The organism is Klebsiella sp. A52, from assembly GCF_018388785.1.
Taxonomy (GTDB): Bacteria; Pseudomonadota; Gammaproteobacteria; order Enterobacterales; family Enterobacteriaceae; genus Klebsiella; species Klebsiella aerogenes.
This window is the reverse complement of sequence record NZ_CP074437.1, coordinates 1,948,879-2,871,624: the sequence shown is the minus strand read 5'-3', so window position 1 is coordinate 2,871,624 and position 922,746 is coordinate 1,948,879. Positions and strand designations below refer to the sequence as shown.

The 922,746-nt window shown below is 55.2% G+C and carries 859 protein-coding genes, 19 tRNA genes, 3 rRNA genes, 3 other RNA genes, 15 pseudogenes, 1 riboswitch and 1 other annotated feature (2 of these 901 cut by a window edge); of the genes and pseudogenes, 424 read left to right on the top strand and 475 right to left on the bottom strand.

Annotated features, from left to right (window positions below; translation table 11 throughout):
- From nuoC to KGA69_RS13645, 4 genes are all read right to left on the bottom strand, one after another.
- Positions 1–41, bottom strand: the start of a protein-coding gene (gene nuoC / locus KGA69_RS13660; RefSeq protein WP_015365585.1) for an NADH-quinone oxidoreductase subunit C/D. Its footprint begins 1,768 nt before the window's first position; the window shows 41 of its 1,809 coding nt (coding positions 1–41); the start codon lies at positions 39–41; its stop codon lies off the left edge, out of view.
- Positions 42–129: 88 nt separating this feature from the next.
- Positions 130–804 (bottom strand): NADH-quinone oxidoreductase subunit NuoB, encoded by a 675-nt coding sequence (gene nuoB, locus KGA69_RS13655; RefSeq protein WP_002913178.1) that lies wholly within the window; start codon positions 802–804, stop codon positions 130–132.
- A gap of 15 nt (positions 805–819) precedes the next feature.
- Positions 820–1,266 (bottom strand): NADH-quinone oxidoreductase subunit NuoA, encoded by a 447-nt coding sequence (gene nuoA / locus KGA69_RS13650; protein WP_002913181.1) that lies wholly within the window; start codon positions 1,264–1,266, stop codon positions 820–822.
- Between the two features lie 652 nt (positions 1,267–1,918).
- Positions 1,919–2,845 carry a LysR family transcriptional regulator gene (locus KGA69_RS13645; protein ID WP_045391466.1) on the bottom strand — a complete coding sequence of 309 codons (927 nt, stop codon included), beginning with the start codon at positions 2,843–2,845 and terminating at the stop codon, positions 1,919–1,921.
- Between the two features lie 885 nt (positions 2,846–3,730).
- On the opposite strand from KGA69_RS13645, the gene alaA reads away from it, so the two are divergent.
- Positions 3,731–4,948, top strand: a complete 1,218-nt coding sequence (alaA, locus tag KGA69_RS13640; RefSeq protein WP_015365583.1) for an alanine transaminase AlaA — start codon at positions 3,731–3,733, stop codon at positions 4,946–4,948.
- 81 nt (positions 4,949–5,029) lie between these two features.
- Positions 5,030–5,629, top strand: a complete 600-nt coding sequence (yfbR, locus tag KGA69_RS13635) for a 5'-deoxynucleotidase (RefSeq protein WP_032712094.1) — start codon at positions 5,030–5,032, stop codon at positions 5,627–5,629.
- 37 nt (positions 5,630–5,666) lie between these two features.
- On the opposite strand, the gene KGA69_RS13630 is transcribed toward yfbR, so the two are convergent.
- From KGA69_RS13630 to yfbV, 4 genes are all read right to left on the bottom strand, one after another.
- Positions 5,667–7,499, bottom strand: coding sequence for an SLC13 family permease (locus KGA69_RS13630; protein WP_045391469.1), 1,833 nt, complete (start codon positions 7,497–7,499; stop codon positions 5,667–5,669).
- Between the two features lie 76 nt (positions 7,500–7,575).
- Positions 7,576–8,235, bottom strand: a complete 660-nt coding sequence (locus KGA69_RS13625; protein ID WP_047043353.1) for a sugar phosphatase — start codon at positions 8,233–8,235, stop codon at positions 7,576–7,578.
- 11 nt (positions 8,236–8,246) lie between these two features.
- Positions 8,247–8,741 (bottom strand): YfbU family protein, encoded by a 495-nt coding sequence (locus KGA69_RS13620; protein ID WP_045391472.1) that lies wholly within the window; start codon positions 8,739–8,741, stop codon positions 8,247–8,249.
- Between the two features lie 85 nt (positions 8,742–8,826).
- Positions 8,827–9,282 carry a terminus macrodomain insulation protein YfbV gene (gene yfbV / locus KGA69_RS13615; RefSeq protein WP_045391475.1) on the bottom strand — a complete coding sequence of 152 codons (456 nt, stop codon included), beginning with the start codon at positions 9,280–9,282 and terminating at the stop codon, positions 8,827–8,829.
- Between the two features lie 338 nt (positions 9,283–9,620).
- On the opposite strand from yfbV, the gene ackA reads away from it, so the two are divergent.
- Complete coding sequence (gene ackA, locus KGA69_RS13610; protein WP_045391478.1) at positions 9,621–10,823, top strand: acetate kinase; 1,203 nt, start codon at positions 9,621–9,623, stop codon at positions 10,821–10,823.
- Positions 10,824–10,941: 118 nt separating this feature from the next.
- A complete protein-coding gene (gene pta, locus KGA69_RS13605; RefSeq protein ID WP_026612251.1) occupies positions 10,942–13,089 on the top strand; it encodes a phosphate acetyltransferase in 2,148 nt (715 codons plus the stop codon).
- A gap of 67 nt (positions 13,090–13,156) precedes the next feature.
- Here pta and yfcD read toward each other — a convergent pair whose 3' ends face one another.
- From yfcD to yfcF, 3 genes are read right to left on the bottom strand one after another with little or no spacing between them, the layout of a single operon-like run.
- Positions 13,157–13,714, bottom strand: coding sequence for an NUDIX hydrolase YfcD (gene yfcD / locus KGA69_RS13600; protein WP_015365574.1), 558 nt, complete (start codon positions 13,712–13,714; stop codon positions 13,157–13,159).
- 56 nt (positions 13,715–13,770) lie between these two features.
- The gene (gene yfcE, locus KGA69_RS13595) at positions 13,771–14,322 is read right to left on the bottom strand and encodes a phosphodiesterase (protein ID WP_213292392.1); all 552 of its coding nucleotides are present in this window, start codon (positions 14,320–14,322) and stop codon (positions 13,771–13,773) included.
- Positions 14,323–14,379: 57 nt separating this feature from the next.
- Positions 14,380–15,024, bottom strand: a complete 645-nt coding sequence (gene yfcF / locus KGA69_RS13590) for a glutathione transferase (RefSeq protein ID WP_045391484.1) — start codon at positions 15,022–15,024, stop codon at positions 14,380–14,382.
- Positions 15,025–15,185: 161 nt separating this feature from the next.
- Here yfcF and yfcG point away from each other — a divergent pair, with 161 nt between their 5' ends.
- The 6 genes and pseudogenes from yfcG to KGA69_RS13560 all read left to right on the top strand — a co-directional run bounded on the left by yfcG (position 15,186) and on the right by KGA69_RS13560 (position 18,809).
- A complete protein-coding gene (yfcG, locus tag KGA69_RS13585; RefSeq protein ID WP_213292391.1) occupies positions 15,186–15,815 on the top strand; it encodes a GSH-dependent disulfide bond oxidoreductase in 630 nt (209 codons plus the stop codon).
- A gap of 65 nt (positions 15,816–15,880) precedes the next feature.
- Positions 15,881–16,243, top strand: a complete 363-nt coding sequence (gene folX, locus KGA69_RS13580) for a dihydroneopterin triphosphate 2'-epimerase (RefSeq protein ID WP_015365570.1) — start codon at positions 15,881–15,883, stop codon at positions 16,241–16,243.
- Positions 16,244–16,264: 21 nt separating this feature from the next.
- A complete protein-coding gene (locus KGA69_RS13575; RefSeq protein ID WP_045391489.1) occupies positions 16,265–17,158 on the top strand; it encodes a TIGR01777 family oxidoreductase in 894 nt (297 codons plus the stop codon).
- Positions 17,159–17,371: 213 nt separating this feature from the next.
- A complete protein-coding gene (locus KGA69_RS13570; protein WP_213292390.1) occupies positions 17,372–17,620 on the top strand; it encodes a hypothetical protein in 249 nt (82 codons plus the stop codon).
- 3 nt (positions 17,621–17,623) lie between these two features.
- Positions 17,624–18,178, top strand: coding sequence for a DNA-binding protein (locus tag KGA69_RS13565; protein ID WP_213292389.1), 555 nt, complete (start codon positions 17,624–17,626; stop codon positions 18,176–18,178).
- A 75-nt stretch (positions 18,179–18,253) separates the two neighbouring features.
- Positions 18,254–18,809, top strand: a pseudogene (locus KGA69_RS13560) (GNAT family N-acetyltransferase).
- Here KGA69_RS13560 and hisP read toward each other — a convergent pair.
- The 4 genes from hisP to hisJ form a co-directional block, all read right to left on the bottom strand.
- Entirely contained in the window at positions 18,790–19,563 is a 774-nt protein-coding gene (gene hisP / locus KGA69_RS13555; protein ID WP_015365566.1) for a histidine ABC transporter ATP-binding protein HisP, read from the bottom strand. The pseudogene KGA69_RS13560 and the gene hisP overlap by 20 nt on opposite strands.
- Positions 19,564–19,570: 7 nt before the next feature.
- On the bottom strand, positions 19,571–20,287 hold the full coding sequence (locus KGA69_RS13550) for an ABC transporter permease (RefSeq protein WP_015365565.1): 717 nt from the start codon (positions 20,285–20,287) through the stop codon (positions 19,571–19,573).
- On the bottom strand, positions 20,284–20,970 hold the full coding sequence (locus tag KGA69_RS13545; protein WP_045391496.1) for a histidine ABC transporter permease HisQ: 687 nt from the start codon (positions 20,968–20,970) through the stop codon (positions 20,284–20,286). Before KGA69_RS13545 ends, KGA69_RS13550 begins: the two co-directional genes overlap by 4 nt.
- A gap of 66 nt (positions 20,971–21,036) precedes the next feature.
- A complete protein-coding gene (gene hisJ, locus KGA69_RS13540) occupies positions 21,037–21,819 on the bottom strand; it encodes a histidine ABC transporter substrate-binding protein HisJ (RefSeq protein WP_015365563.1) in 783 nt (260 codons plus the stop codon).
- A 93-nt stretch (positions 21,820–21,912) separates the two neighbouring features.
- On the opposite strand from hisJ, the gene KGA69_RS24230 reads away from it, so the two are divergent.
- Positions 21,913–22,041: a hypothetical protein gene (locus KGA69_RS24230; protein WP_263303189.1), complete on the top strand. Its 129-nt coding sequence runs from the start codon at positions 21,913–21,915 to the stop codon at positions 22,039–22,041.
- Positions 22,042–22,086: 45 nt separating this feature from the next.
- Here KGA69_RS24230 and argT read toward each other — a convergent pair whose 3' ends face one another.
- Positions 22,087–22,869 (bottom strand): lysine/arginine/ornithine ABC transporter substrate-binding protein ArgT, encoded by a 783-nt coding sequence (gene argT / locus KGA69_RS13535; RefSeq protein ID WP_015365561.1) that lies wholly within the window; start codon positions 22,867–22,869, stop codon positions 22,087–22,089.
- Between the two features lie 49 nt (positions 22,870–22,918).
- Here argT and KGA69_RS13530 point away from each other — a divergent pair, with 49 nt between their 5' ends.
- Complete coding sequence (locus KGA69_RS13530) at positions 22,919–23,047, top strand: hypothetical protein (RefSeq protein ID WP_161801912.1); 129 nt, start codon at positions 22,919–22,921, stop codon at positions 23,045–23,047.
- 110 nt (positions 23,048–23,157) lie between these two features.
- Here the strand turns inward: KGA69_RS13530 and KGA69_RS13525 are convergent, their stop codons facing one another.
- From KGA69_RS13525 to pdxB, 10 genes are all read right to left on the bottom strand, one after another.
- The gene (locus KGA69_RS13525) at positions 23,158–23,730 is read right to left on the bottom strand and encodes a UbiX family flavin prenyltransferase (RefSeq protein ID WP_015365560.1); all 573 of its coding nucleotides are present in this window, start codon (positions 23,728–23,730) and stop codon (positions 23,158–23,160) included.
- A gap of 126 nt (positions 23,731–23,856) precedes the next feature.
- Positions 23,857–25,374 carry an amidophosphoribosyltransferase gene (purF, locus tag KGA69_RS13520; protein ID WP_015365559.1) on the bottom strand — a complete coding sequence of 506 codons (1,518 nt, stop codon included), beginning with the start codon at positions 25,372–25,374 and terminating at the stop codon, positions 23,857–23,859.
- Between the two features lie 33 nt (positions 25,375–25,407).
- Positions 25,408–25,896, bottom strand: a complete 489-nt coding sequence (gene cvpA / locus KGA69_RS13515) for a colicin V production protein (protein ID WP_015706172.1) — start codon at positions 25,894–25,896, stop codon at positions 25,408–25,410.
- Positions 25,897–26,116: 220 nt separating this feature from the next.
- Positions 26,117–26,815, bottom strand: a complete 699-nt coding sequence (gene dedD, locus KGA69_RS13510) for a cell division protein DedD (RefSeq protein WP_045391498.1) — start codon at positions 26,813–26,815, stop codon at positions 26,117–26,119.
- Positions 26,805–28,073 carry a bifunctional tetrahydrofolate synthase/dihydrofolate synthase gene (gene folC, locus KGA69_RS13505; RefSeq protein WP_213292387.1) on the bottom strand — a complete coding sequence of 423 codons (1,269 nt, stop codon included), beginning with the start codon at positions 28,071–28,073 and terminating at the stop codon, positions 26,805–26,807. The genes dedD and folC overlap by 11 nt, the downstream gene beginning before the upstream one ends.
- Before the next feature lie 63 nt (positions 28,074–28,136).
- Positions 28,137–29,051, bottom strand: a complete 915-nt coding sequence (gene accD / locus KGA69_RS13500; protein ID WP_015365554.1) for an acetyl-CoA carboxylase, carboxyltransferase subunit beta — start codon at positions 29,049–29,051, stop codon at positions 28,137–28,139.
- Between the two features lie 199 nt (positions 29,052–29,250).
- Positions 29,251–29,910: a DedA family protein gene (locus tag KGA69_RS13495; protein WP_015365553.1), complete on the bottom strand. Its 660-nt coding sequence runs from the start codon at positions 29,908–29,910 to the stop codon at positions 29,251–29,253.
- Between the two features lie 51 nt (positions 29,911–29,961).
- A complete protein-coding gene (truA, locus tag KGA69_RS13490; RefSeq protein ID WP_032708800.1) occupies positions 29,962–30,774 on the bottom strand; it encodes a tRNA pseudouridine(38-40) synthase TruA in 813 nt (270 codons plus the stop codon).
- The gene (locus KGA69_RS13485) at positions 30,774–31,787 is read right to left on the bottom strand and encodes an aspartate-semialdehyde dehydrogenase (RefSeq protein ID WP_045364476.1); all 1,014 of its coding nucleotides are present in this window, start codon (positions 31,785–31,787) and stop codon (positions 30,774–30,776) included. Before KGA69_RS13485 ends, truA begins: the two co-directional genes overlap by 1 nt.
- Positions 31,788–31,849: 62 nt before the next feature.
- The gene (pdxB, locus tag KGA69_RS13480) at positions 31,850–32,986 is read right to left on the bottom strand and encodes a 4-phosphoerythronate dehydrogenase PdxB (RefSeq protein WP_045391501.1); all 1,137 of its coding nucleotides are present in this window, start codon (positions 32,984–32,986) and stop codon (positions 31,850–31,852) included.
- 109 nt (positions 32,987–33,095) lie between these two features.
- Here pdxB and flk point away from each other — a divergent pair, with 109 nt between their 5' ends.
- Positions 33,096–34,079 carry a flagella biosynthesis regulator Flk gene (gene flk, locus KGA69_RS13475; RefSeq protein ID WP_063410962.1) on the top strand — a complete coding sequence of 328 codons (984 nt, stop codon included), beginning with the start codon at positions 33,096–33,098 and terminating at the stop codon, positions 34,077–34,079.
- 42 nt (positions 34,080–34,121) lie between these two features.
- Here the strand turns inward: flk and KGA69_RS13470 are convergent, their stop codons facing one another.
- Positions 34,122–35,297 (bottom strand): MFS transporter, encoded by a 1,176-nt coding sequence (locus KGA69_RS13470; protein ID WP_045391503.1) that lies wholly within the window; start codon positions 35,295–35,297, stop codon positions 34,122–34,124.
- Between the two features lie 138 nt (positions 35,298–35,435).
- Positions 35,436–36,656 (bottom strand): beta-ketoacyl-ACP synthase I, encoded by a 1,221-nt coding sequence (gene fabB / locus KGA69_RS13465; protein ID WP_015706178.1) that lies wholly within the window; start codon positions 36,654–36,656, stop codon positions 35,436–35,438.
- Between the two features lie 158 nt (positions 36,657–36,814).
- Between fabB and mnmC the strand changes: the two genes are divergently transcribed.
- A complete protein-coding gene (gene mnmC, locus KGA69_RS13460; protein ID WP_213292386.1) occupies positions 36,815–38,803 on the top strand; it encodes a bifunctional tRNA (5-methylaminomethyl-2-thiouridine)(34)-methyltransferase MnmC2/FAD-dependent 5-carboxymethylaminomethyl-2-thiouridine(34) oxidoreductase MnmC1 in 1,989 nt (662 codons plus the stop codon).
- A 367-nt stretch (positions 38,804–39,170) separates the two neighbouring features.
- On the opposite strand, the gene KGA69_RS13455 is transcribed toward mnmC, so the two are convergent.
- Genes KGA69_RS13455 through prmB form a run of 6 tightly spaced genes read right to left on the bottom strand, consistent with a single transcriptional unit; the run spans position 39,171 to position 43,727 of the window.
- Positions 39,171–39,452, bottom strand: a complete 282-nt coding sequence (locus KGA69_RS13455; protein ID WP_045391507.1) for a YfcL family protein — start codon at positions 39,450–39,452, stop codon at positions 39,171–39,173.
- A gap of 32 nt (positions 39,453–39,484) precedes the next feature.
- Positions 39,485–40,033 carry an elongation factor P hydroxylase gene (locus tag KGA69_RS13450; RefSeq protein ID WP_045391509.1) on the bottom strand — a complete coding sequence of 183 codons (549 nt, stop codon included), beginning with the start codon at positions 40,031–40,033 and terminating at the stop codon, positions 39,485–39,487.
- Entirely contained in the window at positions 40,033–40,842 is an 810-nt protein-coding gene (locus tag KGA69_RS13445; RefSeq protein WP_045391512.1) for a sulfite exporter TauE/SafE family protein, read from the bottom strand. The genes KGA69_RS13450 and KGA69_RS13445 overlap by 1 nt, the downstream gene beginning before the upstream one ends.
- Complete coding sequence (mepA, locus tag KGA69_RS13440) at positions 40,842–41,666, bottom strand: penicillin-insensitive murein endopeptidase (RefSeq protein WP_015706180.1); 825 nt, start codon at positions 41,664–41,666, stop codon at positions 40,842–40,844. The genes KGA69_RS13445 and mepA overlap by 1 nt, the downstream gene beginning before the upstream one ends.
- Before the next feature lie 3 nt (positions 41,667–41,669).
- A complete protein-coding gene (aroC, locus tag KGA69_RS13435; protein WP_049059558.1) occupies positions 41,670–42,755 on the bottom strand; it encodes a chorismate synthase in 1,086 nt (361 codons plus the stop codon).
- A gap of 39 nt (positions 42,756–42,794) precedes the next feature.
- Complete coding sequence (gene prmB, locus KGA69_RS13430; RefSeq protein WP_047043358.1) at positions 42,795–43,727, bottom strand: 50S ribosomal protein L3 N(5)-glutamine methyltransferase; 933 nt, start codon at positions 43,725–43,727, stop codon at positions 42,795–42,797.
- Positions 43,728–43,893: 166 nt separating this feature from the next.
- On the opposite strand from prmB, the gene smrB reads away from it, so the two are divergent.
- Complete coding sequence (gene smrB / locus KGA69_RS13425; RefSeq protein ID WP_047066232.1) at positions 43,894–44,445, top strand: endonuclease SmrB; 552 nt, start codon at positions 43,894–43,896, stop codon at positions 44,443–44,445.
- Between the two features lie 23 nt (positions 44,446–44,468).
- Here smrB and sixA read toward each other — a convergent pair whose 3' ends face one another.
- From sixA to KGA69_RS13405, 4 genes are all read right to left on the bottom strand, one after another.
- Entirely contained in the window at positions 44,469–44,954 is a 486-nt protein-coding gene (sixA, locus tag KGA69_RS13420) for a phosphohistidine phosphatase SixA (protein WP_045391518.1), read from the bottom strand.
- Positions 44,955–45,164: 210 nt separating this feature from the next.
- The gene (gene fadJ, locus KGA69_RS13415; protein ID WP_213292385.1) at positions 45,165–47,309 is read right to left on the bottom strand and encodes a fatty acid oxidation complex subunit alpha FadJ; all 2,145 of its coding nucleotides are present in this window, start codon (positions 47,307–47,309) and stop codon (positions 45,165–45,167) included.
- A complete protein-coding gene (fadI, locus tag KGA69_RS13410; protein ID WP_045391522.1) occupies positions 47,309–48,619 on the bottom strand; it encodes an acetyl-CoA C-acyltransferase FadI in 1,311 nt (436 codons plus the stop codon). The genes fadJ and fadI overlap by 1 nt, the downstream gene beginning before the upstream one ends.
- Positions 48,620–48,778: 159 nt before the next feature.
- On the bottom strand, positions 48,779–49,063 hold the full coding sequence (locus KGA69_RS13405) for a YfcZ/YiiS family protein (protein ID WP_015706185.1): 285 nt from the start codon (positions 49,061–49,063) through the stop codon (positions 48,779–48,781).
- Between the two features lie 371 nt (positions 49,064–49,434).
- Between KGA69_RS13405 and fadL the strand changes: the two genes are divergently transcribed.
- Positions 49,435–50,757: a long-chain fatty acid transporter FadL gene (gene fadL, locus KGA69_RS13400; protein WP_045391524.1), complete on the top strand. Its 1,323-nt coding sequence runs from the start codon at positions 49,435–49,437 to the stop codon at positions 50,755–50,757.
- A 66-nt stretch (positions 50,758–50,823) separates the two neighbouring features.
- Here fadL and mlaA read toward each other — a convergent pair whose 3' ends face one another.
- Entirely contained in the window at positions 50,824–51,585 is a 762-nt protein-coding gene (gene mlaA / locus KGA69_RS13395; protein WP_045376992.1) for a phospholipid-binding lipoprotein MlaA, read from the bottom strand.
- Positions 51,586–51,832: 247 nt separating this feature from the next.
- Here mlaA and KGA69_RS13390 point away from each other — a divergent pair, with 247 nt between their 5' ends.
- Both KGA69_RS13390 and KGA69_RS13385 read left to right on the top strand, forming a co-directional pair.
- Positions 51,833–52,744 carry a formate/nitrite transporter family protein gene (locus KGA69_RS13390; RefSeq protein ID WP_045391527.1) on the top strand — a complete coding sequence of 304 codons (912 nt, stop codon included), beginning with the start codon at positions 51,833–51,835 and terminating at the stop codon, positions 52,742–52,744.
- Between the two features lie 74 nt (positions 52,745–52,818).
- A tRNA-Arg gene (locus KGA69_RS13385) sits at positions 52,819–52,893 on the top strand.
- Between the two features lie 24 nt (positions 52,894–52,917).
- Here the strand turns inward: KGA69_RS13385 and KGA69_RS13380 are convergent.
- The 4 genes from KGA69_RS13380 to KGA69_RS13365 all read right to left on the bottom strand — a co-directional run bounded on the left by KGA69_RS13380 (position 52,918) and on the right by KGA69_RS13365 (position 57,946).
- A complete protein-coding gene (locus tag KGA69_RS13380) occupies positions 52,918–54,039 on the bottom strand; it encodes a hypothetical protein (RefSeq protein WP_045391530.1) in 1,122 nt (373 codons plus the stop codon).
- Positions 54,040–54,113: 74 nt separating this feature from the next.
- Positions 54,114–56,558, bottom strand: coding sequence for a T6SS phospholipase effector Tle1-like catalytic domain-containing protein (locus KGA69_RS13375; RefSeq protein WP_213292384.1), 2,445 nt, complete (start codon positions 56,556–56,558; stop codon positions 54,114–54,116).
- Positions 56,546–57,118 (bottom strand): DUF3304 domain-containing protein, encoded by a 573-nt coding sequence (locus KGA69_RS13370; RefSeq protein WP_045391536.1) that lies wholly within the window; start codon positions 57,116–57,118, stop codon positions 56,546–56,548. The genes KGA69_RS13375 and KGA69_RS13370 overlap by 13 nt, the downstream gene beginning before the upstream one ends.
- 48 nt (positions 57,119–57,166) lie before the next feature.
- Positions 57,167–57,946 (bottom strand): DUF4123 domain-containing protein, encoded by a 780-nt coding sequence (locus tag KGA69_RS13365; protein WP_045391539.1) that lies wholly within the window; start codon positions 57,944–57,946, stop codon positions 57,167–57,169.
- Positions 57,947–58,269: 323 nt separating this feature from the next.
- On the opposite strand from KGA69_RS13365, the gene KGA69_RS13360 reads away from it, so the two are divergent.
- The 6 genes from KGA69_RS13360 to ypdK all read left to right on the top strand — a co-directional run bounded on the left by KGA69_RS13360 (position 58,270) and on the right by ypdK (position 63,571).
- Complete coding sequence (locus tag KGA69_RS13360; RefSeq protein WP_045391542.1) at positions 58,270–58,761, top strand: WbuC family cupin fold metalloprotein; 492 nt, start codon at positions 58,270–58,272, stop codon at positions 58,759–58,761.
- 347 nt (positions 58,762–59,108) lie between these two features.
- A complete protein-coding gene (locus tag KGA69_RS13355; protein WP_045391545.1) occupies positions 59,109–59,972 on the top strand; it encodes a hypothetical protein in 864 nt (287 codons plus the stop codon).
- A gap of 348 nt (positions 59,973–60,320) precedes the next feature.
- Complete coding sequence (locus KGA69_RS13350; protein WP_052667981.1) at positions 60,321–60,998, top strand: MipA/OmpV family protein; 678 nt, start codon at positions 60,321–60,323, stop codon at positions 60,996–60,998.
- 486 nt (positions 60,999–61,484) lie between these two features.
- Positions 61,485–61,940: a nucleoside deaminase gene (locus KGA69_RS13345; protein WP_045391552.1), complete on the top strand. Its 456-nt coding sequence runs from the start codon at positions 61,485–61,487 to the stop codon at positions 61,938–61,940.
- On the top strand, positions 61,940–63,133 hold the full coding sequence (locus KGA69_RS13340; protein ID WP_045391555.1) for a cyanate transporter: 1,194 nt from the start codon (positions 61,940–61,942) through the stop codon (positions 63,131–63,133). The genes KGA69_RS13345 and KGA69_RS13340 overlap by 1 nt, the downstream gene beginning before the upstream one ends.
- A 366-nt stretch (positions 63,134–63,499) precedes the next feature.
- Entirely contained in the window at positions 63,500–63,571 is a 72-nt protein-coding gene (gene ypdK / locus KGA69_RS13335) for a membrane protein YpdK (RefSeq protein ID WP_077777854.1), read from the top strand.
- A gap of 44 nt (positions 63,572–63,615) precedes the next feature.
- Here ypdK and alaC read toward each other — a convergent pair whose 3' ends face one another.
- The gene (gene alaC, locus KGA69_RS13330; RefSeq protein ID WP_045391558.1) at positions 63,616–64,854 is read right to left on the bottom strand and encodes an alanine transaminase; all 1,239 of its coding nucleotides are present in this window, start codon (positions 64,852–64,854) and stop codon (positions 63,616–63,618) included.
- Positions 64,855–65,235: 381 nt separating this feature from the next.
- Here alaC and KGA69_RS13325 point away from each other — a divergent pair, with 381 nt between their 5' ends.
- Together KGA69_RS13325 and KGA69_RS13320 are read left to right on the top strand one after the other, a co-directional pair.
- The gene (locus KGA69_RS13325; protein ID WP_045391561.1) at positions 65,236–66,933 is read left to right on the top strand and encodes a sensor histidine kinase; all 1,698 of its coding nucleotides are present in this window, start codon (positions 65,236–65,238) and stop codon (positions 66,931–66,933) included.
- An 11-nt stretch (positions 66,934–66,944) separates the two neighbouring features.
- Complete coding sequence (locus KGA69_RS13320) at positions 66,945–67,688, top strand: LytR/AlgR family response regulator transcription factor (RefSeq protein WP_045391564.1); 744 nt, start codon at positions 66,945–66,947, stop codon at positions 67,686–67,688.
- A 40-nt stretch (positions 67,689–67,728) separates the two neighbouring features.
- Here KGA69_RS13320 and glk read toward each other — a convergent pair whose 3' ends face one another.
- A complete protein-coding gene (gene glk, locus KGA69_RS13315) occupies positions 67,729–68,694 on the bottom strand; it encodes a glucokinase (protein WP_045391567.1) in 966 nt (321 codons plus the stop codon).
- A gap of 264 nt (positions 68,695–68,958) precedes the next feature.
- Here glk and KGA69_RS13310 point away from each other — a divergent pair, with 264 nt between their 5' ends.
- Entirely contained in the window at positions 68,959–70,194 is a 1,236-nt protein-coding gene (locus tag KGA69_RS13310) for an ion channel protein (RefSeq protein WP_063447749.1), read from the top strand.
- On the opposite strand, the gene KGA69_RS13305 is transcribed toward KGA69_RS13310, so the two are convergent.
- Entirely contained in the window at positions 70,191–71,852 is a 1,662-nt protein-coding gene (locus tag KGA69_RS13305) for an alpha-keto acid decarboxylase family protein (RefSeq protein WP_045391573.1), read from the bottom strand. The two genes, KGA69_RS13310 and KGA69_RS13305, sit on opposite strands and share 4 nt — an antisense overlap.
- A gap of 176 nt (positions 71,853–72,028) precedes the next feature.
- Here KGA69_RS13305 and mgrA point away from each other — a divergent pair, with 176 nt between their 5' ends.
- Both mgrA and KGA69_RS13295 read left to right on the top strand, forming a co-directional pair.
- Positions 72,029–73,021 carry an L-glyceraldehyde 3-phosphate reductase gene (gene mgrA / locus KGA69_RS13300; protein WP_045391576.1) on the top strand — a complete coding sequence of 331 codons (993 nt, stop codon included), beginning with the start codon at positions 72,029–72,031 and terminating at the stop codon, positions 73,019–73,021.
- A 126-nt stretch (positions 73,022–73,147) separates the two neighbouring features.
- Complete coding sequence (locus tag KGA69_RS13295) at positions 73,148–73,504, top strand: DUF2502 domain-containing protein (RefSeq protein WP_013878154.1); 357 nt, start codon at positions 73,148–73,150, stop codon at positions 73,502–73,504.
- Between the two features lie 39 nt (positions 73,505–73,543).
- On the opposite strand, the gene KGA69_RS13290 is transcribed toward KGA69_RS13295, so the two are convergent.
- Positions 73,544–74,779, bottom strand: a complete 1,236-nt coding sequence (locus tag KGA69_RS13290; protein WP_045391579.1) for an Nramp family divalent metal transporter — start codon at positions 74,777–74,779, stop codon at positions 73,544–73,546.
- A gap of 345 nt (positions 74,780–75,124) precedes the next feature.
- Here KGA69_RS13290 and nupC point away from each other — a divergent pair, with 345 nt between their 5' ends.
- Positions 75,125–76,327: a nucleoside permease NupC gene (nupC, locus tag KGA69_RS13285; RefSeq protein ID WP_013878156.1), complete on the top strand. Its 1,203-nt coding sequence runs from the start codon at positions 75,125–75,127 to the stop codon at positions 76,325–76,327.
- Between the two features lie 55 nt (positions 76,328–76,382).
- On the opposite strand, the gene KGA69_RS13280 is transcribed toward nupC, so the two are convergent.
- The 3 genes from KGA69_RS13280 to KGA69_RS13270 form a co-directional block, all read right to left on the bottom strand.
- Entirely contained in the window at positions 76,383–78,566 is a 2,184-nt protein-coding gene (locus tag KGA69_RS13280; RefSeq protein ID WP_049059496.1) for an EAL domain-containing protein, read from the bottom strand.
- Positions 78,567–78,774: 208 nt separating this feature from the next.
- Positions 78,775–78,850, bottom strand: a tRNA-Ala gene (locus KGA69_RS13275).
- A gap of 41 nt (positions 78,851–78,891) precedes the next feature.
- Positions 78,892–78,967 (bottom strand) — tRNA-Ala (locus tag KGA69_RS13270).
- 219 nt (positions 78,968–79,186) lie between these two features.
- On the opposite strand from KGA69_RS13270, the gene KGA69_RS13265 reads away from it, so the two are divergent.
- Positions 79,187–79,540, top strand: a complete 354-nt coding sequence (locus KGA69_RS13265; RefSeq protein ID WP_013878158.1) for a YfeC-like transcriptional regulator — start codon at positions 79,187–79,189, stop codon at positions 79,538–79,540.
- A gap of 7 nt (positions 79,541–79,547) precedes the next feature.
- Positions 79,548–79,943, top strand: a complete 396-nt coding sequence (locus tag KGA69_RS13260; protein WP_045391585.1) for a YfeC-like transcriptional regulator — start codon at positions 79,548–79,550, stop codon at positions 79,941–79,943.
- Between the two features lie 55 nt (positions 79,944–79,998).
- On the opposite strand, the gene gltX is transcribed toward KGA69_RS13260, so the two are convergent.
- On the bottom strand, positions 79,999–81,417 hold the full coding sequence (gene gltX, locus KGA69_RS13255) for a glutamate--tRNA ligase (RefSeq protein WP_020078209.1): 1,419 nt from the start codon (positions 81,415–81,417) through the stop codon (positions 79,999–80,001).
- 258 nt (positions 81,418–81,675) lie between these two features.
- On the opposite strand from gltX, the gene KGA69_RS13250 reads away from it, so the two are divergent.
- From KGA69_RS13250 to KGA69_RS13235, 4 genes are all read left to right on the top strand, one after another.
- Positions 81,676–81,751 (top strand) — tRNA-Val (locus KGA69_RS13250).
- A gap of 46 nt (positions 81,752–81,797) precedes the next feature.
- Positions 81,798–81,873: transfer RNA gene (locus KGA69_RS13245), tRNA-Val, on the top strand.
- A 46-nt stretch (positions 81,874–81,919) separates the two neighbouring features.
- Positions 81,920–81,995, top strand: a tRNA-Val gene (locus KGA69_RS13240).
- A 4-nt stretch (positions 81,996–81,999) separates the two neighbouring features.
- Positions 82,000–82,075: transfer RNA gene (locus tag KGA69_RS13235), tRNA-Lys, on the top strand.
- A gap of 96 nt (positions 82,076–82,171) precedes the next feature.
- On the opposite strand, the gene KGA69_RS13230 is transcribed toward KGA69_RS13235, so the two are convergent.
- Both KGA69_RS13230 and KGA69_RS13225 read right to left on the bottom strand, forming a co-directional pair.
- Positions 82,172–83,977, bottom strand: coding sequence for a cation:proton antiporter (locus KGA69_RS13230; RefSeq protein WP_047078073.1), 1,806 nt, complete (start codon positions 83,975–83,977; stop codon positions 82,172–82,174).
- Positions 83,978–84,225: 248 nt separating this feature from the next.
- A complete protein-coding gene (locus tag KGA69_RS13225; RefSeq protein WP_045392579.1) occupies positions 84,226–85,152 on the bottom strand; it encodes a LysR family transcriptional regulator in 927 nt (308 codons plus the stop codon).
- A gap of 89 nt (positions 85,153–85,241) precedes the next feature.
- Here KGA69_RS13225 and KGA69_RS13220 point away from each other — a divergent pair, with 89 nt between their 5' ends.
- On the top strand, positions 85,242–86,240 hold the full coding sequence (locus tag KGA69_RS13220; protein WP_213292383.1) for a bile acid:sodium symporter family protein: 999 nt from the start codon (positions 85,242–85,244) through the stop codon (positions 86,238–86,240).
- On the opposite strand, the gene KGA69_RS13215 is transcribed toward KGA69_RS13220, so the two are convergent.
- The 3 genes from KGA69_RS13215 to zipA all read right to left on the bottom strand — a co-directional run bounded on the left by KGA69_RS13215 (position 86,237) and on the right by zipA (position 89,626).
- Positions 86,237–86,455, bottom strand: a complete 219-nt coding sequence (locus KGA69_RS13215) for a DUF3820 family protein (protein WP_213292382.1) — start codon at positions 86,453–86,455, stop codon at positions 86,237–86,239. The genes KGA69_RS13220 and KGA69_RS13215 overlap by 4 nt on opposite strands.
- A gap of 1 nt (position 86,456) precedes the next feature.
- Entirely contained in the window at positions 86,457–88,472 is a 2,016-nt protein-coding gene (gene ligA, locus KGA69_RS13210) for an NAD-dependent DNA ligase LigA (protein ID WP_213292381.1), read from the bottom strand.
- Positions 88,473–88,546: 74 nt separating this feature from the next.
- A complete protein-coding gene (gene zipA / locus KGA69_RS13205; protein WP_045392587.1) occupies positions 88,547–89,626 on the bottom strand; it encodes a cell division protein ZipA in 1,080 nt (359 codons plus the stop codon).
- Positions 89,627–89,856: 230 nt separating this feature from the next.
- On the opposite strand from zipA, the gene cysZ reads away from it, so the two are divergent.
- From cysZ to crr, 5 genes are all read left to right on the top strand, one after another.
- Positions 89,857–90,618, top strand: coding sequence for a sulfate transporter CysZ (gene cysZ / locus KGA69_RS13200; protein ID WP_045392589.1), 762 nt, complete (start codon positions 89,857–89,859; stop codon positions 90,616–90,618).
- Positions 90,619–90,795: 177 nt separating this feature from the next.
- Positions 90,796–91,767 (top strand): cysteine synthase A, encoded by a 972-nt coding sequence (gene cysK, locus KGA69_RS13195; RefSeq protein ID WP_045362238.1) that lies wholly within the window; start codon positions 90,796–90,798, stop codon positions 91,765–91,767.
- Positions 91,768–92,146: 379 nt separating this feature from the next.
- The gene (gene ptsH, locus KGA69_RS13190) at positions 92,147–92,404 is read left to right on the top strand and encodes a phosphocarrier protein Hpr (protein ID WP_000487600.1); all 258 of its coding nucleotides are present in this window, start codon (positions 92,147–92,149) and stop codon (positions 92,402–92,404) included.
- 44 nt (positions 92,405–92,448) lie between these two features.
- Positions 92,449–94,176: a phosphoenolpyruvate-protein phosphotransferase PtsI gene (gene ptsI, locus KGA69_RS13185; RefSeq protein WP_015365498.1), complete on the top strand. Its 1,728-nt coding sequence runs from the start codon at positions 92,449–92,451 to the stop codon at positions 94,174–94,176.
- A gap of 42 nt (positions 94,177–94,218) precedes the next feature.
- A complete protein-coding gene (crr, locus tag KGA69_RS13180) occupies positions 94,219–94,728 on the top strand; it encodes a PTS glucose transporter subunit IIA (RefSeq protein ID WP_015365497.1) in 510 nt (169 codons plus the stop codon).
- A 42-nt stretch (positions 94,729–94,770) separates the two neighbouring features.
- On the opposite strand, the gene KGA69_RS13175 is transcribed toward crr, so the two are convergent.
- Positions 94,771–94,998, bottom strand: coding sequence for a hypothetical protein (locus KGA69_RS13175; protein WP_045392593.1), 228 nt, complete (start codon positions 94,996–94,998; stop codon positions 94,771–94,773).
- 2 nt (positions 94,999–95,000) lie between these two features.
- Complete coding sequence (pdxK, locus tag KGA69_RS13170; RefSeq protein WP_213292380.1) at positions 95,001–95,864, bottom strand: pyridoxine/pyridoxal/pyridoxamine kinase; 864 nt, start codon at positions 95,862–95,864, stop codon at positions 95,001–95,003.
- Positions 95,865–95,946: 82 nt separating this feature from the next.
- Between pdxK and ptsJ the strand changes: the two genes are divergently transcribed.
- Positions 95,947–97,242 (top strand): MocR-like B6 salvage transcription factor PtsJ, encoded by a 1,296-nt coding sequence (ptsJ, locus tag KGA69_RS13165; protein ID WP_213292379.1) that lies wholly within the window; start codon positions 95,947–95,949, stop codon positions 97,240–97,242.
- A 14-nt stretch (positions 97,243–97,256) separates the two neighbouring features.
- Positions 97,257–97,973 (top strand): type 1 glutamine amidotransferase, encoded by a 717-nt coding sequence (locus KGA69_RS13160; protein WP_045392604.1) that lies wholly within the window; start codon positions 97,257–97,259, stop codon positions 97,971–97,973.
- Positions 97,974–98,018: 45 nt separating this feature from the next.
- Here the strand turns inward: KGA69_RS13160 and cysM are convergent, their stop codons facing one another.
- From cysM to KGA69_RS13135, 5 genes are all read right to left on the bottom strand, one after another.
- Positions 98,019–98,930 (bottom strand): cysteine synthase CysM, encoded by a 912-nt coding sequence (cysM, locus tag KGA69_RS13155; protein ID WP_045392607.1) that lies wholly within the window; start codon positions 98,928–98,930, stop codon positions 98,019–98,021.
- Positions 98,931–99,028: 98 nt separating this feature from the next.
- Positions 99,029–100,123, bottom strand: coding sequence for a sulfate/thiosulfate ABC transporter ATP-binding protein CysA (cysA, locus tag KGA69_RS13150; protein WP_045392610.1), 1,095 nt, complete (start codon positions 100,121–100,123; stop codon positions 99,029–99,031).
- On the bottom strand, positions 100,113–100,988 hold the full coding sequence (cysW, locus tag KGA69_RS13145; RefSeq protein WP_015365490.1) for a sulfate/thiosulfate ABC transporter permease CysW: 876 nt from the start codon (positions 100,986–100,988) through the stop codon (positions 100,113–100,115). The genes cysA and cysW overlap by 11 nt, the downstream gene beginning before the upstream one ends.
- Complete coding sequence (gene cysT / locus KGA69_RS13140; RefSeq protein WP_015365489.1) at positions 100,988–101,821, bottom strand: sulfate/thiosulfate ABC transporter permease CysT; 834 nt, start codon at positions 101,819–101,821, stop codon at positions 100,988–100,990. The genes cysW and cysT overlap by 1 nt, the downstream gene beginning before the upstream one ends.
- The gene (locus KGA69_RS13135; protein ID WP_213292378.1) at positions 101,821–102,837 is read right to left on the bottom strand and encodes a sulfate ABC transporter substrate-binding protein; all 1,017 of its coding nucleotides are present in this window, start codon (positions 102,835–102,837) and stop codon (positions 101,821–101,823) included. Before KGA69_RS13135 ends, cysT begins: the two co-directional genes overlap by 1 nt.
- Before the next feature lie 200 nt (positions 102,838–103,037).
- On the opposite strand from KGA69_RS13135, the gene KGA69_RS13130 reads away from it, so the two are divergent.
- On the top strand, positions 103,038–103,400 hold the full coding sequence (locus KGA69_RS13130; RefSeq protein ID WP_072047982.1) for an endonuclease domain-containing protein: 363 nt from the start codon (positions 103,038–103,040) through the stop codon (positions 103,398–103,400).
- A gap of 204 nt (positions 103,401–103,604) precedes the next feature.
- Here KGA69_RS13130 and KGA69_RS13125 read toward each other — a convergent pair whose 3' ends face one another.
- The 4 genes from KGA69_RS13125 to KGA69_RS13110 all read right to left on the bottom strand — a co-directional run bounded on the left by KGA69_RS13125 (position 103,605) and on the right by KGA69_RS13110 (position 106,096).
- Positions 103,605–104,504 carry a Dyp-type peroxidase gene (locus tag KGA69_RS13125; protein WP_213292377.1) on the bottom strand — a complete coding sequence of 300 codons (900 nt, stop codon included), beginning with the start codon at positions 104,502–104,504 and terminating at the stop codon, positions 103,605–103,607.
- Positions 104,505–104,598: 94 nt separating this feature from the next.
- Entirely contained in the window at positions 104,599–105,174 is a 576-nt protein-coding gene (locus KGA69_RS13120) for an RpoE-regulated lipoprotein (protein WP_047043503.1), read from the bottom strand.
- 60 nt (positions 105,175–105,234) lie between these two features.
- Positions 105,235–105,684 carry a DUF2919 domain-containing protein gene (locus KGA69_RS13115; RefSeq protein ID WP_047050999.1) on the bottom strand — a complete coding sequence of 150 codons (450 nt, stop codon included), beginning with the start codon at positions 105,682–105,684 and terminating at the stop codon, positions 105,235–105,237.
- On the bottom strand, positions 105,671–106,096 hold the full coding sequence (locus KGA69_RS13110) for a GNAT family acetyltransferase (RefSeq protein ID WP_045392622.1): 426 nt from the start codon (positions 106,094–106,096) through the stop codon (positions 105,671–105,673). Before KGA69_RS13110 ends, KGA69_RS13115 begins: the two co-directional genes overlap by 14 nt.
- A 211-nt stretch (positions 106,097–106,307) precedes the next feature.
- Between KGA69_RS13110 and amiA the strand changes: the two genes are divergently transcribed.
- Both amiA and hemF read left to right on the top strand, forming a co-directional pair.
- Positions 106,308–107,180: an N-acetylmuramoyl-L-alanine amidase AmiA gene (amiA, locus tag KGA69_RS13105; protein WP_045392625.1), complete on the top strand. Its 873-nt coding sequence runs from the start codon at positions 106,308–106,310 to the stop codon at positions 107,178–107,180.
- Positions 107,180–108,079, top strand: a complete 900-nt coding sequence (gene hemF / locus KGA69_RS13100; RefSeq protein WP_047050997.1) for an oxygen-dependent coproporphyrinogen oxidase — start codon at positions 107,180–107,182, stop codon at positions 108,077–108,079. Before amiA ends, hemF begins: the two co-directional genes overlap by 1 nt.
- A gap of 55 nt (positions 108,080–108,134) precedes the next feature.
- Here hemF and maeB read toward each other — a convergent pair whose 3' ends face one another.
- A complete protein-coding gene (maeB, locus tag KGA69_RS13095; protein ID WP_015365481.1) occupies positions 108,135–110,414 on the bottom strand; it encodes an NADP-dependent oxaloacetate-decarboxylating malate dehydrogenase in 2,280 nt (759 codons plus the stop codon).
- 293 nt (positions 110,415–110,707) lie between these two features.
- On the opposite strand from maeB, the gene tal reads away from it, so the two are divergent.
- Positions 110,708–111,676, top strand: coding sequence for a transaldolase (tal, locus tag KGA69_RS13090; RefSeq protein WP_045392631.1), 969 nt, complete (start codon positions 110,708–110,710; stop codon positions 111,674–111,676).
- A gap of 6 nt (positions 111,677–111,682) precedes the next feature.
- Positions 111,683–113,677, top strand: coding sequence for a transketolase (gene tkt, locus KGA69_RS13085; RefSeq protein WP_047050995.1), 1,995 nt, complete (start codon positions 111,683–111,685; stop codon positions 113,675–113,677).
- Here the strand turns inward: tkt (KGA69_RS13085) and KGA69_RS13080 are convergent.
- From KGA69_RS13080 to aegA, 3 genes and pseudogenes are all read right to left on the bottom strand, one after another.
- A complete protein-coding gene (locus tag KGA69_RS13080; RefSeq protein WP_042892993.1) occupies positions 113,667–114,713 on the bottom strand; it encodes a DUF1176 domain-containing protein in 1,047 nt (348 codons plus the stop codon). The genes tkt (KGA69_RS13085) and KGA69_RS13080 overlap by 11 nt on opposite strands.
- Positions 114,714–114,790: 77 nt before the next feature.
- Positions 114,791–115,388: pseudogene (nudK, locus tag KGA69_RS13075) on the bottom strand (GDP-mannose pyrophosphatase NudK).
- A 58-nt stretch (positions 115,389–115,446) separates the two neighbouring features.
- Entirely contained in the window at positions 115,447–117,417 is a 1,971-nt protein-coding gene (gene aegA, locus KGA69_RS13070) for a formate-dependent uric acid utilization protein AegA (protein ID WP_213292376.1), read from the bottom strand.
- A 383-nt stretch (positions 117,418–117,800) separates the two neighbouring features.
- On the opposite strand from aegA, the gene acrD reads away from it, so the two are divergent.
- Complete coding sequence (gene acrD, locus KGA69_RS13065) at positions 117,801–120,914, top strand: multidrug efflux RND transporter permease AcrD (protein ID WP_045392642.1); 3,114 nt, start codon at positions 117,801–117,803, stop codon at positions 120,912–120,914.
- Positions 120,915–120,998: 84 nt separating this feature from the next.
- On the opposite strand, the gene ypfM is transcribed toward acrD, so the two are convergent.
- Positions 120,999–121,058, bottom strand: coding sequence for a protein YpfM (gene ypfM / locus KGA69_RS13060; RefSeq protein WP_087867655.1), 60 nt, complete (start codon positions 121,056–121,058; stop codon positions 120,999–121,001).
- A gap of 355 nt (positions 121,059–121,413) precedes the next feature.
- On the opposite strand from ypfM, the gene KGA69_RS13055 reads away from it, so the two are divergent.
- The 3 genes from KGA69_RS13055 to KGA69_RS13045 are packed head-to-tail and all read left to right on the top strand — an operon-like array spanning position 121,414 to position 123,155.
- Positions 121,414–121,770, top strand: a complete 357-nt coding sequence (locus tag KGA69_RS13055) for an ArsC family reductase (RefSeq protein ID WP_213292375.1) — start codon at positions 121,414–121,416, stop codon at positions 121,768–121,770.
- A 3-nt stretch (positions 121,771–121,773) separates the two neighbouring features.
- Positions 121,774–122,901 carry a succinyl-diaminopimelate desuccinylase gene (gene dapE / locus KGA69_RS13050; protein WP_020078199.1) on the top strand — a complete coding sequence of 376 codons (1,128 nt, stop codon included), beginning with the start codon at positions 121,774–121,776 and terminating at the stop codon, positions 122,899–122,901.
- A 53-nt stretch (positions 122,902–122,954) separates the two neighbouring features.
- Positions 122,955–123,155, top strand: coding sequence for a YpfN family protein (locus tag KGA69_RS13045; protein ID WP_015365470.1), 201 nt, complete (start codon positions 122,955–122,957; stop codon positions 123,153–123,155).
- A gap of 309 nt (positions 123,156–123,464) precedes the next feature.
- Here KGA69_RS13045 and ypfH read toward each other — a convergent pair whose 3' ends face one another.
- The 6 genes from ypfH to dapA all read right to left on the bottom strand — a co-directional run bounded on the left by ypfH (position 123,465) and on the right by dapA (position 130,063).
- Positions 123,465–124,163 (bottom strand): esterase, encoded by a 699-nt coding sequence (gene ypfH, locus KGA69_RS13040; RefSeq protein WP_045379856.1) that lies wholly within the window; start codon positions 124,161–124,163, stop codon positions 123,465–123,467.
- A gap of 107 nt (positions 124,164–124,270) precedes the next feature.
- A complete protein-coding gene (locus KGA69_RS13035) occupies positions 124,271–126,271 on the bottom strand; it encodes a tRNA(Met) cytidine acetyltransferase TmcA (protein ID WP_213292374.1) in 2,001 nt (666 codons plus the stop codon).
- 9 nt (positions 126,272–126,280) lie between these two features.
- Positions 126,281–127,156, bottom strand: coding sequence for a KPN_02809 family neutral zinc metallopeptidase (locus KGA69_RS13030; protein WP_045392648.1), 876 nt, complete (start codon positions 127,154–127,156; stop codon positions 126,281–126,283).
- Positions 127,157–127,277: 121 nt separating this feature from the next.
- Positions 127,278–127,991, bottom strand: coding sequence for a phosphoribosylaminoimidazolesuccinocarboxamide synthase (gene purC, locus KGA69_RS13025; RefSeq protein WP_015703148.1), 714 nt, complete (start codon positions 127,989–127,991; stop codon positions 127,278–127,280).
- Positions 127,992–128,133: 142 nt separating this feature from the next.
- The gene (gene bamC, locus KGA69_RS13020; protein ID WP_045392654.1) at positions 128,134–129,168 is read right to left on the bottom strand and encodes an outer membrane protein assembly factor BamC; all 1,035 of its coding nucleotides are present in this window, start codon (positions 129,166–129,168) and stop codon (positions 128,134–128,136) included.
- Positions 129,169–129,184: 16 nt separating this feature from the next.
- Positions 129,185–130,063: a 4-hydroxy-tetrahydrodipicolinate synthase gene (dapA, locus tag KGA69_RS13015; RefSeq protein WP_015365464.1), complete on the bottom strand. Its 879-nt coding sequence runs from the start codon at positions 130,061–130,063 to the stop codon at positions 129,185–129,187.
- 153 nt (positions 130,064–130,216) lie between these two features.
- Between dapA and KGA69_RS13010 the strand changes: the two genes are divergently transcribed.
- Together KGA69_RS13010 and bcp are read left to right on the top strand one after the other, a co-directional pair.
- Entirely contained in the window at positions 130,217–130,786 is a 570-nt protein-coding gene (locus tag KGA69_RS13010) for a glycine cleavage system transcriptional repressor (protein WP_015365463.1), read from the top strand.
- A 3-nt stretch (positions 130,787–130,789) separates the two neighbouring features.
- A complete protein-coding gene (gene bcp / locus KGA69_RS13005; protein WP_015365462.1) occupies positions 130,790–131,260 on the top strand; it encodes a thioredoxin-dependent thiol peroxidase in 471 nt (156 codons plus the stop codon).
- Between the two features lie 65 nt (positions 131,261–131,325).
- On the opposite strand, the gene KGA69_RS13000 is transcribed toward bcp, so the two are convergent.
- Positions 131,326–132,390 carry an AI-2E family transporter gene (locus tag KGA69_RS13000; RefSeq protein WP_045392657.1) on the bottom strand — a complete coding sequence of 355 codons (1,065 nt, stop codon included), beginning with the start codon at positions 132,388–132,390 and terminating at the stop codon, positions 131,326–131,328.
- Between the two features lie 223 nt (positions 132,391–132,613).
- Here KGA69_RS13000 and bepA point away from each other — a divergent pair, with 223 nt between their 5' ends.
- The 3 genes and pseudogenes from bepA to KGA69_RS12985 all read left to right on the top strand — a co-directional run.
- Complete coding sequence (gene bepA / locus KGA69_RS12995) at positions 132,614–134,077, top strand: beta-barrel assembly-enhancing protease (protein WP_047043473.1); 1,464 nt, start codon at positions 132,614–132,616, stop codon at positions 134,075–134,077.
- Between the two features lie 9 nt (positions 134,078–134,086).
- Positions 134,087–134,446, top strand: coding sequence for an arsenate reductase (glutaredoxin) (gene arsC, locus KGA69_RS12990; protein ID WP_047043470.1), 360 nt, complete (start codon positions 134,087–134,089; stop codon positions 134,444–134,446).
- A 66-nt stretch (positions 134,447–134,512) separates the two neighbouring features.
- A pseudogene (locus tag KGA69_RS12985) lies at positions 134,513–134,734 on the top strand (ISNCY family transposase); the annotation flags it as partial.
- On the opposite strand, the gene KGA69_RS12980 reads toward KGA69_RS12985, so the two are convergent.
- The 4 genes from KGA69_RS12980 to KGA69_RS12965 form a co-directional block, all read right to left on the bottom strand.
- Positions 134,731–135,432 carry a DnaA inactivator Hda gene (locus tag KGA69_RS12980; protein WP_026612247.1) on the bottom strand — a complete coding sequence of 234 codons (702 nt, stop codon included), beginning with the start codon at positions 135,430–135,432 and terminating at the stop codon, positions 134,731–134,733. The pseudogene KGA69_RS12985 and the gene KGA69_RS12980 overlap by 4 nt on opposite strands.
- A 98-nt stretch (positions 135,433–135,530) precedes the next feature.
- Positions 135,531–136,817, bottom strand: a complete 1,287-nt coding sequence (gene uraA, locus KGA69_RS12975) for a uracil permease (protein WP_045379877.1) — start codon at positions 136,815–136,817, stop codon at positions 135,531–135,533.
- Positions 136,818–136,913: 96 nt separating this feature from the next.
- A complete protein-coding gene (gene upp / locus KGA69_RS12970; protein WP_015370402.1) occupies positions 136,914–137,540 on the bottom strand; it encodes a uracil phosphoribosyltransferase in 627 nt (208 codons plus the stop codon).
- A 196-nt stretch (positions 137,541–137,736) separates the two neighbouring features.
- Positions 137,737–139,167 (bottom strand): 6-phospho-beta-glucosidase, encoded by a 1,431-nt coding sequence (locus tag KGA69_RS12965; protein ID WP_045392669.1) that lies wholly within the window; start codon positions 139,165–139,167, stop codon positions 137,737–137,739.
- A 249-nt stretch (positions 139,168–139,416) separates the two neighbouring features.
- Between KGA69_RS12965 and purM the strand changes: the two genes are divergently transcribed.
- Together purM and purN are read left to right on the top strand one after the other, a co-directional pair.
- Positions 139,417–140,454 carry a phosphoribosylformylglycinamidine cyclo-ligase gene (purM, locus tag KGA69_RS12960; protein ID WP_058675602.1) on the top strand — a complete coding sequence of 346 codons (1,038 nt, stop codon included), beginning with the start codon at positions 139,417–139,419 and terminating at the stop codon, positions 140,452–140,454.
- Positions 140,451–141,092, top strand: coding sequence for a phosphoribosylglycinamide formyltransferase (purN, locus tag KGA69_RS12955; RefSeq protein WP_045392675.1), 642 nt, complete (start codon positions 140,451–140,453; stop codon positions 141,090–141,092). The genes purM and purN overlap by 4 nt, the downstream gene beginning before the upstream one ends.
- A gap of 53 nt (positions 141,093–141,145) precedes the next feature.
- On the opposite strand, the gene KGA69_RS12950 is transcribed toward purN, so the two are convergent.
- Positions 141,146–142,486, bottom strand: a complete 1,341-nt coding sequence (locus KGA69_RS12950; RefSeq protein WP_047043456.1) for a glycoside hydrolase family 28 protein — start codon at positions 142,484–142,486, stop codon at positions 141,146–141,148.
- A gap of 420 nt (positions 142,487–142,906) precedes the next feature.
- Here KGA69_RS12950 and KGA69_RS12945 point away from each other — a divergent pair, with 420 nt between their 5' ends.
- Both KGA69_RS12945 and KGA69_RS12940 read left to right on the top strand, forming a co-directional pair.
- A complete protein-coding gene (locus KGA69_RS12945) occupies positions 142,907–144,358 on the top strand; it encodes an MFS transporter (RefSeq protein ID WP_045392682.1) in 1,452 nt (483 codons plus the stop codon).
- Positions 144,333–145,430 carry a beta-galactosidase BglB gene (locus KGA69_RS12940; protein WP_063447468.1) on the top strand — a complete coding sequence of 366 codons (1,098 nt, stop codon included), beginning with the start codon at positions 144,333–144,335 and terminating at the stop codon, positions 145,428–145,430. The genes KGA69_RS12945 and KGA69_RS12940 overlap by 26 nt, the downstream gene beginning before the upstream one ends.
- A 5-nt stretch (positions 145,431–145,435) precedes the next feature.
- On the opposite strand, the gene KGA69_RS12935 is transcribed toward KGA69_RS12940, so the two are convergent.
- Positions 145,436–147,094: a hypothetical protein gene (locus KGA69_RS12935; protein WP_213293138.1), complete on the bottom strand. Its 1,659-nt coding sequence runs from the start codon at positions 147,092–147,094 to the stop codon at positions 145,436–145,438.
- 177 nt (positions 147,095–147,271) lie between these two features.
- Here KGA69_RS12935 and ppk1 point away from each other — a divergent pair, with 177 nt between their 5' ends.
- Together ppk1 and ppx are read left to right on the top strand one after the other, a co-directional pair.
- Positions 147,272–149,332 (top strand): polyphosphate kinase 1, encoded by a 2,061-nt coding sequence (ppk1, locus tag KGA69_RS12930; protein WP_047043447.1) that lies wholly within the window; start codon positions 147,272–147,274, stop codon positions 149,330–149,332.
- Between the two features lie 3 nt (positions 149,333–149,335).
- Positions 149,336–150,862 carry an exopolyphosphatase gene (gene ppx, locus KGA69_RS12925; protein ID WP_045392691.1) on the top strand — a complete coding sequence of 509 codons (1,527 nt, stop codon included), beginning with the start codon at positions 149,336–149,338 and terminating at the stop codon, positions 150,860–150,862.
- Between the two features lie 49 nt (positions 150,863–150,911).
- On the opposite strand, the gene KGA69_RS12920 is transcribed toward ppx, so the two are convergent.
- Positions 150,912–153,143: an EAL domain-containing protein gene (locus KGA69_RS12920; RefSeq protein ID WP_045392694.1), complete on the bottom strand. Its 2,232-nt coding sequence runs from the start codon at positions 153,141–153,143 to the stop codon at positions 150,912–150,914.
- 370 nt (positions 153,144–153,513) lie between these two features.
- Between KGA69_RS12920 and KGA69_RS12915 the strand changes: the two genes are divergently transcribed.
- Positions 153,514–153,705, top strand: coding sequence for a YfgG family protein (locus KGA69_RS12915; protein WP_045392697.1), 192 nt, complete (start codon positions 153,514–153,516; stop codon positions 153,703–153,705).
- Between the two features lie 462 nt (positions 153,706–154,167).
- On the opposite strand, the gene KGA69_RS12910 is transcribed toward KGA69_RS12915, so the two are convergent.
- Together KGA69_RS12910 and KGA69_RS12905 are read right to left on the bottom strand one after the other, a co-directional pair.
- Entirely contained in the window at positions 154,168–154,500 is a 333-nt protein-coding gene (locus tag KGA69_RS12910; RefSeq protein ID WP_213292373.1) for a type II toxin-antitoxin system RelE/ParE family toxin, read from the bottom strand.
- A gap of 30 nt (positions 154,501–154,530) precedes the next feature.
- Complete coding sequence (locus KGA69_RS12905; RefSeq protein WP_000862030.1) at positions 154,531–154,764, bottom strand: type II toxin-antitoxin system Phd/YefM family antitoxin; 234 nt, start codon at positions 154,762–154,764, stop codon at positions 154,531–154,533.
- A gap of 297 nt (positions 154,765–155,061) precedes the next feature.
- Between KGA69_RS12905 and KGA69_RS12900 the strand changes: the two genes are divergently transcribed.
- The 8 genes and pseudogenes from KGA69_RS12900 to KGA69_RS12865 form a co-directional block, all read left to right on the top strand.
- Positions 155,062–155,706, top strand: a complete 645-nt coding sequence (locus KGA69_RS12900; RefSeq protein WP_213292372.1) for a hypothetical protein — start codon at positions 155,062–155,064, stop codon at positions 155,704–155,706.
- Positions 155,707–156,175: 469 nt separating this feature from the next.
- On the top strand, positions 156,176–156,349 hold the full coding sequence (locus KGA69_RS12895; RefSeq protein WP_213292371.1) for a hypothetical protein: 174 nt from the start codon (positions 156,176–156,178) through the stop codon (positions 156,347–156,349).
- Positions 156,350–156,383: 34 nt separating this feature from the next.
- Positions 156,384–157,538 (top strand): radical SAM protein, encoded by a 1,155-nt coding sequence (locus tag KGA69_RS12890; RefSeq protein ID WP_213292370.1) that lies wholly within the window; start codon positions 156,384–156,386, stop codon positions 157,536–157,538.
- Positions 157,528–158,640, top strand: coding sequence for an HEXXH motif-containing putative peptide modification protein (locus KGA69_RS12885; protein WP_213292369.1), 1,113 nt, complete (start codon positions 157,528–157,530; stop codon positions 158,638–158,640). Before KGA69_RS12890 ends, KGA69_RS12885 begins: the two co-directional genes overlap by 11 nt.
- A gap of 507 nt (positions 158,641–159,147) precedes the next feature.
- Positions 159,148–159,363, top strand: a complete 216-nt coding sequence (locus KGA69_RS12880) for an AlpA family transcriptional regulator (protein WP_032649164.1) — start codon at positions 159,148–159,150, stop codon at positions 159,361–159,363.
- A gap of 35 nt (positions 159,364–159,398) precedes the next feature.
- Positions 159,399–161,201 (top strand): annotated as a pseudogene (locus KGA69_RS12875) (DUF927 domain-containing protein); the annotation flags it as partial.
- 79 nt (positions 161,202–161,280) lie between these two features.
- A protein-coding gene (locus KGA69_RS12870; protein WP_213292368.1) for an IS3 family transposase occupies positions 161,281–162,392 on the top strand; the annotation gives its coding sequence in 2 pieces (ribosomal slippage) (positions 161,281–161,542 and positions 161,542–162,392; 1,113 coding nt in all).
- A gap of 17 nt (positions 162,393–162,409) precedes the next feature.
- A pseudogene (locus tag KGA69_RS12865) lies at positions 162,410–162,817 on the top strand (integrase domain-containing protein); the annotation flags it as partial.
- A gap of 44 nt (positions 162,818–162,861) precedes the next feature.
- Here the strand turns inward: KGA69_RS12865 and KGA69_RS12860 are convergent.
- From KGA69_RS12860 to guaB, 6 genes are all read right to left on the bottom strand, one after another.
- A complete protein-coding gene (locus tag KGA69_RS12860) occupies positions 162,862–165,423 on the bottom strand; it encodes a DEAD/DEAH box helicase (RefSeq protein ID WP_213292367.1) in 2,562 nt (853 codons plus the stop codon).
- Positions 165,410–166,996, bottom strand: coding sequence for a Hachiman antiphage defense system protein HamA (locus tag KGA69_RS12855; RefSeq protein WP_213292366.1), 1,587 nt, complete (start codon positions 166,994–166,996; stop codon positions 165,410–165,412). The genes KGA69_RS12860 and KGA69_RS12855 overlap by 14 nt, the downstream gene beginning before the upstream one ends.
- Positions 166,986–168,062: a ComEC/Rec2 family competence protein gene (locus KGA69_RS12850; RefSeq protein WP_213292365.1), complete on the bottom strand. Its 1,077-nt coding sequence runs from the start codon at positions 168,060–168,062 to the stop codon at positions 166,986–166,988. Before KGA69_RS12850 ends, KGA69_RS12855 begins: the two co-directional genes overlap by 11 nt.
- A 261-nt stretch (positions 168,063–168,323) precedes the next feature.
- Positions 168,324–169,598: a tyrosine-type recombinase/integrase gene (locus KGA69_RS12845; RefSeq protein ID WP_213292364.1), complete on the bottom strand. Its 1,275-nt coding sequence runs from the start codon at positions 169,596–169,598 to the stop codon at positions 168,324–168,326.
- Positions 169,599–169,811: 213 nt separating this feature from the next.
- Positions 169,812–171,389, bottom strand: a complete 1,578-nt coding sequence (gene guaA, locus KGA69_RS12840; protein WP_015703162.1) for a glutamine-hydrolyzing GMP synthase — start codon at positions 171,387–171,389, stop codon at positions 169,812–169,814.
- Positions 171,390–171,458: 69 nt separating this feature from the next.
- Positions 171,459–172,925 carry an IMP dehydrogenase gene (gene guaB / locus KGA69_RS12835; RefSeq protein ID WP_015370334.1) on the bottom strand — a complete coding sequence of 489 codons (1,467 nt, stop codon included), beginning with the start codon at positions 172,923–172,925 and terminating at the stop codon, positions 171,459–171,461.
- Positions 172,926–173,083: 158 nt separating this feature from the next.
- Here guaB and xseA point away from each other — a divergent pair, with 158 nt between their 5' ends.
- From xseA to KGA69_RS12820, 3 genes are all read left to right on the top strand, one after another.
- A complete protein-coding gene (gene xseA / locus KGA69_RS12830; protein WP_213292363.1) occupies positions 173,084–174,457 on the top strand; it encodes an exodeoxyribonuclease VII large subunit in 1,374 nt (457 codons plus the stop codon).
- A 79-nt stretch (positions 174,458–174,536) separates the two neighbouring features.
- Entirely contained in the window at positions 174,537–175,565 is a 1,029-nt protein-coding gene (locus KGA69_RS12825; protein ID WP_213292362.1) for a M4 family metallopeptidase, read from the top strand.
- Positions 175,562–175,900 carry a protealysin inhibitor emfourin gene (locus tag KGA69_RS12820; protein WP_045392706.1) on the top strand — a complete coding sequence of 113 codons (339 nt, stop codon included), beginning with the start codon at positions 175,562–175,564 and terminating at the stop codon, positions 175,898–175,900. The genes KGA69_RS12825 and KGA69_RS12820 overlap by 4 nt, the downstream gene beginning before the upstream one ends.
- Here KGA69_RS12820 and KGA69_RS12815 read toward each other — a convergent pair.
- From KGA69_RS12815 to KGA69_RS12765, 11 genes are all read right to left on the bottom strand, one after another.
- Positions 175,897–176,112 (bottom strand): zinc ribbon domain-containing protein, encoded by a 216-nt coding sequence (locus tag KGA69_RS12815; RefSeq protein ID WP_045392709.1) that lies wholly within the window; start codon positions 176,110–176,112, stop codon positions 175,897–175,899. The genes KGA69_RS12820 and KGA69_RS12815 overlap by 4 nt on opposite strands.
- Positions 176,113–176,229: 117 nt before the next feature.
- Positions 176,230–177,708 carry a ribosome biogenesis GTPase Der gene (der, locus tag KGA69_RS12810; protein WP_049060146.1) on the bottom strand — a complete coding sequence of 493 codons (1,479 nt, stop codon included), beginning with the start codon at positions 177,706–177,708 and terminating at the stop codon, positions 176,230–176,232.
- Between the two features lie 113 nt (positions 177,709–177,821).
- Positions 177,822–179,000, bottom strand: a complete 1,179-nt coding sequence (gene bamB / locus KGA69_RS12805) for an outer membrane protein assembly factor BamB (RefSeq protein ID WP_213292361.1) — start codon at positions 178,998–179,000, stop codon at positions 177,822–177,824.
- A gap of 10 nt (positions 179,001–179,010) precedes the next feature.
- On the bottom strand, positions 179,011–179,631 hold the full coding sequence (locus KGA69_RS12800) for a YfgM family protein (RefSeq protein WP_045392715.1): 621 nt from the start codon (positions 179,629–179,631) through the stop codon (positions 179,011–179,013).
- A 34-nt stretch (positions 179,632–179,665) separates the two neighbouring features.
- Complete coding sequence (gene hisS, locus KGA69_RS12795; protein WP_015703166.1) at positions 179,666–180,940, bottom strand: histidine--tRNA ligase; 1,275 nt, start codon at positions 180,938–180,940, stop codon at positions 179,666–179,668.
- A gap of 89 nt (positions 180,941–181,029) precedes the next feature.
- Positions 181,030–182,151 (bottom strand): flavodoxin-dependent (E)-4-hydroxy-3-methylbut-2-enyl-diphosphate synthase, encoded by a 1,122-nt coding sequence (gene ispG / locus KGA69_RS12790; RefSeq protein WP_015370324.1) that lies wholly within the window; start codon positions 182,149–182,151, stop codon positions 181,030–181,032.
- 26 nt (positions 182,152–182,177) lie between these two features.
- Positions 182,178–183,176 carry a cytoskeleton protein RodZ gene (rodZ, locus tag KGA69_RS12785; RefSeq protein WP_045392718.1) on the bottom strand — a complete coding sequence of 333 codons (999 nt, stop codon included), beginning with the start codon at positions 183,174–183,176 and terminating at the stop codon, positions 182,178–182,180.
- Between the two features lie 274 nt (positions 183,177–183,450).
- Positions 183,451–184,617: a dual-specificity RNA methyltransferase RlmN gene (locus KGA69_RS12780; protein WP_015370322.1), complete on the bottom strand. Its 1,167-nt coding sequence runs from the start codon at positions 184,615–184,617 to the stop codon at positions 183,451–183,453.
- 349 nt (positions 184,618–184,966) lie between these two features.
- On the bottom strand, positions 184,967–185,398 hold the full coding sequence (gene ndk / locus KGA69_RS12775; RefSeq protein WP_004866348.1) for a nucleoside-diphosphate kinase: 432 nt from the start codon (positions 185,396–185,398) through the stop codon (positions 184,967–184,969).
- 160 nt (positions 185,399–185,558) lie between these two features.
- Positions 185,559–187,883 carry a peptidoglycan glycosyltransferase PbpC gene (gene pbpC, locus KGA69_RS12770; protein ID WP_063447473.1) on the bottom strand — a complete coding sequence of 775 codons (2,325 nt, stop codon included), beginning with the start codon at positions 187,881–187,883 and terminating at the stop codon, positions 185,559–185,561.
- Complete coding sequence (locus tag KGA69_RS12765; protein ID WP_213292360.1) at positions 187,884–192,827, bottom strand: alpha-2-macroglobulin family protein; 4,944 nt, start codon at positions 192,825–192,827, stop codon at positions 187,884–187,886.
- Between the two features lie 204 nt (positions 192,828–193,031).
- On the opposite strand from KGA69_RS12765, the gene sseA reads away from it, so the two are divergent.
- From sseA to KGA69_RS12750, 3 genes are all read left to right on the top strand, one after another.
- On the top strand, positions 193,032–193,889 hold the full coding sequence (gene sseA, locus KGA69_RS12760) for a 3-mercaptopyruvate sulfurtransferase (RefSeq protein ID WP_045392728.1): 858 nt from the start codon (positions 193,032–193,034) through the stop codon (positions 193,887–193,889).
- 164 nt (positions 193,890–194,053) lie between these two features.
- Entirely contained in the window at positions 194,054–194,704 is a 651-nt protein-coding gene (locus tag KGA69_RS12755; RefSeq protein ID WP_213292359.1) for a DUF5066 family protein, read from the top strand.
- Positions 194,705–194,803: 99 nt separating this feature from the next.
- Positions 194,804–195,646, top strand: coding sequence for a hypothetical protein (locus KGA69_RS12750; RefSeq protein WP_213292358.1), 843 nt, complete (start codon positions 194,804–194,806; stop codon positions 195,644–195,646).
- A gap of 72 nt (positions 195,647–195,718) precedes the next feature.
- Here KGA69_RS12750 and sseB read toward each other — a convergent pair whose 3' ends face one another.
- The 11 genes from sseB to trmJ all read right to left on the bottom strand — a co-directional run bounded on the left by sseB (position 195,719) and on the right by trmJ (position 204,566).
- Positions 195,719–196,495: an enhanced serine sensitivity protein SseB gene (sseB, locus tag KGA69_RS12745; RefSeq protein ID WP_045392737.1), complete on the bottom strand. Its 777-nt coding sequence runs from the start codon at positions 196,493–196,495 to the stop codon at positions 195,719–195,721.
- A gap of 91 nt (positions 196,496–196,586) precedes the next feature.
- Positions 196,587–197,873, bottom strand: coding sequence for an aminopeptidase PepB (pepB, locus tag KGA69_RS12740; RefSeq protein ID WP_045392740.1), 1,287 nt, complete (start codon positions 197,871–197,873; stop codon positions 196,587–196,589).
- A gap of 71 nt (positions 197,874–197,944) precedes the next feature.
- On the bottom strand, positions 197,945–198,145 hold the full coding sequence (iscX, locus tag KGA69_RS12735; RefSeq protein WP_002913954.1) for a Fe-S cluster assembly protein IscX: 201 nt from the start codon (positions 198,143–198,145) through the stop codon (positions 197,945–197,947).
- 1 nt (position 198,146) lies between these two features.
- Entirely contained in the window at positions 198,147–198,482 is a 336-nt protein-coding gene (fdx, locus tag KGA69_RS12730; RefSeq protein ID WP_012540871.1) for an ISC system 2Fe-2S type ferredoxin, read from the bottom strand.
- A 1-nt stretch (position 198,483) separates the two neighbouring features.
- A complete protein-coding gene (hscA, locus tag KGA69_RS12725) occupies positions 198,484–200,334 on the bottom strand; it encodes a Fe-S protein assembly chaperone HscA (protein ID WP_045392742.1) in 1,851 nt (616 codons plus the stop codon).
- Positions 200,335–200,349: 15 nt separating this feature from the next.
- Positions 200,350–200,865: a co-chaperone HscB gene (gene hscB, locus KGA69_RS12720; RefSeq protein ID WP_045392744.1), complete on the bottom strand. Its 516-nt coding sequence runs from the start codon at positions 200,863–200,865 to the stop codon at positions 200,350–200,352.
- Positions 200,866–200,939: 74 nt separating this feature from the next.
- Positions 200,940–201,263, bottom strand: coding sequence for an iron-sulfur cluster assembly protein IscA (iscA, locus tag KGA69_RS12715; protein ID WP_012540868.1), 324 nt, complete (start codon positions 201,261–201,263; stop codon positions 200,940–200,942).
- A gap of 19 nt (positions 201,264–201,282) precedes the next feature.
- Complete coding sequence (iscU, locus tag KGA69_RS12710; protein ID WP_004866383.1) at positions 201,283–201,669, bottom strand: Fe-S cluster assembly scaffold IscU; 387 nt, start codon at positions 201,667–201,669, stop codon at positions 201,283–201,285.
- Between the two features lie 26 nt (positions 201,670–201,695).
- Complete coding sequence (gene iscS, locus KGA69_RS12705) at positions 201,696–202,910, bottom strand: cysteine desulfurase (protein WP_015703173.1); 1,215 nt, start codon at positions 202,908–202,910, stop codon at positions 201,696–201,698.
- Between the two features lie 177 nt (positions 202,911–203,087).
- Positions 203,088–203,579, bottom strand: coding sequence for a Fe-S cluster assembly transcriptional regulator IscR (gene iscR / locus KGA69_RS12700; protein ID WP_015370314.1), 492 nt, complete (start codon positions 203,577–203,579; stop codon positions 203,088–203,090).
- 252 nt (positions 203,580–203,831) lie between these two features.
- Positions 203,832–204,566, bottom strand: a complete 735-nt coding sequence (gene trmJ / locus KGA69_RS12695) for a tRNA (cytosine(32)/uridine(32)-2'-O)-methyltransferase TrmJ (protein WP_015370313.1) — start codon at positions 204,564–204,566, stop codon at positions 203,832–203,834.
- Between the two features lie 120 nt (positions 204,567–204,686).
- Between trmJ and suhB the strand changes: the two genes are divergently transcribed.
- Positions 204,687–205,490, top strand: coding sequence for an inositol-1-monophosphatase (gene suhB / locus KGA69_RS12690; protein ID WP_015370312.1), 804 nt, complete (start codon positions 204,687–204,689; stop codon positions 205,488–205,490).
- 48 nt (positions 205,491–205,538) lie between these two features.
- On the opposite strand, the gene KGA69_RS12685 is transcribed toward suhB, so the two are convergent.
- Together KGA69_RS12685 and KGA69_RS12680 are read right to left on the bottom strand one after the other, a co-directional pair.
- Positions 205,539–206,519, bottom strand: a complete 981-nt coding sequence (locus KGA69_RS12685; RefSeq protein ID WP_045367515.1) for a nickel/cobalt transporter — start codon at positions 206,517–206,519, stop codon at positions 205,539–205,541.
- The gene (locus KGA69_RS12680) at positions 206,510–207,148 is read right to left on the bottom strand and encodes a DUF1007 family protein (RefSeq protein WP_063415624.1); all 639 of its coding nucleotides are present in this window, start codon (positions 207,146–207,148) and stop codon (positions 206,510–206,512) included. The genes KGA69_RS12685 and KGA69_RS12680 overlap by 10 nt, the downstream gene beginning before the upstream one ends.
- Positions 207,149–207,272: 124 nt before the next feature.
- On the opposite strand from KGA69_RS12680, the gene csiE reads away from it, so the two are divergent.
- Positions 207,273–208,550: a stationary phase inducible protein CsiE gene (csiE, locus tag KGA69_RS12675; protein ID WP_045392750.1), complete on the top strand. Its 1,278-nt coding sequence runs from the start codon at positions 207,273–207,275 to the stop codon at positions 208,548–208,550.
- Here csiE and KGA69_RS12670 read toward each other — a convergent pair.
- Complete coding sequence (locus KGA69_RS12670; RefSeq protein WP_047043398.1) at positions 208,547–209,683, bottom strand: 3-phenylpropionate MFS transporter; 1,137 nt, start codon at positions 209,681–209,683, stop codon at positions 208,547–208,549. The two genes, csiE and KGA69_RS12670, sit on opposite strands and share 4 nt — an antisense overlap.
- 299 nt (positions 209,684–209,982) lie before the next feature.
- Here KGA69_RS12670 and KGA69_RS12665 point away from each other — a divergent pair, with 299 nt between their 5' ends.
- Complete coding sequence (locus KGA69_RS12665) at positions 209,983–210,405, top strand: DoxX family protein (protein WP_045392754.1); 423 nt, start codon at positions 209,983–209,985, stop codon at positions 210,403–210,405.
- A gap of 56 nt (positions 210,406–210,461) precedes the next feature.
- Here the strand turns inward: KGA69_RS12665 and glyA are convergent, their stop codons facing one another.
- Positions 210,462–211,715 carry a serine hydroxymethyltransferase gene (gene glyA, locus KGA69_RS12660; RefSeq protein ID WP_015370305.1) on the bottom strand — a complete coding sequence of 418 codons (1,254 nt, stop codon included), beginning with the start codon at positions 211,713–211,715 and terminating at the stop codon, positions 210,462–210,464.
- A gap of 324 nt (positions 211,716–212,039) precedes the next feature.
- On the opposite strand from glyA, the gene hmpA reads away from it, so the two are divergent.
- Positions 212,040–213,230 carry an NO-inducible flavohemoprotein gene (gene hmpA / locus KGA69_RS12655; protein ID WP_213292357.1) on the top strand — a complete coding sequence of 397 codons (1,191 nt, stop codon included), beginning with the start codon at positions 212,040–212,042 and terminating at the stop codon, positions 213,228–213,230.
- 73 nt (positions 213,231–213,303) lie between these two features.
- Here hmpA and glnB read toward each other — a convergent pair whose 3' ends face one another.
- From glnB to purL, 5 genes are all read right to left on the bottom strand, one after another.
- Positions 213,304–213,642: a nitrogen regulatory protein P-II gene (glnB, locus tag KGA69_RS12650; RefSeq protein ID WP_002914032.1), complete on the bottom strand. Its 339-nt coding sequence runs from the start codon at positions 213,640–213,642 to the stop codon at positions 213,304–213,306.
- Positions 213,643–213,707: 65 nt separating this feature from the next.
- Positions 213,708–215,045, bottom strand: coding sequence for a two-component system response regulator GlrR (glrR, locus tag KGA69_RS12645; RefSeq protein WP_042893091.1), 1,338 nt, complete (start codon positions 215,043–215,045; stop codon positions 213,708–213,710).
- Positions 215,032–215,724 (bottom strand): two-component system QseEF-associated lipoprotein QseG, encoded by a 693-nt coding sequence (gene qseG, locus KGA69_RS12640; protein WP_045392809.1) that lies wholly within the window; start codon positions 215,722–215,724, stop codon positions 215,032–215,034. The genes glrR and qseG overlap by 14 nt, the downstream gene beginning before the upstream one ends.
- Before the next feature lie 17 nt (positions 215,725–215,741).
- Positions 215,742–217,178 carry a sensor histidine kinase gene (locus KGA69_RS12635; RefSeq protein ID WP_074165839.1) on the bottom strand — a complete coding sequence of 479 codons (1,437 nt, stop codon included), beginning with the start codon at positions 217,176–217,178 and terminating at the stop codon, positions 215,742–215,744.
- 569 nt (positions 217,179–217,747) lie between these two features.
- The gene (purL, locus tag KGA69_RS12630; RefSeq protein WP_213292356.1) at positions 217,748–221,635 is read right to left on the bottom strand and encodes a phosphoribosylformylglycinamidine synthase; all 3,888 of its coding nucleotides are present in this window, start codon (positions 221,633–221,635) and stop codon (positions 217,748–217,750) included.
- Between the two features lie 173 nt (positions 221,636–221,808).
- Here purL and mltF point away from each other — a divergent pair, with 173 nt between their 5' ends.
- On the top strand, positions 221,809–223,428 hold the full coding sequence (gene mltF, locus KGA69_RS12625) for a membrane-bound lytic murein transglycosylase MltF (protein ID WP_063447724.1): 1,620 nt from the start codon (positions 221,809–221,811) through the stop codon (positions 223,426–223,428).
- Here mltF and tadA read toward each other — a convergent pair.
- Complete coding sequence (gene tadA, locus KGA69_RS12620) at positions 223,425–223,928, bottom strand: tRNA adenosine(34) deaminase TadA (RefSeq protein ID WP_045392764.1); 504 nt, start codon at positions 223,926–223,928, stop codon at positions 223,425–223,427. The genes mltF and tadA overlap by 4 nt on opposite strands.
- 79 nt (positions 223,929–224,007) lie before the next feature.
- Positions 224,008–224,643, bottom strand: coding sequence for a phosphatidylglycerophosphatase C (yfhb, locus tag KGA69_RS12615; RefSeq protein ID WP_045392766.1), 636 nt, complete (start codon positions 224,641–224,643; stop codon positions 224,008–224,010).
- Between the two features lie 214 nt (positions 224,644–224,857).
- On the opposite strand from yfhb, the gene KGA69_RS12610 reads away from it, so the two are divergent.
- The gene (locus KGA69_RS12610) at positions 224,858–225,706 is read left to right on the top strand and encodes a MurR/RpiR family transcriptional regulator (RefSeq protein WP_213292355.1); all 849 of its coding nucleotides are present in this window, start codon (positions 224,858–224,860) and stop codon (positions 225,704–225,706) included.
- A gap of 34 nt (positions 225,707–225,740) precedes the next feature.
- Here KGA69_RS12610 and nadS read toward each other — a convergent pair whose 3' ends face one another.
- Together nadS and KGA69_RS12600 are read right to left on the bottom strand one after the other, a co-directional pair.
- Complete coding sequence (gene nadS / locus KGA69_RS12605) at positions 225,741–226,037, bottom strand: NadS family protein (RefSeq protein WP_045392770.1); 297 nt, start codon at positions 226,035–226,037, stop codon at positions 225,741–225,743.
- A gap of 66 nt (positions 226,038–226,103) precedes the next feature.
- Entirely contained in the window at positions 226,104–226,421 is a 318-nt protein-coding gene (locus KGA69_RS12600) for a type II toxin-antitoxin system RelE/ParE family toxin (RefSeq protein WP_213292354.1), read from the bottom strand.
- A 203-nt stretch (positions 226,422–226,624) separates the two neighbouring features.
- Here KGA69_RS12600 and KGA69_RS12595 point away from each other — a divergent pair, with 203 nt between their 5' ends.
- On the top strand, positions 226,625–226,885 hold the full coding sequence (locus KGA69_RS12595) for a YfhL family 4Fe-4S dicluster ferredoxin (protein ID WP_045386930.1): 261 nt from the start codon (positions 226,625–226,627) through the stop codon (positions 226,883–226,885).
- Positions 226,886–226,893: 8 nt separating this feature from the next.
- Here the strand turns inward: KGA69_RS12595 and acpS are convergent, their stop codons facing one another.
- The 12 genes from acpS to rseD form a co-directional block, all read right to left on the bottom strand.
- Entirely contained in the window at positions 226,894–227,274 is a 381-nt protein-coding gene (gene acpS, locus KGA69_RS12590; protein WP_015370293.1) for a holo-ACP synthase, read from the bottom strand.
- Positions 227,274–228,005: a pyridoxine 5'-phosphate synthase gene (gene pdxJ / locus KGA69_RS12585; RefSeq protein ID WP_032715172.1), complete on the bottom strand. Its 732-nt coding sequence runs from the start codon at positions 228,003–228,005 to the stop codon at positions 227,274–227,276. Before pdxJ ends, acpS begins: the two co-directional genes overlap by 1 nt.
- 11 nt (positions 228,006–228,016) lie before the next feature.
- Positions 228,017–228,754: a DNA repair protein RecO gene (gene recO, locus KGA69_RS12580; protein WP_015370291.1), complete on the bottom strand. Its 738-nt coding sequence runs from the start codon at positions 228,752–228,754 to the stop codon at positions 228,017–228,019.
- A gap of 11 nt (positions 228,755–228,765) precedes the next feature.
- Positions 228,766–229,671, bottom strand: coding sequence for a GTPase Era (era, locus tag KGA69_RS12575; protein ID WP_015370290.1), 906 nt, complete (start codon positions 229,669–229,671; stop codon positions 228,766–228,768).
- Positions 229,668–230,348 (bottom strand): ribonuclease III, encoded by a 681-nt coding sequence (gene rnc, locus KGA69_RS12570; protein WP_020078171.1) that lies wholly within the window; start codon positions 230,346–230,348, stop codon positions 229,668–229,670. Before rnc ends, era begins: the two co-directional genes overlap by 4 nt.
- 253 nt (positions 230,349–230,601) lie before the next feature.
- A complete protein-coding gene (lepB, locus tag KGA69_RS12565; protein WP_045392778.1) occupies positions 230,602–231,576 on the bottom strand; it encodes a signal peptidase I in 975 nt (324 codons plus the stop codon).
- 14 nt (positions 231,577–231,590) lie between these two features.
- Positions 231,591–233,390, bottom strand: coding sequence for a translation elongation factor 4 (gene lepA, locus KGA69_RS12560; protein ID WP_008803765.1), 1,800 nt, complete (start codon positions 233,388–233,390; stop codon positions 231,591–231,593).
- A 184-nt stretch (positions 233,391–233,574) separates the two neighbouring features.
- Positions 233,575–234,054: a SoxR-reducing system protein RseC gene (rseC, locus tag KGA69_RS12555; protein ID WP_045392781.1), complete on the bottom strand. Its 480-nt coding sequence runs from the start codon at positions 234,052–234,054 to the stop codon at positions 233,575–233,577.
- Entirely contained in the window at positions 234,051–235,007 is a 957-nt protein-coding gene (rseB, locus tag KGA69_RS12550) for a sigma-E factor regulatory protein RseB (RefSeq protein ID WP_045392783.1), read from the bottom strand. The genes rseC and rseB overlap by 4 nt, the downstream gene beginning before the upstream one ends.
- On the bottom strand, positions 235,007–235,657 hold the full coding sequence (gene rseA / locus KGA69_RS12545) for an anti-sigma-E factor RseA (protein ID WP_015370285.1): 651 nt from the start codon (positions 235,655–235,657) through the stop codon (positions 235,007–235,009). The genes rseB and rseA overlap by 1 nt, the downstream gene beginning before the upstream one ends.
- A gap of 32 nt (positions 235,658–235,689) precedes the next feature.
- Entirely contained in the window at positions 235,690–236,265 is a 576-nt protein-coding gene (rpoE, locus tag KGA69_RS12540) for an RNA polymerase sigma factor RpoE (RefSeq protein ID WP_002914074.1), read from the bottom strand.
- Positions 236,262–236,324, bottom strand: a complete 63-nt coding sequence (gene rseD / locus KGA69_RS24325; RefSeq protein ID WP_350425049.1) for a rpoE leader peptide RseD — start codon at positions 236,322–236,324, stop codon at positions 236,262–236,264. The genes rpoE and rseD overlap by 4 nt, the downstream gene beginning before the upstream one ends.
- A 363-nt stretch (positions 236,325–236,687) precedes the next feature.
- Here rseD and nadB point away from each other — a divergent pair, with 363 nt between their 5' ends.
- On the top strand, positions 236,688–238,307 hold the full coding sequence (gene nadB, locus KGA69_RS12530) for an L-aspartate oxidase (protein WP_213292353.1): 1,620 nt from the start codon (positions 236,688–236,690) through the stop codon (positions 238,305–238,307).
- On the opposite strand, the gene trmN is transcribed toward nadB, so the two are convergent.
- A complete protein-coding gene (gene trmN / locus KGA69_RS12525) occupies positions 238,292–239,029 on the bottom strand; it encodes a tRNA(1)(Val) (adenine(37)-N(6))-methyltransferase TrmN (RefSeq protein WP_049061051.1) in 738 nt (245 codons plus the stop codon). The two genes, nadB and trmN, sit on opposite strands and share 16 nt — an antisense overlap.
- 131 nt (positions 239,030–239,160) lie before the next feature.
- Between trmN and srmB the strand changes: the two genes are divergently transcribed.
- The gene (gene srmB / locus KGA69_RS12520) at positions 239,161–240,492 is read left to right on the top strand and encodes an ATP-dependent RNA helicase SrmB (protein WP_045392789.1); all 1,332 of its coding nucleotides are present in this window, start codon (positions 239,161–239,163) and stop codon (positions 240,490–240,492) included.
- A gap of 45 nt (positions 240,493–240,537) precedes the next feature.
- Here the strand turns inward: srmB and grcA are convergent, their stop codons facing one another.
- Complete coding sequence (grcA, locus tag KGA69_RS12515; protein WP_002914084.1) at positions 240,538–240,921, bottom strand: autonomous glycyl radical cofactor GrcA; 384 nt, start codon at positions 240,919–240,921, stop codon at positions 240,538–240,540.
- Positions 240,922–241,233: 312 nt separating this feature from the next.
- Between grcA and ung the strand changes: the two genes are divergently transcribed.
- Positions 241,234–241,923, top strand: coding sequence for a uracil-DNA glycosylase (gene ung, locus KGA69_RS12510; RefSeq protein WP_047043370.1), 690 nt, complete (start codon positions 241,234–241,236; stop codon positions 241,921–241,923).
- 55 nt (positions 241,924–241,978) lie between these two features.
- On the opposite strand, the gene KGA69_RS12505 is transcribed toward ung, so the two are convergent.
- Complete coding sequence (locus KGA69_RS12505) at positions 241,979–243,049, bottom strand: tRNA/rRNA methyltransferase (RefSeq protein ID WP_015703188.1); 1,071 nt, start codon at positions 243,047–243,049, stop codon at positions 241,979–241,981.
- A 204-nt stretch (positions 243,050–243,253) separates the two neighbouring features.
- On the opposite strand from KGA69_RS12505, the gene trxC reads away from it, so the two are divergent.
- The 5 genes from trxC to KGA69_RS12480 all read left to right on the top strand — a co-directional run bounded on the left by trxC (position 243,254) and on the right by KGA69_RS12480 (position 248,974).
- Positions 243,254–243,679 (top strand): thioredoxin TrxC, encoded by a 426-nt coding sequence (trxC, locus tag KGA69_RS12500; RefSeq protein ID WP_015370277.1) that lies wholly within the window; start codon positions 243,254–243,256, stop codon positions 243,677–243,679.
- Positions 243,680–243,748: 69 nt separating this feature from the next.
- The gene (gene tapT, locus KGA69_RS12495) at positions 243,749–244,447 is read left to right on the top strand and encodes a tRNA-uridine aminocarboxypropyltransferase (RefSeq protein WP_047043367.1); all 699 of its coding nucleotides are present in this window, start codon (positions 243,749–243,751) and stop codon (positions 244,445–244,447) included.
- Positions 244,448–244,482: 35 nt separating this feature from the next.
- Positions 244,483–247,158 carry a bifunctional acetate--CoA ligase family protein/GNAT family N-acetyltransferase gene (locus tag KGA69_RS12490; protein ID WP_063447722.1) on the top strand — a complete coding sequence of 892 codons (2,676 nt, stop codon included), beginning with the start codon at positions 244,483–244,485 and terminating at the stop codon, positions 247,156–247,158.
- A 96-nt stretch (positions 247,159–247,254) separates the two neighbouring features.
- Positions 247,255–248,610 (top strand): CDP-diacylglycerol--serine O-phosphatidyltransferase, encoded by a 1,356-nt coding sequence (gene pssA / locus KGA69_RS12485; protein ID WP_045392797.1) that lies wholly within the window; start codon positions 247,255–247,257, stop codon positions 248,608–248,610.
- Between the two features lie 40 nt (positions 248,611–248,650).
- Positions 248,651–248,974 carry a YfiM family lipoprotein gene (locus KGA69_RS12480; protein ID WP_045392800.1) on the top strand — a complete coding sequence of 108 codons (324 nt, stop codon included), beginning with the start codon at positions 248,651–248,653 and terminating at the stop codon, positions 248,972–248,974.
- 2 nt (positions 248,975–248,976) lie between these two features.
- On the opposite strand, the gene KGA69_RS12475 is transcribed toward KGA69_RS12480, so the two are convergent.
- Positions 248,977–250,275 (bottom strand): MFS transporter, encoded by a 1,299-nt coding sequence (locus tag KGA69_RS12475; protein WP_045392803.1) that lies wholly within the window; start codon positions 250,273–250,275, stop codon positions 248,977–248,979.
- Positions 250,276–250,440: 165 nt separating this feature from the next.
- Between KGA69_RS12475 and KGA69_RS12470 the strand changes: the two genes are divergently transcribed.
- Positions 250,441–250,647: a hypothetical protein gene (locus KGA69_RS12470; RefSeq protein ID WP_213293157.1), complete on the top strand. Its 207-nt coding sequence runs from the start codon at positions 250,441–250,443 to the stop codon at positions 250,645–250,647.
- Positions 250,648–251,323: 676 nt separating this feature from the next.
- Here KGA69_RS12470 and rrf read toward each other — a convergent pair.
- The 7 genes from rrf to rluD all read right to left on the bottom strand — a co-directional run bounded on the left by rrf (position 251,324) and on the right by rluD (position 261,341).
- Positions 251,324–251,439: ribosomal RNA gene (rrf, locus tag KGA69_RS12465) — 5S ribosomal RNA — on the bottom strand.
- A gap of 96 nt (positions 251,440–251,535) precedes the next feature.
- A 23S ribosomal RNA gene (locus KGA69_RS12460) occupies positions 251,536–254,441 on the bottom strand.
- Positions 254,442–254,760: 319 nt separating this feature from the next.
- A tRNA-Glu gene (locus KGA69_RS12455) sits at positions 254,761–254,836 on the bottom strand.
- Between the two features lie 85 nt (positions 254,837–254,921).
- Positions 254,922–256,461, bottom strand: a 16S ribosomal RNA gene (locus KGA69_RS12450).
- The 16S, 23S and 5S rRNA genes sit together here with 1 tRNA gene alongside, the layout of an rRNA operon.
- A gap of 468 nt (positions 256,462–256,929) precedes the next feature.
- Positions 256,930–259,503 (bottom strand): ATP-dependent chaperone ClpB, encoded by a 2,574-nt coding sequence (gene clpB / locus KGA69_RS12445; RefSeq protein WP_015703191.1) that lies wholly within the window; start codon positions 259,501–259,503, stop codon positions 256,930–256,932.
- Between the two features lie 129 nt (positions 259,504–259,632).
- Entirely contained in the window at positions 259,633–260,364 is a 732-nt protein-coding gene (gene yfiH, locus KGA69_RS12440; RefSeq protein WP_015703192.1) for a purine nucleoside phosphorylase YfiH, read from the bottom strand.
- Positions 260,361–261,341 carry a 23S rRNA pseudouridine(1911/1915/1917) synthase RluD gene (gene rluD, locus KGA69_RS12435; RefSeq protein WP_015370269.1) on the bottom strand — a complete coding sequence of 327 codons (981 nt, stop codon included), beginning with the start codon at positions 261,339–261,341 and terminating at the stop codon, positions 260,361–260,363. The genes yfiH and rluD overlap by 4 nt, the downstream gene beginning before the upstream one ends.
- A 131-nt stretch (positions 261,342–261,472) precedes the next feature.
- Here rluD and bamD point away from each other — a divergent pair, with 131 nt between their 5' ends.
- From bamD to pheA, 4 genes are all read left to right on the top strand, one after another.
- Positions 261,473–262,210 carry an outer membrane protein assembly factor BamD gene (gene bamD, locus KGA69_RS12430; RefSeq protein WP_015370268.1) on the top strand — a complete coding sequence of 246 codons (738 nt, stop codon included), beginning with the start codon at positions 261,473–261,475 and terminating at the stop codon, positions 262,208–262,210.
- Between the two features lie 272 nt (positions 262,211–262,482).
- Positions 262,483–262,818, top strand: coding sequence for a ribosome-associated translation inhibitor RaiA (gene raiA, locus KGA69_RS12425; RefSeq protein WP_002914111.1), 336 nt, complete (start codon positions 262,483–262,485; stop codon positions 262,816–262,818).
- 112 nt (positions 262,819–262,930) lie between these two features.
- Positions 262,931–263,055, top strand: a sequence feature (Phe leader region).
- Positions 262,932–262,979 (top strand): pheA operon leader peptide PheL, encoded by a 48-nt coding sequence (gene pheL, locus KGA69_RS12420; RefSeq protein ID WP_100279143.1) that lies wholly within the window; start codon positions 262,932–262,934, stop codon positions 262,977–262,979. Its footprint overlaps the feature before it by 48 nt.
- Positions 263,056–263,080: 25 nt before the next feature.
- Positions 263,081–264,241: a bifunctional chorismate mutase/prephenate dehydratase gene (gene pheA / locus KGA69_RS12415; protein ID WP_213292352.1), complete on the top strand. Its 1,161-nt coding sequence runs from the start codon at positions 263,081–263,083 to the stop codon at positions 264,239–264,241.
- Here pheA and KGA69_RS12410 read toward each other — a convergent pair.
- From KGA69_RS12410 to aroF, 3 genes are all read right to left on the bottom strand, one after another.
- On the bottom strand, positions 264,238–265,110 hold the full coding sequence (locus KGA69_RS12410) for an SMP-30/gluconolactonase/LRE family protein (RefSeq protein ID WP_063415570.1): 873 nt from the start codon (positions 265,108–265,110) through the stop codon (positions 264,238–264,240). The two genes, pheA and KGA69_RS12410, sit on opposite strands and share 4 nt — an antisense overlap.
- Before the next feature lie 68 nt (positions 265,111–265,178).
- Entirely contained in the window at positions 265,179–266,300 is a 1,122-nt protein-coding gene (gene tyrA / locus KGA69_RS12405; protein ID WP_015703194.1) for a bifunctional chorismate mutase/prephenate dehydrogenase, read from the bottom strand.
- Between the two features lie 9 nt (positions 266,301–266,309).
- Positions 266,310–267,380 (bottom strand): 3-deoxy-7-phosphoheptulonate synthase AroF, encoded by a 1,071-nt coding sequence (gene aroF, locus KGA69_RS12400; RefSeq protein ID WP_047050536.1) that lies wholly within the window; start codon positions 267,378–267,380, stop codon positions 266,310–266,312.
- A gap of 343 nt (positions 267,381–267,723) precedes the next feature.
- On the opposite strand from aroF, the gene KGA69_RS12395 reads away from it, so the two are divergent.
- The 3 genes from KGA69_RS12395 to KGA69_RS12385 are packed head-to-tail and all read left to right on the top strand — an operon-like array spanning position 267,724 to position 269,941.
- Positions 267,724–268,233 carry a regulatory sequestration protein YfiR gene (locus KGA69_RS12395; RefSeq protein ID WP_026612240.1) on the top strand — a complete coding sequence of 170 codons (510 nt, stop codon included), beginning with the start codon at positions 267,724–267,726 and terminating at the stop codon, positions 268,231–268,233.
- Positions 268,226–269,449: a diguanylate cyclase DgcN/YfiN gene (dgcN, locus tag KGA69_RS12390; RefSeq protein WP_049059304.1), complete on the top strand. Its 1,224-nt coding sequence runs from the start codon at positions 268,226–268,228 to the stop codon at positions 269,447–269,449. The genes KGA69_RS12395 and dgcN overlap by 8 nt, the downstream gene beginning before the upstream one ends.
- A gap of 12 nt (positions 269,450–269,461) precedes the next feature.
- Entirely contained in the window at positions 269,462–269,941 is a 480-nt protein-coding gene (locus KGA69_RS12385) for an OmpA family protein (protein ID WP_045395099.1), read from the top strand.
- A gap of 5 nt (positions 269,942–269,946) precedes the next feature.
- Here KGA69_RS12385 and KGA69_RS12380 read toward each other — a convergent pair whose 3' ends face one another.
- Positions 269,947–271,317 (bottom strand): PepSY-associated TM helix domain-containing protein, encoded by a 1,371-nt coding sequence (locus KGA69_RS12380; RefSeq protein WP_213292351.1) that lies wholly within the window; start codon positions 271,315–271,317, stop codon positions 269,947–269,949.
- A 56-nt stretch (positions 271,318–271,373) separates the two neighbouring features.
- The gene (locus KGA69_RS12375) at positions 271,374–271,823 is read right to left on the bottom strand and encodes a DUF2946 domain-containing protein (protein WP_213292350.1); all 450 of its coding nucleotides are present in this window, start codon (positions 271,821–271,823) and stop codon (positions 271,374–271,376) included.
- Between the two features lie 439 nt (positions 271,824–272,262).
- Between KGA69_RS12375 and KGA69_RS24140 the strand changes: the two genes are divergently transcribed.
- Together KGA69_RS24140 and KGA69_RS12365 are read left to right on the top strand one after the other, a co-directional pair.
- On the top strand, positions 272,263–272,514 hold the full coding sequence (locus tag KGA69_RS24140) for a hypothetical protein (protein WP_223683759.1): 252 nt from the start codon (positions 272,263–272,265) through the stop codon (positions 272,512–272,514).
- A 441-nt stretch (positions 272,515–272,955) separates the two neighbouring features.
- Positions 272,956–273,384, top strand: a complete 429-nt coding sequence (locus KGA69_RS12365; RefSeq protein ID WP_223683760.1) for a WapI family immunity protein — start codon at positions 272,956–272,958, stop codon at positions 273,382–273,384.
- 27 nt (positions 273,385–273,411) lie between these two features.
- Here KGA69_RS12365 and KGA69_RS12360 read toward each other — a convergent pair whose 3' ends face one another.
- The 6 genes and pseudogenes from KGA69_RS12360 to KGA69_RS12340 form a co-directional block, all read right to left on the bottom strand.
- Positions 273,412–273,552, bottom strand: coding sequence for a hypothetical protein (locus KGA69_RS12360; protein ID WP_223683761.1), 141 nt, complete (start codon positions 273,550–273,552; stop codon positions 273,412–273,414).
- A 62-nt stretch (positions 273,553–273,614) separates the two neighbouring features.
- Positions 273,615–273,826 (bottom strand): annotated as a pseudogene (locus KGA69_RS24135) (baseplate assembly protein); the annotation flags it as partial.
- Between the two features lie 291 nt (positions 273,827–274,117).
- On the bottom strand, positions 274,118–275,149 hold the full coding sequence (locus tag KGA69_RS12355) for a site-specific integrase (protein ID WP_213292349.1): 1,032 nt from the start codon (positions 275,147–275,149) through the stop codon (positions 274,118–274,120).
- Positions 275,150–275,233: 84 nt separating this feature from the next.
- Entirely contained in the window at positions 275,234–275,734 is a 501-nt protein-coding gene (locus KGA69_RS12350; RefSeq protein WP_213292348.1) for a PH domain-containing protein, read from the bottom strand.
- 21 nt (positions 275,735–275,755) lie between these two features.
- Positions 275,756–276,094: a DUF2511 domain-containing protein gene (locus tag KGA69_RS12345; protein WP_213292347.1), complete on the bottom strand. Its 339-nt coding sequence runs from the start codon at positions 276,092–276,094 to the stop codon at positions 275,756–275,758.
- Positions 276,095–276,102: 8 nt separating this feature from the next.
- Entirely contained in the window at positions 276,103–276,960 is an 858-nt protein-coding gene (locus KGA69_RS12340; RefSeq protein ID WP_213292346.1) for a phage repressor protein CI, read from the bottom strand.
- A 220-nt stretch (positions 276,961–277,180) separates the two neighbouring features.
- On the opposite strand from KGA69_RS12340, the gene KGA69_RS12335 reads away from it, so the two are divergent.
- From KGA69_RS12335 to KGA69_RS24130, 10 genes are all read left to right on the top strand, one after another.
- A complete protein-coding gene (locus tag KGA69_RS12335; protein WP_213293136.1) occupies positions 277,181–277,312 on the top strand; it encodes a hypothetical protein in 132 nt (43 codons plus the stop codon).
- A gap of 31 nt (positions 277,313–277,343) precedes the next feature.
- Positions 277,344–277,853 carry a phage regulatory CII family protein gene (locus tag KGA69_RS12330; protein ID WP_213292345.1) on the top strand — a complete coding sequence of 170 codons (510 nt, stop codon included), beginning with the start codon at positions 277,344–277,346 and terminating at the stop codon, positions 277,851–277,853.
- A 7-nt stretch (positions 277,854–277,860) separates the two neighbouring features.
- Positions 277,861–278,061 carry a phage filamentation protein Fil family protein gene (locus tag KGA69_RS12325; RefSeq protein ID WP_213292344.1) on the top strand — a complete coding sequence of 67 codons (201 nt, stop codon included), beginning with the start codon at positions 277,861–277,863 and terminating at the stop codon, positions 278,059–278,061.
- Entirely contained in the window at positions 278,025–278,363 is a 339-nt protein-coding gene (locus KGA69_RS12320) for a DUF5347 domain-containing protein (RefSeq protein ID WP_213292343.1), read from the top strand. The genes KGA69_RS12325 and KGA69_RS12320 overlap by 37 nt, the downstream gene beginning before the upstream one ends.
- A gap of 67 nt (positions 278,364–278,430) precedes the next feature.
- Positions 278,431–278,658 carry a DUF2732 domain-containing protein gene (locus tag KGA69_RS12315; protein ID WP_213292342.1) on the top strand — a complete coding sequence of 76 codons (228 nt, stop codon included), beginning with the start codon at positions 278,431–278,433 and terminating at the stop codon, positions 278,656–278,658.
- The gene (locus KGA69_RS12310) at positions 278,658–278,879 is read left to right on the top strand and encodes a TraR/DksA family transcriptional regulator (RefSeq protein ID WP_213292341.1); all 222 of its coding nucleotides are present in this window, start codon (positions 278,658–278,660) and stop codon (positions 278,877–278,879) included. Before KGA69_RS12315 ends, KGA69_RS12310 begins: the two co-directional genes overlap by 1 nt.
- Positions 278,880–279,152, top strand: a complete 273-nt coding sequence (locus KGA69_RS12305) for a DUF5405 family protein (protein WP_213292340.1) — start codon at positions 278,880–278,882, stop codon at positions 279,150–279,152.
- Entirely contained in the window at positions 279,149–279,430 is a 282-nt protein-coding gene (locus KGA69_RS12300) for a DUF3850 domain-containing protein (RefSeq protein WP_213292339.1), read from the top strand. The genes KGA69_RS12305 and KGA69_RS12300 overlap by 4 nt, the downstream gene beginning before the upstream one ends.
- Before the next feature lie 143 nt (positions 279,431–279,573).
- Positions 279,574–281,580, top strand: coding sequence for a replication endonuclease (locus KGA69_RS12295; protein ID WP_213293135.1), 2,007 nt, complete (start codon positions 279,574–279,576; stop codon positions 281,578–281,580).
- Positions 281,581–281,762: 182 nt separating this feature from the next.
- A complete protein-coding gene (locus KGA69_RS24130; protein WP_223683762.1) occupies positions 281,763–281,948 on the top strand; it encodes a hypothetical protein in 186 nt (61 codons plus the stop codon).
- A gap of 43 nt (positions 281,949–281,991) precedes the next feature.
- On the opposite strand, the gene KGA69_RS12290 is transcribed toward KGA69_RS24130, so the two are convergent.
- The 4 genes from KGA69_RS12290 to KGA69_RS12275 form a co-directional block, all read right to left on the bottom strand.
- Positions 281,992–282,639 (bottom strand): HEPN domain-containing protein, encoded by a 648-nt coding sequence (locus tag KGA69_RS12290; protein ID WP_213292338.1) that lies wholly within the window; start codon positions 282,637–282,639, stop codon positions 281,992–281,994.
- A gap of 2 nt (positions 282,640–282,641) precedes the next feature.
- Positions 282,642–283,838, bottom strand: a complete 1,197-nt coding sequence (locus KGA69_RS12285) for a DUF262 domain-containing protein (RefSeq protein ID WP_213292337.1) — start codon at positions 283,836–283,838, stop codon at positions 282,642–282,644.
- A 397-nt stretch (positions 283,839–284,235) separates the two neighbouring features.
- Positions 284,236–285,282 (bottom strand): phage portal protein, encoded by a 1,047-nt coding sequence (locus tag KGA69_RS12280; RefSeq protein WP_213292336.1) that lies wholly within the window; start codon positions 285,280–285,282, stop codon positions 284,236–284,238.
- A 2-nt stretch (positions 285,283–285,284) separates the two neighbouring features.
- A complete protein-coding gene (locus tag KGA69_RS12275; protein WP_032723321.1) occupies positions 285,285–287,054 on the bottom strand; it encodes a terminase ATPase subunit family protein in 1,770 nt (589 codons plus the stop codon).
- 165 nt (positions 287,055–287,219) lie between these two features.
- Between KGA69_RS12275 and KGA69_RS12270 the strand changes: the two genes are divergently transcribed.
- From KGA69_RS12270 to KGA69_RS12145, 27 genes and pseudogenes are all read left to right on the top strand, one after another.
- Positions 287,220–288,074, top strand: coding sequence for a GPO family capsid scaffolding protein (locus KGA69_RS12270; protein WP_213292335.1), 855 nt, complete (start codon positions 287,220–287,222; stop codon positions 288,072–288,074).
- A gap of 76 nt (positions 288,075–288,150) precedes the next feature.
- Positions 288,151–289,218, top strand: a complete 1,068-nt coding sequence (locus KGA69_RS12265; protein ID WP_213292334.1) for a phage major capsid protein, P2 family — start codon at positions 288,151–288,153, stop codon at positions 289,216–289,218.
- Between the two features lie 4 nt (positions 289,219–289,222).
- A complete protein-coding gene (locus tag KGA69_RS12260) occupies positions 289,223–289,972 on the top strand; it encodes a phage terminase small subunit (protein WP_213292333.1) in 750 nt (249 codons plus the stop codon).
- Between the two features lie 93 nt (positions 289,973–290,065).
- Positions 290,066–290,575, top strand: a complete 510-nt coding sequence (locus tag KGA69_RS12255) for a head completion/stabilization protein (protein ID WP_131957064.1) — start codon at positions 290,066–290,068, stop codon at positions 290,573–290,575.
- Positions 290,575–290,778, top strand: a complete 204-nt coding sequence (locus KGA69_RS12250; protein WP_015370176.1) for a tail protein X — start codon at positions 290,575–290,577, stop codon at positions 290,776–290,778. Before KGA69_RS12255 ends, KGA69_RS12250 begins: the two co-directional genes overlap by 1 nt.
- Positions 290,779–290,780: 2 nt before the next feature.
- Positions 290,781–291,077 carry a phage holin family protein gene (locus tag KGA69_RS12245; protein WP_032413163.1) on the top strand — a complete coding sequence of 99 codons (297 nt, stop codon included), beginning with the start codon at positions 290,781–290,783 and terminating at the stop codon, positions 291,075–291,077.
- Positions 291,064–291,561 carry a glycoside hydrolase family 24 protein gene (locus KGA69_RS12240; RefSeq protein ID WP_213292332.1) on the top strand — a complete coding sequence of 166 codons (498 nt, stop codon included), beginning with the start codon at positions 291,064–291,066 and terminating at the stop codon, positions 291,559–291,561. Before KGA69_RS12245 ends, KGA69_RS12240 begins: the two co-directional genes overlap by 14 nt.
- Positions 291,558–291,971, top strand: coding sequence for an Rz-like lysis system protein LysB (gene lysB / locus KGA69_RS24125; protein ID WP_223683763.1), 414 nt, complete (start codon positions 291,558–291,560; stop codon positions 291,969–291,971). The genes KGA69_RS12240 and lysB overlap by 4 nt, the downstream gene beginning before the upstream one ends.
- Positions 291,871–292,116: an Rz1-like lysis system protein LysC gene (gene lysC, locus KGA69_RS12235; RefSeq protein ID WP_233430116.1), complete on the top strand. Its 246-nt coding sequence runs from the start codon at positions 291,871–291,873 to the stop codon at positions 292,114–292,116. Before lysB ends, lysC begins: the two co-directional genes overlap by 101 nt.
- Positions 292,079–292,546: a phage tail protein gene (locus KGA69_RS12230; RefSeq protein ID WP_015370172.1), complete on the top strand. Its 468-nt coding sequence runs from the start codon at positions 292,079–292,081 to the stop codon at positions 292,544–292,546. Before lysC ends, KGA69_RS12230 begins: the two co-directional genes overlap by 38 nt.
- Entirely contained in the window at positions 292,539–293,000 is a 462-nt protein-coding gene (locus KGA69_RS12225; RefSeq protein WP_213292331.1) for a phage virion morphogenesis protein, read from the top strand. Before KGA69_RS12230 ends, KGA69_RS12225 begins: the two co-directional genes overlap by 8 nt.
- 51 nt (positions 293,001–293,051) lie before the next feature.
- The gene (locus KGA69_RS12220; RefSeq protein ID WP_213292330.1) at positions 293,052–294,410 is read left to right on the top strand and encodes a DUF4062 domain-containing protein; all 1,359 of its coding nucleotides are present in this window, start codon (positions 293,052–293,054) and stop codon (positions 294,408–294,410) included.
- Between the two features lie 121 nt (positions 294,411–294,531).
- Positions 294,532–295,125, top strand: coding sequence for a phage baseplate assembly protein V (locus KGA69_RS12215; RefSeq protein ID WP_015370169.1), 594 nt, complete (start codon positions 294,532–294,534; stop codon positions 295,123–295,125).
- The gene (locus KGA69_RS12210) at positions 295,122–295,469 is read left to right on the top strand and encodes a GPW/gp25 family protein (RefSeq protein ID WP_213292329.1); all 348 of its coding nucleotides are present in this window, start codon (positions 295,122–295,124) and stop codon (positions 295,467–295,469) included. Before KGA69_RS12215 ends, KGA69_RS12210 begins: the two co-directional genes overlap by 4 nt.
- A gap of 6 nt (positions 295,470–295,475) precedes the next feature.
- Positions 295,476–296,384, top strand: coding sequence for a baseplate assembly protein (locus KGA69_RS12205; RefSeq protein ID WP_059304575.1), 909 nt, complete (start codon positions 295,476–295,478; stop codon positions 296,382–296,384).
- Positions 296,377–296,985 carry a phage tail protein I gene (locus KGA69_RS12200; RefSeq protein WP_032723329.1) on the top strand — a complete coding sequence of 203 codons (609 nt, stop codon included), beginning with the start codon at positions 296,377–296,379 and terminating at the stop codon, positions 296,983–296,985. Before KGA69_RS12205 ends, KGA69_RS12200 begins: the two co-directional genes overlap by 8 nt.
- Positions 296,982–297,527 (top strand): annotated as a pseudogene (locus tag KGA69_RS12195) (phage tail protein); the annotation flags it as partial. The gene KGA69_RS12200 and the pseudogene KGA69_RS12195, both read left to right, overlap by 4 nt.
- 942 nt (positions 297,528–298,469) lie before the next feature.
- Positions 298,470–298,688, top strand: a pseudogene (locus tag KGA69_RS24320) (phage tail protein); the annotation flags it as partial.
- A gap of 182 nt (positions 298,689–298,870) precedes the next feature.
- On the top strand, positions 298,871–299,488 hold the full coding sequence (locus tag KGA69_RS12185; protein WP_213292328.1) for a tail fiber assembly protein: 618 nt from the start codon (positions 298,871–298,873) through the stop codon (positions 299,486–299,488).
- Positions 299,489–299,619: 131 nt separating this feature from the next.
- Positions 299,620–300,798 (top strand): phage tail sheath protein, encoded by a 1,179-nt coding sequence (locus KGA69_RS12180; RefSeq protein ID WP_047064826.1) that lies wholly within the window; start codon positions 299,620–299,622, stop codon positions 300,796–300,798.
- A gap of 15 nt (positions 300,799–300,813) precedes the next feature.
- Complete coding sequence (locus tag KGA69_RS12175; RefSeq protein WP_047064825.1) at positions 300,814–301,332, top strand: phage major tail tube protein; 519 nt, start codon at positions 300,814–300,816, stop codon at positions 301,330–301,332.
- A 62-nt stretch (positions 301,333–301,394) separates the two neighbouring features.
- Positions 301,395–301,730 (top strand): phage tail assembly protein, encoded by a 336-nt coding sequence (locus KGA69_RS12170; protein ID WP_213292326.1) that lies wholly within the window; start codon positions 301,395–301,397, stop codon positions 301,728–301,730.
- A gap of 32 nt (positions 301,731–301,762) precedes the next feature.
- The gene (locus tag KGA69_RS12165) at positions 301,763–301,882 is read left to right on the top strand and encodes a GpE family phage tail protein (RefSeq protein ID WP_015370160.1); all 120 of its coding nucleotides are present in this window, start codon (positions 301,763–301,765) and stop codon (positions 301,880–301,882) included.
- Positions 301,875–304,316, top strand: a complete 2,442-nt coding sequence (locus KGA69_RS12160) for a phage tail tape measure protein (protein ID WP_213292324.1) — start codon at positions 301,875–301,877, stop codon at positions 304,314–304,316. The genes KGA69_RS12165 and KGA69_RS12160 overlap by 8 nt, the downstream gene beginning before the upstream one ends.
- A gap of 14 nt (positions 304,317–304,330) precedes the next feature.
- Positions 304,331–304,816: a phage tail protein gene (locus tag KGA69_RS12155; RefSeq protein WP_045367707.1), complete on the top strand. Its 486-nt coding sequence runs from the start codon at positions 304,331–304,333 to the stop codon at positions 304,814–304,816.
- On the top strand, positions 304,813–305,970 hold the full coding sequence (locus tag KGA69_RS12150; RefSeq protein WP_213292323.1) for a phage late control D family protein: 1,158 nt from the start codon (positions 304,813–304,815) through the stop codon (positions 305,968–305,970). Before KGA69_RS12155 ends, KGA69_RS12150 begins: the two co-directional genes overlap by 4 nt.
- Positions 305,971–306,054: 84 nt before the next feature.
- The gene (locus KGA69_RS12145) at positions 306,055–306,273 is read left to right on the top strand and encodes a DNA-binding transcriptional regulator (RefSeq protein ID WP_071647615.1); all 219 of its coding nucleotides are present in this window, start codon (positions 306,055–306,057) and stop codon (positions 306,271–306,273) included.
- 159 nt (positions 306,274–306,432) lie between these two features.
- Here KGA69_RS12145 and rplS read toward each other — a convergent pair whose 3' ends face one another.
- The 5 genes from rplS to ffh form a co-directional block, all read right to left on the bottom strand.
- On the bottom strand, positions 306,433–306,780 hold the full coding sequence (rplS, locus tag KGA69_RS12140; protein WP_002914145.1) for a 50S ribosomal protein L19: 348 nt from the start codon (positions 306,778–306,780) through the stop codon (positions 306,433–306,435).
- A 39-nt stretch (positions 306,781–306,819) separates the two neighbouring features.
- Entirely contained in the window at positions 306,820–307,587 is a 768-nt protein-coding gene (gene trmD, locus KGA69_RS12135; RefSeq protein WP_045395103.1) for a tRNA (guanosine(37)-N1)-methyltransferase TrmD, read from the bottom strand.
- Positions 307,588–307,618: 31 nt separating this feature from the next.
- Positions 307,619–308,167 (bottom strand): ribosome maturation factor RimM, encoded by a 549-nt coding sequence (rimM, locus tag KGA69_RS12130; RefSeq protein ID WP_015703198.1) that lies wholly within the window; start codon positions 308,165–308,167, stop codon positions 307,619–307,621.
- Positions 308,168–308,185: 18 nt separating this feature from the next.
- On the bottom strand, positions 308,186–308,434 hold the full coding sequence (rpsP, locus tag KGA69_RS12125; protein ID WP_015370257.1) for a 30S ribosomal protein S16: 249 nt from the start codon (positions 308,432–308,434) through the stop codon (positions 308,186–308,188).
- Positions 308,435–308,672: 238 nt separating this feature from the next.
- Positions 308,673–310,037: a signal recognition particle protein gene (gene ffh / locus KGA69_RS12120; RefSeq protein ID WP_020078159.1), complete on the bottom strand. Its 1,365-nt coding sequence runs from the start codon at positions 310,035–310,037 to the stop codon at positions 308,673–308,675.
- 166 nt (positions 310,038–310,203) lie between these two features.
- Between ffh and KGA69_RS12115 the strand changes: the two genes are divergently transcribed.
- Both KGA69_RS12115 and KGA69_RS12110 read left to right on the top strand, forming a co-directional pair.
- Complete coding sequence (locus KGA69_RS12115) at positions 310,204–310,995, top strand: cytochrome C assembly family protein (RefSeq protein WP_015703199.1); 792 nt, start codon at positions 310,204–310,206, stop codon at positions 310,993–310,995.
- Positions 310,996–311,012: 17 nt separating this feature from the next.
- Entirely contained in the window at positions 311,013–312,299 is a 1,287-nt protein-coding gene (locus KGA69_RS12110; RefSeq protein WP_026612238.1) for an HlyC/CorC family transporter, read from the top strand.
- Positions 312,300–312,402: 103 nt separating this feature from the next.
- Here the strand turns inward: KGA69_RS12110 and grpE are convergent, their stop codons facing one another.
- Entirely contained in the window at positions 312,403–312,993 is a 591-nt protein-coding gene (gene grpE, locus KGA69_RS12105) for a nucleotide exchange factor GrpE (protein WP_015370253.1), read from the bottom strand.
- 123 nt (positions 312,994–313,116) lie between these two features.
- On the opposite strand from grpE, the gene nadK reads away from it, so the two are divergent.
- The 3 genes from nadK (at position 313,117) to bamE (ending at position 316,229) form a co-directional block, all read left to right on the top strand.
- On the top strand, positions 313,117–313,995 hold the full coding sequence (gene nadK, locus KGA69_RS12100; protein WP_015370252.1) for an NAD(+) kinase: 879 nt from the start codon (positions 313,117–313,119) through the stop codon (positions 313,993–313,995).
- An 86-nt stretch (positions 313,996–314,081) separates the two neighbouring features.
- Positions 314,082–315,743, top strand: a complete 1,662-nt coding sequence (gene recN, locus KGA69_RS12095) for a DNA repair protein RecN (protein ID WP_032712315.1) — start codon at positions 314,082–314,084, stop codon at positions 315,741–315,743.
- A 147-nt stretch (positions 315,744–315,890) separates the two neighbouring features.
- Positions 315,891–316,229, top strand: a complete 339-nt coding sequence (bamE, locus tag KGA69_RS12090; RefSeq protein WP_047044418.1) for an outer membrane protein assembly factor BamE — start codon at positions 315,891–315,893, stop codon at positions 316,227–316,229.
- A gap of 62 nt (positions 316,230–316,291) precedes the next feature.
- Here bamE and KGA69_RS12085 read toward each other — a convergent pair whose 3' ends face one another.
- On the bottom strand, positions 316,292–316,582 hold the full coding sequence (locus KGA69_RS12085) for an RnfH family protein (RefSeq protein ID WP_015370249.1): 291 nt from the start codon (positions 316,580–316,582) through the stop codon (positions 316,292–316,294).
- On the bottom strand, positions 316,572–317,009 hold the full coding sequence (locus KGA69_RS12080) for a type II toxin-antitoxin system RatA family toxin (protein WP_015370248.1): 438 nt from the start codon (positions 317,007–317,009) through the stop codon (positions 316,572–316,574). The genes KGA69_RS12085 and KGA69_RS12080 overlap by 11 nt, the downstream gene beginning before the upstream one ends.
- A 153-nt stretch (positions 317,010–317,162) precedes the next feature.
- Here KGA69_RS12080 and smpB point away from each other — a divergent pair, with 153 nt between their 5' ends.
- From smpB to KGA69_RS12055, 5 genes are all read left to right on the top strand, one after another.
- A complete protein-coding gene (gene smpB, locus KGA69_RS12075) occupies positions 317,163–317,645 on the top strand; it encodes an SsrA-binding protein SmpB (protein ID WP_020078156.1) in 483 nt (160 codons plus the stop codon).
- 145 nt (positions 317,646–317,790) lie between these two features.
- Positions 317,791–318,153: a transfer-messenger RNA gene (gene ssrA / locus KGA69_RS12070) on the top strand.
- A gap of 183 nt (positions 318,154–318,336) precedes the next feature.
- Entirely contained in the window at positions 318,337–319,542 is a 1,206-nt protein-coding gene (locus KGA69_RS12065; protein ID WP_137348436.1) for an integrase domain-containing protein, read from the top strand.
- Between the two features lie 3 nt (positions 319,543–319,545).
- Positions 319,546–321,630, top strand: a complete 2,085-nt coding sequence (locus KGA69_RS12060) for a DEAD/DEAH box helicase (RefSeq protein ID WP_213292322.1) — start codon at positions 319,546–319,548, stop codon at positions 321,628–321,630.
- Positions 321,627–322,298 carry a DUF2290 domain-containing protein gene (locus KGA69_RS12055; RefSeq protein WP_137348434.1) on the top strand — a complete coding sequence of 224 codons (672 nt, stop codon included), beginning with the start codon at positions 321,627–321,629 and terminating at the stop codon, positions 322,296–322,298. The genes KGA69_RS12060 and KGA69_RS12055 overlap by 4 nt, the downstream gene beginning before the upstream one ends.
- 206 nt (positions 322,299–322,504) lie before the next feature.
- Here the strand turns inward: KGA69_RS12055 and KGA69_RS12050 are convergent, their stop codons facing one another.
- Genes KGA69_RS12050 through KGA69_RS12040 form a run of 3 tightly spaced genes read right to left on the bottom strand, consistent with a single transcriptional unit; the run spans position 322,505 to position 324,073 of the window.
- Positions 322,505–323,071, bottom strand: coding sequence for a phage polarity suppression protein (locus KGA69_RS12050; protein WP_213292321.1), 567 nt, complete (start codon positions 323,069–323,071; stop codon positions 322,505–322,507).
- A gap of 15 nt (positions 323,072–323,086) precedes the next feature.
- Positions 323,087–323,326: an ogr/Delta-like zinc finger family protein gene (locus KGA69_RS12045; RefSeq protein WP_213292320.1), complete on the bottom strand. Its 240-nt coding sequence runs from the start codon at positions 323,324–323,326 to the stop codon at positions 323,087–323,089.
- 3 nt (positions 323,327–323,329) lie between these two features.
- Positions 323,330–324,073: a capsid protein gene (locus KGA69_RS12040; protein ID WP_172901406.1), complete on the bottom strand. Its 744-nt coding sequence runs from the start codon at positions 324,071–324,073 to the stop codon at positions 323,330–323,332.
- Positions 324,074–324,620: 547 nt separating this feature from the next.
- On the opposite strand from KGA69_RS12040, the gene KGA69_RS12035 reads away from it, so the two are divergent.
- The 7 genes and pseudogenes from KGA69_RS12035 to KGA69_RS12010 all read left to right on the top strand — a co-directional run.
- Positions 324,621–324,887, top strand: a complete 267-nt coding sequence (locus KGA69_RS12035; protein WP_000546674.1) for a helix-turn-helix transcriptional regulator — start codon at positions 324,621–324,623, stop codon at positions 324,885–324,887.
- Positions 324,884–325,216 (top strand): annotated as a pseudogene (locus KGA69_RS24225) (ash family protein); the annotation flags it as partial. The gene KGA69_RS12035 and the pseudogene KGA69_RS24225, both read left to right, overlap by 4 nt.
- Before the next feature lie 24 nt (positions 325,217–325,240).
- On the top strand, positions 325,241–325,435 hold the full coding sequence (locus KGA69_RS24220) for a host cell division inhibitor Icd-like protein (protein ID WP_249417932.1): 195 nt from the start codon (positions 325,241–325,243) through the stop codon (positions 325,433–325,435).
- Positions 325,432–325,659, top strand: coding sequence for a hypothetical protein (locus KGA69_RS12025; protein ID WP_024154761.1), 228 nt, complete (start codon positions 325,432–325,434; stop codon positions 325,657–325,659). Before KGA69_RS24220 ends, KGA69_RS12025 begins: the two co-directional genes overlap by 4 nt.
- Positions 325,656–325,976 carry a DUF5375 domain-containing protein gene (locus KGA69_RS12020; protein ID WP_024154762.1) on the top strand — a complete coding sequence of 107 codons (321 nt, stop codon included), beginning with the start codon at positions 325,656–325,658 and terminating at the stop codon, positions 325,974–325,976. The genes KGA69_RS12025 and KGA69_RS12020 overlap by 4 nt, the downstream gene beginning before the upstream one ends.
- Before the next feature lie 14 nt (positions 325,977–325,990).
- Positions 325,991–328,324 carry a primase-helicase zinc-binding domain-containing protein gene (locus KGA69_RS12015; RefSeq protein WP_096884165.1) on the top strand — a complete coding sequence of 778 codons (2,334 nt, stop codon included), beginning with the start codon at positions 325,991–325,993 and terminating at the stop codon, positions 328,322–328,324.
- 724 nt (positions 328,325–329,048) lie between these two features.
- Positions 329,049–329,150, top strand: a pseudogene (locus KGA69_RS12010) (preprotein translocase); the annotation flags it as partial.
- A gap of 158 nt (positions 329,151–329,308) precedes the next feature.
- On the opposite strand, the gene KGA69_RS12005 reads toward KGA69_RS12010, so the two are convergent.
- On the bottom strand, positions 329,309–330,109 hold the full coding sequence (locus tag KGA69_RS12005; RefSeq protein ID WP_045366796.1) for a nucleotidyltransferase domain-containing protein: 801 nt from the start codon (positions 330,107–330,109) through the stop codon (positions 329,309–329,311).
- A 486-nt stretch (positions 330,110–330,595) separates the two neighbouring features.
- On the opposite strand from KGA69_RS12005, the gene KGA69_RS12000 reads away from it, so the two are divergent.
- Positions 330,596–331,354, top strand: coding sequence for a hypothetical protein (locus KGA69_RS12000; protein WP_063447414.1), 759 nt, complete (start codon positions 330,596–330,598; stop codon positions 331,352–331,354).
- A 1-nt stretch (position 331,355) separates the two neighbouring features.
- Positions 331,356–331,742, top strand: coding sequence for a DUF7079 family protein (locus tag KGA69_RS11995; protein WP_047044410.1), 387 nt, complete (start codon positions 331,356–331,358; stop codon positions 331,740–331,742).
- Between the two features lie 179 nt (positions 331,743–331,921).
- Here the strand turns inward: KGA69_RS11995 and torA are convergent, their stop codons facing one another.
- From torA to KGA69_RS11920, 15 genes are all read right to left on the bottom strand, one after another.
- A complete protein-coding gene (gene torA, locus KGA69_RS11990) occupies positions 331,922–334,441 on the bottom strand; it encodes a trimethylamine-N-oxide reductase TorA (RefSeq protein ID WP_074165804.1) in 2,520 nt (839 codons plus the stop codon).
- A gap of 9 nt (positions 334,442–334,450) precedes the next feature.
- Positions 334,451–335,614, bottom strand: coding sequence for a NapC/NirT family cytochrome c (locus KGA69_RS11985; protein WP_006798114.1), 1,164 nt, complete (start codon positions 335,612–335,614; stop codon positions 334,451–334,453).
- 225 nt (positions 335,615–335,839) lie between these two features.
- Positions 335,840–336,706: a c-type cytochrome biogenesis protein CcmI gene (ccmI, locus tag KGA69_RS11980; RefSeq protein WP_032723236.1), complete on the bottom strand. Its 867-nt coding sequence runs from the start codon at positions 336,704–336,706 to the stop codon at positions 335,840–335,842.
- Positions 336,703–337,170: a cytochrome c-type biogenesis protein gene (locus KGA69_RS11975; RefSeq protein ID WP_015703210.1), complete on the bottom strand. Its 468-nt coding sequence runs from the start codon at positions 337,168–337,170 to the stop codon at positions 336,703–336,705. Before KGA69_RS11975 ends, ccmI begins: the two co-directional genes overlap by 4 nt.
- Positions 337,167–337,724 (bottom strand): DsbE family thiol:disulfide interchange protein, encoded by a 558-nt coding sequence (locus KGA69_RS11970; protein ID WP_213293122.1) that lies wholly within the window; start codon positions 337,722–337,724, stop codon positions 337,167–337,169. The genes KGA69_RS11975 and KGA69_RS11970 overlap by 4 nt, the downstream gene beginning before the upstream one ends.
- Positions 337,724–339,676 carry a heme lyase CcmF/NrfE family subunit gene (locus KGA69_RS11965; RefSeq protein WP_213293121.1) on the bottom strand — a complete coding sequence of 651 codons (1,953 nt, stop codon included), beginning with the start codon at positions 339,674–339,676 and terminating at the stop codon, positions 337,724–337,726. The genes KGA69_RS11970 and KGA69_RS11965 overlap by 1 nt, the downstream gene beginning before the upstream one ends.
- Positions 339,673–340,149 carry a cytochrome c maturation protein CcmE gene (ccmE, locus tag KGA69_RS11960; RefSeq protein WP_015703212.1) on the bottom strand — a complete coding sequence of 159 codons (477 nt, stop codon included), beginning with the start codon at positions 340,147–340,149 and terminating at the stop codon, positions 339,673–339,675. The genes KGA69_RS11965 and ccmE overlap by 4 nt, the downstream gene beginning before the upstream one ends.
- Positions 340,146–340,370 (bottom strand): heme exporter protein CcmD, encoded by a 225-nt coding sequence (gene ccmD, locus KGA69_RS11955; protein WP_063415583.1) that lies wholly within the window; start codon positions 340,368–340,370, stop codon positions 340,146–340,148. The genes ccmE and ccmD overlap by 4 nt, the downstream gene beginning before the upstream one ends.
- Positions 340,367–341,113: a heme ABC transporter permease gene (locus tag KGA69_RS11950; protein WP_045378274.1), complete on the bottom strand. Its 747-nt coding sequence runs from the start codon at positions 341,111–341,113 to the stop codon at positions 340,367–340,369. Before KGA69_RS11950 ends, ccmD begins: the two co-directional genes overlap by 4 nt.
- A 33-nt stretch (positions 341,114–341,146) precedes the next feature.
- Complete coding sequence (ccmB, locus tag KGA69_RS11945; RefSeq protein WP_063447415.1) at positions 341,147–341,806, bottom strand: heme exporter protein CcmB; 660 nt, start codon at positions 341,804–341,806, stop codon at positions 341,147–341,149.
- A complete protein-coding gene (gene ccmA / locus KGA69_RS11940; protein WP_045395142.1) occupies positions 341,803–342,426 on the bottom strand; it encodes a cytochrome c biogenesis heme-transporting ATPase CcmA in 624 nt (207 codons plus the stop codon). Before ccmA ends, ccmB begins: the two co-directional genes overlap by 4 nt.
- A gap of 184 nt (positions 342,427–342,610) precedes the next feature.
- Positions 342,611–343,993, bottom strand: coding sequence for an MFS transporter (locus tag KGA69_RS11935; RefSeq protein WP_213293120.1), 1,383 nt, complete (start codon positions 343,991–343,993; stop codon positions 342,611–342,613).
- 27 nt (positions 343,994–344,020) lie between these two features.
- Positions 344,021–345,001, bottom strand: coding sequence for an aminoglycoside phosphotransferase family protein (locus tag KGA69_RS11930; RefSeq protein ID WP_047044398.1), 981 nt, complete (start codon positions 344,999–345,001; stop codon positions 344,021–344,023).
- Positions 344,998–346,140: a hypothetical protein gene (locus KGA69_RS11925; protein ID WP_045395149.1), complete on the bottom strand. Its 1,143-nt coding sequence runs from the start codon at positions 346,138–346,140 to the stop codon at positions 344,998–345,000. The genes KGA69_RS11930 and KGA69_RS11925 overlap by 4 nt, the downstream gene beginning before the upstream one ends.
- Before the next feature lie 49 nt (positions 346,141–346,189).
- Positions 346,190–347,617, bottom strand: a complete 1,428-nt coding sequence (locus KGA69_RS11920; RefSeq protein ID WP_045395151.1) for a bifunctional 2-methylcitrate dehydratase/aconitate hydratase — start codon at positions 347,615–347,617, stop codon at positions 346,190–346,192.
- A 411-nt stretch (positions 347,618–348,028) separates the two neighbouring features.
- Here KGA69_RS11920 and KGA69_RS11915 point away from each other — a divergent pair, with 411 nt between their 5' ends.
- Positions 348,029–348,916 carry a LysR family transcriptional regulator gene (locus tag KGA69_RS11915; protein WP_045395153.1) on the top strand — a complete coding sequence of 296 codons (888 nt, stop codon included), beginning with the start codon at positions 348,029–348,031 and terminating at the stop codon, positions 348,914–348,916.
- Positions 348,917–349,134: 218 nt separating this feature from the next.
- Here the strand turns inward: KGA69_RS11915 and KGA69_RS11910 are convergent, their stop codons facing one another.
- The 5 genes from KGA69_RS11910 to KGA69_RS11890 form a co-directional block, all read right to left on the bottom strand.
- The gene (locus tag KGA69_RS11910; RefSeq protein WP_213293119.1) at positions 349,135–350,349 is read right to left on the bottom strand and encodes an acyltransferase family protein; all 1,215 of its coding nucleotides are present in this window, start codon (positions 350,347–350,349) and stop codon (positions 349,135–349,137) included.
- Between the two features lie 114 nt (positions 350,350–350,463).
- Complete coding sequence (locus KGA69_RS11905) at positions 350,464–351,300, bottom strand: MBL fold metallo-hydrolase (RefSeq protein WP_045395157.1); 837 nt, start codon at positions 351,298–351,300, stop codon at positions 350,464–350,466.
- A 10-nt stretch (positions 351,301–351,310) separates the two neighbouring features.
- Positions 351,311–351,637 (bottom strand): hypothetical protein, encoded by a 327-nt coding sequence (locus KGA69_RS11900; RefSeq protein WP_045395158.1) that lies wholly within the window; start codon positions 351,635–351,637, stop codon positions 351,311–351,313.
- 41 nt (positions 351,638–351,678) lie between these two features.
- The gene (locus tag KGA69_RS11895) at positions 351,679–352,242 is read right to left on the bottom strand and encodes a peptidylprolyl isomerase (protein ID WP_213293118.1); all 564 of its coding nucleotides are present in this window, start codon (positions 352,240–352,242) and stop codon (positions 351,679–351,681) included.
- 94 nt (positions 352,243–352,336) lie between these two features.
- The gene (locus KGA69_RS11890; RefSeq protein WP_213293117.1) at positions 352,337–353,119 is read right to left on the bottom strand and encodes an alpha/beta fold hydrolase; all 783 of its coding nucleotides are present in this window, start codon (positions 353,117–353,119) and stop codon (positions 352,337–352,339) included.
- Positions 353,120–353,444: 325 nt separating this feature from the next.
- Between KGA69_RS11890 and KGA69_RS11885 the strand changes: the two genes are divergently transcribed.
- Together KGA69_RS11885 and KGA69_RS11880 are read left to right on the top strand one after the other, a co-directional pair.
- Positions 353,445–354,239, top strand: a complete 795-nt coding sequence (locus tag KGA69_RS11885) for an SDR family NAD(P)-dependent oxidoreductase (RefSeq protein ID WP_045395163.1) — start codon at positions 353,445–353,447, stop codon at positions 354,237–354,239.
- A 329-nt stretch (positions 354,240–354,568) separates the two neighbouring features.
- Entirely contained in the window at positions 354,569–355,189 is a 621-nt protein-coding gene (locus KGA69_RS11880) for a hypothetical protein (RefSeq protein WP_045395165.1), read from the top strand.
- 43 nt (positions 355,190–355,232) lie between these two features.
- Here the strand turns inward: KGA69_RS11880 and KGA69_RS11875 are convergent, their stop codons facing one another.
- On the bottom strand, positions 355,233–355,994 hold the full coding sequence (locus tag KGA69_RS11875) for a transporter substrate-binding domain-containing protein (RefSeq protein WP_045395166.1): 762 nt from the start codon (positions 355,992–355,994) through the stop codon (positions 355,233–355,235).
- A 321-nt stretch (positions 355,995–356,315) separates the two neighbouring features.
- On the opposite strand from KGA69_RS11875, the gene KGA69_RS11870 reads away from it, so the two are divergent.
- Genes KGA69_RS11870 through KGA69_RS11840 form a run of 7 tightly spaced genes read left to right on the top strand, consistent with a single transcriptional unit; the run spans position 356,316 to position 363,234 of the window.
- The gene (locus KGA69_RS11870; protein WP_213293116.1) at positions 356,316–357,182 is read left to right on the top strand and encodes a MurR/RpiR family transcriptional regulator; all 867 of its coding nucleotides are present in this window, start codon (positions 356,316–356,318) and stop codon (positions 357,180–357,182) included.
- 11 nt (positions 357,183–357,193) lie between these two features.
- Positions 357,194–357,775 carry a D-alanyl-D-alanine dipeptidase gene (gene ddpX / locus KGA69_RS11865; protein ID WP_045395170.1) on the top strand — a complete coding sequence of 194 codons (582 nt, stop codon included), beginning with the start codon at positions 357,194–357,196 and terminating at the stop codon, positions 357,773–357,775.
- On the top strand, positions 357,772–359,334 hold the full coding sequence (locus KGA69_RS11860) for an ABC transporter substrate-binding protein (RefSeq protein ID WP_213293115.1): 1,563 nt from the start codon (positions 357,772–357,774) through the stop codon (positions 359,332–359,334). Before ddpX ends, KGA69_RS11860 begins: the two co-directional genes overlap by 4 nt.
- A gap of 60 nt (positions 359,335–359,394) precedes the next feature.
- Positions 359,395–360,414: an ABC transporter permease gene (locus tag KGA69_RS11855; RefSeq protein ID WP_045395173.1), complete on the top strand. Its 1,020-nt coding sequence runs from the start codon at positions 359,395–359,397 to the stop codon at positions 360,412–360,414.
- Positions 360,415–361,308, top strand: coding sequence for a D,D-dipeptide ABC transporter permease (gene ddpC, locus KGA69_RS11850; protein ID WP_045395175.1), 894 nt, complete (start codon positions 360,415–360,417; stop codon positions 361,306–361,308).
- The gene (locus KGA69_RS11845; protein ID WP_047044369.1) at positions 361,308–362,297 is read left to right on the top strand and encodes an ABC transporter ATP-binding protein; all 990 of its coding nucleotides are present in this window, start codon (positions 361,308–361,310) and stop codon (positions 362,295–362,297) included. The genes ddpC and KGA69_RS11845 overlap by 1 nt, the downstream gene beginning before the upstream one ends.
- Positions 362,290–363,234 (top strand): oligopeptide/dipeptide ABC transporter ATP-binding protein, encoded by a 945-nt coding sequence (locus KGA69_RS11840; protein WP_213293114.1) that lies wholly within the window; start codon positions 362,290–362,292, stop codon positions 363,232–363,234. The genes KGA69_RS11845 and KGA69_RS11840 overlap by 8 nt, the downstream gene beginning before the upstream one ends.
- Before the next feature lie 537 nt (positions 363,235–363,771).
- Here the strand turns inward: KGA69_RS11840 and KGA69_RS11835 are convergent.
- Positions 363,772–365,292, bottom strand: coding sequence for an acetaldehyde dehydrogenase ExaC (locus tag KGA69_RS11835; RefSeq protein WP_213293113.1), 1,521 nt, complete (start codon positions 365,290–365,292; stop codon positions 363,772–363,774).
- Positions 365,293–365,557: 265 nt separating this feature from the next.
- Between KGA69_RS11835 and KGA69_RS11830 the strand changes: the two genes are divergently transcribed.
- A complete protein-coding gene (locus KGA69_RS11830) occupies positions 365,558–367,339 on the top strand; it encodes a sigma-54-dependent Fis family transcriptional regulator (RefSeq protein ID WP_063447419.1) in 1,782 nt (593 codons plus the stop codon).
- On the opposite strand, the gene KGA69_RS11825 is transcribed toward KGA69_RS11830, so the two are convergent.
- Together KGA69_RS11825 and KGA69_RS11820 are read right to left on the bottom strand one after the other, a co-directional pair.
- Positions 367,340–367,936, bottom strand: a complete 597-nt coding sequence (locus KGA69_RS11825; protein WP_045395183.1) for an undecaprenyl-diphosphatase — start codon at positions 367,934–367,936, stop codon at positions 367,340–367,342. It lies immediately after the preceding gene.
- Between the two features lie 59 nt (positions 367,937–367,995).
- Positions 367,996–368,934, bottom strand: coding sequence for a LysR family transcriptional regulator (locus KGA69_RS11820; RefSeq protein ID WP_049059405.1), 939 nt, complete (start codon positions 368,932–368,934; stop codon positions 367,996–367,998).
- A 102-nt stretch (positions 368,935–369,036) separates the two neighbouring features.
- On the opposite strand from KGA69_RS11820, the gene KGA69_RS11815 reads away from it, so the two are divergent.
- From KGA69_RS11815 to KGA69_RS11805, 3 genes are all read left to right on the top strand, one after another.
- Positions 369,037–369,642, top strand: a complete 606-nt coding sequence (locus tag KGA69_RS11815; protein ID WP_213293112.1) for an FMN-dependent NADH-azoreductase — start codon at positions 369,037–369,039, stop codon at positions 369,640–369,642.
- Positions 369,643–369,720: 78 nt separating this feature from the next.
- Positions 369,721–370,020 (top strand): ArsR/SmtB family transcription factor, encoded by a 300-nt coding sequence (locus tag KGA69_RS11810; RefSeq protein ID WP_045395188.1) that lies wholly within the window; start codon positions 369,721–369,723, stop codon positions 370,018–370,020.
- Positions 370,021–370,029: 9 nt separating this feature from the next.
- Complete coding sequence (locus KGA69_RS11805; RefSeq protein WP_063447421.1) at positions 370,030–370,551, top strand: rhodanese family protein; 522 nt, start codon at positions 370,030–370,032, stop codon at positions 370,549–370,551.
- Here the strand turns inward: KGA69_RS11805 and lpxO are convergent.
- Entirely contained in the window at positions 370,548–371,450 is a 903-nt protein-coding gene (lpxO, locus tag KGA69_RS11800) for a lipid A hydroxylase LpxO (RefSeq protein WP_045395192.1), read from the bottom strand. The two genes, KGA69_RS11805 and lpxO, sit on opposite strands and share 4 nt — an antisense overlap.
- A 208-nt stretch (positions 371,451–371,658) precedes the next feature.
- On the opposite strand from lpxO, the gene KGA69_RS11795 reads away from it, so the two are divergent.
- Positions 371,659–371,838 carry a hypothetical protein gene (locus KGA69_RS11795; RefSeq protein WP_045395194.1) on the top strand — a complete coding sequence of 60 codons (180 nt, stop codon included), beginning with the start codon at positions 371,659–371,661 and terminating at the stop codon, positions 371,836–371,838.
- A gap of 40 nt (positions 371,839–371,878) precedes the next feature.
- On the opposite strand, the gene stpA is transcribed toward KGA69_RS11795, so the two are convergent.
- Positions 371,879–372,280 (bottom strand): DNA-binding protein StpA, encoded by a 402-nt coding sequence (stpA, locus tag KGA69_RS11790; RefSeq protein WP_045395232.1) that lies wholly within the window; start codon positions 372,278–372,280, stop codon positions 371,879–371,881.
- A 716-nt stretch (positions 372,281–372,996) separates the two neighbouring features.
- On the opposite strand from stpA, the gene alaE reads away from it, so the two are divergent.
- Positions 372,997–373,446, top strand: coding sequence for an L-alanine exporter AlaE (gene alaE / locus KGA69_RS11785; RefSeq protein ID WP_015370082.1), 450 nt, complete (start codon positions 372,997–372,999; stop codon positions 373,444–373,446).
- A 64-nt stretch (positions 373,447–373,510) separates the two neighbouring features.
- Here the strand turns inward: alaE and KGA69_RS11780 are convergent, their stop codons facing one another.
- A complete protein-coding gene (locus KGA69_RS11780; protein WP_015370081.1) occupies positions 373,511–373,873 on the bottom strand; it encodes a DUF2002 family protein in 363 nt (120 codons plus the stop codon).
- A gap of 149 nt (positions 373,874–374,022) precedes the next feature.
- On the opposite strand from KGA69_RS11780, the gene KGA69_RS11775 reads away from it, so the two are divergent.
- Entirely contained in the window at positions 374,023–374,370 is a 348-nt protein-coding gene (locus KGA69_RS11775) for a DUF883 family protein (RefSeq protein ID WP_015370080.1), read from the top strand.
- A gap of 76 nt (positions 374,371–374,446) precedes the next feature.
- Here KGA69_RS11775 and KGA69_RS11770 read toward each other — a convergent pair whose 3' ends face one another.
- Positions 374,447–375,805, bottom strand: coding sequence for a MocR-like pyridoxine biosynthesis transcription factor PdxR (locus KGA69_RS11770; RefSeq protein WP_213293111.1), 1,359 nt, complete (start codon positions 375,803–375,805; stop codon positions 374,447–374,449).
- A gap of 90 nt (positions 375,806–375,895) precedes the next feature.
- Here KGA69_RS11770 and KGA69_RS11765 point away from each other — a divergent pair, with 90 nt between their 5' ends.
- From KGA69_RS11765 to leuA, 13 genes and pseudogenes are all read left to right on the top strand, one after another.
- Positions 375,896–376,327, top strand: a complete 432-nt coding sequence (locus tag KGA69_RS11765) for a carboxymuconolactone decarboxylase family protein (RefSeq protein ID WP_045395198.1) — start codon at positions 375,896–375,898, stop codon at positions 376,325–376,327.
- Positions 376,328–376,510: 183 nt separating this feature from the next.
- The gene (gene nrdH / locus KGA69_RS11760) at positions 376,511–376,756 is read left to right on the top strand and encodes a glutaredoxin-like protein NrdH (protein WP_045395200.1); all 246 of its coding nucleotides are present in this window, start codon (positions 376,511–376,513) and stop codon (positions 376,754–376,756) included.
- A complete protein-coding gene (gene nrdI / locus KGA69_RS11755; RefSeq protein ID WP_045395202.1) occupies positions 376,753–377,163 on the top strand; it encodes a class Ib ribonucleoside-diphosphate reductase assembly flavoprotein NrdI in 411 nt (136 codons plus the stop codon). The genes nrdH and nrdI overlap by 4 nt, the downstream gene beginning before the upstream one ends.
- Positions 377,136–379,280, top strand: coding sequence for a class 1b ribonucleoside-diphosphate reductase subunit alpha (gene nrdE, locus KGA69_RS11750; RefSeq protein ID WP_049061298.1), 2,145 nt, complete (start codon positions 377,136–377,138; stop codon positions 379,278–379,280). The genes nrdI and nrdE overlap by 28 nt, the downstream gene beginning before the upstream one ends.
- A gap of 10 nt (positions 379,281–379,290) precedes the next feature.
- On the top strand, positions 379,291–380,253 hold the full coding sequence (nrdF, locus tag KGA69_RS11745) for a class 1b ribonucleoside-diphosphate reductase subunit beta (RefSeq protein ID WP_015370074.1): 963 nt from the start codon (positions 379,291–379,293) through the stop codon (positions 380,251–380,253).
- 345 nt (positions 380,254–380,598) lie between these two features.
- Complete coding sequence (gene proV, locus KGA69_RS11740; protein ID WP_045395207.1) at positions 380,599–381,801, top strand: glycine betaine/L-proline ABC transporter ATP-binding protein ProV; 1,203 nt, start codon at positions 380,599–380,601, stop codon at positions 381,799–381,801.
- Complete coding sequence (proW, locus tag KGA69_RS11735) at positions 381,794–382,858, top strand: glycine betaine/L-proline ABC transporter permease ProW (protein ID WP_045395210.1); 1,065 nt, start codon at positions 381,794–381,796, stop codon at positions 382,856–382,858. Before proV ends, proW begins: the two co-directional genes overlap by 8 nt.
- A 14-nt stretch (positions 382,859–382,872) precedes the next feature.
- Positions 382,873–383,868 (top strand): glycine betaine/L-proline ABC transporter substrate-binding protein ProX, encoded by a 996-nt coding sequence (gene proX / locus KGA69_RS11730; protein ID WP_045395213.1) that lies wholly within the window; start codon positions 382,873–382,875, stop codon positions 383,866–383,868.
- Positions 383,869–384,096: 228 nt separating this feature from the next.
- Positions 384,097–384,252 (top strand): annotated as a pseudogene (locus KGA69_RS24315) (hypothetical protein); the annotation flags it as partial.
- 63 nt (positions 384,253–384,315) lie between these two features.
- Positions 384,316–384,846: a transcriptional repressor MprA gene (mprA, locus tag KGA69_RS11725; protein WP_015370069.1), complete on the top strand. Its 531-nt coding sequence runs from the start codon at positions 384,316–384,318 to the stop codon at positions 384,844–384,846.
- A gap of 131 nt (positions 384,847–384,977) precedes the next feature.
- A complete protein-coding gene (gene emrA / locus KGA69_RS11720; RefSeq protein ID WP_015370068.1) occupies positions 384,978–386,150 on the top strand; it encodes a multidrug efflux MFS transporter periplasmic adaptor subunit EmrA in 1,173 nt (390 codons plus the stop codon).
- A 15-nt stretch (positions 386,151–386,165) separates the two neighbouring features.
- Positions 386,166–387,704 carry a multidrug efflux MFS transporter permease subunit EmrB gene (emrB, locus tag KGA69_RS11715; protein ID WP_045395214.1) on the top strand — a complete coding sequence of 513 codons (1,539 nt, stop codon included), beginning with the start codon at positions 386,166–386,168 and terminating at the stop codon, positions 387,702–387,704.
- A 137-nt stretch (positions 387,705–387,841) separates the two neighbouring features.
- Positions 387,842–389,500 (top strand): 2-isopropylmalate synthase, encoded by a 1,659-nt coding sequence (gene leuA, locus KGA69_RS11710; protein ID WP_213293110.1) that lies wholly within the window; start codon positions 387,842–387,844, stop codon positions 389,498–389,500.
- Here the strand turns inward: leuA and KGA69_RS11705 are convergent.
- The 20 genes from KGA69_RS11705 to mltB form a co-directional block, all read right to left on the bottom strand.
- The gene (locus tag KGA69_RS11705) at positions 389,497–390,264 is read right to left on the bottom strand and encodes an AraC family transcriptional regulator (protein WP_045395217.1); all 768 of its coding nucleotides are present in this window, start codon (positions 390,262–390,264) and stop codon (positions 389,497–389,499) included. The two genes, leuA and KGA69_RS11705, sit on opposite strands and share 4 nt — an antisense overlap.
- Before the next feature lie 48 nt (positions 390,265–390,312).
- Complete coding sequence (gene luxS, locus KGA69_RS11700) at positions 390,313–390,828, bottom strand: S-ribosylhomocysteine lyase (RefSeq protein ID WP_015370064.1); 516 nt, start codon at positions 390,826–390,828, stop codon at positions 390,313–390,315.
- Between the two features lie 163 nt (positions 390,829–390,991).
- Complete coding sequence (gshA, locus tag KGA69_RS11695; protein WP_045395218.1) at positions 390,992–392,548, bottom strand: glutamate--cysteine ligase; 1,557 nt, start codon at positions 392,546–392,548, stop codon at positions 390,992–390,994.
- A gap of 66 nt (positions 392,549–392,614) precedes the next feature.
- Positions 392,615–393,043, bottom strand: a complete 429-nt coding sequence (locus KGA69_RS11690) for a YqaA family protein (RefSeq protein WP_045395221.1) — start codon at positions 393,041–393,043, stop codon at positions 392,615–392,617.
- On the bottom strand, positions 393,040–393,606 hold the full coding sequence (gene yqaB, locus KGA69_RS11685) for a fructose-1-phosphate/6-phosphogluconate phosphatase (protein WP_045395223.1): 567 nt from the start codon (positions 393,604–393,606) through the stop codon (positions 393,040–393,042). Before yqaB ends, KGA69_RS11690 begins: the two co-directional genes overlap by 4 nt.
- 125 nt (positions 393,607–393,731) lie before the next feature.
- A complete protein-coding gene (locus KGA69_RS11680; protein ID WP_015370060.1) occupies positions 393,732–394,046 on the bottom strand; it encodes a BON domain-containing protein in 315 nt (104 codons plus the stop codon).
- Positions 394,047–394,340: 294 nt separating this feature from the next.
- Positions 394,341–394,417, bottom strand: a tRNA-Arg gene (locus KGA69_RS11675).
- 189 nt (positions 394,418–394,606) lie between these two features.
- Positions 394,607–394,683: transfer RNA gene (locus KGA69_RS11670), tRNA-Arg, on the bottom strand.
- Positions 394,684–394,872: 189 nt separating this feature from the next.
- Positions 394,873–394,949 (bottom strand) — tRNA-Arg (locus KGA69_RS11665).
- A gap of 282 nt (positions 394,950–395,231) precedes the next feature.
- Positions 395,232–395,308 (bottom strand) — tRNA-Arg (locus KGA69_RS11660).
- Between the two features lie 4 nt (positions 395,309–395,312).
- Positions 395,313–395,405: transfer RNA gene (locus KGA69_RS11655), tRNA-Ser, on the bottom strand.
- Positions 395,406–395,742: 337 nt separating this feature from the next.
- Positions 395,743–395,928, bottom strand: a complete 186-nt coding sequence (gene csrA / locus KGA69_RS11650; RefSeq protein WP_000906486.1) for a carbon storage regulator CsrA — start codon at positions 395,926–395,928, stop codon at positions 395,743–395,745.
- A 363-nt stretch (positions 395,929–396,291) separates the two neighbouring features.
- Positions 396,292–398,919, bottom strand: coding sequence for an alanine--tRNA ligase (gene alaS / locus KGA69_RS11645; RefSeq protein WP_045395419.1), 2,628 nt, complete (start codon positions 398,917–398,919; stop codon positions 396,292–396,294).
- Positions 398,920–399,170: 251 nt separating this feature from the next.
- Positions 399,171–399,671: a recombination regulator RecX gene (recX, locus tag KGA69_RS11640; RefSeq protein WP_015370056.1), complete on the bottom strand. Its 501-nt coding sequence runs from the start codon at positions 399,669–399,671 to the stop codon at positions 399,171–399,173.
- Between the two features lie 70 nt (positions 399,672–399,741).
- Positions 399,742–400,800, bottom strand: coding sequence for a recombinase RecA (gene recA / locus KGA69_RS11635; protein WP_015370055.1), 1,059 nt, complete (start codon positions 400,798–400,800; stop codon positions 399,742–399,744).
- Positions 400,801–400,889: 89 nt separating this feature from the next.
- Positions 400,890–401,387: a nicotinamide-nucleotide amidase gene (gene pncC, locus KGA69_RS11630; RefSeq protein WP_020078118.1), complete on the bottom strand. Its 498-nt coding sequence runs from the start codon at positions 401,385–401,387 to the stop codon at positions 400,890–400,892.
- 138 nt (positions 401,388–401,525) lie between these two features.
- Complete coding sequence (locus KGA69_RS11625) at positions 401,526–402,404, bottom strand: metal ABC transporter substrate-binding protein (RefSeq protein ID WP_049060481.1); 879 nt, start codon at positions 402,402–402,404, stop codon at positions 401,526–401,528.
- A gap of 7 nt (positions 402,405–402,411) precedes the next feature.
- Positions 402,412–403,275: a metal ABC transporter permease gene (locus tag KGA69_RS11620; protein WP_045395415.1), complete on the bottom strand. Its 864-nt coding sequence runs from the start codon at positions 403,273–403,275 to the stop codon at positions 402,412–402,414.
- On the bottom strand, positions 403,272–403,982 hold the full coding sequence (locus KGA69_RS11615; protein WP_162184079.1) for a metal ABC transporter ATP-binding protein: 711 nt from the start codon (positions 403,980–403,982) through the stop codon (positions 403,272–403,274). Before KGA69_RS11615 ends, KGA69_RS11620 begins: the two co-directional genes overlap by 4 nt.
- 337 nt (positions 403,983–404,319) lie before the next feature.
- Complete coding sequence (mltB, locus tag KGA69_RS11610; RefSeq protein WP_045395411.1) at positions 404,320–405,399, bottom strand: lytic murein transglycosylase B; 1,080 nt, start codon at positions 405,397–405,399, stop codon at positions 404,320–404,322.
- A 276-nt stretch (positions 405,400–405,675) separates the two neighbouring features.
- Here mltB and KGA69_RS11605 point away from each other — a divergent pair, with 276 nt between their 5' ends.
- The 7 genes from KGA69_RS11605 (at position 405,676) to gutQ (ending at position 411,153) form a co-directional block, all read left to right on the top strand.
- Entirely contained in the window at positions 405,676–406,239 is a 564-nt protein-coding gene (locus KGA69_RS11605; protein ID WP_047049987.1) for a PTS glucitol/sorbitol transporter subunit IIC, read from the top strand.
- Entirely contained in the window at positions 406,236–407,207 is a 972-nt protein-coding gene (locus tag KGA69_RS11600; protein ID WP_045377322.1) for a PTS glucitol/sorbitol transporter subunit IIB, read from the top strand. Before KGA69_RS11605 ends, KGA69_RS11600 begins: the two co-directional genes overlap by 4 nt.
- Before the next feature lie 13 nt (positions 407,208–407,220).
- Positions 407,221–407,583, top strand: coding sequence for a PTS glucitol/sorbitol transporter subunit IIA (gene srlB, locus KGA69_RS11595; RefSeq protein ID WP_047049983.1), 363 nt, complete (start codon positions 407,221–407,223; stop codon positions 407,581–407,583).
- Positions 407,584–407,595: 12 nt separating this feature from the next.
- On the top strand, positions 407,596–408,375 hold the full coding sequence (gene srlD, locus KGA69_RS11590) for a sorbitol-6-phosphate dehydrogenase (protein ID WP_008806161.1): 780 nt from the start codon (positions 407,596–407,598) through the stop codon (positions 408,373–408,375).
- Positions 408,376–408,994: 619 nt separating this feature from the next.
- Positions 408,995–409,354: a transcriptional regulator GutM gene (gutM, locus tag KGA69_RS11585; protein ID WP_049061183.1), complete on the top strand. Its 360-nt coding sequence runs from the start codon at positions 408,995–408,997 to the stop codon at positions 409,352–409,354.
- Positions 409,355–409,421: 67 nt separating this feature from the next.
- Positions 409,422–410,195, top strand: coding sequence for a glucitol operon DNA-binding transcriptional repressor SrlR (gene srlR, locus KGA69_RS11580; RefSeq protein ID WP_020078110.1), 774 nt, complete (start codon positions 409,422–409,424; stop codon positions 410,193–410,195).
- Positions 410,188–411,153 carry an arabinose-5-phosphate isomerase GutQ gene (gene gutQ, locus KGA69_RS11575; RefSeq protein ID WP_047044133.1) on the top strand — a complete coding sequence of 322 codons (966 nt, stop codon included), beginning with the start codon at positions 410,188–410,190 and terminating at the stop codon, positions 411,151–411,153. Before srlR ends, gutQ begins: the two co-directional genes overlap by 8 nt.
- Here the strand turns inward: gutQ and norR are convergent.
- Complete coding sequence (gene norR / locus KGA69_RS11570; protein WP_213293109.1) at positions 411,116–412,666, bottom strand: nitric oxide reductase transcriptional regulator NorR; 1,551 nt, start codon at positions 412,664–412,666, stop codon at positions 411,116–411,118. The two genes, gutQ and norR, sit on opposite strands and share 38 nt — an antisense overlap.
- A gap of 187 nt (positions 412,667–412,853) precedes the next feature.
- Here norR and norV point away from each other — a divergent pair, with 187 nt between their 5' ends.
- The 3 genes from norV (at position 412,854) to KGA69_RS11555 (ending at position 416,737) form a co-directional block, all read left to right on the top strand.
- Positions 412,854–414,302, top strand: a complete 1,449-nt coding sequence (gene norV / locus KGA69_RS11565; RefSeq protein WP_045395400.1) for an anaerobic nitric oxide reductase flavorubredoxin — start codon at positions 412,854–412,856, stop codon at positions 414,300–414,302.
- A complete protein-coding gene (gene norW / locus KGA69_RS11560; protein ID WP_045395398.1) occupies positions 414,299–415,432 on the top strand; it encodes an NADH:flavorubredoxin reductase NorW in 1,134 nt (377 codons plus the stop codon). Before norV ends, norW begins: the two co-directional genes overlap by 4 nt.
- Before the next feature lie 279 nt (positions 415,433–415,711).
- A complete protein-coding gene (locus KGA69_RS11555; RefSeq protein WP_045398393.1) occupies positions 415,712–416,737 on the top strand; it encodes an IS110 family RNA-guided transposase in 1,026 nt (341 codons plus the stop codon).
- Positions 416,738–417,365: 628 nt separating this feature from the next.
- On the opposite strand, the gene KGA69_RS11550 is transcribed toward KGA69_RS11555, so the two are convergent.
- From KGA69_RS11550 to KGA69_RS11535, 4 genes are all read right to left on the bottom strand, one after another.
- Positions 417,366–418,379, bottom strand: coding sequence for a HoxN/HupN/NixA family nickel/cobalt transporter (locus tag KGA69_RS11550; RefSeq protein WP_047044127.1), 1,014 nt, complete (start codon positions 418,377–418,379; stop codon positions 417,366–417,368).
- A gap of 1 nt (position 418,380) precedes the next feature.
- Positions 418,381–420,609 (bottom strand): carbamoyltransferase HypF, encoded by a 2,229-nt coding sequence (gene hypF, locus KGA69_RS11545; RefSeq protein ID WP_045395396.1) that lies wholly within the window; start codon positions 420,607–420,609, stop codon positions 418,381–418,383.
- A gap of 8 nt (positions 420,610–420,617) precedes the next feature.
- On the bottom strand, positions 420,618–421,145 hold the full coding sequence (gene hydN / locus KGA69_RS11540; protein WP_015370036.1) for an electron transport protein HydN: 528 nt from the start codon (positions 421,143–421,145) through the stop codon (positions 420,618–420,620).
- Between the two features lie 134 nt (positions 421,146–421,279).
- Positions 421,280–422,293, bottom strand: a complete 1,014-nt coding sequence (locus KGA69_RS11535) for a LacI family DNA-binding transcriptional regulator (RefSeq protein WP_045395394.1) — start codon at positions 422,291–422,293, stop codon at positions 421,280–421,282.
- Positions 422,294–422,559: 266 nt separating this feature from the next.
- On the opposite strand from KGA69_RS11535, the gene ascF reads away from it, so the two are divergent.
- Together ascF and KGA69_RS11525 are read left to right on the top strand one after the other, a co-directional pair.
- Positions 422,560–423,996, top strand: coding sequence for a PTS cellobiose/arbutin/salicin transporter subunit IIBC (ascF, locus tag KGA69_RS11530; RefSeq protein WP_047044120.1), 1,437 nt, complete (start codon positions 422,560–422,562; stop codon positions 423,994–423,996).
- A 26-nt stretch (positions 423,997–424,022) separates the two neighbouring features.
- A complete protein-coding gene (locus KGA69_RS11525) occupies positions 424,023–425,447 on the top strand; it encodes a 6-phospho-beta-glucosidase (RefSeq protein ID WP_213293108.1) in 1,425 nt (474 codons plus the stop codon).
- 104 nt (positions 425,448–425,551) lie between these two features.
- On the opposite strand, the gene hycI is transcribed toward KGA69_RS11525, so the two are convergent.
- The 9 genes from hycI to hycA form a co-directional block, all read right to left on the bottom strand.
- The gene (hycI, locus tag KGA69_RS11520) at positions 425,552–426,061 is read right to left on the bottom strand and encodes a hydrogenase maturation peptidase HycI (protein WP_045395388.1); all 510 of its coding nucleotides are present in this window, start codon (positions 426,059–426,061) and stop codon (positions 425,552–425,554) included.
- Positions 426,054–426,464: a formate hydrogenlyase maturation HycH family protein gene (locus KGA69_RS11515; RefSeq protein ID WP_045395386.1), complete on the bottom strand. Its 411-nt coding sequence runs from the start codon at positions 426,462–426,464 to the stop codon at positions 426,054–426,056. The genes hycI and KGA69_RS11515 overlap by 8 nt, the downstream gene beginning before the upstream one ends.
- A complete protein-coding gene (locus KGA69_RS11510) occupies positions 426,461–427,228 on the bottom strand; it encodes an NADH-quinone oxidoreductase subunit B family protein (RefSeq protein WP_045395384.1) in 768 nt (255 codons plus the stop codon). Before KGA69_RS11510 ends, KGA69_RS11515 begins: the two co-directional genes overlap by 4 nt.
- Positions 427,228–427,770, bottom strand: coding sequence for a formate hydrogenlyase complex iron-sulfur subunit (locus KGA69_RS11505; protein ID WP_032715695.1), 543 nt, complete (start codon positions 427,768–427,770; stop codon positions 427,228–427,230). Before KGA69_RS11505 ends, KGA69_RS11510 begins: the two co-directional genes overlap by 1 nt.
- Positions 427,771–427,974: 204 nt before the next feature.
- A complete protein-coding gene (gene hycE, locus KGA69_RS11500; RefSeq protein ID WP_213293107.1) occupies positions 427,975–429,684 on the bottom strand; it encodes a formate hydrogenlyase subunit HycE in 1,710 nt (569 codons plus the stop codon).
- A 16-nt stretch (positions 429,685–429,700) separates the two neighbouring features.
- Positions 429,701–430,624, bottom strand: coding sequence for a respiratory chain complex I subunit 1 family protein (locus tag KGA69_RS11495; RefSeq protein ID WP_213293106.1), 924 nt, complete (start codon positions 430,622–430,624; stop codon positions 429,701–429,703).
- Positions 430,625–430,626: 2 nt separating this feature from the next.
- Positions 430,627–432,453: a formate hydrogenlyase subunit 3 gene (gene hycC / locus KGA69_RS11490; RefSeq protein ID WP_049061216.1), complete on the bottom strand. Its 1,827-nt coding sequence runs from the start codon at positions 432,451–432,453 to the stop codon at positions 430,627–430,629.
- Entirely contained in the window at positions 432,450–433,058 is a 609-nt protein-coding gene (locus KGA69_RS11485; protein WP_047044110.1) for a 4Fe-4S dicluster domain-containing protein, read from the bottom strand. Before KGA69_RS11485 ends, hycC begins: the two co-directional genes overlap by 4 nt.
- A gap of 82 nt (positions 433,059–433,140) precedes the next feature.
- Positions 433,141–433,590: a formate hydrogenlyase regulator HycA gene (gene hycA, locus KGA69_RS11480; RefSeq protein WP_015370024.1), complete on the bottom strand. Its 450-nt coding sequence runs from the start codon at positions 433,588–433,590 to the stop codon at positions 433,141–433,143.
- Positions 433,591–433,802: 212 nt separating this feature from the next.
- Here hycA and hypA point away from each other — a divergent pair, with 212 nt between their 5' ends.
- The 10 genes from hypA to KGA69_RS11430 all read left to right on the top strand — a co-directional run bounded on the left by hypA (position 433,803) and on the right by KGA69_RS11430 (position 443,860).
- On the top strand, positions 433,803–434,147 hold the full coding sequence (gene hypA, locus KGA69_RS11475; protein WP_015370023.1) for a hydrogenase maturation nickel metallochaperone HypA: 345 nt from the start codon (positions 433,803–433,805) through the stop codon (positions 434,145–434,147).
- 6 nt (positions 434,148–434,153) lie between these two features.
- Positions 434,154–435,026 (top strand): hydrogenase nickel incorporation protein HypB, encoded by an 873-nt coding sequence (gene hypB / locus KGA69_RS11470; protein WP_047044108.1) that lies wholly within the window; start codon positions 434,154–434,156, stop codon positions 435,024–435,026.
- Positions 435,017–435,289, top strand: coding sequence for a HypC/HybG/HupF family hydrogenase formation chaperone (locus KGA69_RS11465; protein WP_213293105.1), 273 nt, complete (start codon positions 435,017–435,019; stop codon positions 435,287–435,289). The genes hypB and KGA69_RS11465 overlap by 10 nt, the downstream gene beginning before the upstream one ends.
- Positions 435,289–436,410 carry a hydrogenase formation protein HypD gene (gene hypD / locus KGA69_RS11460; RefSeq protein WP_047044106.1) on the top strand — a complete coding sequence of 374 codons (1,122 nt, stop codon included), beginning with the start codon at positions 435,289–435,291 and terminating at the stop codon, positions 436,408–436,410. The genes KGA69_RS11465 and hypD overlap by 1 nt, the downstream gene beginning before the upstream one ends.
- Entirely contained in the window at positions 436,407–437,417 is a 1,011-nt protein-coding gene (gene hypE / locus KGA69_RS11455; protein WP_063447789.1) for a hydrogenase expression/formation protein HypE, read from the top strand. The genes hypD and hypE overlap by 4 nt, the downstream gene beginning before the upstream one ends.
- A gap of 137 nt (positions 437,418–437,554) precedes the next feature.
- The gene (gene flhA / locus KGA69_RS11450) at positions 437,555–439,627 is read left to right on the top strand and encodes a formate hydrogenlyase transcriptional activator FlhA (RefSeq protein WP_045377386.1); all 2,073 of its coding nucleotides are present in this window, start codon (positions 437,555–437,557) and stop codon (positions 439,625–439,627) included.
- Between the two features lie 804 nt (positions 439,628–440,431).
- The gene (locus tag KGA69_RS11445) at positions 440,432–441,349 is read left to right on the top strand and encodes a metal ABC transporter substrate-binding protein (RefSeq protein ID WP_045395373.1); all 918 of its coding nucleotides are present in this window, start codon (positions 440,432–440,434) and stop codon (positions 441,347–441,349) included.
- Positions 441,346–442,167 (top strand): manganese/iron ABC transporter ATP-binding protein, encoded by an 822-nt coding sequence (locus KGA69_RS11440; protein ID WP_045395371.1) that lies wholly within the window; start codon positions 441,346–441,348, stop codon positions 442,165–442,167. The genes KGA69_RS11445 and KGA69_RS11440 overlap by 4 nt, the downstream gene beginning before the upstream one ends.
- Positions 442,164–443,012, top strand: coding sequence for an iron/manganese ABC transporter permease subunit SitC (sitC, locus tag KGA69_RS11435; protein WP_015370015.1), 849 nt, complete (start codon positions 442,164–442,166; stop codon positions 443,010–443,012). Before KGA69_RS11440 ends, sitC begins: the two co-directional genes overlap by 4 nt.
- Complete coding sequence (locus KGA69_RS11430) at positions 443,006–443,860, top strand: metal ABC transporter permease (RefSeq protein WP_045395370.1); 855 nt, start codon at positions 443,006–443,008, stop codon at positions 443,858–443,860. The genes sitC and KGA69_RS11430 overlap by 7 nt, the downstream gene beginning before the upstream one ends.
- Before the next feature lie 341 nt (positions 443,861–444,201).
- Here KGA69_RS11430 and KGA69_RS11425 read toward each other — a convergent pair whose 3' ends face one another.
- Positions 444,202–444,543 (bottom strand): nitrous oxide-stimulated promoter family protein, encoded by a 342-nt coding sequence (locus KGA69_RS11425; RefSeq protein ID WP_045395368.1) that lies wholly within the window; start codon positions 444,541–444,543, stop codon positions 444,202–444,204.
- Between the two features lie 60 nt (positions 444,544–444,603).
- Entirely contained in the window at positions 444,604–445,491 is an 888-nt protein-coding gene (locus KGA69_RS11420) for a LysR family transcriptional regulator (RefSeq protein WP_213293104.1), read from the bottom strand.
- 182 nt (positions 445,492–445,673) lie between these two features.
- Between KGA69_RS11420 and KGA69_RS11415 the strand changes: the two genes are divergently transcribed.
- On the top strand, positions 445,674–446,615 hold the full coding sequence (locus KGA69_RS11415; protein WP_045395364.1) for an AEC family transporter: 942 nt from the start codon (positions 445,674–445,676) through the stop codon (positions 446,613–446,615).
- Positions 446,616–446,650: 35 nt separating this feature from the next.
- Positions 446,651–448,360, top strand: coding sequence for a thiamine pyrophosphate-requiring protein (locus KGA69_RS11410; protein WP_045395363.1), 1,710 nt, complete (start codon positions 446,651–446,653; stop codon positions 448,358–448,360).
- A 15-nt stretch (positions 448,361–448,375) separates the two neighbouring features.
- Here the strand turns inward: KGA69_RS11410 and KGA69_RS11405 are convergent, their stop codons facing one another.
- On the bottom strand, positions 448,376–448,669 hold the full coding sequence (locus KGA69_RS11405) for an Rdx family protein (protein ID WP_045395362.1): 294 nt from the start codon (positions 448,667–448,669) through the stop codon (positions 448,376–448,378).
- A gap of 323 nt (positions 448,670–448,992) precedes the next feature.
- Between KGA69_RS11405 and KGA69_RS11400 the strand changes: the two genes are divergently transcribed.
- From KGA69_RS11400 to mutS, 11 genes and pseudogenes are all read left to right on the top strand, one after another.
- Positions 448,993–451,344: a TonB-dependent receptor domain-containing protein gene (locus KGA69_RS11400; protein WP_049061466.1), complete on the top strand. Its 2,352-nt coding sequence runs from the start codon at positions 448,993–448,995 to the stop codon at positions 451,342–451,344.
- 73 nt (positions 451,345–451,417) lie between these two features.
- Positions 451,418–452,449: a hemin-degrading factor gene (locus KGA69_RS11395; protein ID WP_045395360.1), complete on the top strand. Its 1,032-nt coding sequence runs from the start codon at positions 451,418–451,420 to the stop codon at positions 452,447–452,449.
- Positions 452,446–453,264, top strand: a complete 819-nt coding sequence (locus KGA69_RS11390) for a heme/hemin ABC transporter substrate-binding protein (protein WP_213293103.1) — start codon at positions 452,446–452,448, stop codon at positions 453,262–453,264. The genes KGA69_RS11395 and KGA69_RS11390 overlap by 4 nt, the downstream gene beginning before the upstream one ends.
- Positions 453,264–454,259, top strand: coding sequence for a FecCD family ABC transporter permease (locus tag KGA69_RS11385; protein WP_213293102.1), 996 nt, complete (start codon positions 453,264–453,266; stop codon positions 454,257–454,259). Before KGA69_RS11390 ends, KGA69_RS11385 begins: the two co-directional genes overlap by 1 nt.
- Positions 454,252–455,031 (top strand): heme ABC transporter ATP-binding protein, encoded by a 780-nt coding sequence (locus tag KGA69_RS11380; protein ID WP_213293101.1) that lies wholly within the window; start codon positions 454,252–454,254, stop codon positions 455,029–455,031. The genes KGA69_RS11385 and KGA69_RS11380 overlap by 8 nt, the downstream gene beginning before the upstream one ends.
- Positions 455,032–455,056: 25 nt before the next feature.
- Positions 455,057–455,449, top strand: coding sequence for a hypothetical protein (locus KGA69_RS11375; RefSeq protein ID WP_045395352.1), 393 nt, complete (start codon positions 455,057–455,059; stop codon positions 455,447–455,449).
- 276 nt (positions 455,450–455,725) lie between these two features.
- Positions 455,726–455,857 (top strand): annotated as a pseudogene (locus KGA69_RS11370) (IS630 family transposase); the annotation flags it as partial.
- A 59-nt stretch (positions 455,858–455,916) separates the two neighbouring features.
- A pseudogene (locus KGA69_RS11365) lies at positions 455,917–456,726 on the top strand (DUF3289 family protein).
- Positions 456,713–457,159: a DUF943 family protein gene (locus KGA69_RS11360; protein WP_045395350.1), complete on the top strand. Its 447-nt coding sequence runs from the start codon at positions 456,713–456,715 to the stop codon at positions 457,157–457,159. Before KGA69_RS11365 ends, KGA69_RS11360 begins: the two are co-directional and overlap by 14 nt.
- Positions 457,160–457,344: 185 nt before the next feature.
- Positions 457,345–457,457, top strand: a pseudogene (gene hmuV, locus KGA69_RS24310) (hemin ABC transporter ATP-binding subunit); the annotation flags it as partial.
- A 180-nt stretch (positions 457,458–457,637) separates the two neighbouring features.
- Positions 457,638–460,199: a DNA mismatch repair protein MutS gene (gene mutS / locus KGA69_RS11355; RefSeq protein ID WP_042895300.1), complete on the top strand. Its 2,562-nt coding sequence runs from the start codon at positions 457,638–457,640 to the stop codon at positions 460,197–460,199.
- An 80-nt stretch (positions 460,200–460,279) separates the two neighbouring features.
- Here mutS and KGA69_RS11350 read toward each other — a convergent pair whose 3' ends face one another.
- From KGA69_RS11350 to KGA69_RS11340, 3 genes are read right to left on the bottom strand one after another with little or no spacing between them, the layout of a single operon-like run.
- A complete protein-coding gene (locus tag KGA69_RS11350) occupies positions 460,280–460,516 on the bottom strand; it encodes a non-oxidative hydroxyarylic acid decarboxylases subunit D (protein ID WP_047039048.1) in 237 nt (78 codons plus the stop codon).
- A gap of 10 nt (positions 460,517–460,526) precedes the next feature.
- A complete protein-coding gene (locus KGA69_RS11345) occupies positions 460,527–461,954 on the bottom strand; it encodes a non-oxidative hydroxyarylic acid decarboxylases subunit C (protein WP_045361374.1) in 1,428 nt (475 codons plus the stop codon).
- Positions 461,955–461,956: 2 nt separating this feature from the next.
- Complete coding sequence (locus KGA69_RS11340; RefSeq protein WP_049059941.1) at positions 461,957–462,547, bottom strand: non-oxidative hydroxyarylic acid decarboxylases subunit B; 591 nt, start codon at positions 462,545–462,547, stop codon at positions 461,957–461,959.
- A gap of 173 nt (positions 462,548–462,720) precedes the next feature.
- On the opposite strand from KGA69_RS11340, the gene KGA69_RS11335 reads away from it, so the two are divergent.
- Complete coding sequence (locus KGA69_RS11335; RefSeq protein WP_047044293.1) at positions 462,721–463,140, top strand: MarR family winged helix-turn-helix transcriptional regulator; 420 nt, start codon at positions 462,721–462,723, stop codon at positions 463,138–463,140.
- On the opposite strand, the gene KGA69_RS11330 is transcribed toward KGA69_RS11335, so the two are convergent.
- The gene (locus tag KGA69_RS11330; protein WP_049059940.1) at positions 463,137–464,024 is read right to left on the bottom strand and encodes a LysR family transcriptional regulator; all 888 of its coding nucleotides are present in this window, start codon (positions 464,022–464,024) and stop codon (positions 463,137–463,139) included. The genes KGA69_RS11335 and KGA69_RS11330 overlap by 4 nt on opposite strands.
- A gap of 123 nt (positions 464,025–464,147) precedes the next feature.
- On the opposite strand from KGA69_RS11330, the gene KGA69_RS11325 reads away from it, so the two are divergent.
- Positions 464,148–464,525, top strand: coding sequence for a DUF4440 domain-containing protein (locus tag KGA69_RS11325; RefSeq protein WP_047044290.1), 378 nt, complete (start codon positions 464,148–464,150; stop codon positions 464,523–464,525).
- A gap of 52 nt (positions 464,526–464,577) precedes the next feature.
- Here the strand turns inward: KGA69_RS11325 and rpoS are convergent, their stop codons facing one another.
- From rpoS to cysG, 13 genes are all read right to left on the bottom strand, one after another.
- The gene (gene rpoS / locus KGA69_RS11320; RefSeq protein WP_015369990.1) at positions 464,578–465,570 is read right to left on the bottom strand and encodes an RNA polymerase sigma factor RpoS; all 993 of its coding nucleotides are present in this window, start codon (positions 465,568–465,570) and stop codon (positions 464,578–464,580) included.
- Positions 465,571–465,727: 157 nt separating this feature from the next.
- Positions 465,728–466,870 carry a murein hydrolase activator NlpD gene (nlpD, locus tag KGA69_RS11315; RefSeq protein WP_047044288.1) on the bottom strand — a complete coding sequence of 381 codons (1,143 nt, stop codon included), beginning with the start codon at positions 466,868–466,870 and terminating at the stop codon, positions 465,728–465,730.
- Between the two features lie 124 nt (positions 466,871–466,994).
- Entirely contained in the window at positions 466,995–467,621 is a 627-nt protein-coding gene (locus KGA69_RS11310; RefSeq protein WP_015369988.1) for a protein-L-isoaspartate(D-aspartate) O-methyltransferase, read from the bottom strand.
- A complete protein-coding gene (gene surE, locus KGA69_RS11305) occupies positions 467,615–468,376 on the bottom strand; it encodes a 5'/3'-nucleotidase SurE (RefSeq protein ID WP_015369987.1) in 762 nt (253 codons plus the stop codon). The genes KGA69_RS11310 and surE overlap by 7 nt, the downstream gene beginning before the upstream one ends.
- On the bottom strand, positions 468,357–469,406 hold the full coding sequence (gene truD / locus KGA69_RS11300) for a tRNA pseudouridine(13) synthase TruD (protein ID WP_047044285.1): 1,050 nt from the start codon (positions 469,404–469,406) through the stop codon (positions 468,357–468,359). The genes surE and truD overlap by 20 nt, the downstream gene beginning before the upstream one ends.
- Positions 469,403–469,882: a 2-C-methyl-D-erythritol 2,4-cyclodiphosphate synthase gene (ispF, locus tag KGA69_RS11295; protein WP_047044283.1), complete on the bottom strand. Its 480-nt coding sequence runs from the start codon at positions 469,880–469,882 to the stop codon at positions 469,403–469,405. Before ispF ends, truD begins: the two co-directional genes overlap by 4 nt.
- A complete protein-coding gene (gene ispD, locus KGA69_RS11290; protein WP_063447536.1) occupies positions 469,882–470,592 on the bottom strand; it encodes a 2-C-methyl-D-erythritol 4-phosphate cytidylyltransferase in 711 nt (236 codons plus the stop codon). The genes ispF and ispD overlap by 1 nt, the downstream gene beginning before the upstream one ends.
- A 19-nt stretch (positions 470,593–470,611) precedes the next feature.
- On the bottom strand, positions 470,612–470,923 hold the full coding sequence (ftsB, locus tag KGA69_RS11285; RefSeq protein WP_015369983.1) for a cell division protein FtsB: 312 nt from the start codon (positions 470,921–470,923) through the stop codon (positions 470,612–470,614).
- Between the two features lie 138 nt (positions 470,924–471,061).
- Positions 471,062–471,388 (bottom strand): DUF3561 family protein, encoded by a 327-nt coding sequence (locus tag KGA69_RS11280; protein WP_047044281.1) that lies wholly within the window; start codon positions 471,386–471,388, stop codon positions 471,062–471,064.
- A gap of 50 nt (positions 471,389–471,438) precedes the next feature.
- Positions 471,439–472,044, bottom strand: coding sequence for an adenylyl-sulfate kinase (gene cysC / locus KGA69_RS11275; RefSeq protein ID WP_047044279.1), 606 nt, complete (start codon positions 472,042–472,044; stop codon positions 471,439–471,441).
- Entirely contained in the window at positions 472,044–473,471 is a 1,428-nt protein-coding gene (gene cysN / locus KGA69_RS11270) for a sulfate adenylyltransferase subunit CysN (protein WP_047044277.1), read from the bottom strand. Before cysN ends, cysC begins: the two co-directional genes overlap by 1 nt.
- A gap of 9 nt (positions 473,472–473,480) precedes the next feature.
- The gene (cysD, locus tag KGA69_RS11265) at positions 473,481–474,389 is read right to left on the bottom strand and encodes a sulfate adenylyltransferase subunit CysD (RefSeq protein ID WP_015369979.1); all 909 of its coding nucleotides are present in this window, start codon (positions 474,387–474,389) and stop codon (positions 473,481–473,483) included.
- Between the two features lie 9 nt (positions 474,390–474,398).
- Positions 474,399–475,805 carry a siroheme synthase CysG gene (gene cysG / locus KGA69_RS11260; protein WP_161801932.1) on the bottom strand — a complete coding sequence of 469 codons (1,407 nt, stop codon included), beginning with the start codon at positions 475,803–475,805 and terminating at the stop codon, positions 474,399–474,401.
- Between the two features lie 246 nt (positions 475,806–476,051).
- On the opposite strand from cysG, the gene KGA69_RS11255 reads away from it, so the two are divergent.
- Positions 476,052–477,098 carry an aminopeptidase gene (locus KGA69_RS11255; protein WP_049060795.1) on the top strand — a complete coding sequence of 349 codons (1,047 nt, stop codon included), beginning with the start codon at positions 476,052–476,054 and terminating at the stop codon, positions 477,096–477,098.
- A gap of 73 nt (positions 477,099–477,171) precedes the next feature.
- On the opposite strand, the gene cysH is transcribed toward KGA69_RS11255, so the two are convergent.
- The 3 genes from cysH to cysJ form a co-directional block, all read right to left on the bottom strand.
- A complete protein-coding gene (gene cysH, locus KGA69_RS11250; protein ID WP_015369976.1) occupies positions 477,172–477,906 on the bottom strand; it encodes a phosphoadenosine phosphosulfate reductase in 735 nt (244 codons plus the stop codon).
- A gap of 101 nt (positions 477,907–478,007) precedes the next feature.
- On the bottom strand, positions 478,008–479,720 hold the full coding sequence (cysI, locus tag KGA69_RS11245; protein ID WP_015369975.1) for an assimilatory sulfite reductase (NADPH) hemoprotein subunit: 1,713 nt from the start codon (positions 479,718–479,720) through the stop codon (positions 478,008–478,010).
- Complete coding sequence (cysJ, locus tag KGA69_RS11240) at positions 479,720–481,519, bottom strand: NADPH-dependent assimilatory sulfite reductase flavoprotein subunit (protein WP_049060494.1); 1,800 nt, start codon at positions 481,517–481,519, stop codon at positions 479,720–479,722. Before cysJ ends, cysI begins: the two co-directional genes overlap by 1 nt.
- 317 nt (positions 481,520–481,836) lie before the next feature.
- On the opposite strand from cysJ, the gene queD reads away from it, so the two are divergent.
- Entirely contained in the window at positions 481,837–482,202 is a 366-nt protein-coding gene (gene queD / locus KGA69_RS11235; protein WP_015369973.1) for a 6-carboxytetrahydropterin synthase QueD, read from the top strand.
- Between the two features lie 66 nt (positions 482,203–482,268).
- On the opposite strand, the gene KGA69_RS11230 is transcribed toward queD, so the two are convergent.
- Complete coding sequence (locus tag KGA69_RS11230) at positions 482,269–483,057, bottom strand: SDR family oxidoreductase (RefSeq protein ID WP_080986078.1); 789 nt, start codon at positions 483,055–483,057, stop codon at positions 482,269–482,271.
- A 191-nt stretch (positions 483,058–483,248) separates the two neighbouring features.
- Complete coding sequence (queE, locus tag KGA69_RS11225) at positions 483,249–483,920, bottom strand: 7-carboxy-7-deazaguanine synthase QueE (RefSeq protein ID WP_047044321.1); 672 nt, start codon at positions 483,918–483,920, stop codon at positions 483,249–483,251.
- 512 nt (positions 483,921–484,432) lie between these two features.
- Between queE and KGA69_RS11220 the strand changes: the two genes are divergently transcribed.
- Positions 484,433–485,542 carry an SDR family oxidoreductase gene (locus tag KGA69_RS11220; protein ID WP_045395337.1) on the top strand — a complete coding sequence of 370 codons (1,110 nt, stop codon included), beginning with the start codon at positions 484,433–484,435 and terminating at the stop codon, positions 485,540–485,542.
- Between the two features lie 67 nt (positions 485,543–485,609).
- On the opposite strand, the gene eno is transcribed toward KGA69_RS11220, so the two are convergent.
- The 5 genes from eno to rlmD form a co-directional block, all read right to left on the bottom strand.
- The gene (eno, locus tag KGA69_RS11215; RefSeq protein WP_015369968.1) at positions 485,610–486,908 is read right to left on the bottom strand and encodes a phosphopyruvate hydratase; all 1,299 of its coding nucleotides are present in this window, start codon (positions 486,906–486,908) and stop codon (positions 485,610–485,612) included.
- Positions 486,909–486,988: 80 nt separating this feature from the next.
- The gene (pyrG, locus tag KGA69_RS11210) at positions 486,989–488,626 is read right to left on the bottom strand and encodes a glutamine hydrolyzing CTP synthase (RefSeq protein ID WP_015703305.1); all 1,638 of its coding nucleotides are present in this window, start codon (positions 488,624–488,626) and stop codon (positions 486,989–486,991) included.
- Between the two features lie 279 nt (positions 488,627–488,905).
- Positions 488,906–489,697, bottom strand: coding sequence for a nucleoside triphosphate pyrophosphohydrolase (gene mazG, locus KGA69_RS11205; RefSeq protein ID WP_015703306.1), 792 nt, complete (start codon positions 489,695–489,697; stop codon positions 488,906–488,908).
- Between the two features lie 507 nt (positions 489,698–490,204).
- Positions 490,205–492,442: a GTP diphosphokinase gene (gene relA, locus KGA69_RS11200; RefSeq protein WP_047078980.1), complete on the bottom strand. Its 2,238-nt coding sequence runs from the start codon at positions 492,440–492,442 to the stop codon at positions 490,205–490,207.
- A 182-nt stretch (positions 492,443–492,624) separates the two neighbouring features.
- Positions 492,625–493,929 carry a 23S rRNA (uracil(1939)-C(5))-methyltransferase RlmD gene (rlmD, locus tag KGA69_RS11195; RefSeq protein WP_213293100.1) on the bottom strand — a complete coding sequence of 435 codons (1,305 nt, stop codon included), beginning with the start codon at positions 493,927–493,929 and terminating at the stop codon, positions 492,625–492,627.
- Between the two features lie 110 nt (positions 493,930–494,039).
- Here rlmD and barA point away from each other — a divergent pair, with 110 nt between their 5' ends.
- Entirely contained in the window at positions 494,040–496,790 is a 2,751-nt protein-coding gene (barA, locus tag KGA69_RS11190) for a two-component sensor histidine kinase BarA (protein ID WP_213293099.1), read from the top strand.
- Positions 496,791–497,232: 442 nt separating this feature from the next.
- Here the strand turns inward: barA and KGA69_RS11185 are convergent, their stop codons facing one another.
- The 8 genes from KGA69_RS11185 to syd form a co-directional block, all read right to left on the bottom strand.
- On the bottom strand, positions 497,233–498,372 hold the full coding sequence (locus tag KGA69_RS11185) for a glycerate kinase (protein WP_045397589.1): 1,140 nt from the start codon (positions 498,370–498,372) through the stop codon (positions 497,233–497,235).
- 66 nt (positions 498,373–498,438) lie between these two features.
- Complete coding sequence (gene gudD / locus KGA69_RS11180) at positions 498,439–499,779, bottom strand: glucarate dehydratase (protein ID WP_045397593.1); 1,341 nt, start codon at positions 499,777–499,779, stop codon at positions 498,439–498,441.
- Positions 499,780–499,796: 17 nt separating this feature from the next.
- The gene (locus KGA69_RS11175; protein ID WP_213293098.1) at positions 499,797–501,137 is read right to left on the bottom strand and encodes an enolase C-terminal domain-like protein; all 1,341 of its coding nucleotides are present in this window, start codon (positions 501,135–501,137) and stop codon (positions 499,797–499,799) included.
- 2 nt (positions 501,138–501,139) lie between these two features.
- Entirely contained in the window at positions 501,140–502,492 is a 1,353-nt protein-coding gene (locus KGA69_RS11170) for an MFS transporter (protein ID WP_045397599.1), read from the bottom strand.
- Positions 502,493–502,965: 473 nt separating this feature from the next.
- Entirely contained in the window at positions 502,966–503,409 is a 444-nt protein-coding gene (locus tag KGA69_RS11165) for a flavodoxin (protein ID WP_015369957.1), read from the bottom strand.
- Positions 503,410–503,414: 5 nt separating this feature from the next.
- The gene (truC, locus tag KGA69_RS11160; protein ID WP_045397602.1) at positions 503,415–504,209 is read right to left on the bottom strand and encodes a tRNA pseudouridine(65) synthase TruC; all 795 of its coding nucleotides are present in this window, start codon (positions 504,207–504,209) and stop codon (positions 503,415–503,417) included.
- Positions 504,209–504,538: a YqcC family protein gene (locus KGA69_RS11155; RefSeq protein ID WP_049059456.1), complete on the bottom strand. Its 330-nt coding sequence runs from the start codon at positions 504,536–504,538 to the stop codon at positions 504,209–504,211. Before KGA69_RS11155 ends, truC begins: the two co-directional genes overlap by 1 nt.
- A gap of 631 nt (positions 504,539–505,169) precedes the next feature.
- A complete protein-coding gene (gene syd, locus KGA69_RS11150; RefSeq protein ID WP_045397607.1) occupies positions 505,170–505,715 on the bottom strand; it encodes a SecY-interacting protein in 546 nt (181 codons plus the stop codon).
- Between the two features lie 68 nt (positions 505,716–505,783).
- Between syd and queF the strand changes: the two genes are divergently transcribed.
- The 5 genes from queF to xni all read left to right on the top strand — a co-directional run bounded on the left by queF (position 505,784) and on the right by xni (position 512,237).
- On the top strand, positions 505,784–506,629 hold the full coding sequence (gene queF, locus KGA69_RS11145) for an NADPH-dependent 7-cyano-7-deazaguanine reductase QueF (protein ID WP_047078974.1): 846 nt from the start codon (positions 505,784–505,786) through the stop codon (positions 506,627–506,629).
- A 112-nt stretch (positions 506,630–506,741) separates the two neighbouring features.
- Complete coding sequence (gene ppnN, locus KGA69_RS11140) at positions 506,742–508,109, top strand: nucleotide 5'-monophosphate nucleosidase PpnN (RefSeq protein WP_045397613.1); 1,368 nt, start codon at positions 506,742–506,744, stop codon at positions 508,107–508,109.
- 493 nt (positions 508,110–508,602) lie between these two features.
- On the top strand, positions 508,603–509,892 hold the full coding sequence (locus tag KGA69_RS11135; RefSeq protein ID WP_045377485.1) for an HAAAP family serine/threonine permease: 1,290 nt from the start codon (positions 508,603–508,605) through the stop codon (positions 509,890–509,892).
- Between the two features lie 66 nt (positions 509,893–509,958).
- The gene (locus KGA69_RS11130) at positions 509,959–511,326 is read left to right on the top strand and encodes an L-serine ammonia-lyase (RefSeq protein WP_045397617.1); all 1,368 of its coding nucleotides are present in this window, start codon (positions 509,959–509,961) and stop codon (positions 511,324–511,326) included.
- 152 nt (positions 511,327–511,478) lie between these two features.
- Positions 511,479–512,237 (top strand): flap endonuclease Xni, encoded by a 759-nt coding sequence (gene xni, locus KGA69_RS11125; RefSeq protein ID WP_045397621.1) that lies wholly within the window; start codon positions 511,479–511,481, stop codon positions 512,235–512,237.
- A gap of 43 nt (positions 512,238–512,280) precedes the next feature.
- Here xni and rlmM read toward each other — a convergent pair whose 3' ends face one another.
- From rlmM to gcvA, 3 genes are read right to left on the bottom strand one after another with little or no spacing between them, the layout of a single operon-like run.
- Positions 512,281–513,381, bottom strand: coding sequence for a 23S rRNA (cytidine(2498)-2'-O)-methyltransferase RlmM (gene rlmM / locus KGA69_RS11120; protein ID WP_015369947.1), 1,101 nt, complete (start codon positions 513,379–513,381; stop codon positions 512,281–512,283).
- Entirely contained in the window at positions 513,374–513,769 is a 396-nt protein-coding gene (locus KGA69_RS11115; RefSeq protein WP_015369946.1) for a DUF423 domain-containing protein, read from the bottom strand. Before KGA69_RS11115 ends, rlmM begins: the two co-directional genes overlap by 8 nt.
- A gap of 43 nt (positions 513,770–513,812) precedes the next feature.
- The gene (gcvA, locus tag KGA69_RS11110) at positions 513,813–514,730 is read right to left on the bottom strand and encodes a glycine cleavage system transcriptional regulator GcvA (RefSeq protein ID WP_015369945.1); all 918 of its coding nucleotides are present in this window, start codon (positions 514,728–514,730) and stop codon (positions 513,813–513,815) included.
- A gap of 432 nt (positions 514,731–515,162) precedes the next feature.
- On the opposite strand from gcvA, the gene csdA reads away from it, so the two are divergent.
- Together csdA and csdE are read left to right on the top strand one after the other, a co-directional pair.
- Complete coding sequence (gene csdA, locus KGA69_RS11105) at positions 515,163–516,368, top strand: cysteine desulfurase CsdA (RefSeq protein WP_045397624.1); 1,206 nt, start codon at positions 515,163–515,165, stop codon at positions 516,366–516,368.
- The gene (csdE, locus tag KGA69_RS11100) at positions 516,368–516,799 is read left to right on the top strand and encodes a cysteine desulfurase sulfur acceptor subunit CsdE (RefSeq protein WP_045397627.1); all 432 of its coding nucleotides are present in this window, start codon (positions 516,368–516,370) and stop codon (positions 516,797–516,799) included. The genes csdA and csdE overlap by 1 nt, the downstream gene beginning before the upstream one ends.
- 77 nt (positions 516,800–516,876) lie before the next feature.
- Here csdE and tcdA read toward each other — a convergent pair whose 3' ends face one another.
- A complete protein-coding gene (gene tcdA, locus KGA69_RS11095; RefSeq protein WP_045397631.1) occupies positions 516,877–517,686 on the bottom strand; it encodes a tRNA cyclic N6-threonylcarbamoyladenosine(37) synthase TcdA in 810 nt (269 codons plus the stop codon).
- A 79-nt stretch (positions 517,687–517,765) separates the two neighbouring features.
- Complete coding sequence (mltA, locus tag KGA69_RS11090) at positions 517,766–518,863, bottom strand: murein transglycosylase A (RefSeq protein WP_045377497.1); 1,098 nt, start codon at positions 518,861–518,863, stop codon at positions 517,766–517,768.
- 212 nt (positions 518,864–519,075) lie between these two features.
- Between mltA and KGA69_RS11085 the strand changes: the two genes are divergently transcribed.
- The 3 genes from KGA69_RS11085 to KGA69_RS11075 all read left to right on the top strand — a co-directional run bounded on the left by KGA69_RS11085 (position 519,076) and on the right by KGA69_RS11075 (position 519,396).
- Positions 519,076–519,152 (top strand) — tRNA-Met (locus tag KGA69_RS11085).
- A gap of 45 nt (positions 519,153–519,197) precedes the next feature.
- Positions 519,198–519,274 (top strand) — tRNA-Met (locus KGA69_RS11080).
- Positions 519,275–519,319: 45 nt separating this feature from the next.
- Positions 519,320–519,396: transfer RNA gene (locus tag KGA69_RS11075), tRNA-Met, on the top strand.
- An 86-nt stretch (positions 519,397–519,482) separates the two neighbouring features.
- Here KGA69_RS11075 and amiC read toward each other — a convergent pair.
- Complete coding sequence (gene amiC / locus KGA69_RS11070; RefSeq protein WP_015703319.1) at positions 519,483–520,736, bottom strand: N-acetylmuramoyl-L-alanine amidase AmiC; 1,254 nt, start codon at positions 520,734–520,736, stop codon at positions 519,483–519,485.
- A gap of 226 nt (positions 520,737–520,962) precedes the next feature.
- Here amiC and argA point away from each other — a divergent pair, with 226 nt between their 5' ends.
- The 3 genes from argA (at position 520,963) to KGA69_RS11055 (ending at position 524,020) form a co-directional block, all read left to right on the top strand.
- On the top strand, positions 520,963–522,294 hold the full coding sequence (argA, locus tag KGA69_RS11065; protein ID WP_015369939.1) for an amino-acid N-acetyltransferase: 1,332 nt from the start codon (positions 520,963–520,965) through the stop codon (positions 522,292–522,294).
- Between the two features lie 828 nt (positions 522,295–523,122).
- Positions 523,123–523,428, top strand: a complete 306-nt coding sequence (locus KGA69_RS11060) for a hypothetical protein (protein ID WP_213293097.1) — start codon at positions 523,123–523,125, stop codon at positions 523,426–523,428.
- 283 nt (positions 523,429–523,711) lie between these two features.
- On the top strand, positions 523,712–524,020 hold the full coding sequence (locus KGA69_RS11055) for a hypothetical protein (RefSeq protein WP_049061285.1): 309 nt from the start codon (positions 523,712–523,714) through the stop codon (positions 524,018–524,020).
- Between the two features lie 131 nt (positions 524,021–524,151).
- Here KGA69_RS11055 and recD read toward each other — a convergent pair whose 3' ends face one another.
- The 10 genes from recD to lgt form a co-directional block, all read right to left on the bottom strand.
- A complete protein-coding gene (gene recD, locus KGA69_RS11050) occupies positions 524,152–525,987 on the bottom strand; it encodes an exodeoxyribonuclease V subunit alpha (RefSeq protein ID WP_213293096.1) in 1,836 nt (611 codons plus the stop codon).
- Positions 525,984–529,529, bottom strand: a complete 3,546-nt coding sequence (gene recB, locus KGA69_RS11045) for an exodeoxyribonuclease V subunit beta (RefSeq protein ID WP_213293095.1) — start codon at positions 529,527–529,529, stop codon at positions 525,984–525,986. Before recB ends, recD begins: the two co-directional genes overlap by 4 nt.
- Complete coding sequence (gene ptrA / locus KGA69_RS11040) at positions 529,526–532,411, bottom strand: pitrilysin (RefSeq protein WP_063447532.1); 2,886 nt, start codon at positions 532,409–532,411, stop codon at positions 529,526–529,528. The genes recB and ptrA overlap by 4 nt, the downstream gene beginning before the upstream one ends.
- A 164-nt stretch (positions 532,412–532,575) precedes the next feature.
- Positions 532,576–535,947, bottom strand: a complete 3,372-nt coding sequence (gene recC / locus KGA69_RS11035; RefSeq protein ID WP_213293094.1) for an exodeoxyribonuclease V subunit gamma — start codon at positions 535,945–535,947, stop codon at positions 532,576–532,578.
- 12 nt (positions 535,948–535,959) lie between these two features.
- Positions 535,960–536,283 (bottom strand): prepilin-type N-terminal cleavage/methylation domain-containing protein, encoded by a 324-nt coding sequence (locus KGA69_RS11030; RefSeq protein ID WP_045398118.1) that lies wholly within the window; start codon positions 536,281–536,283, stop codon positions 535,960–535,962.
- Complete coding sequence (locus tag KGA69_RS11025) at positions 536,268–536,675, bottom strand: DUF2509 family protein (protein WP_045398121.1); 408 nt, start codon at positions 536,673–536,675, stop codon at positions 536,268–536,270. Before KGA69_RS11025 ends, KGA69_RS11030 begins: the two co-directional genes overlap by 16 nt.
- Positions 536,672–537,235 carry a prepilin peptidase-dependent protein gene (locus KGA69_RS11020; protein WP_045398125.1) on the bottom strand — a complete coding sequence of 188 codons (564 nt, stop codon included), beginning with the start codon at positions 537,233–537,235 and terminating at the stop codon, positions 536,672–536,674. The genes KGA69_RS11025 and KGA69_RS11020 overlap by 4 nt, the downstream gene beginning before the upstream one ends.
- Positions 537,226–537,690, bottom strand: a complete 465-nt coding sequence (locus tag KGA69_RS11015) for a prepilin peptidase-dependent protein (RefSeq protein ID WP_063447528.1) — start codon at positions 537,688–537,690, stop codon at positions 537,226–537,228. Before KGA69_RS11015 ends, KGA69_RS11020 begins: the two co-directional genes overlap by 10 nt.
- Positions 537,691–537,874: 184 nt before the next feature.
- Positions 537,875–538,669 carry a thymidylate synthase gene (thyA, locus tag KGA69_RS11010; protein WP_045398131.1) on the bottom strand — a complete coding sequence of 265 codons (795 nt, stop codon included), beginning with the start codon at positions 538,667–538,669 and terminating at the stop codon, positions 537,875–537,877.
- Positions 538,670–538,675: 6 nt separating this feature from the next.
- A complete protein-coding gene (gene lgt, locus KGA69_RS11005; protein ID WP_015369928.1) occupies positions 538,676–539,551 on the bottom strand; it encodes a prolipoprotein diacylglyceryl transferase in 876 nt (291 codons plus the stop codon).
- Positions 539,552–539,784: 233 nt separating this feature from the next.
- Between lgt and KGA69_RS11000 the strand changes: the two genes are divergently transcribed.
- Positions 539,785–540,810 (top strand): IS110 family RNA-guided transposase, encoded by a 1,026-nt coding sequence (locus KGA69_RS11000; RefSeq protein WP_045398393.1) that lies wholly within the window; start codon positions 539,785–539,787, stop codon positions 540,808–540,810.
- 564 nt (positions 540,811–541,374) lie between these two features.
- Here the strand turns inward: KGA69_RS11000 and ptsP are convergent.
- Positions 541,375–543,621 (bottom strand): phosphoenolpyruvate--protein phosphotransferase, encoded by a 2,247-nt coding sequence (gene ptsP, locus KGA69_RS10995; protein ID WP_015369927.1) that lies wholly within the window; start codon positions 543,619–543,621, stop codon positions 541,375–541,377.
- Positions 543,622–543,633: 12 nt separating this feature from the next.
- Entirely contained in the window at positions 543,634–544,164 is a 531-nt protein-coding gene (rppH, locus tag KGA69_RS10990; RefSeq protein ID WP_015703328.1) for an RNA pyrophosphohydrolase, read from the bottom strand.
- 453 nt (positions 544,165–544,617) lie between these two features.
- Here rppH and KGA69_RS24115 point away from each other — a divergent pair, with 453 nt between their 5' ends.
- The 5 genes from KGA69_RS24115 (at position 544,618) to KGA69_RS10970 (ending at position 547,955) form a co-directional block, all read left to right on the top strand.
- Entirely contained in the window at positions 544,618–544,782 is a 165-nt protein-coding gene (locus KGA69_RS24115; protein ID WP_223683768.1) for a hypothetical protein, read from the top strand.
- A gap of 64 nt (positions 544,783–544,846) precedes the next feature.
- Positions 544,847–545,542, top strand: coding sequence for a DNA mismatch repair endonuclease MutH (gene mutH / locus KGA69_RS10985; RefSeq protein WP_047044200.1), 696 nt, complete (start codon positions 544,847–544,849; stop codon positions 545,540–545,542).
- Positions 545,543–545,605: 63 nt separating this feature from the next.
- Positions 545,606–546,319: a TerC family protein gene (locus KGA69_RS10980; protein WP_045396707.1), complete on the top strand. Its 714-nt coding sequence runs from the start codon at positions 545,606–545,608 to the stop codon at positions 546,317–546,319.
- A 123-nt stretch (positions 546,320–546,442) separates the two neighbouring features.
- Positions 546,443–546,661, top strand: coding sequence for a YgdI/YgdR family lipoprotein (locus KGA69_RS10975; RefSeq protein ID WP_004867116.1), 219 nt, complete (start codon positions 546,443–546,445; stop codon positions 546,659–546,661).
- A gap of 253 nt (positions 546,662–546,914) precedes the next feature.
- Positions 546,915–547,955, top strand: coding sequence for an NADP(H)-dependent aldo-keto reductase (locus KGA69_RS10970; protein ID WP_045396704.1), 1,041 nt, complete (start codon positions 546,915–546,917; stop codon positions 547,953–547,955).
- A 382-nt stretch (positions 547,956–548,337) separates the two neighbouring features.
- Here KGA69_RS10970 and lplT read toward each other — a convergent pair whose 3' ends face one another.
- Both lplT and aas read right to left on the bottom strand, forming a co-directional pair.
- Positions 548,338–549,531 (bottom strand): lysophospholipid transporter LplT, encoded by a 1,194-nt coding sequence (lplT, locus tag KGA69_RS10965; RefSeq protein ID WP_045396702.1) that lies wholly within the window; start codon positions 549,529–549,531, stop codon positions 548,338–548,340.
- Positions 549,524–551,683, bottom strand: coding sequence for a bifunctional acyl-ACP--phospholipid O-acyltransferase/long-chain-fatty-acid--ACP ligase (gene aas / locus KGA69_RS10960; RefSeq protein WP_045396698.1), 2,160 nt, complete (start codon positions 551,681–551,683; stop codon positions 549,524–549,526). Before aas ends, lplT begins: the two co-directional genes overlap by 8 nt.
- A gap of 621 nt (positions 551,684–552,304) precedes the next feature.
- On the opposite strand from aas, the gene galR reads away from it, so the two are divergent.
- Positions 552,305–553,321 carry an HTH-type transcriptional regulator GalR gene (gene galR / locus KGA69_RS10955; RefSeq protein ID WP_045396693.1) on the top strand — a complete coding sequence of 339 codons (1,017 nt, stop codon included), beginning with the start codon at positions 552,305–552,307 and terminating at the stop codon, positions 553,319–553,321.
- On the opposite strand, the gene KGA69_RS10950 is transcribed toward galR, so the two are convergent.
- On the bottom strand, positions 553,282–553,761 hold the full coding sequence (locus KGA69_RS10950) for a GNAT family N-acetyltransferase (RefSeq protein WP_213293093.1): 480 nt from the start codon (positions 553,759–553,761) through the stop codon (positions 553,282–553,284). The genes galR and KGA69_RS10950 overlap by 40 nt on opposite strands.
- Before the next feature lie 196 nt (positions 553,762–553,957).
- On the opposite strand from KGA69_RS10950, the gene KGA69_RS10945 reads away from it, so the two are divergent.
- Positions 553,958–554,959, top strand: a complete 1,002-nt coding sequence (locus KGA69_RS10945; RefSeq protein ID WP_161801907.1) for a LacI family DNA-binding transcriptional regulator — start codon at positions 553,958–553,960, stop codon at positions 554,957–554,959.
- Here KGA69_RS10945 and lysA read toward each other — a convergent pair.
- Positions 554,952–556,214 (bottom strand): diaminopimelate decarboxylase, encoded by a 1,263-nt coding sequence (gene lysA, locus KGA69_RS10940; RefSeq protein WP_045396674.1) that lies wholly within the window; start codon positions 556,212–556,214, stop codon positions 554,952–554,954. The two genes, KGA69_RS10945 and lysA, sit on opposite strands and share 8 nt — an antisense overlap.
- Positions 556,215–556,349: 135 nt before the next feature.
- Between lysA and KGA69_RS10935 the strand changes: the two genes are divergently transcribed.
- Positions 556,350–557,276 (top strand): LysR family transcriptional regulator, encoded by a 927-nt coding sequence (locus KGA69_RS10935; RefSeq protein WP_045396671.1) that lies wholly within the window; start codon positions 556,350–556,352, stop codon positions 557,274–557,276.
- On the opposite strand, the gene KGA69_RS10930 is transcribed toward KGA69_RS10935, so the two are convergent.
- The 4 genes from KGA69_RS10930 to KGA69_RS10915 all read right to left on the bottom strand — a co-directional run bounded on the left by KGA69_RS10930 (position 557,263) and on the right by KGA69_RS10915 (position 562,189).
- Positions 557,263–557,955 (bottom strand): aspartate/glutamate racemase, encoded by a 693-nt coding sequence (locus tag KGA69_RS10930; RefSeq protein WP_045396669.1) that lies wholly within the window; start codon positions 557,953–557,955, stop codon positions 557,263–557,265. The genes KGA69_RS10935 and KGA69_RS10930 overlap by 14 nt on opposite strands.
- Positions 557,956–558,034: 79 nt before the next feature.
- Positions 558,035–559,390 carry a carbohydrate porin gene (locus tag KGA69_RS10925; protein ID WP_045396665.1) on the bottom strand — a complete coding sequence of 452 codons (1,356 nt, stop codon included), beginning with the start codon at positions 559,388–559,390 and terminating at the stop codon, positions 558,035–558,037.
- 108 nt (positions 559,391–559,498) lie between these two features.
- Positions 559,499–560,929, bottom strand: coding sequence for a glycoside hydrolase family 32 protein (locus KGA69_RS10920; RefSeq protein ID WP_213293092.1), 1,431 nt, complete (start codon positions 560,927–560,929; stop codon positions 559,499–559,501).
- Between the two features lie 18 nt (positions 560,930–560,947).
- Positions 560,948–562,189 carry an MFS transporter gene (locus tag KGA69_RS10915; protein ID WP_045373827.1) on the bottom strand — a complete coding sequence of 414 codons (1,242 nt, stop codon included), beginning with the start codon at positions 562,187–562,189 and terminating at the stop codon, positions 560,948–560,950.
- A gap of 223 nt (positions 562,190–562,412) precedes the next feature.
- Here KGA69_RS10915 and KGA69_RS10910 point away from each other — a divergent pair, with 223 nt between their 5' ends.
- On the top strand, positions 562,413–563,408 hold the full coding sequence (locus KGA69_RS10910; RefSeq protein WP_047044184.1) for a LacI family DNA-binding transcriptional regulator: 996 nt from the start codon (positions 562,413–562,415) through the stop codon (positions 563,406–563,408).
- On the opposite strand, the gene KGA69_RS10905 is transcribed toward KGA69_RS10910, so the two are convergent.
- From KGA69_RS10905 to KGA69_RS10890, 4 genes are all read right to left on the bottom strand, one after another.
- Complete coding sequence (locus KGA69_RS10905; protein ID WP_213293091.1) at positions 563,409–564,827, bottom strand: arabinose-proton symporter AraE; 1,419 nt, start codon at positions 564,825–564,827, stop codon at positions 563,409–563,411. It lies immediately after the preceding gene.
- Between the two features lie 295 nt (positions 564,828–565,122).
- Positions 565,123–565,884, bottom strand: a complete 762-nt coding sequence (kduD, locus tag KGA69_RS10900) for a 2-dehydro-3-deoxy-D-gluconate 5-dehydrogenase KduD (protein WP_045396657.1) — start codon at positions 565,882–565,884, stop codon at positions 565,123–565,125.
- Between the two features lie 366 nt (positions 565,885–566,250).
- Positions 566,251–567,429, bottom strand: a complete 1,179-nt coding sequence (locus tag KGA69_RS10895; protein WP_045396653.1) for an acetyl-CoA C-acetyltransferase — start codon at positions 567,427–567,429, stop codon at positions 566,251–566,253.
- Between the two features lie 111 nt (positions 567,430–567,540).
- Positions 567,541–568,416: a LysR family transcriptional regulator gene (locus KGA69_RS10890; protein WP_045396649.1), complete on the bottom strand. Its 876-nt coding sequence runs from the start codon at positions 568,414–568,416 to the stop codon at positions 567,541–567,543.
- Positions 568,417–568,518: 102 nt separating this feature from the next.
- Here KGA69_RS10890 and KGA69_RS10885 point away from each other — a divergent pair, with 102 nt between their 5' ends.
- The 5 genes from KGA69_RS10885 (at position 568,519) to KGA69_RS10865 (ending at position 573,027) form a co-directional block, all read left to right on the top strand.
- Complete coding sequence (locus KGA69_RS10885) at positions 568,519–568,980, top strand: multidrug/biocide efflux PACE transporter (protein WP_045396647.1); 462 nt, start codon at positions 568,519–568,521, stop codon at positions 568,978–568,980.
- A gap of 139 nt (positions 568,981–569,119) precedes the next feature.
- A complete protein-coding gene (locus tag KGA69_RS10880; RefSeq protein ID WP_015369902.1) occupies positions 569,120–570,349 on the top strand; it encodes an amino acid permease in 1,230 nt (409 codons plus the stop codon).
- A gap of 115 nt (positions 570,350–570,464) precedes the next feature.
- Entirely contained in the window at positions 570,465–571,331 is an 867-nt protein-coding gene (locus KGA69_RS10875) for an aldo/keto reductase family oxidoreductase (protein WP_047065288.1), read from the top strand.
- 401 nt (positions 571,332–571,732) lie between these two features.
- On the top strand, positions 571,733–572,437 hold the full coding sequence (locus KGA69_RS10870; RefSeq protein ID WP_045396640.1) for a flagellar brake protein: 705 nt from the start codon (positions 571,733–571,735) through the stop codon (positions 572,435–572,437).
- The gene (locus tag KGA69_RS10865) at positions 572,437–573,027 is read left to right on the top strand and encodes a helix-turn-helix transcriptional regulator (RefSeq protein ID WP_072251579.1); all 591 of its coding nucleotides are present in this window, start codon (positions 572,437–572,439) and stop codon (positions 573,025–573,027) included. The genes KGA69_RS10870 and KGA69_RS10865 overlap by 1 nt, the downstream gene beginning before the upstream one ends.
- 21 nt (positions 573,028–573,048) lie before the next feature.
- On the opposite strand, the gene KGA69_RS10860 is transcribed toward KGA69_RS10865, so the two are convergent.
- Positions 573,049–573,750, bottom strand: coding sequence for an ArsR/SmtB family transcription factor (locus KGA69_RS10860; protein ID WP_045396637.1), 702 nt, complete (start codon positions 573,748–573,750; stop codon positions 573,049–573,051).
- 21 nt (positions 573,751–573,771) lie between these two features.
- A complete protein-coding gene (locus KGA69_RS10855; RefSeq protein WP_032709056.1) occupies positions 573,772–574,089 on the bottom strand; it encodes an antibiotic biosynthesis monooxygenase family protein in 318 nt (105 codons plus the stop codon).
- 369 nt (positions 574,090–574,458) lie between these two features.
- Between KGA69_RS10855 and KGA69_RS10850 the strand changes: the two genes are divergently transcribed.
- Positions 574,459–574,671, top strand: coding sequence for a YdgH/BhsA/McbA-like domain containing protein (locus tag KGA69_RS10850; RefSeq protein ID WP_015369896.1), 213 nt, complete (start codon positions 574,459–574,461; stop codon positions 574,669–574,671).
- Between the two features lie 112 nt (positions 574,672–574,783).
- On the opposite strand, the gene KGA69_RS10845 is transcribed toward KGA69_RS10850, so the two are convergent.
- A complete protein-coding gene (locus KGA69_RS10845) occupies positions 574,784–575,650 on the bottom strand; it encodes an EamA family transporter (protein ID WP_049060019.1) in 867 nt (288 codons plus the stop codon).
- Positions 575,651–575,730: 80 nt separating this feature from the next.
- On the opposite strand from KGA69_RS10845, the gene KGA69_RS10840 reads away from it, so the two are divergent.
- The 11 genes from KGA69_RS10840 to KGA69_RS10790 all read left to right on the top strand — a co-directional run bounded on the left by KGA69_RS10840 (position 575,731) and on the right by KGA69_RS10790 (position 585,563).
- Positions 575,731–576,240 (top strand): MarR family winged helix-turn-helix transcriptional regulator, encoded by a 510-nt coding sequence (locus tag KGA69_RS10840; protein ID WP_047044177.1) that lies wholly within the window; start codon positions 575,731–575,733, stop codon positions 576,238–576,240.
- 152 nt (positions 576,241–576,392) lie between these two features.
- Positions 576,393–576,869: a MarR family winged helix-turn-helix transcriptional regulator gene (locus KGA69_RS10835; protein ID WP_045373865.1), complete on the top strand. Its 477-nt coding sequence runs from the start codon at positions 576,393–576,395 to the stop codon at positions 576,867–576,869.
- A gap of 346 nt (positions 576,870–577,215) precedes the next feature.
- On the top strand, positions 577,216–578,361 hold the full coding sequence (locus tag KGA69_RS10830; RefSeq protein WP_063447808.1) for an amidase: 1,146 nt from the start codon (positions 577,216–577,218) through the stop codon (positions 578,359–578,361).
- 39 nt (positions 578,362–578,400) lie between these two features.
- Positions 578,401–579,567, top strand: a complete 1,167-nt coding sequence (locus tag KGA69_RS10825; protein ID WP_045396622.1) for an acyl-CoA dehydrogenase family protein — start codon at positions 578,401–578,403, stop codon at positions 579,565–579,567.
- Positions 579,568–579,585: 18 nt separating this feature from the next.
- Complete coding sequence (locus KGA69_RS10820) at positions 579,586–580,098, top strand: nuclear transport factor 2 family protein (protein WP_113372978.1); 513 nt, start codon at positions 579,586–579,588, stop codon at positions 580,096–580,098.
- Positions 580,099–580,120: 22 nt separating this feature from the next.
- Positions 580,121–581,425, top strand: a complete 1,305-nt coding sequence (locus KGA69_RS10815; protein ID WP_213293090.1) for an aromatic ring-hydroxylating oxygenase subunit alpha — start codon at positions 580,121–580,123, stop codon at positions 581,423–581,425.
- Positions 581,425–581,904: an aromatic-ring-hydroxylating dioxygenase subunit beta gene (locus KGA69_RS10810; RefSeq protein WP_045396614.1), complete on the top strand. Its 480-nt coding sequence runs from the start codon at positions 581,425–581,427 to the stop codon at positions 581,902–581,904. The genes KGA69_RS10815 and KGA69_RS10810 overlap by 1 nt, the downstream gene beginning before the upstream one ends.
- 7 nt (positions 581,905–581,911) lie before the next feature.
- Entirely contained in the window at positions 581,912–582,652 is a 741-nt protein-coding gene (locus KGA69_RS10805) for an SDR family NAD(P)-dependent oxidoreductase (RefSeq protein ID WP_047080380.1), read from the top strand.
- 24 nt (positions 582,653–582,676) lie between these two features.
- The gene (locus tag KGA69_RS10800; RefSeq protein ID WP_213293089.1) at positions 582,677–583,645 is read left to right on the top strand and encodes a PDR/VanB family oxidoreductase; all 969 of its coding nucleotides are present in this window, start codon (positions 582,677–582,679) and stop codon (positions 583,643–583,645) included.
- 11 nt (positions 583,646–583,656) lie between these two features.
- Positions 583,657–584,151: a flavin reductase gene (locus KGA69_RS10795; RefSeq protein ID WP_015703350.1), complete on the top strand. Its 495-nt coding sequence runs from the start codon at positions 583,657–583,659 to the stop codon at positions 584,149–584,151.
- A 131-nt stretch (positions 584,152–584,282) separates the two neighbouring features.
- The gene (locus tag KGA69_RS10790) at positions 584,283–585,563 is read left to right on the top strand and encodes an MFS transporter (protein WP_213293087.1); all 1,281 of its coding nucleotides are present in this window, start codon (positions 584,283–584,285) and stop codon (positions 585,561–585,563) included.
- A 43-nt stretch (positions 585,564–585,606) separates the two neighbouring features.
- Here KGA69_RS10790 and KGA69_RS10785 read toward each other — a convergent pair whose 3' ends face one another.
- The 4 genes from KGA69_RS10785 to KGA69_RS10770 are packed head-to-tail and all read right to left on the bottom strand — an operon-like array spanning position 585,607 to position 590,422.
- Positions 585,607–586,605 (bottom strand): hypothetical protein, encoded by a 999-nt coding sequence (locus KGA69_RS10785; RefSeq protein ID WP_045396594.1) that lies wholly within the window; start codon positions 586,603–586,605, stop codon positions 585,607–585,609.
- 13 nt (positions 586,606–586,618) lie between these two features.
- Positions 586,619–589,102: a fimbrial biogenesis outer membrane usher protein gene (locus tag KGA69_RS10780; RefSeq protein WP_045396592.1), complete on the bottom strand. Its 2,484-nt coding sequence runs from the start codon at positions 589,100–589,102 to the stop codon at positions 586,619–586,621.
- Between the two features lie 18 nt (positions 589,103–589,120).
- Complete coding sequence (locus KGA69_RS10775) at positions 589,121–589,804, bottom strand: fimbria/pilus periplasmic chaperone (protein ID WP_045396589.1); 684 nt, start codon at positions 589,802–589,804, stop codon at positions 589,121–589,123.
- A 51-nt stretch (positions 589,805–589,855) separates the two neighbouring features.
- A complete protein-coding gene (locus KGA69_RS10770) occupies positions 589,856–590,422 on the bottom strand; it encodes a fimbrial protein (RefSeq protein WP_045396586.1) in 567 nt (188 codons plus the stop codon).
- 350 nt (positions 590,423–590,772) lie between these two features.
- On the opposite strand from KGA69_RS10770, the gene KGA69_RS10765 reads away from it, so the two are divergent.
- Positions 590,773–591,018, top strand: a complete 246-nt coding sequence (locus tag KGA69_RS10765) for a hypothetical protein (RefSeq protein WP_063415450.1) — start codon at positions 590,773–590,775, stop codon at positions 591,016–591,018.
- Between the two features lie 36 nt (positions 591,019–591,054).
- On the opposite strand, the gene KGA69_RS10760 is transcribed toward KGA69_RS10765, so the two are convergent.
- Positions 591,055–591,528: an Lrp/AsnC family transcriptional regulator gene (locus KGA69_RS10760; protein WP_032706451.1), complete on the bottom strand. Its 474-nt coding sequence runs from the start codon at positions 591,526–591,528 to the stop codon at positions 591,055–591,057.
- A 138-nt stretch (positions 591,529–591,666) separates the two neighbouring features.
- Here KGA69_RS10760 and KGA69_RS10755 point away from each other — a divergent pair, with 138 nt between their 5' ends.
- The 11 genes from KGA69_RS10755 (at position 591,667) to KGA69_RS10705 (ending at position 603,472) form a co-directional block, all read left to right on the top strand.
- Complete coding sequence (locus KGA69_RS10755) at positions 591,667–592,278, top strand: LysE family translocator (protein WP_045396582.1); 612 nt, start codon at positions 591,667–591,669, stop codon at positions 592,276–592,278.
- 833 nt (positions 592,279–593,111) lie between these two features.
- Complete coding sequence (locus KGA69_RS10750; protein ID WP_045396578.1) at positions 593,112–593,717, top strand: tyrosine-type DNA invertase; 606 nt, start codon at positions 593,112–593,114, stop codon at positions 593,715–593,717.
- A 582-nt stretch (positions 593,718–594,299) separates the two neighbouring features.
- Complete coding sequence (gene fimE / locus KGA69_RS10745) at positions 594,300–594,896, top strand: type 1 fimbria switch DNA invertase FimE (RefSeq protein WP_045373908.1); 597 nt, start codon at positions 594,300–594,302, stop codon at positions 594,894–594,896.
- Between the two features lie 494 nt (positions 594,897–595,390).
- Positions 595,391–595,939, top strand: coding sequence for a type 1 fimbrial major subunit FimA (fimA, locus tag KGA69_RS10740; protein WP_045373910.1), 549 nt, complete (start codon positions 595,391–595,393; stop codon positions 595,937–595,939).
- Between the two features lie 72 nt (positions 595,940–596,011).
- Complete coding sequence (locus KGA69_RS10735) at positions 596,012–596,551, top strand: type 1 fimbrial minor subunit FimI (RefSeq protein ID WP_015369869.1); 540 nt, start codon at positions 596,012–596,014, stop codon at positions 596,549–596,551.
- Between the two features lie 74 nt (positions 596,552–596,625).
- Positions 596,626–597,312: a fimbria/pilus periplasmic chaperone gene (locus KGA69_RS10730; protein WP_045368437.1), complete on the top strand. Its 687-nt coding sequence runs from the start codon at positions 596,626–596,628 to the stop codon at positions 597,310–597,312.
- Positions 597,313–597,468: 156 nt separating this feature from the next.
- Positions 597,469–600,027 (top strand): fimbrial biogenesis usher protein, encoded by a 2,559-nt coding sequence (locus KGA69_RS10725; RefSeq protein WP_416234139.1) that lies wholly within the window; start codon positions 597,469–597,471, stop codon positions 600,025–600,027.
- 13 nt (positions 600,028–600,040) lie between these two features.
- Positions 600,041–600,568, top strand: a complete 528-nt coding sequence (locus KGA69_RS10720; RefSeq protein WP_171829692.1) for a type 1 fimbrial adaptor subunit FimF — start codon at positions 600,041–600,043, stop codon at positions 600,566–600,568.
- 12 nt (positions 600,569–600,580) lie between these two features.
- Positions 600,581–601,084: a type 1 fimbrial minor subunit FimG gene (locus KGA69_RS10715; RefSeq protein ID WP_045396563.1), complete on the top strand. Its 504-nt coding sequence runs from the start codon at positions 600,581–600,583 to the stop codon at positions 601,082–601,084.
- 17 nt (positions 601,085–601,101) lie between these two features.
- The gene (locus KGA69_RS10710; protein WP_047050819.1) at positions 601,102–602,007 is read left to right on the top strand and encodes a fimbrial protein; all 906 of its coding nucleotides are present in this window, start codon (positions 601,102–601,104) and stop codon (positions 602,005–602,007) included.
- A complete protein-coding gene (locus tag KGA69_RS10705; RefSeq protein ID WP_213293083.1) occupies positions 601,994–603,472 on the top strand; it encodes an EAL domain-containing protein in 1,479 nt (492 codons plus the stop codon). The genes KGA69_RS10710 and KGA69_RS10705 overlap by 14 nt, the downstream gene beginning before the upstream one ends.
- A 37-nt stretch (positions 603,473–603,509) precedes the next feature.
- Here the strand turns inward: KGA69_RS10705 and KGA69_RS10700 are convergent, their stop codons facing one another.
- Positions 603,510–603,782, bottom strand: coding sequence for a GNAT family N-acetyltransferase (locus tag KGA69_RS10700; protein ID WP_015369862.1), 273 nt, complete (start codon positions 603,780–603,782; stop codon positions 603,510–603,512).
- Positions 603,783–603,793: 11 nt separating this feature from the next.
- Positions 603,794–604,024: a 4Fe-4S mono-cluster protein YjdI gene (gene yjdI / locus KGA69_RS10695; RefSeq protein ID WP_015369861.1), complete on the bottom strand. Its 231-nt coding sequence runs from the start codon at positions 604,022–604,024 to the stop codon at positions 603,794–603,796.
- A 275-nt stretch (positions 604,025–604,299) separates the two neighbouring features.
- On the opposite strand from yjdI, the gene KGA69_RS10690 reads away from it, so the two are divergent.
- The 4 genes from KGA69_RS10690 to KGA69_RS10675 are packed head-to-tail and all read left to right on the top strand — an operon-like array spanning position 604,300 to position 609,017.
- The gene (locus KGA69_RS10690) at positions 604,300–604,572 is read left to right on the top strand and encodes a YtcA family lipoprotein (protein ID WP_015369860.1); all 273 of its coding nucleotides are present in this window, start codon (positions 604,300–604,302) and stop codon (positions 604,570–604,572) included.
- Positions 604,573–604,578: 6 nt separating this feature from the next.
- Positions 604,579–605,607 carry a multidrug transporter subunit MdtN gene (gene mdtN, locus KGA69_RS10685; protein WP_045396554.1) on the top strand — a complete coding sequence of 343 codons (1,029 nt, stop codon included), beginning with the start codon at positions 604,579–604,581 and terminating at the stop codon, positions 605,605–605,607.
- A 9-nt stretch (positions 605,608–605,616) separates the two neighbouring features.
- Positions 605,617–607,548, top strand: a complete 1,932-nt coding sequence (locus KGA69_RS10680; protein ID WP_045396552.1) for an FUSC family protein — start codon at positions 605,617–605,619, stop codon at positions 607,546–607,548.
- A gap of 5 nt (positions 607,549–607,553) precedes the next feature.
- Positions 607,554–609,017: an MdtP family multidrug efflux transporter outer membrane subunit gene (locus KGA69_RS10675; protein ID WP_411710449.1), complete on the top strand. Its 1,464-nt coding sequence runs from the start codon at positions 607,554–607,556 to the stop codon at positions 609,015–609,017.
- 564 nt (positions 609,018–609,581) lie between these two features.
- Here KGA69_RS10675 and KGA69_RS10670 read toward each other — a convergent pair.
- Positions 609,582–611,132 carry a peptide MFS transporter gene (locus tag KGA69_RS10670; RefSeq protein ID WP_045391925.1) on the bottom strand — a complete coding sequence of 517 codons (1,551 nt, stop codon included), beginning with the start codon at positions 611,130–611,132 and terminating at the stop codon, positions 609,582–609,584.
- Positions 611,133–611,680: 548 nt separating this feature from the next.
- Between KGA69_RS10670 and speFL the strand changes: the two genes are divergently transcribed.
- The 3 genes from speFL to potE all read left to right on the top strand — a co-directional run bounded on the left by speFL (position 611,681) and on the right by potE (position 615,560).
- Positions 611,681–611,785 (top strand): leader peptide SpeFL, encoded by a 105-nt coding sequence (gene speFL / locus KGA69_RS10665; protein WP_006819052.1) that lies wholly within the window; start codon positions 611,681–611,683, stop codon positions 611,783–611,785.
- A 263-nt stretch (positions 611,786–612,048) separates the two neighbouring features.
- Positions 612,049–614,247 carry an ornithine decarboxylase SpeF gene (gene speF, locus KGA69_RS10660; protein WP_015369855.1) on the top strand — a complete coding sequence of 733 codons (2,199 nt, stop codon included), beginning with the start codon at positions 612,049–612,051 and terminating at the stop codon, positions 614,245–614,247.
- The gene (gene potE / locus KGA69_RS10655; RefSeq protein WP_045391927.1) at positions 614,244–615,560 is read left to right on the top strand and encodes a putrescine-ornithine antiporter; all 1,317 of its coding nucleotides are present in this window, start codon (positions 614,244–614,246) and stop codon (positions 615,558–615,560) included. Before speF ends, potE begins: the two co-directional genes overlap by 4 nt.
- 48 nt (positions 615,561–615,608) lie before the next feature.
- Here the strand turns inward: potE and rcnR are convergent, their stop codons facing one another.
- On the bottom strand, positions 615,609–615,881 hold the full coding sequence (gene rcnR, locus KGA69_RS10650) for a Ni(II)/Co(II)-binding transcriptional repressor RcnR (RefSeq protein ID WP_015369853.1): 273 nt from the start codon (positions 615,879–615,881) through the stop codon (positions 615,609–615,611).
- Between the two features lie 118 nt (positions 615,882–615,999).
- On the opposite strand from rcnR, the gene KGA69_RS10645 reads away from it, so the two are divergent.
- Both KGA69_RS10645 and KGA69_RS10640 read left to right on the top strand, forming a co-directional pair.
- Entirely contained in the window at positions 616,000–617,106 is a 1,107-nt protein-coding gene (locus tag KGA69_RS10645) for a nickel/cobalt efflux protein RcnA (protein WP_045391929.1), read from the top strand.
- A 116-nt stretch (positions 617,107–617,222) separates the two neighbouring features.
- Complete coding sequence (locus KGA69_RS10640; RefSeq protein ID WP_045391931.1) at positions 617,223–617,879, top strand: epoxyqueuosine reductase QueH; 657 nt, start codon at positions 617,223–617,225, stop codon at positions 617,877–617,879.
- Positions 617,880–617,949: 70 nt separating this feature from the next.
- Here the strand turns inward: KGA69_RS10640 and KGA69_RS10635 are convergent, their stop codons facing one another.
- The 6 genes from KGA69_RS10635 to KGA69_RS10610 form a co-directional block, all read right to left on the bottom strand.
- Positions 617,950–618,375 (bottom strand): hypothetical protein, encoded by a 426-nt coding sequence (locus KGA69_RS10635; RefSeq protein WP_045391933.1) that lies wholly within the window; start codon positions 618,373–618,375, stop codon positions 617,950–617,952.
- The gene (locus KGA69_RS10630; protein WP_072047968.1) at positions 618,353–618,742 is read right to left on the bottom strand and encodes a polymorphic toxin type 44 domain-containing protein; all 390 of its coding nucleotides are present in this window, start codon (positions 618,740–618,742) and stop codon (positions 618,353–618,355) included. The genes KGA69_RS10635 and KGA69_RS10630 overlap by 23 nt, the downstream gene beginning before the upstream one ends.
- A 603-nt stretch (positions 618,743–619,345) precedes the next feature.
- Entirely contained in the window at positions 619,346–620,611 is a 1,266-nt protein-coding gene (locus KGA69_RS10625) for a histidine-type phosphatase (RefSeq protein WP_213293081.1), read from the bottom strand.
- A gap of 25 nt (positions 620,612–620,636) precedes the next feature.
- Entirely contained in the window at positions 620,637–621,995 is a 1,359-nt protein-coding gene (locus tag KGA69_RS10620) for an MFS transporter (RefSeq protein WP_045391939.1), read from the bottom strand.
- A gap of 110 nt (positions 621,996–622,105) precedes the next feature.
- The gene (locus tag KGA69_RS10615; protein WP_045391941.1) at positions 622,106–622,915 is read right to left on the bottom strand and encodes an inositol monophosphatase family protein; all 810 of its coding nucleotides are present in this window, start codon (positions 622,913–622,915) and stop codon (positions 622,106–622,108) included.
- Between the two features lie 116 nt (positions 622,916–623,031).
- Entirely contained in the window at positions 623,032–623,988 is a 957-nt protein-coding gene (locus tag KGA69_RS10610; protein ID WP_161801926.1) for a LacI family DNA-binding transcriptional regulator, read from the bottom strand.
- A 503-nt stretch (positions 623,989–624,491) separates the two neighbouring features.
- On the opposite strand from KGA69_RS10610, the gene KGA69_RS10605 reads away from it, so the two are divergent.
- From KGA69_RS10605 to KGA69_RS10580, 6 genes are all read left to right on the top strand, one after another.
- Positions 624,492–625,565, top strand: coding sequence for a catalase family peroxidase (locus tag KGA69_RS10605; protein ID WP_047043992.1), 1,074 nt, complete (start codon positions 624,492–624,494; stop codon positions 625,563–625,565).
- Positions 625,562–626,146 carry a cytochrome b gene (locus KGA69_RS10600; protein ID WP_045391946.1) on the top strand — a complete coding sequence of 195 codons (585 nt, stop codon included), beginning with the start codon at positions 625,562–625,564 and terminating at the stop codon, positions 626,144–626,146. The genes KGA69_RS10605 and KGA69_RS10600 overlap by 4 nt, the downstream gene beginning before the upstream one ends.
- Before the next feature lie 331 nt (positions 626,147–626,477).
- Positions 626,478–627,824, top strand: coding sequence for a histidine-histamine antiporter (gene hdcC, locus KGA69_RS10595; protein WP_045373958.1), 1,347 nt, complete (start codon positions 626,478–626,480; stop codon positions 627,822–627,824).
- 34 nt (positions 627,825–627,858) lie between these two features.
- Positions 627,859–628,995, top strand: a complete 1,137-nt coding sequence (locus KGA69_RS10590) for a histidine decarboxylase (protein ID WP_015369839.1) — start codon at positions 627,859–627,861, stop codon at positions 628,993–628,995.
- Positions 628,996–629,111: 116 nt separating this feature from the next.
- Entirely contained in the window at positions 629,112–630,380 is a 1,269-nt protein-coding gene (gene hisS / locus KGA69_RS10585) for a histidine--tRNA ligase (protein ID WP_045373961.1), read from the top strand.
- 112 nt (positions 630,381–630,492) lie between these two features.
- Complete coding sequence (locus tag KGA69_RS10580) at positions 630,493–632,316, top strand: ATP phosphoribosyltransferase regulatory subunit (protein ID WP_045391949.1); 1,824 nt, start codon at positions 630,493–630,495, stop codon at positions 632,314–632,316.
- Between the two features lie 32 nt (positions 632,317–632,348).
- On the opposite strand, the gene KGA69_RS10575 is transcribed toward KGA69_RS10580, so the two are convergent.
- The 8 genes from KGA69_RS10575 to KGA69_RS10540 form a co-directional block, all read right to left on the bottom strand.
- A complete protein-coding gene (locus KGA69_RS10575; RefSeq protein ID WP_213293079.1) occupies positions 632,349–634,016 on the bottom strand; it encodes an O-antigen ligase family protein in 1,668 nt (555 codons plus the stop codon).
- A gap of 1 nt (position 634,017) precedes the next feature.
- Positions 634,018–634,557: a fimbrial protein gene (locus KGA69_RS10570; RefSeq protein ID WP_045391954.1), complete on the bottom strand. Its 540-nt coding sequence runs from the start codon at positions 634,555–634,557 to the stop codon at positions 634,018–634,020.
- Between the two features lie 9 nt (positions 634,558–634,566).
- Positions 634,567–635,631, bottom strand: a complete 1,065-nt coding sequence (locus KGA69_RS10565) for a fimbrial protein (protein WP_045391956.1) — start codon at positions 635,629–635,631, stop codon at positions 634,567–634,569.
- Entirely contained in the window at positions 635,628–636,233 is a 606-nt protein-coding gene (locus tag KGA69_RS10560; RefSeq protein ID WP_045391958.1) for a fimbrial protein, read from the bottom strand. Before KGA69_RS10560 ends, KGA69_RS10565 begins: the two co-directional genes overlap by 4 nt.
- Before the next feature lie 11 nt (positions 636,234–636,244).
- Positions 636,245–637,021 carry a fimbrial biogenesis chaperone gene (locus KGA69_RS10555; protein ID WP_045391961.1) on the bottom strand — a complete coding sequence of 259 codons (777 nt, stop codon included), beginning with the start codon at positions 637,019–637,021 and terminating at the stop codon, positions 636,245–636,247.
- Between the two features lie 26 nt (positions 637,022–637,047).
- Entirely contained in the window at positions 637,048–639,519 is a 2,472-nt protein-coding gene (locus KGA69_RS10550; RefSeq protein ID WP_213293077.1) for a fimbria/pilus outer membrane usher protein, read from the bottom strand.
- A 40-nt stretch (positions 639,520–639,559) separates the two neighbouring features.
- The gene (locus KGA69_RS10545; protein WP_045391965.1) at positions 639,560–640,108 is read right to left on the bottom strand and encodes a fimbrial protein; all 549 of its coding nucleotides are present in this window, start codon (positions 640,106–640,108) and stop codon (positions 639,560–639,562) included.
- Positions 640,109–640,177: 69 nt separating this feature from the next.
- Entirely contained in the window at positions 640,178–640,726 is a 549-nt protein-coding gene (locus KGA69_RS10540) for a fimbrial protein (protein WP_015369827.1), read from the bottom strand.
- Between the two features lie 645 nt (positions 640,727–641,371).
- On the opposite strand from KGA69_RS10540, the gene KGA69_RS10535 reads away from it, so the two are divergent.
- Entirely contained in the window at positions 641,372–642,160 is a 789-nt protein-coding gene (locus tag KGA69_RS10535) for a winged helix-turn-helix domain-containing protein (protein WP_045391968.1), read from the top strand.
- Position 642,161: 1 nt separating this feature from the next.
- Positions 642,162–642,680, top strand: coding sequence for a hypothetical protein (locus KGA69_RS10530; RefSeq protein ID WP_045391971.1), 519 nt, complete (start codon positions 642,162–642,164; stop codon positions 642,678–642,680).
- Positions 642,681–642,893: 213 nt separating this feature from the next.
- Here the strand turns inward: KGA69_RS10530 and KGA69_RS10525 are convergent, their stop codons facing one another.
- From KGA69_RS10525 to KGA69_RS10505, 5 genes are all read right to left on the bottom strand, one after another.
- The gene (locus tag KGA69_RS10525; RefSeq protein ID WP_045391973.1) at positions 642,894–643,250 is read right to left on the bottom strand and encodes a putative T6SS immunity periplasmic lipoprotein; all 357 of its coding nucleotides are present in this window, start codon (positions 643,248–643,250) and stop codon (positions 642,894–642,896) included.
- 2 nt (positions 643,251–643,252) lie between these two features.
- Positions 643,253–643,795, bottom strand: a complete 543-nt coding sequence (locus KGA69_RS10520) for a type IV secretion protein Rhs (RefSeq protein WP_045391976.1) — start codon at positions 643,793–643,795, stop codon at positions 643,253–643,255.
- Positions 643,796–644,311: 516 nt separating this feature from the next.
- Positions 644,312–644,385: transfer RNA gene (locus KGA69_RS10515), tRNA-Gly, on the bottom strand.
- An 80-nt stretch (positions 644,386–644,465) separates the two neighbouring features.
- Complete coding sequence (gene actS, locus KGA69_RS10510; protein ID WP_045391979.1) at positions 644,466–645,185, bottom strand: amidase activator ActS; 720 nt, start codon at positions 645,183–645,185, stop codon at positions 644,466–644,468.
- 81 nt (positions 645,186–645,266) lie between these two features.
- A complete protein-coding gene (locus KGA69_RS10505; protein ID WP_045391982.1) occupies positions 645,267–646,187 on the bottom strand; it encodes a LysR family transcriptional regulator in 921 nt (306 codons plus the stop codon).
- A 211-nt stretch (positions 646,188–646,398) separates the two neighbouring features.
- Here KGA69_RS10505 and KGA69_RS10500 point away from each other — a divergent pair, with 211 nt between their 5' ends.
- From KGA69_RS10500 to idi, 4 genes are read left to right on the top strand one after another with little or no spacing between them, the layout of a single operon-like run.
- Positions 646,399–647,892: a UbiD family decarboxylase gene (locus tag KGA69_RS10500; RefSeq protein WP_045391985.1), complete on the top strand. Its 1,494-nt coding sequence runs from the start codon at positions 646,399–646,401 to the stop codon at positions 647,890–647,892.
- An 11-nt stretch (positions 647,893–647,903) separates the two neighbouring features.
- The gene (locus KGA69_RS10495; protein WP_015369800.1) at positions 647,904–648,482 is read left to right on the top strand and encodes a UbiX family flavin prenyltransferase; all 579 of its coding nucleotides are present in this window, start codon (positions 647,904–647,906) and stop codon (positions 648,480–648,482) included.
- Between the two features lie 12 nt (positions 648,483–648,494).
- On the top strand, positions 648,495–649,211 hold the full coding sequence (locus KGA69_RS10490; protein WP_004144724.1) for a DUF554 domain-containing protein: 717 nt from the start codon (positions 648,495–648,497) through the stop codon (positions 649,209–649,211).
- 53 nt (positions 649,212–649,264) lie between these two features.
- Positions 649,265–649,819 (top strand): isopentenyl-diphosphate Delta-isomerase, encoded by a 555-nt coding sequence (gene idi, locus KGA69_RS10485; protein ID WP_015703418.1) that lies wholly within the window; start codon positions 649,265–649,267, stop codon positions 649,817–649,819.
- Between the two features lie 106 nt (positions 649,820–649,925).
- On the opposite strand, the gene lysS is transcribed toward idi, so the two are convergent.
- From lysS to xerD, 5 genes are all read right to left on the bottom strand, one after another.
- The gene (gene lysS, locus KGA69_RS10480; RefSeq protein ID WP_015369798.1) at positions 649,926–651,443 is read right to left on the bottom strand and encodes a lysine--tRNA ligase; all 1,518 of its coding nucleotides are present in this window, start codon (positions 651,441–651,443) and stop codon (positions 649,926–649,928) included.
- A 9-nt stretch (positions 651,444–651,452) separates the two neighbouring features.
- Positions 651,453–652,551 (bottom strand): peptide chain release factor 2 gene (gene prfB / locus KGA69_RS10475; protein WP_108418699.1). Its coding sequence is split into 2 segments (ribosomal slippage): positions 651,453–652,475 and positions 652,477–652,551, totalling 1,098 coding nucleotides; the frame shifts between segments, so codons are not numbered across the junction.
- An 85-nt stretch (positions 652,552–652,636) separates the two neighbouring features.
- Complete coding sequence (recJ, locus tag KGA69_RS10470; protein WP_045391988.1) at positions 652,637–654,370, bottom strand: single-stranded-DNA-specific exonuclease RecJ; 1,734 nt, start codon at positions 654,368–654,370, stop codon at positions 652,637–652,639.
- Between the two features lie 5 nt (positions 654,371–654,375).
- On the bottom strand, positions 654,376–655,089 hold the full coding sequence (dsbC, locus tag KGA69_RS10465) for a bifunctional protein-disulfide isomerase/oxidoreductase DsbC (protein ID WP_045374003.1): 714 nt from the start codon (positions 655,087–655,089) through the stop codon (positions 654,376–654,378).
- 22 nt (positions 655,090–655,111) lie between these two features.
- Positions 655,112–656,008, bottom strand: coding sequence for a site-specific tyrosine recombinase XerD (gene xerD / locus KGA69_RS10460; protein ID WP_015703420.1), 897 nt, complete (start codon positions 656,006–656,008; stop codon positions 655,112–655,114).
- 100 nt (positions 656,009–656,108) lie between these two features.
- Between xerD and fldB the strand changes: the two genes are divergently transcribed.
- Positions 656,109–656,630: a flavodoxin FldB gene (gene fldB, locus KGA69_RS10455; RefSeq protein ID WP_015369793.1), complete on the top strand. Its 522-nt coding sequence runs from the start codon at positions 656,109–656,111 to the stop codon at positions 656,628–656,630.
- A 7-nt stretch (positions 656,631–656,637) separates the two neighbouring features.
- Here the strand turns inward: fldB and KGA69_RS10450 are convergent, their stop codons facing one another.
- Positions 656,638–657,048, bottom strand: a complete 411-nt coding sequence (locus KGA69_RS10450; RefSeq protein WP_015369792.1) for a protein YgfX — start codon at positions 657,046–657,048, stop codon at positions 656,638–656,640.
- Positions 657,029–657,295, bottom strand: a complete 267-nt coding sequence (sdhE, locus tag KGA69_RS10445; protein ID WP_015369791.1) for an FAD assembly factor SdhE — start codon at positions 657,293–657,295, stop codon at positions 657,029–657,031. The genes KGA69_RS10450 and sdhE overlap by 20 nt, the downstream gene beginning before the upstream one ends.
- Before the next feature lie 223 nt (positions 657,296–657,518).
- On the opposite strand from sdhE, the gene ygfZ reads away from it, so the two are divergent.
- A complete protein-coding gene (gene ygfZ, locus KGA69_RS10440) occupies positions 657,519–658,502 on the top strand; it encodes a tRNA-modifying protein YgfZ (RefSeq protein WP_213293075.1) in 984 nt (327 codons plus the stop codon).
- Here the strand turns inward: ygfZ and KGA69_RS10435 are convergent.
- The 3 genes from KGA69_RS10435 to yqfB form a co-directional block, all read right to left on the bottom strand.
- Positions 658,499–658,846: a hypothetical protein gene (locus tag KGA69_RS10435; protein ID WP_213293073.1), complete on the bottom strand. Its 348-nt coding sequence runs from the start codon at positions 658,844–658,846 to the stop codon at positions 658,499–658,501. The genes ygfZ and KGA69_RS10435 overlap by 4 nt on opposite strands.
- 65 nt (positions 658,847–658,911) lie before the next feature.
- A complete protein-coding gene (gene trhA / locus KGA69_RS10430; protein WP_008806429.1) occupies positions 658,912–659,571 on the bottom strand; it encodes a PAQR family membrane homeostasis protein TrhA in 660 nt (219 codons plus the stop codon).
- A 164-nt stretch (positions 659,572–659,735) separates the two neighbouring features.
- On the bottom strand, positions 659,736–660,047 hold the full coding sequence (yqfB, locus tag KGA69_RS10425) for a N(4)-acetylcytidine aminohydrolase (protein ID WP_045374015.1): 312 nt from the start codon (positions 660,045–660,047) through the stop codon (positions 659,736–659,738).
- Between the two features lie 50 nt (positions 660,048–660,097).
- On the opposite strand from yqfB, the gene KGA69_RS10420 reads away from it, so the two are divergent.
- From KGA69_RS10420 to KGA69_RS10395, 6 genes are all read left to right on the top strand, one after another.
- Positions 660,098–660,826: a MurR/RpiR family transcriptional regulator gene (locus KGA69_RS10420; RefSeq protein ID WP_045391997.1), complete on the top strand. Its 729-nt coding sequence runs from the start codon at positions 660,098–660,100 to the stop codon at positions 660,824–660,826.
- A 119-nt stretch (positions 660,827–660,945) separates the two neighbouring features.
- Positions 660,946–662,379, top strand: a complete 1,434-nt coding sequence (gene bglA / locus KGA69_RS10415; protein ID WP_032712496.1) for a 6-phospho-beta-glucosidase BglA — start codon at positions 660,946–660,948, stop codon at positions 662,377–662,379.
- A gap of 124 nt (positions 662,380–662,503) precedes the next feature.
- Positions 662,504–662,863 (top strand): copper resistance protein, encoded by a 360-nt coding sequence (locus KGA69_RS10410; protein ID WP_015369786.1) that lies wholly within the window; start codon positions 662,504–662,506, stop codon positions 662,861–662,863.
- A 49-nt stretch (positions 662,864–662,912) separates the two neighbouring features.
- Positions 662,913–664,922, top strand: coding sequence for a protein-disulfide reductase DsbD family protein (locus KGA69_RS10405; RefSeq protein WP_213293072.1), 2,010 nt, complete (start codon positions 662,913–662,915; stop codon positions 664,920–664,922).
- Between the two features lies 1 nt (position 664,923).
- Entirely contained in the window at positions 664,924–665,535 is a 612-nt protein-coding gene (locus KGA69_RS10400) for a DsbA family protein (protein ID WP_045392001.1), read from the top strand.
- The gene (locus KGA69_RS10395) at positions 665,525–666,028 is read left to right on the top strand and encodes a protein disulfide oxidoreductase (protein ID WP_045392003.1); all 504 of its coding nucleotides are present in this window, start codon (positions 665,525–665,527) and stop codon (positions 666,026–666,028) included. The genes KGA69_RS10400 and KGA69_RS10395 overlap by 11 nt, the downstream gene beginning before the upstream one ends.
- Before the next feature lie 181 nt (positions 666,029–666,209).
- On the opposite strand, the gene KGA69_RS10390 is transcribed toward KGA69_RS10395, so the two are convergent.
- The 9 genes from KGA69_RS10390 to KGA69_RS10350 form a co-directional block, all read right to left on the bottom strand.
- Positions 666,210–666,512: a hypothetical protein gene (locus tag KGA69_RS10390; RefSeq protein ID WP_213293071.1), complete on the bottom strand. Its 303-nt coding sequence runs from the start codon at positions 666,510–666,512 to the stop codon at positions 666,210–666,212.
- Positions 666,513–666,823: 311 nt separating this feature from the next.
- Entirely contained in the window at positions 666,824–667,567 is a 744-nt protein-coding gene (locus KGA69_RS10385; RefSeq protein WP_213293070.1) for an SDR family oxidoreductase, read from the bottom strand.
- A gap of 60 nt (positions 667,568–667,627) precedes the next feature.
- A complete protein-coding gene (gcvP, locus tag KGA69_RS10380) occupies positions 667,628–670,501 on the bottom strand; it encodes an aminomethyl-transferring glycine dehydrogenase (RefSeq protein ID WP_213293069.1) in 2,874 nt (957 codons plus the stop codon).
- 125 nt (positions 670,502–670,626) lie between these two features.
- Positions 670,627–671,016, bottom strand: a complete 390-nt coding sequence (gcvH, locus tag KGA69_RS10375; RefSeq protein WP_023290979.1) for a glycine cleavage system protein GcvH — start codon at positions 671,014–671,016, stop codon at positions 670,627–670,629.
- A 24-nt stretch (positions 671,017–671,040) separates the two neighbouring features.
- A complete protein-coding gene (gene gcvT / locus KGA69_RS10370; RefSeq protein ID WP_002916480.1) occupies positions 671,041–672,135 on the bottom strand; it encodes a glycine cleavage system aminomethyltransferase GcvT in 1,095 nt (364 codons plus the stop codon).
- A 422-nt stretch (positions 672,136–672,557) separates the two neighbouring features.
- On the bottom strand, positions 672,558–673,760 hold the full coding sequence (ubiI, locus tag KGA69_RS10365; protein WP_063415669.1) for an FAD-dependent 2-octaprenylphenol hydroxylase: 1,203 nt from the start codon (positions 673,758–673,760) through the stop codon (positions 672,558–672,560).
- 10 nt (positions 673,761–673,770) lie between these two features.
- On the bottom strand, positions 673,771–674,949 hold the full coding sequence (gene ubiH / locus KGA69_RS10360) for a 2-octaprenyl-6-methoxyphenyl hydroxylase (RefSeq protein ID WP_045392014.1): 1,179 nt from the start codon (positions 674,947–674,949) through the stop codon (positions 673,771–673,773).
- Positions 674,946–676,262, bottom strand: coding sequence for a Xaa-Pro aminopeptidase (pepP, locus tag KGA69_RS10355; protein ID WP_213293068.1), 1,317 nt, complete (start codon positions 676,260–676,262; stop codon positions 674,946–674,948). Before pepP ends, ubiH begins: the two co-directional genes overlap by 4 nt.
- Before the next feature lie 25 nt (positions 676,263–676,287).
- A complete protein-coding gene (locus KGA69_RS10350) occupies positions 676,288–676,866 on the bottom strand; it encodes a YecA/YgfB family protein (protein WP_015703432.1) in 579 nt (192 codons plus the stop codon).
- Between the two features lie 166 nt (positions 676,867–677,032).
- Here KGA69_RS10350 and zapA point away from each other — a divergent pair, with 166 nt between their 5' ends.
- The 3 genes from zapA to KGA69_RS10335 all read left to right on the top strand — a co-directional run bounded on the left by zapA (position 677,033) and on the right by KGA69_RS10335 (position 678,283).
- Complete coding sequence (gene zapA, locus KGA69_RS10345) at positions 677,033–677,362, top strand: cell division protein ZapA (protein ID WP_004205298.1); 330 nt, start codon at positions 677,033–677,035, stop codon at positions 677,360–677,362.
- A 41-nt stretch (positions 677,363–677,403) separates the two neighbouring features.
- Positions 677,404–677,587: non-coding RNA, 6S RNA (gene ssrS, locus KGA69_RS10340), on the top strand.
- Between the two features lie 99 nt (positions 677,588–677,686).
- A complete protein-coding gene (locus KGA69_RS10335; RefSeq protein WP_045392020.1) occupies positions 677,687–678,283 on the top strand; it encodes a 5-formyltetrahydrofolate cyclo-ligase in 597 nt (198 codons plus the stop codon).
- Positions 678,284–678,369: 86 nt separating this feature from the next.
- Here the strand turns inward: KGA69_RS10335 and serA are convergent, their stop codons facing one another.
- A complete protein-coding gene (gene serA / locus KGA69_RS10330; protein ID WP_015369774.1) occupies positions 678,370–679,602 on the bottom strand; it encodes a phosphoglycerate dehydrogenase in 1,233 nt (410 codons plus the stop codon).
- 268 nt (positions 679,603–679,870) lie between these two features.
- A complete protein-coding gene (rpiA, locus tag KGA69_RS10325; RefSeq protein WP_045392023.1) occupies positions 679,871–680,533 on the bottom strand; it encodes a ribose-5-phosphate isomerase RpiA in 663 nt (220 codons plus the stop codon).
- Positions 680,534–680,700: 167 nt separating this feature from the next.
- On the opposite strand from rpiA, the gene argP reads away from it, so the two are divergent.
- Complete coding sequence (gene argP, locus KGA69_RS10320) at positions 680,701–681,594, top strand: DNA-binding transcriptional regulator ArgP (RefSeq protein WP_008806448.1); 894 nt, start codon at positions 680,701–680,703, stop codon at positions 681,592–681,594.
- Between the two features lie 54 nt (positions 681,595–681,648).
- On the opposite strand, the gene KGA69_RS10315 is transcribed toward argP, so the two are convergent.
- From KGA69_RS10315 to KGA69_RS10280, 8 genes are all read right to left on the bottom strand, one after another.
- Positions 681,649–682,416 carry an oxidative stress defense protein gene (locus tag KGA69_RS10315; protein WP_015369771.1) on the bottom strand — a complete coding sequence of 256 codons (768 nt, stop codon included), beginning with the start codon at positions 682,414–682,416 and terminating at the stop codon, positions 681,649–681,651.
- Between the two features lie 85 nt (positions 682,417–682,501).
- Positions 682,502–683,143 (bottom strand): arginine exporter ArgO, encoded by a 642-nt coding sequence (gene argO, locus KGA69_RS10310; RefSeq protein ID WP_015703435.1) that lies wholly within the window; start codon positions 683,141–683,143, stop codon positions 682,502–682,504.
- 154 nt (positions 683,144–683,297) lie between these two features.
- Complete coding sequence (locus tag KGA69_RS10305; protein WP_015369769.1) at positions 683,298–684,155, bottom strand: small-conductance mechanosensitive channel MscS; 858 nt, start codon at positions 684,153–684,155, stop codon at positions 683,298–683,300.
- Positions 684,156–684,284: 129 nt separating this feature from the next.
- Positions 684,285–685,217 carry an HTH-type transcriptional activator AllS gene (gene allS / locus KGA69_RS10300; protein ID WP_046883085.1) on the bottom strand — a complete coding sequence of 311 codons (933 nt, stop codon included), beginning with the start codon at positions 685,215–685,217 and terminating at the stop codon, positions 684,285–684,287.
- The gene (locus KGA69_RS10295) at positions 685,117–686,007 is read right to left on the bottom strand and encodes an oxamate carbamoyltransferase subunit AllH family protein (protein ID WP_213293067.1); all 891 of its coding nucleotides are present in this window, start codon (positions 686,005–686,007) and stop codon (positions 685,117–685,119) included. The genes allS and KGA69_RS10295 overlap by 101 nt, the downstream gene beginning before the upstream one ends.
- Positions 686,008–686,047: 40 nt before the next feature.
- Positions 686,048–687,310 carry a YlbE family protein gene (locus KGA69_RS10290; protein ID WP_063415661.1) on the bottom strand — a complete coding sequence of 421 codons (1,263 nt, stop codon included), beginning with the start codon at positions 687,308–687,310 and terminating at the stop codon, positions 686,048–686,050.
- A gap of 16 nt (positions 687,311–687,326) precedes the next feature.
- Entirely contained in the window at positions 687,327–688,988 is a 1,662-nt protein-coding gene (locus tag KGA69_RS10285; RefSeq protein ID WP_213293066.1) for an acyl-CoA synthetase FdrA, read from the bottom strand.
- 13 nt (positions 688,989–689,001) lie between these two features.
- Entirely contained in the window at positions 689,002–690,225 is a 1,224-nt protein-coding gene (locus tag KGA69_RS10280; protein ID WP_032706367.1) for an MFS transporter, read from the bottom strand.
- A 327-nt stretch (positions 690,226–690,552) separates the two neighbouring features.
- Here KGA69_RS10280 and KGA69_RS10275 point away from each other — a divergent pair, with 327 nt between their 5' ends.
- Entirely contained in the window at positions 690,553–691,455 is a 903-nt protein-coding gene (locus KGA69_RS10275) for a carbamate kinase (protein WP_047044048.1), read from the top strand.
- An 86-nt stretch (positions 691,456–691,541) separates the two neighbouring features.
- On the opposite strand, the gene fbaA is transcribed toward KGA69_RS10275, so the two are convergent.
- The 4 genes from fbaA to tkt (KGA69_RS10255) all read right to left on the bottom strand — a co-directional run bounded on the left by fbaA (position 691,542) and on the right by tkt (KGA69_RS10255) (position 697,343).
- The gene (gene fbaA / locus KGA69_RS10270; RefSeq protein ID WP_004144748.1) at positions 691,542–692,621 is read right to left on the bottom strand and encodes a class II fructose-bisphosphate aldolase; all 1,080 of its coding nucleotides are present in this window, start codon (positions 692,619–692,621) and stop codon (positions 691,542–691,544) included.
- A 110-nt stretch (positions 692,622–692,731) separates the two neighbouring features.
- The gene (gene pgk, locus KGA69_RS10265) at positions 692,732–693,895 is read right to left on the bottom strand and encodes a phosphoglycerate kinase (RefSeq protein WP_015369762.1); all 1,164 of its coding nucleotides are present in this window, start codon (positions 693,893–693,895) and stop codon (positions 692,732–692,734) included.
- Positions 693,896–693,946: 51 nt separating this feature from the next.
- Positions 693,947–694,966, bottom strand: coding sequence for an erythrose-4-phosphate dehydrogenase (epd, locus tag KGA69_RS10260; protein ID WP_015369761.1), 1,020 nt, complete (start codon positions 694,964–694,966; stop codon positions 693,947–693,949).
- Between the two features lie 385 nt (positions 694,967–695,351).
- Entirely contained in the window at positions 695,352–697,343 is a 1,992-nt protein-coding gene (gene tkt, locus KGA69_RS10255; RefSeq protein WP_045392025.1) for a transketolase, read from the bottom strand.
- A gap of 279 nt (positions 697,344–697,622) precedes the next feature.
- Here tkt (KGA69_RS10255) and KGA69_RS10250 point away from each other — a divergent pair, with 279 nt between their 5' ends.
- Both KGA69_RS10250 and KGA69_RS10245 read left to right on the top strand, forming a co-directional pair.
- Positions 697,623–698,381 carry a metalloprotease LoiP gene (locus KGA69_RS10250; protein WP_015703437.1) on the top strand — a complete coding sequence of 253 codons (759 nt, stop codon included), beginning with the start codon at positions 697,623–697,625 and terminating at the stop codon, positions 698,379–698,381.
- A gap of 377 nt (positions 698,382–698,758) precedes the next feature.
- Positions 698,759–700,027, top strand: coding sequence for an OprD family porin (locus tag KGA69_RS10245; protein WP_213293065.1), 1,269 nt, complete (start codon positions 698,759–698,761; stop codon positions 700,025–700,027).
- Between the two features lie 136 nt (positions 700,028–700,163).
- Here KGA69_RS10245 and KGA69_RS10240 read toward each other — a convergent pair whose 3' ends face one another.
- The 14 genes from KGA69_RS10240 to KGA69_RS10175 form a co-directional block, all read right to left on the bottom strand.
- Complete coding sequence (locus tag KGA69_RS10240; protein ID WP_213293064.1) at positions 700,164–701,804, bottom strand: thiamine pyrophosphate-binding protein; 1,641 nt, start codon at positions 701,802–701,804, stop codon at positions 700,164–700,166.
- A gap of 13 nt (positions 701,805–701,817) precedes the next feature.
- The gene (locus KGA69_RS10235; protein WP_047065726.1) at positions 701,818–703,287 is read right to left on the bottom strand and encodes an aldehyde dehydrogenase; all 1,470 of its coding nucleotides are present in this window, start codon (positions 703,285–703,287) and stop codon (positions 701,818–701,820) included.
- Positions 703,288–703,302: 15 nt separating this feature from the next.
- A complete protein-coding gene (locus KGA69_RS10230) occupies positions 703,303–704,067 on the bottom strand; it encodes an aspartate dehydrogenase (RefSeq protein WP_045392036.1) in 765 nt (254 codons plus the stop codon).
- 9 nt (positions 704,068–704,076) lie between these two features.
- Positions 704,077–704,871, bottom strand: a complete 795-nt coding sequence (locus tag KGA69_RS10225; RefSeq protein ID WP_063447214.1) for an SDR family oxidoreductase — start codon at positions 704,869–704,871, stop codon at positions 704,077–704,079.
- Positions 704,855–705,625: an alpha/beta fold hydrolase gene (locus tag KGA69_RS10220; RefSeq protein ID WP_122542288.1), complete on the bottom strand. Its 771-nt coding sequence runs from the start codon at positions 705,623–705,625 to the stop codon at positions 704,855–704,857. Before KGA69_RS10220 ends, KGA69_RS10225 begins: the two co-directional genes overlap by 17 nt.
- A 9-nt stretch (positions 705,626–705,634) precedes the next feature.
- Positions 705,635–706,165, bottom strand: coding sequence for a cupin domain-containing protein (locus KGA69_RS10215; protein WP_045392044.1), 531 nt, complete (start codon positions 706,163–706,165; stop codon positions 705,635–705,637).
- A gap of 10 nt (positions 706,166–706,175) precedes the next feature.
- Complete coding sequence (locus KGA69_RS10210; RefSeq protein WP_049057839.1) at positions 706,176–707,432, bottom strand: MFS transporter; 1,257 nt, start codon at positions 707,430–707,432, stop codon at positions 706,176–706,178.
- Between the two features lie 26 nt (positions 707,433–707,458).
- On the bottom strand, positions 707,459–708,655 hold the full coding sequence (locus KGA69_RS10205; RefSeq protein ID WP_063447212.1) for an NAD(P)/FAD-dependent oxidoreductase: 1,197 nt from the start codon (positions 708,653–708,655) through the stop codon (positions 707,459–707,461).
- Positions 708,652–709,578: a VOC family protein gene (locus KGA69_RS10200; protein ID WP_045379551.1), complete on the bottom strand. Its 927-nt coding sequence runs from the start codon at positions 709,576–709,578 to the stop codon at positions 708,652–708,654. Before KGA69_RS10200 ends, KGA69_RS10205 begins: the two co-directional genes overlap by 4 nt.
- A gap of 88 nt (positions 709,579–709,666) precedes the next feature.
- On the bottom strand, positions 709,667–710,455 hold the full coding sequence (locus KGA69_RS10195; protein ID WP_045392053.1) for an IclR family transcriptional regulator: 789 nt from the start codon (positions 710,453–710,455) through the stop codon (positions 709,667–709,669).
- A 13-nt stretch (positions 710,456–710,468) separates the two neighbouring features.
- The gene (locus KGA69_RS10190) at positions 710,469–711,218 is read right to left on the bottom strand and encodes an SDR family oxidoreductase (RefSeq protein WP_213293063.1); all 750 of its coding nucleotides are present in this window, start codon (positions 711,216–711,218) and stop codon (positions 710,469–710,471) included.
- A complete protein-coding gene (locus tag KGA69_RS10185) occupies positions 711,218–712,240 on the bottom strand; it encodes an aromatic ring-hydroxylating oxygenase subunit alpha (protein WP_045392056.1) in 1,023 nt (340 codons plus the stop codon). Before KGA69_RS10185 ends, KGA69_RS10190 begins: the two co-directional genes overlap by 1 nt.
- Positions 712,241–712,250: 10 nt before the next feature.
- The gene (locus KGA69_RS10180; protein ID WP_004144765.1) at positions 712,251–712,559 is read right to left on the bottom strand and encodes a recombinase-like helix-turn-helix domain-containing protein; all 309 of its coding nucleotides are present in this window, start codon (positions 712,557–712,559) and stop codon (positions 712,251–712,253) included.
- Positions 712,556–712,879, bottom strand: coding sequence for a Rieske (2Fe-2S) protein (locus tag KGA69_RS10175; protein ID WP_004151769.1), 324 nt, complete (start codon positions 712,877–712,879; stop codon positions 712,556–712,558). The genes KGA69_RS10180 and KGA69_RS10175 overlap by 4 nt, the downstream gene beginning before the upstream one ends.
- A 426-nt stretch (positions 712,880–713,305) precedes the next feature.
- On the opposite strand from KGA69_RS10175, the gene KGA69_RS10170 reads away from it, so the two are divergent.
- Positions 713,306–714,520, top strand: coding sequence for an MFS transporter (locus KGA69_RS10170; RefSeq protein ID WP_213293061.1), 1,215 nt, complete (start codon positions 713,306–713,308; stop codon positions 714,518–714,520).
- 3 nt (positions 714,521–714,523) lie between these two features.
- Here the strand turns inward: KGA69_RS10170 and speB are convergent, their stop codons facing one another.
- The 5 genes from speB to KGA69_RS10140 form a co-directional block, all read right to left on the bottom strand.
- Positions 714,524–715,444 carry an agmatinase gene (speB, locus tag KGA69_RS10165; RefSeq protein ID WP_015369744.1) on the bottom strand — a complete coding sequence of 307 codons (921 nt, stop codon included), beginning with the start codon at positions 715,442–715,444 and terminating at the stop codon, positions 714,524–714,526.
- Between the two features lie 153 nt (positions 715,445–715,597).
- Entirely contained in the window at positions 715,598–716,272 is a 675-nt protein-coding gene (locus tag KGA69_RS10160) for a hypothetical protein (protein WP_045392062.1), read from the bottom strand.
- A gap of 150 nt (positions 716,273–716,422) precedes the next feature.
- On the bottom strand, positions 716,423–718,399 hold the full coding sequence (speA, locus tag KGA69_RS10155; RefSeq protein ID WP_020077953.1) for a biosynthetic arginine decarboxylase: 1,977 nt from the start codon (positions 718,397–718,399) through the stop codon (positions 716,423–716,425).
- 8 nt (positions 718,400–718,407) lie between these two features.
- A complete protein-coding gene (gene yqgB, locus KGA69_RS10150; RefSeq protein ID WP_015369741.1) occupies positions 718,408–718,524 on the bottom strand; it encodes an acid stress response protein YqgB in 117 nt (38 codons plus the stop codon).
- 404 nt (positions 718,525–718,928) lie between these two features.
- Positions 718,929–719,201 (bottom strand): hypothetical protein, encoded by a 273-nt coding sequence (locus KGA69_RS10140; RefSeq protein WP_155956312.1) that lies wholly within the window; start codon positions 719,199–719,201, stop codon positions 718,929–718,931.
- 136 nt (positions 719,202–719,337) lie between these two features.
- On the opposite strand from KGA69_RS10140, the gene metK reads away from it, so the two are divergent.
- The 8 genes from metK (at position 719,338) to ruvX (ending at position 726,588) form a co-directional block, all read left to right on the top strand.
- Positions 719,338–720,492, top strand: coding sequence for a methionine adenosyltransferase (gene metK, locus KGA69_RS10135; RefSeq protein WP_004149807.1), 1,155 nt, complete (start codon positions 719,338–719,340; stop codon positions 720,490–720,492).
- A gap of 391 nt (positions 720,493–720,883) precedes the next feature.
- A complete protein-coding gene (locus KGA69_RS10130) occupies positions 720,884–722,278 on the top strand; it encodes a sugar porter family MFS transporter (RefSeq protein WP_045379571.1) in 1,395 nt (464 codons plus the stop codon).
- 78 nt (positions 722,279–722,356) lie between these two features.
- Entirely contained in the window at positions 722,357–722,857 is a 501-nt protein-coding gene (locus tag KGA69_RS10125; protein ID WP_020077952.1) for a SprT family zinc-dependent metalloprotease, read from the top strand.
- A 94-nt stretch (positions 722,858–722,951) separates the two neighbouring features.
- Entirely contained in the window at positions 722,952–723,659 is a 708-nt protein-coding gene (gene endA / locus KGA69_RS10120; RefSeq protein WP_045392065.1) for a deoxyribonuclease I, read from the top strand.
- Between the two features lie 88 nt (positions 723,660–723,747).
- Entirely contained in the window at positions 723,748–724,479 is a 732-nt protein-coding gene (rsmE, locus tag KGA69_RS10115; RefSeq protein ID WP_015369736.1) for a 16S rRNA (uracil(1498)-N(3))-methyltransferase, read from the top strand.
- Positions 724,480–724,527: 48 nt separating this feature from the next.
- Entirely contained in the window at positions 724,528–725,478 is a 951-nt protein-coding gene (gene gshB / locus KGA69_RS10110) for a glutathione synthase (RefSeq protein WP_045392071.1), read from the top strand.
- Between the two features lie 130 nt (positions 725,479–725,608).
- On the top strand, positions 725,609–726,172 hold the full coding sequence (locus KGA69_RS10105; protein WP_045392076.1) for a YqgE/AlgH family protein: 564 nt from the start codon (positions 725,609–725,611) through the stop codon (positions 726,170–726,172).
- Complete coding sequence (gene ruvX, locus KGA69_RS10100; RefSeq protein ID WP_015369733.1) at positions 726,172–726,588, top strand: Holliday junction resolvase RuvX; 417 nt, start codon at positions 726,172–726,174, stop codon at positions 726,586–726,588. Before KGA69_RS10105 ends, ruvX begins: the two co-directional genes overlap by 1 nt.
- A gap of 362 nt (positions 726,589–726,950) precedes the next feature.
- Here ruvX and KGA69_RS10095 read toward each other — a convergent pair whose 3' ends face one another.
- Together KGA69_RS10095 and KGA69_RS10090 are read right to left on the bottom strand one after the other, a co-directional pair.
- Entirely contained in the window at positions 726,951–727,604 is a 654-nt protein-coding gene (locus tag KGA69_RS10095) for a LuxR C-terminal-related transcriptional regulator (RefSeq protein WP_047078911.1), read from the bottom strand.
- A 341-nt stretch (positions 727,605–727,945) separates the two neighbouring features.
- Entirely contained in the window at positions 727,946–728,935 is a 990-nt protein-coding gene (locus KGA69_RS10090; protein WP_045392078.1) for a type IV pilus twitching motility protein PilT, read from the bottom strand.
- 16 nt (positions 728,936–728,951) lie between these two features.
- On the opposite strand from KGA69_RS10090, the gene KGA69_RS10085 reads away from it, so the two are divergent.
- The 8 genes from KGA69_RS10085 (at position 728,952) to KGA69_RS10050 (ending at position 735,725) form a co-directional block, all read left to right on the top strand.
- Complete coding sequence (locus tag KGA69_RS10085; protein ID WP_047044088.1) at positions 728,952–729,656, top strand: YggS family pyridoxal phosphate-dependent enzyme; 705 nt, start codon at positions 728,952–728,954, stop codon at positions 729,654–729,656.
- A 17-nt stretch (positions 729,657–729,673) separates the two neighbouring features.
- Positions 729,674–730,240, top strand: a complete 567-nt coding sequence (locus KGA69_RS10080; RefSeq protein ID WP_015369729.1) for a YggT family protein — start codon at positions 729,674–729,676, stop codon at positions 730,238–730,240.
- Positions 730,237–730,527: a DUF167 family protein YggU gene (yggU, locus tag KGA69_RS10075; RefSeq protein WP_045392081.1), complete on the top strand. Its 291-nt coding sequence runs from the start codon at positions 730,237–730,239 to the stop codon at positions 730,525–730,527. Before KGA69_RS10080 ends, yggU begins: the two co-directional genes overlap by 4 nt.
- 12 nt (positions 730,528–730,539) lie before the next feature.
- Positions 730,540–731,133: an XTP/dITP diphosphatase gene (locus KGA69_RS10070; protein ID WP_213293060.1), complete on the top strand. Its 594-nt coding sequence runs from the start codon at positions 730,540–730,542 to the stop codon at positions 731,131–731,133.
- The gene (gene hemW, locus KGA69_RS10065) at positions 731,126–732,265 is read left to right on the top strand and encodes a radical SAM family heme chaperone HemW (protein WP_045392083.1); all 1,140 of its coding nucleotides are present in this window, start codon (positions 731,126–731,128) and stop codon (positions 732,263–732,265) included. Before KGA69_RS10070 ends, hemW begins: the two co-directional genes overlap by 8 nt.
- Before the next feature lie 292 nt (positions 732,266–732,557).
- A complete protein-coding gene (locus tag KGA69_RS10060; protein WP_045392084.1) occupies positions 732,558–733,604 on the top strand; it encodes an ABC transporter substrate-binding protein in 1,047 nt (348 codons plus the stop codon).
- Positions 733,605–733,663: 59 nt separating this feature from the next.
- Positions 733,664–734,473: an ATP-binding cassette domain-containing protein gene (locus KGA69_RS10055; protein WP_004181271.1), complete on the top strand. Its 810-nt coding sequence runs from the start codon at positions 733,664–733,666 to the stop codon at positions 734,471–734,473.
- 4 nt (positions 734,474–734,477) lie between these two features.
- Positions 734,478–735,725, top strand: coding sequence for a sugar ABC transporter permease (locus KGA69_RS10050; RefSeq protein WP_047044097.1), 1,248 nt, complete (start codon positions 734,478–734,480; stop codon positions 735,723–735,725).
- 46 nt (positions 735,726–735,771) lie between these two features.
- Here the strand turns inward: KGA69_RS10050 and KGA69_RS10045 are convergent, their stop codons facing one another.
- Genes KGA69_RS10045 through trmB form a run of 3 tightly spaced genes read right to left on the bottom strand, consistent with a single transcriptional unit; the run spans position 735,772 to position 737,587 of the window.
- Positions 735,772–736,488, bottom strand: coding sequence for a YggN family protein (locus tag KGA69_RS10045; protein WP_015369723.1), 717 nt, complete (start codon positions 736,486–736,488; stop codon positions 735,772–735,774).
- Positions 736,489–736,541: 53 nt separating this feature from the next.
- Complete coding sequence (locus KGA69_RS10040; RefSeq protein ID WP_015369722.1) at positions 736,542–736,868, bottom strand: YggL family protein; 327 nt, start codon at positions 736,866–736,868, stop codon at positions 736,542–736,544.
- Positions 736,868–737,587, bottom strand: a complete 720-nt coding sequence (gene trmB / locus KGA69_RS10035) for a tRNA (guanosine(46)-N7)-methyltransferase TrmB (protein WP_045392086.1) — start codon at positions 737,585–737,587, stop codon at positions 736,868–736,870. Before trmB ends, KGA69_RS10040 begins: the two co-directional genes overlap by 1 nt.
- 136 nt (positions 737,588–737,723) lie before the next feature.
- On the opposite strand from trmB, the gene mutY reads away from it, so the two are divergent.
- The 4 genes from mutY (at position 737,724) to KGA69_RS10015 (ending at position 741,660) form a co-directional block, all read left to right on the top strand.
- Positions 737,724–738,782, top strand: a complete 1,059-nt coding sequence (gene mutY, locus KGA69_RS10030) for an A/G-specific adenine glycosylase (protein ID WP_045392088.1) — start codon at positions 737,724–737,726, stop codon at positions 738,780–738,782.
- A gap of 28 nt (positions 738,783–738,810) precedes the next feature.
- Positions 738,811–739,086, top strand: a complete 276-nt coding sequence (locus tag KGA69_RS10025) for an oxidative damage protection protein (protein ID WP_045392090.1) — start codon at positions 738,811–738,813, stop codon at positions 739,084–739,086.
- A gap of 48 nt (positions 739,087–739,134) precedes the next feature.
- Positions 739,135–740,217, top strand: a complete 1,083-nt coding sequence (gene mltC / locus KGA69_RS10020) for a membrane-bound lytic murein transglycosylase MltC (RefSeq protein WP_045392092.1) — start codon at positions 739,135–739,137, stop codon at positions 740,215–740,217.
- A gap of 189 nt (positions 740,218–740,406) precedes the next feature.
- On the top strand, positions 740,407–741,660 hold the full coding sequence (locus KGA69_RS10015) for a nucleoside permease (RefSeq protein WP_045387267.1): 1,254 nt from the start codon (positions 740,407–740,409) through the stop codon (positions 741,658–741,660).
- A 307-nt stretch (positions 741,661–741,967) separates the two neighbouring features.
- On the opposite strand, the gene KGA69_RS10010 is transcribed toward KGA69_RS10015, so the two are convergent.
- Entirely contained in the window at positions 741,968–744,106 is a 2,139-nt protein-coding gene (locus tag KGA69_RS10010; protein WP_213293059.1) for an ornithine decarboxylase, read from the bottom strand.
- A gap of 419 nt (positions 744,107–744,525) precedes the next feature.
- On the opposite strand from KGA69_RS10010, the gene KGA69_RS10005 reads away from it, so the two are divergent.
- A complete protein-coding gene (locus KGA69_RS10005) occupies positions 744,526–745,239 on the top strand; it encodes a DUF554 domain-containing protein (protein WP_015369715.1) in 714 nt (237 codons plus the stop codon).
- 105 nt (positions 745,240–745,344) lie between these two features.
- Positions 745,345–745,420 (top strand) — tRNA-Phe (locus tag KGA69_RS10000).
- Between the two features lie 280 nt (positions 745,421–745,700).
- Here KGA69_RS10000 and KGA69_RS09995 read toward each other — a convergent pair.
- Positions 745,701–746,264 (bottom strand): hypothetical protein, encoded by a 564-nt coding sequence (locus KGA69_RS09995; protein WP_063447594.1) that lies wholly within the window; start codon positions 746,262–746,264, stop codon positions 745,701–745,703.
- 232 nt (positions 746,265–746,496) lie between these two features.
- Here KGA69_RS09995 and KGA69_RS09990 point away from each other — a divergent pair, with 232 nt between their 5' ends.
- Positions 746,497–747,411: a winged helix-turn-helix domain-containing protein gene (locus KGA69_RS09990; RefSeq protein WP_049061651.1), complete on the top strand. Its 915-nt coding sequence runs from the start codon at positions 746,497–746,499 to the stop codon at positions 747,409–747,411.
- On the top strand, positions 747,408–747,878 hold the full coding sequence (locus KGA69_RS09985; RefSeq protein ID WP_080986135.1) for a hypothetical protein: 471 nt from the start codon (positions 747,408–747,410) through the stop codon (positions 747,876–747,878). The genes KGA69_RS09990 and KGA69_RS09985 overlap by 4 nt, the downstream gene beginning before the upstream one ends.
- A gap of 238 nt (positions 747,879–748,116) precedes the next feature.
- Here KGA69_RS09985 and KGA69_RS09980 read toward each other — a convergent pair whose 3' ends face one another.
- From KGA69_RS09980 to KGA69_RS09960, 5 genes are all read right to left on the bottom strand, one after another.
- Complete coding sequence (locus KGA69_RS09980) at positions 748,117–749,397, bottom strand: HlyD family efflux transporter periplasmic adaptor subunit (RefSeq protein WP_213293057.1); 1,281 nt, start codon at positions 749,395–749,397, stop codon at positions 748,117–748,119.
- A gap of 63 nt (positions 749,398–749,460) precedes the next feature.
- The gene (locus KGA69_RS09975) at positions 749,461–751,596 is read right to left on the bottom strand and encodes a type I secretion system permease/ATPase (RefSeq protein ID WP_063447636.1); all 2,136 of its coding nucleotides are present in this window, start codon (positions 751,594–751,596) and stop codon (positions 749,461–749,463) included.
- 13 nt (positions 751,597–751,609) lie between these two features.
- Positions 751,610–753,055, bottom strand: coding sequence for a TolC family protein (locus tag KGA69_RS09970; RefSeq protein ID WP_213293056.1), 1,446 nt, complete (start codon positions 753,053–753,055; stop codon positions 751,610–751,612).
- 234 nt (positions 753,056–753,289) lie between these two features.
- Positions 753,290–757,462: a BapA/Bap/LapF family prefix-like domain-containing protein gene (locus tag KGA69_RS09965; protein WP_213293055.1), complete on the bottom strand. Its 4,173-nt coding sequence runs from the start codon at positions 757,460–757,462 to the stop codon at positions 753,290–753,292.
- A gap of 137 nt (positions 757,463–757,599) precedes the next feature.
- Positions 757,600–758,058, bottom strand: coding sequence for a phage tail assembly chaperone (locus tag KGA69_RS09960; RefSeq protein WP_047078369.1), 459 nt, complete (start codon positions 758,056–758,058; stop codon positions 757,600–757,602).
- Between the two features lie 1,293 nt (positions 758,059–759,351).
- On the opposite strand from KGA69_RS09960, the gene KGA69_RS09955 reads away from it, so the two are divergent.
- On the top strand, positions 759,352–760,284 hold the full coding sequence (locus KGA69_RS09955) for an alpha/beta hydrolase (protein WP_049061503.1): 933 nt from the start codon (positions 759,352–759,354) through the stop codon (positions 760,282–760,284).
- A 56-nt stretch (positions 760,285–760,340) separates the two neighbouring features.
- On the opposite strand, the gene KGA69_RS09950 is transcribed toward KGA69_RS09955, so the two are convergent.
- From KGA69_RS09950 to KGA69_RS09935, 4 genes are read right to left on the bottom strand one after another with little or no spacing between them, the layout of a single operon-like run.
- A complete protein-coding gene (locus KGA69_RS09950; protein WP_049061504.1) occupies positions 760,341–760,901 on the bottom strand; it encodes a DJ-1/PfpI family protein in 561 nt (186 codons plus the stop codon).
- A gap of 22 nt (positions 760,902–760,923) precedes the next feature.
- A complete protein-coding gene (locus KGA69_RS09945; RefSeq protein WP_213293053.1) occupies positions 760,924–762,114 on the bottom strand; it encodes a glycoside hydrolase family 88 protein in 1,191 nt (396 codons plus the stop codon).
- 13 nt (positions 762,115–762,127) lie between these two features.
- Complete coding sequence (locus KGA69_RS09940; RefSeq protein ID WP_049060907.1) at positions 762,128–763,408, bottom strand: oligosaccharide MFS transporter; 1,281 nt, start codon at positions 763,406–763,408, stop codon at positions 762,128–762,130.
- Positions 763,405–765,243 (bottom strand): DUF2264 domain-containing protein, encoded by a 1,839-nt coding sequence (locus KGA69_RS09935; protein ID WP_049060908.1) that lies wholly within the window; start codon positions 765,241–765,243, stop codon positions 763,405–763,407. The genes KGA69_RS09940 and KGA69_RS09935 overlap by 4 nt, the downstream gene beginning before the upstream one ends.
- A 229-nt stretch (positions 765,244–765,472) precedes the next feature.
- Here KGA69_RS09935 and KGA69_RS09930 point away from each other — a divergent pair, with 229 nt between their 5' ends.
- Positions 765,473–766,327 carry an AraC family transcriptional regulator gene (locus tag KGA69_RS09930; RefSeq protein ID WP_047065659.1) on the top strand — a complete coding sequence of 285 codons (855 nt, stop codon included), beginning with the start codon at positions 765,473–765,475 and terminating at the stop codon, positions 766,325–766,327.
- 1 nt (position 766,328) lies between these two features.
- Here KGA69_RS09930 and KGA69_RS09925 read toward each other — a convergent pair whose 3' ends face one another.
- The 4 genes from KGA69_RS09925 to KGA69_RS09910 form a co-directional block, all read right to left on the bottom strand.
- A complete protein-coding gene (locus KGA69_RS09925) occupies positions 766,329–767,738 on the bottom strand; it encodes a purine-cytosine permease family protein (protein WP_049060910.1) in 1,410 nt (469 codons plus the stop codon).
- A gap of 344 nt (positions 767,739–768,082) precedes the next feature.
- A complete protein-coding gene (locus tag KGA69_RS09920) occupies positions 768,083–768,478 on the bottom strand; it encodes a YidB family protein (RefSeq protein WP_015369693.1) in 396 nt (131 codons plus the stop codon).
- 44 nt (positions 768,479–768,522) lie between these two features.
- A complete protein-coding gene (gene lysM / locus KGA69_RS09915; RefSeq protein WP_015369692.1) occupies positions 768,523–768,972 on the bottom strand; it encodes a peptidoglycan-binding protein LysM in 450 nt (149 codons plus the stop codon).
- A 54-nt stretch (positions 768,973–769,026) separates the two neighbouring features.
- Positions 769,027–769,923, bottom strand: a complete 897-nt coding sequence (locus KGA69_RS09910) for a LysR family transcriptional regulator (RefSeq protein ID WP_213293052.1) — start codon at positions 769,921–769,923, stop codon at positions 769,027–769,029.
- A gap of 98 nt (positions 769,924–770,021) precedes the next feature.
- Here KGA69_RS09910 and KGA69_RS09905 point away from each other — a divergent pair, with 98 nt between their 5' ends.
- Both KGA69_RS09905 and KGA69_RS09900 read left to right on the top strand, forming a co-directional pair.
- Complete coding sequence (locus tag KGA69_RS09905; RefSeq protein WP_049061496.1) at positions 770,022–770,624, top strand: short chain dehydrogenase; 603 nt, start codon at positions 770,022–770,024, stop codon at positions 770,622–770,624.
- A 549-nt stretch (positions 770,625–771,173) separates the two neighbouring features.
- Positions 771,174–772,577, top strand: a complete 1,404-nt coding sequence (locus tag KGA69_RS09900) for a purine-cytosine permease family protein (protein WP_213293051.1) — start codon at positions 771,174–771,176, stop codon at positions 772,575–772,577.
- A 41-nt stretch (positions 772,578–772,618) separates the two neighbouring features.
- Here KGA69_RS09900 and argE read toward each other — a convergent pair whose 3' ends face one another.
- The 5 genes from argE to KGA69_RS09875 form a co-directional block, all read right to left on the bottom strand.
- A complete protein-coding gene (argE, locus tag KGA69_RS09895; RefSeq protein ID WP_049059604.1) occupies positions 772,619–773,767 on the bottom strand; it encodes an acetylornithine deacetylase in 1,149 nt (382 codons plus the stop codon).
- Positions 773,760–774,434, bottom strand: coding sequence for a DUF1028 domain-containing protein (locus KGA69_RS09890; protein ID WP_047065646.1), 675 nt, complete (start codon positions 774,432–774,434; stop codon positions 773,760–773,762). Before KGA69_RS09890 ends, argE begins: the two co-directional genes overlap by 8 nt.
- A 9-nt stretch (positions 774,435–774,443) precedes the next feature.
- Positions 774,444–774,866: a RidA family protein gene (locus KGA69_RS09885; protein ID WP_047042999.1), complete on the bottom strand. Its 423-nt coding sequence runs from the start codon at positions 774,864–774,866 to the stop codon at positions 774,444–774,446.
- A gap of 28 nt (positions 774,867–774,894) precedes the next feature.
- Positions 774,895–776,160: a flavin-containing monooxygenase gene (locus tag KGA69_RS09880; RefSeq protein WP_015703482.1), complete on the bottom strand. Its 1,266-nt coding sequence runs from the start codon at positions 776,158–776,160 to the stop codon at positions 774,895–774,897.
- A gap of 310 nt (positions 776,161–776,470) precedes the next feature.
- Positions 776,471–777,400, bottom strand: coding sequence for a LysR substrate-binding domain-containing protein (locus tag KGA69_RS09875; protein WP_015703484.1), 930 nt, complete (start codon positions 777,398–777,400; stop codon positions 776,471–776,473).
- A 629-nt stretch (positions 777,401–778,029) separates the two neighbouring features.
- Here KGA69_RS09875 and KGA69_RS09870 point away from each other — a divergent pair.
- The 3 genes from KGA69_RS09870 (at position 778,030) to KGA69_RS09860 (ending at position 781,338) form a co-directional block, all read left to right on the top strand.
- A complete protein-coding gene (locus tag KGA69_RS09870; RefSeq protein WP_213293049.1) occupies positions 778,030–779,523 on the top strand; it encodes an aldehyde dehydrogenase in 1,494 nt (497 codons plus the stop codon).
- Between the two features lie 48 nt (positions 779,524–779,571).
- The gene (locus tag KGA69_RS09865; protein ID WP_213293048.1) at positions 779,572–780,954 is read left to right on the top strand and encodes an aspartate aminotransferase family protein; all 1,383 of its coding nucleotides are present in this window, start codon (positions 779,572–779,574) and stop codon (positions 780,952–780,954) included.
- Between the two features lie 195 nt (positions 780,955–781,149).
- Positions 781,150–781,338 carry a hypothetical protein gene (locus KGA69_RS09860; RefSeq protein WP_045392131.1) on the top strand — a complete coding sequence of 63 codons (189 nt, stop codon included), beginning with the start codon at positions 781,150–781,152 and terminating at the stop codon, positions 781,336–781,338.
- A gap of 166 nt (positions 781,339–781,504) precedes the next feature.
- Here the strand turns inward: KGA69_RS09860 and KGA69_RS09855 are convergent, their stop codons facing one another.
- The 3 genes from KGA69_RS09855 to KGA69_RS24275 form a co-directional block, all read right to left on the bottom strand.
- Entirely contained in the window at positions 781,505–782,686 is a 1,182-nt protein-coding gene (locus KGA69_RS09855) for an aminotransferase-like domain-containing protein (RefSeq protein ID WP_213293046.1), read from the bottom strand.
- Positions 782,687–782,782: 96 nt separating this feature from the next.
- Entirely contained in the window at positions 782,783–784,648 is a 1,866-nt protein-coding gene (gene gss, locus KGA69_RS09850; protein ID WP_032712528.1) for a bifunctional glutathionylspermidine amidase/synthase, read from the bottom strand.
- A gap of 76 nt (positions 784,649–784,724) precedes the next feature.
- The gene (locus KGA69_RS24275) at positions 784,725–784,847 is read right to left on the bottom strand and encodes a hypothetical protein (protein WP_306463112.1); all 123 of its coding nucleotides are present in this window, start codon (positions 784,845–784,847) and stop codon (positions 784,725–784,727) included.
- Positions 784,848–784,867: 20 nt separating this feature from the next.
- On the opposite strand from KGA69_RS24275, the gene KGA69_RS09845 reads away from it, so the two are divergent.
- Both KGA69_RS09845 and yghU read left to right on the top strand, forming a co-directional pair.
- Positions 784,868–785,428: a DsbA family protein gene (locus tag KGA69_RS09845; RefSeq protein WP_015703498.1), complete on the top strand. Its 561-nt coding sequence runs from the start codon at positions 784,868–784,870 to the stop codon at positions 785,426–785,428.
- 49 nt (positions 785,429–785,477) lie between these two features.
- On the top strand, positions 785,478–786,344 hold the full coding sequence (gene yghU, locus KGA69_RS09840; RefSeq protein WP_047043015.1) for a glutathione-dependent disulfide-bond oxidoreductase: 867 nt from the start codon (positions 785,478–785,480) through the stop codon (positions 786,342–786,344).
- 43 nt (positions 786,345–786,387) lie between these two features.
- Here the strand turns inward: yghU and KGA69_RS09835 are convergent, their stop codons facing one another.
- The 3 genes from KGA69_RS09835 to exbB all read right to left on the bottom strand — a co-directional run bounded on the left by KGA69_RS09835 (position 786,388) and on the right by exbB (position 788,177).
- Positions 786,388–786,882 carry a TIGR00645 family protein gene (locus KGA69_RS09835; RefSeq protein WP_032712529.1) on the bottom strand — a complete coding sequence of 165 codons (495 nt, stop codon included), beginning with the start codon at positions 786,880–786,882 and terminating at the stop codon, positions 786,388–786,390.
- Positions 786,883–787,013: 131 nt separating this feature from the next.
- Positions 787,014–787,439, bottom strand: coding sequence for a TonB system transport protein ExbD (exbD, locus tag KGA69_RS09830; protein WP_015369671.1), 426 nt, complete (start codon positions 787,437–787,439; stop codon positions 787,014–787,016).
- Positions 787,440–787,445: 6 nt separating this feature from the next.
- Positions 787,446–788,177 (bottom strand): tol-pal system-associated acyl-CoA thioesterase, encoded by a 732-nt coding sequence (exbB, locus tag KGA69_RS09825; RefSeq protein ID WP_015369670.1) that lies wholly within the window; start codon positions 788,175–788,177, stop codon positions 787,446–787,448.
- Between the two features lie 251 nt (positions 788,178–788,428).
- Between exbB and metC the strand changes: the two genes are divergently transcribed.
- Positions 788,429–789,616, top strand: coding sequence for a cystathionine beta-lyase (gene metC / locus KGA69_RS09820; protein WP_045392139.1), 1,188 nt, complete (start codon positions 788,429–788,431; stop codon positions 789,614–789,616).
- A gap of 129 nt (positions 789,617–789,745) precedes the next feature.
- A complete protein-coding gene (yghB, locus tag KGA69_RS09815; protein WP_045392141.1) occupies positions 789,746–790,405 on the top strand; it encodes a DedA family general envelope maintenance protein YghB in 660 nt (219 codons plus the stop codon).
- A 74-nt stretch (positions 790,406–790,479) separates the two neighbouring features.
- On the opposite strand, the gene KGA69_RS09810 is transcribed toward yghB, so the two are convergent.
- Positions 790,480–791,379: an AraC family transcriptional regulator gene (locus KGA69_RS09810; RefSeq protein WP_045392143.1), complete on the bottom strand. Its 900-nt coding sequence runs from the start codon at positions 791,377–791,379 to the stop codon at positions 790,480–790,482.
- A 198-nt stretch (positions 791,380–791,577) separates the two neighbouring features.
- Between KGA69_RS09810 and yqhD the strand changes: the two genes are divergently transcribed.
- Positions 791,578–792,741: an alcohol dehydrogenase gene (gene yqhD / locus KGA69_RS09805; protein WP_045392147.1), complete on the top strand. Its 1,164-nt coding sequence runs from the start codon at positions 791,578–791,580 to the stop codon at positions 792,739–792,741.
- 144 nt (positions 792,742–792,885) lie between these two features.
- A complete protein-coding gene (dkgA, locus tag KGA69_RS09800; protein WP_015369664.1) occupies positions 792,886–793,713 on the top strand; it encodes a 2,5-didehydrogluconate reductase DkgA in 828 nt (275 codons plus the stop codon).
- 34 nt (positions 793,714–793,747) lie between these two features.
- Here the strand turns inward: dkgA and KGA69_RS09795 are convergent, their stop codons facing one another.
- From KGA69_RS09795 to KGA69_RS09765, 7 genes and pseudogenes are all read right to left on the bottom strand, one after another.
- A complete protein-coding gene (locus KGA69_RS09795) occupies positions 793,748–794,275 on the bottom strand; it encodes a GNAT family N-acetyltransferase (RefSeq protein WP_213293044.1) in 528 nt (175 codons plus the stop codon).
- Positions 794,275–796,612, bottom strand: a pseudogene (locus KGA69_RS09790) (YgiQ family radical SAM protein). Before KGA69_RS09790 ends, KGA69_RS09795 begins: the two are co-directional and overlap by 1 nt.
- Before the next feature lie 33 nt (positions 796,613–796,645).
- The gene (gene ftsP, locus KGA69_RS09785; protein WP_045392156.1) at positions 796,646–798,058 is read right to left on the bottom strand and encodes a cell division protein FtsP; all 1,413 of its coding nucleotides are present in this window, start codon (positions 798,056–798,058) and stop codon (positions 796,646–796,648) included.
- 83 nt (positions 798,059–798,141) lie between these two features.
- On the bottom strand, positions 798,142–798,879 hold the full coding sequence (gene plsC / locus KGA69_RS09780) for a 1-acylglycerol-3-phosphate O-acyltransferase (RefSeq protein WP_045377717.1): 738 nt from the start codon (positions 798,877–798,879) through the stop codon (positions 798,142–798,144).
- Between the two features lie 186 nt (positions 798,880–799,065).
- Positions 799,066–801,324, bottom strand: coding sequence for a DNA topoisomerase IV subunit A (gene parC, locus KGA69_RS09775; RefSeq protein ID WP_045392162.1), 2,259 nt, complete (start codon positions 801,322–801,324; stop codon positions 799,066–799,068).
- 121 nt (positions 801,325–801,445) lie between these two features.
- Positions 801,446–802,315: an AraC family transcriptional regulator gene (locus KGA69_RS09770; protein WP_045392165.1), complete on the bottom strand. Its 870-nt coding sequence runs from the start codon at positions 802,313–802,315 to the stop codon at positions 801,446–801,448.
- Positions 802,316–802,392: 77 nt separating this feature from the next.
- Positions 802,393–802,788, bottom strand: a complete 396-nt coding sequence (locus tag KGA69_RS09765) for a YgiW/YdeI family stress tolerance OB fold protein (RefSeq protein WP_045392168.1) — start codon at positions 802,786–802,788, stop codon at positions 802,393–802,395.
- Positions 802,789–802,938: 150 nt separating this feature from the next.
- On the opposite strand from KGA69_RS09765, the gene qseB reads away from it, so the two are divergent.
- From qseB to KGA69_RS09745, 4 genes are all read left to right on the top strand, one after another.
- Positions 802,939–803,598: a quorum sensing response regulator transcription factor QseB gene (gene qseB, locus KGA69_RS09760; protein ID WP_048229485.1), complete on the top strand. Its 660-nt coding sequence runs from the start codon at positions 802,939–802,941 to the stop codon at positions 803,596–803,598.
- A complete protein-coding gene (gene qseC / locus KGA69_RS09755) occupies positions 803,595–804,944 on the top strand; it encodes a quorum sensing histidine kinase QseC (RefSeq protein WP_045392171.1) in 1,350 nt (449 codons plus the stop codon). Before qseB ends, qseC begins: the two co-directional genes overlap by 4 nt.
- Before the next feature lie 106 nt (positions 804,945–805,050).
- Positions 805,051–805,632 carry an NAD(P)H-dependent oxidoreductase gene (locus KGA69_RS09750; protein WP_020077910.1) on the top strand — a complete coding sequence of 194 codons (582 nt, stop codon included), beginning with the start codon at positions 805,051–805,053 and terminating at the stop codon, positions 805,630–805,632.
- 81 nt (positions 805,633–805,713) lie between these two features.
- Positions 805,714–806,028, top strand: a complete 315-nt coding sequence (locus KGA69_RS09745) for a putative quinol monooxygenase (protein ID WP_015369654.1) — start codon at positions 805,714–805,716, stop codon at positions 806,026–806,028.
- 64 nt (positions 806,029–806,092) lie between these two features.
- Here the strand turns inward: KGA69_RS09745 and parE are convergent, their stop codons facing one another.
- The 5 genes from parE to nudF are packed head-to-tail and all read right to left on the bottom strand — an operon-like array spanning position 806,093 to position 810,499.
- On the bottom strand, positions 806,093–807,988 hold the full coding sequence (parE, locus tag KGA69_RS09740) for a DNA topoisomerase IV subunit B (RefSeq protein WP_015369653.1): 1,896 nt from the start codon (positions 807,986–807,988) through the stop codon (positions 806,093–806,095).
- Between the two features lie 30 nt (positions 807,989–808,018).
- Positions 808,019–808,594: an esterase YqiA gene (gene yqiA, locus KGA69_RS09735; protein ID WP_045392174.1), complete on the bottom strand. Its 576-nt coding sequence runs from the start codon at positions 808,592–808,594 to the stop codon at positions 808,019–808,021.
- Entirely contained in the window at positions 808,594–809,421 is an 828-nt protein-coding gene (gene cpdA / locus KGA69_RS09730) for a 3',5'-cyclic-AMP phosphodiesterase (protein ID WP_045392177.1), read from the bottom strand. The genes yqiA and cpdA overlap by 1 nt, the downstream gene beginning before the upstream one ends.
- 24 nt (positions 809,422–809,445) lie before the next feature.
- A complete protein-coding gene (locus tag KGA69_RS09725) occupies positions 809,446–809,868 on the bottom strand; it encodes a DUF1249 family protein (RefSeq protein ID WP_045392180.1) in 423 nt (140 codons plus the stop codon).
- Between the two features lies 1 nt (position 809,869).
- Positions 809,870–810,499 carry an ADP-ribose diphosphatase gene (gene nudF / locus KGA69_RS09720; protein WP_015369649.1) on the bottom strand — a complete coding sequence of 210 codons (630 nt, stop codon included), beginning with the start codon at positions 810,497–810,499 and terminating at the stop codon, positions 809,870–809,872.
- Between the two features lie 195 nt (positions 810,500–810,694).
- Here nudF and tolC point away from each other — a divergent pair, with 195 nt between their 5' ends.
- The 3 genes from tolC to KGA69_RS09705 all read left to right on the top strand — a co-directional run bounded on the left by tolC (position 810,695) and on the right by KGA69_RS09705 (position 814,179).
- A complete protein-coding gene (tolC, locus tag KGA69_RS09715; protein ID WP_045392183.1) occupies positions 810,695–812,176 on the top strand; it encodes an outer membrane channel protein TolC in 1,482 nt (493 codons plus the stop codon).
- Positions 812,177–812,341: 165 nt separating this feature from the next.
- Positions 812,342–813,013 (top strand): DUF1190 family protein, encoded by a 672-nt coding sequence (locus KGA69_RS09710; RefSeq protein ID WP_015369647.1) that lies wholly within the window; start codon positions 812,342–812,344, stop codon positions 813,011–813,013.
- Between the two features lie 5 nt (positions 813,014–813,018).
- Complete coding sequence (locus KGA69_RS09705) at positions 813,019–814,179, top strand: glutathionylspermidine synthase family protein (protein ID WP_213293042.1); 1,161 nt, start codon at positions 813,019–813,021, stop codon at positions 814,177–814,179.
- 55 nt (positions 814,180–814,234) lie between these two features.
- On the opposite strand, the gene ygiD is transcribed toward KGA69_RS09705, so the two are convergent.
- Positions 814,235–815,029 carry a 4,5-DOPA-extradiol-dioxygenase gene (gene ygiD, locus KGA69_RS09700; protein WP_045392192.1) on the bottom strand — a complete coding sequence of 265 codons (795 nt, stop codon included), beginning with the start codon at positions 815,027–815,029 and terminating at the stop codon, positions 814,235–814,237.
- A 206-nt stretch (positions 815,030–815,235) separates the two neighbouring features.
- The gene (gene ribB / locus KGA69_RS09695; RefSeq protein WP_015703517.1) at positions 815,236–815,889 is read right to left on the bottom strand and encodes a 3,4-dihydroxy-2-butanone-4-phosphate synthase; all 654 of its coding nucleotides are present in this window, start codon (positions 815,887–815,889) and stop codon (positions 815,236–815,238) included.
- Between the two features lie 105 nt (positions 815,890–815,994).
- A riboswitch (FMN riboswitch) is annotated at positions 815,995–816,146 on the bottom strand.
- Between the two features lie 127 nt (positions 816,147–816,273).
- Between ribB and ubiK the strand changes: the two genes are divergently transcribed.
- A complete protein-coding gene (ubiK, locus tag KGA69_RS09690) occupies positions 816,274–816,543 on the top strand; it encodes a ubiquinone biosynthesis accessory factor UbiK (RefSeq protein WP_045392195.1) in 270 nt (89 codons plus the stop codon).
- Positions 816,544–816,738: 195 nt separating this feature from the next.
- On the opposite strand, the gene glgS is transcribed toward ubiK, so the two are convergent.
- Entirely contained in the window at positions 816,739–816,936 is a 198-nt protein-coding gene (gene glgS, locus KGA69_RS09685) for a cell surface composition regulator GlgS (protein ID WP_045392198.1), read from the bottom strand.
- On the opposite strand from glgS, the gene KGA69_RS09680 reads away from it, so the two are divergent.
- Positions 816,928–817,077, top strand: coding sequence for a hypothetical protein (locus KGA69_RS09680; protein WP_165430588.1), 150 nt, complete (start codon positions 816,928–816,930; stop codon positions 817,075–817,077). The genes glgS and KGA69_RS09680 overlap by 9 nt on opposite strands.
- Positions 817,078–817,154: 77 nt before the next feature.
- Here the strand turns inward: KGA69_RS09680 and hldE are convergent, their stop codons facing one another.
- Genes hldE through KGA69_RS09665 form a run of 3 tightly spaced genes read right to left on the bottom strand, consistent with a single transcriptional unit; the run spans position 817,155 to position 822,801 of the window.
- Complete coding sequence (gene hldE / locus KGA69_RS09675; RefSeq protein WP_045392201.1) at positions 817,155–818,588, bottom strand: bifunctional D-glycero-beta-D-manno-heptose-7-phosphate kinase/D-glycero-beta-D-manno-heptose 1-phosphate adenylyltransferase HldE; 1,434 nt, start codon at positions 818,586–818,588, stop codon at positions 817,155–817,157.
- A gap of 58 nt (positions 818,589–818,646) precedes the next feature.
- Complete coding sequence (gene glnE / locus KGA69_RS09670) at positions 818,647–821,484, bottom strand: bifunctional [glutamate--ammonia ligase]-adenylyl-L-tyrosine phosphorylase/[glutamate--ammonia-ligase] adenylyltransferase (protein WP_163310997.1); 2,838 nt, start codon at positions 821,482–821,484, stop codon at positions 818,647–818,649.
- A gap of 21 nt (positions 821,485–821,505) precedes the next feature.
- The gene (locus KGA69_RS09665) at positions 821,506–822,801 is read right to left on the bottom strand and encodes a CYTH domain-containing protein (protein WP_213293040.1); all 1,296 of its coding nucleotides are present in this window, start codon (positions 822,799–822,801) and stop codon (positions 821,506–821,508) included.
- 212 nt (positions 822,802–823,013) lie between these two features.
- On the opposite strand from KGA69_RS09665, the gene KGA69_RS09660 reads away from it, so the two are divergent.
- Positions 823,014–823,634, top strand: a complete 621-nt coding sequence (locus KGA69_RS09660) for a TIGR04211 family SH3 domain-containing protein (protein WP_015369636.1) — start codon at positions 823,014–823,016, stop codon at positions 823,632–823,634.
- Between the two features lie 61 nt (positions 823,635–823,695).
- Complete coding sequence (locus KGA69_RS09655; RefSeq protein WP_047050801.1) at positions 823,696–824,937, top strand: multifunctional CCA addition/repair protein; 1,242 nt, start codon at positions 823,696–823,698, stop codon at positions 824,935–824,937.
- A gap of 11 nt (positions 824,938–824,948) precedes the next feature.
- Here KGA69_RS09655 and bacA read toward each other — a convergent pair whose 3' ends face one another.
- Both bacA and folB read right to left on the bottom strand, forming a co-directional pair.
- Positions 824,949–825,770 carry an undecaprenyl-diphosphate phosphatase gene (gene bacA / locus KGA69_RS09650; protein WP_045392213.1) on the bottom strand — a complete coding sequence of 274 codons (822 nt, stop codon included), beginning with the start codon at positions 825,768–825,770 and terminating at the stop codon, positions 824,949–824,951.
- A 69-nt stretch (positions 825,771–825,839) separates the two neighbouring features.
- Positions 825,840–826,223 (bottom strand): bifunctional dihydroneopterin aldolase/7,8-dihydroneopterin epimerase, encoded by a 384-nt coding sequence (folB, locus tag KGA69_RS09645; protein WP_045392216.1) that lies wholly within the window; start codon positions 826,221–826,223, stop codon positions 825,840–825,842.
- A gap of 233 nt (positions 826,224–826,456) precedes the next feature.
- On the opposite strand from folB, the gene plsY reads away from it, so the two are divergent.
- The gene (gene plsY / locus KGA69_RS09640; RefSeq protein ID WP_015703522.1) at positions 826,457–827,077 is read left to right on the top strand and encodes a glycerol-3-phosphate 1-O-acyltransferase PlsY; all 621 of its coding nucleotides are present in this window, start codon (positions 826,457–826,459) and stop codon (positions 827,075–827,077) included.
- Between the two features lie 213 nt (positions 827,078–827,290).
- Entirely contained in the window at positions 827,291–828,760 is a 1,470-nt protein-coding gene (locus KGA69_RS09635) for an MFS transporter (protein WP_047065602.1), read from the top strand.
- Between the two features lie 86 nt (positions 828,761–828,846).
- Here the strand turns inward: KGA69_RS09635 and tsaD are convergent, their stop codons facing one another.
- Positions 828,847–829,860, bottom strand: coding sequence for a tRNA (adenosine(37)-N6)-threonylcarbamoyltransferase complex transferase subunit TsaD (gene tsaD / locus KGA69_RS09630; protein ID WP_015369630.1), 1,014 nt, complete (start codon positions 829,858–829,860; stop codon positions 828,847–828,849).
- Positions 829,861–830,098: 238 nt separating this feature from the next.
- Between tsaD and rpsU the strand changes: the two genes are divergently transcribed.
- The 3 genes from rpsU (at position 830,099) to rpoD (ending at position 834,232) form a co-directional block, all read left to right on the top strand.
- On the top strand, positions 830,099–830,314 hold the full coding sequence (gene rpsU / locus KGA69_RS09625; RefSeq protein WP_001144069.1) for a 30S ribosomal protein S21: 216 nt from the start codon (positions 830,099–830,101) through the stop codon (positions 830,312–830,314).
- A 177-nt stretch (positions 830,315–830,491) separates the two neighbouring features.
- Complete coding sequence (dnaG, locus tag KGA69_RS09620) at positions 830,492–832,237, top strand: DNA primase (protein WP_045392225.1); 1,746 nt, start codon at positions 830,492–830,494, stop codon at positions 832,235–832,237.
- Between the two features lie 150 nt (positions 832,238–832,387).
- Positions 832,388–834,232 carry an RNA polymerase sigma factor RpoD gene (rpoD, locus tag KGA69_RS09615; RefSeq protein ID WP_015369628.1) on the top strand — a complete coding sequence of 615 codons (1,845 nt, stop codon included), beginning with the start codon at positions 832,388–832,390 and terminating at the stop codon, positions 834,230–834,232.
- A gap of 70 nt (positions 834,233–834,302) precedes the next feature.
- Here the strand turns inward: rpoD and mug are convergent, their stop codons facing one another.
- Entirely contained in the window at positions 834,303–834,809 is a 507-nt protein-coding gene (gene mug, locus KGA69_RS09610) for a G/U mismatch-specific DNA glycosylase (protein WP_045392228.1), read from the bottom strand.
- 125 nt (positions 834,810–834,934) lie between these two features.
- Between mug and KGA69_RS09605 the strand changes: the two genes are divergently transcribed.
- Positions 834,935–835,010, top strand: a tRNA-Ile gene (locus tag KGA69_RS09605).
- 151 nt (positions 835,011–835,161) lie between these two features.
- Here the strand turns inward: KGA69_RS09605 and KGA69_RS09600 are convergent.
- The 4 genes from KGA69_RS09600 to KGA69_RS09585 all read right to left on the bottom strand — a co-directional run bounded on the left by KGA69_RS09600 (position 835,162) and on the right by KGA69_RS09585 (position 839,509).
- Positions 835,162–835,461: a DUF1889 family protein gene (locus KGA69_RS09600; RefSeq protein ID WP_015369626.1), complete on the bottom strand. Its 300-nt coding sequence runs from the start codon at positions 835,459–835,461 to the stop codon at positions 835,162–835,164.
- A gap of 361 nt (positions 835,462–835,822) precedes the next feature.
- Positions 835,823–837,112 (bottom strand): anaerobic C4-dicarboxylate transporter family protein, encoded by a 1,290-nt coding sequence (locus KGA69_RS09595; RefSeq protein ID WP_213293038.1) that lies wholly within the window; start codon positions 837,110–837,112, stop codon positions 835,823–835,825.
- Between the two features lie 185 nt (positions 837,113–837,297).
- Entirely contained in the window at positions 837,298–838,227 is a 930-nt protein-coding gene (locus tag KGA69_RS09590; RefSeq protein ID WP_032709182.1) for a dihydrodipicolinate synthase family protein, read from the bottom strand.
- Between the two features lie 250 nt (positions 838,228–838,477).
- A complete protein-coding gene (locus KGA69_RS09585) occupies positions 838,478–839,509 on the bottom strand; it encodes a LacI family DNA-binding transcriptional regulator (RefSeq protein ID WP_047050829.1) in 1,032 nt (343 codons plus the stop codon).
- A 437-nt stretch (positions 839,510–839,946) separates the two neighbouring features.
- Here KGA69_RS09585 and KGA69_RS09580 point away from each other — a divergent pair, with 437 nt between their 5' ends.
- Together KGA69_RS09580 and KGA69_RS09575 are read left to right on the top strand one after the other, a co-directional pair.
- Positions 839,947–841,344, top strand: a complete 1,398-nt coding sequence (locus tag KGA69_RS09580) for an MFS transporter (protein WP_213293036.1) — start codon at positions 839,947–839,949, stop codon at positions 841,342–841,344.
- Positions 841,345–841,466: 122 nt separating this feature from the next.
- Positions 841,467–842,807 carry a carbohydrate porin gene (locus KGA69_RS09575; RefSeq protein ID WP_045392236.1) on the top strand — a complete coding sequence of 447 codons (1,341 nt, stop codon included), beginning with the start codon at positions 841,467–841,469 and terminating at the stop codon, positions 842,805–842,807.
- Between the two features lie 131 nt (positions 842,808–842,938).
- On the opposite strand, the gene KGA69_RS09570 is transcribed toward KGA69_RS09575, so the two are convergent.
- Positions 842,939–843,145 carry a hypothetical protein gene (locus tag KGA69_RS09570; RefSeq protein ID WP_131675848.1) on the bottom strand — a complete coding sequence of 69 codons (207 nt, stop codon included), beginning with the start codon at positions 843,143–843,145 and terminating at the stop codon, positions 842,939–842,941.
- Between the two features lie 31 nt (positions 843,146–843,176).
- On the opposite strand from KGA69_RS09570, the gene KGA69_RS09565 reads away from it, so the two are divergent.
- The 3 genes from KGA69_RS09565 to KGA69_RS09555 are packed head-to-tail and all read left to right on the top strand — an operon-like array spanning position 843,177 to position 848,158.
- Positions 843,177–844,259 carry a beta-galactosidase BglB gene (locus KGA69_RS09565; protein WP_045392239.1) on the top strand — a complete coding sequence of 361 codons (1,083 nt, stop codon included), beginning with the start codon at positions 843,177–843,179 and terminating at the stop codon, positions 844,257–844,259.
- A 32-nt stretch (positions 844,260–844,291) separates the two neighbouring features.
- Positions 844,292–846,775 (top strand): PA14 domain-containing protein, encoded by a 2,484-nt coding sequence (locus tag KGA69_RS09560; RefSeq protein WP_213293034.1) that lies wholly within the window; start codon positions 844,292–844,294, stop codon positions 846,773–846,775.
- A 36-nt stretch (positions 846,776–846,811) separates the two neighbouring features.
- Complete coding sequence (locus tag KGA69_RS09555; RefSeq protein ID WP_080941171.1) at positions 846,812–848,158, top strand: MFS transporter; 1,347 nt, start codon at positions 846,812–846,814, stop codon at positions 848,156–848,158.
- 26 nt (positions 848,159–848,184) lie between these two features.
- On the opposite strand, the gene KGA69_RS09550 is transcribed toward KGA69_RS09555, so the two are convergent.
- Positions 848,185–849,225, bottom strand: coding sequence for a LacI family DNA-binding transcriptional regulator (locus KGA69_RS09550; RefSeq protein ID WP_045392243.1), 1,041 nt, complete (start codon positions 849,223–849,225; stop codon positions 848,185–848,187).
- Between the two features lie 680 nt (positions 849,226–849,905).
- On the opposite strand from KGA69_RS09550, the gene KGA69_RS09545 reads away from it, so the two are divergent.
- A complete protein-coding gene (locus tag KGA69_RS09545; RefSeq protein WP_072047975.1) occupies positions 849,906–850,178 on the top strand; it encodes a hypothetical protein in 273 nt (90 codons plus the stop codon).
- A gap of 154 nt (positions 850,179–850,332) precedes the next feature.
- Here the strand turns inward: KGA69_RS09545 and KGA69_RS09540 are convergent, their stop codons facing one another.
- Positions 850,333–850,629 (bottom strand): hypothetical protein, encoded by a 297-nt coding sequence (locus KGA69_RS09540; RefSeq protein WP_045392246.1) that lies wholly within the window; start codon positions 850,627–850,629, stop codon positions 850,333–850,335.
- A gap of 228 nt (positions 850,630–850,857) precedes the next feature.
- Positions 850,858–851,013, bottom strand: coding sequence for a hypothetical protein (locus tag KGA69_RS24110; protein WP_223683739.1), 156 nt, complete (start codon positions 851,011–851,013; stop codon positions 850,858–850,860).
- A gap of 51 nt (positions 851,014–851,064) precedes the next feature.
- Between KGA69_RS24110 and KGA69_RS24105 the strand changes: the two genes are divergently transcribed.
- Positions 851,065–851,301, top strand: a complete 237-nt coding sequence (locus KGA69_RS24105; protein ID WP_223683740.1) for a hypothetical protein — start codon at positions 851,065–851,067, stop codon at positions 851,299–851,301.
- Between the two features lie 293 nt (positions 851,302–851,594).
- Here KGA69_RS24105 and dhaR read toward each other — a convergent pair whose 3' ends face one another.
- Both dhaR and KGA69_RS09525 read right to left on the bottom strand, forming a co-directional pair.
- Positions 851,595–853,520 carry a dihydroxyacetone kinase operon transcriptional regulator DhaR gene (gene dhaR, locus KGA69_RS09530; RefSeq protein WP_045392252.1) on the bottom strand — a complete coding sequence of 642 codons (1,926 nt, stop codon included), beginning with the start codon at positions 853,518–853,520 and terminating at the stop codon, positions 851,595–851,597.
- 116 nt (positions 853,521–853,636) lie between these two features.
- Complete coding sequence (locus KGA69_RS09525) at positions 853,637–854,734, bottom strand: glycerol dehydrogenase (RefSeq protein ID WP_007372182.1); 1,098 nt, start codon at positions 854,732–854,734, stop codon at positions 853,637–853,639.
- Between the two features lie 555 nt (positions 854,735–855,289).
- On the opposite strand from KGA69_RS09525, the gene dhaK reads away from it, so the two are divergent.
- The 4 genes from dhaK (at position 855,290) to KGA69_RS09505 (ending at position 860,156) form a co-directional block, all read left to right on the top strand.
- The gene (dhaK, locus tag KGA69_RS09520; RefSeq protein ID WP_020077889.1) at positions 855,290–856,360 is read left to right on the top strand and encodes a dihydroxyacetone kinase subunit DhaK; all 1,071 of its coding nucleotides are present in this window, start codon (positions 855,290–855,292) and stop codon (positions 856,358–856,360) included.
- A 10-nt stretch (positions 856,361–856,370) separates the two neighbouring features.
- On the top strand, positions 856,371–857,003 hold the full coding sequence (gene dhaL / locus KGA69_RS09515) for a dihydroxyacetone kinase subunit DhaL (protein WP_007372179.1): 633 nt from the start codon (positions 856,371–856,373) through the stop codon (positions 857,001–857,003).
- 10 nt (positions 857,004–857,013) lie between these two features.
- Positions 857,014–858,432: a dihydroxyacetone kinase phosphoryl donor subunit DhaM gene (dhaM, locus tag KGA69_RS09510; RefSeq protein ID WP_045392255.1), complete on the top strand. Its 1,419-nt coding sequence runs from the start codon at positions 857,014–857,016 to the stop codon at positions 858,430–858,432.
- Positions 858,433–858,506: 74 nt separating this feature from the next.
- On the top strand, positions 858,507–860,156 hold the full coding sequence (locus tag KGA69_RS09505; RefSeq protein WP_213293032.1) for a glycerone kinase: 1,650 nt from the start codon (positions 858,507–858,509) through the stop codon (positions 860,154–860,156).
- Between the two features lie 103 nt (positions 860,157–860,259).
- Here KGA69_RS09505 and KGA69_RS09500 read toward each other — a convergent pair whose 3' ends face one another.
- Positions 860,260–861,033, bottom strand: coding sequence for a siderophore-interacting protein (locus KGA69_RS09500; protein ID WP_047050789.1), 774 nt, complete (start codon positions 861,031–861,033; stop codon positions 860,260–860,262).
- Between the two features lie 228 nt (positions 861,034–861,261).
- Here KGA69_RS09500 and KGA69_RS09495 point away from each other — a divergent pair, with 228 nt between their 5' ends.
- Together KGA69_RS09495 and ygjG are read left to right on the top strand one after the other, a co-directional pair.
- On the top strand, positions 861,262–861,780 hold the full coding sequence (locus tag KGA69_RS09495; RefSeq protein WP_015369599.1) for a PadR family transcriptional regulator: 519 nt from the start codon (positions 861,262–861,264) through the stop codon (positions 861,778–861,780).
- Between the two features lie 263 nt (positions 861,781–862,043).
- A complete protein-coding gene (ygjG, locus tag KGA69_RS09490) occupies positions 862,044–863,423 on the top strand; it encodes a putrescine aminotransferase (protein WP_020077886.1) in 1,380 nt (459 codons plus the stop codon).
- 42 nt (positions 863,424–863,465) lie between these two features.
- Here ygjG and KGA69_RS09485 read toward each other — a convergent pair whose 3' ends face one another.
- Positions 863,466–863,798, bottom strand: coding sequence for a tRNA-binding protein (locus KGA69_RS09485; protein ID WP_032712556.1), 333 nt, complete (start codon positions 863,796–863,798; stop codon positions 863,466–863,468).
- A gap of 207 nt (positions 863,799–864,005) precedes the next feature.
- Here KGA69_RS09485 and ebgR point away from each other — a divergent pair, with 207 nt between their 5' ends.
- The 7 genes from ebgR to ygjK all read left to right on the top strand — a co-directional run bounded on the left by ebgR (position 864,006) and on the right by ygjK (position 875,478).
- Complete coding sequence (gene ebgR, locus KGA69_RS09480) at positions 864,006–864,989, top strand: transcriptional regulator EbgR (protein ID WP_009485173.1); 984 nt, start codon at positions 864,006–864,008, stop codon at positions 864,987–864,989.
- A 322-nt stretch (positions 864,990–865,311) separates the two neighbouring features.
- Positions 865,312–868,404 carry a beta-galactosidase subunit alpha gene (ebgA, locus tag KGA69_RS09475; protein ID WP_213293030.1) on the top strand — a complete coding sequence of 1,031 codons (3,093 nt, stop codon included), beginning with the start codon at positions 865,312–865,314 and terminating at the stop codon, positions 868,402–868,404.
- Complete coding sequence (locus KGA69_RS09470; RefSeq protein WP_047077812.1) at positions 868,401–868,850, top strand: beta-galactosidase subunit beta; 450 nt, start codon at positions 868,401–868,403, stop codon at positions 868,848–868,850. The genes ebgA and KGA69_RS09470 overlap by 4 nt, the downstream gene beginning before the upstream one ends.
- Positions 868,851–868,944: 94 nt before the next feature.
- The gene (locus KGA69_RS09465) at positions 868,945–870,378 is read left to right on the top strand and encodes an amino acid permease (RefSeq protein ID WP_009485171.1); all 1,434 of its coding nucleotides are present in this window, start codon (positions 868,945–868,947) and stop codon (positions 870,376–870,378) included.
- Between the two features lie 228 nt (positions 870,379–870,606).
- On the top strand, positions 870,607–872,040 hold the full coding sequence (locus KGA69_RS09460; RefSeq protein WP_045392271.1) for an amino acid permease: 1,434 nt from the start codon (positions 870,607–870,609) through the stop codon (positions 872,038–872,040).
- 13 nt (positions 872,041–872,053) lie between these two features.
- The gene (ygjJ, locus tag KGA69_RS09455) at positions 872,054–873,112 is read left to right on the top strand and encodes a protein YgjJ (protein ID WP_045392273.1); all 1,059 of its coding nucleotides are present in this window, start codon (positions 872,054–872,056) and stop codon (positions 873,110–873,112) included.
- 17 nt (positions 873,113–873,129) lie between these two features.
- Positions 873,130–875,478 (top strand): alpha-glucosidase, encoded by a 2,349-nt coding sequence (ygjK, locus tag KGA69_RS09450; protein WP_213293028.1) that lies wholly within the window; start codon positions 873,130–873,132, stop codon positions 875,476–875,478.
- Positions 875,479–876,026: 548 nt separating this feature from the next.
- Here the strand turns inward: ygjK and lsrG are convergent.
- Genes lsrG through lsrA form a run of 6 tightly spaced genes read right to left on the bottom strand, consistent with a single transcriptional unit; the run spans position 876,027 to position 881,739 of the window.
- Positions 876,027–876,323: a (4S)-4-hydroxy-5-phosphonooxypentane-2,3-dione isomerase gene (gene lsrG / locus KGA69_RS09445; RefSeq protein WP_045392277.1), complete on the bottom strand. Its 297-nt coding sequence runs from the start codon at positions 876,321–876,323 to the stop codon at positions 876,027–876,029.
- On the bottom strand, positions 876,320–877,207 hold the full coding sequence (gene lsrF, locus KGA69_RS09440) for a 3-hydroxy-5-phosphonooxypentane-2,4-dione thiolase (protein WP_032733837.1): 888 nt from the start codon (positions 877,205–877,207) through the stop codon (positions 876,320–876,322). Before lsrF ends, lsrG begins: the two co-directional genes overlap by 4 nt.
- A gap of 11 nt (positions 877,208–877,218) precedes the next feature.
- A complete protein-coding gene (gene lsrB, locus KGA69_RS09435; protein ID WP_025710578.1) occupies positions 877,219–878,220 on the bottom strand; it encodes an autoinducer 2 ABC transporter substrate-binding protein LsrB in 1,002 nt (333 codons plus the stop codon).
- A 1-nt stretch (position 878,221) separates the two neighbouring features.
- Positions 878,222–879,220 (bottom strand): autoinducer 2 ABC transporter permease LsrD, encoded by a 999-nt coding sequence (gene lsrD / locus KGA69_RS09430; protein WP_032415568.1) that lies wholly within the window; start codon positions 879,218–879,220, stop codon positions 878,222–878,224.
- Entirely contained in the window at positions 879,221–880,255 is a 1,035-nt protein-coding gene (gene lsrC, locus KGA69_RS09425) for an autoinducer 2 ABC transporter permease LsrC (protein ID WP_004174225.1), read from the bottom strand.
- A complete protein-coding gene (gene lsrA, locus KGA69_RS09420; RefSeq protein ID WP_045392280.1) occupies positions 880,252–881,739 on the bottom strand; it encodes an autoinducer 2 ABC transporter ATP-binding protein LsrA in 1,488 nt (495 codons plus the stop codon). The genes lsrC and lsrA overlap by 4 nt, the downstream gene beginning before the upstream one ends.
- 218 nt (positions 881,740–881,957) lie before the next feature.
- Between lsrA and lsrR the strand changes: the two genes are divergently transcribed.
- The 3 genes from lsrR (at position 881,958) to KGA69_RS09405 (ending at position 887,268) form a co-directional block, all read left to right on the top strand.
- Positions 881,958–882,929, top strand: a complete 972-nt coding sequence (gene lsrR, locus KGA69_RS09415) for a transcriptional regulator LsrR (protein ID WP_045392282.1) — start codon at positions 881,958–881,960, stop codon at positions 882,927–882,929.
- Between the two features lie 37 nt (positions 882,930–882,966).
- Positions 882,967–884,559 (top strand): autoinducer-2 kinase, encoded by a 1,593-nt coding sequence (gene lsrK, locus KGA69_RS09410; protein ID WP_032733842.1) that lies wholly within the window; start codon positions 882,967–882,969, stop codon positions 884,557–884,559.
- 687 nt (positions 884,560–885,246) lie between these two features.
- Positions 885,247–887,268 (top strand): NADPH-dependent 2,4-dienoyl-CoA reductase, encoded by a 2,022-nt coding sequence (locus KGA69_RS09405; RefSeq protein WP_045394894.1) that lies wholly within the window; start codon positions 885,247–885,249, stop codon positions 887,266–887,268.
- A gap of 132 nt (positions 887,269–887,400) precedes the next feature.
- Here KGA69_RS09405 and rlmG read toward each other — a convergent pair whose 3' ends face one another.
- Positions 887,401–888,531 carry a 23S rRNA (guanine(1835)-N(2))-methyltransferase RlmG gene (gene rlmG, locus KGA69_RS09400; protein WP_047050306.1) on the bottom strand — a complete coding sequence of 377 codons (1,131 nt, stop codon included), beginning with the start codon at positions 888,529–888,531 and terminating at the stop codon, positions 887,401–887,403.
- 70 nt (positions 888,532–888,601) lie between these two features.
- Here rlmG and KGA69_RS09395 point away from each other — a divergent pair, with 70 nt between their 5' ends.
- The 4 genes from KGA69_RS09395 (at position 888,602) to sstT (ending at position 892,917) form a co-directional block, all read left to right on the top strand.
- Positions 888,602–889,102, top strand: coding sequence for a M48 metallopeptidase family protein (locus KGA69_RS09395; protein WP_045394898.1), 501 nt, complete (start codon positions 888,602–888,604; stop codon positions 889,100–889,102).
- Between the two features lie 73 nt (positions 889,103–889,175).
- Positions 889,176–890,165: a Gfo/Idh/MocA family protein gene (locus KGA69_RS09390; RefSeq protein ID WP_045394900.1), complete on the top strand. Its 990-nt coding sequence runs from the start codon at positions 889,176–889,178 to the stop codon at positions 890,163–890,165.
- A gap of 268 nt (positions 890,166–890,433) precedes the next feature.
- Positions 890,434–891,402, top strand: a complete 969-nt coding sequence (locus KGA69_RS09385) for a TerC family protein (protein ID WP_045394902.1) — start codon at positions 890,434–890,436, stop codon at positions 891,400–891,402.
- A gap of 267 nt (positions 891,403–891,669) precedes the next feature.
- The gene (sstT, locus tag KGA69_RS09380) at positions 891,670–892,917 is read left to right on the top strand and encodes a serine/threonine transporter SstT (protein ID WP_015369581.1); all 1,248 of its coding nucleotides are present in this window, start codon (positions 891,670–891,672) and stop codon (positions 892,915–892,917) included.
- Between the two features lie 749 nt (positions 892,918–893,666).
- On the opposite strand, the gene KGA69_RS09375 is transcribed toward sstT, so the two are convergent.
- Complete coding sequence (locus KGA69_RS09375) at positions 893,667–895,154, bottom strand: UxaA family hydrolase (protein WP_045394904.1); 1,488 nt, start codon at positions 895,152–895,154, stop codon at positions 893,667–893,669.
- Positions 895,155–895,172: 18 nt separating this feature from the next.
- Positions 895,173–896,585, bottom strand: coding sequence for a glucuronate isomerase (gene uxaC / locus KGA69_RS09370; protein ID WP_045394905.1), 1,413 nt, complete (start codon positions 896,583–896,585; stop codon positions 895,173–895,175).
- Between the two features lie 467 nt (positions 896,586–897,052).
- Here uxaC and KGA69_RS09365 point away from each other — a divergent pair, with 467 nt between their 5' ends.
- From KGA69_RS09365 to KGA69_RS09330, 8 genes are all read left to right on the top strand, one after another.
- The gene (locus tag KGA69_RS09365) at positions 897,053–898,354 is read left to right on the top strand and encodes an MFS transporter (RefSeq protein WP_045394906.1); all 1,302 of its coding nucleotides are present in this window, start codon (positions 897,053–897,055) and stop codon (positions 898,352–898,354) included.
- 128 nt (positions 898,355–898,482) lie between these two features.
- On the top strand, positions 898,483–899,259 hold the full coding sequence (exuR, locus tag KGA69_RS09360) for a transcriptional regulator ExuR (protein ID WP_015369577.1): 777 nt from the start codon (positions 898,483–898,485) through the stop codon (positions 899,257–899,259).
- Between the two features lie 350 nt (positions 899,260–899,609).
- Positions 899,610–900,272 carry a DedA family general envelope maintenance protein YqjA gene (gene yqjA / locus KGA69_RS09355; RefSeq protein WP_015369576.1) on the top strand — a complete coding sequence of 221 codons (663 nt, stop codon included), beginning with the start codon at positions 899,610–899,612 and terminating at the stop codon, positions 900,270–900,272.
- Between the two features lie 8 nt (positions 900,273–900,280).
- On the top strand, positions 900,281–900,658 hold the full coding sequence (gene mzrA, locus KGA69_RS09350) for an EnvZ/OmpR regulon moderator MzrA (RefSeq protein ID WP_162184075.1): 378 nt from the start codon (positions 900,281–900,283) through the stop codon (positions 900,656–900,658).
- 148 nt (positions 900,659–900,806) lie between these two features.
- Complete coding sequence (locus KGA69_RS09345) at positions 900,807–901,175, top strand: DUF1090 domain-containing protein (RefSeq protein WP_045394908.1); 369 nt, start codon at positions 900,807–900,809, stop codon at positions 901,173–901,175.
- A 25-nt stretch (positions 901,176–901,200) separates the two neighbouring features.
- Entirely contained in the window at positions 901,201–901,506 is a 306-nt protein-coding gene (locus KGA69_RS09340) for an ElaB/YgaM/YqjD family protein (protein ID WP_015369573.1), read from the top strand.
- A gap of 2 nt (positions 901,507–901,508) precedes the next feature.
- Positions 901,509–901,907 carry a phage holin family protein gene (locus KGA69_RS09335; RefSeq protein ID WP_015369572.1) on the top strand — a complete coding sequence of 133 codons (399 nt, stop codon included), beginning with the start codon at positions 901,509–901,511 and terminating at the stop codon, positions 901,905–901,907.
- Positions 901,904–902,200, top strand: a complete 297-nt coding sequence (locus tag KGA69_RS09330; RefSeq protein ID WP_015703570.1) for a YqjK-like family protein — start codon at positions 901,904–901,906, stop codon at positions 902,198–902,200. Before KGA69_RS09335 ends, KGA69_RS09330 begins: the two co-directional genes overlap by 4 nt.
- Here KGA69_RS09330 and KGA69_RS09325 read toward each other — a convergent pair whose 3' ends face one another.
- The gene (locus KGA69_RS09325) at positions 902,201–902,404 is read right to left on the bottom strand and encodes a hypothetical protein (protein WP_045394909.1); all 204 of its coding nucleotides are present in this window, start codon (positions 902,402–902,404) and stop codon (positions 902,201–902,203) included.
- A 324-nt stretch (positions 902,405–902,728) separates the two neighbouring features.
- Between KGA69_RS09325 and KGA69_RS09320 the strand changes: the two genes are divergently transcribed.
- The 3 genes from KGA69_RS09320 to KGA69_RS09310 all read left to right on the top strand — a co-directional run bounded on the left by KGA69_RS09320 (position 902,729) and on the right by KGA69_RS09310 (position 904,676).
- Entirely contained in the window at positions 902,729–903,121 is a 393-nt protein-coding gene (locus tag KGA69_RS09320) for a DoxX family protein (RefSeq protein WP_015703571.1), read from the top strand.
- A gap of 74 nt (positions 903,122–903,195) precedes the next feature.
- Entirely contained in the window at positions 903,196–904,182 is a 987-nt protein-coding gene (locus KGA69_RS09315; protein ID WP_045394910.1) for a glutathione S-transferase family protein, read from the top strand.
- A 125-nt stretch (positions 904,183–904,307) separates the two neighbouring features.
- Positions 904,308–904,676 carry a DUF805 domain-containing protein gene (locus KGA69_RS09310; RefSeq protein ID WP_015369567.1) on the top strand — a complete coding sequence of 123 codons (369 nt, stop codon included), beginning with the start codon at positions 904,308–904,310 and terminating at the stop codon, positions 904,674–904,676.
- A gap of 37 nt (positions 904,677–904,713) precedes the next feature.
- On the opposite strand, the gene KGA69_RS09305 is transcribed toward KGA69_RS09310, so the two are convergent.
- Positions 904,714–905,610 carry a LysR family transcriptional regulator gene (locus KGA69_RS09305; protein WP_045377888.1) on the bottom strand — a complete coding sequence of 299 codons (897 nt, stop codon included), beginning with the start codon at positions 905,608–905,610 and terminating at the stop codon, positions 904,714–904,716.
- A 104-nt stretch (positions 905,611–905,714) separates the two neighbouring features.
- On the opposite strand from KGA69_RS09305, the gene KGA69_RS09300 reads away from it, so the two are divergent.
- The gene (locus KGA69_RS09300) at positions 905,715–906,416 is read left to right on the top strand and encodes a pirin family protein (RefSeq protein ID WP_032715877.1); all 702 of its coding nucleotides are present in this window, start codon (positions 905,715–905,717) and stop codon (positions 906,414–906,416) included.
- A gap of 22 nt (positions 906,417–906,438) precedes the next feature.
- Positions 906,439–906,600, top strand: a complete 162-nt coding sequence (locus KGA69_RS09295; RefSeq protein WP_072251530.1) for a hypothetical protein — start codon at positions 906,439–906,441, stop codon at positions 906,598–906,600.
- Between the two features lie 31 nt (positions 906,601–906,631).
- Here the strand turns inward: KGA69_RS09295 and KGA69_RS09290 are convergent, their stop codons facing one another.
- From KGA69_RS09290 to garL, 5 genes are all read right to left on the bottom strand, one after another.
- Complete coding sequence (locus tag KGA69_RS09290) at positions 906,632–907,042, bottom strand: Spy/CpxP family protein refolding chaperone (protein ID WP_045394911.1); 411 nt, start codon at positions 907,040–907,042, stop codon at positions 906,632–906,634.
- 149 nt (positions 907,043–907,191) lie between these two features.
- Positions 907,192–908,052 carry a mechanosensitive ion channel domain-containing protein gene (locus KGA69_RS09285; protein ID WP_045394912.1) on the bottom strand — a complete coding sequence of 287 codons (861 nt, stop codon included), beginning with the start codon at positions 908,050–908,052 and terminating at the stop codon, positions 907,192–907,194.
- A gap of 388 nt (positions 908,053–908,440) precedes the next feature.
- Positions 908,441–908,821: RNase P RNA component class A (gene rnpB, locus KGA69_RS09280), an RNA gene on the bottom strand.
- Positions 908,822–909,031: 210 nt separating this feature from the next.
- Positions 909,032–909,922: a 2-hydroxy-3-oxopropionate reductase gene (gene garR / locus KGA69_RS09275; protein ID WP_045394913.1), complete on the bottom strand. Its 891-nt coding sequence runs from the start codon at positions 909,920–909,922 to the stop codon at positions 909,032–909,034.
- 24 nt (positions 909,923–909,946) lie between these two features.
- Positions 909,947–910,717 carry a 2-dehydro-3-deoxyglucarate aldolase gene (gene garL, locus KGA69_RS09270; RefSeq protein ID WP_045394914.1) on the bottom strand — a complete coding sequence of 257 codons (771 nt, stop codon included), beginning with the start codon at positions 910,715–910,717 and terminating at the stop codon, positions 909,947–909,949.
- A gap of 485 nt (positions 910,718–911,202) precedes the next feature.
- Between garL and garD the strand changes: the two genes are divergently transcribed.
- On the top strand, positions 911,203–912,774 hold the full coding sequence (gene garD, locus KGA69_RS09265) for a galactarate dehydratase (protein WP_045394915.1): 1,572 nt from the start codon (positions 911,203–911,205) through the stop codon (positions 912,772–912,774).
- A 60-nt stretch (positions 912,775–912,834) separates the two neighbouring features.
- Here the strand turns inward: garD and KGA69_RS09260 are convergent, their stop codons facing one another.
- Positions 912,835–913,644, bottom strand: coding sequence for a DeoR family transcriptional regulator (locus tag KGA69_RS09260; protein ID WP_045394916.1), 810 nt, complete (start codon positions 913,642–913,644; stop codon positions 912,835–912,837).
- Between the two features lie 250 nt (positions 913,645–913,894).
- Between KGA69_RS09260 and kbaZ the strand changes: the two genes are divergently transcribed.
- From kbaZ to KGA69_RS09215, 9 genes are all read left to right on the top strand, one after another.
- Positions 913,895–915,190, top strand: a complete 1,296-nt coding sequence (kbaZ, locus tag KGA69_RS09255) for a tagatose-bisphosphate aldolase subunit KbaZ (RefSeq protein ID WP_045394917.1) — start codon at positions 913,895–913,897, stop codon at positions 915,188–915,190.
- Between the two features lie 19 nt (positions 915,191–915,209).
- Complete coding sequence (agaV, locus tag KGA69_RS09250; RefSeq protein WP_015369555.1) at positions 915,210–915,683, top strand: PTS N-acetylgalactosamine transporter subunit IIB; 474 nt, start codon at positions 915,210–915,212, stop codon at positions 915,681–915,683.
- Positions 915,684–915,693: 10 nt separating this feature from the next.
- On the top strand, positions 915,694–916,473 hold the full coding sequence (agaW, locus tag KGA69_RS09245; protein ID WP_045394918.1) for a PTS N-acetylgalactosamine transporter subunit IIC: 780 nt from the start codon (positions 915,694–915,696) through the stop codon (positions 916,471–916,473).
- Complete coding sequence (gene agaE, locus KGA69_RS09240; protein WP_045394919.1) at positions 916,463–917,341, top strand: PTS N-acetylgalactosamine transporter subunit IID; 879 nt, start codon at positions 916,463–916,465, stop codon at positions 917,339–917,341. The genes agaW and agaE overlap by 11 nt, the downstream gene beginning before the upstream one ends.
- Before the next feature lie 16 nt (positions 917,342–917,357).
- Positions 917,358–917,792, top strand: a complete 435-nt coding sequence (gene agaF, locus KGA69_RS09235) for a PTS galactosamine/N-acetylgalactosamine transporter subunit IIA (protein ID WP_045394920.1) — start codon at positions 917,358–917,360, stop codon at positions 917,790–917,792.
- A complete protein-coding gene (gene nagA, locus KGA69_RS09230; protein WP_045394921.1) occupies positions 917,789–918,922 on the top strand; it encodes an N-acetylglucosamine-6-phosphate deacetylase in 1,134 nt (377 codons plus the stop codon). Before agaF ends, nagA begins: the two co-directional genes overlap by 4 nt.
- A 282-nt stretch (positions 918,923–919,204) precedes the next feature.
- The gene (locus tag KGA69_RS09225) at positions 919,205–920,359 is read left to right on the top strand and encodes an SIS domain-containing protein (protein ID WP_045394922.1); all 1,155 of its coding nucleotides are present in this window, start codon (positions 919,205–919,207) and stop codon (positions 920,357–920,359) included.
- A gap of 12 nt (positions 920,360–920,371) precedes the next feature.
- Positions 920,372–921,244 (top strand): tagatose-bisphosphate aldolase subunit KbaY, encoded by an 873-nt coding sequence (gene kbaY, locus KGA69_RS09220; RefSeq protein WP_213293026.1) that lies wholly within the window; start codon positions 920,372–920,374, stop codon positions 921,242–921,244.
- A gap of 80 nt (positions 921,245–921,324) precedes the next feature.
- Positions 921,325–922,746, top strand: partial view of an alpha-galactosidase gene (locus tag KGA69_RS09215; RefSeq protein WP_213293024.1) — the 5' portion only. Its footprint extends 468 nt past the window's final position; 1,422 of the gene's 1,890 nt are visible here — the first part of the coding sequence; its start codon is at positions 921,325–921,327; the stop codon falls past the right edge of the window.

The following is a 922,746-nucleotide window of genomic DNA, read 5'->3' as shown; positions in this document are numbered from 1 at the left end:
GCGGCGTCATGCGCGGTTAAATCAGTCATATTGTTCACCATTGCAAAAGGTCCGTGGTGACTGCCGGGCGAGGCTTCGCTGCTTTTGTAGATTGATTTGCGAAGTCTGGTTCCCGCCCGCAGGCGCAAGTTAAATCTCGTCCGGAGTCCGCAGATTGGTCACCGCAATTCGTTCGCCGCGTTTACGCTCGCGCTCGGATTGCATGTTGGCGCGATAGACGCCCTGATCGCCAACCACCCAGGAGAGAGGACGGCGCTCTTTACCAATGGATTCCTGCAGCAGCATCAGCGCCTGCATATAAGCTTCCGGACGCGGCGGACAGCCCGGGATGTAAACATCAACCGGAATAAACTTATCCACGCCCTGCACGACGGAGTAGATATCGTACATCCCGCCGGAGTTAGCGCATGCGCCCATAGAGATAACCCACTTCGGCTCCAGCATCTGATCGTACAGGCGCTGAATTACCGGGGCCATTTTGGTGAAGCAGGTGCCGGCGACCACCATCAGGTCGGCCTGACGCGGAGAGGCACGCAGTACTTCCGCGCCAAAACGCGCAACGTCATGCACCGCAGTGAATGACGTCACCATTTCTACATAGCAGCAAGACAGGCCGAAGTTGTACGGCCAAATCGAGTTCTTACGGCCCCAGTTCACCATGTCATGCAGCGCATGTTCGAGTTTCCCCATATACACGCTTTTATTGACTTCTTGCTCCAGGGGGTCGGTTACGATCTCCTGTTTTTGCAGGGGGTAACGGTCGTTCTCACCGTTAGGATCTATGCGGGTGAGCGTATAATCCATCTTATTGCCTCGCTTTTACTGCATATGACGGTTAGTGGGACTGTCTGTTTCCGGGTTAACCAGCGTGCGACGGGAACGCGCAGGCGTCCAGTCCAGTGCGCCGATGCGAACGAGGTAAACCAGACCAGCCAGTAGCACTAAAATGAAAATTGCGGCTTCCACAAAGCCAACCCAGCCGCTTTCGCGAATGGAGGTTGACCATGCGTAGAGATACAGGGCTTCCACGTCGAAGATAACGAAGAACATGGCGACCAGATAAAACTTCGCAGAAAGACGTAAGCGGGCCGAACCAACGGAGTCGATCCCCGATTCAAACGGCGTGTTTTTGCTACGCGCGCGCGCGCGACCGCCGAGGTACCAGCCGCCGACGAGCATCAGGCAGCACAGACCGATAGCGATGATGAGAAATATAGCGAATGCCCAATGATGAGCGATGACTTCAGTGGATGTTGACATACGCATTGCTTAACCAAAAAAGTGTAGCGCCAAAACCCTCTGCTCTTGATGGCAGATGAACGCCACAGCGTTTCACGGGAGGAATAAAAAAATGACCTTGCAAAAAAGCGTCCCTGGTTGATGAGGAAGCCCAAATGCCGTGGCTTTTTACCCCTTTCTTTAACCTTTTGTCAACTTTAACAAAAGTTTTAACTACATTAATTTACATTGGAATCTTTTCATTAACATTAAATGCCCTTTGTTGCGTAATAACCTTGCATATCATTCGGATTTAGTGTTGTTGAATCGTGTCCGTTTTAGACGTAAATCAGTTTCGCCAATCTATTTTGACAGGATTTGGCCGCGATTCCTCCCCCCAAGTAGGGGTATTTTCTTGATCTGTGACACGCTTTTGTTAATTACATCAGAAAAACGGCAACAATCTATCCGGTTTTTTAACATTAGCAGGAAGTATTGAAACTGCAGCTAAAAACAGGGAAACAATGGCCGCTTCCGGGCCAACCTATTGATTCATATATCAATAAATTATTAAACTGCTTAAAATCCTTGTAAAATATAAAAAAAAAGAGCCACTGACCTCATTTTGTCGATCGGCGACTCTTTTTTACACTTACATTTTGTTACCGGATTATTGTGATCGATATATGATAATTTGGCTTTATGAAACCAGGGAGCCGTCTCCCCCTTCCGGGGTATAGAGCGTTTCTGTTTTCCACGGATTATGGTCCTGGCTCAGCGACTGAAAAATTGCCTGCGCCAGCTCGTTTTCCCGCTGTGGATTACAGCTCAACACATAGTGGGTATCCGGCAAACCCGGTAGGCCATCGCTTTTACCCGGCACGCGCAGCTCAGGGCTCATCATTTCAACCGGTCGCGCGGTGACGCCAAGCCCCGCCTTCACCGCGGCTTTTACCCCGGCCAGAGAACTGGCGGCATGCGCCAGATGCCAGGGGACCTGCGCGGCATTCAGCGCGGAGATGATATCTTCGCGAAACGGCCCGGACTCTTCGAGCAGCACCAGCGGAACGGATTCTCCGTGCGCCAGTACATAATCCGCGGCGCAGTACCACAGCGTCGGCGAGGTACGCAGCGTCAGGACGTCAAATTCGCCGGTTTGATGGGTAGTTAACGCCAGGTCGATCTCGCCGCTGCCTAACTTCGCGACGATATCGGCGTAATTCAGGACCTTAATTTCCAGCGTTAGTTTGGGATAGAAGCTGCCGATTCGATTGAGCAGATAAGGCAGGATGGTATCCGCCGTTTCATCGGCAGCGCCGATAGTCAGCGTCCCCTGCAGGCTGCCAAACATTAGCGACATGCAGGCTTCATCATTAAAACGCAGTATTTTACGCGCGTAGCTGAGCAGTTGGATCCCCTGCTCGGTCAGTAATTTATTACGCCCATGGCGAGCGAAAAGCTCTTTGCCAACCAGTTGCTCCAGGCGCTGCATCTGCTGACTGACGGCGGACTGGGTACGACATACCGCGGCAGCGGCCGCCGCAAAGGTGCTCAGATCGGCGACGGCGACGAAGGTCCGCAGCAGATCGAGATCGAGATTCAGTATCGGACGATTTGCATTTATCATATTTCTTCACTTACAGGCGCTGATGCTGGCCTGCCTTGTTGATGCTGTATCCAGGTTTCCGGCTATTCCATGAGCCTCGTGCCGAGCGGACAATTGCCGCGGATGACAACTGGAAGAACGTCATTGCATGTGAAAGCACTCGTTCGCGACAAATGTGCGAAAAATTTGAGTAATATTTTGTTCGTAGCTCTACGCATTTTTAATTACTGAGACTTACGTTATGTGATGAATCTCAAACAAAGTCTGCAATAACAAATCTCGTTACGCCCGGAAGCCCGACACGCATAACAACGCCTGCTGGAACACAAACAAAAAAGCCTGCAATAACAATATATTAATAAAATCACGCCGTTAAACAGAGGTTTATACGTCGATATTAACCGTCATATCCTAACCGAAAACCACAATATTTATAAGCGCTAATCAGTATTATCTAAGGTAATTTTAAACATTTTTGCAGCACTATAATTAAATTAACAAAACCCGAAATAATCTATGCAATCAAATATACCTGATTCATTAATTGGCATGTTTTATTAAAAAAAATTAACATAGTTGCTACAGTTATCAGCACCCTCTTTCTTATTAGCATAGTGTCTTTTAGCGGTTAAAATTCAGGCAACCCACTTTTTCCATCAGCAACAAACCAGATAAATATCCATGCATCTGCGCAATATGCGCAACATAAAACCATTCCAAAACCCATATCAGGCACATTATATAAAGAATAACGCCATTACACAGACAAATTCATTACTCTAAAAAAATACTATTCGCAAAATCTTCTCCTGTTAACCCTTCAAAACAGCGGGGATGCGGAGTACATTGTTCCGTGCTGACTTCCACGGCAGGGAGTGGCGATAACAGCTAAAAGGTCAAAGGTTCATGTCCCCTATCGAAAAATCCAGCAAGTTAGAGAATGTCTGTTACGACATCCGCGGTCCGGTTCTCAAAGAAGCAAAACGCCTTGAAGAAGAAGGCAACAAGGTACTCAAGCTGAATATCGGCAACCCGGCGCCGTTCGGCTTTGATGCGCCTGACGAAATCCTCGTCGACGTTATCCGCAATCTGCCGACCGCCCAGGGCTACAGCGACTCAAAAGGTCTCTATTCCGCCCGTAAAGCAATTATGCAGCACTACCAGGCGCGCGGAATGCGCGATGTTACCGTGGAAGATATCTATATCGGTAACGGCGTTTCCGAGCTGATCGTCCAGGCCATGCAGGCCCTGCTCAACAGCGGCGACGAGATGCTGGTTCCAGCCCCGGACTACCCGCTCTGGACCGCGGCGGTCTCGCTTTCCAGCGGCAAAGCGGTACACTATCTGTGCGACGAATCTTCAGACTGGTTCCCGGATCTCGACGATATCCGCGCCAAAATTACGCCACGCACCCGCGGGATCGTCATCATTAACCCGAATAACCCAACGGGCGCCGTTTATTCCAAAGAGCTGCTGCAGGAGATCGTCGAGATCGCCCGTCAGCACAACCTGATTATTTTCGCCGACGAAATCTACGACAAGATACTGTATGACGACGCCGAACATCACTCTATCGCCGCGCTGGCGCCGGATATGTTAACCGTCACCTTCAACGGGCTGTCGAAGACCTATCGCGTCGCTGGTTTCCGCCAGGGCTGGATGGTGCTGAACGGGCCGAAAAAGCACGCCAAAGGCTATATCGAAGGGCTGGAAATGCTGGCCTCGATGCGCCTGTGCGCCAACGTCCCGGCGCAACACGCTATCCAAACCGCGCTAGGCGGCTATCAGAGCATTAGCGAATTTATCATTCCGGGCGGGCGCTTGTATGAGCAACGTAACCGCGCCTGGGAGTTAATCAACGAGATCCCGGGCGTCTCCTGCGTCAAGCCAAAAGGCGCGCTGTATATGTTCCCGAAAATCGACGCCAAACGCTTTAATATCCACGATGACCAGAAAATGGTGCTCGATTTCCTGCTGCAGGAGAAAGTGCTGCTGGTTCAGGGTACCGCGTTCAACTGGCCGTGGCCGGATCACGTGCGTATCGTCACCCTGCCGCGTGAAGATGACCTGGAAATGGCGATTTCCCGCTTCGGGCGCTTCCTCTCCGGCTATCATCAGCTTTAATCGCGCCGCCGCCGGTATTTGCATCCGGCGGCGATCCCTGCGCACAATGGAACCCGATGTTGTCACTGCTTAAGGGTTCCTATGAGTCAGAGTCATTTCTTTGCCCACCTCTCCCGCCTGAAACTAATTAACCGCTGGCCTTTGATGCGCAATGTGCGCACCGAGAACGTCTCCGAGCACAGTTTGCAGGTGGCGATGGTCGCCCATGCGCTGGCGGCAATTAAGAACCGCAAGTTTGGCGGCCAGGTCAACGCCGAACGCATTGCCCTGCTGGCGATGTATCACGATGCCTCCGAGGTCCTCACCGGCGATCTGCCCACGCCGGTGAAATATTTCAATTCGCAGATTGCCCAGGAATATAAAGCGATTGAAAAAATCGCTCAGCAAAAACTGGTCGATATGGTTCCCGATGAGCTGCGCGATATCTTTGAGCCACTGATTGATGAACACCATTACAGCGAAGAAGAGCAGTCGATTGTGAAGCAGGCCGACGCCCTGTGCGCTTATCTGAAATGTCTTGAAGAGCTTTCTGCCGGCAATAACGAATTTCTGCTGGCGAAAGGTCGGCTGGAAAAAACGCTGGAGTCGCGCCGTAGCCCGGAGATGGATTACTTTATGCAGGTATTTGTCCCGAGCTTCCAGCTGTCGCTCGATGAAATCAGCCAGGATTCACCGCTTTAATATTCAGGCCGGGCAGCCCCTGCCCGGCCTGAATGAATTAAAACGGAAAGAGTACCGGGATCAGCAGTACGCAGACCACCATCACCAGTACGGTGAAGGGCACACCGATTTTGACAAAATCACTGAACGAATATTTACCGGGTCCTAGCACCAGCGTATTAACCGGTGAAGAGACCGGGGTCATAAACGCCGCCGAAGCCGCCATCGCCACCACCATGGCAAAAGGATATGGCGATACTCCCATCGATTTCGCCGCCGCCAGAGCAATTGGCGCCATCAGCACCGCCGTCGCGGTATTCGAGATAAACAGACCAATCGCCGCGCACATCACAAACAAACAACCCAGCATCAAATAGGGGCCTTTACTTCCGGCGACGTCCATTAATCCCTGCACCACTAAATCCACGCCGCCGGTTTTCTGCAACGCCAGGGCGAAGGGCATCATACCCACGATCAAAATGATGCTCGGCCAGTGGATCGCCTTATAGGCGCTCTCGGCGTTAATACAGCGAAACTTGCCCATCAACAGGCAGGCGATGATTGCGGCGATAGGGTTGGGGATTTCATCGGTAAGCATCAGCGCTACCATTAACACCAGGCAGAAAATGGCGTGCGGCGCCTGACTGTGCGCGGGCGAAGCATCGTTGACCTCTACCGGCATATTCAGCACCACAAAATCGCGGCCGCGTTTTGCCAGCATGGCTATCTGCCGCCAGTTGCCAACTACCAGCATAATGTCGCCTAACTGGAGTTGTTCATCAACTACCGCGCCGTCGAGCGCTTTACCATCGCGCTTCAGGCCAACGATATTCAGACCAAAACGGGTACGGAAGGCCATCTCGCGCACCGTTTTGCCGATAAGCTCTGAGTCAGGGATTAACGAAACTTCCGCCATACCGACGTCCAGCGCCTGGTCGGAAAAGTATTCGCCGCGCAGCACCATCGGCTCAAGCATCTGCTCGCCGCAAAACTGCCGCAGATCGACGTCGGATGCCGACATATCGATCAGCAACACGTCGCGGGCGCGAAACTCCGACACCCCGTTAACGTTGACGATCACCCGGCGAAAACGCCGCCAGCGTTCGACGCCGATAACGTTGGCGCAGTAGCGTTCACGCAGCTTTAAATCATCAAGCCGCTGGCCGATCATCGGCGAGCCCGGACGAATCGCCAGCCGGCGCGCCCTACCGGTGAGGTGGTACTCTTTGATTAAATCGCGGAAGGTGCTTTTCTTGCGGCCATCGCGGGCGGCGCTGTCATCTTCGCCCTTCAGCATAAAGCGCATCACCAGCATATAGACGATACCCAACACCAGCACCACCAGGCCAATCGGGGTCACGCTGAAGAAGCTGAAGCCATGCAACCCCTCGCGCAGCAGCTCACTGTTGACCACCAGGTTCGGCGGCGTCGCCACCAGCGTCATCATGCCGCTAATCAGCCCGGCGAAGCTTAGCGGCATCATCAGCCGCGACGGCGAGGTATTCATACGCAGCGAGACGCTGAGCACTACCGGAATAAATATCGCCACTACGCCGGTTGAGCTCATAAACGCCCCCAGTCCGGCAACGGTGAGCATCAGGTAGACCAGCATTTTGGTTTCGCTATTGCCGGCAACCTTGACCAGCCAGGAGCCCATTTTAGTCGCCACGCCGGTGCGCACCAGGCCGTCGCCAATGATAAATAAAGCAGCAATGAGAATAACGTTCGGATCGCTAAAGCCGGAGAAGGCTTCGCTGAGGGTTAAGGTACCGCTAAGCACAAACGCAACTATCACCATCAGCGCGATGGCATCCATGCGCACCTTGCCGGTCGCAAACAAGACAACCGCGATGGCCAGTAGCGATAACACCCAAATCAATTCACCGTTCACAACTTATCCTTGTCTGAAGAGGGAGCCGAAATTGTGGCACAAAAAAGCCCCGGCAACGCGGGGCTAAGTCATGAGATTATGCTTTAAGATTCACCTGAACATTGCCATCCGCCTGCCGCTCAATGCGCAAGCTTTCGAGGGTCGTCAGCACCAGATCGGCCTCATCAAGGCGCGGCGCATCAGCCGGAACGTTGACGGCGATGGTGCGGCATCCGGCAGCCAGCCCGGAAAGCAGACCCGCCGGCGCATCTTCCACCACCGCGCACTGTTGTGCCGGTATTCCCAGCAGCTCGGCGCCGAGCAGATAGGCATCCGGCGCCGGTTTCCCCTTCTTCACCTGCTCGGCGGTAACGAACACTTTCGGCATCGGCAGACCTGCCGCGCGGTGGCGGGCGTGAGCAACCGGAATGGAACCCGAAGTCACGATAGCCCACGGGATCCCCGCTTCATTAAGCGTATTCAGCAAGCTTAACGCGCCCGGCAGTGCGACAATGCCGTCGATATCGGTGGCTTCAATCTGCTCAAGGAAGCGGAACTCGGCCTGAATATCCTCTTCGCTGCGCCCCGGCATAAAATGACGAATCGAAGTGATGGCCTGTTTACCGTGAATGAAACCGAGAATCTCATCGTGCGGAATGCCGAAACGATCGCCCCATTTACACCATGAACGCTCGACCACCGGCAAAGAATCCACCAGCGTCCCGTCGAGATCGAACAGGAAACCTTTACACTGCACGGGCACCTCCATCAGGCATTGATAATTTGGTTAATTTCGTTACTACTCAAGTGATACTGGCGCGGGCAGGAGTGCCAGGCGGCCAGCATACGCTGGTATTTTTCCCACATCGGCGTCTGCGAGTTAAAGCCGTGAGTACCGGCATCGAAGTGGCTATAGCGCCCTTCTACATTGACCATAAAGCGCACGTAGCCGAGATAGCGGGCCTCGGTGGCGACGTCAAAACCAAGGAAGGTCACCCGACGTTCATCGATAGCGGAGGCGTCCTTCAGGTTGGTCCACGAAACGTGCAGCGCGTGGTACATCTCCATGATATCGATAATGGTCCGGCAGGTTTCTTCCGTCAGTTGGCCAAATTCGCGGTCCAGCTCGCGCATTTGCAGCCCATATCCACGCTCGATGATGGTCTGTAGACGGCGGTAACGTTCGGCGTTGTCCGGGTCGAGCATAGTCATCATCTTGTACTGATTGGACAAAATCAGACGCTGCGCATTGGTCATTTCCATTTTTGACTCCTGTAGCACTTACGGCGTGAAATAAAGAAGGCGCATAAATCATGCGCCTTCTTTTATATGCGTTTTCCGTATGGAATTACAAATCATCAAGGAAAGTTTTATCCAGTTGTTTGAAGGCGCGCTTAAGCGTGTCAGCCAACGCCTGGTAATCCGGCTTGCCGTCAACCGGCGCTAACGCCTGCCCGGCCTCTTGTAATTTGCCGCGCACTTCATAAAACCAGTTCAATATTGATGGCGGTAATGGCGTCACGGAACGCTTGCCCAACCACCACAGCCCCTGCATCGGCAGGCTTAAGGCAAACAGCGCGGTGGCGACGGCCGGGCCAAGCTGGCCGCCGAGCGCTATCTGCCAGCATAAGGTGAAGACCGCAACCGGCGGCATGATGCGAATCGCGTAGCGGGTAGCGCGAATAATGCGGTTTTCGACAAACACCGGCGCCAATCGCTTATCGAGGGGCCAGGTCTTCGCATAGTGCTGCCCGCGACGAAACAAGCTAAAAAAGCTAACGGGGCGATTCTCAGGGGTCGACATGGCTATACCTCAACTTTACATATAAAACTTAAAATTTTCGTGCAAAACACCAACTGTGCATGACAACGTTCAAAAGATTTTGGCAATGGATGCGGCAATCAGGTATCCTGTGCCCACCTGAGAGGGCGGTTAGACCCTTTTACCAGGTTAGTCAAATTATCGCATATTCTGCTGCTGGCGGAAAATTATGCAAAATGACATAAAATCATATGTACTTCCCTCATCGTGCCAGAAAACAGAACAAGGCATGATGTTAATCATAAATGTCGATGTCATCCTGCGCTACGCTTTGTGACACACTGATGTTTTTTTAGCCACGTATCATAAAAGGTACTTCCATGTCGAGTAAGTTAGTACTGGTTCTGAACTGCGGTAGCTCTTCCCTGAAATTTGCTATCCTGGATGCCGTTAACGGTGACGAATATCTCTCCGGTTTAGCCGAATGTTTCCATCTTCCTGAAGCCCGTATCAAATGGAAAATGGACGGCGGCAAACACGAAGCTGAGTTAGGCGCAGGCGCCGCTCACAGTGAAGCGCTGAACTTTATCGTTAACACTATTCTGGCACAAAAACCAGAACTGTCAGCACAGCTGACCGCAATTGGCCATCGTATCGTTCACGGCGGTGAAAAATACACCAGTTCCGTTGTCATCGACGATTCCGTTATTCAGGGCATCAAAGACTCCGCTTCCTTCGCACCGCTGCACAACCCGGCGCACCTGATCGGTATCGCTGAAGCGCTGAAATCCTTCCCGCACCTGAAAGACAAGAACGTTGCCGTGTTCGACACCGCGTTCCATCAGACCATGCCGGAAGAGTCCTACCTGTACGCCCTACCGTACAGCCTGTACAAAGAGCACGGCGTACGTCGTTACGGCGCGCACGGCACCAGCCACTACTATGTGACTCAGGAAGCCGCTAAGGTACTGAACAAGCCGGTTGAAGAACTGAACATCATCACCTGCCACCTCGGCAACGGTGGTTCCGTTTCCGCTATCCGTAACGGTAAATGCGTTGATACCTCCATGGGTCTGACCCCGCTGGAAGGTCTGGTGATGGGTACTCGCTCTGGCGATATCGACCCGGCGATCATTTTCCACCTGCACGACGCGCTGGGTATGAGCGTAGATGCTATCAACAAAATGCTGACCAAAGAGTCCGGCCTGCTGGGTCTGACCGAAGTCACCAGCGACTGCCGCTACGTTGAAGACAACTACGCGGATAAAGCTGACGCTAAGCGCGCAATGGACGTTTACTGCCACCGCCTGGCGAAATACATCGGTTCTTACACCGCGCTGATGGACGGTCGTCTGGACGCGGTTATCTTCACCGGTGGTATCGGTGAAAACGCCGCGATGGTTCGTGAGCTGTCCCTGGGTAAACTGGGCGTTCTGGGCTTCGAAGTTGATCACGAACGTAACCTGGCTGCCCGTTTCGGTAAGTCTGGCTTCATCAACAAAGAAGGTACCCGCCCTGCCGTGGTTATCCCGACCAACGAAGAGCTGGTTATCGCTCAAGACGCACACCGTCTGACCGCTTAATTCCACACCGCCAGCGATAACCCTGACGTCTTCGAGTTGCCACTTGAAGTATGACGGTAAGCTGGCGGTGCTGTTTTGTATCCCGCCTAAAACTGGCGGTAACGAAAGAGGATATATCGTGTCCCGTACTATCATGCTGATCCCTACCGGAACCAGCGTAGGCCTGACCAGCGTCAGCCTCGGTGTTATCCGCGCTATGGAACGCAAAGGCGTTCGCCTGAGCGTCTTTAAACCTATCGCCCAGCCGCGTTCCGGTGGCGATACTCCAGACCAGACTACCACCATCGTTCGCGCCAGCTCTTCAACGACGACTGCCGCTGAACCGATGAACATGAGCCACGTTGAGTCGCTGCTGTCCAGCAACCAGAAAGACGTGCTGATGGAAGAAATCATCGCCAACTACCATGCCAACACTCAGGATGCTGAAGTGGTGCTGGTTGAAGGCCTGGTCCCGACCCGTAAACACCAGTTCGCTCAGTCTCTGAACTACGAAATCGCGAAAACGCTTAACGCGGAAATCGTCTTCGTGATGTCTCAGGGCACCGATACCCCGGAACAGCTGAACGAGCGTATTGAACTGACTCGCAACAGCTTCGGCGGCGCGAAGAACACCAGCATCACTGGCGTTATCGTTAACAAACTGAATGCTCCGGTTGATGAACAAGGCCGTACCCGCCCTGACCTGTCCGAAATCTTCGACGACTCGTCTAAAGCGAAAGTCGTGAAGATCGACCCGGCGCAGCTGCAGAACGGCAGCCCGCTGCCGGTGCTGGGCGCGGTGCCATGGAGCTTCGATCTGATCGCCACGCGCGCTATCGACATGGCGCATCACCTGAACGCGACCGTGATCAACGAAGGCGACATCAATACTCGCCGCGTGAAGTCCGTAACCTTCTGCGCGCGCAGCATTCCGCACATGCTGGAGCACTTCCGTCCGGGTTCTCTGCTGGTGACTTCCGCAGACCGTCCTGACGTACTGGTCGCAGCCTGCCTGGCGGCGATGAACGGCGTAGAAATCGGCGCTATCCTGCTGACCGGCGGCTATGAAATGGACGCGCGCATCAGCAAGCTGTGCGAACGCGCTTTCGCCACCGGCCTGCCGGTATTCATGGTTAACACCAACACCTGGCAGACCTCTCTGAGCCTGCAGAGCTTCAACCTGGAAGTACCGGTTGACGATCACGAGCGCATCGAGAAAGTTCAGGAATACGTTGCCAACTACATCAACGCCGACTGGATCGAATCGCTGACCGCGACCTCCGAGCGCAGCCGTCGTCTGTCTCCGCCGGCCTTCCGCTACCAGCTGACCGAGCTGGCGCGTAAAGCGGGCAAACGCGTCGTTCTGCCGGAAGGCGACGAACCGCGTACCGTTAAAGCGGCGGCCATCTGCGCCGAGCGCGGTATTGCTACCTGCGTGCTGCTGGGTAACCCGGATGAGATCAACCGCGTTGCGGCCTCTCAGGGCGTAGAGCTGGGCGCTGGTATTGAAATCGTCGATCCGGAAGTGGTTCGCGAAAGCTACGTGGCGCGTCTGGTCGAACTGCGTAAGAACAAAGGCATGACCGAAGCGGTTGCGCGCGAGCAGCTGGAAGATAACGTCGTTCTCGGCACCCTGATGCTGGAACAAGACGAAGTCGACGGCCTGGTATCCGGCGCGGTTCACACCACCGCCAATACCATCCGTCCGCCGCTGCAGCTTATCAAAACGGCGCCGGGCAGCTCGCTGGTCTCTTCCGTATTCTTCATGCTGCTGCCGGAACAGGTTTACGTTTACGGCGACTGCGCGATCAACCCGGATCCGACCGCAGAACAGCTGGCGGAAATCGCGATTCAGTCCGCTGATTCCGCGATTGCCTTCGGTATCGAACCGCGCGTGGCGATGCTCTCCTACTCCACCGGCACCTCCGGCGCAGGTAGCGATGTAGAAAAAGTACGCGAAGCGACTCGTCTGGCGCAGGAAAAACGTCCTGACCTGATGATCGACGGTCCGCTGCAGTATGATGCCGCAGTGATGGCTGACGTAGCGAAGTCCAAAGCGCCGAACTCTCCGGTAGCTGGACGCGCGACCGTGTTCATCTTCCCGGATCTGAACACCGGTAACACCACTTACAAAGCCGTACAGCGTTCCGCTGACCTGATCTCCATCGGGCCGATGCTGCAGGGTATGCGTAAGCCGGTAAACGACCTGTCCCGCGGCGCGCTGGTAGACGATATCGTCTACACCATCGCACTGACGGCGATTCAGTCTTCTCAGCAGCAGAAATAATCTCCCGCTGAGACAAAAAAGGCAGCCAAATGGCTGCCTTTTTTATGACGCTAACACGTAAAGGAAATTACGCTTCGTCTTCTTCCGGCTCGTCGCGATCGTGGCCGGTATTGCCCGCGTTACGGGTCATCCACAGCGCCAGCGCTTTCAGTGAATCGGCGGTGAACTCATCGCAGCGCGCGGTGATCTCTTCCGGCGTCAGCCAGCATACTTCGCTGACCTCTTCTTCCTGCAGGGCGAACGGGCCATGAGAAACACAGCTAAACAGGCTTCCCCAGACGCGGCAGTGTTTATCTTCGTAGTAGAATTGGCCGTGATCGGCAAAAGGCACGCCCGCAATCCCCAGCTCTTCTTCCGCTTCGCGGCGCGCGGAGTCCAGCAGCTGTTCATCCGCCTGCACCACGCCGCCGGCGGTCGCATCCAGCATGCCCGGCATGAAATCTTTGCTCTCGGTACGGCGCTGCACCAGAATCTTGCCCATCCCATCATGAACCACAATATAGGTCGCGCGGTGACGCAGACACTGCGCGCGCATCTGCTCGCGGCTGGACTGTGCTATCACCTCATTGTTTTCATTAACAATATCGACCCATTCTGTGCTTGCCAAATGCTTCTGTTCCGCCATCAGGAAACCTTACTTTTAAGCGCTCTCGCGGCGCGTCTTTACGATTGAGGGGTAAATTACGGGTAAATTGCGGCCTCTGCAATAACCTGATTATCTTTGAGTGCGAAAACCTGCAGCCGATCATCTTCCAGCATGCCGTAGCTGGCGGCAAAGCCGCCTTTCGGGATGCTCGCAGAACCAGGATTGAAGAGGAAAATATCGCCGTGTTTCTCGGCAACCGGAATATGAGTATGACCATAAGCCAGTACATCGCCAGCGGCGAGCGGCGGCAAATTATCCGGACTATAGAGATGACCGTGGGTCAGAAACAGGCGGTAGCGTTCGCTGAGCACCTGCTGCCAGGGGGCGGTAATGGGGAAATGCAGCAGCATTTGATCGACTTCGCTATCGCAGTTACCGCGGACGGCGATAATCCGCTGCGCGACGCTGTTCAGCCGCTCGGCGACCTGCGCCGGCGCATACCCTTCCGGCAGCGCGTTGCGCGGCCCGTGATTAAGCACATCGCCGAGGATAACCAGCCACTGCGCCCCGCTCTGCGCGAAACGTTCCAGAACGCGTTCGGTCGCAGGCAGCGAGCCGTGAATATCGGATGCGAACATCAGTTTCATATCAACCCCTTACCAGACAATACGGTCTGTCTATGATAACGGAACTGCCTGCGCTTATCAGCCGCTACGTTTAGCCGACAGTGCGGCATAACGCTGAACAGACGCCCGCTGCCACTGGAAGCTCGCGTAGTCCGCCAGCGCTTCCGGCACCTCGTCGCCGTTCAGCACCAGACGGTTTAGCATCAGTGCAAGATCGGCATCCGCGATACACCATTCGCCAAACAGATTCTGCCCGCCATGCGCCAAAAGCGCGCCGGCGGTAGCAAAGAGTTTAGCCGCGCTGGTTTGCCCCGCGGCGCTCAGCGCCGGCTTCTTCACACCGCCAAACACCACATCGGTGGAGCGTTCTTCGCGTATGGGCATCAGATCGCTGCGCAGCCAGGCCTGCACCTGCCGCGCCCGCGCGCGTTTTTGCAGGTCGTGCGGATACAAGCGCTCCCACTCCGGCGGCGCAAAGCGTTCATCAAGGTATTCGGTAATGGCCGAGGATTCGCTCAGCGAAAAATTATCCACTTCCAGCAGCGGCACGCGCCGTGTCGCGGAGTAGCCCTTCCAGCCTGGCTGCAGATGCTCGCCGCTGTCGAGATTGACGGTCTTAAGAGTGAACGGCAGGCTTTTTTCCTGCAGCGCCACGTACACGGACATCACATAGGGGGAGAAAAAATCGGCATCGGACCACAGGGTAATAACAGGCTGATTCATAACATCCTCAATGAAGCCAGGGGGAGATAAATCAACATAGCTGGTCTGCTATAAGATGTCACTGGCAGCCGCATGAGGATTTCGCAATATAATCTTTGCCCCGCGATTGCGCAGGTCGCCTATACTCGAAACGTTTGCGACCTTCGATGGCGGGAGACCTCATGATCGATCTTTACTACGCACCCACCCCCAACGGCCACAAAATCACTCTTTTTCTCGAAGAGGCGCAGCTGGCCTATCGCCTGATACGCGTCGATATCGGCAAAGGTGAACAGTTTCGCCCGCAGTTTCTGGCTATCTCGCCAAATAATAAGATCCCGGCGATCGTTGACCACGTTCCGGTCGACGGCGGCGCGCCGTTAAGCCTGTTTGAGTCCGGAGAGATCCTGCTCTATCTGGCGGAAAAATCGGGAAAATTACTGAGCGGAGAGCTGCGCGAACGGCATACCACCCTGCAATGGCTGTTCTGGCAGGTCGGCGGTCTGGGGCCGATGCTTGGGCAAAACCACCACTTTAACCATCACGCGCCTCAGGCTGTCCCCTACGCCATTGAACGCTATCAGGTCGAAAGCCAGCGTCTGTATGGCGTAATGAACCGGCGTCTTGAAGCCAGTCCATGGTTGGGCGGCGAGCACTACAGTATCGCCGATATCGCCTGCTGGCCATGGATTAATGCCCACCAGCGCCAACGCGTCGATCTTAGCCAGTTCCCGGCGGTGCATAACTGGTTTGAACGCATCCGCCAGCGCCCGGCAACGCAACAAGCGCTACTCAAAACGCAACAGTATTAATCCCCTGCTCGCAGGGCGTGCTTTGATGTATGATTGCGGAAATTACTACACGGAGGAAGCCTGCAATGTCTCAGCCAGACGCCATTATTCGTATTAAGAACCTGCGCCTGCGTACTTTTATTGGAATCAAAGAGGAAGAGATCGCCAACCGTCAGGATGTGTTGGTGAATGTGGTGATTCACTATCCGGCCGATAAGGCTCGCGACAGCGAAGACATCAATGATGCCCTGAACTATCGCACCATTACTAAACGCATCATCAGCCATATCGAGAATAACCGCTTCTCGCTGCTGGAAAAATTAACCCAGGATGTGCTCAATATCGCATGCGAACATCACTGGGTCACTTATGCTGAAGTAGAGATCGATAAACTTCACGCGCTGCGCTATGCCGACTCAGTATCGATGACTATGAGCTGGCGGCGCTAAAACGTTTGTAAGGGAGGCGGTATGAAAATCCTGCTCACTGGCGGTACCGGGCTCATTGGTCGGCATCTTATTACCAGGCTGCTGGAACTTGGGCACCAACTCACGGTTTCCACCCGCAACCCTGAACGCGCGAAAGCCCGTCTCGATCCCCGCGTCACGCTGTGGCGCGGTTTCGAAGGGCAAAACAACCTCGATGGCTTTGACGCCGTCATTAACCTTGCCGGTGAACCGATCGCCGATAAGCGCTGGACGGCAGAGCAAAAAGAGCGCCTGTGCCACAGCCGCTGGGACATCACCCGCCAGCTGGTCGCGTTATTTAAAGCCAGCGAAACACCACCTTCCGTGCTGATTAGCGGTTCCGCTACCGGCTATTACGGCGATCTCGGTGAAGTCGTGGTGACCGAGGAAGAGCCGCCGCACAACGAATTTACCCATAAACTTTGCGCCCGCTGGGAGCAAATCGCCTGTGAGGCGCAAAGCGATCGCACGCGCGTGTGCCTGTTGCGCACCGGCGTCGTCTTAGCGCCGCGGGGCGGGATCCTGGCCAAAATGACGCCCGCGTTTAAGCTCGGCCTGGGCGGACCTATCGGCGACGGTCGCCAGTATCTGGCGTGGATCCATATCGATGATATGGTGAACGGTATTCTGTGGCTGCTGGATAACGATCTGCGTGGCCCGTTCAATATGGTCTCGCCCTATCCCGTGCGTAACGAACAGTTTGCCCACGCGCTCGGCCACGCGCTTAATCGCCCGGCGATTTTCCGCGTTCCCGCCGCCGCCATTCGCCTGCTGATGGGGGAATCCTCGGTACTGGTACTCGGCGGCCAGCGCGCGCTGCCAAAACGCCTGGAAGCCGCCGGCTTCAGCTTCCGCTGGTACGATCTGGAAGAGGCGCTGAAGGATGTGTTGGGCTAGGTAGATAAACGGGGAGCAATGGCTCCCCATTCTCTTCTCTGGGGCGGAAGCCGCCTCGCAAATCGTTAATTCCCTGTTCTCCTTGCTACGTTTCTTGTGAAGCGCATTCCAACCGCAAAAATATTCTCCTGCCATAACGTCCTGACGAGGAATATATCCTCAAAACACGTTGACACCCGTCAACACTCTTTTTATTCTGAGCAGGATTTAACGATGAAGGAACATCCGGACAAACATATCAGGATGGCGATTGCCACGGCGCGGGGGTGGATATTGCTGCCTGCAGGTAAAAGCGCTCATTACTTTGGGCGTCTCGTCTGCGGCGTGGCTGAACACCGTGAACATATGATGAGCATTTGGTCGACGCCCGCCGTCCCTGAAAACCACGCCCGGCAAATAATCAGAATGGTCGAACGGTGTCCCATCCCGGCTACCGCGCGCATCACGCATAAGGAACGCTAAACGATGCCGATATTTAATTTTACGCTGACGCTATCCGGCGTCACCAGTCAAACGCCCGGACTGGAAGATGCGCTCTTTGCCGCAGGCTGTAGCGACGCTCTGGTCTGCTTTTACGGTACCGCGGTCTACCTCGAGTTCGATCGCGAGGGCCAATCGCTGGAACAGGCGGCGCTGTCCGCCATCCGCGATGTAGAAACCGCCGCGCTGCCAGATATCCGCGTGGAGTCCATCGATTCGACACTGGTCGGGCTGAGCGATATCGCCGAACTTATCGGCGTCTCCCGCCAGGCGATCGCGCTATTAAAAGAGGGCGCTCGCGGCAGCGGGCGGTTTCCCGGCCCCGTACAGCGTGTGAAAGGCAATTCCCCTCTCTGGCGCTGGAAATCCGTCGTTGAATGGTTAGTCGCGGAAAAGCGCATCGCCGCCGATTCGCCGATGGTGGCTAACGCCCAACTGCTGGATAGCCTCAACCTGGCGCTACAGCTCCGCCGTTCACCTGAAAATCACCGCGTGCAGCGCTACCTGCAAAGTCTGAGCGCCACGTCACCCACGGGCTGATTCGCGAGGACGAGCATGTTACCCGGCGCAGCATAGTGGTAAAGTAGGCTTTCGTTTTAGCTGATTAATCGCTTTATGACTACGATAACAACGCCCCGCCTGTTGCTTTCCCGCTTCACTCCGGCCGATTGGCCCTTTTTTCTGCGTCTGCGTCAGGATCCTGACGTCATGCGTTACATGGGTGAGGTGTTAAGCGAAACGGCGCTACGCAGCGTGTTTGAATGCCGCTGCGAAGATGCCGGCGTCTTTGTGTTGCGCGATTCGGCCGGCACGCCGCTGGGAGATATTGGTCTGCGCATCAGTTCGAAAAATCCGCACGAGGCCGACGTCGGCTACGCGCTACTGCCGCAAGCGCAGGGTCAGGGCTACGCCAGCGAAGCGCTGCGCGCGATTTGTGATTACGGCTTTACCACCCTTGGCATCCACGCCATTAATGCCTGGGTGCTGGGAGATAACCTGGGGTCGTCGCGGCTGCTGGAAAAGCAGGGTTTTGTACGCATTCAGGTGCTGGAACAGGCCTACCACCTCAACGGCGTGGATTACGATGATTGGATCTACCGACTGGAGCGTTAAGTCATTCCCGGCGAGCAAACCCGCCGGGATAGAGGCGATTACTTCAGTGAACCTTTAAGGAACTGCTGCAGGCGCTGGCTTTTCGGGTTGCCGAACAGCTCGTCGGGATGCCCCTCTTCTTCGATTCTTCCCTGATGGAGGAAAATCACGTGTGAAGAGACGTGGCGGGCAAAGCCCATTTCGTGGGTGACAACCACCATGGTTTTCCCCTCTTCCGCCAGTTTTTGCATAATACGCAATACTTCGCCCACCAGCTCCGGATCAAGTGCCGAGGTCGGCTCATCAAACAACAGTACGTCCGGCTCCATCGCCAGCGCCCGCGCGATGGACACGCGCTGCTGCTGACCGCCGGAAAGATGTACCGGATATTTGATCTGCTGGCGTTCATCGATGCCGACTTTCGCCAGATACTTCACCGCCCGCTCGCGCGCTTCTTGTTTATTTAGGCCGAGCACCTGAATCGGCGCCTCCATGACGTTTTCCAGTACCGTCATGTGGCTCCACAGGTTGAAGTGCTGGAACACCATCGTCAGTCGCGTGCGCAGCAGACGCAGCTGGTTTTTATCCGCTACCTTCAACTGGCCGTCTTTATCGCGCACCAGGCCAATATTCTGCCCGTTGACGATAATCGTTCCTTCGCTTGGCTTCTCAAGAAAGTTAATGCAGCGCAGGAAGGTACTTTTACCGGAACCCGATGAGCCGATAATACTAATCACGTCTCCGGCCTTCGCTTTCAGCGAGACGCCTTTCAGCACCTCGTGCTCGCCGTAACGTTTATGCAGATCGATAACGCTTAATTTATTGTCGGTCATGGCTTTCTCAGTGCGTCGAAGAAGGTTTGATATGCTGCAGCCAGCGCTTTTCCGCCTTGCGGAACAAGCTAATCAGCACATACGAAATAATTAAGTACAGTACCGCGGCGATGCCGAAAGCGGTAAACGGCTGATAGGTCGCCGAGTTAATATCGCGCGCGATTTTCAGCAAATCCGGCACCGTGGCGGTAAACGCCAGCGCCGTCGAGTGCAGCATCAGAATGACTTCGTTACTGTACGCGGGCAGCGCAATACGTAGCGCAGAGGGCAAAATAATGCAGCGGTACAGCTTAACTGACGAAAAGCCGTAAGCCCGCGCGGCCTCAATCTCGCCCGGCGCCACCGAACGAATCGCCCCGGCAAAAATCTCGGTGGTGTAGGCGCAGGTATTTAAGGTCAATGCCAACACCGTACAGTTCAGGCCGCTGCGGAAAAACGCATTCAACAGATCGCTGCCTTTGACGATTTCCAGCGTATACATCCCGGAGTAAAACACCAGCAGCTGCACGTACAGCGGCGTGCCGCGGAAAATATAGGTAAACAGCCAGATCGGAAACTGAATGTATTTATTGCTCGATACGCGCCCGATGGCGAGAAACACCGCGAGGATGCCGCCCATCACCACTGAAGCAATCAACAGCCACAGGGTGATCGCCACGCCTGTAAAACGGTAACCGTCGGTCCACAGCAGGGATTTCCAGTACTCCTGAATAATTTCAATCACAGGTCAGCCCTCTTCACACCCACGGAGTAGCGGCGTTCAAGCAGCAGCAGCACACCATTGGAAATCGTGGTAAACACCAGATAGATAGCCCCACAGACGATAGCGAAATAGAACGGCTGCCAGGTACTTTTGCCCGCCAGCTGCGTTGCCTTAACCACGTCTTCCAGACCGAGCAGCGACACCAGCGCGGTGGCTTTGAGAATCACCTGCCAGTTGTTGCCGATGCCGGGCAGCGCATAGCGCATCATCGCCGGAAACAGGATGCGGCGGAACGTCTGCCAGCCGCTGAAGCCAAATGCCGTCGCCGCTTCAATATGGCCTTTCGGCACCGCCAGAAACGCGCCGCGGAAGGTTTCAGTGAAGTACGCGCCATAGATAAAGCCGAGGGTGATAATACCGGCAATCATCGGATCAATATCAAATTGCGCCATGCCGAATGCATCGGTGATGCTGTTAAGGGCGATTTGTAGCCCATAGAAAATCAGCAGCATCAGCACCAGATCCGGCACCCCGCGGATCAGCGTGGTATAGCCTTCAAACACCAGCGCCATAGGCCGGTTGGCGGATAGTTTCGCCCCCGCGCCCACCAGCCCGATAAGGACCGCCAGCACCACCGAGCTAAGCGCCAGCTCAAGGGTGACCAGCGCGCCCTGAAAAATAACCTGTGAGAACCCGTACAGCATGCTGTCTGCCCTGTCTGTCATCGATCGCCGCACGTGAAAACGCGTGCGGCGAGGTACTAACGATGATTAGTCGCCGTACACGTTAAAGTCGAAATATTTCTTCGCCAGCTTGTCGTAAGTGCCGTCTTTACGCATCTCGGCGAAAGCTTTATTTAGCGCCTCACGCAGCTCGGTGTCGTCTTTCCGCAGACCCATGCCGGTACCGACGCCAAACAACTTCTCATCCTTAATGGACGGGCCGCCAAACTGATAATCTTTGCCAATCGGCTGTTTGAGGAAACCTTCGCTGGCGGCGACCTCATCCTGGAACGCGGCGTCAATACGGCCCGCGGTCAGGTCGGAATAGATATTGTCCTGGCCCTGATAGGAGACAATTTCAATGCCTTTCGGCGCCCAGTGCTCGTTGCCGTAGGTTTCCTGAGTGGTGCCCTGCAGAACGCCAATGCGCTTGCCTTTCAGCTTGCTCAGGTCTGGCGTAATATCGCTGCCCTTTTTCACCACCAGACGGGAGTCAGCGGCATAAAGTTTGTCGGTGAAAGCAATTTCCTGCTGGCGCTTTTCGGTGATCGACAACGAGGACATAATCGCATCGATTTTCTTCGCTTTTAACGAGGGGATCAGCGCATCCAGCGGGTTTTCAACGAAGGTACATTGGGTATTGATACGCTTACACAGCTCTTTCGCCAGATCGATGTCAAAACCAATCAATTGACCCTGCGCATTCTTCGATTCGAACGGCGCATAAGTAGGATCGGTACCAATACGGATTTTCTGTGGAATGGCTGCGAATACCGTGGAAACGCTGGAAAGGGCCAGCGCCAAAGAAAGAGACAACGCCAGTTTTTTCATAATTATCCTCAACAGACTGTCATTCTAACGGGTTTATTAGAAGCACTTACGTCAGTTATCGTGCCATTATTCGCCCTGCCAAGGCAAAGCAAAATGCGCATGAAAGCAGATTTTTTTGCATCAGAAACGCTTAACTATGCACTTTCTGAACAAAGAAAAACCGCTGTCGCCCCATTCTGGGGCAAGCCATTAACCGCTTGCACCTATCAAGGGCAACAATAACCGCGTCGCAATAGAGCGGCCTGGCATAACCAGACCGCTACAGTCTTAATCGCCGTAGACGTTAAAGTTGAAGTATTTCTTCGCCATTTTGTCGTAGGTGCCGTCTTTCCGCATCTCACCCAGCGCTTTGTCGAAAGCGGCTTTCAGCTCGCCATCTTCTTTGCGCAGGCCGATGCCGGTACCATCGCCGAAGTATTTTTTGTCTTTAACGGAAGGGCCGGCAAAGGCGTAATCTTTACCGGCAGGTTGTTTGAGGAAACCTTCGCTGGCCGCGACTTCATCCTGCAGCGCCGCATCGAGGCGCCCGGCGGCGAGGTCGGAATAGATCAGATCCTGGTTGGCATAGGCGACAACATCCACGCCCTGGCTGCGCCAGCGTTCGTTGGCATAGGCCTCCTGAGTAGAGCCCTGCAGTACGCCAACATGCTTGCCTTTCAGCGACTCCAGCGTCGGCTGAATCGGCGAGCCTTTTGCCGCGATCAGACGAGAGTCTGCCGCGTACAGTTTGTCAGAGAACGCAATCTCCTGCTGGCGTTTTTCGGTAATCGACAGCGACGAGATAATCGCGTCGATTTTCTTCGCTTTCAGCGAGGGGATCAGCGCGTCAAAATCGCTGCCCACCCAGGTGCACTTCACCTTGATACGCGAGCACAGTTCATTGCCCAGATCGATGTCAAAGCCAATAAAGTTGCCCTTCGAATCCTTCGACGAGAAAGGCGCATAGGTGGTATCGGTGCCGATGCGGATACTTTGCGGCAGCGCCGCAGATACGCTGGCGGCGCTACTGATTCCCATGATTAACGAGAGAGCCAGGATCGTCTTCTTCATAGAAAGCCCTTAAGTGTCGTGATGTTGTTATGTTGTGCGCTGTCTGGTTATGTGTGTTGCCGACGGTTCTTGCAGGTTTTATGCCATTTTCCCGGTGCGTGCCGGTAACAGCGTTAAATTTGTTAATATAAAGTTGCAAGATTGTCTTAGAAGGGAAGATACCAGCATTAACGGATAAACCGCAGCGGCAAAACGCAAAAAAACAAATTAAATGTCGAGGATTTGATCAGGACAACAAAAATGCACCAGCGGAAGGCAAAGGTAAATAAAATGCACCAAACAGGTGCATCAGGCCCCGCCCTGCCAGCGGGTAAACAGGTCCTGCGGCAGGTCAATATCAAACTGATCGATCACCCGGTTAACCGTCTGATTAATCACATCATCCAGCGACTGGGGACGATGATAGAATGCCGGCACCGGCGGCATAATCACCGCGCCCATTTCCGCCGCCTGCACCATTAAACGCAGATGCCCAAGGTGGAACGGCGTCTCGCGTACGCAAAGCACCAGCGGGCGGCGCTCTTTTAACACCACGTCTGCTGCGCGGGTCAGCAGACCGTCGGTATAGCTATTGACGATGCCGGAGAGCGTTTTCATCGAGCACGGTAGAATAACCATCCCGCTGGTTTTAAACGAGCCGGAGGAGATGCTGGCGGCGATATCGCGCGCGTCGTGTACCACATCGGCCAGCGCCTGCACTTCCCGCAGCGAGTAGTCGGTTTCCAGCGACAGCGTCTGACGCGCCGCCTGGCTCATTATCAGATGGGTCTCGACCTCCGCGACGTCACGCAGCACCTGTAGCAGGCGTACGCCGTAAATCGCGCCGCTGGCGCCGGAAATGCCGATAATGAGTCGTTTCACGATGTTATACCCCTTGCGCATAGTGCCGCAGACTTTGCCGGATTATAGTCTCCGACGCAACCTGGCGGGTAAAAATAAAAAGGCCCGCGGTCCTCGAAAGACGGCGGGCCAGCAACAAGGGACGAATTAGCCTTCGTTATGCATCTCTAAGTTTTCAACTTCGGTTTGCAGTTGGACCGCTTTCGCATCGTCGTTGCGCAGGGAATCAAGATAATCGAGATACTGTTGGTCTACGTCTTTGGTGACGTACACGCCGTTAAAGACCGAACACTCGAACTGCTGAATATCCGGGTTCTCGGCGCGTACCGCTTCGATCAGATCGTTCAGATCCTGGAAAATCAGGCCGTCAGCGCCGATGATCTGACGGATCTCGTCAACTTCGCGACCGTGGGCGATAAGCTCGTTGGCGGTCGGCATATCGATACCGTAAACGTTAGGGAAGCGAATTTCCGGCGCCGCGGAGGCCAGATACACTTTCTTCGCACCGGCTTCGCGCGCCATTTCGATAATCTGTTCAGAGGTGGTGCCGCGAACGATAGAGTCGTCCACCAGCAGCACGTTCTTATCACGGAATTCGGCGCGGTTGGCGTTCAGCTTACGGCGCACGGACTTACGGCGCAGTTGCTGGCCCGGCATGATAAAGGTACGGCCAACATAGCGGTTTTTGACGAAACCCTGACGATAGGGTTTATCGAGGATACGGGCAATCTCCAGGGCGATATCGCAGGAGGTTTCCGGGATCGGAATAACGACATCGATATCCAGATCTTCCCACTCGCGGGCAATTTTCTCGCCAAGCTTCGTGCCCATGTTCACACGGGCGCTATAGACGGAAATCTTGTCGATAAAGGAGTCCGGACGTGCGAAATAGACGTATTCGAACAGGCATGGGTTGCTGACCGGGTTTTCCGCACATTGACGGGTAAACAGCTGGCCTTTCTCGGTGATGTAGACCGCTTCGCCCGGCGCGACGTCGCGCAGAAATTCAAAGCCCAATGTATCCAGCGCCACGCTTTCGGAGGCGACCATATACTCGGTGCGGCCATCGCCGATATCGCGCTTGCCGAGCACCAGCGGACGAATACCGTTCGGGTCGCGGAAGGCGACCATGCCGTGGCCGATAATCATCGCCACGCAGGCGTATGCGCCGCGGATCTGGCGGTTCGTCGCGGCAATCGCGGCGAAAATGTTATCGGCTTCCAGCGGGTAATGACGGAAATTATCCAGCTCGCTGGCGAAGATATTGAGCAGAATTTCGGAATCGGAGGTGGTGTTGATGTGGCGGCGTTTTTCTTCAAACAGCTTTTGACGCAGCTCGTGGGCATTGGTCAGGTTGCCATTATGGGCCAACGTAATGCCGTACGGCGAGTTAACGTAAAAAGGCTGCGCTTCAGAAGCGCTGGAACTGCCTGCCGTTGGGTAACGGACGTGGCCAATCCCCATATTTCCCTGCATACGCTGCATGTGGCGCGCTTCGAACACATCGCTCACCAGTCCGTTGGCTTTACGCAAACGGAAGCAGTTATTTGCATCAATGGTGATGATGCCCGCGGCATCCTGCCCACGATGCTGAAGCACCGTTAACGCGTCATAAATCGACTGGTTTACCGGCATAACACCGGCGATACCGACAATACCGCACATACGTCTTTTCCTCGTTAAGCTACATCCCAACGCTTATGCTTTGGGCAAGAAACTTGACGAGCTCTGCAGATAGTCAAAGAACCATCTGATAACGAAACTGAACTGCGGGATAAGCTCAGACTTTTGCCAGTCTTCACTTTTTGCCATACCGGTGAAGCTGTCGAGAAAGAACAGAATAGCGGAGACAATCAGCACGCCGCGCAGGGCGCCAAAACAGATCCCCAACACCCTGTCTGTTCCTGACAGACCGGTTTTCTCTACCAGAGCGCCTATCACATAGTTAACGATAGCGCCGACGATAAGCGTTGCGATAAACAATATCGCGATAGCAATCCCATTTCGGACCAGTTCGTCTTCAAAGCCCGTGAACCAGACAGCCAGGTAAGTGTAGTAATGACTGGCGACAAAGAAGGCACATCCCCATGTCACCAGCGATAACGCTTCACGAACAAAGCCGCGGATAAGGCTAACCAAACAGGAAAAACCAATTACCGCAATAATGGCGTAATCAATCCAGACCATATACATCCCACGATTTTACGCCCTGTCGTCCAGTTCGGGGCGCATTCTAACAGAAAAAGAAAACGTTTGCGTAGGGATTTCCGTGCCCTACAGAAATAAAAATGGCGCTGAAAAAACATTCAACGCCATACAGCCTGACGCCTCTTCAGGGCGTATCCGGCAAGGGTTTCAGCAGGTTAACCCGCTTGCTGGCTCACCCAATCGGAGCGGATATGGTTTTTTAATTCGGGCTATATCCCATGACCACGCCGCTCAGGCCAGAAATTTGCTGCAGCTCGCCGAGTTGCCCCTTCAGCTTGTCTTTCGACGCATCCGGCCCCACCAGAATACGGGTAATTTTACCCTGAACCGGCGTGGATGGCGATGTCCAGGCTTTAAAGCCCGAGGAACGCAGTTTACCCACGATTTCGTTAACCTTATCGGCATTCTTCAACGCCCCTAACTGCACCACATAGGCTTTTCCGGTCGGCGCCGGAATAGCGGCCTGCTGCTGTTGCGGCTGTGGTTGCGGCTGCGGTTTCGCCGGAGGCGGCGTCTGCGCGACCTGCTGCGGCTGCGGTTTCTCAACCGGCTTCGGCTGTGGTTTCGGCTGCGGCTTGGCGGCCACCACCGGCTCCTGAACTTCATCGAAGCTATTGTTATTCACCGGGATGCGCGACGGATCCAGCGATGGCGCTGCGGCGTCTCCCGCTCTCACCTCTTCCGCGGCGCCTTCCGGCGGCTGCGAAGGCAGCGCCTGGGTAGCCGCCGGCAGCATATCCGGCTCATCGCGATCGCCCGGCTTCGGCACCAACGGGATCGCCGCAAATTCATCCTGATAATGTTTTTTCTGACCGTCGAGCAGACCCGGGAGAATAATTACCCCCAGCGCTACCAGTACAATCGTCCCGACTAAACGGTTCTGAAACTTACTCGCCACCGATTCTCCCCGCGTCTATCTCTTCCATTACATGCGCTACCGTGTGGAAGGAACCACACACCAGCACCGTATCTTCGGCTTTGGCATCCGCCATGGCGGCATGCCACGCCTGGGCTACGCTGTCATAACTTTGCCCTGCGCGCAGATGCGCAATCAGCTGATCCGCCGTGGCGCCGCGCGGCCCTTCCAGCGGCGCGCAGTACCACGCGTCTACTTCAGGCGCCAGATTCGCCAGGGTTCCGGCGATATCTTTATCATGCAGCATACCAATAACCGCCAGTACGCGCCCCGTTTTCGCTAAGGTTTTGAGACGCCCGGCGAGATAAGCCGCCGCATGCGGGTTATGCGCGACATCGAGGATCACCCGCGGCGCCTCGCTGATAATCTGAAAACGCCCCGGCAGCATGGCGTGATGGATGCCGTCGCGCAGCGCCTGTTCAGCGACGTTAAGCCCGCTGGCGCGTAGCGCCGCCAGCGCCGTCGCGGCGTTCGGCAATGGAACCTGCGGCAGCGGCAGCCCTGCCAACTCGCCCTGACTATCGCTAAAGTTCCATGACTGGTCTGTCACGCTATAACGCCAGTCATGGTCGCGGCGCAGCAGCGTCGCGCCCTTTTCATTCGCCACGTCGGCAATCGTCTGCGGCATATCGGGTTCGCCCACCACCGCCGGTTTGCCGGCGCGGAAAATACCGGCTTTTTCACGGCCAATGCTTTCACGATCCGGCCCCAGCCAGTCGGTATGATCCAGCGCGATGCTGGTGACCACCGCCACGTCGGCATCGACGATATTCGTGGCGTCCAGGCGCCCGCCGAGGCCCACTTCGAGGATAACCACATCGAGCTGCGCCTGCTTAAACAGCCATAGCGCGGACAGCGTGCCAAATTCAAAATAACTCAGCGAGATATCGCCGCGCGCCGCTTCGATTTCGGCAAATGAGGCGGTATGCGCCGCTTCCGGCAGCTCAGCGCCCTGAATACGCACGCGCTCGGTATAGCGCACCAGATGCGGCGAACTATACACGCCAACTTTATAACCCGCCGCCATCAGCACGGATTCCAGCGTCCGGCAGGTGGTGCCTTTGCCGTTGGTACCCGCCACGGTAAAGACAAACGGCGCCGGTTTTAGTATCGCCATCCGTCCGGCGACTTCGCTCACCCGCGAAAGCCCCAGATCGATGGCTTTACTGTGCAGATGCTCCAGATAAGAAAGCCACGTAGCCAGGGGCGACGTGGCCTGAGGAATAGGATCTTTTTCCATGATGTCCGCGAGAGTTAACGGTAAAAAAAAGGGCAGCGCCTGTCGGCCCTGCCCTCTGCATTATCAGGCCTCTGGTTCCTGATCCGGTACCGGTGGCACCACCTCGCCTTCGTGAGGCGCATCGGCCTGCGGCGAAGGAAGATTCATCAGTTTCGCCAGGATGCTGGCTAATTTCAGACGCATTTCAGGACGACGGATAATCATGTCGATCGCCCCTTTCTCAATCAGGAACTCACTGCGCTGGAATCCCGGCGGCAGCTTCTCACGCACGGTCTGCTCGATAACGCGAGGACCGGCGAAGCCGATCAGCGCTTTCGGCTCGGCGATATTAAGATCGCCCAGCATCGCGAAGCTCGCGGAGACGCCGCCCATGGTCGGGTCGGTCAGCACGGAGATGTACGGTAAACCGCGTTCCTGCATTTTCGCCAGCGCCGCGGAGGTCTTCGCCATCTGCATCAGCGACATCAGCGCTTCCTGCATACGGGCGCCGCCGGAAGCGGAGAAGCAGATTAGCGGGCAGTTGTCTTCCAGCGCCTGCTCAACCGCACGGACGAAACGCGCACCAACAACGGAACCCATCGAACCGCCCATAAAGGCGAATTCAAATGCCGCCGCCACGACAGGCATGCCGTGCAGGGTGCCTTTCATCACCACCAGCGCGTCTTTCTCGCCGGTCTCTTTCTGTGCAGAGGCCAGACGGTCTTTATACTTTTTCGAATCGCGGAACTTCAGCACATCCTTTGGCTCGAGCTCGCTACCCAGCTCCACGAGAGAACCTTCGTCCAGCAGGCTATGCAGGCGATTGCGCGCCGACATACGCATGTGGTGATCGCACTTAGGGCAAACCTCCAGGTTGCGCTCCAGCTCTGCGCGGTACAGTACCTGACCGCAGCTGTCGCACTTGGTCCATACACCTTCAGGAATACTTGCCTTACGGGTGGGGGTTATATTGCTTTTAATTCGTTCAATCCAGCTCATTGATAACCTTTCTACCTGAACCTGGTCGATGCCAGTTTTGTCGCAAGGGGCGCATAATGCCACTTTTGCCCCTCACAGACCATGAATGTTGCACATTAAATCATAACATCCCGTAACATGGGATAAAAAAGTGGTCGAACCGCTCACACTTTGCGCGCCGGACGTCATTGCAACGCCCGGCGAAAATGCCGCTAAGGGCTTATTTAGCCTGCTTTGCCGCCGCCCGGCGATGGCGAATCACTTCGATAACACCCGGCAGTACCGACAGGACGATAATCGCCACGATCAGCAGCTTCAGATTTTCCTGCACGATCGGCAAATCACCGAACAGGTACCCGGCGTAGGTGAACAGCAGTACCCACAGCAGCGCGCCTACCACGTTATACGCCGCAAAATGACGATAGGACATGTGGCCCATTCCCGCCACAAACGGCGCAAAGGTTCTGACGATCGGCACAAAACGCGCGAGGATGATGGTTTTGCCGCCGTGGCGTTCATAGAAGGTATGGGTTTTGTCGAGATAGCTGCGACGGAAAATCTTCGAGTTCGGATTGCTGAATAGCTTTTCGCCGAACAATCTACCGATGGTGTAGTTCAGGGCATCGCCAACAACGGCGGCAATGACCATCAGCGCGACCATCAGGTGTACGTTGAGATCGTTAGTTGGCAGCGCGGAGAGCGCGCCGGCGACGAACAGCAGAGAATCTCCGGGCAGGAACGGCGTCACCACCAGGCCGGTTTCGCAGAACAGAATCAAGAACAGTATGGCGTAAACCCAGACGCCATACTGCGCGACCAGCTCCGCAAGGTGCACATCAATATGCAGGATGAAATCAATCAAAAAATGAATCAGGTCCATATTTGTCTTAGCCTTTAGTGACAACCGCCCCCTGTTACGGGGGCGCTGATATTAGTCCGCCAAAAATAGCGGGCCCATCGGCATTACCGGCAGATCGAAATGGGCCGGATAATCCACCGACACCAGATACAATCCTTCCGCTTTCGCCGTCGCGGCAGCCAGAGTCCGGTCCTTCGCCGCCAGCAGTTCTGCAATCCAGCTCTCTGGCTGGTTTCCGGCGCCTACTTCCATCAGGCTGCCGACGATGTTCCTTACCATATGATGAACAAAAGCGTTCGCCTTGATATCCACCACCACATAAGCCCCGTGACGGGTCACGTTGATATGCATCACGTTACGCCACGGCGTGCGCGACTGACATTGCACCGCGCGAAACGAGGTGAAGTCATTCTCGCCAATTAAACACTGCGCGGCGCGATGCATCCGCCCGGCATCCAGAGGGTGGTAATAATGCGTCACCCCCTGGCTTAACACCGCCGGACGCAGGCGGTGATTATAGATGACGTAACGGTAACGACGGGCCGTCGCGCTGAAGCGGGCGTGAAAATCGTCCGCAACATGCTTCACCCAACGCACGGCGATGTCACCAGGTAAATTCGCATTTACGCCCAGCGTCCAGGCGGCGTCTTTACGCTGAGCGCGGGTTTCAAAGTGCACCACCTGGCCGGTACCGTGAACGCCGGCGTCGGTACGCCCGGCGCAGAATACGTGTACCGGTTCGGCCGCCACCTGCGACAGCGCCTTTTCCAGCTTTTCCTGCACGCTGCGCACTTCGTTTTGCCGCTGCCAGCCGTAGTATTTGCTGCCGTCGTACTCGATGCCCAGCGCGATTTTATACACCGGCTGCTGCTGTGCTTCAGACATCAGTACAAATACTCCTGAACCAGCTTCTCGGCGATTTTCACCGCCATCAGCGCGCCGCCAAAGCGCACGTTATCGGCAACCGACCAGAACTGAATCTGCTCGGGCATGCCGTAATCGTTATGCACGCAGCCGATGGACAGACGCGCGTTACCGGAAGCATCGCCGACCTGCGTCGGGAATTCGCCCTCTTCAGAAAGCTCGATATCCTCGCCGCGGGTAAAGGCGTCGCGCGCCTCCTCCGCCGCCAGCGGACGCAGCGCTTCAAAATTCACCATCTGCGCATGACCATAGAAGACCGGTGATTGCACGACGCTCGCGGAAATCATCAGGCCGTCATCCTGGAGAATTTTGCGCGCTTCATCGACGATACGTCGTTCTTCGCGCACGCTACCTTCGCGATCCGGCAGAATCGGCAGCATATTGAATGCCAGCTGGCGACCAAAGAAATCGTCTTCATCAATCGGAATACCGTTCAGCAGCTTCGCGCTCTGCCCCGCCAGCGCATCGACCGCTTTTTTCCCCTGCGCCGAGGCAGACAGCAGATTAGTAACGGTAATACGCGACAGGCCGCCATCATCGATCAGCGGTTTCAGCGCCGTCAGCAGCTGGCTGGTCAGGCTGTTTGGTACCGCAATCACGTTACGGTTGCGGTAGTCGCCGAGCACGAACGGGTTAACGTCCGGCACCACCAGCGGCACGTCCGGCTCCAGCGCGAACAGGCCGCTAAGATCGATAACCAGACAACCGGCGTTGGTGGCTTCTTCGACATACGCCGCGCTGGCTTCGACGCCTGCGGCGAAGAAAGCCAACTGGGCCTGGGTCCAGTCAAATTCGGCGGCGTCCTGCACGATGACCGATTTGCCACCATAACGCAGATGTTCGCCCGCGCTTTCATTGCGCGCCAGCGCATAAATTTCGCCTACCGGAAACTGGCGTTCAGCAAGGGTTTCAAGCAGGGCTTCGCCTACGGCGCCGGTTGCGCCCAGTACGGCAATATTCCAGCCTTCAGACATGGTGGTGTACTCCAGAAAATAGCGACCCTGCCGGATTATCCGACAGGGGCATTAAGAAGATATTAACGAACAGGATGATGTACGGCATTAAAACCGAGCTGACGCAGCAGCGTCGCTGCTTTTTCATCGCTGCACTGTACGTACAGGGACGACCATTCGCGGCGTTCCTGATAATTTTTACGCAGCTTGTCGAATTCGCCGGCAATGCCTGCCACTTTACGCAGCGGCGCATCATCGCGGCGCACATCATACACCAAATGGACCAGCCTTTTCAGCGTCGCCTGATCGAGCGGGCCGTGCAGAGTGATGCGGCCAAATTCCGGCGCCGGCAGTAGCGTGTCCAGCGCCACCTGCTGCGGATGGCCAATGAACGCGCTATAGGCTTCAAACACCTGAGTGGTGCCGCGCGCTTTGCCTTCAAGGGTATAACCGGCGATATGCGAGGTACCGATATCGACACGCGCCAACAACTCGGTATTCAGATCCGGTTCGGGTTCCCAGACGTCGAGCACCACACTCAGTTGCTGCCCGGCCTGCAAGCGCTTGAGCAGCGCCGCGTTATCCACCACCGGGCCACGGCAGGCGTTAATCAGAATAGCTCCCGGCTGCAGGCGGCTAATCAGCGCTTCATCGGCCAGATGCAGCGTTTTATACTGTCCGTCTTTAAACAACGGCGTGTGGAACGTCAGGATATCCGCCTGCTGCACTAACTCGTCCAGGCTGCGGAAGTCGCCTTCATCGCCGCGATCGGCGCGCGGCGGATCGCAGAGTAACGTTTTAATTCCCAGCGCTTCCAGACGTTTTTGCAAACGCCCGCCAACGTTGCCGACGCCGACGATACCGACGGTGCGGTCAGCCAGCGCGAATCCATCGCGCTCGGCGAGCATCAGCAGCGCCGAGAAAACATACTCCACCACCGCGATCGCATTACAGCCCGGCGCGGCGGAAAAGCCAATCCCCGCCTGTTGCAGCCACGCTTGATCGACATGATCGGTGCCTGCGGTGGCGGTGCCGACAAACTTAATCGTCTTACCGGAGAGCAGCGCTTCGTTCACCTTAGTAACGGAACGCACCATCAGCGCGTCGGCGTCGGTTAACGCTTCCTGCGGAATGGGACGACCGGGAACGGCCTGCACGTCTCCCAAACGGCTAAAAAGCTCACGCGCATAGGGCATATTTTCATCAACGAGGATTTTCACGGTTCAGTACCTGTCTGAGAACGAGAGTAAACCGGGGAAGTGTGCCATAATCTGGCCGCCAGGAACATCATCACCCGGCTTAAGTACAGCACTACGGTAAGGATTCATCATGACACCACCCGTTTCAGGTATGTCCGATCGCCCTCCGGGGACTGGCCCATCCGGCGCATCCGCCGTGGGCCCAAATGCGCTCACCATGCAGCAACGCACCGTTCTGGAGCGGCTGATAACGCGTCTGGTGACGCTGACATCGCAGCAAAACGCCGAAGTGTGGGCCTGCGTGAAGCACGATCTGGGTCTGAAAGGCGACACGCCGCTGCTGGCGAGCCATTTCAGCGCGGCTGAGAGCAACCTGAATCAGCGCTTAAGTATCGCTCAGCAAAACCACCACCATCGGCAAATTCTCGCCCAGCTCAGCGAACTGCTGACTCAGGGAAATAACCGTCAGGCGGTGAGCGATTATATCCGCCAGAATTACGGTCAAACCGTGCTGCATGCGCTAACCCAAGCGCAGCTGGAGAACGTGCTGCATCTGCTGCAAAACGGCCAGTTGGCGATCCCGCAGCCACAGCAGCGTACGCCGACGCTGCGCCCTTTGCTGCCGGCGGAACATAACACCCTGAATCAGTTAGTGACCAAACTGGCCGCCGCAACCGGCGAATCGAGCAAGCTTATCTGGCAATCAATGCTTGAGCTGTGCGGCGTGAAATCCGGCGAACTGATCCCCGCCACCCACTTCACCCCGCTCTCGTACTGGCTGCAGGCGCGACAAACTCTGAGCGCGCAAACCGCGCCGACGATGAATTCGCTGCAGGCAGCGCTTAAGCAACCGCTGGAGGCGCAGGAGTGGCAGAAAATCGCCGATTTCGCGCAAAGCAGCTGGCAGGTAACGCCAACGACGACCTTAACCAGCCCGCAGGTGCTAACGCTATTAAATAAAGTCTTTGCGCTACGCGTGGCCCGCGCCCAGGCGACAATGGCAATTACCCCGGTCGAGCCGCTGCCCGCCCCCCATCCGGTGTATAGTAAAAAAGCGTGGACGGTGGCGATTGCGCTGCTGGTGGTGATTATTCTGCTGTGGCTGGTGCTGTAAGCCTAAAAGAATAACGGCGGCCTGATAGCCGCCGTTATTCCTTTATTTACGTAGCGTCAACAGAGTGACCACAATCCCTAATACCGCGCAAATCGCCCCGGCAAGAAAAACGGATGCATAGCCCAACGAGGTGGCAAGCAGGCCAGTCAGCGGGCCGGTGACGCCATAAGAGATATCCTGAAACGCGGCATAGCCGCCAAGCGCGGTGCCGCGAACCTGAGCCGGAACCCGTTTGACTACCTCAACGCCCAGCGCCGGGAAGATAAGCGAGCAACCGCAGCCGGTCAAAGCGGCGCCCGCCAGCGCCACCCAGGCGCCCGGCGCTTGCCACAGCAGCGTCAGGCCAATAGCTTCAATCAGTAGTGACACCATCGCCACCTTAATGCCGCCGAAGCGATCCGGCATCCAGCCGAACAGAATACGCATCAGGACAAAAGCGCCGCCAAACGCGGTCAACGTGAAGCCGGCCATCGCCCAGCCGTGGCTGGCGAAATAGAGCGAAACAAAGGTGCCGATTACCGCAAAGCCGACGCCCTGCAGGCCGAGACCAATCCCCGGCCGCCAGATCATGCCGATGACGCTCCATAGCGAAGGACGCTCGCCGCCGTGAGCGGGAACTTTACGGACCGTGCCGTTAATCGCCCACGCCAGCAACGGCAGCGCCATCGTGACGCAGGCCAGCGTCGCCACGCCGAAACGGCTGTAAATCAGCAGCCCCAGCGGCGCGCCCACCGCCAGCGCCCCATACATCGCCATGCCATTCCACGACATCACTTTACCGGAACGACGCGGGCCAACCAGCCCTAATCCCCAGCTTAAGTTACCGGTCAGCAGTTGGCTTTCACCAAAGCCGAGAATCAAACGGCCCAGCACCAGCAGGCCAAATTTGGCCATCACCGGCACCGGCAACAGCGCCGCCGCCAGCCAGGCGCCGCCGGCCAGAGCACAGGCCAGCATTCCTTGCAGTACCGAGCGTTTCGCGCCGTACTGATCGGCCAGTCTCCCGGCATAGCCGCGGGTTAAGACCGTGGCGAGAAACTGGATGCCGACGGCCACGCCGACGAGAGTGTTGCCAAAGCCGAGATCGTGATGCACAAATAGTGGGATAACCGGTAGCGGCAACCCCACGGTCATATAGGTCAGAAAAACCGCAAAGGTAATGCGAAATAGCGAGAGATTCTCTGAAGCGTTGTTTATCGTTTTTGTCGCTGCGGACATGCGTTACCCCAGTTTTGCAGAGCAAGGCGAGAAGATGGAATGAGAATAATGGCGAGCAATTTGCCTTCTCTCGCCGGGCGCTGTCAAGACGTCAAAAAAAGGGGAGCCTGAGGCTCCCCTGGTTCTGTTTCGTACCAATTAGGCGTTGTATTTACGCATAACCAGAGTAGCGTTGGTGCCGCCGAAGCCGAAGCTGTTGGACATCACGGTGGTCAGTTGAGCATCGGTCGGTTTGGTGACGATGTTAAGGCCGGCAGCCTGCTCGTCCATCTCTTCGATGTTGATGCTTGGCGCGATAAAACCGTGTTCCAGCATCAGCAGAGAGTAGATGGCTTCCTGTACGCCTGCGGCGCCCAGAGAGTGGCCGGTCATCGCTTTGGTGGCGGAGATAGCCGGGCTATTGTCGCCGAAGACTTCGCGGATCGCGCCCAGCTCTTTCACGTCGCCTACCGGAGTAGAAGTGCCGTGGGAGTTCAGGTAGTCAATCGGGGTATCAACGCCGTGCATCGCCATCTGCATGCAGCGCACTGCGCCTTCGCCAGATGGAGCAACCATGTCCGCGCCATCGGAAGTCGCGCCGTAACCGACGATTTCCGCATAGATATGCGCGCCGCGCGCCAGCGCGTGTTCCAGCTCTTCAACCACGACCATGCCGCCGCCGCCCGCGATAACGAAACCGTCGCGGTTCGCATCATAGGTACGGGACGCTTTGTCCGGAGAATCGTTGTATTTGGTGGACAGCGCGCCCATGGCGTCGAATTCGCAAGCCATTTCCCAGCACAGCTCTTCGCCGCCGCCGGCAAAGACGATGTCCTGTTTGCCCAGCTGAATCTGTTCTACCGCGTTACCAATGCAGTGTGCGGAAGTGGCGCAAGCGGAGCTGATAGAGTAGTTGACGCCGTGGATTTTAAACGGCGTGGCGAGGCAGGCGGATACGCCGGAAGCCATCGCTTTGGTGACAACATATGGGCCCACGGCTTTCAGACCACGCGGACTACGCATGGCATCGGCGCCGAAGACCTGGAATTTCGGGGATCCGCCGCCGGAACCTGCAATCAGGCCGACACGCGGGTTGTTCTGGTATGCTTCCGGCGCCAGACCGGCGTCGGCTACCGCCTGCTCCATGGACAGATAAGCATAAATGGATGCATCGCTCATAAAGCGAACTACTTTGCGGTCAATGAGGCCCGTGGTATCCAGTTTGACGTTGCCCCATACGTGGCTACGCATTCCTGAATCCTTCAGCTCCTGAGAGAAAGTGATCCCTGAACGTCCTTCACGCAGAGATGCCAGGACTTCCTGCTGGTTATTACCGATGCTGGAAACGATGCCCAAGCCAGTAATCACTGCACGTTTCATTCAATACCTCTGTAAGTCGCACTATTTTAAGTTTCGAGTCGCACAATAGCGTACACTTGTACGCCGAACAAGTCCGATCAGCCATTTTGTGTATAAATTTGCGCCTTCTGGCACACATCGTTAAGATCGCGCTACGCCTTGTGATTCGAGTAACTTACGTGAAACAAAACGCCATACAACCCGCCAACCTGGAATTCAACGCTGAGGGTACACCTGTTTCCCGAGATTTTGACGACGTTTATTTTTCTAATGACAACGGTCTGGAAGAGACGCGCTACGTTTTTCTCAACGGCAACCGGCTTGATAGCCGTTTCCCAACCCACCCGCGCTCGCTGTTTATCGTCGCGGAGAGCGGCTTCGGCACCGGGCTCAATTTCCTGACGCTGTGGCAGGCGTTTGCTGTTTTTCGTCGCGATAATCCGCAGGCTACGCTGCAAAGATTACATTTCATCAGTTTTGAAAAATTTCCGCTGAAGGCCGACGACCTGCGTCTGGCGCACCAGCACTGGCCGGAACTGGCGCCGTGGGCTGAACAGCTACAGGCGCAGTGGCCGCTGCCAATCGCGGGCTGCCACCGCCTGCTGCTCGACGATGGCCGCGTCACGCTGGATTTATGGTTTGGCGATATCAACGCGCTTACCGACCAGCTTGATGATTCCTTTAACCGCCAGGTCGACGCCTGGTTCCTCGACGGCTTCTCGCCGGCGAAAAATCCGGATATGTGGACGCCGGGGCTGTTTTCCGCCATGGCGCGCCTGGCCCGCCCCGGCGGCACGCTGGCGACCTTTACCTCAGCCGGTTTCGTTCGCCGCGGGCTGCAGGAGGCCGGTTTTAGCATGCAAAAACGCAAAGGCTTTGGCCGCAAGCGCGAAATGCTAATCGGCGAATTGACCGCCGACGCGCCGACGCTGGCGCGGACGCCATGGTTTGCCCGCAGCGGCAGTCAATCGCGCGAAGCGGCGGTGATCGGCGGCGGTATCGCCAGCGCCCTGCTCTCGCTGGCGCTGCTGCGTCGCGGCTGGCAGGTGACGTTGTACTGCGCTGACGATGCGCCCGCCCGCGGCGCATCCGGCAATCGCCAGGGCGCGCTGTATCCGCTATTAAGCCAGCACGACCCTTCGCTGGCGCGCTTTTTCCCGGCGGCGTTTACTTTCGCGCGCCGCGTTTACGACGCGTTGCCAGTGGAATTCGATCATCAATGGTGCGGCGTAACCCAACTCGCCTGGGATGAAAAAAGCACGCAGAAAATCGCCCAAATGCTGGCGTCAGATATACCTGCGGAGCTCGCCCGCGCGGTGACGGCGGATCGGGTCGCTGAACTTACCGGCGTTGATACCGGCTGCGGCGGCATTACCTATCCTGCCGGCGGCTGGCTGTGCCCGCAGCAGTTGACGGCAGAATTGCTGTCGCTGGCGGCGACGCAGGGACTACGCAGCCACTTCTGTTATCCCGTTGAAACGCTCTGCGCGGAGGGCGACGGCTGGTTGCTCAATCAGCAGCATCATCATCAGGCGGTGGTACTGGCGAACGGACATCGCCTGACTGATTTTGCCCAGACCGCGCAGTTGCCGGCTTATCCGGTCGGCGGCCAGGTTAGCCATATCCCCACCACGCCGGGGCTTTCCGCCCTGCGCCAGGTGTTATGCTATGACGGCTATCTGACGCCGCAGAATCCCGCGAATCAGCAACACTGTATCGGCGCCAGCTATAATCGCGGCAAGACGGATACCGATTTCAGCGCCGAAGATCAGAGGCAAAATCGCCAGCGCCTGATTGATTGTTTCCCGCAGGCGGCATGGGCAAAAGAGGTGGATGTTAGCGGCAACGACGCCCGTTGCGGCGTACGCTGCGCCACCCGCGACCACCTGCCGATGGTGGGCAATGTTCCGGATTATGAGAAAACGTTGACGCAGTACGCCACGCTTCACGAACAGCAGGAAAATGTCGACAGCGCGCCGGTTTATCACAATCTGTTTATGCTCGCGGCATTGGGATCTCGTGGGCTGTGCACCGCGCCATTGAGCGCCGAACTGCTGGCCGCGCAGATGAGTGAAGAACCGCTGCCGCTGGATAGCGACACGCTGGCGGCGCTGAATCCGAATCGGCTGTGGGTGAGAAAACTGCTGAAGGGAAAAGCGGTAAAATAACGGCGACTTGCGCCTTATCCGGCCTACGGTCCGTGCAGTCTGCCGTTAATTTATTCACTACGCAGGCTAAAACTGCCGGCGCTGGTGGCCTAAAAACCCCCGGTGGCGCTGCGCTTACCGGGGCTACAGCGCTGTGCGATTTGGTAGCCCGGAAGGCCCTGTGCGCTCTCTGCGCCACGGAAAACATATTGCAGAAGAATTAACCGGGAGCGCAAGATACTCTGGAGCGAAACGAGATAAATGCTTTCTCAAGATAAAAGTTGCAAACCGATAACAGTATCTACAGCCTGGTAGCCCCGGTAAGCGCAGCGCGACCGGGGAGAGTCTCCGGATGTCGGCTAACGCCTCATCCGGATGACATCAGTTATCAGGCCTGATTTTTCGCCTGCTGGTACAGGTTATTCCACATCCCCTGCACCAGAATCTGGTCCGGCGGCGACAGTTCGCCCGCGCTAATGGCCTTTTCCAGGCTGCTGGCGACTTTATCATTAATCGCCTGCGCCGAGTGCTCCCCTTCCCCTTCCAGCTCGGCCACCGCCAGCGTCAGGTGGCCGCGCAGATAACCGCCAGCAAACAGTTCGTCATCACTGGCGTGGTCTACCATATCGTCAATTAACGCCAGAATGCGTGATTCAAACTCCGCGATCATCGTCTTTCCTCTTTCATTTGTAATTCGTGGCTTTAGTGCAGGTCTTCCGGCCACGGAAATTGTTCTGCCGTCAGCGGCGGCGTTTGGTAATACTGTTGCAGCGCGCGAATAAAGCGCGCCGGGCGCTCAGGGATCCCCTGCTCCAGATAAGTCATCACCTGGGCATGCACGCGCCGCTGAAACGCAATACGGTCGGGTTCAAAGTCGCCTTCCAGGTTGTCGCAGCTGACGTTAAATGGAAATCCCGCCGCCGTACAGAACAACCAGTCAAAAGCCTGTGGCTTAACCTCGACGTCTTCGAACTTGCTTTGCGTCATTGCATCGCGGCCGTCCGGGCAGTACCAGTAACCAAAATCCACCAGCTCGCGCCGCGCCTTGCCGGCGATACACCAGTGGGAAATTTCGTGCAGAGCGCTGGCGTAAAAGCCGTGGGCAAACACGATCCGGTTATAGGGCACTTCGCTATCTGCAGGAAGATAGATCGGTTCGTCGTCGCCTTTAATCAGACGGGTATTAAAATCATCGGCAAAGCAGCCGTCAAAGATCTCGACCAACTGCTGATAATGGTGTTGCTGTTGCATTAGTGAATTCCCAACCACTGCAAAATCTCAGCCCCGTGGCTGTCGTAAAGAAGTTTAGCGCTCATCACCGCGGAGACGATGACGATCATCGGCCGAATCAGCGACTGTCCTTTACTCAGCACCAGCCGCGAACCGGCGCGAGCGCCGATAAACTGCCCGGCCATCATCACAAAACCGGTAGCCCAAATCACTTTGCCGCCGATAATAAACAGCAGCAGGCCGCCAATATTGGAGGTGGCGTTTAGCAGTTTGGCGTGAGCGGTGGATTTCGCCAGATTAAACCCGGCGAGCGTCACAAAGGCCAGCGCATAAAAAGAACCGGCGCCGGGGCCAAAAAAACCATCGTAGAAACCAACGCTGCCGCCAGCGACCAGCGCGAACGGCAAGCCATACAGGCGACGCTGACGATCGGATTCCCCGAGCTTCGGCATCAGCAAAAAGTACAGCCCGATGCCAATCACCAGCAGCGGCAGGATTTGCTTTAAAATATCGGACTGCACGTGCTGCACCAGCAGCGCGCCCGCCGTCGAGCCGATAAAAGTCATCAGAATATTGAGTTTCTGATCGGCGAGATTCACTACCTTGCGACGGATAAAATAGAGCGTCGCGGAAATGGAACCGCCGCAGGCCTGTAGCTTGTTGGTCGCCAACGCCTGAGCGGGCGGCATACCCGCCGCCATCAGCGCCGGGACGGTCAACAACCCGCCGCCGCCGGCTAAGGAATCAATAAATCCGGCCAGAATCGCGACAAAAAAGAGCGCCACCAGAACCATTGGCGACACCATAAACAGCTCGGCAAAACTATCCATTAGAGAAGATGCTCATCCAGTAGCGCCTGGCAGGAAGGCGGCAGCGGAGGCGGCGTCTTCTTCACAGGTGGGGTTGACCCAGGTTTAGGCGGTTCAAACCAGCTTTGCAGCTCGGCTCCGCAGCCATCGCCAGCCGGCGGCGGTGCTTGATCTTCGCACTCAAGGCTGCCCGCCGGGCAGCGCAGGCGCACGTGCATATGGGCGCGATGCTGGAACCACGGGCGGACTTTGCGTAGCCATTGGCGATCGTTACCGGCATCGAGGCACAATTGCTGTTTGATAGCCGGGTTGACGAAAATACGTGTTACATCGTTATCTTCCGCCGCCATTTTAATCAGATTGCTGATTTGCGGGCTCCACAGCGACGGCACCACCCGCTTACCATCGCGGGCGACTAAGTCCAGCGCCTGCGGTTTCAGCAGCTGTGCGGAGGTCCAACGGGTCTGCGGCAGTTGCAGGAAAATATCAACATCCAGACCCGACTGATGGCTGGCGTGGCCGCCGTTAAAGCGCCCGCCGGCAGGCATGCCCATATCGCCAATCAGCACCGTCCCCATACCTTTATTGTGCGCCTGCAGGCTCAGTCGCTGAATAAACTGCACGAGATCCGGGTGGCCGAAGTAGCGCCGCTGATCGGTACGCATCACCTGGTAATCAGGGGAGTTCAACGGTAACGGCTGGGCGCCGACGATGCAGCCATTGGCAAACGCGCCAATAGATTGAGCGCTGCCGCTAATCGGCTGGGATATTTTCTGCCACGGCGTCGCCGCCAGGCTGGCGGTGCTGGCCAACAGCGCCAGCAGTGCGATAACGGTATTTTTCATCGGTTACCAGCGTGGTATTGTTGTCGTCACGTCGCCATTCTGCGCGCGCTGACGCATAAAGTGATCCATTAACACGATAGCCAGCATGGCCTCGGCGATTGGAACCGCGCGAATGCCGACGCACGGATCGTGACGCCCTTTGGTGATCATTTCGACTTCTTCGCCGAAGCGGTTAATCGTATGACCGGGAACGGTAATACTGGAGGTTGGCTTCAGCGCGATGTTAGCAACAATTTGCTGACCGCTGCTGATACCGCCAAGAATGCCGCCGGCGTGGTTACTCTGGAAGCCAGCTTTGGTGATTTCGTCGCGGTTTTCACTGCCGCGCAGTTTGACCACCTCAAAACCATCGCCGATTTCTACCCCTTTCACCGCGTTGATGCTCATCAGCGCGTGGGCGATATCGGCATCCAGACGGTCGAAGACCGGCTCGCCGAGGCCCGGAGGAACGCCGTCCGCCACGACGGTCACTTTCGCGCCGATCGAGTCGCCCTCTTTTTTCAGGCCGCGCATCAGTTCATCCAGCGCCTCGATTTTATCCGGATCCGGGCAGAAGAATGGGTTCTGCTCAACCTGATCCCAGTCTTTGATAGCCAGCGGAATATCGCCCATCTGCGTCAGGCAGCCGCGGATAACAATACCGAATTTGGCCGCGAGGAATTTTTTGGCAATCGCCCCGGCCGCCACGCGCATCGCGGTTTCACGCGCGGACGAACGCCCGCCGCCGCGATAGTCGCGCAGGCCATATTTCTGCTCGTAGGTGTAATCCGCATGGCCCGGACGGAACACATCTTTAATCGCGCCGTAGTCCTGAGAACGCTGATCGGTGTTCTCAATCAGCAGGCCAATGCTGGTGCCGGTGGTCACGCCTTCGAAGACGCCAGAGAGGATTTTCACCTGGTCCGGTTCGCGGCGCTGGGTGGTGTAACGCGATGTCCCAGGGCGACGGCGATCCAGGTCGTGCTGCAGGTCGGCTTCGGTCAGCGGAATGCCTGGCGGCACCCCATCGACGATGCAGCCCAGCGCCAGGCCGTGCGATTCGCCGAAGGTGGTGACGCGAAAGAGTTGTCCAATTGTATTTCCTGCCATCACGGCTCCGTTCTTTTCGTTATGTTTGCGTGTTGTTTTTTAGTCTTTATAAATGCCGAAATGCGCGCGCGCGTCAATGAGCTGCTGTTTAGTCAGCATAAAGACGCCATCACCGCCGTTATCAAACTCAAGCCAGGTGAACGGCACGTCCGGGTACTGCTCCATCAGATGTACCATGCTGTTACCGACTTCACAAATCAGAATACCGTCGTCGTTGAGGTAATCCGGCGCGCAGCCGAGAATGCGGCGCGTCAGCTTCAGACCATCGCTGCCGGAAGCCAGACCCAGCACCGGCTCATGCTCATACTCGTCCGGCAGGTCAGCCATATCTTCTTCATCAACGTACGGCGGATTGGTCACGATTAGATCGTACTGCAGCTTCGGCAGATCGCGGAACAGATCGGAGCGGATCGGGGTAACCTGGTTAATCAGGCCATGCTCTTCAACGTTATGTTCGGCAACGGCCAGCGCGTCCGGGGAGATATCGACAGCGTCGACTTCGGCTTCCGGGAAGGCATAGGCGCAGGCGATAGCAATGCAGGCGCTACCGGTACACATATCGAGAATATGTTGCGGTTTATGGTTTATCAGCCCGGCGAACTGGTTATTGATCAGTTCGCCAATCGGCGAACGCGGTACCAGCACGCGCTCATCGACATAGAATTCATGGCCGCAGAACCACGCTTTGTTGGTCAGGTAAGCGACGGGAATACGTTCGTTGACGCGGCGAATCACGCGCTCGACGATACGATGTTTTTCGCTGGAGGTCAGGCGCGCGGCGCGCATATCTTCCGGTATATCTAACGGCAGGTACAGCGAGGGTAGTACCAGCTGTACAGCCTCATCCCACGGGTTATCGGTACCATGACCGTACCAGATGTTGGCGGCGCTAAAACGACTTACCGCCCAACGCAGCATGTCCTGAATGGTCTGCAGCTCATTGACCGCTTCATCAACAAAAATTTTATCCACGCAATCCTCCAGGGCACGCTCTGCTATAAATTCGGCGGCTAGTTTGCCACGACGGCGGCGATAAATCAGCATTCTTGCGCAGCCGACATAGGGAAAAATAGGTTTTCCTTGCCTGAAGCGCGGGCGAGTCGGGTAAACTACCGAAAAGAAATAGTGAGATTGGGCAATGAAAAAGAAAACATCGCTAAGCGCGGAGGATCAGGCGCTGTTCCGCCAGCTAATGACCGGCACCCGGCAAATTAAACAGGACACCATCGTACACCGCCCGCAGCGCAAGAAACTCAGCGAGGTACCGCCCAAGCGATTGCTGCAGGAACAGGTGGATAACAGCCACTATTTTTCCGACGAATTTCAGCCGTTGCTCAATACGGAAGGCGCGATGAAGTACGTGCGCGCGGATGTCAGCCATTTTGAGTTGAAAAAACTGCGCCGCGGCGACTATTCGCCGGAGCTGTTTCTCGATCTGCACGGTTTAACCCAACAGCAGGCGAAACAAGAACTCGGCGCGCTGATTGCCGCCTGCCGCCGCGAACACGTCTTCTGCGCCTGCGTGATGCACGGGCACGGCAAACATATCCTCAAGCAGCAAACGCCGCTGTGGCTGGCGCAACATCCGCATATTATGGCGTTCCATCAGGCACCAAAAGAGTACGGCGGCGATGCCGCGCTATTGGTACTGATTGAAGTTGAAGAGTGGTTGCCGCCGGAGCTTCCGTAAACGGAAGCTCCGGGGGGAAAGCCTTAGATTGCTTTCGCCATTCTCAAATTGCAGGGGCTCATCTGCCAGGTGAATTCGCCCTTGCCGTCGGCGTCGAGGGTGACGCAGGCAATGGCTGAGGTCGTAAACATCGGGGGCGTTTCCCCCGGGCACAGCTCTGAGACGAGGTACCCCACCAGCGGCAGGTGTGAAACGACCAGCGCCGTTTTCACGCCTTCATTTGCCAGCGCCTGAAGATAAGCGCTGACCATCCCTACATCGCCGCATGGCGTGAGTTCCGGCATCACGTCGACATCTTTCGGCAGGTTCATGCACTCCCCTACTATGTCCAGAGTTTGCTCTGCACGCAGGTAAGGGCTGACAAGCACCCGCTCAATATCCACTTTTTGACCTTTCAGCCAGGTTGCCATCTGACGAGATTCGTCACAACCGCAAACGGTTAAGGGACGAACGGAGTCACTGGCTGCATCGAGGGCAGCGTCGCCGTGACGCATGATAAAAACTTGCATATTGCACCGCTTTTGTTAACCAGAATCACCGCAACTCGCTCTGCGTAAACAATACGCAGGCGACCCGGTGGCCGGGCATTGTGCCTGATCCATCCAACGAATGAAACGCTGTTTTTTACCTCAATGGCGTAAGTATAGTCAATATTTGTTTACAAAACCGCCAATCAACAGCGCCAGCCAACGTTGGATTTACCTTCTTTTGACCACAACTTAGGTCGTCCGTTCACCAGTGGGCCAAAAGGTCGCCCCCTGCTCGGCCATGCGTAATAAGGTGTCGCACGGAGAAAAACGAGGGCCGTACTGTGCGGCCAGACGCTGCAAGATTGCGGCGACTTCACCCGCGCCGAGGCTATCCATATAGCGGAACGAGCCGCCGAGAAACGGCGGAAAACCTATACCAAAGACGGCGCCAATGTCGCCATCGCGCGCGCTGCGCACGATCTGTTCATCAACACAGCGCGCCGCTTCGTTGAGCATCATCATCACGCAGCGTTCAGCAACCTGCTGAGCAGACAAACGCGCCTGCGGACTGGCTACTGCCAATAATGGGTAAATAGCAGGGTCAGCCCGTTTTTTGCTTTTACGCCTTTTTGTCTCATAAAGATAGAAACCGCGATTATTTTTTCTCCCTTTGCGATCGTCCTTCAAAATCGCGTCAATGATGTTTGCAGGCGGGCTAAAACGTTCACCAAAAGCGGTCTCCAGTACCGGGATAATCTTAGTGCCGGTATCAATGCCGACTTCATCCAGCAACTGAATAGGTCCGACCGGGAAACCAAATTTAACCAATGCATTATCAATATGTTCGACCGGCTCGCCTTCCAGCAGCAGGCGCATGGCTTCATTGATATAGGGCGCCAGAATACGGTTAACATAAAAACCGGCGCGATCCGCGACCACGATTGGCGTTTTCCCCTGCAGCTTCGCGAGCTTGACCACCGTGGCGATAGTTTGCTCATCGGTCGTTGCGTGCGGGATAACCTCAACAAGCGGCATTTTTTCGACCGGGCTGAAAAAATGCAGACCGATGACCTTCTCCGGCCGGGCGGCCTGAGCGGCGATCTCGCCGATCGGTAACGATGAGGTGTTAGAGGCAAAGATCGTTTGCGGCCCGCAGCATTGTTCGATCTCGGCAACCATCCGCTGCTTGAGCGCCAGATCCTCAAACACCGCTTCGATCACCACATCGCGATGGGCAAAGCCATGATAATCTGTGGCCCCGGAAATCAGCGCCAGCTGACGATCGCGTTCACTGGCGCGCAGATAGCGGCGACGCACCTGCTTATCCAGCAGATCCCAGCTGTACTTCAGCGCATGATTGATGCCTTTCGCCTGAATGTCTTTTATGCGTACCGGCAGACCGCCTTTACAAGCGGTGACGTAAGCAATACCGCCTCCCATTAAACCACCGCCTAGCACGCCAATGCTTTTAAGCGCAGCAGGGTCAGCCTCGGCGCCACGATCTTTTTTCAGATCGGTACTGGCAAAGAAAATAGAGCGTAACGCTTGCGATTGCGGCGTCATCGCCAGTTCGCCAAACGCCCGCGCCTCTTCTGCATAACCGCTGCTGCAGCCGTGCGCCAGTCCGTTTTCTATCACCTGTAAAATACGCTCTGCCGCCGGGTAATTACCCTGCGTTTTTTGCCGGGTCTTTTTTGCCGCCATGCGGAACAGCAGCTGACGGCCCAGAGGCCCGGCAAGCACCCGTTCGCGCGCCGGTACTGTTCGGCTCGCCGGCCGGCCCTGTAGCGCCAACTCAACCGCGGTCTGTAGCAATATCGATTGCGGGACAACATCGTCCACCAGACCGGCTTTCAGCGCCTGACGCGGACGCAATTGTTTACCGGTGAGGATCATTTCGAGCGCCGTACTGACGCCAATCAGCCGCGGCAGGCGTTGAGTGCCGCCCGATCCCGGTAGCAACCCCAGCTGTACTTCCGGCAATCCCAACCGCGTTTTATCATCATCGCTACAGACTCGCCCATGACAGGCCAGCGCCAGCTCCAGGCCGCCGCCAAGGCAGGCGCCGTGAATGGCGGCAATCACCGGGATAGAAAGCGCGTTGATCTCGGCCATGATCTGCTGACCCTGACGCGCCAGCGCTTCGGCCTCTGCGGCGCTGGTACAACGAGCAATCATGTTGATATCGGCGCCGGCGATAAAGTTATCGGGTTTAGCGGAGATAAATACAGCGCCGCGCAGCGCTTTATTCTCGCGGAGCTGACGGATAATCGCCCGTACCTCGCCGCCGAACTCGGCTTTCAGTGTGTTCATCTTTTCGCCGGGCGCGTCGATGGTGATAACGGCGATATTATCCGGGCGAACTTCAAGCGTAAAAGCTGTTGCCGCTTCCATTATTCGGCCTCCAGAACCATAGCTGAACCTAAACCCCCTGCCGCGCAGGCGGTAACCAGACCAAATCCGCCGCCGCGGCGCCGGAGTTCATGCAAGGTCTGCGTAATCATGCGCGCGCCGGTCGCCGCAAAGGGGTGTCCGTAAGCGATAGAGCCGCCCAGCACATTGAACTTGCTGGCATCGACTTCCCCGGTCGCCTGCGCGCGGCCCAGAACTTCCCGGGCGAAACGATTGCTGGCTAAACATTGTAAATTCGCCAACGTCTGCGCCGCGAAAGCCTCATGCATATCAATCAGCGTGAGGTCTGCAAGGGTAATTCCGGCCCTGTCGAGCGCCAGGGGAGTCGCCCACGCAGGGCCCAGCAGCATATCCTGCCAGACATCAATAGCGGTGAAAGCGTAGCTACGCAGATAGCCCAGCGGCGTTAACCCCAACTCTTTGGCCCGGGATTCGGTCATCATGATCACCGCGGCGGCGCCGTCGGTAAGCGGCGTACTGTTTGCTGCCGTCACGCTGCCGTGTTTACGATCGAACGCCGGACGTAACTTCTGGTAATCCGCGAGGGTTGAATTTTTACGAATATTGTTGTCCTGTTCCAGCGGCTCGCGATAAGGCGGCACATAGGCCGTCATCACTTCACTGGCCAATTTGCCCTCTTCCCAGGCGCGGGCGGCAAGCTGATGCGAGCGCAGCGCCAGCGCGTCCTGATCTTCACGGCTGATGCCCCAGGTTTTCGCCATCTGCTCAGCGGTGTCGCCCATCCGCAGGCCGGTTGAGTATTCCGCGACAGCTGGCGGCACCGGTAAAAGATCGCGCAGGCGCAGGCGGGAAAAGAGTTTTAGCCGTTGACCAAGGGTACGCGCTTTATTGGCATCCACCAGGGTGCGGGCCAGTTTTTTACTCACGCCGATGGGGAGAACGGAAGAGGAATCCGCGCCGCCGGCAATGCCCGCGCGGATCGTGCCGGCCATCAGGCTTTCGGCAATATTGGCTACCGCCTGAAAACTGGTGGCGCAGGCGCGACTAACACTATAGGCGTCGGTATGCACATTCATGCCGGTACCGAGCACGATTTCACGAGCAATATTAGGCGCTTCCGGCATCTGCACAACCTGGCCAAAGACCAGCTGTTCAATCACTTCCGGGGGAACTTCACTGCGCGCCAGCATTTCGCCGACGACCATTTTACCCAGATCAACGGCCGGAACGCCGTGATACGCCGTCGCCTGACGGGCAAATGGGGTACGTAAACCGCTGACAATGGCAATGCGATCGCCCTGACGGGTGATAAGCGGTAATGCCTGACTCATAACACTCCCCTGTTAACCGATAAAACCAAGTGGTCTGACCTGATAACTAGTCTTAACTAATTTTTTACATTAAGCCAATCGGGGAAGAGAAAAAGTGGGAGCCAAAACACATTGAATAGAAAAGATAACGCCTCAGGAAAGAGGCGTTAAGAGAGAGGATTAACGTAACCCCAGCTGGAAGATCAGCGATTCCGCTTCGCAGCTAAAAACAAAATCGATATTCAGCTGCACGCCGCCGTCAACATCGGTGAACGTCGAGTTAATTTTGCACGGTTCAGACTCAACATTGCGGGCTTTTTCGCTCAGCGCGGCGAGCGTCGCTTCCGCTTCAGCGCGGTTGGCAAACACGCGGCTGTAGGAGGCGGTGCAGTCGGTGTTGTCCACAATGGTGCCAACATCCATACAGCAGCAAACTGGGGTTTCATCAGCGCTACATTTACTCATCGTAGATTTCCTCTGTATATGCACCTTTGGTGCCAGACAAATAATGCGCCTATTTTACGCCCGCCCCCGGCCGCCCTCCAGTTGTTAATAGCAAGAAAACGGTTAAGTGACAGAAATCACACTTAAAAATGATCCAAAACAAAAATGCACCACTTTGGGCATGACGCACCGGGGCAATTTTGCCAGCTGGATCGCGTTTCTGTTATCACAATTGAAAAATCTCATAAACAAACTTGCAACAACTCATCTGGTCAGACCTATACTCAGGCCACTGGTCTGATTTCTCTGTCGTAAAGCAGACCCTACACTTCGCGCTTCTGTTACGGCATGTAACATAGTTTAAATAAAAATAACTCAATGAGGTTATGGGCATGAGCCAGAAAACCCGCTTTACCCAATCTGCCCTTGCAGTGGCTGTAGCACTTGTTTCAACCCAAGCCTGGTCCGCAGGATTCCAGTTAAATGAATTCTCCTCTTCAGGTCTTGGTCGTGCCTATTCCGGTGAAGGGGCAATCGCTGACGATGCGGGCAACGCCAGCCGTAACCCCGCGTTAATCATGATGTTTGACCGCCCGACGATGTCGGCAGGCGCCGTCTTCGTCGACCCGGACGTTAATGTTTCTGGTACCTCGCCTACCGGTAAAAGTCTGAATGCAGACAATATTGCCCCAACGGCATGGGTACCAAACTTCCACTTTGTTTCGCCAATAAACGAGCAGTTTGGTTGGGGCGCATCTATTACCTCTAACTATGGTCTCGCGACTGAGTTTGCTGATGACTATGCTGCCGGCAGTATGGGTGGCAAAACCGATCTCACCACCGTTAACCTCAATTTAAGCGGCGCCTATCGCCTGAACAGCAACTGGAGCTTTGGTTTAGGGTTTGATGCGGTGTATGCGAAAGCGAAAATCGAACGCTACGCAGGTGATTTAGGACAAATCGTTGCCGGTTCCGGCAAGCTGCCTCCAGCGCTAGCGGGCCGGGTCTCCCAGATCCCTGCAGACACTCAGATTGCGCATTTGAACGGCAACGAATGGGGCTTCGGCTGGAACGCCGGTATCCTGTATGAGCTGGACAAAAACAACCGCTACGGTTTCACCTACCGCTCTGAAGTTAAAATCGACTTTGATGGCAACTATAAGAGCGATCTGCCGTCCGCGTATAACCAGATCCTCGGCAACTTCGGTCTACCGGCCGGTACCGATGGCCGTACCACTAACGGCGCGCTGACTCTCAATCTGCCAGAAATGTGGGAGCTGTCGGGTTATAACCGCGTCGCGCCGCAGTGGGCAGTGCACTATAGCCTGACCTACACCAGCTGGAGCCAGTTCCAGGAGCTGAAGGCCACCGGCAGCAATGGTCAGACGCTGTTCTATAAAGATGAAGGCTTTAAAGATGCTTATCGCATCGCGCTGGGTACCACCTATTACTATGACGATAACTGGACCTTCCGTACCGGTATCGCCTTCGATGATAGCCCGATTCCGGCCGGCACCCGCTCCATCTCTATCCCGGATCAGGATCGCCTGTGGCTGAGCGCCGGTACCACCTACGCGTTCAATAAAGATGCTTCAGTGGATGTCGGCGTCTCTTACATGCACGGTCAGCACGTAGAAATTAAAGAAGGTCCTTACACCTTCCGTTCTGAAGGTACCGCCTGGCTGTACGGCGCGAACTTCAACTACCGCTTCTGATAAGCAAACGATATAAAAAAAGGGTGAACATCATGTTCACCCTTTTTCTTTTATGAATCGCGTGGATTACTGCGAATCGATATCTTTCAGCTCATCCTGAATCGCCTGCGCGTTCGGGTTGTCTGCCGGCGTCAGCTTACCGCCGTTAGCGATAAAATCGTGCCGCTGGAAGTAGGCTTCACGCATCAGGATGTACGGATCGGAAGACTGGCGCAGCAGGCCGTCGGAATCCAGCAGCTGAGCGCGAGTTTCAATCCCTTCTACCGCCCATTTACCGATAGACATCGGCCAGGTCAGCCAGGAGAGTACCGGATACAGGCCATCGGCCATGTCGCCGCCCTCATCACGCAGGGTGAAACTGCCGTAGAACGGTAACTGTACGTACGGGCCGTAGCCCACGCCGTAGTGGCCCAGCGTGCTACCGAAACGATGCGGTTCAACGCGCTGCAGCTGCGGGTTCGCCATACCGGCCACGTCGATCAAGCCGCCCATCCCAAGAATGGTGTTAAGGAAGAAGCGAGTGAAATGCACCATGCCTTTATAGGGATCGCCCTGCAGGAAGGAGTTGACCATTACCGCCGGTTCTTCAAGGTTGCTGGTGAAGTTGCTTAAACCATTACGCGCCGGTTGCGGCACATAATCACGCCAGGCGACGGCAACGGGGCGCAGTACATAAGGATCAACCACATTAAAGTTGAAGTTGAACATGGTACGGTTAAACCCTTCAAGCGGATCTGAACGCCCCTGCGACCGATCGTCAGTGCTGGAACTGGCGCATCCCACCAGCAATGTGGCGCCAAGCGCAAGCGCCGACAGGCGATAATTCATAGGTTTCTCCCTGTTAATTCTGGCTATCGCTGGAGGCATCCGGGACGGCGCCCCCATTAGCATTTTATCGTTGGGTAGCTGCTTTCAGCATAGCCTTCTTTGGCATCAATGTAGCTTCCCGATTCTATACATATTTTGCAATATTCGTATTGCTATTCTTGCCATTGCGCTGAATTTAGGAGCATATCCTGTGCCGCCGCGCTGATTTCTCTCTACGCTTAGTAACAAATACAAAGGGAGAGCAGCCATGACCCGACAAAATAGCGCCACCGGCACACATGATAGCGATGAACGCGAAGTTGAAAGCGAAGAGAAGCAACATGGCGAGAAAATAGAAGTGGATGAGGAGCGTCTGCCTTCGCAGGCAATGGCCACCCATGAGGTGATTCGCCAGGAGGGAGAAAAGGAGCTCGAGCGCGATGCCATGGCGCTACTGTGGTCAGCGATTGCCGCCGGCTTATCAATTAGCGCTTCGCTGGTGGCCAAGGGAATTTTTCATGTTCACCTCAGCGCCCTGCCCGGCGGTTATCTGCTGGAGAATTTGGGTTACACCTTCGGCTTTATTATCGTCATTCTCGCCCGTCAGCAGCTGTTTACGGAAAATACCGTTACCGCCGTGCTGCCGATTATGCATAAACCCAGCGCCGGTAATATTGCGCTATTGCTACGCCTGTGGGGCGTGGTGTTATTAGGTAATTTATTGGGTGGCGCTATCGCCGCCTGGGCGTTTAATATCATGCCGATTTTCGATGACGCCACTCGTGAGGCGTTTCACAGCATCAGCCAGAAAGTCATGGAGAATACGCCTGGCGAGATGTTCGCCAATGCGATTATTTCCGGCTGGCTGGTGGCGACAATGGTCTGGATGTTCCCGGCCGCTGGTTCGGCGAAAGTCATCGTCATCATCCTGATGACCTGGCTGATTGCACTGGCGGACACCACGCATATCGTCGTCGGCAGTGTGGAAATTTTCTATCTGATTTTCAGCGGCGCCCTGCCCTGGCAAGAGTTCATCTGGCCCTTCGCGCTGCCGACGCTCGCCGGCAACATCTGCGGCGGCACCTTTATCTTCGCCCTGCTAAGCCACGCCCAGATTCGCAACGACATGACCCAGGAACAGAAAGCCAAAGCGAAGGCCGAAGCAGATAAAAAGGGCTAAACGGCTGCAAATTAAGCAATTAATCGCAATGCGCTTAACGGGCGGCGGAAAAAACGCTATAATCCCGCCGCCTTGTCCCCTTAGTTAAATGGATATAACGAGCCCCTCCTAAGGGCTAGTTGCAGGTTCGATTCCTGCAGGGGACACCATGTTTACCTCATATTACGGCTATTTCAATTCTCTTCCCCACCCGGTTTAACGATCCCAAGTGCCAGCGTATGTTGCGGATCGCGGGCTATCCAACTACAAGGTCGGCGAAAATACTCAGCACTTATCGCGGCAAGCGCGATGACTATTAACATTTCCATCTCGCCACAGTTGCCCCAATAAACATCCTGCCGATGGCGGGTAATATTCCAGCCGCAGCCAGATAGCGTAGGCTGCGCAAACAGTATGCAGGCGTCAGGCGCCTCTTCGAGCCCGATTTGCCGCTCCGCTCGAGAGCAAGTCTCTGATAATGTTTCTTTATCTGTAACATCGTACACTTCACCGCGAGTGAGGCAGACGGAGCCGCCCTTACCAACCAGCCATAATGCCGCCGACTCGCCGGCTGGCAGTACCGAGTAAAAGGAAGCCATTAGCGAGTGGCACCCGGCCACCAGAATCGCTTCATTGCTCGCTAAGGTGTCGCTTATCGCAGCAAATTCCGCAAGGCTCTGTTCGCCTCGCCACAACCGTGGCTCAGCAGGCAACCCGACTGTAGGAAATGTCGCCTGCATCTGAGCGCAAAATGCCTGCCAGGCGCGGCGCGAACCCTGCCAGTAACAGCACCGTAAATCAGGTAACCCGGCGTGGAGGCGTTGTTCCTTCCATTGCAGCACCAGCATTTTCGCGAGCTGTACCTCGCGTTCATGCGCAGGCTCAACCAAGGTACGGGCAACTCGTAATGCCTTGCCGCTCGCCTCGTTTTTTACCTCTGCGGGACGCTGTTCATGTTTGAGCAGGCGCCACCAATGCGTATTCGTTGATCCAGACGGCCCGAGCAACACTACGTCACTTAACGTAAAATGCAGCTGATGCTCTGCCCACCACTCCTGCTGATACTGACTGACCAGCCGGTAATAGTATTGAGCGTAATGAACCGACAGCCGGTAATAGAGGAGACGAAGCATCCACAGTATCACCATCACTATCGCACTGCCGCATGACACTATGCCGACAACGTTTCCGACAGGCTGAAGTATTAGCTCCCCGATTCCCGAGAACACCACCACTATCAAGCTTATCGACAGCCAGAGCACACCATATGGCGGGCTGGCAACCTGGTAAGGCGGATATTCAGGTAATGGCCTCATCTTCCATATCCGCACAATAGGTGCAGAGTAAGGTTCTGGCGTCTTTCCTGTAACATTGTTCGCTCCTGCTCCAACTATACCAGCAGCGCTGAGGCTATTGATTCCGTCCAACGCTTTTCTATTTGTGATTTCTTCAGCGCCAGCCGCTGCTCACTAATCATCTGGGTTTGACCGGCAACGACCAGGCCAGGCTCCATGGTGGGCAACTGTAACTGCGCGGCGTTTTTCAGCATCGATAATGGCTTACCAGAAAGCAGATCGATTGCCTGAGTTTCCAGATAAATAGCCCCCGCAGCGCCAATTACCCCAATAAGCTCACCCATTACCCGCTTCTGTTTAATGATAACGGCGACACCGCCTGCGACCGTCGCTGCCCCAACTACCGCACCAGCAATCATCAGTGGAGTTAGCGGTTTACTACTTCGGCTGCCAAAGTAGATCATCCGCTGCAGAAAATAACTCCCCCACGGCTCGCGGGCTCCTAGAGCGCTGTGCATAAACCATGCGCGGGAATCATGTATTTGCTCGTCGAACAACGCCCGTACCAGTCCTGCTGGCAGATGGGCATTACTGCTCTCACCCTGCGGCGGAAAAAGTATTTTTTCTCGCTCGGCGCCTGTGGTTTTTATTTTTAGCCACTCACCGTATTCATCATCACCATTTAGCAGGAAAATCGCATTACTCATTGCGTCGACGGCCTTAAACAACCAATTGCCGTTATCCGTACGCGATAGTCGATGATAATCCTCCCGAAACTCATCTGCCGCCTGACGCAATTGCGTCTGCCCAAGCGCGGCATCAAAATCTTTTGGCCCCTGCGGCAGCATCAGAAACGCGGACTCCTGATCTTGCTCAACAATACGTTTACGCCGTGCTTTTTCTACCGCCTGTTGGGCCTCCTCTCTCTCAGCTTCAGATTTTTTTCTGACCTGCGGATCGCTATCTTTATCCAGTCCATTTGCCGCAGAATCGATGTAAAAGCGCTGGGTCTTGTAGCTACCGCCGGCATAGCGATTAATGCGCCATGCGGTGATCCAAGCGATCTGTTCTTCCAGGGCTCGTTCCAGGCAGAGGGGAGCACGTTGTGGGTCATATTTGGCGGCCAGTTCTTTACTAATATCTTTGGCGTAACTTTCAACACTTAAAGTTAAAGTCCTCCAACTGTTAAAACGCAGAACCACTTCTGGAGAAATATCAAAGTCACGAACTAATTGGACGGGCATAACGCGCCAAAGATCCTTTTGCAAATCAACAGGTAAACTTTGCAGCTTCACCTTTAATGGCGCACCTATATTATAGGCTGCAGCGTATATATCATTCAGCGCAATTTGGGATATTAATTCTAAATCAGAATCACCTTTTCCCTGATCCCCCGGCGGATATCCTCCCCCTATATCCGAGTGCACCCCCGGATAAATAACCTCCACGCTATTCGCCGGGTATTTGCCGTCCGGGCGGCGAATGGAATCCAGCGGGAAACACAGCCGCTGTTCATGTGCCGAAACCAGATGTACACAGCGTTTGATAAATCCGCCGTAGAACTCTTCATCCGGCAGCTCCTGGCTTCCGTCCGCCCACCCCATATGTCCTTCCGCTACGGGGGCAATATGCGCGACCCCCACTGAAGCAACGGTATCTAACAGGCCCAGAAACTCCACGCTTAATGGGATCTTCAGCTCTCCCACCGCCAGACACTGTTCGGGCTTTGTTTCTCCCTCCCCTGGCTTTGGCAGCAGTTCGCTCAGCCAGTTAACAAAGGTCCTGGCCGCTGCCGCTCCACGAGAAAAACCATACACATACAGCTTAATGCCTAATAGCTTCTGTTTGCCGGGCATAGCGGGCAGCAGCGCTTTGCGCAGATCTGCGGACATTGCATTCAACAGATTATGGATGGTTTCATAGCGGTTAGCGCTGCCGGTCAGGCCAAAGGAAACCATCGATGTTGCCATCTTTTTGACCGCCTTCCAGCTGTCGCCATCCGAGAGCGCATCCTTATCCATGGTCCGTTTGAGAGCATCGACCAGCCGTAGCAGCCCCCAGTTTATCCGGTCTTCGCCGTGTGTTGCCGCGGCGAGTCCCATTATGCTGAAATCCAGATCCATCACCTCCGGGAAAGGAGTACCGACGCCGGGAATATAATATTTGTAGTATTTATTGCCGTCACTGTTGCTGGCATCCAGCAGCTCAGGCCCTTTATCCGCCAACCCACCAGCATAACCCTGGCCAATAGTGGCGCGGAACAGGCGGGCAATATTAGTTGGATGCTTCGGATTGGCGACAAAAAGATCGTGATTAAGGTTATTACCGGTGCCATCAAAAAACAGGCTGATATGCAGTGTTTTGCAACAGGGGGGCTCCACGCGCCGCCCGACGGCCAGCGATAATTGCTGTCGGTAGGCCGTTTCAAGGCTCTCCTGGCGGAGGCTATTCTGCCCTACCAGCGCGGCTTGCGTCGGTAAACGTCCTTGCGCCGGAAACGCAGGCGGGTACCATGCCCGCTCGCTAATTATCGCGGACATAATTTCGGCTCCATCATCTTTATAGGTTCCTTAATGGGGTATCCCGGACTGCCGTAGTTGGCACAACTGGTGGTCACTTTGGCCCGATCGCAAGGCAAAAAATGCACGGTGATCCCGCAGGTTTCCTGTCCCGTATAGTCCGGTACCGAAACTAAAAATGAATGATGTCCACCTAATGCATTGATTTTTTTATACCACTCTTGTATTTCATTTGAATAACTTTGCCACGCCTGATAATATTCTTTTTCACTCATTCTAGAGGTATCAGGCCGTTCAGGCTCTGGGATATCAGGAACATCGCTGGCAAAAGCCACCCCCGTTTCCCAGTTCACCTTTACCGTCATCCCTGGTCTCCATTTCGCAGGTACCTGGTAACAGCATCCACCACCGCCCCCCTGATACGGCCCGATAATGTCTATTCCCGACTGGCCATCGACGCTGAAAGCGTTAATCGCCCAACGGGTATGATTGATGGCTTTAATGGTTCCCGCCAGCGCCCCTTGGCTGGCGACAGTCAGCAGCAATGCCACCAGTATCACGCGCGGAAATGTTAGGTTCATGGAATATTCCTTTATCAATAACGAGGCATGTGAGTCATGATTTGGTTTTCATTCTGCAAGAGAGTGCCGTTCCACCAGGGTATTCATCACCCATTCCTCGCGATCGTTGTCCAGCAAAATTCCATTTTTTGTCGCATCCAACATCGCCCGAAAGCAGGCTGAAAAGCGTTCCTCTTGGGAGCTGAACAAGCTGTCCGGCAGACTTCGATGGCGAAGAAATAACCTAACGTCGCAAAGACACATCATCACTTCGAATTGCTCATCACTGAAAGCGATTTTCTGGCATTTTTCACCAAGCCCAAGCGGAGCGCCGTGACCGATCAATAGTGCCGGCCTGGCATCAAGATCCAGCCAGCTCCAGAAGAGTGCGGGACGACGTAGCTGCGCTTGCTGCTCGGGTTGCAGAATATCGGAAAATAGCCACGGAAATAGACGAGCGTCAAAGTAGCGAAAAAGGCCTGATCGCCCCTCATGCGTTGCATCAACGCAGTCAGTTAGCCATTCGGCTAGCGTGGAGAAAGCCCACTGCGACCCTATTGCCAGTAATGGCGTTCTGGTTTGCGTTTTATACGCCAGTTCGATAAACCACTGCCGCTGTAGCGGGGCATTAAGTGCGATACGAATCAGGAGCGGCGCCATTTCGGGCAGAGATTCCTCCGGCAGACCAAGGTAAAGGGACTGCCATTGAAGAGGGGGAGAAAACTCCTCAAGTGCCGGGATAATGGAATAATCGAGACCGCTCTGGTCAATAATAAAATCAAGATACGCCGTTTCTATTTCGGCACAAAGCGGCTCAAGCTTGCTTACCCAGTCACTTATAGATTGCATACTCAATTATGTTTCCCTCTGTAAGAAACGCTCAGGTATGTTGCTATTTCCCCCCTATTTTTATGCTACACACCTTCGCCAACAATAAAAGAATAATGATTGAGATGAGATAAAATTAAGCAACGCCACTAAAAAAATAAAAAATCACTTAAATATATTCATCAATATGAAATAGATAAATCACCCTATGCTAATGGCGTTAAATGTGCATAATCAGGTAACCGGGAGAGCAATCTGCGCTTCGTAGCGCAGATTGCTCAACTCCACCTTAGTCATGCAAACCGGCGTAAGCCCTGAGTCATCTTTTTTTGCAGGCGGTATACATGAAACAAATCACTATCAGTGATATGCAACAACAGAGCGCGGCCGCCGCGGTCTCGCCCCGCCTACGGGCGCATCGTAACTTCCATCCGGAACTCAGCGATCCGGTACAGCGTCTGGCCATTGCCATGGAGCCGGGAACTTACATTCGTCCTCACCGTCATCCTCATACTTTTGAGCTGCTGCTGCCGTTAAGCGGCCGTTTTGTAGTACTGAACTTCGATGAACAAGGCACCGTGACCCACCGCGTGGTATTAGGAGAAGAATGCACGGCGCTGGAAATGGCGGCCGGTACCTGGCATGCGGTACTGTCGCTCGATCGCGGCGGTATCATTTTTGAAGTCAAGCACGGAGGCTATCAGCCGGTAGCCGAGCAGGATTCCGCGCCATGGGCACCAGCCGAAGGCGCGCCGGGTACCGAGGAATTAATGGCGTGGTATGCCACGGCGCAGGTGGGGGATGGCGGTTTTACTCTCCAGAAGAGCGCCCGCTAATTTATGCCTGCGATGGTTACTATAAAAAGGCGCTGCGGCGTCTTTTTTATTTATCGATACAATCATTAACATCTAACGCATTCAGTTTTAGAGTAATTTATTATAGTTCAAACCCGGCTTACCGTTAATTAAGCATTGTTCTATTCCTTATTTATAAAACAGGGATTATAATTATCTACAGAGGGTATTTTAACCATCCTCCGCCGTATAAATATTATGAACTATAAACTCACATTCCTCTGATGAATAGTTTTTCATGAAAAGGATTGTGTAGTCGAATAAAAACGCTCGCGTTCTGTTAATCAGAACACGCAAACCATTTAAAACATTTATATTAAATTAACGCCATGAATAAGATAGAAAGAAACATTTGGAAGTTGAACAATCTCCCACCGCTGGAGTATTGCTCTATCGCTCGTGCGCAAAAACTCTTGCAGTGCGAACTGGAAGATTTACTTCACTGGCACGATATCGGCGCTATCAGCCTGTGCCTGAAACTGAAAAAAAATCGCGGCACTCTCAATAGCGCCTTAACCAGGAATCAAGGGGTTGGCGATTCGTCATACGGCTACGGTGGTTTTGATGACATTACCAAAGCCAATAAACCCTGGTCTCAGCACTCTAAAATAAACAATATCATCACCCTGAATGAAAATGTGTCGGTCATTGATGCCAATCACGACAGCGCCATCGCCAAAATTAAACTCAACGTTTCAGTTTCTGGTTTATGGCACACTCATTCAAGAAATCTAATGGATGTGCTGGAGAATCCGGACAACATTCAACAAGAAGATTCACTGAGCATTATCTCTCCGGCTAAAAACGTCATCTACTGCAATTTCATTCCTGATAATGATGATAAGCCGACGATTGAGCTAAGCAAGCTGTACATTACCTGTAAAGAAATTGAGAAAATTTACGAGCACACCATCAGTAGTCGTCCGCTGGAACATTCTGAAGCCGCGATGAATTCATATAATGAAAAAACCATTAATGAGCCATCCACGCCGCCGCAGAATAAGCTGCTGCTCGAATTCATTAATTATATCATTCAATCTAATCCCGCCTTTAACCGCGACCTACTTAATGCGACAGAAAGCAGTAAACAGCTCGCTTTTAAATCCATCATGGAAAAACTAAAAAAAGAAGGCATCGTCACCAACGAAAATCATTCGATGGCTTCACTCTCTGAACTGATTCTCAATTCATGATATTCATTTTTGTGCGGATTATTCACACGGATAATCCGCTACTGTTACAGTGATAGTGCTGATACCGGCGCACTTTGCTTTCCCGAGTAAAAGCAAAACAGAAAAAGTACGATAAAAGACAAAAAATATCCCCCTACCGCGTTCGCTATCGTCTATATATCTTCTATTGTTTATCACGGTCGATTCACATCGACTTCATCATCTCACGCCAACTATAAGCTCATGCTCAAACTATCCCAATGCCCCATAGCCATTCTCGGTACGCTTGCTTTGTATTGCGGTTCCGCTAGCGCTGAGGTCGACCTCGGCTCAATCGACATTTTTTCCGCCGATAACCCGAATAGCCCGGTGCCTAAAGGATGGGTTCTCGGCGGCGCCGCCATTAGCGGTACCGCACGCTACCAAAAGCAGGACAACGAAACCCACTTTATTCCCGGAGGATTGTATTTTGGCGACCAGTTAATGTATCTCGGCGATCGCGCCCGCTACTACTTTCACCTTGATGACAATATCGCGCTTTACGGCTATGGGCGCTGGCGTTTCGGTAATTTAGATCCCAGCGACGATGCGGCATTCAAGGGAATGGACGAACGTAAAGGGGAACTGGAAGGCGGTATTGGCGCTACCTGGATCACGCCATACGCGCTGATAAGCGCGCGCATCAGTTCCGATATCAGCGGTCGCAGCAACGGCCAGGAGCTGCTGTTATGGGCCGATTTTCCGATTGTTAAAGACAATCTGCTGGTGATGCCCGGTATGGGGCTGATGGTGCGTAGCCATAACATGGCGAACTACTATTTTGGCGGCGTCTCAGCAGGCGAGGCGACGCCCGAGCGCCCGCAGTGGGATACCGGTACGACGGTATCGCCAATGGTCGCCATCATTACCAGCTACCGCTTTAGCCCGCATTGGGTCGCTATGGTAGCGGCAAACTACGAACGCTATGATGACGATATTGCCGATAGCCCCATTGTCCAGCACAGCGGAGAACTGTATGGCATCCTTGGCGTTGGATATACCTGGTAGATAAACCGCATGTCTGGCAAAAATCATCCTCGCGTGAGAGAACTCAGTAGTATTTCGGCAACCCATAAGCAAATCTTATTGACTCAATCATAAATAAGTCTTTTAGCTTATGGCATAAGCTCGCTACCCTGAAGCAGGGTTCAATCTCCAGCCTGCCGCCGACTGAGTTCTTTTACCCGGCCTCTACGCCGGCATGTGCTCTGTAGGCCCGCGCAAGCATAGCGCCGCCTGGCAATAACCGCGGGTAAAAAGCCGCTTTCGAGCCGGATGGCGGCTGTGCCTTATCCGGCCTACGGTCCGTGCCATGGCGAGCTGAAAATTTCTACCGCTGTCCCCATGGTTACTGAAACTGCCGGTGTTGGTGGCTTCAAAATCACTGAGACGTTCCCGGCAGGAGGGGAGCGCAATGTGCTCTGAATTAACACCACATGTTTTTCCCGGACCAAAACAGTTGCAAACCGATAACAGTATCTACAGGAGCCGCTCATGCCTACTCATGATAACTATCTTCAGCGCGCCATTACGCTTGCTGCCAAAAATGTTGAAAACGGCGGCCGCCCATTCGGCGCCGTCATCGTGCGCCAGGGTGAAGTCATTGCCGAAGCGGTGAATACCTTGCACCAGAGCGGCGATCCTACCGCGCACGCTGAACTCAACGCCATACGCGACGTTTCTCTACGTCTGGGCAATCAGATATTGCGCGAATGCGTGGTTTACGCCAGCGGACAACCCTGCCCGATGTGTCTGAGCGCGATGTATTTAACCGGCGTGCGCGAAGTCTATTTTGCCAACAGCAATCAGGATGGCGAGCGCTTCAATCTCTCTACCGCCGCTATCTACCAACAATTGCAGCAGCCATTGGATGACCAATCACTCCCCATTCACCACTGCCCACAACCCGAAGGGCTGGCCCTGTATCAGCGCTGGGCGGGTAAAGCGTAATGAGCCAGACGCAACGCAATACGCTGACGTTATTTGTGCTGGTACTGATCGGCATTAATATGCGCCCGCTACTGACCTCGATAGGTCCATTGCTGCCGCAACTGCAACAGGCAACCGGTATGAGCTTTACCCTGGTTTCACTGTTGACCGCGCTTCCGGTCATCGCGATGGGGGGGCTGGCGCTCGCTGGCGGATGGATTAACCGCCACGTTAGCGAAAACCGCAGTATTGCGTTAAGTCTGCTGGCGATTGGCATTGGCGCGCTCCTGCGCGAGCTGGCGCCGCAAAGCGGCCTGCTGCTTAGTAGCGCGCTGCTCGGCGGGATTGGCATCGGCGTGATTCAGGCGATTATTCCCAGCGTCATCAAGCGTCTTTTTCATCGCCGCACGCCGCAGGTCATGGGATTGTGGTCAGCGGCGTTGATGGGCGGAGGCGGCCTTGGCGCCGCGCTCACCCCCTGGCTTGCGCAGCAAAGCGCGCTCTGGCACCACGCGCTGGCATGGTGGACGCTACCGGCCCTGGCTGCGCTCATTGGCTGGTTGCCGATCAGCAAAATGCTGCCCGCCGCGCCGGTTGCCGCATCGGCGCAAGCCGCGCCGTCGGTCTTTCGTCACCATCGGGCCTGGACGCTTGGCCTTTATTTCGGGCTGATCAATGGCGGCTACGCCAGCCTGATTGCCTGGTTACCGCCCTATTATATGCAGCTTGGCCACAGCGCTCAGTTTAGCGGCACGCTTCTGGCATTGATGACCGTCGGCCAAACCGCCGGCGCGCTGTTACTACCGATGCTCGCTCGCCACGAAGATCGCCGTAAGCTGCTGATGTTGGCGCTGGCGCTGCAGTTGCTCGGGTTCTGCGGTTTCATCTGGTGGCCACAACAGTGGCCGCTGCTGTGGGCGGTGAGCTGCGGCATAGGACTGGGCGGCGCCTTCCCGCTGTGCCTGGTACTGGCGCTGGACCATTCACCGCAGCCTGCCGTCGCCGGTCGGCTGGTGGCGTTTATGCAGGGCATCGGTTTTATTATCGCCGGTTTATCGCCGTGGCTTTCAGGGCTGCTGCGCAGCCTGAGCGGAAACTACCAGCTAGACTGGGAATTCCACGCCATCTGCGTTTTCCTCTTAATGGCGCTTACCTTGCGCTTTGTTCCCGCACGTTATCCACATCAATGGCGCGCGCCGACGACCGGCCACTAACCTCATCGCGATAGGGTGCAGAAAGTGATTTCTGCACCTTCCCGCCAATAGAAAAAATCCCAAAATCAAATAACTACAGAATGTCAGGGTATTGCTTAAAATCATCGTCGCCGTAATTGAATTTATTACCGAATGAAATTAATGTGTCGCCTATTCACGACAGTCGTAAGTAACTAAAAATTAATAAAAAAATGGATCTTGTTTCCACCATTTTTTAAGCGTACATTAGCGCCATCTGGAGCAGTTAACGCACAGAATTTCGGTTTGCCGCAGCTGCCAGAATAGTCTGGTTTTATCTGCGACAATCCTGCAATGGTTAAAGTTAAATTCATTTAGGCGTTTCGCCAAAATGCGGAGTGACATGTCGTGAAATACTTTTTGATGGGAATTTCTTTTATGGTCATCGTTTGGGCCGGTACCTTCGCCCTGATGATTTAACCTGCTATGCAGTAAAGAGATGGGAGCCAGACGGCTCCCATTTTTTATTCGTGGTGTTCAGCTACCGTTTTACCAGCTGCCGGTAGCAGCCCATCTGCGCGGAACATGGATTTGATACCGCGGATGGCCTGACGAATACGATCGCGGTTTTCGATTAATGCGAAACGCACATGAGTATCGCCATAGTCGCCAAAGCCGATTCCCGGCGAGACGCACACTTTGGCCTCCTGCAGCAACTTTTTAGCGAACTCCAGCGAGCCCATCGCCGCATATGGCTCCGGAATTTTCGCCCACACGTACATTGACGCTTTCGGGCATTCAACCATCCAGCCGGCTTCATGCAGCCCTTTCACCAGCACATCACGGCGACGTTTATATTGTTCCGCAATATCACGCACGCACTGCTGATCGCCTTCCAGCGCGGCAATCGCCGCTACCTGCAACGGCGTGAAGGTACCGTAGTCATGGTAGCTTTTGATGCGGGCCAGCGCATTAACCAGCGTTTTGTTCCCTACCATAAAACCAATACGCCAGCCGGCCATGTTGTAGCTTTTTGACAGGGTGAAGAATTCGACAGCCACATCGCGCGCACCGGGCACCTGCATAATCGACGGCGCTTTCCAGCCATCATAGACGATGTCGGCGTAGGCCAGATCGTGCACCACCAGCACGTCATAACGTTTCGCCAGCGCGACGACTTTTTCGAAGAAATCGAGTTCAACGCACTGGGCGGTAGGGTTAGACGGGAAGCCCAGAATCATCATTTTTGGCTTCGGATAACTTTCACGGATCGCGCGTTCCAGTTCATTGAAGAAATCAACGCCTTCCACCAGCGGGACGGAACGGACCTGCGCCCCGGCGATAACCGCGCCGTAAATATGAATCGGATAACTGGGGTTTGGCACCAGCACCGTATCGCCATGATCGAGCGTCGCCAGCATCAGATGCGCCAGCCCCTCTTTCGAACCAATCGTCACGATGGCTTCTGATTCCGGGTCGATATCGACCTCATAACGCTCCTGGTACCAGCGCGAAATCGCGCGGCGCAGACGCGGAATACCGCGAGAGGTAGAGTAACCGTGGGTATCCGGGCGCTGGGCAACGGTACAGAGTTTTTCGACGATATGCGGCGGCGTGGCGCCATCCGGGTTACCCATACTGAAATCGATAATATCTTCGCCGCGCCGACGCGCAGCCATTTTCAGTTCGGCAGTAATGTTAAAAACATACGGAGGGAGACGATCGATACGCGTAAAACGGCGTTCAGGACTGAATTCAGCCATAGATTCCTCAGATTAACGTTAGCGCCCGGACCGTCCGAGCGACGCGGCCACCGATGTGGCTCGCTTAGAAAATAACCTGAAAAAAAACACGCTGTCGAGAGGGTTGATAAAAAATAATCGTTGGCGCCAAAAATAAGGCATTACTTATTAGTATGCGGCAGAACGCCTCCCTAAAACGTGCATATATTAAATAAACAATTAACATATTGATATCATTTATAATACTGTAATATATCATCACTCCCCATCAACGCCCTGATAGCTGGAGATATCCACTTATCCCCTTTTATTTTTGTGCTTGTTCCTCATTGATTTCTGCGGCTAGCCTTCTGGCGCGAGGTTTTCTATCATATTGCTTTCCTGCGAATCCTGGGCGCACCCATGCACGATATTTTTAATATGCTGCTGGCGGTTTTTGACCGCGCGGCATTAATGCTCATTTGCCTCTTTTTTCTTATCCGCTTACGCCTGTTTCGCGAACTGCTGCATAAATCGGCGCATACGCCTCGCGAGCTGCTGGCGGTCACCGCCATCTTCTCCATGTTCGCGCTGTTCAGCACCTGGTCCGGCGTTCCGGTAGAAGGTTCGCTGGTCAACGTACGTATTATCGCGGTGATGTCCGGCGGGATCCTGTTTGGCCCGTGGGTCGGCGCGATTGTCGGCGTAATTGCCGGGGTACACCGCTATCTCATTGATATTGACGGTGTGACCGCCATCCCCTGCTTTATCACCAGTATTGTCGCCGGGCTGCTTTCCGGGCTTATCAACCGCAAAATCCCGAAAGCCCAGCGCTGGAAGGTGGGGATTCTGGCCGGGATGCTGTGTGAAACGCTAACCATGATCCTCGTGGTGCTGTGGGCGCCGACGCTGGCGCTGGGGATCGATATTGTCTCCAAAATCGGCATCCCGATGATCCTTGGCAGCATCTGCATCGGTTTTATTGTACTGCTGGTCCAGAGCGTGGAAGGCGAGAAAGAGGCCAGCGCGGCGCGCCAGGCAAAACTGGCGTTGGATATCGCCAACAAAACGCTGCCGCTGTTCCGTCACGTTAACAGCGAATCGCTGCGTCAGGTTTGCGATATTATTCGCAGGGACATCAATGCCGATGCGGTCGCGATTACCACCACTGACCGGGTGCTGGCCTACGTTGGCTATGGGGAAAATAACTATAACGATCGCAACAACGATATCAGCCCAACGACTCGTAAAGCTATTGAAAGCGACACCATCATCATTAAAAACAACGATGAAGCCTACAGAACGCCGGAGATCCACTCCATGCTGGTGATTCCGCTACGCGAGAAAGGTGTGGTGACCGGCACGCTGAAAATTTACTACTGCCACGCGCATCGTATTACCTCCTCGCTGCAGGAGATGGCGATCGGCCTGTCGCAAATAATCTCCACCCAGCTTGAGGTCTCCCGGGCCGAACAGCTGCGTGAAATGGCCAATAAAGCGGAACTACGCGCCCTGCAGAGTAAAATAAATCCTCATTTTCTGTTTAATGCGCTTAACGCCATCTCCTCTTCCATCCGTATGAATCCGGATACCGCCCGGCAGTTGATTTTCAATTTGTCGCGTTATTTGCGCTATAACATTGAGTTAAAAGATGACGAGCAGATCGACATCAAGCGCGAGCTATACCAAATTAAGGATTATATTGCGATCGAGCAGGCGCGATTCGGCGACAAGCTGACGGTGATTTATGATATTGATGAGGAGGTCAGCTGCGTCATCCCCAGCCTGCTCATTCAGCCTCTGGTAGAAAATGCCATCGTCCACGGTATTCAACCCTGTCGGGGCAAGGGCGTGGTGACTATCGCCATCAACGAATGCGGAAACCGGGTGCGCATCAGCGTACGGGATACCGGGAACGGTATTGACCCGGCGGTGGTGGCCCGCGTCGAAGCCGACGAGATGCCGGGTAATAAAATTGGCCTGCTGAATGTTCATCATCGGGTGAAACTGCTCTACGGCGAAGGGCTGCATATCCGCCGCTTGACGCCGGGGACGGAGATTGCGTTCTACGTCCCCAACCAGCACGCCCCGGCGACTGAACCGGTATCGCTGTTGCCATGAGCGGAGAAAAAATGAAAGTCATTATTGTTGAGGATGAGTTCCCGGCGCAGCAGGAACTCACCTGGTTGATTAACACCCACAGCCAGATGGAGATCGTCGGCACCTTCGACGACGGTCTCGACGTGCTGAAATTCCTGCAGCACAATAAAGTCGATGCCATCTTTCTCGACATCAATATCCCCTCGCTGGATGGCGTGCTGCTGGCGCAAAATATTAGCCAGTTCGCGCATAAGCCGTTCATCGTCTTTATCACCGCGTGGAAAGAACATGCGGTGGAAGCCTTTGAACTGGAAGCGTTTGACTACATCCTCAAGCCTTATCAGGAATCACGGATTATTAATATGTTGCAGAAGCTGTCCAGCGCCTGGCAGCAACAGCAGCAACTGGCGGTAAGCGGCACGCCCGCGCACAACCCAACCCGCGAAAACGACACCATTAATCTAATTAAAGACGAGCGGATCATCGTCACCAGCATTCACGATATTTATTACGCGGAAGCGCATGAGAAAATGACCTTCGTCTATACGCGCCGTGAATCATTCGTCATGCCGATGAACATCACCGAATTCTGCAGCAAGCTGCCGGCTGCGCACTTCTTTCGCTGTCACCGCTCGTACTGCGTCAATCTGAATAAAATCCGCGAAATTGAGCCATGGTTCAACAACACCTACGTCCTACGATTGCGCGACCTTGAGTTTCAGGTGCCGGTCAGCCGCAGTAAGGTGAAAGAGTTTCGCCAGTTGATGAATCTGTAATGAGATGGGCGGCGCCAAACGCCGCCCGACTGAGAGTGGCTTAGAGTATATACCCAAGCGTCTGGCGCAGATGCGCGCCGGAGCCGAGCAGGCCAGGGTTATCATGAACGATGAGATAGACCGGAATATCCTGCACGTAGGCTTTAAAGCGCCCTTTATCTTCAAACCCGCCGCGGAAACCCGACGCCTTAAAGAACTCAAGGAAACGCGGGACAATGCCGCCCGCGATATACACGCCGCCGAATGTGCCAAGGGTTAGCGCCAGGTTACCGCCAAAGCGCCCCATAATGACGCAGAACAGCGACAGCGCGCGGCGACAATCAATGCAGGTATCCGCCAGCGCACGTTCAGTGACGTCCTTCGGCTGTAGGTTTTCCGGCAAACGGCCATCGGATTTAACGATAGCCCGATACAGATTAACTAATCCAGGGCCGGACAAAACGCGTTCGGCGGACACGTGGCCCAACTCGTTGCGTAACTCCTCGAGAATAATGCCCTCTTCTTCGCTATTCGGCGCGAAATCGACGTGGCCACCCTCGCCCGGCAGGCTCACCCAGCGTTTATCAACATGTACCAGGTGCGCTACGCCAAGACCTGTACCAGCGCCGTAGACGGCGATCGGTTTACCTTCCGCCGGTTGCGCGCCGCCGAACTGGATCAGATGCTCAGTTTTGAGCATTGGGATCGCCATCGACACCGCGGTGAAATCATTAATGATTTCCAGATGCGCAAATCCGAGGTTCTTTTTCATCTCGGCAATAGAAAAAGCCCAGGTATGGTTGGTCATCGCCACCCAGTCGCCGGTGATGGGGCAAGCAATGGCGATGCAGCCATCCTCGACCTTCACGGCTTGTTCGTCGAGATAGACGCGTACAACGGCCTCAAGGCTTGGGTAATCGAGCCCGGAATAAGTTTTAGCGCGGGAAATCTCCCCGCTTGCGATATCACATAACGCCAGACGGGCGTTAGTTCCGCCGACGTCTCCTACTAAAGCAAATTTTGTCATTCCGTTACGGCTCCGCTAAAGTCAAAATAATTCTTTTCGCACACTGTAAATTCATGGCGACATAACAACAACGACCAACGTACAGCCGCCGGTAGTTTAGCGACATTGGTCACATTTAGACTGTAATCTATGTAACATGCCAGTTTATGTCATACACGCAACGTCAGGTTTGGCCTTAAGTTTATCGTTTCAGCACCATTTGCGCCGAAGCTCTTTACAGAGACAGGCAAAGTAGCGCTTCAGGACATTTAAAAGGAACCCTTCATGCTGCACCCGCGCGCCAGAACGATGCTGTTGTTATCGATACCCGCCATTCTTATTGGTATCGCATCCAGCCTGGTATTGATTGTGGCGATGAAGATAGCCGCAGTCCTACAGAGCATCTTGTGGAGCGACCTGCCGGCACATGTCGGCATTGCCGCCGATAGTCCGCTATGGATAATTGCCATCCTCACTCTCACCGGGATCGCCGTGGGGCTGGTGGTCCGTTACAGTCCTGGACATGGTGGGCCAGATCCGGCAACCGAATCCTTAATCGGCGCGCCCATCGCCACCAGCGCGCTACCGGGGTTACTGGCGGCGTTGATTCTCGGCCTCGCGGGCGGCGTGAGTCTCGGGCCGGAACATCCGATCATGGTGGTCAATATCGCGCTTGCCGTCGCCCTTGGCTCACGTCTGTTCCCACGAGTAAGCTCGCTGGACTGGACAATCCTCGCCGCATCGGGAACCATCGGCGCGCTGTTCGGTACGCCGGTTGCCGCGGCGCTTATTTTTTCGCAAACGCTCAATAGCAGCAGCGACGTTCCGTTATGGGACCGGCTATTCGCCCCACTGCTGGCAGCGGCGGCAGGCGCATTGACGACCGGTATCTTTTTCCATCCCAATTTCACCCTGCCGATCCCGCACTATCCACACCTGCGTATCGTCGATATTATCAGCGGCGCGATCGTCACGCTTATCGCCATCGCCGTCGGCATGGTCGCCGTATGGTGTCTACCGCGTCTGCACGCGCTGATCCACCGCCTGAAAAATCCGGTGTTAATGCTAGGTATCGGGGGGTTTTTACTGGGGATCCTGGGCGTTATTGGCGGGCATATTACGCTGTTTAAAGGGCTGGACGAAATGCAGCAACTGGCCTCCAGCCAGACCCTTGGCGCCGGCGATTTTCTACTCATTGCCGTGGTGAAACTGGCGGCGCTGGTGCTGGCGGCCGCCTGTGGCTTCCGCGGCGGGCGTATTTTCCCGGCGGTGTTTGTCGGCGTCTCGTTGGGGCTAATGCTGCATGCCCACGTTGAAGCGGTACCGGCCGCCATTACCATCTCCTGCGCGATCCTCGGCCTGGTGCTGGTCGTCACCCGCGACGGCTGGCTGAGCCTGTTTATGGCGGCAGTGGTGGTGCCGGATACCACCTTGCTGCCGCTGCTATGTATCGTGATGCTCCCGGCCTGGCTACTGCTGGCCGGGAAGCCGCTGATGATTGCCAAACGCCGCGGCGATTAGCTGCGGTTGTTGCGATCTTCCAGCGCCTGGGTAACCGCGCGTAAGAAATCAGGAATATCCATTTTCGGTAGCATCACTTCAACCATCGTTAGCTTATCGGAGTTAACGCTATCGGCCATCGCCTCAGCCAGCTCACCGGTTTGCGATACCCGCCAACAGCGGGAAGGCGTATCCGGCGCAAAAGCATCGGGGAAGCGGCTCCAGTCCCACAACGCAATATCGTTGTAGCGCTGTTCTGGTCCGTGAATGGCGCGCTCGACGGTGTAGCCCTCGTTATTCAACAGCAAAATTAACAGTTTTTGCTTATCGCGCAGCATTGAGCTCATCTCCTGGATAGTGAGCTGCGCGGCGCCATCGCCAATGATTAATACCACCCTTCTGTCCGCGGCGGCGGTCTGCGCGCCGTAAGCGGCAGGTAGCGTGAAACCGATTGAGCCCCATAGCGGTTGCACCAGCAGCGTGGCCTGCGAGGGTAGTTTTAATGAGGCGATACCGAATGCCGAGGTCCCCTGATCGGCAAGAATAATATCGCCCGGCCGCAGCTGTTTCTCGACCGTACTCCAGAAGTTTTTCTGCGTCAGATTACCCTGCGGCGCGCCGGAAGCGTCGGGCGCGATGATATCTGGCGCGCGCCATTCCGCGGACAGCTTGCCAGAAACATCAATGAGGGCCGCCAGCGCCTGATCCATCGGGATTCGGCTGAACCAATGATCGCCAACCCGCGCGGCAAACGGCTGGATTTCGATGGTTTTCTCCGTTGGCAAATGATGGGTAAAGCCGGCGGTAATCGTATCGGTAAAGCGCGTACCCACGCAGATGATGGCATCAGCGCTTTCCATCGCTTCGCGGGTTTGCGGCGCGCTGGCGATCCCGCTATAGGTCCCGGCGAACCCCGTTCCCTGTTCGTCAAATAGCCCTTTACCCATTAGCATGGTGGCGTGGGTAATCGGCGCGGACTTAACCCACTGCTGTAGTGTGTTTTGCAGACCGTAACGCTGAGCGAGAAAATCCGCCAGCAGCGACACGCGGCGACTGCTGCGCAACAGTTTGGCCGCGTGCTCGCGAAAGCCGGCAAGCTGGTTTTCATCGGCCGCGGGGCCCTTAATGACCAGCGCGCGGGCCGGCGGCACCGCACGGGCCTTCGCCACGTCGGCAGGCAGCATCAGATACCCTGGGCGGTGGTGGGTCAGCATGTCGCTTAATACCCGGTCAATTTCGTGACAGGCGTTGCCCGCCGTTAACGTCGCCTGAGAACAGGTAATATGTTCGCTCATCCGCGAGAAATGGGTGAAATCACCATCGCCGAGGGTATGGTGCAGCAGTTCGCCGCGCTGCTGCGCGCCGGTAGATGGCGCGCCCACAATGTGCAGCACCGGGATATGTTCCGCATAGCTACCGGCCACTCCGTTTAACGCGCTTAACTCACCTACGCCATAGGTGGTTAGCAGCGCGCCGGCGCCTTTTATACGCGCATAGCCGTCTGCGGCGTAGGCCGCGTTCAGTTCGTTAGCACAGCCGACCCATCCCAAATTTTGATGGGCTATCACGTGATCGAGAAACTGTAAGTTGTAATCACCAGGTACGCCGAACAGGCGATCGATACCACAATCTACGAGACGATCCAGCAGATAATCGCCAATGGTGTAAGTCGGTTGCATATCCATAATCCTTGTTGTTGTGCAGGTAATCTGAGTATTAGATATGCGTTTTACCTGTCCAGATTGTGAGCAATAATGAGGGTGGAAAGCAAAATTTACGCGTTATCCCCATATACTCCGCATGCAACATTGATTAGTGTAAACGTATACACACCCTGTTTTGATGCGGAGGAAGTATGGTTTACCAGGCAAGCGACACGCGTTATCAGACCATGGAATACCGCCGATGCGGGCGCAGCGGCCTGAAGCTACCGGCGATATCTCTCGGTCTGTGGCATAACTTTGGCGATGAGACACAGGTCGAGGTCAGCCGCCAGTTGCTGCGTCACGCCTTCGACCTCGGGATTACCCACTTCGACCTGGCGAACAATTACGGCCCACCGCCGGGATCGGCGGAGAGCAACTTCGGGCGGATCCTGAAAGAAGATTTTCTGCCCTACCGCGACGAACTCATCATCTCCAGTAAAGCGGGCTATACCATGTGGGATGGTCCTTATGGCGACTGGGGATCGCGTAAGTATCTGGTCGCCAGTCTCGACCAGAGCCTGAAGCGGATGGGTCTTGAGTACGTCGATATCTTTTATCACCACCGCCCGGACCCGGAAACGCCGCTGGAAGAGACCATGCGCGCGTTGGATCATCTGGTTCGCCAGGGAAAAGCGCTCTACGTTGGTTTATCGAACTACCCGCTCGAGCTGGCACGTCAGGCTATCGCTATCCTCAACGATCTCGGCACGCCTTGCCTGATTCACCAACCCAAATATTCGATGTTTGAACGCTGGGTGGAAGAAGGATTATTAGCGATGCTGCAGGCCGAAGGCGTGGGAAGTATAGCGTTTTCACCGCTGGCTGGCGGCCAGTTGACCAACCGCTATCTAAACGGTATTCCGCCAGACTCGCGCGCAGCCAGCAATAGCCGTTTTTTACAGCCGGAACAGCTCACCGCCGAGCGGCTGGAAAAAGTCCGCCAGCTTGACGCCATTGCCGGGCGCCGCGGACAGAAGCTATCACAGATGGCCCTGGCCTGGGTGCTGCGTGAAGATAAAGTGACGTCAGTGCTGATCGGCGCCAGTAAAACGGCGCAACTGGACGATGCCGTGGGTATGTTAAGCAATCGTCGGTTCAGCGCTGAAGAGTGCGCCGCCATTGATGCGATCCTTGCGGTGTAAACTCATTTTTACTTTGGCAAAAAGTGCTATTTCTTGCGATTTAAGAGTTCCCTGATGCTACGCCTCTTTACCGGCTCGTAATATCTGGTTAACAGGTCATTAAGACCCGATCGTGAGGAGAAGAGTATGTTCAGGTCACTGATTCTGGCTGCGGTACTGCTGGCGTGCGCGCCGGTTATCGCCAATGCTGGTGAAATCACCCTGCTGCCATCGGTAAAATTACAAATTGGCGATCGTGACGGTTACGGTAACTACTGGGACGGTGGCGGCTGGCGCGACCGTGATTACTGGCGTCGTCATTATGAATGGCGCGATCACCGCTGGCATCGCCATGATAACGGCTGGCATCGCGGTTGGGATAAACGCGGCTGGGATCGCGGTCGTGCTTACGAGCGCGGCTATCGCGAAGGCTGGAACGATCGCCGTGGCGGCTGGGGCCGAGGCCCTGGCGGCGGGCGCGGACATGGTCACGGGCACCACTAATTGATAAAGGGAGCGAAAGCTCCCTTTTTTGTTGCCGTATTAATCTAATGCGGAACCAATAATCAGCCAGCCGTTCAGCGCCACCACAATCGCCACAATCAGCCAACCGATGCGTTTTACCCAGCGACTGTTTACCAGATCGCCCATTAACCGCGCATCGCTGGTAAAAATCAGCAGCGGCACCAGCGCCAGCGCAATCCCGAAGCTCAGCAATACCTGGCTCATCACCAGGATACGCGTTGGATCCAGCCCCATCATAATCACGATAAACGACGGCAGCATGGTGATAGTCCGGCGAAACCACAGCGGAATATGGAAGCGGATAAACCCCTGCATCACGACCTGCCCGGCAAGCGTTCCGACTACCGTCGACGAGAGACCGGCGGCAACCAGACTGAGACCAAAAATCGTCGCGGCGGCATGGCTAAGCAGCGGTTCGAGAGTTAAATAAGCCTGGTCGAGATCGGCCACGCCGGTGTGGCCGTTGAAGTGAAACGCAGCGGCGGCGGTCGCCATCATCGCCAGGTTAACGAAGCCGGCAATGGTCATTGCAATCGCCACGTCCCAACGCGTGGCGTTATAGCGTTCTTTGCGCGAGCCGTCGTGCAGGTTTTGCGTCAGCGATGAGTGCAGATAGATAACGTGCGGCATAATCGTCGCCCCGAGAACCCCGGCGGCAAGGAATACCGCTTCGCCATTCGGCAGGCTCGGAATAATCATGCCTTTGGCCAGCGGCGCTAACGCCGGCTGCGAGAAGATAAGCTCGACCACATACGCCACCGCCACAAACAGCAGCAGCCCGCCGATGACTTTTTCCAGCGGTTTCTGCCCGCGACGCTGCAACATCAGGATCAGGAAGGTGGCGACGCCGGTCAGCACCGCCCCCTGTAATAAGGAAACGCCGAGCAGCAGCTTAAAGCCGATGGCCGCGCCGATGAATTCAGCCAGATCGGTCGCCATGGCGATAATTTCCGCCTGTATCCAGTAAAACCACACCACCGGGCGCGGGTAATGGTCGCGGATCTGTTCCGCGAGGTTTTTACCGGTGGCGATACCGAGCTTGGCCGATAACACCTGAATCAGCATCGCCATCAGGTTCGCCCATACCACTACCCATAACAATTGATAGCCAAAGCTGGCGCCAGCCTGGATATTCGTGGCGAAGTTACCCGGATCGATGTAGCCGATGGCAGCAATGAATGCGGGCCCCATCAGTGCGAGCCTCATCTTGCGCGCTGCGCGACCGCTGCTATTCTCAACGCGACTGTTAGTCATTTTCTGCCCCTGGAAATATAGCCTTTGCTATGTTTAATGCTATCAAAATGCGAATGATTATCAAGTTCATTTAGAAAGGTGATAATGATTGCTTTGATAGGAGGGAACGATAGCAGGCCAAATAACGAAACGGGCGTGAAGCTGTCGACAACGCGCCTTTCATCAGATTAGTACATTAATGCAACTTTTAATACCTTTGCATAACATAACAAAAATGTACGATTGATCACTATTTTTGTTATTGGTCACATATCCTTGCAATAGTGTGGATTCGATCTCGTTTTATTTAGGCTTGTTGCATAGAATGTGCACGGAAATTTAACCTGCCTCATATTTGGAGCAAATATGGACCGCGTCTTGCATTTTGTCCTCGCGATCGTTGTGGTGGCTATACTGGCCTTGCTGGTCAGTCACAACCGTAAGCAGATCCGCATTCGTTATGTTATTCAATTACTTGTTATTGAAGTTTTGCTGGCCTGGTTCTTCCTGAACTCCGATGTCGGTCTGGGTTTCGTGAAAGGCTTTTCTGAGATGTTCGAGAAACTTCTCGGTTTCGCCAACGAAGGCACCAACTTCGTATTCGGTAACATGAACGATAAAGGTCTGGCCTTCTTCTTCCTGAAGGTTTTGTGCCCAATCGTCTTTATTTCCGCGCTGATTGGTATTTTACAGCATATTCGCATTCTGCCGATTGTCATCCGCGCGATCGGTACCGTGCTGTCGAAAGTTAACGGCATGGGTAAACTGGAATCTTTCAACGCCGTTAGCTCGCTGATCCTCGGCCAGTCGGAAAACTTCATCGCCTATAAAGATATTCTCGGCAAAATGTCGCGCAACCGTATGTACACCATGGCGGCAACCGCGATGTCTACCGTTTCGATGTCCATCGTCGGCGCCTATATGACTATGCTGCAGCCGAAGTATGTGGTTGCCGCGCTGGTGCTCAACATGTTCAGCACCTTTATTGTTCTGTCGCTGATTAACCCGTATCGCGTTGAGCAGAGCGAAGAAAACCTGCAGATGTCCAATCTGCACGAAGGTCAGAGCTTCTTCGAAATGCTGGGCGAATACATTCTGGCAGGCTTTAAAGTAGCGATTATCGTTGCGGCGATGCTGATCGGCTTTATCGCGCTGATTTCCGCGCTCAACGCCCTGTTCGCCACCGTCACCGGCTGGTTTGGCTACAGCATCTCCTTCCAGGGGATCCTCGGCTACATCTTCTACCCGGTTGCGTGGGTGATGGGTGTGCCGGCGAGCGAAGCGCTGCAGGTAGGCAGTATCATGGCGACCAAACTGGTGTCTAACGAATTCGTGGCGATGATGGATCTGCAGAAAGTGGCAGCGACGCTCTCCCCGCGTGCGGAAGGTATCATCTCCATCTTCCTGGTCTCCTTCGCCAACTTCTCTTCTATCGGCATCATCGCCGGGGCGATTAAAGGCCTGAATGAAGAGCAAGGTAACGTGGTTTCTCGCTTTGGTCTGAAACTGGTTTACGGTTCCACGCTGGTCAGCGTGTTGTCAGCCTCTATCGCTGCGCTGGTACTGTAATCACAAACAGACGTTAATAAAATAACAAGCCGGGCTGCAGTATCGCCCGGCTTTTTTACGCCTTCAATTCGCTTAACGGCTGCGGTTTGCCAATCAGGTAGCCCTGCAAATAATCGACGCCCAGCGCCAACAGCATCGCCTTTTGCGCCTGAGTCTCTACGTACTCTGCGACGACCGTTAACTGTTTCGCCCGCGCGATTTCGATAATGGATTTCACGATAATCGCATCAAGCTGGTCGCTCTCGATTTCGTGCACGAAGCAGCCGTCAATTTTTACGATATCCGCCTGCAGGCTCTTCAGACGCTCATAGTTGGCGTAGCCGGTACCGAAGTCATCAATGGCGATAGCGCAACCGAACTCACTCAGCAGCTGAATATTATGCATGCTGGTATCCGCATTCGAGAACGCCTGCTCTTCAGTTATCTCAATCGTGATATAAGCAGGCGAAACGCGATAACGCTTAAACAGCGCGATAATCTGCGCGGCGCTATCCTTTTGCATCAGCGTATACGGCAGCAAATTGACGGAGAAGCGTCGGCCGGGATGTTGATCAAGCTGGCTGAACAACGTTTCCAGCACCAGCATATCGAAGCGCTGACTGAGGTTAAACTGTGCAATAAGTGGAATAAACCGATCCGGCGTGATAATCGTCTCGCCGCAGCGCATACGGGTGAGGATTTCGTAATAGCCCTCCCCCTCCGCATTCTGAATCGGCTGCGCGTACAGCAGAAGATTACGCTCGTTCAGCGCTTGTTTTATTTTCGTCAGCATCCGCACCTGTTCGGTTGTTTGGTCGGAAACCTCCTCCTGCGCGGTATCTAACGCCAGCACCCGCTGCACGGCGCCAGCCTGCTCCGATAACCAACTAAGCTGGCCGAGCATAGGGTGTAATTCGGTCTCAATGCCGCTGTAACTCCCCCACGCCGCGCCAAACTCTAAATCCAGAACCTGGTTATGCCAGTTAAATTTAGCGTGGTTAAGCATCGCGACGATGTGATTTAGCCGCGCAGCCGGTTCCGGCCCCTCAATCACCAGCAATAACTCGCTACCCGGGAGCTGATAAATTTTATCGCGGTGGTCCAGTAGCGGCTGCAGACGGCGGGCTATTTGCCGCTTGCACTCTACGCGCATCATCATGCCGTAATGGCGGCTAAGGAAGTCCAGGTTTTCGATGCGCAGACTGCTAATAACAACCCGCGGCGACTGGCGCAAATGTCCTTCCAGCGCCCGCAAATTGGGTAACCCGGTTAACGGATCTTCTTCAGCTCGATCGCGCCAGCGTTGTTTAATTCTGTCACTACGCGAATAAATATCTGTCATGTAAAACAAACAAATCGTGAATGAAATTAACACCGACAGGACAAATGACAAGGAGTACCCCGACTGAACACCCTGCAGAAAATTTTTGTTATAGGCGACTAAAAAGAATGCCGAAATAGCCCACGTAATGCGAATTAACTCATGCCCCAGACGCCCAATACCAACGAAGTAGAGAATAAAAATAATTGGCACCAGATATCCGGCAATTAAATCGGAATCAAAAGGCGCACAAAGCACCAGCATGATTGTGATTAATGCCATAAACCAGTACAAGGTAAAGGTTCTTTTTTCTTTCACCAGCCACGGTTGACAATGACGCAGCCAAAACACCCGCCGATAACGTGGGCTAACTATCATTCTCATCGGATAATAGAAAGCGGTCGTAAAGATTAAGGCGGCGCATATCAACGCCTGGATATCAATAACGGAATAGATGATTGACGCGGTACTGAAGTAGCTGGAGACGGCAAGCGGGAAGGCGAAGAAGCGCCCCGCCAGATACATCGTCAGCTTGAGCAGGATGGGAGCAAAGAAGCCGCCCCAGAAGATGCGGCGACCAATATGGCGCTTGGCCGGCCTTCCGCTACGCCATTTTTTTCCCGACAACGAACGCATGATTGCGAAGGTGAAAAAGACGGAAAATAATTGACAGAATAACAGGATAGCGGCCTGCGTATAGGTTAGTTCTATTATAAATGTATTAGTAATTGCAAACGCAACAATCAAGGGAGCAACAGCATAACGACCAAAAATACAAATGGTTGCGTACATGACGCTTAATGGCAGCCATGCCAGATAAATTTGTTTTCCGTCGATAAGGGTTTGCGGAGAAATTAATCGAGAAAGCGGAATAAAAATCAAACAAACAATTAACGCCAGCAGAGTTTTTTTAACTTTGATGTTAAATATGTCAGTCATTATTGTTAATCAACACCTCTGCGGCTAAAAATTATAGGCAATCAGAAAATAGTATGTTGGTTAATAATGGCAGGCAAGAAAATAAACCGAGAAAAATTCCTAAATTACGTTGGTTTTTATTTGCTCGATACACGCTGACGTAAGCTGAAAATCATTTACATTGAGGACGCTAAAGCAAAAACCCCCGCCGTAGCGAGGGTTCGAATTTTGGTGGAGCTAAGCGGGATCGAACCGCTGACCTCTTGCATGCCATGCAAGCGCTCTCCCAGCTGAGCTATAGCCCCACAGGACCTCTTTACGAACCAAATCCGCTGGGTGCAGAATTTGGTGGAGCTAAGCGGGATCGAACCGCTGACCTCTTGCATGCCATGCAAGCGCTCTCCCAGCTGAGCTATAGCCCCGTAACGTAAAGCGTGTCGTGTTGACGGGCGGCATAATATGAATTCCTTCGCCAGGTGTCAACGGCAAAATTACCCCTCCTGATTCAATCGCTGAAAAAGCAGGCAAATAGCTGACAATGCGAGCCTTATCGCAGGCAGGCGTTAAACATGTCACTATTTCCTGTAAAAGGATGCTATAACATGAAGCACTAATTCCCACATATTTACTCAGGAAATAGTATGCTCAAGGAACGAATGACTCCGGAAGAAATTGCGCATCTAACTGGCTTCAGCCGACAGACGATAAATAAATGGGTTCGTAAAGAGGGGTGGCAAACTTCTCCGCGGCCTGGCGTACAGGGAGGCAAAGCGCGTCTCGTACACGTTAACGAGCAGGTACGGGAGTTTATCCGCAATGCCCAACGCGTAGCGGAAACGCCCTCTCCCTATTCGGTCGCCGAGACCGATCTCGAACCCTTATTGCTTACGCTCTGCAAAGAGATGACTCATCGCGAACAGAAGCAGCTAATGTCGCTGCTGCTGCGCGAAGGCATTACCGGGTTGTTAAACCGTCTTGGAATACGCGGCCAGTAAAATAAGAATGATGAAACTAAAAGAAAAAATGACGCCTGCAGAGCTTGCCGAAGTTCTGGGTCTGGCCAGACAAACGGTCAACCGTTGGGCGCGAGAACAAAAGTGGCGAACCGAAGCGATTCCCGGCGTCAAAGGCGGGCGTGCGCGTTTGATTGTCATCGATAGGACAGTGATTGATTTTCTGACCAATATTCCGGCATTTCGCCATCTGAATGAAGAGTACCAGCTCGCCGAACAGCCCGGCGGCTACTTTATCAATGAAGCGGATGCGGTATGGCGGCAAATCGCCGATACGCTGCAGCTGATGACCGCCGCGGAACAAACTCACCTGCGCGATCTTCTTGCCCGCGATGGCATTAGTGGCTTCCTGGCGCGGTTAGGTATTAGCCCCGTCAAAAAATAGCGGCGAAAAAAAACGGCAGGATTAACCTGCCGCTTGCTTTAGCTTACGCTCGGCCTCAGGACTGCTGGCTTTCGCGTTCGGCGATAAACGCCAGCGCTTTGTTGATACGTTCAACGCTACGGGATTTACCGATAGCATGAACGGTGACGTCCAGCGCCGGAGATTGACCCGCGCCGGTCACGGCCACGCGCAGCGGCATGCCTACTTTCCCCATGCCCACTTCCAGCTCATCGGCGGTCGCCTGAATCGCATGGTGGACATTTTCCGCCGTCCAGTCGCTAATGGCCGCCAGCTTATCGCGAACCACTTCCAGCGGCTGACGCGCCACCGGACGCAGGTGTTTCTTCGCCGCATCGGCGTCGAACTCGGCGAACTCTTCATAGAAGTAGCGGCAGCTCTGGGCAATCTCTTTCAGCGTTTTGCAACGCTCGCCCAGCAGCTTAACCAGCTCGGACAACTGAGGGCCGTTACGGGTATCGATATTTTCCTGCTCAATGTGCCACTGCAGATGCGTCGCCACATATTCCGCCGGCAGCGTGTTGATGTAGTGATGGTTTAACCACAGCAGTTTATCGGTGTTGAACGCACTGGCGGACTTGCTCACCGCGCCCAGCGAGAAGAACTCGATCATCTCTTCGCGAGTGAAGATCTCCTGATCGCCATGGGACCAACCCAGGCGCACCAGATAGTTCAGCAGCGCTTCCGGCAGGTAGCCGTCGTCGCGGTACTGCATCACGCTCACCGCGCCGTGGCGCTTGGAGAGTTTTTTACCGTCATCGCCGTTGATCATCGATACGTGCGCATACACCGGTACCGGCGCATTCAGCGCTTTAAGAATGTTGATCTGACGCGGGGTATTGTTGATGTGGTCTTCGCCGCGGATCACGTGGGTGATCGCCATATCCCAGTCATCCACCACGACGCAGAAGTTGTAGGTCGGAGAGCCGTCGGTACGGCGAATGATCAGATCGTCCAGCTCCTGATTGCTGAATTCGATCGGCCCGCGGATTTGATCGTCAAAGATAACCGAACCTTCCTGCGGATTAGCAAAACGCACGACGCAAGGCTCATCGGCGGCGTGATGCTGATGATCATGGCGGCAGCGACCGTCGTAGCGCGGTTTTTCACCGTTCGCCATCTGTTCTTCGCGCAGCGCGTCCAGACGTTCTTTCGAGCAGTAGCATTTATAAGCTGTGCCTGCTTCCAGCATTTCATCAATAACCGCGTTATAGCGATCGAAACGTTTAGTCTGGAAATACGGGCCTTCGTCCCATTCCAGATTCAGCCAGTTCATCCCATCCATGATGGCTTCAATTGCTTCCGGGGTGGAGCGTTCGAGATCGGTGTCTTCAATACGCAGCACAAACTCACCGCCGTGGTTACGTGCAAAAAGCCAGGAATAGAGAGCAGTACGCGCACCGCCAACGTGCAGATAGCCTGTTGGGCTTGGCGCGAAGCGAGTTTTGATTTTCATGAAATGGCCTTACGTTTAATAAAGATGCCGATAGCCGGCAGTGTTCTTGGAATTGATAGGGGAATATTCTAACACCACAGGCTGATTCCTCAATGTAGATCCCGCTTCAACATCACGCTTTACCATTTTTGTTTATAAATCATACGCCGAAGCTGATTTTGCGATCGCTTTGTTTAATTTTACGACGAACAAACAAATTATTTAGAAAAGGCGTTGACTCAATTTCAACTCTCCCTATAATGCGACTCCACACAGCGGGGGTGATTAGCTCAGCTGGGAGAGCACCTCCCTTACAAGGAGGGGGTCGGCGGTTCGATCCCGTCATCACCCACCAACTACTTTACGTAGTCTCCGCCGTGTAGAACAGAAAATTGAGAAGTGGGTGATTAGCTCAGCTGGGAGAGCACCTCCCTTACAAGGAGGGGGTCGGCGGTTCGATCCCGTCATCACCCACCACTTTCTCGCCAGCTGGATTTTCTGTCAAAATGTGAAGTACCGAAGTGGGTGATTAGCTCAGCTGGGAGAGCACCTCCCTTACAAGGAGGGGGTCGGCGGTTCGATCCCGTCATCACCCACCACTTCGGGTCGTTAGCTCAGTTGGTAGAGCAGTTGACTTTTAATCAATTGGTCGCAGGTTCGAATCCTGCACGACCCACCAATGTAAAAAGGCGCCCTAAAGGCGCCTTTTTGCTATGCGCAGAACGCCAGATAGCGGAACGGCCTGCAACGACAGCCAACAATGAAGAACAGGCTATCAATACGCTTCTGACGGAGTTTTTTCACTTTCCACTCCAGGTTCGATAATCGCCACGACGGTACAGGGTGGCGGCGGCATGATTCCATTATTAATCGCTATCAGATTGCCATCCTCTCTTTGCGCAAACAGCGGTGTTGCACCGGGGTTGGTGCTGAGATACTCCGGCCAGCCAAAATTGTTATTCAGGCGAGTGACTTTCATGACTGCGCCTTTCGCTATCAAGCTACTAAGCCGTGCCCAGGTCATTTCAGTATCGAAAAGCTGTTCGTGACGCGTTTCTTTCTCACTACGTCCTTTGGTCACAGGCCCCGTACGGATTGAGAAGACGCGATTATTACCAAATATATGCTGAAAATGCAGGGCGGTCAGCGCATTCTGGTGACGATTAGGCGACAAGGCGATCACCTGACGAATCTCACTCAGATTCAGGTAGTTTTCCGCATGTTCAGACCAGACATTGCCATAATATGTTGGTAACCCTTCCATTCTTGCCAGCCGGTAGTATTCCCAGCTGTTATCGCTCAGCTGAACCGGAATATCGAGTTTTCTGAGCGCCTGGGCCAGGGTTCTGGCGACCGTATTCGCCCCGACAATCAGCACTCCTCGAGGCCTACGTTGCTGCACGCCAAGCCAGCGCGCCAATTGACTGCTGGTAAGGCTTTGCAAAACTACCGTACCTATAATGATTGCGAAAACGACGGTTACCAGCTGATCCGCGTTCTCATAGCCTTTTTTTTGCAGCGTCAAAGCAAACAGGGAACTGACGGCGGCAGCAACGATTCCGCGCGGGGCGATCCAACATAACATCAGCCTGTCACGCCAATGCAAGCTGGAACGCCATGTCGAGACAAGAATGCATAGTGGACGGGCCACAAACTGGACGATCAGCATCAATATCAGCAGCGGCCAGCCCATCGCCCAGAGTGCATGGATATCAAGACGGGCCGCCAGGATGATAAATAGCGCTGAAAGTAAGATGGCGGATAGCTCTTCTTTAAATTCAACGATATCCGAGGTCTCAACCTCTCGCATATTAGCCAGCCAGATCCCCAGAACCGTTACCGCAAGCAGACCAGATTCATCAGCCAGCGTATTGGACACGCCAAACGTCAATAGAACGAAGGATAAAACAGCGAAGTTTTGCAGATAACCCGGGATCCAACCACGCCTGAGCGCATTCCCTAAGAACACGCCAAATACCGCCCCGCTCACCAGCCCTATAACGACCGTTTTTGTAAGCATGATCAGCAAATGAAGCCATGTGCCCGTTTGCTCCTGCAAAGTAATAAACTCAAATACTAATAGTGTAAAAATCGCTCCCACCGGATCAATGACGATCCCTTCCCAGCGCAGTACCTGATTAATAGAGGCTGTTGGGCGAACCACTCGCATGAGTGGAGAAATCACTGTCGGCCCTGTAACCACCGTGACCGCCCCGATCAGCGCTGAAATCTGCGGCGTGAGGCCTAAAATCCCCCAGCAGGTTAGTGAGATAACGGCGAAGGTAATCAACATTCCAATTGTGACCAAATTGCGCACAATACCACCCAAGCCGCGAATCTCGTCAAAGCGTAGCGTTAGGGCCCCTTCAAACAGAATGATGGCCACCGACAGCGATACCAGTGGGAAAAGTAGAGGACCAAATAATATATCCGGTTGCAATAAATGCACCCCGGGGCCAAGTAGTACGCCGATGAGCAGCAGCGGCAGGATAGAAGGTATACGTAATCGCCACGCCAACCACTGAGCAAGCAGCGAAGCAATGGAAATAATAACGAGCATAAAAGGGACTGATAATTCCATTTTTACCATTCTCAAATAGCGTCTGGAAAATTCAACAGCTCGGCAGCCCGACAATGACACGCTCCGCTCTATTCTCTGTATAGTGTAAACAAGTTGATCGAACGTAGTGTATTTAAACAATGATTCAAATTGGGGCTGTTGATTTCTGAACAGACTAAATTAGGGTTTTCACCAGGCATGAGAAAAGGAAATATCTACGATTGTGCAGTATAAAAAGTAGCGTTCCCCACCAGCGTTAAGAATGACGCTTAGCGCTGATACAGCGGGTCCTCGACCCTGGCTGATGTAAGGTTTGCGCCCTCTTCGCGTACGATCTCCCATAGCGCCTGCGCCGCGGTCGACAGCGAGCGATTTTTTCGCTGCGCCAGCATCAATTGGCGCTCCACAACCGGGGTTAATCTTTTTACCTGCAAACGGCTGCCCTGCGGCAAGGGTAAAGCCAGCGCCGGCAGCACGCTAATACCAATCCCCGATTCCACCATCGGGAACAGCGTCGCCGGATGACCAATCTCCTGTACGATATCGGCTTTGATGGCGAAACGCGCCAGCGCGGCATCAATCAGCGGCCGACTGCCGGAAGCATAGTCCTGCAATACCAGCCTCTCCCCCTGCAGCTCCTGCCAGTTGACCGATGACTGCCGGGAAAAGCGGTGATCCTCACGGCATAACAACAGAAAAGGTTCCGCCAACACGGACTCGCACTGCAGATCTGCCGCCGTCCCCGGATCGATAACGATACCAAAATCAACCTCGCCCTGACGGATACTTTCCAGCACCCACTGCTGCGGCCTGTCATGCAGTACGAAATCAATATCCGGATAGCGGCGATTGCTATGTGCGATGCATTGCGGGATTAGATGCGCCGAGATAGTCTGGCTGGCGGCGACGCGCACGGTCCCCGTCAACTGCTGCCCTACCCGCCCCGCTTCACGTAGGGTCACATGGAGTTCATCAAGCAAACGCTCAAGCCTGCCCGCCAGCTGATGGCCTGCCTCGGTGAGCACCACTTCACGCGTTGTTCTGTCGAGCAAACGTACGCCGGTCTGGTGCTCCAGCTCCTTAACACTATGGCTTACTGCCGACTGGCTGAGACCAATAATCTCCCCGGCACGGCTAAAACTGCGCGCCCTGGCAACGGTGATAAAGACCCTTAACTGACGTAGCGAGTAATTCATCTTTTTTATTCATGAATAGATGCAATAAATCAATTTTATTTCTCAAAACAAAGAAAGCACAATAGCGGCATCGAATTTCAGGAGCGTTTATGAAACTTTTCCGCATTCTTGATCCATTTACACTGACATTGATTACCGTGGTTCTGCTGGCCTCGTTCTTTCCGGCGCGCGGCGAATTCGTCCCTTTCGTCGAGCACCTCACCACCGCCGCTATCGCGCTATTATTCTTTATGCATGGCGCCAAGCTGTCGCGTGAAGCGATTATCGCCGGCGGCAGCCACTGGCGTTTACACCTGTGGGTGATGTGCAGCACCTTTATTGTTTTTCCGGTTCTGGGGGTTCTGTTTGCGTGGTGGGCGCCGATTAAGGTCGACCCGATGCTTTATAGCGGTTTTATTTACCTTTGTATCTTACCGGCGACCGTACAGTCAGCAATTGCCTTTACTTCGCTCGCCGGCGGTAACGTCGCCGCGGCGGTCTGTTCCGCTTCAGCGTCAAGTCTGCTCGGTATTTTTGTCTCGCCATTGCTGGTAGGACTGCTGATGCATTTGCATGGCGCTGGCGGCGATCTGGAACAGGTCGGTAAGATTATGCTGCAGCTGCTGCTGCCGTTTGTACTCGGCCACCTGTCGCGCCCGTGGATCGGTAGTTGGGTGGCGAAACATAAAAAATGGATTGGCAAAACCGACCAGACCTCAATCCTGCTGGTGGTCTACTCCGCCTTTAGCGAAGCCGTCGTCAATGGAATCTGGCATAAAGTGGGCGTGGGATCGCTGCTGTTTATCGTCGTTGTCAGCCTGGTGCTGTTGGCTATTGTCATCGCGATCAATATCTTTGTCGCCCGCCGCTGCGGCTTTAGCAAGCCGGATGAAATTACCATCGTCTTCTGCGGCTCGAAAAAGAGCCTGGCGAACGGGATACCGATGGCGAATATCCTGTTCCCGGCGTCGATTCTGGGAATAATGGTGCTGCCGCTAATGATCTTCCATCAGATCCAACTGATGGTCTGCGCCGTACTGGCTCGTCGCTATAAAGCGCAGACAGACGCCCAACAGGCGCAGGAGAAACCCCGCGCCACGGCAGGTTAACGCGGTTGTTTCAGGGGCCGAACCAGTTGCGTCAGCCCCTCGGTCTTGATCAATAAGGTCAACGCCATCAGCTCGCCGAGATGCCCGGCAGGGAATTGATCCTTACGGGCAAACCACAGCAAATACTCTTCCGGGACGTCGATCAAGCGGCGCCCCTTATATTTGCCAAACGGCATCTCGGTATTAGCAATCTCGATGAGCTGCGCTTTATCCACGTTACTCTCCCAGCAGGCGCATCATTTCGGCTTCATCGATAACCTTTATGCCTAACTCCTGCGCCTTCGCAAGCTTAGAGCCCGCCGCTTCGCCGGCAATCACCAAATCGGTTTTCTTCGACACGCTGCCGGCGACTTTCGCCCCCAGCGCGACCAGCCGCGCTTTGGCATCATCGCGCGACAGCTGGCTCAGGCTACCGGTTAATACCACTGTTTTACCGGCAAACGGACTGTCAATTTCTTCCGCCTTCACCACCACCGGCGCCGGCCAGCGGACACCTTCCGCGCGCAGTTGCGCGATAACCTCGCGGTTGCTCTCTTCGGCGAAGAAGTTAAAAGTATGCGTGGCGACGACAATCCCGACGTCAGGCACCTTCTGTAGTTCCTCAATTGAAGCCTGTTCCAGCGCTTCAATCGTGCCAAAATGCGCCGCCAGTCCCGCGGCAGTCGCTTCGCCAACCTCACGGATACCTAACGCGTACAGGAAGCGGGCGAAGGTCGTCTCTTTTGCTTTTTCCAGCGCGTTGACCACGTTTTGCGCCGACTTCGGCCCCATGCGATCCAGCCCGGTTAGCTTACCGGCGCTGAGGCGGAACAGATCGGCTGGCGTATGCACGTACTCTTTCTCAACCAGCTGATCGATGATTTTATCGCCCATACCGTCGACATCCAGCGCCCGTCGGGAGACAAAGTGCTTCAGCGCTTCTTTACGCTGCGCCCCGCAGATAAGCCCGCCGGTACAGCGCGCCACCGCTTCCCCTTCTACGCGTTCAACATCGGAATGACAGACCGGGCAATGGGTTGGGAAGATGATTTCACGCGTATGCTCCGGGCGTTCGGAAAGCACTACGTTGACGACCTGCGGGATCACGTCACCGGCACGGCGAATTACCACTTTATCGCCAATGCGCAAGCCTAAACGTTCGATTTCGTCGGCGTTATGCAGCGTGGCGTTACTGACCAGCACCCCGGCCACGTGCACCGGTTCCAGGCGCGCAACCGGCGTAATCGCTCCGGTACGGCCAACCTGGAATTCCACATCGTTGACGAAAGTCATCTGCTCCTGGGCCGGGAATTTAAAGGCCACCGCCCAGCGCGGAGCGCGGGCAACGAAACCGAGCTGCTCCTGCAACGCCAGCGAATCAACTTTTATCACCACGCCGTCAATATCAAAACCAAGATGCGGACGGTCTTCCTCAACCTGGCGATAGTAAGTAAGCACTTCCTCTGGAGAATGACACAGCTTCACGCGGTCGCTCACCGGCAATCCCCACTGCTTAAACTGCTGCAAACGCGCAGAGTGGCTGGCCGGCAGTTCGCCGCCTTCCAGCACGCCAACGCCGTAGCAGAAGAAAGTAAGCGGTCGCTTCGCGGTAATACGCGGATCCAACTGGCGCAACGAGCCCGCGGCGGCATTGCGCGGGTTAGCAAACACTTTGCCGCCGGTGCGGCGCGCTTCTTCATTAATTTTTTCAAATCCGGCCTGCGGCAGGAACACTTCCCCGCGTACTTCCAGACGCGCCGGAATATTGTCGCCGCGTAGCTTCAGCGGAATAGCGCGAATGGTTCGCACGTTGGAGGTGATATCCTCGCCGGTAGTGCCATCGCCACGGGTCGCCGCCTGCATCAGCACGCCGTTTTCATACAGGATACTGACCGCGAGGCCATCGAGCTTGAGCTCACAGCACCAGGTCAGGTCCGCGGTATCGCTTAAACGATCCTGCACGCGTTTGTTAAAGGCGAGGAAACTCTCTTCATCAAAGACGTTATCCAGCGACAGCATTGGCACTTCATGGCGAATCTGGCTGAAAGAGGCCAATGGCGCCGCGCCCACGCGCTGGGTCGGCGAGTCGGGGGTTATCAGTTCAGGATGTTGCGCTTCGAGTTCGCGCAGTTCACGCATCAGCCGGTCATATTCCGCATCGGGAATCTCCGGAGTGTCCATAACATGATACAGATATTCATGATGGCGAAGGGTAGTTCGCAGTTCAGTCAGTTTTTGTTCGATTGGTTCCATATCGCACCATCAATGATAAAAAACCCCCGACGGGCGGGGGTTCAGATTAAGCAGACGACACGCTAGCGCGTAGATCAGGCGTTAGCCTCTTTTACTTCGCGAATACGATCCTGGTACTCGCGCAGTTTCTGCGGCGTCATCATCCGACGCTGGTCGTCAAGCACCACGCCGCCAACTTCATCGGCGATGTACTGCGCCGATTGCAGCATCAGTTTAAAGTTTTGCAGCTCGTCGCCAAACGACGGCACCTGCATAAAGATAGTCACGCCTGGCGTGGTCATATCCACCATCGCATCCGGATTGAAGGTGCCAGGTTTAACCATGTTCGCCAGGCTAAACAATACCTGTCCGCTACCGTCCGGGCTTAAATGACGATGGAAAATATTCATATCGCCAAACTTAAAGCCGGCCTGCTGGATGCTGTTGATCAGCAGTTCACCGTTAAGCTGCGAACCGTGATGCGCGGCGACGTTCATCACGATGACCGTCTCTTTGCGCTCTTTCGGCTGCGGCGCGGCGGCGGGCTGCTGAGGTTCAGCGGCTGGCGCTTCAGGCGCCTGTTGCGGCTGCGGCGCGGCAGGCTGTTGAACCGGCGCAGGTTGTTGAGCAACAGGTTGTTGGACTGGCGCCGGCTGTTGCGCTACAGGCTGCTGCGGCGCAGGCTGCACCGGCTGCTGGTATTGCGGCGGTACCGGCTGAGGCTGGGTCGGCTGCGGCTGATGGACCGGCTGCGCAGGGGCAACGTGCTGCGGCGGCTGAACGTGCGGCTGCGGAGCAACAGGCTGCTGCGGACGCGGCGCGTGCGGCGGCGCCTGATGCACCGGCTCGTCCTGACGCACAGGCTGCTGCACCTGACGCTCGTACGGAGGCTGATACTGGTGTTGCGGCGCCTGACGAGGTGCTTCTTGCTCCCCATATGCGCCGTTCGGGGCGTGATTAACCCGGTGAACGCGAACTTCACCTACGCCTTCAACATCGTCATCAAAGTCATCGCCTTCCGATGTTTCATCGTCGCGAGACTTCATACGTTTCAGTGGGCGATCGCGGAACATCGAGGAACGCTCTTTACGGCTGGTCCAGAAACCATGTACCAGTAAAGCGATTATGGCGATCGCGCCAACAATGATTAATATCAGACGCAAATCCTGCATCATTATATTCTCTGTTGTTCTAACACCTTGCCACCACGGCAAACATTTACTCACTAAGAGTATTTGCCGATTACATCAAGTGCAAGTGCGTCTGCCCCTTTCACCCCATAAAGATGAACTAAATCGTGCTTTTTGCTGTTTTTTCGAACATTTCCTAACTGGTTATTGTCTGGCAACCCGATAAAATAAGCGGGCATTCACACTGAATGTTAAAAAAGGAGCATCGCCTGACTATGGTTTCATCATCCGCAACTACCCCACGTAGCGGCGTCTACTATTTTTCACAAGGCTGGAAACTCATCAGGCTGCCAGGGATCCGACGTTTCGTGTTCCTGCCTTTATTAGTTAACGTCATTCTGATGGGCGGCGCGTTCTGGTGGCTGTTTACCCGCCTCGATAGCTGGATCCCTTCATTAATGAGCCATGTGCCTGAATGGCTTCAGTGGTTAAACTACCTGCTATGGCCGGTGGCGGTTATCTCTATTTTGTTGGTATTTGGTTACTTCTTTTCGACCATCGCCAACTGGATTGCCGCGCCGTTTAGCGGTCTGCTGGCGGAACAGCTCGAAGCGCGACTGACCGGCGCCACGCCGCCGGATGTTGGCGTATTCGGCATCATGAAAGATCTCCCGCGCATTATGAAACGCGAATGGCAAAAGTTTGCCTGGTACCTGCCGCGCGCCATCGTTCTGTTGCTGCTGTACTTTATCCCCGGCATTGGCCAAACCGTCGCGCCGGTACTGTGGTTCCTTTTTAGCGCCTGGATGCTGGCCATTCAGTACTGCGACTATCCGTTCGATAACCATAAAGTGCCGTTTAAAACCATGCGCGAGGCGCTGCGCTCGCGGAAGGTCATTAACATGCAGTTTGGCGCGCTGACCAGCCTGTTCACCATGATCCCGGTTCTCAACCTGGTCATTCTGCCAGTCGCTATCTGCGGCGCGACGGCGATGTGGGTGGATTGCTACCGCGATAAGCACGCCATGTGGAAATAGCGATCTGAGCTGTCTCTTTCAGGGCGGTACACGCCGCCCCTTATTTCCGTCTTATTCCTTCTTGCTCATCATTATTTCCCTTCAGCATATAGATATGCTAAATCCTTACTTCCGGATATTGTTTAAGCGGGTATGCTGAAGCCGTACCCCCAAATTTCATACAGTTAAGGACGGGCCATGAGTAAGATTTTTGAAGACAACTCCCTGACTATCGGTCATACGCCGCTGGTACGACTGAACCGCATCGGTAATGGCCGAATCCTGGCCAAGGTAGAATCTCGTAACCCGAGCTTTAGCGTTAAATGCCGTATCGGCGCCAATATGATTTGGGATGCTGAAAAGCGCGGCGTACTGAAACCGGGTGTGGAACTGGTTGAACCAACCAGCGGCAACACCGGTATCGCCCTCGCCTACGTCGCCGCCGCTCGCGGCTACAAACTCACGCTGACCATGCCGGAAACCATGAGCGTGGAACGCCGCAAGCTGCTGAAAGCGCTGGGCGCTAACCTGGTGCTGACCGAAGGCGCGAAAGGCATGAAAGGCGCCATCCAGAAGGCGGAAGAGATTGTTGCCAGCGACCCGGAAAAATATCTGCTGCTGCAGCAGTTCAGTAACCCGGCGAACCCGGAAATTCACGAAAAGACCACCGGCCCGGAAATCTGGGAAGACACCGACGGCCAGGTTGACGTCTTTATCTCCGGCGTAGGTACCGGCGGTACCCTGACCGGTGTCTCTCGTTATATTAAAGGCACGAAAGGCAAAAAAGATCTGATCACCGTCGCCGTTGAGCCAACCGACTCGCCGGTTATCACCCAGGCGCTGGCTGGCGAAGAGCTGAAACCTGGCCCGCACAAAATTCAGGGCATCGGCGCCGGCTTTATCCCGGGCAACCTCGACCTGAAACTGGTCGATAAAGTGGTCGCCATCACCAACGAAGAAGCCATCTCCACTGCTCGTCGCCTGATGGAAGAAGAAGGTATTCTGGCCGGTATCTCTTCCGGCGCGGCTGTCGCCGCGGCGTTAAAGCTGCAGGAAGATGAAGCCTTTACCAATAAGAATATTGTGGTTATCCTACCGTCTTCTGGTGAGCGTTATTTAAGCACGGCGCTGTTCGCAGATCTCTTCACCGAGAAAGAATTGCAACAGTAGTGCCAGTTTGTAAAAACCGTGTAAAAAAGCACCTTTTCGGGTGCTTTTTTGTGGCATACGTCAAAGTTTTACCCCTCCTGGCATTGATTCACCTCGTAGGGTCTGGTATTTAACCAGCACATTTATTTTGAAGCGCGAAATTATTCAGATTTGGATTTCCGCAGGCTGAATCGATTTTATGATTTGGTTCAAGTCTTCCTTTCGCGGCATAATGTTTAATGAAGTGCTAGACGTCAACGGACTTAAGGTCCTCTCAGCGGTTCCGCTGCTGACGCCTTAGCCACACACGTAACGCCGGCGCTAACAATACAGGCTAAAGTTTGGTCGTTAGGCTAGACTTTAGGTCCACAACACTAAACCTATAAGTTGGGGAAATATAATGTTCCAGCAAGAAGTTACCATTACCGCTCCGAACGGTCTGCACACCCGCCCTGCTGCTCAGTTTGTTAAAGAAGCGAAAGGCTTCACTTCTGAGATCACTGTAACCTCCAACGGCAAAAGCGCCAGCGCAAAAAGCCTGTTCAAACTGCAAACTCTGGGCCTGACTCAGGGTACCGTTGTGACCATCTCCGCTGAAGGCGAAGATGAGCAAAAAGCAGTTGAGCATCTGGTTAAACTGATGGCTGAACTCGAGTAAGTTCACGGGTTCTTTTTAATATCAGTCACAAGTAAGGTAGGGTTATGATTTCAGGCATTTTAGCATCCCCGGGTATCGCTTTCGGCAAGGCTCTCCTGCTGAAAGAAGACGAAATTGTCATCGACCGGAAGAAAATTTCTGCCGATAAGGTTGATCAGGAAGTTGAACGTTTCCTGAACGGCCGCACCAAGGCCTCCGCCCAGCTGGAGGTCATCAAAACCAAAGCTGGTGAAACTTTCGGTGAAGAAAAAGAAGCCATCTTCGAAGGGCATATTATGCTGCTGGAAGATGAGGAGCTTGAGCAGGAAATCATAGCCCTGATTAAAGATAAGCACATGACTGCCGATGCGGCAGCCAATGAAGTTATCGAAGGTCAGGCAACTGCACTGGAAGAGCTGGATGACGAATACCTGAAAGAGCGTGCCGCTGACGTACGCGACATCGGTAAACGTCTGCTGCGCAACATTCTGGGCCTGGCAATCATCGATCTGAGCGCTATCGCGGATGAAGTTATCCTCGTTGCCGCCGATCTCACCCCGTCGGAAACCGCACAGCTGAACCTGAACAAGGTGCTGGGTTTCATCACCGACGCGGGCGGCCGTACTTCCCACACCTCTATCATGGCGCGCTCCCTTGAGCTGCCGGCAATCGTCGGTACCGGAAGCGTCACCTCCCAGGTGAAAAACGGCGACTATCTGATTCTCGATGCGGTTAACAACCAGGTTCTGGTTAACCCAAGCAACGAAAAAATCGAAGAGCTGCGTGCGCTGCAGGCGCAGGTTGCTGAAGAAAAAGCTGAACTGGCGAAACTGAAAGATCTGCCGGCCATCACTCTCGACGGTCATCAGGTTGAAGTTTGCGCCAACATCGGTACCGTTCGCGACGTCGATGGCGCTGAGCGCAACGGCGCGGAAGGCGTTGGCCTGTACCGTACTGAATTCCTGTTCATGGACCGCGATTCTCTGCCGACTGAAGAAGAACAGTTTGCAGCTTATAAAGCGGTGGCTGAAGCGTGCGGCTCACAGGCCGTTATCGTTCGCACCATGGACATCGGCGGCGATAAAGAGCTGCCGTACATGAACTTCCCGAAAGAAGAGAACCCGTTCCTCGGCTGGCGCGCCGTGCGTATCGCGATGGATCGTAAAGAGATCCTCCGCGACCAGGTTCGCGCTATCCTGCGTGCCTCCGCTTTCGGTAAGCTGCGCATCATGTTCCCGATGATCATCTCTGTTGAAGAAGTGCGCGCACTGAAGAAAGAGATTGAGATCTACAAACAGGAACTGCGTGACGAAGGTAAAGCTTTTGACGAATCGATTGAAATCGGCGTGATGGTGGAAACCCCTGCAGCCGCGACCATTGCTCGTCATTTAGCCAAAGAAGTTGATTTCTTTAGTATCGGAACCAATGATTTAACGCAATATACTCTGGCAGTTGACCGTGGTAATGATATGATCTCGCATCTTTACCAGCCGATGTCACCGTCTGTGCTGACTCTGATCAAGCAAGTTATTGATGCTTCTCATGCAGAAGGCAAATGGACGGGTATGTGTGGTGAGCTTGCAGGCGATGAACGTGCTACACTTCTGTTGCTGGGTATGGGGCTGGACGAATTCTCTATGAGCGCCATTTCCATCCCGCGCATCAAGAAGATTATTCGTAACACGAACTTCGAAGATGCAAAAGTATTAGCAGAGCAGGCTCTTGCTCAACCGACGACGGACGAGTTAATGACGCTGGTTAACAAGTTCATTGAAGAAAAAACAATCTGCTAATCCACGAGATGCGCGGCCCAAATTACTGCTTAGGAGAAGATCATGGGTTTGTTCGATAAACTGAAATCTCTGGTTTCTGATGACAAAAAAGACACCGGAACTATTGAGATTGTTGCTCCGCTCTCTGGCGAGATCGTCAACATCGAAGACGTGCCGGATGTGGTTTTTGCGGAGAAAATTGTGGGTGATGGCATTGCCATCAAACCTACTGGCAACAAAATGGTTGCGCCGGTAGAGGGTACCATCGGTAAAATTTTTGAAACCAACCATGCTTTCTCTATTGAATCCGATAGCGGCATTGAGCTGTTTGTTCACTTCGGTATCGATACCGTTGAACTGAAAGGCGAAGGCTTCAAGCGCATCGCTGAAGAAGGTCAGCGCGTGAAAGTCGGCGACCCGGTTATCGAATTCGATCTGCCGCTGCTGGAAGAAAAAGCCAAGTCTACCCTGACTCCGGTTGTTATCTCCAACATGGACGAGATCAAAGAGCTGATCAAACTGTCCGGTAGCGTCACCGTTGGTGAAACTCCGGTTATCCGCATCAAGAAGTAATTCTTGCTTGCCGAGAAAATGGCGCCTTCAGGCGCCATTTTTTTATGCCGGCCGGTAGCACTTTTCACTCGCCAGGATTTTCATCCCCTGCGGGCTACTTTCCAGAATCCGCCGTTCGCTATCCGCGACCCATAGCTCGCACTGGCAGCCGCTCTCGTTTTCAAACATCGTTCTCGCCCTACAGGCATCTTCCAGCGCGTTCATCCCCGTCGTCTCAAAATGGCCAACGGTTCTCCCCTCCCTGCGTACCACTAACCGATAGCTATGCATCGTTATTGCGCTCCCGACGGCGGTAAAATGAGTTCATCGCAGCCCTGACTCTCGGTCCAGGTCATTACCGCCAGCACGCGCTGAGCGGCGGCGCGCGTAGCGTCGCCCAACGGCATGTCGCGCACCAGGTTGCTGATGAGCTCGGCGCAGAACAGGTCGCCGGTACCTTTGAGGTCGGTTTCGACGCGAGGATGGACGACCACTTCGACCGCGTCGTCGGTGACCACCAGCACGTTAATAGTCGAAGCATCCAGCCCAGGCGCGCTGGTAATCACCACCCACTTTAGGGTATCGGAAAGCAGACTACGCGCGGCGATCACCGCTTCCTGCTGGTTGTGGCACGGCATGCCGCTGAGGGTTTCGAGCTCAAAAAGATTTGGCGTGATACCCCGCGCCAGAGGCAACAGGTGGCGGCGATAAGCCTCAGGGATCTCCGCTTTTACGTAGATGCCGCTATCTACATCGCCAATCACCGGGTCAACCAGAATACAGAGGTCGGGATGGTGCACACGGATCCGCTGCAGCCACTGCGCCAGCAGCGCAATTTGCCCGGCGCTGCCCATATACCCGGTGGTCACCGCCCGCAGCTCGCGAAGCGCATCACGCTCCTCCAGCGCCCGCAGATAGCCGCTAAACCACTCTTCCGGGATCACCCCACCGTAGAAAGTATCGTAATGTGGGGTATTGCTGAATAACACCGTCGGCACCGCCATCACCCGCAATTCATGCTGCTTGATTGCCGGTACCGCGATACTGTTACCGACGCTGCCATAGACTACCTGCGATTGCACCGCCACGATATCAACCTCCAGCGCCCGGCTTTGGTCGTTAAAGAGCACGGACTGTATTTCGTCTTGCTGACTCATCCTTTCTCCCCCCGCTGGACAGCGGGTCATACTCTGATTATCATTCGTCCTATGCTAAAATTCATTTTGTCATAGGTCAATAATGTTCACCGGAAAAACCGCAAACGAGATTTTCGATAACATCCGTCATCTGGTGCAGAGCGGCGCGTTGCAACCCGGAGAGGCGCTGCCGCCGGTGCGCGAGCTGGCAGGCGAACTGGCAGTCAACCGCAATACGGTGGCGGCGGCCTACAAGCGGCTGGTGACCTCAGGGCTCGCCGTCAGCCAGGGGCGCAACGGCACGGCCATTAAGGCGCTTAATACGCTTAATGCGGTCGAGGGCGGCGATCCGACGACATCGCTGATTGATATTTCCGGCGGCAATCCGGATCCGCGACGTCTGCCGGATATTGGCCGTTTTCTTCCCAAGCTGTCGCGGACCCCGCACTTATATGGCGATGCCGCCGTTGAGCCGCGTCTGGCTGACTGGGCGCGGGAGTGGGTCAGTCGCGATATTGGCCACGAATTTGACGTCAACTTGACCAGCGGCGCAATTGACGCCCTTGAACGCCTGCTCTGCGCACTGCTGCTCCCCGGCGACAGCGTCGCGGTAGAAGACCCCTGCTTTCTGAGCAGCATCAATATGCTGCGTTACGCCGGTTTCCAGCCCAACCCGGTCGCCGTCGACGGTGAAGGCATGAACCCAGAGCGGCTTGAAGAAACGCTGCGCAACGGCGCCCGCGCGGTAATACTGACTCCACGCGCCCACAACCCGACCGGCTGCAGTTTGACGCCGGAGCGCGCGGAAGCGATTCGCACCGTGCTCGCCCGCTATCCGCAGACGCTGGCGATCGTTGACGATCACTTCGCCCTGCTCTCAGCGACACGCTGGCACAATCCGCTAGCTGAAGGCATTCAGCGTTGGGCGCTGGTGCGCTCAATGTCCAAAACCCTGGGCCCGGATTTGCGCCTGGCGATAGTCGCCAGCGATCCGACCACCTCAGCGGCGCTGCGCCTGCGCCTGAACGCCGGTAGCCAGTGGGTCAGCCATTTGCTGCAAGAGCTGGCGTTCGCCTGCCTGAATGATAGCGCTTTTGCCGCTTCTCTGACTGCGAGCCAGCGCCACTATCAGCAGCAAAATCAGCGGCTCGCCGCCGCGTTGGCCCGCCACGGCGTTGGCGATTTTCCGCCTGGCGATGGTCTTAATTTCTGGCTGCCGCTTTCAGCCGTCAGCCAGCCGCTGGCGCTGCGTCTGGCGCGTGCCGGTTGGCTGGTGCGTGAAGGTGAGGCCTTTGGCGTGAAAACACCGTCGCACGGCCTGCGCCTGTCGCTGGGCGCTTTAACCGAGGCGCAAATTGAACAACTTGCACACGATTTATCGCTGGTCTTACCTTGTTAAACACGGGAGTTGTAATGCGGATCCACTTTATCGTCCATGAAGTTTTTGAAGCGCCTGGCGCCTATCTGCGCTGGGTTAACGCCCGCGGCTATCAGGCCAGCTGGTCGCGGGTTTATGTCGGGGATCCGCTGCCGGCGAATGCCGAAGGTTTTGATATGCTGGTGGTACTTGGCGGCCCGCAGTCGCCACGCACCACGCTTGCCGAGTGCCCATGGTTTGATGCCCATGCTGAGAAAAACCTGATTGCCCAGGCGATTGCCGCCGGGCGTATCGTGGTCGGGATTTGCCTCGGGTCGCAGCTGATCGGCGAAGCGCTGGGGGCGCCGGTGATGCAAAGCCCGGAAAAAGAGATTGGCCACTATCCTATCATCCTGACCACCGCCGGACTGCAGGATGACAACATCGCCCATTTCGGACCATCGGTGGTAGTCGGCCACTGGCACAACGATATGCCGGGCCTGACGCCTGCGGCGGAAGTCCTGGCCTCCAGCGAAGGGTGCCCGCGGCAAATCGTCAAATATAGCGATCGGGTCTACGGTTTTCAGTGCCATATGGAGTTTGACGTGGAGGTCATCGAGTTATTAATTACGCACTCGCAACCTGAACTTACCGCCGCAAAAGGCAGGCGCTTTATTCGCAGCGAAGATGAAATGAGGCAATGGGATTATCGCGAGATGAATCAAAAGCTATGGGCGTTTCTGGATAAGCTGGTCGCGAAACACGCACTTTAGGTTAACCGCCCCCCATGCCAGGCATGGGGGGCCGTGATAGCGCGTTTAGATACCCGCCCCCTGGCTGAAGTGTTCTTCGCCGAACACGCCGGTTGAGAGATAGCGATCGCCGCGATCGCAGATGATCGCCACTACCACCGCGCCCGGATTGGCGCGAGCAATACGCAGCGCCCCGGCAACCGCGCCGCCGGAACTGACGCCACAGAAGATCCCTTCCTGTACGGCCAGCTGGCGCATCGTGTTTTCCGCATCCTGCTGGTGGATATCCAGCACCTCATCCACCAACGCGGCATTAAAAATACCCGGCATATATTCCTGCGGCCAGCGGCGGATCCCCGGAATGCTGCTGCCCTCTTCCGGCTGCAGCCCAATGATGCTTACCGGCTTCGCCTGTTCGCGCAGAAAACGCGATACGCCGGTAATGGTACCGGTGGTGCCCATGCTGGAAACAAAGTGGGTGATACGCCCGTCCGTCTGGCGCCAGATCTCCGGGCCGGTAGTGGTGTAATGGGCGTAAGGGTTATCCGGGTTGTTAAACTGATCCAATAGTTTACCCTCGCCACGCTCGGCCATCGCGGCGGCCAGATCGCGAGCGCCTTCCATCCCCTGCTCTTTGGTGACCAGGATGAGTTCAGCGCCGTAGGCGCGCATCGCGGCACGGCGCTCCTGGCTCATGTTGTCCGGCATCAGCAGTTTCATCTGATAGCCTTTTAACGCCGCTATCATCGCCAGCGCGATACCGGTATTACCGCTGGTCGCCTCGATAAGCACGTCGCCTGGTTTAATTTCGCCGCGCTTTTCCGCTTCGACAATCATCGACAGCGCAGCGCGATCTTTTACCGAGCCCGCCGGGTTATTGCCCTCAAGCTTAAGCCAGATTTCGCTGCCGTTGTCCGGCCCCAGACGTTGTAATTTCACCAGCGGCGTGTTGCCGATTGTTTGTTCTAATGTGTTCACTTCAGCTGTCCAATAAAAAGCCCGGCCGCGTCATGCGCTCCGGGCTGTCGGCCGGGTCAGCGCAGCGCCGCCCGGCAAAAGCACGTGGATTTAAGCTATCAGGCCGTCTCTGCCAGAGCAAGTTCGCCGCGCGGTTCGATGCGTTCGGTTCCATTATACAGGCGCGCATTCTGCAAGCCGACAAACAGGCGTTCGCCACGGGACGGGGCCTCATCGCCCGCCAGCACCACGCTCAGCGGTTCGTCATACCACCCCAGAGGCTGGACAACTAATTGGGTGTAGTGCCCCTTCGGACTGGCTTCCAGCACCTGCACCGGCAATGGCGAATCCAGGCTGGTACGGCGGCTGATATCTACTTCCCACGGTCGCAGGAACAGATCGACCGGCCCCTGGTATGCCGGGGTATAGCCTAAAGGCCAGCGGTGGGCGCCGACATGGAACTGGCCGCCGCGAATGGTGCCCTGCAGGCGGTTAACTTCGCCCATAAACTCGAGCACAAAACGGGTCGAAGGTTCCCGCCAGACGCGTTCAGGCGCATCGGCCTGTTCGATATTGCCCTGGCTCATTACCACCACCCGATCGGCGACTTCCATCGCCTCTTCCTGATCGTGGGTAACAAACACGCTGGTGAATTTTAATTCTTCGTGCAGCTGGCGCAGCCAGCGGCGCAATTCTTTACGCACCTGCGCATCCAGCGCGCCAAAGGGCTCATCCAGCAGCAGAATTTGCGGCTCGACCGCCAGCGCGCGCGCTAACGCTACGCGCTGCTTCTGGCCGCCGGAAAGCTGCGCCGGATAACGGTCGGCAAGATGGACCAGTTGCACCATCTCCAGCAGTTTGGTCACTTTGGCTTTAATCGCCGCCGCATTGGGACGCTCACGACGCGGCAGTACGGTCAGGCCAAAGGCGATGTTATCGAACACCGTCATATGACGGAACAGCGCATAGTGCTGGAAAACAAAGCCCACTTTACGATCGCGGGCGTGCATCCGGCTCACGTCGGTGCCGTGAAAACGGATATGGCCGCTGGATTGATGCTCCAGCCCGGCGATAATCCGCAATAAAGTGGTTTTACCGGAGCCGGACGGCCCCAGCAGCGCAACCATTTGCCCGGAAGGGATATCCAGCGAGATATCATTCAGCACCTGGGTGCGACCAAACGATTTCTTAATATTGGCAATCTCAATGCTCATGATTTCCCTCCTGTTGCGCGCGTTTTTCCTGATTGGCCAGACGCCATTGCAACATACTCTTTAAAAACAGGGTCAAAATAGCCATTAACGTCAGCAGGGCCGCGGCGGTAAACGAACCGACGGTGTTGTAGTCCTGCTGCAGTAATTCAATTTGCAGCGGCAGCGATAGCGTTTCGCCGCGGATCGAGCCGGAAACGACCGACACCGCGCCGAATTCGCCAATCGCGCGGGCGTTGGTCAACACCACGCCGTACAGCAGCGCCCAGCGAATATTGGGTAGCGTCACCCGGCGGAACATCTGCCAACCGGAAGCGCCGAGCAGGATCGCCGCTTCATCTTCATTGCTCCCCTGACTCATCATGACCGGCACCAGCTCGCGGACCACAAACGGACAGGTGACGAAGATAGTCGCCAGCACCATGCCCGGCCAGGCGAACATGATCTGCAGGTTGTGCTCATCAAGCCAGCCGCCGAGTGGGCCGTTGGAGCCGTAAAACAGTAAATAAACCAGACCTGCCACCACCGGCGAGACGGCAAACGGGATATCCAGCATCGTCAGCAGCAGCTGGCGGCCAGGGAAGGTAAAGCGCGTCACCAGCCAGGCCAGCAGCGTACCGAACACCAGATTCACCGGCACGGTAATCAACGCAATCATCACCGTCAGCCAGATGGCGTGCAGCATGTCCGGGTTGGCCAGATTTTCCAGCACCGGCATTAACCCTTTACTGAAAGCCTGGACAAAAATATAAATCATCGGCACCACGAGGATGAAGGCGGATACCAGCATCCCGACGCCGATCAGAAACCATTTGCCCCAGTTGATCCGGGGCGCGTCATAGCGCTTCAATTGAGTAACTTCCGCCATTAGTGACCTACCACGCGTCGACCAAAGCGACTCTGCAGAGTGTTGATGGAGAACAGCAGCAGCAGCGACGCCGCGAGGATCACCGAGGCAATCGCGCTCGCCGCCGGGTAATCAAACTCCTGCAAACGAATGAAAATCATCAGCGAAGTCACTTCCGTTTTCCACGCGATGTTGCCGGCGATAAAAATCACCGCGCCGAACTCGCCAAGGCTGCGGGTAAACGACAGCGCAATCCCCGCCAGCAGAGCCGGCGACAGCTCCGGCAGCACCACTTTGCGGAAACTCTGTAAGCGCGTCGCGCCGAGGGTTTCCGCCGCCTCTTCATATTCCGGCCCTAACTCTTCCAGCACTGGCTGCACGGTACGCACCACAAACGGGATGCTGGTAAAGGCCATCGCCACCGCGATGCCAAGCCAGGTATAAGTCACTTTGATATCAAACTTCGCCAGCCATTCGCCGTACAAGCCATTAACCGAGAACAGCGAGGCCAGCGTCAGGCCGGCCACCGCCGTCGGCAGCGCGAACGGCAGGTCCATCAGGGCATCCAGCAGGGTACGGCCCGGGAAACGATAGCGGGTAAGGATCCACGCCATCAGCAGGCCAAACACACCGTTAAAAATTGACGCCACAAAAGCAGACAGCAGCGTGACTTTATAGGCAGCGACCACCTGCGGGTTGGTAATCACCTCCCAGTACTGCGCCCAGCTCATCTGCGCCAGCTGCATTACCAGCGCGCTGAGCGGCAACAGTAAAATCAGGCACACAAACAGCAGGCTGGTGCCAAGGCTCAGGGTAAAGCCCGGCAGCACGCGCTTGGACGACACAGCCAACATTACTGACGCCCCGCTGCCAGCAGTTTGTCCAGCTCGCCGCCGCTGACGAAGTGGGTTTTCATCACTTCAGGCCAGCTGCCAAACTGGTCTTCCACGCGGAACAGTTCGGTCTGCGGGAATTTATCTTTCAGCGACGCCATGACTTTCGGGTCATTCACGCGATAGTAGTAATCGGTGATGATGGTCTGCGCCTGCGGACTATAGAGATAGTTCAGGTAGGCTTTCGCCGCTTTTTCAGTACCGTTGGCCTTAACGTTTTTGTCTACCCACGCTACCGGGAACTCGGCAAGGATATTGACCTTCGGCACCACTACTTCGAAACCCTGCGCTTCATACTGTTTACGGATGTTGTTAACTTCCGATTCAAAAGTAATCAGCACATCGCCCAGCCCGCGCTCGACGAAGGTGGTGGTCGCGCCGCGACCGCCGGTATCGAAGACCTCGACGTTCTTCAGGAACTGGGTCATAAACTGTTCGGTTTTGGCTTTATCGCCGCCATCGGCTTTATCCGCCGCCCCCCAGGCCGCAAGATAGGTATAGCGCGCGTTGCCTGAAGTTTTAGGATTCGGGAAAATCAGCTTCACGTCGGAACGCACCAGATCGTTCCAGTCGTGAATATTTTTGGGGTTGCCCTTACGCACCAGGAAAGCCATGGTCGAATAGAACGGCGAGCTGTTATTCGGCAGACGGCTCTGCCAGTCTGCCGGGAGCAGGTTGCCTTTATCATGCAGAATCTGGACGTCCGTCACCTGGTTATAGGTCACGACGTCAGCCTTCAGGCCTTGCAGAATCGCCAACGCCTGCTTGGAGGAGCCCGCATGGGACTGCTTGATGGTCAGCTTATCGCCGCCGTTTTCTTTTGCCCACTGCTGCTCAAAAGGCGGATTAAGGGCGGCGAACAGCTCGCGGGAAACATCATAGGAACTGTTCAGCAGTTCAGTCGCCTGCGCCTGCGCCACCAGCAGCATGGAAGCCGCCAGCGCCAGATATCCTTTTTTCAGTGATTTAACGGCCATTGCGCACCCTTATCAAAAATGATCATTTACTGATGATCATCATATTTATAACGAGTACGAAAGGAGTAACGGTTTTATATACCGTTTGGCGATTTAGAAGTAGAAAAGAGAATAAGCAACTGGCAAAGCTTTGCTGAAAGCGGCTCGCAGATTCGACGTGTCATTGTGACAAACGGCAGCCAGGGGTGCACTGTGTTTATATGAAAAACACACAGATATTTGCACGTCAGCTCAGACGTAGCTTAACGCCAACAGAACGTCGACTATGGTACTTACTGCGCAACCGCCGTTTTGCTTGCTATAAGTTTCGCCGCCAACATCCCGTTGGTCCCTACATTCTCGATTTTGCCTGCTGCGCAACACGGCTGGCGATTGAACTGGACGGCGGTCAGCACGATGAGAGGCGCGTCTACGATGTTCGCCGCACCCGCTGGCTACAGAGCCAGGGATGGCGGGTTTTACGCTTCTGGAATAATGAGTTTGAAGAGTATGAAGATGCGGTGATGGAGAGAATACTTGAAGCGCTTGACTCGCCGATGCCCTCACCCCGCCCCTCTCCCTGAGGGAGAGGGAGAAAGAGAGTCCGCACGCGGAATCCATAGCCGCACCGTACCGTCCTTTCTCCCTCAGGAGAGGGAGAAAGGGAGTTCGCACGCGGAATCCATAACCGCACCGTACGTCCCCTCTCCCTGAGGGAGAGGGAGAAAGAGAGTCCACCGTGCCGTCTCCTCTCCCCCTTGGGGAGAGGGTTAGGGTGAGGGGAAAAATTACAGCGCCTGAATACGCTCCAGCGACGGCGCGAAGTAATAACCGCCGGTCACCGGTTTAGTGAAGCGCAGCATGGCATCACGCTTACCGTCGGTATCGCCGAACATGCTCAGCAGCTGCTGTTCAATGTTGTACAGGCGCGCGCAGTAGGCGCAGAAGTACAGGCCGTTAGTGCCGCTGGCGGTACCGTACGGCAGGCTCTGGCGGACGATTTTCAGCCCTTTGCCATTTTCTTTTAAGTCCACGCGGCTCAGGTGCGAAGTGACCGGGCGCTCGTCGCCGTCGATCTCTTCATTGGCTTCTTTGGTACGGCCAATCATCATCTCCTGATCCGGCACGCTCATGCGGTTCAGTTGCTTAAGATTGTGCTCCCAGCGTTGCACAAATACGTAGCTGCCGCCCGCGTCAACGCCGTCTTTAATCACCGCGACTTCACGGCGAGTTTCTTCGCCTGCCGGGTTTTCGGTGCCGTCAACGAAGCCGCTCAGATCGCGTTCTTCCACCCAGCGGAAACCGTGAATTTCTTCTTTCACTTCGATGGCGTCGCCGAACGCGGCCATTGCCGCCTGTGCGACGGAAAAGTTCACTTCATGGCGGGCGGATAAAATATGAATTAACACGTCATACTGCGTGGATGGCGCCAGCCCTTTGCCGTAAACCGGAAAATCTTTTAACTCTTCCGCGCCTTCACCACCGCTCAGCTGACGCCAGACGGTATTGCCGAAAGCCACCACCGCGCCGAGTTTGGCATCGGGGAATTTAGCCTGGAAGGTGGCTACTTTATCGACAAAAATTTTGCTCGCTTCGCGCAGGGCGTTAACATCCCCTTTGACATTGGCTTCAATCCAAATCGCCGCGCGGCAATGTTCCGGCAAAATGCCGCTCTGAACCTGAGACATCGCTCCTCCTGAAATGATGCAACCACAACGCTATGACGTTGCTAACGCGCCATTGTAACCGTTTTTATCCGCCCACGTGTCTCTTCAGATCAAATTAGCGACGCCAGATAATTTTGCTGACTTTCCAGTTTTTCAGGGTATCGTCGGACGGCATCAGCTCGTCCGGGCCGCTCCAGTGACCGGTAAAGGCGTAGCTGATGTGCTGGCTACCTGCGGCTTTACATTCCACCACCGCGCCGTTATCGGGAGCGCCTTTCTCGCAGTTGCCGAACGCTTTGCTGTACAGCTCGCTAAACGGGGTACCGATTTTCACGCCGCTGGCGGCAGGAATCGCGCTATCGCGTACGTCAATGCGGCTCACCGTACCGCCATCGCCGTTGATGGTCAGCGCCAGCTTGTCATCCTTCAGCGCTTCAAAATAGTGAACGATTTTGCCATCCGTGGTTTTCATTCCGCTGCGCAGACGGTAGCTGCCGCCGAGGGCATCGCTAATCGCCTGCTCATTCAGCGGCGTCGATGCTGTCAGTTTACCCACGCCCTGCTCGGTGACCTCGTTGGAGGAACCAAACCAGTTCCACGGATAGGCAGCCGACCAGTTCACCGCGCTCATCGTTGAGCAGCCGGTTAGCGCCAGCGGAAGCGCGCAGAGCATTAGACGTAGCGATTTCATATCTCAATCCTTCTGATTAATTCAACGCATGTTGGAGTACGCGATCGGCAAAAAGTGCCATTAAAGCGCTTCGAGGCGAAAACAGGCGTGCAACCTGCGGCTGGTTATCAGCCACCATAGCGCATAAATATCGGCCGCCAGCAGGGCGATGGTCAGCGCGGAAGGCGCCTCGCCGGTGAACCACAGCCACGGCTGCCAGGCCAGCAACAGCGCCTGCGAGGCAATCAGCAGCCAGCGCATCAGCGGCCAGAGACGCGGGAAACGCTGACGCTGACCGCTAAGCAGAAATGCCGCGACCGCCGGTACGCCGGGCAGTAACCCCAGCCAGAAGTTATCGTGATCGGGATAGAACAGGCTCAGCAGCGCATCGCCCTGCTGGCGGGAGGCGCCGGCCATGACGAACAGTACCCAGGTGCGCGCCTGCAGCAACAGCACGCCCCAAAACAACAGCGGCAGCCGCAAACGGCCCTGGGCATCGTAATCGGCAGGAATAAATTCAGTATTCTTCATCTTCAATCAGGCGTTTACCCAGGGTGAGTACATCCGAGTGCTCGTAACCGAGACGCTCATACATCCCCTGCACCACTTCGTTATCGTCACGCACCATAATTGAAATTTTCGGGCAGCCGCGGGCGATCAGCTTCTTTTCCAGCCGATTGAGCAGCGCATTAGCGATACCGCGGCCGCGATATTCCGGATGTACGCCAAGATAGTAAGCGGAACCGCGGTGACCGTCGTAACCGCCCATTACCGTCCCTACCACTTCACCGTTCACTTCAGCGACCAGAAACAAGCTCACGTCGTGGTTGAGCTTACGCTCGATATCCATTTCCGGATCGTTCCATGGGCGCAGAAGATCGCAGCGCTCCCAAAGGGTGATCACTTCTTCGAAATCCTGCTGGCGAAAAACGCGAATCTCCATGGTATTCCCCACCATTTACGGTTAAAAACAGTGATTATGGCGCGAATATGACTGATAGCCAATATCAGGCGAAATCATCGGCAAAAAATGGCATAATATATCTTTGTCATGTATTGAAATGAAAAGTAAAACAATTCTTATTTTGAGTGGTCGTAACGGGAAACGCGATACGATATAACATTGGACATCACTTGTTTACAATTCAGGCCGAATGAGCACTTTTAAACCATTAAAAATACTTGCTTCGCGCCGTCAGGTGCTGAAAGCAGGACTGGCTGCGATGACGCTAACCGGCGTCGCTTCCCAGGCCAATGCCAAAGAACAGCCGCTAAAAACTTCCAATGGACACAGCAAACCCGTCGCAAAGAAAGCAGGCAGCAAGCGCCTGGTGATGCTTGACCCCGGTCATGGCGGCATCGATACGGGGGCAATTGGCCACAACGGTTCGAAAGAAAAACACGTCGTGCTGGCCATTGCCAAAAATGTGCGCAGTATTTTACGCAGCAACGGCATCGATGCCCGCCTGACGCGTAGCGGCGATACCTTTATTCCGCTATACGATCGCGTTGAAATCGCCCACCAGCACGGCGCCGATCTGTTTATGTCGATTCACGCCGACGGCTTTACCAACCCGAGTGCGGCCGGCGCCTCCGTCTTTGCGCTCTCCAACCGCGGCGCCAGTAGCGCCATGGCGAAATATCTCTCCGAGCGCGAAAACCGCGCCGATGAGGTCGCCGGTAAAAAAGCGACGGATAAGGACCATCTGCTACAGCAGGTATTGTTCGATCTGGTGCAAACCGACACCATTAAGAACAGCCTGACGCTCGGCTCGCATATTCTGAAAAAGATTAAGCCGGTGCATAAGCTGCACAGCCGCAATACAGAACAGGCGGCCTTTGTGGTGCTGAAGTCACCTTCCATTCCCTCGGTGCTGGTCGAAACATCGTTCATTACCAACCCAAATGAAGAAAAGCTACTCGGCACAACCGCTTTCCGCCAGAAGATCGCCAACGCTATTGCTTCCGGTATTATTAGTTATTTCCACTGGTTCGATAACCAGAAAGCGCATTCGAAGAGACGTTAATGAAACCCGATGTACAGCAGGTAAAAGCCTTCCTTCTTCAGCTGCAGGATGCCATTTGCGGCAAACTCTCCGCCGTTGACGGCAAGGATTTTGTCGAAGATAGCTGGCAGCGCGAAGGCGGCGGCGGCGGACGCAGCCGGGTTTTACGCGACGGCGGCGTCTTTGAGCAGGCCGGGGTTAACTTCTCTCACGTCCACGGCGATGCGATGCCTGCATCGGCAACCGCCCACCGCCCGGAGCTCGCCGGGCGCAGCTTTGAAGCGATGGGCGTTTCGCTGGTGGTGCATCCGCGAAACCCCTATGTGCCAACCAGCCACGCCAACGTTCGCTTTTTCATTGCCGAGAAGCCCGGCGCCGACCCGGTGTGGTGGTTCGGCGGCGGGTTTGATTTAACGCCTTATTACGGATTTGAAGAAGACGCCATCCACTGGCATCGTACCGCCCGCGATTTGTGCCTGCCGTTCGGCGACGAGGTCTATCCGCGCTATAAAAAGTGGTGCGATGACTACTTTTACCTCAAGCACCGTAACGAACAGCGCGGCATTGGCGGCCTGTTCTTCGATGATTTAAATACCCCGGACTTTGACCACTGCTTCGCCTTTATGCAGGCGGTGGGCAACGGCTTTACTGACGCCTATCTGCCAATCGTTGAGCGCCGAAAAACCACGCCTTATGGCGAACGCGAGCGCGATTTCCAGCTTTATCGCCGCGGGCGCTATGTGGAATTCAATCTGGTGTGGGATCGCGGCACGCTGTTCGGCCTGCAGACCGGCGGGCGTACGGAGTCTATTCTGATGTCGATGCCGCCGCTGGTGCGCTGGGAATACAACTTCCACCCGCAGGAAGGCAGCCCGGAAGCCGCGCTGAGCGAGTTCATCAAAGTGAAAGAGTGGATCTGAATTTAGCCACCTGAGACAAAAAAGCCCCGGAATACCGGGGCTTAATTTTTTGCGTTTACAGCGGCTGGGTCTGCGCTTCCACGACCGCCAGCGCCACCATGTTGACGATACGGCGCACGGAGGCGATAGGCGTCAGAATATGCACCGGCTTAGCGATACCCATTAGTACCGGCCCGACGGTGACCCCTTCCGAACTGGAGACGCGCAGCAGGTTGTAGCTGATACGCGCGGCTTCCATATTCGGCATCACCAGAATATTGGCCGCCCCTTTCAGCGGGCTATCCGGCATACGGTCATTACGGATGCTTTCGACCAGCGCGGCATCGCCGTGCATTTCACCGTCAATCATCAGATCCGGCGCGCTCGCCTTCACCAGCTCCAGCGTTTTACGCATTTTGCTGGCCGACGGGCAATCGGCGGAACCGAAGTTGGAGTGCGACAGCAGCGCCACGCGCGGTTCGATACCAAAACGACGCACGCTTTCCGCCGCCATCAGGGTGATCTCCGCCAGCTCTTCCGGCGATGGATCGTGATTGACGTAGGTGTCGGCGATAAAGGTGTTACCGCTTGGCAGCAGCAGCGCGTTCATCGCCCCGGCGGTGCTGACGCCGTCGCGGAAGCCAAACAGCGGCTGTACCACGCGATAGTGCTCATGATAATCGCCGATGGTTCCGCAGATCATCGCATCCGCCTCACCGCGATGAACCATGATCGCGCCAATGACCGAGGTGTTGCTAATTACTGCCCGTTGCGCCTGCTCCTGGGTAATGCCGCGACGCTTCATCAGCTGATAGTACTCGCTCCAGTACTCTTTAAAGCGCGGATCGGATTCATTATTGACGATTTCAAAGTCCACGCCCGGTTTGATCTGCAGACCCAGTTTCTGGATGCGCATTTCAATCACGCTCGGACGACCGATGAGGATTGGCTTCGCCAGCCCCAGCGATACCAGCTCCTGCGTGGCGTGCAGCACGCGGGTCTCCTCACCTTCCGCCAGCACCACGCGCTTCGGCTCTTTGCGCGCCTGGGAGAAGATCGGCTTCATAAACAGGTTGGTTTTATAAACGAACTCGCTCAGCTTCTCGATGTAGGCATCGAAGTCGGCAATCGGCCGCGTCGCCACGCCGGATTCCATCGCCGCTTTGGCAACCGCTGGCGCGATCTTGACGATCAGGCGCGGATCGAACGGTTTCGGAATAATGTACTCCGGGCCAAAGCTGAGATCCTGGTCGCCATAGGCGGAAGCCACGACTTCGCTCTGTTCGGCATGCGCCAGCTCGGCGATAGCGTGAACCGCCGCCAGCTTCATCTCTTCGTTAATCGCCGTCGCGCCAACATCCAGCGCGCCGCGGAAAATGAACGGGAAGCACAGCACGTTGTTGACCTGGTTTGGATAGTCGGAACGGCCGGTACAAATAATCACATCGTCGCGCACTTCCTTCGCCAGCGGCGGCAGGATTTCCGGCTCCGGGTTCGCCAGCGCGAGGATCAGCGGCGAGCGCGCCATTTTCTTGACCATCTCCGGAGTCAGAACTTTCGGCCCGGAGCAGCCGAGGAAAATGTCCGCGCCATCGATGACATCGTCGAGGGTACGTTTCCCGTCGTCTTCCACCGCGTAGGCCGCTTTGGTTTCCGCCATGTTGGCTTCGCGATCTTTATAGATTACGCCTTTCGAGTCGCAGACCACGATATTGTGTTTCTGCATTCCCAGCGCCACCAGCAGGTTCATACAGGCGATTGCCGCCGCTCCCGCGCCGGAGACCACCATCCGCACATCGGAGAGATTCTTCTCAACCACCCGCAGACCGTTGAGAATTGCCGCGGTGCTGATAATCGCCGTGCCGTGCTGATCGTCGTGGAACACCGGAATATTCATGCGTTCACGCAGTTTCTGCTCAATATAGAAACATTCCGGCGCTTTAATATCTTCGAGGTTGATGCCGCCAAACGTCGGCTCCAGGGCGGCGACGACATTAATGAATTTGTCAGGATCCAACTCATCGACTTCAATATCAAACACATCGATGCCGGCGAATTTCTTAAACAGAACGCCCTTTCCTTCCATTACCGGTTTTCCGGCCAGCGCGCCGATATTGCCTAAACCGAGGACGGCGGTACCGTTGGAGACCACCGCTACGAGGTTGCCGCGAGCGGTGTATTTGTAAGCGGCCAAAGGATCCTTCTCAATTTCCAGGCACGGCGCGGCAACTCCCGGCGAATATGCCAGCGCCAGATCGCGTTGGGTCGCCAGGGGTTTGGTCGGCGACACCTGAATTTTCCCGGGCACCGGGAACTCGTGGAAATCGAGGGCGCTTTGTTTCAACTGCTCATCCATTTTATGGTTCCTTTCACGTATCGAATCGTAGGGGGTGAAGCGTGATGGCGAGCCGTCGGCCCGCCTTAAGGCGATGCTTAGTATCGCGCCTGACGGCGGTTTAAACTTTGAAGGCCGCCATACTCTTGCCATCACAAAGGTCTGGTTGTTATCAATTTATAATATTTATGTAACCTAGTTTCACGGTCAATGATAGCCCCGTCTGCTATGCTTTTTAGTTATGTACCTCATCACCATCTCTACCGCATAACGACAAGAACTCATGCAACTTATTGTTCCAGGAGTACTTTTTAATGAATCAGCTAGACAGTATCAAACAATTCACCACTGTGGTCGCCGACAGCGGCGACATTGAATCTATCCGCCACTATCAGCCGGAAGATGCCACCACCAACCCTTCGCTGCTATTAAAGGCTGCCGGATTGGATAACTACGCCGGGCTTATCGATGATGCCCTCGCCTGGGCCGCGAAACAGGGCGGCAACCGCGAGGCGCAGGTCGCTAATGCCTGCGATAAGCTGGCGGTCAATTTCGGCGCGGAAATACTCAAAAGCATTCCAGGGCGCGTCTCTACCGAAGTCGATGCCCGCCTCTCCTTCAATCGTGAAAAAAGTATTGAGAAAGCGCGCCACCTGGTCGCTCTCTATCAGGAAATGGGGATCGATAAGTCGCGGATCCTGATCAAACTGGCCTCCACCTGGGAGGGGATCCGCGCCGCGGAGGTGCTGGAAAAAGAAGGGATCCACTGCAACCTGACGCTGTTGTTCTCATTCGCCCAGGCTCGCGCCTGCGCCGAAGCCGGCGTGTTTCTGATTTCGCCCTTCGTCGGGCGTATTTACGACTGGTATCAGGCGCGTCAGCCGTTAGAGCCTTACGTGGTTGATGAAGACCCGGGGGTGAAATCGGTGCGCAATATCTACGACTATTTCAAACTCCATAAGTACAACACCATCGTGATGGGCGCCAGCTTCCGCCGTACCGAACAAATCCTCGCGCTGGTCGGCTGCGACCGCCTCACCATCTCCCCGGCCTTGTTACAAGAGCTGCAGGCCAGCGACGCGCCGGTAATACGTAAACTCATCCCCGCTCATCAGATACTTCCGCGCCCGGTTCCGCTAAGCGAAGCGGAATTCCGCTGGGAGCATAACCAGGATCCGATGGCGGTAGAAAAGCTGGCGGAAGGTATTCGCCAGTTCGCCGTCGATCAGCGCAAACTGGAAGATCTGCTAGCAGCCAAACTGTCATCCTTTGTCACGGAGTAAACGACTATGTCCCGAAGAGAGCTTGCTAACGCCATTCGCGCCCTGAGCATGGACGCCGTCCAGAAAGCCAACTCCGGCCACCCCGGCGCTCCGATGGGGATGGCGGATATTGCCGAAGTGCTGTGGAACGATTTTCTCAAGCACAACCCGACAAATCCGCACTGGTACGATCGCGATCGTTTCATTTTGTCTAACGGCCATGCTTCGATGCTGCTGTATAGCCTGCTGCATTTGACCGGCTACGATCTGCCGATGAATGAGCTGAAAAACTTCCGCCAGCTGCATTCGAAAACGCCGGGCCACCCGGAACATGGCTATACCCCCGGCGTGGAAACCACCACCGGGCCGCTCGGCCAGGGGCTGGCTAACGCCGTCGGGATGGCTATCGCCGAACGTACGCTGGCGGCGCAGTTTAACCGTCCCGGCCACGACATCGTCGATCACTACACCTGGGTGTTTATGGGCGATGGCTGTCTGATGGAGGGGATTTCACACGAGGCCAGTTCGCTGGCGGGCACCCTGGGATTAGGCAAGCTGATTGGGTTCTACGATCACAACGGTATCTCTATTGACGGCCACGTTGAAGGCTGGTTCACCGACGATACCGCCGAGCGCTTTCGCGCCTACCACTGGCACGTGATTGGCGATATCGACGGTCACGATCCGCAGGCGGTGAAGCAGGCAATCCAGCAAGCGCAGGCGGTAACAGACAAACCTTCGCTGATTATTTGCCGCACCATAATCGGTTTTGGTTCACCGAATAAAGCCGGTTCCGAAGAGTCGCACGGCGCGGCCTTGGGGGAAAAGGAGGTCGCGCTGGCCCGCGAACAGCTGGGCTGGAAATATCCGCCGTTTGAAATCCCGAAAGAAATTTATCAGGGCTGGGATGCGCGGCCGCGCGGCGAGAAAGCAGAACATGCGTGGAATGAAAAATTCGCTGCTTACCAGCAGCAGTATCCAGAACTGGCGGCTGAACTGAAACGCCGCATGGAAGGTGAGCTCCCGGCTGACTGGCAAAAAACGGCCCGCGATTATGTGGCGAAGCTACAGTCGGAACCGGCGAAAATAGCCAGCCGTAAGGCTTCGCAAAATGCGCTTAACGCCTACGGCCCGGATTTGCCTGAGCTGCTCGGCGGTTCCGCCGACCTGGCGCCCAGTAACCTGACGATCTGGTCCGGCTCGAAGTCGATCAAAGAGGATCAGGCGGGTAATTATATCCACTACGGCGTACGCGAATTCGGTATGACCGCGGTGGCTAACGGCATCGCCCTGCACGGCGGTTTTATTCCCTATACCTCGACCTTCCTGATGTTCGTCGAATACGCGCGTAACGCCGCACGCATGGCGGCGCTGATGAAGGCGCATCAGATTATGGTCTATACCCATGATTCAATCGGCCTTGGCGAAGATGGTCCAACGCACCAGGCGGTAGAGCAGCTGGCAAGCCTGCGCCTGACGCCCAATTTTAGTACCTGGCGGCCGTGCGATCAGGTGGAAACCGCCGTCGCCTGGCAGGCGGCCATCGAGCGCAATGACGGCCCTACCGCGTTAATCCTTTCGCGACAGAATCTGGCGCAAATGGCCCGTACGCCGGAACAGGTGCAGGAAATTGCGCGCGGCGGTTACGTTCTGAAGGATGCGGGCGGCAAGCCGGATCTCATCCTTATCGCCACCGGTTCGGAAGTCGAGATTACCGTTCAGGCGGCGGAGACGCTGCTGGCCAGCGGCGTAAACGTGCGGGTGGTGTCGCTGCCCTCCACCGACGTTTTCGATGCTCAGGATGAGGCCTGGCGCGAGTCGGTGCTGCCTTCCGATGTTAGCGCCCGCGTCGCTATCGAAGCCGGTATCGCCGACTACTGGTATAAATATGTCGGCCTGAAAGGCGCAATTGTTGGTATGACCCGCTACGGGGAATCGGCGCCCGCCGACAAGCTGTTCCCGTTCTTCGGCTTTACCGCTGAACATATTGTCGAAGTCAGCCGCAAAGTGCTTAACGGGTGATCCATAATGTGGGCCAGGCGTCTGGCCCCTGCCAGTTATCGCACTGCGGTTGCTGAGCGTAGCGGGTCAAATTAAACCGCTGGCCGTCATAGCGCCAGCGGGTTTGGATCCCGCAATCGCCCGGCGCGCGGCCTTTATCGAATGTCACCAGTTCATGACGCTGCTCATCGAAGCTGGCGTTAATCAGTTCTATATCTCGCGGCGCATTGCCGGGCGGCTGGAATGGCAGCGCCAGCCGCACCTGACGGGCAAGATGAGGCGTTTTGCGCGACACCAGCCACGCCAGCCAGACGGTGTTATACGCGCCCGCTTCACAACTGGTCATCAGCAGAACTTTCTCATCGGTTAGCGCGGTGACGCGGATTTCCCGGCGGAAAGGATCGAGCGAACAGGGGCTGGCGTTCATCCGCTCATTGCCGTAGTCGATCAGCTCATTAAGTTCGTCGCGGCTGAGCGGCGACTGCGCTACTTCCGCTTTACCCACGGTTCGCAACGCCGGTGCCGGCGGTACGCTGAGCGGCGGTTCTTCACCTTTGCCGACCCACGCGGTTTCGCTGCCGACCCGCTTTTGCCGATTATCAATAAATAGCAGCGCGGCCTTCAGGCCCTTCAATGAAATGCTTTGCAGACCGTTTTGCAGGGTAATCTCTTTCCCCTCCTGGGCCTGCTGCAGGAAAGCGTCGATACTGACGCTATCGCCGGTTTTAATCAGCTTATCGGCAATCTGCCAGTGTTTGCCGTCAAAATGCAGCGGTTTACCATCTAGCTGCAGCCGCGGGCCGATGGCCGCCAGCGCGGCGACCGGATTACCAACGCCGCCAAGTTCAATGCGCAAAGCGGCATCGGTGGCCGCTCCCGCGCTCCGGCTTAGGGTCATCACCAATCCATGATGCAGCCCGACATTACGCGTGACGCAATAATTTTGATTGTTGCAGGTGACAAGCCAATCTCCAAACAACTGCTGGGCTGGCGCCGCCCACGCCAACGACGTCGGCAGAAAACCGAAAAAAAGCAGTATTAAAACCCGATAAAGCATGAGCGGCACAATCCCGAAGTATGACTGACAGAGTGATTTCTAATTCATCATTATCATCAGCACTGGCGGGGTTTTGCTCAATCAGATTTATCAGAGATCCCGCGACATGAGGCCGGAATTTTGTAGGTATTGCAGCAGGATCACCGCTTTGCCATCCTGGATTTCACCGCTGGCGACCATTTCCAGCGCCCGGACGAACGGCAGTTCCAGCACCTCAATATCTTCATCATCTACGCCGCCGCCCCGGTTAGCGCGCTGCGCCTCGCTGTATTCGGCGATAAAAAAGTGAATCAGTTCGGTCACGCCGCCGGGCGACATATAGAGTTCGAAGACCTTGCGCGCCTCGCCGACCTGATAACCGGTCTCCTCGATCGCCTCCTTGCGGATACATACCTCTGGCGCGTCGTTATCCAGCAGTCCGGCGCAGGTTTCAATCAGCATGCCATCCGGGTTGCCGTTAACCCAGGTGGCGACGCGGAACTGGCGCACCAGTACCACGCTTTGCTTGCCAGGGTTGTAAAGCAAAACCGTGGCGCCGTTGCCGCGATCGTACACTTCGCGTTTGTGACGCACGACGCTGCCGTCGCGGCGCGTCAACTCATAGGTCATGTTGCGCAGCACGAAGTAGTTTTCGGAGAGGATTTTATCTTTAATGACGTGGATATTAAGTGACATGCAAACTCCGCAGCGTGAAATAACCCGGCCATACTACGCCGCGGAGCCTGCTTTGTCGTTAGTGCGTCAGTGCGGAAGCGACGCCCAGGTAGTCCATGATCCCCTGCGCGGCATGCCGCCCTTCCGCCATCGCCGTCACCACCAAATCCGCGCCGCGCACCGCGTCGCCGCCGGCGAAGATCTTCTGATTACTGGTCTGGTAACGATAGCGGCTCTCCACGTTCGCCTTGATCCGCCCGCGGCTATCCAGCTGTACCCCCGCGGCTTCCAGCCACGGCATTGAATGCGGGTGGAAACCAAACGCCATAATGACCGCGTCGGCAGGCATCACAAATTCGCTGCCGGGGATCGGCGACGGGCTGCGGCGGCCCTGAGCGTCCGCTTCGCCAAGCTGGGTGCGCAGAAAACGCACGCCGCTGACCCGGCCATCCTCACCGAGCTCAAGGGTGATCGGCTGAACATTGAATTCAAAACTCGCCCCCTCTTCACGGGCATTTTTGACCTCTTTTTTCGACCCCGGCATATTGGCTTCATCACGACGATAGGCGCAGGTGACCTGTTGAGCGCCGTGGCGCAGCGCGGTACGCACGCAGTCCATCGCCGTATCGCCGCCCCCCAGCACGACCACCTTCAGCCCGGCGGTATCGATATAAGGTTCATCGGCCAGCGCCTCCAGCCCCATCACCTGTTTGGTGTTGGCAATAAGGAACGGTAGCGCCTCATACACGCCCGGCGCCTCCTCGTTAGGCAGATCGGCTTTCATTGAGCGATAGGTACCAGCGCCGACGAAAACCGCGTCATAGTCTGCAAGCAGTTGTGCGAGTTTGATGTCTTTACCCACCTCGCAGTTCAGCTCAAAGCGGATGCCCATCTGGCTGAAAATCTCGCGCCGACGGGCCAGCAATGATTTATCCAGCTTGAAAGGCGGGATGCCGAACGTCAGCAGGCCGCCGATTTCCGGGTGGCGATCGAACACCACCGGCGCCACGCCGCTACGCGCCAGAAGGTCGGCGCAGGCCAGGCCTGCAGGCCCGGCGCCGATAATCGCCACTCTCTTACCGCTGGCTTTTACCGCCGAAAGGTCCGGGCGCCAGCCGCCGGCCAGCGCCTGGTCGGAGATATAGCGTTCGATATTGCCGATCGTCACCGAGCCGCTCTCATCGCGCAGCGTGCAGGCCCCCTCGCACAGACGATCCTGCGGGCAGACGCGACCGGTGATTTCTGGCAGGCAGTTGGTTTGATGGGAAAGCTCAACGGCGCTGGCGATGTCGCCGGCCTTTACCCGCTCGATCCACTGCGGAATATGGTTATGCAGCGGACAGGTCCACTCACAGATGCTGCGATCGCCGCATTTCAGACAACGTTGCGTTTCCCGCTGCGCCTGCGCCGCGCTGAACGGCAAATAGATTTCGCCAAAGTGCTGTTTACGCGCATCAGCCGCCAGTTTATCCGCCTCGCCTCGGAGGGAAGTGGCCGCCATCTGGCTAGCCTTATCGTCGGCGGTTGACGCTAAAGCGGTCAAAGTCCGATGTTGCCAGGACGCCGCATCCGCACGCGCCGCCCGCAGCCGCCGCGCTTTCGCCATCTCGCTTAACGCGGAATCGTTCGCCATCTGTAACGCCTGCGCCGGACAATTCTGCACGCAGGCTGGCCCGGCTTCGCGACCATGGCATAAGTCGCATTTGTGCGCCGTCGCTCTGCCGTTTGGCGTGACGACGATTTGCATCACGCCAAAGGGACAGGCCACCACGCAGGATTTACAGCCGATACATTTTTCTTCCTGCACCAATACGCTGTCTTCCTGCCGGCTAATGGCGCCGTTAGGACAGCTACGCGCGCAGGGCGCGCCTTCACAGTGACGACAGGTTACCGCGTTACGCTGTTTCTGGTTTTTAATCACGGTAATGCGCGGCAAAAAGCGCTGTGGGGTCAAGACATGTTGTTCGCCATTATGCGCCATCACGCAGGCCACTTCGCAGCCCCTGCATCCGATGCATTTGCGACTATCGCTCATAATAAAGTGGTTCATACATCCTTCCGGCTTATCGCTAATAACCCCTCATTTAGTATGACTGTTTATTACCTGACATCATGACCGTGGGACAATGGTCGTTTGCCCAGAAATCGGCTTTTCTCACCAGAATCCGGTTTAGATCAAAAATATTGACCTGAATGGAATTTTGTTTCATTTAGCTGAGTAATAATAAGCGGCTTTGACGGAATGACAGAAAAGACGTGATAAGCGCATATAAATTCAGAGAGGAGCGGCAGACGTTTCTTTACGCTCTCATAAAAGACACATGATAAATTACACTATCTCCTTAATTTCTCCACGATTGCCTGCGGGGTTATCTATAAAGTATCACAGGCTGCGAAATAACAAAAAATGTACACAATGAGGTCCTGATTCCGATGGCGAATTTCTTTATCGATCGCCCCATCTTTGCCTGGGTTTTGGCTATTTTATTAGTCCTGACCGGCACGCTGGCAATTTTGTCGCTCCCCGTAGAACAATATCCGGATTTGGCGCCGCCTAACGTCCGAGTGACGGCCAATTATCCAGGCGCTTCGGCTCAAACGCTGGAGAATACCGTCACCCAGGTTATCGAACAGAATATGACCGGCCTTGATAACCTCATGTACATGTCATCGCAGAGTAGCGCCACCGGTCAGGCAACGGTTACCCTGAGCTTTACCGCCGGTACCGACCCGGATGAAGCCGTACAGCAGGTACAAAACCAGCTGCAATCGGCGATGCGTAAACTGCCGCAGGCGGTACAGAATCAGGGGGTCACGGTGCGCAAAACCGGCGACACCAACATTCTCACTCTCGCGTTTGTCTCTACCGACGGCAGCATGGATAAGCAGGATATTGCCGACTACGTCGCCAGTAACGTGCAGGATCCTCTAAGCCGCGTCAACGGCGTCGGCGATATCGACGCCTATGGTTCGCAGTACTCAATGCGTATCTGGCTCGATCCGGCGAAACTCAACAGCTATCAGATGACGGCGAAAGATGTAACTGACGCCATCGAATCGCAGAACGCGCAAATTGCCGTCGGCCAGTTGGGCGGTACGCCATCTGTTGATAACCAGGCGCTGAACGCCACCATCAACTCACAATCGCTGCTACAAACACCGCAGCAGTTCCGCGATATTACCCTGCGCGTTAATCAGGATGGTTCGGAAGTCACGCTGGGCGACGTCGCCAGCGTCGAAATGGGCGCAGAAAAATATGATTATCTGAGCCGCTATAATCGTCAGGCCGCTTCGGGGCTGGGGATTAAGCTCGCCTCGGGCGCCAACGAAATGGCCACCGCCGAGCGCGTTATTGCCCGTCTTAATGAACTGTCGCAATATTTCCCGCACGGACTGCAGTATAAAGTCGCCTACGAGACCACCTCTTTTGTAAAAGCCTCGATTACCGATGTGGTGAAAACGCTGCTGGAGGCGATTCTGCTGGTGTTCCTGGTCATGTATTTGTTCTTGCAGAACTTCCGCGCGACCCTGATCCCGACCATCGCCGTGCCGGTGGTATTGATGGGCACCTTCGCCGTGCTCTACGCCTGCGGCTACAGTATTAACACCCTGACGATGTTCGCGACGGTGCTGGCTATCGGCCTGCTGGTCGATGACGCCATCGTCGTCGTCGAAAACGTCGAGCGCATTATGAGCGAAGAAGGTCTTTCGCCGCGCGAAGCGACGCGAAAATCGATGAAGCAGATCCAGGGGGCGCTGGTCGGTATCGCCATGGTCCTTTCGGCGGTATTCGTCCCTATGGCCTTCTTCGGCGGCACCACCGGCGCCATTTACCGCCAGTTCTCCATCACCATCGTTTCAGCAATGGTGCTGTCGGTGCTGGTGGCGATGATCCTCACCCCGGCGCTCTGCGCCACGCTGTTAAAACCGATTCACAAAGGCGAGGAGCATGGTCAAAAAGGGTTCTTCGGCTGGTTTAACCGCACCTTCAACCGCAGCGCCAGCCGCTATGAAACTTTCGTGGGCAAAATTCTCCATCGCTCGCTGCGCTGGATTTTGATTTACGTCCTGCTGCTCGGCGGCATGGTGCTGCTGTTCCTGCATCTGCCGACTTCGTTCCTGCCGCTGGAAGACCGCGGTATGTTCACCACCTCGATACAGCTCCCGAGCGGCTCCACCCAACAGCAGACGCTGAAAGTGGTGCAAAAAGCGGAAGATTATTTCCTCAATAACGAGAAGAGTAACGTCGAGTCGGTGTTTGCTACCGTCGGCTCCGGCCCCGGCGGCAACGGCCAGAACGTCGCACGTATGTTTGTCCGCCTGAAAGACTGGGACCAGCGCGACCCAAAAACCGGCTCCTCGTTCGCTATCATTGAGCGTGCGACCAAAGCCTTCAATAGAATTAAAGAAGCGCGCGTGTTTGCCAGCAGCCCACCGGCCATCAGCGGCCTTGGCAGCTCCGCGGGCTTCGATATGGAGCTGGAAGATCACGCCGGCAACGGCCACGAGGCGCTGATGTCGGCGCGCGACAAACTGCTGGAGCTGGCGGCGAACAACGACCAGCTCACCCGCGTACGCCACAACGGCCTGGACGACAGTCCGCAGCTACAGGTTGATATCGACCAGCGTAAAGCCCAGGCGCTGGGGGTCTCCATTGATGATATTAACGATACGCTGCAGACCGCCTGGGGTTCGAGCTACGTGAACGACTTTATGGATCGCGGACGCGTGAAGAAGGTCTACGTCCAGGCGGCGGCGAAATATCGCATGCTGCCGGACGATATCAATTTGTGGTATGTGCGTAACAGTAGCGGCACCATGGTCCCGTTCTCCGCCTTCGCCACCTCGCGTTGGGAAACGGGTTCGCCGCGCCTCGAACGTTACAATGGCTACTCAGCGGTCGAGATCGTCGGTGAAGCCGCGCCTGGCGTCAGCACCGGTACCGCCATGACCATTATGGAAGAGTTAGCCAAACAGCTCCCGAACGGTTTCGGCCTGGAATGGACGGCGATGTCCTATCAGGAGCGTTTGTCTGGCGCTCAGGCGCCTGCCCTGTACGCCATTTCTCTGCTGGTGGTGTTCCTGTGTCTGGCGGCGCTATATGAAAGCTGGTCGGTACCGTTCTCGGTGATGCTGGTGGTACCACTGGGGGTTATCGGCGCGCTGCTGGCGACCTGGATGCGCGGCCTGGAAAACGATGTCTACTTCCAGGTAGGTCTGTTGACGGTCATCGGCCTGTCGGCCAAGAACGCCATCCTGATTGTTGAGTTCGCCAACGAGCTGAACCAGAAAGGCGAAGATCTGCTGACCGCCACCCTATCGGCCTGCCGCCAGCGTCTACGCCCGATACTGATGACCTCACTGGCGTTTATCTTTGGCGTGCTACCAATGGCCACCAGTACCGGCGCGGGCTCCGGCAGCCAGCACGCTGTTGGTACCGGCGTCATGGGCGGCATGATCTCCGCCACCGTGCTGGCCATCTTCTTTGTACCGCTGTTCTTCGTGTTGGTACGCCGCCGCTTCCCGCTGAAAGAGAGGCCGGAATAAACCGTCAAATAACAGAAAAGGCGACTGTCACAGTCGCCTTTTTCATGGGTCAAACATTGTCTTCAGTACCGACAAAGCCAGATTTTATTTACGCAGCATATCTTCGATAAAATCTTTCCAGTTCCCCAGTTCATGTTCAATCATAATAGCCTCTCTTATTATTATGGCGATTTTAGATAAATTCCCCGCTCAGGAGAAGTTCGTCCGATCTATCGCTCTAATCGCTTTTCTTGTCACCGCAAGCCTTGAATACTCTGGCTTGCGGCTACCATAAGCCGGTTCATGTAAATTTAATGTGACATAGAGCAACATTACGCAACATTTTGTTAATATCAGAATTCCTGTAATTCATTATCTTAGTCTGTCGCGAAAAAGAACAAATTTTAATCAGACAAGGCTGAAAAGTTATATTTATCCAGCCGATTCACGTATTATTTAACAAAGCTTATATATTCGGAAAAAACTGAGAAACATATTCTTTTAACGTGAAGGTTTAATTATGTTGACCATGTACGGCATCAAAAACTGCGACACCATTAAAAAGGCCCGCCGCTGGCTGGAAGCCCATCAGATAGACTATCGCTTCCATGATTATCGTGTTGACGGACTGGACCGCGAATTGCTGAATACCTTTATTGCCGAATTAGGCTGGGAAGCGCTGCTTAACACCCGCGGCACCACCTGGCGCAAACTCGATGAATCGGTCCGCACTGGGATCGATAATGCCGATGCGGCGGCGGCGTTGATGATGGAAATGCCGGCAATTATCAAACGCCCATTGCTCTGCGCGCCCGGTCAGCCTATGCTGCTGGGCTTTAGCGAAGCAAACTACGAAAAATTTATTAACGAGGTGTAGTCTATGTCTTGCCCGGTCATTGAGCTGGCTCAGCAGCTTATTCGCCGCCCTTCCCTTAGCCCCAATGATGCGGGATGCCAGGCGTTAATGATTGAACGCCTGCGGGCGATCGGCTTTACCGTTGAAGCGATGGACTTCGGCGATACGCAAAATTTCTGGGCCTGGCGCGGACAGGGTGAAACGCTGGCCTTTGCCGGCCATACCGATGTGGTGCCGGCCGGCGACGCCGACCGCTGGATCAACCCGCCGTTTGAACCAACTATTCGCGATGGCATGCTGTTTGGCCGCGGCGCGGCGGATATGAAAGGATCGCTGGCGGCAATGGTTGTCGCCGCCGAGCGCTTTGTCGCGCAGTATCCGGATCATAAAGGACGCCTGGCGTTTCTCATCACCTCTGATGAAGAAGCCAGCGCCACCCATGGCACGGTAAAAGTGGTCGAAACGCTGATGGCGCGTAACGAGCGCCTTGATTACTGCCTGGTCGGCGAACCTTCAAGTACCGAAGTGGTCGGCGATGTCGTGAAAAACGGCCGCCGCGGTTCACTCACCTGTAACCTGACGATTCATGGTGTCCAGGGCCACGTCGCTTATCCGCACCTCGCCGATAACCCGGTGCACCGCGCCGCGCCGATGCTGGCGGAGCTGGTGGCTATCGAATGGGATAAAGGCAACGAATACTTCCCGCCGACCAGCATGCAAATCGCCAACGTGCAGGCTGGCACCGGCAGTAACAACGTCATCCCTGGCGATATGTTCGTTCAGTTCAACTTCCGTTTCAGCACCGAGCTGACCGACGAGATGATCAAAGCACGCATCATCGCGCTGCTGGAAAAATATCAGCTGCGCTATACCGTCGAATGGTGGCTTTCCGGCCAGCCGTTCCTGACCGGTCGCGGCAATCTTGTCGATGCGGTCGTGAACGCCATTGAGCACTATAATGAAGTAAAACCGCAGTTGCTAACCACCGGCGGTACCTCTGACGGACGCTTTATCGCCCGCATGGGCGCGCAGGTGGTGGAACTGGGCCCGGTGAACGCGACCATTCACAAAATTAATGAATGCGTCAATGCCGCCGACCTGCAGCTGCTGGCGCGGATGTATCAACGCATCATGGAACAACTGGTCGCCTGACGACAATAACGATTACCCTGCAGCGCCGCTGCGGGGTAAAAAGAGGACACAGCATGGAATGGCTTATCAACCACTGGTGGATTCTGGTGTTGGTATTTTTAGTCGGCGTGATGATCAACGTGATTAAAGATCTTAATCGCGTCGACCCGAAAAAATATCTCGACAACAAACCGGATCTGCCGCCGCATCGCGACTTCAATAGCAAGTGGGATGACGACGACGACTGGCCGAACAAAGACCAGCCGAAGAAGTAAATCTGCGTTCCCCGTCATCACGCGGGCTGGATGCATTCCCGGGTAGCGGCTGACGCCTTACCCGGGCTACGGCCCGTACCATTGCGAGCTGAAGTTCTCAATTTTACCTCTGTACCCGTGGCTACTGAAACTGCTGGTGTTGGTGGCCTCAAAATTCCCCGGTGGCGCTGCCGCTTACCGGGGCTACAGCGCTGTGCGATTTGGTAGCCCGGAGAAGACGCAACGCGCCGCGTCCGGGAAAACCCTTAAAAAAGTTGTAAACCGATAACAGTATCTACCTATACCAGCCGACGTTGTGCCGCGGGGCCATTACAGCATTTCGATTATATCGTCATCTTTCGGCGTACCGCCGCTCAACGCTTCATCAAAATAGTGCTTCGGTACGGTGTAACGCAGCCGATCGAGGGCAAACTGCATGCTCCGGTCATCAATGGCATGTCCGAGATCTTCAACGATATCCAGCGTGACATCTCCACCCAGCTCCTGCAGCCGCTCCTGCGCGGAGACCGCCCACGCCAGATCGATCACCCGATCCTCGCCGCCGTGGATCAGATGCACGGTGGTTTGCGTGGTCGCCGTTTGCGGCAGCGTCGCGTAACGGCCGTTAAAGGCAATTACCCGCGACGCCAGTCCTGGCTCGGCTTTAATACTCTCGAGGGACATAATCGCCCCCTGCGAAAAACCGATCAGCGCCGTCGCCTGCGCACCCAAACCGCTCTGTTTTTGCCAGTAGCGTACCGTTTCAATAAAGGTCGGCATAATGGCATCAATGCGCTGCTGACGATTCTCTTCCGTCACGCCTTGTACCGAAAACCACTGGCGCGCCGGCGCCGGACCGCAGGGTTCCGCGCCACCGATACTGACAATGAGCGCGTTGGGAAACAGCGGCGCAAACCAGCTACCTATTTGCCCCATCGAAACCGGATTATCGCCCACGCCATGAAACAGCAGCAGCAACTGTTGCGCAGGCGTCGCCGGGCTCTGAACAATAAAGTGATCGTGTTTCATGGTTATCTCCTGATGTCTCAGATAAACAGGAATCGGGCTCCTGATTGATGCAAGGCAGTTTACGCCGCGCAGAGAATATGACCATGCCATTTAACTGAATGAGTTAGTTAAAAAAATTGCAGCTTCCTGACCCACTCTTCCAGCCGCTGCGCGCGGGCAGGATCGAGTCCCGCCATGGCCGCAGCCGCCTCTTCCCGCAGTCGCGCCAGTAGCGCCTTGCGACCGGATAAACCGAGGTCCACGCATAGCGCTGCTTCATCCTGCTGCGCTAAGCGCGCGCGTAGCGCCACTAACGGCAACGGCGTCGCCTGCAGAAGCCGGTTCAGACTCCCGACCGCCGTCAACAGCGGACGATGCGCAAAGGCAAAACCGGCGACCTCCAGCCAGTCCTCCTCATTAAGCATAGCTGTTTCATCCATCGTCACCGGAGCGCGTTCATCACGCCACTGACTCAGCCAGCGTTCATCCCGCGCCAGCCGTTGATGTTCGCGCCAGGCCAGTTGCCGCCCCTCTTCGCTGAGCGGATAGAGCGCCATCGCCGTATAGCAGCCGCTGCTCGCCTCGCGATGCGTGCCCATGCGCACCAGCAGAAACCCGCAGCGCTGCCAGAAGCGCCATAGTTCAGGGGTAAAACCAAAGCTGACGGAGAGATAGTCACAGCCGTGCGTCTGCTTGACGGCATGGGCGATTAAACGCTGCCCCAACCCTTCGCGCTGGCGCGCTGGATGGACTGCAATACGACTGACGCGCCTGCCGGTCAGCGTCGCCGCCAGCGGGCTACCGCCGTGCGCGGCCAATGATTGGGCGACAAGATTGCCGCGCGGGCGGCGATATCCGGCCCAGACGGCGCGGCTAAGCGCAGGTTCGAGGCCGCCCTCTTCCACCAGCCACACCGCGCCAGCGACGCCATCCGCGCAGCGAGCCACGGTGAAGTGCTGGCCTGGCGCATCCATCATCCTGCGCAAATCCAGCGGCGAAGTGCGGTAATGCGCGCCGGAAAGCAGTTGATAAGCCTCTGATGGGCGCGTGGGTTGTTCGCGCCAGGCATCCTGGCTTAACGTCTCCAGCTGCGGTTCCCCATGCGGCGCCAGCAGAAATGCCTCATCGTTAAATAACAATAACCGGTCGATAACCGACTCCAGCGGGCAACCCGGCGCCCAGCGAATCGGCGACGACAGGTTATACCGCCGTAGCGTTGGGAAACCGGCGCAGAACTTCAATAAGAAGCCGCGGCCGGTTCCCTCATAGCCCTGAACCGTCGTCGTTAACAGCGTATGGGGAAAACGCGCCGTCAGCTGGCGCAGCGTCGGTGCCGGGATAGCGGCGGCCTCATCGACCACCAGCCAGTCGGCTTTCGCATCGCTTGCCAGCAGCGCATCGGGCGCCATAAAGCATATCTTTTGTCCCGCAAAAGCGGCGATGACTTCCGTCGCGTCGCGCGTCGGCGCGGTGACGATGGCGGAGCCGGTGAGCTGATGAATCAACATTCCCGCCAGCGCGGATTTGCCGCGCCCGCGCCCGGCGGTAACGGCGGCAATTTCCGGGGGCGATGACAGTAGCGAAGTGAGAATGGCGGCCTGTTCGGCCTGCGGGTAGCCATCAGCAGCGTGCCAGTCTCTGCGCGGAGCGGCCTCCGGCAACCGTAAGCCGTAGCCCTGTCGCCACAGTGCGACCTCAGGATCCGCGGTGAAGAGCTGGAGACAACGGTGGACAAAGTTAGGGGTGGCGATTAGTTCAGACGTATCGCTCCAGCGCAGCGAATCGCCATCCGCCTGCTCAGGCCAGCGGGCAAAATCCGGCGCCAGCAGCACTAACCAGCTGCCGGCGCGCAGCGTGCCGGCAAGCGCGGCAAAAGCCGCCACGTCAAAACCGTGGCGAGCGTCGAAAAAGGCATGCTGAAATTCGCGCCCGAGCAGCGTTTTCAGCGCGCCCGGCGCCGCGCAGGGTGCCAACTGTAACGACGGGCCGACCCACAGTCCGTCGCCCTCCAGCCGCGCTCGCAAATCCAGGGCTTGCGTCAGGCACCAGCACTCGTCACCGCTGAGCACCAGCAGGCGACGAATGCCCTCGCGCGCCATCCGCGCGGTCAGGTCAAGCAGTGCTTTCATCGGCGAACGTTAGCGAAGCGCGCTGCCGAAGGTATTACACTGCGCAGGATCCCCGCTATCAAAACCGCGTTTGAACCAGGTATAGCGCTGCTGGGAAGTCCCATGGGTGAAGCTGTCCGGCACTACGCGGCCCTGGCTTTGTTCCTGCAGACGATCGTCGCCGATGGCCTCAGCGGCATTGAGCGCTTCCTGCAGATCGCCGGTTTCCATCACATCCTGCTTCTGCATGTTATTGCCCCAGACGCCCGCAAAGCAGTCTGCCTGCAGCTCCATTTTCACCGACAGGCGGTTCACTTCGGTCTGCGAAGCCTGCTGCTGCATCTGACGGACCTTAGGTTCGATGCCGAGAAGCTTCTGCACATGATGGCCGACTTCGTGCGCAATCACGTAGCCCTGCGCAAAGTCGCCGTCAGCGCCGAGTTTGTTTTTCATCTCGTCATAGAATGACAGGTCGATATAGACCGTGCTGTCCGCCGGGCAGTAGAACGGCCCCATCACCGATTGTCCGGTGCCGCAACCGGTACGAGTCGCGCCGCGATACATCACCAGCTTCGGCTGAACGTATTGCCGCCCCATCTTTTCGAAAATAGGCCCCCAGGTATCTTCGGTGGTGGCCAGAATAACGGAGGTGAACTTCGCCGCTTCGTCATCCTTCGGGCTGATCGAACGCTGGGTAGAAGTCTGCTGCTGCGGCATCGGTTCGCCGGTCAGCATGCCGGTTAAATCCACGCCATAATAACCCGCCACCAGAACGATAATCAGCAGGACGATGCCGCCTTTACCGCTTGGAATGCGGAAACCGCCACCACCGCCGCCCAGCGGCGAACCTGAATCACTACGTCTGTCTTCCACATTGTCGCTTTCACGACGCCCTTGCCAGCGCATAAGCACCTCTATTCCATCATGTTACGAATATGAGAGATCGTAGGCGGTTCAGCGGAGGATTACCACAGGAAACAACGAATAAGAGCGCCGGAAGAGACGATTTCTTCCGGCGCGGAGGAGATTAGTCGAGCTTGACGCCCAGACGGTGGGCCACTTCTTCGTAAGCTTCGATCAGGCCGCCGAGACTCTGGCGGAAGCGATCTTTGTCCATTTTATCGAGGGTGTTTTTATCCCACAGACGGCTACCGTCCGGAGAAAATTCATCGCCAAGCACCACTTCGCCTTTGAACAGGCCGAACTCCAGCTTGAAGTCGACCAGAATCAGACCGGCATCATCAAACAGCTTGCTGAGTACGTCATTCGCTTTGTAGCTGAGCTCTTTCATGCGCGCCAGGTTTTCTTTATTCACCCAGCCGAACGTCTCGCAGTAGGATTCGTTGACCATCGGGTCGTGCATGGCGTCGTTTTTCAGGAACAGATCGAACAACGGCGGAGTCAGTTCGATACCTTCTTCAATACCCAGGCGTTTCACCAGCGAGCCCGCCGCGCGGTTACGAATCACGCATTCAACCGGCACCATATCCAGCTTCTTCACCAGGCATTCAGTATCGGAAAGCAGCGCTTCCATTTGGGTCGGGATACCGGCTTCTTCCAGCTTGCTCATAATGAAATGGTTGAATTTGTTATTCACCATACCTTTACGATCGAACTGCTCGATGCGGGCGCCATCCCCTGCTGACGTATCGTTACGGAATTCAAGTACCAGCAGATCCGGGTTTTCGGTGCTGTATACCGTTTTCGCTTTGCCACGATACAACTCAGCTTGCTTTTTCATCTTTCACCACTCCAGTGATATTAAGCCAAAAAATTACGTTTCCGCCCGTAGGCAAAATCAGGCAATTTACCGGACTTTGCGGCCACGCACACGTTTGCGTCACTATACATGAAAAAGGGCCGGATTGCTCCAGCCCTTTTTATTACTTGTTAAATGCGGCCTGGAATACGGCTACCAGGGCGTCATTTTGCGACTGCGTCAGAGTGTGGCCTTTCGGGTCGATAAACTGCAGGCTACTGCGGTTATCGAGATCGCCGACCTGCAGTTTATAGTCGCCAGAGACCAGCTGTGGGTCACTGGCGCCCAGTTCCTGCCAGCTGCTGTCAGACAGCGGCTTGTAAGTTACCGCCATGCTGCCCTGGGAGCGAGTGCTGTCGGTCACCTTCATGCCCACTTTTTCAAGCGTGGCCGGCAGTTTCTGCCATACCATGTTGAATGGCGCGCGCACCACCAGCATCGGCAAGCCGGTGTCATCCGCCGCGCTCTGCACGTCGAAGGTCGCGCCAGCGCTTCTCTGCGCCGCGTTCTGCGCATTGGTGGCGTTAGAATCAAGACCGGAAGAGATAACGTTCAGCATCGAGGTGCTGTAGCGCTGCAGAGAAGCTGGGTCAGACACGGGCTTGCCCGCCTGCTCCAGGTTCACCAACTTCACTACCACCGCCTGCTGATAGCCCTGCGGCTTAACGGAGATTTGATAACGGCCACGATACTGCTGGTCTTCATCAAGGCGGTTCCACTCTACCCAATCGGTATTCAGCGTCTGGCCTGCATCGTCACGCTTGGTGATGGTGTAGTTTTTCGCCTGGATGATGCTGACAACCTGCGCCCATAAAGAACCGCTGCGGCTATTTTCAACCATCAAGGTGGAGGTGTCGCCGTTAAACTGGGTACGCGCGCCGCTGACCAGAGCTAACGCCTGAGCCGGTGGACGAATGTCCAGCGCTTTGCCTACCGCGCCGGTGCTGGAAGCAACCGGAATGTTGTAGTCGCCAGTCTGCAGCGGCAGGATCATCCCCGCCGGGGCGTGGAGTTCACTGAGCGGCGCGGCATCTAAATAAGCCTCGTCGCCGCTAACCTGACGCTTATAGCGCGAGTCAGAACTACAGGCCGCGAGGAGTAAAACCAGCGAAACACCCGCAACCTTCGCCAGGCGCGACTTCTGTACTGAGTAAGCCATCAAATCTCCCTAAACTCTACAGCAAACCGGCATGCTTCAGCGCTGCGGTAACCGCTTTCGTACCCGCTTCGGTAATCGGCGTCATCGGCAGGCGCAGCGTGTCGGTCGCTACAAGTCCCAACGCCTTACAAGCCCATTTGACTGGGATCGGGTTGGGTTCGACAAATAATTTTGTATGCAGCGGCATCAGACGCTGGTTAATCGCGCGAGCTTCCGCGAATTGCCCCGCCATCGCCAGTCGGCACATGTCCGCCATTTCACGCGCAGCAACGTTCGCCGTGACGGAAATGACGCCGACGCCGCCGAGCTGGATAAAGTCCATGCCGGTCGCGTCATCGCCGCTCAGCAGAATAAAGTCATCTGAAACCAGCTCTTTGATCTGGTGAACACGACTTAAGTTCCCTGTTGCTTCCTTAATACCGACAATATTTTTAATTTCCGCCAGGCGACCGACGGTTTCCGGCAGCATATCGCAACCGGTACGGGACGGCACATTATACAGAATTTGCGGCAGGTCAGTATGTTCAGCGATAGCTTTAAAGTGTTGGAACAGGCCTTCCTGGGTCGGACGGTTATAATAAGGAGTGACCGTCAGGCAGCCGACAACGCCGCTATCGTTAAAACGCTTGGTCAGGCTAATCGCCTCTGCGGTTGCATTTGCACCGGTACCTGCAATGACCGGAATGCGGCCATCGGCCAGCTCGAGGGTCATCATTACGACGTCGCCATGCTCTTCATGGCTTAACGTGGCGGATTCGCCGGTAGTCCCTACAGAAACAATCGCCGAGGTTCCGTTGGCGACATGGTAATCAATCAGTTTTTTCAGGCTTGACCGGCAGACATTACCGTTATCATCCATCGGCGTGACAAGCGCTACAATACTTCCCGTGAACATGGGCCATCCTCAGAGCAGAAGTGGGACAAGATTCTCAATGTTACGTTTGGTGCCGCAATAAAAGCAAGAGACCCAACGCCATCTGGGATGTTGTACGCCGGTTTTTTTTATGCTTTCCTAATGTTACCTCACCTTTTTAAAGGAAGAACAGGTTTGACAGCCTCATTACAACACTATCTGGTGATTACCGCTCTGGGCGCAGACCGCCCCGGCATCGTAAACACAATCACTCGCCACGTCAGCAGCTGCGGCTGCAATATTGAAGACAGCCGCTTGGCCATGCTCGGCGACGAGTTCACGTTTATAATGCTGCTTTCCGGCTCGTGGAACGCGATTAACCTGATCGAATCAACGCTGCCGTTAAAAGGAGCCGAGCTGGATTTGCTGATCGTAATGAAGCGCACCTCCGCCCGGCCGCCGCAGGCGATGCCGAATACGGTTTGGATCCAGGTAGAGGTGCCGGACTCGCCGCATATTATTGAGCGCTTTACCGCGCTGTGCGACACGTGGAATATGAATATCGCCGAACTGGTCTCCCGAACTCAACCGGGAGAAGATAAAGACGCCGCTCAGCTATTTATTCAAATCACCGCGCACAGTCCTGCCTCGCAAAACACGACAAATATCGAGCAAGCGTTCAAAGCACTATGTACAGAACTGAGCGCACAAGGCAGTATTAACATCGTTAATTATTCACAGCATGATGAACAGGATGGAGTTTAACCAATGACCCCACTGAAAGCCGGTGATATCGCACCGAAATTTAGCTTACCGGACCAGGACGGCGAGGAAGTAAATTTAACCGACTTCCAGGGACAGCGTGTTCTGGTTTATTTTTACCCGAAAGCCATGACCCCAGGCTGCACCGTACAAGCGTGCGGTTTACGCGATAATATGGACGACCTGAAAAAAGCGGGCGTCGAAGTACTGGGTATCAGCACTGATAAACCAGAAAAGCTGTCCCGTTTTGCCGAAAAAGAGCTGCTGAACTTTACGCTGCTGTCTGATGAAGATCATCAGGTCTGCGAACAGTTCGGCGTCTGGGGCGAAAAATCATTTATGGGGAAAACCTACGACGGCATTCACCGTATTAGCTTCCTCATTGATGCTGACGGCAAGATTGAACATGTGTTTGATAACTTCAAAACCAGCAATCACCACGATGTCGTGCTGAACTGGCTGAAAGAAAACGCATAACCTCTAAATGAAAAACGCCGGGGGATAAAAAATCGCCCGGCGTTTTTTTTGGCTCAATCAGCGCGTCACTCGTCTTCGATAGCCATTCCATCTGGCCAGGCATGCATTACCGCCTTGATAAGCGTCGCCAGCGGAATCGCGAAGAAAACGCCCCAGAAGCCCCACAGCCCGCCAAAAATCACCACCGACAGAATGATCACCAGCGGATGTAAATTCACCGCCTCCGAGAACAGCACCGGCACCAGCAGGTTGCCGTCCAGCCCCTGAATAATCAGGTATACGGCAAACAGGCTCCAGAACTCAGTACCCGCGCCGAACTGGAACAATGCCACGCCGATCACCGGAATAGTGACCACAAAAGCGCCGATATAGGGGATTAACACCGAGAATCCCACCAGTACGGCCAGCAGCAGCGAGTAGTTAAGACCGAAGAGAATGAAGCCTATCCAGGTAGCGACGCCGACGACAATCATCTCCAGCACCTTACCGCGGATATAGTTGGTAATCTGTTGGTTCATCTCCTTCCACACCTGCCCCGCCAGACCGCGATTACGCGGCAATACCCGGCGTACGGCATTCAGCATCTGCTGTTTGTCTTTCAGCAGGAAGAAGACCATCAGCGGAACCAGGACCAGATAAACCGCCAGCGTCAGCAGGCCCACCAGCGAGGCGAGCGAATACTTCACCACCGAATCCCCCACGGTCAACATGCGAGTGCGCACATTTTCCGCCATCGCATCGATGATGCCGGCATCCACCAATGCCGGATAGCGACGCGGCAGCGTGGCGGCGAAATCGGAAAGCTTATTAAGCATGCCAGGCATATCGCGGATGAGATAAATGCCCTGTTGCCAGGCCACCGGCATCACCACAAAGGCCATCAGCAGCAAGATACCGACAAATAGCACCAGCACCAGCGAGGTGGCCCAGGTTCGCGACAGGCCGATACGCTCCAGGCGAACGGTCGGCCACTCCAGCAGATAGGCCAACACGATGGCGACCAGAAGCGGCGCCAGCAGGCCGCTGAAAAAGAACATAATGCCGAAGCCGGCCAGCAGAATAACCAGCAGCGCTATCGCTTCCGGGTCGCTGAAACGACGACGATACCACTGCATTAACATCTCAAGCATAAACCCTTCCCTGAAGCGCAAATCGCCACAATCCGGGGAATTGTATCTAAGTGTCACAAAAAAGACTTCGCTTTTTATTGGCTATGACACAAACCTGCACAACTGTGCGAATATCATATTTTCAACGCCATCAACCACAGCTAAACTCGCAGAATCTGCGGCACGGGAACATTGGGCCGCGCAACCGGTCAAACTGGCACACCCACATTACAGGACAGAGGTTATGTTCAGGCAGTTAAAGAAAACGCTGGTGGCCGCCGCCGTCGCGTCGCTGACGCTGGGGACGATATTACCTGCCGCCGCTGACTCGGCGGATACGCTGCCGGATATGGGCACCTCGGCAGGAAGCACGCTTTCCATCGGTCAGGAAATGCAGATGGGGGATTACTACGTGCGCCAGCTGCGCGGCAGCGCGCCGCTGATTAACGACCCACTGCTGGTGCAATACATTAACGGGCTGGGTATGCGCCTGGTCGCCCATGCTAACTCCGTGCGTACGCCGTTCCACTTTTATCTGATTAATAACGATCAGATTAACGCCTTCGCCTTCTTCGGCGGCAACGTGGTGTTGCACTCGGCGCTGTTCCGCTATTCCGATAACGAAAGCGAGCTCGCCTCGGTGATGGCGCACGAAATCTCCCACGTTACCCAGCGCCATCTGGCGCGCGCGATGGAAGACCAAAAACGTAGCGCGCCGCTAACCTGGGTGGGCGCGCTGGGCTCAATTCTGCTGGCGATGGCCAGCCCGCAGGCGGGGATGGCGGCATTAACCGGCACCCTTGCCGGCACCCAGCAGGGGATGATTAGTTTCACCCGTCAGAATGAAGAAGAAGCTGACCGCATCGGTATTCAGGTACTGCAGCGTTCCGGTTTCGATCCGCAGGCAATGCCGGCGTTTATGGGTAAATTACTCGACGAATCCCGCTATTCCAGCCGCCCGCCGGAAATGCTGCTTACTCACCCGCTGCCGGAAAGCCGTCTGGCCGACGCCCGTAACCGCGCCAATCAGATGCGTCCGGTGGTGGTCCAGTCGTCGGCGGATTTCTATCTCGCCAAGGCCCGTACGCTCGGGATGTACAATTCCGGGGAAAATAAGCTCGGCAGCGATCTGCTTGACGCCTGGTCGAAAGGCAATATCCGCGAGCAGCACGCCGCGCTGTATGGCCGCGCGCTATTGGCCATGGAGAGCAATAACTACGATCAGGCGCGCAAAACGCTACAGCCGCTACTCAGCGCCGATCCGCAAAATCCCTGGTATCTTGACCTTGCCACCGATATCGATCTTGGACAGAAAAAGACCACTGACGCGATTAACCGTCTGAAAAACGCCAAAGAGATCCGCACCGATCCGGTCCTGCAGCTGAACCTGGCCAACGCCTATCTGCAGGGCGGGCAGCCGGCGGAAGCCGCTACCATACTCAATCGCTACACCTTTAATAATAAAGATGACGGCAACGGTTGGGACCTGCTGGCGCAGGCGGAAGGCGCCCTGGGTCATCGCGACCAGGAGCTGGCGGCGCGGGCCGAAGGCATGGCGCTGGCCGGCAGGCTTGACCAGGCCATCTCGCTGCTGAGCAGCGCCAGTTCGCAAGTGAAATTGGGCAGTTTGCAGCAGGCGCGCTACGACGCTCGCATCGACCAGCTGCGCCAGCTGCAGGAAAGATTCCGCCCCTATCAGAAAATGTAAGGAGACCACATGTCTGACGCGGTAAAAATTTACCACAACCCGCGCTGCTCGAAGAGCCGCGACACGCTCAGCCTGCTGAAAGCCAACGGCATCGACCCTGAAGTGGTGCTGTATCTGGAGACACCGCCGGATGCCGCGACGCTGCGCCAGCTGTTGAAAATGCTCAATATGAGCAGCGCCCGTGAACTGATGCGCCAGAAAGAAGATCTGTATAAGTCGCTCAATCTCGCCGACCCACAGCTCAGCGAAGAGGCGTTGATTAAGGCCATGGTCGAGAACCCGAAACTCATCGAACGGCCCATCGTGGTCAGCCACGGCCAGGCGCGTATCGGCCGCCCGCCGGAACAGGTGCTGGAAATCGTCAGCTAACCCCTACGCGCCGCCGGTGTTGCCCGCGGCGCGATTTTTTTCATCTTATACGCTGGCTGGATGAATTTGCCACGCCGGACGCCGCAACATAAGGAGACGCTGATGACTATTGCAGAATATCTCGAGCAGCAAGGCCTGGAGCGCGGTCTGCTTCAGGGCCGGCAAGAAGGTCGGCAAGAAGAAGCAAAACGTATCGCCGCCGCGATGTTACGTAGCGGCCTCGCCCCCGCGCTGGTGGCGCAGCTAACCGGCCTGGCAGAGCAGGAGTTGGCGTCGCTTTCGGCCTAAAGCTTCAGGATCTCTTTAACGAATGGGATCGTCAGTTTTCGTTGGGCGGTAATCGACGCGTGATCCAGCTGATCGAGCGTCATAAACAGCGAGCGCATTTCTCTATCCAGCCGCTTGAGCAGGAAACGGCAGACGTCTTCCGGCATCTCGAAACCGCGTAATCTGGCGCGCAGCTGCAGCGCCTGCAGCTTATCTTCATCCGACAGCGGTTGCAGCTTGTAGATTTGGCCCCAGTCAAGGCGCGAGGCGAGATCCGGCAGGCCGAGATGCAGCTGCCGCGGCGGGCAATCGCCGGTGATCAGCAGGCGAGTTTTACCTGATTCGAGAATACGGTTATAGAGATTAAAGATAGCCATCTCCCAGGGCTCATCCCCCGCCACGCACTCGATGTTATCGATACACACCAGCGCCAGTTGCTCCATGCCGTCCAGCACTTCCGGCACGAACCACGTGCGCTTATCCAACGGCACGTAGCCGACGGCATCGCCACGCTGGGATAGCTCAGCGCAGGCGGCATGCAAAAGGTGGCTACGCCCCGCGCCTTCGCGTGACCAGATATAGATGTATCCGCTGTGTTCCTGCCGCAGTACGTTCTGCAGAGCGGCAAGTAGGGAAGGATTATCACCCGGCCAGAAACTCGCGAACGTTTCGTCGTCAGGAAGATACAGTGGCAAAGAGAGCTGTGCCGGAGCGTTCAGATGGACCTCAACATAGGCTTACAGAAAAACGCGAAGAGTTTAACACAGTTTTAGGTCCGGAGAGAACCGGGCAGGATCGCTGCCCGGTATCAGGATCGTTATTTCGCTTCTTCGCTATCCGCGGCGTCCAGCACCACTTCTTCCGGACGCAGGACGCTGATCAGTTTAAAGATCAGGCTCAGGCAGATACCGACGATCGTCGCCAGCGCCATGCCTTTCAGCTCCGCCGCGCCAATATGCACCTTGGCGCCGCTCACGCCGATGATCAGAATAACTGAGGTCAGAATCAGGTTCTGCGCTTTGCTGTAATCGACTTTTGATTCGATCAGCACGCGGATACCGGATGCGCCGATCACCCCGTACAGCAGCAGAGAAACGCCGCCCATCACCGGTACCGGGATAATCTGAATCGCCGCCGCCAGCTTGCCGACGCAGGAGAGCAGAATCGCGATAATCGCCGCGCCGCCAATAACCCAGGTACTGTATACGCGGGTAATCGCCATCACGCCGATATTTTCACCGTAGGTGGTGTTTGGCGTCGAGCCAAAGAAACCGGAGACAATCGTCGACAGCCCGTTGGCGAACATCGAGCGGTGCAGACCCGGATCGCGGATCAGGTCGCGCTTAACAATATTGGCGGTCACCACCAGGTGCCCCACGTGCTCGGCAATGACCACCAGCGCGGCAGGCAGAATGGTGAAAATGGCAAACCACTCAAAGCGCGGGGTGTAGAAGGTCGGCAATGCGAACCAGTGCGCTTCGGCGATAGGCGTCGTATCGACTACGCCCATCACGAAGGAGAGCGCATAGCCCACCAGCACGCCGATAAGAATCGGGATAATCGCCAGGAAACCGCGGAACAGTACGGAACCAAAAACCGTCACCGCCAGCGTTACCATCGAAATAATAATGGTTTTGCTGTCGGGAGCTTGACCGTCAGCCGGCAGCAGCCCGGCCATATTCGCCGCCACGCCCGCCAGTTCCAGGCCGATAACCGCCACGATGGCGCCCATCGCCGCCGGCGGGAACATTACATCCAGCCAGCCGGTACCGGCTTTTTTGACAATAAAGGAGACGATGCAGAACAGGACGCCGCACATAATGAAGCCGCCGAGCGCCACTTCATAACCCAGCGGCAACAACAGTAACACCGGGGAGATAAAGGCGAAGCTCGACCCCAGATAGGCTGGAATTTTGCCTTTACAGATAAAGAGGTACAACAGCGTACCGATGCCGTTAAACAGCAGTACGGTAGCCGGGTTAATGTGGAACAGGATAGGCACCAGAACCGTTGCGCCAAACATGGCGAACAGATGTTGCAAACTAAGCGGGATTGTCTGTAAAAGCGGCGGTCTTTCACTCACCCCGATTGCACGGCGCGTCATAATATTATCCTCTGAGAGTCGTTTGTTATTTGTTGTGGGCGTGATTTATTCAAAAAAAAGCCGACTCTCAAAGTCGGCTTTTTATCACTTCATCATTTATTTGGTACCGAAAATCTTATCGCCGGCATCGCCGAGGCCCGGAATAATGTATCCGTGCTCGTTAAGGCCCTGGTCGACGGACGCGGTGTACAGCTCGACGTCAGGATGCGCTTTCTCCAGCGCGGCAATGCCTTCCGGCGCCGCCACCAGCACCAGCACCTTAATGCTCGAGCAGCCCGCTTTTTTCAGCAGGTCGATAGTCGCGATCATCGAACCGCCGGTTGCCAGCATCGGGTCAACCACCAGCGCCATACGCTCGTCAATGTTAGAAACCAGCTTCTGGAAATAAGGAACCGGCTCCAGCGTTTCTTCATCACGGTAGATACCCACGACGCTGATACGCGCGCTCGGCACGTGCTCCAGCACGCCTTCCATCATCCCCAGACCGGCACGCAGAATGGGCACTACGGTAATTTTCTTACCTTTGATCTGCTCAACTTCGACCGGGCCGTTCCAGCCTTCGATGGTGACACGCTCGGTAGCGAGATCGGCGGTTGCTTCGTAGGTCAGTAAGCTACCAACCTCTGAGGCGAGTTCACGGAAGCGTTTAGTACTGATGTCATGCTCACGCATCAGGCCCAGCTTGTGTTTGACGAGTGGATGTTTCACTTCCACGATCTTCATTCTCTTTCTCCTCTGAGGGGCAGCCACAAAAAAAATCGCGGGATTATACCGCTTTTTGCGGATTGCGCCATACCCATCTTGCTTGACGTATATCAAACAAAGTGATTTATGGATTGTTACACATTATAAAACAAACAAAAAAAGCCGGAGGTTCCCCTTCGGCTTTTATCTTTGACAACGCTACGCTTGTTGGCACCTACAGGTTTTCGCCGTTACTGGCAATAACCTGCTGATACCAGGCAAAAGATTTTTTCCGGCTGCGGGCCAACGTACCGCGACCTTCGTTATCTTTATCAACAAAGATAAATCCATAGCGCTTTTTCATTTCCCCGGTACCGGCGGAGACCAGGTCGATGCAGCCCCACGGGGTATACCCCATCAGGTCGACGCCATCTTCCACCACCGCTTTTTTCATTTCGGCAATATGGGCGCTGAGATAATCGATACGATACTGGTCGTCCACGCTGCCGTCCGCTTCACGCACGTCAATGGCGCCAAAGCCGTTTTCAACGATAAACAGCGGCAGTTGATAATGATCCCAGAACCAGTTGAGCGAGTAGCGCAGGCCAACCGGGTCAATCTGCCAGCCCCAATCCGATTTCTTCACGTACGGGTTGGAGACCAGGCTGGTGCTTTCGTCGTAATCCAGGTGCGGATTATCGTCAGTCGCTTTGGTGGCGAAGGACATATAGTAGCTAAAACCAATATAGTCGACACAGCCCTCTTGTAACGCCCGGCGGTCGGCGTCGGTAATATCCAGCGTAAAACCGCGGCGCGCGAAGTAGTTGAGCAGATGTTGCGGATAGCGACCGCGTACATGCACATCGGTAAACCAGTAACGACGATGCATGGCGTTCATCGCCATCATCATGTCGTCCGGCGCGCAGGTGAGCGGATAGATAGGACACATCGCGATCATACAGCCAATCTGCAGCCCCGGATTAATCTCGCGTGCCGCCTTTACCGCCAGCGCACTGGCGACTAGTTCATAATGGGCGGCCTGGAACATCACCGGTTCACGGTCTTCGCCGGGCTGATACTTCAGGCCCGAGTTGGTAAAGGGGGCGAAATCTTCATGGAAGTTGGCCTGGTTGTTGATCTCGTTAAAGGTCATCCAGTACTTCACTTTGTGCTGATAGCGGGTAAACACTACCTTCGCGAAGCGGACAAAGAAATCAATGAGTTTACGGTTGCGCCAGCCGCCGTATTCAGTCACCAGGTGGTAAGGCATCTCAAAATGGGAGAGCGTGATCACCGGTTCGATACCATATTTCAGGCACTCGTCGAACAGATTGTCATAGAATTGCAGGCCCGCTTCATTGGGCTCCAGTTCATCACCCAGCGGAAAAATGCGCGTCCAGGCAATTGAAGTACGGAAACACTTAAATCCCAGTTCGGCAAACAGCGCTACGTCTTCTTTATAACGATGATAAAAATCAATTGCCTCATGGTTGGGATAGTTATGACCAGGCAGTACGCCGTCGGTGATCGTACGCGGCACCCCGTGGGCGCCTGCGGTCATCACGTCAGCAACGCTAACCCCCTTCCCTCCTTCTTGCCAGCCGCCCTCAAGCTGATGCGCCGCTACCGCGCCGCCCCACAGAAAACCTTCTTTGAATCCGGACATATACTCTCCCTATAGACGATCGTTATGCGCTTTTCACCAAACAGAAACCGGTTTCATTGGCATAATGATCATTCATTAAAGGCGAGGCAAGCAGAAGACTGTACCCGGTTTCATTTTCGTGAACAGTATCAAATTTGCTCATCTGTAAGCCGTTTTAAATCGAGTGTAAAGCAGGCTCGCAAACGTTTGCTTTCCCTGTTAGAATTGCGCCGATTTTTCTTGCTACCGCAAACGCGTGGAGACTTCGCAGTGACCGATAAAACCTCTCTCAGCTATAAAGATGCCGGCGTGGATATTGATGCAGGCAACGCTCTCGTCGACCGTATTAAGGGCGTGGTGAAGAAAACCCGTCGCCCGGAAGTGATGGGCGGACTGGGCGGATTCGGCGCGCTGTGCGCTCTGCCGCAGAAATACCGCGAACCGGTACTGGTCTCCGGCACCGACGGCGTCGGCACCAAGCTGCGTCTGGCGATGGACCTTAAACGTCACGACACTATCGGTATCGATCTGGTCGCCATGTGCGTTAATGACCTGGTGGTTCAGGGCGCCGAGCCGCTATTTTTCCTTGACTACTACGCGACCGGTAAACTGGACGTAGACACCGCGGCAAGCGTGATCAACGGCATCGCCGAAGGCTGCTTACAGTCCGGCTGCGCGCTGGTTGGCGGCGAAACGGCAGAGATGCCGGGTATGTACCATGGTGAAGATTATGACGTGGCCGGTTTCTGCGTCGGCGTGGTAGAAAAATCAGAAATCATCGACGGCAGCAAAGTGGCTGACGGCGACGTACTGGTCGCGCTTGCCTCCAGCGGCCCGCACTCTAACGGCTACTCGCTGGTACGTAAGATTATCGAAGTCAGCGGCGTTGACCCGCAGACCACCGACCTCAACGGCAAACCGCTGGCCGACCACCTGCTGGCGCCGACCCGTATTTATGTCAAATCGATTCTGAATCTGATTGCCAATGTCGACGTCCACGCTATCGCCCACCTGACCGGCGGCGGCTTCTGGGAAAATATCCCGCGCGTACTGCCGGACAACACCCAGGCAGTGATCGACGAGTCATCCTGGCAGTGGCCGGAAGTCTTCAACTGGCTGCAAACCGCCGGTAATGTCAGCAGCCACGAAATGTACCGCACCTTTAACTGCGGCGTCGGCATGCTGGTCGCGCTCCCGGCAGCCGAGGCGGATAAAGCTATCACCCTGCTGAACGAGCAGGGTGAAAACGCGTGGAAAATCGGTTATATCAAGGCATCCGATGCCGAACAACGTGTGGTCATTGAATGAAAAACATTGTGGTGCTGATTTCCGGTAACGGCAGTAATTTACAGGCGATTATTGATGCCTGCGCCCGGAAGCAAATCAACGGCACCCTGCGTGCGGTATTCAGCAATAAGGCCGAAGCATTCGGCCTTGAGCGCGCCCGCGAGGCCGGTATTCCGGCCTTTGCGCTCTCGCCGAAAGCGTTTGATAGCCGCGAGGCCTTCGACCGCGAGCTGATGCAGCAAATCGACGCCTTTCAACCGGATTTGGTGGTGCTGGCAGGCTATATGCGCATCCTTAGCCCAGCGTTTGTTGACCACTATCAGGGGCGCTTGCTGAATATCCATCCTTCTCTGCTGCCGAAATATCCAGGGCTGCATACTCATCGCCAGGCGCTGGAAAACGGTGATGAGGAACATGGCACCTCGGTGCATTTCGTCACCGACGAGCTCGACGGCGGGCCGGTGATCTTACAGGCTCGGGTACCGGTATTTCCGGAAGACAGCGAAGATGACGTTACCGCCCGCGTTCAGGCGCAGGAGCACGATATCTACCCGCTGGTGGTGAGCTGGTTTGTTGATGGACGCCTGCGTATGGAAGCTAACTCTGCGTGGCTGGATAATCGCAAGCTGCCGCCGCAGGGCTATGCCGCTGAAGAATAAGTTATTCTGGCCCCGGAGCAATCGCCGGGGCAACTTCTTCTCTTGTTTCCTCGCTAATTATCTCCGTTTTCCAGACATAGCGCGTTAGGGTTCCAGGCTGCCGGTAATGGGGTCGGGCGCTGATAATCAAATTCGCGCAGTGTCAGACCCGCTACGCCGTTAGCATACAGTACCGGCAAACCGCCGGGATAAGGCTCGACACCCCAAACGCGGCCGCTTTGCGGATTCAAACACCAGGCGTTATCAATCCCCATCCCGGTCGGCGACATCGGATTGCACGGCGGGCGGATATCATAAAGCCCCTGCTCCGCTGCCAGGTTCAGCTTCTGGGTTAGCTGCACGCCGTCAAACAGAATACGCCGGATCTGACCTGGCGTTTCACTATGCAGGTTTATCGCGCCTTCGCACTCGCCAACCAGCCCGCGGAACTGGATCTGTGAGATTTCGCCGGGTTCAATCGCCGGATCGCGACGGCGCGCGGAAAGGAAAACAGGGTCCGCCTCGCCCCAATGACAGGCCGGCGCGCTCACGCAATCAAAAGCAATGCTGCTAAAAATCATCCGCCGTAGCCGCCCGCCGTCGCGGGATATCAGGCCAATGCCGCGATTGGAGTCAAAGATAGTGCAGTTACTCACCAGCACATCTTCAATATCCCGCCAGGTTTCAGTACCAATTTTAAAGGCGCAGCTTTTCGAGCGCAGCGTGCAGTTAACGATGGTTACCTGACGCAACGGTCGCTGGATGCGCTCAGGTTTATCGGTGGTTTTCAAACAGATGGCATCATCCGCCGCGCTGAAATAGCTATTGGCGATATGGACCTGCTGGCAGCTGTCAATATCCAGCGCATCGGTATTAGCCATCGTCAAATCATTGTCGACGGTAACGCCGTCAACCACCACGCCCGTGCAGGAGACCAGATGGATTGTCCACATCGGGGCATGTCGTACGGTGATATTTTCCAGCCGGACGCGACGGCAATTCTCCAGCAAAATGATCCGCGGGCGCGCCCTGGCTGGCGTGCGGTAGCCCATGGCATCAACGCCACGGGAGAACCAGCCGTCAGCGCTGCCGTAAATCTCGCCGCCGCCGCAGATGGTAATATTCTGTGCATCCACAGCATACAGAAAGGCCCGATCTGAAGATTCCGCCCGGCTCAGCGCCGTCGCCTGAGCAAAGTCATCATAGTTTTCGCTAACGATAAGCTCGGCCCCCGGCGACAGCCACAGACAGGTGTTCGACCCTATCCGCAAACCGCCAAGCGCGTACCTGCCGCAATCAACTACCAACTGGCCGCCGCCTGCCTGCGCCAGTTCGTCCAGCGCCTGTTGAAAAAGTTCGGTATCCGGCGTCACGCCATCCGCATGGGGATGGCGCTGCGAAAGATAAATGTTCATAGCATGTCCTGGAAATCAACGTATTAGCTATCTCACCATTTATCTGGCCCTCAGCGTAGAGTCGAAACCACTACCGCGGAAATATCTGCGTACCCTTTCACATTCCCCGTCACGCTCAGGGGAAAAACGTGAGATTTCGCGCAAAATTTACCGGCGGAAAAAATGAAAATAGGGCCGTTATCACAGTTATTGCCCTCTTAAACCGCAGCATATGTGAGCAGCATCACGGGATTTATTTCATTTTGTCGCCATTTGGCATGCTGCTCGCAGAACGGTACGAAAAACCGACTGTCGGGATTCTCGCCCCCCTCCCCCTCTTTTACTGTGCAACCTCGCATTCCTTACCAAAGAGATACGCTCATGACGAGGACAGTGACCCCGCAACGAGAAGTCAAAACCCGCAACATCCTCTGCTGGGGGATGGGCGATATTTTCGGCAGCGGCGCGATGACCATCACCGGCCTGTGGCTGCTCTACTTTTATATCGAAGTCGCCGGGCTCTCACCCGCCGCCGCGGCCTCTATTTTCGCCATCGCCAAGATTTGGGACGGCATCACGGATCCGGTGATGGGCTACATTACCGACAACATTCGCACCCGTTGGGGACGGCGACGGATCTTCTTCATTCTCGGCGCGCCGCTATCGCTCTGTTTCGCTCTGATGTGGATAAGTGGTTTTGGCTACGCCTGGTACCTTGGTACCTATCTACTATTCAGCACCGTCTTCACCCTGCTGATGGTGCCTTACGATACGCTGCCTGCAGAGATGACCACCCGCTATGATTTGCGCTCGAAAATGTCCGGCGCGCGAATGTTATTCGCTCAGGCGACAGCCTTTCTCGCGGCGCTGATCCCCGGGCAAATCATGGCCCACGTCGCCGATAAATCGCAGGCGTTTCTCTATATCGGCATTATCTTCGCCCTGCTTTTTGCCTTGCCGTGGATCTTCGTCTGGCGCGGTACCTGGGAGCGCGACAACCTCCCGCCTCCGCAGACGCAGCAAGGTTTAGGCAAAACGCTGCGTTCGCTGTATCGGGAAATGGCCTCGACCTTCCGTCTGCGGACCTTCCGTATTCATATCATGATGTACGTCGGCGGCGCGGTGGCGCTGGATATTTTCGGCTCTCTGTTTATGCACTATATGACCTACGTGCTACGTGTCGGCACCTCGCTGGCTTCGCAGGCCATGAGTCTGATGACGCTGTTTCAGTTCTTCGCGATCCCTTTATTTACCTGGCTTTGCATCCGCGTCGGCAACGGCAACGCCTATAAGGTGGCCATCGCGCTGATCCTCTGCGCGCTACTGTGGTTCAGCCAATTGACCGCTTCTTTCAGCCATCTTTCCTGGCTGCTGCTCGGCGGCGCAATCGTGATGGGGATCGCCCGCGGCGGCACCTATCTCATCCCATGGAATGTCTACAATTTCCTGCCCGATATCGATGAAGCCTACACCGGCGTGCGGCGTGAAGGGATCTACGCAGGGGTGATGATGCTGACGCGCAAATTCTCCCAGGCGCTGGCGCTGTTTATCGTCGGCCTGGCGCTGGAAGCCTTTGGATTCACCAAAGGCGCCGAAACGCAGAATACCGCCGCGCTGAATGGCATCTGGTGGGTATTCCTCGTTGGCCCCGGCCTGCTGGCCCTACTGGCGATGTATGGCGCGTTTCGTTTTCGCTTGAGCCAGCCGCGACATCAAATCCTGATTAGCGAACTGGAGCGTCTGCGCGCCGGTGGTCATCCACAGGATGCCAGCCCGCTGGCACGCGAAACCATCGAGCTATTGACCGGCCATCCACATCGCAACGATCGCTGGCAACGCGCCGCCGTTTCTTCTCAAGGAAATCACTATGTCGCAGAAAAACAACCGTCCTGAATTACAGTCACTCATCGAAGCGCTAATCGGCAACTTAACCGCGATTACCGACGATAGCGGCCAGTATTTGCAACGGCTGGCGGATGGCCGGGTGGTTGACACCAAAGGTTGGGACGGCTGGGAGTGGACGCATGGCATCGCCCTGTTTGGCCTGTTTCGCTACCAGCAACTGACAGGATCGCTTCGGGCTCGTGAACTTATTGACGGCTGGTTTAGCGCCCGCTTCGCCGAGGGCACGCCGGAAAAAAACATCAATACCGCTTGCCCGTTTTTAACCCTGGCGCTGCGCTATCAACAGACGCCTCGCAGCGACTGGCGCGCCTACCTGGAAAGCTGGGGAGACGCTATATATCGCCAGATGCCGCGTACCGATGAAGGCTGCCTGCAGCACGTCACCTATGAGGCTCCCCATCATCAACAAATCTGGGACGATACGCTAATGATGGCGGTGCTGCCGCTGGCGATGCTCGGCAAAATGTTTGGTAAATCGCGCTGGCTAGAAGAGGCGAAATTTCAGTTTTTGCAGCACCTGCATTATTTAAGCGACCGCCAAAGCGGCCTGTGGTTTCACGGCTGGCATTTCAACGGCAGACACCATTTCGCCGGCGCGCTGTGGGCTCGCGGCAATAGCTGGATAACGCTGGCGATACCGGAGCTACTGGAGATGCTCGATCTCGACGAGCACGACGCCTTTTACCGCCAGTTGCAAAATACTCTGCAGATTCAGGTCAGCGCCCTTGCCCGCTGCCAGGCCGAAAACGGCCTATGGCCGACGCTGCTCAACGAGCCGGATAGTTATCTGGAAGCCTCTGCGACGGCGGGATTTGCCGCGGGTATTTTCAAGGCGGTGCGCCTCGGCTACCTCGACGACGCGTTTCTGCCGGTCGCCGAGCGGGCCTGCCGGGGGATAATCGAACATATCTCGCCGCAAGGAGAGTTAACGCAGGTGTCGTTTGGCACAGCGATGGGCAAGGACCTCGACCACTATCGTAATATCCCCCTGACCGCCATGCCCTACGGCCAGGCAATGGCGATACTGTGCCTGGTTGAAGCCCTACGTCGCACCCTTTAATGCAGTTACCTGAGCGCCGCCAGTTCGGTGCTCAGGCTATCCGCCAGATTACGTGCTCGTACAGGATCGAACATCACGTAAAACGCCGGCGAGGCCTCGCCAATCTGCTGACAAAGCGTTTCCATTTCCGATGCGCAGCGATATAACGCCTGCACGTTGATATGGCAAATTTCCCGCATGCTCCAGCTGTTTTCCACCTCTCGGGCATAGTGCAGGGTAAAGAAGGCCTTTTGCGCATGGGTAAATAACTGACAATAGAGCGGCAGTCCCTGCCACTCTTCACGCCACCGAAGCGCCAGCGCGGCGGGAAAATCCGCGGTGAGAGCGAACGCTTGCGCCGCTATTCCCAACTGCTGCGCGCTGGCTGCGACTTCATCTTTTTCTTGCGCGATTTGCGTGAGATTCGCCATCGACTTCTGCGGGTCATCGCGGGTGAAGTGGATATCCTGCGCCGAACCGGGTAACCAGTGGCTACGCGCCAGTTGTCCGTAAAGGCTCCACACCGCCTGGCCGTAGCTTTCAGGCAATTGGCTATGGCGATGGAAAACGTGGTCACGCACATATATTGACTGGTAGAGCGTCTGCGTGGCCTGTTCAAGCAGCAACTGGAACTGCTGCGCGACATCGGCTGACGGACACCAGCCGTAACGTTGCACCAGCCATTGCACCAGTAACTGCTGCTGATTTTTTACCGCCCCTTCGCCCAGCAACTGACTACAGGCGAAGAGGTTGCATTCGCTTAGCGTCGCAGGGATCCAGTGATTATCGATACTTTCCCAACTGGTTTTACAAATAGCGCCGGTAATGCGCGGATTGCGGCTCTGGCACCACAACAGCCGCCCCTGCAGCTCATCAATACGTAAAAATGGCATGACCCCCCATCCCACTTCCTCTCCGGCAAGATCGATATCGATCCACACATCCCGCGTCTGCACCGCCAACAGCGCCGGATTATTCGGGAAAGCAGGCCAGAAACGTTCCGGCGTGAGTTTTATCGATACCGAAACCGCAGGCGGCAGCGGTTCAATCGCATCCAGTACGACGCTGAGATCGTCATTGCTGGCGGGGAAAACTCGCAGTACCAGATGCTTATTTTGCGCGGCTACCGCCTGACTCAGGGCATTAAAGCAGCGACGATAGAGCATCAAGCTTTGCGCCGGCTGGCGAAGACCGTCGCTTTGCCTGACCCACTGCGGGCGAGAGATCGGCAGTAAACCGTCGGTACTGGAGAGTGCAATAATCAAACCGGTGAGCGCCGGCACGCTTTGGCACACGGCGCGGATTTTGTCGGTTAACCAGCGGCTCCAGAAATCGACATCAAAACGCACCCCGCGCGGGGTATCCAGCAGTTCCGGATGCGCTAATAACAGTTCGGTGGGAAAGCTAAGTTCTTTCGCCTGCAGATAAAATCGCAACCCCTGCTCACGACAGCGCAACGCCAGGCGATTGAGATAGATACAGCGCGCTCGTTGCTGGCTCGACAAGCGGTCGTTATAGTCAAAAGGCGTAAACCCCTGTGGCGAAACCAGCTTGCCAAATAGCTCGGCCTGCCCCACCACCACGGTATTAAAATCATGCTCAATTGCGTATTCAATCAACCGGCAGGCCGACGGCCAGTGCCAGATGTCCTGATTATTGAGCTCCAGCGCCCGCGTTTCCCACATCGTTTCGCCCTCCATTTCGCCCCTGACTGAACATAACGTAAGCAAACAAACGCGTCCGCTTTTTCCTGACATCCGATTGAAAGAAAACTGTCATATTGCTTTGACATAGTTGGACATTCAATGGCAAAGCTCGCCATAATGAAAAAGCGACGTCAATGATCCGGAGTGTGAGTTGTAATGGGCCAGGAAAAGCTATACATCGAAAAAGAACTCAGCTGGTTGTCCTTTAACGAGCGCGTACTTCAGGAAGCGGCGGACAAGAGTAACCCGCTTATCGAGCGCATGCGCTTCTTAGGAATTTACTCCAATAACCTTGATGAGTTTTACAAAGTGCGCTTCGCTGAACTTAAGCGACGCATTCTTATCAGTGAAGAACAAGGTAGTACCGCCCATTCACGTCATCTGTTAGGTAAAATCCAGGCCCGCGTGCTCAAGGCCGATCAGGAATTTGATGGTCTTTATAATGAACTGCTGCTGGAAATGGCGCGTAATCAGATCTTCCTGATTAACGAACGCCAGCTGTCCGTTAATCAGCAGTCCTGGCTGCGCAACTACTTCAAACAGTATCTTCGCCAGCATATTTCGCCGATTCTGATCAATCGCGAAACGGATCTGGTTCAATTCCTGAAAGATGATTACACCTATCTGGCGGTGGAGATTATCCGCGGCGATACCATTAACTACGCGCTGCTGGAAATTCCATCCGATAAGGTGCCGCGCTTTGTGAACCTGCCGCCGGAAACGCCGCGACGCCGCAAACCAATGATTCTGCTGGATAACATTCTGCGTTACTGCCTGGATGATATCTTCAAGGGTTTCTTTGACTACGATGCCCTTAATGCATACTCGATGAAAATGACCCGTGATGCCGAGTACGATCTGGTACACGAAATGGAATCGAGCCTGATGGAGCTGATGTCCTCGAGCCTGAAGCAGCGCTTAACCGCCGAGCCGGTACGTTTTGTCTACCAGCGCGATATGCCGGACGCGATGGTTGAAATGCTGCGCGATAAGCTCTCCATCTCCAACTACGATTCAATGCTGCCGGGCGGGCGTTATCACAACTTTAAAGACTTTATCGGTTTCCCGAATGTTGGCAAGGCCAACCTGGTCAACAAACCGATGCCGCGCCTGCGCCACCTGTGGTTCGATAAATTCCGCAACGGCTTTGACGCCATCCGCGAACGCGACGTACTGCTCTACTATCCGTATCATACCTTCGAGCACGTGCTTGAACTGCTGCGTCAGGCCTCGTTCGATCCAAGCGTGTTGGCAATCAAAATCAATATTTACCGCGTCGCTAAGGATTCACGGATTATCGATTCGATGATCCACGCCGCCCACAATGGTAAAAAAGTGACCGTGGTGGTTGAACTGCAGGCGCGCTTCGATGAAGAGGCCAATATTCATTGGGCTAAACGTCTGACTGAAGCCGGCGTACACGTTATCTTCTCGGCGCCGGGGCTGAAGATCCACGCCAAACTATTCCTCATTTCACGTAAAGAAGGCGATGAGGTAGTACGTTATGCACATATCGGCACCGGCAACTTCAACGAGAAAACCGCTCGTATCTACACCGACTATTCATTACTCACTGCCGACGCGCGCATCACCAATGAAGTCCGTCGCGTATTTAACTTTATCGAAAACCCTTACCGACCCGTCAGCTTCGACTACCTGCTCGTATCGCCGCAGAACTCGCGTCGTCTGCTGTATGAAATGATCGATCGCGAAATCGCCAATGCGCAGAATGGGCAACCGTCCGGAATTACGCTTAAATTAAATAACCTGGTCGATAAAGGGCTGGTGGACAGACTCTACGCCGCCTCCAGCACCGGCGTACCGGTGAACCTGCTCATCCGCGGCATGTGCTCGCTGATCCCGGGTCTTGAGGGGATTAGCGAAAATATTCGCGTTATTAGTATCGTTGACCGTTTCCTTGAGCACGACAGGGTCTATTGTTTTGAAAACGGCGGTGATAAACAGGTGTGGTTATCCTCCGCCGACTGGATGACGCGCAATATCGACTATCGTATCGAAGTGGCCGTACCGCTGCTGGACCCGCGTCTGAAGCAACGCGTACTGGATATTCTCGATATCCTGTTCAACGATACCGTAAAAGCGCGCTATCTTGATAAAGAACTGAGTAATCGCTACGTGCCGCGCGGCAATCGTCGCAAAGTACGCGCACAGATGGCGATTTACGATTATCTCAAATCACTCGAACAACCCGATTAACCTATGCCAATAAACGAAAAAACACCTCGGCCGCAGGAGTTCGCTGCGGTCGACCTTGGTTCGAACAGTTTTCATATGGTGATCGCCCGTGTCGTCGACGGGGCAATGCAGATCATCGGTCGCCTCAAGCAGCGCGTCCACCTGGCCGATGGCCTGGATGAAAACTCGGTGTTGAGCGAAGAAGCGATTACTCGCGGGCTGAACTGCCTGTCGTTGTTTGCTGAACGTCTGCAGGGGTTCTCCCCTTCCAGCGTTTGTATCGTCGGGACGCATACCCTGCGCCAGGCGGCTAACGCGGCGGATTTTCTCAAACGAGCGGAAAAAGTCATTCCTTACCCCATCGAGATAATCTCCGGTAACGAAGAAGCGCGTCTGATTTTTATGGGCGTTGAACACACGCAACCGGAACGGGGACGTAAGCTGGTTATCGACATCGGCGGCGGTTCGACTGAGCTCGTCATCGGCGAAGATTTCGAGCCCCGCCTGGTGGAAAGCCGACGTATGGGCTGCGTAAGCTTCTCGCAGGCCTATTTCGCCGGCGGCGTTATCAATAAAGAAAACTTCCAGCGCGCGCGCCTGGCGGCGGTGCAGAAACTGGAAACGCTGGCCTGGCAATTCCGTATTCAGGGGTGGAACGTGGCGCTGGGCGCCTCTGGCACCATCAAAGCAGCGCACGAAGTGCTGGTCGCGATGGGTGAAAAGGACGGATTCATTACCCCAGAACGCCTTGAAATGCTGGTCAGTGAACTGCTGAAGAATAAAAACTTCGATTCATTAAGCCTGCCGGGATTGTCGGAAGACCGTAAAGCGGTATTCGCGCCCGGTCTGGCCATTTTGTGCGGGGTATTCGACGCGCTGGCGATCAAAGAGCTGCGCCTGTCCGACGGCGCGCTGCGCGAAGGCGTGCTGTACGAGATGGAAGGTCGCTTCCGCCACCAGGATATTCGCAGCCGTACGGCCCAGAGCCTCGCAAACCAGTACAATATCGATCGCGAGCAGGCGCGCCGGGTACTGGAAACCACCACTCAGATGCTCGAGCAGTGGCAGGAACAAAACCCGAAACTGGCGAATCCGCATCTGTCCGCCCTGCTGAAGTGGGCGGTAATGCTACATGAAGTGGGGCTGAACATTAACCACAGCGGCATGCATCGCCACTCCGCCTATATCCTGCAAAATAGCGATCTACCGGGCTTTAATCAGGAGCAGCAGATGCTGATGGCTACGCTGGTGCGCTATCACCGCAAAGCTATCAAGCTTGATGATCTGCCGCGTTTTACCTTGTTTAAGAAAAAACAATTCTTGCCGCTGATCCAACTGCTGCGTCTGGGCGTATTGCTGAATAATCAGCGTCAGGCGACGACTACGCCGCCAAAACTGACATTGAAGACGGAAGCCAATCACTGGACATTAATTTTCCCCCACGACTGGTTTAGCCAGAACGCGTTAGTGCTACTGGATCTGGAGAAAGAGCAAGAATACTGGGAAGGCGTGCCGGAATGGCTGCTGAAAATTACTGAAGAAGAAGCGTAAAGCTGGATTCTTTCACTAAAAACGGCCGGGCCATACGCCCGGCCGTTTTTTATGCGACGTCAGCCGCACACGCCAGCTGTTCTATCGGAACCGGCATCCCAATGTCATAGCCCTGCATATAATCAATCCCCAGTGAAATCACCGCCTGGCGGATCTCCGGCGATTCCACATATTCCGCCACTACCTGCATGTTTTTGATTTGCGCTAACCGGCAAATCGACGCTACGACCTGATAATCCAGGCTACTGGTGACCAGATTACGGATAAAGCTACCGTCAATTTTCAGCATGTCGACGTTAAGCGTTTTCAGCCGCGCATAGCTGGCATAGCCGGTGCCAAAATCATCAATCGCCACCCGGCATCCCAATTCCTGCAACCGCGCGAGCGTTTGTTGCGCCTGCTCCGGATTACTGAGCGAGTGGTTTTCCGTTAGTTCAAAAATAAGCTGCCATGGCTCGATATTATAATGATGCAGCATTTCCTCGACTTCATCCGGGAAACGGCTGCGGCTGACCGAGACTGGCGACAGATTGATGGCCAGACGCATGCCTGGCAACGTATGGCGATTATCGTTCATAAAAGCCAGCGTATTGTCGATAACCCAGCTGTCGATGCGCGAAGCCAGGCCAAATTCGTGCGCCGCGGACAAAAAATTATCCGGCGCAACCAGCTCGCCCTGCTCGCCAACCATGCGTAACAGGACTTCATGATAGCTATCGCCGCGCATGCCGACAATTGGCTGCGCCATCAGCCGAAAGCGATTCTGCTCCAGCGCCTGCAGGATCTGGTTCATCATGGACACGCGTTCTTTTAGCCCCTGTTGAACGTGAACGGCGCCGCGGCGCTGCACGTTTTCCGGCTGTCCGCTGGTTAACGACATGTCGGCAATATTATTCAGTTCACCGAGCAGTAAATACAGATGCTTGACCGGAGAGCGCACGTTGCAATAGCTGATCCCGACGGGCGGCTGCAGCGGAATACCATCCCAAATGAAACGGAACTGCTTAATCCGCTCATCCAGCATCACAATGCGTTTTTGATGATCGTCGCTATTCAGGCGTACCACAAGGTCATGGCCCGAAAGATGACAGACCATTTCGTTTGGCTGCAGTAGGTGACTCAAATACTCCGACAGCTGCTGCTTATACTGAATTCGCAGCATCACGCCGTAGTGCCGCCCGAGCAGCTCCAACTCTGGCATGCGTAAAAAGCACAGTACCGACCAGGTCGAGTGGTTTAGCGCCCGGCTCAGGGCGCGCAAATTTGGCATATGAACGACCGGGTCGAGAAAGGCCATTCTGCGAACCCGACGGTGGATCATCCGCTGCTGCGTCGCCAGCATTGCCATATAAGCGATAATAAAAGAGAAAACCAGGTAGCTGGAGGAGGTAATCGCCAGCTGGTTATTGTAGATGGGGGAAAATGGCAAGTAGCTGTAATGAAAATGGATGACCAGAATTAATATCGGCGGCCACACCAGGGAAATAAAACGATAACCAAAGCGCATCGCTCCCCATAACATGACCGGCATAAGTAATGACAATGTATAATTTGTGCTAAATATCGTGCTGTTGACATTTAACGGCATGAATAATAAAGCCAGTATTATTAACAATGCTATTGCCCAGACAATAATTTCCAGCGGTTTTATTTTTTGGTCGATTTGTAAACGCACCTGGGATATAAAGCCGCGTAAATGCAAAGGATTACGAATAACGCGCAGCAAAAAATAGCACAGCGGCACGCCGGTCAGACAACCGACCATCAGCGCCTGAAAAGTGATTAACGATCGTAAACTAAATGGCGTCGTCCCAACCAGCTCCGCCGCGCGCGGATGCAGACCCAGATACTCCGCAAGTTGCGAGATAATGAGAAAAATCACCGAAGGCAGCAGCATTTGCCAGAACAATCGATGCGGCATCAGGGCAACATTGCCGTGGGAAATCTGCTGGCGGCGCGGAACGAAAATACGATATCCGCCCCAGCACAGCACCGCGGGGATCAAAAAATGAAATAACACGCCGATGGCCTGCTCAAAGGTCATGCCGCGCGTAATGGTCAGCAGCAAGCCGATAACAATGCCAGGCAATGCCGCCCAGCCAAAAAATAGCATCAGGCTTAATACTAGCGCCAGCGGAAGGTAATACAGGAAGACGGTATGACCGTTAAGATTCGCGAATGTATTTGCAGCGCGCGCTAATGGCAACAACAACGTAGGTAAGACGAGCGGTAGTGCCCACCATTTATCCTGATATCGTTTGTATAGTTTAATAATACTCATAGATGCTCGACAGATTACCCCAACTCCTGCGGAGTATATTCAGACAGGCATCCAACCCGACCAGGCTAACCGCGAAAGTAATAACGATGCGGAACAGATGGTCGATTTTAGTGAGCAACAGAATCAAGCAATTGACGCAAATCAATAAACTATTTAGCTAATATTAATAAAACTTATTTTTTTGCGACCTTGTGCAACAACCAAAATCCGTGTAAATACGATGTTCATCTTATATAACATTAAGTAATGTTTTAGCTCTACGATTTTTACACCGCCGACAATTGACCCCACCGCTATACTATGACTTAATAGCCCCATTGCCCGTCTTCGGGTATACTTCAAGGAACCTTTTGTGAGTCAGGCACCCAGTATGCGTAAACGACATCGATTTAACCGTCGCATGACCCGTATCGTACTACTTATCAGTTTTCTCTTCTTCTTTGGACGCTTTGTCTACTCCTCTATCGGCGCCTGGTACCATCATCAGGGCAAGCAAGAGTCGCAGCAATCGACCATCACCATTGATGCTCCCGCGACGCCAACCACTCCAGCCCAGGAATAACGCCTACGGCCAATGTAACGGCTCTTTCGAGAACCCGCGCCCTTCCGCTTTATCTTTCTGTGACAGGGTAAGCAACTGCAGCAAAAATTGACATTCACCCGTCGCGGCGTTCTTTTAACGTTGCTGATTGACTCGACTTCATGGCGTGTTCGCTAATCGTCAGGCATCGTTTTTAATCCAGACCATATGCCCAACCGACATCAAACATCATTACGGACATAAAAAAACCCTCTGTAAACAGAGGGTTTCGTTCAGCTATCAGCAGGAATTATTCCCACTCAATGGTTTAGGAACCATCCAACATCTTGTTATCACGGAATTTTATGACAACCATTTCCAGACGACACTGTAATAAATACCGTCAAAATGATGAAATTTGTGATATTAATCATGTTGTTATGATAGTTTACAAACACGCTCTTTAGATTTGTATTATTGCCGTACAACACGCATTTAGGGCTATCAGGCCATGATCAGACGCTTAAACAGCAGTTGCTGAACATCCTGCCGATGTGCCAGGATCGCATGCGCGGTCACTAACGTTCCGTCTACGGAATACAAAACCCGGTAGCCTTCAGCGTGGTTAAACTCCCGGTATTTGGCGCAGCCAATTTTCAGCAGTTCAGGGCAAATCTGGCATCCCAGCGGGAACTGACCCACGGTACTCTCAAACTGTGTGAGAATATCTGCGATAACCGGACGCGGCTCAACACAAACACGCTTCAGGAAACCTGCTATTGTGTCGATGCAGTGCTTTACCGTAAGCGTGTACTCAAAGGTCACCTGCTGTTCCATGGAAATCCCTTAACGTTGAGCGCGCTGCGTTTAATCCGCAAGGCTATCCAGCAACTGGTCTTTCGAGAACACGCGCCCTTCCGCTTTATCTTTCTCTGACAGGGTCAGCAATTTCAGCAAAGCAATGGCGTTCTCCCGTTCCTGCTGCTGGTCATAGGACTCTATAACATAAGCAGGCACACCATTTTGTGTGACCAGGATGGGTTCTGACAGATCAAGCGTTGCTGCGTTCTTTTTAACGTAGCTGATTGTCTCTACTTTCATGTTGGTCCGCCTAATGGTCATATCTCGGTTTTAATATAGATTATATTTAGACCACCAACAAGGTCTCATGCCCCCCCTGCTCTTCTGAGAAATGGTCCAGATTAAGTACAGAGATCAATTTGTTCCTGCCGGAAGCTGATTTCCTTTATGCACTCCACAGATCCTACATGTCAGAACAAAACTACCAACACTCTGGTGATAATCTGCCTTTGTCTATTTAACGAGCAATACAGAGTAAAACCTTGTCCGCCAGAGCTGGTGTGAAAGTGCAAAGAGCCATTGAAGGAGGAGAATAATGTGACCAGTCCCATTCGTCAGAATCTGTTTGAACGGGAATGTGATATGCCGCTGCTGGAAGCGCGGCAACTCGCCCTTCTGCTTCTCGGCCTCGATGCTTCCCAACCGGCAAACGCCCTGCCGGAAGAACATCAGGAGAATTACCGTATCCTGCACGACGCCATCAGCCGCACCATCAAAGCTACAGGCATGGTCAGCGCCCCGGCGAACAAACGCATGTTCTATGCCGATGAGATGTTCGCCCTGGCCTGGCGGCTTATTGATGACGAACTCACTCCGCCAGAAATTAAGGCCCGCAGCCTGAAGGCGGTGATGAAACTGTCGCGTCACAGTCGCGGCCGCAAGTGGCTGAAGACACTCGGCGACGGCGCGCTGCCAGATCTCACTGCTTCATCACAACCTTCCCAGCGTGGGATGCATAAACGCGATAAGGCTCGGGAGAATACTGCCGGGCTCTGCTGGTTACTGGTTCAGCTTCTGGTTGAGGAGACTGATGGGCGTTATGGTACGTCTGATAAACCAACTTCGGATCGGATACTTCGGAAGCTGAAGGCTCTGGCTCAGGAACAGGAATTGCCGTCGGATGGGCTTGGACGAGGGACGTTTTATGAGGTGTTGAAGATGGGACGGGAGAAGAGAACGTAGGTAGGCGCTCCCAGTGTCGAGTGTGGTGAACCGATTAAGCTCTGAAACTTCAGGTGTATAGTCGGCTTCGTGCCTAGAGGCAGACCTCATAGGTCATTATAACCTAATCAATAAAGAACAATCGGGAAGGACAAGGTAGCGCACTGTAACAAAAATAATTCTTAGTGCTTATTAGAAACCTCATATCAATGCTTCTTTCTGACGTGCCAGACTAAATGCCTTTGATTTTACGAGAGGAGGAGAAGGGTTAAGCTTGAAAATTGTATTCGTCCGTAGATAGATCTCATAACTATATGAATCTACTAACTTATGAAAGACATCGTCCTATGGTTTAAAAGCGCGGGACGCTCAGAGCGTGTAACAACAACAGGAGTGCACCTACATTATGTTCGCATATACATTTGACAAAGTTTCATACTGAGATTATATCTTAATTTAACCATCCACATTCTAACTTATTGGTGATGCTATGGTTGAGCCTAAAAAACCTCGCAAAATAGATCTTTCAAAAATTAATTTTGATGATTATGAAAATATTGACGCTCTGATAAAAAAACTTATTGAAGAACAGAGAAAACAATTAGGTGGCGACCAAACAGCTCATGCAAGTGATCATCGGAGTAGTCACACTAATCAAATTTAGTTTATATTAAAATTTAATGTAACAAGGGGGAGGGATGACTGATTTTTCATTCAATATAAAAACAAAAACTCTTCACCAAGTTATTTTCAAGATATCTCAGAAATGCAATATAAATTGTACGTATTGCTATGTTTATAACATGGGGGATAGTTCTTGGTCCCAACGGGAGAATTTTGCTAGTGATGAAATTGTTCAGGCTTTAGCAAAAAAAATTAAAGAACATGTTGAATTCTATAATATGAAGACTTTTCATCTAGAACTGCATGGTGGGGAGCCTTTATTATATGGGAAAGCGCGACTACGAAAACTGCTTACAACTATGGATTTTATAGTTGGCAAACAAATCCTCCGATATTCAATTCAAACCAACGGATTACTTCTGGATAGAGAGTGGGTTGATTTGTTTTCTGAATTTAAAGTTAATGTAGGCATTAGTATTGATGGACCTCCATCAATTTTCTCAAAAAGAGTTAATCGGCGAGGACGGGACATTACTCCAAATTTATTAGATGTGCTTGAAAATTTGCATATCACTAGAACAAATTTTAAGCCAGGCGCACTTGCCGTCATTTCTGACACATCTGATATCTGTGAGTTAATTGACTGGTTTCCCACTATAGGGATTTGTTCTTTTGATTTACTACTTCCTCTTGGCAATATTATAACCCCGCCCAGCGGAATAACAGACTTGGCATCTTTAGAAGAAAAACTGATTAAAGGTTTCGAATACTGGAGATCACTTGGTGAAGGAGCACCAAGAATTAGGTTGTATGAATTAATGATTAAAGGATTTCTTGGGCATGAGGTTGCCCTCGATGCACTAGGAGGCGATTTAACTACTTTGTGTGTTGTTGAGTCAAATGGTGCAATTGGAATGAGTGATGTGACTCGATTCCTTGGTGGTATATATTCTAGTGATGACATTAATATTAAAACACATAAGTTGGATGTGCATTCTGAACATTTCAAAGTTCAGGAATTACAAAAGCTTTGTGACACATGTAAAAATTGTGCTGTCGTTAATGCGTGTGGTGGGGGTTACATACCAGACCGTTTTGATGGAGTGAGCTTTAATAATCCGACATATTACTGTAGTGTTATGTATGGACTTGGGAAGCATATTTTAAAATATATGCAACAGTCGATTCCTGAAAAGGCATGGGTGGAGGGGGTGAGTCGTGTTGGATAGTTTAATTTCTTGTGCTAGCCCTTTTTCAGAGCAAGGCATTCATGATGCGCTATTAAATAGGAAAAGTTCCTTTTCTGTAGTATTGGCTCAAAAGCTATTACAAAACCTTAAACCTCACCTAATCCCCCTATGGGTTACAGAAGCTCTAATATGTATATCTGATCGGTCCTTACCAAAAAACAGCAACACATGGGCACCTGAAATCCCCTCACTTCTTCAATGGTTGGCAGATACAACCCTAGAGCCTCCATATTTTAAAATAGAGTTATATGCTATTAGGTTATCCGGGATTTGCGTGCAAGGAAAATTTTCTAATACAGCCTCTCCAGGCTTTGGTTCCTTTAATGGCATTCCTGCTAGATGTTTGAACAATCAGGAGTTCATAACTAAAAAAAACACTCTCACATTTAGAGAAACAATAAAAGAAAACCATGATAATGTTCATAAAATATCGACATCAATGTTTCTTGGCGATGCTGTTGCATTTAAAGATACTATCAACCATGGCTATGACACATCATCTAAGCTAACAATTGGGAATTTTGATGAACTAGACATGCTAAATAGGCTCGCTATTAATGAACTATCCTCTACAGGAGTGTTGACAGAGTGGGTGACTTCAGCAATAACAAGTTTATACGTCACCGAGGCCGAAAAAAACTCTTTCAGTTCTGGTAGTTGGGATAAGCATTGTGGGCTTTCCTATTATTCACTTCGGGACGAGGTATTTCAATTAGCCGATATCTTACTTCATGAAGCATGCCATCAAAACTTTTATTTTATCAATTTGAACAAATGTTTGCATGAGGATGATGGAATTCTCAGGTTATCTCCGGCTGTTAATTTACCCCGACCGATCTGGGCAATATTACTTGCATACCATGCTTTTTCTAATGTGTCTATATTTTACTATAAAGCAAACTATCTACAGGATGAAATAAAAATAAGGCATGCATTGAAAAATTTTGATTATGCTGTAAAAGCAGAGGCAATACTTAATGATTGCATATTTATTGAGCAAGGTGCAAAAATTTTATTTGAGAGTTTGAAGTCGATATTTTCCCCTGTAAAAAATGCTTACCTAGACATGAGGTTTCTTTAACTCAAATCTCATATTAATTAAATACATAACAAATTAAAACAATGCCCCCCATTATGGACTGTTATTTAAATAGTTAAATGTGAAATCTTCTCTTAATTACATGCTTTCACTTCACCATCGAATTCAGTATGTCATTATGTAAATATATTGACAAACCAGACCATTTTCTTTCAGTGAACTTTAAGAAAGAGGATTAGTTCTATTTTAAAGCGAACATCTGCTCTTCGCTCAAAGCTGTCGGTGAGATAGCGACATCTATTGTGAAGTGTTTGTAGTCGTGCGTTGCCATTCGTTAACCATAGCAAATCTTATCTCTACGGGGCTTAGCTGAATAAAAACTATTTGTTTTCAATAAATTAATCTTAAACTATCAGTTTTGATGGTAAAGAAACTTTTCCCGGACTCATTATTTTCTATCCGGACTCTCCTTTTTCACCTGGACCTATACCTCCCCTTCCCGTTCCGCGCTATAACCGCCTCGACACTCTGTTCCCGTGAGGTGCAATCATGAAAACCCGTGTTGACAGTAACGATGCTTTTCCCGAAAGCGGCAACGTACGTATGCGGCAGGTGGTCCAGTTTCTGGCGATGAGCGAATCGTCGGTTTACCGCCTGATTAAAAACACCGACTTTCCCCGTCCCGTCCACCTCTCTTCCCGACTGGTGGTTTTCGATGCCGCTGAAATCCGCCAGTGGCAACAACGCCGCACCGCCATCCGTTAATCCACGCTCAGGGATGAGCCGACTGACACCTCATCATGAAACGCGCGCCCTTTCTCTGTAAGCAGTCTCCGGACCGCACGCTCGAAGTGGTGATCCTTGCCGGAAGCCTGGCATGGGAAACCTCACGCGCCTGGCGAAAAGATCCCGACCGGGAAGATGATGTTCCTCCGGTGGTACTCGGCCCGGATGAACTGGCCGATCTGGATAACCTGACCATAATCAGACCTGACGCGCTCTACGTCCGGGTACTTCGCACAGGCGATATCCGCGAAGAGGAGTTGCTGAAAATCGCCGTAAAACTGGCACATGCGGATGTGCAGATGGCCCGGCTGATGAGCCCCGACGGTGAGCTGCTGGAGGACTGGAGCGGTCAGCTTGCACGCCTGCGGCAGGAAAGGCCTTCTGACATCCTGCCGGATCACTTCCGCCTCGATGAAGAAGCACTGTGGTTTGATAAGCTGACCGAACGACGCGACGGGGAAAGCGACGTCCAGCCCCAGCGCATCAGTTCCCCGCTGCGCGTCACCGCCATCACCTGCGACAGTCATGACGGCAGCTATGGCCGCCTGCTGGAATGGCACACCACCACCGGGCAGCTGCGGCGCTGGGCCATGCCGATGGCAATGCTCAGCGGCAACGGTGAGGAGCTGCGGCGCATTCTGCTGGAGAACGGCCTGACCTACATCTCCACCCGCCCCGCCCTGCGCAGCCTGCTGTGCGAATACATCTCACGGTCACTCCCCGGACGCCGGGTCACCTGCGTGGAGAAAACCGGCTGGCACAACGGCGTGTACGTGCTGCCGGATGAGGTTATCGGTCCGGAAGGCGACAATGTCATCCTTCAGGGCAGCCACTACCTGACCGGCAGCTTTGCACAATCCGGTACGCTGGCGGAATGGCAGGAGCAGGTCGCCGCGCTCTGTGCTGGCAACTCGAGGCTGGTCTTTGCCGTCTGCTGTGCGCTGGCCGCCCCGCTGCTGCGCCTGACCGGAACGGGCGGCGAAGGCTTTCATCTGCGCGGTGAGTCCACCGACGGCAAAACCACGGTGATGAAAGTGGCCGCTTCCGTCTGTGGCGGCACCGATTACTGGCACTCCTGGCGGGCAACCGGGAATGCGCTCGAGGGAATTGCCAGCCGCCACAACGATGCCCTGCTGCCGCTTGATGAACTGCGCGAAGTGGACCCGCGTGAAGCCGGGATGATTGCCTATATGCTGGCGAACGGCCAGGGCAAGGGGCGCGCCCGCACCGACGGCGAGGTACGCAACCGCAGGCACTGGACGCTGCTGCTGTTCTCCACCGGGGAGCTGTCGCTGGCGGAACACACCGAACGCGCCGGGGAGCGCCTCTACGCCGGGATGGACGTGCGCATGGTACAAATCCCCAGCGACACCGGGCAGCATGGCGCGTTTGAGCAGCTACACAGCTTTGCCAGCGGCCAGCAATTTGCCGATGCCCTCTGCAACCGGGTCGCCCGCTTCCACGGCACCGCCTTTCGCGCCTGGCTGGCCTTCCTCACCCACGACATGGACGCCAGCACCACACTGGCAAGAGAGTTACTTCGCCGCTACCAGACCGCCCTGATGCCGGAGCATGCCGGAAACCAGGTGCAGCGCATCGTGGCCCGTTTTGCGCTGCTGGCGGTGGCCGGAGAGATAGCGACGCTGCAGGGTGTCACGGGCTGGCAGGAAGGCACGGCATATGGGGCGGTCCGGATCTGCCTGCACGCCAGGCTGAACGAGCGCGACCATATTGCCAACCAGGAGGATGAAGGCGTGCTGACGCAGATCAAGCGGTTCATCACCGCGCACCAGTACAGCCGTTTTGCCTCGTGGGATTGTAAGTATCCCGGCAAAACGGCCCATTCACTTTTAGAGATCTTCCGACATACTGAGTATGTCCCCTGAGGAGATCGCCATGCGTAAAGCCCGATTCACTGAACACCAGATCATCGCCGTTCTGAAGTCCGTTGAAGCCGGACGTACCGTCAAGGATGTGTGCCGTGAGGCCGCAATTTCTGAAGCCAGCTATTACAACTGGAAAGCGAAATATGGTGGGATGGAAGCGGCCGATATTAAAAAAATCAAAGACCTTGAGGATGAGAATCGACGTTTGAAACAGATGTTTGCCGACCTGAGCCTTGAGAACCGGGCACTTAAAGACGTTATCGAAAAAAAGCTTTAAAACCAGCGATAAAGCGTGAACTCGTCAGCTATCTGACGGCACAATTTGCCATGAGTTTACGCCAGGCCTGCAGGACGTTATCGCTGAGCAGGACGGTCTATTTTTATCAGCCCGATACCCGGCGTGATGAACCGGTGATCCATGCGCTGACTGAACTGGCAGAACACTATCCGCGCTACGGTTTTAAGAAGCTGTTCCAGCTGCTGCGCAGGCAGGGCAATATCTGGAACCACAAACGCGTTCACCGGATTTACTGTCTGCTGAAACTGAATTTTCGTCGTAAGGGAAAACAGCGACTGCCAGAGCGTAATCCAGCGCCACTGGGGACGCCGCAAGCGTTAAACCAGAGCTGGTCCATCGATTTTATGCACGACGCCCTGGTCTGCGGCAGACGATTCCGGACCTTCAATGTGGTGGATGATTTTAACCGTGAAGCACTGGCGATAGAAATCGACCTGAATATCCCGGCTCAGCGAGTCATCCGGGTGCTGGACAGGATCGTGGCAAACCGCGGCTACCCGCTGAAAATGCGGATGGACAACGGGCCAGAACTGGTCTCGCTGGCGCTGGCACAATGGGCCGAAGAACACGGCGTGATGCTCGAATTTATCAAGCCGGGGAAGCCTACACAAAATGCTTTTATCGAACGGTTCAACCGGACATACCGGACAGAAATCCTGGATTTTTACCTGTTCAGAACACTGAATGAAGTACGGGAAATTACAGAGCGCTGGCTGATGGAATATAACAACGAGCGGCCTCATGAATCCCTGAACAACCTGACGCCGGAAGAGTACCGGCTGATGGCTGAAAAAACGGAACTCTCAAAAAGTGCGTGGAACTAAAACAGGTGTGCTTACACTGCCAGTCGCTGAAAACCTGGGATAAACAGCTGGAAAAAGGGGCTGAACGTCTGCCAGTGATCTTTGGCACCAAAGGCGGACGACCGCGCATGACACAGGTGATAGACAGGGAAGCGGTTCGCCAGGCGGTGAAAGAGGCGTTGAATATTGCCGGGGAGCGTGACGGGCATCTGATTAACAAACCGGATCTGAAATCAGCGATGGATTACTGGCACAACCATCTCCGCGATGCCGGGCTGACAGGCGAATACTCGCCCCACTCCCTGCGCTATGCCTGGGCGCAGGACGCGATCCGCTATTATGAGGAACAGGGGTTAAGCCACAAAGAGGCGCTGGCGGTAACCTCAACGGATCTGGGCCATGGAGATGGTAGAGGTAAATATATTGAGCAAGTATATAATCGTTAAACTTCCATACACTCAATATATTAGCCTCATAAATAGCCCAATCTTCAAAGAAATATTTTAATCTCTCCATATTCAACAGAATCTTTTTGCAAAGAATTCAACAACCCTTGCTTATTAACACTAATTAGCTCATATGAATCCTCATTGAACTTTAAATATTTCCTAAGTTCTCTGGAAGACGCAATTATATTTGCAGCATGCCTTGAAATGCCTAATGTTTGTAAGCTAATACATAATGGATTCTTAGAGCCATACTCAAGAAATGTCGCCCAATTATGTCCCGCATTGTCCTCACCTAAAATTGCTGCCAGACATTTATAGTAGTGATTGAAATATTTTTCAAAAAAGAACGATAAAATTCTCTCTATGTTATAAAGAATATCATCGATCACTTTGTTAACATGATTAATATCGTTTTTATCAAAAGGTATTGGTTGTTGTCCCCGTTCAATGACAATGGTTCTTTTTAGATCAATATTTTCGTTTATAATTCTGTTTATTGAATAATCATTGGTCCACTGATTCATTAAAGTAGCAAAATAAGTCAATTGTTCTTTTGATTTTACATATTTAGTTTCTGTTTCACCCCATCTATAAAGATCATAAAACAACTCCAATACAGACAAAATATTTGCATAGTCGAGCGATGGGAGTTTTTTGTTTACAGGAGATACGCTAACGTAATCAAATACTTTTCGTTGTATTTTAAAATTAAGAGATTTATAGGAATTGATAATATCTATAGGAATGTCTAAAATACCATTTGCTTTTACTTTAGCAAGAGATAACAATTCTTCTCGATGTATATCATAAAATTTCCGCAGGACAAAACTATCTTTTAGATTATTTTTAAATCTAATAGTGTCTACAGCCATAATATTAGCGAGATACTCTATCGCCTGGTTCCTTTTAGAAATATCAGTCTCCGCATCAGAAAGATAGCGCTCTATTTCTCTTAACCCAGATTTACTTTCTATCCGGGCATCTATAGTTGTAGTTAAATGCGCTGTTTTCTCTAAAAAAATATCAGTATTATCCCATCGATTTGATTCATCCTGTAAACAAAAAATATTCCCAGATAACTCCTTGCAATATCTACCCGCCCGGCCAGCCAGATTCCAAAAGGCAAGTGTCTTATTAGGATTTTTTTTCGCATCAGCGATTAATCTAATTTTATCATCACAATTGATAAATATATTCCGAGTTGGCATATTAACGCCTTCAACCAAAGTAGGTGTACAAAAGATAAAATCAATATCTCCATTTCGGAATAATTCTTCAACTATATTTCTTATTGCTTGTGGTAATTGTCCATGATGATAAGCAATTCGCTTCATTAGAAACATAGCTAAATAATACTCAGGATGAATATAATTCCTTATTTTTTTTATGGAATCAATCAACAAAGGAGATAAAACAATATTTTCTGAGAGCCTTATTTGATAAAATTCAAGTGCAGAATCAACAGCTTTAGCCCGACTAGAACAATATATCATATTTGATCCATGTCGGCTTCCTATATTATAGATAAAATCACTTTTTTTATTGAGTGTATATAAAGAATCACTTTCAATATCGATGCATTCTGAATTAGAAAAATATTTAATTTCTTTTTTATGAAAATCAATAAGATAAAGATTTTGTGACACTGGTGATTCAATAATCCTACTTGCATAAATTTTTTCACGCCCAAAAAGATTTAAAAAAACCTCAGGATTTTCAATATTTGGGGAAGAAAAAACAATTTTCATATTTGGATTGTTGAATAATGCACTGTCGATAGCATTATACTCTGTAAGGCTCCGCACATCTGAGTCATCATTATTTGATAATTTATGTGCTTCATCTACAAACAAATAATCTATACTAACAGCCTTGCCTTGCGAGAACAAATTAAGCAATCGTTCCGGCGTCAATATAAAAATATGCTTAATGATTACGGCATCTGATTTACTTGCTAATGATCCGTGAGTCACTATTTTATAATTGAAATTTTCAATAAGTTCATATAATTCATTTTTAATCTCCAAAGAAAACTGACTAATCAATGCTCTTGTTGGGACTAAGATGACAATGTTTGATGTAGAATTTTGAATAATCTCTTCAATATAGCGCTTTAGAATAAATGACTTCCCCAATGACGTTGGACCTGAAAAACTATAATAAGGTGATTTCAGCATATCCGTATAAATATCAAACTGTGCATCGGTGAATATATATGTGTTATTAAATGTTTGGGTAGATTTCTTCGCTTCATTCTCAAGTCGCTGCGAAAATGGAAGAGCATGATCATTAAAATCTAATGCGTATAAACCAAGTTTAGAGTAGACTAAAGAAGAGATAAGTGAGAATTTCCCCCATTTATCAGAAAATGGTTCAAGTAAACTAATCCAGTGATATGCACACATCCTAGCATTTTGATTAGATGAGTTCGCCAACAAATCAATAAATCTAAATATGTCTCTCAACTCTGTATTGGAAATATTGAAATGGTTCTCAGATTCTAAAGTCAACGCAGAATATGCTTTTATTATTTTTTTATAAAGCTTTTTAAAATATCCGCTGTTAAATATTTTTTCTATAATGAAAGAATCAAGCTTCTTCATTTTTCAGACTCTCAATGAACTCGTCATTAAATTTATTCACATCATCGAATGGAACAAAAAAACAATCAATAGTTGCGTTAACTATTGATAATTTATTGATTTCCTCTTTCCGATATTCTAGTGCCTGCTGAACATTAAGAATAATTTTTTGTTCAAGTAAAGACGGAAATCTAGATGCATTCTCATATATGAGTGACTCTTCAATCTTATGGTTATAGCCAATAAATATAGCCAATCTGTCTTCATAACCCTGCGAATAAGAAGACTCTCCCGGGATAAGAAGACTGGCTAGGATTTGGCACTCATCTTCGGTAAAGTTTGTTTCTAAAAATGTATTACCAAGCAAACCATCCAACGATCTTAACTCAGGAAATGCTTTAAGAATAGCATCTATCGCATATGAAACGCCATCCGCTAGCGAATTAGATATAAATGCAGCCGAATGAATTAACTCAACATTCCTATTTTTATTAAATTTAACATGGGCACCATGAAAACCTGCATTATTTATTTCATCAAATGAATACAGTTTAGGCGCATGCAGATACGATTCAAGGAATCCTTGTAATAACATTTCGGATATTTTTGTCTTCCTTTCTATTTTCAAAAAATTACGTATCGCGGATAGCGTAGCATTTCCAAATGTATTTCTCTCGCGACACCTCATTAATTGTTTACGGGAAAGGGAAAATGATGGAATACAATCAATTAACCGATCACCAATCTTAACATAGTCATATTTTTTTCCATCTAAACAGAGCCTATACAGATTAACAATTCGATTTTTGTCTAAATTTAAATCACATTCCATTCGGACAAAGCACTCCATAAAATCGGAATGAATTAGTGCTTTAAAATTATTTGATAGATCCTCTTCCATTTCTAAAGGGACGTATCCGGAAGATGTAAGAAGCTCATTTATAGAAAAATCGACTATATCACCATAACAAATACCATAATCACCAGTATCAGTATAAAGCCCTAGTAACCCCACACAACTTGATGAATTTAAAATAATCCCTGCACCAGAGTTTCCTGAAAGACCATTTTTAGGATCCTCTAATGCAGTCAATGTATCACTAATAATTTGAAGACAAATTTTTTCATTTCTAAATAAACTAAAATTATTATAGTGCAAAGGTTGAACAGATTGATGTTCATTAATTGCAGGATAACCGCAAGAAACAAATTTATGTGATGAATTATAATTAGCAGCATTAATGATTTTTGTTCCTGGTAATTCTTTTCTTTTTAAATCAAGATGAGATTTATCATTTAAGACCAAAATAGCAACATCTTTCTTTGGAGAAAGTAAAATATCCTTTACTTTGCATAGGGGAAAAGTATCAGTATCAGGTTTGCAAATGCTTACTTTAGTTTTTGCCACACCACTAAAAACACAGGTATCACATTTCTTATGTTTAAACTTACAATCGTTAGGACTGGATTTACATATTGAATGCTTTGCAGTTAATACATAAGAATAATCATCACCATGGCAAATAAAACCACTACTATTTTTATTGTTATAGCTTACTTTCACTCCCAACTTATCTGCTATATCAATACTCATAAGAGAGATGAACTCCATCATTTTTGTTGCATGGAAACCTCACCATAACATCTGGCTCCGATGAAAATATATTTCTTAACTCTTCCTTGTCGTAAGTAAAATGAAATATAGTGTTTTCTATACCATTACTAAATAACACACGACTTAACGCTTCTTTATTCGGATGAAAATGCCGTTTATTTGCGTCAGCTGAAATTACAAAATCACGACAACTGATCAAAGAGAGCAAATCGTTATTGATATTTTTCGCACTCCCATGATGGGACATTTTGACTATATCGAATATTGTTTTCTCTACGCCGTATAAATCTATTATACTTTCTGCGACAATAGTAGGATGAGCATCGGAAAGAAGCAGGAATCGTCTTTCTTTCCATTCAATACTTAATGCTATACTAGCTCCATTGACAACACTATTGTCCTCTGTAAAATTATCCATTTTCTCATAAAACTCTCGCAATGAAGTCTTATAATCATATCCATGTTCTCCACTGGATTTAACTGGACCTAACTTCTGTTTAGGCCAATATTTATTAAGAGCAGATAATTTATCTTTAGTAGGTGATAATATATTAATAGTCAAATTAGCTATTTTTTCTGACATCCCTGATAATATAATTCTTTTATTCCACTTATTACCTTTATCTAAAATAGTGTATAAATTATTATCCTGCGCCCTTGATGACTTATTACTTCCGATAACTTTCCCATCAAGGTTATATTTTTGTGTATTTTTACATTTAGTATTAAAAAAAGAATTTATTGTTTTCTCAGAATTAAACCATAACTCTTTTACCAGTGGCTCTAAATCACTATCTCCCATAATTTTAAGAATACCTGAAATGTGATCGTCATCACTATGCGTTACAATTACAAGATCAAAGATTCCTTTATTACCATTATCAATTATCGAAATTAACATTCTTTTCTGTATGTTAAACTCTAATTGATTTCTATTCCCACCATCAATGAGAATATTGTGATATTTACCATCGTCCCCTTGGAATTGAATTACTAAACAATCCCCCTGGCCAGCAGGTAGCGCATAGAAATGACATTCAAGCATGTTCAGAATACCTTAAAGATATACTTTAAAAAGTTATCACCCAATCGTGCATTAAACTAATACGCAATCTTTTGATATCTAAGTTAAATTATCCATTTTATCCAACTTATCACATTATACCTCATTTAAAAACCTATATATAAAAACACTGGTTTTACATACAGCGCTTTATACAAACCATTTACTTATGACCTTAGATTAAAAATATGGTGAATCCAGCCAATTTCTAGATATCAATGTGGATACGCCTGAGTCATGGTATTAATTACCGTAATTAAAACCACTGGCTTCGCCCAACATCCACTTTTCGTAGTTGGTTGGAGAAAACGGTGTAAGCCTCACCAGCGTCCCGGCGATCCACCCATCAACCATATCCGCCCACTGCTGCAACATGTAAGCACGCTGCTGTGCATATTTCGCTTTGTTGTAAATTGCCCTCACCCCTTTTTGTTCATGTGCGAGGCATTTCTCTATCCAGTCTGATGGATACCCAGCCTCGTGCAATAAAGTGCTGGCGGTTCGTCGCATGTCATGGACGGTAAAATGCTCCAGCGACTTCCCCTGCGACTGTGCAACTTTTACCGTCGTGGTAATAACCCCGTTGAGAGCTGCATTAGACAACGGTTTGTTGATGCTATAGCGCCCGGCAAGTAAGTAAGGACTTCCTCCAGCACACATTTGCAGCGCCACCAGCAGATCGCAAGCCTGACGGGAAAGATAGACGACATGAGGCCGTCCCCCTTTCATACGGCCTTTGGGTATGGTCCATTCATTAGTATTGAAATTCACTTCATTCCAGGTCGCCTGAGTAAATTCACTTTTACGCACCAGCGTAAGAAAAATCAGTTTCAGGGCCAGTTTGAGCGTGGGCATGCCAGCGACGGTATCCAGCGTATTAAAGAAGATAGAAATTTCCGGCAGAGAAAGGGTTCTGTCACGAGGAAAAAATGTGGCTATCGAACTGGCCTTGATATCCTGAGCGGGATTCTTAAAGTCATGCCCCCGGTTTTTCGCGTATGTATAAACGCTACTGATAATCTCACGCGCCTGTACCGCCGTGGCATTACCGCCACGATCCACGATGCGATCGCACAGGGTTCGAACCATTGATGGCGTAATCTCCGCCATTTGCTTGTTACCCAGAAAAGGAATGATGTCCCGGTCAATGACGGCCTGCTTCATCGATCTCGTGCTGTCTGCAAGAGAGGCACGCTTCATATAGCTGACGGTAAAATTTGCGAAAGTTTCCGCATTTCTGATCTGATTTTTACCGTCACGTTTCTTCACAGCAGGCGACACGCCTGACTTGATCAGCTTTTTGGCGGCAATGAGTTGTTCACGCGCTTCAGCCAGTGAAATACCGTCAGCGCCATACTGTCCAATGGTCAGGGTTTCACGACGGCCATTAATCCGATAATCGTAACGAAATGAGCGAGTTCCAGTGGGCGATACGGCCACATAGAGCCCATCACGATCGGTAACTTTGTAGATTTTTTCCTGCGGTTTAAGTCTTTTAAGCTGGATATCGGTAAGCATACGCCCTCCGGAAATACCGTCAGAATTGACTAATTACTGTACGTATTGACTAAAGAGGACTGTCTACTTTTTCGACGATTACGTCAAATTTACCGTCAGGAACTGTGCGCCACATAGAAAATTCATGAATGCACATAAATAAAAACCCTCTGTAAAAACAGAGGGTTGATTGCAGTTTTACCCGTTCATGAAAACTCAGGAAGGGTTATCGGCTTATTCCCACTCAATAGTCGCTGGCGGCTTGCCGCTGATGTCGTACACCACACGGGAAATACCGTTAACTTCGTTGATGATGCGGTTGGAGACGCGGCCGAGGAAATCATACGGCAGGTGCGCCCAGTGCGCGGTCATAAAGTCGATGGTTTCTACCGCACGCAGGGAGACGACCCAGTCGTACTTACGACCATCGCCCATCACGCCGACGGAGCGAACCGGCAGGAACACGGTGAATGCCTGGCTTACTTTGTCATACAGGTCGGCTTTGCGCAGTTCTTCAATGAAGATAGCGTCCGCGCGACGCAGCAGGTCGCAGTACTCTTTCTTCACTTCGCCAAGTACGCGAACGCCGAGGCCCGGCCCCGGGAACGGGTGGCGGAACAGCATGTCGTACGGCAGGCCCAGCTCCAGACCAATCTTACGCACTTCGTCTTTGAACAGCTCTTTCAGCGGCTCAACGAGGCCCATCTTCATTTCTTTCGGCAGGCCGCCAACGTTGTGGTGAGACTTGATGACGTGCGCTTTACCGGTCGCGGAAGCGGCGGATTCGATCACGTCAGGGTAGATAGTGCCCTGCGCCAGCCATTTCACGTCTTCCAGCTTCAGCGCTTCTTCGTCAAACACTTCAACGAAGACGCGGCCAATGATTTTACGCTTCGCTTCCGGATCGTTTTCGCCCTTCAGCGCGGTCAGGAAGCGATCTTCCGCCGCAACGTGTACGATGTTCAGGCCGAAACGGTCGCCGAACATATCCATAACCTGCTCAGCTTCGTTCAGGCGCAGCAGGCCGTTATCCACGAATACGCAGGTCAGATTTTTACCGATGGCGCGGTGCAGCAGCATCGCGGTAACGGAAGAGTCAACGCCGCCGGACAGGCCGAGGATGACTTTATCTTCACCCACCTGCTGACGAATACGCTCAACCGCGTCGTCGATGATTTTCGCCGGCGTCCACAGCGCTTCACACTGGCAGATGTCGCGCACGAAGCGCTCCAGCATACGCAGCCCCTGACGGGTGTGGGTGACTTCCGGGTGGAACTGTACGCCGTAGAAGCGTTTTTCTTCATTCGCCATGATGGCGAACGGGCAACTCTCAGTGCTGGCGACGGTCACAAAGTCGGAAGGGATAGCGGTGACTTTATCACCATGGCTCATCCACACGTCCAGCAGCGGCTTACCGTCAGCGCTCAGCGCATCTTCGATGCCCTTGATCAGCGCGCTGTCGGTCTGCACTTCCACCTGCGCGTAACCGAACTCGCGCTCGTTGGAAGCTTCAACGTGGCCGCCCAGCTGCATGGCCATGGTCTGCATGCCGTAGCATACGCCGAATACCGGTACGCCGGCCTCGAAGACGTACTGCGGCGCGCGCGGGCTGTTGTCTTCGGTAGTGCTTTCCGGGCCGCCGGAAAGAATGATGCCGTTCGGGTTGAACTCACGGATTTGAGCTTCGGTCACGTCCCAAGCCCAGAGTTCGCAATAGACCCCTAACTCACGTACGCGACGTGCAACCAGCTGGGTGTACTGTGAACCGAAGTCCAGGATAAGAATGCGATGTTTATGAATGTTATCCGTCATTGACGTTAATTCCAGAGAAGTAGCGATGATTGAATAAAAATCGCCCGGCGCGTAGCCGGGCGATGAAAATCAGGAGCCCATGCGGTAGTTCGGGGATTCCTTGGTGATCGTCACGTCGTGAACGTGGCTCTCCTGGATGCCCGCGCCGCTGATGCGCACGAACTCTGCTTTGGTACGCAGTGCGTCAATAGTACCACAACCGGTCAGACCCATACAGGAGCGCAGGCCGCCCATCTGCTGGTGAATGATCTCTTTCAGGCGGCCTTTATAGGCAACGCGGCCTTCGATACCTTCCGGTACCAGTTTGTCAGCGGCGTTATCGCTCTGGAAGTAACGGTCAGAGGAACCTTTGGACATCGCGCCCAGGGAACCCATACCGCGGTAGGATTTATAAGAACGGCCCTGATAGAGCTCGATTTCACCCGGGGATTCTTCGGTACCGGCCAGCATGGAGCCTACCATCACCGCGGCGGCGCCTGCGGCAATCGCTTTTGCGATATCGCCGGAGAAGCGGATACCGCCATCGGCGATAACCGGAATACCGGTGCCTTCCAGCGCTTCAACCGCGTCAGAAACAGCGGTGATCTGCGGAACGCCTACGCCGGTAACGATACGGGTAGTACAGATGGAGCCAGGGCCAATACCCACTTTCACCGCGCTGACGCCCGCTTCCGCCAGGGCACGAGCGCCCGCGCCGGTCGCCACGTTGCCGCCGATGATTTGCAGGTCAGGATATTTAGCGCGCGTTTCGCGAATACGCTGCAGAACGCCTTCGGAGTGACCGTGAGAGGAGTCGATCAGCAGAACGTCAACGCCTGCGGCGACCAGCGCGTCAACGCGCTCTTCGTTACCGGCGCCAGCACCAACGGCGGCGCCAACGCGCAGACGACCGTGCTCGTCTTTACACGCATTCGGTTTACGTTCCGCTTTCTGGAAATCTTTTACGGTGATCATGCCGCGCAGATGGAAGCTATCATCCACTACCAGCGCTTTTTCTACGCGTTTTTCGTGCATTTTCGCGAAGACTACTTCACGGCTTTCGCCTTCACGCACGGTGACCAGGCGCTCTTTCGGCGTCATATAAACGCTGACCGGCTGATTCAGGTCGGTAACAAAACGCACGTCGCGGCCGGTGATAATACCGACCAGTTCGTTGTCTTCGGTCACTACCGGATAACCGGCGAAACCGTTACGTTCGGTCAGTTCTTTCACTTCGCGCAGGGTGGTAGTCGGCAGAACGGTCTGTGGATCGCTTACCACGCCGGATTCATGTTTCTTCACGCGGCGGACTTCTTCAGCCTGGCGCTCGATTGACATGTTTTTATGAATAAAGCCGATGCCGCCTTCCTGGGCCAGGGCAATTGCCAGGCGCGCTTCAGTTACGGTATCCATCGCCGCGGAGAGCATAGGAATATTCAGACGAATCGTTTTCGTCAGCTGCGTGCTGAGATCGGCGGTATTCGGCAGAACGGTAGAATGAGCGGGAACAAGGAGGACGTCGTCAAACGTCAGGGCTTCTTTAGCGATACGTAGCATGGGCAATATCTCGACCAGGGTGGATAAATATTGCCGTGGCATTATACAGAGCGTAACCGATTGCATCCACCCTTTTTTGCAAATAATACTTGCGATCCCCTCTCAGCGCGTTACTATCGACTGAATAACCTGCTGATTTAGAATTTGATCTTGCTCACATGTTGCCATCTCAATCCCCTGCAATATTTACGGTCAGCCGCCTGAATCAGACGGTTCGCTTACTGCTGGAACGCGAAATGGGCCAGGTCTGGATAAGCGGCGAGATCTCTAACTTCAGCCAGCCCTCTTCCGGCCACTGGTACTTCACCTTAAAAGACGATAACGCCCAGGTGCGCTGCGCGATGTTTCGCAACAGCAACCGCCGCGTCACGTTTCGCCCGCAGCATGGCCAGCAGGTGCTGGTTCGCGCCAACATTACGCTTTACGAGCCGCGCGGCGACTACCAGATCATCGTCGAAAGCATGCAACCCGCCGGTGAAGGCCTGCTGCAGCAGAAATATGAGCAGCTCAAAGCGCTCCTGACGGCGGAAGGGTTATTCGATCAAAGTCACAAGCAGGCGCTCCCCTCACCCGCGCACTGCGTCGGCGTTATCACCTCCAAAACCGGCGCCGCGCTGCATGATATTTTACATGTGTTGAAACGCCGCGATCCCTCGCTGCCGGTTATCGTCTATCCCACGGCGGTGCAAGGCGATGATGCGCCGGGGCAAATCGTGCGCGCGATAGCAGTAGCCAACCAGCGCCAGGAATGCGACGTGCTGATCGTCGGGCGCGGCGGCGGTTCGCTGGAAGATTTATGGAGCTTTAACGACGAACGGGTCGCGCGGGCGATCTTCGCCAGCCGCATTCCGGTAGTGAGCGCCGTCGGCCATGAAACCGACGTCACCATCGCCGACTTTGTCGCCGACCTGCGGGCGCCGACGCCCTCTGCGGCGGCAGAGATCGTCAGCCGCAATCAGCAGGAGCTTCTGCGTCAGCTACAGTCCGGCCAGCAGCGCCTGGAGATGGCGATGGATTACTTCCTCGCCAACCGCCAGCGCCGCTTTACGCAGTTGTTCCACCGCTTACAGCAGCAGCATCCGCAGCTGCGTTTAGCGCGTCAGCAGACCGAACTGGAACGCCTGCGTCAGCGGATGCGCTTTGCGCTGGAAAGCCAGCTCAAACGTGCCGACCAGCGCCAGCAGCGCGCCGCGCAGCGGTTGAATCAGCAAAACCCGCAGCCGCGTATCCATCGCGCGCAGTCGCGTATTCAGCAACTGGAGTATCGTCTGGCGGAAAATATTCGCGCCCGACTGAGCGAGCAGCGCGAGCGTTTCGGCAATACCGTGACGCATCTGGAAGCCGTCAGCCCGCTGGCGACGCTGGCTCGTGGCTATAGCGTCACATCAGCCGGTGACGGCAAGGTACTGAAAAAAATCAAACAGGTGCAGGCTGGCGATGTTGTCACTACCCGGCTGGAAGATGGTTGGATCGAAAGCGAAGTGACAACCATTACCCCGGTGAAGAAAACGCGCGCCCGCAAAAAAGTCTGATTATCCCCCGTTTCAAGCGGGGATAACTATACTGCTGTCATGCCCTTTTAACACCGTTCATCCGGCCAGGGAGCGTGATATGCCAGATACTTGTCCTCGTTTCGTGATTCCACCCTACATTTTACGCCGTATTGTCGACCATGGTTCCGTTCAGCAGCAGCGCTGCGCGCAGCAAACGCTGAGCCATGTACAAACCCTGATGGCGCACGTGCCGGGCCGCCCCGCCGCCGCCCATGTCGCCACGCCAGGCCAGCTTGAGCGCGACATTTACGATGCCAGGCAGACTCAGGAACTTCCAGGATTCCAGGTGCGCTTTGAAGGACAACCTTCCAACGGCGATGTCGCCGTCGATGAAGCCTACGACTATCTCGGCATCACCCATGAGTTTTTCTGGAAGAGCTATCATCGCGATTCGCTGGACAACCGCGGATTGAAGCTGACCGGCAGCGTCCACTATGGTCACGAATATCAAAACGCCTTCTGGAACGGGCAGCAAATGGTGTTTGGCGATGGCGATGGCGAGATCTTTAATCGTTTTACAATTGCGATTGATGTGGTGGCGCACGAGTTAAGCCATGGCGTTACGGAGAGCGAAGCCGGGCTTATCTATTTCGAACAATCCGGCGCGCTCAATGAATCGCTTTCCGATGTTTTTGGCTCGCTGGTCAAGCAATATCAACGCCAGCAAACGGCAGATAAAGCAGACTGGATAATTGGCGAGGGGCTCCTCGCGAAAGGGATTCACGGCCAAGGACTGCGATCGATGTCGCATCCGGGGACCGCCTATGATGACCCCATTCTTGGCAAAGACCCGCAACCCGCCCATATGAAAGATTTTGTGCATACCCAGCAGGATAACGGCGGCGTGCATATTAACTCCGGCATTCCTAATCATGCTTTCTATCTCGCCGCCAGCGCGCTGGGTGGTTTTGCATGGGAAAAAGCGGGATACGCCTGGTACGACGCGGTTTGTGATAAGTCACTGGCCAAAGACGCCGATTTTTCAGCCTTTGCCAGACTGACGATTCAACATGGCGAAAAACGTTTTGGTAAAGCGGTCGCCGATACGATTCGCCAGGCCTGGGAGGGCGTTGGAGTCACATCATGAACGAGGCCGATCTTAGCGATGACGCGATTATTGAACTGGCGCGTGAAGGCGGCGTCGCCTGGTTCCCGACGCTTAGCGGCATGCGTAAGATTGTCGTAGCGCAACTTAACGAGCAACAAAAACAGCGCATCGCCGCAATACTGCAGCAGTCGTTGCCGCTCGGCAAGCCGCCGGGGCAGCCGGATTCCCCGGGTAGCGGCGACCAGCGTTTCTTTCGTATCCAAATAATCAGCGCCCAGCACTATCACAGCCTGATCATTCTCGTCCCGGAAGAGCGGGCGCCGGAGGCGCTGGTTGAACTCTGGCGAAATGGTGAAGGCTGCGTTAGCGATTAACTGAGCACAAATTCGACGCGTTTTTTCGAAATCAGTCCGTGGCCGTGCTGGCAGAAATAATCCACCGCGCCGCAGGCCTTCAGTACTTCCAGCGGCTGATGGCAGTCCGGGCAGCGCGCCTCTAAAGCAAAATCCTTCTCACAGTGCGCGCAATGCGCGCCGTTGCCTTGCGTTTCCAACCGGGCATGACAAATGGGGCAATTGAGTTCCATGGTGTCTCCTTCTCATAATGAATAGCATGAGTTTATCACGTCATACGTCAGCGTTGCTGACCCGGCGAAGCGTTGAATAGGGTGGATAAAAAAACCCGCCAGCGGCGGGTTTCTGCATTATTTGCTTTTCTTGATATGTTTAATCAAGCGCTTACGCTTACGCATCTGGTTCGGCGTCAGGGTATTGCGTTTATTGGCAAACGGGTTTTCCCCTTCCTTGAACTGAATGCGGATCGGCGTACCCATGACATCCAGCGATTTACGGAAGTAGTTCATCAGGTAACGCTTGTAGGAATCCGGCAGGTCTTTCACCTGATTGCCGTGAATCACCACGATCGGCGGGTTATAACCGCCGGCGTGCGCATACTTCAGCTTCACGCGGCGACCGCGTACCAGCGGCGGCTGATGATCTTCTGCCGCCATGGTCATAATACGGGTCAGCATGGCGGTACCCACGCGACGGGTGGCGCTGTCGTATGCTTCACGCACCGATTCGAACAGGTTGCCGACGCCGCTGCCGTGCAGAGCGGAGATAAAGTGCACGCGGGCGAAGTCGATGAAGCCCAGACGGAAGTCGAGGGTTTCTTTCACCTGCTCTCTCACTTCCTGGCTCAGGCCATCCCATTTGTTGACCACGATAACCAGGGAACGACCGCTGTTAAGGATAAAGCCCAGCAGCGATAGGTCCTGATCGGAGATGCCTTCACGGGCATCAATGACCAGCATCACCACGTTGGCGTCTTCAATCGCCTGCAGCGTCTTGATGACCGAGAATTTCTCCACGACGTCGGTAATTTTGCCGCGCTTACGCACACCAGCGGTATCGATAAGCACATATTCGCGTTCATCGCGCTGCATCGGAATGTAGATGCTGTCGCGGGTTGTGCCCGGCATATCGTAAACCACCACGCGATCTTCGCCGAGAATACGGTTAGTCAGCGTTGACTTACCGACATTTGGACGACCGACGATCGCCAGCTTAATCGGGAGATCTTGCGGGTTGAAGTCGTCTTCCGGCTCTTCAGCTTCTTCGCCGTTTTGCTCGGCTTCAAATTGCGCCCAGTAGGCGGCGTCTTCATCCACTTCTTCCTGCGGATTAACCTCATCCACCCACGGCAGCAACACATGTTCCAGCAGGCTGGTAACGCCGCGACCGTGCGAAGCGGCGATCGGATAAATATCGCCCAGCCCCAGCGACCAGAAGTCGGCCATCGCCTGATCGACGTCGATGCCGTCGGTTTTGTTCGCCACCAGGAAGGTCGGTTTTTCGCGAGAACGCAGATGTTTGGCGATTGCGGAATCCGCCGGCATCAGGCCCGCGCGCGCATCAACCATAAACAGCACCACGTCGGCCTCTTCAATCGCCAGCAGCGACTGTTCCGCCATCCGGGTTTCCACGCCTTCTTCCGTACCGTCGATACCGCCGGTATCGATACAGATGAATTCGCGGCCTTCCACTTCAGCACGACCGTACTTACGGTCGCGAGTCAGCCCCGGGAAATCCGCGACCAACGCGTCACGAGTGCGCGTTAAGCGGTTGAAGAGCGTGGATTTTCCAACGTTAGGGCGCCCGACAAGCGCGACCACAGGTATCATGTTAAATGCCTCATACAAATTGCAATACAACCTCATTTTACGAGGTTTTTTAAAAAGTCAAAACGGCCCCTGTCTGTCAGGAGCCGTTTATTAAAGCGATACTACCGCGCGAGTTAACGCGTGATTGAATATAGCGTACCGTCTTTGGCCTGGATAAGCAGGCGACCGTCGGCGATAACCGGGTCGGTCAGGAAGCCGGAACTATCGACTTTCTGCTGCGCCACAAAGTGGCCGTCTTCCGGATTGATCCAGTGCATGTAGCCTTCGCTGTCGCCTACCACCAGGCTGCCGTTATACAGCGCCGGAGCGGTCAGCAGACGGTGCAGCAGATCGCTCTGGGTCCACAGCGTTACGCCGCCATCGGTGGTCAGCGCCAGCAGGCGGTCATTCTGATCGACCAGATAGATACGATTGCCGTCAACGATGAAATCGTTCACTGAACCCAGTTCGCGTTTCCAGATAATCTGGCCGCTGCGCAGATCCAGCGCGGTCAGGTTGCCATTATAAGCCAACGTATAAACAACGCCATTAACGATAACCGGCGTGGTGTCAACGTCGTTCAGACGGTCGATCTCAGTCGGGCCGGTAGCCGTAGAAATACGCTGCTGCCAAATCATCTGCCCCTGCTGCATCAGCACGGCGCTGACGCGGCCGTTATCGCCGCCGACAATTGCCGCGCCATAAGCGGTGGCCGGAGCGGATTCACCGCGCAGGGAGAGCGCCGGCATGTCCAGGTTCACGGTCCATTTTACCGCGCCGTCGGTTTCGTTCAGCGCCTGCAGCTGACCGTTACTGGTATGCACCAGTACCATGCCATCGCTAACGACCGGACGAGAAATCGCTTCACCCGCAACACGGCTCTGCCACGCAACGGTACCGTCGCTGGTATTCAGCGCGAACAGCTGCGCCTTTTCAGTACCAACATAAACGTGGCCGCCGGAAACGGTCAGCCCGCCGGAGAGCAGCGCCGGGGCGCGCGAGAACCAGCCGTCTTTTTCCGCCAGGTTCACCGACCAGACTTCTTTTCCGTCTTCAGCGTGCAGCGCTTTCACGGTGCCTTTACGGTCAGCCGCATACACAACGCTGTCAGCAAACGCCGGGTGCAGGTTGGAATAGAAATCACCGATACCATCGCCAACTGAAGTGCTCCAGGACGTGGACGGCGTAAACTGGTTTTCCACCGTCGGCAGCGGTGACATTTTCACCACGTCTTCTTCGCTGTTAAACAGCGAGCAACCGCTCAGTAAGGTGACGGAAAGCAGCCCTGGCAAAAGTAATTTACGCAATTGCATCGAGTCCCTCTCAGATGGACAAATTATTTATTTTCATACGCATCATTTCGCTGAGCGCTGGCGATGCATCGCTTTTCACGCCTGCTTCCCAGGCCGCGCGGGCGCCCTGCTTGTCGCCTTTGCTCAGCAGAATTTCACCACGCAAATCGGCGACGATAGCGGTCCAGCCTTCGCCTTTAATGCCTTCCAGGGTTTTCAGCGCCGCATCCGGCTGCTTGAGCTGCAGCTGTACGCGGGCCAGACGCATATTGATAACCGATTTCAGGTTATCATCGGAGGCGGCAGTCAGCCCTTGTTGCAGCTGCTTCTCTGCGCCCTGCAGATCGTTTTTGTCGACCAGACGCTGCGCGAGCTCCAGCGATGCGAACGCGCCATAGGTGTTTTTACTGTCGGCGGCGAATTTCTCCGCCGCGGTCAGCGTTTCAGGCGTACCCGATTTCAGCGCGGAAATGGCATTTTCGTAGGCCAGAGAGGAATCCCGGGCCGAATCCAGCTGATGGGAAGTCCAGTAGCGCCAGCCAACCAGCGCGCCGATCCCTAAAATCACCCCGACGGCCAGCGCTTTACCGTTCTCGGCAAAGAAACGCTTGAGGGCGTCGACCTGCTCGTTTTCGTTGTTGAAAGTTTCCACGCAGTCCTTCTCCTGACTAATGGTTTCCGGGAAATTAACCCAGAAGTGTGCGCAAATGCGCGGCAACGCTATCCTGCGTTACGGTAGTTTGCTCACCTGAGCGTAAATCCTTCACTACCACGTTTCCGTCAGCAATTTCTGACTCACCGACCACCAGCGCGACGCGCGCGCCCCACTTGTCAGCGCGAGCGAACTGCTTCTTAAAGTTACCGCCGCCGTGGTTAGTCATCAGCTTAACGCCGGGCAGCGCATCGCGAACCTGCTCAGCCAGACGCATTGCTGCGGACTGAGTATCGGTACCGGAGGCTACCAGGTATATATCGACAACAGGATCGGCTTTAAATTCCGGATTGACTGCCTGAACCAGCAAAACAAGACGTTCCAGGCCCATCGCAAAGCCAACGCCCGGCGTCGCGCGACCGCCAAGCTGCTCAACCAGACCGTCGTAACGGCCGCCGGCGCAGACGGTGCCCTGCGAACCGAGGCTGGTGGTGACCCACTCAAATACGGTGCGATTGTAATAGTCAAGCCCGCGCACCAAACGCTGGTTGACGGTATAGCGAATTCCGGCCGCGTCGAGCAGCGCGCACAGACCGGCGAAGTGTTCTTTGGACTCGTCGTCCAGATAATCGCCCAGCGCCGGCGCATCGTTCAGCAGCGCCTGTACTTCCGGATTTTTAGAGTCCAGCACGCGCAGCGGGTTGGTATACATGCGGCGTTTGCAGTCTTCATCAAGCTTATCTTTAAATTGTTCCAGATAGGCAACCAGCGCGTCGCGATAGGCGGCACGCGCCTCCAGCGAACCGATGGAGTTCAGCTCAAGGCTGACGTGATCGGAAATGCCCAGCTCGCGCCACCAGCGCGCGGTCAACATGATAAGCTCGGCGTCGATGTCCGGGCCCTGCAGGCCAAAGACTTCCGCGCCAATCTGATGGAACTGACGGTAGCGTCCTTTCTGCGGACGTTCGTGGCGGAACATCGGCCCCACGTACCACAGACGCTGTTCTTGATTGTACAGCAGACCATGTTCGATGCCGGCACGTACGCAGCCCGCCGTTCCTTCCGGACGCAGCGTCAGGCTATCGCCATTGCGGTCTTCGAAGGTATACATCTCTTTTTCAACCACGTCGGTCACTTCGCCGATCGCGCGTTTGAATAACGGGGTCTGCTCTACAATCGGCAAACGAATTTCGCTGTAACCGTAGCTACCAAGCACCTGCTTCAGTGAGCCTTCAATGCGCTGCCAGAGAGCGGTTTCGCCCGGCAGATAATCGTTCATGCCACGGATGGCTTGAATGTTCTTTGCCACGTTTATTCTCTTTATATATAAAAATGAACCCCGGCGCCTTGCGCCCGCAGGTTCAATCATACACGGGAAGCGTATTGCTTCCCAACACGTTATTTTGCTTCAACCTGCTGAACTTCAATACGACGCGCTTCATCCAGCATGGTGGCTTTCGCGCGGATACGCGCTTCCAGCTGGTCGATCATGTCATTATTGTCCAGTCGGTCTTTGCGCACGCCGTCTTCGTACAGGCCGCTTTTCTTGTTGCCACCGGTGACGCCGAGGGTAGAAACCAGCGCTTCGCCTGGGCCGTTAACCACACAGCCGATGATCGAAACATCCATCGGAGTGATGATATCTTCCAGACGCTGCTCCAGCGCGTTCACCGTACCGATGACGTCAAACTCCTGACGCGAGCAGGTTGGGCAAGCGATGAAGTTAATACCGCGGGAACGGATGCGCAGCGACTTCAGGATATCGAAGCCGACTTTGATCTCTTCCACCGGATCGGCAGCCAGCGACACGCGCAGGGTATCGCCGATCCCTTCAGACAGCAGCAAACCTAAACCGATCGCGGATTTTACCGCGCCGCTACGCGCGCCGCCGGCTTCGGTGATCCCGAGATGCAGCGGCTGATCGATCTGCTTCGCCAACAGGCGATAGGATTCAACGGCGAGGAAGACATCAGAAGCTTTTACGCTAACTTTGAACTGATCGAAGTTCAAACGATCGAGATGATCGACGTGACGCATGGCGGACTCTAACAGCGCCTGCGGCGTCGGCTCGCCGTATTTTTCCTGCAGATCTTTTTCCAGCGAACCGGCGTTGACGCCGATGCGGATAGGAATGTTTTTGTCGCGCGCGCAGTCCACAACCATGCGGATACGCTCTTCGTTACCGATGTTGCCTGGGTTGATGCGCAGGCAATCAACGCCATATTCCGCGACTTTCAGCGCGATACGGTAGTCAAAGTGGATATCGGCGACCAGCGGGACGTTGACCTGCTGTTTGATGAGCTTGAAAGCTTCCGCTGCGTCCATCGTCGGGACGGAAACGCGGACGATGTCCGCGCCCACGCGCTCCAGCGCTTTAATTTGATTTACCGTCGCGGCCACATCGGTGGTGCGAGTATTGGTCATCGACTGTACGGCGATGGGAGCCCCATCGCCAATCGGCACATTACCAACGTAAATGCGTTTGGACTTTCTACGTTGAATCGGAGCCTGGTTATGCATGAAAAATCTCCCGCGTTACCCGTCTGTTACTGCGCCGGTGATTGTTCGGCATTAAGGGTCAGACGCGCAACCTGGTTAGTTCTGATAAAACGACTCAAATCGACTGGTTTGCCCAGATACTGGATTTGTACCGCAGCCGGGGCGCCGATTTTCAGCTTATACGGCGCCTGACCGCTCAGGTTCAGGTTCCCGCCTTTACGCTGCAGGCCGCTGAACAGTTTTTTACCGGTCGCATCGCTCACTTCCAGCCAGCAATCGGCGCTAAAGTTCATTACCAGATCCTGAGCGGAAGCCGCCGCTGCGGCATTGGCCTGATCGGTAGGCAATGCGGAGGTCGGGGCTGGCGCAGCCGGCGCGGTGGCGGCGGTATCGACGTTCGCCTGCGAAGGGGCGACCACGGCGTTGTTATCCGCCGGCGCGGAGGTAGCCGCTGGCGCGCTCGCGGCTGGCGCAGTCGAGTTATCGACCGGCGCGCTATTGGTATTGGCTGCCGTCGTATCCGGCGCGTTATTCGCCGAACCGGTGTCCAGCGGAATTGACTGGCTGCCGCTATCGCTACTGTTCAGATCGCTGGTGGATTGATCGGCCATGCTGGTGATCTCTTCCTGCTGCGCTTTGTGGTCTTGCCACCACCATGCGCCGCTCAGGCCGATAACCACAAACAAAATCAGCCAGGTAAAGCTCATCAGCCAACCGTCGCGTTTTTTACGACGTTTACCCAGCGAGAAGCTCTGCATCGGTGCCACTTTAGCGGCGCGAATTGGCGCTTGCTTCGCCATCATCGGCAGCAGTTCTTCTTCCGGGATATGTACGAGGCGAGCGTAGGAACGGATATAGCCGCGCAGGAAGGTCGAAGCAAGATCGGCTGGCGCCTTATCTTCTTCAATATCACGAACCGTGGAAACCTTCAGGCATAAGCGCTCAGCCACCGCTTGCTGGCTGAGTCCGAGTTGTTCGCGGGCATTACGCAGGCGCGCGCCCGTAGAGTTTGCTTCTTGATGGTCTTGAGTGGCTTCAGTATTCATTCGCTACAACTACTGGTACGTGAAATTTAAAGTTCAGCGCGGGAAAGAGCCTGCGCCGCGAGACACTGCTCAACGTCAACCGACAGTATAAGGCTGTCCGGGCGACTATCACAGAGACTTATCAATATTGAATGCTAAGCGGTTGTTGTACCGCTACATACTGCCTCAAAGTCGACAAAAACGCACCGTAATTATTAACCGAATCAGCGTATTTCGCCTGGCAATTCGACATATTTATGCAGCGCGCAGCGAAAGCTGTGCGCTGCATAACTTATCAGACGGCTTTCACGTCGATCGCTTCGCCCTGCATACGCTTACGCAGCGTACGTTTGGTACGGTCGATTACGTCGCCCGCCAGTTGGCCGCAGGCAGCATCGATATCGTCGCCGCGGGTTTTACGCACGATGGTGGTGAAACCATATTCCATCAGCACTTTGGAGAAACGATCGATACGGCTGTTAGAACTACGGCCATACGGCGCGCCCGGGAACGGGTTCCATGGGATCAGGTTGATCTTGCACGGCGTATCTTTCAGCAGCGCCGCCAGTTCGTGGGCGTGCTCGGTACCGTCGTTGACGTGATCCAGCATGACGTACTCGATAGTCACGCGGCCCTGGTTGGCGTTGGACTTCGAAATATAGCCGCGCACCGAGTTCAGGAAGGTCTCAATATTGTACTTTTTGTTAATCGGTACAATTTCGTCGCGGATGGTGTCGTTCGGCGCGTGCAGAGAAATCGCCAGCGCAACGTCGATCATGTCGCCGAGTTTATCCAGCGCCGGCACCACGCCGGAAGTGGACAAGGTCACGCGACGTTTGGAGAGACCAAAACCGAAATCATCCAGCATGATTTCCATCGCCGGAACGACGTTATTGAGGTTCAGCAGCGGCTCGCCCATACCCATCATTACCACGTTGGTAATTGGACGTACGCCGGTAGTCTTCACCGCACCGACGATTTTCGCCGCGCGCCAGACCTGGCCGATAATTTCGGAAACGCGCAGGTTACGGTTGAAGCCTTGCTGAGCGGTGGAGCAGAATTTACATTCCAGCGCACAGCCAACCTGTGAAGAGACGCACAGCGTGGCGCGGTCTTCTTCCGGGATGTAGACCGTTTCAACGCGCTGATCGCCAACGGCAATCGCCCATTTGATGGTGCCGTCGCTGGAGCGCTGCTCTTCAACGACTTCCGGCGCGCGGATCTCGGCGACTTCCTTCAGTTTGCCGCGCAGGACTTTGTTGATGTCGGTCATTTCATCAAAGTCATCGCAGCAGTAGTGATACATCCATTTCATCACCTGATCGGCGCGGAAAGGCTTCTCGCCCATGTTTTTGAAAAACTCGCGCATCTGCTGACGGTTTAAATCCAGCAGGTTGATTTTGGCATCTTTATTCGGCACCGTCAGAGCGGCGGTATCAGGTGTGACAATTTGTTCAGACATAATTTTTCCGGCCTCGTTATTACACGTTATGGCCCCAGGTGGGTTGAAAAAGAAACGCCCCGGAGAGCGACTGCTCGTCCAGGGGCGCTATATTCTACAAATTCTGGCGCATCATTGCCACGTTTGCACAAAGCAATGATAAAAAAATCTGTAACTGACTGCTCAATCCTCTAAGGCTTTTCGATTGTCAGGCCACGCCGCGACGGTCGAAAAGACGAGGGTCGTATCTCCAAAGTATTTCAGGTCACAGCGAGGCGGCGAGTTCGCAAATCCCCGGGAGCATAGATAACTATGTGACCGGGGTGCGCGAATGAAGCCAACAAAGCTGTGGCGTGAAAGACGCAGGAGATTAGCGAGTGCGCGGGCAAACCTCGCCTTCAGCAAAGAAGAACGCGATTTCGCGAGCAGCAGACTCTACAGAGTCGGAACCGTGGGTGCCGTTCTCGGTGAAGCTGTCAGCGTAGTCAGCGCGCAGGGTACCGGCCAGGGCGTTGTCCGGGTTGGTCGCGCCCAGCAGGTCACGGTGACGCTGAACCGCGTTTTCGCCTTCCAGTACGGAAACCACGATCGGGCCGGAGGTCATGAACTCAACCAGACCGTCGAAGAACGGACGGCCTTCGTGCTCAGCATAGAAGCCGCGAGCCTGCTCAACGGTCAGATGCAGCATTTTGGTGCCGACGATTTTGAACCCTGCAGCTTCAAAGCGAGAAAAGATGCTGCCAATAACGTTTTTTGCCACCGCGTTTGGTTTGATGATGGAAAAAGTACGTTCAATAGCCATGATTACCTCTAATTAAATGTTCTGTTGTTGCACATACGATCGTATGGCCTGGCGCGCATTATAATGAGCAACGTCGGCGATGCCTACGGACGAAGGTAACATTTTGTTAAAATAAGATGAGTATTAGCAACACAAACCGCCAACAACAGATTTACCCTGTTTATTGTAGGGTGAAATTGGCGGCCGCCGTTTGCCCCGCCTCATCCATTACCACCAGTTGCCACTCGCCGGGCTTATCGAGCGTAATTATCGTTCTTGCGCCCGCTGCCTCTAACGGTTCACCGTTAATAAACCACCAGCGCCGCCCTTCTCCACCGCTCGTTTGCACGGGTAACATCACCCGCGCCTCGCCCGGGAGCCGTTTTATTACCGCCCCTTCGCGAATGCCGGAAAGCACCAGCGGCGCGGCATCCTGAGTCTGCAGCGGCGGACACGCCTTCGATGCCGTGCCCAGCCGCGCCCGGCGGCGCTCGCTAACCGGCAGCCAGGGTTCTAACGGTAGCGGCCAGACATCAACAGAAGTTTCTGTCGCGCCCGGACAATCCGCGGCGACCCGTTCTCCTGCTGCGTTACGCCACACCGGGAAGCGGATACCGCGCACGCCCTCCTGACCCGGCAACAGCAGCGTCGGCGGCTGGCTGGCATCCAGAAGCCAGCTGGCTAAGCGCCGGCGGCAGTTGCTATCGCCAACCGGCAGATCCTGCCCGCCGGGCCAGCAGATAGTGCCGCGGCTGACCGACGGCGGACGCGGGTCGACCGGCAGCCCGCCGCGGCTCATTAACGGACGCGCCAGCAGCATATTATTGACCTGGTTTAACAGCGGCACGGCGCTGGCAAAACCAAACTGCCCCACCACCGGCGTACCGTCTGGCCGTCCGGTCCAGATGCCAATCAAATAACGCGCGTTGAGGCCTACCGCCCACGCATCGCGATAACCGTAGCTGGTGCCGGTTTTCCACGCCAGCGGCACCGCTTGCGGCAGCGACGCATCGGGTAACGGCTGGGCTTCGCCTGCCAATATCCGCCGGGTGATCCACGCCGCGCCTGGCGACATTAGCGCCCTTTCCACCAGCGGGTCGTCGGGTTTCATGCGCAGCCGCGCCGCTTTGCCATGACGGGCGAAAGCGCCGTACGCCGCGACAATATCTTCCAGCCTCGCTCCAGCGCCGCCGAGGATCAGCGACAGATTCGGTTCAGCGCCAGCGGGCAACATCAAGGGAAGGCCGGCATTGCGTAAATTAGCCGCAAAGCGTTTGGGTCCATAGGCCTCGAGCACCTGCACCGCCGGCAGATTCAACGAACGCACCAGAGCCTCGCTGGCGCTCACCGGGCCATGAAACCCGCTGTCGAAATTACCGGGGCGATAATCGCTAAAGCGCCGCGGCACATCCTGTAATAGCGATGCCGGGTGAATCAGCCCGTCATCCATCGCCATCGCGTAGATAAAGGGTTTCAGCACCGAACCCGGCGAGCGCACCGCCGAGACCATATCAATGTGGCCGAAGCGGCTATCGTCGCGGATATCCGCCGATCCCACCCAGCCGCGGACTTTCATATCAGTGTGATCGACGACGACAATCGCCAGTGAGCTGCGCGGCGGCAGACGTGATTTCCAGTTCATCGCCAGATCTTCAAGCTGCCGCTGGAGCCCGGCATCGAGCGTTGTCGTCACCTTTTCATCACGACTTGTCGCCAGCGCCCGGCGCGCAAACAGCGGCGCCAGCTGCGGCATCTGCCGCGGGAAAAGCCACACCGGCTCTTCCATCGCTTCCTGTACCGCCCGTTGCGGCCAGACGCCCTGGCTGAGCATCCGCTCCAGCACCTTATCGCGAGCGGCCTGGGCCCGCTGCGGCCAGCGGTCCGGGCGTAAACGGCTCGGCGCCTGAGGCAGCACGGCCAGTAGCGCCGCCTCGCCGTAGCTGAGCTGGGCGGGCGGTTTGCCGAGATAAGCCCAGCTGGCCGCGCCGATCCCCTGTAGGGTGCCGCCAAACGGCGCGCGGTTCAGATACAGGGTAAGAATTTCGCTTTTTGACAGATGCCACTCCAGCTGCAGCGCCCGCCATAGCTGGCGTAGCTTGCCGCCGAAGGTGCGCGGATGAGGGTCGAGCAGACGCGCCACCTGCATGGTGAGGGTGCTGCCGCCAGATATCACCCGCCCGGAAGTAAGATCCTGCCAGGCGGCGCGCAGCACCGCGAAGGGGTTGACCCCCGGATGTTTCCAGAACCAACGGTCTTCATACTGAATGAGCGCCTGCAGATAGCACGGCGAAACGTCAGCGATAGCCACCGGGTAACGCCAGACGCCCTGCGCGTCAGCAAAGCGCCACAGCGGCGTGCCGTCTTCCGCCACCACCACGCGGGCAGGAGTGACTTCATGCAGCGGCAGCGGCCACAGACGGTCGGCCGCCAATAGCGCCAGCCACGACAGAAAAATAAACGCCGCCAGCCAGCGCCAGCGGCGTTTTATGCGAGGTAATGCACGCATTTACGGCGTAACGGTAAGCGGGCCGCTGGCCGCCCCTGTTGCCCGCCACTGCGGTACATACATCGATTCCACCTGCGGCTGCGGAACCTGATAGGTGCCAGGCGTCACCGCCCGCGCCAGATAGACCAGCGTCACCGGCTGACCTTCATTAATGGCGACTGCGGCGACAAAGCGGTCGTCGCGGAACTCGATATGCTGAATATCCGCCTGCTGCATCTGGTTAAGCAGATTTTGTACCGCTTCGCCATTCTCCTGCAGGCTGGCGCTGCTATTGGCCAGGTTCTGGTTTTCCAGCTCAAGGCCCGCCGGCAGCAGATCGACCACCAGCGCGTCAGGAACGTTACGTTTGGCGGTCACCTCCAGCTTGACCAGCACCAGTTCGCCGCTACGCAGCGAGGTCAGCGATTTCTGCTGTCCGTGAGTATCGAAAATGGCGCGTTCAATCCCCAACACGTTGCCGCCCGGCTGCGGCGCGCTTTGCGGATAACCGCTGCTATCGAGACGCAGCCACAGCGGCTGATTGCCGGTATTCGTCACCTGTAGCGCCGCCAGCCGATCGCCGTCGAGATTGCGGGTTTGCGCTTTGTCGCTGGCAAGCGGCTGCGCCTGCAGCGAGGTTTGCGCCTGCCAGTTGCCCGGCAGGTCGGCGAGGGTACGCCCGGCAAGGAACAGCGCGTTGGTTTCCTGGGTCGACAGCCAGCGCTGACCGAAGGCTTCTTCCGACAAGCTGCCCAACAGCTGATTTTGTACCTCCGGCAGCAGCTTGTTCTCTTCCAGCAGCGCCAGTTTCAGCGCATCATCGCGAAGTTGGCTGCCGTAATCGCCCAGCCAACGATTCTCATCCTGGCGCGGCGTGGCAACCGCCAGCTTCATGGCCTCATCGCCGCGCGGCGCATCGCCCATGGTTTTCAGCGCAATACCGAGTTGCAGCAGCGGTAGTCCGGATCGCGCCTGTTCGTGACGGCTCCAGATTTCACGCAAGGCGCCGAGCGGCGCTTTTTGCTGGCGCGCCAGCACCAGCGCGGCGTAGGCCTGAGCGGCAAAGCGGCTGGCCTGCGCATCGTCGCTGTAGCGCACGGTCATCAAACCCGGTTCCTGCAGATAGCGCAGCAGGCGCTCGTTCCCCTTATTAAGGGCGTTGACCGGCACGCTATAGCCTTGCTCGCCCGCGCGGACGAGGAAGTCCATGGCGTAGGCGGTTAACCAGTACTCTTCCGGGCCCTCTTTATCCCAGAGCGCAAAGCCGCCGTTTTCCAGCTGCATCTGCAGCAGGCGCGAGATACCAACATCGACCGCCGCGCGGCGTTTCTCATCGCTATCACCGCTGATCCCCAGCGCTTTTAGCTGCGCGGCGCTGGTGTACAGAGAAGGGAACAGGCCGCTGGCGGTCTGTTCAAGGCAGCCGTAAGGATAGGCTTTCAGCTCGCGAATATAGCGGGCGAGATTCAACGGCGGTTTACCGCTGAGCAGCAGTTGGCCCTGCAGCGTTTGCGGGGCGAACCCCTGACTCTGCGCCGCCGGCGCCTGCCAGCTTTCACCAGGTTGTAGCACCGCGCCGCTATTGACGGTCTGGGCCGGGAATGCCGGACGCACGCCGATTTTCCACTGCTTTTGCAGCGGCGCGAAGGTTTCGCCCGGCAGATTCAGGCCGCTGATGGTGGCATTGACCTGACCATCGCCGAATCCCGCTAACGCGGTCACCGGTATAAACAGCGTGCTGCGGGCGCCCGGCGCCAGTTGTACTGGCGGCAGTTGGCCATCGGTCAACGTGACCAACCCGCTGGCGGTAAGATGCACCTGCAGGGTTTGCGGTTTGTCGGTCAGATTACTGAGATCCAGCGCCAGACGCGTGGCGTCGCCGCTGGCAAGGAAGCGCGGGGTATTCAGTTCCGCGATAACCGGGGCGGCAACCACCACTTTATCTTCGCTGCTGCCGAAGTCATCTGCCGTCCACGCCTGAGCCATCACCCGCAGCTCGCCGTTAAAATCTCCGATGGGCAACGTCACCGTGCCTTCGCCCTGGTCATTCAACACCACCGGCTGCGCCTGCTGGGCGACGATCGTCACGTGATTAACCGGCGGTTTACCGCCGCGTTTCAACTCGTCGCCATCGCCGCCGAAGCGCAGGCTGGCTAAACGCCCCTGCCCTTCGATTACCTGACCATAGATGTCATAAATATCCGCGCCGTAGCGCTTCTGGCCGAAGAAGGCGTTCCACGGATCCGGCGTGGCGTAATCGGTAATATTCAGCACCCCGCTATCCACCGCCGAGAGCAGAACGTTAACCTGTTTCGGCACCTCGCCCTCCTTGACGCTGGCCTTCACTTTCACCGTCAGCGGCTGATTCGGGCGCATTTTCTCCGGCGCATCCAGCGCCAGAGACAGACGGCGGTTTTCATCGCCCAGCGGCAGATGCAGCAAGCCGACCGCGCGTTTCGGCGTCGCCGAGCGCGATTTATCGCCGGGGCGAACCACCAGCGTGCTGAGGTAGAGGTCGTGGCGATTCCAGGCTTTATCGACCGGAATCGACAGATCCATGCCCTCCGCCGGGACGTCAATCTCCTGCCACCACAGCGGCCCTTCGCTGGATTCCACCATCGCGTAGCCTTTACCCGCCGCCGGAGCGGCAATATGCAGCTTGATGGTGTCGCCCGGTTTGTAGCCTGGTTTGTCGAGCTTCATCGTCACGCGGTCAGGACGCGCCGCGCCGGCGCCTTCGCTGTTATCCTGCCAGCTATAGCCTGCCCAGAAGCGCACGCTGCTGACGACGTCGTCCGGCCCCTTCACCTCAAGACGATACGAGCCCCACTCCACCGGGAAACTTACTTTGCCGGTCTGCCCGGCCTGCAGATCCAGCGACGTTTCGCCCTCCTGCAGATCTTTTTGATCAAACTGCGACTGCCAGCCCTCACTATCGGACCAGTTCCAGTAGTAGTCGCGCCGCTCGCGGATCAGCCGCACCTGCAGACCGGAGACCGCTTTTTTCTCGCCTTTCGCGTCGGCATAGACGATGTCAAAAGCGGCGTTACTGTTTTCATCCACCACCGGCTGTTTCACCGTGGTATCGGTGCGGTAGTCGTAAACGTCCTTCAGCGTAAATTGCGGGCGGATCCCCGGCAGCGCCTCGGCAGGCCAGATCGGCTGCTGTACGGTGCGGGTCACCGGACGGCCGCCTGATTCCAGCAGGCTGGCCTGCAACACCACCTGCAGCGGCGAGTGGCTATCCTGCCACTGGCTCGAAGTCGTCACTTCTCCATGGCCTTTTTCATCCAGCGTCAGCTGAACTTCGTCCAGGCTGCGGGAGAGGTTTTCTTCCGCGATATCGCCGAACTGGAAGCCCGGCAGCGCCGCGACGGCGTCGCGCAGCGGGCGCAGGAACAGTTTGCCCTGCAGTTGGTTGCCGCTGGCCGGCGCGCCGTAGAGATAGGCGCCGCTGACGCTAAAGGCGACGTCGGCATCCGGGGCTATAGGCGCGGACTGCGGTGTCAGATTCAGCGCCATGCGTTCGGGCATAAAGTCTTCGACGTGGAAATCCCACTCGCGGGGTTGATTATCGCCGGTGCTGGCGCGAATGTGCCACATACCGGTTGCCGCGCCGCTGTCGAGCGGATAAGTAAACTGATACAGGCCATTGACCGGTTTGCTCATCACAGAGCGAATCACCTGGCCATCCGGCTGCACCACTTCCAGCTTCACCGGCTGCTCCGCCAGCGGTTTACCATCGCCGTCGCGCAACAGCGCGTTAAGAATAACCGTTTCCCCCGGGCGATAGAGATCGCGCGGGCCAAACATAAAGAACTGTTTACTGAAGCCAGGAGCGCCAGCGATGGAGAATTCCGCCAGATCCAGCGCCGGCAGTTTAAGGTCAAGCAGCGTAGTCTGCCCGTCTTTACGCGCCAGCAGCAGCGCCGCTTCTTTGTCGGTTTGCAGAGTAACATGGCCTTGGCTATCGCTTTTCGCCTGCGCCAGCGTCTGCCCTTTGGCGTTTAGCAGTTGCACTTCAATTCCCGACTGCGCGGCGCCATTTTCGAGGCTCTGGGTGAAGACATCGAGCCGGTTGTGGTAGCGATGCGCCGAGACGCCGATATCGCTGAGGGTGAACAGCGTTGCCGCGTTACTGTAGCTATAATGACCCGCCGGGTTCATCACCGCCACATAGACGCCCGGCTGCTGGAGCGGCTTGATGTCGGTAAGCGGCAGCAGCAGCTTTTCACGGGTATTCCGCGCCGGGTTGAGATCGAAGCGTCCGCTATAAACCAGATCGGCCATCTTCAACAGTTCGTCAGATTCCCAATTGCTTAACGAGTTACGGTATTCCCACTGACTGACGAAGGCTGAAAGTGATTCCGGCTTAATCCGGAAGAAATTGACGTCGACATTGTCGACGTTCAGCGCCATCACCGGCAGCCCGGCGACCACTTTCCCCGGCAGCAGCGAGCCGCGACTGGCGAAACCGACGCTCGGCGCGATATCGCGGGTGGCGATGGTTTTTTCAAAAGGGCTGCCGAGGGTGGCGTCATTGAGGGCAATGAGCGTTGGATCAACGGTGACGATCAATTCACGCTTTGGCTCGAGATGGCGCAGACGCAGCTCTTTGAGATTCGGCGCCAGCTCCCATGCGCCGTCAACCTTGCCGCTTTTCTTATCGACCAGATGGACGCTGCGGGAAAAATCCTGATCCGGCTTGAGCGGAATGGAGAAGGTCAGCACCAACGTCGCCGCGCCATCGAGCTGCACTTCAGAAGCGTCGAGCACCGTCAGCGCCTTGCCCTGGCTTTTTTCTTTTAACGTCGCCAGCTGGGCGCTATCCGGTTTTTTCGCGCTATCGGCAGCGCCTTTGTCGGCCGCCGATACGGCCTGCGGTTCACCGCTGTTATCGCAGCCGCTTAATGATAGTGCGGTAAGGAGCGCCAACGATAGCGCCGCTAAACGAAATGGTTTCATCCTTCTAACCCCTAGGCCCAGAGCCTGATGCAATCAATAACGTTCTATTATGCGTCATCGCGGCGATTCTCAACAGCTACCAGCATAGAAACCGCCTATGAATCGGGAAACTCCGTGACCGCCTCCCCACTCCCGCGTCCTTAACTTGTCAGCCCTTTATAAAACGCCGACAATTCATTGATCGATAATAAAACGGAGGCACTCATGTCCACCTCATTCTTTGTCGCCGCCGACTGGCTGGCGGAACATATTGATGACCCGCAGATTCAAATTCTGGATGCGCGGATGGCGCCGGCAGGTCAGGAAGCGCTGCGCGATATGGCGGCGGAATACCGCGACGGGCATATCCCCGGCGCGGTTTTTTTTGATATCGAAGCGCTGTCTGACCACACCAGCCCGCTGCCGCATATGATGCCGCGGGCGGAAACTTTCGCCGTAGCGATGCGCGAGCTTGGCGTCAGCAGCGATAAGCATCTGGTGGTGTATGACGAAGGCAATCTCTTCTCAGCGCCGCGCGCCTGGTGGATGTTACGCACCTTCGGCGTCGAAAAGGTATCGATTGTCGCCGGCGGCCTCGAAGGCTGGCGTCGCGACGAATTGCCGCTGGAAAAAGGCGAACCGGACCTGCCGGAAGGCGAATTTGAGGTGAACTTCGATCCTGAGGTGATCAAACGCTTAACCGATGTGCTGCTGGTCAGCCATGAAGGATCGGCGCAGATCGTAGACGCCCGCCCGGCGGCGCGTTTTAACGGCCTGGCGGATGAACCGCGTCCAGGCTTACGCCGCGGGCATATCCCCGGCGCGCTTAACGTCCCGTGGACCGAGCTGGTGATTAATGGCGAACTGAAAACCGTCGATGAGATGAACGATATTTTTGCGCGTCAGGGCGTTGATTTTGCGCGACCGATTATCGCCAGCTGCGGTTCCGGGGTTACGGCGGCAGTAGTGGTACTGGCGTTGACCACCCTCGGCGTCAACGGCGTGTGCCTGTACGATGGTTCATGGAGCGAATGGGGCGCGAGAACGGATTTGCCGATCGAGCCGACCCCTGCCGCTGAGTAAACGCGTCGTGACTGCGGGTCCCCCCTCCCGCAGTCCCTAAATAATTTCTGATTTTCCCCGCCCCTTTCTTCTGCTTCTCGATAAACCGGTTACTCTACCCTGCCGCAGGATTTGTACTTGCCGAATTTGCTCTACCGCCACCCAATTTATAAGGAAATTGAATAATGGCCTTTTCATTACAGAACCTCATGGATGTCGTAAAAAAGCACAATCGCAATCCCTCTCCTAAACCTATGCCGGAAGATGAGGTGGAGCGCCTGCGGGTCAGGAAATACCGCGATCCGCAAAATAGCGAAACCGTGGCGCTTCCGGACAGTTTGAAAGCGCTGTTGGCCTACGATTGTCAACTGAAAAGCCCCCACGGTCAGTTGGTGCTGGAATCGGTTGTGGTCTCAATTGATGAACATGGCGTCCTGCTTTCCGACTCGCTGGATGAAGATGCTTATTACATGAATGGTCTTGATATGGCCGGGCTGGACTTTGAAGAGCTGACGCCAATCTGGAACGACGATCCGCGTCTTCCTGCCCTGATTCGCATCAGCCATTCCGGCGATCAGCAGGTATTTATCTATGTCACCGAGCGTGATGAACAGGGTGAATATCCTGTCGTCCGCTTCGAAGGTAAAGAGAATGACCTCTGGCTGGCGGAATCGTCGCTGATTGAATATCTGCAAGGGGTCTTTACCGATGAGGAAGAGAGCCATGACGAATGGCAGCGCCAGCAAGCCCTCAACGAGGCACGCGATGGCGCCTTGCTGGAGCTGGAATATATTCATGAGGATCTTTACGCCAGGCTTGAAGGCTGCCCTGACTAATTCACGGTCTCGCCTCGGATGGCGAGGTTAACGCGCGCCGCCGGGGCTGCTCCAGGAGAGCGCCTTTTCCGTAACCTGATGTCACCACAAGGAGTGAAAATGGCATTAGTCTCCACCCCACATTCTGCTGATTCATCTCGCCTGCCCTGGCTGGGAGGCATAACCGGCCTGCTGGCGGGCGGCGTCATTCTTTATTTTTGGCCGGAATGGAACCGGGCATGGTTAAGCCTGGTTCCTGCGCCGGTTTCCGTTTATACCCGCTTTCTCGGAGTCACTCTGGAACAAGTTCCGTTGATAACCTATTTCCATCAGGCGCTGCTGGGTTTTCTGATGGTGCTGCTTGCTCCCGGATACGGTAAATCGACCCTTGCCGCATGGATGCTGCATAACCCATCGCCATACCGCCGCTGGCCGGGCGAGATATTACGCGCCTGGAGCATGAAATTTGGCCTGCTGGTCATTGTCTTTTGCAATCTTTTCTTTTTGTCCAGGGTCGGCTCCGGGACTCTGGCGTTATATATCTTTTTTCTCCAGCACGTTAGCGTTGCCGCTGCGGTGGCATCAGGCGTACTGCTGCTGCGTGATGCCCGACGCCTGACCCGCACGTCTCATGCTCAGCTGGCGGACCTGCACCTTCTCATGATACTCACGCTGGGGTGCCAGACGATTTTGCCTGCACAGATCGCGCTAATGAGCGCCCGCGGCGTGAACACACCGTTAGGCTGGTACATTGTTATCGCGCAGATGGCAGGCGTGTTACTGGCGTTAATACTGGTCGGCGGGCTGGTGGCAGCGATACGTTCTCTGTTGGGCGAAAAGAGGTGTCGGGCCTGGCGCGGTGATATGGCGCTCTTCAACGGCATTGTTACGCTGTGCGTGACGGGATTCCTTATCTATAACATGGTGTCAGCCTATCCGCGGATCTTTGCCGCCCTGCATTGACCTTTGCAAACCCGATTTTCGGCCTCGCGCAGAAGACATAAAAAAACACAGCGGGGGCTAACGCCCCCGCTTTCAGATAATCCGGTTCTGCTTGAAATCGCGCAGGAAGCTGCCCCAGCGCTTTTCATAGAACGGCGTGATATGGGCAATCATAAAGTGGCTGATGCCCTTCTCGCCTTCTACCACCTGACAAATATCGATAGGTTCATCGCCAGGCAGGGTATCGGTGGCCACGCTGCCGGTGGTCTGGATAACGGATTCAATATCCCCTTCCGCTTCAATACCGATCAACAAGTTGGCCGGCGCGTCGGCGCTCTCTTTAATCGAGCACAGAAACGCCCGCTTGACGGTCTTCAGCGTTTTGAACAGCGTGGTCAGCGAATCCACCATCTGCGCCGGTGGTTCGGCGACCTCAGACAGCAGCAGCGCTTCGCCGCCTTCCAGCACCGTCTGGGTACTGAGCGGGCTGCCCTCTTCGCCCAGCAAATGGCTGATTTCTCGCGGGGTGAACTCTTTGCCGCTCGGCAACTTCGGGTTGAGGAACAGCGATTCGCCCAGCGTCATCGCCATCAGCGTGCGCGCTGGCATCATCACGAAGGCCTGTTCCTCTTCTACCGCCTGCTGTAGCGCCTCCAGCGAGGTGAAGAACGGAATGACCGAGGTGCCGTCATCTTTTTCCCAATGCTGGAGATCGAGGGCGCTATCTTCGACAACCTGCTCACTGTCCGCCGCGCTACCCGGCACCCACACGGTTGCCTCAAGCAGTGCGGTGAAAAATGCCGGACGATGAGCAGGCTCGGTCGCAGCCTTCTCCAGCAATGTTTCTAATTCATTTTTAGTATCAGACATAGATTCGCTACTTCAAAATCGCCCGGCGGCGCTACGTCCGCGCGGGCCTACGGTTTTCCAGGCCGGGTAAGCGTAACGCCCGGCAAGGCCATCACTCAGCCGTCAGCAGATTAGCGATAGTACGCACTCCAAGACCCGTCGCGCCCGCCGACCACTGCTCTACCGCGGCTTTGCGGTACGTCGCGGAGCAGTCGATGTGCAGCCAGCCCTGGTGGTAGTTTTCCACGAAGTGGGACAGGAAGCCCGCCGCAGTGCTGGCGCCGGCCGGATACGCCGCGCTACCGGTGTTGTTCAGTTCCGCGAAGTTAGACGGCAGCTGGTTGCGGTGAAATTCGGCCAGCGGCAGACGCCAGAAGGCTTCATTTTCCGCCTGCGCGCTCGCCAGCAGGCGATTCGCCAACGCGTCGTCAAAACTGAACAGCGCGTGGTAGTCGTTACCCAACGCGGTTTTCGCCGCGCCGGTCAGGGTGGCGGCATCGATGATCAGCTGCGGCTTCTGCGCCGAGGCATCGATCAGGCCATCCGCCAGCACCAGGCGGCCTTCGGCGTCGGTATTCATGATTTCAACGGTTTTACCGTTGCGGTAATGAATGATATCGCCAAGCTTGAAGGCGTTGCCGCTAATCAGGTTATCCGCGCAGCACAGATACAGCTTCACACGTTTGTTCAGACCGCGGGTAATAGCGAAAGCCAGCGCGCCGGTCACGGTGGCCGCGCCGCCCATGTCGGATTTCATCGAGTCCATAAAGGCGCTTTGCTTGATGCTGTAGCCGCCGGAGTCGAAGGTGATGCCCTTGCCAACCAGACAGGCGTATACCGGCGCGTCTTTATCGCCGGTCGGGTTATAGTCCAGCGCCAGCAGGACCGGCGGGCGCTCGGAGCCGCGGCCAACGGTATGCAGGCCAAGATAGTTCTGCTCACGCAGATCTTCGCCTTTGGTGATGCGATAGCTGACCTTTTCGCCCGCCACGCCGCACAGCAGATCGACGGCGCGCTGGGCCAGCTGTTCTGGCCCCAGCTCTTCTGCCGGCGCGTTGATGGTGTCGCGAACCCAATCGATAATCGTCAGGCGGTTATCCAGCTCGCTGCGCTGCGCATCGTCAAGGGTTGGCCATTCGACCTGGCGCTGACCTTTCGGCCCTTTATAGCCGGCCCAAAAGGCCCAGGCGCGATCGGTATTCCAGCCTTCGCCGCTCAGGGCGACGTGCTTGATACCCATGCCGTCAATTTTGCGCGCCGCGCGCTGGATTAATCCCAGGTCGTCTTTACCGTTGAGATGTAAGGCGATACCGTCGTTATTGATACTCCAGGTCGCTTTTTCTCCCCAGCGCGCATCGGCAGGCAGAGTAGAAAGCGTAATCTTCATGGCTTCGGTCATTATCTTTATCCTTATTAACAAACGGGCCACCCTATGGCAGCCCGTTAAAATTTTTCCGCTTGAGGCGAAAATTATTCTGCTTCGTCTAACCAGACTAGCAGAATCGCCTCCAGAATTTTTTCATTGGATGCGTTTGGGTCGTCATCGAACTCTTCCAGATCGCAAATCCACTGATGCATATCGGTAAAGCGAACGGTTTTCGGGTCGAGGTCCGGGTAAGCGTCATACAAGGCTTCGCCGATTTCGCGACTGTCGGTCCATTTCAGTGCCATATTAGTGCTCGCGTGCGTGGTTGATGGTATAACGCGGGATCTCAACGACCAGATCTTCGTCGGTGACGCGCGCCTGGCAGCTCAGACGGCTGTCAGGTTCCAGCCCCCAGGCTTTGTCCAGCATGTCGTCTTCATCTTCGCTACTTTCCGCCAGCGAGTCAAAACCTTCACGCACGATGCAGTGGCAGGTGGTGCAGGCACAGGATTTTTCACAGGCGTGTTCAATCTCGATACCGCTACGCAGCGCCGCATCCAGAATGGTTTCACCGCTCTCAGCTTCCACAACTACGCCATCCGGACACAGGTCCTGGTGGGGCAGAAAAACAATTTTTGGCATTTTAAACCTCGTCCACGGATTGGCCTTTCAGCGCAGCGCGGACCGACTGGTCCATGCGGCGTGCGGCGAATTCCTGGGTTTGTGTGTCGATATTTTTAATGGCTTCTTTAATCGCGTCTGCATCTTCGCCTGCCGCGGCGGCGCGAACTTGCTCCGCGGCGGCATCGATAGCCTGACGCTCTGCGGCGCTTAACAGCGCGGCGTCGGCGGCCAGCGCGCTTTCCAGGCTCTCCAGTACGCGAGCGGCTTCGACTTTCTGTTCAGCCAGCATACGCGCCTGGATATCCTGTTCGGCGTAGCTCATCGAATCTTTAATCATGTTGGCGATTTCGCCGTCCGTCAGGCCATAAGACGGTTTCACCTGGATTGAGGCTTCCACGCCGGTCGATTTTTCCATCGCCGTGACGCTCAGCAGACCGTCGGCATCAACCTGGAAGGTCACGCGAATATGCGCCCCGCCCGCCGGCAGCGCCGGGATACCGCGCAGCGCAAAACGCGCCAGCGAGCGGCAATCCTGCACCAGCTCACGCTCGCCCTGCATCACGTGAATAGACATCGCCGTTTGACCATCTTTGAAAGTGGTAAACTCCTGCGCGCGGGCCACCGGAATGGTGGTATTACGCGGGATCACTTTCTCTACCAGGCCGCCCATGGTTTCCAGCCCAAGCGACAGCGGGATAACATCAAGCAGCAGCAGTTCGCTGTCCGGTTTGTTGCCGACCAGAATATCCGCCTGTATCGCCGCGCCGATGGCGACAACTTTGTCCGGGTCGATAGAGGTCAGCGGGGTACGGCCAAAAAATTCGCCAACGCGCTCACGCACCAGCGGCACGCGGGTGGAGCCGCCGACCATTACCACTTCCAGCACCTCTTGCGCTTCAACGCCGGCGTCTTTCAGCGCGCGACGGCAGGCCATCAGGGTACGTTTTACCAGTGGGGCAATCAGATCGTTAAACTGGCTACGGCTGATATCGCCCCGCCAGCCGCCTACCGCAACGTGCGCCACATCGGCATCGCTCAGGGCGATTTTCGCCGCAATGGCGGCATCCAGCAGCTCACGCTGCAGACGGTTATCGCTACGGTCGCTGAGGCCCGCCTGCTCACGCAGATAGTCGGCCAGCAGATGGTCGAAATCATCGCCGCCGAGAGCGGAATCACCGCCGGTCGCCAGCACTTCAAACACCCCGCGGCTTAAGCGCAGAATGGAGATATCAAAGGTGCCGCCGCCGAGATCGTAGACCGCAATCACCCCTTCCTGACCGGAATCGAGGCCGTAGGCGATAGCCGCCGCGGTCGGCTCATTGAGCAAACGCAGCACGTGCAGGCCCGCCAGACGCGCCGCGTCTTTGGTTCCCTGACGCTGAGCGTCATCGAAATAGGCCGGAACGGTAATGACCACGCCGTCGAGATCGCCTGCCAGCGCTTCAGTGGCGCGAGCGGCAAGGGCTTTCAGGATATCGGCGGAGACCCGTACCGGGTTCAGCAGGCCGCCGGCGGTTTGAATCATCGGCAGTCCATTTTCACTGGCCTGCAGCTGGTACGGTAGATGCGGATAGCGGGTTTGAATATCGGCGAGGGAACGCCCCATCATTCGCTTCACCGAACTAATGGTGTTCACCGGATCCTGAGCGGCATTGAGCCGGGCTTCATAGCCGACGGTCAGCCCCGAGGCGTGGTAGTTCACGACCGACGGCAGCAGGTAGCGCCCTTGATGGTCGGGCAGAGTTTCGGCCTGGCCGCTACGCACGGTAGCAACCAGAGAATTGGTGGTGCCAAGGTCGATACCTGCCGCCAATCGACGCTGATGCGGCGCGGCGCTCAGACCAGGCTCACTAATTTGTAATAGGGCCATAATTGCTTCCGAAAATTAAAAGTCGAGCAGTTTTTCTTCGAGTTCTTCAGCACTGCTGCGCAGTTTATCGAGAAAACGGAGCTTGCGTACAGTATCAGCCGCCGCATCCCAGGTCTCGTTTTGCAATTGTTCAACCATCAGTTGATGGCGGGTATCAAACAGCGCTTTTACCCCTTTGATAAAGGTTTCCAGCCGCGCTTCGTCTTTCGCCTGGCCGATATCATCGAGCTCTTCGCGCAGTTCCAGCTGCTCCATCAGGAACGCGGTGTCGCGGACGGTGTGCTGCTCGCTGGCGAGGTCAAAGCCGTGCAGCGAAAGGAGATATTCCGCACGGGTCAGCGGATGGCGCAGAGTCTGCCAGGCCTGGTTAATGGTGGCGGAGTGCTGAACCGCAGCCAGCTGTTCCGCAGCGGGCGCGCTGGCAAATTTATCCGGATGGTACTGGCGCTGCAGATCCTGATACCGGACAGCCAGTTGTTCAAGCGAGAGGGTATAGCTGGCTGGTAACCCGAAGAGGGTGAAATAGTCCATAGTAACCTCAGGGTCATGCATCTAAACGAAAACCCCACGCGCGGCGTGACCGCGGTGGGGTTGGGGATTACCGATTATACGTTAAAGCTTTCGCCGCAACCGCACTCATCTTTCACGTTCGGGTTGGTAAATTTGAACCCTTCGTTGAGACCTTCTTTGACGAAGTCCAGTTGAGTGCCGTCGAGGAATTGCAGGCTCTTGCCGTCGATCACGACTTTCACGCCTTTGTCTTCAAACACGGTGTCTTCTGCCGCCGGCTCGTCAACAAATTCCAGTACATAAGCCATGCCTGAACAGCCGGAGGTTCTTACCCCCAGACGCAGGCCAAAGCCTTTACCGCGGTTCGCCAGGAAGGAATTGACTCGCGCTGCTGCACTGTCGCTTAAGGTAATCGACATAACAAACCTCAACTCTTAATTATTTTGCTTCACGTTTGCTTTTGTAATCCGCAATCGCGGCTTTAATCGCGTCTTCCGCCAGGATAGAGCAGTGAATTTTCACCGGCGGCAGTTCCAGTTCATCGGCGATATCGGTGTTCTTGATAGCCTGCGCTTCGTCCAGCGATTTACCTTTCACCCACTCGGTGACCAGGGAGCTGGAAGCGATAGCGGAACCGCAGCCATAGGTCTTGAAGCGCGCGTCTTCAATGATACCTTCATTGTTGACTTTAATCTGCAACTTCATGACGTCGCCGCACGCCGGCGCGCCAACCATACCGCTACCGACGCTGTCGTCGCTGTTGTCGAAAGAGCCGACGTTGCGCGGGTTTTCGTAATGATCGATGACTTTTTCGCTGTATGCCATGATGAATTCTCCTTATCGGTGCCGAATTAGTGATGTGACCATTCAATACTGTTCAGATCCACGCCCTGCTTGAACATTTCCCACAGCGGAGAAAGGTCGCGCAGACGGCCGATGGAGTTACGAACCAGCTTGATGGTGTAGTCAATCTCTTCTTCGGTAGTGAAACGACCTAAAGAGAAACGAATAGAACTGTGCGCCAGTTCATCAGTCATGCCTAATGCGCGCAGCACGTAGGATGGCTCAAGGCTCGCGGAAGTACAGGCTGAACCGGAGGAAACCGCCAGGTCTTTCAGAGCCATAATCAGCGACTCGCCTTCAACATAGTTGAAGCTGACGTTGAGAATGTTCGGCGCGCCCTGCTCGAGGTCGCCATTCAGATAGACTTCTTCCATATCTTTCACGCCGTTCCACAGACGGTCACGCAGGCCGCGCAGGCGCGCCATTTCGCTTTCCATCTCTTCTTTCGCGATACGGTAAGCTTCGCCCATACCGACGATCTGGTGGACAGGCAGGGTACCAGAACGCATGCCGCGCTCGTGACCGCCGCCGTGCATCTGCGCTTCGATGCGAATACGCGGCTTACGGCGTACATACAGCGCGCCGATACCTTTCGGGCCGTAAATTTTGTGACCGGAGAAGGACATCAGGTCAACTTTCAGCTGGCTCAGATCGATAGGCAGCTTGCCCACGCTCTGGGTGGCGTCAACGTGGTAAATGATACCGCGGGCGCGGCACATCTCGCCGATGGTAGCGATATCCTGCACCACGCCGATTTCGTTGTTTACGTGCATGATGGAAACCAGGATGGTGTCGTCACGCATCGCCGCTTCCAGTTCTTTCAGATCGATAATACCGTTGCTCTGCGGAGCAAGGTAGGTCACTTCAAAACCTTCGCGTTCGAGCTGACGGCAGGTATCCAGTACCGCTTTATGCTCGGTTTTGCTGGTGATGATGTGCTTGCCTTTTTTCTGATAAAAGTTGGCTGCACCTTTAATCGCCAGGTTATCGGATTCCGTTGCGCCGGAGGTAAAGACGATTTCGCGCGGATCGGCGCCGACCAGTTCGGCAATCTGATTACGGGCGATATCTACCGCCTCTTCAGCCTGCCAACCGAAACGGTGAGAACGTGAGGCCGGGTTACCAAAGGTCCCGTCCAGGGTCAGGAACTGCATCATTTTCTCGGCAACACGCGGGTCCACCGGCGTTGTTGCGGAGTAATCGAGGTAAATCGGTAATTTCATTGCTCTTAAACTCCGTACATCACTCAATGCAAGGAACCAGGCAACCGGCTTGATGTACGACCGAGTACACGAGATGTCTTAACATCCCGGCCTGATTCTGAAAATCTTTATTATTGCTATCTACCCTGCCGTTTCACCTTGCAGCCCGTAAGCCGCAAGCTGAAACTAAGCCTCGTGCTAGGCGCGCAGTTTTACGTCAATGGCGTCCTGAGAACGCGTAGTACGCTGAGATTCATGATTGTGCTGACGACCGGAAACATCGAGGATTTCCTGGTTATTCACCAGTTCGCCCAGGGTGATGTTGTTCAGGAAACCGGTCAAACGTTCGCTCAGATCGCGCCACAGCGCGTGAGTCAGACACTTATCGCCACCCTGGCAGCCGCCTTTACCCTGACAACGGGTGGCGTCAACGGATTCGTCTACGGCGCTGATCACTTCGCCTACGGCGATGCTGCCAGCTTCTTTACCTAACAGGTAACCGCCGCCTGGTCCACGAACGCTGGATACCAGACCATTTTTACGCAGGCGAGAGAACAGCTGTTCCAGATAGGAAAGCGAAATTCCCTGACGCTCTGAAATATCTGCCAACGGAACCGGACCCGTTTCAGAGTTGAGCGCAACGTCAAGCATTGCGGTCACGGCATAACGCCCTTTAGATGTCAGTCTCATGTCTTACTTAACCTCAAACTCGCCCCTGCCCGGGCTTTTTATTAATATGGGTATTGCATAGCAGGGCCAAGTCTGACATTCCCGAGTAAATTGGTCAACTATTTACTTGACTGTTTTAGTCAGGTATTTGGCTTTCCGTGCCGTTATTGATTTCGAGCCGCTCCCGGGGTCGGCCAAAGGCCTCGCCCGGGCTACAACAGAGATGTAGCTTCGTAGGCCGGCTAAGCGAAGCGCCATCCGGCGGGAACGCGGTTACTTACCTTTATTCTGCTGCTCAATAGACGCTAGCATCCCGCGCAGAATGTTCAGCTCCTGGCTTTCCGGACGCGCGCGGGTGAACAGACGACGCAGCTTGTTCATCACCTGCCCCGGATGATTCGGACGGATAAAACCGGTCGCCAGCAGCGTCTGCTCAAGGTGGCCGTAAAAACGTTCTAAATCATCGACCAGCGGATACGGCGTCTCTTCATGTTCAACCGCCGGCTGCGCCTGCTCCTGCGTCGCCAGCCAGGCCATTCGCACTTCATAGGCGATAACCTGCACCGCCATTGCCAGGTTCAGCGAGCTGTACTCCGGGTTGGCGGCGATCGCCACGTGATAGTGGCACTTCTGCAGTTCGTCGTTGGTCAGGCCAACGCGCTCGCGGCCAAAGACCAGCGCGACCGGCGCATGTTGGCCTTCGGCGACGCTTTTCAGACCGCATTCGCGCGGATCCAGCATCGGCCACGGCAGCGTGCGGGAGCGCGCGCTGGTGCCAACCACCAGGCTACAGCCCGCCAGCGCTTCATCAAGGGTATCGACGATCTGCGCGTTACCAATCACGTCGCTGGCGCCAGCGGCCAGCGCGATGGCCTGGGAATCAGGTTTCACCAGCGGGTTGACCAGCCACAGGTTAGTTAAGCCCATGGTTTTCATCGCGCGGGCAACGGAGCCCATATTGCCGGTGTGTGAGGTTTCTACCAGTACGATTCGAATATTTTGCAGCATTATGGTTCTTCGGCTAAAGATTATTCGTGCATGCTAACATAAAACGGAGACATAAGCAGAATTCGCTGTTACTATATGCGCCGTTTTTTCCCGTTCTTTAACATCCAGTGAGAGATACCGATGCATCCGATGCTGAACATTGCCGTGCGCGCAGCGCGCAAGGCGGGTAATTTAATTGCCAAGCACTACGAAACGCCAGATTCCGTAGAAACCAGCCAGAAAGGCAGCAATGACTTTGTGACTAACGTCGATAAAGCCGCAGAAGCGATTATTATCGAAACCATCCGCAAGTCTTACCCACAGCACACCATCATCACCGAAGAAAGCGGCGAGCACGCTGGTGAAGATCAGGATATTCAATGGGTTATCGATCCACTGGATGGCACCACCAACTTCGTTAAACGTCTGCCACACTTCTCCGTTTCCATCGCCGTACGCATTAAAGGCCGTACTGAAGTCGCGGTGGTTTACGATCCGATGCGTAATGAACTGTTCACCGCCACCCGCGGTCAGGGCGCGCAGCTGAACGGCTACCGTCTGCGCGGCAGCAACGCTCGCGATCTCGACGGCACCATCATCGCCACCGGTTTCCCGTTCAAAGCCAAGCAGCACGCTACCGCTTACATGAACATCCTCGGCAATATGTTCACCGAGTGCGCTGACTTCCGTCGCACCGGTTCCGCCGCACTGGATCTGGCCTACGTTGCCGCTGGCCGCGTTGATGGTTACTTTGAAATCGCCCTCAAACCGTGGGATTTCGCCGCAGGCGAGCTGATCGCTCGTGAAGCAGGCGCCATCGTTTGCGACTTCACCGGTGGTCATAACTATATGCTGACCGGCAACATCGTAGCCGGTAACCCGCGCGTCGTGAAAGCGATGCTGGCGAACATGCGCGAGCAGCTGAGCGAAGCGCTGAAGCGTTAATTTCTCACTGAATGTAAAAAGGAAGCCGCGGCTTCCTTTTTTTATCCCCTAAAACGGCCGCAAGCCGCCGCCCGGCGGGATCGCGCTACTCCACATCACGACGGCCGCCGTCAACAGCGCCACGCCGCCGGCCAGCGCCAGCGTCGCCCAGCCAACCTGTTTCCACATCGCTGGTGCCTGATGGCGACTCAGGCGGATAGCCAACTGGCGGAATCCATGCACCAACAGCGCCAGCCCGCTTATGGTCAGCGACGTTCCCGCCGCCATCACCAGCGCGGCTGCCATGCCCCAGCCAAAGACGCCGATCACCTTACTGAACAGCAGCACCATAATCGCTCCCGAGCAGGGACGCATGCCCATCGACAGCACAATCGCCAGCCTGGCGCGCCAGTCGTCGCCACTCTGTAGTTGATCCGGCGCCGGAAGGTGCTGATGGCCGCAGCCGCAATGTTCATCATGGACGTGCTGCAGGGTAAAAGCGGTAAACGTTGGCCGCCGTAGCAAGACTCGCAGTTTTTTCAATGCCCGCCAGCACAGTAAAAGCCCCAATGCGCCGACCAGCAGATAACTGCCCTTCTCCAGCCAGAAGCTGCTGAGATGCAGTTGACGCGCCGGGAGCTGCAGCAGCGTCAATACCACCACCACCAGCGCTATCGCCACCATTCCCTGCAACAGCGATGCCGCCAGCGTCAGCGTAATACTCGATTTCAGCTTTGAGGGATGGGTGGCAAGCCAGGTGGTAATCACGATTTTACCGTGGCCAGGGCCTAAGGCATGTAGCACACCGTAGACAAAGCTGAACCCGAGCAGCGATAGCCCCGCCGCTGAAGGGTTATCCGCCACCGCCTGCAGCAGTTGGCTGAGCTCAAGATTCAGTGAACGCTGCCAGACCGCGCTTTGCAACAGTACCTGCGGCCAGGCGAGCCACAACCAGATACCGCCCACGACGGTCAGCGTCAGAAACAGCGCCAGCGGCCAGAGTGATTTCCAGCGCGGCGCCCGCGCTCGCGGCGTAAAGACTACTGACATGTCAAGGTCACCTTCTGGGCGAAGTAGTTACCCAGTTCCATGTCTTCCGGCGGCGCGTCCTCTTTATCGAGCGACTGCGCATAAGACAGCATTTTGTCGTTGGGTTTCGGCGTCATTACCGTGGTCTTACAGGAGGCCCGCAGCGCGGTAGGCAGTGAAAAATCGCTATCCTGCTCATAAAACATATCGACATAGTAGGTCGGATCGAAGGTGGATAAAGTGAAGGTTTGTCCGGCAATGGGCTGCGGCGTCGCCAGCGGCAAGGTGAAGGTAAGTACCGCCTGCATCCCGCTACGCGCAAGGCCGTAACCATCCGGGCGGTTAGCAAACTTCACCCGCTGGCCGTTATGCCACAGCTCGCTGAAGTAGTGCTGGCCGAGCACATTGGCCATCACCTCCGCTGCCAGTTTTTTCCATACTTCGCTGCCCGGCTTGGCATTTCCGGCATCATAGAGCAGATCCGCTGAGGTTATTTCGTCCATCGTCCAGCGCATATTGAAACCGGTCAACTGACCGTCTTTCACCACGGCCTCACTCTGCAAATTAATGAAGCTGTGCGGATGCGCAACGGCTGACAATGATAAAACCATGAAAAATGCCGCACTGACGCAGTGTTTCACTCTCTTCATCTGTTCCTCGCGTGAAAAATTCTGTGAACCTCGCCAGCAATCCTGATCTAAAGGCCGCGGCCCGTCCTGCTCAACCCGCATCCTTTGGCTATTCTTAGCTGAAACCCTAACTGGAACTTACCAGATGATGACAGTGATTGAACCACCATCTGCGCTTTCCAGTCCACAGCGCCGTAGCCAGGTGCTCCTGATGTTCTATCTTCCGGGACAATCCGTCACGCCGCAACAGCTGGTCAGGCTCAACCAGGTGGATGAGGCGACGGCCCAACAGGATATCGCGGAGACGGGGCGCGAAATTCAGCGTTATCATCGACTGACTCTCGCGTCGCAGATGGACGGCAGCTATCGGATTGAAGGCGCCGCGCTCGATCAACGCCTGTGCCTGCTGCACGCTCTCCGGCGCGGGCTGCGCCTGTGCCCGCATTTCGTTCACCACCATTTTACCCCGGCGTTAAAAACGCAGCTTAAACAGCAGGGTATCGCGCGAACCTTATATGATGATACCAATCTTCAGGCGCTGGTGAATCGCTGCGCGCGCGCGCTCAATCGGCAGTTTGACTGTCGGGACGGGCAGTTCCTGCGCCTGTATCTTCAGTACTGCCTGCTACAACATCATCTGGGCCAGTCGCCGGATTTCACCCACCAGCAGCGCAGCTGGGCCCAGGCGGCGGCGGAATTTGACCTCGCCGCCGAAATCGTTCGCCACTGGCAGCGTCGGGTCAGCGCCACGCCCCACGCCGGCGAACAACATTTCCTGACCCTGCTTTTTATGTTGCTGAAAACGCCGGATCCGATTCATGACGGCCATCAACAGGACAGACGCCTGCATCTGGCGATCTCCCGCTTGATCCATCGTTTCCAGGATCTGGCGGGACGGCCGTTTAGCGATGAACAGGGGTTAAGCGACCAGCTCTATATTCATCTTTCGCAGGCGTTGAACCGCAGCGTATTCGCTATCGGTATCGATAACGCCTTACCTGAGGAGATCGGACGCCTGTATCCGCGCCTGATGCGTACTACTCAGGACGCATTGCGCGATTTCGAAACGGCCTATCATATTCAATTTAATCAGGAAGAGGTCAGTTTAATTGCGGTGATTTTCGGCGCATGGTTGATGCAAAAAGCCGACCTGCATGAAAAGCAGGTGGTGTTGCTGACGCGGGAAAATAGCGAGCTGGAACAGGCGCTGGAAATGCAATTGCGGGAATTGACGCTGCTGCCGCTGAATATTAAATACTTAAGCGTGACGCAGTTTCAGCAACAAGGCGCGCCGAAAGATGTGACCTTAGTAGTCACGCCTTACACCACCGCGCTACCGCTGTTTTCGCCGCCGCTGTTTCATGCTGAAGAGAATTTCAGCGATCACCAGCGGCAGCAGATTTGCAAAATGCTTGAGAGCTAGGCGGTTACCACCTTCGGCCGCACGATCAGCGCCGGAAGCGCTACCAGCGCCATCACCCAGAAGACGCCCTGATGCAGGTGCTGATAGAGGAAGCCGGCAAATACCGTCATCACCGCAATGCTGCCGCCCATCGCCACCGCCGAGTAAACGGCCTGCAGGCGGATGACCTCACTTCCCTGCCGCGCGGCGATATAGCGCATGGCCGCCAGGTGGCAGACGGTGAACGTTCCACAGTGGAGGATCTGCGCAACCAGTAGCCACGGCAACGCGGTCGTCCAGCCCATAATCGTCCAGCGCGCCACGCCGCACACCGCCGAGAGCAGCAGCAGGTCGCGGGCGCTAAAGCGACGGAAGACCTTTTTACTCAGGGCGAAAATCACTACTTCGGCGACGACGCCGAGCGACCACAAATAGCCGACGGCGGAAGCTGAATAACCGGCCTGCTGCCAGTACAGCGCGCTGAAACCGTAATAGGCGGCGTGCGCCCCCTGCAACAGACAGACGCAGGCAAGAAAACGCCAGCTTTGCCGCACCAGGCTAAGCCACGCCGATAGTCCGGCCGCCTCCTGATGTCGGCTCTCCCCCTGCGGCATCACTGAAGGTTTCAGTAACATGCCCAACAGCATCGAAGCGGTGCCCAGGCTTAACAACAGCAGGATCGCCCGGTAATCATACAAACTCACCAGTTTGCCGGTCAGCGCAGAACCGATGACGAAAGCAATCGATCCCCACAATCGCACCCGGCCGTAATCCATGGTGATCTGCTTTTGCCAGGTGTTGGCCAGTGCATCGGTTAGCGGCACCAGCGGCGAGAAAAAGAGGTTGAATCCGACGATGACTACCATCAGCCAGGCCACCTGCCCGCCGACCCAGAAGGCGAGAGCAAACAGCAGCGTCAGTAATGCCAGGATTCGCAAGGCGCTAATCAAACGAGAAGGATCGCTAACCCGCGGCGCAATCAGCAGACTGCCCAGAAAACGCGCCACCAGCCCGGCGCCGAGCAGCACGCCGATGGTTTCCGGCGTCAGGCCAACGCCTGCCAGCCAGACGCTCCAGAATGGTAGAAAAATACCGTAGCTAAAAAAATAGGTGAAGTAACTTAGCGCCAGCCAGCGCGTGGAGTGCAAGACCATGATTCCCTCCCGAATGGAAGCTCTAGTCTGGCGATAAAGCGCATACTGAGCAAACCCATGTCTCACTATCTGCATGGTCATTAACTACATTTCTCTTAAAATCGTGAGCATCGTCACGCAAGGGTTTTACCAAATGGCGGGCAGTATGAAAAAAAATCCGATAACCGGGCATCAAAGCGCTTTCTGCATATCGACTCAATCGCCGCTAAACGAAGCGCAACAATATTAGTTTCCCAGCGTGGCGGGGAGTAAAAATGTGTATTACGTTTAGATCACACGCCTGTGATAAAGGACTGATTATGAACACGCTACGCTATTTTGACTTTGGCTCTTCCCGCCCTGTTCTGCTGTTAATCGCACGTATTGCGATCGTGCTGCTGTTCATTATTTTTGGCTATCCGAAACTGATGGGATTTAGCGGAACGGTACAATATATGGCTTCTTCCGGCGCGCCGCTGCCGACGCTGGCGGCGATTATCGCGGTCATCATGGAGGTTCCCGCCGCTATTCTGATTATTTTAGGTTTCTTTACCCGCCCGCTGGCGGTGATCTTTATTTTTTACACCCTGGGTACCGCGGTTATCGGCCACCATTACTGGGATATGACCGGCGATGCGGTATTGCCGAATATGATTAACTTCTATAAGAACGTCAGTATTGCCGGGGCCTTCCTGCTGCTGGCAATAACCGGACCGGGTTCAATTTCGCTGGACCGCCGCTAATCATCAGACACAAAAAAGGCCGCAATCGCGGCCTTTTTTATCTTAACGCGGCAAGATTATGCGTAAACCGGGAAACGTGCGCAGATATCCAGCACTTTTCCTTTGACGCGCTCAATAACAGCTTCGTCGTTGATATTGTCGAGAACGTCGCACATCCAGCCAGCCAGCTCCTTCACTTCCGCTTCTTTAAAGCCGCGGCGAGTCACAGCCGGAGAACCGATACGGATACCGGAAGTCACGAACGGGCTCTTCGGATCGTTCGGCACGCTGTTTTTGTTAACGGTGATGTTGGCGCGGCCCAGGGCGGCGTCAGCTTCTTTACCGGTCAGGTTTTTATCAACCAGATCCAGCAGGAACAGGTGGTTTTCAGTACCGCCAGAAACCACTTTGTAACCGCGGTTCAGGAACACTTCCACCATCGCTTTGGCGTTTTTAGCAACCTGCTGCTGGTAAACTTTGAACTCTGGCTCCATCGCTTCTTTCAGCGCCACCGCTTTCGCGGCGATAACGTGCATCAGCGGGCCGCCCTGCGCGCTTGGGAACACGGCGGAGTTCAGTTTCTTGTACAGCTCTTCGCTACCGCCTTTCGCCAGGATCAGGCCGCCGCGCGGACCCGCCAGGGTTTTGTGGGTGGTAGTAGTAACAACGTGGGCATGCGGAACCGGGTTCGGATAAACGCCGGCAGCAATCAGGCCCGCTACGTGCGCCATATCGACGAACAGGTAAGCGCCGATGCTGTCAGCGATTTCACGCATTTTCGCCCAGTCAACGATACCGGAGTAAGCGGAGAAGCCACCGATGATCATCTTCGGTTTGTGCTCCTGAGCCTGCTTCGCCATGTCTTCGTAGTCAATTTTACCGGACTCATCGATACCGTAAGGAATGATGTTGTACAGTTTACCGGAGAAGTTAACCGGGGAACCGTGGGTCAGGTGGCCGCCTTGCGCCAGGTTCATACCCAGCACGGTATCGCCTGGCTGCAGCAGAGCGGTGTAGACGGCAAAGTTAGCCTGCGAGCCGGAGTGCGGCTGCACGTTAGCGTAGTCGGCGCCGAACAGTTCTTTCGCGCGGTCGATAGCCAGTTGCTCAACGATATCCACGTACTCGCAGCCACCGTAGTAGCGCTTGCCCGGATAACCTTCAGCATATTTGTTAGTCAGCTGGGAACCCTGAGCCTGCATCACGCGCGGACTGGTGTAGTTCTCGGAGGCGATCAGTTCGATGTGCTCTTCCTGACGTACTTTTTCCTGCTCCATAGCCTGCCACAGTTCGGCATCATAATCGGCAATGTTCATTTCACGCTTTAACATCCGCATCTCCTGACTCAGCTAACGATAAAATTTTGGCCTAAAAAGGCGGTCCTGATGGACAACGGCCCACAGTATAACCGAATCATTCTGTGATAACAGGTCTTGACAAAGGATTTTACGCAAACGATTGGCTCCACAGCACACAAGGCTTTGAGCAATAACGCATCAAACATTATCAACGGATTTCTTTTCAGGTTTGTGATGCAAATTCTTCATGTTGTAACGGCTTTGCGGCAAAGTGATAAAGAACCATTTACATAGCAGGGTTATTTATATAAGATGCATTTGAAATGCATCAATAGGATAATATTTAAGGAAGCTGCTATGCTCGACGCTCAAACCATCGCCACGGTCAAAGCTACCATTCCCCTGCTTGTAGAGACCGGCCCAAAGTTAACCGCACATTTTTATGACCGCATGTTTACTCATAATCCGGAGCTCAAAGAGATCTTCAATATGAGTAACCAGCGTAACGGCGATCAGCGCGAAGCGCTGTTCAACGCTATTGCCGCCTACGCCAGCAATATCGACAACCTGCCGGCCCTGCTGCCGGCGGTCGAAAAAATCGCCCAGAAACATACCAGCTTCCAGATTAAACCGGAGCAGTACAATATCGTCGGCAGCCATCTGCTGGCGACCCTCGACGAAATGTTTAGCCCGGGCCAGGAAGTACTCGACGCCTGGGGCAAAGCCTATGGCGTGCTGGCGAACGTCTTCATCAATCGCGAAGCGGAAATCTATCAGGATAACGCCAGTAAAAATGGCGGTTGGGAAGGTACCCGTGCGTTTCGCATTGTTAAGAAGACCCCGCGCAGCCAGCTTATTACCAGCTTTGAACTGGAGCCTGTCGACGGTCAGCCGGTCGCCGATTACCTGCCGGGACAGTATCTGGCTATCTGGCTGAAGCCGGAAGCCTTCGAATATCAGGAAATTCGTCAATACTCTCTGACCCGCAAAGCGGACGGTAAGGGCTATCGCATCGCGGTGAAGCGCGAGAATGGCGGCCAGGTGTCCAACTGGCTGCATAACCACGCCAGCGAAGGCGACGTGGTCTATTTAGCCGCACCGGCAGGCGACTTCTTCCTTAACGTGGCAGCGCAGACGCCGGTGACCCTGCTCTCCGGCGGCGTCGGCCAAACGCCAATGCTGGCGATGCTGGATACGCTGGCGAAAAGCCATCATCAGGGCCAGGTGAACTGGTTCCACGCGGCGGAAAACGGTGACGTTCACGCTTTTGCGGACGAAGTGAAGGCGCTTGGCGCGACGCTACCGAAATTTACCTCACACGTCTGGTACCGCAGCCCGAGCGAAGCCGACCGTCAGGCAGGACGTTTTGATAGCGAAGGTTTGATGGATTTAGCGCCGCTGGCGGAAAATATTCGCGACCCGCAGATGCAATTCTATCTCTGCGGCCCGGTAGCGTTTATGCAATTTGCAGCGAAGCAGCTGGTAGAATTAGGGGTCAATAAAGACAACATTCATTACGAATGTTTCGGCCCGCATAAGGTTCTGTAAGCCCAACGACGCGGGGATTTGTAGGCCGGGTAAGCGCAGCGCCACCCGGCAATACTGCAGCGAGCGGCGAGGATTAAATCGCCGCGTCGTCTTCTTCACCGGTACGGATACGAATCACCCGCGCCACGTCGAAGACAAAGATTTTACCGTCGCCGATTTTACCGGTCTGGGCGGTACGAATGATGGTATCGACGCAGGTATCGACGATATCGTCAGTCACCACGATTTCGATTTTCACCTTCGGCAGAAAGTCCACCATATATTCCGCGCCGCGGTACAGCTCGGTATGCCCTTTCTGACGACCAAACCCTTTGACTTCCGTCACCGTCATGCCGGTGATCCCGACTTCCGCCAGCGCTTCACGCACGTCATCCAATTTGAACGGTTTAATAATCGCATCAATCTTTTTCATGGTTTTCCTGTCTTTGTCGCGTAACCGGTTGCTTACCGTATCATAGCTTGCGCTATGCCGCGGGGCTACTCTTTAAAGTCGTTGGCGTCGAGCTCGTGGCGCGACAGCAGTTTGTAAAATTCGGTGCGGTTGCGCCCGGCCATCCGCGCGGCATGCGTCACGTTACCTTTGGTTATCTGTAAAAGCTTACGCAGGTAGTTGAGCTCAAACTGATTACGCGCCTCAACGAAGGTCGGTAGCGCGGTATTCTCACCCTCCAGCGCCTGCTCCACCAGCGCATCGCTGATCACCGGCGATGAGGTCAGCGCCACGCACTGTTCAATCACGTTAACCAGCTGGCGCACGTTGCCCGGCCATTTGGCGGCCATCAGCCGCTTCATCGCATCGGTGGAGAAGGCGCGCACGAAAGGTTTGTGACGGTCGGCGGACTGGCGCAATAGATGATTGGCCAGTAGCGGGATATCCTCCGCGCGCTCGGAAAGCGGCGGGATCTTCAGGTTAACCACATTGAGCCGATAGAACAGATCTTCACGGAATTCGCCGCGCGCCATCGCCTTCGGCAGATCGCGGTGGGTCGCCGAAACAATGCGCACGTCGATGTCGATATCACGGTTGCTGCCCAGCGGGCGCACCTTACGCTCCTGCAGGACGCGCAGTAGTTTCACCTGCAGCGCGACGGGCATATCGCCGATTTCATCAAGAAATAGCGTACCGCCCTCGGCGGCCTGAAAAAGCCCTTCGCGGTTGCTGACCGCGCCGGTAAAGGCGCCGCGCGCGTGGCCGAACAGTTCGGATTCCAGTAATTGTTCCGGCAACGCGCCGCAGTTAATCGCGATAAACGGTTTTTCGTGGCGCGGACTGGCGTTGTGGATCGCCTGGGCGACAATCTCTTTCCCGGTACCGCTCTGGCCGATAATCAGCACGCTAACGTCCGACTGCGCCACCATCCCGGCCTGCTCCAGCAGCCGCAGCATCTGTGGGCTACGGGTGACAATCGCCTGTCGCCAGCGCTCGTCGGTGGCCGGCGAGCTCTGCTCGAGAGCATCATCAATCGCTTTATACAGCGCGTCTTTATCGACCGGTTTAGTCAGAAAACTAAACACCCCTTGCTGGGTAGCGGCAACGGCGTCAGGAATGGAGCCGTGGGCGGTCAGGATGATGACCGGCATACCGGGCTGCGCCTTCTGGATTTCAGCAAACAGCTGCAGGCCGTCCATTTCATCCATGCGTAAATCGCTCACCACCAGGTCCACCCGTTCGCGCGTCAGCACGCGTAGCGCCTCGGGCCCGCTTTCCGCCGTGACCACGCTGTAGCCTTCGCTGACCAGACGCATCCCCAGCAGCTTTAACAACCCCGGATCGTCGTCCACCAGCAGCAGGTGGGCGGGCTTACGGATCGTCATGGATCACCTCCGGTACCTTGTCGCTACCGCTATTAAAATTGCCGCCGGGCTTACGGCTGGAGAGCTGACGCTCAATATCGGTAAGGTTTTCCAGCTTGCGGGTGGTCAGATCCAGCTGGCTACGCAGCTGTTGCTCCTGCTGGCGCAAGGTTTCCAGTTCAGCATCGCTCGATTGCTGAAGTTTGCCGTAGCGGGAGCGCTCCTCAAATAACTGCAATTGCCGGGCCTGGCCGTCGCGCCACAGCCGGTACAGCGGGCGGACCTGCGCGGCGATTTGCGGGCTAAAGCTGTCGATGCGGGCAACCATTTCGCGACGCTCGTCGGGGGTGATTTTGGCGTCGGCCAGCAGAATGCCGCGTTTGAAAGCATCCTGCCAGTTATCATCGGTATGCAATTTGGCTTCGGCGCGGGCCTGTACCGGCGCCAGGCGATCCGCACAGTCAATACCACGCAGCCAGTACAGCGGGTTTTTATCACTGGCATCGTTTTCCAGCGACCAGATATTGGCGCAATCTACGGAGAGAAAATCCGCCACCTGATGTTCCGGCAGCTCGGGCGGCGCATTGCCGTCAGCGGCGCGCGGCGACATAGCGGCGGAACAGCCCGCCAGCGTCAGGCAGCATAGGCCCGACAGCAGCCATCCCCGTAAAGGACGGCGCAATGCGAAAAAGTGGGACATATTCACCCAATGTTGATTCATGTGTTGGTTTTTCCCGGCTCAGCGGCGGGGAGCGAGATGCGAAAACAGATGAACCCGGGATTGTCATCGACCAGGCTCAGCTCTCCCTGCATTTGCCGTACGCAGTCGCGGGCGATACTCAGCCCCAGACCACTGCCTTTTACTGCCCCTTTACGCAGGTGGCTTCCCTGATAAAAAGGCTCGAAAATCATGTTTCTTTCGGCGGCGGGGATCGGCTCGCCGCTATTGGCGACATCGATACGAACCTGCTCGCCGTGGCGGTAACTATGAATACGAATGTTACCGGATTCAGCGCCATAGTGCACCGCATTGGAGTACAGATTATCAAGCACGCTGGTCAGCAACGTCGGCTCCGCCAGGCAGAAGCGTTCATCCAGCGCTAGCTCGGTAGACATCATCTTGGCCCTTGCCGGTAAACTATGCGCGGAAACGACGGTCTGCGCCAGTTCGGCAATATCCACCTTCTGCCGCTCGACCGGGCCATCGGCCAGTTTACGGTTATAGTCGAGCAGTTGTTCGATTAGCTTTTGCAGATTACGGCTGCTGTTATCGAGGATCTCAACGATTTCTTGCTGCTCCGTCGTCAGCGGCCCCGCTACCCGGTCCGCCAGCAGTTCCGTTCCTTCACGCATGCTGGCGAGCGGTGTTTTCAGTTCATGTGACAGATGACGAAGAAACTGGTGGCGTTGGGACTCCAGCCACGCCAGACGTTCGCTCAACCAGATAATCCGTTTACCGACCGATCGCAGTTCGCGCGGGCCGGTGAACAGCGCCGCATCATCCAGCGACTTCCCCTCCCCCAGGCGGTTAATCATCTTCTCGATGCCCTTCACCGGGCCGATGATCATGCGGGTAAACAGCAAGACCAGCGTCAGGCTCAGCAGAAACAGAACCAGCGCCTGCCAGCCGAAAAACTGCCCGCGCTCGGCAATCTCCTGCTGTAGCTGCTGGCCGCGGGAGAAGATTACCGTTCGGGTCGCCTGTACCATTTCATTGTTAGCATCGGCAAAGGCTTCGAGGCTCGCCGCGGCTTTGGCGTCCGGCGCGCTATTATGGCAACGTAGTTGGGCCAGGTCGGCGAGGTTTTGCCGCAGGGTCTGCCAGATGTCAGCATCCGGCAACACGCCAGAGAGCGCCTCAAGCATTTCGCTATAACGCTTACGTTGATTTTGATAGACCCGCTCAAGGGTAGGATCGTCCAGCACGCAATACTGGAGATAGCTACGCTCCATTTCCAGCGAGGCGTTGACCATCGCTTCGCTACGCCGCGCATCCGTCAAGGTGGTGCGGTTAATATGCGCGGCCTGGGCGCTGAGCGCGTTCAGGCTTTGCCAGGCCTGCCATGCCAGGACAAGCAGCGGCAACATGATCAGCACAAAGGAAAGCGTCACCAGTTGGCGCAAGGAACGGGGGAAAAGAGAGAATCGCTTCAAAGATATAGCCTCAACCATTAGCTCCTGAAGATGCTAACTGAGGATGGCGGAAACATCCACGGCAGAAACAATAAAGGCAGGCTCTAAAGCCTGCCTTTATTAAGGAATGAGGCGGTGCCTTACTCGACGTTTCGCCCGATGACTGATAAAGCAGAGCTGTTATCAGGAGTTGGACGGCAGGCACCTGTTTGTGCGTCATTCGAAGTTTATGTAGCGCTTCCCGAAGGGGCTGACATAAGAAGGTGAATGAGCCACTGCCAATTATTATGCATGAAGTGTGCCACCTTTCAAAACAAATTATTAACAGCATGATATATAAAGAATTACATGTAATTCCGCTTCAAAAGCCTATCGCACAACATTCGGCCTTGGTGTCGCTAATTAGCAACACCAAATAAGCATATATATAGAATCTTTTAAAATCAGTACATTAAGTGTCGCCTTTTGGAGACACCCCAAAACCGCGTTTGTCGGTAATTCCCGACACCGTCACGCGGCCCCGATCACAAATAAAAAAGCCCCCTGATGACCAGGGGGCTCATTATCAACAACGCGTTACGTAAACGGTATTAACCCAGTTGCTTACGCGCGTTGCGGAAGATGCGCATCCATGGGCTGTCTTCACCCCAGTTTTCCGGGTGCCAGGAGTTGCTGACGGTACGGAAGACGCGTTCCGGGTGCGGCATCATGATCGTCGCGCGACCGCTTTCGCTGGTCACTGCGGTAATGCCGTTCACCGAGCCGTTCGGGTTCGCCGGATAGGTTTGCGTCACTTTGCCGAAGTTATCGACGAAGCGCAGCGCCACCAGGCCTTTGCTTTCAAGCTGAGCCAGATGCGCGCTATCACGAACTTCCACCTGCCCTTCGCCGTGCGAAACGGCAATCGGCATCATCGAACCGGCCATCCCCTGCAACAGCAGCGATGGGCTTTGGGTAACTTCAACCAGGCTGAAACGCGCTTCAAAGCGGTCAGAGTGGTTGCGTACGAAGCGCGGCCACAGGTCGCTGCCAGGGATCAGTTCACGCAGATTGGACATCATCTGACAACCGTTACACACGCCCAGCGCCAGCGTCTGCGGGCGGTGGAAGAAAGTGGCGAACTCATCGCGTACGCGTTCGTTGAACAGAATCGATTTTGCCCAACCTTCACCTGCCCCCAGTACGTCACCGTAGGAGAAGCCGCCGCAGGCCACCAGCGCATGGAAGTCGCCAAGACCGGTACGACCCGCCAGTAGATCGCTCATATGCACGTCAATGGCGTCGAAGCCGGCGCGATGGAAAGCGGCGGCCATTTCAACATGGGAGTTAACCCCCTGCTCGCGCAGCACGGCCACTTTCGGGCGCGCGCCGGTCGCAATATACGGCGCGGCAACATCTTCATTGATATCAAACGACAGCTTAACGTTAAGACCCGGGTCGCTATCGTTAGACTTCGCCTGGTGCTCCTGATCGGCGCACTCCGGATTATCGCGCAGACGCTGCATCTGCCAGGTGGTTTCCGCCCACCACATACGCAGCGTGGTGCGGCTTTCGCTGAACAGCGGCTGACCGTCGGCGGTGATAACAAAACGATCCCCCGCCGTCGCCTGGCCTAAGTAGTGCACGCAATCTGCCAGACCATTCATCGCCAGCAGCGCTTCTACCGCTTCGCGATCCGCGGCGCGAACCTGAATCACCGCGCCCAATTCTTCGTTGAACAACGCAGCCAGACGGTCGTCGCCCAGCGCGGCGATATCGGCAGTTACGCCGCAGTGACCGGCAAAAGCCATTTCCGCCAGCGTCACTAACAAGCCGCCATCGGAGCGGTCGTGGTAAGCCAGCAGCTTACGCTGCGCCACCAGCGCCTGCATCGCGTCCCAGAAGCCTTTCAGCTGCGCGACATCACGCACGTCGGCCGGCTGGTCGCCTAACTGACGATAGACCTGCGCCAGCGCGGTGGCGCCCAGCGCGTTACGCCCTTTGCCGAGATCGATCAGCAGCAGGGCGTTATCTTCCGTAGAGAGCTGCGGGGTCACGGTGCCGCGCACGTCTTCAACGCGGGCAAACGCGGAGATCACCAGCGACAACGGCGAGGTCATTTCGCGCTGCTCGCTGCCTTCCTGCCAGCGGGTTTTCATCGACATTGAGTCTTTACCCACCGGGATAGTCAGGCCCAGCGCTGGACACAGCTCTTCACCGACCGCTTTTACCGCCTCATACAGACCGGCGTCTTCACCCGGGTGACCGGCTGCCGCCATCCAGTTTGCCGACAGTTTGACGCGGTTGAGTTCGCCAATCTGCGTAGCGGCGATGTTTGTCAACGCCTCGCCGACCGCCAGACGGGCCGAGGCGGCAAAGTCGAGCAGCGCAACCGGCGCGCGTTCGCCCATCGCCATCGCTTCGCCGTAGTAGCTATCGAGGCTGGCAGTGGTCACCGCGCAGTTAGCGACCGGGATCTGCCACGGCCCCACCATCTGGTCACGCGCAACCATACCGGTCACGGTGCGGTCGCCGATGGTCACAAGGAAGGTTTTCTCAGCCACCGTCGGCAGATGCAGCACGCGGTTAACCGCATCGGCAATCGTCATTGGTTGACGATCCAGCTCACTGCCCTGTGCTTTCAGCGTTTGCACGTCACGTGTCATTTTCGGCGTTTTGCCGAGCAGGACGTCCAGCGGCAGGTCGATCGGCCGATCGTTAAAGTGGCTGTCGCTCAGGCTAAGGTGTTGCTCCGCCGTGGCTTCGCCAATCACCGCGTAAGGCGCGCGCTCGCGGCGGCACAGCTCTTCAAACAGCGGCAGCTGTTCCGGCGCGACCGCCAGAACATAACGTTCCTGGGATTCGTTACACCAGATCTCCAGCGGACTCATTCCCGGCTCATCGCTGAGGATATCGCGCAGCTGGAAATTCCCGCCGCGGCCGCCATCGCTCACCAGCTCCGGCATGGCGTTAGAGAGACCGCCCGCGCCAACGTCGTGGATAAACAGAATCGGGTTCGCATCGCCCAGCTGCCAGCAGCGGTCGATCACTTCCTGACAGCGGCGCTCCATTTCCGGGTTGTCGCGCTGTACGGAGGCAAAATCCAGATCGGCATCAGACTGGCCGGAAGCCATGGATGACGCCGCGCCGCCGCCGAGACCGATATTCATCGCCGGGCCACCCAGCACGATAAGCTTGGCGCCAACGGTGATTTCGCCCTTCTGGACGTGCTCGCCGCGGATGTTGCCAATACCGCCCGCCAGCATGATCGGTTTGTGATAGCCGCGCAGCTCTTCGCCATTGTGGCTGGTCACTTTCTCTTCATAGGTACGGAAATAGCCATTCAGCGCCGGACGACCAAATTCGTTGTTAAACGCCGCGCCGCCCAGCGGGCCTTCGGTCATGATATCCAGCGCGGTCACGATACGCTCAGGTTTACCGAAATCCTCTTCCCACGGCTGCTCAAAGCCCGGAATACGCAGGTTAGAAACCGAGAAGCCGACCAGGCCCGCTTTCGGCTTCGCGCCGCGTCCGGTTGCGCCTTCGTCGCGGATCTCGCCGCCGGAACCGGTCGCGGCCCCTGGCCACGGCGAAATTGCCGTCGGGTGGTTGTGGGTTTCAACTTTCATCAGAATGTGCGCCGGCTCCTGATGGAAGTCATAGCGCCCGGTCTGGTAGTCGGCGAAATAGCGGCCGACTTCGGAACCTTCCATTACCGCAGCGTTGTCTTTATAGGCAGACAGCACATATTCCGGGTTTTTCTCGAAGGTGTTTTTGATCATTTTAAACAGCGACTTCGGCTGTTTTTGGCCGTCGATAACCCAGTCGGCGTTAAAAATTTTGTGGCGGCAATGTTCCGAGTTGGCCTGCGCGAACATATACAGTTCGATGTCGTTCGGATTGCGGCCAAGTTTAACGAATGCGTCCTGCAGGTAGTCAATTTCGTCATCGGCCAGCGCCAGCCCCAGACGGAGGTTGGCGTCAATCAGCGCCTGACGTCCCTGGCCCAGCAGGTCTACGCTGGTCACTGGCGTCGGCTGATGGTGAACAAACAGCTTCTCTCCCTCTTCCAGCTCAGTGAAAACGCTCTCCATCATACGATCGTGCAGTTCCGCCGCAACGGCGTCCCACTGCGCGTCGCTCAGCCCCTGTGCTTCAACGTAGTACGCCACGCCGCGCTCCAGGCGCACGACCTGCGATAAACCGCAGTTATGGGCGATGTCGGTAGCTTTGGAGGACCAGGGAGAGATAGTGCCGGGGCGAGGGGTGACGAGCAGTAATTTACCGGTTGGCGTATGGCTGCTGAGGCTTGGGCCATATTTGAGCAGTCTGACCAGTCTTTCGCGCTCCTCATCGCTTAGCGGGGCGCTCAGGTCGGCAAAGTGAACATACTCCGCGTATAAGGTGCTAACCGGCAGGTTGGCCGCCTGAAAACGTGCCAGCAGTTTGTTGATACGGAATGCCGACAGTGCAGGTGAACCACGCAAAATATCCATCATAAGTCTCTCGTCTTCGAAGCTTTCAAGGTGAGCCAGGGGGAAACGGCCGCCATTATAGAGAATCCTGAGCCCCGACGAAACCGTTTGCGTAGAAATAAAATGATTCATCAGTTTTATCAATAAATGTGACATGAATCGCGAATAAGTTGCCAACTGGCGCATTCTTAAGCAAAATGCCGCTCAACTTACGGCAACCTTTTACTTTTTCCGGATATACCCAGCTGAGGAACTCCACGCTGCAGAAAATTAACTATTTGAAAAAATTAAAGATTAATTATCTGCTGATCGGCGTCGTCACCCTTTTGTTGGCGGCGGCGCTGTGGCCGTCTTTGCCGTGGATGGGAAAACCGGAGAACCGCGTGGCCGGGATCATTGCCCGCGGCGAACTGCGCGTGAGTACCATTAACTCGCCGCTGACCTATGCCGCCATCAACAACAAAGACTACGGTCTCGATTACGAGCTGGCGAAACGCTTCGCCGATTACCTTGGGGTGAAGCTGAAAGTCACCGTGCGGCAGAATATCAGCCAGCTGTTCGACGATCTCGATGCCGGTAAAACCGATATGCTGGCCGCCGGGCTGGTCTATAACACCGAGCGGGTGAAGAACTATCAGGCAGGCCCTACCTATTATTCCGTTTCGCAGCAGTTGGTCTATCGCGTTGGCGGTAATCGCCCGCGCACGCTGGCCGGGATTAACGCCGAACAGCTCGCCATCGCCCCAGGCCACGTCGCCCTTAACGACCTGCAGGCGCTGAAGGAGAGCAAATATCCGGACCTCAACTGGCGCGTCGATGAAAAACGCGGCACCACCGCCCTGATGCAGGCGGTCATCGACGGCACGCTGGAATATACCGTCGCCGATTCCGTCGCCGTCAGCCTGTTCCAGCGCGTGCATCCGGAGCTGGCTGTGGCGCTCGATATCAGCGATGAACAGCCGGTCACCTGGTTTAGCGAAAAAAGCGAAGACAATTCACTATCGGCAGCCATGCTCGATTTCTTTAATAGTATGAACGAAGACGGCACTCTCGCCCGCCTGGAAGAGAAGTATCTCGGCCACGGCAACGACTTCGACTATGTTGATACCCGCACCTTCCTGCGCGCGGTGCAAAATACGCTGCCGGATCTGAAGCCGCTGTTTGAGAAATACGCCCGGCAGATCGACTGGCGACTGCTGGCCGCGATTGCCTGGCAGGAGTCGCACTGGGACCCGCAGGCCACCTCGCCGACCGGGGTGCGCGGCATGATGATGCTAACCCGCAATACCGCCCAGAGTTTAGGTCTGACCGACCGTACCGATGCCGAACAGAGCCTAGACGGCGGTATGCGCTATCTGCAGGATATGATGGCCAAAGTGCCGGAGGCGATCCCGAAAGACGAGCGGATCTGGTTTGCGCTGGCGGCCTATAATATGGGCTACGCGCATATGCTTGACGCAATGGCGCTGACTAAAAAACAAAAAGGCAACCCGAACAGCTGGTCCGATGTTAAGCAGCGTCTGCCATTGCTGAGCCAGAAGCCCTACTACAGCCGCTTAAAATATGGCTACGCCCGCGGCCATGAGGCTTACGCCTACGTGGAAAATATTCGTAAGTACCATATCAGCCTGGTTGGATATTTGTCTGAACAGGAAAGGAAAGCGGCGCAGGAGATGGCGATTGCTGAAGATTATCCAGCCGTCACGCCGGAAGAACTCGATGGCGAGCATAAAGAGTATGCGATGCCCTTCTTTAGATTCCGCGGCGAAAAGCTTGTCGACAACGTTAAGCTGAAGTTGCCGACAGCAGGACGTTAGCCCTCGTCCTGCCGCGCTCTTTTCAACGCTTTTTTCTCTTCCCGCCGCCAGCGGAAGAAATCGCTCAGCATCGTAGAGCAAGATTCAGCCAGAATTCCCTCGGTAATTTCAACCCGGTGGTTCATCCCCGGATGATGCAGCACATCGATTAACGACCCGGCCGCGCCGGTTTTAGCATCGCGGGCGCCGAACACCAGCCGCGAGATGCGGCTATGCACCATCGCCCCGGCGCACATCACACAGGGCTCCAGCGTGACGTACAGCGTGGCATCAATTAAACGATAGTTCTGCAGAACCAGTCCACCCTGACGCAGCGCCATTATTTCGGCATGGGCTGTGGGGTCGTGACGGCCAATCGGCCGGTTCCATCCCTCGCCGATGACCTGATTGTTATGTACCAGCACGGCGCCCACCGGCACCTCGCCCTCTTCCCAGGCGCGTTTCGCCAGCGTCAGCGCATGGCGCATCCAGTATTCATCGTTAAATTCGTGGTCAGACACAGCGGCACTCCTGCAGAAAAAGCGGGGCGCATTATACATGGGCGCTATATATCGCCCAAATAATTCGCCTGCAGCAGAATTATTCGAGCTGCTGGAGATCGCCCTGCGGCGTCACCCGCCAGCGGTGCTGGCAAAAACAGAGTAGCGGGTTATCCTGCTCGCTATCGCTATAGCCGCTGTATAAACGTAGCGGCGCGCCGATCCGCTGTTCCAGCTGCGCTACTTTCTCATGGCCCAGGCAACGCAGCGTCAGCACCCAGCCGCCGCGACGGCGGCTCATACGGCTGGCGATAAGTTTTACGCGCGGCAGCCAAAGCGTATCGGCATAGACCTGTTCCACCAGCGACTGCGGTGAGCCGGTAATCAGCCAGACGTCGGCATCAGTACTGGTTAAATAGTCGTTTAGCCGGCCCTGCACCACCGGAAAGGCGGTCACGTGCTGGCGAAACCAGCTAACGAACGCCGCCTCCAGACGCTTAAGATGGCTTTCACGCCGCCCGCAGGTAGCAGCCCACAGCAGCAGGCTCATCGGCCAGCGCGCCGCGCGACCGTTAACCAACAGCCCCAGCAGTACTACTGGCGACAAGGCCGCCACTGCCAGCACGTTGAGCGGCTGACGACGTAAAAGATAACGAATAAAGCTGCCAAACATATCCTGCTGGTGCAAGGTGCCATCAAGATCGAAAAACACGACTCGTCGCGCGTTACTGTTCAAACCGAACTCCTTTCTGGTACGGATTTTCCTGGCGATGTCGATAGCTTAACAGGCTTGCCGCGACGAGCGCGAAATTGTCTGCCGTGGTTGAGGTAAGATTCAGAATCTGACCCGTTCGCATAATTCTTCACAGCAGAATTTTTAATTCGTATTATTCCACTTATAATCGAATACAAAATTCTTTCAGCCGCTAACGCCCTCCTTCGGAGAAGCCATGAACTGTTTAATCCGCATCCGCCAGCGTTACCCGTCGCTGGCGGCGAGCGACAAAAAACTTGCTGACTTTATTCTGGCTCAGCCGGACCAAACCCGCCATCTCAGCTCGCAGCAGCTGGCGGGCGAAGCGGGAGTCAGCCAGTCCAGCGTGGTGAAGTTCGCGCAAAAAATGGGGTTCAAAGGCTTTCCGGCATTAAAACTGGCGCTCAGCGAAGCGCTGGCCAGCAGCCCGGACCCGCACTCGGTGCCGGTACACAACCAAATCCGCGGCGACGATCCGCTGCGTCTGGTGGGCGAAAAGTTGATCAAAGATAACATCGCGGCGATGCACGCCTCGCTGGACGTCAACAGCGAAGAGAAACTCCTGGAGGCGGTGACTCTGCTGCGCGATGCTCGCCGGGTAATCATTACCGGTATCGGCGCCTCCGGGCTGGTGGCGCGCAATTTTAGCTGGAAGTTAATGAAAATTGGCATCAACGCCGTCGCCGAGCAGGATATGCATGCGCTGCTGGCAACGGTGCAAGCGATGTCGGCGGACGATCTGCTGCTGGCTATCTCCTACTCCGGCGAACGCCGCGAGATCAATATGGCGGCCACTGAAGCGCTACGCGTCGGCAGCAAGATCCTCGCGATCACCGGGTTTACTCCCAATGCCTTACAGCAGCAGGCCTCGCAGTGTCTCTACACTATTGCTGAAGAGCAGGCGACGCGCAGCGCGGCGATCTCCTCCACCAGCGCGCAAATGATGCTCACCGATCTCCTCTTTATGGCGCTGGTGCAGCAAGATCTCGAACACGCGCCGGAACGGATACGACATAGCGAAGCGCTGGTGAAAAAGCTGGTCTGAGTAGAAAATGGGCATCTGGCGATGCCCACAAACATTAGATTGTTTTGAGCTGATTGATAATAAAAGGATTGAGCTGTAATAAAAGCAGCAATTTTCGCGGCGCCCCGGTTGGCTGACGCCGTTTAGTTTCCCAGCTTTTAACTAAGTCATAGCTAACGCCTACGGCGAGAGCAAAATCCTGCTGTTTTAACCCCGTCGCTTCGCGAATAGCTTTCACATCGATCGGGCTAAAAGTGTGAACATGCTGCGGCTCAGGGGTTTGCTCACCTTTTTCAATTCTCACCATTTCTTCTGCACTGGCCAGCAGATCGGCAAATAATTCGTCTTTCATCTGTACCTCATCGCCCTCGTGGGCACCACTGACAACGTGGTCCCGTGGAGTGATAGAAACTCAGCGTTATTCCAGCATAGCGGATAACTGTTTCAGCATCTTCTTTTGTTCTTCCGTTAAATCATCCAGCTCATTTTTGGGATAGACCAATGCCAGGTAAATTCGCCCTTTACGCGTCACATTGTAATAAATAATTCTCACCCCGCCACGCTTGCCCATCCCCGGTCGGCTCCAGTGAATTTTTCGAAATCCCCCTGTCCCTGCGATGGTATCGCCAGCCTCAGGATCCTCAATCAACACCTCCTGAAAAACGCGAAACTCGTCATCCGGTAGAAGCGCCTGACGCCGTTTACTGAAACCCTGCAGCTCAATAAAAGTGTACATACCGCATCCTGCGTATCATGATTATAAAATCATCATAAGTGTACGGGGTACAACAAGCAAGTTAATAAATGTACCAGGTACATATTCAGGCTCAACGGGGTTATAAATATAGACGCTAGCGAAGCGCTGGTGAAAAAGCTGGTCTGAGTAGAAAATGGGCGTATAATGCCCGCCCTGTTTGTGTTGTTTCTGAGATTTTCCTGATGGCGCTGTTAATCACCAAAAAATGCATCAATTGCGATATGTGCGAACCGGAGTGCCCAAATGAGGCCATTTCGATGGGCGAGAGCATTTATGAGATTAACAGCAACCGCTGCACCGAGTGCGTGGGCCACTACGACACGCCAACCTGCCAGAAAGTGTGCCCGATCCCGAATACTATTCTCAAAGATCCGGCGCACGTCGAGAATGAAGAACAGTTGTGGGATAAATTCGTGCTCATGCACCACGCGGATAAGCTTTAACCGCGGGTTTAGCTTTCGACGATCACCGTGGCGCAGGCGTAGTGGCGTTCATCGGCGAGAGTGACGTGAATAGCGCTTACCCCCATCCGTTCGGCTAAAAGCTTTGCTTCGCCCCATAACCGCAGTTTCGGCTTGCCCAATTCATCGTTGTAAACTTCGAACTGATTAAACGCCAGGCCGTTGCGAATACCGGTTCCGAGCGCTTTCGCCGCCGCTTCTTTGACCGCAAAGCGTTTTGCCAGAAAACGCACCGGCTGCTGGTGCTGCTCCCAAATGCTCCATTCGTGATCGCTCAGCACCCGGCGCGCCAGGCGATCGCCGCTACGGGCGATCACCGCTTCGATGCGGGCGATTTCGACGATGTCGGTACCCAGCCCGAGAATCGCCATTAGCCGCGCGCTTCCAGCATCAGGCGTTTCATTTCCGCGACAGCCTCTTTCAGACCGCTCATCACTGCGCGACCAATAATGGCATGGCCGATATTCAGTTCGTGCATTTCCGGCAAGGCGGCAATGGCTTTCACGTTATGATAGGTCAGACCGTGACCGGCGTTCACCTTTAGTCCAAGGCTGGCGGCATAGGTCGCCGCTTTGGCGATACGCTCAAGCTCTTTAGCCTGTTCGGCATCGGTTTTGGCATCGGCATAGCAGCCGGTGTGGATTTCAATATACGGCGCGCCCACGTCGGCAGCCGCTTTGATCTGCTCATCATCGGCGTCAATAAACAGGGAGACCAGGATGCCGGCATCCGCCAGACGTTTGCAAGCGTCGCGCATCTTATCGCGCTGTCCGGCCACGTCCAGCCCACCCTCGGTGGTCACTTCCTGACGCTTCTCCGGCACCAGGCAGCAAAAGTGCGGTTTTGTCTCGCAGGCAATCGCCAGCATCTCTTCGGTAACCGCCATTTCGAGATTCATTCGGGTGTGCAACGTCTGGCGCAGGATGCGCACGTCACGATCGGTGATATGGCGGCGGTCTTCGCGCAGGTGCACGGTAATACCATCGGCGCCGGCCTGTTCTGCAATAAAAGCCGCCTGCACCGGATCCGGATAAGCGGTACCGCGCGCGTTACGCAATGTCGCAATGTGGTCAATATTGACCCCTAACAGTAATTCAGCCATGACAATCCTCGTTAATCATTATTCGTATTATCGGCTCGCGCCTTTCGCGCGGGCATAAACTGGCGAAACAATTCCCGGCTCTTGAGCGGTTTCCCTCCAAGATACGGCTTCAGGGCGATGCGGGTAAAGCGCTTCGCGGCGCGCAGCGTATCTACATCCGGAAACTCGCGGCTAGCCAACGCTTTCAAATGGTGCCCGGTAAACGTGCTGTTATCAATCACCAGGCTGGCGATAAAGCCTTTTTCTTCGCGATAGCGGTAGGTCATGGTGTCATCCACCGGGTCGCCGCTGCCGGCACAGTGGAGGAAATCCACGCCATAGCCCAGGTGCCCGAGCAGCGCCAGCTCAAAGCGCCGCAGCGCGGGCTCCGGCGAACCGCTGGCCCCGGCAAGCGCCTGGATGCAGTGCAGGTAGTCGAAAAAGAGTTCGGAGAAGCGCGTTTCGTGCTCAAGCACGCGGGAGATGAGCTCGTTTACGTAAAGACCGCTGTAGAGCGTGATGCCGCTAAGCGGCAGCGCCAGCGAGACGGCTTCCGCACTGCGAAGGGTTTTGACTTCGCCGCGGCCGCCGAAGCGAACCAGTAAGGGGGTGAAGGGCTGTAAAGCGCCCTTGAGATTAGAACGTTTGGAGCGTGCGCCTTTGGCAACCAGGCGCACGCGACCGGACTCTTCCGTGAAGACGTCCAGCATCAGACTGGTTTCGCTCCACGGTCGGCTATGCAGGACAAAGGCGCGCTGCCATCCATCCACGTTGCGTTAACTCAGAGGTCGTCAACGTAACCGAGACTGCGCAGCGCGCGCTCGTCATCGGCCCAGCCGGATTTCACTTTGACCCACAGTTCGAGGTGCACCGGCGCTTCAAACATCTCTTGCATGTCTTTACGCGCTTCGATGCCGATGGTTTTGATTTTGGCGCCTTTGTTGCCAATTACCATCTTCTTCTGCCCTTCACGCTCGACGAGGATCAGGCCGTTGATGTCGTAGCCGCCGCGTTCGTTGCTCACGAAACGTTCAATTTCGACGGTCACGGAGTACGGCAGTTCAGCGCCCAGGAAACGCATCAGCTTTTCGCGGATGATCTCGGAAGCCATGAAACGCTGGGAACGGTCGGTAATGTAATCTTCCGGGAAGTGATGAATCGCTTCCGGCAGATGTTTACGTACGATCGACGCGATAGTATCAACGTTGGTGCCGGTTTCCGCAGAAATCGGCACGATGTCGAGGAAGTTCATCTGGCTGGCAAGGAACTGCAAATGCGGCAGCAGATCCGCTTTTTCCTGCACGTTATCAACTTTGTTGACGGCCAGAATCACCGGCGCGCGCGCATCGCGCAGCTTGTTCAGCACCATCTCGTCATCTTGCGTCCAGCGGGTACCTTCAACGACAAAGATAACCAGTTCCACGTCGCCAATCGAGCTGCTGGCCGCTTTGTTCATTAAGCGGTTAATCGCGCGCTTCTCTTCCATATGCAGGCCCGGGGTATCAACATAAATCGCCTGATACGGCCCTTCGGTATGGATACCGACGATGCGGTGACGGGTAGTCTGCGCTTTACGGGAAGTGATCGAAATCTTCTGCCCAAGCAGCTTGTTCAACAGCGTGGATTTGCCAACGTTTGGACGACCAACGATGGCGACAAATCCGCAATAACTTTTTTCTTCGCTCATTCCAGCTCCAGTTTTTTCAGCGCCTGTTCGGCGGCAGCCTGCTCCGCCTTGCGACGGCTGGAACCTGTGCCAACCACCGGTTCACTCAGGCCACTGACCTGGCAGTGGATAGTAAATTCCTGATCGTGCGCTTCGCCGCGAACCTGGACGACCAGGTAGGACGGCAGCGGCAGATGACGCCCCTGCAGATACTCCTGCAGACGAGTCTTCGGATCCTTTTGCTTATCGCCCGGGCTGATTTCATCCAGACGAGTCTGGTACCAGGAGAGGATTAAGCGTTCAACATTTTGAATATCGCTGTCGAGGAAAACCCCGCCGATTAAGGCTTCTACGGTGTCAGCCAGAATCGATTCGCGACGAAAACCGCCGCTCTTCAGCTCGCCAGGCCCAAGGCGCAGGCACTCGCCCAGTTCAAATTCGCGGGCGATTTCCGCCAGCGTATTGCCTCGCACCAGCGTCGCGCGCATACGGCTCATATCCCCTTCGTCTACCCGCGGGAAACGATGATAGAGCGCATTGGCGATCACGAAACTTAAAATAGAGTCGCCTAAAAACTCGAGACGCTCGTTGTGTTTGCTGCTGGCACTGCGGTGAGTTAATGCCTGTTGCAACAGCTCCTGATGAACAAAAGTGTAGCCCAGCTTTCGTTGAAGCCGATTAATTACGATGGGGTTCATGCGTTACCAATAAATGAATGCGTCAAAGATGCAGCACACGAAACCGACCTGAGCATACATACCCTTGATATATAAGGGCAGAAACTAACCAACGCGGTTTCGTGTGCAGTGTCACTCTTTCGAGAGACAACCAAAAACTTCGGGGGGATATTCTATACGCAACGACAAGGGATGTCGTTAGTTTGGATGGATTTAAATACTAAATAATTCGCGCTGCCATTATTGCACCGGCAGCGCGAATTAAGACGAGGAATTAGTGGATGCCGCCGATGCGCGATAAACGTACGCCGGTTGGCCACTCACCTTCCTGTTTTTCGAAGCTCATCCAGATGGCGGTGGCTTTACCCACCAGGTTCGCTTCCGGCACGAAGCCCCAGTAACGGCTGTCGGCGCTGTTGTCGCGGTTGTCGCCCATCATGAAGTATTCACCCGGCGGAACGACCCATGTCGCCAGCGGCTGACCGGACTGACGATAGTACATCCCCACCTGATCCTGAGCGATAGGTACCGTCAGAATACGGTGGGTCACTTCGCCCAGCGTCTCTTTGCGCTCGGTCAGACGAATACCGTCGGCTTTGGTTTCGCCTTTCGGCAGCTGCCAGAAACCGCTGGTGGCTTCACCGCCGTTGCGACGGGAGAAGGTCTGAACGAAATCGCTCGGCTCAACGTTTGAGTAGGTGATCGGCAAGGCGCTCCCGCATGCCTGGCCCGACGCGCAGCCAGGCTCAATCGTCACCTGTTTAGCCACCGGATCGTAAGTGACTTTATCCCCCGGCAGACCAACCGCACGCTTGATGTAGTCAAGGCGCGGATCTTCCGGATATTTAAACACCACGATGTCGCCACGCTTCGGATGGCCGGTTTCGATCAGCGTTTTCTGGTAGATCGGATCTTTAATACCGTAGGCGAATTTCTCCACCAGGATAAAATCGCCAATCAGCAGGGTCGGCATCATCGAACCTGACGGGATCTGGAACGGCTCATAGATAAACGAACGCACAATCAGCACAATCGCCAGCACCGGGAAGATCGAGGCGCCGGTTTCCAGCCAGCCCGGCTTTGGGCCAACCTTCTTCAGCGTTTTCTTGTCCAGCTGATCGCCAGTCGCTGCCTGAGCAGCGGCCTGACGTTCACGACGTTTTGGTGCGAATATGAACTTATCCAGACACCACAACAGCCCTGTCACAAGGGTCGCAATGACCAGAATCAGGGCAAACATGTTCGCCATGCCAACTCCTTAGATTATTTGCCGTCTTTACCAACGTGCAGAATGGCGAGGAACGCTTCCTGCGGCAGTTCAACGTTACCAACCTGTTTCATACGCTTCTTACCTTCTTTCTGCTTCTGCAGCAGCTTTTTCTTACGGCTGACGTCGCCGCCGTAGCATTTCGCTAGGACGTTTTTACGCAGCTGTTTCACGGTAGAGCGCGCGATGATGTGGTTACCGATGGCCGCCTGAATCGCGATATCGAACTGCTGACGCGGGATCAGCTCTTTCATCTTCTCGACCAGCTCGCGGCCACGATACGGCGCGTTGTCGTTGTGCGTAATTAACGCCAGCGCATCGACGCGCTCGCCGTTGATCAGCACGTCAACGCGCACCATGTTAGAGGCCTGGAAACGCTTGAAGTTATAATCCAGCGACGCATAGCCGCGGGAGGTGGACTTCAGACGGTCGAAGAAATCGAGGACCACTTCCGCCATCGGGATTTCATAGGTCAGCGCAACCTGTTTGCCGTGGTAAACCATGTTGGTTTGCACGCCGCGTTTCTCGATACACAAGGTAATCACGTTGCCGAGGAACTCTTGCGGCAGCAGCATGTGACATTCGGCGATCGGCTCACGCAGTTCCTGAATATTATTCAGCGGCGGCAGCTTCGATGGACTATCGACGTAGATAACCTCTTTAGAGGTGGTTTCTACTTCATAGACTACCGTCGGCGCGGTGGTAATCAGATCCAGATCGTATTCACGCTCCAGACGCTCCTGAATGATTTCCATGTGCAGCAGACCGAGGAAGCCGCAGCGGAAGCCAAAGCCCAGCGCCGTTGAACTTTCCGGCTCGTAGAATAAGGAAGCATCGTTCAGACTCAGTTTACCCAGCGCATCGCGGAAGTTCTCATAGTCATCAGAGCTCACCGGGAACAGACCGGCGTAGACCTGCGGCTTCACTTTTTTGAAGCCCGGCAGCGCTTTATCCGCTGGATTACGCGCCGCGGTCAGGGTATCGCCCACCGGCGCGCCGAGGATGTCTTTAATGGCGCAAACCAGCCAGCCTACCTCGCCGCATTTCAGTTCGGTACGGTCAACCTGTTTCGGGGTGAAGATGCCCAGACGGTCGGCGTTATAGACCTGACCGGTGCTCATCACCTTAATTTTGTCGCCTTTGCGCATGGTGCCGTTTTTAATACGCACCAGCGACACGACGCCTAAATAGTTATCGAACCAGGAGTCGATAATCAGCGCCTGCAGCGGCGCGTCCGGATCGCCTTCCGGCGGCGGAATATCGCGTACCAGACGTTCCAGCACATCCGGCACGCCAACACCAGTTTTCGCCGAGCAGCGAACCGCGTCGTGAGCGTCGATACCGACGATATCTTCAATCTCGTCCGCTACGCGCTCAGGGTCGGCGGCAGGCAGGTCGATCTTGTTAAGAACCGGGACGACTTCGAGGTCCATTTCCATCGCGGTATAGCAGTTCGCCAGAGTCTGGGCTTCTACGCCCTGCCCGGCGTCAACCACCAGCAGCGCGCCTTCGCACGCCGCCAGGGAGCGCGATACTTCATAGGAGAAGTCAACGTGGCCCGGGGTGTCGATAAAGTTGAGCTGATAGGTTTCGCCATCGCTGGCTTTGTAATCCAGGGTGACGCTCTGCGCCTTGATGGTAATGCCACGCTCACGTTCAAGGTCCATGGAGTCCAGAACCTGGGCCGCCATTTCGCGATCAGAAAGGCCACCGCAAATCTGGATGATACGGTCAGACAGCGTCGACTTACCGTGGTCGATGTGAGCGATGATCGAAAAGTTACGTATATTCTTCATATTTAGAGTTAATTATGCCTTACGAGTCTCATGAGGCCGCTGTTCTGTGCCTGACGTTTTTTAATCCGAAAACGCCGCATTCTACACTACATCCGCGAAACCAGGAAATGCTGTTAGATCCAGCATAACGGCAGAATTGTGGCGTTGTATCAGGAAGCGTAAATAAAGATGAGGGACAGTGAAATCACTGCCCCATTTCAGAGGAAGGCGTATCAACGCGCAGCAGATCCGGTGGTAAACCGACGCTTAAAATCACCGGCTGCCACGACTGGCGAGCAGCCAGCTTTGGCGACAGCCCGCGCGCCACCAGGAACCCGCCGACGCCGCCAAGCAACGCGCCGCACAGCGAAGCAATGTCGCTGGCAAACAGCACCTGGAAAATCGACGCCATCACAAACAGCCCGAACAGCGGCGCCATGTATACCAGCAGCGCCGAACCCAGCAGGCTGCTTTCAGCAATGCCCAGTTCCACTTTTTGCCCGGCCGTCAGCGGCTGGTCGCAGGGAACGCTTATGGTATGGCTGGTTTGCGGCCCCAGTTTATTGAGCACCCGGCTACCGCAGCCAGCGCGCGAGGCGCAGCTGCTGCAAGAGGCTTTAACATCGCAGTGAACCTGCGCCACGCCGTTGTGCCAGGAGACGACAGTCGCCCACTCTTTGATCATTGCGCGGCCCTGAACTTAATGCTGTCTGAGATACGTTTTGCCGTTTGCGGCGGTAATTCGCCAACCACCGAGATTTCGGCGTTATCGCGTACCGAAGTGCTGACGGTACGGCGACCGGTGCGCAGCAGCTGATCGCTGCTGTTAGCCGTCGCGCGATTAACGTTAACGGAGAAGCTAAACAGACCGTCGGAATAGAGACGAGACTCGACCGGACCGTCGAAGGTCGGTAAACGACGCTGGCTGCTGGAAACTTCCGTCACGCCCTGCGGCAGCCAGGTTGGCGCCCAGTTAAAGTTGGCTTTATTGCCGCTTTCCGGAACCGACAGCTGCGGCGGCAGGCTGGCTTTCGACAGCGCTTCCATACTCGAGCTTACGTTATCACCGATATTGAATGAGACCACCCGAAACTGCTCCAGGGTTTCACCGTCGCGGTCGAGCAAGTCGACGCGCAGCGGCAGCTTGGTCTCGGCATCCAGCCACGCAATGTAGCTGTAGCGCGTGCCGTCGCGGGCCACCACGCGCACTACATCGCACAGGCGATCGGCGATACGCGTCCGGCCAACGGAGATGAAATCATAATACGAGGCCAGCTTTTTGAAATCGGTGTACACCAGAGACGGCAAGGAATCGACGATATAGTCGCCGTTCAGGGTGAAGGGATCGAGACCGGGTTCAAAATAGCTGATTTCAGTACCGCGCAGCACCACTTCCCGACGCGGACCGTCGAGCTGCAGCAACTGAGCAAGGGGCTGGTTGTTCAACCGCACGTGACGATAGCGCAGCGACTCAACGCCCTGTTTGTTGATACTGACAAAAGACAGCTCGTAATTGAGGGACTGGCTGGCCAGGTTCATCTGCTGCAACAACGCCCCGGACGATGTATCAGCCGAGGCGTTGGTGGAGAAGAACAGGCTGCCTGCCATGAGCGACATGGCACACCAAAGTTGCTTCATTACTGCGATTGCGTTCCTAAAGTTTGATAACCCGGCACCTGAACAGCGGCTTGCTGAGTCTGGGCCTGGCCAAACTGAAGCTGCTCAGCGTGCAGGCGACGCTGCAATTCATAGTCCTGCAGCATAGCATTAATACGACGACGTTGCTCCTGAACCTGCGCCTGCTGACCGCTACCGGCGGAGGCATCGGCCGGAACGCCCAGGCTAACCGGGCTGGCTTTGCCCATCATCGGCATGGTGTTGAAGACTGGCGCTTCCGGCTGCTGGGAAGCATCGGAGTGCCCATTGTATTGTTGAACACCGACGATCACCGCCAGAGACACGCACGCTGCCACGCCCATTTGGGTAAGCGAGCTGGCCCACGGGCGCACTTTCTGCCAGAAAGGCATCTGACGCCACTGGTGTGGAGCGGGTTGAGATTCAGGAATAAGCGGCGCAACCTGACGAGCAGGTTCGTTCTCGATGGCGGCCATTACGCGAGCTGAGATATCGAATTGGAGCATCTCGGCGGTATCGCCTCGCAGCGTGTCGCGGATGAGATGGTAGCTCTCCCAGGTTTTTTGCATTTCAGAAGAACGACTCAGCTCATTGAGCAGCTCGTTATCCAGCGTTTCACCATCCATTAAGGCCGAAAGTTTTTCTTTCTGCATGCCTGATACCCTTTTCCAGTATTCCGCTATCGTCAACGCCTGATTAGCGGTTGAACTTTATTATCAATAGCTTCACGTGCCCGGAAGATACGCGAACGTACCGTGCCAACCGGACAATCCATGATGGCGGCTATTTCTTCATAGCTCAGGCCATCCAGCTCCCGTAACGTAATTGCCATGCGTAAATCTTCCGGGAGCGATTCAATGGTACGAAAAACTATTTGTCTCAGCTCTTCTGACAACATTAAGTTCTCAGGGTTCGAAATTTCTTTCAATGCCCCGCCGCTTTCGAAATTTTCCGCCTCGTTGGCGTCTACATCGCTTGATGGCGGACGGCGTCCCTGAGCAACCAGATAATTCTTTGCCGTGTTTACGGCGATACGATACAACCAGGTATAAAAAGCGCTATCCCCCCGGAAAGAATCCAGCGCACGCCACGCCTTCACGAACGATTCCTGAACAACGTCAGCGATATCGCCCGGCGGTACATAGCGGGAGACCAGGCTTGCCACCTTGTGCTGATAGCGTACTACCAGTAGGTTAAAGGCTTTCTGATCTCCTTTCTGGACCCGTTCAACAAGGACCTGATCCGTTAACTGCTCGCTCATCCGAGGTAATGTCTCCCCAAACCCAATTCCCATGCGTATTCAGAACACCACCCAAGCACTGCATTATGAGCAAGCAGTCGTTTGGAGTGTCTGAACACAATAAAGTTCCGTTACGCTTTTGATTTTTGTCTGACAACGGTGGACTGATTGTTATCTCTCATTATAAGTCCCGTTGTTCAACGCCAGGTAAGCTAATGAAGAAAAAGCGCAAGGCCCGCCTGAAGGGTAACGTAACCCAACTTATTTTTCACTATAAAATCTGAAGGTAACGGCCTGCTTCGCAAATATTTTCTTTCGTTTACATATTTTCTTTTCCGCCAGCTTTGTTTAGCCCGCACAACTATTCACGAAAATAATTGTACGATTTGGCCCCATCAGGTGCTATGGTGACGCCATTGTGTTTAGTAAATTAAACAGAAGCTATGAAGACGACTCCTGACTTTTCCTGTGATGTGTTGATTATCGGCAGCGGCGCTGCCGGATTGTCTCTGGCGCTGCGCCTGGCTGAACGCCACGCGGTAACCGTACTAAGCAAAGGGCCGGTTAGCGAAGGCTCGACGTTCTACGCCCAGGGTGGGATTGCCGCCGTTTTCGATGAAACCGATAGCATTGAATCCCACGTCGAAGATACGCTCATCGCCGGGGCCGGTCTTTGTGACCGCCATGCCGTCTCCTTTGTCGCCAGCAACGCCAAACCCTGCGTACAGTGGCTTATCGATCAAGGGGTACTGTTTGATACCCAGATTCAGGCAAACGGTGAAGAGAGCTACCATCTGACGCGTGAAGGCGGCCATAGCCATCGGCGGATCCTGCATGCCGCCGATGCCACCGGTAAAGAGGTTGAGACGACGCTGGTCGGCAAAGCGCTGGCGCATCCGAATATCACCATTCTGGAGCGTAGCAACGCGGTTGACCTGATTATCTCCGATAAGATTGGTCTGCCGGGTACCCGGCGGGTCGTCGGCGCATGGATCTGGAATCGTAATAAGGAAAAGGTAGAAACCTGCAGCGCAAAAGCCGTGGTGCTGGCGACCGGCGGCGCCGCGAAAGTCTATCAATACACCACCAACCCTGATGTCTCCTCCGGCGACGGCATCGCCATGGCCTGGCGCGCGGGGTGCCGTGTGGCCAATCTCGAATTTAACCAGTTCCACCCTACCGCGCTGTTTCATCCACAGGCGCGAAACTTCCTCTTAACGGAAGCCCTGCGCGGTGAAGGCGCGCTGCTAAAACGGCCCGACGGTAGCCGCTTTATGCCGGACTTCGACGAGCGTGGCGAACTGGCTCCGCGCGATATCGTCGCCCGCGCCATCGACCATGAGATGAAACGCCTCGGCGTCGACTGCATGTATCTGGATATTAGCCATAAGCCCGAAGTGTTTATTCGCCAGCATTTCCCGATGATTTATGAAAAGCTACTCGGCCTTGGCATCGATTTAACCAAAGAGCCGGTACCGATCGTGCCTGCCGCCCACTACACCTGCGGCGGCGTGATGGTGGATGATAACGGACGTACCGACGTTGACGGCCTGTACGCCATCGGCGAGGTGAGCTACACCGGGCTGCACGGCGCCAACCGCATGGCCTCGAACTCATTACTGGAGTGTCTGGTGTACGGCTGGTCGGCCGCCGAGGATATTGCGAAACGCCTGCCGCTGGCGCAAGCGGCGGAACAGCTGCCGCCGTGGGATGAAAGCCAGGTTGAGATCCCGGATGAACTGGTGGTGATTCAACATAACTGGCACGAACTGCGCCTGCTGATGTGGGATTATGTCGGAATCGTGCGTACCACCCGCCGGCTGGAAAGGGCCCTGCGGCGCATTACTATGCTGCAGCAGGAGCTGGATGAGTATTACGCGCGTTTTCGCGTCTCCAATAATTTACTGGAACTGCGCAATCTGGTGCAGGTGGCCGAGCTTATCGTGCGTTGCGCCATGCAGCGTAAAGAGAGCCGCGGCCTGCACTATACGCTCGACTACCCGGACACGCTGGCCGAGAGCGGCCCGTCAATCCTCTCGCCGCTCACTCACATAAAAAGATAGAAGTCGCGGGTCAGCGCGGTAAAGCCTTCAGAGTACTGCTGCTCTGGCCCACGAACCACCAGCCGATCGCTGAAACACTCGCCGGCGCTGGGAGAGAATGCCAGCAGGACGCGATGCGGCGGACGCATTTCTGTTTCCGCCACGTCGGTGCGTAAGCGCAAATGCCATCCCATCGCTTTTGCCCGTTCGACAAACGCATTACCAATATCCACCGGCAGCACTACGCAGAAAAAGCCCTCCTCGGTAATCAGATCCGCGGCGCAGGCGAGCAGCGTCGTATGATCGAGCGAGGTGGTGTAACGCGCCTGTTCGCGCTGCGACGTCGCGCAAGGGACGCCTTCGGCAAAAAACGGCGGATTGCTGACAATGAGCTCATAGCGCCGCGGCGGCTGCGGCTGCCACTGCTGAATCGGCGCCTGAAATACCGCGATGCGTCCAGACCAGCTGCTGGCCGCCACGTTATCCCGCGCCTGCGCCGCGGCCTCTTCATCCAACTCCACCGCATCCAGTTGTACCGACTCCGCGGTACGCTGGGCTAACATTAATGCCAGTAAACCGCTACCGGCGCCGATATCCAGCACGTGCTTCACCTGAGCAATCGGCGCCCAGGCGCCCAGCAGAATACCGTCGGTACCGACTTTCATGGCGCAGCGATCGTGGGCGACGAAAAATTGTTTAAAGGTAAAACCATTGCGCGGCAGCGCAAACTTCGACTGAGACATCCTCAAAAACCTTGCTGGCGAAAACGGCTGTGCTTAAGGCTATGCACAATACCGGAGAACAGATAGCCTTACAAACAGATGAACATTACGTCAGTAACGTCTATAATCGGCGGCCCACTCAGAGGTAGAACATGACTGTAACGACTTTTTCCGAACTTGAACTCGACGAAAACCTACTGGAAGCGCTCCAGGATAAAGGTTTCACACGCCCGACAGCCATTCAGGCCGCCGCTATTCCGCCTGCGCTTGATGGCCGTGATATTCTCGGTTCTGCGCCGACAGGCACCGGTAAAACTGCGGCATATTTGCTGCCAGCGTTGCAGCATCTGCTTGATTTCCCGCGTAAGAAATCGGGGCCGCCGCGGATCCTTATCCTGACGCCGACCCGCGAGCTGGCGATGCAGGTTGCCGATCACGCCCGCGAACTGGCGAAGCATACCCATCTGGATATTGCCACCATTACCGGCGGCGTTGCGTACATGAACCACGCGGAAGTGTTCAGCGAAAACCAGGATATCGTGGTCGCCACCACCGGTCGCCTGCTGCAGTATATTAAAGAAGAGAACTTCGACTGCCGCGCGGTAGAAACGCTGATCCTTGATGAAGCGGACCGCATGCTGGACATGGGCTTTGCCCAGGATATCGAAACCATCGCCGGTGAAACCCGCTGGCGCAAGCAGACCATGCTGTTTTCCGCCACGCTGGAAGGCGATGCAATTAAAGACTTTGCCGAACGCCTGCTGGAAGAGCCGGTTGAAGTTTCTGCAAATCCGTCGACCCGCGAACGTAAAAAAATTCACCAGTGGTACTATCGCGCCGATGATATCGAGCATAAAACCGCGCTGCTGGTTAATCTGCTGAAGCAGCCGGAAGCAACCCGCTCTATCGTGTTCGTGCGTAAACGCGAGCGCGTTCATGAACTGGCGGCCAAGCTGCACGAAGCAGGCATCACCACCTGCTGGCTGGAAGGCGAAATGGTGCAGATCAAACGTAACGAAGCGATTAAACGCCTGACCGATGGTCGCGTGAACGTGCTGATTGCCACCGACGTCGCCGCGCGCGGTATTGATATTCCGGATGTCAGCCACGTGTTTAACTTCGATATGCCGCGCACCGCCGATATCTATCTGCACCGTATTGGCCGTACCGGCCGTGCTGGTAAGAAAGGCACCGCTATTTCGCTGGTTGAAGCGCACGATCATCTGCTGCTGGGCAAAATCGGCCGCTACGTTGAAGAACCGCTGAAAGCTCGCGTGATTGATGAATTGCGACCGAAAACCCGCGCGCCGAGCGAGAAGTTAACCGGTAAGCCATCGAAGAAAGTGCTGGCGAAACGCGCCGAGAAAAAAGAGAAAGAAAAAGAGAAGCCGCGGGTGAAGAAACGCCACCGCGATACAAAAAACATCGGTAAGCGCCGTAAGCCAAGCGCTGCCGGGACGCCGTCAACGTCCAACGAAGAGTAAAAAAAACGCCGGGATATCCCGGCGTTTTCACATCTGGCTTTAGCCTTACAGGCTTTCGGTAAAGGTACGAGCGATAACGTCGCGCTGCTGTTCCGGAGTCAGAGAGTTAAAACGTACCGCGTAGCCGGAAACACGAATGGTCAGCTGCGGGTATTTTTCCGGGTGCTCAACGGCATCCAGCAGGGTTTCGCGACGCAGCACGTTCACGTTCAGGTGCTGACCGCCTTCCACACGGACTTCCGGTTTCACGTCTACCGGGATTTCACGGTATTCGATTTCACCCAGTTTGCTCACCGCAACCACGTCATCTTCCGCAAAACCACCTTTGGCGCACAGGCAGCGCGCTTCGCCTTTTTCGCTATCCAGCAGCCAGAAAGAGTTCAGCAGGTCGTCGTTTGCCGCTTTAGTAATTTGGATACCAGTAATCATTTGATGCCTCCCAGGCAGTGTTTATTCGATTTTGGCCTCTTTGCGGCCAATTGGTAAAACCATTGTTGTATGAGTGTATATATATCAGCCACACACCCGGCATTCATTGATTTAAATCAACAAAAACCACTCACTCAAAGTGGGTATATGAGGATAGTATTGTTTTACATCAAGTTACGCCAGTAGGTGCCATAAAAAATTTTGTAAATTTTCAATTTTTTTTATGTACAACCAGTCAGGAATGACGTCGCGATTTTGTTATGCAGAAAGAAGCAGTTAAGCTATGGGCATGACACTTTGCAGGAGAGCGAGATGACCACCCCATTAACCTGGCACGACGTGCTGGCGGAAGAGAAGCAGCAGCCCTATTTTCTCAACACCCTCAAGACCGTCGCCGAAGAGCGTCAGTCCGGCATGACTATCTATCCGCCGCAGAAAGATGTCTTTAACGCCTTTCGCTATACCGAACTGAGCGAGGTCAAAGTGGTCATCTTAGGTCAGGATCCCTATCACGGCCCGGGACAGGCGCACGGTCTGGCCTTTTCTGTTTTACCGGGAGTACAGATACCGCCGTCGCTGCTGAACATGTATAAAGAGCTGGAAGGCACCATCCCCGGCTTTCAGCGCCCGGCGCATGGTTATCTGGAAAGCTGGGCGCGCCAGGGCGTGCTCCTGCTTAATACCGTGTTAACGGTGCGCGCCGGTCAGGCGCATTCACACGCCAGTCTCGGCTGGGAAACCTTTACCGATAAAGTGATAGCGCTGATTAACCAGCATTGTGAAGGAGTGGTATTTCTGCTGTGGGGTGCGCACGCGCAGAAGAAAGGCGCCATTATCGATCGCCAGCGCCATTGCGTCCTGAAGGCGCCGCACCCGTCACCGCTGTCGGCGCACCGCGGTTTCTTCGGCTGCAATCACTTTGTGCAAACCAACCAGTGGCTGGCAGAACGCGGCGAGGCGCCCATTGACTGGATGCCGGTGCTGCCCGCTGAAAGCGAGTGAGCGACGACAATAAAAAAGCCAGCATCAGCTGGCTTTTTGCATTCAGAGACCGTTATCAGGCCTTATTCTGACGCCACCATTCCGCCAGCAGCACGCCGGTCGCCACGGAGACGTTAAGACTTTCGACATTGCCGGTGCCGTCGATGGCGACGTTGAGGTCAGAGCTGGAGATCGCCGCATCGGACAGACCGTCACGCTCCTGGCCTAATACCAGCACCATTTTTTTCGGCAGCTCGGCCTTAAACAGCGGCGTACCGTTATGGCTGGAGGTCGAGACGATGGCGTAGCCAGCCTGACGGAACTGCGTCAGGGTATCGATAAAGCTGTCGCCGGTGATCGGCTCAACATGTTCCGCGCCGCCTTCTGCAGTGCGGATCGCCGCGCCAGACTCCAGCACGCCGGCATCCTGTACTACCACGCCTTTCACGCCAAAGTGCGCGCAGCTACGCATAATCGCGCCGAGGTTGTGCGGGTTGCCAACATCTTCCAGCGCCAGTACGCAATCTTCGGCTTCTGCTTTCGCCACCCACTGGGCCACGGAAGTACCATGACGTTTTTTGATCAGGAAGCAGACGCCGCCGTGGTGTTCGGTACCAGACGCTTTCGCCAGCTCGGCTTCGTCCACTACGTGGTAGGCCTTACGGTTGGCTGCCATCCAGCGCAGCGCCTCTTTAAAGCGCGGGGTAACGCTCTGGATAAACCAGGCGCGTACGATGGCTTCCGGACGGCTCTGGAACAGCGCCTGACAGGCGTTCTCGCCGTAGACGCGGGTCTCTTCCGCGCGCTGACGACGCAGCACTTCCGGATCGATAAAGCTCTTACCGCTAATGCCGCCGTGATCTTCTTTTACCGGCGTCTCATCGCCCGGAGCGCGGGAAACGGTGCGCCACGGGGACGCATCATCGCGATTAAAATCATTACGCTTGCGATCGTCGCGTTTGCGATCGTCGCCGCGGCTGTTACGTTCATCGCGCGCAGGGCGGCTGCGGCCGTCAACACGTGATTTTCCTGGACGCCCTCCCCCTTTCCCGGTACGCGGGTTATGGGTACGTTTGTCAGAATCATCATCACTGCGGACATACATCACTTTGACCTTGCCGCTTTTATTTTTCAGTTCGTCGCTCATCTATTTTCTCCACCTGCGCTGCGCGAAGCGCGAAGATTACCCGATGTATCTTCACTTAGCCATTATTTCATTTAAAAGCCTTGGTCTATTGTAACCATCGAACAAAAGACATTGTCCTTTATTCGCGCCTAATCGATAATATGTAACATTACAGAAACAAATCGGCCACGTGCCGCGCTGCAACCCCATAACCAGAGGTTAGTTATGAATACCGTTTGTGCCAGTTGTCAGGCTCTTAACCGCATCCCCGAAGACCGTAGCGCCGATGGCGCCAAGTGCGGACGCTGCGGCCACGATCTCTTTGACGGCGATGTCATCAACGCGACCGGGGCAACGCTGGATAAACTATTAAAGGACGATCTGCCAGTCGTGATTGATTTCTGGGCCCCGTGGTGCGGTCCATGCCGTAGCTTCGCGCCGATCTTTGAAGATGTGGCTGAAGAGCGCAGCGGCGAAATGCGTTTTGTGAAAGTGAACACCGAAGCCGAACGCGAACTGAGCGCTCGCTTCCGCATCCGTAGCATTCCAACCATTATGATGTTCAAAAATGGTGAAATGGTCGACATGCTGAATGGCGCCGTCCCCAAAGCGCCGTTCGATAGCTGGTTGAACGAAGCCAACCAACAGTAAAGCCGCCGGGGCACCGCTTGTGCCCCGTTTTCTCCTCTGCGACAATAGCGTTTTTCATTAGCGACTCCCATGATTGATAACGCTGTCCTTCGCCTGCGCGCCGAACGCCTCGCGCGCGCAACCCGGCCTTTTCTTGCTCGCGGCAACCGCATCCGCCGCTGTCAGCGCTGCCTGCTCCCCCTAAAACAGTGTCTGTGCGCAACGCTGGCGCCAGTGCCCGCCGACAGCCGCTTTTGCCTGGTAATGTTCGACACCGAGCCGATGAAGCCCAGCAATACCGGACGTCTTATCGCCGATATTCTGCCCAATACCGAAGCGTTTCAGTGGTCGCGTACCGAGCCGCCGCAGGCGTTGCTCGATCTGGTCGCCAACCCTGATTATCAGCCCATGGTCGTCTTTCCGGCCTCTTATGCCGGAGCGGATCGTCAGGTACTGAGCGCCCCGCCGGAAGGTAAGCCGCCGCTGTTCATTATGCTCGACGGCACCTGGACGGAAGCACGGAAAATGTTTCGCAAAAGTCCGTATCTCGATGCGCTGCCGGTAATCTCAGTCGACCTGTCGCGCATCTCCGCCTATCACCTGCGCGAGGCCCACGCCGACGGCCAGTACTGTACAGCGGAAGTCGCCATTGCTCTGCTGGATTTAGCCGGCGACGCACAGGCGGCGGCCGCGCTTGGCGATCACTTTAGCCTGTTCAGAAGCCGCTATCTGGCGGGAAAAACGCAGCATAAGGGCAGTATCACAGCACAACAGGCTGAAAGCGTTTAAAATCATTCGGTCACTGGGGATTAAAGGAGACCGGTATGAGCCAACGAGGCCTGGAAGCACTGCTGCGGCCAAAATCGATCGCCGTCATTGGCGCATCGATGAAACCGCAGCGCGCTGGCTATTTAATGATGCGCAATCTGTTGGCCGGCGGTTTTAATGGCCCGGTTCTGCCGGTGACGCCCGCCTGGAAAGCGGTGCTTGGCGTACTGGCGTGGCCGACTATCGACAGCCTGCCTTTTACTCCGGATCTGGCGGTGCTCTGTACTAATGCCCGGCGCAATCTCGAGTTGCTCGAGGCCTTAGGGCGAAAAGGGTGTAAAACCTGCATTATCCTCTCTTCACAGCCGGATCAGTACCCGGCGCTGCTCGAATGCGCCGCCCGTTATCAAATGCGTCTACTCGGCCCCAACAGCCTGGGGCTCCTGGCGCCGTGGCAGGGCCTCAACGCCAGCTTTTCGCCGGTGCCTATCCAGCGCGGCAAACTGGCGTTTATCTCGCAATCCGCCGCCGTCTCCAACACCATTCTGGACTGGGCGCAGCAGCGTGAAATGGGCTTCTCGTACTTTATTGCGCTGGGCGATAGTCTTGATATCGACGTCGACGACCTGCTCGATTTTCTCGCCCGTGATAGCAAGACCAGCGCCATTCTGCTCTATCTGGAGCATCTCAGCGATGCGCGGCGTTTTGTCTCCGCCGCCCGTAGCGCCTCGCGTAATAAACCCATTCTGGTCATCAAAAGCGGCCGCAGCCCGGCGGCGCAGAAATTGCTGCATGTAAACTCAGGAATGGATCCCGCCTGGGACGCCGCTATTCAGCGGGCGGGGCTACTGCGCGTGCAGGACACCCACGAGCTCTTTTCCGCCGTTGAAACCCTGAGCCATATGCGCCCATTGCGCGGCGAAAAACTGATGATCATCAGTAATGGCGCGGCGCCGGCGGCGCTGGCGTTGGACGAACTGTGGCTGCGTAACGGTAAGCTCGCCACGCTTAGCGAGGCAACCAGCAACCAGCTCAAACAGACGTTACCGACAGGCGTCGAGGTTGCTAATCCTCTGGATCTGCGCGATGACGCCAGCAGCGAGCATTATCTCAAGGCGCTGAATGTGTTGCTGGATAGCCAGGATTATGATGCGCTGCTGGTGATCCACTCCCCCAGCGCCGCGGCGCCGGGTACCGAAAGCGCGCTGGCGTTGATTGATGCCCTTAAGCGTCATCCGCGCGGGAAATACGTTACGGTGCTGACGAACTGGTGCGGAGAGTTCTCCTCCCAGGAGGCGCGACGGTTATTTAGCGAAGCCGGCATTCCAACCTATCGCACGCCTGAGGGTACCATTACCGCCTTTATGCATATGGTGGAATACCGTCGCAACCAGAAACAGCTACGGGAAACGCCGGTATTGTCCGATACGTTGACCGCCAATACCGCCGAGGCCCACACGCTATTGCAGCGCGCGCTGAGCGAAGGCGCGACCTCACTGGACACCCATGAAGTCAGCCCGGTGCTGCGCGCCTACGGCATCCATACTCTGCCCACCTGGATTGCCGCCGACAGCGCCGAAGCGGTACATATCGCCGAGCAGATTGGCTACCCGGTGGCGTTGAAGTTACGTTCGCCGGATATTCCACATAAATCTGAAGTTCAGGGCGTTATGCTCTATTTACGAACCCCTGCTGAAGTCCAGCAGGCGGCGGACGCGATTATCGACAGGGTAAAAATGGCCTGGCCGCAGGCGCGTATTCATGGCCTGCTAGTCCAAAGCATGGCCAACCGCGCCGGGGCGCAGGAACTTCGGGTCGTCGTCGAGCATGACCCGCTTTTTGGCCCGTTGATCATGCTTGGCGAAGGCGGTGTCGAGTGGCGAGCGGAAAATCAGGCCGCGGTCGCCCTGCCGCCGCTGAATATGAACCTGGCTCGTTATCTGGTGATCCAGGCCATTAAGAGCAAAAAAATCCGCGGACGCAGCGCGCTACGCCCGTTAGATATTCCCGGTCTTAGCCAGTTGCTGGTGCAGGTCTCTAATCTGATCGTCGATTGCCCCGAGATCCAGCGGTTGGATATTCACCCCTTGCTTGCTTCCGGCAACGAGTTTACCGCCCTCGACGTCACCCTCAGCCTGGCGCCATTTAGCGGCGACAGCGAAAGCCGGCTGGCAGTCAGACCCTATCCGCAACAGTTAGAAGAATGGGTGGTGATGAAAAACGGTGAACGCTGCCTGTTCCGGCCGATCCTGCCTGAGGATGAACCTCTGCTATTGGCTTTTATCGAACAGGTCACCAAAGAAGATCTCTATTACCGCTACTTCAGCGAGATCAACGAATTCACCCATGACGACTTAGCCAATATGACCCAGATCGACTACGATCGTGAAATGGCCTTTGTTGCGGTACGCGCTACGGAGCAAGGAAGCGAGATCCTTGGCGTGACCAGAGCGATTTCCGATCCTGATAACATTGATGCCGAGTTTGCCGTACTGGTACGCTCGGATCTGAAAGGTTTAGGTCTGGGGCGACAGCTCCTTGAAAAGCTTATCGCCTATACGCATGGACACGGATTACAGCGCTTAAATGGCATCACCATGCCAAATAACCGCGGCATGATAAGCCTTGCCAGAAAACTTGGCTTTGCCGTAGATATCCAGCTAGAAGACGGAATTGTGAGCCTGTCTCTTGCGCTGAATACGTTACATTCGGTGACAAGCGACAGCAATTAATGACCACATTCGCGGGTAGTGATGTTATTATTGCCCGCTTACGTCGTCTGCATGGTACAGAAGACCCTTCAATAAACAGAGAAGAAACGCACTGTGATGTTGTCAAAATTTAAGCGTAATAAACATCAACAACACCTTGCCCAACTCCCTAAGCTCTCTCAGTCAGTTGATGATATCGAGTTCTTTTACGCGCCGGCTGATTTCCGCCAGGCGCTACTGGCAAAGATAGCCCACGCCACCCAGCGTATTTGCATTATTGCGCTCTACCTTGAGCAAGATGATGGCGGAAAAGGAATACTGCAAGCCCTGTACGACGCCAAACGTCAACGTCCGGAACTGGACGTGCGCGTGCTGGTTGACTGGCATCGCGCCCAGCGCGGCCGCATCGGCGCTGCAGCCTCCAATACCAATGCCGACTGGTACTGTCGTATGGCCCAGGAAAATCCTGGGATTGATATCCCGGTCTATGGCGTCCCGGTCAATACCCGTGAAGCGCTCGGCGTGCTCCATTTTAAAGGCTTCATCATCGACGATAGCGTCATCTATAGCGGCGCCAGCCTGAACGATGTGTACCTGCATCAGCATGATAAATATCGCTACGATCGCTATCAGTGCATCCGCAACGGCAAGATGGCCGATGTCATGTTCGACTGGGTCGAGCACAACCTGGTAGAGGGTCGCGGCGTGAATCGTCTCGATCGCCCGGATCGGCCGAAAAGCCCGGAAATCAAAAATGATATTCGCCTGTATCGCCAGGATCTGCGCGAAAGCGGCTATCACTTCACCGGCAATGCCGATGAAGATCAACTATCAGTCACACCGCTGGTCGGGCTCGGTAAATCGAGCCTGCTCAACAAGACTATCTTCCACCTGATGCCGTGTGCGGAACATAAGCTGACAATCTGCACCCCGTATTTCAACCTGCCCGCCGTACTGGTCAGAAATATTATTTCTCTGCTACGCAGCGGCAAAAAAGTGGAAATCATCGTCGGCGATAAGACCGCGAACGACTTCTATATCCCGGAAGATCAGCCGTTTAAAATCATCGGCGCACTGCCTTATTTGTACGAAATTAACCTGCGACGCTTCCTGAGCCGCCTGCAGTATTATGTGAATACCGATCAGCTCATCGTGCGTTTATGGAAAGATGACGATAACAGCTACCATCTAAAGGGTATGTGGGTTGATAACGAATGGATGCTGTTAACCGGCAATAACCTCAATCCGCGCGCCTGGCGGCTGGACTTGGAAAATGCCGTGCTTATCCACGATCCTAAACATCAACTGCGCGAAATGCGGGAAAAGGAGCTTCAGCTCATCCGTACGCATACGACGGTAGTGAAGCATTATCGCGATCTGCAAAGCATCGCCGACTATCCGGTGAAGGTGAAAAAGCTCATTCGCCGTCTGCGACGTATCCGCATCGACCGTCTTATTAGCCGCATTCTTTAAATCAATGCCCCGTTTACGGGGCTTTTTTTCAGGAAGCACTATGCGTCATCTTGTTATTTTTGCCCCTTTACTGCTTGGCGGCTGCAGCCATATGGCCAATGATGCCTGGAGTGGTCAGGACAAAGCCCAACACTTTCTCGCGTCGGCAATGCTCTCCGCGGCCGGCAATGAATATGCGCAGCATCAGGGATACAGCCGCGATCGCAGCGCCGCCATCGGTCTGATGTTTTCCGTTAGTCTGGGGGCATCAAAAGAGTTATGGGACAGCCGCCCGGCAGGGAGCGGCTGGAGCTGGAAAGATTTCGCCTGGGATGTCGCCGGCGCCACTACCGGCTATGCGGTGTGGCAACTGGCGCATCAATAAGGTTACAAACGCAGACCCTTCCCTTTACCGTGCAGCATCAGAGACACCAGGAAGGCAATCGCCGCCATCGCCGTCACGTACCAGTAGAAGGCATTCTCCATTCCCGCAGATTTAAGCGACAGCGCGACGTATTCCGCTGAACCGCCGAACAACGCGTTTGCTACCGCATAGGACAAGCCCACGCCCAGCGCGCGAACCTGTGCCGGAAACATTTCCGCCTTAAGGATCCCGCTGATGGAAGTGTAGAAGCTGACAATCAGCAACGCACAAATCACCAGGGCAAATGCGGCATACGGCGAGCTAACATTCTGCAGCGCACTCAAGATTGGAACGGTAAACAGCGTCGCCAGCACGCCGAAACACAGCATTGAAGTGCGGCGACCCACCTTATCCGAGAAGGCGCCAAACAGCGGTTGTACCAGCATATACACAAAAAGCGCCGCCGTCATAATCATACTGGCGGTGCTGGCCGACATGCCGGCGGTATTCACCAGATATTTTTGCATGTAGGTGGTGAAGGTGTAAAAAGTCAGCGAGCCGGCGGCGGTAAAGCCCAGCACCATGACAAAAGCCCGGCGATTACGCCACAAACCTTTAAAGGAACCGGCCTCTTTCAGCGCTCGGGTTTCCTGTTTCGAGGTTTCATCCAACTGACGGCGCAGCCACAGCGCGACGATGGCCAGTACGGCGCCCAGAGCAAAAGGTATACGCCATCCCCAGGCATGCAAGTCTTCATCACTGAGGATTTGTTGTAGCGCGACAACGACCAGTACCGCCAGCAGTTGACCGCCAATTAACGTAACGTACTGGAAGGAGGCGTAGAATCCTTTCTTTCCTTCTACTGCCACTTCACTCATGTAGGTCGCGCTGGTGCCATATTCCCCGCCAACGGACAGGCCCTGGAACAGACGTGCCAGCAGGAGCAAAGCCGGTGCCCAGGTGCCGATAGTGGCGTATCCCGGTAGACAAGCAATTACCAGCGAGCCGAAGCACATCATGCATACCGAAATAAGCATTGAGGCTTTACGTCCGCGACGGTCAGCAATGCGGCCAAACAGCCAGCCGCCGATGGGGCGCATCAGGAAGCCAGCGGCAAAAACTCCGGCGGTTTGTAACAATTGAGTAGTGGTATTTCCTGAAGGGAAAAAGATGTGCGCAAAATAGAGTGAGCAAAATGAATAGACATAAAAATCAAACCATTCCACCAGGTTCCCTGAAGATGCGCCCACAATTGCCCATACTCGGCGCCGGGTATCTCCCTGTTCCAGGGCCCCCTGCTCGTTAATACTGCTTTCTGTCATTGTAATTTTGCTCCAGCAAAGACCGTAATCTGTCTCATCGGGCGTGACACGTCACTTCGACAAATTAATTAGTGAACCAAATGTTATATAATTGTTATTTATTTATATGTGATTGTATTCACATTTTTTTTTCGTAACACCGCTTTTCGCGATTAACGTCAGTACATGCGCAATGAAAAAGAGAATTATGGCGAAGTGGGTACAACGACGGGGTTTTATATGGCTTTGAATGAAGGTGAGCGTGTGGATATGGCGCGATCTTCCCCGCAGGAAGTGCGGATCTGTAGCCCCGGTAAGCGCAGCGCCACCGGGGGAGACGGCGGCGCGTCTGGCCGCAAAACACAAAAACAAAAGGCCCAGTCTTCCGACTGAGCCTTTCGTTTACGTTGCTATGGCAGCGGCTTTCCCCGGAGGCGGTGCTGCGCACCTTTTCCGGGCTACGGGTTGGTAGCCCCGGTAAGCGCAGCGCCACCGGGGGAGATGGCGGCGTGTCTGGCCGTAAAACACAAAAGCAGAAAGCCCGATCTTCCGACGGAGCCTTTCGTTTACGTTGCTATGGCAGCGGCTTTCCCCGGAGGCGGTGCTGCGCACCTTTTCCGGGCTACGGAGTCTGTCGCCCCGGTAAGCGCAGCGCCACCGGGGGAGACGGCGGCGCGTCTGGCCGCAAAACACCAAAACAAAAGGCCCGGCCTTCCGACTGAGCCTTTCGTTTACGTCGATATGGCAGCGGCTTTCCCCGGAGGCGGTGCTGCGCACCTTTTCCGGGCTACGGGTTGGTAGCCCCGGTAAGCGCAGCGCCACCGGGGGAGCTGGCGGCACGTCTGGCCGCAAAACACAAAAACAAAAGGCCCGGTCTTCCGACTGAGCCTTTCGTTTACGTTGCTATGACAGCGGCTTTCCCCGGAGGCGGTGCTGCGCACCTTTTCCGGGCTACAGGACTGTAGCCCCGGTAAGCGCAGCGCCACCGGGGGAGATGGCGGCGCGTCTGGCCGCAAAACACAAAAACAAAAGGCCCAGTCTTCCGACTGAGCCTTTTGTTCTATTTGATGCCTGGCAGTTCCCTACTCTCACATGGGGAGACCCCACACTACCATCGGCGCTACGGCGTTTCACTTCTGAGTTCGGCATGGGGTCAGGTGGGACCACCGCGCTATCGCCGCCAGGCAAATTCTGTTTTATCAGCCCGTCTTATCGACGCACTGATTAATCTGTATCACGCTGAAAATCATCTCAAATCCGCCAAAACACCTTCGGCGTTGTAAGGTTAAGCCTCACGGTTCATTAGTATCGGTTAGCTCAACGTATCGCTACGCTTACACACCCGACCTATCAACGTCATCGTCTTTAACGTTCCTTCAGGAGACTTAAAGTCTCAGGGAGAACTCATCTCGGGGCAAGTTTCGTGCTTAGATGCTTTCAGCACTTATCTCTTCCGCATTTAGCTACCGGGCAATGCCATTGGCATGACAACCCGAACACCAGTGATGCGTCCACTCCGGTCCTCTCGTACTAGGAGCAGCCCCCCTCAATTCTCCAGCGCCCACGGCAGATAGGGACCGAACTGTCTCACGACGTTCTAAACCCAGCTCGCGTACCACTTTAAATGGCGAACAGCCATACCCTTGGGACCTACTTCAGCCCCAGGATGTGATGAGCCGACATCGAGGTGCCAAACACCGCCGTCGATATGAACTCTTGGGCGGTATCAGCCTGTTATCCCCGGAGTACCTTTTATCCGTTGAGCGATGGCCCTTCCATTCAGAACCACCGGATCACTATGACCTGCTTTCGCACCTGCTCGCGCCGTCACGCTCGCAGTCAAGCTAGCTTATGCCATTGCACTAACCTCCTGATGTCCGACCAGGATTAGCTAACCTTCGTGCTCCTCCGTTACTCTTTGGGAGGAGACCGCCCCAGTCAAACTACCCACCAGACACTGTCCGCAACCCCGATAAGGGGCCAACGTTAGAACATCAAACATTAAAGGGTGGTATTTCAAGGTTGGCTCCACGCAGACTGGCGTCCACGCTTCAAAGCCTCCCACCTATCCTACACATCAAGGCTCAATGTTCAGTGTCAAGCTATAGTAAAGGTTCACGGGGTCTTTCCGTCTTGCCGCGGGTACACTGCATCTTCACAGCGAGTTCAATTTCACTGAGTCTCGGGTGGAGACAGCCTGGCCATCATTACGCCATTCGTGCAGGTCGGAACTTACCCGACAAGGAATTTCGCTACCTTAGGACCGTTATAGTTACGGCCGCCGTTTACCGGGGCTTCGATCAAGAGCTTCTCCTTACGGATAACCCCATCAATTAACCTTCCGGCACCGGGCAGGCGTCACACCGTATACGTCCACTTTCGTGTTTGCACAGTGCTGTGTTTTTAATAAACAGTTGCAGCCAGCTGGTATCTTCGACTGATTTCAGCTCCACCCGCAGGGGCTTCACCTACATATCAGCGTGCCTTCTCCCGAAGTTACGGCACCATTTTGCCTAGTTCCTTCACCCGAGTTCTCTCAAGCGCCTTGGTATTCTCTACCTGACCACCTGTGTCGGTTTGGGGTACGATTTGATGTTACCTGATGCTTAGAGGCTTTTCCTGGAAGCAGGGCATTTGTTACTTCAGCACCGTAGTGCCTCGTCATCACACCTCAGCGTTAATAAGGTACCGGATTTACCTGGAACCTCCGCCTACATGCTTAAACCGGGACAACCGTCGCCCGGCTAACATAGCCTTCTCCGTCCCCCCTTCGCAGTAACACCAAGTACAGGAATATTAACCTGTTTCCCATCGACTACGCCTTTCGGCCTCGCCTTAGGGGTCGACTCACCCTGCCCCGATTAACGTTGGACAGGAACCCTTGGTCTTCCGGCGTGCGGGCTTTTCACCCGCATTATCGTTACTTATGTCAGCATTCGCACTTCTGATACCTCCAGCAACCCTCACAGGCCACCTTCGCAGGCTTACAGAACGCTCCCCTACCCAACAACACATAGTGTCGCTGCCGCAGCTTCGGTGCACAGTTTAGCCCCGTTACATCTTCCGCGCAGGCCGACTCGACCAGTGAGCTATTACGCTTTCTTTAAATGATGGCTGCTTCTAAGCCAACATCCTGGCTGTCTGTGCCTTCCCACATCGTTTCCCACTTAACTGTGACTTTGGGACCTTAGCTGGCGGTCTGGGTTGTTTCCCTCTTCACGACGGACGTTAGCACCCGCCGTGTGTCTCCCGTGATAACATTCTTCGGTATTCGTAGTTTGCATCGGGTTGGTAAGTCGGGATGACCCCCTAGCCGAAACAGTGCTCTACCCCCGAAGATGAGTTCACGAGGCGCTACCTAAATAGCTTTCGGGGAGAACCAGCTATCTCCCGGTTTGATTGGCCTTTCACCCCCAGCCACAAGTCATCCGCTAATTTTTCAACATTAGTCGGTTCGGTCCTCCAGTTAGTGTTACCCAACCTTCAACCTGCCCATGGCTAGATCACCGGGTTTCGGGTCTATACCCTGCAACTTAACGCCCAGTTAAGACTCGGTTTCCCTGCGGCTCCCCTATACGGTTAACCTTGCTACAGAATATAAGTCGCTGACCCATTATACAAAAGGTACGCAGTCACACCATAAAGGTGCTCCCACTGCTTGTACGTACACGGTTTCAGGTTCTTTTTCACTCCCCTCGCCGGGGTTCTTTTCGCCTTTCCCTCACGGTACTGGTTCACTATCGGTCAGTCAGGAGTATTTAGCCTTGGAGGATGGTCCCCCCATATTCAGACAGGATACCACGTGTCCCGCCCTACTCTTCGAGTTCACAGCCTGTGCATTTTGGTGTACGGGACTATCACCCTGTACCGTCGGACTTTCCAGACCGTTCCACTAACACACAAGCTGATTCAGACTCTGGGCTGCTCCCCGTTCGCTCGCCGCTACTGGGGGAATCTCGGTTGATTTCTTTTCCTCGGGGTACTTAGATGTTTCAGTTCCCCCGGTTCGCCTCGTTAACCTATGTATTCAGTTAACGATAGTGTGACGAATCACACTGGGTTTCCCCATTCGGACATCGCCGGCTATAACGGTTCATATCACCTTACCGACGCTTTTCGCAGATTAGCACGTCCTTCATCGCCTCTGACTGCCAGGGCATCCACCGTGTACGCTTAGTCGCTTAACCTCACAACCCGAAGATGTTTCATTCTGTCCGGTTCGTTGCGCATCGTGAATCCTGCGTTGTTCCGTACTCGCGATGCTCATGGACATATAGTCCACTCCGCTCGCTGCGTGCGGTACGCCTTGGCTTCACTTTGCTCACGTCACCTTTTACAGTGTCATCTTCTGATTGCGAAAATTTGAGAGACTCGAACACACATTAACTGTGTGTCGTTTCAATTTTCAGCTTGATCCAGATTTTTAAAGAGCAAATATCTCAAACGTCACCCGAAGATGAGTTTTGAGATATGTCGGCGCGCGTCTTTCACTCACGAACCAGCAAGTGGCGTCCCCTAGGGGATTCGAACCCCTGTTACCGCCGTGAAAGGGCGGTGTCCTGGGCCTCTAGACGAAGGGGACACTGAAGTCTCAATCGCAAGACGCCTTGCTTCTTTACTTTCATCAGACAATCTGTGTGAGCACTACAAAGGCAGGTTCTTTAAGGTAAGGAGGTGATCCAACCGCAGGTTCCCCTACGGTTACCTTGTTACGACTTCACCCCAGTCATGAATCACAAAGTGGTAAGCGCCCTCCCGAAGGTTAAGCTACCTACTTCTTTTGCAACCCACTCCCATGGTGTGACGGGCGGTGTGTACAAGGCCCGGGAACGTATTCACCGTAGCATTCTGATCTACGATTACTAGCGATTCCGACTTCATGGAGTCGAGTTGCAGACTCCAATCCGGACTACGACATACTTTATGAGGTCCGCTTGCTCTCGCGAGGTCGCTTCTCTTTGTATATGCCATTGTAGCACGTGTGTAGCCCTACTCGTAAGGGCCATGATGACTTGACGTCATCCCCACCTTCCTCCAGTTTATCACTGGCAGTCTCCTTTGAGTTCCCGGCCGGACCGCTGGCAACAAAGGATAAGGGTTGCGCTCGTTGCGGGACTTAACCCAACATTTCACAACACGAGCTGACGACAGCCATGCAGCACCTGTCTCAGAGTTCCCGAAGGCACCAAAGCATCTCTGCTAAGTTCTCTGGATGTCAAGAGTAGGTAAGGTTCTTCGCGTTGCATCGAATTAAACCACATGCTCCACCGCTTGTGCGGGCCCCCGTCAATTCATTTGAGTTTTAACCTTGCGGCCGTACTCCCCAGGCGGTCGACTTAACGCGTTAGCTCCGGAAGCCACGCCTCAAGGGCACAACCTCCAAGTCGACATCGTTTACGGCGTGGACTACCAGGGTATCTAATCCTGTTTGCTCCCCACGCTTTCGCACCTGAGCGTCAGTCTTTGTCCAGGGGGCCGCCTTCGCCACCGGTATTCCTCCAGATCTCTACGCATTTCACCGCTACACCTGGAATTCTACCCCCCTCTACAAGACTCTAGCCTGCCAGTTTCGAATGCAGTTCCCAGGTTGAGCCCGGGGATTTCACATCCGACTTGACAGACCGCCTGCGTGCGCTTTACGCCCAGTAATTCCGATTAACGCTTGCACCCTCCGTATTACCGCGGCTGCTGGCACGGAGTTAGCCGGTGCTTCTTCTGCGAGTAACGTCAATCACTAAGGTTATTAACCTTAACGCCTTCCTCCTCGCTGAAAGTACTTTACAACCCGAAGGCCTTCTTCATACACGCGGCATGGCTGCATCAGGCTTGCGCCCATTGTGCAATATTCCCCACTGCTGCCTCCCGTAGGAGTCTGGACCGTGTCTCAGTTCCAGTGTGGCTGGTCATCCTCTCAGACCAGCTAGGGATCGTCGCCTAGGTGAGCCATTACCCCACCTACTAGCTAATCCCATCTGGGCACATCTGATGGCATGAGGCCCGAAGGTCCCCCACTTTGGTCTTGCGACGTTATGCGGTATTAGCTACCGTTTCCAGTAGTTATCCCCCTCCATCAGGCAGTTTCCCAGACATTACTCACCCGTCCGCCGCTCGTCACCCGAGAGCAAGCTCTCTGTGCTACCGCTCGACTTGCATGTGTTAGGCCTGCCGCCAGCGTTCAATCTGAGCCATGATCAAACTCTTCAATTTAAGTTTGATGCTCGTGAATTAAACTTCGTAATGAATTACGCATGTTCACTCAGAGACTTGGTATTCATTTTTCGTCCGAGGACGTTAAGAATCCATGTCACTTTGAGTGCCCACACAGATTGTCTGATAAATTGTTAAAGAGCAGTTGCAACGCGGCTTTCAGCTCACCGTTGCGAGGTCCCGTATATTACGTTTTCCTCATTCAGAGTCAAGCGCTTATTTCGCTTTTCTCTGTCGGCTTTCAGCGTCGTATTTCACTGCTGAAACCTTGCTAACCCGGCGGCTTGTTTGCCGTTGTTCCGTGTCAGTGGAGGCGCATTATAGGGAGTAATTCTGAAGTGACAAGCATAAATTCAAAAAAACAATTCAAGCGCTCACTTTTCAACCAAATCATCGTTTGGACTTTAATTCTTGCCTGGTTTTTAAACAAAAACGAGCCCAGAGGGCCCGTTTTTGTCGTTTTGTGACTTACTGCACTGCCACGATACGGTCGTCTTTCACCACCAGCTCGACGGTTTTACCCGGAACCAGCTCGCCAGACAAGATTTGCTGGGCTAACGGGTTCTCTATCTGTTGCTGGATGGCACGTTTCAATGGACGCGCACCGTATACCGGGTCGTAGCCATTTTCGCTCAGCAGCTTCAGCGCCTCATCGGACATATGCACTTCATAGCCGCGCTCTTCCAGACGTTTATACAAACGCTGCAGTTGGATCTGCGCAATAGAAGCAATGTGTTTTTCACCCAACGGATGGAAGACCACCACTTCATCGATACGGTTGATAAACTCCGGACGGAAGCGCTGACTAACCACGCCAAGCACCAGATCCTTCATATGACCGTAGTCCAGCTCGCCGAAACGTTCCTGAATCAGATCGGAACCGAGGTTAGAGGTCATGATGACAACCGTATTACGGAAGTCGACCGTTCTCCCCTGCCCGTCGGTCAGGCGACCATCGTCAAGCACCTGCAGCAGAATGTTAAATACATCCGGATGCGCTTTTTCCACTTCATCCAGCAGGATGACGGAATAAGGACGACGACGAACCGCTTCGGTCAGATACCCGCCCTCTTCGTAACCCACATATCCCGGAGGCGCACCGACCAGACGCGAGACGGAGTGTTTCTCCATAAATTCGGACATATCGATACGCACCATCGCGTCGTCGCTGTCGAACATGAAGTTAGCCAACGTTTTGCAAAGCTCGGTTTTACCCACCCCGGTCGGGCCGAGGAACAGGAACGAACCAATAGGCCGGTTCGGGTCAGACAATCCGGCGCGGCTACGGCGAATGGCGTTGGATACCGCTTCAACCGCTTCATCCTGGCCAATGACGCGGTGATGCAGATCCTGCTCCATACGCAGCAGTTTTTCGCGCTCGCTTTCCATCATGCGCGCCACCGGAATACCGGTCCAGCGCGCCAGCACTTCGGCGATCTCGGCATCGGTTACTTTGTTACGTAACAGGCGCATCGTTTTGCCTTCAGACTGAGTGGCTGCCGCCAGCTGTTTTTCCAGCTCCGGAATTTTACCGTATTGCAGTTCGGACATCCGCGCGAGGTCGCCAAGACGTCGTGCTTGTTCGATAGCAATTTTGGCTTGTTCCAGCTCAGCTTTAATAGTCTGCGTACCAGAGAGCGATGCTTTTTCCGCTTTCCACTCTTCTTCCAGCACCGAATACTGGCTTTCTTTGTCCGCCAGCTCTTCATTAAGCATATCGAGACGTTTCAGGCTCGCTTCATCCGCCTCTTTCTTCAGCGCCTGCTGTTCCAGCTTCAACTGGATGATACGGCGATCGAGACGGTCCAGCTCTTCCGGCTTCGAGTCGATCTGCATACGGATGCTGGATGCTGCTTCATCGATAAGGTCGATAGCTTTATCCGGCAACTGACGGTCGGCAATATAGCGATGCGACAGGGTCGCCGCCGCCACGATGGCCGGGTCAGTGATCTGCACGTGGTGGTGCAGTTCATAACGTTCTTTCAGACCGCGCAGAATCGCGATGGTATCTTCTACCGTCGGCTCGGCAACGAACACTTTCTGGAAACGACGTTCCAGCGCGGCGTCTTTTTCAATGTACTGGCGGTATTCATCAAGGGTGGTGGCGCCAACGCAGTGCAGTTCACCGCGCGCCAGGGCCGGTTTCAGCATGTTGCCGGCATCCATCGCGCCGTCGGCTTTACCCGCGCCGACCATGGTGTGCAGCTCATCGATAAACAGGATAACGTTGCCTTCCTGTTTCGCCAGATCGTTCAGCACTCCTTTCAGACGTTCTTCGAACTCGCCGCGATATTTCGCCCCGGCCACCAGCGCGCCCATATCCAGCGCCAATACCCGACGGCCTTTCAGCCCTTCTGGTACTTCGCCGTTGACGATACGCTGCGCCAGTCCTTCGACGATTGCCGTTTTACCCACCCCGGGCTCACCAATCAGTACCGGGTTGTTTTTAGTACGGCGCTGAAGTACCTGGATGGTACGACGGATCTCTTCATCACGGCCGATCACCGGGTCCAGTTTGCCTTGTTCGGCCCGTTCGGTCAGATCGACGGTAAATTTTTTCAATGCCTGACGTTGGTCTTCGGCACCCTGATCGTTCACGCTTTCACCTCCGCGCATTTGTTCAATCGCCTGAGTCACATTGGCGGTTGTTGCTCCGGCAGATTTCAGCAGGTCGGTCAGCGTACCGCGTGATTCAAGCGCCGCCAGAACGAACAGTTCTGACGAAATAAAGTTATCCTTTCTCTTTTGCGCCAGCTTGTCGCAAAGATTGAGAATACGCACCAGATCCTGAGACGGCTGCACGTCGCCGCCGGTACCTTCTACCTGCGGTAAACGGCTCAACGCCTGTTCGATTTGGCTGCGTAACGCCACGGCGTTAACACCCGCCGAGGTTAATAAAGGATGTACCGATCCCCCTTCCTGATTCAGCAAGGCGCTCATTAGATGAAGTGGTTCGATGAATTGGTTGTCGTGCCCGAGTGCTAGCGACTGGGCATCGGCAAGAGCAAGCTGGAATTTATTAGTAAGACGATCCAGACGCATAACTCCTCCCATAAACAGGTCAAATTTGCTACTGGAGATTAAATGAGGTCATCCCTCAATTATTCAAGGTTAAAGACCTGAACTATGTGAAAAATAAGTTTGCCTTCTGGATCGTCTTGATTCTCTAGGTTATATCAGCCAAATGAAACTTGCCATACGACCTGTGGTCTTGTCGCGACGATAAGAGAAAAAATCATCCTTTTCACTTAGAGTGCAACGATCGCCGCCGAAAATCTGCTCCACGCCGACGTTTGCCAGGCGCTGACGAGCCAATTGATAGATATTAGCAAAATATTTTTCACCGGCAGGACGGAAGGCGCTCTCCGCCTGGGCATCTTTGGCGATGAAAGCCTCGCGCACTTCCGCACCGACTTCAAACGCCTCAGGGCCTATTGCCGGACCAAGCCAGGCCAGGATATTTTCCGGTTTATCATTAAAGCAGGCGACCGTTTCTTCCAGTACGCCTTCACATAAGCCGCGCCATCCGGCGTGCGCTGCCGCCACCTCGGTTCCGGCGCGGTTACAGAACAGCACCGGCAGGCAGTCCGCGGTCATCACCGCACAAACGGTACCCGGCGTATTACAGTATGACGCATCGGCGCGTTTTGACACGTACGGCCCGCCATCCAATTTTAGTACCGTGGTGCCATGCACCTGCTCCAGCCACACCGGATAAGAGGGTAATCCGCCAGCGGCAAACATCCGCCGGCGGTTTTCTTCGACATGCAGGAGATCGTCGCCGCAATGGGCGCCAAGGTTCAACGAGTCATACGGAGGCAGGCTCACGCCGCCCACACGAGTAGAACTACAGGCCGCCACGCCTTTCGGCATTGGCCACTGCGGAACAATCAGCTTTGTCATAACCAGTCAATATCGTCCTTATGGGCTTCAAAATCGGCGCGCATGGCGTCGATCAGTTCCACCATATCCTGCGGGATCGGCGCGTGCCATTCCATCTCAATACCGGTAATTGGGTGATACAGACGCAGCATGGTCGCGTGCAATGCCTGGCGATCGAATTTGCGCAGCGCGCTGATGAACTCGTCCGATGCCCCTTTCGGCGGACGCGGGCGGCCGCCGTAAACCTGATCGCCCACCAGCGGATGGGTGATATGCGCCATATGCACGCGAATCTGGTGGGTACGGCCGGTTTCCAGACGCAGGCGCAAACGGGTGTGGATTCGGAAATGTTCCATAATGCGGTAATGGGTCACCGCCGGTTTCCCCATCGGGTGAACCGCCATATGCGTGCGCTTGGTTGGGTGACGGCTGATCGGTTCTTCAACCGTACCGCCAGCGGTCATGTGGCCGATGGCCACCGCTTCATACTCGCGGGTAATTTCGCGCAGCTGCAGCGACTCGACCAGACGCGTTTGCGCCGGAATAGTCTTCGCCACGACCATCAGACCGGTGGTGTCTTTATCCAGACGGTGGACAATTCCCGCGCGCGGTACATCGGCAATGGGCGGATAGTAATGCAGCAGCGCATTCAGCACAGTACCGTCAGGGTTGCCCGCACCGGGGTGCACAACCAAATCACGTGGTTTGTTGATGACCAGGATGTCGTCATCTTCATAGACGATATTGAGCGGAATATCCTGCGGTTCAAAACGCACGTCTTCCTCGATCTCAACATCGATAGAGACGGCCTCGCCGCCAAAAACTTTTTCTTTCGGCTTGTCGATGACATTGCCATTTACCAGCACGCGCTGGTCAAGGATCCATTCTTTTATCCGCGAACGTGAATAATCCGGGAACAATTCGGCCAAAGCCTGATCTAAGCGTTGACCGAGTTGATTTTCGGACACCGTTGCGGTGAGTTGTACTCGTTGTGCCATATACAGCTTCTTCGTTTAACGTTGGGTTTTACGGCTTTGCCGTTTAATATAGTGTGCTATTGTAGCTGGTCTTAATCGGGAGCAGGAACAGAGATTCTCCCGCATAAACATTTTGAGGAAGTCAAAACGTCATGACGCGCATGAAATACCTGGTGGCAGCAGCCACACTGAGCCTGGCTTTGGTGGGTTGCTCTGGCTCAAAGGAGGAGGTGCCTGATAATCCGCCGAATGAAATTTACGCGACCGCCCAGCAAAAGTTGCAGGACGGTAACTGGAAACAGGCAATAACGCAACTGGAAGCGTTGGATAATCGCTATCCATTTGGTCCTTACTCCCAACAGGTACAGCTGGACCTGATTTATGCGTATTACAAAAATGCCGATTTGCCGCTGGCTCAGGCCGCAATCGATCGTTTCGCTCGTCTGAATCCTACGCATCCAAACATTGACTACGTCATCTATATGCGCGGCCTGACTAACATGGCCCTCGATGACAGCGCTCTGCAGGGCTTCTTCGGCGTCGATCGTTCCGACCGCGACCCGCAGCACGCTCGCGACGCATTCAATGATTTCTCGAAGCTGGTTCGCGGTTATCCGAACAGCCAGTACGCCACTGACGCCTACAAGCGTCTGGTGTTCCTGAAAGATCGTCTGGCGAAGTATGAGCTATCGGTGGTGGATTATTACACCGACCGCGGCGCCTGGGTTGCCGTTGTGAACCGCGTTGACGGTATGCTGCGTAACTACCCGGATACACAGGCCACTCGCGATGCGCTGCCGAAGATGGAAAACGCCTATCGTCAGATGCAAATGAATGCGCAGGCTGACAAAGTCGCCAAAATCATCGCCGCCAACGGCAAAAACACCTGAGGGTGATAGCAGAAAGCAAAACGGCAGCCACGCGGCTGCCGTTTTTTTATTCAATGAACACCAGCGCTGAAGCGGTTTAGCGCCGAGTTAACTCATCAAATATGGCCCCCTTTCTTCATTTCGACAAGTAAAATCTCATCCGTTCCTGTCCTGTCTCACAAAATGAATTCGTTGACAAAAAGTGACATTTAAATGTGATTTAGATCACACATTTTGACATTGGGCGAGGTATGCTGGGTTCACCAAGACGGGAAAGACAAGAGGTAAAATTTATGACAATGAACATTACCAGTAAACAAATGGAAATTACTCCGGCAATCCGCCAGCATGTCGCAGACCGTCTCGCCAAACTGGATAAGTGGCAAACTCATTTAATCAACCCGCACATCATTCTCTCTAAGGAGCCGCAGGGTTTTATTGCTGACGCAACCATCAATACGCCGAACGGTCATCTGGTTGCCAGCGCGCGTCATGAAGACATGTACGCCGCCATTAACGAATTGATCAACAAGCTGGAACGGCAGCTGAATAAAGTGCAACACAAAGGGGAAGCCCGCCGCGCCGCCACATCGGTGAAAGAGGCAGGCTTTGTGGAAGAAGAAGAGTAATCCTTAACTTAAGTTGTGTCATGCCACGCGCCTTCGGGCGCGTTTTTCGTTTTTTATTGACAGGATGAAAACAGTACAGGTACTGTAATCCACACTAACCTAAGGAATTCATCGTGAAACGACTCCCGTTCTTCTTCGCATTCTTTTTTACCTTCCCCTGACTGGGAGGCGGTTCGTCGTATAAGAAAGAATGCGAAGACGAATAACAAGGCCTCCCACGCGGGAGGCCTTTTTTATTGATAACAAGAAAGGCAACACAATTATGACCGAGGAAAACCCATTACTGGCCCTGCGCGACAAAATAAGCGCCCTGGATGAAAAACTGCTCGCGCTGCTGGCCGAACGCCGCGGCCTGGCGGTGGAAGTCGGGAAAGCGAAGCTGGAATCGCACCGTCCGGTACGCGATATCGACCGCGAACGCGACCTGCTGGAGCGTTTAATGACTCTTGGCAAAAAGCATCATCTGGACGCCCACTACATTACCCGCCTGTTCCAGCTGATTATTGAAGACTCCGTTCTTACCCAACAGGCGCTACTGCAGCAGCATCTCAATAAGATTAACCCCCACTCCGCGCGTATCGCCTTCCTGGGGCCTAAAGGTTCGTACTCACATCTTGCCGCGCGCCAGTACGCCGCGCGTCATTTTGAGCAATTTATCGAAAGCGGCTGCGCGAAATTCGCCGATATCTTTGAGCAGGTCGAAACCGGTCAGGCCGATTACGCCGTCGTGCCGATCGAAAACACCAGCTCCGGCGGGATCAACGATGTGTACGATCTGCTGCAGCACACCAGTCTGTCGATCGTTGGCGAACTGACGCTGCCAATCGATCACTGTGTGCTCGTTTCGTCCTCAACGGACGCCGATAAGATCGAGACCGTCTATAGTCATCCGCAGCCGTTCCAGCAGTGCAGCCAGTATTTAAGCCGCTATCCGCACTGGAAAATCGAGTACACCGAGAGCACCTCGGCGGCGATGGAAAAAGTCGCGCAGGCAAAATCTCCCACCGTTGCCGCGCTGGGTAGCGAAGCCGGCGGCGCGCTGTACGGGCTGCAGGTGCTGGAGCACTGCCTGGCTAACCAGACGCAAAACATCACTCGTTTCCTGGTACTGGCGCGTAAAGCGGTGAACGTATCCGATCAGGTGCCGGCGAAAACGACGTTGTTAATCGCCACCGGGCAACAGGCGGGCGCGCTGGTTGAAGCGCTATTGGTGCTACGTAACCACAACCTGATCATGAGCAAGCTGGAATCGCGCCCAATCCACGGTAACCCGTGGGAAGAGATGTTTTATCTGGATATTCAGGCCAACCTGGAATCCCTTCCCTTACGTAAAGCTTTAAAAGAGCTGGCCGAAATTACCCGTTCGATGAAAGTACTGGGCTGTTACCCGAGCGAAAACGTCGTGCCGGTCGACCCGGCTTAACGTTCAATAAATTGCCGTTTCTTCATCCCTGCCACCGCAACCGGCAGGGTGAAGATGGCGCCGGAAAGCGGATATTGCGCCACTTCGTCGGCGTCCATATTTTCCCGGGTGGTAGTGATGTAGAGCGTTTTCATATCCGCGCCGCCGAAACACACCATCGTGGGACAACGCACCGGTAAGCGATACTCTTCCAGTTGTTCTCCATTCGGCGAAAAACGGGCAATCCGCCAGCCGTCAAACATCGCGCTCCAGTAACAGCCTTCTTCATCAACCGCCGCACCGTCAGGGATCCCCTCTCCAGGATGGAAACGACGAAACACTTCCCGTTTGCCCGGCTCGCCCTGCTCATCCAGCGGCGTGCGGTAAATCACCGCGTTCGGCGTATCGGAGGTATACATCCAGCGCTTATCGTCGCTAAACGCCAGACCATTAGCACCATGAATATCGCACTGCACCACCTTTGGCGTCAGGTCGTTATCAATACGCACCAGCAGCGCGCCATTGTAATCCCCCGGCCCCCAGAAGGTCCCTGCGTAAAAACGGCCATCCCGATCGGTACCGCCGTCGTTAAAACGCGCGAGATCCGGGTTACTTGGGTTATCACAGATTTTGCGTTGCAGCAGACCACGGGCATCACAAAGCCAGATACCGCTACGTAAGGCGACGATAAAACCTCCCTTCTCGCGCAGAGCAAAGCAGCCCACTTCTTCGGGAAATTGCAGAACCTGGTGTTCTTTACTGCGTGTATCGTAGCGGTGAATTTCGCACTCCAGAATATCCGCCCAGTACAGTACCTGTTCGGCATCGCTCCAGGTTGGGCATTCCGGCAGGTGCCCGACGTAATCAAACAGCGGTTGCGGTTGAGCCATCTTTTCATCCCTATAAAAAAAGCCAGCGGGTTACCCCTCTGGCTTTATTGTATACACGTTTAGCGGACTTACTGTCGATTATCATTCGCCTGACGCAGCAGCGTGCGGCTTTCGCTCTGGAAGCGCTGGGCGTAATCGCCAAACCAGTGTTCGACTTTACGGAAGCTGTCGATAAACGCCTGCTTATCGCCCTGCTCCAGCAGGCCAATCGCTTCGCCGAAACGCTGGTAGTAGCGCTTAATCAACGCCAGATTATTTTCTGACGACATAATGATGTCGGCATACAGCTGCGGATCCTGGGCAAACAGACGCCCCACCATCGCCAGCTCCAGTCGATAAATCGGCGAAGAAAGCGCCAATAGTTGCTCAAGACGAACGTTCTCTTCGGCCAGATGCAGGCCATAGGCGAAAGTGGCAAAGTGACGCAACGCCTGAATAAACGCCATGTTCTGATCGTGCTCAACGGCGCTGATCCGGTGCAGTCGCGCCCCCCAGACCTGAATCTGTTCAAGGAACCACTGGTACGCTTCCGGCTGACGCCCATCGCAGTAAACCACTACCTGTTTCGCCAGGCTGCCGCTGTCTGGGCCAAACATCGGGTGCAATCCCAATACCGGGCCGTTATGCGCCGCCAGCATCGCCTGCAGCGGCTCGGCTTTGATGGAAGCCAGATCGACCAGAATGCAGTCCGCCGGCAGCGGCGGCAGACGCGAAATCGTCTCTGCTGTGGTATGGATCGGAACGCTGACGATAACCATCCCGGCATCGGCGACAATCTCTGTCGCCCGCGGCCAGTCTTCTTTTTCCAGTACCCGCACCTGATAGCCAGACAGCGTCAGCATCTTCTCAAACAGACGTCCCATCTGCCCGCCGCCGCCAACAATGACCACTGGGCGCAGATTCGGATGCAGCGTTTTGAAACCTTTGTCGTTTTCACTTGAATACGATTCGCGCATCACCCGACGCAGAACATCCTCGATAAGATCCGGCGGCACGCCTAGCGCCGCCGCCTCTTCGCGGCGGGAAGCCAGCATCGCGGCTTCCCGTTCCGGTACGTAAATCGGCAGGCCATATTTACTCTTTACCTCGCCAACCTCCGCCACCAGCTCCAGGCGCTTTGCCAGCAAATCAAGCAGCGCCTTATCAACTTCATCAATTTGATCGCGCAATGCGGTCAGTTCAGCAACCATACAATCCTCTTAACCCAGACGTGCCGCCAGATGTCCGCGCAGATCGCTATCGAGCTCGCGCAGCAGTGCATCGGTAGTTTCCCAGCTGATGCAGGCATCGGTGACGGATACGCCATACTTCATATCGCAACGGGGCTGCTCAGAAGACTGATTGCCTTCGTGGATATTGCTCTCAATCATCAGGCCAATGATGGAACGGTTGCCATCTTTGATCTGCGCGACGACGGATTCCGCAACCGCCGGCTGACGACGGAAGTCTTTATTGGAATTACCATGACTGCAATCTATCATCAGCGACGGTTTCAGTCCCGCCTGCGCCATCTCTTTTTCGCACTTCTCAACATCTTCCGGGCCGTAGTTAGGCGCTTTGCCGCCGCGCAGAATGACGTGACCATCCGGATTCCCCTGGGTCTGCAGCAGGCAAACCTGGCCGGCCTGGTTGATGCCGACAAAACGGTGCGGCATGGCGGCGGCGCGCATGGCGTTGATCGCCGTCGCCAGGCTGCCATCGGTACCGTTTTTAAAACCAACCGGCATCGACAGACCGGATGCCATTTCACGGTGGGTCTGCGATTCGGTGGTACGCGCGCCTATGGCGGACCAGCTGAACAGATCGCCAAGGTATTGCGGGCTATTTGGATCGAGCGCTTCTGTCGCCAGCGGCAGACCCATATTGACCAAATCAACCAGCAGGCGACGCGCGATCTTGAGACCGCCTTCAACATCAAACGAGCCATCCATGTGCGGATCGTTAATCAGCCCTTTCCAGCCAACGGTAGTACGGGGCTTTTCAAAATAGACGCGCATCACCAGGTAGAGGCTATCGCTGACCTCTGCGGCAAGGGCTTTAAATCGACGAGCATATTCGATAGCAGCTTCCGGATCGTGGATTGAGCAAGGACCACAGACCACCAACAGACGCGGATCGCGGCCGGCAATAATGTTGGAAATAGTCTGACGGGAGTGCGCGATCTGCGCTTCCTGCTCCACGGTTAACGGGAATTCGGCTTTCAGTTGATCCGGGGTAATCAGAACTTGTTCATCGGTAATATGTACGTTATTCAGCGCGTCTTTTTGCATGATGGCGATCCTGTATAGCTCGTTTGCGATAGTTGTTGCCTCAGCGGGCATGACGTAACCATACCATATAAAGTAAAGATATCAATCCATATTACGTAAACTTTAATTTACACTAGCAAAATAATTGGCATCGGATTGCCCGCAAACTGTTCATATAAATGTACACATGACGAAAGACTCTTTTTGCCGCCGCGCTTTACTCATTCCTTTACTAAAATTCCTGGTAAGGATTATCTCAAAGCGGCCGGGGCAGCTAATGACGCTTTTTGCCAATAATGCTATTCTCCGCTCAGGCAACTGCGAACTGCGTTTCCCGTGCAATAACGATTTGACGGACCCGTTAATGAAAGAGTTTTACCGTCTATTTTTGCTTTTCTTTTTGCTCATCGCGGGAGTTCCCGCTTTTGCCGCTGAGACATCTGAGAACGTTCGCGCCATAGTTTCGGGGATTGTGACTTATACGCGCTGGCCAAATTTATCCGGCCCGCCGAAGTTATGCGTTTTTTCCACCTCCCGATATATCCGCAGTTTGGCTCAGGAAGCGCCGGAAAATTTACCTTATCAACCGGTGATAGTTCGAAATTCACAGGAAGCCCTAAAGGCCAGCTGCGACGGTTTGTATTTCGGCAGTGAAACCCCGGATCAGCAGTCTGCATTAACAAAAAAATATGGCTCCCGTCCCCTATTACTCATAGCGGAACAAAATACCGATTGCTCTTTTGGCAGCGCTTTTTGCTTGCTCATAAATGACGATAGGGTGAGGTTTTCCGTTAATCTGGATGTCCTGACGCATAGCGGTGTACGGGTCAATCCGGACGTACTGATGCTTGCCCGGAAGAAATCACATGAATAAGGATTTTTCTCAGGCCCCGCGCCCCACTTTCAAAAACGCGTTACGCCGAATCAGCATGATAAGCGTAGTGATTTCGATGACGCTGGTCTGGCTTTTGCTCAGCGCCGCCTCTGTCATCACGTTAAAACAGTACGCGCAAAAAAATCTTGAGCTCACCGCGGCAACCATGGGCCGCAGCCTCGAAGCGGCACTGGTTTTTGGCGATGCCACCGCCGCAGAAGATACGCTGGCGACGCTTGGAAGACAGGGGCAATTTTCCGAAGCCACGCTTCTGGACAGCCGTCAGCGTCATTTCGCCGACTGGCGTAATGACGCCTTAGTTAAAAACGAAAAATTCAGTGGTTATATTAGTAAATGGCTGTTTCCTGAACCGACTGTCCAGCCAATCTGGCATCAGGGAAAAATAATCGGTGAGCTTCGTCTGAAGGCGCTCGATCGGTTAATCAGTCATTTTCTCGGTGTTTCGCTGATCGTATTGACCGGTAGTATTCTGCTGGCGTCCGTTATCGCCCTGATGCTCACCCATTCTCTGCACCGCGGTATTGTCACCGCGCTGCAAAGTATTACCGAAGTGGTACATGATATCCGCGAAAACCGCCATTTCTCGCGCCGTGTACCGGAAGAACGTATTGAGGAATTCCATCTCTTCGCCCAGGACTTCAATAGCCTGCTCGGAGAAATGGAGGATTGGCAGCGTCAGCTGCAGGCAAAAAATGCGCAACTGCTGCGCAGCTCGTTACATGATCCACTAACGGGATTGGCGAATCGCGCGGCGTTTCGCAACGTCATCGGTAAACTAATGGACGATGACGAGGCACGCCACAGCTCGGCGCTGCTGTTTCTTGACGGCGATAATTTCAAACTCATTAACGATAACTGGGGACACGCCGCCGGCGATAAAGTCCTTATTGAGGTCGCCAGCCGCCTGATGGCATTCGTTGGCGACCAACACCAGGCATGGCGTCTGGGCGGCGATGAATTCGCCATTTTATTGCACGATGTGCATACAGAAACCGAAGTCCAGGCGCTTTGCGCAACGCTGTCCGAACAGTTTCTCCAGCCATTCAACCTTCACAATGGCCACACGGCAACGCTCTCTCTGAGTATTGGCTATGCTTTGACCTGGGAGCACACCTCGGTGGAGGAGCTGCAGGAACTGGCCGATCAGAATATGTATCGGATGAAAAACCAGCGTTTTCATCACACACAAAAATAAGAAGGAATTACTATGCTCAGGCAATTTATTGCACCCACTCTTCTGGCTGCATTTCTCCTCACCGGGTGCCAGGCGCCAGGTAAGTTTTCTAAAGAACAGGTCGCAGCAATGAAGTCTTACGGCTTTACCGAAGCCGCTGGTGATTGGTCTTTAGGTTTGTCTGACAGCATTCTGTTTGACAAAAACGACTATCGCCTGCGTCCCGAAAGCCAGCAGCAAATCCACAGTATGGCCGCACGGTTAGCTGAGACCGGTATTACCCATAGCCGTCTTGAAGGTCATACCGATAACTACGGCGAAGACAGCTACAATGAAGCGCTGTCATTAAAGCGCGCCAACAGCGTGGCGGATGCCTGGGCTGAAGGCGCGAAGATTCCGCGCAGTAATTTAACCACCCGCGGGTTAGGTAAAAAGTACCCCATCGCCAGCAACGATACCGCTGCAGGCCGTGCTGAAAACCGCCGCGTTACCGTGGTGATCAGCACGCCTTAAGCACGTTAGTCTACCGACTTAACCAGCCTCATCGCTGAAGCCGCGCGCCAGCGCAGGTAATCAACCACGAGGCACGCCGCGAGGCTGACGCCCATCAGCGGCACCGCCAGCCCGAGCAGGAGCGCAATTAGCAGCGCAAGCGCCCGGGCGGCAACACTTAGCCCCAGCCACGCTTGTACCAACGTCTGTGCAGGATTAAACGCACTCTGCGTCGGACGGCGGATCCACCACAGGCGGTAGCCGACGATGATCATGACGCACAGAGCCACCCCGAACGCCACCAACAGCAACTGGTTCGCCAACCCGAACAGTAAACCCATATGAAAATCGACGCCCCATCGGGTCAGCTTAGCCATCAGCGGGAAATCGCTAAAGCGGGTACGATCCACGACTTGTAACGTCTCGCCATCAATGGCCACCGCATCGACCCGTGTCGGCCAGCTACGGTCAATTTCATTCACCGTCCACGCCATCCCCGCGCTTTTGGGCGGCCGGATCTCCAGCTTGCTGGCCGTCAGCCCTGCGGCCTGCGCCACCTGCAATACGCTATCGAACCGATCCGCAGTCACTTTCACCTGTGGCTCATCCATTGCCATATGCGCCATGTGGTGCCCGGCATGCGGATCGGGCGGCATCGCCTCCCCGCCATGAAGTTGCGTATTGACCTGCGGCGTTAGCCAGCCAAACGCGGCGCGCATCTTATCGACGTTACCGCCCGCCCACTGCGACCAGGTTAAGCCAGTGGCGGAAAACAGCAACATGCCAACCAGTAACACCCAGCCCAGCGTCACGTGCAGACGGCGGGTATTTTGCAGCCGATTGTTTATACGCCGCTTCGGACGGGTCATCGCCCATAGCGCAATACCGCCCAACGCCGCAACCCACATCCAGGAGGCCGCCAGTTCGCTGTACAGCCTGCCGCCGTCACCCAACAGCAATGATTTATGCGCGTAATCAATCCACTGGCGCAGCGGTAAAATACCGCTGGTACCGTAAACCGTCAGATCGCCTTTGACCCGTAGCGTCACCGGATCAACAAAAATAGCCCGGTTTTCTGATTCCCCCAGCCGCGGGTCGGCAAACATCACCCGCGTCGTTTCGCCGGCGGTAATACCCGGGCGCACGGCCTGCAGGCGGAGGTTGTTTTGCGTAGCCTCTTTGGCGACGGCAATTTGCGCGCTAAGCGGCTGTCTTTCGCCGTTGAGCGAGCCCTGTAAGGCGTCATGGTACAGCCAGTTTTCCAGCTGCGGCGTGGCGACATACAGCGTGCCGGTCAAGGCCGCGACAAAGATAAATGGTCCGATAAACAGACCAATATAGAAATGGAGGCGCCGCAGCAGGTTTAACCATGCCGGGCGCGAGGTGCAGGTAGTCATACTCTTCCTTTTTTAAAGCAAAAGAGGTCGTTGCGCAGTACGCAGATTCATTTTTATTAAAGGGAAAAAGCAGACAGCCGCGGCGGCGCGCGGGTTTCAGGGTAGAGCCAGGGGAAGTAGTGCCAGTGTTTTAATACCGGGCGAGAAACCGGCAGGCGAATGCGCCGCAGGATCATAGCGAAGAACAGCGCCAGCGCGAACAGTAGCCCCGGTACGTGCGCTAATAGCACGCAATAGCCGCAGGCTTCGGCGTGATCAACCGGCATGCTATGCGCCGGCTGTGACGCGCTGTCAGCGCCGTGCATCATTACCATCTCATGCCCGGACATCCCATCATGAGACTCGCCCATCGGCATAGCATGATGCATGCCCGGCATCGCGCTCATGGGATCTTTCTGTAGCGAAATGGAGATCAGCGGCGCCACCACGATCAGCAGGATCGCAAACAGCGCCAGCCAGGCGGCCCGCCGTTGAAATGCTGGTTGTGAGAAAATAGTGCCGTTCACCGCCCCTCCGAAATCCGGGCGATATTGTAATTGATTTACATCAAAATAGTTAAAATTTAGATAAAAAAAGGGCCAGCCATCTGGCCAGCCCTTTCTATCAGGATGTCGCGAAAGCGAATCTTAGTTAAGACATTCCTACTGACACTCAATACAAATCCAGTAATTACCATAAAAAACAATTAGTTAATTTTATTTTTAATGCAATGAATTGCAGTATTATGAAACCTCTGTCGCCACTTTATCGCCAATTGCTATGGGGGACGATTGCTGGTTGCATTAACAAACGCCGTCGGTGCTGCAACTCGCTTTCGGTGCTGGCGGGGTTGAACAACAAGCCCAGCGAGGCGTTAGCTGCTGAGGTGTTTAAAACAAGTCAGGAAAAGTAGATTGAAGCAAAAACGTCCATTATGATGATCTGAGGGTTAACCAAAAGAAAATCATGACGATGAGTGTTGGATTAATTACAGACGAGCCAGGACGTTTTTACACCTTCCAATCAACATTGCCAGCCGGTGAATACTTTGAATTTCGCCCACGCAACCCAGCACTGAACTCAAAACCCATCGTTGATGACGAAAGCGGGATGTGTATTGGTTACTCCGTCGCTCAGGCTCCCGGGTTATGGCAGATTTATGATGCCGACGGTATGTTTGTCAGGCTGGAAGAGGCGCCATTAGAAGCCCCCCCCTGATTGATCCCACAGACCTCGCTTTAATTGCTTTTGGCGTATTTCGTCTATTTCGTGCGGGTAAAGCATTACTGGAGAGTGGTGTTAAAACCGCCGTAACTGTGAGACTTAGTGAGGCTACAATCAGTCTCTTGCGTGGCCGGCTGAAAATGGGCTTATCAGCTCACACGCTCAGAATGAGTGAGTCATCGGCAAAACATATACTAAACCCCGGCCGCTATGTGCCTTTACAGATCCAGGAAAAGGCCATTCGCTATGGCGCGAGAACGCCGGATCCACTGAAAAAACCAGGCCTTTTCCGGTATGAAGCGCGTATGTATAAACTTGTTGAGAACAAGCAAAATAAAGGCTCATATATTTATAAGTCATACCGTCTTGAGGTTTTAGTCAGGGAAGCTGACTGGACTATCATGCATTTTCAGTACATGCCTTGAAGGGGGAATAATGATAGATATCATCAGCGGTGACAGGCATCTGAAATTAACGCCTTATGAAAGAGTGACTGAACCCGAGATACCATCCTATAGCCGTATTATGGTATGGGTTGAGTTCTCAATTCCTGCCTTAAAAACCGAGTTTGCAGCAGAGTTTTTTGTCGGTCAGTTAGAGCAATTCAGGAATGATACACAAAATTTCCATCAGGCCTTAAAGAATGGGGGGGAATCTAAGGATATTAACTTAACCTCGGCATTCGAGCAGGTTGTACTTAAGTTTCACCAGGCGCATTTTGCCGGGGCTGTTGGCGTCAGCATGGAACTAAAGCCTGAAAACCATGCTGAAAGTATTACGCTTGAGGGCTCCCTCGATATTGATGAAAGTTATTTTCCCGACCTGATCTCAGGTCTCGATGACATCATTTCATGGCAAAACTGATACATGCATTCAGCCATAAGACCGACACTAAGAATGTCGGTTTTTTATGCCATTGAGTCGCGATTTTCCCGTTGTTAACGGCACCGGCTCGCCGATGGTAAACTCCTCCATTTTTTGCGGGGCGCTGGCGGTCATGGCGACTGCTTTACGTGGCTTGCGCTTGCTCATGCTTCCACCTCACCCGCTGCAACAGCAAAAGACCAGTCGCAGCCAAACAGCCTGCGATAATCGTCGGCGCTGCGGTCGTGATATTCATATGCACCGACCGGCCCCGCTACGCTCAAGCCTTCAAATGCCTGTGTGTACGCAGACGCAGATGCAGGTCAGTGTCGGATTCCATAACGGCAGGCGTTGGCTGGATAGTGGTGTCATCTGCCGGTGTGATGGTGAGGCGCTCGGTAGTATTGTTTCCGGGCACGACGTCGAGGTCGTTACCGGTTGAAGTGGATCCCGCGCCGCCACATCTGACGCGAGTGCAACAACATCAGCTCTGGCTTTGACCTGCTTCGGCAGGTTTTTTATCTCTGTCGCTATTTTGCCGCCATCGGCAACAAAAAAGGGGTTAGCATTACGCTAACCCCTTGTTTTATAACACGCTTTGGATGTAGCGTGATGCGCTTATTAGTTAAGACGCTTCTAGTAATCGATATTGAAAATCAACAATATACAAAAATAACAATAAGTTACGCATATCCTAGATATGTTTTAAACCACCCTCGCACATGCTGCGTGGTCATTCGGTGGACATTATCAAGCTCAGGGGATTCAGCTCGACAGCCTGCTCAAGATGGTCAGGAGCGAAGTGTGCGTATTTCATTGTTTCACGAATGTTTGCGTGCCCGAGTATCTTTTGAAGTACGAGAATGTTGCCACCATTCATCATAAAATGCGCACCGAAAGTATGACGCAGGACGTGGGTCTTTTGCCCTTCCGTCAGCTCAATATCTGTGAGCAAAAGCATTTTCTTGAATTCCTGATAGCAGGGCTTAAACATCCTCCCTTGACGGGTAGCTAATTTTTCGTAGAGCCATTTTGGGATGGGAACAGTGCGATTCTTTTTGCCTTTGGTCTTTGTAAACGTCAGTTTGTATGGCGAAAGTTGGGGGCGAGTTAGCCGCTCTGCCTCTCCCCATCGCGCACCAGTTGCCAGACAAATTTCGGCAATCTGTGCAAGGTCTTCATGTCCGTACTTCTGACATGCCAGTATGAGCTGCGGAATTTGCTCTAACGTCAGCCAGGACATCTCTTTTTCAGCCTCTTTGAAGACACGAATACCATCCAGAGGGTTTGGTAAACTCCACTCCCCTAGCCGCTTTAACTCGTTAAATACGGCCTCTAAATATTGCTGCTCCCGATTGACCGTTATCGGCTTTGCTACCCACTTAGCCGGGTCTTTATGATAACCATTGTCAATCTTGCCGCTTAGACGCTGGTCACGATAATGCGCCCAGTCCTTAGCTGTAAGTTGTGATGCTATCGGGTCGCCTAGTCCGTTGCAGACAATTTGCAGTTTAGCCAGTCGGGATTTGCTGGCAACCAGCGCCTGCCCATGCAGATTATGCCAGAGCTGAATAATTTCGCTGAGTTTACGCCGGTCTTCTTTTTCTGACATCCACGGCTTATCTTTGGCCTCATCGCGGTAATATTGCTCATAAGCCACTGCCTCACCTTTGGTGGTGAAGCGTTTACGCACGCGACGGCTTTCTCTCCCATTAACGCGAAAATCACATAGCCACTCACCGGATGAAAGTTTTTTAACAGTCAAATCCCCCCCTTATTTGCTACATCTAGCACTGTGGCTAATAGACTGTCTTATAAACTGAGGTATCATCCCCATACCGAGGGATACTTAAATCAGATCCATCAACTTGATTTTTTTAGCCTGAAACTCCTCATCAGAAATCACCCCAGCCTCTTTAAGCTCTGATAATTTTTTGAGTTGTTCGAATGGATCGTTACTCGCCTTATTTTTTTCGGGTGCTACTGTTTCAGTTCTCAACCCTCGCCCGCTCTCAATTGCTTCAACGAGGGCAAGCTCTGACTCTTTGCTGAATGTTTTAAATTCAAGGTCATCATGGGATGTATGCACCCTTATAACCCTATGACCAAGTGTCGACTTTCTCTCAATAGAGGTGATAGATTTTAAAGGTATAGTTTCAATTACCTCACCAATAAATCCCTTACGATAAAAAGCAACTCTAGTTTCTGTCACAATTAACACGCCATTATGTTGGGTATCTTTTCCACTACCCATCATTTTACCGATATATCCTTCCGCCCACGCAATGACAGACTCACCTGAATTCAAATGACTTGACTTAAATTTCTCAACATGTTTATTTTCTTTCATTGCCAATTCCTTTTTAATAAATTATTTACAGAGACTCAGGGCTGAATCTAAAACCGGAGATATTGACATTTTCACACCGGAATAATTAGGATCATCTTTCCATACTGAATCTAAATCGTAACCTTCCATTTTTCCGGACTTAACAGCGCTGGAAGCCATACCGTTAAGAGGATAGCGGTTATCTGTAGCGGTATCATAAACAAAAGCATATGCACCATTAACACAGGAAACCGTAGCCTTTTCAAAAGTCAGAGGCCATGTATTACCAAATGATGATCCATCTAACGCCTGCGTTTTCTCGGCTGCGAACGTAGATGAACAGAGAACAAGTAACCCAAAAGCAAATAATGAGCGCATCATAAAATCCCTTATATATGTTTCTCAATTGTAAAAATAACCGTACCTGACGGTGTAATATCAGATAAATTGCATTCAAACTCAGCAGAATCATTGGACAACCGAACTTTATTTCCGGGTAGCCGAATCACATTGAACACATCCATTGCACCATCAATACTGATGAGCCAGCGGCCGTTAGCAATATTCTTTGCAGAAATATCAACCAGCCAAGATTTACCCATACCTTCAACAAACATCAGACCATCATGATTATCAGGAATCATTGACGGGTCAGCCAACCAGTTACCTATTTTTTTTAATTCACCGTTTTCAAGGCGGTATTTTCTAATTGTGGCTAATGCCGTTTGCTCTGTGGGTAAGGTCACATTACTTTCATAAAGTCCACCGTTACCTGTGGCAAGCCAGTATAAAGATGCTCCCGTATCTAAAGCACATACGATAACAACATCCCCCGGGAAGTGCTCACGGCGAACCCAAGCGCTCATCGTGCCGGATGGTATATCGAGATGGTCGCCCAGCTCCTTTTGCATGGTAAAGCCGTAAGCCTGCATGATGCGCTGCAAAATCTCTTTCCCGCCTGAGCTTTGCATTGCCTCCATCAGTCGTATTCCCTGCATAGGGTAATGACCAGGCTCAAATCTTACATTTGTAAGTTCACCACCTTCCATAAGCCATTTAAGGTCTGCGCCAGTATCGAGAGCACACTGGACTATGTAGTCTCCAGGAACCTTACCCCGCTTGACCCAATTACTAATGGTGGGCAATGGAATTTTTGCGAGGTCAGAGTAAGCCTGTCTTGTTCTAACTCCATAAGAAACAAGGATTCTATCAATGACATCTCTGACGGACTTCTCTTCTTTATCCATTTGGATACCTAAATTATTTTCAATTTAACCTTTACAGGTTTTCATATGGAAAGTAGTATCCGTCCTGCACCCTGAGAATGTGCGAGAACATACTAAAAATGAATCTAACCGGAGATAATTACCTATGAATCTTCAAATTGCAATCCCCAATGGCCCGGACTTCCTCTCATATGAAGAGTTTGCAAAGCAGTACGGATGCAGCCTGAACACCGTTAAAGAGATGGTAAAGCGCGGCGAGCTGCTACTGGTGCCCCGTACCCGAGAGGGTAGCCTCGGCCGTATCAACATGATTGCCTTCCGTACGCGATTACTCGCTCAGGCGATTAATTCGCGCTATGCCGTATTCCAGTAACTTAATTTTGCAAGTTAAAGGGAGTTACAGCATGTTAGATTTTCGCGTTTCGTCACATGCACACTTTGACGACGCCTGCAAAAAATTCGCAGCCACTCATAACGTGAAAGAGCTGGCGGATAAAGCAGGCATCAAACCGCATACGCTTTACAACAAATTAAACCCGGAACAACCGCACCAGTTAACGCCGCGCGAAATCTGGACACTGACAGACCTGACCGAAGACTCTACCCTAGTCGATGGTTTTCTGTCTCAGATCCATTGCCTGCCGTGCGTGCCAGTCAACGAACTTGCAAAAGAGAAACTGCAATCCTATGTCATGCGCGCCATGAGCGAACTCGGTGAACTGGCAAGCGGCGCTGTTTCAGGCGACCGCCTTACCCCTGCACGCAAACAAAATATGATTGCTAGTGTTAATGCTGGTATTCGCATGTTGTCACTGTCGGCAATGGCTTTACAGGCGCGGCTTCAGGCTAACCCGGCAATGACAAGCGTTGTAGACACCATGAGCGGCCTCGGTGCCTCATTCGGTCTGATGTGAGGTGCTTATGTTGAATACTGAACCGTCATTTGCATCACTGCTTAAAAAGCAAAGTCCCAGCATGCACTACGGCCACGGCTGGATCGCAGGTAAGGACGGCAAGCGATGGCACCCGAGCCACTCACAGGCTGATTTACTGGCTGGCCTCTCCACTCAAAAGCAGGGGGAATTATGGCTATCGAAGCTGTTTCCGCGACTGTTCCGCTAAAAGCGGGTGAACGTCTGGCCGGTCTCAATCATGTGGCTGAATTGCGCGCGAGATATTGGGGCGATAGCTGGAAAGAGGTTGAGCGCTTTGTCGATGACATGCGCGATAAACGTGACCCACAATTTGAAGAAAATAATCGGGCGCTGGCCGCTATTTTCTTTCTGGCAAAAATACCGGCGGCTCGTCATGAGCTCGAATTAAGTGAGCTGACTACTGACGAGAAAAAGGCGCTTATTAAAGCGATGAATCATTTTCGTGCAGTGGTGAGTTTATTTCCCAAACGGCTAGCCATGCCGAATTAATCCAAACAGAAATTTAATGGCGTAAACCCGCCGGGCTTCTTATTGCCCGAAATCAGGAGAGTTAATTATGCGTAATACCGAAATCCGTAGTTTTAACACTGATTGTGATGCGCTGGCCGTATTGCTGACCGATGCAAAAAAAGAAGAGCGTAAAGACCGAGCGCTCGCTGTTTCCATCCGCCTTGAGGCGCTGGCTATCCATATCACCAAAGAAGGTATGAGCGGCACTGAAGCTGCCGAACTGCTGCGCCGTGAAGCAACCCGCTTTGAGAATGAATCACGGGAGCTGCACTAATGGCCGACGCAATGGATTTAGCACAACTGCGCGAGCAGGAAGACCGCGAACGCCACATCAGCAACGCGCGCAGCCGTATCGCTGCACCTTCCCGTTTTCTTTGCGAGGAATGTGACGCACCTATCCCGGAAGCTCGCCGCATTGCGATTCCGGGCGTGACCTTTTGCGTGACCTGCCAGCAAATCGCCGAGCTCAAATCAAAACACTATAAGGGCGTGTAAATGAGCATTCGAATCGAAATAGGTGATAAATGGGTTATTACCAGCGACCAGTATCAATTCATTCTGACTGAAAAAAAAGTCGTTAAGTCTGGTAAAAAATCTGGCGAGGAATGGCTCGACACTATCGGCTATTACCCGAAAATTAATCAGCTTATTTCCGGGTTGATTCATCACCATATTCAGCAGACATCAATTACCACCCTTGATGCAATGGCCGCTGAAATTGAGCGTGTCGGAGAAATGTGTGCCTCCTCTATCAAGGCGACGGCATGAGAAAAACACATCAACTAAAAACTCGGCCTGAGTTTTTTCAGGCTGTCATCAATGGAACGAAAAAAGCCGAGTTTCGCCGTGCTGACCGTGCTTTTGCTGTAGGGGATTTACTTTGCTTAAACGAGTATGGAGCCTGCGAATGTGACCCGAAAAAGGTCGGTTTTACCGGCGCTTTTGTCTATGTGCTGGTGACTCATGTAACTGACCTTAGCGAGTGGGCTCCCGGCTATTTGATGCTAAGCATACAGCTTAGGCAAATGGGGGAACTATGCGGGTAAGCGTTAACTTTGCTTACCCGTGGAACGCTCCCCGGTCAGCAATAGCCAGCCCATATCTTACCTATGACCAACAGTACCGCCGCGACCGTATGTTCGCGGCTTTGCTTCATGCGAGAAAAGTGCTTTCTCTCCAGCCCGAGCGCGTGCGCTTTGACGTTTATCGCACCGCAGCGCTGCTGGAGCAAAGTCAGGGCAGTCAACGAGCCAATGCCTTTTTAATCAGCTTTTGTAAAAAGGCATTGCCGCGTCTTGAACTGGTCGCAAAAAAATATGAGTACGCGGGTATCAACAGCAATGTTTCAGCCGCTGTTTTTGGTGGTCATTTTGATACCCAGCTTATGCAATATCTGGCGTCACGCATGGTCAATATGGTCGCCAGATATAATCGCCTCCCTGATATGGCGCGCGCCGATATTGACCTGCTGGCCGCTGATATCGCTAATTTCATCCGGTCAGAGCTGGCCGGCATTGATGACACCGGATTTAGTGAGCTCAAAACGCTGTACACCTGGTACATGCGCGCCGGTATTATTTCCCTACAATTCAACGTTACCCCGCCGCATTGGGAGCGGATGACAAAGAAATATGTCGGTGAGGATGAAATCACACCGGCTATCACCCGCATGTTTAACGATACGTGGTGGCGTGGTCGTCTACGTCGCGTCGCGGCCGCATGGCGCGAACATCTGCAAATTGCCGTTGGCAACGTCAGTAAGAAAAAGCATGCATACGCGAGTAAAAACTGCGTGACTGACTGGCGCGAGCAGAAGCGCCGCACGCGTGAATTTCTCAAGGGGCTGGATCTCGAAGACGAAGACGGCAACCGCATCAGTCTTATCGAAAAATACGACGGTTCAGTCGCTAACCCTGCGATACGTCGCTGCGAGCTGATGACCCGCATCCGTGGGTTTGAAAATATCTGCAATGAACTCGGTTATGTCGGGGAGTTTTACACCCTGACTGCACCGTCTAAATATCACGCCACGACTAAAGCGGGATACCGTAACAGCAAATGGAATGGTGCCAGCCCATCGGACACGCAGAGCTATCTAACTGGCCTTTGGGCGCGCATACGCGCCAAGCTGCACCGGGAAGAAATACGCATTTTCGGCATACGTGTTGCCGAGCCTCATCACGACGGAACGCCGCACTGGCACATGCTTATGTTCATGTTGCCGGAAGACGTCGAGCGCGTGCGTCTCATCATCCGTGATTATGCGTGGGAGGAAGACCACCAAGAGCTGAGAAGCGATAAAGCCAAAAAAGCGCGCTTTCATGCCGTGGCCATTGACCCGGAAAAGGGCAGCGCTACCGGCTATGTTGCTAAATACATTTCGAAAAATATCGACGGTTATGCTCTCGATGGTGAAACCGATGACGAAAGCGGTGAGCTGCTCAAAGAGACCGCCCCTGCCGTATCAGCATGGGCGGCTCGCTGGCACATCCGTCAATTCCAGTTTATAGGCGGTGCACCAGTGACGGTATACAGAGAGCTTCGCAAAATGGCCGACCCAGAAACGGCAAGAGCGCTTAGTATTGAATTCGCCGCCGTACATGATGCGGCTCATTATGGTCGTTGGGCTGACTATGTCAATGCTCAGGGTGGGCCTTTCGTTCGTAGAGACGATTTACAGGTTCGGACTCTTTACGAGCCACGTACTGAACTTAATAAGTATGGAGAGGAAACTGTATGCATTAAAGGCGTCTACGATTCCAACATCGGCGCAGGTTCCCCAATTTTAACCCGGCTCACTCAGTGGAAAATTGTGCCAAAGCGTGCCGTTGATTTGGCCGTTGACCTTAAGGGCGCTCCTGCGCCCTCTCGGAGTTCTGTCAATAACTGTACGGGAAGCGAAGGCGATCCACCGGCACTGGATTTAACAAAACCATTGAGTCGGCGTGAAAAACGAGAGCTGACCAACCGACTCAGGAAGAAAAAGCCAGCAACACGGCGAAAATTCATCCACGGAACGGATGAGCAAAACGCAGCAATAGCGAAAACCATAGACGAGATACATCTGACAACCGGCAACACAATCAGCCGGGGCGAAGCCCTGCACCTGATGGCGGGTGGTAAAAGCTGTTTTAAGGGCAAATGGCTACGCGGGACAGCAAGAGGAGAAATATTTTCTGCAGCCCCATCACAGTAGGCTAAGTTTAAGAGCATCCTCAAGCGTGCCGCAGATTTTTTAGTCGCTGCAAAAATTTATCGTGAGTAATCCGCCTTCATATCATGTACATACACCGCTTAGTTGAAAGACATTTTACTTCACATTATATGTCATTACTGATACTGTATAAAAATACAGTGTTTTGAATTGGGAGAGATTTCATGGTTGGGGAGCCTTTCAGCCACACAGAACAAAAATGGGCTTGTGTTCAATTCATCGCCGAAGTATCTCTGATAGCAAACTGCAAGCCGTCAGAACTTAAACTTGCACTGACTCTCATTGCTGATCTTGCACATAGTGAAATAAAAAATAGTGCTACCAAGGATTTATTTCACTGTGTAGAGTAGTTATCCAAGATATAAGCCATGTCATATAACATGGCTTATATTTCTATATTGCATTTTTGATATTAATTAGTTTCTGATCTAAAGTGCGAAAACACTCTAGCAAAAAATTAACATCATCAAATTCGTCTTTAGGATTTATTTGCTGATTAACCCTCGCCGACAAATGAGCGATCTCGCCACGCTTCGAACCAAAGCTATCTAACTTTGGAAGCATTTCTGGTTCCAACTCATCTATATCTACACCAGTTGGAAATATTAATGACTTGAAATTCTTTGCCTTAATTCCATGATTGGCGCTGATTTTATCTATAAATTGTCTACTTGCAATATTCATGATTTCACTGAGTGATTCTTTAGGATTCGTTCTTGCCCGAGATAAATTAATCAGCTCCTGATTATTTTGCTCATCGCCAACCGACCAACAGCTATGATAAGCCGCAAGGAACGAAACGATCGTCATCGATGGCCTTTTATTTCGCCTCCATTGCTGTAGTGCATGCAATACTGTCTCTTTCGAAATATCCTCAAGGTAAGATTCGAATTCAGCATGAGTCAATAGGCGGTACCCCTTCGCCATATCTAACTGAACAGGATCGTATTCACCTATAGGTGAAAACTCAGGAGGAAGCAAATGCCTTCTTAATTCATCTAACCTCTCCTGCAAAGCAATAAACCGCTCAGAACTGACCATAATCACACCACTTTTATTCTATTAATAGAATCATCGAGCTTGAAATTTGGCAAATTAGTATTTAACAAGTTATTTAATTCATTAAACCAAACTGAAATTCTAGTATGCGTTGATTTCAAACTTTTTGTCGTGGTTTCAATAGACGCAAGGAAATAGTAGTGATCCTTACAAAGTGTTCTAAATAGTTCCTCGACCTCACTCTCTCTCCCAGCAACAGCAGAGCGAACCTCTGGATAAGAAAATGAAAGTGCCATAATATCGAAAATAGCCCTATTAAATCTCTTCTCGTAATCAGCAGCAAACCATTTTTTATAACTATTAACCCCAAAAATACTCAAAATAGTCTCATGAGCATAATTTAGTTGCTTAAATTGCTCTAAAACCAAATGTTCTACACTAGGCCAATCCTTATTGAATTGCAAACATGTATTATCCAAGAACCTCTTTAGATCACCTGAATATTCAGTAATGAAATTTTTTAGAGCATAATACCTAAGTAATAACTCGTTATCTCGCATACGGAAGTCGGGTTTCTTCAACTTCAGTATATCTCTAATCGCTTGGTTATCTGGTGCATTAGCATCAATAAAAGAAACAAAAGCCCCCGGATGAAGGGCTTGCCTTAACTCTTGAGGCGCCAATTGGACACTGCCAGTATTTAGCCGTAAAAACACATGATAAAGAAACTCTTCACTCGGCCAATTTTTAATTACAACCGTCCTTATCGGCTGATTTTCAAATGCCGCAACATCACTATAAAAACTCGCATCATCTTTAAGATCATGCAGGTTTTTCCCTTTGAGGTCTGTCCTTATTTCTAGACCACTCAATTTTAGCTGTTCATAAACCGTATCATCTTTTTCAGCGGCAAACTGTCGAATACTTAGCAGTCGTTGCTTTCCATCAAGAACTATATAAGCTCCTCTCTGTTCCTTCCTTTCTGCCAGTACTAACTGAGGTATTGGCAAGCCCAATATCAAGGACTCAATAAAGTTACTTTTCCTTGTTTTATCCCAAGCATCACGCCGTTGGAAATCCGGGTTCAATTGAATATTATTTTTATTAATCTGGTTTATAATAGTTTCCGTTGTCCAGTCGGTACCACTGACTACTGCAGCAGAGAAGTCCGTCCCTGCGGCCAATTCAACATCATCTTCGTTTTCAGCCTGTTCATCATACTCAAAAAAATGTTCTGACATATAGTCCCTCTCTATACAGTTTTAAGCTGTGTAATCACCAGCGTTAGCAATAAAGCTACAAATTCGAATGTAATACAGTATTGCATTAAAGTGCATCAAAACGCATGTGCCTAGTAAGGTTGCTCTTAGCACCTAATACTGCATCATATCTCTATGAAACTCCCTCATGCAATTGCATTAAAAGCAACCCGTTAAGTGCGCAGGCGTGGCGGGGAAAGCATTGCGCGCCAGCGGTAGTGCGCATTATTAAAAATTATCGTCTGAGCGCGTCGTTACGGCGCTGTCGTGGTCGCTGTCGGCTCGTTGGTGGTCTAATGTAGTTGCGCGCGTGTGGCGCGTCTGAGGCGTGATGATGGCGGGATATGAAAAAGCCGCCATCGCGGCGGCCTGGGGATGATTATTCCGGGTTATCGAGGCTGTAATTTTTAAACCTGATGACTTCCGTGCCGAGCCAGTCGTTTACCTCCCTGAATCTGTCCTGTAGTGGCGACAGCTCGTTACGCACAAAGACTTTTGCCACCTTCTCAACGTCGCCGAGTGAACCGATATTCTCGGGCTTGCCGCCCATAAGCTGGAACGGTACGCGGTGCGCGTCCATCAGGTCAGCGGCGCTGGCTTTCTTGATGTTAAAAAAATCATCCTTTGTGGCGACTTCGCTCAGTGGCACGATTTTGATGCCGTCCGGTTTCCCGCCGGGAGCGTAGAAAAACAGGTTTTTAAAGTTGCCGAGCCCCTTCGAGTTACGCATCGCCTCGCGCAGCGATTCGACGTCGGTCGCGCTCTGCGCCGGGTCGGTCACATACATGATGTAACCCGCGTGTGCGCCGTTCTGGTAATACTTGCGGCGAAATAGTGTCGCGGATTCATTCAGCCAGGCGGAATTAAGAGCGCTGAGATATTCCGGCAAGCCGTAAATCTCCTGATTGATGTCGGGCTCCAGCAGGTGAAAAACCGTATCAGGGGCGAATTCGTGAGGCTGAGTGAAGTTTTCCACAAACCAGAAAATCGAGTCGTCGACCCCGCGCCGGGTATATTTAGCCGGTGAGGCCAGCAACCTGATTAACTGGCCGGTGACGCTGTGGCGTTGCTCAAGAAAGGCATTGCCGAAAACCAGATAGTCGAGAGCAAAGCGGCTGAAATCCTGACGAGACAGCAACGGGTGCGGGATATAGGTACTCGCGAGCACATTGCGCTTAACGTAAATCGGTGAGCTGTGATGTACGGCAGAGCGCAGGCTCTTTGCCAGCCCGGAGAAACTGACCGGCGGCTCGTACCATTTGCCGTTACTGATGCACTCGACGTAATCCAGAATATCGCGCTTATCGAGTACCGGCACCGGCTCACCAAAGGTGAACGCTGTTGTTTTTGGCGGTGCGCTGGCGGTCAGATGCTGTGACTTGCTGGCCTTTTGCGCAGCGGCTTTACGGGATTTTTGCTTACCCATTTTTAATTAAACTCCAGAATAGATTTTGGCTGCATGCCGCTACCGGCAGAAAGCGGTTCGTTTAACAGAGCGTGCATGGTCGCCCACGCGATATCGGCGTGACTGGCTTCCTCGGTGCGGCTGGCCTCATAGGTGGCGCTGCGCCCGCTGCTGGTCATGGTTTTGCGGATGGACATAAACGACTGCGTGACGTCGGTTGCCCCGGCATCGTATTCCAGACAGCCGCGGCGAATGGTGTCTTTTGCCTTGAGCACCATTGCGGTTTTCATTTCAGGTGTGTAACGGATACCGCGCGCTGCCGGGAAGAATGAGCGCACCAACTGATAAACGCCGAGGCCGAGGCCGGTCGCGTCAATGCCGATGTATTCAACGTTATATTTCTCGGTCAGCTTGCGGATCCCCTCTGCCTGTGCGGCAAAGTCCATGCCTTTCCACTGATGGCGCTCAAGCATGCGGAACTTGCCACCCGAGACCACCGGCGGCGCGAGTACGACGCACCCGGCGCTGTCGCCAGTGTGTGACGGGTCGTAGCCAATCCAGACCGGGCGGGATCCGAATGGATAATCGGCGAACGGGGCAAAGTCTTCCCATGATTCCATCACGTCGACCATGCAGCGCTGCAGCTCCTCGAACGGGAACACCGACGCTTTGTCGTCGACAAATTCGCACATAAACAGGTTTTTAAAGTCTTCTGCGCTGTTTTCGCGTTTGAGCTGGTCAAGGTCAAACAGGGTGCAGCCACCGGCAAGCGCGTCCTCAATGGTGACAATCTGCCGCCACTGTCCGTCGTCGCAGAGCTGACCACCGGCAAGCGCGGTGTGGCTGATATCGATATCGATACGCTCGGCGATACTGCTGCGCCCCTTGTTGAACAGTTCGCCAGACCAGAAGGGGTAAGCACCATGCGCCAGCGTGGAGGGCGTCGAAAAATAGGTTGAGCGCAGGTGTTTTTGCGAGGCCATACCCGAGGCGACTTTGCGCAGACGCTGAAAGTTCGGGATCCAGAAAATTTCGTCGACATACAGGTCGCCGTTATGGCTCTGCGCCGTGTTGGAATTGGTACCGAGAAAAATCAGTTTTGCGCCGTTGTTGCCGATGACAATCGGGTCGCCGGTCAGGTCGACGTCGACCAGTCGCGCAAACTGGATGATGTACTCGCGGAACACGTAAGCCTGCGTTTTACTGGCCGACAGGAAAATCTGGTTATGGCCGGTTTTGAGCGCGCGCAGCAGCGCCTCGCGGGAGAAATAGAACGTCGCGCCAATCTGGCGGGATTTGAGAATATCGCGAATACGGTGCGCCAGCCCTGCGCGGTACCACTGCAGCTGATACTCGAAAGACTGGTCGAAGAATATTTCTTCCAGCTTTGCGATAGCCTCGTCGCTGAAAAAGTTCTTTTTCGGTTTCTTACGCTCGCCTTTGTTGCGGTTGGCAACGTTGGGGTTAAGGTCGACCTCGTTGCCGGTCTGGCTGTAGCGGTTAACGCGCGCCAGTCGCTCAATCTGCCGCCCGAGCAGGTCAATCTCTTTGAAGTCGCCGCCTGACTTTTGTGGCTTAACGATGAGCTGAATCAGCCTGGCCTCAAGGCTGCTTTCGACGCGGGAAATCGGTGCAATACCGTCCCAGCCGTCGCGCTGCTTCCAGCTCTGCACGGTCGGGCGTTTGACCTGCAGCATTTCGGCAATCTGTGGCACGGAAAAGCCCTGCCAGTAAAGCAGCGATGCCTGTCGTCGCGGGTCATGCAACAAGGTTGTATCGGTGGAAATGGTCATTGATGCCTCGCCGTAATGGATTCAGGGCAAGGCTACTTAATGGCCGCCAGTGATTCGCTAAGGTGCTGTTGTGTGGGAGGTTGTCCAGTCGTGACAGGTGGCTGAGGGTGGTCTGAGTCTGGAAACTGGCGGTGACCCGTAACCACAACCTCAGGACTCCTGACAATGGCAAAAAAAGTCTCAAAGTTCTTTCGTATTGGCGTCGAGGGTGACACCTGCGACGGGCGAATTCTCAGCGGTAATGATATTCAGGAAATGGCCGAAACCTATGACCCGCGCGTCTATGGTTGCCGCATCAATCTCGAACACATTCGCGGTCTGCTGCCTGATGGCGTATTTAAACGTTATGGCGATGTTGTTGAGCTGAAAGCCGAGAAGATCGACGACGATTCCGCGCTGAACGGCAAATGGGCATTGTTCGCCAAAATTACCCCGACCGATGACCTTGTCGCGCTGAATAAAGCCGCGCAGAAGGTCTACACCTCTATGGAAATTCAGCCGAATTTTGCCAATACCGGCAAGTGCTACCTCGTTGGTCTGGCTGTGACCGATGACCCGGCAAGTCTCGGCACTGAATATCTCGAATTCTGCCGCACCGCGAAGCACAACCCGCTGCAGCGCTTTAAGGCCAATCCTGAAAACGTCTTTTCCGTCGCCACTCTGGCGGAACTGGAATTTGAAGACGTCCCCGGCACGGTGCTTAACAGTCTGGTCGATAAGGTGAGCGCCATTTTCAGCCGCAAACAGGTCAGCGACGATGCGCGTCTGAATGATGTGCATGAAGCGGTGACCACCGTCAGCGAGCATGTGCAGACCAACCTGACCGCACAGGATAAGCGTATTTCCGATATAGAAACCGCATTTGCGACCTTCAAACAGGAACTGACCGGCAAGGTTGAAGAAACCAGCCAGGCATTTTCCGTCCTGAAAACCACCCTCGATAAAACCGAAAGTTTCAGCCAGCCGCGACGCGCAAAAGCCAGCGGCGGCGGTGGCGATGAGCTGCTGACCGACTGCTGATAACCCGCAGGTCTGAAACCGGGCGGCGACCCCGCCCGATGCTGTGACTAACCCATTAATTTATAAAGGAAATACTATGCGTCAGGAAACCCGTTTTAAATTCAATGCCTATCTGAGCCAGCTCGCCAAACTGAACGGCATCAGCGTTGAAGACGTCAGCAAAAAATTCACCGTCGAACCGTCCGTTACGCAAACCCTGATGAACACCGTACAGGCGTCATCCGCGTTTCTGAAGATGATTAACATTTTTCCGGTTGATGAACTGAAAGGTGAAAAAATCGGTGTGGGGGTAGATGGCACTATTGCCAGTACGACCGACACCTCTGGCGACGATGAGCGCGAAACATCTGACTTTGTCGCGCTTGAATCCAATAAGTATGAGTGCGATCAGGTCAACTTTGACTTCCACCTGCGCTATAAAACGCTCGACCTGTGGGCGCGTTTTAAGGACTTCCAGCGCCGCATTCGCGACGCCATTATCCAGCGTCAGGCACTGGATTTCATCATGGCCGGTTTTAACGGCACTCATCGTGCACCGACCTCGAATCGCAAAACCAACCCAATGCTGCAGGATGTGGCGGTCGGCTGGCTGCAGAAGTATCGCAATGAAGCCCCGGCACGCGTGATGAGCAAAATCACCGATGCTGACGGCAAGGTCGTTTCCGATGTGATCCGTGTTGGCAAAAACGGCGACTATGAGAACCTCGACGCGCTGGTAATGGATGCGACAGGTACCCTGATTGATGAGGTTTATCAGGACTCAACCAAACTGGTTGCTATTGTCGGTCGCAAGCTACTGGCCGATAAATATTTCCCGCTGGTTAATAAACAGCAGGAAAACAGCGAATCGCTTGCGGCAGACGTCATTATCAGCCAGAAGCGCATCGGCAACCTGCCTGCAGTGCGCGTGCCCTACTTCCCGGCGAATGCGGTGTTAGTGACCACGCTGGAAAACCTCTCTATCTACTTCATGGATGATAGTCATCGCCGTTCAGTCATCGAAAACCCCAAACGCGACCGCGTGGAAAACTACGAGTCGATGAACATCGATTATGTGGTCGAGGCGTATGCCGCCGGGTGCCTGCTGGAAAATATCACCCTGGGCGATTTCACCGCGCCTGCTGCACCGGAAAGCGGAGAGTAAACCCATGACGAGCCCCGCACAGCGTCACATGATGCGGGTCTCGGCCTCAGAAGCCGCGCAGCGGGAAAAAGCCCCGCTGCGCCATGCAACCGCCTACGAGCAGATGCTGGTAAAGCTGGCCGAAGACCGCCGCACGTTAAAAAACATCCGTTCAAATGAGCGTAAAGCCGAGAAAAAGCGCGAGCTGTTGCCGTTCTATGCGCCGTGGGTCGCCGGGGTGCTGGCTGATGGCCGTGGTGCACAGGATGACATTGTAATGACCGTCATGCTGTGGCGTCTCGATGCCGGTGATATCGCTGGCGCGCTGGAAATAGCTCCTTATGCGTTGAAATACGGCCTCACCTCTGACCATCGCCGCACGACGCCTTACATGCTGGTTGAAGAGGTGGCACTTGCCGCACAGCGCCTGCGTGATGCCGGTGAGCCTGTCAACCTAGCATTACTGCTGACCACCATCGACCTGACCGACGGTGCCGACGTTCCCGATATGGTGCGCGCCCGTCTGCATAAAGTGACCGGCCTGACCCTGCGCGATGCCGGTCAGAGCGCGGAGGCGCTGGCACAGTTTCAGCGCGCTATGCAGCTCGACCGCAACGGCGGTGTACGCAAAGCGATTGAGCAACTGGAACGCGCATTAAAGCCAAAACCAGAAACGGCACCCCGTAAAACGACTAAACCGCGCACGCGCAAACCTGCCACCAAACCGGCGGCAAAGCGCGGGCGTCCACCAAAGGCGGTTAAAACCGCCGGTTAACTGAACGCTCCCCGAGCCGGGCGGCACGCCGGTCAAAGCAGGTATTGACCCTGACGGCGACCGGCGTCCACCGCCCAACCTAACGAGGTTGTCATGACGACAGTGATACTGAATCAGCCCGATGAACTGCAGGACATTCCGGGCGTGGTGATTCCCGCCCCCGAGACGGGCGACGCAGTGATTAAAAACACGTTCTTTTTTCCTGATGTGGATCCGAAGCGGGTGCGCGAGCTGATGCGCCTTGAGCAGACGGTGTCCGATGCCCGCCTGCGTAACGCTATCAAGACCGGCATGGCCGAAACCAATGCGGAGCTTTACGACTACCGGCTGCGCCAGCTTGCCGCAGGGTTTAAGCAACTGGCCGACGTGCCTGACGCCGAGGAAATCGACGGCGAGAATGTGCGCGTTTTCCACTACCTGAGCGCCGTAACGGCGATGACAACCGCCACCCTCTATGAGCGTTATCGCGGCGTTGAGGCTACCGGTAAGGGTGACAAAAAAGCCGACAGCGTCGAAACCACCATTGATGATCTGTGGCGGGATATGCGCTGGTCGGTTGCGCGCCTGCAGGATAAGCCACGTTGCATCGTGGGTCAGCTCTGATGAAAGCCTATGCGATGCAGGGCGATACCCTCGATGCGCTTTGCGCCCGGTATTACGGGCGCACTGAGGGCGTTGTCGAGACGGTGCTGCAGGCTAATCCGGGTCTGTCTGAGCTGGGCGTCATTCTGCCGCATGGCACGGCGATTGACCTGCCCGACGTGGCATCGTCGCCCGTAACTGAAACTATCAATCTTTGGGAGTAACCATGACAGAAGGGGAAAAAGGCGTCCTGTCGTTGTTTTTGATTGGCGCGATGATTGTTGTCGGAAAAGTGCTGGCCGGTGGTGAGCCCATCACCCCGCGCCTGTTTATCGGTCGCATGTTGCTCGGTGGTTTTGTCTCGATGGTCGCCGGTGTCGTTCTGGTGCAATTTCCTGATATGTCACTGCCTGCTATCTGTGGAATTGGATCCATGCTTGGCATCGCCGGTTATCAGGTCGTGGAAATCGCCATTCAGCGCCGCTTTAAATCGCAAAAGGGGGAGAGTGATGCCGGTCATTAATACTCATCAGAATATCGCCGCGTTTCTGGACATGCTGGCGTATTCAGAAGGAACGGCGACGCATACGCTGACAAAAAATCGTGGTTACGACGTCATTGTCACTGGCCTTGATGGCAAGCCGGAGATTTTCAGCGACTACAGCGACCACCCGTTCGCGCATGGTCGACCCGCGAAAGTGTTTAACCGTCTGGGCGAAAAGTCCACGGCATCCGGGCGTTATCAACAGCTTTATCGATACTGGCCGCACTATCAGAAACAGCTCGCATTACCGGATTTCAGCCCACTGTCGCAGGACAAACTTGCGATTCAGTTAATCCGGGAGCGTGGCGCGATTGACTATATTAAGGCGGGGCGTATTGAACGTGCAATTTCCCGCTGCCGCAATATCTGGGCGTCATTACCGGGGGCCGGTTATGGCCAGCGTGAGCACAATCTCGAAAAACTGGTGGCCGTCTGGCACACAGCTGGCGGGGTGATGGTATGAAAATCCTGATAACGCTCCTTGTACTGGCCATGCTTGGTCTGCTGTGGTTGCGCCATGAGAACGGCAATTTATCCCGCGCCTTTGAGACGGCAAACCGCGTCGCGAGCGAGCAAAAGACGACGATTGGCATGCTGAAAAATCAGCTCAGTGTAGCCGGTCAGCTCGCCAGACGTAATGAATCCGCGCAGGTAGCACTGCGCGAACAGCTCGCAGAGGCCAGTGCAGAAGCCAGTCGCCGTGAGCAGACGATAACGAGGTTACTCAATGAAAATGAAGCCTTTCGCCGCTGGTATAACGCTGCTCTGCCTGATGCTGTGCGTCGGCTGCACACCCGCGCCGCCTGCGCCAGCGCCGGTGATTGTGGTCAACGGATGCCCGAGGGTGAGCCTTTGCCCGATGCCGGGAAGTGACCCGAAAACAAATGGCGACCTGAGCGCGGATATACGCCGCCTTGAGGGGGCGCTGACCGCCTGCGCGCTGCAGGTCAAAACCGTCAAACACTGTCAGGATGAACTCGATGCAGAAGCACAAAAGCCTGCGCAAAGCGCTGATTAACGCCGTGCCGCAGCTCCGAAATAACCCCGATATGCTGCGCCTTTTCGCCGATAACGGGCATACCGATTCCCGACTGGCGAGCTCGCTGTCGTTTGAAAAGGTGTACGTGCTTAACGTAGTGGTGACCGACTTCACCGGCGATCTCGATTTGATTTTCGTCCCGGTGCAGGCATGGCTGCGCGAACATCAGCCAGACATCATGACCACCGACGAGGGGCGGGAAAAGGGATTCACCTGGATTATTGATATCAATAACGACGATTCGCTCGATATCAGTATCAGCCTGAGACTCACCGAGCGTACCCTCGTTAAAGAGGTCGATGGGGCGCTGCATGTCAGCTATGCCCCGGAGCCGTCGCCACCTGAGCCGGTGACACGCCCGGTTGAGCTGTACATTAACGGTGAGCTGGTGAGTAAGTGGGATGAGTGAATTAACCGCGCTGCAGGAGCATCTTTCCGGTCTGATTACCTGCCTGTCACCGGCGGCAAGGCGGAAAATGACGGCTGATATTGCGAAAAAGCTGCGCACCAGCCAGCAACAGCGGATTAAGCGACAGCAGGCACCCGACGGCACCCCGTATGCCGCGCGAAAGCGCCAGCCGGTGCGGGGTAAGAAAGGCCGCATTAAGCGTGAAATGTTCTCCAAACTGCGCACTAACCGCTTTATGAAAGTGACCGGTAACGATAGCGCGGCGGTGGTGGAATTTACCGGAAAAGTGCAGCGCATCGCCCGTGTGCATCAGCTCGGATTAAAGGACAGGCCAACCCAAAGAAGCGCTGCAGTCGAATACCCACAGCGCCAGCTTTTAGGTTTTTCGTCGTATGACAGGATATCAGTTGAGACTGCTATTTTCGATGAAATCGTTCATCACATAAAAGGCTAGACCTTTTGACATTTTTTAGAGTAATTTATCCATGTTTACCTAGGGGGATTTATGGACGATAAAAAATATCAGGTTTTTGTCAGCTCAACGTATGTTGATTTAATAGAAGCACGTAAAAAAATAATTGAAACAGTATTGAGTCTCTATCATTTTCCCGTTGGCATGGAAATGTTTAGTGCGGATGATTCCGAACAGTGGGATATTATTAAGGAAACGATTGACGCAAGCGATTATTATATAATTATTATTGGTCATAAATATGGCTCGATATCTGCGAAAGGAATTAGCTATACAGAGATGGAGTATGACTATGCGAAGTCGTTAAATATACCTGTGTTAGCTTTTATTCGTAATAGAGATGTACTAACCAAACCAAATGAGCGAGAAACCGATCATGCTAAAGCAGAAAGGTTGGAGGTATTCATTGAAAAGGCTAAAGCTAATAAAATGTGTGACTTTTGGGAATCAATTGAAGACTTGGCAACTAAAGTTGCAATCGCTCTACCCAAGGTTATGCGAAGAAATCCACGTATAGGATGGGTTAGAGGGGATCAGGCCACACCGAAAGAAGTATCCAACGAGTTGGCTGAGTTATCAACGGAAAACAGAAAGCTAAGGGAACGTTTGCGGGAATATGAAAGTAAGTTACTTTCAGAGCAGCCATTGTTAAAATTATCATCATTCCCTGAAGATTTAGTATTAAAGTTTTCTCACCTCCCCAATCCACAAGAACACATAAAACCTTTTAATATTTCTGATATTCCATCGAAATTGGAACAGTATATTTCAAGTGAGGACGTGGAAAGCTACAACAAAAAAATACCATCAAACAACAAGGTGGATGAATACAATAGAAAAGCTTCTATGCTTCATTACTATAATAATCACTCTATGTATGTTAAGCCTGTGTTAGAGAATCACGGGAGAAAGGTTGCAACTGATATTTTTATTGACATTACGCTTCCTGGTTTTATTGTTGCAGTTGACGAATATGATACTGAGAGATTTTCAACGGGAGTGCCGGAGTTAAATATACCGATGAGCCCAATTGAAATGGCAGAAAGAAAAATTAGAGCTAAAACTAGCATGGATATTCTGAGGGACAGGATTTTAAGTGGAGGGAGTTATTTGGGTGGCTCTTTCTCAGCTCCAAAATATGATCTTCCAGCCATTAATGGAATCATCAGTAGAGTGCAGCCGTTTAATAAAAGTGAATGGGTTGAGTGTAAAAAAAATAGAGTATTGCTTAGGTCAAAGAAATTAATCCAAAGCCGCTCTATCACCTTTGAGAAAATTATTCTTATTCCCATTGCTCCAGGGGAAGGAAACATTGAATTCAAAATTGTTTGTGAAGAATTAAAGGAACCTATTATTTATCAACAAAAAGTTACTGTTGAACTCGAAATTTAGCCATACGTTGTGTAGTCCCTCATAAAACTCCCGCAAATTGCCGCCGGCTCTCCCAGGCGGCATCCTTTCTTCTATGAATACTCTCGCATCTATCCAGGAACTAGCCCGCACTATACGCAACATGATTCGCACCGGTGTCATTGTCGAAACTGACCTTGATACCGGGCGCTGTCGCGTGCAGACGGGCGGAATTTTTACCGACTGGCTCCAGTGGTTAACCCATCGCGCCGGTCGTTCGCGGACGTGGTGGGCGCCCTCGGTCGGTGAGCAGGTGCTGCTACTGGCAATTGGTGGCGAGCTCGATACCGCTTTCGTGCTGCCGGGGATTTTCTCCGATGATAATCCCGCCCCGTCTGCCTCAGCGGATGCGTGGCATGTGGCTTTCCCTGACGGCGCGGTCATTGAGTATGAACCCGAGACCGGCGCGCTGACGGTCAGCGGCGTCAAAACGGCTGATGTGACAGCATCGGGCTCCATCACCGTCACTGTGCCAGTCGTGCTGGTGAAAGCAGTAACCCGCATCACCCTCGATACCCCCGAGGTCGTGTGTACCAACAAGCTGACCACCGGCACGCTTGAGGTGCAGAAAGGCGGCACCATGCGCGGCAATATTGAGCACACCGACGGGACATTTAAATCAAATGGCGTGCAGGTGGATGACCACGGTCACGGCGGCGTGCAAAAAGGCGGTAGCTGGACGGAGGGCACCAAATGACGGCGCGCTATCAGGGTATGAACCGCAATACCGGCCTTGCTATCAGTGACATTGAGCACATCAGCGAGAGCATGCGCGATATTCTGCTGACGCCGGTCGGCTCGCGGGTGATGCGTCGTGAATATGGCTCGCTTCTGTCGGTGCTGATTGATATGCCGCAAACCCCCGCGCTGAGGCTGCAAATCATGGTGGCGTGCTATTCGGCGATCCAGAAGTGGGAGCCACGCATACGCCTGACCGCCATCAGCTTTGAGACCGGCGAGGCTGGCGAAATGTATGTCGATATTACCGGGGCGCGAACCGATACCGGCGCGTCAGTTTCTACCACCCTTTCACTGAGTTAAATCACTATGGCAACTGTTGACCTGAGTCAGTTACCTGTCCCCGATGTGGTTGAGGTACTGGATTATGAAACCATCCTTGGGGAACGCATTGCGACGCTGATTTCACTTTATCCCGAAGACCAGCAGGAGGCCATCGCCCGGACGCTGACGCTTGAGTCAGAACCAATTGTTAAGCTGCTGCAGGAAAACGCCTACCGTGAGGTTATCTGGCGTCAGCGGGTGAACGAAGCCGCGCAGGCGGTAACGCTGGCGTATTCAACCGGTAACGACCTCGACGTCGTGGCCGGAAACAATAATACCGAGCGCCTCACCATCACACCGGCAGATGACACCACTATCCCGCCGACGCCTGCCGTTATGGAATCCGACACCGACCTGCGTCTGCGCACACAACAGGCTTTTGAAGGCTTGAGTGTGGCGGGTCCGGTCGGTGCCTATGAATATCACGGCCGCAGCGCCGACGGGCGGGTCGCTGACGTCTCGGTCGAAAGCCCGTCGCCAGCCTGCGTGACGATTACCGTGTTATCCCGCGAGGGCGACGGTACCGCCAGCGCTGAACTGCTGGCGATTGTTGATAAGGCGCTGAATGCTGAGGATGTTCGCCCGGTGGCCGACAGGGTGACCGTCCAGTCAGCGGAGATTGTGCCGTACCAGATTGACGCGACGCTCTACGTTTACCCCGGTCCCGAATCTGAGCCCATCAGGCAGGCATCAGAGCAGAAGCTGCAGAGCTACATCAGCGCGCAGCACCGTCTCGGGCGCGATATCCGGCTGTCAGCCATTTATGCCGCGCTGCATGTCGAAGGGGTGCAGCGTGTCGAACTGGCATCACCGCAGGCCGATATCGTGCTGAGTAAGTCGCAGGCGTCGAACTGTACCGAGCACCGGATAACTATCGGGGGCTCAGATGAGTGACCGGCTGTTACCCGTCGGCTCGTCGCCGCTGGAAGTTGCCGCCGCTGCCGCGCTCGCTGAGATTCAGCGCGTGCCGGTACCGTTGCGCACGTTATGGAACTGGCGCACCTGCCCGGTCAATCTGCTGCCTTATCTGGCGTGGGCGCTGTCGGTCGACCGGTGGGATGAGACGTGGCCGGAGGCGACAAAGCGCAGTGTTTGTGCCTCCTCGTTTTTTGTCCATCAGCACAAAGGCACCATCAGCGCATTGCGCCGGGTGGTTGAGCCTCTCGGCTATCTGATTGAGGTGCGCGAGTGGTGGAAGCTCAACGAGGAGCCAGGCACATTCCGCCTCGTTGTTGGTGTGCTCGATAGCGGTATCACTGAGGAAATGTATCAGGAGCTTGAGCGCCTGATTGAAGACGCCAAACCGGCAAGCCGCCACCTGACCGGGCTGGCTATCAGTCTGAGCTCAACCGGCGAGCTGTATGTTGGCGCGGCCTGCTATCACGGTGATGCGCTGACGGTTTACCCCTATTTGCCCGAAGAAATTATTGTCGGTGGCGGTGTTTATCCGGCCTCGGCTATTCATTTGATTGATAACCTGAGAGTGAACGCATGACAGCAAAATATTATGCCATTCTGACCAATCAGGGCGCGGCACGGCTGGCGAACGCGACCGCACTCGGCACTAAGCTGAACCTGACGCAAATGGCCGTGGGCGATGCCAACGGCAAATTACCGACGCCAGACCCGGCACAAACAGCGCTTATCAACCAGCAGCGCATCGCGCCGCTCAATATGCTGACCGTTGACCCGGCCAATGCCAGCCAGATTATCGCGGAACAAATTATTCCCGAAAATGAGGGCGGTTTCTGGATCCGCGAGATTGGTCTCTATGATGATGATGGCGTGTTGATTGCCGTGGCGAACTGCCCCGAAACCTACAAGCCGAAACTGGCAGAGGGGAGCGGCCGCACGCAGACCATTCGCATGATTCTGATTGTCTCCAGTACGACGGCCATCACGCTAAAAATCGACCCGTCGGTCGTGCTGGCAACCCGTCAGTATGTCGACGATAAAGCTATCGAGGTTAAGGGTTATGCCGATGAGCTGATGAAAAATCACCTTGCGGCGGCTAACCCGCATGCTCAGTATTTGCAGGCAAAAAATAACCTGTCAGAACTGACCGACAAATCAAAAGCGCGTGGCTCGCTGGGGTTAGGAAGCGCAGCGACAAAGGACGTCGGAACAGGCGCGGGTCAGGTGATTGGCGTCGGCGGATTTGGTCTGGGTGCTGAGAAAATCAGCACCACTACGATTGATTTTAAAACCCGTATTTTTCGCGCAGGTGAGTCTCTGCTTATCAAAATGGAGGGCAGTACCAACGTACCGACCGGACTGCCAACCGGGCCGGGTCAGTACATGTATGCGCATTGTCTGGGCGTCAGGGATAACAGCTATGGTTGCACGGTTGTTTTTGTTATGCACAACAATGCAGCACTCTCTTTTTTAGGTACCCGCTTTGATAACGTCAGCAGCGGCTGGATATTGATGCGGGTAGGTAATCAGGCAGAGTTGTCGAAATACCTCTCTTTAGCCGGTGGCGATATTACCGGTCGCCTCGGTGTCAGTGGTGTACTTGAGGTCGGTAAAACGGGAACGGAATCCCTTATCACTCTCGGTGCATCAACTGTGCTCAGAGATAACGCGAATAACGCACTGGTTATCAGCAGCGAGTCGGGGGCGGGAAGTAAGGCAGGAGTATTTTTACGCCCCATTGCCAGCACTGACAGCACCATGCAAATGCAGGGTAATGCTGATGGCTGGTTTACTGATAAGTTCACCCCAAAAATTCTCAAGGTACCCGGAAAGGATGCCATCATCAAAAGTGGGGCGTATTCCTATACCGAAGGAAGCCAGACATTCAATCAGGTTGATGGTCTGTTTATGCAGAGCGTCGGCGGCCAGTACGGAAATATCAGATTCACTGAAATGGTGGGCAAAAGGTCATATATCGGCTTTGAAATCAAAGGCGGCGATAAAACGGCATGGCTGGAGTTCCGACATAACGGGAGCTTTGTGATAAATGGCACTGACATTGCGCCTGTCGGCATTCCACAACCGTGGCCTTTGGCAACTGCACCTTTGGGGTGGCTTATCTGTAATGGTGCCATTTTTGACAAGGCAATGTATCCATTTTTGGCAGCAGCATATCCCTCCGGCAAATTACCTGACCTGCGCGGTGAATTTATTCGCGGGTGGGACAACGGACGCGGCGTGGATCCTGGTAGGTCTTTACTGGCATGGCAGGACGACATGATAAAAAAACATAGCCACACGCTAGGTACATATAAATCCGTTGACGCCGGAATCAAGATGCCAGTGACTGCCGGTGCTGAGCTTTCTAATTCCGGCGTGGGCGGCGCTATGTATACCGGTGAAGCTGGTAGCTCAGAAACCCGCCCACGCAACATTGCATTTAACTACATTGTGAGAGCAGCATAATGAACAAATACAACACTGATTTACCTACGGCAAAACTGAATAAAAGCGGCATTGCCACCATTGCCGGCTGGCTCACGGTGTACAACGTGGAGCCTCAGCAGCGCGAATTTCAGGCGGTGACGATGGAATATTTAGCCGCGGGTGTGGGCTTGCCTGCTTTCAGTTATGCCGATAAGCCAGCATTACCGGGTGATGGCTTTGCACTGGTGCGCAGCGCGGATGAAAAACAATGGGAAACTATTGCGGATTATCGCGGTTTAACGGCTTACAGCACTGAGACCGGGCAACCGGAAATCATCGCTTTTCTCGGCGAATTGCCGGATACGCTGACGTTACTGGCACCTGTCACGGCGTATGATAAATGGGACGGTAACCAGTGGGTGACCGACACGGCGGCGCAACATGCTGATGAAATTGCCGTCGCAGAACAGCAAAAGCAGGCTCTGCTTTCTGAGGCGCAGCAGCAAATCACCGGGTGGCAAACAGAGCTGCAGCTCGGCATCATCAGTGATGATGATAAGGCCAGCCTGATTCTCTGGATGAATTACATTAAGGATATTCAGGCGGTAAGCACCGAGGGTGCGCCGGATATCGAGTGGCCGGTCAAGCCGGAGTAATGCAAGGCGGGCTGATGCCCGTCTTTTTTATGCCCTTCTTTTGTACCATCAGCCAGCCATCGCCATTACATAGCCCGCCCCCACCACACAACAGAAAATATTACTCACCCACTAACCACGGAGTTACCCGGATGAGTGATTTTCACCACGGCGTGCAGGTGCTTGAAATTAACGACGGCACCCGCGTCATTTCCACCGTTGCGACCGCTGTCGTCGGTATGGTCTGCACGGCCAGCGATGCGGATAGCGCAACATTCCCCCTCAACGAGCCGGTGCTGATTACCAATGTGCAGAGTGCTATTGCGAAAGCCGGTAAACAAGGCACGCTGGCAACCTCACTGCAGGCCATCGCCGACCAGTCAAAACCCGTCACCGTCGTCGTGCGTGTTGCCGAAGGTACAGGAGAGGACGCCGAAGCGCAGACCATTTCAAACATCATCGGCGGCACGGATGAGAACGGTAAATACACCGGCATCAAGGCACTGTTAACCGCCGAGGCGGTCACCGGCGTCAAGCCACGTATTCTCGGCGTGCCGGGTCTCGATACGCAGGAAGTCGCAACCGCACTCGCCTCGGTGTGTATCAGCCTGCGTGCGTTTGGTTACGTCAGTGCATGGGGCTGTAAAACCCTTTCTGATGCCATCAAATACCGCGAAAATTTCAGTCAGCGCGAGCTGATGGTTATCTGGCCCGACTTCCTTGCGTGGGACACCACCACGAACGCCACCGCAACAGCCTACGCCACCGCGCGCGCACTCGGCCTGCGCGCCTATATCGACCAGACAATCGGCTGGCACAAAACCCTGTCTAACGTGGGCGTGCAGGGCGTCACCGGCATCAGTGCGTCTGTCTTCTGGGATTTGCAGGCATCCGGCACCGATGCAGACCTGCTCAACGAGGCCGGGGTCACGACACTGGTGCGCAAAGATGGTTTTCGCTTCTGGGGTAACCGCACCTGCTCTGATGACCCGCTTTTCCTGTTTGAGAACTACACCCGCACCGCGCAGGTACTGGCCGACACGATGGCCGAGGCGCACATGTGGGCGGTCGATAAACCCATCACTGCATCGCTTATCCGCGACATTGTTGACGGCATTAACGCCAAATTCCGTGAGCTGAAATCGAATGGCTACATCGTGGATGGTGAATGCTGGTTCGATGAGGAATCGAACGATAAAGAGAGCCTGAAAGGCGGGAAACTGTATATCGATTACGACTATACGCCGGTTCCCCCGCTGGAAAGCCTGACCCTGCGCCAGCGTATTACCGATAAATATCTGGTCAATCTGGCCGAATCGGTCAACAGCTAAGGAGCCTGAAACAACATGGCACTACCCCGCAAACTTAAATATCTGAACATGTTCAATGACGGCCTGAGCTACATGGGTGTTGTTGAATCCGTGACGCTGCCGAAGCTGACCCGCAAGCTCGAAAACTATCGCGGCGGCGGTATGAATGGTGCGGCTCCGATTGACCTCGGCCTCGATGACGATGCGCTCACCGTCGAGTGGTCTGTCGGTGGCCTGCCTGATGTGGCGCTCTTTGCGCAGTATGCCGCGCCGGGTGCCGATGCTGTGCCGCTGCGTTTTGCTGGCTCATACCAGCGTGACGACACCGGCGAGATCGTGGCCGTTGAGGTGGTCATGCGTGGCCGTCACAAAGAAATCGACGGCGGCGAGAATAAACAGGGTGAAAATACCTCGACCAAACTGTCGACCGTCTGCACCTACTACCGCCTCACAATTGATGGTAGCGACGTTATCGAAATCGACACCGTCAACATGGTCGAGAAGGTGAACGGCGTCGACCGTCTGGAACAGCACCGCCGCGCAATCGGGCTGTAATCTCCTGACCGGTCAGCACTGCTGGCCGGATATTAATCCCTTTCTGAGCAGAGAAAAACATCATGGCAAAAGCACCACGTAAAAAACCTGAATTTGTTGATACGGCTGGCAATGAAATTGACACCGATAACCCGAATGTCGTGACTCTTGATGAGCCAATCAAGCGCGCCGGTCAGACAATCCATAAGGTCACTCTGATTAAACCAACTGCCGGAACCCTGCGCGGTGTCAGTCTGGCGGCGCTGGCACAATCTGAGGTTGATGCACTGATTAAAGTGCTGCCACGCATGACCTATCCAGCCCTGACGACCCAGGAACTTAGCGCAATAAACGCACCAGATTTGATGCAACTCGCTGGCAAGGTGATTGGTTTTTTGTCACCGGCTTCGGTGGGATAGATTTTCCGCCCGACCTGTCGACCGATGACCTGATGGCGGATATCGCAGTGATTTTCCACTGGCCGCCATCAGAACTCTATTCCCTGAGCCTGACCGAGCTCATCACATGGCGCGAAAAGGCGCTACTGCGTAGCGGAAACCACAATGAGTAATAACCTGAGAATTGAGGTATTGCTGAAAGCGGTGGATCAGGCGACCCGACCGCTAAAATCTATCCAGACGGCAAGTAAAACCCTGTCGGGCGATATTCGCGATACACAAAAAGACCTGCGCACCCTGAACGCGCAGGCGTCGAAAATCGACGGCTTTCGCAAGGCCAGTGCGCAACTGGCCGTGACCAGTCAGTCACTTGAAAAAGCCAAACGCGAAGCCGGTGAGCTGGCCGTGCAGTTTAAAAACACGACTAATCCGACCCGCGCGCAGGCGCAGGCGCTCGAAGCGGCGAAACGCGCCGCCTCTGAGCTGCAGACGAAATACAACAGCCTGAGAACATCGGTACAGCGACAGCGCTCAGAGCTGATGCAGGCCGGTATCAATACCCGCACCCTGTCTGCTGATGAGCGTCGGCTCAAAACCTCCATTAGCGAAACGACGGCGCAGCTTAACCGCCAGCGTGAGGCACTGGCGCGCGTCAGTGCGCAGCAGGCAAAACTAAACCGGGTACAGGAGCGATATAAATCTGGTAAGGAGCTTGCCGGTAACATGGCCGCTGCAGGTGCTGCCGGGGTAGGTGTTGCCACGGCGGGAACGATGGCCGGGGTTAAATTGCTGATGCCGGGTTATGACTTTGCGCAGAATAATTCCGAGCTGCAGGCCGTACTCGGGGTCGACAAGCAGTCGCCAGAAATGCAGGCGTTACGCAAACAGGCGCGCCAGCTCGGCGACAACACTGCCGCCTCTGCCGATGATGCCGCCAGCGCGCAGATTATTATCGCAAAAGGTGGTGGTGATGCCGCAGCGATTCAGGCAACAACACCAGTCACTTTAAATATGGCGCTAGCTAACCGTCGCACAATGGAAGAAAACGCCGCGCTGTTGATGGGGATGCGCTCTGCGTTTCAGCTTTCAAATGACAAGGTTGCGCATATTGGTGACGTACTGTCTACGGTCATGAATAAAACCGCCGCCGACTTTGACGGTCTTAGCGACGCTTTGACATATGCCGCGCCGGTCGCCAAAAACGCCGGTGTCAGTATTGAAGAAACCGCCGCGATGGTAGGTGCTTTGCATGATGCCAAAATTACTGGCTCGATGGCCGGTACCGGAAGCCGGGCAGTATTAAGTCGCCTGCAGGCTCCCACTGGCAAGGCGTGGGATGCGCTCAAGGAGTTGGGAGTTAAAACATCGGACAACAAAGGCAATACGCGCCCGATATTTACCATCCTGAAAGAAATGCAGGCCAGTTTTAAGCGCAACAAGCTCGGAACCGCGCAGCAAGCCGAATACATGAAAACGATATTCGGCGAGGAAGCCAGCTCATCGGCTAATGTGTTGATGGCGGCAGCGGCAAACGGCAAGCTCGACCAGCTCACCGCCGCGCTGAAAGCATCAGACGGAAAAACCGAGGAACTGGTCAAGGTGATGCAGGATAACCTCGGCGGCGACTTTAAAGAATTCAAGTCTGCTTATGAGGCTGTCGGTACCGACCTTTTTGACCAGCAAGAGGGCTCACTGCGCAAACTCACTCAGACCTCCACAAAATATGTGTTAAAGCTCGACGGCTGGATCCAGAAAAACAAAGGGCTGGCGGAAACCATCGGCATTGTTGCCGGTGGCGCGCTGGCTCTTATTGGTGTCATCGGCGGCATTGGTCTCGTTGCGTGGCCGGTTGTCATGGGGATTAACGCCATCATTGCCGCCGCTGGCGTGATGGGTACCGCCTTGACTGTTGCCGGCAGTGCCATTGTGACCGCGCTCGGTGCAATCACCTGGCCGATTGTGGCCGTCGGCGCGGCGATTGTGGCCGGGGCGCTACTTATCCGTAAATATTGGGAGCCCATCAGCGCATTTTTCTCAGGAGTGATAGAGGGCATTATGAGTGCCTTTGCGCCAGTCCGGGAAATATTCGCTCCACTGGCACCTATTTTTGACGGCCTTGGAGAGAAACTGCGCGGCGTCTGGCAATGGTTTAAAGACCTGATTGCACCGGTCAAAGCTACTCAGGAGACGCTCGATAGTTGTAAAAATGCTGGCGTTATTTTCGGTCAGGCGCTGGCCTCAGCGCTGATGGCACCGCTGAACGTTTTCAATAAGCTACGCAGCGGTGTCGACTGGCTTCTCGAAAAGCTCGGCATCATCAACAAAGAATCGGACAGCCTCGACCAGACCGCCGCCAAAACCAACGCCACCACGCAGGGGAATTCCTACATACCGGCGACCAGCACCTATGGCGGATATCAGGCTTATCAGCCCGTTACCGCACCGGCGGGACGCTCTTACATCGACCAGAGCAAAAGCGAATACAACATTACTCTCCCGGGCGGTGTCGCGCCGGGGCATCAACTCGACCGCCAGCTACGCGACACGCTCGAACAAATTGAGCGTGAAAAACGTGCGCGTCAGCGCGCCAGCATGAGCCACGACTAAGGGAGGATTAAACGATGATGCTTGCTCTCGGCATGTTTGTATTTGAACGCCGCACCCTGCCTTATCAGTCGATGCAGCACTCGAAGGATTATCGCTGGGCGTCTAACGACCGGGTAGGCAAACCGCCTGCGTATCAGTTTCTCGGCGAGGGTGAAACCTCGATCCAACTTGCCGGCACGCTTTACCCCGCTATTACCGGCGGTCGTATTTCACTGCAGGCCGTCGAGTTGATGGCCGACGAGGGCAGAGCGTGGCCGCTGATTGAGGGAACCGGCAATATCCTCGGAATGTATATTGTCGACAAGGTATCAACCACACACGCCGAGTTTTTCAGCGATGGTGCGGCCAGAAAGATTGATTTCACGCTTTCACTGAAGCGGGTCGATGAGTCACTGACGGCAATGTTTGGCGACCTGAATAAACAGGCCGGTGAGCTTCTCGGCTCTGCCGGTAATCTGGCCGATAAGCTGCAGGGTACACTCGGAGGGCTGGCCGTATGATGACGGGCATGACCATTGATGCCGGTACCAGTCTCGCACCGGCATTTATGCTGACGCTGAATAGTCAGGACATTACCAGCAATTTTAGCGACCGACTGATATCTCTCACCATGACAGACAATAGGGGATTTGAGGCCGACCAGCTCGACATCGAGCTCGACGATACTGACGGCAAAGTCGAGTTACCCCTGCGCGGGGCGGTGCTGACGCTGTGGCTTGGCTGGGAGGGCTCGGCTTTGCTGAATAAAGGCGATTTCACGGTCGATGAGATTGAGCACCGAGGGGCGCCAGATACCCTGACCATCCGGGCGCGTAGCGCAGACTTTCGCGGAACGCTTAATTCACGGCGTGAGGAATCCTGGCACGATACCACCCTCGGCGAACTGGTCAGCATCATCGCAAAGCGTAACAAACTGACGGCCAGTGTCGCGGAGCCGCTGAAAAAAATCCCGGTACCGCATATCGACCAGTCGCAGGAATCCGACGCGGTATTTCTGACCAGACTGGCCGACCGCAACGGGGCGGCAGTGTCAGTAAAAGCGGGGAAATTGCTGTTTCTGAAAGCCGGTAGCGCGGTGACGGCCAGTGGTAAGGCCGTCCCACAAATGACGCTGACCCGCAGCGATGGTGACCGTCATCAGTTTGCCATTGCCGACCGTGGGGCATATACCGGCGTAACCGCGAAATGGTTGCACACCAAAGACCCGAAGCCGCAAAAGCAAAAAGTAACATTGAAGCGCAAGCCAAAAGAGAAGCACCTGCGCGCGCTGGAGCACCCGAAAGCAAAGCCGGTCAGCAAAAAGACAAAGGCCAAAAAAGAGCAGGAAGCCCGCGAGGGTGAGTATATGACCGGTGAGGCCGATAACGTGCTGGCGCTGACGACGGTCTACGCATCAAAAGCGCAGGCGATGCGAGCCGCTCAGGCTAAGTGGGATAAGCTGCAGCGAGGCGTTGCGGAGTTTTCAATTATGCTGGCGATAGGCCGTGCAGATCTTTACCCTGAGACGCCTGTGCGGGTTATGGGCTTTAAGCGCGTCATAGACGAGCAATCGTGGTTGATTAGTAAAGTGACTCATAGTCTCAATGGAAACGGCTACACGACGAGCTTGGAGCTTGAGGTTAGGCTATCCGACGTTGAATATGAATCCACCTAACAATAAAAATGCAACCCGCAACTTGCAAATGTAAAATTCAGGTTTATCATCTCCATCAAGATTTAATAATTTAAGGGGTGAATTATGATGCACTGTCCGTTATGTCAAAGTGCCGCCCATGCGCGCACCAGTCGCTACTTAAGTACGGAAACAAAGGAACGCTATCACCAGTGCCAAAACATTAATTGTGGTTGTACATTCATGACCCATGAAACTCTGGCACGATTTATCGTTAAGCCGGGTGAAGTAGATCCAGCCCCGCCGCATCCGACCCGAGTGCAACAACATCAACTATGGCTCTAACCTGCTCCGGCAGGTTTTTTATTGCCTGTGTAAAGTGGTCATTGTGGGCATCAAGCAATTCTGCGTGGACATTCCGTGGACACCAGTAATAAAAAAGGGGTTAGCATTACGCTAACCCCTTGTTTTATAACACGCTTTGGATGTGGCGTGATGCGATTATTAGTTAAGACGCTCTTTGATACGAGCAGACTTACCGGTACGCTCACGCAGGTAGTACAGTTTAGCTTTACGTACAGCACCACGACGTTTAACAGCAATGCTGTCAACTACCGGAGAGTGAGTCTGGAAGACACGCTCAACGCCTTCGCCGTTGGAAATTTTACGAACAGTGAATGCAGAGTGCAGACCGCGGTTACGAATAGCGATAACCACGCCCTCGAATGCCTGCAGACGTTTTTTGGAACCTTCAACAACCCATACTTTCACTTCCACGGTATCACCCGGACGGAAGGAAGGTACGTCCTGCTTCATCTGTTCTTGTTCAAGTTGCTTAATAATGTTGCTCATAATTTAATCTCTTATCCTGGGTAAACTGATATTGGGGGCTCACGCCTGCCCATCATGTTTATGCTGCTGTTGCGCGTGTTCGCTTTTGAACTGCGCCAGCAACTTTGCTTGCTCTTCAGTCAGAGCCAGGTTTTCCAGAAGTTCAGGTCTTCTAAGCCAGGTGCGGCCCAGCGACTGCTTCAGACGCCAGCGACGTATCTCAGCATGGTTCCCCGACAGCAATACTGGCGGTACTTCCATCTCTTCTAACACTTCAGGACGGGTATAGTGCGGGCAATCCAGCAACCCATCAGCAAAGGAATCTTCCGTTGCTGATGCTTCATGTCCCAGTACTCCCGGAATGAACCGGGAAATGGAGTCAATCAGCGTCATTGCCGGTAACTCACCACCGCTGAGAACGTAATCGCCGATTGACCATTCTTCGTCAATTTCGGTTTGGATTACGCGCTCGTCTATCCCTTCGTAGCGACCGCACACCAGAATCAGTTTCTGATTCGTTGCCAGTTCGCTGACGCCCGCTTGATCAAGCTTGCGTCCCTGAGGTGACAGATAAATCACCTTTGCGCCTTCACCTGCCGCGGCTTTTGCTGCATGAATGGCATCCCGTAAGGGTTGAACCATCATTAGCATCCCCGGTCCGCCGCCGTAAGGACGATCGTCCACGGTACGGTGCCGGTCATGAGCGAAGTCGCGAGGACTCCAGCTTTCGATGCTCAGCAGGCCATTTTTTACTGCCCGGCCAGTTACCCCGTAATCGGTAATTGCGCGGAACATTTCAGGAAACAGGCTAATTATGCCAATCCACATAGCGCCGTCTTTTACCGTTTATCCGGAGAATTTAAAAACCAGGATCCCAATCTACTTCGATAGTACGAGTAGCGAGATCGACTTTCTTGATAACCTGCCCATCGAGGAACGGAACCAACCGCTCCTTGATGCCAAATGCATCTTTCAGGTTTGCCTTGATGACGAGAACGTCATTCGACCCGGTTTCCATCATATCAATGACTTTACCCAGGCTATAGCCTTCGGTGGTAACTACCTGGCAGCCCATCAGGTCTTTCCAGTAATAGTCGCCCTCTTCCAGCGCCGGCAGCTGCGATGAATCCACGATAATTTCGCAATTAGTCAGGAGATTCGCCGCATCACGATCGTCAATGCCTTTCAGCTTGATGATGATGTCCTGATTGTGGTGGCGCCAGCTTTCCAGCTCAACAACCTGCCACTGACCCGCCTTCTGGATTAACCAGGGCTGATAGTCAAAAATGCTTTCAGCGTCTTCGGTGGAGGAAAACACTCTGAGCCAACCACGGATACCGTAGGAAGAACCCATTTTCCCCAATACAATCGGATCAACAGGTGCTTGTGCGGTGTGTTGCTTGCTCATCATGACCACCGTGACAGATTAAGCTGCTTTGTTAGCGGCTTTGATCAGCGCGGCAACGCGATCGGAAACAGTAGCGCCCTGGCCAACCCAGTGAGCGATACGATCCAGATCCAGGCGGGTGCCTTCTTCTTTCTCGGTAGCGATCGGGTTGAAGAAGCCAACGCGCTCGATGAAGCGACCGTTGCGTGCATTACGGCTGTCGGTGACAACAACCTGGTAGAACGGACGCTTTTTAGCGCCGTGACGTGCTAAACGAATAGTTACCATAACATCCTCTTGTGTGAATAAAACAACCGGGCCCCATCGAGGAACGGAGCCCGGTGTCATATTAAAAGCCCGAAAATTTTACTGATTTCTGTGCAAAAATCAATTCAAAACTACATACGCTAAATAATTCGAGTTGCAGGAAGGCGGCAAGTGAGTAAATCCCCGGGAGCGTACACAAGTACGTGACCGGGGTGAACGAACGCAGCCAACGCATCTGCGGCTTGAATTATGACGCGTATTAGCGGCCAGGGAAACCTGGCGGCATCATCCCTTTCATCCCACGCATCATCTTCATCATGCCGCCTTTCGACTTCATCTTCTTCATCATGCGCTGCATGTCGTCGAACTGCTTCAGCAGTCGGTTCACGTCCTGCACCTGCATCCCGCAACCGGCGGCGATACGGCGTTTACGCGAACCTTTAATGATTTCCGGCTTGGCGCGCTCTTTCATCGTCATCGAGTTGATGATCGCTTCCATACGCACCAGCACTTTGTCGTCCATCTGCGCTTTCACGTTATCGGGGATTTGCCCCATGCCCGGCAGTTTGCCCATCAGGCTGGCCATGCCGCCCATGTTTTTCATCTGGCGCAGTTGCTCAAGGAAGTCGGTCAGGTCGAAACCGTCGCCTTTCTTCAGCTTGGATGCCAGCTTCTCGGCCTGCGCGCGGTCAACTTTGCTCTCGATATCTTCGATAAGCGACAGCACGTCGCCCATGCCGAGAATACGAGAAGCGATACGGTCCGGGTGGAACGGCTCCAGCGCTTCGGTTTTCTCGCCGACGCCGAGGAATTTAATCGGCTTGCCGGTGATATGACGAATCGACAGCGCCGCACCGCCGCGGGCGTCGCCGTCTACTTTGGTCAGCACCACTCCGGTCAAAGGCAGCGCTTCGTTAAAAGCCTTCGCGGTATTCGCCGCATCCTGACCGGTCATCGCATCGACGACGAACAGCGTCTCAACCGGATTAATCGCGGCGTGGACCTGTTTGATTTCGTCCATCATCGCTTCATCGACGTGCAGACGACCGGCGGTATCCACCAGCAGCACGTCGTAGAATTTAAGCTTCGCTTCTTTCAGCGCCGCGTTGACGATATCAACCGGCTTCTGGCCCACGTCGGACGGGAAGAAATCCACGCCGACCTGCTCTGCCAGCGTTTCCAGCTGTTTAATCGCCGCCGGGCGGTATACGTCCGCGGAAACGACCAGCACTTTTTTCTTGTGCTTCTCGCGCAGGAATTTACCCAGCTTACCGACGCTGGTCGTTTTACCCGCACCCTGCAGGCCCGCCATCAGGACGACGGCCGGCGGCTGCGCGGCTAAATCCAGCGTCTGGTTTTCTTCGCCCATCGCAGCAACCAGCTCGTTGCGAACAATTTTGACGAACTCCTGACCTGGCGTCAGGCTTTTATTGACTTCATGGCCTACCGCGCTCTCTTTGACGCGGCTGATGAAATCACGCACCACCGGAAGCGCGACGTCGGCCTCCAGCAGCGCCATGCGCACTTCGCGCAGGGTGTCTTTAATGTTGTCTTCGGTAAGGCGTCCGCGGCCGCTAATGTTGCGCAGCGTACGCGACAAACGATCGGTTAAATTATCAAACATTGTCTCTCGCCTGAGGTGGAAACGGTCGGTCGCCGCAGCGACACAAAAATACGAATTTGGCGCAGTATAACACGACATAAACCTGAATGTGCTGCAACGGTTGGAGCAGACGTCGCGTGACGCTATACTGCTTCTCTTTCTTATTTAGTCAACAGTCGACGCTCCTATGCCTGTGTTTGCTCTACTTGCCCTTGTCGCCTACTCCATCAGCCTTGCGCTGATCATCCCTGGCTTGCTGCAAAAAAACAGCAGCTGGCGGCGGATGGCGATTCTCTCCGCGACGATAGCGCTGATTTGCCACGCCTTCGCGCTGGAGTCACGTATTTTCCCCGGCGGCGAAGGTGGGCAAAATCTCAGCTTACTTAACGTCGGCTCGCTGGTCAGCCTGATGATCTGTACGGTGATGACCATCGTCGCCTCGCGTAATCGCGGCTGGCTATTGCTGCCTATCGTATACGCCTTCGCGCTGATCAACCTCGCCTTCGCCACCTTCGTGCCTAACGAGTACATCACCCACCTCGAAACCACTCCTGGGATGTTGGTGCATATCGGCCTGTCGCTCTTTGCCTACGCCACGCTTATCATCGCCGCGCTGTACGCGCTGCAGCTGGCGTGGATTGACTACCAGCTGAAAAATAAAAAGCTGGCTTTCAGCAGCGAAATGCCGCCGCTGATGAGTATTGAGCGTAAAATGTTTCATATCACCCAGGTTGGCGTCGTGCTGCTGACCCTGACGCTATGCACCGGGTTGTTCTATATGCACAACCTGTTCAATACCGAAAATATTGATAAAGCAGTGCTGTCTATCGTGGCCTGGTTTGTCTATATCGTACTGCTGTGGGGGCACTACCACGAAGGCTGGCGCGGCCGCCGGGTGGTCTGGTTTAACGTCGCCGGAGCCGGGTTGCTGACCCTGGCTTATTTTGGCAGCCGCGTCCTTCAGCAGTTTGTTAGTTAAAGACTAAGGAGTCTCTCCTGGAACACATTTCTACCACCACGCTGATCGTCACGCTGATCATCATGGTGATTATCTCCGCCTATTTCTCCGGTTCCGAAACCGGCATGATGACGCTGAACCGCTATCGGCTGCGCCATATGGCGAAACAAGGCAACCGCCCGGCTAAGCGTGTGGAAAAGCTGCTGCGTAAGCCGGACCGCCTCATTAGCCTGGTGCTCATCGGCAACAACCTCGTCAATATTCTGGCCTCGGCGCTGGGGACCATCGTCGGCATGCGTCTGTACGGCGACGCTGGCGTGGCTATCGCCACCGGCGTGCTCACCTTTGTCGTGCTAGTGTTTGCCGAAGTCTTACCTAAAACCATTGCCGCCCTGTATCCGGAAAAGGTCGCCTACCCCAGCAGTTTCCTGTTGGCGCCGCTACAGGTACTGATGATGCCGCTGGTGTGGTTGTTGAACACCATTACCCGCGTACTGATGCGCATGATGGGTATTAAGACCGATCACGTCATTAGCGGCGCATTAAGCAAAGATGAACTGCGAACGATTGTGAATGAATCCCGTTCACAAATCTCACGGCGGAATCAGGACATGCTGCTGTCGGTCCTGGATCTGGAAAAGGTCAGCGTTAATGACATCATGGTGCCGCGCAATGAGATCGTCGGTATCGATATCAACGATGACTGGAAATCTATAGTCCGCCAGCTAACCCACTCGCCGCATGGCCGTATCGTGCTTTATCGTGATTCGCTGGACGATGCCATCAGCATGCTGCGCGTCCGTGAAGCCTATCGTCTGATGACGGAAAAGAAAGAGTTCACAAAAGAGATCATGTTACGAGCGGCAGATGAGATTTACTTTGTGCCAGAAGGTACGCCGCTCAGCACGCAATTGGTGAAATTCCAACGTAATAAAAAGAAAGTCGGTCTGGTGGTCGATGAATATGGTGATATTCAAGGACTGGTCACCGTTGAAGATATTCTTGAAGAGATCGTGGGAGACTTCACCACCTCGATGTCGCCGACCCTTGCCGAAGAAGTGACGCCGCTTAATGACGGCTCGGTAATTATTGACGGCGGCGCCAACGTGCGGGAAATCAACAAAGCGTTCAACTGGCACCTGCCGGAAGACGACGCGCGTACCGTTAACGGCATCATTCTGGAAGCGCTGGAGGAGATCCCGGTCCCTGGAACCCGCGTACGTATCGAACAGTATGATATCGATATTCTCGACGTACAGGACAATATGATTAAGCAGGTGAAGGTGATGCCGGTGAAATCATTACGCGAAAGCGTGGCGGAATAGCGCAGCCAGCAAAGAACAACGGCGAACTTCGGTTCGCCGTTTTTTTATTTAAAGCCAATAAAAACGGCCACCCGCAGGCAGCCGTTACTGGCGAACTAACGAATTACTTTGCTTTCGCGACGGTTACCATCGCGGCGCGAATAGTACGACCGTTCAGGGTATATCCCTTCTGCATAACACCCAGTACGTTACCGGCAGCCACATCGTCAGACTCGACCATGGCGATAGCCTGATGCACGTTAGGATCCAGCGGTACGTTGGTATCGGCAACCACTTCCACGCCAAACTTACGCACGACGTCCAGCATCGATTTCAGAGTCAGTTCGATCCCTTCAACCATCGGCGCCATATCCGGGTTAGCTTTATCAGCCACTTCCAGCGCGCGATCCAGGCTATCGATAACCGGCAGCAGTTCGTTGACGAACTTCTCCAGGGCGAATTTATGCGCTTTCTCGATATCCTGTTCGGTGCGACGACGCAGGTTGTCTTCTTCCGCTTTTGCGCGCAGCATCACATCACGTTCACGCTTTTGCGCTTCGGCCAGCTGTGCTTCCAGATTCGCAATTTTTTCATCGCGCGGATCCACCTGCTCAGCAGAAACCTCAGGCTCTACCGCCTCTACGTTGTCGTGCTGCTCCGTGATAATTTCTTCCGGGGCTTGCCCCTCAGGCGTTTTCTGTTCTTTACTACTCATGAATTTCTCCGCGTTTTTTTCGCATTCATCTCGCTAACTTCGCTTATTATGGGGATCAGTTTCCGGGATTCAAGGGAAGCAGACAGATTGTCATCATTCATTTAACCCAAGGACATCCAGATCATGAAGAACCATTTCAAGTGTATCGGCATTGTGGGACACCCTCGTCACCCAACCGCCCTGACCACACATGAAATGCTCTGGCGCTGGCTATGCGGCAAAGGCTATGAGGTGCTGGTCGAGCAGCAAATCGCCCATGAACTCCAGCTTAGCAATGTTAAAACCGGCACGCTGGCGGAAATCGGCCAGCAGGCGGATCTGGCGGTGGTGGTCGGCGGTGACGGCAATATGCTCGGCGCGGCGCGTACCCTGGCGCGCTATGACATCAACGTCATCGGCATTAACCGCGGCAATCTTGGTTTTCTTACCGACCTTGACCCGGATAACGCGCTCCAGCAGTTGGCCGACGTACTTGAAGGCCACTATATCGCCGAAAAACGTTTTCTGCTGGAAGCCCAGGTGTGCCAGCATGACTGCCAGAAGCGCATCAGCACGGCTATCAATGAAGTGGTGCTGCATCCGGGTAAAGTCGCGCACATGATTGAGTTCGAGGTCTATATCGATGAAGTGTTCGCCTTCTCCCAGCGCTCCGACGGCTTGATCATCTCCACGCCTACCGGTTCGACGGCCTATTCGCTCTCTGCGGGCGGCCCTATTCTCACGCCTTCTCTGGACGCCATCACCCTGGTACCGATGTTCCCGCATACGCTATCAGCACGACCGCTGGTGATTAACGGCGATAGTACCATTCGCCTGCGCTTCTCGCAGCGCTGCAACGATCTGGAAATCAGCTGCGACAGCCAGATTGCGCTGCCCATTCAGGATGGCGAAGATGTGCTCATCCGCCGTTGTGATTATCACCTCAATCTGATTCATCCAAAAGACTATAGCTATTTCAACACATTAAGCACCAAGCTTGGGTGGTCGAAAAAATTGTTCTGATTTTACAAGCTGCCTCTTTACTGGATAAAAAACCAGTCTATACTGTACGAAAACACAGTAATGGTTTTTCATACAGGAAGGCAGCTATGTTGGCGCAACTCACCATCAGCAATTTCGCTATCGTTCGTGAACTGGAAATTGATTTTCACAGCGGCATGACCGCCATCACCGGGGAAACCGGCGCCGGGAAATCCATTGCCATCGACGCGCTGGGGCTGTGCCTCGGCGGCCGAGCCGAAGCTGACATGGTGCGCCGCGGCGCCAGCCGTGCCGACCTGTGCGCGCGCTTCGCGCTGAAAGATACCCCTGCCGCCCAGCGCTGGCTGGAAGAGAACCAACTGGAGAGCGGGCGTGAGTGTTTACTTCGCCGCGTGATCAGCGCTGACGGCCGCTCCCGCGGTTTCATCAACGGCACCGCCGTACCTCTTTCTCAGCTTCGCGAGCTGGGCCAGTTACTTATCCAGATCCACGGCCAGCATGCCCATCAGTTACTCACCAAAGCCGAACATCAGAAAACGCTGCTTGATGGTTATACCGGTGAGTATGCGCTTACTCAACGCATGGCGGAGCGCTACCGCCAGTGGCACCAGAGCTGCCGGGAGCTGGCGCAGCATCAGCAGCAGAGCCAGGAGCGCGCCGCCCGCGCAGACCTGCTGCAATACCAGCTCAAAGAGCTGAACGAATTTAATCCTCTGCCGGGCGAGTTCGAACAGATTGACGAAGAGTACAAACGTCTGGCCAACAGCGGCCAGCTGCTCAGTACCTGTCAGCATGCGTTAACGGTACTGGCCGACGGTGAAGAGGCCAATTTGCAAAGCCAGCTTTATATCGCTAAACAGCTGGTTAGCGAGCTGGTCGGTATGGATAGCAAACTCTCCAGCGTACTCGATATGCTGGAAGAAGCCTCTATTCAGCTCAGCGAGGCGACCGATGAGCTGCGCCACTACAATGACCGTCTCGATCTCGACCCTAACCGTCTGTTCGAGCTGGAACAGCGCATTTCCCGGCAGATTGCGCTGGCGCGTAAGCATCAGATTGCGCCGGAAGAGCTGCCGGCGTTCTATCAGGCCATGCTTGATGAGCAGCGTCTGCTGGACGATAGCGCCGGTTCGCTGGAGTCGCTGAGCCAGCTGGTCGTTGAGCATCACCGCCTGGCGCTGGAAACGGCGCAAGAACTGCACGCCCTGCGTCAGCGCAGCGCCGACGAACTCACCCAGTTGATTACTGAAAGTATGCACTCACTTTCTATGCCTCACGGCGTGTTTGCCATTGATGTCGCCTTTGATGAACGTCATCTGACCGCCGAAGGCGCCGACCATATTGAGTTCCGCGTTACCACCAACCCGGGGCAACCGCTGCAGCCGATCGCTAAAGTGGCCTCCGGCGGCGAGTTATCGCGTATCGCACTGGCTATTCAGGTTATTACCGCTCGTAAAATGGAGACCCCGGCGCTGATTTTCGATGAGGTCGATGTCGGCATTAGCGGCCCGACGGCGGCGGTGGTCGGCAAACTGCTCCGCCAGTTGGGAGAATCCACGCAGGTCATGTGCGTGACTCACCTGCCGCAGGTTGCTGGCTGTGGTCACCATCATTTCTTCGTTTGCAAAGAGACCGATGGCGAGATGACAGAGACGCACATGCATGCGCTGGATAAACGCGCCAGACTGCAGGAACTGGCCCGTCTGCTGGGCGGTAGCGAGGTGACCCGCAACACCCTGGCGAACGCGAAAGAGTTGCTTGCGGCGTAAACTTTTTGATTTTCACAGAGTCATAGTGAACAGCAAATTGCCAATAGACCTGCAGTCGAAGGTTCCCAACCGGGCAAAGGTCTATTATTATCGGCATATTACAGATGAGCCACGTATTGCTCGGGCCCAAAAAGGAATCAAATCACTATGCGCTGTAAAACGCTGACTGCTGCCGCAGCGGTTCTCCTTATGTTGACCGCAGGCTGTTCCACTCTGGAACGAGTGGTTTACCGTCCTGATATCAACCAGGGTAACTATCTGGCACCAACCGATGTCGCAAAAATTCGTGTCGGCATGACACAACAGCAGGTTGCTTATGCGCTGGGTACGCCGATGATGTCAGATCCATTTGGTAGCAACACCTGGTTCTACGTTTTCCGCCAGCAGCCGGGCCATGAGAAAGTGACCCAGCAGACCCTGACCTTGACCTTCGACAGCAGCGGTGTGTTAACCAACATTGATAACAAACCGGCGCTGACCAAGTAATCTCAGGCCAGTTGAAATGCAAAAAGCGCTCAATGAGCGCTTTTTTTATTGTGCATTCCCGCTTATTTCTCGGCGTGCTTTTCAGCCCGCTGCCGGCGCAGCTCTTTCGGGTCAGCAATCAGCGGGCGATAAATCTCTACGCGGTCGCCATCATGGACTTCGTCATGCAGCTTAACCGGACGGCTGTAGATGCCGACTTTATTCTTCGCCAGATCGATATCTTCGCGCAGCGCCAGAATCCCGCTGGAGATAATCGCCTGCTCGACCGTTGCCCCAGCCTGCAGCTTCACGCGTTGCAGGTACTGTTTTTCCGGCAACGCATAGGCGACTTCAACCACAATATTAGCCGACACGATACACCTCTTTGGCGCGCGTGGTGAACGCCTGCACCATATTGGCGGCCAGCTCTTTAAAGATGCGACCAAAAGCCATTTCAATCAGCTTGTTGGTGAACTCAAAATCGAGATGAAACTCAATTTTGCACGCATCCGGGCTGAGCGGAATAAACTTCCAGCCGCCAATCAGCTTTTTGAACGGCCCATCGACCAGGCTCATCAGGATACTCTGGTTATCGGTCAGTGTATTACGCGTCGTGAAAGTCTTGCTGATGCCGGCCTTGGACACATCAACCGCCGCCGTCATTTGCGTCGGCCCGGCCTCCAGCACTCGGCTACCGGTGCAGCCAGGCAGGAAATCGGGATAGGACTTCACATCATTTACGAGTTGATACATCTGTTCCACGCTGAAAGGCACCAGCGCAGTACGGCTAATCTGAGGCATAGCAGGTTCCACATTTAAACACGGGACAAATAATATCATTTATCTGCTGCTAAAAAAAACGCTGTACCATAACTCGTGCTAAGATAACCCATTACGCCTCGCAGGAAGGATTGAGGTAACAATGTTTAGAACTAGCGATGACTTCAGGACATTATGACTAAGAAAAAAGCCCACAAACCTGGATCAGCCACCATTGCGCTGAATAAACGCGCCCGTCACGAATACTTTATCGAAGATGAATACGAGGCAGGCCTCGCGCTGCAGGGTTGGGAAGTGAAATCTCTGCGAGCCGGCAAAGCCAACATCGGCGATAGCTATGTCATTCTGAAAGATGGCGAAGCCTATCTATTCGGCGCCAACTTTACGCCAATGGCGGTCGCCTCCACGCATTACGTTTGCGATCCGACCCGTACCCGCAAGCTGCTGCTCAATCAGCGCGAGCTCGATGCGCTATACGGCCGCATCAACCGCGAAGGTTATACCGTCGTCGCCCTGTCTTTGTACTGGAAGAACGCCTGGTGCAAAGTGAAAATCGGCGTGGCGAAAGGTAAGAAACAGCACGATAAGCGCACCGACGTGAAAGATCGTGAATGGGCGGTAGATAAAGCGCGCATCATGAAGAACGCCGGCCGGTAATCTCCCCCTTTTCTGCGGGCCAGCTCCCTCTGGCCCTACGCTATATTGCTGTTGTCGCTGCTTTTTCACTCGATATGCCGCCAGAATCCTCGCTGCAGGGGCTGGTAACCACCCTCACAAATCTGTTATACTTCAAGTACACATTGGGGCTGATTCTGGATTCGACGGGATTCGCGAAACCCAAGGTGCATGCCGAGGGGCGGTTGGCCTCGTAAAAAGCCGCAAAAAAATAGTCGCAAACGACGAAAACTACGCTTTAGCAGCTTAATAACCTGCTTAGAGCCCTCTCTCCCTAGCCTCCGCTCTTAGGACGGGGATCAAGAGAGGTCAAACCCAAAAGAGATCGCGCGGATGCCCTGCCTGGGGTTGAAGTGCTAAAACTAATCAGGCTAGTTCGTTAGTGGCGTGTCTGTCCGCAGCTGGCGTGCGAATGTAAAGACAAACTAAGCATGTAGTACCGAGGATGTAGGAATTTCGGACGCGGGTTCAACTCCCGCCAGCTCCACCAAATAATGATCCGGATACGTCCGGTGAAGTACAGAAAGCCCGCATGGTACAAGCCCTGCGGGCTTTTTTGTGTCTGCCGTAGTCCGAGAACATCCGGCTAAATCCAGAGAAAATTGGTACACGTTTAGGTACACGCTATAATGTGATCCATTAAACGTGTACCAATTATGGAAGGAATCCAGACATGGCGCGTATCACACGCCCCCTCACTAACAACGAGCTCCTTAAAGCTAAGCCCCGAGGAAAAGACTTCACTCTGCATGATGGTGATGGCCTGTTCTTACTCGTCAAAACCTCCGGTAAAAAACTCTGGCGCTTCCGTTATCAACGACCGGGAAGCAGCAACCGTACAAATTTGAGTCTAGGCTCATATCCTGCCCTTACACTCGCAGCAGCTCGTCAGATACGCGACCAGCACTTAACCACGCTCGCGCAAGGCATGGATCCACAACAGCAGCAAGAGCAAGCATCAGAACAACGCCAGATTGAGTTAGACAGCATTTTCTCAACTGTGGCCACTAACTGGTTCCAGATTAAAAGCAGAAGCGTCACAGAAGATTATGCTAAAGACATCTGGCGTTCATTAGATAAAGATGTATTCCCTACTATAGGCGCGATACCCGTTCAGGAGATAAAGGCCAGAACGATTGTTGAAGCATTAGAACCAATCAAAGCGCGTGGTGCATTGGAGACTGTTCGCCGTTTAGTGCAGCGCGTAAACGAGATAATGATTTATGCAGTTAATACCGGTCTCATTGACGCCAATCCTGCATCAGGCGTAGGTATGGCTTTTGAAAAACCCAAAAAGCAAAATATGCCAACGCTGCGGCCAGAAGAATTGCCGAAGCTAATGCGCTCAATCACAAGATCTAACCTGTCTCTCCCCACTCGTTGTCTGATCGAGTGGCAGTTACTGACCTTAGTACGACCATCTGAAGCTTCATCAACAAAGTGGGAAGAGATTGATTTAGAAAAGAAATTGTGGACAATCCCAGCTAATCGAATGAAAGCTAAGCGTGAACATATCGTACCTATATCACAGCAGATGATAGAAATACTGGAAATAATGAAACCGATAAGTAATCATCGAGAGCATGTTTTCCCTAGTAGAATTAAGCCAAATAATCCCATGAACAGTCAAACAGCTAATGCAGCCATAAAACGCATAGGGTTTGAGGGAACATTAGTTGCTCACGGATTACGCTCGATTGCCAGCACCTGTTTAAACGAAGCTGGGTTTGATGCTGACGTCATTGAAGCTGCATTAGCTCACAAAGATAGCAATCAAGTCAGAAGTGCTTACAACAGATCAACCTATTTGGAACAACGTATTGAACTCATGAACTGGTGGGGGAAATACGTGGACGAATCGAGAATAAAAGGAGTATAACGATTGAAACTTAATGCAGAAAAAGAGAAAGTTTTAGCAAATCCAGAAGCTGGCCGCCTCTACTCATTACTTAATGAGTTAGAGTCTGAAGGAAAACTGATATTATCTGATGCAGAGTTATATTTTGATTTTCCTTTATATAAAGATGATGATGATCAACTTGTTATTTCTCCATTAATGCTTGTATCTCGCTTTTACGGAATAATAATTTTCTATTTATCAACTAGCAATGATCGAGATGTTCATCAGAAAATTTTTGTTGAAGAGGAAAACTTAGATAATATTTATGGTCAAATATTTTCCAGATTAGTTAAGCAAAAAAATCTCAGGCAAACAAAGAGAACACTAAAAATAAGCATAGAATCATGTATTTATGCTCCTCACCTGACACAATCACCAGATATTGGAATTGAAAGTGAGATTGTCACCTCAAAAGCAGCTCTTGAGAAATTTATTACTGACCTTGAAGATATTGTTGATGACGACGTATACAGTGAGGCAGCTTCAACAATTGAAGGTGGGAAAGGTTTAATTCGTCAAAAAACAAGAGATGTTGATGGGTTTTCAGCCAGATCAAAAGTGGCTATAGTTAGCCAACTGGAATCTGCAATTTCGCGTTTTGACGCGGATCAGTTGAGTAGTTGCGTGAACGAAGTTGACGGAATTGAACGAATTCGCGGCTTAGCTGGCTCAGGTAAAACTGTTGTACTTGCTATGAAAGTAGCTATTACGCATCTTCGAAACCCCGAAAAGAAAATTTTATATACATTTAGTACTAAAGCGTTATATCAGCATGTTAAACGATTAATCACTCGTTTCTATCGTCAATTCGATGATGTTGATCCTGATTTTGATGATTCTATAAAAATAATGCATGCTTGGGGCGGACATACAACTCCGGGCGTTTATTATAATGCGTGTGTTAATAATAGCGCACCATTTTTAGATTTTGGGAAGGCTCAACGCCTCAACCAAAAAAACCCATTTTCATATGCGTGTAAGACATTAATAGAAGGATATGATGTACAACCGGAATATGATTATGTTTTCGTAGATGAAGCCCAGGATTTCGACAGTAATTTCTTGCAATTATGCTTGAAACTTGCTCAAAATGAAAATATGGTATTTGGGTTGGATGTTTTCCAAAATATCTTTCAAACTATAGCACCATCAATCAATGAAATACTTGGTAAAGATCGTCAACTAGGCTTAGATAAATTTTTAAATAAATGTTACCGCACTCCATGTGCAACTTTAGTCTGTGCTCATGCAATTGGCCTTGGCGTCTATAGAGATCAAGTTCAAGTCATACGAACCCCCGAGGATTGGATGAATCTGGGATACTCTATTGATGAGACAAAATATAAAAGTCAATTCGAGCAGGATGAAGATATAATTGTCTACCGCACAGAACAGGCATCACCTTCATTATATAATGAAAATAAAGAAAATCTTGTTATAACCAAAGAGCATGATGATATATTTAAAGAATGCAGTTGGGTAGCAGAAAAAATAAATGCTGATATTAAAGAGCAGGGTTTAAATGCATCCGACATATTGATAATTTGTGCCGATGATAGAAACTATAAAAGCTATTACTCAGTAATTTCCGAGTACTTGTCCAACTTCGGTATTGACATTAACAATGTCAATGCTGATCGATATAATATCAATGACTTTTCAATAGATAACAAAGTAACTTATTCAACAGTCCATAAAGCTAAAGGTAATGAAAGTTACAGTGTATATGTAGTGGGTAGTGAGTCTCTTTATTATAATCCTAATGTGAAAAACAGGAACTTACTTTTTACTGCAATGACACGAACTAAGGGGTGGCTAGTCATGACAGGTATTGGAACAGCAGCCCTTGAACTGTTCGATGAAATATCTGATGCACTTGATAAAGCACCATACCTTGAATTTAAATACCCACCAGACACAAAGATAAGACAAATTGAAATTGATTTGAAACGGGTTGAAACTGAAAATAGAAATGATGAGCTTGAAAAGCTTATCAAAGAATACGGAGCCGATGGGTTGAAGGCAATGATCCGTGAAGTGGAAGCTAAAAAGGTCAGAAAAAAATGATTTCACTAGGCCAGTTAAACGACTCTAAAAGAAATGCTATAAAGTTAGTCAGGGATGTAGGACTCCTTGGTAATTTTAACAATCAAATTACATACCCTAACACTATGCCGGGGGAGTTGCGTCCACTCTCTTACGAAAACGCATGGAAAAAATGCAAACAAAACTCATGGTTTGATATTGAACTTGATGATTCTTCATTATTGATATTTAAAAATGATGGTTATTCTTATGTTCGAGTCCCATTCTTTACATTATCATTTTCAGATTTTGCAGAGGAATTTTACGAAAGTGATCCTGAATGGAGAGAGGAAGAGAACAAACACGTAATAACTGAAGAATATGAAAAGTACCTAGATAGTCAATTAAAGACGCAACCACCAATGCCTGTCCGATTTGATATAGACTCAAATTATTACTGTGAGCATACACACCCTCTTTATCATTTTCACTTCGGTATTGAAAATGAAAGCCGCATTCCTTCAAATAGAGAACTAACACCAATTTCATTCACAGGTTTTATTCTGAGAAGTTTTTATCCAAAGGAATGGAAAACATTCGCGGAATCTACTGAGCTAGAGAAGTATCTAGTACATCTCAAAGGTAATTTAGATTATGTCCCACCTAATTATTGGAACGCATATGAACCCAACTTATTTTATTTAGGTTAGCCGACTTGAGCGCAATGCTCTCCCCGCCACGCCTGCCCGCTTAAGAGGTCACTTTTAATGCAGGTGCATGAACCGGCTCAGGCCGCGCCGGTACTGGCGTGGTGGGGGAAATAAAATACGGGGATTTGCATGCAAAACCATGCACCTTATGGATGCATGGCTTTTTTCAGGAAAAATAGCGGAATTTTCGGGGATTTTTTCGCGTGCTACCGTGCGACCAGTTCTGCACGTCGGCGGGTGTAAATCAGGTTCTGTGCCGGGGTGAATTTCTCTCGATTATCATCCCGCGAAGCCGAATCAGGCCTGAATCCGATGGCCGTTAAAATGTCGCTGTCCTGCGCGGAATAATTAATTTTGTCACCTGCGGCCAGCCACACTGACAGGGCTTCACGCAGATAATCAACCGAATGCTGCATGGCGCTCTGTTTTACTGCGGGAAGCTGTTCATTATACCCCATCAGTTCAGGCGCCAGCGTGGCGGCCAGCTCCGCGCCGTGCTGCTGCATAAAGTCATAGAGCCGGTTGCGGATGCTGATGTGCTGCACCTCCTCATGTGAGCGGATATAGCGACCGGCGGCCTGATTAATCTCCCATTTTTTCACGTCGATATTGTCGCGCAAATCCTGCATTTTGCGCTGGATTTGTTCGTCACCAGCAAGGAGCTGTTCACGGTATTCAAGTTCAAGGTCAGCCAGTTCGGCTTTACGTTTCAGCCAGGTGTTTTTGTTTGCCTGACAGGCCTCAAAGGCCTGCTGTATTGTCATAGTGGTCACGTGTCCCTCTCCTGATTAATGCCGGAACGGCGAGCTGTAGCAGCCCTGTGCTTTACGCGGCGGCAGTGGCGTCACCGGGGTGGGGGCAGGTTTCTCCGGTGCGGCACGTATCACACCGTCAACCGACTCGATGGTGCGGAAAGTGGCCGAACATTCGATATTGGTACACTGGTGATAACACTGTTTGACGTTTTCCGACAGATAACGGCTGGTACGGACGTGCGCGGTCTTTTTGCAGAACGGACAGTGAAACATAATTCAGCCCTCTGCCTGTTCGTGGGATTTTGCAGCCAGTTCAGCGGCAAGCTTCATCCGTCTGGCCGGGCTTCTTAACAGCGCCATATCAACCCCGGTTATGACCGGGCGATTCATGCCAGTTACAGACAGGACCGGCTCCTGCTCCATATCAAAATGATACAGGGCTGACTGCAGATTCAGGGCATCACCCAGCTCACGTGTCGCGGTCGCACGCGATGAGGTTTCTCCGCTCATTTCCAGCGACCGTATACGCAACAGGAAGGCACGTAACAGTGCGGGGCTGATACCGGCCAGCACCTTCTTCCATTCGCTGTTGGCGTAAGTGGTGAATGCTTTTTCATGGGCGCTGATATAAGCCGTACCGGAGGAGCATGCGCCAAGCATGGCGAGACTTTTGTCTTTCTCCAGCTCGGTAATCAGACCGGTGAACTCATCAGCCAGTTCGCGGCTGGCGATACGTTTACTGTGTTCAGCTTTCAGTTCAGGAGTGAGGTTGCCGCGCAGAGTTCGAAAGCGGCTGCGCCAGTCCTGTTCGGCCTGTGCGCTTTCACTGAGGGCGGTCTGTCGTTCCTGCTCACAACGCTGAATGGAAGCCTCAATGTCGCTGAGTTTACCCATGCTGGCCGTGTGTGCGTCTTTTGCTTCGTTAAGTGCGGCCAGCGCACCGGCAATACGTTGTTCCGCGCCTTCATCCTGTTTACTGATAACGGTCTGCATGGCTTTGATAATGAGTTCGGGTTTCATGTTCAGGCTCTCCGTGTGTTCAACCTGAAATGATTCTGACGCCTCCTGCACAACAACACGATTCATTGCCGTTGTCAGAGTGCTGGCACAAACAGACCTTATAAACCGGCTGGCCAGAGAAAGGTCGCAGGATAACCTTACTCACCGTTTGTTTTTTACTTATAACTATTCACCATTGTTCACCTTAAATAAAAATACAAATAATACAGTAAGTTAAAGGGTGAACAGTTGAGGGTCTGACTGTTCACCGTCTGTTCACCGTCTGTTCACCACTGTTCACCCTCCTGTTTTGCTCTGGCTATACCATTTAGACTTTATTTCGATTAAAAATGAAAAATATATAACTAAAACCAATATAAATTGCTGCATTGTAATGCAGTGATTTGCATATGTTTGCCAGCGTTTGCCTTTGTTTGCCAGAGCGAAAAGTCAATGTTTGTTTCCCCGAAAATCTCACATGACCTGAGGAAAAATATAGACATAATAAGGAGCTACCCGAAGCCGGACGGACACGACCGGCACTGTATGGACTTTGTGAGGTAGCCCGATGCACATCGCTTTTTCTTCCCCGTCTTCTGCCCCTGCCGCGCCACTGATGCCGGTTTCTGATACCGTTCACGAACGTTTTATCCGTCTGCCCGAAGTGATGCATCTGTGCGGCCTGTCCCGCTCGACCATTTACGACCTCATCAGCCGGGAAGCCTTCCCGAAACAAATCTCCCTCGGCGGAAAAAATGTGGCGTGGGCGCAGTCTGAAATCACTGCATGGATGGCGGATCGCATTGCCGAACGTAACCGGGGCTATGACGCATGATGATGACCGTTCAGCAAACAGCCCCTTTTTCTGGCTTGCTTCCGTTCGCCGTTTCCAGGTATAGTTTTCCCGCTGTCGCAAAATCGGCAGCCGGGATTGGCGTCCCGTTTACAACATTGGCGACACCGGACGCGCCTTGCGTCTTTTTTTGTGTCTATGCCTCAGCGCATCCATTTTTGATCCAGAGATTTATCTGTCTATGGATCCTTCGTGTAATGGTGGCTCAGGCGGGGGCTTCTCACGAAGCGCCGGTTTCCAATGTTGCCGGTTACGCCAACCCCGTCTGGGCTACCACCAGTGAAATTGGCGTTTCCAGTGGTAGCAGTCACATGCAAACATTGGAGGTTGCCACTATGGCTACGACCCTCACCCCGTCACACCCGCAGTTTGTCTTTGTGTTTGCCGCCGTTCGTCGCGCAGACCGTAAACCCCGTATTTGCATGCTCCGCACCGTTGCCGGTGATGAGCACGCCGCACGCCTTTCCCTCGTTCGCGATTACGTCCTCTCGTTCGCTGGCCGTTTGCCGGTTCTGGAGGTGCACGCATGAAACACACCACCATTACCGCCCGTGACCTCGAATGCCTTGAGCATATGCGCAACGTCGGCCATCTTGTCGGCGAACTGATGCAGGTGCAGGACTGCACCACCGTACGCCGTGACCCCGCACAACAATTACAGCTCACCTCCGTGATTTACCTCATGACCGCCCAGCTCGACGGTGTGGTCGAACGCTGCAACCAGCGCTGGCTGACCGGGGAGGGTAACGTATGAAAACTGCATTATCACCCGCTCTGCGTGCTGCGCTATACCGCCGCGCGGTCGCCTGTGCCTGGCTGACCCTGTGCACCCATCAGCACCGCTATCCGCACCTCACCCTCGACGCGCTGGAAAATGCCATTGCTGACGAGCTGGAGGGCTTCTACCTGCGCCAGCACGGCGAGGAAAAAGGTCGCCAGATAGCCTGTGCATTACTCGAAGATTTAATGGAAGCCGGTCCACTCAAAGCCGCGCCGTCGCTGTCCTTTCTCGGGCTGGCCGTGATGGATGAACTTTGCGCCCGTCACATCACCGCGCCGGTACTGCACTGAGGGAGACAACCACAATGAAAATGAACGTAACGGACACCGTGAAACAGGCGTGCGGCCACTGGCCGCGCATTCTCCCGGCGCTGGGGGTGAAGGTCATTAAAAACCGCCATCAGTCCTGCCCGGTGTGCGGCGGCTCTGACCGCTTCCGCTTTGACGATAAAGAGGGGCGCGGCACATGGTTCTGTAACCAGTGCGGCGCGGGTGACGGACTGAAACTGGTCGAGAAGGTGTTCGGTGTATCAGCCTCTGAGGCCGCCGGGAAGGTAAACGCCGTGACCGGCAGTCTGTCGCCGGTTGCCCCGGAGGTGATTGCGGCCGCAGAAGCCGGAACGGAGGCCGACCGGAAAGCGGCGGCAGAGCTTACCGTAAAACTGATGGAGAAAACCCACACGACCACTGGCAACGCTTATCTGACTGGCAAGGGCTTTCCCGGTCGGGAATGTCTGACGCTGACGACCATGCATAAAACTGGCGGTGTGACGTTCCGCGCCGGTGATTTGGTTGTCCCGCTGTATGATGATAGCGGCGTGCTGGTTAACCTTCAGCTTATCAATTCAGACGGTCTCAAACGCACCCTGAAAGGCGGTCAGGTCAAAGGGGCATGCCATATCATCGAAGGGCAAAAACAGGCGGGAAAACGCCTGTGGATCGCGGAGGGTTATGCTACCGCGCTCACCGTGCATCACCTGACCGGCGAAACCGTCATGGTGGCGCTGTCGTCCGTGAACCTCCTTTCTCTGGCGAGCCTTGCCCGTCAAAAACATCCAGCCTGTCAGATTGTCCTTGCTGCCGACCGCGACCTGAACGGCGACGGCCAGACCAAAGCCGCGGCGGCCGCAGACGCCTGTGAGGGCATGGTTGCCCTGCCGCCGGTGTTCGGTGACTGGAATGACGCATTTGAACAAAAAGGTGAGGATGCGACACGCAAAGCCATTTATGACGCTATCCGGCCACCGGCGCAAAGTCCGTTCGATACCATGAGCGAGGCTGAATTTACCGCCATGAGCGCCAGCGAAAAGGCGATGCGGGTGCATGATCATTACGGCGAAGCGCTGGCTGTGGACGCGAACGGTCAGCTCCTGTCCCGCTATGAAAATGGCATCTGGAAGGTGATACCGCCGTCCGATTTTGCCCGTGATGTGGCCGGACTGTTCCAGCGTCTGCGTGCCCCGTTCTCGTCGGGGAGGATCGCCTCCGTGGTGGAGACCCTGAAACTGATTATTCCGCAGCAGGATGCACCGGCGCGGCGTTTGATTGGCTTCCGTAACGGTGTGCTTGATACCAGCACCGGCATATTCAGTCCACACCATAAATCGTACTGGTTGCGTACGCTGTGCGATGTCGACTTTACACCACCGGTGGAGGGGGAAACGCTGGAGACACACGCGCCAAACTTCTGGCGCTGGCTCGACCGGGCAGCCAGCGGTAATGCCGAAAAGCGCGACGTGATTCTGGCCGCCCTGTTTATGGTGCTGGCGAACCGTTACGACTGGCAGCTCTTTCTCGAAGTGACCGGGCCGGGTGGCAGCGGGAAAAGTATTCTCGCCGAAATTGCGACCCTGCTCGCTGGGGAGGATAACGCCACGTCGGCCGACATCGACACGCTGGAAGACCCCCGCAAACGTGCATCCCTGATTGGCTTCTCGTTGATACGCCTGCCTGACCAGGAGAAATGGAGCGGCGACGGTGCCGGGCTTAAAGCCATCACCGGCGGCGATGCGGTATCGGTTGACCCGAAATATCAGAACCCGTATTCAACGCATATTCCGGCGGTGATTCTGGCCGTGAACAATAACCCGATGCGCTTCACCGACCGCAGCGGTGGTGTGTCACGTCGCCGGGTGATTATTCACTTCCCGGAGCAGATTGCGCCGGAGGAACGCGACCCGCAGCTCAGGGATAAAATTGCGCGCGAACTGGCCGTCATTGTGCGTCAGCTTATGCAGAAGTTCAGCGATCCAATGAGCGCCCGCGCACTGCTCCAGTCGCAGCAGAACTCCGACGAGGCACTCAGCATCAAACGCGACGCTGACCCGGCATTTGATTTTTGTGGCTATCTGGAGGCGCTGCCGCATACCAACGGGATGTTTATGGGGAATGCCAATATTATTCCGCGCCAGCCCCGTAACTATCTCTATCATGCCTATCTGGTCTATATGGAGGCCAACGGATACAGGAACGTACTCAGCCTGAAAATGTTCGGGCTGGGGCTGCCGATGATGCTCAAAGAGTACGGGATGAATTATGAGAAGCGGCATACCAAGCAGGGTACACAGACCAACCTGACGCTTAAGGATGAAAGCAACGGCGACTGGCTGCCGAAGTGCGACGAACCCGCAGCGACATAACCAACCTCAGACCGGCAAAAGCCGGTCTTTTTCTTTCTGACTATTACCGCAAGGTGAACAATCCACTGTTCACCCTTCACCGTATATTCACCCGTTATCACCATGAAATAATTGGAAAAAAACAAAAGGTGAACAGTGTGAACAGTAAAACCTAAAAAAACTTTTTATCCCCCCACCACATCGCCTGACCGTGCGCATCCAGAGCGAGAAAAAATCACAAAGGTGAAGAGTCGACTGTTCACTCTTCACCAACCATTCACCACTTATCACTATGATATTAAAAAGAAAAATAACGAGGTGAACAGTGTGAACAGTTAAATGCAAAAAAACTTTTTTTCAATGCTCATTGTTTAAGAAAAAAAGACCACATGAAAAAGGTGGCACATTTCTAAAGAGGGATCGTATTACTATGACATTTCATAATTGGTACACGTTTAGGTACACAACTGAAAGTTGAATACGGAAAAATCCTTTACATTTAATACATTAAGAAATTTATTCAGACTCCGCCAGCCCACCAAAATTCTCCATCGGTGATTACCAGAGTCATCCGATGAAGTCCTGAAAGCCCGCACAGCGCAAGCCCTGCGGGCTTTTTTGTGTCCTCAATTTGTCCCGCGAAGTCCGAAGAGAACTAATTAAATCCGAACCTTTTAGGCACCTTGTTAGGCACCTCACAAAGCTTTATTATTTTTGAGGTGCCTAAGGCTATGGAAAACCGCCAATGGCAAGACAAACCAAACCTCTCTCAGTTAAAGAAATCGAATCAGCCAAACCCAAAGAAGCGGACTACGTTATCTATGATGGTGGTGATGGCGTAAGTATCCCATCCAGGCAGGTCTCGTTTTTTTGATAGCGGACCTTACTCTTGACACCTGAACCTGGCTTTAGCATGGATTGTACTAACTAAACTGAGACGGCCAATCCTGGGATTTAGATCGCTGGTACTTTTACTCCGGCCATGTAAGCGACCGGAGTACAGATTTAAACCCTGTCAGAATATGCTTTCAGCATCGCAAGAACCGCCCAACGAGCCGCATCATCTGCGATATTCTCAGGCAGAGCATCAGCTCGCAGATTGATATAAGCGTCAACAGCCATTCTGATGGCCATGCTGACCGAGTCACGATCGTGCGTTGCCAGCGTGGAAGTCAGCAGGCCATCAGGGTCAATGCCGTGGAATTCAATGCGGCGAACCCCACGTTGCGGAAGATTGGCACGACGGTACAACATTGGCCCCAGCACCTGCTCGCGGAAGAATGACAGCATACCCATCGCTTCGAAGAGTTCGCCCCTTCCCAACTTAACCACTGCATAATGCAGCCAGATCCAGGCTCGGGACTCAAACCACTCCGGCGTCATATCAGGCCAGTGAGCACTAAATTTTGCCAGTTGTCGCTGCAGAGCAGTGTTATCACGGGTAAATAGCACTGCGGGCTCCTCAACGCGTTGAGTGAGCATTTCCAGAGTGACGAATTTCAAATCGACATGAAGAAGTTCTGGGCCATACAAGCATATTAGCAGGCGAGGCTCTCCGACATGTTCCCCGGTAAAAGCATGGAGCAGATGGCCTAATGTTCCGGCAAGCTCCCTGCGCTGCGTCATGATTTCGTCATAGTGGAGAGTGTCTACGACAACGACAAAATCGAGATCGGAGTATTTATCAAACCCACCATGAACAATTGAGCCACCAGCGAGAAGGGAGTGAATTCGCGAATCAGACTGAAATTTAAGTTTGAGTTGCTCTGCAAAACTTCTGTGTAAATCGGGTAATGTACTCAGCATACTTTTTCCTGTTCACAAAAAATACAAAGCATTTCAGAATATCGAGTTGTTTATATTCAGGCCAGATATTTTGCAGGAACAGTGATGTCCGCAGCAGGTTATCCCGACGAGAAATATTGTCCTATGCGTCTGGCGCTACTTCTGGCAATCGTTTATTCCGGTATCTGACATACACTGTAGTGTCAAATACGCATTGTGAAGTGATAACTCTTCGCACTTCACTTGCTATGTACTTAATATTTTAATAAAAATAACTTATTGAACAGTATGACCCGTAAGACAAAAAAGAATTTTAAGCTCTATTCAAAACACAGCTGGAGCTTAGTTCCAGTAACTAAGGGAACTCCGAATTGCCGGTTTCGTTTCAGAAATCATATAGAGTTCACTTAGCAAAAAAACAGACCATAAGTATCATTAGGAACCTATCTATTAGTAATGATGAGGTGCTGAATGGGATTCTATCTATTAGTAATGATGAGGTGCTGAATGGGATTCACATACCCTGCTGTCGCTGGAGCACTGCAGAATGATCAGAGAGCCTTTTCTGCTGCTCTGGCCTCGCTGCAAGGAACGGCATCAAACTTTGCTGCGCATTGTATTCAGGACTCCCGTGTTAGAGTGCAATATCTACGTGATATTCAAAACATGTCCGCCGAATTTGTTCAATCAGTTGGAAGTGGGAAAATGTCTCCCAGAGAAGCCGCCACATTAGCCTCTCAGATGCGCAACGAAATTCTGGATCTTTCACGGCTAAGAAACAGCCCTGTCGGTAGAGCCTACGCGAAAAAGTTAAAACCATCGGGGCGTACGATGGCTGACCTAACTGAACATTATGCTACGAAGATGTTTCAGCAACCTTTCGAGTCTCTATCGGAAAGACAGCAGGCCACAATCTTTAAAGAAATGATCCACTCGGCTGGACGTGACAGGGGCGCAGTATCGGGCATCGCTAAAACCTTGGGTATGGCCGGTAAGCGTGTCCTCTTTGTCTCTTTAGCTGTCGCCGCTTACGAAATCTATCAAGCGGAAGATAAAACCACCGAAACGATGCATCAAGGTGCTATAGCCGCTGCTGGTGTTGCCGGAGGATGGGGAGTCGGAGCTGCAGTGGTCGCAACAGGTGTTTGTGCGGCAACTGCGCCTGTTTGTATTGGTGTTGCTGCATTAGTGGGCGGAATTCTCGCATCGGTCGGAACAGACCTTCTGTTTGGAACCTTATATGTTTCACCACAGGGGAGAAACTAATATGCAACTAACAGAAGCTCAACTGATGACCCGCGTTCCTGTCTGGCACGCATTATCGGAGCTGTTTACCGGACGCGAACTCCAGGACTACGACTACCGATGGATGGCGCAGAAGTTAAAGGAGTCTGGTTTAAGTCGGGAAGAGATCTTTGTGATTCTGGATGAGGAAGTTGCCCCTGCCCTCCAGTCAAATCTTCTCTACAACCCAACGCCGGTGATGGACGGTTGGTCAGAGAAAGATATTAAACAGCTCGTGACAGAGTATGTATATAAGAAACCGACAATTATCGAGCGCGTCATTCCAGCCCGCGTACTGTTAAAACAGCGCCGTAAATACATTCAGAACGAACTCAATAAGCTTTCCCACGAACTGGATAAATGCTTCTGAAAGGGTTTTAAACGAGGCGATTGGCATACATTTAGGTATATATCCAAAAGCCAGGCTCATGCAGTACAGGGAATAAGACGTTGTAAAATTAGCGATGCCGTGAATATATTCACTTTCATCAGATAAACGGACACCCCTTACGGAAGTGTCCGTTTTGTCTTTCAAACGTCAGCTGCGGGTTACGCGCCTACCGGCACATCGTGCGCGGTGTTTTTCAACGCCGGTCCGGTGTACTTCTCGATCTGCAGCTGCGACATCTGGCCACAGTTCCCCTGCGCCAGGCTGGAGGAGCCGACGTCAAAGGTCAGACAGTTGACGTTACCGTTTTTACACAGCGATCCCGGCTGCGACGGATCGGCCGGATCAAACCATGCCCCTTCACTGATGCGCACCACGCCTTCGCGAACGTTATCGGTAATCACCGCTCCGACCAGGATCTGCCCGCGATCGTTAAAGGCGCGAACCAGATCGCCTTCGCTGATGCCGCGTGCGCTCGCATCTTTCGGATGGATCCAAATAGCTTCACGATCGGCCACCGCATATTTCTTGCGCAGCGGCGTATTATCGAGCTGAGAGTGCAGACGGTTAATCGGGTGACCGGTATTGAGCGACAGCGGATATTTCTCGGCTTCCGGCCCGCGATACCACTCGTGCGGCGGCATCCAGGTTGGAATCGCTTTACAGTCCTCGTAGCCCATTTTGGCGATGGCGTCAGAGTAGATCTCGATTTTCCCTGACGGCGTTCCCAGCGGGTTGAGCAGCGGGTTCTCGCGGAAATCGGCGAAACGCACCCATTGGGTGTTCTCTTGCGGGATCGGGAAGCGAATGTAGTTGTTGGAAGCCCAGAACATATCAAACGGCGGCAGCGCCACGCGGGCGTTGCGCGCCTGGGCTTTCATCTCGTCATACATGCCCTTCAACCACAGCATCTCATCTTTGCCTTCGGTAAAGGCCTCATGCACCCCAAGGATCTCGGAAATCCCCGCAAAAACATCAAAGTCGTTTTTCGCTTCGTTCTGCGGCGGTACGCACTGGCGCAGCGGGAAGACATAAAGCTGTGAATAGTCGCCGCCCATGTCCATATCGTTACGCTCGTAGGTGGTGGTCACCGGCAGTACGATGTCGGCGTGTTTCGCCGTCGCCGTCCAGTACGGTTCGTTCACCACCACGGTTTCAGGATGCTGCCAGGCTTTCACCAGGTTGTTGGTATCCTGATGCTGGTGGAAGGTATTACCGCCCGCCACGTACACCATTTTAATATCCGGATAGGTGACTTTCGTGCCGTTATAGTCGATGGTCTTGCCTGGGTTCGCCAGCGCATCGGCGATGCGCGCCACCGGGAATGGCGTAATATCTTTCGCCGCCGGCGACGTTGGGCTACCGGCGGAGATCCCCGCCAGAATGCCGCCGCGCGCGGTTGGGCTACCGCCTGAAGAGTAGTGATAACTAAAGCCGAAACCGCCGCCGGGCAGGCCAATCTGCCCCAGCATCGCCGCCAGCGTCACCATCATCCAGTGGGCCTGTTCGCCATGATGCTGACGCTGAATGCCCCAGCCGCCCATGATCATGGTGCGATGCTTCGCCATATCTCGCGCCAGCTGCTTGATGGTCTCAGCATCAACGCCGCTGATATCCGCAGCCCAGTTGGCATCTTTGACGACGCCATCTTCTTTACCGTTCAGGTAGGCTTCAAATTTATCGAACCCTACGGTGTAGGTTTTCAGGAAATCTGGGTTATGTAGATTTTCTGCCAGCAGCGTATGGGCTACCCCCGCCATCAGCGCGCAGTCGGTATAGCTGCGCGGGGCGATCCACTCGGCGCCTAATTCACGCGCGCTGTCGCTGCGCACCGGGTCGATACAGATCATCCGGGTGCCCTTTTTCTTCAGCGCTTCAAAGCCCGTCTGGCCGACGTGATCCGGCAGGTTCCAGCTGTTTTTCAGCGTGATCATGGGGTTACAACCGATCATCACCACCAGCTCGCTGTTATCAATTACGTTTGGCCACGCGGTCTGCTGTTCGTAAACTTCAACAGAGCCGACCACGTGCGGCATAATCACCTGCGCCGCGCCGGTGGAGTAGTCACCGGAATAGCCGACAAAGCCGCCCGCCAGGTTCATCATGCGCTGCAGCAGCGTTCTCGGGTTGTGGAACATCCCGACGCTTTTCCAGCCGTAAGAACCGGCATAAATAGATGATGGGCCATGCTCTTTTTGCAGACGGCTGATTTCTCCCGCCACCAGATGCAGGGCTTTATCCCAGCTGACGCGGACCCACTCATCGCGGCCGCGCAGCTCTGGCTTACTGTTTTTCGCTCCGCCTTCTAACCAGCTTTTACGCACCATCGGATATTTAATCCGGTTTTCGGCGTGAACCTGATACGGCGCCATGGTAATCAGTTCGTTGGGATACGGATCGTCTTTGATCGGGCGAACGTCAACCATTTTGCCGTCGCGGACGATGGCTTCAAACGCGCCCCAGTGAGCGCCGGTGAGAATCCCACTTTCCGCCTGGCGCAATGCAATAAACTGCGGCATCGCCTGGCTGATGGCCTCCGCCAGCGCCGAACGCGGCCACAGCCCCGCCAGCAGCGGCGCCGCCATCAGGGCGCTGGCGCCAGCCAGAAAACGGCGACGCGTCAGATTCATACCGGATTCCTGGCTCTGATCCGCCATGTCATAATCGTTATTCTTTTTCATCATGGCTCCTTATTGTTTGTCCTGATTGGCCGCTGCTGGCATGTCGCTCGCATGTTTTTGTACGTACTGGGTCAGGAGACGAACCTGTTCCTGAGTCAGTGAAGTACGGCCGGACATACCTTTAACCACCCCAATCCACTGGTTGGCGTTAAAGCGATTCAACTCGGTCAGGCCATGACAGCCGGTACAGTTGTTAGCCATTAATTCAGAAGCGTAACTCCAGATTTTTTGCTGATCGCCAATCAGATTTTTCGCAGGCAGCCAGACCTGCAGATCGACTTCATGCCAGACCTGTTTAGTCTCTTCATCGGTAACGGAGCCAGACACTTTTAACGCTTTGCGAGCTTCTTCGCCCAGCAGCGCGCTCATGATGCGTTTACCGCGCGCGGCGTAGAAGGCTTCGGTAACGCCATCCTGTTGCCAGCCATGAACATCCGCCAGCACCATGTCGCCTTCACGTTTCACCACTTTCACTTCAGTGGAGGCCATCAGGTTACCGTCGTTATGGTCGCCCGCTTTCTCGCTCAGCCAGAACGGCTGGGTCTGAATGGTGTAAAGGGTGGTCGCGGTCGCCGGGGTTTTCGCCGCCGCGTTAGCGAGCTCGCTGGCCCCTGCCGCCGCCAGGCCGCTCATGTTCGGCAGAATATGCGCCACGCCTTTATGGCAGTCGATGCAGGTTTCGCCCTCTTTGATCGCGACCGGATGCTGCTTACGGGCTTCAGGAGTCTGTGCCAGAATATCCATCGCTTTATAGTCGTGGCAGGAACGGCAGGTCGCCGAATCGCTCTTCTTCAACCCATCCCAGACGCTCTGGGCCATCGCCAGTTTATGCGCCTCGTATTTTTCCGGGGTGTCAATTTTGCCGGTCATTTCACCCCAGACATCTTTCAGGGCGCCAATTTTGGTCAGCATATAATCGATCGGCTGATGAGGAACGTGGCAATCGGCACACTCGGCGCGAATACCTTTATCGTTCTGGAAATGCACGCTGCCCTGATATTCCGCCAGAGGCTGCTGCATGGTATGACACGACACACAAAATTCGGTATCGCTGGTTTTATGCATAATAGTCGCAGTGCCGGCCAGCAACACCACGCCAATAATGATCCCAACCAGCAAGGCGATAAATATAATTTTTCGCCTACCAGAGCGTTCCAGTGAAAGTTTACTCATCTTATTATTTAACCCTTTTCCTAAATGAAAGACGCAAAAGTCCCTGCCAGATGGCAATCGTTATATAAATAAATCTATAACGATTGCACTCACCTTCTAATCCAACTGTTTTTTTGGAGATTTTCGGAGCCAGGATAATCAGCCGGGGATGATTATCCTGTGATTTCAGAGCGATAACCCATTGCAAATCCAATATGCCTTCGAGCAATACTCACGTTATTTTAATTATTTCAGTGTAGCGGCTTGTTCTTTTTTCGCCCGGTCAATACTACGAATGATAATTTCTCGCTGAGCATCATCCGCCGGTAACAGTTGCAGCATCAGCTGCCACGCCGCGATCGCTTTGTCATACTGCTGGTGCTCAAAGGCGTTAAACGCCGCGAGGCTAAGCACCCGCACATCGTTATGGTTATTCTTCAGCAACGTATCGAGCAGTTGCTGGGCTTCACGGCTATCGTTGGGATCCGTAGAGTGAAGTAACGCTTCGGTATATCCCAGCTGCGCATCGGCGTTGCCTGGCGCCAGCTGTCGCGCCTTATCAAACGCCTGTAACGCGGCGCCTGGATTATTGAGCACCAGTTGCAGCCTGCCGAGCATCGTCCAGCTCAGCTGGTCGGCCGGGTATTGCTGCAGGCGGGTGCGTAGCCCCAGCGCCAGTCGAAACAGCTCTTCTTCCGACAACGGTTTACCCTGTGGATCCATCACCCGCTGCATCAACTGCGGCGTTTGCTGGACAACTTGCTGCCACTCAACCACGCGGGTCATGTAACTCGTTCGGATAAAAACCCCTACGCATAAAGAGGTTAGTATAATAACCCCAAGAATATACACCCAATAACTACTATTTTTGTGATTCGTTTCGGCAGATTCGGGCAAATCTTCCAATAAATTCAAGCGTAAATCGTCAACCAGCTGCTGTTGCTGCGCCGCGTTCACCGCTGAAAGATCCTCATCAAGCTCCTGCAGGCGCGCCCGATAAATCATATGGTTCATGGTATTGCGGTCAACGCGCTGCCTGCCGCTCCACGGAATAAACAGCAGCGCCGCGGTTCCCAGCAGTAACACCAACATGATGAGCAAAGCGACAATCATTTCAGGGTCCTTTTATTGTCATCAAGCAGCGCCTTTAAGCGTTCCTGTTCCTGCGCGCTCAGCTCGCTGATGCGTTCAGCCCGTGAGCGACGGCTTAAACGAAAAATCACCAGCGCGCCGCCCACAACAAAACAAGCCGGCAGCAGCCAGAGGATGATCGTCGCGGGGGTCACCGGCGGTTCGTAGGTCACGAAGTTGCCGTAGCGCGCCACCATGTAATCGGTGATTTGCTGATTGCTTTGTCCCTGCTCCATCAATTGCCAGACCTTTTTGCGCATGTCGGCGGCAATCATCGAGTTCGAATCGGCAATACTGTTGTTCTGGCATTTCGGGCAGCGCAGCTGTTCGGTCAACTGGCGGAACTGCTGCTCCTGAGCTTCATCTTTAAATGGATAGGTATCAATCGCCGCCAGCGCCTGAAACGAGAACAGCGCCGTCAGTAAAGTGATGAGCAGATATTTCACGCGCCCCCCTGCTGGCTGTATTTATTCCACAGCGGCAGAATCTCCTGCTGCCAGACCCGCTCGTTCACATCGCCGGCATGGCGGTAGCGGATAATGCCTTTGCCGTCGATGAGGAAAGTTTCCGGCGCGCCATACACGCCAAGATCCAGCCCCAGCATACCGTCGCCGTCAAACACTCCCAGCGCATACGGGTTGCCCAATTCGTGCAGCCAGTTCACCGCTTTCTGGCGATCGTCTTTATAGTTGATGCCAACGATGCGAATGCCCTGCGCCGCCAGGGAGCGTAAATACTGATGCTCCGCCCGACAGGTGGGGCACCAGGTGGCCCAGACGTTAATCAGCACCGGTTTACCATTGACAATATTAGAGGGATCCAGCATGACATCCGGTTTTTCCAGTGACGCCAGGCGGAAATCCGGCAGAGGCTTACCCACCAGCGCTGATTCAAGCACGGTAGGATCGTCCCCGTCGCTATTGCGCATCAGTTGCCACATTAGCGCCGCCGCCAGAATCAGGAAGATAGCCAGCGGTAAATATAAGACTTTGCGGTTCATCACGCGTTCTCCGGCAGTGATTTACGTAAGCGGTAACGTGGGTCCAGAATGCACAGCACGCCGCCAAACGCCATTAACATCCCGCCGAACCAGATCCAGCGAACAAAAGGTTTATAGTACAAGCGCACCGCCCAGCTACCGTCGGCCAGCTCTTCACCCAGCGCAGCGTACAGGTCGCGCACCAGCCCACCGTCGATGGCGGCTTCGGTCATCTCCATCCGGCTGCTGCTGTAAATGCGTTTCTCCGCCCGCAGCGTACTCACGTGACGGCCATTCTGCGAAACTTCGATCACCCCTTCACCGCCGAAGTAGTTCGGCCCGGTGATATCCCGCACGTCACGGAACACAAAGTGATACTGGTGGATATCGACGCTATCGCCCGGCTTCATTCGCACATCGCGTTCAATGCTGTAATTCTGACTGAAGGCGATGCCAATGACGGTGACCACCAGCCCTACGTGGCCGGCGACCATTCCCCAGTGACTGCGTCCGAGGCGGGTCAGCCCGCGCCAGAAGGGGTGGCGGTCGGTGGCGCGCTCCACCACTTCCATCACGGTAAGCACGAATGCCCATAGCGACATCAGCAGGCCAACCACGGTCATGGCTTTAATACGATCCTGCATCAGCCACGGCAGTAGGATGGCCAGTACGATGGCAACCACCGCGGCAATCAGCAACCGCTTACGCAGCTTGTGGAATTCATCGCGACGCCAGCGCACCAGCGGCCCGATACCAAGGAGTAGCGAGAACGGGATCATCAGCGCAATAAAGAGGGAATTAAAGAACGGCTCGCCGATAGAAATGCTGCCTAGCCCCAGTAGCTTGTGTATCAGCGGCAGCAGCGTCCCCAGCAGCACCACCAGCATGGCGGCAATCAGCAGCACATTGTTGCCCAGCAGCAGCGACTCGCGCGACCACAGTTCGTGACGCACCCGGGAACGTACCTTGCCGCCTTTGATGGCGAATAACAGCAGCGAACCGCCGATAGTGATCACCAGCAGCGCCAGAATAAACATGCCGCGCGTAGGATCGGAAGCGAAGGAGTGTACGGAAATCAGTACCCCGGAACGCACCAGGAAAGTGCCCAGCAGACACAGCGAGAACGCCAGAATCGCCAGCAGCACGGTCCAGGATTTAAAGCTGCCGCGCTTTTCGGTGACCGATAGCGAGTGAATCAGCGCCGTTCCCGCCAGCCACGGCATCAGGGAGGCGTTTTCTACCGGATCCCAGAACCACCAGCCGCCCCAGCCGAGCTCATAATAGGCCCACGCCGACCCCAGCACGATACCGACCGTCAGAAAGCTCCACGCCGCCAGCGTCCACGGGCGTGACCAGCGCGCCCACGCGCTATCAAGACGCCCGGTCATCAGCGACGCAATGGCGAAAGCGAAGGCCACGGAGAAACCCACATAGCCCATGTACAGCATCGGCGGGTGGAAGATCAGCCCGATATCCTGCAGCATCGGGTTCAGATCGCGCCCTTCGATGGGGAAATCAGGTAGCGTGCGCACGAACGGATTTGAGGTCAGCAGGATAAACGCCAGGAAGCAGAAGGAGATCATCCCCATCACCGCCAGCACGCGCGAAGAGGCTTCCAGCGGAATATTACGGCTCAGGGCCGCGACCGCGCAGGTCCAGCCGCTCATCAGCAATACCCACAGCAACAACGATCCCTCGTGCGCCCCCCAGGTCGCCGCGACGCGATACCACACCGGCAGCAGCGTATTCGAGTTACTGACGACATACAGAACGGTGAAGTCATTCACCACAAAGGCGTACACCAGAATGAGAAACGCCCCGAGGATGGCGGCAAACATCGCTACCGACAGCGGCTTCGCCAGCGCCATCATCCGCGCATCCTGCCGCATCGCGCCCCAGCTGGGAAATAGCGCCAGCAGGCAGGAAATGCCCAATGCCAGGCACAGCAGGAAGAGGCCGATTTCAGGGATCATTGCGCGGCTCCCTGCGGCTTCTCAGCCGGATGATGATTCTCTTCCATCGCTTCTTTCACTTCCGGAGGGGTGTAATTTTCATCGTGTTTCGCCAGTACTTCTTTCGCGCGGATATGCGTCCCGTCCTGCAGCGTCCCCTGGGCTACGACCCCCTGCCCTTCGCGGAACAACGCCGGCAGGATCCCGGTATAGCTCACCTCGACGACACCGCGGGCATCATAGAGTTTGAAGGTCACATCGAGGGTTTTATCGTCACGCTTCACGCTGCCGGGCATCACCATGCCGCCGATACGTAGACGCTGCCCCGGCTCTGGCTTCTGGCCATTTTCCCGTTTGCCGTATATCACTTCGCCCGGTGTATAGAAGAGATCGATATTGGAGCTTAATGCATACATCACCAGACCAACGGTCAGCGCCAGCCCCCCAATCACTCCGCAGGCGAGCCAGAGACGTACTTTACGCCGAGGATTCACAACGCATCTCCCTTCATTGAGCTTTGCTTACGCGCCGCCGATACCCGGCGCTCGCGCGCCATCTGCCGGCGTATATCCGCCAGTAGCGCCCGGCGCTGCCAGCGGGTATGGATGAACAAAATCAGCAGCGCGATGACCGTCACTGCAACCGCCAGCCAGACATAAAAGGCGTAGCCGCCCATCTGCCAGAAATCGCTCCAGGAGTGAAAAGCGCTGGTCATGAGTTCTCCTCACGCTTACTTGCGCCAGCCAGCGCCACGACCCACGGGCGGCGGCGCTCCTGCAACAGAATTAAATTACGCATACGCATTAATGTCAGAGTAATAAAGAGGAATAAGAAACCGAAAATGGTTAAACGCAACGGCATGCGCATCGACGGGTCGATGGTTTTCTGCATATTGGTCGAGCCCTGATGCAGGGTGTTCCACCACTCCACGGAATAATGAATAATCGGCAGGTTGACCACCCCGACCAGCACCAGTATCCCGGCTGCGCGCCCGGCCAGCCGGCGATCGTCAAAAGCGTGATACAGGCCAATCACCCCGACGTATAAAAACAGCAGGACCAGTTCGGATGTCAGACGCGCATCCCACACCCACCAGGTTCCCCACATCGGTTTTCCCCACGCGGAACCGGTCACCAGCGCAATAAAGGTATAAACCGCGCCTGGCAGCGCCATCGCCATCACCGCTTTATCCGCCATTTTCATCTGCCAGACCAGGCCGACAAAAGCGGTCACGGCCATTGAGCCGTAAATCCCCATCGACCACATCGCCGCCGGGACGTGCAGATACATGATGCGATAGCTTTCACCCTGTTGATAATCTGCCGGGGCGTAGACAAATCCCCAGACGCAGCCCACCACCAGAAACAGCGCGCTGAGGATAGCCATCAGCGGAATGCATCGTCCGCATACGCTATACAGGCGCTCTGGAATGGCGAGTTGATGTAACACTTTCCACATTTTTTTTGCCTCATTGCCCCGAGGGAACGGGAATTATTGCACGCTAATTCTGAGTGCCGCCGCGGTAGCAAACGGACTTAAAGTGGCGCTTCCTGCCAGAAAGGCGCCAAGGATGGCCATATAGCCGTCAACCGGTAACTGCATCTGCGCCGCGCCCACGGCGGCGGTGGCGAAAATCAGTAACGGAATCATCAGCGGCAGCACCAGCAGGCTAAGCAATACGCCGCCGCGCCGAAGGCCGACGGTCAGCCCCACGCCGATGGCGCCAATAAAGCTCAGCGTTGGCGTGCCCATCAATAGCGTCAGGGCCAGCACCTGCCACTCCGCCGTCGAAAGTCCGAATAACATGGCGATCAGCGGAGAGATTATCAGCAGCGGCAGCCCGGAGATCACCCAATGCGCCGCAATCTTTGCCAGCACCACCAGCGACAGCGGTACCGGCATCAGCATCATTTGCTGCAGCGAGCCATCCAGCCAGTCATCGCGAAACAGCCGGTCCATTGCCAGCAGCGAAGAGAGCAGCGCCGCCACCCACACAATGCCCGGCGCAATCTGCCGGAGCAGCTGCGGTTCAGGGCCGATACTGAGGGGGAACAGGGTGATAATAATCAGGAAAAACCACAGCGGGTTGATAATTTCGGCGTAATTGCGAAAGGCAAGGCGCAGGTCGCGCCAGAATATCTGCTTGATCATGCCGCAGCCGCCTCATCGTCATTCAGCATAATCGTGCGTAAGGGAACGCAGAGCGGGCGCAGGGGTTGATGGGTGGTCAGGATGACCGCACCGCCCTGGCCGACGTGCTGCTCCAGCCGGGTGGTCAGCGTTTGTACGCCAGCCGCATCGAGCGCGGTGAAGGGTTCATCTAAAATCCAGAACGTCGCCCGGCTGAGCCATAGTCTCGCCAGCGCGACGCGCCGCTGTTGCCCGGCGGAGAGTTGCGCTACCTGAACATCTTCAAAGCCCACCAGCTCAACCTGCGCCAGCGCCTGCCAGCGCGCCTCAATGGTCGCCTCGGGATGGTAAAAGCGCAGATTTTCGTCCGCCGTGAGCGCCCCTTTCACACCAACCTGATGACCGAGCCATAAGAGCTGCGCGTGCCAGCTATCGCGAGTACGCCGCAGCGGTTTTCCCTGCCAGAGAATTTCCCCTTCTTCTGGCGTCGATAACCCGGTTAAGAGATGTAATAACGAGGTTTTTCCCGCGCCGTTGGGGCCTGAAATTTGAATAATCTCGCCTGGCTGTACCGAAAACGATAAGTGGGTAAAAAGGGTTCGTTCATCCCGCAGGCAGGCGATATTTTGTATGTCCAGCATCAGAAAGCAGGTCCAGTCCGGGCGTCAGCGCATTCAAGTGCCTTATTATAACGAAAGAAAACAATCTGTTTTGCTGAATGTATTAAAAATTTTATACCGGAGCTAAGCGGGTAAAAATGCTAAAAACACATAATCGAACATGCCAGTAGCGGTTGCATTTTCACCACTACCGGCATTCCCTTCTTTAGCGATGCAAGCGTAAGGTGCTGGCAATAGAGGATATTGCCGCAATAGCGCAGGCGAAGCCAAACACATAAACGGCAAACTGTGCGCCGCCTGGGCCGGTTAAGCCGTTCAACAGCGCAATGACCATCGCCACCAGCGCCGCACCGATGGACTGCCCTGTCGTCCTGGCCGTTGATAGCACGCCGGAGGCCGTTACCGTGCGATTTGCTGAGACATTGGCAAACATCTCCTTGTTGTTTGGCGGCAGGAATAAGCCATATCCCACCCCGCAAACGGCAACGCGCCACAAGAAATCATTCACCGTCGCGGCGTGCGGCAATAGCGCCAACGACCCTAAGCCAAGACAAAAGATAACCACCCCGACGGTAGAAATTTGCGTCGGATTAAAACGGTTTGACAGTCTTCCCGCTACCGGGGCGCAGAAGGCGACAGCCACCGGCCACGGCGTAAAGATAAACGCCGATTCAAGCACTGAATAGTGATAGCTATGTTGCAACACAAACGGTAAGCCGACCAGCGCCATTCCCTGAGCCACGAACATAGAGACGGATGAAAGCACCGCAAAGCTATATTGCCGTGAACGAAATATATCAAGCGGCAATAAGGGGTGCTTTGCTCGCGTCTGGACGATAATAAAGAAAGCAAATAACGCCACTGTCGCCGCCGCGCAATAGATAAGCGTCAGGCTCTCCCAGCGGCCAATTTGATCGACTGCTACCACCATCAAGCCCAATGCTGCTGCCGAACTCAGAGCCCCTGCCCAATCAAAGCCCTTCTCCTTTTCGTTATCCGCCCCTAATGAAATCAGGGAGAAAATAATCGCAGCGCCGCCAAGCGGGATATTGATATAGAAAAGCCACGGCCAGGAAAGATACGAAATGATAAGTCCGCCCAACGCCGGACCGATTGCCGTGCCAACCGCAAAGGCCAGCGCATTCAGCCCGAATATCGTTCCTAGCGCGCGAGGTGGAAAAATAACCCGGTACAATCCCAGCCCCACGCTTATCATGACCGCATAGCTTACCCCTTGCAGTATCCGCATGGTAACCAGTACACCAAAGGTCGGCGCAAGGCTACAGCCCAGCGAAGAGAGCGTAAATAACACCATTCCCGCCGTGTAAAAACGCTTCTCACCGATTCTGCTGCCCAGCGACGCGCAAATCAGCATCGTCGCCGCGCTGGCTACCTGATAGCCGTTGGTGATCCAGATACTGGACGCCGAATCGACCTGTAACGCACTGGCAATGGTGGGCAATGCGATATTGACAATAGAGCTATCCAGCGCCGCCATCAGCACGCCAATTAATATGGCCGCGGCGGCTAAATAGCGCCTCGGCGCCTCAAAACCTTGATCAAGTGTACTACTACTTACCAACGACATATCCGCAGGTCCTTTATTAGAATGAAATTACGCGCACAGACTTTCGCTCGCGACGCTCGCCCCTTCGAGATAGGTCAGCATCCCAAGCATAAGTACCTCCTCAGGCCGGGCGATAACCGGAGAGCGCGGCGTTTTCCACGGCTGCTTGCTGCCATTAATACGGATGCTCCTGAGGAAGCAGTAAGCGGTGAGGACATAAAAGCGATGACGCATATTCTCGCCCATTATCGGCAGCAGCCCGGAAATACCGCCAATTTCCGGAATTTCGCTGAGAATATTGCCGTAATCCTGTTTCGCCAGAACAAACATGAGTGCGTCAGACATCGGTACCATTTTCACTGCGTCTTCAACCTCGGCTGCCAGCTCATGCCAGAACGAAAAAGCAAAGCGCGAAAAGCCGAAAAGGGGATCGAGGCCACTGACGGAAAAATCAGGATCGATGAAATGAGTCAATGAACGTTCTTCGTCATAAAGCACGTTGCCAAAATGAAAATTGAAATGAGCCTTTTCTACCGATCGGAATTCTTCACCACGCGCCATCTCGATCGCTTTTTCGATAACCTCTCTGGCGGTAATGCTAAAACGGACGCCATTCAGTAAAACCGGTTTATCAAACAGATCGTGCGCAAATCGCGTAGCTTCCCACTCCTCCTGCAACCTGGCAGGCATATCGCTGACCCGTGCAGGTTGGTTTTCTATCTCCAGTCCAATCGCGGTTTGGATGTTCTCCAGGGCATTCAGAACTATTTTGCGCCGCGCCGCGAGCGTCCTTTGTTCATCAAGCACGATAGCCGATAGCGGAAGTGAGGCTTTCTTTTCCAGAACATAAAACTGACGTCCGGCGGCAACTCCCTCGTGTAACACCGGCACCATCAGTTCCGGATAAAGAGCATGTAACGCGCGGATTTGCTCAACCTCAGCCTTTAGCTTGCTATTAAAATCAGGAGACATGGCGGTTTTCACCACAAAACCAGAATTTAAAAAATCAACGGTATGGGAACGTGTCATTTTTCAATCTCCTGAAAGGTTGCCACCGGTAGACCTTGGGCAATATTGCGCGCAACGGCGCGAACAACTGCGGTATACCCTACCGAATTGTTAACAAAGGACTGGATAATCACTTCGCTCAGATTCTGCTTCGCCAGATATGCGGGTCGAAGAATGAGTAAATGGTTAGCGTCAGAGAGAATTGTCGAACAGCGGCGCTCATAAGCATAAGCGCGTCCCCCAAGAGGCGACCGCGAGGCCATCACTACATGAGGATGCAGCTTGTTCACGCGCTCAATAGCGGCTTCAATTAAACCAGTCGTTAAAGCACCGTTATCTTCGACGATAAAGCGGTTAATCTGATAGCCAGGGGCATGAACTGGCGCGCGAAGCGACACCGTATTCACCAACGGCGCCCACGGCATAACTTTTTTCTGGCTCATGGCAATTTGCGAGAAGCTGGGACGCAGATTGTCGCGAGCATCCTGCATACGGCCTTCAAAGGAGCGAGTGCCAAGTACGCCATTCGGCGTATCTGGATGCACAATATCGGTTTCAACCGACACAATTTGCGAAGCGTTGCCATGGATAGCATTTAGTGCCTCAACCACAACACGTAATGAAGCATGCATCCCATTGGTCTGGCAGGAACCCAGACAGTACATACCAGAACTTACTACCTTACGCTGAATCGTACTGATATCGTCACTCGTCAGATCGCCAAGGCAGCCATAAATACTTTTTAGGCTATCAGCCTCAGCGACACCCAGCACTACATTGGCCAGCTCCTGCATGTTGCGAGCCACAGGACTGTGCTGATCCATATCCTGTTTGCTGGTGGCAATAAAACCGATATCAAAGCGCCCGTTAACGGGTGGGCACACTTTGGCTAAATCGCCAAAGAAGAAATGAATTTCACGACCGTCAATTTGCAACGTATCGTCATTGATTATCTCGACCCGGGATTGGATGCCAGGTTGCGCCATCGCCAGACGCGCCACAATGCCATCAATCGGACGTAACTCCGGATAGTGTTTATCAGTAGCAGGCGGATTCGTTACTACGGTCTGCACCACGAAACCATCATTCTGCGGATCGTTTTGAATCAACAGATTTGCGCCAATCTCTGCACCACAGCCAACCAGTATTGCCTTTTTCACTTCATTCACCTTTAGCGTTATAAATTTATGTCAATGATTCAGAAATGGATTAATGCCAGGAAAAAAGTTTCAGGAACTCATTAACAGACATAGTCTCAAGCGCCGGGCCAGTGGTCAGGATATCGGCCAGTCTGTCCGCCCGATCGCGTAGCGGGCTGTCTGAAAGATTCAGATGGAATTTGGTTAGCAGTGCGTCAAAACACTCCTCACGACGGCGGACGTGACCAAGCGGATATTCAATAAGCTCGGCAATCTCCTCCGTCATTCCACGACATTTAATGTACAGCGCATTCGGGATCGCGCGTTTTTCTGGGTCGTAGTAGCTTTCGGTAAAAGAAGGACGTTCAGTACAGGTAATTTTGTGGCGTAAGGCTTCCAGTTGCGGATCGCAGGCCAATGGCTCATGGAAATCCCTAATCGTCAGATTTCCAGTTTGTAGCCCTACCGCTACCATATATTGCAGGCAGTGGTCGCGATCGGCTGAGTTATTCAGCACACCTGATTTATCAATAATTTGAATCGCCGGACGCGTCGTTTCAACGCGAACATATTCGATTGATTCAGGTGAATAACCGGCGGCAAGTATTTTTTCACGCAGGTTAATTGCCGCCTCGACCGCGGTCTGAGCATGATATTCAGCAGGATTGGGAACTTTAAACAATATGTTATTGATGACGAAGTCTGAGAGATCTCGCGTCAGGTTGAACGACTGACCGCGTAGCACCGCATCATCAAATCCCCAGCGTTTAGCCGTTAACGCCGTCGGATACCCCATCTCATCTGCCTGGGCAAACAGCGCCAATTGCAGTCCGCGAGCTGTGGCATCGCCGGCGGCCCATGATTTACGGGTGCCTGCATTAGGTGCATGTCGGTAAGTTCTGAGCGCATGGCCATCAATTATCACGTTGGAAAGCGCACTCAGCGCCTGATCCTTCGATAATCCCATGATCTGTGCGGCTGCAATCGCCGAAGCCACCTTGACCAGCACGACATGATCAATACCTAGCGCATTAAAACAGTTCGACAGGCACAGTACGCCATGAATTTCATACGCCCTGACCATGGTGTTCAGAACCGCCGCCATACTCACCTCTGGCTGGGCGCTATCGGAGAGGCTCCGCCACGCGGCAGCGGCCAGGATTGCCCCAAGGTTATCGGACGGATGTCCCCACTCTTGCGCCAGCCAGGTATCGTTAAACTCAAGCCAGCGGATCATCGAACCAATTTGAAAAGCCGCTTCGATTGGCCCTAACCGCAATGGCGTCCCCATGACCGGGACCCCCTGAGGGTTGCGACTGAATTGCGCGCTGCGCATGAGTCTGGAACAGTCGGCATCTGTAGAGGCGGCTATCGCGCAGCCTATTGAATCCAGCAGACAAAAACGCGCCATCCGGAGCGTCTCATTATTAAAGGCTGTTTGCTCGTAGGCATAATCAACCAGATCGATCATTATTTTATCAAACTCAGCGTGCGCCATGTTTTATCCCATAAACGAAATGAAGGTTTCATCAATACGAGTAATAAAGGCCAGAAAAGCGAGATGACTGAATACAAGAGGATGCGTAACCACTTGATTATAAAATGAATAATTGGCCTTACTGATTAAATCGTAATTGGCGCGGCAATAAAAAACCAGCGAATAAAATCGAGGTATTCATCGAAAAGATTGATACCTTAATGATATTCAACAGAGCATGGCTCATTGCAATGGAGATTCAGGGCATACGAATTGATATACGAATAAGCTTATTGATGTCGAACGTCTTCGCTGTGACGCTCTCTGGCCAGCACTACCAACACTGGCAATTAGAAACATGATGACAAAACAAACGTCACAAATTATAAATACAATTGCAACATTAAACTAACTTTTAGCATGAGGTCTCAAATGAAGCTAAGTGAACTTCTTGCGTTCGTGACGGTGGTGGAGACAGGGAATATAACCCAAGCCGCAGAGCGCCTGAATCGAGTGCAATCAAGCATTTCCCACCGAATACGAAGTCTCGAGGACAACCTGGATGTCACCCTGTTAGACAGGAAAACCGAAGGATGCACTCCCACAGCGCAAGGCCAGATACTTTATGAGTATGCACTCAAAATTCTGAACCTGGCGGACGATTGCAAAAACAACATTTCCTACTCTAAAAGCAGTCAGTTAACGATAAGAGTTGGAATAATTGAATGTTTACCCCCCTATATTATTAGTTCCTTGATTGATTTAGGCCAGGAGCTGGGCTGGAACATCGACATATCAATCGGCAACACAATTAGTTTGCTCAGCGCCTTTGATAAAAACGAATTTGATGCGGTAATTATTGGCGCCGGATTTTCCAATACACAACATGCACGTTCCATATTGCTCTCAAGCGAGCTGGTAATTATCACCGACAAAAATCAACCTCCCATTACTGATATCTCCAGTCTGGATGGCGAAGTCTTTTTGCTCAGTAGTAAAAAATGTGCAACGTCTACGCGCAACTTCAATGTGCTGTTCAATGAAGGCAATATCACGCCAAAACGTGTCGTTGAATGCGGATCTTATCCAGTGCTGTTCTCAAGCATTGCCGCGGGTAAAGGGGTATCGTTGGTGTTGCGCTGTTCTATTAGTAGTGAAGTTAAGAGCAAGATTAAGATTCATCAGCTCTCCGGGCAGTTCAATGACTTCAAAATAGAGTTGGTGTACCGAACAGACTGTGCCTATCTGGATATCGCCAAATTCACCGGTATGATGACCTCTGTGTTCCAGGATCCTCGGCTGCGCGATATCGGTTATTAACTAACTCATATGAACTGCAAGAATTATGCTCGCACCATATTATAAAATACACCAACCTATCGAAGACGATCGGTAAAGGTGATTAGCGGGGATATGTTGTCATTCAAGGAAAATCTTGTAGAAAGCTGCGGCTTTCATACTGATTAAGCAGTAAAGCGTGGGAGTGCATCTCATTGACGCATGCCTCCCACCAGAAATGCTGAATATTCAATCTGTCATCACGAGGGTTCGCGCAGGCTGACCAACCTTCTTTCCCGAAACTTTGCCAGGATCGTTTTCATCATTGGTACTTCGAAGTATTTGTATAAAAAAGCGGCGAAAGCAATTGACAGAACCAGAGCAACAGCGATAAGCCCAATCCCTTCAGCTAAATCAAACTTTCTTCCTGCCGTTAAATTCAAAAAATAAAACAGTACTAAGAAATGAACCATATAGAATGCATAAGAGATCTCTCCTAACCAAACCGAGGTTGGCGAATTCAATGCAGTTTTCCTGGTTTTCAAGTCATCGCCGGCAAAAGAGGTAATTAACAAGCAAACAGGAATGATAAATACGACACTCATACTAAATTGGTATGGAATATACATAGAAGCAATATACGTTGCCACCAGTAAGGCAAGTGATACCGTTTTCGACAACATAATTGCCCGGCCATTGATGAGTAGTCGTGCAGCAAACATACCGGCCAGAAACTCAAAAATACGTGCCGGAGGGAAAATATACGAAATCCAGAAATGATGTTGAGAAATAGGGAATGCTCCCATCATTTTATTCGGTTCAGCCCACAGATAGATCGCAACCTGGACTGCTAACGATGCCATTGTGACCAACAACAGAGCAAATAAATCATGCTTTGTCGGGATCGCCTTCATAATCCGGTAAAGGAATGGAAAAGAGAGATAAAACATCGCTTCGATGCACAAAGACCAACTCGGCCGGTTACCAACGAAAAAGTAATGTACATCGTTAAACCAGGTATTCACCAACAGCAGATTGGTCGACCATAATTTATATTGATAAATACTGACTGCACCAATTAAAAATGCAACCAACCATGTCAGGAAATGTGTTGGATAAATTTTAGCAAAACGCCGCAGATAAAAATCACCAACGGTATCCGTATCTTTCGCGGACCATACCATGATAAACCCGCTCAAAATAAAGAAGTATGACACTCCCAGCCAACCAGCTTTACCGACAATAACGGTATAGATATGTTGAATCGTCGGATTGGCGAATGGGGCGAGATCGCTGGGCAGTGATGCATGAAATAAAAAAACTAAAAAAGCAGCCCAAAACCTGCTTCCGGTGATGGAAGGAAGCTTAGGCCGCACTGAAAATGCTCCTGCCGCTATTGATTGCATCCCTGGCGTGATATGTGCTTCACCGTAAAGCTTATCACTACTCATTTCTTTTGTTATTACAGAACTCATTACACTCCTCCACAGATGGTATTTTTATATCACCAAGTTATTCTGAAATAGAAAGATGATTACTGGTATAAAAATTAATAACGGCAAAGCAGTATCGACTCAGATTAATGTCTATTACTCATCGGTAATAATGCAATATCCTGTGTTAAGCTTTTTAATATAACCAAAACCCTGCTGACCAAAATGCATACCGCCAACAAGAACTTGATCGGAGCTGGCCATCTCAAGGATGCGCGCACGCGTCTCCGCTGCCAACTGTGGATCATAATCAAAGGCGATAGTGACATCCGGCTTTAATAGCTGAATATGTGGGAAATGCACAATATCCCCCCAAATCAATAGGCTGTTATGACTCCCGACAATGCTATAGCCGGTATGTCCAGGTGTATGGCCTTTCAAGGGAATAGCACGTATGCCGGCAAGCACTTCACCATCATCAATTAACTGAAGCCGATCTTGATACTGTTTAAAAACGCTGCGCGCCAACAGGAAATTACCTTTAACGCGATCGCTGACCGTCGCAAACTGGTTATCGTCTTGCAGATAATCATATTCATCACGACTGATGAATAGCTCCGCGCGAGGAAATATAGCTTCTCCCTGAGCATTGACCAGGCCACCAATATGATCGGGATGAGCATGAGTGAGTAGAACGGCATCAATATCATCTGGTTGCAAGCCCAGTTTAGCTAAATTCTTAACTAAACCGCCCCCCCAACCTTTAATGCCACCAGCACCGCTATCAATGAGGATATTCTTCCCCTGCTGTTGCACTAAAAAGGTATTGATATGAACTGAATTTGGTTCCTCAGGACAGGATTTTTGCTGAATGGCCCTGCACTCCGTTTCATCTACATTTGCCAGTAGCCCGAAGTCAACCTGCAAGTAGCCATCACTAACCGCAGTCACTAAGACATCCCCAAGGTCCTTCATTGGCAATTTTTCATTCATATTTTATCCTTTAATTTTTAGCGAAAATATTATTGGCTTGATAAAGGAAACAGCGAATTCTCGCCACAACGCCGATCCTCTCTTTAATTAACAAATCTACCTGATGTAAAAATTCATTCATCACCGGCTCGCTACGAAATATTTCTTGTCTGAGTTTTGCCTCGACATAAACTGGCGTACCATAGCCGATTTCAGCAGTGAGATAAGTAATGTGGATATTATTGTCTTTAGCTTGCAGTATCTCTTTGGCTAAATTTGCCAGGGCAATCGAAAATTCAGCAAAGGCGGCGGAATCCAACCGATATCTTGCTGATGTAGATACAGTAATACTGGGCATTTAGAAACTACTCCTGCAACAGATATTTTAGCAACGTGGAACTACACGGTATGGGTAGTCACCAGACGCATGCGTTTAATCACATCCGGATTAACCACCGTGCCCAACTCGGCATCACCACGGCGGAGTTTATCCACCCATTCCATTCCTTTGGTAACCTGACCAACGACGGTATAATTTTGATCTAAATATCGAGCGCGGGTTGAGGTGATAAAAAATTGATGGCAAGCACTGTGCGGATTTCGCGATCTGGCCATGCCAATAGTGCCGCGTTCAAACGGTAAATGATTAATCTCCGCAGCCAGTTTTGGCATTACGCGGAGGTCAAACCGTGTATTTTGTAGCGGCTCACCAGTTTGCGCCATAAACCCATCAATAACCCGGGAAAAAGGCATACCATCATAAAATTTAGACTGTACGAGTGTCTTAATCCGCGCCACATGATTAGGGGCAATATCAGAAAATAACTTTATCGTGACGATGCCACTATCCAACTCCATCTCAATAGTATCATCTGCAGAACCTAGCCATTTTAACGCGGCAGGCAACGCGACGGCGCCCGCACATAATCCCAGGCAGCCGCCAATAAATAACCGACGATTCATATCATTTACTCCATTCTGGCGACAGAAATTAACGCCTGTCGCTGCATTTGCTCATTAGCCGCGCTGATTGGCCCCTTATCGCGGCATTGATCTATTAATGTGTTTGCGCTTTCTCAATAAATGTAATGATCTCATCGGTAAGCGCATCCGGTTTTTCTAAATTAGGTAAATGTGAAGCGCCGGGGATAACATGTAATTCGGCATTACGCTTTTTCGCCAGACGTTGCGCGTAGTCTTGCGGAGTCAGCTTATCTTCCGCTCCCCTGACTATAACCGCACTAACCCCATGGATATCCATATTAGTCAAATCAGTATCGGCAATGGCTAAAGAACACCCGGAGAAAGCTTCGACCGTTGTATTGCGCAGCATTTTCCTCAGACCGTCAGCCTCAGGCGAGTCGATAAATTGCGGCGTGACCCAATTACTGATAATTCCTCTCTCAAGGTGCTCAAGACCATGCTGGAAAACATCCTCCGCCCTTGCGCGCCATAGCGAGGGCGGAGCGGCATTCACCAGCGAAGTATCAATAATCACCATTCCCTGTACGCGTTGCGGTAATTTGAAGCCAATCCATTGTGCTATCGTGCCGCCAATTGAAACACCGACGACATAGAACTGATTGATGTTCAGATGATCGACGACAGCAATAACATCATCGGCAAGATCTTCCATTGAAAAAGGCAACGCGTCGACGGCACTGAGTCCATGTCCGCGAATATCCAGGCGGACTACTCGATAACGCTCGGTTAATCGCGGCATTTGCAGATCCCAAAGATGCATATCCGTTCCTAACGAGTGAAGAAGAATCACTGTCGTCGCATTTTCTGGGCCCTGTACATCGACGTGCTGAGTTAATTTCAGTGGTCGGATAAACATTTAAAATCTCCGTATGCTTATTTTTACTTTTATCATTGACTCCGGATGCCGGTACACAGGCTCAGACGCACGGTTATACCAAAGGAATGTTTATCTGTTTAAGCTATCCCGCAAGCGTACTCATCAGGAAAAACGTGAGGTTATTTCCCGCATTAACATCGGATAAATGTTCTTATCTTGTTAGTACTGCTAGTATTATTAGAGTAATTTAATCCTGTGCTCTAACGGATAATTTCGATATCGCTATCGAATTTGTTGATGTGGTAAAGCCCCCCAATTCCCACCTGCTACGCTTACTACTCCATTCCATAAAAAAGGCTCAACCATGAATATTGATTTATCGGGGAAAGTCGCGCTGGTGACGGCGTCCACGGCCGGTATTGGTTACGCCATTGCGAAGGGGCTGGCGGCCAGCGGCGCGGAAGTGATTATCAACGGCCGCAGCGAACATAGCGTTAATGCGGCGATGGCGCGGCTGCAACAGGAGGTGCCGGGATTCAGGCCCTATCCCGCAGTGGCCGATCTCAGTGACGCCGCCGGGGTGAGTCAACTGCTGCAGGCGGTGAATGAAGTCGATATCCTGGTGAATAACGCCGGTATTTACGGCCCGCAGGATTTTTACGCCACCGATGACGCCACCTGGGAAAACTACTGGCAAACCAACGTGATGTCCGGCGTTCGCCTGTCACGCGCGCTGTTGCCCGCCATGGTGCGTAAAGGCTGGGGACGGGTGGTCTTTATCTCCTCCGAATCGGCACGCAATATTCCCGCCGATATGATCCACTACGGCGTGACCAAAACCGCGCAGCTGTCGCTGGCCCGCGGGCTGGCGAAATACGTCGCCGGCAGCGGCGTCACCGTAAACAGCGTGCTGCCCGGCCCGACCCTCTCAGACGGTTTTGCCGAAATGATGAAAGAGGAAGTCGCCCGCACCGGTAAGCCGCTGGAACAACTGGCGAAAGAGTTTGTTATGGCGCAGCGCCCCGCTTCCGTTATTCAGCGTGCGGCCTCGGTGGACGAGGTGGCCAATATGGTGGTCTATGTCTGTTCGCCGCAGGCTTCTGCCACCTCCGGCGCCGCGCTGCGGGTCGATGGCGGCGTGGTCGATGATATTGTCTGAATTACCCGCTAAGCAGGGTGAGCAAAGCCCCCCTGAGATTGATGACAAACCTCATGCAACCGTTGGACTTACAGATTGCAAGAGACAAATAACAAGGAAAATCAATTTATTGGTTTTCGGCTGATAACCACAAAGAAGGAAAAACCACGCTTTTTCCTTCTTTGTCAGCAGTCTGGGGGAGCAAAGCTCCCCTTTCTCACCTGTAGTTGCGCTATTTAGCGCTAAATAGCTCAAAAGGTTTAAAACACGCCGCGATGTCGCACAAAGTGAACAGGAAGTAACATTCATGATACTTATCATTGCTGTTTTGAACATAAATAGTGGTGTTAATGTCTGTCATCAGAAGCTTACTTTTCTTTCTCGGCGCGGCGGTGGCTTCCGCCATCGCAGTACTTTGTTTGTGGGTGGATATCCGGGTGTTTGGCAACGATATTCCGGAGATTTCGCTTACCGAGGTGGTGCAGGAGGGCGTGCTGGCGATAATCGTGCTGATTCACTTCCTGCTGGCGAAAAAATATGAGCTCCTGCGCTACTGTAATATCCTCGTTGGCGGCTTCTTCCTGGCGATGCTGATCCGCGAACTGGACGCGCTTTTTGACCTTATTTCTCACGGTAGCTGGGTATGGTTCGCGCTGGCAACGACGATAGCCGCGCTAATCGTTCCACTGCGCCATTCTCGTCAAACGCTGTCGCAACTGGCGCAATACCCCCGCACGCCTTACTACGGCATGATGATAAGCGGCCTGCTGGCGATTCTGGTCTTCTCACGACTGTTCGGCATGCATGGCTTATGGTACGCCGTACTTGATGAGAACTACGCGCGGGTGGTGAAAAACACCGTTGAAGAGGGTAGCGAGTCGTTCGGCTACATGCTTTGTCTGACCGCCTCAATCGGTTACTACTGCTATTTCCGCTATCAGGCGCGACAGAAAGCGCCGTCGCAAAGCTAGTTGAGTTGTCCGCCAGAATCTCGTGCGCTGGCGGCAGCGTGAATTATCCCTGAATTTTCCACTTTCTCTTGAGCACATTTTTGTCCTGACCATCCAGCCAGTGGTTCACTTTCTCAAGTAGCGCCGGATTATCCTTATTCATCATATAAACCTTATAGCTGGCGGTGCCGGGAAACGGCGTCTCATTCGCTACGCAGAACACGCCGGGCTCCTTGCTCTGATAATAGTCCCCTTCAATCAGGTCGGTCACCATCATATCGGCAGTTTTTTGCCGCAGCGCCTGCAGATTATCAACATTGTTCTGCACGCGGATGATCTGCGCATGCTTGATATGTTCATCAACGAAACTTTGGTTGGTGCCGCCGGGGTTCACAATCACCTTCACATTCGGCTGGTCGATTTTTTCAAGGCTGCCGAGCGCTGGCGCGGCGCTGCAGTTCGCCAGGGCGATTTTACCATTGGCCACCACCGGATGGCTCAGGGAGAAATCTTTCGCGCGTGCCGTCGTCTCCGTTACGCCTCCCATAGCGATATCAAACTTATCGGCTTTTAAATCCGTGGATAACGTTGGCCAGCTGGTGATAATAAACGTCACCTTCACTCCCAGCGTTTTACCCAGATCGTGCGCCATATCGACGTCGTAGCCGATAAGTTCGCCAGCGCCGTTATGAAACGCCAACGGCGCGTAGTCCCCCGGTACGCCGACTTTTAACTCGCCGCTTTGTTGAATCGACTGCATATCGCGCGCATGGCCCGCCAGTGCGGCCAGGGATAGCGTCAGGGCAAGCACCGCCTTCACTTTCATTTTATGATCCTTTTTTAATCATCAGTTTTTTGGTTATCACTCTGTCTGTCGCTGACGGCAAGCAAAATTATCTCTCTACCGCTCCGGCCCACAACCACATTGTTAACGATATGTTTTATTTTTGTGATGCACAACCAGGATTCATTGCACCTGATTTGTGCAATGAATAACCAAATCCTACGCTCAGGATCCGCTCACCTCCCAATAGATTAGCGATATTGCTGGAAATACTATTTCCCGCAATAGCTGGCACACATCGTGCTTTGTTAATTGAGTATCAGAATTCTGTTAAATGAGAGCGAACTATCATTAAGGGCAGAGATGAACGATAGCAACGGCTTGTTTCACATTATTGAATCCACTTTCAGCCAGCTCACGCCGAGCGAAAAGCGTATTGGCAGTTGGCTGTTAAGCCATCGGGAGCATATCCCGTTTGAGACCGCCGACAGCATTGCGCAGGCCACCGGCACCAGCGGGATAACCGTAGGCCGCTATCTGCGCAAGCTGGGCTATCGCAATCTCGATGACGTGAAGCACAGCCTGAAAGAGCCCGCATCAACGCCCTATCGCCAGTGGGGAGTGATTGACCGGCTTGACTCCTGGTCACAGCAGCAGGCGCAGCCGGATCGCGCCAGCCTGTCGTTGCAGATGGAGCTGGATGCCATTCGCTATGTCTACCAACTGGCGCAGGAACCGACCTTCGCCCGCGTCAGTCAACGCATCGCCGAGGCCGACGCGGTTATCATCATTGGCATTCAGTCGACTCGCGGCATCGCCAACACGTTCTTCAGCCATCTGGAATACCTGCGCCCGCGCGTGACCTACGCCGACGGCAGCTCTGGTAGCTGGCTGGAATCATTGAATTCTGAATACCAGCACCCCTATGTGGTGCTGACCGATACCCGCGCTTACTCCGTCGCCGCGCGCCAGTTTTGCCGGGTCGCCTGCGAACGCGGAGTTACCACCGCGCTGGTCACCGATATCTGGTGCCCGTGGGCGCGCGACTATCCGGTTGATTTACTACAGGTGAAAACCGATACCGGCCACTTCTGGGATTCGCTGGCGCCGATCGGTTGTCTTTTTAATCTGCTGCTCTCCGCGGTGGTGGAACGGCTGGGGCCGAGCCTCTCCAGCCGCCTTGCCGCGAACCGCGCGCTGCAGCAGGAATTTGGTCAGTTTGAACGTTAAGGAAATTTTCGATGAGCCATCTTTCCCTGGTGGATATCGCCGCGCGTTTTCCCACGCTGCCTGTCGACCTGAAATACGCCACCGCCGATAACATTACCGGCCAACCGATTTATCGCGAAGCCCGCTGCCTGCTGCACCCCGATGCGGCCGTCGCGCTGGAGAAATCCATCGCCATTGCTGCGCTTGCGGGCTATCGCCTGCTGGTGCTTGACGCCTATCGTCCACAGAGCGCCCAGCAGCTGCTGTGGAATGCCTGCCCGAACCAGGATTACGTCGTGCCGGCCGATATCGGTTCCAACCACAGCCGCGGCACCGCCATCGACGTAACGCTACTCGATGACCACAACAACCTACTCGACATGGGCACCGCCTTTGACGAAATGGACGATCGCTCGCATCCCTACCACCCGGCGGTGGCGCAGGAGGCGCAGCGTAATCGCCTGTTGCTGAACGCCATTATGTTCGGCGGCGGCTTTAAAGGCATTACCACGGAATGGTGGCACTTCGAACTACCGGGCGCGGCCGGTTATCCGCTACTCGACGATGTTTTCGCCTGTTTCTCCCCCGCTCAGATTGACGGAGTTTCACCATGAACATGACTCGCCCAGCATCCTTAGGTTTTCGCCCGTTACTGTTAGCCGCCGCGCTCTGCGCCGCCATCCCTTCCGCCTTTGCCGCGGTGCCGAAAGATATGCTGGTGATCGGCAAAGCCGCCGACCCGCAAACGCTCGACCCGGCCGTCACCATCGATAACAATGACTGGACGGTGACCTACCCGGCCTATCAGCGGCTGGTCAAATACAAAACCGATAATGGCAAAGGTTCCACCGATGTCGAAGGGGATCTCGCCGAAAACTGGCAGGCCTCCGACGACGGCAAAACCTGGACCTTCACCCTGCGCAAAGGCGCGCAGTTTGACGACGGCTCGCCGGTGACGGCAGAGGCGGTCAAACTCTCTTTTGAACGCCTGATGCGTATTAAACAGGGGCCATCGGAGGCGTTTCCCAGCGGGCTGAAGGTAGATGTCGTCGATCCGGCCACCGTTCGTTTCACGCTGCCGGAATCTTTCGCGCCATTCCTGCATACCCTCGCCAATGACGGCGCCTCCATCATTAACCCGGCGGTGCTGAAAGCCAACGCCGCCGATGACGCCCGCGCCTATCTGGCCGAGCACACCGCGGGCTCCGGCGCGTATAGCCTGCAGCGCTGGCAGAAAGGCCAACAGTTGGTGCTGGTGCCCAACCCGCACTTCAGCGGCAATAAGCCGGCCTTTAAGCGCGTCACGGTGAAAATCATCGGCGAAAGCGCCGCCCGTCGTCTGCAGTTGACTAAAGGCGACCTGGATATCGCCGACGCCCTGCCGGTCGATCAGTTTGCGGCGTTGAAGAAAGAGGACAAGGTGGCGGTCTACGACTACCCGGCGCTGCGCGTCACCTATCTGTATCTCAACAACAGCAAAGCGCCGATGAACCAGGCGGATCTGCGCCGCGCGGTGTCGTGGGCAACAGACTATAAAGGCATGGTCGACGGCATTCTCGGCGGTAACGGTAAGCAGATGCGCGGGCCGATCCCCGATGGCATGTGGGGCTACGACGCCAGCGCCATGCAGTATTCATTAGATCTCGACAAAGCCAAAGCGGCGCTGGATAAGGTGGCGGATAAGCCGAAAACGCTGACGTTCCTCTACTCCGATAACGATCCGAACTGGGAGCCGATTGCGCTCTCCACCCAGGCCAATCTGCAGTCGCTGGGTATCCAGGTCAAGCTGGAGAAACTGGCCAACGCCACCATGCGCGAGCGCGTGGGTAAAGGTGATTACGACATCGCTATCGGTAACTGGAGCCCGGACTTCGCCGACCCCTATATGTTTATGAACTACTGGTTCGAGTCGGACAAAAAAGGGCTGCCGGGAAACCGCGCGTTCTACGACAACCCGCAGGTTGATGCGTTGTTGAAACAGGCGGTTGCCACCACCGATCAGGCGGCGCGAACCAAAGATTATCAGCAGGCGCAAAAGACCGTCATTGATGACGCCGCCTACGTCTATCTGTTCCAGAAAAACTATCAGGTCGCCATGAACAAAGAGGTGAAAGGCTTCGTTTTCAACCCGATGCTTGAGCAGATTTACAATATCGCCGACATGCACAAGTAGCGGGCCGTCTCTCCATCTTGTCTGGTCGGGCCGTCACAGGCCCGGCCGAGGAGCGTCATCATGAGTTTCTGGGGTTTAATACGACAGCGCTGTTGGGGGCTGATATTAGTCGTCGCCGGCGTCTGCGTGATTACGTTTATTATTTCGCACCTGATTCCCGGCGACCCGGCGCGGCTGCTGGCGGGCGATCGCGCCAGCGAGGAAATCGTCCGCCATATTCGCCAGCAGCTGGGGCTGGATTTACCGCTCTGGCAGCAATTTGCCCGCTACGTTGACGCCCTGCTCCACGGCGATCTCGGCACCTCGATTCGCACCGGCCGCCCGGTACTGGAAGATTTAAAAACCTTCTTCCCGGCGACGCTGGAGCTGGCCTTTTGCGCGCTGCTGATTGCCCTGCTGGTTGGCATCCCGCTCGGCGTGCTGTCGGCGGTATACCGCAATCGCTGGACCGATCACCTGGTGCGCCTGATGGCGCTGACCGGCATCTCGACTCCGGCATTCTGGCTCGGTCTCGGAGTAATCGTCTTGTTTTACGGCAAGCTCGACTGGCTGCCCGGCAGCGGCAGGCTCGATGACTGGTTCGATCCGCCCACCCGCGTCAGCGGTTTTTATCTGCTGGATTCACTGCTGGAAGGCAATGTCGAGGTCTTCTTCAATGCCCTGCAGCACCTCATTTTACCGGCAGCCACCCTTGCCTTCGTTCATCTTGGCATCGTCGCCCGGCAGATCCGCTCGGCGATGCTCGAGCAGCTCAATGAGGACTACATTCGTACCGCGCTGGCCAGCGGCCTGCCGAAATTCACCATTGTGGTGCGCTATGCGCTACCCAACGCGCTGATCCCCTCTATCACCGTGCTCGGGCTGGCGCTGGGCGATCTGCTGTACGGCGCGGTGCTCACGGAGACGGTGTTCGCCTGGCCGGGGATGGGCGCCTACGTGGTGTCTTCGATTCAGGCGCTCGATTTCCCCGCCGTGATGGGCTTCGCCATCGTGGTCTCCTTTGCTTACGTACTGGTCAACCTGGTAGTCGACCTGCTCTATTTATGGATCGACCCGCGCATGGGTCGGGGAGAAAGCTAAGTGATGATGACTCAGGAACAACCGCTTCCACGGCCAAAGGCTGAAAAAAGCAGCCACTGGAAGCGTCGTTGGTGGTTGATCCGCCAGAGCCCGCTAACGCTGATTGGCGCGGCGATCATGCTGGTTATGCTGTTTTTAATGATCTTCTCGCCGTGGCTGACGCCGCATGATCCTAACGCCATTAATCTTGCCGCGCGTCTGCAGGCGCCGTCGTTCGCTCACTGGTTTGGTACCGACGAGGTCGGCCGCGATCTGTTCAGCCGCGTGCTGATCGGCAGCCAGCAGTCGGTGGCCGCCGGGCTGGCGGTGGTATTGATCGCCGGGATCAGCGGTTCGCTGCTGGGCTGCCTATCCGGGGTATTGGGCGGGCGCAGCGACGCGCTAATTATGCGCTTGATGGACATTATGCTGTCGATTCCGTCGCTGGTGCTGACCATGGCGCTGGCGGCGGCGTTAGGCCCGAGCCTGTTCAACGCGATGCTGGCGATCGCCATCGTGCGTATTCCATTTTACGTGCGACTGGCCCGCGGCCAGACGCTGGTCGTGCGTCAGCATACTTTCGTCGAGGCCTCGGTGACGTTTGGCGCCTCGCGCTGGCATCTGATCAGCTGGCATATTCTGCGTAACGCCCTGCCGCCGCTGGTGGTGCAGGCCTCGCTGGATATCGGCAGCGCGATCCTGATGGCCGCCACACTCGGTTTTATTGGCCTCGGCGCCCAGCAGCCTACCGCGGAATGGGGCGCGATGGTCGCTAACGGTCGCAACTACGTGCTCGATCAGTGGTGGTACTGCGCCTTCCCCGGGGCGGCGATCCTGATCACCGCCGTCGGCTTTAACCTGTTTGGCGATGGCATCCAGGATCTGCTGGATCCCAAGGCCGGAGGGCGCAACTAATGGAAAATAGGGTCTTAACTATCGATAACGTTCGCCTGAGTTTCCCGGTCTATCAGGGCCAGGTCAACGTGCTGAATAATATCTCGCTGCACATCGATCGCGGCGAAATCGTCGGCGTGGTGGGCGAGTCGGGTTCCGGTAAATCGGTGACCGCGATGCTGGCGATGCGTCTGCTCTCCGCCGGCAGCTATCATATTCATAGCGGCGCTATCACCCTGATGGGCCACGATATGCTCACCCTGACGGAAAAAACGCTACGCGATATTCGCGGCAGCAAGGTCGCGATGATTTTTCAGGAGCCGATGACCGCGCTTAACCCCACCCGACGCATCGGTAAGCAGATGGTAGACGTCATCCGCCAGCACCGTCCCATGTCGCTGCGTGAGGCGCGCGCCCGCGCCGTCGAGCTGCTGGCGGATATGCAAATCGCCGACCCGCAAAGCGTGCTCAAGCGCTATCCTTTCGAACTCTCCGGCGGCATGCGCCAGCGGGTGATGATCGCTATCGCCTTTTCTTGCGAGCCCGACCTGCTGATTGCTGACGAACCGACCACCGCGCTGGACGTCACCGTGCAGCGTCAGGTGTTGCGCCTGCTGAAGCAAAAGGCCCAGGCGACCGGCACGGCGGTGCTGTTTATCAGCCACGATATGGCGGTGGTTTCTCAGGTGTGCGATCGGCTGTACGTCATGTACGCCGGCGCGGTCATTGAAAGCGGCAAAACCGCAGAGGTGCTGCAACATCCCCAGCATCCCTACTCTATCGGTCTGTTAAACAGCGCCCCCGATAATGGCGAACCGCGCGCGCCGCTACGTTCTATCCCCGGCACCGTACCGAATCTGGCGCGTCTTCCCGCCGGCTGCGCCTTCCGCGAACGCTGCTTCGCCGCGGGTGAAGCCTGCGGTATTACCCCTACGCTGCAGGCTCATGATAACGCCGCCGACAGACAGGCTGCCTGCTGGTATCCGCAACGGGAGAACGCCCATGTCTGAGACGCTATTAACCCTCAATGATGTGCACCTGACGTTCGCCGCGCAGAAAAACTGGCGCGGGAAAGTCATCGAACGCGTCTATGCGTTAAATGGGCTGGATATGACGGCCAGACGCGGCGAAACCTTAGGGATCGTGGGCGAATCCGGCTGTGGGAAAAGCACCCTGGCGAAGCTGCTGATGGGCATGCTAAAGCCCTCTTCCGGCCACTTCACCCGCGCGCCGGCGCGCGGCGAAAACCAGAGCGGACGCATGCAGATGGTGTTCCAGGATCCGCTCTCTTCGCTGGATCCGCGGCTACCGGTCTGGCGCACCATCACCGAACCGGTGTGGATCCAGTCGCGCATGCCTGAAAAGGCGCGTCGCGATCTCGCCGAGCAGCTGGCGCTACAGGTGGGGATCCGTAGCGAATATCTCGATCGGCTGCCGCACGCTTTTTCCGGCGGCCAGCGCCAGCGTATCGCCATCGCCCGCGCGCTCTCGTCGCAGCCGGAGATTATCGTGCTCGATGAGCCGACTTCGGCGCTGGACATCTCGGTGCAGGCGCAGATCCTTAATCTGCTGGTCGAACTGCAGCAGCGGCAGAATCTCACCTACGTGCTGATTTCGCACAACGTCTCGGTGATACGTCATATGAGCGATCGGGTGGCGGTGATGTATCTCGGGCAAATCGTTGAAATGGGCGAGGCGCGGCAGGTGCTGGATAATCCTGCGCATCCTTATACCCGGCTATTGATGGAGTCGATACCGCGCATCGGCTCACCGTTAGGCGAAGGCGTGCGCAATACCGAACTACCGGGCAACCGCCGGCTGCCGACGGGCTGCTACTTTCGGGAACGCTGTCCTTACGCCAGCCAGGGCTGCGAACGGCCTCAGCCGCTGGAGGCGCAAGCGAATGGCGCGCAGGTCCGCTGCTGGAAAGCGCAAACAATAAGATAGGACCGGGCGCCGCCCGGTGCTACTGTTATCGGTTTGCAACGGTTTTGTGTACGGAAAACATGTGCTTTGTGTTAATTCAGAGCACATTGCGCTCCCGATATTTCTTCTGCGTTATGGCTCTCATGGTGCAGGGAGCGCACAGAGGGCTCTGGCCGCCAAAATCGCCACTTCGTGGTACCTTCGACTTATCCCTGCAGGCTCCGGGTCGGGCCGAGGCTGCGTCCCTGCAAGTCACGGCCCTCAGCCCGCATCCATGCGGGCTGCCCCGGCCTTCCGGGAACGTCTCAGCGATTTTGAGGCCACCAACACCGGCAGTTTCAGCCAGCATGGTGAATAAATTAAAGGCTGGCCGCACAGACCGTAGGCCGGATAAGGCGAAGCCGCCATCCGGCGCAAAAGCGGCGCCTTATCCGCGGATATTGCCCGGCGGCGCTACGCTTGCGCGGGCCTACAGATCCAGTGCAATGGGTGACCCAGTGCCATAGGTAGCCCGGGGAAGGCGCTTACGCCGCCCCCGGGTCAGCCGTTATAAATGAATCAGAATAGCCCCAACGGCGCGGTGCCGTAGCTCACCAGCAGGTTTTTGGTCTGTTGATAGGCTTCCAGCGCCATCTTGTGGGTTTCCCGCCCGACGCCGGACTGCTTATAGCCGCCAAACGCGGCATGCGCCGGGTAAACGTGATAGCAGTTAGTCCACACTCGTCCGGCCTTGATGCCGCGCCCCATGCGGTACGCCAGGTTGGTATCCCGCGTCCATACCCCGGCCCCTAAACCAAACTGCGTCTGGTTAGCAATCGCCAGCGCCTCAGCCTCGTCCTTAAAGGTGGTCACGCCGATGACCGGGCCAAAGATCTCCTCCTGGAAGCTGCGCATCTCGTTGTGCCCTTTAATCAGCGTCGGCTGAATATAGAAGCCGCTATCCAGCTCGGCGGTAATGCTCGCGCGATCGCCGCCGGTGAGGATCTGCCCGCCTTCATCACGAGCGATCTTGATATACGACAGGATCTTATCGAACTGCTGGCGTGATGCCTGAGCGCCGATCATCGTTTCGGTATCAAACGGATCGCCGCGACGGATCTGCATCACTTTCGCCATTACCCGCTCCATAAACGGCTCGTAGATCGATTCGTGGATCAACGCGCGCGATGGACAGGTACAAACTTCCCCCTGATTGAAGAAGCCCAGTACCAGCCCTTCCACCGCCTTCTCGATAAACTCCTCCTCACCATCCATTACGTCGGCGAAATAGATATTCGGCGATTTGCCGCCCAGCTCAACGGTACAGGGAATAATATTCTCCGCCGCGCAGGCCATAATATGACGGCCCACCGGCGTCGAACCGGTAAAGGCGATTTTGGCGATCCGCTTGCTGGTGGCTAGCGCTTCGCCGGCCTCTTTGCCAAAGCCCTGTACCACGTTCAACACCCCAGCCGGGAACAGATCGCCGATGATTTCCATCAGCAAAGTAATACTTAGCGGCGTCTGCTCCGCCGGTTTTAAGACCACGCAGTTGCCTGTCGCCAGCGCGGGCGCCAGTTTCCATGCCGCCATCAGCAGCGGGAAGTTCCACGGAATAATTTGCCCGACCACGCCCAACGGTTCGTGGAAATGATAAGCCACGGTGGTGTCATCAATTTCGGCGGTACTACCTTCCTGCGCGCGCAGACAACCGGCGAAATAACGGAAATGATCGACCGCCAGCGGCAGGTCGGCGTTCAGGGTTTCGCGGATCGGTTTACCGTTATCCCAGCTCTCCGCAACCGCCAGATACTCCAGATTCTCCTGAATGCGGTCGGCAACCTGCAGCAGAAGATGGGAACGCTGCTGTACCGAGGTTCGCCCCCAGGCGTCCGCCGCCCGGTGTGCCGCATCAAGGGCAAAATCAATATCTTTGGCGTCGGAGCGGGGAAACTGCGCAATGTTGCTCCCATCGACGGGAGAAGTATTCATGAAATATTCGCCGCTTAACGGCTCGACGAATTTACCGTCTATGAAGTTGCCGTAGGCCGATTTGAATGAAACCAAAGCGCCCGGTTTGCCAGGATGAACATAACGCATAGCAATCTCCTTCTGTAGGGTTAAGGCGCAGCGGCGTGGTGTTTTTTGCTATTGTCCGCTGCACGCTTTCTCCTGTAGCAGGGGTTATGCCAACTTTATGCACTCCTAATAAACTTAATAAGTTTCAAATAATTAAATATATCCCCTTGCCAATTCGCGTCCTCTTTGTCGCACAGGATCCCGCTTCTGTGTTGCGAATCGCAACACCAATAAAACCAAATAGCTACAATATTGCAACACAACCCAGCCGACCACGAGGTGCGCCGTGCAAGGAAATCCGTTCACTATCACCCCCGAGGCGCAGTCCAGCGCGCTGCTGAGCGACTCCTGGCAACGCAGCCAGCGCTACGGCCTGCAGCCAACGAGCGACGAGTTTCCGCGCCTGCGCGGCGGCGAACTGGCCGATGTGCTGGAAAGCAACCGCAGCCTACAGCGGCTGGCGCAACCGGTGGCGACGCCGCTGGCGCAACGTGCCGCCGGGCTGCAATCGGTAGTTATTCTTTCCGATGCCAGCGGGCTGGTGCTCCAAACCTTCGGCAATAGCGCGGCAATGAAAAAAGCGCAAAGCTTCGCGCTGGAGCCTGGCAATATCTGGAGCGAAAGCGGTCGCGGTACCAACGCTATCGGTACCGCGCTGGCGATTGACGACAGCTGCGAAGTCGAAGGCCGTCAACACTATTTAACCCGTAATCAGGATTTGTACTGCGCGGCGGTACCCCTACAAAGCCCCGATGGCCAGATTGCCGGGGCGCTGGATATTTCCGGCCCGGCGCATATCCCGCATCCCCACTCTCTGGCGTGGATTAAAGAGGCCGCCAAACAGATTGAATATCTGTGGGTGAAACAGAGCCTGCATCCGCAGCAGTGGTTAATGAGCCTGCACTCGCGGGTGCAGAAGCTCGATAGCGCTGAAGAGCTGCTGCTGGTCTTCTCCGATAACCTGCTGACCGCGGCCAATCGGCTGGCCATCCGCGAACTGGGCCTGCAGGCCGGACAGATAGGGCAAATGACCTTCCAGCAGTTGTTCCCTCGCCTGACGCAAACGGCGGTTAGCGTACCGCTGCCGATGACCTTCCAGCAACGTGGCTACTACTACCGTCTGCGCGCGCCAACCCGCGCCAGCGTCGCCGTCCCCGCGCAACCAGCGCTCAACCTGCCGTTTTGCGCGTCCGGCGAAGGCGAGAAAATGGTCCGCTTACTCAACGCCGGTATCGCATTGTGTATCGAAGGGGAAACCGGCTGCGGTAAAGAGTTCCTCAGCCGTGAGCTGCATGCGCATAGCCGCTGGCGCAGCGGTAAATTCGTCGCCATCAACTGCGCGGCCATCCCCGAATCGCTGATTGAATCGGAGCTTTTCGGTTATCAGGCGGGGGCCTTTACCGGCGCGAATAAAAACGGCTATATCGGCAAAATTCGCGAAGCCGATGGCGGAGTGCTGTTCCTCGATGAAATCGGCGATATGCCGCTGGCTCTGCAAACCCGACTGCTGCGGGTACTGCAGGAAAAAGAGGTCATGCCGCTGGGTGGGAATCGCAGCGCGCCGGTGAACTTCGCCTTGATTTGCGCCACCCACCGTCATCTCGCGCAGCGCGTCGCCGAAGGCGCGTTTCGCGAGGACCTGCTCTACCGCCTGCGCGAATACGCTTTTACCATCCCGCCGCTACGCCAATGGCCTGAACTCAAACATTTTATTCCTGCGCTGTGGCGCTCGCTTGGCGCGGCAGAACGCCATATCACGCTCTCCGATGCGCTGATTCATCAACTGACATTATGTCGTTGGCCGGGTAACGTGCGTCAGTTGCAAAGCCTGCTCAAAGTCCTGTTGGCGCTGGCGGACGATGGCGAATGCCTGGGCGTCGCGGCGCTGCCCGAGGAGTATCAAAGCGCGCAGCAAACCAGCGCTCCAGGCGGGCTTCAACAACATGACGCAAAGCTGATTGCCGATACGCTGGCCCGCTTTAACGGCAATGTGAGTAAAGCGGCGCAGGCGTTAGGCGTCGCGCGCAGCACGCTGTATCGACGGGCCGCGCGTGTACAAAGGAAGTGACTACGGCGTAAAGCGCGCCGGCAGCCAGGAGAAGAGACGGCGACTCAGCGCTTCGCACAGCGCCACCAGCGTCTGCCCCAGCCGTTGCCACACCACTTTTGCCACGCAGAGGCCCAGTGCTGAAATCAGCGCCGCGCCCAGCATATCCAGCGGGAAATGGACGCCGAGAAAAATACGCGCCCACGCTACCGGTAGCGCCGCCGCCAGCACCAGCAGCCCCATGCCGCGCAGGCGTAATGACAGCAGCGCGAAAGCGGCGCTGAACATTACGGTGCCGTGATCGCTTGGGAAAGAGTTATCCGCCGGGTGGCTTATCCAGGTATGGCCCAACGGCATCATAAACGGCCGCGGATGGAACCACAGCGTTCCACAGGCAAACCCCAACCCTAACGCTATCAAAATCGTCATGGCGCAAAACAGCGCCTGTCGATGCCCCTGCCGACCGCCAAGGAACCATAATCCCAGCAATATCGCCGGGACTAAAAGGATAATCCAGCTGGCGGAGAATCGCGCCAGCAGCAATAGGCTGTCCGGCGTACCAGGCCCGGCATTCAGCGCGAGGAAGGCGCTCTGGTTAAACGTTTCTAACAGGTTCATGGCGAGTTCTCGTCACAGTCATCATGCTGTCATTATCGCCAGAATACCTTAAGCCCGGATTAACCTGACGCTGAAGAATCCTCCTGGTTTTTACCACCGGCTAACTGCTGCGGCAGCCGCGCCAGCAGTTCATCTACCACTACGCGAATTTTCTGCGGCACCCATGCCGCTTCCGGCCAGACGGCGCTGATCGCAAAGCTGCCGCTGACCGACGACGGCAATATTTGCTGGAGTTCTCCCCGCGCTAGTTCGTCGGCCACCAGCCAATCCGGCAGCCAGGCGATTCCCAGCCCGCTTTTTGCCGCCGCGGCGATGGCGGCGAAATCATCCATTGCCAGTCCGGGCTGAGGGCGAAACGCGAGCGCCGCTCCCTGCGCATCGCGCAAATGCCATTTCTGCATCTGCCCGGCGTAGAGATAGCCAATAGTAAGATGCTCGTGCAGTTCTTCCGGCGTCTGCGGCGCTGGCCGATGTCGTAGATATAACGGCGATGCGCAAAGAGTCATGCCGTGCTGGCCTAAACGCCGGGCCTTAAGAAAGCTGGAGTCGCTCAACGCGCCGATACGTATCGCCATATCGAACCCTTCTTCGAACAGATTGACCTGGCGGTCGCTAAACGACAGCTCGAGCTTAAGCTCAGGATAACGTTGGCTAAGAGGAAACAATATCGGCGCCACGCAGCGCTGGCCAAACAGCACCGGCAGGCTGATTCGCAGCCGCCCTTGCACCTGGGTTTTCCCGCGCTGAATTTCATTTTCCGCATCCCGCAGGTTATCCAGCGCCCGGCGGGATTGCAGATAAAAGACCTCGCCTTCTTCGGTCAACGCCTGCCGACGCGTGGTGCGCTGAAACAGCGCGACGCCAAGCCGCTGCTCCAGCCGGGAAATGGTCTTGCCGACGGCGGAGCGCGTCACGCTCAGCTTCTCGGCGGCTTGCGCAAAGTTGCCGCACTCGACGACGGCGACAAATACCGGGATCGCATTTAAATCACTGCGCATTGATTGGTTCCTGAGTGGATACAATGATTAAAAATAATGTCACTACTGGAGAAAAATAGACAGTGTTACCCTGCGGACCATCAACTTTATGAGGAGTCCGTCATGAGTAACGTATTGATTTTAAAATCCAGCATCAACGGCCCGGCGTCGCTAACCAACCAGCTAATAGATGAATATATGCAGACCCGCCGCGAGGCCGGTCATCAGGATTCGGTCGTCGAACACGATCTGACCACCCTCGCCTTGCCGAAACTCGACGGCGCGCTGTTTGCCGCGCTGCGCGGCGCGCAAGACTCGCGTCCGGCGATTCAGCAAGGGGTTGCCCTCTCTGATTCACTCATCGCCGAGTTAAAGGCCTGCGATCTGCTGGTGATCGGCGCGCCGATGTATAACCTCAACGTGCCAACCGATCTCAAAAACTGGTTCGATCTGGTGGCGCGAGCGCGGGAAACCTTCCGCTATACCGAGACCTGGCCGCAGGGGTTGGTTGAAGGCGTGCGTGCGGTGGTTATTAGTTCGCGCGGCGGCGTCCATGACGGGCAACCCAGCGATGCGGTCACCCCTTACCTGCGCGCGGTGCTGGGATTGATGGGGATTAGCGACGTCGAATTTATCTACGCCGAAGGGATGGATATTCGCCCGCACGGCCGTGATGCAGGTATCGCCCACGCCCGCCAGCATATTGCCAGGGCCGCTCAGCTGGCGTGAGATCCGCTGCTTCTGTGGGCTGGTAAAGGGTCAGCTTTTATTTTAGAATAATCTAAATTTAGAAAAGACTAAAATAAAATGACCACAGCACAACAACTGCAGGCCAGCGCCGGGGAAGCCGCTGTCCTGCTGAAAGCGATGAGTAATCCCCACCGGCTACTGATTCTGTGCATGCTTTGCGAAGCCCCGCGTACAACCGCAGGAGAACTGGCGCAAATCACTGGCCTGAGCCCTTCCGCTACCTCTCAACATCTCGCGCGGATGCGCGATGAGGGGCTTATCGACAGCGAACGTGATGCCCAGCGCCTGCGCTATTTCATTACCCATCCCGCCGTTCAGCAGGTCATCGCCACGCTGAAAACCATTTACTGCCCGTAAGGAGTCCTTATGACTATCGCCACCGTTACAGCCAACGAAGCCCAGGCGCTTATCGCCCAGGGCGCACGGCTGATTGATATCCGCGCTGCCGACGAATACGCTCGTGAGCATATTCCGGCGGCGACGCTGCTGCCATTAGAGCAACTGACTCACGGCGCGGCGCTCAATGCGCAGCCGGGAGAAACAATCATTTTTCACTGCCAGGCCGGCTCGCGCACGCAAAATAACGCCAGCCTTCTGGCCGCCGCCGCCGCGCCCGCGCAGGTTAAGCTACTGGCTGGCGGTATTCAGGCATGGCGGGCGGCGGGATTGCCGATAGTCGAAGATAAATCCCAGCCGCTGCCGCTAATGCGCCAGGTGCAAATCGCCGCCGGCGCGCTGATTTTGCTGGGAGTAGTGCTGGGATACGCCGTCAACAGCGGCTTTTTCTTGCTGAGCGGTTTCGTTGGCGCGGGGCTCACTTTCGCTGGCCTCACCGGTTTCTGTGGCATGGCGCGCCTGCTGGCGGTCATGCCGTGGAACCGACGTTAAAACGCCTGCCAGATGAGTAGCGCAATGCCGCCGAAAAGTAGCCATTTGACGATGTAGTAAACCGTTTTATTCCATTTTTTCAAACGCTTGCCGACAATGCGGATTTGATAAATGTAGCGGAAGCTGCGGTTAATCCCGCCGGTACGGTCGCCGATATCGTTCGGCGCGGCGGCGGCGCTCATTAAATTTCGCCCCAGCCAGTGGTTCACCTTCTGCGCCCAGCGGTAACGCATGGGCCGTTCGATATCGCAAAACAGAATCAGCCGGTTCTCACCGCTGGTATTTTCCGCATAGTGAATATAGGTTTCGTCAAATAGCACGCCTTCGCCATCGCGCCAGCTATAGCGTTCGCCGTCCACTTCAATAAAACAGCGATCGTCATTCGGCGTCGCCAGCCCAAGATGAAAACGCAGCGACCCGGCATAAGGGTCACGGTGGCGAGGCAAACGGCTACCATCAGGTAACGTGGCGAACATTGCCGCTTTAACCGAAGGAATGCCGCGCAGCAGTTCAGTCGTTTTTGGACATAGCTGGCTTGCGGAGGGATGCGCGTCTTCATACCATTTCAGGTAAAACCGTTTCCAACCGGTTTTAAAAAATGAGTTAAATCCGGCATCATTATATTTTTCCGCCGCTTTTATTTGCTCCAGACGCTGCAGATTAATCCCCTCTTCACGAATAACCAGCCAGTTCTTTTGTAATATCGCAAGTTCCGGGAACGTCTCCGGACGCAGAAACGGGGTATTCGGCACACGCGAAAAGAGGTACATAAACCCGTTAAGAGGAGCGGTAAAAGTTGAATGGTCGGAAAGCTGACGCCAGAAACGATAGCGAACTTTTCCGCGATAATGGACGTAGAGCACAGCAATTATAATAATAAGTAAAATGATATACTTCATATTCGCTTATCTGACCATGTTCTGTTTTGAATCATTCTGCGCCAGCAGTCTCAGTTTCACTCACCGCAGCGCCACAAAAACCATTAACAAAGATAATACATCTACCCATAAATTGTTTTAACAAAAAGCAGCACGATCGTTGAATCCGTCAGCGTCGTTGAGCTATCGTTTAGGTTCTTAGTTGTTACCAATGCTCAGGAGAGACACCATGTTTACAACAGGCGATCTGGTACAACCGCGCGTCGGCGGGCCAAAATTGAAGGTAGTGGAAGTGAATGGCGATAGCCTGATCGTTGTTCAGGCGAGTAACGAGCAGGGTGAGAAATTTACTCTGAAAGCGGTTGATGTTACGCCTTATACCGAAGAAGGCGATTTCGGCGTTTGCTAAGCAAAACGGTGGGTTTCCCCACCGTTTAAACAATCTCTGTTTAGATCAGGAAGCTCTCAAGTGATTGCCCCTGCGCTACGGCCAAAGCGATCGGCTTGGGCATACGGCCCTGGCCAGTCCAGGTTTTTTCTGCGCCGGTATGATCGGTATAACGATATTTAGCCGGGCGCGGCTGACGTTTTTTACTGCTTTTCGCCGGGGCCATTTCATGCAGCGCTAATTCATCAGGTGAAATACCGTCAGCAACCATTAATTCCAGCCAGGTATTAATTTTTTCCTGATATTCCGCCTGCTGCTGTTGCGTCTTCTGCTGCTCTTCACGTTTTTCTTCAGTGACGATCCTGAGTTTTTCCAGCATCTCTTCAAGCACGTCAGTGGAGAATTCACGCGCCATAGCACGCAGTGAGCGAATATTATTCAGTTTTTGTAACATAAAAGACATAAAGATCAAAAATCCCAAATCGAAAAAATAAAACAAGAATTACCTGGTCAGTTTAATAGATATGTATATTTATTTCCAGCCTTAGCTTATTCAAATAAATATGTACAGGATTACGCCTATGAACGCGCTGAAATTTATTGGTGGGTAATAGCGAAATAGAACATAAATACAGCCTAGCGCAGATGAATAATGCATAGTGCGACATGATAATATTCATAATGTTATATTTATAGCCACTTCAGTGAGTTATAAAATCATCGCCCGCCGTGGGGAATGCCAATAGCTTTACGACAATGAATTTAAATTCACATAATCAGAATAAAACCCATTATTTACATACAGCATCAAATGCTGATAAAAAGGCATTCATCCAGTAAATAACGCCAATAGTGACCAGTATCACATTACGTAATCAGGCGCCCGCCTTATCAACCTCCCTTCCCCTGTCATGCTTACTCGTCACCTTACAAAACAAAATCATATCTATTTGATATTAAACAACATAATCAAAAAAAGGAACAAAAGTAGCGCAAGTTAAACAAAACGCCAGCTCGCAGAGTGTTTTATCGACAAAAAGGCGATAAATAAAAATTTATAGCTAGTTGTCACTTACTATGCAGAGATATACTCTACACACATCAAAACAGGCAGCCCAAAACCGCTACACCATGCGCACTTTTCGGCGTTATTGACTTCATTTTTCGAGGAGCATACCGATGTTCTCTGCTCAATCCCGCTTGCGTCATGCGGTAGCAGACACCTTTGCAATGGTGGTCTACTGCACCGTTGTCAATATGATGATCGAAATTTTCCTCTCCGGAATGACTTTTGAGCAGTCGTTATCTTCACGACTGGTCGCGATCCCGGTCAACATTATTATTGCGGTGCCTTATGGCTTCTATCGCGACTTCGCTATGCGCCAGGCGCGCCGAATCAGCACCTCGGGATGGATGAAGAACATTGCTGATGTCGTCGCGTATGTGACTTTCCAGTCGCCGGTGTATGTATTAATTCTGCTGTCGGTAGGCGCAGACTGGCATCAAATTGCCGCCGCGGTCAGTTCAAACATTCTGGTATCAATGATGATGGGTGCAGTATACGGCTACTTTCTCGACTTCTGCCGCCGCCTGTTCCGCGTCAGCCCTTATCAGCAAGCTAAAGCCTGATCCTCATCTTTCGGCGACTGGCCGCTGCCAGTCGCCTGCTTCAAAGCAGCCCACATTAGATTATTCAGCCGTGAGACATCTGCGGCTGCGCCTCGCCAAATAGACCGTTCAGAAAACGCTCAAGCGCCATCCGCGAACTAAAACCATGTGGAATACCGTAATGCTGCTGCGCATCACCCGCCAAATAGAGCGGGAACTGTTCATAATGGTCGCAAGTTTTAATCTCGCTGGCGGGTTCCGCCAGTGAATTACTGCGCTCTTTAAGCGCCGGATGAATAACTAAAGCGGTACGCCCCATGCGCGCTTCGCGGTTCACATAAACATAATTATCGCCACGGCGATATCCATACGCTTTTTGCGTCACAACATCCATGGTGAAGCCGGCTTTTTCAAGAACACGCGCCACCTCATCGGGTCTTAAATACATACTGATTCCTCGTTATCTTTTACCGCACATTTACCTTACCTTATTCACGAATAGCAGCGCTTTCAGAAAATTCCATAAACTCCCGCAAAAGCATAATGCAAAATCATGTCCTACACTTAATAACTCGAATGGAAAAGAGGGAGAAACCAATGGCTAACCGTGTGAACCGCAACGACATTGATGAAAGCGCCGAGGATATTCATAACGAAGTCAGCCAATTAGCGGATACGCTGGAAGAAGTGCTGAAATCATGGGGTAGCGATGCGAAAGATGAAGCGGAGAACGCGCGTAAAAAAGCGCAGTCGCTGCTGAAAGAGACGCGCGCCCGCCTGAACGGCAATACCCGCCTGCGCCAGGCGGCCTATGATACCGTTGAACGCGCCCGCGATGCCGCCGGCTGCGCCGACAGCTACGTGCGTGATAAACCCTGGCAGAGCGTTGGCGCCGCCGCCGCCGTTGGGGTGTTTATTGGCGTTTTGCTTAATTTGCGTCGATAATAGTATCGATAGACTACATGTGAAGATAACAAATACGCGTCTGACCCTGCGTCCCAATGGTGCGCAGGGTTTTTTATTATTCCGCGCTGGCCAGCGCTTGCTTAAGTTCGCCTACCACTTCACGTGCCATCACCGCCGACGTGATATTGGTAAAACTCATCAATAGCCCACTCTCACCACGGCTAAGCATGCGCCAGTCGCTCAACGCCTGCACCGCCAGCCCGGCACGTTGGCAGCGACGGGCCTGCTCGCGATCGTCCCCCTTCACCGCCATCACCAGTTGGATCCCGCCGGACTGCGGTACCACCTGAAAACCCTGCGCCTGCAGCGCCGACTCCAGCCACTGCCTGCGTAACGCGTAGCTGGCGCGCATTTTTTTTAGATGACGCCAAAAATGCCCGTCATTGATGAAGTCCGCTAACGTCTGCTGCCATAAGGTCGGCACATTACAGTGGCTCAATTCGGCCTGACAACGAAACCGCGCCGCCAACGGCTGCGGCACCACCAGCCACGCGACGCGCAGCGCGGGAAACATCGATTTACTAAATGACCCGGCGTACAGTACCCGCTGTGGCGCATCAAGGCTTTTCAGCGGCGGTAGCGGCTTCCCCTGATAGCGAAATTCACTGTCGTAGTCATCTTCAATAATCCAGCTATCGCGCTGCGCCGCCCACTGTAATATCTGTCGACGTCTCTCCAGCGACAGGGCCACGCCGAGCGGGCTTTGATGCGCTGGAGTTAACAGCGCAAAGCGCGCCTGAGGATAGTGTGTCTGCGCCCAGTCGATATTCATTCCCTGTTGGTCAACCGGTACCGGATCGATATTGACCCCCGCCGCGCTAACCACCGGGCGAATGAACGGATATCCCGGATCCTCCATCCACATATGCTGCCCCGGCTGCGCAAGGGTACGCAAAATCAACGCCATCGAGGCCGCATAGTTGCCGCTAATCACAACCTGCTCCGGCTGGCACTCGATGCTGCGCGACAGGCGCAAATAGTCGACAATCGCCTGACGGAGAACCGGTTCGCCGCAGGGATCGCCGGGCGCGAGGTCGAAGCGCGATTGCGTCCGTAGCCGCCGCCCCATCACCCGCGCCCACAGCCCGCGCGGAAAAAGATCCAGTGCCGGCAACCCCATTTGAAAAGGCTGCGGCGCGGAGGATCCCCGGCCCGTCGCCGGTCGCTGAGCCGTGACCTGCCGCGGGCTCAGCCGCTCGCTGACAAAGGTGCCCGCCTGGCCGCGGCGCTCCAGCCAGCCCTGTGCCACCAGCTCGCCCCAGGCATTTTCAATCGTCGCCCGCGATACGCCAAGCTCCTGCGCATAAACTCTGCTCGCGGGCAGACGGCTTCCCGGCGCCAGCTCGCCATTCTCAATCGCTGATTTCAGCTGGCGGGCGATACGCTGGTAGTGCGGCACTTTTTTGGCTTCCATTATGGTCTGCTTTTTTCATCACAATATGGCTATCTAATGCAGTCCATTATAGTGCTATTTTGCCCGGGTCTTAGAGAGGAGAACTGCAAGATGACCACATTACGTCAGCCGTATAGCGAACTGAGCCCGGAAATCTATAAGGGGTTGGTTCAGGCCAGCATAGCGCTGGAAAAAAGCGAATTGGGCAGCATGATGGTGGAGCTGGTCTATTTGCGGGTGTCGCAAATTAACGGCTGCGCTTTTTGCCTTGAGATGCACAGCAAAGCGCTACGCAAAGCCGGCGTTGACCAGAGCAAACTGGATGCGCTGGCAGGCTGGCGCGTAAGCGCCCACTTCAGCGCCGCGGAACGCGCGGCCCTGGCATGGGCGGAATCGGTAACCGATATCGCAGCCAGCCACGCCGAAGATGAGGTGTACCTGCCTTTAGAAGAGCATTTTACGCCCCGCCAGATTAGCGATTTAACCTTCGCCATCAGCCTGATGAACGCCTTCAACCGTCTGGCGGTCGCGATGCGGATGTAATTTTCGCGTATCGACTTCCCTCCCCCGCCGGGCTAGTTGGTGGGGGATAACTTATCGAAAAACTCTATATATTGCGTGGTTGAAGTTTTAAATAACTACATCTAGTATTTCCTGAACGGTAAGCCCATAACGTTCGGCGCGATGTTTTACGCCGTCTTGTTATCTTAAATGGAAATACGAATCATGCGCATTATTATTTACACTCGAAGTGACTGCGTGCAATGCCATGCCACCAAACGCGCGATGGAGAGCCGCGGTTTCGCCTTCGATATGGTCAACATCGACCAACACCCGGAAGCCATCGACATGCTGCGCGAGCAGGGATTCCAGCAATTACCGGTGGTAATAGCCGGGGAAACCCGCTGGTCGGGCTTCCGCCCCGATATGATTAATCGCCTGCGTCCCGCCGCGGCTACGGCCAGCCTATGAGCCTCATCGTCTACTTCTCCAGCAGCTCTGAAAATACGCATCGCTTTGTGCAGCGTCTGGCGCTGCCTGCCGTGCGCATCCCGCTCAACGAGCGCGAGCGAATTCAGGTAGACGAACCCTATATTCTCATCGTCCCCAGCTACGGCGGCGGCGGAACGGCAGGCGCCGTGCCGCGCCAGGCGATCCGCTTTTTAAACGACCCGCATAATCGCCGGCTGATTCGCGGCGTCATCGCCGCCGGTAACCGTAACTTCGGCGAGGCCTATGGCCGGGCGGGAGAGGTCATCGCGCAGAAATGCGGCGTGCCGTATCTGTATCGTTTTGAGCTGATGGGTACCCAGCAAGATGTCGACAACGTGCGTAAAGGAGTAAGCGAATTTTGGCAACGACAACCGCAGAACGCGTAACCGCCGGGGCGTCTGATTTCCACGCCCTCAATGCGATGCTGAACTTATACGACAGCAATGGCCGCATTCCCCTGGAAAAGGACCAACAGGCGGTCGAAGCATTTATCCATAGCCACGTGCGCCCCAACAGCGTACCGTTCGCCGGGCTGGAGGAGAAGCTGCAATGGCTGAGCGACGAAGGTTATTACGATCCGGCAGTGCTGGCCCGCTATGAACGTCGTTTCGTGCTGGCCCTCTTCGCCCACGCGCATCAACACGGTTTTCGCTTCCGTACTTTCCTCGGCGCGTGGAAGTTCTACACCAGCTATGCCTTACGCACTTTCGACGGCAAACGCTACCTGGAGCATTTCGCCGACCGCGCCTGCATGGTGGCGCTAACCCTGGCCCAGGGTGATGAAATCCTGGCGCGACAGCTGGCCGATGAGATTCTCTCCGGGCGCTTTCAGCCAGCGACGCCGACCTTCCTCAACGCCGGTAAACAGCAGCGCGGCGAGCTGGTCTCCTGCTTCCTGCTGCGTATCGAAGATAATATGGAGTCGATTGGCCGGGCGGTGAACTCCGCCCTGCAGCTGTCAAAACGCGGCGGCGGCGTGGCGTTCCTGCTCTCCAACCTGCGCGAAGCGGGCGCGCCGATTAAACGTATCGAAAACCAATCCTCCGGGGTGGTGCCGGTGATGAAAATGCTGGAAGACGCCTTCTCTTACGCCAATCAGTTGGGAGCGCGTCAGGGGGCCGGCGCGGTTTACCTACATGCTCATCACCCCGATATTTTACGTTTCCTCGATACCAAGCGGGAAAACGCGGATGAGAAGATCCGCATCAAAACCCTGTCGCTGGGAGTAGTCATTCCGGATATCACCTTCCAGCTGGCGAAAGAAGACGCGCAGATGGCGCTGTTCTCGCCCTATGACGTTGAGCGGCTGTATGGCAAAGCCTTTGGCGATATCGCGGTCAGCGAGATGTATGCACAACTGGTGGCCGATGACCGCGTTCGCAAACGCTGGATCCGCGCCCGCGAACTGTTCCAGCGGCTGGCGGAAATTCAGTTTGAATCCGGCTATCCGTACATCATGTTCGAGGATACGGTGAACCGCGCCAACCCGATTGCCGGTCGCATTAATATGAGCAATCTGTGTTCGGAGATCCTGCAGGTCAACAGCGCCTCCACCTTTGACGAAAATCTCGATTACGCCATCGTTGGCGAGGACATTTCCTGCAATCTCGGCTCGCTGAATATCGCCCACGCCATGGATTCGCCGGACTTCGCCCGCACCGTCGAAGTGGCGGTCCGCGGCCTGACGGCGGTCTCCGATATGAGCGATATCCGCTCGGTGCCATCGGTGGCGGCGGGTAATGCCGCATCGCACGCCATTGGCCTTGGGCAGATGAACCTGCACGGCTATCTGGCCCGCGAAGGGATCGCCTACGGCAGCCCGGAGGGGCTGGACTTCACTAATCTCTATTTCTACACCGTCACCTGGCACGCCCTGCGCACCTCTATGGCGATGGCGCGCGAGCGCGGAGTACGTTTTGCCGGGTTTGAGCAGTCGCGTTACGCCAGCGGCGACTATTTCCAGCAGTATTTGCAGGGTGAATGGCAGCCGAAAACCGCCAGGGTACGCGAACTGTTCGCCCGCGCGGGCATTACCCTGCCCGATCGTGAGATGTGGCGACAGCTACGCGACGACGTGATGCGCTACGGCATTTATAACCGCAATTTGCAGGCGATCCCGCCGACCGGTTCGATCTCTTATATCAACCATGCCACCTCCAGCATTCATCCGATTGTGGCGAAAATCGAGATCCGTAAAGAAGGTAAAACCGGCCGCGTGTACTATCCGGCGCCGTTTATGACTAACGACAATCTGGCGCTGTATCAGGATGCCTGGGAAATCGGCCCGCAAAAAATTATCGATACCTATGCCGAAGCCACGCGACATGTCGATCAGGGGCTGTCGCTGACGCTGTTCTTCCCGGATACCGCCACCACCCGCGATATCAACAAAGCGCAAATCTACGCGTGGAAGAAAGGTATCAAGACGCTGTATTACATTCGCCTGCGCCAGCTGGCGCTGGAAGGTACCGAAATCGAAGGCTGCGTGTCCTGCGCGCTGTAAGGAGAACAGGATGACCCACTTATCGCGCATCAGCGCCATCAACTGGAACAAAATCGAGGATGACAAAGACCTCGAGGTGTGGAACCGCCTGACCAGCAACTTCTGGTTGCCGGAGAAGGTGCCGCTGTCCAACGACATTCCACACTGGCAGACTCTGACGGCTCAGGAGCAGCAGTTGACCATCCGCGTCTTTACCGGACTGACGCTGCTCGACACCATCCAGAATACCGTCGGCGCCCCGGCGTTGATGACCGACGCCCTCACCCCACATGAAGAGGCGGTGCTGTCGAACATCAGCTTTATGGAAGCGGTGCATGCTCGCTCCTATAGTTCGATATTCTCGACCCTGTGTCAGAGCAAGGATGTCGATGCCGCCTACGCCTGGAGCGAGGAGAACGCTCCCCTACAGCGCAAAGCGCAGTTGATGCTCAATTACTACCAGGCCGATGAGCCGCTGAAGAAAAAAATCGCCAGCGTGTTCCTCGAATCGTTTCTTTTCTATTCAGGGTTCTGGCTGCCGATGCATTTTTCCAGCCGCGGCAAGCTGACCAATACCGCCGATTTAATCCGTCTGATTATTCGCGACGAAGCGGTGCATGGTTACTATATTGGCTATAAATATCAAAAAGGGTTGGAAATCGTCAGCGCCGCGAAGCGCGAAGAGTTGAAAAATTTCGCCTTTGATCTGCTGATGGATCTGTACGATAACGAACTGGCCTATACCCGCGAATTGTATGCCGACAGCCCGTGGCTCGACGACGTCAACGCGTTCCTCTGTTACAACGCCAATAAAGCATTGATGAACCTTGGCTATGAGGCGTTATTCCCGGCGGAAATGGCCGCCGTAAACCCGGCAATTCTTGCGGCGCTGTCGCCAAACGCCGATGAAAATCACGACTTTTTCTCCGGCTCCGGTTCTTCTTATGTCATGGGTAAAACCGAAGCAACCGCCGACGACGATTGGGACTTTTAACCGCGCGATCGCTGGGGAATATATCAACATATTCTCCAGTGATCTATTTCACATTATTCTTTATTATCACACAAATAATCTACTGACCATTCCCTCGTCATATTTCCTTCATTTAAGCCAATTTTCCCATTCATTATTCATGCATAATCAAAAAATATCATCAGCCGTATATGATGGCTCAGCCCTTATATCATGGGCAATTCAGCCAGAGTTCTCCTTTCAGATTTTGGCTAGCTATTCACATCGAGGGTTGTCACAGAATCTCAGTATGTTAGGGTGTAAACAGGTAATAAACTTCACCAGGTACGATATCGATATAATTAAAGACAGGAAATCATTTATTGCATGGCAATTAAATTAGAAATTAAGAATCTCTATAAGATATTTGGCGAGCACCCGCAACGCGCGTTCAAATATATTGAAAAAGGACTTAGCAAAGAGCAAATACTGGAAAAAACGGGGCTATCGCTTGGCGTTAAAGACGCCAGTCTGGCCATTGAAGAAGGCGAGATATTCGTCATCATGGGACTTTCCGGCTCAGGAAAATCCACCATGGTTCGCCTTCTCAATCGCCTGATTGAACCCACCCGCGGACAGGTGCTGATTGACGGCGTGGATATCGCCAAAATCTCAGATGCCGAGCTTCGCGAGGTGCGCAGGAAAAAGATTGCGATGGTTTTCCAGTCATTCGCCCTGATGCCGCATATGAACGTGTTGGATAACACCGCCTTCGGTATGGAGCTGGCCGGCGTTTCCGCCGAAGAGCGCCAGCAGAAAGCGCTGGATGCGCTACGTCAGGTGGGGCTGGAAAATTACGCTCACGCCTATCCCGACGAGCTTTCCGGCGGGATGCGCCAGCGCGTCGGCTTAGCGCGCGCATTAGCGATCAACCCCGATATTCTGCTCATGGATGAGGCTTTCTCAGCGCTTGATCCATTAATTCGTACCGAAATGCAGGATGAGCTCACCAAATTACAGGCGAAGCATCAACGCACCATCGTCTTTATTTCCCACGACCTTGATGAAGCTATGCGTATTGGCGATCGTATTGCCATTATGCAAAATGGCGAAGTGGTGCAAATTGGTACCCCTGACGAAATTCTGAATAACCCGGCGAATGATTACGTTCGTACTTTCTTCCGCGGCGTCGATATTAGCCAGGTATTTAGCGCTAAAGATATTGCCCGCCGTAGCCCGGTTGGCCTGATTCGTAAAACCCCCGGTTTCGGCCCGCGTTCGGCGCTGAAATTATTGCAGGATGAAGACCGCGAATATGGTTACGTCATTGAACGCGGTAATAAGTTTGTCGGCATTGTCTCCATCGACTCTCTGAAAAGCGCGCTGAGCGAAAATCAGGGGCTTGATGCGGCGTTAATTGACTCCCCGCAGCCGGTGGAAGCACAAACGCCGCTCAGCGACCTGCTCTCCCACGTCGGCCAGGCGCCCTGCGCCGTCCCGGTGGTGGATGAAGGGCACCAGTATCTCGGCATTATTTCAAAACGCATGCTGCTACAGGCTTTAGATCGCGAGGGGGCAAACAATGGCTGATCAATCGAATCCATGGGATACCGCTGCGCCAGCGGATAACGCGGCGCAGTCCGCCGACGCCTGGGGCAACCCAACACCCGCGCCCGCTGACGGCGGCGGCGCCGACTGGCTTAATAGCGCGCCTGCGCCGCAGCCAGAACATTTCAATATTATGGATCCGTTCCATAAAACGCTGATCCCGCTCGATAGTTGGGTCACCCACGCCATCGACTGGATCGTGCTGCACTTCCGTCCGCTGTTCCAGGGGATCCGCGTGCCGGTGGATTATATTCTCAGCGCTTTCCAGCAGCTGTTGCTGGGGATGCCGGCGCCGGTGGCGATTATTCTCTTCGCGTTGATCGCCTGGCAGATCTCCAGCGTCGGCATGGGTATCGCCACTCTGGTCTCGCTGGTAGCCATCGGCGCTATTGGCGCATGGTCGCAGGCGATGGTCACTCTGGCGCTGGTGCTTACCGCGCTGCTGTTCTGCATGATAATCGGCCTGCCGCTGGGGATCTGGCTGGCGCGTAGCCCGCGAGCGGCGAAAATCATCCGCCCGTTACTTGACGCCATGCAGACCACACCGGCGTTCGTCTACCTGGTACCGATCGTCATGCTGTTCGGTATCGGCAACGTTCCGGGCGTGGTGGTGACCATTATCTTCGCCCTGCCGCCAATTGTCCGCCTGACCATCCTCGGGATTAACCAGGTACCGGCAGACCTCATTGAAGCTTCACGCTCCTTTGGCGCCAGCCCGCGCCAGCTGCTGTTTAAAGTCCAGCTGCCGCTGGCGATGCCGACCATCATGGCCGGCGTCAACCAGACGCTGATGCTGGCCCTGTCGATGGTCGTTATTGCCTCGATGATCGCCGTCGGCGGCCTCGGTCAAATGGTGCTGCGCGGTATTGGCCGTCTGGATATGGGGCTGGCGAGCGTCGGCGGGGTCGGGATCGTTATCCTCGCGATTATCCTTGACCGCCTGACCCAAGCCGTCGGCCGTGATTCCCGCAGCCGCGGTAATCGCCGCTGGTACGCCACCGGACCTCTGGGGCTGATTACCCGCCCTTTCTGTAAATAAGAGAAGGAATAACGATGCGACATACTACACTCCTTGCCACAGCGTTTACCGCCCTCGTCACGACCAGCGCGTTTGCTGCCGAGCTGCCGGGTAAAGGCATCACCGTGAAACCGGCGCAGAGCACCATTTCGGAAGAAACCTTCCAGACGCTGCTGGTCAGCCGCGCGCTGGAAAAACTGGGCTATACCGTCGAAAAGCCGAGCGAAGTCGACTATAACGTCGCCTACACCTCCATCGCCTCTGGCGATGCCACCTTTATCGCCACCAACTGGCAACCGCTGCACGATGATATGTACGCGGCGGCGGGCGGCGATAAAAAATTCTACCGTGAAGGAACCTTCGTTACCGGCGCGGCACAGGGCTACCTGATCGATAAGAAAACCGCCGAGCAGTACCATATTAAGTCCATCGACCAGTTAAAAGATCCGAAGATCGCCAAACTGTTCGATACCAACGGCGATGGCAAAGCCGACCTCACCGGTTGTACTCCAGGCTGGGGCTGCGAGGCGGTCATCAACCATCAGATTGATGCCTACGGGCTGAACAATAAAGTGGTCCATAACCAGGGCAACTACGCGGCGATGATGGCCGATACCATCGCCCGTTATAAAGAAGGCAAACCGATTCTTTATTACACCTGGACGCCGTACTGGGTCAGCGACGTGCTGAAACCGGGTAAAGATGTGGTCTGGCTGCAGGTGCCGTTCTCCTCCCTGCCGGGAGAACAGAAAGATATCGACACCAAGCTGCCGAACGGCGTCAACTATGGCTTCCCGGTGAACACCATGCACATCGTCGCCAACAAAGCCTGGACCGAGAAGAACCCGGCGGCGGCGAAGCTGTTTAGCCTGATGAAGCTGCCGATTGCCGATATCAACGCCGAAAACGCGATGATGCATGCCGGTCATGCTTCAGAAGCCGACATCAACGGCCACGTTGATGGTTGGATTAAAGCCCACCAGCAGTTGTTCGACGGCTGGGTGAAAGAAGCGCTGGCGGCGCAGAAGTAATTTCTCCCCTCTCCCCACGGCGGTTTGCCGTCGTGGGGATGCCCTTTCCCCCATAGCAGCATGAAACGAATATGCCTAAAAAAGCGGATATTCTGATTTCCCATTTTCGCGATTGTGAAGCCATCACGCCGTCTGCTAAGGTGAGCAAATCTTTCCAGGCGTAATTTTCACCAGCGTTATCAATAAGTCACCGATATGGAAACGCCTGCTCCCCGACGTCAGCGCCATTGGCTACCAACACGGGTAGGTTGCGCCGCGTTCAGGTTGAGCTTACAGGCGACGAACAGCATTATTATCCCTACGCAACTCAGCGCTTTAGCCTATGGTTTGGCATGGAAAATCGGCGTCTCGCCGGAGATTTTAAGTATTAATAGTGACCGATAATTCATTTGCTTTATTTGTCACAATAGTTATTATATCGGCTGTAATTAATGAGGTTATACCCAAATGGATAGTTCGTTTACTCCCATTGAGCAGATGCTCAAATTCCGCGCCAGCCGCCATGAAGATTTCCCTTTCCAGGAGATTCTCCTCACCCGTCTCTGTATGCACATGCAGGGTAAGCTGCTGGAAAACCGTAACAAAATGCTGAAAGCGCAAGGGATTAACGAGACATTATTTATGGCGCTGATAACGCTTGAGTCTCAGGAAAATCACAGCATTCAACCTTCCGAGCTGAGCTGCGCGCTGGGTTCGTCACGCACTAATGCCACCCGTATCGCCGACGAACTGGAAAAACGCGGCTGGATCGAGCGTCGTGAAAGCGACAACGATCGTCGCTGCCTGCATCTACAGCTAACCGACAAAGGTCATCAATTCTTGCGCGAGGTATTACCTCCGCAGCACAACTGCCTGCACCAGTTGTGGTCTTCTTTGAGCACTGCGGAAAAAGACCAGCTGGAGCACATCACCCGCAAACTGCTTGGCCGCCTCGACCAAATGGAAGAAGACGGCGCGCTGGCGGGATCCCTGCGCTAAGCACGGAGCCGCACAACATTTTGAGTTGCAAGGAACACGGTCAGGCCAGCAGATTTTCTGCTGGCCTTTCTGGTAAACAGGTCGGCTCAGCCGATGTGAAATAATAAGAATGTAAAATTGTGGAGAATCAGATGAGCGAAAATGCGGCGAGCCAAACTCCGCAGCAATCAGGCAGCAAGAAAGGGAAACGCAAAGGCGCCCTTCTGCTCCTGACCTTGCTCTTTGTTATTGTGGCCGTAGCCTACGGCATTTATTGGTTTTTAGTACTGCGTCATTATGAAGAGACCGATGACGCTTATGTGGCAGGGAACCAGGTACAGATCATGGCGCAGGTTTCCGGTAGCGTCACCAAGGTCTGGGCCGACAACACCGACTTTGTGCAACAAGGCGATCCGCTGGTCACCCTCGACCAGACCGACGCCCAGCAGGCGTTTGAAAAAGCCAAAACCCAGCTGGCGGCAAGCGTGCGCCAGACTCGCCAGCAGATGATCAACAGCAAGCAGCTGCAGGCGAATATTGACGTCAAAAAAACCGCCCTCGCCCAGGCGCAGGCAGACCTTAATCGCCGTATCCCGCTGGGCGCCGCGAACCTGATTGGCCGCGAAGAGCTGCAGCACGCTCGTGACACCGTCGCCAGCGCCCAGGCCGAACTCGACGTCGCTATTCAGCAGTACAACGCCAACCAGGCGATCGTACTGGGCACCAAACTGGAACAGCAGCCTGCGGTGCTGCAGGCGGCGACCGAAGTCCGCAACGCCTGGCTGGCGCTGCAGCGTACGCAAATCGTCAGCCCGATTAGCGGCTACGTTTCCCGCCGCTCGGTGCAGCCTGGCGCGCAGATTGGCACCACTACCCCGCTGATGGCGGTGGTTCCGGCCACCAACCTGTGGGTTGACGCCAACTTTAAAGAGACCCAGCTTGCCCATATGCGTATCGGCCAGCCGGCGACAATCGTCAGCGATATCTACGGCGATGACGTGAAGTACACCGGTAAAGTGGTCGGCCTGGATATGGGTACCGGCAGCGCCTTCTCCCTGCTGCCGGCGCAAAACGCCACCGGCAACTGGATCAAAGTCGTCCAGCGTCTGCCGGTTCGTATCGAAATAGATGCTAAACAGCTGGCGCAACATCCGCTGCGCATCGGCCTGTCGACGCTGGTTGAAGTAGACACCAGCAATCGCGAAGGCGAGATGCTGGCAAGCCAGGTACGTAGCTCGCCGGTCTATGAAAGTAATGCCCGTGAAATCGGCCTTGAGCCGGTAAATAAACTGATCGACGGTATCATCCAGGCCAACGCCGGATAATTCGGGGTGAGCGTAATGCAACAGCAAAAACCGCTCGAAGGCGCGCAACTGGTCATCATGACCATTGCGCTGTCGCTGGCGACTTTCATGCAGGTGCTGGACTCCACTATCGCCAACGTGGCTATTCCGACCATTGCCGGTAACCTTGGCTCGTCGCTAAGTCAGGGGACCTGGGTCATCACCTCGTTTGGGGTGGCGAACGCTATCTCCATCCCAATTACCGGCTGGCTGGCTAAGCGCGTCGGCGAAGTGAAACTCTTCGTCTGGTCGACAGTGGCATTCGCCATCGCCTCCTGGGCCTGCGGGGTGTCAAATAGCCTGACGATGCTGATTTTCTTCCGCGTGATTCAGGGGATCGTCGCCGGTCCGCTGATCCCGCTATCGCAGAGTCTGCTGCTCAGCAACTACCCGCCAGCGAAGCGCTCAATCGCGCTGGCGCTGTGGTCGATGACGGTCATCGTCGCGCCGATTTGCGGCCCGATTCTCGGCGGCTATATCAGCGATAACTACCACTGGGGCTGGATCTTCTTCATCAACGTGCCGATTGGCGTGGCGGTGGTTCTCATGACGCTGCAAACCCTGCGCGGCCGCGAAACCCGCACCGAACAGCGGCGTATCGACGGCGTCGGGCTGGCGCTGCTGATTATCGGGATCGGCAGCCTGCAGGTTATGCTCGACCGCGGTAAAGAGCTCGACTGGTTCGCTTCCAACGAGATTATCATCCTGACCATCGTGGCGGTGGTGGCGATAAGTTTCCTCATCGTCTGGGAGTTGACCGACGATAACCCGATAGTCGACCTGTCGCTGTTTAAGTCGCGTAACTTTACCATCGGCTGTTTGTGCATCAGTCTGGCCTATATGCTCTACTTCGGCGCCATTGTATTGCTGCCGCAGCTTCTACAGGAGGTATACGGCTACACCGCCACCTGGGCCGGTTTGGCTTCGGCGCCGGTCGGGGTGATCCCGGTCATTCTGTCGCCGATTATCGGCCGCTTTGCCCATAAGCTCGATATGCGGCGGCTGGTGACCTTCAGCTTTATTATGTATGCGGTGTGCTTCTACTGGCGCGCGTGGACCTTCGAACCGGGAATGGACTTTGGCGCATCGGCCTGGCCGCAGTTTATCCAGGGCTTTGCGGTAGCCTGTTTCTTCATGCCGCTGACCACCATCACCCTCTCTGGCCTCCCGCCGGAGCGGCTGGCGGCGGCATCGAGCTTGTCGAACTTTACCCGAACCCTTGCCGGCTCCATCGGTACCTCAATTACCACCACCATGTGGACCAACCGCGAGGCGCTGCACCATGCGCAGCTCACCGAGTCGGTGACGCCGTTCAACCCCAACGCCCAGCAGATGTACGATCAACTACAGGGTATGGGAATGACCCAGCAGCAGGCTTCCGGCTGGATTGCCCAGCAGATAACCAACCAGGGGTTGATTATCTCCGCCAACGAAATCTTCTGGGTCTCAGCGGGGATCTTTATCCTTCTGCTAAGCCTGGTGTGGTTCGCCAGGCCGCCGTTCAGCGCCGGCGGCGGTGGCGGAGGCGCGCACTAAGTATCAACAAAAGGGACCTACGGGTCCCTTTTTTATTGCCGCGACCTTGTCCATTTCGCGCTAGCTTCTGTCCATTTCGCTAAAGCCGCCGATGCGTTATGTCATGCAGGATAAAGCTCCGACTACAGGAGAACATCATGCTGACCAATCCTTGCGAAAAATACAGCCCTTATCCGCCTATCGCCCTGCCCGATCGCCAGTGGCCCGAGCGGCAAATCACTACCGCGCCGCGCTGGCTTTCCACCGATTTGCGCGACGGCAACCAGGCGCTGGCCGAACCGATGGATGCCGCACGCAAGCTGCAGTTCTGGGATCTGTTGCTTGAGTGCGGTTTTAAAGAAATAGAGGTCGCCTTCCCCTCCGCCTCGCAAACCGACTTCAACTTTGTGCGCCAGCTGATTGACGAGCAGCGCATCCCTGAAGATGTCACCATTCAGGTACTGACTCAGGCGCGGGAAGAACTCATAGCGCGAACCTTTGAAGCGCTGCGCGGCGCCCGACAGGCAACCATCCATCTCTACAATGCCACCGCGCCGCTGTTTCGCGAGCTGGTTTTCGGCATGGAAAAGGCCGAAGTGATCGAGCTCGCCACTCGAGCCACCCGGCTTATTCGTCAGCATTGCGAACAGCAGCCGGACACCCGTTGGCAATATGAATATTCACCGGAAACCTTCTGTTTTACCGAGCCGGAATTCGCCCTTGAAATCTGCGAAGCGGTGGCGGAAATCTGGCAGCCCTGCGGCGAACGGCCAATGATTATTAATCTTCCGGCAACGGTCGAAGTCAACACGCCGAACGTCTACGCCGATCGGATTGAATATTTTTGCCACCACTTCTCGCGCCGCCAGGATGTGTGTATCAGCGTGCATCCGCATAACGATCGCGGTACCGGCGTCGCCAGCGCCGAACTGGCGGTGATGGCCGGCGCCGATCGCGTGGAAGGCTGTCTGTTCGGCAATGGCGAGCGCACCGGCAACGTCTGTCTGGTCACGCTGGCGATGAATCTCTATAGCCAGGGCGTGGATCCGCAGTTGCGCTTTACGCAGATGAATCGGGTAGTGGAGATCGTCGAGAACTGCAACCAGCTCCCGGTACATCCACGGCATCCCTGGGCAGGCAGTCTGGCCTACACCGCCTTTTCCGGTTCGCATCAGGATGCCATTAAAAAAGGGTTTGATGCCCGTAAGCCGGGAGATCGCTGGCAAATGCCGTATTTACCTATCGATCCACAGGATATCGGCTGCAGCTATGAAGCAGTGATCCGCGTTAACAGCCAGTCAGGTAAAAGCGGCAGCGCATGGCTGATTGAGCAGAACCACGGTCTTAAGCTGCCGCGGGCGTTGCAGCAGGACTTCAGCCAGTACGTTCAGCAAGAAACGGATAGCCATGGTAAAGAAATGACCCATAACGCGTTATGGCAGCTGTTTCGCAGCCGTTACGGCCTGCTGGCGCAGCCGACGCTGGCGTTACTCGACTATCAGAGCGACGGCCAGCAGGATGGCGAACTGACGTTACAGGCTGCGCTGCGGATGAATGGCGAAACCCGCCGCTTGAACGGACGCGGGAACGGTTTGTTATCCGCCGCCGCCAACGGCCTGAGCGCGCTGTTAAAACGTCATTTCGTTATCAAGGATTACCACGAGCATACCCTTGGGGCGCGCAGCGACAGCCGCTCCGTTGCCTATATTCGCTGCGTCTTTGCCAATGGCGAAAGTCGATGGGGCGTAGGCATTGATAATGACGTTGCCCGCGCCTCGTTACAGGCGTTGTGTAATGCCGTTCACGCCAGGGATTAATCCAACGGGCGAAAATAGTCGCTGGGCGCGGTCCCCATGACCCGGCGGAACATGGCGCTAAAAGCGCTGTGGCTGCCGTAACCCAGATCCAGCGCCACCCTTAGCACCGACTGCCCCTGCGCCAGGCGAACCAGCGCCTCCATCAGCTTCGCCCGGCGCACCCATTCGCTCCAGGTCAGGCTGGTCTGCTGTTGAAAATGGCGGTTCAGCGTACGCTCGCTCATTCCGCCAGCTTGCGCCGCCTCACGGCTGCTCCACGGCTCACCGGGCGCTTCGCGCACTCGCTGGCACAACCGACGCAGGCTATCGCTATGCGGTTCCGGCAAACCGAACGGTAATACCGACATTCCACGAATTTCATCCAGCATCAGCTCATAGATACGTTCGTCGCGAGTCCCGGGGAAATAGCGCTCTTCCAGCGACAGCGACGCGACGATAAGCTCACGCAGCAGCGGTGAGATCTGTACGATCTGGCAGGTAGAGGGCAGATCGGCACGGGCCAGCGGATCGATAAATAGCGTCCGCGCGGCCACATTGCCGGTTATACGTAACGCGTGCGGCGTATGTGCCGGTAGCCAGACGCCGCGCCCCGGCGGTACGACCCAGAACCCGACCGGCGTTTCCACCCGAACCACGCCGCTGAGAATATGCAATAACTGAGCGCAGTCGTGGCAATGCATCGGTTCGCTATCGCCGTGAGCGTAATCATGGGCAAATGGCACCAGCGCGCGGTGCTGGAAGGAAAAGGAGAGCGTTGTCGACATGATAGGCGAAGAGCGGCCCGACGCGATAGCCGGGCCGACGCAGGCGCACTAGATGTGCAGTTCTTGCAGTTTTTCTTTCGGCAGCGCCAGCTCATCGTTGCTGTTGATGCGAACATCGCGCTCAATGATGTGGCGGGCGATATCCTGCGCTTCTTCCAGCGAGTGCATGGTGTAGGTTCCGCACTGGTAGACGTTCAGCTCAGGGATCTGATTCTGATCTTTGACTTTCAGCACGTCAGCCATCGCCGCTTTCCAGGCATCTGCCACGCGTTGCTCTTCCGGCGTGCCAATCAGGCTCATGTAGAAACCGGTACGGCAGCCCATCGGAGAGATGTCGATAATTTCCACGCCATTACCGTTCAGGTGATCGCGCATGAAACCAGCAAACAGGTGCTCCAGAGTATGGATGCCGCGCTCCGGCATCACTTCCTGGTTCGGTACGCAGAATCGCAGATCGAAAACGGTGATTTGATCGCCGTGCGGCGTGTTCATTTTCTTCGCGACGCGCACCGCAGGCGCTTCCATTCGGGTATGGTCGACTGTGAAACTATCTAACAACGGCATTCTTCACCTCCGATAGTGATTTTTTTTAAAATAAAATGAACTCTTCGTTCAACAGCGAGTCTGAGTATATGAAAGACGCGCATTTATTATCATCATCATCCCTGAATCAGAGATGAAAGTTTGGCCACAGTGATGTGGCCTTTTTCTTTTGTAGCGCTTTTTACTACGCGTGTCGTGCTAAAAGTGCCTCGAACGGCTCGCTATCTTCCGCTTCCACTTTCTTCTGTCGCGCGACCGACGCATCACGTTCGGCGATAAAATCATCTTCGCTTAAAATTTCCAGCGGTTCATCGCGCAGCATCGTACGATACTCATCAGCCAGCTTACGCCCGGTACCGCCAATCCCTTCTTCAATCATAGAACGCAGAATGCGCGCTGAGAACGTTAATTCCGGATCGTCGAAGCACGCCAGCAGCTCATCGCACACTTGTTGATAGGCCTCGCCGCCGTGGATGCTGTCCAGCGTTTGCGCCACGCGACGTAAATCACGGAACAGATCTTTACCCACCTGCGCCAGCGGGAACTGCGCGCTTTCGCAGCCAATTCCCAGCGTCAGGCCCGGTTTGCGGCCTTCAAGAATCACCCGGTTCCAGTTAGTACGGGTACACAGCAGTTCGCTGCTGCTCATCTCCGGCGCATCGGCCAGCACGCACCAGACCATAAACAGATCGAGGAAGCGCACCTGCTGCTCATCCACGCCAATCGGCGAGAATGGGTTGATATCCAGCGAACGCACTTCGATATACTCAATGCCGCCGCGCAGCAGCGCATCGGACGGCGTTTCACCGCTACGGGTCACCCGTTTCGGGCGAATCGGCGCGTACAGCTCGTTTTCAATCTGCAGAATATTGCTGTTGATCTGCAGATGCTTACCGTCTTTCTCAAGCCCGATTTTAGCGTACTCTTCCGATGGCGTTTTAATCGCCCGCTTCAATCCTGCCACATACTCGTGCAGATCGTTAAACGTAATTCCGAGATTGCTTTGCGACTTATTGGTATAACCGAGGTCGCTAAGACGCAGAGAAGTGGCGTATGGCAGGTAGTACATGCCGTTTCCGGCCTTCTCAAACGGCAGAGTCGTCGGTTTGCCTTGCAGGAACGAGGAGCAAATCGCCGGCGACGCGCCGAACAGGTACGGAATTACCCAACCGAAACGGTAGTAGTTACGAATCGAGCGGAAATAACCGGCCGAGATCGCCTCTTTGCCGCTTTCCGCGTCTTCCACGCCGCACTTGGCCTGCCAGAACGCCATCGGCAGCGAGAAGTTATAGTGCACGCCAGAAATGGTTTGCATCAGCGCGCCGTAGCGGTTTTTCAGCCCTTCGCGATACAACGTCTTCAGACGGCCAACGTTAGAGGTACCGTACTGCGCCAGTTCAATTTCCTGACCCGGCGCGATATAGCACGGCATGCTCAGCGGCCACATCCGCTCGTCTCCGAGCTGGCGGGCGGTGAAGCGATGCACATCGCGCAGGAAAGTCAGCATATGATCGACATCGCCATCCACTGGGGTAATAAACTCCAGCAGGGCTTCGGCAAAATCAGTGGTAATCCATTTATGGGTCAGCGCCGAACCTAAAGCTAAAGGATGGCCGGTAGTGGCCAGCGTGCCGTCGGCGTTAACGCGCAGCGTTTCGCGCTCAAGCCCACGTTTAATGCCTTGCAGCGCCTGCGGATTTTTTTCCAGCCAGGCCAGCGCCTGTGATACATCCGGGATCAATTTGACCTCCCGCCTGTCGAAATCGTTTGAATTAGCATAATTGTAATGGTTGAACAATCAGTCCAATTAGTGCCACCACGTCATGCCCTGAAGGGTTGCCGCCGCAATGACGATATAACGCAACGCCTTACCAAGGCATAAAAAAAAGAGCACTGGTCCCCAGGAAATGCGCATCCATCCCGCCAGTAAACACAGCAAATCGCCTATAACAGGCGCCCAGCTCAATAATAATGTCACCGCGCCATAGCGTTTAAGCCAGCCGGTTGCCCTCTCCTGCCAGCGCGACTGCTTGCGCAGCGGAAACAGGCGCCCCAGAATAACGTTAGTTACCCCTCCAAGGCTATTGCCGATTGTTGCTATTAATACCAGCAGCCACGGTTGACTTGCCCCCGTAAGAAGCATAGCAACCAGCAACACTTCCGAGTTGCCGGGCAGTAAAGTGGCGCTTAAAAAGCTGCTGGCAAAAAGCGACAGGAGCGACAGCGCGTCGCTCACAACAGACGCACATCCACAGCATCCATACCCGCGCGCTTCGCCGCTTCCAGACCGAAGTCGGCATCTTCAAAGACCACGCAGGTTTCCGGCGCGACGCCCATGCGCTCCGCGCATAGCAGGAAGGTATCTGGCGCAGGTTTATGTTGCGTCACGTGATCGGCAGCCACCACCGCGGAGAAGTAGTGGCGCAGGCCGAGATGCGCCAGTAGCGCTTCGGCGACGGCGCTTTCGCTACCGGTGCCGACCGACATCGGGCGACGGCCATGCCACTCCTTTACCACGTCAATGAGCGGTAACGGGCGCACGCTATCCAGCAGCATCGCTTTAACGGCCACAGTTTTTTCCTGCGCCAGACGATGCGGATCTAAATCAGCCTGATTCAGCTCAATGATCGCCTGGGCAATACGCCAGGTTGGAGAACCGTTGAGCGCGACCACGGCCTGTTCATCGAAACGCATACCGTAACGGCCCAATACTTCACGCCATGCCTTACGATGCGTCGGCTCGGTATCGAGGATGGTGCCATCCATATCGAAAATCAGTCCTGCGTAACGTTGGTACATCGTGTTCTCACAAACAGGATAAGGAAACGTTACTGTATCGCAAAAGGCGGGTTTTGTCGCGGGGGGCCAGAGACCGCAAAGGCGCCCGCAGGCGCCTTAAGTAATTAGGGAGTGCAAAAATCGCTTTATTTGATTCGCAGGTCGTTCTCAACCACGCGCACGCCCTGTACGCGACGGGTGACCTCTACCGCCCGTTTAGCGCTCTCAGCCGACGATACAAAACCGCTCAGCTGTACGCGGCCTTTAAAGGTCTGCACGCTAATTTCTGAGGATTTGATATCTTTTTCGTTAAACAGCGCGCTTTTAACCTTGGTGGTTACCACGGTATCGTCAATATAACCGCCGGTGCTTTCTTTGGTGGACGATCCGGCACAGCCTGCCAGAGATACGGCGACCAGAAGCGTTGCGCAAAAGGCAGGTATTGCTTTGAACCATTTCATTGATTTCTCTCCTTGCATTCATCACACCCGGTTCAGGTAGATCTACAGGGATAAATTATAGTGGAAAGAGCGACTTGCCAATAAGAAATGTGTTGATTATCGAGGAGATAAAATGCGTCGTATTGAGGGGATGAAAATTGGAGAGTTTTATTGAAGAGAAGATGGTGCATCCGGGAGGATGACTCGGCTGCGCCTCGCCCTACGGGCCGTTGCTAACGCAACGTTATCCTCCCTGGTACTCGCGATAATTTCGCATACCATGCAACATTGAGATTGCTGTTACTAAGGAGAATATGGTGCATCCGGGAGGATTCGAACCTCCGACCGCTCGGTTCGTAGCCGAGTACTCTATCCAGCTGAGCTACGGATGCATCGGGAAAGCTATTTAACTGCGAGGTTATTCTGTTGCAAATCTCATGGCGAGAAGATGGTGCATCCGGGAGGATGACTCGTCTACGCCTCGCCCTACAGGCCGTTGCTTACGCAACGTTATCCTCCCTGGTGCTGACGAAAATTTCGCAGACCATGTAATAACGATATTGCTGTTACTAAGGAGAATATGGTGCATCCGGGAGGATTCGAACCTCCGACCGCTCGGTTCGTAGCCGAGTACTCTATCCAGCTGAGCTACGGATGCATCGGAATAACTAGTTTACTACAGAATTCATCTGAATAATTCAGAATCAGGCAAGAATGGTGCATCCGGGAGGATGACTCGTCTACGCCTCGCCCTACGGGCCGTTGCTTACGCAACGTTATCCTCCCTAGTGCTGGCGAAAATTTCGCAGACCATGTAACAACGATGTTGCTGTTACTAAGGAGAATATGGTGCATCCGGGAGGATTCGAACCTCCGACCGCTCGGTTCGTAGCCGAGTACTCTATCCAGCTGAGCTACGGATGCATCGGGAAACTTGCTTTACTACGCGTCAGTGTCACAACTAACACATGCCACACTGAGTATGATGGAGTAATCGGTAGAGTGACTCGATTACGCCTCGCACTGCGGGCCGCTGCTTTCACAGCGTTCTTCTTTCTGTTTACATAGAGAAGATGGTGCATCCGGGAGGATTACTCGGCTGCGCCTCGCCCTACGGGCCGTTGTTTACTCAACGTTATCCTCCCTGGTGTTCGCGATAATTTCGCAAACTTTGCAACAACGATATCGCTGTTACCCTGGAGAAGATGGTGCATCCGGGAGGATTCGAACCTCCGACCGCTCGGTTCGTAGCCGAGTACTCTATCCAGCTGAGCTACGGATGCAAAATGGCGGTGAGGCGGGGATTCGAACCCCGGATGCAGCTTTTGACCGCATACTCCCTTAGCAGGGGAGCGCCTTCAGCCTCTCGGCCACCTCACCACACAACACGCCTCTTGCGAGTGCTTCGAAGAACTTGTTTCTGCTCTTCGTCGCTGCGATGGCGCACATATTACTTTCTGAGACTTATAAGTCAAACAATTTTTCGAGAGCTTTTTCCGTTTGCACACTTCACGCGCAATTAGCCTGCAAAAACGGCAAAAAGAGTATTTTATCAACAGGAAATAGCCCTTTACGGCCACTCAAAAGCGACAACGAAAAATGACGCACGGCGAATAAAAACAAAAGAGAGGATGTCGCGAGAGAAGAAAAAGGAGAAGAAAAGAGAAAAACGACCGCCGGAGGGATGCGCCTCACAATAAAGCGAGGCGCGGAAAGCTTAGTAACTGGACTGCTGGGATTTTTCAGCCTGGATACGCTGGTAGATTTCTTCACGATGTACAGAGACTTCTTTAGGGGCGTTGACACCAATACGTACCTGGTTACCCTTAACCCCTAAAACTGTCACAGTGACCTCATCTCCAATCATGAGGGTCTCACCAACTCGACGAGTCAGAATCAGCATTCTTTGCTCCTTGAAAGATTAAAAGAGTCGGGTCTCTCGCATCCCGGCATTATCCATCATATAACGCCAAAAAGTAAGCGATGACAAACACCTCGCGGTGTAAGCAGTCACGGCATCACATTCTGTTAAACCTAAGTTTAGCCGATCTACACAACTTCAACCCGACTTTATCGTTATCAGTACTTATGACGCAAGATGCCGCTCCCATCAGGTTACGGCACCTATACCCGTCATACTTCAAGTTGCATGTATGTTGGCTTTCCTCACTCACCCCAGTCACTTACTTGAGTAAGCTCCTGGGGATTCGCTGCGTCGCCGCCTTTCTGCAACTCGAATTATTTAGGGTAAATGCGTTTATAGTTATTACAGTTTTGCGCTGACCCAGCCTTTCACACTGGCTAACGCAGCAGGGAGAGCAGACGCATCGGTACCGCCGGCTTGCGCCATATCCGGACGACCGCCCCCTTTACCGCCCACCTGCTGGGCGACCATACCAACCAGCTCCCCTGCTTTCACGCGGTCTGTCACATCCTTAGACACACCTGCAATCAGAGAAACCTTACCATCCGCTACCGTAGCTAATACAACGACCGTCGAACCGAGCTGGTTTTTCAGATCATCAACCATGGTACGCAGCATTTTCGGCTCAACGCCGGCCAGCTCGCTGACCAGCAGCTTAACACCGTTAATTTCTTCCGCTTTACTGGAGAGATTAGCGCTCTCCTGCGCCGCAGCCTGCTCTTTCAGCTGCTGCAGCTCTTTTTCCAACTGACGGGTACGCTCAAGCGCCGCGCGAACTTTATCGCCGATGCTGTGGCTATCGCCCTTCAGCAGCTGGGCGATATCGCTGAGCTGATCGCTCTGCGCATGCAGGCTGGCAATCGCCCCTTCGCCGGTCACCGCTTCAATACGGCGCACGCCTGCGGCGGTACCGGATTCAGAGGTAATACGGAACAGGCCGATATCACCGGTACGCGCCGCGTGAGTACCGCCGCACAGCTCGGTGGAGAAATCGCCCATCCGCAGTACGCGAACGCGATCGTCGTATTTCTCGCCGAACAGCGCCATAGCGCCGGATTCACGCGCGGCATCGATATCCATGATATTGGTTTCGATAGCCAGGTTACGGCGGATCTGGGCGTTCACCAGATCTTCCACCGCTCTAATTTCTTCCGGCTTCATCGCTTCAAAATGCGAGAAGTCAAAACGCAGCGCTTTATCGTTAACCAGCGAGCCTTTCTGCGCCACGTGGGTACCGAGAACCTGGCGCAGCGCCGCGTGCATCAGGTGCGTCGCGGAATGGTTGAGACGAATACGCTGACGGCGAGCCTGATCGACATCGGCCTGCACCGCGTCACCCACTTTCAGGGAACCGCTGGCGACTTTACCGATATGACCAATAGCCTGGCCGTACTTCTGCGTATCGCTGACCGTGAAGGAGAAGCCAGCGCCTTTCAGTTCGCCTTTATCGCCTACCTGACCGCCGGATTCCGCATAGAATGGCGTCTGGTCGAGGACTACAACCGCATCCTGACCCGCGCTGACGCTATCAACCGCTTTGCCGTCGATGAACAGCGCAGTCACTTTGCCGTTCAGTTCCAGATGATCGTAGCCTTTAAATTCCGATGCGCCGTCAACGCGAATCATCGCGTTATAGTCAGCGCCGAAACCGCTGGACTCGCGCGCGCGGCGGCGCTGCTCTTCCATCGCGGCTTCAAAGCCTGCTTCGTCAACCTTGATGTTGCGCTCGCGGCAGACGTCCGCCGTCAGATCAACCGGGAAGCCATAGGTGTCATACAGACGGAAGGCGGTTTCGCCGTCCAGCGTGTCGCCTTTAAGCTTCGACAGTTCCTCGTCCAGCAGCGCCAGTCCGCGCTCCAGTGTGCGCGCAAACTGCTCTTCTTCGGTTTTCAGCACCTGCTCTACCAGAGCCTGCTGCTGTTTCAGCTCTTCACCGGCGGCGCCCATCACGTCGATAAGCGGAGCAACCAGTTTCCAGAAGAAGGTGTCCTTCGCGCCCAGCATGTTGCCGTGACGAATCGCGCGGCGAATGATACGACGCAGCACGTAGCCGCGGTTTTCATTCGACGGGATCACGCCATCAGCAATCAGGAATGCGCAGGAACGAATGTGGTCGGCGATAACGCGCAGCGACTTGTTAGTCAGATCGGTCGCGCCGGTGACTTTCGCCACGCTCGCAATCAGATTGCGGAACAGGTCGATGTCATAGTTGGAGTTAACGTGCTGCAGAACAGCGGCAATACGCTCCAGCCCCATACCGGTATCAACGGACGGCTTCGGCAGCGGCTCCATGGTACCGTCAGCCTGACGGTTGAACTGCATGAAGACGATGTTCCAGATCTCAATGTAACGGTCGCCATCTTCTTCCGGGCTTCCCGGAGGGCCGCCCCAGATGTGATCGCCATGGTCAAAGAAGATTTCGGTGCACGGGCCGCACGGACCGGTATCGCCCATCTGCCAGAAGTTATCAGAAGCAAACGGCGCGCCTTTGTTGTCGCCGATGCGGATAATACGCTCGCGCGGAACGCCCACTTCATTGGCCCAGATGTCGAAAGCTTCGTCATCGGTCTCGTAAACGGTAACCCACAGTTTTTCTTTCGGCAGGGCGAACCAGTTCTCACCGGTCAGCAGTTCCCATGCATATTTGATGGCATCCTGCTTGAAGTAATCGCCGAAGCTGAAGTTGCCCAGCATTTCGAAGAAGGTGTGGTGGCGCGCAGTGTAACCGACGTTTTCCAGATCGTTGTGTTTACCGCCCGCACGCACGCAACGCTGCGCGGTGGTCGCGCGCGAATAATTACGTTTGTCGAGACCAAGGAAGACATCCTTGAACTGGTTCATCCCGGCGTTGGTAAACAGCAGGGTCGGATCGTTGTGCGGCACCAGGGAGCTGCTGGCAACTACCTGATGTCCCTTACTATGGAAAAAGTCGAGAAACGCCTGACGGATCTCAGCGGTGCTCTTGCTCATAATTATCCTGAAATCAAGCTACACTTCATCCTTCAAGTCGCCTCTGACCTGGCGGAACGTCCTCTCCCGGTAGTGAACTCACGTACGCCCCAGAAGCTGTTCTCTCTTGCCGCCGTGATGCAGCTTGAATGATTTTGTGTATAAGGAATAATCGCCCTGGACGCTGATTATGCAATCACAAGCAGCGGCCCGACGGAATAAAGTGGGAATAAGATAAGTTTTCTTTAGAGGGAAGTAAAATCCCCGATGGGTCAATCTGCAAAATTTCGCCAGATTTCCTGGATATCTTCCATCAGATAGCCGCGGTAGAGCAAAAAGCGCTGGATTTTAACTTTTTCAGTAAAGGCGGAAGGTAACGGTTCGCCGTATTTACGCTGCGCCTGCTCTTTGGCCAGCGCCGCCCAGTCGATTTCACACTCGCGCATCGCGCTTTCGATGTCGCTGCGGCCAATGCCCTTTTGATTCAACTCCTGGCGGATACGCGCCGGGCCGTAGCCCTTGCGGCTCCGGCTGGCGATAAACTGGCGTACAAAACGTTGGTCATCAAGATAGCGGTTTTCCAGGCACCAGCCGACCACCTGCTCGAGCTCTTCCGGCGTGATGTCCAGCTTTTCAGGGCCGTTTTTACTCATTACCGGCGCCGCCAGCTTACGCCGCAGTTCCTGTTCGCTATGATCGCGCATCGCCAGAATACGAATTGCGCGATCCAACAGACGCGCGTAGCCGGAGCGGCGTGGTGAAGTCTCAGTCACAGGCACCTCGATAATCTTAGAAAAGCAAAAGGGCCGCATCAGCAGCCCTTTGTCACTCTTTTAGACGATATCAGAAATCTTGTTCGGTTTCTTCTGCGTCGTTGCCGTCAACCGCGAAGTCCGGCGTGGAATCCTGGTTGTTGAGCAGCAGTTCGCGAACTTTCTTCTCAATTTCTTTCGCCGCCGCCGGGTTATCTTTCAGCCAGGAGATAGCGTTCGCTTTACCCTGGCCGATTTTGTCGCCGTTGTAGCTATACCAGGCGCCCGCTTTTTCAATCAGCTTCTCTTTCACGCCGAGGTCAACCAGCTCGCCGAAGAAGTTGATACCTTCACCGTAGAGGATCTGGAATTCAGCCTGTTTGAACGGCGCGGCGATTTTGTTTTTCACCACTTTCACGCGGGTTTCGCTGCCGACGACGTTGTCGCCCTCTTTCACCGCGCCGATGCGGCGAATGTCCAGACGCACGGAGGCATAGAACTTCAGCGCGTTACCGCCGGTGGTGGTTTCCGGGTTACCGAACATCACGCCGATTTTCATACGGATCTGGTTGATGAAGATCAGCAGCGTGTTGGACTGCTTCAGGTTACCAGCCAGTTTACGCATCGCCTGGCTCATCATACGCGCCGCGAGGCCCATGTGAGAGTCGCCGATTTCGCCTTCGATTTCCGCCTTCGGCGTCAGCGCCGCCACGGAGTCGACGACGATAACGTCTACCGCGCCGGAACGCGCCAGCGCGTCACAGATTTCCAGAGCCTGCTCGCCGGTATCCGGCTGGGAGCACAGCAGGTTGTCGATATCAACGCCCAGCTTGCGGGCATATACCGGATCCAGCGCGTGTTCGGCATCGATGAACGCACAGGTTTTGCCTTCACGCTGCGCTGCGGCGATAACCTGCAGCGTCAGGGTAGTTTTACCCGATGATTCCGGCCCGTAAATCTCAACGATACGGCCCATTGGCAGACCGCCTGCGCCGAGCGCGATATCCAGAGAAAGCGAACCGGTGGAGATGGTTTCCACGTCCATGGAACGGTCTTCACCCAGGCGCATGATGGAGCCTTTACCGAATTGCTTTTCGATCTGGCCCAGTGCTGCCGCCAACGCTTTCTGTTTGTTTTCGTCGATCGCCATTGTTACTCCTGTCATGCGAGGTGAAGCGCGTTCGCTTCGCCGTTAATATTTGTTCAGTTGAAGCAATTATACTGTATGGTCATACAGTATCAAGTGTTTTGTAGAAATTGTTGCCAGAGCAGATTTAACGCATAGGCCGTCGCCTGACGACGCACCGCTTCGCGGTCTCCGGCAAAGCATTCGCGGCGGGTCACGCCCTGCCCGTTCGCACAGGCGACGCCGAACCACACGGTGCCGACGGGCTTCTCCGCGCTGCCGCCGTCCGGGCCGGCGATACCGCTGACCGAGACCGCATAGGTGGCGCGAGCCGCGCGTAGCGCGCCAATCGCCATCTCGACAACCACCGGTTCGCTCACCGCGCCGTTATCCAGTAACGTCACTTCACTCACGCCAATCATCTGCGATTTGGCTTCGTTGCTATAGGTTACGAAACCGCGCTCAAACCACGCTGAGCTACCAGCAATATCGGTCAGCGCTTTGGCTATCCAGCCGCCGGTGCAGGACTCCGCGGTGGTCACCGTCGCGCCCTGCGCTTTCAGCGCCAGCCCAACCTGTTCGCTTAGCTGCATTAATTCTGAATCGGTCATTTTTGCCCCGCTTAAGCCAGATAAAGAGGCCATCAAAGATAGCACTTTCGGCAGAGATATGGGGACGAGGTGGTGATTTTACGAGGGGGGATCCAAAAATGGGCCGTCCCGCTGCAACCGGGACGACCAGACAACCTGTTACTTCATACTGTTGGCGATGAGTTCGACGTTATGGCGCAGCATTTTAACGTAGCTATCGGCCACGCCCCCCGGCTTAGACAGCGCTTCAGGATAGAGTTCGCCGCCCGGTTGCGCCCCCGTCGCGCCAGCGATTTGCTGCACCAGACGCGGGTCCAGCTGGTTTTCCATAAACCAGGTATGCACGCCATCGGCTTTGATTTGCTTAATCAACGCCGCCACCTGCGCCGCGCTGGCTTCGCTCTCGGATGAGAGCCCCTGCGGCGCGAGGAACGTCACGTGGTAAGCGCGGCCAAAATAGCCGAAAGCGTCATGGCTGGTCAGCACTTTACGCTTCGCCTGCGGGATGGCGCTAAACTGCGCCTTCGCCCAGCCGTCAATTGCCGTCAGCTGCTCGATATAACGCTTACCGCTGCTCTGGAGCGCCGCTTTATCCTGCGGGTCGGCTTTCACCAGGCCATCAAGGATATTCTGCGCGTACAGCGCGCCATTGGCGGCGCTATTCCAGGCGTGGGGATCGGTCACCGTTTTCCCGTCTTCATCGAGGGTATGCGTCTTAACCCCTTTTGACGCCACCACTAATTCGCCCTTAAAACCGGATGCTTTCACCAGCCGATCCAGCCACCCTTCCAGACCAAGCCCGTTGACCACCACCACGTCGGCTTTGCTGAGCAGCGCGCTATCCTTCGGTGAGGGTTCAAAGGTGTGCGGATCGCCATCCGGCCCTACCAGCGTATCGACATGAACATGCTCGCCGCCTATCTGCTGCGCCATATCGCCCAGCACCGAAAAGCTGCTTACCACGTTCAGCGTTTTTGCCATCGCCCCCTGCGCCATCAGCCCCACGGCTAACACCATCACCACTGCACTTCGTTTCATCATTTCCTTACCCCATTAATTTGCGCCAGCCAACGACCAGCCGGCTGCGCGTGCCAAAAAACACTGAAATAAAAAACAGTACGCTGGCGGTCAGCACGATGGCGGGCCCGGCGGGTAAATTCACTGCCCACGAAAGGCTCAATCCCATCCAGGCGCAACACGCGCCGATCGCCGCCGCCAGCAACAAAATGCCCGGCAGCGTCCGCGCCCAGCAGCGCGCCGCTACCGCGGGCAACATCATCAGCCCTACCGCCATTAGCGTGCCGAGCACCTGAAACCCCGCCACCAGGTTCAGTACCAAGAGCGCAAGAAACAGGCCGTGCAGCAGCGCCGGTAGCCGCCGCGCGTTGACCTGTAGCCAGGCGCTATCGAACGCCTCGCTGACCAGCCCGCGATAAAACAGCGCAATGCACAGCAGCGTCAGGCTCGCCACGCCGGTGACAAAGAACGCCGCGTCGCTATCCACCGCCAGAATCGAACCAAACAGCAGATGCAGCAGATCGACGCTGGAGCCGCGCAGCGAGACCAGCGTGACGCCAAGGGCCAGCGAGCCGAGGTAAAACCCGGCAAAACTGGCGTCCTCTTTGAGCGGCGTTCGCCGGCTGACCCAGCCTGCCACCAGCGCCACCGCGATCCCGGCGATAAATCCGCCGACGCTCATCGCCAGCAGCGACATACCGTTAAGGAGATAACCCGCCGCCACCCCCGGCAGAATGGCGTGCGACAGCGCATCGCCCATCAGGCTCATCCGCCGCAGCAGCAATAGCACGCCCAGCATGGTGGTGCTCAGCGACAGCGCGAAGCACACCACGAGCGCCCGGCGCATAAAGCCAAATTCAATAAAAGGTTGAAAAAAGGTATGCCAGATCATGCCTGCCTCGCGGTGTTGAAGGCGGGAAGCACGCTTGACGTCTCGCCCCAGCGCGCGTGCTGGGGTTCAAGTAGCAGCGTCTCTGGGAAGAAATCGGCCACGCACTGGTTGTCGTGCAGCACCGCCAGAATCGTTTGCCCCTGGCGATGCATATCGACGATAAGCGCCATCAGCTCGCGGCTGGTGGCCTCATCGATGCCGGTAAACGGCTCGTCCAACATCACCAGCGGCGCCTGTTGCACCATCACCCTGGCAAAGAGCATGCGCTGGAACTGGCCGCCCGAGAGTTCTTCAATCGGCGTATTGGCCATCGCGCTGAGCCCAACCCGCTCCAGCGCCGCCGCGATGCGCCGACGCTCGCCGCCGCCCAGACCGCGCAGCAGCGAGACCCGCGGCCAGGCCCCCTGGCTGACGACATCGCGAACCAGCAGCGGAAACTGTGATTCCAGGGCATGGCGCTGCGCAAGCCAGCCGACCACGGGCCGCCCTTTGCACCAGTTCAGCCGGCCGCTAACCGGCGGAATAAATCCAGCCAGCGTTTTCAGCAGCGTCGATTTACCGCAGCCATTAAGGCCGACTATCGCCGTCAGGCTTCCGGCCGCAATCACGCCGCTCATCGCCGGAGTGATTGCCATGCCCTCATACCCGGCAACCAGATGATCCAGCTCAATCATGGCAGCGCCACCGCCCACCATGTGGCCAGCCATAGCGCCGCCAGCAGTCCGCAGGCAATTGCCACGCGCACCGCGCCGGATGCCATAAAAACCGATGTGAACATATTCCTGCCTCATTAAAATGTTATAACATAACAATATGAGATTCAGAAAAGAATGTAAATCTGCGTCAGCGAGAGGAAATGTAACAAAGGTCAACAAAAGGCATGCAGACGGGAAAAAACGGAGGATAAGCGCGGCGTCACGGGGAAGATGTCCCCGGTCGCGCTGCGCTTACCGGGGCTACCAAACGGATACCAGACCGTAGCCCGGATAAGGCGCTACGCGCCGCCATCCGGGGAACTCGAAATATATCGGCTGGATGAAAGGATCAATACCCGCCGCGGGCCTGCGAAACCGCCAGCCCCAGTTGCCAGACAGCCATCGCGTAGTGGGTGCTGTGGTTATAACGGGTGATAGTGTAGAAGTTCGGCAGACCATACCAGTACTGGTACCCGGTGCCGATATCCAGCCGCAGCAGGCTGGCCTGCTGATGGTTGCCCAGCGGCTGCGTTGGGGTTAACCCCGCCGCAGACAGCTGTGAAATGCTGTATTTGGTTTTAAAGCCGTTATCCAGACCCGGCGCCTGGCCCAGCGCCTGCACCGCAACGGTATCGCCGCTCACCCAGCCGTGCTGTTTAAAGTAGTTCGCCACGCTGCCGATGGCATCAACCGGATCCCACAGGTTGATATGTCCATCGCCGTTGAAGTCCACCGCGTATTGCTTATAGGACGACGGCATAAACTGGCCGTAGCCCATCGCGCCGGCAAAGGAGCCTTTCAGATCCAGCGGGTCATCGCTTTCGCTGCGCGCCATCAGCAGGAAGGTTTCCAGCTCAGAGGAGAAGTATTCCGCGCGGCGCGGATAGTTGAACGACAGCGTCGCCAGCGCATCGAGGATGCGCGTTTTGCCCATCACCCGGCCCCAGCGGGTTTCCACGCCGATAATGCCGACGATGATTTCCGGCGGTACGCCGTAGACCTGATACGCGCGGTTCAGCGCGTCCTGATACTGGTTCCAGAACACCACGCCGTTCTGCACGTTATCCGGCGTAATAAACTGTTTCTTATAGCGTAACCAGGCGCCGTTTGGCCCGGTCGGCGGCAGCCCGCTTGGCGCCTGGCGATCCATCAGTCGCAACACGTAGTCCAGGCGCTTGGCCTGCGACAGGATCTCCTGGAGCTGCTGTCTATCGAAGCCGTGCTTCGCCACCATCTTATCGATGAACTGCGCCGCCGCTGGGTTATTGGCGAAATCGCCGCCCATCTGCATCACGTTATGCTGCGGTTCCAGCAAAAAGCCGCCGGTTCCGCTCGCCATCTCCGCTTCCGCGGGGGTCTTAGGTTTGCTGCTGCAGGCAGCGAGAAGTGCACATAAAGGGAGTAAAGCCAGATAGCGACGCTTCAACATGGGAATTCCATTTAACAAAATCGGCAAAGGGTAATTATGGTAAAGCATGCGCCCGCCAACAAGGAAGCGGCAATACATTTGCAGACAAAATAGTTCTTTTTTTGCACGTTCTCCGCATTCGATCCGCACGTTAATTTTTTCACTCATCGCGCACAAACTTTCAAAATAAAATATTTGTCTTTCATTTTGCGATCAATTTAACACTTTCAAACCTTTCAAAGTGATTAAAATCAGCCTCCAGTTAGCAAGAAAAATAACACGCTGAAGGAGAGAACAATGATTGAAATCGTTACCCACGGCGCTGAGTGGTTCATCGGCCTGTTTCAGAAAGGCGGCGAGGTGTTTACCGGTATGGTGACCGGGATCCTGCCGCTGCTGATAAGCCTGCTGGTGATCATGAACGCGCTGATCAACTTTATCGGCCAGCAGCGGATCGAAAAGCTGGCGCAGCGCTGCGCCGGCAACCCGCTTACCCGTTACCTGCTGCTGCCCTGCATCGGCACCTTTGTCTTCTGCAATCCCATGACCTTAAGCCTTGGCCGCTTTATGCCGGAGAAATACAAACCGAGCTACTACGCGGCGGCCTCCTATAGCTGTCATTCGATGAACGGGCTGTTTCCGCACATCAACCCCGGCGAGCTGTTTGTTTATCTCGGCATCGCCAACGGCCTCACCACGCTGGGCCTGCCGCTTGGCCCGCTGGCGGTGAGCTACCTGCTGGTTGGCCTGGTAACCAACTTCTTCCGCGGCTGGGTCACCGACCTGACCACCTCTATTTTCGAGAAAAAAATGGCGATTCAACTTGACCAGAAAGTGCGTCTGTCAGGAGCGACATCATGACCCGTATTCGTATTGAAAAAGGGACCGGCGGTTGGGGCGGCCCGCTTGAGCTCGACGTCGTTGAGGGCAAAAAGATTGTCTATATCACCGCAGGCACCCGCCCGGCGATCGTCGATACGCTCGCCAGCCTGACCGGCTGGCAGGCGGTTGATGGATTTAAAGAGGGTGAACCGGCGGAAAGCGAAATCGGCATCGCCATTATTGACTGCGGCGGCACCCTGCGATGCGGCCTCTATCCGAAGCGCCGTATTCCGACCATCAACATCCACGCCACCGGTAAATCCGGGCCGCTGGCGCAGTACATCGTCGAAGATATTTACGTCTCCGGAGTAAAAGAAGAGAACATCAAACTGCTGGAAGATAGCGGCGAGACGGCAGCGCAACCACTCCCCGCCGCGGGCCGCGATTACGATGCCAGCAAGAAGATTACCGAACAGAGCGACGGCCTGCTGGCTAAGGTCGGAATGGGAATGGGTTCGGTGGTCGCGGTACTGTTCCAGGCCGGGCGCGACACCATTGATACGGTGCTGAAAACCATCCTGCCGTTTATGGCCTTCGTCTCGGCGCTGATCGGCATCATCATGGCCTCCGGTATCGGCGACTGGATTGCCCACGGCCTGGCGCCGCTCGCCAGTCATCCGCTGGGGCTGGTGACGCTGGCACTGATCTGCTCCTTCCCACTGTTATCGCCGTTTCTCGGCCCCGGCGCGGTGATAGCCCAGGTGATCGGTGTGCTGATCGGCGTCCAGATCGGTCTGGGCAACATTCCACCGCATCTCGCCCTGCCCGCGCTGTTTGCCATTAATGCCCAGGCCGCCTGCGATTTTATCCCGGTAGGTCTGTCGCTGGCCGAAGCCCGTCAGGATACCGTGCGCGTCGGCGTGCCGTCAGTTCTGGTCAGCCGCTTCCTCACCGGCGCGCCAACCGTGCTGATCGCGTGGTTCGTTTCCGGATTTATTTACCAGTAAGAGGTTCCTGAAGATGACCGTCATTTACCACACCACCATTACCCGTATCGGCGCCAGCGCGGCGACGGCGCTGGAAGAACAGATGCTCATTACCTTCCGCGAAGGCGCCCCGGCCGATATCGAAGAGTACTGCTTTATTCACAACCACGGCGAGCTGTGCGGCGCGCTGCGCCCGGGCGCGGAACTGCAGCTCGGCGATCGGCGTTACCCGGTGACCGCCGTCGGCGAGGTCGCCGAGCAAAACCTGCGCGAGCTGGGCCACATCACCCTGCGCTTCGACGGCCATCGTCAGGCGGAGTTTCCCGGAACCGTTCACGTCGCGGGCCCGGTGCCGGACGCCATCGCGACCGGTTGCGTACTGAAATTTGTTGCTTAGAAGGAGAGAAAGATGAATCAGGTTGCTGTTGTCATTGGTGGCGGACAAACCTTAGGAGAGTTTCTGTGCCGCGGTCTGGCCGCCGAGGGCTACCGCGTGGCGGTGGTTGATATTCAAAGTGAAAAAGCCAGCCGCGTCGCCCAGGAGATCAACGCTGAATATGGCGAAGGTACGGCATACGGCTTCGGCGCCGACGCCACCAGCGAAGCCAGCGTCACGGCGCTGGCCCACGGCGTAGATGAGATTTTCACGCGCGTCGATCTCCTGGTCTACAGTGCCGGTATCGCTAAGGCCGCGTTTATTAGCGACTTCGCGCTGGGCGATTTTGACCGCTCGCTGCAGGTCAACCTGGTGGGCTATTTCCTCTGCGCCCGCGAGTTCTCACGGCTGATGATCCGCGATGGCATTAAAGGTCGCATCATTCAGATTAACTCGAAATCCGGCAAAGTCGGCAGTAAGCATAACTCAGGCTATAGCGCGGCGAAGTTCGGCGGCGTCGGGCTGACCCAGTCGCTGGCGCTGGATCTGGCGGAATACGGTATTACCGTGCATTCGCTGATGCTCGGCAATCTGTTGAAATCACCGATGTTCCAGTCGCTGCTGCCGCAGTACGCCACCAAGCTCGGCATTGATGAGAGCGAAGTCGAGCAGTACTACATCGATAAGGTGCCGTTGAAACGCGGCTGCGATTACCAGGATGTGCTGAACGTCTTGATGTTTTACGCCAGCCCGCAGGCGTCGTACTGCACCGGGCAGTCGATTAACGTCACCGGCGGCCAGGTGATGTTTTAAAAGGTTCCCGGATGGCGCTGCGCTTATCCGGGCAAAAAAAACCATAGATACTGTTATCGGTTTGCAACGGTTTTGGTTGGGGAAAAACAGTTGTTTTTTATTATTTCAGAGCAGATTGCGCTCCCGATATTTCTTCTGCGTTATGGCTCTCATGGCGCAGGGAGCGCACAGAGGGCGGCCAGTCGCCGCCGCCCTCTGTACTCCCGGGCTCTGGCTGCCAAAATCGCCACTTCGTGGTACCTTCGACTAATCCCGGCAGGCTCCGGGTCGGGCCGAGGCAGCGTCCCTGCAAATCACGGCCCTCAGCCCGCATCCATGCGGGCTGCCCCGGCCTTCCGGGAACGTCTCAGCGATTTTGAGGCCACCAACACCGCAGTTTCAGTAGCCATGGTTACAAAATAGAGATCTTAAGCTCACAATGGCACGGACCGTAGGCCGGATAAGGCGCTGCCGCCATCCGGCGCGAAAGTAGCTCTTTACCCGCGGTTATTGCCCAGCGGAGCTACGCTTGCGCGGGCCTACAGACCATATGCCGGCGTAGGTCGGGTAAGGCGTTAGCCGCCACCCGACAAAAAACGGTACCCGGGTTGTACCCGGCATCACACCTTCAGGAGACATTATGGTTACCGCACTCACTACCGTCGCCGCTATTGCCTGGCTTTGCCAACTGGCTTTCGGCGGCTGGCAGATCCGCCGCTTCAATCGCGCCTTTGATAGCCTTTGCCAGCAGGGCCGCGTTGGCGTCGGCCGTTCCGCCGGGCGCTTTAAACCGCGCGCGATTGTCGCTATCGCCATCGATGAAAACGATCGTATTTGCGATACGCTGTTGATGAAGGGCCTAACCGTCTTCGCCAGCCCGCGAAAAATTCCCACGCTTACCGGTAAACATCTCGAGGAATTGCAGCCTGATGTGATCTTTCCCAATGATCCGCTCTGTCAGAATGCACTATCATTAGCGCTTAATCCGAAACATGCATAATTTCGTTGTGAAAGTTAATATCTTGCGAAATTATCACTTCGAAACTTAAACGCAGGATACAACGCCTATGAAACCACGTCAGCGCCAGGCAGCCATTCTCGAGCACCTGCAATCGCAGGGCAAATGCTCGGTCGAAGAGCTGGCGCAACACTTCGACACCACCGGCACCACTATCCGCAAGGATCTGGTGATTCTGGAGAATGCCGGGACCGTCATCCGTACCTACGGCGGCGTAGTGTTAAATAAAGACGAGGCCGACCCGCCTATCGACCACAAGACGCTGATCAACACTCATAAGAAAGCGCAGATTGCCGAGGCCGCCGTGCGATATATCCACGATGGCGATTCAATTATCCTCGACGCCGGCAGCACCGTGCTGCAGATGGTGCCGCTGCTGAGCCGCTTCAATAACATTACGGTGATGACCAACAGCCTGCATATCGTCAACGCACTTTCCGAGCTCGATAACGAGCAGACTATCCTGATGCCGGGCGGCACCTTCCGTAAAAAATCGGCCTCCTTTCACGGCCAACTGGCGGAAAATGCCTTCGAACAATTCAGCTTCGACAAGCTGTTTATGGGCACCGATGGTATTGATCTGGTGGCGGGCGTCACCACCTTTAACGAGGTCTATACCGTAAGTAAGGCGATGTGTAACGCCGCCCGCGAAGTGATCCTGATGGCCGACTCATCAAAGTTTGGCCGTAAAAGTCCCAATATTGTCTGCGGCCTTGAGCGCGTGGATAAATTGATTACCGATGCCGATATTGACCCTGAATTCCAGCGGGCGCTGGAAGCAAAAGGTATTGAAGTCATTATTACTGGAGAACATCATGAGTAACTTTTTGTTAGAGGCCGGACGCCAGACCCTGATGCTTGAACTACAGGAGGCGAGCCGCCTGCCGGAGCGCCTGGGCGACGACTTCATCCGCGCGGCGGAAACCATCATCCACTGCGAGGGCAAACTGATTGTCTCCGGTATCGGTAAATCCGGCCACATCGGTAAAAAGCTGGCGGCAACCTTCGCCAGCACCGGCACCCCGGCGTTTTTCGTCCATCCGGCGGAAGCCCTGCACGGCGATCTCGGCATGCTCGATAGCCGCGACGTGATGCTGTTTATCTCCTACTCCGGTAGCGCGAAAGAGCTGGATCTCATCGTGCCGCGGCTGGAAGAGAAATCCATTCCGCTGCTGGCGATGACCGGCAAATCCACCTCGCCGCTGGCGCTGGCGGCGAAAGCGGTGCTGGATATCGCCGTGGAGCGTGAAGCCTGTCCGATGCATCTGGCCCCGACCTCCAGCACCGTCAACACGCTGATGCTGGGCGACGCGCTGGCGATGGCGGTGATGCAGGCGCGCGGTTTCAATGAAGAAGATTTCGCCCGTTCCCACCCGGCGGGCGCCCTCGGCGCGCGTCTGCTGAACAAAGTGCATCACCTGATGCGCCGCGACGAAGAAGTGCCGCGGGTCAATACCGAGGCTAACGTCATGGACGCCATGCTTGAACTAAGCCGAACCGGACTTGGCCTGGTGGCGGTATGCGATGAAGCCAACCGCGTGCAGGGCGTGTTCACCGACGGCGACCTGCGCCGCTGGCTGGTTGCTGGCGGTACGCTCAACGATGGCGTCACTCAGGCGATGACCCGCAACGGCGTGACGCTGCAGGCGGAAAGCCGCGCGGTGGAAGCCAAAGAGCGGTTGATGAAACACAAAATCAGCGCCGCGCCGGTAGTGGATGAAAACGGCCAACTGGTCGGCGCCATCAACCTGCAGAACTTTTACCAGGCAGGGATCCTTTAAGCCCCAGACGTTTCGCCAGCCGATGCAGGTTGGCGACGTCCAGTTCCAGCGCACGGGCGGTCGCCGCCCAGTTGCGCTGGTTCGCCTCCAGCGCGCGGCTAATCGCTTCTCGCTGAAAAGCTTCGGTCGCCTCGCGCAGATTGACGTTTCCCGTCGCGGGCGCCGCTGCCGCCGTCTCAGTCGGCAACATCGGCGCCGCCACCGCAAACTGGAAATGCTGCGGCTCCAGCACCACTTCATCGCCGGCCTGGGTGGCCCGCGCCAGCACCACCGCCCGGTGAATAGCATGCTCCAGTTCGCGCACGTTGCCCGGCCAGGACCACTGCTGCAGCCTGTTTCGCGCCGCCTCAGCCAAAATGACCCGCGCCAGCCCCATCCGCAGGCGGCACTGCTCACAGAAATAGCCCGCCAGCAGCACCACATCGTTTTCCCGCTCGCGTAGCGCCGGAACCGATAGCGGGAAGACGCTCAGCCGATGGTACAGGTCGGCGCGAAAGCGCCCTTCCACCACCTCCTGGCGCAGATCGCGGTTAGTCGCCGCCAGCACCCGCACATCGACCCGCAGGCTGCGGTCATCGCCGACGCGCTGAATATCGCCATACTGCAGCACGCGCAGCAGTTTCGCCTGCAGCGCCAGCGACAGTTCGCCGATTTCGTCAAGGAACAGGGTGCCGTTATCAGCCATCTCAAATTTACCGCTGCGGTTGCTGATAGCCCCGGTAAACGCCCCTTTCACATGGCCGAACAGCTCGCTCTCCGCCACGCTTTCCGGCAGCGCCGCGCAGTTGAGATAGACCAGCGGATTAGCGGCTCGCGGCGACCCCTGATGCACCGCCTTCGCCACCAGCTCTTTACCGGTGCCGGTTTCGCCGCTAATCAGCACGTTTAAATCCGAGGCGGCGACGATATCGATCTCTTTTTTCAGCTGCAACATAGGGGCCGACAGGCCGATAATCTCCTGACGCTCAGGCTGCGCGTAATTCACCGGCTGCGCCGGCAACACGTTTTGCGCCTCAAGGCGGGCGATGAGCAGCGCGTTATTCAAGGCGCCAGCCACCAGCGCGGCAATCAGCCGCAGCTCTTCATCGCTGAAGCTATCGAAACGGTCGGCATCCATCCCGTCCAGGGTCAGCGCGCCAATCAGCGTCTGCCCGGCAAACAGCGGCAGGCCAACGCAGGCGTGAACCTTCAGGCTCTCATGGCCGGGGATCAGCCCGTCGTAGGGGTCGGGCAAGTCGCTATCCGCCGGGAAGCGCACCACATCCCCGGCACGCGCAATCGCCTCAAGCCGCGGGTGCCCTTCCAGGACAAAGCGCCGACCGAGCACATCCTGCGCCAGGCCATCGATCGCCAGCGGCACAAACTGATGCGCCTCATAGCGCAGCAGCGCCGAGGCATCGCAGCCGAGAATCTGCCGCAGGGTAGTAATCAGGCGCGAAAAACGGTCGCTGTGACCGATATCGCTTTGTAAATCAATGGCGATTCTCGCCAGCGCGTCGACGGAAAAACTCATTGCCGCTCCATTGTCATTTTGACAATACACATTGTCATATCGACTATTTTAACAATAGTCATTTTGACAGCAACCAAAATCAACAAAAATTAAAAATACATAATTATCAATGAATTAAAAAGTTGGCACGCAACTTGATATAAGCCAATCAACTGAGTTTAAACACACTGTATTGATTGAGGTTGCTATGTCTATTGCGGTTAAAAATAACATTCTTTGGGTTGGCCAACGCGATTGGGAAGTGCGTGATTTCCACGGTACCGAATATAAAACGCTGCGCGGCAGCAGCTATAACAGCTATCTCATCCGTGAAGAGAAAAACGTGCTGATCGATACCGTCGATCATAAATTCAGCCGCGAGTTCGTACAGAACCTGCGCAGCGAAATCGATCTGGCTGACCTCGACTACATCGTCATTAACCACGCCGAAGAGGACCATGCCGGCGCGCTGACCGAACTGATGATGCAGATCCCGGATACGCCGATTTACTGCACCGCCAACGCCATCGACTCGATCAACGGCCACCATCATCATCCAGAGTGGAACTTCCACGTGGTGAAAACCGGCGATACTCTCGATATCGGTAATGGTAAACAGCTGATCTTCGTGGAAACGCCGATGCTGCACTGGCCTGACAGCATGATGACCTACCTGACCGGCGACGCGGTGCTGTTCAGCAACGACGCCTTCGGCCAGCACTACTGCGACGAACACCTGTTCAACGATGAAGTGGACCAGATTGAACTGTACGAACAGTGCCAGCGCTACTACGCCAACATCCTGACACCCTTCAGCCGCCTGGTGACGCCGAAAATTACTGAAATCCTCGGCTTCAACCTGCCGGTGGATATGATTGCCACCTCCCACGGCGTGGTCTGGCGCGATAACCCGACGCAAATCGTCGAGAAATACCTCGAGTGGGCGGCGGATTATCAGGAAGATCGCATCACCCTCTTCTACGACACCATGTCCAATAACACCCGCATGATGGCGGACGCCATCGCTCAGGGGATCACTGAAGTCGACCCGCGGGTAGCGGTAAAAATCTTCAACGTCGCCCGCAGCGACAAAAACGACATTCTGACCAACGTTTTCCGCTCGAAAGGCGTACTGGTGGGCACCTCCACCATGAACAACGTGATGATGCCGAAAATCGCCGGGCTGGTGGAAGAGATGACCGGGCTGCGTTTTCGCAATAAACGCGCCAGCGCCTTTGGCTCGCACGGCTGGAGCGGCGGCGCGGTAGACCGCCTGTCCACCCGCCTGCAGGATGCCGGTTTTGAGATGTCGCTGAGCCTGAAAGCCAAATGGCGCCCGGATATTGACGCGCTGGAACTGTGCCGCCAACACGGACGCGACATCGCCCGCCAGTGGGCCCTCTCGCCGCTGCCGGTTGCTGAAGCAGCGACAACGCCGGAACAACGGGACTGCGCCTGTGCTGCCGCCGCGGCCGCCGATCTCGGTCCCATGATGCAGTGCAGCGTGTGCCAGTGGGTCTATGACCCGGCGAAAGGCGAACCTAACCAGGATGTACAGCCGGGTACGCCGTGGAGTGAAGTGCCGGACAATTTCCTCTGCCCTGAGTGTTCTCTTGGCAAAGATGTCTTTGACGTACTGGCGATGGAGGCAAAATGAGTGATGGCATCGTCATCATCGGCTCGGGCTTCGCGGCCCGCCAACTGGTGAAAAATATTCGTAAGCAGGATACGCAAATTCCGCTGACGTTAATCGCCGCCGATAGCATGGATGAGTACAACAAACCGGATCTCAGCCATGTCATCAGCCGCGGGCAGAAGGCCGACGATCTGACCCTGCAAAGCGCAGGCGAGTTCGCCGAGCAGTACAATCTGCGTTTGTTTCCCCATACCTGGGTAAGCGATATCGACGCCGAAAACCGGTTAGTGAAGAGCCAGGATAACCAGTGGCGCTACGACAAACTGGTGCTGGCCACCGGCGCGACGCCGTTTATCCCGCCGGTGCCGGGGCGCGAGCTGATGCTGACGCTGAACAGCCAGCGCGAATATGGCGCGGCGCAGAGCCAGCTCCGCGATGCCAAACGGGTGCTGATCGTCGGCGGCGGCCTGATTGGCTGCGAACTGGCGATGGATTTCTGCCGCGCCGGTAAAGCGGTAACGGTAGTCGATAACTCAGCCAGCGTGCTGGCGGCGCTGATGCCGCCGGAGGCCAGCAGCCGCCTGCAGCATCGGCTTACCGAGATGGGCGTACATCTGATGCTCAAAACGCAGCTTGAGGGGCTGGAGCAAACCGCCGACGGCATTCGCGTCAGCCTCGACCGCCAGCGCGCGATAACCGTCGATGCGGTCGTTGCCGCCGCCGGCCTGCGCCCGGAAACGTCGCTGGCGCGTCATGCCGGATTGCAGATTAACCGCGGCGTGGTAGTCAATAGCCAACTGCAAACCAGCGATCCGGCAATCTATGCGCTCGGCGACTGTGCGGAAATCAACGGTACGGTACTGCCGTTCCTGCAGCCGATTTTACTCAGCGCCATGTGCCTGAGTAAAAATTTGCTGGCGCAAGCGGGCGAGCTCACCTTGCCGCCAATGCTGGTGAAAGTGAAAACGCCGGATCTGCCGCTGCATCTGGCCGGCGACACCCGCCGCGACGATCTGACGTGGAATATCGTGGCCGCTAAAGAGGGGCTGGTGGCGAAAGGTCTGGATGCCGAAAACCAGCTGCGGGCCTTTGTGGTGAGCGAAGATAAAATGAAGGAAGCCTTTGCGCTGCTCAAGCAACTGGTGAGGTGATTACCGTCCAGGCGACCCTGTTTTGCCGGGTGGCGCTACGCTTACCCGGCCTACGGTCCATGCGGCCTGCCTTTAATTTATTCACCATGCTGGCTGAAACTGCCGCTGTTGGTGGCCACAAAATCGCTGAGACGTTACAGGCAGGCCGGGGCAGCCCGCATGGATGCGGGCTGAGGGCCGTGTTTTGCACGGATAATGAGATGGACGCTCCAGATTTTACGGTATCAAAGTACCAGACTGGATCGTTGCAATACGTCCTAAAAAATGAGGAGCGTCCACATGAAAGTATCAACTCTTGGTATCGACCTGGCAAAGAACGTTTTTCAGCTTCATGGCGTCGATCACGAAGGTCATACTATTTTGCGTAAAAAGCTCACCCGGGCTAAGTTTGTTCAATTTGTTATTCAACTGGAGCCTTGTCTGATTGGCATGGAAGCCTGCTCATCCAGTCATCATTTCGCGCGACTATTCACCCGCTATGGTCATGAGGTAAAACTCATCCCTCCGCAGTATGTAAAGCCTTATGTGAAAACGAACAAGACGGATGCAGCAGACGCTGAAGCTATCTGCGAAGCGGTCACCCGCCCGAATATGCGTTTTGTACAGATAAAAACCGAAGAGCAGCAGGCCGTTTTAGCGTTACACACTGAACGGGGAATACTTATCCGTGAGCGGATCGCCTGTTCCAATAGTTTAAGAGCCACACTTGCTGAGTTTGGTATTACGATTGCGGCCGGACAAAGCCATTTAACCCATGAGCTGCCAGCCATTCTGGAGGACGACGAAAATGGTTTATCTCCCTTCGTCAGAACCAGCATCTACAGACAGTCTAAACATATCCGGGAACTTGAGGAGCAAGTTAAACAGGTAGAACAAGCTCTGGCCTCCTGGTACAGAACGCAGGAAGCCTGCCAGAGAATGGCCAAAATCCCGGGGGTTGGTATGTTAACGGCCACTTATGTGATAGCGGCAGTGGGTAATGCCCGACAATTCAGTACTGCAAAGCAGTTCGCTTCATGGCTGGGGCTGACACCAAAGGAACATTCCAGCGGCGGGAAACAGCAACTGGGAGGGATCAGCAAACGTGGAGATGGATATTTCCGATACCTGCTGGTTCACGGCGCACGCGCACTTACCGCCTGGGTCAACCGGAACGGCGCGGTTGAGAAGAATGCCTGGCTTCAGGGACTACTTGAGCGGAAGCACTGCAATGTAGCTGTTGTCGCCATGGCGGCAAAAACAGCCAGGATCATGTGGTCAATGTTGACACACAATACTGAATATCAGCCTCGCCAGCTCGCCTGACACAAGGTCAGTCAATCTGACGAGGTGCTGAAAAAGAGTTAACGTCCTGGTAGGTGCAGGTGACTTCAGAAGATGGCAAAACAGGTAAGACCGCAGGCAGGATACACCGAGAGGTAGCAAGGGCAAGTCAGCTCGCACAGGATGATTGGTACCTGCCTGGCGGATTTCATCATGGTTCGGGATAAAGAAATCCCATCAGAAACCGGATATATGGCTGCACCTACCCGTTTTATTACTGAACTGAAGAAAGCATTGCATTCCGGGAGCGTCCATATAGGCTGCCTCGGCCCGACCCGAAGCCTGCCGGGATAAGTCGAAGGCACCACGAAGTGGCGATTTTGGCGGCCAGAGCCCGGGGGTACAGGGGGCGGCGGCGACTGGCCGCCCCCTGTGCGCTCCCTGCGCCACGGAAAACATATTGCAGAAAAATTAACCGGGAGCGCAATATCCTCTGAAACGACACGCGATAAACGTTTTTCTAAAGCGAAAAAGTTGCAAACCGATAACAGTATCTACAGTTCTGGTGAGGTGATGGTTTTCCCGGCTCGCGGCGTAAACGCCTTAGCCGGGCTACAGTATTGTCCTGGTAGCCCGGCTAAGCGCAGCGCAAGCCGGGAAAATAACCAGCCTAGCGCGCCAGATTATCGTAGCCGCGCCAGCGATAATTTAGCACCGACAGCGCCCAACAAACGACGAACAGCCCCACCACCACAAACCCGGCATCGCCGAGGTTATCGTTTAACGCCCCTACCCAGCGCCACACCCCGCCGCTTAGGGCGAACTTATCCATTAACAGCCCCAGCGCTTCCAGGCCGCCGATAAACAGCGCCACCACCACCGAGGTACCGGTGATGGTCATATTGTAATAGAGCTTGCGCTGCGGCTTACTGAACGCCCAGCCGTAGGCGCCGACCATCAGCACATTATCAAGCGTATCCACCAGCGCCATACCGCTGGCGAACAGCGCCGGGAAGACCATTATCGACCAAATCGAAATGCCGCTCGACGCGCCGGCGGCGGAAATACCCAGCACGCCGATTTCGGTGGCGGTATCAAAGCCGAGACCAAACAAAAAGCCCACCAGATACATCTGCCAGCTGCGGCTTATCAGCCGGAAGGTTTTGCCAAACAGCCAGCTCATCATGCCGCCGCCGCTAACTATCTCATCGCTGACCTTTTCACCGCGCTTCCACGCCTGGAAGCTGCGCCACACGCTGCGCAAAATCACCAGATTGACCAGCGCCATCGCCAGCAGGAACAGCGCCGATACCGCGGTGCCAATCACGCTGCCGGTATCGTGTAGCCAGCTCATCTGCTGGCTGAAGGCGGTGGCCGTCGCGGCAATCGCCGCCGACGCCAGCACCACGATCGACGAATGCCCTAGCGAAAACCACGCCCCGACGCCAAACGGCCGCCGCCCCTGCTGCATCATCTTGCGGGTGACGCTATCAATCGCCGCAATATGGTCGGCGTCGACCGCATGGCGCAGACCGTAACCCCAGGCCAGCAGACTGGCGGCCATCAATGCCCCGCTATCGCCAAACGCCTGAAACGCCCATAGCCAGGCCAGGGCGTTCGCGGCGATAAGTCCCAGAACCAGCGCCGCCGCACGCGGCTGTTGGCGTAAAATCATCGTTATCATCTTAAATCCTTTGAGACTGCCAGCGGGCGGCGGCCACCACCGCCTGACCGTAGGCGATCGCGCCATCGCCAGCGGGAAGCTGCTGCGGCAAAAGCAAAGTAAAATCAGAAAGGTAATCGCTGAGGCGGGCGGCGAGCAGCTGATTATGCAGTACGCCGCCGCTACAAACGATTGTCGCGATCCCGCGGGAAGCGGCGCAGTCACGCGCCATCGCCGCCAGCCCCCAGGCCAGCGCATCATGAAAGGCCCAGGCTTTCTGCGCGGGCGTCGCCTGCCAGCGCAACCACTGTCGCCAGAAGGTGGATAAGTCCAGCTCGCCGCCGCGCCAGGGCAGCGTGACCGGATGGCTGACGCCCGGACAGCTGGCGGCCAGCGCCTCCAGCCGACAGGCCGCCTCGCCTTCGTAGCTCAGGCTCTCCGGCGCGCAATCCAGCGCGCAGGCAACGGCATCAAACAGCCGTCCGCAGGAAGAGGCGCGCGGCGAATTAATGCCGCGTTCGATGGCCTGCGCCAACAGCGGCCAGTTTCGCTGCCCCAGCGCGGCGGTTGGCGGGTATGACTGCCAGTCGGGAATAAATGCCAGGCACTGGGCCAACAAATTTCGCCACGGCTGGCGTGCCGCCAGATCACCGCCCGGCAGCGCAACGGCCGGGAGGCCGCCAAGATGTTCGCATTCGCGGTAGTTCACCCGCAGGCATTCGCCGCCCCACAGCGCGCCGTTTTCCCCCATCCCGATGCCATCAAGGGTCAGAGCGATCGCATCGCCGCCGTCGAGCGGCCAGCGGTGTTCCGCCAGGCAAGCCGCCGCGTGGGCATGGTGATGCAGTACCGGCTCGACCGGTAACGACATTGACGCCGCCCACTGCGTCGAGCGATAGCCGGGATGGGCGTCAACCGCCACCCGCTGCGGCGCAAACGCATAAATGCTCTGCATTAACCGCAGCGCACTGCGCCACTGTTGCTCGACGCCCTCCTCGCCGAGATCGCCAAAATGCTGGCTCAGCACCGCTTCGCCGCCGCGCGCCAGGCAGAAGGTATTTTTCATATCCGCCCCCAGCGCCAACAGCGGCGGAATATTATCCAGGCCCGGCGGCAGCGGCAGCGCATCCGGCACGTAGCCACGGGCGCGGCGCAGCATCTCACCGCTTGAGCGCACCAGCGAATCGTCCATACGCTGCACGATATCGCGATTATGTAGCAGAAAACCGTCGGCTATATCGGCTAAGTCGATGAGCGCTTCTTGATTACTCAACGCCGGAGGGCGGCCGCTGAGGTTACCGGAGGTCATCACTATCGGGCGCGCCAGCGCCTGCAGAAGTAAATGCTGCAGCGGATTAGACGGCAGCATCACCCCGACTTCCGCAAGCCCTGGCGCAATCTCGTCACACAGGCCGGGAACCTGCGCTTTAGCCAGCAATACAATCGGCGCGGCGGGCGAGCGCAGCAGCGCCGCCGCCGCCGCGGGTAACTCCGCTGCCGTCGGCAGCATTACCGCCAGCGGTTTTGCCGGGCGCCGTTTTCGCGCGCGCAGCGCTGCCACCGCCACGCTATTGCCGGCATCGCAGGCCAGATGAAAACCGCCAATCCCTTTTATCGCCACAATACCGCCCGCCGCCAGCCGCGCGATGGCCGCCTGCAGCGCCGCTTCAGCGGCTAGCGTTAGCGTTCCCGCCCGCCACTCCAGCTGCGGGCCGCAATCGGCACAGGCCACCGGCTGGGCGTGAAAACGGCGATCGGCAGGCTCCCGATACTCGGCAGCGCAGCGCGGACACAGCGGGAACGGCGCCATCGCGGTAAAGGGGCGATCGTATGGCATGGCGCGAATAATGGTGAAGCGCGGCCCGCAATGGGTACAGTTGATAAAGGGGTAACGGTAACGGCGTTCTTGCGGATCGTTCATCTCCGCCAGGCACGCCGGGCAGGTTGCGGCATCGGGAACAATCTGCGTGCGCATACTGCCGCCGCCGCTGTGGCGTATGGTGAAATCCTGAGGAAGCTTATGCCAGTGAAACGGGGTGCAGTCGGTGCTGTCAATACGCGCCAGCGGCGGACAGTGACGGGCCAACGCGGCGGTAAAACCACCGTCGTCGCCGATCAGCCTGACCAGCACGCCGTCGCCGTCGTTACAGACATCGCCGCCGCGCGCCATTTGTCGCGCCAGTTGCCAGACGAAGGGGCGGAAACCCACCCCCTGCACTTTACCGCGAATGCGGATTTGCACCCCGTTCATACGGTGTATTACCAGGCCAGCGCTGTACGGCGACGTTTTTCGAGGTTCATCTGCTCAAGCTTGTTGCGGTCGACGCAAACCAGCGCGTGCGTCGGGCAGGCTTCAATGCAGGCCGGACCGCTATCGCGCTGGTGGCACAGGTCGCACTTGTTGGCTTCGGCTTTTTCCGCCATGACGTTCAACCCGGCGCCGCTGTGGCGAACGACCGGGCGCACCACCACTTCCATCGCCCCATACGGGCAGGCGACAACGCAGGTTTTACAGCCGATGCAGCGCTCCTGCATCACGTGGACAAAGCCTTTATCGCGGCTGATAGCGCCGTTCGGGCAGACGTTGGCGCATGGCGCGTCTTCACATTGACGACAGGCCGTCGCCGTCGACACATTGACGCCTTTGATCACGTGAATACGCGGCAGGAACGACTGCGGCGTCAGCGCGGCGCAATCCTGATTTTCCTGATGAGAGACCACGCAGGCCACTTCACAGGTGCGGCAGCCGATGCATTTGCTCGCATCGGCGATAATGAAACGGTTCATCCATTTCTCCAGCGGAAAGAAGTTAACGCGCCGGATTATGCATAATACGTTCCAACTTTTATTTAATTGAAATTTAAGGGAATTAAATTAACAGCCGCTGTCATCGTCACAACTGACGATGACAGATGACGACATCAGGCATGCGGGCCGCGCGCCAACGACTCGCGTTCAATCAGCTCGCCGGGGAAAGTTTGCTGATATTTAAATTCGCCGCCGTCGAGCATAAAGATCAGCCTGTTGATGCTCTCTTTCATCATTTCGGTGACCGGAATTTTAACGCTGGAGAGCGAGGGGATCACATACGGCGCCAGCGCGATGTCATCGAAACCGATCACCGATACCTGCTGCGGCACCGCGATCCCCTGCTGGTGCAGTTGCTTAATCGCGCCGATCGCCATGTCGTCATTACTGGCGACCAGCGCGCTGAAACTGACGCCGCGTTGGCTGAGCGCTTCGACAGCGGCGGCGCCGGTGTGCGGCGTCCAGCGCCCTTCAACGATCAGTTCTTGCCGCACGGGAAGCCCCTGGCCTGCCAGCGCGTCTTTATAACCAGAGAGACGCTCAACCCCGGTAGGCGAATCCAGCGAACCGGTGATAAACGCAATGTCGCGATGACCGCTGGTAATTAACTTTTCAACCGCCATCCGCGCCGAGGCTTTGTGATCGGACCATACGCAGTGGCTGGCGTGGCGGCGCAGGCGACGGTTCAGCACCACGATCGGCTGCTCATGATTGTCGATGATCTCATCCATTTCATCGACGCTTAGAAAGCGCGGATAGATGATGATCGCGTCACAGCGCAGGTCGAGCAGATACTGAATCGCCTCGCGCTCTTCTTGCGCGCTGTGTTTGCCGTCGGCCAGGATCAGCTGCCGCCCCTGATCTTCCGTCAGCCGCGCCACGTGAAACAGCAGCTCGCTGAAATAAACGCCGTGATAAAGGGTGTTGGTTACCACCAGCCCGATGGTCTGGCTTTTTTTGGTCGCCAGATTGCGCGCCAGCAGATTCGGCCGATAGCCGCTTTCGGCAATTGCCTGAAACACCCGGTCTTTGGTTTCCTGGCTGACATAGCCGTTGCCCGACAGCACCCGCGAAACGGTCGCCTTTGATACTCCCGCGCGCTTCGCAACCTCCAGCATCGTTGCCATGGGTTCTTCCTGTAACTTAAGTTGCCTGCAGTGTACTGCACGTCTGGCCGTTTTTCAGCAGTCGGCATCTCCATGATGTTGCTCTGCCTCTGCCTACAAAGCGATCAAAATCACAAATTTGCAAAGTGATTTTTTTAGTTCTTGTATGACTCAATGAAACTCATCATGATTTTGTGGAACCGGTTTCCTATGCATATACCGCGCATAGCCGCCGTCAGGCGCTGGCGTGTAATCAGTACCCTATTGATAAAACAGGATAAAATCCGATGTCTAAAAATTATGCAGCCCTGGCGAACCAGATCCTGACGGCGATCGGCGGCGCAGACAACGTCGTTGCCGTGACCCACTGCATGACCCGCCTGCGCTTCGTGGTGAAAGATAACCAACGCGTGGACGCCCCGGCGCTGAAAGCGCTGCAAGGGGTACTTGGCGTCGTGCGTAGCGATAACCAGTGTCAGGTGATCATCGGCAATACCGTCTCGCAGGCGTATCGCGAGGTGCTGAATCTGCTGCCCGGCGAGTTGCGCCCGGCGGAGCCGCAGGGGAAACCGCCGCTGACCTTAAAACGCATCGGCGCCGGGATCCTTGATGCGCTGATCGGCACCATGTCGCCGCTGATCCCGGCGATTATCGGCGGATCGATGGTCAAACTGCTGGCGATGATCCTGGAGATGAGCGGCGCGTTGCCAAAGGGCTCGCCGACGCTGACCATTCTGACGCTTATCGGCGACGGCGCGTTCTTCTTCCTGCCGCTGATGGTTGCCGCTTCCGCGGCGGTAAAATTCAAAACCAATATGTCGCTGGCTATCGCCATCGCCGGGGTGCTGGTGCATCCGGGGTTCATCGAATTAATGGCTAAAGCCGCGCAGGGCGAGCACGTTGAATTCGCCTTCATTCCGGTTACCGCGGTGAAATACACCTACACGGTGATCCCGGCGCTGGTGATGACCTGGTGTCTCTCTTATATCGAGCGCTGGGTCGATCGCATCACCCCGGCGGTGACGAAAAACTTCCTTAAACCGATGCTGATCGTGCTGATTGCCGCGCCGCTGGCGATCCTGCTGATTGGCCCGCTCGGCATCTGGATCGGCAGCGCGATCTCCGCGCTGGTGTACACGATCCATAGCTATCTCGGCTGGCTGTCGGTGGCGATCATGGGTGGACTCTGGCCGCTGCTGGTGATGACCGGCATGCACCGCGTCTTTACGCCAACCATCATTCAAACCATCGCCGAAACCGGCAAAGAGGGCATGGTGATGCCATCGGAAATCGGTGCCAACCTGTCGCTGGGCGGATCGTCGCTGGCGGTGGCGTGGAAAACCAAAAACCCGGAGCTGCGCCAGACCGCATTAGCGGCAGCGGCATCGGCGATTCTGGCCGGGATTTCCGAACCGGCGCTGTACGGCGTGGCGGTACGTCTGAAACGCCCGCTGGTCGCCAGCTTAATCAGTGGCTTTATTTGCGGCGCGGTGGCGGGGATTGCCGGGCTGGCCAGCCATTCGATGGCGGCGCCGGGGCTGTTCACCAGCGTCCAGTTTTTCGATCCGGCCAATCCGATGACTATCGTTTGGGTCTTTGGCGTGATGGCGCTGTCGGTGGTGCTCTCCTTTGTGCTGACGCTGCTGCTCGGTTTTGAAGATATCCCGGTAGAAAATGCCGCCGCCGACGCCAGACAGCGCCAGGGCGCGGCCACTCACGCCTGAACACTTTTTTGAACGCGAGGTAACGCATGTCGAGTTTTCCACACGGATTTTTATGGGGCGGCGCTCTGGCCGCTAACCAGTCTGAAGGCGCTTATCTTGAGGGCGGCAAAGGGCTGACGACCGTTGATACTATTCCGCACGGCGCCCATCGCCTGGCGGTAAAGCTGGGTCAGGAGAAGCGCTTTACGCTTCGCAAAGACGAATTTTATCCAAGCCACGTGGCGATCGATTTTTACCATCGCTATAAAGAGGATATCGCCCTGATGGCGGAGATGGGGTTTAGCGTCTTTCGTACCTCTATCGCCTGGAGCCGCCTGTTCCCGCGCGGTGATGAACAACAGCCAAACCCAGAAGGTATCGCTTTCTACCGTGCGATGTTCGAAGAGTGCAGAAAGTACGGGATCGAACCGCTGGTCACCCTGTGCCACTTTGATGTACCGATGCATCTGGTGACGGAATATGGCTCCTGGCGTAATCGGAAGATGGTCGATTTCTTCAGCCACTATGCGCGCACCTGTTTTGAAGCTTTTGACGGACTGGTGAAATACTGGCTCACCTTCAACGAAATCAACATCATGCTGCATAGTCCCTACTCTGGCGCCGGTCTGGTGTTTGAGGAGGGAGAAAATCAGGAGCAGGTGAAATACCAGGCCGCGCATCACGAGCTGGTGGCTAGCGCGCTGGCGACAAAAATCGCCCATCAGGTCAACCCGCAAAACCAGGTCGGCTGCATGCTGGCGGGCGGTAACTTCTACCCGTATTCCTGTAAGCCGGAAGATGTCTGGATGGCGCTGGAAAAAGATCGTGAAAACCTGTTCTTTATCGATGTGCAGGCGCGCGGCGCCTATCCGGTGTGGGCCGCGCGGGTATTCCGCGAGAAAGGCGTCACTATTGCCAAACAGCCGGGCGACGACGAAATCCTTAAAAACACCGTCGATTTCGTCTCCTTTAGCTATTACGCCTCGCGCTGCGCGTCAGCGGAGATGAACGCCAGCAACACCAACGCCGCCAATATCGTCAAGTCGCTGAAGAATCCGTACATTGCGGCCAGCGAATGGGGCTGGGGTATCGATCCGCTCGGTCTGCGCATCACCATGAACATGATGTATGACCGCTATCAGAAACCGCTATTCCTCGTGGAAAACGGACTCGGCGCGCGCGATGAGATCGACGCCAACGGCGAAATCAACGACGACTACCGCATTAGCTATCTGCGTGAACACATCAAGGCGATGCGCGACGCCATCGATGATGGCATTCCGGTCATCGGCTATACCAGCTGGGGCTGTATCGATTTGGTCTCCGCCTCCACCGGCGAGATGAGCAAGCGCTACGGTTTCGTGTATGTCGATCGCGACGATGCCGGAAACGGCACGCTTGCGCGCAAGCGCAAGAAATCGTTCTGGTGGTATAAGAAGGTCATCGCCAGCAACGGGGCGGATCTGGAGTAGTCGGTATTGCCGGGTGGCGGCTTACGCCTTACCCGGCCTACGGTCCGTACGGCCTGCCGTTATTTTATTCACCACGCTGGCTGAAACTGCCGGTGTTGGTGGCCTCAAAATCGCTGAGACGTTCCCGGAAGGCCGGGGAACGCCTCTTCCTCGGCCGCTTCCAGCGCGGCAAAACCGCCCTGCTCCTGCCAGCCGTCAAGCCGCGCGTATACCGTCGCGACGGCATCCTTAACAGGCTGAGTCATCGGGTAATAGAAACCGACAATATCAGGTTGAATGCCCACAAAAATCACCTCGCCAATATCCTCTTTTAACTGATCGATAAGATAGTTAAGCGGCATATTGTGGGTGGTCATCATAAACATGTCGGCGATATCGTCCGGGTCGACAATACGGATTTCGCCGGGATTAAGCCCCATATCGGTCGCGTCGACGATCAGTAGCCGGGTCGGGCGCAGCTCGCGGATGGCGACGATATCGTTTTCCGGCGCGCTGCCGCCGTCAATCACCACCCAGCCGCCGACCGGATTGGCCGCGCACATTTCCGCCAGCAGCGGGCCTGCGCCGTCATCGCCCATCATGCTGTTGCCGACACACAGTAAAACGTCAGTCACGTAGTCTCCTCACCATCAGATAGATGGCGCTTTCCTGGTGAATATCGTGCAGCATGCTGAGCAGGGTTTTACTCCACGCCTGCTGCTCCGGGGTCTGCGCGGACTGCGCTTTATCAAAGGCATTAGCCAGCATCGCCACGTGATTGCTGTCGATAACGATCTCGCCATACTTCGGTACGCCTTCCATTTTGCGCCGCGCGGCGCTGCCCGCCTCCAGCGTGCCAATCCACGCCAGATAGTCCTCCCACGGGCAGCTTAACGCCGCTTCCAGGCAGTCGATGACGCCGAGGTGGTGGCCAATCGCCAGGCTGTAATAGACCACCTGCTGCGCCTGATCCGGCGTCGCGTCGTTCTCATCAATAAATTTACGGCTCAGCTGACTGAACACCACCGTCTCGCTCATCGGATACGCGCCCCCTCGACCACCTGATTCAGGTGCGTGACGATTTCGGTCAGACGCGGATCTTTCTCCGCCTCCAGCCAGCGCAGTACCTGATTATCTCCCTGCCCCAGCAGACGCATATAGTCGTCGGCGATCTGGCGGCCATAGCGATAGCCGGCCAGACGGCGCGCTTCGCGATCGATACGTACCCGCAGCGGCTGAACCATGTTGGGATGCAGCAATTCGGTTGGTTGTTCATCAAGCTCGCCCGGCTGGCGGGCGTGGATTTTTTGCTCCAGCAGACCGAGCGCCATCGCAAAACCGTACAGCGTGGCGGCAGGCGTCGGCGGACAGCCCGGAATATAGACATCGACCGGCACAATTTTGTCGGTGCCGCCCCATACGCAGTACAAATCGTGGAAGATACCACCGCTGTTGCCGCAGGCGCCGTAAGAGATGCAGATTTTCGGATCCGGCGCCGATTGCCAGGCGCGCAGCGCCGGCGAACGCATCGCGCGGGTCACCGCGCCGGTAAACAGCAAAATATCGGCATGGCGTGGCGATGGCACAACTTTAATCCCGAAGCGTTCGGCGTCGAATAGCGGCGAAAGGGTGGCGAAAATCTCGATTTCACAGCCGTTACAGCCGCCGCAGTCGACGCGGTAAACATAGGCGGAACGTTTGATTTTTTTCAGCAGCGAGGCCTTCATGCTGGCGATGGATTCATCCACCGTCATCGGCAGCGGAATGCCGTTTTCATCGCGCGGGCCTAATAAATTGCTCATCAGCTGGCCTCCCTCATGTGGCGAGTCAGTTCAATACGATCGGACGGCACCAGGCATTTCTGGCGTTTACATTCCGGGCAGGTCTCAAAACTTTCGCGGTGCAATTCGGCGCGGGTATCGCCGTTGTGCTTAAGCAGCGCAATGGCGTAGTCGATCTCTTTTTGTACCGCGAAAGGCCGCGCGCAGACCCGACAGTGGCAGATGGCAAAGCGCGATTGCTGGAGGAAATCCTCTTTTTTCCACACCGCCAGTTCATACTCCTGCGACAGCTTAATCGCCGCCGTCGGGCAGACCTCTTCACAGCGGCCGCAGAAAATACAGCGCCCGAGGTTGAACTGCCACGCCAGCTGGTTAGTCGCCAGATCGGTCTCTACCGTCAGGGCGTTAGACGGACAGGCATTCACGCAGGCCGCGCAGCCGATGCACTGCTGCGGATTGTGCTCCGGTTTGCCGCGGAAGTTTTTATCCACCGGCATCGGCTCCAGCGGATAGGAGTGGGTCGCGGTGCCGGTCTTGATGACTTTTTTAATAAAGGTAAACATTGTTGCTCCCAGGTTGTGTGCGGCCTTTTTCCCTCACCCTAGCCCTCTCCCTGAAAGGGAGAGGGGACAGTTGTGCACGGTCAGTGAATTCGCACTCGTTCTGCCCTTCCTTCTCTCCCTTGTGGTGAGAGGGGACAGCTCTGCCCTTCCCCCTCTCCCCTGTGGGGAGAGGGTCGGGGTGAGGGGCCCCACGCAATGGCTCAATTATTTCAGCGGCGAGTTTTTACGCTCGATGCTGTAGCGCTCCAGCTCTTTGTACGGCACCACTTTGCTTTTCTTCTTACGTACATCGACCACCGTCATGCGGTCGGTACAGGAGTAGCAGGGATCGAGGCTGCCGATAATCAGCGGCGCGTCGGAGACGGTGTTGCCGCGCAGCATATAGCGCAGGGTCGGCCAGTTGGCGTAGGTCGCCGCACGGCAGCGCCAGCGGTACAGTTTTTGGTTGTCGCCGGTCATGCTCCAGTGGATATCGTCGCCGCGCGGCGCTTCCGAGAAGCCCAGCGCGAAGCGGTGCGGAATATAGGTGAAGCCATCCACCATCAGCGGGCCGCCGGGCAGATTGTCGAGACCGAAATCAATCATATTCAGCGCGGTATAAACTTCGTTGATACGCACCTTGAGGCGAGAAATCACGTCGCAGCCCTGCTCACTATGGACTTCCATCGGCAGCAGACCGTAACCGACGAACGGGTGATCGGCGCGGGTATCGCGGGCGTGGCCGCTGGCGCGGACCATCGGGCCGACGTTACTGAAGTCGCGGGCGATTTCTGGATCCAGGCGGCCAATACCGACGGTGCGCTGTTCCATGTTCGGCGTGCTGAGCAGCATATCCACCAGTTCCTGCACATCGCGACGCATCTGCTGCGCCAGCTGGCGGGTCTGGATCATGTCCTCTTTCAGCAGATCGCGGCGAATCCCGCCGATCAGGTTCATGCCGTAGGTTTTACGCGCGCCGGTGAGGATCTCCGCCATCTTCATTGAGGTTTCGCGCACGCGGAAGAACTGCATAAAACCGGAGTCAAAGCCGGTGAAGTGGCAGGCCAGGCCAAGGTTCAGCAGGTGCGAGTGCAGGCGTTCCACTTCCAGCAGAATGGCGCGGATCATCTGCGCGCGCTCCGGCACCACGATGCCCATCGCGTTTTCCACCGAGGTGGTATAGGCGGTGCTGTGGGCAAAGCCGCAGATGCCGCATACCCGGTCCGACAGGAACGTTACTTCGTTGTAACCCATGCGGGTTTCCGCCAGCTTTTCCATGCCGCGATGGACATAGAACAGGCGGTAATCGGCGTCGATAATGTTCTCGCCGTCGACAAACAGACGGAAGTGTCCAGGCTCATCGGAGGTGACGTGCAGCGGGCCAATCGGCACCACGTTGTTTTTCTTACTGCCGAGCTCGTTAATGAACTCGTAGGTCTCCGCGTCGGTGGTCGGCGCCGGGCGCTGGCGGTAGTCCATGCTGTCTTTACGCAGCGGATAGAGTTCATCCGGCCAGTCGTCCGGCAGCACCAGGCGGCGCTCGTCCGGCAGGCCCACCGGCACCAGACCGTACATATCGCGCACTTCGCGCTCGCCCCATACCGCCGCCGGCACGCGCGGGGTCACCGACGGATATTCCGGTTTGTTGGCATCGACTTCCACGCGCACGGTGATCCAGCATTTAGTGCCCTGCTCGATCGACAGCACGTAGTAAACCGCATAGTGGCCGTTCAACTTACGTTCGTCGTTGCCGAACAGTACCGACAGCCAGCCGCCCTGTTTGTAGTACAGGAACTCGACCACTTCCGGCAGGTAGTTAACCTTCACGGTGACGGTTAGCTGATCTTTGGTCTGCCAGGCTTCGTCCAGCACCACGCCAGGAAAGGCCTGGTGCAGCGCCGCAAGATAGTGTTGACCGATTTTTTCTTCAGACATGCTCAAATTCTCTTAATCACGCCACCAGCAAGGAGACGAAAGCTAAAAAGGCGAAACCAAACCCGGCCCAGGTGACGCGGGAAGTGGCGCAGAAGCGTAGACGCGCCATGCTGTTTTCGAAGAGCGCGATAATCAGCACTCCCGCTACCAGCTTGACGATGGCGACCACCAGCGCCAGCAGCAGGCCTGGCGCGCTAAAGCTGGTCATCTGTCCCCACGGGATAAATACGCCGACGAACATCTGCAGCACCACCAGCTGTTTCAGGCTGATGCCCCACTTCAGCACCGCAAAACCGCTGCCGCTGTACTCGGAAAGCGGTCCTTCCTGCAGCTCCTGTTCGGCCTCGGCTAAATCGAACGGCAGTTTGCCCATTTCGATAAAGGTGGCGAAAGCGCAGGCGCACAGCGCCAGGATCAGCGGGATGCTGCGCGCGGCGGGCCAGTGGTAAATGGTGTCGGTAATCGCGCTAATATGGGTGGAGCCGGCTACCTGCGCCGCGACCCACAACCCAAGCAGCAGGATCGGTTCGACCAGCACGCCGAGCATCGCTTCACGGCTGCTGCCGATAGCGGTGAACGGACTACCGGTATCCAGGCCGGAAATGGCGAAAAAGAAACGGGCGATGGCGAACAGGTAGATAAGCGTAATCAGGTCGCCCAGCCCCGGCAGCGGTGAATCTACGGTCACTATCGGCAGCGCGGCGGCGATGGTCAGCATCACGCCGACCATCACAAACGGCGTCAGGCGGAATACCCAGCCGGAAGCGTCCGGGCCCACGCTCTGGCGAACCAGCAGTTTCAGGATATCCCGATACTCCTGCAGTACGCCCGGCCCGCGGCGGTTATGCAGGCGCGCGCGGGCAACGCGGGTCAGGCCGGACAGCAGCGGCGCGACGGCAAACAGTACCAGCGCCTGTATTAATGCAACGAATAGGTTCACTCTCAGGCTCCTCGCGAAATCACAATCACCACCAGTACCGCCAGCTCGATCAGCGCCACGCCGCGCAGCAACGCGGGCGCGGAGGCGTTCTGCCAGCCGGGCACCAGCCGTACCGGATTCAACCAGTGACGCAGCTTCAGCAGCGGCGCAAAGGCTTCTTTCACCGGCATGGCGAAGCCGTGGGCGGTGACCACCATCGCTTGTTCATGATCGTAGCCGCAGACCCACGCCGCGCCGCGCGAGCGCGCCGGCAGGCGGTCGCCTTTGAAGAAGATCATCAGCAGGAACGGCAGCAGCGGACAGGCAATCAGCAGAATGGCGATCAGCGGCTGCGATACGACGCTTGTGGTCTGCGCCGGAACCGGAATGACGTGGCCGACCAGCGGCAACAGCCACGGCGCCGCCACGCCGCCGATGACGCAGCACGCGGCGGCCAGCACCACGCTTAAGGTCATCAGCCAGGGCGCGCAGGTGGCGTTTTCCGCCTCTTGACTGCGCGGCGCGCCAAGGAAGGTGACGCCGTAGACTTTGGCCATACACATCACCGCCAGCGCCCCGGTAATCGCCAGGCCAACCGCCAGCAGCGGCCCCAGCAGACGGCCGATAAACACCTCGCCGGTGCTCAGCTTGAAGAAGGATTGATAGATAACCCATTCGCCGGCAAAGCCGTTCAGCGGTGGCAGCGCGGCCATCGCCATCAGCCCCACCAGCATGGCGAGTGAAATCAGCGGCATTTTTTTACCGATGCCGCCCAGCTTCTCAATATCGCGATGCCCGGTACGGAACCACACCGCCCCCGCGCCAAGGAACAGCGTGGTTTTGAACAGGCTGTGGTTGATCAGGTGGTACATGCCGCCGATAAAGCCCAGCACCATCAGCGCATTGTTGCCGGTGGCAATACCGGTGACGAAGGCGCCGAGGCCAAGCAGAATAATGCCGATGTTTTCCAGAGTGTGGTAAGCCAGCAGGCGCTGGATGTTATGTTCCATCAGCGCGTACAGCCCGCCGATAAAGGCGGTAATCATCCCCAGCACCAGCAGCAGCACGCCCCACCACAGCGGCGGTACGCTACCGGCCAGCGACACGGTCAGGATGCCGTACAGACCGACCTTCATCACCACCGTTGAAAACAGCGCGGCGGCCGGGGCGCTGGCGCCCGCATGCGCCTGCGGCGCCCAGCCGTGCAGCGGGATCACCCCGGCGAGCAGGGCAAAACCGAGCAGACCCGGCAGCCACAGCGCCATGTTCTGCGGCGCGCCGGCGGCCAGCTGGCTAATCGCCGCCAGGTCGAGAGTGCCGTAGAACGACCACACCAGCCAGCAGGTCCACGCCAGCAGCAGGGTGCCGAGACGCCCCAGCGCAAACCACAGTTTGCCGGACTGCGCGCAGCCGGTGAGAAATGCGGCGCACAGCGCCATGATTTCCGCCATCACCACCAGGCTGCCGAAGTTAGTCACCACCACCGCGCAGGTGGCGGCAGCCAGCAGCAGGTTAACCAGCAGGCCATTCGATTTGACCTGCGGATGACGATGCCAGGAAATGTTAAACAGCGAAATCGGCAGCGCCGACAGACCGATGGCCAGCAGCCACAGAGCGTTAATCCCGCCTACCCGCATCGCCAGATGCAGATACTGCAGCATGCCGCCGTTGATCCGCTCCGGCGCGATCAGCGCCGAGAAGCCGGCGACGATTAACATCGCGCTGGCGACCGCGCCGCCGATCCCGGCAATCGCGCCGCTCAGCGGTTTACGCAGACTAAACAAAAACGCCAGCACCGCGCTGGCGGCATACCAGGCAACCGCCTGATTCACTAATGCAACCACGCTCATTTCACGCCCCCTTGTTGCGCCTGAAACAGCGACAAATCGCCGAGGTCGGTATTAAAGGTCAGTTCGCGCTTACGCTTGCTGGACTTAGCAATATCGCGAATATCCACCAGCAGTAAGGCTTTGGTCGGGCAGGTCCGCACGCAGGCCGGGCCCTGCTCATCAAAGTGGCAGAGGTCGCATTTCACGGCGATAGCGCGAACGCCAGGCACCCAGTCGAGCAGCGAGCTGACGCGGGCCGGAGCCGGCGGCGCGGCGGGTGCCATCGGCGTGTTAGCGTTGGCGGGAATATCCAACGGGCGGCTGCCGGAGAATTCAATCGCGCCGAACGGGCAGGCGATGCCGCACAGTTTGCAGCTCACGCACAGGCTTTCATTGAGCTGTACCGCGCCGTCAACGCGAGTAATGGCGTTGACCGGGCACACCGCGGCGCAGGGCGCGTCTTCGCAGTGGTGGCACATCTGCGGCGCAGACTCTTTTTCATTACGCATGACCTGCAGGCGCGGCATACTTTGCAGGCCATACTGGCGATGCGTCTCGGAACAGGCGGCTTCGCAGGTGCGGCAGCCAATACAGACGCTGGAATCAGCAATTACAAAACGGTTCACCGGGTCATCCTCGGGTGAAAGTCACTTTTGACGAAATCAGGCCGCGCAGGTGTCGGTTTCGACACTTGTCGACACTTCACAATTAATGGACCTGCGCCAGATGGCTTAAATCCACCGGCTGGTCGCGCTCCATCGCCTCATACAGACGGTCATAGACGGTGGCGATGATCGCCAGGTAGTGTTCCAGCACCGCTTCGCGGGAACGGTTACTGATGCGACCGTCAATTACGCCTTCCGCATCCAGCGTCGCCTGGGCGATCAGCCGTTTGTCATCGCCATTTTTGCTTTCTACGTAGTATTCGATGGTGTGGCTGTTAAAGCCTTCCGCCAGCGCGACATATACCTGAAAGTGGCCGAACAGCACGAAGCACAGCTCTTTGTCCGGCGCGCAGCTCATCGCGTGATGCAGACGCGCTTTCGACAGGGTGATGCCCTGAACCAGCGAGTTGCAGTAGGTGTGCCACTGCTCCTGATGCTGGCGGTGACGATCGGCGATGTAGTCCGCCTTTTCACTTAATTCCCAAATTGTCATCCCGGATCCTCCCGTTACATGAGATGCACCGGTTAAGCATTTTCCATGCCAATATTTATTTATTTGAATTTAAATGAATTATTAAAAACTCGCGCGCCATCACGACATGTCGATGACAGCCGCACGTCGTCGTCATCGACAGTTCCCCCACCGTTTATGGTCTCCTGGCATCGTTATTGCATATAGCCGCCATAGTATTAACGGAGGCCAACATGCACGAAATCACGCTAAGCCAGCGGGCGCTGGAAATTATTGAGCAACAGGCGCGGCAAAACGGCGCGCGCCGGGTCACCGGCGTGTGGCTGAAGGTCGGCGCGTTTTCCTGCGTGGAGGCCAGCGCCCTCACCTTCTGTTTTGAACTGGTGTGCCGCGGCACGCTGGCGGAAGGCTGCGCGCTGCACATTGCCGAACAACAGGCCGAATGCTGGTGTGAACGCTGTCAGCAGTATGTGCATCTTGTCTCTCAGCACGTCCGCCGCTGCCCGCACTGCGATAACGACCAGTTGCAGATCGTGGCGGATGATGGCTTACAGATTCAGCGTTTAGAATTGGAGTAAAAGATTATGTGTACGACATGCGGCTGCGGAGAAGGCAACCTTTATATCGAAGGCGATGAACATAACCCGCACTCGGCGTTTCGCAGCGCCCCCTTCGCCCCCGCCCCGCGCCAGACCATGACCATCACCGGCGTGAAAACCGATAACTTTGCCCCGACCCGCAGCGCGCAAGGCGATCTGCATTACGGCCACGGCGAAGCGGGTACCCACGCGCCGGGGCAAAGCCAGCGGCGGATGCTGGAAGTCGAAATCGACGTGCTGGATAAAAACAATCGCCTGGCGGCACGCAACCGCGCGCGCTTCGCGGCGAACAATCAACTGGTGCTGAATCTGGTCTCCAGCCCCGGCTCCGGTAAAACCACCCTGCTCACCGAAACCCTGACCCGCCTGAAAGGCATCGTCGACTGCGCGGTCATTGAAGGCGATCAGCAGACGGTCAACGATGCCGCGCGTATCCGCGCCACCGGCACGCCGGCGATTCAGGTCAATACCGGCAAGGGCTGCCATCTCGATGCGCAAATGATTGCCGACGCCTCTGCGCGTCTGCCGGCTGGCGATAACGGCATTCTGTTTATCGAAAACGTCGGCAACCTGGTCTGCCCGGCCAGCTTCGACCTTGGCGAACGTCATAAAGTGGCGGTGCTGTCGGTCACCGAAGGGGAAGATAAACCGCTGAAGTATCCGCATATGTTTGCCGCCGCCAGCCTGATGCTGCTCAACAAAGTCGACCTGCTGCCGTACCTCAACTTTGACGTCGAGAAGTGCCTCGCCTGCGCGCGGGAAGTGAATCCGCATATCGAGATTATTTTGCTCTCCGCCACCAGCGGCGAAGGCATGGACCAGTGGCTCAACTGGCTGGAGACGCAGCGATGTGCATAGGCATTCCGGGGCAAATTCGCACGATTGACGGCGTGATCGCGAAGGTTGAAGTGTGTGGCATTCAGCGCGAAGTCGATCTAACGCTGGTCGGCGCCGTCGACGAGCAGGGCCAGCCGCGCATCGGCCAGTGGGTGCTGGTACACGTCGGGTTCGCCATGAGCGTGATTAACGAAGCCGAAGCGCGCGATACCCTCGAGGCGCTGCAAAACATGTTCGAGGTTGAACCGGACGTCGGCGCGCTGCTGTACGGCGAGGAGCGATAATGCGTTTTGTTGATGAATACCGCGCGCCGGAGCAGGTGCTGCAGCTGGTCGAACATCTGCAGCAGCGCGCCCGGCTGCTGGACTACAGTGAAGCCCGCCCGCTGCGGATGATGGAGGTCTGCGGCGGCCATACCCACGCCATCTTTAAATTCGGCCTCGACCAGCTATTACCGAAGAATATTGAATTTATTCACGGCCCCGGCTGCCCGGTGTGCGTCCTGCCGATGGGCCGCATTGACGCGTGTATCGAGATAGCCAGCCGCCCGGAGGTGATTTTCTGCACCTTTGGCGATGCGATGCGCGTGCCGGGAAAAAACGGGTCGCTGCTGCAGGCGAAGAGTCGCGGCGCCGATGTGCGAATCGTTTACTCGCCGATGGACGCCCTGCGGCTGGCGCAGCAGAATCCGCAGCGCGAGGTGGTTTTTTTTGGTCTCGGTTTCGAAACCACCATGCCCGCCACCGCGCTGACGCTGCGTCAGGCCCGCGAGCGCAACGTCGACAACTTCTACTTTTTCTGTCAGCACATCACCTTGCTGCCGACGCTGCGCAGCCTGCTGGACCAGCCGGACAACGGTATCGATGCGTTTCTCGCCCCCGGCCATGTCAGTATGGTGATTGGCACCGACGCCTACGGTTTCATCGCCAGCGACTATCATCGGCCATTAGTCGTTGCTGGATTTGAACCACTTGATCTACTGCAAGGCGTGATCATGCTGGTTGAGCAGAAAATAGCGCAGCGCAGTCAGGTAGAGAATCAGTACCGTCGCGTGGTGCCGGATGCCGGTAACGCGCTGGCGCAGGCGGCAATCGCCGAGGTCTTTTGCCTGAGCGGCGATAGCGAATGGCGCGGCCTGGGGACGATCAACGATTCCGGCGTTTGCCTGACGCCAGATTATCAACGCTTTGACGCCGAGGCCCATTTCCGCCCGGCGCCGCAGCGCGTTTGCGACGACCCGCGCGCCCGCTGCGGTGAAGTGCTGACCGGGCGTTGTAAACCACACCAGTGCCCGCTGTTTGGTCGCGTCTGCAACCCGCAGAGCGCCTTTGGCGCGCTGATGGTCTCCTCAGAGGGCGCCTGCGCCGCCTGGTATCAATATCGCAGTCAGGAAAATAAAGCATGAAAAGCATTCAGTTAGCTCACGGTAGCGGCGGTCAGGCGATGCAGCAACTCATTGGCGAGCTGTTTATGCAGGCCTTCGCCAACCCCTGGCTGGCCGAACAGGAAGATCAGGCGCGTTTAGATCTCGCCGGGCTTGCCGCCCAGGGCGATCGGCTGGCCTTCTCAACGGACAGCTACGTCATTGATCCGTTATTTTTCCCCGGCGGCGATATCGGCAAACTGGCAATTTGCGGCACCGCCAACGACGTCGCGGTCAGCGGCGCCGTGCCACGCTATCTCTCCTGCGGGTTTATTCTCGAAGAGGGGCTGGAGATGGCGACGCTGGAAGCGGTGGTGCGCAGCATGGCAACTACCGCTCAGCAAGCTGGAATTGCCATTGTGACCGGCGATACCAAAGTGGTGCCGCGCGGCGCGGCAGATAAAATATTCATCAATACCGCCGGTATTGGCGCCATCCCCGGCGATATTCACTGGGGAGCGCAGCAGATTAGCGCCGGCGATGTGCTGCTGGTCAGCGGCACGCTCGGCGATCACGGCGCCACCATTCTTAACCTGCGCGAACAGCTGGGGCTGGACGGCGCATTATCCAGCGACTGCGCGGTGCTGACGCCGCTTATCCAGACCCTGCGCGAGATTCCGGGCATCAAAGCGCTGCGCGACGCCACCCGCGGCGGCGTCAACGCGGTGGCGCACGAGTTTACCGCCGCCAGCGGCTGCGGTATCGAGCTGCATGAAGCGAAGCTGCCGGTCAACGATACGGTGCGCGGCGTTTGCGAACTGCTGGGGCTCGACGCCCTGAATTTCGCCAACGAAGGTAAACTGGTGATTGCCGTCGCCAGAGAAGCCGCGCCGCGCGTACTTGAGCATTTACGGTCTCACCCGCTCGGGCAGTATGCCGCGATAATTGGCGACGTTGTCGAGCGCGCCGGCGTGCGCTCCGTTGGGTTATATGGCGTTAAACGCACGCTCGATCTTCCCCACGCCGAGCCGCTGCCGAGAATTTGCTAACCACTGAACCGGCCCGGAGGGCGGCAGCCGCCTTATCCTGGCGACGTCAAAGCGGCAACAATTGTTTTATTAACAGACTATTATTTGATTCATCTCTTTATTCTGCGCCGCGCTGCGGCGCTTTTTGGACTTAAGCAATGTCGTATACACCAATGGGCGATCTCGGGCAGCAGGGTCTGTTTGATATCACCCGTATTTTATTACAGCAGCCCGATCTGGCCGCGCTGAGCGAAACGCTAACCCGTCTGGTGCAGCAATCCGCGCTTGCCGACCGGGCGGCGATTATCTTGTGGAACCACGGCAACCATCGCGCCGCCAGGTACGCCTGCGACGACGCCGGGCAGCCGGCAAGCTACGAAGATGAAACCGTACTGGCTCACGGCCCGGTACGCCGCCTGCTGTCGCGCCCCGACGCGCTACATTGCGACAACGCGACCTTCGCCGAAACCTGGCCGCAGCTGGCCGCCAGCGGCATTTACCCGGAATTCGGCTACTACTGCCTGCTGCCGCTGGCGGCAGAAGGCCGCATCTTCGGCGGTTGTGAGTTCATCCGCGACGACAACCGGCCATGGAGCGAAAAAGAGTACCAGCGCCTGCATACTTTCGCGCAGATTGTCGCCGTCGTCACCGAGCAGATCCAAAACCGGGTCAGCAACAATGTCGATTACGACCTCCTGTGCCACGAGCGCGATAACTTCCGCATCCTGGTGGCCATCACCAACGCCGTCCTGTCGCGCCTCGATATTGACGAGCTGGTCAGCGAGGTGGCGAAAGAGATCCACCGCTATTTCCGCATCGACGCGATCAGCGTGGTGCTGCGCAGCAACCGCAAAGGCAAGCTCAATATCTACTCCACCCACTATCTCGACGCCAGCCATCCGGTCCACGACCAAAGCGAAGTCGATGAAGCCGGCACGCTAACCGAGCGGGTGTTTAAGAGCAAAGAGATGCTGTTGCTCAATCTGCATGAGCACGACTCGCTGGCGCCGTATGAGAAAATGCTCTTCGAGATGTGGGATAACCAGATCCAGACTCTGTGCCTGTTGCCGCTCATGTCCGGTAATACGCTGCTCGGGGTGCTGAAGCTGGCGCAGTGCGATGAGCAGGTGTTTACCACTACTAACCTTAAACTGCTGCGGCAAATCGCCGAGCGCGTATCGATAGCTATCGATAATGCCCTCGCCTATCGCGAAATCCAGCGGCTGAAAGAACGGCTGGTGGATGAAAACCTGGCGCTCACCGAACAGCTCAACAACGTCGAAAGCGAGTTTGGCGAAATCATCGGTCGCAGCGAAGCGATGCACAGCGTGCTCAAGCAGGTGGAGATGGTGGCGCAGAGCGACAGTACGGTGCTGATTCTCGGTGAAACCGGCACCGGTAAGGAACTGATTGCCCGCGCTATTCATAACCTGAGCGGGCGCAACGGCCGACGGATGGTGAAAATGAACTGCGCGGCGATGCCCGCGGGCCTGCTGGAAAGCGATCTGTTCGGCCACGAGCGCGGCGCTTTTACCGGCGCCAGCGCCCAGCGCATCGGCCGCTTCGAACTGGCGGACAAAAGCTCGCTGTTCCTCGATGAGGTCGGCGATATGCCGCTGGAGCTGCAGCCGAAGCTGCTGCGCGTTCTTCAGGAGCAGGAATTCGAACGCCTGGGCAGTAATAAACTGATTCAGACCGATGTACGGCTGATCGCCGCCACCAACCGAGATCTCAAACAGATGGTTATCGATCGTGAATTCCGCAGCGATCTTTACTATCGGCTCAATGTGTTCCCGATCCACCTGCCGCCGCTGCGCGAACGGCCGGACGATATTCCGCTGCTGGTGAAAGCGTTCACCTTCAAAATCGCCCGCCGTCTGGGGCGCAACATCGACAGTATTCCGGCGGAGACCCTGCGTACGCTTTCGCGCATGGAGTGGCCGGGCAACGTGCGCGAGCTGGAAAACGTCGTCGAGCGCGCGGTGTTGTTAACCCGCGGCAACGTACTGCAACTGTCGCTGCCGGAAATGCATATTGAACAGGAGACCCTAGCGCCGGAAGTGCTGCCGGAGGAAGGCGAAGATGAATATCAGCTGATCGTCCGGGTATTGAAAGAGAGCAACGGCGTGGTGGCCGGGCCAAAAGGCGCCGCCCAGCGCCTGGGGCTCAAGCGCACGACGCTGCTGTCGCGCATGAAGCGTTTAGGCATTAATAAGGATCGGTTAGTCTAGCCCGGCGATATGTCTTTCATGGCGTAGGGATTTTCCCGGAGGCGGCGCATTGCGCCTTCTCCGGGCTACCAAATCGCACAGGACCGTAGGTCGGATAAGCATCGCGCCATCCGACAAAATAACGCGTCGCCCCATTGAATATCGGACAGAACCCGAGCCAGCGCAGCCCCAGGAAACCTGCAGCTAGCAAAGACACGGGCCGTGGAAACTGTTATCGGTTTGCAACTTTTTAGCTTGAGAAAACCTTTATCTCGTTTCACTTCAGAGAATCTTGCGCCCCCGGGTAATTTTCCTGCAATCTATTTGCCGTAGTGCAGGGAGCGCACAGGGGGCGGCCAGTCGCCGCCGCCCCCTGTACCCCCGGGCTCTGGCCGCCAAAATCGCCACTTCGTGGTACCTTCGACTTATCCCGGCAGGCTTCGGGTCGGGCCGAGGCAGCGTCCTTGCAAAACACGGCCCTCAGCCCGCATCCATGCGGGCTGCCCCGGCCTCCCGGGAACGTCTCAGCGATTTTGAGGCCACTAACACCAGCAGTTTCAGTAACCACGGGTACAGCGGTAAAGATCTTCAGCTCGCCATGGCACGGACCGTAGGTCGGATAAGCGTAGCGCCATCCGACAAAATAACGGCGCGACCAATCGAATACCGGACCGCCTTGGGTTAACCCCCTCACAATCCTTCTCAACCTAATCATTACCCCAACATCTAAATAAGAATTATTTTCATTTATAAATAGCTTGTGCTATATAACATAGCAAAGGCTATAAACGATGATTAATTAATCGCAATACTGTGAGGGATCCTATGCCGCATCTGCCGCCGTTCAAGCACCTGTTGTTCTCCGCCGCATTAGCGCTGCTTGCCATCGCCCCCGCTCAGGCGCAAGAAAAATTCAAAGTCATTACCACCTTCACCGTGATCGCCGATATGGCGCAGAACGTCGCCGGCGACGCCGCTGACGTCAGCTCAATCACCAAACCGGGCGCGGAAATTCACGAATATCAGCCGACGCCGGGCGACATCAAACGCGCGCAGGGGGCGAAGCTCATTCTCGCCAACGGTCTCAACCTCGAACTGTGGTTCGCCCGTTTTTATCAGCACCTGAACGGCGTACCGGAAGTGGTGGTCAGCAACGGTATTCAGCCGATGGGCATCAGCGATGGCCCGTACAACGGCAAGCCCAACCCGCACGCCTGGATGTCGGCGGATAATGCGCTGATCTACGTCGATAATATTCGCGATGCGCTGGTGAAATACGATCCCGTCAATGCCGACACCTATCGCCGTAACGCCGAGGCCTACAAAGATAAAATCCGCCAGACCATGGCGCCGCTGAAGGCCGAACTGGCGAAACTGCCGGCAGACAAACGCTGGCTGGTCACCAGCGAAGGCGCATTCTCCTATCTGGCGCGCGATAACGGCCTGCAGGAGCGTTATCTATGGCCGATTAACGCCGACCAGCAGGGCACGCCGCAGCAGGTGCGCAAAACCATCGACACCATGAAGAAGGAGCATATCCCGACCATCTTCAGTGAAAGCACCATCTCCGACAAACCGGCGCGACAGGTCGCCCGTGAAGCCGGCGCCCACTATGGCGGCGTACTGTATGTCGACTCACTGAGCGCCGCCGACGGCCCGGTGCCGACCTATCTTGACCTGCTGCGCGTCACCACCGAAACCATCGTCAAAGGGATCAACGATGGCCTGAGGAAACAGTCATGATTGCGCCACAAGCGGGACTTATCGTCGACCAGGTCACGGTGACCTATCGCAACGGCCACACCGCCCTTCGCGATGCAACGTTCAGCGTACCGCGCGGATCGATTGCCGCGCTGGTGGGGGTCAACGGTTCCGGTAAATCGACGTTGTTCAAAGCGCTGATGGGCTTCGTGCGCGTCGGCCACGGCGATATCGCCATTCTCGGCCAGCCGGTCAACCGCGCGCTCCGGCAAAACCTTGTCGCCTACGTACCGCAATCGGAAGAGGTGGACTGGTCCTTTCCGGTGCTGGTGGAAGATGTGGTGATGATGGGCCGCTATGGCCATATGGGCTGGCTGCGGCGGGCGAAGCCCCGCGACCGGCAGATTGTCGATGCCGCGCTGGCCCGCGTAGGGATGAGCGAATACCGCGAAAGGCAAATTGGCGAGCTCTCCGGCGGGCAGAAAAAGCGCGTGTTCCTCGCCCGCGCCATTGCTCAGGAAGGCAAAGTGATCCTGCTCGATGAGCCGTTTACCGGCGTCGATGTGCAGACCGAAGCGCGGATCATCACCCTGCTGCGAGAACTGCGCGACGAAGGCTGTACCATGCTGGTCTCTACCCATAACCTCGGTTCAGTCAGCGAATTTTGCGATTACACGGTGATGGTGAAAGGCACCGTGCTGGCCAGCGGCCCGACGGAGACCACCTTCACCGCCGAGAACCTGGAACTGGCCTTCAGCGGCGTGTTGCGTCACGTCACACTCACCGGTGCGGAAGAACGCATTATTACCGACGATGAGCGGCCGTTTATCAGCCATCGCGCGGCGGGGGGCCAACGATGAGCTGGCTGCTGGAGCCGTTTGGCTATCAATACATGCTCAACGCGATGTGGGTCTCGGCATTAGTCGGCGGCGTCTGCGCCTTTCTCTCCTGCTACCTGATGCTCAAAGGCTGGTCGCTGATTGGCGACGCCCTCTCCCACTCGATCGTTCCCGGCGTCGCCGGCGCTTATATGCTCGGCCTGCCCTTTGCGCTCGGCGCGTTTCTCTCCGGCGGCCTGGCGGCAGGCAGCATGCTGTTTCTTAACCAGCGTTCGCGGCTTAAAGAGGACGCCATCATCGGGCTGATTTTCTCATCGTTTTTCGGCATCGGCCTGTTTATGGTGTCGCTGAATCCGACCTCGGTGAACATTCAAACCATTATTCTCGGCAACATTCTCGCCATCGCTCCGGAGGATATTATCCAGTTGGCGGCGATTGGCTTTATTTCGATGGCGATCCTGTTGCTGAAGTGGAAAGACCTGATGGTCACCTTCTTCGATGAGAACCATGCCCGCTCAATTGGCCTTAACACCAGCGGCCTGAAGCTGCTGTTCTTCACTCTGTTGGCTGCCTGCACCGTGGCGGCGCTGCAAACCGTCGGCGCGTTTCTGGTCATCTGTCTGGTCGTGACGCCCGGCGCCACCGCCTGGCTGTTAACCGACCGCTTCCCGCGTCTGCTGGCCATTGCCGTCGCTATCGGCAGCCTGACCAGCTTCTTCGGCGCGTGGCTGAGCTACTATCTTGATGGTGCCACCGGCGGCATCATCGTGGTGGCGCAGACGCTGCTGTTCTTAGCCACCTTTGTCTTCGCGCCGAAGCACGGCCTGCTGGCCAACCGCCGCCGCGCCAGGGAGGCCTCATGCTAACGATGCTCCTTGAACCATTACAGTTTCCGTTTATGGTCAACGCGATGCTGGTGGCGACGATCGTCGCCGTCCCCTGCGCGCTGCTGTCGGTATTTCTGGTGTTAAAAGGCTGGGCGCTGATGGGTGATGCCATGAGCCACGCGGTGTTTCCCGGCGTGGTGGTGGCCTACATTATCGGCATCCCCTTCGCCATCGGCGCGTTTATTGCCGGCTTATTTTGCGCCGTCGCCACCGGTTTTCTCGACGATAATAGCCGCATCAAACGCGATACCATTATGGGGATCGTCTTCTCGGGGATGTTCGGCGCCGGGCTGGTGCTGTACGTGGCGATTCAATCCGAGGTCCATCTCGACCATATTCTGTTTGGCGATATGCTGGGAATATCCGCCAGCGATATCGGGCAAACGGCGGTGATTGCGCTGGCGATTGCGCTGATTATCGGGCTAAAGTGGCGCGATTTTTTACTGCACGCTTTTGATCCGAATCAGGCCAAAGCCAGCGGCCTGCGCTGCGGGCTGCTGCATTATGGCCTGCTTTGCATGATCGCGCTGACTATCGTCGCGACGTTAAAGTCGGTGGGGATTATTCTGTCGATTTCGCTGCTGATAGCGCCCGGCGCTATCGCTCTGCTGCTGACGCGGCGCTTTGTCAGCGCATTATTGCTGGCAACGGTAATCGCCGTGGGCTGTTCGCTGGCGGGCGTCTGGCTGTCGTTTTATCTCGATAGCGCGCCGGCGCCAACCATCGTGGTGCTGTTTACCGCGCTGTTCGTGCTGGCCTTTGTCGCCAGCACGATCCGTGACGGCCAGAAACAGAAGGCGTCAGCAACGCTCTCCGGTAGCGGCTAACGCCAGCATGAATGCCAGGAGCTGTAGCCCTGCTAAACGCAGCGCGAGCAGGGAGAATTGTCGGATGGCGCTACGCTTATCCGACCTACAGTCCGTGCGGCCTGCCTTTAATTTATTCACCATGCTGGCTGAAACTGTCGGTGTTGGCGATCTCAAAACCCCCGGTGGCGCTGCCGCTTACCGGGGCTACAGCGCTGTGCGATTTGGTAGCCCGGAGAAGGCGCAACGCGCCGCGTCCGGGAGAACCCCTTAAAAAAGTTGCCAACCGATAACAGTATCTACGCTCCTTCAACCGCGATCCCCGGTGGCGGCGAAGCGCAGCGCAAGCCGGGGAAAGGCCGCTATTTTTTCGGCCGGTATTTTTCCGGCAGCTCCGGCACCGGCCGCCTGTCGTCAATCAGGTGACGAATGGTCAGAATCGGATGCCGCCAGAGCATCCGCGGCCCGGCCCAGCGCATGATCTGCTTCATCTCTTCCCGCTTCGCCGGTTGATAGCAGTGTACCGGACACTGTTTACAGGCCGGCTTCTCTTCGCCAAATACGCACTTATCCAGGCGCTTGTCGGCGTAGGTATTGAGCGCCTGGTAATGTTCACCCTCGTCACGAGCGTCCGGGCAGCGGCGTTGATACAGCCGAATCATACAACTGATAGTCTTTTTTTCACGGTCGATGCGCTTACCCATGCCACAGCCTCAAGCCAATAAGATGCATTCATTATATACCTTTGTATCTATCAGGGCATCTCACTGCTTCAGATGCTGAATTAGCTGCAGCGCGGCTCCGGATAACACGCCAAAATGGCTCCAGGCATAGAAATCTCTGACAAACACGCTGCCTTCCGCTTCCAGCGGGCGCAACAATCCAAGCTTCTCTTCCAGTCGATAGACGGGGGCGGGCATTGACGTTAAAAGGTCGCTCTCAGCGATAAAGGATTTTATCGCCGCGGATGAAGCGCACTCGATAATCGGAACCGGACAGGGCAGCTGATGCGAGCGAAAAATATCTTCGAGGATAAGCATCGGCGTGCTTAACGGCGGCGGCATGATCCACGGATAATCCAGCATCGCCGCAAGCGACAGGCGCTTGTCTTTTTGCAGCGGATGGTCTGGCCTTGAAATGATACAAATACGGTCCTGCCAGTTAATTTTTCCGCGAACCACGATTTTATCGTCGTGGGGCAAGGGCCCGCAAAGGGCGATATCTATTTCATGCATCAGCAGCAGTTTAAATAACTCTGAGTCAATGCGGTCTAAGATTTTGATATGTATCTGGGGATGGCTTTTATGAAAGGCGGCTAATTTATCAATAAAGTGGCTGGTTAACAGGCTGGATACGCAGCCGATTCTCAAAATCCCCTTGCCCGCTCCGCGGATCAGCGCCATCTCCTCTCTGGCCTTGTTCTCCGTGTTCAACATTGTCATGGCATAGGGTAAAAACGCGCTGCCATACTCGCTTAACGCCATTCCATGCTTGTGCCGTTCAAATAAGGTGGCATTCAGATCCTCTTCCAGGGACAGCAACAATCGGCTGAGTCCGGATTGCGTAATCCCCATTTTCTCCGCTGCCAGGGTCATATTCCCTTCGCTGGCGACGGTCAGAAAGGCTTGTATCTGTTTAATTTTCATAGCCATGACAATTACTCATTGAACGGATTGTTTTTACATTTCCCCCTCGCTTCTTTTTGCGTCAAAAATGCAGTAATCAAGGAAAATCAATATTGCAACAGCGGCGAATTTCCAGGGGGGAATCATTCTCAATATTTATAGTTCAACACTCTGTCTCTAACAATAATTTATAATGAGAATACATCACTATGACACAGAACAACATTCTATTAATTCTTGGCGCTATATTACCCGTTATCATTACCGTTCTCATTGGCTATATCAGCGGTAAACGTAAAGACTTCAATTGGCAACAGGCTGGTGATATTAATAAAATTGTAATGCTGTATGCTTTACCACTGAGTATTTTCAGTAATATGGTCATGACGCCGCGGCATATCGTGATGAGCATGGGCCCTGTCGCCATCGCCATTATCCTTGCGCTAATTCTGAGTTTTGTTATTCCTTTAGTTATTGCCCGTTATATCTGCAAACGCTCCCTGGCGCTCAGTACTTTACAGGCTCTGGCCATCGGCTCGCCGGCCGTTCCCTTCATTGGCACCTCGGTACTGGCTTTTTTATTCGGCACCGTCAGCGCCTCATTAATTACTGTTTCCAGTATTACGCAAAATGTCTTCCAGCTTCCGCTGGTGATGATTCTGATGTCCGTTGCAACGGGGGATAAAAGCCAGAATATCTCTTTTACCACGCGGGTGATCAACGCCATCAAGCAGCCGGTGGTATGGTCGCCGGTTGTCGCGCTGATATTAGTATTAATGGATATTCATATTCCTGAAACCGTATCAATGTCGCTAGGCCTGCTGGGTAAGGCCTCCGGTGGACTGGCGCTGTTTGCCGCAGGCATCGTGCTTTATACTCGCAGCATTGTCATCACCTCAGCCACTATTATTACCGTCATCGCTCGTAATATTCTGGTGCCCGGCGCCTGCTACCTCATTTTGTTAAAAATGGGTTTCAGCATGGAGCAAATAAAACAAGTGGTATTAACGATGGCGATTCCTGTGGGTTCGATCGCCATTATTATCGCCATGCAATATAAGTCCGGCGAGCAAGAAATGGCCTCGACCATGGCGCTAAGTATTATTACTTCCATCATTACGATGGGCGCATTTATTTTCCTGACCTTTTAATCACGGCGATAACATCGCGTTAATCCGGAGAGAATATGACTTCTATCACTGTATCGGCCGCTGAATTATTACTGCACCGGCTTCAGGCCCTCGACGTGGCCTATATTTTTATTAATTCGGGTACCGATTATCCCCCGGTTATTGAAGCGTGGGCCAAAATGCGCGCCACGGGACAACAGGTACCGGAGCTGGTGATATGTCCCCACGAGAACGCCGCCATCGGCATGGCCCACGGCTATTATCTCGGGAGCGGGAAAGTGCAGGCCGTCATGGTCCACACCAACGTAGGCCTGGCCAATGCCGCCTGCGGCGTTATCAATCTGGCCAACAGCAATATTCCGGTGCTGATTTTTGGCGGACGCACGCCGATTAGCGAGCATTCACACTTTGGTTGTCGCAACACGCCGATTGGCTACGGCCAGGAGATGCGCGATCAGGCGGCGCTCATTCGTGAGTCGGTGAAATGGGACTTCGAATTACGCATTGCCGATCAGGTCGGCGAGCATGTTGACAGAGCATGGGCGATAGCCCGTTCATTGCCAAAGGGGCCGGTGTATTTGAGCCTGCCCCGCGAGCCGCTATGCGAAACGTTCACCATCGATGAACAAGCGCTTTATGCCTCCCCCACCCAGCAGCCGGTCCGCTATGCGCCAACGCGGGCGGATATTGCCAGCGCCGCCGATGCGATAGCCAATGCCAGACAGCCGGTCATCTTCGCCCAGCGCGGCGCAAGAACGTCTGGTGGCTTTGCGCGGCTCAATACCCTGGTTAAGGAGTGGGCTATTCCGGTGGTGGAATACTGGGGTACTGAAGTCACCCTTAGCAGCGACAATCCTATGCTGGCCGGCAGCGATCCCAAAGGCTGGCTTTCCGCTGCCGACGTCATCATCATTATCGACTCACAGGCCCCGTGGATCATCGAAGAAAGCCGCTGCAACGAAAGCTGTAAGGTGATCCAGATCGGCCCCGATCCGCTTTTTTCCCGCTACCCCGTCCGCGGCTATCGCGCCGATATCAATCTGGCCGGAGAAACCGACGAGGTATTCGAACTTTTACAAGAGGCGCTCCAGCCGCTTGTGGCGGCGAAGCAACAGCAGGTGGCTGAACGTGAAAAGCATGTGCTTAGCCTGATACAACACGCGAAGGACCAACGTGAAGCCCTCCTCCACGCCGGCCAAAAAGGAGCGATTGGCAAACCCTGGCTGAGCTATTGCCTGGGTCAGCTTGCCAACCAACACCAGGGGAAGATCGTCTCCGAACTGACAACAATGCCGCAGTTTGCCGGCCTGACTCAGGCGGACAGTTATTACCAGGAAGCGCTGGCGGGCGGTCTGGGTGAAGCGTTGCCCATCGCCTTGGGGCTGCAGCTCGCCCGGCGGGGTGAGCTTATCATCGCCGCCGTGGGCGACGGCTCCTATCTCTTTGCCAATCCGGCGGTGTGCCACCACATCGCGGAAGTGATGAAGCTCCCCGTGCTGGTGGTGGTCGGCAACAATGGCGGCTGGGGAGCGGTGGCGGGCGGCACCCGGGCGCTCTATCCCGACGGCTATGCCGCTAAAATGAACGCTATCCCGGCCACCGCGTTCTCGTCGTCGCCAGATTTCGCCGCCCTCGCCGCCTCCAGCCGCGCGGCTGCGCTGACAGTTTCGTTGGCGGAAGATCTCCCCGGCGTACTGGAAGAGGCGGTATCCATTATCCGCACCCGCCGACAAAGCGTGCTGGTCAACGTTGAGCTAGGACGTTAATCACAGCCAGCCGTTTTAGACCTGCTTCCCGGCATTATCCACATGCCCCAGCGCTTTTTCCGGGAAGCAGACGTCTCTCACCCGCCGTTTCAGCTCGGCCGCATCCGGAAAACCGCCGTCCTGCTTGCGCTCCCAGATGAGCGCCTCATCGACGCTCACCGTAAAAATGCCGCCGGTACCGGGCACCAGCGTGACCGAAGCGATATCGGTACTAAAGGTATGCAGCAGCTCCTGGGCCATCCAGCTGGCGCGCAGCATCCAGTTGCATTGGGAACAGTAGGTTATGGTAACCGCCGCTTTATGAGTCATGTTGTGTTGCTCCCGTCCGAAGGAATGTAAACAAAATGCAGAATATACCCGTCAGACTGCAAGTTGCATGTGCGTTGGCTTCCTCGCTCACCCCAGTCACTTATTTGAGTAAGCTCCAGGGGATTCTCTGCGTCGCCGCCTGCCTGCAACTCGAATTATTTAGGGTATAGGTAAATATTTTGTTGCAAACGATAATACCTATCATTACCATTCGCAATTACTAAATCAGGAATACCACTGTCCGCCAGGGAAAACACGGACCAACCTGCACTCTGGAAGTAACGCGTGAGCCGATACTAATAATTATCAAGGCGTGGCTACTAATGTACAAATCGACTCAATCAGCAGCATGGCGTAAGAAAAGCCTGCTGGCGACTTCTCTGCTCGCAGCAATCGCGCAGAATGCCGCTATCGCGGCCGTGACCCAGGATAACACGACGGATAGCGCGGAACAGATGGTGGTGACCGCCCCGGCCCCACAGCTGAAAGCCGGCAGCGAGCACGCGGTGAGCGCGCAGGAACTGCAGGACAAAGGCGCCAACGACTTCGGCTCAATCATGCGTTATGAACCCCTCATCAGCGCCACCGGCGCCAGCGGCGGTTCCGGCAACGGTAAAAGCGGTTTCGATCGCGGCGGCTATACCGGCTACAACATCCGCGGTCTTGAAAGCAACCGCGTCGGCATCGATGTTGACGGCATTGCCCAGCCGAACGCCACCGGCCGCGGCTACGTTGGCCGTTCCGGCCTCAACACCTTTGGCATTGGCCGCGATTATATCGACCCCTATATGTACGGCAGCGTGGATATTCAGTCGGGAGCCACCTCAACCGAGACCGCTAACAGCTCAATCGGCGGCAACGTCTCCTTCCGCCCGAAATCGGCGGATGACTATCTGCGCCCGGGCAAAACCAGCGCCTTTGGCTATCAGAGCGGCTACGACTCTTCCGACCGCAGTTGGCATAACGGCGTCACCGTCGCCGGCGGCGATGAAACGCTGCGCGGCATTTTCGTCTACAGCCGCCGCGATGGCCAGGAAACCGAGAACAACAGCGGTACCGTCGACGCTTACCCGGCAAACTGGCACTCTGACGCGTTTATGGCCTCCGGCATCTGGCAGCCGAACGATGAACATAAGTTCACCAGCACCTTCGACTACTATCACAAGACCAACCACAGCCACTTCGATTCGTGGGACTCCAGCGGTAACAGCGTGATCGGTACCGCCAACCAGACCAACCAGACGCGGCGCTGGGGGTTGAGCCTGAAGGACGACTGGACGCCGATGAACGATTACATCGACAGCGTCTCGACCAAGGTTTACTACCAGCATACCGAGGCTCACGACTGGACCTGGATGCCGGATAGCGTCACCCGCAAAATGCAGACGGTCAATTCCGACTACGATACCGATACCTGGGGCCTGCAGACCGCGCTCGCGAAAAGCATCGGCCGTCACGACCTGAGCGCCGGTTTTAATGCCAGCACGACCAAAACCCAGCGGCCGTTTAGCCAGTCGCCGATCCCCAGCGTCTACAGCGAAATTATGCAGCCGGAAGCAGACAGCCGCAGCTACACCCTCGGCGGCTACGTGCAGGATAAGATCAACTTCGATCTCGATAGCCACAATTTCGCGATTATTCCCGGCGTACGCGTGACGCATCAGTCGACTAAACCGGAAGATCTGTCCGATCTTAGCGCCAACAGCAGCGTGCTCACCGAATCGTCGGTGGCGAATCTGTATGGTAAAAACAGCGATACCCAAGTGCTGCCGTCACTGGCGTTCCAGTACGACATTACGCCGCGGCTGATGACCTATCTGCAGTACCAGCGCGGCGCGCAGTTCCCGAATGCCAGCCAGCTGTATGGTTCGTGGAACCTGGGCTCCAGCTATGCCGGCAGCCAGCAGTACGCGCTAATCGGCAACAACGATCTGAAAACCGAGACCAGCGACAATATCGAATGGGGTATCAAGGGCGAAGTCACCGAAGGCATCACCGTGCGTACCGCGCTGTTCTACAACAGCTATAAGAACTTTATCGCCTATACGCGTTATTCGCGCGCCAACAATCCGGGCAAATTCACTAACGTCCCGTCGAATATTTACACCATTTATCAAGCGGAAAACCGCGATAAAGCCTATATCTACGGCGGCGAGATCAGCACTAAGTTTAACTTCGGCACCTGGTTTGAGCAGGTCGATGGCCTGAGCGCCACCCTCGCCTGGGGCTATAGCGAAGGGAAATCGAAATCCAGCTACTACGGCGATAAATACGTCGACCTCGACAGCGTCGCGCCGATGAAAGCGATCGTCGGCGTGGCGTGGGACGATCCGGCTAAGCGCTACGGTACGGCGCTGACCGCCACCTTTGTTAAGGGCAAACAGGCCACCGCCACCAGCCGCGAGAGCTACAACAACACCGGCTCCGCCATCGCCGACTCCAGCACCGAATATATGCGCGTGCCGGGCTACGGCATGCTGGACTGGACCGCTTACTGGCAGGTGGCGAAGAACGTTCGTCTCAACGGCGGGGTTTACAACATTACCGACCGTAAATACTGGGATTACCTGAGCAGCCGCAACATCGAGACCAGTACTAATCAGGATGCCAACGATAAAGCGCTGGCTGTGATGCCCGGAAGGACCTGGCAACTGGGCGTGAATATCGATTTCTGATCGCCCGAATAATAACAAACCTGCACCCCGGCCCGCGGGCCGGGGATATTCATCGTAGAGAAGGATGTGGATTATGCAAAACGCACACGACGATCTGTGGCAGCGCTACCAGGCCACCAAAGCCCGCTCCACCGCCAAATATGCCCGCGACATCGCCGCAGAGATGGGAATTAGCGAAGCCGAATTAACCGCCGCGCGCGTTGGTCACGATGCCGTGCGTCTACACGACGACGTACGGGCGATTATCGCCGCCCTGGAGAGCGTCGGCGAAACCAAATGCATCTGCCGCAACGAATACGCGGTGCACGAGCAGGTCGGCGAATTTACCCATCAACACCTGAGCGGCCACGCCGGGCTGGTGCTCAACCCGCGGGCGCTCGACCTGCGCCTGTTCCTCAGCCAGTGGTCGAGCGTGTTCCACCTCAACGATAACGGCCGCCAGAGCATCCAGTTCTTCGACCCGCACGGCGACGCCCTGCTTAAGGTCTATGCCACCGGGCAAACCGATATGGCGGCATGGCAAACGCTGGTAGACAAATTCAGCGAGACGGCGCCCGGCGCGCTGACGATTCGCCCGGCCGATCGCGTGAAGTACGCCGACGCCGCCGACGCCGCGGCGCTGGAAAACGAGTGGCGCGCGATGACCGATGTGCACCAGTTCTTCGGTCTGCTGCGTAAACACAATCTTTCCCGTCAGCAGGCCTTCCGCCTGGTGAGCGACGATCTGGCCTGCCGCATCGACAATAATGCGCTGCCGGGACTGCTGGAAACGGTGCGCCAGGACGGCAATGAAATCATGATCTTCGTCGGCAACCGCGGCTGCGTGCAGATCTTCACCGGCGCGCTGGAAAAGCTGGCGCCGATGCGCGGCTGGATCAACATCTTCAACAGCGCCTTCACCCTACATCTGCGCGAAGACAGCGTGGATGAAATCTGGGTCACCCGTAAACCGACCTCCGATGGCCACGTGACCAGCGTCGAACTGTTTGCCAAAGACGGTACGCAAATCGCTCAACTGTACGGCCAGCGCAGCGAAGGCCACCCGGAGCAAGAACAGTGGCGCGCGCAGGTGGCGCGTCTGTGTGCGGAAGGGCAGCCGGCATGAAACGTTGGGGAATACTGCTTGCCGCACTGCCGCTGTTCGCCAGCGCGGCCGCCGAACGGGTGATTTCCCTCGGCGGCGACGTTACCGAAATCGTCTACGCGCTGAACGCCGGGCAGCAACTGGTGGCGAAGGACAGCACCAGCACCTGGCCTGCCGCCGCGCAAAAGCTACCGGACGTCGGCTATCTACGGCAATTAAGCGCCGAGGGGATCCTCTCCTTACGCCCGCAACTGGTACTGGCCAGCGCGCAGGCGCAGCCGTCGCTGGTGCTGCAGAAAGTGCAGGAAAACCAGGTTAAGGTCGTCAACGTGCCGGGCGGCGATAACCTTGCCGCTATCGATAACAAAATCGCCGTTATCGCCGAAGCGTTAGGTAAAACTCCGGCTGGCGACGTGCTGCGCCAGCAGATCCGGCAGCAGATAGCCGCCCTTCCCACGCGCCCTATCGCCAAACGGGTACTGTTTATCCTCAGCCACGGCGGGATGAATACCATGGTGGCCGGGCAGCACACCGCCGCCGATGGCGCGATTCGCGCCGCCGGGCTGCAAAATGCGATGCAGGGTTTCGACCATTATCGCGCGATGTCGCAGGAAGGGGTGGCCGCAAGCCAGGCGGATCTGGTGGTGATTTCCGCCGATGGCCTCAAAGGGATGGGTGGCGAAAGCGGGCTATGGAAACTGCCCGGTCTGGCGCAAACGCCGGCAGGCCGCCATAAACAGCTACTGGCGATCGACGATATGTCCCTGCTCGGCTTCGGCCCGCGTACGCCGCAGGCGATCCTCGAACTGCGGCAAAAAGCGGAGCAGTCACCCTGATGCGCCCTGCCCTCGTTCGCCATCTGCTGTTGATGACGCTGCTGCTGGTCGTATTGACGCTCTACGCGACCACCCTCGGCGCAATGCGATTGCCATTGATCAACCTGCTACCCTCCGGCGATGAAATCCTGCGCCATATCTGGCTGACGATCCGTCTGCCGCGAGTGCTGCTGGCGCTGCTGGTCGGCGCCGCGCTGGCCCTGTCCGGCTGCGTGATGCAGGGGCTGTTTCGCAACCCGCTCGCCGATCCAGGTCTGCTGGGTATCAGCAGCGGCGCGGCGCTGGCGGTGGCCTGCTGGCTGGTGCTGCCGCTCAGCGTGCCGGCGCTGTTAGCCCTGTATATGCCGATGCTGGCGGCGTTTATCGGCAGCCTGGCGGTGATGGTGGTGATTTTTATCCTCAGCCGCGCAGGCGACGGTTCGCTGTCGCGGCTGCTGCTGGTGGGGATCGCCATCAACGCCTTATGCGGCGCGCTGGTCGGCGTGCTGGCGTGGCTAAGCAACGATGCTCAGCTACGCCAGCTGTCGCTGTGGGGAATGGGAAGCCTCGGCCAGGCCGAATGGCCGACGCTGCTGGTGGCGACCAGCTTGATTATTCCGGCGTCAATAGCGGTGTGGCGGATGGCAACACGTCTTAATCTGCTGCAACTCGGCGATGAAGAGGCGCACTATCTCGGCGTTAACGTGCGGGCGCTGCAGCGGCTGCTGTTGCTATGCAGCGCGGTACTGGTCGCCGCGGCGGTGGCGATAAGCGGCGTCATCGGCTTTATCGGCCTGGTGGTGCCGCATCTGATGCGACTGTGGCTGGGGGCGGACCACCGCGGGCTTATCCCCGGATCGCTGCTGGCGGGCGCGATTCTGCTGCTGATTGCCGATACCCTGGCGCGCACCGTCGCCGCGCCGGCGGAGATGCCGGTGGGGCTGCTGACCAGCCTGTTGGGCGCGCCGTGGTTCCTGTGGCTGATATTTCGTCGGGAGAAACCAATCCATGGATAAAGACTATCTGGCGCAAGGTCTGTCGCTGCGGCTCGGCCAACGACAGGTGATTGACCAGGTTTCGCTGACGCTTCGCGGCGGCGAGATGACCGCGCTGATCGGCCCGAACGGCGCGGGAAAATCCACCCTGCTGCGGCTGCTAACCGGCTTCCTTACCCCGGACAGTGGCGAACGCATGATGGACGGCAAAGCGCTGGAGCGCTGGTCGCCGCAGGCGCTATCGCGCCGCCGGGCGGTGATGTTGCAGCGCACTCCACTCCAGGCCGACTGGACGGTGGAAACGGTTATCGCCATGGGGCGCTCGCCGTGGGAAGCGACCGCCAGTCCGCAGACTCTGCGCGATATTATGGTGGAAACCGGCTGCGATCATTTGCGCGGCAGGCGCTATCCGTCGCTTTCCGGCGGCGAGCAGCAGCGGGTACAGCTGGCCCGTTGCCTCGCCCAACTGTGGCAAAACGGCGCGCCGCAGGGCTGGCTGTTTATGGATGAACCCACCTCGGCGCTGGATCTCTACTATCAACAGCATCTGCTGCGCCTGCTCAAACGACTGACCGCGAGCGGCCAGCTGCATGTCTGCGTGGTGCTGCACGATCTCAACCTCGCAGCCCTGTGGGCCGACCAGATTCTGCTGCTACACCAGGGACAGGTGGTCGCGCAGGGCACGCCGCGTCAGGTTATTCAGCAAGAAATCATTAGCCGTTGGTACGGGGCGGACGTGCGCCTCGGCCAGCACCCGGAAAAAGCGATTCCGCAGGTTTATCTGGCGCCCTGAACGCCACGCGCGGTCAGCTTAGCTGATGGCCGCGCGTTTGCATTTGATTAACCAACTGATATTAACAATATTGTTAAGTTACTCGCTGGAAGTTATGCTTTTATTTCTTACTGATGACGTTCCCTATGAAGAAGCACTCAAAATCGTACTACTCGATGTAAATGATGGCGTGAAAGAAATATTGACGCTGGGTGGCGCGTACCTGACAGATTCGTTCACTGACCTGAAAATACATTCAAATTCAGTCGAGTTCAGCTTTATTGGCGATACGACATGGCGGGTTGAAATACCCTCAAGGCCCTTCATTCAGCTCCCATTCACCGGCGACCCGCGCGGCGTTTCACGTCCTCTGATGTTAAAACATTATATTAAAATCTGCGCTCACCCTGCACCTGCACGCTTCGATGGCAGCCGCTAATATTGTAAGTATCCCGGCAAACGAACCAATCTTCCAAAATGGGTAGAGGGGGCTGGTATTGAACACAAGAGAAAACAGACTAGAGTTCTGGCTAAATAGCTGTGTGAAATAGTACTCCACTTTTAACCAGCTTTTATGAAACAAGAGTTCTATCCATACCCTATCTGGTGAATTAATGTTGGCCCAGCATCAAGATCCCATTGTATTCAAATAGAAACATCAGCATCTGCAGGCGGACGTTTGTTGGGAGGATTACCGGGAGCGCTTTTGCTATACCGTTATTTCAATAATTCACGGGAGTTCAGAGATGCGATATCGGTATTCTTCAAACAGATGCTACCGGATATAGCAGGATCTCTTACATATCGAATTAACGATCACTTTCAGGTGCTTAAATCTGCGCCTTGAGGTTTATTGAGTATAGTTGTATAGTGGTTGCGCATTTGACTGTAAGGGATTTATTTCAAATGAACGTAATCGACAGTAGACTGATAATCTTCTCAACCCAAAAAAAATTCAATGACAGAAATGCCGATGATATGCAAAGCGGCGATATTGATGTTGACACACTAAAAAAGCATTATCATCTTGGGCAAGTATCAAATTTCATCGACTGGACAACTTTTGGTCCTTCCTATAAACACCCCTATCTGAATTCAATACAGCCCGTAAGCAGAGAAAAAGCCATTGCAATGCTATATGATGAGTTAAGATCGCAGTCGTATGTATTTTCTTTTCAGGGACCATACCAGGGTTTAATCAAAGATCTTTTCAATCATATGCAACGAAATAATGGAAGAGATTATCAAAATCCAGCAATGAATACTGCGTACAGAAATTTAATCCTGGCTGATAACTTCCCGAACAGCGCCAGAGCCATAATAAAAAGAGGCATCGAACAGTTTGATTTTAGCAAATAGAAACTGACCAAAGAAAATTTCACCAATGATCTATATAAAAGTCATTTACCCAAATACACAAGATGGAAAGACTGGGTTAATGGAATGGGTATTACCGTTCATGATGTAAACAGTACAGAGATTTCCATTGAGAGCCTCACTCTCGAAGGAAAAAAATACACTGCGGTTGTTAAATACAGGGCACAGGATCATTTTGGATTAGACAGAGAAGATATAATGAAAGCTAAATTCAATTCGATTGCCTTTTTTAGGATATGGTTTGTTCTGCAGCGTGCAAAGCATTTGGCTCAAAAACCATTCTTCACTAATTTTGAAGCCACAATAACACTGACAGGAGAAACCAATGTTCAAATATAAAAAAACCGTAACGACTGTAATTGTTTTAATCGTTGCATATTGCATATGGCTGGCTGTCAGACCAACAAAAATTGTCAGAGTCGATAATAGTGCTGTTTTTGTAGAACACTTACCAATGACAACAGAAGGAAAACTAAAATGGTGGTTGAAAAACAAAGAGCTATTGCAGGAAAAATATCACATCATTAATAAACCGTATAACTTCACGGTTACCATCATGAGCTTTGATGGTTATGACGAATTACCTAAAGGAACAATGGACGGTTCTATCGATGATTATACCTGCTTTGATGATACTAATGGAAAGCATGAAAAATGTGTTTATAACAATATAGCTATAATTGTCAGAGGTCAACTTAAAGGAAAACAGTTCATAAACATTGACGGTAAAACATATATCCAGAAAGATGATGGGAAAATTGAATTACAATGAATATTGCTTTCCACACCTAACCATATATATTAAAATGAAACAATGAGAGTCTACTGTATTTCGAAGCATCGCCCAAAAATTGTTTAATCGTGCATTGTGGAGCGGTTGTGTTTAAGTATATAAATTGAAAAAAACAATCTATATACTCATAAAAGATTAATTAGGCACTGATACGAAGGTCGCAGGGCACGCTGCGTCAGGTTATCCAGCGAGAAATCATTAGCCGCGGTACGGCGCGGATGTGCGCCTCGGCCAGCACCCGGAAAAAGCGATTCCGCAGGTTTATCTGGCGCCCTGAACGTCACGCGCGGCCAGCTTAGCGATGGCCGCGCGTTCGAGAAGTGGAATCAGGATCGCTGCGTCCACTTCGTCACTTTCCCTCAAATGCCTATCTCCGTTATCATGTCTTCCTCATGCGATAACGACGACAATAATAAAATCGCTCTCCATTAAAAATCAGGGACCTGGATAACACCCTATGAGCACAATCGACAATTTAGACGCCCATACCCCCATGATGCAGCAGTATCTGAAGCTGAAGGCTCAGCATCCGGAGATCCTGCTGTTTTACCGGATGGGCGACTTTTACGAGCTGTTTTATGATGACGCCAAACGCGCCTCGCAGCTGCTCGATATCTCGCTGACCAAACGCGGCGCTTCCGCGGGCGAACCGATTCCCATGGCCGGCATCCCCCATCACGCGGTGGAAAACTATCTGGCTAAACTGGTGAATCAGGGCGAGTCGGTTGCGATTTGCGAACAGATTGGCGATCCGGCCACCACCAAAGGGCCGGTAGAACGCAAAGTGGTCCGCATCGTTACGCCGGGTACCATCAGCGATGAAGCGCTGCTGCAGGAGCGCCAGGATAACCTGCTGGCCGCCATCTGGCAGGACAGCAAAGGCTTCGGCTACGCGACGCTGGATATCAGCTCCGGTCGCTTTCGCCTGAGCGAACCGGCCGACCGCGAGACCATGGCGGCGGAATTACAACGTACCAATCCGGCGGAACTGCTGTATGCGGAAGATTTTGCCGAATCTTCCCTGATTGAAGGCCGCCGCGGCCTGCGCCGTCGCCCGCTATGGGAGTTCGAAATCGACACCGCGCGCCAGCAGCTCAACCTGCAGTTCGGCACCCGCGATCTGGTGGGCTTCGGCGTTGAAAACGCCCCGCGCGGGCTGTGCGCAGCCGGCTGCCTGTTACAGTACGTCAAAGATACCCAGCGCACCTCGCTGCCGCACATTCGTTCCATCACCATGGAACGCCAGCAGGACAGCATCATTATGGATGCCGCCACCCGTCGCAATCTGGAGATCACCCAGAATCTCGCCGGCGGCGTTGATAATACCCTTGCTTCGGTGCTCGACTGCACGGTCACGCCGATGGGCAGCCGCATGCTCAAACGCTGGCTGCATATGCCGGTACGCGATACCGCGGTGCTGGTTGAACGCCAACAAACCATCGGCGCCTTACAGGAACGCTATACCGAGCTGCAGCCGGTGCTGCGTCAGGTCGGCGACCTTGAGCGTATTCTGGCGCGTCTGGCGCTGCGTACCGCCCGCCCGCGCGATTTAGCCCGTATGCGCCATGCCTTCCAGCAGCTGCCGCTGCTGCGCGAGCTGCTGGCCGACGTTGACTGTCAGCCAGTGCAACAGCTGCGCGAGAAAATGGGCGAGTTCGCCGAGCTACGCGAATTGCTGGAACGCGCGATCATCGATGCGCCGCCGGTGCTGGTGCGTGACGGCGGCGTTATCGCTCCGGGTTATAATGAAGAGCTGGATGAGTGGCGGGCGCTGGCCGATGGCGCGACCGATTATCTCGACAAACTGGAAATCCGCGAACGCGAGCGGCTGGGCCTTGATACCCTGAAGGTCGGCTACAATGCCGTTCACGGTTACTACATCCAGATCAGCCGCGGCCAGAGCCAGCATGCGCCGATCCACTACGTGCGCCGCCAGACGCTGAAAAACGCCGAGCGCTACATTATTCCGGAACTCAAGGAATACGAAGATAAGGTACTGACGTCTAAAGGCAAGGCGCTGGCGCTGGAAAAACAGCTCTATGACGACCTGTTCGAAAAACTGCTGCCGCATCTGGCCGACTTACAAACCAGCGCCAGCGCGCTGGCCGAGCTGGACGTACTGGTGAACCTCGCGGAACGCGCGGAAACCCTGAACTACTGCTGCCCGACCTTTATCGATAAACCTGGTATTCGCATTACCGAAGGCCGTCACCCGGTGGTGGAGCAGGTACTGAAAGAGCCATTTATCGCCAACCCGCTGCAGCTGGCGCCGCAGCGCCGCATGCTGATCATCACCGGGCCCAACATGGGCGGTAAAAGTACCTATATGCGCCAGACCGCGCTGATTGCGCTGCTGGCCTATATCGGCAGCTACGTGCCGGCGCAGAAGGTAGAAATTGGCCCTATCGACCGCATCTTTACCCGCGTCGGCGCGGCGGATGACCTGGCGAGCGGCCGTTCCACCTTCATGGTGGAGATGACCGAAACCGCCAATATTCTGCACAACGCCACCGAACACAGCCTGGTGCTGATGGACGAGATTGGTCGCGGCACGTCCACCTACGATGGTCTGTCGCTGGCGTGGGCCTGCGCGGAGAATCTGGCGAATAAGATCAAAGCGTTGACCCTGTTCGCCACCCACTACTTCGAGCTCACCCAGTTGCCGGAGAAAATGGAAGGCGTGGCTAACGTGCACCTCGATGCCCTGGAGCACGGCGATACCATCGCCTTTATGCACAGCGTGCAGGACGGCGCGGCCAGCAAGAGCTATGGCCTGGCGGTCGCCGCGCTGGCGGGAGTGCCGAAAGAGGTGATCAAGCGCGCGCGGCAGAAACTGCGCGAGCTGGAGAGCATTTCGCCAAATGCCGCCGCCACGCAGGTTGATGGTACGCAGATGTCGCTGCTCTCCGCGCCGGAAGAGACCTCACCGGCGCTGGAAGCGCTGGAGAATCTTGACCCGGATTCACTGAGCCCGCGTCAGGCGCTGGAGTGGATTTACCGCCTGAAAAGCCTGGTGTAGCTCCATTAATGTGAATTCTTGATTTAAGCTTCCATAATTGTGCTAAATAAAAAAAGGCCCGTTTTAGCGGGCCCGTTTTATTAACGCTTATCTTCCGGTAATAGCGGCGGTACGTGCGGTACCTGCGGCGCCTCATCAATATCTTTCTGCGTCATGCGGAACGCTTCCGGATAATGTTCGCGGCTGGTACGACGCAGCGGTTCGGTATTACGCCAGGTATAGAGGCAGTGCTGGCACTGATAAACAATCCATACCCCTTTTACCGGCGACGTCGCCATCACTTCAATCTGTTCATCAGCGCAACGTGGACAAATCATCTTTTACTCCTTATTTACGGTTGGCCAACATGGCGGTCAGTTTTTCAGCCCAGGCTTTGGTTTCCGGTAAATCCTGCACCGGCTGGCTGTAGTGACCGCGAAGGTCCGGCGCAACCGGAGTGGTGGCGTCGATAATCAATTTGTCGGTGATCCCCGCCGGGCTTGAACCAGGATCGAGCTCCAGTACCGACATGTTCGGCAACTGCACCAGGTCGCCCGCCGGGTTGACCTTCGAGGAGAGCGCCCACATCACCTGCGGCAGGTTGAACGGATCGACATCTTCATCAACCATAATGACCATTTTCACGTAGCCGAGTCCGTGCGGGGTAGTCATCGCCCGTAATCCCACCGCGCGGGCAAAACCACCGTAGCGTTTTTTGGTGGAGATAATCGCCAGCAGGCCATGGGTGTACATGGCGTTGACCGCCTGCACCTCCGGGAACTCGGCTTTCAGCTGCTGGTACAGCGGCACGCAGGTCGCCGGGCCCATCAGATAGTCGATTTCAGTCCACGGCATACCGAGATACAACGATTCAAAAATCGGTTTTGTGCGATAAGAGACTTTATCGATACGCACCACCGTCATATTGCGGCCGCCTGAGTAGTGGCCGGTGAACTCGCCGAACGGCCCTTCGATTTCACGCTTGCGCCCTTCAATCACCCCTTCAAGGATCACTTCCGAGCCCCACGGTACGTCAAAGCCGGTCAACGGCGCAGTGGCGATCGGATACGGGCTTTCGCGCAGCGCGCCCGCCATCTCATATTCTGACTGGTCATACTTCAGCGGCGTCGCGCCCATCAGGGTGATAATCGGGTCGTTACCCAGGGTGATGGCAATAGGCAGATCCTCACCGCGCTCTTCCGCTTTATGCAGATGCAGCGCAATATCGTGCATCGGTACCGGCTGCAGGCCCAGCTTGCGCTTGCCTTTCACTTCCATCCGGTAAATACCGACGTTCTGTTTACCGAAGTTGTCCGGGTCAAGCGGATCGCGAGAAACCACACAGGCTTTGTCGAGATAGAAACCACCGTCGCCATCGTTCAGGCGGAACAGCGGCAGAATATCGAACAGGTTGATATCGTCGCCATCAACGGTGTTTTCCGCCCACGCTGGATTAGCGCGACGCTCCGGCGTTACCGGGAATTTATCCCAGCGGCGAATAAATTCATCAATCTGTTTTTTCACCGGCGTGTTTGGCGGCAGCCCCAGCGAAATCGCGTGGTTTTGCCAGGAACCGATGGTGTTCATGGCGACACGGGCATCGGTAAAGCCGCGAATGTTATCGAACCATAGCGCTGGCGCGCCGTCACCGATGCGCCCTGTGGCGTTAGCGGCAGCGGCGAGATCCGGCTCGGCATTCACCTCTTCGCTAATTTTTAGCAGTTGCCCCTGCTCATCAAGCGCCTGCAAAAAGCTGCGTAAATCATCAAAAGCCATGATTAATTCTCCTGTGATAAATTCTCGACCGCGCGCAGGCCGTTCCAGCGGCGCGCTTTGTGATATTCGAGACCAAACTGATCCAGCACCCGGGTCACGATATGGTTGGTGATATCCTCGACCGTTTCCGGATGGTTGTAGTAGGCAGGCATCGGCGGCACCATCGCCACGCCCATGCGCGACAGCGCCAGCATGTTCTCCAGATGAATGGTGCTCAGCGGCATTTCTCGCGGCACCAGAACCAGCTTGCGCCCCTCTTTCAGCACGACGTCCGCCGCGCGGCCGACTAACCCTTCCGCATAGCCAGCGCGGATACCCGCCAGCGTTTTCATGCTGCAGGGGATAACAATCATGCCATCGGTACGAAACGATCCTGATGAGATGGTCGCGGCCTGATCCGCCGGGCTATGGCAGAAATCCGCCAGCCCGGCGACTTCACGAGCGCTATAGGGCGTTTCCAGCTCAATGGTGGTTTTTGCCCATTTCGACATCACCAGGTGCGTTTCCACATCCGGCATTTCGTTCAGCGCTTGCAACAGCGCGACGCCCAACGGCGCGCCGGTCGCCCCGGTCATCCCAATAATCAGTTTCATTCACTACCTCACACATTGTTCGTATACGAACCTTTGTATTAAAACTACGCTCATTTTTACGGGATCTCAATATCGTTCGCATACGATCCGCATCAATAATCAAAAAAATGAGATGTGAAAAGAAGCCGTAAATGCGGCTATCATAAAGGTGATATTTTTGTGACGGAGTGTTCATGGAGTTACGTAACGAAGCGTTCCACCTTCTGCGCCAGCTTTTTCAACAGCATACCGCGCGCTGGCAACATGAATTACCGGAACTGACCAAGCCGCAATATGCAGTGATGCGCTCGGTAGCCGAACATCCTGGAATCGAGCAGGTGACGCTTATCGAAGCGGCCGTCAGCACGAAAGCGACGCTGGCGGAGATGCTAAGCCGGATGGAAAAACGCGGGCTGGTGCGCCGCGAACACGATCCGACCGATAAACGTCGCCGTTTTGTCTATCTGACGGATGAAGGGCAGGCGCTGCTCGCAAATTCCATGCCGCAGGGCAACCGTGTCGATGAAGAGTTTTTGAGCCGCCTTAACGAAGAGGAGCGCGCGCAGTTTTCCAGGCTGGTCCTGAAAATGATGGAAAATAAAAACGCGGATTAAGCGGTTCGTTCACGCAGAAAATCGATAAATGCCCGGACCTTGGTTGGCACATGCTGCGCGTCCGGGTAGACGGCGTATACCCCCTGGGAGGGAAAAATATACTCCGGCAATACCCGCACCAGCTCCTGCCGCGCGATGGCTTCGGCCACCAGCCACTCCGGGAGTAGCGCCACCCCGCTTCCCGCCAGCGCAAAGCCCATTAACGCTTGTGCGCTATCGGCTGAGATCCGCGGCGGTTGCGTAATTTCAAAAGCGATCGATTGCCCTTCGGCGGTCAGGAGCTGCCAGCGTAGCGGCGTCGCCAGGCGCTCGTTAACAATCCACGCCGCCTGCGCCAGGTCGGCAAGCGTGCGCAGCGGATGTTTATCCAGCCATCCCGGTGAGGCCACGGACACGATGGCGAAACGCGAAATACGAGCCGCGTGATAGCGCGAATCGGCCAGGGTGCCGAGACGTATCGCGACATCAAACCGTTCCGAGATCAAATCCGCATGATACGACGATGAGACGTGGCGCACCCGCAGCGCCGGATGTCGACGAGCGAATTCCGCCAGCGCCGGGATGATCACCTGCGCGCCATATTCCGGGGTGGTGGTGATCCGCAGTTCGCCGCTTAACCCAGCATGGCTGGCGCGCACCTCGTCCTGTAAATTCTCCGCGGCTTTCAGCAGTCCGACGCCGCGCTGGTAAAACACCGCCCCGGCTTCGGTGAGCGTTAACCGGCGCGTCGAACGCAGAAGCAACGTCACTCCCAGTTCACTCTCTAGCTGACGAACGTTAAAACTGACCACCGCTTTGGTTTGCCCAAGCGCCGCCGCCGCCGCGGTAAAGCTCCCGGCATCAACAACGGCGACAAACATGGTAACGCGCTGCAGGTTTAGCATTTGAATGACGCTTATTGTCAAAAAATTTTAGACAGTATATCCCTGAAAAGCGCATTTATCCGCCCCTGACGCGCGGTTTACAGTACTCATCTGCAATCGCCTGCTGCTTAACCCGGAGAAAACATGAACCCATGGATCCAAGAAGTTATCGACGCCCACGTAATCATTGAACAATGGCTGGGCCGGAAAGAAGGTAGCGCGCAAGCGCTGATGAGCCGCTTTGCGCAAGAATTTACAATGGTTCCTATCAGCGGCGCTAAGATGGATTACCCGACGGTAAGCGGTTTTTTCCATAGCGCGGGCGGCAGCCGCCCGGGATTAAGCATCGTGGTTGATAATGCGCAGGTATTAAGCGAATGGCAAGACGGCGGCGCGGTGCTGTACCGCGAAAGCCAGACCCTGCCGGAACAAGGCGAGATCGTGCGCTGGTCCACGGCGATATTTCAGCGCATTGAGGGGAAAATCTTCTGGCGTCACCTGCAGGAAACCCGCATCGGTTAATACAAAGGAAAAGGCCCAATCGCAGGATTGGGCCTTTTTGAGAGAAAACGATTTATTCGCGGAATAGCGCTTCGATGTTTAGCCCCTGTCCCTGCAGGATCTCCCGCAGGCGGCGCAGGCCTTCAACCTGAATCTGACGCACGCGTTCGCGGGTCAGGCCGATTTCACGACCCACATCTTCAAGCGTTGCGGATTCATAACCCAGCAGCCCAAAACGACGAGCCAGTACTTCGCGCTGTTTGGCGTTCAGTTCGAACAACCATTTGACGATGCTTTGTTTCATATCATCGTCCTGCGTGGTGTCTTCCGGGCCGTTGTCTTTTTCATCGGCCAGAATATCCAGCAGCGCTTTTTCTGAATCACCGCCCAGCGGGGTATCCACTGAGGTAATGCGCTCGTTCAGACGCAGCATACGACTAACGTCATCAACCGGTTTATCCAGCTGTTCGGCTATCTCTTCAGCGCTTGGCTCGTGGTCCAGCTTATGCGACAACTCGCGCGCGGTACGCAGATAAACGTTCAGCTCTTTCACAATATGGATAGGCAAACGAATGGTACGGGTTTGGTTCATAATCGCCCGTTCAATCGTTTGACGGATCCACCAGGTAGCGTAGGTTGAAAAACGGAACCCACGTTCCGGGTCAAACTTCTCAACTGCGCGGATCAGGCCGAGGTTACCTTCTTCAATCAGATCCAGCAGCGCCAGACCACGATTGCTGTAACGACGAGCGATCTTCACCACCAGACGCAGGTTACTTTCAATCATGCGACGGCGTGAAGCAACATCTCCACGTAGTGCGCGACGGGCGAAATAGACTTCTTCTTCGGCCGTCAGCAGCGGGGAATAACCAATCTCACCAAGATACAGCTGTGTCGCATCGAGAACGCGCTGGGTGGCGCCTTGCGACAGCAGCTCTTCCTCAGCCAGATCGCTATCACTGGGTTCCTCTTCTACTAAGGCTTTCTCGTCGAAAACCTCCATTCCGTTCTCATCAAATTCCGCGTCTTCATTTAAATCATGAACTTTCAGCGTATTCTGACTCATAAAGGTGGCTCCTACCCGTGATCCCTGAGCAAAGCACCTTCCGCGACCCATCACTAAACGACGCCGGAGTTATCCTCTTTATGCCTCCACTGAAGGAGGCATATCGCGACCGCCCTGGCGCCTTTCATGGTGTTACGCTTATCCGTACTTTGCCAAATTATCGCTGCGGTAAGTACTGCAGCGGGTTGACGGATTTCCCCTTGTAACGAATTTCAAAATGTAATCTTGTTGAGCTGGTTCCGGTGCTACCCATGGTAGCGATTTTCTGCCCCGCTTTGACTTCCTGTTGCTCCCGAACCAGCATGGTATCGTTATGAGCGTAGGCACTCAGGTAATCATCGTTGTGTTTGATGATAATAAGATTACCGTAACCGCGCAGTGCGTTACCGGCATAGACGACGCGCCCATCGGCGGTCGCGACAATAGCCTGTCCTTTACTGCCTGCAATGTCGATACCTTTATTGCCGCCTTCCGCGCCGCTAAAGTTCTCGATAACCTTGCCATCAGTCGGCCAGCGCCATGATGAGATCGGCGAACTGGTAGACGTACTGCTTGCAGTCGGTTGGGTTGTGCTAACGGTTGATGGCGCCGTAACCGGAGCGACCGTCGTCGTGGTCGTTGCTGGTTTATTATTCGGCAACATCTTAGTAGCACTCTGTTCACCTGAAGATTCAGAATACGTAATAGTCGGTTGTGACGCAACCACTGCGGTGGATTTTTGTGCAGAAGTTGTGGTGGCCGTCGCACCGCCGCTTGCCTGCGCGCTAGCCTGAGATACCGGATTTTCGCCGGTGATCGGCTGGCCTGCGGAGTTGCCGACCTGCAGCACCTGACCCACGTTCAGCGCGTACGGCGCCGGGACGTTGTTGCGTTCCGCAAGGTCGCGGAAATCGTTGCCGGTGACCCACGCGATATAGAACAGGGTATCGCCGCGCTTAACGGTATAGGTACTGCCGCCGGTATAGCTACCTTTCGGAATATCGCCATATTTACGGTTGTAAACAATCTTACCGTTCACCGTCTGCACCGGCTGCTGTGCCATCGGCTGAACCTGGGTCGGCTGAGTCTGAATTGGCTGGGTCTGCATCGGTTGAATCGGCTGAGCCGGAGGAACTTGCTGCCCGCCGGAAGATGGCGGTGTAATCAGCATCCCGGAATTGGTGCTGGAGGACGCAGCGCCGCTTGCCGAATTCACCGGCGCAGGCGGATTATTGGTATTTGTACACCCGGCCAGCCAGAGTGAAACCAGTGACAACGCCGCAATACGGCTTACGGTAAATTTTGGGCTTCCCGCGCTCATTTATCCCCCAGGAATATGTTAACTGCCAATATCTTGCTTACCGGGCAGCGCCCGGCCAGGACACTGAAAAATGTGTCCACCCTACGCCTAAACTTAGGCAAAAAAAACCTGGAATAATCCGGGTTCAGGCCAGCTCCCCTCTGACGAGCGGAACAAAGCGAACGGCTTCGACGGTATCGATGAAAAACTCGCCGCCGCGGCGACGGATCCGCTTCAGATACTGATGTTCTTCACCGACCGGCAAAACCAGCACGCCGCCTTCATCAAGCTGCGCCATCAGCGCGGCCGGAATTTCCGGCGGCGCGGCGGTGACGATAATCGCGTCAAAAGGCGCGCGAGCCTGCCAACCCTGCCATCCATCGCCATGACGGGTTGAAACATTATGTAAATCAAGTTGTTTAAGACGCCGACGCGCCTGCCACTGCAGGCTCTTAATCCGCTCGACCGAGCAGACGTGGTGCACGAGGTGCGCCAGGATCGCCGTCTGATAGCCGGAGCCGGTGCCGATTTCCAGCACCCTTGAGTCCGGCGTCAATTCCAGAAGCTCCGTCATCCGCGCCACCATATAGGGCTGCGAGATAGTTTGCCCCTGGCCAATCGGCAGCGCGGTGTTTTCCCACGCCTTATGTTCAAAGGCTTCATCAACGAATTTTTCGCGCGGAACCTGCGCGATTGCCTCGAGGACTCGCTCATCGACGATGCCCTGAGTGCGTAGCTGATTCAACAAACTTTCAACACGTTTACTTACCATTGCGTATCAACCCCGACGCGTTCTAACCAATCGGTCACCACCTCATGTGCCTGATGAGCGGTTAAATCGACATGCAATGGCGTTACGGAAACATAGCCTTCATCCACCGCCGCAAAATCGGTCCCCGGCCCGGCATCGCGCTTATCACCCGGCGGGCCGATCCAGTACAGCGTATTACCGCGCGGATCTTTTTGCGGAATGACCTGGTCGGCCGGATGGCGGTTGCCGCAGCGGGTAACGCGAATACCTTTGATTTGCTCGAGGGGAAGATCCGGCACGTTGATGTTGAGGATCCGCCCGGTACGCAGCGGCTCGCGGCTTAACGCGCGCAGAATGGTGCACGTCACTGCCGCCGCGGTGTCGTAATGTTGATAGCCGTTCAGCGAAACGGCAAGGGCGGGAAAACCAAGATGGCGGCCTTCCATCGCCGCCGCGACGGTGCCGGAATAAATGACATCATCGCCAAGATTGGGGCCCGCGTTGATTCCTGAGACCACGATATCCGGACGCGGACGCATCAGCGCGTTAACGCCGAGATACACGCAGTCGGTCGGCGTGCCCATCTGGACGGCGATATCGCCATTTTCAAAGGTGAACGTGCGTAGCGAAGATTCCAGCGTGAGCGAGTTTGAGGCGCCGCTGCGATTACGATCGGGTGCAACAACCTGGACCTCGGCAAATTCGCGTAAGGCCTTCGCCAGGGTTTGGATCCCCGGCGCGTGGATACCGTCATCGTTACTCAGCAATATTCGCATAGTCACCCGTTGTATTGATAAGTTCCCTTACCACGCTGGTGGCAAAACTTCCCGCTGGCAGCCAGAAGCGCAGTTCAACAGTGACATCATCCCACCAGTTCCAGCACAATTGCTGCGGATACAGCAGCATCGCCCGGCGCGCGGCTTCAACTTTTTCGCGCGCCAGCAGCGCCTGTAGCGACGTTTCTTCGGCTATCGCGGCTTGCTCGGCGGCCAGCGCGTCGCGTTGGCTGCCCCAGTCGCCGCTGCCCGGCAGCGCAGCGGTAATCATCAGCTCGCGGTTATCGACCCGCGCCTGTAATTCCGCCAACTCTTCGGTGGTTGCCACAAACCAGCTTCCGCGCCCCGCTAATTGTAGCGCATCGCCATCAACAACCTGATTAAATTCCGTTTTTTTTAATCTAATTGCAACTTGCTGATTAAACAACGCGCTGCGTGCCGCCGACAACCAAAAACTGCGTTTATTGCGATCGCGCACCGGCTCGCCGCTCTCGGCCCAGCGCAATGCGCCCTGCAGGTTGCTACCGCCGATACCAAAGCGCTGCGCGCCGAAGTAGTTCGGCACGCCGCCGGCGGCAATCGCCTGCAAACGCTTTTCGACATCGTCGCGATCGCTGATTTCCCGCAGGATCAGCGTGAACTGGTTGCCCTTCAGCGCGCCTAAACGCAGCTTACGCTTATGGCGGGCATACTCCAGCACCTGGCAGCCTTCGAGCTGAAATTTGCTCAGATCCGGCATCTCTTTGCCCGGCACGCGGGCGCACAGCCACTGTTCGGTGACCGCGTGCTTATCCTTTTGCCCGGCAAAGCTCACTTCGCGCGCATGGATTTTAAGGAATTTCGCCAGCGCGTCGGCAACGAAACGGGTGTTGCAGCCATTTTTCAGAATCCGCACCAGCACATGTTCGCCTTCGCCATCGGGGGCGAAACCGAGGTCTTCGACCACCAGAAAGTCTTCCGGATTGGCCTTCAGCCGCCCCTGGCTGAGCGGCTTGCCGTGCAGGTATGTTAAGTCATCAAAGGCGATCATTGCGTAACCTTACGCAGCAGCGCCACCGCTTCACAGGCGATGCCTTCGCCACGGCCGGTGAAGCCAAGCTTCTCGGTGGTGGTCGCTTTCACATTGACGTCGTCCATATGGCAACCGAGATCTTCGGCGATAAATACGCGCATCTGCGGGATATGCGGCAGCATTTTTGGCGCCTGGGCAATGATGGTGACGTCAACGTTGCCAAGGGTATATCCCTTCGCCTGAATCCGCCGCCACGCTTCACGCAGCAGCTCGCGGCTATCCGCGCCTTTAAAGGCCGGATCGGTATCCGGGAACAGTTTGCCGATATCGCCCAGCGCCGCGGCGCCCAGCAGCGCGTCGGTCAGCGCATGCAGCGCGACGTCGCCATCGGAATGGGCGAGCAGCCCTTTCTCATAAGGAATACGTACCCCGCCAATAATAATTGGCCCTTCACCGCCAAAAGCGTGTACGTCAAAACCGTGTCCAATTCGCATTAAGCCTTCTCCTGGTGTCGGGAACGGGTAAGGTAAAATTCGGCCAGCGCCAGATCTTCCGGGCGCGTTACTTTAATATTATCAGCTCGTCCGGCGACCAATTCGGGATGGAAGCCACAGTACTCCAGCGCCGACGCTTCATCGGTGATGGTCGCGCCTTCATCCAGCGCGCGCGTCAGGCAGTCAAATAGCAGTTCTCGAGGGAAAAATTGCGGCGTCAGCGCATGCCATAAATCATTGCGTTCGACGGTATGGGCGATCGCGGTTTTGCCCGGTTCGGCACGCTTCATGGTATCGCGCACCGGCGCCGCCAGTATGCCGCCGACGCGGCTGGTCGCGCTTAGCGCCAGCAGCCGCGAGAGATCATCCTGATGCAAGCACGGACGCGCGGCATCATGAACCAGCACCCATTGCGCATCCGCTAAGGCTTTCAGCCCCGCCAGAACCGAATCGGCGCGCTCAGCGCCGCCGTCAACGACGGTGACCTGCGGATGGAGGGCTAAGGGAAGTTGACTAAAGCGGATGTCGCCAGGGCTGACGGCGATCACCACCCGCTGAACGCGTTCGTTCGCCAGCAGCGCGGCGACCGAATGTTCGAGAATCGTTTTGTTACCGATTGAGAGATATTGTTTCGGGCACTCCGTTTGCATACGGCGGCCAAAACCGGCTGCCGGCACCACGGCGCAAACGCCCGGAAAAGTGGCTGCCATATTGTCATCCTGGGCTTGTTTATCGATTATTCTGCGCAGAACCCTGATTGCGTTTTGAGGCATCCGGCACCAGACGATAGAACGTTTCGCCCGGGCGGGTCATGCTGAGTTCATTGCGCGCGCGTTCTTCGATCGCTTCCTGACCGCCGTTGAGATCGTCAATTTCGGCGAAAAGCTGATCGTTGCGCGCTTTTAATTTGGCGTTAGTGGCCTGCTGAGCGGAGACATCGTCATTAACCCGGCTATAGTCGTGCAAACCATTTTTGCCAAACCACAGCGAGTACTGTAGCCAGACCAGCAAAGCTAATAATAGCAGCGTTAATTTACCCATCCTGCCCCCTGAAAAACGGCATCATCATCCCATAACTCGCCGGAGTACTCTACCCTGGCGCGCGGACGATGCCGCGTAACGCGGGGACTGTACCACATTTTTGCGATGGATACCCAGGCTTGATTCATCCCAAAAAGGCTATCCCAACAGCCAGAGGAACAGCAGACCAAACATTAGCCCGACAGTTAAAATCGTCGCGCAAACGCTGTAGATCAGTTTGCCGTCCAGTAATGAATGTAGCGCAATACCGACCACCACGGCGACCGGCATAATGGCAAGGAAGAAAGGCCAGGTATAGAGGAAGAAAAAGAGCGTATTACCGCCATACATGAGGAAGGGAATACCCAGCGCCAGCAGCCATGAAATAAAGCCCACGGCGGCGCCTGACAAAGACCAGGTGGTCTCGTCGCCGGCCGCCGGAGGCGGTTCTGAACGAATAATACTGAGGTTCTGGGTATTGCGCATATTGAATCCTGTTGACCGGGCGACCGGCACCCCTCGATGCCGTTGCCTTTTCAGGATCTGATAATATCGCTCTGTCGAAGCAGGTCTAATAGTTGGTGCACCAAATTTGTTACCAATTGTTCACCATCCAGATGAATTTCAGCATTCTCCGGGGATTCATAGACCGAATCGATACCGGTAAAATTACGCAACTCCCCTGCCCGCGCCTTCTTGTACAATCCTTTCGGATCCCGCGTCTCACAAGTGGCCAGAGGGGTATCGACAAACACTTCGATAAAGCGTCCTTCCCCCAAACGCTCGCGCACCATCTGCCGTTCCGCACGATGCGGAGATATAAACGCGGTCAATACAACCAGCCCGGCATCGACCATCAGCTTAGCTACTTCACCAACGCGGCGAATGTTCTCTTTGCGATCGTCGTCACTGAATCCCAGATCGCTACACAGCCCGTGACGCACATTATCGCCGTCAAGCAAGTAGGTGCTAACGCCAAGCTCGTGCAGCGCCTCCTCCAACGCCCCGGCGACGGTGGATTTACCCGACCCCGAGAGGCCGGTAAACCACAGCACCACGCCGCGATGGCCGTGATGCTGCTCGCGCTGCTCGCGGGTCACCGGATGCGCATGCCAGACGACGTTTTCGTCATGCCGGGCCATTACTTGCCTCCCAGCAGATCGCGTGCGTCCCAGTGCGGGAAGTGTTTACGAATCAGCTGATTCAGCTCCAGCTCAAACGCGCTGTACTGCGACGTCGGAGCCTGCGCCTGCAGGTGCGGTTCGTTGACCATTCCCGCGCCAACCGTCACATTGCTCAGGCGATCGATAAAGATAAGCCCGCCGGTCACCGGGTTGTCCTGATACGGATCGAGCACCAGCGGCTCGTCAAAGGTCAGCTCCACCAGCCCGATGCCGTTCAGCGGCAGCGCTTCGACTTCACGCTGGGTCAGATTATTGATGTCGACCTGATAGCGGATAGCGTCAACGCGGGCGCGGGTTTTCTTGCCAGCCACTTTAATGTCATAGCTCTGACCCGGCGACAGCGCCTGTTCCGCCATCCACACGACGTCGATGCTGGCGCTTTGTACCGCAGGCAGCGAGGCTTCGGCGTCAACCAGCAAATCGCCGCGGCTGATGTCGATTTCATCTTTCAGGACGATAGTGATCGCTTCCCCCGCCCCGGCCTGCGGCAGGTCGCCGTCAAAGGTGACAATACGCGCCACGTTCGACTCCACGCCCGACGGCAGCACCTTCAGACGCTGGCCAACGGTGACCGTACCGGAAGCGACAGTGCCGGAGAAGCCGCGGAAATCCAGGTTCGGACGGTTCACATACTGCACCGGGAAGCGCAGCGGCTGGCTTTCGACATCGCGCTGGATGTCAACGGTTTCCAGCACTTCCAGCAGCGTCGGGCCGCTGTACCACGGCATTTTGTCGCTCTGTGTGGCGACGTTATCTCCTTCCAGCGCCGACAGCGGCACGAAACGGATATCAAGCTTGCCCGGCAGTTGTTCGGCGAAGGTCAGATAATCTTCACGAATTTCATTGAAGCGCGCTTCGCTGAACTCGACGAGATCCATTTTGTTCACCGCGACCACCAGGTGCTTAATCCCTAATAACGTGGAGATAAAGCTGTGGCGGCGAGTCTGGTCGAGCACGCCTTTGCGGGCGTCAATCAGCAGGATCGCCAGATCGCAGGTGGACGCGCCGGTCGCCATATTACGGGTGTACTGCTCGTGGCCCGGGGTGTCGGCAATGATAAATTTGCGTTTTTCGGTCGAGAAGTAGCGATAGGCGACATCAATGGTGATGCCCTGCTCGCGCTCGGCCTGCAGGCCATCAACCAGCAGCGCCAGATCCAGTTTCTCGCCCTGAGTACCGTGGCGCTTGCTGTCATTGTGCAAGGAAGAGAGCTGATCTTCATAAATCTGGCGCGTATCGTGCAGCAGACGGCCAATCAAGGTGCTTTTGCCGTCATCGACGCTGCCGCAGGTCAGAAAACGCAGCAGGCTTTTGTGCTGTTGCGCGTGCAGGTAAGCTTCTACGCCGCCTTCATTAGCAATTTGTTGTGCAATCGTAGTGTTCATGGCGGCTCCTTAGAAATAACCCTGACGTTTTTTCAGCTCCATGGAGCCTGCCTGGTCGCGGTCAATGACGCGCCCCTGACGTTCGCTGGTGGTGGATACCAGCATCTCTTCAATAATTTCCGGCAGCGTTTGCGCGTTGGACTCTACCGCGCCGGTCAGCGGCCAGCAGCCGAGGGTACGGAAGCGTACCATCTGCTTTTTGATCATCTCGCCCGGCTGCAGATCGATACGGTCGTCATCGATCATCATCAGCATGCCGTCGCGCTCCAGTACCGGGCGTTCTGCCGCCAGGTACAGCGGGACGATTTCAATATTTTCCAGGTAGATGTACTGCCAGATATCCAGCTCGGTCCAGTTAGAGAGCGGGAAGACGCGAATGCTTTCGCCTTTGTTAATCTGACCGTTGTAGTTGTGCCACAGCTCCGGACGCTGATTTTTCGGGTCCCAGCGGTGGAAACGATCGCGGAAGGAGTAAATTCGCTCTTTAGCGCGGGATTTCTCTTCATCGCGACGCGCGCCGCCGAATGCGGCATCAAAGCCATATTTGTTCAGCGCCTGCTTCAGGCCTTCGGTTTTCATGATATCGGTGTGCTTGGCGCTGCCGTGAACGAACGGGTTGATGCCCATCGCCACCCCTTCCGGGTTTTTATGCACGAGCAGTTCACAGCCGTAGGCTTTGGCGGTACGGTCACGGAACTCGTACATCTCACGGAATTTCCAGCCGGTATCGACGTGCAGCAGCGGGAACGGCAGGGTTCCCGGATAAAACGCTTTGCGCGCCAGATGCAGCATTACGCTGGAATCTTTACCGATGGAGTACATCATCACCGGGTTAGAGAATTCGGCGGCCACCTCACGAATGATATGGATGCTTTCCGCCTCCAGTTGCCGCAGGTGAGTGAGTCGTTTTTGGTCCATAACCGTTCCTTAAGCCAGATTTACCACCGAAGAGTTAAACCCCTCGCTAGATGTTGTGTGTTGAAACCAGGCGAGCTGCTGATGCAGCTGTACCACTTCGCCCACCACCAGTAGCGCGGGCATTGGGGCATCTTTCGCCAGATGTTCGAGCTGTTGTAACGTGCCGGTCAGCGTCTGCTGATCCTCGCGGGTGCCGCGGGAAATCACCGCCACCGGGGTATTCGCGTCGCGGCCATGGGCGATCAGCTGAGCGCTGATGTCCGCCGCTTTCATGGTGCCCATGTAAATCGCCAGCGTTTGTTGGCTCTTCGCCAGCAGCGCCCAGTCAAACGGCGCGCTGTCAGATTTATAGTGACCGGTGACGAAAACTGCGCTTTGCGCATAATCGCGATGGGTCAGCGGGATGCCGGCATAGGCCGTCGCGCCCGCCGCGGCGGTAACGCCTGGCACCACCTGGAAGGGGATCCCGGCGGCGGCCGCCGCCTGCAGCTCTTCCGCGCCGCGCCCGAAAATAAACGGGTCGCCGCCCTTCAGGCGCACCACCGTTTTCCCGGCTTTGGCGGCATCCACCAGCATTTGATTCGTTTCGTGCTGCGGTACGGAGTGCTCGCCCGCGCGCTTACCAACGCAGATCATTTCGGCATCACGGCGCACCAGCTCGCGCACGCTCTCGGTCACCAGGTGGTCATAAAACACCACGTCCGCCTGTTGAATCGCCTGCAGTCCGCGTAGCGTCAGCAGCCCGGCATCTCCCGGCCCAGCGCCAACCAGAATAATTTCGCCCACGCTGCGTTCCGGTCTGTCGAGTTCATCCTGCAGCGCCCGCTCCGCCGCCGCGTGGTTACCGGCCACCATCAGGCTGGCAAAACGCCCGGTGAAAACGCGCTCCCAGAAGCGACGCCGCGCTTCGGTGGTGGTCAGACGGGTTTTGAGATGATGGCGCCAGTAGCTCGCCGTTTCGGCCAGCCGCCCCAGATTGGTGGGCAGTAGCGCTTCGATTTTTTCTCGCAGAATGCGCGACAGCACCGGCGCCTTGCCGCTGGAGGAGATCGCCACCAGCAATGGCGACCTGTCGACAATAGAAGGAAAGACGAATGAGCACAGCGGCTGGTCATCCACCACGTTCACCAGGCGGTAGCGGGCGTTAGCCGCGGCAAACACCCGCTGGTTGAGTTCACGATCGTCGGTTGCGGCAATCACCAGAAATACATCGTCCACTTGTTGTTCATCAAAGGCGGTCGCCCGCCAGCTAATTTGCTGACGTTCCACCTGTTCAGCGAGCTCCGGCGACAGAACGGCGGCGACCACCTGTACCTTCGCCTGCGCCCGCAGCAAGAATTTAATCTTGCGGACGGCAATTTCACCGCCGCCGATAACCAGCACGGGTCTCTCTTTCAACTCGGCAAACAGGGGCAAGTAATCCACGGCGCAACAACTCTCTTACATTCAGCAATAGAGGGACTATAGGGGGCTGCTTTGAGCAAATGAAATTACGAAATGGAATGAGTTGTGACGCAAAAGAATAACGAGCTGGAAATCTAAATATCAAAAAGTGCTTAACGCGCGCATTTTCCGCTATTTAAGAGCAAATGAAATTGTTTAAGCGGCGTCACAGTTTCATACTAACGCCGTCGAAATGTTTTGCTCGTGTAAGGACCCACTATGTTTTCCGCGATGTGCCGCCGTCTGCTTCCGCTGGCGCTTGGCACAGGTTTTGTCTTCTCCGCCGCTCCGGCATTCAGCGCCCTGGGCGACACCGCAAATACGCAGGCCCGCCATATTGCTACCGTCTTCCCTGGAAGAATGACCGGTACGCCGGCCGAGATGCTGTCAGCCGATTATCTTCGTCAACAATTTGCCCAGATGGGTTATCAGAGCGACGTGCGCAGTTTCAATACCCGCTACATCTATACCGACAGCAACCAACGTAAGAACTGGCACAACGCCACCGGCAGTACGGTAATCGCCGCGCATGAGGGCCAGTCTCGCCAGCAAATCATCATTATGGCGCACCTCGATACCTATGCCCCGCAGAGCGATAAAGACGTAGAGAACAACCTCGGCGGCCTGACCCTGCAGGGGATCGACGACAATGCGATGGGGCTCGGCGTATTACTGGAGCTGGCGGAACATTTAAAGAACGTCCCCACCCGTTACGGCATTCGCTTTATCGCCACCAGCGGCGAGGAAGAAGGCCGCCTGGGCGCGCAAAATTTGCTGAAACGCATGAGCGAGGCGGAAAAGAAAAACACGCTGCTGGTGATTAATCTCGATAACCTGGTGGTCGGCGATAAGCTCTATTTCAACAGCGGGCGCAGCACGCCGGCATCGGTACGTAAGCTGACCCGCGATCGCGCGTTGGCTATTGCCCGGAGCCACGGCATTGCCGCGTTCATCAATCCAGGGCTGAATCCGGAGTTCCCGAAAGGTACTGGCTGCTGTAACGACGCCAGCGTTTTTGACAGCGCCGGGATCCCGGTACTCTCCGTGGAAGCGACTAACTGGTCATTGGGTAAAAAGGATGGATATCAGCAGCGCAGTAAAACCCGCAGCTTCCCGCAGGGTACCAGCTGGCATGACGTGCAACTGGATAACCAACAGTATATCGACAAAGCGCTGCCGGGAAGGATCGAGCATCGCGGGCGCGATGTAGTCAAAGTGATGCTGCCGCTGGTGAAAGAGCTGGCGAAAGTTGAGAAGAAAAACTGATTTGCGCAAAGCGAACCCGCGGTATAGCCCGCGTGTCCGCTTTGGAATAACACTCTCCGGCATAGCGCATCGCTTAGCCTTCGTGCAATCCGCACTCGCGCTTGAGGCCAAAGAAGCGGGTCTCTTCTTCCGCCATACCGGGTTCCCATTTACGGGTGGTGTGAGTGTCGCCGACGGACAAATACCCCTGCTCCCATAGCGGGTGGTATTTCAGGCCGTGCTTTTGCAGATACTGATAAACCGTCCGGTTATCCCAGTCGATAATCGGCAGCAGCTTAAAGACGCCGCGCTGGATAGCCAGCACCGGCAAATGCGCCCGGCTGCCGGACTGCTCGCGGCGCAGGCCAGCGAACCAGGTGCGGGTATTAAGCTCCTTCAGCGCTCGGTTCATCGGTTCAACTTTGTTGATTTCATTGTACTTCTCAATGCCTTCAACGCCCTGCTCCCACAGTTTGCCATAACGCGCTTCCTGCCAGGCGGCGCTTTCCGTCGCCCGGTAGACTTTAAGGTTCAGGTTGAGCTTCTCGGTTAATTCATCAATGAACTGATAGGTTTCCGGGAACAGATAGCCGGTATCGGTCAGGATCACCGGAATGTCCGGGCGCAGCTGATTCACCAGATGCAGGCTGACCGCTGCCTGAATACCAAAGCTTGAAGAGAGCGCATAGTCGCCGGGCAGGTTTTCCAGCGCCCATGCCACGCGTTCTTCGGCACTGAGTTTTTCCAGCTGAGTGTTAACTTCCGCCAGCGCCATTACGCGTTCTACTTTAGGCAGATCGTTCAGCGCGTTTAGATCGAGTTTGGACATAGATTCCTCACTGTGTGCCTTGCCTGATGGCGCTTCGCTTATCAGGCCTACGCGAATGGTAGGCCGGATAAGGCATTCATGCCGCTATCCGGCAATTCAGGTTATTCCCAGAAATCACGCGCTGGATCGAGCACCGGGCGAATGATGCCCGCACGCACCGTAAAGTCGCCGAAGCCTTCACCCGCTTCGCGCTCTTTCGCCCAGCGCCCTACCAGCTCGTCGAGCGAAGCAAGGATCTCCGGCTCGGTGATATTTTCACGATACATCCGTGGGATGCGCGTCCCGCTACGGTTGCCGCCGATATGCAGGTTATAGCGGCCAGGCGCTTTCCCTACCAGGCCAACTTCCGCCAGCATCGCGCGGCCGCAGCCGTTCGGGCAACCCGTGACGCGGGTTACGATATGCTCATCACCGACGCCGTGCTTGCTCATCACCTCTTCCACTTTGTCGATAAACGATGGCAGGAAACGCTCGGCTTCAGCCATCGCTAACGGACAGGTCGGGAACGACACGCAGGCCATCGAGTTCTCACGCTGCGCCGTGACGGCATTCATCAGGCCATGATCGCGCGCCAGTTTCTCGATCCGCGCTTTCTGATCTTCCGGTACGCTGGCGATGATCAGGTTCTGGTTGGCGGTGATGCGGAATTCACCTTTGTGAATCTTCGCGATCTCCAGCAGGCCAGTTTTCAGCGGGCGGCCCGGATAATCCAGAATACGGCCATTCTCAATAAACAGCGTCAGGTGCCAGTTATTATCGATGCCTTTAACCCAGCCGATGCGATCGCCGCGGCCGGTAAACTCGTAAGGGCGAATCGGTTCGAATTTGATCCCGGCACGGCGCTCAACTTCCGCCTTGAAGGTCTCCACGCCGACGCGCTCGAGGGTATATTTGGTTTTCGCGTTTTTACGATCGGTACGATTACCCCAGTCACGCTGGGTGGTCACGACCGCTTCCGCCACCGCCAGAGTGTGCTCCAGCGGCAGATAGCCAAATTCGCTAGCGGTTCGCGCATAGGTTTTCTTATTCCCATGCTCGATAGACAAACCGCCGCCCACCAGCAGGTTAAAACCAACCAGCTTGCCGTTTTCCGCAATCGCCACGAAGTTCATATCATTGGCGTGCAGATCGATATCGTTCTGCGGCGGGATCACCACCGTCGTTTTGAATTTACGCGGCAGATAGGTCTGGCCGAGGATCGGTTCCTCATCGGTGGTGGCGACCTTTTCCTGATCCAGCCAGATCTCAGCATAGGCGCGAGTACGCGGTAACAGATGCTCGGAGATCTTCTTCGCCCACTCGTAGGCTTCGGCATGCAGCTGCGACTCAAACGGGTTCGAGGTGCACAGCACGTTACGGTTCATGTCGTTGGCGGTCGCCAGCGCGTCCAGCCCAACGGAGTGCAGCATCTGATGCACCGGCTTCACGTTCTTCTTCAGAATACCGTGAAACTGGAAAGTCTGACGGTTAGTCAGGCGAATACTGCCGTAGATGGTGTTATCCGCGGCGAACTTATCGATCGCCTGCCACTGTTTGGTGGTGATAACGCCGCCCGGCAGACGGCAGCGCAGCAGCATCGCGTGGCGCGGCTCCAGTTTCTGCGCCGCGCGTTCCGCGCGAATATCGCGGTCGTCCTGCTGGTACATGCCGTGGAAGCGGATGAGCAGGAAGTTGTCGCCTTTAAAACCGCCGGTCAGGCCGTCATTTAAATCTTCCGCAATGGTGCCGCGCAGGTAGTTGCTCTCGATCTTCATACGCTCGGCGTCGGAGAGTTTACCTTCGACCACCAGCGGGCCAGGATGTTTTTCGCTCATTAGTAGACATCTCGCTGATAACGGCGCTCAACGCGCAGCTCACTTAAAAATTCGTCCGCCGCTTCGGCGTCCATCGCGCCGTATTCGGCAATCACTTCCAGTAACGCCTGCTCGACGTCTTTCGCCATACGATTGGCATCGCCGCAGACATAAATATGGGCGCCGTCGTTAATCCAACGCCACACTTCAGCCCCCTGCTCGCGCAGTTTGTCCTGTACATAGACTTTTTGTTGTTGATCGCGGGACCAGGCCAGGTCGATACGGCTCAGCACGCCCTCTTTGACGTAGCTCTGCCATTCCACCTGATAGAGGAAATCTTCCGTGAAGTGCGGATTGCCGAAGAACAACCAGTTCTTCCCTTCCGCCCCTTCCGCCGCGCGCTGCTGCATAAAGGCGCGGAACGGCGCGATCCCGGTTCCAGGGCCAATCATGATAACCGGGGTTTGCGGGTTAGCAGGCAGACGGAAATTGTCATTGTGTTCGATAAAGATGCGCACTTCACCATCTTCTTCCACGCGGTCGGCGAGGAAGCTGGACGCGCCGCCGGCGCGGGCGCGGCCTTCGATGTCATAACGCACGACGCCAACGGTAACGTGAACTTCGTTTTCCGCTTCCGCCTGCGAGGAAGCAATAGAGTAGAGGCGCGGCGTCAACGGACGAAGCAGGCCGATTAAGGCTTCTGCGTCCAGCTGTGCCGGCGAGAAGCGCACCATATCGACGATAGGCGTCGTGGCGGCGTAGTGCTGCAGCTGCGCTTTATCGCCGACCAGCGGCAGCAGCGTTTCACTGCGGGTCAGGGTGGCATAGTTCTCAACAATATTGGCGGTATTGACCGTCAGCTCAAAATGCCACTCCAGCGCTTGCGCCAGCGGCAGCGTTTTGCCTTCTACCGTAACCGGTTCATCACCTTTCAGCCACAGCAGCTCCACCAGCTCTTTGACCAGCGCCGGATCGTTCTGGTACCAGACGCCAAGAGCGTCTCCCGGCTGATAACGCAGGCCGGAATCACCCAGATCGATCTCGATATGACGGACATCTTTTTCCGAGTCGCGACCGGTTATTTTCTGATTCACTGCAAGCGTCGCCGTCAACGGCGCTTCTTTAGTATATGGGCTGGTGTGAATTTCATTGACCGCGCCGCTGGTAGCAAGCTGGGCCGGCGCAGCCGTCGGCGCGCGCGCCTTCAGCACATCCACTACGCGAGCGCGCCATTCCGCCGCCGCGGCTTGATATTCAACGTCGGCATCAACGCGATCGAGCAGGCGTTCGCCGCCCAGCTCGGCCAGTTTGCTGTCGAAATCTTTGCCGGACTGGCAGAAAAACTCATAGGAGGTATCGCCGAGACCAAACACCGCGAAGGCGGTGCCATCAAGCTTTGGCGCTTTCTTTGAAAACAGGAATTTATGCAATGCGACGGCTTCTTCCGGCGGCTCACCTTCGCCCTGGGTCGACGTCACCACGACCAACAGTTTTTCACCGGCGATTTGTTTGAATTTATAGTCGCCAGCGTTCACCAGTTTCACATTCAGCTGCGCGGCCTGCAGATCGTCGCGCAGCGCTTCAGCAACCCGACGCGCGTTGCCGGTTTGCGAAGCGGAAATCAGGGTGATGGCCGGCGCTTCTACCGCCTTAGCGGGCGCGCTTACCGCGGCGCCGGGCTGCTGGTTCAGCATGCCCCAGAAGTAGCCGGATACCCAAGCCAGTTGGGTTGGCGTAAAGTCGGTCGTGGCCGCCTGTAGGCGCGCCAGTTGCTCCGGGTTAAGCGGCAGCAGATTGGAAGGTGGGGCCTGTGTCGTCATGCGTCGTTATGTTCCAGTAAGCAAAGCTGTTATTCACGCCCTGTCAGCGCGACAAAAACAGAAGAGATTGTAAGGTTAACGGCGGGCATACTAACAATTAAAGAAGGGATGGAAATAACAAATAACCAAATGGACTAACCTGTTTTAGTTATAGTTATTAACAACAAAACCGATTAGTTAATCCATTGAAAAGAAAGAAATTGAATCAACAAAAAAGCGCAAAAACGGTGATTTTGCGTTCAGGGCCGTTTTAGTTAATGCTAAAAAATGTACTTTCCGGTACCCTACGGCGGTTTTTTTCGTCCTGTTGAGAGTTAATGATGTCCACCACGCTGTTTAAAGATTTCACCTTCGAAGCCGCCCACCACCTGCCGCACGTACCGAAAGGCCACAAATGCGGTCGCCTGCATGGTCACTCTTTTATGGTGCGTCTGGAGATTACCGGTGAAGTCGATCCCCATACCGGGTGGATCATGGATTTCGCCGAGCTGAAAGCCGCGTTTAAACCGACTTACGATCGTTTAGACCACTATTACCTGAACGATATTCCAGGACTGGAGAACCCCACCAGCGAAGTGTTGGCCAAATGGATTTGGGATCAAATGAAACCGCTGGTTCCTCTGCTGAGCGCGGTAATGGTGAAAGAGACTTGCACCGCAGGCTGCGTCTATCGCGGCGAGTAATTCCCTGCTTATCCGCCATCGGGCTGCTGCCCTGGCGGTTTTCTATTTCATCCAACGCCGTGTGAATCAGCGCACCAGATAGCCGCCATCCACCGCCAGAATATGACCGTTGACGTAGTCCGAGGCCCGGCTGGCGAGGAAAACAACGGCGCCCATTAAATCCTCTGCTTCTCCCCAACGGCCAGCGGGTATATGCGCCAGCACGCGTCGGTTCTCTTTTGGGATGCTGCGGGTAATAGCGGTCATTTCGGTTTCGTAATAGCCGGGCGCGATGCCGTTGACCTGGATATTATATGGGCCCAGCTCATCGCAGTAGGCTTTGGTTAATCCAGCCAGCGCATGTTTGGTGGCGGCATAGGCCGGCGACCAGCTGCCGCCGAGATAAGAAAACACCGAGCAGATGTTAATAATCTTACCGCTTCGCCGCGGGACCATAATTTTAGCGGCTTCGTGGCTGAGCTCAAATGCCGCCGTCAGGTTAGTTTCGATCATCGGATCCCAGTCTGTGCGACCAAAGCGCAGCACCTTATTCAACTGACAAATACCAGCATTGTTCACCAGAATATCAACGGTACCAAAACGCTCGCAGCAGGTGGCGATAATCCGCTGCGGCATGCCGACATCGGTGATATCCGCCAGCATGAATTCCATCTCAACGCCCTGCCGTTCGATATGTTCGCGGGTTAGAGTATGTTCTTCGCGCAGAGCGGGAATAAACAGATTCGCGCCGGCTGTCGCCAGGGCGACGGCAAAAGCCTGACCAAGGCCGCTATTGCCGCCGGTAACGATAGCGGTTTTCCCCTTGAGCGAGAAGAAGTCCATAGAGAAGGCAGTGGGTGGATCAATTGGCTGCATGGTTAACTCATTCCTTAAGTCAACGTATCAATAGCCCGCCTGAGGCGGCTGAATTAACGCGCCAATGATAGCATTGCTGTCATGACGGCGTATCTCAACCCCAGCGCTGGAGCCAAATGCGAAGATGAATTCATATATGAAGAAGAGAGCTGCCGGGCGGTGAGCCACCTACCCGGCAAATAGAGTGGGGATCAGGCGATGTTAAGGTATTTATGCGTCTGCATGGATAACCGCCAGTTCCGGGCGATACAGGTCTCAATGCACAGACGCGTCGCGTCTTCTTTTTGGCTAATCGGCTGTAATGCAATAATCCGCGGCTTTTCATCTGCCAGCGTTTCCAGCAGTTCATCCAGCGCTTCGATATCGCGCACGCGGCCAACCGGATGCTTGATTTCATCTGCACGTTGCAACGCCTGAGAGAGCACATCGTAGCCGCCGCGCATGTTCACCTTCGGCGAGACCGTAACCCAGGTATTGTGGCTGCAGCGCACTTCATGGGTGCCGCTGGTTTCAATCTGGCAACTGAAACCGTTTTGCTCAAGCAGGTCGGTCAACGGCGTAAGATCGTGAATGCAAGGTTCGCCGCCGGTAATCACTACGTGACGGGCGGTCCACCCCTGACGGCCAATGATTGCCAGCAGATCGTCGCTGGTCGCCGGGCCCCACTTATCGCTCTCTTTGGTTTTAGCGAGGATACTAAATAGAGACACTTCCCGATCGGCCAGCTTATCCCAGGTATGTTTGGTATCGCACCAGGCGCAACCAACCGGGCATCCCTGCAAACGAATAAAAATGGCAGGCACGCCGGTAAAGTAACCCTCGCCTTGCAAGGTCTGGAACATCTCGTTAATCGGGTACTGCATAGTCATCTCTGTTCAGGTGGTAAAAAGGTATTATCGCAGATTCAGGCGCTCAGGTCTTGTCCTCAGCTGCGCTTACCTGAGCCCATGGTCAGCGGGGCGTAAACCCTCTTTTTATATTAGTTAGCGAACTATGAAATAAGCACAGAATGTATTTACGATATATTAAGTATTATTTTAGCATGTGCCACACTCACTCATTAACCCGTTCATTGATTACTCTCTTCAGAAGTATCTGCGTGCGGATAAAGATGTAACAAATAATGTTTTTCATGATCGTAATAGCATTATTTATGATTGTCTAAATCGATAAAAAATCACAATTAATCAAAGATGTACAAACCGATACATGAAACAATGAATCTTTTATCTATGCATACTGTCCAATTCAATTCACTTAATTTCCATAGCTTAAAATAAGCTTAAGAAACCGACGGTTACAGCATTTTTTATTTAATCTCCGTTTAATTTTCCGCGCCTAGAATCCAGTCGACCAACCATGAGAGACTGCATTCATGAATACATTATTAATTACAGGCGTTACCGGATTTCTGGGTGGAGCGGTATTAGAAAATATCCTTAATAACGAAAATGGGATTAATCTATTGCTCCTGGTGCGAGCCAATAACGATGAAGCGGCTCTGGCCCGGGTGAAGGAAAACCTGCGTAAATTCAATATTGCAGAGGAGAAGCTGGCCGCATTAACTACCCGGCAGATCCTGCTCGGCGATTTGTCATCCCCGGAGGCGTTCCTGAGCGACCCGCGTCTGGAGCAGGTCACTCACGTTATCAACAGCGCCGCCGTCGCCTCATTTGGCAATAACCCGCTCATCTGGAAAGTGAACGTCGAAGGGACGTTCAAATTTGCCCAACGGATGTCCCGCGTAGCTGGACTACAACGTTTTCTCCACGTCGGGACCGCGATGTCCTGTACCCCGGAGCCCGATTCGCTGGTCGCTGAAAGCGCTGAATTCCGCGAGCACGCCGAGCATCTGGTGGAGTATACCCATTCCAAATCGACGATTGAGCGCCTGATGCAGGAGCAGTGCCCGACGTTACCGTTAGCCATCGCCCGCCCTTCTATCGTCGTTGGTCATACTCATCACGGTTGCCAGCCCTCCAGCAGCATTTTTTGGGTGTTCAGCATGGGGCTTATGTTGCAAAAATTCCTCTGCTCCCTGGAAGACCGCGTTGATGTTATCCCGGTCGACTACTGCGCCGACGCACTGCTGATGTTATTACAGCGCCCGCTGGCGCGCGGCGAAGTGGTGCATATCTCCGCCGGAGAAGAAAACAGCGTGAAATTTGCGGAAATCGACCGCGCGATGGCCTCAGCGCTGGAGCAGGCTCCGGTAGGCGATCGATACGCGCAGGTCAGCTATGAGACGCTGGTTAAAATGCGCCGTGAGTTGAAGGATATTTTTGGCCCGTGCAACGAGCGCCTGATGCTCAAAGCGATGCGCCTGTATGGCGCCTTCGCGACGCTGAACGTCCGCTTCAGCAATGATAAGCTGCTGAGCATGGGCATGCCCAAACCGCCGCGTTTCACCGATTATATCGACCGCTGCGTACAAACCACCCGCGGGCTTTCTATCCCCCAGCAAATGGCCGTCGATTTCAAGTAAGTGCAAATAGCGGATAAAAAAAATGCCAGTCCGCAGACTGGCATTTTTATTTCACAAAAAGTCAGGATTACGCCTGGCCTTTGATCTCTTTACGACCATTGTACGGCGCTTTTTCACCCAGCGCTTCTTCGATACGAATCAGCTGGTTGTATTTAGCAACGCGGTCAGAACGGCTCATAGAACCAGTTTTGATCTGGCCTGCAGCGGTACCAACAGCCAGGTCAGCGATGGTAGCGTCTTCAGTTTCGCCAGAACGGTGAGAGATGACAGCGGTGTAGCCAGCGTCTTTCGCCATCTTGATTGCAGCCAGAGTTTCGGTCAGAGAACCGATCTGGTTGAATTTGATCAGGATGGAGTTAGCGATGCCTTTCTCGATGCCTTCTTTCAGGATCTTGGTGTTGGTTACGAACAGATCGTCACCAACCAGCTGGATTTTGTCGCCCAGTACTTTGGTCTGGTATGCGAAACCGTCCCAGTCAGACTCGTCCAGACCATCTTCGATGGACACGATCGGGTACTGTTTGGTCAGTTCTTCCAGGAAGTGGGTGAATTCTTCAGAGGTGAACGCTTTGTTGCCTTCGCCAGCCAGAACGTATTTACCGTCTTTATAGAATTCAGAAGCTGCGCAGTCCATCGCCAGAGTGATGTCTTTGCCCAGTTCGTAGCCTGCTGCTTTAACCGCTTCAGCGATAACAGCCAGCGCTTCAGCGTTGGAACCCAGGTTCGGCGCGTAGCCGCCTTCGTCACCAACTGCAGTGTTCATGCCTTTGGATTTCAGAACTTTCGCCAGGTGATGGAACACTTCAGAACCCATACGTACGGCTTCTTTCAGAGTCGGCGCGCCAACCGGCTGAATCATGAATTCCTGGATGTCGACGTTGTTGTCAGCGTGCTCACCGCCGTTGATGATGTTCATCATCGGAACCGGCATAGAGTATTTGCCCGGAGTGCCGTTCAGTTCAGCAATGTGTTCGAACAGCGGCTGGCCTTTAGAAGCAGCTGCTGCTTTGGCGTTCGCCAGGGATACTGCCAGGATTGCGTTCGCACCGAAGTTGGATTTGTTTTCAGTACCGTCCAGGTCGATCATGATCTTATCGATGCCAGCTTGATCTTTAGCATCTTTACCCAGGACTGCCTGAGCGATCGGGCCGTTTACCGCAGCAACAGCTTTGGTTACGCCTTTACCCAGGAAACGGGATTTGTCGCCATCGCGCAGTTCCAGCGCTTCGCGGGAACCAGTAGAAGCACCTGACGGAGCAGCTGCCATACCGACGAAACCACCTTCCAGGTGTACTTCGGCTTCAACAGTCGGGTTACCACGGGAGTCGATGATTTCACGACCGATGACTTTAACGATTTTGGACATTAGGTTTTCCTCAGTACAAGTTAAACTAAAACTCCAGACAAACAATGCACCCAATTGGGTGCATTGCCGTTCTAACTCTTTTACTTCGCCTGACGTTTCTGGTACTCGCTCGCGGCTTTCACAAAGCCGGCAAACAGCGGGTGGCCGTCACGCGGCGTCGAAGTAAACTCCGGGTGGAACTGGCAGGCCACAAACCACGGATGGTTCGGCACTTCGATGATCTCGACCAACTGATCATCCCCGGAACGGCCCGCAACGCGCAGGCCGGCAGCTTCAATCGGTTTCAACAACATGTTGTTGACTTCGTAGCGGTGACGATGGCGCTCGGTGATTGTCGGCTCGCCGTACAGCTGACGAACCAGAGAATCATCACCCAGCTGGCACTGCTGTGCGCCAAGGCGCATGGTGCCGCCGAGGTCGCTCTTCTCGGAACGAACCTCAACGTTGCCTTCTTCGTCACGCCATTCGGTAATCAGCGCCACCACCGGGTACTTACAGTCTGGCACAAATTCCGTAGAGTTGGCGTTTTCCATGCCCGCTACGTTGCGCGCGAACTCAATCAGCGCAACCTGCATACCCAGGCAGATGCCCAGATATGGAATATTGTTCTCACGCGCATAGCGCGCGGTGGCGATCTTGCCTTCAACGCCGCGGTAGCCGAAGCCGCCCGGGATGAGGATCGCGTCCAAATCTTTGAGGATTTCGACGCCGCGCGTTTCAACATCCTGCGAATCGATAAGCTTGATGTTGACGGTCACGCGGTTTTTCAGACCACCGTGTTTCAGCGCTTCAATCACCGATTTGTAGGCATCCGGCAGTTCAATGTACTTACCGACCATACCAATGGTGACTTCGCCTGCCGGATTAGCTTCTTCATAGATTACCTGTTCCCATTCGGCCAGGTTTGCTTCCGGACAAGTTAAGCTGAATCGTTTACAAATATAATCGTCCAGCCCCTGAGATTTCAACAGGCCTGGAATTTTATAAATGGAATCGACGTCTTTCAGAGAAATCACAGCCTTTTCCGGGACGTTACAGAACAATGCAATTTTTGCACGCTCGTTGGCCGGAACCGCGCGATCGGAGCGGCAAATCAGAATATCAGGCTGGATACCGATGGAGAGTAGCTCTTTCACAGAGTGCTGAGTCGGTTTAGTTTTGACTTCACCCGCCGCCGCCATGTATGGCACCAGGGTCAAGTGCATGAACAGGGTATGCTCACGGCCGATTTCTACCGCCATCTGGCGAATAGCTTCGAGGAACGGCAGGGATTCGATATCGCCTACGGTACCGCCGATTTCAACCAGCACCACGTCATGGCCTTCGCCGCCAGCCAATACACGCTCTTTGATGGCGTTGGTGATGTGCGGGATAACCTGTACGGTTGCGCCCAGATAGTCGCCACGGCGCTCTTTACGCAGAACGTCGGAGTAGATACGACCAGTGGTGAAGTTGTTGCGGCGAGTCATCTTGGTGCGGATGAAACGCTCGTAGTGGCCCAGGTCCAGATCGGTTTCAGCGCCGTCTTCAGTAACGAACACTTCCCCGTGCTGGATTGGGCTCATGGTGCCCGGATCGACGTTGATGTACGGATCCAGTTTCATGATAGTTACATTGAGCCCACGGGCTTCAAGAATGGCTGCCAGGGAAGCTGCGGCAATGCCTTTACCCAGAGAGGATACGACCCCGCCGGTCACAAAAATATAGTTCGTTGTCATGCTGAACCTGAGAAGTTAGGGTAAAACGATGGAATAACCAGGACGGGAAAGTAGTATACCCGAACATGCGTGACGCCACAAACTTTCATTCTCCCCTCCTCTTCTTTCTACCAGCCGCACCTGCGTTGCGACTCGAACAACTCGAAGAGGCAGGCTACATGGTGTTTCAACAACATAACGGAATGAGAAAATAGCCGCTTTTGGCGAAATGTTTTTGACGTAAATCAAGCGCTTGTTATTTATAAAATCACACAAATAGCGCTTGATCACGAAAACTCGTTAGAGATCAGTTTCCTGGCGTTTTACTTCCTGCCACACTTCTTCCATGGTTTCGAGGTCAACGCCGGTCATTTCCAGACCTCTGGCGGCAACAATACGCTCAACTTCGCGGAAGCGGCGCTCAAATTTGAGGTTCGCTTTCTGCAACGCGACCTCGGCTTTGACTCCTAAATGGCGGGATAAATTCACCGTGGCGAACAGCAGATCGCCCACTTCCTCTTCCAGTTTAGCTTCATCAACCACCGCCTGCTGCGCTTCATGCATGACTTCATCTATCTCTTCATGCACCTTATCGAGCACCGGCCCAAGCGAGGTCCAGTCGAAGCCCACCGCCGAGCAGCGACGCTGAATTTTATGCGCGCGCATCAGCGCCGGCAGGCTATGCGGAATATCATCCAGCGCCGAGTGTTGCGCCTTTTCCGCTCGCTCCGCGCTCTTGATCTGCTCCCAGCGCGCCAGCACTTCCGCACTGTTCCCGGCTGAAGCATCGCCAAAAATATGCGGATGGCGACGTTCCAGTTTGTCGCTGATGGCGGCGCAGATATCGTTGAAATCAAAACGCCCCTCTTCTTGCGCCATCTGCGCATAGAACACCACCTGGAATAGCAGGTCGCCAAGCTCGCCGCGCAGATCGTCAAAATCTTCGCGCGCAATGGCGTCCAGCACTTCATAGGTCTCTTCAAGGGTGTAAGGGGCGATAGTGGCAAAGGTCTGTTCTTTATCCCACGGGCAGCCGTTTTCCGGGTCGCGCAGGCGGCGCATGATGCCGAGCAGGCGGTCAATTTGAGTCATGTGACAATCCTGGAAATTTAAAAAATAGTTGGCCGGATAAGACATTGATACCTTATCCGACGTTACGAAATTGCCGGATGGCGGCTTCGCCTTATCCGGCCTACAGACGAATTAACCGCCGTGTAGCGATTGTCGCGCGGGCGCTTTTAAGACAAAGCCGCGGACCGTAGGCCGGATAAGGCATTTATGCCGCCATCCGGCGCGGCGAAATTAAGCGCCGTGCAGCGGTTGTCGTCCGGGCACTTTTAAGACAAAGCCGCGGACCGTAGGCCGAATAAGGCATTTATGCCGCCATCCGGCGCGGCGAAATTAACCGCCGTGCGGCGGTTGTCACTCGGGCGCTTTTAAGACAAAGCCGCGGACCGTAGGCCGGATAAGGCATTTATGCCGCCATCCGGCGCGGCGAAATTAAGCGCCGTGCAGCGGCTGTCGCCCGGGCGCTTTTAAGACAAAGCCGCGGACCGTAGGCCGGATAAGGCATTTATGCCGTCATCCGGCGCGGCGAAATTAACCGCCGTGCAGACGACGCGCGTCGATCACATCCGGCACCTGGTTCAGCTTGCCGAGCACCCGGCCCAACACCTGCAGGTTGTAGATTTCAATGGTCATATCGATGGTCGCCAGCTGCTGTTTGGTATCGCTGCGACTGGCCACGCCCAACACGTTCACCTTCTCGTTGGCAAGAATAGTGGTAATGTCGCGCAGCAGGCCGCTGCGGTCGTTGGCAACCACGCGCACCACCAGCGAATATCCCGCCGAGTAGCTCTCGCCCCATACCGCATCAACGATACGTTCCGGCGCGTGAGACTGCAGCTCAGCCAGCTGATCGCAGTCGGCGCGGTGCACCGAGATCCCGCGCCCCTGGGTGATGAAGCCGACGATTTCGTCACCGGGAATCGGCTGGCAGCAGCGGGCGATGTGATGCATCAGGTTGCCGACGCCCTCAACCACCACCCGGCCATTGTCTTTACTGCGGTTCTGCGGGGTATAGGTTTTCTGCTGCAGCTGCTTCAGCGCGGCGGCATCCTGTTCCGCAGCGCTCGGTTTGTTGAACTGCGCCTGCAGGAAGTTGACCATCTGGTTAAGGCGAATATCGCCGCCGCCGATAGCCGCCAGCAGTTCATCCAGTTCATTAAAGTTGTAGCGCGGCAGCAGATGTTTCTCGGCATCCTTCAGGCTGATCCCCAGATGCTCGAGCTCATCGTCAAGGATCTGCCGCCCGGCGAGAATGTTCTTGTCGCGATCCTGTTTACGGAACCAGGCGTGAATTTTGGAGCGCCCGCGGCTGGTGGTCACGTAGCCGAGGTTCGGGTTCAGCCAGTCGCGGCTTGGGTTGGGCTGCTTCTGAGTAATTATCTCAATCTGATCGCCCATCTGCAGCTGATAGGTGAACGGCACAATGCGCCCGCCAATTTTCGCGCCGATGCAGCGGTGCCCGACATCGCTATGGATATGGTAGGCAAAGTCGAGCGGAGTGGAGCCCGCCGGCAGGTCAACCACGTCGCCCTTCGGCGTAAACACGTAGACCCGGTCGTCGAAGACCTGGCTGCGCACTTCATCGAGCATTTCGCCGGAGTCGGCCATCTCTTCCTGCCAGGCGATCAGCTTACGCAGCCAGGCGATACGGTCTTCATGACCGCGGCCGCCGCTCGCCCCGGCGCTGGCGCCCTCTTTATACTTCCAGTGCGCCGCCACGCCGAGCTCGGCGTCTTCATGCATCTGTTTGGTGCGAATTTGGATCTCGACCGTTTTCCCGCCCGGCCCAAGCACTACGGTATGAATAGACTGGTAGCCGTTCGGTTTCGGGTTAGCAACGTAATCATCAAATTCGTCAGGCAGATGACGATAGTGGGTATGCACGATCCCCAGCGCCGCGTAGCAATCCTGTAAACGTTCGGCGACGATACGAACCGCGCGCACGTCAAACAGCTCATCAAAAGCGAGATGCTTCTTCTGCATTTTGCGCCAGATGCTGTAGATATGCTTCGGACGCCCGTACACCTCAGCCTTCACGCCTTCGGTTTTCATTTCTGAGCGCAGATGGCCGACAAATTCATCGATGTAATGTTCGCGGTCGATACGGCGTTCATGCAGCAACTTTGCAATGCGCTTATATTCGGCTGGATGCAGGTAACGGAAGCAGTAGTCTTCCAGCTCCCACTTCAGTTGACCGATCCCTAAGCGGTTCGCCAGCGGCGCATAGATATTGGTACACTCTTTTGCGGCCAGTACGCGCTCATCTTCGGGTTCATCTTTTACCTCGCGCAGGTGAGCGATACGTTCCGCAAGCTTGATAACCACGCAGCGGAAATCATCGACCATCGCCAGCAGCATGCGGCGAATATTGTCGACCTGTTCTGAGGAGACGGTATCGGTGTGCGTGGCTTTGAGCTGGCGAATCGCCGCCATATCACGCACGCCGTGAATCAGGGTAACGACGGATTTGCCGACGCTCTCTTGCAGGACTTCTTCGCTGACGACGTTGCCGTCCGCCAGCGGAAACAGCAAAGCGGCCCGCAAGGTATCGATATCCATATTCAACATGGAGAGAATTTCAACCATCTCCACGCCACGCCATAACAGGAGATCTGCCTGCGGGTGTCCCTGCGTTGTTACGCGACAATAATCCCAGGTCTCGGCTAAGCGCTCACACGACTGCTGGCTGGAAATCCCCAGACTCGCGATCCATTTCTTCGGGTCAAACTCACCAGCTTTATTAAGATGTGCACTTCTTACCGCAACCATTGTCCTCTCCTTAAGGGACTCAGCCTACCGAAGTCAGCAAGCCATATTTATACCCGTCATTCTTCAAGCTGCATGTGCGTTAGCTTTCCTGCAACTCGAGTTATTGAGGGTATCTACTTCATCCTTCAGTCCACACCGCCACCAGGCATCTTCACTGTCGCCTCGATGCGGGCTGAACAATTTTATGTAAGCTCGCGCTCAAACAATACTATCGATTCCAGGTGCCCGGTGTGCGGGAACATGTCCAGCATCGCCAGACGTTGAATGCGATATCCCGCCTGAAGCAATGCCTCGCTATCGCGCGCCAGCGTCGCCGGGTTACATGAAACATAGACCACTCGCCGCGGAGCCAGCTTGATAATATGCGCCATCACGCCCGGCGCCCCGGCCCTTGCCGGATCGAGTAGAATTTTATCAAAGCCGTGCTTCGCCCAGGCTTGCCGGGTGACATCTTCCTCCAGGTTTTCATGAAAGAAAGTCACGTTTTGCAACCCATTGAGAGCGGCATTTTCCCGCCCCTTTGCCACCAGCGCGGGCACGCCTTCGACGCCCACCACGCTCGCCGCCGCTTTGGCCAGCGGCAGGGTGAAATTACCCATACCGCAAAACAGATCCAGAACGCGGTCCTGCGGCTGAATATCTAACCAGGCCAGCGCCGTACTTACCATCTTCTGGTTTACGCCATCGTTGACCTGGATAAAATCGCGCGGACTGAACACTAAGCGTAGTCCGTCTGACGTGTACCATGGCTCATCGCCGCGAATATGTTCAAGTATCTCGCTTTGCGGCGCGAGGTACAGGGATAGACCGTGAGTTTGCGAAAAACGTTCCAGTTTTTCTTTATCCGCCGCCGTCAGCGCGGCGGTATGGCGTAAAACCATCAGCGGGCCGTTGTCCGCCTGCACCAATTCAACGTGGCCTAGATGACGCTGTGACTGCAGGCTGGTTAAACACTCGCGCACCGCAGGCAACAACGCCTCAAGTTGGGGCACCAAAACAGGGCACTGCACCACATCGATGATTTCGCTGGAGTTGGCCTTACGAAAACCCATCTGCAGTTGTTGGGTCTTCGGCTGATAATTCAAGCTCAAACGCGCCCGACGACGATAGCCCCAAGGTTCAGCGGCTATAATGTCGTCAACGTCACGTTTCATCAGGCGGGAGAGCGCGGCGCGCTTGCTTTGCTGCTGTAGTTCAATGCTAGCATGCTGCTGCTGGCATCCGCCGCAGACGCCGAAATGCGCACAGCGCGGCGCAATGCGCTGTGGGCTGTCGTTGAGGCGGCGTTTAACCTGAGCGCGGGCATACTGTTTTTTATCCTCTACCAGCACGACTTCCGCCTGCTCTTGCGGCAACAGGCCGGGGACAAACAGCGCCTTACCCTGATGACGGGCTACGCCCTGGCCAAAGGGATCAAGGTCATTTACCGTCACGGTTATGATCTGGCGCGTCGTCACACGCCGTTTTGCAGAGTAGAATTGCGCCATTGTAGAGGATTATCTCAAAAATATACTGACTCTATACATGAAATCATTCGGGCTATCGATTCAGAAGCCGTCTGAAGGTTGATATGTATATTCTCCCATAATGGAACCGCATGACCAACTACAGCCTACGTGCTCGCATGATGATTCTTATTCTGGCGCCGACCGTTTTGATTGGTTTGCTGCTCAGTATTTTCTTCGTCGCCCACCGCTATAACGACCTGCAGAGGCAGTTGGAGGATGCCGGCGCCAGTATTATCGAACCGCTGGCGGTATCCAGTGAATACGGCATGAATTTGCAAAATCGCGAGGCGATCGGCCAACTTATCAGCGTGCTTCACCGCCGCCATTCCGATATCGTGCGGGCCATTTCAATCTATGATGCAAAAAACCGGCTTTTCGTTACCTCTAACTTCCAGCTCGATCCGCGAGAAATACAGCTCCCGCGCGGCGCCCCCTTCCCTCGCCGTCTAAGCGTCACCCGCCACGGCGATATCATGGTGCTGCGCACGCCTATTGTGTCAGAAAGCTATCTGCCCGATGAGTCGCCGGAAAGCGATGCTAAAATGCCGGGCAACATGCTTGGCTATGTGGCGCTGGAGCTCGACCTCAAATCCGTTCGCTTACAGCAGTACAAAGAGATATTTATCTCAAGCGTCATGATGCTGTTTTGTATCGGCATTGCGCTGATTTTCGGCTGGCGATTGATGCGCGACGTGACCGGGCCGATTCGCAATATGGTCAACACCGTTGACCGCATCCGTCGCGGCCAGTTGGATAGCCGCGTTGAAGGTTTTATGCTCGGCGAGCTGGATATGCTGAAAAACGGCATTAACTCGATGGCGATGTCGCTTGCGGCATACCACGAGGAGATGCAGCACAATGTCGATCAGGCCACCTCGGATCTGCGCGAAACGCTGGAGCAGATGGAGATTCAGAACGTCGAGCTGGATCTGGCGAAAAAGCGCGCCCAGGAGGCCGCGCGCATCAAATCCGAGTTCCTGGCCAATATGTCGCATGAGCTACGAACCCCGCTTAACGGCGTGATTGGCTTTACCCGCCTGACGCTAAAAACCGATCTGAACGCCACTCAGCGCGACCACCTCACCACCATTGAGCGTTCTGCCAACAATCTGTTGGCCATCATTAATGACGTGCTGGATTTCTCCAAGCTGGAAGCGGGCAAGCTGATACTGGAAAGCATTCCTTTCCTGCTGCGCAATACCCTGGATGAAGTGGTGACCCTGCTGGCCCATTCGGCGCACGATAAAGGGCTCGAACTCACCCTCAACATTAAAAGCGATGTCCCGGATAATGTGATTGGCGATCCGCTACGTCTGCAGCAGGTCATCACCAACCTGGTGGGTAACGCCATTAAATTCACCGAGCACGGCAACATTGATGTGCTGGTGGAACAGCGGGCGATGAGCAATTCCCGCGTGCAAATTGAAGTACAGATCCACGATACCGGCATCGGTATTCCGGAGCGCGATCAGTCGCGGCTGTTCCAGGCATTCCGCCAGGCCGACGCCAGTATCTCGCGCCGCCACGGCGGCACCGGCCTGGGTCTGGTCATCACCCAGCGCCTGGTCAAAGAGATGGGCGGTGATATCTCATTCCATAGTCAGCCGAACCGTGGCTCCACCTTCTGGTTCCATATCAGCCTTGACCTGAACCCGAACGCCGTTACGGACGGTTTCGATACCCATTGCCTGGCGGGCAAGAAGCTGGCCTACATTGAAGCCAACGCCACCGCTGCGCAAAGCACGATGGAACTGCTGGCAACCACGCCATTGGAGGTGGTCTACAGCCCGACGCTGTCAGCGCTGCCGGATGCCCACTACGATATTTTACTGGCCGGTATTCCGGTGTCGATGCGCGATCTCAGCAATCAGCGGGAGAAGCTGGTCCGCGCCTGCTCGCTTTCCGATACCCTGGTACTGGGATTGCCTTGTCACGCGCAGGTCAGCGCCGAAGAGCTGAAAAGAAACGGCGTCGCCGCCTGCCTGCTCAAACCGTTGACCTCCACGCGGCTTTTCCCGGTGCTGATGGCCTCTTGCCGCGCGCAGCCGCCGGTGCCGCAGCCCTATATCGATAGCGATAAACTGGCGATGACGGTGATGGCGGTAGACGACAACCCGGCCAACCTCAAGCTTATCGGCGCATTGCTGGACGATCTGGTGCAGCATGTCATTCTGTGCGATAGCGGCCAGGATGCCGTTGAGCAGGCAAAACAATCGCAGTTGGATCTCATTCTGATGGATATTCAGATGCCGGATATGGACGGTATTCGCGCCTGTGAATTGATCCGCCAACTCCCTCATCAGCAGCAGACACCGGTGATCGCCGTGACCGCTCACGCCCTTGAGGGTCAGCGCGAGAAACTGCTGGCTGCCGGGATGAACGATTATCTGGCGAAGCCAATTGAAGAAGATAAACTCAACACCCTGCTGTTGCGTTATCAGCCCGGCATGCACGTCGTCACGCCGCAAATCGCCGAACCGGTTGAGCCGGTTATCGACCATAACGTCACGCTCAACTGGCAGCTGGCGCTGCGTCAGGCAGCCATGAAGCCAGACCTCGCGCGGGAGATGCTGCAAATGTTGCTCGCCTTTATGCCGGAGGTGCGCAATAAAGTTGAAGAGCAGCTGGTTGGCGAGACGCCGGAAGGATTGCTGGATTTAATCCACAAGCTGCACGGTAGCTGCAGCTATAGCGGCGTACCGCGGCTGAAAAAACTGTGCCATACCCTTGAAAGCCAGTTGCGCGCCGGTATCGCGCCGGAAGAGCTGGAGCCGGAACTGCTGGAACTGCTAGACGAGATGGATAACGTCGCCCGCGAAGCGTGCAAGATGGGAGTGTAAACCCCGGATAGCGGCGCTACGCGCCTTATCCGGGCTACGCCCTACGGTCCGGTACTCGGTTGGTAGCCCCGGTAAGCGTAAGCGCCACCGGGGACGGTTCCCGGATCGCGGTGTTACGATCCGGTATTCGGTGGTAACCCCGGTAAGCGTAAGCGCCACCGGGGGCGGTTCCCGGATCGCGGTGTTACGGTCCGGTATTCGGTGGTAGCCCCGGTAAGCGTAAGCGCCACCGGGGACGGTTCCCGGATCGCGGTGTTACGGTCCGGTATTCGGTGGTAGCCCCGGTAAGCGTAAGCGCCACCGGGGACGGTTCCCGGATCGCGGTGTTACGATCCGGTACTCGGTTGGTAGCCCCGGTAAGCGTAAGCGCCACCGGGGACGGTTCCCGGATCGCGGTGTTACGCGCCTTGTCCGGGCTACAAATCCCACTGCGCTGCCCGGGTTACCGCTTACCGCCCATCTGCAATACCGCGGCCACGTTACGCGCCGTCATCCTCACGTTGGCGGCGGCGTTCGCCAGCGCTTCGTCCAGGGTACAGACGGTATACAGCACGCTAAAGACCGCATCCAAACCATGCTGATGCACGACGCCAACATCGGCGGTCAGGCTGCCGGCAATCCCAATCACCGGCACGTTGAAGCGTTTCGCGACTTTCGCCACCCCCACCGGTACCTTACCGTGAATGGTCTGGCTGTCGATGCGCCCTTCACCGGTAATCACCAAATCAGCATCAGCCACTAAATCCGCCAGCCGCAGCGCATCGGTCACTATCTCGATCCCCGGTCGCAATTTGGCGCCGCAAAACGCATACAACGCAGCCCCCATACCGCCCGCCGCGCCGCCCCCTTCCAGGCTCAGCACGTCGATATCCAAATCGCGGTCGATAATCTGCGCAAAGTGTTGCAGGCCGCGATCAAGACGTTCAATCATCGCCGTCGTCGCCCCTTTTTGCGGGCCGAACACCGCGCTTGCCCCCTGCGGGCCGGTTAACGGGTTGGTGACGTCGCAGGCGACATCAATCCGGCAATCCGCCAATCTTGGATCCAGCTCGCTGAGATCGATTCGCGCCAGCGTCTCCAGCGCGCCGCCGCCCGGCGCAATTTGCTGTTGCTCCGCGGTCAACAATTTCGCCCCCAACGCCTGCGCCATGCCGGCGCCGCCGTCATTGGTCGCGCTGCCGCCGATCCCAATAATAATCTGCGAGACTCCCGCATCTAACGCGTAACGAATCAGCTCGCCGGTTCCCCAGGAGGTGGTCAGTAGCGGATTACGTCGTGTCGGCGGCACGCTTTCCAGTCCGCTGGCTGCCGCCATTTCAATATAGGCGCAGCGCATATCGCCGGACAGACCGTAAAAGGCTTCGACCGGTTCGCCTAACGGCCCGGTAACGCTGACCTGTACGATATGTCCCTGCGTCGCGGCCACCATCGCCTCAACGGTACCCTCTCCGCCGTCGGCAACCGGGACTTTAACGTACTCCGCATGGGGATAAATCTCGCGGAACCCCGTTTCTATCGCGGTAGCGACATCCAGCGCACTCAGGCTCTCTTTGTAAGAATCCGGCGCGATCACTATCTTCATAAGTGTCCTTAATATGAATAACCCCGGCGACCGGCAGTTGCCGACCCCAACAGGGTCGGCGTTATCTTAGCGAACCATGCAAGGACGTTTGTTATCAAAGGTCCAGTTCGGGATTAAATATTGCATCGCCATGGCGTCATCACGAGCGCCCAGGCCATGTTTCTTATATAGCTCATTAGCCTGCATCACGCGGTCCATATCCAGCTCAACCCCCAAACCTGGCGTCGTCGGCACCTGCACCATACCGCCTTTGATTTCAAACGGCTGTTTGGTCAAACGCTGGTTGCCCTCCTGCCAGATCCAGTGGGTATCGATAGCGGTAATTTTACCCGGCGCCGCCGCGGCCACATGGGTAAACATCGCCAACGACACATCGAAGTGGTTATTAGAGTGCGAACCCCAGGTCAGGCCAAATTCATGACACATTTGCGCCACGCGCACCGATCCCTGCATGGTCCAGAAGTGCGGGTCAGCCAGCGGAATATCCACCGATTGTAACGACAGCGTATGGCCCATCTGCCGCCAGTCGGTGGCAATCATGTTGGTTGCGGTCGGCAGCCCGGTCGCCCGACGGAATTCGGCCATCACTTCGCGGCCGGAGAAACCTTGCTCAGCGCCGCATGGGTCTTCCGCATAGGCCAGTACGCCTTTCAGTTGCTTGCCTATCTGGATGGCTTCATCCAGCAGCCAGGCGCCGTTCGGGTCGAGGGTCACGCGCGCGCCAGGGAAACGCTTCGCCAGCGCGCTAATAGCTTCGGCTTCTTCAAAACCGGCCAGTACCCCGCCCTTCAGTTTAAAGTCATTGAAGCCATATTTTTCGTAAGCGGCCTCCGCCAGGCGAACTACCGCCTCTGGCGTCATCGCCTCTTCATGACGAATACGGTACCAGTCGCACTGCTCATCCGGTTGGCTTTGATAAGCCAGCGGCGTCGCGTGGCGGTTACCGACAAAGAACAGATAGCCCAGCATTTCGACTTCGCTCCGCTGTTGGCCGTCGCCAAGCAGAGAAGCAACGTTCACGCCCAGATGCTGGCCCAGCAGATCCAGCAGCGCCGCTTCAATCCCGGTCACCACGTGAATAGTGGTGCGCAGATCGAAGGTTTGCAGGCCGCGGCCGCCGGCATCGCGGTCGGCAAACTGGTTACGCACGGCATTCAGCACATTTTTGTACTCGCCCAGCGTTTTCCCCACTACCAGCGGCGCGGCGTCTTCCAGCGTCTGGCGGATCTTTTCGCCGCCGGGAATTTCGCCGACGCCGGTATGCCCGGAGTTATCTTTGATGATAACGATATTACGGGTGAAGTACGGCGCGTGCGCGCCGCTCAGGTTCATCAGCATGCTGTCATGCCCGGCGACCGGGATAACCTGCATAGCGGTCACAATTGGCGTTGAAGATGATGTAGTCATGACGTAATCCTTTTTAATTAATGACGGCCGAAAACGGGGCGTTTACGGTCGAATGTCCAACCGGGAATCAGGTACTGCATCGGGCCCGCATCATTACGCGCGCCGCCAGGCAGCGCCTTATAGGCCTCATGAGCTTTATGCACCTGTTCCCAGTCCAGCTCCACGCCGAGTCCCGGCGCGTCTGGCACGGCGATTTTGCCGTTGATAATTTGCAGCGGATTTTGCGTCAGGCGCGAATCGCCCTCCTGCCAAATCCAATGGGTATCGATAGCGGTCGGCTTGCCCGGCGCCGCGGCGCCGACGTGGGTAAACATCGCCAGCGAGATATCAAAATGGTTGTTCGAGTGGCAGCCCCAGGTCAGCCCCCAGTCATCGCACAGCTGCGCCACCCGCACCGCGCCAGAGAGGGTCCAGAAGTGCGGGTCAGCCAGCGGAATATCGACGGCGTTGAGCATCACCGCATGCCCCATCTCGCGCCAGTTGGTGGCTATCATGTTGGTCGCCACCGGTAACCCGGTTGCGCGACGGAACTCGGCCATCACTTCCCGGCCGGAAAAGCCCTGTTCCGCGCCGCACGGATCTTCGGCATAGGTCAGGACATCCTGCAGCCCTTTGCACAGCATAATAGCTTCATCCAACAGCCAGGCGCCGTTCGGATCGACGGTAATGCGCGCGTCAGGGAAGCGTTTTTTCAGCGCGCGAGCGGTGTCGATCTCCTGCTCGCCAGGTAATACGCCGCCTTTTAGCTTAAAGTCTTTAAAACCGTAGCGATCCTGAGCCGCCTCCGCCAGTCGCACCACCGCGTCGCTATTCAACGCCTGCTGATGACGCAGGCGATACCATTCGTGGTTGCCTGGCGTCCGCTCAAGGTATCCGAGATCGGTTTTTTCGCGGTCGCCGATATAGAACAGGTAGCCCAGCACGGTCACCGCATCACGCTGTTTGCCCGGCCCAAGCAGTTCGCAGACCGGGACATTCAACACCTTGCCAAGCAGGTCGAGCAGCGCGGCCTCCAGCGCCGCCACCGCATTGACTTTCAATTCGAAGGTCCATGCGCCTTTGCCGAAGGTGTCGAAATCCGCCGCCTGGTTGCCTTTATGTACCTGCTGCACCACGCGGTTGAGGCGAGCGACCTCCTGCCCAACTACCTGCGGAATCGCCTCCACCAGCGTCTGATAGATGACTTCGCCGCCGGGCGCTTCGCCGACGCCGGTATGGCCAGCGTTATCGGTTAACACCACGATGTTGCGGGTAAACCAGGCGTTATGCGCGCCGCCGATATTCATCAGCATGCTGTCGTGCCCGGCGACCGGAATCACCTTCATTTCGGTAACGATTGGGCTGGATTGGGTATTCATGATTAACGCCCCGCAACCGGTTTAAGTTCGATACGTTTGATATCGCCCACCAGCACCAGGTAGCTGAGAACCGCCACCAGCGCATGGATACCGACGTAAATCAGCGCGCCGTTGAAAGAGCCGGTGGTGCCGACGATATAGCCGATAGCGATAGGGGTTACGATGCCGGAAATATTGCCGAACATGTTGAACAGACCGCCGGACAGGCCGCTAATCTCTTTCGGCGCGGTGTCCGCCATTACCGCCCAGCCCAGTGCGCCGATGCCTTTACCAAAGAAGGCCATCGCCATAAAGCCGATGATCATCCATTCCACATTCACGTAATTACACATCAGCATGGTCATGGACAACAGCATGCCCAGCACGATCGGCGTTTTGCGCGCAATATTCAGCGAGCCGGTACGGCGCATCAACCAGTCGGAAATAATCCCGCCCAACACCCCGCCGACAAAGCCGCACACCGCCGGAATAGAGGCGACAAAGCCCGCTTTAAGGATCGACATGCCGCGCGCCTGCACCAGATAAACCGGGAACCAGGTGATAAAGAAGTAGGTTAAGGCGTTGATGCAGTACTGACCGATATAGATCCCGACCATCATTCGCGAGCCAATCAGCTGCTTGATTTGGCCCATTTTTACGCTAAAAGGCACCTTCTGCGCACTGCTCTTTTGATCCATGTTGATCAACGCGCCGCCTTCGGCGATGTAGTCCAGTTCTTTCTGGTTCACGCCTGGATGGTTATTCGGATCGTGGATCACTTTCAGCCACACGAAGCTGATGACAATACCCAGTCCGCCCATAAAGAAGAATACGTGCGACCAGCCCACTTCATGGGTCAACCACCCCATAATCGGCGCGAAAATAACGGTAGCAAAATACTGCGCGGAGTTAAAAATCGATACCGCCGTCCCTCTCTCCTGCGCCGGGAACCAGGCGGCCACAATACGGCTATTGCCCGGGAACGAGGGCGATTCGGCAAGGCCGACGAGGAAGCGCAGGGTAAACAGCGCGATGATAATGCCAAAACCGCTAAAGATATCCACGAAGCCCTGCAGCAGGGTAAACACGGACCAGATAAAGATGGACCAGAAATAGACGCGTTTAGAACCAAAGCGGTCAAGCAGCCAGCCACCGGGGATCTGTCCGATCACATAGGCCCATGAAAACGCGGAGAAAACGTAACCCATGCCAACAGGATCGAGGCCGATATCCCTGGCCATTTCAGAACCGGCGATCGACAGCGTCGCACGGTCGCCATAGTTAAAGGATGTGACGATAAACAGCATCACCACTATCCAATAGCGAGCATTGGTGCGCTTTTCAGCGGCGCTCGCAGCCTGACTTAATGAACTCATTGTTGTACTCCTGAATCATAGCGTTTAGCTACGTTCATTCTGAACAGCACAACCTGTAGGGTAATCAGAATGACGTGTTAGTGTTTTTTTTCGTTATATCTGGCGTACTGCTTTTGTCACTGGCAGGAAAAGTATAAAAAGAGGCCTCGACGGGCTCACCGTGCATATACACAGCTTTAGCGGGCGGAACTGCGTTAGTTTGTGGCGCATGCCTAAGGTTGTGGGGAGTAGTTCACGGAAATGGAAAACCGTCGCCTGCTTAGAGGAAGATGGGCAATATAACCTTCAGAGTGTGAATCGCCTCTCTTGACGCCGGGGAAACGCAAAGAAAAAAGCCATAGCGATGGCATGGTTATCAGGCACATGCCCGAAGCCGGGAGGAATGGAGAACGTTAAGATAAGCCTGACCGTTTATCCGGCCACTGGCAGCTTAAGCGCGCCCTCTACGTAGGGAGAGGGCGTTCTTAATAGGATTAGTCGAGCAGTTTCGCCCACGCTTCTACCCAAGGATTGGAAACGCTTTCCGGTTCCGGGTCTTCGCTGGCGTCGATGGTGAGCATCTCGCCGATACGTCGCGCGCCCTGTTCCTGCAGCAGCGCATCAAAGGTTTTACCGCCGCCGCAGAAATTAGCGTAGGTGCTATCGCCAAGCGCGATAATGCCGTAGCGCAGATGCGGCTGATACATATCTTTAATGCCTTCATACAGCGGAACGATACTGTCCGGCAGATCGCCCTGCCCGGTGGTCGACGTCACGACCAGCACGTACTTGCCGGTATAGGATTCCCAGTCTTTCACTTCCGGGTCCTCAAATACCGTCGCTTTATGCCCCAGCCCGCTCAGAATGGCTTCCGCCTCCTCGGCGACCAACAGCGAGTTTCCGTACATTGTGCCGACAAAAATTCCGACTTCTGCCATAGTGATTATCTCCCTGGATTATCCGCGATACTCTCATCCTGACCGCTGTCGTCGGCAAACTCAACCCTTTCATTTAACGGGAGAAGCCCGCGCCAGCCAAACTGCGACAGCGCGCGCATCCAGACGTCATCCAGACCCGCGCGAATCGTTAGCGGCTCGCCGGTAAAGGGGTGTGTTAATGACAGCTGGCTGGCGTGCAGCATCAGACGATTGCAGCCGAAATGTTCAGCGGCGCTGCGGTTTTGCCGTAGATCGCCATGTTTGCTGTCGCCGAGGATCGGATGGCGCAGATGGGCCAAATGACGACGCAGCTGATGTTTACGTCCGGTTTTCGGCTCCAGCTCCACCAGCCCGTAGCGGGTGGTCGGATAACGGCCGGTGGCGACCGGCATTTCTACCGTTGCCAGGCCGCGATAGTGGGTCACCGCCGGCTGCGGGCCTTTATCCTCACGAGCGAACTTATCGGCGATTTTGTCCAGCTCTTCCACCAGCGGGTAATCCAGCACATCCTCTTCAGTCAGCCAGCCGCGAACGATCGCGTGATAACGTTTTTGCATCTGGTGTTGCTCAAACTGCTGCGCCAGCAGCCTGCCCGCCTCGCTCGATAATCCCATCAGCAGCACGCCGGAAGTCGGCCGGTCCAGACGATGAGCGGTGAAGACGTGCTGGCCGATTTGATCGCGCACGGTCTGCATCACCACCACTTTCTCATCGCGGTCCAGCCAGCTGCGGTGCACCAGCCAGCCGGAAGGCTTATTCACCGCCACCAGCCACTCGTCCTGATAAATGATCTCCAGCATCAGGCGTCGTCGTCCGCGAATAACGCATCCAGCAGCAGTAGCTCGGCTACGATAGGTTCGCGCGCCGGATGAGCTTTATCCAGCGCCATCTCGTAATAAGGCGCGACGGCAAAGTTCTGCGGCAGCGGCATACCGCTGGCGATCAGTTGATGCAGACGCGGGATCAGCACCCACTGCAGCCATTCCAGCGGTTCGAGCGTGTCCAGGCAAAACGGCTGTTCGCTGGCGAAAGCGCTGCTATCCGGCGCCTGTTCCTGCCAGTGGTTTGTTTCGCGCAGCAGCGCTTCAATGGCGTGCAGGCGATCGCGCACGCTAGCGTGAAGGGTCATGGGGAAACCTCGATGAATTGTAAACCGGGCGCAGGATAGCAAATCCGCGAGAGAAATAAAAAAAGGGAGCACTGTATAAACAGTGCTCCCGGTTCGTTTTGCAGCATTCCAGCTACATTGGTGCTCCCTGCTCGTCCTTGAAAACTTTTCCTGAGGTCTCCTGACCAAGTTCATCCTTAAACTAGCGCATCCTGCTTTCACACCACCCCGATGTGAAATAACTTATCCCTAAGTGTGTCCAGATCTTCCTGATCCACCGTTCATCCTGAGCGGCTCTCGTTCTCCATCCTGGAGGTGTCCATTACGCAATCCTGCGTTATCCTTGCTTCATCCTGAAGCCTGTCCTTGCAACGCCATCCCGGCGGGTCCTGCAGAAGAGCCATCATCCTGATGTTCTCTTCATTTCGCGACTCCCTGTCGACGTACATAGGATCACTGATTCCGCCTCTTCTTACAAGACTTACTACGACAATCTCTTAAGATTAGTGGCCAGACTAAAAGACCATATAATTATCAAATCATTTTATAACAATAAGTTAGATGTAATCCTTACGTTTAAAATTGCTGAAAATGATGACGATCTCTTACAGGTCTTGTAAGAGATCTCTCACAAACAACCAGGGTAAATGGATTACAGAAGGGGCTCAAGCTGATTCAGGAAACTCGCAAGTGAGTGAGAAAGGGTCTCTCTTTTTCGGGTTCCGAGCGTCTCTTTAATGACTTCGCCGCTCAGATTGCAGACCGAAATAACCTCCAGTTCGCTATCCAGCGTGGCGATAAACAGCGTCGGCGATAGCTTGAGGCGTTTTTGCACCACCAGGTGACCAATAAGGTTTTCCTGCACTCGCTGGAAGTCATCCGGGCTCCAGGCCTGCAATAAAGTAAGGTCCTGCGCCGCAAAGCGGGCGTGCATATCGCCAGCGAACTGAGTGGTATAATAACTATGAATTGGCTGTTGTACCACAATCTCCAGCGCTCGTTCAACTCCATCGAGATGGCGTGCTAACGTAAACGGCTGCGGCTGCCAGAAAACGGCATCGTCTTCACTAGCGCTGATACAGGGAGATGGGATGCCATAAAGGTCTTCGCTACGCGGCAGGCTGGCATAACGCTGCTGCCACGCATCGCAGTAACGTTGGGTAAATGATTGCAGCGCTTCTATGGTCTGATGATCCACCGGTTTCTCTCTTCACGTTAGACAGGATACACTTGGCATATAGTGTACCCGCTTTACTATGGTGAAACATGTCTTCTTACGATAATCATCAGGCGCTGGCCGGCCTGACGCTCGGTAAATCAACGGATTACCGTGATACCTATGACGCTTCGTTGCTGCAGGGCGTGCCGCGTAGCCTGAACCGCGACCCGCTTGGCCTGCACGCCGATAATCTGCCATTCCACGGCGCCGATATCTGGACGCTGTACGAGCTGTCGTGGCTGAATGGCAAAGGCCTGCCGCAGGTCGCCGTCGGCTACGTGGAGCTGAGCGATACCACCGTCAATCTGGTGGAATCGAAAAGCTTCAAACTGTACCTGAACAGCTTCAACCAGACCCGCTTCGCCGACTGGCAGGAAGTCCAGGCCACGCTGACCCGCGATCTCAGCGCCTGCGCCCAGGGCGAGGTCAAGGTTTCGCTGTACCGCCTCGATGAGCTGGAAGGGCAACCGATCGCTCATCTGCACGGCGCCTGCATCGACGATCAGGATATCGAGATTGATAACTATCAGTTCAGCGCCGACTACCTGCAGGACGCGGCCAGCGGCAAAGTCGTCGAAGAGACGCTGGTCAGCCATCTGCTGAAATCAAATTGTCTGATCACCCACCAGCCAGACTGGGGCTCGGTACAGATTCAGTATCGCGGGCCGAAAATCGATCGCGAAAAACTGCTGCGCTATCTGGTGTCGTTCCGCCATCACAATGAGTTCCACGAACAGTGCGTCGAACGCATCTTTAATGATGTGCTGCGTTTCTGCCGTCCGGAATCGCTTTCCGTGTACGCTCGCTACACCCGCCGCGGCGGCCTGGATATTAATCCGTGGCGCAGCAACGGTGAATTCGTGCCGGCAACCGGCCGTCTGGCGCGGCAATAAGCGAAATTTTTCACACTTTGCGTGCGTTAACGCGTACGCAAGGTTGTGGAAAGACTACGGCCAGGGCTATTGTAATCACAGGAAGACGATAATCGTCCTGTAAGGAGTTCACTTGATTACACACGTTAGCCCGCTTGGTTCAATGGATATGCTGTCACAGCTGGAAGTGGATATGCTTAAACGCACCGCCAGTAGTGACCTGTATCAACTCTTTCGCAACTGCTCGCTTGCTGTGCTCAACTCGGGGAGCCTGACCGATAACAGCAAGGAGCTACTGTCTCGTTTTGAAAACTTCGATATTAACGTGCTGCGCCGCGAACGCGGCGTGAAGCTGGAACTGATCAACCCGCCGGAAGACGCTTTCGTCGATGGCCGTATTATCCGTTCCCTGCAGGCCAACCTGTTTGCCGTGCTGCGCGATATCCTGTTCGTCTACGGGCAGATCCACAACACCGTCCGCTTTCCGAATCTCGATCTCGAAAGCTCAATTCACATCACCAACCTGGTGTTCTCGATTCTGCGTAACGCCCGCGCGCTACACGTCGGCGAAGCGCCGAATATGATTGTCTGCTGGGGCGGCCACTCTATTAATGAAAATGAGTACCTGTACGCGCGCCGCGTCGGAACCCAGCTTGGCCTGCGCGAACTGAATATCTGCACCGGCTGCGGGCCAGGCGCCATGGAAGCGCCAATGAAAGGCGCCGCCGTCGGCCACGCCCAGCAGCGCTATAAAGACAGCCGCTTTATCGGCATGACCGAACCTTCCATTATCGCCGCTGAGCCGCCAAACCCGCTGGTCAACGAACTGATCATCATGCCGGATATCGAAAAGCGTCTCGAAGCGTTCGTACGCATCGCCCACGGTATTATCATCTTCCCGGGCGGCGTGGGTACTGCGGAAGAGCTGCTTTATCTGCTGGGCATCCTGATGCATCCGGATAACAAGTCGCAGGTGCTGCCGCTTATCCTCACCGGGCCGAAAGAGAGCGCCGACTACTTCCGCGTGCTGGATGAGTTCATCGTTCATACCCTCGGCGAATCGGCTCGCCGCCACTACCGCATTATTATCGACGATGCCGCTGAAGTGGCGCGCCAGATGAAAAAAGCGATGCCATTGGTCAAAGAGAGCCGCCGCGAAACCGACGACGCCTATAGCTTCAACTGGTCGATTCGTATCTCGCCGGACCTGCAGATGCCGTTTGAGCCAACGCACGACAATATGGCCAATCTCAAACTTTATCCGGACCAACCGGTGGAAGTACTGGCCGCCGACCTGCGCCGCGCCTTCTCCGGTATTGTCGCCGGCAACGTGAAAGAAGTCGGTATTCAGGCTATCGAGAAATATGGCCCTTACAAGCTGCATGGCGATCCGGAAATGATGCGCCGCATGGACGATCTGCTGCAGGGCTTCGTTGCCCAGCACCGCATGAAGCTTCCGGGCGGCAGCGCCTACATTCCGTGCTACGAAATCTGCTCCTGATAATGTAATACCTCTCCCGGGCGGCGGTCGATCCCCTGCCCGGGCACTCCCGCCCGTTATTTCCAGTTAATTAATTTTTCTAATTAATGATTCGTAGAGTTTCCACATAGCCAATCGTTTGCGTTTCCAAAAAGAGCAATAAAATTCACCATAAAAATAACATTATGGCGAAAAAACGTCGTTTACATCACTTTTTTGCAGCAAAAACCTCGTTATTTGGTAACAGAGCTTTTATCTCATGTGCTGCAAATGATAGCCTTCGCGCCACATTTATCTGGCTGATCACCATAAACAGACTGTTGGGCTAAAAACGTTCAGGTTTAAAGTGGATTATTGCATTTGGGATCCCGATCACTGATGTATTTTCCATATAAATGTATCTTGCCGCCCAATTGTTACGGAGAAAATTTCTAAAAAACCGTAAAGCAGCGAATTTCATATTATTTAATCGTTTTTATTTACTAGATTTTGTTGATTCCTCCAGGAGATACAGATGGAAACCACACAAACCAGCACTATCGTTTCGGGTGAAACCCGCAGCGGATGGCGCAAAACGGATACCATGTGGATGCTGGGCCTGTACGGCACGGCGATCGGCGCGGGCGTTTTGTTCCTGCCAATCAACGCCGGCGTCGGCGGTATGATCCCACTGATTATCATGGCGATTCTGGCCTTCCCGATGACCTTCTTCGCACACCGCGGTATGACCCGCTTCGTGCTTTCCGGTAAAAACCCGGGCGAAGACATCACTGAAGTCGTTGAAGAACACTTTGGCGTGGGCGCAGGTAAACTGATTACTCTGCTCTACTTCTTCGCAATCTACCCGATCCTGCTGGTTTATAGCGTGGCGATCACCAACACCGTCGAAAGCTTCATGGCGCACCAGCTGCACATGACGCCGCCGCCGCGCGCCATTCTGTCGCTGATCCTGATTGTCGGCATGATGACCATCGTTCGTTTCGGCGAGCAGATGATCGTTAAGGCAATGAGCATCCTGGTATTCCCGTTCGTTATCGCGCTGATGATCCTGGCTCTGTACCTGATCCCGCAATGGAACGGCGCGGCGCTGGAAACCCTGTCGCTGAGCAGCGCGTCAACAACCGGTAACGGTCTGCTGATGACCCTGTGGCTGGCGATCCCGGTGATGGTCTTCTCCTTTAACCACTCGCCGATCATCTCCTCCTTCGCGGTAGCGAAGCGTGAAGAATACGGCGAAGGCGCAGAGAAGAAATGCTCCAGCATCCTGGCGCGCGCTCACATCATGATGGTGCTGACCGTTATGTTCTTCGTCTTCAGCTGCGTACTGAGCCTGTCTCCGGCAGACCTGGCGGCGGCGAAAGAGCAGAACATCTCGATTCTGTCTTACCTGGCGAACCACTTTAACGCACCGGTTATCGCCTGGATGGCGCCGATCATCGCGATGATCGCTATCACCAAATCCTTCCTCGGCCACTACCTGGGCGCTCGTGAAGGTTTCAATGGCATGGTGATTAAGTCTCTGCGCGGCAAAGGCAAAACCATCGAAATCAACAAACTGAACAAGCTGACCGCGCTGTTTATGCTGGTCACCACCTGGATTGTGGCAACGCTGAACCCGAGCATCCTCGGCATGATTGAGACCCTGGGCGGTCCAATTATCGCGATGATCCTGTTCCTGATGCCGATGTACGCAATCCAGAAAGTTCCGGCCATGCGCAAATACAGCGGCCACATCAGCAACGTCTTCGTTGTGATTATGGGCCTGATTGCCATCTCCGCGATTTTCTACTCTCTGTTCAGCTAATTCTTTTAAGACCTCCCCTCGCGCCGCTTAACGGCGGCGCGCTTTCCGACAGTACTGGAATACATCATGATCAGCGTATTCGATATTTTCAAAATCGGCATTGGCCCATCCAGCTCCCATACCGTTGGACCGATGAAAGCGGGCAAACAATTCACCGACGACCTGATTGCGCGCGGCCTGCTGGCCGACGTCAGCAAAGTCGTCGTCGACGTTTACGGCTCCCTGTCTCTGACCGGTAAAGGCCACCATACCGATATCGCCATTATCATGGGACTGGCCGGCAATCTGCCAGATACCGTCGACATCGACGCGATCCCGGGCTTTATCCAGGACGTTAATACCCACGGCCGCCTGCTGCTGGCGAACGGCCAGCACGAAGTCGAGTTCCCTGTCGACCAGTGCATGAATTTCCATGCCGACAACCTGTCTCTGCATGAGAACGGCATGCGCATTACCGCGCTGGGCGACGACAAGGTGCTCTACAGCCAGACCTACTACTCCATCGGCGGCGGCTTTATCGTCGATGAAGAGCACTTCGGCCTGACCACCGAAGCGCCAGTTGCCGTACCTTATCCGTACAAAAACGCCGCCGATCTGCAGAAACACTGCAATGAAACCGGCCTGTCGCTCTCCGGGCTGATGATGCAGAACGAGCTGGCGCTGCACAGCAAAGAAGAGCTGGAACAGCACTTCGCCGCGGTGTGGGAAGTGATGAGCGCCGGTATTGAGCGCGGTATCACCACTGAAGGCGTGCTCCCGGGCAAACTGCGCGTTCCGCGCCGCGCCGCCGCCCTGCGCCGTATGCTGGTGAGCCAGGACAATACCAACAGCGACCCGATGGCGGTAGTGGACTGGATCAACATGTTCGCGCTGGCGGTAAACGAAGAGAACGCCGCCGGCGGGCGTGTCGTCACCGCGCCAACTAACGGCGCCTGCGGTATCGTTCCGGCGGTACTGGCCTACTACGACAAGTTTATCCGCAAGGTGAACGCTAACTCTCTGGCCCGCTATATGCTGGTCGCCAGCGCCATTGGTTCGCTGTATAAGATGAACGCCTCTATCTCCGGCGCCGAAGTTGGCTGCCAGGGCGAAGTCGGCGTGGCCTGCTCGATGGCGGCGGCCGGTCTGGCGGAGCTGCTGGGCGCTAGCCCGGCCCAGGTGTGCATCGCCGCGGAAATCGGTATGGAACATAACCTCGGCCTGACCTGCGACCCGGTTGCCGGCCAGGTGCAGGTACCGTGCATCGAGCGTAACGCTATCGCGGCGGTCAAAGCGGTTAACGCCGCGCGTATGGCCCTGCGCCGTACCAGCGAACCGCGCGTGTGCCTCGATAAGGTTATCGAGACCATGTATGAAACGGGCAAAGATATGAACGCCAAGTACCGCGAAACCTCTCGCGGCGGCCTGGCGATGAAAATCGTCGCCTGCGATTAACGCCTCTGGCCCGGCACGCTTCGGCATGTCGGGCCAACTCTCCTCCAGCCCTGGCTCATTCTGCGAGCCTGCTTCCCGAACTTCGCTCTACCAATAGCCTCGTATTGCCACCGATGTTACCCTTATAGCCTGAGAACAAAGGGAGATATCTTGTGGCTGTTCATCTGTTAATTGTCGACGCGCTCAACCTGATCCGCCGTATTCATGCGGTGCAGGGTTCCCCCTGCGCGGATACCTGCCTGCACGCCCTCGAACAGCTTATCGTCCACAGCCAGCCGACGCATGCCGTGGCGGTGTTCGACGATGAAGACCGCGCTCACGGCTGGCGCCACCAGCGGCTGCCGGAATATAAAGCCGGGCGCGCGCCGATGCCGGAAACGCTGGAAGCGGAAATGCCGGCGCTGCGGGCGGCTTTTGAACAGCGCGGAATACGCTGCTGGGCGCTGCCCGGCAGCGAAGCGGACGATCTGGCGGCCACGCTCGCCGTTAAAGTTGCCCAGGCCGGGCATCAGGCTACCATTGTCTCGACCGATAAAGGCTACTGTCAGCTGCTGTCGCCGACCATTCGCATCCGCGATTATTTCCAGAAACGCTGGCTGGATGCGCCGTTTATCGCCAATGAATTCGGCGTGACGCCGGAACAGCTCCCGGACTACTGGGGTCTGGCGGGGATTAGCAGTTCGAAAGTACCGGGCGTTGCCGGGATTGGGCCGAAAAGCGCGGCGCAGCTGTTAACGGATTATCAGGATTTAGAAGGCATCTACGCGCGGCTTGCGGATGTGCCGGAGAAGTGGCGTAAGAAGCTTGAAGAGCATAAAGAGATGGCGTTTACCTGCCGGGAAATCGCCCGCCTGCAAACGGACTTACAGCTCGATGGCAACCTGCAGCAGCTGCGGTTGCCATCCGCGTGATCCCCGGCCGTGCTGATGCGTGACCGGGGCTGCTGAGCGCTGATTAGCGCTCGTCGCGGCGGCCGCCGACCGCCGCCCACAGGCGACGCACGTGCACGGTCACTTCTTCACGGTCGTGATACAGCTGACGGGCCTGAATCTGCGCGTTAATACCGTGCTCATCAAGCTGCGCCTGGATATAGGCCAGGTTTTGCGACACCTCTTCATAGCGCTTTTTCATCGGCAGCTTGAGGTTAAAAATGGTCTCGCGGCACCAGCCGTTCACCAGCCACTGGGCCATTAACGCCGCCACTTTCGCCGGTTTCTCAACCATGTCGCACACCATCCACGAGATGTTGTTGCGGTTCGGACGATAGCGGAAGCCATCTTCACGCAGCCAGGTCACCTGTCCGGTATCCATCAGGCTCTGCGCCATCGGGCCGTTATCGACCGAAGAGACCCACATGTTGCGCTTCACCAGCTGATAGGTCCAGCCGCCCGGGCAGGCGCCGAGATCCACCGCGTACATGCCATTCGCCAGACGCTCGTCCCACTCATCCGCCGGAATGAAGACGTGAAATGCCTCTTCCAGCTTAAGCGTCGAACGGCTCGGCGCATCGGAAGGGAACTTCAGGCGCGGGATCCCCATATAAAACGGCGAGTTGTTATTGCTAAAGGAGTAGCCGGTATAGCAACAGCCGGGTGCGATAAAGAACACGTGCACCACCGGACGCTTAGGCGTTTCATAGTTAGTCAGCACGCCAGCTTCACGCAGCGCCGCGCGCAGCGGCACCGTGAACTTGCGGCAGAACTTCATCAGCTCTTTGCTTTCGTTGGTATCCGCGACCTCAACGCGCAGATCGCCGCCCTTTTCCACCACGCCCTGCAGCATGCCGACGATCGGCGTGATGCGGTCTTCCGGCGGCAGGTCGCGCAGCAGTTCGCCAACGACGAACATCTGGCGCGCGAAAATCAGCGAGCTAAACGGCAGATCGCGCACCAGCTTCTCGCCGTCGCCCTGTTGATAGCACTCAAAAATCACATAGCCGGAGTCGTCTTTGACCCGGGCAAAACCGAATACCTCAAGGCGGGCTGCCTTATCGGTAATTTCTGCTGCGCACTCTTTCTCAAACCCGGGGCGACAATAGAGGACAACCTTATTCATGAACAACGCCCTTACGTTTCAGACGAATTGCACCAATTAACATTAATACCCAACCGGCAAGGAAGCAGACGCCGCCTACCGGGGTAACGAACGCCCACAGGCGTAAATGCGACAGCGCCAGACAATATAAGCTGCCGCTGAACAACACGGTTCCCAGCGCCAAAAACACGCTGCTCCAGTAAAACCAGATGCTTATCCGCCGCTGCATGGCGACAGACAGGCCTAAAATCGCCAGCGTATGAAACGCCTGATACTCAAGGCCGGTGTGGATCCAGGCCATTTCGGCCGCACCCAGCGATTTACTTAATACGTGTGCGCCAAAAGCGCCCAGAGCCACAAAGATAAAGCCGCTGATGGCGGCAAAAATCAGCATAAAACGGCTGGTCATGTTGATACCCTACAAAGTCAGTTAACGCCTGGTCATCAGGCCGTTATTGTTCGTAACGAAAGCGGAATTTTTCTTGTTCGCTCGCCGCCTTCGCTAAAATCCACTGGCGGAAAGCGGCTATTTTACCCAGTTCAGCCTGACTGTCATGACAAACAAGGTAAAACGCGTTCTTACTGACCAGAACATCATTAAACGGGCAGACCAAACGGCCTGCTTCAATTTCGGACTGGGCCATAACGTTATTGGCCAGTGCGACGCCTTGTCCATGGATTGCCGCCTGCAGCACCATCGCGCTGTGGCTGAATATCGGTCCCTGTTGCACATTGATATGATTTAGACCCAGTTGCCGGGTATAAGTTTGCCAGTCGCGGCGAGAGGCATCATGTAACAGCGTATGTTGCGCCAGATCGGCAGGCGTTTTCAACGCTTTGTCGCCGGTTAACAGCAATGGCGAACAAACCGGCAGTAAATATTCGGCGTACAGTTTTTCAACACGCAACCCCGGCCAATTGCCGCGGCCATAGAAAATCGCCACGTCGACGTCGTCGGCCAGTTTATCTTCCTGACGGTCCACCGCCTGGATCCGCACGTCGATCCCCGGATAAGCTGAGTTAAAGCTTGAGAGTCGCGGCACCAGCCACTGAATGGCGAAACTGGGCAATAAACTAACAGTTAGCGCCCCTTTCGCGCTGCGCGCCTGCAGTTTACGCGTCGCTTCGGTGAGCTGCGAAAAAATCTCTTTAATATCCTGAAAATAGCTTTGCCCCTCTTCCGTTAACAGCAGCGAGCGATTGCGTCGACGAAACAGCTTCAGGCCCAGAAAGTCCTCTAGTGACTTGATTTGGTGACTTACTGCGGCCTGCGTCACAAAAAGCTCATCGGCTGCGCGAGTGAAGCTCAGATGACGTGCGGCTGCATCAAAAACACGTAATGCATTCAGAGGTGGTAATCGCTTCGACATGGTTATTCTGACTGAGATGTTAACGAGTTTTAACAAATAGGAAACAACAGTTAACCTATTAGTTTTTTTTATCTGAGCCATTATAAATTGTCCGTTGAGGTTCTACCAGCAAATACCTATAGTGGCGGCACTTCCTGAGCCGGAACGAAAAGCTTTTTTTGGAATGCGTGTTCCAACAAGCTTTTGGCTTACGGTTGTGATGTTGTGTTGTTGTGTTTGCAATTGGTCTGGGTTTGCAGACCATGGTAGCAAGGCTACCTTTTCACTTCCTGTACATTTACCCTGTCTGTCCATAGTGATTTAATGTAGCACCGCAATGCGCGGTGCTTTTTTTTGCCGAAAAATCACCGTTCTCCCCGCCTCCTCGCTATCACCAGCCTTGCCCTAATGGGGAATTTGCGCGACGATCGTGATATCGATATGAGGAATTCCATGAACGCATTCAATCCCGCCCACTTCCGCGCCCAGTTTCCAGCCCTGGCGGATGCCGGCGTCTATCTGGATAGCGCGGCGACGGCGCTAAAACCGCTGGCCGTAATCGATGCCAGCGACCAGTTTTATCGCCTGAGCGCCGGCAACGTCCACCGCAGCCAGTTTGCCGCCGCCCAGCGTCTTACCGAGCGCTACGAGGCGGCGCGCGAACGCGTCGCAGGCTGGCTTAACGCCCCTTCCGGCAAAGATATCGTCTGGACCCGCGGCACCACCGAAGCTATCAATATGGTCGCGCAGAGCTACGTGCGCCCGCGCCTGCATCCTGGTGATGAAATAATCGTCAGCGAAGCCGAACACCACGCCAACCTGGTACCGTGGCTGATGGTTGCCGAACAAACCGGCGCGCGGGTGGTCAAGCTGCCGCTGGGCGCCGATCGTCTGCCGGATATCGCGCAACTCCCTTCGCTTATCTCTTCACGCAGCCGGGTGCTGGCGATTGGCCAGATGTCTAACGTCACCGGCGGCTGCCCCGACCTGCAGCGTGCCATTGCTCTCGCCCATCAGGCGGGAATGATAGTGATGGTTGACGGCGCGCAGGGCGCGGTGCACTTCCCGGCCGACGTGCAGGCGCTGGATATCGATTTTTATGCCTTCTCCGCCCACAAGCTGTATGGACCAACGGGTATTGGCGCGCTATACGGCAAAAGCGACCTGCTGGCGGAAATGTCGCCATGGCTCGGCGGCGGCAAAATGATTACTGAAGTCTCATTCGATGGTTTTAAAACCCAGCCCGCCCCCTGGCGGCTTGAAGCCGGGACGCCCAACGTCGCCGGCGTTATCGGCCTCAGCGCCGCGCTGGAATGGCTGCAGGAAATCGATCTTGCACAGGCGGAAAACTGGAGCCGTAGCCTGGCGACGCTTGCGGAAGACGAACTGGCAAAGCGGCCCGGTTTTCGTTCGTTCCGCTGTCAAGATTCGAGCCTGCTGGCCTTTGATTTCAAGGGCGTACACCATAGCGATATGGTTACGCTGCTGGCAGAGTCCGGCATTGCGCTGCGCGCCGGGCAGCATTGCGCGCAACCGCTGCTGGCGGCATTAGGCGTCAGCGGTACGCTGCGCGCCTCATTCGCGCCGTACAATACGCAAGATGATGTTTATGCGCTGATGCACGCTATCGACCGCGCGCTGGAAATACTGGTGGATTAATGATGACCTCACAACCTTTAAGCGCCGCGCTCAACGAAGCGACGCTGCGCCAGACCTTCGCCCCGCTGACCCAGTGGGAAGATAAATACCGCCAGTTGATTTTAGTGGGTAAGAAACTGCCGCCATTAACGGACGCCCAGCGGACACAGGCGAAAGAGATCGCCGGCTGCGAAAACCGCGTCTGGCTCGGGTATCAGGTTGATGCCGAGGGCAAGATGCACTTCTTTGGCGATAGCGAAGGGCGTATTGTGCGCGGCCTGCTGGCGGTGCTGTTAGCCGCCTGCGAAGGAAAAAGCGCCGCTGAGATTTTAGCGAAAGATCCGTTGGCGCTATTCGATGAGCTGGGTTTGCGCGGGCAGCTTAGCGCTTCGCGCAGCCAGGGGCTGCAGGCGCTAAGCGACGCGGTGCTCGCCGCCGCCCGCGAGGGCTAATTCAAACGCCGTCTTCCCGGCTTGCGCTACGCTGAGCCGGGCTACGTTTCTGCGCCGTCCGGAAAAAGTCCCTCAGGCTATCCCCCTTGACGCTGCGCTTTCGCCAACATCTTCTTCAACGCATGGGATACGGCGACAAAACCAAAAGTCGCCGTCACCATGGTCGCCGCGCCAAAACCGGAGGCGCAATCCATCCGCTTCGGCCCTTCCGCCGTGCTTTTCATTGCGCAGACGCTGCCATCCGCCTGCGGGTAGACCAACGCTTCGGTCGAGAAGACGCAATCGATGCCCAGCTTTCCTTTACTATTCTTCACTACGCCGAACTGGCTTTTCAGCCGTTCACGCAGTTTCGCCGCCAGCGGATCCTGAATAGTTTTCGCCAAATCAGCCACCTGGATCTGCGTCGGATCGATTTGACCGCCGGCTCCGCCGGTCGTCACCAACGGCACTTTATAACGACGGCACCAGGCGATCAGCGCCGCTTTTGGCCTGACGCTATCGATAGCGTCGATAACATAGCTAAAGCCCGCTCCCAGGTATTCCGCCACGTTCTCCGGCGTGATGAAATCATCGATCACCGTAACCCGGCACTCCGGGTTAATCAGACGTATACGCTCGGCCATCACTTCCGCTTTCGCCAGCCCAACGTTACCGCCAAGGGCGTGGATTTGGCGATTGGTATTGGTGACGCAAACATCATCCATATCAATCAGCGTAATCGCGCCAATCCCGGTTCGCGCCAGCGCTTCCGCCGCCCATGAACCGACGCCGCCGATGCCGACCACGCAGACATGCGCATCGGCAAAACACTGCAGCGCCTTTTCGCCATATAAACGCGCCGTGCCGCCAAACCGCTGGCGCCAGGCATCGCTGATTACTACAGACATAAAACCTCAGAATAAAGTAGAGACCCCGGATCCGGCGCGTTACGCGGATCCGGGTTAGAAACATACGGACGTTTAAACGTTAACCGCTAAAGACGCTACCGGCGCCTGGCGCGTTTTTCAGCACCCACACGCGGCCATAGTGGTTATACCAACCGGCGCGATGACCGGCATCCGGGCCAATGCCCTGGTAGATATCGAAGTGCTGGCCTTTAATCGCCCCGCCGACATCCAGCGCCACCATCAGGCGTAGCTCGTACTGACCGTTAAACTTACCGTTATTATCCAGCAGAGGCACCTCGGCCAGCAAGGTGGTTCCCGGCGGAATAATCGAACGGTCAGAGGCGACCGACGCGCGGCCAATCAACGGTACCGCGCTGGCCCCTTTCACCGGCGCGTAGGACTGCGGTTTAAAGAAGACGAAAGATGGGTTCTGTTCCAGCAGCTCGCGAACTTCCGCTTCGCTATGCTTTTCGCCCCATTCACGGATCGCCTGCATCGACATATCTTCCCGCTTCACTTCGCCGCGGTCGATAAGCACTTTACCGATACTACGGTAGGGCCAGCCGTTTTTCCCGGCGTAGCTGAAGAAGTTAAGCGGCGAACCGTCGCCGAAATCGATATAGCCGCTGCCCTGCACGTCCATGATGAAGTTATCCATCAGCGAGTTGCTGTACGCCAGAACGTAGTTATCGCTGAGCGCTCCGGCATAGATGCTGGCGCGGGAAGGCAGCTTGCCGTTTTTCGGCGGCATACGGTAAATAGGATACTGGAACTCGCCCTGGCGAGTGTGGCGGGCCTGCACGACCGGGGTGTAGTAGCCGGTAAACTGCACGTTGCCGTAGTTATCGGCACCCTGCATCTGCCAGGCATCAATACCAAACTGGCGTAACGTGCGGGTATCGCCGCCGGAACGCAGCCACTCCTGAATCGCGTTATAAACGCTGCTCTGGCTGTTATAGAGACGCGGAGAGGCGCTACGAATCTGACCAACCTGCTGGGAGAAGTCGCCGGCGTTAATCGGCGCGCCTACCGCATCAGGTTGGTTTACCAATGAAAACGGCTGGGTAAACTTGCCATCACTATATTGCTGACCGCGATCGGTCGGTTTCGAGGAACAGGCGGCGAGCATCGCCAACATCGCCCCTGTCGCTACATATTTTGCCCAACGTCCTTTCATGGTATCTCTTCTTTATTGCTGCTAAGCCTTAGTGCGTGATGAAGATAACAAACCCATGCGGCTAATGAAATGCGCGAAAGCGAGCTGCAGCCCAAATTGTGTAAAAATCCGCCCATCGCTGTCTACTTAGTCGCCATTTTTTACAAAATTGACGATTTCTACGAAAAAAGGTTGCATCAGAACGCTAGCGGAGTATAGTGCGCTTCCACGGACGCGGGGTGGAGCAGCCTGGTAGCTCGTCGGGCTCATAACCCGAAGGTCGTCGGTTCAAATCCGGCCCCCGCAACCAATTAAAATCTGAAGTAAATCTACTTGATGGAAGAGTAGAGGCGGACGCGGGGTGGAGCAGCCTGGTAGCTCGTCGGGCTCATAACCCGAAGGTCGTCGGTTCAAATCCGGCCCCCGCAACCAATTACAATCAGAAGCAAATTTACTCGATGGAAGAGTAAACACGGACGCGGGGTGGAGCAGCCTGGTAGCTCGTCGGGCTCATAACCCGAAGGTCGTCGGTTCAAATCCGGCCCCCGCAACCAACACAATGAACACCCTCAAGGGTGTTTTTTTGTTTCTGTCGTCCGTAGATACCGCTACAAAAAAAGCGCCCGAAGGCGCTATTTTTTTATCCGCGTCTGGCCAACGTCGCCCCATCGGCAAAGTAGGCTTTGATCCCCGCCAGAATCGACTCCGCCACTTCCTGCTGGAATTTCGCGGTCTTCAGTTTACGCTCTTCTTCAACGTTACTGATAAAGGCCGTTTCGACCAGAATCGAAGGAATATCCGGCGCTTTCAGTACCGCAAAGCCCGCCTGCTCCACCTGATTTTTATGCAGCTTATTAATATTGCCCATTTTTTGCAGCACCGCTTTACCAAATTTCAGGCTGTCGGCGATGGTCAGGGACTGCACCATATCGAACATGGTGTGGTCAACGTAACGATCGCCGCTCTTACTGACCCCGCCGATTAAGTCCGAGGCGTTCTGCGTTTGCGCGAGGTATTTTGCGGCGGTACTGGTAGCGCCCTTGGTCGAGAGCGCGAACACCGAAGAGCCGCTCGGCTGACGGCTGGTAAAGGCGTCGGCGTGAATCGAAACGAACAGGTCGGCACGCTGCTTCTGCGCCTTGGCGACGCGCACCTTCAAGGGAATAAACACGTCTTCGTTACGGGTCATAAAGACCTTCATATTGCCTTCACGCTCAATGAGCGCGCGCAATCGACGGGCAATCTGCAGCACCACGTCTTTCTCACGAGTACGGTATTTACCAATCGCGCCGGAGTCTTCACCGCCATGGCCGGGATCGAGCATGATAACGATAGGACGATCGCGCCCGGCTTTCCCCGGCTGCGGCCCGCTCTCTGCCGGCGGTACCTGACGTTCCAGATCGCCTTTGTTGTAATCTTCCAGCAGCGCCAGCAGCGGATCCTGCACATCGGTGGCCGTAGAGGGATAAAGATCCATCACCAGACGCTCTTTAAAACCGGCGACCGGCGCCAGCGCAAACAGCTGCGGCTTGACGTTTTGTTTCAGTTCAAACACCATCCGCACGGTTTGCGGGTCGAACTGGCCCACGCGCGCGGATTTAATATACGGGTCGTCGTCGCGAATCTGCCCGCCCATCCCTTTCAGGACCGAGTTCAGGTTAACGCCTTCAATATCAACCACCACTCGCTCAGGATTGCTTAACGCAAACTGCCGATATTTCAGTACATGATTGGATTCCACCGTGACGCGGGTGTAGGTCGACGACGGCCAGATACGCACCGCGACAACCTGCGCGGCGGCGGCCAAACCGACCGGACTCACACTCATTAACCACATGGCGCCCGCCCCTTGTAAAAAACGACGGCGGCTTAATCCCGACTTGTATCCCGACATGCCACTCCCAAGCAAAAAAACGCGTTTGAAGCCAAAATGAACAGATTGACCGGAAACTTTAACCAAAGCCGCATAACCTGTCATCTATAAAAGGGTAAACAAACTTTGACACCTAAGGTTTTGTCACAATGTTTTCGCAAATTAGTGACAAATTAGGGGTTGCACCACGAAGCAAAACAGAATAAAAATACACTTATTACGAATAATCATGCATTGAGGGTTTGTCATGGTGAAGGAGCGTCGCACTGAACTGGTCGAGGGATTCCGCCATTCTGTTCCCTATATAAACGCGCACCGGGGAAAAACGTTTGTCATCATGCTGGGCGGAGAAGCCATCGAGCATGATAACTTTTCCAGCATAGTCAATGACATTGGCTTATTGCATAGCCTCGGTATTCGCCTGGTAGTGGTTTATGGCGCGCGCCCGCAGATTGACGCCAACCTCGCGGAACATCACCACGAACCGGTTTATCACAAGCAGACCCGCGTCACCGACGCCAAAACCCTTGAGCTGGTGAAGCAGGCCGCCGGCATGCTGCAGTTAGAAATTACCGCCCGCCTGTCGATGAGCCTCGGCAATACGCCCCTGCAGGGGGCGCATATCAACGTAGTGAGCGGCAATTTTATTATCGCTCAGCCTCTTGGGGTCGATGATGGCGTGGATTACTGCCACAGCGGCCGTATTCGCCGCATCGACGAAGAAGCCATTCATCGCCAACTGGACAGCGGCGCAATCGTGCTCATGGGCCCGGTCGCGGTATCCGTCACCGGCGAGAGCTTCAACCTCACCTCTGAAGAGATTGCCACCCAGCTGGCGGTAAAGCTGAAAGCTGAAAAGATGATCGGCTTCTGCTCGTCGCAGGGGGTCTACGACCAGCATGGCGAGATCGTTTCCGAACTGTTCCCTAACGAGGCGCAGGCGCGGGTAGAGGAGCTGGAAGCGGAAGAAGACTATAATTCCGGTACCGTACGCTTCCTGCGCGGGGCGGTGAAAGCCTGCCGCAGCGGGGTGCGTCGCTGCCATTTAATTAGCTATCAGGAAGATGGCGCGCTGCTGCAGGAGCTGTTCTCACGTGACGGTATCGGTACGCAGATCGTCATGGAAAGCGCCGAGCAGATCCGCCGGGCAACCATTAACGATATCGGCGGCATCCTCGATCTTATCAGCCCGCTGGAGCAGCAAGGCATTCTGGTGCGCCGCTCGCGCGAACAGCTGGAAATGGAGATAGATAAATTCACCATCATCCAGCGCGATAACACCACCATCGCCTGCGCCGCGCTCTATCCATTCCCGGAAGAGAAAATTGGCGAAATGGCCTGCGTGGCGGTGCATCCGGATTACCGTAGTTCGTCACGCGGCGAGGTACTCCTGAGCCGGATCGCCGCCCAGGCGAAGCAGATGGGGCTCAGCAAGCTATTTGTATTGACCACCCGTAGTATTCACTGGTTCCAGGAACGCGGCTTTACCCCGGTGGATATTGATTTGCTGCCGGAGAGTAAAAAACAGATGTACAACTATCAGCGCCGTTCGAAGGTATTGATGGCAGACCTGGGCTGACGGATCCCCCGGATAGCGGCTTGCGCCTTATCCGGGCTACGGTTCGGTAGTCGGTTGGTAGCCCCGGTAAGCGTAAGCGCCACCGGGGGAGGATTCCCGGATAGCGGCTTGCACCTTATCCGGGCTACGGTTCGGTAGTCGGTTGGTAGCCCCGGTAAGCGTAAGCGCCACCGGGGGAGGATTCCCGGATAGCGGCTTACGCCTTATCCGGGCTACCCGATTGCAAATAGGCATATCCCACGCCTTCAGGATAGTCATTTTGTTCTATCACCGCCGCATCAGTGACAAATATTCAGCATCCGGGCTTTATTCCTGGTTTAATGCCGAGGTATATCTTTATCACTGCATCAACGCTATGCTCCTTCCTAAAGAATAAAAAAACAACACATTATTGATAAGCATGATGAATAATGCATAAATCTGATAGCTGGATTATTAATAGATCTCAGACGGTTGTTTCCATCATTGCTATATACCCATGGTTAATAATATTGATTACACATATTAAACACAGCCTCGTGCCCTACAATTTTACGGAAGATGGATTACATCTACTGGTTCCCATCACCGTATTATCTATTATTAACCTTGCGCTTTCGCTTATCACTATTGGATGCATGAGCGTTTTTACATTGCTAAAACCAAGAAAGCTGAAAATCTATTTCTGCGCAATGAATACCATGTCACCACTCTGGCTATACCTTTATATTTAACAGCAAATTACGACATATATTTATTTTACATAGATTCAATAGCACATTAAATAAACCCGGGTAGAACGCCATAGTCAATTCTATTAGGGAGCCGTCCCAAAAATAAAGGTTAACAATGAAAAAGAAAACCAACGCAATTACTAAAAACATCAAGAAAATTACTACCGTGATTTCGATTTACCCTTGGGTCTTACTGCTTTTAACCATGATGAGCAGTGGACCAGCCTATGTTGCCTTTGCCGCAGGCCTTATGACGGTCTTTTTATTTGTTATTTTATCTATCGTCAACCTTATTATTTCAGTAGTAATTATTGTTATTGCTGATATATCAACCTCACAGACTCCAAAAAGCTATGTAACCTATTTTTTGGCCATGAACTCTATTTCTCTGCTCTGGCTGCTACTTTTATTTGCTTATTAATCAGAGGTAAAGAGCGTATTCAGCCCAGCCCGAGTCCGGCGAAGATTTCCGCCAGACAGCTCTCAGGCGTAGCATATGGGACTCAATAAGCCGTTTGTGCTGACCACCCGCTGCATTCACTGGAGCCAGGAGTACGGCTTTACACCTGTAGGTATTGATTGGCGACCGAAGCGCACACTTTCCAGGATGGATACGATGCTCCCATTCGATATACTTATATTCTTTCCCGCACGGTCAATTTAATGGGCAATTCAGCCTGACCACAAAAGGAAATAGACTATTTATGGATAATTCTGTCAACTGGTTTACCCGTAATACCAGCATCATTGTTATCACGCTCTCTATATATCCCTGGCTGCTGCTATTCATTCTGCACCTGAATGGTACGTACAAAGGAACCGTGTTTGTACCAGCTTTCGAGGTGGCTATTTTTGCTTTCATGCTCTCTGTGTTTAACCTTATCATTTCAATTATTTTCATAACCTTCACATATATATTTTCACCCTCAGTTGCACAAAACGCCGTGGGACGTTTCTTTGCCATCAATTCCGTTTCTGTCGTTTGGATAGGTTTACTTTTATATTTCATTTAATGAGGATAACCATCCCCCTTCCTTTGCGCGAATCAAAACATCTTTGCCACCTGTTCCATACTACCGCGGTGGATTATGCCTTTAATTACCGCCTATCAGCTGCCGGGTACTGAACCCGGCAGATTCAGGTTTCACTGAGTAGCGAAAATCACCGCCAGGCCGCTGCGCCGCTCGGTCCGCGTCACGATGGCCTGCGCCAGTACCTGCTCGTCGGCATAAAGCGACAGGCGCCGTTTGGCGCGGGTTATCGCAGTATAAACCAGCTCGCGGGTTACTAGCGGTACGCTACGAGAAGGTAAGATCAGCGCCGCATGATCGAACTCCGACCCTTGCGACTTATGCACCGTCATTGCCCATGCGGTATCGTGTTCCGGCAGGCGGCTTGGCTGCACCGATTTAATGCTGCCGTCCGGCATCGGGAACCATACGCGTAGGTCGCCGTCCCGTTCCAGCGCAATGCCGATATCGCCGTTAAACAGCCCCAGCGCGCTATCGTTCCGGGAAATCATCACCGGACGGCCATCGTACCAGCGTGAATGGCGCGGTAGCGTTATCGCCCGCTTACGGTGGAGCATCTGCTCCAGCTGTTCATTCACGCCGCTTACCCCATAAGGCCCTTCACGCAGCGCGCACAGCAGCTGAAACTCGCCGAAGGCGGCAATCATCTGTTCCGGCGCGGCCTGCTCGCGGCGCAGTTGCAGATAACGGCCGTAGCCCTCCTGTGCCGCCATCAGCATCGCTTCATACTCCTCGGTAGTGCTGAGCGGCCGCAGAACGATATCGTCAAACGGCTGGCGTAACGTCGCTTTCACGTCCGCACGCGCACCGGCGTTGACCGCCCGCGCCAGGCTGCCAATGCCGGAGTGACTGCCAAAGCGGTAGCTTTTTTGCAGCAGACATAGACTATCGCGCAGCGCTCCGGCCATCTGCCCCTCGCCCGCCGGCACCGTTGCGCCAGTCAGCCGCGACAGCTCTTGCGCTCGCGCCGCGGTATAGCCGGATGTCGCCCAGGCACAGATATCGCCAAGCACCGCCCCGGCTTCCACGGAGGCAAGCTGATCGCGATCGCCAAGAAAGATCACTCGCCCGTGCTCCGGCAAAGCATCAATCAGGCGCGACATCATCGGTAGGTCGATCATGGACGCTTCATCGACCACCAGCACATCCAGATGCAGCGGATTACCGGCGTGGTAGCGCATGCGCTGACTACCGGGCTGCGCCCCCAGCAGGCGATGCAGGGTACTGGCATCGGCGGGAATCAGCGCTTTTTGCTCCTCGCTAAGCGGAAGTTTTCTTAACGCCGATCCCAGAGATTCTGTCAGGCGCGCTGCCGCTTTACCGGTCGGTGCCGCCAACCGAATTCGACAGCGCGGCGTGTCGTTAATCTGAATCAGCGCCGCCAGCAGCTTCGCGACGGTGGTGGTCTTGCCGGTGCCGGGGCCGCCGGAAATCACCGAAATGCGCCGGGTCAGCGCCACCGCCGCGGCAACTTTTTGCCAGTCGATATCGTCGGTTGCCGGAAAGAGTTCATTCAGGGTTGCCGTTAGCCGCCCTTCATCGACCTCCAGCACCCGGTTCGTCTCATTAAAGAAGCGGGCGACGGTGAGTTCATTACGCCACATGCGGTTCAGGTACAACCTGTCGCCGCATAAAATCATCGGCGTCGGTTCGTCGCCGCGGCTCACCGCTGACGAAGAAAGCAACAATTGAGGCCAGTCCTGGGGCGCGCCGGCCATCGCCAGCAACTGGTCGCGGATCTCGCCGGCCTTGCCGCTTAGCGCTTCTTCAGCGTTGAGGCGCGACAGCGGCAGACAGACATGCCCCTCGCCGGCATCCCGGCTCAGCAGCGCGGCGGCCAGCTTCACTGCCGGAGGGGCATCCTGCGCCACCATCAGCGCAAACTGTACGTCCAGCGGCCGCAGCAGACGCTGCTCGGCGGCGGCCAGCAGCAGTTCATCCATGTTCATGAGCCCACCTCCTGAGTAACACCGGCAAATAACGCATCGAGGCCGTCAATCAGCGGCTGCGCCGGGCGGGTGGTGAAGATCCCCTGCCCGCCTTCCTGCCCGTCCATGCCGCGTAAAAAGAGATAAATGACGCCGCCAAAGTGCCGTTCGTAGTGATAATCGGCAATACGGTGACGCAGATAGCGATGCAGCGCCAGGCTATACAGCTGGTACTGCAGGTCATAACGATGCAGGCGCATCGCCTGGGTCATCGCCTGTTGGGTGTAAGCTTCGCGGTCTTCTCCCAGCCAGTTAGATTTGTAATCCAGCAGGTAATAGCGGCCATCGTGACGAAATACCAGATCGATAAACCCTTTCAACATGCCGCGGACCTGGCGGAAATCGAGCGCCGGGGTATCAGCCGAGAGTGGATCATAGCGGCGGATCAGCGCGTCCAACTGCAGCGGATCCAGCGGTTGTTCAATCGGTAGATAGAAGGCCATTTCCACCTGTTTATCCCGCGCGCCCAGCTGATTCAGGGCGATTTCAGCCCCTGGCAGGCGTGTTCGCAGCACGCCGTCCAGCCATTCGCTCAACACCGGCGCCCACTCTTCGCCAAAACCGTGCAACTGTAGTTTTTGCGCCATCCAGTCAACCGGTACCGGCTGGCTAAAATCGAGATCCTCAAACAGGCTATGCAGAAATGTCCCCGGCGACGCGCCGCGCGGGAACTGATGAGGCGTGAGCAGCGGCTCTTCCGCCACCTCGCCCACGCCCGCGGCATCGATATCAAGACGCGGCAGCAGGTCCTGACCTGCGCTGGAACCATGCTGCTGCAGACCGGAATAACTGGTCACCCGCCAGTCGTCCATAACCTGGCGTTCAAGGGTCCGCGCCGAAAGCGGCGGCAGCGCGTTTTCCGGCGCCTGCCACGGCGTCTGGTCCATGCTATCGGGAAGACATAGCGCAATATCATCGCTGCACAATGCCTGTAGCCGCGCGGTTAATCCCGCCGCGTCCATCGGCTCGCCATCCTGCAGCAGACGACCTAGGGCGCTGTGATGAAAATCGCTGTTGCCAGGTTTATCGCTACGGCGGGTACTTAACGGCGCAACCCCGAGACTGCAGTGCCACACCGCGCGGGTCAGGGCGACGTACAACAGGCGTAAATCCTCCGCCAGGCGCTCGGCTTCCGCCAGCTCAAGGCTATTCTCCCCTTCTCCAAGGTCGAGGACCGCGGCAAAGGAATCGCGGTCGTGATAAAACGCCTGATCCTGTTTACGAAAGCGCGCGATAAATGGCAGCCAGACCAGCGAATATTCCAGTCCTTTTGATTTGTGGATGGTGACGATTTGCACCAGATGCTTATCGCTCTCCAGACGCATCTGCTGGCTGGAAGCATTGCTGTCCGGTTCGGCGATATGTTGCGTCAGCCAGCGCACCAGCGCGTGCTCGCTTTCGAGCTGATTCGCTGCTTCTTGCAATAATTCGCTGATATGCAAAATATCGGTCAAACGGCGTTCGCCGCCGTGGGTCGCCAGCAGGTTTTCGGCAATATGACGCGCCCCCATCAGCGCGCGCAGCATCGGCATTACGCCGCGCTGGCGCCAGATCTGCTGGTATTCACTGAACTCCTCTACCAGCGCATCCCAGGCACGTTCATCCTGATTGAGGTTTTCGATATCCTGCGCGTTAAGGCCAAACATCGACGTTGCCAGCGCGCTGCGTAGCGTGTTTTCACGCTCTGGCGCCAGTACCGCCTGTAGAACCCACAGTAATTCCTGCGCTTCCGGGGTTTCAAAAACGCTGTCGCGGTTTGAGAGATAGACCGACGGGATTGACAAGAGCTGCAGCGCATCGCGAATAAGCGCCGCTTCGAGACGGTTACGCACCAGCACGGTGATATCGGAGGCGCGCACCGGCTCAGCGTTTTCGCCACGCCACAGCAGCGCGCGTCCCTGCTGGCCGGCGCTGAGCCAGTCGCGGATCTGCGTCGCGCATAATTGCGCCATAAAGGACTGATAATCGCCAGAACCGACGGCTTCGCCAGGCATTAACCACATGTTCATCGCCGGGATCGGCTTCTCATCAATGGTAAAGCGCAACGTCTGATTTTTAGCGGCAGGCTTCACCGGCAAGAATGGGATCTCGCGGAACATGAAGGGGTTATCACTCAGGCCGAACAGACGATTAACGCTCTGTACCATGCCCGGCGCCGAACGCCAGTTGGTATCCAGCGTATAGTGGGCGGCAACGTCGCCGCGCGCTTTCATATAAGTAAAAATATCGGCGCCGCGGAAGGCGTAAATCGCCTGTTTCGGGTCGCCAATTAACAGCAAAGCCGTATCCGGCTGGCGACGCCAGATGCGGCGGAAGATACGATACTGCTGCGGATCGGTATCCTGGAACTCATCGATCATCGCCACCGGAAAACGATGACGAATAGCGCTGGCCAACGCTTCGCCGCTGTCGCCGCGTAGCGCGTCGTCAAGACGGCTGAGCATGTCGTCAAAGCCCAGTTCGCCTCGACGCCGCTTTTCGCGGGCGACCGCTTCGCGGATCTCGACCATCGCCCTGGCGATAACCAGATCGTTTAACGTCAGTGGTGAGGCAAGCAGCGCCTCTACCGCGCTGAATAGCGGATGCAGCGGCGGTTCGCCGCCGTCTTTGGTGCGCTCAATGAGGAACGGTTGCGAGAATTTTTCCAGCGCATCAGGCAGCTGATAACTTAGCGTTTCTTCCTGCGCCCAGGCGCTTACCTTTTCGATCCACTTGCCCTGGTTACCGCGGTTGAACTTGCGGCGATCGAGCCCTGAGCTTTCCAGCACGTTTTCAATTTCACCCACCTGCTCCCGCCACTGCTGCTTCAGCGCATTAATACGTTCCAGGATTTGCTGATGGCGGCTTGCCAGCGTCTCTTCCGCGGGCGGCGGCGATTTTAGCTGCGGCGCTTCGCCCTGCAGCCAGCGGTCTATAGCCTTGAGCAGATCGCGCGGCCCTTTCCATTGTTCATGGATCACGGCGGCGATATCGCGCGGCAGCGGATAGCAGTGGCGACGCCAGAAGTCGGCGCAGGCCTGATAACGCAGGCGGGATTCGTCTTCGATCAGTTGCTGTTCAAACAGCATGCCGGACTCGAAGGCGTTGAGGCTCAGCATTCGCTGACAGAAACCATGGATGGTAAAGACCGCGGCCTCGTCCATTTGCCGTTCCGCCAGCAACAACGTTTGCGCCGCCTGGTTTTTATCGGCAATTTCCGCAAGCAGAGAAACGTAGAGCGGATCGCTGGCGCTTTCGCGCAGGCAGGCAATCCGCAGCTCGTGGATATTACTACGGATACGCCCGCGCAGCTCTTCCGTCGCCGCTTCGGTAAAGGTCACCACCAGCAGCTCTTCCACGCTGACCGGCCGGGGGAAAGCGGATTCGCCCCCCAGCCCCAGCAGCAGCCGGAGATATAGCGCGGCGATGGTAAAAGTTTTTCCGGTGCCCGCGGAGGCTTCTATCAGCCGCTCGCCCGTCAGGGGCAAGCGGAGTGGGTCAAGAGACTCAGCGGTTTCGGTCATTCATTCTCTCGCATCAGGGGTAAGGATTTCTGCAATGCGCTGACGCTTTCCCATACCTTGCCGCCTTCAGGGGCGGCGTATTCCGCCTTGCCGTTCTGGCTGCCGGAAACCTGGGATAACAGTGCCATGCCTTGCGGATCCACCACCGTCTGATGGAAGAAGTCGGCAAGTTTTTGCGGCGTCAGCAGTTTAATCTGAGCCACTACTTTATCACGTGAATCGAAGCGCATATTACCGCGATCGAAATCTTTGCTCAGCTTTGATGCTTCTTCGCTCAACGTTTGCGGCGCCTGCAGCATCTGGCTAATCGCCGCCTGCTGGATCTGGGCAAACTCTTCCGGCTTCATCGCCCGAAGTTTGGCTTCCGCCGTCGGGAAGAAAGCCTGGAAGCGCTGCCAGAGGAAAGCAGGCTGTTTATCGCTACTCTGTAGCAGGAAGCCCATCCCCCACTGGCGGCCAACATTCATTGAGAAGGCAAATACCGCATAGCCGAGTTGTTCTTCAGTACGTAACTGGTTGTAGAACCAGGGCTGAATAATCTGCCCCAACAGTGAACTGGCGGCCATGCTGCTGTATTCATCGACGTTTGGCGGCGCGAAAACCGCCGCCAGCGCGGAGTCGGTGCTGCTGCCTGCTTTTTCAAACATTGCCAGCTGCTTGCTGTCGATCAGCACGTCTTTGTTGCGACACCACTCGTTACCATCGGCGCCAAGCTGTTTTTGGATCTGGCGGGCCAGATCGGTGGACTGCCGGGCGCTCATGTTACCGATGACCAGCAGCTCCGGCCGCCCCCTGGCTTTCAGGTTATCGCGATAGTTAATCACCTCTTTCAGAGTGATTGACGGCAGCAGCGCGCGGCGCGTTTTGCGCTCAAAATAGGGTACCTGCGACAGCATCTGAATCGGCATAATCGCCTGGTCATAGGCTTTGCCTTTGTCCGCCGAATCCATCATCTGGGCATACCAGGACTTCGCCTGCTCAAGCTGCTCTTCGGTCGGCGTATAGCTAAAGTAGCCGTCCAGCAGCGCGGTAAAGAGCTGCGGCAGGCGCTGGGTATAGCCGTTGGCGTTAACCATCAGACCGTTGTTGGCGCCGGTCGAGAAGCTGATTCCACCTACCGCGGCCTGGTTGCTGAGCTGGTCAAGCGCAATGCCGGCCAGATAATCATTCAGCGCGAACATCACCTGCCGGCGCGCGCTGTCCATCGCCTGCGGGTTACGCAGCACCAGAGAGACGTCGGCCTTCGGTTCGCTGGCAAAGTACTGGCTTGGGGCATACACCACGCGCAGCGTCGGCTCATCGACGATAAGCTCCGGATGCGGGTAGGCCTTATCGCTCTTAATCAGCGTGAAATCATCCGGAATATACGGGTTCAGCGCCGGCAGCTGCAGCTTGATGGCCGCAGATTTTTGCTGCCAGTCGGCGAAGGTCTGGGGGCTAATTTTATCAACCTGGTAAGGCGCATTGACGAAATAAGCGGTTTTGTTGTGCGGCTCATTCGGGCTGATGTACCAGATACGCGCATTTTGCGGGGTCATCATCGCCAGACGGTCTTTAATCGCCTGGGCATCATAGCGGTCGGCGATATTAACCACGTCCAGTACGTGCTCTACCGGCACGCGAATCATGGTATCGGCCAGCCACTCCACATAATCCATATCGCGGTTAATCGACGGATAGCGGAAATCGAGCTCCAGCACGTGGGCTAACTCATCAAAGTAGCGCTTATCAATACCCTGAGTACGCAACAAATCCAGGTAGCTGAAGATTGCTGCGGTAACTTCATCGCGGTGCGCCAGGCCTTTATCGGTGAGAGTAGCGGAGATGGCCAGCACGCCGCTATTGCCGTTGACGGCCGGATCGGAATCCGCGCGAATCCCTTCCGCTAGCCCCTGCTTCTGCAGCCAGTCGGATAAGGTGCCGGGGCTGCGGTTGCCGATCATATAGGTCACCAGCTCATCGGTCTTGCTGCGGAACTGAGCGCTGTTGTTATCAATGCGGAACTCAACGCGCAGAACTTTGCGCGGCATCGCCGGCACGTAGTGAATCACAATGCCCTTCTGCGCATCGGTCACAACCGGTACGGTAATTTCCGGCTTGCTGATGTCGTGGTTTGGCACCCGCCCGTAGGTCGCGGCGGCAATGCTTGCCAACTCAGGCAGTGGCTTATTACTGTAGATGACCGCCTTCATCAGGTTTGCCGAGTACCAGCGGTCGCGGAAAGCGTGCAGCGCATCAAGCACCGGGCTACCAGGCTTATCGCTTAGCGTATCGAGGTTACCGCCGGAAAATTGTGAAGCCGGGTGCGCAGGGTTGATGGTTTCAGCGCTCACCTGCGCCATGCGCATCCCGTCCCGGGTGCGCGCCATGGTCAATTCGGCGTTGACCGCGTTACGTTCGCGTTCGGCATATTTTTTATCCAGCAGCGGCGCGGCAATGGCATCAGCCAGCCGATCGACGGCGCCGTTGAGCGCGTCATTTTCCACTTCAAGGTAGAACGCGGTGCGATACGGCGCGGTGCTGGCATTATGGCTGCCGCCGTGCATTTTGAGAAATTCAGCAAGGCTGTCAGGCTGCGGGTACTTCTGCGAGCCCATTAAGGTCATATGCTCGAGATAGTGCGCCAGCCCTTGATGATCGGCCGGATCCTGTAATGAACCCACCGGCACCACCAGCGCCGACAGCGATTTCACCGCCTGCGGATCGGATACCAGCAGCACGACCATGCCGTTTTGCAGGCGAATGGCCTGATATTGACGGGGATCTTTTTCGCTTTTACGAATGGTTTCCTGAATCGGTTGCCATCCGGTGTCTGCCTGACTTAACGGCGCCCAAAGGGCGACCACTACAACAAGAACTTTGAACCATAAACTGCGGGGCATTCACGGACCTCATCATTAACAAACTTCGCGCTGCATAGCATCAGCGTGGATACCCATCATCAGGCAAAACGCCATCTTCAAGGTATTTACAACATCAGTCCGTGATTCGATGCGCATAATAAATGAACAACCTTCTTCTGCGCAATTTTTATACTATTACAATTTTATTCGGACTGATGGAAACGAAATATCGGCAACAGATAACGCTGCGCCTGCGCGATAATCTCTTCATAGTACGCAGGCTCCAGAGTGCGCCAAAGGCGCTGGTACCAGATATCGGCACCTTCGCCGCTCACCACCATATTACCTTCGTAGGCCTGAAGGAACTTGCTACGCGCTTTTTGTTGCGTATCGTCATCCATTAACATGACATCCTTTTCCGCGTCGTAACAGGCTTTTAGCCACGCGCCGCCGCTTTCCGGCAACAGCAGTAGCGGTTTTGACATCCCCTGCAGGTAGCCTTCTACCAGCTCATTCAGATACGTCTGCGCCTGCTCCGCCGCCAGCGGCGGGAAACGCCATTCGCCTTCCTTGCGCACGAACAACCGACTTTCGCCGAGACCGCCGCTAGCACAGTAGACAAGATGTTCCAGCCAAAGTTGCACGCCCTGAGAGACGCTCAGCAGCGACGGTCGCCAGCGTAATAGCCCATCCGGCTGTACCTGCTGTAGCCAGCCAGTGAGATTGATACCGTTGCACTGTAGGTCGATCTCCATACTTTGCGCGGGTTGACGACTGGCGATAACCCGCTCAGCCAGGTTCTGCATTTCCTGACGCTGCGCCTCCCACGCCAGTTCGCCAAACGCGCCAAAGGGCAGCTCACCCGCCGCACGGAAACGACGATACATCGCTGACGCATCCTGTTGTTCGATCAGCGTATTCAGCAACTGTTGGTTCAACTGGTAACGGCTTAGCCCTTCAAGCACGAAAGGCTCATCTTCGGGGATCTCGCTCTCTTCAGAGCGGAAATTCACCCGCAGACGCTGCTGGAAGAAAGCGCGCACCGGATGCTGCCAAAAGCGTAACAGCTGTTCGAACGGCAGCGTGTCGATATCGAGCGGCGCAAGCGGCTGGATAAATTCACTATGCGCCTCTCCCTGCTGGCTGGCGGCGGCCAGCCACTCTTTTGCATAGCTCTGATCTTCATCCGGCAGATAATTGGCGGCATCGAATGGCATACGCGTATGCAGATGGGTAATGTGCTCCTTAACGCGGCGTTCGCTGGCATCGCAGTCCAGCGCTTCATCGCCTTCAAGGCAGTGGCTCTGACCGATATAGTCCGCCAGTTCCTGTACCAGCACCGAAGGATAGCGCTCGCTGTTATCCTGGATTGAGCGCCCGATGTAGCTGATGTATAGCTTCTGTTCGGCCGACATCAGCGCTTCCAGGAACAGATAACGGTCATCATCGCGACGGCTACGGTCGCCGCGCTGCGGTTTTTGGCTCATTAAATCGAAGCCCAGCGGCGCGAGTGTACGCGGGTAGACGCCATCGTTCATCCCCAGCAGGCAGACGACCTTGAAAGGGATAGAGCGCATCGGCATCAGGGTGCAGATATTCACCGGCCCGGCCAGGAAACGCTGGCTGATCCGCTGCTGATCGAGGCGCTGCGCCAGCTCATCGCGCAGCAGCGATAGCGGCACGGCAGCCCCGTACTGCGCATCCAGACCGCCATCGATGATGGCTTGCCATTGCTGTTCAATCAGCGCCAGCGCCGCTTCGGTGTCGCTATCCGGCAGGAAGAAATCCGTGAGCAGATCGCGGCACACCGGCAGCCACTCTGCCAGCGGGCGATCCTGCGCCAGACCGCGGCGCCACAGATTAAGCTGCATCAGTAACGACGCGAGATTCCCTACCAGTTCGGCAATCAGCCCGCTGGATTCATCATAGGGCAGCACCGACTGCCACTCGCCCTGACTGCTGTCCATCGCATACCCCAGCAGCATACGCGTTAAACCGAAACGCCAGGTGTGCTGCCCGGTCGCCGGGAGATCCATTTCGCGCACGTTGTCGTCATCCATACCCCAACGTACGCCGGATTCATTGACCCACTGACGCAGGTAGCGCAGCCCCTCTTCATTGATATTGAAGCGCGCCGCCAGTACCGGCACATCCAGCAGCGCCAGCACATCTTCACTGGCGAAGCGGCTGTCCGGCAGAGAAAGCAACGTGATAAACGCCTGTAGCGCCGGGTGCGATTCCCGCGCCCGACGGTCGGAAATCGCCCACGGCAGCCAGCGTTCGCCGCGCGCTGCGCCGAAGACCGCCTGAATATAGGGACTGTAGCTGTCGATATCGGCGACCATCACGATAATATCGCGCGGCGTCAGCGCCGGGTCTTCTTCCAGCATCGCCAGCAGTCGGTCGTGCAGCACTTCCACTTCACGTTGCGGGCTATGGCAGACGTGGATAGCCAGGCTGCGGTCTTCAATCGCCAGCGGGCGCTTGCTCTTACTGCTGGCGAACTCTTGCGCGGTACGCCCGGCTACCGCGGCGTTGCGCAGCTCAAGAATATCGGCCTGGAGGTTATGCAGCAGGTTATCGGGGGCGATATCGACAAAGGCGTCCAGCTCTTCGTAACGCTCCAGCCCGGCCAGCAGATAGATATAATCGCGCCCGAGCTTGCCCCACGAGGCCAGCAGCGGATTGCCGACATCCTGCTCGCCATCATCATTAAACAATCCCGGCGCCTGTTCGGTGTCGCGGAACAGCGGCAGCTCGCGCGCCTCGCGGTGGTGGCGGCGCTGGCGCGACATCAGTTTGGCAAGAAACGCCGGATCTTTAATATCGCCCCAGTAGTAGCGACAAGGGTTAGTGAAGAGTACATAGACATCGACATGCTTGCCCAGCGCCTGCAGGGCCTGCAAATACACCGGCGGCAGCGCCGAAATGCCGCAGATAAAGACCCGCGACGGCAGCCCGGCTGGCGGTTGGTCAGCGTTTTCCAGCGCGCTGATAAAGCGCTGGTACAGATTGGCGCGGTGCCACAGCGGTTGCCCCAGCTCCGCGGTGTATTCGACTAACGCTTTCCACAGCGGCGCCTGCCACTGCTGGGCGTCGCCCAGCCCGTCAACCCGTTCATCGGCCTCCCAGCGCATCAGCCACTCCGGGCGATAGACCAGATACTGGTCATACAGATCGGCTACCCGCGCGGCCAGCTGGAACAGCTTACGTTTGTCGCTATCATCGCTCAGATAGTGGCGCAACAGCGCGAAGGCTTCATCGTCGAGATACTGCGGCAGCAGGGTCATCAGCTTCCAGCTCATGCTCTGTTTACTGAAGGCGCTCTCGCCGGGAATATCGTCAAGCACGCGAACGAACATGTCCCAGATAAAGCTGGCAGGCAGCGGAAACTCGATATTCGCCGCAATGCCGAAGCGCTTCGCCAGCGTCATCTGCAACCATTGCGCCATACCGGTACTTTGCACCAGCACCATTTCCGGCATGAAAGGGTCATCCAGCCGCTGGCGCTCGACGATAAACTCCATCAGCGCTTCAAGCACATCCAGACGGTTTGAGTGGTACACCCTTAACATATTCGCTCCTGACTACTGATTTACCGGGCAATGTAGCCGGGTCATCTGCACCCGCTTAGCGGCGGGCATGGTGATCGTTACCGTGATGCTGACACAACTTTGCCTCGATGTCTGCACGCGGCTTATTTGTCCTTTATAGGGCTGCGCCGAAGGAACAAGCAGGCTCAAGCGCCACGCGTCGCGCCACTGCTGGCGATAGGCGTTCAATTGAGCGGCGCCGCTGGCCAGCCCGCGATGATAGCCGCCAAGCGCCGTGATGGTCATGATTAACAGCGCCATCGCTAATAATGTCTCCGCCAGACTAAAACCGCGCTGACGCGCTACGGCATCAGGCATAACGCACTCTCCTTCAACGGGCAAAAGTCGCTCCAGCCATGCGCTAAATACCGCAGCCTGCCCTGTTCAATCGACGCTGACTGCCACAGCTGTATCGTGCCGCTGCCGGCGATAAGCAGCGCGCGGCCATCATTAAAAAGCCGCAGGCACACGCGCCAGCGTTGGCTGTTTTCCTGTTGACACGCAACTGCGCTCTGCAGCGGCCAGTTCACCCCTTTGCCCCATTGCAGCGCCGACTGCGCGGCGGCCGTATCGCGAATTGCCTGGGTTTCGGCGCTCACCTGCGCCAGCAGCGATCGCTGCTGCTGATTCATCCCCTGCAATAACAGGCTGCCCAGCGCCAGTAGCAGCAGCACCATCAGCAGTGATGATACTCCGCGCTGGCGTTTCACAGGTTGAACCCCGTTACCTGATATTGCGCCTCGGCGGAAATACGCGAGTCCGATTGCGCCTGCGCCCCCAGGGTAACGATAAGTTCAGGAGAAAACCCGCTTACCGCCTGCCGCTCAACCTGAAAGCGCGTGACCGTGATAGCGGCGGGATTAGTCATTTTCTCCCAATTTTTTCCGCCGCAGTCAGTAACGCCGCGCCGCGTTTCCAGCGCTCCGTCGCGCAGGCGAAAACCGGTAGAATCGGCATCGGCCTCCGGCGCCAAATCCCAAGTGCCGTTACTGTTACCATCCCAGCGAACGATGACGCACTGTCCGCCGTCGGCTATCGCCAGCGCCTGACCATTACAGTGACCCGCGCAATATCCGGCTCGCTGCAGGTGTTTGGCTAACGCATAGACCCGCTGCCATAGTTCGTTTTCCAGCGCCTGCTGCTGCGTTTGGCGAAGAATCTGGCGCTGTAGCGCCGGAAGGAAACGAGCGGCCCCCAGCAGTAACACAGAGCCTATCGCCATAGCGATTAGCGTTTCAATGAGCGAAAAGCCGCGCGCTGCTACTGGCATAATTCCTCTCCTTCCCGGCACAGGCGTATGCGCCCCCAGTTAGAGACAACGATCCGCCACGACCCGACCTCGCTTTGCAGCAGGATATGCCCGGCCCAGGCGCTGTTGCGCAGGCCGTAAAAACCGATGCCTGCCGTCAAATGTTGCAGCGTAATCCCCGGCCACAGCGGCTGCAGGGTAAAAGGCGTTTTCGCGTGACAGTCCGCTTCCACGCCGCTTACGCCCAGACACCAGCCTGCGGGCGAATGTCCGACGTTAATGATGCGATCGCGGTTGTGCCAGTTAGCGTCATCGCGCAGCAGCACGAGATAATCGCGCACCTGACAGGCGACCTGCCACAGGCGCTGTTGCTGTTGCCAGCGCTGCCAGCCGTACATACCGCTGGCGCTGAGGATGACCACCAGCATCATGGTGACCAGCATTTCAATTAGGGTGTAGCCATGCTGTCTGTTCATGGCGCCGAGTATGCGTTGCTCTGAGTGTCAATTCGAATGGTAAATCTACGGTTCGCGTCGCGGCTCGGGAAAATATTTGGCGGTTGCAGGATGTTGAACGACGGCAGGAATCCGGCTCGCAAAATTTTGCGGAGGGCAAAAAAACCGGCGCTGGTGGCGCCGGTTTGTCATCACTACAGAGACATTAAATCGCCACAGGCGCTTTAATTCCCGGATGCGGGTCATAACCTTCAATTTCGAAGTCTTCAAAACGGTAGTCGAAAATCGACGCCGGTTTGCGTTTTATGACCAGCTTCGGCAGCGGACGCGGTTCGCGGCTCAGCTGCAGGTTAGTCTGCTCCAGGTGATTGCTGTACAGGTGAGTGTCGCCGCCGGTCCAGACAAAGTCGCCCACTTGCAGATCGCACTGCTGCGCCACCATATGCACCAGCAGCGCATAGCTGGCGATGTTGAACGGCAGGCCGAGGAACACGTCGCAGGAGCGCTGATACAACTGGCAGGAGAGCTTGCCGTCGGCGACGTAGAACTGGAAGAACGCGTGGCACGGCGCCAGCGCCATTTTATCCAGCTCGCCGACGTTCCACGCCGACACGATGATGCGGCGGGAATCCGGGTCATTTTTCAGCTGTTCCATGACCGTGCCGATCTGGTCGATATGGCGGCCGTCCGGCGCAGGCCAGGAACGCCACTGTTTGCCGTAGACCGGCCCCAGATCGCCATTCTCATCCGCCCACTCGTCCCAGATGGTGACGTTATTTTCGTGCAGATAGGCAATGTTGGTGTCGCCCTGCAGGAACCACAGCAGTTCATGGATGATGGAGCGTAAATGACAGCGCTTGGTGGTCACCAGCGGGAAGCCTTCCTGCAGGTTAAAACGCATCTGATGGCCGAAGATAGAGATCGTGCCAGTGCCGGTGCGGTCATTTTTTGGCGTGCCCTCGGCGAGCACTTTCTGCATCAAATCAAGATACTGTTTCATGGTTCCTCAAGAGTTTTGTTGCTGCGGACGGTGACGATAAGCCCAAACCATCATAATGATACCCGCAAGCACCATCGGGATCGAAAGAATCTGCCCCATGCTGATGTACTGCACCCAGCCGCCGGTAAACTGCGCGTCCGGCTGGCGGAAGAATTCCACAATAATGCGGAACAGGCCGTAGCCAATCAGGAACAGGCCGGAAACGGAACCGGTCGGGCGCGGTTTACGGATAAACAGATTCAGGATCAGGAACAGCACCACGCCTTCCAGCGCCAGCTCATAAAGCTGCGAGGCATGACGCGGCAGCGCGCCGTAGGTATCGAATAATGATTGCCATTCCGGATGCGACGGCAGCAGCGCCAGGTCCTCAGCGCGCGAGCCCGGGAAAATCATCGCGTAGTGGAAGTTCGGGTCAACGCGGCCCCACAGCTCGCCATTGATAAAGTTGCCCAGACGCCCGGCGCCGAGGCCAAACGGGATCAGCGGCGCGATGAAGTCGGAAACCTGGAAGAAGGTGCGCTTGGTGCGTTTGGCGAAGATAATCATCACCAGAATCACGCCGATCAGGCCGCCGTGGAACGACATGCCGCCATCCCAGACGCGGAACAGATATAGCGGATCGCTAAGGAAGACCGGCAGGTTGTAGAACATCACATAGCCGATACGGCCGCCGAGGAATACGCCGAGGAAGCCCGCGTAGAGCAGGTTTTCCACTTCATTTTTCGTCCAGCCGCTGCCCGGACGATTAGCCCGACGGGTGGCCAGCCACATCGCAAAGACGAAACCAACCAGGTACATTAAGCCGTACCAGTGGAGAGAGACCGGTCCAATGGAAAATATTACCGGATCGAACTCCGGAAAATGCAGGTAGCCACTATTCATCTGTCACCATAAAGACTTGTTATTCCGCCGAAAGTGGACAGCGGTGATGATCCGTGCCCGCATAAAACGGGCACTCCGAAGGAGGCGAATGATAGCATAAGCATGTAGTGCGATCCGCGCCGAACGTGTAAAAGATATGTATACGGATAATGAGATGGACGCTCCAGATTTTACGGTATCAAAGTACCAGACTGGATCGTTGCAATACGTCCTAAAAAATGAGGAGCGTCCACATGAAAGTATCAACTCTTGGTATCGACCTGGCAAAGAACGTTTTTCAGCTTCATGGCGTCGATCACGAAGGTCATACTATTTTGCGTAAAAAGCTCACCCGGGCTAAGTTTGTTCAATTTGTTATTCAACTGGAGCCTTGTCTGATTGGCATGGAAGCCTGCTCATCCAGTCATCATTTCGCGCGACTATTCACCCGCTATGGTCATGAGGTAAAACTCATCCCTCCGCAGTATGTAAAGCCTTATGTGAAAACGAACAAGACGGATGCAGCAGACGCTGAAGCTATCTGCGAAGCGGTCACCCGCCCGAATATGCGTTTTGTACAGATAAAAACCGAAGAGCAGCAGGCCGTTTTAGCGTTACACACTGAACGGGGAATACTTATCCGTGAGCGGATCGCCTGTTCCAATAGTTTAAGAGCCACACTTGCTGAGTTTGGTATTACGATTGCGGCCGGACAAAGCCATTTAACCCATGAGCTGCCAGCCATTCTGGAGGACGACGAAAATGGTTTATCTCCCTTCGTCAGAACCAGCATCTACAGACAGTCTAAACATATCCGGGAACTTGAGGAGCAAGTTAAACAGGTAGAACAAGCTCTGGCCTCCTGGTACAGAACGCAGGAAGCCTGCCAGAGAATGGCCAAAATCCCGGGGGTTGGTATGTTAACGGCCACTTATGTGATAGCGGCAGTGGGTAATGCCCGACAATTCAGTACTGCAAAGCAGTTCGCTTCATGGCTGGGGCTGACACCAAAGGAACATTCCAGCGGCGGGAAACAGCAACTGGGAGGGATCAGCAAACGTGGAGATGGATATTTCCGATACCTGCTGGTTCACGGCGCACGCGCACTTACCGCCTGGGTCAACCGGAACGGCGCGGTTGAGAAGAATGCCTGGCTTCAGGGACTACTTGAGCGGAAGCACTGCAATGTAGCTGTTGTCGCCATGGCGGCAAAAACAGCCAGGATCATGTGGTCAATGTTGACACACAATACTGAATATCAGCCTCGCCAGCTCGCCTGACACAAGGTCAGTCAATCTGACGAGGTGCTGAAAAAGAGTTAACGTCCTGGTAGGTGCAGGTGACTTCAGAAGATGGCAAAACAGGTAAGACCGCAGGCAGGATACACCGAGAGGTAGCAAGGGCAAGTCAGCTCGCACAGGATGATTGGTACCTGCCTGGCGGATTTCATCATGGTTCGGGATAAAGAAATCCCATCAGAAACCGGATATATGGCTGCACCTACCCGTTTTATTACTGAACTGAAGAAAGCATTGCATTCCGGGAGCGTCCATATATGCTAACAGAGTGCGGTTTTTCCCGGGCTCACTACTCGCGGTGCCGTTTTTTGTCGGGTGGCGGCTTACGCCTTACCCGACCTACGGTCCGTGCCATTGCGAGCTTAAGATCTCTACCTTGTCCCCATGGCTACTGAAACTGCCGGTGTTGGTGGCCTCAAAATCCCCCGGTGGCGCTGCCGCTTACCGGGGCTACAGCACGATGCGATTTGGTAGCCCGGAGAAGGCGCAACGCGCCGCGTCCGGGAAAAACCATTAAAAAGTTGCAAACCGATAACAGTATCTACGTTACCGTCCGCCGCGGATCAGGCCGCCGAGACCGCGGCGTTCCATAAACGCCGCCACCTGGTGGCGCACTTCGGTGGTCATCTGCGCTTCCAGACTGCGCCGTGACAGCTCCTGCGCTTCTTCGATATCGATACGGCGCAGCAGATATTTCACGCGCGCGACCGAACGGCCGTTCATCGACAAATGGCGATAACCGAGGCCCACCAGGATGGTGACGCACATCGGGTCGCCGGCCATTTCACCGCACAGGCGCAGATCGATGCCAAAACGCTCGGCATCATGGGCGATCATCGCCAGCGCCCGCAATACAGCAGGATGCAGGCAGTCGTACATATTGGCGACGCGGGTATTGTTGCGGTCGACCGCGAGGATGTATTGCGTCAGGTCGTTAGTGCCGACCGAGATGAAGTCGATGCGGTTCGCCAACTGCGGCAGCATAAAGACCATTGACGGCACTTCCAGCATCACCCCGAGGCGCGGGCGGGGAATCGCATAGCCAATCATCTCTTCGACTTCACGGCTGGCGCGCTCAATCAGGCGGCGGGCTTCATCAACTTCTTCGAGGCTGGTGACCATCGGCAGCAGTATGCTGAGGTTGCCGGTGGCGGCATTGGCGCGCAGCATGGCGCGCACCTGGATCAAGAAGATCTCCGGCTGATCGAGCGTAATACGGATCCCGCGCCAGCCAAGGCACGGGTTCTCTTCGCTAATCGGCATATACGGCAGTTGCTTATCAGCGCCGATATCCAGCGTACGCAGGGTCACGGGCTTGCTGTTAAACATCTGCAGCATGCCCTGATACTGGGCGACCTGCTCCTCTTCGGAGGGGAAGCCGCTCTGTAACATAAACGGAATTTCGGTGCGGTAAAGCCCGATACCATCGATAAAGCTGCCGAGCTTCTCTTCATGCTCCGGGCTCAGACCGGCGTTGAGCATCACTTTTACCCGCTCGCCGCTTTTCAGCTCGGAAGCGCGTTCGAGATCGTCTTCCGCCAGCCGGCTCAGCTCGTTCTCTTCGCTGATTAACCGCTGATACTCCTGTAGCAGCACCGGTTCGGGATCGACCAATAGATCGCCGCGGTAACCATCAACGATCAGCATATGGCCATGCAGCAGCGACGGCTGAATATCGGCGCCCATCACCGTCGGGATGCCCAGCGCGCGAACCATGATCGCCGCGTGGGAGTTGGCCGCGCCGTCGCGCACCACCACCCCGACTAAGCGGTCCTGCGGCACTTCCGCAAGCGTGGTAGCCGACAGTTCGTCGGCCACCAGGATAATGCGCTCAGGCCAGGTATTCGGCCCCTGGGTGGTGTCGTCGAGATGGAACAACAGCCGCTGCCCGAGAGTACGTAAATCCCCCGCCCGCTCTTTCAGATAGCCATCGCTGAGCGCGGCAAACTGCTCGGCAAATTTTTCAATGACCTTTTTCACCGCCCATTCGGCGACGGAGCCTTTGTCGACTTCATCGAATAGCTCACGGCGCAGGCGCGCATCGGATAGCAGGTGCGAATAGAGGTCAAAAATAGCCGCCGTCTCTTTTTGCGCCCCGGCGGCGTAGCGTTTGCTGTAGCGACGAAACTCATTCGCCGCTTCTTCCAGCGCGCCGGTGAGACGTTCGCGCTCGGAAGCGGTATCCAGCGTCGAGGCCTCGTAGACCTGCTCCATCAATGGCAGGCTGGCATCCATCCAGCCTTCGGCAATCGCTACCCCGGATGATGCCGGCAGCGCGCGGATGCGGGTCTGTCGATACTGCCCAAACAGCGCATTCAGCTGCGATTGGGAGAGAATCGCCGCCATCTGGGTGGCGAGGGTGACAAGGAAGGACTCTTCGCTTTCATCGAACTGGCGCAGCTCACGCTGCTGGACTACCAGCACACCCAGCAGCTGACGCCGCTGGATGATCGGCACGCCAAGGAAGGCGCGGAAACGCTCCTCCTTCACCGCCGGGATGTATTTAAAGCTGGGATGCTTTTGCGCATCGGCCAGGTTGATCGGCTCGGCCAGTCGCCCCACCAGACCCACCAGACCTTCATCAAATGCGAGTGCGACCGTACGTCCGCGAGGTTTTTTCAGCCCGCGCGTGGCCATCAGGTAATAGCAGCGTCGATCGTTGTCAGCCAGATAAACCGAACAAACTTCCGTTTCCATCGCTTTACAGACATCCGTCACCAGGATATCCAGCGCCTCATTTAAACGCGGCGCGCTGGCGACCTTCTCGACTATTTCTCGCAACCGAGTGAGCATAATGTGCGTGGCTTAACCTCTTTTACGTCGATAAGCAGGCGCGCTTTGCGGCTTTGGTGTGGTTTCAGCAAGCGACATGGTGACGCCCGCGAACTCTTTCATCACCCGGCGGTAAACGTCGCGCTTAAACGACACCACCTGACGAACCGGGTACCAGTAACTTACCCATCGCCAGCCATCAAACTCAGGTGTACTGCTGGTTTGCATATTAATAGCCGTATCGCTGCCGACCAGTTGTAGAAGAAACCACTTCTGCTTCTGACCGATACAAACCGGCTTTGTGTCCCAACGCACCAAACGTTTAGGCAGCTTGTAACGCAGCCAGTTACGGGTTGAGGCCAGGATCCGCACATCTTTGCGGCTTAACCCAACCTCTTCGAACAATTCCCGATACATTGCCTGCTCGGCGGACTCGCCTGGATTAATGCCCCCTTGCGGGAACTGCCACGAGTGCTGACCATAGCGCCGGGCCCACATCACCTGGCCCTGGCGGTTACAGATTACAATGCCGACATTTGGGCGGTAGCCATCGTCATCAATCACCGGACTACCTCAAAATAAGCTTCAATGTGAATGATTGTTTCACACTCGTTGGAAACGGTAAACCACTCTCTGTGTGGCGTGATAACGAATAACATTTGAATAACTCACAGTAATCACCAGAGTTATAAACAGTGAACACCATCCCCGGGCCATTTTATTCACTTTTTCTGTGGATAGAGTTGTGAAGAAGTACGGAATTAACCAGGGAAAACCCAGAGTAGTCCGAACGACGTAGAGATAGGGCTTTTTAATAATGACATATTATTCATTCAGTTATCATAGTTCACGCCAACAAATTACAGCATAACGTGATGATCATCACATATGCGATCCGGTAACTGATGAAAGATCGAACAATGCCGCTTTTATCCACAGATAAAGCACACTCGTCGGGCACATTTTGTCTAAAAATTCGATTTTCGTCGCACGTCAAGGCTGTAAATCGAACCAGTAGTGAGGCTTTTCCCCAGTTATCCCATTTTTCTGTGGATAACATGGTGTAAGATCCTGTTCATTGTCAGTGACCAGTTCTGGAAAACCCGTTTTCACTGTTTTCACAAGCGGAAAAACGGAACAAAAAACATATATAAATCATCACATTGGTATAGTTACCCATAAAAAGGTAAACTCTATCCACAACGCACGAAAATAGCGCTCACTTTTTAACCAGAGGTTTTCCATCATGTCAGCCATCGCTCCGCTTACCGCTCCGCCGCAAAGTCAGGAGCAACTTCTTGCTCAGGCCCAGCGGCTGGCGGGTTATTCACTGGGTGAACTGGCGGCGCTGGCGGGGATCCCCATTCCCCGCGATTTGAAACGCGACAAAGGCTGGATTGGCATCCTGCTGGAGATTTGGCTGGGCGCCAGCGCCGGAAGCAAACCCGAGCAGGATTTCGCCGCCTTAGGCGTGGAGCTGAAAACTATCCCCATCGACCGCCAGGGGCGTCCGCTGGAGACCACGTTTGTTTGCGTGGCGCCGCTAACCGGCAATAGCGGCGTGACCTGGGAAAGCAGCCACGTGCGGCATAAGCTACAGCGCGTGCTGTGGATCCCGGTAGAAGGCGAACGCGAGATCCCGCTCGCGGAACGCCGCGTCGGCGCGCCGCTATTGTGGACGCCAGACGAGGAAGAAGATCGCCAGCTACGCATGGATTGGGAAGAGTTGATGGATCTTATCGTGCTTGGCCAGGTTGAACGAATCACCGCCCGCCACGGCGAGGTGCTGCAACTACGCCCAAAGGCGGCCAACAGCAAGGCGCTAACGGAAGCGATCGGCGCCCACGGCGAGCCGATCCTCACCCTGCCGCGCGGCTTTTATCTGAAAAAGAACTTCACCGCCGCGCTGCTGGCGCGTCATTTTCTATTAGGTCATGAATAATTTTTTGTTCTGCCATAACGCCTGCATATAATTACCACTTTATTTTTTGCAGGACTTTGAACAATGTTATTTGCATGGATAACCGATCCTAACGCCTGGCTGGCGCTCGGCACGCTGACGCTGCTGGAGATCGTTCTCGGGATCGATAATATTATTTTTCTCTCTCTGGTTGTTGCTAAGCTTCCCACCGCCCAACGCGCCCATGCGCGGCGCATCGGGTTAATGGGAGCCATGCTGATGCGTCTCGGCCTGCTGGCGTCTATCGCCTGGGTCGTTAAGCTCACCAACCCGCTCTTCACCGTATTTGGTCAGGAGATCTCGTTTCGCGACCTGATTCTGTTACTCGGCGGCCTGTTCCTGATCTGGAAAGCGAGTAAAGAGATCCACGAATCGATTGAAGGCGAGGAAGAAGGTCTTAAAACCAACGTCCACTCCTTCTTTGGCGCCATCGTGCAGATCATGCTGTTGGATATCATCTTCAGCCTTGATTCAGTCATTACCGCCGTCGGCCTCTCCGATCATCTGTTTATTATGATGGCCGCGGTGGTGATTGCGGTTGGAGTGATGATGTTTGCCGCACGTCCGATCGGCGACTTCGTTGACCGTCATCCGTCGGTCAAAATGTTGGCGTTGTCGTTTCTGATCCTCGTCGGCTTCACGCTGATGCTGGAGAGCTTCGATGTGCATGTCCCGAAAGGCTACATCTACTTCGCGATGTTCTTCTCTATTGCAGTCGAAACCCTCAACCTGATGCGCAATAAGAAAAACCCGCTGTAAGCCACAAAATTGCAGTCCGGAAGCGGGCTGCAATCCTTTTTAAGACTTTACTGCTTTTTATGTCTCACAAATCAGGCTATTAATATACTGGTACGAGGTGCGGCCATAAGAGAGGTAATGACGATGAAAAAATGGGCAGTATTGATTTCCGCCGTAGGACTGGCGTTCTCGGTTTCCGGTTGCAGCAGCGATTATGTCATGGCGACAAAAGACGGACGTATGATTCTTACCGACGGTAAACCGGCGGTTGACGATGACACCGGTTTGATAAGCTACGAAGATCAGCAAGGCAATAAAATGCAGATCAACCGCGACGACGTGTCACAAATTATTAAGCGTTAAGCTTTTTCGTCGGTTAACAGCATAATTACCGACAATCACAGCTACAGAAAAGAGTCGGGATCCCCCTGCTATATCCCCAGGGCAGCCCCCTTCAGGATCTCCAGACCCGGCTTTTTTGATATTTTCCCTTTCTCTTTTTCTCTCCCTCTGCCATGTTGTTATTCCCATCAGCCTGCAAGCGCTTTGAAGTTTGTGGGGAGATAGTTTTGTCGGGAAACTCCTGACCTTGTTGATAAAAATAAGGAAGCCGGCTATGCAGTATCACCGTATCCCACACAGTTCTCTTGAAATCAGCACGCTGGGGCTGGGCACAATGACCTTTGGTGAGCAAAATAGCGAGGCCGACGCTCATGAACAGCTCGACTACGCCGTAAGTCAGGGAATCAACCTGATTGATGTCGCCGAAATGTATCCTGTCCCGCCGCGCCCGGAAACCCAGGGGCTGACCGAAACCTACGTCGGCAACTGGCTGGCGAAACGCGGCAACCGCGAAAAGCTGGTTATCGCCTCTAAAGTCAGCGGCCCGGCGCGCAATAACGACAGCAGCATTCGCCCGAACCACGCGCTGGATCGCAAAAATATTCGCGACGCGCTGCACGACAGCCTGAAGCGTCTGCAAACCGATTATCTCGACCTCTATCAGGTCCACTGGCCGCAGCGCCAGACCAACTGTTTCGGCAAGCTGGGCTATACCTGGAGCGACTCCGCGCCGGTGGTCACCCTGCTCGATACGCTGGAAGCGCTCACCGAATTCCAGCGCGCCGGTAAAATTCGCTATATCGGCGTCTCTAACGAAACCGCCTTTGGCGTCATGCGCTATCTGCATCTGGCCGATAAGCACGACCTGCCGCGCATCGTCACGATTCAAAACCCGTACAGCCTGCTTAACCGCAGCTACGAAGTGGGGCTGGCGGAAGTGAGCCAGTATGAGGGCGTTGAGCTGCTGGCGTATTCATGCCTGGCGTTCGGTACGCTCACCGGTAAGTACCTCAACGGCGCGCAGCCGGCCGGCGCACGCAATACGCTATTCAGCCGCTTTACCCGCTACAGCGGCGAGCAGGCGCAGAAAGCGGTGGCCGCTTATGTGAACATTGCCAAACGCCACAATCTCGATCCGGCGCAAATGGCGCTGGCCTTTGTGCGTCGTCAGCCGTTTGTCGCCAGCACTCTGCTCGGAGCCACGACCATGGAGCAGCTCAAGACCAACGTCGAGAGTTTGCATCTTGAGCTGAGCGAAGAGGTGTTAGCGGAGATTGAAGCGGCGCATAAGGTGTATACCTACCCGGCGCCGTAAGGGAGTAAAGCCCCGGATAGCGGCTGGCGCCTTATCCGGGCTACACCACCAGCGACATTCGGTAGTTCGGCAGCCCGGCTAAGCGTAGCGCAAGCCGCGGGGTGTCCCGGATAGCGGCTGGCACCTTATCCGGGCTACACCACCCGCGACATTCGGTAGTTCGGCAGCCCGGCTAAGCGTAGCGCAAGCGCGGGGTGTCCCGGATAGCGGCTGGCGCCTTATCCGGGCTACACAACCCGCGATATTCGGTAGTTCGGTAGCCCGGCTAAGCGTAGCGCAAGCCGGGGGGAGTCCCGGATAGCGGCTGGCGCCTTATCCGGGCTACACCACCAGCGACATTCGGTAGTTCGGCAGCCCGGCTAAGCGTAGCGCAAGCCGGGGATTATTTACGCCGTCCCCACCACCACAACGCGGCAATGGCTAGCGCAAAGACCGCGCCAAACCCTATCCCCACGCCAACCGGCGGGATCCCAACGCTGACCGCTAGCGAGTACAGCCCCAGCATTAGCAGCATCGCCACGTTTTCACCGAGGTTCTGCACCGCAATGGCGTTGCCTGCGCCAACGGTATGTTTCCCTCGCTCCTGCAGCAGCGCGTTCAGCGGCACGATAAAGAAGCCGCCGCATACACCGAGCAGCAGCAGTAGGCCAAATGCTGGCAGTAGCGACTGCTGCACCGCGAAGACTATCACCGCGACGCCAATCAATATCCCGGCGGGCATACAGCGCGAGACGGTTTCCAGCGTTACCAGCTTCGCCGCTGCGCCTGCGCCAACTACAATCCCGACGGCGACCATCGCATTGAGGTAGGTCGGCATTGCGTTGCTGGTGATCCCAAGCGCCACCGGCACCCAAATCACCAGCAGGAAGCGCAGCGTCACCCCCGCCCCCCAGAACAAACTGGTGCCCATCAATGAAAAACGCGTTTCGCTATTACGCCACAGCGTTTTACAGGCGCTGAAAAAGCTTTGGGTCATCGGCCGGAAACGCCACGACTGTCCAGGACGGGCGGCCGGTAGCTTCGGGATCCACAGGTTAGCGACCACCGCGCCGCCATAAACCAGCGCACAAACGATAAGCGCCGCCAGCACGTGCCAGTCCGCAAGAATGCCGCCCGCCATCGACCCCAGCAGGATCGCCGCAATGGTCGACGACTCCATCAGCCCGTTAGCCTTCACTAACTTATCGCCGGTGGTCAGTTCGCCGAGAATACCGTATTTCGCCGGCGAATAGGCCGCCGCGCCGATCCCCACCAGCGTATAGCCGATAAACGGATTGACGCCAAAGCAAATACACCCGGCGCCGAGCAGCTTCAGTCCGTTAGCGACCATCATTACCCGGCCTTTGGCGAAGCTGTCGGCAAACTGCCCGACAAACGGCGCAAAGAGAATGTAAGCGCCCACAAACAGCATCTGCAATACCGGCTGGCTCCACTCCGGATAGTAGAGCTGCTTCATCAGCGCCAGGGTGGCGAACAGCAGCGCGTTATCGCCGAAGGCCGACAGGAACTGGGCGCAGATCACCGCCATCATCCCTTTCGAGTACAGTGAAGCGTTAGTGTGCACTGACTCACTCATTTGAATGTTCCGCCTCTTCTACCATACCTTTCAGGGTGACAAAGTCTGGCTTGCCGCTGCCCAGTACCGGCAGCTGTTTCAGCCAACGAATATCGCGCGGCACCGCCAGTTCCGGTACGCCATGTTCACGTGCGTAGCGCAGCAGCTTTTCGCGATTGAGTTCATTATCGGTGGTAAACAGCACCAGCGCCTCGCCTTTGCTGGCGTCCTGCTTAATGGCCGTGGCGTGCATTTTGTCCGGCGAGACCGCCAAAGCGACCTGCTCGACCATCTCCAGCGAGACCATTTCGCCGGCGATTTTGGCGAAGCGTTTGGCGCGGCCCTGGATACGCACGTATCCCTGCTCGTCAAAGACGACGATATCGCCGGTATCGTACCAGCCGCTCTCCACTTCACCGTACTGGTTTTCCGCCGTCGGCGCTTCCAGCACGCCGGGGTTTTCTACCCGCAAATAGCCTTTCATGATGTTAGGCCCTTTTAACTGCAGTCGGCCTCCCTGTTCGATGCCGGGCATCGCCAGCAATCGGGCATCCATCCCCGGAAGAATGCGCCCGACGGTGCCGACTTTCGCCGCCATCGGAACGTTGATGGAGACCACCGGCGCGCATTCGGTCACGCCGTAGCCTTCAAGGATGCGCAGGCCGAATTTGTCCTGCCACAGCTGTTTGGTACTGTCCTGCAGTTTTTCCGCCCCTGCCACCACATAGCGCAGACGATAAAAATCATACGGGTTGGCAAAGCGGGCATAGTTGGCGAGGAAGGTTGAGGTGCCGAACAACACGGTACAGTTACGATCGTAGACCAACTCCGGCACCACCCGATAGTGCAGCGGGCTTGGATAGAGAAACACTTCCGCGCCGGTAAACAGCGGCGTCAGCAGGCCGACCGTCAGGCCGAAGGAGTGGAACAGCGGCAGTGCCGACATAAAGCGATCGTTGGCGGTAAAGTCGGCGATGGTTTTAATCTGCTCCACGTTAGCCAGCAGGCTTTTATGGCTATGCACCACCCCTTTTGGATTCCCCTCCGAGCCGGAGGTAAAGAGGATCATCGCCGCATCTTCCGGCTGCTGCTTGACCTGCGCCAGACGCGGCGCCAGCAGATGGCTAAAAATCCACAGCTTGTCGGCGGTAGTGACATCGCCTTTCAGATCTTCCAGAAACACCCAGCGCACCTGAGTCAGCTGCTCCGGCAGGTGCCAGAGCTTGCCCTTATCGAGGAAGGTACGGGAAGTAAAAATGGTTTTGATTTCCGCGGCGGTAATCGCGCTAGTGAGCCCTTTGACGCCGGCGGTATAGTTCATCATTGCCGGGATACGCCCGCGGGCAATCGCGCCGAAAATCACCGCCGCGCTAATACCGGCGTTAGGCAGCATCAGGCCGATTTTCTCGCCCTGCGCGCTGTATTTTTCCAGAATACGCGCGACGAACAGCGTTTTGGTCAACAGTTTACGGTAGGTATCCGGCTGGAAATTAATATCTTCCACGCAGTTTTTGCGCGCGCCAAAGCGGTCCTGCGCCGCCAGTAGCGACTCATACAACGTTTCACGCGGACGCACGGCCATACGCGCTTCCATCATAATCTGGTGCAGCATTTCGCCGGCGATTTTTCGCCGATCGCGGGCGCGCGGCGCTTCCGGCATCGGCAGATGCGTCGGCGGCAGTAAATGGAGCTGAATACGCGGGAACAGGCGGCGTTTTACCAGCCCCTTCAGGCGGCTGAACGGCGTAAGTTCGGCGCCTTCAATTCGCAGCGGCACAATAGTCGCTTTCGACTTCGCCGCCACAAACGCCGCGCCGTCATAGATTTTCATCAGCGAACCGCTCACCGAAATACGCCCTTCCGGGAAGATAACGACCGGACGCCCCTGCTCAATCAGGCGCACCAGATGCTTAATTGACATCGGTTTGGTGGGGTCCAGCGGCACAAAGTCGATAAGCGGCGTCAGCGCCCGCATAAACCAGCGCTGGCTAATCGAGGTATAGACCGCAAACACCGGCCGAACGGGCAGAAAGAGCGCCAGTAAAATACCGTCGAGAAATGAGACATGATTTGGCGTAATTAATACTTTTTCCTGATAAAGCGCCTGAGTGTCTCCGGTCAATCGTACCCGGTACAATCCTTTGAACAGTAATCGAAAAAATCCCAACAGCATAACGACTCCGCGTGGCTGATTTAGTATTCCGAGCAGGTTACATGAGAAGGCGGGGAAAAGCAGTGTGGGGGAAGAAAATTCAGAATAAAAAAAACCTGCGCATCCGCGCAGGTCGGTGCAAGATAATCAGTACGAAGTGCGTACTTAAGAAACTCACCAATCAATACCTCTGGGACCCTGATTGTCGCGTTTTTACCCACGACCGCGCCAGCGCGAAAACGCAAGGGAATGAGCCTAAGTGCAACCAGGTATTGCGATTTTCGCTGTCTGTAACAGGCTGAATGACAGGCAAAAAAAAACCTGCGCATCTGCGCAGGTTGGTGTAATTAAGTGGTCAACGTGACGTTGACTCCACCTATCAATACCTCTGGGATAGCCAGAGTATCAATGCATCACTCAACGAAACCAGCGAACATTCGCAACAGCTAATCGCAAAGTGTAAGCAAAGATGAGAATTCTCTTTTCACCGTTGCATCCCACGCATTGTGCTGTGTAACTTTGTCACCGCTAATCTCTGTCTGCGTCACATTTGTATCAACCAGAATAGCTGTAGCCTTGAATCTGCTGCGCTTTCCCGTAACATAACTATTATGTAAACGCTTACCCTAAAAAAGGTCCGGTATGGCGACAATTAAGGATGTAGCCCGACTCGCTGGAGTGTCCGTCGCTACCGTCTCACGCGTTATCAACAACTCGCCAAAAGCGAGTGAAGCCTCTCGTCAGTCGGTAACGGCGGCGATGGAAACGCTGAACTACCACCCCAACGCCAACGCCCGCGCGCTGGCGCAGCAGTCGACGGAAACCATCGGCCTGGTGGTGGGCGACGTTTCCGATCCCTTCTTCGGCGCGATGGTCAAAGCCGTCGAACAGGTGGCCTACGGCACCGGTAATTTTCTGCTTATCGGCAACGGCTACCACAACGTGCAAAAGGAACGTCAGGCGATTGAACAACTCATTCGCCACCGCTGCGCGGCGCTGGTGGTACACGCTAAAATGATCCCCGACGACGAGCTGGCAGGGCTGATGAAACAGATCCCCGGCATGGTGTTGATCAACCGCATCGTTCCCGGTTTCGAGCAGCGCAGCGTGGCGCTTGACGACCGCTACGGCGCCTGGCTGGCGACCCGCCATCTGATTCAGCAGGGCCACAGCCGCATTGGCTATATTTGCTCCAACCACGCGATTTCCGATGCCGAAGACCGGCTGCAAGGTTACTACGATGCCCTGAAAGAGAGCGGCCTGCCCGTCAATGACCGGCTGGTCACCTTCGCCGAACCTGACGAAAGCGGCGGCGAGCTGGCGATGACCGAGCTGTTAGGCCGCGGCAGAAACTTTACCGCCGTCGCCTGTTACAACGATTCAATGGCCGCCGGCGCAATGGGGGTGCTCAACGACAATGGTATCGAGGTGCCGCAGGAAATTTCGCTGATTGGCTTCGATGACGTACTGATCTCGCGCTACGTGCGTCCCCGCCTGACCACCGTGCGTTATCCGATCGTCACCATGGCGACCCAGGCGGCGGAGCTGGCCCTGGCATTGGCGGAACAGCGCCCGGCGCCGGAAATCACCCACCTCTTCAGCCCGACGCTGGTGCGCCGTCACTCGGTGATAACGCCCGCGGAAGGCGATAAATCGTAGCGGTAGAGGTTCACGGCGGTGGCCGGGTAATCCAGCCCCTCGCCGATATAGCGCCAGCCAAAGCGTTCGTAAAAGTCGCGGCAGGCGGAATAGAGATAAAGCTGTGAATAACCGCACTGGCGGGCATAGTCGATAACGTGCCGCTGCAGCTTACCGGCCAACCCCTGCCCGCGCGCCGTTTCGGCGACAAACAGCGCCGCCATCCAGGGGAACAGATCCTGACGGCTTATCAAATCGCAACGCCACAGCCCTACGGTCCCCAATAGCGCCTCGCCATCGGTGGCAATAAAGGTCAGCGGCAGCGCCCCCGGCGTTTGGCTATGTTCAACAATACTGCTAAAAAACGCCTGCGGTAAGGCATCGTCGGCAAAAGCCTGCCATAGCCACTCCGCCACCTGTGGCGCATGCTGCGGCGCGGCGTACAACGGTTGAATCTGCATTTTTACCCCCTGTGAATCGATGAATTCTAGCGCGCCGCGCCCGCCTGCGCATCATGGGTCGGAAAATGCCTTCAACAGGATTTCCGCAAAAAGCGTGATCGCGATAGTCTTTGCCGTCGTCAGGCTCATATCCCTCTGAATGACTGTGGTAAACTGCGCCCTATCACGGGTTATCAGGAATCGACGAATGGCAACAATGCTGGATGTCTCAATACGCGCAGGCGTCTCGAAAGCGACGGTTTCCCGCGTGTTGAACGGCACAGGTCAGGTAAAAGAGAGTACCCGCCAACAGGTCTTCAAAGCGATGGAAGAGCTGGGCTACCGGCCCAATTTTCTCGCCCGCTCGCTGGCGAATCGCACCAGCAATAGCATTGGCCTGGTGGTATCGACATTCGACGGTTTCTATTTTGGCCGCTTGCTGCAACAGGCGTCGCGTCAAACGGAAGCCTGGGGCAAGCAGCTTATCGTCACCGATGGCCACGATGCGCCCGAGCGGGAAGAAGAAGCGGTGCAAATGTTGGCCGACCGCCAGTGCGACGCCATCGTGCTCTACACCCGCCATATGAGCGAACAGAAAATCATGTCGCTTATCGAGTCCATCGAAACGCCGCTGGTGGTGATTAACCGCGATGTCAGCCAGGCGCGGGAACGCTGCGTGTTCTTCGAACAGCAAGAAGCGGCGTTTCAGGCCGTCGACTATCTGATCTCCCAGGGGCACCGCGATATCGCCTGCCTGACCGTGCCGATGCACACCCCAACGGGTAAAGCGCGCCTGGCGGGCTACCGCAGCGCGCTGGAAAAGCACGGAATTGCGTGGGAACCGGCGCGGGTAAAGTACGGCGATTCGACGATGACCCGCGGTTATGAGCTATGTCGGGAATTATTAGAAGAGAAAACGCCGTTTAGCGCGCTGTTCTCCTGTAACGATGATATGGCGTTGGGGGCCTCGAAAGCGCTGCATCAGGCGGGGCTACGCATTCCGCAGGACGTGTCGCTCTTCGGCTTTGACGACGCACCCAGCGCAAAATGGCTGGAGCCGGGATTATCGACGGTCTACCTGCCGATCGACAATATGATCACCACCGCCATCGACCAGGCGATTAAGCTTGCCAACGAACAGCCGATCGAAACCATCCCGCCGTTCACCGGCACGCTGGTGCTGCGTGAATCGGTGACGACGGGGCCGTTCTTTAAATAAGCTCCAGCGCCAGCAGTTCTTCAATGGTCTGGCGGCGGCGAATCAGGCGCGCGCTGCCGTTATCAAACAGCACTTCCGGCAGCAACGGGCGGCTGTTGTAGTTTGAAGACATCGATGCGCCGTAGGCGCCGGTGTCGTGCAGTACCAGGTAATCCCCTGGCGCGACCGCCGGCAGCAGGCGAGTTTCCACTTTACCGCCCTCCTGCTGGGTAAAGACGTCGCCGGATTCGCACAGCGGCCCAGCGACGACGGTTTCCAGCTGTGGTTCGCCACTCAGGTCGCGCCCGTCCGCCGCCAGCGCGGTAATATGATGATAGCTGCCGTACATGGCCGGGCGCATCAGATCGTTAAAGCCGGCATCGATCAGCACGAAGTGGCGGCTACCCATCTCTTTCACGCTACGCACCTGCGATACCAGCACGCCGGACTCCGCCACCAGGAAACGCCCCGGTTCGATCTCCAGCTTTACCGGATGTCCCAGATGTTTGGCGATCTGCTCGCGCGCGGCATTCCACAGGCCAAAGTAGTGATCGGTATCGATCGCCTCTTCGCCTTCGTGATAGGGGATCGATAAACCGCCGCCGGCGGAGATCGCCTGTAGATCCTGGCCAAACTCCACCACCTGGCGCACCATCGCGCCGCATACTTGCTCAAGATGGCCGTAATCGACGCCGGAGCCAATATGCATATGGATGCCGACCAGCTGCAGCGAATGGCGGCGAATCACCTCCAGCGCCTGCGGCAGTTGGCTGTACCAGATACCGTGTTTGCTGTTTTCGCCGCCGGTATTGGTCTTCTGGCTGTGGCCATGACCAAATCCTGGGTTGACCCGTAGCCAGACGCGGTGGCCCGGCGAGACTTCACCCAGCTGGCTAAGCATATCCACGGATCCGGCATTCACTGGGATCTGTAATGCTTTCACCCGCTCAAGGGTCGCGCGATCGATCAGATCGGCGGTAAAGACGATATCGTCCGGATGCCGCACGGGATCGTAACCTGCCGCCAGCGCGCGTTCGATCTCGCCAAGCGACACCGAATCCACCTTCACGCCCTGCTCGCGCATCAGACGCAGAATATGAATATTGGAGCAGGCCTTCTGCGCAAAACGCACCACGTCAAACTGGCTAAGTTGGGCAATCTGGCGGCGGATAATCTGCGCATCATAGACCCATACCGGGCAGCCAAACTCAGCGGGCAGGCGCAGTAGATTGTCGGCGGTCAGATCGGTATCGGTGGCGTTCAGCGAGCGTGGCATAAGGACTCCGGTGCGTGCATGTGTTTGTCGATGTTTTTTCGATTACGCCACAGCGTGAAGAGAATAAAAAATATCGTTTTGTCGCGAGTCTATGCAAAAATGATATGGCTATCTGATGCTAACCTGGAGCCGCCCATGCCAGCCGTCAACTTACGCCATATCGAGATTTTCCACGCGGTGATGACCACCGGCAACCTGACCGAAGCGGCGCGGATGCTGCACACCTCGCAGCCGACGGTCAGCCGTGAGCTGGCGCGTTTTGAGAAAGTACTCGGCTTAAAGCTGTTTGAGCGCGCCCGCGGCCGTCTGCAGCCGACGGTGCAAGGGCTGCGACTGTTTGAAGAAGTACAGCGTTCATGGTACGGGCTGGATCGCATCGTTAGCGCCGCGGAAAGCCTGCGCGAATTCCGCCAGGGGGAGCTGTCAGTAGCCTGTCTGCCGGTCTTTTCGCAGTCATTTCTGCCGCTGCTGCTGCAGCCGTTCCTCGCGCGCTATCCGGACGTCAGCCTGCAGATCGTGCCGCAGGAGTCGCCGCTGCTGGAGGAGTGGCTATCCGCCCAGCGCCACGATTTAGGGTTAACGGAAACGCTGCATACGCCGGCCGGCACCGAGCGCACGCCGCTGCTGACCTTAAATGAGGTCTGCGTCCTGCCGCTGGATCACCCGCTGGCCGCGAAAACCGAACTCACCCCCGCCGATTTCCACGGCGAAAACTATATCAGCCTGTCGCGCACCGACAGCTATCGTCAGCTGCTTGATGCGCTGTTTATGGAGCACCAGGTCAAACGACGGATGGTGGTTGAAACCCACAGCGCGGCGTCGATCTGCGCGCTGGTGCGCGCCGGAGCGGGCATTTCGGTGGTCAACCCGCTCACCGCCCTCGACTACGCTGAGAGCGGCGTGGTGGTGCGGCGCTTCAGCGTCGACGTGCCCTTTACCGTCAGCCTAATCCGCCCGCTACATCGCCCCGGTTCCGCGCTGGTCGACGCCTTTGTTCAGCATCTGCAAACCAGCCTGCCGCGTATCGAACAGCCGCTGGCAGCGGTACTTAAGAGAGCATAAATTCCACCGCGTCGGCGGCATGGATCGCCGCGGTATCAAATACCGGCAGCGGGCTACTCGTTTCCGGTACCAACAGGCCGATTTCGGTGCAGCCGAAGATAACGCCTTCCGCCCCCTGCGCCGCCAGCGCCTCGATGACCTGCAGATAATAGTCGCGCGAGGCGTCGCTAAAGGTGCCGAGGCACAGCTCATCAAAAATAATTTGATTGATGCGCGCCCGATCGTCGGCCTGCGGGATCAGCGTCTCAATGGCAAACTGCTGCTGCAGACGGCCACGATAAAAATCCTGCTCCATGGTGTAGCGGGTGCCCAATAACGCAACCCGACGCTGGCCTTTAGCGCTGATCGCCCGCCCGGTGGCGTCGGCGATATGCAGGAACGGCACTTCGCAGCGGGCTTCAATCGCCTCAGCCACCTTATGCATGGTGTTGGTGCACAGCACGATGCCCTCGGCGCCGGCCTGCTGTAGCCCCAGCGCCGCCGCGGCGAGGATCTCGCCGGCGCGCTCCCACTCCCCTGCCGACTGGCAGGCTTCAATCTCATGAAAATCAACGCTATGAAGCAACAGGCTGGCGGAATGCAGGCCGCCGAGCCGCGCTTTAATGCCTTCATTAATTAACCGGTAATAAGGAATGGTGGATTCCCAGCTCATGCCGCCCAGCAGGCCGATGGTTTTCATTATCTGCTCCTTTATGGTTTGCTCCAGTGAAGCAAACCTGCCGATAACTTTCCACTGTTGCTGTTGGGCGGCGCCCACATCAGAAGAAATATTTAAAGCGCACGCGCGCGCCGTAGCGTTCGTCGTCGTTCCCGCTCTGCTGGGCCGACGAATCCAGCCATGAGGCATAGGCGCCGAGATAAATATTAAAGTTCGGCATATCCATGATATTCGGCAGTTGCCAGGAGGCATGGATCGTGTGGATGTCATAGCGGCCCGGCGTCAGAATCGCGCAGTCGCCATCGCACTCGCCGCTGACGCCCGCCATATTAAACTGGTCGATTTTGTTGTGCGCGTAGATATATCCCAGCTCGACGCGATGCCACAGCGCGTTGATACCGGCGCTGAAATCCTCTTCATCCGCCGCATCCAGATAAGCGGTGCTGAGGTTCACCACCATGCCATCCTCGGCATCGGTTTTCAGCGTATTCCAGCTCATGGTCAGTCCGTAGCCGGTACGGTTGGACTGATCGACCCAGCGTCCATGCTGGTTTTGATAGCCATAGGCATTGTTCACCAGGTTGCTCTCAACCGCCGCCGCCACTGACCACGGGCCGGATTGCCAGGCCGCCACCGGCCGCACATAGACCACGTTTTTATGATTTTCGAGCGCGTTGCCGTGATAGTTTTGATCGACGAATAACGAGCTGCCGTCTTCCACCAGCGTGTTGAGCTCAAAGTACCAGTTATCGAGATATTTGCTCAGCAGGAAATTACCGCCGCTGCTGCTACGCCCGCGCCCCTCTTTCATCATGTAGATATAACCGTAACCGTCGCTATAGAGATCGTTGGCGGTATTACCAGAATATTCAATAAACGTATCCTGATTCAGCGGGAACATATCGTAGGCTTCAAAGCGCCCCACTTTTATTTTCCAGTCATTTTCCTGACCAAAGAAAAATACGGCATCATCAAGATTCATTTTCCCGGTCATATCCGCCAGCGGCTGTACGCTAAAGCCGGAATATTTACCATTCGCGCCTTTACGTAAGCCATCGAACCCTAACAAAATACGCCCATTGATATCCCAGCGTTCTTTATCCCCCGGCGCCCAGTTCTTATTCGCGCTGGTTTTTACCGAGGTCAGGCTGCCGGTTCGGCTGGCGCCATCCATATTAAATTCAACATCACCGTAAAATTTTAAATCGACATCTTTATTCACCACCAGCGCGGGCGCGGCAACCGTCGCGGGCGCTGGCGCGCTGCTTTTAGCCGTCGTGCGCTCCTGCTGCTTCAATTCGCGGATTTCCGCCTCGGCGTTTTGCGCCCGCTGCTCGGTGGCTTTTAAGCGCTGCTCCATCTGCGCCAGGCGCTCCTCAAGCGAAAGCGTTGGCTGTGCGCCAGCGGCGGGAATAAATAAAGACGAGATAAGACATCCAACCCAGATTTTATTCATCGTTAGACCCTGCTTATTATATATTAAAGGTATTGTTTTATTTTTTCGGTAAATATTGAAAACCCGCCGGCGATTGCTAACGGGTTATTCGGGTTAATTACTATTTAATTAGAGCTCCCATGCTCCGCCATCAATTAATGCCGCGCTACCGCTCCAGGAAAATAAAACTAATTCTCTGTGCTGCGCGTCAGGATAAATACGGCTGCTGAGGCAGGCTTCGCCGTCATTGACGAAAACCTCAACGGATGAGCTATCGAAAAATAACCGCAGCTTCAGCGCCGAACCGGTGGGTAACGGAACGCTGCGGGTACCGCACAAACCATATTGCGGATAGCGACGCTCCAGTACCAGCCGCTGCATCTGATTGTCGACATATACCTTCAACCCTTCGCCAAAGCTCAAACCGTACTGCTCGGCGCAGCTATTGGCCGTATCCCAATGCAGGTTGACCTCCATGGTTTCGCAGCGCTCTACCATCGTCAGCTGCTGATTCTTCAACGAACTGACCGGCCACGGGAACCAGTCGCGGCGCAGGCCTTCCACCTCTTTTGCCGGACGCATCAGTAACCGATTATTCGCGCCGAGGCTTAACTCGCGCGGCAGCGACAGCATACCGGCCCAACCGTCCTGCTGCTCCGGCAGCGGCGACTCCCACATGTCCAGCCAGCCGATAACAATCCGTCGGCCATCAGGGGTGAGGAAGCTTTGCGGCGCATAGAAATCGTGACCGCTGTCGAGTTCGACAAACGCCTCTTCGCGGACAAAAGGTTGCCCCGGCTGCCAGTCCCCCAGCAGATAGCCGCTCTGGAATAAATTGCGCCGGGCAAAGCCGTCCGCGGCCATCCCCTGCGGAGAGAACATCAGCACCCGCTTGCCATCGAGTTCAAAGAAATCCGGGCACTCCCACATGTAGCCCATCCCCGTTTCGGCCTGGGCAAGAATACCGGCATCCTGCCAGTGGCGCAGGTCGTCAGAACGGTACAACCGCACCTGACCGACGTCGTCTACCCGCGCGCCGACCACCATGTACCAGCTTTCACCTTCACGCCATACTTTCGGGTCGCGAAAATGGTGCATCCCCGGCGGTGTATCAATGACCATCCCCTGGCGCTCAAAATGGATGCCGTCGCGGCTGGTCGCCAGACACTGCACCTGGTACAGGTTATTTTCATCAGCGGGATCGCCATGAAATTTATGGCCGGTGTAGATGAGCGCCAGCGTATCGCCATCAACCACCGCCGAGCCGGAGAAACAGCCGTCTTTATCTTCCGGCCCTTCCGGCGCCAGCGCCACCGGCAGGTGTTCCCAATGCACAAGGTCCTTGCTGCGCGCGTGGCCCCAGTGCATCGGCCCCCACTGGTTTGAATACGGGTGGTGCTGATAAAACGCGTGGTACCAGCCGTCGAACCATACCAGCCCGTTGGGGTCGTTGATCCAGCCGGCACGGGCAGCCAGGTGATAACGCGGATACCAGCGCGGGTTGAGATCCACGCTTTTCGCCTGCAGTTCCCGCTCCGCGTTACTAATGGAATACATCATATTCATTTCTCTTTTCAGTCAGATAGTGGATGGCTGCGACATGAGCGAATCCGAAGAGGCCTTATTGGATCGCAGCAGGAAGATGGAGATGAAGGTGGTGCAGAACACCAGCAGTCCCATGATCAGATAGGAGTCGGCGAAGCCGTATTTTTCATAGCTATAGCCCGCCAGCGGCGACAGGACGGTGGCGATAACCGAACTGGTGCAGGCGAAACCCACCAGATACAGGGTGGATGAAAGGCGTTTATCAAAGTTCAGGCTGTTGTATTTGAAGATAGAAACCAGCAGCACCGGCAATTCCACGGCGTGCAGCAGTTTCGTAATCGAGATCAGAACCGGACCTTCCACCAGCCCGGAGGCCACCATGCGCATCGCCATCACCATGCCGGCGAAGATCAGGCCGTTTTTCGCGCCGATGCGGTTGACCAGCCACGGGGCGCAGAACATCCCCGCCGCTTCGAGGAACACCTGGAAGGAGTTGAGATAGCCATACATGGCGTTCCCTTCATGCAGCGTGGCGAACTGCGAAGAGAAGTAGACCGGGAACTGCTGGTCGTAAACGCCGTAAATACAGGTGCCGACGACGAAAAATACCAGCGCCCAGAAACGCGGCAGCGTCAGCAGGCGCAGCGCGTCTTCCAGCGTGACTTTACCGCCACTGACCGCCTCCTGCATGGCATGCGGCGCTGAAGAGACCTTAAGCCGCGCCAGCAGCATGAAGAAAACCAGACCGGAACAGCTGGCGACGGCGAAGTTCAGCTGTGGGTTTATGTTAAACAGCAGCCCGGCGAAAAAGGTCGCCACCGCCCAGCCCAGCGATCCCCACATCCGCGCTTTGCCGAATTCAAACTGGCTTTGCCGCGCCACGCGCTCGGTATAGGACTCCAGCACGCCAATGCCGCCGTTAAAGGTCAGGCCGATGTAGATGCCGCCAAAAATACTGCCGAGCAGTACGTTGATTTTGAGCAGATAGCCAAACAGCAGATAGGCCGGGCCGGAAAGGATCAGTAAGACCGTGATATACCAGAGTAAATTTTTGCGCAGCCCCAGTTTATCCTGGATAAAACCGTAGCAAATCTGGGCGAATAGCGCCGAGACCGACAGCACCGCGTAGATAATGCCGGTATCCCCGGCTTTCAGCCCCACTTCCTGATGTAGCCAGATGGAAAGCAGCGAGCCGGAAGAAGACCAGGTAACAAAAAAGAAAAACAGTAAGGCACTGAGTAAGGGGTAGCTGTGAGAGTGATGCGTCTTCATCATGACATTCTCGTGTTGGAGTAATGCGCGAATGGTAACGTTAACAAAAAACAACTCTCATCTGGTTTTGTGACGATTCATGATGTTAATCACAAAAGTTAACGTTAACATAATGGAGATGCGATCGCGATCAACTATTCCTCGCCATGCTTCACCATCGGGCTGGGATAGACTATCGTATGATCCTTTTACATCAGCGACTTAGTTGTATACCGGAGTAATCACCATGGCATCTCTGAAAGATGTAGCGAAGCTAGCCAATGTCTCACTGATGACGGTATCCCGCGCGCTGAACAGCCCGGAGCGCCTGAAGGCGGATACGCTCGCCCGCGTACAGGCGGCGATTGAACAGACCAATTACGTGCCCGATCTGTCGGCAAAGAAAATTCGCGGCGCCCGGGCAACCCCAAGCACCATCGGCGTGCTGGCGCTGGACACGGTGACCACCCCATTCTCGGTAGAGATAACGCTCTCTATCGAAGAGACGGCGCGGGCCCACGGCTGGAACAGCTTTGTGGTCAACATGTTCTCGGACGACAACCCTGATGCCATACTCGACCTGCTGCTTTCCCATCGCCCGGACGGCATTATCTACACCACCATGGGGCTGCGCCAGGTCCCGCTGCCGAGCAAATTGTTGACGCTGCCCTGCGTGCTGGCCAACTGCGAAAGCCTGAACGAGAACGTCGCCAGCTATATTCCGGATGATGAGCAGGGCCAGTACGACGCGGTGAAAGCGCTACTGGCCGCCGGCTATCGCCGCCCGCTCTGTTTGCATCTTCCGGCAAGGCATCTGGCGACGATACGCCGCCGACAGGGGCTGGAACGCGCCTGCCGTGAGGCGCAGGTTGATCCGGATACGCTCGATCACGGCTATATGACCTACGGTGACGAACACTATCGCGATATTCCCGGCCAGCTGCTGGCCCATATTGAGCAAGGTAAACCGCGGTTTGATTCCGTGGTGTGCGGCAACGATCGCATCGCTTTTATGGTCTACCAGACGCTGCTGGCGCAGGGCCTGCGAATTCCTGAAGATGTGGCGGTGGTGGGTTATGACAACATGGTGGGGATTGGCGATCTGTTCCTGCCGCCGCTGTCGACGGTGCAGTTACCGCATTATGAAATTGGCCGCCTGAGCGCCCTACATATCATTAACGGCGACAGCCATCGGGATACCGTTAAGGTTCCCAGCCCATGGCTGCCGCGCGAATCAATGTGATCAGTTGCCGATGTTACGCAGCTTTTCGCCGGACATCAGCTTGCGTTCGATGTGCTCCAGCGTCACGTTTTTAGTTTCCGGGATCAGCCAGAAGGTCACGCCGATAAAGGCCACGTTCAGCGCGGTATAGAGCCAGAACGTGCCTGCCGCGCCAATCGCGTCCAGCAGCGTCAGGAAGGTCGCGCCAATAATCATGTTCGATACCCAGTTGGTGGTGGTCGAACAGGTGATACCGAAGTCGCGGCATTTCAGCGGCTGGATCTCAGAGCAGAGGATCCACACTACTGGCGCGGCGCTCATCGCGTATCCGGCAATACACATCATGGTCATCCCCACCGACAGCCAGGAGAGGCCGCTACCGGCGGTACCGTTATCAAACTGCATCAGACAATAGCCCAGCACCAGGGTGCCCAACGCCATCACGCTAAAGCCGATTTTCAACGCCGGTTTACGTCCGGCCTTGTCGACGGTAAACACCGCGATAAAGGTCGCGAACATAAAGGTCAGGCCGACCACCAGCGTGGCGATCATCTGCTGTTCGGTGGTGGTAAAACCGGCCATTTTGAAGATCCGCGGCGCGTAATACATGATGATATTCATGCCGGTAAACTGCTGCATCGCCTGCAATAACATGCCGAGGAACACCGCCCGACGCACGTTGCGGTTCACTTTGAATAGCGCCCAACCGCCCTGCTTCAACATTAGGCTTTCGCGGATTTCATTCAGCTCATCGCGGGCTTTTTCCGAGGTATCGCGCAGCATGCGCAGCACTTCTTCGGCCTCAATATGGCGGCCTTTTTCCGCCAGCCAGCGCGGGCTGTTAGGCAGGAACACCACCAGGATAATCAGCAATACCGCCGGCAGCGCCAGCACGCCAAGCATCGCTCGCCAGTTGCCGCTGTAGCTGAAAGCGGTATCGGATAAGAACGCCAGCACGATGCCAAGCGTGACCATCAACTGATACATGCTGATCATCTTGCCGCGAACATTTTCACTCGCCATTTCAGAAAGATAGAGCGGCGCGGTATAGGAGGCGATACCGACGGCGACGCCAAGGACAATGCGCGCCGCCAGCAGCATCTCGACGCTGGTGGCGAATGCCGAGCCGATAGAGCCCGCCACAAATAGCACTGCGCCGACCATCAGGCTGTATTTACGGCCAAGACGGAAAGAGAGCCAGCCGTTGAACAGCGCGCCAATCGCCGCGCCCAGCATCATACTGCTGACTACCCACTCCTGCAGACGGCTGGATAACACGAAATGATCGGTGATGAAAGGTAGCGCCCCGGCAATCACGCCAATATCAAGGCCGAACAACAAACCCGCCACCGCGGCGGCAATGGAGACAAACTGGTTCATGCGCCGGGTGTTGCGCTGCGCATTGGGGAGTAAACCCGGATCGGTGGTCAATGAAGTCATTTTTTTCCTGCCTCAACAGAGTATGCGTGCAGTGAAAGTACGGGATCGCAGGGCTAAGGTGTCAGGCGGGAGATGGCGAAGATATGGATAAAACGGCTGGTAGCATTGTTTTTGTGATGGACATTAAACTTTATCTTATGCAAAAAATGCTGTCCGATCGTCAAAACAACCCTGATGTATGGCGAGTATTTTATTTTCCATTACTAACGAGTATGGATTATTTAAACCTCATGATATGGACGATTATTGTTCAGAAAACAACCCGCCGGTTGGCGGGTTGTTCGACTTATGTCTGTTAGCGCGCCAGCCAACCGCCATCTACCGCCACGGTGTAACCGTTAATGTAATCGGATGCGCGGGAGGCGAGAAACACCACCGGCCCCATTAAATCGCTCGGCAAGCCCCAGCGGCCGGCCGGGATACGGTCGAGAATTTCCGCGCTGCGCTGTTCATCGGCGCGCAGCTGCTGGGTATTGTTGGTTGCCATATAGCCGGGGGCAATGGCGTTAACATTGATATTATGCTTCGCCCATTCGTTGGCCAGCAGGCGCGTCACGCCCATAACGCCGCTTTTCGAGGCGGTATAGGACGGCACGCGGATCCCGCCCTGGAACGACAGCATGGAGGCGATATTGATGATCTTGCCGCCGTTACCCTGGGCGATGAAGTGCTTCGCCGCGGCCTGGGACATGAAAAAGACGCTTTTGATGTTCAGATTCATGACGTCATCCCAGTCTTTCTCGCTGAATTCGATAGCATCCTGACGGCGGATAAGCCCCGCGTTATTGACCAGAATATCGATGTGGCCAAATTCCGCCACCGCGCGCTCAAGCAACTGCGGAATACCATCTATCAGCCGCAGGTCGGCGGTGAGGCTCAAAAAACGACGCCCCAGCGCGGTAACGCGCTCAATGGTTTCCGTCGGTTCAACGATGTTAATACCGACGATATCGCAGCCCGCTTCCGCCAGCCCAACCGCCATGCCCTGGCCTAAACCGGTGTCGCAGCCGGTCACTACCGCGACTTTCCCCTGAAGAGAGAATGCATCAAGAATCATATCTGGTTCCTTTCTTTCACGGCCTGCTCACCACAGGCAAGGTTCTGAGGCTAAGAAGAACTCCTGGGGCGTCCCCATCATAAAAATAAAACAGAGTTCCGTTTTGCTAATGGTCACATAGTAGACCGCTGAAAAATCATTTTCAACGACAATTAAAACAACGTTTCATTTTTTGTGATTAAAAATGATAAAAACGCAAAACGGATCACATAGCCAGAAGCTGGTGACCTATACAAAAGCTATAAATACAGTGAGTTAGGTTATCTTTAAAAAATAACCGCGAAGAAAGAAAATCAGGTAAAAAAATGAAGAATGGAAGATCGACGGGGATGATGGGCCTCGCGCCGGGGACGGCGCGAAACCCTATTATGCGCGCTCCACCGCCAGCGCAACGCCCTGCCCGCCGCCGATACACAGCGTCGCGAGCCCTTTACGCGCATCGCGCTTAATCATTTCATGTACCAGCGAAACCAGAATCCGGCAGCCGGACGCGCCAATCGGATGGCCAAGGGCGATGGCCCCGCCGTTGACGTTAACCCGGCGTTCATCCCATTCCAGCACTCTGCCAACGGAAATCGCCTGGGCGGCAAAAGCTTCATTGGCTTCGATTAAGTCAACCTCATCCAGCCTCCAGCCCGCGCGCTCAAGGCAGCGCCGGGTGGCATGTACCGGCGCGATACCCATTAGCGCCGGATCGACGCCGACGCTGGCGAAGGCGCGAATGCGCGCCAGAATCGGCAGCCCCAGCTCCTGGGCCTTTGACTCGCTCATCATCATCACCGCCGCCGCGCCATCGTTAATACTCGATGCATTACCCGCGGTCACCGACCCTAACTGGTCGAAGGTGGGCATCAGGCTGGCTAATCCCTCAGCGCTGGCGTCCATCCGCGGCTGCTCGTCGGTATCCACCAGCCGTTTACTGCCGTTATGCTCGGTGGCGACCGGCACGATCTCATCGCGGAACCGCCCGGAGTCTATTGCCCGCCGCGCTTTTTGCTGCGAGCTAAGCGCCCAGGCGTCCTGTAGTTCACGGCTGATCCCATACTCCCGCGCCAGATTTTCCGCCGTTACGCCCATATGGTAATCATTGAAAGCGTCCCACAGACCATCATGCACCAGGCTGTCGATAAGCTGGCTATTGCCCAGCTGCGCGCCGGTTCGGCTGTCGGTAAGCACATGCGGCGCGCGGCTCATGTTTTCCTGGCCGCCGGCAATCACTACATCCGCTTCGCCGCACTGGATGGCCTGGGTCGCCAGGTGCAGCGCTTTCAGCCCGGAACCGCAAACGTCGTTGATGGTGATCGCCGAGACGGTATTCGGCAGCCCGCCGCGGATCGCCGACTGGCGCGCCGGATTCTGCCCGGTACCCGCGGTCAGCACCTGACCGAGGATCACTTCATCAATGCACTGCGGATCGATTCCGCTCCGCTCGACTAACGCCTTCACCACCACGCTGCCCAATTCCACCGCCGAGTGACGCGCCAGCGTTCCCTGAAAACAGCCGATGGGCGTACGCAACGCGCCGACGATCACGACATCTTTCATCCTTTACCTTCTGCGCAAAGAACCATCAATAGATGCCGTTATAGTAGAGAATTGTTATCAAAAAATTTCGCAATTGTTTAAAAAAAGTGAGGCGGTTCACAAAGTTCGCCGTCACGACTCGCGGCCTTGCCCTTCAAGATGTTGGCGCAGCCAGCTGCCCGCTTCCCCCAGCGGCGTACGCTTGTTCCATAACAGATCCACCGAGATCGACCGCGGCCAGCCGGCGATATTCAACGCTTTAAGCTTGCCGCTACCGGCGAACTCTTCCACCAGCGCGCAGGGCAAAATGCACCAGCCAAAGCCCTGCACCGCCATACTCAGCAGCAGCAAATAGTTGGGCGCCGACCATACCTGACCGCGCGAGGGATCCGGCGCGCTCTCAAGATAAGTGCTAAGCCGCAGTTCACGCCAGCCGTGCAGATCATCCCAGAAAACCCGCCCCTGACCGGCCAGCGGATGCCCCGGCGCAACATAAATCCCCATCGCCGTTTGCAACGGTAAGCGCATGCTGCCGATCTCCATCGGATAACTGTCCCTGGCTTCGATAAGCCCCACCTGCGCACGCTCCTTTTGCAGTAGATCCACCACATCTTCGTCTTCGCCAATCAGGCATTCAAACTCGGTATGCGGAAAACGCCGATCGAACTGTTCCAGCAAATCCTCCAGTACATCCGGGTGCAGGGTATCCGACAAGACGAAGGTCAACCGCGGTTCGGTATTACCCGATAACGAACTGGCGAGCTCATCCAGCCGCGAACTGGCGGCCAGTATTGCTTTCACATAGCCCAGCACCTGCTCGCCCTGCGCGGTTAGCGTCGGCTGGCGAGTGGAACGATCGAACAGAGTTAACCCCAGGTCGGTTTCAAGATTCGAAATCGCGGTACTGACGGTGGATTGGCTTTTACGCATCCTCCGGGCGGCGGCGGAGAACGAACCGCTGGCGGCGGCTTCTACAAAGGCGGTGAGAGCTTCGGGAGAATAGTGCATAACCTATCTACTTTATCGATGGAATCTATCTTTTGTTTATCACATTTTTCCATAAAATGCCGGGTAAATCTGGATGACAGAACTAACAAGAGGTATCCCAAAATGAAAACCAATAACCTGCAACATAAGACGCTACTGGAACGCGTACTCCACGCGGTGAGCTTTGAAGGCCTCGCCACGTTAATTCTGGCCCCGACCGCGGCCTGGTTAATGCAGCGATCGGTGGTCGAAATGGGCGGCTTGGCCATTTTGCTCGCCACCATGGCGATGGTCTGGAACCTGATCTATAACGCCGCCTTCGACCGTCTGTGGCCGGTTTCACGCCTGGCGCGTACGCTGCGGGTGCGCGCGCTGCACGCCATCGGCTTTGAGTGCGGCTTTATCATCATCGGCGTCACCGTTGTCGCGCTGGTACTCGGCGTGTCGCTGGTGCAGGCATTTATGCTGGAAATCGGCTTTATGCTGTTCTTCCTGCCCTACACCATGTTCTTTAACTGGGCGTGGGATACGCTGCGCGTGCGCGTCCTGAAGTATCGCCAGCCGCAGAGTCTGCCGAATAATTAACGTTCTCGATCGCGCGGATCGCCTAACCCTTTGGCGATCCGCGGGTTTATTTATCACCGAAAACTATCACCGCAAACGATTCATAAATGTGGTAAATTGCACTCCTTTTTTTGGGTTATACGGTTGATAAATTCGCATAATGTCTAAAATTTGGTCTAAAGAAGAAACTCTATGGAGTTTTGCTCTATATGGCACTGCCGTAGGCGCCGGCACCCTATTCCTGCCGATTCAACTCGGTTCGGCCGGCGCCATCGTGCTGTTCCTCACCGCTCTGGTTGCCTGGCCGTTAACCTACTGGCCGCACAAAGCACTGTGTCAATTCATCCTGTCGGCCAAAGTGGCTGCCGGTGAAGGGATCACCGGCGCGGTCAATCATTACTACGGCAAAAAAGTCGGCAATCTGATCACCAGCCTGTACTTTCTCGCCTTCTTCGTGGTGATCCTGATCTACGCCGTGGCGATCACTAATTCGCTGGCGGAACAACTGGCGAGACACGTGGCGATGACCCCTGGGGTACGCGCCCTGCTGAGCCTTGCCGTGGTGCTGGTACTGAATCTGATCTTCCTGATGGGGCGCCATATGACCATCAAAGTGATGGGATTCCTCGTCTTCCCGCTGATTGGCTGTTTCCTGTTCCTCTCCATCTACCTGATTGGCAGTTGGCAACCGGAACATCTCACCAGCCAGATGCAGCTGAACGCAAAGACCTGGCACCAAATCTGGATCTCAATTCCCGTGATGGTTTTCGCTTTTAGCCATACGCCGATTATTTCGACCTTCGCTATCGATCAGCAGGAGAAATATGGTGAGCTGGCCATGGGTAAATGCAAAAAAATCATGAAGGTGGCCTACACCATCATCTGCGCCAGCGTGCTGTTTTTTGTCTTCAGTTGCCTGCTGTCCATTCCGCTGCCGTACATCGAAGCCGCGCGTAATGAAGGGGTGACGATTCTCTCTGCGCTCTCCATGGCGCCGGGCGCGCCGGGCTGGCTGGCGGTGACCGGCATTATCGTCGCGGTGGTCGCGATGTCGAAATCGTTCCTCGGCACCTATTTTGGGGTGATCGAAGGCGCCAGCGAGATCGTTAAAACGTCTCTCGGCCAGCTCGGTATTCGCAAGAGCCGCGCCTTTAACCGTGCCATGTCGATTATGCTGGTCTCGGCGCTGACTTTCATCGTCTGCTTTATCAATCCGAACGCCATCTCGATGATTTACGCCATCAGCGGCCCGCTTATCGCCATGATTCTGTTCATCATGCCGACGCTGTCGACCTACATTATCCCGGCGCTCAAGCCCTATCGTTCACTGGGTAATCTCATTACCTTGATCGTCGGCCTGCTCTGCGTCTCGGTGATGTTCTTCAGTTAAATCTCTCCTGCGGCGACGCCCTCAGCGTCGCCGCACGTTCTGCCAACATTCTCGCCCATTACCTCTCCCTGACGGGATTACACTTACTCCTTGCCTATCATCGGAGGGAGTCATTATGTCCAACGTAACATTATCCGGGGTCGCGACCTTAGGCGACCGTCAGGTTTACCGGCTTGGATACGGCGCCATGCAGCTCGCCGGCCCCGGCGTATTTGGCCCGCCAAAAGATCCTGACGCCGCCATTCGCGTTCTGCAAGAAGCCGTCGCCGCCGGGGTGAATCATATCGATACCTCCGATTTCTACGGCCCGCACATCACCAATCAGCTGATTCGTCAGGCGCTGCATCCCTATGGCGATGATTTGTGTATCGTTACCAAAGTCAGCGCCCGCCGCGATGAGAAAGGCAACTGGCTACCTGCGATGTCGCCGGCGGAACTCACCCAGGCCGTCGAAGATAACCTGCGTAACCTCGGCCTGGAGAGGCTGGAGGTAGTGAATTTGCGCAGTATGCTCGGCACCCACGGCCCGGTGGAAGGCTCGCTGGAAGAACCGCTAACGACCTTACTGGAACTAAAAGCCCGCGGTCTGATTCGCCACATCGGTCTGAGTAACGTCACCGCCAGACAGGTCGCCGATGCGCAGAAGCTGACCCCCATCGTCTGCGTGCAAAACCAATACAACATCGCTAACCGCGGTGACGACGCGTTAATCGACGCGCTGGCGCAGCAAAACATCGCCTACGTGCCGTTCTTCCCGCTGGGTGGTTTTACGCCGCTACAGGCGCGGGAACTTAACGAGGTTGCCGCCGGGCTCAACGCCACGCCGATGCAGGTGGCGCTGGCGTGGCTACTACAGCGCTCGCCGAATATTTTGCTGATTCCGGGCACCTCATCGGTGGCGCATTTACGGGAAAATCTCGCCGCCGCGACGCTTTCTCTGCCCGCCGAGGCGCTGGCGACGCTGGATAACATCACCGGCTGATGGCGTCAACTCCCCCCTTTACGGCGTTTGTCGTAAAGGGTTATCCCCTTAATATTAAGCTGGAATTAGGCCATCTCTGCTGGCACTATATATCCTACAAATCGGGTTTTGCTGATTCCTTATCCGGGCAATAACCTTATAAATTGCATTGAGTTACGTTATTTCTTAGGCCTCCTAATTGGGAGGCTGTTGTCGTTTGTATTGTTCTATGGTTTTTGTTAACACTCTTGATTACAGGAAAAAAACAATATCGGCTTCGACGTTTATACAAATCAATTTGGCCACAAAGATAGTCAATATCATCGAACGTTCACAAAAACATCTGGTTAACATAATCAGTATGTCGCTATTGCTGTAAAAAAAATTAACTATGCACAGTAACGATTCAACAAGGATTACCCATGATAGAGGGAACGATAAAAACCAGTAAGTATGAAATCATTGCTATTTTCAGAGAGGAACAGAGAAAGCAAACAGAGATAGAAATTTTCTTTAATAACAAAAGCATCAGTACTCAGATTGCGCGTGTCGATTTTGCTGAATTCCATATCCGCAGCGAGAGCAAAATCCCGGCGGGGAATAAATTCAAATTTATTCTGCATAGCGATTCAGGAAAGATCGAGTTCACCTCCCAGCGGCAGAAGAATTCCGCTGGCGGCGCGGAGAATAGCAATAAGGTGGCATTTGCGTTACCAGAATGCATCCAGGTTGTACAAAGACGACGAGATCCCAGATTTCGTTTGCGCGATGAGAATGATTTCTTTTGTCATGGCCGCCATAAAAATGGCGAAAACTATGCTTTTGATATCAAAGATATTTCTGATGGCGGCTGCGCGCTGATTGCGCAAAGTCCAAACCTGAAATTCCTGGCCAACAACTCAACGTTGAAAAACGCCATTCTGTCTCTGGCGGAATATGGCGAAATCACCGTTGATCTGGTTATCAAGAACGTGGCGATGGTCACGCTGGATAGCGAAGAGAAGAATCAGGAAAACTACTATCAGATTTCCTGTCAGTTTAAGTTCCGCCGCAGCGACGACAGGAAGAAAATAGAAAAAACGCTGATCGATTTGATTCTGGAAGCCAAGCGGAAGAAGAGAGTTTAATGCCCTTGAACAATATCTTGCTGTACACCGACGACAATATCATTGGCCAATCTATTCACGATTATCTGAGCGATATTCACCAGGATATCACCCAGGCCAGTTATCAGGACATCGTACAAGGGGGCGTCGCGCCCCTGGCTGAGACGGTGATCCTCAATATGATCCACAAGGATATATCCGCTGCCGATACGGTCGTATTACTCAACAAACTGCGCTTTCATTTCTCGCGCTGTACATTGTTGGTATTGATGGTAAAAAGCGATATCGCCAATCTGTGCCGGGAATTAATAGATCTGGAAAACCTGTTAATCCTGACGGAAAAATCTTCCTTAGACGCATTTTCGGCAATTACCAGAACGCAGGATGAAAACCCGCAGTCCCGGTATTTGCGCACGCAGCGAAAGCTGACGGCCAGAGAGCTGCAGGTACTGGAACTTATTATCGCCTGCAATAACAATAAGCGAATTGCCTCGCTGCTCAATATCGACCATAAGACGGTGCACAGCCATCGCATTCACATCATGAAAAAGTTGGGAATGAATAGCTCGCAGGTGATGCATAAGCAAATCGTCAATATGAATCACTGCTGAACGGGCATACCGTCGCCGGGCCTACAACGCCAGAGCAAAATGTTGACGCAGCGCTCGCTTACCGGGTTCGCTAATTGTCACTTCGCGGTAGCCGGGCACCAGCGTGAACCAACCTTTTTGCACGCCCCACTGCAACAAGGCAGCGCCCGCGGCACCACCCAGATGAAAACGGCGCTCGCTCCAGTCGAGGCAGGCGCAGCAGGCTTTGCGGCGGGATCCGTTATCACACGCTATGCCTAAGCGGGCGAAATTCGCCTTCCCCGCCGCAGTAAGCGCTGCGCCATTTGCCGTAAGCCAGGCTTGCTGTTGCAGAAAATCATAGATGGCGACGGCTACCTCGCCCGCCAGATGATCGTAGCAGGTACGCGCCATACGCAGCGTTCCCGGCGTACGCGTAGTCAACGGCACAGCGCTTTTTCCGGCCATGGTCATCATATTTTCCAGCAATCCGGCGACATCGCCGCCCGCCAGGCGATAGTAGCGATGCCGCCCTTGCGCCAGGCAGAGCAGTAAGCGACTGCTGACTAACCGGCTAAGATGCGCGCTGGCAGTCGATGGCGAAATATCCGCCGCGACGGAGAGCTCAGTCGCCGTCCATGCCCGGCCATCCATTAGCGCGCAGAGTATTTTCACTCGTGAAGGATCAGCCATCGCCGAGGCAACCGCCGCCATCGCGACGGCCAGCGCTTCGTCATCATCAATGACAACCGCAGGGTGCAACATAGTGCCTCCGCTTAATATTGGTTACGCAGAACGTGAACTCTGCATCTGGTATTCACGCAGTACCTGCGCCACGCGAATCTGATAATCAGCAAAGATAGACTCCCGCCCTTCCCGCTGCGCCGCCTGATGACAAATATTGCGCTTCCAGGCCGTCACCGCCTGTTCGTCCCGCCACCACGACAGCGACAATATCTTTCCCGGCGCACTGAGGCTTTGAAAACGCTCGATGGCGATAAAGCCGTCGATGGTCTCCAGCAGCGGTTTCAATTGCGCCGCCAGCGCGAGATATCGTTCCTGCTGCGCTGGCGTGACCTGTGCTTCAAAGAGTACCGCAATCATGGTTTTTTCCTCCAGTAACGAATAAAGCCGCACTGTAGCGCGTCGTTCGCAATCAATGCTTCGCCAGCGGGCGAAGTATCGCCGGCGTGACAAGCCAGAAAACGACCAAACCATTCACGCAATCAATATCAAACCCAAATTTGGCGAGGATAAAACGCGAAGCGAAGGAAACCATTAGTATCAGCGATGAATTATAACTAATTGTTTTTAATTATATTTTTAATAAAACGTCAATCATTGGTCATCCAGCCGTCATAAAAATGTGATCTAAATCGCACTTTTTGCAACGTACGTTATAGTTAGCAGACTTATTATAAACCCATCGAAAGCACAACGCTTTCCACCATAAAAGTTAAAAGGATAAACACCATGAAAAACGTAAAATTACTTGCTGCTGCTGGTATGCTGTCTCTGGTTTCTTTCGCAAGCTTCGCGGCTCACCCGGTGAGCGTGACCTCTGATACCCTGGACAACGCAGAAGCAAAAATCGCTGCTATCGCTAAAGATCAGGGCGCCTCTTACCACATTACCGAAGCCTATACCGGTAATCAGGTACACATGACGGCGGAACTGTCTAAATAACCGAATGGTCGCAGAGGGAGCTGCCGGACAGGTCGTCTCAGGACGGCTGGTCTGGCTCCCGCCACGTAACAAAACACGGCAATGTCGAGCCCCTTTATGGGGCTTTTTTACGTCAACGTTTCGCCAGCGCGCGCTGAATAGAGAGCACACTCGCCAGCACCACAATCAGCCCTGCCAGCGCCATTCCCTCAATTCTCTGACCGAGAAAAATCCATCCCAGCAGTACCGCCGTCACCGGGCTAAGCAGGCTCATTGCCGATACCGCCACCGGCGACAATCGGCTGATACCGCGAAACCATAAACCATACGCCAGCATCGCCCCGGCCACACACAGCCAGACATAACCTGCCGCCTGTAATAGAGTGATGTTGTGCAACGGCGGATCCACCAGCAGCGCGATGGGCAGTAACACGATCCCGCCGATCAGCAATTGCCAGCCGGTCATCGCCACGACCGGCAGCGATAGCGCCCAGCGCCGCGACAGCCAGGTGCCCAGCGCCATACTGACGGCGCCAAGAAAAGCGGCGCCAATACCTAACGAATCCAGCACCGTGCGCGGAGAAAGCAGCAACATCGCCATACCGATGATCCCGGCGCAGGCGGATACCACCGCCAGCCACGGCGAACGCTGACGATCCACGCACCAGGCCAGCAGCATCACCAGCAGCGGCTGAATCGCGCCGATCACCGCCGCCAGCCCGCCGGGCAGCCGGTAGGCGGCGATAAACAGTAACGCCTGAAAGGCGCCGATATTTAATATTCCGGTAATGACCAGCTTCCACCACTCACCGCGCTGCGGAAACTGACGGCTCCACAGTAACAACGCAATCCCGGCGGGCAACACCCGCAGCAGCGCGGCGATAAAAGGACGGTCCGGCGGTAGGAACTGCGAAGTAACGATATAGGTGGTCCCCCAGATAGCGGGAGCCAGCGCGGTCAGCAGCAGATCGACCGCCAGATGACGAGTAAAAAAGGCCATGATTTTATCTTCATATCAAGTTAAATTGTGTAGCAAGTATGTATCGATAAATATCTTGATATCAAGATAAGTGAGCACGCATGGACAAATTACCGCCAACGGATGCCGTTGACCGCATTCTCGCCCAATGGCAGCGCGAGCGCCCGGATCTGGATTGCAGCCCAATGGGGCCAATTGGCCGCCTCAAGCGCTGCGCCATGCTGCTGGAGCCGCAGGTGGAGGCGGCGTTTGTTAAACATGGGCTGGTACGTTGGGAGTTCGACATGCTGGCGACGCTGCGCCGCGCCGGCGAGCCATTCGTGCTGTCGCCGACCCAGCTCTTTTCGACGCTGATGATTACTTCCGGCACGATGACCCATCGCCTTAAGGCGCTGGAAAAACGGGGGTTGATCGCTCGTTTAGCGAATCCTCAGGATGCCCGCAGCATGCTGGTGGCGTTGACGCCAGCGGGACGAGCGCTGATCGATGAGGCGGTTGCCACCCACGTGGCGAATGAGCGACAACTGCTGGCAGGGCTTTCAGAGACCCAACTTCAGCAGTTAGACGAAGCGCTGCGGGTGTTTATGCGCCTGCTTGAGGATGAGCACTAGCCGACGATTAGGTCTTATTACGATGACTTACCTGCGACTCGCTGAGAGTCGTCGCCACTGAATCGCAAGGCTATGTTGCTGGCGTATTGCGTTTTGCAATAACCGGCAAATACGCATACCATCTGCACATTCTATCGTCGTCAGGCAAGGAGATGCTTGTGGATAAGACTCACTCTTCGACCCCGCCAGAGAGCCACGAAAGCCGCTTTCATAAAGAAGAGTTCCCCTTTTTTTGGGTGGTTAACGTTTACGCCCGTTATACCCAATTAATGGAAATCGAGCTCAAAAAAATCGACATCGACCTTTCCCGTTTCCGCGTACTGATGCTGGTGCACCAATACCACCGCGCCAGTATTTCGCGGATCACCGAATATGCCGTTAGCAAGATGCCGACGGTGACCAAAATTGTTGGCCGCCTGCGCGATGACGGCCTGCTGACGACCCACGTTAGCGTCAGCGATGGCCGGGTCACCGAAGCGGAACTCACCGCCGCCGGTGAAGCCAAGGTAGCCGAAGCCCGGGCGTTAGCGGAAACCGTGTTTACTAAAGCCTTCAAGGGCATCACCCCGGCGCAAGAAAAAAAGATGAACCAGGTGCTGGCGCTCATTCTGCACAACCTTGATGACTAATCCCCTGCACCAATAACCATTTTCCATAAATGGTTATTGCTTTTATTTTGCCCTCCCTGCGTTTTTCGCACACTTTTTTATCATTTTTTTAACTTATATTTTTCATTTATTTTTGTGACGCCCTTCAAGAGATTAAAATTTATACATCACATTTTAATGATTTAAATCAATCAGTTAAAAAACACCCCCTCCTTCATAGCATCATCTTATCCTCAATTACGATGTAAAAAACGGGTAACAATTTACTTGAAATTTCAAGTTTTACTGACAAGATTACCTCAAACGCCAGCGGGTCGTTTTTTAGTCATTTCGCGCGGTAATTATCACCCTCACGGAGATGTGAAACATGGTTACTGAACATCGTACAGAGACAGAAAACGCACAATCCGGGTTTATCTCGCGCTTTACCCTTGGCGACGGCGAGCTGACGTTCGCAGTTAAAGACAGTCTCGATATTGCCGGTTTTCCGACCCGCGCCGGCAGCCCGGTATTGCAGGATGCGCCGCCCGCCGTCCGCCATGCCGCCGTAGTCGAGGCGCTGCTGGATAACGGCTGTCAGCTGCGCGGAAAAACCACCCTGCACGAGCTGGCCTTTGGCGTCACCGGCATCAACCCGCATAGCGGTACGCCGCGCAATCCGCATTATCCGCAGTTAATTCCCGGCGGCTCGTCCAGCGGCTCTGCCGCCGTGGTCGCGGCCGGTGAAGTCGACTTCGCCGTCGGCACCGATACCGGCGGCTCGGTGCGGATGCCCGCGGCCTGCTGCGGCGTGGCTGGCCTGAAGCCGAGCTTTGGCCGTCTGAGTCGCGCTGGCGTCATGCCGACGGAAAGTTCGCTAGACTGCGTCGGCCTGTTCGCCCGCGATATCGCCACATTGCGCCAGGCGCTGGCAAAAGCGCTGAGGGAACCGGCTCCTTCTGCGCGCCGGGAAGCACCCGCGATAAGCTATCTGGCGGGCACGGCAACGCCGGAAATTGAGCAACTGATCGTCTCACGTCTGCAGCAAGCGGGCCTGGCATGGACTCGCGCTGAACTGCCGGGATTCAACGAAGCGCATCAGGCCGGGCTTACGGTGATAAGCCAGGAAAACTGGCTGGCGTTTCACAGCATCATCAGCGCGCCGAATCTGGCGCCGGACGTCGCCCAGCGGATCCGCGCCGGCGCGGAAATTGGCCCTCAGCAGCGGCAGGCTGCGGAAAGCGTGCGTCAACAATTTAGCGCCGCGGTGGACGCCCAGTTGGCGAAAACACCGCTGATTCTGCTGCCGACCCTGCCGGAATGTCCGCCAACGCTGGAAGAAGCGGCGGATCCGCTCAAGGTAGTCAACCTGACTCGTCTGGTGCGCCCATTTAATTTAAGCGGCCATCCGGCCCTGAGCCTGCCGCTTGGCGAAATTAATCATCGCCCGGTGGCGCTGCAATTAGTCGCCAATAAAAATAAAGAGTTCGATTTACTTAATTACGCTGAGTATTTGCTGGAAAAATTAAAATAATAAAACCGTACTTTCATTAACTGGAAGAGGCTAAATCGCATGTTAAACCCCTCTGCAACTTCGCGTGCGGAAAAGACCCTGCACGCCACGACAATAGAGTTTGCCGAATTACTCGCGGATATTAAAAAGCGCAGCGAGGAATTCGAGCAGCAGAAATATATCCCGGCGGATATCATTTCCCGCTTTAAAAAGATTGGTGTTTATCGCGCGCTGGTGCCAAAACGCTACGGCGGCGATGAAATCTCGCCGGCGGAATTTTGCCAGTTAATTGAAACGCTCTCAACGGCTGACGGATCCGCCGGCTGGGTGGCGAGTTTCGGCATGAATCCGTTTTATCTTGGCGGCCTGCCGCCGAGCAGTCTCGATGAGCTTTACCGCCACGGACCGGATATCGTCTTTGCCGGCGGGATCTTCCCGCCGCAAAAGGCGACGACTCAGGATGGCGGCTACCGCGTCAGCGGGCGCTGGAGCTTCGCCAGCGGCTGCAGCGGCGCCGAACTTATCGGCGTGGGCATTCTGACCGATGACGGCAGCGATCGTCCGCTGCCGCGCATCGCGGTGCTACCCGCCGGGGAGTTCACCATCGATCCGGTCTGGAATACGGTCGGCCTCTCCGGTACCGGCAGCCATGACGTAGTGCTGAATAATGCCTTCGTGCCGCAGGAGTGGACCTTTATTCGCGGCGGCGAACTTAACCTCGAAGGCCCTTTGTATCGCTACCCGGTACTGTCGCTGGCCACTCAGGTACTGTCGGTGGTGGCGCTGGGTATCGCCCGCGCGGCGTTATCGGAAATTTACGCCATTGCCGAACGCCAGAGCTCGGTCACCGGCGCGCCGTGCCTGGCGGATCGTCAATTCGCGCAGATGGAAATCGCCCACTGCGAAGCGGAACTGCGTTCGGCGCGCTGCTGGTTCTATGACGCCATCGACGACGTCTGGCAGGCGATTCTGCGCGGCGATGAACCGGGAGAAGAGCGGATTAACGCCATGCGCCTCTCTTCCACCCACATTACCCGAGTTTCTGCGTCGGTTACCACCCGCGCGCTGAAACTGGCCGGGATGCCGGGCATTTCAATGCGTAGCCCGCTGCAGCGCTATGCCCGCGACTCCATGGTCATCACCCAGCACGCCTTTATGGGCGAGCTGACCTACATCAACGCCGGCAATATGTTCTTCGGCCACTCGCCGCAGCCCGGCTATTTATAAGTCAACACGGAGCCGGCAATGAATGAAGAAATGCTGCAACGCCTGGAGAAGCTGGAAGCCGTAGTGCAGATCCGAAACGCCATCAGCCAGTATATGCATCTCTGTGATGACCTGACGCATCCGGATACCGCCCGGCAAATTGGCGCGCTATTTAGCGAAACGGCTATTTGGGAAGGTATCGGCGAATTATATCAACACAAGCTCGGGCGCCATTGCGGCAGAGCGGCGATCGTCGGGATGATGAACGCTTATATTAGCGAACCGTCACACTTCGCCATTAACGTACATTATTTAACGGCCGAGCATATTCGCGTTGGCGAAAATAACCGCGCGGTTGGCCGCTGGAAAATGCTGCAGGCTTCGACGTTTCGCCGCGGCGGCTCGCATTTAAATAGCGCGGAGCTCGTCATTGAATTTATTAAACAAGATCAACAGTGGTTAATTCATCATTTTACCACCCGTAATTTATTTAGCCGCCCGGTAGCTGACTGGCATTCGCTCGCCGATTTACCGGTGCCTGATGGTCATTAAAAGAGATATGTGGAGAGTGACAATGTCTGAATGTATTCCGGTAAAAAATATCGATACCCGCCATACCGCCGAAACGCTGGCGGCACTGGTGCAAAGCGACCGGGTCCATACCTGTCTCTATACTTCCGAGGAAATTTTCGACCTCGAGATCGACAACATTTTTAACCGTACCTGGGTGTGGGTCGCCCACGAGAGCGAAATCCCTGACGCCGGCAGCTATAAATCCTCGATGGTGGGTACCCAGCCGGTGATCGTCGTACGCGATCGCAAAGGCAATATCAACGTGCTGCTCAACCGCTGCCGCCACCGCGCCGCCACCGTTTGCGAACATCGCAGCGGGAAAACGAACGGGTTTACCTGCCCGTATCACGGCTGGGGCTATGGCCTCGACGGCGCGCTACGCGGGGTACCGCATCCAGAGAGCTACGGCGATACGCTGAACAAATCTGAGCTCGGCATGGTGCGCCTGCGCGTTGAAAGCTACGCCGGAATGATTTTCGCCAGCTTCAACCACGACATTGAACCGCTGACCGACTTCCTCGGCCCGGCGATGAAATGGATGGATCTGTTCATGAAACAGGGGGCTGGCTTCGCGCTGCAGGCCACGGCCGCGCACCGTTTTCGCTTTCCCGGTAACTGGAAAATCCAGTTGGAAAATACCACCGACGGCTATCACTTCCCGATCGTCCATAAGTCGTTTTTAAGCTCGGTCGATAAACAGACCGAAGAGATGCTCAACTTCGTCGACGGCAAAGGCTTCGTGGAAGATCTCGGCAACGGCCACAGCGTGATGGTGATGATCCCCGAGCTTATCGATCTGGAAGCCAATCTCGATGCGCCAATCCCGGAGCGCTTTAGCGAACTGGCCCAGGCCCTGCGCGAGGAAGGCCACGACGAGCAGCAGGTGCGGCGCATCGTACGCGCGGTCGGCGGCAGCGGTTTTAACCTTAACCTGTTCCCCAATGTCGCCTGTTCAATGGCCTTCTTCCGCGTGCTGCAGCCGATATCGGTAAAAGAGACGGAAATTCATCACATGGTGCTGACCATGAAAGATGGCCCGGCGATCGCCAACCAGGCGCGCCTGCGGCTGCACGAACACTTCCAGGGGCCGATGGGCTTCGGCACCCCCGATGATTCAGAGGCCTGGGAGCGGGTGCAGCGCGGCGGCGGCGCGGGCGACGATCTGTGGATCATGCTCAACCGCGGCCTGCCCGGCGAAGTCCGCACCGCCGACGGCCTGCGCAGCGACGTCAGCGCCGAAACCGGCATGCGCGCCGCCTATCAACAATGGAAAAAGTACATGACCGCTGACCACCGGGGGCAATAATGAATACATCACCTATCCTCAACGCCGCCATTCAGTTTATTAACCTGGAAGCGGACCTGCTCGATCAAGGCGAATTTCGCGAATGGCTGGCGCTGTGGCGCACCGAGGGGATGTACATCATCCCCATCGACCAGCAGACCACCGATTTCGCCAACGTGCTCAACTACGCCTACGACAACCACGAGATGCGGGAAAAACGCGTGCAGCGTTTATACAGCGGCGAGTCGATCTCCACCACCCCGCGCGCGCGCACTATCCGCATGAGCGGCCGTTATCGCCTGCTCAGCGCCAGCGATGAGGTCGTCGAAGTACGCTGCGCCCAATTCCTTTACGAGTACCGCAAGGGCAATGAACAGCACTACGCCGCTGACGTCACCTGGACGCTGGCGCCGGAGGGCGACAGTTTCCGCATCCTGCAAAAGGTCGTACGCCTGATTAACGGCGACGATTACCTGCATAGCATTGGCTACATCCTGTGAGGACTTTATGACACGTAGCGTACTTATTACCGGCGCGGCCAACGGCCTCGGGCTGGTTATCAGCCGCCATCTCTGGCAACAGGGCTATCAGGTGGCGATGGCCGACCTCAATCTCGATACGGTCACCCGCAGCGCGCAGGAGATCGATCCCAGCCAGCAGCGGCTGCTGCCGCTGGCGCTGGATATTCGCCAGCCGCAACAGTTCAGCGACGCGCTGGCGCAGATCCGCGCACGTTTCGGCGAACTCGATGTGCTGGTCAACAACGCCGCCTTAACCCTGACCACGCCGATCATGGAGATCGACGTAGAAGAATTCGATCGCGTCACCAGTACCAACCTGCGCGGTACCTTCGTCGGCTGCCAGACCATCGGCCGCTATTTCAGCCAGCGCCAGCAGGGCAGCATTATTAACCTCGCGTCGCTGGCCGGGCAAAACGGCGGCACCGCCTCCGGCGCCCACTATGCAGCCTCCAAAGGCGGCATTATTACCCTGACCAAAGTTTTCGCCCGCGCCCTGAGTAACGCCGGGGTGAGCGTCAACGCGATTGCGCCGGGGCCGCTGGATCTTCCTTCCGTTCGCGCCGCGGTGCCGGAAGAGAAAATGCCGGCGCTGCTGGAGATGATCCCGATGAAGCGGCTTGGCGATCCGCTGCTGGTCGCCCGCGCGGTAGAACTGCTGGCGGCGCCCTCCGCCACCTTTATCACCGGTGCGACCTGGGATATCAATGGCGGCATTTATATGCGTTAAGCCCTTCGCGGGTGGAGAAAAACTATGGCTGAAACATTGACGGTACGCGTCACAGAACGCGAAATTCAGGGAGCCGAGGTGGTAGTCCTGACGCTGGCCTCGCCGGACGGCGCTCCCCTGCCCTCGTTTAGCGCCGGGGCGCATATCGATCTGCATCTTGGCGATGGCATCGTGCGCCAGTATTCGCTGTGCGGCAGCGCCCATCACCCGCAGCGCTATCGGTTGGGGATCCTCAAGGATCGCGCCTCGCGCGGCGGTTCGCTGGCGGCGCATGCTTTACAGCCCGGCGACGAGGTGCAAATTAGCCCCCCGCGCAACCTGTTCGCGCTGGAGATGTCGGCGCCTCATAGCATTCTGATCGGCGGCGGCATTGGCATCACGCCGATGCTGGCGATGGCCGATACGCTATTTCGCGCCGGGAAATCCTTCGAAGTGCATTACTGCGGCCACAGCCGTGAGGGAATGGCGTTTCTGGCCGAGCTGGCGGATTGCCACTTTAGCGCGCACGTTCAGCTACATATCAGCGATGAAAACGGCAGGATCCTCCCTCAGGAACTCCTGACGCCTCACGCCGCCGCCGGCCACCTGTACGTTTGCGGTCCGGAGGGTTTTATGGCGTGGATTAATGAAACGGCGCAGGGGTGCGGTTTCAGCGCGGAGCGGCTGCATCAGGAGTATTTCAACCGCGAGGTCGAAACCAGCGGCGGCAGCTTTGAGGTTGAGGTTCCGGAACTCAACCTTAGCGTTACCGTCGGCGAAAACGAGACCATCGTCGCCGCGCTGCAAAAAGCCGGCATCAAAGTGAAAGTCTCCTGCCAACAGGGCGTCTGCGGCACCTGCCTCGCCAACGTTTGTAGCGGCGTACCTGACCACCGCGACGAGTATTTAACCGAAGAAGAACGCGAAGATAATGACCAGATCCTGCTGTGCTGTTCGCGGGCTAAAACCCCGCGGCTGGTTATTGAAGGCTTCGAATACGTCAAACTGAAATAACGGGTATTACTATGAACCTGACATCTGATTTTCGTAATGCCATGGCGCAGCTGGGCAGCGCGATCACCATCATTACCACCGATGGCCCGGCGGGCCGCTTCGGCTTTACCGCTTCGGCGGTGTGTAGCGTGACGGATTCGCCGCCGACGCTGCTGGTATGTATGAACCGCTCGTCCTTCGCGCACGGCAAATTCCAGCACAACGGCGTGCTGTGCGTTAACGTGCTCTCCGGTCAGCATCAGCAATTGTCCGGGATTTTCGCCAATGGCCAAATCCGCTCTGAAGAACGCTTCCTGCACGACGAATGGCTGGCGCTGGAGACCGGTTCACCGGCGCTGGCTTCCGCCGTGGCGAACTGCGACTGCGTCATTGCCGACAGCCACGAAGTGGGCAGCCACAGCGTATTTTACTGCGAGGTCAAACAGATCCGCTTCGGCAACCCCAGCGACGGGCTGGTCTGGTTTAATCGCCAGTTCCACACCCTTAGCATGGCGTCGTGCCGTTAAGTTTCATCATAACCATAAAAACCCTGCCGACCCATCGCCCGGCGCCAGCAGGCGCCGCCTGATTCACCTGCACTGGAGTTAACCTTATGTCTGGAGCTGTGAGCGGTACAACGGTCCCCCCGGCGCAACCTATGCGCAAATTAATCATCGGGTCTTTTCTCGGCAACTCGCTGGAATGGTACGATTTTTTCCTGTATGGCACCGCGGCGGCGCTGGTCTTCGGGCCGCTGTTTTTCCCCGCCAGTAATGACCCGCTGCTCGGATCATTTTTAGCCTTTTCCGGTTTCGCTATCGGCTTTATCGCCCGTCCGCTCGGCGGCGTGATATTCGGCCATCTCGGCGATCGCTACAGCCGTAAAATGACGCTGATCATCACCCTGACGCTGATGGGCGCCAGTACGTTCTTAATTGGCCTGCTGCCAACCTACGCTCACATCGGCGTGCTGGCGCCAATCGCCTTGATTACGCTGCGCTTTGTACAGGGCGTGGCTTCCGGCGGTGAATGGGGCGGCGGCGTATTAATGCTGAGCGAAAACGCGCCGGAAAGCCAAAAAGGGTACTACACCGCCTGGAGCCAGGTGGGGGTCTGCGGCGGGTTTGTTCTTTCTTCGCTGGCATTCTATCTGGTGCAGCTTCTGTCGCAGGAAGAGGTGATGTCGTGGGCGTGGCGTATTCCGTTTTTGCTCAGCCTGTTTATCTTTCTGGTGGGCGTCTATATTCGCCGTAACATCCAGGAAAACGCGGAATTCGTGGCGCGCAAAGCAGAAAACGACAGCAAAAATGAGGCCCATCATTTACCGGTGCTCAGCGCCTTCAAAAATCATCCACGAGCGATATTACAGGCTATCGGCCTGCGGCTGGCGGAAAACGGCGCGGTGTATATCTTCTTCACGTTTTCAGTGGTCTATTGCAAACATATCGGCATCGACACCCGCGACCTGATCGCGGCGGTTACCATCGCCATGACGGTGGAGATCGCCACGATTCTCGGCTGGGGATGGCTTTCCGATCGCATTGGCCGTAAGCGGCTTTACTACATCGGCGTGATAGGCATGGCGCTGGTCGCCTTCCCCTTCTTCTGGCTGCTGAATATGCACACCTTCCCGGCGATGCTGCTCGCCATGCTGTTGGCATTGCCATTGTGCCATGGCGCGATGATTGCCGCGCAGCCGTGTCTGATGGTGGATCTGTTTCCGGTGGAGGTACGCTACACCGGGCTGGCGCTGGGGCATGAGATTGGGGCGGTGATTTCCGGTGGTATTAGCCCGATGCTGGCGGTAGCTTTTTTAATGATGTGGGATAGCTATATCCCCATTGCGCTGATGCTGCTGGCCTTTGCGCTATTGGCGCTGGTAGCGCTGGTGAGTATTCGCCAGCAGCAGTTGCGACCTGAACCGGTCGCAACCACGTAAACCACGTACACCGCGCGCAAAGGAAGGCGCGCGGTACAGAGGGCTAGTTATTGTTCACCACGATAATGACACGGCTTTTAATCGTACCGCCGCGGATATTCTCGCCATATTTCATCGGTTTGATTTGCAGATAGATCGGGTTGTTGCTGCCATGCCGGGCCTCCTCGTCGGAGTGATAAAGGAAACCGCTGCCGTACTGGAGTTCCCCGCCCTGGCTATCGCGCAGATGAAAACCGACTTCGCCGGCGCCGGTGGCGGCCTCCTGATCGTCATTCTTCAATATTTTGCTGGTGCCGGCAAAGCCGGAGGCGGCGACAAAGTAATAATCAATTTTACCCGGCGTCAATTCGAATACCGCCGACTCGTCCTGGCTACAATCGATATTGACGCTTTCCATGCGATATTGCGCTTTGTCTTCTTTAATATCAAAGTAGCTGTAATCGCCCATATTAATGAGGCGGTTCGGGACGTTAAAACCACAGGTCATGATATTAATCTGCAGGGTCACGTTAAAGGTGTAATTGATGTTTATCACATGGCAATCTTTATTGCCTTTACAGTACTCAAAGCGCATCGAGTAAACCAACGGGAATGATTCGCCAGGCTGAACCTGCCTCCCGACTGCGGCGCCTTCTTTAATCACATAACGAATGCCGATTACGCTGTTAAAAATATCCGCTAAGTTATAACTCTGATTTTTGCGGATGTTACCATCCGCAAGAGCGTTGAGTTTCGCAGGATCGAGAGAAAACTCCATCACGTAGGTTTTACTGCCGACTACTACATAGAAGTCTTTATCCTCAGGGGGCGACGACGCCACCGAGACGCTGACATTTTGCGTACTGTTGCAGATAAAGTGAAATCCCTCAGACTGAATATCGCTGTTTCTGACATTCAAATCACCGCTGGCCGCCAGTGGCTTAAAGGTATAATTACCGCTGGCGTCAATCGTCAAAGAATTAACATTTGGCGTGACATCGCAATTCCCCGCTCGCGCTAAAAAAGAGCATAAGCTTAATACCAGCAAAATTATCCATTTCATGAAAATCGTCCTTTTAGCGGCAGACATAGGTCTTACCTTCATCAATGGTATGTTTAAATGTAATGGTGCAGTAATGGCCCTGCTGCTTATCGACCGCGATGGTTATCGACGGCGGTACGTTATCGGTGCGGATATACAGCATGCTGCCCTGGCCGACGACGCCGACATTCTGTCCGTCGTTATCTTCAATTTCATAGCCAAATTTCAGCGGCGTACCGTCCGGGCGTTCGGCGTGAATAAGCCAGGGTTGACGCTGGTCGGTATCGAAACGCGCCAGCACCACCGCCCCGCGGTACGGAGCGACCGCTTTACGGTTGCCAATCAACTCGGTTTTGCTCTGCGTATTGGCGGTATTCAGCAGCAGCGAACTTTCACGGTAAGGCAATACGTGATCGAAAATGACCGTTCCCTGACCGTTGGTGGTGCGATATTTCTGACCATTGACGTAAGCATTTTCCAGGCCCGGCGCCTGAATAATGGCGAAGGTTTCCGAAAGCTGGTTAGCGAAATTGACGCCGCCGGACCAGGCCACCACCCCGCCTGACAGGCTGCCGCTGGCCTGGGTATATTTCGACGACTGACTGTAGCTGCCGCTCAGCGTCGCCAGCGGCGCGTTCCAGGTAAGGTTGCCGCCGGCGGTGGTTTCATGGTTTTGCTGCTGACGGCTAAAGTTCACGCCATAGTCAAACTGGTCGCGCTGGCCGCCTGTGCCGCTGATGCCGGTGTTATTGGAGGCAAAACCGTCATTATCGAAGGTCGTCGAATTCGACAGCGTCAAACGACGCGCCAGTACGCTGTCGCTCTCTCCCCAGATAAGCGGAATCGAAATGAAGAGGTTAAAGCGCTTATCTTCATGATGATCTTCATCATAGGTCTGGCTGGCCGAAATGGTCCAGGAAACCCGCTGCCAGTTATTAGAGTAGCTCAGCTGATAATCTTTATTGCTGCCGCTTTTTCCCCAGTAGTCACGCCACAAGGCACTCAGTGAAAAAGACCCCAACCCTTCCGGCAACGACTGGCTGATGTTGGCGGAGAAACTATTTTTACGTCCAAAATCATAGCGATAATAGTCATCAATGTTGTAAACATCATTATCATCATGGTGATAACTATTACGGTTCTTCGCCCAAACATGATCGTTAAAAGTACGATAGTCGCTGGTTGAATAGCGATAAGCCGCCATTCCGAAACGCGTTTTAGTCTGGGTGAGGTATTTGTTGTAGGCAATCTGATAGCTTTGCCCTTCAAAAGTACCGTTATCCTGATCGCTACGCGCCCAGGTGCCGTCAACGGATATCGCGCCGAGATGGGTATTCCATCCGGTTCCCATAGTGAAAGCCTGATAATCGGTGCCTAGCATGGTACCGCCATACAGGGTCAGCAGGTTGTTCAGGCCATATTGATAGCTGGCCTGCATAAAGTCTTCCTGATTGCTGGCACCTTCGATATGGCTGCGCCCGGCGGCAATGTCATATTTAGATACCCCCGGCTGCAACATATTGGGTACCGAGGAATAAGGCACCAGGTAGGTGGTTACCGAGCCGTCGGCTTCCCGGATAGTGACATCGAGATCCGCCCCGCCGCCGGCGAGTTGTAAATCGGCAATCGCAAAAGGCCCCGGCGGCACCTCTTTCTGATAGACGGTGAAGCCGTTCTGCTCAATGGTTACCAGCGCGTTGCTCTGGGCAATCCCCTGCACGATCGGCGTGAAGTTCTGTTTTGAGTTTGGCAACATTTGCATGTCGCGGAACAGACGAACCCCACGAAAGCGTACCGCATCGAAAATATCCGCTGAGGTATACATGTCGCCCGCGCGCAAGGTGCCTAAAATCGGCGCAAAGCCGCGTTCCAGATACAGGGTATTGCTTTTCCAGTCGCCGCTGCCGCTATCGGCTTTGCTGTAAGTGGCATCAGAGTGCAACTGCCAGCTCAACAGGTTCAGCCCACTATTGAAGCGGGCGTAGGTGCTTTTGTTATTGCCGTTATTTTTATAGTCACTGTAATACTGGCTCAGATAATAAGAGGTATACAGCGCGTTAACGCCGCGGTCCCAGCTTTCCGGCGCGACGTAGCCGCGCTCAAGATCCTCCACGTAGGCCTGCGGAATTTCTAAATCAAGCTGAAAAATATTGATATTAAAGGTATAACTACCGCTGCGCACCGCGGATTTTAGCGTCATGCACTGGTTATCCTTTGCCATCTGCGCGCTATCCGCTTTGATTCCCAGCTGATTTAATAATGTCGATGACAGGCAGGTATCATCCGGATTACTGGCGACTACGATTGGATATTTACCACGCCATTGTTTATTGACGTAAATATCTAATTCATATTCACCGGGCAGTGGTTGATTATCCGCAAAGTGAAAGCTTGATGATTTTTCACCTTTCATTCCGCCGATCATGAAATTGGTATCAAAAGTCTCTTCAGCGGCCTGCAGCTGACCGGATAATAAAACCAACAATATCATTGAGGAAAGCGGCGTCATCCTTAACATGGCCAACTCCATTATTTATTATTTTACATTGAGCCTGTCGCTAATAAAGTTTCCATTATCATCAATCATCGTTAGCGAATACTGGCGGGCGAGATTATTTTTTAAAATGACATCCTGACTGGATAACGGCGCAATCATCACGCTGCGCTCATTAACTTTAACATTACTGACTTTAACTTCAGTAATCGTCAGCCAATTTGCGGTACCATTGGCGATATGCAGAGCGTTTTTTCTGGAAGACAGCGAAATATTTTTAAACGTATCTTTATTTACCGCCGCAATGCCTTTAGGACGATAAAAAAGCTTAATACGGTTTTGCATGGCAAACCGCAGCGTATTCGCCCCCTCACTTCCTGGCGTATTCGGAGGAATATCGAGTACGTTGAGATAAAACAGCGACTCCTTGTTTGGCGGAAGTTTGTTGGCTAATTTTTTTATTCGCAGCTGCTGGCCGGAGTTACCCGCTATGCGCACCACCGGCGGCGACAGCAGGAACGGCACGTTGATTTTTTCCGGCGGCAACGAGGTATTGCCATCGTCAATCCACGACTGCACCAGTGAAGAGCGGGCGCCATGATTCATCAACTGTACGACCACTTCTTGTTTCTCAGCCGGATAAACCACCCGGGTACCGAAAATCACCACTCCGGCATGCGCGGGCTGCATAGCGATAAATAAACCTGCTAATAAAATCCGTTTCATAGCACCACACCCTTAGCACAATAATTGCCGGCGAAGCGCCGGCACAGGTCCTTACTCCGCAGAGACGGCAATCGTTAACACCGAGCGGACTTCACCGGCGGTCACCGGAGTGGCGGCATTAATTCGGGCGTATTGCGCAGAGAAGTTCATTTGATAGACGCCATTGCCCATAGAAGTCACCGCCCCCGGCAAATTATTGACGTCATACATGGTATTTTCATTAATCTCCGATTCACCCAGTTTTAATTTAAAACCGACCCCGTTAGCAGAAGTTGTAGTCGCGATAGGATTAAGTACGCCGCCGGCAGTATAGGTCCCGCCGCTAATATCAATCGATTTCAATACCGTGCCTTCCGGGCAAACAATAGTTAATGGATCGCTACTGGTGGCGAAATTACCGGATAAGACTTGACCGGCCGACATGCCGGCAAAACGGGTGGCATCAACATCAGCCAATTGAATTGTACTGCTATAATCGGTTTCAAAACGACAAGAAGAATTAATAACATTACCAATAATAACTAACTCACCCTGCTCTTCATTTGGCGCCGCGGCAAAAGCATTAACACTCATCAGCACGGTTGAAAATACTGCAGCAGCAATAACTGAACGTTTCATATAATATTCCTTTTATTAACAATTCCATTTAACTTTGCGGGGACTGAGAAAAATCTCATGCCGCGAGCATCGCATGGCTAAATATCCGCCACAATAGGATGAATAAGGATCGTTGATAAAAATCAATGCAAATACTTAAAGCGAATGAGCCCTGATGCCATATTCGTAATCTCTTTAGCGTAATAAGCCAAAATACGTAGCAACGAGAATAATAAAATGAGAATTTACCAAGCTTGTTTAATAATAAACTAAAAAAAGGAGAGTTCAGCACATTTTGTGTCGATTTACATAAGATTACGAACCACAATTATAACCTTCCGTGATTTATTTTTATATTTAAGGTTCCGACAATGAAAAAAATGATCCTGCCTCTGCTTACCGCCGTCCTGCTGCTGCCGACGCTCACCGCGCACGCCACCTACCGCGCGGAAAAACGCCAGGATGCCCGTGATATCCGTCAGGATGCGCGCCAGAGTGGACGCGAAGAAAAACACGACTGTGTGAGAAACGATCAACAGAGCAACATGAGCTGTCGCGTAGATAAACGCGACAACCGCCGTGAGGGTCGTCAGAACGCGCGTGATGAGAAATGGTGATTCGCCATACGAGCGCTAATGCCCTGCCACAGGGCATTAGCGGGAAGCGTTTAACGTCTCCAGTGGGAAAGGACGATCCTGCACCACCGTCTTCATCACCAACGTTGAGCGTAAATGCTGCACGCCCGGCATCGCCGATAGTTTGTCATCATAGAGTTTCTGAAAGGCAGGAAGATCCCGGGTGACGACGTGCATCAGGTAGTCCGGATCGCCAAACAAGCGTTGCGCCAGCACAACCTGCGGGATCTCCGCCACCGCCTCCTCAAAAGCGCTGACCGCTTTCTTATCGCCCTCTTTTAACGTGGCGAACACGATAGCCAGAAAATTGAACCCCATTTTTCCCGGATCGAGATTGGCGCGATAGCCGGTGATTACCCCCTCTTGCTCCAGTGCGCGTAGACGTCGGTGGCAAGGAGAAAGGCTCAAATTCACCCGCTCCGCCAGTTCGGTTATCGACAGACGCCCATCCGCCTGCAGCTCAGCAAGAATTTTTCGATCTATGCTATCCATTTGGAAGATTTTCTCTTTAATCGCCGGTTTTCAACATAACATTGAAAGCTCATTTCGCTTCTATGTCGATATTCTTTCTCACACGATAACCTAATTTTGCGAGTGTGTGATGTCTAATATCGTTGCGGAGCGTTGCTGATGGAAATGAGCCTGATCGCCAGCTTCTGGATAGTTTCGTTTCTATTGATTATTACCCCTGGCGCCGACTGGGCCTATGCCATTAGCGCTGGTATCAACGGTCGTCGCGTCGTTCCGGCGGTGATGGGACTGATGTCAGGCCATTTACTGGCGACCATTATCGTCGTCGCTGGCGTCGGGGTGTTAATCGCCGGTCATCCGCTAGCGCTATCGGCGATCACGCTGGCGGGCGCGGCCTATTTACTGTGGCTCGGGGTTACGATATTACGCCATCCGGCGGCGCCAGGCGCGGCGCAACAATCGGCTGGCAGCTGGAATGCGTGGGCGATGAAAGGATTATGTATTAGCGGCCTTAATCCAAAAGTCTTTCTGTTGTTCCTCGCCCTGCTGCCGCAGTTTACCGATCCGCACGGCAGTTGGCCGCTGGCGCTGCAGATGTCGGCGCTGGGCGCGATGCACCTGATGACCTGTACGCTAATTTATCTGTTGGTCGGCTACGGTTCGCGCGCGGTACTGGCAGCCCGCCCGCAGGCGGCTAAGGGAGTAAGCATGGTTTCTGGGGTGATTATGATTGCCATCGCTATTATCCTGTTCTACCAGCAGTTAAGATAATTCGTAAGCAGCGGCGCTCATAGGGTAACTTCTTTAGCGCCGCATGGCCTTACCAACAAATATAATCGTGGGTCACAGGTAGTTATTAAGTTGCTAAACCACGGAAGCTGGCTCATCTATTTCCCTGAGCTCCTGAAGATGAATTATCTATGTATCATAAGTGGTTACGGCTGAATGGCCAACATCGATAACTTCCTAAAACTGCTGAAAAACTCCGATTTAGTCATCCATTAACTGATTACTCGAGCGGAAAATTCCGACTGCTCGATAAAAAGTAAAATCTCTCTTTGAAACGTCTGCACATTTATTAACGCTATTCTCTCTACGATTTTTGCAGTATGGTTTAATCGCTGTTGTCGTGTTGCAGTGAATGCTAGCAAGTGCCTGACGCTGTTTGCCTACGGTAAAACATTTACGCAATACCAACCTGTTTATTGAGGCAATTATCCTCATGGATAACGGTCACAACGTTATCCAGCCAGGACTCAGTTTATCAGCTGGTAGTCAATGACCTTGCTGTAAGCGCGCATACTCAAGAGGAGAAAGGATGAACAGGACGTGTAAACCCCCAGGAAAAGCGATATACATCAAATGCCTGAGCGCATCGCATCAAAAATTCGCCAGCGCACTTCACCCCGGCGGCGGGGAGACTTCATTATACCCACTGGATTTCGCGCAGCGTTGCCGCGATACAGTCCTTGTAACTTGAGGGATATTAAAAACGATCCGCATCATGCTTACTCATAAAATGCGAAACCTATCTTCGGATCCTGTAATAGGCCAACCAGAGCCTATGGGATAGTAATGTACGCCTGCAATAGAAAGGGAACATAATGAAGAATAATAGCGAAATAAAAAAAAGGAACTTCCTGACTCAGAATGAAATCGAGTCACTACTTAACGCTGCCAATAGTGGACCACATGCTGCTCGTAATTATTGCCTGACATTGCTTTGTTTTATTCATGGGTTTCGTGCCAGTGAAATTTGCCGACTGCGAATTTCAGATATTGATTTACGCTCAAAATGTATTTATATCCACCGTTTAAAAAAAGGGTTCTCAACTACTCATCCGTTGCTTAATAAAGAGATCCAGGCGCTAAAGCGCTGGCTGGATATTCGTGATGAATATCCGCAATCCACCAGCGAGTGGTTATTTTTATCACGCAAAGGTAATCCACTTTCACGCCAACAGTTTTACCAGATTATTTCCGCCTCCGGCGATCAGGCAGGATTACCGCTGGAAATTCATCCGCACATGTTGCGTCACTCCTGCGGCTTTGCGCTGGCCAATATGGGTATCGATACGCGTCTTATCCAGGATTACCTCGGTCACCGTAACATTCGCCATACCGTCTGGTACACGGCCAGCAACGCCGGACGCTTTTACGGGATTTGGGATAAATCCCGTGAGAAGCAGAGAACGTCGCTTTTCCAGTAAGGTAACCTTACGCCACGGATGGCGTTTCGTTATCGGTTCCCCCTACTACTGCCAGCCCCTGCCCGCTATCCCCGGCAAGACTGTTGCAAATTTGCTCTGTTTAGGCTGCGATAAAAAGCAGCTTACCTCATATATAGATTTTTTCTTGCAAAACATTAATAAAAATTAACCATACGTTAAATATGTTTATTGTTCTTAAAAGTTCTTATTTAGAACATGAAAAAAAACGTTTCTATGCACCTGTAATTTATCAGGATATAAGTTCGTTATTTATTGTTAAATTAATCCTTTCAGCACATGTTTTCCGTTCAATAAATAGCTGGCATTAACTTTTTTCCTTGCTATTTTATGCACCTGCCAGCGACCTGGCGTGGCTCTATTGTGGTAAACAATAAAATAGATAAAAATAAGAATTATCGCGTGGCGATAATTTATGCATGTGTAAATGTAATGTGATACCTGTTTTGTCATTAGCCCCTTCAAATAATACGGCCTTTGCATTCAGATTATTTTTTATCCATCCTGGGATCTTTTTCTCAGGATATCCCTTATAAGTAAACGTAAATTCAGGAGCTCAAAATTGTGAACCGACGTCGTTTTCTCACCGCCAAAGAAGTACAGGCAATGATGCAGGCGGCCCAGCACGGCCCAACCGGTGAACGGGATTACTGTCTGATCCTGTTGGCGTTTCGCCACGGGATGCGTATCAGTGAACTACTCGATCTGCACTATCGCGATCTCGATCTCAACGAAGGGCGCATCAATGTACGGCGTTTAAAGAACGGTTTCTCTACCGTGCACCCGCTGCGTTTTGATGAGCGCGAAGCGATAGAGCGCTGGACGCAACAACGGGCCAGTTGGAAGGCCGCAGGCAAAAGCGACGCGCTATTTATCTCGCGCCGCGGTACGCCGCTTTCTCGGCAACAGGCCTATCGCATTATCCGCGCTGCCGGAGAAGAAGCCGGTACCGTCACTCATACGCATCCGCATATGCTGCGTCACGCCTGCGGCTATGAGCTAGCTGAAAGAGGGGCTGATACCCGTTTGATACAAGATTATCTCGGACATCGTAATATTCGCCACACTGTCCGTTACACCGCAAGTAATGCAGCACGTTTTGCCGGGATTTGGGAAAGAAACAACCTTTTGGAGGAAAATTTACAAGCGCGGAAGAAATAAGATAACCAATTGATAAAAAGGAAAATTTTTAATATTGAACAAGTCAATTGGGGCCAAACTGTCTATATCATAAAAATGTTTTGTAATCTTTTGCAACTGACAAGTGCATATTTCATCAAAAAAATTTTTATCTAATTGATTTTCATTAAATTCTCCAACGACCTTTCTTTACTTATCCTCGTCAGACTCTCTCCCATACGCCCGCTTCTCAACATTGAACTCAAACAAGCCGTTTTTCCATGCCCGGCAGATAAGCAGTTATTAAATCCATAAAATAAATAGTTATCAGTATATAAATCCAAAAATATATCAGCATTAACAAAATAAAAGCCATAAATCCCGATGAGTCAAAATGGCCCCAATTGACTCATCAGTGGGGCGAAAACTGTGCAGAACCGGCAGTCGCACCATTCGGCTGATTTATGGAATGCCTGGAAGGCAAGACGACTGCCATTTTTGGTTCGTAATATCGATTTTGTTTAAAGGAAAACAGCATGAAAATCAAAACACTGGCAATCGTTGTCCTGTCGGCTCTGTCCCTGAGCTCCGCGGCGGCCCTGGCCGATACCACCACGGTAAATGGCGGAACAGTGCATTTTAAAGGAGAAATCGTCAACGCAGCCTGTGCAGTCGATGCCGGTTCTATCGACCAGACCGTTCAGTTAGGCCAGGTTCGTTCGGCAAAACTGGCTACCGCGGGCAGCACCAGCTCCGCTGTAGGTTTCAACATTCAGTTAGACGACTGTGATACCACTGTTGCCACTAAAGCCTCTGTCGCTTTCTCTGGTACCGCGGTTGATAGCACCAACACCAGCGTTCTGGCTCTGCAGAGCTCCGCTGCTGGCGGCGCGACCAACGTCGGCGTACAGATCCTCGACAAAACCGGCACTCCGCTGGGCCTGGATGGCGCTACCTTCAGCGCGGCCACCACGCTGAACGACGGCACCAACATCATTCCTTTCCAGGCGCGTTACTACGCCACTGGCGCGGCTACTGCCGGTACTGCTAACGCAGACGCCACCTTCAAAGTGCAATACGAGTAATTCAAACATCAGACAGGGAAGCATTCCGGGCCAGGATGGCCCGTTATCCACTACGGGATTGGGGTGATAACGATGCAAGGAGTGAAGACAGGTCTGCTGATGTTTCTGTTTCCGCCGCTGGCGCTGGCCGGCAACCACTGGAACGTCACGGTGGCTGGGGGAAACATGCGTTTTCAGGGCGTCATCATCGCTGAGTCCTGCCGTGTTGAAGCCGGCGACCAGCAGATGACCGTCAATATGGGGCAGATCAGCAGTAATCGCTTTCATTCAGCCGGGGAAGATGCCAACCCGGTGCCATTCGATATTCACCTTCAGGATTGCAGCACCGCAGTCAGCCAGCATGTCGGCGTGTCTTTTCGCGGCGTGGCCGATGGCAAAAATCCGGATGTGCTCTCGGTTGGCGAAGGACCGGGTATCGCCACCGGCGTCGGCATCGCGTTATTTGATAACGAAGATCAATTGATTCCGCTGAATAGCCCGCCGGGCGCCTGGCGGCGGCTGTATACCGGCCCCACCACGCTGCATTTTGTAGCCAAATATCGGGCGACCGGCAATCAGGTCACCGGGGGAGCGGCAAACGCGCAAGTTTGGTTCTCTCTGACCTATCAGTAATTAACCAGCAGATATGCCGGAAACAGGAAACAACGGTGAGTACAAAAGGGGTAAACGTGAAAAAGAGACTGGGGATGACGCGCGGACTACTGGCGGGATTATTGATGATAGCCGCAAGCGGTTACTCCGCCTGGGCTCAGGCCGGCGTTGCGCTCGGCGCCACGCGGGTTATCTATCCGGCCGGGCAAAAACAGGTGCAGTTAGGGGTGACCAATAATGATGACAGCAGCACCTATCTGATTCAGTCGTGGGTGGAAAACGCCGACGGCGGCAAAGATGGCCGCTTCGTGATTACGCCGCCGCTGTTCGCCATGCAGGGCAAAAAAGAGAATACCCTGCGCATCATTGACGCCACCAATAAACAACTGCCGCAGGATCGCGAAAGCCTGTTCTGGATTAACGTGAAAGCCATCCCGTCGATGGATAAATCCAAACTGAGCGACAACACCCTGCAGCTGGCGATTATCAGCCGCATCAAGCTCTATTACCGCCCGGCGAAGCTGGCGCTACCGCCGGATCAGGCGGCGGAAAAACTGAGCTTTAGCCGCAGCGGTTCGTCGTTAACGTTGACTAACCCTACCCCTTATTACCTGACCGTCACCGAACTTAACGCCGGCACCCGGGTGCTGGAAAACGCGCTGGTGCCGCCAATGGGTAAAACCTCCGTCAAGCTGCCGCCGGATGCCGGTAGCAACATTACTTATCGCACGATTAATGATTACGGCGCGCTGACCCCAAAAATGACTGGCGTGCTGCGTTAATACAGGTTTGGCCCGCCGGGCGGGCCAAACCGCGCATAACAATAAGAACTGACAGCCGGGCGAATTGAGACCGGAGGGACTATGTCACATCTCAAATATGGACAGGACCGTTTTGGTTCCCGCAGCGCGAGGCTCCACCCACGCGCTATTTTGGCCATGGCGAAACTCCCCGTGGCGCTCTGTTTTGTCCTGCAGGCGGGCTACGCGCAGGCTGAACTCTATTTTAACCCGCGTTTTTTAGCTGACGACCCTGCGGCGGTGGCCGATCTTTCCGGTTTCGAAAACGGGCAAGAGGTGCCGCCCGGCACCTACCGCGTCGATATTTACCTTAACGACGGCTTTATGACCACTCGCGATGTCACTTTTAACCGCGGCGAAAAAGGCCATGGGTTAAGCCCGTGCCTGACCCGCGGCCAACTGGCGGGCATGGGGGTCAATACCGCGGCGGTGAACGGGATGAGCGCCCTCGCCGCCGACGCCTGCGTGCCGCTGACCGAACTTATCACTGATGCCACGACGCGCTTCGATGTCGGCCAGCAGCGCCTGTACCTCACCGTGCCGCAGGCTTTTATGGGCAACCGCGCGCGCGGCTATATTCCGCCAGAAATGTGGGATGACGGCATCAACGCCGGGCTGCTGAACTATAACTTCACCGGCAACAACGTCCATAACGATACCGGCGGCAGCAGCAATTACGCCTATTTAAACCTACAAAGCGGCCTTAATCTCGGCGCCTGGCGACTACGTGATAACACCACGTGGAGCTACAGCAGCGGCGGCAGCAGTTCCAGCAATGAGAATAAATGGCAGCATGTTAATACCTGGCTTGAGCGCGACATCACGCCGCTGCGCTCGCGCCTGACCCTCGGCGACAGCTACACCAACGGCGATGTTTTCGACGGCATTAACTTCCGCGGCGCCCAGCTGGCGAGCGATGACAACATGCTGCCGGATAGCCAGAAGGGCTTTGCGCCGGTGATCCACGGTATCGCCCGCGGCACCGCGCAGGTGTCGATCAAACAAAACGGTTATGAGATTTACCAGAGCACGGTTCCGCCTGGCCCGTTCACCATTAACGATCTGTATGCCGCAGGCAACGGCGGCGATCTGCAGGTGACGATTAAAGAAAACGACGGCACCAGCCAGGTCTTTAGCGTGCCGTGGTCAACGGTGCCGGTACTACAGCGCGAAGGGCATACCCGGTACGCGCTGACCGCCGGAGAATACCGCAGCGGCAACGATCAGCAGGAAGAGCCGAAGTTCTTTCAGAGTACCGTGTTACACGGCCTGCCTGCGGGCTGGACCCTATATGGCGGCACTCAGCTCGCCGACCGCTACCGCGCCTTTAATCTCGGCGTGGGGAAAAACATGGGCGATTTCGGCGCCGTCTCGCTGGATGTCACCCAGGCTAACGCCACCCTGCCCGACGACAGCGATCACCAGGGGCAGTCGATTCGCTTCCTCTATAACAAGTCGCTGAGCGATGTCGGCACCAATATCCAACTGGTGGGCTATCGCTACTCCACTAAAGGTTATTACAGCTTTGCCGATACTACCTACCGCCGGATGAGCGGTTACGACGTACAGACCCAGGATGGCGTGATCCAGGTGAAGCCGAAATTCACCGATTACTACAACCTCGCCTATAACAAGCGCGGCAAAGTGCAACTGAGCGTGACCCAACAGTTGGGGCGTACCGCCACGCTCTATCTGAGCGGCAGTCATCAGACCTACTGGTCGACCGGCAAGGCGGACCAGCAGCTGCAGGCCGGGCTCAACGCGGCGGTGGACGACATCAACTGGACGCTGAGCTACAGCCTGACCAAAAACGCCTGGCAGCAGGGCCGCGACCAGATGCTGGCGGTCAACGTCAATATTCCGTTCAGCCACTGGCTGCGTTCCGACAGCAAATCGGTATGGCGGCACGCCAGCGCCAGCTACAGCATGTCGCACGATCTTAATGGCCGGATGACCAATCTGGCGGGACTTTACGGCACCCTGCTGGAAGACAATAACCTGAGCTATAGCGTGCAGACCGGCTATGCCAGCGGCGGCGAAGGCGATAGCAGCGGCACCGGCTACGCGGCGCTGAACTACCGCGGCGGCTACGGCAACGCCAACGTCGGCTACAGCCGCAGCGACGGCTTTAAACAGCTGTACTACGGCGTCAGCGGCGGCGTATTGGCCCATGCCAACGGCGTGACCCTGAGCCAGCCGCTGAATGACACGGTGGTGCTGGTGAAAGCGCCGGGCGCCGACAACGTAAAAGTGGAAAACCAGACCGGGGTGCGTACCGACTGGCGCGGCTATGCGGTACTGCCTTACGCCACCGAATATCGCGAAAATCGTGTCGCGCTGGATACCAATACGCTTGCCGATAACGTCGATCTCGATGACGCGGTGGTCAGCGTCGTCCCTACTCACGGCGCTATCGTGCGGGCGGACTTCAAAGCCCACGTCGGGGTCAAGTTACTGATGACGCTGACCCATAACGGCAAACCGGTGCCGTTTGGCGCGATGGTCACCTCGGGCAGCAATCAGAGCGGCAGTATCGTGGCCGATAACGGCCAGGTCTACCTGAGCGGGATGCCGCTCGCCGGCAGCGTGCAGGTGAAATGGGGCGAAGGCGCGAACGCCAGCTGCGTGGCCAGCTATCGCCTGCCGGAAGAGAGTCAGCGACAGGCGCTGAGCCAGCTATCGGCAGAGTGCCGTTAAGGAACGCATGATGATGAAAAAACCACTTAACCTGTTCGGTGCCGTCCTGACGCTGGTCTGCGCCAACGCCTTTGCGGCCGATAGCACCATCACCATCAGCGGCTACGTGCGCGACAACGCCTGCGCGGTCGCCACCGAATCGAAAGAGTTTACCGTCGATCTGATGGATAACGCCGCGAAGCAGTTTAACGCCGTCGGCGCAACCACGCCGCTGGTGCCGTTTCGCATCGTGCTGTCGCCCTGCGGCAGCTCGGTGACGGCGGTAAAAGTCGGCTTTAACGGCACTCCGGATAGCGACAATAACGACCTGTTAAAAATCGACGGCGGCGCCTCCGCGGCGGCGGGCATGGCGGTGCAGATCCTCAACGGCCAGCAGACGATGCTGCCGGTCAACGCGCCCTCTTCGTCGCTCGCCTGGACCACCTTAACGCCGGGGCAGACCAACACCCTCGGTTTTTACGCCAGGCTGATGGCAACCCGCGTACCGGTGACCGCCGGTCACGTCTATGCCACCGCCACCTTTACCCTTGAATTCCAGTAACCGGAGGCTGAGATGAAAGCACACTACGCAGGATGGCTTCTGGCAGGCGCGCTGGCGTTAAACATTACCCCGCTACAGGCCGCCGACATCACCATCACGGTGAACGGCAAAGTGGTGGCCAAGCCGTGTACGGTCTCCACCACCAACGCCAATGTTGACCTCGGCGATCTATATACCTTCAGCCTGGTGTCGGCAGGTTCCGCTTCAGCGTGGCACAGCACCGCGCTGGATTTAAGCAATTGTCCGGTCGGTACATCGCGCGTCGTCGCCACCTTTAGCGGCACCGCGGATAGCACCGGTTATTACAAGAATCAGGGTACCGCGGGCAACATCCAGCTCGAACTACAGGACGACAGCGGCACCACGCTCAATAACGGGGCGCAAAAGTCGGTTCAGGTCGACGATAGCTCGCAGTCGGCGCGTTTTCCGCTGCAGGTCCGGGCCCTGTCGGTTAACGGCGGCGCCACCCAGGGAACCATTCAGGCGGTGATTAGCGTCACCTATACCTACGCCTGAGTCAGGAGAGTTTGTTTATGAGAAAAGTTATCGCTCTGTTTACCACCCTGCTGCTGATGGGCTGGTCGATTAACGCCTGGTCCTTCGCCTGCAAAACCGCAGCCGGCGCAACTATTCCTATAGGCGGCGGCTCGGCCAACGTATATGTCAACCTGACGCCAGCAGTGAACGTTGGACAAAACCTGGTGGTTGACCTGTCGACGCAGATTTTTTGTCATAATGACTATCCGCAAAGGATTACCGACTATGTGACGCTACAGCGCGGATCCGCCTACGGCGGCGTGCTGTCGAGCTTTTCCGGTACCGTAAAATATAACGGTACCTCTTATCCGTTCCCGACCACCACGGAAACTTCGCGGGTGATCTACGATTCGACTACCGATAAACCCTGGCCGACCGTACTCTATCTGACTCCGGTCAGCACTGCGGGCGGGGTGGCGATTACCGCCGGATCGCTGATTGCCGTGTTGATCCTGCATCAAACCAACAACTACAACAGCGACTCCTTCCAGTTCGTGTGGAATATTTACGCCAATAACGACGTCGTTGTGCCGACCGGCGGTTGCGATGTCTCCGCCCGCGATGTGACCGTGACGTTACCCGATTATCCGGGCTCAATGGCGGTGCCGGTCACCGTCCACTGCGCGCAGAACCAGAATCTTGGCTATTACCTTTCCGGCACCACCGCCGATAGCGCCAACTCCATTTTCACCAATACCGCTTCCGCTTCGCCGGCGCAGGGTATTGGCGTCCAGATGACGCGCAACGGTAGCGTCGTTCCGGCCAACAGCAATGTTTCATTGGGAACGGTCGGCACTTCACCGGTTAATCTCGGTCTGACCGCTACCTATGCGCGCACCAGCGGTCAGGTGACGGCGGGTAACGTCCAGTCGATTATTGGGGTGACGTTTGTCTACCAGTAAAGCCGATACCCCGCAGGCGACAACGGATTACATCCTGTCGCCCTGCGCCATGGCGGCGGCGGGATTAGCCCGAATGGTCGACGACGGTTGCCGCCATCCGGTGTGGCTACAGCCGCGGGTGCAGAGCATGCTGTCGATATCTGCGCCAGCCGACGTCCGGCAAATTGTGGTTTTTCTGCCCGACGATCCCTGGTGGCTACTGTTCGTCCTGCGCGAAGCCGCCTGGTTACTCACCCAGGCCAAACGACCTTTGCCCATGGTGATCTTAAGCCGCAGTCCGGCGCCGTGGCTGTGGCAAACCTTACTGCACCAGGTTGGCGACCGCCGCCTGCTGGCCGCCGTGCAGGCAATCTCCTCCGATCTACCGTGCCGCCGTCTGGCGGCATTGTTGAAAGGCGGCCTGGTCGGCTACCCCGGCCTGCAACAGCTTTCGGCCATCGAGGCGCTGGCGCGCGGCAAACCGCCGTCGGGCTTAAGCAAAATCGAACTTAACGCCACCCTCGCCCTGCTGTATGGCCACAGCATCACCAGTCAGGCGCAGATCCGCGGCGTCAGTCAGAAAACGCTCTACAACCAAAGAACCTCAGGACTAAACAAGATGGTGGAGTATCATCCGCATCTGGCGAGCCGGTTTCCGGGCAGCCGAAGCAAACGCGTAGCTGGTCAGGGCATGACCGCGCTGACCCCCTTCGAACGTGAGTTTATCCACGCCATTCACAGCCGGCAGATCTTTCCGGTCTTTCAGCCGATTGTTGATGACCGCTTACGCCTGCAGGGCATCGAGATATTATCGCGCTGGCGCAAAGATGGCGTGGTATTGCCGCCGGGCGAGTTTCTCCCGCATATCCGCTCCGAATACGCCTGGCTATTACTGACCGCCTTTGTCCTGCAGGAAGCGGTGCAGAATATCAATCGCTATCAGGGCGAGTTCTATTTTTCGGTCAATATCCCTCCCTGCATTGCCCATCACGATAATCTTGCCCGCATGATGGAAACCGCCTGGCAACAGCTACAGACCCCACTGTGGGCCGACCGACTGGTGCTGGAATTTGCTGAAACCGTTGATTTACAGCAGCAAGGAAAAGCGGTGGCGAATATGAGCAATATTCAGCAGCAGGGCTTTCGCATCTTTCTCGACGACTGCTTCTCGCACAGCAGCGTCATGTTCCCTGTGCGCACGGCGCGTTTTAGCGGCTACAAGCTGGATATGAGTATCGTCAATGATTTTCAGCGCGACCCGCACGCGCTGGTGCTGATTAAAAGCCTGGTCTACTACTGCCAGCTGACGCAGAGCCGCTGCATCGCCGAGGGAGTGGATAGTCTGGAGAAATTTAATCAGCTAAAAGCGCTGGGGGTCGATCGTTTCCAGGGGTATCTGTTCTCACCGCCGGTCACTCGCGAACATCTGGGAGAGATCATTCAGCGATTTTTACCGGATCATGCCACCTGCCGGTTAGCCGGGTAAATCGCGGAGCAGCGCCAGCCACAGCTGGCGCCGTATTTCAGGCGCGAATATCGTCGTACTCGCGGGTGTTATCGAATTCGTGTTTGGCAAACGGGCACAGCGGAATGATTTTGCGCTGTTCCTGGCGCATTTTCTCGACCACTTTCGCGACCAGCTGTTTACCGACGCCCTGGCCTTTCAGGCTGGGATCGACATCGGTATGCTCAATAATGCTCAGATGTTCACCGGTTGGAACAAAGACAATTTCCGCCACCTGGTTTCCCTCGGCGTCATTCACGTAGAACTTGTTGTGACCTTCCAGAATTTCCATCATTTCCTCGCTTATTTGTGGCGATACTTCAATGCGCCGCTGGGACAGGTATCGATCACTTTTACCACCGTCGCCACATCCACCTGATCGGGGATGATCCACGGTTTACGTTTCAGATTGAACAGCTTCGCGCTGCCGCGCACGCAGTTACCCGAGTGCTGACAGATATCGGTATTGAAATAGACATCTATCTTCTCGCCGGTATAGGCCCGGTAGCCCGCTTCCAGTAGTTCCTTATCCATGACATTGCCTCGGTATTTTTATTGTACTTACCTAAGAATAGCTCGCGGCATAGCCGCTGACTATGGAGAAATGAGAAACGCCCTATTTCAATTATTTCGCTAATGATAAAGCGACTTTTTAATACCTACGCGAAATTAAACTATTATCAGAGGATAACCATAACTCGGCTAAGCAAACCATCAGCGCTATAATTTAGGCGGTGTATTGAGGGTTTATTTGATTTGCAACGAATAAACTCAATTGTTCAATGGCATGAACATTCAGGTATCTTCCTTTGAAGCAAATTGTAAAACGGGCGCGCCCGGCATTGTTATTACTTCTTTTGGCGGTCTCCGGTTGCTCTTTATCCCCCGCCATACCGGTATTAGGCGCAGCATTTCCCGGCTGGTTCTTCTGCTTTTTAGGCGGCGCATTACTGCTGATCCCTTGCCATATCCTGATTGCCCGTAAAGGCTGGCAAGCGCGCTTTTCCCCGCTGGTATTAAGTTACCTGGCGTTAATGTTTCTATTTGCCACTATTCTGTGGTTTCTTCTTTTCGCACATTAAATACCTATGACTCAATCCAGCCCAAGCGTTTTACGGAAAAAATGGCCCTTGTTGGCTCTCATCCTCGCCGCCATTGTGGCGCTGATCGTAGTTATCTGGCAGTTACAGACTTCGCCGGAAACCAACGACGCCTACGTCTACGCCGACACCATCGACGTGGTGCCGGAAGTCAGCGGGCGAATCGTTGAGATGCCGATCCGCGATAATCAGCGGGTGCAGAAAGGCGATCTGCTGTTCCGCATCGATCCGCGCCCCTATCAGGCGATGCTGGAGGATGCCAAATCACGGCTGGCGGCGCTTGATGCGCAGATTATGCTGACCCAGCGCACCATTAAAGCCCAGCAGTATAACGCTCAGTCGGTGAGCGCCGCGGTAGAGCGGGCGAAGGCGCTGGTGAAACAGACCACCTCGACCCGTATCCGCCTGGAACCGCTGGTGCCGCAGGGATTCGCCGCGCAGGAGGATCTCGATCAGGCGCGCACAGCGGAAAAAGCCGCCCGCGCCGAACTGGAAGCCACGCTGCTGCAGGCCAAACAGGCTGATGCCGCGGTCACCGGCGTCGATGCGATGGTCGCGCAGCGCGCCGGGATCGTCGCGCAAATCGCCCTGGCGGAACTGCACCTGGAGTTCACCGAAGTCCGTGCGCCGTTCAACGGCGTAGTCATCGCCCTGAAAACCACCGTCGGACAATATGCTTCCGCCTTGAAACCGGTCTTCACGCTGCTGGATAACGACCACTGGTATGTGATTGCGAACTTCCGCGAAACCGATCTGCAAAACGTTCGGCCGGGCGTGCCGGCAACCGTGACGGTGATGACTAACCACAGCCGCCCCTTTGACGGCGTCGTCGATTCCGTTGGTTCAGGCGTACTGCCGGAGGGCGGTAGCGTCATTGGCGGGCTGCCGGTAATTCAGAAGAGCATCAACTGGGTACATGTGTCGCAGCGCTTCCCGGTCAAAATCGCGGTGAAAAATCCCGACCCGGAACTGTTCCGTATGGGCGCCTCCGCCAGCGCCGTGCTGCAGGCGAAATAAGGGTCCGGCATGCATAATTTCTGGTTGTTTCTGCAACGGGAGCTCGCCGACGCGCCGGGGCGGGCCAACTATACCCTGCGCCTGACGCTGAGCTGCGCGGTGCTGATCACCCTGTTTATGACCCTGCAGATCCCGTTTCTCGCCGTGGCGCTGATCGTGGTGTTTTACGTCAGTCAGCCGAACATCCTGATGATTAAGCTGGGCAGCGTCCTGTTTTTTGTCACCATCAGCGTGGCGCTGGGTCTGGTGCTGCTGATCATCAAGTGGACCTATGATTTCCCGCTGATTCGCCTGGTCGCTTCGGTATGCCTGTTCTTTGGCGCGATGTATCTGATGCGCGTGCTGGGCAAACTCGGGCTGGCGTTTTTCGTGGTGGCGCTGGCGGTGATTTATGCCCAGACCTTCCCGTCGATGACCAGCCAAAGTGAAGTTCTGGTGCGCCTGCTGCTGTGGCTTTGGGTGGCGATCAATACCGCAACGCTGGTCACGCTCCTGGTCAACGCCTGCTTTCGCCAGGCCTTTCCCGGCTATCAATTCCGCGCTCAGCTGGTGGTGATGCAGCGGCAGGTCGCCGACGTACTGACGCAGAACGCCGCGCCGCCGACCTTCAAAGAGATCGCCGGGCGTTTTAATCAGTTGCAAGGATTGTTTAAGCAGGCGCGCTTTGCGGCGCCGGAAATTGCCGCCGCTCCGCCGCGCTGGCAGGCGCTGATGGCGGCCACCCTGCGCTGCTATCACCTCGCGGCGCTGCTGCAACCGGGCGATGACCACGCCGCGTCGCGCCAGCAGATCGCCGCCGCGCTACAGGCGCTGGCACCGTCGATGAACGAGGGTACGCCGTTTTCATTCTCCGCGCCGGCCATTGATGATCGCGGCGCCAATACGCTGATTTTACAAGAGATGGCGGATGTGCTGGCGAAGCTGGCGAGCGGTGAAAGCATCGACCTGCCGCAGGGCGAAGCCGAGAAGTCGCCGCTGCTGCTGCCGGATGCCTGGCGCAATCCCGCTTATTTGCATTTCGCCCTGAAAACCCTGCTGGCGACGCTGCTGTGCTACGTCTTCTATACCGCCGCCGACTGGCAGGGCATCCACACCATTATGCTGAGCTGCGTGATTGTCGCCCAGCCGGGGCTGGGAGCGACGATGCAAAAAACCTGGCTGCGTATCGGCGGCGCGCTGCTCGCTACGCTGCTGGCGCTATTGTTGATCGTCTTTGTACAACCGTGGACCGAGTCTATCGTCGGCCTGCTGGCGATGGTTCTGCCGGTAATGGCGCTCTCGGCGTGGATTGCCGCCGGGTCAGAGCGTATTGCCTACGCCGGGATCCAAATCGGCTTTACCTTCTCGCTGGCATTCCTCAGCTGGTTTGGTCCACTGACCAACCTGACCGAACTGCGCGACCGGGTCATCGGTATTTTGCTCGGCGTACTGGTCTCATCGATCGTCCATCTTTACCTGTGGCCGGATAGCGAAGCGCCGCAGCTGAAATCGCGGCTGGCGCAACTTTATCGCCAGATAGCCGACTTCCTGCGCGCGAAAGATGATAAGCCGCAGATGGTGCCGCTGTTCCAGGCGCTGACCACCAGCGAAACGCTGATGCATCGGGTCGCCGCCGAGCCGCTGGGCACTTTTGCGCATCCGTGGCCGCAGGCGAAATCCTGGCCGAGCAAAGCCACCTGGCAGCAGGCGCAGGAGATAGTACGCCTGAGCGAGGGCTACCGGCTGTATGCCGCGCCGGGAGACCCCTTCTTAAGCCGCTGCGCCGAACAGTTACAGACGTATGCCGATGATATTGAACGTCAACAGCCGACGACACCCGTTGCGCCGCTGGTTGTCGATCCGGCTAATCCGTTCGGCGAACCGCTGGCGGCTTTACTGACCACCCTGCCGGACTGGTCAGACAAACCTTCTGAATTTACGCGACAGGCAGAACCGTCATGATAAAAATGGACGCCGCAGCACGTTTTCTGCGCTACTCACCGCTGGCCTTCGCCATCAGCCTGTTAACGGGATGCGCGCTGATTCAGGACGATCCTGGCGAAGTGCCGATCGTTAATCCGCAACAGGCGCAGCTGGCACAGGTGATCCACCTGGCGAATAGCGGCTGGCCGGCGGCCCGCTGGTGGGAGGGGTATCACGATCCCCAGCTCAACATGCTGGTAAACCGCGCGCTGCAAAATTCGCCGACCATGCAGGCGGCGCGGCTGCGCATCTCACAGTCACAATCCACCGTCGAGCTGGCGCAGTCGGCAATGGGCGTGCAGGCGACCGCCGTGGCGGCGCAGAACCGGATGCGTATAACCGATAAATCCTTTAGCTGGCCCTACTCCTATTCTCTGCCGGTGGATAAAAACGGCCCGTGGTACACGCTCAATACCGTGGGCGTCGGCGCGACGCTGAATATCGATTTATGGGGCGCCGACCGGGCCCGCGTCGCGGCAGCTATTGGCGAAAAGAACGCTCGCCAGGCGGAAACCGCCGGTATCGAACTGGACCTTGCCAGCAGCGTGGCGCAGCTGTACTTCGCCATGCAGGCCACCTTCCAGAAGATAGTTCTGCTGCAGCAGCTAGAAGAAATTGCCCGGTTGTCGGTGCAGGCGCATGAACACCGCACCCAGCGCGGCGTGGAGGATAGCGTCGATATCGCCAATGCGCAGGCGGAACTGCTGGGCGCGCAGCAGCAGGTGATTACCGCCCGCGGCACGCTAACCCAGTACCGCGAAACGTTGCGGGCGCTGATTGGCGCCGACGCGCAGAGTATGCCGGAGATCCACCCGGTCGCCCTGCCGGCGTTGCAGGAAACGCTGCCGGATTCACTCTCCTTCGAATTGCTGGCGCGTCGCCCGGATCTGCAGGCCCTGCGCGGTTATGTAACCGCCTCAATGAGCCAGGTAGATGCGGCGAAAGCGGCCTTTTATCCGCATTTTGATCTTAAAGCCTTCTGGGGATATAACGCGCTGAGCGTCGGCGATCTGTTTAAGTCGTCCTTCCAGCAGATTAACCTGCTGCCGGGGCTGTATCTGCCGATATTCGATGGCGGACGCCTGAACGCCAATCTGAAGTCGGTACGTACGGCGAGCAATATCCTGATTAAGCAGTACAACCAGGCGGTGCTGGATGCGGTGCGGGATGTGGCGATAAGCTCCAGTCAGCTTAACGATCTCAACCAGCAGGTGGCGCTGCAGGAGCTGAAGGTGACGGCGGCGATGGCCACCACCCGCAGCGCCAGCGCCCATCACCAGCGCGGCCTGTTAAGCCGCTATGCCGCACAAGAAGCGCGGCGACCGGCCATCGCCCAGCAGCTGTTATTGCTGGATATCCAGGCCCAGCGTCTTAGCACCGATATCACGTTGATTAAAGCCCTCGGCGGCGATTACCGCGGCCCGGCGGTGGATTCCGTAGAACCGTAGCCCTGCTAAGCGCAGCGCAAGCAGGGAAATCCCCGGATAGCGGCTTACGCCTTATCCGGGCTACCGTTCTGATGAAGGCCAGCGGCGGAGGGTTGCGCAGAACCGTAGCCCTGCTAAGCACAGCGCAAGCAGGGAAATCCCCGGATGCGGCTTACGCCTTATCCGGGCTACCGTTCTGATGAAGGCCCCCAGGTGTGGGTTGCGCAGAATCGTAGCCCTGCTAAGCGCAGCGCAAGCAGGGAAATCCCCGGATAGCGGCTTACGCCTTATCCGGGCTACCTTTCTGATGAAGGCCAGCGGCGGTGGGTTTCGCAGAACCGTAGCCCTGCTAAGCGCAGCGCGAGCAGGGAAATCCCCGGATAGCGGCTTACGCCTTATCCGGGCTACCGTTCTGATGAAGGCCCCCGGCGGTGGGTTTCGCAGAACCGTAGCCCTGCTAAGCGCAGCGCAAGCAGGGAAATCCCCGGATGCGGCTTACGCCTTATCCGGGCTACCGTTTCCATACTTTGCTTACAATAAAAAAGCCGGCGCTCAGCGCCGGCTTTTCATTGACCGCTTGCGCAATCAGGCATTGGTCGCCGGTTTTTGCTCTGCGGATTTGCTGTTCTCCAGCATACGGCGCACCGGCACAATCAGCACGCACAATACCGCGGCGCAGATCAGCAGCGCCGTCGAGCAGCGGGCAAACAGATCCGGCAGCATATCCAGTTGGTCGGCCTTCACGTGGCCGCCAATCAGGCCCGCCGCCAGGTTACCCAGCGCGCTGGCACAGAACCACAGCCCCATCATCTGGCCGCGCATTCTTTCCGGCGCCAGCAGAGTCATGGTCGCCAGGCCGATTGGGCTCAGACACAGTTCGCCCAGCGTCAGCATCAGAATGCTGCCCACCAGCCACAGCGGCGATACGCCGGCGCCGCCGTTGCTCAGCACGTTCTGCGCCGCCAGCATCATCAGGCCGAAGCCCGCCGCCGCGCACAGAATCCCGATAACAAACTTGGTAATGCTGCTCGGACGCACGTTTTTACGCGCCATTGCCGGCCACGCCCAGCTAAATACCGGCGCCAGCAGGATGATAAACAGGGCGTTAATCGACTGGAACCACACCGCCGGGATTTCGAAATCGCCGATCATGCGGTTAGTGTAGTCGTTAGCAAACAGGTTAAACGAAGTCGGTTTCTGCTCGAAGGCTGACCAGAAGAAGGCGGCGGAAACCAGCAGAATAAAGCAGACCAGCAGACGCGCGCGCTCTTTACGGTTGAGACCCGCAAAAACAAACAGGTAGATGAAATAGAGCACCACCGACGCGGCAATCACGTACACCAGCATGCTAGCGACCGCCACCGGGTTAATGACTATCACCCCTTGAGCAATCAGCGTAATCACCACCGCCACGCCGACCGCCAGCGCCAGCAGCCAGGCGCCAACGCCGTTTTTCTTCGCGACAGGACTATTCCAGGTAGAGTCGAGACCCACTTCGCTGTCGTAGCGTTTCATCGCCGGGACCGCGAAAAGGCGGAAAATCACCAGCGCCACCAGCATACCGATACCACCGATGCCGAAGCCCCAGTGCCAGCCGTGGGATTTAATCAGCCAGCCGGAAATCAGCGGCGCGATAAACGATCCCATATTGATACCCATATAGAACAGCGAGAAACCGCCATCGCGACGGCTATCGCCTTTCTTATACAGCGTACCGACCATCACCGAGATACAGGTTTTAAACAGGCCGGAACCGAGCACGATAAACATCAGCCCAATAAAGAACAGGTTGTTGCCCATAAACGCTGACAGCGCAATCGACAGATGGCCCAGCGCGATCAGAATCGAGCCGTACCACACCGCTTTCTGCTGGCCGAGCCAGTTGTCCGCCAACCAGCCGCCCGGCAGCGCCGCCAGATACATGGCGCCCGCGAAGATGCCGACGATGGCCGACGCGTTCTCACGGGCTAAGCCCATACCGCCGTCATAGACGGTGGCCGCCATGAACAGGATCAGTAACGGACGAATGCCATAAAACGAGAATCGCTCCCACATTTCGGTGAAGAACAATGAACCCAGAGGGTAAGGGTGACCAAAGAAGGTCCGGCTTTCATTTTTGTTAACAGAGGAATGCATAACTTCTCCCAATAAGGCGATCTTAGCGCTTAGTCATGCCGAAAAGCGTATTGACCATTTTTTCTACCTGCCTATAGTTCACACAGGCGTTAATTTTATTTAACCATTTGATAACCAGATGGTGGTTTTGTCTAGCCCCTGGGCGATATCTTTTAGATGAAAACTCGACCAGGCTCTCTTTTCCCAGATTTTATGTTGGCAACAAAGGGATAATGATTGACAGCATTTTTTCGTACTACAGGAACCTCTTAATCCTTAATAAACATAATGTTAAGAGGGTAGAAGTCAGAAAGTCCCGAGTATACGACATAATTCCGTCATATGGCTGAAATAACGCAATGATTAACCGGTCATTATTCTTTTTAACCACATTGCAACACAATATATTTACACAAAGGCAACAAACCAGTGAATAATGTTGGATAAGATCAAAATACCAGCCATTGATATCATAATGAGAGGCTATTAGTGATCGGCGTCACAGATTAAGTCTAAGCCGGATATAGAATATGCCATACCTTCAGTCAATCATTTGAAAGGTGTATATCATGGAAAACAATAACAGGATGATGCCACACATAAGGCGGACAACGCATATTATGATGTTTGCTCACCGTAACAGCTTCGATTTTCATTTCTTTAATGCCCGGTAGTCTTCCGACTACGGGCGCTTCAGCATACAGGTCTTCCTGCATCTTTTGTTGTTAATACAGGCACTCGCCTGTAGCTAACCGCGCTCGCCCTAATAAATCCTGCTATTTACCAGCCACCGGACTGGTAGGGTTTATTGCATCTCAAAAGGTACTCTACTGATATTTATTATATCAGCGGCAGACTATTACCTTTTGTCCGGCGTAATCAATTTCTCATTTGAGAAATTGAGGGCCTGCTATTATCTGAAAATAAAGAGATAACAATGACTGATTTAAAAATTGCCGTTAGCCGTACATGTCCAAACTGTTTTTCTACCCAGCGTAATATTGTCAATACTAGCGAAACCAACTTTATTGATGTGGCCGCGGTAGTATTAACTCTGGAAGATATCGAATGCGGTAAACTCGATGAGTTAAAGGCCACTGGCTATAACATCCCGGTATTTATCGCTATTAATAAAGAAGAGGTTGTCCCGGCCGAGTATATGGCTTCGGTGCAGGGGGTATTTGAACACGACGAAACCCGCAACGACTTCTACGGCCGCCAGCTGGAAGCCGCTGCGCATAAATATGAAACCGAGCTGCGTCCGCCATTTTTTAGCGCGCTGGTCGATTACGTCAAACAGGGCAACAGCGCTTTTGACTGCCCGGGGCATCAGGGCGGCGAATTCTTCCGTCGTCACCCGGCCGGTAATCAGTTCGTCGAGTATTTCGGCGAGACGCTGTTCCGCTCCGACCTGTGCAACGCCGACGTCGCCATGGGCGACCTGCTGATCCACGAAGGGGCGCCATGCATTGCCCAGCAGCATGCGGCAAAAGTCTTTAATGCCGATAAGACCTATTTCGTGCTCAACGGCACCTCCTCTTCTAATAAAGTGGTGCTCAACGCGCTGCTGACCCCGGGCGACCTGGTACTGTTCGACCGTAACAACCATAAATCCAACCACCACGGCGCGCTGCTGCAGGCCGGGGCGACACCGGTCTATCTGGAAACCGCGCGTAACCCGTACGGTTTTATCGGCGGTATCGACGCCCACTGTTTCGAAGAACGCTATCTGCGCGAGCTGGTTGGGGAAGTGGCGCCGAATCGGAAACAGGATGCCCGTCCGTTCCGCCTGGCGGTGATCCAGTTAGGTACCTACGACGGCACCATTTATAACGCTCGTCAGGTAGTCGATAAAATTGGTCATCTGTGCGATTACATCCTGTTTGACTCCGCGTGGGTCGGCTATGAACAGTTCATTCCGATGATGGCTGATTGTTCGCCGCTGCTGCTGGAGCTGAATGAAAACGATCCGGGCATTCTGGTGACCCAGTCGGTGCACAAACAGCAGGCCGGTTTCTCCCAGACCTCGCAAATCCATAAAAAAGACAGCCATATCAAAGGTCAACAGCGCTATGTTCCGCACAAGCGTCTGAATAACGCCTTTATGATGCACGCCTCCACCAGCCCGTTCTATCCGCTGTTTGCCGCGCTGGATATCAACGCCAAAATGCATGAAGGCGAGAGCGGCCGCAACATGTGGATGGACTGCGTCATGAACGGTATCAAGGCGCGTAAGCTGATCCTTGAAAGCTGCAAGCACATCCGTCCGTTCGTACCCAAAATGGTCGATGGCAAACCGTGGCAGTCATATGAAACCGCGCAAATCGCCGTTGACCTGCGCTTCTTCGAGTTTGGTCCAGGCGAACGCTGGCATGCCTTTGACGGTTATGCCGAGCATCAGTACTTCGTCGATCCGTGCAAACTCCTGCTGACCACGCCGGGTATCAATACCGCCAGCGGCGAATATGACGCCTTCGGCGTACCGGCCACCATTCTCGCCAACTTCCTGCGTGAAAACGGCGTGGTACCGGAAAAATGCGACCTTAACTCCATTCTGTTCCTGCTGACCCCGGCGGAAGATATGGCCAAACTGCAGCAGCTGGTCGCCCTGCTGGCGCGCTTCGATAAGCTGCTCGACGCCGATGCGCCGCTACAGGAGGTTCTGCCGTCTATCTACAGCCAGCACAAAGAGCGTTATGCCGGTTATACCCTGCGCCAGCTGTGCCAGGAAATGCATGACCTGTATGCCCGCCACAACGTCAAACAGCTGCAAAAAGAGATGTTCCGTAAAGATCACTTCCCGCGCGTGGTGATGAACCCGCAAGAGGCTAACTACGCCTATCTGCGCGGCCAGGTCGATCTGGTGCCGTTGCCGCAAGCCGAAGGCCGCGTGGCCGCGGAAGGCGCCCTGCCTTACCCGCCGGGAGTGCTGTGCGTAGTCCCGGGCGAAGTCTGGGGCGGCGCGGTGCTGCAGTACTTCACCGCTCTGGAAGAAGGGATCAACCTGCTGCCGGGCTTCGCGCCGGAACTGCAGGGGGTTTATATCCAGGAGCACGATGGCCGTAAACAGGTCTGGTGCTATGTCATCGCGGAAAGCGAGAAACAAAGCGCGCTGCTGAAAGGGGAAACTGTATGAGCAAATCCAGTAACAAGATGGGAGTGGTACAGCTCACCATCTTAACCATGGTCAACATGATGGGCTCCGGTATCATCATGCTGCCCACCAAGCTGGCGGAGGTGGGGACTATCTCCATCATCTCCTGGCTGGTGACGGCGGTAGGATCGATGGCGCTGGCGTGGGCCTTCGCCAAATGCGGGATGTTTAGCCGTAAATCAGGCGGGATGGGCGGTTACGCCGAGTACGCGTTCGGCAAGTCTGGCAACTTTATGGCCAACTATACCTATGGCGTCTCGCTGCTGATCGCCAACGTCGCCATCGCTATCTCCGCGGTGGGTTACGGCACCGAGCTGTTCGGCGCCACCCTGTCGCCGGTGCAGATTGGCCTGGCGACTATCGGGGTGCTGTGGATCTGTACCGTAGCCAACTTCGGCGGCGCACGCATTACCGGCCAGATCAGTAGCATCACCGTATGGGGGGTCATCATTCCGGTTGTCGGCCTGTGCGTTATCGGCTGGTTCTGGTTTAGCCCGACGATGTACGTCGAGTCCTGGAACCCGCACCACGTACCGTTCTTCGGCGCCGTTGGTTCGTCAATCGCCATGACGCTGTGGGCCTTCCTCGGTCTGGAATCCGCTTGCGCCAACACCGATGTGGTCGAAAACCCGGAACGTAACGTGCCGATCGCCGTACTCGGCGGTACCCTCGGCGCGGCGGTTATCTATATCGTTTCGACCAACGTCATCGCCGGGATCGTGCCGAACATGGATCTGGCTAACTCCACGGCGCCGTTTGGCCTGGCGTTTGCCCAGATGTTCACGCCTGGCGTAGGGAAAGTGATTATGGGGCTGATGGTGATGTCCTGCTGCGGTTCGCTGCTCGGCTGGCAGTTCACCATCGCGCAGGTCTTTAAATCATCGTCTGACGAAGGCTACTTCCCGAAAATCTTCTCCCGCGTCTCGGCTTCCGGCGCGCCGATTCAGGGGATGTTAACCATCGTTATCCTGCAAACCGGCTTGTCGCTGATGACCATTAGCCCGTCGTTGAGCAATCAGTTCAACGTGCTGGTTAACCTGGCGGTGGTGACTAACATCATCCCTTACATTCTGTCGATGGCCGCGCTGGCGATTATCCAGAAAATGGCCAAGGTCGATCCCGGCAAAGCGCGTTCCACCAACGTGATAGCCTTTATCGGCGCGGTGTACAGCTTCTATGCCCTGTACTCCTCCGGCGAAGAGGCGATGCTCTACGGCGCGATCGTGACCTTTATGGGATGGACGCTGTACGGCCTGGTATCACCGCGTTTTGAGATGAAAAACAAACACAGCTAATGCTGAAGCCGGCGGCGCGTCTGTCGCCGCCGGTACTCTTCGTGGCCGCTATTTGATATAGGAATCCAGCACCTTCAGCACCACGTCCAAATCTTCTTCACGTTTCACTTCATCGCCTTCATGAACGATATGTTCCGTCAGATGGCCCTTGATCACTTCACGCATTAGCCCGTTTACCGCTCCGCGAATAGCGGCAATTTGCTGCAGCACGGCGGCGCATTCGTGCGGCTCATCCAGCATCTTTTTCAGCGCGCTCACCTGCCCTTCAATCTTGCTGGCTCTGGCCTGCAGCTTCTTTTTATCCCGAATCGTATGCGACACGTTAACCTCACTAGCGAACTCAATGCCTCAATTATAGGTTTGTAATCTACTGGGGGGTAGTATCTTATACTGGGGGGGAGTAGAATCCCGTTCACCAACGACAACCTACTCTCTTCTTATGAACGAATTCTTACCGTTACTTCAGCAGGGCAATGCCTGGTTTTTCATTCCCAGCGCCATTCTGTTAGGCGCGCTACACGGCCTGGAGCCAGGCCATTCAAAGACCATGATGGCGGCATTCATCATCGCCATTAAAGGCACGGTACGTCAGGCGGTAATGCTGGGCCTCGCCGCGACCCTTTCGCATACCGCCATCGTCTGGCTGATCGCCTTTGGCGGCATGTATTTTAGCCAGAAATTCACCGCCGAAGCGGCTGAACCCTGGCTGCAGCTGGTTTCAGCGTTCATCATTCTCGGTACCGCAATATGGATGTTCTGGCGCACCTGGCGCGGTGAACGTAACTGGCTGCAGGCCATGCAGGATCGGGATACGCATCATCATGATGATGAAACGCAGATCGTCGACACCGGCCACGGTAAAATCGCGCTTTCTATCTTCGAAGAAGAACAACCGCCGCGCTGGCGCATACGCACGCTAAGTGGCAACCGATGGGCGGCTGGCGATGTCTCACTGGCGACACGGCGCAGCGGGAGCAGCTTCGCGCAGATGTTCTCCTTTGTTGATAGAGGGGATTATTTAGAATCCGCGCAGACCATCCCGGAACCGCATGACTTTAACGTCCGCCTGACGCTCGGCCACCAGCGCCATACCCACGATTATGATCTAGCGTTTCATGAACATCATCATCATGAACTGGACGGCCTTGAGGAAGGAAGTCAGGCCTATCAGGACGCCCACGAGCGGGCCCATGCGAACGATATTCAACGTCGTTTCGACGGACGGGAGGTCACTAACTGGCAGATCTTACTGTTCGGCCTGACCGGCGGATTGATCCCCTGCCCGGCGGCGATCACCGTACTGCTTATCTGCATCCAGCTCAAAGCCCTGACCTTAGGTGCGACGCTGGTCCTCTCTTTCAGCATCGGCCTGGCGCTGACGCTGGTCACCGTCGGCGTTGGCGCGGCGGTAAGCGTTCGCCAGGTGGCTAAACGCTGGAGTGGTTTTAACACGCTCGCCCGCCGGGCCCCCTACTTTTCCAGCGTTCTAATCGGCGCGGTGGGGATCTATATGGCGATCCACGGCTATCTCGGCGTGAGAGGTTAATTTGAGATGAATTCAGCGCCGCGTGAGGTTGCGCGGCCTGACATTTCTGGGGAAGGATAGCAGCCATTCAACGTGCTACAGTTGCCGCTGGATGTATTTACTTCAGGAATGACTTGATGTCCGAGTTCCAGCGCCCACAGCTGACGTTGCCCAACGGAGCCGATAAACTGCTGCTCCACTCCTGCTGCGCCCCCTGCTCCGGGGAAGTGATGGAGGCGATTCAGGCTTCCGGTATCGACTACACCATTTTCTTCTATAACCCCAACATTCACCCGCAGAAAGAGTATGAAATCCGCAAGGAAGAGAATATTCGTTTTGCGCACAAACACGGTGTGCCGTTTATCGATGCCGATTATGACACCGATAACTGGTTCGCGCGGGCCAGGGGGATGGAATGGGAACCCGAGCGCGGCGTGCGCTGCACGATGTGCTTTGATATGCGCTTCGAACGCACCGCGCTTTATGCCTACGAGCACGGCTTTAGCGTTATCAGCAGTTCGCTGGGAATTTCACGCTGGAAGAACATGCAGCAAATCAACGACTGCGGCGAGCGCGCCGCCGGACATTATCCAGACATGGTCTACTGGGATTACAACTGGCGCAAACAGGGCGGATCCTCGCGGATGATCGATATCAGCAAGCGCGAGCGCTTTTACCAGCAGGAGTACTGCGGCTGCGTCTACTCGCTGCGCGACAGTAATCTGCACCGAAAATCCCAGGGCCGTCCGCTAATTAAGATCGGCAAGCTCTATTATGGCGATGAAGGTGAGTAGCTGAAGGAAAGGGAATGATGTGGATAAATAACGGGCCAGGAGGGCTCCTTTTAATGAGATCGTTGCCTTCCTAATTTCGGGCCTGAAAACTCACCTGCGGCCTGAATGTTTTTCCCTTATATTCATAAACAATCGAATTACTGAATGAAAAAACGCGTCCGCTATAGCTGATATTTATTACCTCTCCCTCTACGCTGACGTTTGCGCCACTACCCGCAGCAATAAGGAACGGAATCCGTTTTGCCAGATCGGTCGCAGCATTACCTTCAATCTTACCGGTAAGGTAGTAGCGATAAGTATCTGCTACTGTTGCCCCACCACCGCTAAAACCGGTGACATAAAGCCAGGTATGGCTATCCAATTGTTGTGATGTAATAACTTTATCCTCAGAACGCTGTTCGCTTCCGGGAGTTGATGTCATGAAACCGATAACCATCATCAGGAGTATGGTCGTGAGCAGACCATGTAACCATTTAATAGCCGTTCTCAATCGCATATTTAATGCCCTCTCTTATCCAGTATTGATCAGTAGGATCATCACCATAAGGTGCATCTTTATACCATATTCCCCATTCAGGTCTGGAAGTTCCTGCGCGCTTTTGTGCCCATCCTGCACCAACCAAGAGTATTCCGGAAAGGATACCAGCTGCATACCCTGCTGCACCAAAGTTAAAATTGCCAAATTCTGCCCAATATGGGTCAAACTGTTTATAATCCCAAGGCCCTTTATTTCTAACTTTTTGATAGAACCAGTAATAAGTTTTAGGAAGTGCCATTCCTCTTGACTGCCCATAATTCCGTGCATCCTTCATATTATTTCTCACCACTCCAATTCCTGGCCCAGCCACAGGTATTGATGCCATGCAAGGGGTTCCTTATTTCAATTCACTAAAGAGATACGCACTTCATGTTCTCAATGAAGAAGATATCAAGCGCAGCCGTTATAAATTAATGATATTATTTAATAGACACTATAACAAAGGATAAATAAACCCTCAGCATCAATGCTTACATTAGTAATATAAATCAAACCACTACACTGTTCATTTACTGAATCAACTAACATCTGTACTGTGAGTGTTTATAGTAGTGTTATTTTATCCTTATCACCAAAGGATTGATTTTTAATAATGGTAACCAACATATAGATGATGAACAATCCCTGCCCTCTAAATATTTTCCTAAAAAACCAAAAAGCGACTTAATAAACACGTTACATAAAGACTTAAAATATTCAGAATTACCTAAATTTAAATTTTATCAGGTGAGGTGAGTGGCTGCCTGACTAATGTTTATTGGCGGAAAACACGACGTAGCAAGTAGAATGCGACTGTTTTATGGACTATTTACAATCAATAGGATTAAAATATCATTCGAGTTTATTGTAATTACTCGAATCACTAACGCTTTTAAGCAATACGCCATACTCCTTCTATTTCCGCTAAGGATTATGGCGTTTGCGCTGATTAAAGAACCATATTCACCGGCGGTACCGCGCTTTTATCGATCTGTTTACCTAGGGCCTCCAGCGCGGATTGATATGGGCATAACGTGCCCACGCTGGTTTGCTGGCAATCAGGCTGACGCCACTCCTGTTGCAGCATCGGGTGCTGACGATCCGGCATCTGCAGGCGTCGCAGGTCGTCCAGGCTTTGCGCCTGGAAATAGACGCGCAGATAACGTTCGCCGTTTTTGCTGTTGCGCCAGCGCTCTATCACCAGACTGCTACCCGGCGGAATATTGCCCCGGCTGTAACCGGGCAGCTGCCAGCTAAAATTCATCAGCGTGCGCACCATCGCGATATTGGTGTCATGAGCCACCAGCAGCAGCCAGCGTACGTTCGGCGTGGCGTCCGCTTTTATGCCGTCCAGCATCGCGTTGAGCAGCACCGAGCCGCGCTTTTGCGCGGTGTACAGCACATCATTACTGAGATCGTAGTTTTCCGTTAACAGCGGCAGAATGGCTGTGATCTGGCTGGCGCGGGTAATCTTCCCCCATGCCAACTGGCTTAAGGGCAGGTTTTCACTCCAGCCCAGACGCAGCGTTTCAACCATATTGGCCATCACGCTCAGCCCGCTAATGGTGGTTTTACCGCTTTGGTTTTGCTCCACCTGCCAGGGCTTATCAAAAATGGGGCACGGTTTATCCTGTTGGCAAACCGCGGCTTTTAATAACTGGATCGTCGGCGCCAGCGCCTGCCGACGCTTCGCCAGATCGCCGGCTTTCGCCTTCACTTCCGCCAGCTGGCGGGCGGGATCGGTTTGCGTAGCCGTAAATTTATCGGTCTGGAACAGTGGGTCGGCATCACCGCTGACATAATGAATCGCCACACCGCAGCCGGGGAATGCCCCATCTACCAGCGCCTGTGCGGTTGCCCGGGTACGCTGTAGCGGGCTGGCGCGAACATAAATATCCTCCGCGCTCGGACACTGCCCCTGCAGCAGGCCAAGCTGGCGATAATACTGCCCTTCCGCGCGCCCTTTATTGGCGACCGCCGCATAGCCATGTCCGGTCAGCTCCCCATCGTGGGTGGTCCATTCGGTCCATGGACTCTGGGTCGCGGCTTCAATAGCTTCACGATTGCCGGGCGTTGGCGGACGAATGCCGTGGCGGCTTAACTCCACCACTTTTTCCAGTTGCCAGTTCGCCGCGACGGCGGATTGCATCACCAGCAGCGGCAGCGCACAGGCGATAAACAGGCGTAAAAAGCCCTGATGTCTTGCAGGCATCATAAAATCTTCCTTATCGATTAATAGGTTATGAGGAGAATGAAGTCTGCCGTTCGACGGCATGGCGTCGGGCGACGATGGCGGCGGTGGTAAAACAGAGTAACGCGGAACCCAATCCGGTGCCTATCCAGAACAACGCCAGCGTGCTGAAATCATAAATCGTTTTCCCGTTTTCGAGGATCGCGGTTTTATCGATAATCATCCCGGTCAGAAATTCACCCAACCCCGCTCCGGCATAGCTGGCGATGCCAATGGTTCCCAGCGCCGCCCCCGCCGCTTTGCGTGAAGAGATATCGACGGCGATCAACCCTCCGAGGAAACAGGTTAACGCGCCGATGGTCGCGCCGAAGACGATCATCGCCAGGATGTCGGTGTAGTAATTATGCGGCGACCAGAGCATTAAGGCGAAACCCGCGGTGTTGAGCAGGCTGATAAATCCGGCCATGACGCTGCGATTGCGCGGGAAAAAGCGGTCAGAGAGCATGCCGGCGATGATGGTCCCGGCGATACCGGCGATCGCGTTAACGCCGATGATGCCTGAAGCCTCAAGGGTGGAATAGGCTTTATCCTGCTCCAGAAAGAAGATCCCCCACGAGTTCACCGCATAACGGTCGATATACATAAATGCCGATGCCAGCGCCAGCGTCCACAGCGCCGGGTTACGCAACGCCAGCAGTTGGTTTTTGAACACCGATCCCCGCGCTTCAGTCTCTTCCTGCGGTTCATCACGAATCACGTTAATGGAGGGAAAGCCGCTGCTCTGTGGCGAATCGCGCATAAACAGCAGCAACAGCACCACGCCAGCGGCGCCGAGCGCAGCCGTGGAGAGGTAGCCCATTTGCCAGCCAAACCCCGCGATCACCGCGGCGATCACCATGTAGGTCATGGCCTCGCCGATGTTATGCGCCGTCGACCAGATGGCGTAAAACGTTCCCCGCTCTTTAAAGCCGTACCAGCGCGCCAGCGAAACCGCACAAGGGCCAACGCCCATCGACTGCGCCCAGCCGTTGATCCCCCAAAAGATAGCCAGCAGCATGGCGTTGGTGGTCATGCCCATCAGCAGGTTCATCCCGGCGCTGAGCAATAGCCCAAGGCTCATGTAGCGCACCACGTTGGCATGATCGGCGATAAAACCGTTGACCAGTTTGCCGATGGCGTAGCTAAAGAATAGCGTCGAGCCAATCATCCCCAACTCCGTTGGGGTAATGCCTAATTCCACCAGCGCGCTTTTCGCCACGGTGAACGATAAGCGGCAGACGTAGAACGTCACGTAGGCCAGGGTCATGGCAATAAACGTTTGCCAACGTACCCGGCGAAAACGTTTTTCATCAAACGCGGCGCCCGCTTGCGGCGGCGACGCCCGGAAAAAATGAATAATTCCAGACATATAGTTTCTCCGACGGTCGGAGGCTTGACTGATTGATGTGTTTCGTCCGTGAGGGTCGTTATCGTTACTGTGTAGGGTACATAATCAGAAACAGCCCGAACCTGTAAGGGTTAATGTAATGGTTGAAGGATCATCTTTTGTAGTTGGGGATACAGCGTTTGGCTGGCCAGCAGCAGAGGGTTGCCGTGACGAATCCCCTCTTGCGCCAGAAAGTCGTTGGCGACTCCCCCGGCTTCGCGCATCAAAACCAGACCGGGTAAGGCATCCCACGGATTCATGTGCGGTTCATAGTAGCCAATCAGTCGCCCGGCGGCCGCCCATGCGCTCATCAACGCGCCGGAGCCATTGCGGATGAACATGCCGCCATCGCTGAGCAGCGCGTCAAGAAAAGGCAGGAATTCCGCCGGCGTCACCCGATGCGACGTTCCGACGCCCATCACCCCTTCTTTGACCGTTGCTGCGGAATGTGGGCGGATTGGCGTCTCATTGAGCCAGGCGCCATGACCCCGTAGCGCGTGGAACAGTTCACGATGGTTGGGATCGTAGACGACGCCAACCACCGGCTCGCCGTCAACGACGATCGCCAGCGACAAGCACCAGGTATGCAGCCCATTTAAAAAACAGCTGGTGCCATCAATGGGATCAACCACCCACAGAACCCTGGCGTCCGGCATCTGCGTACCGCTCTCTTCGCCGAGAAAACCATCCTCCGCAAACGCGTCAGTAATGCGCTGTTTAACAAAGGCTTCTACGCGTTTATCGGCCACGCTCACCACGTCCTGTAGATCATTGCCCTTATGCTCTACTGCCAGCGCCTCGCGCTGCTGATAGTATTCGAAAGCCAGCTCGGCACCCGCTTTCGCCAGCTCGCAGGCCAGGCGATAGCGGGCCTGTAGCGCAGAGGAATCCAGTGATGTCATTATTTACTCCTTTTGCACACGTGTGCAATTTTATTTAAAAAAGCCCCGAAGAGCGCAGTGAGTGTGGATGGATTTTAGCGATAATTCTGTGATCGATTCATCATAAAATGAATTTTTCATTTAGCGCTATTACGAATTATTAATTTCACAGCAACTTCACGGTGACGTGAAGGTTGATTGAATTTGGCGATCCGGCTGACCAGCATCTCCACCGCGTGATAAGCCAACTGCGTGGTATCCTGCTGGATAGTGGTAAGTTGATAAGGCTGCCACTCCGCCTGGGGAATATCGTCGAAGCCAATAATTGCCGGCAGGACGGCTGCTGGATTATCCGCTCGTAGCCCATCCATCGCCCCAATCGCCAGCATATCCGTGGCGCAAAACAGCGCCTGCAATCCTGGCCTTTCCGCGGCGAGCCGGCGAGCGGCCGCAAAACCGGACTGATAACCGCCCGTTTCGCAGAAATGCGGCGTAACAGCCAGCCCGCTGGCATGGCGGATAAATCCCTCGTAGCGCTGCCGGGTGCTGAAATTGTCACGATTTTCGCCAATAAAACCGACGTCCCGGCACTGGCCTGCGTGCAACAGCTCAGCGGCCAGTTTCCCGCCGAGCGCGTTATCGCTGCTGACGCGATCGCAGCCGGGAAGTTCAGCGTGACGGTTGATAAGCGTAACGGGGATTTTTCGCGCAAGATACTCCTCAGCCAGCTCCAGCGGCGGCGCGCCGGAGGTGATAATGACGCCAGCGACGTGATAGCTGAGAAGATGTTTTAGCGAAGGAGCTAACTGCTGCGGATCATCGGCGTTCATCAACAATGGCATAAATCCATGCAGCGCCAGCTGGTGGATGAGCGGCGCCAGCAGCTTACTGCGAAAAGGGTTATCGAACCCTGAAGTGATGATGCCGATAAAGTTGCTGCTGCCGGTGTTCATTGTACGGGCGATGATATTGACCTGGTAGCCCAGAGCTTCCGCGGCGGCCTGCACTTTGGCGCGGGTTTTCGGCGACACCGAGGCCCCGGGCGTGAAAGCGCGGGAGACGGCTGAACGGGAAACGCCGGCAAGCTTCGCCACGTCTTCTGCTTTAATCCATTTTTTATCGTTCATCACTTTGATTTTTCAGTGAAATCCATCAGGCATAGATGTATCGCTCAACACATTACCCTCGTCACGCTGAAGGCTATGTGTCCCGAGAACACTTTGGCTTTCACTATACCCTGAATCGGGTCGGTGATGCCGGTCAACCGGCGCAGATAATGACATTTTTTATTATCACGTTAACTGAACAGAAGTATAAACTTTTCGTGATATTGTTTCTTTCGTTCGCGCACCAATTATAATAATTATCATGATTCTTCATAAAGAAATAAAAGCGCGGTTAAAGAAAAAACGTAACCAACTAAATTATAATAATTTTATTATGAAATTTATTTCATAAACATTATGTTATAAGAACTTAAATATAATAACGTTAACGGTTAGATATTAATAACAACCCTATATCTTCACGATATTAAACGTGTTCCGCGCGATATATTGCGCGTGACGTGAAATAAAACTTAACGATGGAAACGTCTATGTCAAAACTGGATTTCCGATCCAAAAATACCTGGCGCGCGCTGGCGTCCATCGCGGTCATCGTCGGGGCAACGGCGGCGGCATTCGCCTGGACCTCAGGCTGGCTGGGCTCGCGAACCACCAGCCAGTCATTAGTCCCCGATCCAGACAAGCCGTTTCCTGCCGGGTTCCGCCGGGCGCACGGTAAAGGGATCTGTTTTACCGGGACGTTCGAGCCAGCCGGTCCAGCCGTTGCTTATTCCACCACGCGGCTCTTTTCACAGTCGGAGACCCCCGTTGTCGGGCGATTCTCCATTGGCGCAGGTAATCCGCACGCGGCTGATAATTCAACGAAAACCCTGAGCATGGCGCTGCTACTGAAAACGGACGATCAACAGCAATGGCGTATGGCAATGAACAACGAGCCCTACTTCGCCACGCGAAACCCGGAGGGCTTTCTTGCCATGAAAAAGGCCACCGCCGTCGACCCGACCACCGGTAAGCCCGATCCGCAGCGCCTCGCCGCATTTTTACAGGACTACCCGGAAGCCGGTAAATATTTGCAGTGGGCGGCGCAAAAGCCAGCGCCAGGCGGCTTTGCCGGGGCGACATTTTATAGTATTAACGCTTTCTATCTCGTGAACGCCGACCGCCAGCGCCAGCCCGTACGCTGGATGATGCGGCCGCACGATCCATTTGTCTCTATCCCTGATGAACAACGACAGAGAGCCGACCATAACTTCCTGTTCGAACAATTACAGCAGCGGCTTTCTCAGCATCCCATTTACTGGGATTTGGTATTGCAACTCGCCCAACCTGGCGACGCGGTGGATGACCCTTCTCAGCCATGGCCAAACGATCGTCAGCAGGTCGTCGCCGGTACGCTCAAAGTCACCCAACTCGTCGCCCAAGCCGAAGGGGCCTGCCGTGACGTTAACTTTGATCCCTCCATCGTGCCTGCTGGAGTAGAGGTCTCTAACGACCCCGTCTTAAATGCGCGCTCTGGCGCCTATTCGCATTCCTGGAGCCGTCGCGAACGGGAAATTGGCTACGGCAAAGCAACCGAAGCCGTGCAAAAACAGGAGGTTAAATGATTTCGAATAAACCTGACCAAGAGCGCGCGCCGCAGCATTTCAACCCTCTGGCGAGATATCTACATTGGCTGATGGCAATCATGATCCTGGCCATGCTGTTCATCGGCGCCGCCATGATGACTTCACTACACCACCGCATTTGGTTGGTGGATGTACATCGGCCATTGGGGATCGCTATTTTGCTGCTGGCGCTCATCCGCCTGGCCAACCGGTTTTATAGCCGGCAGCCACCTCTTCCTGCGGAGCTCTCACGCTGGCAGGTACTGGCGGCAAAAGCGTCACACTGGGCGCTGTACGCGCTGATGCTGGCAATGCCTTTGCTTGGCTGGGCGCAACTGTCGGCTGCGGGCGTTCCGATTGTTATGTTTGAAGGACTTAACCTTCCGGCCATTACCCCGACCAGCCCGGCGCTTTTTGCCTGGTTTCACGACGCCCATCGCCTGTTAGCTAAACTGCTCTTTGCGGTGGTGTTGCTACATCTCTCGGCGGCATTAGTGCACGCATGGATATTCCGCGACGGCGTGTTTGCCAGCATGGCAAAAAGCGCTAGCCGGTCCAGTGAACCACCTGTAAAGCGGTGAAATTTAATAACAAGGTTCGTTGAAGTAAAAATAAGGGGCTTCTGCCCCTTATTTTTTGCATTCGAAAACGCTGCAGCCACTCACTATAGCGCTCACCTATAAAAATTAGCCCGTCCGTTATTTATTGCACAATCACCAATAGCGTTGATGATTAAATAAAAAAGGGGACGGAGTGAATTACCCAATCACTGCCTAAAAAATATACAGAAATTAATATATATTCGCGCATATCATTTTCAAAAAATGATGTAGATCATATTCCCGCACCTGCCCTGTGAAAAAATGCGCTTAATAACCAAGTAAGCATTTACTTAATACAGAGGGGATATATATGGGAAGCGTCAGCGCGGGTACTGCGCAAAAAATGGGGTTAACGGCACTAACCCTTGTGACCGCATCAAATATGATGGGTTCCGGTGTTTTTATGTTGCCGACCAATCTCGCCGGAGTGGGATATATTTCACTATGGGGATGGTTGTTTACTATTATTGGCGTAATTGCGCTGGCGTTGGTTTTCGCTAAAACCAGTCTTATTACCCCTCGCGCGGGAGGGATCGTGGCCTATGCCAGCGATGCGTTTGGCCCTTTCATCGGTTTTCAGACGACGGTTTGCTACTGGATCAGCGCCTGGATTGGCAACGTCGCGCTCCTCGTCGCCGGGGTCGGCTATCTGAGTTACTTCTTCCCGGCGCTGCATAATCCGGTTTACGGTTGTATCACCGCTATCGCTATTCTGTGGGCATTTATTGCCTTAGGCAGCCTGGGGGCTAAAACGGCCGGGCGCGCGCAGTCCTTCACCGCCAGCTGCATGCTGGTCGTCGTGCTGGGTGTGGGCATTGTCGGCTGGTTCTGGTTTGACCCGAAAATGTTCTCTGAAGTCTACAACGGGACGGGCAACAGCGACAGCTCAGCCATCGTCTCCGCGGCCTCCATTGCGCTGTGGGGTTTCTTAGGGGTGGAATCCGCCGTGGTCTCCAGCGGACAGGTGGAAAATCCTGAACGCACGGTGCCTCGCGCAACCGTATATGGTCTGCTGATTGCCTCCGTATGTTACGTCGGTAGCTGTACCGTTATCATGGGCCTGGTTCCCCACGCTGAACTGGTCAAATCTGCCGCCCCATTCGCCGATGCGGCACGCTATATGTTTGGCGATATGGCCGGCAACATCGCCTCCGCGCTAAGTATTATCGCCTGCTTTGGCTCCATTTCCGGCTGGTTGATCCTGCAGTCAGAAGGCCCGCGCGCAGGGGCCAAACAGGGGTTATTTCCGCAGATTTTCGCCGAGACCAATAAAAATGATGTCCCGATGAAAGGTCTGATTATTTCTGGCGTGCTGATGAGCCTGGTGCTGTTACTGACGGCTTCCCCCGATCTCGCCAAACAGTTCCAGGTGGTGATTCTGATGTCGGTATTTGCCTCCCTGCTGCCTTATATGTATGCCATTATCGCGCTACCTATCATCATGGTTTCTAAAAAGCTCAACCGTGGACGTGGCTTTATGTTTTATTGCGTCCTGACTGTCATCGGTATGATTTACAGTATATTTGCCCTACTCGGTTCGGGTACTGATTCCATTTTCTGGGGCACAATTATGATGATGGTAACTATTCCTCTGTTTTCTTTTGTCGCGGCCGGACGTAATAAAAAAGGCCAGGATATTCTTTACCTTCAAAAATAATATTTTATTCACCAACATAAATATGGAGATTCATATGTCTTTATCTATTGCCGATCAAAATAAACTTGATGCATTTTGGTCATACTGTGTAAAAAATCGCTACTTTAATATTGGCTACCCTGAATCTGCTGATTTTGATTACACCATGCTGGAGCGTTTTCTGCGTTTCTCAATTAATAACTGTGGTGACTGGGGGGAGTACTGTAACTATTTACTCAACTCTTTCGACTTTGAAAAAGAAGTCATGGAGTATTTCTCCGGCATATTCAAAATCCCCTTTGCGGAAAGCTGGGGTTATGTCACCAACGGCGGCACAGAAAGTAATATGTTTGGTTGCTATCTGGGAAGAGAGCTGTTCCCGGAAGGCACGCTCTACTATTCAAAAGATACTCACTATTCCGTCGCCAAAATCGTCAAACTGCTGCGTATCAAATCGCAACTGGTGGAATCTCAACCAGACGGAGAAATGGATTATGACGATTTAATCAATAAAATCAGGACCTCAGGCGAACGCCATCCTATCATTTTCGCCAATATTGGCACAACGGTACGCGGCGCTGTTGATAATATCGCTGAGATACAGAAGCGTATCGCTGCGCTGGGGATCCCACGTGAAGATTATTATCTGCATGCGGATGCCGCGCTAAGCGGCATGATCTTGCCTTTCGTGGAGGACCCACAACCCTTTACCTTCGCGGATGGTATCGATTCGATTGGCGTTTCCGGACACAAAATGATCGGCTCCCCGATTCCATGCGGCATTGTGGTAGCCAAGAAAGCCAACGTCGACCGTATCAGCGTAGAGATCGACTACATCTCCGCCCACGATAAAACGATTTCAGGGTCACGCAACGGTCACACCCCTTTGATGATGTGGGCCGCCGTTCGCAGCCATACCGATGCCGAATGGCATCGCCGCATTGGTCACAGCCTCAACATGGCGAAATACGCCGTGGATCGCTTTAAAGCAGCAGGTATTGACGCGCTGTGCCACAAAAACTCCATCACGGTGGTCTTTCCGAAGCCTTCTGAATGGGTATGGAAGAAACACTGCCTGGCAACGTCCGGCAACGTGGCCCATCTGATCACCACCGCTCACCACCTGGACAGTTCCCGGATTGATGCGCTGATCGATGACGTAATCGCCGACCTGGCGCAACGGGCGGCATAAGAGTGAGCAGCGGCATACTGCCGCTGCTCGCTGGACAATCTGGTGGGTTGCAGCGCCAACCGGAACCCGCCAGACCTGCACAGTATATGGGAATTTCGCATCAGGAGTCATAAACGATGAGTGCAAAGTTAAAAGCCATACGTGGTATGCGCGACGTACTGCCCGCCGAAACGCCAATCTGGCAATGGCTTGAAAATAAATTCCGCCGTCTGACCTACCGTTATGGCTACCAGGAGATCCGCTTACCCCTGCTGGAACCGGTCGCCTTATTCGAACGTGCTGTTGGCGAAGCCACAGATATCGTTGCCAAAGAAATGTACAACTTTACGGATAAAAGCGGTGAACAGATTACGCTGCGTCCCGAGGGGACCAGCGGCTGTATGCGTGCGGTGCTGGAAAATAATCTGTGTTACAACAAAACCCAGCGCCTGTGGTATCAGGGCCCGATGTTTCGCTATGAACGCCCGCAGAAGGGACGGCTGCGTCAGTTCACGCAGTTTGGTGCTGAAGCCTTCGGCATGGCCGGGCCGGACGTCGATGCTGAAATGATTTTTATGGTCCGGGATTTGTTCCAGGAGCTGGGCCTGACCCCGCATGTCAGGCTGGAAATTAACTCCCTGGGCACGCCGGATGAGCGGCGGGCCCATAAGGCCGCCCTTGTTGACTGGTTTAATGCTCATCGTGAGCAACTGGATGAAGATAGCCTGAAACGGCTGGAAACCAATCCATTACGTATTCTCGACAGCAAAAACCCGACCATGCAGCCCATGCTGGAACAGGCGCCGCGATTGCTGGATTACCTGTTCGAAGACTCCCGTCACCATTTTTCGCTGCTCTGCGAACTGCTCGATAAGGCCGACATCCCCTATACCATCAATCCGCGTCTGGTGCGTGGGCTGGATTACTACACCCGCACCGTGTTTGAGTGGGTGACTGATGAACTGGGCTCGCAGGGCACCGTCTGCGGCGGCGGCCGCTACGACGGCCTGGCGGAGTTATTTAATCCAAAGGCGTTGCCAGCCTGCGGTTTTGCCATCGGTATCGAACGCCTGCTGTTACTGATTCAGACCGTCAGCCAGAAAGATAATCCGTTGTGGCATTTTCACCCTGACGTGGTCATTACCAGTGAATGTCAGGATGATGGCCTGCGGGCCCAGATGCTGGCGGAGCTTCTGCGCCAACGTATTGAAAAGTTAAGCGTGATGGTGGATTGCAGCGGCAACAAACTTAAACGCCAGCATCAGACCGCCCTGCAAAGTCAGTGTCGCGCGATTATCACGCTGAATACCGACAATGAGATACGGCTGTGGGACCTCGCCAGCTCCCGTCAAATGTCGCTCGAAGAGAAAGCGCTCATTGACTGGCTGCAACAGCACTGCCAGTAAACACGTCCAGATTGGGTACCGTGCGGCAGGACGGTACTCGTCGCGGCGCTTATCCCGCCTTCAGCATTTCACCCTGACAAACAAATAGAGCCTTAACCAGAGAATCGTGGACATGCCGAGAAAAAACAGATTATTTATTCCGGGGATGCCGCATCTGGCGCAGCTTCGCGGGCATAATGGCGAAGCGTTATTCCGCCACGAGGAGGATTACTCTGCCTTCGAACGGTGTATGCAAGACGCGGCGCAACGTTACGCCGTGTCTATTCATAGTTGGTCACTTGCCGTCCCACGTATCCTGCTGCTGGTCAGCGCTCCGGATAAACAGGCGCTAAGCCGTTTTATTCAGCATATCGGACGCAGCTATGTGCCTTATTACAATCGTCGTTACCAACGGCATGGCGCATTGTGGGACAGCCGCTACTTATGCAGCCCCCTGGAACCAGAAACCTATTTCCTGGCCGTGAAACGCTTTATTGAATGTGACGAGGACGGGAGCCCGGGATGCCATAGTCACGGTAATCTGCCTTCAGGTTTGATAGTCCCCCATCCTGCCTGGCTCAAGCTCGGTGAGAATGAGCCACAGCGACAGGCCCACTTCCAGGAGTTCTGCCGGCAACCGGTAAATCGGGCGCTGGTGACCAGGATCCGCCATGCACTGACGCAAAATTGCCTGCTCGCCTCGCAAGCGTTGAGCCAGCAACTTGAAGCCCAGATGGAAAGGCCGCTACGGGCACGACATTGCGGCCGCCCGCGCAAATATGAATCCTCCCCGTCAGAACAGTGGACCTGGCTGGAGCTTCAGGCTGAACAGTTTCTGCGCCAGCATGGCTATCAACAGATCAGATTACCCTTACTTGAACATACATCGCTATTCGCCCCAGGCGGCCCGGTGATGGCCGACAAGGGAAAATTACGTGGTGATGGAACAACCGGATGTCTACGCCTGATGGCAGACAATCCTCATACCACGGTAATGAGCCGGATTTGGTATTCAGGCGCCATGTTCCGTCAACGCTCCCTGGATGGAGATATCCGGCAAAATCATCAAATTGGCGTCGAAGCATTCGGCATGCCCGGCGTTGATATCGAACTTGAGCATCTGGTCATGCAGGCGGTTTTCTTCAGGCGTATTGGCCTCGGTGAAATGGCGGAACTGCATATTAATATGCTGGGTGACGAGGCCTCGCTGGCGGCTTTCCGCCGGGCATTGCGCGATTACTATCAGCCCATCGCGCGTTTGCTGAACCCGGAGCAGCAGCAGTGGCTGGAGAAACATCCGGAGTGGTTGATCCATCATGAGGATATCCTTCTTCAGCGTCTTGCTCCTGCGGCGCCCTGTCTGGCGGATTTTATTACCGTCGACTCCCGTCATCGGTTCCAGCGCCTTCAGCATGCCCTGACCCAAGCCGGTATTGCCTGGCAGTACGATCCTGCGCTGTTTCCCGCCAATGACTATTGTCAGCTGGTCTTTGAATGGCGCAGCATCGCCATGGAGCGCGAGTTAATCATCAGCCGCGGCGGCCGATACGACGCCTGCGCCAGCCGTATTGCTGAAAAACCGGTTTCCGCCTGCGGTTTTGCATTCATGATGGAGCCGATTGTCACTCTGCTCGGTTATCGTCCCCAACCCGCCAGAGCACATCCGCCGACCGACATTGTGATTATTGCAGGCCAGCCCCGTGTGGCTGCTAAGGCAATGCTGCTCGGACGTAGCCTGCGTCAGCAATTTCCCTATTTAAGCATCATCAACGACTGCTCCCCCCAACGAATCAGCACTCGCTATAAAAATTCCAGACGTCTGGGGGCAAGATTTATCCTTGAAATCGAAGGCGACGGAGAAACGATCATCCTCTCTGATTCACGGGACCATCGTTTTAAGATTTGCACGCTTGATAACATCACCGATCGGCTCGCGCAGGTCGTTCTGTCTCAGTGATGGGCGCAGGTCGATAAGAGGATTTGCTTATCTCACTCCATTATTTGATTAAAAGGACGTCGCGCATCCTGCAGCCATGGAATACGCCTATCGTTCGGGTATAACAGACAAAAGCGCGTCGCCAGACGATGCGCCTCGGCCAGGTCCCTCTGCTGCAACGCCAGCAAGATCTGCGTGAAAGAGATATTCGGGTCCGGTTGAACACGCACATAGTCAGGCGCCCAGCGGCGAACGGCTGCCAGCCAACGCTCATCACGGGTATGTTGATATCGTTGTAGATACCCCATCTGGACATCAAACCGGTAGCGAGTGGCAAGCAGCCAGCCTCCCACAGGGAGAGATTCGGCCAGACGCCACTGCGTCGATTGTCGCTCCGCCAGCGTCAGTTGCTGTTGTGTCTGCAGCGTGAGAAACAACAATGGAGTGATGACAGCAACCGCGATCGATGCCACGGCACGCGACAGCGACGCCAGGGTGAACGGCAGCCGGGCCCCTTTTCGCCGGCAGTCTGCGCAACGAAGCAACAAAATCAGCAGTAACCAGTGTGGCGTTGACTGCCTGACGGGGTATTCCGTCAACATATGGATAACCACGGGTAGCGCCGCCACCAGGCAGGCGCGGTGCCAGCGATTGCCGTATAGCCAGAGCCATAAACCACCTGCCATAAAACAAAGCGCTCCTACCAGCCCAACCAGCCCTCCCTCCACCAGCCACAGCGCCAGTTCGTTATGCGGATGCGAGATGCTGCTCAGCCCCAACGGCCCCGCGCGTTCAAGAAACACGGCGGCGAAACTGCCCACGCCCCATCCTGTCCACGGACGTTCGGCAAATAATGCCAGCGATGCTTTCAACACCGTCCAGCGCACCTGGGAGGTCGTCAGGTGATTAACCGTCACCACCGACAAGAAATGGCGGGCAAGCGCGCCAGCAATCATGCCTATCGCCAGCGGCAGCAGGAGTAACAGCAGCGTACGGCGCTGCGCAGGAAAAACAGCCAGCAGCAAGGCCTCGCCTACCGCCACAGACAGGTAACCGGTTTGCGACTGAGACTCATGCAGAACAAATCCCATTATCACCAGAGCAATCGCGATGATAATTCGATATCCGCCACGTAGCCGTAAATAGAGCAATGCTGACAGCAGCACGCCACACGCCGTGAAGCTGGCCATCAGATTAACCTGCTGAAAAATACCGTAGGGGCGCGTACCGCGCCGCCAGGCAAACTCCCAGTAATTCACTCCCGGCCAATGCCAGTATTGATAGGTAAACGCCAGACATTCGAGGACGCACGCGCCCCAGAGCAGAGCCAACAGTAGTGTCAGCGTGTTTGTCGTAAGCGGAATTTGCAACGTCGCCAAATAGACGAGCACGCCTCCTGACAACGCCCCCGCCACCAGCAGCGCCTCGGACCGCCAAACCTCAGGCGTCAATAGACAAAGTAGCGTCAGAATGAGCGCGCCCATCGTAAACCCCGCGGCGGGTATAGTTATCCGCCAGCGTTGACGGGGTACCAGCATCGATGCGCTAGCTGCCAGCACAACGGCATAAATCCAGGCCGTAATATTTAGCGGCAACGACAAACCGCTGCCTCCGTTATTCGGCCAGTAGAGATGCATTGCCCCGCCCCAGAACAGCAGACTGACAACGAGCAATACTTTCTGCGCCGGCAGCGGCGCAATACGATGCAATGCGTTCATCATGCTACTGGTAGTTCAGCGTCCAGGTCCCGCTGGCGCTGAAGGGGCCGTATTCGAGAGTCTGATTTTTTATCGCCGACGGTTCCGCCGCGACCCATGCCAAAAAGTTCAGCGTCATCGAGCCTTCAGTAATCTCTTTGACTGATGTGCTTTCATCAAGGCGGATTGCCGTACCATCCTCTTCGCTCATTCCAATGCCGATTCCGGAGGCGCCTTGTTCACTGCTATCCAGCGCCAGATGATCCGCCAGCTCCGCATCTTCACTGCCGCTGAAAGTGACCGAGATCCCGCGAAAAACCTCCGGGTTGCAGTCGCGTAACTCAATGCTGAATTTTTTTGGCTTACTGCGCCCCGAGAGATAGAGATCCTGCGTCGCGATTTGCCCGAAATCGACCTCGATTTTATCGCCTCCTGGCGCAAGACTGCAGGCCAGCGCTCGAACGGTGCCGTGAAAATACATATCGCCGCCGACCAGCTTAGTATCGGCCTGCGCCATGCCGCCAAGCAGTAGCGCGCTGGTCGCGATTAACGCCGTAAATCTCATGGCATCCCCCTACTGAAACTGCGCGACTACGGTGGCAGAGGCTTCAAACTCACCTTCTTTCACACTACCCACACCCGGTTTTGCCACCGGCGCGGCGGTAAGATTCCAGTCGCCCTGGTTCTGGTAAAACCCCTTCACGTTGTAGAATTGATTGGGCACGACGGTGCCGCCGCTCGCGTCTTTAATCACGATGCCAAGGTCGTCGCGCTTTTGTCCGCCGCTCAGCGTGCCGAGGAGATGATCGTTAAACCCCGCCGTGCCTGACGCCGTGGTAGTTTGTACGCCAAGATTAATGTTCAATGCGCCCTGATCGAAGCTTCCCCCCTCGCAGACCACATGAATGGGGATCGACTTGCTGTAGTTGGTGCCGTTGAGCCGGGCGGCGGAGCCTGGCAAATCGCCAAATTCAATGCTGATTTTGTCCCCGCGATTGAAGGTGCATTTATCCGGCACGGTAATGAGCCCGGATTTAATGACCACACGGGAAATTGGCGTTGTCGGCGTAGGGCCAGCGCTACCCAGACGTCCAGCAACCTCCACCAGCGACTGAGAGGTGATATTGATGCCGTTAATAATGGGTTTAGTGACAATAAACGTCACTTTTCCTTTAGAGCCACTTTCAATGTTAGTGGCTCGCTCGTAGCCCTTGCGCTTTTTGCAGCTGTGGTCGTTGTAGCGATTCGAAAAGTTGGTGAACGGCGCCTGAACATAGTTGTTATACCGCCCGGCGACCCATACCTGGACTTCCACATCCAGGTACTCATTCAGACGAAAACGGTTCGCTCCCTGATTAGAAGGCGGCATGGTGGTCGTGGTGGTGTAGTAAATCGGCTGTCGCGAGATGTCGGCCTGCTCACAATGAAAATCCACGACATACCAACTGCCCAAATTCCAGGTGAACGGATCCGTTCTGCCGCCCTCGTGGTTTTTGCTGACATCCAGCGAGCTCAGTTCAATATCGTACTGATGCGGCGAACCGCCCTGTGGTTCTCCCTCACCGAGGGTAAATGCCTGCCCGGCTAGCGGACAGCCCGCCAGGGCGACCCACAGCAGTGCTTTGTGCAATACGCTCATAGATACTCCAGCTTAAGTCTGACCAGACCGTTAAATTCGCCAGCGGTCACCTCCTGCCCAAAAGATTCCAGCGCGGCAAGAAAGTGAATCGCGTTATCGCCCGGTTTGAGGATCCACATGCGTTGCGGTTGATTCAGGTGGATCAACTGGTTGCGTTCGGTCAGTAGCCGAATGCCCGCGCCGCGCACATCGCCGCGAATCCGCCCAAGATCGCTGTTTTCCGGCGCGCCTTCGGCCATCAGCGTCATTGAAACGCCACGCTCCACCGTACTGTGCGACAGCTCAGGGAGCTCGCTGGTCTGCCCAGGGAAGTCCTTTAACGTGTGCCCGGAGCCTTTTAAGCAGCCATTCAGGTGCAGCGTCACCAATACCGGATCGCTGCGATCGCCGCTCTGGCGAAAGCGGCTGGCGGAAATATCGCCGAGATCGATGGTCTGATCGCGTGAAGCCATATCCAGCACGCACGGCGAAACGAAAACCCGGCCATGAAAGCGGACGTTGCCATACTCGCCGGAAACGTTGCTCATATCATGGCGGCCGCTTGTGGCCTGAACCGTGCAGGCCATGCCTGCCATCAGCAGAGCGCAAAGCATCTTTTTCATTTACGAGTCCTTTACCGGGGCTGTTGCTCCATCGGCAATGCTTTACACACATTGCCTGTGCAGCTGAATTTCAATTCAGGGTGACCGCCAAAATCGTTCACGTACATCATGCTGAACTGGCTGACGCTGGCGTCCGATACCTTGAAATCGAGAGAGGATTTCGGCGAGATCATAATCCCCGGGAAATCAGTCAGTCTGCCGCCGCCCTGGGCTTCAGGTTTGCGGCTTAAGCCGATTAAGGTGACGAAGTATGGCGTTGGGTTATCCACGGTCCAGCGCTGACCCTGCTTGTGAAAGATCAGTTGGTTTTGCCACACCGCTCCCGGCGTTTCCGGCACGATAGCTGTCGGCCGATAGAACAATTTGATTCGCGACTGCATCGCCAGCTGCAGCACGTTCGGCTTATCCGGTTTTGGCGGAATTTCACGCACGTTCAGATAGAAGAGACTCTCGCGATCCTGCGGCAACGCGTTAATTCCGCTGGTTTTCGTCACGCGGGCGATTCCCTTCTGCCCACCGTTAATCCGTTGCAGCGGCGGTAAGACCATTAATGGCGAGGTAATTTTTGTGCCGTGGGCATCTTCTACCCACGACTGAGCCAGAAAGGGAATGCTCGGGCTGGTGTTGGTTAAGTTCGCACTTACCGAGCGCGCATCGCCGGTGATGATCATGCGGGTACGGTCGAGCGCAATACCCGCCCATGAAGCATTGATCTGGGCAATAAAAAACAGGCCACAGGCCACGGGTTTAAGCCAACGCTGGGCGAAATTAAAAGCTTGATTATTCATGACAAAATTCATTCAGGTTATTGAAATTATTCACAAGGCAACAGTACGTTGCCTTCCGGGTTGATTTGTTGCGGCACCTGCAGATGACACTGCGCGCGGCCAGCCCAGGCAACGGAAAGACGCTCGGAAGGATTCACCCCAGCAATCCAGGCCATGCCGTTTTCCATCACCATGGCGACGCTGACGCCGTTGGCGTTAAACACTTCGGCGCCAAACGGCGGCGTCGAGCCATCCTTCAGGCGCAGCAGCGCCATCATTTTTTGCCCCTGCGCGACGGCAAAGCGCTGGTAGCCAATGGCGCCTTCCGTCAGGGTGTTAGTCACGATCGCTTTGGTCGCGGAAATGTCCTCGTCCATGGCGTCCACATCGATACGCGTATCAAAGCTGTGATAGCTGACGACATCCGGTACGACGGCAATACCGAAGCGATTTGAGTGCGCCTGTTCGCCGTTAAGCGGCACATTGGCAACGCCATCGGTATCAACCATCACTCTGGCGGTATTCATTGACGCCTGGCTGTTATGTAGCGCCGCGCCGTGACGCGTCGCCGTAAAGCCGCCGCGTACCGTGCCGCCAACGGAGAAATAGCGTGATTGCTGCCAGCTGACGTTGGATTCCAGTTCCGCCATCATGCTGCGGTGCTGGTAATAGCCATCAAATGCCGTATGACCTTCCCCGGAAACCCCTGCGCGCAAGCGCCACGGATTGTTACGATCGCGGTTATCGGAATACGAAACCATTTGGCTGGTCTGGTTACCGCTGTTCTGTAATTCATAATCCATAGAGCGGCCATCGCCCCATGGCACTGAAATTGAAAGCGAGAGACTGTCGTCGCGTTTGCCCTGATACTCAGAGCGATAAGCCGCAAGGTTGGCGCTGATCCCCTGGATACCCGCGAAGGAAAAACTGTGTCCCATCGATAACCCGTAACGATCCTGGGAACCGCGATCCCAATAGTTCTGGTGGGTATAGGTGAGGTAGAGCGTGGTCGCTAAATGCGGATCGTCAGCAAAAAAGGTTTTGTTGCCGGTAACGGTGTACATCTCTTTTTCGTTGCCGGCGCTGTTGTTACTTTCATACTGCTCGTCGAGAAACTGCGAGAAGGTGCGGAAGTTACGCTGTGAAAAGCGATACCCGGCAAAGGTAATCGCGCTGTTGTACTCATCAAAGGTTTTGGCATAGCTGAGCTTAAAGGACATACCTTTTTGTTCAGCCTGATGCTTCACCCGACTCACGGATTGCGTCGCATCTGCCGACAGCGCTCCCAGCCAGCTTAAATCCCGTCCAATCCCCATCGACCAGGCGTTGTAGCGCTCGCCGGTGAGCAACGCGCCGCCGTACAGTGACCATGCATTGCTCACCCCCCAGGAAAAATCGCCGCTATAAAACGCAGGGCCCTGAACGTCGTGGTTATAACGCGATGGCTTGCCGACCGCGGCGTTGTAGCGAACATAGCCCGGGCGCGTCAGGTAAGGAATATCAGCCGTATTGACCTGAAAAGTTTGTACGCTGCCATCCTGCTCTTCGACCCGCACATCCAACGTACCGCGTACCGAGCCGTGCAGATCCTGAATATTAAACGGCCCCGCAGGAACGGTGGTTTGATAGATAACACGGCCCTGCTGACTGACGGTAACCTTCGCATTACTACGGGCGATGCCGTGCACTTCAGGCGCGTAGCCCTGTAAATTTGGCGGCAGCATACGCTCGTCGCTGGCAAGGTTGACCCCGGTGAAGCGCACCGAATCAAAAACCTGAGAATTCAGATAGATTTCGCCGACCGTCAGTTTTGCAGCCTGCATCGGTAACGGGCGATAAGCATAGATCTGATCCCAGTCGATACGCCCATGATTACCATCTGAAGCGTAATTGGCCTGATACTGGCCACGAAAACGCCATGCGCCGAGGTTAAAACCTGTCTGCCCATAGCCGGACAGCGAGCGATAATGATCGCCGCCCTGTTCGTAATGCGTGGCCTGCCCTGAGATGCTGTAGTCAAAAATCAGCCCGGCGACGCCGTTATCCCAGCGCTCCGGCGGCGTCCAGTCTGGGTCGGTATATTTCATCCATGCCTGAGGCACGGTAATGTCCAGTACGCCTGCGCTATTATTCAGCGCCACACCCGGCAGGCGGGAAATGTCATAGCAGTTTGCGTTAAGCGGATGAATATGGGTCAGCGCCTCTTCTTTGAGCGCCAGTAATTCAAGTTGTTGCGGCGTCAGACACGCCATAGATTTATGTGAATTGGCCGGATCGGCGATATAACGGATTGACTGTTGAGGAATCTCCTGGCTGTTAATACGAACATCCAGCAGATATTCTCCGGGAGCCACAAAGTTGCCTTCGGAAAAACGCTGTAAATCGACATTGTGCCTGTCGCTGGCATCCAGTACGTCGGTATTAAATTCAATGGCCTCATCCGCTTCAGCCCATGAAGCGGCGCAGACCAGAGCAACAAAAAGCGCCAGACGTTTTTTATCTGTTTTCAGCGTGATCATTTTCGTTCGCAACCTTCAGATACCCGAATTGCAGTGCAGCTCAGAGATAATTCACAACAAAATGCGTGACCGCAGTAAATTCGCCAGATGTCATTCTTCCATCGCGGGAGATCAAATAAGCCGTAAATTTGAGCGTATTTTTTCCTGGGTTAAGTACATAGTCCGGTGATGGTTCGCCCAGGTGAATTTGCTGTCCTTTGCTGTCGTATATTTCTATCGCTAAATTTTCAGTTTCCGATTGCACGCTCAAATAATCTGGATTGTCGCTATCGGCTGCGCCGGAAAAGGTAATATTGGCGCGTTGAAACACATTACCGGGATGTTGAGAATCCCCTAGTGAGCATCCCAGCAAATGAATGCTGAAATCATGCGCAGATACTTTTTCAGGTTTTCCGGAAATATCTCTGGCTGAGAGGTCATCAAATTCAACCAGTAGCGACCGGTCGCGCGGATCGACATAACAAGCAGCTTCAATAATATTTCCCCGCATACGCATTTTTCCGGGCGTACTGACAAGACGGTTGGTGTCAGCCAAAACCCATGCAGGCGATATAAAGATAAAAAGCAGTAAAATACGCCATCCAGGCATAACCGCATTTCCTTTCAGTTATTCGCAGGAAGGGTTAAGCAGGCGCGTTAATGCGCCCGCTGCAGATCGTTACTGATAATCGATCTGGAAATTAACGGTAGATTCAAAATCACCCGGAGTTACCGCTGCAGATGCGTTGTTTGCCTGCAGGTAAGCGACGAAATCAATGTCGGTTTCGCCATCGGTAATGTTGACCTGAGAGGCAGCTTTACCCCACTCAACATCCTGGTTGCCGCTGTCAACCATACCGATGCCTGCGCCCTTGGCGGTACCAGAGGTGAAGGCGGCTAGCGCGTTGTTGTCGGCATCAATCGTTGCCGGGGTATAAGTCACAGTAGCGGTTTTTGCGACAGTCGTATCGCAACCCTGCAGAACAATTTTGGCATGTTTAACGCCAGCACGTTGGTTGTCTTTTAACTGAGAAGTTGGGATCTCGCCAAAATTCACCTGCACCGGGCTGGATTCTGGCGCCAGACCACATGCGGAATTAACGAGAGAGCCGGTGAAGTGGATTTTACCGTTAGTCGGTTCAACATTTTTTGCAGCGAAAGCAGAAGATGCAGTAAAAGTCATTCCCGCCATCAGCGCACAGGCCACAGCCACGTTTTTCATTTTCATATTACTACTTAACCTTATATCTGTTTTTTGGTTATTCCGACGATCTATTTCCGCAGACAATTCCTGCCCGGGAAAACCCGATCTCGCGGTAGCGGCAGTGCATATCCTTGCAAACAATCCATCTTAAACCGCACCGTATTTTGAAGTTCATTGGTATTCCATCAGAAATACCGTCCACAGTCGTTTACGCTGTTTCGGGGCTTATATTAAGTCGACGAAAAATTGACACAATGCCAAAATACGGAATCAATCAAACTCAGGAAATCGTGTTGCTTTCCCGTCTGCAGATCGATCTTTTACCTAAAAATCAGCCAAAAAACACGCACCCAACAGTTTTAATATCTATTATTTATGGTTTTTATAGAGCTTTTAACTATCAACTATTTTTTAATTTAGAACAGATAACTGGCAAAATATATTTATAAAATATTTTTAAAAATTGAAAGGGATACCAAAAGTGAGTGCTGACAATAAGATAGTGAAAGAAAGGAAGGAGAATGAATGATTACATAAAGAATATTAAAATATTGTTATGTAAATGATAATAAAGCGATCTATGGCACAACCTCTTTTTATAAATGAATTATGTTATGCTGTTGCTTCCCCCACTCGAATGCGAGATATCCTGCTTTAAAGGAGACATCAGTGATTTCTCATATACCAATAAACAAAATTAAATCCGTAATTATTGGTGATGGTTTAGTTTTCAGACCACTTAAAAATACCCTAAAAGACGTGGCATCTGGTGAAATAGCCACATTGAATAATGTGGCCACACAATTACTGCTCTATTTGTTGCAAAATGGTAAAGAGATATCTTCGCGCGATGAAATTCTGCTAAATGTTTTTCAGCAGAATGGCGCCAGAGCGACGGATGCGAATCTTAACCAGCACATTTCATTTTTGCGCAAAGCCATTACGTCAACAGGTCATCCTGCAGAACTCATCGTTACCATTCCTCGTATTGGATTTCGGATGGGCGACGTCAATATCAATATTCAGCAAATGGAAGAAGCGCAAACGGCCGCCAGAGTTGCCTATGTTGCATCGACGCCGAGGAGAAAGAAACCAAACCGGTGGCCTGTCGCTATCACAGCGTTAATTACCAGCATCGCCGTGCTGGCAACAGCGTGGTTAACATGGATACCCAATCATATAGCCATGACGGACGCGGCTATCTTGCGAACCATCGACTACGAGCAATGCCGTGTACATATATTAGGAAATGCCCTCACAGACACGATAACCGAAAAGAAGGCGCTGGATATTTTCAAGTCCGTGGGGATTAGCCCCAACTGCTCGCACCCTAAAGACCTGTATCTTAATACCTGGGCGAGCAACCATAACCTGGTTGATTGGTCGTTTGCCGCTGAATGCGGCCTCAACCTCGGCTATTACCATTGCATCAGCCAGTATCGCCATCATGAGGAATGATATGAAGCAGGAAAGCGATCACTCTTTTTTACTCTGGTCAGTCGTAATTGTCATTATTGGGCTGGCCGCTATCGCTTATTTGATTATCACTGGGAATGCTAAAAAACAAGAAATCAGTTTTTCCTGCTCCTCGGAATTCACGTCGATACTCGACATCCAGAATACCAAAAAGGAACTCCACGGAATCATGCTGATTACCAGCTACAACTCCGGGCACCTTTCATTATCAGTGCAAGGAAAGCTCAAAAGCGATGACGGCGAGTTTGCTGTAAACCGAAAATTGTTCTTTCGGTATGCTCGTCCGCTTGGACATACTGCCGGCGTTTTCATGCTCACTCCCGAGGGACGCGAAAAATCCCCCGATGATGAAGCAACGGACGCTGTCGATTATCTCTTCTTCGACGCTTACGAACGTGCCGACAAGCTGTATATGTTAAAGCGGCTGAATGAGGAAACGGTTCTTATTGGCGATAACTTTTCACCCCGCTTTGCCTGCGTAATGAATCACTTCGCGGATTAATCACCTTCTGGATATGCGTCGGGTTAAGGATGACCTGATGTATCTCTAAATATGAATGGCACGATTATGCGAGATACTTACAGTAAGACAACATGTGAAGCCGTCAGGCGACTTCATCAGGATATAGCAGACAGTGAAGTTTATCAGATGTCCATGTACCCGAAGGAGCGTGTAGTGGCGCAGCGTGGGGTTATTCTGGGGCAGAATGCCCCCTTATTCGTTGGGATAAGAAAATTCAGCAGTGACTAGATGTGACTCTGATTTATCAGATTGGACGTCATACGCGAAGTTATACCTCTTTCCAGATGTAAACTTAAATCCGAATACAGGAAGACAGTCACCCTTCGGTATATAAACAGGCTTGTCATCCAAAATCTTGTGAAGAGAGTCGCTATTATCGCTATTGATTTGAATAGCAGTGATCCGTTCCTGTGGCTCCAGTGGTGACACCACACAAACTTGATTATCTTTGATTAATGCCGTTGTAGATTCACGATCTACCATTCGATCGCCAGGCCCCGGACATCCCGTTAAGAGAAATACAACACCCAGCAACATTTTGTTCTTCATGTTTAACGCCCCTTCCCTGTTACGATTTTCTGGTAAAGCGAAGGGACATCCTGCAACATATCTACGCCCCTGTACATCCCCATGCGCCCCGATCTCTGATAGTAGGACCACTTACTTATCCCATAAACCAGCAGTAACCAGTAATCAGCTAAAATAGAGGCTTGCTGTTCAAGAGAGTAATCGGTGAGTTTTTCTTTATCCAGCTTGTAGGTATATTCAGCAGCCCAGCTAAAAGCTCCCCGCATTCTCACCCATTGTCCGTGCTGGTGTTGCCAGACATGCCCCAGCTCATGGATGAAAACATATTTATCTTCGATGAAAACTGAGTTTGCAGAAAAGTCTTCCCTGTACATCGACTTTCTGTACCACAACTCCCCGTTGGGAGTCATCGCATAATTTTGTTTCTGTAGTCCAAATGGTAAATAGCTGTCGCAATGAATCCAGACACGGCTATAAACTATCGAATCACCGAATACCCTACGAGCCATTGCTATCTCGCCTAACGTCATCCGGCGTAATGTTCCTTCCTCTGCCTGGGCGCTCATAAACAGTCCTCCTTGTATGTTTTATATCAGGGTATCCAGGGGGCATAAAATGCGCAACTAACAGATTTTGTGCAATAGAAACCATAAAGCCCCGTTGGTGATACAGCAACAAGCGGAGCGTAACAACTTCATTAGATTGTCTGATAGATCACACCTTATCAGGGTGCTCGTGTACCTTTCGGAGCGTGAGCGAAGCGCTGGCAGAGTTGAATCTGTAGCTATCTATCCACCTGTTTATGAGGCTGTGCAGCCTTTACATTGGGCTTAAATGCGTGTGACCAATCTGTCGATGAAATGACAATGCCCAGTTAGGTTTTTGTTCACGTTGTACTATCGCGGTATGACTCTGGAACTGCCGCCAACGTTAAGTTTAACTTTCATCTAACCGTTAACTTCACGTGACAACTAACAGTGTATTTTTGAGTGGTACTACGAGAGATTGCTTATATATACGGGGTCAGTAACCTGTTTCAAAAACAGCAAGTTACAAAACATGCGTGACTACAAGAGAAATTCTGGAGCGGGCGAAGGGAATCGAACCCTCGTATAGAGCTTGGGAAGCTCTCGTTCTACCATTGAACTACGCCCGCGAAGAGGTGCGAAAAGCATTATAGACCTTACGTACCCTGTGGCAAGCCCGGATTGGGCTAACTGCTGATAAAATAACCTTTTAGCACTTAGGCTTACTGCCTTGCGGCGGCAGATAACGCAGCGGGTCGATGGCCGTGGCGCGATAGCGAATCTGGAAATGCAGCCGTACGGAATCGGCGTCCGTACTGCCCATGGTCGCAATCTGCTGGCCAATCTTCACGCTCTGGCCGTTGTTAACCATCATCTTATCGTTATGCGCATACGCGGTGATGTAATCCTCGTTATGCTTAATCATGATCAGGTTGCCGTAGCCGCGCAGCTGGTTGCCGACGTAAACCACCTTACCGGCGCCAGCGGCGTAAACCGGCTGGCCGCGGGTACCGGCGATATCAATACCTTTATTGCCGCCATCGCGGGTGGAGTACGGCATCACCACCTTACCGCTGGTCGGCCAGCGCCAGCAGCGCTGCCCCACCGGCGGCCATGAGGACTGCGGCACCGCCGATGATGGCGTTACGGCGGCTGTGCGGGTGCTGGAGGATTTTTTCCCGGCGGTGCTGCTTTTTGCTTTCGAACCGCCATTAAGTTTCAGTTTCTGCCCGACTTCAATAGTGTATGGCGGAGAGATGTTATTCAGGCGCGCCAGATCGCGTACGCTGGTGCCGGTGCTACGGGAGATCGCATACAGCGTATCGCCGCGCTTCACGGTATAGGTGGAACCAGAATCCGATGTGCTGGAACAGCCGGCTAACACCAGGCTACCAAGCAGCATCATCGCGATATAAAAGCGTGTTTTCATCAGGCGTCCTGCACTCAACGGTTTCTCATCTCGGCGTCATGGACGAATATCATACCAGCCCGAGGGACGATCCCCAATGTCCTACGGTTTTTCTACGACCTCTACTCCCTTCGGCGCGCTAAATGGATAGCCTCCGGCAATAATATCCATCAGCGCCGGGAGATACGACATCGACGGTAATTTCACCAGCGCCGGATAAAATATCTGCGGCGAGGGGAAGACATCAACCACATAGCAATGAGGCAGTTTTTCAGCATTCACTTCCGAGGATGGCAACAATGTCGCCGCTTCCAACCCGCCCTCCAGCCAGTCGAGGATCACCCCTGGTTGGGTAATATGCATAATCACTTTCGCGCTGACGCCGGATTTACGAAACAGGTCCATCAGCATCTCATAGGTGCCGGAATCTTTCGCCCGGTGAAGCAGCACCAACGGCATCGTCGCCAGCGCGTTATAATCGAAGGGGTTAGACGGCGACTGCGGCAAACATTTTTTATTAATGACGGCTACCAATTTTATCGGGTCGAAGGAGACATAATCGAAACCCTCACTACGGTAGGGACGCTGTATTAAGGCCAGGTCGATAGCGCCTTCATTTAATAACGTTTCCAGATGACTTGAATCGGTCACCGAGATATTTATTGCCGTCTCTGGATTTCGCCGATAGAGCTCCATTAATAAAGGCTGAAAATAGTTTTGATAAAGATGCGTTAAGCCAACGCGCACTTCCGCACGGGTCTTTTGCGCAATATCGGCCGTTTCCCTGGCGGTATCTTCCACCTGGCGTAATATTTCACACCCCTTACGATAAAGAAAATAGCCTGCTTCCGTTGGTTCAATACGGTTGCCGCGGCGTTCAAAAAGCGACACCTGCAGCTCTTCTTCCAGCTCTTGTATCCGCTTACTGAGCGGCGGCTGCGCCATGTTGAGCGATTTCGCCGCCTGGCTAACCGAGCCATGTTCGACCACCCGGCAAAAATAGCGTAAGCGTTTCAGATCCATTATCTAACCCCTCTTTATCTGCAGGTCAGTATTGCACTAATGGTATCAAAGAAAAAGCCGCGGAAAATTCCTCTATTTTAATTAATCATTTCTTAACAGCTTTTTAAATTAAACCTTTTTGATCTACTGAGCATCCGGTAAACGGTATTTGTTTAATTAGTCGAACAAAAATATTGTGCGGTTAGCGAAATTGCTTTCCCAAGGAACACTCATGGCACACTCAGATAAAAAAGCGCCGTCATCGGTGCATGATTTACGCTCTGCCCTGGCGCTATTAAAAACGCTACCGGGCGAATATGTTGAAACCGATACCGAAGTCGATCCCCACGCCGAACTCTCCGGCGTTTATCGCTACGTGGGCGCCGGTGGTACCTGCCAGCGTCCGACGCGTAAGAACGGCCCGGTGATGGTATTCAACAACATCAAGGGCTTCAACGACATCAGCGTAGCCATCGGTCTGAACGGTTCACGCCAGCGCGTCAGCCAGTTCCTGCAGTGTGAACCGGCGAAACTGGGCCACCTGTTAAAGGACTCCGTTGAAAATGCCATTGCCCCGACCATGGTGCAGGGCGCGGCGGTATGCCAGGAAGTGGTGCACCTCGCCAGCGATGATGATTTCGATCTGCGCAAGCTGCTGCCTGCGCCAACCAACACCGAAGAAGACGCTGGCCCGTATATCACCATGGGCCTGTGCTATGCCTCCGACCCGCAAACCGGTGAATCCGATATCACCATTCATCGTCTGTGCGTACAGAGCCGCGATGAGCTCTCAATGTGGCTGACGCCGGGCCGCCATATCGATGCCTTCCGCATGAAGGCGGAAGCGGCGGGACAGCCGTTGCCGATCTCGATTAGTATCGGCGTGGACCCGGCTATCGAAATCGCCGCCTGCTTTGAACCGCCGACCACTCCGCTGGGCTTTGATGAGCTAAGTATCGCCGGCGCGCTGCGCGGCCATCCGGTGGAGATGGCGCAGTGTAAAACCATTAATGAAAAAGCCATCGCCCACGCCGAAATCGTTATCGAAGGCGAACTGCTGCCGAACGTACGCGTGCGTGAAGATCAAAACACCAATACCGGCCGCGCCATGCCGGAGTTCCCTGGCTATACCGGCGAAGCCAAAGCGGCGATTCCGGTCATTAAAGTTAAAGCGGTTACCCATCGTATCAACCCCATCTGGCGCACCACCGTCGGGCCAGGCGAAGAACATGTCAACATGGCCGGGATCCCGACCGAAGCCAGTATTCTCGATATGGTAGAACGCGCCATGCCGGGCAAATTGCTCAACGTCTTCGCCCACTCGGCAGGCGGCGGCAAGCTGCTCGCGGTGCTGCAATTCAAAAAATCGTCTCCAGCCGATGAAGGCCGCCAGCGCCAGGCTGCGCTACTGGCATTCTCCGCCTTCCCGGAACTCAAACACGTTATTCTGGTAGATGAAGATGTTGATATTTTCGATAGCGACGACGTGCTATGGGCGATGCAAACCCGTTACCAGGGCGATGTCGATACCGTGGTGATCCCTGGCGTACGCTGCCATCCGCTCGACCCGTCGCAGGTGCCGGAATACAGCCCCAGCATTCTGCAGCAGGGAATGTCGTGTAAAACCATTTTCGACTGCACCGTACCGTTCCATCTGAAGCACAACTTTGAGCGCTCTAAGTTCAAAGCGGTTGATGTAAAACGTTTCCTGCCGGATTTCGAATAAGGGCAAAGACCATGACACCACGCATCATCATTGGCATTAGCGGCGCGTCCGGATTCCAGTACGGCGTCAAAGCGCTGGAGCTTCTGCAGCCGCTGGCGGTAGAAGTGCACCTTGTGGTCTCCAAAGGTGCGGAAAAGACCTGCGAGCTGGAAACGGACTACCGCTTAGACGAAGTGATGGCGCTGGCTGACGTGGTACACCCGATTAACCACCTGGGCGCATCTATCTCCAGCGGATCGTTTAAAACGCTGGGGATGTTAGTCGCCCCCTGCTCGATGCGGTCATTGGGCGCTATCGCCCACTGTCTCACCGATAATCTGCTCACCCGCGCGGCGGACGTGGTGCTGAAGGAGCGCCGCCGGCTGGTGTTGTTAGCACGCGAGACCCCGCTCAATCTCGGCCATATACGCAATATGGCGGCGGTTACCGAGATGGGCGGCATCATCTTTCCACCGGTTCCGGCGCTCTATCAACGCCCGCAAAGCGCAGATGACATTATTACCCATAGCGTGAACCGCGCGCTCGACCTCTTTGATCTTGAGGTCAATAACATCCCGCGTTGGGGTGAAGGCGCGCTGCATTACGCGTAACAGGAACTCGCAATGTTAATTGGTCCATATGTAAATGGTTCCGCCGTGATTATCGGCGGATTGATCGGCGCAATGGCCGGAGGCAAACTTCCGGAACGCGTCAAAACCGCGCTACCGATGACCTTTGGTCTCTGTTCCGTCGGCCTGGGCATCACCCTGGTGCTGAAGGTGAAATATATGCCGGCGGTAGTGCTGGCGATGGTACTCGGCGCTTTCCTCGGCGAACTGCTGCATCTGGAAAAACGCATCGGCAGCGCGGCGGGTTCAACGCGCGGCTTGATTAATAAAGTTTTGCCGCCCGTTCAGGGGTTAGGCCATGAAGAGTTCACCGAAAAATTCGTCGCTATCCTGGTGCTGTTTTGCGCCAGCGGTACCGGTATTTTCGGCGCCATGACCGAAGGTATGAGCGGCGATCCGTCAATCCTGTACATTAAAACGATCCTCGATCTGTTCACTGCCGGGATATTCGCAACCCTGCTGGGCTACGCGGTGATGACCATCGCTATCCCGCAGATCGTTATTCAGGTGGCGCTGGCGATGCTGGCGGTATTTATTCTGCCGATGATCACCCCGTCAATGATGGCGGATTTCTCCTGCGCCGGTGGATTGCTGATGGTAGCGACCGGGTTGCGCATCTGTAACATCAAGCTTTTCCCGGTCGCCAACATGCTACCAGGGCTTGTTTTGGTAATGCCTTTCTCCCATTTATGGGCTACCCTAGTGGCCTGAGTACATGACCCGGCGGGTTTGTGCCGGGTCATTTATTTTTTTCAGGAGTCGTCATGGCCGGGGAACACGTCATTTTGCTGGATGAGCAAGATAAACCCACAGGTATGCTGGAGAAGTATGCCGCCCACACGCTCGATACCCCTTTGCATCTCGCGTTTTCCTGCTGGTTGTTCAATGAGCAAGGCCAGTTCCTGGTCACGCGCCGTTCGCTTAGCAAAAAAGCCTGGCCCGGCGTGTGGACTAACTCGGTGTGCGGACATCCGCAACAGGGCGAGACCTTCGAACAGGCCGTCACCCGGCGCTGCCGCTTCGAACTGGGCGTCGAGATCGCTGATATTGCCCCCGTCCACCCGGCTTTCCGCTACCGCGCCGTCGCCCCGAATGGCATCGTCGAAAACGAAGTGTGCCCGGTTTTTGCCGCACGCGTGGTCAGCGAACTACAACCGAATGATGATGAAGTCATGGATTATCAGTGGGTTGAGCTGCCGGAAATGTTAAGCGCGCTGGCTGCTACCCCGTGGGCCTTTAGCCCGTGGATGGTGCTGGAAGCCAAAAACAAAAACGCGCGTCAGGCGTTGATAGACTTTGTCGCGCGTTTACGCGCGTAACCGCGAGTGACGAGCATTAAAGACCCAGGCTACGCCAGAGACGAAGCTTGACATCAGACATAAAAAAACCCGGCAAGCCGGGTTTTTTGCTTTTCGCGAAAAGCGATTATTTTTGCGGACGCATCGCCGGGAACAGAATAACGTCGCGGATGGTGTGGCTGTTAGTGAACAGCATCACCATACGGTCGATACCGATACCCAGACCGGCGGTCGGCGGCAGGCCGTGTTCCAGCGCGGTGACGTAGTCTTCGTCATAGAACATCGCTTCGTCGTCGCCGGCGGCCTTCGCGTCAACCTGATCCTGGAAACGCTGCGCCTGGTCTTCGGCGTCGTTCAGCTCGCTAAAGCCGTTACCGATTTCGCGGCCGCCGATGAAGAATTCAAAGCGGTCGGTGATTTCCGGGTTCACGTCGTTACGACGGGCCAGCGGAGAAACTTCTGCCGGGTATTCGGTGATGAAGGTCGGCTGGATCAGATGCGCTTCCGCCACTTCTTCGAAGATCTCGGTCACGATACGGCCCAGACCCCAGCTCTTCTCAACTTTGATGCCGATAGACTCAGCGATCGCTTTCGCGGAATCGAAGTTATCCAGATCCGCCATCTCGGTTTCCGGACGGTATTTCTTAATCGCTTCACGCATGGTCAGTTTTTCGAACGGCTTGCCGAAATCGAAAGTCTGATCGCCATAAGGCACCGCGGTATTACCGAGGATGTCCTGCGCCAGGGTGCGGAACAGGGATTCGGTCAGCTCAATCAGATCTTTATAATCCGCATACGCCATATAGAGTTCCATCATGGTGAACTCTGGGTTGTGGCGAACGGAGATCCCTTCGTTACGGAAGTTACGGTTGATTTCGAAGACGCGTTCGAAGCCGCCAACCACCAGACGCTTGAGGTACAGTTCCGGCGCGATACGCAGGTACATGTCCAGATCCAGCGCGTTATGATGGGTGATGAACGGACGCGCGGAAGCGCCGCCTGGGATCACCTGCATCATCGGGGTTTCCACTTCCATAAAGCCGCGGCCAACCATGAACTGACGGATGCCAGCCAGGATCTGCGAACGTACTTTGAAGGTGTTACGGGATTCGTCGTTGGAGATCAGATCGAGGTAACGCTGACGGTAACGCGCTTCCTGATCCTGCAGGCCGTGGAATTTGTCCGGCAGCGGGCGCAGGGCTTTAGTCAGCAGACGCAGCTCGGTGCAGTGGATGGACAGCTCGCCGGTTTTGGTTTTGAACAGCTTACCGCGGGCGGCGATGATGTCGCCGAGATCCCATTTTTTGAACTGATCGTTGTAGACGCCTTCCGCCAGGTCATCGCGCGCGACGTACAGCTGAATACGGCCGCCGACATCCTGCAGGGTAACGAAAGACGCTTTACCCATGATACGACGGGTCATCATGCGGCCAGCAACGGCCACTTCGACATTCAGCGCTTCCAGCTCTTCGTTTTCTTTGGCATCGAAGTCAGCGTGCAGTTGGTCAGAGGTATGGTCACGACGGAAATCGTTCGGGAATGCGACGCCCTGCTCACGCAGCGCAGCCAGCTTCTCACGACGGGTTTTCAGTTCATTATTAAGGTCAATTGCCGCGTCAGCGCCCTGTGCTTGTTGTTCAGACATGTTGGTTCCTCATAACCCTGCTTTCAAACTTGCTTCGATAAATTGGTCCAGGCTGCCATCGAGCACCGCCTGAGTGTTGCGGGTTTCCACCCCGGTGCGCAGATCTTTAATACGCGAGTCGTCCAGCACGTAAGAGCGGATCTGGCTGCCCCAGCCGATGTCGGATTTGTTATCTTCCATCACCTGCTTCTCGGCATTTTTCTTCTGCATTTCCAGCTCATAAAGCTTCGCTTTCATCTGCTTCATGGCCTGGTCTTTGTTCTTGTGCTGCGAACGGTCGTTCTGACACTGCGTCACCAACCCGGTCGGAATGTGGGTAATACGCACCGCGGATTCCGTACGGTTAACGTGCTGACCACCGGCGCCGGAGGCGCGGTATACGTCGATACGCAGGTCGGCTGGGTTAATTTCGATATCGATATCGTCATCAACTTCCGGGTAAACGAACGCCGAGCTAAAGGAGGTATGACGACGGCCGCCGGAGTCGAACGGGCTCTTACGTACCAGGCGGTGAACGCCGGTTTCAGTACGCAGCCAGCCGTAGGCGTAATCGCCCATGATTTTGATGGTCACGGATTTAATGCCCGCGACTTCACCTTCGGATTCTTCGATGATTTCGGTCTTAAAGCCGCGCGCTTCCGCCCAACGCAGGTACATGCGCATCAGCATACTCGCCCAGTCCTGGGCTTCGGTGCCGCCGGAACCGGCCTGAATATCAAGATAGCAATCGGCGCTGTCATATTCGCCGGAGAACATGCGGCGGAACTCAAGCTGCGCCAGCTTCTCTTCCAGCCCGTCCAGCTCGGCAACCGCTTCGTTGAAGGTCTCTTCGTCTTCGGCTTCTACCGCCAGCTCCAGCAGTCCGGCGACATCTTCCAGACCCTGGGTCATCTGATCCAGCGTTTCGACGATAGCTTCCAGAGAAGAACGTTCTTTACCCAGCGCCTGTGCGCGCTCAGGTTCGTTCCAGACGTCCGGCTGTTCCAGCTCGGCGTTTACTTCTTCGAGACGCTCTTTCTTCGCATCGTAGTCAAAGATACCCCCTAAGAACGTCGGAGCGCTCCGTGAGGTCCTGAATGCGGTTTTTTACCGGATTTATTTCAAACATGGTCGGTTTCTTTTAATGGATTTGTCAAAATGCGGTGATAAGAGCGGAATTCTACCGGATTCGCGCCCTTATTAATACACTGTTGTCAATTTGGCCAGAGGTGATCGATGATCAGCTGCAGGCTACGGTTGCCGCGGAACTCGTTGATGTCGAGCTTGTAGGCTAACTGTACTTCACGCACGCCGTTATCCGGCCAAATGGAAGTATCGATGTTGAAGGCAATACCGTCCAGCAGCGGCCCGCCGTCAACCGGTTCGACCATCACCTTCAGGTGACGCTCGCCCACCAGCCGCTGCTGCAGCAGGCGGAAACGGCCATCAAACAGCGGTTCCGGGAACATCTGCCCCCATGGCCCGGCATCGCGCAGCATCTGCGCCACTTCCATGCTCATCTCCGCCGCCGCCAGCGGGCCGTCGGAAACCACCTCGCCCTGCAATAATGCGGGATCCAGCCACTCGGTCACCAGCTCGCCGAAGCGCTGTTGAAACTCCTCAAAACGCGCCTCTTCCAGCGATAAGCCCGCCGCCATCGCGTGGCCGCCGAACTTCAGGATTAGCCCAGGATAAAGCGTATCAAGGCGCTCCAGCGCATCGCGCATATGCAGCCCCTGAATAGAGCGGCCAGAACCTTTGAGCGTGCCGTCGCCGGTAGGCGCAAAAGCGATAACCGGGCGATGGAAGCGCTCTTTAATCCGGGATGCCAGAATGCCGACCACCCCCTGATGCCATTGCGGATGGTACATCGCCAGCCCGCCGGGCAGGGTTTCGCTACTGCGTTCCAGTTGCTGACACAGGGTCAGCGCTTCGGCCTGCATCCCCTGTTCGATCTCTTTGCGCGTCTGGTTAAGCGCATCGAGCTCACTGGCCAGCACCCGCGCTTCGCCGATGTTATCGCACAGCAGCAGCGCGACGCCGACGGACATATCATCCAGCCGCCCCGCAGCGTTCAGGCGCGGCCCGAGGGCGAAACCGAGGTCGCTGGCGGCAAGCTTTTGCGGATCGCGGTTAGAAATTTCCAGCAGCGCTTTAATGCCTGGCCGACATTTTCCGGCGCGAATGCGGCTTAACCCCTGCCAGGTCAGGATGCGGTTGTTGGCATCCAGCGGCACGACGTCCGCAACGGTGCCCAGCGCCACTAAATCCAGCAGCTCGGCAAGGTTTGGCGCGGCGATACCGCGGGCCTCGAACCAGCCGTTATCTCGCAGGAAAGTGCGCAGCGCCAGCATCAGATAAAACGCCACCCCAACCCCGGCCAGCGATTTTGACGGGAAGTCGCAATCGCGCAGGTTAGGGTTAACGATGGCCTCCGCCGCTGGCAACGTCTCGCCCGGAAGGTGGTGATCGGTCACCAGCACCGGAATGCCCAGCGCATGGGCATGATCGACGCCGCTATGCGATGAAATACCGTTATCGACGGTCATGATCATCTGCGCGCCGCGCGCGTGCGCCTGATCGACCACTTCCGGGCTTAAACCATAGCCGTCTTCAAAACGGTTCGGCACCAGATAAGAGACGTTGCCGTAGCCCAGCGCGCGCAGCGCCAGCACGCTAAGGGCGGTACTGGTGGCGCCATCGGCGTCAAAATCGCCGACCACCACAATATGTAACCCTTTCTGGAAAGCGTCATGCAGCATTTCAACGGCTTTTTCAACGCCGGTGAGTTGCGTCCATGGCAACATGCCTTTGACGCCGCGCTCCAGCTCCTGCGCGCTGCGCACGCCGCGGCTGGCATACAGCCGCTGCAGCAGCGGCGGCAGGTCGGCGGGAAGGTCGACGCCATCAACCGCCTCGCGGCGGCGTAGTTGTATCTGTTGTTTCACGCGAATCAGTTACCGCTTGTCTGTTTTTGATGCTCGTCGAGGAAAGCTTTAAGCTCTTTCGGCCCCTGATAGCCTGGCAGCACCATACCATTGCTAAGGACCATCGCCGGGGTACCGTTGACGCCCATCTGTACGCCAAGCGTGTAATGTTTAGCGATATCCACATTGCAGCTCGCCGGCTGTACGCCCTTACCGTTCATGGCGTCATCCAGCGCTTTGTTGCGATCTTTCGCACACCAGATAGCTTTCATGTCCTGCTCGGCCTGGCTTTGCAGCCCCTGACGCGGGAAGGCCAGATAGCGCACGGTGATCCCCAGCGCGTTATAGTCGCTCATCTGCTCGTGCAGCTTGTGGCAGTAGCCGCAGGTGATGTCGGTAAAGACGGTAATGACATGCTGCTCCTTCGGCGCTTTATAGACAATCATCTCTTTGGATAAGGCGTTCAGCTTGCCGACCAGCAACTGGTTGGTGACGTTAACCGGCTGCGCGCCGCTGACGTCGTACATCGGTCCTTGAATAATGTGTTTACCATCGTCAGTGACGTACAGCACGCCGCTGTCGGTAAGCACCGTGCTCATCCCGGAAACCGGCGACGGTTGGATATCGGTGCTCTGCACACCCAGTTTCGCCAGCGACTGTTTGATCGCCGCGCTATCGGCATGCGCCGCGCCGGAGAGCGAGGCCGCCAGCAGGGTGAACATCAATAAACCTTTTTTCATACTCAGTCCTTTTATTCAGCACTCACGCCCGCGGGTGATGCTGTTGATGAAGTTGTCGTAAACGTTCGGTCGCCACGTGGGTGTAGATCTGCGTGGTGGAAAGATCGCTGTGTCCTAACAGCATCTGTACCACGCGTAAATCGGCGCCGTGATTGAGCAAATGCGTGGCGAACGCATGACGCAACACGTGCGGGGAGAGCTTCGCGCTGTCGATCCCCGCCAGTACGGCATAGTGTTTAATGCGGTGCCAGAAGGTCTGTCGCGTCATCTGCTGCGCGCGCTGGCTGGGGAAAAGCACGTCCGAAGCCACGCCGTTCAGCAGCCACGGGCGGCCGTATTCAAGGTAATTTTCAACCCATGACACCGCCTCTTCGCCCAGCGGCACCAGCCGCTCTTTGTTGCCTTTACCAATAACCCGCAGTACGCCCTGTCGCAGGCTGATATCGCTCATCGTCAGGCCAACCAGTTCGGATACGCGTAGGCCGGTGGCATACAGCACTTCCAGCATCGCCTTATCGCGCAACTCCAGCGGCTGCTCCACCAGCGGCGCCTGCAGCAGACGCTCAACCTGCGCCTCGCTGAGATCTTTCGGCAGCCGCTGCGGCAGCTTCGGCGAAGCCAGCAGCGCGCTGGGATCGTCCGGGCGGACTTTCTCCCGGTACAAATGCTGGAAGAAGCGGCGCACGGCGCTAAGCAGCCGTGCGGTACTGGTCGCTTTGTAGCCGCCGGTTTGCCGCTCGGCCAGCAGCGCCTGTAGATCGTCGCTGCCGACGCTCGCCAGCGACAGCCCGCGATGATGCAGCCACTCCACTAGCATCGTCAAATCGCGGCGATAGGCGCTGAGCGTGTTCTCCGCCAGATTACGCTCCAGCCAAAGGGCATCGAGAAACTGTTCAATTTGTGCCAGATCCTGTTTCACATCGGCCTCTTTGTTCGTTATACGCCCTCATTATGCCTTAAGAGGCCGCCTTTCTGGTACACTGGGCGCAATTCACGGCAAGAATTGAGACGTTTACGCGATGAATATAGGTCTTTTTTACGGCTCCAGTACCTGCTACACCGAAATGGCCGCGGAAAAAATCCGCGATATCATCGGCCCCGAGCTGGTGACGCTGCATAATCTGAAAGATGACTCCCCCGCGCTGATGAGCCAGTACGACGTGCTGATTCTCGGCATCCCGACCTGGGATTTCGGCGAAATTCAGGAAGACTGGGAAGCGGTCTGGGAACAGCTCGACGCCTTAGATCTGAATGGCAAAATCGTCGCGCTGTACGGCATGGGCGATCAGCTTGGTTACGGCGAATGGTTCCTTGACGCGCTGGGGATGCTGCACGATAAGCTGGCGACCAAAGGCGTGAAGTTTGTCGGCTACTGGCCAACCGAGGGCTATGAGTTCACCAGCCCGAAACCGGTTATCGCCGATGGACAATTGTTCGTCGGCCTGGCGCTGGATGAAACCAATCAATACGACCTGAGCGATGAGCGCATCCAGAACTGGTGCGAGCAGATCCTCGGCGAAATGGCGGAGCACTTCGCCTGATCCTGAGTTAGTCGTGCGCCGGCTTTTGCAGCACCAGCCGGCGCAAATCCCGCCATTCCCCCGCATCCATGCTATCCGCCGCCACCCACAAATGCTGGCTACGGCCGGTTTCCGCATGCTTCAGGCGCAGCAGCATCCCGCTGCTGATAACCCATGGCGTCCCGACGATATCCCATTCCGTTTTTTGCCACCGTAAACGGGAGTCGATTAACAGCTTAATTTCTCCCTGGCAGGCGTGGATCCGCCGCTGGCTGCGCACGCAGTCAAACACCACCAGCGATAGCAACAGGAGCCAAATCGGGGTGTAGCTTAACGGCCAGGGCATGAGCAGCACTATCGCCGCCACCACCCCGTGCAGCAGCAGCGAGAACCACTGCGAACGCCAGGAAATACGTAAATCAGATTGCCACAGGACCACGTTCCCGATTCCGAGTCTGGATTAAATTTATCATCCGTTGAAGTTGCGCATCAGCCGGCTTGCCGTGATTCATCAGCCAGTTAAACAGATCCGGATCATCGTTCTCCAGCAAACGGATGAACAGGCGCTTGTCGTCATCGCTGAGCGTGTCGTACTCATACTCGAAAAACGGCATGATGGAGATATCGAGTTCGCGCATACCGCGGCGGCATGCCCAGTGGATGCGAGCTTTGTTGTTAATGTCCATGTTGTCCTTCCAGCATCAAGATATAGCTTAGTTTAACCCTTTTTAGGCACTTACTTTACAGTAATATCGCCTTGTGCGAGCAGCATTCCATAAAAGCCCAACATCCGGCCGGGTATTCACCGCGTCCTGAGGGCACAAATGGCTTGCCGAAAGCGCTTGCATTGCACCATAGCTCTTTTACCATTAGTCATTCACTCTGCGTTAAGCTATTCAGGATATGACTATGGCTTTTACACCTTTTCCTCCGCGTCAGCCTTCTTCTTCCGCTCGTCTGCCGTTAACGTTGATGACGCTGGATGATTGGGCGCTGGCGACGATTACCGGTCCGGATGGCGAGAAGTATCTGCAGGGGCAGATCACCGCCGATGTCAGCCATTTAACCGCCGATCAGCATCTGCTTGCCGCGCACTGTGATGCCAAAGGCAAAATGTGGAGCAACCTGCGCGTCTTCCACCGCGACGGCGGTTTCGCGTGGATTGAGCGCCGCAGCCTGCGCGAAGCGCAGCTGACCGAACTGAAAAAATATGCCGTCTTCTCCAAAGTCACCATCGCCGCAAATGACGATCTGGTCCTGCTGGGCGTGGCCGGTTTCCAGGCGCGCGCTGCGCTGGCGCCGCTATTCGCCGCGCTACCGGACGCCGGTAAACCGGTGGTCACCGAAGGCGTGACCAGCCTGCTGTGGTTTGAACACCCTGCCGAGCGCTTCCTGCTGGTGACCGATGCCGACACCGCCAACCGGGTGACAGACGCGCTGCGCGGCGAAGCGCAGCTTAACAACAGCCAGCAGTGGCTGGCGCTGAACATCGAGGCCGGTCTGCCGGTTATCGACAGCGTAAACAGCGCGCAGTTCATTCCGCAGGCGACCAACCTGCAGGCGCTGGGCGGAATCAGCTTTAAGAAAGGCTGCTACACCGGCCAGGAAATGGTCGCCCGGGCGAAATTCCGCGGCGCCAATAAACGAGCGCTGTGGACGCTGGCGGGTACTGCCAGCCGGGAGCCGGAAGCCGGGGAAGATCTGGAGCTGAAAATGGGCGACAACTGGCGCCGCACCGGTACGGTGCTGGCAGCCGTACAGTTGGATGACGGAAGCCTGATGGTCCAGGTGGTGATGAATAACGATATGGAACCGGACAGCGTGTTCCGCGTACGTGACGATGCCGGCAGCCTGAGCATCAAATCATTGCCGTATTCGCTGGAAGAAGATTAAGAACAGTTCCCGGCTTGCGGCGCTTGCGCCTTAGCCGGGCTACCAGCCTGCAGAATATCGTAGCCACGGTAAGCGCAGCGCCACCGTGGAATTTCCAGGCCGTAGAATATCGTGACCGCGGCAAGCGCAGCGCCACCGTGGAATTTCCAGGCCGCAGAATATCGTAGCCACGGTAAGCGCAGCGCCACCGTGGAATTTCCAGGCCGCAGAATATCGTAGCCACGGTAAGCGCAGCGCCACCGTGGAATTTCCAGCCTGCAGAATATCGTGACCACGGTAAGCGCAGCGCCACCGTGGAATTTCCAGACCGCAGAATATCGTAGCCACGGTAAGCGCAGCGCCACCGTGGAATTTCCAGGCCGTAGAATATCGTGACCGCGGCAAGCGCAGCGCCACCGTGGAAGTTAAATCAGGACTGGCCGACGTAAAGATAAATCGCCAGGAAGTGACACACGCTGCCGCCGAGCACGAAGCCGTGCCAGATAGCATGGTTATAAGGAATACGTTTGCAGACGTAGAAGATGACCCCCAGCGAGTACACCACCCCGCCAACCGCCAGCAGCGTTACCCCGCCCACCGCTAGCTTCACCGCCAGTTGATAGACCACGATAAGCGACAGCCAGCCCATCGTCAGATAGGTCACCAGCGACAAAATTTTAAAACGGTGCGCGATTGTCAGTTTAAACAGGATCCCCAGTAACGCCAGGCTCCAGATGACAATCATCAGCCCCTTTGCCAGCGGCGAATTCAATCCCACCAGCAAAAATGGCGTGTAGGTTCCGGCAATCAGCAAGTAGATGGCGCAGTGGTCGAATTTCTTCAGCCACTGTTTCGCCCGCTGATGCGGGATAGCGTGATAGAGCGTGGAAGCGAGGAACAGCATAATCATGCTGCCGCCGTACAGGCTGTAGCTGGTGATCGCCGTCGCGCTGGCGTTCGTGTCTACCGCCTGCACCAGCAGCAACACGAGGCCGACAATACCGAACACCAGCCCGATCCCGTGACTGATGCTATTGGCAACTTCCTCTGCCAGAGAATATCCCTGAGTGATTAATGGTTTGCGAACCATATTTTGACTCCGTGAAAACAAGAACGCTTTCATTGCCCACTTAGGTTAACTGAGAATGATTCCAGTGAACACCTGTTAGCTAAAATAAAACGATGTATATTTGTAAACACATTAAAATCATAATGTTACAATAATATTTCAACTAACAGCTGTGCTGGTTTCATTTAAAGGCGTTTGAATTCAATAACATAAAACCGATCTTCCGCAGGATAGATTTCCCTGATGACCTGCCGCAGCTGTTCGAGGGTCATATTCTCTTGTTGAGCATGCTGTTCAGTTAGCGTGTCGAGCGTCACCGTCGAGGTCGCGGTAACGGCGATAGTGCAGAAGTAGCCGTCATCTTCATAGCGTCCGACGCGCAGCACGTCACCGGCCTTAAAGTGCGACTCCGCCGCATCGCGAATGGTGATCGTTTTGCGCCCGGCGAGGATGTCGTCCTGAAAACGCTGAAAAAAGGTAATGTCATTAGCCTGCATGGTATAATTCCGTCCTGGTCTTTATGAATTGTGAGTTCGCCACTGTGAGTATGTTCTCCCACGCCGCTGTCGCCAGTCTCAATAATCTTGAGATGATGGTCTACCACTACGTCATTAAGAATCGTGACAAAGTGATGTACATGACTATTCGCGAACTGGCCGAGGCCGCCGGGGTCTCCACCACTACCGTGTTGCGCTTCTGCCGCAAACTGCAGTGCGAGGGCTACTCTGAATTTCGCGTACGCTTTAAATTATATCTTGAGCAGAATGAGCCTCAACAGGCAAATATCGGCGCCAGCGAAATAATGAGCTTTTTTAAAAGCGTCAATAATGACGAGTTTGATGAATTGCTCGAACAGGCCGTCGATATTATTCTCTCCTCCGAACGTATTATTTTCGTCGGCGCCGGTACTTCCGGCGCGCTAGCGAAATATGGCGCACGTTTCTTTTCCAACGTCGGCAAATTCAGCAACCATATTGACGATCCTTATTTCCCGGTCACCAATGATATGGCCCGCAACGCGCTGGCGATTGTGCTTTCCGTCTCCGGCGAAACCGAAGAGATCCTGCGCTTTGCCAGCCAGTTCAGCCTGCATCACTGCAAGGTGATGTCGATTACCAGCCATGAGCATTCGCGGCTGGCGAAACTGGCTGATTTCAATCTCTCCTGGCACGTGCCGCAAACGCGCATCGGCGGCGTTTACGATATTACAACGCAGATCCCGGTGATATATATTCTCGAATCACTGGGGCGTAAATTAGCGCGCAAAATCGGCTAAAAGTAACAGCCTGTTTTTTCGATGTAACATATTACCTTTAGCGGGATTTGTTATATCGTGACATTCAATTTCGCTTTGCTAGACTCAATCGCAATAGTGATTCATAGAGATTAGCAAAGATGAAAAAATTGACTCTTCCCAAAGACTTTTTGTGGGGCGGCGCGGTCGCCGCGCATCAGGTTGAAGGCGGCTGGAATAAAGGCGGCAAAGGCCCCAGCATCTGCGATGTGTTGACCGGCGGGGCGCACGGCGTGCCGCGCGAAATCACCCAACAGGTCGAAGCGGGTAAATACTACCCTAACCATGAAGCGGTTGATTTTTACGGCCACTACAAAGAAGACATCAAGCTGTTCGCCGAGATGGGTTTCAAATGCTTCCGCACCTCTATTGCCTGGACCCGCATCTTCCCGCAGGGCGACGAAACTCAGCCGAATGAAGAAGGGCTGAAATTCTACGATGACATGTTTGATGAACTGCTGAAGTACAACATCGAGCCGGTAATCACCCTTTCCCACTTTGAAATGCCGCTGCATCTGGTCCAGCAGTACGGCGGTTGGACCAACCGCAAAGTGGTCGATTTCTTTGTGCGCTTCGCCGAAGTGGTCTTTGAGCGCTATAAGCACAAAGTGAAATACTGGATGACCTTTAACGAGATCAATAACCAGCGTAACTGGCGCGCGCCGCTGTTCGGCTACTGTTGCTCCGGCGTGGTCTATACCGAGCATGAAAACCCGGAAGAGACCATGTACCAGGTGCTGCATCACCAGTTCGTCGCCAGCGCGCTGGCGGTGAAAGCGGCGCGTCGTATCAACCCGGAAATGCAGGTCGGCTGCATGCTGGCGATGGTCGCCCTCTACCCTTACTCCTGCAAACCGGAAGATGTCATGTTCGCCCAGGAGTCGATGCGCGAACGCTATGTCTTTACCGATGTCCAGCTACGCGGTTACTACCCGAGCTATGTGTTGAATGAATGGGAGCGCCGCGGCTTCAACATCAAGATGGAAGACGGCGACGCGCAGATCCTGCGTGAAGGCACCTGCGCCTATCTCGGCTTCAGCTACTACATGACCAACGCGGTGAAAGCCGAAGGCGGCACCGGCGATGCCATTTCCGGCTTCGAAGGCAGCGTGCCGAACCCGCACGTGAAAGCCTCCGACTGGGGCTGGCAGATTGACCCGGTTGGCCTGCGTTACGCCCTGTGCGAACTGTATGAGCGCTACCAGAAGCCGCTGTTTATCGTGGAAAACGGCTTTGGCGCCTACGATAAAGTAGAAGCCGACGGCAGCATCAACGATGACTACCGCATCGATTATCTCCGCGCCCACGTCGAAGAGATGATTAAAGCGGTGACTTATGACGGCGTCGATCTGATGGGCTATACCCCCTGGGGCTGCATCGACTGCGTCTCCTTCACTACCGGCCAGTACAGCAAACGCTACGGCTTCATCTACGTCAATAAACACGATGACGGCACCGGCGATATGTCCCGCTCGCGCAAGAAGAGCTTTAACTGGTACAAAGAAGTCATCGCCAGCAACGGCGAGAATCTGTAATTGACCGCCCTCTCCCGGCCGGGAGGGGGCAAATCACTTATCCGCCAGACACTTCTTTACAGCTTTACCATTGCTAAAACGCGTTCGCCCGATAAGATAGGCCTCGTGAATATTTGAGGCGACCATGATTAAGCGACAACGCAAAGCCATTCTTCTTGTACTCCTTGCCTGCCTGGTGGTGCTGATCTGCACCGCCCAGAGAATGGCGGGGATGCATGCGTTGGTGATGAACGTCACGGCCGCCAGCCAATCCGCCCAACCTGGCCCGGATAATGCCGAGGCGCCGGTCTCCCCCTGCGAACTCAGCGCCAAGTCGCTGATGGCCGTTCCGCCGATGCTGTTTGAAGGGGCGCTACTCGCTATCGCCCTGCTGCTGGCGGTGCTGGCGGCCATCCCGCCGCGTATCGAGCGTATCTGGCCTCCCCGCGTCATTTCTCCCCCCCGATTGCGGGTGCATCTACGATTATGCGTCTTCCGTGAGTGATTAATTCTCCTGACAGCTCAGGTTAATTTATTACTTACGGAGAAAATTTATGTTTATGGTATTCAGGCGACTGCTGGTCTGCCTGCTTTGGCTATGGCTGCCCGTCAGCCAGGCTGCCGATAGCGGCTGGCTGCGCGTCGCCGACAATCAACACGCCAGCGTGCGCCTGCGGGCGCAAAGCGAAAGCAATGGCGACACCCGCCTGCTTTTAGACGTAGCGCTGGAAAAGGGCTGGAAAACCTACTGGCGTTCGCCGGGCGAAGGCGGCATCGCGCCGGCTATCGCCTGGCACACGCCGCTGGAGGTTAACTGGCGCTGGCCGACGCCACAACGCTTCGACGTCGCGGGTATTTCCACTCAGGGATATCACGGCGACGTCAGCTTCCCGATGACCCTGCGCGGCAAAATACCGCCGACGCTTAGCGGCGTACTGACGCTCTCTACCTGCAGCAATGTCTGCATTCTCACTGACTACCCCTTTTCGTTGGATATGACGGCTCCGGCGGGGGAGCGTTTTAATTACGATTTCACCCGCGCGATGGGCACGCTGCCCCTGCGCGACGGTCTCACCTCGGCGCTTAGCGCCAGCTACGTCAGCGGTAAGCTGACGGTAACCGCTCGCCGCGATACCGGCTGGCAGCAGCCAGCGCTGTTTATCGACAGCATGGAGGATGTCGATTTCGGCAAGCCGAGTTTTACCAGCCGCGGCGATACGTTGACCGCCACCGTACCGGTCACCGATAGCTGGGGCGAAACGGCGCCGGACCTGAGCGGCAAAACGCTGTCGCTGGTGCTGGCCGATAGCGGCCAGGCGCAGGAAAGCCATATCGCCATCGCCGCCGGCAGCGCCGCGCCGGGGCTGGCGTTAGGCTGGGTGCTGCTGATGGCGCTGGCCGGCGGGCTAATCCTCAACGTCATGCCGTGCGTGCTGCCGGTGCTGGCCATGAAACTCGGCTCGCTGGTGCAAACCGAACGTCGCGAACGCGGCGCGGTGCGGCGGCAGTTCCTCGCCTCGGTATGCGGGATCGTCGTCTCCTTCCTGGCGCTGGCGCTGATGATGACCGCGCTACGCTTAGGTAATCAGGCGCTCGGCTGGGGGATCCAGTTCCAGAACCCGTGGTTTATCGGCGCGATGGCGCTGGTGATGGTGCTGTTCAGCGCCAGTTTATTAGGGCTGTTCGAAATCCGTCTCTCCTCCAGCGCCAGTACCTTCCTCGCCACCCGGGGCGGCAACGGCTTAATGGGCCATTTCTGGCAGGGCGCCTTCGCCACTCTGCTGGCTACGCCCTGTACCGCGCCGTTCCTCGGCACCGCCGTTTCGGTGGCGCTGGTGGCGCCGCTGCCGCTGCTGTGGGGTATTTTCTTCGCCATGGGGATCGGCATGAGCCTGCCGTGGCTGCTTATCGTCGCCTGGCCGGGTCTGGCGCAACGTCTACCGCGCCCGGGCCGCTGGATGAATCATCTGCGGGTGGTGCTGGGGTTGATGATGCTTGGCTCAGCGCTATGGCTGGTCAGCCTGCTGACGATCCACATCGGCCGTACGCCGGTGCTTACCCTGCTGGTGATTCTGGCCATCGTCCTGCTCCTGGCCACCGCCTGGCGCTACCGCTGGCGTACGGCGCTGCGCGCGGGTGCTCTGGCCATCGTAGCGGCGGGCGCCGTCGTCTTTGTCGCCCAACAGGACGGCCAGGGCCCGCGCCGCGACCGGGTTAACTGGCAGCCGCTCAGCGAGCAGGCTATCGCCAGCGCCCTTGCGGAGCATAAGCGGGTGTTTATTGATGTCACCGCCGACTGGTGCGTGACCTGTAAAGCCAATAAATACAACGTGCTGCTGCGCGATGACGTCCAGCAGGCGCTATCAGCGCCAGATGTGGTCGCCTTACGCGGCGACTGGAGCCGCCCCTCCGCCGACATTAGTCAGTTTTTAACCGCTCGCGGCAGCGCCGCGGTGCCGTTTAACCAGATTTACGGACCGGGATTGCCGCAGGGACAAATTCTGCCTGCGCTGTTAGATCGCGAACAACTTCTCGCCACCCTGTCCGCCGCTAAAGGAAAATAACATGAGAGCTATCACCGCCTTATTACTGCTGTGCGTATCGGCCTTCAGCTTCGCCGCCCCGGAGCAAGAACCGCAATCAAATGGTAATGACCAGTTAGCCCAACTGCTGTTTAACGATCCGAACAGCCCGCGCACCGGCGCGAAAGCGCCGAAGCTCACGATCGTCTCGTTTACCGATTACAACTGCCCTTACTGCAAACAGTTTGATCCGATGCTGGAAAAAATCGTCCACGATAATCCGGACATCCAGCTCATCGTTAAGCTGCTGCCGTTTAAAGGGCAGAGTTCGGTGAATGCCGCTAAAGCCGCGCTCTCCACCTGGCGTCAACAGCCCGATAAGTTCTGGGCGCTGCATCAGCGGCTGATGGCGAAAAAAGGCTATCACGATGACGCCAGCATCGCCGCCGCGCAGAAGAAAACCGCCACCGATAGCGTGAATATTGATGACAAGACCATGGATTCGCTGAAAATGAACCTGATTTTGTCGCAGGTGCTGAATATTCAGGGCACCCCGGCGACCATCATCGGCGATCAGATGGTGGCCGGCGCAATCCCTGCTGATGAGCTGGAGGGGCTGGTGAAAGAACAGCTGGCGAAAGCCCGTGGCCAGTAAAATCAGGCGCTGGCTGCGCGAGCTGGCGGTGTGGCTGCTGATTGGCGCGGCGGTGAGCCTGGCGGTGGATTATTTTCGCCAGCCCGCGCTACCGCAAAACTTCAGCGCCACATCGCTGCAGACACTCGACGGCAGGACGCTGGATCTGAACGCTATGAGCCAGCAAAAGCCGCTGCTGCTGTACGTCTGGGCGACCTGGTGCGGAGTTTGTCGCTATACCACGCCGTCGGTGGCCTCGCTTGCCGCCGACGGCGGCAACGTGCTGACGGTAGCCCTGCGTTCCGGCGATAACGCCACGCTGGAGAAGTGGCTGACCAGGAAGAAAATGGCGCTGCCGACGGTGAATGATCCGAGCGGCCAGCTGGCGCGGCAGTGGGACGTGCAGGTGACGCCAACGCTGGTGTTCATTTCTCAAGGCGAGGTGAAGTCGGTCACCACCGGCTGGACCAGCAGTTGGGGAATGCGCCTGCGGCTGTGGCTGGCCTCCTGGTAGACCGTCGGGTTCCCGGCTCGCATCGTTGGGTAGCCCGGATAAGGCGTAGCCGCCATCCGGGAAGGTTTCCCAGGCAAGCGCAGCGCTCAGCCGGGCTACGGATGCGCATCGTTGGGTAACCCGGATAAGGTGTAGCCGCCATCCGGGAAGGTTTCCCAGGCAAGCGCAGCGCTCAGCCGGGCTACGGATGCGCATCGTTGGGTAACCCGGATAAGGTGTAGCCGCCATCCGGGAAGGTTTCCCCGGCTCGCGCTGCGCTCAATCGGGCTACGGGTACGCATCGTTGGGTAGCCCTGATAAGGTGTAGCCGCCATCCGGGAAGGTTTCCCCGGCAAGCGCTGCGCTCAGCCGGGCTACGGGTACGCATCGTTGGGTAGCCCGGATAAGGCGTAGCCGCCATCCGGGAAGGTTTCCCCAGCTCGCGCTGCGCCGCCGGGCTACGGGTACGCATCGTTGGGTAGCCCGGATAAGGCGTAGCCGCCATCCGGGAAGGTTTCCCCGGCTCGCGCTGCGCTCAGCCGGGCTACGGGTACGCATCGTTGGGTAGCCCGGATAAGGCGTAGCCGCCATCCGGGAAGGTTTCCCAGGCAAGCGCAGCGCTCAGCCGGGCTACGGATGCGCATCGTTGGGTAACCCGGATAAGGTGTAGCCGCCATCCGGGAAGGTTTCCCCGGCTCGCGCTGCGCTCAGCCGGGCTACGGGTACGCATCGTTGGGTAGCCCGGATAAGGCGTAACCGCCATCCGGGAAGGTTACCCGGCAAGCGAAGCGCCGCCGGGCAATAGACATCTACGGGTTATTTACCGCCCGCCAGTTCGAGGAAACTGCCCGTCACATACGACGCTTTGTCGCTCAGCAGCCAGGCAATGGCCTGAGCGACCTCTTCCGGCTGGCCGCCGCGCTGCATCGGTAGCGAACTTTTCACCCTGTCCACGCGTCCCGGTTCGCCGCCGGAGGCGTGCATCTCGGTATAAATCAGCCCCGGACGCACGCCGTTTACCCGAATCCCCTGCGCCGCCACCTCCAGCGCCAGCCCGGTGGTCAGGGTATCTACCGCCCCTTTCGACGCGGCATAGTCAACGTACTCGCCCGGCGCGCCAAGGCGCGACGCCGCCGACGAAACGTTAACTATCGCCCCGCCCTTGCCGCCATGCCGATACGACATGCGCTTTACCGCCTCGCGACAGCAAAGAAAGTATCCGGTGACGTTGGTGGCCAGCACGCGGTTAATACGCTCGGCGCTCAGGCTCTCTACCGTACATTGGGTAAACAGGATCCCGGCATTGTTGACCAACGCCACCAGCGGTTCGCCCATGCGGTCAACCGCCTCAAACATCGCCATCACCTGCGCTTCATCGCTGATATCGGCCCGCAGCGCCGTGGCTTTGCCGCCAGATTCAACAATGGTATTGACCACTTCGGTGGCGGCTTTAATGTTGTGATGATAATTAACCGCGACGGTATACCCTTCCTGCGCCAGCAGCAGCGCCGTCGCCCGGCCTATGCCGCGGCTCGCGCCGCTAATCAGAGCTATCGCCATACCTTCCCTCCAAAAAATAAAGGCGCCGCAGCGCCTTTAAAAGTTTAGCTAATTCACCACTTACTGGTATTCGCTCATCGGGACGCAGGAGCAGAACAGGTTACGGTCGCCATACACGTCATCCAGGCGTTTCACCGTTGGCCAGTACTTGTTGTGCAACCCAGCCGGGAATACCGCCAGCTCGCGGCTGTACGGATGGTTCCACTCGCTTACCAGCTCGCCCTGGGTGTGCGGCGCGTTCACCAGCGGGTTATCTTCCAGCGGCCATTCACCGGCTTTAACGCGATCGATTTCCGCGCGAATCGCCAGCATGGCGTCAATAAAGCGGTCCAGCTCTACCTTGCTTTCCGATTCCGTCGGCTCAACCATCAGCGTCCCGGCAACCGGGAAGGACATGGTCGGCGCATGGAAACCAAAGTCGATCAGGCGCTTAGCAATATCCAGCTCGCTAATGCCGGTCTCTTCTTTCAGCGGACGAATATCGAGAATACATTCGTGCGCCACGCGACCGTCGCGGCCGGTATACAGCACCGGATAAGCATCTTTCAGACAAGTAGCGATATAGTTGGCGTTGAGAATCGCGTTCTGGCTCGCCTGCTTCAGCCCTTCCGCGCCCATCATGCGGATATACATCCAACTGATCGGCAGAATGGAAGCGCTGCCGAACGGCGCGGCGGAAACCGCGCCCTGACGGGTCAGCATGCCTTCAATCTGTACCACGCTGTGGCCCGGTACAAACGGCGCCAGGTGCGCTTTCACGCCGATAGGGCCCATACCCGGGCCGCCGCCGCCGTGCGGAATGCAGAAGGTTTTATGCAGGTTGAGGTGCGAAACGTCTGCGCCGATAAAGCCCGGAGAAGTGATCCCGACCTGGGCGTTCATGTTGGCGCCGTCGAGGTAAACCTGGCCGCCGAACTGGTGCACTATCTCGCATACTTCACGGATGGTCTCTTCATACACGCCGTGGGTCGACGGATAGGTGACCATGATGCAGGAGAGATTCGCCCCTGCCTGCTCTGCTTTTTCACGCAGATCGGCAAGATCGATGTTGCCGTTTTTATCGCAGGCAACCACCACTACCTGCATACCCGCCATCTGCGCGGAAGCCGGGTTGGTGCCGTGCGCGGAGCTTGGGATCAGGCAGATATCGCGATGGCCTTCGTTGCGGCTCTCGTGATAGTGGCGAATCGCCAGCAGGCCAGCATACTCGCCCTGCGCGCCGGAGTTCGGCTGCATACAGACGGCGTCATAGCCGGTCAGTTTCACCAGCCAGTCAGAAAGCTGGGCGATCATCTGATGATAACCTTCCGCCTGCTCGACCGGGCAGAACGGGTGCAGCTCGGCAAATTCCGGCCAGGTGATCGGGATCATTTCCGCCGCGGCGTTCAGTTTCATGGTGCAGGATCCCAGAGGAATCATCGCCTGGTTCAGCGCCAGATCTTTACGCTCCAGCGCGTGCATGTAGCGCATCATCTCGGTTTCGCTATGGTAGCGGTTGAACACCGGATGGGTGAGGATCGCATCGTCGCGCAGCATCGCCGCCGGGATCGAACGGCTATCCAGCGCCACGTCTTTATCCAGGGTATCGATATCCAGACCGTGATCGTCGCCAACGATGGCGCGGAACAGATTCAGCACATCTTCGCGGGTGGTCGCTTCATCGAGCGTAATGCCAACCGCGCCGTGAATATCGCTACGCAGGTTAATCTGCAGCGCTTCGGCACGCGCCAGCACCGCGGCTTTATCCGCCACTTCGACGCAAAGGGTGTCGAAGTAGTGCGCATGGCGCAGCTTCAGCCCTTTCTTCTGCAGGCCGTCGGCCAGAATGTCGGTCAGGCGATGAATGCGGCCAGCGATACGTTTCAGGCCCGCCGGGCCGTGGAAAACCGCGTACAGGCTGGCGATGTTGGCCAGCAGGACCTGCGAGGTACAAATGTTGGAGTTCGCTTTCTCGCGGCGGATGTGCTGCTCGCGAGTCTGCATCGCCATGCGCAGCGCGGTATTACCCGCCGCATCTTTCGATACGCCGATAATACGGCCCGGCATGGAGCGTTTGAATTCATCTTTCGCCGCGAAGAAGGCCGCGTGCGGGCCGCCATAGCCCATCGGCACGCCGAAACGTTGGGCGGAACCGAAGACAATATCGGCGCCCTGCTTGCCCGGCGCCGTCAGCAGCACCAGCGCCATAAAGTCGGCGGCGACGCTGACAATCACTTTGCGCGCTTTCAGCTCGGCGATAAGTTTACTGTAATCGTGGATTTCACCGGTGGTGCCGACCTGCTGCAGCAGCACGCCAAAGACATCCTGGTGATCGAGCACTTTGTCGGCGTCATCGACAATCACGTCGAAGCCGAAAGTTTCCGCGCGGGTGCGAACCACGTCCAGGGTTTGCGGATGGACGTCGGCGGCAACGAAGAAACGGTTGGCGTTCTTCAGTTTACTGACGCGTTTGGCCATCGCCATTGCTTCGGCGGCGGCGGTGGCTTCATCAAGCAGCGAAGCGGAAGCGATATCCAACCCGGTCAGATCCAGAGTGACCTGCTGGAAGTTGAGCAGCGATTCCAGACGGCCCTGGGATACTTCCGGCTGGTAAGGGGTGTAGGCGGTATACCAACCCGGGTTTTCCAGCATGTTGCGCTGAATGACCGGCGGCAGCTGCACGGCGGTGTAACCCATGCCGATGTAAGACTTGAAGCGCTTGTTGCGACCGGCGATCGCCTTCAGCTCCGCCAGCGCGGCGAATTCGGTAGTCGCGTCTCCCACCTGCGGTGGGGTCGCCAGCTGGATATCCTGCGGCACAATCTGGCCAATCAGGGCGTTAAGCGAATCCGCGCCGACGGTCTTCAGCATCTCTTGCTGCTGCTGAGCGTCCGAGCCAATGTGACGTTCAATAAAGGCGTCGCGGTTTTCAAGCTGACTTAAAGTCTGAGTCATGAGCGATGGTTCCTGAAACGTGCGGTGAATGTGTTTTCTCCCTCTCCTTTTGGGAGAGGGCTGGGGTGAGGGTATTATCGGTTCCCCTCACCCTTCCCTCTCCCCACAGGGGAGAGGGTAAAGGCTTACTCGTCTTCTAACAGAGCTTCATAGGCGGTCGCATCCAGCAGCGCGGCAACCTGCGCTTCGTCGCTGGCTTTGATTTTGAAGATCCAGCCGTCGGTATACGGGTCGCTGTTGACCAGTTCCGGAGAGTCGTTCAGCTCTTCGTTGACGGCAACGATTTCACCGCTAATCGGCGCGTAGATATCGGAAGCCGCTTTCACGGATTCGGCAACGGCGCAATCGGCGCCCGCTTCAACGGTGGCGCCCACTTCCGGCAGGTCAACGAAAACCATGTCGCCAAGCAGCTCCTGCGCGTGCTCGGTGATCCCAACGGTATAGGTGCCGTCCGCTTCTTTACGCAGCCACTCGTGTTCTTTGCTGTATTTCAGTTCTGCTGGTACGTTGCTCATCAATTCATCTCCAAAAAAGGGAAATCACACAATGGCTTTGCCATTGCGTACAAAACCAGGTTTAGTCACTTTTACCGGCATTTCACGGTTACGAATTTGCACCACCGCGGTGTCGCCAATCCCGGCCGGCACGCGAGCCAGCGCGATGCTGTAGCCCAGCGTCGGCGAGAAGGTGCCGCTGGTGATAATGCCTTCTTTTTGATTACCGTCGCTATCGGTAAAACGTACCGGCAGGCCGCCGCGCAGGACGCCTTTCTCGGTCATCACCAGGCCAACCAACTGCTCGGTGCCTTTTTCGCGCTGCATTTCCAGCGCTTCGCGGCCGATGAAGTTACGATCGGCGGGCTCCCAGGCGATAGTCCAGCCCATGTTAGCCGCCAGCGGCGAGACGCCTTCGTCCATCTCCTGGCCGTACAGGTTCATCCCGGCTTCCAGGCGCAGGGTGTCGCGCGCGCCAAGACCACACGGCTTAACGCCGGCGTCCAGCAGACCGCGCCAGAAATCCGCCGCCTGCTCGTTCGGCATAGCGATTTCATAACCCGCTTCGCCGGTATAACCGGTGGTGGCGATAAACAGGTCGCCGGCCTGTACGCCGAAGAACGGCTTCATGCCTTCCACGGCCTGGCGCTGAGCGTCGGTGAACAGCGTCGCCGCCTTCGCTTTCGCCTGCGGACCCTGCACCGCGATCAGCGACAGATCGTCGCGAACGGTAATTTCGAGACCGTAAGGTTCGGCTTGTTCGGAAATCCAGGCGAGGTCTTTTTCACGAGTGGCGGAGTTAACAACGAGGCGGAAATAATCTTCAGAAAGGAAATAAACAATCAGGTCATCGATGACGCCAGCGGAAGCGGTTAGCATGCCGGTGTAGAGCGCTTTGCCTGGCGTGGTAAGCTTCGCCACATCGTTTGCCAGCAAATAGCGCAAGAACTCTCTGATCCGGCTGCCGTGGAAATCGACGATGGTCATATGCGACACATCGAACATCCCTGCATCGCCGCGCACCGCGTGGTGCTCATCAATCTGGGACCCGTAATGCAGCGGCATCATCCAGCCATGGAAATCCACCATGCGAGCGCCGCACAGCGTGTGTTGTTCATACAACGGAGTCTGTTGAGCCATCTTTTCCTCATCGAATAAAACGGAACCAGCCACGATATTGTCGGCGATTTTGCGCCACGAAATCCGGCGACGGCACCGCTTACGGACGCCGACGCAAACGTTCTCTTTTGCCTGAACTTACCACCGAACCCGGTGCTAAACCATAAGGTAAATCAGGACATCACATTAGCTTATGACCAAAGCGCGCCGAAAAGCCTACAGAGTTATTGACTGGAAAAAAGCGATTTATGCCACATAAAATTAACATAATGAGTAAACCAGTCAGGTGATGATGGTGTTTTATGCGATTTTATGGGCCTAATTTCTTTAACAAAAAAAAGAGCGCATTAATAAAACTAATGCGAAAAAAGAGGTGAAATTAGAATATTTCAAATGAGGGAGAAAACCCGGCGCGCAGGCCGGGTAAAAGAAGTGTGACGGGGTTAACGTAACCAGGCGGGGAGATCGTTGAGGCCCATCGCCTGACGAATCAGCTGCGGTTTTACGCCAGGCAGCGAATCGGCCAGTTTGAGCCCCATGTCGCGGAGGAATTTCTTCGCCGGATGGCTGCCGGAGAACATTTCGCGGAATCCCTGCATACCCGCCAGCATCAGCGCGGCGCTATGCTTGCGGCTGCGCTCATAGCGGCGCAGGTACAAATGCTGACCGATATCTTTACCCTGCGCGTGCAGGCGCTTCAGCTCGTCGATAAGCTCGGCGGCGTCCATAAAGCCAAGGTTCACCCCCTGCCCGGCCAGCGGATGAATAGTGTGGGCGGCATCGCCAACCAGCGCCAGACGATGGGCGGCGAACTGACGCGCGTAGCGTCCGGTCAGCGGGAAAACCTGCCGTTCGCTTTCAAGCTGGCAAAGGCCAAGGCGATTATCAAAAGCGATGTTCAGCGCCTGATTAAACGCGGCTGCATCGACCTGCTGCATCCGCTGCGCCTCTTCCGGCGACAGCGACCAGACGATCGAGCACAGATGCGGATCGCTAAGCGGCAGGAAGGCCAGAATGCCTTCACCGTGGAACGCCTGACGCGCCACCGCCTGATGCGGCTCGGAGGTACGTATCGTCGCCACCAGCGCATGATGGCGATAGTCCCAGAAGGTCAGCGGAATATCGGCTTTATTGCGCAGCCACGAATTGGCGCCATCGGCGCCAACCACCAGCCGCGCGGTCAACATGCTGCCGTCCTGCAGGCTCAGGAAGGCTTCGTTTTCGCCCCACGCCACCTGCTGCAGCTGCGCGGGCGCCAGCAGGGTGACGTCAGCGCAGCGCTGCGCTTTTTGCCACAGCGCGTGATGCACCACGGCATTTTCAATAATATGGCCCAGATGGCTAAAGCCCATGCTCTGGTCATCGAAGCTAATGCGGCCAAAGCTATCTTTGTCCCACACTTCCATGCCGTGATAGCAACTGGCGCGCTGGGAGATGATCTCACTCCAGACATCCAGTTTAGTCAGCAGCTTTTCGCTGGCGGCATTGATTGCCGAAACGCGCAGCGCCGGCGGCGCATCGGCGTCAAGAGGCTGCGGCGCCGCTTGTTCCAGCACCGCGACGCGCAGGCCGCTGCCCTGTAAACCACAGGCCACCGCCAGTCCCACCATTCCGCCGCCAACAATGGCAACATCAACACTTTGCACGTTCTACTCCTTAACGGGGAACCCAACCGAGGGTACGCTGCGCCAGCGCATCGCGCGCCGGGGTAAATAATTCCATCGCCATCAGCCCGACGTTGCGCCCCGCCACCAGCGGCGCCCAACGGTTGGCAAAGAGATGCACCAGCCCATCGGTCACGCCGATGGTGGCGGCTTTATCATCCGCTCGCCGCGCCTGGTAGCGACACAGCAGAGAATAATTGCCCACATCCTCGCCGACCGCGTGGGCGTCGGCAAGCAGTTCAGCCAGGCTCATCACGTCGCGCAGGCCGAGATTAAAGCCCTGCCCGGCGATCGGGTGCAATGTCTGCGCCGCATTGCCGACCAGCGCCAGACGGTGCGACACCGAACGGATAGCGGTAGTTAACGCCAGCGGATAGACGCTACGCTTACCGGCATGGGTAATGCGCCCCAGCCGCCAGCCGAACGCCTGCTGTAATTGCTGGCAAAAACGTTCGTCAGACCAGCTCAGCACCTCGTCGCGCCGCGACTGCGGATGGCACCACACCAGCGAACAGCGCCCTTGCGACATCGGCAGCATCGCCAGCGGACCATGCTCGGTAAAGCGCTCGAAGGCGCGGCCTTCGTGCGGCAACGCGGTGCTAACGTTGGCGATAATCGCCAGTTGCTCATAGGGCTGCTGCTGCCAGCTAATGCCGCAGCGCGCGCCCAGCGACGAACGCGAACCATCTGCCGCCACCAGCAGCTTACCGTTGATGGTTTCGCCGCTATCAAGGGTGAGGCTGACGCTGTCCTGGCTGCGGTTGACCGCTTCCACTTTCGCCGGACAGTGCAGGGTGACGCCCGGCGCCTCGCGCAGCAGGCTAAACAGCCGCTGGCCGACATCGTGGAGTTCAACCACCTGCCCCAGCGCCGACAGGCCGTAATCGGCCGCCGCCAGGTTTACAAAACCAGCATGGCCGCGGTCGCTGACGTGTACCCGCTGGATAGGCGTCGCTCGTTTAGCAAGGTTCTGCCAGATACCGATGCGCGCCAGCTGCTGGCAGGTGCCCGCAGCGAGGGCGATCGCCCGATCGTCAAAACCTGGGTGCCGTGACGACGCCGGATCCTGCGCTTCAATCAGATGAACCGGCAGCGCACCGCCGGTCAAACGGGAGATGGCCAGCGCGAGCGTCGCGCCGGTCATCCCGCCGCCGACAATCAGCACGCTCATGACTGGCGCGCCGCCGCCATCAGCGCCTCGATCTCATCCGCCTTCTTCACCACGCTGGCGGTGAGATTTTCGTTGCCATCTTCGGTAATCACGATGTCATCTTCAATACGAATGCCGATGCCGCGATACTGCGCCGGTACGTCGGCGTCGGCGGCGATATACAGCCCCGGCTCGACGGTCAGCACCATTCCCGGTTCCAGCACGCGCGAACGGTCGGTGTCGTAATTACCGACATCGTGCACATCCAGACCCAACCAGTGGCTCAGGCCATGCATAAAGTACGGGCGGTGGGCGTTGTTGGCGATAAGCTCGTCAATCTCGCCTTTCAGGATCCCCAGCCGCATCAGGCCGGTAATCATAATGCGCACCACTTCCTGATTGACCTCATAAATGGAGGTACCCGGACGATACAGCTCCAGCGCGGTTTCCAACGATTCCAGCACGATGTCGTAGATTTCACGCTGCGGTTTAGTGAATTTACCGTTAACCGGGAAGGTACGGGTGATATCGCCCGCATAGCCGCGGTATTCACAGCCGGCGTCAATCAGCACTAAATCGCCATCACGCAGTTCGGATTCGTTTTCGGTGTAGTGCAGGATGCAGGCGTTTTCGCCGCCGCCAACGATGGTGTTATAAGACGGGAAACGCGCGCCGTGGCGGTTGAATTCGTGGAGAATTTCGCCTTCCAGCTGATATTCGAACATCCCCGGGCGGCATTTTTCCATCGCCCGGGTATGGGCAAGGGCGGAAATTTCGCCGGCCCGGCGCATTACTTCCAGCTCTTCCGCGGATTTAAACAGGCGCATTTCATGCACCACAGGCCGCCAGTCGATGACGGAGTTCGGTGCCTGCAGGTTCTGACGTGAACCTTTACGCAGTTTTTCGAGGGCGTTAAACACAATTTCATCGGCATAGGCATATTCGCCCTGGGCAAAATAGATAGCGTCCAGGCCGTTGAGCAGTTGATACAGCTGCTGGTTGATTTCGCTAAACGCCAGCGCGCGATCGACGCCGAGTTTGCCCGGCGCGGCATCCTGCCCCAGACGGCGGCCAAACCAGATTTCCGCCGTCAGATCGCGAACGCGGTTAAACAGCACGCTATGGTTGTGCGTTTCATCGCTTTTGATCAGCACCAGCAGCGCTTCCGGTTCATTGAAGCCGGTGAAGTACCAAAAATCGCTGTTCTGCCGGTAGGGATATTCCGAATCTGCGCTGCGTACCGCTTCCGGCGCGGCAAAAATCAGCGCCGCGCTGCCCGGCTGCATCTGCGCCAATAATGCCTGGCGACGAGAAAGAAACTCCTGCTGTGTCATGACGCCCCCTGAATGTCGTTTTTATTTAGTGTAACGTTGGCTTGCGTACTTCCGGTGCGGTTGGCTGTTGGCGCGCGAAGGTATCGTGGCACAGTAACGCGGCGACGCGTACGTACTCGATAATCTCTTCGAGAGACATCTCCAGCTCTTCCTGGTCTTCATCTTCGTCGTAGCCGAGTTGCGCAATGTTACGCAGATCGTCGATGGCTTCGCCGGTCTCATCCTTCACTTTATCCAGCTTCGGCTGGGTCACGCCAAGGCCGAGCAGGAAATGGTTAACCCAGCCCGCCAGCGCGTCGGCGCGGTCGAAAACGCTGACGTTGTCGCCTTCCGGCATATACAGCTGGAACAGAAAACCGTCATCTTCCAGCGAGTCGCTGGTGGCGGAATGCATGCTACGCAGCGCCTGGGCCAGTTCATGACCAAAGGCAAGGCCTTCGTTGGTCAGGTCATGCACCAGCGGCTGCCAGCTGCTGTCGGTGTTGCCGCCGCAGAGGATGCCGCTTATCAAACCGTGCATTTCGGCCGGGGTTAATCCCACCCCTTGTTGGTTCAGTAACTGGTCTACATCGTTGTAACCAGGCATTTCGTTCTGTATAGACATGCGCATTCGTCATCGTTGGGAGGAATATTCATGATATGCTACCACTTTGGACCCTGGTGAACCAGAAAAGGGCTTGTGTCCCCGCACCAGGGTAGCTATAGTGTCGCCCCTTCGCAGAACCGGGCTCGGATGTGAAGGCAGCGCAGTCAATCAGCAGGAAGGTGGCATGTCTGCACAACCCGTAGATCTCCAAATTTTTGGCCGTTCACTGCGAGTGAATTGCCCGCCTGAACAAAGGGATGCCCTGAATCAGGCAGCTGAAGACCTTAATCAGCGGTTGCAAGATTTAAAAGAACGCACTAGAGTCACAAATACTGAGCAGCTGGTCTTCATCGCCGCGTTGAACATCAGCTATGAGTTGACTCAGGAAAAAGCGAAGACCCGCGACTACGCCTCCAGTATGGAACAGCGCATTCGCATGCTTCAGCAGACCATCGAACAGGCATTGCTTGAGCAAGGTCGCATAAGCGAAAGACCGGGGTCGAAGTTTGAATAACACTTTGTCGTTAACTGTGTTAGAGTAATCGCAAGAACAAAATTTCTCTGAGATGTTTGCAAGCGGGCCAGTCCCCTGAGCCGATATTTCATACCACAAGAATGTGGCGCTCCACGGTTGGTGAGCATGCTCGGTTCGCCCGAGAAGCCTTAAAACTGTGACGACGCATTCACCTTGAACCAAGGGTTCAAGGGTTACAGCCTGCGGCGGCATCTCGGAGATTCCCTTCTTAAGTTCGCATTATCCCCTCAACGTTGTTTTCGGCCTGTGCCGCCCTGTATTACACTTTCCCGTATCGTTTCGCCTGCTCGTAATGAGACCAGCATGACTATACAGCCCGATATCCCGCTCTCCAGACAGCAAATTCGCCAGCAGATCCGCGAGCGTAGACGCGCGCTTAGCGCCGAACAGCAGCAGCGCTTCGCCCTGCAGGCCGCTGAGCGAATGATGGCGTATCCGCCCGTCGTTCTCGCTCATACCGTGGCGCTGTTCCTCTCCTTCGACGGCGAGCTGGACACCCAACCGCTGATCGAGCAATTGTGGCGGGCGGGCAAGCGGGTTTATCTGCCGGTACTGCATCCGTTTAGCCCCGGTAATCTGCTGTTTTTGCATTACCATCCGCAAAGCCAGCTGATTTTCAATCGCCTGAAGATTTACGAACCAAAGCTCGACGTGCGCGACGTCCTGCCGCTTGCCGAGCTCGATGTGCTGATTACCCCGCTGGTCGCCTTCGATGCCAGCGGTCAACGTCTGGGGATGGGCGGCGGCTTCTACGATCGTACCTTACAGAACTGGCGGCAGTATCGCCTGCAGCCGGTAGGCTACGCCCACGACTGCCAGCAGGTGGATACCCTGCCGAGCGAACAGTGGGATGTCCCGCTGCCGGCGGTGATTACGCCAGGCAAAACCTGGCGCTGGTAGAGTGTTGTGCGGGTTCGAGAATTACGCCAGGAAGGCGTTAAAAAAATACGGGCAGGTATGCGACCTGCCCGTGAGGCAACAACAAATTAGTACAGCAGACGGGCGCGGATGGTGCCCGGGATCGCTTTCATCGCCAGCAGCGCCTGCTGCGCGACGTCGCCGTCGGCTTCGATATCAATCACCACGTAACCCATCTGCGGGGTGGTCTGCAGATACTGGGCGGCGATGTTGATGTTCTGCGCGGCGAAAATTTGGTTAAGCGCCGTCAGGATGCCTGGGCGGTTTTCATGAATATGCAGCAGACGGCGCCCGCCGTGCAGCGGCAGAGAAACCTCCGGGAAGTTCACCGCCGACAGCGTAGAACCGTTATCGGAATACTTCGCCAGCTTGCCAGCCACTTCCAGACCAATGTTTTCCTGCGCTTCCTGAGTTGAGCCGCCGATATGCGGCGTCAGGATCACGTTATCGAATTCGCATAGCGGAGAGTTAAACGGATCGCTGTTGGTCGCCGGCTCCGTCGGGAAGACGTCAATGGCCGCACCGGCCAGGTGCTTACGCGACAGCGCATCGCACAGCGCCGGGATATCCACCACCGTGCCGCGAGAGGCGTTGATCAGCAGCGCGCCCGGTTTCATCAGCGCCAGCTCTTCCGGGCCCATCATGTTTTTGGTGGAGGCGTTTTCCGGCACGTGCAGACTAACGACATCGCTCATGTTCAGCAGGTCGGAGAGGTGCTGAACCTGCGTGGCGTTGCCCAGCGGCAGTTTGTTTTCGATATCATAAAAATAGACGTGCATCCCCAGCGATTCCGCCAGAATGCCGAGCTGGGTGCCGATATGGCCGTAACCGATAATCCCCAGTTTTTTGCCGCGCGCTTCAAAGCTGCCTACCGCCTGCTTATTCCACACGCCGCGATGCGCCTTGGCGTTAGCTTCCGGCACGCCGCGCAGCATCAGCAGCAGCTCGCCGATGACCAGCTCAGCCACCGAACGGGTGTTCGAGAACGGGGCGTTAAATACCGGGATACCGCGCTTCGCCGCCGCATCCAGATCGACCTGGTTGGTGCCGATACAGAAGCAGCCCACCGCCACCAGTTTTTCCGCCGCGGCGAAGATCTCTTCAGTCAGATGAGTACGGGAACGCAGGCCGATAAAATGGGCATCACGGATCGACGCTTTCAGCTCTTCAGTATCCAGCGCGCCTTTGTGAAATTCGATGTTGGTGTAACCTGCCGCACGAAGGTTATCGATTGCTTTCTGATGCACGCCTTCAACTAGCAGAAATTTAATCTTGTCTTTTTCCAGTGATACCTTAGCCATTTCCCCGTCCTGTTTTTATTGGTACTGATGTCGTGCTGAACAAAAACTCTTCCAGCAACATATCAAAAAAAACTATCGCGGCAATATGAACGTTTGCCTCGCCGACCTGAAGAAATATCACGTTGAAGCAAAAGACAGGACAAAACACCAGAAAGAGAATAGATGGCAGATTGTTACTCAGAAAGGTTACGTAAATGTGACACAAGTCACCAAATTAAGGCCATAGAAAAAAATTTAGGGGGAAGCGCGAAACTTCCCCCCGATCGTCTTATTTACTGACGATGGTCTTCACGCCGTCGGCGGTACCGATCAGCGCCACGTCGGCGCCGCGGTTGGCGAACAAGCCGACGGTCACCACGCCCGGGATACCGTTAATGGCGTTTTCCAGCGCGATAGCGTCCAGGATTTCCAGGCCGTGTACATCGAGGATCACGTTGCCGTTATCCGTCACCACGCCCTGACGATATTCCGGGCGGCCGCCCAGCTTCACCAGCTGACGCGCGACGGCGCTGCGCGCCATCGGGATCACTTCCACCGGCAGCGGGAAGTTGCCGAGGATATCAACCTGCTTGGAGGCGTCGGCGATGCAGATAAACTTATCGGCAACCGAGGCGATGATCTTTTCGCGGGTCAGCGCCGCACCGCCGCCTTTGATCATCTGCATGTGGCCGTTAATTTCATCCGCGCCGTCAACGTAGATGCCCAGGCGGTCGACGGAGTTAAGGTCGAATACCGGGATACCGAGGCTTTTTAGCTTCTCGGTAGAGGCGTCGGAGCTGGATACCGCGCCTTCAATCTGCCCTTTCATGGTTCCCAGCGCATCAATAAAATGCGCCGCCGTGGAGCCGGTGCCGACACCCACAATGGTGCCCGGTTGTACATATTGCAGCGCTGCCCAGCCGACTGCTTTTTTCAGTTCATCCTGCGTCATGATTATCGTCCGAGATGTGAATACTTACCGCGCATTATAGAACATCGACGGATGAAATGTCCCTGCGATGGCGATCACACATCTGAGCAGACCATTTTCGTCTTTATCAAAAACAAATTTATGTCATAGTGCGGGTTAACGAAAAGTTATGGGGGTACGCCAGAATAATGAAACGACCGGACTACAGAACATTACAAGCGCTGGATGCGGTGATTAGGGAACGTGGGTTTGAGCGCGCCGCGCAGAAGCTATGCATTACACAGTCCGCCGTCTCACAGCGTATCAAACAGCTGGAAAACATGTTTGGCCAACCGCTGCTGGTGCGTACCGTACCGCCGCGCCCGACCGAGCAGGGGCAAAAACTGTTGGCTCTGCTGCGCCAGGTTGAGCTGCTGGAAGAAGAGTGGCTTGGCGATGAGCAGACCGGCTCCACGCCGCTGCTGCTGTCGTTGGCGGTCAACGCCGACAGTCTGGCGACCTGGCTGCTGCCGGCGCTGGCCAACGTGCTATCCGACTCCCCTATTCGCCTCAATCTGCAGGTTGAAGATGAAACCCGCACCCAGGAGCGCCTGCGCCGTGGGGAAGTGGTTGGCGCGGTGAGTATTCAGCCGCAGGCGCTGCCAAGCTGCCTGGTCGATCAACTCGGCGCGCTCGATTACCTGTTCGTCGCCTCGAAGGAATTTGCGCAACGCTACTTCCCTAACGGGGTAACGCGTTCTGCGCTGCTGAAAGCGCCGGTGGTCGCCTTCGATCATCTCGACGATATGCACCAGGCGTTCCTGCAGCAAAACTTCGACCTGCCGCCGGGCAGCGTGCCCTGCCATATCGTCAACTCGTCGGAGGCCTTCGTGCAGCTGGCGCGTCAGGGCACCACCTGCTGTATGATCCCGCATCTGCAGATCGAGAAAGAGCTGAAGAGCGGCGAGCTTATCGACCTGACGCCGGGGCTGTTCCAGCGCCGGATGCTCTACTGGCACCGCTTTGCACCGGAAAGCCGCATGATGCGCCGGGTGACCGATGCGCTTATTGATTACGGCCACAAGGTGCTGCGCCAGGATTAAACGGCGGGCATAAAAAAAGCCACTTCACTGAAGTGGCTTTTTTGTCGCTGCGGCTTACTGAGCCGGTTTCGGCGCTTCCGCTGGTTTCGCCGGCGCGGCAGGCGCGGCGGCCTGTGCTGGCTGCAGTTCGAAGACCACGTCAACCTGATCATCAAACTGGATGGTCGCCTGCTCGTAGGTTTCCTGCGCGGAGACCGGCGCGGCGTCAGCCGCCTTCATCATGCGAACCATCGGGCTCGGCTGATAGTTGGAAACATGGTAACGCACGCTATAGACCGGACCCAGCTTGCTGTGGAAGCCAGCAGCCAGCTCCTGCGCCTGATGCACCGCATCATCGATAGCCGCTTTACGCGCTTTATCTTTGTAGGCATCCGGTTGCGCAACGCCCAGCGATACGGAACGAATTTCGTTCAGCCCCGCTTTCAGCGCGCCGTCCAGCAGGCCATTCAGCTTATCGAGCTGACGCAGGGTAACTTCGACGGTACGCACCGCGCGATAGCCTTTAAGGATGCTTTTCCCGTTCTGATAGTCGTAATCAGGTTGGGTACGCAGGTTCGCCGAGCTGATATCCTTTTTGGCAATGCCGCTCTTTTCAAGGAAAGAGAGATATTGCGCAACGCGATCGTCAGCCTGTTTTTTTGCCGATGCCGCATCTTTTGCCGCGACGTTAACTTCAATCGCCAGAGTGGCGATATCCGGAACCGCTGCAACGCTTGCTGTGCCTGAAGTCACAATATGCGGGCCATCCGGCAATTCACTTGCCTGCGCCGCCATAGTACTGAATCCGAGTGCTGCAGCCAGGGCTAAGACTTTTAACTTCACTGTCGTTTCTCCATCTTGCTTAGGTCGCCCATTTTAAGGACGCATGCCAGCTAGCTTAGCGCTTACGCGCGGAAAGTCCATCGGACTAAGCCTGGTTGATGAGCATCTGTATATGTTGCAGGCCATCTTTTGCTAACTGCAGGGCGATAAACCACATCACCAGCCCGACAAGCACGTTGATGATTCGCTGCGCCCGCGCGGTGCGTAAACGCGGCGCCAGCCACGCGGCCAGCAGCGCCAGGCCGAAGAACCATAAGAATGACGCGCTAATCGTCCCCAGCGCGAACCAGCGTTTGGGCTCGACCGCCAGCTGTCCGCCGAGGCTTCCGAGCACCACAAAGGTATCGAGATACACATGAGGGTTAAGCCAGGTCACCGCCAGCATGGTGACAATGATTTTCCAGCGTCCCTGCTTCATGACCTCGGCGCTGGCCAGCTCGAGATTATTGCTCATCGCCGTCTTCAGCGCGCCGAAGCCATACCATAACAGGAAAGCGACGCCGCCCCAGGTGACCAGCGCCAGCAGCCACGGCGACTGCATCAGCAGCGCGCTACCGCCGAAAATACCGGCGCAGATCAACGCCAGATCGCTAAGCGCGCACAACAGCGCAATCATTAAATGATACTGGCGGCGGATACCCTGATTCATCACGAAAGCGTTTTGCGGCCCGAGCGGCAGGATCATCGCCGCGCCCAGCGCAAGCCCTTGAAAGTAATAAGATAGCATCGTTTAATTTTCCGGTTTCATCGTTAATGCCGGAGAATATAGCGCGCCGTCAACATTAGCGGAAATTGATAATTTTAATCATTAATAAGTGAAGCTAATAGCTACAGGCAAAAAAAGACCGGCGATGCCGGTCTTGTGTCATTGCTGGAAAAAATTACTGCGCTTTTTCCTGCTGATTCACCATATGTACGTCCATCTGCGGATACGGGAAGCTGATGCCATTGGCGTCGAAATCACGCTTAATGCGCTCCAGCACGTCCCAGTAGACGTTTTGCAGGTCGCTGCTTTTGCTCCATACGCGAACCACGAAGTTTACCGAAGAGGCGCCCAGTTCGTTAAGACGAACGGTCATTTCGCGATCGCGCAGAATGCGGTCGTCGGATTCGATAATCGCGGTCAGCAGTTGTTTCACCTTATCGATATCGGCATCGTAGGAGACGCCGATAATAAACTCATTACGGCGCGCCGGCTCACGGGAGAAGTTAATGATATTGCCAGCGATGATTTTGCCGTTCGGCACCACCACGATTTTGCCATCGACGGTACGCAGAGTAGTGGAGAAAATCTGCACGTTCTGCACCGTGCCCGCGATGCCGCCGAGATCGACATATTCACCGGCGCGGAACGGGCGGAACATCACCAGCAGCACGCCTGCGGCAAGGTTCGACAACGACCCCTGCAGCGCCAGACCCACGGCCAAACCGGCGGCGCCCAGCACGGCAATCACTGAGGCGGTCTGCACGCCAACGCGGCCCAGGGCGGCAATCAGCGTAAAGGCGATAATCGCATAGCGCACCAGCGCGGAGAGAAAATCGGCGACAGTCGCGTCGATCTTACGCGCCAGCATCAGGCGGTTGACGGTGTTAGAAACGATGCGCGCCACGATCATCCCGATGATCAGGATAACGATAGCGGCAACGATGTTGACGGCATAGCTCAGCAGCAACTCCTGGTTGCGCGCCAGCCAGGTCCCGGCATGGTTGATGCTATCGACAACGTTCAAATCTTCCATTTAGTAATCCTTGGGTCATATCAAAAAAAAGCAAATGAGATCATTCTCACGAAAATGACCTTTTAAAGGTAAACAAAAACCACCGAAGATGCCATTTCTCAATCTGATCCAGATGAAACTAACGCCGCATTACGCTTGCGCAGGACGATCCACCATTCGCAAAAAACCGCTGACTAATGCCTCTTTGCGCTCGAACGCCCTGGCGATTTCACTGACGACTTTACCGCTGCCGGCATTCTTCCAGGCAACGGAGAGCGGCGAAGGCTGGCGGGGGTTGGCGACCGCACGGGCCACCAGCGCGCCGGATTCCAGGTAAGCGCGGCACATTCGTTCCGGCAAAAAGCCGACCCCCAGGCCGCTTAGATGGCAGGCCAGCTTGGTGCTGAGATCCGGCACCTTGATTTCTTTTTGCCCGTTGAGCAGCCAGGCGACACGACGCGTCAGAGTCCGCGACGTATCCTCAATGTTAATTGCCGGATAGCGGCGTAGCGCGTCGTCGGAGAGTACCGCCGCGGGGTGACTGGCAAGGGGATGATTCTGCGCCACCACAAACTGCCAGCGAATATCGCCGAGCGGCAATAAAGAGATATTGTTGGACAGGGATTCCGAGCCGGTTACGCCAATCGCCAGCTGGAAATCGTCGTATAGCAAAGAGTCCCAGACCCCCATATAGACCTGGCGGGAAAGCTGAAAACGGGTAAAAGGAAACTGCTGATGTAGCCAGGTCAGGAGATCCGCGGCGCTTTGCGGCTGATACAGAAGATTATTGATAACGATATTAACCTGTCTTTCGACGCCGGCATTAATCTGCTGGAGTTCATCGGGCATCACGTCAAGCCAGTTCAGCCACTGCCGACAGTGCTCAAGCAGATGTTGCCCGGCCAGCGTCAGGCTTACCGAGCGAGTCGTGCGTAAAAAGAGCTGCGTTGCCACCTGCTCTTCCAGCGTTTTGATACGATAGCTAATCGCCGCCGGCGTTTTGTGCAGCAGGCTGGCCGCGCGGGAGAAACTCCCGGTCTCGGCGACCTGTATAAACGTACGGATGGTTTCCTGATCGAGCATGCGTTCTCCTTGAATCCACTCTCTGTAACCAATGCTGCGCGAATGCCATCCCCAGCAGCGTATCAGCCCCAGAAGTATGACCTACCGCCAGCAAACGCTGAATTGCTCGCCTGGGATCGCCTGTCGACCGCAGCCCGCGCATTACCTTAACCACCGGCAGCGAAAACTCGCCGCGCCTGGCGCTATTCAGATAGCTACAGCTTACCGAAGTTGTCAGCGAGGTAAGTTGATCCGCCGGGGGGATAAACGCGTGCAGGCGGTCAGAAAAACCGGCGCCGTACAGCATCGCCAACATCCCGGCGAGCATATCATCGCCGCTGGGGGTTAATCCGGGTCCCTTGCCAATCAGCCATCCCCAGTCCGGGAACTCGCCGCGTCGCCAGCGCTCAAGTTCGCCCATGATAGATGAATAAAACGACATATCCGCCAACGGCTGATTGAGCGCGGCGCATAGTCCGCTCTGGCATGAATAAGACGTAAGATCGAGAAGAAACGAGTGGCCGACGGGAATGCGAAGTTTGAGCATCCGACGCGGGCGAATCACAACTCCCGCCCCCCACAATATGCGCCCCTGCTTAACCAGCCGCGGAAGATTAGCCAACTGCGCAAACTGGGTGCTGCTAAGCAGAATACCCGTCGGGCCAATACCTTTGCCGTAGCGAAATAGCGTCAGTAAAGTCCCATCGGCGTGGACGAAATTAACCGCCTGTGAAAATTGACTATGGTGCTGCCACACGCCGTCGGCTAACTGTTCAAGGCCGGTACAGGCCAGCGCATTGAGGGTTTTCATCGGCGTCTCTCCGGGGCGGCAGCGCCGCCCCTCTCTCGACTCAGGCAGTGATGTGGTGCAGTTCCGCCAACGCTTCCAGCGCCTTCTCAAAGCACAGCAGCGGCGCGCGAACGGTTCCCGCTCCCACCTGACCTATCCCCGCTTCGCGATGGGCAATACCGGTATTGATAAGCGGCGTGATACCGGTTTCCACGACCCGCCGAACATCCAGCCCCAGGCAGGCGCCTTTGAAGTCCCATGATGGGATCTGGAACAGCGGGTTGTTGGCAAGATAGATTTCAGACATCTCTTCCGATGTTTCCAGCGCCGCGCCCATTCCGCCAGCGCCGACGAAGCGCGTCACGCCCGGTGCGGCAATCATCGCCGCGCCGCCGATGCCCAGCGTTTCGGTAATCGCGCTATCGCCGATGTCCGGGTTGGCATCCGCCTGACTGTAGCCGGTGAAGAACAGCCCCTGCGGCGTATTCACCGGCGCGGTAAACCAGCGATCGCCGGTACCGCTAACGCGAATGCCGAACTCGCGGCCGTTGCGGGTCATGGCGGTCACCACCGAGCCGGCTTTAATTTCCGCCGCCGCATCCATCACCGCTTTGCTGTAAGCCATCGCCAGGTTGAGGAAGAACTGATCGGTGACGCTGAGGAACTGCAGCACGGCGACAATTTCCGCCTTTGGCCGATCCAGGCCAGCAATGACCGGCGACAGCGTGCGCAGCAGCAGCGACGAGGCGGCGATATTACGCTGGTGGAACTCATCGCCCATGGTAATCGCCTGCGCCATCATCGCCGTCAGGTCAACGCCGTTTTCCATTCGCGACAGCGCTTCTTGCAGCACCGGCGCGAGCGTGTCGCGCATCCAGCGCAGACGCGTTTGCACATCCTCGCCGTAAGCGCCGAAGCGCATCACTTTGCCGATCCCTTCATTCAGGTTACAGCAGGATTGGTTACCATGAACCACATCGCGCACCACCAGCACCGGCATGTTCGCCGAGGTGATCCCGCCCATCGGCCCCACCGCGCCCACGTGGTGGCAAGGGATGAATTCCACCTCTCCCTGCTCCAGCATCCGCACGGCTTCTTCTTCGCTCGTCGCCCAGCCTTCAAACAACGATGCGCCGATACAGGCTCCGCGCATCGGCCCGGTCATCTCTTGCCAGGCGATTGGCGGCCCGGCGTGCAGTAATTTACGTCCAGAAGATAGTTCAGCCACCGCCTCTTTCGCAGGACGGACGGCAACCCAATGCGGGCGCGCGGCTTTAATTCGTTCGATAATGGCTTCGTTAGCCTGTGCAATTGATGAGTACATATCCATACCTCTGAACTTAATGTAACTGCTTGAGTAAACTGGCGAGACGAGCGTTACCACCGGCAACAGGCGCCCACTGATAATGCACCACTGGCGTACCGCTGCTTTGTAGATCCAGCGCGAAGCTGCGCAACCCGGCATTAATGACCTGCACGCCGTCGAGCAGCGGGTTATGCGCTGCCGATTCGCTCTGCGGCTGATGCTGCGTCAGGCTAACCGCCAGTAGCGTCGCCTCTTCGAGGGTTTCAACCACCGCAACCCCGGCATCGCGCAGGATGGCTATCTGCTCGCTACGGCCCTGCGGGTCGGCATCGGTACCGGTCATGGTGGCGATAACCACCAACGGCGCGACACGTTTACGGCGGACCTGCTCGATGGCCTCAACCACCGCCCCGGCCGGATCGGCGCAGGCGCCATAGCCCAGCACCACATCCAGCAACAGCACGCCAACTTCCGGCATGGTCGCCAGCTTCTCAATTTCAATGCTGCGGGTGGTGGGGTCGATCATCGGGTGCGGTCTGCCGAGGGTGTAACTATCGTCGCCAAGGTCGACAATGCGATGCCCGCTGGCTTCCAGCATCACGCCCTCGGCGTGGCTGTCGCTGACCGGTATTCCCAGATGAGCGGAAAGCAGCATCGCGGCCTCGGCGGCAAGGGTACCGCCAGCGTACAGGCCATAAATCCCCTTGCCTGCAACCTGCGGCTGGCTCTGCCGCTGTTGCGCGACCCGCATCAGCAGTACCGCCAGCTGCGCGGCGTCCGCCAGCGAGTTCGCCAGCCAGACGTTGCCCTCGCGGCGCTGCTCGGCACGACTACCAAGGAACAGCGCCACCACCGGTTTATTCTGTTTTTGCATCGCGGCAATAATGCGGGCACGCACCTGTGGCGAAGGCGGTTTGGAGACAAAAGCGATAACCTGCGTCGCGCTATCGGCCGCCAGCATCTCCAGCGCGGTCAGGGCGCTGATACCGCCGACTTCGGCGCTGAGATCGCGCCCGCCAAGGCCGATGGCGTGGCTAATTCCCTGTTGATGCAGCGCCACCTGCGAGGTGATTTCCTGGATCCCGGTCCCCGATGCGCCGATGACGCCAATTCCGCCCTGCGGTAAAACGTTGGCAAAGGCCAGCGGACTACCGGCAATCATTGCCGTTCCGCAATCCGGCCCCATCACAATGAGCCCCTTCTCGCGAGCCAGCGTTTTCAGTTCAACTTCTTGCTCCAGCGGGACGTTATCGGAAAACAGCATCACGCTCTTATTGGCTAACAATCCCTCTTTCGCCACCCCGGCGGCGTACTCCCCTGCCACCGAAACCAGCAACAGATTCGCGTCCGGTAATTTCTGGCAGGCTCTCTCCCAGCGCCGCGCCTTGACCAGCTGCGTTGAGCTGCCTGATGCATTAGCGATAGCGCTCAGTTCTTTCTCTAACTGTTCACGGATTAAATCGAGAATTTCCGGCTGCGCTTCGTGCGTGCGGACTGCGACACAAATATCGTTGGGCGTCGCCTCGGCGAAATCCGGATGCCAGAATCCGGTCGACTCCAGCATCGATTTATTCGCCGGGGTGCCCATCATGACCGAAACCTGATCCACTTCCGGGCGTTCACTTAATTTGCGGGAAATAATCATCAGGCTTACGGAATCCTGAAAGCTTCCCTTTTTAATAAAAGCGTAAATCATTACCGCTACCTCTTTATGTGCGTTTTTCTTTTAAAAACAGCATGGCGACCAGACCAATGACCAGCAGCGCCGCGGAAACATAAAAACTCGAAGCCAGACTGCCGGTAATATCACGCGCCGCCCCTGCAATAATTGGCGCCAGAATCGATGAGCTCATGCCAATAAAATTAAATAAACCAAACGCGGTACTGTAATTAGTTTCATCGACGCTATCGGCGACCAGCGCCACCAGCACCGGATCCAGCGCCAGTTTGCCAACCAGGCCGTACACGCACAGCGCCACGATGACGCCGGTCATACTCGGCATCCAAATAATGGAAAGCATGCTGGCAATCGCCACCGGCACGAGGAATAAAATTAACGGCTTGCGGCGGCCTAATTTATCCGACAGCCCCGAGAACAACAGAGCGCCGGGAATAGAGATCCACGCGACCAGCGACGAAATAAACCCAGTTTCGCTACCGGCAATACCGCGCTCGTTTTGCAGATAATAAGGAAGCCAGGTCAGAATAACGAAGAAACCAAACAGGCTGCAGAACACCATGATATAGGTCAGAATTAAATTACGATTCTTCAACAGATCGCTAAATTTTCCTTTTTGTACCGGCTTGCCCTCGGCGTCGGCGGTGCGCTTTTTCTCTTTCACAAAGAGCCAGATAGCAACCCCTACCAGCACCGAAGGTATCGCCATGGCATAAAACGGCATCCGCCACGAGTAACCCTGGTCATAGACCAGCCAGCTGGAGGTCATCAGACCCAGCGCAATGCCAAAGGCCATTCCGCTATTGATAATCGCGCTGCCCAGCGAGCGGAATTTTTTCGGGATCTGCTCGGAAGACAAGCCGTACTGCGGGCCATAATATGTCCCCTCGCCTGCGCCGGTGACCACGCGGGCAAATAGCAGCATATACCAGCTTTTTACCCAGCCGGTGACCGCGGTAAAAACGCCAAACAGAATAAACCCAGGTACCAGCACTTTTTTCTTACCGATTTTGTCCCCGAGGATCCCCGCCGGCACCTGTAGCAATGCATAAGAAAAATAAAATACGGAGTTGAGCACTCCTAATTGCGTTCCGCTTAAACCAAACTCTTTTTCCAGCTCACCCATCACCGGATTTAATACCGTGCGATCGGCATACATAAATACCCAACCTAACCAGAAAAGAAATACCGTGACCCACCAGGCGGGTATTCCTTTTCTTTTGGTCACCTCGGTTACCTCATACGTTCCTGACATAAGCTATCTCCCGACAATATTCACCTCAGGCCATCCCAGAGGATGCGTGCAGGATGGATGTTTTAACTCCGCTAACCATATCGGGGTAAACATGTATTTCATTTGAACAAAGTCACACAAAATCTATTGTTTTAAATTCCTAAAGACTGCTGCCGAAATTATTAAAAAAAATCTAATAATCATCTTTAAAAACATTTAAATAAAACCAGCGAATATAATATTTATTAGCGAGATATTTTTTACTCTCGATAAAGTGGCGATCTCATCACATTACCTGGCCGCTAAAACGATATTTTTAGCGCACTTCTATAATTCAATGAGGTCATCATGAAAAAGAAAATCGTTATTGCGCTGGGTGGTAATGCACTGCTGCAGCGCGGAGAAGTGCTCAGCGCGGAAAATCAGCAGCGCAGCATTCAACTTTTTGCCCGGATGGCGGCGGAATTAGCCCGTGATTATCAGCTGGTGATCGTGCACGGTAATGGCCCGCAGGTCGGATTGCTGGCGCTGCAAAACGCCGCCTATCAGGAATCTCCCGCCTGGCCGCTGGATATTCTGGTCGCGGAAAGTCAGGGGATGATAGGCTTCGCTATCGCTCAGGAACTGATGCAATACGCCGGTGCACCGGTCAGTACCCTGATGACGCGCGTAGAGGTGGCGGCAAATGATGACGCTTTCGCGGCGCCGGGGAAATATATTGGCCCGGTCTATCCGCCGCAGCAGCAGGCGGAGCTGGAAAAACGCTATGGTTGGCAGATGAAAGCGGATGGCGACTATATCCGTCGGGTGGTCCCTTCCCCCAAGCCGCTAAATATTGTTGATAGCGCGGCCATTCAGACGCTGATGGATGCCGGTCATCTGGTGATTTGCTGCGGCGGCGGCGGGATCCCGGTGGTTGCCGATACGCACGGTTACCGGGGAGTCGAAGCGGTTATCGATAAAGATTTGACGGCGGCGGCGCTTGCCGGCGCCATTCATGCCGACCACCTGCTGATACTGACGGATGCCGATGCGGTCTATGTTGATTGGGGGACGCCGCAGGCTCGCCCGTTGCGTCAGGCCACCATTGCTACGCTCGCGCCGTTTGCCGCGCCGGACGGCGCAATGGGGCCGAAGGCGGAAGCGGTTATTCAGTTTGTCAAACAGACCGGAAATAACGCCTTTATCGGCGCGTTAAAGGATGCGCCACAGATATTAGCCGGGGAAAAAGGCACCTGCGTAAGTCGCTAAAAAAAAGGCTTCCCGCAGGAAGCCTTTTTTATGCCGGTAATGAAAGGAAACGCCGTTTCCCTTCGTTACGCTCGCAGCAAGCGAAATTACAGAACGTCGATCGCGTTCAGCTCTTTGAATGCCTGCTCCAGACGAGTCACCATAGAGGTCTGAGCGGCACGCAGCCATACGCGCGGATCGTAGTATTTCTTGTTCGGCTGGTCTTCGCCTTTCGGGTTGCCCAGCTGGCCCTGCAGGTAAGCTTCGTTCGCTTTGTAGTACTGCAGGATACCGTCCCAGGTCGCCCATTGGGTATCGGTATCGATGTTCATTTTCACAACGCCATAGCTGACGGAGTCTTTGATTTCCTGAGCGGAAGAACCGGAACCGCCGTGGAAGACGAAGTTCAGGCTGTTGTGCGGCAGGTTGTGTTTCTTAGAAACATATTCCTGAGAGTCGCGCAGAATAGTCGGAGTCAGAACCACGTTACCCGGCTTGTAAACGCCGTGTACGTTACCGAAGGAAGCAGCGATGGTGAAGCGCGGGCTGATTTTGCTCAGCTCGGTGTACGCGTAATCAACGTCTTCCGGCTGGGTGTACAGTGCGGAAGCGTCCATGTGGCTGTTGTCCACGCCGTCTTCTTCACCGCCGGTGCAACCCAGTTCGATTTCCAGAGTCATGCCCATTTTGGCCATGCGAGCCAGGTACTTAGAGCAGATCTCGATGTTTTCGTGCAGGGACTCTTCAGACAGGTCGATCATGTGGGAAGAGAACAGCGGTTTGCCGGTGGCAGCGAAGTGTTTTTCACCCGCGTCCAGCAGGCCGTCGATCCACGGCAGCAGTTTCTTCGCGCAGTGGTCAGTGTGCAGGATAACCGGCACGCCGTAGTGTTCAGCCATCTGGTGAACGTGATGCGCGCCAGAGATAGCGCCGAGGATAGCCGCGCCCTGCGGAACGTCAGTTTTCACGCCTTTGCCCGCGATGAACGCAGCGCCGCCGTTAGAGAACTGAACGATAACCGGAGAACGAACTTTCGCAGCAGCTTCCAGAACGGCGTTGATGGAGTCAGTACCCACGCAGTTTACCGCTGGCAGAGCAAAGTTGTTTTCTTTAGCTACCTGGAACACTTTCTGAACGTCGTCGCCAGTGATGACGCCCGGTTTTACGAAATCAAAAATTTTAGACATGTTACTTAGTCCTGTATCTGTATCTTCGACCGTTGAAGAAGGTTCGCGAGCTGTACAAAATTGTACGTTAGCGCGCTGAAAAACAGGCGGGTTTCCCCGCCTGAACTAAATTACTGCTTAGCGCGCTCTTCGAGCATTGCTACTGCCGGCAGAACTTTGCCTTCCACGAATTCGAGGAATGCGCCACCGCCAGTGGAGATGTAGGAGATTTTGTCAGCGATGCCGAACAGGTCAATCGCCGCCAGGGTGTCACCGCCGCCTGCGATAGAGAAACCTTCGCTGTCTGCGATAGCATTAGCGACGATTTCAGTACCTTTACGGAAGTTCGGGAATTCGAATACGCCAACCGGGCCATTCCACAGGATGGTTTTGGCGTTTTTCAGGATTTCAGCCAGTTTCTGTGCGGAAACGTCGCCGAGGTCCAGAATCTGCTCGTCATCCTTGATGTCGTTAACGGATTTCAGGGTCGCGGTGGCGGTTTCAGAGAACTCGGTAGCGACGCGAACGTCAGTCGGAACCGGGATATCGCAGGTGCTCAGCAGGCGCTTAGCTTCGTCAACCAGGTCCGCTTCGTACAGGGATTTACCGACGTTATGGCCTTGAGCGGCAACGAAGGTGTTAGCGATACCGCCGCCAACGATCAGCTGGTCAGCGATTTTGGACAGAGAGTCGAGAACGGTCAGTTTGGTGGAAACTTTAGAACCGCCAACGATAGCAACCATCGGACGAGCCGGCTCTTTCAGCGCTTTACCCAGCGCGTCGAGTTCAGCGGCCAGCAGCGGGCCTGCACAAGCGACATCGGCGAATTTACCGATACCGTGGGTGGAAGCCTGCGCGCGGTGCGCGGTACCGAAAGCGTCCATGACGAATACGTCGCACAGCGCAGCGTATTTCTTAGACAGTTCTTCGTCGTCTTTTTTCTCGCCTTTGTTGAAGCGAACGTTTTCCAGAACCACCAGTTCACCGGCAGCAACGTCAACGCCATCCAGGTAATCTTTAACCAGACGAACCGGGTTAGACAGTTTGTCTTTCAGGTAATTAACAACCGGCAACAGAGAGAATTCTTCGTTGTACTCGCCTTCGGTCGGACGACCCAGGTGAGAAGTAACCATTACTTTAGCACCCTGTTTCAGCGCCAGTTCGATGGTCGGCAGGGAGGCGCGGATACGCGCGTCGCTGGTCACTTTGCCATCTTTAACCGGTACGTTCAGATCAGCACGGATGAAAACGCGTTTACCAGCCAGATCCAAATCGGTCATCTTAATTACAGACATGGTGAATCCTCTCGTTGATTCTTGATAAAGTTTTGCAAGCGCCGCAGCGCCTTACCTGAAACCTTGCGCGGCCATCGCTAACGTCGTGTCGAGCATTCGGTTAGCAAAGCCCCATTCGTTATCGCACCAGACCAACGTTTTGATCAGATGCGCGCCACTGACCCGGGTTTGCGTGCCATCGACGATGGCGCTGTGCGGGTCGTGGTTAAAATCTGTCGAGACCAACGGTAATTCCGTATAGTCAACTATACCATGAAATGCTCCCTGTGCTGCTTTTTGCAGCAACTGGTTGACTTCACAGGCCTTTACCGGTTTTTTCACCGTCACGCTCAGGTCTATTGCGGTGACGTTAATCGTCGGTACGCGTACCGCAATCGCCTCAAAACGGTCGTTAAACTGCGGGAAAATACGGGTGATCCCCGCCGCAAGTTTAGTATCAACCGGAATAATTGACTGGCTGGCCGCACGGGTGCGCCGCAGATCCGGATGATAGGCATCGATCACCTGCTGGTCGTGCATCGCGGAGTGGATTGTCGTGACCGTTCCTGACTCAATGCCGTAGGCATCATCTAGCAGTTTAATGACCGGAATAATGCAGTTGGTAGTGCAGGAGGCGTTGGAGACAATGCGGTGCTCCGCGCGCAGTTCATCATGGTTGACGCCGAAGACTACCGTTGCGTCGAGATCGTTGCCGCCAGGATGTGAAAAGAGCACTTTCTTCGCGCCAGCCTGAAGATGGGCTTCGCCATGTTCACGGCTACCGTATACGCCGGTACAGTCCAGCACCACATCCACCGCCAGCTCCTGCCAGGGCAGCGCGGCGATAGAAGGCTCATGCAGTAGACGAATGACGTCATCGCCGACATACAGCTGTTCCCGCTCCTGGCGAACATCCCAGGAAAAACGGCCATGGCTGGTGTCGTACTTCAATAAATGCGCGATGCCTGCGGCATCCGCCAGTTCATTGATCGCCACCACGGTGATTTCCGCACGACGCCCGGATTCATACAAAGCGCGAACCACGTTGCGTCCTATGCGACCGAAGCCATTAATCGCGATGCGTATGGTCATAGGTCTCCTGCAAGGTTATCCCTGATTTGAGGTGGCTGACAGAGTAATCCAGCAACGCCTTTAGGGGAACCTTACCTGTCGCAAACTGCGACTGATTGATTAATTGTCGAACATTTATACGACTGAAACGCTTCAGCTAGAATAAGCCAAAGTCGGAATAAAAGGAATGTTTGTCCAGAGCAATAAACCAGCTATATGACTTGCGTCACATTTTCTTTGGAATAATTTACAGGGTAGTTACATGTTCGAGGAATAGTGCCTACAAAAAAACCGGGTGGCGAGGTAAAAGCAAAACGGTAACCCAGGGGTTACCGTTTTTGGTGTTTGCACCCTCTCCTGTGGGAGAGGGTTGAGGTGCGGGCATCAGCCCGCACCGTACCAGCGATTACAGCAGCGCTTTCGCTTTAGCGACAACGTTGTCAACGGTGAAGCCAAACTCTTCGAACAGCTGCTCAGCCGGCGCAGACTCACCGAAGGTGGTCATGCCAACGATGGCGCCGTTCAGGCCCACGTATTTGAACCAGTAGTCCGCGATACCGGCTTCTACCGCCACGCGGGCAGAAACGGCTTTCGGCAGTACGGATTCACGATAGGCCGCATCCTGCTTGTCGAATGCGTCGGTGGACGGCATGGAGACCACGCGCGCCTTCACGCCTTCGGCGGTCAGTTTGTCCCACGCGGCAACCGCCAGTTCCACTTCTGAACCGGTAGCGATGAAGATCAATTCCGGCTGGCCGGCGCAATCTTTCAGCACATAACCGCCGCGGGCCACGTTTGCCAGCTGCTCTGCGGTACGCTCCTGCTGCGCCAGGTTCTGACGGGAGAGGATCAGCGCGGTCGGGCCGTCCTGACGCTCTACGCCATATTTCCACGCAATTGCGGATTCAACCTGGTCACACGGACGCCAGGTGGACATGTTCGGCGTGACGCGCAGGGAAGCGACCTGCTCTACCGGCTGGTGAGTCGGGCCATCTTCGCCCAGACCGATGGAGTCGTGGGTGTAGACCATCACCTGACGCTGTTTCATCAGCGCCGCCATACGTACCGCGTTACGCGCATACTCGACGAACATCAGGAAAGTGGAGGTGTACGGCAGGAAACCGCCGTGCAGCGCGATACCGTTGGCAATCGCGGTCATACCGAATTCACGTACGCCGTAATGGATGTAGTTACCGGCGGTGTCTTCGTTGATCGGCTTAGAACCGGACCACAGGGTCAGGTTGGACGGCGCCAGGTCGGCAGAACCGCCGAGGAATTCCGGCAGCAGCGGGCCAAACGCTTCAATGGCGTTCTGCGATGCTTTACGGCTGGCGATCTTCGCCGGATTCGCCTGCAGCTTAGCGATGAACTCGTTAGCTTTCGCGTCGAAGTCAGACGGCATTTCGCCTTTCATACGGCGGGTGAATTCGGCAGCTTCCTGCGGGAAGGCTTTGGCGTAGGCGGCAAACTTCTCGTTCCACGCGGCTTCTTTCGCCTGGCCGGCTTCTTTCGCATCCCACTGCGCATAGATGTCAGACGGGATTTCAAACGGAGCGTATTTCCAGCCCAGCGCTTCGCGGGTCAGCGCGATTTCAGCGTCGCCCAGCGGCGCGCCGTGGGAATCATGGGTGCCTGCTTTGTTCGGCGAACCGAAGCCGATGATGGTTTTGCACATCAGCAGGGACGGTTTGTCGGTGACCGCGCGCGCTTCTTCTACCGCGCGTTTGATGGCGTCAGCGTCGTGACCGTCAACGCCGCGCACCACGTGCCAGCCGTAGGCTTCAAAGCGTTTCGCGGTATCGTCGGTGAACCAGCCTTCAACGTGACCATCAATGGAGATGCCGTTGTCATCATAGAACGCCACCAGTTTACCCAGTTTCAGGGTACCGGCCAGGGAGCACACTTCGTGAGAAATGCCTTCCATCATGCAGCCGTCGCCCATGAAGGCGTAGGTGAAGTGATCGACGATGTCGTGCCCTGGACGGTTAAACTGCGCCGCCAGCGTTTTTTCCGCGATAGCCATACCGACTGCGTTAGCGATACCCTGACCCAGCGGGCCGGTGGTGGTTTCCACGCCTGCGGTGTAGCCGACTTCCGGGTGGCCCGGAGTCTTAGAGTGCAGCTGACGGAAGTTTTTCAGTTCTTCAATCGGCAGATCATAACCGGTGAGGTGCAGCAGGCTGTAAATCAGCATGGAACCGTGACCGTTGGACAGCACGAAGCGGTCGCGATCGGCCCAGGACGGGTTCTGCGGGTTATGGTTCAGGAAATCACGCCACAGGACTTCGGCAATGTCAGCCATGCCCATCGGGGCGCCAGGGTGGCCGGATTTGGCTTTCTGTACAGCGTCCATGCTCAGCGCACGAATAGCGTTGGCAAGCTCTTTACGTGAGGACATTTTGACTCCAGTTCGGATGTTATAAGGCCATGCCCTTAACGACTTGACGAGAGCGCGTTTTGGGCTACGCCGGAAAAAAGTGTGAACAATGTAACCCAAGCGACAAAGCATGTACATGGAGCATCCTTTTGCCCATTAAGAAATCTCTGGAACACGTTGTGCTGCCGCGGAATCCACTCGCCCGGATCATGAGATACTATTTATACTTTGCACAGGACGAGGCGGGTCCGTCGTCGCCCATTATTCAGATAAAAAACCATAAGATTGTGGAAGATAAAAATGAAAATTCGCTCAACCCTTCTTGCCTTCGGGATCGCAGCAACATTAACCGGATGTCAGAACATGGATTCCAACGCCCTGCTGAGCTCCGGCGCGGAAGCATTCCAGGCCTACTCTCTTAGCGACGAACAGGTAAAAACCTTAAGCGACCAGGCGTGTAAAGAGATGGACGCCAAAGCCACTATTTCCCCGGCCAGCAGCGAGTACAGCAAACGCCTGAGCAAGATTGCCGCCGCGCTGGGCGATAACATCAACGGCCAGCCGGTCAACTACAAGGTCTATGAAACGAAAGACGTCAACGCCTTCGCGATGGCCAACGGCTGCATCCGCGTTTACAGCGGCCTGATGGACCTGATGAACGATAACGAAGTAGAAGCGGTTATCGGCCACGAAATGGGCCACGTTGCGTTGGGTCACGTGAAGAAAGGCATGCAGGTCGCGCTGGGCACTAACGCCGTGCGCGCGGCGGCGGCCTCCGCTGGCGGCATCGTCGGCAGCCTGTCGCAGTCGCAGCTGGGCGATCTCGGCGAAAAACTGGTGAACTCGCAGTTCTCCCAACGCCAGGAGTCGGAAGCGGACGACTACTCTTACGACCTGCTGCGTAAGCGCGGCATCAATCCATCGGGGCTGGCCACCAGCTTCGAAAAACTGGCCAAGCTGGAAGCCGGCCGTCAGAGCTCCATGTTTGACGATCACCCGGCGTCGGAAGCCCGCGCGCAGCATATTCGCGATCGCATGAAGGCCGACGGCATTAAATAAACGACAGCGGGAGGCATTATCGCCTCCCTTTTTTATATACCCGTAAAAATATTTAGCCGCATCAATTGATAATTTAAGCGCACAAACCGTTAATTATTATCACAGCGCATCACAGCCAATTATTTTATACCCGGCGATTCAGAAATATATTATTTGGTAAATTAAAAAGGTCGCACATTATCTGGCTTTCAGAATCGTCTTTACCCGAATAATAAATAGTCCACCCCTTACTGCCTGGCGCACGGCTCACGCGCCATACAGCCTGTTTCCGGCTGCAATAACTGCTCACACAATGATTGCTTTCGACATTATTTCAGGAGAATATCTGACTGGCAGTGATTCCCATGAATATATCGACAGACAGAGAAGTGCCCTCAGTGAAAAAAGAATTACCATTAATCGCACTTGGCATTATTGCCGCCGCGCCGGCTTTCGCCAGCCAACAATCTACCAGTCAGGGCTTTATTGAAGACAGCCACCTGGATCTCTTTTTACGTAACGCTTATATCAAACGCGATTATCGCGATGGATTGCCGGATAAAGCCGAATGGGGTCAGGGTATTATCGCTACCTTCGAATCCGGCTTCACCCAGGGACCGGTCGGCTTCGGCGTTGACGGCATTGCGCAGTACGCCGTGCGCCTCGACGGCGGCCGCGGCCGCAGCGGCGCGGGCGGTATCGACTTTTTCGCCCAGGATGATGATGGCCGCGCGAAATCCGATTTAGCCAAATTCGGCGCTACCGCCAAAATGCGATTCTCGAATACCGTACTCAGCTACGGCAGCCAGCGCCCGATGCTGCCTATCGTCTACGCCGATGACTCGCGGCTGCTGTACGAGAGCTATACCGGTACCATGCTGACCTCAAGAGAAATCGACGGTCTGGAAATTAACGCCGGTTATCTTACCGATCAGCAGCGCAAAAGCGACGACAGCCACAACAGCGGCCTGAAAAGTCTGACCTTTGGCGGCGCCAGCTATCAATTCAACGACCAGCTCAGCGGCGCGCTTTACGCTTCGCGCGTCGAGGACGTGCTGAATAAGCAGTATCTCGGCCTGAACTACAAACAGCCGTTCGCCGCCGACCAGCAGCTGATTGTTGACTTCAACGGCTATAACTCGCGCTTAGATCAAGAATATGCCGACGCCAATGACACCGGGCGCAGCAACAGCATCTGGAGCCTGGCCGCCAGCTATATCTGGGATATTCATACCTTTAAAGTCGCTTACCAGCAAAGCAGCGGCAGCACCGGCTACCACTACGGCGGGTATCAGAATCAGGGCGGCGTCGGCGATGGCGGCAACACCATCTGGCTGGCTAACTCCTACTGGTCAGATTTTAACGGCGAGGATGAGCGTTCCTGGCAGGCCTCCTATGGCCTGGATTTTGCCGGACTGGGCGTACCGGGCCTGAGCTGGACTACCGCCTACGTTCGCGGCGATAACATTAAAACCGCCGAGACCAGCAACGGTAAAGAACACGAATGGTTCAACCAGGTGCAGTACCAGGTGCAAAACGGCATGGCGAAAGATTTGAAATTGAGACTCCGCTATTCGGTGCTGCGCGTTTCCAGCAACGCCAGCGACTATAACGTCAGCGGTAATGAAGTGCGGTTCTACGTCGAATATCCGTTTAACGTATTTTAACCGTGTAATGAACCCTCTCCTGCGGGCCGGCCCTCTCCCGACGCGCAGGAGCAACCGTCCGGCGCCTTGATTAACCCCCTGTGCCGTGCGGTACCCTCTCCCCGGAAGGGAGAGGGTTGGGGTCACTGGGTTATCATTAATACAGCGTTTTCTGCGGCGGGCCGGCAAAGCGCAGCGCGCCAATCTGGCCCATTTTCACTTCCACCACCGATGGCCCAGGCATCGCCAGCGCTTCGGTCATCACCGCCTGGAAATCCTCAGCGCGTTCCACGCTCCACGCCTGCAGGCCAATCGCCTGCGCCAGCAGGGCAAAGTCCGGCGTGTGCAGCTCGTTGTAATACTGGCGGCCGCCAAAGTACTTATCCTGAATACCGCGCATCACGCCGTAGCCGCCGTCGTTCATAATCAACAGCGTCACGTTGGCCTTCTCCTGCGCCAGGGTCGCCAGCTCGCCAAGGTTGAGGCTCAGGCCGCCGTCGCCGACCAGGCCGACCACTTTCCGTTGCGGATTGGCAATCGCGGTGCCCACCGCCATCGGCAGCCCCATACCGATGGCTCCGGCCAGAGAATGGATATTCATCAGCGGACCGTGAGCGCGGAACAGACGGCTGCCCCACAGGCTGCCGGAAACGGTAATATCGCGCACCAGAATGCCGTCATCGGGCAACGCCTGCGCAATCGCGTCATTCAATTTAGCGTAAGCGCCGCACTGGTCGCGTAGCCCCTGCTCCGCCGCCTCTACCGCCGCTTTAAGCTGGCTATCCCAACGCGCATCGCCCCACATCCGGCCCTGTACCCGCGCTGCCAGCGCCGCTAATAGCGCCCGGCAGTCCGCCACCAGCGTGTTGTCCATCAGGTAGTTACGGCTGGCCGCCGCCGGGTCGATATCAATCTGCACCCGCGGCGCGGGCAGCTCCAGCGTCCAGGAACGCGTTTCGTTGCTGCGCAGCCGGGAACCGGCCACAAGTGTGAAATCACATTGTGAAATCAGCGCTTCAACCGAGGGAGAATTATGAAACGCGCGCAGGCTGGCGCGATGGCTATCCGCCAGAATGCCGCGGCCGTGGGTACTGGAAATCACCGTCACTCCGGCATCCGCCAGCGTCTTCACCGCCTCAACGCTCTCTAACGCGCCGCCGCCAAGCCACAGCAGCGGCTGCTTCGCCTGCTTAAGCTGCGCCCACAGCGCATCGACCATCGACGCCTCCGGCTCAATCGCCGGAGCGCGTTTCAACGGCGCGGTCAGCAGCGAAAGCGGAATTTTGGCGCTCTGAATGTCGATTGGGATCTCCACCGAGACCGGGCCGCACGGCGGCGTCTGCGCCTCCTGAATCGCCTTATGCAGGATAGCCACCGCCTGGTTGGCGTTGCTAATGCGGTAAGCGCGCTTCGAACTGGCTTTCAGGAAGGTCAACTGATCGCGGGTTTCATGAATAAAACCGGTATCGGCGTCCAGCCAGGCTTTTTCGACCTGTCCGGTCAGGTGCAGCAGCGGCGTACCGGCGTTCATCGCCTCAACCAGCGCGCCGACCGCATTACCCGCGCCCGCGCCGGTGCTGGTCAGCGCCACGCCGAGCCCGGAAAAACGGCCATGGGCATCGGCCATGGTCACCGAGCCCGCTTCGCCGCGCGCCGGAACAAAGCGGATTTTTTCCCGCTGGCCAACGGCGTCGGCGATCGGCAGGTTATGGATAGAAATGACGCCATAAATGGCTTCAACGTGATACTGCTCCAGCGTTCTGGCGATGGCATCGCCGACGGTTATCATTTCGCTCATTGCTCACCCTTTCTCAGTCGCACCAGTGGTTGACGCTATTACCCGTCGCCAGATAAATGCTCTTTTGTTGCATCCAGGCTTTCAGCCCCTGGATCCCTTTTTCGCGGCCCAGACCGCTCTCTTTAAAGCCCCCGAACGGGGTCGAAATGGAGAAAACTTTGTAGGTGTTGATCCACACCGTACCGGCTTCCAGTTGTTCGCTCAGACGCAGCGCGCGGCCGGTATCGCGCGTCCAGATCCCCGCCGCCAGCCCGAAGACCGAATCATTGGCCTCGCGGATCAGCGCCGCTTCATCGCGAAAACGCATCGCCACCAGCACCGGCCCGAAGATCTCTTCCTGGCAAACGCGGGCCTGATTGTTCAGCCCTTCAATAATGGTCGGCAGGAAGTAGCTCCCCGCCGCCAGCGCCGGATCCGCCGGGATCTCGCCGCCGCATAGCACGCTGCCGCCTTCGCGTTTCGCCAGCTCGACGTACTCCAGCACGCTCTGGCGGTGTTTATCGTTGATCAGCGGCCCGACGTGGGTGCCAGCGCTGAACGGATGACCAACCCGCAGTCCTTGGGTTAACTCCAGCAGGCGGGCCATTAATTGCGGATACACTTTTTCATGGACAAACAGCCGTGAGCCGGCAATGCAGGCCTGGCCGCCGGAGCTGAAAATGCCGTAGCAGATGCCCCGCGCCGCCTGTTCGATATCGGCATCTTCCAGCACGATGGTCGGCGATTTGCCGCCCAGCTCCAGCGACGCCGGGATCAGCTTTTCCGCCGCCACGTGCGCCAGATGACGCCCGGTAGTGGTGCCGCCGGTAAAGGAAATTTTGCGTACCTTAGGATGGCGGGCCAGCGCATCGCCGATAATCGATCCTTTACCCGGCAGCACGCTCAGCAGTCCGGCGGGTAAACCGGCCTGCTCGAAGATCTTCGCCAGCTCCAGCGCCATGAGCGGCGTGGCCTCTGCCGGTTTGAGGATCACCGCGTTCCCGGCGGCGATCGCCGGGGCCACCTTCTGCATTTCACTGGCGATCGGCGAGTTCCACGGCGTGATCGCCGCCACCACGCCCAACGGCTCATAGCGGCTCAGAGTCAATAGATCCGCCTGCCGCGGCGTCGGCAGCTCGCCCTCCAGCAACTCGCAGGCGGCGGCAAAATAGCGTGCGGTACCGGCGGCGCTCATCACCAGCCCTCGCGCTTCCGCCAGCGGTTTACCGTTATCGCGGCTCTGCTTTTGGGTGAGCTCATCAACCTGTGCTTCAATCAGATCGGCAACCTTATGCAGGATCTTCGCCCGCTGATGCGGCAGCATCGCCCGCCACGTTGGCTCCCGCCAGGCGCGGTCGGCGCAGTCGATCGCCTCCTGCAAATCATCGAGGCTTGCCGCATGCAGCGCCGCGTTAATAGCGCCATCCGCCGGAAACTGGCTGTGCATTAAATTGCCGCCGCCGCGACGCCACTGGCCGCCGATAAAAATGTCTAATTCGTCCATCTCAGCCTCTCTGCGTTATGCCAGTTCACGGCAGGCGCGTACCGCGCTCAGTGCCGCGAGGGTCGATGTTTTCGGATTGCTGGCGAGCGGCAGGCCGCTCAGCTCCAGGTGAAACTCGCCGAACAGTCCTTCGGCGTGTAGCGTATGGGTGTTGCGTTGCGTCGCCGGATCGACCATCAATTGCACCCGAGTCGCGTCAAGGCCGATACCGCCCAGCGCGATGGTTGCCGCCACGTTGGCATTTGCCGGGAATAGCCGCGCCGCCTCGCGGGCGCTGCCTTCGAAGAAAATTTGCGCTTCATTGACCGCGCTGAGGTCGATAAGCTGTTCGGCATAGCTGCCGCGCCAGCTGGCCGGGCTTTTACGCGACTGATAGGTCACTCGTTCAAGACCGCCCTCTTTCGCCGCCGCCAGGCCGTCAATCCCGGCTACTGCGCCAGCCAGCAGCGTCAGCCTTCCGCCCGCCTGGCGTAAACGCTGTTCCAGTTCGCTGTCCGCCAGCGCGCCGGTCGAGATCACCGCCAGATGCCAGCCGCGCGCCAGCACCGCTTCGCCGTACTGCGCGACCGCCTGCTGGCTGGCGCATTCCAGCACCAGATCCGGTGTCTCTTCGCACTGCAGCGGATCGGTAAGCGGCGTCACCGCGTGGCCGAACTGCTGGCGGATCGCCGCATGATGCGATTCGCGGGCGACGATCCAACCCAACGTCACCTGAGGCGGCAGGCGTTCAATCACCGCCTGCGCCATCGCGCCATAGCCGATTAACATGACCTTTTTCATCATCTTTCCTTACAGATGGCGGCAGAAACCGCCGGAAACGTCCAGCGCCGCGCCGGTGGTAAAGGAGGCCAGCGGCGAAGCGAGGAATAGCAACGCCTGTGCCGGTTCCTGCGGTTTTCCGAGGCGCGCCATCGGGATCCCGCGTTTGCGGGCGATTTCGGCGGTCCACTGCGGCCAGCTCTGGCTCTTATCGCTGCGGTTTTCGAAACGGCGCTGCCACTGCCCGGATTCGACCATTCCCAGCAGGATGGAATTCACGCGGATGCCTTTCTCCACCAGCTCTTTCGACAGGGTCAGCGTCATATTGAGCAGCGCGGCACGGGCAGCAGAGGTGGCAATCATGTGCTCTTCCGGCTGCAGAGCCAGCAGCGAGTTCACACAGGTAATCGAGGCGATATCCGACTGTTCAAGCTGCGGCTGGAAGGCCTTTACCGGGTTAATCACGCCGAACAGTTTCAGTTCGGCTTCGTGCAGCCAGGCCTCGCGCGGCGTATCGGCGAAATGGGCGACATAGCCCTGCCCGGCGTTATTAATCAGCATGTCGGTGCCGCCGAAATGCGCGGCGACCGCGTCAGCGAAGGCCTGAACTTCCGCTTCGTTCAGTACGTCGCAGCGCCAGGAGAACACCTCGCCTTCTGGATATTCGTTTTGCAACGCCGCATGGGCACTGGCCAGCCGATCCGGGTTGCGGCCGCAAAAGGCGACCTTCGCCCCTTCGCCCAGCAGCAGGCGCAGCGTTTCGAAGCCGATCCCTGACGAGCCGCCGGTGACTACCGCGACGCGTCCTTCAATTTGTGCATTCATCGCGCACCTCTTCCCCTATGCGTAAAAGCTGTTGATTAAAAAAGGTTTCGTTATCGAGATAGCTGGCATGTCCAGCCTGCGGGATGGCGATGTAAGGGGCGCCGTAACGCAGCGCCACTCCCTGCACCAGCTCCGGTTGGGTAATGGCATCCTGCTCGCCACACCACACCGTGAGACGGCCGCGATAGTCGGCGAGCCAGCGGTGGATGTCGTCATGCGCCAGCATCCAGGCAGCGGCGAGGTAGCCTTCGCTACGCAGCCTGCGCATGCCTGCCGCCACCGTCGCCACATCGGCTTCGCGCGCGCCGGGGCGCAGCAGTTTTGCCGCCCGCCCCTGCGCCATCGCCTCGCCGCCCAGCGCCATCTGCTGTTGACGTCCCTGCCAGACTTTTTCCCGCTGCGCGGCTTCCGCCTGACCGTAGCCCTGCGCGACGTCGGCGAGTACCAGATAAAGCACCCGCTGCGGGTATTTCGCGGCGAAGGCGGCCGCCACCAGCGCACCCAGCGAATGGCCGACCAGTATGGTTTGCTCTACTCCAGCGCGGTCCAGCATTCGCGCCAGCGCGTCGGCGTAATCACCGGCATCCGCCGGCGTTGCCGACAGCATCGGGCTCTCGCCATAACCGGGCATATCCCAGGCCAGCACGCGGTAGCCGGGCAACGCCATCTGTTTATGCCAGGAGGACGCGCCGGAACTGATGCCGTGCAGCAGCGTCAGCGGAATGCCGCTTCCTTGTTCACGAAAACCCGTCATCATCGCCCCTTAGTTACGTTTTACTTTTGCCAGCGGATGATCTTCCGGGTAGGTCGGAATATGTGGCTTATGGGTGCCGAGCATCACGCACATCAGCGCCTCTTCTTCGCCGTGGTTGAACAAACCACGATAGATTCCGGGCGGTACCGAGATCAGATCCCGTTCGCGCAGTACGGTTTCGGTATAGTTGTCGCCGTCCTGAATCATCAGGGTGATCTGCCCTTTGAGCATGAAGAACACCTCTTCTACGTCATCATGCAGGTGCAGCGGGCCTTCACATTTGGACGGCAACACCATGGTGGAGAAGGTGAAGTGCTCGGCCGGAACGGTGTTGGTATCGCTGGCGACGCCGGTGGCGCCGGTGCCGATGTAGCGCATCTGCGCGCGGCGATATTTCGGATCGAAATCGGCCTGGAATTTCAGCGCATTCCAGTCGTATTTACGGCCTTCGAAGCGCGCGATACGCGACTCCACCCACTCTTCCATCGTCAAATGTTCAGGTTTCAGACTCTGTTTTGCAGTTACGGTTGAATCAGTCATCGTTTTATCCTCAGTAACGTCTCAGCAGCGGCAGTAACAGGGCGCAGCCCACCGCCGCCATCACCGCCAGAAAAATCAGCCCGGAATCCATGCTATGGGTGAAGGCGATAAGCGCGCCCATCACCGCCGGCGATAACGCCCCGGCAAAGTTTCCCAGCCCGTTGAAAATCCCGCCCGCCGTGGCGCTGACCCGTGGATGGGTCGCTTTAGCCAGCAGCGCGAAAATGTTTGGCGCGCCGGTGCCCCACATAAAGGTGCTAAAGCTCATCGCCGCAATCACCGGTAACGGCGCGCTAAAATGCATCACCGCCGCCAAACCGATTCCGGCGCCCGCCAGGGAAATAAAGCAGGCGGCGGCGCGCTTATCGACGCGGTCGGACAGCCAGGCGCCGATAATTTCGCCCAGCAGCATGGCGATAAACGGCATCGACGACAGCCAGCCGGCGTGTTCCAGATGAATGCCTTTGCCTTTAATCAGGTAGCCCGGCAGCCAGCCGTTGATCCCCCACAGATAGGCGAGAAAGGCGATATTGAAGATGCAGATCATCCAGAAATGCGGGCTAACGAAGAGCTCGCGCCGCGCGCTGCGGCGCGCTTCCTGCGACGTTTTATCGCTGCCGACTTTCGCCTCCAGCTGCACGCCGCGCAGCCCGATGCGCACAAAAATCAGCACCGGCACCGTCAGCATCGCCATCACGAAAAAGGTGCTCTGCCAGCCGAAGGTATTGAGTAGCCAAATTGACAGCGGGAAACCCAGCGCCGCGCCAACCGGCGTGCCGAGCAGCCACAGCATGGTGGCGCGGGCCTGCAGCCGCTGCGGGAAGGTGTGGCGCACCACGGCGAACGCCAGCGGGAACAGCGGCCCTTCGGCGATGCCCAACAGGATGCGCAGCGTCACCATCAGCGCGTAGTTGTGGGTGAAGCCCATGATCACCATCAGGATGCACCACACCACCATCATTCCAGTTAGCAAGCGCAGCGGCGCAATCCGGTCGCCAAGACCGCTTAATAACACTGACGAGAAGCCGTAGCTCAGCAGAAAGGCGCTCATCAAAATACCCAGCCGGGTGGTATCGAAATCGATCCCCATCGCCTGCTGGAAGTGGCTATCGGAAAACAGCGCGGCGATACTGATTTTGTCGAAAAACGCCAGCAGTACGCAGGCCAGCAGCGACAGCGGAATGGCCCAACGCACCGCCTTTTCAGGCGTGCGGATGCCCTCGCCACTCGCCTCAGCAGGCGCGGCGTTAGTCTCTAATGTGGTCATTTCTCCCCCTTAAGGGTTCGCGTTAATTATCGCAATGACATCAGCGAGAAAGTCGGGTCAGCGAGCGGGACGTCAGAGAGATCCCTCCCCGCCGCCATCCAGCGCTTCGCCAGCTTTACGGTACGTGCATTATTGAAGGCCACCAGCTGCGTTAAACGTCCATCGGCATTGAGCGAGAAATAGAGCGCGCCCTGCGGCTCGTCACGCGCGATGGTACGGCTGCCCGCCTGCGGGATCCCCAGGATCTGGATATTGCGATCGTATTGATCCGACCACAGCCACGGCGCCTCGTCGTAGCCGCTGGCCTGCGGATCGAGCATCGCTTTCGCCGTAGCGATGGCCTGATTTTGCGCAAAGGCCCACGACTGAATGCACAGGCCATACTGATGATGCTGAGCGACATCGCCGGCGGCGAAAATCGCCGGATCGCTGCTGCGTCCCTGGGCATCGACGACAATCCCGCGCTCGACAGCGAGCCCGGCATCGCGCGCCAGTTCCAGATTGAGATCGACGCCGATCCCCACCACCACCGCATCGAAGGTTTCCCGCTGGCCGTCGCAGTGCAGCGTCGGCAGGCCGTTATCATCTTCCAGCTCCAGCGCGCCGCAGCCGCGGCGAATATCAACGCCCTGCCGGCGATGCAACTCATCCAGCGCCAGCGAGACCTCCATACTGACCGAGCGCATGCACAGCGCTGGCTGCTGTTCATAAAGGGTTACGGCTACGCCGCTTTTGCGCGCCGAGGCGGCGATTTCGAGGCCAATCCAGCCGCCGCCGACGATCGCCAGCCGCGTTGCCGATGCCAGCCGCTGCTTCAGACGCTGCGCGTCCTGCCAGTGGCGCAGGGTATAGACCTGCGGATGCTGCGCCCAGGCCTCGGACGGCAGGCGCGCGCGGCCGCCGGTGGCGATCAGCAGTTGATCGTACGCCAGCGTTTCGCCGTTGCTCAGCGCCAGGGTTTTATTTTGCCGGTCAATCGATTCCGCGCGCAGCGGTCGGTACCAGCGCAGATCCAGCGCCTGTTGCGCCTCGGCGCTGAATATTCGCGGCAGCGCCGGTTCGGCCTCCAGCAATGCCGCTTTCGACAGCGGCGGGCGCTCGTAAAAATCCCATTGCTCTTCGGCAACCACGCAAATCTCGCCGCTAAACCCTTCATCACGCAGCGTTTTCGCCGCCCAGCCGCCAGCCTGGCCGCCGCCGATAATGACTATCCGCGCCGTCATACCGCCTCCGGTTTTTTCTGCTGGCGACGGGTATCGTGATCGATACCGCCTTCCACCGCCCATTCGGTAAAGGACACGAGTGAATGCTCCAGCTCGCGCGGCTGCCAGTTTTCCGTCAGATAGTCATCGTTGGTGTAGTACTCAAAAGCGCCGCCGGTCGGGCTGTTGACATACCAGAAGTAGGCCGAGGAGACCGGATGGCGGCCGGGGCCGATAAACGTGCTCCAGGCGTTTTTATTCATCGCAATGCCGCCGCCGATCACTTCGTGAATATCACGTACGGTAAATGCGACGTGGTTAAGTCCACGTTTGCGGTTGGGCAACTGCAATAAGAAGAGGTTATGGTGGCCGCCGCGCACGCCGCAGCGCAGGAACACCGCGCGATTGATATAGCGGTCTGACACCTGGAAGCCGAGCACTTCGCGATAGAAACTTTCCACCGCCGCCAGTTCTTCCACGAAGAACACCACGTGGCCGACGTTAATCGGCTGCGCGCGGTCGTACACCGGGCTCGGGGTGTCGATGCGACGTACATCGCCCCACTGGTTGATCGGCTCGACGTTCAGTTCCACCGCCGTTTGCTGGCTTACCTGCACCCGCAGCGTCATACCGTTAGGGTCGCGGCACTCCAGCGCGCCGTCGATTTCACGGAAAGCGGGCTGACGTTCCAGCTTCGGGCGCAGCGCATCCAGCGCCGCCCGATCCGCCACGCCCCAGGTCATGCGACGCAGGGTGTTGCCCGCCTCAAAGGCTGGCGGCAGGTCGGCGCTATCGGTCGGGTTAAGTTCGACCCGCGCGCCGCTGAGGGTGGTAAACGCGCGGCCGCTGGCGTCGCCGGTCAGGCCAAAATCGCGCATGAATTTCGCGCTGTGGTTCAGGTCGTCTACGCCAAATTCCAGCTTTTCAATTCCGGTAATACTCATTCTTCGTCGCCTCTTTACCGTTCAGTCGCCCGAATTTGGGCGTAAAACATGCCCGACGCAATCAAGCGCCTGCCGTTAAGTTGTTGATTTAACTTGCCTGTGACAAATATCCGAGGAAACCGGAAATTTTGTCCGCCGCCATACTGACCTCGTTCTGTAACCGCTCGCGATCGCTTTGCGGGATCTCGTCCGACGGCACCAGAATGCTAACGACCGCCGCCACCCGGCCGCTGCGGTCAAAGACCGGATAGACAATCGATGAGATACCGTGGCGATAGAACGATTCGCCAATCACATAGCCGCGGGCTTTATCCTGCTGCACCATCTGCCACAGCGCTTCGCGGTCGTACAGCTGACCCGGCGTATTGCCCGGCAGACGTTCATCCGGGAACAATTGCTCAAACTCGCTGCGGGAAACATCGGTCAGCAGCATGCGGCCAAGCGAGGTGCAGTGCACCGGTAGCCGCGTTCCGACGCTGACCTGGTTGATACGCGAACCGGCGGCGCTGACGCGGGCGATGTAAATGATGTCGCGGCCATCGCGGATCGCCAGATGGCTGCTGCACTGGCTGATATCACGCAGTTGCTCGATGACCGGCTGACCCACCTGGGCGACATCCAGTGAAGCGATATATTCAAAGCCCAGACGCAGTACGTTCATGCCCAGCGAAAAGGTATTGGTGCGGGCGTTACGCTCGAGAAAGCCCATATATTCCAGCGTCTGCACCACGCGATAGGCGGTCGCTTTCGGCATATCCACCAGCCGATGCAGCTCGGCAAAGGTTAGATCGCGATGCTGTTCGCCAAACGCCAGCAGCAGTTGTAAACCGCGCTCCAGACCCGGTACCAGGTACTTCACTTCCTGATCGTTCGCCATACCGCCTCACTTGTTAGTTAAAGACAAAACCGCCGTTGACCGGGATCAGTTGGCCGGTGATAAAGCGCGAAAGATCGCTCAGCAGCCAGACCACGCTGCCGGTGACATCTTCCGGCTGCTGCGCGCCGCTGAGCGCGCGGCCGTTCTCATACAGCTGATGACGCTCGGCGGGAACATATTCCGTGGCCTCGACGCGAGTCAGCCCCGGAGCAATGGCGTTGATACGGATCCGCTTTTCACCCAGCTCGCGGGCCATGGAACGGGTCATCGCAATTACCGCGCCCTTGCTGGCGACATAGGCTATCAGCCGCGGCGCGCCCCACAGCGCGGTGTCCGAGGCGACGTTGACGATCGCCGCGCCTTCCCGCAGCAGCGGTACCGCAGCGCGGGTCACCAGCCAGGTGCCTTTAACGTTGACCGTCATCACCCGATCCCACAGATCTGGATCGTAATCGATCATATTTTTACCGCCGACGCCGGTGGCCATCGCTGCGTTATTGACTAAGCCATCAATCGGCCCCTGCGCGCCGATGGCGCTAAAGACCTGCTCGATCGACGTTTGACTGGCAAGATCGATGGCGTGGGATTCGACCTGATAGCCCTTCTGCTGCAGGCGATGAGCGCTTTCCGCCAGCTCCCCCTGCAGGATGTCGCACATCACCACCGTCGCGCCCTGCGCGGCGCAGGCTTCGGCAAAGTGGTAACCCAGGCCACGCGCCGCGCCGGTGACGACAATGCGTTTACCGTTCAGCAGGCCGTTCATCAGGCGGCACCCTGCTGCGCTTCGCGGAGCGCTAGCTGCTCCTTCGCCGCTTTCTGCATCATACGGCGCAGTCGGGACAGACCGACATCATGTTGATAGAGATATTCATGATCGCGGGCGTTCGGCGCCAGGCTCTCCAGTACCACGCGATCCTGTTCCAGTACTTCCCAGTGCAGTTTTTCCAGACGGTTGCGGTACATAAAGCGCCACAGATCGCGCTGCCAGCCCTGTACGCCGCGGATGCGCCAGAAGAAGACGCGGCAGTTGTCGTTATCTTCCGGAACCACCATGCCGACGATCCAGAAGTGGCCGCCCGGCCCGAAACGCTTTTTGTACGGAATAGACAGGCGCATCCAGTAGGCGCCGCTGTTGCCCAGTTCAACCCAGTCAAAGTTGACGCCGCTCTGCCCTTTTTTCTCGAAGATAAAGCCGGTTTTCGTCGGCTGCAGCACCATATCGGCTTTGCGATCGCCTTCCGCCATCGAGTGCGATGACGAGTGCAGATAGGTACCGTGCATCGGGTCCATCACGTTTTCCAGCGCGTACTGGTAGTTGCATTTCCACGCCGCGGTGCACAGGAAGTTACTGTATGTTTCGTGGTCGGCCAGTTCCTCCGGGAAGCTCAGTTCATCAGGCTGCTGGTCGGCGGTGACACCGAACCACAGGAAGATTGCCCCATGCGCTTCCTGCACGCTGTAGCTGCGCACGCACTGCTGGCCGACCAGCGGGCAGCGGTCAACCGCCGGGACGTCTTTGACTTCGCCGTTACCGGCGACTTCCACGCCGTGATACCAGCAAGCGATACGATCGCCTAAGTTCCAGCCCATTGACAGACGCGCGCCGCGATGCGGGCAGCGGTCTTCCAGCGCCTGCACCTGACCGTCTTTATTCCGCCAGACCACGATCTGCTCACCGAGACGGGTAATGCCCACCGGCGCAGACTGCACCTCCCAGCTCGCCAGCACCGGATACCACAGGCCGCGCAACCCTTTATCAAGATAGTTTTGTACCGTTGTCGTCATTACTGTGTCCTCAGTAGCCGTTGACCTGTAAAAATGCCTGGAAGCTGCTTTCACTCCACGGTTCGCCCTGCTGGTCATGCATCCTGACGCCATTGAGACCGTTCACCAGCTCACCGAGGCTTTCCGCGCCCTGTTCGAACAGCGTTTCCAGGGTCGCGATAAGCTGAAGCTCCCAGTTTTCCGGCACCCGGCTGCGGGTTTGCCAAATCAGATTGTGATAGTCGCCAGGCTTATGGATATTGCCGTTTCCGCCTTCCGCCGGTGGCGTAAACTGGCGGCTTTCCGGTAGCGCCGGGTTGAAGTCCAGGGATTCGCTCATGCCACGTTCTCCTCGATAAAAGTAATCTGGATCTGATTGTCGTATACCCGCACCGGGTAACGATTAAGGTTGCGGCCGCCGGGGCCATGCAGGCACTGGCCGGTTTTGACGTCGAATACCGCCTCATGCAGCGGGCATTCCACCTTGCCATCTTCGACAAAGCCCTGGCTCAGGAGCGCATAGGCATGAGGGCAAACGTCTTCCAGCGCGTAATATTCGCCATCAATCAGATAAATACCGATTTCCTTACCGTCGATATTGCCGCTATAGGGAAAATCTTCCTGTACTTGCTCCGCGTCACATACGCCTATCCAGCTCATCGCAATCCTCCAGGCTTTGTTTCATATATGAAACTCTGTTTCTTATTTAATACGGTCAATATAAAAGCGGTGAATGTTTCGTCAAGCGTTAATGTGACGAAGTTGTTAATGAAAGGCTTTTAAATTAGCTAAGTGTGCAATTGATCACGAAAAACTGCATTCAGATGAAATGATGATATTTAAAGAGGTGATCCATTATAAATAAAAATGCCGATTTAAATTTCACATGCGGCTATTGACTTCTTTTCTAAACGATCATTAAAAATGTGCAATAGCGGAAAACATGATGTTTCATCCATGAAACAACACTTTATTTAATCGTTAAAAAACAATGAGTTTCACAGGTGAATCATTTTACTCATGTGACTATTTCTGGCGTTAAAAAATAATAACCGGCAATCATTAAATTAAGCGTGGAGATAACGAATGGCGGCAAGATGGCAAGGGGTAATAGCACTACTTTTGTTAATAATTATTTCCTACGTCGATCGGGTAAATATCTCGGTGATGATCCTTAACCCGGAATTCGCTGCCCATTTCCAGTTAAATGAAAACAGAATGTTACAAGGAATGCTAATGACATGCTTTCTTCTGGGTTATGGTTTTTCGGCATTATTATTAACACCAGTTATAGAAAGTAGATGGCATTATCGTCAGGGACTGTTAAGCAGCATTGCGATATGGGCGCTGGTGTGCGCCATTTCCCCGTTACTCGGTTCACTAATGGGAATGTTAATCGCGCGCATTGTTCTTGGCGTGGCGGAGGGGCCGCTATTCTCACTGAAAACGCGCTTTATCAACGACAACTTCGCCGCCGATGAAATAGGTAAACCGAATGCGGTGACCGCCCTCGGCGTATCGTTGGGGCTGGCGGTAGGCTTCCCGCTGGTCACCTGGCTGATGGCGCACGTTGGCTGGATCGGCGCCTTCTACGTGCTGGCGCTGCTGAATTTGCTGCTCGGCGGTGGATTAATCTGGCGCTTTCTCCCCGCGCCGCAAGTGACCGCACAGCGCGCGAAGCCGGGCTTCAGCCAAACTTTTGCCCTCGCCTGGCGTACGCCGCTGCTTGGCTGGATCCTGCTGGTGGAAATCGCCACGCTCAGCTATCTATGGGGGAGCAGCGCCTGGTTGCCCGCCTGGCTGCGCGATGAGCACCACTTCTCACTACAGGCCACCGGGCTGCTGGCGGCAGTCCCCTTTCTGTTAAGCCTGGGTTCAAAGTTTCTTGGCGGCGTGCTCCTCGACAAAATGCGCCCGGAGCAGGCGCCGCTGCTGTTTATTATCGGCGGCCTACTCACTGCCGGTTCGGTGCTGGCGCTGATGCTCAGCCAGCAGCCGGTGATGCTGGCGTTGTTTATGCTGGCGGCAAACGTTTTCTGGGGATTACAGGGGGCGGCGATCCCGGCGGTGGTGCAGCATCACGCCCCGCGCGAAGCGGTGGGCAGCGCCTATGGGATCATTAACGGCATTGGCAATATCTGCGCGGCGTTTATTCCGCTGCTAATGGGAGTGGTGATGAAATCGGTGGGATCGGTCAGTTCTGGTTTTTCCGTTCTGGTGGCCTCCCAGCTGATCACGCTGTGCGCCGGCGGCGTACTGCTGCTGCGCATGCGTCGCGCAGCAGCAGCAGTAAACGCTTAAAAATTAGTCGCCTTTCTTCGCCGCCTGAATATAAAGCATCTCCAGCGCCAGAGTCGCCGCCGCCAGGGCGGTAATTTCGGACTGGTCATAGGCCGGGGCGACTTCAACCACGTCCATTCCGACGATGTTCAGATCCTTCAGGCCGCGCACCAGTTTAATCGCACGGTCAGAGGTCAACCCACCGATCACCGGCGTACCGGTACCTGGCGCAAATGCCGGATCCAGACAGTCGATATCGAAAGTCAGGTACACCGGCATATCACCGACGATCTGCTTCACCTGAGCGATGATGTCATCGACGCTGCGGTCGTTAACCTGGCCCGCATCCAGCACGGTGAAACCGTTATCTTTATCAAATTCGGTACGAATACCGATCTGCACGGAGTGGTTCGGATCGATAAGCCCTTCGTTCGGCGCGGTGTAGAACATGGTACCGTGGTCGAATTCACAGCCGTTGGCGTAGGTATCGGTGTGGGCATCGAAGTGTACCAGCGCCATTTTACCGAAATGCTTGGCGTGGGCGCGCAGCAGCGGCAGGGTGACGAAATGGTCGCCGCCGAAGGAGAGCATGCGTTTACCGGCCGCCAGCAGTTTCTCCGCGTGCGCCTGCAGTTTCTCGCTCATTTCGCGGGCGTCGCCGAAGGCGTAGACCAGATCGCCGCAGTCCACGACGTTCAGGCGTTCGCGCATGTCGAAGTTCCATGGGAAACGGTTATGCTCCCAGGCGAGGTTAGTTGACACCTGACGGATCGCCGCCGGGCCATGGCGGCCGCCCGCACGCCCGGAGGTCGCCATATCAAACGGCACGCCGGTGATGACCCAATCCGCATCGCTTTCATACGGCATAAAGTTCATCGGCAGACGCAGGAAACCAAAGGCGTTGGATACCAGGGAGTTATCGTATTGATGACCTAAAGTGCTCATGGATATGACCTCTTTTCGCAGTCGTGGAACGTAAAAAATAAGTATAAAAAAACCCCTCCGCGTCGTTAGGCCCGACGAGGAAGGGTTTGAATTGGGTTACTGCTTATAAGGACAAATTATCGCCTGAAAACCGCCCGGCGGCAAGCGGGACGTTTATTTTTGACAAGGCGCCGGCGCTTTTCCGCGTAAGGCAAAAGCGGCAAAACCGATTGCCCCGACGTTGCGACCAATCTCCTGGGCAGATTGGACAGCGTAAGACGCTGAGACGTTTGAAAACTCAAACGCCGTTTCAACGCGGCTGTTTTTACGAAAACCTTTGATCGCCAGCGAGCCGCCAGCCGGCACAATATAGCCGCTATTATTGAGCGAAGCGGCCTTACCGCTCAGCACATCAAGACCATCTACCGTGGCGACAATTTCATAATCCATGCTGCGGCTATAATTGCGGACGTATAATTGATACTGCGTACCATTATACGCCTCAATGGCATATTGCCATTCGCCCGTATCATGATTATAACTACGAGTGATAGGAAGAAAATTATAATTAGCATCACGTACCGTATATTCCAGGTCACCTGGATGAATATTATACTGTTGATCAAAACCAGTTTGATACGGGCCGGAATAATCAATCGATACCATTTCGTCAGGGTAACGACCCATGCGTTCCGCGGACCTGTGTTTAATCGTTGAGCGCAGGTCGTTCTCTTCATGAGGGGCGGCCACAGAGGGGCGCGCCGCGCAACTATTGTTTGCTATTGGGCGCGAACAGCCGCTTAATAGTAATACACCGATAATAAAACCGTAATACGGCATGCTTTTCATATACCATCCCTGTCCCACTGCTGTAATTTCCTTGCGGCAGTGTACGGGCCTTTACGGTTTTAAAAAGCATGCAATATGATGTTTCAGATTTCATTTATAAAAAAGGCCGGTTTATGAATCTAAACCGGCCTTTCCGCAGAGGGCTCTTAATTACTCATCTTCAAGATAAGTATATCCGTATAGCCCCGCTTCGAACTCTTCAAGGAACTGCTGCTGCAGCTCGGCGTCGAGACCGGTATTTTTCACTTGATCGCGGAACTGGGTCAGCAACGTATTCGGATCCAGCTGGACGTACTGCAGCATATCAGCCACCGTATCGCCCTCATCGGAGAGCTCAACCTCAACGCTACCATCAGGGAAGACGAAAACGTCTACCGCTTCGGTATCACCAAACAGGTTGTGCATGTTGCCGAGGATCTCCTGATAGGCGCCAACCATGAAGAAGCCTAGCATCGGCGGGTTCTCAGGGTCGTATTCCGGCATCGGCATGGTGGTGGCGATCCCGTCGCCGTCAACGTAATGATCGATGGCCCCATCGGAGTCACAGGTAATATCCAGCAGCACCGCGCGGCGTTCCGGAGACTTGTTCAGCCCTTCCAGCGGCATTACCGGGAACAGCTGATCGATACCCCAGGCATCCGGCATCGACTGGAACAGCGAGAAGTTGACGTAGATTTTATCCGCCATACGTTCCTGCAGCTCATCGATGATCGGGCGATGGGCGCGGTTGCTCGGATCGAGCTGTTTTTGCACCTCATGGCACATGTTCAGATACAGCTGTTCCGCCCACGCGCGCTCCTGCAGATTGAAGGTGCCGGAGGAGTAGCCGATATGGATATCGTGCAGATCCATTTGGCTGTCATGCAGCCATTCACGCAGCGAGCGGCGGTTGCCGGTTTCGTGCATCTCCAGCCAGGTTTCCCACATGCTCTGCAGCGGACGCGCGGCGTCTTCCGCCGGCGGGGTCGCCTCGGTGTATTCGTTGCGTTCAACGCCGATGATATTGGAAACCAGTACGGTGTGGTGCGCGGTCACCGCGCGGCCGGACTCCGTAATCACCGTCGGGTGCGGCAGGCCATTCTCTTCACAGGCATCGCCGATAGCCCAGATGATATTGTTGGCGTACTCATTCAGGCCGTAGTTCACCGAGCAGTCGGACTGCGAGCGGGTCCCTTCGTAATCGACACCCAGACCGCCGCCGACGTCGAAGCACTGAATATTGACGCCCAGCTTATGCAGCTCGACGTAGAAACGCGCCGATTCACGCACGCCGGTGGCGATATCGCGAATGTTGGCCATCTGCGAGCCGAGGTGGAAGTGCAGCAGTTGCAGGCTCTCAAGATGGCCCGCCTCGCGCAGAATCTCGACCAGTTGCAGCACCTGCGTCGCCGCGAGACCAAATTTAGATTTCTCGCCGCCGGAGGACTGCCATTTACCGGATCCCTGCGAAGCCAGACGCGCACGCACGCCAAGGCGCGGCACTACGTTCAGACGGGCGGCCTCTTCCAACACGATGGCGATTTCCGACATCTTCTCGATGACCAGATAGACCTTATGGCCCATCTTCTCGCCCACCAGCGCCAGACGGATGTATTCGCGATCTTTATAACCGTTGCAGACGATCACGCTACGGGTCATGCCCGCGTGCGCCAGCACCGCCATCAGTTCAGCCTTCGAACCGGCCTCCAGCCCCAGCGGTTCGCCGGAGTGGATCAAGGATTCAATCACGCGACGGTGCTGGTTGACCTTGATCGGGTAGACAAGGAAATAGTCGCCGTTGTAACCGTAGGATTCACGCGCGCGCTTGAAGGCGGCGTTAATCGAGCGCAGACGGTGTTGCAGGATCTGCGGGAAGCAGAACAGCGCCGGTAGGCGTTGTCCCTGGGCTTCGCGCGCTTTGACCAGCTCGGCCAGATCGACGCGCGCTTCCGGGACGTCAGGATCCGGGCAAACGCTGATATGGCCCAGTTCGTTAACGTCGTAATAGTTATTACCCCACCAGGCAATATTGTAGGTACGTAGCATTTTGCTGGCTTCCTGGGAGCTCATCGCAACCTCCTGCATGGAACGTAGTACACCGTGTTCGCCTGCTGACGAAAGCGAACCCAAAGACATGTCGTCAGACATAGCGAACCTCAACTTGTAATATTAACTACTATCGCAGTCGACAGACGCGATAACAACCCATGAACAGCCTTTAATCCCAGCAGATAGTGCTGGCACTGCAGCTGCGCGACCGGTTTCTTATTCATATATAGTAAAACACGTACCCGAAGCTGGTATGACAGCCCGGAGAAACCACGAGAAAACCCTTGCTCACGCAAGAGCGCCCTTGTTCAGTTTTCAAAAAGCCTGGAGGCCCTGGAATCCTGAGAAGCGCCGAGATGGGTAGAACATCGGCAGGTTTGCACGAAAGAGATGCAGATTGCGGGATAGAATTGCGCGACAGAACGACGCGACGAATCAGGCGAAAAACGTTGGTTCATTATCTGGTATCACCTCCACACTGCCCCGAAAAAGGCCAGCGACAAGCCAAAGCTATACCCGTCATACTTCAAGCTGCAGATGCGTTGGCTGCGTGCGTTCATCCCAGTCACATAGTTATCTATGCTCCTGGGAATTCGCGCCCTTGCCGCCTTCCTGCAACTTAAATTATTTAGGGTATATACATATCGTACAGCTGGCGAAACCGCCGCTGTGTAACAGAGTGCTTAACCCGGCTGGAAGTGGCGTCACGAGATGGAGCTTCGTGCGCTTTTTTAATGAGCCGCGCGCGGCGTTTTATACCGAGAAGCGGGGTAAAATGCAAAATAAAAATACGCGCCTTGCCGGGGTTGTCAGGAAAAATTTCCACCACGCTTTTTCCATTAATGCGGGCGATGTCAAAAAAATGTGGAAATGCGATGAAGTTCTGACCTAAAATAGCCATCCAGAAGTTAATCCATCTATACTGATTAACACTCAGACTGCTCGTGTCACTACCTGCAAGCTTTGGTAGGGTCATCTATCAAAGCCTCTCTACACAACAGTATGAGCTACACGAATACTCACAGGTAAAACAAAACATGGCAAAACACCTCTTTACGTCCGAGTCTGTATCAGAAGGGCATCCAGACAAAATTGCTGACCAAATCTCCGATGCCGTGCTGGACGCGATCCTCGAGCAGGATCCGAAAGCGCGCGTAGCGTGCGAAACCTATGTCAAAACCGGCATGGTTCTGGTTGGCGGTGAAATCACCACCAGCGCATGGGTTGATATCGAAGAGATCACCCGTAACACGGTGCGTGAAATTGGCTACGTGCATTCCGATATGGGCTTTGACGCCAACTCTTGCGCCGTCCTGAGCGCCATTGGTAAACAGTCCCCGGATATCAACCAGGGCGTTGACCGTGCCGACCCGCTGGAACAGGGCGCGGGCGACCAGGGCCTGATGTTTGGCTATGCCACTAACGAAACTGACGTGCTGATGCCGGCGCCGGTGACTTACGCGCACCGTCTGGTACAGCGCCAGGCTGAAGTTCGCAAAAACGGTACCCTGCCGTGGCTGCGTCCGGATGCGAAAAGCCAGGTCACTTTCCAGTATGACGACGGCAAAATCGTCGGCATCGATGCGGTTGTGCTTTCCACTCAGCACGCTGAAGATATCGATCAGAAATCCCTGCAGGAAGCAGTGATGGAAGAGATCATCAAGCCGATTCTGCCGACCGAATGGCTGAACGCTTCCACCAAGTTCTTCATCAACCCGACCGGACGTTTCGTCATCGGCGGCCCGATGGGCGACTGCGGTCTGACCGGTCGTAAGATCATCGTTGATACCTACGGCGGCATGGCTCGTCACGGCGGCGGCGCGTTCTCCGGTAAAGATCCATCTAAAGTTGACCGTTCCGCAGCCTACGCGGCGCGCTATGTGGCGAAAAACATCGTTGCCGCAGGCCTTGCTGACCGTTGTGAGATTCAGGTTTCCTACGCTATCGGCGTCGCTGAACCGACTTCAATCATGGTCGAAACCTTCGGCACCGAAAAAGTGCCTTCTGAACAGCTGACCCTGCTGGTACGCGAGTTCTTCGACCTGCGTCCGTACGGCCTGATTCAGATGCTGGATCTGCTGCACCCGATCTACAAAGAGACCGCGGCTTACGGTCACTTTGGTCGCGAACATTTCCCATGGGAAAAAACCGACAAAGCAGCCCTGCTGCGCGAAGCGGCTGGCCTGAAATAAGCCACCCCGCTTGACTGCTTAAGGCCAGCCCCGCGCTGGCCTTTTTGTTGCCCTGAATCTCTCTCCCCGACGTTTGACCATCGTTGATCCATTTACCTCCTCCACGTGATGAAAGCGATTACATATATGCCGCAAGGGCGGGATTGTTTTAGCTGCCAGTAGGCACGAACTCTTTTCACAATGTTACATAACATGTCGAATATTGCCGTTTCAGCGCAATCTTATTGGCGAGGTTTGATTTTTATATCTATGATTTGAATATATTTTTACTGATTACATATCTTTACCTTAGTGTAACCGATTACACAGTCGTGATTGTAATCACGTTTTTTTGTCCGGCACTGCCCTACTCTTAGCAGCGACAGAATCAATCACTCAACTGGAGGGCGTTATGCCTGACAACAAAAAACAAGGGCGTTCAAACAAGACGATGACGTTCTTTGTCTGTTTCCTCGCCGCGCTGGCCGGCTTATTGTTCGGCCTTGATATCGGCGTTATTGCCGGCGCCTTACCGTTCATTGCTAATGAATTCCAGATCAGCGCACACACCCAGGAGTGGGTGGTCAGCTCCATGATGTTCGGCGCCGCCGTCGGCGCAGTGGGCAGCGGCTGGCTCTCTTTCAAACTTGGGCGTAAAAAAAGCCTGATGATCGGCGCGATCCTGTTTGTGGCCGGTTCACTCTTTTCCGCCGCCGCGCCGAACGTCGAAATTCTGCTGATTTCCCGCGTATTGCTGGGGCTGGCGGTTGGCGTCGCCTCTTACACCGCGCCGCTGTACTTGTCGGAAATCGCACCGGAGAAAATCCGCGGCAGTATGATTTCGATGTACCAGTTGATGATCACCATCGGCATCCTCGGCGCCTACCTCTCTGACACCGCCTTCAGCTACAGCGGCGCGTGGCGCTGGATGCTCGGCGTGATTATCATCCCGGCAATCCTGCTGCTGATCGGCGTAATCTTCCTGCCGGATAGCCCGCGCTGGTTTGCCGCTAAACGCCGTTTCGTCGATGCCGAGCGCGTCCTGCTGCGCCTGCGCGATACCAGCGCGGAAGCCAAACGCGAGCTCGATGAAATCCGCGAAAGCCTGAAAGTCAAACAGTCCGGCTGGGCGCTGTTCAAAGAGAACAGCAACTTCCGCCGCGCGGTGTTCCTCGGCGTACTGCTGCAGATCATGCAACAGTTCACCGGGATGAACGTCATCATGTACTATGCGCCGAAGATTTTTGAACTGGCGGGCTATGCCAATACCACTGAGCAAATGTGGGGCACGGTGATCGTCGGCCTGACCAACGTACTGGCCACCTTTATCGCCATCGGCCTGGTCGATCGCTGGGGCCGTAAACCGACGCTGATCCTCGGCTTTATCGTGATGGCCGCCGGTATGGGCGTGCTGGGCAGCATGATGCATATCGGTATTCATTCTGCTACCGCGCAGTACTTCGCGGTACTGATGCTGCTGATGTTTATCGTCGGCTTCGCGATGAGCGCCGGCCCGCTGATTTGGGTACTGTGTTCTGAAATCCAGCCGTTGAAAGGCCGTGATTTCGGCATCACCTGCTCCACCGCGACCAACTGGATTGCCAATATGATCGTCGGCGCCACCTTCCTGACCATGCTGAACTCTCTCGGCAGCGCCAACACCTTCTGGGTCTACGGCGGTCTGAACGTGCTGTTTATCCTGCTGACTATCTGGCTGATTCCGGAAACCAAAAACGTCTCGTTGGAACATATCGAACGCAACCTGATGCAGGGACGTCCGCTGCGCGAAATCGGCGCCCGCGATTAATCCCCTCTGTGCTTCCTCCCCATCCGGGAGGAAGCTTCTTCTTGCTCTCCCCCGCGCGGCGCACTATCCTCTGGCGCTATGAAAACACCCCGAATTCCCATCGCTATCCAGCAGGCCGTCATGCGTAGCCTACGGGAGCATCTCGCCACCGCCAATCTCAAGCTGGAACGCCGCTATGCGGAACCGACGCTGGTTTATCAGCAGCGCGGCACCTCCGCCGGCACCGCGTGGCTGGAGAAAAACGAGATCCGCCTCAATCCAGTGCTATTGCTGGAAAATCAGCAAGCGTTTATCGATGAAGTGGTGCCGCACGAACTGGCGCATCTACTGGTGTGGAAGCACTTTGGCCGCGTCGCGCCGCACGGCAAAGAGTGGAAATGGATGATGGAGGCCGTGCTGGGCGTCCCCGCCCGCCGCACCCATCGCTTTGAGCTCGATTCAGTCCGCCAGAACACCTTCCCCTATCGCTGCCAATGCCAGCAGCATCAGCTCACCGTCCGTCGCCATAACCGCGTGGTGCGCGGTGAAGCCACTTACCGCTGCGTTCGCTGCGGCGATCTGCTGGTGGCCGAAAAGTAACCACTGGAATTAATTAGAAACTTTCTGATCTGACTGATTGCATCTGACCCCCTCATTCGCTACGTTGCGGGCTCGTTTTGACACGGAGTTTACGATGTCCCGTATGTATGTTTTCGCCGTCGCGTTATTCAGCGTGGCAGCCAGCGGCCAGCTTGCGGCCGCTGGTATTAATAGTTTTTCCCAGGCGAAAGCCGCTGGCGTAAAAGTGAATGCCGACGTCCCCGGCGACTTTTATTGCGGCTGTAAAATCGACTGGCAGGGTAAAAAAGGCGTTATCGATCTGGAATCTTGCGGCTACAAAGTGCGTAAAAATGAGAACCGCGCCAGCCGGGTCGAATGGGAACATGTGGTCCCGGCATGGCAGTTCGGCCACCAGCGCCAGTGCTGGCAGGATGGCGGGCGTAAAAACTGCGCCAAAGATCCGGAATACCGCAAAATGGAAAGCGATATGCATAACCTGCAGCCTGCGGTCGGCGAGGTCAATGGCGATCGCGGCAACTTTATGTACAGCCAGTGGAACGGCGGCGATGGACAGTATGGTCAATGCGCCATGAAGGTCGATTTCAAAGATAAAGTCGCCGAACCGCCAGTACGCGCCCGCGGCTCGATCGCCCGCACCTACTTCTATATGCGTGACCGCTATCAGCTAAATCTTTCCCGCCAGCAAACCCAGCTATTTACCGCCTGGGATAAGCAGTATCCGGTGACCTCCTGGGAATGCGAGCGCGATGAGCGAATCGCCAAAGTTCAGGGCAACCATAATCCTTACGTCCAGCAGGCTTGCCAGGCGCAAAAGAGCTAACCTACACTAGCGGCAATTGTTAATTTGCAGCCGCCGCCTTCCCCGCCGAGGGGAAGGCGCAATCTGCGCGAAGAACGGAATATCAAGCATGCGCATCCCCCGCATCCACCACCCGGAACGCATTACCCCTGGCAGCCACATCGCCCTCAGCGAAGACGCAGCCAACCACGTTGGCCGCGTCCTGCGCATGAGCAAAGGCCAAGAAATACAGCTATTTGATGGCAGCAATCAGGTTTTCGACGCGGTCATCACCGAAGCGGGCAAGAAAAACGTCATGGTCGAGGTTATCCGCGGCCAGATCGACGATCGTGAATCTCCGCTGCATATCCATCTCGGCCAGGTGATGTCACGTGGCGAAAAAATGGAATTCACCATCCAGAAATCGATCGAACTTGGCGTAAGCCTCATAACGCCACTGTTTTCCGAGCGCTGCGGCGTTAAACTGGATGCCGAACGCTTGCAGAAGAAGATTCAGCAGTGGCAGAAAATCGCTATTGCCGCCTGCGAACAGAGCGGCCGTAACATCGTGCCGGAGATTCGCCCGGCGATGCAGCTGGAAGCCTGGTGCGCCGAGGAAGAAAACGGCCTCAAGCTCAACCTGCACCCGCGCGCCAGCGCCAGTATCAATACGCTGCCGCTGCCGGTTGAACGTGTTCGCCTGCTGATTGGCCCGGAAGGCGGCCTGTCGGCGGAAGAGATAGCGATGACCGCTCGCTACCAGTTTACTGATATCCTGTTGGGACCGCGCGTTCTGCGTACTGAGACTACCGCGCTCACCGCCATCACCGCGCTGCAGGTGCGTTTTGGCGATCTGGGCTAAAATCTGGCGCAACGTTCCGCAAACACGACAGCGCTAATGGAGAGAACAATGATCAAGCTCGGAATCGTGATGGACCCTATCGCATCCATCAACATCAAAAAAGACACCAGCTTCGCTATGTTGCTGGAAGCGCAGCGTCGCGGTTATGAACTCCATTATATGGAGATGAACGACCTGTATCTCATCAACGGCGAATCCCGCGCCCGTACGCGCACGCTGAGCGTCGAGCAGAATTACGACAAATGGTACGCATTCACCGGCGAACAGGATCTGCCGCTGGCGGATCTCGACGTCATCCTGATGCGTAAAGACCCGCCGTTCGATACCGAGTTTATCTACGCCACCTACATTCTCGAGCGCGCCGAAGAAAAAGGTACGCTTATCGTCAACAAGCCGCAGAGCCTGCGCGACTGTAACGAAAAGCTGTTTACCGCCTGGTTCTCCGAACTCACCCCGGAAACGCTGGTGACCCGTAATAAAGCCCAGTTGAAAGCGTTCTGGGAGAAACACGGCGATATCATTCTCAAACCGCTGGACGGTATGGGCGGCGCCTCAATCTTCCGCGTGAAAGCGGGCGATCCGAACCTCGGCGTCATTTCCGAAACCCTGACCGAACTGGGTAGCCGCTACTGCATGGCGCAGAATTACCTGCCTGCCATCAAAGACGGCGACAAACGTGTGCTGGTTGTGGACGGCGAACCGGTGCCATACTGCCTGGCGCGTATCCCGCAGGGCGGTGAAACGCGCGGCAACCTGGCCGCCGGCGGCCGTGGCGAAGCGCGTCCGCTGACCGAAAGCGACTGGGAAATTGCCCGCCGCGTCGGCCCGACGCTAAAAGCCAAAGGCCTTATCTTCGTCGGCCTGGATATCATCGGCGATCGCCTGACCGAAATTAACGTCACCAGCCCGACCTGCGTGCGCGAAATCGAAGCCGCTTTCCCGGACGTGTCGATTACCGGCATGCTAATGGACGCTATCGAAAAACGTATCAATAAATAAGTACTGGGGCGGGCAAACGCCCGCCCGCCAGGCGTCTTCCGGCGCCGGTAAAATAAAGTGCATCGACACGTTTCTACTTTACCCGCATACTGGGTGTTGTTTTTTTAAACCAGGAACAGAACCTCTGACAATGAATTTACAGCATCACTTTCTGATTGCCATGCCTGCGCTACAGGACCCTCTTTTCCGTCGCTCCGTCGTCTATATCTGCGAGTACAACGACGATGGCGCCATGGGCATTATCATCAATAAGCCGCTGGAAAATTTGCAGGTGGAAGGGATCCTGGAAAAACTGAAAATCGCGCCGGTGGCGCGCAACCCGGAAATTCGCCTGGATAAACCGGTGATGGTCGGCGGCCCGCTGGCGGAGGATCGCGGTTTTATCCTGCATACGCCGCCGTCTGATTTTTCCTCCAGCATCCGTATCTCCGACAACACGGTGATTACCACCTCACGCGACGTGCTGGAAACTCTCGGTACCGATAAACAACCGAGCAACGTGCTGGTCGCGTTGGGCTACGCGTCGTGGGAAAAAGGGCAACTGGAGCAGGAAATTCTCGATAACGCCTGGCTTACCGCGCCGGCCGATCAGAATATTTTGTTTAAAACGCCGATTGCCGATCGCTGGCGCGAAGCGGCCAAACTTATCGGTATCGATATCGTGACGATGCCTGCCGACGCGGGGCATGCATAATGAGCGGTACCTTTCTGAGTTTTGATTTTGGCACCAAAAGCATCGGCGTCGCCGTTGGGCAGCGCATTACCGGCACGGCGCGTCCGCTCCCGGCGCTGAAGGCGCAGGACGGCAAACCGGACTGGAACATCATCGAAAAGCTGCTGAAAGAGTGGCAGCCGGAAGCGGTGATTGTCGGCCTGCCGCTGAACATGGACGGCACTGAACAACCGCTAACCGCGCGCGCACGTAACTTCGCCAATAAAATTCATGGCCGCTTCGGCGTAAAAATCACTCTCCACGACGAGCGTTTAAGCACCGTCGAAGCCCGCGCCGGGCTGTTCGAACACGGAGGTTTTCGCGCACTCAATAAAGGCAGCGTTGATTCCGCCTCTGCCGTGGTTATCCTCGAAAGCTATTTCGAACAAGGATACTGATCGGTAGCTCTGGGATGAAAGCGAAGCATAGATTCGCTTTTGCGCCGGGTGGCGGCTTCGCCTTACCCGGCCTACAACCCCTTCGCTGGCATCACCCATAGGCCCGCGCAAGCGTAGCCCCGCCGGGCAATCATGGCAGCGGACGCGGAGCCGCTTTCGCGCCGGGTGGCGGCTTCGCCTTACCCGGCCTACAACCCCTCGCTGGCATCACCCGTAGGCCCGCGCAAGCGTAGCCCCGCCGGGCAATCATGGCAGCGGACGCGGAGCCGCTTTCGCGCCGGGTGGCGGCTTCGCCTTACCCGGCCTACAACCCCTCGCTGGCATAACCCGTAGGCCCGCGCAAGCGTAGCGCCGCCGGTCAATCAGTGACGCAGATGTTCATTCGCCCAGCTCACCGCCTGGGTACGGTTCTTCACGCTCAGCTTACGGAACACATTGTACAGATGAGTACGTACGGTGTTTTCGCTGATAAACAGCGCGCGAGCGATATCCATATTTGTTGCGCCGCAGCGCAGCTCGTTGAGGATCTCACATTCACGCTCGGTCAACGGTGAGTTCTCCGTCGGCGCCGCAACCTGATCCGCAGAATACAGCGCCGGGTGCATCACGCTCAATTCAGCCGTCTGTTCACCGTTTAATACGGCTTTGACGCCCTCAATTAAGCGCGATTGGTCATCGTCATGACGGAATACGCCATATAACGCAGGCCATTGCGCCATTTCGTACAACTCATACTTTTGCGCGCTATTGATAATCAACAAACGCGGATTATCTGCCTGTACGCGAATAATATCTCGCCACACGCTATTCAATTTCTTATTGGAAACAGCAATATCAAACAATATTACGGAATCTTTTGCCAGGCGTTGAGTTAGCGGTTTGTTGATATTATGCAGAGTTACGTTTACGGATAGCTTCTCAGTCAACCACGTCGCAAATGCATTACTCTGAATGGACGGATGAGTAATGAAAGTCACCTGACGCGAATGCAGTAAATTCTCCGATAAATTAATCACTTGAAACTCTCCTTAGCAGTACCCCGCCATCTTAGCGGTTAAATTAACTGAAAATTAAACGTTCAATAATGTATTTATATTTTCAAATACATTTTGGTTATTGAAACATCATTTCATGAGAATCTTCCTATTCCCGTAAACAGCATAAATCGAACCCCGCAAAAGTGTCAAAAGGTAATCCCACTTTTTTCCTGGTTAAGCGGGGTAAATGTAAGCCCGCTGTCATAACATTCATTATTTAGGCTTAGGTCGTACCACTTATTTGTATTATAAAAACATTTATCAAAACATTAATTGAACACTGAATTAACAATTTAATGAATACCATCTTAGTTTCATCACTACGAGGGCAGTAACTCACCTGCCGCTGCACGTTGTTGAAAACTCTGCGCAAAGGTTTGCATCCCAGCCTGCTGGCTGGTTTGCATCACGCCGGGTAGTTGATGCGTTTTTCCTTCGCGGATCAAATTTGCCACCGCCGGCGTGTTCACTAAAAGTTCGTATAGCGCAACCCGGCCGCCAGAAGCATTTGGCAACAATTTTTGCGCCGCCACGGCGCATAAACTCCCTGCCAGCTGGCTACGTACCGGCTCTTTTTCTTCCGCTGGAAAGACATCCACCAGCCGCTCAATGGCCTGCGCCGCGCTGCGGGTATGCAGCGTCGCCATCACCAGGTGCCCGGTTTCGGCTGCGGTCAGCGCCAGACGAATGGTTTCGCTATCGCGCAGCTCGCCTAATAAGATGACGTCCGGGTCCTGACGCAGCGCCACGCGTAGCGCCGCCGCGAAAGAGGAGCAATGGCGGCCGATTTCGCGCTGCTGGATCAGGCAGTTTCTGCTGGCGTGAATAAACTCCACGGGATCCTCAAGGGTTAAAATATGACCATGGCGATGTTGATTGAGGTAGTCCACCATCGCCGCCAGGGTGGTCGATTTGCCGCTACCGGTAGCGCCGGTAATCAGGATCAAACCACTCTCTTCATTTAGCAGTTCGCTAAGCGCGGCGGGCGCGCCCAAATCAACCAACTGCGGGCATTGCTGCGGCAACAGACGCAAAGCAAGCGACAGGCCGCGCGCGTGGGCAAAAGCGCTGGCGCGCAGCCGAGGCCCGTTCGGGAGGGCCAAAGCGAAGTCAACCTGACCATCGGCACGCCACTGCGCCAGCTGTGGGTCGTTAAGCCAGCGAGTGAGGATTTTCTCAACATCCGGCGAAGTAAAGGGCGCAGGCTCAAGCTTTCCCAAACGACGCCAGCGCGGCGGATACGCGCTGCACAGGTGTAGATCGGAGACGTTATGCTTTACACTAAGGGCCACGATTTCTTCCAGCTCCATAACTGATCCTCGGAATATGAACGATATTGCGCATAACCTGGCACAGGTCCGGGATAAAATCTCAGGCGCTGCCGCCCGCTGCGGCCGCGCTCCAGAAGAAGTTACGTTGCTTGCAGTGAGTAAAACCAAACCTGCGAGCGCTATCGAAGAAGCAATGGCCGCAGGACAGCGGGCATTCGGCGAAAACTACGTCCAGGAAGGGGTGGATAAAATCCGCTATTTCCAGCAGGCGGGCGTCAGCGGTCTGCAATGGCACTTCATCGGCCCGTTGCAGTCCAACAAAAGCCGGCTGGTGGCCGAACATTTTGACTGGTGCCACACCGTCGACCGGTTGAAAATCGCCACCCGCCTGAGCGAACAACGTCCGGCGGATCTAGCGCCGCTGAACGTGCTGATTCAAATCAACATCAGCGATGAACAGAGTAAATCCGGGATCCCGCTGGCGGAGCTTGACGCTTTAGCCGCCGGTGTCGCCGCCTTACCGAACCTCCAGCTTCGCGGGTTAATGGCCATTCCGGCGCCAGAGTCAGAGTATGAAAGGCAGTTTGCCGTCGCCCAACAAATGGCGGTAGCATTCGCGCAACTGAAAACGCTCTACCCTTCGGTTGATACGCTCTCTCTGGGCATGTCGGATGACATGGAAGCCGCTATCGCGGCGGGAAGCACTATGGTGCGCATCGGGACCGCAATCTTCGGCGCGCGCGACTACAGCAAAAAATAAGGAATCTGAGGAACGCCATGAAGACGTTGACCTTCCTGCTCTCAACGGTCATTGAACTCTACACAATGGTCATGTTGTTACGCGTCTGGATGCAGTGGGCGCGCTGCGACTTTTACAATCCGTTTTCGCAGTTCGTGGTGAAAGCCACCCAGCCTATCGTCGGGCCGCTGCGCCGGATTATCCCGGCAATGGGGCCGCTGGATAGCGCCTCCCTGCTGGTCGCCTTCGTGCTCTGCGTTATCAAGGCGATCGTGCTGTTTATGGTGGTCACCTTCCAGCCGATTATCTGGATTGCCGCGGTGCTGATCCTGCTGAAAACCATCGGTTCGCTGATTTTCTGGGTGCTGCTGCTGATGGCTATTATGAGCTGGGTAAGCCAGGGCCGCAGCCCGGTGGAATACGTGCTGATGCAGTTGGCTGACCCGCTGCTGCGTCCGATTCGCAACCTGCTGCCATCCATGGGCGGCATCGACTTTTCGCCGATGGTGCTGGTGCTGCTGCTGTACGTGATTAATATGGGGATCGCCGAGCTGCTGCAAGCTACCGGCAATGTCCTGCTTCCGGGGCTGTGGATGGCGCTATGAGTGCCGTTGAAGTCTGTGCTGACGGGCTGGTGCTCAGGCTGTATATTCAGCCAAAGGCCAGCCGCGATAGCTTTGTTGGTCTGCATGGCGACGAGCTCAAAGTCGCCATCACCGCCCCACCCGTCGACGGCCAGGCAAATGCCCATCTGGTAAAATATCTCGCTAAACAGTTCCGCGTCGCGAAAAGCCAGGTGCTTATCGAAAAAGGCGAACTAGGCCGTCATAAACAGGTAAAAATCATTCACCCGCAGCAGATCCCGCCCGCCGTCGCGGCGCTGACTGACTAAACAGGATTGAATATGCAAAAAGTTGTACTCGCTACCGGCAACGCCGGTAAAGTTCGCGAGCTGGCCTCGCTGCTGGAAGATTTTGGTCTCGACGTCGTCGCCCAGACCGAGCTTGGCGTCGATTCCGCCGAAGAAACCGGCCTGACCTTTATCGAAAACGCGATCCTCAAAGCGCGTCACGCCGCGCAGGTCACCGGCCTGCCGGCCATCGCCGACGATTCGGGCCTGGCGGTGGATGCGCTGGGCGGCTCGCCGGGAATTTACTCCGCTCGCTACTCGGGCGAAAACGCCAGCGACCAGCAGAATCTGGAAAAGCTGCTGGATGCCCTGCAGGATGTACCCGATGAGCAACGCCAGGCCCAGTTCCACTGCGTACTGGTCTACCTGCGCCATGCCGAAGACCCGACGCCGCTGGTATGCCACGGCAGCTGGCCGGGCGTGATTACTCGTCAGGCGGCGGGTAACGGCGGCTTTGGCTATGACCCGATTTTCTTTGTTCCGTCCGAGGGTAAAACCGCGGCGGAGCTGAGCCGTAAAGAGAAAAGCGCCATTTCCCACCGCGGGCAGGCGCTGAAACTGTTACTGGAAGCATTACGTAATGGCTAATTTGCCGCCTCTGAGTCTTTATATTCATATCCCGTGGTGCGTGCAGAAATGCCCGTACTGCGATTTCAATTCGCATGCGTTGAAGGGCGAAGTGCCGCACGACGACTACGTCCAGCACCTGCTTGCCGATCTACGCCACGATGCGCCATACGCACAGGGACGTGAAATTAAGACTATTTTTATCGGCGGCGGTACGCCGAGCCTGCTTTCCGGCCCGGCGATGCAAACCCTGCTTGATGGCGTGCGCGCCTGCCTGCCGCTGGCGGCGGATGCGGAGATCACCATGGAAGCCAATCCGGGGACCGTGGAGGCCGATCGCTTCGTTGACTATCAGCGTGCCGGCGTCAACCGTATCTCCATCGGCGTGCAGAGCTTTAGCGAGCCCAAATTGCAGCGTCTGGGACGTATTCACGGCCCGGAAGAGGCAAAACGCGCGGCGCGGCTGGCGAGCGGCCTCGGGCTGCGTAGCTTTAACCTCGATTTAATGCATGGCCTACCGGACCAGTCGCTGGATGAGGCGCTGGATGATTTGCGCCAGGCGATCGCGCTGAATCCGCCGCATCTGTCGTGGTATCAGTTGACTATTGAGCCGAACACGCTGTTTGGTTCGCGCCCGCCGGTGTTACCGGATGACGATGCGCTGTGGGATATTTTCGAACAGGGACATCAATTGCTGAGCGCCGCAGGTTATCAGCAGTACGAGACCTCCGCTTACGCCAAACCAGGCTATCAGTGCCAGCACAATCTCAACTACTGGCGCTTTGGCGACTACCTCGGTATCGGCTGCGGCGCACACGGCAAAGTGACCTTCGCTGATGGCCGCATTCTGCGTACGGCAAAAACCCGTCACCCGCGCGGCTACATGGAAGGCCGTTACCTGGAGCGTCAGCACGACGTGGAGGCGGCGGATAAACCGTTCGAGTTCTTTATGAACCGCTTCCGCCTGCTGGAGGCCGCGCCGCGCGCGGAGTTCAGCTTGTATACCGGACTTGATGAGCAGGTTATCCGTCCACAAATCGATGCCGCCATCGCCGAAGGCTATCTGCTGGAAGATGCGCAAAACTGGCAGATTACCGAGCACGGTAAGCTGTTTTTAAATTCGCTGCTGGAGCTGTTCCTCAGCGAAGAATAATCCCTGCGGGCGGCGCATCGTCGCCCGTATCTTCCCCCTACATCCTCTCCCGCTACGGTCAAATCGACTGGCGTTTTTTTGTTCGCTTATTTGCTGCGAATCACAAAATCCGATCGACTTTTTTCCTTTTCTTGACTCATTTTTTGCGCAGTGGTAATCCTGCTTCATCGGTTGAGCAAATGTAAAACCGACGTATCCTACATGTGAATTATTGGTAACTCTGATTAAAAAAAGTCTCTGTAACGTCGGCGCAACCCGGCGGGCTTAAGCCTATAAAAAAGAGGGTAACACAATGAATTACCGTAATATATTTATCACACTCGCCGCACTAACCGGCACCGTCACGGCTTCAGCCTGGTCTGCAGAGTCCGCCACCGTGGCCTTTTTAATGCCCGATCAGGCCTCTACCCGCTATGAGCAGCACGACTTCCCCGGTTTTAAGGCGGAAATGAGCAAGCTTTGCGCGGAATGTAAGGTCATCTATCAGAATGCCAACGCCAACGCGTCGCTCCAGCAGCAGCAGTTCAACTCGGTAATCGCCCAGGGGGCGAAAGTGATCGTCCTGGATCCGGTTGACTCTTCCGCCGCCGCCGCGCTGGTCGAAAACGCCCAGGCGCAGGGGGTCAAGGTCATTGCCTATGACCGCCCGGTGCCAAACAAACCGGCCGATTTCTACGTCTCATTTGATAACGAGGGCATTGGCTACGCCATCGCGAAATCTCTCACCGACCATTTGAAAGCGAGTGGCGTGCCGCAGGACGCCGGGGTGCTGCAAATTAACGGTTCGCCAACCGATGCCGCCGCAGGGCTGATCCGCGACGGTATCCATCGCGGATTGAAAGAGTCCGGTTACAAAACGCTGGCCGAATTCGACACCCCGGAGTGGGCGCCGCCGAAAGCCCAGGAGTGGACCGCCGGGCAGGTTACCCGCTTTGGCGACAAAATTAAGGGCGTGGTCGCGGCGAACGACGGTACCGGCGGCGGGGCGATTGCCGCCTTTAAGGCTGCCGGCGTCCAGCCGCTGCCGCCGGTCACCGGCAATGACGCCACTATCGCCGCGCTGCAGCTGATCATCGCCGGCGACCAGTACAACACCATCTCCAAGCCATCGGAGATCGTTGCCGCAGCGGCGGCCAAAGTGGCGGTTGATTTTATTCAGGGCAAAAAACCGCAGGCCAGCACCACCCTGTACAACACCCCTTCCCAGCTATTTACCCCGGAAGTGGTGACCGCCAAAAACATCAAAGCGGAAATCTTCGATAAAAAAATCCAGACCTGGGATCAGGTGTGTAGCGGCGAATACGCCGCCGCCTGCCAGAAGTTAGGCATCAGCAAGTAACCTGTGACCCTGCGCCCGCCGCGGCGGGCGTGATTTCGCCATTATTGAGGTCGTTTTGTATGCCGCAACAACAACACAACTCCGCCGCCGGGCGGCCAATACTGCAACTGCGCAACGTCTCTAAACATTTTGGCGCGGTGTCGGCGCTGACGGATATCGAATTAGAAGTCCACGCCGGCGAGGTGGTCGCGCTGGTCGGCGACAACGGCGCGGGCAAATCCACGCTGGTGAAGATCCTCGCCGGCGTCCACCAGCCGACCTCCGGCACCATTGAGTTTGACGGCAACCCTGTCACCCTCGATAGCCCCGGCAAAGCGCTGGAATACGGTATTGCCACGGTGTTTCAGGATCTGGCGCTGTGCGAAAACCTTGATGTGGTGGCAAACCTGTTTCTGGGCCATGAAATTTCGCCGTTCCAGCTTGATGAAGTAGCGATGGAAGTGAAAGCCTGGACGCTACTGCAGGAGCTGGCGGCACGAATTCCATCAGTACGCGAACCGGTGGCATCGCTTTCCGGCGGCCAGCGGCAGACCGTCGCCATCGCCCGTTCGCTGCTGCTGAATCCTAAAATCATCATGCTCGATGAGCCTACCGCGGCGCTGGGCGTCGCGCAGACCGCGGAAGTGCTCAACCTGATTGAGCGCGTTCGCGAGCGCGGGCTTGGTGTCATCATCATCAGTCACAACATGGAAGACGTTCGCGCCGTCGCCGACCGTATCGTGGTGCTGCGTCTCGGGCGCAACAAAGGGATCTTCACGCCCGATGCTTCTAATCAGGATCTGGTCGCCGCGATCACCGGCGCGACGGAAAACGCCGTCTCACGCCGGGTTGAACGTAAATCACAGCCCACGACTTCCGGAGCGATGTAATTTTATGAACAGTAAGACCGCATCCCACACCGCGCTGGACCGCAGCGATGAGCGCGTTCGTCACGACGAGGGCCTGTTCGGCGCCCTGCGCGCGCAGATAACCCGCATCAAAACCGGCGATCTCGGCACCGCGCCGGTGATCGCCGGGCTGATTGTGATTTCCCTGGTCTTCACCTTCCTCAATCCGGTCTATATCGCGCCGAATAACCTGGTGAACCTGCTGTTTGATTGCGCGACGGTCGGGTTTATCTCGCTCGGCATCGTCTGCGTTTTGATGCTTGGCGAGATAGACCTGTCGGTCGGCTCCATGAGCGGCCTGGCATCGGCTATCGTCGGCGTGCTGTGGGTGAACGCAGGATGGCCGCTGGCGGGAGCCATCGCCGTGGCGCTGGCCTGCGGCGTGGCCGTCGGGCTGGTCTATGCGCTGCTGTATAACCGCGTCGGGATGCCGAGTTTCGTCGCCACCCTCGCCGGCCTGCTGGCGCTGCTGGGCATGCAGCTGTATATCCTCGGGCCGAGCGGCAGCATTAACCTGCCCTACACGTCACCGCTGGTACGCTTTGGCCAACTGCTGGTGATGCCAGGCTGGTTCTCACACCTGATGGCGCTGCTGCCGGGGCTGGCGATTATTGTCTTTGGCCTGAAAAAACGCTCGCGGCGCCTGGCGGCCAATCTTTCCGCCGAGGGGGTCAGCTCGCTACTGGCGCGCGCGATCGCGCTGACGATTATCTTCGAGGCCGCGGTGCTTTACCTCAATCAGGGGCGCGGTATTCCGTGGATTTTCGGTCTCTTCGTCGCCTGCGTGATGATCCTCAACTACGCGCTGAAACGGACAAAATGGGGCCGCTCAATGTTCGCGGTCGGCGGCAACCGTGAAGCGGCGCGCCGTTCGGGGATTAACGTACGGGCGATTTATGTGAGCGCTTTCGTCCTGTGTACCACGCTTGCGACCTTCGGCGGCATTCTCGCGGCGTCACGACTGGCCTCCGCCAGCCAGCAGGCCGGCACCGGCGACGTCAACCTCAACGCCATCGCCGCGGCGGTGATCGGCGGCACCAGCCTGTTCGGCGGACGCGGCAGCGCCTGGTCCGCGCTATTGGGGATCATCGTGATTCAGTCGATTTCAAATGGGCTGACGCTGTTGAACCTGCCGTCATCGCTGCGCTATATCATTACCGGCGCGGTACTGGCGATTGCGGTCATCATTGATTCTCTGGCTCGCCGTTCACGCGTGTCGCACGGCCGGGCCTGAGTGGAGAAGAGCGCGGCCCAAAGGAATGCGGGCCGCGAAATCTTGATTATTTTAACGAGCCAACCAGCGCTTTGCGGCTCTCTTCCAGCGAGACCACCCGGCTGCAGACATCTTTGCCGAACTGCTGGAAATCCGCTTCCTGGTTTTTCCACTCATCCTGGATTGCGGTTTGCAGGCCGCCAAGACTGCCGAGAATGCCCTGCAGCGGATTGCCGCCGCCTTTGAGCACCGCTTTGGCGCCCATCTCGTTAATGCTGTCCTGCAGAATGCCGCCCATCGCCTGATTCACCAGCTGTTGGCCATCGGCGCGAACCTGGTCGATAGCTTTATAGTGGAAAGTCAGGCCATCGCTGCGACGTTCGATAATGCGGTTCATCTGTTCTTTCAGCTGCGCGTCCAGCTTGGTCAGGCGGCTATGCATACTGCTGCTGGCGCCGACCTGCTCGGTGATGATTTTATCCAGCGCCTTACGGCCCTTCTCGACGCGCGAGCGCGCGCCGTCGTCAATCCACGGCAGGCTGCTGCGCAGACCGGCCTGATAATCTTGCGCCTGTTCGCGCTGGGCGGCGCTAAGGGCATAGGCTTTACCGTTAAAAGTCAGATTGCCGTCCGGCTTAATCACCAGATCGCCGTTTTCCCCCTTCACCTGCACCTGCTGCGGGCTGAGGATCACATCGTCACGCGGCGTGACGCTACACTGGTAGTCCGCGTGGGCAGACAAAGCGGTGACGGAAAGCGCCACCGCCAGCAGCGTTTTGCGCATCTTTTTACTCCCTTAAGACAAATCGGGCCGGCAATTGCCGACCCTTGTCAAACTTAGTCCCACCAGACGTCAAAAAGTTCGCTGGTGCGCACATCCGCTAATTTACGATCTTCCAGCCACTTACGAACGATGGCCTGATGCTCTTCGGTGCATTTACCAATTTCCTGCATGCAGATGAGCCCTTCCCACGAGAGATAGCCGCTGCCGTCAAAGGCCAGTTTGTTCGGCTCAATGACCTCTTCGATCAGATCGTTGACCGTCTGGTCGATCTGCTCTTCGCTGGTCCCTTCCGGGAAACGCCAGGCTACGGAGAAACCTAACTCCTGAAACTCGTCGATATGCATTTTTTTACGCAGACGACGGCTACGATTCTTGGCCATTATTTCACCCTCTCGAACATTAAGTCCCATACGCCGTGGCCAAGACGATGGCCACGTTGTTCAAATTTGGTTACCGGGCGCGATTCCGGGCGCGGTACGTAATCGTTACTTTCCGACAGGTTACGATAGCCTTCCAGCGAAGACATTACTTCCAGCATATGCTCGGCATAGGCTTCCCAGTCGGTCGCCATATGGAAGACGCCGCCCAGCTTCAGCTTGCTTTTTACCAGCTCGGCGAAAGGCGGCTGCACGATACGACGTTTATTATGACGCGCTTTATGCCACGGGTCAGGGAAAAACAGCTGCACCATATTCAGCGAGTTATCCGGGATCATCGTGTGCAGCACTTCGACCGCATCGTGACACATTACGCGCAGATTTTGTACGCCTTCTTCTTCCGCGGAAGCCAGGCATGCGCCGACGCCCGGCGAGTGCACTTCAATACCGAGGAAATTTTGCTCCGGTTTAGCTTTCGCCATCGCCACCAGCGAGGCGCCCATACCGAAACCAATTTCTAAGGTGACCGGCGCTTCGCGGCCAAACAGGGCGGCGAAATCGAGCGGCGCATCGTTGAATTCAACGCCCATCACCGGCCAAATGTTATCCAGCGCATGCTGCTGCCCTTTCGTCAGGCGGCCCTGGCGACGGACGAAGCTACGAATACGGCGCAGCGGGCGACCGTTTTCATCGAATTCCGGAGAAATGACGTCGTTTTTCATAAAAGTTAAGTCTGCTTGTGAATGTGTTCGGAAAACGGGCATTATCCAAAGTTACCCGGCGGATGCAAGGGTTTACAGCCACTCGCCCTTGTGCTGCAATCTGCCACCCTGTAATCGCGATTCCGGAGCCGTAGCTTTGACTTTTCTCGCCGCGCAATTTTCAGCCCAGGTCCTGGACTGGTACGACAAATACGGCCGTAAAACCCTGCCCTGGCAAATCGCCAAGACGCCTTACAAAGTATGGCTCTCCGAAGTGATGTTGCAACAAACCCAGGTCACCACGGTTATTCCCTATTTTGAACGCTTTATGGCGCGTTTCCCAACGGTTGTTGATTTAGCCAACGCGCCGCTCGATGAAGTACTGCATCTGTGGACCGGCCTTGGCTACTACGCGCGAGCGCGCAATTTACATAAAGCCGCGCAGCAGGTCGCCACGCTGCACGGCGGCGAGTTCCCGCAAACCTTTGAAGAGGTGGCCGCGCTTCCCGGCGTCGGGCGCTCGACGGCGGGGGCGATTTTATCCCTTTCGCTCGGTCAGCATTATCCGATTCTCGACGGCAACGTGAAGCGGGTACTCGCCCGCTGCTATGCTGTGAGCGGCTGGCCGGGGAAAAAAGAGGTGGAAAAACGGCTGTGGGAAATAAGCGAAGAGGTGACGCCGGCGCAGGGCGTAGAGCGCTTCAACCAGGCGATGATGGATCTCGGCGCGATGGTTTGCACCCGCTCGAAGCCGAAATGCGAACTGTGCCCGCTGAGTAACGGCTGCGTGGCCTACGCTAACCATTCATGGGCGGAATATCCGGGGAAAAAACCGAAGCAGACCATCCCGGAGCGCACCGGCTACTTCCTGCTGATGCAGCACGGCGACGAGGTGTACCTCTCCCAACGTCCGCCGGTAGGTTTATGGGGCGGATTGTTCTGTTTTCCGCAGTTTGAGGATGAAGCCGGGCTACGCGAGTGGCTAGCGCAGCGTCAGATAAAGGCCGATAATCTGACGCAATTAACCGCCTTCCGCCACACTTTCAGCCATTTCCACCTGGATATTGTGCCGATGTGGCTTACAGTGCACTCATCTGGCGCATGCATGGATGAAGGTAACGCACTCTGGTATAACTTAGCGCAGCCGCCATCGGTCGGACTGGCGGCCCCCGTGGAGCGCTTGTTGCAACAGTTGAAAGCCGGAACGCCGGTCTAGTTTTTTCGGCTATAAAAGAGGATTGATTATGAGCAGAACGATTTTTTGTACTTTCCTGCAGCGTGAAGCGGACGGCCAGGATTTCCAGCTGTATCCGGGCGAGCTCGGTAAGCGCATTTACAACGAAATTTCCAAAGAGGCCTGGGCGCAGTGGCAGCATAAGCAGACCATGCTGATCAACGAGAAAAAACTCAGCATGATGAACCCGGAGCACCGCAAGCTGCTGGAACAGGAGATGGTGCAGTTCCTGTTTGAAGGGAAAGACGTTCACATCGAAGGCTACACGCCGCCGGAACAACAGTAAGGGCCTCACGGCCTTTACCAAACAAACACAACACGCACTCCCGGAATGATGAAAAAATACTTAGCGCTCGCGCTGATTGCGCCACTGCTCGTGTCCTGTTCCAGTTCCAATAAAAAAGGCGCCGAATATAACGAGGCCTGGGTCAAGGACACTAACGGATTCGATATCCTGATGGGCCAGTTTGCCCATAACATCGAGAACATTTGGGGTTATAACGAAGTTCTGCTCGCCGGGCCGAAGGACTACGTAAAATATACCGATCAATATCAAACCCGTAGCCACATCAACTTTGATGCCGGTACGATTACCGTCGAGACCATCGCCGGAACCGATCCGCAAGGAAGGTTACGCCAGGCGATTATCAAAACCCTGTTGATGGGCGATGACCCCAACTCTATCGACCTCTATTCCGACGTCGATGATATTCAGATTTCCAAAGAACCGTTCCTCTACGGCCAGGTCGTCGATAACACCGGCGAATCCATTCGCTGGGAGTGGCGCGCCGCGCGCTATGCCGATTATCTGCTGCAAACCCGCCTGAAGAGCCGTAACAACGGCCTGCGCATGATTTATAGCATCACCATTAATCTGGTGCCTAACCACCTCGATAAACGTGCGCATAAATATCTCGGCATGGTGCGTCAGGCCTCGCGTAAATACGGCGTAGATGAGTCGCTGATCCTTGCGATAATGCAGACAGAGTCGTCGTTTAACCCCTATGCGGTGAGCCACGCGGATGCCATGGGGCTGATGCAGGTCGTCCAGCACAGCGCGGGGAAAGACGTCTTCCGCTCGCAGGGCAAATCCGGCCTGCCGAGCCGCAGCTATCTGTTTGACCCGGCGAATAACATCGATACCGGTACCGCCTATCTGGCGATGCTGAACAACGTTTATCTCGCCGGCATCGATAACCCCACCTCGCGTCGCTACGCGGTGATCACCGCCTATAACGGCGGCGCCGGCAGCGTACTGCGCGTCTTCTCCAGCGATAAAGTCCAGGCGGCGAACATCATTAACAGTATGGCGCCAGGCGACGTCTACCAGACGCTCACCACCCGCCATCCGTCGGCGGAATCGCGCCGTTATCTGTATAAAGTTAACACCGCGCAAAAAAGCTATCGCCGTAAGTAACGCTTCTCCCCCACAGGCCCGGGCATCGCACCGGGCCTCTCTTTTTTTATGACATACTTGGTAATATCTTTCGATTTTCTGCGGCAGTTAACAGAAGCTTGCAATCGCTGAATGATAGAATCGCATCAAAATAACGGTGGTTATGTTATTTAAAAAACATAACAAGCCCACATTCGTGAGGATAAATACATGAATCTTAAGCTGCAGTTAAAAATACTGTCGTTCCTGCAGTTCTGCCTTTGGGGGAGTTGGCTAACCACGCTCGGCTCGTACATGTTCGTCACCCTGAAGTTTGACGGCGCGGCCATCGGCGCGGTGTATAGCTCGCTCGGTATCGCCGCCGTTCTGATGCCAACGCTGCTCGGGATCGTCGCCGATAAATGGATCAGCGCCAAATGGGTGTATGCCATCTGCCACCTGGTCGGCGCGTTAACGCTGTACCTCGCGGCGCAGGTCACTACGCCAGGCGAGATGTTCCTCGTGATCTTGCTTAACTCGCTGGCCTATATGCCGACGCTTGGCTTGATCAACACCATCTCCTACTACCGCCTGCAGTCGGCGGGGCTGGATATCGTGACCGATTTCCCGCCAATTCGTATCTGGGGCACCATCGGCTTTATCCTCGCCATGTGGGGCGTTAGCTTCTCGGGCTTCGAGCTTAGCCATATGCAGCTTTATATCGGCGCGACGCTGTCGGTCTTGCTGGCGCTGTTCACCCTGACGCTGCCGCATATTCCGGTCGCCAACGCCCAGCGCAACCAGAGCTGGACCGAGATGCTCGGCCTGAACGCCTTTGCGCTGTTTAAAAACAAGCGTATGGCAATCTTCTTTATCTTCTCCATGATGCTCGGCGCCGAACTGCAGATCACCAATATGTTTGGCAACACCTTCCTGCACAGCTTCGATAAAGACCCGCTGTTCTCCGGTAGCTTTATCGTCGAGCACGCATCAGTATTGATGTCGATTTCGCAGATCTCCGAAACGCTGTTTATTCTGACTATCCCGTTCTTCCTTAGCCGCTACGGCATTAAGAACGTGATGCTGATTAGTATCGTGGCGTGGATGCTGCGCTTCGGCCTGTTCGCCTTCGGCGACCCGACGCCGTTCGGTACCGTCCTGCTGGTTCTGTCGATGATCGTCTACGGCTGTGCCTTCGACTTTTTCAACATCTCCGGTTCAGTGTTCGTTGAGAAAGAGGTGCGTCCGGAAATCCGCGCCAGCGCCCAGGGTATGTTCCTGATGATGACCAACGGCTTCGGCTGCATCCTTGGTGGGATGGTGAGCGGCAAAGTTGTCGAGCACTTTACCGTTGAGGGGATCACTAACTGGCAAAGCGTGTGGCTGATTTTCGCCGCCTACTCGCTGGTGCTGGCCTTCGCTTTCGTGGCGCTGTTCAAGTATCAACACGTCAGACAGCCTGCCGCCGCGCGCCAGAACGCCTGATTGTCATTGCCCGGTTACGGCTGACGCCTTACCGGGCCTACAGAATTTGTAGATACTGTTATCGGTTGGCAACGGTTTTGTCGCACAGGGGTTTTCCCGGAGGCGGCGCGTTGCGCCTTCTCCGGGCTACCAAATCGCACAGCACTGTAGCCCCGGTAAGCGGCAGCGCCACCGGGGGTTTGAGGCCATTGGTACCGACAGTTTCGCCAGCACGATGATTAAATTAAAGGCAGGCCGCACGGACCGTAGGCCGGATAAGGCGCCAGCCATCATCCGGCAAAATACGCGCACAATGCCTGGTCCCGGTTTACGCTTTCAACACATACCCATACAACCGCTTAATACCATCGGCATCCGTTTCGCTATAAACCCCCTGCAGCTCCGGCGAAAAGCCCGGCAGCATATTGACCCCCTCTTCCAGCGCAAGGAAGTAGCGCAGCACCGCGCCGCCCCAGATCTCGCCCGGCACCACGCACAGCACGCCCGGCGGATACGGTAGCGCCCCTTCCGCCGCGATGCGCCCTTCGGCCTCGCTCAAACGCACCAGCTCAACGTTACCGCGGATAAATTCGCGGTTGGCGTCCTGCGGGTTCATTACCACCGGCGGGAAACTCTGCTTGCGGAACATCGCCTTTTGCAGGTCTTTAACATCAAAACTGACGTACAGATCGTGCATTTCCTGACACAGCTGGCGAATGGTGTAATCGCGGTAGCGAACCGGGTATTTGTTATAAATAGTCGGCAATACCTCAGCAAGCGGCGAGTCCGCTTCGATATGCTGTTCGAACTGGGCCAGCATCGCCACCAGTCGCGCCAGTTTCTCCGCGCTTTCCGCCGGCGTCAGCAGGAACAAAATCGAGTTGAGATCGCACTTCTCCGGCACGATGCCGTTTTCGCGCAGGTAGTGCGCCAGGATGGTCGCCGGGATGCCAAACTCGGTATAGTCTCCGCTATCGGCATCGATACCCGGCGTGGTCAGCAGCAGCTTACACGGATCGACAAAGTATTGATTGTCAGCATACCCGCTAAAGCCGTGCCAGCTCGCGCCCGGTTCGAAGCTAAAGAAGCGCCGTTCGCTGGCGATAGTCGCCGTCGAATGCTCCTGCCACGGTTTCCCGCCGACCAGCGGCGGCACAAACGGCCGCAATAATTTACACTGCGCTAGTATCGCTTTACGCGCTTCAATACCCAGCTCAACGCACTCCGCCCACAGCCGCCGACCGCTCTCTCCTTCGTGGATTTTGGCATTCACATCGAGCGAGGCGAACAGCGGATAAAACGGACTGGTGGAAGCATGCAACATAAAGGCGTTATTCAGCCGCTTATGCGGGCAGAAACGTGCCTGGCCGCGCAGATGGTTATCTTTCTTGTGAATTTGCGAGGTCTGCGAAAAACCGGCCTGCTGCTTATGCACCGATTGCGTCACAAAAATGCCCGGATCGTTTTCATTGAGATCCAACAGCAGCGGCGAGCAGTCAGCCATCATCGGGATAAACTGCTCGTAACCGACCCACGCCGAGTCAAACAGGATGTAATCGCAGAGATGGCCGATTTTATCCACCACCTGGCGCGCGTTATACACCGTGCCGTCATAGGTGCCCAGCTGGATCACCGCCAGGCGGAACGGGCGCGGCGCGTCGGCTTTTTCCGGCGCCGCCTCGCGGATCAGCTCGCGCAGGTAGGTTTCATCAAAGCAGTGGTCGTCGATGCCGCCGATAAAGCCGAACGGGTTGCGCGCGGCTTCCAGATAGACCGGCGTCGCCCCGGCCTGGATCAGCGCGCCATGGTGGTTTGATTTATGGTTGTTGCGATCGAACAGTACCAGATCGCCGCGGGTCAGCAGCGCATTGGTCACGACCTTGTTCGCCGCGGAAGTGCCATTAAGCACGAAGTAGGTTTTATCGGCATTGAAAACTTTTGCCGCAAATTTCTGCGCGTGCTTCGCCGAACCTTCATGGATCAGCAGATCGCCGAGCTTGACGTCGGCGTTGCACATGTCGGCGCGAAAAACGTTCTCGCCGAAAAACTCGTAGAACTGGCGGCCCGCCGGATGCTTTTTAAAGAACGCGCCATGCTGATGGCCGGGACAGGCGAAAGTACTGTTGTCCATCTCAACGTACTGGCTAAGCGTATTAAAAAACGGCGGCAGTAGTTTCTCTTCATAGCCGCAGGCGGCCGCTTCCAGCTCCAGCCACTCCTGCTCTTTGCCGCTAATCACCGCGACGACTCCTTCCGGCTTATCCGTTTGCGTTTCGCTAAATAGATAGACCGGCAGATTGAATCCGCTGCGCTTGAGCAGGGCCAGGATACCGCTGCGGCTATCCGCCGCGGTGATGACGACCGCTGCCGCATCGGTAAAATCAGTGCTGTCCAGCGCCACAACCTGGCGATGGGTGGACAGACGGGAGACCAGCTCGCAGCTGGCGGCAATGTGCATAGATTTCATAAGCGCAAATGCCCGTATCGGGAGTGTAAAAATCTCAGGCAAAGGTGGAGACTTGCCCAACGATGTGTCCGGGTCTGACGGAATTCAGCTCCGACCGCCGGACATCAGTAAAAGCAGACGCGTCCGATCTTACTGTTGTCCTACAGTGAGCATACGTGGCCTTCACCGCATGGTGAACTGGGGGAGTAAGGAATGAGGCAAACCGCGCAGCAATGCGCAGCGGCAACGGCGATGTAATGGCAATGTCGTCATCCCGGCGGCCTCAGGGTAAAGAGGTGAAAATCCGCGCAATCATGGCACCTTTCCGAAAGTGGCGCAAGATGAAATCCATATGCATTCTCCCCACGTATCCGCAAGCCTTCGCGGAAAAACATGGTCATAATAATGCGGACATCAGGAATAATTAACAGGAGTTTACTTTGGTTATAGGGCCATTTATTAACGCCAGCGCGGTGCTTGTCGGCGGCGTATTGGGCGCGCTACTGAGCCAACGATTGCCGGAACGGATCCGCACCTCGATGACCTCGATTTTCGGGCTGGCATCACTGGGGATTGGTATTTTACTGGTCATCAAGTGCGCCAACCTGCCGGTGATGGTGCTGGCGACGCTGGTCGGCGCGCTACTCGGCGAAGTGTGTAATATGGAGAAAGGCATCAATACCCTGGTAAGCAAACTCCAACAACTATTGTCGCCAAAGGGCAGGAAAAAGGCCTCGGCCCACGAGTCTTATATTCAGAGCTACGTGGCGATCATCGTGTTGTTTTGCGCCAGCGGTACCGGCGTTTTTGGCGCCATGCGCGAAGGAATGACCGGCGACGCCAGCATCCTTATCGCCAAAGCGTTTCTCGACTTTTTCACCGCCACGATTTTCGCCTGTACCCTGGGGCTGGCGGTGTCGGCAATCTGTGTGCCGATGCTGCTGATTCAGCTGAGTCTGGCGGCCTGCGCCTCGCTTATCATGCCGCTGACCACGCCGATGATGATGGCCGACTTCAGCGCCGTCGGCGGTATGCTGCTGGTGGCGACCGGCCTGCGTATCTGCGGGATTAAGATGTTCGCAGTGGTCAATATGCTCCCCGCCCTGCTGCTGGCAATGCCGATTTCGGTCGCGTGGACGGCCTTTTTTGCCTGACGACGCGTGCTTTTACGGCAAAGTGGTGATAGATTGTGCAGTCTGCTGCGAAATTTATAAATTTCGTTGACGAGGCGCGGTGAATCAGGTTTAATGCGCCCCGTTGCCCGGATAGCTCAGTCGGTAGAGCAGGGGATTGAAAATCCCCGTGTCCTTGGTTCGATTCCGAGTCCGGGCACCACTATTTAAAGAACCCGCCCAAAAGGCGGGTTTTTGCTTTTCTGCGGCCGGACTCTTCATCGAACTGCGTTCGATTATTCGCCGCAACGCGGCTCACCCCTTCGGGGCCAGCGCGACAAGCGCGCTGTTCAACGCCTGCGGCGTTAGTCCGAGTCCGGGCACCACTATTTAAAGAACCCGCCCAAAAGGCGGGTTTTTGCTTTTCTGCGGCCGGACTCTTCATCGAACTGCGTTCGATTATTCGCCGCAACGCGGCTCACCCCTTCGGGGCCAGCGCGCTGTTATAACCAGTTGAGATAGTTATAAAATAACATCGGGTCATGCAAACCAAGTTTCTCTTTGAGTTTTGAGTGATAATATGAAACTTGTTTCCTGTTAAGATTCAACGTATTGCATATAGAGCCAATGGTTTTAATTCCCCGGGTCATCAGTAAAACAGCATGCGCCTGTTGGGTTAACCCTTCCCCATTGCAAATTGAATAGTAATACGAAATTAATACTTTAATTTGTTTTGAATTATCAACCAGTAATATTTTACGCCACTCATCTATTGATGAACGTTTTGATACAAAGAACAAAGACGCATCTCCCTGAACGATTCTATCGCTCAGTATGATGATTGAGGCATCCCTGCGTTCATAAATCAAATGAATCATATATAATAAAGTATAGACACTAAGGAAACCAAGCTCCTCAAGTATATATATTTTACTTTTTTCACCCAGTCTAAGCTCATCATACATCGTATCAAGACCCAATTTTACATATTGATTCTTGACATAAAAATGATATTCCATCGTCAAAGCACAATGTATAACAGATAAGTCATCATCAATTTTAATCATTCTGAAATTCATTGTTGTTGTTGATTCTTTTTTTATTACAAAGCAAACTAATAAAGCGCTTCGCTTTCTATTGTGAAGAATAGATAGTTTTCTGATTGGTTTACACTGAAAAGTCATTTCTTATTCTTATTCACTTTAGTTATGCCTTAATTTAGAGATTTTATTTCATATTAAGTTATCCTACTCGTCTTAGCGCGGAAGAAATAAACCATTAATATAAAAGGATTTTTTAATGATCGAAGAAAAAGAAAGCGGCTCAAAAAATAATCATTACTTTATAATTAATGGTCGTGTTAAATTTATTCCATTTCGCAGAACAATAGAGGACATGAATACTGGAACAAAACTTAAACTTCATGTTCCAGCAAGCCTTTGTCTGGATAGATTATTAAAAAACCAAGGACGTCTTGTATCTCAGGATGAGCTAATCCTGTACGCCTGGGGCTTGAAGCGAGAGTCCACGGTGAGTTCTAATACTTTTTATCAGAGCATACTACATCTACGTAGAAAACTGGCACAGCTGGAATTATGTGATGTTATTGAAACCGTCCCACGTCATGGTATTATTTTTAACAATAGTGTCAGTGTATTAATTACGCAGGATACCCCCCCGGCGTTTCAACTCAATGAGAGTAATCAAACACCAGAAGGCACAGCGGAAAAGGATATAGAACCAGTGCCGTCCGTTGAAATCGGCAAAAAACACTTCACCGAGGAGATACCTGTATCGCTTCCTCCCGAATTTGGTTCTGATATGGTCCTCACGTCAACGATTCAGGTTGCGAAAAAGAATAGATTACAAATAAAAACCCGCTACGTTTTATTCACCGGAGCTATATTATTAATACTGATAACCGTATTGGGATTCATGTACATAAGCTTCACTAATGATAATATATTCAAATCTTATAACCAACTCTCATCCACGAACTGCTTCATCTACACTATAGGTGATCAATATTCTGAAAATGAAATTAAAAACATAATGAAAAGTGTCGGGTTACCCTGCTTTAATAAAGAGAACGTTTTTTTTACCGTATCTCCGATGCAATCAAAAATAAACATAATCAACTGCGCTACATATAATAAAAAACAACAAGACTGTCGCTCCGTTACCATAGCGAGAGAATTAGAGGAAACACCATGAGATATAAATCCATTTTATGCTCACTTGCATGTTTAGGCGCTTTTGCAGGGGTATATTTTTATTTACCCTCTCCATTTAATACCGACAGTGCTATTTCATGCCATAGCCGCCATACTCTCATTAACAATGATTTTAAATTAGATGCAAGTTATGGTTTTATTTTTGGCGGTAATAAAGGCGAGTTAACAATGTATGGTTATGCGGTAGACAATGGTATTCGGATAAATATCAGGAGAGTGATTAGTTTTACCTATACAAGAATGGATGATATTTATACTTTTCACAGTAAAAGAGTAGAGAAGTTTTACGGAGATAACAGTGAAAAAGGAAATGTAAATATTCATCTCCCCGAATTTTTTTATCAGACAGGAAAAGACCTTACCATACAACTCAAGCGGGATGGCTTCAATATCCCGATAATTTTCGTGCATCGCATGCCTGTTTTTTATTGTAATCAATCAGGTTAATGTATTATCAACAAGATATATTTTACTGGTCACCAGTCAGCAATTGTGGGAGTCGATTCCGCGACGTCGTCGTGAGATCGTTGAGACGCCACGCGGAATAAACCGGACGCCTTCTATTACCTCCGGTTGCTTTTCCTCTCCCGGTCCAGGGGGACGCATCTGGTATGACGCCCCCCTGGTGACAGAAACCCGTTTTAGTTTTGACATACGGTGATTCGCCAGCATAAGCCCCATCTGGCTATCTTTCCCTAAGCGCTTCACCAGCCTTGTTAAATGGTTTAATCAGGTACTGAAGGATTGTCTTTTTGCCGGTCTTGATATCTACACTCGCCACCATCCCAGGAGAAATAAAGTGCTGTTTATTATCTTTAGTTTGCAAATGGTCCTTCGTGGTTCTGATATAAACACGATAAAAAACAACTTCCGGTTTTTGAGGATCGGAAATCGTGTCAGGTGAAATTGTTACCACCTCACCATCCAGTCCCCCATAGATTGAGTAGTCATAGGCGGTGATTTTGACGATCGCACGCTGTCCTGGATGAATAAAAGCGATATCACGTGGCAATATTTTAGCCTCGATAAGTAATCGGTCATCAAGGGGAACGATGTTCATGATAGTTCCATTTGGGGGAATGACGCCACCAATAGTGTTAACTTCAATATTTTTCACAATGCCCCTGACTGGAGAAGTGATGGTCGATTTTTTCAGTAGATCGCGCTGACCGATGATCTTCTGATATAACGAATCAACTTCTCCGGAAATTCTCGATAGTTCCTCTCCAGATTTTACCTGATAGTTGTAGTTTAGCTCTGATTCTTTCATATTCAGATCGACGAGCTGCTTCCTGAGTCTGATAACATCAACTTTACTTGATGCCCCCTGGGCCATAAGTCGAGTGTTAATCGCGAGTTCGTTATTCAATAATACTCTTGACGCCTGAATATCTTTCATCGACGCGATATAATTATTTTTCCGCGAAGTATAAAGCACCATTTCTCTATCGGTGATTTCTGCAAAATCATGTAATTCATCAGGAAAAACTAAAGGACGATTGCTAATCTCCGCCAAAAGTCTAACTTTGCTGGCCAATAGCGCCCGATATTTGGATTCAGATTCCATCACTGCAGCCTGGGTTCTTATCGTATCCAGATTAGCAATAATATCCCCCACCTGAACTATCTGTCCTTCAGTAACGTTGATTCTATCGAGAATCCCACCATCAAGAGATTGAATGATCTTCTCTTTCGAGCTGGGGATAACCCTCCCATCGCCTTTCGAGACTTCATCAATACTAAACATAGAAGCCCACAGCAAAAATACGCTGAGAAAAAAGATAACGCTGAGCAATATATACAATGCCCGGCTAGTCTTAACGCCGCCATGCGTGTCGGCAAGCGTAAACTCGTCAGTCTCTCGTACCCTATGAGTCGCATCCTTATCCGTTGTAAAAAAAACATTCTTACAAAAGTCCTTTGTAAGTATAAAATTCTTTTTTACTTTTCCTGGTATATTTTTCATTAAAAACCATCATTTAAAATAGCTGGGCGAAATATAATGATATAATTAGTGGCAATATATTAATTACATATCATCAATAATTTCATCTTTGCGTTTATCTAACACCACCCTACCGCCAGACACCACGATAGTTCGATTAACAAGATCCAATATTTTCTTACGATGGGTAGCAATAATAACTGTTTTACCGGAAATCCAGTTGTTCATTTTTTTGACGAACTCATCTTCTGTCACATCATCCAGTGAGGAAGTGGGTTCATCCATAATAACAATATTAGGATTACGCAATACCAGTCGAGCCAACAGAATAGTCTGCTGCTGTCCGCCAGAAAGACCGTGCCCACCCTCCTGGATAATATAATCTAAACCCGATGGTAGCTGGTTGATGAAATTAATGGCACCGGTTATCTTAATGGCTTCAATAATATCTTCATCCTGGGCCAGGGGGGATCCCAGTGTAATATTTTCACGAAGCGAACCGAAAAATAGTCGAGAGTTTTGGCTCAGGTATCCAACATCACGACGCAGATCGGCGGGATCGATATCATTAATATTGATACCATCCAGAATTACTTCGCCGGACTTCTGATGCATCATCCCTGAAAGCGCGTTTAACAGCGATGACTTACCCGAACCATTGCGCCCAAGAATGGCAATACGCTCACCCGCTTTGATCTCCAGCGAATCAATACTCACCGCGATTTTCTGACCGTCTACCTGATGCGTAAAAGCCGCGTTGGTAATCGAATACTGGCCTTCGATAAATTTCTTGTGAATCAACCGCTGATGTTCCGGTTGATCGATGGGTAATTGCATTATCGAGTCGAGACCAGTCATCGCGACTTTGGTTTGTTGCCAACGAGTAATGATGCTCGCTATTTGCGCAATAGGCGCCATCATTCTTGAGCTCAGAATGGATGAGGCCACTAATGCCCCGGTTGACAGATCGCCGGACATAACAAAGGGAGTTCCTACCAGTACCAGGCATACAAACACCGAACTCTGGACGAAATATGACCAGGTTGTTAAGGTATGCGTCAGATGCTTTAATTCCAGACTGTTTTCTGCCGTCGTCTTAATGTAGTGCAGCCATTGCTGTTGAAAGCGATGCTCGGCTTGCAAAAATTTGATGTCGTCCAGCCCTTGAACCGTTTCGACCAGCATGGCGTTACGCAGACTGGATTCTCGCGTAGCCGTGTTGGCTAACCTGAACAGTTTCTTTTGACTTAATAGACCAGGAAGCACCATAAGAATGGCCCCAGCTAAAGGTACGAGGAAGACAATTCCCCCCAAAAAATAGATAATTACCAGGAACATAAAGAAGAACGGTAAATCCGTGATGGCAACGACGGTTGACGAAGTCATCATTTCACGAACCTGTTCCAGTTCCTTTAGCTGAGAAATAAACGACCCTGTTGATTTCGGGCGATAAGGGTTTTTAATCCTCAAGGCACGACCAAAGACCCTGTCTGAAATAATCAAGTCTGCACGCTTGCCGAGGATATCAGTTACGCTATAGCGAATTAAGCGCAAGGTGAAATCAAAAATAAGCGCCAGGATCACACCAATGAAAAGCACCCACATTGTAGGATGTGACTGTGCTGGAATGACGCGGTCGTAGGTCTGCATAGAGTAAGTAATACCGGCCAGACCAAGCACATTGACAAACAGAGACCCCAGTATGACCAGATAGTATGGTTTCATGTCGGCAAAAATAATTTTCCAGACCCAGTACTTTTCAGCCGGCTTGATGTAATCATCAATGCGAGGATCGGAGACATTTTTGGCCGGGCGCAGCGTGATAATTCTACGACCTTCAGCGCGGACCTCATCTTCTTGTAATAGTGAGATCAGCTCATTATCTTCAATAAACGAGACAACAAAATTTTTATCTTCATCAATACTCTTGATAATGGCCAGACGGCCATCTTTCATTTCCAGCACTTGCGGAAACAACCACGAATTAAAACGATAACCCGCAACAGCGTCTTCCTTAAAAGAAAGCCCTGCCCGGCGACTCATAATCTCTACAACTTTACTGCTTGAATCTTTATCATGCCATAAAGATGTTATCAGGATATTCTGTTCTGAAACATTGAGACGATAATGGTGCGCGATAGTCACTAACGCGCTTTTCCACTGCTCCAGATAGTACTCTTTGGCGCCACTGTCACTTTCCATAGAGGAAAAGAAATCCATATCTTGCACTATATCATCCTTTATTTTTCATTAAATTAATTAATTTGCCAGCGTAGTACAGACTTTCCATGGCAAGGTTCGACAAAGTATAATGACTATTAATGATGTCGGCTTTGGTCTGATGGATCTCGGCTTCAGCGCTAGTTAAATCGGAAACCGAACGAGCCCCCAACTCCAGGTACTGTGACATATAAAGATTACGCGTTCTTAAAGCGCTCTGCTCCCTTTCGCGTTTGTTTTCGAGGCTAATTTTGGTGTTTCGCATTTGGCTCGAATATTCCATTATTCTCTGATCGGCATTATTCTTTTCAGCATCTAAGTTAAATTGCGCAGTATTGAGCGCTTCTTGTGCTTGCTGTACCTTAGAGGATACAGATCCGCCCTGATAAAGCGGGACTTTTACATTAATAAATGCGCCATAACGGTCGCGGTTTTTGGTGGTGCCATTGTTAGTCGATTGTTCAGTCAAATCATGTTCATAGTAAGGCGCCAACGTTATTGTCGGATAATATTCATTCTTCTGAACATCGATTTGTTTTTTGGCTATATCAATTTTAGCTCTGGCAATCCTGATTGCCGGTGAGTCAATATTAACTGGATTATCACGTAGGATATTATTATAGAGTTCTTCGATTTCAGCCGGGAACTCCATGATAATACTGGCTGATATTTTTTTATTTAATAAATGATCCAGCGTAGCCAGCCATTTTTTATATTGCGAAATATAATCATTATAATTTGAGAGTGCCTCGGCTACTCTGAGGTTTGCCTGAGAGTAATCAGATTCAGCGCTGGCCCCCAAAGCAACGCGTTTTTTCGTTAAATCTTTGATCTTAGAAAAACCGTCAATACGTTCCTTTGCCGCAGCGCTGAGTTGATGATAGCGGACTATTTGCAAATAGGCGCCAATCGTCTGATAAAGAATATCATTAATCTCTTTTTCTATTTCGTAGCTGGCGCTGGCGACATTCAGTTGAGAGAGCTCAACCCGGTCACTGGTGCTACCAAAATCATAAATCATCTGCTCAACTGATAAGTTGAGTTGATTGGTTTTATTATTATCATCACTATAATCATCTTTGGCGATACCGGAATTAAGGCCCATTTGCACATTAGGATAATATGCAGATTTAACCTCATCTATCATCGACTTTAGTCTTTCCGATTCAGCTATTGCCCGTTTAATTTCCGGGTGCCAGCTAACGGCCATCAGCATTGCGCTGTGCAGATTATATTTTTCTTTTGAAGAAATAATATTTTTTATAACCGTATCTGCAGGTGCAGCAGGCGGCAGTTGTTTTGCAAGTTGAGTTTTTTCAACCGGTTTAGCATATACAACTGGGGCATCATTGGACAGTGGCTTATTTGGTTGTGGAGTTTCTGGTGACGTTGATGATTTATCCTCATTAACAAATGAAACGGGAAAAGTGATAAGCTCACAGGAAGCACTAGCAATCATTAACAGATTTCCTATGGCAACGGATAAATAGAGTCGTGCTTTATGAGTAAGTCCCACTGGATAGCTCCCTGAATTATAAATACAACGCGTTATCATTCCATGATGATGTATATCTGGTATCGTGCATGAAGGTACATCTCATGACACCGTTGAGAACCACATACTGTAAAGCTATGTGGCTGACCAATCCCGGCGGCTAACCGATGTAGCAGCCGGGAAAGGTATTACTTAGAATTAAGCAGCAGCATACTGATAACTTTCTTCATTTAGCTGTAGCTGATTGACGATTTGATTCAGTGAGTTATATTCTCCAGAATCTTCAGCACCTTGTTGCTGTTCAGTAACTTTGTTTTCTGCCACGACGGAATTGTTTTCTTCACCTACCAGAGAATCCAAATTGATATCGTTGGCATTATTTTCCTCCGTCAGCGAAGCGAGCTGTTCATCAGTCAACTCTTCGTTTACTGCTTCCTTAGAAGCCTGTGAAGCCTGAGAAGTCTGCGAATCAACCATTTCGTTAAGCGAAGTTACGTTGCTATCAGAGTAAGTGGCTAACTCATTAAGCGTATTGGTCATGGTGGCCAAATCATCAGTAGACAAACTTTTCTCGCTGCCTTCACCCACAGATTTTTCCAGAAGATTATCAACCGTTTTTTCTGCGCTAACGAGCAGTTTATCAAGGGTTTCAGCCGCTGGTTTCGCCGCCTCGGCAGCAGTTTCAACGGAATCAGCTAAAGTATTGAGCGCATTGGCGGCCACATTGTCATTGGAGGAGCCGCCAAAAATTTTCGCGACAATATCGTTAATGATATTAGAGATCGTTTCCAGCGGATGAGTGATGCCATAAATAACTTCGGAGACAAAATCAATGATTCCCTTAAATGGACTCAAGATGGCATCAATGACCGAGTTAATAATATCTGTAACCGTTCCGACTGGGTCGCTAATAAATTTGACCATCAATGTTAGAGGATCGCCGAGCAGTTTTAATATCGAATCAATCGGATTAGTAATAAAATTAAAGATGGAGCTAGCCGTGTCAATAAAGAACTTACACGGCGCAAGAATAATATCTATGATATCCTGGAATATGTTACCAATAGCGCCAAACGGATCGCTGAGGAAGTTACCAATGCATTCTATGAGATTACCAATAACTTTGCCGATAGCCTCAAACGGCGCGGCAATAAAATCAATAATAGAACCTACTGTATCAATAATAAACTTGCATGGCGCAAGAATAACATCAATAGCACTCTGGATCACATTCCCAATAAAGGCGGCCGGATCTTTAAAGAAATCCTGAATGCTATTGGAAATAGAAGAAAAAATATTCTTGAGGCCTTCGATCGGCGAAGAAATAAAGTCAATAATAGAGTCAATGAAATTATTAATTGGCGTATCTGGAGTATCGGAATCCGAGTTTAAACCCAGCATGCCTTTTATAAAGGCTTCAACTATGGTTACCGCCGATGTCCCAGCACTCATGGCAATCGGGAGACCCATAATCAACGCCATACCCAGTTTCGTGACCAGGTTAACAACATTACTTAAGCCATAATGAATAGCAATAAGAACGCCATCAATGGCCAACGTGAAATCTGAAACCACACTGGCAATCGGTATTAATCCCGGAATAAACTGCAGGAATCCGGTAATAATCCCCAAAACCCATTCGGCAATGACGCTTATAACCTCAACACCTAGCTTAGGAATAGCCATAATAGCGACGAACAAGTCGCCCAGTACTAATGGAATCAGTGGGTTTTGCAATAGCGATTGCGAGAAATCAGCGACGAAATCTTCCATTGCGGAGGAATCACCGTTTAGTAAAGCGGTAAATCCTTTAACCAGGGTTATCACCCAACCTATGGCGCCGGTAACGATCGCAGGCAGGCTAATAAGACCAACACCGATACTCTCTACAATAATTTTAAAGCCGTTACCCAGGCCATCTACGAGAATCAGTAAACCATTAAAGATTTGCGGAATGGTTCCTAATGGTCCCCAAATCCCTCCCAGAATACCGGTGATAAATCCTGTCACCCACTGAACCATGTTGGAAATAAAACTTAATGGCACGTGAATGACTTCAACGAATGCCTCCCAGGCGACCAGGGCGACGCCGGTCAGTGCCGCAGGCGCGGATTCGAGCAAAAAGTGGTAATCACTTAACATCGGAATAACCGATTTAAGTGCTTCTAACAATCCTTTCGGAATGGCAATAATCGCATTCCAGATGCCGCTGAGAATATCTTCCAGGAATGACGGTTCGTTTTCAGCATTGAGGGTAGCGGCGTCGGATTGAGCTTTCTCCACCCCCGCGATATCGGTGGCGTCGTTTACCGCCTGATGCGCTGCGTCCTTTTCATCCTTGCTCAGGTTATCCATAGCGTCGATCGCCTTGTTGGCGCTATCTTTCGCGCCATCAAGGTTATTGCTGGTGGCATCGGCCAGCGCTTGCTCAAGGCCCGCCACGCCTGTCGCGTCGTTCACTGCCTGGTGAGCCGCTTCTTTCTGCTCGTCGCTCAGATAGGTCATGTCGTCGATCGCCTTGTTGGCGTCGGCTTTGCCTTCCTCAAGGTTTGTCGCCGCGGCAGCAGTCTCTGCTTTCTCCACGCCCGCAATATCGGTGGCGTCGTTCACTGCCTGGTGAGCCGCTTCTTTCTGCTCGTCGCTGAGATAGGCCATGTCGTCGATCGCCTTATTGGCGTCGGCTTTGCCTTCCTCAAGGTTTTTCGCGGCAGCGGCGGCTTCGGCTTTCTCCAGGCCCGCAATGTCGGTGGCGTCGTTCACTGCCTGGTGAGCCGCTTCTTTCTGCTCGTCGCTGAGATAGGTCATGTCGTCGATCGCCTTATTGGCGTCGGCTTTGCCTTCCTCAAGGTTTGTCGCCGCGGCAGCAGTCTCTGCTTTCTCCACGCCCGCAATATCGGTGGCGTCGTTCACTGCCTGGTGAGCCGCTTCTTTCTGCTCGTCGCTGAGATAGGCCATGTCGTCGATCGCCTTATTGGCGTCGGCTTTACCTTCCTCAAGGTTTGTCGCCACGGCATCAGTCAGCGCTTTCTCTACCCCCGCCGGGTCCGTCGCGTCTTTCACCGCCTGGCGGGCCGCTTCTTTCTGCTCATCGCTCAGATAGGCCATATCGTCGATCGCCTGATAGGCGTCGGCTTTACCTTCCTCAAGGTTTTTCGCCGCGGTATCGGCCACCGCTTTTTCCACGCCCGCAATGTCGGTCGCGTCGTTCACCGCTTGCTGCGCCTCGGCTTTCTGCTCGTTGCTCAGGTACGCCATATCGTCGATCGCCTTGTTGGCGTCGGCTTTGCCTGCCTCAAGGTTTGTCGCCGCGGCATCGGCCTCGGTTTTTTCCACCTGCGCAATGTCAGTCGCGCCATTGATCGCCTGGTGTGCCTCGGCCTTCTGCTCGTTGCTCAGGTACGCCATATTGTCGATCGCTTCATTGGCGTCGGCTTTACCTTCCTCAAGGTTTTTCGCCACGGCATCGGCCAGCGCTTTCTGCACCTCGTCGACGCTGCTCGCATTATCAACGGCTTTCTGAGCTTCAGCCTTCTGTTCGTCGCTCAGGTACGCCATGGCGTTGATTGCCTCACTGGCGTCGGCTTTGCCTTCCTCAAGGTTTTTCGCCACCGCGTCAGCAAGCGCTTCCTCTACGCCCACAACGCCGGTCGCAACGTTCACCGCCTGTTGAGCCGCCCCTCTCTGCTCATCGCTCAGATGCGTCATGCCGTCGATCGCCTGATTGGCATCGGCTTTGGCTTCTTCAAGATTTTTCGCCGTGGCGTCGGACAGAGCTTTCTGCACCTCATCTACGGTGGTCGCATTTTCAACGGCCTGGTGAGCGGCTTCTTTCTGTTCGCTGCTCAGGTACGCCATAGTGTCGATCGCCTGATTGGCGCCGTCTTTCGCTTCCTTGAGTTTGGCTTTGGCCTTATCCTGGCTATTATCACCGCCGTCGTCGTTATCATTAACGGCGGCAATGGCGAGACCACCGATCGCAACCGCGGCGATTAATGGCACGACCCATACATAAACATCGCTATCGTTCGCGGCTGGTTCAGCCGCGGTAAACACCTCTTCAAAGCTCTGTAATGGTTTAAATTGCAGACCATTGAATTGTTCTTTGTCGAGATAATCAGCCTCAAAAATCTCCTTACCATCGTCAAAAACCAGCTTCTTTTTTGTGTCGCCAAAAAAGTCTTCGATGACGATTTTTTGATTATCTTTCATTAAGATATTAAGGGCGTTCTTATCCTTTTGTACGCCCGTGACATCCCTCGCAGATACAGGTAAACGGATCGCTCCGCTTTCGACCGGGGCAGCCCCTGTCATTTCTGCCGTGCTTGCGAGTTTTTCGCCTGTTGGCGAGAAAAAATCTATTGTTCCATTCATATAAATTCAGTCCATATTTATTAATAAAAAAGAAAACACACGGTGATAAGCTCAAAACCACCCAGGAACATCCCTATTCCATTTCTGATTCAATGTATTTTCTTATAGTTTGAAGAGCTATTCTCCTGAGCTCCTCTTTAGCTTATTTGCGGTGTATCAGCCTTTTTCCCTCCCATACCCTTAATAATGTCGAGAATGCCATCGAGATTAAATACAATGGCTTCTTTCATCAGCATGATAATATCTTGCGGAGCCGAGAATAGTTTTGTAAGCTCGTGGAAAGATAGTTTTACTTTTTGTTCATCCTCTTTGATAGAAACAATCATTCCCTCAGAGAGTACTCTTTTTACCCATTTCTCTAAATTACGACTATCGATTACACCAGACAGTGATTTTAATAACTTCATTACATCTGGCTTAGCGCCCTGCTCGGATACAGCTGAAAAAACACCTTCCAGAGATTTTTCGCCCAGGTTATCCAGAAGCGGCGTAAGAATATCTTTCTGTAAATCCGCAACAAACATCAGGCGATTCCACGCTTGTAATTTTACCAACATGAATTTTTTGTCGTTCAGAACAAACTCTTTAGTTTCCATAATGTTTTCTCTGGCGGGATGAATAGTGTTTCAGGAGAAGACCGCCCTCTCTCCCCCCGAAAAATCAATGTGCTTCCCCCGATTACCGGGGATGGTTACGGCCAACTCAAACGCGCTATCACAGCGCCAATGAATAAACCACCAGCGTCTACAACCTCTTTCCTGCTGAGGGTAAAGAAAGTAATAGATTGAATTAAATGCCAAGATAGTAAGCTTTGCGCTTAATTTAAAATGAAGTTAGCTTCATTATTCTTATCAACATCTACCCAACCCCTAAAGTTATCTTTACTTACCTTAGCGAAACACAATAACCCATTGATAAAAAACAAATTACCACGCACTTAAGATATAAAAAAAACGGCGTTTTTTTGACGATGCTCTGCCCATCAACAGGCTCGCTGGCCGGAGAGAGCCGCAAGAAAAACGATAACCAGAAGTGGCTCCGGTTATACCTGTAGTATGAAAGGGTTACGGCGATTCTCTAATGCGACTGGACGCCGCTGAGGTGTTCCTTCAGACGAACGACGTCCGGCGTCTGGAATGTTGATAGTGTCATTATGGCGAGTGTATAATTCCATGATTGCAAAAAAGAAAAACAATTGAAATCAATGGAAAGCGTAAGCACTTCTTATCATCTTTCCAGAAAAATGCGGGACGTTCCATGGCCACATTATCCTATGGCATTCCCTCACTTTCCGGTGAAGGGAGAGAATATTTCCCTCCTTATAATATTCTCTCCCGCTTGCAAGGCCCCTGCCGCGTTAATACACTTTATAAAAATGCTCCATACAACTATCTTTACCAAGAACAATGTACCGGGAGATTATGGTGAAATAAGAAATCCGCCATTTGGATAAAATAGAAATCCATCTTTATAAAAAACCATCATAATAAACATTCCTACCACCACAGTATTAACCACGAACGTTTACATCTCTCTATTTACATACCAACCTTTAATAATAATAAACATCAAAACACGTCGCATGGCGTGACTGATTGCAGACATCAGTCCATATCTATCACCTACCGTGTCCCCGCTCATTCCTTTTTATCCTTACTTTCCGAGCGCTTACTGCTCCGATCTGATATTCCCTCCATTCCCTACAACTGAGATTTGCCCTATACGCCTTTCCGCTTTCATTCGATTCCTATTAATCATTGCAATCCTCAAATGAAATTGGTAATTATTCTTATTATTGTTTTTGTTAACACCCTGTCTGGCACGGTACCCCCAAACGGTATGTACAGGCTAAAATTAAAATTCACCGGCGGAAAAGGAAAAATCATCAGATGTATGCCCGCGAGTCTCGCTCCACGCCCCCGCGCAGGACGCTTTTTGCCATTTTCTCTTGCCTTACGCTCAGTTACAGCGCTCCTGTCTTAGCAAAACCCGATATGCAGCCGCTGGGGCCCAATATCGCCGAAAAGGGTTCGGCCTTTTACCACTTCAGCGTCCATCAGTTCGACTCCGCCGACGGCGCACGCCACTATCGGGTGTGGACGGCAGTGCCGAACAAAGCCGCGCCGCCCACCGGCTACCCGGTGTTATATATGCTTGACGGCAATGCGGTAATGGACCGTCTGTCTGACGAGCTGCTCAAACAGCTCACGGCGCAATCGCCGCCGGTGATCGTCGCGGTCGGCTATCAGACCAACCTGCCTTTCGATCTGAAGGGCCGGTCCTATGATTATACGCCTGCCGTCAAAGGAAACGGCCAGGCACCAACCGATCGTAAAAGCGGGGGGAGTCATGATTTCCGTCAACTGCTGGAAACGCATATCGCCGTTAAGGCGGAGCAAGGATTGAGTATCAATCCGCAGCGCCGCGGCCTGTGGGGCCACTCCTTCGGCGGCCTGTTTGTGCTCGACTCCTGGCTGTCATCCTCGTACTTCCGCGCTTACTATAGCGCCAGCCCATCGCTTAGCCGGGATAACTTTGCGCTACTTAGCCGTATCACGACGGCCGAACCTGCGTCGTACTGCGGCAAAAGTCTGGTCATTATGGAAGGGTCAGCGACGCCGGGCGATAAGCGGGATTCGAACGCTGATCACGTGCTAACAAAAGTGAATACCGCGATGACTACGCTGAAAGAGAAAGAGGTAGATGCCGCTGTTTGGGATTTCCCGGGCCTGGGCCATGGACCGATGTTTAATGCCTCTTTCCGCAGCGCGCTGCTAGATATCAGCCGTGAAAAAGCTGAACGCGTACCAGACTGCCACTAATCCAGCCACTGCCCGCATGACACGGGCAGTGAAACCTTTAACAGCATGCCGTGCGGCTAGGGCCACGGATAATAAATATGTTCCGCCTGTTCGCGCGCCGGCGCTTCATCGCCCTGCAGCCGCGCCGCCAGGGTAAAAGCGAAATCAAACACCTTGCCCAGCCCCCGGCCGCTGAGCAGATTGCCGTCTTCCACGACGTCGGCATCCACGTACACGCCATCGCTCACCTGCTGCCAAAGATCGCCAGAACAGACATAGCGACGCCCCTTCAGCAGCCCGTTACCGCCCAACACGCGGGCGGCGGCGGAGCAAATCGGGCAGATATATTTGCCCGCTTCATCGTGGCGGCGAACGAAGGCAATGACCTCCGCGCTTTTCGCCAGATTAACACTGCCTTCCGGGCCGCCCGGCAACACCACGGCATCAAAGGTTTGATCGAAGCTGGCCTTCAGGGTGCTATCCGCTAGCATCGGGATAGCGTGGTAGCTCACCACTTCGCGACTCTCGCCGCAGGCAATCGTCTGCACCGCAATATTCAGACGGCGCAGGATATCGATAGTGACTATCGCTTCCCCCTCTTCAAACCCGGGGGCTAATAACACGGCTACGTTTTTCATCTCGTTCTCCATTCCTTGAGGATTACCAGTACGGGTACCAAATCTGTCGCAGCCGCGCCAGCAGCTCAAGATAGAAATAGTCACCCCAGCTACAGCACTGATCGACGCCCTTTCCGCTGCCCATATGATAAACCGAGTGCTGCAGCAGCCCTTCGGTAGGGTCATCGTCGTGGGCCAGGTAGTTGTCGGTCAGCGATAGCGCAATGCGTAGCGCCATCTCTTCGTAATACGCGCGGTTGGCGTCGAGCGTTGGCAGCGCCTTGACCAGCTCCAGCAGGCCGCAGGCGGCAATCGCCGCCGCCGAACTGTCGCGCACGGCATCGGTGCCGAGCAGCGCCAGATCCCAATGGCAAACATCATCTTCCGGCAGGCGGTTGAGGAAGTAGTGCGCCAGGCTGCGCGACAGCTCAACCATCTGCTTATCGCCGGTGTGCTGATAGCTCAGCAGGAAACCGTAAATGCCCCACGCCTGGCCGCGCGACCAGCATGAAGTATCGCTGTAGCCCTGATGAGTGTTACCAAAGCGCGGCTCGCCGGTCTGCACATCCATATAGTAGGTGTGATAAGTCGAAGCGTCTTCACGCACGATATAGTTTGCCGCCTGCCCGGCGTGCGCCGTTGCCGCCTGCGCGTAGCGCGGGTCGCCGGTCTGCTCGCTGGCCCAGTACAGCAGCGGCAGGTTCATATTGCAGTCGATGATCATTCGCCCCTGCTGCTCCGGATCGTTTAAGTCGCCCCACGCCTGGATAATTTTGGCCGTCGGGTTAAAACGCTCCATCAGGCGCTCGGCAGCCAGCAGCGCCGACTGGCGAGCGGCTTCATTGCCGGTGAGCCGCCAGGCGCTGATGCAGGAGAGCGAATAAAGGAAGCCGAGGTCGTGGGTCGCGGTGTCGATACGCTGCTCAATACGCCGGGCGAACGACGGTAAATAGCGCTCGGCGGCTTCGCGGTAGTGCGCTTTGCCGGTCATCTCCCACGCCAGCCACAGCTGGCCCGGCCAAAAACTGGTGGTCCACTCTACGTTCTCGGTACGCGGCCAGATGCCGTTTTCACAGGCTTCGCCGGGGAACTTATCGCCGAAGGCAACGATATTTTTGTCCAGCTTGCGCGTCACGCGGGCCAGCGCGTCTTCCAGCTTCTGGCTCAACGCCAGGCGGTCGACCTGATGCAGTTCTATCGGCCGTAGCGCTTCGGTGATAACAGATTTGGTCATAACAACTCCTGAATTAATGTTTGGCCGGTTCAACCGAGGCGGTATCTAAAGCCTGAGTAAAGGGTCGTGAGGCATCGCGCTTCGACTGGCAGCGCGATAGCGTAAAAGCGGAAATCAGCGTAAACGTCAGGGCGCAGCAGCCCATCAGCAGATAGGTATGCTCAAAGCCGATTTTGTCGTACAGGTAACCCGCCGGCGGCGCGACCACAATCGATCCGACGTAAATCATTGCCTGGTAACCCAGCAGGTACATCGTGGCGTTAACCCGACGATGGAAGTGTTCGGCGATGTATTTGAAAACTGAAATCAGCAGCAGCGCGATCTCGACGCCGTAAAACGGTTTGATGATGGAGATGACAATCGGGTCGTTGGTCAGGCCGGAGGCAATCAGCCGCGCCCCCACCACGCAGCCGCAGAACAGCAGGCCGCGCTTGGCGCCATAATGGTTCACCAGCCATGGGATAAACATCATCATTACGAACTCCATCCCCGACTGGACGGTACTCAGATAGCCGTACCAGGCGTTGCCCTGCTCTTTGGTGGCAAAGAACGAGACGAAATAGCGCGGGAACTGCTGCTCGGCGATGAACATCATCCACGCCACTCCGGCGACGTAGAGGCTGAACATCCAGAATTTGCGATTTTTCAGCAGCATCAACACATCGGCAAAGACGATCTTATTCGCGGAAATAACGTTGTTATTGCGCAACTGTTCATCACCAATTTTGAGGCTAATCAGCACCAGCAGCATCAGTACCGAGGTGCCGCTGCTGAGCAAAAAGTTAGCCAGCGGCGTGAAGTTAAACAGCAGTCCGGAGACCGAAGCCGCCATCGCCCAGCCCAGCGAACCCCACATTCTGATACGGCCAAACTCCAACCCGTACAGGCGGCTAAAGCGGTCGGCATAAGATTCGGAAGCCGCCACCCCGGCGTACCAGCCAAGGCTCAAATACAGCGCGCCGATGATAATCCCCAGCGTCGCGTGGCTTTGCAGCAGCGGCTGGTACACCAGCGCGAAGAACGGCGCCATCAGCGCGGAAATGGCGCAGACAAAATAGAGCAGCCACTTGCTCATGCCGATTTTGTCCATGATGTAGCCGTACACCGGCTTAAGGACCACCGCGAAAACGCCATTAATGGCGAACACGCTGCCGATGGTAATGCTATCGAGACCTACCTTCTGGCTCAGCCACAGCGCGTACAGGCCAAAGCTGGATGACCAGGTGAAAAAGTAGAGAAAAATAAAGGTACTCATTTTGTACTGCGCGGCGCGTACGGATGATGATGTGCTCATAGCGATGCCTCCGGGGCCAGAACGAGCGTCGTTTCTTGTCGTGCCGTCACGAAGCGTACCGCGTCATCGCTAATGAAGGCCTGTGGGCAGTGTTGCGGATCGAAGTCGGCGGCATTCCCCGCCCATACCGCGCTTACCAGGCAATGCGTCCCCGCATCGAGCTCGCCGCGCAGCACCGGCACCGCCGCGCGTTCGGCGAACAACAGATTGCTGTTCGGCGGCGTCAGCACCGTCTCGCCGCGGCGGGCGTGCGGATGTAAACAGAAAATCGCCGAGATATCGCGGGCGCTGCGTAAGCAGCAGGCGCCATCACTCTCTTGCGCCTGCGGCAGCGGACGATTCGCCAGGCTAAAGCCGCCTTCCGCGCAATCCAGCGCGCGCTGGGTAGCTATGCGGTGGACGCGCAGTTGCCAGTCGCCCAGCGCCAGTAGCCAGCTATCAATCACCACGTCGCGCCACGGCAGCCAGCGGCTGTAAATAGTGCCATCAGCGGTAACCACCTGCTGGCATTCGCGGCGACCGCGCCAGTAGTTATCCTTTTCGGCCAGCAGCAGCATCGAATCGGGAGCGGCATGGTTCAACCCGTAGCGCCCCCGTTCAATGGTGAAACCAAAGCGGGTGGAGTAGGCAAATTTGCAGTATTTCGCTTCAGTATTAACGAAGTTGTTCAGCTCCAGCTGGCCGGAAGTCAGCATCCACAGGTGATCGGCCTGATGTACCAGCACCTGATCCGCATGGGCTATTGTGTGCTGCGCGGGCAGCGGCGGCAGCGGCAGTTCAGCCGCCTGCCAGAAGGCGTCGCCCTCGCCTAACGCCAGCACCAGCATGGTTTTCAGCCCCCAGTACGGTGAACCCGGCGCGTTGTAATCTTCCGCCATCGCCAGGTTCGGGTAGCTGTAGCCGACGCTCAGTACGCCGTCGCGATCGAACATCGGCTGCTTCAGCCACCAGCGCAGGTGGCGCAATACGATGCCTTTAATCACGCCCGGCGAAAATACCTCCAGCCCGGCGAAGGCCGCCGCGCTCCAGAACGCCGCTTCGGCAAAGCGATAGGTCAGACTACGGCCGAACGGGATCGCCGCGCCGTCATCGGCAAAGAAATGGATGAAGTCAGAGGAGAAACGCGCGGCCCGCTGACGCAGTTCCGCACAGCGCCGCGGATCGACATCGGCCATCAGCTTCGCGTAAATCAGGCCATAGAAATGGAAGCCCATCGAGATGTAATAGTCGCGCGGGCGGCCCGGACCATCCGAATACCAGCCATCGCCGAGGTAATAACGTTCCATGGCGGCAAAATGATCTTCCAGCGCCTGCGGATTGGTCGGCATTCCACAATAATGAAAGCCAACCTGTACCAGAATCGGAAAGAAGTGCCAGTTATTATCCGGGATATCCTGGGTCTCGCACTGCTTTAACCAGCGCCATAAGTTCTCTTTTTCCGCAGCAGTGAAGTGCGCCAGTACGGTTTCGCCCGCCAGCGCCAGCAATAGTCCGTAAGCCGCCATCTCGACAATGCGTTGATCGTAAGGCGCGACTTCGCCCCAATAATCGGCATGCTGCGGATTGGTGCCGTTTTTTATCGCCTGTAAATAGAAGGAGAAATGCTGCGGCTCGCTGCCGCCAGCCAACAGCGGCGTTACGCCCCACAGCAGACGGGAAAAGGTTTCCATGCTCGCGACCTGCTGGCCGTAGTGAGCGGTGAAGTTCGCTAAATCAATGCGGCTGGCGTCGTTTTTAAAATAAGGCGCTACCGCGTTCAGCATTTCATTGACCAGCCGTAGCACCTCTTCCCGGCTTATCAGTGGGTTATCCAGATGAATATTTTCAGGTTGCACAGGGTCCTCCCGTATAACACGAGGGTAGAGGTAAGTTATTGTTATTAAGCTTTTATCAAGCCACGTGTGCGACGTCTGGATGAAGAGTAACCGCTTTTATTCCCGGCGCTGAGTGAGCAGACTCACAAAATTAAACCGCCATTTCATTTTTGCTGGATTTTGTCGACCGCGCGGAGGATAAATTGCAAATGATGGCGTAAAAATTTAAATCTGTTGTCTTGGAGGCAAAATGGGCGAAGCGCAACTGCTGGAACGTATTACGCTCGATCGGCAGGCCATTTCGTTTAATCGCATGTACACCACCAGCGTGCTTTACTACCACTGGCATCAATGCGTTGAATTGCTTTATATTTCCAGCGGCTATGGCATCGTGGTGGTGGATAACCAGCACTACACCGCCCGTCCGGGGCGATTATTTATCTTCCCGCCCTTCCGTTTGCACAAAGTGCAGGTCGATCATAGCGATAAAAATCCTTATCACCGCACCACCATGCACATTGAGCAGTCGGTCGTCGAGAGCGCGCTCAGCGCTTTCCCGCGCCATCAGGCCCAGTTCGCGGCGCTGGCCGCCAGCAATCTGCCGGCGCAAATTTACGACCTCAGCGAGCACGCGGCATTTATCGAAAGGATCCTTGAACAGTTTCAGCGTCTGGAGGATAACGAGCAGACCACCGCCTGCGAGGTGGCGTTTTTGATGATGCAGCTAATGACGTTTCTACCCGAGCAGCCGCAACGCTACCCGCCGCGCCAGCAGACCGTCGCCTCGCGGATTATGAACTGGATCGAAGCCCACTATGCCAGCAAGTTTTCCCTTGACCAGCTGGCTTGCGACCTCGGACTTTCGCGCAGCTACACCTCGCGGGTTTTTCGTCAGCAGACCGGCGGCAATATCCATGAATATTTGCTCACCCGGCGAATAAAACGCAGTTGCGATCTGCTACGTAATAGCGATGAGAGCGTTGATGCCATCGCAGTGGCGGTGGGATTTGGCGAGGTGACCTACTTCATTACCTGTTTTAAAAAGATGATGCGCCAGACGCCGCTGCAGTACCGTAAGGCCAGCCAGCGGCGCTCCGCTTTATAACTTAATCCATCGCCTGCTTGAGGCCAACCTGACGGCGACGCCAGGCGCTATCGCGGCTCGCCAGCCAGTAGTACAACGGCGAGGTCACCAGCAGGCCGACCAGCCAGGAGAGATCGGCGCCGTTAAACCACGCCGAGACCGGGCCAACGTACAGCGGGGTATTCATAAACGGGATCTGCACCAGGATGCCAATGGCGTAGGCCAGCAGTGCGTGCGGGTTATAACGGCCATAGATACCGCCATCCACCTGAAATATCGAGTTAATATCGTAGCTGCCCTTGTGAATGGCGTAGAAGTCGATCAGGTTAATCGCGGTCCACGGCACCAGCACCACCAGCAGGGCCAGAACCAGATCGATAAAGTGGCTGATAAAGTCCGCCGAGGCGAAGATCGCCGCCGCCACGCAACAAATAAGCACGATGACCGACAGCAGCGCACGGCTACGACTGCCGGGGATCCAGCGCCACAGGAAGGTTTGCACCAGGGTTATCACCGACATCACCGCGCCATACAGATTAAGCGCGTTATGGCTGATGACGCTCAGCAGGAACAGCACCAGCATCAATGGGCCTATCGCGCCGGTCGCCAGCTTTACCGCATCCATGGTTTCCAGCCCCACCGGCGTTGCCAGCACCGCTACCGCGCCAAAAATAAACGACAGGCTGGAACCGAGCGTCGAGCCAAGGTATGTGGTCCAGAACGTCGCGGCGACGGGAACATCCGCCGGCAGGTAGCGCGAATAATCAGAAACATACGGGGCGAAGGCAATCTGCCACAGCGCCGCCAGCGACACGGTGGCCAGCCAGCCCGAGAAGGAAAAACCGCCGCGAGTTAAGAAATCGGCGGTATGCAGATGAGTGAAGATGTAGCCAAAGCCGACCATAATGCCGATGCCCAGCACCCAGGTGCCGATCCGGTTGAGAATGTGAATACATCGGTAGCCGATGATGCCAATCACGCAGGATCCCACCGCGCCGATCGCAATCCCCACCGGTAGCGGAACCGCGGGAGCGATGCCGTGCAGCGACTGCCCGGCCAGCACGATGTTCGAGGCAAAGAAACCGACGTACATCACCCCGGCGATCGCCACCACCAGCAGCGAACCAAAAGATCCAAACTGCGCGCGGCTCTGGATCATCTGCGGGATCCCCATCTGCGGCCCTTGCGCCGAGTGCAGCGCCATCAGCGCCCCGCCGACCAGATGGCCGACTAAAATCGCAGCGATCCCCCACAGCAGATTCAGGTGAAAGATCTGTACCCCCAGGGCGCCTGTAACGATCGGCAGCGGCGCGATGTTGCCGCCAAACCACAGGGTAAAGAGATCGCGGGTTTTACCGTGGCGATCTTCTGGCGGAATATAGCCAATGGTGTGCTTCTCAATAAGCGGCGGCGATGATTCTTTGGTCGGCATAGCATTCTCCAAAGTCAGGAACCATTAATAATGGTTGTGATGTGCAGGTGTTTTTATGTTTTGGAGATAATGCGCATTATTTTGCGAAAGGGTAAATTACTTTGTTTATGGCTACAGGAAATAAAAAAACTAATTAGCCCGGCAGGACGCCGATAAATATCATAAAAATTTATCATAACCGTTCCGGTAAGATTAAATAATAATATTTTCAACGCAGCGGTAAGTTGTCAATTAGTAATACAGAATAAATAATCGCGAGGCGGTGAATTTATGGCGGATAATAAAATACGGGCCGTTATTCAGGCCCGTATTATGTGATAAGTTAAAACTCAAACGGCAAGCGTTTAACTAAATAACTTACCTTTCAGTAGATTAAGCCCTGCGGAGACCAGGTCGCCCTGGGCCGGCGCTTCGCCCTGCGGCGACAGGCCATCGACGATTTTTGGCAGGTATTCCGCAATCAGCGATGAGGCGGTTTGCGAATCAACGCCCAGTTTGGCGCCGAGATCCTGCAGGGCAGGCGAGCCGAACACCGAGGTAATCTGATCGCTGTTCACCGACATATTACTCTGCTGACTAAGCCACGACTCGACGATTTCACCTAAGCCGCCGTTGCGGAATTTTTCCAGGATTCCCTGGATACCGCCCTGCTGTTCAATCCAGGTCATGATCGCCTGAAGTTGTTCAGCTTTGCCAGCCTGCCCGCCAAGCACGCCGCCGATTTGATCTAATAATCCCATTACAATCTCCATCAAAACGTTGCTATTAATCCCTGATTCACGGCTTACTTCGCCGGGATAATCAGCACCTGCCCCGGATAGATCTTATCGGGATGCTTCAGCATCGGTTTATTGGCTTCAAAAATACGCTGATAGTCATTGGCGGAGCCATACATCGCTTTTGAGATGGCGCTGAGGGTATCACCGGATTTAACCGTATAGTAACGGCTTTCCGCCCCGCTCTGCGTCACAGTAACGCTATCGTTGACCTGGCCAATCCCGGTTACGTTACCTACCGCCACCAGAATTTTTTCCTTATCTTCCTGTGAACCGACATCGCCTGTTACCGTCGCGGTACCATCGTCCGCTACGGCAATATTGACTTTTTCGGCACCAGGCAGGTTAAGACTATCAATATGTTTTTTCAGCTTGTCGGCCTGATCTTCCTTGCTGGAGCCGGACACGGCATCCCAGATCTTCTCGCCCGCTTCTTTCACAAAACTTAATAATCCCATCTATCCATACCTCCATTACTGTTTCACGATGAATGCTTTCATCAGACACGATAATCATAGCTTATAAATACCGTTCACTTCCTTTAACAAATGCTCGACGAAGCGGGTAAGTTTCGGTAAGGGGCGCAGATCCTGGCGCCACAGCAGGTGTATCGGCCTCGGTTCCGGCGTGTAATTTTGCAAAATACGCACCAGTCGGCCATTGGCTAAATCTTCCGCCAGCAGCACTTCCGGCTGCAATAACAGCCCGGCGCCGGCCACCGCCGCCATACGCAGCGCGTAGCCATCGTTGCAGCGCAGCACCGCATCGCGCTTCCAGCGTACCTCTTCCGCAGCGCCCGGCAGCCGCCACTCGTTGCGCGCGGTCCACACCGTATGCGAAAGACACTGATGTCCGGCTAAATCAGCGGGGGTTTGCGGGGTTCCGTGGCGCGCCAGATAATCCGGCGCCGCGCAGATCGCCATACGATAGGGAGCGAGATACTTCGCCACCAGATCGGTACGCTGGATGTCGCCGATACGAATCGCCAGATCGATTCCCTCATCCACCAGGTCCACCATGCGGTTCGTCAAATCAAGCTCGACGCGTACCTCCGGCCAGGCCTGCAGAAAGGAGGCGGTCAGCGGCGCGATAATGCTGGCGCCGAAAGAAACCGGCGCGCTCACCCGTAGCGTACCGGCAGGGGCCAGCCGTAACCGTTCAACCGAACGCTCGGCATTCGCCACCTGCTCCAGTACCCGCCGCGCCTCATCAAAATAGACTCGCCCGGCATCGGTCAGGCTTTGCCGACGGGTATTTCGCTCCAGCAGGCGGGTGCCGAGCTGGCCTTCAATTAAGGTGATATATTTGCCGACCATCACCGCCGACATCTCAAGGCGCGTCGCCGCGCCGGTAAAACTGCCGCACTCTACCACCGCGACAAACGTTTCCATTCCACGCAGCTTGTCCATATTACAAACCTCTGGTTAGTAATCATCTAACTTTTAGCCAGTTTATCCGACAATCGATTAATTAAAGAATAGAGGCTCACTTCACTGAGGAGTTTGCGATGAAAATTATCGTTATTGGCGCCAGCGGTACCGTTGGCCGCGCGGTTGCGGAAGAACTGAGCCGCCAGCATGAAGTTATCCGCGTTGGCCGCACCCACGGCGACGAGCAGGTTGATATCACCTCGCAGCACAGCGTGCAGGCGCTGTTCGAGAAAGTTGGCCCGGTCGATGCCATTGTCTCAGCAGCCGGCAGCTTATACTTTGGCCCGCTAAGCACGATGACCGACCGCGATTTTGACCAGGGACTGCAGGATAAACTGTTGGGGCAGATTCGCCTCGCCCTCACCGGCCAGCATTATCTCAACGATGGCGGCTCCATCACCCTTATCAGCGGCATCGTCGCCGATGAACCGATCGCTCAAGGGGTGAATGCCACCACCGTCAATGCCGGGCTGGCCGGTTTCGTTCGCGCCGCCGCCTGCGAATTACCGCGCGGGATCCGCATTAACCTGATAAGCCCCACCGTGCTCAGTGAGTCTGTCGAGACCTATGATGGTTTCTTCCCCGGTTTCGCCAGCGTACCGGCCGCAGCGGTGGCGCAGGCCTATCGCCGCAGCGTCGAAGGGATCCAAAGCGGGCGGGTTTATAAAGTCGGTTATTAATTATTTTCGGGCAGGATGTCGTATTCCTGCCCTTATATTGAATATCTGTTGGTTATTGTGAAGCGCCTCGCATAACGCACTTCACCCTGTTATTTGTGCGCCTTTAGGATACACTACACGATAATACTAATGTCATGATGTATCAGCTAATTATTTTATTTCTCCATTATTTTATCGGGCCAATCATCTATCTCATTAGACCATAATAAAAGCAGGGAATTGTTATTTCTCTCTACGGTTCATCATTCTAATCCCCTCGCAATATGGCAGAGTTTTATCTGCCCGATAAAAAACCATCAGCGGGTTTGCCAGTAAAAAATTAAGCACGAAGCATAAAACTCCAAAAATAGCGCAACGCACAAATGCAGCGTTTTTCCAGCGCCGGGTAAAGCATTTTTTTTATATCCAGCACCGATATTTTTTGTCATTTCGCAAATGATACGGAGTTGTAAAAATGGTGAATGAAATGTTGTGATGAGTAGATTAGCTGTACTCCTCATTGAAATATCACTCTTACGCTGATGAAGACCAAAATAATGAGAGAGCACCATGACAAAACATCAATCTGTTAATGTCGAGAATCTTGAAAGTAATACCATCAGACCTATCCCCTTAAATATGCGCCACGGCAAACCAGGCGATCTTTTTACCATTTGGTTTGGCTCCAACATTATGCTGTTAACGGTCATCACCGGCGCGATGTCGGTGACGATTTTCCACCTTTCCTTTTTATGGTCAGTGATTGCGCTATTTATCGGCAGCCTGGTCGGCGGGCTCTTTATGGCGCTGCATTCTGCGCAGGGGCCAAAACTCGGGGTACCACAAATGGTCCAGACCAAGGGCCAGTTCGGATCCTATGGCTCCGTGCTGGTGGTCTCGATTGTCGTACTGATGTATATCGGCTTTACCGCCTCCAGTCTGGTGCTTGGCGGGCAGTCGATGCACGCGATTTATCAGCCGATGAACTCGGACATTGGGATTATCGTGGTTGGCGCGCTAAGCCTGTTCGCCACCATCTTTGGCTATAAGATCATCCACTCCTACGCGCGGATCATGTCGTGGATTTCCGGCATCGTACTGGCGGCAACCTTCGTGTGGATAGTCTTCATCCATGGCCTGCCGGGCGACTTTGTCGACCGCGGCGGCTTCAACATCGTCGGCTTTCTCGGCGCCGTCTCTATCGCCGCGCTCTGGCAGCTGGCCTATGCGCCGTATGTCTCTGACTATTCCCGCTATATGCCCTACAGCACCAACGATAAAAGCGTCTTTTACGCCAGCTATTTTGGCTGCATTCTCGGCTCCTATCTGCCGATGGTGCTCGGGGTGCTGGTGGCGATTTGTATCGGTAATGACGATATCATTCAAGGGATTATGGATCTGACCGGCAGCATGGGGGCGATAGTGATTATCGTACTGGCGCTGGGGATCGCCGCCACCAACTCGATGATGCTGTACTGCGGCGTACTCTGTACCCTGACCCTCGGCCAGACTTTTATCGACGGCTGGTCGCCGATGGCGCGGGCACGCATTATCACCGCTATTTTGACCATGCTGCTGGAGATATTCCTCGCTATCTATGGCCAGGAAAATTTCCTGCTAATCTACACCAATTTTATTACCGTGCTGCTGTATGTGCTGGTGCCGTGGACGGCGATTAATCTGGTCGATTACTATTTAGTGGCCCACGGCGAATATCACGTTGAATCGTTCTTTAAACGCGATGGCGGTATTTACGGTTACTTTAATGCAACGGCGATATCCTGCTATATCCTCGGTATTCTGGTCGAAGTACCGTTTATGTCGACCTCAATTTATACCGGGCCAATCGCCCTCTCCTTTGGCGGCGCGGATCTCTCCTGGATTGTGGGTTTATTGGTGGTCTCGCCGGTCTATTATTATTTCTCGAAAGCGAAGAGTGTTAAAAGCATGGCTTTTGCAAAAAAGAAGGTTTAAGGCCTACAAGAAAGCGCGCCGCCTTCGCGGCGCGCCGGCGTTTAAGCTGACATCCAGCGGCAGAGATTTTTCAACATCTGCTCGCACTTTTCCAACTGCGCCTCGCTAACAAACTCATCCGCCTTATGCCCCTGCTCCATGCTCCCCGGGCCACAAACAAGCGTGGCCACGCCGGCCTCATCAAACAATCCGCCTTCGGTGCCAAAAGCGACCGTTGAAAAATCCTCGCATTCGGCCCACTGCGCCAGCCAGCCGGCGAACGCCGACTGCGGGTCGCTCAGCAGGCCGGGATACTGGCTGAGCGGTTGAAAGGTAATAGCCGATTCCGCCGCCGTCGCGCGCATTTTTGGCAACAGCTCGCCTTCGGCATACGCCTGCAGCGAGGCCAGCGCATCATCGACCGACACATCCGGTAAATGGCGAATTTCAAAATCGAACTGACAGTGCTGCGGTACAATATTCAACGCCGCGCCGCCCTTAATTACCCCCACCTGCAGGGTGCTGAAAGGCGGATCGAAACGCGTATCCTGGCGAAGCGCAAGCTGCTCGCCCAGCTCATCCAGGCGGCCAATCAGCTTTGCCGCCCAGGCAATCGCATTCACGCCATCGGGCGCGTAAGCGGAGTGGCAAGCGTGGCCGTGAACATCGCAGCGCATCGCCAGCTTCCCCTTGTGACCATAGACCGGGCGCATCTCCGTCGGCTCGCCGATAATGCACATCGCCGGTTTCTCTGTCGACGCCTGCAGATGGGCGACCAGGCTGCGTACGCCAAGACATCCCACCTCTTCATCGTAGGAAAAAGCCAGGTGCAGCGGCATGCGTAACGGTTGGGCGAGAAAATCAGGAATGGCGGCCAGTACGCAGGCGAGAAAGCCTTTCATATCGGCACTACCGCGGCCGTAGCAGCGGCCATCGCGTTGCGTGAGGGCAAAAGGGGGAACCGTCCATGGCTGGCCGTCAACCGGCACCACATCGGTATGGCCGGAGAGCATAACGCCGCCGGGCCCCGCAGGGCCCAGTCGTGCATAAAGATTAGCTTTTCTCCCTTGCGCATCATAAAAGCGCTGCGTTTCGATTGCGAAGCCGTGGAGATAATCGGCAATATCGTCGATCATCGCCAGGTTCGATTCGCGGCTGGTGGTGTCAAACGCCAGCAGCCGCGCCAGAATATCCTGTAATCGACTATTCATCGCCGGGTACTCCGTAACTGGGAGCCTCCCGCGGGTCGAGGGCGCGCGTCACGTAAGCCTGCATTTGCGGTTCATAGGCCTGCCACAGCGCCGCCAGCTCGCCAATCGGGTCCGTTTCACTCCAGTCGACGCGCAGATCCACCAGCGGCCAGGAGTAATCATCTACCACTTTCACCGCAGCCGAATGGACCGGACCGGCCTCGCCGCCCTGAGCGACGCCAGCCTGTAGCGCGGCAACCAGCCGCGTCGCCAGCTCGCCTTCGGTTTGCGAAAACGTTGCCGCCATCGCGGCAATCACCGCTTCCGACGCCAGCATATTACCGCCGGCGATACAGTTATCGCCCTGCACAACATGCCAGGTCCCCAGCGTTTTATCGCCGCTGAACCACGCGGTCTGGCCGCTGGCGTCGATGGCGATAATCTGCCGATAGCGGCTAAAGTCGTCTTCCGCCAGCGCCCGACGCATCGCTTTCTCCGCCGTCAGCCCCTGCTCCATCTGCGCCAGAGTGAGTTGCCCCAGCGCCGGTAAGGTAATGTTCTGGCTCGATACCGCCCCTACCCCCGCCTGTAGCCACGGACAGCGGGCGCCGACGGCAATGCTTGAAGAACTAATCGCGATACCAAACTGCCCGCTTTCCGGGCAGCGTGCGGCAATCGAAAATGTCATCCTGCCTCCTTATTTCGCCGCGTCATCAGGGATGACGGCAATAACATCGATCTCCATTAGCCACTGCGGCTGCGCCAGCGCGGAAATGACCAGTCCGGTGGAGATCGGGAACACGCCTTTTAACCACTTGCCTACCTCCTGATAGACCGGTTCGCGATAGCGCGGGTCGATAATATAGGTGGTCGTTTTCACGATATGCGACAGGTCGCTCCCCGCCTCTTCCAGCAGCTGTTTGACGTTTTTCATCGCCTGCTCCGCCTGCGCCCGCGGGTCGCCAAGGCCCACCAGATTGCCTTCAAAATCCGTCCCGACCTGGCCGCGAACGTAGACGGTATTACCGGCGCGTACCGCCTGACATAAATCATTGTCCAGCGTCTGATTAGGGTATGTCTCTTTGGTATTGAACATCCGAATACGAGTATGGGTAGGCATAAGGGTTATCCTGTTCAGTAAGTCATGATTAACGCTGGCTGGCGTCTTTGTACTGGCTATATTTACGGCGGGTGGCGATATGGTCGGCGATATGCTTCGCGTCGTGCCAGACGCCCCAGATAAAGGTTGATCCCCGGCGCGATAACCACGGCAGGCCAAGGAAGTAGACGCCCGGTTCGCTGGAGACGCCGCGCTGATGCTGAGGACGGCCCTGTTCGTTGAAAGCGTTGACGTTGAGCCAGCTGTAGTCCACCGCATAGCCGGTAGCCCAGATAATGGTGTTAATCCCCGCCTGCGCCAGATCGAGCGAGAGGATCGGCGACGTCATGCAGTCCGGGTCCGCTAAGAATTGCCGTGCGGCGGGCTCTTCCGGTAAATCCAGGCCATTGGCGGCGATGTAAGCATCGGCGGCATCCAGCAGCGCCAGATAGTTTTCATCGCCGAGGCGAATGTTTTCGACGAGATTATTTTTAAAGGAGACGGTTCCCCCGGCGAAGGATTCGGTGAGACCAACCAGCGTGATACCACGATGCGCCAGCTCGCGGAAATCAACCGTGTGGCCGCCGTGCGCGCCGCTAACCGCGATGGTGACGTGCTCTTTACCGGGTTCGCTGGCCGGGGCATCCCACAGGCCTAATACCCCCAGCCACCAGCAGAAATCCCGGTTACGATAGGCGCGCGGCGGGCGGTCATGGGCGCCGACCGACAGATAAACCTTGCGGCCCGCGCGCTGCAGTTCATCGGCGATTTGCACGCCGGACGAGCCCGCGCCCACCACCAGCACCGCGCCTTCCGGCAGTTGCTGCGGGTTGTAATATTTCGCCGAATGAATTTGATGGATGGCGCTGTCGCGCGGAGCGATCGGCGGGATAACCGGCTTCTGGAACGGCCCGGTCGCCGCGACAATATTCAGCGCTTCAATCACGCCGTCGGTGGTTTCAATGGTAAACCCCGGACGCCCGTGATTACGCACCGCACTTTTGACTTCCACGCCGGTACGGACCGGAAGATTAAACTCGCGCACATAATCGACAAAGTATTGCGCAACATCATCCTTGGCAATAAAGGCATCGGGGTCGCCGCCTTTAAACTCCATGCCCGGAAAACGGTCATGCCACGCCGGGCCGTTCGCCACCAGCGAATCCCAGCGGCCGGTACGCCAGGCTTCGGCAATGCGATTCTTTTCCACGACCAGATGCGAAATCCCCTGTTTGCTCAGGTGCTCGCTCATGGCGATACCGGCCTGCCCCCCACCAACAACCAGCGTCTCGATTTGTATTTTTTCTACGGTCATAAATATGTCCTTCGGTGATGTTCTGCTCATGACCGAGGTTAATAAACCGTTATGCACAGGTAAATTATTATAAATTTAGCACCTGAGAATAAAATAATGATGCAGCGGATTCGCCCCGCCGCCAGGCCATTTCCGCCACACTAATACGCAGTATTTATTTTTCAGGCATGAGATTTTGAAAGGAAAAACAACCATGACTTTCGAGGCTCATAAAAATATCGTCAGAGCTTCGTTTTTTTATAGGCAATAAAACGCAGAAAATATTACATGAATATATTTACCCGCGCTAATGGCGGGTAAATTTGCTCATTCAGGCGACTTTCACTTCTTGCTGCGGCGGGCTTAATACCGCATTGCGGCAATACTCCATAAATAGTTTGGTCGGCTTGGTCGGTTCGCTACTACGCAGATGGGCCATCACCAGCGCGGAATTCGCCATTTCATCCTGAATCTCCACACAACGTACCTGCTGGCCGTCATAGGTCATGTCGTTCACCGGGCGCGTCACCAGCACCGAGAAGCCCAGCCCCTGTCCGACCATGCAGCGCACCATCTCAATCGACGGCGAACTGTAGGCCACCTGCGGGTTGTATCCCTTATCTTTGAAAATGCTGATGAAGTAGTTTTTGCTCGGCACCACATCCAACAGGATCATTGGCAGATTGCTCAGCTCGGACAGCCGCACGGCGTGCCGCTGGGCCAAGGGATGATCCGCCGGTAACAGCGCATAGGGTTTCTGCGGCGCGTTGAGGCTCTCGGTATAAATCGAGGTATCCAGTTCGAGGTCATAGAGAAAAGCCAGGTCAAAACGCCCGCGGTGCAGGCCGTGTGCAATCTCATGCTGCTCGCCGTCGTAAATTTTAATGGTGATTTCCGGATATATTTTCTTAAATCCGGCCATCAACGACGGCATATACAGCGGCGCGGCGGTCTCGAAACAGCCGATGGAAATAATCCCGGAGACCAGCTCATTATCGGCCTTCGAGTTTTGTTCAAATTGATAAGAGAGCCGCAGCAGTTCTTTGGCTTTTTCATAAAAACGCTGTCCGCTCGGGGTCATTGATACCCCCTGGGCGTGGTGGCGAATAAAAAACTGCTGTTCAAACATATCTTCCAGCGTCTTCACGGCGATGGAAATCGACGGCTGCGCGATATGCAGCTGGCGTGAGGCTTCAGCAATACTTTCCGCCTCGACGACGGCAACAAAGTATTTGAGCTGTTTCAGGGTGAAATGGGGCATGTGATACCTTATTTTTTATCATCAAGGAGGCAGGCTGGTTAGCTTTAAACGATGAACACCCTGGCCTGCAACCCTCTGCCGTGAAAAAAATCAACAATCCGACAGCGATCAGATTTTTACAGAAAATTAACAGATACCTGGCGAGAAAATTGCGAGCGCCGGAGGATAATACTTCGGCCAGTATAAGCAGGATGAGAAAAAACAAGGCATATAACTACCTTATATTACAAGATATTAATCTCACTTTAATTCACAGAAACGCGTAAAAGGGCTTGCCCGATTCACCGTGATTCATTTTGTCATGAGTATTATTTTTATTCTCAATAATTAAATCTAAGAATATTAAATGTTGCTAACGACATGTTCATCTCGCCGAAGCCAAAATTAGCGGAAAACAAAAACTCTTTGCATTACAGCTTATTGAAAAATCGCACGTCCCCGTTATTTGAGCGCCATCACAGCGCACGACCTCCCGCCCTGGATCACAGAAAATCGCCAATCCTGGCTAACAACGATTTTTATAGAGGTTGCCTAGATTTTTAGTCCTTTCTCGCCGCATTGCCCTCCTGCATCATGAACTCAAAGAAACAAATAAATAACAATTACGCAACATGCGAAGGAGAAGGTTCATGTCTGATAGAAACTTTTGGCAGCGCAGGCTGCAGGAGCAGCGCTTTATCAGCCACGCCATTATCGATGGTCAACCGTACGTCGCGAAAAGCCGTAAAACCTGTCCCGCCATTAACCCTGCCAGCAATACGCTGCTGGCGGAAGTCACCTCGCTGCAGGCGGAAGATATCGATATTGCTGTCGCTTCCGCGCGCAGTGCGTTCACTTCCGGCGTCTGGTCGGGACTGGCGCCGCAGGAACGTAAACGCGCGCTGCTGCGCCTGTCGGCGCTGATCCTTCAGCATCGCGAAGAGCTGGCGCTGCTGGAGAGCGTCAGCATGGGGAAACCGGTCAACGATGCGCTGAATATTGATGTCCCCGGCGCCGCGCATATCTTCAGTTGGTATGCCGAAAGCGTGGATAAACTCTACGATGAAGTGGCTCCCGCCAGGCCCGGCGCGCTGGCGACCATCACCCGCCAGCCCATCGGCGTGGTTGCCGCCATCGTACCGTGGAACTTCCCACTCGACCTCGCCTCCTGGAAGTTGGGTCCGGCGCTGGCGGCCGGCAATAGCGTGATCCTCAAGCCCTCGGAAAACTCGCCGTTTAGCGCCCTGCGTCTGGGCGAGCTGGCGCTGGAGGCCGGTATTCCGCCAGGCGTGCTTAACGTGGTAACCGGGCTGGGAACCGAAACCGGGAGCGCGCTGGGACTGCATCACGATATCGATGTCATCGCCTTCACCGGCTCAACCGCCGTCGGCAAAGCCTTTATGGCCTATTCGGCCCAGTCCAACCTGAAACAGGTATGGCTGGAGTGCGGCGGCAAGAGCGCCAATATCATCTTCGCCGACTGCCAGGATCTCGACCTGGCCGCTGAAAAAGCAGCCTTCGGCATCTGTTTTAATCAGGGCGAAGTCTGCTCGGCAAACTCCCGCCTGCTGGTTGAGCGCCCGATTTACGCGGACTTCATTGCCAAACTACAGGAAAATATGCAGGCCTGGGCTCCGGCACATCCCCTCGATCCGCAAACCCGCATGGGGGCCATGGTCAGCGCCACCCATGCCGAAAAAGTGATGGCGGCTATCCGCCGCGCGCAAGACGAGGGCGCAACGCTGCTTACCGGCGGCCGTACGGTGGAAATAGATGGCGTCGCCAACTACGTTCAGCCGACGCTGCTGGCCGACGTAAACGAAGAGATGGCGCTGTGGAAAGAGGAGATTTTTGGTCCGGTGCTGGCGGTTTGCGCCTTCGATAGCGAGAAGGAGGCGGTTCATCTGGCGAATAACCATATCTATGCGCTGGCCGCCTCGCTGTGGACCGACAATCTGCATCGCGCCCATCGCGTCGCCGCGCAGCTGACCGCCGGAACAATCTCGGTAAATACCGTCGACGCGCTGGACGTCACCGTTCCCTTTGGCGGCAACAAGCAGTCGGGCTTTGGCCGCGATCTGTCTCTACATGCCTTTGATAAATTCACCAGCCTCAAAACCACCTGGTTTCAGTTTCGCGAGTAGGCCGCAGCCTGCACCACTTTTTCAGTTCCAGCAGACAGGAGAGACGAAATGACTAATCCAAGCAATCAGAACCGTTCGACGTCCGATTACCAACATTCAGATGCGGCTCACCATATTCACGCCTTCCTGGATCAAAAAGCCCTGAACGCCGAAGGGGCGCGCGTCATGGTACGCGGCGAAGGACTATACCTGTGGGACAATGACGGGAATAAATACCTCGATGGGATGTCCGGCCTGTGGTGTACCCAGTTGGGCTACAGCCGCCATGATCTGGCGGACGCCGCTGCGGCGCAGTTTGCCAAACTGCCCTATTACAACATGTTCTTCCACACGACCCACCCGGCGGTTATCGAGCTTTCCGAGCTGCTGTTTAGCCTGCTGCCGCCGCACTACAGCCACGCTATCTACACCAACTCCGGTTCGGAATCGAATGAAGTGCTGATTCGCACCGTTCGCCGCTACTGGCAGATCCTCGGCAAGCCGGAGAAAAAGGTGATGATTGGCCGCTGGAACGGCTATCACGGCTCCACGCTGGCGGCAAGCGGGCTCGGCGGCATGAAGTTCATGCATGAAATGGGCGGCGTGATCCCGGACGTGGCTCATATCGATGAACCCTACTGGTTTATGCACGGCGGCAACCTGACGCCGCAGGAGTTCGGCCTGCGCTGCGCCCGCCAGCTGGAAGAGAAGATCCTGGAACTGGGCGCGGAAAACGTCGCCGGCTTTATCGCCGAACCGTTCCAGGGGGCGGGCGGCATGATCTTCCCGCCGGAAAGCTACTGGCCGGAGATCCAGCGTATCTGCCGGCAATATGACGTGCTGCTGTGCGCCGATGAGGTGATTGGCGGCTTTGGCCGTACCGGCGAGTGGTTTGCGCATCAGTACTTTGGCTTTGAACCGGATACGCTGTCGATTGCCAAGGGGCTGACCTCTGGTTACGTACCGATGGGCGGTCTGGTGCTGAGCAAACGCATGGCCGACGTGCTGGTAGAAAAAGGCGGCGTTTTCCCACACGGCCTGACCTATTCCGGCCACCCGGTAGCGGCTGCGGTGGCGATTGCCAACCTGAAAGCCTTACGCGATGAGAATCATGTCACCCGGGTCCGCACCGATAGCGGCCCGTATCTGCAAAAAACGCTGCGCGAAGTGTTTGAAAACCATCCGCTTATTGGCGAGGTGCAGGGCGCGGGGCTGGTGGCCGCCCTACAGTTTGCCGAAGATAAAGCGACCCGCAAACGTTTTGCCAACGAGAACGAACTGGCCTGGCGCTGTCGCACCATCGGCTTTGAAGAAGGCGTGATCATCCGCTCAACGCTGGGGCGCATGATCATGGCGCCGGCGCTGATTGCCGGACATAGCGAACTCGATGAACTGGTTGAAAAAACCAAGCGTGCCGTTGACCGTACCGCTAAAGAGATTGGCCTGCTATAAGTCAATTACTTACTGCTTTTGATTATCTTTTAGCGGAGGCCTTCGGCCTCCGTTTTTACCTGCATTCCACTTAGCAGGGTTCCGGGTATCAGCAGACCGTCATGAGATGCGCTTTTAGAGCGTCGGCAAAAAAATGTTGATCTGATACGAACAAGCTTTTATTTTGCTGCTAGTTTTCAAACTGAGATGAAACTGATGCCTACTATTATCGCCAGTAGTATGAAAGAAGCTAAAGAATTAGTTAACGCCAGAAAGTACCGGGAAATAGTACTGAATTTCGATGTTGACGCTGATGATTTTTTCACCCTTGCAACAGCGCAGCATGACACCAAAATCACCTTTGCAAACAAAAATAGCCACTCACCGGTTACATTAGAAAAATAATAAAACCCCTGAGGAAATCTTTATGTTGTTGTTTATTGGCACTATTGCTGTCGCTTTTCTCTCTTCCCTGATGCTCATCTGGCTTGACGATCGCATCGCCGAGCAGGAGTAAACCCTCCCCCGATTTAAAGCTCTCCGCACCGGTCATCGGTGCGGAGACAAAAGATTACAGCGATTTCGCCAGACGTTCGACGGCGGTCAGCAGACCGGCTTCAGAAACCGTCGAATAGGAAAGACGCAGCGTGCGGGTATCCGGATTATCGTTGTAGAACGCTTCACCAGGTACGTAAACCACGCCGTTTTCCAGCGTCTTCTCCAGCCACGCCATGGTATCGAACGGATAGCGGAAACGGGCCCAGAGGAACATTCCCCCTTCCGGGCGGCTAAACTCAAGATGCTCGCCAAGACGACTTTCCAGCGCATCAGCCAGCGCCACGCACTTCTTGCGGTAGTCTTCGCGGATCAGAGCGATCTGATCGTTCAGGCGATTCATTTCCAGATACTCAGCGGTGATAACCTGAGAGAGCATATTAGTATGCAGATCCGCCGCCTGCTTCACGATCACCGCCTGATGCGCCAGCCATTCCGGCATCACGATCCAGCCGATACGCATTCCCGGCGCAAGGATCTTGGAGAACGTGGAGGTGTACACCACCCGTTCTTCACAGCCTTGTTCGATCGCATGTTGATACAGCGGACGACGCACTTTATCGGTGAAGCTGATTTCGCCGTAGGGATCGTCTTCGATGATCACAAAATCATGTTGCTTCGCTAGCGCCACCAGCCGCTGGCGGCGATCGTCGCTGAGGGTTTTACCGCCGGGGTTGCCAAATGTCGGCACCAGATAGACCGCTTTAACCTTAGTGGTTTCCAGCAGATCGGCCAGTTGTTCAACCAGCATGCCGTTATCGTCGGTATCGACGCTCAGGATATTCGCCTGCGCCAGCTGGAATACCTGCAGCGCGGCAAGGTAGGTCGGACGTTCAACGACGACCGCATCGCCCGGATCGAGCAGCGTGCGGGCAATGATATCCAGCGATTGCTGCGAACCGGAGGTGATATACACCTGGCTTGCCGAGCAGGCCACGCCGCGCGACTGGCAGATTTCGCTCACCGCCTGGCGCAGCGGCGGATATCCTTCGGTAAGGCCGTACTGGAACGCATCATTCAAACGTTCACTCATCACCTTTTGCACCGCGAGGTTGAGACCTTCGGTATCAAACAGTTCCGGAGCCGGAATACCGCCGCCAAGCGAAATGACGCCAGGCAGTTTACTGTGTTTGAGAAGTTCGCGGACGGCGGAGGGCTTAAGTTCACCCGCGCGGGCGGCGAGGCGCCGATCGTGCATATGCTTTTCCTTTTCTATCTTGTTGTTGTGTTAGTTGTTCGTTGTAGCTTTGCAGGTGCCGGGCAGCGATACTAGCCGCTGCCCGGTTTGCGGCCGTTACTCGTCGTCTTTCAGCACGACTAATGGCTCAATATCGCTCTCTTTTTTCACCACCAGCGAATCATCGCCGCGCAGGCAGGTACCGCCATAGTTACCGCCCACCGTGAAGGTGCACACCTGAATGTACTTGCCGTCAACCTTCGGCAGACACCACAGCTGCTGGTAAATATTTTTGCGATCGACAAATTGCCCGCTGGTCTGATCCAATACCTCATCGTGCGGGCTTATCAGATCGATGTTATTACCGCAGCGCCCGGAGATCGGTTTGACCGCATAACCGGTTTTCGCCAGCTCGTCATTGACCACAAAATCGGTATCCAGCAGATAGCGATGATGTGGGAACAGCGACCACAGCACCGGCAGAATTGCCTTGTTGCCGGGGATAACCGTCCACAGCGGTTCGAATACCAATACTTCAGGGCGCAGCAGGACGTCAATCAGGCGCACCTCATTTTGCGGATGACCGGTACGAATCGGCACTGCCGCATACTCATCGGCGCTGACTTCACGCACCTGCTCGATGGCGGTTTCCCATGCCCAGGTCTTCCACACGCAGTTAACCAAGCGGCCATCGCCGTCGATAAGCTGCCCGGCGGCATCCCAGCGCAGTTCATCAAGGCCAAAGAGAATTTTGCTCTCAAAGCCCGCCTCGGTTAGCGAACGCTGAATAAACTGGGCATGGTAGTTCTCTTCAAGATCCTTATCCTGCATGATGTGCACGAACGGCCGCGCGCGGCTGTGCTTCCACGCCCCCGCCAGCTCCTCAAGCAGATTTTCCGCCGGGTTATGGCCGGTACCGCGATAGCCCTGTTTCAGCCACTGTTCGAGGATCAATCCGCCTTCCGTATGGCAAGAGGCAGAGTCGGCGTTGTATTCGTACACCTTCAGCCCGCGCTCATCCATGCAGAAATCCATGCGCCCGGTAATCATATGATGACGGCGGCGCTGCCACGAGAGGCGCAGACGAGGCCAGAGAATTTTCGGAATATCGAACAGCGCCAGCAGGTTGTCATCCTTCATCACCTTATCAGTGGCGTGCAGATACATCAGATGCAGTTCATTGGTCGCTTTAATCAGTTCCTGTTCGGCGCTCTCGCTGATGGTGAAGTACTGGTAGGGATCCTGATTGATGAAATGACCGTTGGCTTCAACATAGGCCTTTTGCAGCGCGTCTTTCTCATTGAGCCAGTTACCGCGGAACTGGCCTTTATTCGGCAGCCGCGCGCCGCTGATTTTCATCTCCTCGCCCGGCAGCACCGGCTGCGGCAGGCTATGCTCGGTATCGGCGGTCTGGATCATCCAGCCTAAAATTTCGGTATCGGCAAAGGTATCTTTGATGGTATAGACGCCGTCTTTCACTTCCAGCGTTAGCTCGCGGGTCCACTGCTGGCCCTGCGGCAGCGGCGCGTGGATGACGTTCTGCTCGGCGATACGGACCTTATTCCCTACCAGTTGCGTAATCACCGCCACGTGTCCGGTATGTTTAAACTCGCCGCCCTTCTGCCAGATCAGCAGCGAGCCGGCGATCGGCGGACGGCGCGAGCCGTTGGCGAAGGCCTGCAGGGGAAGAATGTTGTCATTGACCACTTCGCGCAGAAAGCGCAGCGAGAAGATTTCATAAGCCATACCGACGTCGGTAAAGACAAAGCCGTAGGTGAGGAATAAAAAGCGCCGCGCGAACTCCACGCACTGCCATTTATGCCCCATATACTCGTTGCCGATATAGCTGCGGAAAGCGGCGTCATCCGGATAATCTTGTGGGTTTAAACTACTGTAATTCGAAGAATAAATTGCCACGCCGCCCGGCGCGTAGCCCAAAAGCGTGCCGAAAGGGGCGTCAATACTGGTCGATCCTTTACTCATTTAGCCTGACCTCAAATTAATGCAGCCCGGGCAGTTGGCGGAACAAAACTCCCTCTTCTTATCCTGCCGCAGGCACTTACCAGACAGAGGTGAAATGATGATACCACTCATTCGATTCGCTAAACGTGCCCTTATAGAAAATAACCCGGCGTCCATTGGCAAAAGTGATATTGTTAGCCAACACATAACAAAAAAACATCACTACATCAGGAGTCGACAATGAGCGCACCTTCGCATCTCAATGCCCAGCCGCTGGTCTGGGGACATGGCCCGCGGACTTTTGAAGTATTCCTCGAACCAACCTGTCCGTTTTCCGTTCGCGCCTTCAACAAGCTTGATGAATTGCTGGATGAAGTCGGCGCCGAGAACGTCACGATTAAGATTCGCCTGCAGTCCCAGCCGTGGCATCTGTTTTCCGGGGTAATCGTGCGCTGCGTGCTGGCCGCCTCCACCCTGCCGCACGGCAGAGAGCAGGCGCACAAAGTCCTGCAGGCGGTCGCCGATCATCGTGAAGAGTTTGAATTCACCGACCACTGCAGCGGGCCGAATATGAATACCACTCCGCAGCAAATTATCGAGCGCCTTGAGCGCTATAGCCACGTGTCGCTGGCGGCGGCATTTGCCCGCCCTGAGCTGCAAAACGAAATCAAATGGCACAGTAAATACGCCCGCCAGAACGGCATCCATGTGTCGCCGACGTTTATGGTCAACGGCCTGGTGCAGCCCGATCTCGGCAGCGGCGATGACGTCAGCGTGTGGGCCGCGCGGATTATGGCCTGAGATTAGCTGCTAGACTTTTTTGTACACCTTACTAAAGAGGCAGGTCAGTATGTCCGACAATCAATACCAACCACCGAAAGTATGGGAATGGAAACAGAATAACGGCGGCGCGTTCGCCAATATCAACCGTCCGGTTTCCGGCGCGACGCATGAAAAAGTGCTGCCCGTTGGCAATCACCCGCTACAGCTCTATTCGCTGGGCACGCCGAACGGGCAGAAAGTGACTATCATGCTGGAAGAGCTGCTGGCGCTGGGCGTGGCTGGCGCTGAGTATGACGCCTGGCTGATTCGTATCGGCGAAGGTGATCAGTTCTCCAGCGGCTTTGTCGAAGTGAACCCAAACTCGAAGATCCCGGCGCTGAGCGACCACTCCACCACTCCGCCGACCCGGGTATTTGAATCCGGCAGCATCCTGCTCTATCTGGCGGAAAAATTTGGTTTCTTCCTGCCGAAAGACCCGGCCGGGCGCACCGAAACGCTGAACTGGCTGTTCTGGCTACAGGGCGCAGCGCCGTTCCTCGGCGGCGGCTTTGGCCACTTCTATAACTATGCGCCGGTGAAAATCGAGTACGCCATCGACCGCTTTACCATGGAAGCGAAACGTCAGCTCGACGTGCTGGATAAGCAGCTGGCGCGCGGCCGCTTTGTGGCGGGGGAAGAGTACACCATCGCCGATATGGCGATCTGGCCGTGGTATGGCAACGTGGTGCTGGGCAACGTCTATAACGCCGCGGAATTCCTCGATGCCGGCAGTTACGTTAACGTGCTGCGCTGGGCGCAGGATGTGGGCAATCGCCCGGCGGTGAAGCGCGGGCGGATAGTTAACCGCACCAATGGCCCGCTCGACGAGCAGTTGCACGAGCGCCATGACGCCCGCGATTTCGACACGCAGACCGAAGACAAACGCCAGGCGTGATGCCCTTACCCGGCGGCGCGAAGCTGCCGGGTAAGTTGTCACATCAGTGTTTTACCTTGGTCAGGCGATCGAGATAGCCCATCACAAAGGCTGACAGCACAAATGTGAGATGGATAATGACGTACCACATCAGCTTGTTATCCGGCACGTTCTTCGCATCCATAAACACCCGCAGCAGATGAATGGAAGAGATAGCCACAATCGACGCCGCCACCTTGTTTTTCAGCGATGTCGCATCCATTTTGCCAAGCCAGTTGAGCTTCTCTTTACCTTCGTTAATATCCAGCGTCGAGACGAAGTTTTCATAACCGGAAAACATCACCATCACCAGCAGCCCGCCCACCAGCGTCATATCGACCAGCGAAAGCAGCGTCAGAATCAGATCCGACTCGCCGACGCTGAAGATATGCGGCAGGATGTGGAATATCTCCTGAAAAAATTTTATCGATAGCGCGATAAGCCCCAGCGAGAGGCCGAAATAAACCGGCGCCAGCAGCCAGCGCGAAGCATAAATAGCGTTTTCCAGAAAGCGTTCCATAAGGTCCTGTCAGTTTGTAAAAATGGCGGCCATTATATCGCAGCTGGTCCATATCAAAACGGTGTGCAGGCGGCGGGGAAATAAAAAAGGCCAACGCAGTGTTGGCCTTTCGGGAGATATCCTGGGGGAAATTACTTCGCTTTGACGGTCTCTTCGCCCACCAGACCAATTTTCAGGTAACCGGCCTGATGCAGCGTATCCATCACTTTCATCATCGTCTCGTAGTCGACGGTTTTGTCGGCGCGGAAGAACACGGTGGTGTCTTTCTTACCCTGAGTCAGCGCGTCCAGCGAGGCAATCACGCTCTCTTCGGTCACCGGATCGTTGCCGAGGAACATCGATTTGTCGGCTTTCACCGACAGATAAATCGGTTTTTCCGGACGCGGCTGCGGCTGGCTGGATGAGGCAGGCAGATTGACTTTGACGTCCACGGTGGCCAGCGGCGCCGCCACCATGAAGATAATCAACAGCACCAACATGACGTCGATAAACGGCGTCACGTTAATGTCGTGCATTTCGCCGTTATCATCGAGGTTTTCGTTAAAATGCATCGCCATAGCGGATCAACCTACCCGTAATTTCTGCGCCGGACGCAGCGGCTGAGAACCACTGGCGTTCAGGTCAAGGTCGCGGCTTTGCAGCAGCATAATCTGCGCGGCCACATCGCCGAGAGAGGCTTTGTAGCTGGCAATCATGCGGGCGAAAACGTTGTAGATAACCACCGCCGGAATCGCGGCAAACAGACCAATCGCCGTTGCCAGCAGAGCTTCAGCGATACCCGGCGCGACAACCGCGAGGTTAGTGGTCTGCGTTTGCGCGATACCGATAAAGCTGTTCATGATGCCCCAAACGGTACCAAACAGGCCGACGAACGGAGAGATGGCGCCGATAGTCGCCAGATAACCGTTGCCGCGGCCCATATAGCGGCCAACCTGCGCCACGCGGCGCTCAAGGCGGAAACCGGTACGTTCTTTAATGCCTTCGTTGTCATCCACGCCTGCCGACAGTTCCAGCTCATTATTGGCTTCGTTAATCAGCTGAGTGGTCAGGCTTTTAGCATGGAATCCATTCGCGATAGTGTTAGCCTGATCGAGAGAACGCGCTTCGCTGAGCTGCTGCTGCTCACGCTTGAGGCGACGCTTGCTGGACAACATTTCGGCGCCCTTGCCGAAGAAGATAGCCCAGGTGACTACCGAAGCCAGAATCAAGCCAATCATCACAACCTTAACGACAATATCGGCGTGATGATACATACCCCAAACGGAGAGATCCGCCTGCATCAAATTATTACCCACACTGTTTCTCCAGGACGTCAATCACAAAAACTGAGCATAATAATATCAAAACGACATCGAATTGATAGTGGTTCTCATTAGTATTTACACTGTGCAGCAAATCACGTTTATTTTCTTTGCGCTTACGCAGTAAAAAAGCGGCTGACGCCGGTTTCGGGAAAATTTTTGCCTGTATCGTTTCCGGCCCGGTACACAAACCGGTATTCATGGTAGTTTAGACGTCCAGACGTATAAAAACAGGTTTCTATAACATGGCTGATAAACATCTTGATACCGCGCTGGTCAACGCCGGGCGCCGCAAAAAATATACTCAGGGTTCGGTGAATAGCGTTATCCAACGCGCCTCATCGCTGGTGTTTGATACCGTCGAGGCTAAAAAACACGCCACCCGTAACCGCGCCAAAGGCGAGCTGTTTTATGGCCGCCGCGGCACGCTAACCCACTTTTCGCTGCAGGAAGCCATGTGCGAACTGGAAGGCGGCGCTGGCTGCGCCCTCTTCCCCTGCGGCGCGGCCGCGGTCGCCAACACGATTCTGGCCTTCGTCGAACAGGGCGACCACGTGTTAATGACCAACACCGCCTATGAACCCAGCCAGGACTTCTGCACTAAGATCCTTGCGAAGCTCGGGGTGACGACCGGCTGGTTCGATCCGCTCATCGGCGCGGATATCGCCAACCTGATTCAACCCAATACTAAAGTCGTGTTTCTTGAATCCCCCGGTTCGATCACCATGGAAGTGCATGATGTGCCGGCCATCGTCGCCGCCGTGCGCCGCGTCGCGCCGCAAGCCATTATCATGATCGATAACACCTGGGCGGCAGGGGTACTGTTTAAAGCGCTCGATTTTGGTATCGATATCTCTATTCAGGCGGCAACGAAATATTTAATTGGCCACTCCGACGGGATGATCGGCACCGCGGTGGCCAACGCCCGCTGCTGGGAGCAATTATGTGAAAATGCCTATCTGATGGGCCAGATGGTCGATGCCGACACCGCCTACATGACCAGCCGCGGCTTGCGCACGCTTGGCGTCCGCCTGCGTCAGCATCATGAAAGCAGTCTACGCGTCGCCGAATGGCTGGCGCAGCACCCGCAGGTGGCGCGAGTCAATCATCCGGCGCTGCCGGGCAGCAAGGGCCACGAGTTCTGGAAGCGCGATTTTAGCGGCAGCAGCGGTCTGTTCTCTTTCGTCCTTAATAAACGTCTGACCGACGCCGAACTGTCAGCCTATCTGGACAACTTCAGCCTGTTCAGCATGGCCTACTCGTGGGGCGGGTTCGAATCACTGATCCTCGCCAACCAGCCGGAACATATCGCGGCCATCCGCCCCGGGGCGGAAGTGGATTTCAGCGGCACTCTTATTCGACTGCACATAGGTTTAGAAAATGTTGACGATCTGCTGGCGGATTTAGCGGCAGGTTTCGCGCGTATCGTGTAAAGTGACAGGAAGTGGCAACAAAAGCGGACGCTTTCAGAAAAGCGGCCGCTTTTGTTGCGCCCGGGATCAAGGTGCTCGGGCCGCTTCAGGAGTACACTAGTCGAAAAACGGTACCACTTAGGAAAGTCCATGGTTGTCATTCAAGAGATTGTCGCCGCGCTGTGGCAACATGATTTTGCCGCATTGGCAAACCCTCACGTTGTGGGTTTTGTATATCTGGTCATGTTCGCGACCCTGTTTCTGGAAAACGGGCTGCTGCCGGCTTCATTTTTACCGGGCGATAGCCTGTTGCTGCTCGCCGGCGCGTTAATCGCCAAAGGCGTCATGGATTTTGTCCCCACTCTCGCCATTCTGACCGCCGCCGCCAGCCTCGGCTGCTGGCTGAGCTATTTACAGGGGCGCTGGCTGGGTAATACCACTATGGTGAAAGGCTGGCTGTCGCATCTGCCGCACAAATATCATCAGCGCGCCACCAACATGTTTGATAAACACGGCCTGCTGGCGCTGCTGGCCGGGCGTTTTCTGGCGTTTGTCCGCACCCTGCTGCCAACCATGGCGGGTATTTCCGGCCTGCCGAATCGTCGTTTCCAGTTCTTTAACTGGCTGAGCGGCCTGCTGTGGGTTGGCGTCGTCACCGGTCTCGGCTATGCGCTGAGCATGATCCCATTCGTGAAAAACCACGAAGACCAGGTCATGACCTGCCTGATGATTTTACCGATCGCCCTGCTGGTAACCGGCCTCGTTGGTACGGTTATCGTCGTTATCAAGAAGAAATACTGCAGCGCCTGATTCACTCGCGCCGGATGGTCTCAAAATCCCCGGTAGCGCTGGCGCTTACCGGGGCTACAGGCGCCGCATCCTTATCAAATCCCCTGCATCGTGCGAATACGCGCGGCATCTTCACCCGGTGTAATACCAAAATAGCGTTTAAACTCACGGCTAAACTGCGAGGCGCTTTCATAGCCGACGCGCATCGCCGCCGCGCTGGCTTTCATGCCGTCATGAATCATCAGCATTCTGGCCTTATGAAGGCGATAGGTCTTCAAATACTGCAGCGGCGAGGTGCTGGTAACCGATTTAAAGTTATGGTGAAACGCCGAGACGCTCATATTCGCTTCCGCCGCCAGCTGGTCGACGCTGAGGTTTTCGGTGTACTGGCTTTCAATGCGCTTCAGGACGCGGCTAATCAGGCTAAAGTGCGTCTGCCGGCTCACCAGCGCCAGCAGCGCCCCGCCGCAGGGGCCAATCAGGACGTGATAAAGGATCTCGCGGATAATCTGTTTGCCGAGAATGCGCGCGTCCAGCGGTCGCTCCATCACGTCTAACAGGCGTTCCGCCGCACAGAGGATCTCTTCTGATAGCACCGCCGAGTTGATCCCGCTGGAAGCGACCGACGGCTGAAAAAGCTCATCTTCGCCGATATCCATCAGCAGCTCCTGCAACTGCAAAATATCGACATTCAACCGCATTCCCGCCAGCGGCACTTCCGGAGTCGCGAAGGTTTCGCATTCGAACGGTAGCGGGACGGTTAACAGTAAGTATTCGTTGGTGTCATAACGGAAGGTTCGTTCATTGATATAGCCAATTTTATGGCCGGAAAAGAGAAAAACGATCCCCGGCTGGTACATCACCGGCGTACGGGTGCCCGGCTGTGTCCCGTACAGCAGACGGATATCCGGCAGCAGGTCACTTAGCATTTCTTGCTTATCTTTCAGTTTGTTAACCTTGTCTGTTAATAGCTGGCATATCTCGGCACGGTTCATTTTCGCTGCTTCTCCGACGATTTTTCTACGTCCTTATTGTGCGTAGTTTCCTTCCTTTTCTCCAGCCAAATGGAGAAATGGGCAAGACAATGGCAGGAATGTGCATTGAGAGGAAACGGGCGCAGGAACACAATAGCCGCCATCGGGCAGAGAGTCGTCCTTTCTGCCGGGAGTTTCATCTTTATGAGGGCACCAGCCATGAATAACTTCAATTTACATACCCCAACCCGCATTCTGTTCGGCAAAGGCGCCATCGCCGACCTGCGCGAACAAATCCCAGCCGGCGCTCGCGTGCTGGTGACTTACGGCGGCGGTAGCGTGAAGAAAACCGGCGTACTGGATCAGGTACTGAGCGCGCTGGCTGGCTTTGACGTGCTGGAATTCGGCGGGATTGAGCCAAACCCGTCTTACGAAACGCTGATGAACGCGGTAAAACTCGCCCGCGAAGAGAAAGTGACCTTCCTGCTGGCGGTTGGCGGCGGTTCGGTGCTTGATGGCACCAAGTTTATCGCCGCGGCCGCGCACTATGACGCGAATATCGATCCGTGGGAAATTCTGGAAACCTACGGCAGCAAGATTACTCGCGCCATTCCGATGGGCTCGGTATTGACCCTGCCGGCGACCGGTTCCGAATCAAACAAAGGCGCGGTTATCTCGCGTAAAACCACCGGCGATAAACGCGCGTTTATGTCCGAACACGTTCAGCCGGTCTTCGCAATCCTCGATCCGGTTTACACCTACACCCTGCCGCCGCGCCAGGTCGCTAACGGCGTCGTTGACGCTTTCGTCCATACCGTTGAGCAGTACGTGACCTATCCGGTTGACGGCAAAATTCAGGATCGTTTCGCCGAAGGCATTCTGCTGACGCTGGTGGAAGATGGCCCGAAAGCGCTGCAGGAGCCGGAGAACTACGACGTGCGCGCCAACATTATGTGGGCGGCGACGCAGGCATTGAACGGTCTCATCGGCGCAGGCGTCCCTCAGGACTGGGCGACCCACATGCTCGGCCACGAACTGACGGCGATGCACGGCCTGGATCACGCTCAGACGCTGGCTATCGTGCTGCCGGCGCTGTGGAATGAGAAACGCGATACCAAGCGCGCTAAGCTGCTGCAGTACGCCGAGCGCGTGTGGAATATTACCGAAGGTTCCGAAGAACAACGTATCGATGCCGCTATCGCCGCAACCCGTCGTTTCTTCGAGCAGATGGGCGTGCCGACTCGCCTTTCCGATTACGGTCTTGACGGTAGCTCCATCCCGGCGCTGCTGGCGAAACTGGAAGAACACGGCATGACTAAGCTTGGCGAAAATCAGGATATCACTCTGGACGTCAGCCGCCGTATTTACGAGGCTGCCCGCTAAGTTATCCCCGCCTGATTCACCTCTCCTTACGTTAAACAAACGTCCGGGAGAGGTGTTTTTACTACCGTTTTTAGCTATTTCGTCCAGACTTAATGCTACCCCTCGGCGGATTTTTCACGCTGAGTTCATTAACAGGAGGAAGGCATGACACATCCAACCGTTATTAAACTACACGACGGCAACCTGATGCCGCAGCTGGGTCTCGGCGTGTGGAAAGCAGGCAACGAGGAAGTCGTCTCCGCCATTCATAAGGCGCTGGAAGTCGGTTATCGTTCTTTTGACACCGCCGCCGCGTACCAAAATGAGGCTGGCGTCGGCAACGCGTTAAGCAGCGCGGGCGTCAATCGCGATGAGCTCTTCATCACCACCAAACTGTGGAATGACGATCAAAAACGGCCGCATGAAGCGCTAAAAGAGAGCCTCAGCAAGCTGAAACTGGACTATGTGGATCTCTATTTAATCCACTGGCCGGTGCCAGCGATAGGCCATTACGTCGAAGCCTGGCAGGCGCTGATCGAACTGCAGCAGCAGGGGCTGGCAAAAAGCATCGGGGTGTGTAATTTCCAGGTGCCGCATCTGCAAAAGCTGATCGATGAAACCGGCGTCGCTCCGGTGATCAACCAGATTGAGCTGCACCCGTTAATGCAGCAGCGCCAGCTGCACGCCTGGAACGCCACCCACAAAATCCAGACCGAATCCTGGAGCCCATTAGCGCAGGGCGGCAAGGGAGTTTTCGATCAGAAGATTATTCACCATCTGGCGGATAAATATGGCAAAACGCCGGCGCAAATCGTCATTCGCTGGCATCTCGACAGCGGACTGGTGGTGATCCCGAAATCCGTCACGCCATCGCGTATTGCGGAAAACTTTGACGTCTGGGACTTCCGTCTCGACAAAGACGAACTCAGTGAAATCGCTAAGCTGGACCAGGGGAAACGTCTCGGCCCCGACCCGGATCAGTTCGGCGGGTAATCCCCTTCACTTTTGCCTTTAGCGCCGCGCGGCGCTAAAGGCTTTCGCAAATTAAATGGATATCCTCAGGCTCCAGCGCAAACAGCTCCGGGTCGGGCTCATCAATTAATTGACATCCCTGGGAAAGATAAAAATCAACGGTACTTTTGTTAGGGATGGACGAAATATACAGGCCGGATGCGTCAAGGGCAGGAAGCTGTTGCAGCGCATAATCAAACAGACGTCGCCCCCATCCCTGACCGCGCTGCGCCGCGCCCACATAAAAGAATAACAGTTGGCGTAGATCGCCATTTTCACCCCGTGGCAAGGTATCAATCGCCGCCGCGGCAATGATTTTATCCTGTTCGAAAAAGGCGAAAAAAATACCGCCGCGATCGTAGCAGGCCTCGTGAATAGGCGTATAAATCTGGCGATCGTGAGGATCCCAACCTCGCACATCATAATATTGCGGGTACGCCTGAAGCCGGCCATTATCGAGCTTATAAAGGGTGTCGATAATTTCACTGCGATCTATCTCCCACAACATTTCCAATTGCTGTCGCGACAGGATTACCGGCGTCATTATCGTTCTCTCTCCTTATATGACAGGCTTTCCCCCGGCGATCGCAACCGCCGGGGAAGCGTCTTAGCGGGACGCTGTCTTCGGCTTAATACGCTTTTTCGCCCCCGGAGCGGCCGGCGTCTGGCGCTGATGCGCAACCGGCGTATGCTTCGTCAGCGCCGGGCGGGTATGACGGTTCTGGCGACGCGCTTCACGCATCTCGTCCAGCGTCGGCGCCGGTACCAGGCAGTCACGGCGTGAACCAATCAGATGCTTTTTACCCATCGCCTCCAGCGCCTGACGGATCAGCGGCCAGTTTGCCGGATCGTGATAGCGCAGCAGCGCTTTATGCAGACGGCGCTGTTTATCGCCCTTCGGCACCACCACGTCCTCGCTCTTATAGCCGATTTTACCCAGCGGGTTCTTGCCGGTGTAATACATGGTGGTTGAGTTCGCCAGCGGCGACGGATAGAAGTTCTGTACCTGGTCGAGACGGAAGCGATGACGCTTCAGCCACAGCGCCAGATTCACCATATCTTCATCGCGCGTCCCGGGGTGGGCGGAAATAAAGTACGGGATCAGGTACTGTTCTTTACCCGCCTGCTTCGAATAGGTATCAAACAGCTCTTTAAAGCGGTCGTAGCTGCCCATGCCCGGCTTCATCATCTTCGACAGCGGCCCCTCTTCGGTATGCTCCGGGGCGATCTTCAGGTAGCCGCCGACGTGGTGGGTCGCCAGCTCTTTGATATAGCGTGGATCCTCTACGGCGATGTCGTAACGCACACCCGATGCGATAAGGATTTTCTTGATGCCTTTCAGGTCACGGGCGCGACGGTACAGATTGATCGTCGGCTCATGGTTGGTATCCATGTGCGGGCAGATATCCGGGTAGACGCACGAGAGACGACGGCAGGTCTGCTCGGCTCGCGGCGATTTACAGCGCAGCATATACATATTGGCGGTTGGGCCGCCAAGATCGGAAATAATGCCGGTAAAGCCGGGAACCGTGTCGCGAATCGCTTCGATTTCATTAATGATCGAATCCTCAGAGCGGCTCTGGATGATGCGCCCTTCGTGTTCGGTGATCGAGCAGAAAGAACAGCCCCCGAAACAACCGCGCATGATGTTGATGGAGAAGCGAATCATCTCGTAGGCCGGGATACGCGCATCGCCATAAGAAGGATGCGGCACACGCTTGTACGGCAGCGCAAAGACGCTGTCCATCTCTTCAGTCGACAGCGGGATCGCCGGCGGGTTAACCCAGATATAACGCTCGCCGTGCTTTTGCATCAGCGCGCGGGCGCAGCCTGGGTTGGTTTCATGGTGCAGAATGCGCGACGCGTGAGCGTACAGCACTTTGTCGCCTTTGACCTTCTCAAAGGATGGCAGTAATACGTAGGTTTTTTCCCACGGTTTTGGCCGCGGCGGCTGCACGACAACGGCTTTGGCCTCGGCTTTTTTCGGCGCCACCGGTTTGTTGTCTGCGCACGGCAGGTCTTCACCGTACGGATGCGGAATCGGGTCGATTTTGCCCGGCGTATCCAGACGCGTGGAGTCAACGCCGCTCCAGCCCGGCAGCGCCTCTTTTACCATGATCGCGGTATTACGCACATCGCGAATATCGCCGATGGCCTCGCCCATCGCCAGACGATGCGCCACTTCAACCAGCGGGCGCTCGCCGTTGCCGAACATCAGCATATCGGCTTTCGAATCCACCAGCACCGAGCGGCGCACGGTATCGGACCAATAATCGTAGTGCGCGGTCCGGCGCAGGCTGGCCTCAATACCGCCGAGGATCACCGGCACGTCTTTCCATGCCTCTTTACAGCGCTGGGTATAAACCAGCGTCGCGCGGTCCGGGCGCTTACCCGCGACGTTGCCGGCGGTATAGGCGTCGTCATGGCGCAGCTTACGGTCGGCGGTATAGCGGTTGATCATTGAGTCCATATTGCCCGCGGTCACGCCGAAGAACAGATTCGGCTTACCCAGGCGCATGAAGTCTTCTTTGCTGTTCCAGTCCGGCTGGGAGATGATCCCTACGCGGAAGCCCTGCGCTTCCAGCATACGGCCGCAGATAGCCATGCCGAAGCTTGGATGGTCGACGTAGGCGTCGCCGGTCACCAGAATAATGTCGCAGCTATCCCAGCCAAGTTGATCCATCTCTTCACGCGACATTGGTAAAAATGGCGCAGGGCCAAAACAGGCAGCCCAGTATTGCGGCCAGGAAAATAGGTCACGATCCGGCTGGATCAGGGATATTGCGCTCATATTGCTTCCGGGGAAAATGATAAAAAAATAACCAAAAGGGCGTGGATTATAAGCCGGAATGATAGTGGAAATGAAGGAGGATTTTCTCAAACCCTGACCGTATTGCGGCCAGGGTTGCGGATATTATGGCGCCGGATTCACCAGAATCTGGCCAATCGAGCCGCGGTCGGCGAGCTCCAGCGTCTGGCTCAGGTACTGGAACGGGAAGTGCGGCCAGGAAGGCTGATTGTAATACACCAGCAGTTCTACCTGCCCGTCGATCCATACGGTATCTTTCCAGCCTCGGTCTTCCGGGAACGGCATCGTTCCATTAACGTTACGGATCTGGAACATCACGCCTTCAATATGGAACGACTGCGGGCGGTCGGCGCGCACGGTCCAGCGCTCCCACGTTCCCTGCTGGGCGGTGATATCAATACGCTGCGGATCCCACAGTTGGCCATTGATGCCGGGGTCGTCGCCGAGTGTAATATCGCGGCTGCGCAGCGGCGTGCCGGAGAGCAGCTCGGTCGGCAGCAGCCGCACCGGCAGGCTATCGGTAACCAGCGGCAGCAGGCCGGTCGGACGCAGCGTCAGCACCAGCGTGGAGATCAAAATGCTCGACGGCTCGAAGAAACCGCGGATACGGTCGACGATGCTCGCCGCTTCGCCGCAGGTAATCGACACTTCATCGCCGTTGGTCATATCCACCAGAATTTCTCGCCGCTCGCCGGGGGCCAGCGACAATTGCTTAAGTGAGACCGGCGCCGGCAGGAAGCCCTGATCGCCTGAGATAACGTGCAGCAGACGACCATCGCTCATCTGCAACTGATAGCGGCGCGAGTTAGACGCATTCAGCAAACGCAGTCGTACCCAGCCGCGAGAGACTTCGACATACGGCCCCTGCGCGCCGTTGACCAACAGGGTATCGCCAACGAAGCCGCCGCTGCCCGGTTCGCTATATTCCGGGGTACCGAAGTTATCCAGCCGCTTATCCTGAATAATCACCGGGAAGTCATCAACGCCGTAGTGGTTTGGGATCGGCAGGTTTTTGCTGACCTCGTCTTCCACCAGCCACATTCCCGCCAGACCGTTGTAAACCTGTTTCGCCATCCGGTTCGGGGTATTCGCCTGATACCACAGCGTGGCCGCGCCCTGGCGGATCGGCAGCACCGGCGCCCAATCCGCATTCGGCGACATCATGCGCGCCGCGCCGCCAATCAGCGGCCCCGGCACCTGCAGGCCGCGAATCGTCATGGCGACGTTTTCGGTCAGGCGGTTACTGTAGATAAGTTTGACGTCATCGCCATTCCAGACGCGAATGGTCGGCCCCAGGTAGCGGCCATTGATGCCCCATACCGGCGCGCGCGTGCCCTGGGTGAATGACCAGTGGGAACGTTGCAGGGTCAGAAACAGCGGCTGACCGCGACGGGATTCCAGCAGAGGCGGTATGGGGAGCGCCGGCTGCTGGCCGGCGGCATGAGCCTTCAGCGGCGCGGCGCCCGCGCACAGCGCTACACCTGAAGCCTTAATAAACTGACGCCGACTGAGTGACATATTAACTCCATGAAATACTGACAATGCAAAAAGGGAATTCGTTTCCCGCCAGCAATACGCTCGCGTTCGCGGCGTTTCCTGTATTATTTCTTTCCAGCCGCTTCGCGCTCGGCCACTTCTTTATCCAGCTCGGCGATTTTAGCGGACATCAGCTCGCGGCAGTGTGTCGCCAGCGCGCGCACGTTATCTTTACCAAACTGGCTGGTATCGACCGGCGGCAGCATCTCGACAATCACCAGACCGTTGTTCCAGCGATTGAGTTTAATTTTGTTCGATGTATTCGACACGCATACTGGAATAATCGGCACGCCAGCGGCGATAGCCGCGTGGAACGCGCCGGTTTTAAAGGGCAGCAGACCACGGCCGCGGCTGCGGGTTCCTTCCGGGAACATCCAGAACGAAATTTTACGCTTTTTAAACGCATTCACCACTTCAGCAATAGTGCCGTGCGCTTTGGTTCGGTTATTGCGATCAATCAGCAGGTTGCCCGTCAGCCAGTAAAGCTGGCCAAAGAACGGGATCCACAACAGGCTTTTTTTACCCACGGTAACCGTCGGCGGCTGCACGATGTTCGACGCTGTCACCATATCATAGTTGTTCTGGTGGTTAGCGATGTAGATCGCATTGCCGTAGCTTTCCGCGTCCGCAGGCTTACGCAGCTCGACTTTCAGGCCGAATACCGGGGACAGTCGGCCAAACAGATGACCAAACGTCGCGACGTGCTTAGGGTTGCGCGGGCTGAACAAGCAGTAAAGACTGCCAAATATGCACACCACGATGCAATAAATGACAACAAAAATTAGTCGAAAAATAAATAACATAGCTTCCTCTGAAACCCAAACCGCTTAGCGTTATCCCTGTAGAATAACAGGTTCAGGACACCGCAGCCCTCTCAACGCGGGGCGGAAAATCTCCGCCCCTGGAGGACATGTTAATCGCAATGCCTGAATAAACAACGATTTTGCGGCAAATTTTCGCATCCTCCAGCCAGGTGAAGGATGCGGGTCTTACTCTTCGCTGTCGCCAGCCGAGGCGCGGCGCGGGGAGTCGATCTCCACGCGGTCGATTTTTTGCAGGCCGCGCATCAGCGAACCGCGACGACCGCGCTCGCCGGTGACTTTTTGCAGCTCTTCCGGACGCAGTTTGATCTTACGCTTGCCGACGTGGATAGTCAGCGTGCTCTGCGGCGGCAGGACAAACAGATGCGCCAGCCCATCCTGGCCGGAGGCGGCTTCCGCCGACGGAATGTTGATAATCTTGTTGCCTTTGCCTTTCGACAGCTGCGGCAGGTCGCTCACCGGGAACATCAGCATGCGCCCGGCGTTGGTGATCGCCAACAGCATATCGGCATCGTCTTCAATGACCAGCGGCGGCATGACATGCGCGTTCTCCGGCAGCGTAATCAGCGCTTTACCGGCGCGGTTGCGCGCCACCAGGTCGTTGAAGGTACAGACGAAACCGTAGCCGGCATCGGAAGCCATCAGCAGCTTCTGATCGTCTGCCTCCATCAGCATATGTTCTACGCTCGCGCCCGGCGGCAGCGTCACTTTACCGGTGACCGGTTCGCCCTGGCCGCGGGCGGAAGGCAGCGTAATCGGGTCAATGGCATAGCTGCGCCCGGTGGTATCAATGAATACCACCGGCTGGTTGCTCTTGCCTTTCACCGACGCTTTCCAGCCATCGCCGGCTTTGTAGCTCAGCCCCTGCGCATCGATATCGTGACCTTTGGCGCTACGCACCCAGCCCATCTGCGACAGAACGATAGTGACCGGCTCGGACGGCAGCATATCGTGCTCGCTCATCGCCTTCGCTTCTTCGCGCTCGCGCAGCGGCGAACGGCGATCGTCGCCGAAGGTATCGGCATCGGCCTGCAGCTCTTTCTTCAGCAGGTTATTCATCTTGCGCTCAGACGCCAGAATCGCCTGCAGCTGATCGCGCTCTTTTTCCAGCTCGCTCTGCTCGCCGCGGATCTTCATCTCTTCCAGCCTGGCGAGATGACGCAGTTTTAATTCCAGAATCGCTTCCGCCTGGGTTTCGCTGATGCCGAAGCGGGCAATCAGCGCCGGCTTCGGTTCATCTTCGTGGCGGATTATCTCAATCACTTCATCAATGTTGAGGAAAGCGACCAGCAAACCTTCGAGGATGTGCAGGCGCTTGAGGACTTTTTCCAGACGGTAGTTCAGGCGGTTACGCACGGTATCACGACGGAAGGTCAACCACTCCGTCAGGATTTCAAGCAGGTTTTTCACCGCCGGACGGTTGTCCAGGCCGATCATGTTGAGGTTGATGCGGTAGCTCTTTTCCAGATCGGTGGTGGCGAACAGGTGGTTCATCACCTGCTCCATATCCACGCGGTTGGAACGCGGCACGATCACCAGACGGGTCGGGTTTTCATGATCCGACTCATCACGCAGGTCATCAACCATCGGCAGCTTTTTGTTACGCATCTGCGCGGCGATCTGCTCCAGCACGCGCGCGCCGGACACCTGATGCGGCAGCGCGCTAATCACCACCGCGCCGTCTTCTTTCGCCCACACGGCGCGCATGCGCACCGAACCGCGGCCGTTCTGGTAGATTTTGCGAATTTCCGCGCGCGGGGTAATGATTTCCGCTTCGGTCGGGTAGTCCGGCCCCTGCACGATATCCAGTAGCTCATCGAGGGTGGTTTTCGGTTTTTCCAGCAGCGTAATCGCCGCCTGCGCCACTTCACGCAGGTTGTGCGGCGGGATATCGGTGGCCATACCAACGGCGATGCCGGTGGTGCCGTTCAGCAGAATGTTCGGCAGACGCGCAGGCAGCATTTTCGGCTCCTGCAGCGTACCGTCAAAGTTCGGTACCCAATCGACGGTGCCCTGGCCGAGCTCACTGAGCAGCAGCTCGGCGTATTTCGACAGACGGGATTCGGTGTAACGCATCGCCGCGAAGGATTTCGGATCGTCCGGCGCCCCCCAGTTCCCCTGCCCGTCCACCAGCGGATAGCGGTAAGAGAAAGGTTGCGCCATCAGCACCATCGCTTCATAGCAGGCGCTGTCGCCGTGCGGGTGATATTTACCCAGTACGTCGCCGACGGTGCGGGCGGATTTTTTGAACTTGGCACTGGCGTTCAGGCCCAGCTCGGACATTGCATAGACAATGCGGCGCTGAACCGGCTTTAAGCCATCGCCAATAAACGGCAATGCCCTGTCCATGATGACGTACATGGAGTAGTTCAGGTAGGCATTTTCCGTGAATTCATGTAGCGCGAGGCGCTCTGCCATATCGCTCATTAATCGTGGATCCTCAATCTGGGACGCGGCCATTGCGGCGGCAAAACTACCCGCGATAATACCCGATCTCACGCCCTGAGTCACAGGAAGTGAGATCGGTTAAAGAGGATGAGGATATCAATCAGGCTAACGGTAAATAAATATCGGTGCGGAGTTCATGCTCGCCAACTTCATGCACAAAATTGAGGTAGCGGAAGTACACCGGAAAATCCCTTAGCGTCTCCCCGGAGGCGGGCAGCCAGTCGCGATAGAGAAACCAGACGCTTTGCGCCAGCGTGTCCAGCGAACCGTGATGGCGGGCCACTGCGCAACGGCCTGCCGGGATCTCGCCGTTAATCACGCCAAACGCGTTTTCGCGAATCGGTTGCTCAACGGTGCCGCAGATATCAAAACGAAACGCGTCGCCTGGCGTTGTTTGCGGATCGTCCCAGGCAATGCCCCAGGTTTCGCTGGTGGCGACTGGCGACAGCCCGCTCGTTTTGCGCCATGCGATAAAACGCGCGGCGGTGGCGTTGACCAGGTCCGGGCTCCCGCGATGTTGCAATACAGCGATCCTTGTGGCTGGAAATTGAATAATGTTGACGTCCATCGAAGTTTGCTCCTGTAGCGTATGTTTCGGTACGCGCCGATGCCACTCGCCCCAATCCGGTCGCTGACGGAACTGAGTCGGGCTTTGATCAAACGCGGTACGGAAGGCGCGACTGAACGACTCCGAATTTTGAAATCCGGCATCAAGGGCAATATCGATGATTTTATCCTGCGGGTTGAAAGCCAGGCGCCAACAGGCGCGCCGCAGGCGTAACCACTGAATATACCGGTACAGCGGAACGCCGGTATACGCGCTAAATTGCCGGTGAAAATGGTAAGGCGAGCTATACGCAATCGCGCTCAGCGCCTCCAGCGTTAGCGGCTCATCAAGATGGTTCTCAATGTACAAACAGACTCGCTGAAAACGCCCGACGTACGCCGGGCTGGCCTTAATATCGTTCATCGTCTCCTCCACGCGACACACTCTGCCAGAGCGAGGATAGCGATTCCTGACCGATCTTGCGCATTCTGGCGCGGGCGTTATGGCGTGATTTTACGGATCTGCTTCACGTCGATCTCGACCGAGTTCCAGTCTTTATCGACTTCACCCTGAATTTCTACCGTATCCTGCGGGCCGACGGTGACGCCGTTCCAGCGCTTGTGGTCGATATCGACGTTCACCACGCCGGAGGCATCCTGGAATTTATACAGGTCATCAGAGATGCGCTCGACGATTTTACCGCGCAGGGTCACCCAGGTGTCATCACGCAGCGACTTGGCGTTCGCCACGGTGGTCACCGCGCCGCTCGGCCCGGTGAAGCCGCCGGCCTGCGTGGTGGTGGTAGTCGACGGCCCGGTGAAGCCACCCTGCCCGGCGGCCAGTACCGGCATGGAAACCAAAGCAATAATCGCGGTCATCGCAGCAATTTTTTTCATCTTATATTCTCCCTTTTGTGTTGGTATGGCTCCTATTACGCCTGACAAAACTTAACGACTTCTTAAGCGGAAAAAAGAAATTTTAATGCTGTACATCCCCTGCTTCAACGCGGTTTACTGCGCAAAGAATCGGGATCGGCGGAGGGAAACATGCGCATATTATTGGTAGAAGATGACAAACTGATCGGCGACGGCATCAAAGCCGGGCTGAGCAAAATGGGCTTCAGCATCGACTGGTTTACCGCAGGCCAGGAGGGTAAAAATGCCTTATATAGCGCCCCTTACGACGCCGCGATACTTGACCTTACCCTCCCCGGCATTGACGGCCTCGATATTCTGCGCGAATGGCGCGATAAAGGCCGTAATGAACCCGTGCTGATCCTCACCGCCCGCGACGCGCTGAGCCAGCGGGTTGAAGGGCTACAGCTCGGCGCCGATGACTATCTGTGTAAACCCTTCGCCCTGATTGAGGTGGCGGCGCGTCTCGAAGCGCTGATCCGCCGCGCTCACGGCCAGAGCAGCAGCGAGCTACACCACGGCAAGGTGAGCCTCGATCCAAACCGCTTAACCGCCAGCCTCGACGGCGAAAGCCTGGCGCTGAAGCCGAAGGAGTTCGCCCTGCTGGAACTGCTTATGCGCAACGCCGGGCGCGTATTGCCGCGTAAGCTTATCGAGGAAAAGCTCTATAACTGGGACGACGAGGTCTCCAGCAACGCCGTGGAAGTACACGTTCATCATCTGCGCCGCAAACTCGGCAGCGGTTTTATCCGCACCGTGCACGGCATCGGCTATACCCTGGGTGACGCATGAAACGACTCGCCCGTTTAAGCCTGCGCCTGCGACTGACGCTGCTGTTTGTCCTGCTGACCAGCGCCGCCTGGGGGATCGCCTGCGTGATCGCCTGGCAGCAGACCAGCGAAAAGCTGGATAAGCTGTTTGATACCCAACAACTGCTCTTCGCCCGCCGCCTGAGCGCGATGAATGTCGATGAGCTACAGGCGCGACCGACGCAAATCCGCGAAAAGAAAAAAGTAAAACACGGCCATCTTGATGATGACGCGCTGGCCTTCGCTATCTTCACCCGCGACGGGAAAATGGTGCTCAACGATGGTGAAAACGGCGAAGATATTCAATGGGGATCGCAACGCGAAGGCTTCAGTGACGGCTATCTGCGCGGCGATGACGACGAATGGCGCTTCTTGTGGTTGACCACCGCCGATGGCCGACATCGTATCGCCGTCGGTCAGGAGTGGGATTATCGCCGGGAGATGGCGGTGGATATCGTCACCTCGCAGCTCACGCCGTGGCTGGTCGCGCTGCCGCTGATGTTCCTGTTACTCATTGTGCTATTAAGCCGCGAGCTGGCGCCGTTGAAGAAACTGGCTCGAACCCTGCGCCAGCGCGCGCCGGACTCGGCGGAACGTCTGTCGGACGACAAAATCCCTTCGGAAGTTCGCCCGCTGGTCGATGCCCTGAATCAGCTATTCAGCCGTACCCACGAAACCATGCTGCGCGAGCGCCGTTTTACCTCTGATGCCGCCCACGAGTTGCGCAGTCCGCTGGCGGCGCTGAAGGTGCAAACCGAAGTCGCCCAGCTTTCGATGGACGATCCCGAAGGCCGGGATAAAGCGTTGGCGCAATTACATCAGGGCATCGACCGCGCCACTCGGCTGGTCGATCAATTACTTACGCTGTCGCGTCTGGATTCCCTTGCCCAACTGGATGACGTGCAGCCGGTCGCCATCGACGACCTGCTGCAGTCGGCGGTGATGGAGATGTATCACCACGCCCAGCAGTCCGCCATTGAGCTACGCCTGCATCTGAATGCCAGCAATATCGTCCGTACCGGCCAGCCGCTGCTGCTCAGCCTGCTGGTACGCAATCTGCTGGATAATGCCGTGCGCTATAGCCCGCGCGGTAGCCGGGTGGATATCACGCTTTCCGCCCGCGAGTTCCGGGTTCGCGACAATGGTCCAGGCATTAGTCCGCAAGCCCTGGCGCGCATTGGCGAGCGTTTTTATCGCCCGCCGGGCCAGGACGCCCCCGGCAGCGGATTAGGCTTATCGATCGTTCGCCGCATCGCCTCGCTGCACGGTATGCGGGTTGATTTTGCTAACGCGCCGGACGGCGGCTTCGAGGCACGCGTTTACTGGTAGCCTCATTATTGCCAAAAATGCAAAAGACTTTGCACATTTTGCTCATTTTACTGCCCCGCTTCGCGGGGTAAAATTGCCGACAAATTTAATAGGTTGAGGGCAAAAAATGAGCAACATCCTGATTATCAACGGGGCGAAAAAATTCGCTCACTCTAATGGCCAATTAAACGACACCCTGACCGAGGTCGCGGATGGTTATCTGCGCGACGTCGGGCATGATGTTAAAATCGTCCGCGCGGAAAGCGAGTACGATGTAAAAGAAGAAGTGCAGAATTTCCTGTGGGCCGATGTGGTTATCTGGCAGATGCCGGGCTGGTGGATGGGCGCGCCGTGGACCGTGAAAAAGTACATGGATGATGTCTTCACCGAAGGCCATGGTTCTCTGTACGCCAGCGATGGCCGTACCCGCTCCGATGACAGCAAAAAATATGGCTCCGGCGGGTTGATTCAGGGCAAACAGTATATGCTGTCGTTGACCTGGAACGCGCCGATGGAAGCTTTCACCGATAAAGATCAGTTCTTCCACGGCGTCGGCGTTGATGGCGTTTACCTGCCGTTCCACAAAGCCAATCAGTTCCTTGGCATGAGCGCGATGCCGACCTTTATCGCCAACGACGTGATTAAAATGCCTGACGTTCCACACGTCATCGCAGAATATCGCAAGCATCTGGCCGAGATTTTTGGTTAACTAGATGTCTACACTCGCTGTTATTCAAGTCACTAACCTTGAAGTATGGCGAGTTTACACACAGAAGGAGTTGAGTTAACCATGTTAACAGTGATTGCCGAAATTCGTACCCGTCCGGGCCAGCACCACCGTCAGGCGGTACTGGATCAGTTCGCTAAAATTGTCCCTGTGGTACTGCAGGAAGAGGGTTGCCACGGCTACGCGCCGCTGGTTGACCACGCCGCCGGCGTGAGTTTCCAGACCTCCGCCCCGGATTCGATCGTCATGGTCGAGCAGTGGGAAAGCGTCGCGCATCTCGAAGCGCATCTGCAAACGCCGCACATGAAGGCTTACGCCGAAGCGGTAAAAGGCGACGTGCTGGAAACCAGCATCCGCATTTTGCAGGCTGGCGTATAAGCCCGGCAAAAGCAAAAAAGGGAGCCTGGGGCTCCCTTTTTCGTATCTGGCGGCTGACGTCGGCTCAGGCTTCGAGATCCGCCATATCGCCTTTTTCCTGCAGCCAGTTGCGGCGGTCTTCCGAACGCTTCTTGGCCAACAGCATATCCATCACCGCGGTCGTTTGCTGCTCGTCTTCATCGGTGATGATGAGCTGCACCAGGCGGCGGGTATTCGGGTCGAGCGTGGTTTCACGTAGCTGCATCGGGTTCATCTCGCCCAGCCCTTTAAAGCGCTGTACGTTCGGCTTGCCTTTCTTACGCTTCAACTGCTCCAGCACGCCGGCTTTTTCTTCTTCCGTCAGCGCGTAGTAAACCTCTTTACCCAGGTCGATACGATACAGCGGCGGCAGCGCGACGTACACGTGCCCCTCTTTCACCAGGGTACGGAAATGCTTCACGAACAGCGCGCACAGCAGGGTAGCGATGTGCAGACCATCCGAGTCGGCATCGGCGAGAATACAGATTTTACCGTAACGCAGCTGGCTTAAATCATCGCTATCCGGGTCGATACCAATCGCCACCGAAATGTCGTGCACCTCTTGCGAAGCGAGAACTTCATCGGAAGAGACTTCCCAGGTATTCAGGATCTTGCCTTTAAGCGGCATGATCGCCTGATATTCACGGTCGCGCGCCTGTTTCGCCGAACCGCCCGCCGAGTCCCCTTCGACGAGGAACAGTTCGGTGCGGTTCAGGTCCTGCGCGGTGCAGTCCGCCAGCTTACCCGGCAGCGCCGGGCCGCTGGTGAGCTTTTTGCGCACAACTTTCTTGGCGGCGCGCAGGCGGCGCTGGGCGCTGGAAATGGCCATTTCCGCCAGCAGCTCCGCCGCCTGTACGTTCTGATTCAGCCACAGGCTGAAGGCGTCTTTAACCACCCCGGAGACGAATGCCGCGCACTGACGCGACGACAGACGTTCTTTCGTCTGCCCGGCGAACTGCGGATCCTGCATCTTCACCGACAGTACGTACGCGCAGCGATCCCAGATATCTTCCGCCGACAGCTTCACGCCGCGCGGCAGGATATTGCGGTATTCGCAGAACTCGCGCATCGCGTCGAGCAGACCCTGACGCAGACCGTTAACGTGGGTACCGCCCTGCATGGTCGGGATCAGGTTGACGTAGCTTTCAGTCAGCAGTTCGCCGCCTTCCGGCAGCCACAGCAGCGCCCAATCCACCGCTTCCGTTTCGCCGGAGAAGTTACCGACAAACGGTTTTTCCGGCAGCAGCGGCAGGCCGTTGACCGCCTCGCACAGATAATCATTAAGGCCGTCCGCATAACACCAGCGCTGTTCGCTGTTGTTCACCTGGTCGCGGAAAACAATTTCCACGCCCGGGCACAGCACCGCTTTCGCTTTTAGCAGGTGAGTTAGCCGCGAGACGGAGAAACGCGGGCTATCGAAGAAGCTTTCATCCGGCCAGAAATGGACGCTGGTCCCGGTGTTGCGTTTACCGCAGGTGCCGGTGACGCGCAGGTCTTCAACTTTTTCCCCGTTCTCAAAGGCGATGCTGTAGACCTGGCCATCGCGGCGCACGTTGACTTCCACGCGTTTAGACAAGGCGTTGACGACCGAGATCCCTACCCCATGGAGGCCGCCGGAGAACTGGTAGTTTTTGTTAGAAAACTTCCCGCCCGCGTGCAGCCGACAAAGGATCAGCTCAACCGCCGGAACCCCTTCTTCCGGGTGGATATCAACCGGCATCCCGCGTCCGTCGTCAATGACTTCCAACGATTGATCGGCATGAAGGATGACCTCCACGCGTTTGGCGTGACCGGCCAGTGCTTCATCCACACTGTTATCAATAACTTCCTGACCAAGATGGTTAGGACGGGTTGTGTCGGTGTACATTCCCGGGCGGCGGCGAACCGGCTCAAGCCCGGTGAGTACCTCAATGGCATCAGCGTTATATGAAGATTGCGTCATGGTGTGTATTCGTAGGTCGTTCTGAACCGCTTAGCGCAGGCCCAGAAAATCGATAATCTGGGTGAAATGATCTTCAAAGCCAACAAATGCGTGATTACCGCCCTCCTCGACCGTTTGACGGCAGGAGGCGAAGTAGTCAACAGCCTGGCGGTAATCAAGCACTTCATCGCCCGTTTGCTGCAATAACCAGATGAGGTCAGGCGCTTCCAGCGGGTCGATATGCATGACTTTAAGATCGTAAATATGGCGAGACTCTAGCACATATTGCTGCCCGGTGTACGGATTCTCATTGGGGCCAAGAAAATTGTTCAGCAGTTCAAATGGCCGCACCGCCGGGTTAACCACCACCGCCGGCAGCATAAAACATTGCGACAGCCAGGTGGCGTAGTAGCCGCCCAGCGACGACCCAACCACGCCTAACGGCTCGCCGCCGTGCTCCAGCACGATAGCTTCCAGCATCTCTGCCGCCTGCGCCGGGAAAGCAGGCAGTTCCGGCACCACCATGTTAATTTCCGGGTGGTGCTGCGCCAGCCACGTTTTCAGCGCCGTCGCTTTTGCCGAGCGCGGCGAGCTGTTAAATCCGTGCAGATAAAGAAGAGTAGACATCAGTATCCTTCTGAAGCGATATCCGGGTGAAACTCGGCGCCGCTGAGACGACAGACTTCAGTCGTCAACGCGCCATCGGGATGCAGCTCCAGCCAGCGCCAGCCTGGAGAGACGGTATCGAGGGTGAAATTAGCGCAGTGCGGTTTAAACTGCACGCAGGTCGATGGCGTCGCCATCATCCGCCGCCCGTTCCAGTCGAGATCCAGCTCCTGGTGAATATGGCCGCATAGCAGGTGCTTAACCCGCGGATAGTTGCTCAGGATTTGGTCTAACGCCCCGGCGTTGCGCAGGCTATGCTGATCGAGCCAGCTGCAACCCGCCGGCAGCGGATGATGATGGAGTAACAGCAGCGTGTAGCGCTCAGGTTCAGCATTCAATTGATGCTCAAGCCACTCCAGTTGGAAATCGCTCAGCTCGCCGTGGGGCACCCCGAAGACCTGGCTGTCGAGCAGCAGGATTTGCCAATGGTCGCCCAACAGGACGCGTTTGGCGGGGGAGATGCCGGCATCGTGCAGCGTGCTGTACATCGCCGGTTGGAAATCATGGTTTCCCGGCAGCCAGACGCAGGGTGCGGCAAAGCTCGCGATGCCTTCAGCGAAATGCTGATAGGCCGCGGCGGAGTGGTCTTGCGCCAGATCGCCTGTTGCTACAATCAGGTCGCATTCACGCTGTGAGGCATGTATCGCATCCAATACAGCCTGATAACTTTCCCAGGTATTGATACCCAACAGCGTTTCATGTTTTTCAGCAAACAGGTGAGTATCAGTAATTTGTAATATCCTGACTCTGGCCTCACCAGCCAGAGGTAGGTTTAACAGGCTTTCCAAATGGTGTCCTTAGGTTTCACGACGCTAACAAACCGGAATCGCCATCGCTCCATGTGCTAAACAGTAACGCAGCCAGTCGGCCAGAAACTGATTAATTTGATGCTTTTCGTCGCGTTGATGCAACTTTTTATTAGGATAATCATATCTCGCTTTGAAGCGAAAAATCTGCTGACTTGAACACACTTCAGCCACCATCGCATCGTGGTACAGGCGCACCGTCATTGACGGCAGGCTCCAGTAGCTTACCGCAGGCTGGGTCTGTTCTATTGTCACCAATGTAGTGTAGCGGGTCGATTCGACCACCGTTAATCGGTATTGCGCCGCACCCACCTGATAGTTCGCCATATCGCCGACCGCCTCAGTGCGAGGCAACAGGCGGCGCAGCTGGGCGAAATTGGTTTCGCACAGGCGCATCATTTCCGGGAAGTCAGGTGTATAACGCTTCATATTATTTCCACTCGTTTCGTAAGCTATGATAATGCAGCTGCAGCCATTGCAGGGCGATGACAGAAGCCGCGTTGTCGATTTTCCCCTCTTCTACCCACTGGTAAGCCTGTTCCCGGCTCACCACATGCACCCGAATATCCTCGTTTTCTTCGGCCAGGCCGTGAATGCCTTTTGCCGTCGATGCATCAACTTCGCCCACCAGGATCGATAACCGTTCGCTGGTGCCGCCTGGGCTTGCCAGATAGCTTAATATTGGTTTGGTACGCCCAACTTCAAGCCCGGCCTCTTCCAGCGCTTCGCGGCGGGCGACATCCTCTACCGTTTCGCCTTCTTCTATCATCCCGGCGACCATTTCCAGCAGCCACGGGCTCTCGCTGGTATCATAGGCGGCAATGCGGATCTGCTCGACCAGCACAACTTCATCGCGTACCGGGTCAAAGGGTAGCAAGACCGCGGCGTGCCCGCGCTCAAAAATTTCGCGGGTCACCTCGCCGCTCATCCCGCCGTTAAACAGGCGATGGCGAAAACGATACAAATCGAGCGAAAAAAAACCGCGATAAAGCGTTTCGCGTGCAATAATTTCTACATCGTTTTTAGAGAAGGTAATTCCCTGCTGATTGGGTTTGCTCATTGTCAGTGTCCTGCTCATCCGAAAGTAGGGATTTATAGGCCGTTTGGCTACCGTTTTACAGCCTGTATGTTAGATTGGTGCAAATTACCGCCCTATGGCACGTAACGCCAACTTTTTACGGCGACAGAGTCGATACAATCAGCGATTATTTTTAGAATTTGAGTAGCGCTAAATGCTTCACAACAAGGAATGCAAATGAAGAAACTTTTTCCCATCCTTATCGGCCTGGGCCTGACTGGCTTCAGCGCCATGAGCCAGGCAGAGAACCTGTTGCAGGTTTATCAGCAGGCGCGTATTAGCAACCCTGATCTGCGTAAATCGGCAGCCGATCGCGATGCTGCATTCGAAAAAATCAACGAAGCGCGTAGCCCATTACTGCCGCAACTCGGTCTGGGCGCGGATTATACCTATACCAATGGATTCCGTGACAGTAACGGTCTTAATTCCAATGTCACCAGTGGTTCACTGCAGTTAACGCAAACCCTGTTCGATATGTCGAAATGGCGCGCGCTGACCCTGCAGGAAAAAGCGGCGGGCATTCAGGATGTCACCTATCAGACTGACCAGCAAACGCTGATTCTGAATACCGCGACGGCTTACTTTAAAGTTCTGGCCGCAATCGATACGCTCTCCTATACCGAAGCCCAGAAACAGGCCATCTACCGCCAGTTGGATCAAACCACCCAGCGTTTTAACGTGGGCCTGGTTGCCATCACCGACGTGCAGAACGCCCGCTCGCAATACGACGCCGTGCTGGCAAATGAAGTGACCGCGCGTAACGACCTCGACAACGCCGTTGAAGAGCTGCGTCAGGTCACCGGCAACTACTATCCGGAGCTGGCGTCGCTGAACGTTAACGGTTTCAAAACCAACAAACCGCAGGCGGTGAACGCGCTGCTGAAGGAAGCGGAAAACCGCAACCTGTCGCTGCTGCAGGCGCGTTTGAACCAGGATCTGGCGCGTGAGCAGATTCGCCAGGCGCAGGATGGTCATTTGCCAACACTTAGTCTATCCGCTTCAAGTTCGGTATCGAATACCAGTTATAGTGGTTCAAAAACTCATGCTAATTCTCAGACTAGCATTCAACAGTATAAAGATAACGATGCCGGCCAGAACCAAATCGGCCTGAACTTCTCTCTGCCGCTGTATCAGGGCGGGATGGTTAACTCGCAGGTGAAACAGGCGCAGTACAACTTCGTCGGCGCCAGCGAGCAGCTGGAAAGCGCGCACCGTAGCGTGGTGCAGACCGTGCGTTCGTCGTTTAACAACGTGAATGCCTCCATCAGCAGCATCAACGCTTACAAACAGGCGGTGGTCTCTGCGCAGAGCTCCCTGGATGCGATGGAAGCGGGTTATTCGGTGGGTACACGTACCATCGTTGATGTGTTGGATGCGACCACCACGCTGTACAACGCCAAGCAGCAGCTCTCCAACGCCCGTTATAACTACCTGATCAACGAGCTGAACATCAAGTCCGCTCTCGGCACGCTAAACGAGCAGGATCTGATTGCGCTGAACAACACGCTGGGTAAAGCGATCCCGACTTCACCAGACAGCGTCGCGCCGGAAAACCCGCAGCAGGACGCCGCCGCTGACGGTTATGCGAACACCGCCTCCGCACAGCCGGCTGCCGCCCGTACGACGAAGACCAGCGGTTCCAATCCGTTTAGTCACTAATCGTTGAATGCGATTACGCCTCGTCTGGCCTTCGGGTCAGGCGGGCGTAAAACGTAAGACAACGTAAAGACCCCCGCTTTTCCCCTCTTTCGCTTCAATTTCCACCACTCATACTCTATCCTGAGCGTTGACAAACGCACTACCACTGGGTCCTGGAAGACAAATATGAAACGGACAAAAAATATTAATCATGCGTCGTTCCGCAAAAGCTGGAGCGCTCGCCACCTGACGCCGGTCGCCCTTGCCGTCACCGCCGTCTTTATGCTCGCCGGTTGCGAAAAAACTGACGAGACGGTTTCTCTGTATCAGAACGCCGATGACTGCTCCGCGGCTAACCCAAGCAAAGCCGCAGAGTGCACTACCGCCTACAACAACGCGGTGAAAGAAGCCGCGCGCACCGCGCCGAAATACGCCAGCCGTGAAGACTGCGTCGCCGAGTTCGGCGAAGGCCAATGCCAGCAGGCGCCAGCTCAGGCGGGCGTCGCCCCGGAAAACCAGGCGCAGGCGCAAAGCAGCGGCAGCTTCTGGATGCCGCTGATGGCCGGTTACATGATGGGCCGCCTGATGGGCGGCGGCATGGCCGCGCAGCAGCCGCTGTTTAGCTCGAAAAACCCGGCCAGCCCGGCCTACGGCCAGTACACCGATGCCAGCGGTAAGAGCTATGGCGCGGCGCAACCGGGCCGTACCATGAACGTACCGAAAACCGCGATGGCGCCGAAACCGGCAACCACCACGACTGTCACCCGCGGCGGTTTTGGCGAATCTGTTGCTAAGCAATCGACGATGCAGCGTAGCGCCGCGGGCTCCAGCTCCTCTTCACGCTCGATGGGCGGTTAAGCGGCATGGAAAGAATCAGCATTGCCGAGCGCCCGGACTGGCGCGAGAAAGCGACCGAGTATGGCTTCAATTTTCACACCATGTACGGCGAGCCGTACTGGAGTGAAGAGGCCTACTACAAGCTGACGCTGGCGCAGGTTGAAAAGCTCGAAGCGGTCACCGCCGAGCTGCATCAAATGTGCCTGCAGGTCGTTGAGAAAGTGATCGCCAGCGACGAGCTGATGACCAAATTCCGCATCCCAAAACACACCTGGGGCTTTGTGCGTCAGTCGTGGAAAACCAACCAGCCGTCGCTGTACTCGCGTCTGGATCTGGCTTGGGATGGCGTGGGCGAGCCGAAGCTGCTGGAGAACAACGCGGATACGCCAACCTCACTATATGAAGCAGCGTTCTTTCAATGGATCTGGCTGGAAGATCAGCTTAACGCCGGTAATCTGCCTGCCGACAGCGATCAGTTCAACAGCCTGCAGGAAAAACTGATTGAACGCTTCGGCGAGCTGCGTGAACAGTTTGGCTTCCAGCTGCTGCATATGGCCTGCTGCCGCGATACCGTTGAAGACCGCGGCACCGTGCAGTACCTGCAGGACTGCGCGGCAGAAGCGGGCGTCGCCACCGAGTTCCTGTATATCGAAGATATCGGTCTTGGCGAGAAAGGCCAGTTCACCGATTTGCAGGATCAGGTCATCGGCAATCTGTTCAAGCTTTATCCGTGGGAATTTATGCTGCGCGAGATGTTCTCCACCAAGCTGGAAGACGCCGGCGTACGCTGGCTGGAGCCAGCGTGGAAGAGCATTATCTCCAACAAGGCGCTGCTGCCGATGCTGTGGGAAATGTTCCCCAACCACCCTAACCTGTTGGCGGCTTACTTTAGCGAAGATAACCATCCGCAGCTTGAGAAGTACGTCATTAAGCCGATTTTCTCCCGCGAAGGCGCTAACGTGTCGATCGTTGAAAATGGCAAAGTGGTGGAAGCGGTGGAAGGCCCATACGGGGAAGAAGGCACCATCGTGCAGGAGTTTTATCCGCTGCCGAAATTTGGCGATAGCTATACGCTGATTGGCAGCTGGCTTATTAACGACCAGCCTGCCGGGATCGGCATTCGTGAAGATCGGGCGCTGATCACCCAGGATCTTTCGCGTTTCTATCCGCACATTTTCGTCGAATAACGGCAAACCCCGGCAACCTGCGTGGCCGGGGTTTTTTCATGTGCGATAGCTGCCGTTACGCGGCGCCCACTACCACCGACAGCATACTCAGCGATCCCATCTCCATCCCTTCGACCGGGATGGTTATCGGCTCTTCGCCATCCCACGCCCCCAGAATATAGAGCAGCGGCAGGAAGTGCTCAGCCGTCGGGTTAGAGAGCGATCCGCCTTCATGGCTCAGGTAGTTCACCAGCGGATGCTCGTCGACCGGCCCTTTCCAGGTTAAATTCGCTTTCACATAGTCGTTGAACGACTCGGCCCACGGATACGGCGTACTTTCGCCATGCCAGCGCGCGGTACGCAGGTTATGCACCACGTTGCCGCTCGCCACCAGCATAATACCTTCATCACGCAGCGACGCCAGCTTACGCCCCATCTCCAGATGCCACGCCGCGGGCTTTGTGCTATCGATACTTAACTGAACCATGGGAATATCGGCATCAGGATACATTTTGATCAGCACCCCCCACGAACCGTGGTCAAACCCCCACGCCTCTTTATCGAGGGCGACGGGCACCGGCGCCAGTAGCTCAACCAGATGCTGCGCCAGCTCCGGCGATCCCGGCGCCGGGTAGTGCGTATCGTACAAAGCTTGCGGAAAACCGCCGAAGTCATGAATGGTTTTCGGCGCTTCCATCGCCGTCACGCCCGTGCCGCGGGTAAACCAGTGCGCGGAGATAACCACGATAGCTTTCGGGCGCGGCAGTGTTTCACCGAGATGGCGCCAGGCGCGGGTATAGATATTATCTTCCAGCACGTTCATCGGGCTACCATGGCCTAAAAACAACGCTGGCATACGGGTACGGGACATGATGGTATCCTTCAGTAGGGAGTATTTGATTCCTTCACATTACGCGCTTTTAACCGCAGATAAACTCAGATAAGCGTGATGATCATCATCAGAAAATTTGAATGTGAAAACTCTCTCCCTTTTTACCTGCGGAGAAAACCTATTGACTCGGCCCAGAAACAACAAAGCCCACCGTAAAGTGGGCTTATCATCAGAACAGCGGCAACTTAGCTGGCTTTGCGATCGTGCTCGCGGCGGTAAGCCACCAGATCTTCAATGGTAACCACGGCCATGTTGTGCTGCTGAGCGAACTTGATGCACTCCGGCGCGCGCGCCATGGTGCCATCGTCGTTAGTCAGTTCACAGAGAACGCCTGCCGGTTTGAAGCCCGCAAGGGTCACCAGGTCGATGGTCGCTTCAGTGTGGCCGCCGCGGGTCATTACGCCGCCTGGCTGCGCACGCAGCGGGAAGACGTGGCCCGGACGATTGAGATCGGAGGGTTTCGCGCCATCGGCAATGGCGGCGCGCACGGTCGTGATGCGGTCAGCGGCGGATACACCGGTGGTCACGCCTTCTGCCGCTTCAATGGTGACGGTAAAGCCGGTGCCGTAGGCGCTGGTGTTGTTCTCAACCATCATTGGCAGGTCAAGCTGCTTGCGGCGATCTTCGGTCAGGCACAGGCAGACAATACCGCTGCCGTGACGAATGGTCAGCGCCATTTGCTCAACGGTCATGGTTTCGGCGGCGAAAATCATATCGCCTTCGTTTTCACGGTCTTCATCATCAAGCACCATCACACCGCGGCCTTCGCGCAGTGCGTCTAAAGCGTGTTCCACACGTTCAAAAGCGGTACCAAAAGAAGAAAGGAGCGTCTGATTCATGGTAAAAAAACCTCATTAAAATTATGGTTACCAGAATCAGGGCAGTCTTAGGAGTGCCGGTTTAGCGGCAAAAGTCAACGCAAGCGGAACGTAATCCGACTGAGCCGTTACTCTCTCCCATCCGGACTTTAACCGTCGGCCCCGGAATTACACCGGATCTGCTGACCTTCCCGTTTTCACAGGAAGCGCTCGCGGGCTTTCAACGCGCAGGTTGATTTACCGCCGGTGGGGAATTTCGCCCCGCCCTGAGAATAAGCGAGATAACTATAACGCCATTAACTATCTTCATCAATGGCTACTCGCTATACATCTTACATTTGTGGTTTATAGGCGCTCCCGTTCGCACTACAATGAACGGTAACTAGATCAGTGCAGGAATCCACCATGATTGACCCGAAAAAAATTGAACAAATCGCCCGCCAGGTCCATGAATCGATGCCGAAAGGCCTTCGCGATCTTGGAGATGACGTAGAAAAGAAAATCCGCCAGGTGCTGCAATCACAGTTAACTCGCCTGGATCTGGTTAGCCGCGAAGAGTTCGACGTGCAAACTCAGGTTTTACTGCGCACCCGCGAAAAGCTGGCTTTACTGGAGCAGCGTATTAGCGATCTTGAAAGCCGCTCAGCCACGCCGAAGAGCGAAGAACAGCAATAAAAAAACGGGCCTGATGGCCCGTTTGAGATTGATGGCAAAGCTCATACAACCTTTGCGCTTACAGATTGCACCAGGTAAAAAACATGGAAAATCAATTTATTGATTTTCGGCTGATAACCACAAGGAAGGAAAAACCACGCTTTTTCCTTCCTTGTCAGCAGTCTGACGGGCCTGATGGCCCGTTTTCATTTTGCTTTAGTGCTCTAACTCGACCGCGCTATTCACCTGGCGACAATAAAGCTCATAGCGTTGGCAAAACCATTCACGATGTTCCTCATCCATATTGCCGACAATAGCCTGAAGATCGACTGAATGGCCTTGCGCGTGCATCCTGGCGAAACTACGTGCCAGAAAATCGAAGTTCTTCATAGAATACATATCGTTATGGTTCATCCGCATACTCCTTCAGCCGTTGGTGTTCTGATTGGTCATATGCCTTTTACTAACTTCAGTATTTACGCTTACCTTAACGCACTTTGTACGAAAAATGCGCTTAACCGGGTTATTTATTGCGCTAAATCATTTTCCGCATGATTAAATAAAAACGGCCCGCGAAGGTATCCCCGCAGGCCGTTGTAGACCACCCCGTTCAGAGCGGTAAAGCGTATTGATTACTTATCGCTATCTTTCTGAATTTTCTTGATAATATTGGTAGTCGAGCAGCCATCTTCAAAGTTGAGCACCAGCACTTCGCCGCCGTTGGCCCATACCTCTTCGCTGCCGGCGATCTGCTCCGGCTTATAATCGCCGCCTTTCACCAGCAGATCCGGCAGGATCCCGGCAATCAGCCGCTGCGGAGTATCTTCTTCAAACGACACCACCCAGTCGACGGCTTCCAGCGCGCCCAGCACGATCATCCGCTGTTCCAGCGGGTTCACCGGGCGGGTTTCGCCTTTCAGACGTTTGGTTGAGGCATCGCTGTTGACGGCGACGATCAGACGATCGCCCAGCTTGCGCGCATTAGCCAGATACGAGACGTGACCCGCGTGCAGAATATCGAAGACGCCGTTGGTCATCACCACTTTTTCGCCGCGCTTACGCGCCGCGGCAACCGCCTGTTTCAGCTCTTCTTCGTTCATCACGCCAAAACCGGTATCGGCACGCCCGCGCACCGCGTTTTCCAGCTCGATTGGCGAAACGGTGGACGTCCCCAGCTTGCCAACCACGACACCGGCCGCGGCGTTAGCGAAATAGCAGGCCTCTTCCAGCGTGTTGCCCGCCGCCAGCGTCGCCGCCAGCACGCCAATAACCGTATCGCCTGCGCCGGTGACGTCATACACTTCCTGCGCCTGGGTCGGCATATGCAGCGGCGGACGACCCGGCTGCAGCAGCGTCATCCCCTGCTCGGAGCGCGTCACCAGCAGTGCGGAAAGCTCGAAGTCAGCGATGATTTTCATCCCGCGTTCGACGATTTCCGCTTCATCCTTACACTTTCCGGCGACGGCTTCGAATTCAGAGAGGTTCGGCGTCAGCAGCGTCGCCCCGCGATAGCGTTCAAATTCAGTGCCTTTCGGATCAATCAGCACCGGAACACCAGCATCCCGCGCCAGCTTGATCATGGTCTGCACGCTGGCCAGCGCGCCTTTCGCGTAGTCAGACAGCACCAGCGCGCCGATCGAACCCAGCGCCTGCTGAATACGTTCATGCATCGGCTGCGGATCGACCCCGGAGAAGCCCTCTTCAAAATCGAGGCGGATCAGCTGCTGGTTGCGCGACAGTACGCGCAGCTTGGTGATGGTCGGATGCGTCGGTACCGACACGAAATCACATTTCACTTTTACGTCAGCCAGCGCTTTGCTCAGCGCGCGTGCGGCATCGTCGATACCGGTCAGGCCGACCAGCCGAGAAGTCGCGCCGAGCGAAGCAATGTTCATCGCCACGTTAGCCGCGCCGCCAGGACGTTCTTCGATATTTTCCACCTTCACCACCGGCACCGGGGCTTCCGGGGAAATACGGCTGGTAGGGCCATACCAGTAGCGGTCCAGCATCACATCGCCTACCACCAACACTCCTGCACGTTCAAACTCTGGCAGCGTTACTTTCATTACTCTCTCCTGCGAGATGCAAACTTTGCGCGCGATAATAGCACACCCGATTTGTTAGTTAAGCCATCAACCACTTCTGCCAGCTGGCGCTCACCTGCTGACGTTCGCCGTCGAAAGCATCCAGCGCAACGTTGCCCGGCTGCTCCTGCAGCGCCAGGTGGTGCAACGCATCGCGTAGCGTGGTGTAAGCATGGGTAAGCGCCCGCGCCTCTTCTTCATCCATGATGTCGTTCTGCGCCAGCAGTTCCAGAATACGCACATTATCGGACCAGCGCGTCAGCTTTGGTTTTTCATGCGCGTAGCGCAGCACCAGATATTGGGTAATAAATTCAATATCAGTGATCCCTCCGGCATCGGCTTTGATATCAAAGCGATCGCGCTGCTTATTGCCGAGATGGGCGCGCATCTTTTCCCGCATCTCACGTACTTCGGTTTGCAGCGTCGCGCCTTCACGCGGAGTGGTCAGGATATCGCGGCGGATCGCATCGAAGCGCGCCTGCAGCGCCGGGTCGCCATACACCACCCGGGCGCGAACCAGCGCCTGATGTTCCCAGGTCCAGGCTTCATTGCGCTGATAATCGGCGAAGGCGTCGGCGGTAGTCACCAGCATGCCCGCCGCGCCGGATGGACGTAAGCGAGCGTCCACTTCATACAAGATGCCCGACGAGGTGCGGGTGCTGAAAAGATGCATGATCCGCTGGGCAAGGCGCAGATAGAACTGGCGGCCATCGATTTCCCGTTCGCCGTCGGTCATCACCTCCATCGGACAGTCGTGGAGGAAGACCAGATCGAGATCGGAACTATAACCCAGCTCCCAACCGCCAAGTTTACCGTAACCCACTACCGCAAAACCGCGTCCCTGACGGTCGCGCAGATGAGTCGGCTGGCCGTAGCGGGCGACCATCTGTAGCCACGCCTGCTGTACCACCGCGTCGATCATCGCCTCCGCCAGCCAGGTTAAGTGATCGCTCACTTTCATCACCGGTAGCGTACCGGCAATATCGGCGGCGGCGATGTGCAGCAATTGCGCCTGTTTAAACTGGCGTAGCGCTTCCAGCTGCTGTTCTTCGTCTTCTTCCGGCACGCGCAGCAAATACTGGCGCAGCTCGTCGCGGTACGCATCGGTCGCCGTCGGTTGATAAAGCGTGTTCGGATCCAGCAGTTCGTCCAGCAGCAGCGGGTGGCGCGCCAGCTGGCTGGCGACCATCGGCGAAGCGGCGCACAGGCTAATCAGGTGTTTTAGCGCGCCGGGGAATTCGCTGAGCAGCTCCAGATAGGTGGTACGGGTGACGATACCGGTCAGCAGCGGGGTGATCCGCGCCAGCGGTAGCGGCGCATCCGCTCGCGAGCAAACCTCGCTAAGCAAATGCGGCATCAACTGGTCGAGCACCTGCCGCCCGCGCGGGCCGATGGTGCGCCGGTCGAGCTCTTTGCGAAAATCGGCGATCAGCGCCAGCACGCTGCGCCGGTCGTTGTCGTCGAGGTGCGCCAGCGCCGGCGTTGTGTCGTCTTCTTCCAGCGCGTCCTGCCACAGTTCGCGCCAGTACTCTTCCAGCTGTTCATCCGGCGATTGCGCTTCATCGTCGCCAATCAGTTCGTTAAAGACGCGACGCACGCGGCGCATCTGCTCTTCCAGCTGTGCGCTGAGCGTCTGCCAGTCGGCGACGCGCATCCCCCACGCCAGACGCGCGCGGTTGAGCTCATCCTGCGGCAGGGTTTGGGTTTGCTCGTCGTTAATGCTCTGCAGCAGGTTTTCGAGACGACGCAGGAACAGGTAGGCTTCACGCAGCTGGGCGGCATCGCCTTCCGGCAACAAATGCAGCTCGTCAATCGCCGCCAGCGTCGGCAACAGCGCACGCTGCTGCAAGGCCGGTTCGCGACCGCCACGGATCAGCTGGAAAACCTGAACGATAAACTCTATTTCGCGAATGCCGCCCGCGCCAAGCTTGATATTGTCTGTCAGGCCGCGGCGGCGAACTTCACGGGCGATCATCCCTTTCATGTTACGCAGGGACTGAATGACGCTGAAATCGATGTAGCGGCGGAAGACGAACGGGCGCAGCATGGCGCGCAGTTCGTTGGCGTACACGCCGTCGTTATCGCCCATGATCCTCGCTTTCACCATCGCGTAGCGCTCCCAGTCGCGCCCCTGCTCCTGGTAATAGTCTTCCAGCGCCGCAAAGCTCAACACCAGCGGGCCGCTGTCGCCAAACGGACGCAGACGCATATCCACGCGATAGACGAAACCATCCTGCGTCGGCTGATCGAGTACTTTGATTAACCGCTGGCCCAGACGGGTAAAGAACTGACCGTTATCCAGCTCGCGGCGTCCGCCCTGGGTGGCGCCGTGTTCCGGCCAGGCGAAAATGAGATCGATATCGGAAGAGAAGTTAAGCTCGCCGCCGCCCAGTTTCCCCATGCCCAGAATCAATAGCGGCTGCGCTTCGCCCTGCGCATTGCACGGCGTCCCCCACTCCCGGCAGCAGGCGGCGTACAGCCAGTCGCGGGCGGCGACGATTAAGGTCTCCGCCAGGACGCTGAGCTGCTGCAAACTGCTCTCTTCGCTTACCAGCAGCAGCGCCTGTGCCCAGGCGATACGCACCATTATCCGGCGGCGGAACTGGCGTAGCTCGCGCATCAGCGCGGCCTCGTCAGTCACCTCTTGTAGCTGTTCCGCCAGCCAGTCGCCGTAATGACGCCATTCGTCGGCCTGCGGCGGCGCGCTTTCCAGTTCAGCCAGCCACTGCGGCTGAGCGACCAGACTCTGTTCAACGAACTCGCTGAATGTCATCACCGACTGCGCCTGCGAACTTAACGTTTGCAGGGGAAAATCTGCCGGAAGCCGGTTTACAACCGTCTGCCAGTGCTGCTGTAACTGCGAAGAAAGCGCCATTATAGGGGTCTCCCTGGCCTGAAATTATCGTTTTCCACTATGCAGCCAGAATGGTTCCGCGGCCAGCGCCTGACGACGGAAATATTCGATGACGCTGCGGTCATTGTTCTCGATAGCGCGGCGCACCTCTTGCCAGTTTTCCAGCCAGCTCTCGGCGACCTCGGCATAGGCGCTGGATAGCAATTGAATGGTGTCGATCTCGCGCGCCAGACGCGTGAGCCGATCGCTATAGTCGTCCTGCGTCTGCTGGAAGTTGCTTTTCAGCTCTGCCGCCGCTCGCGACAGCTGGATATCGGCAAAGCGTTTGAACGAACCGGCGATTTTCTTTTGCCCCGCGTCGTTGAGGAACGAACGCCAACCGCGGGTAACCAGCCACTCGGTCAGCAGCAGTTTGGCGCCAACCGTGGCGCGGTTGAATAACGCCGCTTCGGCTTTTTCCGCTCCGTCCAGCGCCGCTTCGGCCTCAGTGAGCAATTCACGTAACTGCACGGTGGCTTTTCGCGGCACAATGCCGCCAAACAGCACCAGCGCATGGCGCACGCGGGCCATCGCCCGCTGGATTTCACCTTTAGCGGCCGCGTTGCCCCGGTTCCAGACTTCATCATGATAGAGCCAGTGCGCCAGCGAGCTTTCCAGCGCCGCTTCCAGCCCCTGCTCGACGCTGGCTTTCGCCGCCACGCGCACGACCGTTAACGGTTTAACCGGGCGCGCTTCGTTGCCCTGCGCCAGCTGATAGCCGCGCGCCGCTTTGCTCAGGCTGCCCTGGCGCAGCACGCCGGTTGCCAGTAAACGATGCGCCAGCGCCAGAATGTCCGCGGTATCGCCGCTCAACAGCTCAAGCTCCAGTTCGCAAATGGCTTCCTGATGCTCACCGGCTTTGACGTCGCCAAGGTCGAGGGCTATCTCAATCTGGCTGTCGCCCTCTTTCACCACCCATTTTTCACGGAGGAAATCAGTGCTGAACAGCGGCTGCACATTTTGCGCCAGTTCTGCCGGCAACTGCCCCTGCGGCCAGACTTCAGCCGGCAGTTTATCCAGCGCCAGCTCTGCTTTTTCCAGCGGGATATTGTATTCCGGACGCTGATGCAGGCCGCCCACCACCCGACCGGCAATTTTCAGCGTCATTTCATAGCGCTCCCGATCGCCGCGGATCCGCAGCCCCATGTCGTGCCGGCGCAGCCAGTTATCGGCGGTTTCGTAGTAAATATTCAGCAGTTGGCCTGCCGGCGTGTGCTGCGCATCCAGCGAATTGAGATGCTGGCGCAGCGCCTCAACGCCGTCGTGGGCAACGATAAACTTCAGTTCGATTTCTTGAGCCATGGCTGAATTCTTCCACCTGATAAGCGTCGCCGGGAAAATGCGGCGAACTAATGACGATATTTTTTGTCAGTAAATAGTATTTTGCGGCGAATCGCCATGCAATGCGCATTTGCCAGCTGCATTTGGATGATTCCGATTGTGGCGGAAAACTTTGCGTCGCTCTGGCGATGCCACTACTATCGTTCAACTTTTTATGACCAAACGATGACCTGATGCCAAAATTACGCCTTATTACCTTTACATTGCTAGCGCTTAGCGCCGCTACGGCGGTTCACGCAGAAGAAAAGCGCTACGTTTCCGATGAGCTGAGCACCTGGGTTCGCAGCGGTCCTGGCGATAACTATCGTCTGGTCGGCACCATTAACGCCGGCGAGGCCGTCGACGTTCTGCAAACCAACGACAGCACGAATTACGCACAGGTACGCGATAGCAACGGCCGTACCGCCTGGATCCCGCTGAAAGAGCTGAGCAACGAGCCCAGCCTGCGCATTCGCGTGCCGGATCTGGAAAATCAGGTCAAAACCCTGACCGACAAGCTGAACAACATTGACGCCACCTGGAATCAGCGTACCGCCGACATGCAGAAAAAAGTCGCCGGTAGCGATGGCGCGATCAACGCCCTGAAAGAAGAGAACCAAAAGTTGAAAAACGAGCTGGTTGTCGCTCAGAAGAAGGTGAACGCGGCGAATCTGCAGCTTGATGATAAACAGCGCACCATTATCATGCAGTGGTTTATGTACGGCGGCGGCGTGCTTGGCGTCGGTCTGATCCTTGGTCTGGTGCTGCCGCATCTGGTACCGAGCCGCAAACGTAAAGACCGGTGGATGAACTAATTCGTCTTCTCTGCCAGACTTACGTATCATCTTGCGAAAAGTCGATGCGGGAGAAAGAGGCGTGAAGATTTATTTGGTCGGTGGTGCAGTACGAGATGCGTTATTAGGACTACCGGTCAAAGACAGAGACTGGGTGGTGGTTGGCGCCACGCCCCAGCAGTTGCTCGACGCGGGCTACCAGCAGGTAGGCCGCGATTTTCCCGTGTTCCTTCACCCGCAAAGCCGTGAAGAGTATGCGCTCGCGCGTACCGAACGTAAATCCGGCTCCGGCTATACCGGTTTCACCTGTTATGCCGCCGCTGACGTCACCCTTGAGCAAGATCTACTGCGCCGCGATCTCACCATCAACGCGCTGGCTCAGGACTCTGACGGTCAGATTTACGACCCCTACGGCGGCCTGGCCGATTTGCGCCAGCGCCTGCTGCGCCACGTCTCCCCGGCCTTTAGCGAAGATCCGCTACGCGTACTGCGCGTCGCGCGTTTTGCCGCGCGCTATGCCCATCTCGGTTTTCGCATTGCCGATGAAACCATGGCGCTGATGCGTACGATGGCCGACGCCGGCGAACTGGCGCATCTGACCGCGGAGCGGGTATGGAAAGAGACGGAAAACGCGCTTAGCACACGTAATCCACAGGTCTTTTTCCAGACCCTGCGCGACTGCCACGCGCTGAAGGTTCTGTTCCCGGAAATCGACGCCCTCTATGGCGTCCCCGCGCCCGCCAAATGGCATCCGGAAATCGATACCGGTGTTCACACCCTGATGACGCTCACCATGGCGGCGATGCTATCGCCGGCCATCGACGTCCGCTTCGCCACCCTGTGCCACGATCTTGGCAAAGGCTTAACGCCCAAAGAGTTCTGGCCGCGCCACCACGGCCACGGCCCGGCGGGGGTGAAGCTGGTGGAACAGATTTGCCAGCGCCTACGGGTACCGAACGATATCCGCGATCTGGCCAGACTGGTCGCCGAATTCCACGATCTGATCCACACCCTGCCGATCCTGCAGCCAAAAACTATCGTGAAGCTGTTTGATAGCATCGATGCCTGGCGCAAGCCGCAGCGCGTGCAGCAAATCGCCCTCACCAGCGAGGCCGACGTGCGCGGACGCACCGGTTTTGAATCCTGCGATTATCCGCAGGGGCGCCTGCTGCTTGAAGCCTGGGAAGTGGCGCAGTCGGTTTCCACTAAAGAAGTGGTAGCGGAAGGTTTCAAAGGACCGGAGATTCGCGAAGAGCTGACGCGGCGCAGAATTATTGCCGTGACGCGGTGGAAAGAACAACGGTGCCCCCAGCCGCAAGGCTGAGGGCCTGGGCCTTAGAAGAAGACCACGTAGACGGCTGCCGCGACGATAAAGCGGTAGATTGCAAATGGGATAAACGAAATACGTTTAATCAGCTGCAGGAAGGTTTTAATCGCGATCAGCGCCACGATGAACGCCATGATAAAACCAACGGCAAACATCGGGATATCGCTGGAGTTGAGAAAACCGATGCTCTTGTAAACATCCAGCACGGTGGCGCCCATCATCATCGGCACCGCCAGCAGGAAAGAAAACTCGGATGCGGCATAACGGCTAACGCCCATCAGCATGCCGCCGGAAATGGTCGCCCCGGAGCGAGAGAAGCCCGGCCACAGCGCCAGACACTGGAAGCAGCCGATGGCAAACGCCTGACCATAGGTCATGTCGTCAAGACCCAACGCGCGCGGCTCTTTCGGTTTAAATAGCTCCGCCGCGATCAGCAGGAAGCCGCCGACAATCAGCGCGTACATCACGTTAACCGGGTTAAACAGCGATTTAATCAGGTCATGAAACACCAGCCCCAGCGCCACCGCCGGGATCATGCCTAACAGGATATGAATCAGCGACAAGCGCCCCTGGCTTACGCCCTCATGCTGCAGAGGACGGCCAAAATGAATGCCAATCAGGCCAAACAGTCGACGCCAGAACACCACGACGACGGCGAGAATAGAACCCAGTTGAATCACGACTTCAAAAGTATTGGCGGTATCCCCTTCAAAACCAAGGAGATGGCCAACGATAATCATATGTCCCGTACTGGAAACCGGTAAAAACTCCGTCAACCCTTCAACCACACCCAAAATTGCCGCTATCAGCAGCGAGTGTAAATCGCCCATTCAATAAACCCTTAAAATAAAAAGTAAAATTAAAATCCAGGCACTAAGACCGGTATAAAACAAATTTGTTTAAACATTATGACGAGAAACGTTTTGTTTCAGATTACTGCCACGTTCAATGATTACGCCGACGTTGGCCGCACGGGCCACCGCGCCAGGCTTGCTGACTTTAATCCGCACCCACGGAGAATTGAATTTTTGCAGCAGCAGCTCGGCTACCTCTTCGGCCACCCTTTCAACCAGCGCAAAACGCCCGCCCTCGACGTGGTTAATAACCAGTTCGCTGATATCAGCATAGCTCAGACAATCGCTGACATCGTCGCTGGCTGCCGCTTTGCGGTTATCCCACGCCATTTCGATATCGAACACTAACTTCTGTTCGATGGTCTGTTCCCAGTCGTAAACACCGATAGTGGTGATTACCGAAAGTTGCTCTATAAATACAATATCCATCACGACCTGCCTGCTTTTTGGCTAAACCGGATACCACTTCCGGCGAATTATGCGTATTATCCACAGATGCAAAGACATCCCCTAAAGAATTCACGTGCCCTGACAGCGGCGACGCAGCAAGATTTCGGGAACATAGCAGCATCACTATGTAACCTATCGCGCAAAGAAAGCCAACAAGCTGTTAACACGAAAATGGGTGGGGTCCTAACGACGTTTTCAAAATGGAACAGCTGATGAGTGCAATCGCGCCTGGACTGGTTATCCTCGCCTACCTCTGCGGCTCAATTTCCAGCGCCATTCTGGTATGCCGTCTTGCTGGTTTGCCCGACCCTCGCGATAGCGGTTCCGGCAACCCAGGGGCGACGAACGTACTCCGAATTGGCGGCAAGGGAGCAGCCGTAACGGTATTAATTTTTGATGTCCTGAAAGGGATGCTGCCGGTATGGGGCGCCTGGGCTCTCGGTCTCACGCCGTTCTGGCTCGGGCTAGTGGCGATCGCCGCCTGCGTAGGCCATATCTGGCCGGTGTTCTTTAATTTCCGCGGCGGCAAAGGCGTGGCAACCGCATTTGGCGCTATCGCTCCCATCGGCTGGGATCTCACCGGCGTGATGGCCGGCACCTGGCTGCTGACTATTCTGCTCAGCGGGTATTCATCGCTGGGCGCTATCGTCAGCGCGCTGGTAGCCCCTTTCTACGTCTGGTGGTTCAAGCCGCAGTACACCTTTCCGGTCTCGATGCTCTCCTGCCTGATCCTGCTGCGCCATCACGACAACATCCAGCGCCTGTGGCGCCGTCAGGAAACGAAAATCTGGTCACGATTCAAAAAGAAGAAAAAAACGCCAGAGCAGAAATAATCTCCGCGCCCGGCCGCCTGTGCCGGGCTTCTTTGCCCCCACAAACACATTCTATTTCCCACTTTTTTAGCCAATCATAGCGGCAAAAGAGAAAACCAAAGATAATCCTTTCACTACAATGACTTAGTTATGAGTTATAACCAAAAGTGATTTTTTCGTCCCCGCGTCGCTGTTTACTCTGAAGCTCTTTATAAGAGAAAAAAGCACAACACCATGACTGATGTAATTAACGCGACGCCCGCGGCAAGCTCTGCGTCGCCCGGCGGGGAAGTAAAATGGATCGGCAGCGCGGCGGACGTCTCGCGCCTCATTAATGAAGGCAGCAGCGGGCGCAATAACGCGCGTATCGTCATGGGTATCGCCCTCGGCGGTATTTTCCTTGATGCCTACGATCTCGGCTCACTGGCCTTCGGGCTGAAAGATATCACCCGGGAATTCAACCTGACGCCTGCCGGTACCGGGATGGTCGCCTCAGCCATCACCTTCGGCGCTATCGTTGGCGCGCTGCTCGGCGGTTACTTGACGGACAAAATTGGCCGCTATCGCGTGTTTATGGCGGATATGCTGTTCTTCGTGGTAGCGGCAATCGCCTGCGCGCTGGCGCCGAATGAATACGTCCTTACCGGCGCGCGCTTCGTGATGGGCCTCGGCGTCGGGATCGACCTGCCGGTGGCGATGGCGTTCCTTAGCGAATTCGCGAGGCTCAAAGGCCCCGGCAACAAGGCGGCCAGCGTGGCGATGTGGTGCCCAACGTGGTACGCGGCGATCAGCATTTCCTATCTGCTGGTACTCTTTTTTTATGCCGTCTTACCGGAGAGCCACAGCGACTGGCTATGGCGGATTATTCTTGGTTTTGGCGCGATCCCGGCGCTGGTGATTATCGCTATCCGCAGCCGCTACATGAGCGAATCGCCGGTGTGGGCCGCCAACCAGGGCAACCTGCGTGAAGCGGCCTCCATTCTACGCCAGGCTTACAACATCAATGCACACGTTGCCCAGGACGCGCTGGAAAAACCGGCGCCGAAAGTCCGTAGCGCCCAATGGAGTAACTATCTGCGCCTGTTCCGCGGCGTCTACCTGCGCCGCACGACGCTCTCCACTCTGCTGTCGGTGGTTTCCTCGTTTGCCTATAACGCCGTCGCGTTTGGTCTGCCGGTGATCATCTCCAGCTTCTTCGTACAGTCGATGCTGACGACGATTTTGATTTCGCTGGCGCTGAATTTGCTGTTCGCTTTCGTGGGAGGAATGCTGGCGGTACGGCTGGTACCGCGCTTCGGGGCCTGGCGGATGTCGCTGGCGGGTTATGGCTGCCAGTTGACGGCGCTGCTCGGTCTGGCGCTGATTGGCCGTCCTGATGGCGCAGGCGAAGGCGTCGCTGCCGTGGCGATGCTGGCGCTGTTCCTTTTCGGCCAGGGATTCGGCCCCGGCGCGCACACTATGACCTTCGCCTCGTTAAGCTATCCGACATCGCTGCGCGGCGTTGGCGTCGGGCTCAACCAGACGCTTATGCGCGGCAGCTCGACGCTTTCTTTATTCCTCTTCCCGCTGCTGGTCGCCGCGCTGGATACCCGCGTTTTCTGGATCATCGCCGCGGCGCCGCTGATTGGGCTGTTGTCGCTGCTGGCGATACGCTGGGAGCCGTCGGGCTACGACATCGACGCCGAGGATTATCAGCAGCCTTAATCCACGCGTAAAAAAGCCGCCTCGATGGGCGGCTTCAGACTGCTGACAAAGAAGGTAAAAGCGTGGTTTTTCCTTCTTGGTGGTTATCAGGCGGCCGGCAGTTCCGCCAACGGCCAGCGCGGCCGCACGGTAACGCCGAGGCCGGCATTGCCGCCGCCCTGCAGGCGGACCATCCCGGCGTAAGCGATCATCGCGCCGTTATCGGTACAGAACTCAGGACGGGCATAAAACACTTCGCCGCCGCGTTTGCTCATCATTTCCGCCAGCTTCGCGCGCAGCGTACGGTTAGCGCTCACGCCCCCCGCCATCACCAGACGCTTAAAGCCGGTTTGCTCCAGCGCGCGGCGGCATTTAATCATCAGCGTATCGACAACCGCGTCTTCAAATGCGCGGGCGATATCGGCACGGGTTTGCTCATCGTCGCCGTTGTTACGAATGGTATTGGCGGCGAAGGTTTTCAGGCCGGAGAAGCTGAAATCGAGCCCCGGACGATCGGTCATCGGCCGCGGGAAGACGAAGCGGCCTTCGGTGCCCTGAGACGCCATTTTCGATAGCATCGGCCCGCCGGGATAATCCAGCCCCAACAGTTTCGCTGTCTTATCAAAGGCTTCGCCAGCGGCATCGTCGATTGACTCGCCCAGCAGTTCATACTGACCAATGCCGGTGACGCTAATCAGCTGGGTGTGACCGCCGGAAACCAGCAGAGCGACGAACGGGAACGCCGGCGGATTATCTTCCAGCATCGGCGCCAGCAGGTGTCCTTCCATATGGTGTACCGGGATCGCCGGCACGTTCCAGGCGAACGCCAGCGAGCGGCCAACGGTCGCGCCGACCAGCAGCGCGCCCACCAGGCCAGGGCCTGCCGTATAAGCGACGGCATCAATATCTTTCGCCGTCAGGCCCGCTTCTTTGAGCGCCGCCTGGATCAGCGGAACGGTTTTACGCACGTGGTCGCGCGACGCCAGTTCAGGCACCACGCCGCCGTAGTCAGCATGTAATTTCACCTGACTATACAGCTGGTTGGCTAACAGACCTTGTTTATCGTCGTAAATAGCGATGCCGGTTTCATCGCAGGATGTTTCAATTCCCAGTACACGCATGAGTTGTTTTACCTCGTTTCAATACCGCGCAGTGTAGGACCAATGACCGGCGATGTAAAACTTTGCTCACCCCTGGAGTTCTCTTCGTGTATACTCCTCACCCTTATAAAAGTCCCCTTTCAAAAAAGGCGCCGGTGCTTTACAAAGCAGCAGTAGTTGCAGTAAAATTCCGCACCATTTTGAAATAAGCTGGCATTGCGGCCAGCGGCAAACCGAATTAATCAAAGGTGAGAGGCACATGCCGGTAATTAAAGTACGTGAAAACGAGCCGTTCGACGTAGCTCTGCGTCGCTTCAAGCGTTCCTGCGAAAAAGCAGGTGTTCTGGCGGAAGTTCGTCGTCGTGAGTTCTATGAAAAACCGACTACCGAACGTAAGCGCGCTAAAGCTTCTGCAGTGAAACGTCACGCGAAGAAACTGGCTCGCGAAAACGCACGCCGCACTCGTCTGTACTAATCTGTTGAGAGCGAAGCTCTCAATTCAGACCGAGTTGTAGTTGTAAGGCCGTGCTTCCGAAAGGAATGCGCGGCTTATTTTCGTTTATGCATTAGCAGATACACGAGATCGTTCAAACTGTCTTCAGGCGACATATCGAGGCCGTTTGCAGGATGCAGTGTATAGATTACGGGGCATATGGCTGGACGAATCCCACGCGTATTTATCAATGACCTGCTGGCGCGCACCGACATCATCGATCTGATCGATGCTCGGGTGAAGCTGAAAAAGCAGGGCAAGAATTATCACGCGTGTTGTCCGTTCCATAACGAAAAAACCCCCTCCTTCACCGTCAACGGTGAAAAGCAGTTTTACCATTGCTTCGGCTGCGGTGCGCACGGCAACGCCATCGACTTCCTGATGAACTACGACAAGCTCGAGTTCGTCGAAACCGTCGAAGAGCTGGCCGCCATGCACAACCTTGAAGTGCCCTATGAAGCAGGTAATGGACCGAGCCAGATAGAACGGCATCAGCGGCAGAATCTTTATCAACTGCTGGACGGTCTGAACACGTTTTACCAACAGTCTCTGAACCAACCCGCCGCTGAACCCGCGCGCCAGTATCTGGCAAAACGCGGCTTAAGCAGCGAGGTGATTACCCGCTTCGCAATAGGCTTCGCTCCCCCAGGCTGGGATAACGTTTTAAAACGTTTTGGCGGCAATCAGGAAAACCGCCAGTCGCTTATTGATGCGGGCATGCTGGTCACCAACGATCAGGGGCGCAGTTACGACCGCTTCCGCGAACGGGTGATGTTCCCGATTCGCGATAAGCGAGGCCGGGTGATTGGTTTTGGCGGGCGCGTGCTGGGCGATGCGTTGCCAAAATACCTGAACTCCCCGGAGACCGATATTTTCCATAAAGGCCGCCAGCTGTACGGCCTGTATGAAGCGCAGCAGGATAACGCCGAACCTCAGCGTCTGCTGGTGGTCGAAGGCTATATGGACGTCGTCGCGCTGGCGCAGTACGGCATTAATTATGCCGTGGCCTCGCTGGGCACCTCGACGACCGCCGACCATATTCAGCTGTTGTTCCGGGCGACCAATCAGGTCATCTGCTGTTACGACGGCGACCGGGCAGGCCGCGACGCGGCATGGCGCGCGCTGGAAACGGCGCTGCCGTATATGACCGATGGCCGCCAGCTGCGTTTTATGTTTTTACCTGACGGCGAAGACCCGGATACGCTGGTGCGTAAAGAGGGCAAAGAGGCGTTTGAAGCGCGGATGGAGCAGGCACAGCCGCTCTCCACGTTTTTATTCAATAGTCTGATGCCGCAGGTCGACCTGAGCACCCCGGATGGGCGCGCGCAGCTGAGCACGCTGGCGCTGCCGCTGATTACCCAGGTGCCGGGCGAAACGCTGCGCATCTATTTGCGTCAGGAGCTGGGCAACAAACTGGGCATTCTGGATGACGCCCAGCTTGAACGTTTAATGCCGAAACAGGCGGAAAATAGCGCTCCGCGCCCGGCGCCGCAGCTAAAACGCACGACCATGCGTATACTTATAGGGTTACTGGTGCAGAACCCCGATCTGGCGCCGCTGGTTCCGCCCTTAGCCGGTCTGGATCAGCAGAAGATGCCAGGGCTTGGTTTATTCAGCGAACTGGTCAATACGTGTCTGGCGCAGCCAGGTCTGACCACCGGGCAACTTTTAGAGCAGTATCGCGGGACAAATGAAGCGGCAACCCTTGAAAAACTGTCGATGTGGGACGATATAGCAGATAAGGATATCGCTGAACAAACCTTCACCGACTCGCTCAACCATATGTTTGACTCACTGCTGGAACTGCGACAAGAAGAGTTGATAGCTCGCGATCGCACACATGGTTTAAGCAGTGAGGAGCGCCGGGAACTCTGGACTATCAGCCAGGAACTGGCCAAAAAATGAATTTAACGGCTTAAGTGCCGAATATCGATCGGGAAGCCCCCGACAGCCGCGCTGAGGCGCAGCGGCAATAATATAAGTACGCCCTCGCTTTAAATGTTGGCAGTTCGTCTGCCTGCACCAATCAAACGAATTAAGTGTGGATACCGTCTTATGGAGCAAAACCCGCAGTCACAGCTGAAGCTTCTTGTCCAACGTGGTAAGGAGCAAGGCTATCTGACCTATGCCGAGGTCAATGACCATCTGCCGGAAGATATCGTCGACTCCGATCAGATCGAAGACATCATCCAAATGATCAACGACATGGGTATTCAGGTGATGGAAGAAGCACCGGATGCCGATGATCTGCTGCTTGCTGAAACCTCCAATAATACCGATGAAGACGCAGAAGAAGCGGCGGCACAGGTGCTGTCGAGCGTTGAATCTGAAATTGGCCGTACGACCGACCCGGTGCGCATGTACATGCGCGAAATGGGTACCGTTGAACTGCTGACCCGTGAAGGCGAAATCGACATCGCTAAACGCATCGAAGACGGGATCAACCAGGTCCAGTGCTCCGTTGCGGAATATCCGGAAGCCATCACCTATCTGCTGGAGCAGTACGACCGCGTCGAAGCTGAAGAAGCTCGCCTGTCTGACCTGATCACCGGCTTCGTCGATCCGAACGCTGAAGAAGATATGGCGCCGACCGCCACTCACGTCGGTTCCGAGCTGTCTCAGGAAGAGATGGACGACGACGAAGATGAAGAAGAAGATGACGACGACGACAACAGCGATGACGATAACAGCATCGACCCGGAGCTGGCCCGCGAGAAATTCGCCGAGCTGCGCACCCAGTACGAGCTGACTCGCGACACCATCAAAGCGAAAGGCCGCAGCCACGCCGCCGCGCAGGAAGAGATCCTCAAGCTGTCCGAGGTCTTCAAACAGTTCCGCCTGGTGCCGAAACAGTTCGATTACCTGGTCAACAGCATGCGCAGCATGATGGATCGCGTTCGTACTCAAGAACGTATCATCATGAAGCTGTGCGTTGAACAGTGCAAAATGCCGAAGAAAAACTTCATCACCCTGTTCACCGGCAACGAAACCAGCGAAACCTGGTTCAACGCCGCCGTGGCGATGAACAAGCCGTGGTCCGAGAAGCTGCATGACGTTAAAGAAGACGTTCAGCGCGGCCTGCAGAAACTGCAGCAGATTGAAGAAGAAACCGGCCTGACCATCGAGCAGGTTAAAGATATCAACCGTCGCATGTCCATCGGCGAAGCGAAAGCCCGTCGTGCGAAGAAAGAGATGGTTGAAGCGAACTTACGTCTGGTTATTTCTATCGCCAAGAAATACACCAACCGCGGTCTGCAGTTCCTCGACCTGATTCAGGAAGGCAACATCGGCCTGATGAAAGCGGTAGATAAGTTTGAATACCGTCGTGGTTACAAGTTCTCCACCTACGCCACCTGGTGGATCCGTCAGGCGATCACCCGTTCCATCGCGGATCAGGCGCGCACCATCCGTATTCCGGTGCATATGATTGAGACTATCAACAAGCTCAACCGTATCTCCCGCCAGATGCTGCAGGAAATGGGTCGCGAGCCGACGCCGGAAGAACTGGCTGAGCGCATGCTGATGCCGGAAGACAAAATCCGTAAGGTGCTGAAAATCGCCAAAGAGCCTATCTCCATGGAAACGCCGATCGGCGACGATGAAGATTCGCATCTGGGTGACTTCATCGAGGATACCACCCTCGAGCTGCCGCTGGATTCTGCGACCACCGAGAGCCTGCGTGCGGCAACGCATGACGTGCTGGCGGGCCTCACCGCTCGTGAAGCGAAAGTGCTGCGTATGCGTTTCGGTATCGACATGAACACCGACCACACGCTGGAAGAAGTGGGTAAACAGTTCGACGTTACCCGCGAACGTATTCGTCAGATCGAAGCGAAGGCGCTGCGTAAACTGCGCCACCCAAGCCGTTCTGAAGTGCTGCGTAGCTTCCTCGACGATTAATCGTCGCGCTGCAAACAGAGTAAAAAGCTCCCCGCGGGGAGCTTTTTTTATGCCTGCGATTCGGGCGCCATCACCGCCCTCGCCCCGCCAGCGCCTCATCCAGTTCGCGATAGGCTTCAACCAGCTTGTCCAGCGACGCCCGGTTTAAACCGCTGGGATTGGGCAGCACCCAGATTTCAGTTTCACCGATGGTCGCCTCCTGGCGTCCCCACTTCGCGCCACGCACCCTGAACGCCTGCTCATAGGCCTGCTTGCCGAGCACCGCCAGCGCCTGCGGCTGATAGTCCTGAATTTTGCTTATTAGCTCCTGCGCGCCATTACGCAGCTCCAGCAGGGCGACTTCGCTGGCCTGTACCGTCGGCCGCTCAACCAGCATGGTGATACCGCAGCCGGTATCCAACAGATGCTGCTCCTCTTCCGGCTTCAGCTGCCGCTCGGTGAACCCCGCCTGATGAATAACCTTCCAGAATCGATTGCCGGGATGGGCAAAATGAAACCCCGTATGCGCGGAGGACTTCCCCGGATTGATGCCGCAAAAGACCACCCTCAGCCCCGGCGCCAGGATATCGCTAATCATAATTTCTCCGGCTGAATGACTAAAAAGCTGATTATAAAGGATTGAAAATGCATTGTTTATAAAAACAGCAGGCGCGCGCTTTACGCTGGATTGCCGCGTGCAGTTACATTATAATCCCTCGCCACGGCCCCTTAGCTCAGTGGTTAGAGCAGGCGACTCATAATCGCTTGGTCGTTGGTTCAAACCCAACAGGGGCCACCAAATATCAAGGGCTTACGATTACTCGTAAGCCCTTCGTCTTTTCCAGGATACCTACAGAATACGGCAGGCAACTACTGCGGAGTACAAACGCGCTGGGTTAGAAGCTTGCAATATAGCGAACCAATCCGCTCACGGTTGAGCAGAGTTCATCTTATACCAGAGCCCGCAGCTCCTCGCGCATGTATGAAGAAAAGTACTCAGGATTCTTAATAACTATACGCTCGCCGGACTCAATTCGTTCCGCCCATCCAGCTAACGTTTTAGTAAATTCGGGATCCCAGCCCTCTTGAGTGCCCCGGGCATATACATCAGCCGCGCTGGCCGGAGCTCCTAACTCATTAAGATACTTGAAAATGCCTTTAGCCGTACTTTCATCCATGGTGTGCGGTGCTGAAGATGACGTGTTCATGCCATTAATAAAATCCAGTGCTTTATCAATTACTGCTGACATATTCTTATCCTTAAAATATCCACGTTCGGTACAAGGCTTTAATATGGACTATATTTTGCTTAAATATCAAAAGGTTTATCCATTTAATTGTTCAAATGTGAGCTATGTACAAATGGCTATATTTTTCTGCCGGGCAATCAGCACGGTAGTTAACATTATGCAAAGCGTGATTCTGGATATACATTGCTGGCGATGCCCTTCTGAGGCTACTACGTAGGCCAGCGCCATAAACCCGACAAAGCCAGCCATTTTCATGTCCCCAAAAGGTGATGATGGGGTGACAATTAAAAAAGGAGTTAAATCATCTAACTCCTTTTTGCTCAGTCGTCTGCCTGTATCACTTTGCCACTGCTCATATCATTCACTGAATCAAAAAAGCCAGCCCGGCTGCGAAAAGAATAGAAAGCAGCACCGATGCCAGGCCAGGCAGCAGAAAAGGATGATCGATAATATGCCGCCCCAGTTTAGTTGAGCCGGTAACATCCAGTTCCACCGCCGCCAGTAACGTCGGATAGTTTGGTAAAATAAAAAGCGAAGCGGTAGCCGGGAAGCAGGCCACCAGAATACCGGGGGCAACGCCCATACTCAGCGCGGCGGGAAATAAAATTTTTGTTGAAGCCGCCTGAGAATACAGGAAACATGACGCCGCCATAATAATAATGGCCAGCATAATGGGTGACTCCAGGAAGTGTGACGAGAGCGTACTTTGCAACCACTGCTGATTGCTGTCCATAAAGGTTGACCCCAGCCAGGCGACTCCGAGTATACAGATACAGGAGGTCATCCCGGTTTTAAATACCGAGCCGGACGGGACCTTTTGTACGTTAACCCGGCAACTCACCAGAATCAGCAGCGCAACGCCCAACATCACCCCTACCCGCGCCTGCCCGCTGCTCATGACCGGATCGATAATCAGCCCTAATTTGGGGCTGGTGACAATCGCATAGCACAGCACCACCACCAGCCCGACGATAAAGATCAGCACCGAACGAGCGGCATAAGGCGGGATCTCCCGCTCAGTCCGAGCCTTCACCTGCACCGGATTGTCATAGAGCCTATCCTGCCGGCGAATTCTGTCCCAGCACAGGTAAAACACGGAGGTGACCAGCAACGCAAGAAAGGTGGAAGGGATGGATACCGCAATAAGCTCAATATAGCCCCAGCCAGAATGGCTCTTTTCCAGAATCCCCGAAAAGAAAATCACCGCCGCGGAAATGGGCGATGCCACAATGCCAAGCAAAGAGGCGCTGACGGAGAGAGCGAGCGCCCGGGTAGGTTTTATATTGTTCTCTTTCGCCACGCCGACAATCACCGGCATACAGGCAAAAGAGACCTGTCCGGTGCTGGCCATCATGGTTAATAGCCAGGTGGAAAGCGGAGCGGTGATGACTAACAATCGCGGATAGCGGCGCAGCAGGCGCTCGGTGAGGTCAACCAGATATTCGATACCGCCGGCCTCCTGCATGGTCGCAATCGCCACAATCACCACCATGATAAACACGATAACCAGCATCGGCATATCCCCCGGCGTGGCGCCAAGCGCGCTGAGGACAATCACGCCAGCGCCGCCGGCAAAACCTACGCCGATACCGCCAACCCGCATGCCGATATAAAGAAATAGCAGCACGACCAGAAACTGAACTAATACCATAATTTGCCTCCACGGCTCCCTGTCCGGCATTAACCCTTTACATACTGAAATGACCTGCTAGTTCTGGTAGCCGGGTGTGTCGATCAGGATGACATCTCCCGGAGAGCTCGCGCTGAACGCGCCGATATCCGCAATACAGCAAGAGATCTTTCTGCATTGCGGATTAACAACAGACTCAGCATAAATTAACGAACGAGGCCCAGCTCAGCAGCGCGCATGGCGTCGTGGATCTCTTTTTCAGCCCCTTTTTCGAGCGGCAAAAGCGGGGAGCGGACGGTGGCATGCTCAAGGATCCCACGCGCGACTAACGCATGTTTCAGCGCCACGGTACCTTCCATATGAGAACCGCGGTGGTATACGCTTTTGGTCACCGGCAGCAGTCGATCGTGCAGCTCACGCGCTTTCACATAATCACCCGCTTTACCCGCCTTAATCATTTCAATTAATGGTTCAGGCGCGATATTACCGTAGCCAACCAGGAAGCCATCGACATCAAACGCGGTGTGCAGCAGATATTCATCGTGGCAGCTTAAAATTTGCAGATCCGGACGCTCGCGGCGAATAACCGGAATTTCAGTATCCCAGCGGCGCATATTACGCACGCCATTCTTCATGGCGAATACGCCAGGCTGTGCGGAAATATCCAATAACGTTTGCAGATTGTAAGTGGCTTTAGTGACATCCGGATACTGGAAAAGAATCAGCGGCAGGCCGCTTTCTTCATAAACCACGCGGTAACGATCCTGAGGCGCGCCGTCCTGATAGCCAAAACGCAACCAGCCGTGAGAAGGATACAGCAAACCAGCGGATGCGCCGGCGGCAACAGCACGCTTGGCCTCCAGCGCAGCGACTTCCGTCCCTTCTCCGGTGATACCGGCAATAATTGGAAGCTTGCCATCTACCGACTTCACAAATGCGCGGATCACATTCGCCTGCTCTTCCTGAGTTAGAAAAGTCCCTTCCCCTGCGTGTCCCAGAACCACCAGACCTTTTACGCCGTCAATGCTGCCCAGCCAGCTACCGAGGCGCTGGATGGCATCATAATCTACGCGCCCCTCGCGAGTGAAGGGTGTAACCGGAGCCGGAGTCAAACCTCTGAGATCGATGTTAATCATAAGTATCCCCTTGATGAGTAAGCGTATATTTGCAGGTTAGCGATCGTTTGAAACGGATATGAAATCGTTTCTGCAATCGTTTTCACTTAATTGACATTGAACCGCAAAAATAAAACCGTCAACGCCGAATTGGTTAAAAATGCAACGCAGATCACAAACTAAACAGCATTCCGCATCCGGGATGAGATCCGTTATACAAAATTCAATCCTCCCCGCTTTCACCAGGAAAGCCAGGAGGATCGCCGACGGATTAGTGACGTGGGGACGAGGTAGACTTACGAGGAATAAGGGAAGGCGTGGTAATCCGCATATTATTATTTACTTCTGGATTCAATAACATATCTACCGCATTACTGGCGATATGCTCCAGTGGCGTTCTAACCGAAGTCAGGGCTACGGGCAGCCTACTCACCAGAGGAATATCATTGTATCCCACCAGAGACAGATCCTCGCCAATCACCAGTCCTAGCTGATGCGCGGCCGCGAGCACGCCAATCGCCAACTCGTCATTGACGGCAAACAGTGCGCTCGGGCGATGAGGCTGGCTGAGAATTTTCATTCCCTGCTGCTCTCCAGAGGCGATATTAAAATCAGAATGGCAGCACCATTCCGCTTCGATCCTGAGCCCGGCCTCCTGCATTGCCCGCTCAAAGCCCTTACGCCGGTTAAGCGCATTGGAGGCAAAATCGGGACCGCCGATCAGGCCAATATCACGGTGGCCTAAATCTATCAGGTGTCGGGTTGCCAGATAGCCGCCAAGCTCATCGTCCCCGACCGATGAAGGACTAAACCCATCGGTGCGCAACGCCAGAACATGGGGCACATCCCGTTCACGCAGGGCTTGCGGCAAAGGATCGTCCAGCCGGCAGGTTGACATAATCAACCCATCCACACGACGATCCAGCAGCGATTCAACGGCGTTCCTCTCCTGCTCCTTGCTATCTCCGCAGGTCGCCACGATCGCGAAATACCCTCTCCTCGCCGCAGCCCGGGCTATCTCTTCGAAAAGCATCGCCGTGACGGCATCGGTCAGCCTCGGAACCAGGACGCCAAGCGTTCCGGTATCGCCACGGCGCAGGCTGGAAGCAACATAGTCCCGACGGTAGCCCAGCTCTCGGGCCACCTGGCGAATTTTATCTGCCGAGGCGCTACGCGAGGTGGGTAATCTTTCATCGAGTACGCGCGAAACGGTCGAGACGCTCACGCCCGCAGCGCGAGCAACGTCCCGCATTGTCACCAGCTTTTTTTCCGGAAAATCGTTCAGTTCACTTTCTTGATCCATCTGCTGCTCCAACTCATCAATGCGGGTAAAAATCCGTGTTGCCCGTGCAAGGGATACCATCGTGCAAACCGTGGGGTGAAAGGATCTTACGTCAAACCTCGCCCGGACAAAAGGAATGGTACTTAACTTTGCCGGGTTCATTCGACGGGCCGTTAATTCACATTTCTTATTCGTTTTAACCTGTATTCGTCACTTCGCTTTTTTGCTCGTGAGTTTATTCAGATTGTGAACTGTTCGACATTTATACAACGAGCGTAATTGACTTAGCGCCAAATCCAGCAAAGGATTAGCTGAGCGTGAAATCGATTGCAGTAACGTTACCACAAACTAATCAAGACAGCATTATATGCAGCACGTCTATGAATAAGGGTTCGTTGCCCTGTGGTTATTCAGAACCTTACGTGTATGCCCCAGACAACGTTTAACAGGGTAATACTATGTCAACTCAGGCCATTGCTTCAGATTACGCCGTTGCCAGCGGAACGACGTCAACACCAGACGCGCTGCTGGCAAGGCTGGAACGCCTCCCTATCACCCGACGGCTGAAGGCTATCCGCGTTATCGTCGGCTTATCGACCTTTTTCGATGCCTATACCATTATCGCTATCGCTTTTGCGCTCCCGCAGCTTACCCAGGAGTGGGGTTTAACGCCGACGTTTGTCGGTCTTATTATTGCGGCCAGTTATGTGGGCCAACTATGCGGCGCGCTATTTTTTGGCTCGCTGGCGGAAAAAATAGGTCGTATCGGCGTATTACGTATCACCATCATTCTGTTTGTACTGATGGATGCGGCCTGTCTTTTTGCATGGAACGGTTGGTCAATTCTGATTATTCGCTTTTTACAGGGAGTGGGAATCGGCGCGGAGGTTCCCGTTGCCAGCGCCTATATCAATGAATTTGTCGGGGCAAAAAGGCGGGGGCGGTTCTTTTTGTTGTATGAGGTGATTTTCCCCATCGGCATGATGTTTGCCGGGTTAGTGGGGTATTTTCTGGTGCCCATCTATGGATGGAAAGTCATGTTTTTAATTGGCTTAGTCCCTTCCGCATTGACCGTCCCTCTGCGCTGGTTAATGCCGGAATCACCCCGCTGGTTGGCCGCAAAAGGTAGACTAAAGGAAGCGGATAATATCGTATCTACGCTGGAATCAGAGGTCATCAGGCGCGGTATGACATTACCCGAGCCGGAAATGAAAGCCCCTACGGTGCAAAAAGCGGCTCCGGAAGGCGTAAAAGCCCTATTTGGCGGGATCTATAAATCCCGAACCTTTATGCTGTGGGGACTGTGGCTGACGGTTTATAGCGTCAACAACGGCATGATCACCTGGTTTCCAACCCTTTATAAAACCTGGTTTAACCTCTCTCTCGATACCAGTCTGGCCTACGGTTGGATCACCTCTTCCTGCGGCGTCGTGGCTTCAGTGATTTGCGCCCTGCTGATCGACCGTGTCGGGCGTAAGCGCTGGTACACATGGGCTTTTTTACTGGCCATCGTTCCGCTGATTACGCTTTCGATTCTCGGCGCCAAATCCGCCGTGGAAATTCTGATTCTGGGAAGCCTGACCTACGCCATTCTGCAAACCATCGCTTTCTCGCTTTATCTATACGCGGCAGAACTATATCCCACCCGACTACGCGCCATTGGCACCGCATATTCCAGCGCATGGCTGCGCGCAGGGTCATCCATTGGCCCACTGATGGTGGGTTATATCGTCGGAGGCTTCGGGATCCGTTTTGTGTTCATCACTTTCGCGGTCATTGCGCTGATTGGCGGCTTAAGTACCTGGCTCTTTGCCATTGAAACCAAAGGGAAATCGTTAGAAGAGCTGTCTCCATAAACGCTCCGTGGCTCCGGGAGATGCGGGGCCGCCTCTGGCAATAAAACGACGCACCAGGCTGATTCAACTGCGTCTTATCGGGAAAACTCCTAGACCTGGATCATCAACAGGCGGTGAAAAATATGAACAAACTGATTCAAAGCGGCACGATGCTGCTGGCTTTACTACACCCTTTCCTGGCGTTGGCCAACGATACGTTTTTTTCTCCCACAGCAAAAAACATGACCGGAGAGTGGGGCGGCGTGCGCACGGATCTGCGCCATCGTGGTTATGACTTTACGCTGGAATATAGTTCGATGACCGCCACGAATATTTCCGGCGGTTACGATCGCGATAAAACCCTGCGCTACAGCGATCAGTATATTCTCGGCATCGATATGGATCTGGAGAAGATTTTCGGCATTCACGACGGAGAATTTAAAGCGTCGCTAAACGATCGTAACGGGAGAGATTTGACTCAGGATCGTCTCCAGGATCCACGTGCTCCGGTAATCGGCTCGGGTGTTCAGAGTAACTACGGTCGGGGACAAACATGGCACGCGACGCAGTTCTGGTTCAAAAAAACCTGGCAGGATAAAAAGTGGGATCTCAAGGTCGGTCTCATGCCGCCAGGAGAGGACTTTGATAATAGCGGCTGTTTTTTTCAAAACCTGTCGTTGTGCGGTTCGTTAGCCGGGCACGGTAGCGGCGTCTGGTATAACACTCCCATAGGCCAGTGGGGTGGCCGCATTAAATACGCTCTTAGTTCGGCGCTTTATATCCAGGCTGGCGGATTTCAATATAACCCCAACTACGCTACCCGCCACGGCAGTTTCGAGCTCGATGGCACCGGGCATTTGGGGTACATGTACATTGTTGAACTAGGGCATAGGCCCACTCCAGGCGCCACATTCCTGCCGGACACCTGGAAAATCGGCGGCTGGTACAACACAGCGGACGCCAATGATGTACTGGATGACGACAATGGCGATCCCTATGTCCTCACGCGGCAGGCTGCCCGGCGACACGGCGGCCGTTACGGAGGTTATCTCTATGTCAGCCAGCAGCTGACCCACTCGGGCAGCCAGCGACAAAATGGCCTCAACATTTTCGGGCATCTGGCCATAAATGATAAAAATACGGCGACAATGGACTATCAGATCCAGGCCGGCATCATTTATAAGGGCCCTTTCGCCAGCCGCCCGCAGGACTTTATCAGCTTCGGCGTAAGTAAAATGCATGCCAACGCCAAAGTCGCTCGTCGAGCGCAGCTCCAGAACCAGATGCGAGGGATCGATGATTATGATGATCCCTTGTATGTCCCGGTCCGCAGAAGCGAGTATGCCGCAGAGCTGCATTATAGCTTTCACGTTACGCCATGGCTGACCTTGCGGCCTAATCTCCAGCTACTCGCCCATCCGGGAGGAATAGAGGAGATTAAAGATGCATGGGTTATCGGAAACCAGGTGACCATCAAACTTTAATAAAACAGGCCTCGCCGTGTGGACTGATAAGAAAATATAAGTAACAAAATCATGCAATTAAGCCACTCCACAGAGTGGCTTTTTTCTGGAATCAGTAATGATGGTTCGATAGTCTCCAGCCATTTTGCTGTTTACGCAAAAAATTTTAGCGCTTCCAAAATCAAAAATGAAACAGCGTTCCAACAACCTCTTGTTTTATCAACAGTTCCTGTCCCTTTTTCGCAAAAAACGACGCCCGCGCAGGGCAATAAAATATCGGCAAGGCTCACAAAATATAAACGCAAAATTTTTTCGTATTGCGCATACGAAATGCGTAGTGATTTAATTCTTATAGCCAAATCATCCTTAGAGCGAGAATGAGAATAAAAAATGGAAAAGCGTTCACTGAATAAAAATATTGATTTACTGCTGCGCGGATTTACTGAATTAAAAGATAACGGACGGTTTAATGAACCCAATCTTGACGGTAGCGCCGGGGATTATATTTCATTTTCCAGTTGGGAATGGCCGCAGGGCGTAGGGCTATTTGGTTTGGTACGTTTATGGGAAAACACGAAGTCTGATGAGCTATATCAAATTATTGACCAGTGGTTTCAGGGAAATATCGAAAAAGGTCTCCCAGGCCTCAACGTCAATACCACCGCGCCGATGCTTCCCCTCTCGCTTTTCTGGTCCCATAACCGGCAGCCGCACTACCAGCAGGTGCTGGATAACTGGGCAAATCGCGTGATGACGGAACTGCCGCGTACGCCGGAACAAGGCTTCCAGCATGTGGTTTCCGACGGCATTAACGACATGGAGATCTGGGACGATACGCTGTTCATGGTAGTACTGTTCCTCGCGCACTACGGCACGGTATCCGGGCGCCAGGAGCTGGTAGATGAAGCCGTTCGGCAATTCCTGCTGCATGCGCGCTATCTCAACGATCCGCAAACCGGGCTGTGGTACCACGGCTGGAGCTTTGTCGAGAACAGCAACTTCGCCAAAGCCCGCTGGGCGCGCGGTAATGCGTGGATTACCGTCGGTATACTCGAATTACTGGAACTAGCCGACGTAGGCGCGGGCGTTCGGGAGTACCTGATAGAGTGCCTGAAAAAGCAGGTTAATACCTTAATCGATCTGCAGGCCGCTAATGGCGCCTGGCACACCCTGCTCGACCATCCTGACTCTTACATCGAAATTTCCGCCACCGCCGGTTTTGGCTATGGCTTATTAAAAGGCGCGCGTATTGGCATTGGCGATGAACGATGGCTACAGGCGGGTATGAAAGCGCTGGAGATTGTTCAGGATAATATTGATGCCGCAGGAACGGTACACAATGTTTCTTATGGCACCCGAATGGGGCGCACCCTGCAATTTTATAAAGATATTCCATTACAACCTACCGGCTATGGACAGGCATTAGCAATATTATGCCTGAGCGAAGGTTTGCGCCTTGCTGATAAAAAATAAAATACCGCCCTTCTCTTTTGGAGAAAATAATAATGGCTATCGAATATAGTAATTTTAATTTAACGGCGGGTAATGCCGTGCGCTACTGGCAGCTATCCGATATTACCAGTTTACGCTATGACACGGCGGACACGCCGATGGCTGGCGAAATGGACCCGTTTTTCTTTTTAAGTAAACATAAAAACTTCATTCCTCATACCTACCCGTGCCGCGACGATTTTCGCCAGCACTTTGCTGAAAAAAAACCGCAGCCTTTCGCCAGCGCAAACTACTCTCGCTGGTGGTTCCCTTTTGCTTCCGACAGGGTCGATCTCTCCGGATTTTGGTTTCGCCCAACCCGCGTCGGCGCCTGGGCCAGAACGCTGCTCGATTGCCCACAGGCGGGCGAGTATCGTTTTCGCCTCGCCACCTGCGGCGGCGCGCTGCTGAAGCTTAACGGCGAAGAAGTACTCTGGATGGCTGATTATCAGCGTAACCTCGAAAACCAGCGTGAATTCAGCCTGTCGCTACAGGCGGGGAAAAACGAGCTGGGGCTGTGGTTTGATGACTTAGCCGAACGCGATATTCGCTTCTTTTTCCAACTCGACTACCTTGACGGCGAGCCGCTGCGTATTGCGCTGGCAACGCCGCTGACCGACGCGCAGGTCAAAGAGATGGAGCAGTTACTGGACGGCGTTTCCTTCGAGCATCCGGTATATAACCGCGGCACCATTCGCCTCGTATTTCCTCAACCCGCGTCGACGGACTACTGCCTGCACGTCAACGTGCTGGGGGATTTTATCTCGCTGGATGAACCGGTCACGCTCGATAGCCGACTCTCCGCCGGCGAGTCGCTGGTCGCCATTGCCGAAAGCGAAGCTATCCCGGCGGACTTCCGCAATTTCCACATTACGCTGCAGCGTGAAGGGTTCAAGATAAGCCGCACGCTGGGCGTCGAAATCTGCCACGCCGACCGCCAGACGGCAATCCCGACAACGCTGGAAGCGCGGATTGCGGAAGCGCTGGAGGTGGTCGCTCATGAAGGTGAATACAGCAGCGTCAAAGCGCTGGCGCGCCTGGCCTGCGGCCTGAACGATGAGCAAACCCAGCAGATGCTGGATGGGGTCCTGGCGTCGGTGCTCGACTGTCACGATTGCGCCGACTTTACCCTTGTGCCGTTGCTGTGGTGCCGGACGGTATGGGGCGACAAGATCGATCCTGCGGTTCGCGGGCGCATCGATGACGCCATACTGCGTTTTCGCTACTGGATGGACGAACCCGGTAACGATGTACAGTGGTATTTCTCTGAGAACCACGCCCTGTTATTCCACACCGCGGCGCTGCTGGCGGGCAATCTCTTCCCGGACGCGACTTTCACCCGTTCAGGACGCAGCGGGCGCGAGCAGGCGGCGGCGGGTAAAGCGCGGGTCATCAGTTGGCTGGACCATTTCGAGCAGTGTGAAATGGCCGAATGGAACTCAGCGCCCTACTTCCCCATTGATTTAAAAGGTCTCACCGCGCTGGCGGCGCTGTCCGGCGACGCGCAAATAAGCCAGCGCGCCATCGCGGCAATCACGCGCTTGCTGGCGCAGATTGCCCGCTCCGCCCACCAGGGTTTTCTGACCGCCTCGCAGGGACGTTCTTACGAACACACCCTACGCGCCGGACGCTCTCTGGAACTGGCGGCGATTTCGCGTCTGCTGTGGGGCAAAGGTAACTATGGCTGTCGTTTCCATGCGCTGCCGCAATTAGCCCTGCTGCTGCGTGATGGCCTGCTCACCCTTCCGGCGGAACTAGCAGAAGTTGCCGCCTGGCAAAAAGAGAGCGCCATCGAGTGGTGTTTTGCCCAGGGCGCTAACCGGATCGCCAAACTCTATCACTACAAAAACCGCCATGCGGCGATGGGGTCCATCGCCGGCTATCGCTGGGGAGAGTGGGGCTATCAGGAGACGCCGTTCCATTTACGTCTTGGCAACCAACCCGAAGCGCAGATCTGGATCAACCATCCAGGCGAGACCCTGCACGGCGGGTTCGGTCGCCCCTCCTACTGGGGCGGCTGCGGCACGCTGCCGCGCGTGCAGCAATATCGCGGGCTGGCGGTGCTGACTTTCAATCTGCACGCCGATCAGCCTGACTTTACTCACGCCTGGCTGCCGCAAAGCCAGTTTGATGAGGTCGTTATTAGCGGCCAGCGCGCGGCGGTACGCAGCGGTGACGGTATGGCGCTGCTGGTGGGTAATCAGCCGTTTGAAACGGTGAATACGGGGCCAACCCGCGGCTGCGAAATACGCCTTAACGGGCAACAAACCCGCTGGCTGGTTCGCATCAACGATCGAGTCGATAGCTCCCTCGAGACCTTCAGCGCATGTTTCAGCGACCTGACCATGATGCAGCACGACGACGGCAGTATTGAAGTGAACGATCCGCAGTACGGAACGGTGCGCTTCCTGGCCGATGGACGAGTGAGCGCCGAGAACCGCACGCTGGACCCACAGCAGTGGAGCGTCGTGGGCAGCAGCCGTGAACTTCCTCTGTAACCAACGCCCGGCAGAGACCGGGCAAGGAAAATAATAATGGATACGCAAATCGACAAACAGGCTGTGCCTTCCGGGCAGGCCTCTGATGATGTTAATCCGAATACGCTGCACAATCCCGCTCGCGAAATGGCTAAACCGAAAAGCAACTATCGCTGGGTCATCTGTTCCATGCTGGTGTTTGCCACAACGGTTAACTATATGGATCGCCAGATCCTCGGCCTTCTTGCGCCAATGCTGCAAAAAGATATCGGCTGGACGCAAATGGAATATAGCTGGCTGGTCAATGCGTTTACCGTCGCGTATGGCGTCGGCACGCTGGTATGCGGGCGAATTATCGACAAACTGGGGACCAAAATCAGCTATGCGGCGGCGATGGTCGTCTGGAGCGTCGCGGCGATGGCGCATGCGGTCGTCGGTTCGGTGGCGGGGTTTGCGCTGGTTCGCGTCCTGCTTGGGCTAGGCGAGTCCGCTAACTTCCCGGCGGCGATGAAGGTGATTGCCGAGTGGCATCCTAAAAAGGAACGCACGCTGGCGACCGGCATTCTTGGCGTCGCGGTCAATATCGGCGTGGTTATCTCGCCTGCGCTGATTCCGCTTATCGCAGTGCATTACGGCTGGCACGGCGCGTTTTTAATTCTCGGCGCCATTGGCTTACTGTGGCTGATTCCCTGGTTCATCGCTTTTGGCCCGGTGAAAGCGAAAGCCAGCGCCGAAGAGCAGGCGTGGATTGCTCAGGATAAAGAAGAAGCCGTCAGCGTTTCGGCCATTAAATGGACGCATCTGCTGGGCTATCGCCAACTGTGGGCCGTGGCATTAGGCAAAATGTTGACCGACCCAATCTGGTGGTTCTTCCTCTTCTGGCTGCCAAAATGGCTCAACGAATCCCGCGGTATCAACATGGAAGGTCTGGGACTGCCGCTGATCGTTATTTATCTCTTCGCCATCGTCGGCAGCCTCGGCGCAGGCTGGTTACCCGGCAAATTGATGAGTAAAGGATTTAGCACCGCCAGCGCACGTAAACTCACGATGCTGATCTGCGCCTGCCTGGTCCTGCCGATTTTCGCCGCCACCCAGGTCGAAAATCTGTGGGCCGCCGTCGCGCTGGTCGGGTTAGCTGCGGCGGCGCACCAGGGGTGGTCTGCCAACATTCTGACCTCGGTATCCGATCTGTTCCCGAGCGCAGCCGTCGGTTCTGTCGTGGGGATTGGCAGTACCTTCGGGATGATCGGCAGCGTGATCTTCTCTACGGTGATTGGCGCCGTGCTTGAAGCCTCTGGTAACTATTGGGCGCTGTTCGCCATCAGCTCTGTGGCTTATCTGCTGGCATGGGCGATTATGTATCTGCTGTTAGTGCCGAAGATGGAGCGGGCTAAATTCGACTAACCCGCTCTCTTTACCGGTGGCGCGTATCAGGCGATACGGGCCACCGATTGACGTTCGACGATGGCGCACGCCAGCTCAACCCGTCTTGGAATTTCGACACTACCCGCAATCATATCCTGCAGTAGCTCCAGCGCCAGCGTGCCGATTTCGTGTACCGGAAGGTGAACGGTAGTCAACGGCGGTGTGGCAAACTCCGCCTGCGGCAGGTTATTCATACCGACTACCGAGATATCTTCCGGCACGCGCAGTCCTAAGGCCCGCACGCCGTTGATCGCGCCGATCGCCAGCGAATCATTGGCGCACAGTATCGCCGTACACTCGCGCGGAGTATCACGGAAACGCGCAATCACCGCCTGCTCCGCCAGCTCCGGCAGCCAGTCGGTTACCGTCAGGATCCGCGAATCGTCGCACAACAGCTGGCGAGCGCGCATCGCTTCCCGCCAACCATCCTCACGCTGTTCAATGGTTCGCCTGCCTGGGTGGGTTAAAAAAAGAATGTCGCGGTGGCCGCGCTCGAGCAAATATTCACAGGCCATGCGCGTGGCCGAACGGTTACAGGGCAGCACGCTGGACAAGCGCATTAACGGATCGTCAGTATTCACCAACACCGCCGGTTTTTTCAGGTTCGCCACCGTATTCAGAAAACCGCTGTCGTCCACCGTCAGCGCCAGCACGCCGCCTACGTCCGCTTCTTCCAGCAGCGCCTGTAGAGCGCCATTGTCATTATCGCTGAGCTGATGAGTAATGAGATCAACGCCCAGCACCTTCGCTCGCTCTTTTAGCCCTTGCAGGACGTACCAGCTAAACTGATAGCGGTTGTAATCCAGCATCGCCACTTGTGAAATAGCCAGCACAATTCGCGCGCCGCCCAGCTCCTGAGCCGGCGTATATCGCATGGCCCGCGCCACTTCCTGAATACGCGTGCGCAGTTCGTGGCTGACCCCTTTTTCGCCCGATAGCGCCCGCGACACGGTACTGAGCGAGGTACGACAACGGGTAGCGATATCCTCCAGCCGCACGCGGCGATATCCTGCATCGCGCTCTGTCTGATTATCTGATTTACTCATCTCTCATCCTTTATGACACCGCGCGCCACTCGGCGTAAAAATGAAAACCGCCGCGACTGGCGAATAATATGCAGTATTCAGTGTAGCCATTGACGCTGCCCAAACGGCTTCGCGCACCACGGCACGATAAGCCATTTTTTACCCGGCATCGATTAAGAATCGCGGATTTGTGATCGTCAGTCGCACTATCCGGTCACCGGCATCGCTGTCTCACTAAATTCGGCGAGCCCGAATAAATGGCGAATGCGTAAAGGGAGATTGCTATTTAAATGTATTAATAACTATCTTACCTTACGCCATAAATATAACAGACATAAATGATTATTTTGATGAAAAAATGGAAGGAGTTAATTTTTAAAAACAAAAGCATTCACAAACTCAATGGTTTAATTAAATAAAGCCCTTCAATCAAACATCTACAACATCACCAAAATGAATACTAACCTCAAATTTCTTTTTCCAAATTATCATTAACCCATTGGCATTAACACAACTCTCATTGCACATATAAAATGATATCCAAAATCAAAGAAATGTATCAACCTGTAATCTATATATACATTTCGCATAATTATATAATGGATAACAAAATGGAAATTTTTAAATTAACGACATGCATACTTCCCGCCATTTTATTAATCGGATGCGTATCAAAACCACCGATCGCGACAGAAAACGAAATGCGAGATGCCGCAGCGTTTACATTAAATGTCAATGCTTCTGACGTGACAATTTCAGATGTTCAGCAAAATGGCGTTAAAACCAATTTTGTGGCGACAATAGGTAAGAAAGCACACCGTTGTTATGTCACTAAAGCTGCAGAACCAAAACTTTATGGACTGATATCAATAGGGGGAAGCAGTACGGTTTCTGATGCTATTTGCGCTGGCGGTGTAGCAAGTTCTACTAGTAAAACATGTGATGCATTATCAAAAGCCGCAGGACGCTGTTAATTAATAATACTCGCCTTAGGTGTTCGCTCAGGGACACCTTAGGCGGCATAAAACATCCATTTGCCATGCCCCGATACTGACTCCATACTCTTTATTTTTACGACAACATTATTGTTAAAAAATAGCCAGTAGAACAGCATCCTATCTTCCCCACTCACAGCGCTTCCCACATATAAAACCAGTGGGTGGCGTCCCGACAAACGGCGCGGAACATGGCGGCGGAGACCAGCTGATAGCGGCGGTCCTGAGATTGTGCTGGCGTATATGCGCACACGTAGCGCCCGCTATTGGCGTCGGGCAGCCCCTCTTTAACGGACATCCACGGGAGAATCAGCTGCTCCGGCGGGACGCCCGCCGAGATGGTATCGATCACTTCATGCGCCAGCGCGCGGGCGTCGCGGCTATAGGGGCCAGCAGCAACCTGTTCACAGTGTCTGAGTAAATTTTCCATTAATTATCGTTTCCTTTTTTGCGTCTCTATTTTCCCTTAATTATTGCAAAGATATCATTGGAAATAACTATTATTTAATAGAGTTTAATGGCACTTATTTACTTAAAAATAAATTTTTAATACGAAACTATAATGACTCGTATTTATATCCCATTGATATAAAAAAGCCATCTTCAGCTATCTCCATATCGACATAGCTGAATAATGGCTAATTCAGGCAATAACGCACTATGCGCAATTGGCCGTAAACTCTACCGGCAAGTCGCCATAAAACCAGCCATCGTCCTGTTTGGTGAGATCAACGCGGATAGTCTTCTTCTCGCCAAACAGAAACTGTTTCACCAGCACCTTACGGGTAAAGACGCCGCCGACGTTAATACGCACGCCGTGGTGCTCCACCTTCTTAACCCGGATGGTTCTTGTGGAATAATCTATTTGAATATCAACATGTTCACCGTGACGAGCGATGAAAGCCGCGATCCTGACATGCCCCCCGTTTTTGGAGAAAGAGATAAACGGTTGACTCTTTCTACCGCGCCTCCCCTTTTCTATATTAACGAAATTGTTTACGTCAGAGTGCGCTGCACCATTGAACACAAAGAAGCCTCCCTTCTCAGCAAAATCGTATCCCTTAAAACGAAAAAACAATGGTTTATTTCACTAGCAGGATAAATTTATAACAGAATAATTGACTGCATTTTAATTTGACAACAAAACAAAATCAAACGCATCACGGCGTGTTCTAGCGCAAGAATCTACTGATTTGCGCCAGATTAAGAGAAATGTCCTGGCCGTCATGCCGCGCCGTTTCTGGCTTTGAGGACCCATCGCAGATAGTTCAGTATGCAAGCGTAATGAAAGGTAAAGCCGCTCCTGAGCAAGAAGTCAGGGGATATGGCTCCATCGCTAATGATCGGCAAGCGAGTCGGCGGCCTCGATTGCCGCTTGATTCAAATAACCGCCGGTTAATTTTGCCCCCGGCGCTTAAACTGCCCGGCGTCGATATCGTACTGCTTCATCTTGCGCCACAGCGTGGTACGGCCAATATTCAGCAACTGCGACATCTCCTGTACCCGGCCGTTGGTCACGCGCGCCGCCTGGATAATCGCCTCTTTCTCGATGGCGCTGAAAGACAGGCTAGACGGCAGTAGCGATGAGGCCGTTTCGCTACCAGGCCGGGTAGAGAAGAGATGTTCGGGGAGATTGCTTAAGCGGATATGCCCGTTATCGCTGCTCATCGCGATATTCTCAATAATGCTATTAAGCTCAAAATCATTGCCCGGCCACGGGTAGGCGGTCAGTTGGGCCAGCGCGTCGTCATCGACCTTCAGCCGCGATGAAAAGCGTTTCTCCAGCCGACGCAGACGGCTATGCACCAGCGAAGGAATGCTGCCGCGCCGCGCCCGCAGCGGCGGAATGACTATCTCAAACGAATGCAGCGCATAGTACAGCTGGCGGCTAAAGCGGTTCTGCTCCACCAGGTTGGCGAGGTCAACGGTGGTGGTGGCGATCACTTTCACATCCACCGGAATCAGCCGCCGGGCATCAAGACGCGTCAGCACGCCCTGTTTTATCACCTGCAGCAGCGCCGACTGCAGCTCGGGGGCCAGATACTCTATTTTTTCCAGGAACAGCGTGCCGCCGTTAGCCAGTTCGAGTCGGCTGAGGCGGCCATTTTCATCGTCGGTTGGCGCGCTGCCCATAAAATCCTGTCCCAGTACGCTGTCGGCGTACAGCTGGCAGTTAACTGAAATATACGGGCCCGGCGCCCGCTCGCTTTCGTTATGGATAGCCTGGCTCAGTAATTCTTTACCCACCCCTTCCTCGCCGCACAGCAGCACCGGAAAAGCGCCGCGCGCCGCCTGGCGGCCAAAGTGGATCAGCCTACGGGTTTCCGGGTCATCCGCCGACATCTGTTCGAAGGTATGGCTCACTTTGCCCAATTGGCTGGTCATTAATTGACGCATCTGCTCCACCGGGTGGAGCAGTAAAATGAAGCTATTGCCCTGCTCCTCCACGATAGGCTTCAGGGTGATCACCGCGTCGATAAACTGATGCTGGCTCTCGAAGGTCACTTCCACATGATTAAGGCCGCGGGCCTGTTTAATCGCGCGGCGCAGCAACGCCGGCAGGGTCAGCAGTTCGTTGATATTTCGCCCCTGGCTGGCCTGGGTATCGAGATGCAGCAGCGTGGCCGCCTGCACGTTGAGAAACTGCAGCACTCCCTGCTCGTTCCACGCCATCACCCCGTCGTCCATACTTTCCAGCAGGCCGTACATTTGATTAAGGTGACGGTTAGATTCCGCCAGCAGGCTGTCGGTAAGCAGCGAGTTACCCACTTCGCGGGCGATGGCCAAGGTCAGCGACAGATCCGCCGGGGCCCACTCTTCGCGCAGACAGCATAGCGAAATCGATCCAAACAGGCGGCCATGGTTATCGAACACCGGCGTCGAACTAAACGACCAGCGGCGCAGCGCCTGCTTAAAGTGCTCGTCGCCCGCGGTGTTGACCGGCTGTCCGAGCATCGAAGCCAGCGACAGCGCGCAGGTGCCGATAATGCTCTCCGCGCAGTAGCTGCCGTCGCGAAATCCCAGTTCCGCCAGCTGTTCCAGTGTCTGCGGGTTACCACAGCGGCTCAGAATGCAGGCCGACTCATCAAGGATGAACAGCGCGCAGGGGCGGTTGGCCATAAACTCCCACGCATCTTCCAGCGCCGCCTGACCGATGGTCAGCAGCGCGGTTTTGCGACGGCAGATCGATTCAAAGGTCAGCCCCTGCGCCTGATGCGGCGCCTGCCAGGTTTCCCGCTGCATAAATTTGCTGCAGCGATGCCACGACTGGCTGATAACGGCTGAAACTTCATTTTCCGCGCCCTGAGTCTGAGCTGTCATATCCCTTTTCCGCTGTAGTTAACACAGTTAAAACGACAAAACCCTCCGGCAGCGGCTGCCGGAGGGGAAAGTTCATGCCGCATTATGCTGCGGCGTCTCGGTCAGGCGAAAACGAATTAACGCGCCAGCCACTGCTGCCCAAGCAGGTCCGCGGTAAGGATGGCGGCGTAGACGCTATCCGCGGTGACCGGGAACGGCATATTGTGGATGGTTTCGCCTTCTGCGCAGGTGGCTTTCGCGACCGCGTGGATTTTGCTTTCAATACCCTCTTTCACGCCCATCTGCGCAAGGGTGATCGGCAGGCCGACTTTTTCACAGAAGCCCATCACGGTTTCGATCTCTTCCAGCGGGCTGTTTTGCAGCACCAGCTGCGCCAGGGTGCCGAAAGCGACTTTTTCGCCGTGATACAGATGGTGGCACTCTTCAAGAATGGTGAAACCGTTGTGAATCGCGTGCGCGCCGGCCAGGCCGCTGCTCTCAAAGCCAATACCGCTCAGATAGGTGTTGGCTTCGACAATGCGCTCCAGCGCATCGGTCACCACTCCAGCCTGAGCCGCCAGGCGTGCTTTTTCGCCTTCCGCCAGCAGCGTATCATAGCACAGGCGCGCCAGGCTCAAGGCCGCCGCCGTGGACTGCCCGCCCGCCATGCTGGTGGCTCGCGCATCGAAGCAGGCCTTGGCTTCAAACCAGGTGGAGAGCGCATCGCCCATCCCGGCCACCAGCAAGCGTACCGGCGCTTTGGCGATAATCGCCGTGTCCATCACCACCATATCCGGGTTTTTCGGGTAGATCAGATACTCTTCAAATTCGCCCGCCTCGGTGTAGATAACCGACAGCGCGCTGGTCGGCGCATCGGTTGAGGCAATTGTCGGGATCACCACCACCGGCAGCTTCTGGTAATAGCCGATAGCCTTCGCGGTATCGAGGGTTTTCCCGCCGCCGATACCCACCACGCCGCGGCAGCCGTGCTGCTTAAGAATAGCGATCAGGCGGTTGATTTCCGCATGGCTGCACTCGCCGTTAAACCGTTCCGCATGGCAGCTAATATTGTGGCTATGCAGGCCGTTCAATACTTTGTCGCCCGCCAGCTTCATCACGAAGTCATCGGCGATAACAAAAAAGCTGTCGGCCAGGTTTTTAGCGTATTCGCCAAACAGCATGGCGGCATCAGGTCCCTGGAGATATTTGGCTGGAGATTGAATAACTTTTAGCATTCCTTTCACCCTCAAATAAGTGCATATGTTGACACGTGAGCCCTGGCCGTCATGCCGCGGCGCCTGGTATCAATGGCGCCTACAGCCACGCTGCCGGAGCGATGCATCCACTGTAGGGCGAGCAAAAGCGAAAAAAATTTTTCCCTTTTTTGTTCTGTTCTGAAACAGATAAAAAAATAATGCGTTTCACATTGAAACGACATGACTGAGAAAGCGATGGGATTGCGATCGCGATCGGCTCATTTTGGCAAAAAAGCCGCTATCGTCCCTCCTCTTTAACGCAGAAAATCGCCTCAATGCGGCGCAATAGCGAAAAAAATCATCATCGGCCCCGCTCTGATAGCAGAAAAACACGGCCACATTATTAGCGCTGGCTCGCAATTTTCCTGTTTATCGGCGAATAACGTTCCATAAAGGAACAAAAATCATTTTCTACGTTCCGTTATGGAACTCATTTTGACGGCGTTTTATTTTGCGCCCGCTCAGCCAGAATCACTACATCGCCGGGCTACCCTTATAGACAGGCGACCTCCCCTACCCTACGGAGCATAAACAATGAAAAAACTGATTAACCGTGTGGAAGATGTACTGAGTGAACAGCTTATCGGCCTGGCGAAGGCGCATCCTGAACTGACGCTGCACCAGGACCCGGTCTATGTGACCCGCGCCGATGCGCCGGTCGCCGGCAAAGTGGCGCTGCTCTCCGGCGGCGGCAGCGGACACGAACCGATGCACTGCGGCTACATCGGCCAGGGCATGCTCTCCGGCGCCTGCCCGGGGGAAATTTTCACCTCGCCGACGCCGGACAAAATGTTCGAATGCGCGATGCAGATTGACGGCGGCGAAGGCGTCCTGCTGATTATCAAAAACTATACCGGCGACATCCTGAATTTTGAGACCGCCACCGAGCTGCTGCACGAAAGCGGCGTTAAGGTCACCACCGTCGTGGTGGATGACGACGTGGCGGTAAAAGATAGCCTCTACACCGCCGGACGCCGCGGCGTCGCCAATACCGTGCTGATTGAAAAACTGGTCGGCGCCGCCGCCGAACGCGGCGACTCGCTGGAAGCCTGCGCCGAACTGGGCCGCCGTTTAAATAACCTTGGTCACTCGATTGGCATCGCGCTGGGCGCCTGCACCGTACCGGCCGCCGGACAGCCCTCGTTTACCCTGAAAGATGATGAGATGGAGTTCGGCGTCGGCATCCATGGCGAGCCGGGTATCGACCGCCGCCGCTTCAGCTCGCTCGACCAAACCGTCGATGAGATGTTCGATACCCTGCTGGAAAACGGCGCATACAGCCGCACGCTGCGCCAGTGGGATAACGTCAAGGGGGCGTGGCAGGAAGTGAAACAGAGCAAAACCGCGCTGCAAAACGGCGATCGGGTTATCGCGCTGGTCAATAACCTCGGCGCCACGCCGCTTTCCGAACTGTATGGCGTTTACAACCGCCTCGCCCAGCGCTGCGAAGCGTCCGGCATTGTGATTGAACGCAACCTCATCGGCAGCTACTGCACCTCGCTGGATATGGCGGGTTTCTCCATCACCCTGCTGAAAGCGGATGATGACACGCTGGCGTTATGGGACGCCCCGGTCCATACCCCGGCGCTGAACTGGGGAAAATAAGGAGCACGACATGTCACTGAACAGAACGCAAATCGTCGACTGGCTGTACCGCTGCGGCGACATTTTCACCAAACAGAGCGATTTTCTCACCGGCCTTGATAAAGAGATCGGCGACGCCGACCACGGCCTCAATATGCATCGCGGCTTCAGCAAAGTCGTCGAAAAGCTGCCGTCGATCGCCGATAAAGACATCGGTTTTATTCTCAAGAATACCGGGATGACGCTGCTTTCCAACGTCGGCGGCGCCAGCGGCCCGCTGTTCGGCACCTTTTTTATCCGCGCCGCCCAGGTCACCCAGGCGCATCAGAGCCTGACCCTCGACGAACTTTATCAGATGATCCGCGAAGGCGCGGACGGCGTCGTCAACCGCGGTAAAGCGGAGCCGGGCGATAAGACGATGTGCGACGTCTGGCTGCCGGTAGTGGAATCCCTGCGTCATTCCAGCGAGCAGCATCTGTCTATCCCTGCCGCGCTGGATGCCGCCTGCGAAGTGGCCGAGCGCGCCGCCCACGCCACCATCACCATGCAGGCGCGTAAAGGCCGCGCCAGCTATCTCGGCGAGCGCAGTATCGGGCATCAGGATCCCGGCGCGACCTCGGTGCTGTTTATGGTTCAGATGCTGGCTGCCGCCGCCAAAGAGTAAGGAAATCGCGATGGTAAACCTGGTTATTGTTTCTCATAGCGCCCGGCTGGGCGAAGGTGTCGGAGAACTGGCCCGGCAGATGTTAATGAACGATGGCTGTAAGCTGGCGATCGCCGCCGGGATCGACGATCCCGACAGCCCGATCGGCACCGATCCGATTAAAGTCATGGAGGCGATCGAATCCGTCGCCGACACCGACCATGTACTGGTGATGATGGATATCGGCAGCGCCCTGCTCAGCGCCGAAACCGCCCTCGATCTGCTCGATCCGGCGATTGCGGCAAAGGTGCGGCTGTGCGCCGCGCCGCTGGTCGAAGGGACGCTGGCGGCCACCGTCAGCGCCGCCTCCGGCGCCGGGATCGACAAGGTTATCGCCGATGCCATGAACGCCCTGGAAGCCAAGCGGGTTCAGCTGGGTTTACCCTCGCACACGCCTGACGCCGCCGCCCCAACGCTTGCTGACGACGGCGACGCTAAATCGGTTTCAGTCATTATTAACAATCACAACGGCCTGCACGTGCGTCCGGCATCGAAGCTGGTCGCCGCGCTGGCGGGTTTTAACGCCGACCTGGTGCTGGAGAAAAACGGCAAATGCGTCACCCCGGACAGTCTGAATCAAATCGCTCTGCTGCAGGTGCGCCGCCACGATAAGCTGCGCCTGCTGGCTCGCGGTCCGGACGCCGATGCGGCGCTGGCGGCGTTTCAGGCGCTAGCCGCCGATAACTTCGGCGAGTCGCCGGAGGTGCAGCCGACTGCGGAACCCGCCATACCTGTGCGTGTTGAAGGCGCGGCGCTGCTTTATCCGCTGGCGCCGATCCAACCGGCGCTCCCCGCCGCCGCCGACGTTGCTCGCGAGCAGCAACGCCTGCGCCAGGCGATCGACCAGACGCTGGCCGATCTCAATGCGCTCACCGAGCTGGCGGAAAACAAATTTAACGCCGATATCGCGGCGATCTTCGCCGGTCATCACACTTTACTCGACGATGAAGATCTGTTTGATGCCGCCAACGATCGTCTGCTCACCGAACAGTGCTCAGCGGAATGGGCGTGGCATCAGGTGCTGATGGAGCTCAGCCAACAGTATCGCCAGCTGGATGACGCCTACCTGCAGGCGCGCTATATCGATATCGAAGATATTCTGCAGCGCACGCTACGCCATCTGCAGGGTATTAAGGAGACGCTGCCATTCGCCAGTGAGCCGACGATTATTATCGCCGACAATATTTATCCCTCGACCGTACTCCAACTGGATGCCAGCAAGGTCACCGGCCTGTGCCTGCGCGACGGCAGCGAACAGGCCCACGGCGCGATTATCGCCCGCGCGGCGGGGATCGCCTGGTTATGCCAGCAGGGCAACGCGCTGAATGATATTCAGCCTGGCGAAGCCATCACGCTCGATATGCGTCAGCAACGTCTTATTCGTCGCTAAATCCACTTTGACCGTTACCACTCCGGAGGCCCGCCTCCGGAGGGTGAGTTTTCGCTTACTCTTCAGGAACCACTATGTCTCAATTCTTTTTTAACCAGCGCGCCAGCCTCGTTAACGACGTGATCGAGGGAACCATTATTGCCAGCCCGTGGAACAACCTCGCCAGGCTGGAGAGCGACCCGGCGATCCGCGTAGTGGTGCGCCGCGATCTGAATAAAAACAACGTGGCGGTGATTTCCGGCGGCGGCTCCGGCCATGAACCAGCGCACGTCGGCTTTATTGGTAAAGGCATGCTGACCGCCGCGGTCTCCGGCGATCTGTTCGCCTCGCCGAGCGTCGATGCGGTACTCACCGCGATTCAGGCGGTGACCGGCGAGGCGGGCTGTCTGCTGATCGTTAAAAACTACACCGGCGATCGGCTTAACTTCGGCCTCGCGGCGGAGAAAGCGCGCCGTCTTGGCTACAACGTGGAGATGCTGATCGTCGGCGACGATATTTCGCTGCCGGATAACAAACAGCCGCGCGGTATCGCCGGGACCATTCTGGTGCATAAAGTGGCGGGCTATTTCGCCGAGCGCGGCTTCAACCTCGCCACCGTCCTGCGCGAAGCGCAATACGCCGCCAACCATACCGCCAGCATCGGGGTGGCGCTGGCCAGCTGTCACCTGCCGCAGGAAGCGGAAAGCGCGCCGCGCCATCAGCCTGGCCACGCCGAGCTGGGGATGGGCATCCACGGCGAGCCGGGAGCTTCGACGATCGCGACCCATAACAGCGCGGAAATCATGCAGATTATGGTAGAGAAGCTAACCGCCGCCCTACCTGAAACCGGCCGCCTGGCGGTGATGCTCAATAATCTCGGCGGCGTGTCGGTGGCCGAGATGGCGATTCTGACCCGCGAGCTGGCCAACACCCCACTCCATGCGCGCGTTGACTGGTTGATTGGCCCCGCTTCGCTGGTAACGGCGCTGGATATGAAAGGCTTCTCGCTGACCACTATCGTGCTGGAAGAGAGCATTGAAAAGGCGCTGCTGTCGGATGTCGAAACCGCCAGTTGGCAGAAGCCGGTGCAGCCGCGGGCTGTTAATATCATGCCGTCCGCGCTTGCCAGCGCACGCGTCGCCTTTACGCCATCGGCCAACCCGCAGGTGGGCGATTACGTGGCGCAGGTGACCTGCACCCTCTCCGGCCTCGAAGCCCATCTCAACGCGCTGGACGCCAAAGTGGGCGACGGCGATACCGGCTCCACTTTCGCCGCCGGCGCGCGCGAGATTGCCGCTCTGCTGCAACGCCAGCAACTGCCGCTCAATGATTTACCCACGCTGTTCGCACTGATTGGCGAACGCCTGACGGTGGTAATGGGCGGCTCCAGCGGCGTCTTGATGTCGATTTTCTTCACCGCCGCCGGACAGAAGCTGGAGCAAGGCGCCAGCATGGCGGAAGCGCTAAATGCCGGTCTGGGGCAGATGAAATTTTACGGCGGCGCCGATGAGGGAGACCGGACGATGATTGATGCCCTGCAGCCGGCGCTGGCGGCGCTGCTGGCCGAACCGGATAATCTGCAGGCCGCTTTCGTCGCGGCGCAGGCCGGCGCGGATCGCACCTGCCAGTCGAGCAAAGCCGGTGCCGGACGCGCCTCCTATCTCAACAGCGAGAGCCTGCTCGGCAATATGGACCCCGGCGCTCACGCGGTAGCGATGGTGTTTAAGGCGCTGGCGGAACGCTAAACCTCCCCCGGTGGCGCTGCGCTTACCGGGGCGACATAACACCATTGAAAGGTAGCCCGGAGAAGGCGCAACGCGCCGCCATCCGGGTTTACCGCTCTATCTATTATTTGCTATGCCAGTACGCCTGCGAACGCACCAGCTGCTGATCGATACTCGGATCCTCAAAGCGCGCCAGCAGCGATTTCACCACGCCGCCTTCTCCGGTCAGCCAGATGAAATAATCTTCTGACGGCACCTTAACCTGTGCCAGACGCTCGGCGACGAACGCCGGGTGGTGGCCTACCACCCATTCGATATTAAAGCCGTCGAGATCCGCCAGATAATCTTTATACGAAGCATCCGCAATAGAGACGATGGCCGTCACCTGCGGCGTCACCGGCAGCTGGCGCAATCCCAGCAGGCGGCGGCGCAGCGCCGGCATTCCCGACTCGTCACAGACATAAAGCTGCCAGGCGTAATCTTCCGGCACCACCAGCGAACCGCGCGGCCCGCCGATCACCAGCTTATCGCCGACGTTGGCTTCCAGCGCCCAGCGGCTGGCAATACCGCCATCGTGGATATAAAAATCGTAAGCCAGCTCGTGGCGTTCGGCATCGTACAGCGGCGTGTAGTCACGGGTCGCCGGGCGCACGCCCTCGCCCCAGTTAATGCCTTCGTCGGTCACTTCCGGCGGCGTAAATACGCTGCCCGCCTGCGGGAAAAACAGTTTAGTGTGGTCGTCAAAACCCTGGGAAACAAAGCCATCCAGCGCCTCGCCGCCCAGCACAATCCGCTGGAACGCCTGGCCGATACGCTCAACGCGCAGCACGGTTAATTCGCGAAAACGTAGTTCGTTACGCACGCGCTGCGGATATTTTGCTTGTTTAATTGTGGTCATCCGTCGTCGCCTTGGTGAAGGGTAAATAGATATATCTAAACTCAGTGCAAATGATAATGATTGCCATTAGTGAAAATGGCAAGTTTTTTTTGATATAAAGCGAGAGAAAGTCACAATAAAGCCAAAATCAAAAACAAATTCAATTATATCAGTCAATTAAAAATAAACCGTTGTCATTTATTATTTTTTAGATATAAATTAGATATATCAAAAATACAGGAGACATCGATGCGACATCATCACGAAGAGGGCCACGGCGAACAGGGCCGTCGCGGCGGCGGACGCCGCCAGCGTTTCTTTGGCCACGGCGAATTGCGCCTGGTGATCCTCGATATCCTTTCGCGCAACGCCAGCCACGGCTATGAGCTGATTAAAGAGATTGAGGCGCTGACGCAGGGCAATTACAGCCCCAGCCCCGGCGTCATCTATCCGACGCTCGACCTGCTGCAGGATCAGGGATTGATTAGCGTAGAAGAGGAGAATGGGCGTAAAAAAATCGCTATCACTGAAGAGGGGCGCCGCCTGCGCGCCGAAAGCGGCGAGCTGTTAAGCCAAATTCAGACGCGCCTGCAGGAACGCATGGTCGGCTGCGAATTGCGCAAAAATCCGCAGATGAAACGCGCGCTGGAGAACTTTAAAGCGGTGCTGGACCTGAAGGTCAACCAGCAGAGCATCAGCGACGCTCAATTGAAACAGATCATCGGCGTGATTGACCGCGCGGCGATGGAAATCTCCCAGCTCGATTAACCTCTCGCACCACAATAGTTCCCAGGCTGCTCCATCACGCGGCAGCCTGCACCACCCCAATTCATACCGCTTCACACCCCAACGGCAGTTTATCTTGCAGCCTCAGGAATAAAACGTGCCAATAATTAAGTTATGAGATTAAATTTTGCACATTTGCGCCTTAACTTTGCGTTTATCCCGATTTTCATCGTCGCTGCCAGGCTGGCGTAATCCCTGCAATACTTAATTCAGTATCATGTGATACGCCCCCCCAGGAGCACATTTTGAACAGGTTACCTTCCAGCGCATCGGCTCTGGCCTGCAGCGCGCACGCACTGAATCTCATCGAGAAGCAATCGCTCTCCCATGACGAAATGAAAGCACTGAACCAGGAGGTGAGAGAATACTTTAAAGAACATGTGAACCCGGGGTTTCTGGAGTATAGAAAATCGGTCACAGCCGGCGGGGATTACGGAGCCGTAGAGTGGCAAGCGGGAGGGTTAAATACGCTTGTCGACACCCAGGGACAGGAGTTTATCGACTGCCTTGGTGGGTTTGGCATCTTCAATGTAGGGCACCGTAATCCAGTTGTGGTATCCGCCGTCGAAAATCAACTCGCGAAACAACCGCTTCACAGCCAGGAGCTGCTGGACCCGCTGCGGGCCATGCTGGCGAAAACGCTGGCGGCCTTAACGCCCGGCAAGCTCAAATACAGTTTCTTCTGCAATAGCGGCACGGAATCGGTGGAAGCGGCGCTGAAGCTGGCAAAAGCCTATCAGTCTCCGCGCGGCAAATTTACCTTCGTCGCCACCAGCGGCGCGTTCCACGGTAAATCGCTGGGCGCGCTGTCGGCCACCGCGAAATCGACCTTCCGTAAACCGTTTATGCCGCTGCTGCCGGGCTTCCGTCACGTGCCGTTCGGCGATATTAACGCCATGCGTTCCATTCTGAGCGAATGCAAGAAAACCGGTGATGACGTCGCGGCGGTGATCCTTGAGCCTATCCAGGGCGAAGGCGGCGTGATCCTGCCGCCGGCGGGTTACTTACCGGCGGTCCGTAAACTGTGCGACGAGTTTGGCGCGTTGCTGATCCTCGACGAAGTACAGACCGGCATGGGCCGCACCGGCAAGATGTTCGCCTGCGAGCATGAAAACGTGCAGCCGGATATTCTGTGTCTGGCCAAAGCGCTCGGCGGCGGCGTAATGCCGATCGGCGCGACGGTGGCGACGGAAGAGGTCTTCTCGGTGCTGTTCGATAACCCATTCCTGCACACCACCACCTTCGGCGGCAACCCGCTGGCCTGCGCGGCGGCGCTGGCGACGATCAACGTCTTGCTCTCGCAGAACCTGCCGGCGCAGGCGGAGCAAAAAGGCGATCTGTTGCTGGACGGCTTCCGTCAACTGGCGCGCGAATATCCGGATCTGGTGAATGAAGTTCGTGGGAAAGGCATGCTGATGGCCATTGAGTTTGTCGATAACGAGATTGGCTATAACTTTGCCAGCGAGATGTTCAGACAGCGGGTGCTGGTCGCCGGGACGTTAAACAACGCCAAGACGATCCGCGTTGAACCGCCGCTGACGCTCACCCTCGAGCAGTGCGAGCAGGTGCTGAAGGCGGCGCGCAAGGCGCTGGCGGCACTGCGCATATCGGTCGAAGAGACGTAATTCACACGCTACCCTCTCCCGCCGGGAGAGGGTATTTTAGCGTTATACCACCCGCACGCCTGCCGGCATGATGCGTTCCGGCGTCAACAGCACGCTTTCGCTTTCATCCTCGGTTTCCGCGCATAACAGCATGCACTCAGACGTTTCACCACGCATTTTGGCTTTCGCCAGATTACACAGCACCACCACCGTTTTCCCCAGCAGCTCTTCTTCGCTGTAGTAGGGCACCAGGCTGGTGACCGTCTGCAGCGTGCGGTCGCCGACATCAATCCGCGCAATGTACAGTTTGTCAGCATTGTCATGGCGCTTCACCTCGACAATCTTGCCGACGCGCATCTCCAGTTTGGCAAAATCAGCGTAAGCTACGGTATCCATCTCTCAGCTCCAGTAAATTTTTACTAAAAGATAGCAAGTTTTTGCCGTTCGTCTGCATAATGCTGAGAATAATGCTACTTCTGTCACGCTATCGCCGGGGAAAACAGCCCTCGCGCGCAGGCGTTTTTTACTGAAATAAGGTGCAGGACGCGACGCTTGCTTTACAATGGATGAGCAAACATGGGCAACGTCCGATAAAGGAAAAAGATGGCAACGCTAAAAGACATTGCGACCGAAGCGGGTGTTTCGCTGGCGACGGTTTCCCGGGTGTTAAACGACGATCCCACCCTGAACGTGAAAGAAGAGACCAAGCATCGCATTCTCGAGATTGCGGAGAAGCTGGAGTATAAAAGCAGCAGCGCGCGTAAAACGCAGGTCCTACCCGTCGGCCACCATCATATCCTGGCGCTGTACAGCTACCAGCAAGAGCTGGAAATTAACGACCCTTACTATCTCGCCATTCGCCACGGTATTGAAACCCAGTGCGAAAAGCTCGCCATCGAGCTCACCAACTGCTATCTCAATAACACCCTGCCCGAGCTGAAAAAAGTCACCGGCGTATTGATTATCGGCCAGCCGACGCGCGAGCTGCGCGAAACCGCCAGCGCGCTGACCGACAATATCTGCTTTATTGATTTCCACGAAGCCGGTAGCCCGTACGATGCGGTGGATATCGACCTGGTACGTATCGCCAAAGAGGTGGTCGACTTCTTTATCCAGCAGGGCGCGTCGCGTATTGGATTTATCGGCGGCCAGGACCAGCCCGGCAAGGCCGATATTCGCGAAGTGGCGTTTGTGGAGTACGGCCAGTTGAAGGGCGTGGTTTCAGCCGATGATATCTGGCGCGGCGGTTTTTCCAGCTCGTCCGGTTATGAGCTGGCGAAGCAGATGCTGGCGCAAGCGGAATTTCCGCGGGCGCTGTTTGTCGCCTCGGACTCCATCGCCATCGGCGTGCTGCGCGCCATTCACGAACGCGGGCTGGCGATCCCGGAAGATATTTCGCTGATTAGCGTCAACGATATCCCCACCGCGCGCTTTACCTTCCCGCCGCTGTCGACGGTGCGGATCCACTCCGAAATGATGGGTAGTCAGGGGGTGAACCTGCTGATCGAGAAGGCCCGCGATGGCCGCGCCCTGCCGCTTAACGTTTTTGTTCCCAGCGTGTTGAAGTTGCGCGGCACCACCCGTTAATCCAACCCCATCCCGGCGGCGCTTCGCTTAGCCGGGCTACCAGCCCTGGCCGGAACGCCATTCTGTAGGCCGGGTAAGGCGCAGCCGCCACCCGGCATAAAGCGGCTTCATCCCCCATCCAGTTCCCCGGCGGCGCTACGCCTGGCCGGGCTACCGGTCCTGGCCGGAACGCCATTCTGTAGGCCGGGTAAGGCGAAGCCGCCACCCGGCATAAAGTGGCTCATTTTGTGATCAAGTTAAAGTAAATCATCCCTGACGATTTTATTTAGTAAAAGTTTTACTAAAATGAGTTTTATCTTATTAAGCCGTTCAGGGAGGCGATATGAATCGCTGGGAAAACCTTCAACTCACTCATGAAAACAGGCTGCCGCCGCGGGCGTATTTCTTCTCTTACGACTCACTGGCCCAGGCGCGGACCTTCGCCCGCGAAACCAGCAGCCGCTTCCTGTCCCTCAGCGGGCAGTGGAACTTTCGCTTTTTCACCAACCCGCTGCTGGTACCGGAGAGCTTTACCTCATGCTATCAGAACGAGTGGGGGCCAATTACCGTACCGGGTATGTGGCAGATGGAAGGCCACGGCCAGCTGCAGTACACCGACGAAGGTTTCCCCTTCCCCATCGACGTGCCCTATGTCCCGACCGATAACCCGACCGGCGCCTACCAGCGCCTGTTCACCCTCGGCGACGGCTGGCAGGGCAAACAAACCATCATCAAATTCGATGGCGTCGAAACCTATTTCGAAGTCTACGTTAACGGTCAGTACATCGGCTTTAGCAAAGGCAGCCGCCTGACCGCCGAGTTCGATATCAGCGCGGCGGTGCAAACCGGCGATAACCTGCTGTGCGTGCGCGTGATGCAGTGGGCGGACTCCACCTATATTGAAGATCAGGACATGTGGTGGTCGGCGGGCATTTTCCGCGACGTCTATCTGGTGGGGAAAAATCCGCTGCACGTGCAGGATTTCACCGTGCGCACCGATTTTAACGATGACTACATCGACGCGACCCTCTCCTGCCAGCTGACGCTGGAAAACCTGGCTCCGCAGACGGCGGCGGCGACGCTGGAATATACCCTGTTCGACGGCGAAAAGGCGCTTTATTCGGGCAACGTCGGTCAACTGCAGGTCAGCCAGCAGCTGAACACTGGCTTCACGATTGATGTGAGCGCGCCGCAGCAGTGGTCGGCGGAAAGCCCGTATCTTTATCATCTGGTGCTGACGTTAAAGAACGCCGCCGGCGAGGTGCTGGAAATCATCCCGCAGCGCGTCGGTTTCCGCGATATCAAAGTGCGCGACGGCCTGTTCTATATCAATAACCGCTACGTGATGCTGCACGGCGTAAACCGCCACGATAACGATCATCTGAAAGGCCGCGCGGTCGGCATGGATCGCGTGGAAAAAGATCTGCTGCTGATGAAGCAGCACAACATCAACTCGGTGCGCACCGCCCACTACCCGAACGACCCGCGTTTCTATGAAATGTGCGATATCTACGGACTGTTCGTGATGGCGGAAACCGACGTGGAGTCCCACGGTTTCGCCAACGTCGGCAACCTCAGCGCCATCACCGACGACCCGGCCTGGGAACACATCTACGTTGAGCGCATCGTGCGCCACGTGCACGCGCAGAAAAACCATCCGTCGATCGTCATCTGGTCGCTGGGTAACGAATCCGGTTATGGCTGCAACATCCGCGCCATGTACCACGCCACCAAAGCGCTGGATGATACCCGACTGGTGCACTACGAAGAGGATCGCGACGCCGAGGTGGTGGATATCATCTCCACGATGTATACCCGCGTACCGCTGATGAACGAATTCGGCGAGCACCCACATGAAAAACCACGCATTATTTGCGAATACGCCCATGCGATGGGCAACGGTCCCGGCGGACTAACTGAATATCAGAACGTTTTTTACCAGCACGACTGTATCCAGGGCCACTACGTGTGGGAATGGTGCGACCACGGTATTCAGGCCAGCGACGAAAACGGCGCGGTGTGGTACAAATTCGGCGGCGATTATGGTGACTACCCGAACAACTACAACTTCTGTCTTGATGGCCTGATTTTCTCCGACCAGACGCCGGGGCCGGGCCTGCGCGAATACAAACAGGTCATCGCCCCGGTAAAAGTGCAGGCGCGGGATATCTGCCGCGGCGAACTGCGGGTGGAAAACAAACTGTGGTTCTCCACTCTCGATGACTACACCCTGCGCGTTGAAGTGCGCGCCGAAGGCGAAACGCTCTCCAGTCAGTTGCTGAAAGTGAAAGACCTGGCGCCGAACAGCGGCCGCGACCTGCAAATCGCCCTCCCGCAGCTCGACGAACGTGAAGCTTTCGTCAACATCATGGTGACCAAAGATTCGCGCACCCCGTATAGCGAAGCCAATCACGATATCGCCGTCTATCAGTTCCCGCTTAAAGCGCGAACCGCCGCGCGAACGCCGCTGTTAAACGCCAGCGCCACGCCACTGCAGATTGTCGATGAACGCCTCAGCTACACCATCTGCGGCCATAACTTCCGCGTGGTGTTCAGCAAGGTCAGCGGCAAACTGAGCGAATGGCAGTTCAACGGCGTCGACCAGGTAACCCGCGAGCCGAAGATTAACTTCTTCAAGCCAATGATTGATAACCATAAACAGGAATACGAAGGACTGTGGCAGCCGGCCCACCTGCAGATAATGCAGGAGCATCTGCGCGAATTCAGCGCTGAAATAGAGGGCGAAACGGTGGTGATCACCACCCGCAGCGTGATTGCGCCGCCGGTGTTCGACTTCGGTATGCGTTGTACCTATCGCTGGCAGATTACCCCACAGGGCCACATCAACGTTGAGCTGGCCGGCGAGCGCTACGGCGACTATCCACACATCGTCCCGTGCATCGGCTTTATGCTGGGCATTAACGGTGAGTTCGACCAGGTGAACTACTATGGCCGCGGGCCGGGCGAGAACTACGCCGACAGCCAGCAAAGCAACATCATTGATATCTGGCATACCACCGTCGACGATATGTTCGTCAATTATCCGTTCCCGCAGAACAACGGTAATCGTCAGCACGTGCGCTGGGCATCGTTCAGCGACCGCCACGGCAGCGGTCTGTTGGTCGTTCCGCGCAATACGCTCAACATCAGCGCCTGGCATTATACGGCAGAAAACCTGCACGCCGCCCAGCACTGCAACGAACTGCAGCGCAGCGATGACATCACCCTGAATATCGATGCGCAACTGCTCGGCCTCGGCTCCAACTCCTGGGGCAGCGAAGTGCTGGATAGCTGGCGCGTCTGGCTCAACACCTTCAACTATGGCTTTACGCTGCTGCCGCTGGAGGGCGGATGCGGCACCTCGCAGGTACTGGCGAACCATAGCTTCGGCGCCGGTTTCTTTTCCCCCGTTGCACACAGCGAGGCTGAACAATGAGAATTCTCGATAATTTAGAACAGTTTAAGCAGGTTTATCATAGCGGCCGCAAATGGCAGCGCTGCGTGGAAGCCATCAATAACATCGACAACATCCGCCCGGGTGTGGCGCATTCCATTGGTGATTCGCTCTCCTATCGGGTGGAAAACGATAGTACGACCGACGCGCTATTTGTCGGCAATCGCCGCTACTTTGAGGTGCACTATTACCTGCAGGGGCAGCAGAAAATCGAGTTTGCCGCCAAAGAAAATCTGCAAACCGTCGCCTGCTACCGCGACGAAACCGATCGCGAATACCTGAAAGGGATCGGTGAAACGGTGAAGGTTCACGAAGGGCAGATGGTGATTTGCGATATCGACGAAGCCTACCGCTTTATCTGCGATGCGCCGGTAAAAAAAGTGGTGCTGCGAGTCACGGTTGAAGACGGATACTTCCTCAATAAGTAAACCCGCATTAAGCGACAAGGGAGGTCAACGGGTAAGCCCGTTGGCCTTTCGGTTCCAGCCCGCTGCGGCGGGTAGATGAATGATTGGAGGACGTATGTCCGAATCTGTACGTGCCAAAATCGGCAAGTTCGCGCTGCTATCGATGGCCTTTACCGCCGTCTTTAACGTGCGAAATATCGTCAATAACAACATTGAGTTAGGGCTCAGTTCCGCGCCTATCTTCTTATTCGCCACTATCGTTTACTTTATCCCATTCGTGTTTATCATCGCCGAATTCGTCTCGGCCAACAAACACTCCGAATCCGGGATGTACGCATGGCTGAAGCAGCCGCTGGGGACCCGCGCCGCCTATCTTGGTTCCTTCCTCTACTGGTTTGTGAACCTGTTCTTTTTCCTCTCGCTGTTGCCGAACGTGGTGGCCTACGCCTCATACGCGATCACCGGTTACGCGATCCCCTTCTCGCCGATGGTGACCTCGCTTATCTCCATCGTGCTGTTCGCCATGGCTACCCATATATCCACCAAAGGGGCGACCTGGCTGGGTAAAATTTCCGAATGCGTAGCCTACGGCGTGTTCGCTTTGTTCGCGATTTACGTCGTCGGCGCGCTGACCGCGCTGGGTTCCGGTCACGTCCCGGCGCAGCCGATTACCCTGGCGGCGATGGAGCCGACCATCAACTGGGCGACGCTCGGTATCATGTGCTGGATTTTCCAGGCCGCGGGCGGCGCGGAAACCGTTGCCGCCTACCTCAACGACACCAAGGGCGGGCAGAAATCCTTTATTAAAGTCATCATCACCGCCGGAGTGCTGATTGGCGGTATGTACGCCTTAGGTTCGCTGCTGGTTAACGTCTTTGTCGCCCGTGAAAACCTGACCTACGCCGGCGGAATGGTGGAAATCTTTACCGGTCTCGGCGCCTACTTCCACATTTCTGAAGCGCTGATGGGCCGCTTCGTCGGCATCATCCTGTTTATCGCTATCTTCGGCAGCATGATGATGTGGACCGCCGCGCCGGTCAAAATCCACTTCTCGGAAATCCCGAAAGGTATCTACGGCCAGAAAACCACCGAGCTGAACGCCCACGGCGTGCCGGTACGCGCCGCCTGGTGGCAGTTCCTGTTCGTCTTCCTGATGCTGATTGTTAACGGCTTCGGCTCCGCCAGCGTGCAGCAGATGATGAACACCGCCATTAATCTCACCGCCGGTACCGCCATGCTGCCGCCGCTGTTCATCATGGCCGCCTACTTCGTCTTCCGCTGGAAACACGATGACACGCCGCGCGATTTCCGTATGGGCTCAAGGAAAGTGGGCATGAGCGTGGTATCGATGCTGATTGTGATTTTCGTGGTTAGCATGACCGCTTCGGCCTTCCCGCCGGGCGTCGATCTGGTTAACGCTTTCTTTATCAACGTCTTTATGACCGCGGTCTTCTCCGGCCTGGCGTGGTGGTGGATCACCCGCTTTGAAAAAAAGCAGCAACGTCTGCGCGCCGCGGCGCCGGTTAACGCTGCCGCCGCCGGTAAATAACGTTCCTGTCGTCCCGTCAGCCCCTGGTCGGCTGGCGGGATTTTTTTAACCCTCTCCTGATTACGTATTACTCAACCTTTTTCGTGATCGAGTTAAAGCTATTCGGTTTCTTTACTTCTATTTACTAAAACTTTTACTAAAATCAACATTAATTCTTAACTACCTCTACCCTACAAACAACACAACCCCTTCAGCGACCCTCTGAAGGACAATGTGTGGAGATGTGTTATGTCTGATACTAAACGTAATACCATCGGCAAGTTCGGCCTGCTATCGCTGACCTTTGCCGCCGTTTACAGTTTCAATAACGTCATCAACAACAATATCGAACTGGGGCTGGCGTCGGCGCCGATGTTCTTCCTCGCTACCCTGTTCTACTTCATTCCGTTTTGCCTGATTATCGCCGAGTTCGTGTCACTGAATAAAAACTCCGAGGCCGGGGTTTACGCCTGGGTGAAGAGTTCGCTCGGCGGCCGTTGGGCGTTTATCACCGCCTATACTTACTGGTTCGTAAACCTGTTTTTCTTCACCTCGCTGCTGCCGCGCGTGATCGCCTATGCCTCTTACGCCTTCCTCGGCTACGAATACATTCTGACGCCGTTCGCCACCACCGTGTTGAGCATGGCGCTGTTCGCTTTCTCCACCTGGATCTCCACCAACGGCGCGAAAATGCTGGGGCCTATCACCTCCGTTACCTCATCGCTGATGCTGCTGCTGACGCTCTCCTATATTTTGCTGGCCGGTACCGCGCTGGTGGGCGGCGTGCAGCCAGCGGATCCGATCACCGTCGAGGCGATGATCCCTAACTTCAACTGGGCGTTCCTCGGTATTACCACGTGGATCTTTATGGCGGCGGGCGGCGCGGAATCGGTGGCGGTGTACGTCAACGATGTGAAAGGCGGCTCGAAATCCTTCGTCAAAGTGATCATTCTCGCCGGGATCTTCATCGGCGTGCTGTACTCGATCTCCTCCGTGCTGATCAACGTCTTCGTCAGCAGCAAAGAGCTGAAGTTTACCGGCGGATCGGTGCAGGTGTTCCACGGCCTGGCGGCTTACTTTGGCCTGCCGGAAATGCTGATGAACCGCTTCGTAGGCCTCGTTTCGTTTACCGCGATGTTTGGCTCGCTGCTGATGTGGACCGCCACCCCGGTTAAAATTTTCTTCTCGGAAATTCCCTCCGGCATCTTTGGTAAAAAAACCGTCGAGCTCAATGAGAACGGCGTCCCGGCGCGCGCGGCCTGGATCCAGTATCTGATCGTCATTCCGCTGATGATTATCCCGACGCTGGGATCCAACACCGTGCAGGATCTGATGAACACCATCATCAACATGACCGCCGCCGCTTCCATGCTGCCGCCGCTGTTCATCATGCTGGCCTACCTCAACCTGCGCCGCAAACTCGACCATCTGCCGCGCGATTTCCGCATGGGCTCGCGTACCACCGGCATCGTGGTGGTATCCATGCTGATTGTGATTTTCGCCATCGGCTTCATCGCCTCAACCTTCCCAACCGGCGGCAACATCCTGACCATTATTTTCTACAACGTTGGCGGGATCGTGATTTTCCTTGGCTTCGCGTGGTGGAAATACAGCAGATACGTCAAAGGATTAACCCAGGAACAACAACAAATAGAAGCGGCTCCGGCTTCCCATACCTCTTAAATACCTTAAAAAAATGAAAACTAACCCTTACTTATACGGGGCACTCGTTGCCCTGGCTTTTTGCGCCCCTGCGGCGGCCGCTGAGACTGTCCATCCGGCCGAGCACGACGATACCAAAACGCCGGAATTAACCACCACCTCCTATCGCTTTTACGGCGAATTGGGGGTTGGCGGATACATGGATTTAGAAGGCGAGGACAAACATAAATACAGCGATGGCACCTATATCGAGGGCGGGCTGGAGGTCAAAAACGGCCACTGGTTCGGGCTGATTTACGGCGAAGCCTGGACGGTACAGGCCGATAGCCAGGGCAATGCCTGGACGCCCGGCCACAGCTGGGGCGGCGTGGAAGGCGGCCTTAACCGCCTCTATGGCGGCTATAAAACCGATAACAACACCGAGATCATGCTCAGCCTGCGCCAGGACTCGTCGCTGGACGACCTGCAGTGGTGGGGCGACTTTACCCCCGATCTGGGTTATGTGATCCCCAATACCCGCGACATCATGTACGCGCTGAAGGTACAAAACCGCAGCGGCGATTTCCGCTATAGCGTCACCGCCACGCCGGCCGGTCATCACGATGAAAGCAAGGCCTGGCTGCACTTCGGCAAATATGATCGCTATGACGATAAGTACACCTATCCGGCAATGGTCAACGGCTACGTGCAGTACGACATCGTCAAAGATGTCACCTGGATGAACGGCCTTGAAGTGACCGACGGCACCGGACAGCTATTCCTGACCGGCGTTCTGTCGCCCAATCTGGCCTTCCGCGCCTGGCACCATACCGGCCGCGCCAAAGGGCTGGATGTTCCCGGCAGTGAAACCGGCTTTATGGCCAGCGCCATGTATGAAGCATTAAGCGGGCTCTACTTCTCCACCGCATACAGCTACGCCAAACACCGCCCGGACCACGCCGCTGATGAAACCACCGCGTTTATGCAATTTGGCATCTGGTACGAATACGGCGGCGGGCGTTTCGCCACCGCCGCCGACAGCCGTTTCTATACCAGCAACGCCAGCGGCGACCCGAGCGACAAAATTTTCCTGATGCAATACTTCTACTGGTAACAAGGAGCCGAGATACCATGAACCTCACCACTACGCTGACGCCGCTGGCCTGCGCGCTGATGCTGAGTTTTTCCGCCCACGCCGTCACCGCGCAGGCGTTTAAAAACGTCATCGATCGTAGCGGCGCGCCGCAGTATATGCAGGATTTCGACGCCGATGACCACCAGCGCTTCAACCCCTTTTTCGACCTCGGGGCGTGGCACGGCCACCTGCTGCCCGACGGCCCGGCGACCATGGGCGGTTTCCCCGGCCCGGCGCTGCTGACCGAAGAGTACATCAACTTTATGGCCACCAACTTCGATCGCCTGACGGTGTATCAGAACGGCAAAAAGGTCGATTTCACCCTGCAGGCCTGGAGCCTGCCCGGCGCGCTGAAACAAACGCTGACCGCGCCCGGCGTGAAGGTGGAGATGATGCTGCGCTTCGCCAGCGCCCATACCTCGCTAGTGGAGACCAAAATCACCAGCAACACTCCACTGAAGCTGGTGTGGGATGGCGAACTGCTGGAAAAACTGGCCGCCAAAGAGGGTAAAGCGCTGTCGGGCAAAACCATTGATCAAGCTTTCCCGGACTATCAGCGCCGTCTGAGCGCCACGCCCGACGGCCTGACGGTCAGCTTTGGCAAGGTTCGCGCCGCCTCTGACCTGATGACTTCCGGCGAATCGCAGTATCAAATCCACCGTTCGCTGGCAACCGAGACCCGTATCGACGGTCACCGCTTCACCAGCAGCGCGGAGATCCGCGGCTCCACCACCCTCTACACCACTTATTCGCACCTGCTCACCGCGGAGCAAGCGCGGCGGGAAAAAGCGCAGATCCGCGATATTCTGGCGCGCCCGGCTTACTATCTCACCGCCTCCGAACAGCGCTGGGACGGCTATCTGCAAAAAGGTCTCAGCAATCCAGACGCTACCGCCGAACAGACCCGCGTGGCGGTGAAAGCCATTGAGACGCTCAACGGCAACTGGCGCGCGCCGGGCGGCGCGGTGCATTACCACACCGTCACCCCATCCGTGACCGGCCGCTGGTTCTCCGGCAACCAGACCTGGCCGTGGGATACCTGGAAGCAAGCCTACGCCATGGCCCACTTCAACCCGGATATCGCCAAAGAGAATATCCGCGCCGTCTTCTCCTGGCAGATTAAAGCCAATGATAAGGTGCGCCCGCAGGATGCCGGATTTGTGCCCGATCTGATTGCCTGGAACCTGAGCCCCGAGCGCGGCGGCGACGGCGGCAACTGGAACGAACGCAACACCAAGCCAAGCCTCGCGGCCTGGTCGGTGATGGAGGTGTATAACGTCACCAAAGATAAAGCATGGCTGGAAGAGATGTATCCGAAGCTGGTGGCCTATCACGACTGGTGGCTACGCAACCGCGACCATAACGGTAACGGCGTGCCGGAGTATGGCGCGACCCGCGATAAGGCGCACAACACCGCCGACGGCGCCATGCTGTTCACGGTGAAAAAAGGGCAAACCGAGCAGACGCTTTCCGGCCTTAGCGCCTACGAGCAGGTGACGGCCAAAGGCGATTACGACAACCTCAAAATCCCGGCGCAGGTAGCGGCATCGTGGGAATCCGGGCGCGACGATGCGGCGGTATTTGGTTTTATCGATAAAGAACAGCTGGATAAATACGTCGCCAACGGCGGCAAACGCAGCGACTGGACGGTGAAATTCGCCGAAAACCGCGACCGCAACGGCAACCTGCTGGGGTATTCGCTGCTTCAGGAGTCGGTCGATCAGGCCAGCTATATGTACAGCGATAACCACTATCTGGCGCAGATGGCGACGATTCTTGGCAAAGCGGAAGAGGCAAAGCGCTATCAGGCGCTGGCGGCGAAGCTGGCGGATTATATCAATACCTGCATGTTCGACCCGCAGACTCGCTTCTATTACGACATTCGTATCGAGGAACAACCGCTGGCCAACGGCTGCGCCGGTAAACCGATCGTCGAGCGCGGCAAAGGGCCGGAAGGCTGGTCGCCGCTGTTTAACGGCGCAGCGACGCAGCAACATGCTGACGATGTGGTTTCGGTGATGCTCGACCCGAAAGAGTTCAACACCTTTGTGCCGCTGGGCACCGCCGCGCTGACCAACCCGGCCTTTGGCGCCGATATTTACTGGCGCGGACGAGTGTGGGTGGATCAGTTCTGGTTCGGCCTGAAGGGAATGGAGCGCTACGGTCATCGCGATGAGGCGCTGAAGCTGGCGGACGCCTTCTTCCAGCACGCCAAAGGCTTAACCGCCGATGGCCCTATTCAGGAGAATTACAATCCGCTGACCGGCGCCCAGCAGGGGGCGCCCAACTTCTCGTGGAGCGCGGCGCATTTATATATGTTGTATAACGAGTTTTTCCGTAAGTAGTAATTCCCCTCACCCTAACCCTCTCCCCACAGGGGAGAGGGAACCGTCCGATGCCGTTTTTCTCCCTCTCCCCACAGGGGAGAGGGAACCGTTCGATGCCGTTTTTATTCATTGCTCCGGCCCGCTTTTCTCCCTCTCCCACTGGAGAGAGGGAACCGTCCGATGCCGTTTTTATTCACTGCTCCGGTCCGCTTCTCTCACTCTCCCACTGGAGAGAGGGAACCGTTCGATGCCGTTTTTATTCAATGCTCCGGCCCGCTTTTCTCACTCTCCCACTGGAGAGAGGGAACCGTTCGATGCCATTTTTATTCAATGCTCCGGCCCGCTTTTCTCACTCTCCCACGGGAGAGAGGGAACCGTCCGATACCGTTTTTCTCCCTCTCCCACTGGAGAGAGGGAACCGTTCGATGCCGTTTTTATTCACTGCTCCGGCCCGCTTTTCTCCCTCTCCCACTGGAGAGAGGGAACCGTTCGATGCCGTTTTATTCACTGCTCCGGCCCGCTTTTCTCCCTCTCCCCTCGGGAGAGGGTCGGGGTGAGGGCTCGTCTCACACCGCCGGTAATAGGCCGATAAAGCTGCGTTTCTGCCGCGGCTGCGACATCATCTCCTCCAGCTTTTCGACGCAGGCTAAATAGTGCGGCGTCTTCTTATGCGCCAGCACCGCCTCATCGTCTTTATAGGCTTCGTAGATAAAAAAGCGGGTTTTCACCTCTGGATCCTGCAGGACATCAAAGCGCAGGTTGCCCGGTTCCCGCAGCGCGCCTTCGTGGTTGGCGCGAAACACCTCGAGAAACTCATCCACCCGCTCGGGTTTAATATTGATCTCCACCAGCGTGACGTTCATTTCAGCTCTCCCTGTTTTTCTTCCTGCCAGAACTGATACGCTTCGCGCGCGTTCAGATTCTCATGCACCACCTTTTTCACCGCCTTCAGCATCGCACGCGGGGCGCTGGACTGGAAAATATTGCGCCCCATATCCACCCCGGACGCCCCCTGGTCAATTGCCCGCCAGCACATCTCCAGCGCCTCATGCTCCGGCAGTTTTTTACCGCCGGCGATGACGATCGGCACCGGACAGCTAGCGGTTACTTTTTCAAAACCTTCCTCAACGAAATAGGTCTTCACAAACTGCGCCCCCATTTCGGCGGCAATCCGGCTGGCCAGCGAGAAGTAGCGCGCATCGCGGGCCATCTCTTTGCCGACGCCGGTAACCGCCAGGACCGGCATACCGTAGCGATTGCCGGCATCCACCAGTTTGATGATGTTATTGATCGACTGATGTTCGTATTCGCTGCCGATATAGACCTGCGCCGCCACCGCGCAAACGTTGAGACGCAGCGCGTCTTCCATCGCCACCGCCACGCATTCGTTAGAGAGTTCGCTCAAAATCGAATTACCGCCGGAGGCGCGCAGCACCACCGGCTTATTGGTGGCCGCCGGTACCTGGCTGCGCAGTACGCCGCGGGTGCACATCAGCACATCGGTGTCGGCAAACAGCGGCGCAATCGACAGGTCGATACGCTCAAGCCCGGTCGTTGGCCCCTGGAAGTAGCCGTGATCGAAGGCCAGCATCACCGTGCGGTTGCTGTGCGGATTAAAGATGCGCGCCAGCCGCGACTGCATGCCCCAATCCAGCGAGCCGCAGCCTTTCAGGGTATACAGCGTGTTCTGCTGCGGGCGGTCGATACCGAAGTCCTTACCCTCTTTGATGTCGTCTAAATCAGCCATCTCATCCTCCGTCAGAAGTCGTAGTTGTTGATATTCTCTTTGCTGAACACCACGCGCTCCGGCAGCAGCACGATACCGTTGCCCTTCGCTTCATACTGGTAGCCCTGCACGCTATTCGGTTCGACCTTCAGCGAGCCGATATCTTTCACCTCAACGCTATCGCCTACGTTAAGATCGCCCTTTTTCAGCAATCGATCGGCGACGTTAACCGCAATTTTGCCCTGCTGAACCACATCCCACAGGCCGAAAGCTTTCACCGTGCCGCGCTCAACGTACGGGCGCATCACGTTCGGAGTACTAAAGCCGACGATCGCCACGCCCTGACGCTTGAGGTTCTCCGCCGCCTGCGCCGCCGCCGGCAGCGCATTGGCATCCGGCGCGATAATGGCGTCGAGATCCGGATAGGCTTTTAAAATCCCCTCGGCGGTTTGCAGCGATTTGGTGGCATCGTTATAGCCAAACTGGGTGGTGACGATTTGCCACTGCGGATGCTCTTTTTCGATTTTGGCTTTGGCTTCCTTCACCCACTGGTTCTGGTCGGTCACCGTCGGGCTGGAGTAGAAAAACGCCACTTTGGCGGCTGGTTTGCTGACCTGCTTTTCCGCCATCTCCACCAGCAGGCCGCCGAGCTGCTGCGGCGTGCCCTGGTTGATATAGATGCTGCGGCACTCCGGTTTGGTATCGGAATCCCAGGTCAGGACTTTCACCCCGCGCTGCATCGCCCGCTTCAGCGCCGGGCACAGGCCGTCCGGCGAGACGGCGGAGACGATAATCGCGTTGTAGCCCTGGTTGACGAAGTTGTTGATAAGCTGCACCTGGCCGGAGACGCTGGGCTCGGTCGGGCCGTCATAGGTGACATCAACGCCCAGCGCTTTCCCCGCCTCTTTCGCGCCGTTGCCGCCGCTGGTAAAGAAGCCGACGCCAACCAGCTTCGGAATAAAGGCGATGCGGTCCGCCGCCTGCGCGGTAACCACGCTCATCGTCAGCGCCAGCACGATCAGTTTTAATTTCATTTTATGCTCCGATTGTTTTATGCGAGAAAAGACGCCGCCAGGTTGCGCGCACCCATTCACGGTGCAGGCTCAGCGAACGCCCCATCACCACCACAACCAACAGCGCCCCTGACAGCGCGCTCGACACCTGGTTGGGGATGCCGACCATCTGTAAACCCTGTTGCAGATACCCCACCAGCAACGCCGCCAGCGCGGTACCCAGTATCGATCCCGAGCCGCCGTAAATATTGGCCCCGCCAAGCACCGCCGCGGTCAGCGCCGGCATCAGCAGGTCGCGACCTAAATCCGAACGCGCCGAGCCGAAATAGGAGACCATCACCAGCGCTGCAACCGCCGATGCGACGCCAACCAGGCCATACAGCACGTACGGGATGCCGTTCACCGACAGCGCGGCATAGCGCGCGGCGCGCGGGTTTTGCCCGAGTAAAAAGAGGTGGCGGCCAAAGCGCCCGCGATGGGCCAGCAGCCAGAAGAAAAAGGTGATAATCGCGAACAGCACCAGCGGCAGCGGCAGTCCTGCGAGGGTTAAATTGGCGAAGGCGGTGAAGCTATCGGGAAAACCGCCAATCCCCTCGTAACCGGTCGCGCCGGCCATCCCGGAAAGCAGCAGCGCGCCGCCACCGTACAGATACAGCGTCCCGAGGGTGATCACCAGCGGGCTGATGCCGGTGTAGTGAATCAGCGCGGCGTTAAATAACCCGCACAGCAGCCCCAATAGCAACGTCAGCGATACCGCCAGCCACAGCGGCCAGCCCGCCTGGGTCATTACGCCGAGGGCGATAGCGCACAGGCCGATGGTCGAGCCCAGCGAAATATCGATCCCGCCGCTGATGATCACCAGCGTCAGCGGCAGCGCGACGATGCCGATGCAGATAAAGTCGCTGGTGCTAAAGAGCAGCATATTGAGATCCAGCATGCGCGGATTCAACGCGCCGAATAGCAGGATTTCCGCGATCAGCAACGCCAGCAGCGCGCTTTCCCAGTTAAGCTTCAGCTTCATTTAAGCCACCTCTTTGCTTTTGCGTTCGGGAAAGCGGGCAACCTGTTTGCCCCCTTTATTACCGGGCTGGAAACGGCTGTACTTTAGCGCCCGCTGATGGCGGGCCAGCGCCTGGCGCAGGCGGCCATCGAGCACTAGCACGCCGAGCAGCACCAGGCCGGCGATAAAGTCATTCCACCAGGCGGGAAGGCGGAACAGCACCAGCACGGTGTCGATTTGGGTGAGGAAAAAGGCGCCGAGAAACGCGCCGAGCAGCGTACCGGTACCGCCGAGCAACGAGATCCCGCCCAGTACGCAGGCGGCGATGGCTTTCATCTCCAGCCCGCTGCCGGTCTGATTAGGCACAAAACCAATTTGCGCGGCGAAGACGATCCCGGCGCAGGCCGCCAGCATGCCGTTGAGGGTAAAGGCCAGCATCCGCGTGCGGTTGACCGCCACGCCCAGCTGACGCGCGGCGGCGAGATTATCGCCAACGGCGTAAAAATCACGACCAAAGGCGGTGCGCGACAGCAGCCAGCCGCCCGCCAGCAGCAGCGCCAGCACCAGCCAGCCCAGCGGCGACACGCCAATAAACGCGGGCTCCGAGAGCGATTTCAGGCTGTCGGGCAAGCCCTCGATCCATTTCCCGCCGGTCCACAGCAGCATCACTCCGCGATACAACCCCAGCGTACCGAGCGTCGCGACGATCGCCGGAATGCGCAGTCCCACGACCAGCAGGCCGTTAAAAGCCCCGGCCAGCGCGCCAATCGCCAGCGCGAAGGCGATAGCCGTCGCCAGCCCGTAACCGTTGTTCAGCGCCACGCCGACGGCGATGGCGCACAGCCCAACGGTCGAGCCTACCGACACATCAATATTGCGGGTCAGCATCACCAGCGTCGCGCCTAATGCCAGCAGGCAGAGGATCTGCGAGCTGGCGAAAATCATCGCCAGGGTCTGCAGGCTGAAATAGGCTGGATTGAGCGCCACCAGCACAACAAAGAGCGCCACGATGGCAAAGAAGGCGCTCAGTTCGCGATTCTTCAGTAACGTTTTCATGCCTGCCCTCCGAAGGCCAGGGTCATCATGCGATCGACGGTGACCGCCTGCCGCGCCAATTCGCCACTGTAGCGGCCCTGATGCATCACCAGCACCCGGTCGGCCAGGCCAACGAACTCATCCAGATCGCTGGAGATCATCAACACCGCCACGTTTTGCGCGGCAACGCTTTTTAGCAGTTGATAGATATCGGCGCGGGCGGAGACATCCACGCCGCGCGTCGGCTCATCGACAATCAGCAGTAACGGATTGGCTTCCAGACAGCGCGCCAGCAGTACCTTCTGCTGGTTACCGCCAGAGAGAGTGCGCACCGGCTGATCGCCATCGGCCAGCTTGATCCCCAGCGCACGGTGATAGCGCTCAACCACCGCCGCCTCCCGTTTCCCCTGCTGCCACCACGACGGCTGATTGAACATCACCGTGTTCCAGCGCACCGGCGCATCGAGAAACAGCCCCGAGACCTGGCGGTCTTCCGGCAGATAGACCAGCCCGCTGGCTAGCCTGGCGCGGATACTATCGCGGCCGATCTCGCGATTCTCCAGCCAGATCCGCCCGGCGCGCGGTGGACGCAGGCCGTATAGGGTTTCAGCAAATTCGGTGCGCCCGGATCCCACCAGCCCGGCCAGACCGACGATCTCTCCGGCGCGGATCTCCAGATTGAGATCGATAAAACCTTCTCCGGTGAGATCCTCCACCCGTAGCACGGGAAAGTCCTGCGGTTGAGTACGCCGGTTGCCCGGTAGCGCCAGCCACAGCTTTTGCGTGTCGCTCAGCGCATGGTCGCGGCTGGCCGGCGTCATAGCGTTAATCAGTTGCTCATCGCGATAAGCCGCGGTCTCGCCGCTCAGCACCACCGCGCCATCGCGCATCACCGAAATATGGCTGGCAAGCTGGCGGATTTCGGGCAATTTGTGTGAGATAAAGACGATCCCAACGTCCAGCGCCTGTAACGCGCGGATCTGGCTAAAAAGCCTCTCGGTTTCACCCGGCGTTAAAGAGGCGGTGGGTTCATCCAGGATCAGGATCCTGGCCTCGCGCATCAGTCCGCGCAGGATCTCGACCATCTGTTGATCGGCTACCTCGAGCGTGCTGGCGCTGGCGTCGAGGTTGATCTGGCAGTTCAACTGCTGCAGTTTGTCCTGCAACCGCGCGGCGGTATCCGCGCGCTTCGACAGGCGGAAGAGAATGTTCTCGCGCACGCTGAGGTTGGGAAACAGCATCGGCTCCTGCGGCACCAGATAGATGCCCAGCTGGTGCGCCAGCGCCGGATTGAGACGCGCAAACGCGCGGTCGCCGAGCGTCAGTTCACCGCTGTCCGGCGTTTCAACGCCAGCGATGATCTTCATCAGCGTTGATTTACCCGCGCCGTTGCCGCCCATCAGCGCATGCACCTGGCCCGCGCATAGCGTGAAATCGATGCCCTTCAGCACCCCAACGCCGGAGAACTGTTTGCAAATCTGACGAGCTTCAAACAGTGGCTTCATCATCGCGCCTCGATTGAACAAATGATTTTTAAATTTAATAATGTTCAAAAGCGTAGACGGTGAACTATATTTACAACCGTGCGAAGATCACACTTTGGTGCTTTAGATCGTCAGGAATAAATGCGCCAGCGATGAAAGATCCGTTTTGCCAGTCGGCTCACACTTTCCGACCGCGCAATAGCGAACATATGATCTAAATTTTTATAAGAGTTCAATTTATGAGCGAAAAACGCATTACGGAAGAGAACCGCTACGCCGGGCTGGCGTTAGCCGAGGAAGAGCTGGTGGCGCGGGTGGCGTGGTGTTACTACCACGATGGCCTGACGCAAAATGACATCGGCGAGCGTTTGGGGCTGCCACGGCTGAAGATTTCCCGCCTGCTGGAGAAAGGCCGCCAGTCCGGAGTGATCCGTGTGCAGATCAACTCGCGCTATGAGGGCTGCCTGGCGCTGGAAAGCGAACTCCAGCAGCGTTTTGGCCTCAAGCTTGCCCGCGTGCTGCCGGCGCTCAATACCCCGCCGATGAATACCCGGCTGGGGATCGGCGCGGCGCAGTCGCTGATGGGCATTCTGCAACCGGGGCAATTATTGGCGGTCGGGTTCGGCGAAGCCACCATGAGCTGCCTGCAGCATCTCAGCGGATTTATTGGCTCGCAGCAGGTGCGGCTGGTGACCCTCTCCGGCGGCGTCGGCCCTTATATGACCGGCATCGGCCAGCTTGATGCCGCCTGCAGCGTCAGCATTATTCCGGCGCCGCTGCGGGTCTCTTCGGCGGAGGTCGCCGAGATCCTGCGCCGCGAGTCGAGCGTGCGCGACGTGATGCTGGCGGCGATGGCGGCGGACGCGGCGGTGGTTGGCATTGGCGCCATCGATCAGCGGCGCGACGCCACCATTTTACGCTCCGGCTATATCAGCGAGGGCGAACAGCTGATGTACGCGCGCAAAGGCGCGGTCGGCGACATTTTAGGTTATTTCCTGCAGGCCGACGGCCGGCCGGTAGAAGGACTGGAGATCCATCGGGAACTCCTCGGCGTAACCCTTGATGAGCTGGCGCAGCTGCCCACCATCGTCGGCGTCGCCGGGGGAGAACAAAAAGCGCAGGCGATTCATGCCGCTCTGATTGGCAAGCGCATTAATGGCCTGGTAACGGAAGAGACAACAGCACGCGCGGTGCTCGCACTGGCCTCCTGACGGCCTGGCGCCGCGCGACAACAGCGAGGCGCATGTCATGAGTTACCTGTTAGCGTTAGATGCCGGGACCGGCAGCATTCGGGCGGTCATTTTCGATCTTAATGGCCGCCAGCTGGCGGTAGGCCAGGCCGAATGGAAACACCTGAGCGTTGATAACGTCCCCGGCTCGATGGAGTTCGACCTTACTACCAACTGGCAGCTGGCCTGCCAGTGCATTCGCCAGGCGCTCGACGCCGCCCGACTCTCTGCCGCCGATATTCAGTCCGTCGCCTGCTGTTCGATGCGCGAAGGGATCGTCCTCTATGACCGCGACGGCGAGGCCATCTGGGCCTGCGCCAACGTCGATGCCCGCGCCAGCCGCGAAGTGGCGGAGCTTAAGGAGATCCACGACTATCGTTTTGAATCCGAGGTGTACGAGGTCTCGGGACAAACCCTGGCGCTAAGCGCCATGCCGCGCCTGCTGTGGCTGGCGCACCACCGCCCCGATATCTACCGCAAAGCGGCGACCATCACCATGATCAGCGACTGGCTGGCGGCGAAGCTTTCCGGCGAGCTGGCGGTCGACCCGTCAAACGCCGGCACCACCGGCATGCTCGATCTGTTCAGCCGCGACTGGCGCCCGGCGCTGCTGGATATGGCCGGACTGCGCGCCGATATGCTGTCGCCGGTCAAAGAGACCGGTACCCTGCTGGGCGCCGTCACCGAAGCGGCGGCGCAGCAGAGCGGCCTGCGCGCCGGGACACCGGTGGTGATGGGCGGCGGCGACGTCCAGCTCGGCTGCCTGGGCCTTGGGGTGGTGCGTGCCGGGCAAACCGCAGTACTCGGCGGCACCTTCTGGCAGCAGGTGGTCAACCTGCCGCAGGTGCGTACCGATCCGCAGATGAATATTCGCGTTAATCCTCATGTCATTCCCGGCATGGTGCAGGCGGAATCGATCAGCTTCTTTACCGGGCTGACCATGCGCTGGTTCCGCGACGCCTTCTGCGCTGAAGAAAAACTGATTGCCGAGCGGCTCGGCGTTGATGCCTATTCGCTGCTGGAGGAGATGGCCAGCCGCGTGCCCGCCGGATCCCACGGCGTGATGCCTATTTTTTCCGACGCTATGCACTTTAAGCAGTGGTACCACGCCGCGCCGTCGTTTATTAACCTCTCCATCGATCCGGAGAAGTGCAACAAAGCGACCCTGTTCCGCGCGCTGGAGGAGAACGCGGCGATTGTCTCCGCCTGCAACCTGGCGCAGATTTCGCAGTTCTCCGGCGTGACATTCGAGAGCCTGGTGTTTGCCGGCGGCGGCTCTAAAGGCGCGCTGTGGAGCCAGATCCTCAGCGACGTCACCGGCCTGCCGGTGCGGGTGCCGGTGGTCCGCGAAGCCACCGCTCTGGGCTGCGCCATCGCCGCCGGAACCGGCGCCGGACTGTATGGCGATATGGCCAGTACCGGAGAGCGGTTAGTGAGCTGGCATCGCGAGTTCACCCCTAATCCGCAGCATCGCGAGCTGTATCAGGAGATGATGAGCAAGTGGCAAACGGTGTACGCCGATCAGTTGGGTCTGGTGGATAGCGGGCTGACAACGTCGATGTGGCAAGCGCCGGGTCTGGAGCGCCGCCAGCGCGTAGTCCCCTCACCCTAACCCTCTCCCGGTGGGAGAGGGAACCGTTCGGCACTGGCCTTGAATACCAGTGCCGATCCGCCTTTCCCCTTGCCCTTTGAGCGGGAACCGTTTGGCACTAGCCTTGAATACCGCTGCCGGTCCGCCTTTCCCCTTGCCCTTTGAGCGGAAACCGTTCGGCGCAGGCCTTGAATACCGGTGCCGATCCGCCTTTCCCCCTCGCCCTTTGGGAGAGGGAACCGTTCGGCGCAGGCCTTGAATACCGATGCCGCTCCGCCTTTCCCCCTCGCTCTTTGGGTGAGGGAACCGTTCGGCACTAGCCTTGAATACCGATGCCGATCCGCCTTTCCCCCTCGCCCTTTGGGAGAGGGAACCGTTCGGCGCAGGCCTTGAATACCGATGCCGGTCCGCCTTTCCCCCTCGCCCTTTGGGTGAGGGAACCGTTCGGCACTAGCCTTGAATACCGATGCCGATCCGCCTTTCCCCCTCGCCCTTTGGGTGAGGGAACCGTTCGGCACTAGCGTTGAATATCGGTGCCGGTCCGCCTTTCTCCCTCTCCCTTTGGGAGAGGGTCGGGGTGAGGGACAACGTGTTCCGTTCTTTGAATCCCATCACAATCACCGCACTCCCCTTTTCCCTTTTTCTCCGCGACGGCTAAATTAGTAACTCATCCGACCACATAACAATAATTTTACATTGGAAGCCACTATGAGCCGCTATCCGTCGCTTTTCGCCCCGCTTGAGCTGGGCTTCACAACGCTCAAAAACCGCGTGTTGATGGGCTCAATGCATACCGGGCTGGAAGAGTTACCGGATGGCGCGCAGCGGCTGGCGGCCTTTTACGCCGAGCGCGCCCGCCACGGCGTGGCGCTGATCGTCACCGGCGGCATCGCCCCGGCGCCCTCTGGCGTCACCATGGCCGGCGGCGCGGTACTCAATGATGCCAGCCATCTGGCGCACCATCGCCATATTACCGACGCGGTACACCAGGAAGGCGGCAAAATCGCTCTGCAGATCCTGCACACCGGGCGCTACAGCTATCAGCCCGCGCTGGTCGCCCCCTCGGCGCTACAGGCGCCGATCAACCGTTTTACGCCCCATGAACTGAGCCACGATGAGATCCTTACGCTTATCGATGATTTTGCCCACTGCGCCCAGCTGGCGCGCGAAGCGGGCTATGACGGCGTCGAAGTGATGGGCTCTGAGGGCTATCTGATTAACGAATTTCTCGCCGCGCGCACCAACCAGCGCGACGACCAATGGGGCGGCGATTATGCCAGGCGCATGCGTTTCGCCATTGAAGTGGTTAAGGCGGTGCGCCAGCGCGCCGGCCACGATTTCATTATCATCTACCGTCTGTCGATGCTCGATCTGGTCAACGGCGGTAGCACGCTGGCGGAGGTCACCGAACTGGCCCAAGCCATCGAAGCGGCGGGAGCGACAATCATTAATACCGGCATCGGCTGGCACGAAGCGCGCATTCCGACCATCGCCACGCCGGTACCGCGAGGGGCTTTCAGCTGGGTCACCCGCAAGCTGAAAGGCGCGGTGTCGATCCCGCTGATTACCACCAACCGCATCAACGATCCGCAGGTCGCGGAGGATATTCTCGCCCGCGGCGATGCCGATATGGTATCGATGGCCCGCCCGTTCCTCGCCGACGCCGAATTTATGTCGAAAGCGCAGCGCGATCGCGCCGATCAGATCAACACCTGCATCGGTTGCAACCAGGCGTGTCTCGATCGGATCTTCGCCGGCAAAGTCACCTCTTGTCTGGTCAACCCGCGCGCCTGTCATGAAACCCTGATGCCGGTCCTGCCCGCCAACGCGCCTAAACGGCTGGCGGTGGTCGGCGCCGGGCCTGCCGGCCTGGCTTTCGCCGTTAACGCCGCCGCCCGCGGCCATCAGGTCACGCTGTTCGATGCGCTCCCGGAGATCGGCGGCCAGTTTAATATCGCCAAACAGATCCCCGGCAAAGAGGAGTTCCACGAGACGCTGCGTTACTACCGCACCATGCTCGATCTTCATGGTGTCGATCTACGCCTGAACACCCGCGTCACGGCAGACGATCTGCTGACGTTCGATGAGACGATCCTCGCCACCGGTATCGCCCCGCGCCTGCCGGCGATCGCCGGGATCGATCATCCCAAGGTGCTGAGCTACCTGGATGTCTTGCGCGACAAAGCGCCGGTTGGCGCGAAGGTGGCGATTATCGGCTGCGGCGGTATCGGCTTCGATACCGCGATGTATTTAAGCCAGTCGGGCGCGGCCACCAGCCAGGATATCGGCGAGTTCTGCCGCGAATGGGGTATCGATACCAGCCTGCAAACGGCGGGAGGGCTGAGTCCTGAAGGCCCGCAGTTGAGTAAAAGCCCGCGACAGATTGTGATGCTGCAGCGCAAAGCCAGCAAACCGGGCGAAGGGCTCGGCAAAACTACCGGTTGGATCCACCGCGCGACGCTGCTGGCGCGCGGCGTGAAAATGATCCCGGCGGTCAGCTATGAAAAGATCGATGATGAAGGGTTACACGTCACTATCGGCGGCGAGCGCCAGCTGTTGGCGGTCGATCAGGTAGTTATCTGCGCCGGTCAGGAACCGCGCCGCGAGCTGGCGGAACCGCTGCGCGCGGCGGGGAAAACGGTGCATTTAATCGGCGGTTGCGACGTGGCGGCGGAGCTGGATGCGCGCCGGGCGATTGCCCAGGGCACAAAACTGGCGCTGGCGATTTAGCCGTGTCCCGGGGGCGGCGCGATGCGCCTTCCCCGGGCTACCACGATAATCCCGAAAGGTAGCCCGGCTAAGGCGACAGTCAGTAGCCCGGCTAAGGCGAAAGCCGCAAGCCGGGGGAAACAGCGACATGCATCAGCGCTGTTTACGCACCTTCGTTGCTTTCAAAATGACAAACTTATTGTTCGTCGCAATGGTCGTGCAATTACCAAAAGCGCGCTTCAGTTTACGGAAGTAATCGAGGTGGCGGTTGCCGACGACGTATAGCTCGCCGCCGTATTTCAGGCTGCGGCGGGCATCGTTAAACATCTGCCAGGCAATATGGTCGGTAATGGCGTGCTGCTGATGGAACGGCGGATTACACAGAATCGCCGTAAAGCGGTCGGGCTCTATGCCGGAAAGCGAATTGTTGACCATGAATTCACAGCGTGCGATATCGTCCGGCAGGTTGCGCTCGACGTTCAAACGGCTGGAAGCCACCGCCATGTGCGACTCATCGGTGAACATCACGCTGGCGTTTGGGTTTTGCGCCAGCGCCTGCAGGCCAATCACCCCATTGCCGCAGCCAAGATCGGCGATCTCGCCTTCTAAATCAGACGGTAAATGCTGCAGGAAGAAACGCGCGCCGATATCCAGTCCGCTGCGGGCAAAAACGTTGGCGTGGTTATGGATGGTCCACGGCGTGCCGTCCAGCTTCCAGCTGTAGGTTTGCGGCGCATCGGCAAGCTTAGGGGCGGTGAAAACGCAGTGGATCAGACGCGCTTTTTTCCACGCCAGCGAGGTGGTGGTGGTACCGAGGATTTTTTCAAACAGCGCCAGCGTCGAGTTGTGTACGTCACGGGCTTTCGCCGCGGCGATAATGCGGGTTTCCGGCGTCACCACTTCGCGCAGCGCGCGCAGCTGCTGTTCCAGCAGCGCCAGCTGTTTTGGCACCTTAATCAGCACCAGCGCCGGCGAGGCCGGCAGCGGGCTCAGGCTATCCTGAAAGCGCACGCTCTCTTCATCGATACCGTTCATCCGCAGGTTGTGGCGGGTCGCCAGCTCGGAAATAAAGGAGTCGTTGATGCTGACCGGGTTGCGCTCCGCCAGCGCGCAGGAGAGCGCGCCGAAGCCGTCGTTGAAGATGAGCGTCAGGCCGTCGACGTCATTCACCTGTTGCAGCAGATATTCATCCGCCGCTTCCCATGCCTGAAGCGCTTCTTCTTCAGCGTTAGGTGGGAACCGCTCTAATGTGAATAACTCACCGTTTAACTCTACCTGGCTCATCGCCCCTCCGAAATGCTAAAATTCGCGCGTGTTATCGCTCAATTCTCCGGAGAAGTAAACTTTTTTCACCATGAACACGCTACCTTACCTTCAGGGCTACCCCGAATCGCTGCTGTCGCAGGTGACGACCTTAATCGAGCAAGGTCGCCTCGGCGAGGTGCTGCAAAAGCGCTATCCGCAGGGGCATGATGTCAACAGCGATAAGGCGTTATATCAATACACCCAGGATCTGAAGGCCCGCTATCTGCGCGGGGCGGCGCCAATCAATAAGGTGATGTACGACAGTAAAATCCACGTTCTGAAGAACGCGCTTGGCCTGCATACCGCTATTTCCCGCGTTCAGGGCGGCAAACTGAAAGCTAAAGCGGAAATTCGCGTAGCGACGGTGTTTCGCGACGCGCCGGAAGCGTTTCTGCGCATGATCGTGGTTCATGAACTGGCGCACTTAAAAGAGAAGGATCACAATAAGGCCTTCTATCAGCTGTGCTGTCATATGGAGCCGCAGTATCACCAGCTAGAGTTTGATACCCGCCTGTGGCTGACGCACCTTTCGTTAAACCGTTCTGCGTGATAGCGCACTCGTTTTGTCATCATGGCGTGCTAGAGTGACGAAAGGTCCCCTTTAACGGAGTTCGTCAACGTTTATGATACGTTTCGCAGTTGTTGGCACAAACTGGATTACTAAGCAGTTTGTCGATGCCGCCCATGAAACCGGTAAATTTAAACTCACCGCGATTTATTCCCGCAGCCTTGAACAGGCGCAAGCTTTCGCTAATGACTACCCGGTCGAGCATCTGTTTACTTCGCTCGATGAACTGGCGCAGAGCCCTGACGTTGACGCGGTCTATATTGCCAGCCCGAACTCGCTACACTTCCCGCAAACCCGTCTGTTCCTGAGCCATAAAAAGCACGTGATTTGCGAAAAGCCGCTGGCATCGAACCTGCAAGAGGTTGAAGCGGCGATTGCCGTGGCTAAAGAAAACAACGTGGTGCTGTTTGAAGCCTTCAAAACCGCCAGCCTGCCCAACTTCCTGCTGCTGCGCGAAGCGCTCGATAAAGTGGGCAAACTGCGCAAAGCCTTCATCAACTACTGTCAGTACTCGTCGCGCTACCAGCGCTATCTCGACGGCGAAAACCCGAATACTTTCAACCCGGCCTTTTCCAATGGCTCGATTATGGATATCGGTTTTTACTGTCTCGCCTCGGCGGTCGCGCTGTGGGGCGAACCGCAAACGGTCCATGCCAGCGCCAGCCTGCTGGCGAGCGGCGTTGATGGCCAGGGCACGGTGGTGCTGAGCTACGGCGATTTCGATGTCACCCTGCACCACTCGAAGGTCAGCGACTCCACTATCCCCAGCGAAATCCAGGGCGAAGAAGGCGCGCTGGTGATTGAGAAAATCTCCGAATGCCAGAAGGTAGCCTTTATTCCACGCGGCGGCAAAGCGCAGGATCTCACCCAGCCTCAGCACATCAATACTATGCTGTATGAAGCGGAAGCGTTCGCGCGGCTGGTGGAAACCAACGACGTCGCTCATCCAGGGCTTGAAGTCAGCCGCATTACGGCAAAACTGCTTAGCGAAATCCGTCGCCAAACCGGCGTAGTCTTCCCGGCGGATACTCAGCCTGTGGAGTAAAGGAGTGTAAATGGGCCCTCGACCTCCATTGACGCCCTTTATAACTTGTAATACTTTGTTACGTGCAAAGGGGAGTAACTTCCTGGCCGGTCGATCGTCATTACGATGCGTGCAAAACCGCATCCGGTCGCCGGGCAACAAGATCAAGGATCCATGTCCGCTCTTGTTGTAAGTGAGACCTTGCCGGAAGGCGAGGTCTATGCATAAAAGCGCAGCGGCTGCCGTCTTCCGACGACAGCCGTTTTGTTTTTATGTAAGGAATAACGCAATGAATAGTGTCGGCACGCCGTTATTATGGGGCGGATTCGCTGTAGTCGTGGTCATCATGCTGGCGATCGATTTACTGCTTCAGGGAAGGCGCGGTGCGCATACCATGACCATGAAGCAGGCCGCCGGTTGGTCCATCCTGTGGGTCACCCTCTCCCTGCTGTTTAACGCCGCTTTCTGGTGGTATTTGGTGCAAACGCAGGGCCGCGCCGTCGCCGATCCGCAGGCGTTAGCCTTCCTCACCGGTTATCTGATCGAAAAATCACTGGCGGTCGATAACGTCTTCGTCTGGTTAATGCTCTTTAGCTACTTTGCCGTGCCGCCTGCGCTACAGCGCCGGGTACTGGTGTATGGCGTCCTCGGCGCGATTGTCCTGCGTACCATTATGATCTTCACCGGCAGCTGGCTGATTTCGCAGTTCGAATGGCTACTGTACGTGTTCGGCGCCTTCCTGCTGTTTACCGGGGTGAAAATGGCGCTGGCGAAAGAAGATGATTCCGGGATCGGCGATAAGCCGCTGGTGCGTTGGATCCGCAGCCATCTGCGCATGACGGATAAAATCGAGAGCGAGCGCTTCTTCACCCGTAAAAATGGCGTGCTGTTCGCCACGCCGCTGCTGCTGGTGCTGATCCTGGTTGAGCTGAGCGACGTGATTTTCGCCGTTGATAGCATCCCGGCGATTTTCGCGGTGACCACCGACCCGTTCATCGTGCTGACCTCTAACCTGTTTGCGATTCTCGGCCTGCGTGCGATGTACTTCCTGCTGGCAGGCGTGGCGGAACGCTTCTCGATGCTGAAATATGGTCTGTCGGTGATCCTGGTGTTTATCGGTATCAAGATGCTGATCGTCGATTTCTACCACATTCCGATCGCCGTTTCCCTCGGCGTGGTGGGCGGTATTCTGGCGGCAACGCTGCTGATTAACGCCTGGGTGAACAGACAGAACGATAAGAAGAAACAGCTGCAATAACCCCCTACCCCCGGCCAGATATCGCGTATCTGGCCGGGATACGCCGCACGGCTTTAGGTTTCCCGCGCATAATCTCTATGCATGTCACAAAAACGTTAATATATAGTTAAAAAACAAGATCGGCGTGCAAGAAACAGTAGAATACGCTTCCTCCCTCGCGTTCTTTCCGTATACTCGACCATGCAAACATTCATTTACATCCGGACATAAACGTAACAAATAATACGTCGCCGGGATGGACTGCTACATCACTGGAAGGAATGATTTATGACAACACAAACCCGCCCGTCGGGGCTGCTGCAGCGCCTGGCGCAGGGCAGCCTGGTGAAACAAATCCTGTTGGGACTGGTACTTGGCGTGGTACTGGCGCTGGTCTCAAAACCGGCGGCCATCGCCGTGGGATTGCTGGGAACGCTGTTCGTCGGCGCGCTGAAAGCCGTCGCGCCGGTGCTGGTATTAATGCTGGTGATGGCGTCGATCGCGAACCATCAGCACGGACAAAAAACCAGTATCCGCCCGATTCTGTTTCTTTATCTGCTGGGCACCTTCAGCGCGGCGCTCACCGCGGTGCTGTTTAGTTTTGTTTTCCCTTCTACGCTGCATCTGACCAGCGCGGCGGACAGCATCACCCCGCCGTCGGGGATTGTAGAGGTGCTGCGCGGACTGCTGATGAGCATGGTGGCGAACCCTATCGACGCGCTGCTGAACGCCAACTATATCGGGATTCTGGTGTGGGCGGTGGGACTGGGCTTCGCGCTGCGCCACGGTAACGACAGCACCAAAAACCTGATTAACGACGTCTCGCACGCGGTGACCTTTATCGTCAAGCTGGTGATCCGCTTTGCGCCGCTGGGTATTTTTGGCCTGGTCTCCTCGACGCTGGCGACGACCGGTTTCGATACCCTGTGGGGCTACGCCCAGCTGCTGCTGGTGCTGGTCGGCTGCATGCTGCTGGTGGCGCTGGTGATTAACCCGCTGCTGGTATTCTGGAAAATCCGCCGTAACCCGTATCCGCTGGTGCTGACCTGCCTGCGTGAAAGCGGCGTCTACGCCTTCTTTACCCGCAGCTCCGCCGCCAACATTCCGGTGAATATGGCGCTGTGCGAGAAGCTGAATCTGGATCGCGATACCTATTCGGTATCTATTCCGCTGGGGGCGACCATCAATATGGCAGGCGCGGCGATTACTATCACCGTGCTGACGCTGGCGGCGGTGCATACGTTGAATATTCCGGTGGATCTGCCGACGGCGCTGCTGCTGAGCGTAGTGGCCTCGCTGTGCGCCTGCGGCGCTTCCGGAGTGGCGGGTGGTTCGCTGCTGCTGATCCCGCTGGCCTGTAATATGTTCGGTATTCCGAACGATGTTGCCATGCAGGTTGTCGCCGTCGGCTTTATTATCGGCGTGCTGCAGGATTCCTGCGAAACGGCGCTCAACTCGTCCACCGATGCGCTGTTCACCGCCGCGGCCTGTATGGCTGAAGACGAACAGCTGGCGAAGAATGCCCTGCGTAGTTAAATATTGCCTGATGGCGCTACGCTTATCAGGCCTACGGACCTATTCTGTTGGTAGCCCCGGTAAGCGCAAGCGCAACCGGGGAGAGTTCAATGACGGCGCCGTTATTTTGTCGGATGACGCTACGCTTATCCGACCTACGGTCCGTGCGGCCTGCCTTTAATTTATTCACCATGCTGGCTGAAACTGCAGGTGTTAGTGGCCTCAAAATCGCTGAGACGTTGCCGGAAGGCCGGGGCAGCCCGCATGGATGCGGGCTGAGGGCCGTGATTTGCAAGGACGCTGCCTCGGCCCGACCCGAAGCCTGCCGGGATAAGTCGAAGGCACCACGAAGTGGCGATTTTGGCGGCCAGAGCCCGGGAGTACAGAGGGCGGCGGCGACTGGCCGCCCTTTGTGCGCTCCCTGCGCCATGAGGGACATAACGCAGAAGAAATATCGGGAGCGCAATCTGCTCTGAAATAATAAAAAACAACTGTTTTTCCCGGACCAAAACAGTTGCAAATCGATAACAGTATCTACGGACCTATTCAGTTGGTAGCCCCGGTAAGCGCAAGCGCAACCGGGGAGAGTTCAATGGCGGCGCCATTATTTTGTCGGATGACGCTACGCTTATCCGACCCACGGTCCGGGATTCAGTTGGTAGCCCCGGTAAGCGTAAGCGCAACCGGGGAGAGTTCAATGGCGGCGCCATTATTTTGTCGGATGACGCTACGCTTATCCGACCTTTCAAACACAGCGGTAGTCACTGTCGTTACAGCGTGACGCCGCTTTTAAAGATTGCCAGTTCGCGGAAATCATTGCGTTCGTTGCAGGTCTGCTTGCCGTTGGCGATATCAACGATCAGATCGACAAACTCCTCCAGCACCTGCGGCATCGCTTTCCCGTGAATCAACTGCCCGGCATCGAAATCAATCCAGTGCTTTTTCTTCGCCGCCAGCTCGCTGTTGGTAGCGATTTTTACCGTCGGTACGAAACCGCCATAAGGGGTGCCGCGACCGGTACTGAACAGCACCATATGGCAGCCGGCGCCCGCCAGCGCGCTGGTCGCCACCGCATCGTTACCCGGCGCGCTCAACAAATTCAACCCGTGGACTTTCAACCGTTCACCGTAGCGCAGAACGTCCACCACCTGGCTGGAACCCGCTTTCTGCGTGCAGCCAAGCGACTTATCTTCCAGCGTCGTGATACCGCCCGCTTTGTTACCCGGCGACGGGTTCTCGTAGATAGGCTGGTCGTGGGCGATAAAATACTGTTTAAAATCATTGACCATAGTGACCAGTTTGCCGAAGGTCTCTTCGTCGCGACAGTGGCTCATCAGCAGCTGCTCGGCGCCGAACATTTCCGGCACTTCGGTCAACACCGTGGTGCCGCCGTTCGCAATCAGGTAGTCAGAAAAACGCCCCAGCATTGGGTTAGCGGTAATGCCGGACAGGCCGTCCGAGCCGCCGCACTCAAGGCCAAACTTCAGTTCGCTCAGTTTACCCGCTTCGCGTTTATCATGGCGCATCACTTCATAGAGCTGGTGAAGATGCTCAATTCCTGCTTCCACTTCATCTTCCTGATGCTGGCAAATCATGAAGTGTACGCGTTCCGGGTCAAAATCCCCCAGCGTTTCACGGAAGGCATCAACCTGGTTGTTCTCGCAGCCAAGACCAATCACCAACACCGCCCCGGCATTCGGGTGGCGGACCATGTTTTGCAGCATGGTACGGGTGTTGATGTGGTCATCTCCCAACTGCGAGCAGCCGTAGGTATGGCTGAAAAGGAAGACGCCGTCGGTGCCTTCCGCGTCGTTGGTCTCTTTCAGGAAACGGTTCTGGATCTGCCGGGCGATACCGTTAACGCAGCCCACGGTCGGCAGGATCCACAACTCGTTACGCACGCCGACTTCACCGCTGGCGCGACGATAAATCTCAACGTCGCGATCCGCAGGCTGCGCCGGTTGTTCAACCAGGTCAGGTTGATAGCGATACGCGTCGAGATCGCTCAGATTGGTACGCGTATTATGCGCATGAACATGCTCGCCCGGCGCGATATCCACCAGCGCATGACCAATCGGCAACCCGTACTTAATGACGTTTTCACCTTTCGCAATGGCCCGCAGCGCGAACTTATGACCGCGGACAACATCCTGGCTGAGGGTGACGGTATCGTTATCAATCGTCACCACGCTGCCTGACGCCATATCCGCCAGCGCCACCGCGACGTTATCCTGCGAATGGATTTTAATGTATTGCATATCAACCGACCTCAGGCCTTAGTTCAATTCAATGGCGAAGTAATCACGCGCATTGTTAAAGCAGATGTTTTTCACCATCTCGCCCAGCAGAGCGATATCCGCAGGCGCTTCGCCAGCAGCCACCCAGCGGCCGATCATCTGGCACAGGATACGGCGGAAGTACTCGTGGCGAGTGTAGGAGAGGAAGCTGCGGCTGTCGGTCAGCATACCGACAAAGCGGCTCAGCAGGCCAAGCTGCGCCAGCTGGGTCATCTGACGTTCCATGCCGTCTTTCTGATCGTTGAACCACCAACCGGAACCGAACTGCATCTTGCCCGGCATGCCTTCGCCCTGGAAGTTACCGATCATGGTGCCCAGCACTTCGTTATCGCGTGGGTTCAGGCAGTACAGAATAGTTTTCGGCAGCAGGTTTTCTTCGTTCTGTTTGCTCAGCAGCTTTGACAGTTCTTCGGCCATCGGACGGTCGTTGATGGAATCGAACCCCACATCCGGCCCTAACAGTTTGAACTGACGCAGGTTGTTATTACGCAGCGCGCCGATGTGGTACTGCTGTACCCAGCCGCGGCGCGCGTATTCCGCGCCGAGGAATACCAGCACCGCCGTTTTGAACTGCGCGACTTCATGCTCGCTGAGCGTTTCGCCCGCCAGACGGCGCGCGAGAATGCTATCCAGTTCGTTATCGCTAGCTTCAGCGAACAGCACCACGTCCAGCGCGTGGTCGGAAACTTTACAGCCGTGAGCGGCAAAGTGATCCAGACGCTTAGTCAGCGCGCTTTGCAGGTCGGCGAAGCGGCGAATCTCGGTATCGGAGACTTCGCCAAGCTTGTTCATATAATCGTTAAAAGTGGCCTGCTCGATGTTGAACGCTTTATCCGGACGCCAGCTCGGCAACACTTTGATATCAAAGGTACTGTCTTTGGCGACCGTCGCATGATGCTCCAGTGAATCTATCGGATCGTCGGTCGTCCCCACCATCTTCACATTCATCTGCTTCATAATTCCACGGGCTGAGAAGGATTCCTGAGCCAGCAACTCATTACACTGGTCCCAGATTTCATCCGCCGTGGCTGGCGACAACAACTTACCTGTAATACCAAAAGGACGGCGCAGCTCTAAATGCGTCCAGTGATATAGCGGGTTACCGATGGTATGAGGTACGGTCGCCGCCCAGGCGTCAAATTTCTCGCGATCGGAAGCATCGCCGGTACACAAGCGCTCCGCCACGCCGTTGGTGCGCATCGCGCGCCATTTGTAATGGTCGCCTTTCAGCCAGATGTCATACAGATTTTTAAAACGGTAATTTTCGGCAACCTGCTGCGGCGGAAGGTGGCAGTGGTAGTCGAAAATCGGCTGATCTTTGGCGTAATCGTGGTACAGACGGCGGGCAAACTCGGTATCAAGCAGAAAATCTTCGGTCATAAACGGTGTCATTGTCGTGTCCTCTTCGCCCCATCAAGGAGCCCATCAGATGGTTGACTCTAATGCTGACAAAGTTATCACACCAATTTCTACAGGCCGAAGTATTTTTCGTGAGTTAGATCAATAAACGTCGACAAAAAAAGCACCACCAAAGGAGTAAACATCGCTGCAAGCCGCGCCATCCCTGGCTTTAATTGACGCGATTAATGTCCCTACAAACTTTCCCACTTTTGTGACAGTACTCAACTTTTAAAGTTGTATGACAAGTTATCTTTCTGCCGTCGCAACATATAAACCGACGGAATGCATTACCGATGTGAATGACATCGGATTAAACGGTAGGGATGCCGGTTTCACTTTAACCACTGATGGCAAGGTTCAGTTCACGTCCTGAACCCTCCGTTTCCCCATCCTCCTCCCCTGGCGGGATGAAAGATGGCCGCAGACGCTGCGGAGAGACAACAACGATGAGGTTTTACATGCGTAAAATTAAAGGGTTACGTTGGTATATGATCGCACTGGTGACGCTGGGCACCGTGCTGGGTTACCTGACTCGTAACACCGTAGCGGCGGCTGCGCCGACGCTGATGGAAGAGTTGCACATTTCAACCCAACAATATTCTTATATCATCGCCGCCTACTCCGCTGCATATACCGTTATGCAGCCGGTTGCCGGCTATGTGCTTGATGTGCTCGGCACCAAAATTGGCTACGCCTTCTTTGCTATCGCCTGGGCGGTGTTCTGCGGTTCAACGGCGCTGGCTGGTAGCTGGGGCGGCCTGGCGCTGGCCCGCGGCGCGGTCGGCGCAGCGGAAGCGGCGATGATCCCTGCCGGTCTGAAAGCCAGCTCCGAATGGTTCCCGGCGAAAGAGCGTTCCATCGCCGTCGGCTACTTCAACGTCGGCTCTTCTATCGGCGCGATGATTGCTCCGCCGCTGGTGGTATGGGCGATTGTCATGCATAGCTGGCAGATGGCATTTATTATTTCCGGGGTTCTGAGCTTCGCCTGGGCGATGGCCTGGCTGATTTTCTACAAACACCCGCGCGATCAGAAAAAACTCACCGATGAAGAACGTGACTACATCATCGGCGGCCAGGAATCTCAGCATCAGACCAATAACGCGAAAAAAATGTCGCCGTGGCAGATCCTGCGTAACCGTCAGTTCTGGGGTATTGCGCTGCCGCGCTTCCTCGCAGAACCGGCCTGGGGTACCTTCAACGCCTGGATCCCGCTGTTCATGTTTAAAGTTTACGGCTTTAACCTGAAAGAGATCGCTATGTTCGCCTGGATGCCGATGCTGTTCGCCGACCTCGGCTGCATCGTCGGCGGCTACCTGCCGCCGCTGTTCCAGCGCTGGTTTGGCGTGAATCTTATCGTCTCACGTAAAATGGTCGTGACGATGGGCGCCCTGCTGATGATTGGTCCTGGCATGATTGGCCTGTTCACCAGCCCGTACGTGGCGATTGCGCTGCTGTGCGTCGGCGGTTTTGCTCACCAGGCCTTGTCCGGCGCGCTGATCACCCTCTCTTCCGACGTCTTTGGTCGTAACGAAGTGGCCACCGCCAACGGCCTGACCGGGATGGCGGCGTGGCTGGCCAGCACCATGTTCGCGCTGGTCGTCGGCGCGCTGGCGGATACCATCGGCTTCAGCCCACTGTTCGCGGTGCTGGCGGTCTTCGACTTACTCGGCGCGCTGGTTATCTGGACGGTACTGAAAAACAAATCGGCCGACGATGACTCGACGCCGCTCAATACCACGAAACCGGTGACGCAAAGCTAGACTGCCAGATGATTTTGCACTGACTAAGCCGCCTTTTTGAGGCGGCTTTTTTTATGCCTTCCAGTGGTGGAAAGCGCGTAAAAGTGGTATAACAAATCGAATATTGTCGCCATCTTCCGGGAGCGAATATGGAAATCAGTGAACCGCGCCGTCTCTATCAGCAGCTTGCCGCTGAGCTAAAGACGCGTATCGAACAAGGCGTCTACCTTGTAGGGGATAAGCTGCCCGCAGAGCGCTTTATCGCCGATGAAAAAAGCGTCAGCCGCACCGTGGTTCGCGAAGCCATCATCATGCTGGAAGTCGAAGGCTATGTTGAAGTCCGCAAAGGCTCCGGCATCCACGTTATTTCCAACCACCCGAAATACCAGCAGGTGGTGGATGAATCGCTGGAGTTCGCCAACTATGGCCCGTTTGAATTACTCCAGGCCCGTCAGTTAATTGAGAGCAATATCGCTGAATTCGCCGCGACTCAGGTGACCAAACAGGACATCATGAAGCTAATGGAAATTCAGGAGAAAGCCCGCAACGAGAAGTGTTTCCGCGATTCCGAATGGGACCTGCAGTTCCATGTCCAGGTCGCGCTGGCCACCCAGAACACCGCGCTTGCCGCCATCGTAGAGAAGATGTGGACCCAGCGTGTGCATAACCCGTACTGGAAAAAACTACACGATCATATCGACCTGCGCACCGTCGACAACTGGTGCGACGATCATGACCAAATCCTCAAAGCGCTCATTCGTAAAGACCCTCACGCGGCGAAGCTGGCAATGTGGCAGCATCTGGAAAATACCAAGCTGATGCTGTTTAACGAAACCAGCGATGACTTTGAATTCAATGCCGATCGCTATCTGTTTGCCGAAAATCCGGTGGTTCATCTCGATACCGCGGCGAACGGGGCAAAATAACGTATTATCCCTTTCACGGGCAGAACCTCTTTTTCTGCCCGCAGACCCGACAGGGTAAGCAAAGCATATATAGTGTCAGCCTGTGTAAATCCTCTCGCTACTCGCCCCTGCAACCCGCAAAATCAATCAGCAACAAACTGCAATTTCTATGACGTGAAGTCAGCTAGTTTGTTACAATTAGATGCATTTTACCGTTCTGCAGGTAAGTGTTTACTTACTGTTTAATCAAGGATTCGATCAGAACGTATTAACAGCGGCCATACTCTCATAATAATTTAGTCGCTATACCCAATGGCTAATGAATACACCGCGTTCAGACGTACCGTTAACCGATGTACCAGGAATCGTGAATGGAACTACTAACCCAATTACTGAATGCCTTATGGGCCCAGGATTACGAAACCCTCGCTAATCCCTCCATGATTGGCATGCTCTATTTTGTCTTATTTATGATTTTGTTCCTTGAGAATGGTTTGCTGCCAGCGGCGTTTTTACCAGGCGACAGCCTGCTGGTGCTGGTTGGGGTGTTGATCGCCAAAGGGGCGATGGGCTTCCCGGAAACCTTACTGCTGCTGACGGCGGCGGCGAGCCTTGGTTGCTGGGTAAGCTATATCCAGGGCCGATGGCTGGGCAATACGCGGATCGTGCAAAACTGGCTCTCGCATTTACCCTCGCATTATCACCAGCGAGCTCATCACCTGTTCCACAAGCACGGGTTGTCAGCGCTGCTGATTGGCCGCTTTATCGCCTTCGTGCGTACGCTGCTGCCAACAATTGCCGGTATCTCCGGTCTGAATAACGCGCGTTTCCAGTTCTTTAACTGGATGAGCGGCCTGCTGTGGGTGCTGATTCTTACCTCTCTCGGCTATCTGCTGGGTAAAACACCGGTGTTCCTGAAGTATGAAGATCAGCTGATGTCATGTCTGATGCTGCTACCGGTTGCGCTGCTGGTCTTTGGTCTGATCGGCTCCCTGGTTGTACTGTGGAAGAAAAAACACAGTAGTCGGAGCTAAGCATGGTCATCAAACGTCCTTCCTGGCGCCAGATGCGGTGGATGCTGGGCGGCTCACTGCTGCTCTGCGCCGTCGTCTGGCTGTGGCTGACCGTCAGTCAGCATGAATCCACTCTGGCCATCCGTCCCGTCAGCCAGGGCGTCGCCATGCCGGACGGTTTTTCCGTCTGGCATCATCTTGACGCCAACGGCATCCGTTTTAAGAGCATCACGCCGCAAAAAGACGGCCTGCTGATCAAATTCGACTCCAACGCTCAGGGCGCCGCGGCAAAAGAAGTATTGGGCCGAGCTCTGCCTCACGGTTATATTATTGCTCTGGTGGATGAAGAAAATTCGGCCACCGCCTGGTTATCCCGCCTGCGCGATGCTCCGCGCCGTTTTGGATAACGCGTCAAAAATTCCGAATCTTTTCGCACGGTTTGGTGAAGTCCCGCTTTCGTGTCTATTATTAAAACTGCGGGAACCGCCTGGCTCGTATTGTTGACTGGATTGGGTGTATCGTCGATATACCCTCACACAATGGAAGGTAGAATCCATGAATTACCGCATCGCACTATTACTGGCTCTGACCTCACTTAGCGCCAGCGCCTTCGCAGCCTCTCCTTGTCAGGAAAAAGAACAAAGTATCCAACGGGAGATCAGCTATGCCGAAAAACACCATAATCAGCATCGCATTGACGGCCTGAACAAAGCGCTGCAGGAAGTTCGCTCTAACTGCAGCGACAGCAAGGTCAGGGCTGAACATCAGCAGAAAATCGCCAAACAGAAGGCCGAAGTTGCCGAACGTCAGCGCGATCTGAGCGAGGCGAAGCAGAAAGGCGATGCGGACAAAATTAGCAAACGGGAACGTAAACTGGATGAAGCGCAGCAGGAACTGAAAGCGCTTGAGTCACGCGATTATTAATTGGTAAACGCTACAGGAGAACAAGATGGCTAAAGATAACGTTGCAGAAGATCTACGCGCTGAGCTGAAAAATCTGGCTGACACGCTGGAAGAAGTTCTGAACTCCTCCACCGACAAATCGAAAGAAGAGCTCGGCAAACTGCGTAGCAAAGCGGAAAGCGTACTGAAAGACAGCCGTGTGCGTCTCAGCGACACCAGCGATGCCATCGTCAAGCAGACGCGTGAAACCGCCGCTCGCGCCGATGAGTACGTTCGCGAAAATCCATGGACCGGAGTGGGCATTGGCGCAGCCGTCGGGCTGGTTGTCGGCGTACTGCTGTCGCGCCGTTAATTATGGCAAACTCTCAACACACGCAGGGCCCGGGACAGAGCGTATTCGGCATCGGCCAGCGGATTATCACGCTGCTGGTCGAAATGGTGGAAACGCGCTTGCGCCTGGTCGTCGTGGAGCTGGAAGAGGAGAAAGCGAACCTCTTCCAGCTGTTGCTGATGCTCGGGCTAACGCTGTTATTCGCCGCTTTTGGGCTGATGAGCTTGCTGGTGCTGATCATCTGGGCCGTCGATCCACAGTACCGCCTGCATGTGATGATCGCGACCACCAGCGTCCTGCTGCTCGCCTCGCTGATAGGGGGAATCTGGACCCTCAGGAAAGCTCGCCGTTCAACGTTTTTACGCCATACCCGCGACGAGCTGGCGAACGATCGCGCGCTGCTTGAGGACGATCGTCGATGAGCGGCCAACAGGAACGCGACCAGCGAAAAGCGCTGCTGCTGCGCCAAATCCAGCAACAGCGGCTGGATTTGGCCGCCAGCCATCGTCACTGGCTGGAAGCCACCTCACCTATCGATCGCGGCTGGCAAACGCTGAAACACCTGCGTTCATGGGCGATGGTCGGCAGCGGGGTAATGGCTATCTGGTCGGTGCGCCATCCGCGCTTTTTAATCCGCTGGGGCAAACGCGGCCTCGGCATCTGGAGCACCTGGCGGATGGTCAAAGGGATCCTGCGCCAGTCAGCATCGCGTTAATTACGCGCTCAGTGCGCCAGCGCGCTGAGCTCTTGCTCGCATACCGGTGGTTTTACTGACCAGCGCGCTATCAACGCCGTTATGAAACATCGCGAGGGCTATTTTACACGTCGCCTGACGTTCGCCTTCTTCTCTACCTTCTTCACTCCCCTGTTTACTTCCCTTTGTGCGCCCTCGCTCTTCAAACCATTCTGCTAATGTCATCAGTTGCTCCTTATGTTCAGGCATTCCCTGCGCCAGTTGACGAAAAAATCTGCCTGGGCTGGTCAAATGGCCGGAACGGGCAAGGATAAGATGCCTCTGGTGATAAAACAATCAATAGCCACGCACGCTGCGAGGCGCCTCGGAAAATATTTTCGCCGATCGCACCAATTGCTCAGAAAGTTTGAAAAAGAACTACAGTTTTCCTTGCTAACAATCCCCTCTCAAGCTCGCTAATATCCTCTCCATCGACAGCAAGCCCGCGTAACCACGCAGGATTGCACTAAAAAACGAAATCGCCGCCCTTTGGGTTTTCTGGAGTAAGAAATGAAAAAATTAGAAGATGTTGGTGTTCTGGTAGCGCGTATTCTGATGCCGATTCTGTTCATTACCGCTGGTTGGGGAAAAATCACCGGGTATGCAGGTACGCAGCAGTATATGGAAGCGATGGGTGTTCCGGGAGCGCTGCTGCCGCTGACTATTCTGCTTGAGTTTGGCGGCGGTCTGGCGATTCTGTTCGGTTTCCTGACTCGCACTACCGCGCTGTTCACCGCAGGCTTCACCCTGCTGACCGCGTTCCTGTTCCACAGCAACTTTGCTGAAGGCGTGAACTCGCTGATGTTCATGAAAAACCTGACCATCGCTGGTGGTTATCTGCTGCTGGCCGTGACGGGTCCGGGCGCATTCAGCATCGACCGCGTGCTGAATAAAAAGTGGTAAGCGCACTATACTGAGTAAAAATCTAAAAAAGCGAGGGGCTATCTCCTCGCTTTTGCTATCTGAAGGAGGAAGTAATGGGACAATTAGTCGACGGCGTCTGGCAAGATACCTGGTATGACACCAAATCCACCGGAGGACGGTTCAAGCGTTCCGTTTCAGCCTTCCGCAACTGGCTCACCGCCGATGGCGCGCCGGGTCCCGCGGGCGAAGGCGGCTTCGCCGCAGAGAAAGACCGCTATCACCTGTACGTTTCACTGGCCTGCCCGTGGGCCCATCGCACCCTGATTTTGCGCAAGCTGAAAGGATTAGAGCCCTTTATATCCGTCTCGGTTGTTCATCCGCTGATGCTGGAAAACGGCTGGACCTTCGCCGCCGATTTCCCGGATGCTACCGGCGACCAGCTCTACCATCATCAGTTCCTCTATCAACTTTATCTGCAGGCCGATCCGCATTACACCGGCCGGGTGACCGTTCCGGTGCTGTGGGATAAAAAACAACAGACCATCGTCAGCAATGAGTCGGCTGAAATTATCCGCATGTTCAATACCGCGTTTGATGGCCTGGGCGCGCGCGCAGGCGACTATTATCCGCCGGCGTTGCGGGACAAAATCGATGATCTGAATAGCTGGATCTACGACAATGTTAACAACGGGGTGTATAAAGCCGGTTTCGCCACCAGCCAGCAGGCCTATGATGAAGCCGTCGACGCGCTGTTTACCTCGCTCGAACGCCTTGAGCAGATCCTCGGTCAGCACCGCTACCTGACCGGGAACCAGTTAACGGAAGCGGATATCCGCCTGTGGACAACGCTGGTTCGTTTCGACCCCGTGTATGTCACCCACTTTAAATGCGATAAGCGCCGCATCAGCGACTATCTCAACCTGTACGGTTTCCTGCGCGATATCTACCAGATGCCGGGGATTGCGGAAACGGTGAATTTCCCGCATATCCGCAATCACTATTATCGCAGCCACAAAACCATCAACCCGACGGGGATCATCTCCGTGGGTCCGCAGCAAGATCTCAACGAGCCGCACGGGCGGGATCGCTTTTCCCGCTGATCGATAAGGCGCCTAAGGGCGCCTTTTATTCAGATTACGGATATTTACCAGTTTGATATTCATGCCTATGATTATTTTGATCGCTTTGAAAACAAGTGATTAATGGTTAACTAAGGCGTGAGAAAATGGACTGGTATCTAAAAGTATTACGAAACTATATTGGCTTTGGCGGTCGCGCCCGGCGCAAAGAGTACTGGATGTTTATTCTGGTCAACATCATTCTCACCGCAGTGCTCAGCATCATCGATAAGATGCTCGGCTGGCAGCGTGCAGGAGGTGAAGGCATCCTGACGACCATTTACGGCGTGCTGGTTTTTTTACCCTGGTGGGCGGTGCAGTTTCGTCGCCTGCATGACACCGATCGCTCGGCGTGGTGGCTACTGCTGCTGCTGATCCCGGTCATCGGCTGGCTGGTGATTTTGATTTTCAATTGCCAGAACGGCACGCCCGGCAATAATCGCTTTGGGCCAAATCCAAAACCCTACTCCTACTGATTTACGCGCTCCTCGGGCCGAGGAGCGCATCTTCCCGTTATCTGCCGGCAAACAGTTTCGGGATCTCCCGAAGACACCAGGATTTGGCTTCGCCCATGCTGTCGCGGCGCCAGGCCATAATAATATCAATTTCGTTGGTGTATTCAGGACTCACAACCCGCAGGCGCCCTTCAGCAATATCTTTCTCAACCAACGGATACGGCATGGTCGCCACGCCAAGCCCTGCCAGCAGCGCCTGGCGTTTATCTTCAATAGTGCTGACGGTTAGGCGCGGCTGCTTATCCAGCAGTTGCACCGTCAGTACCGGACGCTCGCGCGCGGTATCCGCCACCGCGACGCCGCGATATTTCACTCGAGTCACCTCGGAAAGCGGTTCTGGCTCCTGATGAATCGGGTGATCCGGCGCGGCAACGTAAACGCTTAACACCGAATAGAGCTTACGCGAGTTAATTTCTGACGATGAACGAAAATGCATATCCGGCGCGACGACAATATCAGCACGCCCCTGCTCCAGCCTTTCCCAGGCGCCGGCCAGCACTTCGGTAATAATCGACAGCTGGGTATTAGATTTGGTCGCCAGCTTCTCAATCAGCGGAAACAGATCGGTGGTCGGAACCAAGGCTTCGGTAACAATGGTCAGGTGAGTTTCCCAACCGCGCGACAGCGCTTCGGCGTCGGTGGTCAGCTTGTCCGCCGCTTCCAGCAGCACGCGCCCGCGTTCCAGCAGCATGCGGCCAACGTTCGTAAATTTTGTGCGATGGCCGGAACGGTCAAACAGCACCACATCCAGTTCTTCTTCCAGTTTTTGCATGGTGTAGCTTAGGGCCGAAGGCACGCGCCCCAGCTCGTCAGCCGCAGCGGCAAAGCTCCCGCGTCGGTCTATCGCATCCATTACGCGTAACGCTTCCAGCGTTAATGCTCTCTCTTTCGCCATTTCGCTCTCATTCAGGAATTTTGAACATACCGGGCAGAATATCTGGCTAACAATACAGCGTCCATACCTTTACCATTGATTTAGTGTAAAGAGAGGTCAAGAAAATGATTACAACCCGAACAGCCAAACAATGCGGTCAAGCAGACTTCGGCTGGCTGCAGGCCCGCTACACCTTTTCCTTTGGCCACTACTTCGACCCTAAATTGCTGGGTTACGCCTCGCTGCGCGTACTCAATCAAGAAGTGCTGGCGCCGGGCGCGTCATTTCAGCCGCGTACCTACCCAAAGGTCGATATCCTGAATCTGATTCTGGAAGGTGAAGCGGAATACCGCGATAGCGACGGCAACCACGTACAGGCAAAGGCTGGCGAAGCTCTGCTGCTCTCCACTCAACCGGGGGTCAGCTACAGCGAGCATAATCTCAGTAAAGAGCAGTCATTGACGCGCATGCAGCTGTGGCTGGATGCCTGCCCTGAGCGCGAAAACCCGCTGGTACAGAAAATGACTGTTGGCGATTCGCCGATTCAGCTATTAGCCTCTCCGGACGGCAGCGGCGACAGCTTACAGCTGCGCCAGCAGGTGTGGATCCATCACCTGCAGCTGGCGAAGGGCGAAGAGATCAACGTTCAACTGCACGGCCCGCGCGCCTATCTGCAGTCGATTCACGGTACGGTACATGCCGTGGCAAAAAAGGAAGAGAAACAGGCATTAACCTGCGGCGATGGCGCTTTTATTCGTGACGAAGCTAACATTACCCTCGTCGCCGATACGCCGCTGCGCGCTTTGCTGATAGATTTACCGGTGTAACAAGGAAGCCGGGAGTTTGTGAGTGAGCAAGAAGAAGAGCAAAAAAGCGAAACCGTTAGACCTGCCAGTTACTCCGGAAGCCATGAGCCCAATCGGCTTTGGCTATGAAGAGATGCTGAGTGAACTGGAAGCCATCGTGGAAGATGCGCAAACGCGGTTGCAGGACGAAGATAACGCCGCCTGAAGAAATCGGCCCCATAACGGGGCCGACTTTATTACTCGCTCAGCGCCTGAGAGAGATCTTTTTTCACCTGAGTACGCTGTTCCGGCGTCAGTACCTGATTAACACCGAAATAGTACTTCACACGATAATAGCGCACCTGTTGCTCAACCTTGCTGAAAGCCGCAAGCTGATCTTTCACCGCTTTTTCATTCCATTTCCCGGAATCGATCACGTCAAATAACACGCCATCTTTAATATCTTTCTGCGAAACCTGTTGGACGTTCTTTTCCATTTCCTGATGCAGGCTCTTAATTTTAGCGACCTGATCCTGGCTCAATTTTAAATGCTGAACGATAGGATCCTGAGCCGGCGCCGGCGCGGCGGCAACCTCAGCGGCCTGTGCCGCCATGGAGAATCCTGCGGCTGCAGCCGTCATTAATACCATCCGAGAAAGTTTGTTCATTTTGTTATCCTGAATAAGTACGTAGTGATAAGACGCCCTATTATTCCCTGAACAATAATGACGATGTGTAAAAAAGCATGTTCACCAGTGTAAACATTCAGATAATATATTCACCAAATGAATTTCATAAAAAATAAAATTCACATTGATTATTGAATGCGCGCTAAGTCCGGTGATGTTAAATTAATATCCATGCGCGGCGCGGCCAGCATAATGTTATTTTCATCGAGCGCATTTTTGATATTTTCCAGAAAATCAAAATAGGTATCCCAATACTCCGCATTTTTCACCCATACGCGAATGGTAAAATTAAGCGAGCCGGGAGCCAACTCGATCAGGCGAACCGTGGTACCGCGAGAGTGATCGATGCGCTTTTCATCATCGATGAGCGTCTGGATCACCTGTTTAACGTGCGATATCTGGCTATGACATGCTACCCCAAGCGTGAGATCGATGCGGCGATAGGGATGGCGGGAATAGTTAACGATGCTATCGGCTATAATTTTACCGTTCGGGATAATGACTTCTTTATTATCTACAGTCAGCAACGTCGTAGAAAAAACATGTACCGATTGTACCAGCCCGGCTACCGCCCCCACCTGCACAAAGTTACCCGCACGGAAGGGACGTAACGTCACCAGCAATACGCCTGCGGCAAAATTTGACAGCGAGCCCTGCAGCGCCAGGCCAATGGCCAGACCTGCCGCGCCAAGGACGGCGATAATGGATGAGGTTTCAATCCCTACCCGGCCTAACGCGGCGATAATCGCAAAAGCCATGGTGATATAGCGCACCAACGCGGCGAAGAAGTGGACGATTGTCGCATCTACGTTGCGTCGCAGCAGAATTTTCTCGAGAGTTTTGCCGAGTAGTTTCGAAATCAGCTTACCAACAAACAAAATGATCAGCGCTGCCGCGATATTCCACGCAAACTGCATAATGGTATCGCCGTGGCCGACAAGCCAGGCGAGCGCCGCTTTAATTTGAGGAAATAAAACCACATTTTTCACGTCAGCCGCTCCTGTCTGGATAACACGTTAAACCTGCTATCCATTAAGCTGAATGATGACCGCTACAAATGAGGGATTGAGATTAATGGATAGAAGATACATTTTCAAAGCGTGACAGTATCAATGAGCGCGGCCTGCAATGCAGCCAGAAAGCTGTTTAAAAGTGGATATCCGGCAATACAGGTTTGTAATGGGCTGAAATCAAAAAAACGAAATGGGATTGAGTTCCAGATAGTAAAAACCCCGCCGGAGCGGGGTTTTTACATTAAAGAAGTGAAACTGACCGATAAGCCGCTTTCTTTCTGGTATAGCGTCGTGGACAGTCATTCATCTTTGTTCCACCTTCCAGATAGTAAAAACCCCGCCGAAGCGGGGTTTTTACGTAAAGAGGTGAAACTGACCGATAAGCCGGGTTCTGTCGTGGACAGTCATTCATCTAGGCCAGCAATCGCTCACTGGCTCAAGCAGCCTACCCGGGTTCAGTACGGGCCGTACCTTATGAACCCCTATTTGGCCTTGCTCCGGGTGGAGTTTACCGTGCCGCGGACTGTTACCAGCCGCGCGGTGCGCTCTTACCGCACCCTTTCACCCTTACCTGATCCCGCTTGCGCGGGCCATCGGCGGTTTGCTCTCTGTTGCACTGGTCGTGGGCTGTGACACCCCCCAGGCGTTACCTGGCACCTTGCCCTATGGAGCCCGGACTTTCCTCCCCTCCGCCCGTCTCCCCCTAAGAGGACGACGACGAAGCGGCGACTGTCTGGTCAGCTTCGGCGCGAAGTATAGAGGGTTCGCGCGCCTTTGTCACCCCGCACAGCGCATTCCGCTCGCAAGCGTCGCGGCAATCATGGCTTTCACCCTCCCCTCGCCGGCAGAAAGGCTTTGTTTATCAGAGCCAGGGACGAAAAAATGTTCATGGTGATGTCGCCTGACGGCGCTGCGAAAAGTAAACATAACAGGGCGCAGGCACACGCCCATCTTGTTAGCGAGTGACTTCCACTTTCGCCAGTTTTTCGTAGTAACACGCCAGAGCGCTATGGTCAGCGGTACCCAGACCATCCGCGCGCAGCGCCTGCATCATCTCCATTACCGCCGCCGTCAGCGGTAGCTGGGCGCCGACTCCGTGAGATGTATCCAGCGCATTGGCCAGATCTTTGATATGCAGATCGATGCGGAAACCCGGCTTGAAGTTGCGATCCATCACCATCGGCGCTTTGGCATCAAGCACGGTGCTGCCCGCCAGGCCACCGCGAATCGCCTGATACACCAGGTCCGGGTTAACGCCGGCTTTGGTGGCCAGGGTTAACGCCTCCGACATGGCCGCGATGTTCAGCGCCACAATCACCTGGTTGGCCAATTTGGTGACGTTACCTGCGCCAATATCGCCGGTATGAACCACGGATCCCGCCATCGCTTTCATCAGGTCGTAGTATTTATCGAAAATCGCCTTGTCACCGCCAACCATCACCGACAGGGTACCGTCGATCGCTTTAGGTTCGCCGCCGCTTACCGGCGCATCCAGCATATCGATGCCTTTGGCCTTCAGCGCTTCGCTAATTTCACGGCTCGCCAGCGGCGCGATAGAGCTCATATCGATCACCACGGTGCCCGGTTTCGCACCTTCGATAATGCCGTTTTCCCCCAACGCAACGTCTTTTACGTGCGGAGAGTTTGGCAGCATGGTGATAATTACATCGCACTGCTCAGCAATGGCTTTCGCTGTGCTCGCGGTTTCTGCACCCGCGGCAATCACATCAGCAATGGCTTCAGGGTTACGGTCGGATACCACCAGCGAATAACCCGCCTTCAGCAAATTTTTGCTCATCGGCTTGCCCATGATGCCAAGACCAATAAAACCCACTTTGATAGTCATAATCTTCTCTCTTAATCCTGGTGATTATTTTTTAAAAGAATCAGCAAGTTTCTGGGTTGCTGAACGGAAGACGCCTAAATCGCTACCGACGGCGACGAAGGTCGCGCCCCACTCCAGATAGCGACGCGCATCGGCTTCTACCGGTGCAAGAATGCCGCTCGGCTTACCGTGTTTCCTGGCGCTGGAGAAAATATGCTGGATAGCACGCTGAACCTCTGGATGGGCGGCATTGCCCAGATGGCCCAACGCCGCGGCAAGATCGCTCGGACCGACGAACAGGCCATCAACGCCATCGGTCGCAGCGATCGCGTCGACGTTGTCCACTCCGGTTTGACTCTCAATCTGCACCAGAATGGCGATGTTGTTATTAGACTGAGTGAAGTAGTCCGCTACGGTGCCGAACATATTGCCGCGATGAGAAACGGAGACCCCGCGGATCCCTTGCGGCGGATAGCGGGTTGATGCCACCGCCTGAGTCGCCTGTTCAGCGGTTTCGACAAACGGCACCAGGAAGTTGTAGAAACCGATGTCCAGCATACGCTTGATGATAATCGGTTCGTTGGTCGGCACGCGCACGACCGGCGCGCTGTGGCTGCCCTTCAGCGCCATTAATTGCGGGATAAGCGTGGTCACATCATTGGGCGCATGCTCCGCGTCGAGCACCAGCCAATCGAAACCAGCAAGCCCTAATACCTCGGTGCTAATCGGATTCGCCAGGGCGCACCAGCAGCCGATTTGTACCTGGTGGGCCGCCAACGCGGCTTTGAATTTGTTCGGGAAAATTGCGTTATCCATGATTTTTACCTTGGGTTAATCGTTGCTTACTGCTGTCATTCAATCCGTTTAATATCGTCAATCACAAATATAAACAGCAGAATTAAAAAGCGAACCGCTACCTATTTTCTCTTATCCAGGATCATTTAGATATTTTTCTGACACCGAATGTCCTTTATTATTTTTTAAGCGAGCTATTTATTCGCATATCGAACACCGCAAAACATGGCTCAGTATAATCATCCCTCCGTTGCCAGACACTATGCACAATCACAATATAAACGCCTCAATAATCATTTTCGTTATGCAAATGCCAGAGAACGTGGGCGCTAATCCACACTTCTCAGGATTACCCATCTATGTGCAACGGTCGTCGCGGCAAGGAGTGACGTAGATCACAACCTAACGCTATAACTCCTGACATTCTTTATTTCATCATTTTGTTAAGCAGTAATTTAATTAACGATTTATTTTATTATTAGCACCGGTTTGGAGATCACTGGACAATGGCTGACATTGAAATTCGACAACAGTCACCGACGGCGTTTTATATAAAAGTACACCCTACCGATAATGTGGCGATTATTGTTAACGATCGCGGTTTAACCGCCGGAACGCGTTTTCCGGATGGCCTGACCCTCGTTGAACATATCCCGCAAGGCCATAAAGTCGCCCTTGTCGATATCCCTGCCCATGGTGAAATCATCCGCTACGGCGAAGTGATTGGCTTCGCCGTTCGCGATATACCAAAGGGAAGCTGGATTGATGAGTCGCTGGTCGAACTGCCAACCGCGCCGCCTCTCAATACCTTACCGCTGGCGACTAAAGTCCCCACGCCGCTGCCGCCGCTGGAAGGATACACCTTTGAAGGCTATCGCAATGCCGATGGCAGCGTGGGCACCAAAAATTTGCTGGGGATCAGCACCAGCGTGCACTGCGTCGCCGGCGTGGTGGATTATGTGGTCAAGATCATTGAACGCGACCTGCTGCCTAAATACCCCAATGTCGACGGCGTAGTGGGATTAAACCACCTCTACGGCTGCGGCGTGGCGATTAACGCCCCGGCGGCCATCGTGCCGATTCGCACCATCCACAATATCGCGCTGAACCCTAACTTTGGCGGCGAGGTAATGGTGATTGGCCTTGGCTGTGAAAAGCTGCAGCCGGAACGTCTGCTGCAGGGAACCGAAGACGTGCAGCCGATTGCCGTCGATAGCGCAAGCGTGGTGCGTTTGCAGGATGAACAGCATGTCGGTTTTAAATCGATGGTCGATGATATCCTGCAGGTTGCCGAGCGCCACCTGGCGAAGCTGAACGCCCGCCAGCGTCAAACCTGCCCGGCTTCGGAATTAGTGGTGGGTATGCAGTGCGGCGGCAGCGACGCCTTCTCCGGCGTGACCGCCAACCCGGCGGTGGGTTATGCGTCCGACCTGCTAGTGCGCTGCGGCGCGACGGTGATGTTCTCGGAAGTCACCGAAGTGCGCGATGCTATCCATCTGTTAACCCCGCGCGCTATCAACGAAGAAGTTGGCAAACGACTGCTGGAAGAGATGGCCTGGTACGATAACTATCTGGAGCTGGGAAAAACCGACCGCAGCGCCAATCCGTCGCCGGGTAATAAGAAAGGCGGTCTGGCGAACGTGGTGGAAAAAGCGCTGGGTTCGATTGCCAAATCTGGCAAAAGCGCCATCGTCGAAGTTCTCTCGCCGGGTCAGCGCCCGACGAAACGCGGGCTTATCTATGCCGCGACGCCGGCCAGCGATTTTGTCTGCGGCACTCAACAGGTGGCTTCCGGCATTACCGTTCAGGTGTTCACCACCGGGCGCGGCACCCCTTACGGCCTGATGGCGGTGCCGGTGATTAAAATGGCGACCCGTACCGAGCTTGCCAACCGCTGGTACGACTTAATGGATATCAATGCCGGTACCATCGCGACTGGCGAGGAGACGATTGAGGAAGTCGGGCAGAAGCTGTTTGAGTTCATTCTGGACGTCGCCAGCGGGCGTAAGAAAACCTTCTCCGATCAATGGGGTCTGCATAACCAGCTGGCGGTGTTTAACCCGGCGCCGGTGACGTGATCCCGAACAGAGCGCGTATCACCAGCCGGGTTATACAGAATATCCCGGCTGGGAAGAGAGTTATGATTTGACCAGGATAACTTCAATCCCACCCTTACGTAGCCCCTCGAGACTCTCTTGCGGGATCGCATCATCGACAATAATGGTATCAATACGCTGCGTATCGATAATCTTATGCAAACTGGAGCGATTGAATTTACTGGAATCCGTCACAACGATAATGCGCTCTGCGACCTCGCACATTTTACGGTTCAGGCGGGCTTCGTCCTCATTATGGGTGCTGATCCCGCGCTCCAGATCCATCGCATCCACCCCCAGAAAAAGCATATCAAAGTGGTAATTCTGCAGGGATTGCTCAGCCTGATCGCCATAAAAAGACTGCGACTGGCGGCGTAGATGCCCTCCCGTCATCAGTAACTCCACCCCTTCTGCTTCTAACAACGCGTTGGCGACATTTATTCCATTGGTCATCGCGATGACATCCTGATGTTGTCTTAGCTGACGAGCGATTTCACAGGTAGTCGTGCCCGAGTCGAGAATAATACGGTGCCCCGGTTTTATCATTTCAACGGCGGCGCTGGCGATTTGGCGTTTGATGGCTGTATTCAGCGCGCTTTTGTCTTCCACTGACGGTTCGATGCCAGGTGTATGGCTATCGCAAATCAGCGCGCCGCCATAAGCTCGCACCGCAATACCCTGCTTTTCCAGAAACGCCAGATCGTTGCGTATTGTGACCGTCGATACTCCATACGCCTCCGCCAGGTCATTAACCTGAACGCTTCCCTGCTGTCGCAACCGCTGGATGATCTGCTCACGCCTTTCACTTGTCCCGGAAATGCGCTTTTCGGCAGATGACTCGCTGCTGTTCATAACTATATCCTTGGTTGAATCTTTCGTTTCATTTCGTTTTGACTATTAACGCCTTTCTTTTAGCAGAATGCAAGCGCTATCGGGTCAGGAAACAGAGGTTCTCACCGCGCTGAAAGCTTTCATTATGTTTCTTTTGTGAAACAGATCGGAAAACTATTATCTTTCGTTTTATTTTTAAAGCACGCTGAAGCACTATAAAGCGAAACAAAACGAAAGATTAAAATCGTCAACATCTGACCCGGAGAGGAAAGTGAAACATCTTACACAATTGGTGGTGCGACACAAACAGGGTGAGGCTAACGGGATCTACGCGGTGTGCTCCGCGCATCCGCTGGTGCTGCAATCCGCCATTCGGTTTGCTCAGGCAAACCACACGCCGCTGCTCGTTGAAGCGACTTCCAATCAGGTTGATCAGTTTGGCGGTTATACCGGTATGACCCCCGCCGATTTCTGCGGCTTTATCTATCATCTTGCCGATTCACTGGGTTTCCCCCGCGACGATCTCATCCTCGGCGGCGATCACCTGGGGCCAAACCGCTGGCAACATCTACCGGCAGCACAAGCCATGGCCCATGCCGACGACCTGATCAAAAGCTATGTCACCGCCGGATTTAAAAAAATCCACCTCGATTGCAGCATGTCCTGTAAAGACGATCCTATTCCCTTAACCGATGACATCGTTGCTGAACGCGCCGCAAGGTTGGCGAAAATCGCGGAAGAAAGCTGCATTGCCCGGGGAGGCGACTCCGATCTTGTCTACGTGATAGGCACTGAGGTTCCGGTTCCGGGCGGCGCGCATGAAACGTTAAACACATTGCAGGTCACGACCCCCAATGCCGCACGAGCGACTCTCGACGCACACAAAAGAGCCTTTGCCAGACAAGGGCTTGAAGATCTCTGGCCGCGAATTATTGCACTCGTAGTACAGCCTGGCGTTGAATTTGATCACACACAAGTTATTGATTATAAATCAAAAAATTCAAAACCTCTTAGCGCAATGGTAGAGGATTACGCCACGCTGCTCTTCGAGGCGCATTCCACGGATTATCAGACGCCGCATGCGCTACGCCAACTGGTGGTCGATCATTTTGCGATTTTGAAAGTCGGCCCGGCGTTGACTTTCGCGTTACGTGAAGCGCTGTTCGCTTTAGCAGCGATTGAAGAAGAAATCGTACCGGCAAAAGCCTGTTCAGGGCTACGCCAGGTACTGGAAAACGTCATGCTCGATCGCCCGGAATACTGGCAAAGCCACTACCACGGCGATGGCCACGCGCAGCGGTTAGCACGCGGCTACAGCTATTCCGATCGCGTTCGCTACTACTGGCCGGACAGCCAGATAGACACCGCTTTAGCGCATCTGGTGCGCAATCTGGCCGATGAGGCCATTCCGCTTCCGCTCATTAGCCAGTATCTGCCTTTACAGTATGTAAAAGTTCGCGAGGGGGCGCTCAGCGCTACGCCGCATGAACTCATCATTAGCCACGTCCAGGACATATTGCAGCAATACCATGACGCCTGTCAGGGCATGACATCTCATAACGGATAACAACGAAGAGGAAACGGCGATGCCAAATATTGTTTTAAGTCGTATTGATGAACGCTTAATCCACGGCCAGGTTGGCGTGCAGTGGGTCGGGTTTGCAGGCGCGAATCTGGTTCTGGTTGCCAATGACGAGGTGGCTGAAGACCCTGTGCAACAGAATTTAATGGAAATGGTATTGGCAGAGGGAATTGCCGTGCGCTTCTGGTCGCTGCAGAAAGTCATCGACAACATTCATCGCGCCGCCGATCGGCAAAAAATATTGCTGGTATGTAAATCGCCCGCCGATTTTCTGACGCTGGTTTCCGGCGGGGTGCCGGTATCGCGCATCAACGTCGGCAATATGCACTACGCCGACGGGAAACGACAAATTGCCAAAACCGTCTCTGTCGACGGCAATGATATTGCTGCCTTTAACGGTCTGAAATCCGCCGGCGTTGAGTGCTTCATTCAAGGAGTTCCGACAGAACCGGCAATGGATCTTTATAAACTGCTCTAAGGGGCTCGCCATGGAAATTTCGCTTTTTCAAGCCATTGCATTGGGTATCCTTGCCTTTATCGCCGGCCTGGATATGTTCAACGGATTAACCCATATGCATCGTCCGGTGGTGCTTGGCCCTCTGGTGGGTCTGATCCTCGGCGATCTTCATACCGGTATATTAACCGGCGGCACGCTGGAGCTGGTGTGGATGGGGCTGGCGCCGCTGGCCGGCGCGCAACCTCCAAACGTGATTATTGGGACCATCGTCGGTACCACCTTTGCCATTACCACCGGCGTTAAACCCGATGTCGCCGTCGGCGTTGCGGTTCCCTTCGCCGTCGCGGTTCAGATGGGGATAACATTCCTTTTCTCGGTAATGTCCGGTGTTATGTCGCGCTGCGATCGCATGGCGGCAAATGCCGATACCCGCGGCATTGAGCGCGTGAATTACCTGGCGTTGCTGGCGTTAGGCGCTTTTTATTTTCTCTGTGCCTTTCTGCCCATCTACTTTGGCGCAGAGCACGCCAAAACCGCGATCGATGTACTCCCTGAGCGCTTGATCGATGGTTTGGGCGTCGCGGGCGGCATCATGCCAGCAATCGGTTTTGCCGTACTGCTCAAAATCATGATGAAAAATGTCTACATCCCCTATTTCATCATCGGGTTCGTTGCTGCGGCCTGGCTCAAGCTCCCCGTGCTAGCCATTGCCGCCGCCGCGCTGGCTATGGCGCTTATCGACCTGCTACGTAAATCTCCCGAACCGACTCAATCTGCGGCGCCTAAAGAGGAATTCGAAGATGGCATCTAATCAACATACGCTGCCCAATGTGGCAGAAAGTGAAACAACGTTACTCACAGGCGTCAACGAAAACGTTTATGAAGATCAAAGCATTGGGGCCGACCTGACGCGAAAAGACATTAACCGGGTGGCCTGGCGCTCGATGCTTTTACAGGCATCATTTAACTATGAACGTATGCAAGCTTCCGGCTGGTTATATGGACTGCTGCCGGCATTGAAGAAAATCCACACCAATCCGCGCGATCTGGCGCGGGCGATGAAAGGACATATGGGGTTTTTTAACACTCATCCTTTCCTCGTGACCTTTGTCATCGGCATCATCCTGGCGATGGAGCGCTCGAAGCAGGATGTTAACAGCATCCAGAACACCAAAATCGCCGTTGGCGCGCCGCTCGGCGGTATCGGCGATGCCATGTTCTGGCTAACGTTACTGCCGATTTGCGGCGGCATTGGCGCCAGCCTGGCGCTTCAGGGTTCGATTCTCGGGGCCGTCGTTTTTATCGTCCTGTTTAATGTGGTCCATCTCGGCCTGCGTTTCGGCCTGGCGCATTACGCTTACCGGATGGGGGTAGCGGCGATCCCGCTCATCAAAGCCAATACCAAAAAAGTCGGTCATGCCGCTTCCATCGTCGGGATGACGGTGATTGGCGCGCTGGTAGCGACCTATGTTCGTCTAAGCACCACGCTTGAAATCACTGCCGGCGACGCCGTGGTTAAACTGCAAACCGATGTCATCGATAAGCTGATGCCCGCCTTTTTACCGCTGGTTTATACCCTGGCGATGTACTGGCTGGTACGCCGCGGCTGGAGCCCTCTCCGTCTTATCGGCATCACGGTCGCGCTGGGTATCGTAGGTAAATTCTGTCACTTCCTGTAACGCTAAGAGGTTTTCGATGTTAGGAATCATTTTGACCGGGCATGGCGGGTTTGCCAGCGGCATGGAAAAGGCAATGAAACAGATTCTGGGTGAACAGTCGCAATTCATTGCGATAGATTTCCCTGAATCATCCACCACCGCCCTGCTAACCGCACAGCTGGAACAGGCGGTCAATGAACTGGACGGCGAAGAAGACATTGTTTTTCTGACTGACTTACTCGGCGGCACGCCGTTTCGCATCGCCTCCACGCTGGCGATGCAAAAACGCGGCCGGGAAGTGATTACCGGCACTAACCTGCAGCTATTGTTGGAGATGGTGCTGGAACGCGAAGGATTAACCAGCGAAGCCTTTCGTCTTCAGGCGCTGGAATGCGGTCACCGCGGGTTAACGTGTCTGGTCGACGAACTGGGACGCTGTCGGGAAGATCATGCTGTTGAGGAAGGCATATGAGCCGCATACTGCGCGCCAGGCGCTTACTCACAGAGCAAGGATGGCTTGATGACCATCAGCTACGGATTGAAAATGACGTTATCGTGGCGCTGGAGCCGATTCCCGCGGGTGTCCTCACTCGCGATGCCGAGCTGCTGTGTCCTGCTTATATCGATATTCATGTCCACGGCGGCGCAGGCGTAGATGTCATGGATGACGCGCCGGATACGTTAGATCTGCTGGCGAAACACAAAGCGCGTGAGGGGGTCGCCAGCTGGTTGCCGACCACCGTCACCGCGCCGTTAGCGGCAATCCATGCGGCGCTGGAACGTATTGCGCGGCGCGTTCACGCAGGCGGTCCAGGGGCGCAAATTCTTGGCAGCTATCTTGAAGGCCCTTACTTTACGCCGCCGCACAAAGGCGCCCATCCGGAACAGTGGTTCAGGGAACTGGATCTTGCCGAATTCGATCGGTTGATTGCGGTTTCTCGCGAGACGCTACGCGTCGTCGCCCTTGCCCCGGAAAAAGAGGGGGCGCTACAGGCAATCCGTCATCTTAAACGGCAAGGCGTGCGGGTCATGTTGGGCCATAGCGCGGCAACCTGGCAACAAACCTGTGCCGCCTTTGATGCCGGCGCGGATGGCCTGGTACATTGCTACAACGGTATGAGTGGATTACATCATCGCGAACCGGGAATGGTCGGCGCCGGATTAACCGATAACCGCGCCTGGCTTGAACTCATTGCCGACGGCCATCACGTACATCCCGCGGCAATGCAGCTATGTTGCCGTTGTGCCGGAGATCGCATCATACTGATAACCGACGCGATGCAGGCGGCGGGTATGCCTGACGGCAATTACACCCTATGTGGCGAAACAGTAGAAATGCGTGATGGTATCGTCCGTACGCTAAATGGAAGTCTGGCGGGAAGTACCCTTTCACTCGATTCCGCCGTGCGTGCCGTCAGTTCATTACCCGGTATGACGGCTGAACAGGCTATTCATATGGCTTCTCTTCACCCGGCGCGGCTATTAGGGCTGGATCGGCAATTAGGATCGTTACAACCGGGAAAAATGGCCGACATCATTGCAGTAGATAACGAACTGCGACTGGAAAATATCTGGATCCGCGGTGAAACGTTTTCGCTTTAAGCCCACTTCTCTCCTCAGGTCTGCAGCCTGCCTGCAGACCTTTCTTTTCCTTTCTTTTTGGATTCGCAATCGATCCAAATAAAAACCATATTATTTCAATTTGTTATGTAAAAAATAACGCCAGAGCGCGACTATTTTCGTTTTATTGTCAATCATATTATTGAGCTTTCGATTTCTTTCATGTAAATTTTAATACATTAAAAGCAAGTCAAAGTGAAACGAAACGAAAGAACTGCATTAGCCCACACCGAAAGCGGAAATCATCACCATAAGGATTGCGTTATGTCAGAAAGATATACCCCCGCGCCATCAACCACTGGTACCTGGACCGAAGAAGAGATCCGCCAGCAACCAGGCAGTTGGATACAATCTTTAAAGAATATCGATCGTTTGCGATCGGAGATTGATGGTTTTCTCACGCCGTTGCTACGAAAAAACGATCTCCGTATCGTCCTGACCGGCGCCGGCACTTCTGCATTTATCGGCGAGATAATCGCGCCCTGGCTGTCCCGCCATAGTGGTAAAAACTTTAGCGCCGTTCCAACCACCGACCTTGTAACCAACCCGATGGATTATCTGGATCCCGCTCATCCACTGCTGCTGGTTTCGTTTGCCCGTTCAGGCAATAGCCCGGAGAGCGTGGCCGCAGTGGAACTAGCGAACCAGTTTGTTACAGAGTGTTATCACCTACCCATTACCTGCAACGAAGCAGGCAGCCTGTATCAAACCGCGCTGGATAGCGACAATGCTCTGCCGCTGTTGATGCCGCCAGAAACCCACGATCGCGGCTTTGCGATGACCAGTAGTATTACCACGATGATGGCCAGTTGCCTTGCAGTGTTCGCACCCAACCTCATTAATAGCCAGACATTCAGCGATGTCGCTGACTGCTGCCAGACGATTCTTAACTCGTTGAGCGATATTAACGCTGGGGTTTTCGGCAACGGAGCGTGGAAACGGATCGTTTACCTCGGTAGCGGCGGGTTGCAGGGCGCCGCGCGCGAATCCGCCCTGAAAGTGCTTGAGCTCACGGCAGGTAAGCTGGCCGCGTTTTATGACTCGCCTACCGGCTTCCGTCACGGGCCTAAGTCACTGGTGAATAACGAAACGCTGGTGGTGATGTTTGTCTCCAACCATCACTATACCCGCCAGTACGATCTGGATCTTCTCGCTGAGTTGCGTCGCGATCGCCAGGCTATGCGGATAGTAGCCATCGCCGCAGGTTCCGATCCTGTTATTGAAGCAGGCCCGCATATCATTCTCCCGCCATCACGACACTTCAACGATGTCGAACTGGCATTCAGCTTCCTGATGTACGCCCAGATTTTCGCGCTTAACCAATCTCTCGCCGTGGGCAACACCCCGGATACGCCTTCCGCCAGCGGTACCGTTAACCGCGTCGTACAAGGTGTCGTTATTCATCCCTGGCAGGCTTAAAAGGAGCGCGCCATGAGCATTATTTCCACCAAATATCTTCTGCAGGATGCCCAGAGTAAAAGTTATGCGGTTCCTGCATTTAACATTCATAACGCCGAGACGATCCAGGCGATCCTGGAAGCATGCAGTGAAATGCGATCGCCGGTGATCCTTGCCGGCACGCCGGGAACCTTTAAGCATATCGCGCTGGAGGAAATTTACGCGCTCTGCCATGCCTACTCCGCCACCTACGCGATGCCAATTGCGCTACATCTCGACCATCATGAGTCGCTGGCGGATATTCGTCGTAAGGTCAATGCCGGGGTCCGCAGCGCAATGATTGATGGCAGCCATTTTCCGTTTGATGAGAATGTGAAGCTGGTGAAATCAGTCGTCGATTTTTGTCACGCGCTGGATTGTAGCGTCGAGGCGGAATTGGGACGGCTTGGCGGAATGGAGGACGATCTTAACGTTGACGCGGAAAGCGCCTTTCTCACCGACCCGCAAGAGGCTAAACGCTTTGTCGAATTGACCGGTATCGACAGTCTCGCCGTGGCGATCGGTACCGCTCATGGGCTATATCAAAAAACGCCTAAGATTGATTTCCAACGGCTGGCGGAAATCAGGGAAGTGGTCGATATCCCTCTGGTGCTGCATGGCGCAAGCGATGTACCGGATGACTACGTCCGTCGTGCTATCACGTTGGGAATTTGCAAGGTCAATGTCGCCACAGAACTCAAAATCGCCTTCGCCGCCGCGGTGAAAAAATGGTTTGCTGACAATCCGCAAGGTAACGACCCACGTTATTACATGCGTGTCGGCATGGATGCGATGAAAGAAGTTGTAAAAAGTAAAATTAGCGTGTGCGGTTCCGCTAACCGACTATTACAGGCCGCAGAAGCTTGAACACCATACAATGACAAAACGTTAGCCCGAGAGGGCTAACGTTATTAACCTCTGATATAACGACAGCAAGGATCTTTCTAATGAAAAAAGTGCTCACTGTTTCGTTACTGGCCCTACTGGTTTCGCAAAGCGCGGCGGCCGCTGAATACACATTAAATAACGCATCGATGGCGCTTTCATTTAACGATGCGAACTCAGCAACAATGGTAAAAGATGAAAAATCGGCCCATCAACTTTCACCGCAAGAACTGTTTTTTCTCACGCTACCAGATGAAACCATCATCCACACCGCTGATTTTAAAGTAAAGAATGTCGAGAAAAATAGCGACTCTATTATTATCGATTATACCCGCCCCGATTTTAACGTCACGGTAAAGATGAACCTGATAAAGGGAAACTACGCGAGTATTGATTACACCATCGCGGCGGTAGGCCAATCGCGAGACGTGGCAAAAATAACTTTTTTCCCGACTAAAAAACAATCGCAAGCACCGTATGTCGATGGCGCAATCAATAGTTCACCGATTGTGGCTGATACCTTTTTTATATTGCCCGATAAACCTATCGTAAATACCTGGGCATATGAGGCGACCACGAATCTGAATGTAGAATTAAAAACAGCCATCGACCCCGCCGCACCACTCAGCTATACGACCTACTTCGGCACTTTTCCGGAAACCAATCAGCTTCGTCGCAGCGTGAATATCTTTATTGATGCCGTGCGTCCACGCCCCTATAAACCCTATCTACACTATAACAGCTGGATGGATATTGGTTTCTTTACCACCTATAGCGAACAGGATGTGCTAAGCCGGATGGATGAATGGAATAAAGAGTTTATTTCCGGTCGCGGCGTCACATTAGATGCCTTTCTTCTGGATGACGGTTGGGACGATCGTACCGGCAGATGGCTCTTTGGCCCCGCCTTCAGCCAGGGATTCAGCAAAGTACGAGAAAAAGCGGCCAGCATGCAAAGTTCTGTAGGGCTGTGGCTTTCCCCTTGGGGAGGTTATAACAAGCCCAGAGATATTCGCGTCTCCCACGCCAAAGAGTATGGCTTTGAAACGGTCGATGGCAAATTCGCGCTATCCGGACCGCACTATTTCAACAACTTCAATCAACAAATTATTAAGCTGATTAAAGACGAGCATATTACCTCTTTTAAGCTTGATGGTATGGGCAACGCAAATTCGCATATTGCGGGTAGTCAGTTTGCTTCCGATTTTGATGCATCTATCGCTTTATTGCATAACATGCGCAGCGCCAATCCTAATCAATTTATTAATTTAACCACCGGGACCAACGCCAGTCCTTCCTGGCTCTTTTATGCTGACGCTATCTGGCGCCAGGGAGACGATATCAATCTTTATGGCCCTGGAACGCCAGTACAGCAATGGATGACCTATCGGGATGCCGAGACTTATCGCTCAATTGTGCGTAAAGGGCCGCTCTTCCCGCTTAACTCACTGATGTATCATGGTATTGTCAGTGCTGAAAATGCC

What these genes read in the sequence shown, in the direction of transcription:
- KGA69_RS09945 (WP_213293053.1), bottom strand. Translation starts at nt 762,114, where the DNA reads ATGACCAAATCTGTTATCACCGAAGCGCTACGGCCGATAGAACTGCAT.
- lysB (WP_223683763.1), top strand. Translation starts at nt 291,558, where the DNA reads ATGAAAATCCTGATAACGCTCCTTGTACTGGCCATGCTTGGTCTGCTG.
- hypE (WP_063447789.1), top strand. Translation starts at nt 436,407, where the DNA reads ATGAAAAGCATTCAGTTAGCTCACGGTAGCGGCGGTCAGGCGATGCAG.
- KGA69_RS10200 (WP_045379551.1), bottom strand. Translation starts at nt 709,578, where the DNA reads ATGAGTATTACCGGAATTGAAAAGCTGGAATTTGGCGTAGACGACCTG.
- lysA (WP_045396674.1), bottom strand. Translation starts at nt 556,214, where the DNA reads ATGCCACGCTCGCTGAACGCCACCGATACCGATCTGACCGCCGACAAT.
- KGA69_RS10085 (WP_047044088.1), top strand. Translation starts at nt 728,952, where the DNA reads ATGAACGATATTGCGCATAACCTGGCACAGGTCCGGGATAAAATCTCA.
- KGA69_RS10600 (WP_045391946.1), top strand. Translation starts at nt 625,562, where the DNA reads ATGATTTCGAATAAACCTGACCAAGAGCGCGCGCCGCAGCATTTCAAC.
- alaS (WP_045395419.1), bottom strand. Translation starts at nt 398,919, where the DNA reads ATGAGCAAGAGCACCGCTGAGATCCGTCAGGCGTTTCTCGACTTTTTC.
- uxaC (WP_045394905.1), bottom strand. Translation starts at nt 896,585, where the DNA reads ATGACACCGTTTATGACCGAAGATTTTCTGCTTGATACCGAGTTTGCC.
- queE (WP_047044321.1), bottom strand. Translation starts at nt 483,920, where the DNA reads ATGCAGTACCCGATTAACGAGATGTTCCAGACCTTGCAAGGCGAGGGT.
- KGA69_RS13375 (WP_213292384.1), bottom strand. Translation starts at nt 56,558, where the DNA reads ATGTCCGCGATAATTAGCGAGCGGGCATGGTACCCGCCTGCGTTTCCG.
- KGA69_RS12850 (WP_213292365.1), bottom strand. Translation starts at nt 168,062, where the DNA reads ATGCTTGAATGTCATTTCTATGCGCTACCTGCTGGCCAGGGGGATTGT.
- flk (WP_063410962.1), top strand. Translation starts at nt 33,096, where the DNA reads ATGACACCACCCGTTTCAGGTATGTCCGATCGCCCTCCGGGGACTGGC.
- KGA69_RS10140 (WP_155956312.1), bottom strand. Translation starts at nt 719,201, where the DNA reads ATGGCTATTTTAGGTCAGAACTTCATCGCATTTCCACATTTTTTTGAC.
- KGA69_RS12025 (WP_024154761.1), top strand. Translation starts at nt 325,432, where the DNA reads ATGAAACACACCACCATTACCGCCCGTGACCTCGAATGCCTTGAGCAT.
- alaC (WP_045391558.1), bottom strand. Translation starts at nt 64,854, where the DNA reads ATGGCTGAATTCAGTCCTGAACGCCGTTTTACGCGTATCGATCGTCTC.
- KGA69_RS09225 (WP_045394922.1), top strand. Translation starts at nt 919,205, where the DNA reads ATGTCAGAAAGATATACCCCCGCGCCATCAACCACTGGTACCTGGACC.
- KGA69_RS10870 (WP_045396640.1), top strand. Translation starts at nt 571,733, where the DNA reads ATGATAGAGGGAACGATAAAAACCAGTAAGTATGAAATCATTGCTATT.
- KGA69_RS10785 (WP_045396594.1), bottom strand. Translation starts at nt 586,605, where the DNA reads ATGAAATGGATAATTTTGCTGGTATTAAGCTTATGCTCTTTTTTAGCG.
- KGA69_RS10845 (WP_049060019.1), bottom strand. Translation starts at nt 575,650, where the DNA reads ATGGCCTTTTTTACTCGTCATCTGGCGGTCGATCTGCTGCTGACCGCG.
- KGA69_RS09910 (WP_213293052.1), bottom strand. Translation starts at nt 769,923, where the DNA reads ATGGACAAGCTGCGTGGAATGGAAACGTTTGTCGCGGTGGTAGAGTGC.
- KGA69_RS11420 (WP_213293104.1), bottom strand. Translation starts at nt 445,491, where the DNA reads ATGGCTATGAAAATTAAACAGATACAAGCCTTTCTGACCGTCGCCAGC.
- KGA69_RS12230 (WP_015370172.1), top strand. Translation starts at nt 292,079, where the DNA reads ATGCAGAAGCACAAAAGCCTGCGCAAAGCGCTGATTAACGCCGTGCCG.
- KGA69_RS11620 (WP_045395415.1), bottom strand. Translation starts at nt 403,275, where the DNA reads ATGATCTGGCATACCTTTTTTCAACCTTTTATTGAATTTGGCTTTATG.
- KGA69_RS12210 (WP_213292329.1), top strand. Translation starts at nt 295,122, where the DNA reads ATGACGGCGCGCTATCAGGGTATGAACCGCAATACCGGCCTTGCTATC.
- KGA69_RS13495 (WP_015365553.1), bottom strand. Translation starts at nt 29,910, where the DNA reads ATGGACCTGATTCATTTTTTGATTGATTTCATCCTGCATATTGATGTG.
- KGA69_RS10295 (WP_213293067.1), bottom strand. Translation starts at nt 686,007, where the DNA reads ATGAAAACCCTCAATGCGCTGGCCTGTACCGGCCTTGAACAGTTAGCC.
- KGA69_RS12480 (WP_045392800.1), top strand. Translation starts at nt 248,651, where the DNA reads ATGCGTCATCTTGTTATTTTTGCCCCTTTACTGCTTGGCGGCTGCAGC.
- sitC (WP_015370015.1), top strand. Translation starts at nt 442,164, where the DNA reads ATGAGCTGGCTGCTGGAGCCGTTTGGCTATCAATACATGCTCAACGCG.
- KGA69_RS10495 (WP_015369800.1), top strand. Translation starts at nt 647,904, where the DNA reads ATGACACCACGCATCATCATTGGCATTAGCGGCGCGTCCGGATTCCAG.
- KGA69_RS09855 (WP_213293046.1), bottom strand. Translation starts at nt 782,686, where the DNA reads ATGCACGATCGGCGCCTCGCCGCCCGCGCGGGTGAACTTAAGCCCTCC.
- bamC (WP_045392654.1), bottom strand. Translation starts at nt 129,168, where the DNA reads ATGGCTTACTCAGTACAGAAGTCGCGCCTGGCGAAGGTTGCGGGTGTT.
- KGA69_RS12245 (WP_032413163.1), top strand. Translation starts at nt 290,781, where the DNA reads ATGACAGAAGGGGAAAAAGGCGTCCTGTCGTTGTTTTTGATTGGCGCG.
- KGA69_RS10010 (WP_213293059.1), bottom strand. Translation starts at nt 744,106, where the DNA reads ATGAAATCTATGCACATTGCCGCCAGCTGCGAGCTGGTCTCCCGTCTG.
- argA (WP_015369939.1), top strand. Translation starts at nt 520,963, where the DNA reads ATGGTGAAGGAGCGTCGCACTGAACTGGTCGAGGGATTCCGCCATTCT.
- KGA69_RS09575 (WP_045392236.1), top strand. Translation starts at nt 841,467, where the DNA reads ATGAACAAACTGATTCAAAGCGGCACGATGCTGCTGGCTTTACTACAC.
- KGA69_RS11890 (WP_213293117.1), bottom strand. Translation starts at nt 353,119, where the DNA reads ATGTTTATCCGACCACTGAAATTAACTCAGCACGTCGATGTACAGGGC.
- KGA69_RS12170 (WP_213292326.1), top strand. Translation starts at nt 301,395, where the DNA reads ATGGCAAAAGCACCACGTAAAAAACCTGAATTTGTTGATACGGCTGGC.
- KGA69_RS12965 (WP_045392669.1), bottom strand. Translation starts at nt 139,167, where the DNA reads ATGTCCGGATTCAAAGAAGGTTTTCTGTGGGGCGGCGCGGTAGCGGCG.
- KGA69_RS12910 (WP_213292373.1), bottom strand. Translation starts at nt 154,500, where the DNA reads ATGGAACAGCAGGTGACCTTTGAGTACACGCTTACGGTAAAGCACTGC.
- tsaD (WP_015369630.1), bottom strand. Translation starts at nt 829,860, where the DNA reads ATGCGTGTACTGGGAATTGAAACATCCTGCGATGAAACCGGCATCGCT.
- KGA69_RS09975 (WP_063447636.1), bottom strand. Translation starts at nt 751,596, where the DNA reads ATGGATTTCTTTTCCTCTATGGAAAGTGACAGTGGCGCCAAAGAGTAC.
- yqgB (WP_015369741.1), bottom strand. Translation starts at nt 718,524, where the DNA reads ATGAATAAGAAACCGGTCGCGCAGCTGCAGTGCCAGCACTATCTGCTG.
- bepA (WP_047043473.1), top strand. Translation starts at nt 132,614, where the DNA reads ATGTTCAGGCAGTTAAAGAAAACGCTGGTGGCCGCCGCCGTCGCGTCG.
- trhA (WP_008806429.1), bottom strand. Translation starts at nt 659,571, where the DNA reads ATGGTTCGCAAACCATTAATCACTCAGGGATATTCTCTGGCAGAGGAA.
- KGA69_RS09375 (WP_045394904.1), bottom strand. Translation starts at nt 895,154, where the DNA reads ATGCAATACATTAAAATCCATTCGCAGGATAACGTCGCGGTGGCGCTG.
- trmJ (WP_015370313.1), bottom strand. Translation starts at nt 204,566, where the DNA reads ATGCTGCAAAATATTCGAATCGTACTGGTAGAAACCTCACACACCGGC.
- metK (WP_004149807.1), top strand. Translation starts at nt 719,338, where the DNA reads ATGGCAAAACACCTCTTTACGTCCGAGTCTGTATCAGAAGGGCATCCA.
- KGA69_RS10925 (WP_045396665.1), bottom strand. Translation starts at nt 559,390, where the DNA reads ATGAATAAAATCTGGGTTGGATGTCTTATCTCGTCTTTATTTATTCCC.
- speA (WP_020077953.1), bottom strand. Translation starts at nt 718,399, where the DNA reads ATGTCTGACGACATGTCTTTGGGTTCGCTTTCGTCAGCAGGCGAACAC.
- KGA69_RS12145 (WP_071647615.1), top strand. Translation starts at nt 306,055, where the DNA reads ATGATGCACTGTCCGTTATGTCAAAGTGCCGCCCATGCGCGCACCAGT.
- KGA69_RS11445 (WP_045395373.1), top strand. Translation starts at nt 440,432, where the DNA reads ATGCCGCATCTGCCGCCGTTCAAGCACCTGTTGTTCTCCGCCGCATTA.
- KGA69_RS11895 (WP_213293118.1), bottom strand. Translation starts at nt 352,242, where the DNA reads ATGAATCGTCGGTTATTTATTGGCGGCTGCCTGGGATTATGTGCGGGC.
- KGA69_RS12200 (WP_032723329.1), top strand. Translation starts at nt 296,377, where the DNA reads ATGAGTGACCGGCTGTTACCCGTCGGCTCGTCGCCGCTGGAAGTTGCC.
- KGA69_RS10545 (WP_045391965.1), bottom strand. Translation starts at nt 640,108, where the DNA reads ATGCCTGGATGGCGTATTTTACTGCTTTTTATCTTTATATCGCCTGCA.
- era (WP_015370290.1), bottom strand. Translation starts at nt 229,671, where the DNA reads ATGAGCGAAGAAAAAAGTTATTGCGGATTTGTCGCCATCGTTGGTCGT.
- srlD (WP_008806161.1), top strand. Translation starts at nt 407,596, where the DNA reads ATGAATCAGGTTGCTGTTGTCATTGGTGGCGGACAAACCTTAGGAGAG.
- yfcD (WP_015365574.1), bottom strand. Translation starts at nt 13,714, where the DNA reads ATGGCGGAACAGAAGCATTTGGCAAGCACAGAATGGGTCGATATTGTT.
- nuoA (WP_002913181.1), bottom strand. Translation starts at nt 1,266, where the DNA reads ATGCGTATGTCAACATCCACTGAAGTCATCGCTCATCATTGGGCATTC.
- torA (WP_074165804.1), bottom strand. Translation starts at nt 334,441, where the DNA reads ATGAAAAAGAATAACGATTATGACATGGCGGATCAGAGCCAGGAATCC.
- aroC (WP_049059558.1), bottom strand. Translation starts at nt 42,755, where the DNA reads ATGGCAGGAAATACAATTGGACAACTCTTTCGCGTCACCACCTTCGGC.
- metC (WP_045392139.1), top strand. Translation starts at nt 788,429, where the DNA reads ATGGCTGATAAACATCTTGATACCGCGCTGGTCAACGCCGGGCGCCGC.
- allS (WP_046883085.1), bottom strand. Translation starts at nt 685,217, where the DNA reads ATGCTCGATCAGGAAACCATCCGTACGTTTATACAGGTCGCCGAGACC.
- garR (WP_045394913.1), bottom strand. Translation starts at nt 909,922, where the DNA reads ATGACTATCAAAGTGGGTTTTATTGGTCTTGGCATCATGGGCAAGCCG.
- KGA69_RS11950 (WP_045378274.1), bottom strand. Translation starts at nt 341,113, where the DNA reads ATGTGGAAAGTGTTACATCAACTCGCCATTCCAGAGCGCCTGTATAGC.
- KGA69_RS11910 (WP_213293119.1), bottom strand. Translation starts at nt 350,349, where the DNA reads ATGAGTTCTGTAATAACAAAAGAAATGAGTAGTGATAAGCTTTACGGT.
- yfiH (WP_015703192.1), bottom strand. Translation starts at nt 260,364, where the DNA reads ATGACAAAGCTGATTGTTCCGCAGTGGCCAATGCCGAAAGGCGTGGCG.
- KGA69_RS12315 (WP_213292342.1), top strand. Translation starts at nt 278,431, where the DNA reads ATGCGTAATACCGAAATCCGTAGTTTTAACACTGATTGTGATGCGCTG.
- KGA69_RS12895 (WP_213292371.1), top strand. Translation starts at nt 156,176, where the DNA reads ATGGTTGAGCCTAAAAAACCTCGCAAAATAGATCTTTCAAAAATTAAT.
- KGA69_RS12285 (WP_213292337.1), bottom strand. Translation starts at nt 283,838, where the DNA reads ATGTCAGAACATTTTTTTGAGTATGATGAACAGGCTGAAAACGAAGAT.
- nudF (WP_015369649.1), bottom strand. Translation starts at nt 810,499, where the DNA reads ATGAGCAAACCCAATCAGCAGGGAATTACCTTCTCTAAAAACGATGTA.
- KGA69_RS12270 (WP_213292335.1), top strand. Translation starts at nt 287,220, where the DNA reads ATGGCAAAAAAAGTCTCAAAGTTCTTTCGTATTGGCGTCGAGGGTGAC.
- KGA69_RS12205 (WP_059304575.1), top strand. Translation starts at nt 295,476, where the DNA reads ATGGCAACTGTTGACCTGAGTCAGTTACCTGTCCCCGATGTGGTTGAG.
- nadB (WP_213292353.1), top strand. Translation starts at nt 236,688, where the DNA reads ATGAAGACGACTCCTGACTTTTCCTGTGATGTGTTGATTATCGGCAGC.
- KGA69_RS09500 (WP_047050789.1), bottom strand. Translation starts at nt 861,033, where the DNA reads ATGACCACAATTAAACAAGCAAAATATCCGCAGCGCGTGCGTAACGAA.
- gss (WP_032712528.1), bottom strand. Translation starts at nt 784,648, where the DNA reads ATGAGTAAAGGATCGACCAGTATTGACGCCCCTTTCGGCACGCTTTTG.
- KGA69_RS12325 (WP_213292344.1), top strand. Translation starts at nt 277,861, where the DNA reads ATGTTGAATACTGAACCGTCATTTGCATCACTGCTTAAAAAGCAAAGT.
- KGA69_RS11985 (WP_006798114.1), bottom strand. Translation starts at nt 335,614, where the DNA reads ATGAGTAAACTTTCACTGGAACGCTCTGGTAGGCGAAAAATTATATTT.
- dapE (WP_020078199.1), top strand. Translation starts at nt 121,774, where the DNA reads ATGTCTTGCCCGGTCATTGAGCTGGCTCAGCAGCTTATTCGCCGCCCT.
- hisP (WP_015365566.1), bottom strand. Translation starts at nt 19,563, where the DNA reads ATGACCGACAATAAATTAAGCGTTATCGATCTGCATAAACGTTACGGC.
- queD (WP_015369973.1), top strand. Translation starts at nt 481,837, where the DNA reads ATGATGTCCACCACGCTGTTTAAAGATTTCACCTTCGAAGCCGCCCAC.
- recA (WP_015370055.1), bottom strand. Translation starts at nt 400,800, where the DNA reads ATGGCGATCGACGAAAACAAACAGAAAGCGTTGGCGGCAGCACTGGGC.
- tyrA (WP_015703194.1), bottom strand. Translation starts at nt 266,300, where the DNA reads ATGGTTGCTGAACTGACCGCATTGCGCGATCAAATTGATGAAGTTGAT.
- KGA69_RS13320 (WP_045391564.1), top strand. Translation starts at nt 66,945, where the DNA reads ATGAAAGTCATTATTGTTGAGGATGAGTTCCCGGCGCAGCAGGAACTC.
- rpsP (WP_015370257.1), bottom strand. Translation starts at nt 308,434, where the DNA reads ATGGTAACTATTCGTTTAGCACGTCACGGCGCTAAAAAGCGTCCGTTC.
- KGA69_RS11060 (WP_213293097.1), top strand. Translation starts at nt 523,123, where the DNA reads ATGAAAAAGAAAACCAACGCAATTACTAAAAACATCAAGAAAATTACT.
- sstT (WP_015369581.1), top strand. Translation starts at nt 891,670, where the DNA reads ATGACAACACAAACCCGCCCGTCGGGGCTGCTGCAGCGCCTGGCGCAG.
- KGA69_RS10170 (WP_213293061.1), top strand. Translation starts at nt 713,306, where the DNA reads ATGGCGGCAAGATGGCAAGGGGTAATAGCACTACTTTTGTTAATAATT.
- KGA69_RS13305 (WP_045391573.1), bottom strand. Translation starts at nt 71,852, where the DNA reads ATGCAACCGACTTACACCATTGGCGATTATCTGCTGGATCGTCTCGTA.
- lpxO (WP_045395192.1), bottom strand. Translation starts at nt 371,450, where the DNA reads ATGAAGTATATCATTTTACTTATTATTATAATTGCTGTGCTCTACGTC.
- KGA69_RS10285 (WP_213293066.1), bottom strand. Translation starts at nt 688,988, where the DNA reads ATGATTTACGCTTTTATTAAAAAGGGAAGCTTTCAGGATTCCGTAAGC.
- bamB (WP_213292361.1), bottom strand. Translation starts at nt 179,000, where the DNA reads ATGCAATTGCGTAAATTACTTTTGCCAGGGCTGCTTTCCGTCACCTTA.
- KGA69_RS10605 (WP_047043992.1), top strand. Translation starts at nt 624,492, where the DNA reads ATGTCAAAACTGGATTTCCGATCCAAAAATACCTGGCGCGCGCTGGCG.
- rlmD (WP_213293100.1), bottom strand. Translation starts at nt 493,929, where the DNA reads ATGGCGCAATTCTACTCTGCAAAACGGCGTGTGACGACGCGCCAGATC.
- KGA69_RS10235 (WP_047065726.1), bottom strand. Translation starts at nt 703,287, where the DNA reads ATGGACGAATTAGACATTTTTATCGGCGGCCAGTGGCGTCGCGGCGGC.
- KGA69_RS12890 (WP_213292370.1), top strand. Translation starts at nt 156,384, where the DNA reads ATGACTGATTTTTCATTCAATATAAAAACAAAAACTCTTCACCAAGTT.
- KGA69_RS12000 (WP_063447414.1), top strand. Translation starts at nt 330,596, where the DNA reads ATGGGATTCACATACCCTGCTGTCGCTGGAGCACTGCAGAATGATCAG.
- qseB (WP_048229485.1), top strand. Translation starts at nt 802,939, where the DNA reads ATGCGCATATTATTGGTAGAAGATGACAAACTGATCGGCGACGGCATC.
- KGA69_RS11970 (WP_213293122.1), bottom strand. Translation starts at nt 337,724, where the DNA reads ATGAACCGCAAAGTCTTATATTTACCGCTGGCTATCTTCCTGATTCTG.
- KGA69_RS09495 (WP_015369599.1), top strand. Translation starts at nt 861,262, where the DNA reads ATGCGACATCATCACGAAGAGGGCCACGGCGAACAGGGCCGTCGCGGC.
- KGA69_RS09260 (WP_045394916.1), bottom strand. Translation starts at nt 913,644, where the DNA reads ATGAACAGCAGCGAGTCATCTGCCGAAAAGCGCATTTCCGGGACAAGT.
- KGA69_RS11880 (WP_045395165.1), top strand. Translation starts at nt 354,569, where the DNA reads ATGTCTGTCATCAGAAGCTTACTTTTCTTTCTCGGCGCGGCGGTGGCT.
- KGA69_RS13055 (WP_213292375.1), top strand. Translation starts at nt 121,414, where the DNA reads ATGTTGACCATGTACGGCATCAAAAACTGCGACACCATTAAAAAGGCC.
- KGA69_RS12600 (WP_213292354.1), bottom strand. Translation starts at nt 226,421, where the DNA reads ATGTACACTTTTATTGAGCTGCAGGGTTTCAGTAAACGGCGTCAGGCG.
- KGA69_RS11410 (WP_045395363.1), top strand. Translation starts at nt 446,651, where the DNA reads ATGACTTCTATCACTGTATCGGCCGCTGAATTATTACTGCACCGGCTT.
- KGA69_RS13455 (WP_045391507.1), bottom strand. Translation starts at nt 39,452, where the DNA reads ATGATCGCGGAGTTTGAATCACGCATTCTGGCGTTAATTGACGATATG.
- KGA69_RS12065 (WP_137348436.1), top strand. Translation starts at nt 318,337, where the DNA reads ATGGCGCGTATCACACGCCCCCTCACTAACAACGAGCTCCTTAAAGCT.
- KGA69_RS13545 (WP_045391496.1), bottom strand. Translation starts at nt 20,970, where the DNA reads ATGCTGTACGGGTTCTCACAGGTTATTTTTCAGGGCGCGCTGGTCACC.
- yqaB (WP_045395223.1), bottom strand. Translation starts at nt 393,606, where the DNA reads ATGTACCAACGTTACGCAGGACTGATTTTCGATATGGATGGCACCATC.
- agaF (WP_045394920.1), top strand. Translation starts at nt 917,358, where the DNA reads ATGTTAGGAATCATTTTGACCGGGCATGGCGGGTTTGCCAGCGGCATG.
- KGA69_RS10725 (WP_416234139.1), top strand. Translation starts at nt 597,469, where the DNA reads ATGGCGAAACTCCCCGTGGCGCTCTGTTTTGTCCTGCAGGCGGGCTAC.
- pheA (WP_213292352.1), top strand. Translation starts at nt 263,081, where the DNA reads ATGACCGAGGAAAACCCATTACTGGCCCTGCGCGACAAAATAAGCGCC.
- nagA (WP_045394921.1), top strand. Translation starts at nt 917,789, where the DNA reads ATGAGCCGCATACTGCGCGCCAGGCGCTTACTCACAGAGCAAGGATGG.
- yghU (WP_047043015.1), top strand. Translation starts at nt 785,478, where the DNA reads ATGTCCGACAATCAATACCAACCACCGAAAGTATGGGAATGGAAACAG.
- ascF (WP_047044120.1), top strand. Translation starts at nt 422,560, where the DNA reads ATGTCTAAAAATTATGCAGCCCTGGCGAACCAGATCCTGACGGCGATC.
- hisJ (WP_015365563.1), bottom strand. Translation starts at nt 21,819, where the DNA reads ATGAAAAAACTGGCGTTGTCTCTTTCTTTGGCGCTGGCCCTTTCCAGC.
- KGA69_RS10945 (WP_161801907.1), top strand. Translation starts at nt 553,958, where the DNA reads ATGCTGGATGTCTCAATACGCGCAGGCGTCTCGAAAGCGACGGTTTCC.
- KGA69_RS11795 (WP_045395194.1), top strand. Translation starts at nt 371,659, where the DNA reads ATGTTTACAACAGGCGATCTGGTACAACCGCGCGTCGGCGGGCCAAAA.
- KGA69_RS13370 (WP_045391536.1), bottom strand. Translation starts at nt 57,118, where the DNA reads ATGAACCTAACATTTCCGCGCGTGATACTGGTGGCATTGCTGCTGACT.
- KGA69_RS10615 (WP_045391941.1), bottom strand. Translation starts at nt 622,915, where the DNA reads ATGACATCACTGGATTCCTCTGCGCTACAGGCCCGCTATCGCCTGGCC.
- KGA69_RS11165 (WP_015369957.1), bottom strand. Translation starts at nt 503,409, where the DNA reads ATGGCAGAAGTCGGAATTTTTGTCGGCACAATGTACGGAAACTCGCTG.
- KGA69_RS09290 (WP_045394911.1), bottom strand. Translation starts at nt 907,042, where the DNA reads ATGAACAAACTTTCTCGGATGGTATTAATGACGGCTGCAGCCGCAGGA.
- KGA69_RS13035 (WP_213292374.1), bottom strand. Translation starts at nt 126,271, where the DNA reads ATGAAAGCACTGCTTGACCTGACCGCGCGGATGGCGCGCGAGGGCATT.
- bcp (WP_015365462.1), top strand. Translation starts at nt 130,790, where the DNA reads ATGACCCCACTGAAAGCCGGTGATATCGCACCGAAATTTAGCTTACCG.
- pncC (WP_020078118.1), bottom strand. Translation starts at nt 401,387, where the DNA reads ATGACCGATTCAGAATTAATGCAGCTAAGCGAACAGGTTGGGCTGGCG.
- exbD (WP_015369671.1), bottom strand. Translation starts at nt 787,439, where the DNA reads ATGGCGATGCATTTTAACGAAAACCTCGATGATAACGGCGAAATGCAC.
- KGA69_RS12015 (WP_096884165.1), top strand. Translation starts at nt 325,991, where the DNA reads ATGAAAATGAACGTAACGGACACCGTGAAACAGGCGTGCGGCCACTGG.
- KGA69_RS09900 (WP_213293051.1), top strand. Translation starts at nt 771,174, where the DNA reads ATGACAAAACATCAATCTGTTAATGTCGAGAATCTTGAAAGTAATACC.
- ruvX (WP_015369733.1), top strand. Translation starts at nt 726,172, where the DNA reads ATGAGCGGTACCTTTCTGAGTTTTGATTTTGGCACCAAAAGCATCGGC.
- KGA69_RS10390 (WP_213293071.1), bottom strand. Translation starts at nt 666,512, where the DNA reads ATGGCGGCTACGCCTTATCCGGGCTACCCAACGATGCGTACCCGTAGC.
- KGA69_RS09560 (WP_213293034.1), top strand. Translation starts at nt 844,292, where the DNA reads ATGGCTATCGAATATAGTAATTTTAATTTAACGGCGGGTAATGCCGTG.
- rseC (WP_045392781.1), bottom strand. Translation starts at nt 234,054, where the DNA reads ATGATCAAAGAGTGGGCGACTGTCGTCTCCTGGCACAACGGCGTGGCG.
- KGA69_RS12680 (WP_063415624.1), bottom strand. Translation starts at nt 207,148, where the DNA reads ATGAAGAGAGTGAAACACTGCGTCAGTGCGGCATTTTTCATGGTTTTA.
- KGA69_RS10830 (WP_063447808.1), top strand. Translation starts at nt 577,216, where the DNA reads ATGGTTACTGAACATCGTACAGAGACAGAAAACGCACAATCCGGGTTT.
- ccmD (WP_063415583.1), bottom strand. Translation starts at nt 340,370, where the DNA reads ATGACCAGCGCTTTTCACTCCTGGAGCGATTTCTGGCAGATGGGCGGC.
- clpB (WP_015703191.1), bottom strand. Translation starts at nt 259,503, where the DNA reads ATGCGTCTGGATCGTCTTACTAATAAATTCCAGCTTGCTCTTGCCGAT.
- agaV (WP_015369555.1), top strand. Translation starts at nt 915,210, where the DNA reads ATGCCAAATATTGTTTTAAGTCGTATTGATGAACGCTTAATCCACGGC.
- KGA69_RS09875 (WP_015703484.1), bottom strand. Translation starts at nt 777,400, where the DNA reads ATGCCCCATTTCACCCTGAAACAGCTCAAATACTTTGTTGCCGTCGTC.
- KGA69_RS12490 (WP_063447722.1), top strand. Translation starts at nt 244,483, where the DNA reads ATGAGCCAACGAGGCCTGGAAGCACTGCTGCGGCCAAAATCGATCGCC.
- glk (WP_045391567.1), bottom strand. Translation starts at nt 68,694, where the DNA reads ATGACAAAATTTGCTTTAGTAGGAGACGTCGGCGGAACTAACGCCCGT.
- KGA69_RS09960 (WP_047078369.1), bottom strand. Translation starts at nt 758,058, where the DNA reads ATGGAAACTAAAGAGTTTGTTCTGAACGACAAAAAATTCATGTTGGTA.
- KGA69_RS12255 (WP_131957064.1), top strand. Translation starts at nt 290,066, where the DNA reads ATGACGACAGTGATACTGAATCAGCCCGATGAACTGCAGGACATTCCG.
- KGA69_RS13365 (WP_045391539.1), bottom strand. Translation starts at nt 57,946, where the DNA reads ATGCAATCTATAAGTGACTGGGTAAGCAAGCTTGAGCCGCTTTGTGCC.
- rluD (WP_015370269.1), bottom strand. Translation starts at nt 261,341, where the DNA reads ATGGCACAACGAGTACAACTCACCGCAACGGTGTCCGAAAATCAACTC.
- KGA69_RS09725 (WP_045392180.1), bottom strand. Translation starts at nt 809,868, where the DNA reads ATGAAGCGTTATACACCTGACTTCCCGGAAATGATGCGCCTGTGCGAA.
- dhaK (WP_020077889.1), top strand. Translation starts at nt 855,290, where the DNA reads ATGAAAAAACTGATTAACCGTGTGGAAGATGTACTGAGTGAACAGCTT.
- KGA69_RS12175 (WP_047064825.1), top strand. Translation starts at nt 300,814, where the DNA reads ATGGCACTACCCCGCAAACTTAAATATCTGAACATGTTCAATGACGGC.
- KGA69_RS11135 (WP_045377485.1), top strand. Translation starts at nt 508,603, where the DNA reads ATGGAAACCACACAAACCAGCACTATCGTTTCGGGTGAAACCCGCAGC.
- KGA69_RS12335 (WP_213293136.1), top strand. Translation starts at nt 277,181, where the DNA reads ATGGTAAAGCGCGGCGAGCTGCTACTGGTGCCCCGTACCCGAGAGGGT.
- recN (WP_032712315.1), top strand. Translation starts at nt 314,082, where the DNA reads ATGTTGGCGCAACTCACCATCAGCAATTTCGCTATCGTTCGTGAACTG.
- argE (WP_049059604.1), bottom strand. Translation starts at nt 773,767, where the DNA reads ATGAATAGTCGATTACAGGATATTCTGGCGCGGCTGCTGGCGTTTGAC.
- KGA69_RS11175 (WP_213293098.1), bottom strand. Translation starts at nt 501,137, where the DNA reads ATGAATACCCAATCCAGCCCAATCGTTACCGAAATGAAGGTGATTCCG.
- hscB (WP_045392744.1), bottom strand. Translation starts at nt 200,865, where the DNA reads ATGGACTATTTCACCCTCTTCGGGTTACCAGCCAGCTATACCCTCTCG.
- glnB (WP_002914032.1), bottom strand. Translation starts at nt 213,642, where the DNA reads ATGAAAAAGATTGATGCGATTATTAAACCGTTCAAATTGGATGACGTG.
- rseA (WP_015370285.1), bottom strand. Translation starts at nt 235,657, where the DNA reads ATGCAGAAAGAAAAACTTTCGGCCTTAATGGATGGTGAAACGCTGGAT.
- KGA69_RS09600 (WP_015369626.1), bottom strand. Translation starts at nt 835,461, where the DNA reads ATGTCAGCAGTAATTGATAAAGCACTGGATTTTATTAATGGCATGAAC.
- KGA69_RS09710 (WP_015369647.1), top strand. Translation starts at nt 812,342, where the DNA reads ATGAAACGGACAAAAAATATTAATCATGCGTCGTTCCGCAAAAGCTGG.
- tcdA (WP_045397631.1), bottom strand. Translation starts at nt 517,686, where the DNA reads ATGTCTGTAGTAATCAGCGATGCCTGGCGCCAGCGGTTTGGCGGCACG.
- fadI (WP_045391522.1), bottom strand. Translation starts at nt 48,619, where the DNA reads ATGAGTCAGGCATTACCGCTTATCACCCGTCAGGGCGATCGCATTGCC.
- yjdI (WP_015369861.1), bottom strand. Translation starts at nt 604,024, where the DNA reads ATGGATAAGGAACTACTGGAAGCGGGCTACCGGGCCTATACCGGCGAG.
- KGA69_RS09950 (WP_049061504.1), bottom strand. Translation starts at nt 760,901, where the DNA reads ATGAAAAACGTAGCCGTGTTATTAGCCCCCGGGTTTGAAGAGGGGGAA.
- galR (WP_045396693.1), top strand. Translation starts at nt 552,305, where the DNA reads ATGGCGACAATTAAGGATGTAGCCCGACTCGCTGGAGTGTCCGTCGCT.
- KGA69_RS11510 (WP_045395384.1), bottom strand. Translation starts at nt 427,228, where the DNA reads ATGAGCAATTTATTAGGCCCGCGCGATGAAAACGGCATTCCGCTGCCG.
- ypfH (WP_045379856.1), bottom strand. Translation starts at nt 124,163, where the DNA reads ATGAAACACGATCACTTTATTGTTCAGAGCCCGGCGACGCCTGCGCAA.
- KGA69_RS11280 (WP_047044281.1), bottom strand. Translation starts at nt 471,388, where the DNA reads ATGCGCAATACCCAGAACCTCAGTATTATTCGTTCAGAACCGCCTCCG.
- norW (WP_045395398.1), top strand. Translation starts at nt 414,299, where the DNA reads ATGAGTGATGGCATCGTCATCATCGGCTCGGGCTTCGCGGCCCGCCAA.
- KGA69_RS09305 (WP_045377888.1), bottom strand. Translation starts at nt 905,610, where the DNA reads ATGGCGAAAGAGAGAGCATTAACGCTGGAAGCGTTACGCGTAATGGAT.
- KGA69_RS11220 (WP_045395337.1), top strand. Translation starts at nt 484,433, where the DNA reads ATGAATACATTATTAATTACAGGCGTTACCGGATTTCTGGGTGGAGCG.
- KGA69_RS10520 (WP_045391976.1), bottom strand. Translation starts at nt 643,795, where the DNA reads ATGAGCGCCCAGGCAGAGGAAGGAACATTACGCCGGATGACGTTAGGC.
- yggU (WP_045392081.1), top strand. Translation starts at nt 730,237, where the DNA reads ATGAGTGCCGTTGAAGTCTGTGCTGACGGGCTGGTGCTCAGGCTGTAT.
- KGA69_RS12305 (WP_213292340.1), top strand. Translation starts at nt 278,880, where the DNA reads ATGAGCATTCGAATCGAAATAGGTGATAAATGGGTTATTACCAGCGAC.
- KGA69_RS12915 (WP_045392697.1), top strand. Translation starts at nt 153,514, where the DNA reads ATGCGTAAACGACATCGATTTAACCGTCGCATGACCCGTATCGTACTA.
- ccmI (WP_032723236.1), bottom strand. Translation starts at nt 336,706, where the DNA reads ATGATTGTCGCTTTGCTCATCATGTTGGTGTTACTGCTGGGAACCGCG.
- KGA69_RS11805 (WP_063447421.1), top strand. Translation starts at nt 370,030, where the DNA reads ATGACTATCGCCACCGTTACAGCCAACGAAGCCCAGGCGCTTATCGCC.
- rpiA (WP_045392023.1), bottom strand. Translation starts at nt 680,533, where the DNA reads ATGACGCAGGATGAACTGAAAAAAGCAGTCGGCTGGGCAGCGCTGCAA.
- cysK (WP_045362238.1), top strand. Translation starts at nt 90,796, where the DNA reads ATGAGTAAGATTTTTGAAGACAACTCCCTGACTATCGGTCATACGCCG.
- KGA69_RS09325 (WP_045394909.1), bottom strand. Translation starts at nt 902,404, where the DNA reads ATGACATTAGCAGAATGGTTTGAAGAGCGAGGGCGCACAAAGGGAAGT.
- rseB (WP_045392783.1), bottom strand. Translation starts at nt 235,007, where the DNA reads ATGAAGCAACTTTGGTGTGCCATGTCGCTCATGGCAGGCAGCCTGTTC.
- cvpA (WP_015706172.1), bottom strand. Translation starts at nt 25,896, where the DNA reads ATGGTCTGGATTGATTACGCCATTATTGCGGTAATTGGTTTTTCCTGT.
- KGA69_RS09335 (WP_015369572.1), top strand. Translation starts at nt 901,509, where the DNA reads ATGGCAAACTCTCAACACACGCAGGGCCCGGGACAGAGCGTATTCGGC.
- KGA69_RS10420 (WP_045391997.1), top strand. Translation starts at nt 660,098, where the DNA reads ATGTTCTCCCACGCCGCTGTCGCCAGTCTCAATAATCTTGAGATGATG.
- truA (WP_032708800.1), bottom strand. Translation starts at nt 30,774, where the DNA reads ATGTCTGAAGCACAGCAGCAGCCGGTGTATAAAATCGCGCTGGGCATC.
- KGA69_RS09590 (WP_032709182.1), bottom strand. Translation starts at nt 838,227, where the DNA reads ATGATTAACATCGATCTCAGAGGTTTGACTCCGGCTCCGGTTACACCC.
- KGA69_RS10640 (WP_045391931.1), top strand. Translation starts at nt 617,223, where the DNA reads ATGTCCGAGTTCCAGCGCCCACAGCTGACGTTGCCCAACGGAGCCGAT.
- KGA69_RS13405 (WP_015706185.1), bottom strand. Translation starts at nt 49,063, where the DNA reads ATGAGTAAATGTAGCGCTGATGAAACCCCAGTTTGCTGCTGTATGGAT.
- KGA69_RS10970 (WP_045396704.1), top strand. Translation starts at nt 546,915, where the DNA reads ATGCAGTATCACCGTATCCCACACAGTTCTCTTGAAATCAGCACGCTG.
- KGA69_RS10025 (WP_045392090.1), top strand. Translation starts at nt 738,811, where the DNA reads ATGAGCAGAACGATTTTTTGTACTTTCCTGCAGCGTGAAGCGGACGGC.
- mutS (WP_042895300.1), top strand. Translation starts at nt 457,638, where the DNA reads ATGAGCACAATCGACAATTTAGACGCCCATACCCCCATGATGCAGCAG.
- KGA69_RS13380 (WP_045391530.1), bottom strand. Translation starts at nt 54,039, where the DNA reads ATGAGGCCATTACCTGAATATCCGCCTTACCAGGTTGCCAGCCCGCCA.
- KGA69_RS11425 (WP_045395368.1), bottom strand. Translation starts at nt 444,543, where the DNA reads ATGGGTAAGCGCATCGACCGTGAAAAAAAGACTATCAGTTGTATGATT.
- KGA69_RS11875 (WP_045395166.1), bottom strand. Translation starts at nt 355,994, where the DNA reads ATGAAAGTGAAGGCGGTGCTTGCCCTGACGCTATCCCTGGCCGCACTG.
- dnaG (WP_045392225.1), top strand. Translation starts at nt 830,492, where the DNA reads ATGGCTGGACGAATCCCACGCGTATTTATCAATGACCTGCTGGCGCGC.
- KGA69_RS09885 (WP_047042999.1), bottom strand. Translation starts at nt 774,866, where the DNA reads ATGCCTACCCATACTCGTATTCGGATGTTCAATACCAAAGAGACATAC.
- potE (WP_045391927.1), top strand. Translation starts at nt 614,244, where the DNA reads ATGAGCAAATCCAGTAACAAGATGGGAGTGGTACAGCTCACCATCTTA.
- KGA69_RS11415 (WP_045395364.1), top strand. Translation starts at nt 445,674, where the DNA reads ATGACACAGAACAACATTCTATTAATTCTTGGCGCTATATTACCCGTT.
- pepP (WP_213293068.1), bottom strand. Translation starts at nt 676,262, where the DNA reads ATGACACAGCAGGAGTTTCTTTCTCGTCGCCAGGCATTATTGGCGCAG.
- KGA69_RS11515 (WP_045395386.1), bottom strand. Translation starts at nt 426,464, where the DNA reads ATGAGCGAGACGGTGGTGTTCAGTCAGCTGAGCCGTAAATTTATTGAT.
- KGA69_RS10230 (WP_045392036.1), bottom strand. Translation starts at nt 704,067, where the DNA reads ATGAAAAAGGTCATGTTAATCGGCTATGGCGCGATGGCGCAGGCGGTG.
- KGA69_RS11680 (WP_015370060.1), bottom strand. Translation starts at nt 394,046, where the DNA reads ATGAAATGGTTCAAAGCAATACCTGCCTTTTGCGCAACGCTTCTGGTC.
- yqjA (WP_015369576.1), top strand. Translation starts at nt 899,610, where the DNA reads ATGGAACTACTAACCCAATTACTGAATGCCTTATGGGCCCAGGATTAC.
- mutH (WP_047044200.1), top strand. Translation starts at nt 544,847, where the DNA reads ATGTCAGCCATCGCTCCGCTTACCGCTCCGCCGCAAAGTCAGGAGCAA.
- gcvP (WP_213293069.1), bottom strand. Translation starts at nt 670,501, where the DNA reads ATGACTCAGACTTTAAGTCAGCTTGAAAACCGCGACGCCTTTATTGAA.
- srlB (WP_047049983.1), top strand. Translation starts at nt 407,221, where the DNA reads ATGACCGTCATTTACCACACCACCATTACCCGTATCGGCGCCAGCGCG.
- dapA (WP_015365464.1), bottom strand. Translation starts at nt 130,063, where the DNA reads ATGTTCACGGGAAGTATTGTAGCGCTTGTCACGCCGATGGATGATAAC.
- KGA69_RS11835 (WP_213293113.1), bottom strand. Translation starts at nt 365,292, where the DNA reads ATGCGTTATGTTCATCCTGGCAAACCGGGCGCTTTGGTTTCATTCAAA.
- KGA69_RS10820 (WP_113372978.1), top strand. Translation starts at nt 579,586, where the DNA reads ATGAATGAAGAAATGCTGCAACGCCTGGAGAAGCTGGAAGCCGTAGTG.
- yfcE (WP_213292392.1), bottom strand. Translation starts at nt 14,322, where the DNA reads ATGAAACTGATGTTCGCATCCGATATTCACGGCTCGCTGCCTGCGACC.
- KGA69_RS10770 (WP_045396586.1), bottom strand. Translation starts at nt 590,422, where the DNA reads ATGAAACGTTCAGTTATTGCTGCTGCAGTATTTTCAACCGTGCTGATG.
- KGA69_RS11430 (WP_045395370.1), top strand. Translation starts at nt 443,006, where the DNA reads ATGCTAACGATGCTCCTTGAACCATTACAGTTTCCGTTTATGGTCAAC.
- csrA (WP_000906486.1), bottom strand. Translation starts at nt 395,928, where the DNA reads ATGCTGATTCTGACTCGTCGAGTTGGTGAGACCCTCATGATTGGAGAT.
- purC (WP_015703148.1), bottom strand. Translation starts at nt 127,991, where the DNA reads ATGAAAAAGCAAGCTGAGTTGTATCGTGGCAAAGCGAAAACGGTATAC.
- rplS (WP_002914145.1), bottom strand. Translation starts at nt 306,780, where the DNA reads ATGAGCAACATTATTAAGCAACTTGAACAAGAACAGATGAAGCAGGAC.
- KGA69_RS11440 (WP_045395371.1), top strand. Translation starts at nt 441,346, where the DNA reads ATGATTGCGCCACAAGCGGGACTTATCGTCGACCAGGTCACGGTGACC.
- yfcF (WP_045391484.1), bottom strand. Translation starts at nt 15,024, where the DNA reads ATGAATCAGCCTGTTATTACCCTGTGGTCCGATGCCGATTTTTTCTCC.
- KGA69_RS12115 (WP_015703199.1), top strand. Translation starts at nt 310,204, where the DNA reads ATGCCTGTGTTTGCTCTACTTGCCCTTGTCGCCTACTCCATCAGCCTT.
- hscA (WP_045392742.1), bottom strand. Translation starts at nt 200,334, where the DNA reads ATGGCCCTATTACAAATTAGTGAGCCTGGTCTGAGCGCCGCGCCGCAT.
- gshB (WP_045392071.1), top strand. Translation starts at nt 724,528, where the DNA reads ATGATCAAGCTCGGAATCGTGATGGACCCTATCGCATCCATCAACATC.
- KGA69_RS09340 (WP_015369573.1), top strand. Translation starts at nt 901,201, where the DNA reads ATGGCTAAAGATAACGTTGCAGAAGATCTACGCGCTGAGCTGAAAAAT.
- ygjK (WP_213293028.1), top strand. Translation starts at nt 873,130, where the DNA reads ATGAACCTCACCACTACGCTGACGCCGCTGGCCTGCGCGCTGATGCTG.
- KGA69_RS10620 (WP_045391939.1), bottom strand. Translation starts at nt 621,995, where the DNA reads ATGTCTGGAATTATTCATTTTTTCCGGGCGTCGCCGCCGCAAGCGGGC.
- KGA69_RS09970 (WP_213293056.1), bottom strand. Translation starts at nt 753,055, where the DNA reads ATGATTGCTAGTGCTTCCTGTGAGCTTATCACTTTTCCCGTTTCATTT.
- KGA69_RS11860 (WP_213293115.1), top strand. Translation starts at nt 357,772, where the DNA reads ATGAACATGACTCGCCCAGCATCCTTAGGTTTTCGCCCGTTACTGTTA.
- KGA69_RS10590 (WP_015369839.1), top strand. Translation starts at nt 627,859, where the DNA reads ATGTCTTTATCTATTGCCGATCAAAATAAACTTGATGCATTTTGGTCA.
- KGA69_RS09555 (WP_080941171.1), top strand. Translation starts at nt 846,812, where the DNA reads ATGGATACGCAAATCGACAAACAGGCTGTGCCTTCCGGGCAGGCCTCT.
- lysC (WP_233430116.1), top strand. Translation starts at nt 291,871, where the DNA reads ATGCTGTGCGTCGGCTGCACACCCGCGCCGCCTGCGCCAGCGCCGGTG.
- KGA69_RS09565 (WP_045392239.1), top strand. Translation starts at nt 843,177, where the DNA reads ATGGAAAAGCGTTCACTGAATAAAAATATTGATTTACTGCTGCGCGGA.
- KGA69_RS10980 (WP_045396707.1), top strand. Translation starts at nt 545,606, where the DNA reads ATGTTATTTGCATGGATAACCGATCCTAACGCCTGGCTGGCGCTCGGC.
- KGA69_RS09635 (WP_047065602.1), top strand. Translation starts at nt 827,291, where the DNA reads ATGACTGATGTAATTAACGCGACGCCCGCGGCAAGCTCTGCGTCGCCC.
- KGA69_RS13345 (WP_045391552.1), top strand. Translation starts at nt 61,485, where the DNA reads ATGCCTACTCATGATAACTATCTTCAGCGCGCCATTACGCTTGCTGCC.
- KGA69_RS12880 (WP_032649164.1), top strand. Translation starts at nt 159,148, where the DNA reads ATGAAAACCCGTGTTGACAGTAACGATGCTTTTCCCGAAAGCGGCAAC.
- lepB (WP_045392778.1), bottom strand. Translation starts at nt 231,576, where the DNA reads ATGGCGAACATGTTTGCCCTGATTCTGGTCATTGCGACCCTTGTGACA.
- KGA69_RS10895 (WP_045396653.1), bottom strand. Translation starts at nt 567,429, where the DNA reads ATGAAAGATGTCGTGATCGTCGGCGCGTTGCGTACGCCCATCGGCTGT.
- KGA69_RS10920 (WP_213293092.1), bottom strand. Translation starts at nt 560,929, where the DNA reads ATGATGTATTCCATTAGTAACGCGGAGCGGGAACTGCAGGCGAAAAGC.
- KGA69_RS10875 (WP_047065288.1), top strand. Translation starts at nt 570,465, where the DNA reads ATGTCCAACGTAACATTATCCGGGGTCGCGACCTTAGGCGACCGTCAG.
- smrB (WP_047066232.1), top strand. Translation starts at nt 43,894, where the DNA reads ATGAAAAAGAAAACATCGCTAAGCGCGGAGGATCAGGCGCTGTTCCGC.
- purF (WP_015365559.1), bottom strand. Translation starts at nt 25,374, where the DNA reads ATGTGCGGTATTGTCGGTATCGCCGGTGTTATGCCGGTAAACCAGTCG.
- csdA (WP_045397624.1), top strand. Translation starts at nt 515,163, where the DNA reads ATGAACGCATTCAATCCCGCCCACTTCCGCGCCCAGTTTCCAGCCCTG.
- KGA69_RS10930 (WP_045396669.1), bottom strand. Translation starts at nt 557,955, where the DNA reads ATGAAAACCATCGGCCTGCTGGGCGGCATGAGCTGGGAATCCACCATT.
- gcvT (WP_002916480.1), bottom strand. Translation starts at nt 672,135, where the DNA reads ATGGCTCAACAGACTCCGTTGTATGAACAACACACGCTGTGCGGCGCT.
- KGA69_RS10195 (WP_045392053.1), bottom strand. Translation starts at nt 710,455, where the DNA reads ATGGCGAACGATCAGGAAGTGAAGTACCTGGTACCGGGTCTGGAGCGC.
- KGA69_RS09765 (WP_045392168.1), bottom strand. Translation starts at nt 802,788, where the DNA reads ATGAAAAAAATTGCTGCGATGACCGCGATTATTGCTTTGGTTTCCATG.
- KGA69_RS10275 (WP_047044048.1), top strand. Translation starts at nt 690,553, where the DNA reads ATGAAAAAGAAAATCGTTATTGCGCTGGGTGGTAATGCACTGCTGCAG.
- cysZ (WP_045392589.1), top strand. Translation starts at nt 89,857, where the DNA reads ATGGTTTCATCATCCGCAACTACCCCACGTAGCGGCGTCTACTATTTT.
- KGA69_RS12340 (WP_213292346.1), bottom strand. Translation starts at nt 276,960, where the DNA reads ATGGATAAAGAAGAGAAGTCCGTCAGAGATGTCATTGATAGAATCCTT.
- KGA69_RS10835 (WP_045373865.1), top strand. Translation starts at nt 576,393, where the DNA reads ATGCTTGTGGATAAGACTCACTCTTCGACCCCGCCAGAGAGCCACGAA.
- KGA69_RS10215 (WP_045392044.1), bottom strand. Translation starts at nt 706,165, where the DNA reads ATGACTGATTCAACCGTAACTGCAAAACAGAGTCTGAAACCTGAACAT.
- lsrA (WP_045392280.1), bottom strand. Translation starts at nt 881,739, where the DNA reads ATGAAGCCACTGTTTGAAGCTCGTCAGATTTGCAAACAGTTCTCCGGC.
- csdE (WP_045397627.1), top strand. Translation starts at nt 516,368, where the DNA reads ATGATGACCTCACAACCTTTAAGCGCCGCGCTCAACGAAGCGACGCTG.
- KGA69_RS11765 (WP_045395198.1), top strand. Translation starts at nt 375,896, where the DNA reads ATGACCACATTACGTCAGCCGTATAGCGAACTGAGCCCGGAAATCTAT.
- rimM (WP_015703198.1), bottom strand. Translation starts at nt 308,167, where the DNA reads ATGAGCAAGCAACACACCGCACAAGCACCTGTTGATCCGATTGTATTG.
- proW (WP_045395210.1), top strand. Translation starts at nt 381,794, where the DNA reads ATGGCTGATCAATCGAATCCATGGGATACCGCTGCGCCAGCGGATAAC.
- KGA69_RS12940 (WP_063447468.1), top strand. Translation starts at nt 144,333, where the DNA reads ATGTCGCAGAAAAACAACCGTCCTGAATTACAGTCACTCATCGAAGCG.
- KGA69_RS10645 (WP_045391929.1), top strand. Translation starts at nt 616,000, where the DNA reads ATGAACGAATTCTTACCGTTACTTCAGCAGGGCAATGCCTGGTTTTTC.
- KGA69_RS09315 (WP_045394910.1), top strand. Translation starts at nt 903,196, where the DNA reads ATGGGACAATTAGTCGACGGCGTCTGGCAAGATACCTGGTATGACACC.
- KGA69_RS13135 (WP_213292378.1), bottom strand. Translation starts at nt 102,837, where the DNA reads ATGGCCGTTAAATCACTGAAAAAAGGATATCTGGCGCTGGCGGCTTCC.
- KGA69_RS11330 (WP_049059940.1), bottom strand. Translation starts at nt 464,024, where the DNA reads ATGCTAAACCTGCAGCGCGTTACCATGTTTGTCGCCGTTGTTGATGCC.
- maeB (WP_015365481.1), bottom strand. Translation starts at nt 110,414, where the DNA reads ATGGATGAGCAGTTGAAACAAAGCGCCCTCGATTTCCACGAGTTCCCG.
- KGA69_RS13280 (WP_049059496.1), bottom strand. Translation starts at nt 78,566, where the DNA reads ATGACTGACATATTTAACATCAAAGTTAAAAAAACTCTGCTGGCGTTA.
- KGA69_RS09580 (WP_213293036.1), top strand. Translation starts at nt 839,947, where the DNA reads ATGTCAACTCAGGCCATTGCTTCAGATTACGCCGTTGCCAGCGGAACG.
- ddpX (WP_045395170.1), top strand. Translation starts at nt 357,194, where the DNA reads ATGAGCCATCTTTCCCTGGTGGATATCGCCGCGCGTTTTCCCACGCTG.
- mazG (WP_015703306.1), bottom strand. Translation starts at nt 489,697, where the DNA reads ATGACTCAAATTGACCGCCTGCTCGGCATCATGCGCCGCCTGCGCGAC.
- KGA69_RS10015 (WP_045387267.1), top strand. Translation starts at nt 740,407, where the DNA reads ATGAATCTTAAGCTGCAGTTAAAAATACTGTCGTTCCTGCAGTTCTGC.
- hycC (WP_049061216.1), bottom strand. Translation starts at nt 432,453, where the DNA reads ATGAGCGTGGTTGCATTAGTGAATCAGGCGGTTGCCTGGTATGCCGCC.
- KGA69_RS12395 (WP_026612240.1), top strand. Translation starts at nt 267,724, where the DNA reads ATGAAAGAGTTTTACCGTCTATTTTTGCTTTTCTTTTTGCTCATCGCG.
- KGA69_RS12280 (WP_213292336.1), bottom strand. Translation starts at nt 285,282, where the DNA reads ATGGGTAAGCAAAAATCCCGTAAAGCCGCTGCGCAAAAGGCCAGCAAG.
- gltX (WP_020078209.1), bottom strand. Translation starts at nt 81,417, where the DNA reads ATGAAAATCAAAACTCGCTTCGCGCCAAGCCCAACAGGCTATCTGCAC.
- purL (WP_213292356.1), bottom strand. Translation starts at nt 221,635, where the DNA reads ATGATGGATATTTTGCGTGGTTCACCTGCACTGTCGGCATTCCGTATC.
- KGA69_RS09985 (WP_080986135.1), top strand. Translation starts at nt 747,408, where the DNA reads ATGAGATATAAATCCATTTTATGCTCACTTGCATGTTTAGGCGCTTTT.
- KGA69_RS10675 (WP_411710449.1), top strand. Translation starts at nt 607,554, where the DNA reads ATGGACGCCGCAGCACGTTTTCTGCGCTACTCACCGCTGGCCTTCGCC.
- yfbV (WP_045391475.1), bottom strand. Translation starts at nt 9,282, where the DNA reads ATGTCGACCCCTGAGAATCGCCCCGTTAGCTTTTTTAGCTTGTTTCGT.
- KGA69_RS10840 (WP_047044177.1), top strand. Translation starts at nt 575,731, where the DNA reads ATGGACAAATTACCGCCAACGGATGCCGTTGACCGCATTCTCGCCCAA.
- KGA69_RS11905 (WP_045395157.1), bottom strand. Translation starts at nt 351,300, where the DNA reads ATGAATGAAAAATTGCCAATGAAGGACCTTGGGGATGTCTTAGTGACT.
- sseA (WP_045392728.1), top strand. Translation starts at nt 193,032, where the DNA reads ATGTCCACCTCATTCTTTGTCGCCGCCGACTGGCTGGCGGAACATATT.
- ygiD (WP_045392192.1), bottom strand. Translation starts at nt 815,029, where the DNA reads ATGTCCCGTACCCGTATGCCAGCGTTGTTTTTAGGCCATGGTAGCCCG.
- KGA69_RS10175 (WP_004151769.1), bottom strand. Translation starts at nt 712,879, where the DNA reads ATGAGCTGGATAGGCGTATGTGACGCGGAGCAAGTACAGGAAGATTTT.
- truC (WP_045397602.1), bottom strand. Translation starts at nt 504,209, where the DNA reads ATGCTGGAGATCATTTATCAGGACGAGTGGCTGGTGGCGGTGAATAAG.
- aas (WP_045396698.1), bottom strand. Translation starts at nt 551,683, where the DNA reads ATGCTGTTGGGATTTTTTCGATTACTGTTCAAAGGATTGTACCGGGTA.
- KGA69_RS10795 (WP_015703350.1), top strand. Translation starts at nt 583,657, where the DNA reads ATGAACCTGACATCTGATTTTCGTAATGCCATGGCGCAGCTGGGCAGC.
- KGA69_RS13645 (WP_045391466.1), bottom strand. Translation starts at nt 2,845, where the DNA reads ATGATAAATGCAAATCGTCCGATACTGAATCTCGATCTCGATCTGCTG.
- KGA69_RS12300 (WP_213292339.1), top strand. Translation starts at nt 279,149, where the DNA reads ATGAGAAAAACACATCAACTAAAAACTCGGCCTGAGTTTTTTCAGGCT.
- KGA69_RS13160 (WP_045392604.1), top strand. Translation starts at nt 97,257, where the DNA reads ATGCGGATCCACTTTATCGTCCATGAAGTTTTTGAAGCGCCTGGCGCC.
- endA (WP_045392065.1), top strand. Translation starts at nt 722,952, where the DNA reads ATGTCCCGTATGTATGTTTTCGCCGTCGCGTTATTCAGCGTGGCAGCC.
- KGA69_RS13220 (WP_213292383.1), top strand. Translation starts at nt 85,242, where the DNA reads ATGAAACTTTTCCGCATTCTTGATCCATTTACACTGACATTGATTACC.
- upp (WP_015370402.1), bottom strand. Translation starts at nt 137,540, where the DNA reads ATGAAGATCGTGGAAGTGAAACATCCACTCGTCAAACACAAGCTGGGC.
- hydN (WP_015370036.1), bottom strand. Translation starts at nt 421,145, where the DNA reads ATGAACCGTTTCATTATCGCCGATGCGAGCAAATGCATCGGCTGCCGC.
- KGA69_RS12330 (WP_213292345.1), top strand. Translation starts at nt 277,344, where the DNA reads ATGTTAGATTTTCGCGTTTCGTCACATGCACACTTTGACGACGCCTGC.
- KGA69_RS12345 (WP_213292347.1), bottom strand. Translation starts at nt 276,094, where the DNA reads ATGATGCGCTCATTATTTGCTTTTGGGTTACTTGTTCTCTGTTCATCT.
- KGA69_RS11230 (WP_080986078.1), bottom strand. Translation starts at nt 483,057, where the DNA reads ATGCAGCCAATTGATCCACCCACTGCCTTCTCTATGGACTTCTTCTCG.
- KGA69_RS12950 (WP_047043456.1), bottom strand. Translation starts at nt 142,486, where the DNA reads ATGAACATTTATCTTTCGCAGCGCCATCCCCATGCGGATGGCGTGACG.
- KGA69_RS12385 (WP_045395099.1), top strand. Translation starts at nt 269,462, where the DNA reads ATGCTCAGGCAATTTATTGCACCCACTCTTCTGGCTGCATTTCTCCTC.
- KGA69_RS12290 (WP_213292338.1), bottom strand. Translation starts at nt 282,639, where the DNA reads ATGGTCAGTTCTGAGCGGTTTATTGCTTTGCAGGAGAGGTTAGATGAA.
- speB (WP_015369744.1), bottom strand. Translation starts at nt 715,444, where the DNA reads ATGAGCACTTTAGGTCATCAATACGATAACTCCCTGGTATCCAACGCC.
- KGA69_RS09395 (WP_045394898.1), top strand. Translation starts at nt 888,602, where the DNA reads ATGAACACGCTACCTTACCTTCAGGGCTACCCCGAATCGCTGCTGTCG.
- KGA69_RS10775 (WP_045396589.1), bottom strand. Translation starts at nt 589,804, where the DNA reads ATGAAACGGATTTTATTAGCAGGTTTATTTATCGCTATGCAGCCCGCG.
- KGA69_RS11340 (WP_049059941.1), bottom strand. Translation starts at nt 462,547, where the DNA reads ATGAAACTGATTATTGGGATGACCGGGGCGACCGGCGCGCCGTTGGGC.
- ispF (WP_047044283.1), bottom strand. Translation starts at nt 469,882, where the DNA reads ATGCGAATTGGACACGGTTTTGACGTACACGCTTTTGGCGGTGAAGGG.
- parE (WP_015369653.1), bottom strand. Translation starts at nt 807,988, where the DNA reads ATGACGCAATCTTCATATAACGCTGATGCCATTGAGGTACTCACCGGG.
- KGA69_RS11885 (WP_045395163.1), top strand. Translation starts at nt 353,445, where the DNA reads ATGAATATTGATTTATCGGGGAAAGTCGCGCTGGTGACGGCGTCCACG.
- pbpC (WP_063447473.1), bottom strand. Translation starts at nt 187,883, where the DNA reads ATGCGTGCATTACCTCGCATAAAACGCCGCTGGCGCTGGCTGGCGGCG.
- tkt (WP_047050995.1), top strand. Translation starts at nt 111,683, where the DNA reads ATGTCCCGAAGAGAGCTTGCTAACGCCATTCGCGCCCTGAGCATGGAC.
- KGA69_RS12820 (WP_045392706.1), top strand. Translation starts at nt 175,562, where the DNA reads ATGAACGAGGCCGATCTTAGCGATGACGCGATTATTGAACTGGCGCGT.
- gudD (WP_045397593.1), bottom strand. Translation starts at nt 499,779, where the DNA reads ATGACTACATCATCTTCAACGCCAATTGTGACCGCTATGCAGGTTATC.
- lepA (WP_008803765.1), bottom strand. Translation starts at nt 233,390, where the DNA reads ATGAAGAATATACGTAACTTTTCGATCATCGCTCACATCGACCACGGT.
- mlaA (WP_045376992.1), bottom strand. Translation starts at nt 51,585, where the DNA reads ATGAATTATCGCCTGTCGGCGCTTGCGCTTGGCGCCACATTGCTGGTG.
- KGA69_RS09890 (WP_047065646.1), bottom strand. Translation starts at nt 774,434, where the DNA reads ATGACATTTTCGATTGCCGCACGCTGCCCGGAAAGCGGGCAGTTTGGT.
- KGA69_RS10575 (WP_213293079.1), bottom strand. Translation starts at nt 634,016, where the DNA reads ATGATGAACGCATTGCATCGTATTGCGCCGCTGCCGGCGCAGAAAGTA.
- rpoE (WP_002914074.1), bottom strand. Translation starts at nt 236,265, where the DNA reads ATGAGCGAGCAGTTAACGGATCAGGTCCTTGTTGAACGGGTCCAGAAA.
- KGA69_RS13230 (WP_047078073.1), bottom strand. Translation starts at nt 83,977, where the DNA reads ATGGAATTATCAGTCCCTTTTATGCTCGTTATTATTTCCATTGCTTCG.
- yfcG (WP_213292391.1), top strand. Translation starts at nt 15,186, where the DNA reads ATGATCGATCTTTACTACGCACCCACCCCCAACGGCCACAAAATCACT.
- KGA69_RS12320 (WP_213292343.1), top strand. Translation starts at nt 278,025, where the DNA reads ATGGCTATCGAAGCTGTTTCCGCGACTGTTCCGCTAAAAGCGGGTGAA.
- cysJ (WP_049060494.1), bottom strand. Translation starts at nt 481,519, where the DNA reads ATGACGACACAGGCCCCACCTTCCAATCTGCTGCCGCTTAACCCGGAG.
- accD (WP_015365554.1), bottom strand. Translation starts at nt 29,051, where the DNA reads ATGAGCTGGATTGAACGAATTAAAAGCAATATAACCCCCACCCGTAAG.
- bglA (WP_032712496.1), top strand. Translation starts at nt 660,946, where the DNA reads ATGAAAAAATTGACTCTTCCCAAAGACTTTTTGTGGGGCGGCGCGGTC.
- KGA69_RS13260 (WP_045391585.1), top strand. Translation starts at nt 79,548, where the DNA reads ATGATGAAACTAAAAGAAAAAATGACGCCTGCAGAGCTTGCCGAAGTT.
- yqiA (WP_045392174.1), bottom strand. Translation starts at nt 808,594, where the DNA reads ATGTCTACTCTTCTTTATCTGCACGGATTTAACAGCTCGCCGCGCTCG.
- KGA69_RS13450 (WP_045391509.1), bottom strand. Translation starts at nt 40,033, where the DNA reads ATGCAACAGCAACACCATTATCAGCAGTTGGTCGAGATCTTTGACGGC.
- ftsB (WP_015369983.1), bottom strand. Translation starts at nt 470,923, where the DNA reads ATGGGTAAATTAACGCTGCTATTATTAGCTTTGCTGGTCTGGCTACAG.
- rpsU (WP_001144069.1), top strand. Translation starts at nt 830,099, where the DNA reads ATGCCGGTAATTAAAGTACGTGAAAACGAGCCGTTCGACGTAGCTCTG.
- yghB (WP_045392141.1), top strand. Translation starts at nt 789,746, where the DNA reads ATGGTTGTCATTCAAGAGATTGTCGCCGCGCTGTGGCAACATGATTTT.
- KGA69_RS09905 (WP_049061496.1), top strand. Translation starts at nt 770,022, where the DNA reads ATGAAAATTATCGTTATTGGCGCCAGCGGTACCGTTGGCCGCGCGGTT.
- KGA69_RS10865 (WP_072251579.1), top strand. Translation starts at nt 572,437, where the DNA reads ATGCCCTTGAACAATATCTTGCTGTACACCGACGACAATATCATTGGC.
- suhB (WP_015370312.1), top strand. Translation starts at nt 204,687, where the DNA reads ATGCATCCGATGCTGAACATTGCCGTGCGCGCAGCGCGCAAGGCGGGT.
- gcvA (WP_015369945.1), bottom strand. Translation starts at nt 514,730, where the DNA reads ATGTCGAAGCGATTACCACCTCTGAATGCATTACGTGTTTTTGATGCA.
- KGA69_RS09845 (WP_015703498.1), top strand. Translation starts at nt 784,868, where the DNA reads ATGAGCGCACCTTCGCATCTCAATGCCCAGCCGCTGGTCTGGGGACAT.
- KGA69_RS09550 (WP_045392243.1), bottom strand. Translation starts at nt 849,225, where the DNA reads ATGAGTAAATCAGATAATCAGACAGAGCGCGATGCAGGATATCGCCGC.
- KGA69_RS09505 (WP_213293032.1), top strand. Translation starts at nt 858,507, where the DNA reads ATGTCTCAATTCTTTTTTAACCAGCGCGCCAGCCTCGTTAACGACGTG.
- KGA69_RS11920 (WP_045395151.1), bottom strand. Translation starts at nt 347,617, where the DNA reads ATGGCGCACGCTGAGTTTGATAAAATAATGATCGATCTGGTTGATTAT.
- KGA69_RS10760 (WP_032706451.1), bottom strand. Translation starts at nt 591,528, where the DNA reads ATGGATAGCATAGATCGAAAAATTCTTGCTGAGCTGCAGGCGGATGGG.
- KGA69_RS11405 (WP_045395362.1), bottom strand. Translation starts at nt 448,669, where the DNA reads ATGACTCATAAAGCGGCGGTTACCATAACCTACTGTTCCCAATGCAAC.
- KGA69_RS11965 (WP_213293121.1), bottom strand. Translation starts at nt 339,676, where the DNA reads ATGATCCCTGAAATCGGCCTCTTCCTGCTGTGCCTGGCATTGGGCATT.
- stpA (WP_045395232.1), bottom strand. Translation starts at nt 372,280, where the DNA reads ATGTCTTTTATGTTACAAAAACTGAATAATATTCGCTCACTGCGTGCT.
- KGA69_RS11550 (WP_047044127.1), bottom strand. Translation starts at nt 418,379, where the DNA reads ATGATAACGATGATTTTACGCCAACAGCCGCGTGCGGCGGCGCTGGTT.
- KGA69_RS13030 (WP_045392648.1), bottom strand. Translation starts at nt 127,156, where the DNA reads ATGCGCTGGCAAGGGCGTCGTGAAAGCGACAATGTGGAAGACAGACGT.
- KGA69_RS10080 (WP_015369729.1), top strand. Translation starts at nt 729,674, where the DNA reads ATGAAGACGTTGACCTTCCTGCTCTCAACGGTCATTGAACTCTACACA.
- KGA69_RS13310 (WP_063447749.1), top strand. Translation starts at nt 68,959, where the DNA reads ATGCTGCACCCGCGCGCCAGAACGATGCTGTTGTTATCGATACCCGCC.
- KGA69_RS09680 (WP_165430588.1), top strand. Translation starts at nt 816,928, where the DNA reads ATGGTTCATCCGCATACTCCTTCAGCCGTTGGTGTTCTGATTGGTCAT.
- KGA69_RS13325 (WP_045391561.1), top strand. Translation starts at nt 65,236, where the DNA reads ATGCACGATATTTTTAATATGCTGCTGGCGGTTTTTGACCGCGCGGCA.
- KGA69_RS10400 (WP_045392001.1), top strand. Translation starts at nt 664,924, where the DNA reads ATGAGAGCTATCACCGCCTTATTACTGCTGTGCGTATCGGCCTTCAGC.
- KGA69_RS13225 (WP_045392579.1), bottom strand. Translation starts at nt 85,152, where the DNA reads ATGAATTACTCGCTACGTCAGTTAAGGGTCTTTATCACCGTTGCCAGG.
- KGA69_RS12410 (WP_063415570.1), bottom strand. Translation starts at nt 265,110, where the DNA reads ATGGCTCAACCGCAACCGCTGTTTGATTACGTCGGGCACCTGCCGGAA.
- alaE (WP_015370082.1), top strand. Translation starts at nt 372,997, where the DNA reads ATGTTCTCTGCTCAATCCCGCTTGCGTCATGCGGTAGCAGACACCTTT.
- KGA69_RS13125 (WP_213292377.1), bottom strand. Translation starts at nt 104,504, where the DNA reads ATGTCTCAGGTTCAGAGCGGCATTTTGCCGGAACATTGCCGCGCGGCG.
- acrD (WP_045392642.1), top strand. Translation starts at nt 117,801, where the DNA reads ATGGCGAATTTCTTTATCGATCGCCCCATCTTTGCCTGGGTTTTGGCT.
- KGA69_RS09965 (WP_213293055.1), bottom strand. Translation starts at nt 757,462, where the DNA reads ATGAATGGAACAATAGATTTTTTCTCGCCAACAGGCGAAAAACTCGCA.
- rodZ (WP_045392718.1), bottom strand. Translation starts at nt 183,176, where the DNA reads ATGAATACTGAAGCCACTCAAGACCATCAAGAAGCAAACTCTACGGGC.
- cysH (WP_015369976.1), bottom strand. Translation starts at nt 477,906, where the DNA reads ATGTCCAAACTCGATCTAAACGCGCTGAACGATCTGCCTAAAGTAGAA.
- tal (WP_045392631.1), top strand. Translation starts at nt 110,708, where the DNA reads ATGAATCAGCTAGACAGTATCAAACAATTCACCACTGTGGTCGCCGAC.
- KGA69_RS10700 (WP_015369862.1), bottom strand. Translation starts at nt 603,782, where the DNA reads ATGGAAATTCTGGAAGGTCACAACAAGTTCTACGTGAATGACGCCGAG.
- KGA69_RS09920 (WP_015369693.1), bottom strand. Translation starts at nt 768,478, where the DNA reads ATGGGATTATTAGATCAAATCGGCGGCGTGCTTGGCGGGCAGGCTGGC.
- thyA (WP_045398131.1), bottom strand. Translation starts at nt 538,669, where the DNA reads ATGAAACAGTATCTTGATTTGATGCAGAAAGTGCTCGCCGAGGGCACG.
- ebgR (WP_009485173.1), top strand. Translation starts at nt 864,006, where the DNA reads ATGGCAACGCTAAAAGACATTGCGACCGAAGCGGGTGTTTCGCTGGCG.
- hypB (WP_047044108.1), top strand. Translation starts at nt 434,154, where the DNA reads ATGTGTACGACATGCGGCTGCGGAGAAGGCAACCTTTATATCGAAGGC.
- KGA69_RS13485 (WP_045364476.1), bottom strand. Translation starts at nt 31,787, where the DNA reads ATGTCTGAAGGCTGGAATATTGCCGTACTGGGCGCAACCGGCGCCGTA.
- ubiK (WP_045392195.1), top strand. Translation starts at nt 816,274, where the DNA reads ATGATTGACCCGAAAAAAATTGAACAAATCGCCCGCCAGGTCCATGAA.
- KGA69_RS09540 (WP_045392246.1), bottom strand. Translation starts at nt 850,629, where the DNA reads ATGGAAAATTTACTCAGACACTGTGAACAGGTTGCTGCTGGCCCCTAT.
- fabB (WP_015706178.1), bottom strand. Translation starts at nt 36,656, where the DNA reads ATGAAACGTGCAGTGATTACTGGCTTGGGCATCGTTTCCAGCATCGGT.
- KGA69_RS13360 (WP_045391542.1), top strand. Translation starts at nt 58,270, where the DNA reads ATGAAACAAATCACTATCAGTGATATGCAACAACAGAGCGCGGCCGCC.
- leuA (WP_213293110.1), top strand. Translation starts at nt 387,842, where the DNA reads ATGCTGACCAATCCTTGCGAAAAATACAGCCCTTATCCGCCTATCGCC.
- fimA (WP_045373910.1), top strand. Translation starts at nt 595,391, where the DNA reads ATGAAAATCAAAACACTGGCAATCGTTGTCCTGTCGGCTCTGTCCCTG.
- mltC (WP_045392092.1), top strand. Translation starts at nt 739,135, where the DNA reads ATGAAAAAATACTTAGCGCTCGCGCTGATTGCGCCACTGCTCGTGTCC.
- dhaR (WP_045392252.1), bottom strand. Translation starts at nt 853,520, where the DNA reads ATGACAGCTCAGACTCAGGGCGCGGAAAATGAAGTTTCAGCCGTTATC.
- parC (WP_045392162.1), bottom strand. Translation starts at nt 801,324, where the DNA reads ATGAGCGATATGGCAGAGCGCCTCGCGCTACATGAATTCACGGAAAAT.
- KGA69_RS10825 (WP_045396622.1), top strand. Translation starts at nt 578,401, where the DNA reads ATGTTAAACCCCTCTGCAACTTCGCGTGCGGAAAAGACCCTGCACGCC.
- grcA (WP_002914084.1), bottom strand. Translation starts at nt 240,921, where the DNA reads ATGATTACTGGTATCCAAATTACTAAAGCGGCAAACGACGACCTGCTG.
- argO (WP_015703435.1), bottom strand. Translation starts at nt 683,143, where the DNA reads ATGCTATCTTATTACTTTCAAGGGCTTGCGCTGGGCGCGGCGATGATC.
- trmN (WP_049061051.1), bottom strand. Translation starts at nt 239,029, where the DNA reads ATGTCTCAGTCGAAGTTTGCGCTGCCGCGCAATGGTTTTACCTTTAAA.
- KGA69_RS09705 (WP_213293042.1), top strand. Translation starts at nt 813,019, where the DNA reads ATGGAAAGAATCAGCATTGCCGAGCGCCCGGACTGGCGCGAGAAAGCG.
- KGA69_RS10090 (WP_045392078.1), bottom strand. Translation starts at nt 728,935, where the DNA reads ATGGAGCTGGAAGAAATCGTGGCCCTTAGTGTAAAGCATAACGTCTCC.
- folC (WP_213292387.1), bottom strand. Translation starts at nt 28,073, where the DNA reads ATGGAAAAAGATCCTATTCCTCAGGCCACGTCGCCCCTGGCTACGTGG.
- mltF (WP_063447724.1), top strand. Translation starts at nt 221,809, where the DNA reads ATGCCGCTCAACTTACGGCAACCTTTTACTTTTTCCGGATATACCCAG.
- mltB (WP_045395411.1), bottom strand. Translation starts at nt 405,399, where the DNA reads ATGTTGAAGCGTCGCTATCTGGCTTTACTCCCTTTATGTGCACTTCTC.
- KGA69_RS10710 (WP_047050819.1), top strand. Translation starts at nt 601,102, where the DNA reads ATGAGAAAAGTTATCGCTCTGTTTACCACCCTGCTGCTGATGGGCTGG.
- speFL (WP_006819052.1), top strand. Translation starts at nt 611,681, where the DNA reads ATGGAAAACAATAACAGGATGATGCCACACATAAGGCGGACAACGCAT.
- KGA69_RS12665 (WP_045392754.1), top strand. Translation starts at nt 209,983, where the DNA reads ATGAACACGCTACGCTATTTTGACTTTGGCTCTTCCCGCCCTGTTCTG.
- KGA69_RS09880 (WP_015703482.1), bottom strand. Translation starts at nt 776,160, where the DNA reads ATGACCGTAGAAAAAATACAAATCGAGACGCTGGTTGTTGGTGGGGGG.
- KGA69_RS11775 (WP_015370080.1), top strand. Translation starts at nt 374,023, where the DNA reads ATGGCTAACCGTGTGAACCGCAACGACATTGATGAAAGCGCCGAGGAT.
- KGA69_RS13080 (WP_042892993.1), bottom strand. Translation starts at nt 114,713, where the DNA reads ATGCTTTATCGGGTTTTAATACTGCTTTTTTTCGGTTTTCTGCCGACG.
- iscS (WP_015703173.1), bottom strand. Translation starts at nt 202,910, where the DNA reads ATGAAATTACCGATTTACCTCGATTACTCCGCAACAACGCCGGTGGAC.
- cysC (WP_047044279.1), bottom strand. Translation starts at nt 472,044, where the DNA reads ATGGCCCGGCATGACGAAAACGTCGTCTGGCATGCGCATCCGGTGACC.
- sdhE (WP_015369791.1), bottom strand. Translation starts at nt 657,295, where the DNA reads ATGGACATTAACAACAAAGCTCGCATCCACTGGGCATGCCGCCGCGGT.
- KGA69_RS11310 (WP_015369988.1), bottom strand. Translation starts at nt 467,621, where the DNA reads ATGGTAAGTAAACGTGTTGAAAGTTTGTTGAATCAGCTACGCACTCAG.
- fadL (WP_045391524.1), top strand. Translation starts at nt 49,435, where the DNA reads ATGAGCCAGAAAACCCGCTTTACCCAATCTGCCCTTGCAGTGGCTGTA.
- ung (WP_047043370.1), top strand. Translation starts at nt 241,234, where the DNA reads ATGACCACCCCATTAACCTGGCACGACGTGCTGGCGGAAGAGAAGCAG.
- ffh (WP_020078159.1), bottom strand. Translation starts at nt 310,037, where the DNA reads ATGTTTGATAATTTAACCGATCGTTTGTCGCGTACGCTGCGCAACATT.
- KGA69_RS10810 (WP_045396614.1), top strand. Translation starts at nt 581,425, where the DNA reads ATGAATACATCACCTATCCTCAACGCCGCCATTCAGTTTATTAACCTG.
- KGA69_RS10180 (WP_004144765.1), bottom strand. Translation starts at nt 712,559, where the DNA reads ATGAGCGAATCCCTGGACTTCAACCCGGCGCTACCGGAAAGCCGCCAG.
- cysT (WP_015365489.1), bottom strand. Translation starts at nt 101,821, where the DNA reads ATGTTGGCTGTGTCGTCCAAGCGCGTGCTGCCGGGCTTTACCCTGAGC.
- KGA69_RS12265 (WP_213292334.1), top strand. Translation starts at nt 288,151, where the DNA reads ATGCGTCAGGAAACCCGTTTTAAATTCAATGCCTATCTGAGCCAGCTC.
- ptsP (WP_015369927.1), bottom strand. Translation starts at nt 543,621, where the DNA reads ATGCTCACTCGGTTGCGAGAAATAGTCGAGAAGGTCGCCAGCGCGCCG.
- dhaL (WP_007372179.1), top strand. Translation starts at nt 856,371, where the DNA reads ATGTCACTGAACAGAACGCAAATCGTCGACTGGCTGTACCGCTGCGGC.
- KGA69_RS13290 (WP_045391579.1), bottom strand. Translation starts at nt 74,779, where the DNA reads ATGACTAACAGTCGCGTTGAGAATAGCAGCGGTCGCGCAGCGCGCAAG.
- KGA69_RS10890 (WP_045396649.1), bottom strand. Translation starts at nt 568,416, where the DNA reads ATGCACTATTCTCCCGAAGCTCTCACCGCCTTTGTAGAAGCCGCCGCC.
- ubiH (WP_045392014.1), bottom strand. Translation starts at nt 674,949, where the DNA reads ATGAGCGTGCTGATTGTCGGCGGCGGGATGACCGGCGCGACGCTCGCG.
- KGA69_RS11345 (WP_045361374.1), bottom strand. Translation starts at nt 461,954, where the DNA reads ATGGCTTTTGATGATTTACGCAGCTTTTTGCAGGCGCTTGATGAGCAG.
- plsY (WP_015703522.1), top strand. Translation starts at nt 826,457, where the DNA reads ATGAGTGCAATCGCGCCTGGACTGGTTATCCTCGCCTACCTCTGCGGC.
- hemW (WP_045392083.1), top strand. Translation starts at nt 731,126, where the DNA reads ATGGCTAATTTGCCGCCTCTGAGTCTTTATATTCATATCCCGTGGTGC.
- KGA69_RS10950 (WP_213293093.1), bottom strand. Translation starts at nt 553,761, where the DNA reads ATGCAGATTCAACCGTTGTACGCCGCGCCGCAGCATGCGCCACAGGTG.
- KGA69_RS13295 (WP_013878154.1), top strand. Translation starts at nt 73,148, where the DNA reads ATGTTCAGGTCACTGATTCTGGCTGCGGTACTGCTGGCGTGCGCGCCG.
- pdxJ (WP_032715172.1), bottom strand. Translation starts at nt 228,005, where the DNA reads ATGGCTGAATTACTGTTAGGGGTCAATATTGACCACATTGCGACATTG.
- KGA69_RS11845 (WP_047044369.1), top strand. Translation starts at nt 361,308, where the DNA reads ATGGAAAATAGGGTCTTAACTATCGATAACGTTCGCCTGAGTTTCCCG.
- KGA69_RS24230 (WP_263303189.1), top strand. Translation starts at nt 21,913, where the DNA reads ATGCGCATGAAAGCAGATTTTTTTGCATCAGAAACGCTTAACTATGCA.
- KGA69_RS11915 (WP_045395153.1), top strand. Translation starts at nt 348,029, where the DNA reads ATGAAGCTAAGTGAACTTCTTGCGTTCGTGACGGTGGTGGAGACAGGG.
- KGA69_RS12825 (WP_213292362.1), top strand. Translation starts at nt 174,537, where the DNA reads ATGCCAGATACTTGTCCTCGTTTCGTGATTCCACCCTACATTTTACGC.
- KGA69_RS12225 (WP_213292331.1), top strand. Translation starts at nt 292,539, where the DNA reads ATGAGTGAATTAACCGCGCTGCAGGAGCATCTTTCCGGTCTGATTACC.
- KGA69_RS11325 (WP_047044290.1), top strand. Translation starts at nt 464,148, where the DNA reads ATGAACCCATGGATCCAAGAAGTTATCGACGCCCACGTAATCATTGAA.
- rnc (WP_020078171.1), bottom strand. Translation starts at nt 230,348, where the DNA reads ATGAACCCCATCGTAATTAATCGGCTTCAACGAAAGCTGGGCTACACT.
- KGA69_RS12250 (WP_015370176.1), top strand. Translation starts at nt 290,575, where the DNA reads ATGAAAGCCTATGCGATGCAGGGCGATACCCTCGATGCGCTTTGCGCC.
- KGA69_RS10625 (WP_213293081.1), bottom strand. Translation starts at nt 620,611, where the DNA reads ATGATGCCTGCAAGACATCAGGGCTTTTTACGCCTGTTTATCGCCTGT.
- pgk (WP_015369762.1), bottom strand. Translation starts at nt 693,895, where the DNA reads ATGTCTGTAATTAAGATGACCGATTTGGATCTGGCTGGTAAACGCGTT.
- KGA69_RS12185 (WP_213292328.1), top strand. Translation starts at nt 298,871, where the DNA reads ATGAACAAATACAACACTGATTTACCTACGGCAAAACTGAATAAAAGC.
- ppx (WP_045392691.1), top strand. Translation starts at nt 149,336, where the DNA reads ATGCCAATAAACGAAAAAACACCTCGGCCGCAGGAGTTCGCTGCGGTC.
- KGA69_RS10525 (WP_045391973.1), bottom strand. Translation starts at nt 643,250, where the DNA reads ATGAAGAACAAAATGTTGCTGGGTGTTGTATTTCTCTTAACGGGATGT.
- KGA69_RS09770 (WP_045392165.1), bottom strand. Translation starts at nt 802,315, where the DNA reads ATGAACGATATTAAGGCCAGCCCGGCGTACGTCGGGCGTTTTCAGCGA.
- emrA (WP_015370068.1), top strand. Translation starts at nt 384,978, where the DNA reads ATGAGCGAAAATGCGGCGAGCCAAACTCCGCAGCAATCAGGCAGCAAG.
- lplT (WP_045396702.1), bottom strand. Translation starts at nt 549,531, where the DNA reads ATGAGTGAGTCAGTGCACACTAACGCTTCACTGTACTCGAAAGGGATG.
- KGA69_RS12470 (WP_213293157.1), top strand. Translation starts at nt 250,441, where the DNA reads ATGCGCAATGAAAAAGAGAATTATGGCGAAGTGGGTACAACGACGGGG.
- KGA69_RS09345 (WP_045394908.1), top strand. Translation starts at nt 900,807, where the DNA reads ATGAATTACCGCATCGCACTATTACTGGCTCTGACCTCACTTAGCGCC.
- mltA (WP_045377497.1), bottom strand. Translation starts at nt 518,863, where the DNA reads ATGAAAGGACGTTGGGCAAAATATGTAGCGACAGGGGCGATGTTGGCG.
- KGA69_RS12360 (WP_223683761.1), bottom strand. Translation starts at nt 273,552, where the DNA reads ATGAGCAAGCGCAAGCCACGTAAAGCAGTCGCCATGACCGCCAGCGCC.
- KGA69_RS10040 (WP_015369722.1), bottom strand. Translation starts at nt 736,868, where the DNA reads ATGGCCAAGAATCGTAGCCGTCGTCTGCGTAAAAAAATGCATATCGAC.
- mepA (WP_015706180.1), bottom strand. Translation starts at nt 41,666, where the DNA reads ATGAAAAATACCGTTATCGCACTGCTGGCGCTGTTGGCCAGCACCGCC.
- KGA69_RS12220 (WP_213292330.1), top strand. Translation starts at nt 293,052, where the DNA reads ATGGACGATAAAAAATATCAGGTTTTTGTCAGCTCAACGTATGTTGAT.
- fadJ (WP_213292385.1), bottom strand. Translation starts at nt 47,309, where the DNA reads ATGGAAGCGGCAACAGCTTTTACGCTTGAAGTTCGCCCGGATAATATC.
- KGA69_RS11625 (WP_049060481.1), bottom strand. Translation starts at nt 402,404, where the DNA reads ATGAAACGAAGTGCAGTGGTGATGGTGTTAGCCGTGGGGCTGATGGCG.
- KGA69_RS12045 (WP_213292320.1), bottom strand. Translation starts at nt 323,326, where the DNA reads ATGTTTCACTGTCCGTTCTGCAAAAAGACCGCGCACGTCCGTACCAGC.
- amiC (WP_015703319.1), bottom strand. Translation starts at nt 520,736, where the DNA reads ATGTCGGGATACAAGTCGGGATTAAGCCGCCGTCGTTTTTTACAAGGG.
- KGA69_RS10720 (WP_171829692.1), top strand. Translation starts at nt 600,041, where the DNA reads ATGAAAAAACCACTTAACCTGTTCGGTGCCGTCCTGACGCTGGTCTGC.
- bamE (WP_047044418.1), top strand. Translation starts at nt 315,891, where the DNA reads ATGCGCTGTAAAACGCTGACTGCTGCCGCAGCGGTTCTCCTTATGTTG.
- KGA69_RS13045 (WP_015365470.1), top strand. Translation starts at nt 122,955, where the DNA reads ATGGAATGGCTTATCAACCACTGGTGGATTCTGGTGTTGGTATTTTTA.
- lsrK (WP_032733842.1), top strand. Translation starts at nt 882,967, where the DNA reads ATGAGTTACCTGTTAGCGTTAGATGCCGGGACCGGCAGCATTCGGGCG.
- KGA69_RS13470 (WP_045391503.1), bottom strand. Translation starts at nt 35,297, where the DNA reads ATGTCCGCAGCGACAAAAACGATAAACAACGCTTCAGAGAATCTCTCG.
- ackA (WP_045391478.1), top strand. Translation starts at nt 9,621, where the DNA reads ATGTCGAGTAAGTTAGTACTGGTTCTGAACTGCGGTAGCTCTTCCCTG.
- folB (WP_045392216.1), bottom strand. Translation starts at nt 826,223, where the DNA reads ATGGATATTGTATTTATAGAGCAACTTTCGGTAATCACCACTATCGGT.
- KGA69_RS10490 (WP_004144724.1), top strand. Translation starts at nt 648,495, where the DNA reads ATGTTAATTGGTCCATATGTAAATGGTTCCGCCGTGATTATCGGCGGA.
- KGA69_RS10220 (WP_122542288.1), bottom strand. Translation starts at nt 705,625, where the DNA reads ATGACGGGTTTTCGTGAACAAGGAAGCGGCATTCCGCTGACGCTGCTG.
- ygjJ (WP_045392273.1), top strand. Translation starts at nt 872,054, where the DNA reads ATGAAAACTAACCCTTACTTATACGGGGCACTCGTTGCCCTGGCTTTT.
- mprA (WP_015370069.1), top strand. Translation starts at nt 384,316, where the DNA reads ATGGATAGTTCGTTTACTCCCATTGAGCAGATGCTCAAATTCCGCGCC.
- KGA69_RS10385 (WP_213293070.1), bottom strand. Translation starts at nt 667,567, where the DNA reads ATGGCGATAGCTCTGATTAGCGGCGCGAGCCGCGGCATAGGCCGGGCG.
- glyA (WP_015370305.1), bottom strand. Translation starts at nt 211,715, where the DNA reads ATGTTAAAGCGTGAAATGAACATTGCCGATTATGATGCCGAACTGTGG.
- KGA69_RS11385 (WP_213293102.1), top strand. Translation starts at nt 453,264, where the DNA reads ATGCGCCCTGCCCTCGTTCGCCATCTGCTGTTGATGACGCTGCTGCTG.
- rlmG (WP_047050306.1), bottom strand. Translation starts at nt 888,531, where the DNA reads ATGAGCCAGGTAGAGTTAAACGGTGAGTTATTCACATTAGAGCGGTTC.
- argP (WP_008806448.1), top strand. Translation starts at nt 680,701, where the DNA reads ATGAAACGACCGGACTACAGAACATTACAAGCGCTGGATGCGGTGATT.
- hmpA (WP_213292357.1), top strand. Translation starts at nt 212,040, where the DNA reads ATGCTCGACGCTCAAACCATCGCCACGGTCAAAGCTACCATTCCCCTG.
- recC (WP_213293094.1), bottom strand. Translation starts at nt 535,947, where the DNA reads ATGTTAAGGGTGTACCACTCAAACCGTCTGGATGTGCTTGAAGCGCTG.
- hypD (WP_047044106.1), top strand. Translation starts at nt 435,289, where the DNA reads ATGCGTTTTGTTGATGAATACCGCGCGCCGGAGCAGGTGCTGCAGCTG.
- KGA69_RS09310 (WP_015369567.1), top strand. Translation starts at nt 904,308, where the DNA reads ATGGACTGGTATCTAAAAGTATTACGAAACTATATTGGCTTTGGCGGT.
- KGA69_RS10125 (WP_020077952.1), top strand. Translation starts at nt 722,357, where the DNA reads ATGAAAACACCCCGAATTCCCATCGCTATCCAGCAGGCCGTCATGCGT.
- proV (WP_045395207.1), top strand. Translation starts at nt 380,599, where the DNA reads ATGGCAATTAAATTAGAAATTAAGAATCTCTATAAGATATTTGGCGAG.
- sseB (WP_045392737.1), bottom strand. Translation starts at nt 196,495, where the DNA reads ATGTCTGATACTAAAAATGAATTAGAAACATTGCTGGAGAAGGCTGCG.
- KGA69_RS09390 (WP_045394900.1), top strand. Translation starts at nt 889,176, where the DNA reads ATGATACGTTTCGCAGTTGTTGGCACAAACTGGATTACTAAGCAGTTT.
- KGA69_RS13355 (WP_045391545.1), top strand. Translation starts at nt 59,109, where the DNA reads ATGAATAAGATAGAAAGAAACATTTGGAAGTTGAACAATCTCCCACCG.
- KGA69_RS09660 (WP_015369636.1), top strand. Translation starts at nt 823,014, where the DNA reads ATGCCAAAATTACGCCTTATTACCTTTACATTGCTAGCGCTTAGCGCC.
- zapA (WP_004205298.1), top strand. Translation starts at nt 677,033, where the DNA reads ATGTCTGCACAACCCGTAGATCTCCAAATTTTTGGCCGTTCACTGCGA.
- KGA69_RS10670 (WP_045391925.1), bottom strand. Translation starts at nt 611,132, where the DNA reads ATGCATTCCTCTGTTAACAAAAATGAAAGCCGGACCTTCTTTGGTCAC.
- KGA69_RS09385 (WP_045394902.1), top strand. Translation starts at nt 890,434, where the DNA reads ATGAATAGTGTCGGCACGCCGTTATTATGGGGCGGATTCGCTGTAGTC.
- KGA69_RS10130 (WP_045379571.1), top strand. Translation starts at nt 720,884, where the DNA reads ATGCCTGACAACAAAAAACAAGGGCGTTCAAACAAGACGATGACGTTC.
- KGA69_RS10680 (WP_045396552.1), top strand. Translation starts at nt 605,617, where the DNA reads ATGCATAATTTCTGGTTGTTTCTGCAACGGGAGCTCGCCGACGCGCCG.
- KGA69_RS10750 (WP_045396578.1), top strand. Translation starts at nt 593,112, where the DNA reads ATGAAGAATAATAGCGAAATAAAAAAAAGGAACTTCCTGACTCAGAAT.
- KGA69_RS10060 (WP_045392084.1), top strand. Translation starts at nt 732,558, where the DNA reads ATGAATTACCGTAATATATTTATCACACTCGCCGCACTAACCGGCACC.
- KGA69_RS11000 (WP_045398393.1), top strand. Translation starts at nt 539,785, where the DNA reads ATGAAAGTATCAACTCTTGGTATCGACCTGGCAAAGAACGTTTTTCAG.
- KGA69_RS12020 (WP_024154762.1), top strand. Translation starts at nt 325,656, where the DNA reads ATGAAAACTGCATTATCACCCGCTCTGCGTGCTGCGCTATACCGCCGC.
- KGA69_RS11705 (WP_045395217.1), bottom strand. Translation starts at nt 390,264, where the DNA reads ATGTCGACAACGCTCTCCTTTTCCTTCCAGCACCGCGCGCTGGTGCCA.
- purN (WP_045392675.1), top strand. Translation starts at nt 140,451, where the DNA reads ATGAAAAACATTGTGGTGCTGATTTCCGGTAACGGCAGTAATTTACAG.
- dhaM (WP_045392255.1), top strand. Translation starts at nt 857,014, where the DNA reads ATGGTAAACCTGGTTATTGTTTCTCATAGCGCCCGGCTGGGCGAAGGT.
- KGA69_RS13575 (WP_045391489.1), top strand. Translation starts at nt 16,265, where the DNA reads ATGAAAATCCTGCTCACTGGCGGTACCGGGCTCATTGGTCGGCATCTT.
- fdx (WP_012540871.1), bottom strand. Translation starts at nt 198,482, where the DNA reads ATGCCAAAAATTGTTTTTCTGCCCCACCAGGACCTGTGTCCGGATGGC.
- KGA69_RS24130 (WP_223683762.1), top strand. Translation starts at nt 281,763, where the DNA reads ATGGTTGGGGAGCCTTTCAGCCACACAGAACAAAAATGGGCTTGTGTT.
- KGA69_RS12055 (WP_137348434.1), top strand. Translation starts at nt 321,627, where the DNA reads ATGATTTCACTAGGCCAGTTAAACGACTCTAAAAGAAATGCTATAAAG.
- KGA69_RS10250 (WP_015703437.1), top strand. Translation starts at nt 697,623, where the DNA reads ATGAAAATTCGCTCAACCCTTCTTGCCTTCGGGATCGCAGCAACATTA.
- KGA69_RS09545 (WP_072047975.1), top strand. Translation starts at nt 849,906, where the DNA reads ATGCGAGATGCCGCAGCGTTTACATTAAATGTCAATGCTTCTGACGTG.
- truD (WP_047044285.1), bottom strand. Translation starts at nt 469,406, where the DNA reads ATGATCGCCTTTGATGACTTAACATACCTGCACGGCAAGCCGCTCAGC.
- acpS (WP_015370293.1), bottom strand. Translation starts at nt 227,274, where the DNA reads ATGGCGATTCTCGGGCTGGGTACCGACATCGTCGAAATCGCCCGCATC.
- KGA69_RS11995 (WP_047044410.1), top strand. Translation starts at nt 331,356, where the DNA reads ATGCAACTAACAGAAGCTCAACTGATGACCCGCGTTCCTGTCTGGCAC.
- mug (WP_045392228.1), bottom strand. Translation starts at nt 834,809, where the DNA reads ATGATTAGCGATATCCTGGCGCCGGGGCTGAGGGTGGTCTTTTGCGGC.
- KGA69_RS11780 (WP_015370081.1), bottom strand. Translation starts at nt 373,873, where the DNA reads ATGTATTTAAGACCCGATGAGGTGGCGCGTGTTCTTGAAAAAGCCGGC.
- pyrG (WP_015703305.1), bottom strand. Translation starts at nt 488,626, where the DNA reads ATGACAACGAACTATATTTTTGTGACCGGCGGGGTCGTATCCTCTCTG.
- KGA69_RS09470 (WP_047077812.1), top strand. Translation starts at nt 868,401, where the DNA reads ATGAGAATTCTCGATAATTTAGAACAGTTTAAGCAGGTTTATCATAGC.
- KGA69_RS09925 (WP_049060910.1), bottom strand. Translation starts at nt 767,738, where the DNA reads ATGCCGACCAAAGAATCATCGCCGCCGCTTATTGAGAAGCACACCATT.
- cysI (WP_015369975.1), bottom strand. Translation starts at nt 479,720, where the DNA reads ATGAGCGAAAAACATCCTGGCCCGCTGGTGGTCGAAGGTAAACTCTCC.
- hypF (WP_045395396.1), bottom strand. Translation starts at nt 420,609, where the DNA reads ATGAACGGGGTGCAAATCCGCATTCGCGGTAAAGTGCAGGGGGTGGGT.
- glrR (WP_042893091.1), bottom strand. Translation starts at nt 215,045, where the DNA reads ATGACGATCCGTAAGCCCGCCCACCTGCTGCTGGTGGACGACGATCCG.
- lsrF (WP_032733837.1), bottom strand. Translation starts at nt 877,207, where the DNA reads ATGGCTGATTTAGACGACATCAAAGAGGGTAAGGACTTCGGTATCGAC.
- KGA69_RS13445 (WP_045391512.1), bottom strand. Translation starts at nt 40,842, where the DNA reads ATGGATAGTTTTGCCGAGCTGTTTATGGTGTCGCCAATGGTTCTGGTG.
- KGA69_RS12150 (WP_213292323.1), top strand. Translation starts at nt 304,813, where the DNA reads ATGATGACGGGCATGACCATTGATGCCGGTACCAGTCTCGCACCGGCA.
- epd (WP_015369761.1), bottom strand. Translation starts at nt 694,966, where the DNA reads ATGACCATACGCATCGCGATTAATGGCTTCGGTCGCATAGGACGCAAC.
- actS (WP_045391979.1), bottom strand. Translation starts at nt 645,185, where the DNA reads ATGAAAACACGCTTTTATATCGCGATGATGCTGCTTGGTAGCCTGGTG.
- dgcN (WP_049059304.1), top strand. Translation starts at nt 268,226, where the DNA reads ATGAATAAGGATTTTTCTCAGGCCCCGCGCCCCACTTTCAAAAACGCG.
- KGA69_RS11185 (WP_045397589.1), bottom strand. Translation starts at nt 498,372, where the DNA reads ATGAAGATAGTGATCGCGCCGGATTCTTACAAAGAGAGCCTGAGTGCG.
- ligA (WP_213292381.1), bottom strand. Translation starts at nt 88,472, where the DNA reads ATGGAACCAATCGAACAAAAACTGACTGAACTGCGAACTACCCTTCGC.
- KGA69_RS10880 (WP_015369902.1), top strand. Translation starts at nt 569,120, where the DNA reads ATGTCTAAAATTTGGTCTAAAGAAGAAACTCTATGGAGTTTTGCTCTA.
- KGA69_RS10805 (WP_047080380.1), top strand. Translation starts at nt 581,912, where the DNA reads ATGACACGTAGCGTACTTATTACCGGCGCGGCCAACGGCCTCGGGCTG.
- nadK (WP_015370252.1), top strand. Translation starts at nt 313,117, where the DNA reads ATGAAGAACCATTTCAAGTGTATCGGCATTGTGGGACACCCTCGTCAC.
- norR (WP_213293109.1), bottom strand. Translation starts at nt 412,666, where the DNA reads ATGAGTTTTTCCGTCGACGCGCTGGCGAGAATCGCCATTGATTTACAA.
- zipA (WP_045392587.1), bottom strand. Translation starts at nt 89,626, where the DNA reads ATGATGCAGGATTTGCGTCTGATATTAATCATTGTTGGCGCGATCGCC.
- hycA (WP_015370024.1), bottom strand. Translation starts at nt 433,590, where the DNA reads ATGACAATTTGGGAATTAAGTGAAAAGGCGGACTACATCGCCGATCGT.
- KGA69_RS12380 (WP_213292351.1), bottom strand. Translation starts at nt 271,317, where the DNA reads ATGACTACCTGCACCTCGCGCCCGGCATGGTTAAACCTGCTGCGGCGC.
- rpoD (WP_015369628.1), top strand. Translation starts at nt 832,388, where the DNA reads ATGGAGCAAAACCCGCAGTCACAGCTGAAGCTTCTTGTCCAACGTGGT.
- tolC (WP_045392183.1), top strand. Translation starts at nt 810,695, where the DNA reads ATGAAGAAACTTTTTCCCATCCTTATCGGCCTGGGCCTGACTGGCTTC.
- ptsI (WP_015365498.1), top strand. Translation starts at nt 92,449, where the DNA reads ATGATTTCAGGCATTTTAGCATCCCCGGGTATCGCTTTCGGCAAGGCT.
- KGA69_RS12670 (WP_047043398.1), bottom strand. Translation starts at nt 209,683, where the DNA reads ATGGTCTTGCACTCCACGCGCTGGCTGGCGCTAAGTTACTTCACCTAT.
- KGA69_RS09995 (WP_063447594.1), bottom strand. Translation starts at nt 746,264, where the DNA reads ATGATTAAAATTGATGATGACTTATCTGTTATACATTGTGCTTTGACG.
- KGA69_RS12755 (WP_213292359.1), top strand. Translation starts at nt 194,054, where the DNA reads ATGGCCTTTTCATTACAGAACCTCATGGATGTCGTAAAAAAGCACAAT.
- aegA (WP_213292376.1), bottom strand. Translation starts at nt 117,417, where the DNA reads ATGAACCACTTTATTATGAGCGATAGTCGCAAATGCATCGGATGCAGG.
- KGA69_RS10070 (WP_213293060.1), top strand. Translation starts at nt 730,540, where the DNA reads ATGCAAAAAGTTGTACTCGCTACCGGCAACGCCGGTAAAGTTCGCGAG.
- ccmB (WP_063447415.1), bottom strand. Translation starts at nt 341,806, where the DNA reads ATGATCAAGCAGATATTCTGGCGCGACCTGCGCCTTGCCTTTCGCAAT.
- KGA69_RS12860 (WP_213292367.1), bottom strand. Translation starts at nt 165,423, where the DNA reads ATGAAGAAGCTTGATTCTTTCATTATAGAAAAAATATTTAACAGCGGA.
- gutQ (WP_047044133.1), top strand. Translation starts at nt 410,188, where the DNA reads ATGAGTAACTTTTTGTTAGAGGCCGGACGCCAGACCCTGATGCTTGAA.
- KGA69_RS10790 (WP_213293087.1), top strand. Translation starts at nt 584,283, where the DNA reads ATGCGCAAATTAATCATCGGGTCTTTTCTCGGCAACTCGCTGGAATGG.
- KGA69_RS11810 (WP_045395188.1), top strand. Translation starts at nt 369,721, where the DNA reads ATGACCACAGCACAACAACTGCAGGCCAGCGCCGGGGAAGCCGCTGTC.
- srlR (WP_020078110.1), top strand. Translation starts at nt 409,422, where the DNA reads ATGAAACCACGTCAGCGCCAGGCAGCCATTCTCGAGCACCTGCAATCG.
- luxS (WP_015370064.1), bottom strand. Translation starts at nt 390,828, where the DNA reads ATGCCGTTGTTAGATAGTTTCACAGTCGACCATACCCGAATGGAAGCG.
- KGA69_RS10860 (WP_045396637.1), bottom strand. Translation starts at nt 573,750, where the DNA reads ATGTTGCACCCTGCGGTTGTCATTGATGATGACGAAGCGCTGGCCGTC.
- KGA69_RS11555 (WP_045398393.1), top strand. Translation starts at nt 415,712, where the DNA reads ATGAAAGTATCAACTCTTGGTATCGACCTGGCAAAGAACGTTTTTCAG.
- garD (WP_045394915.1), top strand. Translation starts at nt 911,203, where the DNA reads ATGGCTGACATTGAAATTCGACAACAGTCACCGACGGCGTTTTATATA.
- lsrG (WP_045392277.1), bottom strand. Translation starts at nt 876,323, where the DNA reads ATGAACGTCACGCTGGTGGAGATCAATATTAAACCCGAGCGGGTGGAT.
- KGA69_RS10565 (WP_045391956.1), bottom strand. Translation starts at nt 635,631, where the DNA reads ATGAGCGTATTGCACAAAGCACTGCTGTGGGTCGCCCTGGCGGGCTGT.
- KGA69_RS13340 (WP_045391555.1), top strand. Translation starts at nt 61,940, where the DNA reads ATGAGCCAGACGCAACGCAATACGCTGACGTTATTTGTGCTGGTACTG.
- KGA69_RS11600 (WP_045377322.1), top strand. Translation starts at nt 406,236, where the DNA reads ATGACCCGTATTCGTATTGAAAAAGGGACCGGCGGTTGGGGCGGCCCG.
- KGA69_RS12905 (WP_000862030.1), bottom strand. Translation starts at nt 154,764, where the DNA reads ATGAAAGTAGAGACAATCAGCTACGTTAAAAAGAACGCAGCAACGCTT.
- KGA69_RS12310 (WP_213292341.1), top strand. Translation starts at nt 278,658, where the DNA reads ATGGCCGACGCAATGGATTTAGCACAACTGCGCGAGCAGGAAGACCGC.
- emrB (WP_045395214.1), top strand. Translation starts at nt 386,166, where the DNA reads ATGCAACAGCAAAAACCGCTCGAAGGCGCGCAACTGGTCATCATGACC.
- ccmA (WP_045395142.1), bottom strand. Translation starts at nt 342,426, where the DNA reads ATGCTGGACATACAAAATATCGCCTGCCTGCGGGATGAACGAACCCTT.
- KGA69_RS11935 (WP_213293120.1), bottom strand. Translation starts at nt 343,993, where the DNA reads ATGTCGTTGGTAAGTAGTAGTACACTTGATCAAGGTTTTGAGGCGCCG.
- serA (WP_015369774.1), bottom strand. Translation starts at nt 679,602, where the DNA reads ATGGCTAAGGTATCACTGGAAAAAGACAAGATTAAATTTCTGCTAGTT.
- KGA69_RS09795 (WP_213293044.1), bottom strand. Translation starts at nt 794,275, where the DNA reads ATGACGCCGGTAATCCTGTCGCGACAGCAATTGGAAATGTTGTGGGAG.
- norV (WP_045395400.1), top strand. Translation starts at nt 412,854, where the DNA reads ATGTCTATTGCGGTTAAAAATAACATTCTTTGGGTTGGCCAACGCGAT.
- KGA69_RS10735 (WP_015369869.1), top strand. Translation starts at nt 596,012, where the DNA reads ATGCAAGGAGTGAAGACAGGTCTGCTGATGTTTCTGTTTCCGCCGCTG.
- ptsJ (WP_213292379.1), top strand. Translation starts at nt 95,947, where the DNA reads ATGTTCACCGGAAAAACCGCAAACGAGATTTTCGATAACATCCGTCAT.
- KGA69_RS11930 (WP_047044398.1), bottom strand. Translation starts at nt 345,001, where the DNA reads ATGACACGTTCCCATACCGTTGATTTTTTAAATTCTGGTTTTGTGGTG.
- KGA69_RS11055 (WP_049061285.1), top strand. Translation starts at nt 523,712, where the DNA reads ATGGATAATTCTGTCAACTGGTTTACCCGTAATACCAGCATCATTGTT.
- glgS (WP_045392198.1), bottom strand. Translation starts at nt 816,936, where the DNA reads ATGAACCATAACGATATGTATTCTATGAAGAACTTCGATTTTCTGGCA.
- raiA (WP_002914111.1), top strand. Translation starts at nt 262,483, where the DNA reads ATGACAATGAACATTACCAGTAAACAAATGGAAATTACTCCGGCAATC.
- yqhD (WP_045392147.1), top strand. Translation starts at nt 791,578, where the DNA reads ATGAATAACTTCAATTTACATACCCCAACCCGCATTCTGTTCGGCAAA.
- KGA69_RS12215 (WP_015370169.1), top strand. Translation starts at nt 294,532, where the DNA reads ATGATTCGCACCGGTGTCATTGTCGAAACTGACCTTGATACCGGGCGC.
- KGA69_RS11855 (WP_045395173.1), top strand. Translation starts at nt 359,395, where the DNA reads ATGAGTTTCTGGGGTTTAATACGACAGCGCTGTTGGGGGCTGATATTA.
- KGA69_RS10910 (WP_047044184.1), top strand. Translation starts at nt 562,413, where the DNA reads ATGGCATCTCTGAAAGATGTAGCGAAGCTAGCCAATGTCTCACTGATG.
- KGA69_RS13620 (WP_045391472.1), bottom strand. Translation starts at nt 8,741, where the DNA reads ATGGAAATGACCAATGCGCAGCGTCTGATTTTGTCCAATCAGTACAAG.
- pssA (WP_045392797.1), top strand. Translation starts at nt 247,255, where the DNA reads ATGTTGTCAAAATTTAAGCGTAATAAACATCAACAACACCTTGCCCAA.
- KGA69_RS11400 (WP_049061466.1), top strand. Translation starts at nt 448,993, where the DNA reads ATGTACAAATCGACTCAATCAGCAGCATGGCGTAAGAAAAGCCTGCTG.
- hycE (WP_213293107.1), bottom strand. Translation starts at nt 429,684, where the DNA reads ATGTCTGAAGAAAAAATCGGTCAACACTATCTTGCGGCGCTGCACCAG.
- KGA69_RS10630 (WP_072047968.1), bottom strand. Translation starts at nt 618,742, where the DNA reads ATGGCATCAATACCTGTGGCTGGGCCAGGAATTGGAGTGGTGAGAAAT.
- KGA69_RS09750 (WP_020077910.1), top strand. Translation starts at nt 805,051, where the DNA reads ATGAGCAACATCCTGATTATCAACGGGGCGAAAAAATTCGCTCACTCT.
- KGA69_RS10855 (WP_032709056.1), bottom strand. Translation starts at nt 574,089, where the DNA reads ATGATTGCGGTACTCTTTGAAGCACAGGTCACGCCAGCGCAGCAGGAA.
- ptrA (WP_063447532.1), bottom strand. Translation starts at nt 532,411, where the DNA reads ATGCCCCGCAGTTTATGGTTCAAAGTTCTTGTTGTAGTGGTCGCCCTT.
- KGA69_RS12240 (WP_213292332.1), top strand. Translation starts at nt 291,064, where the DNA reads ATGCCGGTCATTAATACTCATCAGAATATCGCCGCGTTTCTGGACATG.
- qseC (WP_045392171.1), top strand. Translation starts at nt 803,595, where the DNA reads ATGAAACGACTCGCCCGTTTAAGCCTGCGCCTGCGACTGACGCTGCTG.
- hldE (WP_045392201.1), bottom strand. Translation starts at nt 818,588, where the DNA reads ATGAAAGTAACGCTGCCAGAGTTTGAACGTGCAGGAGTGTTGGTGGTA.
- pdxK (WP_213292380.1), bottom strand. Translation starts at nt 95,864, where the DNA reads ATGAGTCAGCAAGACGAAATACAGTCCGTGCTCTTTAACGACCAAAGC.
- ndk (WP_004866348.1), bottom strand. Translation starts at nt 185,398, where the DNA reads ATGGCTATTGAACGTACTTTTTCCATCATCAAACCAAACGCGGTGGCA.
- KGA69_RS10755 (WP_045396582.1), top strand. Translation starts at nt 591,667, where the DNA reads ATGGAAATGAGCCTGATCGCCAGCTTCTGGATAGTTTCGTTTCTATTG.
- csiE (WP_045392750.1), top strand. Translation starts at nt 207,273, where the DNA reads ATGATGACAGTGATTGAACCACCATCTGCGCTTTCCAGTCCACAGCGC.
- yqfB (WP_045374015.1), bottom strand. Translation starts at nt 660,047, where the DNA reads ATGCAGGCTAATGACATTACCTTTTTTCAGCGTTTTCAGGACGACATC.
- KGA69_RS24220 (WP_249417932.1), top strand. Translation starts at nt 325,241, where the DNA reads ATGGCTACGACCCTCACCCCGTCACACCCGCAGTTTGTCTTTGTGTTT.
- KGA69_RS10500 (WP_045391985.1), top strand. Translation starts at nt 646,399, where the DNA reads ATGGCACACTCAGATAAAAAAGCGCCGTCATCGGTGCATGATTTACGC.
- KGA69_RS11335 (WP_047044293.1), top strand. Translation starts at nt 462,721, where the DNA reads ATGGAGTTACGTAACGAAGCGTTCCACCTTCTGCGCCAGCTTTTTCAA.
- KGA69_RS11170 (WP_045397599.1), bottom strand. Translation starts at nt 502,492, where the DNA reads ATGAGTTCATTAAGTCAGGCTGCGAGCGCCGCTGAAAAGCGCACCAAT.
- relA (WP_047078980.1), bottom strand. Translation starts at nt 492,442, where the DNA reads ATGGTTGCGGTAAGAAGTGCACATCTTAATAAAGCTGGTGAGTTTGAC.
- nadS (WP_045392770.1), bottom strand. Translation starts at nt 226,037, where the DNA reads ATGAAAGACGAATTATTTGCCGATCTGCTGGCCAGTGCAGAAGAAATG.
- KGA69_RS09460 (WP_045392271.1), top strand. Translation starts at nt 870,607, where the DNA reads ATGTCTGATACTAAACGTAATACCATCGGCAAGTTCGGCCTGCTATCG.
- guaA (WP_015703162.1), bottom strand. Translation starts at nt 171,389, where the DNA reads ATGACGGATAACATTCATAAACATCGCATTCTTATCCTGGACTTCGGT.
- ispD (WP_063447536.1), bottom strand. Translation starts at nt 470,592, where the DNA reads ATGGCAGCCACTTTTCCGGGCGTTTGCGCCGTGGTGCCGGCAGCCGGT.
- fbaA (WP_004144748.1), bottom strand. Translation starts at nt 692,621, where the DNA reads ATGTCTAAAATTTTTGATTTCGTAAAACCGGGCGTCATCACTGGCGAC.
- garL (WP_045394914.1), bottom strand. Translation starts at nt 910,717, where the DNA reads ATGGATAACGCAATTTTCCCGAACAAATTCAAAGCCGCGTTGGCGGCC.
- KGA69_RS11115 (WP_015369946.1), bottom strand. Translation starts at nt 513,769, where the DNA reads ATGACCAGCCGTTTTATGCTGATTTTTGCCGCCATCAGCGGCTTTATC.
- iscA (WP_012540868.1), bottom strand. Translation starts at nt 201,263, where the DNA reads ATGTCGATTACCTTAAGCGACAGTGCAGCAGCGCGAGTCAATTCCTTC.
- folX (WP_015365570.1), top strand. Translation starts at nt 15,881, where the DNA reads ATGTCTCAGCCAGACGCCATTATTCGTATTAAGAACCTGCGCCTGCGT.
- KGA69_RS13570 (WP_213292390.1), top strand. Translation starts at nt 17,372, where the DNA reads ATGAAGGAACATCCGGACAAACATATCAGGATGGCGATTGCCACGGCG.
- cysA (WP_045392610.1), bottom strand. Translation starts at nt 100,123, where the DNA reads ATGAGCATTGAGATTGCCAATATTAAGAAATCGTTTGGTCGCACCCAG.
- KGA69_RS09485 (WP_032712556.1), bottom strand. Translation starts at nt 863,798, where the DNA reads ATGGATACCGTAGCTTACGCTGATTTTGCCAAACTGGAGATGCGCGTC.
- KGA69_RS11375 (WP_045395352.1), top strand. Translation starts at nt 455,057, where the DNA reads ATGGCCGCGCGTTTGCATTTGATTAACCAACTGATATTAACAATATTG.
- KGA69_RS10850 (WP_015369896.1), top strand. Translation starts at nt 574,459, where the DNA reads ATGAAAAACGTAAAATTACTTGCTGCTGCTGGTATGCTGTCTCTGGTT.
- exuR (WP_015369577.1), top strand. Translation starts at nt 898,483, where the DNA reads ATGGAAATCAGTGAACCGCGCCGTCTCTATCAGCAGCTTGCCGCTGAG.
- dsbC (WP_045374003.1), bottom strand. Translation starts at nt 655,089, where the DNA reads ATGAAAAAAGGTTTATTGATGTTCACCCTGCTGGCGGCCTCGCTCTCC.
- tapT (WP_047043367.1), top strand. Translation starts at nt 243,749, where the DNA reads ATGATTGATAACGCTGTCCTTCGCCTGCGCGCCGAACGCCTCGCGCGC.
- trmB (WP_045392086.1), bottom strand. Translation starts at nt 737,587, where the DNA reads ATGAAAAACGACGTCATTTCTCCGGAATTCGATGAAAACGGTCGCCCG.
- KGA69_RS10540 (WP_015369827.1), bottom strand. Translation starts at nt 640,726, where the DNA reads ATGAAAATGAAAAACGTGGCTGTGGCCTGTGCGCTGATGGCGGGAATG.
- KGA69_RS10205 (WP_063447212.1), bottom strand. Translation starts at nt 708,655, where the DNA reads ATGACGGCGCGGATAGTCATTATCGGCGGCGGCCAGGCTGGCGGCTGG.
- KGA69_RS10635 (WP_045391933.1), bottom strand. Translation starts at nt 618,375, where the DNA reads ATGCGATTGAGAACGGCTATTAAATGGTTACATGGTCTGCTCACGACC.
- KGA69_RS09465 (WP_009485171.1), top strand. Translation starts at nt 868,945, where the DNA reads ATGTCCGAATCTGTACGTGCCAAAATCGGCAAGTTCGCGCTGCTATCG.
- KGA69_RS10905 (WP_213293091.1), bottom strand. Translation starts at nt 564,827, where the DNA reads ATGACTTCATTGACCACCGATCCGGGTTTACTCCCCAATGCGCAGCGC.
- KGA69_RS09320 (WP_015703571.1), top strand. Translation starts at nt 902,729, where the DNA reads ATGAAAAAATTAGAAGATGTTGGTGTTCTGGTAGCGCGTATTCTGATG.
- KGA69_RS09330 (WP_015703570.1), top strand. Translation starts at nt 901,904, where the DNA reads ATGAGCGGCCAACAGGAACGCGACCAGCGAAAAGCGCTGCTGCTGCGC.
- ptsH (WP_000487600.1), top strand. Translation starts at nt 92,147, where the DNA reads ATGTTCCAGCAAGAAGTTACCATTACCGCTCCGAACGGTCTGCACACC.
- KGA69_RS11020 (WP_045398125.1), bottom strand. Translation starts at nt 537,235, where the DNA reads ATGCCAGTAGCAGCGCGCGGCTTTTCGCTCATTGAAACGCTAATCGCT.
- KGA69_RS12780 (WP_015370322.1), bottom strand. Translation starts at nt 184,617, where the DNA reads ATGTCTGAACAAATTGTCACACCTGATACCGCCGCTCTGACGGTGCCG.
- lsrC (WP_004174225.1), bottom strand. Translation starts at nt 880,255, where the DNA reads ATGAAAACGTTACTGAAGAATCGCGAACTGAGCGCCTTCTTTGCCATC.
- sixA (WP_045391518.1), bottom strand. Translation starts at nt 44,954, where the DNA reads ATGCAAGTTTTTATCATGCGTCACGGCGACGCTGCCCTCGATGCAGCC.
- KGA69_RS12845 (WP_213292364.1), bottom strand. Translation starts at nt 169,598, where the DNA reads ATGCTTACCGATATCCAGCTTAAAAGACTTAAACCGCAGGAAAAAATC.
- KGA69_RS11155 (WP_049059456.1), bottom strand. Translation starts at nt 504,538, where the DNA reads ATGACCCTTCACGCTAGCGTGCGCGATCGCCTGCACGCCATTGAAGCG.
- iscU (WP_004866383.1), bottom strand. Translation starts at nt 201,669, where the DNA reads ATGGCATACAGCGAAAAAGTCATCGATCATTACGAAAACCCGCGCAAC.
- KGA69_RS13115 (WP_047050999.1), bottom strand. Translation starts at nt 105,684, where the DNA reads ATGAAGAATACTGAATTTATTCCTGCCGATTACGATGCCCAGGGCCGT.
- KGA69_RS13175 (WP_045392593.1), bottom strand. Translation starts at nt 94,998, where the DNA reads ATGCATAGCTATCGGTTAGTGGTACGCAGGGAGGGGAGAACCGTTGGC.
- lysS (WP_015369798.1), bottom strand. Translation starts at nt 651,443, where the DNA reads ATGTCTGAACAACAAGCACAGGGCGCTGACGCGGCAATTGACCTTAAT.
- lysM (WP_015369692.1), bottom strand. Translation starts at nt 768,972, where the DNA reads ATGGGATTATTAAGTTTTGTGAAAGAAGCGGGCGAGAAGATCTGGGAT.
- KGA69_RS13390 (WP_045391527.1), top strand. Translation starts at nt 51,833, where the DNA reads ATGACCCGACAAAATAGCGCCACCGGCACACATGATAGCGATGAACGC.
- KGA69_RS09955 (WP_049061503.1), top strand. Translation starts at nt 759,352, where the DNA reads ATGTATGCCCGCGAGTCTCGCTCCACGCCCCCGCGCAGGACGCTTTTT.
- KGA69_RS11380 (WP_213293101.1), top strand. Translation starts at nt 454,252, where the DNA reads ATGGATAAAGACTATCTGGCGCAAGGTCTGTCGCTGCGGCTCGGCCAA.
- KGA69_RS11360 (WP_045395350.1), top strand. Translation starts at nt 456,713, where the DNA reads ATGTTCAAATATAAAAAAACCGTAACGACTGTAATTGTTTTAATCGTT.
- KGA69_RS09405 (WP_045394894.1), top strand. Translation starts at nt 885,247, where the DNA reads ATGAGCCGCTATCCGTCGCTTTTCGCCCCGCTTGAGCTGGGCTTCACA.
- alaA (WP_015365583.1), top strand. Translation starts at nt 3,731, where the DNA reads ATGTCCCCTATCGAAAAATCCAGCAAGTTAGAGAATGTCTGTTACGAC.
- yfbR (WP_032712094.1), top strand. Translation starts at nt 5,030, where the DNA reads ATGAGTCAGAGTCATTTCTTTGCCCACCTCTCCCGCCTGAAACTAATT.
- KGA69_RS13110 (WP_045392622.1), bottom strand. Translation starts at nt 106,096, where the DNA reads ATGGAGATTCGCGTTTTTCGCCAGCAGGATTTCGAAGAAGTGATCACC.
- hemF (WP_047050997.1), top strand. Translation starts at nt 107,180, where the DNA reads ATGAAACCCGATGTACAGCAGGTAAAAGCCTTCCTTCTTCAGCTGCAG.
- lsrD (WP_032415568.1), bottom strand. Translation starts at nt 879,220, where the DNA reads ATGAAGCTGAAGCTTAACTGGGAAAGCGCGCTGCTGGCGTTGCTGATC.
- KGA69_RS12365 (WP_223683760.1), top strand. Translation starts at nt 272,956, where the DNA reads ATGATAGATATCATCAGCGGTGACAGGCATCTGAAATTAACGCCTTAT.
- hypA (WP_015370023.1), top strand. Translation starts at nt 433,803, where the DNA reads ATGCACGAAATCACGCTAAGCCAGCGGGCGCTGGAAATTATTGAGCAA.
- KGA69_RS10800 (WP_213293089.1), top strand. Translation starts at nt 582,677, where the DNA reads ATGGCTGAAACATTGACGGTACGCGTCACAGAACGCGAAATTCAGGGA.
- pepB (WP_045392740.1), bottom strand. Translation starts at nt 197,873, where the DNA reads ATGACCGAAGCCATGAAGATTACGCTTTCTACTCTGCCTGCCGATGCG.
- KGA69_RS13265 (WP_013878158.1), top strand. Translation starts at nt 79,187, where the DNA reads ATGCTCAAGGAACGAATGACTCCGGAAGAAATTGCGCATCTAACTGGC.
- KGA69_RS10780 (WP_045396592.1), bottom strand. Translation starts at nt 589,102, where the DNA reads ATGTTAAGGATGACGCCGCTTTCCTCAATGATATTGTTGGTTTTATTA.
- queF (WP_047078974.1), top strand. Translation starts at nt 505,784, where the DNA reads ATGTCTTCTTACGATAATCATCAGGCGCTGGCCGGCCTGACGCTCGGT.
- KGA69_RS12035 (WP_000546674.1), top strand. Translation starts at nt 324,621, where the DNA reads ATGCACATCGCTTTTTCTTCCCCGTCTTCTGCCCCTGCCGCGCCACTG.
- KGA69_RS12260 (WP_213292333.1), top strand. Translation starts at nt 289,223, where the DNA reads ATGACGAGCCCCGCACAGCGTCACATGATGCGGGTCTCGGCCTCAGAA.
- KGA69_RS10975 (WP_004867116.1), top strand. Translation starts at nt 546,443, where the DNA reads ATGAAAAAATGGGCAGTATTGATTTCCGCCGTAGGACTGGCGTTCTCG.
- KGA69_RS11900 (WP_045395158.1), bottom strand. Translation starts at nt 351,637, where the DNA reads ATGCCCAGTATTACTGTATCTACATCAGCAAGATATCGGTTGGATTCC.
- surE (WP_015369987.1), bottom strand. Translation starts at nt 468,376, where the DNA reads ATGCGAATATTGCTGAGTAACGATGACGGTATCCACGCGCCGGGGATC.
- KGA69_RS09665 (WP_213293040.1), bottom strand. Translation starts at nt 822,801, where the DNA reads ATGGCTCAAGAAATCGAACTGAAGTTTATCGTTGCCCACGACGGCGTT.
- KGA69_RS11030 (WP_045398118.1), bottom strand. Translation starts at nt 536,283, where the DNA reads ATGCCTGATGCCGTAGCGCGTCAGCGCGGTTTTAGTCTGGCGGAGACA.
- KGA69_RS10580 (WP_045391949.1), top strand. Translation starts at nt 630,493, where the DNA reads ATGCCGAGAAAAAACAGATTATTTATTCCGGGGATGCCGCATCTGGCG.
- KGA69_RS10730 (WP_045368437.1), top strand. Translation starts at nt 596,626, where the DNA reads ATGACGCGCGGACTACTGGCGGGATTATTGATGATAGCCGCAAGCGGT.
- KGA69_RS13565 (WP_213292389.1), top strand. Translation starts at nt 17,624, where the DNA reads ATGCCGATATTTAATTTTACGCTGACGCTATCCGGCGTCACCAGTCAA.
- KGA69_RS12275 (WP_032723321.1), bottom strand. Translation starts at nt 287,054, where the DNA reads ATGACCATTTCCACCGATACAACCTTGTTGCATGACCCGCGACGACAG.
- KGA69_RS10410 (WP_015369786.1), top strand. Translation starts at nt 662,504, where the DNA reads ATGATTAAGCGACAACGCAAAGCCATTCTTCTTGTACTCCTTGCCTGC.
- qseG (WP_045392809.1), bottom strand. Translation starts at nt 215,724, where the DNA reads ATGTCCCACTTTTTCGCATTGCGCCGTCCTTTACGGGGATGGCTGCTG.
- KGA69_RS11605 (WP_047049987.1), top strand. Translation starts at nt 405,676, where the DNA reads ATGATTGAAATCGTTACCCACGGCGCTGAGTGGTTCATCGGCCTGTTT.
- KGA69_RS11825 (WP_045395183.1), bottom strand. Translation starts at nt 367,936, where the DNA reads ATGAACCTGTTAGAAACGTTTAACCAGAGCGCCTTCCTCGCGCTGAAT.
- uraA (WP_045379877.1), bottom strand. Translation starts at nt 136,817, where the DNA reads ATGACGCGCCGTGCAATCGGGGTGAGTGAAAGACCGCCGCTTTTACAG.
- smpB (WP_020078156.1), top strand. Translation starts at nt 317,163, where the DNA reads ATGACTAAGAAAAAAGCCCACAAACCTGGATCAGCCACCATTGCGCTG.
- KGA69_RS11465 (WP_213293105.1), top strand. Translation starts at nt 435,017, where the DNA reads ATGTGCATAGGCATTCCGGGGCAAATTCGCACGATTGACGGCGTGATC.
- ebgA (WP_213293030.1), top strand. Translation starts at nt 865,312, where the DNA reads ATGAATCGCTGGGAAAACCTTCAACTCACTCATGAAAACAGGCTGCCG.
- ygfZ (WP_213293075.1), top strand. Translation starts at nt 657,519, where the DNA reads ATGGCTTTTACACCTTTTCCTCCGCGTCAGCCTTCTTCTTCCGCTCGT.
- KGA69_RS11390 (WP_213293103.1), top strand. Translation starts at nt 452,446, where the DNA reads ATGAAACGTTGGGGAATACTGCTTGCCGCACTGCCGCTGTTCGCCAGC.
- hisS (WP_045373961.1), top strand. Translation starts at nt 629,112, where the DNA reads ATGAGTGCAAAGTTAAAAGCCATACGTGGTATGCGCGACGTACTGCCC.
- KGA69_RS12855 (WP_213292366.1), bottom strand. Translation starts at nt 166,996, where the DNA reads ATGAGTATTGATATAGCAGATAAGTTGGGAGTGAAAGTAAGCTATAAC.
- idi (WP_015703418.1), top strand. Translation starts at nt 649,265, where the DNA reads ATGGCCGGGGAACACGTCATTTTGCTGGATGAGCAAGATAAACCCACA.
- KGA69_RS10160 (WP_045392062.1), bottom strand. Translation starts at nt 716,272, where the DNA reads ATGAAAAGCATGCCGTATTACGGTTTTATTATCGGTGTATTACTATTA.
- gutM (WP_049061183.1), top strand. Translation starts at nt 408,995, where the DNA reads ATGGTTACCGCACTCACTACCGTCGCCGCTATTGCCTGGCTTTGCCAA.
- bacA (WP_045392213.1), bottom strand. Translation starts at nt 825,770, where the DNA reads ATGGGCGATTTACACTCGCTGCTGATAGCGGCAATTTTGGGTGTGGTT.
- trxC (WP_015370277.1), top strand. Translation starts at nt 243,254, where the DNA reads ATGAATACCGTTTGTGCCAGTTGTCAGGCTCTTAACCGCATCCCCGAA.
- KGA69_RS09585 (WP_047050829.1), bottom strand. Translation starts at nt 839,509, where the DNA reads ATGGATCAAGAAAGTGAACTGAACGATTTTCCGGAAAAAAAGCTGGTG.
- srmB (WP_045392789.1), top strand. Translation starts at nt 239,161, where the DNA reads ATGACTGTAACGACTTTTTCCGAACTTGAACTCGACGAAAACCTACTG.
- hdcC (WP_045373958.1), top strand. Translation starts at nt 626,478, where the DNA reads ATGGGAAGCGTCAGCGCGGGTACTGCGCAAAAAATGGGGTTAACGGCA.
- KGA69_RS11535 (WP_045395394.1), bottom strand. Translation starts at nt 422,293, where the DNA reads ATGGCAACGATGCTGGAGGTTGCGAAGCGCGCGGGAGTATCAAAGGCG.
- cysD (WP_015369979.1), bottom strand. Translation starts at nt 474,389, where the DNA reads ATGGACCAAAAACGACTCACTCACCTGCGGCAACTGGAGGCGGAAAGC.
- KGA69_RS10055 (WP_004181271.1), top strand. Translation starts at nt 733,664, where the DNA reads ATGCCGCAACAACAACACAACTCCGCCGCCGGGCGGCCAATACTGCAA.
- KGA69_RS10050 (WP_047044097.1), top strand. Translation starts at nt 734,478, where the DNA reads ATGAACAGTAAGACCGCATCCCACACCGCGCTGGACCGCAGCGATGAG.
- crr (WP_015365497.1), top strand. Translation starts at nt 94,219, where the DNA reads ATGGGTTTGTTCGATAAACTGAAATCTCTGGTTTCTGATGACAAAAAA.
- KGA69_RS09870 (WP_213293049.1), top strand. Translation starts at nt 778,030, where the DNA reads ATGTCTGATAGAAACTTTTGGCAGCGCAGGCTGCAGGAGCAGCGCTTT.
- KGA69_RS09300 (WP_032715877.1), top strand. Translation starts at nt 905,715, where the DNA reads ATGATTACAACCCGAACAGCCAAACAATGCGGTCAAGCAGACTTCGGC.
- KGA69_RS10765 (WP_063415450.1), top strand. Translation starts at nt 590,773, where the DNA reads ATGAAAAAAATGATCCTGCCTCTGCTTACCGCCGTCCTGCTGCTGCCG.
- KGA69_RS12945 (WP_045392682.1), top strand. Translation starts at nt 142,907, where the DNA reads ATGGGCGATATTTTCGGCAGCGGCGCGATGACCATCACCGGCCTGTGG.
- KGA69_RS12750 (WP_213292358.1), top strand. Translation starts at nt 194,804, where the DNA reads ATGGCATTAGTCTCCACCCCACATTCTGCTGATTCATCTCGCCTGCCC.
- KGA69_RS10280 (WP_032706367.1), bottom strand. Translation starts at nt 690,225, where the DNA reads ATGTCAGGAACGTATGAGGTAACCGAGGTGACCAAAAGAAAAGGAATA.
- KGA69_RS09930 (WP_047065659.1), top strand. Translation starts at nt 765,473, where the DNA reads ATGGGCGAAGCGCAACTGCTGGAACGTATTACGCTCGATCGGCAGGCC.
- KGA69_RS11840 (WP_213293114.1), top strand. Translation starts at nt 362,290, where the DNA reads ATGTCTGAGACGCTATTAACCCTCAATGATGTGCACCTGACGTTCGCC.
- barA (WP_213293099.1), top strand. Translation starts at nt 494,040, where the DNA reads ATGACCAACTACAGCCTACGTGCTCGCATGATGATTCTTATTCTGGCG.
- recD (WP_213293096.1), bottom strand. Translation starts at nt 525,987, where the DNA reads ATGAACATGGATGAACTGCTGCTGGCCGCCGCCGAGCAGCGTCTGCTG.
- KGA69_RS10715 (WP_045396563.1), top strand. Translation starts at nt 600,581, where the DNA reads ATGAAAGCACACTACGCAGGATGGCTTCTGGCAGGCGCGCTGGCGTTA.
- dkgA (WP_015369664.1), top strand. Translation starts at nt 792,886, where the DNA reads ATGACACATCCAACCGTTATTAAACTACACGACGGCAACCTGATGCCG.
- kbaY (WP_213293026.1), top strand. Translation starts at nt 920,372, where the DNA reads ATGAGCATTATTTCCACCAAATATCTTCTGCAGGATGCCCAGAGTAAA.
- KGA69_RS10190 (WP_213293063.1), bottom strand. Translation starts at nt 711,218, where the DNA reads ATGAACGGCCTGCTGAACGGTAAACGCATTGTCGTCACCGGCGCGGCG.
- KGA69_RS12505 (WP_015703188.1), bottom strand. Translation starts at nt 243,049, where the DNA reads ATGAGCGACGAACTGAAAAATAAAAGCGGCAAGGTCAAAGTGATGTAT.
- KGA69_RS11130 (WP_045397617.1), top strand. Translation starts at nt 509,959, where the DNA reads ATGATCAGCGTATTCGATATTTTCAAAATCGGCATTGGCCCATCCAGC.
- KGA69_RS12815 (WP_045392709.1), bottom strand. Translation starts at nt 176,112, where the DNA reads ATGGAACTCAATTGCCCCATTTGTCATGCCCGGTTGGAAACGCAAGGC.
- KGA69_RS10305 (WP_015369769.1), bottom strand. Translation starts at nt 684,155, where the DNA reads ATGGAAGATTTGAACGTTGTCGATAGCATCAACCATGCCGGGACCTGG.
- KGA69_RS11770 (WP_213293111.1), bottom strand. Translation starts at nt 375,805, where the DNA reads ATGGAAGCCAAAAAAGTGCCGCACTACCAGCGTATCGCCCGCCAGCTG.
- KGA69_RS12935 (WP_213293138.1), bottom strand. Translation starts at nt 147,094, where the DNA reads ATGTGGGAAACGCGGGCGCTGGAGCTCAATAATCAGGACATCTGGCAC.
- grpE (WP_015370253.1), bottom strand. Translation starts at nt 312,993, where the DNA reads ATGAGTAGTAAAGAACAGAAAACGCCTGAGGGGCAAGCCCCGGAAGAA.
- KGA69_RS11350 (WP_047039048.1), bottom strand. Translation starts at nt 460,516, where the DNA reads ATGATTTGTCCACGTTGCGCTGATGAACAGATTGAAGTGATGGCGACG.
- KGA69_RS10550 (WP_213293077.1), bottom strand. Translation starts at nt 639,519, where the DNA reads ATGATCACGCTGAAAACAGATAAAAAACGTCTGGCGCTTTTTGTTGCT.
- rlmM (WP_015369947.1), bottom strand. Translation starts at nt 513,381, where the DNA reads ATGAATAAGGTTGTCCTCTATTGTCGCCCCGGGTTTGAGAAAGAGTGC.
- KGA69_RS09990 (WP_049061651.1), top strand. Translation starts at nt 746,497, where the DNA reads ATGATCGAAGAAAAAGAAAGCGGCTCAAAAAATAATCATTACTTTATA.
- flhA (WP_045377386.1), top strand. Translation starts at nt 437,555, where the DNA reads ATGTCGTATACACCAATGGGCGATCTCGGGCAGCAGGGTCTGTTTGAT.
- KGA69_RS13120 (WP_047043503.1), bottom strand. Translation starts at nt 105,174, where the DNA reads ATGAAATCGCTACGTCTAATGCTCTGCGCGCTTCCGCTGGCGCTAACC.
- KGA69_RS10405 (WP_213293072.1), top strand. Translation starts at nt 662,913, where the DNA reads ATGTTTATGGTATTCAGGCGACTGCTGGTCTGCCTGCTTTGGCTATGG.
- ispG (WP_015370324.1), bottom strand. Translation starts at nt 182,151, where the DNA reads ATGCATAACCAGGCTCCGATTCAACGTAGAAAGTCCAAACGCATTTAC.
- KGA69_RS24140 (WP_223683759.1), top strand. Translation starts at nt 272,263, where the DNA reads ATGACGATGAGTGTTGGATTAATTACAGACGAGCCAGGACGTTTTTAC.
- aroF (WP_047050536.1), bottom strand. Translation starts at nt 267,380, where the DNA reads ATGCAAAAAGACGCGCTGAATAACGTACATATTACCGATGAACAAGTT.
- lgt (WP_015369928.1), bottom strand. Translation starts at nt 539,551, where the DNA reads ATGAATAGTGGCTACCTGCATTTTCCGGAGTTCGATCCGGTAATATTT.
- KGA69_RS12165 (WP_015370160.1), top strand. Translation starts at nt 301,763, where the DNA reads ATGGCGGATATCGCAGTGATTTTCCACTGGCCGCCATCAGAACTCTAT.
- iscR (WP_015370314.1), bottom strand. Translation starts at nt 203,579, where the DNA reads ATGAGACTGACATCTAAAGGGCGTTATGCCGTGACCGCAATGCTTGAC.
- tkt (WP_045392025.1), bottom strand. Translation starts at nt 697,343, where the DNA reads ATGTCCTCACGTAAAGAGCTTGCCAACGCTATTCGTGCGCTGAGCATG.
- ftsP (WP_045392156.1), bottom strand. Translation starts at nt 798,058, where the DNA reads ATGTCACTCAGTCGGCGTCAGTTTATTAAGGCTTCAGGTGTAGCGCTG.
- KGA69_RS11615 (WP_162184079.1), bottom strand. Translation starts at nt 403,982, where the DNA reads ATGGCTGGCCACATGGTGGGCGGTGGCGCTGCCATGATTGAGCTGGAT.
- KGA69_RS10555 (WP_045391961.1), bottom strand. Translation starts at nt 637,021, where the DNA reads ATGAATAATCAAGCTTTTAATTTCGCCCAGCGTTGGCTTAAACCCGTG.
- KGA69_RS12610 (WP_213292355.1), top strand. Translation starts at nt 224,858, where the DNA reads ATGAACTGTTTAATCCGCATCCGCCAGCGTTACCCGTCGCTGGCGGCG.
- nrdF (WP_015370074.1), top strand. Translation starts at nt 379,291, where the DNA reads ATGACCCACTTATCGCGCATCAGCGCCATCAACTGGAACAAAATCGAG.
- bamD (WP_015370268.1), top strand. Translation starts at nt 261,473, where the DNA reads ATGACGCGCATGAAATACCTGGTGGCAGCAGCCACACTGAGCCTGGCT.
- KGA69_RS13530 (WP_161801912.1), top strand. Translation starts at nt 22,919, where the DNA reads ATGTGTGTTGCCGACGGTTCTTGCAGGTTTTATGCCATTTTCCCGGTG.
- KGA69_RS11815 (WP_213293112.1), top strand. Translation starts at nt 369,037, where the DNA reads ATGAGTAACGTATTGATTTTAAAATCCAGCATCAACGGCCCGGCGTCG.
- KGA69_RS11870 (WP_213293116.1), top strand. Translation starts at nt 356,316, where the DNA reads ATGAACGATAGCAACGGCTTGTTTCACATTATTGAATCCACTTTCAGC.
- KGA69_RS12595 (WP_045386930.1), top strand. Translation starts at nt 226,625, where the DNA reads ATGGCGCTGTTAATCACCAAAAAATGCATCAATTGCGATATGTGCGAA.
- mdtN (WP_045396554.1), top strand. Translation starts at nt 604,579, where the DNA reads ATGACTCAATCCAGCCCAAGCGTTTTACGGAAAAAATGGCCCTTGTTG.
- xseA (WP_213292363.1), top strand. Translation starts at nt 173,084, where the DNA reads ATGTTGCCATCTCAATCCCCTGCAATATTTACGGTCAGCCGCCTGAAT.
- KGA69_RS09980 (WP_213293057.1), bottom strand. Translation starts at nt 749,397, where the DNA reads ATGAAAAATATACCAGGAAAAGTAAAAAAGAATTTTATACTTACAAAG.
- KGA69_RS10350 (WP_015703432.1), bottom strand. Translation starts at nt 676,866, where the DNA reads ATGTCTATACAGAACGAAATGCCTGGTTACAACGATGTAGACCAGTTA.
- nuoB (WP_002913178.1), bottom strand. Translation starts at nt 804, where the DNA reads ATGGATTATACGCTCACCCGCATAGATCCTAACGGTGAGAACGACCGT.
- KGA69_RS13000 (WP_045392657.1), bottom strand. Translation starts at nt 132,390, where the DNA reads ATGCTTGAGATGTTAATGCAGTGGTATCGTCGTCGTTTCAGCGACCCG.
- KGA69_RS09595 (WP_213293038.1), bottom strand. Translation starts at nt 837,112, where the DNA reads ATGGTATTAGTTCAGTTTCTGGTCGTGCTGCTATTTCTTTATATCGGC.
- KGA69_RS09940 (WP_049060907.1), bottom strand. Translation starts at nt 763,408, where the DNA reads ATGAGCACATCATCATCCGTACGCGCCGCGCAGTACAAAATGAGTACC.
- nrdH (WP_045395200.1), top strand. Translation starts at nt 376,511, where the DNA reads ATGCGCATTATTATTTACACTCGAAGTGACTGCGTGCAATGCCATGCC.
- KGA69_RS10105 (WP_045392076.1), top strand. Translation starts at nt 725,609, where the DNA reads ATGAATTTACAGCATCACTTTCTGATTGCCATGCCTGCGCTACAGGAC.
- KGA69_RS09745 (WP_015369654.1), top strand. Translation starts at nt 805,714, where the DNA reads ATGTTAACAGTGATTGCCGAAATTCGTACCCGTCCGGGCCAGCACCAC.
- KGA69_RS11015 (WP_063447528.1), bottom strand. Translation starts at nt 537,690, where the DNA reads ATGAACAGACAGCATGGCTACACCCTAATTGAAATGCTGGTCACCATG.
- fldB (WP_015369793.1), top strand. Translation starts at nt 656,109, where the DNA reads ATGAATATAGGTCTTTTTTACGGCTCCAGTACCTGCTACACCGAAATG.
- der (WP_049060146.1), bottom strand. Translation starts at nt 177,708, where the DNA reads ATGATACCTGTGGTCGCGCTTGTCGGGCGCCCTAACGTTGGAAAATCC.
- lsrR (WP_045392282.1), top strand. Translation starts at nt 881,958, where the DNA reads ATGAGCGAAAAACGCATTACGGAAGAGAACCGCTACGCCGGGCTGGCG.
- gcvH (WP_023290979.1), bottom strand. Translation starts at nt 671,016, where the DNA reads ATGAGCAACGTACCAGCAGAACTGAAATACAGCAAAGAACACGAGTGG.
- KGA69_RS10915 (WP_045373827.1), bottom strand. Translation starts at nt 562,189, where the DNA reads ATGATGAAGACGCATCACTCTCACAGCTACCCCTTACTCAGTGCCTTA.
- trmD (WP_045395103.1), bottom strand. Translation starts at nt 307,587, where the DNA reads ATGTGGATTGGCATAATTAGCCTGTTTCCTGAAATGTTCCGCGCAATT.
- agaE (WP_045394919.1), top strand. Translation starts at nt 916,463, where the DNA reads ATGGCATCTAATCAACATACGCTGCCCAATGTGGCAGAAAGTGAAACA.
- KGA69_RS10210 (WP_049057839.1), bottom strand. Translation starts at nt 707,432, where the DNA reads ATGACCACATTAGAGACTAACGCCGCGCCTGCTGAGGCGAGTGGCGAG.
- recB (WP_213293095.1), bottom strand. Translation starts at nt 529,529, where the DNA reads ATGACCGAAACCGCTGAGTCTCTTGACCCACTCCGCTTGCCCCTGACG.
- KGA69_RS09810 (WP_045392143.1), bottom strand. Translation starts at nt 791,379, where the DNA reads ATGAACCGTGCCGAGATATGCCAGCTATTAACAGACAAGGTTAACAAA.
- ppk1 (WP_047043447.1), top strand. Translation starts at nt 147,272, where the DNA reads ATGGGCCAGGAAAAGCTATACATCGAAAAAGAACTCAGCTGGTTGTCC.
- KGA69_RS12475 (WP_045392803.1), bottom strand. Translation starts at nt 250,275, where the DNA reads ATGACAGAAAGCAGTATTAACGAGCAGGGGGCCCTGGAACAGGGAGAT.
- speF (WP_015369855.1), top strand. Translation starts at nt 612,049, where the DNA reads ATGACTGATTTAAAAATTGCCGTTAGCCGTACATGTCCAAACTGTTTT.
- KGA69_RS10570 (WP_045391954.1), bottom strand. Translation starts at nt 634,557, where the DNA reads ATGAGATTTACGGCGTTAATCGCGACCAGCGCGCTACTGCTTGGCGGC.
- nrdI (WP_045395202.1), top strand. Translation starts at nt 376,753, where the DNA reads ATGAGCCTCATCGTCTACTTCTCCAGCAGCTCTGAAAATACGCATCGC.
- KGA69_RS11820 (WP_049059405.1), bottom strand. Translation starts at nt 368,934, where the DNA reads ATGCGCAGTGATTTAAATGCGATCCCGGTATTTGTCGCCGTCGTCGAG.
- KGA69_RS12920 (WP_045392694.1), bottom strand. Translation starts at nt 153,143, where the DNA reads ATGAGTATTATTAAACTATACAAACGATATCAGGATAAATGGTGGGCA.
- nupC (WP_013878156.1), top strand. Translation starts at nt 75,125, where the DNA reads ATGGACCGCGTCTTGCATTTTGTCCTCGCGATCGTTGTGGTGGCTATA.
- guaB (WP_015370334.1), bottom strand. Translation starts at nt 172,925, where the DNA reads ATGCTACGTATCGCTAAAGAAGCCCTGACGTTTGACGACGTCCTCCTT.
- KGA69_RS10505 (WP_045391982.1), bottom strand. Translation starts at nt 646,187, where the DNA reads ATGGATCTGAAACGCTTACGCTATTTTTGCCGGGTGGTCGAACATGGC.
- KGA69_RS13130 (WP_072047982.1), top strand. Translation starts at nt 103,038, where the DNA reads ATGAAAAACACACAGATATTTGCACGTCAGCTCAGACGTAGCTTAACG.
- cysN (WP_047044277.1), bottom strand. Translation starts at nt 473,471, where the DNA reads ATGAACACTACGATTGCACAACAAATTGCTAATGAAGGCGGCGTAGAA.
- KGA69_RS24275 (WP_306463112.1), bottom strand. Translation starts at nt 784,847, where the DNA reads ATGTTTTTTTGTTATGTGTTGGCTAACAATATCACTTTTGCCAATGGA.
- KGA69_RS09525 (WP_007372182.1), bottom strand. Translation starts at nt 854,734, where the DNA reads ATGCTAAAAGTTATTCAATCTCCAGCCAAATATCTCCAGGGACCTGAT.
- KGA69_RS12080 (WP_015370248.1), bottom strand. Translation starts at nt 317,009, where the DNA reads ATGCCTCAGATTAGCCGTACTGCGCTGGTGCCTTTCAGCGTGGAACAG.
- mgrA (WP_045391576.1), top strand. Translation starts at nt 72,029, where the DNA reads ATGGTTTACCAGGCAAGCGACACGCGTTATCAGACCATGGAATACCGC.
- rpoS (WP_015369990.1), bottom strand. Translation starts at nt 465,570, where the DNA reads ATGAGTCAGAATACGCTGAAAGTTCATGATTTAAATGAAGACGCGGAA.
- rsmE (WP_015369736.1), top strand. Translation starts at nt 723,748, where the DNA reads ATGCGCATCCCCCGCATCCACCACCCGGAACGCATTACCCCTGGCAGC.
- KGA69_RS09365 (WP_045394906.1), top strand. Translation starts at nt 897,053, where the DNA reads ATGCGTAAAATTAAAGGGTTACGTTGGTATATGATCGCACTGGTGACG.
- KGA69_RS10335 (WP_045392020.1), top strand. Translation starts at nt 677,687, where the DNA reads ATGACTATACAGCCCGATATCCCGCTCTCCAGACAGCAAATTCGCCAG.
- KGA69_RS10530 (WP_045391971.1), top strand. Translation starts at nt 642,162, where the DNA reads ATGAAGCAGGAAAGCGATCACTCTTTTTTACTCTGGTCAGTCGTAATT.
- KGA69_RS12040 (WP_172901406.1), bottom strand. Translation starts at nt 324,073, where the DNA reads ATGAAACCCGAACTCATTATCAAAGCCATGCAGACCGTTATCAGTAAA.
- KGA69_RS09865 (WP_213293048.1), top strand. Translation starts at nt 779,572, where the DNA reads ATGACTAATCCAAGCAATCAGAACCGTTCGACGTCCGATTACCAACAT.
- lsrB (WP_025710578.1), bottom strand. Translation starts at nt 878,220, where the DNA reads ATGAAATTAAAACTGATCGTGCTGGCGCTGACGATGAGCGTGGTTACC.
- KGA69_RS12005 (WP_045366796.1), bottom strand. Translation starts at nt 330,109, where the DNA reads ATGCTGAGTACATTACCCGATTTACACAGAAGTTTTGCAGAGCAACTC.
- KGA69_RS12685 (WP_045367515.1), bottom strand. Translation starts at nt 206,519, where the DNA reads ATGTCAGTAGTCTTTACGCCGCGAGCGCGGGCGCCGCGCTGGAAATCA.
- KGA69_RS10185 (WP_045392056.1), bottom strand. Translation starts at nt 712,240, where the DNA reads ATGACGACAACGGTACAAAACTATCTTGATAAAGGGTTGCGCGGCCTG.
- ribB (WP_015703517.1), bottom strand. Translation starts at nt 815,889, where the DNA reads ATGAATCAGACGCTCCTTTCTTCTTTTGGTACCGCTTTTGAACGTGTG.
- KGA69_RS12155 (WP_045367707.1), top strand. Translation starts at nt 304,331, where the DNA reads ATGATGCTTGCTCTCGGCATGTTTGTATTTGAACGCCGCACCCTGCCT.
- KGA69_RS12160 (WP_213292324.1), top strand. Translation starts at nt 301,875, where the DNA reads ATGAGTAATAACCTGAGAATTGAGGTATTGCTGAAAGCGGTGGATCAG.
- KGA69_RS12180 (WP_047064826.1), top strand. Translation starts at nt 299,620, where the DNA reads ATGAGTGATTTTCACCACGGCGTGCAGGTGCTTGAAATTAACGACGGC.
- KGA69_RS10885 (WP_045396647.1), top strand. Translation starts at nt 568,519, where the DNA reads ATGAAAACCAATAACCTGCAACATAAGACGCTACTGGAACGCGTACTC.
- KGA69_RS10560 (WP_045391958.1), bottom strand. Translation starts at nt 636,233, where the DNA reads ATGAAAAAGATGCTTTGCGCTCTGCTGATGGCAGGCATGGCCTGCACG.
- cysW (WP_015365490.1), bottom strand. Translation starts at nt 100,988, where the DNA reads ATGGCGGAAGTTACTCAATTGAAGCGCTATGACGCGCCCCGGATCAAC.
- KGA69_RS12765 (WP_213292360.1), bottom strand. Translation starts at nt 192,827, where the DNA reads ATGAAACCATTTCGTTTAGCGGCGCTATCGTTGGCGCTCCTTACCGCA.
- KGA69_RS10240 (WP_213293064.1), bottom strand. Translation starts at nt 701,804, where the DNA reads ATGAGCGAAATGATAACCGTCGGCGATGCCATCGCCAGAACGCTGGAG.
- KGA69_RS09835 (WP_032712529.1), bottom strand. Translation starts at nt 786,882, where the DNA reads ATGGAACGCTTTCTGGAAAACGCTATTTATGCTTCGCGCTGGCTGCTG.
- KGA69_RS12350 (WP_213292348.1), bottom strand. Translation starts at nt 275,734, where the DNA reads ATGAAAGAAAATAAACATGTTGAGAAATTTAAGTCAAGTCATTTGAAT.
- KGA69_RS11505 (WP_032715695.1), bottom strand. Translation starts at nt 427,770, where the DNA reads ATGTTTACCTTTATTAAAAAAGTCATCAAGACCGGCACCGCGACCCAC.
- KGA69_RS11255 (WP_049060795.1), top strand. Translation starts at nt 476,052, where the DNA reads ATGTTTTCCGCGATGTGCCGCCGTCTGCTTCCGCTGGCGCTTGGCACA.
- agaW (WP_045394918.1), top strand. Translation starts at nt 915,694, where the DNA reads ATGGAAATTTCGCTTTTTCAAGCCATTGCATTGGGTATCCTTGCCTTT.
- KGA69_RS10290 (WP_063415661.1), bottom strand. Translation starts at nt 687,310, where the DNA reads ATGTACTCATCAATTGCACAGGCTAACGAAGCCATTATCGAACGAATT.
- KGA69_RS10935 (WP_045396671.1), top strand. Translation starts at nt 556,350, where the DNA reads ATGCCAGCCGTCAACTTACGCCATATCGAGATTTTCCACGCGGTGATG.
- kduD (WP_045396657.1), bottom strand. Translation starts at nt 565,884, where the DNA reads ATGATTCTTGATGCATTCTCTCTTCAGGGGAAAGTCGCGGTAGTGACC.
- plsC (WP_045377717.1), bottom strand. Translation starts at nt 798,879, where the DNA reads ATGTTATTTATTTTTCGACTAATTTTTGTTGTCATTTATTGCATCGTG.
- iscX (WP_002913954.1), bottom strand. Translation starts at nt 198,145, where the DNA reads ATGGCACTGAAATGGACCGACAGTCGCGAAATCGGCGAAGCCTTGTAT.
- eno (WP_015369968.1), bottom strand. Translation starts at nt 486,908, where the DNA reads ATGTCCAAAATCGTTAAAGTCATCGGTCGTGAAATCATCGACTCCCGT.
- amiA (WP_045392625.1), top strand. Translation starts at nt 106,308, where the DNA reads ATGAGCACTTTTAAACCATTAAAAATACTTGCTTCGCGCCGTCAGGTG.
- KGA69_RS09860 (WP_045392131.1), top strand. Translation starts at nt 781,150, where the DNA reads ATGCCTACTATTATCGCCAGTAGTATGAAAGAAGCTAAAGAATTAGTT.
- arsC (WP_047043470.1), top strand. Translation starts at nt 134,087, where the DNA reads ATGTCTGACGCGGTAAAAATTTACCACAACCCGCGCTGCTCGAAGAGC.
- KGA69_RS10045 (WP_015369723.1), bottom strand. Translation starts at nt 736,488, where the DNA reads ATGCGCAAAACGCTGCTGGCGGTGGCGCTTTCCGTCACCGCTTTGTCT.
- KGA69_RS11525 (WP_213293108.1), top strand. Translation starts at nt 424,023, where the DNA reads ATGTCGAGTTTTCCACACGGATTTTTATGGGGCGGCGCTCTGGCCGCT.
- KGA69_RS10815 (WP_213293090.1), top strand. Translation starts at nt 580,121, where the DNA reads ATGTCTGAATGTATTCCGGTAAAAAATATCGATACCCGCCATACCGCC.
- proX (WP_045395213.1), top strand. Translation starts at nt 382,873, where the DNA reads ATGCGACATACTACACTCCTTGCCACAGCGTTTACCGCCCTCGTCACG.
- KGA69_RS11395 (WP_045395360.1), top strand. Translation starts at nt 451,418, where the DNA reads ATGCAAAACGCACACGACGATCTGTGGCAGCGCTACCAGGCCACCAAA.
- KGA69_RS10225 (WP_063447214.1), bottom strand. Translation starts at nt 704,871, where the DNA reads ATGAATGCACAAATTGAAGGACGCGTCGCGGTAGTCACCGGCGGCTCG.
- nlpD (WP_047044288.1), bottom strand. Translation starts at nt 466,870, where the DNA reads ATGAGCGCGGGAAGCCCAAAATTTACCGTAAGCCGTATTGCGGCGTTG.
- argT (WP_015365561.1), bottom strand. Translation starts at nt 22,869, where the DNA reads ATGAAGAAGACGATCCTGGCTCTCTCGTTAATCATGGGAATCAGTAGC.